We start from the raw sequence: 922,746 nt of genomic DNA, 5'->3' as shown, positions 1-922,746 counted from the left end.
GAGTTCGGACCGGCGTACGTCGAGGTGCGGGCTGATCCGGAGCACCGGATGCTCGGTCGCCAGCGGTGCGCGCCAGGTGTCCGCGGCGGTGACCAGGACACCGAGTGACAGCAGTTTGTCGCGGGCCGCGGCGACGTCGTCGAACTGCCATCCGGGCGGTGGTGCGAGGGTGATGATCGCCGACGGCTCGTCGAGCGGTTCGAGGACCTCCCAGCTCGCGATGCCGTGGAGTCGTTCGCGGGTGACCCGGCCGATCTTCGCGAGTTCGCGGAAGACGCGCTGCTGGCCGATCTCGAGCAACTCGCGGACCGCGACACCGAGTCCGAGGCGACCGGCGATGAATGCCTCGGAACCGTCGATTCGTACCGGCCGCAACGAGTCTCGACGCACCGCGACGAACCCGACGCCACGCGGGCCGGTGAGCCACTTGCGGCTGGTGCCGTAGACGACGTCGGCACCGGTGACGGTGGGGACGTGACCGACCGACTGCGCCATGTCCACCACGACGGGCACACCGGCCCGATGCGCGAGTTCGACGATCCGCGTGACCGGCTGCACCACACCGGACATCGAGCCGATGTGGCAGACGTGGATGAAGTCGGGCTGCTCGAACTGCAGCATGTTCTCGAGCGCGTCGGTGTCGACGTGACCGTAGACGTCCCCGTCGGGCATGGTCCGTACCGCGTACCCGCGGCGCTCGAACTCCTCGAGGTTGGGCCCGAACTCGTTCTTCGCCACCCACACGGTCGATGTGACGGGCAGGCTCCAGTTGGTGAGGAGGGCGCGCAGAGCGGCGCGGGCGCTCTCACGGAAGACCACCTCGTCGCCGGTGTGTCCGATCAGGGCAGCGAGATTCCTTGTGTCGCGCGCGATCTCCTCGGCGCGGTCGTCGGCGGCGACATACGACCCGCGTTCGGTCTCCCGCCAGAGGTGCGCGGTCATCGCGCCGATCAGTGCGTACGACGAGCGGCCCGCCGAAGCAGAGTCGAGATGTGCCAGGGCTGGTTCGAGCCGGGCCGCATGCCACTGCTCGCCGAGATCGCTGACGTACATGGGCCACAACCTACCGGGTGGTCGAGGTGTCCACACCCATCGGGAACCGCACAGCGGGAACCCGGGCGCTGGGAACCGATCGATGGGAACCGGATTGGGCCCCGGTGCGTCCAAGACCTCATGGACCCGGCGATCGAGTATTTCTTCGGGACCGGCGACGGTCCGACGACGCGCTGGTCCGGGGCCGCCGACCTCGCGCTCGGGGAACCGCGGTCGGATCTCTTCGACGCGATCCGGCTCGACTTCGACGGCGACGGTCGTCGTGATGACGCGATGTGGGACACCGACGCCGACGGTGTCGCCGACGTCGCCGCGCTCGACACCGATGACGACGGCGAGCCCGACGCCTTCTACCGCGACTCCGGTGCCGGTCTCTGGGACCGGCCCGTCGCGCGAGCCGACCTCGTCGGCGAACAACTGCCGCGGCGCGACGTCCCCGAGCGGACTCCGCAACCCCCGCCGGCGCAGGTCACCCGGGTCGATCTCGACGACGACGGCGACCCCGACGTCGAGATCGTCGGCGCCGACCGGGGCGGCCGGATCGTCGGCGAACGACTCTACGTCGACTCCGACGCGGACGGCGGCCACGATGTGGTGCTGGTGGACCTGGATGCGGACGGCGTGGCCGACGCCGCCTATGACAACCGGGACCCGCGGTTCACGCGGCGGGGTCGGTGACGGTGTGTCGCACCGGCGTGGGCTCGGCGGAGAAGTGCCCACGCGGATGCAGGAGGCGCACCACGAGCATGCCGAGCAGGTACAGCACCACCCCGAGCACGACGAGCCCGACCGCCCGGCCGTCGTCGGGGATCGCGAGCGCCGCGACGGTCACCGCACCCACGTAGGCGATGTTGAACACCGCGTCCTGCACCGAGAACACCTGTCCGCGCACCGCGTCGTCCACGTCGACCTGCATCGCCACGTCGCCACACAGCTTGGCGATCTGGCCGATGAGTCCGAGTACGAACGCCGACCCGCAGATCACCGCGAATTCGAAGCTGAGCACGGACAGCTCGGCGAACGCGCCGACGGCCAGTGCGGCGAGCAGCGTCACGTACCGGCCCACCCGTGCCACCGCGATCGGCGTGATGACCGCGGCGAGAAGCGCCCCCGCGCCGGTGGAACCGATGACCACGCTGACGCGGTCGACCCCGTCGCCGGGACCCATCTGGCGCGTCAGCACCAGGATCATCAGCGTGTTCATCCCGAAGACCAGCCGGTGGGCCCCGATCGCCGACAACGCGGCGGCCACGGTCTTGTGGTGGACGACGGCGCGGGCACCGTGCCAGAGTCCGACCGAGACCGCGTGCACGGCCGAACGACCAGGGTCGTCGGGCTCATCGGGACCGAGTTGCAGCGGACGGAACCGATGCGCCAGCCCGCCGGAGACGACGGCCAGCACGATCCCGGCGATCATGGTGAGGGCACTGCCCACGTTGTCGTCGCCGAAGATCGCGCGGAGTCCCAGAGTGATGCCGAGACCGACGGTGAGCATCGCGCCGCCCAACGTCGTGAACAACGCATTGGTGGCGACCAGCACCTCACGCCGCGCGACGTGCGGCAGTCCGGCCGACAGTCCGGCCGCCACGAACCGGCTCGCACCCGTTGCGGCAAGGGCGGAGATCAGCACCACGACATCGGGTGCGCCGGAGGCGACGGCCAGTGCGACGAGTCCGATGATCAGCCCGCGCAGCAGGTTCGCGTACAGGAGGACGTTGCGTCGATCCCAATGGTCGAGCAACGCGCCCGCGAATGGGCCGATGAGCGAATACGGCAGAAGCAGCACCGCGAGGCCACCGGCCACCGCGAGCGGATCGGCATGGCGCTCGGGGTTGAACAGGATGCTGCCGACCAGCGCGGCCTGGAAGATCCCGTCGGTGATCTGACTGGACAACCGGACCGACAACAACCGGCCGAGTCCCGGCGACGAACGGAGGGAGTGGACGAACACCGACCACCCGCGTTGGTCACGGGTCACCTGGGTGCTGCTCACCGATCCAGCCTACCGAGCTGACGATGGACGTCGTCGGCCACGGACGTGCGATGATGGTCGGGTGGCCGGAGGTGAAGACGCAGACGATCCCACACCGGAATCCCGCCCCGGAGAACACTCGGCGGACAGCGGTGGTGGTGCGCGTATGCCCGGCGTCCCCTGGGACGCCGACCCCACGCCACGGGTGCGCCCGGGCACCGCGCTGATCGCCTCGACCGATCTCATCGAACCCACCTTCGCCCGAACCGTCATCTACGTCATCGAGCACAACGAGTCGGGCAGTCTCGGGGTCATCCTCAACCGGATGAGCCAGACCGCCGTGCACAACCTCCTGCCACAGTGGACCGACATCGCGGCCTCGCCGCGCGCCCTCTATGTGGGCGGGCCGGTGAACCAGGAGGCGGCGCTGTGCCTGGGGGTGGTGAAACCCGGCACCGACATCGACGACGTGCCCGCCCTGCGTCCGGTCGACGGCCGGGTCGTCCTGGTCGATCTCGACGCCGACCCCGAGCCCCTCGCCGAGGTCCTCGAGGGTGTCCGGATCTTCGCGGGTTACAGCGGATGGGGCATCGGGCAACTCGACGACGAACTCGACCAGTTCAGCTGGATGGTCGCCTCGGCACTCCCCCGCGACCTGCTCGCGCCGCCGGCGTCGGACGTGTGGTTCGACGTCCTGCGCAGGCAGGCCTGGCCGAAACCTCTCCTCGCGACCCACCCGATCGATCTCAGCGTGAACTGAGTCCGTCCGTCCGGATGGTGATGCTGAACATTGCCAGAAACACCCGGTGATCCACGTCACCCGCGGGGTGTTAGGTTGTGGACGCTTGATCAATTTTTCGCTGGACAAACCGTGGATTGCTCCAGCGCATGACATGCGGGGGTGTGCATGAGCGGGTCGAAGAGTGCGCGGGTTCTGGTCGGGGTGATCCTCGCGGTGGTCGCGCTGGTGGCGCCCATCGCCGTGGCGGGCGCTGCCCCGGTCGGACCCACCGGCGGCGCCGACGGGGCGCGATGGGCGGCGAGCCACGACGGCCCGCAACCCTATGCCGGCGTCAATGTCACCTGGGATGTGCCGATCCGGATGAGTGACGGCACGGTTCTCCGGGCCAACGTGTACCGCCCGGCCGACGCTCGCGAGCGTCCCACATCGACGAAGACGCCGGTCATCGTCAACATGACGCCCTACACCAAGCTCATCACCACCGTCGGTTCCGCGGTGATGCAGAACCCGGTGCTCGAGCCCTACCTGCTGCAGATCGCGCGGTCGATCAACCTGTCCGGCACGCCGATCGACGGCATCAACGACATCGCGCACACCATCCGCGACGGCGGCGCGAAGACCTTCCTCGTCGACTTCGATCTCGTGCGCAGCGGCTACACGCAGGTCGTCGTGGATGTGCGTGGCACCGGTTTCTCGCAGGGAGTCTGGGACGTCTTCCAGTCGCGGGAACAGCGCGACACCATCGAGGTCATCGACTGGGCGTCGAAGCAGCGGTGGTCCAACGGCAAGGTCGGGATGTCGGGGGTGTCGTACTCGGCGATCAACCAGATCCAGGCCGCGAACAAGAACCCGAAGGCTCTCAAGGCGATCTTCCCGGTCGAGCCGGGCGGCGACCTCATCCGCGACATCGTCGCCCCGGGCGGCGCTCTGGGTGTCGGCTTCCTCCCGCTGTGGCTGACGCTGGTCAACACCACCAAGATGATCCCGAACGTCGCGTCGATGCTGAACGGCACCTTCGACTGGAAGTGGTTGGCGGACCGGATCTCCGACCCGTTCACCTTCTACCCACAGCTGTTCGCCGCACTGCTCACCCCCGACATCCCGTCGGTGCCGCCGAACCTGAAGGCGTTGCTGGACAACAATTCCGAGCCGAGGTCGTCGTGGCTCGACCACGCCGACCGCATCACCACGCCGACGTTCATCTACGGCGGCTGGTTCGACCTCTTCACCAACAGTGAAGTCCGGATGTACAACAAGATCCCGCTGCCGCCGGGCCAGAAGCAACTCATCATGGGCGACGGTTATCACCTGACGATCGGCGGCGGCCAGGAGGGCAGGCGCAACACCCCACCCCGGTTGGACGTCTTGCAGAAGGCGTGGTTCGACAAGTGGCTCAAGGGAATCGACAACGGTGTCGACGCCTACGGGCCCGTCAACCTCAAGCAGGTCGGCGACTCGTGGATCACCGCGCAGCAGTTCCCGCGCGCCGGGATGGAACGCCAGCGGCTCTACCTCAGCGACCGGCGCAGCGGTACCGCGGCACATGCGGTCCGTGACGGCAGCCTGACCCCGGCCGCTCCCGCATCTCGTGCCCGGATGACCATCGCGCCCGGACTGGCACCGATGTGTTCGCGCGACGCCGCGCAGCAACTGGCCGGCGCCCTCGCGATCTTCCCGTTCTGTGCTCTCGACGCACGCATCTCCGAGCGCGCGGCGCTGACGTTCACCACTCCCCCGATGACCACGACGCGCAGCGTGTCCGGGTACGCCAACGTGCGGTTGAACACCGTGCTCGATGCCACCGACGGGTACTGGACCGCCACCCTCAACGATGTCGCTCCCGACGGGACGTCGAAGGTGCTGACCTCCGGCCAGGTGATGGCGTCGCTGCGCGGATACGACGACGCGAGGTCGCAGTTCGCGCCCAACGGCGATGTCATCGATCCGTTTTACGAGCTCACGCTGGCGTCACGACAACGCGTCGCGCCGGGCCGCCCGGTGAGTGTCGACATCGGTCTGCTGCCGACCGAGGCACTGATCAAACCGGGACACCGCCTGCGGATCGACGTGTTCGCGATGAACTTCCCGCGCGGTCTGCCGTTGCGTCCGCTGCTGAACGAGTCCGGACTACGACCGCAACACATCCAGCTCGACCCGAACCGGCCGAGCTTCGTGAACCTGCCGCTGTCGACCCCGGTGGGCGCGGGTCGCTGATCAGCTGACAGAGTTACCCTTCGGTTCATTAGCGAACCTCAGTTCGACTCCTGGACTAGACCGCGGTCGCCCGTCGAGCTCAACCCAAGTCGCCGTTAGCTGAAAACGAAGCCTCCTATTGTGTGCCTAGGCAGCCAGGACTCGTTTTCGCGTTCTGTCACGACGTAGGACTTAGCCGATATGGTCCAGGCGGTCTCAAGCATCGCAAGTCGGCAAGCAGAAGTGCACGGGAAGCCCATCCGCTAGCCTGGCGACCGTCTTCGACTCACTCGGCTAGCATTGCTCTCAGATGCTAGGCGAACAGAGGAGTGACTGCCAGGTGCGTTTCGCTCGAATCAGTGCAAGCAATTGGCGGAATTTCAAGACGCTCGATTTTCCGATCGAATCCAGACTGTTTGTTGTTGGCCCAAATGCCGCCGGAAAGTCGAACTTGATTGACCTCATCCGGTTTCTCGGTGATATCGCAGGCCCAAGTGGAGGCCTGACTGCGGCTCTCGAGAAAAGAGGCGGTCTCTCGAAAGTGCGGAGCCTATTTGCGAGAAACAACGAAGGCGGGCGTCTTGTAATCGAGGTGGACCTCACAGACGGAGAGGATCAGTGGGGCTACCGGCTTGCAATCCGTGGCGAGAAAGGCGGTAAGAATCGCCCGGTGGTCCATGAAGAATTCGTCACACTAAACGGTCGAACCCTCCTTCAGAGACCGAACCGGGACGATAGAGATGATCCCGAATTGCTCACGCAGACCCACCTTGAGCAGATTGCAGCGAATCAGCGTTTTAGAGTTCTAGCGGAGTACTTCGCTAAGGTCCGGTACTTCCACTTGGTTCCGCAGATCATCCGTGAACCATCTCGCTACGACATGCCGGGTGAATTCGGTGGGGAGTTTATCGCGCAGATGAATGCGGTGACACCTAAGACCCGCGATGCGTGGCTTCGCCGGATGCGGGACGCGCTACGGGCAGCTGTCCCCGAGTTTGAATCGCTTGACATCGAGGTCGACGATGCGGGAAAGCCTCATCTAATGGCTGGGTACAGGAATTGGCGACGGAACCCGGCGCGACAGTCCGAGGCGGAGTTCTCGGATGGAACGTTGAGGTTAATCGGACTGCTCTGGACGATGGTCAGCACCCCTGCCAATGGTGGAGTACTCCTACTCGAGGAGCCAGAGCTCTCGCTCAACGCCAGTGTTGTCCGTAAGTTGCCCGCTATGTTGTCGGTCTCGCAACGCACGAAAGAAATTCAAGTCGTCCTTTCCACCCACGCTCCAGAATTGCTCGATGATGAGGGCGTTCATCCAGATGAGGTCCTTGTGTTGAGGCCTGCTCGGGAGGGGACCCACGCCGAGCTGTTGTCACAGATTGAAGAGGCGACAGACGACTTAGCGGCTGAGCTGCCAACATCGGACATCGTTCAGGGCTTGATTGATCCTCGCGATCTTAGCGATCTTGTCACCGTCGGCCGTGACGGGAAGAAGCGTTGATAAGTGTTGTAGTGGAGGGGAGCTCCGACGAGGGGGCAGCACGGGCGCTAGTGCTCGCGGCGGGCGCTCAGGTGTCGAAAGTAATCGTCAAGAGTGGTAACACGAATCTCGACAAGCTGATCAAGAACTATAACCGGGCTGCAGTTCGATCACCATATCTCGTTTTACGAGACTCGGACACAGTTTGCCCAGTGGAACTGCACGCAAACTTGACTAGAGAGATCGACGAGCTGATGCCTCTATTCAGACTGCGCATAGTCCACCCCATGACCGAGGGGTGGTTGCTCGCGGATGCTGATGGCTTCTCATCGTACTTCGGAGTAAGCAAGGCAGCGATTCCGCGTGATCCGGAGTCACTCGCACACCCGAAGGAGACGCTACTAGCTCTTTGCTCGAGATCACGCAAACGAGATATTCGTCAAGAAGTCGTCCGACGAGACGGCAAAGCGGGGCCCCTTTACGTCGAGCACCTGAATGAGTTCGCAGTTCAGCACTGGAGTGTAGAGGCCGCAGCCTCTCGAAGTGAGAGTCTGCGAAGGGCACTTGACCGCGTGCGCGAAATTGCGCAGAACGGCCCAGGTGATTGGACCTAAGTGCCTCAATCCATGAAAATCCGACCTCTAGTTTCCGATCAGGTCGGAGCGCCGGCCGCTTCGGCGTCGTCCGCCTCGCGTCCGTACCGGGTCGCCAGCCACGAGCAGATCATGAGCTGGATCTGGTGGAAGATCATCAGCGGCAGCACGATGAGGCCGACGGTGGTGCCGGCGAAGAGGACGGTCGCCATCGGTAGGCCGGTGGCCAGGCTCTTCTTGGTGCCGCAGAACTGGATGGCGATCGTGTCGGCGCGGTCGAAGCCGAGCCGCTTCGGGAGCCAGCCGGTGATCGCGAGCATCACCAGGACGAGCACCAGCGAGATGACGGTCACGGCGATCACCTGACCCACCTCCACCGACGACCAGATGCCTTGGACGACGCCCTCACTGAACGCGACGTAGACGACGAGCACGATGGCGCCGCGGTCGGCGAGCTTGGTGATCTTCGCGTGCCGGGTGAAGAACGGGCCGACCCACCGGCGGGCGAGCTGCCCGAGCAGGAACGGCACCAGGATCTGCGCGACGATCTTCAGGACCGACGTCGCGTCGATGCTGATGTCGCCGGCGTTCTGCATCAGCGCGACCACCAGAAGCGGGGTCAGGAAGACGCCGAGGATGTTCGACGTGGATGCGCTGACGATCGCCCCGGCGATGTTGCCTCGGGCCATCGAGGTGAAAGCGATCGAGGACTGCACGGTCGACGGGACCAGGCATAGAAAGAGCAGTCCGGCATAGAGGTCTTCGCCGATCAACGGCTCGACGACCGGCTTCAACGCCAGTCCCACGATCGGGAACACGATGAACGTGAACGCGAGGATCGTGACGTGCAGCCGCCAGTGCCGGAGACCTTCGAGCGCCTCGCGTGGATGAAGTCGAGTGCCGTAGAGGAAGAACAGTGCGGCGATCGCGACGATCACCACCCAGTCGAGTGCCTCCGCCGCCGCGCCGCGAGCCGGCAGAAATGCGGCCACCGCGACGGCGATGCAGATGGCCAGGATGAAGCCGTCGATCGGAGAACGATCGAGGAGATTCTTGAGAGTACGCATGGATGTGCCCAGAGATCAGTGGTGTGAGACGACGCCGGCCGGCTCAGGCCTGGGCCGAGTCGCCTGCGCAGACGCCGCGCAACGAGCAGGCACCGCAGCTGCTGGTGCCGCAGTCGGCCGCCGGGTCCGAGGGGTTCTCGTCGGCGGCATGGCTGTGGGCGTCGCCGCCGGAACAGCAGGAACAGCCCTCGTCGTCGGCGGGTACGGCGGCAGCGGCGCGTACCCCGATCCCGCTGACCAGTCCGACCACCACGAGCGCGGCCACCAGCGCGACGAGTCCGAAGGCCAGTGCCCACCCGCCCGGGACGGCAAGGGTCGCGATGGCCCCCAGCGTGAGGATCACCGACGCGCCGAGGGTGCCCGGTCCGGCGATGCGGTTGGCGACGCGGAAAGCCTCGTCGGATCGCATGGTCTCCGCGGAGCGAACGCCGATCCAACGATTGCGCGGGAGGGTGCCGCGGAGTCCGCGGATTCCTACCACCGCCCAGAGTCCGGCCAGCACGAAGAGCAGTACGGCAACGGCGACGGACACGGCATTCACGACCCACAGCATACGACCGTGCGTCGTACCGAGGTGAATCGGTATCTGACGAGCCGGTGCCGCCCACGGCGGAGGCGACCGGATTGGGGGCGGCGACGGACAGGATTTACCCTGGTCGCGTGACTTCAGCCGAGAAGACGAGCGGCGACACCGCCGGCACGACCGCCCACCGCTATACGGCGGCGGTCGCCGGCGAGATCGAGCAGCGCTGGCAGCAGACCTGGTCCGACGAGCACGCCTACGAGGCGCCGAATCCCGTCGGGCCGCTCGCCGGTGACCTGTCCGCCTTCGGCGGCGGGGACGCCGACGCCGCCGACAAGCTCTTCGTGCAGGACATGTTCCCCTACCCGTCCGGCGCAGGCCTGCATGTCGGCCACCCGCTCGGCTTCATCGCGAGCGATGTCTTCGCGCGCTACCAGCGGATGACCGGTAAGAACGTGCTGCACACGATGGGCTTCGACTCGTTCGGGCTGCCCGCCGAGCAGTACGCGGTGCAGACCGGCACCCATCCGCGCACCACCACCGAGCAGAACATCGAGCGCTACCTGGGCCAGATCCGACGGCTCGGGCTGGGCCACGACGAGCGCCGTCGGGTGGCCACCACCGATGTCGACTTTTACCGGTGGACCCAGTGGATCTTCCTGCAGATCTACAACGCCTGGTACGACGCCGACCAGGGCAAGGCCCGGCGCATCTCCGAGCTGGTCGACGAATTCGCCTCAGGTGCACGAGCATTGGGTGGAAAGCACGAGGGGCGCAGCTGGGCCGACCTCTCCCCCGCCGAGCGCACCGAGATCCTCGACGACCATCGCCTGGTGTACCTGAGTGATTCGCTGGTCAACTGGTGCCCGGGGCTGGGCACCGTGCTGGCCAACGAGGAGGTCACCGCCGACGGCCGCAGCGACCGCGGCAACTTCCCCGTCTTTCGGAAGCATCTGCGGCAGTGGATGATGCGGATCACCGCGTACTCCGACCGGTTGCTCGACGACCTGGATCTGCTGGACTGGCCGGAGAAGGTCAAGACGATGCAGCGCAACTGGATCGGACGCTCGCGCGGTGCCCAGGTTCGCTTCGACGTGCCCGGCGTCGGCGGCATCGAGGTGTTCACCACCCGTCCCGACACCCTGTTCGGCGCCACCTACATGGTTCTCGCGCCCGAGCATCCGCTCGTCGGCGACCTCATCACCGGAGCATGGCCCCAGGGCACCGATGATCGCTGGACCCGCGGCGGGGCCGACCCCGCGGCCGCGATCGCGGAGTACCGCGCGTCGATCGCCGCGAAGTCCGACCTCGAGCGCCAGGAGAACAAGGAGAAGACGGGTGTCTTCACCGGCAGCTTCGCCGTCAATCCCGTGAACGGAGAGCAGGTTCCGGTCTTCGTCGCCGACTACGTCCTCATGGGCTACGGCACCGGCGCGATCATGGCGGTCCCGGCCCACGACGCCCGCGACCATGAGTTCGCGACGGTGTTCGGACTGCCGATCCGCGAGGTGATCGGCTCCGACACCGACATCGCCACCGAGGCGTACGTGGGCGACGGTCCCCTGGTGAACTCCGGGTTCCTCGACGGTCGCAACGTCGAGGACGCGAAGGCGGCAATCGTCGAACGTCTCGAGGCCGACGGTGTGGGCACCGGGAGAATCCAATACAAGTTGCGCGACTGGCTGTTCGCCCGTCAGCGTTACTGGGGCGAACCCTTCCCGATCGTCTACGACGCCGCCGGTCAGCCCCATGCACTGCCGGAATCAATGCTGCCGGTGGAGCTCCCGGAGGTCGACGACTATGCGCCGGTGTCCTTCGACCCCGACGACGCGGACAGCGAGCCGTCGCCTCCGCTGGCGAAGGCCACCGAGTGGATGACGGTGGAACTCGACCTGGGCGACGGTGTGCAGACCTACACCCGGGACGCCAACGTCATGCCCCAGTGGGCGGGCAGTTCGTGGTACCAGCTGCGCTACATCGACCCCACCAACTCGGAAACCCTGTGCGCCAAGGAGAACGAGGCGTACTGGATGGGCCCCCGGCCGGCACTGCACGGCGAGAACGACCCGGGTGGCCTCGACCTCTACATCGGTGGTGTCGAGCACGCGGTGCTGCACCTGCTGTACTCGCGGTTCTGGCACAAGGTCCTCTTCGACCTCGGATACGTTACGAGTCGCGAACCGTACCGAAAGCTGTTCAACCAGGGCATGATCCAGGCGTACGCCTACACCGACTCACGCGGCATCTATGTGCCCGCCGAAGAGGTCACCGAAGAGAACGGCGAGTTCTTCTACAACGGTGAGAAGGTTCGCCGGGAGTACGGCAAGATGGGCAAGTCCCTGAAGAACTCGGTGGCGCCCGACGACATCTGCCGCGACTACGGTGCCGACACGCTGCGCGTCTACGAGATGTTCATGGGTCCGCTCGACCAGTCGCGGCCGTGGGCCACCAAGGACGTGGTGGGGTCGCAGCGATTCCTGCAGCGCATCTGGCGACTCGTCGTCGACGAGGAGTCCGGTGCGCTCCGGGTCGCCGACACCGAGCTCGACGACGACACGAAACGGTTGCTGCACAAAACGATCGCCGGCGTCCGCGAGGACTACGACGCGTTGCGCAACAACACGGCGGTCGCCAAGCTCACGGTGCTGACCAACCACCTCACCAAGAACTTCGAGAAGACCGGCGCCCCGCGGGAGGCCGTCGAGGCGCTGGTGATCATGCTGGCTCCCCTGGCGCCGCACATCGCCGAGGAGCTGTGGCATCGGCTGGGTCGGGAGACCCTGGTGGTGCGGACCGCATTCCCGGTCGCCGATGAGGAGTGGCTGGTCGAGGACACCGTCGAGATCCCGGTTCAGGTCAAGGGCAAGGTCCGCAGTCGGATCACCGTCCCGGCCGACGCCGACGAGGAGACCCTGCGTGCCGCCGCGCTCGCCGACGAGAAGATCGTCGCGCTCCTCGACGGCGCCGAACCCCGCAAGGTCATCGTGGTGCCCGGTCGGATGGTGAACATCGTCCCGTGACCGTCGCTCCCTGAGCCTCGATCTACTTCGGCGGCAATTTCCGCGCGTAGTCGGAACCGATCGCGATCCAGCGGGAGAGTTGGCGGTCGGTGGCGATGCCGGCGTCGTCGACGCGTAGCCATCCGCGGAGCTCGCGTTCCGACATCACCATCGGCCGGGTGTGCGGGTACTCGAGGAGGCTCTCGGTCTCCTCGGGTGCGACGCGCACCATGATCCCGCCCTTGCCGCTGGCGGCGACGGCCATGTTGCCGTTGATCAGAAAGGCCAGCCCGCCGAACATGCGCTTCTCGTCGAGGCCGCACTCTGTCGCTAGCAGAGCACGGATGCGGTAGGCCAGTTCCTCGTCGTACGCCACCGGTCCACATTATTCGGCTTTGGTCACGAGCCGGGACTTGGCAACGAACTTACTGCGCAGTAAGGTACTGCCATGGCGATCAACCTGGAGCTCCCGAAGAAGTTCGATTCGACGGTCGAGCGCACCCACATGGCTGCCGAGCACCTCTTCCGGCCGATCTCGCGGAAGTACGACCAGGCCGAGCACGAGTACCCGGTCGAACTCGACGAACTGGCGAAGCTCGCCAAGCAGAGTCGCTCCACGGAGAAGTCCGCCGACGCCGAGAAGTCCGCCTCCGACGCTCCGTCGGTGAACGGCGCGAACATGCGCGGCCTCCTGTCGGCTCTGGAGATGAGCTGGGGCGACGTGGGCCTGCTGCTCTCTATTCCCGGTCAGGGCCTGGGCAATGCCGCGATCGCGGCCGTGGCGAACCCCGAGCAGCTCGAACGCTTCGGCGACGTGTGGGCGGCGATGGCCATCACCGAGCCGAGCTTCGGCTCGGACTCGGCGGCAGTGTTCACGACCGCGACCCTCGATGGCGACGAGTACATCCTGAACGGCGAGAAGATCTTCGTGACCGCGGGATCGCGCGCCGACCACGTCGTCGTGTGGGCGACGATCGACAAGAGCGTCGGACGCGCGGCCATCAAGAGCTTCGTCGTGCCGATGACCACCGAGGGCGTCACCGTGGCCCGCCTCGAGCAGAAGCTGGGCATCAAGGCCTCCGACACGGCGGTCATCCGGTTCGAGAACGCGCGGGTCCCCGCCGAGAACCTGCTCGGCTCGCCGGAGATCGACACCAAGAAGGCCTTCGGCGGGGTCATGCAGACCTTCGACAACACCCGTCCGGTGGTCGCCGCGATGGCCATCGGGCTCGGTCGCGCCTCCCTGGAGGAGCTGCGTCGGATGCTGGAGGAGGCGGGTCACGAGATCGACTACGACCGTCCGGCGTCGTCGCAGCACGCCACCGTCGCCGAGTTCATCCGCCTCGAATCCGATTGGGAGGCCTCGTGGTTGCACACGGTGCGGGCGGCGTGGATGGCAGACAACAAGCAGCCCAACTCGACCGAGGCATCGATGTCGAAGGCTAAAGCCGGTCGGACCGTCACCGACATCACCAACAAGACCGTCGAGATCGGTTCCACGGCAGGCTATTCCGAGACGTCACTGGTGGAGAAGTGGGCGCGTGACTCGAAGATCCTCGACATCTTCGAGGGCACACAGCAGATCCAGCAGCTGATCATCGCCCGGCGCGTGTTGGGGAAGAGCTCGACCGATCTGACGTAAGACTCTCGAGAGTCGGCCGCAGTCGCGACCGCCGAAGAAGGCCACCTGCCGACCGCAACTCGACCGCCAGGCCTCGATCGAAGTCTGGCGGTCGAGTTGAAGTCTGGGGGTCGTCGAACTCCCTCAGACCTGCGCGATGAGCCACGCCGCGATCGTCGCCGCATTGTCGCGGTCGGTGGCCACGCCCGCATGCCCGGTGAACCGGTCGGAGTACGTGACGCGCACCCCGGCGCGCCGATAGGTCTGCACCAGACCGGACACCAGCGGTTGCGGCGACACGGTGTCGACGGTGCCCGAGTCGATGCGGACCGGTAGCCCCCGATCAAAACGCAGTCGGTCGACATCGTTGTCGCGCAGCACTTTCAACAATGCTGCCTTCATCTCGTCGCCGCGCGGGCCGAGGAGCTGGGCCGGTGCGAGGCCGCCGAACGAGTCCGGTGAGGTCAGGTCGGCGTAGCAGCGGGTCTCGACCTGCGGGCGGAGCCTGCTCGCCGCCGCACTGAGCCCGCCGTTGGACATCAACTCGTCGAACTCGGGATCGGCTGCGGCCGCGCCATATCCGATGAGGGCGGCCAATCCCATCAGTTCGTTGATCGCGGGACCGGACAACGGGACGTAGGACGCCCCGTCGAGGAGCGCGGCCACCTGTGTCGGCGGCGCGAGTGCCGACACCGCGCGTAGTCGGAGGTCACCCCATTCCGATGACGGCCGCGCCGCCGCGGCCAAGGCGGCGACGGCGCCCTCGGAATGCCCGGCCACGACGACGTCGCGGCCGATCCGTCGGTCGTGATCCGCGACGGCCAGCGCCATGTCGACCGTCGATCGCGCCAGCGAGTCGCCGATAAGGTACGGGTGCGGCCCGGGCCCGCCGATGCCCTCGAAGTCGGGCCGCGCCACGGCGAATCCGGCGTCGAGCAACCGGCCGACGATGCCGTCACCTGACGTCATGCGGGGCAGTTCGGAATGACCGGTATGGGCCTGCGACGGCGCGCACCGGTCCGCGGCGCCGACCGTCATGTGATTCCAGACGGCGAGCGGCCAACCCCCGGCGGGCGGCGGCGTCGACGGTGTGAGCAGCGTGCCGGTCATCTGCGTCGGGAAACCGCGGATGGACGTCGAGCTGTATCGCACGCGGAGTGTCGAACCCGCTTGGGGGAGTGCGATGACCGGGTCCGTCACGGTCTCGGAGTCGACGACGCGCGGGACCACCTGAGCTTCGGCCGCCGAATCCGGCCCCGGACCTCCCGCCCTGGCGGGAGCCTGCACGGTCAGCACCGCGGCGAAGGTCAACGCGACTCCGACGACTGCGGCGAGAAGCCGTCGGCCGCCGATCGATCTCGTGTCCTTCGCAAGCAGGGTGGGCAACGTCACCCGTAGCAGAGTAACCGGGATCCGGGTGCGCCGCGCCGCCTCGGCGGGGCGCAGCACAGATCAGCGCAGGAGACGTTGGCGCAGTGCGGCTTCGCGCGCGAGCCGTTCGGCGTCGCGGCGGCGGCGCTCGGCCATGATCGCCGACAACACGTCTTCGAACGGGGCGCCGGGCGGGGGAGCGGGTGCGACAAACGGCGCGACGTCGAACACGATCCTCCGGGCGGCATGGGCTCTCGGCTCGGGCCTCATGCCGTGGCGGCCGTTGAGGAACTGGCGGATGATCACCGCGAGTGGGTCGGGGAGGGCGGCCATGTCGGCGGACACGGCCCACGAGTGCAGGCCGGGTGGCATCTCGATGGGTGCCTGCTCGACGAGCCGGTGGCGGTCGCGGATGACGTAGGTCCCGGCGAGCAGGTCGCCCAGGCGCTTGCTCTTGCGCGAGATCGCCGCCGAGATCAGCGCTGGGAGTCCCAGGCACCCATAGAGTTCGACGAAGCCGACGAGTGCTCGGGTCAGGGAGTGGCGGAACGCGGTCGGGCCCGCGTCATCGCGGACTGTTCGGAGGCCCAGGACGAGGTGTCCCACGGTCTTCCCCGGGGTCACGGTCTCCAGCAGCGTCGGGAGTGCGACGACGGCGACGATCGGGATCAGGGTGTTGATGGTTCCCCGCCACGCCTCGCTCGCCTCGCCGGCGACCTTGAACGACAACCACCACAGGAACAACCACAGTCCGAACCCCAGCAGGACGTCGATGATGCCGGAGAGAATCCGGTAGCCGAGGTTCGCCGGCGGGAGTGCGAGAGCGACCGCCTCGCCGGAGACGAGGTCGTTGCGTCCCACGCCCACCGTCGTCGTGGCGCCCGCGCCCCACGCGACCGGACCGGGTCGGCCGGCGACGGGTGCGCCCGGGCCCGCGGGGGGCCGAGGCGGCACTGGACGAGACATCACGCCTCACCCTACGACGCAATTCGTCGACAGGGCACCGGGAACTCACAGCCCCGACGTCCGCTGAATGACACGTGCCGCGGAGGTGAGAATGCCCGATACGCTGGCCGAGTGGATCTCGACGCCTATGTGTCCGCGCACCGCGCGACGTGGGAGCGGCTTGACGCGCTCTCCCGGCGGCGCCGGCTCACCGGCGCCGAGGCCGACGAGATGATCGACATCTATCAACGGGTGGCCACCCACCTGTCGGTCATCCGCTCGACGGCGCCCGATGCCACGTTGGTGGCGTACCTGTCAGCCCTCCTGGCCCGCGCCCGCGGTCGCGCGACCGGAACCCGGGTCAGTACTCCGGCGATGGTGATCGAGTTCTTCACCCGGTCGTTCCCCGCGGCCCTGTACCGGATGCGCTGGTGGTGGCTCTCGGTGATGGGCGGGTCCCTCGGTGCGGCCGTGATCATGACGTGGTGGGTGCTGGCCCACCCGCGGATCGAGAGTTCGTTCGCATCGCCCGCGGAGATCGAGCGTCTCGTCACCAACGACTTCGAGAACTACTACAGCGAATACGAGGCGACGTCGTTCGCCGCTCGCGTGTGGACCAACAACTTCTGGCTGGCCGCGCTGTGTATCGCGTTGGGGGTCTTCGGGTTCCCCGTGATCTGGATGCTCTACACGAACATCCTCAATCTGGTCGTCGTGGCGTCGATCATGATCCGGCACGGTCGTGGTGATCTGTTCTTCGGACTGATCCTGCCGCACGGAATGCTCGAACTGACCTGCCTGTTCGTCGCCGCGGGAGTCGGTCTGCGGATCTTCTGGGCGTGGGTGGCCCCGGGAAATCGGACGCGTGCAACGGCTCTCGGGGAGGAGGGCCGAGCAGCGGTCGGTGTCGCGCTGGGTCTGGTCGTCGTGCTGCTGCTGTGCGGGGTCATCGAAGCGTTCGTCACGCCGTCCCCGCTGCCGACCTGGGCCCGGATCGGGATCGGTGTGACGGCGTGGACGCTCTTCATGGCGTACGTCTTCATCGCCGGGCGCCGCGCGTACGAGTACGGCGACACCGGCGATCTCGACGAGGCAGATCGCGGGCTCACCGTCCCGACGGCGAGATAGCGGCCCGTCGACGTCGAACCGGAATGGAACGACGCCTACGATCACCGGGGAGAGTCGACGACGACGAAGGGGAACACTCTGATGGCAACTCGCAAGGGATCACTCGACGCTGTTTCGCTGCTGGGCGGGGGACTGGCCGCCACCGGGGTTGCGCACTTCATCAAGCCCGAGATCTTCGCCCCGATCACCGAGCCGGTGTTCCCCGACGACACCACCACCTGGACCTACCGCAACGGTGCCTGCGAGACCGCTATTGGCCTCGCACTGGTGTCGCCGCGGACCCGCCGGCTGGGCCTGGCCGGGCTGGCCGGCTACGTCGGGTTCCTCGGTTACCGGGCGGCTCTCGCGAAGAAGTGACCGTGGGGCGGAGGTGACGCCGCAGAGTGCGGGATCAGAACCGTCCGAACTCCGCCATCGCGTCGGCGAGGGTCATGCCGTTGCGGATGGCGGCACGGACGTCGATCTCCTTCTCCGTCATGGTCTCCGCTGCCTCGAGCACGACGTCGACGATCCCAGCGGGGATGACGATGACACCGTCGTCGTCGCCGAGGACGAAGTCCCCGGGCTCGATGACGACCGGTTGCCCGGACGCACCCGGCAGGGTGACGGGTTGCTGCCACGTCTCGACGCGCCAGCGGCCGCTGGTCTGCAGCGAGGTCGGATAGCGAGAGAACGTCGTGAAGCCGATCTCGTGGAGCCATCTCTTGTCGCGCACACCGCCGTCGACCACTGCGCCGACGGAGCCCCGCTGCATCATGCCGATCGCGACGAGTTCACCGAAGTAGCAGATGCCCCGGCCGTTCCCCTGCCACACGGAGACCTCGTCCGGGCCGATCTGGCTGCACGCCTGCGCTTTCAGCGGGTCCCGACCCGGGGCGTCGCTCATCGCGCCCGAGATGGTGAACGCCCAGCCGGCCAACCGTTCGCGCCCGGCCGCACACGTGAAGTCGGTGCTGAGCGCCTGATCACGGTGACCCAAGTCGTCGAGGACGTCGGCGACGTTCGCGACGTCGACGGCGAGGAAGCGGGAGCGGATGAGTGCGCGGTCGGTGGTGGTGCGCATGGGCATCGGCGGCTGACTTTCGGAGGGAGCGGGCGAGAAGCGCGGGACGAACTGCTGTCGCATCAGGTGTCCTGGCGCGTTCGCATCCGCAGGCGGCGGAACGCGGTGAACAGGACGACGACCGCGAGGACGCCGTAGAGGACCCAGGTGATGGCGCTGCCCACGAGCACGCTCGGATCGCCGCCGCTCGACATCATCGCGTTGCGCAGGCTGGTCTCGGCAAGGGGGCCGAGGACGACGCCGATCATGACGGGGGCGAGCGGGAAACCATAGCGCCGCAGCAGATATCCGACGAAGGCGATGGCAATGACCAGGATGAGGTCGGTGATCGCGGCCGAGGTCGCGTAGACACCGAGGACGCAGAACACCGCGATCCCCGCGTAGAGGTAGTGCCGGGGGATCAGCAGCAGCTTCGCCCAGATGGCGGCGAACGGCATGTTGAGGATCAGCAGCATGACCAGGCCGATGAACAGGCTGGCGATGAGCGTCCAGACGAGGTCGGCGTTGCGCTCGAAGAGCAGGGGGCCGGGTTGCAGGCCGTACTGCTGGAATGCGGCCAGCATGATCGCCGCGGTGGCGGAGGTGGGCAGGCCCATCGCCAGCAGCGCTCCCATCGCGGTGCCCGACGTCGCGTTGCCTGCCGCTTCCGGTCCCGCGACGCCGCGGATGGCGCCGTGTCCGAACTGGGGGTCGGGCCGTTTGCGGTCGAGGCGGCGCTCGGTTCCGTAGGCGAGGAACGTCGGCACCTCGGCGCCACCGACCGGGATGACACCGAACGGGACACCGAAGCCGGTGCCGCGCAACCACGCTGGGAGGGCTTCGCGGAACTCGGAGCGCTTGAGGAAGGGGCGTCCGATGACGGAGTCCGCCTCCGGGGCACGTGTCCGGTGGATGCGGGAGGCGACGTAGAGAACCTCGCCCAGGGCGAGGGTGCCGACGGTGATGACGATGATGCTGATGCCGTCGAACAACTCGGGCGCGCCCATCGTGAAGCGCTGCGTGCCCGAGATCCCGTCGATCCCGATGACCGCGAGGATCAGACCGATCAGGAGCCCGGTCAGTCCCTTGATGACGGAGTCGGAGACCACCGACGCGATCGCGATGAAGGCGAAGACGGCGAGTGCGAAGTACTCGGCGGGTCCGAACTGGATGGCGAGATCCGCGAGCTTGGGTGCGAAGAACACGACGATCGTCGTCGCGATCATGCCGCCGATGAAGGCGCCGATGGCCGCGGTGGCGAGTGCCTGGGCGGCCCGCCCGCGCTTGGCCATCCGATGACCCTCGAATGATGTTGCGATGGCGGTGGACCCACCGGGCGTGTTCATCAGGATGCCCATGGTCGAGTCGCCGAACAGACCGCCGAAGTAGACGCCGGCGAACATGATGAACGCGGCGGTGGGGTCGAGGGTGAAGGTCACCGGCAGCAGCAGTGCGACGGCCATCGCCGAACCGAGGCCCGGGAGCACACCCACCGCGGTGCCGAGCAGCGCGCCGATGAAGACCCAGAGCAGGTTCATCGGGGTGAGTGCCTGGGAAAAGCCCTCCAACAGGAGTGAGACGTTGTCCATCAGAACAGCCCTCCCAGGATGCCGGCGGGCAGGTTCAGCCCGAGGCCCGCCGAGAAGAACGCCTGCACCGCGCAGGAGACGACGAGCGACACCGCGATGTCGAGGATCGGGCGGGTGGAACCCATGGCGTAGGCGACGATCCAGAACAACAGCGCAGCGGACAGGATCCAACCCAGCGGGATCAGCAGCACGGTGAAGGCGATGAGTCCGGCCAGGACGAGACCCAATGCACGCCAATCACTCTGCGTTCGCCACCGACCGGTCGCGGGCGGCACGATGTCGGGGTCGGGCTCGTCGGGGTGACGCAGGGTCTGCACGGTCAGGAGTCCGGCGATCAGGTAGGCGCAGATCGTCAGGATGATCGGGAAGAACGCGGGTCCGGGAGTCGCTGCGCTACCCGGGATGTCCATCCCGATGATGCCGGCGGTCAGGTAGACGGCAAGTGCGAGCATCAGGCCCGCGACGACCAGACCGCTTCGTCCGGTGAGCGGTCGGCGCGCGCGGTCCGATCCGTGTCCGTCGTCGAGCGTCGTGCCGGCGGGTTGTGCCGCCGCATTGTCAGTCGTCATGATGGGCTGCCTTCACTGCCAGTACTGGGACCTCGGCGTCGATGAGGATGCGCTGTGCGTTCGAGCCGAGCAGGAGCTTCCCGACGCGCGACCGGCGGCGCAGGCCGACGACGATGAGATCGGCGGACAACTCCTCGGAGACGTCGATGAGTTCGGCGGCCGGGTCGGAGTCCTCACGGCGATGACCGATCCAACGAATCTCGGTGGTGTCGCCGACGGTCTGAACAGGGGCGAAGTCGGGTTCGGGAATGCCACCGTCGTCGTCGACAGCGGGGGTCTCCATGTCGAAGACGATCAGTTGGGAGCTGTCGCTGCGCGCGAGGCGCCGGCCGTGTTCGAGCGCCGCTCGGCCTTCGGGGGTGTGGGCGAAGGCGACAAGGATGGGCATGGGTTCTCCGTGATGTCGTGTGGGGCAGGGGTTGTGCAGTGCGGGTTCGCCGACAGGCGGTCAGTCAGTACCCGAGGTCGGCCCAGATGCCGCGGACGAACTCCGATTGCTGGTCGATGACCTGGTTGAATCCGGTGCCCGGCGTGAACGTGTCGGACCAGTTGTTGCGCTGCAGTGCATCTCGCCACCCGGGTGATTCGACGACCTCGGTGACGATCGCCTCGAGTTCGGTGCGCTGGTCATCGGTGATGCCCGGCGGTGCGACCACTCCGCGCCAGTTGGTGAGGGTGACGTCGTAGCCCAGTTCGGACAGGGTCGGCAGGTCGATGGCCGGGACCTGTTCGGGTGCCGAGATCGCCAGCGCGCGTAGGTTTCCGGCGGTGATCTGGTCGACGAAATCCTCGTAACCACTGACCGAGGCCTTGATCGTCCCGGACATGAGTGAGGTCGCCAGTTCGCCACCGCCGGAGTAGGCGATGTAGTTGACCGCGGCGGGGTCGATGCCGTTCTCGCGGGCCATCTGGCTGATGATCATCTGGTCGACGCTGCCCAGCGAACCGCCACCGAACGTGAAGTTCTTGGGGTCCTTCTTCCATTCGGCCATCAGCTCTTCGATGCTGGTGATCGGAGAATCAGCCGGTACGACGACGACGTCGTAGTCATCGGCGAGCCGCGCGATGGGCGTGACGTCTCCGAGATCCACGTCGGACCCGTTGATGTTGATCGCGCCCAGCATCGTGATGCCCATGACCATGATCGTGGTGGCGTCGCCGGTCATCCCCGCGAACTGGCTGAGTCCGATCGTGCCGCCGGCACCGGGGATGTTGACGACCTGCGAGTTGTTGACGATGTTCTGGGCTCGCAGCGCCTGCTGCATTTCGCGCGCCGCACCGTCCCAACCGCCACCGGCGGCCGCGGGCGCGATCAGGGTCAGTTGCGATCGCGCGTCGGCGCCGCCCTCGCTCCCGGCCGCGTCGACGACGCCGACGACGACGATCGCCGCGGCGATGAGTGCGCCGAGTGCTTTGACGAGCGTGGGAACACGTCTCGGCGGACGAGGCGTGCGGGACATCTCTGCCGATTCGTCGGTGCCGGGGGATGGTGCGGTCATGCGGTCCTCGTTTTCGTTCGGGGTCGGGTCCCGAGGCCGAGGGCTACCAACATCGTCTGACTCGATTCTGCTGCGGATGTGAGGACAACCACATTGGTGGTCACATCGGAAGTGTTGGCGTAACCGTCGTCACAGTCACGCTTGGGCGCATAAGTATCGTTGTGCGCTTTTCGCGCTTCACTCGGCGTCGTGCAGTTATAGATTATAACCTATGACGGTGACCCAGACCACAGGGGCCGGAGGAGTGGCCAGCTGCCCGGTCAGCCGGCGACGGGGTCCTCGGTGAGCGCATCGATGGCACGACGCCCGAGGCTGTTGCCGATGTGCTCGCGCATCAGCGCTTCGGCCCGCTCGGCGTCGCCGTCGGCGACGGCCTCCATGATCGCCTGGTGCTCGGCGGTGACCCGCGACCGGTCGTCGGGTGAATCGCCCCGGTGGGAGAGGCCGATGACGCGGTAGCGATCCGCTTTGTCCCAGAGCCGTTCGAGGATGTCGATGAGAACGGGGTTGCCCGACGCGCGGTACACCGCGCGATGGAACTCCCGGTGTCGGACAAGGGCTTCGACATCGGACGCGCTGGCGATGGGCGACAGGCGATCGAAGGCATTGCTGATGGCCGCGATGTCGGCCGCCGTTCGCGTCCGCGCGGCGAGCGCCGCCGCGAGCGGGTCCAGGTTCTCGCGTACCTGGTAGAGGTGGCGCGCCTCATCGGCGGATACGGGGGTCACCCGAGCGTCTCGGTGGGCCTCGAGTTCGACCATGCCCTCGGCGGACAACCGGCGGATCGCCTCGCGGAGGGGGGTTGTGCTGACGCCGATCTCCGCGGCCAGCTTGGCCTGGGGGATCACCGCGCCGGCCGGCAGGACTCCGGTCAGGATCCGACGCTGGAGTTCGGCGTAGGCGTAGTCGTTCTTGGTGAACATCCCGCCGGGTGTCGTCATGGCGGGCCTCCCGGCGGTGGTTCATGGGGCGTCGAGGTCCGGTCTCACCGGACGCGGCGATGATAGCACCGGTGGTGCAAGTTATAGGTTATAACCTATGATGCGAGACATGAGCAGAGCTGAACACCGTGCGCACCCAGATCTGCCGGTTGTCGACGTAGAGCGGCGAGTCGGGACCGACGTGTACCGCCAGTGGCCCACGGTGATCCGCCTACTCGCCGAGAACGTGTATCGCCATGCCGACGCCGAGACGCGTGATCGAGCGCTGGACGACATGGCCCGGTGGCTTCGTGCCGGCACCAGCGACGCCGAGATCCCGTACGTACCGGGTCGGTTGCTGATGCACGACACCACCAGCACGCCTGCGCTCGTCGACATCGCCGCGATGCGTGACGCGGTCGCCGCTCGAGGTGGTGATCCGACGGCGCTGAGTCCGCGCCTGCCCGTCGAGGTCTCGGTGGACCATTCCCTCGCCGTCGAGTCGTTCGCGCGCCGCGACGCCGCCGTGGTCAACCTGGCCCACGACATGCGCCGCAACGCGGAGCGGTATCGCTTCCTGTCCTGGGCGTCGAAGACGATGGACACCGTGCACATCAACCCGCCGGGTACCGGGATCATGCACACGATCAACCTCGAACAGCTCGCCACCGTGGTGACGGTGGAGAACCTCGACGGCGTCGATCACGCGGTACCGGACATGATGCTCGGCACGGACAGCCACACGCCCATGATCAACGGGGTCGGTGTATTGGGCTGGGGCATAGGCGGTCTGGTAGCCGAGACGGTGATGTTCGGCATGCCGACCACGCTGCGGATCCCCGAGGTGGTCGGGGTGCGCCTCACCGGGGCTCTCTCCGCGGGCGTGCTGGCCACGGACCTCGCGCTGGTGGTCACCCACCGCCTGCGCGAGATCGGGGTCACGGGTGAGTTCGTCGAGTTCTACGGGCCGGGCGTGTCGGCACTGACGGTGGGGGCACGGGCGGTGATCGCCAACATGGCCCCGGAATACGGGGCCACCACCGGTTTCTTCCCCGTCGACGCCCAGACCGTCCAGTACCTGGCAGACACCGGACGGTCGGCAGAACAGTGCGCTCTCGTCGAGTCGGTGACGCGACGTCTCGGCCTGTGGTTCGACCCCGATGCCGCACCGCGTTTCACCCGCACGATCGACATCGACCTGAGTGCGGTGGTCCCGTCGGTGGCCGGTCCGCGGCGCCCACAGGATCTGGTGCCGGTGACCGAGCTGCCGGCGACCTTCGACGCCGAGGGACCTTCCCGGTGTGACGACGACATCCCGATGCCCGCCTTCCCCATCGCCATCGCGTCGATCACGAGCTGTACCAACACCTCCGATCCGCGCCTCCTCATCGCCGCGGGCCTGGTCGCCCGGCGCGCACGGGAGCGCGGGATGCGGGTGCCGCAGTATGTGAAGACCTCCCTCGCGCCGGGTTCGCCCTCTGCTGCCGGCGTGCTCGAACGAGCCGGTCTTGTCGACGACCTGTCCGCGGTCGGGTTCGACATCGTCGGATTCGGTTGTGCCACCTGCATCGGCAACTCGGGTCCGCTGCCGGCGGCGATCACCGAGGTGGCCGAGGCGCGGACGCGGAAACCGGTGGCGGTCCTCAGCGGCAACCGCAACTTCCCCGGCCGCGTCCACCCGGACCTCGAACTGGGTCTGCTGATGTCGCCGCCGATGGTGATCGTCTTCGCCCTCGCCGGTGATGCGGCCATCGACCCCACCTCCCAACCGATCGGCGTCGACGCCGACGGACACGACGTGATGCTCGCCGATCTGTGGCCCGCCCCTGACGAAATCGATGCTCTGACGGATTCGTCGCGGCGGCCGCGCGATGTCGTCGACGACTTCGCGTCGGCATCCCGCAATCCCGCGTGGGACGCGCTCGACGTGCCGGACGAACCGCTCTTTCCCTGGGATCCGTCGTCGACAGCGCTGCGGCGGCCCCCGTTCGCCGATGACGGCTACGCGCACAGCATGCTGGGCGACTACGACGCGCACCCGCTGCTCGTCCTCGCCGACGACATCACCACCGACCACATCTCCCCGGCCGGGGCGATCAAACCGGACAGTCCGACCGGGCGGTACCTCGTGGAGCGAGATGAGGCCCCGGGTGACCTCAACGTCTACGCGTCCCGGCGCGGCAACTGGGAAGCCATGGTGCGGGGTGGATTCCAGAACAGCAGCGTCCGCAACGCACTCGCCCCGGATGCGGGTCCCGCGCACACCGTGCATGCACCCACCGGCGAGGTCGTGTCCCTTCCGGAGGCCGCGGGCCGGTACGCGCAGGACGGCGACGCGGTGGTGATCGTGGCCGGTGAACGCTACGGCATGGGCAGTTCGCGTGACTGGGCGGCGAAGCTGGTGCGTCTACTCGGCGTGCGGGCCGTGCTCGCGCGCAGTTTCGAACGTATTCACCGATCCAACCTGATCGGAGTCGGGGTGCTGCCGTTGCTCATCCCCGCGCACGTCGACGGCGGGCTGCAGGACCTGCGGCCCGGAGACCGGCTGTACATCGTCGGCACCGCTGATGCCGTCGACCGCGGGACGGTGGCGGTCGTCGTCCGGCGGATCGACGGTTCCGAAATGCGTTTCGACGCGCAGGTGGCCGCCGAGACCGAACTGGATCGTCGGCTTCTCCGACGCGGCGGAGTCATCCCCAGCATTCTCGACGAGCAACTCGTGCGGTGACCTCGCGGGCCGGGGGGTGGCAACGCGTAGCTGCCAGCGAATTCACAGTGATCGGTCAACCCCCTCATAACCTGCGAGTTCACTCTCGATACATGAGAAAGAACAAGCACATCTCCTCGGTCCCGCTCGTCGTCCTCGACGACCCTGCTGCCATCGACCACGCGTACGACCTGTTCCGTCGCGACATCCCGCTGGCTGTCGTCAGCAGTGAGTACTCCGCGGTCCTGCCGTTCATGCTCGGCAACAACGGGCACACCGCGGCATTCGTCGCCGACGTCGACGACCCCGACCAGCTCGCGGAGGCGATCGTGATCATCGAACGTCGCTTCGGCCGGGTCGGTTCGGTCATCCGCTACGCGGCCGACATCCCGGCGGTGGCGGTGTGACTGTCGTGGAGGTGGGAGAGGAACGTCGGCGGTCCTCCAGTAGGTCATGACGTTCGGCTTCTTGCGTGGCTTCGCGCTGCCTCCGATCGCGGGCACGCTCGGCTCGCCGAGGGGCCAGTCGCGGCGAGTCGGGTGGTGGTGCGCCGCGGAATGTCCTCTGTCGCAGTGGTGTGAGGTGAGGTCGATGCCTGGCCGTCGCGATCCTGAATCAGCGCACGCCTCGTCGGCGACCGACGACGAAGTCAGATAAGTACTCCGGAGTATGAATCGGGGGTCAAGGCACGGCGGTGCGGGCCAAACGCTGGAATCGGTTGGCCCGTACGGGTGAATTCTCGCAGGTCGGGTGCCGACACCCTCAAATCGTTGCGCTAGTGCATTTGCCGCCGTCGTCGAGGCAGCTGGCATTTCGTATTTCTGACCAAGACAAGGGGTACACCGCATGAGAATGAAGCATCGACTGGGAGTATCGGCCGCGGCTGCGGCAATGGTGTGTGGCGCCGGACTGCTCACCGCACTCACCGCCGACGCGGCGATGGTGACGATCTATCCCAACTATAGTGACGCCAATTGTCTGGGGCGGGGGTCTGTGAGCAGCCTGCAAGTCGCGGCCACACCAGGAAACTCCACGAACTGGCGTCCCGGACGTTGGACAGCCGTTACCGCGCCCGCCGGTGCAAGTGTTCAGCTCACCGCCAACTTGTTCTGCAAGACTTGGTACGGCGCAGGGGCGTACCGCACCGCGATCAAGCGAGTCACCGTCGTCGCGAACAAGAGCTACTACTTCTGAGCCACCCCACGCCTTCACTCCAGCCCCGCGCTCCTAAGTGCCTCCTCCAGAAAGTTGTCCGGCGTGGGGCGGGAGGGGGACGTCTCGATGTCAGGGGGCGACCGAGCGCCGACCTCGATGAATGACGCTGACAAAGAACAGTTTTCACGGTTGGGTGACATAGGGTCTGTCTGTCGATCCGATGAAACCGTCGGGCGTCGCGATGAGGCAAGTCCGGCAGCCGAGAGTGACGGCGGCTCGGCCTACTGTCAGCGTCCGCTCAGGGAACGGGGGCGAGTAGGCGCTGCCGGGTGCGGTCGACGATGTGAAGGAAGGTCGCGCTGTCGTCGTAGGCACGGGCCAAGATCAGCCCGCCTTGGATCGCCGCGACCGCGTCCAGGGCACGGTCTGAAGCCTCTTGGTTGGTGAGCCCGCCGCGCCGTAGCGCTTCCGCGAGAGCGTCGACCCAGTCGCTGAAGTAGCTGCGGACCGCGTCAGCGAATGTCTCCTTCTCCTGGCCCAACGTCATTGCCGCGAACAGGCACACGCTCTCGCGGGACATGAAGTAGTCGGCCACCTCTTGTGACATCGCCTCGACCGCTTGAGTTGCGCTCTCGGTCGTGCGAAGTGGCACGAAGACCCGTTCCTCGAACCACTCGCTCACCTCGTCGAGAACGGCACGCGCCATGTCCGTTTTCCCGTCAGGGAAAAAGTGGTAGAGGCTGCCGCGGCCGAGTCCGGTCTCTTGCTGGATGACCGACAGCGAGCCGGCTTCGAAGCCTCGCTTGCGGAAGACGCCGGCCAGCGCGCGGACCGCGTCGGATCGGTCGAGGACGGTTCGGGCCATTACAGTCCGAGGTCGCTCAAGCCGGGGTGGTCGGCCAGCCGGGGACAGGAGGCGTCCCAGAAGAACTTGCGGTCGGACTCCGTGATCGCGACGTCGTTGATGCTCGCGTGGCGGTGGGTCATCAGGCCGTCCTTGTCGAAGTGCCAGTTTTCGTTCCCGTATGCGCGGAACCAGTGGCCGGTGAGATCACGATACTCGTAGGCGAAGCGCACCGCGATGACGTCGCCGGTGAATGCCCACAGCTCTTTGATGAGTCGGTAGTCGAGCTCGCGGTCCCACTTGTCTGTGAGGAATTCGACGATCGCGGCACGGCCCTGGACGAAAGTCGATCGGTTCCGCCACCAGCTGTCCTCGCTATACGCGAGGGAGACGCGCTCGGGGTCACGCGTGTTCCACGCGTCTTCTGCGGCGCGGACCTTCTGGGTAGCGGTGGCCTCGGTGAACGGCGGCAGCGGAGGACGAGACATGACAAGCTCCTTTCAAGAGCACGGGTGTACCTATCGGTTCAGAGTGTACTGAATGGTATGTGATGTACCAAACGGTACAGACTGTCCCGCCGCCGGTCAACCCGACCCAGGCCCCTACGCTGCTCCCGGGGCGAGGGCTTCGGTGGGAGTGGCTGGGGCCGAACCTGTCCGGTCTCTCGCTAGGCATTCTGAACGTCCCCGACCTTCCATTGGTCCTAGCACATTGGGCACCATCGAATCAGAGTATTCGTTCTCGCACAGCGTACTTCGACAGGAGTCAGCAGGCCGGCCGTCGGGGCCACGCCTGTGCCGAACCCGCGATCTCGATTCAGTTGGCAGCGAACTACGCAATCCGGGTGCCGCAAACGCGGGTTAGTGACTCACCAATTAGCTGTCACAACTCCCAACTACGGTGTCATCGGACAGTGAGCCATCAACGCAGGACCAACGCAGCAAGCGGATATGCAGTGTTACCCGCAGCAATAGCCTGCATATCTCCCAGATGTGTCAGCCTGGCCACTCCTCCTGATCGTCGTAGCCAGTGGTTGTGAATCGCTGCTGGACAGGGTATTAGACACTCAGTGCCAGAGTCGTCCTGCGGAGATCAGTCGGAAGCCGGCCCCGAAACCGCTTTGCCAGAGGTGGTCCCGCCGCTGCTGGCAGAAAGGCCGTGGCCAGGATGGGCGCGCCCGGTCTGTCAGAGGCGTGGGACGTCGTCGTCGGGCGAATAGGGGTGTATGCGTTTCTGCACTGCTTCCATGACCAACGCGGCGACCATCACAGCGACCGGCATGACAAGACCACCCAGGCTCACCATACGCGTCTGACCTTCCTTCTGATGTCCTGCTCAATGTGTTTCGAAAGTGCTCTAGCGCAGTGTGTTTCGGGATCTACTAGGGCCGATGCGACACCGATCTACGACCGGTCATCGGACGTTACGTGTGCGGCGTGACAGTGTCGCGGCGGGTACGCCGCTGCCGTCACCCGTTGTTGGGTTGCCCAGCCCGCCAGGAGATCGAGGTGTCATTGCAACGTGGTGAGGAATACAAGGATGGCGGCCAGGGTGATGAGGTAGGCCAGGGCCCACCGTAGGTCGTGATGTGGGGTGGGCGGGGTGTAACGGTGAAATGTGAGGCTGCGGGATGTCATGACTGCAAGTTCGATCAAGTTGGCGTTGTGGGACAGCAAGAGTCGTCGTAGGGCCAATGCCCGTCCCGCGCGTGAACAGAACGCACCCTGAGGTCGGGGGTCATGTCGCTGTGCGTTGGGAGGCGTGGCCCGGCCGTAGAGGTGTGTGACGCGGTCAGCGCCGTCGAGCGGAAGCCAGCTGCTGTCGAGGCATGCTGTGGCGGCCGCGGGCACCCATGCTGGCGGTCAATGCCGGGCCGGGCGTGCGTCGTTGCTGGTCATGGGTGCCGGGTGTAACTGGTACCGGTGTTTCGGATTGATCCGGGTGGAGACGTGGCCGGCCCATGACGTGGGTCCACCAGTGCTGCAGCGGGCTGGGGTCGGGCCAGACGATCGGGTGAAGTTCAGGGGCGGGGGCCGACATCGGTTGGGTCCTTCCTGGGTCATGTCGTCGGAACGTGCCGGGGGTGAACGTCGTGTTCCTAGATAGCACTCGTCTGGGTGAATCGCCACCCGATGCCGAAAGCGGGCTACTGCTCTGCTCTTGGGTCGAGTGCTGTTGTGCCGGTGGAGGACTGAGTGCGTTGATCATCAAAAAGATGCTTGGCACTCACTGGCGTTGAGTGCTAATCTGATGGCGCGCAGTGATGGTTGATGTGGTGCCGTCAGCGTGGCGGCACCCGTGGATCAAGGAGGTGTTTGCGATGCTGGGTATCGATCCGTTCTCCATGGTTGATGACTGGGCTCGAGGACTTCTCACCGGCGAGTCCGGCGCTGGCCGACGTACACCGCGATTCATGCCGATCGATGTGTACAAGGTCGACGACCACTATTCGTTGATTGCCGACCTGCCTGGTGCTGATCCTGGTTCGATCGATCTCAACGTCGACAACGGGGTGTTGACCTTGTCGGCGCATCGCAGCGCCCTCTCGGATGAGGGTGTGCAGTGGTTGGCCAACGAGCGTTTCGCCGGCACCTATCGTCGGCAGATCACTCTGGGTGAGGGTGTCGATCCGGCGAAGATCTCTGCTGCCTATGACAACGGTGTGCTCACGGTGACGATCCCGGTGGCCGAGAAAGCCAAGCCTCGCAAGGTGGCCATCGAGCATTCCGGCGACGGACGTCAGGAGATCACCGCCGGCTCCGAGGCGGCCTCGGGCTGACTGACCGGGGAGGTGGTTCGTCACTGTCACCCCAGTACCGGGAGGTCTGAGATGATGATGGGCTGCGTCACGGCTGCGTCGCCAGCCGGATGTGTCGACGTGATCGACGCCGAAGACACCTGGCTGGCCGCTGAAATCGATGCTGTCTTCGCGCAGGTCGGCGATCCGCAACAGGTGCTACCTACCCTCACGTGCGGGGTCGCCACCGTTCGGCGCCGGGTACCTGGTTCAAGCCGAACCGCCGCTCGCATCGCGCACCTGCGGCCGCGACACCGAGTGGTGCGGCGAGGTGGGCGGCAGCGTGGCCCGCCCACCTCGATCTGAGAGCTTCTGAAAGACGCCTGCGTCCGGGAGTCGAAAGGGTTGGCGGTGCCGGGCTCTGGGCGATCGCAGGCAGAGAAATGGACAAGGATGACACCCGCCGTCCTCCCCGTCGGCCGAGTGCCATCCTTGTCCATATTCAGTTCGACTGATGGATCTGTGCGGATCGCTGGTACTGCCGTGATCGGTGTCACGCCTCGAACGTGGCGTGGCATGACCCGGAGTGAGGTGGGCAGCCCAGGTTCATTCCTCGGGTGGCTCTTGGCAAGCCCGACATATTTGGGCAGCGATATGCAGCACTTCAGTCGACAGAAGGTAGAGCATCGGCGAAAGACGAGGACGAGTGGAAACAAGTTGGGAGGACACGGCTTCCACATCCTGAGTGACTGCGCAGGTGGTAGCTACGCGTGTCGATCCCTCCCTCTCGACTCCCGGTGTCTATGAAAGTGGTCGCCAGGTAGACACCCTCGAAGAGTGTGAATCGCCCAGGTCAGAGCAACCCTCGCGACTTGAGCAACAGATAGTGATCAGCGAGCCTCGCCGGGAGCTTATCGGGGGCTGCATCCACGACGTCGACGCCGAGCCGGCTCACCGCGGTGGCGGTTCGGTCCCGCAGGGTGAGCGTGCGTGCCGCGGCCGCCGCATCGTAGATTTGCGCGGCGTCGGCGCGCTTGGTGAGCATGTCGTCGAGGGCGGGGTCGGCGACCGAGCCGATGATGACTTTGTAGCGTTGCGCAAGCACCGACAGCGGGGGTAGCAGCGACTCCTCGACGGCCGCGGGCTCGAGGGGCGTGAGCAGGACCAGCAGCGCGCGCTGTCGCCCGATCTTGGCGACCTCGGCACCGAGAAGTGGCCAATCTGCCTCCAGGAGGGCGGGTTCGAGATCAGCCATCGCGGTGACGAGGCCGTTCAGCAGCATCGTGCGACCGACGCCGACCACCCGTCGGTGGACCCGCCGGTCGCCGGCGATGAGATCGACCCGGTCGCCGGCGTGCGACGCGAGCGCGGCCAGGAGTAGCGCGGCGTCCATGGCGGCGTCGAGTCGAGGGGTGTCGCCCACGCGCCCGGCCGACGTCCGAGAAGTGTCCAGAACGATGACGATGTGCCGATCCTTCTCCGGCTGCCAGGTCCGCACCACGGTCGAACGACGCCGGGCGGTGGCCCGCCAGTCGATGCTGCGGACATCGTCACCTTCGACATAGTCACGCAGAGAGTCGAATTCGGTGCCCTGACCACGAACGCGCACCGCCGACCTGCCGTCGAGCTGACGCAGATGGGCCAATCGTGACGGCAGCAACCGCCGCGAATCGAAGGGCGGGAGTGCGCGGACTCGGCCCGGGAGCGGCACCGACCGTTGGCGCCCGGCGAGGCCGAGGGGACCCACCCGGCGGACGGCGACTCGGACCGCGAGTCGGTCACCGCGCCGGGTGGGGGTGAGAGTCGTTGTGACCGAGCGGGTCTCCGCACGGGGGATGCTGACGCGGTGGGTGTTGTCCGACGCACCCGCTGACGGCTGCCAGCTGTCGCGCAGCACGCCGCGGAACGTACCGGAACCGTGGTTGGTGACCGCGATCGCGCACGTCGTGCTCTGGCCGAGCCGGATCGGGCCGGGTGCCGACCGCGACATGGTGATCGACTTTGTGGACCCCGCCAACGCAATGTCCAGGCACACGAGCAGCACACAGAACAGCGCCCACAGCACGGGGACTGCGTAATTCGGCCAGATCAGGATGGGCACCGTGCCGAGCAGCACCAGGATCAGAAAGCGGCCGGTGAGGAACATCAGCGGGGGACAGGCACCGAGTTGATCGCCGCGTCGAGCACCGAACCCACCGACACGCCTTCGAGTTCGGCCTCCGGGCGCAACGACAGGCGGTGCGCGAGCGTCGACTGGGCGAGCGCCTGCACGTCGTCGGGGGTCACGAAGTCGCGGCCGTTCAACCACGCCCATGCGCGGCTCGTGCCGAGCAGTGCGGTGGCGCCGCGCGGACTGACGCCGAGGGCCAGGGACGGCGAGAACCGGGTGGCCCGGGCGATGTCGACGATGTAGGCGGTGACCTGCGGGGCGATCGTCACCCGGCGGACCTGTTCGGCGCCGGCCTCGATGTCGGCGGCCGAGGCGACCGGACGGAGGCCGGCGGCGGACAGATTCCGCGGATCGAATCCGGAGGCGTGCCGCGTCAGCACGGTGATCTCGTCGTCGCGAGGGGGGAGCGGCAGGGTGACCTTCAGCAGGAAACGGTCGAGCTGCGCTTCGGGCAGCGGGTAGGTGCCCTCGTACTCGACCGGGTTCTGCGTCGCCGCGACGAGGAACGGACTCGGCAGCGGGCGGGGATCGCCGTCGACGGTGACCTGTCGTTCCTCCATCGCCTCGAGCAACGACGCCTGGGTCTTCGGCGGCGTGCGGTTGATCTCGTCGGCCAGCAGGAGATTGGTGAACACCGGCCCTTCGCGGAACGTGAACTCCGAGCTGGCGGAATCGAACACGAGCGATCCGGTGACGTCGCCGGGCATCAGATCCGGCGTGAACTGCACACGTTTCGTCTCGACGTCGAGTGCGGCGGCCACCGACCGGACGAGCAGCGTCTTGGCGACGCCGGGAACGCCTTCGAGCAGGATGTGCCCGCGGCAGAGCAGCGCGATCAGGATGCCCGCCACCGCCGGGTCCTGGCCGACGACGGCCTTCCCGACCTCGCCGCGGACGGCCCCGAGTGCATCGCGGGCGCGGTTCGGCGCTCCGCCGGGTCGGTGGTGGGCGTGCTCAGGTGGTGGCCCGGCAGGTGCCTTGGCGAACGGGTCTGCGTGTACGGATGCGTCCGGGGCGAACGGACCGGGGCCTGGGTTGCGGGACGGGTCGACGGTCATGGCGTGTGTCGGACTTCCTTCTCGAGGTTGGTCAGTTCGGCGGTGAAGTGCACGAGCTGGGCGTCGGTGGTGGGAAGCGGACCGGACAGCAGCGACCGGACCTCGCCGAGATCACGGTGCGTCGCCCCCACCACGGCGAGGACGATCGCCGACACCATCGGGTCCGAGTTCTCGGTCGACGCGACGACGGTGTCCCAGTCGGGTCGCGACAGTGCGTCGGTGGCACGGGCGGCGTCGAACGGAAGTCCCAGATACGACGCCAGCGAACCCAGTGTGTGGATGCGCAGCGCAGCCGCGGCACGCGCGTCGGCTCCAGCGCGGTGATACATCCGGCCCCGCGCCCGGGTGGTCTCGACCGCCTTGACGACCGCCGGGAGCGGCTCGGTGACCAGCGGGCCGAATCGCCTGCCCCGCCACAACATCAGGGCCAGAACCGCGAAGACGGTCAACACGATCAGCGGCCCGACCGCGGCCGGGATGTCGGACTCCTCGTCCTCGGTCGCGACTTGATCGGTGAAGAAGGGCACGTACCAGAGGATCTCGTCGGACCTCGCGAAGACCCGCACGGCGACGCCTGCGTTGTCCTGCTGTGCCAGTTGCTCGTTGGTGAGCATTGTGCCACTGATGACGACGAATTCGGGACGGTCGGTGGTGCGGGGGATCACGACCAGATTCGATGTCCCGTCGGACGTGAAGCAGGCCGTGGCCGCGGGCGAGGTCGGTGAGTATCCGAACGGACTGAAGTCGACGACGTCGGTCTCGTCGATGCCGGGCGTGCGGCAACCCGCGGGGACCGCTGCCGGGCCGGCGCCGTAGCCGGACGTGACGGGCAGGTCGAGCGCGGTGAGCACGGTGGTGTCTGGCGCGATCAGGATCACGCGGTCGGCGTCCTGCACGCGCTCTCGGAACTGTTGTGTCGTACCGGGATTGAGCGATGAGGTCGAGCTCACCACCACCGTGGTCCCGCGGCCGGGACGTGGGGCATCGGTGAACTCCGCGAGGCCGCGCACCTGCCTGAGGTCGGCCCCGCGGTCGTCGAGGATCTGAGCGAGAGCGCGCGATCCGGTGGGTTGGGCGTTGTCGGGGTCGTAGCTGACGCCGGGACCGGGCGTGCCCTGCACCCCGGTGAGTGCCGTGACACCGAGGAGTCCGACGCCGGCGACCACGACGACCACCACCAGCACGATGGTCACCCAGATCCACGCCGGCGTCTTGTTCTTCGCGGGCGCCGGTCGCATCGGCGTCGACGCGACGGGCCCGGATGGCGTCGCCTGCATGGTGCCGGTCACCGGGGCACCGCCAGTCGCTTCGACCGGACCGCGTCCTCGTCGACTGGTCGTGCGGACGAGACCCCGCGCTCGATGTCGAGGACCGCGCGCGCGGATTCGGCTGATGCGTGTCGGTCGCCGTAGGCGATGGCGTCGAACAGGTCTGTCGCTGTGTGCAATCCGGAGTCGTAGGTGGGAAATCGGGGTCCGAGGTCGACAGCGACTTCGTGGGCGGTCAGAGACGGTTCATCGGCCAGCAGACCGCGCTCGATACCCCGACGTGCCATGGCGCGGACGGCGGCGAGCACGCACTGGTCGTACCGGCCTGCGGCGAAGGCGGCGTCGGCGTCGGACCGGAAGTCGGCCGCGGACCGAGCCGGACCTGTCAGTACCGACCCCGTTGGCGGGCCAGCGGTGGTGCGGGGAAGTCGTGGGTTGCGTCGGAGATGCCGGACGACCGCGACGACGAGCCCGAGGACGAGGGCGATCGCCACGACGATCACGATGCCCCGAAGGGTGTCGGAGCCGCCGAACCAGCCGAAGACGTTGTCGGCGATCCACTCCCAGAGCCGCTCACCGAAGCGGTCGAACCACGACGGTTCGGGTGGTTGATACTCGGAGTCGGACAGCTCCTCCTCGGCCCACCGGCGTGCTTCGTCGTTGCCGGGGTTCAGTGGCGCAGCGAGAACTCCGATCACCGGTCGCCCTGTCCGGAGAAGAACGGCGTCGGGTCCGCCTCGGCGCGTGCATCGTCATAGAGGACGGCCGGGACGACGGTCAGTACCGGTTGCACGACCATCGACGCCACGACGGTGCCGATCACCGCGACGACGGTCTCGGTGCCACGGGCGTCCCAGTTGTCGAACCACATGCCGGCGATCGATCCGAGGAGATCGAAGGGGTACATCATCGTCGGCATCGCGACCCACGCCAGCACGACCATGACCGCCAGGATGCCGAAGGTCCGCCAGAACCGCTCCGCCGACAACGACCCCGAGCGGGCGATCGCGTCTCGCACGGAGAGGCCGTCGATCACGATCGCCGGTGCCGTGAACACCGTGCGTACCAGCAGCCACGTCACCGGGATGAGCGCGACGAGGAAGAGGAGGAGACTCCCGGCGATCAGCACGATCCCGTCGGAGCTGACTCCCAGACCGAGGAGTGCGATGCCCGGGGTGAACGCCGCCGCGACGGCGAGTCCCAGGAGGGCGGTCCACCCCGACAGTCGGGCGAGGGACCGGCGTCCCGCGCGCAGGGTGTCGTCGAGCGTCGGTACGGACCCGGCGCGCAGGCGGGCCAGGGGGCGGGCGGCGAGACCGCTGAGTGCGCCCGTCATGACGGTCCACTGCGCAAAGACGATGAGGACGAACGCGGTGACCGGTGCCAGGCTCGATGCCAAGTCGTCCGGGTCGTCGAGGGTCGGTTCGGCGCTCACCAGCCACCAGGTGATGAGCGCGACTGGTGCCGCCGCCGCGCCCCAGCTCACGCCGACGAGGCCCAGGAAGACACGCGGTGCCGCGAACGTGGTGGAGAAGATCTGTTGCAGCAAGGAGTTGACGGACGTCGGTCGTCGTTGCGGCATCCACCCCGGCCACCCGTTGCCCGGAGGGGTCGCTCCCGGCTCGTGCGGCGGCGACAACGCCGGGCCCCATTGCGCGGAGCCCCATTGGGGCTGCGGTCCGGGCACAGTCGGAGGGCGCGGTGTGAGTGGACCCTGCGGCGGTCCGGCATCCGGCACCGGGCTCCACTCGTCGGAGACGACGGGCGGCTGCCATTGGGGCTCGCCGGACGGTGGTGGAGGTACGCGCGGCGGCTCGGTCATCGAGAGGTGCACCGGCCTTTCCGCACGCGGGGAAACTGTGCGGCGAACGTATCAAACAACTCCGACCGGGCACCGAAATCATCCACCGGTTGACGGACGCCGTGCTACCGTGCCGAATTAGAACACGTTCTACTTTTCTGGAGGATTCATGACCGTGGAACAAGCCGGGCTCGCGGAGAAGATCGACGCGGCCGTCGACGCCTATATCGAGCTGCTCAACTCGGGTACCGCAGAGCAGATCGCCGACCTCTACGCCGCCGACGCGACCGTCGAGGACCCCATCGGCGCGGACATCCGCGACACCCGCGAGCAGCTGGTGGAGTTCTACTCGGTGATCACCGGTATGGACGAGCGCACCGCGACGCTCAAGTGGAAGAAGATCGCCGGCGACACCGCGGTCTTCGAGTTCACCCTGGTCACCAAGACCGCCGGACTCGCCTTCGAGATCACCCCCGTCGACATCATGGTCTTCGACGCCGAGGGCAAGGTGTCGACGATGCGCGCGGTCTGGCAGCAGTCGGATCTCAAACAGCTCTGACCGCGATCCCTCCGCTCCTGACAGAGCCCGGAGCTTGCGGAGGGCGCGTCAGCCTTGCTCCCTGAGGTGCGAGGAGCGCAAGCGACGAGCCACGAAGGGCCTGGTGGACGGCGGTTTCTAGCGATCCCCCAGACGTCTTGCGGGCCCTTCGTGGCTCGCTTCGCTCGCACCTCAGGGAGCAGAGAATACGGACGCTCAGGAAGGGTCAGCCCCGCCCGGTCGGCCTCAGCACGATTTCTTCGGGGTGGGCGTCGGCCGGGGTGGAGATGGCGTGCACGACTGCTCGGGCGACGGTCGCGGGACGCAGGAACCGCGACCCGTCGTACTCGTCTCCTTCGATGGCGACGATGTCGCGCTGCATGTCGGTGTCGATGCGGCCGGGGAAGACGGACGTCACCCGGAGGGTCGGTTCCTCGAGACGCAACCCGTCGGCGAGCGCTCGCGCCGCGAACTTGCTTGCTGCATAGGGGGTCCATCCGGGGTTGACCCGACGTCCCGCGCCCGAGTTGATGAACACGACTTGGCCCGCAGCCGCCCGCAGGGCGGGGAGCAGCAGCCGCGTCAGCTCGGCGGCCGCGATGAGATTCACCTCGAGGATGTGACGCCATTCCTCGACCGGCGTCTCCGCGACAGGCTCGAGGCTGCTGGCTACTCCGGCGTTGTGGACGAGGACGTCGAGCTCGGTGATCGCCTCGACCGCGGCTTCGACCTCGTCGTAGTCGGTGAGATCGACGGCGAAGGTGCTCGCGCCGTCGAGTTCGGTCGCCAGCCGATCGAGTTCGGGGGAGGGTCGTCCGCCGAGCAGGAGGTCGTGGGTCGGCGCGAGCTGGCGGGCGATCTCGGCTCCGAGGCCGCGGCTCGCCCCGGTGATCAACGCGGTGGGCACCTCTCGACCCTACTGCGAATCCGTGGGCGGCAGCCCCGTCGGGCTCGATGAGCAGACGCCGACGTCGCGGGGCACAATCGTCGACGTGGCCAGGTACGGATTCACCCCAACGCAGCTGTCGGCACGTGCCGCGTACCTGCTTCGAGGCAACGACCTGGGCACGATGACAAGCGCTGCGCCCAAGTTGTATCCGCACATGTGGAGCTGGGATGCGGCGTTCGTCACGGTCGGTCTCGCACCGTTGTCGGTGGAGCGGGCCGTCATCGAGATGGACACCCTGCTGTCGGCGCAGTGGCGCAACGGGATGATTCCGCACATCGTCTTCGCGAACGGCCGCGACGGCTACTTCCCGGGGCCGGCTCGCTGGGAGTGCGCCCGCCTCGCCGAGTGCGCGCCCGACTTCCCCGACACGTCCGGTATCACCCAGCCGCCGGTGCATGCGATCGCGGTGCAGCGCATCCTCGATCACTCCCGACGCCACGGTCGCACCACCCGCGCCGTCGCCAACGAGTTCATCGACCGGCGCTGGAGTTCGCTGGTGCGGTGGCACCGGTGGCTGGCACACGCGCGAGACCCCAACGGGCGCGGGCGGATCACCATCTTCCACGGCTGGGAGTCGGGGATGGACAACTCGCCACGCTGGGATTCCGCGTACGCCAACGTGATCCCCGGGGTGGACCTCCCCCCGTACCAACGCGCCGACCTCGATCACGTCGACGACTTCTCGATGCGGCCCACCGACCTCGAGTACGACCGCTACATCTGGCTGGTCGAACAGATGAAGCGCGCCAACTACGACGACGCGCTGCTCCCGAAGGTGATGAGCTTCGCCGTCGAGGATGTGTTCGTCAGCGCGATCTTCGCCGTCGCCTGCGACGTGCTGGCGACGATCGGCGAGGACTACTCCAAGCCGCGGTCGGACGTGCGGGATCTCCGCGCGTGGGCTGACCGGTTCCGGGCCGGGGTCGTGTCCGCCGCCAACGACCGGAACGGTGCCGCAAGGGATTTCGACCTGCGCGCCAACTCGTGGATCAACACCGAGACGATCGCGGTGTTCGCGCCGCTGCTATGCGGCGGCCTCTCCCGGGACCGCGAACGCGCGCTGCTGCGACTCTTCGACGGTCCGCGGTACTGCGGCCACCCGGATCTGCGGTATGCGGTCCCGCCGTCGACGTCACCGATCTCGGCCGACTTCCGCCCGCGCGAGTACTGGCGCGGGCCCGTCTGGCCGGTGATGACCTGGCTCTTCAGCTGGGCGTTCGCCCGCCGTGGCTGGACCGAGCGGTCGGCGCGCCTGCGCGAGGAAGGACTCCGCCAGGCCACCGACGGGACGTTCGCCGAGTACTACGAGCCGTTCACCGGGGAGCCGCTCGGCAGCATGCAGCAGAGCTGGACCGCGGCGTCGGTGCTGGACTGGCTCGACTGAGCTGGTGCGGATTCGCCACATGTTGCAGCGAATAGTGTCGTCCTGGTGCCGTTTCCGTCCCGCTGATGGCATCCCATCAGCAGGACGGAACCGGGCCCGAGGGAAGGCCCGGGCCGCCTGAGCTCTCTGCCGTGGCCGCGTTGCGGGCCGCGAGGACGCCGAAGGCCGCGGCGAGTTCGGCCGGGTATACGACTTCGACGGAACAGTCGAACCGGTTGAGCGACGCGGCCATCCCGATCCATGACCAGGAGCCGAGTTCCACACTGCAACAATCGAAGTCGAGTTCTTCGACGGTGCCGTCGCCGGCGAACGGGGCGACATCGCGGGCAGGCAGGTCGAGTATCACCTTGCCGCGGCACGGCCACGTGTCGGAATCGGTCGAGCCCTTGAACCGGGCGGCGACGAACGATGCGGGGTCTCCCGTCGGTAGATCGCGCCGAGTGAACTGCGGACCGGTGGGTACTCGCGGGCTCATTCGATCGGCACGGAAGATGCGCCAGTCGTCTCGCTCGAGATCCCACGCCACCAGGTACCAGCGTCCCCGAGCGGTCAGGAGGTGGTGCGGTTCCACCCGGCGCGGTGGTGAGACGTCGGGAACCGATGCAGTGGAACGAGAATCAGCTGACTCGGGTGAGCCGACACGGCGTGCGTAGTCGAACCGGAGGACGTGGCGGTGGTGGACGGCCCGCGATATCGCGCTCAGCACATCCGGCCCAGCCAGATCGGTCTCGGGGCCACCGGCGGTGACGGGGAGCGCATCGAGACGATGGCGGAGACGGGAGGGCATGAGTTGCCGGACGGTCGCCAGCGCACGTGCGGCCGGCTCACCGACATCCACACCGGTGGCGCTCGCGGTCTGCAGGGCGAGCGCGAGGGCGACCACCTGGTCGTCGTCGAAGAGCAGCGGCGGCAACTCCGCGCCGGCCTCGAGTCTATAACCGCCCTCGGGTCCCATCGTCGCCTGGATGTTGTAGCCCATGTCGCGCAGACGGTCCACGTCCCGTCGGATGGTGCGGTGGCTGACCTCCAGACGGTCGGCCGGCAGCGCGCCGGGCCAGTCCCGCCGCGTCTGCAGCAGAGACAGCAGCCGTAGGTGCCGGGCGGTCGGTGTGCGCACCAGACAAATGTAGTTCGCAGTGGCGGACACAAGGTGACCTACTCACGGGCGATCGTCGTCTGTGCGACCGAGAATCGGTCGGCAACGCGACACACATCCAGGAGAATGATGATCACCACCACCACGCACCTCAACTTCCGTGGCGATGCACGCCCGGCCCTGGAGTTCTACCGGTCGGTCTTCGGCGGCCAGATGGTCATCCGGACCTACGGCGACTTCGGGATGCCCGCCGAGGCGCCCGGTGCTGACGACGTGGTCTTCGGATCGGTCGTATCAGACAACGGGTTCCGAGTGATGGCGTATGACGTTCCGGGTCCGGCGGGTGTTTCGGCAGACGTTGCCGGCACGACGAGACGCGAGAACGGGATGACGGTCACCGACGCGTCCTTCTTCGTCTCCGTCCGAGGGGAGACCCTCGACGAAGTGCAGCAGTTCTGGGACGGGCTGTCCGTCGGGGCGTCGACCGTCGAACCGCTCGCCGCGTCGCAGTGGAGTCCCGGTTTCGGCATGCTGACCGACAGATTCGGGGTCACCTGGGTCCTCGACGTCGCGTCCTGACGCGTGCCCCGGTCCGTGCGGTGCGGACGCTCGAAGTCCGTACCCCGGGCCGGGGCGACCCATCGTGGGCGGTCACACCGAGAAGAAGCTCGCGAAGCGCTCGCGGCGAGCGCTTGCTTTGCGTCGCCGATGAATCTCGGGGTTCTCGTCCTGGTCGGCGACGACGACGATCGACGCCGGGACCCATGTGGCCGCCAGCGAGATGATCATCGACCGCACCGCTGAGGAGGTGGAACGCGGGCCCGAGCGTCCGTGTCGGCGTCGCCGGAGTCGGCGGTCTGGGACCCCTCGCCGTGAAGTTCGCGGTGGCGCTCTGCGCCGAGGTCACGGCGTGCACCTCGACCGCCGCCAAGGTCCCCGATGGCCGGGCGCTCGGAGCGCACACGGTGGCGGTGGCCACGTCGCCCGACGACTTCGCCGCGGACGTCGAGGTGTTTCCTTCGAGCCAGGTCGACGTCGCGCTGGACCGCCTTCGCCGAGGGGAGGTGCGGCACCGCTTCGTCCTCGACATGAGTGACCTCTGATCACAGCTCCCGCATCCGACGGCACACGTCGTCGTAGACGTCCACGAGTGGCCGGGGCGTCCCCGACGACCCGGGACGCTCGTTGATCTCTACCCATTCCTCGAAGGCGCACTGCACCTCGAGATTGGCGATCTCCAGGATCATCCGTAGCTGACCGCGAGTTCGCGCCGAGCTGCGGTCGCCCAGGGCCTCGGGCCGTCGGCGTGACTTGTCGGCGTAGCGGCCGAGGGCGGCTCGGCTCAGGGTGGGTGTCGCGAGTACGAGTTTCTGCACGCGCATGAAATGGGCGGACACGTCGTCGCTGCGATCACCGAACCCCTCCAGGAGCTGCCGGTAGACGCCCTCGATGTCGGCGAGCGACAGGGCATCGGGGTCGGTGCCGGCCAGATGGTCGTCGAGTGCCTGGTCGAAACCGAAGCGGTCGAAGAGCACGCACTCTTCCTTGGTCGGGAAGTACCGGAAGAACGTACGCGGTGAGACCCCGGCGGCGGCCGCGATCTCGTCGACCGTCGTCTCGTCGAATCCGTTGCGCTCGAACAGTTCCACTGCGGCCTCGTGGATCTCCAGGCGCGTCGCATCTCGACGGCGGGCCCGCAGCCCGCCGGTCTCGGAGGATTCCGGCATGGGTCGAGACTAGCGGTCGACCGGCGCGGGTGTCAGTCGGTGCCAGTCTGGCAGGCTCTGCCACTTTCCGGTAGCGTCGCCGTGTGATCGACCCGGACCACCACAGCGATGAGAGAACGACAGTGACCGAGAACGCCGCCCTCCCGGGCACCGACACCAGAACCGACACCGACACGGATCGCAGCGCCGTGCTGCTCATCGGCGTCCTGCTGGTCGCGGCCTTCGTGGTGATCCTGAACGAGACGATCCTGAGCGTCGCGTTGCCCACCCTGATGGCCGACCTCGAGATCACCGCCGCCACCGCGCAATGGCTCACCAGCGGGTTCCTGCTGACGATGGCGATCGTCATCCCGATCACCGGCTACCTGATGCAGCGATTCACCCTGCGATCGATCTACATCGCGGCGATGACGTTGTTCACGATCGGCACCCTCGCCGCCGCCCTCGCGCCGGGCTTCGAACTCCTGATCGTCGCCCGCGTGGTGCAGGCGTCCGGCACCGCGCTCATGGTCCCGCTGCTGATGACGACGATCCTGAACGTCGTCCCGGAGCAGAATCGGGGCCGCACGATGGGACTGGTCTCCATCGTCATCGCCGTTGCGCCGGCGGTCGGTCCGACGGTGTCCGGCCTGATCCTGCAGTCCCTCAGCTGGCGAGCCATGTTCTGGATCGTGCTGCCCATCGCGATCGGTGCGCTGATCCTCGGCGGGGTGTTCGTCCGCAACGTCACCGAACGGCGGCCCGCGCAGCTCGACCTCATCTCGGTCCCGTTGTCGGCTCTCGGCTTCGGCGGTGTCGTCTACGGTCTCAGCAGTATCGGGGAGTCGGCGGGTGGGCATGCCCCGATCCCACCGTGGGTGCCACTCGTCATCGGCGCCGTCGCGCTCGCGTTGTTCGTCGTGCGGCAGCTCAAACTCGCCGATCGGGGATTGGCGCTGCTCGACCTGCGGACCTTCGCGATCGCACCGTTCCGCTTGGCCGTCGTGCTGATGGCCGGGTTCATGCTGACGCTCTTCGGCGCACTCATCCTGCTTCCCCTCTTCCTGCAGAACGTGATGGGCAAGGACGTCCTGACCACCGGCCTCGTGCTCCTGCCCGGTGGCCTGGTGATGGGTCTGTTGGCGCCGTTCGTCGGTGCCTTGTTCGACAAGGTGGGTGCACGACCACTGGTGCTACCGGGCACCTTGGCCGTCAGTGCCGGCACGTGGCTGCTCACCACGCTCGACGCCGGGTCGTCGTTGGGCATGGTGATCGCGGCTCACGTGATCCTCAGTGCTGGTATCGCTTTCGGTCTGACGCCGCTCATGACCTCGGCGCTGGGATCGCTGAGTCCCGAGCTGTACTCGCACGGCAGCGCGACCGTCAGCACCATCCAGCAGGTCGCGGGAGCGGCCGGCACCGCGCTGTTCATCACACTTATGTCCCGGGGTACACAGTCGGCCATCGACGACGGGGTGAACCCGCTGCAGGCGGGGGCCGACGGCATTCATCTGGCCTTCGTCGTCGCGGCCTGCCTGTCGCTTGTGCTCATCGCAGCGGCCGCGCTCGTCCGTGGCCGAACGGGTGCGCCGGCGGCCCGGGCCGCCGAGTCGGCCTAGCCGCTCGACCGTCGGCCCGGCCGGCTCACCGGGTCCGGTAATCCAGCAGACCGGACCAGAACTCGTCGGGGATCTCGTCGCCGGCGCGCAGCACCTGCGCCAAGCCGGCGGCCATGAAGGCGCCGAGCAGACCGAGCCACAGCCCGGACATCGAGATCGTCACCCAGGCGATCACGACAGCGGCAGGCCACGGGTCGAGGATCAACAAGAGCGGCGCGAAGAAGAAGCCCGCCCCGATGAACCACGAGGACAGGGCGCGGTCGCACCGCATGACCGCGGTCAGCCACCGCGGACTCGAGCCCGTGGGCGCGAGGAGAGCAGCGGGTCTTCTGCCGACGGCGGTCGGTCGGTCGGTCATCGGACACCTCCTCTGCGGATCGTCGTGATCCCAGTGTCGGCGTCAGACGTCGTGAGAGCCACTACCTCTCAGGTAGTCGCCGCACCCGGATGTCGTGTGCGAGTGCCACCGCATCGTCGGGTCAGGCCGTCGTCCGGTGCTCTTCGTTCGGGTGTGCGTGCGGAAAGCCGATGGATTGCAGTCGATTCAGTGCATGGGTACGGGCCCGGTGCTGGTTGCCCGGCGGCGGCACGTAGACACCCGCCCAGATCCCGGTCAGGTGAGTCGGATCGTCCAGGGCGAGGCGGGCGCAGCGCGAACGGATCGGACAGCGGACGCACCCGTCGACAGCGTGCCGATTGGCCAGGCTCCGGGCACCGGCGGCCTGCTCCGGGAACCAGGCGTCCGGGTTCGAGGTACACGTGGGTCGCATGTCAGGCACCTCGCCGACACCGACGCGCACTTCGTCCACAACCTGTCGTGCTGGTTGCGCCGGCAACCGTCACCCACTGACGCCGATGGCCCATTGATCCCTCCGATCAAACTGAGAACGTATGTTGTCAGAGTCTGGTCGAAGGTGCAACACCGATCGTGAATCACGTTGCCGCGCTGTCGCAGTCGTGCCTGGCAGGCCCGCGGAGTGGAGACATGAGACGGCGCCCGGCTGGGTTCTCAACCGGGCGCCTGGGCCGGGTCGCTCGCATGCGGCGGAACCGGCTTGCCGACCGCGGTACCCGACCGACCAGGGGCCGAAACGGTGAGCACCAGCGGCTCGATGCCTGCGTGCCCGTCCGATCGCCCTGCACGGGACGGGCCGGTTCCGTAGCACGCCATTACAGCGCCGTCACACCTACGAAACACGACGCTTGTTTCATAACAGGGGACAAAGTCCACTACGGGGAGTCGCGGCGATTGGGCCGCGGACCCCGGATGTCGTCGACGTACCGCCGCCCGCGAGTACGCCCAGATCGAACCTGTGAAGGAGCATCGTGACCATCGAGAGTGCCAAGGCCCTGGAGTTCCGCGTGACCAGCGGCGGATACGAGGATCTGCCGAAGATGCCCGAGGCGGAGTACCCGGGCACCGAGGGCTTCATCGGCGACGTCTACGAGAACCCGGACGGAAGCCCGATGTGCAGCGGGTACTTCGAGCTGCGCCACACCGACGAACCGCTGTACTACGAGTACGAATACGACGAGATGAAGGTCGTGCTCGAAGGCGAGTTCCTCCTGGAGAACAAGGAGACCGGGCAGAAGACCGTGGCCAAGGCCAAGGACGCGATCTTCTTCCCGAAGGGGTCCAAGATCTACTTCAGCACCCCCGACTACGCGCTCGCCTTCTACACCGGGTTGCGCGACGCCACCCTCCTCTGAGTCGCTGCCATGTCGCAGATCGACTTCTCCAGCGTGCCGACGTGGGCACGTCCCGGCGTACCGATCGAGGCGACGACGCCCGCGCCGACCGGCAACTCGTACGTCCTGGTCGGTGTCGGGAATGTCGCCGAAACCCTGGCTCGCTGGGAGTCATCACTACCTCCACGTGCCACCACGCGTATCCACGGGGATACCGACTCGGTCGCCGCCCAGCTCGGCAGCACCCTCGGCGAAGCCGTTGTCGGCGTGCGAGTCTGGATAGCGGCGGAGCCGGGATCGGCACTGACACTGCGCGCGGTCGCGCTCGGTGCCGGACTCGAGGACGACGAGATCGCCGTCGTGCCGCTGACTTCCGCGCCGCAGTCCGTCGTGCAGATCTTCTGCGCACACTGCCGATCGGTCACCCGCGCGGCCGCGGCCGTCGATGACATCGTCGGGTGCGTCGGTTGCCGTCGCGACCTGCGCGTGTACCACCATGTCTCGCGTCGAACCGGACAATATCTGGGTTTCATGGCCGACGCCGAGACCGCCCAGTCGGCCTGTCCGGGAACCGGACCAGGCGAGGTACCCACCCTCACGAAGGATCCCTCATGAACACCGGAGTGGCCGAGATGAGCAGCCCCGAGTCCGTCGTGCGTCCCGGAGCCGGCGCGACGACGCTGGAACTCGTCGTCACGGCTGTCGACGCCCCCGCCCGAGACATCCGCGCGATCACCTTTTCCGACCCCGGCGGCAACGTGCTGCCCGGTTACATCCCGGGCAGTCACGTCGTCGTGCACGGGGGTGCCTTCACCAACGCCTACAGCCTGACCGGCGACGGCGCGCATCCGTTGCACTACTCGATCTCGGTGCTCCGACTCGATGACGGCAAGGGCGGATCGCGTTGGTTGCACGACGAACTCGAGGTCGGCGCAACGGTGTCGGTGGGGTTGCCGCGCAGCGCGTTCGCTCCGGTCGCCCGGGCGCGTAAACATCTCCTGATCGCCGGCGGAATCGGGATCACGCCGATGATGTCCCACCTTCGGTCGGCGGCTCGCTGGCGCCGGGATGTGCAACTGCTGTATGTCTTCCGTGATTCGGCGGCCGCCCACCTCGACGAGGTCACCGCACTCGCCGGACCCCGTGCCGAACTGTTCACCGACCGGCACTCTTTCGCCGATCGACTCGCACAGACCCTGCGTACCCAGCCGATCGGTACCCACCTGTACGTATGCGGTCCGGCGGCGATGATCGACGCGGTCACTGCTGCGGCGGTGGACGCCGGTTGGCCGGAATCGCGGATTCATCTCGAGCGGTTCGGGATCGACGCTCTCGACGCCGGCGACCCCTTCCGTGTGGAGCTGACCGCTTCCGGGCGGACGGTCGATGTACCGGCGGGGACGAGCATGCTCGAGGCTCTCGAGAACGAGGGCATCGTCGTGCCGAATCTCTGCCGGCAAGGCGTGTGCGGTGAGTGCCGCATCCCGCTCGCCGGCGGTATCCCGGTCCACCGCGATCTCTACCTCACCCCCGAGGAGAAGGACGCGGGCAACGCCATCATGCCGTGCGTCTCGCGCGCTTCGGCCGCCAGCACCCTGGAGGTTCCCCTGTGACAGACACTCTCGACCCGGGCGGAGCGACGACGACGGTCGCGCCAGATCTCGTCGCGGGCTTCCCGTTCCCGTTCCCCGAGGACCGCTATCGTTACAGCACGAATGTCGAGCCGGCCCGGACCCCGGTGACCACGGCGGCCGGCGAGTGGGGGACGTCGGTTGTCGACATCGATTCGGAGTACCGCACCGAGATCGATCAGCGCGCGGTGATCCTGGCCGCCGATCCCACCCGCCATGCTGTGTTGCCGCATATGGTCCCGGCCGCGTGGGACGCGATGTTGACCGTCATGGGCGAGCTCGCCGCGACCTGTCCCGGGTTCCGGCTCGCGTCGACCGGACCCGACACCTGGTTGTGGCACAACGAAATCCTCGGGATCGAGCAACACTTCCGATACGGTGACCCGGCGTCACTTCCCGAGGAACCGTTGCGCTACATCAGCTCTCAGGTCCAGGAGGACATCGCCCTTCTGGATCAGCGCAATGGGCAACTCCACGTCGATGCCGGGGTCGTCACCTTCGCCGCCGATTGGAGTTTCGGGTTCGACGTCGGGATGAGCTTCCTCGAGATCCACGGACCGGTGCCGCGCATCCACCCCGAAGGCGTCATCACCCGTGCGCACGAGTTCCTCAAGCGCCTCCAACCTCATCAGCCGTATCGACGAACCAACTGGACGTTGACGATCGACCGCAGGCTCGACGTCTCGACCGAGATCTATCACAAGTGGGGACCGGACCGGGAGGTCATCCAACAGGTCCCCGACGACGAGTTCGGCAGGCGGGTACACCTCCGCGTCGAAGTGCAACACCTCATCCGGCTGCCGGATTCGGGTGCGGTGATGTTCCTCATCCGGACGTACATGCTTCCGCTCGCGCAACTCGCCACCGTCGAGGTCTGGCGCCGACGCACCGCGGAGGTGTTGGCCGAATTGCCCGGCGACATGGCCGATTACAAGGGCATCATCAAGTTCCGGGATCGTGCGGCGCAGTGGCTGCGCGCGGCCGCACCGGCGACGCAGGAGACCACCGGGGCCGGCATGCCGCGGTGGCCCGCCTCGCCCCCGGCCGTCGACACCACCGGGGCGGCGTTCCTCGTGGTGGCGATCGGCGACGATCCGGCAGCCGCGCACGTGTCACGGAACTGGGTGGCGGCCGCCGAGGCCGCCGGAGGGACGCGGTTGGTGGTCCTGGACTCACTGGGCGACGCGGTCGACAGATCGGCGTTGCAGTCTGCTCTGGACGAGTGCCGCACCGGTACCCGAGTCCTGGTCACCGGCGGGCAGTACGACGTCATGACGGCACTCGCCATGGCGCGTAACGCGGGGGCGGTGGCGGCCGAACTGTCGTGCTATGTCACGCACACCCGCGACCTACCGCTCTACTGCGCGCATTGCCGCGAGACCTTTCGCGCCGAGGCCGTTGTCGGCGGCGTCGTCGCGTGCCCCGGTTGCGCTCGGGATCTCGAGGTGCACGAACACCATTCACCGGTGATGGGCAGCTTCCTGGCCTCTGCGGTCGGCGGCGACGAATGACCGCGGTCGCCGTAGGGCAGTACCCGGCCCACCTTCATCCGGCCTATGCCACCGGTCCGCGACCGATGCGTGTCATGTCCGTGCGACAACTCACCGACGAGGTCACGCATTTCCGGTTCGGCCCCGTCGACGACGCCCACGCGGTCCTGACCGCGTACCAGCCGGGCAGCCATCTCATCATCTCGGCCGGCGGACAGCGGAATGCCTACTCGCTCGTCGACGACGGGATGTACCCGACCAGCTACGGCATCTCGGTGTTGCGACGTGGTGCGGGCGGTGGTTCGGATTGGTTGCACGACAACCTCGTCGTCGACGCCGTCATCGAGATCGAGGGTCCGCGTTCGATGTTCCCGCCGGTGCTCGATCAGCGCGGCGCATTGCTGATCGCGGGCGGAATCGGGGTCACTCCGGTGCTGTCGCACGCCCGTGCCCTCGCTCGGGACGGGCGTCGGGCCGACATCGTCTACTCCTATCGGCGTGGATGCGGTGCGCACACCGAGGACCTGCGGGCGCTCGCCATGCAACCCTCCGTGACGCTGCAGGAGGTGTCCGGGGCCGCGGCCACCATGCGGGTGATCGCTGAGCGATTGCGGGCGCAGCCGCTCGGAACGCACGCCTATGCCTGTGGTCCCACGTCACTCCTGGAGGCGTACACGCGGCTCGCGGAGGACGCCGGATGGCCCAGCGCGCGAGTACATCTCGAACGTTTCACCGCCCCCGAACAGGATCCCGGCGATCCCTTCACCGTGACGGTGGCGTCTTCGGGCCTCCGCATCGACGTGCCACCGGGTGTGTCGCTGCTGCAGCGGTTGCTCGACAACGGCGTCCCGGTGCCGAGTCTGTGCCGCCAAGGCGTGTGCGGCGAATGCCGAATCCCGGTGCGAAGCGGCCGAATCGAGCACCGCGACTTCGTACTGACCGACGACGAGAAGACCGTGGGCGACGCCATGCTGTGTTGTGTCTCGCGCGGTCAGGACATCGAGGTGGACCTGTGAGCATCGAATCGTTCCCGACCCGTCGGGTCGACCACCTGGCGAACCTGCCGTGGCCGTTTCCGGACGAAATGGAGGAGTTCTCCTACAGCGTGAACGTCGAACCGGCACGCATCCCGCGTCCGACCCGGGCCGGCGAATGGGGCAGGCACCTCGTCGATCTCGGCGGCGCCGAGTATCCGGAGATCATGGCCGAGCGACGGCGGATCCTCGACGCCGATCCGACACGCGTCCGTGTGCGCCCGGGGATGGAACTGGCCTCCTGGGATCTGCTGTTGTACTACCTGCGCGATCTCGGTCACGCCTACCCCGCGGCGATGGAGCTCACCGAACACGCTGACGGTCGATTCCGTTGGTGCAACCGGCTTCTGGGTACGGATCAGGAGTTCGTCCTGGGTGATCCGGCCACCCTTCCCTACGGCCCCATGGAATTCCTGGCGCGTGAGGTACCCGACGACCTGCTGCTCGTCACCGAACGCGACGGGCACCTGTACTTCGACGCCGGCGTGGTCACCTTCGCCGCCGCGTGGTCGGTGTCCTTCGACGTCGGGATGGACATGTACGAGATCCACGCGCCCGTTCCCCGCATGCTCCGCGAAGGCATCGTCGCCCGCGCCGAACAGTTCCTGCGGAGGCTACCCGCAGACCAGGTGTACCGCAGGGTGAACTGGACGCTGTCGGCGTCGGACTCCCACAAACTCGACGTCAGCCTCGAGGAGCTGCCGGAGTGGGCGGCCGACGTCGCGGGCATGATCGCCGACGGCGATTTCGGTCGCGCGCGACTGCGCATCGAGCTGGAACACTTCGTCCGGTTGCCGATGTCGGGTGCGGTGACGTTCAATATCCGGACATTCATGGCCTCGCTCGAGGACGTGAAGCGCATACCCGAGTGGGCCGGTCAATTGGCGACCGTCATCGAGACGCTCGGCGAGGACATCGCCGCCTACAAGGGTTTTCTCGACTATCGCGACAACGTCGTCGCATACCTCCGCGGTCAAAGTCGCCCGTGAGCCCTGGTCCCGTAACACCCGACTTCTCGTAGAGTCCCAGAACCGAAAGATCGCTCATGGAACCCATACTCGCCGCCAATGCCGACCTGGCATGGATGCTGGCGGCCTTCGTCTTCGTCCTGCTGATGTTCCCGGGCCTGGCCTTCTTCTACGGAGGCATGGTCGGATCGAAGAACGTCCTCAACATCATGACGATGGTCATGTCCACCCTGGCGATCACGGCGGTCCTGTACGTCGTGATCGGGCACGGCCTGGTGTCCGGTCCGTCGGTGGGCGGGTGGGGCCTCATCGGCAACCCGACCGACTACATCGGCCTGACCAACTGGCTCACCGACGACGCTTCCGGCGCCACCCAGACGCTCTACTTCGCAGCCTGGTTCATCCTGTTCGCGGCCATCACGATCGCGATCGTCGCCAGCGGCGCGGCGGGCCGGATGAAGTTCTCGGCGTGGCTGGTCTTCGCGCCGATCTGGCTCATCGTGGTGTACTTCCCGGTCGCCCACTGGGTCTTCGCGGCCGACGTCGACGACAACTACAGCGGCGGTTTCCTGCTGAACGATCTCGAGATCGTCGACTACGCAGGCGGCACCGCCGTCCACATGAATGCCGGTGTCGCGGCCCTTGCCCTCGCGGTGGTGCTCGGTGCGCGCAAGCGGCGGATGGAGCGCCCGCACAACGTGCCGATGACGATCATGGGCGGCGGCATCCTGTTCTTCGGCTGGTTCGGGTTCAACGGCAGTTGCGCGCTCGGCGCCAACTTCCTCGCGCAGGCCGTCATCCTGAACACACTGCTGGCCGGTTCGGCGGGCATGATCGGGTTCGCGATCATCGAGAAGTGGCGCGAGGGGCACGTCACCTCGCTCGGCATGATCACCGGCACCGTCGCGGGCCTCGTCGGGATCACCCCCGCGGCCAGCAGCATGGCACCGCTCGGTGCGCTGCTCGTGGGCATCTTCGCCGCGGCGGTCGTGGCGTTCCTGCTGAGCTTCAAGAGCAAGCTCAAGATCGACGAGACGCTGGATGCCTTCGCCGTGCACGGCATCGGCGGGATCGTCGGAACCATCTGCATCGTGCTCTTCGCCACCGAGGCCGCGCCGGCCGGTGTCCAGGGGATCTTGTTCGGCGGTCCGGTGGACATCGTCTGGCGTGAGCTCGCCGGCATCGTCATCACCTGCACGTACTCGTTCGTGATGACCTGGCTGATCGCCAAGGGACTCGACAAGCTCATCGGCATGCGCGTCGACGAGGAGACCGAGATGGTCGGCCTCGACACCGCGGTCCACGCGGAGACGGCGTACGAGATCCCCGCCGCCTCGGTCGGTCACGCCGGCGGACTCGCGACCATGTCGCCGGCCCGCGCCGCGGACAAGGTGGAGGAGGCGATGCCGCCGTCGACTCCGGCCTCGGCGCCACCGGCCGGGGTCTGATCCATACCGGTCATCGGTTGGCAACTGCTCGGGGGTTCACCGTTCGACGGTGGGCCCCCGAGCGCTGTGCGTCCGAGGACGTGGAAAACGTTGCCGGACAGATTGACACCCACCGCTCACGGAGTCGAAACAGGGACGAAACATCCACCAGGTCTACTAATAGTAGACAATGGTTCACGCGAGTGGACATGCGGAACGAAAGCCCTTAGAGTCGACCCCGGAGCACATGATGACAACCACCGAGACAACGACCGGCGAACTCGCCGATCTCTGCGCGACGCACGGCATTAAGTTCATCCTCGCGATGTTCGTCGACCTCCGCGGCAAGCCCTGCGCCAAACTGATGCCGGTGGAAGCGGTGGACGAATTGGCCACCGAGGGCGTAGGTTTCGCCGGATATGCGGTCGGGGCTATCGGCCAGGAGCCGAAGGATCCCGATCTCATCGCGATCCCCGATGTCCGGTCCTTCCTGCCCATCCCGTTCATCAAGGAGGGCCTCGCGGTCGTCCAGTGTGATCCCCATGTCGAGGGCAAGCCGTGGCCGTTCGCGCCCCGGAACATCCTCAAGGCGCTCATCGCGCAGACCGCGGACGCGGGTTTCGAGCCGTGGGTCGGGGCCGAGGTCGAGTACTTCCTCCTGAAACGGGCCGCCGACGGCTCGCTGGTGACCGCCGACGCCGCCGATGATTCCGACCAGCCGTGCTACGACGTCCGCGGTCTCACCCGGATGTACGACCACCTCACCACCGTGTCCACCGCGATGAACCAACTCGGCTGGAGCAACTACGCCAACGACCACGAGGACGGGAACGGCCAGTTCGAGCAGAACTTCGCCTACTCCGACGCGCTCACGACCGCCGACCGCGTCGTCACGCTCCGGTACCTGCTCTCCGCCCTGGCTGCGGAGAAGGGCATGATCGCGACCTTCATGCCGAAACCCTTCGCAGAGCGCACCGGGTCGGGTCTGCACTTCCACCTGTCCCTTACGCAGGCGGGCGACCCGGTGTTCCCGCAGGTCACCGACGACGAGCGAGGACTGGGGTTGTCGGAGACGGCGTACGGGTTCATCGGTGGGATTCTGGAACACGCACCCGCGCTCCAAGCCGTGATCGCACCGACGGTCAACTCCTACAAGCGAACCGGTGCGACGGCGACGCGCTCGGGTGCGTCCTGGGCTCCGCGGCGGGCGACCTATGGCGGCAACGACCGCACCCACTACATCCGGGTGCCCGATGAGCAGCGCGTGGAGCTCCGTGGCGGTGACGGGTCGGCGAATCCGTACCTGGCCGTCGCCGCGCTGCTCGGTGCGGGACTCGACGGCATCAAGCGGAGTCTGGACCCGGGCGCCGTCGGCAACTGCCCCGGCCACATCGCCGAACTCCCGCTCACCCTCCTGCACGCGGTGGAGGCGCTGGAGGCCGACGGGGTCGTCGCCGGCACGCTCGACGCCGCGCTTCCCGAGGACTGGCCCGAGGACGAGCAGCGGGTCTCGGCATACTTCGCCGGACTCAAACGGGCCGAGTTCTTCGACTGGCACGCGGCGGTCACGCCGTGGGAGGTCGACAAGTACCTGACGGCGTTCTGACCGTCCTTCCCCCAGAACACAAGATCTCTCAACGAGATTCATCGATCGACGTAAGGAACTGATCATGTGCGGAATCGTCGGGCTGCACCTGCGCAACCCTGACCTTCACCCCCGGTTGGGCGAGATGCTCGCCGGGATGCTCGGCGAGATGCAAGACCGTGGCGCGGATTCGGCGGGTATCGCCGTCTACGGCAACCCCACGTGGGCACCGCCCGGACACGGCTGCATCTCCCTCCTCGAACTCGACGTTCTTCCCGACGAGGTGTCCACGACGCTGGGTGCGGCCCTCGGCGTGCCGGTCGCCGCACAGACGATCGACGTGACGCTGGTGGCCTCCGCCCCCGCGCCGGCCGAGGAGCTGCTGGCCGCCGCCCGGGCCGCATACCCGCAGGCCCTGGTGGCCGGTTTCGGGTCGGACCTGACTGTCCTCAAGGGCGTCGGCGCACCCCGTGACCTGACCGAATCCTGGGGCCTGGCCGCGGCGTCGGGATGGCAGGGCGTCGGGCACACCCGGATGGCGACCGAATCGGCGGTCACCTCCTCGGGCGCACATCCGTTTGCGGTCGGCCCCGAACAGTGCCTGGTCCACAACGGTTCGTTTGCGAATCACGCGACCATCCGGCGTGAACTGCGTGCTGCCGGAGTGGAGTTCGACAGTGAGAACGACACGGAGGTGGGGGCGCGCTTCGTCGCACACCAGCTTGCGGCGGGCAAGGACGTGGAAACAGCACTGAAAGAGGTCTGCGCGAACTTCGACGGTTTCTACACGTTGCTGGTGTCGAATCGCGATTCGTTCGCGGTGGTCCGCGATGCCATCGCATGCAAACCGGCCGTGATCGCCGAGACCGACGACTGGGTGGCGATGGCGAGTGAGTACCGCGCACTGGCCAAACTGCCCGGCGTGGAGAACGCCCGCATCTGGGAGCCCGAGCCGGAGGTCGTCTACGCATGGACTCGATGACCGCCGAGTTTCCCTCCACCCCTCCCGTTCCCGCCTCGAACGACACGGCGAAAGCTGAGACGATGAACCCCAATCACACCTTCGACCTCGCCGAAACCCCGTTGCGCGAGATCAATTCGATGCTGCACGGGGACATCTCCGGCGAGATCGTCATCGACAACCCGGCCGGAGCCCACAGCGTCGCCGCGGGAGTCAACCTGCCGGTGAAGATCACGATCAACGGCCACGTCGGCTACTACGCCGCGGGCATGAACCAGCAGGCCGAGGTCACGATCAACGGCAACGCCGGCACCGGCGTCGCCGAGAACATGATGAGCGGCAGTGTGATCGTGAAGGGCAACGCCTCGCAGTCGGCCGGCGCCACCGCGCACGGTGGACTCCTCGTCGTCGAGGGCGATGCCGCGGCACGCTGCGGCATCTCGATGAAGGGCGTCGACATCGTCGTCGGCGGAAACGTCGGGCACAACAGCGCTTTCATGGCTCAGGCGGGCCGCTTGGTCGTCCGCGGCGACGCCGGCGACGGTCTCGGCGACTCGATCTACGAGACCCGCATCTACGTGCGCGGCGAGGTCGCCTCGCTGGGTGCCGATTGCATCGCCAAACCGATGCGCGCCGAGCACCTCGAGGAACTGGCCGGGTTGCTCAAGGCCGCCGGTTTCGGCGACGACGACCCCCGCGACTACACCCGCTACGGCTCCGCCCGCGAGCTCTACCACTTCAAGGTCGACAACACCTCCGCGTACTGACCCTCCTCCGCTCCCTGAGGAGCGCCCGGAGCTTGCGGAGGCGCAACCCCTGCTCCCTGAGGTGCGAGGAGCGATAGCGCGGCCGACCACCTGCTCCCTGAGGTGCGAGGAGCGTTAGCGACGAGCCACGAAGGGCCGCAACGCCGCACGACCACACGACGAAAGAGAACCACCATGACCGACAACCTGAGCGTCGAACAGCGCGGCCTGCGCGAGTCGGCCACGTTCGACCGCACCACCATCGCCGCGATCCAACGCGCGGCCGAGACCGGCATCTACGACATCCGTGGCTGGGGCGCCAAGCGCAAGCTGCCGCACTTCGACGATCTGCTGTTCCTCGGCGCGTCGATGTCCCGCTACCCCCTCGAGGGTTATCGCGAGCGCTGCGACACCGATATCGTCCTGGGCTCGCGAAATGCGAAGTACCCGTTGCATCTCTCCACCCCGGTGACGATCGCCGGGATGAGCTTCGGCGCGCTGTCGGCCGGGGCGAAGGAAGCGCTGGGGCGCGGGGCCTCGGAGGTCGGTACCTCCACCACCACCGGTGACGGCGGGATGACGCCCGAAGAGCGGGGTCAGTCCAAACACCTCGTCTACCAATACCTTCCGTCGCGATACGGGATGAACCCCGACGACCTGCGCAAGGCCGACGCGATCGAGATCGTGCTCGGCCAGGGTGCCAAACCGGGCGGCGGGGGAATGCTGCTGGGACAGAAGATATCCGAGCGTGTGGCGGGCATGCGTACCCTGCCGCAGGGAATCGACCAGCGCAGCGCGTGCCGTCACCCCGACTGGACCGGACCGGACGACCTGGCGATCAAGATCAACGAGTTGCGCGAGATCACCGACTGGGAGAAGCCGATCTATGTGAAGGTCGGCGCCACGCGCACGTATTACGACGTGAAACTCGCGGTGCATTCCGGCGCCGACGTCGTCGTGGTCGACGGCATGCAGGGCGGAACGGCGGCGACCCAGGACGTCTTCATCGAACACGTCGGCATCCCGACCCTCGCTGCCATCCCGCAGGCGGTGCAGGCCCTGCAGGAGTTGGGCGTTCACAGGGAGGTCCAACTCATCGTGTCGGGCGGAATCCGCAACGGGGCCGATGTCGCGAAGGCGATGGCCCTCGGTGCCGACGCCGTCGCCATCGGCACCGCAGCGCTGATCGCGTTGGGCGACAACGATCCCCGATACGCCGCGGAGTACGAGGCACTGGGATCGGCCGCCGGATTCTACGACGATTTCCAGGACGGGCGTGATCCCGCGGGCATCAGCACGCAGGACCCGGAACTGTCGGCGCGTTTCGACCCTGTCCTCGGCGGAAAGCGCCTGGCGAACTTCTTGCGCGTGATGACGATGGAGGCCCAGACGATCGCCCGTGCGTGCGGCAAGGCGCACCTGCAGCACCTGGAACCGGAAGACCTCGTCGCCATCTCGATCGAGGCGTCGGCGATGGCCCGCGTTCCGCTCGCCGGGACGAACTGGATTCCGGGGGCCGGCCTGTGAGCACCGAGACCGCCTCGGTCGTCATCGTCGGTGGCGGCCTCGAGGGCGCGGCGGCCGCCTGGGCGTTGGGACAACGCGGCATCACCGATGTGATCGTCTGCGAGCGGGACACCGTCGGCGGCGGGATGACGGGCAAGTCGTCGGGCATCGTGCGCTGCCACTACGGCGTCGGTTCGCTGGCGGCGATGGCCGCGGTCGGACTCGAGGTTTTCGAGAAGGCGGAGGAGATCTTCGGCGCCGACATCGGATTCCGTCAGACCGGGTATGTCGTCGGCGTCGGCGAGCCCAATGTCGAGAACATGCGGAAGAGCCTCGCGGCGCAACGTGCGGTCGGCGTGCAGACCGAGGAGATCGACGCCGCCGACGTCGCCGCGATGTGGCCGACCGCCGACCTCGAACCCTTCGCAGCCTTCGGTTGGGAAGAGCGCGGTGGGTACGGCGACGCGTATCAGACCGCGCAGGCCTTCGCGGCCTCGGCGCGGGCATCGGGAATCCGAATTCGTCAGGGCACCAACGTCACCGGCCTGATCGTCGACGCCGACCGGGTGACGGGAGTCCGACTCGCGGACGGTTCGACGATCTCCGCGGACACCGTGGTCGTTGCCACCGGTGTCTGGTCCAAACCGTTCCTCGCGCCCTACGGGGTCGACATCCCGATCGAGGTGCACCGCGAACAGATCGTGATGATTCACCCCGGTGAGGACCTCGGCGAGGTGCCGGTCTTCTCCGATCTGGTGTCGCTGCAGTACGTTCGACCGGACGTCCGGGGCGAGATCCTGTTCGGCAACAGCGATCTCGCGGCGCTCGACATAGCTAATCCCGACGACTACCGGAACCGCGCGGACTCGGACTTCATCGACCTCACCGTCGACAAGGTCGGCACCCGGTTCCCCGGGTTCACCGATCCGGCCATCACCACGAGCTACGCCGGGTGCTACGACGTCACACCCGACTGGAATCCGATCATCTCCCGCGGGCCGCTGGACGGGCTCGTCCTGGCGGCCGGGTTCAGCGGCCATGGGTTCAAGATCTCGCCGGCGGTCGGCCGGTTGATCGCCGACCTCGTCGTCGACGGGCGCAGCGCGGACCCGCGTATCCCGGAGTCGGACTTCCGGTTCACGCGGTTCGCCGAAGGCGACCTGCTGACGACGCGCTTCCCGTATGTGGGAGCCGGCGAGATGCGCTGACCGGGGCGCTGGATGATCCGAGGCCGTGGCCGTCGACAGGGGTGGAATCGTGTGTCAACTGTCAGGAAACGTTGTTTCTCACTATGCTGGCGGCGTGACGGACGACCCATTGATCCGGAATCAGTCCGGCACCGCGCGAGAGAGACCTGTCGACCAGTCGGTCGAGGAGCTGGAGCTCGAGACGGCGATCGCGCACAACGTGCGGCGCCTGCGACGTCAGCAGGGACTGTCGGTGGGAGACATGGCCACTCGCGTCGGCATCTCCAAGGCGATGCTGTCGAAGATCGAGAACGCCCAGACCTCGTGCAGTCTCAGCACGCTCGCCCGCCTGGCCAACGGCTTCGACGTGTCGGTCACCTCGCTGTTCCGCGGCGCCGAGATGGAGCGGTCGGCGGTGTTCGTCAAAGCGGGCGAGGGCTCGGAGATCGTGCGCGAGGGGTCTCGGGAGGGTCACGAGTACGAGCTGCTCGGGTCGCTGCGCGGTGAGCACAAACGCCTGGAATGTCTCCTCGTCACCTTGACGGAGAAGTCGGTGACCCAGCCGTTGTTCCAGCATGCGGGAACCGAGTTCCTGTACGTCCTCGAGGGCGTGATGGATTACGCCCACAGTCGCTCGGTGTACCGGATGCACCCGGGCGACTCGCTACAGCTCGACGGCGAGGGCGCGCATGGACCCGTCGAACTCGTCGAGCTGCCGGTGCGCTTCCTGTCCGTGATCGCGTTCCCGGATTCGGCCGTGTGACAGCCCGATTCAGGTTCGTGGCCGGCTCAGGTCGAAGTCGTAGCGCGAGGTCGGCACCACGTCGAGGTGGCGGTCCGCGCCGAAGCGGGACACGCTCTCGAGCATCAGCGTCATCCGACGCTCGAGTTCCCGCTGATCACCGCCGCTGCCGTAGAACGCGTGGATGTCGCTGACCGCCGCCATCGGGAACAGTTCCTCGACGATGGCCGCGACCGGCGGGGTGTCCTCGGTCAACGGTCGTTCGACGATGTTCTGGACGTAACCGAACGTGGCCTGGGTGTCGATGGCGACCTGGGTGTGGTCGTCGAGCCACCGACGAAGCCACTCGTCGCGGTCGAGTTCGTCGGGTCGCCTTAAGAACGCGACGTTGGACAGCGCGTCGATCCGCGTCCCGTCGGCGGGCAGGTTCGGATTGAGCGGCGCTCGGTCGGTGACCGCCCAGGCGGCGATCGGACCGTCGAGTCCGTCGTCGACGACGGCGAGGACGGGCCCGGGGTCGGGCGCCCAGAACGACAGCACGGCGCCGATCGGCGGGTCGAGTTCATCGATGCGCATGGCCCCGGAGACCGCGTCGTCGCTGGGGTTGACCTGCACGCGCGTTGCCCCCGCTTCCGCACAGCGCTCGACGAGGACGTCGGCGTCGGTGCGGCTCGGCCCGTCGCCCCGGATGGCGACGATCACCTTGGAACTCGTCATCCCGCGGACGGTACCGGTCGTTCCGCGCGCCGGTCGCCGATTCGCAGATCCATCCGCGCTTTTGCTCCCTGAGCTGTGGGGAGCGCAAGCGACAGCCCCCTGCTCCCTGAGCTGTGAGGAGCGCAAGCGACAGCCCCCTGCTCCCTGAGCTGTGAGGAGCGCAAGCGACAGCCCCCTGCTCCCTGAGCTGTGAGGAGCGCAAGCGACAGCCCCCTGCTCCCTGAGGTGCGAGGAGCGATAGCGACGAGCCACGAAGGGCCTGGTGAGACACGTTGCGGAGCCCTTCGTGGCTCGCTTCGCTCGCACCTCAGGGAGCATAGAATTCGGGCGCCCAGGAGGGTTCGCTCGGTGGTCCACGACGGCCGTCCGGCCGCTCCTCAGGGAGCGGAGGCGTCGCGCTCGTCGCACCTCGGGGAGCGGGAGGGGGCCGTGCTCCTTGCGCCTGTGCTCAGGGAGCGTGAAGCCGCGTGTGCGCGAACCTCAGAACTCCTCGGCGCCGATGAGTGCGGCGTCGTCGGCGACCTTGCGGTCGTGGGCGACCTTGGCCAACGACACCGCGCCGAGGGCCACGACGCAGTATCCGGTGGCGAACCACCACGGTGTCGCCTCCGAGCCGGTCCACTTGGCGAGGTAGGCGACTAGCACGGCCGCGATCGCGGCGCCCATCCAGCGGAGGAAGCTGAACCCGGCACTCGAGACCGAGCGCGGGGTGTCGCCGCCGACGGCCGACATCGCGACGTCGGTGAAGAGGGTGTTGAGCACGCCCGAGGGGAAGCCCGAGAGGATGACGGCCAGGCCGATCAGCCAGATCTGTCCGGTGAACGTGCCGATCCCGGCCAGAACCATGACGAGTCCGTATGTCGAGATGGCAACCATGACACCGGCCTTCTCACCGACGACCCGCGCGAGCAGCGGCGCGACGAAGACTCCGGCGACCGCGGTGAGCAGACCCCAGCCGAAGAAGACGAGTCCGGCGTAGATGGGTCGCAGGCCCATCGCGATCGGAGCCCAGGCGATCACGGTGAAGAGGGCGCCGGTGTAGAAGGCAGAACCCACGGACGTGACGAACAGGGTGCGGTTGCGTAGGACCTTGATCGGGTCGACGATCCGGACCCGCACTCGTTCGGACCGCGGTCCGTCGGCGGGAAGCATGAACGCGCACAGGATGGCTCCGGCCAGCATCAGCAGGGCGGTACCGGCAAACGGTGCGCGCCAGGTCCATTCACCGAGCGTCGCACCCAGGAGCGGTCCGACGGCCAGTCCGATGCCCAGGGCGGCCTCGTACATCATGATGGCGCTGTTGCGGTTGCCGACCGCCGATTGGACGATGAAAGCCAGTGCGGTGGCGAGGAACAACGCGTTGCCGAGACCCCAGATCACCCGGTAGGCGATGAGCTGGTCGATATTGTCGGCGAAGGCCGAGACGCCGGCGGCGACGACGATGAGTCCCAGCCCGACGGTGAGTGTGCGTCGCGGCCCGAAACGGTATGCGGCCCAACCGGTCAGCAGCATCGCGACGCACTGGACGCCGACGTAGACACCGAACAGGAGCGTGAGCTTCTCCGGTGGGGCGTTCAGCGCTTCGGCGATGCTGTGCAGGATCGGATCGACGAGGCCGATGCCCATGAAGGCGATGACGGCGGCGAAGGCGGTGATCCACACGGCGCGCGGTTGGGCACGCAGGGAGGCGAGCATCGACGGTTCGGTTGCGGTGGTGTCGCGCGCAACCGCGGCGGTGTCGCCCGGGGTGTGTTCGGTGACGGTCATGAATTCCTCTGCCAGATCAGGCGGACGGCCGGCGGTGTCGAACCGCGACCGGGCCGCTCACGCACTCGCCGGGCGGGCGGGGTGCGATACCGGGTGATTGTCGAGCTGGTCGCGCAGGGCCTGCAGGGCCGGCCCGGCCGCGGCGATGGCTTCGCGCTGCTGATCGTCGAGTGCGGCGAGCGCACCGGTCAGGATGACGTCCCGCTCCTCGCGGATCTGTCGCACGAGGGTGCGCCCGTGGTCGGTGAGGCCGACGAGCACGGCTCGGCGGTCGTCTGGATCAGGTCTGCGTTCGACCAGGTCGTGCTTGGTGAGTCCGTCGATCACCGACGTCGCTGTCGGCATGCGGATGGATTCGCGGGTGGCGAATTCACCCATCCGCATCGGCCCGTGATCGGCGAGGACGCTCAGGGCGGACGTCTGCGCCGCGGTCAGCTCGACCGACGGTGCGCGACGGCGAAGGGCCAGGTAGAGCCTGGTGATCGTCGGCCGCAGGGTCTGGGCGAGCTGGGCGGGGTCGGAAGCGGACACGTTTAGAGAGTCTAATACTTAGGGATTCGAAGTATTAGGGCAGGGGGCTGTGATGCTGCGCACGAACGTGCGGCTCCACTCGTCAGACGGTCAGTGGTGCCCCACGACTCCGAAGAAGGCGATCAGGTCCTCGCGGGCGGTCGCGACGCCGTCTGGCCGGCCGTCGATCTCGCTGAGCAGTCCGCGCTGGAAGATGCCGTCGAGCGCGATGTAGGCGACCGCCGGTGTCACCGCGGGCTGCGTCCCCGACAACTCGCAGAATCTCTCCACCACACGCCAGATCATCTCTTCGCGCCGGCGTTCGATCTCGATGACGTCAGCGCGGAAGGAGTCGTCGAACATGCTCTGGTTGCGCAGGTCGTACCAGAGCCGATGAATGGCTGCCTCGGAGTGCATGCCTGCGAAGAAGGTGTCGGCGAACTCGTCGCGCAACTGGTCCGCGGTCGCCGCGTGGGCCACGACCTCGTCGTAGCGGGTGACGCAGACGGCCTCGTACTGCCGGACCGCGTGGGCGATGAGGTCGAGCTTGTCGGTGAAGTAGTAGTGCAACACGCCGTGCGAGTACTCGGAGTTCTGCGCGATCTCGCGCAGGCTCGTCCGCGCGTACCCGAGTTCGGCCAGCGTCGTCAGAGTCGCCATGGCCAGCTCGTCGCGCTTGGCCTGGAACTTGTCTCGTGCGCGGGCCTCGATGCGGGCCTGTCGGTCGACGACCTGTGTCATCTCGCGGTCCTTGCCGGGGGATTCCCTTGCTCGGGGAGTGATGGAGTTCGAGACCCGAGTGTACCCACCCGGCCGAGTTCGACGCTTGTCGGCGCCGGCCGGGCGGGCACCGGGTGAGGCCTCGATCCGGTCAGCTGAATGCGCCCCGGACCTCGGTCTTCAGGATCTTGCCGACCTTGGACCGCGGCAGCTCGGTCCAGATCTCGATCTCCTTCGGCGCCTTGACGCTGCCGATCCGTTCCTTGACGAAGGCGATGAGCTCCTCGGTGTCGGCGTCGTGCCCCGCACGCAGTTCGACGGCGGCCGTCACGCGTTCGCCCCATTTGGGATCGGGCAGCCCGATGACGGCCGAGTCCTTCACCGCCGGATGGGCCAGCAACGCCTGTTCCACCTCGGCCGAGTACACGTTGAACCCGCCGGTGATGATCATGTCCTTGGCGCGGTCGACGACGAAGAGGTAGCCGTCGTCGTCGAGGTAGCCGATGTCGCCGGTGTGATGCCAGCCGTGCGCGCTCACTTCGGCGGTGGCCGTGGGGTTCTCGTGATACCCGTCCATCACGAGCGGTCCCCGGACGACGATCTCCCCGCGCTCGCCGCGACTCAGCAGCGACCCGTCCTCGGCCATGATCGCGACCGTGGTCAGCGGTGTCGGCCGCCCGGCCGATCCGAACCGCTCGGTGGCCATCGACCCGTCGTCATGGAAGTGCTCGGCGGGCGCGAGGGTGGCGATCATGTTCGGCGCCTCCGTCTGCCCGAACAACTGGCCGAGCACCGGTCCGATACGCGTCAGTGCTTCTTCCAGCCGCGTGGGCGACATCGGCGCCGCGCCGTACCACAGACATCGCAGCGAGCTCACATCCCGACTGTCGAGGTCGGGATGGTCGAGCACCCCGTAGATCACCGTCGGCGGGAGGAAGGCGTGGGTGATTCGATGCCGCTCGATCAGCGCCAGGAAGTCCCCGATGTCAGGTGCCGGCATGATCACGACCTCACCGCCGAGGCTGAGGATGGGGAACGTCAGCACCCCCGCCGAGTGGGTCAGCGGGGCGAGCGCCAGGTACCGGGGGCGCTCACCGAACGGGTAGCTCATCAACGCCAGTGCCGTCGAGGTCATCATGTTGTCCTCGGTGAGTCGCACCCCCTTCGGTCGGCCGGTCGTCCCGCCGGTACCGGCGAGCATGCACAGACCGCCATCTGGTCGTCGGCGTTCGTCCGGCTCGGCCCGATGTTCGTCGAGCCAGCCGTCGAACGGCGTCGCCCAGTCGACGTCGCCGTCCAGACAGATCATCCGGTCCAATTGCGGGAGCTGATCTTTGATCTTCTCGATCAGGCCGGTGAACTTCGCCTGGAAGAACAGCAGCCGACACCCGAGGAGATCGAACAGCTGTCGGTTCTCCTCGGCCTCGTTGCGCGGATTGACCGGGCACCACACAGCACCCGCACGCGAGATGCCGAAGACGCATGTCAGGGCCAGCGGATCGTTGGCCGAGAGGACGGCGACCCGGTCACCGGCCTCGATCCCGTTGTGCTGCAATGCACCCGCGATGGCGGTGGACCGATCCTGGACCTCGCCGTAGGTCGAGGTGACCCCGCCGGCGGTGAGGCACGGCGCGTCGCGCCCCAGCGAGGCGCCCTTGTCGAGGTACTCCGAGAGTCGCATGTCGTCCTCAGCGGTGCACGGTGACGATCGGGTCCAGGACCAGACCGAAAGCGCGTAGGGTGCCGAGCAATTCGCGATGGCCGAACGCCTGGCAGCTCGAGACGAAGCCGACACGGCGGGGGCGGGCCTGGAGGAGTTCGTTCGCGGCGTGCGCGTTGAGCAGGGCGGTCTGCTTGTAGTTGGAGTTGCCGTGGATCACGCAGTGCGCGCGGCCGAGCGGACCGGAGGCGTAGACCGAGTCCAGCGAGGTGTTCAGGCGCGGGTTCTCACGCGGGGGCATCTCGCTGCGGATGGCGGCCGACTGCTCGTCGATGATCCGGTACTTCTCCTCCTCGGACTTGCCCTCCATCTGTTCGAGCGCGGCGGCCACCAGAACCGGAACGCCCTGCATCAGTGGCCGGTTGAAGACGCCGCCGAGTGCCTTTGCGGTGGCCACGCGCGGGTCGTTCTTGAACCACACCGGGTGTGATGTACCGCCCCAGGGCAGAGCGAGACCGAGGTCGTGCTGGCCGGGCACGCTGACCGTGTACAGACCCGCGTCCGCCGGCCATTCGACGTACTCGTTCTCCTCGAGGTAGTACGCCTTCGCGAATGCCGCATTGGTGAGGATCGTGTTGGTCGACGCGACGGTCGGGTGGCCCTTCCAGAACACCTGGATGTCGAGGGTGTCCAGTCCGGGGTTCTCCAGGCAGATGTTCGCGGCGATCTCGCCGATGGAGTACATCTGCGCCAGGCCCGGCGTCAAGACCAGTTCGCGAGAGGCGAATTCGGCGCCGTACTGCGCCTCGGCATCGATCATCCAGTTCTGCTCACCGTTGGTGTCGGTGTAGTGGGCCCCGATCTCCAGGCACGCCTGGACGACCTCGTGACCGTAGCGGGCGAAGGGCCCGACGGTGTTCAGTACGACGTCGGCGCCGCGGAAGGCCTCGGTCAGCGCCTCGACCGTGTGCTCGACCTCGACGATGTCGTAGGCGACCGTGTCGATGCCCGGAACCGCCTCGACGGCGCTCTTCAGCCTGGCGTGGTCGCGCCCCGCCGCCAGGAACGGGATGTTGTACTCGCGCAGGTACTCACAGATCAGTCGGCCGGTGTATCCGGACGCTCCGTAGACGACGACGCGTTTGTCAGTGGGCATGGTGGGACTCCTCGTGTCTGGTTCGGGTGTTCGATGCGGGTGTTCGGGAAAAGCGTTGCGGCGGTGGACGTCGGCGGGATCACATCCCCATGCCGCCGTCGACCGGGAGGCCCGCGCCGGTGATGAACTTCGCGGCGTCGGAGACGAGGAAGACCACGGCGTCGGCCATGTCGTCGACCTGACCGAGTCGGCCCAGCGGCGTCAGTTCGGCGACCGCCTGGGCAGCCGCCTCCGGGGATTCGAACAGTCCCAGGGCCGCGGTCTCGACGGCGAGTTTGTTGCCCATCGCGGTCGGGGTGAGGGCGGGATAGATCGAGTTCACGCGTACGCCGTAGCCGAGCTTCCCGGATTCGGCGGCCGCCACCCGGGTGAGGCGGTCGATACCCGACTTCGTCGCGGAGTAGACGCTGATGCCGGGGAAAGCGATTGTCGCAGCGACGGATGCGATGTTCACGACGGCTCCGCCCTTGCCCGCGATGCCGCCGGGACGCATCGCGCGGAACGCGTGCTTGATGCCGAGGGCAGTACCGAGCACGTTGACTTCCAGCATCTTCGACGCCTCTGCGGCGTCGAGATCGACCAGGAGGTTCGTCACCTCGATGCCGGCGTTGTTCACGACGATGTCGAGCCCGCCCAGCGACTCGACGGTCGACGCCGCGGCCGACTCCCAGGCTGCGTCGTCGGTCACGTCGAGCGCGACGAACTCGGCCTTCGCGCCTTGTGCCCGAAGCGTTTCGACCGCCTGCCGACCGCCGTCGGAGTTCACGTCGCCGATCGCGACGGACGCGCCGGCTGCGGCGAGCGCCTCGGCCATCCCGGCACCGAGGCCCTGCGCGCCACCGGTGACCAGTGCCGTCCGCCCGGTCAGGTCATAACTCGTCATCGTTCCACCTCCGTGAGACCGCCTCGGCCGAGGCGGAGAAGCAAGACACAGTCGGGACGACATGTGCTGCACGCCACACTAAGCGTGAGTCTTGACAGTCGTCAAGAAAAACCTTGACGACTGTCACGATCGGGGTGCGGTCCATGAAAGATCCAGCTCAACGGCGCGGTACCGCTGGACAGTCCTGGTGGGAGATGCAGAACACCCCCGAGCCGGGCCGCAGGGCCGGGACTCGAGGGTGCTCGGATGAAGCGGTGCGGTCAGACGCCGATCTCGCCCCCGTTGTCCCGCCATACGGCGACGACGGACGGCCGGGGTTGGGACTGTCCGCCGTCGGGCCAGTGCGACGCCGGGTTGTCCGCGGAGTGGTCGTCGAGTTCGCCGGGATGCTGAACCGCGATCAGGACACGATTGGTGTCGATGATCGGGCCGCAGGTCTCGCCACCCTTGGGCACGGTCAGGAACTGCTTGGTCTCCCCGCGTCGATCGCCGTCCAGGGCGACCGCGAACAACCCGTCGTTGCTGTCGAGTGCGTTGCCGTCCGTGGAGATCCACAGATTGCCATGGGGATCGAACGCGACGTTGTCGGGGCAGGAGATCGGACTGACCTTGGTCTTGTCGAACCCGCCGTAGTAGGTGTCGGCAGCAGCCGGGTCGCCGCACACCAGCAGGAGTTCCCAGGTGAACTCGGTGCCGGTGTGGTCGTCGGTCATCTCGAGGACCTGACCGTTCTTGTTCTCGTTGCGGGGGTTCACCGCATCGGCAGGCGCTTCTCCATCGGTGCCGCGATCATCGTTGTTCGTCAGCGCGCAGTAGACCTTGCCGGACTTCGGATTCGGTTCGATGTCCTCGGGTCGGTCCATCTTGGTCGCGCCGACGGTGTCGGCGGCCTGCCGGGTGAACACCGCGACCTCGGCGGGGGACATGCCGGGGATGTACGAGCGTGCCGAACCGTCGGCATTGACCGTCAGCAGCGGCTTCCAGGACCCCTTGCCGGCGAATTTCCCTGAGGCGGGCGGGGTTCCGGTGCCGTCCACCGGGTCGGGGGAGTCCCCGGTGAAGGTGGCGACGTAGAGCGTGCCTTCGTCGAGGATGCCCATGTTGTGGTCGCGGGCCGTCTTCGACAGGCCGGACTTCATCTTGCGGCTGGAGACGAACTTGTAGATGTACTCGAACCTCTCGTCGTCACCGCTGTAGGCGACGACGGTGTCCTTGTCCGGCCCGCTCCCGACCACGTAGATGTTCGCCGATTCGTGCTTGAACCGGCCCATCGAACTGTGCTTCACCGGAACAGAATTCGGGTCGTGCGGATCCACCTCGACGATGTAACCGAAGCGATTCCCCTCGTTCGGCTCGACGGCCAGGTCGAAGCGCTTGTCGAACCGTCCCCAGTGATGCTCGTCGCCGTCGTCCTCGAAGGAGTAGCGCTCGAGCCGCTCCTTGGCCTTGGCGTCGGTGACGGCGCTCGGGTTCGCGAAGTAGTTGTTGAAGTTCTCCTCCCCGGAGAGCATCGTGCCCCACGGGGTGAGACCTCCGGAACAGTTGGCGAAGGTGCCCAGGACAGTGGTGCCCGCCGGGTCCGCGGCCGTCTTGACGAACTCGCTACCCGCGGCCGGGCCGGTGAGGCGGAACGGGCTCGAGGCAGTCAGACGTCGGTTCCGAGGGCCCACAACGGTTTTGAGAGCTCCGCTGCCGGATTGCGCGGCGACCTCGACGACCGCGATGCCGACCGACGCCATGGCGATGCGGGCCTGCTGCTCGGTGGGTTCGCCTTCCTTGTAGCCGGCGAACATGAAGGGCTCGGTCGGATACTCCAGGTTGGCGACCAGGTAGTGGTGATCGGCGACGCCGTCGACCGGGATCAGGCCGGCGAAGTCGTTGTTGAAGCCGAACTGCCCGGCCTGCGCCTCGGGCGTCTGATTGGCGAAGTCGAACTCGGGAGCGCCGGGCAGGATCGGGTCGCCCCACCTGATCACCACCTCCTGGCGATACCCGTCCGGGATCACCACGGCATCCTCGGTGTTCGGCGCGACGGCGGCGAAGTTCATGCCCGGCATCGCATCTCCGGATGCCGCACCGCTCGACGACGAGGCCGACTCCGACGACCCGGAATCACCGCACGCCGCGAGAAGTGAGGTCGCACCGACGGCCACCGCTGCACCGGCCGAGGTCTTGAGAACGCTTCGACGCGAGACCGCGGTGCGGACGACATCCCGGAAGTAGTTGTTGTCACTGGTGTTCCCGGGATCGTGGCGGCACGCGTCGCCGCACTTGTAGCGGCAGGTCACGTAGGCGCGGGACGAACGTCCGGCATCCTCACCGGTGGACATGAACAGCTGCAACGGAATACGCACACGGGCTCCTCTGAGAACATGGTCGCGCCACGGGGCCGGCGCACGACGAGGAGCACGTTAGGAGGATGAAACGAACCGATGGCTACCCGAGCGTTAACGGCAGCCCAACACCCCTGTTGGTTCCACGTGGAACATCACGCGGCCGTGCTGATTCGGCCCGCTCGCTGCGCTTCCGGCGCCGGGGCCTAGAACCGCCCGCCGGTTCCGATCCGGCCCGACGACCCGGAGCCGCCGAAGGAACCGGGGCTGCGTCCGCCGCTCCCGAAGCCGCCCCCACCGAAACCGCCGCCGAAGCCGCCGCCACCGAAGCCGCCCCCGCGTCCCGCGACGGTGCCGCGCAGGAAACTGTCGACGAGGATTCCGCCGAGGACCGCACCGGCGGTGGACGAGCCGCCCGGATGTCGCTGTTGCGACTGCCAGTCGACGACGTCGGTCTGAGCGGCCATGAGCGCCTGGTCGGCCAGGGAACCGGCGCGACGTGCGGTCGCGGTCGCCACCGGTGCATCGGTGGCAGCGGCGTCCGTCGCGGACTGCAGAAGCCGCTGCGCTTCCGCCAGTCGGGTCCGTGCCGTGGACTGCACGGCCCCCCGCCGGGTGCCGATGAAGTCGGCGGCCGCTGTCACCTTGGCCTCCGCCGATTCGAGTGCCGCGGTGAGGACCTGTGCTCGACGGATGCGCTCGGCGGCGGCGTCCCGCGCCGCGGCGAGTGCGTCGTCGAGATCGGCATCGGCGTCGACGAGCGCCGTGAAGGTACCCAGCGGATCGGCGTCGAAGTTGCTGCGGGCATTCGCGACCGCGGCGCTCGCGACCTCGATCGCGGTCACCAGCGAGGTCCCGCCGGTCTGTGCCAGGGCGTTGGCCTCGGCCAGTTCGTCGTCCACCTCGGCGATGAGCGCCGGCATCCGCGAGCGGGCGATGGCGATGTTCGCGTCTGCATGATCGATGGCGTCGAGCAGCGTGGTCGCCTGCTCGATCGATCCCTCGGCCGAGCGGAGCGCAGCGACGGCCGGTCCCTGCTGACCCACCGGTGCGGCGATGGCGGCGCGCCCCTGATCCGCGGTCGCCTCGGCGAAGTCGATCTGGGCTCGGGCGAGATCGACGTTGTCGAGGATGGAGGTCAACGTGGCCTCGCCGTGCTTGCCGATGAGCTCGGTCAGCTGCTGCGACGCCGTCTCCAGACGGGCGCGAAGGCCGATGAGTTGCTGGGTGATGGCGTCGAATCGCGAGTCCGCATTGATGAGGAGGTTGCGCATCGCGTCGAAGTTCTCGACGTGGTCGTCCAGTGTGCTGTCGATCTCGGTGCAGGTGGTGATGATCTGGACGAGCATCGAGCGTCGTTCGTCGTCGGTCTCGGGAACGTTGTCATCGAGACGCTGGCGCAGCGCGAACGCCCGTCCGAGCGCCTGCTCGGCCGCTCGCACGGTGTCGGTGAACGGGGCTGTCTCGACCTCACCGAACTCACCGACCGCCAACTGCAGCTCTTCCTTGCTGGTACGGATGGCGTTGTCGAGGTCCGTGAGCACCTCACGCGACCACGGGTCGAGCACCTCGACGGGTTGCGCGGCCAACTGGTCGACCGTCAGTTCCTGCTCGCGCAGGGTCTCGACGCTGTCGTCGATACGACGCTGCCTGCGGCGCCGGGAGTAGAGGTACGCGCCGCCGCCGCCGAGGATGGCCGCGCCGCCGACGACGCCGGCTGCGATCAGGCCGGTGTGGTTCGGATCGAGTGCGCCGGACAGTCCGTTGACCGCCGCCAGGCCCGCTCCTGCCCAGTTCTCGTCGCGCAATTGCGGGACGACGTCGTCGTTCGCGACTTCTTCGAGTGTCGATTGATCGAGGCCGCCCACGCTGTCCGGTGCGAAGAACCGGTACGCCCGGTCCTCGGTGGCGACGGCGAGCAGGGCGTCATGATCACCCAGCTCGCTGGCGGCGGCGGTCCGATTCGCCCATTCCGCGCTGGTCAGACCGTCGAAATCGCGGACGTACACGATCCACATCTGGACCGCGTGGGCGTTGTAGAGCGAGTCGATCGCCGTCTCGAGCTCGGTGCGCTGTGCCGGGGAGATCGCATCGGCGGAGTCGACGACGTAGTTCGGCAGCCGGGTGGGCGGCTCCGCCGACGCCGCGCCGGGGGACGCCAGGGCCATGAGGACGCCCAGCAGTCCCGTCAGCGCGACCGCCGAAGCCGCGCGTGTCAGCAGTTCCCGAAGTGCCGGCACTCGATGCATGATCACAAACCTAGCCGTGCGGGCGTGCGGTGTCGTCGACGCCTTCGGGGGAGTGTCGGCACCCGGGCGCGGGTGCGCCCGGGTGCTACGCGGTCAGTTCCGCGAGTCGCGCCACCGGCACAGCGCCTCGAGTGCGGTGAGGTCGTAGTCGGGGCCGGTGACGCCGACGGTCAGCAGCGTGACGCCCTCGTCGGCGAGTGCATCGGCATCGCGCAGCAGCGCGTCGGTGTCCCCGTCGAACTGCACGCCCGACGACCGCTCGATGGTCTCGGGGTCTCGACCCACGGCGGCGCAGTGCTCGGCCAGCACCTTGGACTTGTGCCGGTACTGCTCGACGTCGTTGAAGCCGTGCCAGACGTCGCCGTGCTCGGCGATGTAGCGCAGCGTCTTCTTCTCGCCGCTGCCGCCGATGAGGATCGGGATGTCGCGGGTGGGAGCCGGATTGAGCTTCGCCAGCCGCGATTTGATCCGCGGGAGGGCGGCACCGAAATCGTTCAACCGGGAACCGACGGTGCCGAAGTCGTAGCCGTACTCGTCGTAGTCCTTCTGGAACCAGCCGGCTCCGACGCCCAGGATCAGACGGCCGTTGCTGATGTGGTCGACGGTGCGGGCCATGTCGGCGAGCAACTCCGGATTCCGGTACGAGTTGCAGGTCACGAGCGCGCCGATCTCCACCCGGGAGGTCTGCTCGGCCCAGGCGCCGAGCATCGTCCAGCACTCGAAGTGCTCGCCCTCGGGGGTGCCGTAGAGCGGATAGAAGTGATCCCAGTTGAACGCGATGTCGACGCCCGTGTCCTCGGCGCGGCGGACCGCCTCACGGATCAGCGAGTACTCGGGTGCGTGCTGGGGCTGGATCTGGACACCGATGCGAATGGGGAAGGCCATGCCGACCAGTCTGCCCGCTGACGGCGGAATCGTCGACGGACATGGTGGCCGCGCACTGGTGGTGCCACGTTGGCATCGGCGGTACGAAGTAGCGGTGAGCATCAGACCGGTCGCACCGCCGCTCGACGAACTACGCCGTCGTACGAGCGCGAAGTGGAGCACGCACCCCGACGACGTACTACCGCTGTTCATCGCGGAGATGGACTATCCGCTCGCACCGGTGGTCGCCGACGCCATCATCGACCGAGTACGTGCGTCCGACATCGGTTACGCGGCGACCTCGGGCTCGGCAGGGGAGGCCTTCGCCGGGTTCGCCGACCGTCGGTGGGGGTGGCGGGTGGATCCGGCTGACGTCAGCTCGACGACCGACGTGAGCGTCGTCATCGTCGAGAGTCTGCGCGTCGCGATCAGTCCTGGCGACGGTGTCGTGCTGATGCCCCCGGTCTATCCGCCGTTCTTCGAACTCATCCCGGAGGCCGGAGGTCGCGTCGTCGAGGTGCCCCTTCTCGAAGAACGCGGGTCGTCGTCGACGGCCTGGCGGATGGATCTGGCGGGCATCGAACGCGCCCTCGCCGCTGGCGCCCGGGCGGTTTTACTGTGTCACCCGCACAATCCGCTCGGTCTCGTCCACGACGCCACCGACCTCGCACGACTGGCCGACTTGGCCGCGGCACACGGCGCGACCGTTGTCAGTGACGAGATCCATGCGCCGCTCGTCCACCCCGGCGTGGAGTTCGTCCCGTTCCTCGCGGTGAGCGACACGGCGCGTGACGTCGGCGTGGCCGCACATTCGGCGAGCAAGGCCTTCAATCTCGCCGGTGCCAAGTGCGCGCTCACGGTTGTCGCGTCGGATCGGGGCCGGGCTCTGATCGCGCGGCAACCCGACGAGGTGCGCTATCGCACGAGCATTCTGGGCCGCGCTGCGACCGAAGCGGCATTGGCGCACGGTGATGAGTGGCTCGACGCCACCCTCGAGGTCATCGGGGAGAGCTTCGATCTCCTCGAACTGCTGCTCGCGCAGTATCTTCCGACGGTGCGGTACACGCGGCCGGAGGCGTCGTATCTCGCCTGGCTCGACTTCCGCGAGACCGGGCTGGGCGACGACCCCGGGCTCGTCATTCTCGACAAAGCCCGCGTCGCCCTGCATTACGGACACGCCTTCGGGAATCCGGGTGCCGGTTTCGTTCGACTCAACATCGCTTGCTCCGCCGACGTGCTCACCGAGGCCATCCGGCGGATCGCGGGCGTGGTGCACTGACCCGGGGTCTCCCTCCACCATCACTTCTTGCCGGATCGGCAACCGTCCTTGCCGCTCACGACGGTGCGTGCCACAGTCGAAGGCATGACCACCGAGAACAGCCATCGCCCCGAGGCCGCGACCGAGTCCCGGGGGAGCAACGATCCGGGAACCGCCGAAGGGTGGGACGAGCGGTACCGCAGCGCGGACCGTCTGTGGACCTCCGACGTCAACCCCGCGCTCGTCGCCGAGGTGTCGGACATCGAACCGGGCACCGCGCTCGACGTCGGGTCGGGTGAGGGTGCCGACGCCCGATGGCTCGCCGATCGCGGATGGCAGGTCACGGCCCTCGACATCTCGCAGGTCGCGGTGGATCGGGCCCGTGAGATCGACCCGCGGCCGTCGATCACGTGGTTGCGTGCAGACGTGATCGCCGATGACGTCCCGGCGGCCGGCGTCGACCTCGTGACGCTGCACTACTTTCCGATCCCGAAGGAGGGTTTGGACGCCGCGCGGCGGCTGGTCGAAGCCGTCGGCCCCGGCGGGTCCCTGCTCGTCGTGGCACACGCCCCCGAGGGTGTGCGTGCACATGGCTTCGACCCTGATGCCTACGTCCAACCCGCTGATTTCGCGGGACTGCTCGGCGACGGTTGGGAAATCGTCACCGACGAGACGCGGGCACGTGGACGGGCCGCAGGAGGAGGTCACCACACCCACGACGTGGTGTTCCGGGCGCGGAGACTGGCCGCCTGAGATCCCCTTGCGTTTTGTCCCGGTAGCCGGGACAAAACGCAATCGGATCTGCGTTGCCCGGCGATTGTGATCGGACGGTCCGCAATTGAGTGCACATCTGTACACTCGGGGCATGACCGCCACGACCACGCGTGAGTCCGAGCTGCGGGCGCTCACCGATCTCGGGCTGTACGAGGCCGGCGCTGCCACGCGCGGCGTCGAAGCGATGCACCGCGTCATCGCCGGGGGCGTCTTCCGGATGCTCCGGCCTGTCCTGGGGAGTTCCGTCGACACCGCGCGGATGGTGCATGACGCCGTCAGCGAGGGGACGTACAACTCGATCACCGCTGCCCTCGACGCCGGCCGGTCGGCTGCGGACCATGTGCCCTGGTCGGAGGGCCGCGCGCCCTCGCACACCCCTCGAGGCGCGGTGCTCCTCGGCATCCTCAACGGTCTCATCGGCGATGAACTGGACACCGCGGACTCGCCCCTCACGGCCGACATGTCGATCCGCGTCGACGGCCGGCCGGTCTCCCTCGACGTCGAGTCGCTCCGCGATGGCTTCCCCGACGCGGGTGGACACGTCGTCGTGTTCCTGCACGGCCTGATGGAGTCGGAGTTCGCGTGGTCGCTCAGACCGAAGCAGACTGGGCCCGCTCGCTCCGCTCCCGGCGCCCGGCAACCGACCTACGGCGAGCGGCTGACCCACGACATCGGCGCCACCGAGGTCCAGGTCCGTTACAACACCGGTCGCCACATCAGCGAGAACGGCCGCGCCCTCGCCGACCTTCTCGACGCACTCGTCCTGCTCTGGCCGACGCCGGTGACACGACTGACCCTCATCGGGCATTCGATGGGTGGGTTGGTTGTCCGAAGTGCTTGCCACGCAGCCGATCAGCGCGGCGACTACTGGACGGGCCTGGTGTCGGAGACGGTGTGCCTCGGCACGCCGCACCTCGGGGCTCCACTCGCTCGCGGTGTCCACCTGGCCACGAATGCGCTGAACCGGACGCCGGTCACCCGCCCGATCGGCTCATTGTTGCGTCGTCGGAGTGCCGGGGTGCGAGACCTGTTCCACGGCAGCCTGACCGATGACGACTGGATAGGTCACGACCCGGACGCGTGGTCACAGCCGCCCGGCGCCGACGTGCCGCTGCTGGCGGGCGCTCGCCATCTCTTCGTCACCGCGACGATCACCCGCGACCCCGACCACCCGGTCGGGCGTCTGCTGGGTGACGGCCTGGTGCTCGCGCCGAGTGGGCGCGGGCAGCACACGCGGCAGCGTCGCGGGCTGAAGTTCCAGGAGGGGTTCCACATCGGCAACGCGCACCATTTCACCCTGCTGAACAGCGACGCGATCTACGACTGGCTGCTCGGTCACCTCACCCCGCGAAAGGCCTTGCCGTCCGGTCGGTCGTCGTGAGGGGGCTCGCGGATTCGTCGGCGCGGCGGCGTTCGGTTCAGTGCGGACGGCGCTGCCGGTAACGTCCGCGCGCGGCGAGTACGCCGACGACCCAGCCGACGAGAAAGACCACGGCCAGGATGAACCACAGCGGAGATTCGACACTCACCCAGAACAGGTCGATGCGCACCGTGGTCCGGTTCTGCACGATGAAGACCACCGCGAGAACGGTCAGTCCGAGCGCAATCCATTGCGGCAAAGACACCTTCGACAGCGCGGACGATTTCCCGGTCGCGGGTTTCGGGGTGCCACGGTCTTTGGCCATGCCAGAGACTGTAGGCGCATTCGACGGCGGTCACCGGAGATCCGGTTGCGATTCGTCCCGCAATCCGGGACAAACCGCAACCTGAGCCGGCACCGGGGTTCAAGGGGTCCAGCGGGACCGGTACAGCGCTCTACCGGCAGACCGCCCCTTGTGACGCGGACGTGACGAGCTTGGAGTACTTCGCCAGCACGCCGCGCGTGTACCGCGGCGGGAGGGGAGTGAACTCCTGTGCACGCGAAGCGAGTTCGTCGTCGTCGACGAGGAGATCGAGGAGACCGCGGCCGACGTCGAGCCGAATGCGGTCGCCGTCGCGGACCAGTGCGATCGGTCCGCCGTCGACGGCCTCCGGCGCGATGTGACCCACGCACAGACCGGTGGTGCCGCCGGAGAATCGGCCGTCGGTCATCAACAGCACGTCCTTGCCGAGACCCGCGCCCTTGATGGCGCCGGTGATCGCGAGCATCTCCCGCATGCCCGGTCCGCCCTTCGGGCCTTCGTACCGGATGACGACGACGTCCCCGGCAGTGATCGTGCCGTCCTCGAGTGCGTCCATCGCGGCGCGTTCGCGGTCGAAAACCCGTGCCGTTCCCTCGAAGACGTCGGAGTCGAAGCCGGCGGACTTCACCACGGCGCCCTCGGGGGCCAGCGATCCCTTGAGGATGGTGATGCCGCCGGTGGGATGGATGGGCGACTTCGTGGCCCGCAGGACCTGGCCGTCCGGGTCCGGCGGCGCGATGTGCGCCAAGTTCTCGGCGACCGTCGATCCGGTCACCGTCAGGCAGTCGCCGTGCAGGAGGCCCGCGTCGAGGAGCGCCTTCATCACCACCGGCACACCGCCGATGCGATCGACGTCGGTCATCACGTGCCGGCCGAACGGCTTGACGTCGGCGAGGTGCGGAACCCGGCTGCCGACGCTGATGAAGTCGTCGAGCGACAGTTCGACCTCGGCCTCGTTGGCGATGGCGAGGAGGTGGAGCACGGCATTGGTCGAGCCGCCGAACGCCATCACCACGGCGATCGCGTTCTCGAAGGCCTCGCGGGTCATGATGTCGCGCGCGGTGATACCGCGGCGCAGCATCTCGACGACGGCGACCCCGCTCTGGCGGGCGAACTGGTCGCGGCGCTTGTCCGGGGCCGGGGGCGCGGCACTGCCCGGGATCGACATCCCGAGTGCCTCGGCCGCGCTGGCCATCGTGTTGGCGGTGTACATGCCGCCGCACGCACCCTCACCCGGGCAGATCGCGCGCTCGATGGTGTCGACGTCCTCCCGGCTCATCAGTCCCCGCGAGCACGCGCCGACCGCCTCGAAGGCGTCGATGATGGTCACCTGACGCTCTTTGCCGTCGGACAGCGTCGCGTATCCGGGCAGCGTCGACCCGGCGTAGAGGAACACCGACGCGAGGTCGAGCCGGGCCGCGGCCATCAGCATGCCGGGCAGGGACTTGTCACAACCGGCCAGCAGGACCGAACCGTCCAACCGCTCGGCGCTCATGACGGTTTCGACGCTGTCGGCGATCACCTCACGGGACACCAGCGAGAAGTGCATGCCCTCGTGACCCATCGAGATGCCGTCGGAGACCGAGATGGTGCCGAACTCGAGCGGATACCCGCCGCCCTCGTGCACACCTTCTTTGACCGCCTTGGCCAGCCGGTCGAGCGACAGGTTGCAGGGCGTGATCTCGTTCCACGACGACCCGACGCCGATCTGCGGTTTCACCCAGTCGTCGTCGCCCATGCCCACCGCGCGGAGCATGCCGCGGGCCGCGGTCTTCTCCAAGCCGTCCGTGACGTCGCGACTACGCGGTTTGATGTCGATCTCGGCGTCCGGTTCGGTTCGCTTGGTCATGAGGGCAAGAGTAGTGGTCATCGCCGGCGAGTGGTCGGAACACCCGATGCCCGTCGACGGCGTCACCAGATCGTGCGCGGACAGCACAGAACCGTGCGCTCGTGACCAGATCGGTGCCCGCCGGAGTGGTTAAGGTCCAGCTTGACCCCGTTCTCCCCTGGAAAGGCCGTCGGTATGAACCCCAGAATCGCGCTCCGGAAACTGGCCGGACGGGCAGTACTCGTCTCGACGCTGATGGCCGCGGCCGTCGGCCTGTCGGTGGTCCCCGCCCACGCCCAGCCGTCGGCCCCGACCGTCGTCCTGGTGCACGGGGCGTTCGCGGATTCGTCGGGCTGGCGCGACGTCGCGCAGGATCTGCGCAGCAGGGGACTGGCGGTCCAGACCTTCGACAATCCGCTCCGGTCCCCGGCCTACGACTCCGAGCAGCTCGAGAAGAAGCTGGCGACGATCGACGGACCGATCGTCCTCGTCGGTCACTCCTACGGCGGCTTCGTCATCACCAACACCCAGGACCCCGACGTCCGTGCCAACGTCTACATCGCCGCCTTCGCGCCGACCACGGGCGAGTTCGTCCAGGGGCTGCTGAACCCGATCACCTATCCCGGTAGCCGGCTCCTTCCGCCGGCCCTGCAGCTGACGGTGGTCGAGAACGACCCGACCGGCGTGGCCGGACGCAACGTCGACGGTTACATCGCGCGCCCGTACTTCCGGGAGATCTTCGCGCAGGACGTGTCGCCCGCGGTCGCCGCCGACATGTTCGCCCACCAGAAATCCGCCGCGCTCCGCGCCAACCTGGAACCGTCCGGACCGCCGTCGTGGGCACGGGTGCCCAGCTGGTACCTCGTCTCGCAGCAGGATCGGGTGATCCCACCGGCGCTGCAGCGATTCCTGGCCGGACGAGCCGCACCCGGGCGCACCGCGGAGGTCAACGCCTCGCACGCCTCACTGGTCTCTCGCCCCGACGCGGTCTCGCGGATGGTGCTCCGAGCGGTCGACGCGACGCAACCGCGCTGACCCCCGGGTGTCCGTCCCCGCATTGTGAGCGCGGTGATTCTAATCGGACCGAGGCCGACGAGGGTGGCGCAATGACCTGCGGCCGAGCACGGGCCGCAGGTCACGGCGTACCGCCGGTGGCGCATTCGCCCCGGGCCGCGAGCAGCGCCGCCCACAGGCATTCCGGGGTCGGCCCGATCGCGTTATCGTGCCATTCATGCAGCTCAGGACCACAGCGGCCGGACGGCTCCGGGCGGACAACGCCCGTATGGTCGCCGACGTGCTCCGGCGACAGATCCACGACGGCGACCTCGCCGATTCGCTCGACGAACGCACCCTCATCGCCGACTTCAACGTCTCCCGCAACACCATCCGCGATGCACTCGCGATCCTCACCGAGGAACGACTGATCGAGCGCGCGCCCCGGGTCGGCACCCATGTCGTGGCTCGCAAACTCGATCATGGACTCGATGCACTGCAGGGACTGAAAGAGGCATTCCGCATGCACGGCGAGGTGCGCAACACGGTCAAGATCGCCACCCTCGTCGATGCCCCCCGCGCCGTCGCGAGACGGCTGCAACTCGCCGACGCGCAGGCCGTCTACATCGAACGGCTGCGCTACCTCGACGACGAGCCGATCAGCCTGGACATCACGTATCTCGTGCCGGACCTCGGCATCCCCCTGCTCGAGCACGACCTCGAGAACAACGACGTGTTCACGCTTCTCGAGCAGATCGCCGACGGCCCCCTCGGACACGCGACGATGACGGTGGAGGCCGTCGACGCCGACCCGCATTCGGCGGCGCATCTCGAGATCGGTTCGGGTACCTCGCTGCTGCTGCTCGAACGACTGACCCATCTCGCGCACGAGAGCCGCCCCGTCGATCTCGAGTACATCCGGATGCGCAGTGACCGAGTCTGTCTGCGGAGCACCGCCCGACGCGAGGCGGCCGGCTCATGAGTCAGGTCAACAACCGGGTCGACGTGCCGGTCACCATCGACGAATCGCTGTGCATCGAGGGCTGCACCCTCTGCGTCGAGGTCTGTCCTCTCGACTCGCTGGCGATCAACCCGGAATCGAGCAAGGCCTTCATGCATGTCGACGAGTGTTGGTACTGCGGGCCGTGCGCGGTCCGATGCCCGACGGGTGCGGTCACCGTCAACATGCCCTATCTGCTCCGCTGAAATCTTCTGCCCCACAACGCCGGTACTGCAACGCAACCGGCGGCGATCACCCATGCCCATGGTCCCAGCCCAAAGGACGTCCGATGAGAACACGTCTCCGATCCCGACAACTGGCGGCGATCACCGTCACGCTCGCCGTCGCCCTCGGCAGTGCCGCCTGCTCGCTGGAGGACACCGGTGACACCGACGCCATCCGGGTCGTCGTCGGTTATCAGTCGAAGACGATCAACACGGTGACCGCCGGGACCCTGCTACGCGCGGAAGGTCAGTTCGAGAAGCGGCTCGCCGAGGTCACCGAGCGGACCGGCCAGGAGTACACGGTCGAGTGGCAGGACTTCGACACCGGCGCGCCGATCACGACCGGGATGATCGCGGGCAAGATCGACCGCGGGTCGATGGGTGACTATCCGTTGCTGATCAACGGATCCCGTGCCGGTGCCGAGGAGAAGACCCGCACCGAGATGCTGTCGGTCACGGGATCCAGCCCGCGGGGTTCGCTGAACATGGTTGTGGTCCCGCAGAATTCACCGGCCACGACGATCGCCGATCTACGCGGGAAGTCAATCTCGGCCAGCGTCGGATCGGCCGGTCACGGGACGCTCGTGCAGGCCCTCGACCGCGTTGGGATCGACCCCACCACCGGGGTGCAGGTGCAGAACCAACAGCCGCAGGTGGGCGCGTCGGCGCTCGAGTCGGGCAAGGCGGATGCCCTGGCCCAGTTCGTGGCCTGGCCCGGACTCCTGGTCTTCCAGGACAAGGCTCGGTTGCTCTATGACGGAGCCCAGCTCGGGGTTCCGACCCTGCACGGCGTCGTCGCGAGATCTGCCTACGCGCAGGAGAACCCGGACGTGGTCCAGGCCTTCCTGCGCGCGCAGCTCGATTCGACCGAGTCCCTGACCCGCGACCCGCTCGCCGCCGCCGAACTCGTCGCGGAGAACAGCGGTCTCCCGGCCGAGGTCGTCTACCTCTACAACGGCCCGGGCGGAACGGACTTCAATCCGGCCATCAAGTCGGGCCTCGTCGAGGCGCTGCGCAACGACGTCCCCTACCTGAAGTCCATCGGCAGCTTCCCCCACGAGATCGACCTGGACACCTTCGTCGATCCGGGGCCGCTGCAGGAGACCTTCGCCGCGGCCGGCGTCGACTACTCGGAAGCCCTGAGCCGCAGCGGCAATGCTTCCGTCACTCGTGGTGACGACCCGGTCTGCGGGGTCGCGGTCGACCCGGCGACCGCCGGTGAGATCTGGTTGCGCGGACAGGAGCGGACCCAGCCCGCCGCTGATCCGACCTGCTTGCTGCGCGGGGTCGCACAGGCTCGACGACAAGGGCAGGAAGTCCGGGCCGCCTACATCTCGGACCCGCAGCTCGGGACCCGCTGGTTCGCCGACAAGGCGGTGTGGCTGCGGGAGGGTGACCGGTACGTCGCGTTCACCACGACCGACAGCGCGCGACAGTACCGCGCGACGCATCCCGGTGCCGTCGACGTGACGTACGAGCAGGCACTTGCCGGAGTCGTGTCATGACCACCGCGACGATCGGATCGGTCGCCGTCGACGACACGGCCACCGATTCGGTGCCGGCCCGGACCCCGGACGGGTCGAACCGATACTGGCACTGGGGAGTCCGGATACTGGTCCTGATGGTGGCCGGTGTCGTCTGGCAGCTGCTGACCACGCACGACGTGGTTCTGTGGGCCAGGTTCGACACCATTCCCTCGCTCACCGACGTCGGCCAGGCGTTCTGGGCAGCTCTCGGAACCGAGCAGTACTACCTGGATCTCGGCCAGTCGCTGATCCGGATCGGTACGGGATTCGCGCTGGCGGTCTGCGTCGGCATCCCGGTGGGAATCGCCCTCGGCCGCTCCGGGACAGCGCGACTCACGGTCGGCACCCTCACCGAGGTGCTCCGTCCGATCCCGGCGATCGCCCTGGTACCGGTCGCGATCCTGGTGTTGCCGACCGACGAGGCCGGCATGGTCTTCATCACCTTCGCCGCGGCGTTCTTCCCCATCCTCGTTGCGACCCGCCATGCCGTCCGGGCGCTGCCCACGATCTGGGAGGACTCGGTGCGGACGATGGGCGGCACCCGTCGAGACGTCGTCCTCCGGGTGATCCTGCCCGGCATCGCGCCGGGTGTGTTCAGCGGGCTGTCGGTCGGGGTCGGCGTCGCCTGGATCTGCCTCATCTCCGCCGAGATGATCTCCGGCCGGCTCGGGGTCGGATACCGGACGTGGCAGGCGTACACGGTGGTCGACTACCCGCAGGTGTTCGTCGGCATGCTGACCATCGGCGTGCTCGGCGCACTGACGTCGGGGCTGATCGAGGTGATCGGACGGCGGGTCACCCGCTGGCTGCCGCGAGGACAGGAGCAACGATGACCCCGACGACGGCAGGAGCGACGATGGCCCCCACGACAACGGCATTGACGGCGGACTCGGTCGCCGCGATGCGGCTCGATCTCGAGGACATCCGGATCGGTTACGAGGACTCGACGGTGATCGACGGATTCGACCTCGTCGTCGGCGCCGGCGAGATCGTCGTCCTGACGGGACCATCCGGGTGCGGGAAGTCCACGATCCTCCGCGCCGTCGCGGGTCTCCTGCCGGTCCGCGGCGGTCGAATCCTGGCAGACGGCGACCCGGTTGGCACCACGTCTCGGGATCGGGCCATGGTGTTCCAGGACGATGCGCTGCACCCATGGCGGACGGTACGCGGGAACATCCTGCTGGCGTTGACATTGCGCGGCGTCCCGCGGCGACACCGCCGGGATCAGGCCGAGCAGTGGATCATCGAGATCGGTCTGGACGGCTTCGCCGACCACCTGCCGAAGTCGTTGTCCGGCGGCATGCGTCAGCGCGTGCAGCTCGCCCGTGGACTCGCCGGGTCGCCGAGAGCGGTTCTGATGGACGAACCCTTCGGGGCGCTCGACGCGCAGACACGGACCGCCATGCAGCGATTGCTGCTGCAGACCCTCTCGGCGCATCCGTCGACCGTGGTCTTCGTGACCCACGACGTCGACGAGGCGCTGCTGTTGGGCGACCGGGTCGTCGTCCTGGGCCGTGCGGGCGAGACCGTCCGCGCCACCGTCGACGTCCCGCACCCTCGCGACCCGGATCGCCGCGGGGACGACGCCACCCGGCGGCTGCGCCGCACCATCCTCGATGCATTGGAGAAGTGAACCGGCAGTGGATATCCCAGACATCACCGACCGGAGTCGGCTCGACTGTGACGTGCTGGTCATCGGCGGCGGGACCGCCGGGACGATGGCCGCCCTCACCGCCGCCGAGAACGGCGCGTCGGTCCTGCTGCTCGACAAGGCGCATGTTCGCCACTCCGGGGCCCTCGCCATGGGGATGGACGGCGTGAACAACGCGGTCATCCCCGGCAAGGCCACCCCCGAGGATTACGTCGCGGAGATCACTCGGGCCAACGACGGCATCGTGAACCAGAAGACGGTGTATCAGACGGCGACTCGTGGCTTCGCGATGATCGGCCGTCTGGAACGCTACGGCGTGAAGTTCGAGAAGGACGAGTACGGCGAGTACGCGGTCCGCCGGGTGCACCGGTCGGGGTCGTACGTCCTGCCCATGCCCGAGGGCAAGGACGTGAAGAAGGCGCTGTACCGCGTCCTGCGCAAGCGGGACATGCGCGAGAAGATCACGATCGAGAACCGCTTGATGCCCGTGCGGGTCCTGACCGCGGGCGGGCGCGCGGTGGGTGCGGCCGCGTTGCACACGCGCACAGGCGAGTTCGTCGAGATCGGGGCCAAGACGGTCATTCTCGCCACCGGGCCCTGCGGTCGCCTGGGCCTGCCCGCCTCCGGGTACCTCTACGGCACCTATGAGAACCCGACGAACGCCGGCGACGGTTACTCGATGGCCTACCACGCGGGCGCGGAGCTCAGCGGCATCGAGTGCTTCCAGATCAACCCGCTGATCAAGGACTACAACGGCCCGGCGTGTGCGTATGTGGCGAACCCGTTCGGCGGGTACCAGGTGAACGCCGACGGCGAGCGGTTCGTCGATTCCGACTATTGGTCGGGCGACATGATGGCGGAGGTGAAGTCCGAGATCGAGTCGGCGCGCGGCCCGATCTATCTCAAGGTCAGTCACCTTCCCGACGAGACGCTGGATTCGCTCGAGTCGATCCTGCACACCACCGAACGACCCACGCGGGGAACGTTCCACAGCAACCGCGGACACGACTACCGGACCCACGACATCGAGATGCACATCTCCGAGATCGGTCTGTGCAGTGGACATTCCGCGTCCGGCGTCTGGGTCGACGAGCACGGACGCACCACCGTCGACGGCCTGTATGCGGCCGGCGACCTCGCGTGCGTGCCGCACAACTACATGATCGGCGCATTCGTCTATGGCGAGCTCACCGGTCAGCACGCCAGCGACTCCGCCCGCGACCTGGCCGCGCCTACCGAACTGCCGATGGACCAGCTGCGTGCCGCCCACGAGCTGATCTACCGACCGCTGACCCACCCCGACGGCCCGCCCCAGCCACAGGTGGAGTACAAGCTGCGCCGATTCGTCAACGACTATGTGGCGCCGCCGAAGACGTCGAACAAGCTCGCCATCGCCATCGAGACCTTCGAGCGCATGCGCTCGGAGATCGAGCAGATGGGCGGGCGGACCCCGCACGAACTGATGCGGTGTGCGGAGGTGTCGTTCATCCGCGACTGCGCCGAACTGGCGGCCCGTAGTTCGTTGACACGCACCGAGAGTCGGTGGGGTCTCTATCACGAGCGTGCCGATCTCCCCGAGCGCCGGGACGACGAGTGGGGCTACCACCTGAACGTCCGCAAGGCCGCCGACGGCACGATGGAGTTCCTCGGTCGGCCGGTCGAACCCTTCCTGGTCGATGTCGAGGGGCTGGACCACATCCCGCCGGCCGACCGCACGGTGATCGCGATCGAACAACCGGTCGTGTCGACGGGCCCGGGATACCGCGGTGTCGAGAGCCCGGTGCGTGAGACCACGAGGAAGGACGAGTCCACGGCAACGGCGTCACCGAGGATCGTCGAACTGCTCGGAACCTCGGTGACCCACGCCGCCGATCTCGCCGATTATCTGGCAGACCCGGATCCGACGGTCCGCCGAACCGCGATCGCGGTGCTGACCGAGAACACCCCGGACGGGTTCGAGATGGCCGTGGTCGGAGCGCTGGCCGACGCTGTGGCACCGGTCCGCGGAGCGGCGACGCAGGGGCTGCGGGAACTCGTCGAGATCATCGACCCGACCGCGGAGTTCGTGTCGGCGCTCGCCAATCACGCCGAGTCCCCGGACCCGGTCGTGCGTGCGACCGTCGTCGACCTGTTGCGCGCCGTGCGCGCTGATCGGGTGGACCTGTTCGCCTCCGCCACAGAGGATTCCGACCACCGCGTCCGGATCGAGGCCATCCGCGCGCTGGTGTCTCGGGACGAGTCCGAGCTGATCGCCGGCCTGGCAACGGATCCCGACCGTGAGGTCCGGATCGCGGTGGCCGACGGACTGGCGACGGTCGGGGGCGGTGGTGTGGAAGCCGTGCGGACACTGGCGGCCGACCGAGATCCCCTCGTCCGGGCCGCGGCGTTCTCCGCGATGGCGGTCGTGGGTGACGGCGCTGTCGACGGCCCGGTCCTCGTCCGTGCGTTACGGGAGACCGCATGGCAGGTGCGCGTCGGCGCGGCGCGGGGGCTCGCGATCGCACGAGACGAAACGACGGTCTCGGCGCTGGAAAAGACCATCGCGGATGTCCACAACGACGTCCGGCGTGCTGCCGCACTCACCCTCGCGGAGTGGAGTGACGATCCGGTGGTCCGGCGGATTCTCGAAGGGGCCGCCGACGACCCGGACGCCGACGTCCGGGCCGCGGTCCGGCGGAGTCTGCGGAGCTCGCTCGCCCCACACTGAGAAACGTTGCGGGGGCACGAGGCGCCGAGCCACGACCGCCTCCACAACCGGTCCGCGTCACGGACAGCACAGAACCGTGCAGTCTCGACACGATCGGCTGACGGGTTTCCTCCTACGGTGATCCCACATCGACACCGGAGGATCCCGGAGGACCCATGCCGTACGTCACCACGCTCGACGGAACCGAGATCTATTACAAGGACTGGGGTGCCGGACGTCCGGTCGTGCTCAGCCACGGGTGGCCGCTCAACGCCGACAGTTGGGAGTCTCAACAGCTCTTTCTGGCGCAGAACGGGTATCGGGCGATCGCGCACGACCGTCGCGGACACGGCCGCTCGTCGCAGACGTGGTCGGGCAACGAGATGAACACGTATGCCGACGATCTCGCGGAACTGATCCGGCATCTCGATCTGCAGGAGCTCACGCTCGTCGGGTTCTCCACCGGTGGCGGTGAGGTCACCCGTTACATCGGGCGGCACGGTACCGATCGCGTGGCGCAACTGGTGCTGGTCTCCGCGGTGCCCCCGTTCATGCTCCAGACCGACGACAACCCCGGTGGGGTCCCGATCGAGGTGTTCGACGGCATCCGGTCGGCATCCACCGCCGATCGCTCGCAGGCCTATCGCGATCTCGCCGACGGGCCCTTCTTCGGCAACAACCGAGACGGCCAGAGTCCGTCGCAGGGCATGCGTGATGCCTTCTGGCGACAGGGCCTGCAGGCGGGCGCACACAACGCCTACGAGAGCATCGCCGCGTTCTCGGCCACCGACTTCCGGAGCGACCTCGCACGCGTGGACGTCCCCACCCTCGTCATCCACGGCGACGACGACCAGGTGGTGCCGTTCGAGGTGGGCGGCAAGGCGTCCGCCGAACTGGTCGACGGCGCCGAGCTGAAGGTCTACCCCGGTGCACCTCACGGGATCACCGACACGCACAAGGGCGAGCTCGACGACGATCTGCTCGCCTTCCTCGACACCTACACCGCCCCCTGAGCCCACGCCGGGCCCTGACAATCGGAGACTGCACATGACCACACCGCCGCCCGACACCATCGTCCTCGTCCACGGCTTGTGGGTGACGCCCCGGTCCTGGGAAGACTGGATCACCTACTACCAAGACAAGGGGTATCGGGTCATCGCCCCGGCCTACCCCGGCTTCGAGGTGGAAGTCGAGTCCCTGAGGGAGAACTCCGACGTGATCGCGGATCTCACGGTGCCCGCGACGGTCGACCACCTTGCCGGGATCATCCGCGCGCTGCCGTCGCCGCCGATCATCATGGGGCATTCCTTCGGTGGCGTGCTCACGCAGTTGCTGGTCGACCGCGGGCTCGGTGCGGCTGCGGTGGCCATCAACTCCGCGCCGACCGAAGGCGTTCGGACGCAGCCGCTTTCGCAGGTGAAGTCGTTGTTCCCGATCCTCAAGCGCTTCTCGAACCGCCACAAGGCGGCCGGTTTCACACCGAAGGAGTGGCACTACGCCTTCACCAACACCCTGAACGACGACGACTCGCGCGCGGTGTACGACCGGTACGCGATCGCCGCGCCCGGATCGTGGGTCTGGAAGTACGGCGTGTTCGCAAACCTCACCCCGGGACATTAGGAGACCTGGGTGGATTACCGGCGCGACGACCGTGCACCGCTGCTGTTCATCGCCGGCGGGGCCGACCACATCATGCCGCCCGCGGTGAACAAGTCGAACGCGAAGAAGTACCGCCGGTCCAAGGCGCTGACCGAGTATTACGAGTTCCCCGGGCGGTCGCACTGGACCTGCGGTGAGCGGGGTGGGAGAAGGTCGCCGACCACGCGCTCCGGTGGGCGGAGGAGCACTCCGCGCGGGGAGCGTTGCCGGCGTGAACATAAACGCCATCCCCGCTCCCTGAGGAGCGCTCGGAGCTTGCGGAGGGCGCGGCAGTCCTGCTCCCTGAGGAGCGCTCGGAGCTTGCGGAGGGCGCGGCAGTCCCGCTCCCTGAGGAGCGCTCGGAGCTTGCGGAGGGCGCGTCACGAAGGGTCCGGCGACCGAGTTCGAAGGGCGCCCGAACGGTGCCACTCACATTAGCGAGTCCGCATGTCCGACAACCGCACCCGCGGCCACACCATGTGGGTCGCGGTGCGCCTGTAGCGTGGTGTCCTGTCACCACGTGTGCAAGCACATCGGATAGCGAGGACCCCACATGGCACTTCATGCACTGCTCGCCAAGGCCGGCGCGACGGTCGCCACCGGCTTCGTCGGAGCCGTCGCCTACGACGCCGTACGCACCGTCGCCCGACGCGCCCCGCTGCGTGAGGGAGCCGTCGTGGCGACCACGTGGGGTATCCGTGGAACCCGCAAGGCCGAGGAGGTCGCGGAGTCGGTGCGGCTCAACACCGCCGACATCGTCGCCGAGGCGAAGGAACGGCTGGGCGAGGAGTCGACACCGCCGGGAACAGCGGTGGCTCACGACCACGACCACGATCACTGAATCGTGAGCACGTCCGCGCCGACGTACTCTCCCGAGCTGCCACCGACCGAGATCGTCGTCCGGTCGTCGGCGGCGGGCCGGGTGCGTATGACGGTTCCGTGGCTGCGGGTCACCGATCGCACTGTCGCCGACCGCCGTGCCGTGGCCATCGAGGAGAGCGTCGCCAGGGTGACGGGTGTGCGCGCCGTGCACGCCTATCCGCGCACCGCCTCGGTCGTCGTGTGGTTCCGGGCGGACACCGACCGGGATGCCATCGATCATGCGATCGCGGCGGCCACTCACGCCGACCCCGCGAATCTTCCTGACCGCGCACCGCATTCGGCCGACGTCACCAATGCCGACCTGTTGCGGATGGGCATCGGCGCGGGAGCCCTGGTCCTGCTGGGTTTCCGGCGCTACGGGTTCCGCCGTCCGCCGCTGCTCGGTCCGGCCTCGCGCACCGTCGCCACCGGTGTCACCATCTTCTCCGGCTACCCGTTCCTCCGCGGCGCGCTCCGCTCGCTGCGTGGCGGCCGGGCCGGCACCGACGCACTGGTCTCCGCTGCCACGATTGCGAGTTTGCTGCTGCGCGAGAACGTGGTCGCGCTGACCGTGTTGTGGTTGCTCAACATCGGTGAGTTCCTCCAGGACCTCACCCTGCGACGCACCCGCCGCGCCATCGCCGACCTCCTCCGCGGCACCCAGGACACGGCGTGGGTCCGCCTCGCCGACGGCACCGAGGTGCAGGTGGCCATCGACGCGCTCCACGTCGGGGACGCGGTGATCGTGCACGAGCAGGTCGCGGTGGCGGTCGACGGGGTGGTCGTCGACGGGGAGGCGGTGGTCGACCAGTCCGCGCTGACCGGCGAGAACCTCCCGGTGACCAAGCACGTCGGCGACCGCGTGCAGGCCGGCTCGGTGGTACTCACCGGCCGGATCGTCATCGAGGCCCACGCGGTCGGCGACGACACCTCGATCGGTCGGATCATCGGCCGGGTCGAGGAGGCCCAGCGCGACCGCGCTCCCATCCAGACGGTCGGGGAGAACTTCTCCCGGCGGTTCGTACCCGCGTCGTTCGCGTTGTCGGCGCTGACGCTGCTGGTGACGCGCGATCTCCGTCGTGCGATGACGATGCTGCTGATCGCGTGCCCGTGTGCGGTGGGGCTGTCCACCCCGACCGCGATCAGCGGCGCCATCGGGAACGGCGCGCGGCGCGGAATCCTCATCAAGGGCGGATCGCACCTCGAGGCTTCGGGACGGATCTCGGCGGTGGTGTTCGACAAGACCGGCACGCTGACCGTCGGGCGCCCGGTCGTGACCAACGTCGTGTCCTTCTCCGACGACTGGCAGCCCGAACAGATCCTCGCCTACGCGGCCAGCTCCGAGATCCATTCGCGTCATCCGCTCGCCGAAGCGGTCATCCGGTCCACGGAGGAACGTCGCATCGAGATCCCGACGCATGCGGAATGCGAGGTCATCGTCGGACTCGGCATGCGCACCCGCGCCGAAGACGGGCGCGTGCTCCTGCTGGGTAATCCGTCGCTCCTCGACCGGCACGGCGTCGCGATCTCCGACGACGCCATCGGCTGGGTGGACCGCTTACGGCAGGCGAGCGAGACACCGCTGCTGCTGGCCGTCGACGGCACGCTCGTCGGTCTGGTGAGTCTGTCCGACGAGCTGCGTCCCGAGGCGCGTGAGGTGCTCGACGCGCTGCGTGCCGACGGGGTCACCGAGATCGCCATGCTCACCGGCGATCACCCGGTCACCGCGGCGACCATCGCCGCCGAACTCGGCATCGAGCGGTGGGCCGCCGAGGTCACCCCTGACGACAAGCTCGCGGTGGTTCGTGAGCTGCAGGCCCTCGGCCACGTGGTCGCGGTGGTGGGTGACGGTGTGAACGACGCCCCCGCGTTGGCCGCCGCGGACATCGGCATCGCGATGGGGTTGGCCGGAACGGATGTCGCGGTCGAGACCGCGGACGTCGCGCTAGCCGGGGACGACCTGCGCAAGCTGCTCGACATCCGCGATCTGGGTTCGCACACCGTCGAGGTGATACGACAGAACTACGGTATGTCGATCGCCGTCAACGCCCTGGGGCTGGTGATCGGCGCGGGCGGTGCGCTCTCGCCGGTCCTCGCCGCCGTGCTGCACAACGCATCATCGGTTGCCGTGGTGCTCAACAGTTCTCGGCTCATCCGGTATCAGGTCGAACCGGCTCCGTCGGCGTCGGCGGAGGAAGTCCGCGCATGACCGAGGTACCCACGACGACCGCGACCTTCGAGTGTCCGGCCGGGACGATCATCGCTCGCACCGACGGACAGGTCGTGCGCGCCACCGGGATCCGCTATGCGCAGGCGGCGCGCTTCGAGGTTCCGTCCCCGCAGCCGCCGGCCGACGAGCCGATCGATGCGACCTCGTGGTCGCCCGCCTGTCCTCAGCGCAACGGCGAGGGGATCGTCCACGACACCTTCGGCGATGCCGCGCTGGGCGAGATGGTCGGCGACGAGCACGCCCAGTACGTGTCGGTCACGGTGCCGGTCGACCGTCGACCCGACGAGGCTCTCCCGGTGATGGTCTGGATTCACGGCGGGTCGTACATCATCGGCGCCGCCGACGCGCCCTGCCACGATCCGGCGGCGCTGGTCGCCGAACAGCGGGTGGTCGTCGTGTCAGTGACCTACCGACTGGGATTGTTCGGGTTCCTCGGCGACGGCATCAACCGGCCGGCGAACCTGGGCCTGCTCGACATGATCGAAGCGCTGCGCTGGGTTCAGCGGAACATCGCGTCCTTCGGCGGCGATCCCAACGCCGTCACCGTCTTCGGCGAATCAGCCGGCGGCGACGCGGTTGCACAATTGATGGCGGCCGACGGCGTGACGGGCCTGTTCCGCCGCGCCATCATCCAGAGTGCGCCCCTCGGCATCACCCGACGTCGCGAGCGGTTGCATGCGGACATGTTCGCTGCGTCGCACCAGGTGTCGGCGTCGGCGACCGTCGACGAGGTCCTGGCCGTCCAGGAGTCGATGATGGGACTCAAAGCGATTCTGCAACATGGACTTCCGGCGTTCATGTCCTTCGGTCCCCAGTACGGCCACCATCCGCTGCCACCCGAGGACGAGGTGGACGCGGTCTGGGAGAGTCGAGCGCGGGACGTCGAGGTCCTCATCGGCTGGTGCAGCCGCGAGGCCGCGTTCTTCACCGCGGCGATCGACGGGGTGTCGTCGCTCCCCGCGGTTCCGTTGGTCGGCAACCGCCTGTACGAATGCCTTGTCCAGCAACTCACCCGTGCCATCTACACGTCGGCGGCCGACCGCTTCGCCCGACGCCACCGACACGCCGGCGGCAAGGCCGCGCAATACGTCATCGACTGGGGCGCAGCAGATCACCCGCTGCACGCCGTGCACACCGTCGACATCCCGTTGCTGTTCGGGACCCCGGAGATCTGGGCCGGTGCCCCGATCCTGGCCGGACACGACGCCGATCGGGCTGCCGAGGACGGCCGCACGTTGCGACGGATCTGGGCGGACTTCGCGCGAGACGGATGGACCGCGCCGGATGATGAGCCAGGCCTGATCCGCTTCCGTTGACCGCGGCATCGCGTAGCGCGAATGCGACTGTACCCGCGGTCTCACCACGGATTGGGCGTCTGCAGCCGAATCGCGCGAAGCCGTCGACGCCCGGCGGTGGAAGCGCCGCGAGGTCAGTCGGCGGGTCGGTCGCCAACGGCAATCAGTGTGTCACAGTCGACTTCGGTGATTCCCTCGTCTGCCAGCCGCTGCAGGAACCCGACTCGCACGTCCTCGACGGCGTCGGCGTCCAGGTCGGCGAGTGCGCCGCGCAACCCGCTGCCGAGGACCATCGACCAGGAGAACTCGTCGGTCCGTGGTACGCGCAGGTCGAGAACTGACGCGGACACCTCTTCTGCGCCAAGCGATTCGAGCCACCTGACGATCTTCTCCTCGGTGTCGATCCGCGTGATGGGGTGGGGCGGTCCGTCGGACGGGGCACGCGGACCGGGTGGCGGCGGCGTGTTCGTCACGCGGGCGACCTCGGCGAAGTAGGCGCCGGTGAAGTCGTGGAGTGCATCGTCGTGCCACACCGCGACGGCGAGACGACCTCCCGGGTGCAGGAGCGGCAGCAGATTGCGCACCGAGTCGTCCATGTCCGGAAGGAAGAACACGCCGAAACCGCATGTGATCACGTCGTATTCGCCGCGCTCCCGACCGGGCAGCGCGGTCACGTCGTCGACCCGGAAGTCGATGTTGCGCAGACCGGCCGCATAGGCGCTGGTTCGGCCACGCTCCACCAGATCGGCGGCGAAGTCGACTGCCGTGACGTGCCCGTTGGGTCCGACGACCCGCGCGGCGGCCAGCGCGCTGGCACCGGTGCCGGAGCAGATGTCGAGAACGCGATCGCCCAGTGAGACCCGAGCCCGCGCTACGAGAGTCTCACCCGCCGGACCCCAGACGAGGGGAGTCACCAGGTCGAAATCGGGACTGGTCGAGTTGAAGATCTCGGCGATGCTCGGTCCTGGCATGGATTCAGCGTAGACGTGTTGACAACGGTTCCCGATAAAGTGGCGGACGTCTCAATCTCCTGCCGAAAGAACGGAGCCGTCCCTGATGGAACGCCTGGCCGTCGTCGCGATCTCCGTCGCAGGTGGGGTGCTGTTGCTGTGGGTGATCCTGGTGATCCTTCTCCTCGTCGCTCGCCCACCCGGTTTGCGTGTCAAAGACGTCCTTCGTCTACTGCCCGACACCGTCGTACTGCTGCGACGGCTGGCGGCTGACAGAGAACTCCCTCGCGGCGTCCGCGTCCGGCTGGTGCTGCTCTTGATCTATCTGGTGCTTCCCATCGACCTGATCCCCGACTTCATACCCGTCCTCGGCTACGCCGACGACGCGATCATCGTGGTGTTGGCGCTGCGTTGGGTCGTCCGCCGTGCCGGCCAGGCGGCGCTCCAGCGCCACTGGCCCGGCAGCGACGACGGTTTGGTCGCGGTGCGCCGCCTGGCCGGCATCGGCGACCCCACCCAGCCGATGGGCCCGTAGCCCGCGTCGGCGACCTCGGACGTGCTGGTGCATGTCCGAGCGCCATGCGAACATGTGTTCTATGCGCATCGAGCGGCGGGAACGGCGGGATCCGTCGATCCTGCATGCCGATCTCGACTCGTTCTATGCCTCGGTCGAGCAGCGTGATGACCCCGCACTCCGCGGTCGCCCGGTCCTCGTCGGCGGCGGCGTCGTCCTCGCGGCGAGCTATGAGGCCAAGGCGCGCGGGGTGCGGTCCCCGATGCCGGGCCACGAGGCGCGGGCGCTCTGTCCGGACGCGGTCGTCGTCCGGCCGCGGTTCGAGGCCTACATGGAGGCGAGCCGCGAGGTCTTCGACATCTTCCACGACACCACTCCCGTGGTCGAGGGGATCTCGGTCGACGAGGCCTTCCTCGACGTCGAGGGGCTCGGTCGGATCAGCGGTACGCCGCACGACGTCGCCGCGACGATCCGACGCCGCGTCCGCGAGGAGGTCGGCCTCCCCATCACGGTCGGCGGCGCGCGCAGCAAGTTCCTCGCCAAGGTCGCCAGCGCCGTCGGCAAGCCGGACGGCCTGCTCATCGTCGAACCGGGAACCGAACTCGACTTCCTGCATCCGCTCCCGGTCCGTCGACTCTGGGGGGTCGGTCCGGTCACCGAGGCCAAGCTGCACGACGCAGGAGTCGAGACCGTCGGCCAGCTGGCCGCCCTCGGGGAGCGGTCGTTGCGCGGTATCGTCGGGTCGGGTGCCGGACGGCACCTCTTCGCGCTGTCACTCGCTCAGGACCCGCGTCGGGTGGAGACCGGCAGACGACGCAGCTCGATCGGTTCACAACGCGCGCTTGGCCGACGCCCGAAGTCCGAGGCCGACCTCGAGGCGACCATCACCGCGATCGTCGAACGACTGGGCAAACGACTCCGAACGGCCGAACGCGTCTGTCGGACAATCGTTTTGCGGTTGCGCTTCGACGACTTCACCCGCGCCACCCGGTCCCGCACCCTGCTGGAGTCCACCGACCGCACCGACCTCATCATGGCGTCGGCGCGCGGCCTCCTCGCCGACGCGATGCCGATCATCCGCGAACGGGGATGCACCCTGGTCGGGTTGTCGCTGACCAACCTCGACGACCACGACAGCATCCAGCTGACGCTTCCCTTCGACACCGACCATGCCCACGAACTCGACGCGACGATGGATCTGCTGCGGGATCGGTTCGGCCGCGACTCGGTCACCCGCGCGGTCCTCATCGGACGCAACCACGGCGACGACGCACCGATGCTGCCCGACTAGCGCGAAAAGCGCGAAACGCTACTTATGCGCCCAAGCGTGACTGTGATGCCGGTGACCCCCAACACTTCTGATGTGACCACCCGATGTGGTCGCCCTCACATCCGCTGCAGAATCGAGTAAGACAATGTTGGTAGCCCTCGGCCTCGGGATGGTCGCCACCTTCATGGTGCTGATCATCACCAAGCGGGCGACGCCCGTGGTCGCGCTGATCCTCGTCCCCGTCGCCTTCGGCCTCTTCGCCGGTGCCGGCCTCGGCATCAGCGACATGATCACCGACGGCATCAAAGACCTCGCCCCCACCGCGGCGATGCTGTTCTTCGCGATCATCTTCTTCGGCATCATGATCGACGTCGGACTCTTCGACCCGGTGGTCCGGGCGGTCGTCCGCGCGGTGCACGACGACCCGGCCCGCCTGGTGGTCGGAACCGCGGTGCTCGCCGGTGTCGTCTCCCTCGACGGCGACGGTTCGACGACCTTCATCATCACGACGGCCGCACTGCTGCCGCTGTACCTGAAGCTCGGCGTCAGCCCGGTCGTCCTCACGGTCGTCGCCGGACTCACCAACGGCACGATGAACATTTTGCCGTGGGGTGGCCCCACCGCCCGCGCCGCAAGTGCGCTGAACATCGACACCAACGACGTCTTCGTCCCGATGGTCCCCGCCCTGGTGGCGGCGCTGATCGTCGTACTGCTCTTCGCCTATCACCTCGGTGTGCTCGAACGCCGGCGCATCGGCAAGCTGGAGATCCGGGATTCGATCCTCGCCCCGAAGGAAGAGGTACTGGTCGGCGCCGGCGGCGGAACCGGGTTGCCGCCCAAGGGTCGCCGGGCGCGCGGTTCGGGTTCGACGGGAACAGGCTCGGGCGCCTACGACGACGCTCCCACCGGCGATCACGATCTCAGCCGCCCCGTGGCGGGCGCCGCCGACGACGACCGCGACGCATCTTTCTCGGGCGTCCTCGACCCCAATCGGGAAACCCTGCGGCCCAAGCTCTTCTGGGTGAACGCCGGACTCACCGTGGCCCTGCTGGCCATCCTCGGTGCCGACATCGTCGCCATCCCGGTGCTGTTCATGATCTTCGCCGGCATCGCCCTGGCCATCAACTTCCCGCACATCAAGCAGCAGCAGGAGGCCATCACCCGGCACAGCTCGAGCATCGTGTCGGTGGTCGCCATGGTCCTCGCCGCCGCCGTCCTCACCGGCGTGTTCAACGGCACCGGGATGGTCGACGCCATCGCGCACTGGCTGGCCGATGGCATCCCCGACTGGATGGGCCCCCACATGGCCATCGTGATCGGCGTGCTCTCGATCCCGCTCACCTTCCTGATGAGCAACGACGCCTTCTACTACGGGGTGCTACCGGTCCTGTCCGAGACCGCGACCCGCTACGGCATCGACCCCACCGAGATGGCGCGGGCATCGATCACCGGCCAGACCGTGCACATGCAGAGCCCACTCGTCCCTGCGATCCTGCTGCTGGTCGCACTGGCCGGGATCACCCTGGCCGACCACCACAAGAAGGTCCTGTGGCGCGCCACGGTCGTCTCGCTGGTGATGCTCGCCGTCGGGGTCCTGGTCGGGGCCATCCCGTTCTGATACGGCCCAACCGGTGCATGCCGATCCACACTCCACGCGGCGATCCGTTCCCCACGGATCGCCGCGTCGGCGTGCCTGCCCCACAGCGAGCATTAGGCTGACACCATGCGTTTGCGGACGCAGGTGCTGCTCCTGCAGCTGGCGGTGATAGCGGTCAGCCTCGCGGTCGGGTTCGGTCTGGTCATCGCCGGAGCCGACGACCGGGTGCGCGACGAGTACGCACAGCGCGCGCTCGCCATCGCGCAGTCGGTCGCCGCCGACGCCGAGGTCCGCAGCGAGGTCGCCGCCCATCCCGGTGACCGGGTGGACGCGGCGGACCTGGTCGACGGCCCGCTGCAACGTCAGGCGGCGGCAGTACGAGCCCGGACCGGAGCCCTGTTCGTCGTCATCGGCAACGACCGCGGCATCCGTCTGGCACATCCCGAGGTGACGGAGCTGGCCAGGACGGTCTCCACGGACCCGTCGAAGGTGCTGTCCGGATCGAACGAGGTGAACACCGACCGGGGCACCCTCGGCGAGTCGGTCCGCGCGAAGGTCCCGGTCCTGAACGCCGACGGCGCAGTCGTCGGGTTCGTGAGCGTCGGTGTCTCCACCGAGCGCCTGGGCTCCGAGACCCGCACCGACATCGTCGCGATCGCGCTCCTTGCGCTTGCGGCACTGGGTATCGGCGCGGTGGGTTCGGTGCTGCTGGCCCGTCGTTGGCGCCGGCTCACCCTGGGTTTGGAGCCCGACGAACTGGCCGAGCTCGTCCGGGAACAGGGGGCCGTGCTGCACTCGATGGCCGACGGGGTGCTCGCCGTCGACGCCGACGGCATCGTGCGCGTCGTCAACGACCGGGCGCGTGCGCTGCTCGACATCGACGCCCCGGTCGGCACCCCCGCCGGCGACCTCGGCCTGACCCCGCGGGTGGCGACCGTCCTGGCGACGCCGACCGACGAACCCCTCGCCGCCGGTGTCGGCGAACGGGTGGTCCTGGTGAGTTCCCATCGGGTGCGGGCCGACGGTCGCGACCTCGGCATGGTCCTGTCGGTGATCGATCGCACCGACGTCGAAGCACTCAGCCGCGAGGTGGATTCGATCAGGTCGATGAGCACCGCCCTTCGCGCACAGCGCCACGAAACCGCCAACCGGATGCACGTACTCGCCGGCCTACTCCGGCACGGGCACGCCGACGAAGCGCTCGCCTACCTGGACGAGGTCACCGGAACCGGACCGGGAGGGGCGCTCCTCGGCGGACTCGACAATGTGCGCGAACCACACCTCCACGCGTTTCTCGACGCGAAGGCGGCTCAGGCGCGCGAGCGCCGGGTGGTGCTGCGACTCGGCGACCAGACCTGGATTCAGGGCGTGCTCACCGAACCCGTCGTCGTCACCACCGTGGTCGGCAACCTCGTCGACAACGGGATCGATGCCGCGACCGGACCGGACGGTGGACAGCCCGGTGAGGTCGAGGTCGAGGTCATCGCCGACGGCGACACGGTCCTGGTCACCGTCGGGGATTCTGGACCCGGCATCGCCTTCGAGGACCCCTACGACGTCTTCGCCGAGGGCGCCACGACCAAATCGGGCGCGCACGTACCCGGCGGCCGCGGTATGGGACTCGCCCTGGCCCGGCAGATCGCGCGCCGGGTCGGCGGCGACGTGTGGGTCGCCGATGCGGGGGGTCGCGGCTCCGCGGATGATGACGAACCGGGCGGGGCCGTGTTCGTCGCCCGCCTGCCCGGCGTGCTCGCGCCGACGGACGAGGCCGAAGACGACTCGTACAGCCAGACCGACGAACCGGGAGTGACCCCATGACCGACGACCTCGGCGTCCTGATCGTCGACGACGACTTCCGGGTCGCGGCGCTGCACTCCGCGATCGTCGACGCCGTCCGGGGCTTCTCGGTGCGAGCCCGGGCGGGCAGCATCGGTGCGGCACGTCAGGCGATGGCCGAGCACCCCGACATCGATCTCGCACTCCTCGACGTCTACCTGCCGGACGGCTCGGGCATCGAACTGGTCGCCGAACTCGACTGCGACTGCTTCATCGTCGGCGCCGAGACCGACGCCTCGGCGGTACGAAGCGCGATGCGTGCCGGTGCGCTCGCCTACCTGATCAAACCCTTCGACGACGCCGACCTCGCCCGTCGGTTGGCCGGCTATGCCCAGTACCGGCGGATGCTGGCGGGCGAGAACGTCGACCAGCACGCCGTCGACGCAGCGCTCTCGGCACTGCGGTTCGGCACCCGCGCCGCGGACCGGGCCGAGGGTGGCTCGCCGACCGAACAGCGCATCCTGGCGTTGTTCGCCGAGGGCGCTCCGCTGTTCGCCGACGATGTGTCGCGGGAGATCGGCATCGCGGCACCGACCGCGCGGCGGCACCTCGCGAACCTCGTGGCGGCCGGGCGGTTGACGATGTCGCTCCAGTACGGCACCACCGGCCGGCCCCGGCAGGAGTACCGGCTGCCCGGGGCGTGACAACGGGATCGGTCGGCGCGGGACGCGGGGACCGGCCCGAGGATTAGAGTGGTGATCCATGACGATGCATGTCGAGACCGGTAATCCGGATCTGATCACAGTGGATGTCCCGACCCATTGGTACAACCTCGCGGCTGAACTCGACTCCCCGATCCCGCCGCACCTGCATCCGGGCACCAAGGAACCGGTCGGGCCGGACGATCTCGCCGCGTTGTTCCCGAGCGGCCTCATCGCGCAAGAGGTGTCCACCGAGCCCTACATCGAGATCCCCGAACCGGTGCGCGAGATCTACCGGATGTGGCGGCCGTCGCCGCTGATCCGCGCGCGTCGTTTCGAGGAGGCGCTCAACACCAGGGCGCGGATCTACGTGAAGTACGAGGGTGTCAGCCCGGTCGGCAGCCACAAGACGAATTCGGCTGTCGCGCAGGCGTACTACAACAGCCTCGACGGTGTCACCAAACTGACGACGGAGACCGGAGCCGGTCAGTGGGGGAGCGCACTGGCGTTCGCGGGTGCGCAGTTCGGCATCGACGTCGAAGTGTGGCAGGTCCGTGCGTCGTACAGCTCGAAGCCCTACCGGGGGTTCCTCATCCGCACCTACGGCGGGACCATCCACCCCAGTCCGTCCGAGCTGACCGAGTCGGGTCGAGCGATGCTCGCCAAGGACCCGAACACCACGGGCAGCCTGGGGATGGCCGTCAGCGAGGCCGTCGAGGTCGCCGCCTCGAACCCCGACACCCGTTACGCGCTGGGCAGCGTGCTCAATCACGTGGTGCTGCACCAGAGTGTCATCGGGCAGGAGGCCGTCGACCAGCTCAACGCGGTGGAGCCGGGTGGTGCCGACGTCGTGTTCGGTTGTGCCGGAGGCGGTTCGAACCTCGCGGGGTTGTCGTTCCCGTTCCTGCGGGAGAAGCTGCACGGCCGCTCGGATCCGCGCGTAATCGCCGCCGAGCCCGCCGCGTGCCCGTCGATCACGCAGGGGGAGTATCGGTACGACCACGGTGACGTCGCCGGACTCACCCCGTTGCTCAAGATGCACACGCTCGGTATGGATTTCGTGCCCGACCCGATCCATGCCGGTGGTCTGCGCTACCACGGCATGGCGCCCGCGCTGAGCCACACGGTGGAGCTCGGTCTGGTGCAGGGCGTTGCCATCTCCCAGCACGACGCGTTCTCCGCGGGCGTGCAGTTCGCCCGGACCCAGGGCATCGTCCCGGCTCCCGAGTCGACACATGCGATCGCGGCCTGCGCCGCGCACGTCGCCGACAGCGACAAGGACGAGGTCGTCGTGATCGGACTGTCGGGCCACGGGCAACTCGATCTGCCCGCGTATGCCGAGTTCCTCGAGGGCAACTTCTGACTCGACCCGGAACCGTGATCCCGGCGATGCGGACGGTCGGCATCGACCTGTCCGCATCGCCGGCGAAAACTGCTGTCGCATGCGTCGATTGGGATGCCGACAAGGCCGTGCTCACCGATCTCGTCGTGGGCGCGGACGACACCGCCGTCCGGCGCCTCGTCGAGGGGGCGACCCGCATCGGGATCGATTCCCCATTCGGCTGGCCTGACGAGTTCGTCGACTTCGTCGTCGCGCATCATCGCAACGACTTGCCGAAGGGGCGAGAACTCGACGACATCGCCCGTCGACGACCACTTGCATTACGTCGCACCGATCTGCGGATCGTCGACGCCGGCGTCGGTCGCCCGCTCAGCGTGTCGGCGGACCAGATCGCGCACGTCGCGTTCCGATGCGCCGGCCTGCTCTCGGACCTGGGAGTCGACGACCGCGTCGACGGGTGGGCGGTCGAGGCGTACCCCGCGGGGGCACTCAAACGATGGGGACTGACCTCGCGCGGATACAAACGTGCCGCCAACGTTTCGGTGCTCGCCGGACTCGTCGTGGCATTCGAAGAAGCTGCGCCATGGTTGGATCTCGGCGATCATGCCGAGACCATGGCCCGTGACGACGACGCGTTCGATGCCGTGATCACCGCAATGATCGCGCGTGCCGCCGAGCTCGGCCGGACCATCTTGCCCGATGCCACCGACCGGCCGGTCGCCGCGCGGGAGGGTTGGATCCACGTACCCACCGCCGAACTGGCGGAACTGATCTGAGTCGTGGTCTCGATCAGTCCAGCGACAACCGCATGAGCACGCGTGGGAACCCGGCGAGGACGGACGAGGTGTCGGCCGCCTTGGTGAAACCGGCCTTCTCGAACAGGCCGCGGGTCCCGACGTAGGCCATCGTCAGATCGACTCTGGCGCCCTGATTGTCGACGGGATAACCCTCGATCGCCGGCGCACCGTTCGACCGCGCGTAGTCGACGGCCCCGGCCAGCAGTGCGTGCGAGTTCCCCTGCTTGCGATGACCGGGGCGGACCCGGATGCACCACACCGACCACACCGGCAGGTCGTCCACGTGGGGGATCTTCCGGTTCCGGGCGAAGGTCGTGTCCGCGCGCGGCGAGACGGCCGCCCAACCGACGACCTCGCCCGCGTCGTCGTAGGCGAGCACACCCAGCGGAATGCCGCTGTCGCACAGCTCTTTCACGAACTCTCCGCGCTGCTCGCGGACCAGCTCCTGGTTCTGCTTGCTCGGGATGCGGTAGCTCAGGCACCAGCAGACGTTCGACGTCGGTTTCTTCGGGCCGACCATCGTGGCGATGTCGTCAAAGATCGTCGCGGGCCGGACCTCGATGGGCATGCGTCCCATCGTCGTCGGCTCGGTCCGGGACGGCAAGCGGGCCGGTGTCAGCCCTGTGGCTGTCGCTCACGCCCCTGCTCCCTCATCCGAAAGAACGACATAACCATTGCTCCCTGAGGTGCGAGGAGCGCCAGCGACAAGCCACGAAGGGTCAGGGAGCCGACTGTGCCGGTCCGGCCCCGAAGACGGTCCGGTACCAGATCGCGGTGAGGATCTCGATGGCCGTGTCGTCGTCGGGTACGGGCCCAGCGGCGTCACCGCGGACCGCAAGCCAGGTCCAGCACGTGGATTCGAGGGTCGCGACCAGCGCGGACGCCAGCGGTTCGAGCGGCAGGCCGATGGAGTACCCAGCGCGCTCGGCACCTTGCAGACCGGACAACACCTGCTTCACACCGGACACCCGGTTGGCCAGCCAGCGGTTGCGGAAATCGTCGTCGGTCATCGACATCTGGAACAGGCCGATGATCTCGGGCAGGTACTTCTTGTATGTCGTCCAATACGCGGTCACGGCCGCGCGGACGCTCGCCTCCGGCTCGGTGTGCCGGGTCGCGAGCGACTGCTCCACCACTTCGTCCGAGAACTGATCCAGCAGGGCTTCGAGCAGTCGGTCTTTGCTGTCGTAGTAGTTGTAGAACGAACCGGTCGACCGGCCGGCAGCGGCGGAGATGTCCGAGATCTTGGTGTTCAGGTAGCCCTTTTCGGCGAACGTCCGGCGCGCGGCGTCGAGAAACGCGGCCTCGGTCTGGCGACCTTTGTTCGTCGGCGGCACCGTGAGCTCCTTCCGCGGACCGATTCTCCATCGAACCATGTGGACGGTCGATGACCGCACTCGGATCGACGGGATGTGTGACCCTTGTCATCTTCTGAACCTGAATCTAGCATCAGAAAAACGCAGAGACAGGAGTTCGGCATGGAATCGTTCGTCCAGCACCGCAAGGGGCGCACGCCTCGGCAGGTGCACCGAGATGTCGCCGATCTGAAAGACGATGAGCTCGGACGATACGGTTTCACCGGCCGCACGGCACATCTGTATCGACGCAACGACCCGACGCAGTTCCGGGCGGTGGGCACCCACACCGGCGTCGATCGAATCGTCACCGACCTCGCGCCCACCGACCAGAACGACCCCGCGGGTGAGCCGCTGCTGATGTTCTCCAACGAGGACTGCCGGATTTCTTTGAGTCGTCGGAAAGAGGCCGCTCCGTTCTGGTTTCGCCCGGTCGACGGCGACGAACTCGTCTTCGTCCACGAGGGCACCGGGTATTTCGAGACCGAGTTCGGTCGATTGCCCTACCGGCCCGGCGATTACGTGTATCTCCCCAAGGGGTGCACCTATCGTCAGGTGCCCGACGGTGCGTCGTTGCTGCTCATCATCGAGGCGGTCGACGAGTTCCGGGTGCCCGAGCCCGGCGTACTGGGCAGGTTCTTCCCCTTCGACTCCTCGCTCGTCGTCGTTCCCGAGGCGGAGGCGTTCGACGGTGACGGCCGAGACGAGTACGAGGTGCGGTTCCGGCAGCGAGAGGGGCAGACATCGCTGTTCTACCCGTTCCACCCGCTCGACGTAGAGGGCTGGCGTGGAGACAATTTCCCGTTCACGTTCAACATCGAGGACTACGACGTCATCACCTCCGAGACGGTGCATCTGCCGCCCACGGTGCATCTGTTCATGCAGGCGACCGGGGTGTACGTGATGAACTTCCTGCCGCGCCCCGCCGAGGCGCGCAGAGGTGCCGAACGGCTGCCGTGGTACCACCGGAACACCGACTTCGACGAGATCGCGTTCTTCCACGGCGGCAGCATGTTCGGAGTCGGCATGCCGCCGGGCCTGATCTCCCACGCACCCCAGGGGATGCATCACGGTATCCCGGAGCGGGCGCGAGAGCGTTCCCGGCGCAAGTTCGACGAGTTCGACCGGGTGGAATGGCAGGTGATCTCGATCGACACCCGTCGACGGTTGATCGCCGCACCCGCACTTTTCGAATCCGGGGTCGCGGACTCCGCACAGGCCGACGCCGGGTCACGAGGATGAGCGACCGGGGGGACGTGCCTCGTCACGACTACGACCGCATTCCCTATCTCGTTGTCTTCGACGATCTCTCGGCGTACCAGGACACCTACGGCGGGGTCACCGAGAGCGTGGTGCTCGAGAGCTACCTGCTCCGCCCCCGTGGAGTGCCGTCGAAGAACGTCATCGTCTTCATGCACCCGATCGGGGGCGGCGCCTACTTGCCGATGACCAATGCCCTCGCCCGCGCCGGTCACCACGTCATCTACTGCAACAGCCGGTATCGCGGCGTCGACAGTGCGTTGATCATGGAGAAGGTGGTGCAGGATCTCGGTGCGTGCGTGAAGGATGCGCGCGAACGCCTCGGTTACGAGAAGGTCATCCTGGCCGGGTGGAGCGGCGGCGGCGCCCTGTCGCTGTACTACCAGCAGCAGGCACAGCGCGCGACGGTCACCGCGACCCCCGCCGGTGAGCCGCCGGACCTGACCGCCCTCGACCTCCCAGCCGCCGACGGCATGATGCTGCTCGCGGCGCACGTCTCGCGGCACGGGACCCTGACCGAGTGGATGGACCCGTCGATTCTCGACGAGTCGGATCCCGACAACCGCGATCCGGAGCTGGACCTCTACAACCCCTCGAACCCGAACCAGCCGCCGTACTCGACGAGGTTCCTCGATCGTTACCGCGCGGCGCAGATCGACCGCAACCGGCGGATCACCACGTGGGTGAAAGAGCGACTCGCCGATCTGAGCGAGCGCGGCGAACCGCTGATGGAGCGCGGTTTCATCGTGCACGGAACGATGGCCGATCCGCGCTGGCTCGACCTGACCGTCGACCCCAACGATCGCGAACTCGGTTGCTACCTGGGCGATCCGCGGATCGTCAACATGGGACCGGTCGGACTCGCCCGGTTCACCACGCTGCGAAGTTGGCTGTCGCAGTGGAGCTTCGACGACGCCAACGGCGACGGACCCCGGTGCGCGGCCGATCTCGGGGTCCCGACGCTGGTCATCGGCAACTCCGCCGACAACGCGTGCACGCCCAGTCATACGCACCGCCTCTTCGACGCGGTCGGTCATCCCGACAAGACCCTGCACACCATCGTCGGTGCGACGCACTACTACTCGGGCCGGGACCAGATCCCACACCTGAGAGAAGCGGTCGGGACCATCACCCAGTGGCTGGCCGAGCGGGGGTGGGCCAACTGACGGCCTGGGTTCGCTGAAAACCGCCCGGTGGAAAGTGCTCGGGGACGTAGCGTTCGGTGTCCATTTCTGGTGGGCGGTTATCAGCTTGGCTTTCTCCAGGCAGGCGACCGGCTGCGGTGGTACCCGTGAGCGATGATCTCGGCGATGTCCGCATAGGTGTTGGCCCAGTCGCCGAACACCTGTGCATAGGTGAGCCGCAACGGAAAGTAACCGCGAGAGATCAGCTTTCGGTCTCGAGTGCGATCCTCCTCGTACTTCTCGATCCCGGTGTGGTGTTCGACGCTGTCCAGCTCGAGCGCGAGCCGTTCTCCGACGAGCAGATCGACCCATCCGACACCGGGTACGTGGTGCTGGACCGTGACTCGCAAGCCGGCGCTTCTGAGACGCAGGCGGGCTGCTGTCTCGGTTCCCGACGCGGCGAGTCGGTGAGTCTTCTCGATGGCGCGCTTGATGAACATCGGCGCGTCATCGAACTCGGTGCGGAGTCGTGCGGGCGTGATCTTGCCGGTGTTTAGTGCGGAGTCGCACAGAATGACGAATCCCTCGACGTCGAAGCACCGGGCGGCGTACTGCAATGCTGTCGCGACATCGTCGACGGCGCCGTTGGCCGGGGTCGGCCGGCCGTACCGTCGGCACCTGTCGTGGGATCGGCGTCGCTCGTGGCGCGTCACACGCGAATGCACTTGTTCGGGATGTTCAGGTATCCAGAGTCCGTGGCGTCGTAGCGCGGTCGCACAGGAGACAACGCCATGATCGGCGACTGCCCCGACCACTTCTGGATCGGCGGCCTCGGTCCGGTACCACCCGTGGCGTATCGACGAGAGCGTGCCGGAACGGCACGCATCCCGGATCGATGCGGCGGTCTCGCCGGCGGCCAGGAGTTGATGGGTGGCGACGACGCCGCCGAACCGCTCGGTGAGCTCGTCGAAGGTCATGCGGGACAGTGTCTATCGTGGCGGCGGGCAGAACCCGGCGTCCGAGACGTCTGTGGATTACTACGTCAGCCGTGTGAAAACCGCCCGTGGAAAACGGACAGCCGGCAGACCGTCGTCGGGTCCGCTCCACCGGGCGGTTTTCAGACGACGGTCACTCCAGCAGCTTCTTCTGCACCTTGCCCATGGCATTGCGCGGGAGGGACTCGACGAACCGGATCTCGCGCGGCCGCTTGTGATTCGACAGCTCGCCGGCGACGAATTCGATGAGCTCGGTGTCGGCGACCTGGTCGCCGACGACGTAGGCGACGATGCGTTGGCCCAGGTAGTCGTCGGGGACGCCGATCACCGCCACCTCGCGGACCGCCGGGTGGGCGAGCAGGACTGTCTCGATTTCGCCGGCCCCGATGCGGAACCCGCCGGACTTGATGAGGTCGGTCGCTCGTCGGCCGACGATGCGGTGCATCCCATCTTCGTCGATGACTGCGACGTCACCGGTCGCGAAAAAGCCGTCCGGAAGCCAGGATTCGGCAGTCGCATCCGGCCGATTGAGATATCCGGACGCCATCATCGGGCCGCGGACGTGGAGATCGCCCACGCTCTCGCCGTCGTGGGGTAGCGGCTTGCCGTTCTCCACCAGCCTTGTCTCCACGTGGGCGAGCGGGAGTCCCACCCATCCGGGCCGGCGCTGTCCGTCGACGCGCGTGCTGACGGTGATCAGTGTTTCGGTCATGCCGTAACGCTCGACGATCTCGTGACCGGTGAGCTCGTGGATCCGCTCGAAGACCGGCACGGGAAGCGGGGCGCTGCCCGACACCAGGACTCGCGCCGACGACAGCGTCTGTGCCGCAGTCGGATCGGCGGCGACGCGGTTCCACACCGTCGGGACGCCGAAGAACATGGTCGCGCCGGATCCGGCGGCACCGGCGTAGGTGTCCGCGGTCGGGGTGACGGTGTGGATCAGTCGCCCGCCCCGTCGCAGGGGACCCAGGACCCCCAGGATCAACCCGTGGACATGGAACAGCGGAAGACCGTGCGCCAGAGTGTCGTCGGCGGTCCACAGCCACGCATCGGCGAGTGCGTCGAGACCCTCGGCGATGCTCTGCCTGGTGATCGGAACACCTTTGGGGAGGCCGGTCGTGCCGGAGGTATAGAGGATCAGTGCGGTCGAATCGGCGTGCGGTTCCGGGTGACGGTGCCACGATTTCGCGTAGCGGCGGACCGGGATGACAGGAATGGTGGGTTCGGCGGGGGCCTGCCCGAGCCACGCCTGTGCCCCCGAGTCCGCGAGGATGTGCTCGAACTCGCGCGGCCCGGAGTCGGGCGGAACGGGGACGACCGGCACCCCGGCGATCAGCGCGCCCACCACCGCCAGCACCGTCTCCACCGTCGGCGTGGCCAGTACCGCGACGGTTCGGGCGCCGGCGATCCGTTCGGCGACTGCCGTCGCGGCCCCGACGAGGTCCTCGCGCGACAGCTTGTCGTCGCCGACACGGATCACGGCGGGATCGTCCGGTGCGGTGGGGGTCAGGGTGGGCAGCAGCACGTGTTCACTGTGCCACGACGGGTCCATCCCGCCCGTCACCTGCGCAGATCGCCGAGGTCACACGGCGTGCGCCGCTCACGCCGACCGCCGTCGGCGGTGGGACACCCCGACCCGCACTCCTGAGCGCATGCCCTCGGCGCCGGTGGCATGATCTCGTGCACACGCAGCGACCGATCGGGGGCAACGATGTCTGAGCGCTTTCACCTGAGCACCATGCGCCTACGAGACCCGGCCGAACCGGGCCGGACGGCCAGCACGCTCGAGCTCTTCTTCGATCTGGTCTTCGTGGTCGCGGTCAGCATCGCAGCCGTCCAGCTCCATCACGCACTCACCGAGAACCACATCGTCGACGGGGTGGTGTCGTACGCCTTCATCTTCTTCGCCATCTGGTGGGCGTGGATGAACTTCACCTGGTTCGCGACATCGTTCGGCACCGACGACTGGCTCTACCGGGTGCTCACCTTCGTCCAGATGGCGGGTGTGCTGGTGCTGGCCGCCGGGATCGAGCCCGCCTTCGTCGACCACGAGTTCACCCTGGTCGTGTTCGGCTACGTGGTCATGCGCGTCGCGATGGTCGCGCAGTGGTTGCGCGCTTCCGGCTCTGCCGGAGACCGCCGCCGGACGACCCGGCTCTATGCCGCCGGGATCGCCGTCGTCCAGATCCTGTGGCTGCTATGGCTGCTCGTACCGTCGGGAGCAGCCGCAACCATCGGGTTCGTGATGCTCGTCGGTGCCGAGCTCGCGGTGCCGGTGGTCGCCGAGAAGCAGGGAAACACTCCGTGGCATCCGCATCACATCACCGAACGGTACGGACTGTTCACGCTGATCCTGCTCGGCGAGAGCCTGTTGGCGTCGTCGAACGCCATCATCGAGGCGCTGCACAACGAACAGGAGCTCGCCCCGCTGATCTCGATCGCGATCCTCACGTTCATCGCGACCGCCGCGCTGTGGTGGATCTACTTCTGGCCGCCGCACCACCGGGCCATCGGATCGCTCGCCGACTCCCTCCGGTACGGATACGTCCACTACTTCGTCTTCGCCGCTGCTGGTGCCTTCTCGGCCGGTATCGAGGTCGAGATCGACGTCCTGACCCACCACAGCGAGTTGACGGAAACCCAGGCGTCGTTCACGGTCACGATCCCCATCGCGGTCTTCATCTTGGTCATCTGGTGGATTGCTCTGCGCGCCAACGCCGATCGCGTGGTGAACACCGTGGTACCGGTCGGTGCGCTCCTGGTCCTGCTCGACCCGGTCATCCCGGTCCCGTTCGCCTTGACCGCCGTCTTCCTCGTCGCGATCGTCGTCGTCCTGGTCCTTCGACCACCGCTCACCACGGCCGGCGACCCGCACGTGTGACTACCGCATCGCCGCCATGATGCCGGTGAGCAGCCAGCTGCGTAATCGCGCGGTGCTCCAGTTCCGTTCGACGGTGAAGTAGCGATGGGTCGCCGGGCCGGTGAGATAGCTCAGTATGTCGGCGAATTCATCGACCCGGGTGTCGGAGATCAGGCCCCGGTGGACGAACCAGTGGCAGCCGGTGTGCACGTCGTCGAGCCGGCGGAGCTCAGACCGCTCTAGCTGTTCGCCGATGGCCGGGTCGGTGTCGGCCGCCAGCGTCGCGGCATGCCATAGATCGGCGATCCGGCTGTTCGCGGCGACGACGTGGTCGACGTACCGCCCGATGGCGCGATCGGTGTCGGTGTCGTTCATGATCGCGATGAACTCGGGTCGCTCGAGCAGCGAGACGAACTTCTCGTCACCGGTGAAGGCGCGTTCGAGGACGGCGGTCATGAGGGACGCTTTCGACCCCGCCTGATGCACGGTGCCGACGGACACCCCGGCCTGCTGCGCGATCTGCTGCACTGTGGTCCGCGAATATCCCTGCTCGACGAACAGCGCCTGGGTGGCGTCGAGGATGCGTGTCCGCGTCTGCGCGGCGCTGATCGCGCGCTTACGCGGTGTGTAGGGGCGTTTGCTCACGCCGGCCTCCGGTCGGGTCGGACTCCAACGACAACGATAGTAGTGGCGTTGCTGGGCTTCGCCCAAAGGTCGATCACGGTCCCCGAATTCACTTAGCCCGCTGAAGTGCAAAGATGGGACCGATTACGCGAGAGTGATCATCCGTCGTCTAATTTGGTTAGAGTCGAGCTCTATCCAAATGGAGGATCGATGTCGACCATTCTGCTGTGCGCCACGCCGCTGGCCGGACACGTCGGTCCGCTCACCGCTGTCGGACGTGTGCTCGCGGATCGGGGTCACGAGGTGATCATGCTGACCGGCTCGCGTTTCGCCGACCGGGTTGGCGACGCCGGGCTGACCGTCGAATCGCTGACCGGAGTCGCCGATCTGGACGAACGTGACCCCGACAGCTTCACCCCCGACCGGCATCGGTACCGCGGACTGGCGCTCTCGCGCTACCAGGTCGAGCGGACGTTCATCGCGCCGCTGCCGGAGCAGGCGACGGCGGTGACATCGGTCCTCGGCCGCCGGAGTGTCGACGTGATCGTGTGCGACGGAACCTTCGCCGGGATCATCCCCCTGTTGTCCCGGCCCCCGGGCCGGCGGCCTCCGGTGATCGGTGTCGGCACCATGCCGCTCGCTCAGTCCAGTCCCGACGTCGCCCCCTTCAACAGTGGCTTGCCGCCGATGTCCGGTCCACTGGGTCGGCTCCGTAACCGGTTGGCTCACATGGCAGTACGACGGGTGTTGTTCGCGTCCACGCAGTCCTCGGCGCGCGACCTGGTCCGACGGGCCGGGGGCTCGCTTGATCATTTCGTCCTCGACCTGTCCAGGGCGTTCGACCGTTTCGTTCAGTTGGGCCCGGCCGAATTCGAGTATCCGCGATCAGATCTCGCGCCGAACACGGTGTTCGCGGGGCCGGTGTTCCCTGGCGGTGCTGTTCCCCCGCCGCCGTGGTGGTCGGAGATGGTCGACGACGACCGCCCGATCGTTCACGTCACCCAGGGCACGCTCGACAACGACGACTTCTCCCAACTGATCGAACCCGCCGTCGCCGGGCTGGCCGAGATGGACGTCCAGGTCGTCGTGACAACCGGCGGTGCGGACCCGGATCCCGTGCCGCGGAACGACAACACGCGGGTCGCGCGGTTCCTCGACTACGACGCCCTGTTGCCGCGCACATCGGTGCTGATCACCAACGGCGGCTACGGCGGAGTGCTGCAGGCACTGCGCCACGGCGTGCCCGTCGTCGTCGCACCAGGGGGTGAGGACAAGCCCGAAGTCGCGGCTCGGGTGGCGTACTTCGGGGTCGGCGCAGATCTGGGGACCCGGCGACCCGCTCCTGCGGACCTCGCCGCGACGGTACGCCGCATCCTGGCCGACGACGGCGTTGCCGTTCGGTGTCGGCAGATGGCGCATGCGATCGCCGGTTACGACTCGACCCAGACGATCGTGACCGAAGTCGATCGGGCGGTTCGTCGATCGACCCGCTCATCCTGACCCGCCGCGCGGTCTGTGTCATCCGGATACCCGAATGTCGGCGCATCTGCCGACGACAACCGAGAAAGAGAGCCCGACATGAGTGATGCACGAGCAGTCATCGACGCGCACATCGATGCCTTCAACGACCGCGCACCGGAGAACGAACCATGGTCCGCCGATGCGGAATTGGTCTCGCCGGGTGGGGTGTTCACGGGACGGGAGGGCGTACTGGGTTTCCTGTCCGTCTTCCAGGGCGCCTTCTCCGACGGTCGCCTCACCGTTGGTTCGTATGTCGTCGACGGCGACAACGCCTCGGTGGAGGGCACGTTCGACGGTGTCCACGACGGTGTGTTGCAGAGTCCGTCGGGTCCGGTCGAACCCACCGGACGGCCTGTCTCGTTCCGATGGAGTGCGACCTACCGGATCGACGGCTCGGAGCTGATGTCCGAGCACCTGTACTTCGATCAGCTCGACTTCCTCGGGCAGCTGGGTGTGCTCCCCGGATGAGTCGTGCTCGGCGCCGGTTGATCAGGGTCTTCGCGGCTGCGCTCGTCGCCGGTCCGATCGTCTCGGGTACGCAGGGAATCGTTTCGGCGGCACCGGTATCCGCGTCGGCGTCGGTGATCAGCAGTGTGGCGGTCGGGCCGCAGCGGCACGATCTGGTGATCCGTTCGGCTGCGATGGGCCGGGACGTGCCGGTGAGTGTGTTGCACCCGGCGCACTCCCGGTCGCGCGGGACGCTGTATCTCCTCGACGGGGGCGGCCGCAAGACGGCGATCAGCGACTGGATTCGGGAAGCCCGCGCGGACAGGTATTTCCGCGACAAGGACGTCAATGCGGTGCTGCCCGGCGGCCAGGGGGCGTTCTACACGAACTGGCAGCACGACGACGCGACGTTCGGGCGTCCGCAGTGGGAGATCTTCCTGACCGTCGAACTGCCGTCGCTGATCGACGGCCGGTTCCACGGCAACGGGCGGAACGCGGTCGCGGGCCTGTCCATGGGCGGCCAGGCCGCGTTCACACTCGCGACGCGCCGGCCGGGCCTGTACACGGGCGTCGGTTCCATCAGCGGTTGCCCGTTCACGACCGGCCCGGTGCACGAAGGGCAGATCCGAGCCGCGATCATCCGGGACGGTGGGGATCCCACCAACATGTGGGGTCCGTGGAACGCGCCGGGATGGGCCGACCACGACCCGGGTCGCCGCCTGCCGGCCCTCGTCGGGAAGCGCGTCTTCATCGCGTCCGGGACCGGCGCGCCCGGCCCCCTCGATCAACGCACCCGGCTCGACCCGGGCCGGCACCGTGGGGAGAAGATCGCGACGGGAGCGGTGCTCGAGAACTCGGTCAACGCGTGCTCGAACGAGTTCGCTCGCCGGATGAGGTCCGAGGGACTGCAGCCGGTCGTCCATTTCCGTGCGATCGGAACGCACGCATGGCCCTACTGGGCCGACGATCTGCCCGTGATGTTCGCCGCACTCGCACCCGGTCTCTGACAGCCCACGAGTGACTTCGCGCCATTCCGGGTACACCGCCCGTATGGCTGACAACGACCCCGCCCGCAAACCGTTCAACCCGCAGAACCCCGACCCGTCCAGCACGGCGGGACTCGAACCCGGCGGCGGGGTGGCGCCCGGTGACACACCGCCGGCGGAATCCGCGGTCGGTGGAGAGGAGCACGAACCGCCGCAACGCAGGCGTGCCGGCGGCGTGATCGTCATCGCCGTCGCGGCGATCATCTTTCTCATCGTCGCGCTCGGTCTGATCGGCCGCGCCGTGGGGCTCTTCTAGGGTTCAGCGTCGTCACCCGGCGTCGACGGGCAGCGGACGCACCGCCAGCGGATCGCCAGCGCGATCTCACCGATGCCGACGACGAAGAGCACGGGTTGTAGGAAGAAGAACACCTGCAGCAGCGCGATCTGGATGATGATCCAGACCATCAGCGACGACCCGGCGAGCAGGCCGCCGATGATGCCCAACCGCGCGGGCACGGACGGGACGGCGGCGACCACGGCAGCCACCAGGTGGGGTAACGCGATCACGGCGATCAGTGCGACACCGGGAGCGGTCCAGGTCTCGAACGGCGTGTGGGTGAGCCACTCCCGCGGCATCGACCACTGATCGGTCATGAGAGCCGAGCCCCCGGCGAGTGCCGACAACGACACGAACAGCTCCATCCCGGCGAGCGTCCACGCCGTGCCGGTCCGTCGGTTCCCGATCCCCCGTTCGTCGAAGGAGTCGGCAGGCGCGGTCATGGTCGGAAGTCTGCACCGTCCGAGAGCCTCTGTCGTGAGGCAAAGGACACCAACTGAGCCGCACGTCGGCCACGGCGGCGGTGTCAGGGGCGCACCCAGCCGTCGGCGATGAGCTCGACCAGCAACTGGGCCTTGTTCCCGATCGGCCGGCCGGCTTCCTCGTAGCGTCGGGCGACACGCCGATAGTGCTCGCGCACCGTGCTCTCGGCGATCTCGTGGATACGCGACGTCTGACGCAGCGTCGCACCCAATGTGTAGGTCTGCAGGATCTCCAGCTCCCGTTCGGTGATGCGCACCCGGTTCGCGAGTGTGGGTGCGGACGGCGGGGTCGGCGGTCCCACCGCAGTCTCGAGCGCCCGCTGCAGCTCGTCCTCGGCGGCCGGGGCCCGCGGTGAGACACGGATGTGATCGAAGCCCGCGACCCCGTTGCCCACGAAGATGACCTTGACGGTGCGCAGCGATGCCACCCGCCGGACGAATCCGAGCATCGCGGCCGACCGCACCAGAATCGCGCTCGGATTCCGTAGGGCAGCGAGCTGGGCGGGTTCGACGACCGTCGCGTCGTAGCCGGCGCTCTCCACGAGAGCGGCCAGGGCGGCGTCGAAGATGTCGTGCTCGGCAACGACGGCCGTGATTCGCCGCTCCGGACTCGGCGCGGCAGTGGGCCCGGTGCCGGGGGTCGCCGACCGGGGGGCGTCGTTGAGGGGTACGGACACGTGCCGGGATCTCCTGTCGACTTCGATTCGGCCGAGAGCTGTGAGCCGAACACACGGCGGGACTCTCTCGGATGATCGACATGGCTCGCGATCGGGCATCGAGAATTTATTTCACGAACGCCAACTTCTTCAGCCTCACGAACATGAGACGGTTTGTCAGCGGTATCTCGGACCCGGTGTGGTGATTTCAGGGTAAATAATCACCTTGTCGTCCGATCGGATGCGTGATCGCGCACACCGAGGACATATCGGGCATGATCATGCCTGTGCCGACCGACATGCGGGTCCTCGTCGCCTCCCCGCTGGGACACGTGGTCGCGGTGCCGCTGACCAAGGCGCTCGACCAGGCCACGGTCACCGTCGCCACCGGCCGCGACGAGTTCGTCCAGTGCATCGCCGGCAACGTGCGATTCGACGTCGTGGTGGCGGATCTGATCTGGAACCGACCCGACCTGGAATGGACCTTCGACGGACTCGACGTCATCGACACCCTCGACCACCATGACCGGCACGCGCCGGTTGTCCTGGCGACCCAGGGACACGGGCTGGAACAGGACCATCTCGACGAGGCGCGGTTGCGCGACGAGGTCGCGGGGGTCATCGCCAAATCGGACGGTTTCGCGACGCTGGTCGGTGTTGTGCGCTCGGTGGCGCTCGGCCAGGCCCTGCCCAGGGCCGCGTCGGCGCGCCGTCCACCGCTCTACGAGTTGTTCGATGGTCGGCGCGGCCATACCGCGGGCCGTCTCGCGGGGGCGATTGCGTCGGGCAGCGCCTCGGACAACGCCTCATTGGCCCGCGCCGCCAAGGTGTCGCCGAACACGGCGAACAAGGTGACGAGCCACTACCTCGGGCCCATCATCGTCGAGCGCGGTGAGCACGACGCATCGCTGCCGATGACCCAGGCCGCCGTCTACCGGTGGTGCGGCCTACACGCGCGATACCTGATCAGCTGGTGCCGACGCCACGGGCACTCCGACGTCCTCGGATCGATGCCCACGTGATCAGTTCGGTTGATCAGTTCGCGTGAACCCCGACGGTCCGGTCTCGCGCTGGAGGCGTCGCGGATTCCGGCACGGTGATCCCGCTCCGCTCGCCGAACCACCGCAGGATCTCGACACCGGCGAGGGCCCCGGTGTCGGCGGTGATCGTGAGCCCGGGCGCCGACCAGCCGAGCGCTTCCAGCTCACCGTGCCGCGGGCGGATCGCGTGATCGGCGGCGAGCAACAGGTCGGTGTCGAGCCAGCCGTCGCCGGCCGCGCAGAGCACTGCCGAGTCGTCGAGGGTGCCGTCAGCGACGAGCCGTCGCCGGACTTCGGCGATGGCTGCTGACTTCGTCACCGGCTGCGGGGTCGCATAGATCTTGCGACCCTGCTGGGAAGCCGTCCAGCCCCGTGCGTCGCACCACTGCTGCCATTGTTCGAGGAACTCCGGCGGTTGGACCGCGGGGTCGACGACCAGGTAACAGAAGAGGTCGTCGGCGGTCCGCAGAGCCGTGACCCAGGAGTCGTCGATGCGTGTTCGGAGTTCGTCGCGGACCTCGTCGAGGGTGGCGCCCGCGCGGGTCACCTCGCGGTCGATGTGCGCACGCCATTCCGGATCGTCGGCGCCGTCGACGAGGATCCGGCCACCGTTGCTGACCACGGCGTGGCGAAATGGGCTGCCCGGCAGATCGATCCGGGAAAACTGTGCCGGGGTGCGAGTGGTCGTCGGTACGACGACGACCTCACGTGCCAGACGGGTCATCAGTTCGACGGCGGTCGTGGTCATGTACGAGAGCGGCGCATCGCGGTAGATCTCGACGCACACGGTCTCCAGGGTCGCGAACTGCTCGTCGCCCATGGCGGCGCGTGAGTAGATCATGGTCCGGTCGAGATCGGTGGCGACCAGCGCGTTCACGAGTCCTCCTTGATGAGCCCGACACACGAGTACGCGAGATCGGGCGAGACCTCCACGGGCACATCTCGTTCGGCGGCGAGCAACCGGATGTGTCGATGTTCGGGCAGATCGTCGGCGCGCACCAGGATGCGCCACGGTACGCGACGCAGCAGCACCCGCGTCGTCTCGCCGACGCCGGGCTTGACCAGGTTGATCGACGACAGGCCGTATTCGGTCTGGATCTGCTCCACGGAGCGCCAGCCGGACCAGTCGGGCCGGCGTGACTCCGGCGTCATCGCCGACACCGTCGCCCGAACTCGGTCGGCGACTGCATCGAACTCGGCGCTGACGGTGTCCAGGAACAGTCCCGAGACATCGAAGTCGGCGAGATGGCGGTAGAACTTCGCTCCGTGGAACTCGCCCGGACCGATGTGGTCGGCGTTCAGGACGGTGCGCGAGACCAGGCCGGAGACAGTGGAATTCAGGCAGGCGGAGGCGATGAGGAAGTCGTCCCTGGTGCCGAACAGGGTCGTGCAGGAGCCGGAGTCGGCCAGCACCGCGAGTTCGTCGTGCAATTGCGGCCGCCCGGCGCGCGCGTACTCGTCGACAGCGGCGGTGAGCTCGCGCTGGATGGCGCCCTTGCCGGTCCAGCCGTCGACGAAGACGACCGACTCCGCCGGGTGCCGCGCCACGATGTGATCGAGTGCGACGGTGTCGATCCCGCGGGCGCGCACGATCGAGATCGTGTAGTGCTGGGGTTCGATGCCGTGGACGGCCGCCATCCACCGTCGGATCAGGATGCCGACCGGGGTGCCGGCCCGCGCCAGCGACACCAGCGTCGGCGTGGAATGCCGCTCGGCCAGGATGAGTTCGGACACCACGCCGACGGCTTCCGCGAGGCGCTGGGCCGAGGACCGTAGCGTCGCATGGAAGAGTTCCTGGTACTCGCGGCCGGGTTGATACTCGATCGGCAGCGACTCCGCGTAGTGGGCCTGACCGGACTGGATTCGGCGTTCCCGTTCGCGCAGTTCACCTTCCAGCGCCACGTCGGACAGGTCTTTGAGCAGCCAGGTGACCTCGTCGGCCGCGTACGAACCGAACTCCGGTCCGCACAGCGGTGGCGTGGTGGTGGCGATGTCCATCAGCGCACCGCCTCTCGGGTTCGTGCCAGGGAACGTTGGTCGGTGGCGGGCACGACGGCCAGCACCACCGGGTGCCCGGCGGCGGTGAGGACGTCGATGAGTCCACCGGGCGCACGCAGCTCATCGGTGTCGGCCGGCGAGTCGACGATCAGGACGACCTGCGGGTCCGGATGGTCGACGGAGGACACGTTGTAGACATACCTTGGCGTCTCCGGATCGGGTTCCGGTGCGGTGAACCGGAATCCGCGCCGGAGTGGATAACCCGGGACGTCGTGCACCTGGGCCGGCGACCTCGTGGTGGTCTGGTATCCGGTGGCGAAGCCACGACGCTCCAGCGACTCGGCGATGCACAAGGGTGCGTACATCAGTTCCTCGTGCCCGATCACGACAACCGGGCGCCGCGGATCGAGTTGTGCCGCCACGGTGTCGGCGGCCGCGGTCGCCGCTCGCCGGAAGCCCGTCGAGTCGGTGCGGAGAATTCCGTGCCGGCCGCCGTCGGGAACTGCCGCCGGCCAGTCGAGGGCCACCGCGACCAGGCCGCCGCGCCGGGCTGCCACCGGGTTGAGCTCGTCGGACCCGAGCTGCCACACCTCGTCGAGGAGGTCCGGGGGAAGGGTGATCGAGCCGTGCGCGAGCGCCACGTAAGCGACATCGACGCCGAGTTTCGCTGCGAGATCATCGCATTCCGACTTCTGCGCGGGGGTACGCATGTCGACCAGGGACGCCACGACGAACCGCTTACGAGGACGGTCCGCGACGATGGCCTCGATGGCGCCGAGCGCGGTCTTGCCGGTGGAGATCTCGTCGTCGACCAGGATCAGCACCTCGTCCGGCGCCACGGGGTCGAGAAATGCGGAATCGCTGGGCTGCAGCAAATGCGTCGTCGCATGTGAATGCCCTTCCTCGAAGGTGCCCGTCACCACCACATCCGGGCGTCTGCGCCGCGTCGAGTGCAGATACCGGGATGCGGAAATGCGTTCGGCGACACAGTGTCCGAGACCGGTCGCGGTTTCGGCGAAGCCGAAGACGACGGCGTCGCGCGCCGCATTCGCACCGATCTCGGCGATGATCGCGGCGCCCAGATCGTCGGCGGCGCCACGGACAATGGCGGGCGAGGTCGGGATGTGCTTGCCCAGCACGGTCGAGACCAGCAGATGAGCACGGCGTCGGTTGTGGCGCAGGCCGAGTGAGACGAGGTCGCGGACCGTGTGTCCCGAAGTGTCGCCGGCGTCGGTGATCTCGACGCCGAAGCGTTCGGTCACCCAGTCGATGCCGACGGTGTCCGGATCGTTCACGAGTTGGCCTGCCCGGGCGAGGCGAGCGCGGTGAGCAGGTCGACGAACGAAACCCCCTGGCGGGTCACGCCGAAGGCGGCAGCGCGATCGATGACCCGCAAGGCCCAGTTACGGTGGGGCTTCAGCTCGTTCATCTTGTTGCGGTACGACGACGCCCGTACCCCGCCGGACTCGCCGGCCAGGATGTCGAGTGCATCGTGATACTCCTCGTGGGTGACCGCCGACAACGCGTGTACCGCGGCGACATGCGCGGGGTGGATGACGGTCTTGCCGTGCAGGCCGTTGGCGCGGTCGAGGGTGATCTCGCGAAGCAGACCGTCCATGTCGCGGCTGACGAGCTGCTGCCGGAAGTAGACGGCGTCGTTCTCGCGGAACGGCGTGTGACGCAACATGGGCTGGAACATGCGCTCGTGGTCGGCGAAGTACTCCCACACCGGCCCCGTCACGACGAAGCCGCTCTCGTCGCTGCGGCCGAGATGGTTGACGATGCCGGCGATCACATCGGCCGCGACCCGGACGTCGTAGATGGTCAGGTCACGATCCCGGCGGATGCCGAAGTGACTACAGATGTCGGTGGCACCGATGCGCACGGCGAGCACGTGGTCGCGGTGCGCGCTCAGGAGCGACGCGAGGGCGGTCAACTCGTCGTCGCGGGTCTCGCGGTGCACGACCGCGGCCGACTCGAGAACCGGCATGACCCAGAGGTGCTTGTCGAGGATCTGTCCGGCAGCGGCAACGGCGTCGAGGGCCTCGGGTGCATTCTCCGACGAGAACTTCGGGATGACGAACCCGGTCAGCACCGACGGGGTGTCGAGCGCGGTGGCGATCGGCACTATCCGGTCGGCCGACCGCGGACGGACGAACAGCAGCATCGGCCGGCACGGGTTCGCGGCGATACCGCGCAACGCGGCCACGGCGTGCTCGATCGCCTCCGCCTCCTCGTCGTCGGCGACGGCGTCCTCGAGGTCGATGACCATCGAGATCACACCCTCGGCGCGGCGTCGGCGGATGACCTCGGCGAGATCGGGCCGGGTTGCCGGGACGTACAGGGTGGCGCCCAGCGCGACGGCGAGCCGCTGCGCCGGCCAGGTCGGCTCGATCGGCTCGGGCTGTCGGTAGAACAGGGAGTTCGAGACCGACGGCTCCAGGTGGTCGAAGTGCCGGATCGTCCCGGGCTCGAGACCGGTGTCGTCGTGTCGTGCAGTGGTGGTCATCCTGCGGCCACCTGTCCTCTCATCCGCGAAACGATCTCGGTGATCCGGTCGTCCACCGCACGCAGCTGCGTCAGGTAGCTCCAGTAGTCGGGGTGGATACGATCCAGGACCCCCTTGGCGCGCTCGATCCGGTCGGCCTGAGCATCGAGGACCGAGCCCCATTCGTCAACCAGACGGTGATTGACCGCAAAGTGCTGGGCGTCGCGCAGGCGAAAGCGCACGCGCTGCTCCGCGCCCCGCGGGTCGGCGCGCACCTCCCGCAGGAGGCGCAACCGGTCGAGCACGGCGTCGACGGCCTTTTCCGCGACGGCCAGGTCGTCGCGGGCGGCGTCGGCGCGGCCGATGGCCTGGTCGGGGGCAGCATCGACCATCGCGCGGGCGGCCGCGAGCTCGGCGTCGGCGTGTTCGAGCCGTTCGTCGACGACCGAGCCGTTGCGCTGTAGATCGAGGGAGCAATCGGCACTGAACTCCCGGCGCAGTGCCGAGAGGGTGTCGGGGAGTTGCGCGCTCCGGGTGGACACCGCGCTCCGGCGCGTTTCCACCGAACGGATGACCTGCTGTGCGCGGTCGGCGAAGGCGGGGGCCTCGGCGAGAAGTTGTTCGAGGCGGCGCGCCGAACTGAGTACGGCTGCCGCGGCGGTCTGCCGGTCACGCAGCCCCGCGCCCTGGTCGAAAGCCGTGAGCGCACGCGCGAGGTCGTCGGTGGCATCCGACACCGACTGCAGTCGTGCCACCGCCGGTGCGGCGTTCTCCAGGGCGGTCATCGCCCGGTTGGCGGCCACCCGGGCCTCGTGGTCCTGGGCATCGGCGGCCCGCACCGTGGCCCGCGCCCGCTCGAGGGTATCGGCGTTGGTCTGGGCGAAGTCGCGCATCGACGCGGTGATAGACCGCAGCGCCTGCGTCGACCGGTCGAGATCCCGGGGGTCGACGCGTGTGCCGGCCGGCGGGGACACCAGCCGGAGGTAGTCCGTCGTCGCCTGGGCGTGCTGCTCGCGGATGTCCGACCACGAGGCGCGCAGGCGCGACCGCGGGTCGAGGGCGGCGGTCACCGCGACGGTTGGATCGATCTCGGCCAGGACTGATTCGGACTCCAGGAACGCTGCCGTCATTTGTTCCGATGATGCAGGTGGCGCGGAATTCGTGCGTGAATCGTTCCCGAACCAACGACGTACGAAGTTTCCGGGCACCACTCGATGCTATCGGCTATTTTCATCTCGGTATGAGGCCGGATTCCCCGGCTCACGGCGGGCTGGGATGCCGAGATGCCGGCAGGTGCCGCGGTGCGGGGATGGCGTCGGGAGACGAACGAGGGATGGTCGATCGGCGGCCTCCCCACGGCGCGAGAGAGGCACGTCGAATGCAGTTGGTACAACGGTCCAAACGCGTGGTGGAAGCCAGGCTGAACAACTCCGCGGTCCGCGCGATCAGCGGGTCGATGGTCGCCTACGAGGGGCAGGTCACCTTCAAATCGGCGGGCTTCGGCGGCGGCGACGGCGTGCTTGCGGGCCTGAAGCAGCGGGCCACCGGGGAGGCGCTGTCGCTCATGGAGGCCTCGGGCAACGGCATCGTGTACTTCGCGCACAACGCCGCCGAGACGACCGTCATCGAGCTCAACAACGAGACCCTGCAGGTGGAGTCCGAGCAGCTGATGGTGCTCAACGGCAACCTGCAGACCAACGTCACCTTCGCCGGTCTGCGCGGAGCGTCGTCGGGTCAGGGTCTGTTCACCACGACGGTGAGCGGCCACGGACAGATCGCGCTGCTGTCCAACGGCGGCCCGCTCATCCATCTCGAGGTGTCACCTCAGTATCCGCTCGTGGTCGACCCGGACGCGTTCGTCTGCGCCCGCGGCCAGTTGAGTCAGTCCTTCGTCACCGATGTCTCCTGGCGGTCGGCGCTGGGACAGGGTGGCGGAGAGGCGTTCTCGTTGCGCTGGGATGGCAGCGGCGTCGTGTCGATCCAGCCGGCCGAGCGGTGAGGGTGAGGTAGCGAGAATGTTCACCAAGGTCAACAGCAAGGTCGTCTCCGTCGACATCGGCCGTACCGGGCCGGTCGTCGCGCGACGCGGGGCGATGCTCTTCTACAAGGGCAACGTGCATTTCCAGCCCCACCAGATCGCGGGGGCCGGCGGTATGGGCGGCGGGATGCCGGGACTGGGCGGCATGGGCGGGATGGCCGGCCGGATGCTCGCCGGCGAGCACGAGTCGACGATGATCGCGCAGGGGCACGGCGAGGTGCACTACGGCTTCCTCGGCATCGAGGTGCACGTCGTGGATCTCGCGGCGGTCGGCGGCACGATCCGGGTCGAGGCGTCGCGGCTGCTCGCCTACGCGGCCAATCTGCAGGCCTCCGTCGTCTCGGTTGCCTCACAGGGCGGTGGTGGCGGCGGTGGTGGCGGCCTGTTCGGTGCATTGCGGTCCGCTGCTGCCGGAGCCGTCACCGGTCAGGGCATGTTCACGACGCAGCTGTCGGGTCCGGGTTCGGCGGTGCTGCTCGGGCACGGCGGGGTCTTCGAGCTCGAGGTGTCCCCGGCCAAGCCGCCGGTGACGGTCGACCCGCAGGCGTTCGTCGGGTCCGCCGGTCAGGTCAACACCAGCCTGCGGTCGGCGATGAGCTGGCGCAACGTGGGCCGAACCGGCGGCGAGGCAATGCAATTGGAGTGCTCCGGACAGGGCATCGTGTACGTGCAGGCATCGGAGGAGAAACTGTGAGCCAACTCAACACCGTGTGGAGTCCGATGAACTTGCCGTCGGACGACAACGTGCCGGACAACAACTACTCCTTCTGCATCGACCTCAACCAGCCGTGGTTCATGTCCAAGGGCGCGATGATCGCCTACTACGGTCAGATGCAGTTCACCGCACTGACCCAGGGTCTGCAGGGAAACATGCTGCAGATGGTGGCGCAGCAGTTCTCCGCCCCGCTGTACCTCGGTGACTACGTCGTCGCCGAGGGCCACGGCAAGCTGATCATCGGCGACCGCGGATACGACATCAACGCTTACGACCTCGAAGACGGCAACCTCACCATCCGGGCAGCCAATCTTCTTGCCTTCCAGCCGAACCTGTCGCTCAACCAGTCGATCGTGCCGGGGTTCCTGACGCTCATCGGCACCGGTAAGTTCCTCGCGTCGTCGAACGGCCCGGTGATGTTCGTCGAACCGCCGGTGCGCGTCGATCCCGAAGCGCTTGTCGGATGGTCGGATTGCCCGTCGCCCAGTCACCACTACGACGAGGCGTGGGTCAACGGTTTCATCGCGGCCGCGGGCCGGCGGATGGGGTTGAACTCGGGCGAGGAGCGCCAGTTCGACTTCACCGGCGCGGGAACGGTTCTCGTGCAATCGAGCGAGAAGGTGCGCGACGACTCGTCGGTCCTGCGCACCATCCAGGGCCATCTCCCCGGCATGTCGGTGCCGAGCCTGCACCAGATCAACCAGCAGATCACCCAGCAACTCGGGCAGCAGCAGGGCTGAGCACGGGTCGTCGAACCAACTGCGCCGCAGGACCTTCGGGGTCCTGCGGCGCAGCTGTTTCTCCGCTCCCTAATCCGAAGGGCGACATAGCCACTGCTCCCTGAGGTGCGAGGAGCGAAAGCGACGAGCCTCGAAGGGCCTGGCGACTCAAGTCACCAAACCCTTCGAGGCTCGCTTCGCTCGCACCTCAGGGGGCAGGGGGAGGCGTTTCGCTCGTACCTAAAGGAGGGAGGCGTTTCGCTCGCACGTCCCAGGAGCGCGCTTCGCTTCGCACCTCTTGGAGGGCAGGTCAGATGTTGACCTTCTCCTCTTCGCCCTTCGCCGCGAGGCGGTTGCGTCGGACGATGCTGGAGATCAGTGCGGCGATGATCAGCGCGACGCCGATCAGGCCGGTGATGATCTCGGGGACGTGGGTGCCGATGGAGTACAGCAGGATGAACGCCAGCGCGCCGATCGCCCAGTGCGCTCCGTGCTCGAGGTACACATACTCCGACAGCGTGCCCTTGCGCACCAGGTAGACGGTGAGCGAACGGACGAACATCGCACCGATGAGGCCGAGGCCGAGGGCGATGATGATCGGATCCGCCGTGATGGCGAACGCGCCGATGACGCCGTCGAACGAGAACGACGCATCGAGGACCTCGAGGTAGAGGAACAGGAAGAAGCCGGCCTTGCCTGTCGCCTTGGCCAGGTCCGACGGGCCCGACTTTCCGTTGGTCTTCTCGATTGCCGCTTTCTCCGCGGCGTCGGTGCCGGGCTCGGCCGCTTCGTCATCTTCCGCGGTCTCGACGTTGAAGTACTCACCGAGGCCGTTGACCAGGATGTAGGTGATCATGCCGAGTGAGCCGGCGATCATGACCGTCGACCGCTCGTCGGGCGCGGCGATGTAGGTCGCAGTGAGGACGAGAAGCGTCATGGCGATGACGACCTCGAGCATCTCCAGCTTGCCGATCTTCTCGAGCGGCCGCTCGATCCAGGTCAGCCAGGTGAGCTCCTTCTGCTCGAAGACGAAGCCGAGGAACAGCATCAGCAGGAACATGCCGCCGAAGGCCGCGATCTGCGGGTGGGCGTCGGTGATGATCGTCTCGTAGCTGGGATCGCCGTTGGGGAAGTACGCCGCATCGTTGGGCGGCGGGTTCAGTGCGAGGTCGAGCGCCTCAACCGGGTTGAGACCCGACGCGAGCCACACGATGACCAGCGGGAACACCAGTCGCATACCGAAGACGGCAATCAGGATGCCGATGGTGAGGAAGATCTTCTGCCAGAACTCGCTCATCCGGCGGAGGATCGTGGCATTGATGACCGCGTTGTCGAAGGAGAGCGAGATCTCGAAGACGCCGAGGATGGCGGTCAGGATCAGCGCTTCGACGCCGCCATAGAGGAAAGCGATGATCAGCGACACGATCGTCACGACGACCGAGAGGCCGAAAATTCTTACTACCACTGGTTTGTGGCCTTTCTAGGGTGCGTGGAAACCAGCCGACCGCATTGTCGGAGAGGAGTGGTGACGCGCGGATGCCGCACCCGTTCGACAACGGGTGCGGCATCCACAAGCACGTTCAGGCGGACAGCCGGAGTCTACGAGAGACTCAGACGTTCACACCGAAGTCGCGGGCGATGCCCGCGAGACCCGAGGCGTAGCCCTGGCCGACCGCGCGGAACTTCCACTCCGACCCATGACGGTACAGCTCACCGAAAACCATCGCGGTCTCGGTGGAGGCATCCTCGCTGAGGTCGTAGCGGGCGATCTCGGCGCCGCCGGCCTGGTTGACGACGCGGATGAACGCGTTGCGGACCTGGCCGAACGACTGCGACCGTGCGTCCGCGTCGTAGATCGAGACGGGGAAGACGATGGAGTCGACGTTCGGCGGAACGCCCGCGAGGTCGACCTTGATGACCTCGTCGTCGCCCTCGCCCTCACCGGTCAGGTTGTCGCCGGTGTGCTCGATCGAGCCGTCGGGCGAACGCAGGTTGTTGAAGAAGATGAAGTGCTGGTCGGAGAGGACTTTCTTGTCCGCGCCGAGCGCGATGGCGCTGGCGTCGAGGTCGAAGTCGGTACCGGTGGTGCTTCGGATGTCCCAGCCGAGGCCGACGGAGACCGCAGTCAGGCCCGGAGCCTCCTTGCTCAGCGAAACGTTTCCGCCCTTGCTCAGGCTCACGCCCATGGTTTGCGCCTTTCTGTTGGTACAGGGTCTCGTGATGTCCGATGTGCCCGATACGGGCCACTCGGAGCAATCGACAACACTCTATGTGAAGGGTCTGGCGCGGTCACTGATTTGGATGGATGACCTGCGCGTTCGCCTCGCTGTGAGGCTCGCGGCGGCAGCGGTTCACCCCGATGCTCCATGTGTTCACGACGAAGACCGCCCACCGGCGGCATGGCCGTCGACTCGAAGTCGTCGGCCGCCTCCGATGGGCGGTCTTCGTCGGATCTGTCGTAACAGGGACTCGCCGAGGCTCAGGCCTCGATGATGAACTCCTCGAGCTGCTGACGTGCGACGTCGTCGGCGAGCTGCTTCGGCGGGGACTTCATCAGGTAGGCCGAGGCCGGGATGACCGGTCCGCCGATACCGCGGTCCTTGGCGATCTTGGCGGCGCGCACGGCGTCGATGATGATGCCGGCCGAGTTGGGGGAGTCCCAGACCTCGAGCTTGTACTCGAGGTTGAGCGGCACGTCGCCGAAGGCGCGACCCTCGAGGCGGACGTAGGCCCACTTGCGGTCGTCGAGCCACTCGACGTGGTCCGACGGGCCGATGTGGACGTTCTTGTCGGCGATCTTGCCGGCCAGCGGACCGTTCAGGTTGGAGGTGACGGCCTGGGTCTTGGAGACCTTCTTCGACTCCAGACGCTCACGCTCGAGCATGTTCTTGAAGTCCATGTTGCCGCCGACGTTGAGCTGGTAGGTGCGGTCGAGGGTGACGCCGCGATCCTCGAACAGCTTCGCCATCACACGGTGGGTGATGGTGGCGCCGACCTGGCTCTTGATGTCGTCGCCGACGATCGGGACACCGGCGTCGGCGAACTTCTGGGCCCACTCGGGGTCCGAGGCGATGAACACCGGCAGGGCGTTGACGAAAGCGACGCCCGCGTCGATGCAGCACTGGGCGTAGAACTTGTCGGCCTGCTCCGAGCCGACGGGGAGGTAGCTGACGAGGACGTCGACCTCGTTGTCCTTGAGGGCCTGGACGATGTCGACACCCGAGCCGTCGGCCTCGGTGATGGTCTCGAGGTAGTACTTGCCGAGGCCGTCGAGAGTGTGGCCGCGCTGGACGGTGACGCCGGTCGGCGGCACGTCGGCGATCTTGATGGTGTTGTTCTCGCTCGCGAAGATCGCGTCGGACAGGTCGAAGCCGACCTTCTTGGCGTCGACGTCGAACGCGGCGACGAACTCGACGTCGCGGACGTGGTACTGGCCGAACTTCACGTGCATGAGGCCGGGAACGGTGGAGCTCTCGTCGGCGTCCTTGTAGTACTGCACGCCCTGCACCAGGGATGAAGCGCAGTTTCCTACGCCCACAATGGCAACGCGCACCTTATTGGGCTCACCCATGGTCGGGTTCTCCTTCTTCTCGCGGCATCGCAGTCGTTCGCTGCGCAACCGGTGTTTTCCGTTGCTCGGGTTCGTCGAGCTGTTCGTCCCGGCTCGGCGTCGAGTCCGGGTCTTGATGTTCGTCATCGGCTCGTCCGGTGGAGGCCGTGGGCCGCCCCGGATCGAACGGTGACCGTTCGCCGTCGGCGAGGTCGTCGTCGAACTGTCCGTCGAACGGGTCTGGCGACCCGTCATGCTGGGAGCTCTCGGCCGCGATCAGCTCGTTGAGCCAGCGGACCTCGCGTTCGCTGGATTCGAGGCTGAGCTGATGCAGCTGACGGGTGTACCGGTCGACGGCCCGGTTGGACCGCCCGACGATCTCCCGCAACCCTTCTCGACGCTCCTCGACCTGCCGCCGGCGTCCCTCGAGGATGCGCATGCGCGCGACCGCCGGGGTGCGGCTGAAGAACGCCAGATGCACACCGAAACCGTCGTCGGTGTAGTTCTGGGGTCCGGTGTCGGCGACCAGCTCCGCGAACCGTTCCCGGCCCGCGTCGGTGAGCTGGTAGACGCGCCGGCCTCGCCGCACCTTCACGCCCAGGGGCGTCTCCGGTTCGTCGATGAGGCCGTCGGCCTGCATGCGACGCAGCGTCGGGTAGAGCGATCCGTACGAGAACGCACGGAAGGCGCCGAGCAGGCCGGTGAGCCGCTTGCGCAGCTCATAGCCGTGCATGGGGGATTCGAGAAGCAGTCCGAGAATGGCCAACTCGAGCACTTCGCCACCCCCTTCGCGGTCCTGCCGATGACTGTCACTACTTCCTCGGATCGATGTGCCGGCACGCTCTGACGAGCCGACACCTCGCTCCGATGTGTTTGCCAATGTATCGCACCGATATAACTGTGTCCACGAGCGGTCGGTCGGCGGGAGGACGGACACCCGACGACGCCGCCACACGGCGATCGACCATCCCGGGTGTGGGTCCGTCGGACCCGCGTGCCGGACCCCGTCGGCCCGACGCCCCGGCGGAGACCACGTACCCTGAGAACCGTGCAACGCCAGATCGTCGACTACGCCCTGCAGCGGCGCGCTCGGCTGTCCTCGGTCCACGCGGGCCGGACCGCCGTTGCCGAGGTCTGCGATGCGAGCCCGTATCTCCTGCGCGCCGCGAAATTCCATGGTCGGCCCAGCACCACGATGTGCCCGATCTGCCGAAAAGAGCAGGTCACGCTGGTGTCCTGGGTGTTCGGCGACCGCCTCGGTCAGGTGAGTGGGTCGGCGCGCAGCAACGAGGAGATCGCCCGGCTCGCGACGACCGCCGAGGAGTTCTCGGTGCACGTGGTCGAGGTGTGCCGGACCTGCAGTTGGAACCATCTGGTCCAGTCGTACGTTGCCGGGCTGCCGCCGCAGACCACGCGTCGCTCCCGACGCGTGGCCAAGTAGCGCGCCGGCCTGCGGTTTTTTGCCCGGGGCGGTGGCCTGCTGTCACAGTGGAGCGGCACGAGGCCAGAGAAGTTGACCGTGCTCGCCGGATGACGAATGTCCGTGCGACCCGGTAGGAAGGTGGACGATGAGCGAGGCAAGTGGTTCTTCGCCCACGCCGCGACGCACCGGAGTCCGACCCGGTCCGGGCGGCGGCGGTCAGAACAGGAGTCAGACAGCGACACGACACCGACGGTTCGCGTGGGCGCTGGGGATCGTGGGCGCCATCGTGCCGGCGATCGTGCTGGTGCTCATCATCGCGTTCGCGGCCATCTACTTCACCGCCGAGATCCCCGAACCGGAGGTGAGCCAGAAGGCCACCATCGTCGACACGTCCGGGCGGACCCTCGCAGACGTCACCTCGCCCGACGGCAACCGCACGGTCGTCCCGTTCGACGAGATCCCCGAGACGATGAAGCAGGCGATCGTCGCCGCCGAGGACCGGGAGTTCTGGACCAACAACGGCTTCTCGCCCCGCGGCCTGTCCCGCGCTGCCATCGGTCAGATCACCGGCAACCAGACCGCCGGCGGTGGCTCGACCATCACGCAGCAGTACGTCAAGAACGCGATCGTCGGTGACGAGGTCAGCTACTCCCGGAAGTTCAAAGAGCTCGCGATCGCCGCGAAGATGAACGACCGGCACGGCTGGTCGAAGGAGAAGATCCTCGAGGCCTACCTCAACACGATCTACTTCGGCCGGGGCGCCTACGGCGTCGCGGTGGCCGCGCAGAAGTTCTTCAACAAGTCGATCACCGACAAGCGTCGCGCCGAGCGCAACCCGCTCACCTTCGAAGAGGCCGCGCTGTTGTCGGCGGTCATCCGCGCGCCGTCCTACTACGACCCGGACACCAACCGCGAGGTCACCGAGGCGCGCTGGCGTTACGTCCTCGACGGCATGGTCGCGACCGGTGCGATCACCCGCGCGCAGGCCGACAACGCGGTCTTCCCCAAGACCGTCAAGGCGCGTGTCAGCGACTCCGACGAGACCCCCGGGCCCAACGGCCTCATCAAGCGACAGGTCCTCGCCGAGCTGAACCGCATCGGCATCACCGACAAGCAACTGCGGACCGGTGGTCTCAAGATCAGCACCACGATCGACCCGCAGGTCCAGAACGGCGTCGTCCAGGCGGCCTGCCGCAAGAACCGGATCTACAAGTGCCCCGAAGGCGAGCTGAACGGCGAACCCGACGACCTGCTCGCGTCGGTGGTGTCCATCGACCCGCAGACCGGCGGGGTGCGTGGCTACTACGGCGGCGACAACCCGGGCGGCTGGGACCTCGCCCAGGCGGGCCTGCAGACCGGGTCGTCGTTCAAGGTGTTCGCGCTCGTCGCGGCGCTCGAACAGGACATCCCGTTGTCGAAGACCTACAGCTCCGCGCCGTTCCAGGCCAGCGGCGGACTCACCGTCGAGAACTCCGACGGTGAGAGCTGCGGTACCTGCAACCTCGCGACGGCGATGAAGATGTCCCTCAACACGGTGTACTACCGCCTGATGATGGACCTCGACGGTGGTGCCCGGGCGGTCGCCGACGCCGCGCACCGCGCGGGTGTGGCCGAGTCCTTCGGCAACATCGAGCACACCCTGCAGGAGGCCAACGGCGAGCCCGAGGGCGGTGTGGTCCTGGGCCAGTATCAGTCCCGGGTCATCGACATGGCCTCGGCATACGCCACGCTCGCAGCATCGGGTGTCTACCACGAGCCGCACTTCGTCCAGAAGGTCGTCGACGCCGAGGGGCAGGTCCTCTACGAGCGCAAGACCGAGGGCAAGCGCGTCTTCCCCGCGAAGGTCGCCGACAACGTCAGCGCGGCGCTCGAACCGGTGGCGGCATACTCCAACGGCAACTCGCTCTACGACTCGTCTCTTGGTTCGCGGCCGTCGGCGGCCAAGACCGGCACCGTCCAGCTCGGCGACACCGGGCAGAACAAGGACGCGTGGATGGTCGGGTACACCCCGCAGCTGTCGACCGCGGTCTGGGTAGGCACCAGCGACGGCACAGCCCTGACGAACTACAACGGCGCGTCGATCTACGGCAGCGGCCTGCCGTCGTCGATCTGGAAGTCGGCGATGGATGCTGCGCTCGAGGGCAAGGAGATCAAGCAGTTCCCGGAGCCGGAATCGGTCGGCGGCGTGGCGGGCGTGCCGTATGAGGCACCGGCCACCACGTACGCGCCGTCGCAGCCCCGGCGTGGGCCTTCCATACCGAATTTCGACATCCCCGACCAGGGCGGTGACGGCAACCTCACCCTCGCACCAGGCGTGACGATCCCGATCCCGGGCGCTCCGCGCAACGGCGGCGGTGGTGGCGCCGGCGGCGGGAACAGCCCCGGTGGTGGCGACGGTGGTGGCGACACCGGCGGTGGCGACGGTGGCGACCTCGGCGGGATACCCGGCGGCGGTGGAGACGGTGGCGGAGGAGTCCCTGAACCGCCCATCGGCTGACCCGGACCCGGCCGACTCCGCGGCGAGCGGCTCTGAACCCGTCTGGGACAGCCCTGCACCACTGGCGAGCGATCAGCGTGACGACGATACACGCATCTTGCCGACGCGCACGGACGGTCTGGTGCGAGAGGCGAGTTCGCTCGTCGGCGGGCCGGTCGGGGCGCACGCCGTCATCGGGCGCGGCCGGCATCTGACTCCGCTGCGGGTGCTCTTCGCGCTCGCGTTGTGCGGACTCGCGCTCGGCTGGTTCGGCAAGGCCGGGTGCCTGCAACAGGCGCCGGCCGACTCCGGGGCCGCCGGCGCGAGCGCCGAGATGCGGCTCGACTGGGACGATCAGCGTCAGTTCACCAACCTCTGCTACTCCGACGTGATCAGCCTGTTCGGGGCGGAACGCCTCAACCGGGGAGCGCTGCCCTACCGCGACTTCTGGTTCCAGGAGGGCTCCGAAGGCGAGACCATCAAGCGGTACATGGAGTATCCGGTCGTCACCGGGATGTTCATGTACGGCGCGGCGCAGCTGACGCAGGGCTGGGTCTGGGCCGAGGCCAACTGGGGTGTCCCCGGCGCGCTCGACGTCGTGCTGTTCTTCACCATCGCCGCCCTGGCGTTGGCGGCGTTCTGGCTCGTGACCGTCTGGGCGACGGCCCTCACCGCGCGAACCCGCATGTGGACGGTATGGCTGGTGGCGCTGTCCCCCCTCGTCGTCGTCCACGCGTTCACCAACTTCGACGCCATCGCCACCGCGGCCGTCGCGGTGGCCCTGCTGGCCTGGTCGCGGGAGAAGTTCTGGGTGGCCGGCCTGTTCATCGGGCTCGGCGCGGCCGCGAAGCTGTATCCCGCACTCCTGTTGGTGGTGCTGGGTGCGCTCTGTCTGCGCAGCGGGAGAGTCCGCGAGTTCGGGATCACGGCTGCGACGGCGATCGGCGCCTGGCTGGCGGTCAACCTGCCGATCCTGATCCCGTACCCGACGGGGTGGTGGGAGTTCTTCCGATTCAACGGCGATCGGTCGGCGGACCCCGACACCATCTACCGGATCGTGGCCGACTCGGCTGGTTTCACATGGAACATCGGTTATCTGAACGCGTTGTCGGTGGGTCTGACGGTCGCCGTGATCGCGGCGGTGGCCGCGATCGGAATCCTCGCGCCGCACCGACCCCGCGTGGCCCAACTGACCTTTCTCGCGGTGGCGGGCTTCCTGCTGGTGAACAAGGTGTGGAGTCCCCAGTACTCGCTGTGGCTGGTTCCGCTTGCCGTGCTTGCCATTCCACATACTCGACTGCTGCTGGCCTGGATGACGCTCGACGCCCTGATCTGGGTGCCGCGGATGAGTCTGTTCCTCGAGGCCGAACGTCGCTGGCTTCCCGACCAGTGGTTCACCGCAGCCGTCGTGCTCCGCGGACTGATGGTGCTGGTCCTCTGTGCCGTCGTCCTCTGGCAGATCTGGCATCCGCGCGACGACCTCGTCCGCCGCGGGAACGACGGCCGATGGTACGACGACCCGGCCGGTGGTGTCCTCGACGGTGCTCCCGACCGGATCGGCCGCCGGGCGAGGACGCTCGGCACGGCGGATGGTCCTCGGGAACCGGCCCCGGTGGGCGGATGACGGTCACCGAACGCGACGGAACCGAACCGGGCCCCGCTGCGTCCAAACGACCATGAAGCACACCACACTCGCTCTCCCCGACGATCTCACCGACTGGCTCTCGGCGGGCGACCGGGCCGCCGAACTGCACTCCGACACCGTCGCCGTCGACCGGCAGTGGTGGACGGACGCGCTCGCCGAACACGGGCTCCCGGATTCGTTGCTCGGCAACAAGATCAGCAGAGCAGACCTGTTCGCGCTGGGGTCTCGGGCCACCGACTCGCCCGACGACGCGATTGCGTTGCTGTGGAACGTCGTCGCGTTCTGTCTCGGCCGCCGCACCTCCGACGGCAAGAAGCGGATCGCCGCGGTGTCCGCCGACCGGAAGTACCTCGGCGGGCTGCTGAGAGACGCGGCCGAGACGGGCCGCGAGGAGCCCGGCGCGGCGTATGCGATGCTTCGGCCCGACAAGGGCGGCAACATGATCGAGCGTCTGGGTCCGGCCGGTTTCACCTGGTTTCTCTACTTCGCGGGCGCCGGGGAGCCGAAACATCCGAGTCCGGTCCTCGAGAGCAAAGTGGCCAGGTCGCTGCGCCGTGCCGGCTGGCGGGACCTTCGCGAGTCGACGTGGACCGCGGCCGATTACGTCGCCTACTCGAGGGTCGTCGACGGGTGGCGTGCGGATGCGGGCATCGACCGCAACGACGTCATCGTGCGGGGCCTCTTCGCCATCTCGCCGCCGAGCGGCTGGGATCATCCGTGGCAGGCATGGGAACGACAGACGTGGGAACGCGAGAACTGGGTGAGGGGACCGTTGACGACGGACGACCTGCGCGCCGTACACCGCTGGCTGTCCACGCTCGCCGCGCTCACCTCCAGATCGGCTGCCGCACACGAGGAGTTCGAGCGGCTGGGGCACAAGATCAACACCGCACTAGGAGGCGAGGTCGGTGAGATCAGGGCGTCGCTCGAGGGCGATCGCTACCGGCACTCCTACCACGGGGAGTACTGACGGTTGGGTGACCGCTCCGGTGGGTAATGACGGATCATGTCGGATACCGCACCACACATCTCGGACGACACCGCGGAAGCGGTCGGCAAGGTGGGGGAGGCGCTCGAGTACATCGAGCGCGCCCGCGGCCACCTCTATTCGTTCCACCAACTCATCGGACGCGGCGATCTGCTGCTCGGGGAAGCAGTGGACGAATTACGAAAGGCCGGACACGGGGAGTTCGCCGACGAGCTGTCCACCGAGTTGGTGGGTCGCAACGTTCTCGAGGGGCGCTGGACATTCCAGGTCGTCGAGGACTTCGACGACACCTACTGGGGCCCGTTGCGCGAGTACGTCAACCGGGTTCGAGCCGACCTGACCGACGGTCAGCGACACGTGCACGAGGCGCGGATGAAAGAAGACCGGCGCACCCAGGGCCATCCCGAGCACACCGCGAATCCCTAGGTCGTCAGGGAGAGATTCGTTGTAACAGGCGATCTCTCGCCGACGGCCACTCGTCGTCGGTCATCGCGTACAAGGCGGTCGTGCGCCAGCCGTCGCCGAATCGGCGGTGCTTGCGCAGCAGACCCTCGAAGTTGGCACCCAGTTTGGTGATCGCGGCGCGGGACTGAGTGTTGTTCTCGTGGGTGTGCCAGGTGAGGCGGACGGCGCCGCGCTCCTCGAACGCATGGCGCATCAGCAGGAACTTGGCGGTGGGGTTCACCGCGGTTCCCTGGACGCGTTCGCTGTAGAAGGTGTACCCGATGCAAGCTGCCCGGTTGGCCTCGTCGATGTCGTAGAAACTCGTCGACCCGACGACACTGCCGTCGGTGTTGTCGACCACGGCGAACGCCACCCGGGAACGGAGCGCCGAGTCGACGAACCGACGGGCACTGTCCTCGTCCGTCGGCACTCCGGGGACCCACCGGAATCGGGTCGGGTCGTCGACCACGCGCGCCAACGGTCCGATGTCCTCGATGCTGATCGGTCGCAACGTGACTCGTCCGTGCACCAGGGGGCCGGTCGCCAACCAGGAAGTCATGACGAGCCTTTCGCCATCGCGTTGCGCGGCGGGTGCCGGGGTGCGTCAGCGGACTCCCGATCGGTGGCCGCGTGCACGCGTGCGGCCACCCGGGAGGCCAACGGTTCTCGGAGCGGGGTCCGCGGGAGGGTCACGATCAGGTAGGCCAGCAGGGCGGCGTGCACCCACACCGAACCGGCGACGCCGGTGACGATCCACCACGGCAGCGGATCGCCGGCATCGCGGATCGGGAACAGCCGGAAAATCGTCAGGTCGAGGGCGAGGTCGGTGAGCAGATACGTCAGGATCACCGGCCACCGGACCTTCATCAGAACGAAGAACGGCAGGATCCAGAGCGTGTACTGCGGGGAGTGGACCTTGTGGAACAGCATGAAACCCGCGAGCATCGCGCCGCTCACGCCGATCCAGGGGAAGGTGCCGACGCGGTCGAAGCGGCGCCACCCGAGGTACATCGCGACCCCGAACGACGTGAGGATCAACAGCGGCGACAGCACACTGACCAGCGACTGGTAGGTGTCACCGGTCCCGGTGACATATCGCAGCCCCCAGTACCAGATGGAATTGGTGTCGACGTCGGCTCGTCGTCGACTCTGGAACGACAGCGCCGCCTTCCACCCGTCGAATCCGAGCACCATGAACGGCAACTGGATCGCGACCACGGTGACGACGGCAGCGCCCGCCACCCAACAGGCGCCCGTCCAGTCGAGACCGCCGCGGGCGTCTCGTCGTCGTTCGACCATGCGCGCTCCGCCGGCTCCGCGCGTGAGAACGTATGCCGCCAACGGCAATACGAAGATCCCCGGGTAGAGCTTGAGGCAGAATCCGATCGCGAGCAGAACCGCCGCGATCACCGCGCTAGTACGAAGCGGCAGTCGTCGTCGACAAGTTACGGGGTGGACCGACGCGCCCCATGCCATCACGGCGACGGCCCCGACGGCGGTGGCGACGACCGGGAGCTCCCAGTTGTGGAAGGAGTACAGCACCAGCGGAGGTGTTGCGGCCCAGAGCAACGCCCACCAGCGCACCATCGATGCGAGCAGCACGGTGATCGCGAAACCGAACGGCGCCAACAGGAGCGCCGACTGGGTGAAGAACTCGGTGTCGGTGTCGGCGCCGACCGCACCGACGAACATGAGCACGCCGGAGAGCACCGGATATTCGACGACGCCACCGAACAGGGTGCCGTCCGATGTGATCCCACCGTGGATATAGGGAAAGACGTGGGTGTTGATGTCGCGACCGAGCCAGAGATACATCAGGTCCGAATAGCAGGGGATCACCGCGTCCGGATCGCCGGTCGGCCAGTTGTCGCTACGTCCGAGTGCATCGAACGGGGCGCCGCCGCACCGCAGCTTCGCCTGGAAACTCCAGAACATCGTCGCGGCTGTCGCCAACACCGAGACGAGGACGATCACGGCCGTCTCACCACGGCCGGAGAGCCGCGCCGACCACCGGCCCGGGGTTGTCCGCCGCTCCGACATGGGCAACAGCGTAGGTGGTCCCATGATGTGTCGCCGAGGCGGCCCGCGACCACGGATTTCTCTGCGAACGGGCAGGTCATGTATCTTGGACCGGTTGCCGACGCAGGCGACCCTCCTGCCACGGACAGTCCGTGGCCGACCTAGCCCATAGGAGGTGATGTGGTCTTATGCGTCACTACGAATTGATGGTCATCCTCGATCCGAATCTGGACGAGCGCACCGTCGCACCCTCACTCGATACTTTCCTCAACGTTGTCCGTAAGGACGGCGGTTCGGTGGACGGCGTCGACATCTGGGGCAAGCGCCGACTCGCCTACGAGATCCTCAAGCACAACGAGGGCATCTACGCCGTCATCGATCTCAATGCCGAGCCCGCCACGGTCTCCGAGCTCGATCGTCAGCTGAAGCTGAACGAGTCGGTTCTGCGCACCAAGGTCCTGCGGAAGTAATCCACAGGGTTTCTTGATCGTCCGAAGACGTCGGTACCGGGTTCTAGGGTTGAGCCCAGAATCCGGTGCATGTCGATCAGCGAGTGCCCACCAACGACCCGAGGGGAAACACACATGGCAGGCGACACGGTCATCACCGTCATCGGCAATCTGACCGCCGACCCGGAATTGCGGTTCACGCCGTCCGGCGCAGCGGTTGCCAACTTCACGGTGGCTTCCACCCCGCGCACCTTCGACCGCCAGACCAACGAGTGGAAGGACGGCGAAGCGCTGTTCCTCCGCTGCAACATCTGGCGCGACGCCGCGGAGAACGTGACCGAAAGCCTGACCAAGGGCTCCCGGGTGATCGTGCAGGGACGGCTCAAGCAGCGGTCCTACGAAACCAAAGAGGGTGAACGACGCACGGTCGTGGAACTCGAGGTCGACGAGATCGGCCCCTCGCTGCGCTACGCCACCGCCAAGGTCAATCGGGCCTCGCGCGGCGGTGGCGGTGGCGGCGGTGGATTCGGATCGGGCGGCGGCGGTGGCCGCGGCGGTGGTTCGAACCAGCAGGTTGCCGACGATCCCTGGGGCAGCGCGCCTGCCAGCAACAGCGGGGGATCGTTCGGCGGCGGGGACGACGAACCACCTTTCTGATATCGGTCGGGGCACGATGATCCGCCCCGAACAGCCCGGGAACGGCAGCGACCGTCCCCGACAGCATTGACTGGAGCAACACACACATGGCAAAGGCAAAGCCGAGCCGGAAGCCTCGCGTCGAGAAGGTCACCAAGACCAAGGCGTGCAGCTTCTGCAAGGACAAGAAGGCCGTCATCGACTACAAGGACACCGCGCTGCTGCGTCGTTTCCTGTCCGACCGGGGCAAGATCCGGTCGCGTCGCGTGACCGGTAACTGCGTGCAGCATCAGCGCGACGTCGCTGTGGCAGTGAAGAACTCGCGTGAGGTGGCCCTGCTGCCCTTCACCTCGACCAGCCGATAAGCGGAAAGGATCAGTTGACATGAAGCTCATCCTCACCGCCGCCGTGGAGAACCTCGGCGAAGCAGGCGACATCGTCGTGGTCAAGGACGGCTACGGCCGCAACTACCTGCTGCCCCGCGGCCTGGCCATCAAGGCCACCCGCGGCGCCGAGAAGCAGGTCGAAGGCATCCGTCGGGCACAGGAGGCCCGCGAGGTCCGCGGTCTCGAGCACGCCAACGAGCTGAAGCAGGCCCTCGAGGGTCTCGCCGACGTCTCGCTGGACGTCAAGACCCACGACTCGGGCAAGCTCTTCGGTTCGGTCACCGCCGCAGACGTCGCCGGTGCCATCAAGACCGCGGGCGGTCCGACCCTCGACAAGCGCAGCGTCGAGCTGCCCAAGGGGCACATCAAGGCCACCGGTAGCTACCCGGTCGTCGTCAACCTGCACCCGCAGGTCTCGGCGACCGTCCAGCTCGCCGTCGTCGCCGCGAGCTGACCTCAGCGTTCTACATGCACAAGGCCGGGTGGAGATCCTCCACCCGGCCTTGTCGTGTCTGTTGAGCGCCTCCGCGTGAGACCCTATTTCGGCGCAGGCGGACTGGCCGGCAGCTGGTTCCAGTACTGCAGTCGCGGCGGAAGGTACTGCGGTGCCGGGTTGGCGCTGTGGTCGACCGCGTTGTTGCCCGGACCGAGTGTGTCCCAGGACGGGAAGAAGAACTTGTGCCAGGCGGGCGTGAAGATGAGAGCGCGGTCGCCGGTGCGGCAGGCGACGGTGTCGCGACGGGGCACGGTGCACGTGACGCCTTCGATGGTGACCCGTTTGCCGACACCGAGGACCGGTGGCCGGAAGCCGCTCTCCGGGCCGAACCGGTAGGTCTGATCGGCACGCGCCCACCACGGGCCCTGCTGATCGTCGGAGATCACCGCACCGGTCGCGTTCGGCGGGGCGGTCGCGGGACGGCCCGCGCAGCCGACGTAGCGGTAGCCGGGACCGATCTCGCACACCCACCTGCCGGTGGTGAAGAAGGACCGTCCGTTGTCGACATAGGCCAGCGATCGGAACGTCGTCGGGGCGACCGGCTGATAGCGCGACAGATCGAACTCGAGGGGCATCGAGGGGCCTGGCGCGGCGGACGTCGGCGGGGCCACCGCCAGCCCGGCGGCAGCGGTCACGGCCGCCAGCACGGTGACCGCACGACGGACGACGACGGACCTCAACCCCAACCTCGACACGATCGACATTGCATCACACCCGAAGGGGAGTCGTTCGGCGATCGCCGCAGAATCGTGCGAACCGGCGTCGCCCGGCCTCTGGCCAGGTGTAACGCAGACCACACCGGATGTTCACCCGAAGATTCGCCACGGGGAGTTGAACAGGTGTCCGCAACACGCCCGCAAGACGACGCGCCGAAGAAGTACAAAGGATTTCCAATTACTTGATTGTGGAAATCAGTCAGGGCGCTGACCTGCGAAAACTGTGTTGTTCACACCCTGATTCCTCAGGTTGTCCACAAAGGCTGCACAACTCGTCCCCGCGCAACTCACACACCGTCCACAAGTGTTCCCCAGATCCGTCAACAGGTCGGTTTGAGTAGCGGTCGCAGACGTCCTAGTGTCACGCCTCAGCGTCTCCGTCCGTCTCGGCGCACACGACACTTCGCTGTCGGTGCCACCCGATAGGAAGAGACTGACCAGAACACGACGTCGACACCGGGGACTCGCGACGTGGCCTACCGGGGCCGACACCAGACTCAGGGTCGTACTCATTCGATGTCGGGTGGGATCGAACGTTGCGAGAGGTTTGACACGCGTGGCTGTTGTGGATGACCGCGGGCGCGGCCCCGCTGCCGGAGGGCGAGGCCGGGAAGACGAGATCCCTGCCGAGGACTTCGGTAGGCAGCCCCCGCAGGACCTCGCCGCCGAGCAATCGGTGCTCGGTGGCATGTTGCTGTCCAAGGACGCGGTCGCCGACGTCGTCGAGAAGATCCGCACCGGCGACTTCTACCGTCCGGCCCATCAGGCGGTCTTCGAGGCGATCCTCACCCTGTACTCGAAAGGCGAGCCCGCCGACGCGGTGACGGTCGCCGCGGAACTCGAGCGGGCGGGCGAGCTCAAGCGCATCGGCGGTGCGCCTTACCTGCACACGCTGATCTCCACTGTGCCCACCGCGGCGAACGCCGGCTACTACGCCGAGATCGTCGCCGAGAAGGCGTTGCTGCGTCGACTCGTGGAGGCCGGCACGCGCATCGTCCAGTACGGCTACGCCGGCGCCGACGGGCAGGATGTCGCCGAGGTGGTCGACCGCGCCCAGGCCGAGGTGTACGAGGTCACCGAGAAGCGCACCGCCGAGGACTATGTCCCGCTCGAGGATCTCTTGCAGCCGACGATGGACGAGATCGACTCCATCGCGTCGCGAGGTGGCATCTCGCTCGGTGTCCCGACCGGCTTCGCCGATTTCGACAAGCTCACCAACGGGCTGCACCCCGGGCAGATGATCATCGTCGCCGCGCGTCCTGGTGTCGGCAAGGCGCTCGCGCTCGACACCCCGCTGCCGACGCCCACCGGCTGGACCACGATGGGCAAGGTCGGGGTCGGCGATCTCCTGCTCGATGCCCACGGCCGGCCCACCCGGGTCGTCGCCGCCACCGAGGTGATGACCGAACGGCCCTGCTACGAAATCGAATTCAACGACGGCGCGACGATCGTCGCCGACGAGCAACACCAGTGGGCGGCCGAGATCGACGGCGAGCGGCGGGTCATCACGACCGCCGGCCTGCGGGCGCACGTCGGCTGCGCGGTCGTGCGCAACACCGCGCCGCTCGAGTTGCCGCGCAAGCGGTTCGCGTACGGCCCGTACACGGTGGCGGCGCTGGCCGGGATGGCCTTCGACGATCCCGAGATCAGCATGCGCATCGACGCGGAGGGCCCGGTCGACGTCATGACGCTGATGGCGGACCTTGGTGGCCGGATTCCGTACGAGTATCTCCGTGGTTCGATCGCGCAGCGTCGTGCCCTGCTCGCGGGGTTGCTGGATGCCCGTGCCTCGGTGGACGACGACGGCTGGATCACCGTGCCCGCCGCGACGCGGCACATGACGGCGGTCGTCGCCGACCTCGTGGCCGGGCTCGGTTTCAACTACAAGCGGTCGGCCACGGGGTGGTTGCGCGTCGACGCCGACGAAGACGTGTTCACCGTGCACCACAAGGCGATTCGGCACAAGGAGCTGCGTCGCCGGGCCGGTGTCCGACGCGTCGTCGCCGTTCGCCCCGTCGATCCGGTCCCGGTGCGCTGCGTGCAGGTCGACAACGCCGACCACCTGTATCTCGCGGGTGAAGCGATGGTCCCGACGCACAATTCGACCCTGGCGATGGACTTCCTGCGATCTGCGGCCATCGGACACGGCCTGACCGCCGCCATGTTCTCGCTGGAGATGAGCAAGACCGAGATCGTCATGCGCCTACTGTCGGCGGAGGCGAAGATCAAGCTCGCCGACATGCGTGCCGGCACGATGAGCGACGACGACTGGACACGGCTCGCACGTCGAATGGGTGAGATCTCGGAGGCGCCGTTCTTCATCGACGACTCACCCAACCTCACGATGATGGAGATCCGCGCCAAAGCGCGCCGTCTCAAGCAGCGGCACGACCTGAAAGTCGTTGCGGTGGACTACATGCAGCTGATGACGTCGGGCAAGAAGGTCGAGTCGCGCCAGCAGGAGGTGTCGGAGTTCTCCCGCCAGTTGAAGCTGCTGGCCAAGGAACTCGAGGTCCCGGTGATCGCGATCAGTCAGCTCAACCGTGGTCCGGAGCAACGTACCGACAAAAAGCCCCAGGTGTCGGACCTCCGTGAGTCCGGCTCGCTGGAGCAGGACGCCGACATGGTCATCCTGCTGCACCGCCCCGACTCCATCGAACGCGACGACCCGCGCGCCGGTGAGGCCGACATCATCGTCGGCAAGCACCGTAACGGCCCGACCGCCACCATCACCGTCGCACACCAGCTGCACCTGTCCCGGTTCGTGGACATGGCGCGGGGGTAGTGGTCGACTCTTTTTGGTGTCGAAGGCTCGCCGTTCGATGGCGGCGTCGGAGGCTATGGACCTGATCGATGAGCGCCTCGCAGCGTCCGAGGGCATCCGCGATTCCCTGTAGGCGAGAGATCGGGAGGATGGGGATTGCCGCCTAACGGAGGTTGCCCTAGACGCATACCGTTAACGCCACCCAGACGCAGCCTGCGCGGTCTCGCACGACATCGGCTTCAGGTCGGTAGCGTCGGACTCTCACCGCATCGGCGTTTGGCACTAACCGCTCATCCAGAAGGGCCCTGACTATCAGTCCGAGGCCATTAGAGCTTTCGCGCACCCCGCCGCCCACCTACGATGACGCCCTCGACGCCGGGCACCGTCGAGGATCTGGTGCCTTTCGGGAACAGACGAATCGAGATGGCGCCGTCAGATGGAGGGTCGTTCGCCGGATACTGCTCGGATGGCGTGCGACTGATCTCCCTGATCGTCAGGAACTCACCAGAGTCCAACTCGCTGAACACGCTCACGATGTGCTGGCCGATGTCCCGGCGTCGCATGCCTGACCCGGTCGTGCGCCGGGGTGATGACTTGGACGCTGCCACTGCTCTCTCCCGGTCGGGTCGAAGTTCACGCTCGCTGTCCGAGAGCTCGAGCGCCGGAGCCTCATCGGGGCGCGGCCACATCCGAACGGCCACTCGGGCCAGAACAAGTGACCTCTGCTCAATCTCATTGTGATCCCAGACTGTCGGCAGCGACCGGTTCATCGTTAGCGCCGAGTGCTTCAGCAAGTTCTCGCGCTTGACCGACCAAGGACCGTTGGAGACGCTCGCGTTGAGCTTCTGCGTGATGAGCGTCAGATTTCCGATCGTATGCACCAGTTCGTCGCGGCGTTCCTCCTGCGAACCACCGTCACGTGGGTCGACAGGCCAGTGCTCGTGCCACGCCTGGGGCATGAGGTGTTCGATCGAGATTTTCTTGCTCGGCGGCACAGGCTCCGTCCTGTCGGTGGTCATCTCGTTCTCGATTGCGAGCAACAGTCGTTGCAGACGATCGCGCTTCAGCAGCCGGTAGAGCTGCAAACGCGTCATATCTTGGACGACCTGAGCGTCGGTCGGCCACGCTCCCGAGTCGGATCGCTGGCCGACGAGGAACCGCTCCACGACCACATCGGCGGCTTCCGTCGCTGATTCGAGCCGACGGGTGAGCTCCAAGAACAACCGGTTGTAGTTCTTCGGTGTAAGCCGGCAGATCGCGCGGCGGACGAGGTATGCCTCCAACAGCGTTATTGCCCGCTCCCGTTGCGCCCCAGAGGAGTTCGCGAACAGCCACAACAGCACCGGCATGATCGTCGTGGTGTCGACGATCTCAAGCCGATCGAGAGGTGCCCTCTCCGCGTTCGACGTGATCGAGCGGTCGTCGATTCCGGCGTAGACGGCGGCGTAACGCGACATCTCCTTGAGGAAGATCCCCGCCATCTCCTTGTCGCCGTCGAAGTATGTCCGCGCCTGGGGGAATAGTTGGTGGGATTGCACTTCCCGCTGCAGCAGAACTGTCAGGAAGTAGCCGACGAAGACGTCGAGCCGCGGTCGATTCAGACGGCCAACCCGCACTTCGGCCTGCCACTGCTCGCTCTCAAGCGGCTCCCAGTACGTCCGATACAGATCCTCTATGTCGTCATCGGCGGCCCCATCCTGAAGGGTGCGGAAAAGGGCGTTCTTGATGAGGTCCGATGCCCTCAGCGCGGTGCCGCGTGCGTTGAGCGTCTCGAAGATCACCTGCGCGTTGTCCTCGACGTCGAGGTCGATGACAACGAGCTCTAGGTGCTCGAGCGCAACCTCGGACAGACCGTCGAGCGCGTCCTCGACCTCTTGCTCCGACCCGCACGCTGACACCAGGTCCTCCAGTTGCCCCCGGAAGTACAGGTAGGCCCGCGGAATCTGTCTGTAGCTGGGGTCCGATGTCTTGTCCCGGTACTCACCGCGCATGACGGAAACGTAGGAAGCGCGGTCACGGTTCGTCGGGTAGAGCTTGAACTGCTCTTCGGGCTCTTCGGCCAGGTCGGTGTCGTTCTCCAACGCCTTCCGGAGGTGATTGAACAATCGGGTCTTGATGTTCGCCGCCATGTAGGTGTCGCGTAGCGCCGCGATGAACAGTTGCAGTGTCGTCAGTCGCTGCTGGCCGTCGATGACCTCACGGACCTCGAGGCTGCCCAGCGCACCGCGCTTTTGCTCCAGGACGATAGCGCCCAGGAAATGCGGTGGGGTGTCGACACCGGCGCGGCGGTCGAACGCTGCCAGGATGTCCTCCCACAGGGGAGCCCACTGATCCTCCTCGTCCCACACGTACGGCCGCTGGAACAACGGGACCACAAGCCGCAGGTCACTGCGGAACACCGACTTCAATCTCCGGGGGTGAGCCTCCATTGCCGCCGTCCACGCTCCTGTCCATGCTTGGAAAACAACCCACTAGTACCACCTATGTTTCTAGCCTGAGAAGCCCAGGCGAGGCGCTTCGCGACTCCGTTCGAGCTGTGATCGGAGTCCGACTGGCACCGGCCTCGTCCAGTCATGGGGCTTCGTGATGGGGGCTTGGGTGGCTGATATTGGCGAAAGTCGGAACACACGGTGGGCGGCCGCCCGCATTGCCGAGGTAGTCGGCGAGCCCTGTTGCGTAATAGTCGTGAGCGATCAAGGTACATCCTGCGTCATCTGGGTCGACAAGGACATCGCGCGCGCGGATAGGCGCACCGGATTGTGGAAGGATTCCGTGTCAAAGTCGTCGGTGGGCTTTCCTCCACGATTTCCGGACCTGACGGGCTAGCCGGAGCACGTCACACCTGGCCTTACGAAAATTGGACCGCGATGTCGAAAAGCTGAGTAGCGCAGCGGGAATCGATTCACGCAGAATTGCAGAACTCTTTGTGGCTGCCAATGGCTGAGGGGTAGGCGAACTTGAACAACGGAAGAGATTGCAGGTCTCCGAACGCTGTTCACAGACAGGCCCCAGGCGGAGAGTGGCATTCGCTACAGCGCCGTAATCCGGGTTCACCCAGTGCAGCAACCGGTGGCCGACTGGAGACCAAGGTCTTTAGTGGCGCTTTCCCTGCGTCGGTAGCCCGCCGCTGAGCGCGCGGATGCTTGTACCTGTGTTCTTCCGGTTGCCGGTTCGAGCGCGTCCCGCGCTGTCGAGTTTATTCCCTGCATCGATGCGCTTGTATGGAAGCGACTTTGGACCACCGCCCACCAGGGCTGTTCTTTTCTGTCGCTCGCGTTCCGCTGCGCTAATACGAGGACCGTCCAGCGCAAAAAACATGGCTCGTGCTTCCTTGCGCAGCGCCCGGTACCGCATACTGGTATCGGCAGGCTCCTTCAGTTCATCAATAAGGGCCTGCAGTTCTGTGATCATCGCGTTGGCCTCACGCTGGTAGATCTCTGGCGATGGCCGTGTCGCTCGAAGACCGTTCATTCGCTTCCGTAGAGCGGCCATCTTGGAGGCGAAGGCCTCATAGCGTGCGTTCTTCTTTGTCGCATCCAAATCGTACGACGTCGAGTGGCACGGTTCAGGCTGTTTTCTAGCTCTGGACTCTCTTCGATCCCAGCCGCAACGGGTGCGGATTCTGCTGTGAGGCCATAGGGCAGGCGTGCAGTTTCAGCAGGTGCACCGTGCGACCAAGTCAAGCGCTCGAGTCGCGATGCACACCTGGCAACCTAAGTTGCCGGGGGTCAGAAGCCCGGGTACTTACGCCATATCGCACGATCGCCCTCCACGTCCCACTGGTCGAACTCGACGAGATCACCTGCTATTTCGCTGAGAACCTCCTTCAGTTCCAAGGGTTCGAGTAAGTGCGCTGGAATGGCATCCTTGCCGAATTGCGCTCCCAGTAGGTTTCCTGCGATAGCGCCCGTCGAGTCAGAGTCGCCGTCGTGGTTCACCGCAAGAACCACGCCCTCCTCGAACTCGACTGCGACCAGGGCGGCGTAGATTCCGATGGCAAGTGCTTCTTCAGCAATCCAACCTTGGCCTATCTGCGCGATAGCTTCTGCGTGAGGTAGCTCGGTCTCTGCCAGTTCGACCGCCAGTGTGATCGCTCTCAACGTCTCTGCGTGGTCAGGTCGTTGCCGCAGCATGCCGCACGCAACATCTATGGCCTCGCGCATCCCCGTTTCACTCACGAGTGATGTCACCATCGAGGCGAGCACTCCAGCTGTCAGGTGGCCAGTTGGATGTCCGTGGGTCATTGCCGCCAATCTGCTGCCGAGTTCGAATGCTGCAGCAGGCGCATTGTCGACATCCTGTACCCACCAGCACCGGCCCGCCCGGCCGTCTCGGTCGGCCAATGTTGCGGTGAACAATCCGGCTGGAGCGACTCTCATCACCCCGCCGCACCCTTTGCTGTTGTTCCGGGCAGGTTTGCCCAGCATCTCCATGGCGGCCAGTGCGGACAAGGAGGTGTTCCCCGGAGCACGTCGACGATGGAGCTCGTGATGTCCGACGAGCCAGCCGGGCTCGCCCGCGATCATCAACGGTTGCGGGGGTTGCTCCCCTTGCGTCTGTAGCCACCGGAGGTATGAATGCGCGGTGACGCTGTCGATGTCGGTGGTGCCTTTGAGGCTCCCGCGCACCCACGACCGTAGGAGTCCTTCCGCGGTGAAGAGCGTCATCTGGGTGTCGTCGGTGATCTGCCCGATCCCCTCATCCTGAGCCGAATACCGCGTGATCCCCGCCGGACCGAAGCTCCCGACGATATCCGCCCGGCTCATGAACTCAACTGGTGCGCCGAGCGCGTCGCCGACAGCTCCACCGAGCAGACAGCCGAGATAGCGGTCGCGCGGATCGCTTGGTCCCGCAGACGCATTCTGCACGGGTGGGCTGCTGGCCAAAGGGTATGGGTGCCAGCCGTGTTGGCGCCATGCACCGCTCGGTCGTTGTGCTTTTACATCTCGCAGGCTCTTGCCAACGTACTTGGCCTCGAGTTCAGGGTCTGGCGCGCCAATATATCGCCAGAGGTTTGGCCTGGCACGGCCCTGGGGGTCTCGAGCCTGTTCCCACCGCTCTGCCCGGTGAACAGCGCGAACGATGTCGTCGGCGAAGACGAGGACGGGAAGGTCCGGGACGTTTCGGTGTCCGCCCACCCGCCAGTCACCACGCGACCAGGCGTAAATGTTGTCCGGCGTCGCATCAGGTCGTGACGATGCATTGACCTTGATTAGTGCGCAGGTGTCCGGAAGGGGTGGTACCGGCTCTGCCGAGTAGAGGGTCACGAGTTCTTCGGCGCGGTGTAGTCCGTACTCTGTGGACACGTGACCGCCCTGGATGTTCGTGAGGGGTGACCCACACACAGTCGCCAAGTCGATCAGCGACTGCTCGATGGCAAACGCCTGGGCGTCAATTGCCGCACCGGCGTCTATGGAGTGCCGCAGGATCCAGTGCTCCACCCCAAACCCGTCCTGGAAGATTCTCTCGATCCGAGCGTTCTTGGCCGACTGTGTTGCTGCCGAGTCATTGGGGCCGAGCAGATCGGATCGGTCGATCTGGTGGCCGGCGATAGCTGCCCGGACGTGCTGGTAGACGCGGTCGCCCTTGCCCTTACCCACATAGAAGACGTCGCCCGTCCGCGGATCCACCAGTGCGTACACATACACCCCGAGTTTGACGCGAACCTCAGGTGGAATGGGCTTCGGCACTGCGGCGGCCGGCGCCTGGCTTACCTGCAACAGGGAAGTGACGTGAGCGCTCAGCTCCTCGAATTTACGCCCCTCGGCATCGATCTCAGCCCTGAGCGCCTGGACCACGTCGATCGCCGTCAGAAACCGTCGGCCGGAGTTGCGGGTAAGCCAGATCAGTACGCGGTGGAGTGTCTGGCCATTCTGGTCAGCTGGCGGCGTCTGACCGGAGGACGTCTGTATGAACTGCTCGGCCGCGTCGGCCGGCAACCGCACAACATCGATTCCCGTCACTGGCCTCTCCTTTGTCGCTCAATTCGGATCTGCGGAGTTGTGGCTGCAGGCACTCACAAGACGCCCTTGGGGCACGGCGAAATCCCGTCGACATGAGCATGAGTCAGCCGTGTTCTCGGTCGGGAGCTGTCATTTCTGATCCTCTCCGTTTCGATATTGAGACACAGCAGATCTGGGCGTTCAGAGCGGTGTCGTTCGCTCAAGTCGATTGGTTGTACTACCGCTCAGGAGTACTTGAAGTCCCTCCGGTGTCTTTGCCGCGACGTCACCGTCATCGATCGAAATCGATCACCCGATTGCGCGTCCGCCGACTACTACTCCGCGTTCGAGTTGGTGTTCGTCGGTGTGAAGGCTTGCGGAGAGACTCCGTGGCCAGGTTTGGTCAGCGGCAGGGTGGCGAGGTGCTTCTGAAGCCGTTTCGACATTGGCATGAAGGTGGCGAAAGTCAAGCTTCCCGAGACAACGGCACCTACCAGAGGAACCACTTTGGCTGCGCTTTTCGCGAAGACCTGCTTGGTCATCTGAATGCCAAGCAGCCCCGCCACCTTCTTGACGACAGGGTAGACGCGCCCTTCGTCAGCGCCTTCTGCGGGAGCTTCCTGGCCATTTCTTTTGCCATCAACGCCGAGACTTGCGCCACGCCGGCTTGGGCCGCATTGACGCCGAACATCACGCCAACAAACAGCGTGAGCATGCTCTCCGTCGCCGAGTCCAGTCCGTCGCTGTCGCCGTCGAAGAGTTCTGGCCAGCTGTAGAGGTAGGCGAGCTTCTGGACGACGCGAAGAACGTGGCCGAAATACTGCGCAATGTCGGCCGGTATCGTGCCAAACGCCGCCAGACCGCCAGGGATACCTGCTGCTGTCGAAAGAGCCGTGACCTTGCCGGTTTCGTACTTGATGACGCCGTTGGCGATCTTGTCGATCGCATCGGCCGCAACCCCGGCCTCAGCCGGCGTGGTGGCGACTGCGCGTTCGACTTGGTCGTCGGAGCAGAACCGCTTCAACTCTCTGCGTAAAAAAGCTTCGCGGTCAATCTGCACACCTGGTAGCTGCGCAGATGCGCGCAATGTCTGATCGAACTTGGTCGCCGGTGCGACCTGATTGGCTTTGGCCATGCGAGCAACCTATAGCAACCGTCCGACACCGGTAGCTGTTACGTCGCAGCATGCGATCGTCGGACTTGGCAAGTGTTGCTTGCCCCGACCCCAGGCGCAACCCCCCGACGCCCATCCGCACGTCGGCGCCGGTTGATAGCCTCAGAGTTCGCAAATGATGACGAGTCCGACAAGTGGGTGAGGCGTGCCAGACGACCGGTGGATCGAGGTTTCCAAGTCGGCGTTTGCCCATGAAACCGAGGGTTTGGCACTGCTGCGCCAGATCGTCCCGGATGCGTCGCCGTACCGGGCGTGGACGAACTTCGAGTTCATGGACAACCACGGCGGCTGGAACGAGATCGACGCCCTGATCCTGGGCCGACGTCGGTTGCACATGGTGGAGCTCAAGAGCTGGAACGGCGAGCTCGGCGGTAATGAGAAGAACTGGATTCTCACGGGGAGCAACGGGCGCAGCCGCACCCAGCGGTCGGCGCTGCTCACCACCCGGCACAAAGCCCAGAAGCTGGCGTCGCGGCTCAAAGACGAGGTTCGCAAGGTCGCCTACGAGCACAATCTCGACGCCGACAAGGTGATGCGGCAGTTCCCATTCATCCAGGAAGAGGTGTTCTTCCACGGCGACCGTTTCCACGTGACGCTGTCCGATCTCGCCAAGTCGAACTTGTTCGGCATCGATGGCCGGGACGCGCAGACCGGTCTGCCCGGTATCGCCGCGCGACTGCTGGAGCCGCCGGTCGGTGGCCGCGACGCCTACGGCGAGGACATGAGCGTCATCCTGGCTCTGGCCCTGCGTGAGCTCGGTGCCGCGCGCCGCGCCGAACGCGACGCCGGTTCGTGGACTCTGACCGGCAACACCCTCGACAGTGGGGACGACTGGCAGGACTTCGACGTCGTCCACAAGGTGACCGGTGCGCACGGTCGCGGGCGCATCGTCACGACTCGTCGGGGCGCACCGGCGCAGGCCCGCGCCGCCGCTCGCCGACGTATCCAGCGCGAGTACGAGCTGATCCGATCGTTCCGTCAGGAATCGATCGTTCCTCCGCTCGACCTGGCACAGGACGACGACGGCAACGCCGTCCTCATCTACGAGAAACTCGACGGCTTCGAACCGCTCGATCTCGCATTGCTCACCCGTACCCTCAACGCCGACCAGCAGATCCAGATCCTTTCCCAGGTCGCCGACGCAGTGGCCTACGCCCACCGCAACCAGGTGTCCAACCGCGGGCTGTCGCCGAGCACGGTGCTGATCGACACCTCGGCACTCGACGGTGCCGGCGAGGTGCAAGTGAGGCTCGCCGACTGGTCGTGGGCCGGGCGAATCCACGCGGTCACGTCCGCGTCGCCAACCCTGGTCGGTTCCCAGATCGCCAACCCCACCAGCGACGACGACGTCTACCAGGCACCGGAAGATCGCTGGTCGGCCACCGCCGACCGAATCGCGGTCGATGTCTTCTCCCTCGGCGCGCTGGCCTACTTCCTATTCGCGGGAGAGCCACCCGCCCGCGACCGCACGGATCTGCGCACCCGGTTACGCGCGCAGGGCGGACTCGACCTCGCCGCGTCGAGCGGACGGTTCGTCGACGAGAAACTGCGCACGCTCGTCCTGCAGGCCACCTGCCCGTCGGTGTCCGAACGCGTCAAAACCGATGCGGCCGGGCAGCCGCAATTCGGAGCCGCCGACTTCCGGACCGCGCTACAGGAATACAAAGTGGTCCGGCACCTGGATACCGATCCCGAACCCGACCCGCTGAACCCCTTGCCCGACGACGTACTCGCCGACGGCCGCTTCACCGTGATCAAGGTGCTCGGTGCCGGGTCCACCGCACGTGGTGTCCTGGTCCACGACCGCGACGCCGACGGTGAACGCCGGGTGCTCAAGGTGGGTCTCGACGACTCCAAGACCGAACGGCTCTACGAAGAAGCCGCCGTGCTCGGCAAGCTCAAGCAGGCCACCCCGAAAGTGCCGGGCGTGGTGGAGCTGCTCGAGCCGCCCCTGCACATCGGTGAGCGCACAGCATTGCTGCTCAGTGACTGCGGTGAGCAGACACTCTCCGACATCGTCCGCCACACCCCGGTCAGCGAATCGCAGTTGAAGCGGTGGGGGACACAACTCCTTGACACCGTGGTGGCCCTCGATTCCGCCGGCATCGCCCACCGCGACATCAAGCCGTCCAATCTCGGGATGGCGAAGGTGCCCGGTAAAGGTAGGGGCCGCGCCACCAGCCGCCTGGCGTTGTTCGACTTCTCGTTGTCGCGCGCCGGGGTCACCGAAACCGAGGCCGGTACACCGACCTACCGCGACCCGTTTGTCGGTATGGGCACACGAACCGCCTTCGACTCGGCCGCCGAACGGTACTCGGCGGCGGTGGTGCTCTTCGAGATGGCCACCGGCACACCGCCGGTATACGGCGACGGTCAGTCGGACCCAACCGTCATCACCGACGACGTCACCGTCGACGTCGACGCCTTCACCGACCTCAACCAGACACTGGCAACCGCACTCGCCGACTTCTTCCGCACCGCGCTGGCCCGCGACGCGCGCCGACGCCACGACACCGCCACCGCCATGCGCGATGCCTGGCAGGCGGTGTTCGCCGCACCGAAGGCCACCGACGCCGGCCCCGCGACCGGGCGCGACGAGGCCCAACGAGCGCCGACCTATCCGCCCGTCACGATCACTACGGAGACCGGCGACACGGTCACCACCGCGTATACCTCGCTGGCCGACCTGATCGAGGCGCTGAGAACTCTCGCCGGCCGCCGCCCCACAGTGATGCGCCGCCAGGTGCTCGAATTGCTACTCGGTACCCACGAGAACGCACCCGACGACCCGTTTGTCACCTACAACGATCTGGCCCTACGCGTACATGTGACGCCGGGACGCATTTCGCAGATTTTCGGTGAGTTCCCGTCCCTGCTGCACACCGACGACCCGGTCCGCGCCATCCCGACGCAGCGTGCCAAGGCCACCATCGAAGAACTCCACACCCGGGCGATGACGCTGCTGGCGTCCTCCGGCGGCGCGTCCACTCCGGAGTTGCTGGCCCGAGAGTTGGTGGGGGAGATGCAGATCGGCGATGTGTCCGATGTGCAGCGATCCGCATTGGGCGTGCTGCGGTTCGTGCTGGCGTGCACGCCGAAAACCGCCACGCCGTCAGACCAGTCCGGCCAGACCGATCCCACCGCGATCGAAACGGTGCGCCGCCACGGCGCCGGAACCGTGGCGATGCTGGCCACGTCGGCCGTCGACCGCAAGCTGCCCGCCATCCTGGCGCAACGAGCCGAACGACTCGTCGCGCAGGCGCAGGAACAGGGCACCGCGCTGGTCACCGCGGAGGACTCCGGGCCGGCGCTCCGCGCTGACGCCGCGTCCATCCTGGGTCTCGCGTCGCCGGCCGAGTTGGAAATTCCTGCGCACGTGCTGTTGGGAATCGCGGCCAAGTCGTCGACGGAGATCGGATTGACGGCCCGCAACGAACTGCACTCCGCTACGACGCCGGTGGAGTCGGCGCTGCACGTGGTGTTGCAAGGGCTGTCGACGTCGGATTCGTTTGGCCGTGCCGAACTCGACGCCCGTCTACGCGCCCGGTTCCCCGCCGTACGTGCCACGTTGCCGCGACGTCCCGCACTCGATGTCGTGGTGGCGACGGTGGCACCCGGCATGACATGGGACGACAGCAGCATGCGGTACCGGTTCCCCGCCAATGAGGAGCGCCGGGGATCGACCATCCCGACCTACCGCACCCGCAGCTCCACCACGGTGGGCCGGAACCGGGAGACACGGCAGTCGGATGCGCTGAGGTCGGCGGCTCTGCACTCGCTCGGCAGGGGTGAACGCAGGTTTCGTGCACTCGGTGTGCCGCTGGGGAAGTCTGACGCGGTGGCCGAGGCGCTGTGCGAACGGTACTCGACAACCCGGATCGATGTCACCGACGTGCTGTTGGCGGCGATGCGCGCCCGCGCCGCCGAGGTCGGCCTCGACTGGGACATGATCCTGGCCGCCGACGCCGGCGCGGCCGCCGACCGTGAGGGCTTGAAAGGATTTGTGGCCCAAGTCGTCCCCGCGGTGGTCGAGGCGGTGGCCGCCGCGAACGAGCCGGTAGTACTCACCGACCTGTCCACTCTGGCGGCCTACGGGCAGCTGTCGGTGGTGAGCGCGTGGACGGATCTGGCTGCGCCGCCGCCGTACTCGGTGTGGACCATTGTTCCGCAACCCAACACGGGCGGCCCCGCCGGTCCGCTCGTCGATGGGGTCGCCCTGCCGCTCAACAGTCCGGAGCAGTTCGTCCCGCTCACCGACGCCGATGTCACCGCACTGGTGGCGGCACGTCGTGAACTTCCCGACACGGTGGCCGCCGGCCACGAGTCGCCATAACCGGCCATCACACCCCGCACCACTGAAGGAGTCCACTGCCATGTCGCTGGCCACCATCGCCGGACCGCAGCTCACGGCTGATCTCAAGCCGCAGTTGGCGCTGCTGGTCGAGGACATGCGTGCCGAACTGGCGGCCGATGCCGAGCGCACCGCGGCGTGGAAGGCCGAACATCACGAGGCCCGCCGGCGGGAACGTACCGCGGCATCGTGGACCGACTACGTCGAAGATCGTCTGGTCCAGGCCGCCGTCGGCTGGCTGTTGACTTCGGTGTTCGTGCGGTTCTGTGAGGACAACATGCTGTTGGGTCCCACCTCGGTGTGGATCTCGGGGCCCACCCCCACGCTGCGCGCGAAAGCCCTTGACGCCGAGGACCACTTCTACCGCGCCGAACGCGGCGAGCAGCAGGGCACCCGCTCCTATCGTGAATGGCTGGAACAGTCGTTCGCGGCGCTCCGCGGCAACCCCGGAACGGCGTCCCTGGTCGACGATCATGCCGCGATCGACCTGATCTCACCCTCGTCCTATGCCGTCGAGCAACTTCTCGCGTACTGGCGACGCACCGACGAGAACGGCGACCTGGTCTGGCGATTCGATGATCCAGAACTGACCACCCGGTTCCTCGGCGACCTGTACCAAGACCTCTCCGACTTCGCCAAGAAGAAGTACGCACTCCTGCAGACCCCGGAGTTCGTGGAGGAGTTCATCCTCGACCGCACGATGGAACCCGCACTGGCCGAGCGACCGCTGGCAGGGTTCGCCCTGATCGACCCCACCTGTGGGTCCGGGCACTTCCTGTTGGGCGCCTTCGGCCGGCTGGTCCGGCGCTGGGAAGAGGCCGCACCCGGCATGGAACGCCGGGCGCGCGTCGACAAAGCCCTCGCATCAGTGCACGGCGTGGACATCAACCCCTTCGCGGTGGCGATCGCCAAGTTCCGGCTGATTGTCGCCGCGATGAAAGCGTCCGGCGACACCGACCTGGTGCACGTGCCGCGGTACACGCTCAACCTCGCGACCGGCGACTCACTGCTGCACGGCCCCGAACGCGGTGGCGCGCAGGCCCTCGATTACGGCGACCAGAACGTCGACAAGGACGCTGTCGCCAGCGGATTCGTCTACACCACCGAGGATCGCGCGAAACTCGCCGAACTCCTCACCCTCGGACAGTACGACGCGGTGGTGGGTAACCCGCCCTACATCACCGTCAGCGACAAAGCCCTCAACGCCCGCTACCGGGAACGGTTCAATTACTGCAAAGGCACCTACGCCCTCACCGTGCCGTTCATGGAACGGTTCTTCACGCTCGCCAAGCGAGGCGATCGCCCTGGCTGGGTAGGGCAGATCACCTCCAATTCGTTCATGAAGCGCGAGTTCGGCGTCCCGATTATTGAGGAATACCTGGCCAAGAAGGACCTCAAGCTCGTCGCCGACACCTCCGGTGCCTACATACCCGGGCACGGCACACCGACTGTCATTCTCGTCGGTCGCAACAGGGAGTGCGGCGACAACGTCCGCGCCGTACTCGGAATCCAAGGCGAACCGGGTGCGCCGGACAACCCGGCCAAGGGGAAAGTGTGGTCCTCGATCATTGAACACCTTGACGAGCCCGGTTTCGAGGACCAGTGGATCTCCGTCGTCGATCTTCCGCGAAACAGTTTGGAATCCCACCCGTGGAGCCTTGCTGGCGGTGGTGCAGTGGAGACACTCGCTGCGATCGACGCTGCTGGTGTGAGCCCACTAGGGGACCGGATCGACGCAGTCGGCCGCACGACACACACTGGGCTCGACGACGCGTTTTACCTGGAGGATCACGCTGCCGACACATTTCATTTGAGGGCGGATACTGTCCCGATCGTGTTGGGGGAAGATGTTCGCGATTACTGCAGCAGACCATCGCTGGTCACCATCTTTCCTTATGATTCTGTGGGAGCTGCACGTCAACTCGAATCATCGGCACTTCGAGTTCTATGGCGGAATCGTACGGCGCTTAGCCGTCGCGTCGATTTCCAGAAGACTCTGACCGAGCGCGGTCTTCGCTGGATAGACCACTCGATGTTCTTCCCGAGGCGCTACCGCATGAAGCTTTCAATACCCTTCGCCTTCGTCGCCACCCACAACCACTTCGTCCTCGACCGCGGCGGCAAGGTGTTCAATAGGTCGGCGCCGGTGATCAAGTTGCCGGAAGGGGCAACCGAGGACGACCATCTGCGATTGCTGGGTGTGCTGAACAGCTCGACCGCGTGTTTCTGGTTGAAGCAGAACAGTTATCCGAAAGGGGGAGACCCGGTAGGAAAAGACGGTGCACGCGTTAGTGCTGAGGGGTGGTCGGACCGGTTTGAGTTCACGGGGACCACCCTCCAGGAATTCCCGCTCCCGAAACTTCTTCCGCTGGATTCCGCATTCGCTCTCGACGGTCTCGCGAGAGAAGCGTCAAGTGTGGAACCCGCCGCTGCCCTAGAAGCACACGGTCCGTCGCAATCCGCGTTAAGGGAAGCCCGCTCCACCAGCGAAACCCTGCGCGCCAACATGATCCGCGATCAGGAGAACCTCGATTGGGAGGTGTACCAGCTCTACGGGCTGATCGACGAGAACCTGAATCTGCCGGGAGGGAGTGCGGGCCCAGGCCTTGCATTCGGTGAGCGTGCCTTCGAGATCGCGCTGGCTCGCCGGGTGGCGGCGGGCGAGGAGGAGACCGAATGGTTCAACCGACACGGCTCCACACCGATCACCGAGATCCCGTCGCACTGGCCGCAGGGTTACCGCGATCTGGTGCAGCGCCGGCTGGATGCGATCGAGACCAATCCGTATATCCGCTTGTTGGAGCGACCGGAGTACAAGCGTCGCTGGGCGGGGGAGGCGTGGGACACCAAACTGGTGCGTGCACTGCGCGATTGGCTGCTCGACAAGATCGAGGACCCGTCACTGTGGACAAACCCGCAGGGTTTGCCGCAGCCGAAGTCGGTCGGTGAGATCGCCGGCATCCTCGGGCGTGATCCCGAGTTCATCGACGCCCTGGACATGTGGGCCGGACACAAGGACGCGCCGGTCACCGCGACCCTGGAGAAGCTGCTCGCTGATCAGACGGTGCCGTACCTGGCTGCTTACCGGTACAAGGATTCCGGATTGCGCAAACGTGCCGAGTGGGAACGGGTGTGGGACATGCAGCGCGACGAGGATGCCGGGCTGATCGCCGCCACAGATATTCCCGTGCCGCCGAAGTACACCACCGCCGACTTCCGCAAGACCTCCTATTGGTCGCATCGCGGCAAGCTCGACGTACCCAAGGAGCGGTTCATTCTGTATTCCGACGCAGGACGCGAAACCGACCCGACAGCACTTCTCGGCTGGGCCGGCTGGGATCACGCACAGCAGGGCCTCGCCTTGGCGACCATCTACGCGATGCGCGAATCCGAAGGTGTCGACCGCGAGAAACTGGTGCCGGTGGTGGCCGGGATCGCCGAGGTGTTGCCGTGGGTCAAGCAGTGGCACAGCGGCCTCGACCCGAACCTCGGAGTGGATATGCACGAGTATCTTCACGGCCAGTTGCAGGAGAAGGCGCTGGCGATCGGGGTCCCGGTCAGCGAATTGGGGCAATGGCGGCCACCGGCCCCGGTACGCGGACGAAAGAAGAAGGGATAGAGCGATGTTTCCGGGAACAGGCGCGGGCTCTGCACACACACTGCGCGAGGTCTTCGACATTTCCGAGTCGACGGGCGGCAACGATTATGTTCTGCGCCTGTCCGACTCGGTCGAGGACACCCAGCTCACCCAGACCATCGACTCCTACGTCGTGACCCCGGCATTGGCCGACCAGTTCGACACGGCGCTCGGCGTGGTCGACGCGGGCCTGCGCACCGGTGAGAACAAGGCGGCTTTCCTCGACGGCTCGTTCGGGTCCGGTAAGTCACACTTCATGGCCGTGCTGTACGCGATCCTCGGCCACGCACCGCAGGCGCTGTCAGTGCCCGAACTGCAGCCGATCATCGCCAAACACCGCGCGATCGAGCAGAACAAGCTGCTGCGGTTGACCTTCCACTTCCTCGGCGCCGACACCGTCGAATCGGCGCTGTTCGGCCAGTACCTGCACCAGATCAGTCAGCTCCATCCCGGCACCGCTGCGCCGGTACTGCATTCCGCCGGTGGATTGTTCGCCGACGCCGATCGTCGCCGAGACGCCGAAGGTGACGAGAAGTTCTTCGGGACCCTCAACGGGTCGTCGACCAGCCGCGGTACCACCGTCGACTGGGGCAAGGCCAGTGTGTCGGTCGGTGCGTGGGACGCCGCGTCGTACGCCGAGGCCACGGCGCCCGACGCGAGCACCGAAACCCGCGCACGTCTTCAGCAGGCACTGATCGCGACCTACTTCACCAGCTACTCACGCAATACCGACTGGTTGCCGCTCGAAGACGGTCTCGCCGTCATCGCCGACCACGCCAAGGGCCTCGGCTACGACGGCATCGTGTTGCTGCTCGACGAACTGATGCTGTGGCTCTCGTTCATCATCACCGAACGCGAACGCTTCAACGCCGAGGTGCAAAAACTGACCAAGCTCGTCGAAACCGCGCGCGGACGGCTGGCACTGCCGGTGATCTCTTTTGTAGCGCGACAATTCGACCTCACTCGATGGGTAGCCACCGGCACCGACTCGGGTGCTACCCAGCAGGCCGCCGAACAAGCGATCCGGCACCAGGCCGGACGCTTCGAGAACGTCACCCTGGGCGACGAGAACTTGCCCTACATCGCGCACAAGCGCCTGCTGAAAGTGCGTGACAACCAGGCCCAACAGTGGCTCGAGGACGCATTCGCCGCCATCGACCGCAACCCCAAGGTGTGGGATGTACTGCTCGACGGCATCAACACCGACGATCAGCACCGCGGCTCCGATTCGGACGCCTTCAAACTCACCTACCCGTTCTCCCCGGCACTCATCGCGACACTGCGCAGTCTGTCCGGCGTGATGCAACGCGAACGCACCGCGCTCAAGGTGATGAAGCAGATGCTCGAGGACAACGCCGACCGTCTCACCGTGGAGAACGTGATCCCGGTGGGCGAAGCGTTCGACTACATCATCGACAGCGCCGGCAACACCCCCATCAACGACTCGGTGGCCCAGACCTTCAAGACCGCCCGAACGCTGTGGGTGGAGAAGCTGAGGCCCCTGCTGTTCCAGCAGACGGGCGTCGACCCGGAGATCGACGACGGGCAGGTGCCGGCTGGGCTGCGTGCCGACATCCGGATAGCCAAGACGCTGCTGATGTCGGCACTGGCGCCGAATGTGCCCGCGCTCAAACAGATCGATGCCTCCCGGCTGGCCTCCCTCAACCACGGCAGTGTGATCAGCCTGGTGCCCGGCGACCAGGTCGGGCAGATCGTCACCAAGGTCCGTCGGTGGTCGGCCGACGTCCCGGAGATCACCGTCTCCGGCGACGCCAACCCGATCTTCTCGGTGACTCTGGAATCGGTCGACTACGAACGGATCATCGAACGCGGCCGCGAGAACGACACCGACGGTGAACGCCGCAAACTGATGCGCGAGATGCTAAGCGAGTTCTTCGGCGTGGCCACCGCGGAGCACACCGTCGACGGCGCCTACCTGCGGACCGTCACCTGGCGAGCCACCGCACGCGACGTCGAGGTGGTGTTCGGCAACATTCGCGACCACGGCTATCTCTCCGATACCGCGTTCCGGCCCTCGCGCGAAGGCGTCTTGCGGATGATCGTCGACCTGCCCTTCGACGAAGCCGGGCACACCACCGCCGAGGACCACGACCGCGTCGACGCGCTGCTGCGCACGGCCAACGATCGCTTCACCGTGTGCTGGATTCCGGAGTTCTTCCCGGAGAAGATGACCCGGCAGCTCGGCCGCCTGGTGATCCTCAATTACGTACTCGCCGGTGACCGGTGGGCGAGCTTCGCCAACGAACTCGCCGAAGCCGACCGCGCCGCAGCCAGATCGATTCTGCAGCAGCAACAAACGCAGTTGCGAAGCCAGATCGGTTCGGCCATCCAGGTGTACTACGGGGTGGCATCGGCAGCCGGTTCCGGCAGTACCGGACTGTTCGCCGACCAGCCGCCGCTGCGGTCGCTGCACGCCAGTTTCGTCGCACAGCCGCCTATCGGTACCACCCTCGGCGAGGCGGTCGACCGATTGATCGCCGACGCATTCAACGCCCTCTACCCCGACCACCCGGACTTCACCCCGGCCGACAAACTCATCGCCCGCCGCGATCTGACGCTCACCCTGGACCGGCTGCGCGACGCCCAATCCGACCCGGAAGGGCGGTTGGCGTTGGACCGCGGCGAGATCCAGACGGTACGGCGCATCGTCACCCCGCTCGCCCTGGCCAAGACCAGTGAGACCCACCTGATCTTCTCCGCCGATCAGTTCGCCGGATGGCGTTCCCGGATCACTCAGGAACTCAGCCGAACCGGGGCCGGTGACGAGTCGGGTTCGGGCACCGAATCCGACATCCCGGTCGAGGCCATCAGGACCGCGATCATCGCATCGAACCCGCGACGTGGCCTGACCGACGACATCGTCGACCTCATCACCGGTGCTTGGGCTGCGCAGACCCGACGGTCGTGGTTCCTGCACGGGTCCGCCGTCGCCGAACCTGCCATCGGTGAGTTCCGGCGCCGCGGACTGACCCTGCGGCTCGAACCACTGCCGACGCAACAGACATGGCGCGATGCCAACACCCGGTGGACCAAGCTCACCGGACAACACCTCAACGACTTCCTCACGCCGTCGAATGTGGCTGCGTTCGCCGACGCGATCCGCGCCTACACGAGCGAACGGCAAGGGCAGCGCAGCCGGCTGGCCGCCGCTCTGGAACGTGCGTATACCCAATGCGGTATCGACGGGGGTGGCCGGCTGACGACGGCCGCCGCCCTTGACAAGGTGTTCGCCTCTGACGTGCTGAATCTGGACAATCTGGGCGTCGTCGCTCGGATCGCCGACGCCGACCTCGGCGGAGCAACCGACATCGAGGCCGGACGTGCCCTCACCAACTCGGCCGCCGTGGCCGACGCGATCGAGGGATTCGCCTTCGCGCGGCTCGACCCGCTGCGTCAGCGCGCCGAAACGGATCCCGAGTCGGATGCCGGGCTTGATGCGGCGAGCATCCTCCGCGAACTCGACGACGCACTGGTCGCCCAGGAACTCGTGGTGCCGCTGGTAGCGGCACTAAACCGCATCCGGGAACGTCGGGAACGGTGGGCCGATGCCCAGATCGTCAATCCGCCGCAGCCACCCACACCGCCGCCGGGACCGGGACGAGATGATCCCAAGCAGCCGCCCGCCGAGTCGGTGCAGATCGAGGTGTCCGCCGACACCGGGCTTTCCGCGGTGGAGCAAACGCTCGCCGCCTTGCTCCAGCGGCACCCCGGTGTGACGTATCGCGTGACGATCGCTGAATTGACGACCTCCGAAGCCGGGCGATGACCGCGGCAACGGGCCTCCCCGAAGCGGATCTGGCGTCGATCAAAGGTCTGCTCACCGCGCTGAAGGACCGAAAGTCCTACCAGCCTGGTCCGGTGGCGGTGGCCGCCGTACCAGAGTGGTCAGGGCCGCACGAGTTCACCATCGACGGTGACCAGGTGGCGATCGCTACTGCTCCTAGTGTGCTGGCGCTGCGCGACGTGTTGCGCCGCCGCACCGACACCGACTGGCTCGTGATGCTCACCGACCGGCCGGCGACCGAGATCCCGAGCGGGGTCGCCGAGCATTTGGTGACCGGTCGCCTGGTGAACCTCGACCCGTTCCCATTGTTGCGCAGTGCGTTTGCCGCGTCGCAGCAGGAGTTCGGGCTGCTGGGCAACAACTCCGCGATTGCACGGGCGGTACTGCGCGAGGTCGGCGAGTATCCGACGCCGGCCCCCGGCGGTGTGCTCACCAACGAGCATGTGTTCACCGAGCTCGCGGTCTCCCGATTCAGCTGGCCACGCACCGACGTCACTCCACACCACGTCGCGGTGTGGTCGGCCGACCCGCTGCACACCCGGCAGTACGACACCTGGGTGGCGCACGCCGATACAGCGCTGGCCGACGAGTTCCTCAACTGGCTGGGCCGACAACTCGGCGAACTCGGCCCGGTATTGGTGTCGGCCTGGCGGCGACGCGGCCCGGCCGGCATCGTCCCGCTTGGCCTCGTTGCCGGCCTGCTCGCCGCATCCCCGCAGCCCGGAGAAGATGCCGCAGAAGCGATCCCACGGATACGGGCCAGGCTGGAGATGCAGGTCGACGACATCGCGGTGACCGAACGCCAACTCGGTGCATGGGGAGCTGTCGCATCGGTGGCGGTTGCGACCCTCTCGGACCCCGGCCCGGTGCTGACAGCAGCCGAGGCATTGGTGCCCGAGCTGCAAGCCAGTCCGTTGCTCGCGCGGTCCGATGTTCTCCCGTCCGCCTTGCCGGTACGGATCACCACGTTCGCGGTCCGCCTGGCCGCCGCAGCCGGAAAGGCGATCGCGGACGGCGAGCAGGCACGCTCTGTCGACCTGTCGTCGGTGGACAACGCCTGGGCCTCGGTGCGGGCCCACCGCGACGCACACCTCGATCCGCACAACGCGCCCAACGACGTTCAGGTGGGAGCGGCGGCGCTGCGCCTGCTGCACCGACTGGTGGCCACACCCGCGCCTGCTGCGGTGTCGGTGGCCGGCTGGTTGACCGCGTATCGAACCGACCTGTCGTGGGTCGACTCCGCGATCAATCGCGCCTACGTCGGCGCGGACGATCCGCAGCTGGCGGCCGCCAACCACCTGTTGCTCGACGCGGTTCGGGTGTGGCGGGCCCGGCTCGATCGCGAGTTCGCATCGCTCCTCTCATCGGCCGGCGTGCATCGGGAAACCGGCTCCGGTGCACCGTTGTACATCGAGGACGTGCTCGATCGCGTCGTCGCCCCGGTCACCGACGCCGAGGGGACCGGCAGCGGATTCGGGCTCTCCGATGACAAGGTCCAGCCGTCGGTGTTGCTCGTCGTTGCCGACGGTATGGATGTGGCGTCGGCCAACGACATCGTCACCGACGCCACCCGTAACCGACGGCCCCAATGGCAGAACTGCATCCGCGCCGACGACGACGGTCCGCTGACCGCTTTGGCGGCGCTGCCGAGCGTCACCCAGTTCTCGCGGTGCTCACTGTTGAGCGGCGCGCTCGCCGTCGGTGGTCAGGATCGGGAACGAAGCGGCTTCGCGGACTGGCTACAGCGGCACGGACTTCGTGGCCTTGGCCCGGTGCTGTTCCACAAGGCCGACCTCGAAGCGGTGTCCAAGGGGCACTCGCTGGCCTCCGAAGTCCGTCAGGCCGTGCAGGACACCAGGCATCGCCGCGTCGTCGCCTGCGTCCTCAATGACATCGACGACGCCCTCGATCGGTCCGACCCGATCGGGACCTCGTGGTCGGTGTCGTCGTTCAAACACCTCGATGCTCTCCTCACTGAGGCCGCGGCGGTGGGTCGCACGGTGGTCCTCGTCAGCGACCACGGTCATGTGGTGGAGCGCCGCGAACAACCGAGTGTTCAACGTGGCGATCAGATCTCGGCTCGCTACCGTGCTGTGGGTGGCGACGTCGGCGACGACGAGGTGCTCGTGGACGGCGAACGGGTGCTCACCGACGATCATCAGGCCGTGCTCGCCGTCGACGAGCAGCTGCGCTACACGCGGATCAAGGCGGGCTACCACGGGGGTGCAGCCTTGTCGGAAGTGGCGGTGTCAGTGTCGGTGCTCGTCAACGGGACGATCCCCAAGGGTCTGGAGCCGTCTGGTTTCGCTCCGCCGGCGTGGTGGGACCTCGACGGCGTCGGACCGAAGGTGACACTCCGGGACACGCCGGCGGTGACGGCGCCGCCGGCCGCCTCACGACGTCCGGCCAAACCCCCCAAGCCCACCAAGCCAGTCCAATCGCGAAGCCAGGGATCGCTGTTCGACGTGGGGGAGCCGACCACTCCGACCGGCAACGACCCCACGACGGACGATGCCGCGTTCGATGCGGTTGGCCGCTTGCTGGAGAGCGACCTGTTCCTTGCGCAGTTCCGGCGTTACGGACGCAACGTCACCAAGCTGGGCGTGGGCGCCTTGCTCCGTGAGGCTGACGCCGCCAACGGGGTGGTGACCCGCGCCAAGGCGGCCGAGATCCTGCACATGCGACCGTCTCAAGCACGCGGGGCCATTGCGCACATCAGTCAGATCTTCAACGTCGACGGTGTCGCGGTGATCGGCGCGCAGGGCGACGACATCACCTTCGCGCTCCCGCTGATGTTCGAGCAGTTCGGAGTGTCCCGATGAGCGAACTCTCCCCGGTTCGCCGCCGCGAGATCCTGACCGCCCTGCGTCAAGGCAGCGTCCCGTCGGGCAACCTCGACATACTCGCCGTCGGAATCGACACTTTCGCACCGACCATCGATGACGAACTCGACGCGGTGGCGGCGGGCGGGTCCGCATTCAAGGCGGTGCGCGGTGAATACGGTTCCGGCAAGACCTTCTTCGCACGCTGGGTCCAGCAGCGCGCAATGCGCAAAGGTCTTGCCGTCGCCGAGGTGCAGATCAGTGAGCTCGAAACGCCGCTGCACAAGTTGGAGACGGTGTACCGGCGGACCACCGAGTCGCTGCGCACGTCTGCGTTCCCGCCGTCGGCGTTTCGGTCGGTGATCGATGCGTGGTTGTTCGAGATCGAGGAGGATGCCGCGGCGTCGGCCGCCGTGGATGAACCGAGCGCCGAGGAGGTCGGGGCGCTGCTGGAGCAGCGGCTGGCGGCGGTGGCAACCGCGACACCCGTGTACCCAATGGTGCTGCGCGCGTACCGCACCGCAGTGGAGAACGGCGACGCGGTGACTGCCGACGCTCTGATCGCCTGGCTCGGTGGCCAGCCGCACGTCGCAGCATCGGCCAAGCGGGCCGCGGGTGTGCGACAGGACGTCGATCATTTCCTCGCCATGGGTTTCCTTCAGGGGTTGCTCGCGGTTCTCAAGGGCGCCCGGCATCCGGGTCTGCTGCTGGTTGTCGACGAGGTGGAGACGCTGCAGCGGATGCGTTCCGACAGCCGTGCCAAAGCGTTGAACGCGTTGCGGCAGTGGATCGATGAGCTCGATTCGGGCCGATTCCCGGGTCTGTACCTGCTCATCACCGGAACGCCGGCGTTCTTCGACGGCCGGATGGGCGTGCAGTCTCTGCCGCCGCTGGCCCAACGACTGGCGACCGACTTCACCACCGAAGCGCGTTTCGACAACCCCCGCGCCCCCCAGATCCGGTTGCAGAACTTCGACCTCGACCGTCTCGTGGACGTTGGTGTTCGGGTCCGAGAGCTCTTTGCCGAAGGTGCGTCGGACCCCGCACGTATCCGCGCGGTCGTCAACGACGCCTACATCGCTGACTTAGCGAAAGCCGTGGGCGGCAAACTTGGCGGGCAGGTCGGTGTCGCACCTCGCATCTTTCTGAAGAAGCTGGTGCTCGATGTCCTTGACCGCGTCGACCTGCACCCGGGTTTCGATCCCCGGCGGGATTATGCGTTGACGTTGGCCGACCACGAACTGACCGACACCGAACGGGCCGCCACCGAACGGGCCGCCACCACGCCCGACGACGTCGAGCTGTAGTTGATGACCGGTTTCGCGCAGCTCGACCCGGCGATCCAGCATCACATTGTCAATTCCCTCGGTTGGCCCGGGTTGCGTCCGCTGCAGGAGGAGTCGATCCCGGGCATCGTCGATGGTGACGACGCACTCCTGCTTGCTCCAACGGCCGGAGGCAAGACCGAGGCCGCGATGTTCCCGGTGCTCACCCGTATGCAGGCGCAACGTTGGGTCGGGACCTCGGTTCTGTACGTGTGCCCGCTCAAGGCGCTGCTGAACAATCTGGGGCCGCGCCTAAATGACTACGCCGCCTGGGTGGGACGGAGTGCTGCGGTGTGGCACGGCGATGTCGGTCAAGCCGTTCGTGGACGCATCAAGCGCGACCGGCCCGACATCTTGCTCACCACCCCCGAATCCATCGAATCGATGCTCGTGTCGGAAAGCGTTGACGCCCTACAGTTTCTGGGTGGCCTTCAGACCGTCGTAGTTGATGAGGTCCATGCGTTTGCCGGTGATGACCGTGGCTGGCACCTGCTTGCGGTAGTCGCGAGGCTGGAGTTGCTGATCGGGCGGCGACTGCAGCGGATCGGCATGTCGGCGACGGTCGGCAACCCTGACGAGCTGCTGGAGTGGTTGCGCGGGGGAGCCGTCGCCGGCGGGCGAGTGGTGTCGCCGATGGCCGAGATCGCCACGGTCCCACAGATCACGGTCGACGCGGTCGGCAGTGTGGAGAACGCTGCCACGGTGATCGCCGCGCTGCACCACGGCGAGAAGCGACTGGTGTTCGTTGATTCCCGCCGGCTGGCCGAAGAGCTCGGCACAATCCTGCGTAATCGTGGGATCGAGACGTTCATCTCCCATTCGTCGCTGTCGGCGGCACAGCGTCGGGAATCGGAGGCCGCATTCGCCGAGGCACGCGATTGCGTCATCGTCGCGACCTCAACCCTCGAACTCGGCATCGATGTCGGCGACCTCGACCGGGTCATCCAGATCAACGCGCCGCGGACCGTCTCGTCGTTTCTGCAGCGACTCGGGCGTACCGGCCGACGACCGGGAACCACCCGCAACTGCCTGTTCCTCGCGCTCGACGACGCCGCCCTCGCCCAGATTCTCGGCATGTTGCACTGTTGGGACTCGGGGTGGGTGGAGCCGGTGGTAGCAACCCCGGAACCGAGACACATCGCGGCACAGCAGATCCTGGCATCGGCATTGCAGACCAGGCGGCTTCCGCTTGTCGGTTGGGAAAAGCAGTGGGGTTCATTGCCGTTGTTCGGCGACGACGGACAGGAGATCCTCGATCACCTCCTCGACAACGGCTTCCTCGACCACGACGCGGGTAGCGCCTTCATCGGTGTGGAAGCAGAGAAACACTTCGGACGGCGGCACTTCATGGAGCTGCTCGCCGTGTTCACCGCAGCACCCGAGTTTCGAGTGTTCCAAGGCCGTAACGACATCGGCATGGTTGACGTCGGAATGCTGACCGCGGAGGTCGAGGACGTCCGGGTGTTGCTGCTGGGGGGCCGTTCGTGGCTGGTCACCCACATCGACTGGAAGCGGCGCCAGGTGTACGTCGAAGCCACCGACATCCATGGAATGGCGCGTTGGCAGTCGATCCCGGATGGCTTGTCGTTCGAGATCACCCGAGGGGTCCGCAACGTCTTGCTCGGAGACACGCCGACCGGTGTGACGCTGTCACGTCGCGCCGTCGAGGCACTCGACGGCTACCGCGCACAGCGGTCCGGAGACGTCCACGAAGGGTCACTCGTCGTCGAACGCGATGCGCGGGGTGACTGGCGTTGGTGGACGTGGGCAGGCGTCAAGGCCAATCGCACGCTAGCCGCCTGGGCCCGTGACCTCGTGCCTACACGCCAACGCATCGGCGCGGAATCGATTCGCCTGCATCCGGATCTGAGCGTCGATGACATCAAGCGAAAACTCGCCGTTGTGCGTACCGGCTCCGACAGGCCCACACCCGCTGTCGATCGTGGCGCGATCAGTGGGCTGAAATTCTCCGCAGCACTTCCGGAGGACTTGGCTCGTCGCACGCTCGCGGTGCGGATGATGGACGCCGAACATGCAGGAGCTGTGCTCGATGAGTCAGTCCGGTTCCGAGTCGCGGGCGAGGCCAAGCTGTGATGCCGGTAGTGTCATCGCGTAGTACGCTGCCCACTCGGTCTAGCCTCGGGCTACCGACTGCCCGACCATGGCCACCGCGTCGCGCTTCACCTCGGCTGCGTGCCGCTTCGATCCTGACTTTGCCGCAGGTTTCATTCTCCCTTGAGACGAACCGTCCGGAAGCACCGTGACGGATCATCGCCTACTTCAGTAGTTTCTGTGGCAATGCTCTGTAATTCACGACGACCAGTTCCTTGTTTGGCCGGGTAAGCGCTGTGTAGAGCGGACCATGCCGTCCCGAGTCATTCGGGAATGCTGCGGGCTCAACCACGACAACGCCGTCGAACTCCAAACCGCGAGCCGAGTCATGGTGCAGGACCGCGAGACGCCCACCTGCTTTTCCCCAGCTGGGTGGGACGGCGTATGGGTCTTTGAACCAGGAGTTGGCTCGAAGGTAGTCCTCAATGAGGCGACCAATGGCACCCGTGGTAATGATGGCTACCGTGCCCCTTGGGTACTTCGCCATCAGCCGCTCTGCCTGTGTCACGGCCGCGCCGCCGAGCTCTGTCACCTCTTGTGCTCTATGGACTATCGGATCGGGTCCGTCAACCTGAAGTGCAGTTACATTCTGTTGCTCGCGTGGAAGTAACAGGCCGGCGAACTCAACAATTGGTCTCGTTGAACGGTAACCGCTTTGCAGATTTTCGATCGGAACGTCGAATCGTGGTTCGATGATGTTGAGGACTTCCTCCCATGTACGGCAGGTGTATTGGGAGCGACGCTGGTTTAGATCCCCGATGATAGTCCACGCACCTGCCCGGTTGATTCGCCGTAGGAGGGCCCACTCGAGTGCCGTAAGATCCTGTGCCTCATCAACGATGATGTGTTCGATGTTTCTGACCTGTACAGGCGGGTCGGCCAACCAGCCGATGTATGCCATGAGGGGCTGGAGCGACTTGCGTTGTCGCGCCGTGTACCACTGTGGCAACCTCGCCAGGTAGTTTCTCCACTCTGGAGTTGGGACGGCGCTGCCCAGCTTCACCCTCCCCGTGCGTAGACGTTCGTAGATGGCGGCAGGGCTGTTCGGAGATCCGGGTCTTTTCTGCTTCGTGGGCACCCGAGAAGTTCGTGGTTTGGAGCTAAAGATCACGCTGTCGACAAACGCAGCTAGGTGTAGATCGACATCCTTTCCCTCGTTTGAAGGGTTGCCCTTGGGCTTCATGACTTTCGTGATGCTGCACATCAGATCGGGGAGAGACGTGACGATGACGCGATTGATCTGATCGCCGGCGAGTTGCTTGACCGCACCTCGAACGTGGGACGCGTAGTGCGTCGTCGGGCCGATGAGCAGGACATCGCCATCGAGCGTGTTATGCGCTTCGGCGTTGAGCATGTATGCGGCGCGGTGGGCGGCGACGATGGTTTTCCCCGTGCCCGGGGCACCCTGGATCACCATGCTGTCCATCGCCGGTCGCGAGATCAGTTCGTACTGGTCATGTTGTAGCGTCTGAAGGACAGATCCGAGGCTCTTCTTGCGAGGCGCATCGAGTTCCCTGCGAAGAAACGACTCAGCCCGCAGCTGGTTGGGGCGTGCCACGTCGTCGTCGCGCGGAGATGACGATGCCGATGGTTTCGGGTTCGGTGTAGTCCCAGACCGGGGTCGGGCACGGTGAGACGGCGCGGTGGGGACCAATAGCTTCTTCTGGTGCTTCGAAAATCCCTGAAAGGCATCATCTTCGACGCTCTCGTCAACGAAGTCCTCAATCTGGCTGTCCTTTGACCGGAAAGTCCTTATACCGGCCACCTCACCGTGCCAGCTGTGTGGCCCCTTTGCGTCAAAGAAGGTTGCCGCAACCTCAGCGGCCCAACTGAACACCTCGATACCATCGAAATGGGCGTGGCATTCGCCAATGTAGTACTCGGAAATGTTTCCCAGCTCGGGATCGGGATGTGCTAAGGCGACTCGACCCACCAGCTCACCGACGCGATGACTGCGGCGACTCGGCTTGTTCGTCCCTGTCCATGCGTTGTTACGTGGACCCTCGTGACCTTGAATGGACCTGTCCTGCTGCCGAAGGCGTGCAAGATAGTCCCTCTGAACCGTACGTTCGTCTTCGATCTCGAGGTCCTTGGGTGTGAGTTTCACGGCGCCACCTTGGTGTGCCTGATTGTCACGACACACGCCGCCAGGGGTTCCAGCGCAATGTCGGGAGGCGTAACGGAAGAGAGTTCGTCCATCAGCGCTGTGAAATTCGATTCCGCGCGACGAAGCTGGCTTTCGAAGAGCGCGATGACGCGGTCTGCTCGTCGGCGCGATCGCGCGGTATCGATGCGACGCTGGATCGTCTCGACGCGCCGTTGATACTGGCCTTCGATCGTGACCAGACGGGCCTTTTGCTTCGCATCGAATCCACTTTTCCGAATGTTACGCTGCTCAATTTGATGCTTGTCAAGATTGCGTGACGCTCGCTCGACGAGAACGTCGATCATGTCGATTGTGGGGCATGGCGTATCACGAAGTTCCCCTTCTGCGAGTGCAGCGAGCAGGGCGTGCACCGGTCCATCTCCGGCGGGTCGGCCCCCGACCGTGACTGCCGAACCCCATATCTCGTTTCCACCCCCCGACGAGCTGGTCGCTTTGGCGAGCAGGACGACGAACACGCCGGCAGCTTCGGATACTGTGTCGATGACTACCGAAGCAAAGCGTGCTTGCCGATGCCCCGGTACTGATGCCGCCGCGATTGATAGGGGGTGGGTGGCGGTCAAAAGAGATCCCCCACGTGTGCGTGCCAACTCCTGATCCAGCACGAGAGGGATGGGTGCCTCGTGTCGAAGCTCAGCGATGACGCGCGTGGCCTGGCTCGTGATACGACCTGAATCACGGCAGGAATCACCAACTCGTCTGGCCATGTCAGGATTTCCGCGGAACTGAGCTCTGCGCCCGTCGCCGATCAGGGAAAGGCCCTCCGCGTGATCAGTTTTCGCCCAGTCGTCGATGAGTAGCGCGAGTTCGCGCTGTCCGACATATCGACCGGTCCGTACCAGGTCGTCTTCCAATCCGGCCACGTCGACATCATCGGAGATGAGCAGATCGCCGGAGGAATCGGCAACCTCGGCAAGGCCGCGGCGTTGCTCCTCGATCGCACCAAGAGCGTCGTACAGTTTCTGGTCGCGTTCCTCCATCGTCAGTGTGAAGTCAAATCCGGCCTTCAACGCGTTGGAGGCGTTCTCCGCAAGGATCGGTTCAAGCGGACCGATCGCATCCTCAAAGATGGTGATCCGGTCCAACAATCGACGCAGTATGCGTCCATCGATCGTATCGTCGTTGTAGAAGTTGACAACGAGGATCTTCTCCTCGTTCTGGCCGATCCGGTCGATTCGGCCAATTCGCTGCTCGATCTCCATCGGATTCCATGGAAGATCATAGTTAATTACTGCAGAACAGAATTCGAAGTCGAGACCCTCGCTTGCGACTCGGTTCGCCAGCACCAGGTCGTAGGCGCCCGCGCGAAAGTCAGCCATTACATCGAGACGTGCTGCGGGGTCGACAGCACCATGGAGGGCAGCCACTCGATATCGATTCGCCAGGCGTGCCTGCAGGTAGCTAAGCGCCTTGCGCGAGTGGGTGAAGAGCAAAGACTGACGATCTTGTTTATGCAGGCTCTCCAATGTTGTGAGGAGGTCGTCGAACTTGCTGTCATGGTTTGCAGATAGTGCCTTTGCGGCCGCGACGAGCTCGCTGTCTGGTGCCAAAGTCGGCGCCGTCGATGTGCCCGACCCATCTGCGGTGGTCTCGGTGAAGGACTCAGGGTCGAGCACCGCCTGACGTGCCATTGGCAGGCACGCGCTAGCTAACCGGAGCGGCATCTGCATTGCGAAGTGCAGCGCGCTGTTGGCCTCCTTGGCACGATCATCACACCAGTCGAGATACTTGCTGTAGAAATGCTTCTCGGCAGGCGACCAGTGGACCTCTTTGCGGATCTCGGTCCGACGTGCTTTGCGGTCATCGACGTCGATCTTCTTGGTCCGGGTGATGACGGTGGACATCGTGTTGAGTGAGGCCAGCAACGCCCGTGCCTCAACCACATCCGGTGGTGCAAGGGTGTCTTTGTCGAGAAGCGTAAGAACCTGGGCGTAGTTCGGATGGGTCACCAGCGCCGCACCCTGCGGTGTATCGCCCAGACTTCTCAGTTTCCGGGCGAGTTCTCGTCCGTTGACACCCTTGCGTCTCGAGTCCGCCATCACTTTGTTGAGAATGCGGTTCGGCTCCAGACGCGAGAGCAAGTCATCCAGGTCACCGACATCCTCAGGCGCGAGAAGCTCCAACAGAGAGAGAAGGTCACCCTCCTTCAAATTAATCGGGGTAGCGGTGAGGAAAACCATGTTGTCGGCCCAGTCCGACAGTTCGCTTCCCAGTGCAAAGTTCTTGGTGTCCTGATTCCGCATACTATGCGCTTCGTCGACGATCACCAAATCGAAACTAGGTGGAAAATCGCGAAGGTCATTAAGCCCGTCCCACGTTCTAAATGTTTCAAGACTCACTATGTAACACGCACGGCGAGGGAGCTGATTGTCATGGTGACGGCGTGCGAACTCCGCCAATCCCTTAACATCGAGCCGCGTCAGCTCGAAATCGAATCGCTCACGCATCTCTCCCATCCATTTCTCGACCAGACTGGCCGGCGTCACAATAAGGACTCGGTCGGCGTCGCCACGCGCATCGAATTCGGTCCAGAGCAACCCCGCCTCGATGGTCTTTCCGAGGCCAACCTCGTCGGCAATCAGGATGCGCGCTTTTCCTGTCTCCAGCATCTTCAGGATCGGCTTAAATTGGTAGGGACGAAAGGTGGTGCGCGTTGACCGAAACGAGAAGAGAGTGTTTCGGAAGCCGCCCTCAAGTTTTGCCCGCGTCAGTGTCGCACTGAATCGGTCGGCGGGCGAAGGCTGCTGAAGCACCCAACGAGTGGGGTCGTCGTCGACGGGGCGCGGCCGCAAGCTGGACTCGGCGAATCGCTGTCGCTTGCTGCCAACCGAGATCGTGTACATCCACTCGCCCGCGTGGTCGCGTCCGATGACGCGTCCGTCCTGATCGAACGCGACAACCACAACTTCCTCGTCAACCTCGAACATCGGTGCCGATATTGGAGACGCGTCATCCCAGTAGTGTTCGGCCCACTGCCATGCAGACATCAGTGGATCTTCGTCTCCGAGCTCGTTCAGCGGCACCACTGATGACGTTCCCGGAAGCTCACCACCCGATACGACCATCAGCAGAGACCCGCCGCCCTCCAGGCCCTCGAACCAGTAGAGCCCCTGCGGCAACTCCGTTCGAGAATCCGCGACTCGACGAACGTCTCGAACCCCGTCATATAAATCAGCCACCACACCGTCGACGACGACCACCCTCAAGCGCGACGGATTGCGCGCGAGCACCAGCGCCTGACGATCATTGCTGGGCAAGTACCCGAACACGGGCTGGTCAGAACCAGTCCACGAAACCGAGGTGTCTACCACGAAACGATGCCCCTTCGCTGTACGCAGGTCTGTCCCTGAACAAATGTGCGCAAAACGGAGACCTTGCGCATACAGAAATATTGCAGAACCCACTGACAGTTTTGCCCGATATCGTAGAGCCTTCGGGGAAGAATTCGGGCACGGACTCACATCCTGCGACCTGCACAGTCGTCGGCACGCCGAGTATGACGATTCCACTGCATCCGCAGTCAGGTCGCGAGGTTCCACGACAGCAAGTTCCGTGCCATCTGTCACGGACAGACAGATGACTGGGACCACCAAGAGTCGCCACCACCGAGCCGATACAAGATCGAGCGGTGCCAGGTTCGAGCATCACCGTTCGTTTGCGAACTCAAACGTGCGTGTTCTCCATCCACATCGAAAGGACTCGCCCGCGAGTGCCCCGGCCCTGGAAGTCTGGGGAGATGGTGACGAGCAGAGCTGAGTGAGGTTCTTCCCTGGTATTAGGTGCCCAGGTTGCGGAGTCTCAGCATAGATCGCTTTGGCTGTCTCAACGTGAGCGTTTCCGCAGGGCGCAGTCTCACATACGCCGATAGCGGCACGCCGTACCATCAACCGCGACGAGGCCATCCCACTGACGAGTGCGAAGCGACCCATGAACCGCCCCGGGTTTGTCGGAGGCTCTCGAATCTGTGAAGGATGGGGAGCATGGCAGCACCACGGAAGTACAGCGTTGAGCTGAAGGAGCGGGCGACGCGGATGGCGGTGGAGGCCCGTAAGGACCCGGCCACGAGGCCTGGAGCGCTTAAACGGATCGGCGATCAACTCGGTGTGCATCCTGAGGCGCTTCGCACCTGGGTCAAGCAGGCCGAGATCGATGGCGGCGTTCGCCCGGGTATCACGACCAGCGAGGCTGAGCGGATCGCGCAGCTGGAGCGGGAGAACCGGGAGTTGCGGCGGGCGAACACGATCTTGAAGCAGGCGTCGGCTTTCTTTGCGGCGGAGATCGACCGCCCACAGCGTTGATCGTGGAGTTCGTCGCCGCTTTTCGGGGCGAACACGGAGTCGATCCGATCTGCGCGGCCCTGCGCGACACGGCCGCCCAGATCGCTCCGTCCACAGTCCGAGCCCATCTGAGCTCTCGACGAGTCGAGGCGCCACGGGTGGTCCGTGACCGCGAGATCCTCGGTGAGATCCGCACCGTGCATGCCGACAATCTCGGCGTCTACGGTGCCCGCAAAGTCCACGCCGAACTACGCAGAAAGGGTATCGGCGTGGCCCGGTGCACCGTCGAGCGGTTGATGAAAGCTGATGGGCTGCAGGGGATAACGAGATCCAAGACGCGGAAGACCACGCACAGCGAGGGGGCCGAAACTCCGCAGCCGGCCGATCGTGTCGAACGGCAGTTCACCGCCGCGGCGCCCAACGCGCTGTGGGTGGCGGACCTGACCTACATCCGCACACACTCGGGGTGGGTGTATGCCGCGTTCATCCTCGACGTCTTCTCAAGGATGGTCGTGGGCTGGCAGGTCTCGACCACCATGCACACCGACCTCGCGCTCGACGCGTTGGATATGGGGTTGTGGGCGCGGTCGCGTGCCGGCCAGGGCGTGGCCGGGCTGATTCACCACTCCGACCGCGGAGTGCAGTATCGAGCCATCCGCTACACCGAACGTCTCGCCGAAGCAGACGCAGTGACTTCTGTTGGCTCCAAGGGTGATTCGTACGACAATGCGATGGCCGAGGCGTTCAACTCGTTGTTCAAGGCCGAGTGTATCCGTAACCCAGTCATGCGCCCTCGCGGTGGCTGGGGCGGTGTCGGCGAGGTCGAGATCGCCGTCGCCGAGTACATCGACTGGTTCAACCACCGCCGCCTGCACGGCGAGATCGGGCACGTCCCACCCGTCGAGTACGAGACCACCTACTGGTCGACCCACACAGTCACCAGCTACCGTGAGAACCCGGTCCCGGCAGTCGCTGGAACCAAGTAAACGAGCCCCCAGCAAACCCGGGGCGATTCACCAGTTGATTCGGCGCAGTCGACTCGAGTTCGCAGAGGCGGACGCAGGCACTGATGTCGGCAGCCAGGTTCGATTGACTGAACAGGAAGCGCTGGCCAATGTGCGCGCGGTCCTGGAGCTTGTGCGCGTCGAGGCAACTCAGGTGCAGTGCGAAGGCCGCGCCCATCGGCGACAACGGTGAAGACTGTCGCCGGCCTCCTCGACAACGGTGACTATGGCGTTGATGCTCGCCGCTTTCGCCACCCAGACCGCCGACCACACCTGGAACGTGTCGCCGGCCAGCCTGACCGCAGCCGTCGGAGCAAGGCGCGACCTCACCGAGTTCACCGACTTCCTACATCGTCGCGCCGAACACGAACTGCCTTCGGCGCTCATCACTCTGATAGAGGATGTCCGCCGGCGGGGAGCACAACTCGTCGACCGCGGATATCTTCGCGTGATCGAGTGTGCCGATCCGGCCACAGCGATGCTCATCGCCCATGACCGCAGGCTCCGCCCGCTGTGCCATCTGCTCGGAGACCGATTCTTGGCTGTCCAACCCGAGCATGAGTCGAAGTTCCGGAATGCTCTGCTCAAGCTCGGGTTCGGCTTACCCGCGGAGTGATGGCGGCAGTCCGAGGGCGCTCGCGACCTGTCCGCGCCGTGCCCGACAATAGTTAGGTGATCGAAAGAGTTTTGCCGGTGAGACCGGACGGCGAGGCATGCCGATGACCTCGTCGTCCGGCTCGCGGCAGGCGATGACCATCTGGGTCGTCGGGGTCGCGGTCTACTTCGTTGCGGTGCTGCAGCGCTCCTCATTGGCCGTTGCCGGCCTGCTGGCTGCCGAGCGCTTCGAGATCAGCGCGTCGCAGTTGTCGACCTTCGTCGTGCTCCAGCTGCTGGTGTACGCGCTGATGCAGGTGCCGGTCGGGCTCGTCGTCGACCGGTTCGGTCCGCGTCGGGTACTTCTCAGCGGAACGCTGATCCTCACGCTTGCCCAGATCAGCTTCGCGTTCGCGGACAACTACACGTGGGCGCTGTCGTCGCGGTTCTTCGTCGGGGTGGGCGACGCCATGACCTTCGTGTGTGTCCTGCGACTGGTGACGAGCTGGTTCCCGGCGCGGCGGATCCCGCTGATCACGCAGCTCACCGGCGTGCTCGGCCAACTCGGCGCGGTCACGGCCGCCATACCGATGACCTGGGCACTGTCCACCTTCGGATGGAGTCGCGCGTACCTGGCCACCGCTGGGATCGGCGCCGTTCTGCTCGTGGTCGCACTGGTCGTCGTGCGCGATTCCGCGGCGGTCCGGTCGGTGTCGGGACCGATGCTCGGGTTGGCCGGAATCCGGCGAAACCTTCGCGAGTCGTGGGATCACCCCGGCACCCGGCTGGGTTTCTGGATGCACTTCTCGACCCACTTCAGCGCCACCGTCCTGGGCCTGTTGTGGGGCTACCCCTTCTTCGTCGAGGGCGAGGGGATGAGCGCCGGTGCGGCGGGCCTGCTCCTGACGATCATGGTGTTCGCCATCATGGCGTTCGGCCCGATCTTCGCGTGGCTGATCACCCGGTGGCCGTGGCACAGATCGACGCTGGTGTTGGCGGTGCTCGCCGGAATCGCGGCCACCTGGACGGTGGTACTGGCGTGGCCCGGCGGCGCGCCGTTCGCGCTCCTCGTGCTCTTGGTGGTGGTCTGTGGAATGGGCGGTCCGGCGTCGATGATCGGTTTCGATGTCGGCCGCACCTCCAATCCGGCATCGCGGGCGGGCACGGCCACCGGGATCATCAACCAGGCGGGGTTCATTGCCAGCTTGATCCTCGCGGGGCTCATCGGTCTCATCCTCGACTGGCGAACCCCGGATGGGGTCCAGGGATATCCGCCGGAGGCGTTCACCTGGGCGATGTCGGCGCAGTTCATGCTCTGGGGGCTGGGCGCCGTCCAGATCTACCGCTATCGCCGCAAGGGGCGTGCGCGTCTGTTGCGTGAGGAGCCGGAACGGTGGTCGCGCTAGTTCCGTCCGCCTCAGACCGCCCAGCGCCCCGCCAGCTCGTCCAACCATCCCGGCACCGCATCGGAATCCGCGGGCGGTGACTCCACCAGCACCAGTTCGTCGACGCCGAGAGCGTCGAGACCGGCGCGGTCAGCGGGAACCGGATTCCGCAGCGCGACCGCGATATCGAGATCGGAACGGTCCCGTCCGCTCTCCTGGCAGAACCGGTCGATCGTGCGGATCCGATCAGCCACCGCGTCGACGTCGTCGAGGTTGAATCCGTACCAGCCATCACCCCAGCCGACCACCCGGCGCAACGCCTGATCACTGTTGCCGCCCACGACGAGCGGAATCCGGCCCGCCGCCGGTTTCGGATTGACCCGGATGCTCTCGAAGGCAGCGAATTCCGAGCGATGTGTAACGATCTCGTCCCGCCAGAGCGCGCGCATCGCCTCGACGTAGGCATCGGTCCGGGCACCTCGTCGGGCGAACGGCACCCCCAGTGCGTCGAATTCCTCACGGGACCAACCGATCCCCACGCCAAGGGTCAGTCGTCCCCCGCTGAGAAGGTCGAGCGACGCGGCCTGTTTGGCCATGATGATCGGGTTGTGTTCGGGGAGCAGCAGCACCCCGGTGGCGAGCCGGATCGTGGTGGTGGCCGCGGCGGCGAAGGAGAGGGCGATCGTCGGGTCGAGCCAGTCCGCTTCGGCGGGAACCGCGATCTTCTTGTCGGGGGTGTACGGGTACGGCGACGCCGGGTCGTCGACCATCACAACATGCTCGCCGCACCACAGTGTGCGGAAACCACGTGCCTCGGCTTCGCGGGCCACGGCGTCGATGATGTCGCGGCGTGCCCCGGTCCCGATGCCCAGAGCGTGTAGTCCGAGTCGCATGGTGTTCCGAATCTGTCGGGACGAGTCGTGGGAAGCGGCTGGTCAGAATCGTATGTCAACGCCGCGCGGAGCATCCGCACTTCTGGCCTGCCGCTCGATTCGCCTTGTCGGGCGGGCGTCCGATGCGCGATGGCATCGAAACCTACGTCATTGCGCAGACGACTGCGGCCGGCCGGATCGCCATGCTTGTCCCACCGATCCCCTCCAGACAGGACATCCGATGAAGACGAGAAAGACCCTCGCCAAAGCCGCCGCGATCGCCCTCCTCGCCGCGGGCGGAGCGACTCTCGGAGCGGGCATGGCCGGCGCCGAGCCGGTGAACGTGCCCAAGCCTCAGACGCCCCCGTGGAGCAAGTCCGCCGACGGGTTGACCTACTGCTTCGAGGGTTACTGCGACAACTGGGACAAACGCTCGAACTACGTCTGCACCACGGGCGCACCGACGGCCCTGCTGTGCGACGGCATCATGCTCGGGGTCCGGGTGCTGCCCCCGCTCGACATCGGACCGCTTGTCCCGCACAGCATCATCCGCTGACATCCGGATGACCGTCCATGTCGCGCGATACTGTCGGCGACAAGATCACCACAAGGGAACCGCCTCGTGACCGACACCGAAGGCTTCTCGACCTACGTGCACGACATCGAGGAACGGCTCCGACGCGACTCGGGCGATGTGGTCCTGGCCGACGCCAGAGAGCGCTTCACCGGTGGTGAACTCCTCGAACTCATCCACGGTCTCGCGACCGCCCTTGTCACTCACGGTGTGCGACGGGGACATCGTGTTGCATTTGTCGCGCCCGCAACGGGTGGGGCGATCGCGGTCCGCTACGCTGCGGCGCTCCTCGGTGCGTCCACCGTGTACTGCCCCGACGCGGGATCACCTGCGAGATTGCAGGTGTTCCTGTCGCGCATCGGGGCGGACGCGGTGATCGTCTTTCCGAGTACGGCCGCATCGGTAGGGGGCTCGAGTCGCACGAATGTGCTTGCGGTCGGCAGGGTCCCGGGCCTGCCGGATCTCCTGACGGAGGGGCGGTCCCGATCCGACGACGCCGGTCCGGAAGCCGGACAAGTCTCGTCCGACGACGAATGCGTTCTGGTCGCCACCGGAGGGACCACCGGTGTCTCGAAGGCCAGTGTCCGATCGCATGTAGGATACCGTCGGCTGGTCGACCTCGGCCCGACGCCCGGCAGGCGGCAGCTGGTCTGCACCCCGCTGGCCTACATCGCTCAAACCCTCGTCGATACAGTCCTTCTCGGCGGTGGTCAGGTGTTCCTCCAGGACGGATACGCGCCGGCGGCAGTCCTGCGGGCGATCGCCGACGAGCGGATCACGCACCTGGCTCTGGTCGAACCCCTCCTCGTCGAGCTGCTCGACAGCGAGGACCTCGCCGGCGCCGACCTCTCCTCCGTCGTCGGGATCAGCCATGTCGGCGCCGATGCGGCGTCGTCGCTGCGACGCCGATTGTTGCGTCGGGTGGGGCGATCGATACTCGTCAATCCCTATGGTGCAAGCGAATTCGGGGTGGTGAGCGTACTCGCCGGACCGGACTACGGTGTCGACTCGCCGCATCTCGCGACCTCGGGGCGACCAGTGCCGTCGCCGTCGACTGAGGTGCAGATCCGGACGGGCGACGGACGACTCTGTCCACCTCTCGAGGAGGGCATCATCCAAGTCCGGACAACGGGACAGGCCCACGGGTACAGCTTCACTCCGCCGCACTCCGGTTTCACGGACGACGGTTGGTTCAGCACGGGCGACGTCGGGTTGTTCGACGAAGACGGTTACCTGCTCGTGCGAGGTCGCGCCGACGATCGTCGGCTCACCGACACGGGCTCTGTCTTCCCGGTGGACATCCAGGAGGCGCTGTGCTCCCAGCCGGGGGTTCGCTACGCCGTGGCGGTGCCTGCGCCCGATGACATCGACGCGGTTTTCGGGGCAGTCGTCGTGCTCGATCTAGACGCCACGTCGACCATCGACGATCTCAGCGAGAACCTGCGAACCACACTCCCGCGCGCGGGCGAGATCTCGCTTGAGGTCGTCGACGAGGTTCCGGTCACCGAGCAGGGGAAGCCGAGCCGTCCGGTCATCACTGCCCGGTTGTTCGGGGACGGCTGAGCAGAATGAGGGATTCGTACGCGAAACCGGCACGAATGCCTCACTCCGCGGCCTTGCCCGACGAGATGAGAGCAGCGGCGATCGCGACGATGACGAGCAACGCGCCGGTGACGAGGAAGCCGATCGCGGTCCCGAGGCGACCCGGGTATGCAGCGAGAAGTGCTGCGAACACAGCGACGCCGAGGATGGCACCCATCTGTCGGCCGGTGGTGATGACCCCGGACGCCTGACCTCGCTGTCCGGCCGGGACGGATGCGACGGTCGCAGTGGTGAGCGGACTGAGCAGAGCACCGATTCCGACGCCGACGGGGCCCAGTCCGATGGCGATGACCGTCACCGAGGACACCGCGAAACCAACAGCCACGGTGATCATTCCGGCGGCCAGGCACAGGCTCCCCGCCACCACGACGCGCTGCAGTCCGTAACGCTCGTACCGCGCGCCGACAAGGCGGGTGGCGGCCAGCAGCGGGATCACGAGCGGCAGGAGCGCCAGCCCCGACTCGACGGGCTCCAGGTGCATGGCCTCCTGCAGTGCGACCGCGCCGTAGACGGTCGCGGCGGTCATGGCGAAACCGATCGCGGCGAGAGCCGTTGTGCGGACCGCGAAGTCTCGGTCGCGAAGCAGGCCGATGTCGAGAACGGGAATGGTTGCGCGTTTCGTCGCCAATGGGAACACCGACAGCGCCACGCCGCCCACGACGAGCAGGGTGATCACCGCAGGCGATCGCCATCCCCACGCGGGGCCCTGCAGCAGCGCGGCGACCGCTGCGCCGAGACCCGTCACCAAAAGTGTCAATCCGGGCAGGTCCCACGATTGCGAAGTGCGCGCGCCGGACGGCGGGTGCGCCAGGACGCTGAGGACCACGGCCACGATGCCGACTGGGACATTGACGAGGAACCCGACCTGCCAGGTGAGGAACTGGGCGCATACGCCACCCACAGCCGGTCCGATGAGCGCGAAACCCTGGCCGACACCCGTGTAGACCGCCATCGCGCCCGGCCGTCTCGCCTCGTCGACGGTGTGGATCAGCAGTGCGAGGGTCGCGGGCATGAGTACCGCGCCGGCGACGCCGGCCAGCGCGCGACCGGCGACGACCGCTTCGAAAGACGGCACCACGGCGATCATCGTCGACGCCGCGACGAAGCCGACCATCCCGACACGGAACATCGTCGCGGCACCGTAGGCGTCGGCGAGTCGGCCGCCCACCGGAGCGAACACGGCCAGCATCAGCAGGTAGATCGACACCAGCCACGACGACTGGCTCACGCTGAGGTCCAGATCTCGCATCATCGTGGGCAGCATGACGCCGAGAATGCTCGAGTCGAGAACGAGCAGGACCATCGTCGAGGTGGTCGCGGTCAGCAGCATCGCTTCCCGGCGCCGGGCCGTTCGATCGGTACCGCGCACTCTGCGTTGTGAGGCTTCCGTCCCGGGCTTCAATTGAGTAGCAGCCATCCGAATCGCAGGCAGAGCGCCGCGACACCGAGGACCGCCGTCGCGATCAGCCACCGCCGGGCGAGCCGTTCGGCCCGCACATGGTCGTCACCAGGTCGTAGGTAGACATACGCCGCCGTCATCGCGCACCCGGCAGCCGCGGCCCCGACGATGAGCACGAGCGTCAGCATCAACACACCCACCATCATGCCGATCAACCCCGCGTGGCCGCGCCGATCACGGGAAGGTCGAGGCGCACGGAACCGTGGGTAGGCGTCGAAGTGGTTTCGACAAGCTCAACCAACGGAGGGCAGCTCAACCAACGGAGGGCAGCTCAACCAGCGGAGGGCAGCTCAACCAGCGGAGGTGCCCAGTCAACGCGTACAGCCGCACAACGGATTCGGCCGCACAGTCGACGGATTCGAGCGCACAGTCGACGGATTTGAGTGCACAGTTGACGGATTCGAGCGCACAGTCGACGGGTACAGAACGAAGTCGGCGCTGCGGCTTCATTCGAAGTCGCAGCGCCGAGTCGAGATCATCGACGACGGGGGGATCAGTCGACTTCCTCGCCCACCCACTTCGCGAGCAGGTGGTGCATGTGGCGGATCTTGAGTTCCTGGTACGCCGCCATCGGCAGGTACTTCTGGGTGGTGGTCTTCAGGCCGCGGTGCACCTTCGGCATGTTGTACGCGTCCTGGTCGAACACACGGGCCGAGCTGCCGAGGACCGTGGCGTCGATCCAGGTCTGCTCGGGCGTCAGCCACTGCACCTTCGCGGCCGGCGGGCGCGGCCCGGTGAACGGCGCCAGCAGGTAGACGTCCATGATCGACGTGTTGTGGTCGTCGCCGTTCGGCCGGAACCGGTAGACGATGCGCTGGTAGGCGCCCCACGGATGGAAGTTCGGGAACACCGTGTAGTAGATGCTGTCGAGCGACTCGGCGTCGGACATGTTGTCCGCCTTGACATCACCGATGACGTCGCGGAGCCCCTCGCGGGCGAGCAGGCCGGACATCTCGCGCGCGGTGACACCGTCGGGCAGGGTGACCATCGGGTCCTCGTCGATGCGCGCGTCCACCATCGAGTCGAACATCTCCTGCTCGCTCGGGGTGAACTTGATGTGCGGGCTGGGCACGCCGTTGGCGGTGATCCCGCGGTTGAAGTTGCCCCACGAGTCGTACTGGCTGTTCGAATCCCCGGTCCCCACAACACGTTGCGGGTGGGTGGTGATGACGTGGAAGGCCTCCGAGAACGCCTCCTGGGCGATTTTCCAGTTCGCGTCGATGACCTTCGCGACGTGCGCCTGGATGTAGCGATCCTCCAGCGGCCAGGCCTCGAAGTGCTTGCCCAGGTCGCCGAGGAAGCTGGCAAGCGACTCCGACTGCGGGTCCATGTTGATGAAGACGAAGCCGCCCCAGGTGTCCACCTTGACCTGCGGAAGGTTCATTGCATCCTTGTCGACGTGGGGGAAATCCCATTCGCACGTCATGGATTTCAGCGATCCGTCCAGGTTCCAGCAGAAGCCGTGGAACGGACAACGCAGGTCGTTGCCCGCGGGACCGCTCTCCTCGCGGAGCATCCGGCCGCGGTGCAGGCACGAGTTGTAGAACGCGCGGATGGACATGTCCTTGCCGCGCACGACGAGGATCGACTTGTCGCAGATCTCGTAGATGTGCGTGTCGCCGGGCTCGGGGATCTCCTCTTCACGACACGCCATCTGCCAGACCTTGTACCATATACGATCTCGCTCGAGCTCGTGATACTTGCGGCTGATGTACCGCGAGACCGGGATGAAGTTCTGATCCTCGTAGAGGTCGTGGGTCTCCTCCCGCAGGACCTGCGGGACCGGGTGGGTGTCGGTGTCGAGCAGTCGCTGGTAGCTGGCGACGTAGTCGGCCTGCTCGTCGTCGGATGCCGACGATCCGGGGGTGCGTGTGTCGATCTCGGTCACAATTTGCCTCCTTCGGCCAGGCGATTGCTGCGGGCTTCGTCGGCGAGTCGGTCCGCCTGCATCTTCTCCAGGAGCTTGGCAGCGCCCATGAAGCGACGGTTCTGGGTGATGGGGACGGGCTCGCGCGGACCGAGACCGACCCAGCGGGCCATCTCCGGGTCAACGGATTTCACTTCGCCGTGCAGGTACCGGCCTTCGGGGTCGAAGGTGCCGGTCTTGCCGTCCTTGGTGGTCACGAGGACGTTGAAGTCCTCGTCGAATTCGTAGATGGCTCGACTCATCGGATGCTGGATCTGACGCATCGGGTTCTCCTCGGTGGGGCTGGCGCGCCTCTTACTTGGCAGCGTATTCACTAACTGTAGCACCGAGAGTGAGCGGCAACACATCGAACTGTATTCGCTGTAAAAAAAGTTCAGATGGAACGGGCTGCCCACCGGAGCGAGTTGGCGATCAGGGAGCGGTAGTCCGGGTGGGCGAGAGTGGCCGCGGTGTCGCCGGGCTGGAGGTAGACCAGGCGGGATGCACCGTTGGTGCGACACCAGCCGACCAGCGACGATCCCTCGGCGTGCTGCCACCCCTCCCGTTCATCCCGCCGCCCGGACATGGCCAGTGCGGTGGAGAAGTGCACGTCGTCGGTCATCGGTGCGTTCGTCCGCAGCAACGGCGTCACGGAGTCCTCGAACACCTCGCAGAGATAGGTCTCGTCGACGAGGTCGAGATGTGCCGGCAGGTCCGCGGTCACCGGGTGGGTGCTGTCCTCGATGGTGATCCGCTGCCCCACCGCATGCCGATAGCCGGAGTCGGGGCGCGGTGCCCCGCGCACGGTTCCGGGCTGGTACAGGTAGCGGCCGCCGACGAACTCCGACCACTCGTCCCAGTTGGCCCAGCTCGCGATCGCATGATGCAGGACGACGTATCCGTGCCCCGTCTCGCGGGCCGCGCGCAGACAGTCCCGCAACGACTCCGGCGGGTCGTACGGTTCGGGCAGGGTGCCCGGCATGTCGTAGTGAAGGGACACGTCGTGGTCGGCGAGGTCGTCGGGCCCGATCGCGGCGTCGGGATGTTCGCGCCAGGTGACCTCACCGGGAAGGGCGTCGAGGAGATCGGCGAAGGCGGCTCGGTCGAAGGAGTGGCCGCCGGTGATCGCGAGGATGCGCATGTTCGAGTCCAACCTGCATCGGAGTAACTGTTTCGGAATTAAAGTTACTCGACGGGCTCGGCTCGGGTCAGCGGCCTTCGATCATCTTGGTGCAGACGTCGGTCGTCGCGGTGCGCAGACTGGGGACCGGGATGTCCGACAGCGGCCCACCCTCGATACGCAGGGGTTGGATGGCGATGGTCATCGCGATCATCGTCCGGACCCGGAGGGTGCGCGCCGCGTGCTGTGCGGTGGCCGCACGCCGGTTGGGCGGGTCCTCACCGGCCGGGAAGTAGTCGAACGCACGTCGGATGTGCCGTTCCTCGTACTCCTTCGTCAGCAGCCGGGTCCCGGGGGTCGCGCCGCCGGCCATCTGCAGGAACAGCATGCGGGCGGAATTGGGGTGCTCGGCGGTCCAGTCCCAGACCGCGGCGACGACGTCCTTGAACGAGTCCGCGCTCGCGGACACATCGTCCGGTCGAGCCGACTGCGCCGCGGCCGAACTCGCGTCCATCGCATAGCCGAGTGCGCTCTCGAAGAGCTCCTCTTTGCTGGCGAAGTGATAGTAGACCGCGGTCGGGACCATCCCCGCCTCGGTGGCGATCTCCTGGATGGAGGCCTCCGCGAACCCCTTTCGCGAGAACACCCGAACCGCGGCCTTCACGATGAGATGCCGCCGCGACGGACGGTGCGCGGTCGTGCCGTTGCCGGCGCCCGATCCGTTCTGGACCGGTGAGTCCGGCGGTGCGCCCTCGGCGCCGGCCTCGTGTTCCACCGGCGAGATGTCGGGTGCGGCGTCGGGATCGACGTCCTCCTGTGGGCCGGTGCCCGCCCCCGGATCCGCGGCCGCCAGTGCGATGTCGTCGGCAGCCGGGGTCGAATCCCAGCCGAGCCAGTCGGCGTCCGACTCCGACATGCCGTCGGCCGGCCGGGCGTTGTCTCGCCTCGATCTCGCCATACGTCCTCCTCGCCGTGCTCCCCGTCCCGATCCGCCGTGGCGCAGACCTCCCGGTTCCGTTCACGGCGTGCCATCAGGATGGCACAGCCCGTGGCAGCCCCCGATGCTGTCATGATCTATCGCATGGCGGGCAAGAATCCCTCAGGACGAAGCACTTCCGGCCGACGCAACGCCGGGCGCGCGTCGGCGAGCGCTCCGAGTGGCGGCAGCGGCGCGAAGCGGGCCGCGCACCGGCCGTCTCGACGCGACGTCGTCGTCGAGGCGGCGATGCACCTGTACTCCATGCGGTCGATCGAGGACGTCACCGTCGCCGACATCGCCGCCGAGGCGCAGATGACCTCGGCGGCAGTGTATTACCACTATCCCTCCAAGGAGGAGGTACTCCTCGGCGGACTGCGGATCTTCGCCGAGCAGATGCTCACCCAACTGCGCACGGAGATCGACGCCGATCCCGACGCCTCGCTCGGCGACGTGATCATCTCGGTTCTCGAGTGGACCGACGCCCACCGGGCGGCGTCGCTGGTCTACTTCGTGCGGTCGCCCGGATGGAGTCTGTCGATCGAGGCGCTGCGCCGGGAGGTGCGTCTGGAGATGCTCGCGATCTTCTCCGCCGAGTTGCGGGTGCGGGACCGCATCACGTCCAAGGCCAAGCAGGCCGCTGCGGCGACGGCACTGTCCAGCCTCCTCGAGGTGTCCGCGTCGTCGTGGCTCACCGAGGACGTCGTCCTCGCGAACCTGGGGCGCCGGCGCTTCTCCGACGAAGTGCGTGAGCTCGCCGCCGACATCGCCAGCGTGTGATGTGACACCCTCGAACCTATAGCTTCGACGTCTGATCGTTCACCTGAGCAGGCGGTTCGCGATAGTATCTTTATAGAGAACCTAGTTTGTGGTTCACTGGAGCCGTGCCCAACCAGACTCGTGCGCGCTCGATCGATCTCGACAACCCGTTCGCGCCGCTGGCCGGACTGTGCGAACTCGTGCTCATCCGCCACGGCGAGCAGGCGCTGAGCAAGGAGCTCAGCGCAGCCGAGACCGTCGATCCGCCTCTGTCCGGCCTCGGGCAGCGACAGGTGCGCGTCGTGGCCGACCGGCTCGCCACCCACACCGTCGATGCCGTCTACAGTTCGCCGCTGCGCCGGGCCCTCGACACCGGCCGGGCCATCGCCGCCCATCACGGTCTGGAACCGATCGTCCGCGACACCCTGACCGAGTACGAGCCGTGGCAGTCCTTCCCTGCCGACGAATCGCCGTTCGAGACCCTTCCGCACGACGAGATATCCCGGATCTTCCGCGAACACATCAGGACCCGCAGCTACGAACCGTTCCCGTACGCCGAGGACCCGGTGGCCTTCCGTGCGCGAGTGCTCGGCGAGATCGGCCGGATCGTCGACGCGCACCTCGGCGAGCGCGTGGTGGTCACCTGCCACAGCGGGGTGATCAATGCCGTGCTCGCCGACGCGCTCGGAAGCGGTTTCGACATGCCGGTCCGCGTTCACCACACGTCGGTCAACGTGTTGCGCGGCGCGGACACCCGCCGTGCGGTGCAGTCCGTCAACGACTTTACACACGTGCTCGACTTCCAGACCGCCGTCGGGGCGATGAACCTCTAGTCCGACCCCGCCAGAACAACCAGCCCGAACCGCCAGCACGACCGAAAGAAGAAGGACCCGACATGGATCTCGACCTCACCGGAAAGCGCGCCCTCATCAGCGGCGCGAGCAAGGGCATCGGCCTCGCCATCGCCAAGACCCTCCTCGCCGAGGGAGCATCGGTGGGCATCTGCGCCCGCGGCGAAGCCCAACTCAAGACCGTCGCCGACGAGCTGTCCGAGTCCGGCACGGTGTTCTGGAAGTCCGTCGATGTCGGCGACTCCGCGGCTGTGACGTCCTTCGTCGACGACGCGGCCGAGTCGCTCGGCGGGATCGACATCGTCATCGTGAACGCATCGGCCATGACCGGCAAGGGGCGCGAGGCCTGGGAGAACAGCTTCAACGTCGATCTGATGAGCCTGGTCGGCTTCATCGAGGCGGCCACACCGCACCTGGAGAAGAGCTCGGCCGCGTCGGTCGTCACGATCAGTACGACATCGGCCATCGAGGCCGGCCCGATCACCACCGCCAACAGCTATGGCGCGCTCAAAGCCGCCGTGTTGCAACACTCCTCGGCGCAGGCACGTGTCCTGGGAGCCAAGGGGATTCGCGTCAACGCGGTGTCGCCCGGTCCGGTCTACTTCGAAGGCGGACCCTGGGACACCATCAAGGAGCAGCGACCGCAACTCTATGACGCGGCGCTGTCGTCCGCCGCGCTGGGCAAGCTGGCCGCCGCCCAGGATGTCGCCAACGCGGTGACCTTCCTGGCGTCGCCCGCCGCCGGTCACATCACGGGCACCAACCTGGTCGTCGACGGCGGCTTCACCAACCGATTCGACTTCTGAGATGAGCGCGGACTCCACCGAGACCGCCGACGTCGTCGTCCTCGGCGGCGGTTCGGGCGGATACTCGTGTGCTCTGCGCGCCGCGCAGCTCGGCATGTCGGTCGTCCTGGTGGAGTCCGGCAAGCTCGGCGGTACCTGCCTGCACAACGGTTGTATCCCCACCAAGGCGCTACTGCATGCCGCGGAGATCGTCGACTCCGTGCGCTCTGCGGCCGATTTCGGAATCAAGGCCTCGCTCGACGGTGTCGACATCACCGCGGTGCACGCGTACAAGCAGAAGGTCGTCGACGGTCTGTACCGCGGCCTCGAGGGACTGATCGCATCGCGGGCGATCCGCGTGGTGCGTGGTCACGGCCGCGTCGTCGGGGACCGAACGGTCGCAGTCGATCTCGCGGACGGGGGGACCTCGCGACACCGGGGTGAGGCCCTTGTCCTTGCCACCGGATCGCAGTCGCGGACCCTGCCGGGCATCGACATCGGCGGTCCGATCATGACCAGCGACCGTGCGCTGGAGCTGGATTCGATCCCGAGGTCGGCGATCGTCCTGGGCGGCGGCGTGATCGGTTGCGAGTTCGCCAGTCTGTGGGCGTCGTTCGGCGTCGAGGTCACCATCGTGGAGGCGGCACCACGACTGGTCCCGACCGAGGACGAGTGGTCGTCGAAGCAGTTGACCCGAGCGTTCCGCAAGCGCGGCATCACCATTCGGACCGCGGCCATGCTGTCCGCCGCGCGCGTGACCGATGCCGGGGTCACCGTCGATCTCGGCGACTCCGAGTCGCTGAACGCCGACATCCTGCTGGTGGCGGTAGGGCGTGGTCCGCGGACGTCCGGTCTCGGGCTCGAGGAGGCGGGCATCCGACTCGACCGCGGGTTCGTCGAGGTCGACGATGCGCTGCAGACCACTGTGGCGGGCGTTTACGCGGTCGGCGACATCGTGCCGGGACCGCAGCTCGCCCATCGCGGGTTCGCGAACGGGATCTTCGTGGCGGAGCAACTGGCCGGCCTCGATTGTGTGCCGGTCGCGGACAGTGGGATTCCCCGCGTTACCTACTCCCACCCCGGGGTTGCTTCGATCGGGCTGACCGAGGCCGAAGCCGTCGAACGGCACGGTGACGTCACCACCGCCATCTACGACCTGGGTGGCAACGGCAAGAGCCGCATCCTCCAGACGTCGGGTGGGGTGAAGCTCGTCCGTGCCGGGTCCGACGGACCCGTCGTGGGAATCCATCTCGTCGGTGATCGGGTCGGTGAGCTCATCGTTGAGGCACAGCTGATCTACAACTGGGAGGCGACCGCCGACGACGTCGCGAACCTGGTGCACGCGCATCCGACCCAGGCCGAGGCGCTCGGCGAAGCCCACCTCGCGCTGGCGGGCAAACCCCTGCACGCACACGCCTGAGATCTCGAGGAGCGACATGTCCGGACCCGCCGGCCGCCTCGACGCGGTCGTCATCTGCGGTGGGCAATGGCACGACTTCGACTACGCGAGACTGCAGATCCTCACGCTGCTGGCCGATCACGAAGTGGTGCGAACGCGGGTCTTCGACGACTACGCGGGTGCGATCCCGGCCATCGACGACGCGGATCTGCTGATCACCTACACGTGCAACCGGATTCCGGACGAGGTTGCGCAACAATCGCTCACGGAGTTCCTCGCGCGCGGTGGACGATGGCTCGCGTTGCATGCCACCAACTCCGCGATCGAGCCGACGCCGCCCGGGTCGCCGAGCAAGTACGTCACGCCCCGCACCATGGGTGTATTGCCCCAGCTCGTCGGCAGTCAATTCCTCGGGCATCCACCGATCGCGCCCTACCGGGTCGAGATCAGCGACCCCGACCATCCGCTCGTCGACGGTGTCGAGGCCTTCGACGCCGTCGACGAGCTCTATGTGAGCGAACTCTTCGAGCCGATCGAGGTTCTCGCGCACACCCGGTTTGTCGGCGAGTCAACGGGTTTCGCGGAGGGACACACCACCTCCGACGATCCGCTGCCGGTGCTCTATCTCAAGAGACACGACCCCGGAACCGTCTGCTACTTCACGCTCGGGCACTGCCGCGGCAGATTCGACGTCCAAGACCTGGGTATCGACGACCTCGGACGAGTGGACCGCGGCAGCTGGGTCGTGCCGGAGTACCGCACCATCCTCGGCCGGTGCGTGGACTGGGCGGTTCGCGGGACGTTCTGAGGGTCAGAGCGTTCCCCGATGCCCCGTTTCGTGACCGGCAGACTTCAACTCGACTCCTGGACCTCGATCGGAGTCCATCGGTCGAGTTGAAGTCTGCCGGTCGCGGGCCCGACCTCCTGTGTTTCTATCGATTCAGCGAACAGAGGCCCCATGCGCCCTAAGAGACTGCTGAAATAGTCGGCGTCGTTTCGGTGTGGGGTGAGCGGGTTTGCCTGGTGGGCTGGGATCCTGGTGGGTATGCAGGGTGAGCCGGATCGTCAGGGTGAGTTTCTGGATGTGAACTCGGTCGTCGGGCATTTGCTGGCCGAGGGCAGTGTGTTCGCGTTTTTGGCTGCTCATCGCGAGCAGTTGTTCCCTGCGGAGATGTTCGCGGACCTGTTTCCCAGCGGCCGGGGCCGTCCGTCGATCCCGCCGGCCACGATGGCGTCGGTGATCGTGCTGCAAACGCTGCAGGGTTTGTCCGATCGCGAAGCCGCTGATGCGGTCACTTTTGATCTGCGGTGGAAAGCGGCGTGTGGATTCGTTTTGGGTAACAAAGGTTTTCATCCGTCGACTCTGACGTACTGGCGTCGGCGACTGGCAGCCAGCGACCGGCCGTACCGCATTTTCGAGGTGGTACGCGAGGTCATCACCACCACCGGGGTGCTCGCGGGTAAGAGCCGTCGAGCGCTGGATTCGACGATCTTCGATGACGCGGTGGCCCGCCAGGACGCCGTCACCCAGGTGATCGCGGCGATCCGGCGGGTCGCCCGAGAGGTCGACGGTGGTGCGGTGGTGGTCGAGCAGCGTGCGACTCGTCTGGCCGCGTTGACCGGCGGCGGCTATGACCGGCCCGGCAAGCCGCGGATCGCCTGGGATGATGAGTGTGCTCAACAGGACCTGATCAGCGCCCTTGTCGAAGATGGGTTGGCCGTGCTCGACGGTCTGGACCTCGAGGCCATCGAGAAGGAGCCGAGTAACGAGGCCCAGGCGCAGGCGGTGGCATTGCTGGCATTGGTGACCGGCCAGGATGTGGAACCGGCACCAGGTTCTGATGGCACCGACGGACGCTGGCGCATCGCGCCCCGGACCGCCCCGGACCGGGTGATCTCTACCGTCGATACCGACACCCGGCACGCCCACAAAACCCGGGCACGCCAGCAGGACGGGTTCAAGGGCCACATCGTCAATGAACCGGAGACCGGGTTGGTCACCGCGATCGAGATGACCAAAGCCGCTGGTCCGGACACTTCCGACGGAGCAGTCGGGGCACGGTTGTTGCTGAGCGATCCGACCGTCGCCGACGACGCCGACGATCGTGAGGTGCTGGGTGATTCAGCGTATGCCTCCGGTGACATGCTGGCCACGCTGGCGCGGACACGATGGAACGCGGTGATCAAACCCAAGCCACACATGCCGGCGGTTGCTGGTGGTTTCGTCATCGACGATTTCACCTTCGACGCCGACGCGAACACATTGACCTGCCCCAACAACCTGACCCGGCCGGTCAGCGCGAAAGGCCACGTCACCTACGGTGCGGCCTGCCAAGACTGCCCACTTCGGGCACGGTGCACCACCGCGGTTCGTGGACGCAAAATTAGTTTCGGCGAACACCACCAACTCCAGCGCGAACACCGACAACACTTCTCTGACAACACTATTGCCGACACCTACCGCCAGCATCGACCCATGGTCGAACGGACGATTGCCTGGCTCACCCGCGGTAACCGGCGGGTGCCCTACCGTGGAATCGAACGCAACAACAACTGGCTGCACCACCGCGCCGCCGCGATCAACCTACGCCGCCTGATCACCCTCGGACTGACTACCACCAACGGCACCTGGACACTGGCCACCGCCTGAACCGCGGCACCGCCGCCCCACCTAGATCGATCACCACGACCACACCCCGGAACCGACACATCCCCGCAGCAGGAACCTCAACCCAGGCTGGACCCTAATTCAGCAGGCTCCTAATCCGAGAGAACGCCACAACCCTTGCTCCCTGAGGTGCGAGGAGCGGTGGCAGACGGGCTGTCGCCAGGTTGCAGAGGGGCGTAACTCAGTAGGACGCGGTCCCACCGTCGACGCTGAGGATGGCACCGGTGATGACGAACGAGGCCAGCGGCGAGGCGAGGAACGCGATCACCTCGGCGACCTCGTCGGCCGTGCCCCAGCGTTGCAGGGGAACCATCCGACGCAGGGACTCGTAGCGTTCGGGGGTGTTGACCGCGATGCGTCGTGTCATTCCGGTCTCGATGGGGCCGGGGCAGACTGAGTTGACCCGGATGCCGTCGACGGCGAGGTCGAGGGCCAGTGACCGGGCGAGGTTGACCGCGCCGGCCTTCGCCGCGGCGTACGGCCAGCGGTTGGGTTCGCCGCCCAGGGCCGTCGCCGACGCCGTCACCACCACCGCACCGCCCCCGGATCGCCGGAAGGCGGGGATCGCCTCGCGCACACCGAGAACCACCGACCGGAGGTTGACGTCGAGGGATCGGTCGAGGACGTCGAGGTCCAGGGTTTCGATGGACCCGGAGGCGGGGACCCCGGCATTGAGGATCAACGCGTCGAGCCGGCCGAAGCGCTGTTCCGCCGTCTCGACCGCGTGCCGGTTGTCGTCGGCCGACGTCACATCCCCCACGAGCGGGACGACCCGCGGCCGGTCCGCGAGCTCGTCGAGAACCGCAGGCGAGTTGTCGACCGCGACAACCGAACTCCCGCGACCGACCAAGAGCTCGGTCACCGCCCGGCCGATGCCCGAGCCGGCACCGGTCACGATGGCGACGGTGCCGGACACGGTCTCGGTCATTCGGAGTCCATCTCGATGATCGCCCGGCCGACGATCTCGCCGCGGGCGAGGGCCTGGTAGGCCTCGTCGACCTCGTCGAGGCGGTAGCGGCGGGTGATCACACGTTCCGGCTCCACGATCCCGCCGGCGACCATGCGCAGCAGCGCCGGCATGTCACGTCGTGCCTTCGCGCCATAGGAACCGCGGATCTGCAGGCTGCGGCGCACGAGACGGGCCAGATCGAGCTCACCGGGCGTGCCGGCCGGCGCGATCCCGACGACCACGGCGCGGCCCCCGTCGTCGAGGATGTCCAGCGCGGTCGCGAATGTGCTCGGATGCCCGAGGGCCTCGAAGGCGACGTCGACGCCGTGGCCGTCGGTCAGTGCCCGTACCTCGGCGACGACGTCGGTGTCGCGCGAGTTCACGGTGTGGGTCGCACCGAGCTCGGCCACCGCCTTGAGCTTGTCGTCGTTGACGTCGATCGCGATGATCTGGGCGACTCCGGCCGCCGCCGCGAACTGGACTATCGACGATCCCACGCCGCCGGCCGCCACGACGGCGATGCGGTCGGCCAGCCGCAGCTCGGCGTTGGTCACGGCGCCGAGCGCGGTGAACGAACTGCAGCCGAGGATGGAGACCTCACCTAGTCCGACCCCGTCGGGGACGACGAAGGCGTCCGACGCGGGGACGACGCAGTACTCGGCGAGTCCGCCCATCGAGGACATCGCCAGCGGGGTGCCGTCGGCGCGAGCCAGCCGGGTCTCGCCGTCGTAGAGCGTGCCCTTGAGACGGTTGTGGGCGAAGAACTTCTCGCACAGGTCGTCCAGTCCGCGCGCGCAGTGGCGACACTCGCCGCACGGCATGATGAAGCTGCACACGACCCGATCGCCCACTGCGAGGGTGTCGACGCCGTCGCCGAGTTCCTCGACCACGCCGGAGACCTCGTGGCCGAGGACCGCGGGAGCGGGGAAGTTCACCTCGGACTTCAGTACGTGCAGGTCGGTGTGACAGACCCCGCACGCGGTGACCTTGAGCAGGATCTCGCCACGACGGGGCGTCGGCCGCGGGATCTCCTCGACGGCGAGTGTCGGTGTACTGCCCTCCCAGACAGCAGCTTTCATGATGCGTTCTCCTTCTGGGGCCGGGCGGCGCCCGACGAGTCGGGCACCGCGGAGCTGTCGTCGCGCACGAGCTGGATCAGCGGCGCCAGCCGCTCGGGCATGGTGGCCCAGTCCTCCGACGACCGGATGTCGTCGGAGAAATTGCATTCGACGATGAAGTGTTCCGCACCGACCGCCTTCGCGGTGGCGATATCGGCGGCCACACCGTCGATGCCCTGTCCGCCGGATCCCACCGGGTCGGTGGGGCGCTGGAGGTAGGACCGCAGGAACAGCCGGACCGGCGCCCGTCCGGCGGGACGCCGCTCCGCCATGCCGTCGAGCTGGGCTTGCAGGGCCTCGGCCGTGCCGCTGCTGGGATTCCAGATGTCGAACAATGCCGCGGTGCGGGCGAGACCGCGTTCCGACCGCAGCCCGGACAGCAGCGGCGGATGTGGTGTCTGGACCGGTTTCGGCCGCGCGGCCGAGGTCGGGATGGTGAAGAACTCCCCGTCGAACTCGACGGGATCCGGTCCCCAGCACGCCTGGACGGCGCGGACGAGTTCGTCCATCCGGCGCCCGCGCGTCCGGGGGTCGACGTCCATGAGTCGATGTTCTTCGTCGGACCAGCCGACGCCCAGCCCGGCGACGAGACGTCCGCCGGAGAGCACGTCGAGAGTGGCCAGACGCTGTGCGAGCTCGACCGGACGGTGGTACCCGGCAACCAGGATGCTGCTCCCGATCAGCGCCCGCCGGGTGCACGACGCGACGAATGCCATGAGCTCGGTGGCCCCGAGCACCGAACGGTAGGCGGGGTGCACCGCCGTGGTGTGCCGGCCGCCGTAGACCGACGCGTTCTGCTCGGAGTAGAAGAGGTGTTCCTGCGCCCACAGTCCGGTGAATCCGAGTTCCTCGGCGGCGACCGCGAAGTCGCGGACCGCCGCGGCATCGACGTGCTCGCCGAGCTGAGGAAGGGCGAGCCCGATCGTCGTGCCGCGGGCCCCGTCAGTCGTTGCCATCAGAGAATCGTCACCGACCCGGTGTTGCCGTCGACCTCGATCATCGCGCCGTCCGGGATGCGGGCCGTCGCGTCCTGAACCGAAACGGCGCACGGTATGCCAAGCTCACGACACACGATGGACGAGTGGGTGATCGTTGCGCCGACATTCACGACGACACCGCCCGCGAAGACGAACAACGGCGTCCAGGCGGGATCGGTCTGCGGCGCGACGAGGATGTCGCCTTCCTCCAGCTGCTCGGCCTCGTACGGGTCGTGCAGGATTCGCGCACGTCCCCGGGCGACACCCGGGGCACCGCCGACTCCGGAGAGGACATCACCGGGCACCGCGGGGTCCACCCGCTGCCCGGTGCGCCGGGGCCACTGCGAGAGGGGGAGCGGTTCGAACAGGAAGAACGGCGGTTGCAGATCGAAGAGGGCGAGATACTGCTCGCGTCGCTCCTTGATGGTGTCCGCGAACGACTCGGGTTCGGCGACAAAGCGATCGAGCTCGTCGTCGACGAGCATCGTGATGTCGTGGTGGTCGTCCATGATCCCGCGTCCGACCATCCGGTGTCCGAGTTCGTAGAGGGCGGCCCGCATCTCACCCATGATCTTCACGCACGCGGTCTTCGTGCGCTCCCGCCACGGCATGAACTTGGTGATCGACTTCGCCGCGTTGCGGAACGCGGTGGCCGACTCCGCGTCGGGCATCTTGGCGGCGAGTTCCTCGGTGAGGGCGAGTCGCTTGTCCTGATTGCGGCGCAGGATCGCTTCGGGATCGGCCTCCGGCGGGCTGTTGCGCATCCCGTTGATGGCCATCAGCGCCAGCACGGGTTTGGTCTCCCAGCTGTCAGATCGACGATCAGGCCTCGTGGTTGTCCGTGCAGCGCGTTCGTCACCTCCTCGGACAGTTGTGGTGCGGTGAGAACGTCGATGCTGCCTTGGACGGTCAGGATCACCAGTTCTTCGTGCTGCGCGGAGACGATGGTCATCAATGCCCGGCCGGCGGTGTCTCCGCTGTCGTCAACGAACACGGCATCGGGGTTGTCTGGCTGCACGGTGACTCTCACTTTCACGGAAGGGGGTCACACGACTTGCTGAGTGACCCGGTCCCGACCGACTACATGATCACGGCTATCTAAACGCCATCCAAACCTAGTCCGCCGCCACCGACGGCGCGCGAAGGGTGAAGTGACCTTATGTCACACATCGTTCGCGTACCTGAATCACCCTAGGTTCTGTGCCGCCTCCAATGTGGGCTGGTCCTCGGGGCCGAGGCCAGCGTAGTGGAGCGTTTCGAACTCGGTCGGGGGGATCTGGCCGATACTCGAGTGCAACCTGCTGTTGTTGTACCAGTCGACCCAACCAGCGGTCGCGAACTCGACGTCGGAGATCGTCCGGTACGGGCCGGAGTGGAAGATCGTGGTCCGGATGCACTCGGTCTTGTACAAGCCGTTCACCGACTCGGCCAGCGCGTTGTCGTAGGCGTCCCCGACCGATCCGATCGACGCGGCGATGTCTTCGAGTCGCAGACGCTCAGTCAGGGTAACTGATGTGTACTGGGCGGGTTCAATCGGTCCATGCAACACCGGGTTGTTGTAGTGAGTGTAACTGTCCTTCAAAGACTTCGGCGGGGGTCTTCCAGCCGAGGGCCTTTCGGGGACGGTTGTTGAGGGTGTATGCGATGGCCTCGAGGTCGTTTGCAGACCACCGTGACAGGTCAGTTCCCTTCGGAAAATATTGGCGCAGCAGCCCATTAGTGTTCTCGTTGGACGGTCGCTGCCACGGTGAATGCGGATCGGCGAAGAACACCTGCGTTCCGGTATCCATCGCGAACTGGGCATGAGCGGACAGTTCCTTACCGCGATCCCACGTTAACGTCTTGCGCAACTGCTGCGGCAGCGCCGCTATCGACGCCGTCAGTGCCGCGTTCATCGCGATGGCGCCGTAGCCACCGAGTGCCGGCCCGTTCTTCACCCGCGGTTGCTCACCCCACCCTTGCAAGCGTGGGAGATGGACTAGAATCGTTGCGCGACTGCGCCGTTCGACAACAGTGCCGATAGCCGACCGACCCACACCGATGATGAGATCACCCTCCCAGTGGCCGGGGACAGCACGGTCGTGGGCCTCAGGCGGGCGCTGGCTGAGGACGACATCGGAGGTGACGTGACCCTGCGGCTTGTTGCGTGAGCGAGCACGGGGCTCCCGCAATGCCCGCCCGGTCCGCAGGCACGCCACCAACTCGCGTTTGAGCGCGCCACGGCCCTCGATGAACAGGGATTGATAGATTGCCTCATGACTGATGCGCATGGATTCATCATCGGGGAAATCGACCCGCAGGCGCTGGGAGATCTGCTCCGGACTCCATGCCAGAGACCACCGCCGGTCGGCCCGGTGCGGCTTGTTGAGCCCCTTCCACGGCGGCGGCGTGGGGCCGGCGACGATCGTGCCGTCGGGGCTACGGACAGTGCCCGCCAACCGCTCCTGCACGTACTCCCGCAACTCGACGTTGGCCACGAGTTTCGCTGTTTTCGGGCGCTTGGCGGCCTGCTCAGCTTTCCACTGCGCCACCGAGGCTCGATACTCACGTTTCCCACTCCTGGTAGCGGAGTTGCGGCGCAACTCACGCGAAATCGTTGCCGGACTGCGTCCGATCTGCCGAGCAATCTCTCTCACACCACACTGTTGGGCGCGGAGCAGCGCGATCTCTTCCCGTTCAGCGAACGACAGGTAACGACCCGCCGGCTCGTCCAGACTCAGTGGCGTCATTCCGCCAGCGTGGCGGAACCACCGCGACCCCACCGGCACCGACACGCCGACCGCCACCGACGCCTCCGCCGTGCTCATCCCCGTCGCGATCAACCCCCAAAACTGACGTTGCACCGCCCGCGACGGCTCGGGCCGGCCCGGCGAACGCATCGCCGGCCGCAACGCACGATCAGCTCGCCCCTGCCGACGAACCCCCGTGGGCGCATCGCTGGTCTTCTTGCTCCAGTCTGCTGTAGCCAAAGCCAACACCTCCACGATCAAGGTGTTGCGACGACCAGTTGAATTCACCCTGACTGCCGGAATCCGAATGATGAATCAGCTCAGCAGCTTTCACCGGATGCCCTTCCCGATTGCGCTGCCACAGCGCCATCCGAAGCGGGACCGTGACCAACTCCACCGTCTTCGAAGTCGACGCATGCCACGCCACGATTCGACGGGAGAACACGTCGATGATGAACACCACGTACACCCACCCAGCCCAGGTCCGGCAGTAGGTGAAATCGGTCACCCAGACCCGGTTCGGTTCGGCAGCACTGAACTGTCGGTTCAGCAAATCCTCCGCGCGCACACCGTCAGCGGAGCGGACGGTCGTGCGGACCCCTTTGGACCTTCGAATCCCATTGTGGCCTAGCATTTTCATTGCTCGATCAACAGCACCATACGACACCCCCGGCAGCATTGTGCGGTGCAGATGGGCGCGCATCTTCACCCGCCCGTAGAGGCCCTCCGGAGTCATCTTCCGCCGGCCGTCGTCACCGGTACGCCAGACCACGGTGCGCACCGCATCGACGACGTGAGCGTCGGAGACCGTACGAGCAGCAGGCATTCGTGTTCGCCATGCCCGGTAGGTTCGTGCGGCAACCATGCAGCCCTGCTCACGCAGGACCCGGCAGATCGACTCGACCGCAAAACCGTTGCTGCGCATCTGATCTATGAACGCCACGATCATCGGTTGCGGGGGTCGAGTTCCCCCGCGAAGAAAGTCGTCGCCGCCTTCAGAATGGCAACGTCCTCTCGCAACTGCTTGTTCTCCGCCTTGAGACGCTTGATCTCGGCGGACTGAATCACCCTAGGTTCTGTGCCGCCTCCAATGTGGGCTGGTCCTCGGGGCCGAGGCCAGCGTAGTGAAGCGTTTCGAGCTCGGTCGGGGGGATCTGGCCGATACTGGAGTGCAGCCTGCTGTTGTTGTACCAGTCGACCCAACCAGCGGTCGCGAACTCGACGTCGGAGACTGTCTTGTACGGACCGGAGTGGAAGATCGTGGTCCGGATGCACTCGGTCTTGTACAAGCCGTTCACCGACTCGGCCAGCGCGTTGTCGTAGGCGTCCCCGACCGTTCCGATCGACGCGGCGATGTCTTCGAGTCGCAGACGTTCAGTCAGTGTAACCGATGTGTACTGACTTCCGGCATCTGAATGGTGAATCAGCTCAGCAGCTTTCACCGGATGCCCTTCCCGCTTGCGCTGCCACAGCGCCATCCGAAGCGGGACCGTCACCAGCTCGACTGTCTTCGATGTCGATGCGTGCCACGCCACGATTCGACGGGAGAACACGTCGATGATGAACACCACGTACACCCACCCGGCCCATGTCCGGCAGTAGGTGAAATCGGTCACCCAGACCCGGTTGGGTTCGGCGGCACTGAACTGTCGGTTCAGCAAATCCTCCGCGCGTACACCGTCAGCGGAGCGGACGGTCGTGCGGACCCCTTTGGATCTTCGAATTCCGTTGTGGCCTAGCATTTTCATTGCTCGATCAACAGCGCCGTAGGACACCCCAGGCAGTGTTGTGCGGTGCAGATGGGCGCGCATCTTCACCCGCCCGTAGAGACCCTCGATGGTCATCTTCCGTCGGCCGTCGTCATCGGTGCGCCAGACGACATTGCGCACCGCATCGACGACGTGAGCGTCGGAGACGGTACGAGCAGCAGGCATTCGTGTTCGCCATGCCCGGTAGGTTCGTGCGGCAACCATGCAGCCCTGCTCACGCAGGACCCGGCAGATCGACTCGACCGCAAAACCGTTGCTGCGCATCTGATCTATGAACGCCACGATCATCGGTTGCGGGGGTCGAGTTCCCCCGCGAAGAAAGTTGTCGCCGCCTTCAGAATGGCAACGTCTTCTCGCAACTGCTTGTTCTCCGCCTTGAGACGCTTGATCTCGGCGGACTCCTTCGAGGTGGTCCCGGAGCGGGCGCCGGCATCGACCTGTGCCTGCACTGCCCACCGGCGTACCGTCTCCCCGCCGACACCGACCTGCTTAGCGATCGCTTCGGCAGCGGCAGTCAACGACGTGTACTCCCCGCCGTGGGCCTCCAGCAACCGCAGAGCCCTCGAACGGACCTCTGGATCGATCTTTTTAGGCATGAGCTCATCCTTCCTGACTCAGAAGGAAGCGGCATCAAACCAGGGGTGATTCACGGCGCACCGCGGGAGAGCACTACACCACCGAAGCCAACATCCTCAAAACCATTGGGCCCCTGTTCCTTGACACCTACCGGGCCCGCGCTGATCGCCTGATCGCGAACAAGTCCACCAGCGCCGCCCAACTCGCCGCCTTCCAGGACGAACTGGCATCGAACATCTACATCGATCCCGCCTGCGGCTCCGGCAACTTCCTCAACGTCGCCTACGCCAAGCTGCGCGAAATCGAAACCGACATCATCGTCGAACGTCGCCGTCGACTTGGCGAGACCGGAATGTCGCTCGATGCCACCCTCGAACAGAAGCTGACCATCGACCGCTTCTATGGATTCGAAATCAACTGGTGGCCAGCGAAAATCGCCGAGACCGCGATGTTCCTCGTCGACCACCAGGCCAACCGCAACCTCGCCGAAGCGATCGGGCAAGCCCCTGAACGCCTTCCCATAAGCATCACCGCCCATATCACCCACGCAGACGCCCTCGACCTCGACTGGAAAGCGCAACTACCGGCCGTAGCGGGTCAGACGTTCGTCTTCGGCAACCCACCGTTCCTCGGCCACGCTACCCGCACCGACGATCAAGCCGAACAGCTACGTCGCGCGTGGGGCACCCGCGACATCAGCCGGCTCGACTACGTGACAGCCTGGCATGCCAAGACCCTCGACCTCCTAGCGCAGCGACCTGGAGCGTTCGCGTTCGTCACCACCAACTCAATCGTGCAGGGCGACCAGGTACCACGGCTGTTCGGACCGATCACCGCCAACGGTTGGCGCATCGCATTCGCCCACCGCACATTCGCCTGGGACTCCCAAGCGCCCGGCAAAGCCGCCGTCCACTGCGTCATCGTCGGTTTCACCAAGGACCTGACAGTCAAACAGCGACTGTTCACCTATCCATCACCGAAAGCCGACCCAGAGCCGGTGCAGGTCACCACAGACATCAACGCCTACCTCGCCGACGCACCGGCGGCGCTGATCACCAAACGTAATAGACCACTCTCACCCGAAATCGTGCCCGCAGTCTTCGGCAACATGGCCCGCGACGAAGGAAACCTCATCGTCGAAAACGACGACTACCCCTCCGTCATCGCGGATCCAGTCGCCGCACAGTACGTGCGACCGTTCATCGGTTCGCGGGAGCTACTCCACAACCTGCCGCGCTGGTGCCTATGGCTCGTGGACATGGACCCCGCCGACATCAAACGCAGCCCCATCCTGAAAGAACGCCTGGAAAAGGTCGCGCTCATGCGATCCAGAAGCAAAGCTGCCAGCACGCGCGCCATGGCGTCGACCCCCCACCTGTTCGGCCAACGCTCCCACCGCGACGTACCTCACCTGTGCCTGCCGAAAGTGTGCAGCGAGACACGCCCGTACTACATCGCCGCGGCGATCGGCCCGACCACCATCGCCAGCGATCTCACATTCACCATCGAAGACACCGACGGCCTACAATTCGCTCTCGTATCGTCAGCGATGTTCATCGCCTGGCAGAAAGCCATCGGCGGTCGCCTGGAATCACGAGTGCGATTCGCAAACACGCTGACATGGAACACCTTTCCCGTCCCGGCACTGACATCAGCGACTCGCGCAAAGATTATAGCCGCCGGGCGCGGAGTTCTCGCCGCCCGCGCACTACACCCCAGCCGCAGCCTCGCCGAGGCATACAACCCCCTCGCCATGGACCCAGAACTCCTCAAGGCACACCACCGGCTCGACAAAGAAGTCGACACGGCCCTCGGTGCGAGCCGGCGACTCAACAACGAGCGGCAGCGGCTGGAACTCCTCTTCGAGCTCTACCGAAACCTCGCCGCCGACGCCTAACCGGGCCTCTCGCTCGGAACGCCACGGTCGTCGACGACAGCGACCCATGGTCATCCCTCCCCGCGACTGCGAGAGTGTGCCGCCGCCTGGAATCCGTACGCGCCGTCACGCGGCGAGCAGCGAAGACCGGAGAGTCCCGTCAATCCGCCAGATGCGCCTCATCCTGGGCCGCCTCACGCAGATCGGCAGCGGTTTCGATCCCGGCCTCGTGGAGCACGCGGGCCGCATCTTGGATCGCCTGGGATTTGAGAACTCCGCTGCGGGTGGAGGTGCGGTTGTTGTTGCCGATCTTCTGTGCCCACCCGTGCGGGCCGTCCAGCTCGTCGAAGGTGGCCAGCAACTCGGGGACGCCGTCGCGGTTCGGGTCGCCGCATTGCTCGCGGCGATACGACCGGTAGCGGGCCACCACGTTCTCGACGCTGGAGTAGGTGACGCCTGTCGATTGAAGGGAATCGATGAGACAGAGCGCGAGGCCATCACGGTAGCCCGGGGGCGCCTGGGAATCGCGAAACTGTTCGCAGGCGGCGACGAGGACGCGTAGCTGTTCGGCGGTGTAGCCCATGGCAGCGACCGTACCGGCTGTATCTCGCGTGACGGTCGATCGTGTGCGAACATCGAGAAGCTCGGTGTGATCTTGCGGCTCGGTCGGCACCGCGAACTATCAGGCTTGGCGGTTAGCCCAGTAGGGAAGTTGCCGATTACCAGTTGTTGGTGGGGTCGGGCCAGCGGATGGTGGCGGGATCGACGATGTAGTGCTTGCGGTCCACGCCGATGATCAGGTGCCGGGTGCCTGATTCCCAGGCGCCGTCGACATGGTGGGGATGGTAGCGCCCGACCACGAGGCGTCCGGGTTGTTGGCGTGGCGAAGGGGGAAAGTCTTGCGGGGGGAAGTCGCCCAGCCGAGCTCGGACCCGGTCTCCACCCCCGGCGTCAGTGGCGCGGGGGTAGCGGTCGTCGTCGTCTGACCACTCGTATCCACATGCAGCGCATCGTAGTTCGAGGATTGTTCCAGTGACGTCGCAACCGGCGAGGACCACACACGGTCCGGGCGGGCCGGGGGGCATGCCCCACATCACTTCCAGGGTGTGCATCGCTGAACACGCAGGGCACGGTGGTCGTTGCTCGAAGACGAGATCGGCGAGGGTGTCGGGGAGCGGTTTGTGCAGACGGCCGTGGCAGTCGGCGCAGACGGCAAAGGCCGAGCTGTCGGTGAACGCGGGGTCGTCACCGCTACCGTAGTGGGTCTCGGCCACCCGTTCCGGAGTGAATTCCTCACCGCATCCCGCACATGTGTGCGGTCCGAACGGGGGAGCGGGCGGCGGATCATCACTGTGCCCCAGCCGGCACCACGAGTCGTCGACGTCGCGCCACGGCGTGGGGTCAGACGCCTCGGCCTCGAGCGCAGTCAGGAAACGCTGCGCAAGCGGCTCGGCGAGTGTCGCCGGCGCCATCGGCAAGTAGTCGTCTACCCGTCGTTCGATCGCTTTCAGGGACAGTCCGGCACTGTAGGGTCCCCACTCTGTCTTGGGGCTGGCGCTGATGCCCTCGCCCTCCGAGCCGCTGGACAGCGTCTCCACCTGGATGATCGAGGGGCTGGGCGCATCGGCTACATAGACCATGATGTCGCCGGCGGCAAACGTCGACGGAGTCTGCCACGTCAGATCGTCGACGTCGGGGTCATCGTCATCGCCGGGGAAAAACCAGTCGACGGCCTGTTGCCAGGGACGTACCAGACACAGGTGAACGGTAGGCGTTGTAGAACTCATTGCACCGATTCTGCCGATGGAATTGATCCCAGTCAGCGAATTTCCTTTCGCCGATCGGGGCGGACCCGGACTTCATGGACGTTCTTCGCGCCGTTGCCGGGCGGCAACCGGCGGGCGCCGCGGCGCCCGCCGGGACAGGCTCAGCTCGACGAACCTTCCTGCTCCTCGCGCACCAGCTTCACGATCTCCGGAAGAACCTCGAACCCGAGGGCTCGCTGGTAGCCCCTGACCTCGTCGTCATACACCGCCGACACCGGATAGTGGGGGCTCGTCAGATCATGCTCGTCCTCCAGCCAGTCCGCGGCGACCACAAACGGCGCGGTCCAGTTGTTGAGCCGTCGAGAGTCGTCGTAGTCACCGAGCCGGTACACCGACGCCCTCGACACGAACCCGCCCTGCTTGATCGCCAGATCGAACGCCGCGAGCTGGACGTCCTTGCCGCGATCCTCGAGATGTTCACGCAGCAACTTCACATGCTCGAGAGTCCACCCGGTCGATGTGGCGTCTCGCCACGAATCGTCATCGATCTCGCGTTCGTCGAGCTCCACCTCCCGCAGCGACGCCACGAACCGCAGGATCTCGGCGACCTGCTCCGGGGTCAGATCACCCACATCAAGCGTTAGAGTGTCATACATCGAGAAAACCTCACTTCTCGTAGAGGCCCCTCCAGGAGCACCCAGCTTGCCGGCACGATGCTCCAGGAGGGGCTACTTCCACCGCTCGGTCAAGCGGTTACTCACAGATTACATCCTGGCAATTCCTCATGTCACCCCGCTGACGCACCGCATAAGTCATATAACAACCCCGTTCCGCGTATCTTCCTGTGCCACAGAGGGTTACCGAGGCGAATGCGGAACTAGCTGCTGGTACTGAATTCGCTTGCTCGACGACAGAGGCGGACACGGTGCCACGGGCGGCCCGCACTGAAGCCAGCTGACCGAGCACCAGGTTCAAACGATGTGACCAGCAACAAGCAATCCGTACGACGTTGTTCGACGAATCAACGGAGATGGGGATGGCGGCCGGATGCCGGGGAGGACGTCGCGGGCGCCATCCCTGTCCAGCGCCAGGACAGGCAGTTTGGCTCGCGCACGATCCGATGCCGATGCCGCCCAGGTGGCGGTCAGGTCGCAACTGTGACTGACTGCTCCGACGTGGCAGGAACGTAGGTTCCCTCCTGGTCGATCGTGAGGTCGGTGGGAGCGACCGAGAGTGACGATTCGCAGACCTTCGTAGATGGTGCCGAACTCACGGACCGAGAGGGAGCGGAAGTCCACAGGTCTTTGGGTGCCGTCACCGCCGAAGTCGACCAGCAACGATCGCAGAGCAGGAGCGATCTCGGCATCGGTAATACGCATGGCTGCGATCGCGGCACCGGCAGGATGGGTGCTTGCGTTCTTGGAGAACAACCCGCCGTTGTACGCAGGAACTCCCCAGTTCTTCTTGCCGACGTCGAACTACCAACAGCACGGGTGCGACTTTGTTGGCCCGGGTCTTTTACAAGCGCCGCATCTCGTCGCTCCTGGGGGCCGCTTCGGCTTCCGCGACCACGATCTCTATCGGGTTCTGACCGTTTCCGAAGTGGATGAACCGGGTCGCCAGACTCTCTGGGTCGCCGCTCGGCTTCGACCAGGGGATGACATTGGCGCTCTCCGCCTCGGCGAGGAAATCCTCCGCGGTGATCGAGCTCGCGGGATGGCCGGAAGGGTTGTTCGCAGTGCGCACGCGTCAACTCTATGGGCGCATATGGTGGAACCGTCACCAGCCTCGCCGAAGCGGTGTAGCGATCCTGTGACATCGAAGGCGTTCACAGCGATGAAGATCGTGATGCCCAATGGCTCGGGCAGAATCCGGTCAGGTTCGGCCGTCAGAAACGGAGTTGATGTGAAGGCGAGCGTATCGACGCCGAAGGAGCTGTTCGACACAGCAGTGCAGTACGAGATTCCGGTCTATCAGCGACCGTATGTATGGTCCGAAGAAGATCAATGGTCTCCCCTCTGGCGTGATGTCCAGCGTATTGCCGAGCAGGTTCTCACCACCGAGCAATCTGGGGACGCCTCCGACACCGAGGGGGTGCACTTCCTCGGCGCCATCGTGTTCAAGGCCAAACCGCCGATCACTAAGGATGTAACCCGCCATGAGGTGATCGACGGCCAACAACGCACGACCACCCTGCAAGTGATTCTCAATGCAGCCCAGAAAGTACTGACGGAACTGGACTTCGAGGATCACGGTGAAGCGCTCGAAGAGCTGACCCTCAACTCCGCCAAACGGTTCCGAGGAACGCCAGCCCAGTTCAAGCTGTGGCCCTCGCGCATGGATCGGGATGCCTTTGCTGCGGTGATGAGCGAGGAGGCCTCGCTGGCCGGGTTTGCCGACCACCGCATCGCCGAGGCCAGTCGCTTCTTCCAAAACGAGATTCTCAGCTGGCTGACGGGAGAAGCAGAGGACGCAGACCTTTCGTTCACCGCCGCACAACGAGCCGAAGCATTGACAGAGGTCCTGCAATCACGACTGTGCGTGGTCGCCATCAACCTGGCAGGTCACGACGACCACCAATTGATCTTCGAAACCCTCAACGATCGTGGCGCCCCATTGCTTAAGGCCGACCTGATCAAGAATTGGGTTTTCCAGCAAGGCGAGAAGGTTGGGGCTGACATCGATACCTGGCCGGATCGGTACTGGAGCGAGTTCGACGATGACTGGTGGCGGGAAGAATCCGCACAAGGACGGCACATGCGTTCGCGCATCGACACGTTCTTGCAGTACTGGTTGACCATGCGGACCCGCGACGAGGTTCTCACCGACGACGTGTTCCGCAAGTTCACCACCTACGCCGCGAACCGTATGACCAGCGTCGATGAAGCGGAAGCGTTTCTCGATGCCTTCCTGCGCGACGCCGACAAGTTCCGGGCGATGGCTGAGAACCCGGACGAGACCGAGGTCGGCCGCTTCTATCAAAGCGTGGTCCAAGAGTTTCAGCTCGCTGCCACGATGCCTCTGCTGATGTGGATCGTTTCTGACAATCACAACGTGCCTGAGAGTCAGGTCCGACAAGCCCTGGCGGCGCTCGAAAGCTGGGTGATTCGGCGAACCCTCCTCGGTCGCACCATGAAGGACGTCAACAAAATGATGGTGTCGATCCTGGGAATGCTCGATGAACACGACACCGATGCCATCGGTGCGATCGTCGCCGGCTTCCTTGCTGCCCAGACCTCCGAAGCGCGGCTCTGGCCTACCGACCTGGACGTGACCACGGAGATCCCGCGACTGCGCATGTACGGCAATGTTCACCAACGACGCCTACGCGTGGTACTCGAGGGGATCGAACACCAGCTGCGCAACGAGTACAACGAAGAGGTCAAAATCGGGCACACATTGCAGGTGGAGCACGTGATGCCGCAGAAGTGGCGTACGCACTGGGACACCGGTCTCGACGACGCAGAAGCTACGAGACGCGATCGTTTGGTCAATACCCTGGGGAATCTGACGTTGGTGACCCAGAAGCTCAACGGTTCGCTGTCACATCGACCCTGGACCGACGGGGAGGCAGCCGTGGCAGCACCTGGCGGTAAAGAGGCCGGGCGTGGCAAGCGAGCATTACTCAGCAAGTTCAGCGTGTTGCGAGTGAATAAGCAGATTATCGACGAGCATCCGAAGCAGTGGACCGACGAAGATATTCGGAACCGTTCGGTGGAACTGGCGAAACGGCTCTGCCAAATATGGGAGGGCCCAGAAAACGTCAGTCGACTCGCTTAACGATGGAACGTGGGGTGCAATGGTGAGCGCAGACCCGCCCCGGCCGGGGCGGGAGTTCGCCACGGCGAACTTCTACGACTCCGAGTCGGCGCTCGTCGCCGTCGCCGTCGCCGTCGCCAGAGCTCTAACCGTGTGCGGTCGCGTAGCGGTGCAGGTGTGCGATCCCGGCAGCGGTCGTCGCCAGCGACCAAGCCGAGAGTCCCGAACACTCGGCATCCAACTGGCAGGTCCCCGATAGCCGGTCCAGGCAGTTCTAGAGCCAGTTTCTTCTAGCTGTCGGTCAGTCGATCTCGCAGCCCACAGGGTGGTGCTGGTGGGTGCATCGGGCAGCGTACTCGGCCGGGGTCTGGTAGCCCAGCGCCGAGTGGCGGTGCCGGTGGTTGTGGTCGTCTTTGAAATCGTCGATCACCACGCGAGCTTCGAGCAGGGTGGGCCAGCAGTTGCGGTTCAGGCACTCGTCGCGAAGCCGGTTGTTGAACGATTCGATGAACCCGTTGTTCCACGAAGTGCCGGGCGGAATATAGGAGATGCCTACCGACCCTGCACAGAACGCCTGGAGCGCCTCTGAGATGAACTCAGGGCCGTTGTCCATGCGTAGCACCATGGGTGGGCCACCCCAGATCGCGAAGGTCTTCTCCAATTCCTCGACCAACCGGTCGGCGGTGATCGAGCGATCGGATGTCCCACTCGTTCGGTGCGCGCGAGCCGTAGCGGTAGAGGAAGTCGTCGAACTCCTCTCGGAACCTCGCGGCGTCGGCGGAGTCACTCGCGGTGATCGTGTCGAGGGCGGTCGCGAGTCCGTTGTCGAAGATCCCGGTCAGCTCGGAGGAACCGGCGACGAGGCGCCCGAGCTTCCACATCGCATACGACGGCGCGGCCGAGTCGACGCCGCCCAGTCCGCTGAGCAGATCGCCGAGTTTGTCTGCCTCACCGATGCTTTCGAGGAGCTGGCCGGCGACGGCCGGGCCCATCGTCGACAGCGTCGTGGTGACCGGGTGATAGGCGTAGCAGTAGATGAGGTCGGGGAGCAGCGAGCGAGCGTGCTCGACGAGTTCGGTATCGCTCATCGCGGCGAGATCGGGACGCTGGTCGCGTGCTCGGTCGGCGCGCCGCTTGGCCTCCTCGGCTTCCGGGAACTCATCGGTCGTGAGAGCCCAGGCGGTCTTCTCGGCGAGACCGGCGGTCAGTTCGGCGTTCTCGTCGCCCGGCTTGGGTACGTACTCGGGGATGTCGGGGTGGTCGCCCACCCACAGGCTGTTCCACACCGGCACGGTCAGCCCCGGGAGCCGGGCGCCGTTGAGCTCGGTCATCGAGAAGTTCGTGTAGTGGTAGCCGCCGAAGTTGCCGATGATCTCGGGCATCACCTCGTCGATCTCCTCGGCAAGGTGAGTGCCGAGGTTGTCGACGTAGCCCTGGCGCCAGCCGATGTTGAGGCCCTTGTTCCAGACCATCGTGACGTTCAGCGGACTCGACGGGTCGGGCAGCACTTCGCCGGCGTTGGCGCGTGTGTACACCGGGTATCGGCTGCTGAACTCCCAGTCGGTGATCCAGCGATCGATGTCGACCGCCCCCGCGGACTGCTCGTCACTCATGTGTTCCTCCTCATCGAGGTGACAGGCTGTATGTCAAGTCACACTATAGAAACCTGCGACAGATGGAAACATGTACAGAGATATTGCTCAGCAGTTTGAGGGTAAAGACTCCGCCAGTTGCGGCGCTAAGTAACTTTACTTCGAATAGAGTAACCTGACGTCAGGCCCAGAGATGTGGGTCACATCCTTCCCGCGCCGCCCGCTTCTCGCGTGGCTACTTCCGGCGCATCCGGTGACGAAAGGAAACCCATGTTCGAGAAGGTGCTGGTCGCGAACAGAGGCGAGATCGCGGTACGGGCTTTTCGTGCCGCGGTCGAGCTCGGCGCGAGCACGGTGGCCGTCTACCCCCACGAGGACCGCAACTCCGTTCATCGGGCCAAGGCGTTCGAAGCCTACGAGATCGGCGAACGCGGGCATCCGGTCCGCGCGTACCTCTCGGTCGACGAGATGGTCCGCGTCGCGGCGACGTCCGGAGCCGATGCGGTGTACCCCGGGTACGGCTTCCTCTCCGAGAACGCTGAGCTGGCCCGGGCGTGTGCGACCCGGCAGATCACCTTCATCGGCCCGTCCGCCGAGGTGCTCGAACTCGCCGGCGACAAGTCCCGGGCCGTGGCGGCCGCCGCCGAGGCCGGTCTCCCGGTGCTGACCTCGTCGACCCCGTCGAGTGATGTCGACGAGCTCGTGGCCGCGGCTGATGCGGTCGGTTTCCCCTTGTTCGTCAAGGCGGTCGCCGGTGGTGGCGGGCGCGGCATGCGTCGCGTCGATGAGCCGTCGCGGCTTCGCGGGGCGATCGAGGCGGCCTCGCGCGAGGCCACGACGGCCTTCGGCGACGGCACGGTCTTCCTGGAGCGGGCGGTGGTCGACGCCCGGCACATCGAGGTGCAGATCCTCGGGGACGCCACCGGCGAGGTCATCCATCTCTACGAACGCGACTGTTCGCTCCAGCGTCGGCACCAGAAGGTCGTCGAGGTGGCCCCCGCACCCGCGCTCGACCCGGCTGTCCGTGATCGGATCTGTTCGGATGCAGTGGCTTTCGCCAGGCACATCGGGTACACCTGCGCCGGGACCGTCGAGTTCCTGCTCGGTTCCGACGGTCGGCACGTGTTCATCGAGATGAACCCGCGCATCCAGGTGGAACACACGATCACCGAGGAGATCACCGACGTCGACCTCGTCGCCACCCAGATGCAGATCGCATCCGGTGCGACGCTGCGGGAGCTGGGACTGACCCAGGATTCGATCGAGATCCGCGGCGCGGCAGTGCAATGCCGCATCACGACCGAGGACGTGACCGACGGCTTCCGGCCCGACACCGGGCGGATCACCGCCTACCGCACGCCCGGTGGCTCGGGTGTCCGTCTGGACGGGAGCGTCGGACTGGGGTCCGAGATCGGCTCCCACTTCGACTCGATGCTCGTGAAGCTGACCTGTCGCGGCCGGGACCTGGAGACCGCGCGGGCGCGCGCACGTCGTGCGATCGCCGAGTTCCGGGTCCGGGGCGTCGCCACCAACATCCCGTTCCTGCAAGCGGTTCTGGCCGACGACGACTTCGGCGCGTGGCGGGTCACCACCTCGTTCATCGAATCCCGACCGGACCTGCTCGAGCAGCACGCCTCCGCCGACCGCGGTACCCGGATTCTGCGGTATCTCGCCGACGTCACCGTGAACCGACCGCACGGCGAGCGGCCGTCCGCGGTGTACCCGGTCGACAAACTGCCGGCGATCGACCTCACGTCCCCACCGCCGCCGGGGTCCCGCGATCGACTCCGGGAGCTGGGGCCGGACGGTTTCGCCGCCGAGCTCCGTGCGTCGACGGCACTCGCGCTGACCGACACCACCTTCCGCGACGCGCATCAGTCGCTGCTCGCCACCCGCGTGCGCAGCCGCGACCTGGTGACCGTCGCACCGCACGTCGCGCGGATGACCCCACAGCTGTGGTCGGTCGAGGCGTGGGGTGGGGCGACCTACGACGTCGCACTGCGATTCCTCAAGGAGGATCCCTGGGAACGCCTGGCGGCCCTGCGCACGGCGATGCCCAACGTCTGCCTGCAGATGCTGTTGCGCGGCAAGAACACCGTCGGGTACACGCCGTACCCGGTGGAGGTGAACGACGCATTCGTCCGCGAGGCGGCGGCCACGGGCGTCGACGTGTTCCGGATCTTCGACGCGTTGAACAACATCGACGCGATGCGGCCGGCCATCGACGCGGTGCGGGAGACGGGGACCGCGGTGGCGGAGGTGGCCATGTCCTACACCGGCGACCTCTCTGATCCCGGCGAGACCCTGTACACCCTGGACTACTACCTGAAGCTGGCCGAACGGATCGTCGACGCGGGCGCACACGTCCTGGCGATCAAGGACATGGCGGGCCTGTTGCGCCCGGCCGCGGCGTCGACCCTGGTGCGCGCCTTGCGGTCGCGGTTCGACCTGCCCGTCCATCTGCACAGCCACGACACCGCCGGCGGGCAGCTGGCGACCTACCTCGCCGCCTGGGAGGCCGGGGTGGACGCGGTGGATGGGGCGAGCGCACCGCTGGCCGGCACGACGAGTCAGCCACCGTTGTCGGCGATCGTCGCCGCGACGGCGAACACCGACCGCGACACCGGGATCGACCTCGCGGCCTGCTGCGCTCTCGAGCCATATTGGGAGGCGGTCCGGGCGGCGTACGCGCCGTTCGACACGGGCTTGCCGGCACCCACCGGCCGGGTCTATGCCCACGAGATCCCCGGCGGCCAGCTGTCCAACCTGCGGCAGCAGGCCCTGGCATTGGGGCTGGCGGACCGGTTCGAGGACATCGAGGCGGCCTACGCGGGCGCCGACACCGTGCTCGGGCGACTGATCAAGGTGACACCGTCGTCGAAGGTCGTCGGCGATCTCGCGCTGGCACTCGTCGGCGCCGGCGCGAGCGCCGCCGAGTTCGCGGACGATCCGACGGCCTACGACATCCCGGACTCGGTGGTGGATTTCCTGAGGGGCGATCTGGGCGAGCCCGCGGGCGGGTGGCCGGAGCCGCTCCGCACGCGCGCCCTCGAGGGCCGCACCGACCCTCGCCCGGTGACCGCCCTGACCGAGAGCGACCTCGCGGCGCTCGCCGGTACGTCGGCGGAGCGTTGTGATGCGCTCAACCGGTTGCTGTTCCCCGGACCGAATCGTGAGTTCCGCGAGCACCGCGAGACCTATGGCGACACGTCTCGGCTGTCCACCAACCAGTTCTTCTACGGCCTGCGCCAGGACGAGGAACATCGCGTGGAGCTGGAGAAGGGCGTCGAACTGCTCATCGGGCTCGAGGCGATCTCCGACCCGGACGAGTCCGGGATGCGCAACGTGCTCTGCATCCTCAACGGGCAACTGCGGCCGGTTCGGGTGCGCGACCGCTCGGTCGAGTCGACGACACGCACCGCGGAGAAGGCCGACCCCGCCCTCCCGGGGCAACTCGCCGCACCCTTCGCCGGTGTGGTGACGCTGTCGGTGAAGGAGGGCGACGAACTCCGCCGGGGTGAACCGATCGGCACGATCGAGGCGATGAAGATGGAGGCCTCGATCTCCGCGCCGGTCACCGGGATCGTGCAGCGTGTCGCGGTGTCGGGATCGACCGAGGTCGACGGCGGGGATCTCCTGCTGACCATCGCGACGGACTGACGCGGTGCGTCGGGTCCGCGTCCCGATGGCGCGGACCCGACGTCGTCACTTGCGTGCGAGGTCGGCGACCTGGGCCTCCACCGCGGTCTTGGAGTCGGGGTGTTCGGACAGCCGCACGGTGAAGGACTGCTCGAGCTCGTAACCGCGACGGATGTCGAGATCTTCGCAGCCGTTCAGGGATTGTTTGGCGAGCACGATGGCGTGCCTGCTCTTCTCCGCGATGGAGCGCGCGCGGGCGGTCGCGATCTCCAGGAGATCGTCGTGGGCGACGACCTCGAGCGGTGCTCCCCACCGCTCCAGGGTCGACGCGTCGACCGGTTCGGCGGTGAGGAACATGCGGCGCATCGCCTGCTGGGGCAACATGCGGGCGGTGAAGCGACCACCGCCGAGGACCCCGACGTTCATCTCGGGCAGTCCGAAGGTGGCGCGTTCGGACGCGACCACGAGGTCGGAGAGCGCGACGAGTCCGAACCCGCTTCCCAGGGCCGGGCCGTTCACCGCGGACACCACGGGGAGGTGACACTCGCGCACGCTGAACAGCGCCCGCCGGGCCCGCCGCATCGCGATGTCGCCGCTGACAGTGGACATCGTCCGGAACTCGTTGATGTCGTTGCCCGCGCTGAAGATGCGGCCCTGACCGGTCAGCACGATCACGCGCACGTCCTGGTCGTCGGACAGCGCGTCGAACGTCGCCGCGATGTCCTCGTACATCTGCCCGTCGATGGCGTTGACCTTGCCCCGCGAGAGCTCGACGAGTGCGATACCGGGCTGGTGCACGGTGACGGAGAGGTTCCCGGAGGCCGGGGAGGTGGTCTGCATGGGTGCCTATCTGTCGTGGACTGCGCCGACGGGCGGTCGGGGCCCCGGCGCGAACGAACGGAACGGGACTCACGGTAATCGAGCGAGCAAAATATGTACACAGTTACGACGACGGGTCGTCTCGCCACCGCACCGATCGTTCGAGGGCGACCGCTGCCGCCCCGATCCGAACTAGAGAGCAGGTGCGGGCGGGTAAGGTGTCGGCACCGACCGATCAGCCGAGACACGGGAGCCGCATGACCGTCGCCGACGAGCCCGCCACCCGGCAGCCGCGCGGGCAGAAGATGTCCGCGCGGGTGGCCAACATGGTGGCCGATCAGATCCTCAGCGGTGGCATCGTCGAGGGTCAGCGCCTGCCGACCGAGAAGGAGATGGTCAGCGAGTTCGGCGTGGCACGCACGACGGTGCGTGAGGCACTGCGGCTCCTCGAGAGCCGAGACCTCGTGACGATCAAGGCGGGAATCGGCGGCGGGCCCATAGCCAAACGGCCCGAACTCGATTCGCTCGGCAACATCATGAAGCTGTTCCTCCAGATCAACGGCGCGAACATCAGTGATGTCATCGACGTCCGGTTGATGCTCGAACCGATGGTCGCGCGGGCCGCGGCGCAGAACGTCACCGACGAGCAGATCGAGTCGATGCAGCGGGCACTGGACCGGATGCGCGACCATCCCGAGGACCACGCCAACTTCCAGGAGAACAACGCCGCATTCCAGCGCGGGGTGTACGAGGCGGCGGGCAATCCCGCACTGCGGGTGGTCATGGAGACGCTGTGGCTGCTCGTTCGCGACGCCGAACCCGTCGAGCATCCCATCGCGACGCGGCTCGCGGCCTTCGAACTCCAGCAGGACATCCTCGACGCCATGCGCGCTCGCGATGTCGAGGCCACCGCGGCCGCGATGGACGTCTTCAACCAGGAGTCCGCCCGGTACTACCGCCGACGGCTCCGCGACATCATCTCCCAGCCGGTGCAGTGGCAGATCTGATCGTCGGCACACGTCTACCTTTCGAGGTGCTCCAGAGCCCACGCCCAGTCGATGCGTTCTTGCTCGAGCCGAACCCGCTCACCGAGCGAGTCGTCCGCGAGGTCGGCGTACAGGTCGTGTTCTGCGGGTGAGAGGTGGCGGAGTGCGGCTGTGGTGGGGCTCGGCTCGGTAACCCATCGATCGCGATGCGCGAACAATGTTTCGCGATCCATCAAGATCGATTCGGTCTGCGGAAGCCAGGCACGTAGCCGGTCGAGAATCGCGAAGCCGTGTGTGTCGAGGTCACCCCAGTACCGAACAGGCACGTCAGTCAGCCAGGGAAGGCGCCCGATTCTGTCGATCTCGAATCCCTTGCCCCAGAACACGGCTCCGTGGGCTGGAACATCGACGCTGAGATAGGTGATCTCGTTCTCGATGACCAGGACGCGCGAGGGACGCAAGTCGATCCGGGTGAGCTCGTCAGCTCGGAGGCTCACCTCCGAAACGTGCTCGAGAAGTCCCAGCGACGGTGACGGTCGCAGTCTCACGAACTCTGGTTTCGTCTGCAAACCCAGCCCGGTCACGAAACCGGACGCCGTCGACGACACTCCGAGTATCGACGCCAAGACTCCCCGGTGCCTTTCGGTGAACTTGGTGTCGACCCCAGGTGCGCTGATCTCACGCAGGAAGCGTCGGGAGTCCCGATGCGTGTCGAGCCATCGGTGCGCGTCGATCAGTCGAGGAAACTCCGATGCCAGATCTATTGCGCGAAACGGGTTCTGGAACAGCCACGCGTGGACCGCGGGATCGTCGGCGGCGAGCTCGAGCAACCTCTCGAACTGCTGTACCGCTGCCTTCACGTTCAGAAGTGCCCACGCCTGCTCATAGGTGGAGATGATCGCCCGTCGTGGAAGCGTGTTACGCCCGACGTGCCGGCCGCCGATTGTTTGCCAGACCAGGGAGTACCTGGTGTCGCCACGACGTCCGCCGTCCAACGCCGTGACCCAGTCGCGAGCGGCGCCGAGATCTGCTCCTATCTGCGACGCGGTGGGCCCGCGCAGCGGAATCTCGATGGGCTCGAATGGTTCTCGGTTCGCAAACGTCCGGAGCAGCGTCCCGTCGTCCCAGCGGCGTCTGGCTTTGACGGCGATGTCGGCCGGGGTGGTCCAACGATCGGTCACCGCAGACGCCCGTCACGGCGTGACCGGTATTCCTCGATCGTCATCGTCTGCAGGCGTGAAAAAGTGCCCGTCGGATTGTCGACGAATCCGATCGCCTTCACGTAGGGCTCGATGACGTGCACCTTCTGCAAAGGGGTGACGATCAGGAGCTGCAGACCCAATTTGGCGAACAGGTCCAGCGCATAACGGGTCGACAGGTCAGAGCCGCGCCCGAATGCCTCATCGATGACGGCGAACCGGAAGTCGCGCGACTTCTTCACACCCCACTCGAGTCCGAACTGGTAGGCAAGGGACGCGGCCAGGATCGTATAGGCGAGCTTTTCTTTTTGCCCACCTGACTTGCCGTCGGAATCGCTGTAGTGTTCCCACTCCACGTCCGTCTCGCCATCGCGTTCGGATGCGGAGAACACGAACCAGTTGCGCACATCGGTGACGCGCCGCGTCCAATTCTTGTCGAGGTCGGCGTGATTGTCCCGTCCGCGGAAGCGCTCGATGATGCGTTTGACGTCGAGGAAACGCTGCTCCGAATACTGATCGCCGTCTACTGCGAGACTGTCGCTCGTCAGGTTCCGCAGGTCGGAGCGGAACTGTGCCACATCCTGATTCGTGGTTGACTCGCGCTCCAACCGGATATACCGACCGGGGTTGTAGGGCACGGCGCCCAGCGCTTCGTTGATCCGTCGCACGCGTTCGTCGATGGATGCGGCCTGCCGGTTGAGCCAGTTGTTGAAGCCGGCGAGTTCTTGAATGGCGTTCTTGTTCAGCTGTTCTTTGAACTCGAACTCGAAGCGCGGCAGATCGTCGGTCGCGACCCGTTCGCGGAGGGCGACGAAATCCGCCCTGGCATCGACGTCGGCATCCATGTCCGATCGCAGGTCCGGCCACCGGCGGAGAACCTCGGTCATGTGCTGCGCCAGGCGCTGTCCGAAGCCGCCGAGCTCGCGGGTGAGGCGCTCGATCCGTTGATGAAGCGTCGCGGTCAGTGTCGTTTGAGCTGTGGTGCAGTCTGCTGCCCTTGCCGGAACACCGCCGTCCAGCCGACGTTCCAGAGCGTCGTAGCATGCTCGTGCGGCGTCGAGTTCAGCCTCCGGGTGGTCCGCGACGAACTCGTCGTCGCTCTTCTTGTCCTGCTCGGCCCGATGACTCGCGGCGGCGGTGGTTGCGAGCTTGCCGGTGAGGTCGTCGATCGCGGCAGCCGTGGAATCCGCGAGCGCGGCGTTCTGCTCCAGCGCCGTGGTGATCTCGCGAAGGCGTGACGACCCCGATTCGAGCCGGGCGCGCTCGGCCTCGTGGGTGGCGACGCGTCGTTGTGCTTCCTCGATGTCGAGCTCGGCCCAGGAATGGAATCCTTCCAGCCGCGCCAGGGACTCGCTGCGATTCTGGGTGGCGTCGCGTTCCTCCGACAGCGCCACCACCTCCGCCGAAGCAGCCACGCGCTCGCGGTCGGACTCGTCGAGATCCTCTCGTAGGACCGCGATCTTGCGCTCATTGGCCCATCCGAGCACCCATCGGCGTGGGTCGTCGACCCGGTGTCGGTCGTCCTTCTCGTGACGGCCACCGGACCGCACCTGACCTTCGCGGGTGACGGCGCGCTTGGCAGCGCGGAACTCCTCGATGGTGGCGGCCCGCTGATGTTCGGCGCGCCGGAGGAGTTCGTCGCGCAGATAGCCCTCGAACGGCCCGCTCTTGATCTCGAGGCAGTCAGCGAGAATCGGTAGATCAGAGTCATTTCTCTGCAGGGGAACTCGACGGATCGGCACTCGTTCGTACACGAGCCGGGCACCGACAGTCCGGCCGCCGTGATTGTGGAACGTGAGTCGGCGGGAGTTGACCCAGTTCGTCACGGCATCGTAGTGCTGCTGCGGTACCAGTAGCGACAGTGCGAAGCCACGCAAGACACGTTCGGCAGCGCCACGCCACTCGCTGTGTTCTTCGACGACGTCGATCAGTTCACCCGCGTAGGGCAGGTCGGCAGGTGTCAGGCCGGTGTCGGTGGCCAGCTGTTCGCGTATCTGGACCTGGTCGGGTGGCAGGTTAGTGGTGCGTTTCTGCAGGTCGTCGAGCTCGGTCCGGATGGTCTCCTGACGTCGGGCCGCTCCTTTCTCTCGGCCGATGGCGTCGGCGCTCGCAGCATCGAGCGATCTCTTCGCCTCGACGAGTAGTGGGCGCTCGCGGGCGATGAAGCCGTGAAGATCAGTGAACTGCTCAACCGTTGTGACGGGGGCGAAGCCTGCAGCCGTGACGGTGGCGTCGAAGAGGGATCGTCCGTGACGGCGCTTCTCCACGTCGTCACGGGCAACGGCGGCGAGTCGCTCGAGTTCGCCGACTCGATCGCCGCCGGCTCTTGCCCGCTCCTCGATCAGAGACTCGCGTTCGCGGGCCAACTCGCGTAGCCGTCCTCTGGCCGCATCCTGGTTGCGGAGGAGCTGCTCGCCCTGGCTCGTATAGGTGGCGATGTCGTCTGCCAGCAGGCGCGAGCGATTCTCGGCTATGAACAGGCGTATGGCCGCACGCTGTACGTCGAGAGCCTCGCGCTCGGCAAGTGCGGCATCGTACTTCTCTGTGGCGACCACGATGGGATCCAGCGCCTCGAGCAGTTCGCGGGCGCGTTTGACCGCGTCGTACGACTTCGTGAGATTGTCGAAATGGTCGATGATGTCGCGGACACGTTCGCCGGCGTCGCTCGGCTCGAGCATGTGGTTGCGCACGAAATCGTTCAGATTGCCCACGGACTTCATCGACACGGTCTGATGTAGTAGCTCCAACGCCTGCTCTGATCGGATGCCTAGCAATCGGCGCAGCGAAGTGGAGTACTTCGGGAACTCGTCGACCACCTCGGCCCCGCCGGACCGTAGGCGTTTACGAAGGTCGCGCAAATCTGAACCGAAATCGGCGAAGTCCGTCGTGATGGCGAGTTGTTTGGTTGCGGTGACGTAGAACCGGTAGGGCTGTCCGGCGGTGTCGCGCTGCTGGAAAACCTGCGCCAGGGTGACCGTCTCGTCATATCCCCGATTGCTGAAGACGCCCAGGATGACCGAGTATGTATTGCGCTCCTGCCGAAGGCCTTTGGCGCGAGAGCGGCCGGTTGCTTCCTGTCGTTCGGACTTGTAGTGGCCTTCGACGTAGGAGCGAAGCGTGCGTTCCTTGGCCTCAGCTCCCGCGGCCCTGTTGTAAGCGATCTTGTGTGCGGGCATCAGCAGTGTGGTCACCGCATCCACCAGCGTCGACTTGCCCGACCCGATGTCGCCGGTGAGTAGTGCGGTGTCTGTGTCGGGGGTGAGCCGCCACACCTGTCGGTCGAAGGTGCCCCAGTTCAACACCTCGACGTGCTGCAATCGGAACCCGGCGCCTCCGGCACCCCCGAGTTCGACCGCTGAGAACAGACCGTCAGTCATCGGGGCCCGCGGTTCCTGCGTATTGGCGCAGTTTGCCCGCGAAATCCGACAGTGTTTGCGCATCCACGTACGCCTTGATGATGCGACGCACCTCCCACTGGTCGGTCTGCCCACGTAACTGGCGCAGGAAGCCCAGTTCGACGGCCTTCTTGATGGTGTTATCGGCCTGTTCGACCAGGCGCGCCTCATTCGTCGATTCGGCTTGGAAGAGTTGTAGCATCTCCACGATCTGATCCGTTGACAGGACGAGTCGTCCTTCACCGCCGGTGATCTCGAACTCCAGCAGGCGTTTGCGTAGCAGCACGAGCAGCAGGCTCACGTTGTAGGTCAGCGCCCGCCTGCGGACCAACCGCGGAAGTGGCTCTTCGCCTTCCTCTTCCGGGTGCGAGCGCAGATAGGCGTAGCCCTCGGACTCGTCGACGATGACATCGACGCCGATCGTGGTGAAGTGATCGCGTACGCCGGCTCCCGAGCGTTCGAGTGTGGCCCAGATGTCCTCGTCCGATTCGCGGTACACCACGCCCCGCATCAATCGGATTATGGCACTCGAAATTGCGTGGTCGTCGGTCATCGTCGCCTCACAGTGACACTCGGCAGCCGGGCACGTTTGACCGTGCTCGGGTCACTCGGGTCGGCGTACTCGAGCAGGGTCTCGTCGGTGTCGTCGATGTCGACGCTGACATCGTCATCGTCGAGGGCGAGGTAACCGACGATCTCGGCCGCACCCTGTTCTATCGGATACATGGTGACCACATCGGATAGCAGCGCCGACGATCTCTCCGGGAGGATGCTGCGGATGTTGGCTGCCAGGCGGGCTTGGTCGACGAACGTCTGGGCGAACAACAGGTCTGCGTCCAGGTTCTCGGTCGCGTCCTCGACCCGACTCTCGACGGTCGCAGAGGCGGGTTGTTGATAGAGTGGCCTGTCGAACGGCAGCGCGATCTCGATACCGGTCTGATCCACAGTGAGCCCGAAATCTGGTGTCCTGCCACGAATCTCGAGGGCGCTAGCCTCTACGGACCGGACCAGGTCGAGTACGCGGCGATTCTCCAGCCAGACCTGATCGTCGAGGAATCGGCGTAGCTGTTCAGAGATCTGTCGGACCATGCGCTGGGTTCGGTCGGCAGCCTCGGACCAGTCGTGATGGATGCTGCGGATGCGCTCGTCGACGTCGATCATCTCCAGCGACGACACCTTCGCAAGCAAGTCTGCCAGTTCCGTCTGGCGCGAATCGGACAGCAAGAATTCGTAGAACGACCCGAAGCTACGACCCTGATCGGACGAGGCGATCTCGGATCGGCTGCCCACCAGGTCGGCGAGGAGTTCGCCCTTGGGCCCGGTCCAGGACGCGATCTTCTCGCGGGCCGAGCGATCAAGAAGGCGGAAGTTGTCTTCTACCTCTCGGAAGTCGGCGAGCAGTTCACGTGCGGTCGACGCCACCTGCTGATAGCGGTCTCGAACCCCGGTCTGATCCAGATACGTCAGTTCGCCGCACTCGGCGGCGGCGATTTCTGCATCGATCTCGGCGCGACGCCGCCGCAGCTCTGCCAGTCGAACCTCGGGGTCTACCTCGGTGCCGTGCACGATCTGCCGAAGAAGCTCGACGACGGTGTGCAGTCGCGACTCGGTACCGACGAACGCTCTGCCCTGTAGAGAGACGATCCAGGCGTACGCCTTCTCGAAAGCAGGCGTCACCTCGTAATAGATCTCGTCGTCGCCGGAGGGGTAGAAGCGTCGTAGGAACCCAGCCTCGGTGCCGGCCCAATCCTCGAGGTAGGCGCGGGGTTCTTTGGGAAATCGAACCGAACCGTCGTTGGTGGGTAGCGAGGTGTTCAGGTCGTAGAGCAGATCATCCAGAGCGGTGGCCAGTTCTCCAGCTGAACTCGCACCACGGTTGCCCTCGACGAAGAATGTCCCGAGAAACGTCAGGATGAGCGGGGAGTGGTGGGCGCGCAGGAGCCGCCACGCGGGATGGCGTTCCCACAGAGTGGTGAACGCATCAAAGTCCATGAGTTCCACTCTAGGGGAGGGGACTGACACCGAGGACTCACCGGCGAGTGTCGATGACAGGTGTCAGCGTGCCGGTCTGGATGACCTGATCGCTTGTCGCGATGGTCAGACCTCGGCGGGTGGCCTGAGCGACGATCATGCGATCGAAGGGATCGCGATGTTCCCAGGCGAGCTGTCCTGCTGTCACCGCGTCGCTGGAATCGATGGCGAGGTCGGTCGCTGACATGGACGAGAGGGTTTCTTCCCACGCGGCGAGGAGCGGCGCTCCGTCGAGTCTGCCCAGCCGCGTCTTGATGGCGATTTCCCAGGCCGACGCAGCCGACACGTAGAGAGCGTTGCCGGGATTCGCGAGGATGTCCAAGGTGGTGGGTGACAGCCGGTCCGGTTCGCTGACCAGCCACAGGACCGCGTTGGTGTCCAGCAGGACATCGGTCACGAACCCGACTCCCAGCGCTCGAGGTCGTCGGCGGACAGCGGTGCGTCGAAGTCGTCGGGAACAACCATGGCCGGGAACTGCCCGAATCGACGCGGAGGTGGTGCCACGGGCCTGAGTACTGCGACGGGTCGGCCATGCGTGGTGATAGTGATCTCTTCCCCGGTTCTCTCGATCTCAGCCAGCACGGCGTTGAGGCGCGCCTTGGCTTCTGTGCTGCTCAGGGTTCTCATGAGCCGATTCTACTCGGTTCTGACCATTCGGACTGGTTCGAATGCACAGAACGTGGGCCACGAGTTCCCTCACACCACCCGTCGCAGAACCCCCGGCACGACGTCGTCGTCGGCGGCGAGAGCCAGCACCTCACCGAAACCGGCGACGAGGCAGTCGGCGAACAACTCGAGGTCGGTGACCGCGGCGCCGTCGGAATTGATTCCGAGACAGGCCGTTCCGTTGTGGGTGATCATCGTCGCCATCATCGCGCAGCCGGGCAGCGGGCCGAACGGGAACATCCGCTCGACCTTGGCGCCGGCCACGTAGGTGTCCCACGGAATGCCCGGCACGTTGCTGGCCTGCAGATCGTTCTGGCTGGTCGTGCCGCTGAACTGCATGAGCACCGATCCGGGCAACCAGGCCATCACCGAGCCCAGGGTGTTGAAGATGTCGACGGCCGGTTCGTGCCGGGCGACGCGGACCTGTTCGCGGATGGTGAGGACCCGCTCGAAGGGGTCGGCGATCCCGACCGGTCCGGCGAGCCGTCCCACCGCGATCCGGTTGCCACCCGCCGGATCCTCCGGACGCCGCACCGAGATCGGGATCGCGACCGGCATCGTCTCGATCGGGGTGCCCATCTTCTCGTGATAGAGGCGGAAGCCGCCGATGAGCCCGGCGAGGTAGACGTCGTTGATCGACGCCCGCGTCGCCGTCGCGGTCGCCTTGAGGTCGGTGAACGGGACCTCGAACGCGCTGAAACGCCACGACAGGCTCCGGTGCGCGAGCAACGGGGAACCCGGGGGACTGACCAGGCCCGCCACGCGTGGAACCGAGCGACCATAGCGGAGAACGGAACTCACTGCCTGGCGGGGATGTGCCAGCGCGCGGACGCCGCGGAAGGTCGTGTCGACACGATGCGGGATCCGCCGGATCTCCTCGTCCACCTGCCGGCGGAGCAGGTCGACGGGCGTGATGTTCACCGGGTCGGGACTCGGCGGCTGGGGTTTGCCCGGATTGTGTTCGCGTGTGGGCGAATGCAGCTGGGCGAGTCCGATGATCGCGCCCAGGCCGTCGGTGAGCGCATGGTGGGCTTTGAGGAAGTATGCGGCCTTGCCGTCCGGCAGCCCTTCGATCAGCGTGCCCTCCCACGGCGGCCGTGCGGCATCGAGCGCGGTCATCGCGAGCTGCTCGCACGTGACGAGCAGCTCACGCATGCTGCCGTTGCCGCCCAGACGGATTCGGCGCAGATGGTAGTGCAGGTCGAAGTCCGGGTCGACTGCCCAGCTGGGCGTTCCCATGCCGAACGGGGAGTCGACGACGCGCTGCCGGAATCGCGGGGCCATTCGGCTTCCCCATTCGTGGGCAGCCACGAGCCGGTCCCAGTCCGGGGCGCAGTCGTACACCTCGAGCATGCAGATGGTCCCGCGCATCCGGCGATCGGTGTCGCCTCGCCACATGATGGTGTCCACCGAGCTCATGTGGGGCTCGTTGGCCCAGTCGAGCGGTCGGTCCACCCCGTCGGTCAGGTCCGGTTCCTCGCTCACACTTGCCTCTCTTCCGGTACCTCGACCGGTGGCCGGGCGTCGTCGTCGGCGAAGAAGTCAAGCGGCCAGTCGGCCAGGGCGCTGATGTACATCTGCCGGACCTCCTCGGCGCGGTCGCCGATCTCGTCGGGCGACCAGTCGCTGGTGTCCACCGGCGGCAGCACCATCACCTCGACGGTCCCCGGTCGGATGAGTTGCGCACCGCGCCACATCAACTCGCCGGTGTTACGCAGGACCACCGGTACGACGGGGACACCCGCCTGCATCGCGATGTGGAACGGACCCTTCTTGAACCTGCCCACACGTGGTGTGGGCGACCGGGTGCCCTCGGGCGCGACCACGAGCGACATTCCCTCGTCCCGCAGAGCTGTGACGGCCGGCGCCAGCTGTTCGATCGCGCGGCCCGGGTCGGCGCGATCGATGAACACCAACCCGGCCTGCTGCAGGATCGGCCCGACCACCGGAACCCGTTGCACCTCCTTCTTGGCCACCCCCGTGGCCTCGGACCGCACGAGGTTGATCATCACCGGCAGGTCGAGTTTCGACTGGTGGTTGAACAGGAACACGCACGGCCGCGCCGACGTGAGGTACTCGCCTCCGTCGAGGACCTGCACGTGGATCCCGGCGAGTGACAGCCCGACGTCGGTACCGGTCGGCAGGGCCTCGACGAGTGCGGCGGGATCGCGTCGAACGAGCCCGGTGGTGACGCCCACCGCGGCGGAGGCGAGAAACGAACCGTAGAAGGCGCCGGTTCGGGCCAGCATCCCGAGCCGGTTGTACGTGGGGTTCTTCAGGTCGATGATCGGCCAGCCGCGGGATTCGGCCTCCGCCCGCAGTATTCGGCGCGGGGAGACCGCCGCCGGGTTGCCCACCGACTCCAGGTACGGGATGTCCTCGTTGCCGTCGCTGTAGGCGAAGGAGGCGTCGAGGTCGATGCCGTGCTCACGGGCGAGGGTGCGTACCGCAGCGGCTTTTCCCGGACCCCAGAGCGGGCGTCCCCGGATGTTGCCGGTGACCACCCCGTCGACGACCTCGACATCGGTGGCGAGTGCGAAGTCGGCCTCGATCTCCCGCGCGATGGGTTCGATCTGGAATCGGGTCGCCGACGACGCGATGACGATGGTGTGTCCCATCTCCCGATGCGCGCGCAGGATCTGCCACATCTGCGGCCGCAGCTTGGCCGCCGTCTCGTATTTGAAGAGGTGTTCGCCGAACTCGATCAGCTCGGCGTAGGTCTTGCCGGCGAACGTGGGACGCGTGGCGTCGAGCACTTCCGCGTAATCCTGTTCGGACACGACGCCGCGCAATCCGATGAGCAGGAAGTCGGCGAGTTCGCCGAAACCGAATTCCATGCTGCGCAGGCGTGCTCGCATGATGGCGGCGGCGGAGAAGCCCTCGATCAGGGTGCCGTCGTAGTCGAACAGCGCGGCGACCTTCTTACCGGTGGGTGCCGACCGGATGGCCCGCATCCGGTCGGTGAAGGCACTCATCGTGTCCCCTCCGACCAGATAGTGTCCATGGTGTCGGCTCCGCCCACGGCAGGCTGGAGATCCTCGATCGACGCGATCCGGGCCAGCCGCTCGCGCATCGATTCGACCTCGTCGAGCCAGTCCCGGCGGGCGGTCGCGAGGTCCGCGACCTCCTCGCCGTGGATCAGGTGGCGGTTGTCGGCGAGCTGATAACAGCCGTCGTAGAGGTCTTTGGAAACCGAGTCCTTGCTGCGCACAACACCTTGCAGGGACAGCTGGCGTCCCAGACCGAGGCATTCGACGATCAGGTCCTCCTTGTCGCGCGATGCGGTGCCGAGTTCCACGAGTTTGGTCGCGAAGACCAGTTGGGCGTCGAAGAACGGCTGCAGGGTGCGTCGGGCGAGGAGTCCGCCGGTATGGCCGTGCAGTATCTCGTAGGTCCACTCCTGCGTCGGCGTCACGGCACGCCAGCCCGGGGCCAGCAGATCGAGTTCGAGACCGAGTCGGTGCAGGAACTCGGTCTTGGCCGGGAAGAAGAACTCGAACTTGAGCAGATCGCGGATTCGCAGGGCCTCCCGTTGCGACGCCGCGAGCAGCCCCTCGTCGGCGAGCGGACCGTCGGCCGTCTCGTCGTATCCGACGGGGTGTTCGTCCGGCGGGATGTCGTCGGCCCGGACGTCACCGTCGGCCACGGCGAGCATGGCGACCTCGACGATCGCGCGGTCGACGAAGTGATGGAGCGCCCCGTTGCGGTAGTAGGCCGCGACCGCGTGGTTGTCCGGCACGATGGACCACACCGGTTCGGAACCGCCGTCGAAGCAGCTCACCACGCCGTTGCCGGCGAGGACCCGGAGAGTCTGGGTCAGCCCGACCCCGCGGCACAGGGCTGGGTCCGGGCCGGGTAGCTCGCGCCGGCGGATGTAGTCGAGCAGGGGAGCCAGGATGGCCTCGATCTCCGCGAGCGTATACGCCCTGTCATGCGCGCCGAGGAGGGCGAAACCGGCCAGCGAGGTCGCCGAGATCGGGGTGGCGGAATTGATCTCGTCCATCACCCGGAACGCGACCTTCTCCAGTCGCGCGCGGCCCTCGCCGGCGTCGGCGAGAGCGGTCCGCAGCGAGATGGGGGTTCCGAATCGCACCCGGGCCTCGCCCAGGTAGGCGCGCTGCGCCTTCGCGTAGCGCAACAACCACCCGACGCCCTCGGGCTTCTTCGTGCCACCGGCGTCCTCGGCCGCCATCGCGCCGATCTCCTGGAGCTGGTCGTACACGATCGAGGTCGGCACGATCGTCACGTCGGCCTCGTCGAGCTGCCCCACCGCGTCGACGACGTAGGTGAGCAGTCCCAGTTTGGGCTTCCGGAGCTTGCCGGTCCGGCTGCGACCGCCCTCGATGTACCACTCCAGGTTAAAGCGCTTCTCGACGATGTAGGCGAGGTAGGAGCGCATCGCGAACTTGTAGACCGGGTCCGCGCCGAACTTGCGTCGGATGAAGATCATGCCGGCGCGGCGGGCCACCGGGCCCACCGGCCAGAACGAGAGATTGTTCCCGCCGAGCACGAGGTTGGGTGGGAAGTCGTTGTTGCGCAGCACTTTCGCCAGGACCAGCGGATCGACATAGGACCGGTGGGAGGGCAGGAAGATCAGGCCGGTGGACCTGTTGAGGGTGCGCAAGGTGTTGAGGTTCTCGACGTCGACGGTGACGTTCCAGGCCCGCTCGTGCAGTCGGTTGAAGGTCGCCGAGAACACGTCGTCCATGAGCCGGCTCTGGGTGGCGACGAAGGTCGAGAGTTTGTCGGTGGCCTCGGCGACCACCGCATCGGTGGGCCGACCCAGTTCGGCTGCGAGTTTGGCCGCGGACGTCTGGAATCGCGACGAACTGCTGATCTGCTCGGCGACCAGCCGGGGGACCTTGTAGCGATCACCGACGATCTGGCGTTCGGCTCGCTCGGCCGACACCGACGCCTGGAACAGGACGAACTGGGCGAACGGCTCACCCTGCGCCTGGTGATGGGCATACCGGGTGCGTAGTTCCTCGATCGTGGCGGGTGCACCGGCAACGACGCGGAGACTGTCCGGACGTCTCTTCCGGATCAGCGGCTGGACCGCTCCGAGCGGCCGCCGGGGATTGGACAGCACCAGGACGTCGCCCAGCGTGACCCGCCGCTCACCTTGCCGGACCGCCGGGAGCCAGACCGCCCGGACAGGCACGAGCAACGTCTCCGGCGCCATGCCGTCGAAGTCGATCTCCGCCGATCGGGAGATCGTCGCGTCCGGATAGTTCGCCGCCGTCCACTCGCGTACCGCCCGCATCTCGCACGACGTACGGGCTTTGGTCAGCACCACCACCGGATCGGTCACCTGCATCACCCTCACGTCTCTGGGGTCCGGCCCCGCCTAATTGTGACGTGGACTACGCCGAGGGGGGGTGGTTTTCGTCAGGACGACCGACGCGCCGCGAGGACTTTCGTGTGTAACCGGTCCGGCCAGATGATGTTCGGTCCGGAGACGACGAAACGCCCCATCCGACCGAGTGGCCGTCCGGGGCGTTTCGCGCAAGTCAGGAGCTCAGAGCGCGCTGACGTTGGTAGCCTGGGGGCCCTTGGCACCCTGCTCGACGTCGAATTCGACGCGCTGGTTCTCTTCGAGGTTGCGGAAGCCGCTACCTTGGATCGAGGAGTAGTGGACGAAGACATCTGCGCCCTGGTCGTCGGGAGCGATGAAGCCGAAGCCCTTTTCGCCGTTGAACCACTTGACGGTTCCCTGTGCCATACTGCTGTACTTCTTTCTTCAGTGTGCGCAACCACCAAGACCGATGGCCGCCCGTCAACTCTGTCACAGATGAGGACCGTTGGGAAACGCAGGGCGCAATCGTTGTGGGCGGTCCGCTGCGCGGGTACCCCGTTCGAGAACGAAACCCGGGTGTTCGGGGTCTGCGTGAGTAGGCTGGACAGGGCACCACGCGATCGACCTGCGATCGAGGCACGTCATGGCCGAGAACGATCCGCTGACCACACAACGCGATGCCGTCCGCGACGTCGCCGGTGAACTGGTGGAAGCAGGTTTCGCCGATCCGGTCGAGATCGGTCGTGGTGGCTACGGTGCCGTATATCGCTGCCGCCAGCCCGCATTGGACCGCGATGTCGCGGTCAAGGTGCTGACCGACCACCTCGACGCGCAGAACCTCGAGCGGTTCGTGCGTGAGCAGCGTGCGATGGGACGACTCTCCGGGCACCCGAACATCGTCAACATCCTCGAGGTCGGGTCCACGCCCGAGGGCTTTCCGTTCATCGTGATGCAATACCACCCCCACGCATCGTTGGATCTGCGCATCCGCAGGGACGGTCCGCTCGACTGGCGCGACGTGCTCCGGCTCGGCATCAAGGTGGCCGGTGCGCTCGAGACGGCCCACCGGGCGGGCACCCTGCACCGCGACATCAAGCCGGGGAACATCCTGCTCACCGAATACGGCGAACCCCAGTTGACCGACTTCGGCATCGCCCGTATCTCCGGCGGCTTCGAGACCGACGCCGATCTGGTCACCGGTTCGCCCGCCTTCACCGCGCCCGAACTCCTCGCCGGTGCGACGCCATCAGTGACCTCCGACGTCTATGGGCTGGGCGCGACCCTGTTCTGTGCGCTGACCGGCCACGCGGCGTTCGAGAGGCGCAGCGGGGAGCAAGTGGTCGCGCACTTCCTCCGCGTCGCGAGCGAAGGAGTCCCCGATCTCACGTCGGCCGGATTCCCCGCGGAGGTGTCCGGCTGCATCGAACATGCGATGGCGCGCGAACCCGCCGACCGCCCCGGGTCGGCGGCAGAGCTGGGCGAGGAACTGCGGAACGCGCAGCGGCGGCTCGGGGTGCCACTCGACGGGATGGCGCTGCCAGACGGGGCCACGGTACCTGCTACCTCGACGACGACGCCGCGGCGGCGGACGACGATGACGCTGCCCATGCCGTCGACGAAATTCCGCCCACCCGTCCGGCCTCGGGCACAGGTCACCAGGGCCCGACTCCTGAAGACACTGCGCGACGGGAAGCTGCGCCGTCTCACGCTCATCCACGCACCCACCGGCTACGGAAAGACCACGGTCGCGGCGCAGTGGGCCGAGGAACTCGCCGTCGACGGCGTGCCGGTGGCGTGGCTGACGGTCGACGACACCGACAACGACGTCGCACGGTTTCTCGCCGACCTCGTCGAGGCACTGCGCCGGGCGGCCCCGGACGCCGTCGGCGACCTCGCGGCGGCGGTCGAGGAACACGGCGATCGTGCCGAGGAGTACGTGCTGACATCGCTGATCAACGAGGTTCACGAGCACGGCCGGCGCATCGCGCTCATCGTCGACGACTGGCACCGGGTGACGGACCCGGCGGTCATCGGAGTGATGGACTATCTACTCGAACACGGTTGTCATCACCTGCAGGTGATCGTGACCAGCCGCACCCGGAGGGGCCTCCCGGTCAGTCGCCTGCACGTCCACGACGAGATCATCGAGATCGACATGGAAGCACTGTGTTTCGACGAGGCGGAAGCCGGGCGGTTCCTCCTTGATGTCGCCGGTCTGGACCTGCGGGGCGACGAGGTCGCCGAACTGTGGTCATCGACCGACGGTTGGGTCGCGGCGCTGCAACTGGCGTGTGTGTCGCTGCGCCGATCCGGGCGTCCCGGCGAGCTGATCGGTGACATCTCCGGCCGGCACCATGCCATCGGTGACTTCCTCGCCGAGAACGTCCTGGGCGTGCTGGAACCGGAGGTCCTGCACTTCCTGCTCACCGTCTCGCTGCCGGAACGGATCTGCGCCGATCTCGCGACCACGCTGAGCGGCGAGGAGCGAGGACAGGCCATGCTCGAGGAGATCGAGCTCCGTGACCTGTTCCTCACCCGGGTCGATCAGGCCGGACAGTGGTTCCGATTCCACTCCCTGTTCGCCGAGTTTCTCCGGCGCAGGCTGGAACGCGATGAACCGCAACTCATTCCGCAACTGCACCGCAGGGCGTCGGAGTGGTTCGCGGGGCACGGAATGCTGACCGAGGCTGTCGACCATGCGCTCGCCGCCGGTGATGCGGACCGTGCCATCGAACTCGTCGAGACCGACGGCCGGTCACTCATCGAACACTCGCGAATGACCACCCTGATCACATTGATGGAGAAGTTGCCGCCTGTGACGGTGGCGGCCAACCCGATCCTGCAGATGCAACTCGCGTGGGCGAACCTCCTCCTGCACCGCGCCGCGCTCGCCGAAGCCTCCCTCGAACGGGCGCGGGTCGCACTCGAGCGACTGGCGAGGTCAGATGCTGCCCTGGGAATTCGCCGTGAGGCCGACATCGCCGAGGCGTGCGTGCGCGCCATCTCCGACCGGCTCGACGGGCTCGACGAACTGGTGGCGCGCCTGGCCGACGACCTCGACGGGTTGCCGCCGTTCCTCGTGTCGGCCATCCACAATGTCGGGACCCTCGGCGCCACCTTGCGATTCGACTTCGACGAGGCTCACCGCTGGCAACAACGCGCGATCCCGGCACACCGACGCAACACCGGTCCGTACGCGGTCATGTACGGCTACGGACTCGACGGGCTCGCCTACGTCGAACAGCTCGACCTCGATCGTGCCGAAGCATGCTTCCGTACGGGACTGCGGTTGTCGCGCGAACAGGGTTCGTCGACCCAGTCGCAGGGTGCGCAACTCGCCAGCGCCCTTCTCGCGGCGGTCCGGTACGAGCGCGGTGATCTGTACGAAGCCGAACGGCTGCTCGACGAGAGCTTCTTCATCGGGGCCGCCGAAGGCGTCGTCGACATGATCGAGGCTCGGCATCTCGTCGGGGCGCGCGTGGCGTTGTGCCACGGTGACCGGGCGGTCGCGGGGTCCTACCTCGACGAAGCCGTGGACATCGCCGAGCGGCTCGACACCCCGCGGCTGCGTGCCGTCGCCGAGAACGAGCAGGTGGTGAGGCACCTGCCGGCTCGTCGAGGGGTGTCTGCGCGTGTCGACGCCGACGCCGAGGTGCCGACACGCGGCATCGCGGCGATCGTCGCGCAACTCCATGCCGAGACCGCGATCCGGTTGATGCTCGACGCCGGCGAGTCCGCCGAAGCCCCTGACGTCGCCTGTCGATGGGCGCAGGAGTGGGTGAACAGGTTGGTCGGCAGCGGCCGCCACCGAGCGATTCTGCGGGCGCGACGACTCCTGGCGATGTGTCTCGACGCGGCCGGGCGGCCGGACAAGGCACGTGCACAGACCCTGGCTGTCCTGGCGCAGTGCGCAGCGTCGGGCATGGTTCGGTTCCCGCTGGATGGCGGCGACGACTTCACCCGGCTCGTCGACGACGTCGCCCGCGGTGTTCGTGCCGGTGACCGTCCCGCGCCGGCAGCGTTGTCGCCGGATTTCCTCGAGCGGTTGCTCGGCGCCGGCGGCACCCGTTCGTGACCGGCCGGGAATACCCGGATGGGCCGGTGGCCTTGAACCACAACGTGGCCCCAGACCGCCCGCCGCGCGGGTGCGGGGCAGAGGTAGACGACCCCTAGAGAGAGGACAAGTGCTCATGGCAGTCCCGAACATCACACTGAACAACGGAATCACCATCCCGCAGTTGGGTTTCGGAGTCTTCCAGGTTCCGCCGGAGGACACGCGTGAAGCAACTCTGACCGCATTCGAGGTCGGATACCGCCACATCGACACCGCAGAGATGTACGGCAACGAGAAGGGCGTCGGCGAAGCGGTCCGCGATTCGGGCATTCCGCGCGACGACATCTTCATCACCAGCAAGCTGAACAACGGCTTCCACGACTACGACGACGCCCTGAAGGCGCTCGACGGGACCCTTGCCGACCTCGGCGTCGAGCAGATGGACCTCTTCCTGATCCACTGGCCACTGCCGGAGGTGGGCGATTACGTCCAGACCTGGAAGGCGCTCGAGAAGGCCTACGCCGACGGCAAGGCGCGCGCGATCGGCGTGTCGAACTTCCAGCAGGCACATCTACAGCGTCTCTTCGACGAGACCGACGTCGTACCCGCGGTGAACCAGATCGAGGTGCACCCGTATCTGTCGCAGAACCCGTTGCGCGCGTTCAACTCCGAGCACGGCATCGCGACCGAGGCATGGTCCCCGATCGCCCAGGGCAAGGTGACCGACGACCCGGTCATCACCGAGATCTCCAAGTCCAAGGACCGCTCGCCCGCGCAGGTCACCCTGCGGTGGCACATCCAGCGCGGCGACATCGTCTTCCCGAAGTCGGTGACCCGCTCGCGCGTCGAGGAGAACTTCGCACTGTTCGACTTCGAACTGTCCGACGACGAGGTCGCCCAGATCGACCGCCTCAACAGCGACGAGCGCATCGGGCCCGATCCGGACACCTTCAACTACGTGCCGGAGTGATTCACCCCCCGTCGACTGTGCTCCCCTGAGGTGCGAGCGGTGACCTCTTCTGTTCCCTGAGGTGCGAGCGGTGACCCTTCTGCTCCCTGAGGTGCGAGCGGTGACCCATCTGCTCCCTGAGGTGCGAGCGAAGCGAGCCTCGAAGGGCCTCGCAAGGTGCCTCACCAGGCCCTTCGTGGCTCGTCGCTATCGCTCCTCGCACCTCAGGGAGCAGGGGGTGGCGGCGCTATCGCTCCTCGCACCTCAGGGAGCGGGGGGGGGTGGCGGCGCTATCGCTCCTCGCACCTCAAGGACCATTGGGGCTGTCGTTCTCTCGGATCAGGGGACGGGGGTGCCCGGAAGGTCAGGAAAGGTTCTCGAGGCGAGCGCGTTTCGACAGCGAGGCGCGCAACTGACTGAACCGGAACAGTGCGGGTTCGCCGACGACCTCGGTGTAGCGGTCGATGACCGCGTCGACGAAGTCGTCGACCGCACTGTCCGGTAGTCGGCTCGTCCAATCCGACGCCCCGACCGCGAACCATGCCCGGAAGTCGTCGACCGAGTCGAACCGCCAGTTCAGGTCTTTCACCGTCAGGTCGTCCGCGATGAAACCGGCGTCGGTGGCGAGGTCCCCGAATCGCGCCGGTTCGACGTGGACGTAGGGCGCGTCGAAGCCCTCGAAGTAGCGCTTTCGCTCCGGTTGCGCCGCGACCTCCATCGCCACGTCCTCGATACTCGGTCTCTCGGTGGCGCACACCATCTGCAGCACCGCCCGACCGCCGTCGACGAGACTGCGCGCGATTCCTTGCAGCGCTGCCCCCTGGTCGTGCACCCAGTGCAGCGCGTTGAACGACACCGCGATGTCGAAGTCGTCGTCGAAGGGCAGGGCAAGCACATCGTCGACGTGGAACTGGACCCGCAACAGGTCCGCCGGCACCCGGAGCAGCGCGCGTTCGATCATCCGGCGCGAGGCGTCGACGCCGACGACCGAGCCCGACGGCAGCCGGTCGGCGAGCAGCATCGTGATGAAGCCGTCGCCGCACCCGATGTCCAGCAGGCGTTCGGTCCCGGCGAGTTCGAGGTCGCCGATGGACTCCTCGGCGACCATGCGCTGCAAGGCGCTCACGTCCGCGTACCGGTCACCGTCCCAATCGACCATCGCTCACTCCTCGGTTGTGTACCGACCCCGGGCCATTGTCCCGGCAAGTGCGCACGGCCGCCCGACGTTCGGCGTATCCGGGCCGCCGCAGTCCTACCGTCCCGCCGCGCGTTCCACCATGAGCGAGGCCTCCCGGTAGTGCGCGTACACCTCGGGCGTGGGCGTCCCGGTGAGCGTCTGGGTCGATGTCTCCCACGCGGGCAGTTCACCGGTCAGGGCCCACGCGGCCTGTCGCGCCGCACCGAGCGCGACGTGTTCGCCGTCGGCGGGGACGACGACCTCGCCGCCGAACAGACCCGGTGCGATGTGGCGCACCGCAGCCGACTTCGCGCCACCGCCGGTGAGCAGCACACGCTCGACGTCGATGCCCTGCTGCTCGATTCGTTCGCGGCAGAACACCAGAGACGAGACCAGGCCCTCGACGGCCGCGCGGGCGATCGCGGCCGGGGTGAAGTTGGCCGCGGTCAGCCCCGTCAGCGTGCCGGTCGCGTCGGGGAGGTTCGGCGAGCGCTCGCCGGCCATGTAGGGCACCATCGTGACGCCACCCGCGCCGGGCTCGGCCGACATGGCCAACCGCGCGAACTCGGCCAGGTCCACGCCGAGCATCGACGCGGTCGACGCCAGCACCGGGGCGCCGTTCAGGGTGCAGACCAGTGGCAGGTGACGCCCGGTCGCGTCCGCGAACCCGGCCACCAGACCCGACGGATCATTCGGCGCTACGTCGCCGACGGCGCTGACCACGCCCGACGTGCCCAGGGAGACAACGGCATCCCCGGGGCCGGCGTGCAGTCCCAGTGCGGCTGCGGCGTTGTCGCCCGCGCCGGCGCCCACGACGACGCCGGTCGGCGTGACGCCGGCCCGTTCCGCGGGGCCGAGGACCCGGGGCAGAAGTGGTCGACGGCCGCGGAACGCGGCTTCGAGCAGATCCGTTCGGTACTCGCCGGTCGCCGCGCTGAAATAGCCGGTGCCGGAGGCGTCGCTGCGGTCGGTCGTCAGCTCGGCGAGGTCGTGACTGTCGCGCAGTCGCCAGGTCAGCCAATCGTGCGGAAGGCAGATCGCAGCCGTGGCGTCGGCGTGCGCCGGTTCGTGGTCGGCCAGCCAGCGGAGTTTGGTCGCGGTGATGGAAGCCACCGGCACCACCCCGACAGAGCGTGCCCACTGCTCGGATCCGCCGAACTCGTCGACGAGAGCAGCAGCGCTCGGTGCGGATCGGGTGTCGTTCCACAGCAATGCTTCCCGGACCACCCGGCCGTTCCCGTCCAGACAGACCATGCCGTGCTGCTGGCCCGCCACGGACACCGCGGAGACGTCGTCGAAGCCGCCCGCGGCGGCGACCGCAGTGCACAGTGCGTCCCACCAGTGATCCGGGTGTACCTCGGTACCGGCGGGGTGCGCAGCGTGCCCGGTGCGCACCACCTGCCCGGTGTCGGCGTCACAGACGACCACCTTGCATGACTGGGTCGACGAATCGATCCCGGCGACCAGCGTCGTCATGCGAGCAGGTCGATCAGTGTCGCGCGGGTTCCCTTGCTGCGCAACGACTCCAGCGCCGACAGATACGGAGTGGTGAACAGCGGATCCTGGGCGAGGGTACCGAACAGCTCGGGGTCGGCGACGAAGGCCAGCGGGTCGGTGCGGGACCGTTGCGCTCGCGGAACGAGTTCGGCCGCAAGGGGGTCGACGACGTCGATCGGTTCCCCCGCCTCGTCGGTGCCCTCGGCGTAGCGGGTCCAGCTCGCCACGACCGCAGCGGCGAGGTCGCTTCGCCGGCCCTGTTCGAGGCGCTCGCGGATCACCGGGACCAGCCACTTCGGGATGCGGTCGGAGGAGTCCTGGCACAGTCGCGCGATGGTGTCACCGATCGCCGGGTTGGCGAAACGTTCGAGGAGGGTGTCGATGTACTCCTCGACGTCGACGCCGGGAAGCGGACGGAGGGTGGTTGCGCCTTCTTCGGTCATGTAGCGGTGCAGCAGGTTCCGGATGTCCGGGTCGGACGACGCGTCGTGGACGTAGCGGTACCCGAGCAGATATCCGAAGTAGCACAGCGCCTGGTGACCGGCGTTGAGCAGTCGCAACTTCATCAGCTCGTACGGGGTGACGTCGTCGACGACCTGGACTCCCACCTGCTCCAGTGCGGGGCGTCCCATCGAGAACTCGTCCTCGAGCACCCACTGCGTGAAGGGCTCGGCGACCACCGGCCAGTTGTCGTCGACACCGGTGCGATCGGCGACCTCGGCGGCCAACTCGGGCGGTGTGGCCGGGGTGATGCGGTCCACCATCGAGTTCGGGAACCGGGTGTTGGATTCGATCCACGCGGCCAGTTCCGGATCGCGCAGCTGCGCATAGGCGAGGAAGGTCGATCGTGCCATGTGCCCGTTGCCCTGGATGTTGTCGCACGACATGACCGTGAACGACGGGACACCGCGGTCCCGGCGCCGCGCGAGTGCCTCGGTCACCAGCCCGAAGACGGTGCGTGGCGGCGCACTGGCCTCGAGGTCGGCGACGATGTCCGGGTTCGTGGCGTCGAACTCACCGGTCGACGGTGAGAAGTTGTAGCCGCCCTCGGTCACCGTCAGCGAGACGATGCGTGTCGCCGGGTCGCTGAGCCGCTCGATGACCTTCTCGGGATCATCAGGAGCGTAGAGGTATTCGACGACCGATCCGATCACCGAGGTCTCGACGGCGCCGTCGGGGTGTTTGAGGGTGAGCGTGAACAGTCCGTCCTGCGGCCCCAGGGCGTCGCGCATCGCGGCGTCGGCCGTGCGGACGCCGACCCCGCAGATGCCCCACTCGCGCGCCGACGCATCGGTGGCGAGGAGACGGTCGAGGTACATCGCCTGGTGTGCACGGTGGAACGCACCCACACCGAAGTGCACGATCCCGGGGGTGACGCCCGAACGGTCGTAAGTGGGGACCTCCACGCCGGCGAGGTCCGACACCGTCTCGTTGTTCAGGGGTGTGTTCATCGACGAGTTCCTTCCGTCTCGTTCGGGGCGGTGTCGGCGCCGGGCCCGGGCTGGTATCTCGAAAGAGACGGGTATACGACGGCTTTGATGGTGCCGGGCGCGCGATCGGAGTCGAGCGCGTCCGCGAGCTGGTCGAGTCCGAACCTGGCGGTGACCATGGCGTCGAGGTCGACGGCGCCGGTCCGGACCAGCGCGAGGGCCGTCGGCCAGGTGTTGGCATAACGGAACACCCCGGTCAGCACCAGTTCGCGGTTCTGGATGAGCGACACCGGCAGTTCCATCGAGTCGGCGCCCATCCCGACGAGGACGACGCGCCCGCCCGGACGCACCCGGGCCAGTCCATCCCGGACCGCACCCGCGACACCGCTGGCATCGACGAAGGCGTCGACGGGTTCGGTCCCGGTTCCGGGTTCGATCACCGTGGTGGCACCGAATTCGAGTGCGCGAGAACGTCGCTGCGCATCGGGCTCACTGACGACGATGCGCGCGAGACCGGACGCCCGGGCGACCTGCGCCACCATCAGGCCGATCGGACCCGCGCCGGCGATCAGGACCGAGCCGCCCACCGACGCCTCGGCTTTGCGCATCGCGGCGATGCCCACGGAGAGCGGCTCGAACAAGGCGGCGGCCTCGTCGGAGACCTCGGGTGGTACGGGATGCGCGAAATCGGCTCCGATGGTCACGAATTCGGCGAAGGCGCCGTCCACCGGAGGCGTCGCGTAGAACCGCATGTGTGGGCACAGGTGGTAGTCACCGCGTCTGCTCTCCGCTGTGGTCGGGTCGGGACGCTGCGGTTCGATGGACACCCGCTCGCCGACCCGGCCCGGGTCAACCCCTTCCCCGACGGCGACGACGACCCCGGCCGCCTCGTGACCGAGGACGAGCGGTTCGCGGACCACGTACTCGCCGATCCGTCCGTGACGGAAGTAGTGGGTGTCGGACCCGCAGACCCCCACCGCGCGCACGGCCACCGTGACGTCACCGGGGTCCGGCTGCGGCGACCTGCGATTTTCGGTGGTCACCGAGAGATCGGGATGCAGGACGGCGGCGCGCATGGCGTCGGGAACGTCCGCTATGGGGTGATCGGCTGTTGCGTGGGTCACACCCGGATGCTAGCTTATTGAGCACATTGACCGCCAGTGAGCAGATGCTCACCGTCGTTGGCTCAACGGGCGACGGCGACGACAGGGACGGGGCACGCGACCATGGCACCTCGGAAGTCGACGAGCGACGACGGCGAGCCGTCCGGCTCGACAGTCCGCGCGGCCTCGCGCGGAACCCCCGACTCCGGCCAGGACCTGCGTCTTCTCGTCCGCGCCGCGACCATGTACCACCTCGAGGGGCTCACCCAGGCCGAGATCGCATCACGCCTGGGCGTCTCGCGGCCGACCGCCGGTCGGCTGGTGGCGCGGGCCCGGGCGCAGGGCCTCGTCCGCGTGTCCGTGGCTGCGCCGGCGCATCTCTCGGCCTCGATCCACACCGATCTCGAGCGCGCGGTGGAGGAGACCCTCGGTCTCGACGAGGTGCTCATCATCGACGAGGTGGCCGACGGCACCACCACCGGCAACGCGGCGCTCGGCCGCGCCGGGGCGTCGGTGCTCACCCGCCGCATCCAGGCGACCGACACCTTCGGATTCACCTGGGGGCCGGAGCAGGTGGCTGTCGCCGATGCCATGGCCGCGTCGGCGTCGTGTCAGCGGGTCGTGCAGATGGACGGCTCGATGACCTCGGTGGAGTACCACACCGGCGTCGACCATGCACTGTCCCGGTTCTCCGAACGTCTTCATGCCCGTCCGCTGCGGCTGGTCGCACCGCTGTATGTCGACCCGGAGACGGTCACCGCCGTGAACCGTGATTCGATTCTGTCGCAGGCGCTCTCGGCGGCACGTGGTGCGCAGGTGATGCTTTTCGGCGTCGGGTCGGTGTCGACGTCGACCACATTGTTCGAGGGCTCGTTCATCGATGCCGTCGTGCTCGACGAGCTCCTGGAACTCGGCGCGGTCGGAGAGATCGGCGGACGCTTCTACGACGCGCACGGCGTCGCGGTGCCCTCCAGTCTCGTCGATCGGACCGTCTCGGTGTCGCTCGACGCGGTCCGGGCCTGCCCGACATCGATCCTCGTGTCCGGTGGCACACACCGTCGCGAGTCCATCCTCGGCGCGTTGCGCGGTGGCTACGCCACCATTCTCGTCACCGACCTCGCCACCGCCGAATGGCTTGTGGTGCAAGAGAAAGGCGAACAATGATGTTCTCCCGACACCGAGTGCGATGGGCGCTGGGTGCGATCATCGCGACCGTGACGCTGGTGCTGACCGGCTGCTCCGGCGCCGGTTCACTCACCGGCGGCGGTGGTCGCGAGATCACCGTCGCGATGGTCTCCAACTCGCAGATGCAGGACGCGGTAAAGCTGTCCACGCAGTTCGAGGAGCAGAATCCCGGCGTCACGGTGCGATTCGTGACCCTCTCCGAGAACGAGGCGCGGGCCAAGATCACCGCATCGGTGGCCACCGGCGGCGGTGAGTTCGACGTCGTGATGATCAGCAATTACGAGACCCCGATGTGGGGCGAGTACGGCTGGCTCGTGAATCTGAGCCCGTACATGGATGCGGATCCCGAGTACGACGCCGACGACTTCATCCCGACGCTGAAAACGGCTCTGTCTCACGATGGTTCGATGTACTCGGCGCCCTTCTACGGCGAGTCGTCGTTCCTGATGTACAACAAGAAGCTCTTCGCCGAGGCGGGGGTGTCGTTGCCGGCCCAACCGACGTGGCCCCAGGTCGCGGAGGCGGCGGCCAAGCTCGACAACGAGCGCACCGCGGGCATCTGCCTGCGCGGCAAGCCCGGCTGGGGTGAGGTGCTCGCCCCGCTCAACACGGTGATCAACGCCTTCGGGGGCCGCTGGTACGACGAGGACTGGAACGCGCAGCTCGACAGTCCGGAGGTCGCCGCGGCGGTGAAGTTCTACGTCGACACCGTCCGGAACCACGGCGAGGCCGGCGCCGCGTCGTCGGGCTTCCAGGAGTGCGGAAACCTGTTGTCGCAGGGCCAGGTCGCGATGTGGTACGACGCGACCTCGGCGGTGTCGGTGCTCGAGAGCCCGGACACCTCGTCGATCGCCGGGGACGTCGGCTACCTGCCGGCGCCCAGTATGGCCAAGGGAGACAACGGCTGGCTCTACACCTGGTCGCTCGGCATCCCCACCAGCAGCGAACACCAGGACGAGGCGTGGAAGTTCATCCGGTGGATGACCAGCAAGAGCTACATCGAGTACGTCTCGGAGACCCTGGGGCCCAGTCACGTCCCACCGGGCAGCCGCCTGTCCACGTATGAACTGCCGGCCTACAAGGAACTCGCCGCGCCGTTCGCCGAGCAGACACTGAGCGCGATGCGCGCAGCGAACCAGTTGAAGCCGACCCTCGAACCGGTGCCCTACACCGGCGTCCAGTTCCTCGCGATCCCGGAGTTCCAGGACCTCGGAACCCGGGTGAGTCAACAGATCTCGGCAGCCATCGCCGGTCAGATCAGTGTCGACGACGCGCTCGCCCAGGCACAGGAGTACGCCCAGGTCGTCGGCAAGTCCTACCAGAGGGAGCAGTGATCATGGCCACCGCAGTGTCCACTCCACCACCCGACACGACGCCGAAGGCACCGCTGACGTCCTCGCGTGATCACGTCACGCGCGCCGAGGGCTGGCGGCGTCGCGGCCCGCTCCTGCCGGCCCTGATCTTCTTGATCGTGGTCACGCAGATCCCGTTCGTGTTCACGCTGTACTACTCCACCCAGTCCTGGAACCTGGTGCGTCCGGATTCGCGTGCGTTCGTCGGTCTCGACAACTATGTCGCGGTCTTCGGCGACAGTCAGTTCTGGCGGGTGACGGTCAACACGATCCTGCTGATCGTCGGCACCGTGCTCATCTCCGTGCTCCTCGGTCTGATGTTCGCCCTTCTGCTCGACCGGAAGTTCCTGGGCCGTGGCGTGGTTCGGACACTGCTCATCACGCCGTTCCTCGTCACCCCGGTGGCGGCCGCGCTCCTGTGGAAGACGAGTCTGCTCTCGCCGACCAACGGACTCGTCAACTGGGCGCTGAGTCCGTTCGGTATCGAGACCGACTGGCTGTCGGAGTTCCCGCTGATCAGCGTGATGGCCGAATTGGTCTGGCAGTGGACGCCGTTCATGATGCTGCTGATCCTCGCCGGCCTGCAATCGATGCCCCGCGACATCCAGGAAGCGGCACGCGTCGACGGCGCCACGAGCTTCCGGCTATTCCGGGAACTCACCCTCCCGCATCTGCGCCGGTTCATCGAACTCGGTGCGGTGCTCGGGGCCATCTACCTGGTCAACACCTTCGACGCGGTGTACATGATGACCTCCGGTGGTCCGGGTGTCTCCAGTTCGAATCTGTCGTACTACATCTACCAGCGCGCGTTCCTCGGCTTCGACATCGGCCAGGCCGCCGCGATGGGTGTCGTGACCGTGATCGGCACGATCGTCGTCGCCACGCTCGCCCTGCGACTGATCTTCAAATCATTCTCCGGAACAGAGGAGCCGGCCTGATGAGCACCGACATTCGCTCCGACCATGCGTCGGCGGGCAATACAGAAGACAAGTCCGGCACCGAGATCCGCCGTCGGCGCCGTCCGCGGCAGGCGGCGCTGACCGCGGTGACCTGGATTCTCGCGATCGGGTTCTTCTTCCCCGTGCTCTGGATGGTGCTGACCGCGTTCAAGCAGGAGAGCGACGCCGCGACGAACCCGCCGACCTTCTTCTTCGAGCCCACGCTGCAGCAGTTCCGAGACGTCTTCGACGCGGGAATCGCGACACCCCTGTTGAATTCCTTGTTCGCGACGATCGTGTCGACGATCCTGGTGCTGCTCCTGGGCGTGCCCGCGGCGTTCGCGCTGTCGCTGCGCCCGGTACGCAAGACCAAGGACGCGCTGTTCTTCTTCATCAGCACCAAGATGCTGCCGATCGTCGCCGCGATCATCCCGCTGTACGTGATCGTCGGCGAGATCGGGATGCTCGACAACATCTGGACCCTGATCGTCCTCTACACCGCGATGAACCTCCCGATCGCCGTGTGGATGATGCGGTCGTTCTTCCTCGAGGTCCCCGGCGAACTCCTCGAGGCCGCCAGCATCGACGGCGCGAGTCTGTGGACGTCGGTGCGTGAAGTGATCCTGCCGCTGATCTCGCCGGGAATCGCAGCGACAGCACTGATCTGCGTGATCTTCTCGTGGAACGAGTTCTTCTTCGCCGTCAACATGACCGCGGTCAACGCGCAGACGATGCCGGTGTTCCTGACCGGTTTCATGTCCGGCCAGGGCCTGTACTGGGCGCAGCTGTCCGCCGCATCCGTGCTCGCCGCGCTGCCGGTCGTCATCTGCGGCTGGATCGCCCAGAACAAGCTCGTCCGCGGCCTGTCGTTCGGCGCGATCAAGTAGTCCGCATCCCCCCAACAACAACTTGTAGAAACCGGAGAACATCATGGCTTCCATCACCTACGACAAGGCCTGCTGCGTCTACCCCGGCGCGGACAAACTCGCCGTCGACTCACTGAACCTGGACATCGACGACGGTGAGTTCGTGGTCCTCGTCGGACCGTCGGGCTCGGGCAAGTCCACCGCCCTGCGCATGCTCGCCGGGCTCGAAGAGATCGACTCGGGTCAGATCCGGATCGGTGGCGACAACATGGTCGGCGTCGCGCCCAAGGACCGCGACATCGCGATGGTCTTCCAGAACTACGCGCTGTACCCCAACAAGACCGTCGGGGAGAACATGGGTTTCGCGTTGAAGATGCGCGGCGTGCCCGCCGACGAGCGCAAGCGCAAGGTCGCCGAGGCCGCGCGGTTGCTCGACCTGACCGACTTCCTCGACCGTAAACCCGCGAAGCTGTCGGGTGGTCAGCGGCAGCGTGTCGCCATGGGGCGGGCCATCGTTCGCGAACCGCAGGTCTTCTGCATGGACGAGCCGCTGTCGAATCTCGACGCCAAACTCCGCGTCCAGACCCGTACCCAGATCGCGGCCCTGCAGCGTCGCCTGGCCACCACGACCGTCTACGTCACCCACGACCAGGTCGAGGCGATGACCATGGGGGATCGTGTCGCTGTCCTGAAAAACGGGGTGCTGCAGCAGTTCTCCACGCCGACAGAACTGTACGACCGCCCGGTCAACGCATTCGTCGCCGGGTTCATCGGCTCGCCGGGGATGAACCTCTTCGTGGCGCCGGTCGTCGACGGCGTGATCACCGTGTCAGGTGCTGCCGTGGACATCGACGCCGAAGCGCAGGCCGCGCTGCGTCGTTCCGGTCTGGAGTCCGTGGTCGTGGGCATCCGTCCGGAGCACCTCGCGTTGTCCGACAGTGGCACCGGACTCAACGCCGACGTCGCTCTCCTCGAGGAACTCGGTAGCGAGACCTACATCTACGCCAACCTCGCCGACGACTCGGTCCGCAACCTCGACGGCGATCCGATGGTGATGGTCGCGCGGTCTGCCGAACGCTCTCCGGCCAAGCGGGGCGAGGGCATTCGCCTGCGCCAGTCCGACAGCGCGGTGCACCTGTTCGACCCGTCCACCGGAGACCGCATCAACTGATCGACCCGTCGACTGGGCGTCGTCTCGCGACGCGAGATTCTCCGCTGGTCGAGTCCTGTTCTCCGCTGGTCGAGCCGTGTTCGCCGCTGGTTGAGCCCTGTTCTCCGCTGGTCGAGCCGTGTACTCCGCTGGTTGAGCCCTGTCGAAACCACCCCGGTGCACCCGCCGTAGATCTCGAAGGGCACCCTCGGAGACTGTGACCATCTGGGAACTAGTCGTCGTACTCGTCGCCGGCGTCGGGGCGGGCGCGATCAACGCCCTCGTGGGCAGCGGAACCCTCATCACGTTCCCGACGCTGGTCGCGTTCGGCGTCCCGCCCGTCACCGCGACGATGTCCAACGCGATCGGCCTCGTCGCCGGCGGGGTGTCCGGAACGTGGGGATATCGGCGTGAACTCGAGGGCCAGTGGCCGCGCCTCCGGTGGCAGATTCCGGCGTCGTTCACCGGTGCGATCGCCGGCTGCTGGCTTCTGCTCCATCTGCCGGAGACGGTGTTCGAGACCGTGGTCCCGATTCTGCTCGTCGCCGCGCTGATCCTCGTCGTCGCCCAGCCCTACATCCAGAGATGGGTGGGCACTCGCACGTCGCCCAGCGGAGACCTCACCCCATCGCACCTCGGTCCTCTGCGGATCGCGGCGATGACCCTCGGGACATTCGCCGTCGGTGTCTACGGCGGCTACTTCACCGCCGCGCAAGGCATCCTCTTGATGGGCATTCTGGGTGTGGTCGTACCGGACCACCTGCAACGGCTGAACGCGGCGAAGAACCTGCTGTCCCTGGTGGTCAACGTCGTCGCCGCCGTTACCTACACCCTCGTGGCCTTCGATCGGATCGATTGGTGGGCAGCTGCTGCCATCGCGGTCGGGTCGCTGGCCGGTGGTTTCCTCGGCGCAAGATACGGGCGCCGCCTCTCACCACGCGCGCTCCGTGGGGTGATCGTCGTCGTCGGACTGATCGGCCTCTGGCGACTTCTCGCGTGATCCGGCGGCACGAGCCGCCGATGCGACGCCCAGTCGACGGGAGTGGGTCAGTGCGCGGCGGCGGTGTCCTTCTTGCGCCGCGGGATGACGTGCAGGATCGCCACGATGATGGCACCGACCACCAAGCCGACGACGGCGGAGAGCACGGTGCCGGCCGTCCAGGACAGCACGGCGCCGAAGCCGCCGTGGACCAACTCTTCGAACCAGTGCTCGACGTCGTGGAGCCGATCGGCGGGCCAGTGGAAGCCGGCCTCGCCCACGTTGACGATCAGAATGTGGCCACCCACCCAGAGCATGGCCGCGATACCGACGACCGTCAGCGTCGACATGATCTTGGGCATGGCGCGGACCAGACCGCGGCCGATCTTCTGCACCGTCGGCGACTCGCGCTGCGCCAGTGCCAGCCCGACGTCGTCCATCTTCACGATGACGGCGACTACGCCGTAGACGAGGGCGGTGATCAGGAAGGCGACGACCACGAGGACTGCGAGACGGGTCCAGAACGGTTCGGACTCGACGGAGGACAACGAGATGACCATGATCTCGGCGGACAGGATCAGGTCGGTGCGGATCGCGCCGCTGACCATCGTCTTCTCGAACTCGGGACCGGCTTGGCCGGCGGTCTGCTCCTCGGCGTGGTGGCCGCCGCCGATCGCCTCCCAGACCTTCTCGGCGCCCTCGAAGCAGAGGAACAGGCCGCCGGCGATCAGCAGGTAGGGAAGCGCCTGCGGGAGGAACTGGCTGAGGATCATCGCCACCGGCAGGATGATCAGCAACTTGTTGCGGATCGAGCCGAGGGCGATCTTGCGCACGATCGGCAATTCGCGGTCGGGCGTGAACCCGTGGACATAGCGGGGCGTGACCGCGGTGTCGTCGACCACGACTCCCGCCGCCTTGACACTGGCCTTGCCGGCCGCCGCGCCGATGTCGTCGAGAGATGCGGCGGCCGCCCGGGTGAGGGTCACGATGTCATCGAGCAGGGCGACGAGACCACTGGCCACGGGAACCTCCGGGGTTCGAGGAACTGAGTTCTCGAACAGTATGCCGAAACGGACGCGGACCACACTGTGCAGAGGCGGTCCGCGTCCGTTTCGTCGGATTCGGTTGTCGGGCGTCGGAAGACGCCGGGCCGGGTCAGGTACGCGCGGGAACGGCCGGGGTGTCGTCGGCAGCGCCGCCGGCGTCGCGGAGTCCGCCGCGCTTCCGCCGGATCGTCATCAGCGTGAGCAGACCGATCGCGCTCGAACCGATGAGGAAGTAGGCGGGGGAGAGCGAGTTGCCGGTGCGGTCGATGAGCCACGTGGCGATGTAGGCGGCGGTCCCGCCGGCCAAGACCGTCGAGAGGTTGAAGCCGAGCGCGACGCCGGTCAAGCGAACCTTCGTGTCGAACAACGACGGGAACAGCGGTGCGGTGGCGACCTGGATCAGCGGGGTACACAATGCGAACACCGCGAAGGCGATGGCGGCCACCGCCAGACCGTGCCCGGTCATCAGAGCCATCGCGGGGTAGGCGAGGGTGGCGGCGGTGAGCAGGCCGGCGATGAGGACGGGCCGACTTCCGAAGCGGTCCACCAGGATTCCCGCCAGTGGCATACACGATGCGATGAAGACGATCACGCCGGCGGCGGTCCAGGTGACCGCGGTCTGACTGTATCCGCCCTCGCGAACGAGGTGGATGCCGATGTAGGTGAGCACCATGTATCCGGTCGCGTTCTGAGCGATACCCAACCCGAGGACCTGCAGGACCTGGGCGGGCTGGCTGCGCAACAGCTCTCGGAGCGGCGCCTTCGGCAGCTCGCGCCGTTCGGCGGTCTTCGTGAACTCGGGTGAGTCCTCGATGCGGGTTCGCAGCCACAGGCAGAGCACCAGCAGCGGCAGGCCGGCGACGAACGGGATGCGCCAGCCCCAACTGTCCATCTGGGCCTCGGAGGTCAGAGCCGAGGTGGTCGCGACGACGATCGCGGCCAGCGCGAAGCCGCTGTTCGAGCCCAGTGCGACGATCGATCCGCCCAGGCCACGACGCTTCGGTCCGACGATCTCGTAGACGTAGGTCAGCGCGCCGCCGAGCTCACCGCCCGCCGAGAAGCCCTGGAGCAACCGGGCGACGACCAGCAGGATCGGCGCGAGGACCCCGACCGCGGCGTAAGTGGGCAGCAGGGCCATGAGCGTGGTGCCCACACCCATCAGGATCACCGACACCAGGAGCGCTCGTTTGCGGCCGAAGCGGTCGCCGAGACGTCCGAAGAAGATGCCGCCGATCGGCCGCATCAGATATGCCGACGCGAAGACGGCGAGGCTGGACAGCAGCGAGGCGGTCGGGTCATCGCTGGGGAAGAACAGCGGGCTGACCACGACCGCGAGGTACGCGTACACCGTCAGGTCGTAGTACTCGACCACCGTTCCGATGCCGGCCGCGACGACCGCTCGCCGGCTCCGTCGATCCTGGGATGCCATGAGGTCTCTTTCTGGGAATGGACTCTGGGGGCACTAATATGTACATATTTAGTGAGACGTGGGTTACTGTAGAACGCGTCACGAGCAATCGGCAAGAGCATCCGGAGGAATCACCATGCGTCCCACGCACTCTCCACGTCCCGATCTCGCCGTGCGCTACCGGGCGGCGGGGCATTGGCGCGACCGGACGGTCGACCACTTCCTCGAGCGGGCCGCCGCGCTGTATCCCGACACGGTCGCGGTCATCGACGGCGACCGGCGGCTGAACTTCGCCGATGTGGAACAGCAATCCCTGCGCTTGGCCGCGGCGCTCCACGACCGCGGTGTGCAGCCGGGCGACGTGGTGTCGTTCCAGCTCCCGAACTCGGCCGACGCGGTCGTCGTCTTCCATGCGATCCAGCGAGTCCGAGGTATCGCCAACCCGATCGTGCCGATCTACCGGGAACGCGAGGTCGGGTTCATCCTCGGCCAGGCAGGCACCAAGGTCGCCTTCGTTCCCAGAACACACCGGGGATTCGATCATTCCGCAATGTATGAAACTCTCCGACAACGACTTCCGGAACTGGACCTGGTCGTCACGACCGGCGGTCCAGCAGCCGACGACCAGACCGTCGGACTCGCCGATCTCATCGCCGTCGCGACACCGGAGATGATCGAGGCGGTGCGCGCGCTGCCGCCCGCCGATCCCGACGACGTGTGCCTGCTGCTGTACACATCGGGAACCACCGCGGACCCGAAGGGCGCGTTGCACAGTCACAACACCCTCGTGTTCGAGAACATGTCGATGATCGACACGTTCGGGCTCAACGAGCGCGACGTCGTGTTCAACCCGTCGCCGGTGACACATGTGACGGGCGTGAACTGCGCCCTCATGCTGCCGTTCCTCCTCGGTGCGCCGGTGGTGCTCCAGGACGCGTGGGACCCGGAGGTTGCGCTGGCGAGGGTGCTCGAGGAGCGCGCCAGCTTCATGATCTTCGCGACTCCGTTCCTGCGTGGCCTCGTGGACGCGGCCGTCGCCCGTGGCGTACGCACACCGTCGGTGCGCTACATCATCTGCGGGGGCGCCGACATCCCGGACTCGCTGGTGACCAGATCCACCGAGGTGCTGGGCACCGTGACGCGGATGTACGGCGCCACCGAGGGGCCGTCGGTGACGTCGGCGAACAGGTTCGACGATCCCGGTCTGCGGACCGGAACGGACGGGCGCGTGCTCGCCCCGACCGAGGTCATCGTGTCCGACGGCGCCGGGGGCATCGCCGCGACCGGCGTCGTCGGTGAGGTGCTGTGGCGCGGGCCCGACACCTTTCTCGGATACCTCGACGCATCGCTCAACGACGAGGCCTTCACCGCCGACGGGTTCTTCCGTAGCGGTGATCTCGCCTACTTCGACGCCGACGGTGGAATCCACATCGTCGGCCGGATCAAGGACATCATCAACCGGTCCGGGGAGAAGATCAGCACCCACGACGTCGAGAACGAACTGAGTGAGCATCCCGCGGTCGCCGAGATCGCGGTCGTCGCCGGGCCGGACGCCCGAACCGGGGAGCGGGGGTGCGCCTTCGTGGTCACCCGGGACGCCGTCGACCTCACCCTCGAAGAGGTTCGAGAGTTCCTGGCCGCGAGAGGAATCGCGATGCAGAAGGTCCCGGAGAGCGTGTTCGTCGTCGACTCCCTGCCGAAGACGGCGAGCGGGAAGATCCAGAAGTTCGCCCTCCGCGACTGGACCCGCGACCGCACGACCACACCGCCGCAGATGCAGGACGTGACCATCTCCGCGGCGCATGAACGGTGAGAAATCCCGCAGGACAGCGCGAACGAGCAGGACAGGAACGACGAGAATGACGACGACCGCACCGAGCGCGATCACGCTCGATGACTACGAAGAACAGGCGCGGGCCTGGCTCGACGCCGAACTCCCGGCGCGGGCTGCACAGGAGCACGACCCGACCTACGCCATCTTCCACAACCGGACACACGACGAGGAACGTGCGCTGATCGACGCGGCGCGAGCGTGGCAGGCCCGACGCGTGGACGCGGGCTTCGGCGCGATCACCTGGGGCCCGGACTGGGGCGGACCGGGTCTCACGGCGGGCCACGAACGCGTCTACGTGAACCTCGAACGCGGATACCAGGCCCCCGACCGGCACGAGAACGTCCTGGTGACAGTCGAACTGGTGGCGCCGACCCTGCACGCACTCGGGACCGACGAGCAGCGGGAGCGATTCGTCCGCCCGTTCCTCCGCGCAGACGAGCTGTGCTGCCAGCTGTTCTCCGAGCCCGGGGCGGGTTCGGACCTGGCCGGCTTGTCGACGAAAGCCGTTCGGAGTGGGGACACCTGGCGGATCAACGGCCAGAAGGTGTGGAGTTCCGGCGCGCAGTTCTCCGAGTGGGGTCTGCTCATCGCCCGGTCCGACCGGTCGGCGCCGAAACACAAGGGCATGACCGCATTCATGGTCCCGATGGACACGCCCGGCGTGGAGGTGCGGCCGATCCGGCAGATGTCCGGCGGATCGACGTTCAACGAGGTCTTCCTCTCCGACGTCGAACTCCCGGACTCCCTGCGAGTCGGTGCCGAGGGCGACGGATGGAAGGTCGCGCTCACCACACTCGGTTTCGAGCGGAACTCCAGTGCCGGGATCGTCAGCGCCGGCGGTAACAGCGTCGACCTCGCCCGCCTCGTCGACCGTCTCGGACTGTCCGACGACCCGTTGGCCCGCCGGCGCCTCGGCGACGCCGCGATCTATGAACGGGCGGCGGCCCTCATGGTGGCGCGCTACGCCGAACGTGAACGGGCCGGTGCCGTCCCGGGTGTCGAGGGCTCCATCGGCAAACTCGTGTGGACGCAGAACCTGAAGCGCGTCGGCGACGCCGCGGCGTCGTTCCTCGGCGACCGGATCGTCGCCGACACCGGCGAGCCCGACACATTCGCATGGTCGGAGCATCTGCTCGGCGCACCCGGGTACCGCATCGCGGGCGGCTCGGACGAGATCCAACGGAACATCATCGGCGAACGCGGCCTCGGACTGCCGCGCGAACCCCGCTAGGAGTACACATGCCCATCGAACTCACCGTGGAGCAGCGCGATCTGCAGGCCGCCCTCACCGATGCGTGGTCGGAACACGCTCCGGCGCATGATGTCTGGCCGTCGATTCGGGAACTCGGACTGACCGAGATCCCGTTTCCGGAGGATCTGGGCGGGGCCGGGTACGGGGTGAAGGACGCGTCGGTCGTGATGACCGCCCACGGTCGCTGTCTCGTTTCCTCGCCGTACCTCTCGTCGGTGATCATGGCCGGCCTCACCCTGCTCCATGCCGCCGACGACGAGGGGCGACGGGCACACCTGCCGGCCATCGCGTCCGGGGAGCGGCGCGCCGCACTCGTCTGCGGCCCCGCCGTGGTCTCCTCGTCGATCGGTGCGGAGGTCACCGATGAGGGAACGCTCCTCCTGAACGGACGGCAGGACGTCGTCCTCGACGCGGCGTCGGCCGACGTGCTCGTGGTCGTCGCGCACACCGCGTCCGGTGTGGAACTCGCCGTCGTCGACGGCAGCTCTGCCGGTGTCGGCCGCCGCGAGCGTGAAAGCCTGGATCTCACACGAGAGTTCGCGACTGTCGAGTTCACCGGTGTGGAGGCGACCCGGGTGTCGGGCCCGTATCTCGAGGAGCGGCTGCGCCGGGTTCGGTCGCTGCTGATGATCGCCCTGGCTGCCGAGCAGGTGGGTATCGCCCGCCGGTGCCTCGAGATGACGGTGGACTACGCGAAGACGCGTCAGCAGTTCGGTCGCACGATCGGATCCTTCCAGGCGCTCAAACACCGCCTCGTCGACATGCTCGTTGCCACCGAGCTCGCCGAGGCGACGGTCCTCGACGCCGCGGATGTCGACCGCTTCGACGACGCGGATCTCGCCGAGCGGGCCGCGTCGGCTCGGGTGCTGGCCTCGCGGGCCGCCATGTACGCCGCGGAGGAGGCCATTCAGATCCACGGTGGGATCGGGTTCACGTGGGAACACCCGCTGCATCACCACTTCCGGCGGGCCAAGACCGACCAGTTGTTGTTCCAGGACGACGACGTGCACGTCGACACCGTCGCGCGCGCCATGCTCGTACGGGCCCGCGCGGCGTCGGTGTGAGCGCCGGCGGAGTGGTTCCGGATCGGCGCGTTCGCCCCACTCGTCGTCGCTGACCTGCGGAGCGCTCGGCGCGCAGCCGCGACATCCTTGGCTGGTCGAGCGGCCCCGAGCCGCTTGGCGATCGCCCCCCGCTGGTTGAGCCGGCACCCCCTCCGCTGGTTGAGCCGGCAACGAGCCGCTAGGCGAGTCGCCGTGTCGAAACCACCTGGCGACCCGAGGAACTCAGCCGCCGGCGAACCCGAACGGCACCATACCGATACTCGCAGAGATCATTTCGTCTACGACGACGATGCGCCGTGGAGACGCATCCAGAATTGTCGGTGGTCGGGTTTAGATTGTTCTGTAACAGAACACACCCCGGTCACCGGGGTGACGAAACAAGCGTCGGGGGGCGTGGTGAAGGCGTGGACCGATCTACCGAGCGAGTACACCGCCGGGGTCGATCCTGCCCACGCCGCCGAGACCGACATGGTGTTGTTGATGGCCGGCCTCGACGCCACCCGGCGCGGCGAGTCCTACCTCGCCTGGCACCAGTATCAGACGATCGCGGTGATGACCGACCGCCTGATCACCACCAGCGCATCGGGGTTCGTGATGGACGGCCACGCGGACTGCGCCGCCCGCATCGCCCGCCAAGCCGGGGTGTCCCGCCGGCATGCCGAAACCCTCATCGACGAGGCCATCGCACTACGCGACCGGCTCCCCGAGGTTGCCGACACGCTGCGTGACGGGATCCTGTCGCAGTGGCAGATCCGGTTGGTCATCTCCCGCACCGAACTGATCCCCACCGATGACCCGATCACCCCCGCGTTGGATGCCGAGATCGCCGACACGGTGCGCCGCCGCAAAGGTGTGTGGGATCGGGCCCGGCTGCGGGACATGGTCGACCGCCTGGTCTTTCGCCACGACCCGGATGCGGTACGGCAACGCCGCAAAGACGCCATGGATAAGCGTGGGGTGTGGACCCACGAACTGCCCGACGGCACCGCCGAACTCACCGCGGTGATGTCGGCGGAGGATGTGCGGATCTCGGCCAAAGCCGTCGCCATCCTCGCCGACTCCGCCTGTAAGCGGGATGGCCGCACCCAGGGGATACGACGATCCGATGCGATGTTCGCGCTGTTGACCCGCACGTCATTCGACTGCCAGTGCGGCGATGAACAGCCGTGCACTGCCGACATCCCGGACCCGCAGAGCGTGCTCGACGCGGTCCGCGCCGAAGTCGTGATCCATGTGGTCACCGATGCCACCACCCTCGCCGGAGCACCCGGGGTCGGATTCCTCGACGAACACGGCATCATCAGCGATGAGCATGTCCGTGACCTCGCCGCCCGCCCCGACGCCACCCTCACCCCGGTCACCCCCGCCCGCACCCAACCCACCTACGTCGCCGATACCGCCGACGATGCAGCGCAGCGAACCGCCCATCGCCCCGCGCCTGCCGGTGCACCCAATTCGACCGCCCACGGCGGCACTGATGTCGACGCAGCCGAACCCGGTGACGTCCGCGGAACCGGTGGCCTCGCCTCGGGCGTAGCGGTGGTGTATCCGGCGACCCATCCCGGCAACGGGTACCGGCCCACCACCTCGTGTGCTGATTTCGTGCGGGTGCGGGACGGCTATTGCACCGAACCCGGCTGTATCCGTTCGGCATTCGCGTGCGATCTCGACCATGTCACCGAGTACGACCACACCGACCCCGCCCGGGGTGGGGCGACGTCGAGTGAGAACCTCAACGCCAAATGCCGTCCCGGTCACCTGATGAAGACCCACGGGGACTGGGTCGATGTGCAGTACCGCGACGACGACGGTCGCCTGGTCACCGAATACGAAACGCCCGAAGGGGTCACCCTGCCCGGCGACGCCGAGACGCTGGAAGACACCTTCCCGAACCTTCGGCGGATCCGGTTCGAGCAAGCCGCCCAAGCCCCACCCACACCACGGGTCATCGCCTCCGACAACCCGGAGCGCACACACAGCCGACTGGACGCCAAACTGGCCCGCCGGCGACAAGAACGCGCCCGAAACAAGCGAGCCCGCGAAGAACTCGACCGGTTGGACCCACCGCCGTACTGACCCGAGAGCACGGGGGGCCTCCAATCTGATGACGCGAGTTGTCAGACTTGGTAGCCTGTCGCCACGAGATCGCCGTTCGGTCGACCCCATCGGGACGGCGAACGGTGGCCTGAGTGCGAAATACGGTGAACTGAGTTGTGTGACAACCGATTCGGGTGAAACGGACATCGGTCGGCATGGTCGGCATATCCTGCACCTGTGGCACGGCTGGTGACGACGGTGACCAGAGTGCGTCGGGCGCGCAGCCAACCGGAAAAGAGCGACGACGCGGCCCAGCCGCGGAAGGTGGGGTGGACATGGTCTCGGTGACCGGTGCAGTCGGCACGGCGATCGAATCGGCGCAGGACGCGTTCGGCGCGTTCCAGGTGCTGCGGCGGTCGGGTCTGGTCGATCCCACGAAACCCAAGGAGCTGCTGACCACGGTCAAGCGGGCCAAGATCATCGGTCCGTGTGCGGCGGCTGTGGCACACGGTGCCGACGAGTATCCCGAGGCCGGAGCCGTCGCCGACGAGCACGGCGAGCTCACCTTCGGTGAACTCAATGCGCACGCCAACGCACTCGCCAATCACCTGCTCGCGTCCGGCATCAAGCCGGGATCGGTCATCGGCGTCATCGCGCGGGACCATCGGGGTCTGCTGACCACCATGAGCGCCGCGGGCAAGGCCGGGTTTCGTCTGGCCATGATGAACACCGGCTTCGGCAAGACGCAGTTCGCCGAGGTCGCCGAACGCGAGAAGATCGTGGCGATGCTCTACGACGAGGAGTTCACCGATCTCGCCGACGCCCTCCCCGCCGACACCCTGCGCATCGTCACCTGGATCGACGGCAACCGCCCCGTCGGCGTCGGCGTCCAGACCCTCGACGACATCGCAGCCACCGGCGATACGTCGACTCCGCCCGAACCCGCCGCGTGGGGCGGACTCGTCATCCTCACCAGCGGCACGACCGGACTGCCCAAGGGCGCCCAGCGATCCAAGATGTCGCCGTTCGCCAGTGCGCTTCTGCTGGACCGGATCCCGTTGCCGCAGCGCAGCGCCATGGTGATCGTCTCGCCGATCTTCCACTCCACCGGTTTTGCGTTGTGGGGGGTGGGGACTGCGCTGGGCAACAAGACCGTGGTGATGCGTCGGTTCGACGCGGAGAAGACCCTCGCCGCGATCGCCGAGCACAAGGCGGAGGTGCTGGTCGCCGTCCCGACCATGCTGCACCGCATGGTCGCCCTGGGTCCCGACGTCATCGGCAAGTACGACTTGTCGTCGCTGAAAATCGTCGTGCTCGCGGGTTCGGCTCTGTCGCCGACACTTTCGGAAGCCATTCAGGATACGTTCGGGGACGTGCTCTATAACCTCTACGGCTCCACCGAGGTCGCGATCGCCACGGTCGCGCAACCGAAGGAGCTGCGTCTGGCACCGGGGACGGTGGGCCGCGCACCGGTCACCAGCCGACTCGCGCTCTTCGACGACAAGGGCAACCGGATCTCCGGGACCGACGTGCGCGGCAGGCTGTTCGTGCGCAACGGCGCCCCGTTCGAGGGCTACACCGACGGCCGCAACAAGGAGATCATCGACGGTTACATGTCCACCGGCGACATGGCCCGGTTCGACGAGCACGGGCTCCTCCACATCGACGGCCGCGACGACGACATGATCGTCTCCGGAGGCGAGAACGTCTACCCGCTCGAGGTGGAGAATCTGCTCGGTGAGCATCCCGACATCGACGACGTGGCGGTCATCGGCGTCGACGACGACGAGTACGGAAAACGCCTGCGCGCCTTCATCGTCGCCGCCGAACATGCGAACCCCACGCCTGAGGACATCAAGGCGCACGTCAAGAAGCACCTCGCCCGGTACAAGGTGCCCCGCGACGTCGTCTTCGTCGATGACCTGCCCCGCAACCCCACCGGCAAGCTCGTCCGCCGGCACCTCCCGACCGGCCCGCTCTGACCCTTCGAGGCTCGTCGTTTGCGCTCCTCGCACCTCAGAGAGCAGGGGGTTGGCTCGCGTCAGGAAGTGCCCGAGGTCAGCGCGCGTACGACGAGATGCAGTGCGGCAGTGGTGGTCAGCGACCGGACACGATCGCGGCCACCGGGGAACTTGCGCGTGACGGTGACCGTGGGCCGGTCGCGTAGAGCCACACCGAAGCACACGGTGCCGACCGGTTTCGTCTCGGTGCCGCCACCGGGGCCGGCCACTCCGGTGGTCGACACCGCGACATCGGTACCGAACCGTGCGAGCGCACCCTCGGCCATCGCGGCGGCGACCTGCTCGCTGACGGCTCCGTGCGTGGCGATGAGCTCGGCCGGGACGTCGAGCAGATCCGACTTGGCGTCGTTGGAGTACGACACGACGCCACCCATCACATAGGCCGACGAGCCGGGCCGGTCGGTGAGCCGGGCCGCGACGAGTCCGCCGGTGCACGATTCGGCGGTCGCGATCAGCCTCCCGTCCAAGGCGGCGACCAGGAGATCGTCGATCGTGGAACCGTCGGTCGAGAAGATCTGCCGCCCATGATGTTCGACGAGGAGGTCGAGGAGGGAGTCGTAGACCGACGCATCAGCTGCGGCGAATCGGGTGACCATGTCGAGTTCGCCTCGCCGCAGGCACGTGGTGATCTCGAGTTGCCCGAATGCGGGGATCGCGCTCTCCGCCGATCGCAGCGTCTCGGCGAGTTCCGCTTCGAGGAGACCGTAGGCGCGGATGGTCGCCTGACGCAGATCGTCGGCGCGGGACAGGACGTCGGCGACGGCAGCCGTGGCGATCGCGGTCGGCCACATCGCCTGGAGCTCCGAGGGCGGGCCGGGCAGGACGACGATCGTCGGCACGCCGGCAGCCGCGGGGATGACGACACCCGGCGCGGTGCCGGTCGGTGGAACCGGAACCGCCCCGACCGGTACCAGGGCCTGCTTGCGGATACCCGCCCTCGTCGGTCCGGAATCGACGTCGAATCCGATCCCGCGCCAGCGCTGGATGATCGCGGCGATGTGCTCCTCGAGTCCGGGATCGAGGAGTAGTTCGCGGCCGCAGAACTCGGCGACGGTGGCGACGGTGAGGTCGTCGGCCGTGGGGCCGAGCCCGCCGCTGGTGACGATCAGATCCACCTGCTGCTCGGCGAGGAAGCGCAGTTGCGCGGTGAGGTCGGCGGGCCGGTCGCCACAGATCGTGATGTGGGCGACGTCCACCCCGAGTTCGAGAAGTTCCTCGGACAGCCAGGGCCCGTTCTGGTCGGTGATCCGGCCGGTGAGGACTTCGGTTCCGGTGACCACGATACCTGCGCGCACACTCACGCCATCGAGCCTAGTAGGCCACCGACGCAGAACGCGCCCCCGTCAGAGGGCGCGTTCCACGGTTCGGTGCGAACTGCGCGGAGAATGTCAGGCCTTCTCGGCCTTGGCCTTCTCCTGGGCGGACGACCGGGCGGGGTTGGCCTGGTCATCGGCCTTCGGATCGGATTCGTCCTGCTTCTCGGTCACACCGGACTTGATCCGCGCACCGATGTCGGGGTCGACGCGATGCCAGTATTCGAACGCCCGCTGGAGGATCGGTTCGGACACGCCGTTGAGCAGGTGCCCGACGACGTTGTCCACGAAGCGTTCACGCTGCTCGTCGTCGAAGACCTCCCGGACCATCGTCCCCGCTTGACCCCAGTCGTCGTCCTCGGGATGGTCGACGTACGCGCTGCGCAGGATCTCCCCGTTCGCCGCCCACTGCGGTTCGCCCTGGCCGGGATACAGCGCCGACGGGCCGCCCTTGGAATTGGGTGCGTAGACCGGGTCGGGGACGTTGTGGATGCGCATCGCCCCGTCCTTGGAGTACGAATGCACTTCGTTCTTGGGCGCGTTCACCGGGATCTGCTTGTAGTTGCCGCCGATCCGGTGGCGATGGGCGTCGGCATAGGAGAACACGCGCGCGAGCAGCATGCGGTCGGGACTGAAACCGATACCCGGCACGACGTTGTTCGGCTCGAACGCGGCCTGCTCGATCTGCGTGTGGTGATCGACCGGATTGGTGTGCAGGGTCATCTTGCCGACCTCGATGAGCGGGTAGTCGCCGTGCGGCCACACCTTCGTCAGGTCGAACGGGTTGAACCGGTAGCTCACCGCGTCGTCGAAGGGCATCAGCTGCACCTTGAGAGTCCAGCTCGGATGGTTGCCCGCCGCGATGTTCTCGAACAGGTCCCGAGTGTGGAAATCGGTGTCCGCAGAAGCCATCTGGTCGGCCTCGTGCTGGGTGAGGTGCTCGACTCCCTGGTCGGACTTGAAATGGTACTTGACCCAGTGCTTGACACCTTCGGCATTGACCCACAGGTAGGTGTGCGAGCTGTATCCGTTCATGTGGCGCCAGGTCTTGGGAATCCCCCGATCGCCCATCAGCCAGGTCACCTGATGCGCCGACTCCGGCGAGAGCGTCCAGAAGTCCCACTGCATGTCGTGGTCGCGAAGGTTGTTGTCCTGACGGCGTTTCTGCGAACGGATGAAGTGCTGGAACTTCATCGGGTCCTTGACGAAGAAGACCGGCGTGTTGTTGCCGACCATGTCGTAGATGCCTTCGGACGTATAGAACTTCAGTGCGAAACCGCGCGGGTCGCGCCAGGTGTCTGGGCTACCGCGCTCGCCCGCGACCGTCGAGAACCGCGCCACCATCTCGGTTTTCACGCCGGGCTGGAACAGCGCCGCGCACGTGTAAGCCGAAATGTCTTGCGTGGTCTCGAAGGTGCCGAACGCGCCGCTGCCCTTGGCATGTGGCTGGCGTTCAGGGATCCGCTCGCGATTGAACTGGGCCATCTGCTCGATCAGGTAGTGATCGTGCAGGACGATCGGGCCGCCGGCGCCGACCGTCAAGGAGTGTTCGTCACTCCCCGCGGGTGCTCCCGAATCCCGGGTGGTGAACAGAGAATCGTCGGACATATCGCCTCCGAGAGGTCGTCGTATCCGGGCATGAACAACGGGACCCGAGGGCTGCAGGTCCGTTCCGCCGATCCTACGCCGACGGGGTCGGCGGGACGCCGATCCCGAATTCCCGCAACACCGCCTCGGTGTGCTGTCCGAGAGCCGGTACCGGACCCATCGCGAGCTCGACGTCGTCGAAGGTCAGCGGCGGAAGCAGCGCCCGTACCGGGCCGACCTCGGTGTCCACCTCGCGCCAGCGGTCGCGCTCACTCAGCTGCGGATGCGCGACGACGCCTTCGAGGTCGCGGATCTCGGCCGCGGGAATGCCCGCGTCGGCGAGGCGACGGTCGAGCTCGTCGGTGGTGAAGCGTTTGGTCTCGGCGCCGATCGCGGCGTCGACCTCGGCTCGCCGGGCGACCCGCTCGATGTTGGTGCGATAGCGGGGGTCGTCGGCCAGATCCGGGCGCTCGAGGGCCACGCGGGTGAGCGTGTCCCAGCCGCGGTCGTTCTGGACGCCGATGAGGATGTCGCCGTCGGCGGTCGGGTACTTGTCGTAGGGCACGATGGCCGCATGGCCGAGCCCGGCACGGGCGATCTGCCGGCCGCCGTACAGGCGCATGTACATCGGGTGGCCCATCCATTCGACCGTGGCGTCGAACATGGCCACCGAGACGCGCGCGCCGACTCCGGTGGTGGCGCGTCGGAACAGCGCCGACAGTACGGAGGTCAGTGCGTACATACCGGCTGCGATGTCGGAGGTCGGGATACCCGTCTTGGACATCTCGTCGGGCGTCCCGGTCACCGAGATCAGCCCGGCCTCGGCCTGCACCAGCATGTCGTAGGCCTTGCGGTCGCGATACGGTCCGGCGTCGCCGTATCCGGACATGTCGACGACGACGAGCTCGGGATGGTCGGCGCGCAGATCGTCGGCGGCGAGGCCGAGCCGGGCGGCCGCCCCGGGAGCAAGATTCTGGACGAAGACGTCCGCGCCGGCGATCAGGGTTCGGATCGCCTGGCGTCCGTCCTCGCTCTTGAGGTCGAGGGCGACCGACTCCTTGCCGCGGTTGAGCCACACGAAGTGCGAGGCGGCGCCGCCGCGCACCGCCGCGTCGTACTGCCTCGCGAAGTCCCCGTCACCGACCCGTTCCACCTTGATGACCCGGGCGCCGAGATCGGCGAGGTGCCGGGTGGCCAGCGGTGCGGCGACGGCCTGTTCGAGCGCCACCACGGTGATGCCCTCGAGGGGCAGAAGTCCTTCGTCCGGAGTCACCGGCCAAGGATCGCCGACGGTGCCACGCCCGGTCAACGAGACCCCTCGCCGGCCTCGGGATCGTTGGTGGCCTCGGTGAGGCGATGCAGCAGATACGTGAGCGTCCGGATGTCGTCGGGGTCCCATTGGGCCAGCCGTGCACGCCAATCGGTGACCGCCGAGGCGAGCACGGCGTCGACACGTTCGCGACCGTGATCGGTGAGGGTGACCACGCGGGCGCGGGCATCGCGCGGGTCCGGGTGCCGCTCGGCGAGCCCGAGCCGCACGATCGCGTCGATCTGCCGCGTCACCGTCGACTTCTCCATGCCGACGGCGGTGACCAGATCCGACATCGGCATCGAATGGTGCCGGGCCAGCACGGTGATGAGCGGGTAGCACGACGGGTCCAGCCGCGGGTCGATGGCGCGGGCGCGCAACCGGGTGCGCACCCGGCCCCGTCGCCAGAAATCGGTGAGTTCGGCCTCGAGGCCGCTGATCGGATCCGGGCCGGTGGGGTCGTCGGCCGACGCGGTCATCTCCGAACCCATGCCGGTCAGGTTACCCAGCCGGGGTGGGGGAGGCGACGTCGGACGACTCCCGCACGTGGTGCACGATCGACAGGTGACCTCTGCACCGCGCACCAAGCCGAATGCCTGGGAGTACGTGAAGTACGCCTACTGGGCGCGTCTGCCGAAATCGATGCTCGGCTGGGTGACCAACGACCTGGCCGGCCCGGGTGCGTCGGTACGCATGGTGGTCCGCTGGGCGGTGCCGTGCATCATCGTGCTGACCCCGATGCTGTTCGTCCCGGCCGACTGGGGCGTCCGGATCACGATGACCATGCCGATCCTGCTGGCCTACCTCTTCTTCTCGATCGCGTTGAACCGGGTCTACCGCCGTCACCGGCTCGTCCAGCACGGACTCGATCCCGACCTGGTGAACAAGCTCGAACGAGAGAAGAACTCGGACCTCTACGACGAGTACCACCGCAAGTACCGTGGTGAACGACGCCGCCCGTCGAACTAGGCCGAGACGGCGCCGGCGTTCAGTACAGGTAGTCCTCGCCGCTGGCCCGGACCGTCACGTCGGACAGACTGATGCCCCACGGCTGGTCGATGACATGCACGACCGCCCGGGCGAGATCCTCCGGGGTGATCAGCCAGTACTTCACCGAGTCGACGTCGACGAGCTCGTCGGGCAGCGTGCCGTGCATCAGCTCCGTGATGTGCTCGCGGTACGACGCCGCACGTTGCCCGACGATCCCGCGGATCGCGCGGTCGTTGACGATCCAGCTCGCCAGGTTGGTGCCGGCCACGCCGGTCGGTTTGACCGTCGTCACCTTGATCTTGCCCTTGGCCTCGATGCGTAAGGAGTCCGACAGCATCGTCACGGCGGCCTTGGTCGCGCTGTAGACACCCGAGCCCTCGAAGCCGCCGTTGCCGTAGATCGACGCGATGTTGACCACCTGACCCCGGCCCTGCGCGATCATCTGGTCGTACACCGCCGAGATGCCGTTCACGACGCCCTTGATGTTGATGTCGATGGCCCGGTGCCACTTCTCCCAGGCCCGCTCGTGGTCGGCGAAGAACGCCAGCGGCATCACCCCGGCGTTGTTGACGATCACGTCGATCGCACCGAACCGGTCGACGGCCGCCGCCGCGGCGCCCTTCATCTGGTCCATGTCGGTGACGTCGGCGACGTGTGCGACAGCCGACCCGCCGGTGGCGGTGATGCCGTCGGCGACCGCGGTGAGCCCGTCGGCGTCGATGTCCACACCGACGATGTGAGCGCCCTGTGCCGCGCACATCTCCGCGATCACCTTGCCGAAACCGCCTCCGGCGCCGGTGATGATGATGGTCTTGCCCTGCAGATGATCAGACATGCAACTCCCCGCCCGCGACAAATGGTCGCGTCATCCTAGCGTTCCGTTGCCGCCTGCTCGGCGAACTCCCCGTCCTCTCTTCGCTCTTCGGCACTCGGCCACGATCCCGACCAGGTCCACGCGAGCGCGGCGCGCCGCACTCACGCCCGCGCATCGGCCGTACACCGATGGCGGCCCTACCCACGCCCGCGACGATTCAGTCACATGACTGAAGGGCTTGTCAAGGGTTGCGTCGGCGATGTCCCCGATCACCACTGGTCACCGAAGTGGCCCTTGACACACAGGTCGTCCATGACAAATCCTGTGTCGCGACGGCCACGCCCCGGTCCGTCCCACGCGGCGTCCTCGACCCGCGACCACGGTCTCCACCGTCTCTCGAGCTGCCGAATCACCAAGCACCCGGCGCCATCTCGCGCCGAACGACAGGAGAACCATGACCGGGGTATCACCGACGAGACGTACCTTCCTGCGAGCGGCGGCGATGACCGCGGCGGGTTCGGCGGCCGCGGCCGTCACCGGAGCCGGACCGGCGTCGGAGATCCATCGCGACGGGTCCGGCGGACACGCGAAGAGCATCGGGTGGTGATCGTCGGCTCGGGATTCGGCGGTGGCGTCGCGGCGCTCCGGCTCGCTCAGGCCGGCGTGCCGGTCCTGTTGCTCGAGCGGGGCCGGCGGTGGCCGACGGGTCCGAACTCGGAGACCTTCCCGCGTGCGTCGAGTCCGGACAAGCGGATGCTGTGGCACGAGTCGACCCCGAACCTCTTCGGCAAGCCGCTGAGCGTCGAACCCTATGTGGGACTGTTCGAGTCGGTCGCCGGCGTCAACATGACCGCACTCTGTCCGGCCGGCCTCGGCGGTGGTTCCCTCGTCTACCAGGGCATGACACTGCAACCGAGCGAGTCGGTGTTCAACGAGCACTTCCCGAACGCACTCGACTGGCAACTGATGAACCGTGTGCACTACCCGCGGGTCGCGCGGATGCTGAAGGTCGCGGTGGCGCCCGACTCGGTGGTGCGTTCCCCGCAATACCTGGCACCGCGACAGTTCGCGAAACGAGTTCGGGCCGAGGGCCTTCCGCTGCAGAAGATCCCGATGCCGATCGACTGGGGGTATGCCGCGGCCGAGCTGCGTGGCGAGATGAAGCCCGCCTACACCAACGGCGACGGCGCCATCGGCGTGAACAACGGTGGCAAGCACAGTGTCGACGTCACCTATATCCGCGAGGCCGAGGCGACCGGGCGGGTTCAGGTCCGAACCCTGCACACCGTGCGGCAGGTCGCCCGCCGACCCGACGGCCGATGGTCCCTCGAGGTCGAACGCACCGACGAGTCCGGGAAAGTGTTGGAGCACAACGAACTGATCGCAGGGACACTCATCCTGTCGGCGGGCAGCGTGAACACGACCAAGCTGTTGGTGAAGGCGCGCGCGACCGGAACCGTGCCGGGCCTGCCCGACGGGGTGGGGCACGGATGGGGCACCAACGCCGACCGGATCTACACCTGGACCAGCCCCAGTATCGACTTCGGGACGGTACAGGGCGGACCGGTGGTCTTCGGCAGCCCCAACTGGAGCGATCCGAAGAGCGCGTTCACCGTCATCCAGGCATCGCTGCCGCCACTACCCGTGTACGCCGGCACCACGATGATGGTCGGTTTCGGGGTGAGCTCGGGCCGCGGCGTCATCTCCTACGACTCGGCGATCGGAGATTCGGTGATCCGCTGGCCACACGAGGGCGATTCGGAGATCCAGACCAAGCACATCGACCTGACCGTGCGCCGGATCGCCGGACCCGACGCCGTCCTGACGGACACCAATGCGGTGTTCCCCTCGACCTGGCACGCGCTCGGCGGGGCCAACATGGGTGCGGTGTGCGACCTCGAGGGACGCGTCCACGGCCAGCGCGGGCTCTACGTCATCGACGGCGCACTCATGCCGGGCAACACCGCGGCCTGCAATCCGTCGATGACCATCGCGGCGGTCGCCGAGCGCGCTCTCGACCGGATCGTCGCCCGGGATGTCGGCACGGTCATCTGATCACCGGGAGGCGGCCGGCGCGAGCCACATCCCGGTCAGCGCATCGACGACCAGGTCGCGCTCGTGCTCCCATGGGGCTGTTCGAGTCCCGCCGTCCTCGGCGGCCCGTTCGATGTCGGCGAGCGCGTTGACGATCATGTGGCGCGTCAGGTTGTTGCGCACTTCGAGCACGTCGTCGGGAAAGGTCGGCAGGGTGGCGTAGAACCGGTCGAGGATTGTCATGAGGACCTCCGATCGCGCGGTCTCCTCGTAGAGCAGGGCGGTCGCGGACGGATCGCTCGACACCTGGGCGAAGAACCGGGCGAAGTAGCTCGGCGCACCGATCTGTGCGAGGTACTCGACCTCGGGCCCGACGAGGCAGCGGAGCCAGTCGCGGACCCCGGGGTCGGGTCCGACCTCCGACAGGCATTTCTGGCGAAGCCGCTCGATCGGGACGTTGTGCGACGTCAGGGTGGCGCGGAGGAGATCGTCCTTGGAACCGAAGTGATGGCCGACGGCATAGTTGTTGCCCTGACCGGCCGCCTTGCTGATCTGGCGACTGGACACGGCCGCGACCCCGTTCAGGGCGATCAGTTTCTCGGCCGCCTCGATGAGCAGCGCACGGGTGCGGGCAGACTGCTCCGTCTTCCCTTCGCTCATGGATCGATGATGCCCTACCGTCGCCGATCGAGACGCCGGGATGGTGGCCGTGTCCGACTCGCCGAAACACCGCAAAGCGGTCAGTGCCGTACGGAGGTGCGTCGACGCGACACGCGAACCGACCCCGGCTGCGCGGGAAGTCGCAGCGCGAGTGGTCATCCGGGCCTAAGGTGGATCGACGAATGCCCGGATGATCCACCGTCCGACCGACCGCCGGTCGCAGGACCCGACTGTTGGGAGGGACCAGATGGCGACTGCGCCTCCGGCCACGGCGAACCTGCGAGAACTGACGCTCCGAGGTGCCGTCCTCGGTGGCATCATCACGCTGGTCTTCACGGCCGCCAACGTGTACCTCGGACTCAAGGTGGGCCTCACGTTCGCCACCGCGATCCCGGCCGCCGTCATCTCGATGAGCATTCTGCGGTACTTCGCCAACCACTCGGTGGTCGAGAACAACATCGTCCAGACGATCGCGTCCGCCGCCGGCACGCTGTCGGCGATCATCTTCGTCATACCCGGTCTGGTCATCATCGGATGGTGGACGGGCTTCCCGTACTGGATCACGGTGGCGGTGTGCGCGATCGGCGGAATCCTCGGCGTCATGTACTCGATCCCGCTACGACGCGCGCTGGTCACCGGCTCCGACCTGCCCTACCCGGAAGGCGTTGCGGCAGCAGAGGTACTAAAGGTCGGCGATTCCGCGGGCGGTGCCGCGGAGAACAAGGCCGGCCTGCGCACGATCGTCATCGGTTCGCTCGCGTCGGCCGGTTTCGCCCTGCTCACCAAACTCCAGGTCCTCAGCGATTCGATCTCGACGACGATCAGGATCGGCACGGGCGGAACGTTGTTCAGTGCCGGGTTGTCGATGTCGCTGATCGGCATCGGCCATCTCGTCGGGATCACCGTGGGCATCGCCATGCTCGTCGGGGTGGTGATCTCCTACGTCGTACTGCTGCCCATCGAGACCCAGGGGCGCACGGCAGGGGAGGATTTCGGCGACGCCGTCAGCTCGATCTTCGCCAACGACGTGCGACTCATCGGGGCCGGGGCGATCGCCATCGCGGCCGTCTGGACGCTGATCAAGGTCATCGGTCCGATCGTGCGGGGAATCCGGGCGGCCATGGTCTCCTCGCGATCGCGTCGGGAGGGGGTCACGGTCGACATCACCGAGCGGGACATGCCGATCAACATCGTCGGCGGCAGCATCCTCGTGCTGCTCATCCCGATCGGAATCCTGTTGTGGGACTTCGTGCGCGACACGGTTCTGGAGGGCAGTGCCACCGGGATCATCGTGGTCAGCATCGTCTTCGTGTTCGTCATCGGACTGGCGGTCGCGTCGGTGTGCGGGTACATGGCGGGCCTGATCGGGTCGTCGAACAGCCCCATCTCCGGCGTGGGCATCCTGGTGGTTCTCATCGCCGCACTGCTCGTGAAGCTGACCTTCGGGCCGGCGGACGACTCGCAGACCGACGCGCTCATCGCCTACACGCTGTTCACCGCCGCGGTCGTCTTCGGCGTCGCGACCATCTCCAATGACAACCTGCAGGACCTCAAGACCGGTCAGCTCGTCGGGGCGACACCGTGGAAACAGCAGGTGGCGCTGATCATCGGCGTGCTGTTCGGGTCGGCCGTGATCCCGCCGATCCTGCAGCTGATGTACGAGGCCTTCGGGTTCGTCGGCGCGCCGGGTGCCACGGAAGACGCGCTCGCGGCCCCGCAGGCGGGGCTGCTGACGACCCTTGCGCAAGGAGTCCTCGGGGCGGACCTGAACTGGGGACTCGTCGGAATCGGCGCCCTGATCGGCGCGGTGGTGATCGTGATCGACGAACTCCTCGGTCGCGCAGGGCGTTTCCGGCTGCCGCCGCTGGCTGTCGGGATGGGCATGTACCTGCCGATGTCGGTGGTCCTGATCATCCCGATCGGCGCCTTCATCGGTCACTACTACAACCGCTGGGCCGAACGCAGCGGCGGCGCAGTGGAACACAAGAAGAGGATGGGTGTCCTGCTGGCCACCGGCCTGATCGTCGGCGAGGCGCTCTTCGGCGTGGTCTTCGCCGGCATCGTGGCGGCCACGGGCGACGACTCGGCGCTGGCGATCGTCGGCGACGGCTTCGGGACCTGGGCACAGATCCTCGGCGTCATCGTGTTCGCCGCGACCATCGCCCTCCTCTACGACCGTGTCCGCAAGATAGCGACCGCGAGCGGGACGTCGTCGACGACCGCCGGCACTCCGAAGGACTGAGATGGCAGAGGGAACACTGACACGTGCGATCGACGACTTCACGGCCGGTGCCGAGCATCTGACGCGGTTGGTGGACCTGATCGCCGACGATCGCTGGGACGGACCCGGTCTCGGCGAATGGTCGTTGCGATCGCTCGTCGGACACGCGAGCAGATCGCTGACGACGGTCGTCACCTACCTGGCCGAGCCCGGTGGTGATGTCGAATTGACCTCGACCGCGGCCTATTTCGCATCGATCCGCGGTTACGGAGACCCCGCGTCGGTCCGACAGCGAGGAGTGGACGCCGGGCTGTCCCTGGGGAACGATCCGCGCGCCGGGGTCCGGGAGCGGCGCGCACAGGCCGTCGACGCCCTTGCGGGAACGGGGGATCGGCCCTTGACGACGCCGTTCGGCGGCATCATGCTGTCCGATTACCTGCCCACCCGAACCTTCGAACTCGCGGTGCACGGTCTCGACATCTCGCGGGCGATCGGTTCCGATCTCCCGCTGCCGGCCGAGGTGCTGGCGTCAGCGCTGTCGACGGCGGCCGCCACCGCACTGCTCACCGGTCAGGGCGAGCAGGCGTTGCTCACCCTGACCGGCAGGGAATCTGCACCGTTGTCCGTCGTCTGACGTCCCCGACGGGGCGGTCAGCTCGCGACGTTCGTGCGCGCGAACTCGGCGACGATCGCGGCGTTGAAGGCGGCGAGGTCGTCGGGCTTGCGGCTGGTGATCAGCACGTTGTCCCCGTCGCGGCATGTCACGACCTCCTCGTCGACCCAGGTGCCGCCGGCGTTGATGACGTCGGTGCGCACACTCGGGAACGACGTGAGGGTGCGGCCGCGGACAACGTCCGCCTCGATCAGGGTCCAGGGCGCGTGGCAGATGGCCGCGACCGGCTTGCCGGCATCGAAGAAGCTGCGCACGAAGCGGACGGCGGGCTCCGAGGTTCGCAGGAAATCCGGGTTCGCGACACCGCCCGGCAGGACCAGCGCGTCGAAGTCCATCACGCGGGCGTCCTCGAGAGGGGTGTCGACGGGGAAGGTGTCGGCCTTGTCGAGGTGGTTGAACGCCTGCACCGTGCCGGAGTCGGTGGACACCAGGACGGGCTTGCCGCCGCACGCCTCGACCGACTTCCACGGTTCGGTGAGTTCGACCTGCTCGGCGCCCTCCTGGGCGACCAGGAAAGCGATGGTGGTGCCGTTCAGTTCTTCGGCCATGGCCGTGTACCTCCTTGTACGCGCCGACTACGGCATCGGCGCCTCGTCGGATCCGGTACCCGCGGGTGTCCTGCACCAAACGGTCACACCCCGCCCGGGCATGACCCGGGCGGGGTGTGTTGAATGTCCCCGGACGACGACTGGGAGGTAGTGGTGGGTGGTTTCGACGGCGTCGCGACGCTGGTCCATCTGGCACGTGGTGGACAGATCGGCGAGTCCCACGAGACGCCGCACACGGTGATCGCCGACGGACCGCACCGCACGCTGCGGCGGTACGGCACCGACGACGAGGTGATCGCAGCCGTCGGCACGGGACGGCGACCGGTGCTGCTGATCCCGCCGCTCGCGGTGTCCACATCGTGCTACGACCTCGCCGACGGGCTGTCGGTGGTGCAGTTCCTCCTGTCGACCGGCCGGGTTCCGTACGTGCTCGACTTCGGCGACATGACCCGCGCCGACCGACACCTCGGGTTCGGCGACTTCTTCGACGACATCGTCCCCGGGGCCGTCGCCGCGACCGTCGCAGACTTCTACGGCAGCGCCGATGACCCGGCCGCCGGAACGTCGCGGGATTCCGCGGGGGTCGATCTGCTCGCGTGGAGTATCGGCGGGACCATCAGCCTGTTGACCGCTGCCGCGAACCCAGACCTGCCGGTGGCGTCGGTCGTCGCGGTCGGGACGCCTCTCGATTACTCCAAAGTCCCACCGTATCCGCTGGTCAAGACGCTGATGAAACCGGTCGGCACCGCGCCGGTGACGATGGCGCTGCGAGCGCTCGGCGGGATCCCCGCGCCGCTGGTCCGCCTCGCCTATCGAGGCACGGCCTGGCAGCGCGAACTCAAGAAGCCGGGCTACATCCTGCGCAACGCCGACGACACCGACGCGCTGACCCGGATGAAGGCCATCGATCGTTTCCAGGAGACGATGCCCGGCTATCCGGGCAAGGTGTCCGAGCAGATGTGGGAGAACTTCATCATGCGCGGCGAACTCGGCGACGGGGTGCTCGACTTCGGCGGACGGGTCGTCGACCTCGCCGAGGTCGCGGTACCGGTCGCGCTGTTCGGCAGTCACCGCGACGCGATCGTCAGCTGGGCCGCCGCCCACCACGGGGTGGGGCTGCTCTCCGGGGCGCCGCGCGTCGAGTTCACCACGGTGGAGACCAGCCATCTGGGTTTGATCGCCGGGTCCGCTGCGGTCGAGCAGACGTGGCCCCGCATCGACGAGTTCCTGACATCGGTGCACGCAGTTCGTAGATGAAAAAACCTTCATCTTCGACTCATGGACGCCTCACCGGCGTCCGTCAGAGTCGTTGACATGAACTTCTCACGTGTACTCGCCACCATCGCCCTCGGTGCGCTCGCGGTTGCCGTCGTGACCGCCAGCTTCTTCCTCACTCGTTCGCCCGAGCCCAGCCTGGCCTCCGACGCCGTGTCCGTGGATGTGTCCCAGACGCCGGAGGCCGCGACTGCTCCCGCGCAGTCGCTGCAGGTGCAGACCCCGGCCGCGGCCCCGGTTCCCCAGGTCCCGGCCGGCGCGCCGGTGCAGCGGGCCGTCCCGCCGAACCTGGGTTCCGACGACGACTGGTGCGACGTCAACGCGGCCCATCGCGACGACGACTGTGATGACGACTGGGACGACACCGACCGAGACGACAACGACGACTGGGACGACCAGAACGACGACTGGGACGATGACATCGATGACGGCCAGGACGACTGACGACGCGACAGCGAAGCCAACCGGCGCCGGGAGCGGAGCGAGCGGGCCGAATCCAGCCGAGAGTGCGGGTGTGCGCCAGCGCCCCGCGCTCTCGGCGCGTTGGCGTATCACGGCCTGGATCATGCTCACCACGTTCCTGCTGCTGGTGGTGGTGTTCGTGGTGACGCGCAACCTGCTGCTCCGTGACGTCGACACACGCGTGAACAACTACGTCGCGCAGGAGGCGAGCGAGTTCCGGACGTTCGCGTCCGAGGGGGTCGATCCGACGACGACGGAACCGTTCACCTCGGTGTCGCGACTGCTCGAGGTGTTCCTGTCGCGGCAGTCGGCCGGTGAGGGCGAGGTCATGGCCGGCGTCGTCGGCGACACCGAGATCCTCGAACTGCCGGGCAACGCCTGGCCGGCCCCGGGCGAGGGGCGTCGCGTCCTCGACGAACTGCGGGCGCAGAGCGGGGCGGCCGGGGTCTTGATGACTGCGCATGGTGAGATCCGCTGGGGCAAGGTGGATCTGACGCCCGTCGGCGGCGGCTCGGCCGACCCGGCGTCGGGCGCGTCGCAGCCGGGGACCTTCATCGTCGGCATCTACACCGACCCGGGCCGGGAACTGGTCGACCGCACGATGCGGGTGCTGGCGATCGTCGGCCTGGCCGGGATGATCGTCACCACCGGCGTGGCGTATCTGGTCGCGGGCCGGATTCTGGCGCCGGTCCGCAGTGTGCGGATGGTCGCCGCGGAGATCAGCGAGAACGACCTCACCGCACGGGTCCCGGTCATCGGACGCGACGACGTGGCCGCGCTGGCCCAGACCTTCAACGCGATGCTGGACCGTATCGAGGATGCCTACACGACGCAGCGGCAGTTCGTCGACGACGCCGGACATGAACTGCGGACCCCGATCACGGTCGTGCGCGGCCATCTCGAGTTGTTGCCCGACGATCCGGAGGAGAGGCGCAAGACCCTCGATCTCGTGGACAGCGAGCTGGGGCGGATGGGCCGCATCGTCGGCGATCTGCTCATGCTGGCGAAGTCGGAGCAACCCGACTTCGTGGTGGCCAGGCCGACCGACGCGGCTCAGCTGATGCTCGACATCGAGTCCAAGGTGCAACCGCTCGGTGACCGGCAGTGGTTGCTCATGGAGGTCGCCGAGGGCCCGTGCGTGGTGGATCACGACCGGATCACCCAGGCGATGCTGCAGTACGCCTCCAACGCGGTTCGGCACACCCGTGCCGGTTCGGTCATCCAGCTGGGCTCACGCTTCGCCGGCGTCGGAGCGCAGCGACACCTGTCGATCTGGATCACCGACGACGGTCCGGGGGTCGAGCAGGAGGACGCGGCGCGGATCTTCGAGCGGTTCCAGCGCGGGCAGTCGGCCTCGGCGCCCCAGCACGCGTCCGGTGCCGGGCTGGGGCTGGCGATCGTGCGGGCCATCGCCGACGCCCATCACGGAATTGCCTATGTGCGTAGCATTCCCGGTCACGGTGCCACGTTCGGCATCGACGTCCCGGTTCCCGACACGACCCCCTACACCGATGCAGCGCCGTCGGTGCCAGCAGAAGGAGAGCGGCGATGAGCCGGGTTCTGATCGCCGAGGACGACGCGCGGATCGCCTCGTTCATCGGCAACGGACTGCGTGCGGCCGGTTACAGCACCGAGCACGTGTCCGACGGCTTGTCGGCGCTCGAGGCCGTGCGCAGAGGTGGTTTCGACATGGTCGTCCTCGACATCGGTCTCCCGGCGATGGATGGCTTCGATGTCCTGTATTCCATGCGCGGCGAGGGGATCACGACGCCGGTTGTGGTACTCACCGCCCGGGACAGCGTGAGCGACACGGTCAACGGCCTCGAGGGCGGTGCCAACGACTACATGACCAAGCCCTTCCAGTTCGCCGAACTGCTCGCCCGCATCCGGCTACGACTCGTCGACGACTCGGCCGTCGCGTCGGAGAACCTGTTGTCCGCCGGGGATCTTCGGTTGGATCTGAAGTCCAGGCGCGCCCGGGTGGGTGCGGAGACGTTCGACCTCACCGCGCGCGAGTTCGCACTATTGGAGGTGTTCCTGCGTCACCCCGATCAGGTGCTCTCGCGCGAACAGATCCTCGGCCATGTCTGGGGTTACGACTTCGACCCGGCGTCGAATGTGGTCGACGTCTACGTGCGCGCCCTGCGGAACAAGATCGGTTCTCACCGATTGGAGACGGTGCGCGGCATGGGGTATCGGCTACGCGCGTCGAACTAGGCGCTCCTCACTCCGGTGCGACACTGAGCCAGTCGGCGAACCCGGACGGATCGTGTCGGCCGAGCGCCCCGTGCTCGAAGAGTCCCCAGCCGGTGCGGGTGGTGCCGTCGGACTCCCGGCATTCGGCGCGTCCGACATGGTCGATCACGCCGAACGGCACACGGCCGACGATCTCGGCACTCGTCATGCCGTAGGTGCGTCGTTCGGTGAAGTCCGTTCCGCGCCAGACGCCGTGGGTCCAGTCGGGGTCACCGCCGTAACCGCCGCCCACGTGGATGGGCACGGGCAGCAGTGACTCCACCTCCAGCGTCACGGATGACCCCCCCGCACCGGTCGTGGAAATCGTTGCACCGGTGGGTACCCGGGTACCAGGGGCGTAATGGACCGAGACGTTCGGCCAGCCCAGTTGTTCGACGCGGCCGTCTTTCCACACGCGCGAGCAGTCGTTGAGTGTGCGGTAACCGTCGGGGTCCTCCTGGAGGATGAGGACGAGCTGGAAGTCGTCGAAGGCCATGGGGACGTACAGCCACCACATGCCCTCGAACGGTGGATCCGCCGGCCGCCCCGCGGGCTCGGGCTCGCCGACCGGCCGGATTCCCCACGAACGGTCGCGGGTGCCGATCCAGGTGGACGGCTCGACGACGATGTCCTCACCGTCGACGGTGATCGATCCCCGCCAGCTGCCGACCTGCGCGAACCGCTGCGCGTCGAGGGTGACCTTCGCGCCCTGGCGCATCACGTGCGGCTGTTCGAGCAGTGCGTCGAACAGGCCCTCCCAGTGGAGATCCAGGGCGATGCCCTCGGTCTCGTCCAGCGTCAGGTGCAGCGCGCGCAGCGGGTTCTCGATGCTCAGCCGATAGTTGCCGACGCGCTGCTCGAGCCGGTTGTCGTCGATCGCGTCGCTGAGGTGCACCGCGGTCTGGGTGTCGGTGCCGTCCGGGTTCCGCCGCCGGATCAGCACGAACGCGTCCTTCACACCCAGGTTGGGGTAGTAACCGATGCCGGTGATGAGGAAGATGGTGCCGCTGCGGTCGTGGGCGTTGAGGTACGCGCGGTCGTAGAAGTTGCGATCGCTGTTGCCCGGCCAGGCGATCGGCTGTGGCAGTTGGTGAATGGGATACTCGTCCATCGGCCCCAGGCCGCGTCGGCTCATGTGGTCAGTCCTCCTCGATGAGTCGTTCGAGTAGTGGTCGGTGGTAGAACAGGGTGCCGTCGACGTCGTCGGGACGTTCGAGTTCGCCGAAGTGCACGCGGCGGGCGCCGGTCCGCATGAAGACACAGCACCACTGGACCGCGGCATGGACGTAGAACCAGCGCAGGTCGCCCAACTCGTCTCCGGTGAGCTCGCGGTAGGTGTCGCGGACGTCGTTCTCGCGGAGCAGGTCCGGCAATCCGGGAAGGCCGGCCATCGTCGCGAGCTCATGGAAGACCCGGTGTGCGAAGATCACCCAGGCGATGTCCAGTTCGCGGGGGCCGGTGCGCGCCATCTCCCAGTCGAGTACTGCCGTCGGGGTGAAGTCGACGAACATCATGTTCCCGATGCGCGAATCTCCCCAGGACAGCACCGTTTCGGCGTTCGCGGCATCGTCGGGGAAGTTGTCGGCGAGCCAGGCGAGCGCCCGCTCGACGAGAGGTGAGCGCCCGATCCCCTCGACCGAGAAGTCGTACCAGTCCCGCAACCAGGCGAGCAGACGAGCGAGGGGAGTGTCACCGGCGGGTAGGTCGTCGGAGAGGAAGTCGAACTGCCGGGCCGCGTCGGGGATCGAGTGCAGGGCGGCGATCACGCCGACCGCGGACTCCTGGGCCCGCCGGCGATCGTACTCGGCGGCGGCCCCGAACCAGTTGTCGCCGAACGTGTACGGCATGACATCGGGTGGGACTTCGCCCTCGCACCGGTCCATGAGAAAGAACGGGGCTCCCAGCAGCGAGCCGGTCGGCTCGAGGTGGTGCACTGCCGGGACCGGGACGTCGCTGAGCCGGGCGATCAAGCGCATCGTCTCGTACTGGTGATCCATTCGGTAGGAACGGAACACGGGGACGTCGGTGGTCGACGGCGCCATCCGCATCACCCAGTGCCGGGTGGGCTCGCCGGGCCACGACACCGAGACGGGGATGGTCTCCGACGACATGCCGTTGCTGTCGCCGCCCGCCGCGACCGTGACGGCGGGGGTGTCGTCGGGAGTGTCGTCCTGCTCGGTGAGCCAGCGCGCGAGCGTGTCCGGGACAGAGGTGTTGTCCCGGCTCGAACGTTGCAGATGGTCGACCTGCTCGACGGCGGGCTCGGTGGCCATGGCACCCCCTGTGTTCGGCAGCGAGAGATTCGCTACGGTGAGTAGCGTTATGACAGCAGAACGGTCGGGCGGCCCGCAGCGACTTGGCGAAAATTTTCGAAGGGAAGTCGGCGAGTGATGAGTGCTGGGACGGGGGAGTCGGTCTCGGGCCGACCGCGCGACCTGCGGATCGACTCCGCCGTGCTCGACGCCGCCGCCGAACTGCTCGTCGATGTCGGATACCGCAAGCTCACCATGGCCGCGATCGCCGAACGCGCGGGCACCACGAAGACCGCGCTCTACCGTCGCTGGACGGGTAAGGCAGAGCTGGTGCATGACGTCGCGTTCTCCCGGATGATGCGGCTGCCACCGTCCAGCGGTGAGGTCGCCGCCGACATCCGCATCATGGTCGCGGCGGCGCGTGACCTGTTCGCCAGTCCCGTGACCCGCGCGGCGTTGCCCGGTCTCATCTCGGACATGGCTGCCGAACCCGAGCTGGCGGCGCGTGTGCACTCCGGGTTCGCGGAGGTGTTCGGCGCGTTGCGTGATCGGTTGGTGGTCGCAGTCGATCGCGGCGAGGTGCATCCCGATGTCGATCCGGATCGGCTCATCGAGGTCGTCGGCGGGGCGGCGATGCTGCATGCGCTGTTGCTCGACAATCGCGACTTCGAGACCGCGTGGGCCGATCAGCTGAGCGCGATCGTCGTGCACGGAGTTCTCCGATGACTCGCCCGCACCCACCTACACTCGTGGGATGACCGCCCCCAGCAACACCGACGATGTCGTCGAGCAGATCCTGTCCACCTACGACGCGATCACCGTGGTCGGTGCCAGCGCCAATCCGTCGAAGGCCGCCAACGAGGTACCGGCGTACATGAAGAACCGTGGCTGGCGGATCATCCCGGTGAATCCCGCGGCCGACGAGATCGTCGGGGAGAAGGTGTACCGCACCCTGGCCGACATCCCGGAACAGGTCGGCCTCGTCGACGTGTTCCGCCCGGGACCCGAGTGCGCCGACGTCGCCCGGGCGGCCGTCGCCGCCGGCGCGACCGCGCTCTGGCTGCAGCTCGGGATCATCTCGGCGGAGGCGCGGGCGATCGCCGAGGATGCGGGTCTGCTGTACGTCGAGGACCGCTGCCTGATCATCGAGCAGCGCCGCACCGGTATCGTCCCCGGCTGACGCCGACGGTGACCCGGTGAACTTCCTCGACGAGCTCACGCATCAGCGACTGCCGCTGTTCCTGCTGTTCGCGTCGTTCGTCATCACGTTCATCGTCACGCGGGTGATCACCCGACTCATCCGGGCGGGCAAGGGCCCCTTCCGCAACAACGTCTCAGACGGCGTGCACGTGCACCACATGGTGCCCGGTCTGATCCTGACGATCGTCGGCGCCTTCCTCTCGGTGGGTGTCAACGGGGCGTCGCCCGGTGCGGAGATCAGTGCGGTGTTGATCGGTGTCGGCGCCTCACTGGTGCTCGACGAGTTCGCACTGATCCTGCGTCTGCAGGACGTGTATTGGTCACCGGAGGGCCAGCTCTCGGTACAGGTGGTGGCGCTGACGGTCGCCGCGCTGGGCATGGCGGTGCTCGGATTCAACCCGCTCGACGACGCGGACGTGGAGATCGGTCCCGTCGCGCTGGTGGCCACCGTGCCGGTCAACGTCGCCTGCGCGATCCTGTGCGTGCTCAAGGGCAAGTTCTCCACCGCCATCGTCGGCGTCTTCATCCCGGTGTTCGCCTGGGCCGGTGCCATCCGGCTGGCCCGGCCACACTCGGCGTGGGCGCGCCGGCGGTACGCACCGGCGAAGACGGAGAAAGCGCGGGCCCGCGCGAAGAGCTTCGACGACCGTTGGGGCCGTTGGGGTCTGAGCATCGGCGACCTCATCGCGGGCAAGCCCACCGACCCCGCCAGTCTGGTGGCCGGTGCGCCGGGAGACAAAACGACGGCCGCGGCTCCGGGTACGCCGCCGCCTGCTCCCTGATCGAAAGAAGCGACCCATCGCTCCCTGAGGTGTGAGGAGCGATAGCGACGAGCCACGAAGGGTCTGGTGAGACACGTTGCGAAGCCCTTCGTGGCTCGCTTCGCTCGCACCTCAGGGAGCAGAGGTCGGGCTCGCAAGCTCGCACCTCAGGGAGCGGGGGATATGCTGAGCCACCGCTCCCCGAGCAACAAGGTCAATCATTCTTCCCGAACGCGTCTCGGGCGATGTCGACGAACCGTGCTGCGGCAGCGGAGGTTCTCGACCTCCAGAGCAATCCCAGATGTGCGGTGGCATCGACATCCCGGATCGGCACCCCGACCACGCGGTCGTCGGCCGCGGCAATCGACTCGCTGAGGATGCCGACTCCCATTCCGCTGCAGACCAACTCGACGATGGCGTCCGGCGACGAGGCCTCGATCGCGGGCCGGATCGGTCCCCCCTGCACTGACACCGCAGCGTCGAACACGCTTCGGATACCCGCGCCGCGGGGCAGACAGATGAGCGATCGGTCGCGGAGCGAGGCGAGATCGACGGTGCGGCCCCGGGGCCGGCCTTCCGTCGGAAACACTGCGACGACCCGCTCGGCGATGATCGTCAGCGACTCGACCCCGGCCGGTAGGTCGTCTCCGTAACCGGCGAGCGCGATGTCGAGGTGTCCGCGGTCGACCGAGGTGATGAGGTCCGCGGAGGGCGACTCGCGAAGGCTCATCTCGATCTGCGGGTGAGCCGACCGGAAGGTGCCCAGAGCGGCGAACAAGGGTGCGATCGTGCAACCCTCCACCATTCCGATCGACAGACTCCCACGCAGCAGCCCGTCGACCTCGGCGACGGCGGCGGCTACCCGCGCGGCGGCGTCCAGAGTGTCGCGCGCGGCCGGGAGCGCTGCACGTCCCGCCTCGGTCAATCGGACCGTGCGCCCGGTGCGATCGAACAGCACGGAACCGAGTTCTCGCTCGAGGGTGCGGATCTGGGCGCTGATGTTCGGCTGGGTCGTGTGGACATGCGCCGCTGCCGCGGTGAAGCTGCCGTGCTCGGCGACGGCCGCGAAGTACTCGAGTTGGCGGAGTTCCATAACTCAGAATGATACCGAAGATACGCAACATCACTTGGACTTATTTGGTCCCCGGCAGCAGCATGGACCCAGACGACATCGAGAGGAGCGACAATGACCACTTACGAGACCGCGCGAACGCCCGAGGACCTGACGAGACTCTTCGTCGAGTTCTCCAACGCCGGGGACGCCGAGGCCGTGGCCTCGCTGTACGACGAGAACGCGGTGATGGCGTATCCGCCCGGTGAGGTCACGCGCGGACGTGCCGCGATCCGGGATCTCTGGGCATCGGTCTTGGCGCACCGACCCACCTTCGCGCCGGAACCGCCGTTGCCGACCCTGGTATTCGGGGACGATCTCGCACTCACGTCGACTCCACCCCGTGATGGTGCAGGTGCCCGCGCGCAGGTGGTGGCGCGGCAGGCCGACGGATCGTGGGTGCGGATCATCGACCAACCGGAGTTCCAGGCACCGAAGTCCTGAGACTCCGGGCCCGGATTTCTGAGGCCGGATTCAGATCCCGTGCTAGCTTCGCTGTGGTGGCGGTTACATCTGCCGGGCGACGGTGCGAAGGGACGGATCGGGCGTGGGAGTACCGGAAGCGGACGGCGTCGCCGCGAAGATCGCGTCCCGCCTCGCCGACAAGCGTGGCGGCACGCTCTCGGTCGAGGGCGCGAGACTCCTGCCGGCGGGCGCGAGCAGGGCGACGTACGCGGCCACCCTCGTCGACGGAACCGGCCAGGTCGAGCCGATCATCATCCGCGCGGTTCCCGCTGCAACCGACGACGGCGGACTGCGGGCCGAGGCGCAGGTCCTGCGTGCCGCCGCCGACGCCGGGGTGCCGGTGCCGGAGATCCTCGACGCCGGATTCGACGAGGACGACAACGCGCTGGGATTCCCCTATCTGGCAATGAATTTCATCGACGGAGAATCCATCCCGCGGCGCATTCTGCGAGACGATGCCTACGAGGGTGCGCGCGCCGGATTCGTCGATCAGTGCGGCGAGATCCTCGCACGTATCCACCGGATAGACGTCGCACAGACGCCCGGTCTCGGTGATCTCGGCGATCCGATCGACGGTTTGCGGGACCTGTTCCCACGCGAGTTCGATGCGATGCCGGCCGGCCTGGTGCTGGCCACCCAGTGGCTCACGGACAACCGACCCGAACCGTCACCACGGCACACGCTCGTGCATGGCGACTTCCGGCTGGGCAATCTGCTCGTCGACGCCGAAGGAGTTGCGGCGGTTCTGGATTGGGAACTGGTGCACCTCGGCGATCCCGTCGAGGACCTAGGTTGGCTATGTGCCAAGGCGTGGCGTTTCGGAGGGTCGACGCCCGTGGCCGGGATGGGTGACCGGACCTCGCTCCTCGACGCCTATGCGCGCGAGGCGGGTTGGCGTCCCACCGAACAAGCCCTGCGCTGGTGGGAGCTCTACGCCACCGTCAAGTGGGGACTGATCTGCGCGGTGCAGGCCGCCCGGCACCTCGATGGCGTCGAACGATCCGTCGAACTGGCCGCGATCGGACGCCGAAGTGCCGAGCAGGAGTTCGACGCACTGCTCGACCTGGGTCTCGTGTCGCCGGGACCGGTACCCGATCCGCTGGCCGAGGCACCGGGCGAGGAACCGGACAACGATCTCTACGGTTCACCGACTGCAGTCGAACTACTCGAGGCGCTCACCGAATTCCTGCGGTCCGACGCGGTACAGGCAGACCTGTCGCCGCAGGTGCGTTTCCATACGAGAGTGGCCGGCAACGTCGTCGACGTCGTGCGTCGACATATGCTCACCGGTGCACGGGACGCCGAAGCGAGCGCGCAACGTCTGAGTGCGCTCGGGGTCACTGATCAGCACGCGCTGTGCGAGGCCCTGCGTTCCGGCGAACTCGACGGCACCGACCCGAAGGTCCTTGACGCCGTTGTCGCCGACGTACGGGCGCGACTCCTGGTCGCCAACCCCAAGTACTTCGCGGTCCCTCACCCGTGACCGCCGGACATCCGATCCCAACCGAGAGGGGTTCATCGTGGACTTCGCGCTGCCCGAGTCGCTGACCGACTATCTTGCCGAACTCGATGCCTTCATCGAGGCGGAGATCATTCCCCTCGAGCAGACCGACGACAACATCCGCTTCTTCGACCATCGGCGCGAGGACTCCCGAACAGACTGGGAGCGTGGTGGTTTGCCGAACAAGGAGTGGGAAGCTCTTCTGGGAGAGGCGAGACGACGCGCGGATGCGGCCGGCCACTTCCGCTACCCCTTCCCGTCCGAGTTCGGTGGTCGGGACGGATCGAACCTGGCGATGGCGATCATCCGCGAGCACCTGGCGTCGAAAGGTCTGGGGCTGCACTGCGATCTGCAGAACGAGCACGCCATCGTCGGCAACAACATCGGGCTGCTCCTCATGCTCGAGTACGGCACCCCCGAGCAGCGGGAGGAATGGGTGGAGGGCCTGGCCGCGGGTACGAAGTTCTTCGCCTTCGGCATCACCGAACCCGACCACGGCTCCGACGCCACGTGGATGGAGACGACCGCCGTCCGCGACGGCGACGACTGGATCATCAACGGCGAGAAGACGTGGAACACCGGTATCCACGCCGCCCATCGCGACATCATCTTCGCGCGCACCAGCGGCGAACCGGGCGAGGCCCGCGGCATCACGGCGTTCCTCGTCGACCCGCAGGATCCGGGTTTCGCCGTGGAGGAATATCTCTGGACGTTCAACATGCCCACCGACCACGCGCACATCACGCTGCGGGACGTCCGGGTGCCGAACTCCGCGGTGTTCGGGGCGGAGGGAGCCGGCCTGCAGGTCGTGCAGCACTTCTTCAACGAGAACCGCATCCGGCAGGCGGCCTCCAGTCTCGGTGCCGCCCAGTACTGCGTCGACCGTGCGGTGGCCTACGCCAACGAGCGCGCGCCGTTCGGCAAGAAGCTCTCGACGAACCAGGCGATCCAGTTCCCGCTCGTCGACCTGCACACCCGGTGCGCGATGATCCGGGCGCTGATCCGCGAAACCGCCTGGAAGATGGACACCTACGGGCCGTTCGCGGCGTCGGCCGAGGTCTCCATGTGCAACTACCAGGCGAACCGGCTGTGCTGCGATGCCGCCGACCAGGCGATGCAGGTGTTCGGCGGACGCGGATACTCGCGGCACGAGCCGTTCGAGCACATCTACCGGCACCATCGGCGCTACCGGATCACCGAAGGTGCCGACGAGATCCAGATGCGACGCGTCGCCGGATACCTGTTCGGTTTCATGTCGGGAAAGGCGCCCAAGGGAGTGCAGTCGTCCTGAGTAGGCTGACCACATGATCGCGGTCATCATCATCGTGGCCACTGTGGTGGTTGCCCTGTTCATCCTCGGCGGCGCCGCCTGGTTCGCGTACGACTCGGACAAACGGGTGCGCACCTTCGCCCGATCCACCGACCTGATTCCCGGCCGACCGGGTCGGGCGCCGGAGAGCTGGGCCACCGACAACACCCGGGAAGCACTGCTGCATCGGCGCATTCGATACGCGATCGCCGACGTGCATGCCAACCCGGCGATCCCGCACGACGACGAACTCGTCGCGGCACGCAACCGCCTCGACGACGCGGTCTTCGAACTCGACGACCGGCTCATCGCATCGGTGGACCTCGGTGGCGAGGAGGCGACCGAAACCCTCGACCGAGCCGAAGCCGGGATCAAGGACCTCGAGAAGCTGCCGAAGAAGCTATGGGAGGCCCCCCGCGAGGAACAGCTCGCCGACCTCGACCGCGTCGCCCGAGTGCTGTCGCGCGGCTGACGGTCAGATCACCGTCGGCCGTGGCGGCGGGTCCGGCTGCGGGGGAGCCGGCTGTGGGTCGGGAGCCGGCGGCGGGGTCGGAACGGGAATCGGCGGCTCCGGCGGCGGCTCCGGGATGGGCTCGGGCGCAGGCACGGGCTCGGGCGGAGGTGGGGGCGGCGGGACCGGTTGACTCATGTGCGGACTCCTCTCGACGCGAATGTCTCGTTCGCGGTTCGCTTGGTTCGTCCTGAAGACTTCTCCGACGCTACGCCCGTGCCGGGAGCCCGGCCACCGGGCGACACTCAGGGGCCGGCGAGTTCCAGCAGTGTACGCACGGTCCGCAGGTTGCGGCCGGTGCCCTGTACACCCAGGCCGCGCGCGATGACCGGTGCGGTCAGAGTCGATCGTCCGGCCCCGTCGGCGTAGCGGATGTGCAGGTCGGACCCGAGGACGCGGACCACATCGTCGCCGAAGTCCTTGCGTTCGAACGCGGCCACCTTGTCGCGCGCCGGTTCGCCGGTCAGGAAGTAGACGTAGGAGTATTTGTCGTCGACGACGTCGAACGGATGCGCCTCGAGCGCGGCCCGGACCTGTTCGGGCGAGCGGCTGATGACCTCCCGGAACCAGCCGTAGCGATCCTGCAGCGCGGTCTCGAGCGCGCGGTCGAACCGCTCGGGGTCGGCGGGCGGCGAACAGATCAAGTTCCCCGACGCGATGTAGGTAGAGATTTCCGTTGCCCCGAGATCGGCTGCCATATCACGTAATTCGGCCATGGGTAGTTTCGCGCCGCCGACGTTCACCGCGCGGATCAGCACGATGCGCCGGCTCACGAACGTACCTTCGACAGGTCGGTCCGAACCAGCATCACGTTGTAGTCGTCCCACCGGGAGACGACGAAGTAGATGTCCTTGCCCGACGATCGAGGGTGGATGTAGGGCGTGTACAGACCGCTGGACTGCTTGTGTGAGACGAGCACCCGCTCGCCGCTCCACGGACCCACGGGTGACGGCGACGTGCGCATCACGATCGTCCCCGACCGCTCGGTCAGCATGATGAACCGGCCGAGGAATGCGTTGTACGCCACGGACATCTCGCTGACCGGGCCGGCGACGATCGGCGTGGCCTCAGCCGGATTCGACGACCAGCCCGTGCCGCCGCGAAAGTACTGGTATCGATCGAGGTTCAGGATGTCGGCGGGGCGGAAACGGGCCACGTGAGCAGAGCCGAAACGCCCGTTCGGGGTGCCGTACTGATAGATGTACTCGCCACTTCGCAGGAAGGCGCCCATCTGGAACCGGTTGTGGCCACGCGTCACCTGGGGCACGCCGGGGACCGTCAGATCGGCATTCCAGCGAAGGGTGTTGCTGTCGACGGTCCAGGTCTGACCGTTGTTGTGCGACACGGCGATTCCCGAATAGTTGGTGTTCCAGCGGCCTGGGCCAAGCCACCGGTGGATCGACATGAAACTGACGAACTGCGTGCCGTTGATCGAGATCCCGCCGGTGGGAATCCGCCCGACCTCGATGTTGCGCACCCCGACCGCGTTGAACATGGGTTGCGCCCACGTCGGGTGGGCCGGTGTCACCGAGGCGCCCGACCGGACCGATCCGGGTACGGCGTTCGGGAATCGGATTCCCTTGGCGAGGTCCGAAGCCGCGTCACTGCGCAGCATCGTGTTGTGCTTCCAGGCCATCTGCCCCGCGCATCGGCCCCAGGTGTCGCCGAAGGCCATCAGGATCTGACCGGAGCCGTTGTCCCACGGCACGCCGACGTCGGTCGCGGTGATGCCGAAACGGGTGTCGGTGCGGGCGGGACTTCGGGGACCGGTCACCCAGGAGATGGCCTTGCTGGCGCCGGTGAGCTTCGGGAGCGGGCCCTGCGGCTTCTTCCCATCCGCCCGATAGCTGCCGAAGTCGAGACTGCCCCAGCCGAGCTCGCTGGACCCCGAACTGCCGGTGCTGCCGACATCGCCCCCGGTGATGCCGGTGGCGTTGCAGACCGCGGCTTCGGCGGGTGCGGACACAGCGGCGAGCAGGCCGCCCGTGAGGGCGGCGATCGCGACGGCTGCGAGCACGCGGCGGACCGGGCGCAGACGAATCCGGCTGCGTCGACGCATGGATGTACCCCCTGGGAGATGACAGGTGGTGTCAGTGTTGCAGAAGTGTCAGCTGGGAGAAGCGTCGATGCCGAACCGAAGCCGGTGCGTGACCCGGGAGGAGCGAGCTTGCGAGCCATCCTCCGGCTCCACAAGCCTGACACTGAAGGGAGCAGTGGGGGAGTTGTTTCTCTGGGATCTGGATCGCGGCGCCCAGCGGATCAGCGGCGGGTGGCCACCGCGAACGTGCGGCGGAAGGGCAGGACCGTGCCCCATTCGCGTCGGGGATAGGCCTCGGCAAGGCGTTGCTTGAGATCGGCGACGAACTGCACCCGAAGTTCGTCGGACAGCGCCTGCATGTACGGGCGGGCGCCGGTGCCCGACATCCAGTCGAACACCGGGTCCTGGCCGTCGAGCACGTGGAAGTAGGTCGTCTCCCAGGCGTCGGCGTGGTAACCGCGGCCGGCGAAAAACTCGAGGTACATCTCGGCGTCGAGTCGGGGCAGTGCCCGCAGGTCGCCGAAAGCTCCCAGATACGGCTCGGTCGCGGCGAGATCGGCGAGGACAGAGTGGGTGGGGGAGTCCGTGTTGTTGGGCACCTGCAGCGCGAACGCGCCTCCGTCGGTGAGGTGGCCGAGCAGTCGGTCGATGACGTCGAGGTGGTCGGGTACCCACTGAAACATCGCGTTGGAGATCATAAGGTCGACCGGCCGGTGAGGCGTCCACTGCGAGACGTCGGCGGCGTCGTAGTTGGCATGCGGATCGGTGTTGTCGCGGATCGCGCGATCGACCATCTCCGCGGAATCGTCGATGCCCAGAATCTCCGCCGACGGCCAGCGTGCCCGCAGGTGCTTGGTGAGATGACCCGGTCCGCAACCCAGGTCGATCACCGACAGCGGGTTGGTCGGGATCTGCGCGATGAGGTCGAGAAACGGCCGCGCACGGACGTCGGCGAACTGCAGATAGCGTGTCGGGTCCCACACAACCATGACTCCACCCTAGCCGTGAGCCTGCGATCGGGGGCCGCGGCTGCCGTAGGCTTCCCTGCGTGACAGCTTCCGCGAACCAGGCAACCGACGGCTCCTCCGCAGATCCGGCGGCCGGCTCGGCCGTCGTCGAGATCTCGACCGACGGTGCCTGCCTGGGCAACCCGGGCCCGGGTGGCTGGGGCGCGGTGCTCCGCTACAAGGGCACCGAGAAGCGGATCTCCGGGTCGGAGCCGGATACAACGAACAACAAGATGGAGCTCACGGCCGCCATCGAAGGCCTGGCGGCACTGACCAGGCCGTCGACCGTCATCATCTACACCGATTCGACCTACGTGCGCAACGGCATCATGAAGTGGGTCAACGGTTGGCAGGCGAACGGCTGGAAGACCAAGGATCGCAAGCCGGTCAAGAACGCGGATCTCTGGCGTCGTCTGGTCGAGGAGGAGAAGCGACACCAGGTGGAGTGGCGCTGGGTCAAGGGGCATGCCGGCGATCACTTCAACGAGATCGCCGACGAACTCGCGACCACCGCGGCTCGATCGGTGGCCCGATGACGCCGGTGGCGGTGGCCGTCGAACCCGTCCGCGACGAGCACCTGGTCGCCGCGATCGAAGCTGCGGGCGGCCGGATCGTCGGTCTCGACGACGCCCGGGTGCTGGTGTGGATCGGGCCGCCCGGGGAGTTCCCAGAGCTGCCGGACGCCGTCGAATGGGTGGCGCTCAAGACCGCGGGGATCGAGGATTTCGTCGCCGCCGACGTCCTCGACGACCGTCGGATCTGGACAAATGCGTCCGGCTTCTATGCCGAGAACGTCGCCGAACACGCACTGGCTCTGCTCCTCGCCGGGCTCCGGCAGATCAATACCGCCGTCCTGCGCCACTGGGACAAGGAGCGGATCGACACCGCGGTCCGGTCGCTGCACGGCTCCACGGTCGCCATCGTCGGAGCCGGCGGCATCGGCGCCTCCCTCGCTCCGCGTCTTCGGGCCTGTGGTGCCCGTGTCGTTGCGGTGAACCGGTCCGGGCGCGAGGTGCCCGGCGCGCACGAGGTCCGGCGGTCGGACGAATTGGATCAACTGTGGGGGACGTTCGACCACGTCGTGCTGGCCGCGCCGTCGACCCCGGAGACTCGGCACATGATCAACGCCGAGAGCCTCGCCGCACTACCCGCGCACGCGTGGGTGGTGAACGTCGCGCGCGGGCCCCTCGTCGACGAGGGGGCGCTACACCGCGCGCTGGTCGACGGGCAGATCGCGGGGGCGGCGCTCGACGTGACCGATCCGGAACCGCCCGCCGACGATTATCCGCTCTGGTCGCTTCCGAACGTGATCATCACCCCGCACGTCGCCAACCCGGCGTCGGGGCTGACGCGCGAGCTCGCGCCGTGGGTCGCCGAGAACCTGCGCCGATTCGTCGCGAATGAGGAACTCCTGTCCGTGGTGACCACGAACCGCGACTACTGAGCCCGGGTGACCTGCCGGTTTCAGCCGATTTCTAGAACACGTTCTCGTTACGTGCCTCGCCGTGGCATGGTCGACGGGTGATTCTCGACAGATTCCGGATAGACGACCAGGTGGCCATCGTGACCGGCGCGAGCCGGGGACTCGGGGCGGCGATCGCGGTCGCCTTCGCCGAGGCAGGCGGCGACGTGGTGATCGCGGCCCGCAGTGAGTCCGACCTCGCGCAGGTCGCCGACCGGATCCGTGCGGCCGGCCGACGGGCGCACGCCGTCGCCGTGGATCTCGCCGATCCCGACGCCGCGGCGGCACTCGCCCAGACCGCGGTCGACGAGTTCGGTCGTCTCGACACCGTGGTCAACAACGTCGGCGGTGCGATGCCGCGGCCGCTGTTCGACACCAGTCCCAAGCACCTGCGGGACGCCTTCGACTTCAACGTCGGCAACGCGCACGCGCTGGTCGTCGCCGGCGCCAAACAGATCCTCGCGACCACCGGCCAGGGGTCGATCATCAACATCACCTCCGCGGTCGGCCGCGTGCCCGGACGCGCCTATGCCGCCTACGGCACCGCGAAAGCCGCTCTCGCGCACTACACCCGCATCGCGGCGATGGATCTGAACCCGAAGATCAGGGTCAACGGCATCGCGCCGGGCGCCATCCTGACCTCGGCGTTGGAGATCGTCGCCGGCGACGAAGGGATGCGCACCGAGGTCGAGACCTCCACGCCGTTGCACCGCCTCGGTGATCCGGAGGACATCGCCGCGGCGGCGCTCTACCTGGCGTCGCCCGCCGGTGCGTACGTCACCGGCAAGATCCTCGAGGTCGACGGCGGGATCATCGCGCCCAACCTGGATCTCCCGATCCCGGACCTCTGATCGACCCGGAACGTTCAGTCCGAGCCGCGCTCCAGCGCGCCGGCGATCTGCTGTTCGAGATGTGCGGCCGCCACCCGGGGAACGTCGATGATGCCGTCGAGCTCGGCGCGGACCTTCTTGTAGGCGGCCTGCCTCTCGGCCGGCGTGGCGCCGGTGTCGGCGGCGACGTTGATGAGTTTGCGTGCCCGGTCGAGTGCCTCGCGTTCGATGGGGGAGAACCCGGTCTGCTTGCGACGCCGCGCTTCTCGCTCGGCAGCGTCGAACGCGGCGGCGTAGTCGCCGACCGCATCGCGGTACTCGGCGAAGTCGGCTGCGGACATGGAGGCCTCGGCCGTGCCGACGGCGGCGGAATCCGATTCGGGCCGTAGATCATCCGCGCGGACCCGGGCCCGGTGGAAGGCGAGCGTCAACGGTTCGCGCATGTCGGTCATCAGCGGGTACTCGATCAGTGTGGCGAGATCGAGTTCGTAGGCGAACCACTTCTCGTTGAGCGCGTCGTGCTGCTTACGGACCCGGCGCAACTGGTCGGCCGAGGTCGTCGTGAGCTTCAGCTGTTCGGTCTGGGCGTTCGCCTTGATCCGGGCGAGCTCGATCTTGTCCTTGCGTCGCTTCTCGTTGTACTTGCCGATCGAACCGGCCCACCCGCCGACGACCGCGCCGACCGGGAAGATCAGCCACCAGTAGCTCTCGGCGAAGTCGACGATCTCGTTCACGGCTCAACTGTACCGAGAGAAGGCCGAGGTCATTAGGGTGAACACATGGCCGACCCGGACGCGCCGAAGCTCAGCCTCGACACCGTCGAGGCCTGGCGAGAGTGGTTGCGCGACAACCATGAGACCTCGCCGGGGGTGTGGCTCGTCTTCTGGCGCAAGGGTTCGGGCCGGGAACCGCTCGACTACGACGAGTGCGTGCGCGAAGCGCTGTGCTGGGGATGGATCGACGGTCACACCCGTGTCATCGACGCCGACCGCCGCGGCATGTGGTTCACCCGGCGCGGTCGCAACAGCGGATGGTCGGCGTCGAACAAGGCGCGGGTCGCCGACCTCGCGGCCGCCGGCCGCATCCAGCCCGCCGGGCAGGCCGTCATCGACGACGCTCAGGCCCGCGGCCTGTGGACGCTGTTCGACGACGCCGAGGCGCTCATCGAATCCCCCGAACTCGCCGCCGCCCTCGACGCCGATCCCGTCGCGCGGGCCAACTGGGACGCGTTCCCGCCGAGTGCGCGCAAGGTCGGACTGTCGCAGCTCGCCCTGGCGAAGCGGCCGGAGACCAAGACCAAACGCATCGCCACCATCGTCGAACGGGCGGCGCGCAACGAGCGGCCGGCGTGACCCTTCGTGACGCGCCCTCCGCAAGCTCCGGGCGCTCCTCAGGGAGCGGTTGGGTTACTCAGCCCGCCTCGATGGCCCCGGTGAACTGGCTTTCGTACAGCCGGCAGTAGGCGCCGCGGGCCGCGAGCAGTTCGTCGTGGTTGCCCTGCTCGACGATGTGCCCGTCCTCCATGACGACGATGACGTCGGCGTCGCGCACCGTGGAGAGTCGGTGCGCGATGACGAAACTCGTGCGATCCGACCGCAGATTGGCCATCGCCTTCTGGATGAGCAGCTCGGTGCGGGTGTCGACGGAACTCGTCGCCTCGTCGAGGATGAGGATCGTGGGCCGGGCGAGGAAGGCCCGCGCGATCGTGATGAGCTGCCGCTCACCGGCACTGACGCCACCGCCCTCGTCGTCGAGCACGGTGTCATAGCCGTCGGGGAGGGTCCGCACGAAGTGGTGGACATGACTCATCCGGGCGGCGTCGAGCACCTCCTCTCGCGAGGCGGTGGGATCGCCGTAGGCGATGTTGTCGTAGATCGTGCCGCCGAACAGCCACGAGTCCTGCAGCACCATGCCGGTGCGCTCGCGCAGGTCGTCTCGCGTCATGTCCGTGGAGTCGACGCCGTCGACCCGGATGACACCGGAATCGACGTCGTAGAACCGCATGATCAGGTTGACCAGGGTGGTCTTGCCCGCGCCGGTCGGGCCGACGATCGCGACCATGTGCCCGGGACGCGCGACCAGACTGAGGTTCTCGATGAGCGGCTTGTCCTCGACGTAGCGGAAGGAGACGTCGTCGAACTCGATGAGTCCCTTGTCCTCGGCGGGCGTCTTCGGTTTCGCGGCGTCGGGCGACTGCTCGTCGGCGTCCAGGATGTCGAAGATCCGCTCGGCGGAGGCGACACCGCTCTGCATCAGGTTGATCATCGAACCGATCTGCGTCAGCGGCTGCGTGAACTGGCGCGAGTACTGGATGAACGCCTGCACCTCACCGAGACTCAGCGAGCCCGACGCCACGCGCAGACCACCGACGACCGCGACCGCCACGTAGTTGAGGTTTCCCAGGAACATGATCGTCGGCATGATGACGCCGGAGATGAACTGCGCGCGCCAACTCGACTCGTACAGTTTCTCGTTGCGTTCGTCGAAGGTCGCCTCGATCTCGCGCTGACGACCGAAGGCGGTCACCAGCTCATGCCCGGTGAAGGCCTCCTCGACTTGAGCATTGAGCGCGCCCGTCGACGACCACTGGGCCGAGAAGTGCGGCTTCGAACGCTTCGCGATGATGCCGGTCGCGATGATCGCCAGCGGCACCGTGGCCACCGCGATGAGCGCCAGCAGCGGCGAGATCCAGATCATCATGATCAGCAGCGCGATCACCGTCAGCACCGAGTTCGCGAACTGGGAGATGGTCTGCTGCATGCTCTGTGACAGGTTGTCGAGATCGTTGGTCACCCGGCTCAACAGCTCGCCGCGCGGCATCGTGTCGTAGTAGCGCAGCGGCAGGCGATGCACCTTGGCCTCGACGTCGTCGCGGAGCCGGCGGATGGTGCCGACGACGACGATGTTCAGCAGGTACCCGGCGAGCCAGGCGAGCGCAGAGGACACCACGTACAGCACGAGGGTGATCAGCAGCACGCGCCCCACGGCGCCGAAATCGACTCCGACGCCGGGGGTCACGTCCATCGACGAGACCATGTCGGCGAACGTGTCGTCACCGCTCTCGCGGAGCCCGGCCACCGCCTGTTCCTTGGTGAGCCCCTCGGGCAGGGTGCGGCCGATCACGCCGTCGAAGACGAGGTCGGTGGCGTAACCCAGCACGCGGGGCGCGATCGCGATCAGCACGACCGAGCCGACCAGCGACGCGAGCGTGACCGTCATCAGCAGTCGGTACGACGCGAGCTGTGCGACAACGCGTTTGACCGACGGCCAGAACGAGCGAGGCTTGGATTCGGGTCCGGCCGCCATCGGCGGGCCTCCGGGCCGGGTCATGAGCGCTCCTCCATCGCCATCTGCGATTCGACGATCTCGGCGTAGGTCGGGCACGACTGCCGCAGGTCGTCGTGGGTACCGAGCCCGACGACCCGGCCGCGATCGAGCACGACGATCTGCTCGGCGTCGACGATGGTCGAGATGCGTTGCGCCACGACGATGACCGCGGCGTCGCGGGTGGCGGGGCGCAGTGCGGCGCGCAGCCGCGCATCGGTGGTCAGGTCGAGCGCGGAGAACGAGTCGTCGAAGAGGTAGATCGCGGGCCGCCGGATGAGGGCGCGTGCGATCGCCAGGCGCTGCCGCTGCCCGCCGGAGACGGTCGTCCCGCCCTGGGACACCTTGGTGTCCAGGCCGTCGGGCATCGCGGACACGAAGTCCTCCGCCTGCGCGATGCGCAGCGCCTCCCAGATCTCGTCGTCGGTGGCGTCGGCCTTGCCGTGCAGCAGGTTCGAGCGGATGGTTCCCGAGAACAGGTACGGCCGCTGGGGCACCAGACCGACGACCGACCGGAGCTCGTCGGGATCGAGTCGCTTGACGTCGGTGCCGCCGACCCGGACCGTGCCGGAGGTCGTGTCGATCAGCCGCGGCACCAGCCCGACGAGGGTGGTCTTGCCCGACCCCGTCGAGCCGACGATCGCGGTCGTGGTGCCCGGCTCGACGCGGAAGTCGATGTCGCTCAACACCGGGTCGTCGGCGCCGGGATAGCGGAACTCGGCGGCATCGAACTCCACCGTGCCGGGATGGGTGGCGAAACCGACCGGTTCACTCGGCGGATGGACCGAGGTGTCGGTGGCGAGGACCTCGGAGATGCGTTCGGCGCAGACCGCCGCGCGCGGGGCCATCATCGCCAGGAACGACGCCATCATCACCGACATCAGGATCTGCATCACGTAGCTCATCACCGCGGTCAGTGCGCCGATCTCCAGCGAACCGTCGGAGACCGCGTGCCCGCCGAACCAGATCACTGCGACGATGGTGACGTTGGTGATCACCATGACGACCGGGAACATCAGGGCCATCAACCGGCCGACGTGCAGGGTCGCGTCGGCGAGGTGGTCGTTGGCGACCGCGAAACGCTTGCGTTCGTAGTCTTCTCGCACGAACGCCCGCACAACCCGGATGCCGGTGATCTGCTCGCGCAGGACGCGGTTGACGTTGTCGATCCGTTCCTGCATCGCCCGGAAGCCGGGGATCATCTTCGCGATGATGGCCCCCATCGACACCCCGAGGATGGGCACCGCGATGGCGATGACCCAGGACAGGGCCGGCGCCTCCCGGACGCCCATGACGATCCCGCCGATACACATGATCGGCGCCATCACCAGGATCGCGCTGCTCATCACGATGAGCAGCTGCACCTGCTGGACGTCGTTGGTGGTGCGGGTGATCAGTGACGGCGCGCCGAACGTGCCGACCTCGCGTGCGGAGAAGGAGTTCACCCGATGCAGGAGGTCGCCCCGGATGTCGCGCCCGACCCCGAGCGCGGCGCGCGCGCCGAAGTACTGCGCGGTCACCGTCACGATGATCTGGGCGACGCTCACCAGCAGCATCCAGCCGCCGATGCGCAGGATGTAACCGGTGTCCCCGCGGGCGACGCCGTTGTCGATGATGTCGGCGTTGAGGCTCGGCAGGTACAGCATCGCGATGGTCGCCAGCAGTTGCAGCACGATGACGAGCGCGACGTTGATGCGGTACCGGGAGAGGTAGGTGCGGACGAGTCGGGTCAGCATCTAGGCGCCGGGAGCGAAGCGAGCGGGCCGAAGGCAACGGTAGGCGCCGGGAGCGAGAGCCGGCCGGGGTTCACTGCGATCACCTGCGCCAGACTAGTTGCCGCTCGCAACGGACGCCGCCGAGTATCTGCCCACCGGGAATCCGCGCAGGCGGGGACCGTGGGCAGCCGCTCAGACGGTGGGCGGCTCGGTCAGCGCGACGGCTGCCTCGGCGGTGTGGGTGAGGAAGGTGAACGACTCCTGGAAGTACAGGTTCACCACGTCGGCGTCGTGTGAGTCGTAGCCGATCGACACGTCCTGGCCGATGGTCAGTTCGAAGTCACCGCCGCGGGTGCTCATCACGAACGCGCCGCTGATCGCCGGCGCCCACACGATGTCGCCGGTGAACAGGCGCTGGATGTGTTCGAGGATCGGGTAGCCGTGGTTCGACGTCTCGTTGACCTGGGTGTAGGCATCGGCCGACAGGGCCACCGCGTACGGACCGTCGACCGACGCCAGGCGCAGTGTGCTCAGCGCCTGGCTGACCGCCTCCGGGTAGTCGCGCACGTCGGCGGGCAGCGGGATCGGGGTGGCGGCGGCCTCGGCGCGGATGCCGGTGATCGCCGCCGCGGCGTAACCCTCGAAGATCGCCCGGTCCTCGGCGAGCGCGAGTTCGCGCGCGGCCTCCACGACCGGGTCCCAGTCGGAGTCCTTGGCGCCGCGGTCGACGTCGTCGATGGCCTCGCGGGACACCGTGAACGGGACCTTGAGTTCCACCAGCGACTGGGTGCGCCGCTGGAAGGCGGTGATCCCCTGCGACGGTGAGTCGATCTTGGTGCGATGTCCGAGCGTCACCGATGCGGTGTCGGAGCCGAGCGGCCCGGTCACGTCGACGAGGCGCCGGCCTGCGACGTTGCGTTTGAACGAGCGCGTCGCCTCCTCCTCGATCTCCGCCCAGGCCGCGTCGGAGATCGGTGCGAGTTCGCGATGCAGGTTGTTCATGGTGTCCTCCTGGTGCGGTGGTCGGAAGGGTGTCGTCAGTGCAGTGAACCGATGCCGAGCGAGCCGTCGGAACGGGTTGTCGGGGCGGGGGAAGCCGTGGGGGCGGCGTCGGGCGCGGGTGGCAGGTCTTCGAGGAAGTCGAGTGTCGGGGTGAAGAACTGGGCCCCGGTGACCGCGGTGGTGAAGTCGAGGAGGCGGTCGTAGGTGCCGGGTGGGTCGCCGATGAACATCTTGCGCAGCATCTCCTCGGTGACGTCGGGCGCTGCCGAGTAGGCGATGTAGAACGTGCCGTTGACGCCGGCACCCGAGACGTCGCCGTACGGCATGTTGTCCCGCACCACGTCGATCTCCTCGCCGTTCTCGTCCTCGACGACGTTCAGCGCGATGTGGGAGTTAGGGGGCTTCACGTCGTCGGCCATCTCGACGTTGTCGAGCTTGGTGCGCCCGATCGCGGCTTCCTGCTCCTCGGTGCTCAGGTCGTTCCACGACGACAGGTCGTGTACGTAGCGCTGGATGGCGACGTAGCTGCCGCCCTCGAAGTCCGGGTCCTCCCCGCCGACCGTGATCGCGTCGATCGCCGCCTGCCCGATCGGGTTCTCGGTGCCGTCGACGAAGCCGATGAGGTCGCGCAGGTCGAAGTAGCGGAACCCGTGCACTTCGTCGACGACGGTGACCGCGTCCCCGAATGCCTCGGTGATCTTGGCGCCGAGTTCGTAACACAGGCCCATGTCGTCGGACTTGATGTGCACGAGCAGATCGGCGGGCGTCGCCGGGGCGGTGTGGACATCGCCCTCATAGGGGACGAACGGCCGCAACGAGCGTGGTCGCGGGCCGGTGAACAGGCGGTCCCACGCCGCGGAGCCGATCGACACGATCCCGGCCAGTGCCGCCTCGGGAGCCCGCGAGGACACCGCGTTGTTCAGGCCGGGGATGTCTTCCAGCGCAGCGCGAACCGCGTCTTCACCGCCGTCGTCGATGGTGAAGACGAGGAAGATCGCCGACTTGGTCTTCCGCGTCAGGATCGTCTGGGGCACCGGCACGCTGAACACACTAGCCCATGCGTACAAACCGTGGGGCAGCAGATCGTGCCGCGAATGTATAGGGCAGGCAACCCTTTTCGACGCTGACCGGTGACGGGTCAGCGGCGCGTTGTGGCCCGCGCCACCGCCCGGCCGGCGGCGCGGCCGGAGAAGATGCATCCGCCGAGGAACGTCCCCTCGAGTGCGTTGTACCCGTGGACGCCACCGCCGCCGAAGCCCGCGACCTCGCCGGCGGCGAACAGGCCGTCGAAGGCGGTGCCGTCCGGCCGCAGGACCTGGGAGTCGAGATTGGTCTCGAGCCCGCCCAGGGTCTTGCGGGTCAGGATGTTGAGCCGGACCGCGATCAGCGGGCCGTGTTCGGGATCGAGCAGTCGATGCGGCTTGGCGACCCGAACGATCTTGTCGCCGAAGAACTGTCGGGCATTGGTGATCGCCATCAGCTGTGCGTCCTTGGAGAACTTGTTGCCGATCTCGGCGTCGCGTGCGGAGATGATGCGTTCGAGGTGCGCGAGGTCGAGTTCGGGGCCGCGGGCGATCTTGTTCATCCCGGCGACCAGTTCCGGGAGGTTGTCGGCGACCACGAAGTCGACGCCGTTGCGCACGAAGGCGTCGACCGGTCCCGCGGCGCCCTTCGCCAGCCGGCTCTTCGCGGCCAGTTTGACGTCCTTCGCGGTGATGTCGGGGTTCTGCTCCGAACCCGACAGCATGAACTCCTTCTCCACGATCGTCTGGGTGAGGACGAACCACGAATAGTCGTGGCCGGCCGCCAGGATGGCCTTCATCGTCGAGATGGTGTCGAAACCGGGGAAGTTCGGCGGTGCGAGGCGGTTGCCGTTGGCGTCGAGCCACAGCGAGGACGGGCCGGGGATGATGCGGATCGCGTGGTCGGGCCAGATCGGGTCCCAGTTGTGGATGCCCTCGGTGTAATGCCACATCCGGTCACGGTTGACGATGTTCGCGCCGGCGGTCTCGCTGATCTCCAGCATCCGGCCGTCGACGTGCGCCGGGACGCCCGAGATCATCGTCTCCGGCGCGGGACCGAGACGGTCGACTGGCCAGTTCTTGCGGATCAGGTCGTGATTGTGGCCGATGCCGCCCGAGGTGACGATGACCGACCCGGCACGGATCTCGAAGTCGCCCACCACATCCCGGTTCGACGCCTGGCCGCGTTCGGCGTCGGTCGGGGCGAGCGTGACACCCCGTACGCCGACGGCGGCGCCGTCGTCGACGATGAGCTCGTCGACGCGATGCCGGAACCGGAACTCGACGAGCCCGCGCTTCTCCGCCTCCAGGACCGGCTCGGCGAAGACCCGCACGACCTCGGGTCCGGTTCCCCAGGTGAGGTGGAAGCGGGGCACCGAGTTGCCGTGGCCGTCGGCGAACCCGCCGCCGCGTTCGGCCCACCCGACGATCGGGGTGATGCGCAACCCGAGGTCGTGGAGGTACTGCCGTTTCTCGGTGGCGGCGAAGTCCACGTAGGCGCGGGCCCACTGGCGCGGCCAATAGTCCTCGTCGTCACGATCGAAACCGGCCGACCCCATCCAGTCCTGCAGGGCGAGATCCGCGGAGTCTTTGATGCCCAGCCGACGCTGCTCCGGCGTGTCCACCATGAACAACCCGCCCAGCGACCAGAATGCCTGCGCGCCAAGGTTGTTGCGATTCTCCTGGTCGACCACGACGACGCGGCGTCCGGCCTTGGTGAGTTCGTATGTCGCCACGAGACCCGCCAGTCCCGCGCCGACGACCACCGCGTCGGCCCCGTGCTCCGCCACCGCATCTCCTCACACCGCCAAAATGACCGGGCCGGTCCCGGGACATGTGCATTCGCAGACGAGATTAGCCCCGTACTACAGCGCGATGTCGGCGTACCGGTGGAACCACGGCGCGGCGGCTTCGAGGCCCGCCGCGAGGGCGAGGAGATCGCCGTCGGAACCGAGACGACCGACGAACTGCACGCCGAGCGGAAGGCCGGCATCGGTCCAGTGCAGCGGCACGCTCATCGCCGGCCGGCCCGTGAGGTTGGCGAGCTGCGTGTACGGCACCCAGCCGAGGCTCTCGTAGATGAGCTTGTCGACGATCCCCAAGCGGGAGATCGCACGCCCGGACCGCGCGCGGGAGGCGAGCCGCGACGCCCGCTGCAGCACCGGTGGCGTGGTCATCGACCCGACCCGCGGCGGCGGTACCGCGAGGGTGGGCGTCAGCAGCAGATCGTGGGTCTGGTGGAAGCGGTCGAGGGCCAGGACGTGGTCGTTGATGTGGTCGAGCGCGGTGAACAACGGGACGACGCCGGCGGCCCGGCCCAGTTCCGCCAGCGTCAGGGTGTCGGCCTCGAAGTGGGAGTCGGGAGCGCCGGTGAGGCGTCGGACCTCGTCGACCTGGGCGGCGCACTTGGCGAACCAGATGTCGAGGAAGTCGCGGGCGAGGGCGGCGTCGTCATGCGGCGGATCGACCTCCTCGACCTGGTGGCCGAGTTCGGTCAGGATCGACGCCGCGTGCTCGACCGCAGCGACGGCCTCCGGGTGCGGATTCGCGTTGATAGCCGAGATCGTGGTGTACCCGATCCGAAGCAACCGGGGCGGGGTCGCGATCCGGGCACTGTAGGTCTCGGTGTGCAGCGGCGCCGGGTAGGTCGACGACGGCGTCGGTCCGATCAGTGCGTCGTACAGTGCGGCAGCATCACGGACGGTCCGGGTCACCACACCTTCGACGCCCATCCCGAACAGCGGTTCACCGGTCTGCGGACCGAACGGCATCAGGCCACGCGAGCTCTTGAGCCCGAACAACCCGGTACACGCGGCCGGGATGCGGATGGAACCGCCGCCATCGCTCGCCCCGGCCGCCGGCACGATCCCGGCGGCCACCGCGGCCGCACTGCCGCCCGACGATCCGCCGGGGGTCACGTCGAGGTCCCACGGATTGCGTGCGGGACCCCACAGGGTGGGTTCGGTGATGGCCTTCGCGCCGAACTCGGGGGTGTTCGTCTTGCCGAAGACGACCAGGCCGGCGTCGAGGAACCGGCGCACGCCGAAGGAGTGTTCGCGGGCGATGTGGGTGGCGAGTGCGCGCGAGCCGCGGGTCGTCGGATACCCGCGGTAGTCCTGCGCGAGGTCCTTGATGAGGAACGGGACGCCGGCGAAAGGCCCGGTGAGGTCACTGCGGACGCGGGCGTCGGCTTCGGCGTCCATGCGGATCACGATGGCGTTGAGCGACGGATTGACAGCGTCTGCACGGGCTCGTGCGAGGTCGAGGAGTTCGGCGGCGGTCACCTCGCCGGAGGCCACGAGACCGGCCAGGGTGGTCGCGTCCGCGGACAGATACTCGCCCATGTGCACGTCCCGACCCTAGTTGTTCGGGGAGCGGGCCGAGCGGACTTGGCGCCGATGGCCCGGCCTGTCCGGCGTCCGGCCCGTCACCGAGAACCGGACGTCACCGTTGCCCGCGCAAACCGGTAACGGGCCGATCGCGGATGTGTGGCCCGAACAGACGAAGAATTCGCCACATGCGCCGCCTATGTACGAAATGAGCTGTTCAGCGGCGACCGCTGTGACGTGCACCACCGAAAGATGTCATCACAGGACTCGCTCTCGCCTTTGCCGAGGCGTTATCGTGCCGTTACACTTCAGCACGACGGGTACCGCTGCCCGGGGGGACCAATACAATCCCCCTACGTACGACTCCGTATGCAAGCCCGCAGCAGTACCCGGTAGGCAAGACCCGCAAGCGGCCGGCTCCGGCCGTGGTGATCCAAAGGAAAACTGACGAATGCTGACACGCGCCCGTAAGCGCCTCGTCGCCGGACTCGTGGCTCTCGTGGCCGTGTCGGGTGCGACGCTGGTCGCAGCTCCGCCGGAGGCCTCCGCGGCCAACGGTTGCAATGTCGAGTACGTCCGCTCGAACGCCATGAACCGGACCGTGCCCGTGTGCATCGTCTCGGCCGGCGGCGGCGGACCCAAGCCGACGCTCTACCTGCTCGACGGACTCCGTGCCCCGAACAACAACAGCGGCTGGCTGATCAACACCGACGTCGCCCGCTACATGGCCGGCAAGGGCACCAACGTCGCCATCCCGTTCGGTGGCGCAGGCAGCTTCTACACCGACTGGCAGACCCCCGATCCCAAGCTGGGTGTCAACAAGTGGGAGACGTTCCTGACCCGCGAACTGCCGCGGTACATGGCTGCGCGTCACGGCAGCGACAGCCGTCGCAACGGCATCGCCGGACTCTCGATGTCGGGCACCTCGGCGCTGAACCTCGCATCGCGCCACCCGAACTTCTACAAGGCGGTCGCGTCCTACAGCGGCTACCCGACGGTCACCATGCCGGGCTTCACCCAGGGCATCATGGCCTCGGTCGCGGAGGTCGGCGGTAACCCGTTCAACATGTGGGGCTTCTACCCCGCGGGCACCTGGTTCCAGAACGACCCGTTCCTGAGCGCGGGCAACCTGGCGGGCAAGAACGTCTACGTCTCGTCCGGTAGCGGTGTCGGCAGCAAGTACGACTCGTCGGTCAACCCGGCCAGCGCCAACTTCGACCCCGTCAAGTTCGCGCAGATGATCCCGCTCGAGGTCGCCGCGTCGACCTCCAGCCAGCTCTACATCGGTCGCCTCGCGCTCGTCCCGGGCGTCAAGCTCACCACCCGGATCACCCCGGACGGTGCGCACTGGTGGGACTACTGGCAGAGCACCTTCAAGGAGTCGTGGGCCAAGACCTTCCGCCCCGCCTTCTTCTGAGTCAGACCCTCTGACAAGGGCCGGTGACCTTCGGGTCACCGGCCCTTGTCGTGCGGACCCCTCCTGCTCCCTGAGGAGCGAGCTTGCGAGCGTCACCCCCTGCTCTCTGAGGAGCGAGATTGCGAGCGTCACCCCCTGCTCCCTGAGCAGCCTATGAGGGTTTGTGTCAACAGGGTCCTGTGATGGGTGTGGGCGTGGGGGTGTGGCCCGGCGGCCGGTGGTGGCTGCGGGATGGATGATGGTGGGGTTTTGGATGGCCGGGGTCGTTGCCTGGCGCGGGCTCTACCTAGCGGTCAAACGGGTTGGTACCCAACAGCCTTCATTCGAGCTTGGTTCGCGCCGGGGTGGGACTGCTCAGGCTCAGGGTCGGGCTTATGTGCCCAAGGAGCAGCGAGCTTGTCCCGGCCGGAAGGGGTTTAGGGGTCAGGCGGCGGTCCTTTCTACGGGTCGGGTACGGCCGGCAGCGATGTCAGGGTTCCACGGCGTGGCGGTGGTGATGACGACGTATAGCTGCCGCAACAGAGCCGCGGCGATCGCTACCCGGGCCTGGTTGGGGTTGAGGCGGTTTGCTTCTCGGCTGGTCAGGTGCCGATAGCGGGCGGCGTATACCTCGTTGTGGGTCAACGCCGCGAACGCCGCTCGCCAGGCGGCGACCCGCAACAGCGGCCGGCCACGACCGCTGATGCGGGTGGCGCCGCGGTAGGCGCCGGAGGAGTTCTCCCGGGGGCATAGTCCGGCATGTTTGACTACCGCCCGCGCCGAGTCGAAGCGGGTCAGGTCACCGGTTTCGGCGAGGATCGCCGCCACCGAGACCGCCGATACTCCGGGAATGGATCCGGCGAGTTCGTGCAGGCCCAGCCCGGTGAGGACCTCGATCATGGCCGCCTCGACCTGCTCGCAGGCGGTGCGGGCGTGGTGAAAGTCGGCCAAGGCGTAGCGGGCCCGTTCCAGCGCACCGGCCTCGGCGGTGATCGTGGTCTCGGTCTGGACGGCGAAAGCGGCATCGACGATCGCGACCAGGATGCGGGTAGTGACCCGACGCCCACCCCAGCAGGGCAGTTCGGCGCGTACGTGTTCGCGGAGCCACGCCACCGCCTGTTCCCGGCTGCCCTGGGCGGTCAACGTTTCCGGGGTGCAACCGATGACGGCCATCGCGGCCAGCCAGGTCACCGATTTGAACGGTTGCCCGGCGCAGTCAAGGGCGTGGGGCCAGGCGCCTTCGAGGAGGTCGCGGGCTTGTTGCTGCGCCGCACCACGGCGGGTGAGTTGCTGGGATCGGCGTACGCCGAGGTGACGTAGCCGGGTCCATTGCTCGTCGGCGTGTTCGGGCAGATAGATATGAAGTTGGGTGGTCAGTCGTGCGATCAGCAGGGCGTCTTTGTCATCGGATTTGTCGTGGGTGAAGTCTTCGGTCTCTCGGGCCCGTGCCACCGCGATCGGCTGCACACACACCATCTGCACCCCGACCGCCGCGGTCAGGTCTCGGACCGTTTTCCAGCGATGCCCGGTCGGTTCACACGCGATGACGATGCCGGCAAACCCGGCAGCGGTAGCGGCGGTACGGCTCCACTCGATCGCGGTGGCCAACTGCGGTGGCGCGCAGTGAAAAGTTCTGCGCGCCACGATGCGGGAGTCGTGATCGACCACAGCGACAACTTGCTTTTTCGACGCCAGATCAATCGCTGCGACCGCGTAGTCACGGCGCACGATGCCCCGGAACTTGCTCAACCGATCGTTGCGACGCTTGTCTCCACGACTCAAACGACTAGCCTTAGACATTGACATCCTCCTTTTGTGGTTGGGATAACCAAGCCCCTTATGACCACATCAGGAGGATGTCCCAGTTACCAGCCCTTCCAGCTATTACTAGCAGCGAGCTTGCGAGCGTCACGAAGGGTCTTCGCAACCTCGGTCGCCGACCCTTCGTGACGCGCCCTCCGCAAGCTCCGGGCGCTCCTCAGGGAGCGGGGCTGGCCGCGCCCTCCGCAAGCTCCGGGCGCTCCTCAGGGAGCGGGGCTGGCCGCGCCCTCCGCAAGCTCCGGGCGCTCCTCAGGGAGCGGGGCTGGCCGCGCCCTGCGCAAGCTCCGGGCGCTCCTCAGGGAGCGGAAGACACTCTGCCGCGCGCAACCCCTGCTGGCCGAGCAGCTCGTGCACGCGAAGCGTGCCCGCGCGTCCGTCGAGGTCACTTGGGTGGGCCGGGCTGCGGAGGGGTGTGTCACCGCCCCTCAACCACAAACACAACACCGCGGGCGCATCCGGTGGTACCGGATGCGCCCGCGGTGGTCGTTGCGTCGCTGCTTATTCGGGCGGCGGCTGCTTGCGGAAGGTGCGCGTGGCCGAGTCGTCGGGCGGCGGCGTGTCACCGACCTTGGGGATCTGCTCGGTCGGCCGCTCCCACGGGTTGGCGCTCGCAGGTGCTGCGCCGGCCGGCGGTGCGTCGCGCTTGATCAGCGTGGTGTCGCGCTCGTCGGCGGGCGGTGTCGTCGGCGGCGGGGTGTCATCGACCCGGTTGTCGTCGCGGCGTCCGCGGAAGAGCAGCAGCGCGGCGGCGATCAGCAGGATCACCCCGACGATGCCGAGGATGATCGGCACCCAGAAGCCGCCGACCTTCAGCTGGTCGACGTAGCCGCTGGCCTTGCTCGCCTGGTTGGAGACGGTGTCGTCGGTCCACTTGAAGGTGCCCTTCAGGGCGTCCATCCGGAACTCGCGCACCGCTTCCGGGGTGGCGTCGCTCTGGTCGGGCGACTTGAAGTACTGGTGCTGGTCCTCACGACCGTCGACGATGGTCCCGGTCTCCGGCTCGACCCACACGTGGCGGGTCGCGGCGGCGTACCGGTGCATCGTGATCGGGTCGTTCGCCCGCACTCCGCGCCCGGTGATGCCCCACCAGCGGGCAGGCATCGTCAGCATCGTGCCCAGAGCTGCTTCACCCTGCGCGTTGGGGAGGTTGGAGAGATCGGTCTCCGGGACATCACACACGAAGTGATACGTGTTGATCCCGTCGATGGTCTCCTCGCCCTCGAACTTCGCCGCGCAGTCCTGGCGGGTGTTGAGGTCGTAGTACGGGTAGTCGCGCTGCTGCACGTCGAAACCGAACTTGTACTGGTATCCGGTGCGGTTGTCGATGGCGACCGACACGTCGTTGACGTTGCCGCCCTCGGGGACCGCCTCGAGCTGCAGCGAGCTGACCGCCCCGTTGGGTGCCGAGGTCTTGCGGTTCACCGACACGCGGTCGATGGTCGCGGTCAGCAGACCGTCCTCACAGGTGCGGGTCTCGCCCGCAGCCGCGAAGCTGGGTTCGGTCTCGGTTCCCTCGGCGTCGCGCAGGCGGTCGATGCGCACGGTCTGCGCCGACTGCAGGCTCGCCTGGCGGCTGTCCGACGGTTCGATGATGATCGAGCGTCGCTGCTGGGTGAGATGCGCCTCGAGAGTGCGGGCACGATCCTCGGACACCGAGCAACGGTCGAAGATCACCGCCGGGAAGCGCTCTCCGGTCGAACCGTCCGCCGCCACCGTGGTCGCGTCAGAGGTGATGTCCAGATCGAGCGGAACCACCTTCAACTGCGGCACGAGGTAGAGCGGTATGGCGATGGCCGCCGCGATACACGCAGCGCCGAAGAAGGCCAGCACTGCCGGCACAAAACGTCTCATGTATGACTCCTGGAATCAGCTGATCGCTCCCACCCTAACTGTCGCGTGTGCCACAGTTGGCCACAGTCGGTCCGACATGCCGGGATCCGCGGCGGGGAGTCAGCCCGGGGCGGCTCGACGATCGCGTTCGGCCTCCTTCAGGATGCCGGCCATGTATCCGTAGATCTCCTTGTCGGACATGGCCTTCCACCGCGGCGCCAGCAGCTTCGTGTACTTCTCGACGTACAGCAACTGCTTACCCACGAGGACGAGTTCACGCGGGAGCCGTGCGTCGTGGGCCTTGGCGACGGCGGCGAGTTGCCGCCCGAGGTCGGTGTATGACATCGAACCGAGGTCGGTGGTCGACAACGGAGTCGTCACCTTCTTGATGTCCTCCGCGCCCTGCGACGTCGAACCCGGCTTGTGGACGGCGCCGAGGAGGAAGATCGCCCGGCCGGCGGACTCGTAGTCCCCGCGGACCACGAGGTCGACGACGAGCTGGCGGAGTATGCGCCGGGTGCGCGGGGTGAAACGCCCGACGATGCCGAAATCGAGGAGGACCAGCTTGCCCGCGTCGTCGACGAGGACGTTCCCGGCGTGCAGGTCCCCATGGAACAACCCGCCGTGGAATGCCGAGTCCAGCAGGGACAGCAGGAGGTTGCGGCACAGCGCGACTCCGTCGTGGCCTGCGGCGCGTACGGCCGCGACGTCGTCGATGCGGATGGCGTTGATTCGTTCCATGGTCAGCACGCGCTGCGTCGTGAAGTCGTCGTAGACGTGCGGCACGCGGACTCGGTCGCCGTACGGGCCCGGCTGCAGGCAGGCGAACCACTCGCGCATGGTGTCGGCCTCGATGCGGAAGTCCAGTTCGGCGTCGAGGCCGGCCGCGAAGTCCTCGACCACGTGCCGCGCGCTGAGCATCCGCCCGTACTCGGAGATCTCGACGAGGCCGGCGAGGCGTTCGAGGATCGCGACGTCGGGCGCCAGGCGGTCGGCGATGCCCGGACGCTGGATCTTGACGACCACCTCCTCGCCGCCCTGCAGGGTCGCGGTGTGCACCTGGGCGATCGACGCGGACGCGATGGGCACCGGATCGAACGTGGCGAAGACTTCCTCGGGTGCCCGGCCCAGTTCGGCGATGAACTGTGCACGCATGAGCGCGGGGTCGGCGGGTTTCACGCGGTCCAGGAGCGATTCGAACTCGGTGGACATCGATTCGGAGAAAACGCCGGGACTCGAGGCGATGAGCTGGCCGAGCTTCACGTAGGTCGGACCCAGGTGTTCGAACGTGGTCCGGATCTCGTGCGCGACGCGGGCGGCGCCGGGTGGGCGACCCCGTAAAGCGTCGCCTGCCGTGTGGAGGACGAAGCGTCCGACGCCCGCAGCCGCGTGAGCGGTGGTCGTCCCGAATCGCGTGAGCTCGGCGATCGGGGACACCGGGTGCAACTGCGTGCGCTGACCGTCGTCGACTGAGCTGTTGATCGTCACCGTCGGTCATTGTAACGATCATCGGCGGCGGATCCAGTGCCCGCGACGCCGCGACGTGCCGTTATGGCAACGAGGGCCCGCGCGGGGCACACTGGCGGCGTCGGACACATGCATCAGCCCGCATCTGTTCGTGTGTCGTCGGTGCGTCGCGCACCACCCCACCTGCCACCCATCGAATGTGTACCGAGGAGTCTGCATGCCCACCACGGTCAACGCCTACATCGCGCCGGCAGCCGATCGCCCGCTCGAACCGACCACCATCGAGCGGCGTGATCTCGGTCCGAACGACGTGTCGATCGACATCGCGTTCGCCGGGATCTGTCATTCCGACATCCACACGGCGCGCGACGAGTGGGGCGGGACGAGGTTCCCGGTGGTCCCCGGCCACGAGATCGCCGGGACGGTCGCGGCCGTCGGCGAGTCCGTCACCCGGTATGCCGTGGGTGACCGGGTCGGCGTGGGTTGTTTCGTCGACTCGTGCCGTGAGTGCGAACCGTGCCGCCTCGGCGAGGAGCAGTACTGCGAGCGAGGCAACGTGGGGACCTACAACGCCGTCGGACGCGACGGGTCGCCGACGCACGGCGGCTACAGCACCTCGATCGTCGTCGACGAGAACTACGTCCTCCGGATTCCGGACGGCATCGCACTCGACGAGGCCGCACCGTTGTTGTGTGCGGGCATCACCCTCTACTCACCGCTGCGGCACTGGGGCGCGGGACCCGGCAAGAAGGTCGCGATCGTCGGACTCGGCGGGCTCGGCCACGTGGGCGTGAAGATCGCGCACGCACTGGGTGCGGAGGTGACCGTGGTGTCCCAGTCGCTGAAGAAGATGGAGGACGGTCTGCGGCTCGGCGCCGACCACTATCACGCGACCAGCGACCCGCAGACCTTCCGGGAACTCCGCAGCACCTTCGACCTGATCCTGAACACCGTGTCGGCGAATCTTCCGATCGGCAAGTACCTGGGCATGCTCGCCCTCGACGGCACACTCGTGGAACTCGGTCTCCCCGAACATCCGATCGAGGTCCCGGCGGGCGCGCTGATCGGCAAGCGGCGCAGTTTCGCGGGTTCGATGATCGGCGGCATCGCGCAGACCCAGGAGATGCTGGACTTCTGCGCCGAGCACGGCATCGGCGCCGAGATCGAGGTGATCTCCGCCGACCGGATCAACGAGGCCTACGACCGCGTCGTGGCGTCGGATGTGCGCTACCGCTTCGTGATCGACACCTCGACGCTGTAGGGGTGTGCGTCATGTTTGCGGCCTGAATCCGGTGGGCACCCGTCGAGGGAGTCGACGTGCCCCGACGACAGGCAAGGAGGCCGCGCATGAATTCGACCCGATTCCGCGAGCTGGCAACTGCAACCGGTCCGTTCGCCACCATCTACATCGACGACTCGCACAACACCGAGGACGCCGCCCACACGATGGAACTCCGGTGGCGAGCCCTGCGGGAGGAACTCGAGTCGGCGGGGGCCGACGCGGCGGTGGTGGAGTCGATCGGCAATGCCCTGCTCGACGGGGCGCCGGCCGTCGGGCCCAGTGGCCGTGCGGTGATCGCCGGTCCCGACGGTGTCCTCCTCGACCAACACCTCATCCGACCACCGGTCACATCCGTGGCACGGTATTCGCCGGTGCCCTACCTGGTTCCGCTGGTCGAACACGGCACGAGTGCCCCGAGACACGTGATCGCCGCGGTCGATCACGCCGGCGCCGACATCGAGCTCTTCGAAGCCGGCGGATCCTCGTTGATGCGCGAAAGCGTTGAGAAAGAGGGCTATCCGATCCACCACGCCGCCGGTGCGGAATCGCCCGGGTATGGGGACCCGCAGCAGCGCAGCGACGAGCAGAACCGCAAGAACATTCGTCAGATCGCCGACCGGCTGACCGCGATCGTCGACTCGGACAACCCCGAGCTCGTGTTCGTGATCGGTGAGCTCTCGTCGATGTCGGATCTGCGTTCAACGGCTCCCGAGCGGCTCGCCGAGCGACTGGTCGACCTCCAACTCGGCGCCCGGGACAGCGGCATCGCCGACGACGACGTCCGCAAGGCGGTGACCACCGAACTCGAGCTGCGCCAGAATCGCACGATGGCCGACGCGGCGGAGAGTCTGCAGGCAGGACTCGGGCATCGCCCGGCCGTCGCGGTCGAAGGACTGACGGCCGTGTGCGGGGCGTTGCGTAACGGCGAGGTCGAGACGCTGATCATCGGCGACCTCGGCGATGCGACGGTCTTCGACGGCGGAGACGCCGCGGGGGGCCTCGCCACGATCGCGCCGACGGCGGAGAACCTCTCTGAGCTGGGCCTGGCCCCGGAACGTACGCTGCGTGCCGACGAGGCCCTGCCGGTGGCGGCGGTTCTCACCGGCGCCGATCTGGTCCGGATCGACGAGCGCGTTGCCCCGCGCGACGGGATCGGAGCGGTCCTTCGCTATGCGCCGAGGACGTCCGCCGACGACTGAGACGGGGTGAGTGCTGGTGGCGGCGATCGTCGTCTTGTCGGTCGTTCTGCGTCAACGCGGTTCGGCCGAGTCCGAGCCGGTGGCCGATCCACATCTGGCGACCGGGGCGTGATCGCGTTTACGTCTTGCCGTCACCGGGAAAACGGACATGCGACAGAGGCTCCATCGCGAGACACCGACCGAAGGATCGATGAATCTGATGTCTGAGGAATTGCCCATGGAACCAGCCGAAACCGGCACGCCCGAGGCGACGCCGGATGATGCTCGACGCAAGGTCGACGAACTCGAGGAGCGGACCGTCGACGAACCCGACACGGACGAGCAGGTGGACCCTTCCGCCGCCACCGCCCGCGACGACGAGGACAACCCGGACTCCCCTGCGGCGGGGGAGTCCGAGCCGCCGGACTGAGGCCCCGCCTGATCATGACGGCAGAGACGCACATGACCACCGAGAACGACGATCCGCGGCGCGCCGGAGCGCTGCGGATCGTCGCCGAACACGGTCTTCCGGCCGCCCTGATCGAGCGCGGTGAGGACCGCTTCGAGCAGATCGCCGACGAGCTGTCACTGGAGTACCGCGGACACACCGTCACGAGGGACACCACACTGCAGATGACGCCGCGCGGTGACTTGGAGACCGTCTGGGGCACGGATGACTCGGCCGACGAGGTGATCGTGTTCGTCACCGAGATGCCGCGGCTGTACAAGCCGCGGGACGCCGACGGCAACGATCGCAGCCCACGAAATCTCGTGGTGCTGGCCGAACTCGACCGCGAACGCAACGCCGCCGTCGTCTCGCTCCCAGCTCTCGGATCTGCTCCCCGGCGAGCGCTGCGGACCTTGATCTCGACCATCGCCGAGACGGTGACCGGTGCGGGGTCCATGCGCGAGTTCGAGGAGCAGCGCGGCATCGTCGTCATCGGCGACGGCGACACCGAATACGTGTGCGCCGAAGGCTATTCGCGTCGTCTGAAGTTGATGGCCGGGATGGTTCGGGGAAATCGACCGTGGCGGTTGATCCCAACCCTCACCGGCATGACCGCCGCAGCAGCGGCCGCGGCGTCGTTCGGCATCTTCTTCTCCACGATCTGGTCGATGGCGAATGCGTTGAGTGCGTGGCGTCTCGCCGCCATCACCCTGCTGTCGTTGGTGCTCGCCTCGCTATGGCTCATCGTCAACAATCGCCTGTGGGAACGGGTGACCGTCACCGCGAAACCGCGTGCGCGCCTCTACAACATGACGACGGTGTGCACCGTCGTGTTCAGTGCGGTGGTGCTGTACGCCGGGCTGTTCCTGGCGACACTGACGGCGGCGCTCATCGTCATCGAGGAGAACTTCCTCGCCTCGCAGCTCGGATATCCGGTGGGGCTGCGCAATTACGTGTACCTGGCGTGGTTGGCGACGTCGATGGGGATCTTCGCCGGCGCCCTCGGTTCCAGTGCCGACAGCTACGACGACGTCCTGCGGGCCACCTACGGATACCGGGAGCGACTGCGCCGCCAGGCTGCCGAGGACGCCGGTCATCTCGCGGACGACGAGAAGGCCTGAGCCGCAGGACATCAGGCAACGATCGGCAGACGATCAAGGTCGTCCGGTAGATCCGCTGCTCACTCGTACGGCGGGAAGCTGTTCTGCGACAGCAGTCGAGCGAGGTGTGCCGCGTTTCGGGCGGCGGCATGGGTGGCGGAGTCGACGGGGTCGGGAACCGAGTCGAGGTCCTTGTAGTCGCGGCCGCCCATGGCTTCGTCGTTCCAGTAGGTGTTGCCCTGTCCGGGGATCGTGAACCCGATGTCGTTGAGCGCGCCGAAGACGTCGGCGATGATCTTGTGGGCGCCGTCCTCGTTGCCGACGACACCGCACATCGCCACCTTGCCCAACATGCCGGGGCGGCCGGCGTCGTCGGTCTCGGAGATCTCGGCATCGAGACGTTCGAGAACACGCTGGGTGACGCTGGACATGTGGCCAAGCCACGTCGGGGTCGCGATCACCAGGATGTCGGCGGCGGCAACCCGTTCGAAGAGCGCGGGCCACTCGTCACCGTCGCCCATGTCTCGTTCGACTCCCGGCCGGATGTCGAAATCCACCGCCCGGACGATGTCCCCGGTCACGCCCTGCTCGGCGAGTGCGTCCAGGATGTGTCGGGCGATGAGCTCGCTGCTCGATTTAGCAGGAGAGGGTTTGAGGGTGCAGTTGATGGCGAGTGCTGTGGTCATGCCAGAAGGCGTACCCGCACCGACCCGGTTGCAACCCTGTCAGCTCGCGTGGTTCTCGGCGAGCATCGCCAGCCGTTTCAGGCATTCGTTGAGGCGCGGCGACATGACGGTTTCCTGGATGGTCGGCGGAATCCATCTGAGCGGCGGGGTCTCCACGAACTCCTCCATGCCGATGAGGGAACCGTCACCGTCCTTCTCGATCGTCATGCGGATTCGTGCGCGACCGAAAGGCCACCCGGCGGCCGACAATTCGAGAAGCCCGGCCTTCGACTCGACGGATTCTGTCTCGTCGTTGAGCAGGGCCGGCCACACCCCCGCCGAGTGATAGATCTTCGATCCGGGTTGCGGCCATGTGTGGTCGACGTTGCGGATGCGGGAGGCCCCGACGACCCACGAGGCGTACAGCCAGCCGTTGGACAGCACTGACCAGACCTGCGCCGGTGTGGCACTCGTATGACGTTCGACTCGGTTCATGCTCCGCTGCTCCGTTCAGTGGTGGTTGTCGGTCTTGGTCAGTCGTCGGATGATGTTGCGGTCGAATGCTCTTCGCGGGAATCCGCGGAACCCGTCCGAGGCGAGGGCGGCACGCGCGGCATTGTTGCCACAGGCGCCGTGGACCCCGCCACCGGGGTGCGCTCCCGACCCCGCCAGGTAGAGGCGATCCACCGGCGTCGACGCACCGCCCAGGTTCGGCGTCGGGCGGAAGATCAACTGCTGGAACAGTTGTGCCGTACCGCCGTTGACCGTCCCGTGGACGAGATTGGCGTCGGCGGCCTGCAGGTCGTGTGGGGTCTGGACGTGCCGTCCCACGATGAGGTCGGAGACACCGGGCGCGTGGGCTTCGAGGACGGCGTCCATCCTGCGAGCCAGCAGCTGGGCCGCCTCGTCGTCGGTCACTCCGCGCGGGAGATGGCTGTAGGACCAAGCGCTTTCGGTGCCCGCGGGGGACCGGCCCGGGTCCGCGGTGGTCATCTGGCCAAAGAGCAGGAACGGATGCTCCGGGACACGGCCGGTTTCGATGTCGGCGGTCCCGTAGGCGATGTTGCGCGCGTCGGCGCCGAGGTGGATGGTGCCGGCTCCGCTGAGATTGGTACTGCGCCAAGGGATCTTCTCACGCAGGGCGTAGTTCACCTTGACCACCGGGGTGTCCCAGGTGAAGGTTCGCAGGTCGTCGAGGACGCGCGCGGGCACGTCGTCGGCCGACAGCAGCTCGGTGTAGAGCGTGGGCGCCGCCACGTCGGCGAGCACGGCGCGCTTCGCCGGCCATCGGCGGCCGGTACTGTCCACGACCCCGGTGGCCCGCCCGCCCTGGACGTCGATCCGGGTGACTCGGGTGTCGCAGACGACGGTCACCCCGGCGCTCTCGGCGCGGCGTCGAAGGGCCGCGGGCAGCGCGCTCGCCCCGCCCACGGGTACGGGATAACCGGTGTCCTGGCCGAGCATGGTCAGCAGGTACCCCATCAATCCGCTGCCGGGTGCGTGGAGCGGGATGTCGGCGTGCAGGGAGTTGCCGATGATGAGCAGACCGGATTTCTCGCTGTCGAAGAGTTCACGCACCATCTGATCGGCCGGCAGGATCAGGAACCGGGCCAGGCGCAGGGCGTCGGCCGTGCCGAGCGAGCGGAGGAGCGACAACAGCGCGCGGACCGGGGGGAACGGACCGAACAGGGTGTCGAGGATCGCGGGCCGGAGTTGCTGCCACTGCTCGACCAGGTCGAGCCAGGCGCGCCGGTCACGCTCGTCGAAGGTGGCCAGATGCGCGGCCGTGTCGGCGGCATCGGGGAAGACGACCGGCGCGTTGACGTCGTCGGGCCCAGCGGGGTGGCCGAAGGCCAGCGGTGCGCGGCTCCACTCCAGACCGTGATCGGCGAGGTCGAGGTCGGCGAAGACCGGCGACGCCACCGCGAGCGGATAGAAGGCGCTGAACAGGTCGGTGACGTAACCGGGGGTGATCTCGGCGCTCCGGACTGCGCCGCCGACCTCGGGCTGCGCTTCGAGGAGCGTGACATCCCAGCCCGCATCGGCGAGCCGGATCGCGGCGATGAGCCCGTTGTGGCCGGCCCCGACGACCACTGCATCCGACACACTCAACGGTCGACTCCCCTCGTCCGTATCGATCTCACCCGGCCGATGTGCTCCGGGCCGGTACGCCACGCTGTCCGGTGCGCGGGTTACCCGCGGCCCCCGACCGTAAACGCCGACGATGCGCGGGCGGTGGACGCGCGGGTCGAGGTGCAGCCGTGCCCGGCGATTCTGTGCGATGTGTAGCGCCGGGGCAAGCGGGTAGTCCGCACGGGTGACGAACTGGTCTGAACTCCGGTCGCTGCGCCTGCACCCGGCGTTTCCGCCCGCGCGACTGTGGCATCCGCAGGTCTCCGATGGCCGGCTTCGTCGGCGCTGCGCCGGGCGGCCGGTGGTGATCACCGGTGCCGGGGCGGGGATGGGCCGGGCACTCGCGCGGCGGTTCGGTCGTGCGGGTGTCGAGGTGTTCCTGAGCGATGTCGACCTTCCGGCGGCGCGGGAGACGGTGCGGTTGTGCGACGCCGGTGCCCGGGTGCATCTCGACGAGGTCGATGTGTCCGACGCCGATGCGATGACCGCATATGCCGACGCCGTCGTCGGTCGGTCCGGCCCGCCGGCCATGGTGTTCAACAATGCCGGGATCACGATGGTGGCGGGCGTTCTCGAGGAGGACGACGAATACGCGCGGCGGATCATGGCCGTGAACCTCGGCGGCGTCGTGAACGGCACCGTGGCCTTCCTCCCTCATCTACAGGCGGCCGGCGGCGGGTCGATCGTGAACACCTCCAGCGCCTTCGGATTCCTCGGTTGCCCCACGCAGTCGGCGTACTCCGCCTCGAAGTTCGCCGCGCGCGGCTACTCCGAGACCATCCAGCTACAGCTACGTGCCGAAGGGTCCGACGTTCGGGTGCACAGTGTCCATCCCGGCGTCGTGCACACCGAGATCGCGGCCCGCGCGTTGTACGTGACGCCCGGGGTGCGGGACTTCGTGACGCGGGGGTTCAACCGTCGCCTGCCCGGTACGCGGCCGGATGCCGCGGCAGCGGCGATCCTGCACGGGGTCCTGAGCGGCCGGGACCGCATTCCGGTCGGCCTCGACGCGCGAGCACTCGACGTCGGTGTCCGCGTCCTGGCCGGAGCGGTGCAGCGCCCGATCGCGACGCTGACCGGTCCGGTGTTCCGACGCATGCTGGGCGAGGCCGCGCTTGCCGGTTCGGCGCCGGCCGTCGTCCGGACCTGACAAGGCGAACCGTCGTCGGGCCCGACGACGGTCCGCTGTGTCCCGCTCAGTCGTTGTGCGAGGCCAGGTTCCGGGTGGCCGGACCTTCGAGGACCTCGCCGGTGTGGCTGAATCGCGAACCGTGCAGCGGGCAGTCCCAGGACTGCTCGGCGTCGTTCCACCGCAGCACGCCGTAGAGGTGTGTGCACAGCGGCGCGACGGACCGCGTCTGGCCCTGCACGGTGCACACGCCCTCGGGCTTCACGCCGGAACGCCCGACGCTGCCGTCGCCTTCCTTCGGTGCATCGTCGGTCGGCTTCAGCAGCGACAGGTAGCCGGCGGCCATGTATCCCGCGACCTGCGCGTTGGCCGACACCGCCGAGGCCAGCGAGCCGGGGCGGCTGATCTCGGTCGTGCGCCACGGGCGCAGGGTCGTGGACCACTGCGGTTCGGAACCGAGGATGCGTCCCGTCATTGCGAGCGCCGCGGCGACGCCGTTGGTCAGGCCCCACTTGGCGAAGCCGGTCGCCACCTGCACCGAGACGACGCCCGGCAGAATCGGTCCGACATAAGGCAATTCGTCGATCGTCGTGTAGTCCTGAGCCGACCAGCGCGCGACCATCTGTGCCGAGGGGAAGTGCTTCTGGGTCCAGCTGATCAGGTCGAGGACATGCTGTCGCTCGGACTTCGTCCGGCCCACCTCGTGTCCGAAGCCGCCGACCATGAGCAGTTCGCGGTCGTAGCCGGGCCGGGAAACCGTCCGCAGTGAGACCGACGGGTTGTCGGAGCCGAGGTACATCTCGCGGGGGATGTCCCCGTCGACGGTGAACGCCGCGGCGTAGGACCGCTGGGGATGGACCCGGGCGAAGTAGCCGCCACGGTCGAGGAAGGGCTGTCCGGTGGCGATGACCACCGAGTCGGCACGGACGTCACCGGCGTCGGTCGAGAGGACGTTCGGTGAGCCGTGGCGGAGGCCCTGCACACGGACGCCCTCGTAGAAGTGGCCGCCGTGTGCGCGCAGGTCGTCGGTCAGGGCACGGAGCACGACCATCGGGTCGATCTGGGCCTGACCGTCGAGGCGAATGGCAGTGCGGACGTCGAAGGGCAGCTCGGGGCAGTCGACGTGTTCGACGGGCAGGTCATGCGCGCGGCAGGCTTCGAACTCCTTCTCCACCGACTTCGCGCCGGACGCGGTGGCGGCGAAGGTGAGGGCCGCGCGTTCGTCGACCTGCAGGCCGCGGTGTTCGAGATAGTGGCGCAACCAGGCCTGTCCCTCGCGGTTGGCCTCGACGTAGTCCTGTACGGCCGAGTGGCCGTGGCGGCTCGCGATCGACGACAGTCGAGTGCCCTGGAGCAGCGAGAGCTTGCCGGTGGTGTGGCCGGTCGCCGCGGCACCCATGTGCCGGGCTTCGAGGACCGCGACCGACTGGCCCGCGCGGGCCAGCAGCAGCCCGGTCGTGAGACCGGTGATGCCACCTCCGACGATGACCTGGTCGAATCTGTCGACGACGTCGATGGGCATCGTCTCCGGGCGGACATCGGGCAGGTACTCGGGGGCTGCCTCACCTGCGGGGTCGAACCAGAGGGTTTTCATGCTGACCGGGTTTGCCCTCGCCGGAGGCGATCAAACATCGGGGCCGGAGACGATCAAACATCGGAGCCGGCGGGCCGCCGAGCATTTCGGTTGGCGCACTCGCAGGGTAGGGTTTTCGACTGGGAATCGAAAACACATCCGGGGTGTTGCCCGGAGGGCCGGCGGCACCCTGAGCCGCGGCGAGAGGCGGTTGACATGAGCGGGTTGACTCGCGGACTGACCGGGACCGAGGAGACGGTCCGCGCCGACCTCGTGGTGGTGGGTGCCGGAATCGCCGGACTGACGGCGGCGCTGTGGGCCGCCCACGAGGGGCTCCGGGTAGTCGTGCTCAACAAGGGGCCGGGCTGGGACGTCGCGAATGCGGAGCAACCCACGTCCACGTTCTACGCGCAGGGTGGTGTCGCGGTCGTGATGCCCGGCGCGGAGACGGGAAGCTCGGACAACGCCGATTCCGTGGACCGCCACCTCGCCGACACGGTCGCCGCCGGCGGCGGTCTCACCGATGCCGCGGCGTCGGGCCTCATCCTCGCCGACGGCTGGGACTCGGTGTCGGCCCTGATCGGCTGGGGTGCCGAATTCGACCGGGACACCGACGGTCGGCTCCTGCGCACCCGTGAGGGCGGCCACACCCGCCGGCGCATCATCCACGCCGGCGGCGACGCAACGGGGGCCGCGATCCAGCGCGCGTTGCACGAGGCCGTCCGGCAGACCGCCGGCGGAGACGTGCCGCCGATCCGGTTCCTCGACGACACGATCGCCACCGCGATCCACCTCGACGACGGCCGGGCAGTCGGTGTCGCGTGCCTGCGCGACGGCCGTCCCACGTCGGTCCTCGCCCCGACCGTGCTCCTCGCGACCGGCGGGGCGGGGCACCTCTACGCCGCCACCACGAATCCGGCGGGCGCCACCTGCGACGGCATCGCGCTGGCACTGCGCGCCGGGGCGCAGGTGGCCGATCTCGAGTTCATCCAGTTCCACCCGACGATGCTCTACACCGCGGGCGCGCGGGGTCGGCGGACCCTCATCAGCGAGGCGGTGCGCGGCGAGGGCGGACGGCTCGTCGACGTCGACGGCCGGTCGGTCACCGCGGGCGTCCACCCGATGGGCGATCTCGCTCCCCGCGACGTGGTGGCCGACGCGGTGCAGACCGCGATCGAGCTCACCGGGCACCCGTGCGTGTATCTCGACATCGCCGACGTCGGCGACTTCGAGGCCCGCTTCCCGACGGTGACCGCCGGTGTCCGCGCGGCCGGCCTCGACCCCGCGTCCGGACGGATCCCGGTCGTCCCCGGCGCGCACTATCTGTGTGGCGGGGTCGTGACCGACGAGTCGTCCCGCACCGCGGTCGACGGGTTGCTCGCGGCCGGCGAAGTCGCGCGCACCGGGCTGCACGGCGCCAACCGGCTGGCATCGAACAGCCTGCTGGAAGGCCTGGTGATGGGCCGTCGCGCGGCCGCCGTGGCAGTCGCGCGTCGCGAGATCCCGGTCCCCGAACGCGCCGAACGGAAGGTCGAGCGGCCGGTCCCCGTCCTGGACCGCGAGCAGCTCCAGAACATGATGACGCGACACGTCGCGCTACGACGGTCGGCCGCAGGTCTCACCGAAGTCGCCGCGACGCTCGCCGCCGCGCCGCGTCGGACGGCCGACTCGGTACGCGACATCGAGGACGCGGCACTCACGCTCACCGCGTCCGCGGTCGTCGCCGCCGCTGCCGCGCGTACCGAATCCCGCGGAGCGCATGTCCGCACGGATTTCCCGTTGACCGCCGATGTGGCGGAGTCGCGGGTGTTCCGGATCATCGACGGCGAACTGCGGGAGGCCCGTCCCGTAGGCCTGCCCGGCTGAGCGGACCGGTCAAGTCGACGCCTCCGGGGTGCTGTCGGAGATAGATTGACCCCGATGACCCAGATCTCCGCAGACGGTTCGGGGCCCGAGGGCGGCCCCGATCACGACGACCCGGATTCCCGCGCCCCTGTTCCCGGGGGCCCGGAACGAATCACCCTCGAGCTCGGACACATCACCCTGCATGCGCTCGCGTGGGGTCCCGCGGCCGGTCCGGTGGTCGTGTGCCTGCACGGATTTCCCGACTCGGCATGGACGTGGCGGCACCTCGGGCCCGAACTCGCCGGCGCCGGGTACCGCGTGGTCGCCCCGTTCACACGCGGTTACGCACCGTCGGAGATACCGGAGGACAACGACTTTCACGTTGCGGCGCTGGCCTACGATGCGCTGGCGGTTCATCGCGCGGTCGGAGCCGGCCCCGACGCCGTCCTGATCGGGCACGACTGGGGCGCGATGACGGCGAACGCGGTGGCGCACCGCGACGACAATCCGTACGCGCGGGTGATCTCGATGTCGGTCCCGCCGGTTCCGGCGGTCCGGCGCTCGATCGGCGGTGGGGTCGACGGCGTCAAGACGCTCGCGCGTCAGGCGGTGATGAGCTGGTACATCGCGTTCAATCAGCTGCCGTGGTTGCCCGAACGGACTCTCGACCGCCTCATCCCGCTCCTGTGGCGCCGCTGGCTGCTCGATTCGGCGGCGACTCCTGTCCGGCCCGACCACCGACTGGACGTCGACCACGCGCTCGCGGCGCTGCCCACACGTGCCCATCGGACAGCTGCGCTCGGGTACTACCGCGCACTCCGCAGGCTGCGGACCCATCCTCGGTACGCCGCGTTGCGGAACGACTGGCTGGGCGAACCACGTTCTCCCACATTGTATTTGCATGGTGCAGACGACGGGTGCATGCAGTCGCGTCTTGCGGACACGGTCCGCGAGGTGTTGCCGGCGGGCAGTGCGGCCGCGGTCGTCGCCGGGGCGGGCCATTTCCTGCACCTCGACCAGCCGGACGAGGTGAACGCGAGGATCCTCGCGTTCCTCGGTTCGGACGCGCGGGGCCAAGAGGGTGGCACCGGACCGGCCCGCTTCGTACACTGACCCGCGGGATCTTCACCACACCGTGGCCACCGGGGGAGGGCCACCGCAGAAGCGCATGCCGGGGGGGCTTGCCACCGGGCGGCAGGAAGCCGACGGGTACGAGAAGACGACCGTGCGCTCCACACGGGTGTGGTCGCGCGAAGATCTCGCGGCGATGCAAGGCATGAAGGGGAGTCCGTATGAACGGCGAAGGCTGTTGGTCGACGGTGGTGTGCCGGCCGACCGAACGCGCGGCGCTGGGGCTGTCGGGTGACTCCGATTGGTTGCTGCAATGCCGTCTGGCGATCGGCCATCGGGGTAATCACGCCACCGACGCGAGCACCCACCCGCGGCACGACCGCCGGCTGTGGCTCGAGTGGAACGACTTCGACGACCGCGCGCAGTCGCTCATCGAACGCAATCCGTGCCCGGTCCCGTCCCCGGAGGGCGCCGGATGCGTGTTCTTCGCCGGGCACGGCGGCCCGCACTTCTATGCGCGCAGCAACGGCCACGCACCGTCGGTGATGACCGGCGCGAGCGCTTCCAACCCGCAGACCGTCGCGCCTGATCACGCCGTCGACCCGCTGCGTCAGCCGCCGCAGATGGGTTCGTCACGGATGGGTTCGCACCGCCTGCCCGACTCGCACCCGGCTGCCCTGCCGACGCAACCCCCGGCGGCCGAGCCCGAACCGAACGAGTACCGCGGCGGACGCCGGTCGACCAATGCCGAGCCGCTGGCCGCCGAGGACTACCACGGCCGACGCCACCGGACCGACGGCTACGACGTCGCCTACTCGCCGGCGCCGGACCCCGGCAGATCGTTCGACGGACAGGCAGGCAGCGGCCAGGCCGGCCCGTCCGTCCGTGTCCCGAATTCGGAGACGACGGGCATCGCGCCGCGGAACGTCCCGGCCGTGCGCGTGCCCGACCCCACCGCTCCGGCATTCGACGCGGCGCGTGTTGCCGCCATCGGGGACGCACTCGACGAGGTCGCCGCCGCCCTGGCCAAACTGGCCGCAGCACTCCGCTCGTAGGGGTATCCGAAAAGCCACGAGACCGCTGGTTCTCAGAGAGCAGTAGTTGGGCTGCTCCGAGCACAACGGGTTCGTTCCGCATACGGTAGGGGGGTACCGTTTCGGGTTCGGCGGTGGTATACCTGGTCGGGCATACCCTTGAGGGGTATCCGGACGGGAGAATCATGGACGAGCACCAGCACGGCTACATCGGCCGGAAGGATGACTATCTGCGCCGCCTGAAGCGCATCGAAGGTCAGGCGCGCGGTCTGCAGCGGATGGTGGAGGAAGACACCTACTGCATCGACATCCTGACGCAGGTGTCGGCGATGACCAAGGCGCTGCAAGCGGTCAGCCTCGGGCTCCTCGAAGAGCACATGGCTCACTGCGTCGTGCATGCCGCGCAGGAGAGCGACGAGGCCGGCAAGGCCAAGGTCGACGAGGCCATGGCCGCGATCACCCGCCTGGTCAAGTCCTGACCGTCCTTCCTGATCCATCCCCGTTGACTTCGACGATCCGAGGAGTATCCGCATGAGCACCACCAGCACCTACACCGTCACCGGCATGACCTGCGGCCACTGTGCCGCGTCCGTTCGCGAGGAGATCGAGGCGCTGCCGGGCGTGACCAGTGTCGAGGTCACCGTCGACGACGGCTCGGTGCGGGTCGCGGCCGACCGTGAACTCGGTCGAGACGAGGTCGCGGCCGCCGTCACCGAAGCCGGCTACGCACTGGTCTGACCATGAGATCCGTTGCCACCGGGCCCCTGGCCTACGTCGTCGCGCTGATCGCGGTCTTCGTGATCGCGTTCGGCGTCGGGCGTGCGTGGGGCCCCGACGTGGAGCCGGTGACTCACGACGCACCGTCACACGGCGTCGTCACCGGCGAACCGACATCCGACCCGCATGAAGGTGGTCACCCATGACCGCGAGTACCGGACAACTGGTCGACCTCGACATCACCGGCATGACCTGCGCGTCCTGCGCCAACCGCATCGAGCGCAAGCTCAACAAGATCGACGGTGTGACCGCGTCGGTGAACTACGCGACCGAACGTGCCCACGTCGAGGTACCTGCGGGTCTGGCGCCCGGCGACCTCGTCGAGGTGGTCCGCGCGGCCGGCTACGACGCATCGCCGATCGTGCCCGATTCGTCGGCCTACGCTCCGGAACACCCGGGAGCGGGGTCCGGCGATCCCGAATTGGACGGTCTCCGGCAGCGCCTGATCGTCTCCGCGATCCTCTCGGTGCCGGTGATCGCGCTCGCGATGATCCCGGCGCTCCAGTTCACGTACTGGCAGTGGTTGTCCCTGACGCTCGCCGCGCCGGTCGTCGTGTGGGGGGCCTACCCGTTCCACCGCGCAGCGTGGATCAACCTGCGCCACGGCGCCACGACGATGGACACCCTCGTGTCCGTCGGCACCCTCGCGGCGTTCGGATGGTCGCTGTACGCGCTGTTCCTCGGCACCGCGGGCACGCCCGGGCTCACCCACGGATTCGACCTGCTGCCCCAGCGGACCGACGGATCGTCGCACATCTACCTCGAGGCCGCGGCCGGCGTCACGACCTTCCTACTGGCCGGCCGCTATTTCGAGAAGCGCGCCAAGCGGCGGGCCGGTGACGCACTCGCCGCGCTGATGGACCTTGGGGCCAAGGACGTCGTCGTCCGACGGTCCGACGGTGCCGAGTCCCGAATCCCCATCGCGCAGTTGGCGGTCGGCGACGAGTTCGTGGTCCGGCCCGGTGAGAAGATCGCCACCGACGGAGTCGTCGTCGACGGTGCGTCGGCGGTCGACGCGTCGATGGTGTCCGGCGAATCCGTACCGGTCGAGGTCACCTCCGGCGACTCGGTGGTCGGCGCGACCGTCAACACCAGCGGTCTGCTCGTCGTGCGTGCGACCGCTGTCGGTTCCGACACCGCGCTCGCCCAGATGGCCCGCATGGTGACGGCGGCGCAAGAGGGCAAGGCCGACGTCCAGCGACTGGCCGACCGGATCTCGTCGGTGTTCGTCCCGATCGTGATCGCGATCTCGCTTGCGACCCTGGGCTTCTGGCTCGGCGTGGCGTCCACGACCGACTTCGCCGGTGGCGATGTGACCTTCGCGTTCACCGCCGCCGTCGCGGTCCTCATCATCGCGTGCCCGTGCGCGCTCGGACTCGCCACTCCGACGGCCCTGATGGTCGGTACCGGTCGAGGGGCACAGCTGGGCATCCTGCTGAAGGGCCCGGAGGTGTTGGAATCGACGCGACGCGTCGACACGATCGTGCTGGACAAGACCGGCACCGTGACGACGGGTGAGATGTCGCTGTCCGGGATCACCGTGGCCGACGGCTATGCGCGCGAACAGGTCCTGGGCTGGGCGGCATCGGTGGAGTCGGGATCGGAACACCCGATCGCGGCGGCCATCGTCGACGCGGGACGCGACCACATCGACGCCCGCGTCCGAGATTTCGTGTCCACGCAGGGCGCCGGTGTCGCCGGGATCGTCGGCGACCGGTTCGTGACAGTGGTGTCGCCGAACACGATCGACGCGCCGCTACCACCGTCGCTCGACGATGCGGTGGTCGTCGCGGAGTCCGACGGCGCAACCGCGGTCGTCGTCCTGATCGCTGAGCATTCCTCCGAAGAACCTGCCGGACAACCTGTTCCCGTCGCGGTTCTCGTGGTGGCGGACCAGGTCAAACCCTCATCGGCCGCGGCGATCTCCGAGTTCCGGCGACTGGGTCTGACTCCGATGTTGCTCACCGGCGACAACGAGGGCGCCGCCCGGGCCGTGGCGTCGAGCGTCGGCATCGACGACGTCACCGCCGGGGTCAGTCCGAAGCGGAAGCTCGAGGTCATCGCCGAACTGCAGGAGCAGGGCCACGTGGTGGCGATGGTCGGGGACGGGATCAACGACGCCGCGGCGCTCGCGCAGGCGGATCTCGGCCTCGCGATGGGTACCGGCACCGACGTCGCGATGGCCGCCAGCGATCTGACGATCGTGAGCGGTGACCTGCGCGCGGTGGCCGATGCCATCGCCCTGGCGCGTCGAACCCTCGGCACCATCAAGGGAAACCTGTTCTGGGCCTTCGGGTACAACGTCGCCGCCATCCCGCTGGCCGCCGCCGGGATGCTGAATCCCATGATCGCCGGCGCGGCCATGGCGCTCTCGTCGGTGTTCGTCGTCGGCAACAGCCTGCGACTCCGCGGGTTCACGCCGCGGCGCTGAGTGGAAACCGCCCTCGCCGGCGACGCCGACGACTCTTCGTCGTCTGTGGTCCGCCGGCGGGCGGTTTTCGACCGGGTGCCCGACCGTCAGGCGCTGGTGGCGACCCGTGCCGCCGCGTGCCGCCCGGCGCGCCGGCCGAAGTAGGAGCCCTCGCCCAATTGCGTTCCGCTGCAGTATCCCTTGCAGTCCTGCGCGATGTTGGTGGCACTCGCCCCGGCGGCGTAGAGCCCGCGGATGACGGTGCCCGACTCGTCGAGCACCTCACCGTCGAGTGACGTCGCCATACCGCCCATGGTGAACCCGGCGTACATGGCCTTGCCGAGGGACAGGTCGTAGGCCGCCCACGGTCCGGTGTCCTGGGGCTCGAGGAACTCGGGTGCCTTGTGGAAGTCGGGGTCTTCCTTCTTCGCGGCGTTCTCGTTGTAGCGGGCCATGGTCGCCTGCAGCTTGCCCTCGGGGATTCCGAGGTCCCGCTCCATCTCCTCGATGGTCTCCCAGCCGTCGATCAACGGGACCAGGTAGTTCTGCTTCTCGTTCATGTGCGACTCGTTGACGATGAGATAAGCCACCGAATCAGGTTGCTCGAGAACGAATCCCGATGTCCGCGCATGGTAGGAGTCCTCGGTGACGAACCGCTCGCCGAATTTGTTCACGATGACGCCCATGACCATGCTGGCGGGCGGGTAGATCGGCGCGGTGATGAACGCCTTGTCCATGTATTTCAGTGCGGCGCCGACCGATCGGCCCATGCGCAGGCCGAGGCCGTCGTCGTAGGTGTTGCCGAGCACGAACGGCTTCTCGGCGAGATGCGGGGTGTGTTCGGCGACCATGTCGGGGTTCATCACGAAACCGCCGGCGGCGATGATCACCGAGTCCGCGCGGATGACGCCCTCGGCGTCGGGCGTCTTCCACGTCACGCCGACGACCGCACCCTGCTCGTCGACGACCAACTGGCGGGCGCCGGTCTCATACCGGACCTCGGCACCCAGCTCATCGAGGCGGGTGACGAGCAGATCGATGACCAGCTTCGCGCCCCCGGTCTCCCCGGGGACCGGGACCTTGTGGCCGCGCGGTGCGGGGACGGCCTGGTTCTTGAACGGCCAGACCTTCTCGTTGCCGGTGAACATCAGTCCCTCGGTGCCGGGCTGGATCACGGCCTTCTCCGGATAGAAGCTGCGCTCGAAGGTGAAGCCGAGCCCTTCGAGCCAGTTGAAGTGGTCCACACTGTCGACGCAGTAGGCGTGGATCTTGTCGGCCTCGGGTTCGATCGACACGGCGGTGAGATACTTCTCCATCTCTTCGACGGAGTCGTCCTGGCCCGTGGCCTGCTGTACCGCGGTCCCGCCGCCGAGGTAGAAGAACCCACCGGAGAGCGAGGTGGTGCCGCCGGGCGCGGCGGCGCGCTCGAGCAACAGCACACGCGCGCCGTTGGCAGCGGCCTCGGCGGCGGCGCATCCGCCGGCGATGCCGAATCCGATCACGACGACGTCGACCTCGTCGGAGAACTCGCTCACCGAATCGACTGCGACAGTCTCGGGGATCTCGGTGCTGGTAGCCATGCCGCTCAGATTAGCGGACAAACTAGAACCTGTTCTAGTCTTGGTAACGATTCGTCGACGGGGTGCCGTCGGTGGTCACCGCCCGGTCTCGGACCATCAGACGCACGGCATATTCACAGGGTTCTCCGGTACCAAGGGATATGGCCTCCATCACGACGCGTCACGCATCCTCGCCGGCTCCTGCGCTGGCGGGCGTGGTCGCAGTCGGCGCGGCTCTCGCCGCGGGCGAACTGGCCGCCGTCCCGATCTCGCCCGACTCCTCCCCGTACTTCGCGGTCGGATCGTCGGTCGTCGACCATTCGCCCGAGGCCGTACGCAAGTGGGCCATCGAGACGTTCGGCGTCAACGACAAGCTCGCACTGTTCATCGGGATGGGCATCATCATCGCGGTACTCGCGGCGGCATGCGGATACCTCGAACGACGACGACCTCCGCTCGGCTCGGTGATCATCGGAGCCTTCGGGGTGGTCGGGATGCTGGCCGCACTCAACCGTCCCGATGCCGGTTGGACGCACGCACTGCCGTCGATCATCGCCGGCGTCGTCGGGATCGTCGTGCTGCGCGTCCTCATCGCGCAGCTACGTCCCAAGGGGGCGGAGTCCCCCGAGGCGGATCCCGACGCCGCGGGCGACGAGCCCACATCGGCTGTGCGGTCGGGTTTCTCGCGCCGCTTCGTGCTCACCGCCGGCGGTATCGCGGCCGCCGCGGTGGTCGTCGGTGTCGTGGCCCGGCGAGTGCTCGCCGACACTGCGGGCGTCGTCGCCGACCGTGCCCGAGTGCTGTTGCCGCGTGCGGCGAGCCAGGCGCCGCCGATCCCGGCCGGTGCGCAGCTCGAGCTCTCGGGTGCAACCCCGTTCATGACCAGCAACGCCGACTTCTACCGCATCGACACCGCGTTGCAGGTTCCGACGCTCACGACCGACGAGTGGCGACTGCGAATCCACGGTGACGTCGACCGTGAGGTGACCCTGTCCTGGGATGACCTGCTCGCCATGCCGATGACCGAGCGGATCATCACGCTCGCCTGCGTGTCGAACGAGGTCGGCGGCGATCTCGTCGGCAACGCCAAGTGGCTGGGGGTGCCGATGCGCGAGGTCCTCGACCTCGCCGGGGTGAGGCCCGGGGCGGACATGCTGCTGTCCACGAGCGTGGACGGATGGACTTGCGGCACTCCGATTTCGACGGTCACCGACGGGCGCGACGCGCTTCTCGCCGTCGGGATGAACGGCTCGCCGCTTCCCCTCGAGCACGGATACCCGGTCCGGCAGGTGGTGCCGGGACTGTACGGGTACGTCTCGGCGACCAAATGGGTCATCGACTGGGAGATCACGCGGTTCTCCGAGGCCAAGGCCTACTGGACGACCCGCGGGTGGTCAGCGCTCGGCCCGATCAAGATGGCGTCGCGCTTCGACCGTCCGGCCGATGGCACCGAGCATCCGGCCGGGGAGGTCGTCGTGGCCGGCACCGCATGGGCCCAGCACACGGGCGTCGAGCGCGTCGAGGTGCGCGTCGACCAGGGGCCATGGCAACCCGCGGAGTTGACGACGGAGTACAGCATCGACACGTGGCGGCAATGGCGGTTCGCCTGGCAGGCGACCAAGGGCAACCACACCCTCGAGTGCCGGGCGATCGACAAGCAGGGCAAGCCGCAGATCGAGCGCTATCAGGCACCGGCACCCGACGGCGCGAGCGGACTCGACGACCGCACCTACACCATCGTCTGAGGCGGTACGGAGCCCGAGGCCGGAAAGACTCAGCAGGCCGGCGGGACGACACCTGTACAGACATGTGTCCAGAAATGGCGAAAACCGCAGCGTCAAGGGTGGAGTGAGGTATCTGACTCACCTGAGCTGTCGCTGAGAGCGCATGTTATGTTCATCGCACCTTTATGTGAGCCGGGTGACAGCCATCCTGTCCCATCCGAGCACCTCGTGACCTGCGTCAGGTCGTCCGCTGCGCCCACACATGGCGGAGCTGCACGATCTGGAAGCGGGTCACCTCGTTGACAAGACGCGCCGAGTCCTGGCGCCGAACCGCGGCGCTGCTCGATGGCGCCGGACCAGACAGGTGAGATAGATGACAGTGGGTGTCGTGCGCGAGACGGCCGAGGGAGAGCGCCGGGTGGCGCTGGTCCCGAAGGTCGTCGCCGCGCTGGTGGGCAAGGGTGTGCCCGTCGTGGTGGAGTCGGGGGCCGGTCTCGGCGCCCTGATCCCCGACGAGGCGTACACCGAGGCCGGTGCGACGATCGGCGATCCATATGGGTCCGATGTGGTCCTGAGGGTGTCGCCGCCGTCGGATGCGGAGATCGCGAAGCTGCGGAGCGGGCAGAAGCTGATCGGCTTTCTCGCGCCGCGCAACGCCGACAATCAGATCGCCACGTTGCGGGAAGCAGGCGTGGAGGCGTACGCGGTGGAAGCCATTCCGCGTATCTCGCGCGCCCAGGTGATGGACGCGCTGAGTTCGCAGGCGAATGTCGCAGGTTACAAGTCGGTCGTGGTGGCCGCGGATGTGTCGACGCGGTTCTTCCCGATGCTGACCACGGCGGCCGGCACGGTGAAGCCGGCGACGGTGCTGGTCCTGGGTGTCGGTGTGGCCGGGCTGCAGGCCTTGGCCACGGCCAAGCGTCTGGGTGCGCGGACCACCGGTTACGACGTGCGTCCCGAGGTCGCCGAGCAGGTCCGTTCGGTCGGCGCGCAGTGGCTCGATCTGGGCATCGACGCCGCCGGTGAGGGCGGGTACGCCCGTGAGCTCACCGACGACGAGCGAGCACAGCAGCAGCAGGCCCTCGAAGACGCGATCAAGGGTTTCGACGTGGTGATCACCACTGCGCTGGTGCCGGGTCGTCCGGCTCCGCGCCTGGTGACCGCGGCTGCGGTCGAGGGTATGAAGCCGGGCAGTGTCGTCGTCGACCTCGCCGGTGAGACCGGCGGAAACTGCGAGCTGACCGAGCCGGGTCAGACCGTCGTCAAACACGACGTCACCATCGCCGCACCGCTGAACCTGCCTGCCACGATGCCCGAGCATGCCAGCGAGCTGTACTCGAAGAACCTGCTGGCGCTGATCGAGCTGATGCTCGACGACAACGGCTCCATCACACCGGATTTCGACGACGAGGTCGTCGCGGCCGCGTGTGTCACCCGTACCGAGCAGGAGGTGTCTGCCTGATGTATGCCGGTCTTCTCGCGAATCTCGCGATCCTGGTGCTCGCCGGGTTCGTCGGCTTCGCTGTCATCTCCAAGGTCCCCAACACCCTGCACACCCCGTTGATGTCGGGCACCAACGCCATTCACGGCATCGTCGTGTTGGGCGCACTGGTCGTGCTGGGCAAGTTGCCCGCCGACGCCGGCTGGGGTGTGCGCATCATCGCGTTCGTCGCGCTGGTGTTCGGCACGCTCAACGTCATCGGTGGCTTCGCGGTCACCGACCGGATGCTGGGCATGTTCAAGGGTAAGAAAGAGGTGGCCAAGTGAACGGCTCCCCAGAGACTTCTGTGTCACAGCTGGTACTCGCGGCGGGCGCGCACACCCCGAGTGAGGGCGTCGGCTACCTGGTGACCGCGCTCTACATCGTCTCGTTCTCCCTGTTCATCTACGGTCTGATGGGTCTGACCGGACCGAAGACCGCGGTGCGTGGCAACTGGATCGCCGCCGTGGGCATGGGTCTGGCGGTTGCCGCGACGCTGCTCTACGTGTGGAACGAGGGGGCGGTCGGTTCCGACGGGCACTCCACCGAGGGCGTGCCCACGATCAACTGGGTGCTCATCGCCGTCGGTCTGATTCTCGGTGTGGCGCTGGGAATCCCGCCCGCACTCAAGACCAAGATGACGGCCATGCCGCAGCTGGTGGCGCTGTTCAACGGCGTCGGTGGTGGCACCGTTGCGCTGATCGCGTGGGCCGAGTTCATCGAGACCTCCGGGTTCTCGTCGTTCCACAACGTCGAACCGGCGTCGCCGCTGGTGATCGGTTCGCTGATCGCCGCGATCATCGGGTCGGTCTCGTTCTGGGGATCGCTGGTGGCCTTCGCCAAGCTGCAGGAGATCATGCCCAAGGGGTTGGAGAAGACCTTCGTCTCCAACGCGAAGCTGTTTCAGGCCGCCAACATCGTGTTGCTGATCGTGGCGCTGGGGCTGGCGATCTACCTCGGTGTCGACGCCTCCAACGGTGGCGGCGCGAGTGTCTGGTGGATGGTCGGGGTCCTGGTCGCCGCGGGCGTGATGGGTCTGTTCGTGGTGTTCCCCATCGGTGGTGCGGACATGCCGGTGGTCATCTCACTGCTCAACGCGATGACCGGTCTGTCGGCTGCGGCCGCGGGTATCGCGCTGGACAACACGGCGTTGATCGTGGCCGGCATGATCGTCGGCGCGTCGGGTTCGATCCTGACCAACCTCATGGCCAAGGCGATGAACCGGTCGATCCCGGCGATCGTGTTCGGTTCGTTCGGTGGTGGCGATGCTGCTGCCGCGGGCGGTCCGGGTGCGGCCGGCGGCACCGTCAAGGCGACCTCGGCTGCCGACGCCGCGATCCAGATGGCGTACGCCAACCAGGTCATCGTCGTCCCGGGTTACGGTCTGGCCGTGGCGCAGGCCCAGCATGCGGTCAAGGAGATGGCGAAGCTGTTGGAGGCCAAGGGTGTCGAGGTCAAGTACGCGATCCACCCGGTCGCCGGTCGCATGCCCGGTCACATGAACGTGCTGCTGGCCGAGGCCGACGTCGAGTACGACTCGATGAAGGAGATGGACGACATCAACGGCGAGTTCAGCCGGACCGACGTCGCCATCGTCATCGGCGCGAACGACGTCACCAACCCCGCGGCGCGCAATGATCCGAGTTCGCCGATCCACGGGATGCCGATCCTCAACGTCGACGAGGCGCGATCGACCATCGTGCTCAAGCGGTCGATGAGTTCGGGTTACGCCGGCATCGACAACCCGCTGTTCTTCGCCGACGGCACCAGCATGCTCTTCGGCGACGCCAAGAAGAGCGTCGACAGCGTCATCGAGGAACTGAAGGCGCTCTAGCGTTTTCACGTTTCTCCTGAGGCCCCGGCAACCGTTCTGGTTGCGGGGGCCTCGGCTGTTTCTCGGCGGGGAAACATCTCGATACGTTGAATCGAGAGCCGTCACCTGTCAAGATGGTTATGTGTCGGGTTTTGTGTTCGTCAGCGGACGGTCGAGCCTCGATTTCGCGGGCACGATGCTGTGGCGTCGAAGCATGCGTACCGAACTCCTCGGCGACGCTGGTGACCTGTCCCGGTGGTTCTTCGAAGCGGGACTCTTCGATCTGGTGGACGATCCGGACACCGTGGACGTCGAGTACGCCCGACGGGTTCGTGAGGCGATCTACGACGTCGTGGTCGGTTGCCTCGGCTCCGGCAACGACACGTCCGCCGGCGGGATGAACTTCGATCCCGAGTCCGCTGCCGTGCTCAATTCTGCTGCCGCCACGCCTCTGCCCACTGTCACGCTGAACGTCGACGGAATGGCGAAAGTGACAGGGACGCCTCGAAATGGATTGAGTCTGCTCGCGCGGGACGCCATCGAGTTGCTCGGATCGCCCGACCTCGCCAAGATGCGCGAGTGCTCGAACCCTGACTGCACCCGGTTGTTCGTGGACGTGTCGCGCGGTGGCTCACGGCGGTGGTGTGGCATGGCCGAATGCGGCAATCGCAAGAAGGCGGCGGATTATCGACGCCGCCACAAGGAACTCTCCACCTGAATCCTCTCCGCGAGGAAGTTCTCCCGTTACTCGGTCGATCATCGCCGGTGCCGGGTCTTCACGATTCTGCGCCCCGGACCGTCGTCGGGCGCGGGTGGCCGCGCATCCGTGTTACGGCGTCATGACGGCTCTGAAACGACGGAAATACCTGGTAGTGCCGCGTATCCGAATTTGAGTAACCCCCTTGACAGGTGACGAATCGAAGGTACACACTCGGTGCAATCCGTAACCGGTTAAGCCGGTGACGGAGTCCCGGGAAGTCATCTACGGTGCGCCGCTGCGCCGTCTCCTTCTGTCGAGAGAGACCGAAATCCATTGACGAAACCACCACTCGCGGCCTCGACGACCGCGCCCACGACCCTCACCCCAGCCGAAGTCGCCGGTCGCCTGGAGCGACTGCCCTGGTCGCCCGTGCAGCGAAACCTGTTCCTGGTCATCGCAACTGCGTGGTTCTTTGATTCCATCGACCTGGGGGCGATGACCTTCTTGCTCTCACCCATCAGCGACCACTTCGATCTCAGCCCGGCGCAGACCGGCGTACTGGGGAGTGCGAGTTTCGCCGGGATGTTCTTCGGTGCCATCGGTGCAGGAGCGCTGGCCGACAGGTTCGGTCGCCTGCGTGTCTTCAAGTACAGCATCGTGATCTGGGGGCTCGCCAGCGTCGGCCTCTCCTTCGCTTGGTCGTACGAATCGATGCTGGCCTTCCGGTTCGTGCTGGGAATCGGTATGGGGGCTGAATTCCCGGTCGCTGCAGCAATTCTCGCCGAGTTCATGCCGTCGTCGAAACGTGGCCGGTATGCGGCCCTGCTGGAGGGGGCGTGGCCGCTCGGATTCATAACTGCCGGCGCGCTCTCCTATCTCCTGGTCGCCTCGCAATTCGGCTGGCGGGGCTTCTTTCTCATGCAGGCCGGGCTCGCCGTGATCGCGTTGATCGTCCGCAGGAACTTGCCTGAGTCACCGCGGTGGCAGATCGCCAGGGGTCATGAGGCGGACGCCGAACGAACGCTCAGCGCCTTCGAGCAGCGGGTGCAGGAGGCCACCGCCGAACCACTTCCCGACTACACGCCGATTCCGGACGCCGGACCCGGCACGGCGCGTAGCGGGTTGCGAGCGCTTCTCGACGTCCGCAACAGAGCACGCACCTTGACCGTGTGGGCGGTGTGGTTCTGCCTGATGACCGGTTACTACGGGTTGACCACGTGGATCGGTAAGCTCCTCACCGATAGCGGTCTGGATGTCGCGAAGAGCATCGGATTCGTTTTGGCCATGGCGCTCTGGGGGATTCCCGGGTTCCTGTCCGCCGCCTATCTCATCGAGCGTCTCGGGCGTCGATACTGCCTGGCGGGATACACCGTAGGTTCCGGAATCGCCGCCTTCTTCTACGGCCAGAGCTCGGGCACCGTCGAGCTCATCGTTGCCGGCTCCTTCCTGCAGTTCTTCTTCTTCGGCATGTTCTCCTCCATTTTCGCCTACACGCCGGAGCTGTTCGCCACCCACAGCAGAGGCACCGGCGTCGGATCAGCCACGGCAATGGGTCGCCTCGGCTCCGTGTTCGGTCCGCTCGCCGTCCCGGCACTGCTCGGCTTCGGCGGAACCGGACTCGTATTCACGACCAGCGCCGTGCTTTTCGCCATTGGCGCGGGTGTCGTCCTGACCCTTCTGCCCGAGACGAAGAACGCCGTACTCGAGCAGATCGACTGATCCTCACCACACGAATCACAGAAAGTCATCAGATGAACACCGAGGAATACCTGTACTTCGTGCATCGCGCCTTCGCGGGGATGCTCGACGCGCTCGGCGAGATCGGCGACGACCAGGCCAATCAGGCACCGCCCCTCGCCGGGGCGAACCCGCCGTGGGCCATCGCATTCCACTGCACCGAGGTCGCCGAGTACTGGATCGGGCACCTCATCGCCGGCCGACCCAGTGATCGCAACCGAACGGCCGAGTTCACGGCAAGCGGATCGATCGACGACCTCCGAAAGCGGATCGCCGCACTGGAGGGCCGACTGGACGGCGACCTCGCAGGCTTCGATCCTGATGCGCCGCTGCGGAACACCCCGCCGGGCGACTACGAGGGTCCGGCTCGTCCACTGTCGCCGAGCGGTGTGCTGCTGCACGTGCTGGAGGAACTCGCTCAGCATCACGGGCAGATCGAACTATCTCGCGACGCGCTGACGGCCCTGGCCGCAGGACGGCGGTGATCGGCCATGCCCATGAGCAGCCGGACTCGTTCGGCGCATCCAGGTTTCGATGACCTCGAAGTCACTCGACTCAGCCGGCGGCCGGGCGTCAAATGGTCTCGTGCGCGCGCCGACGGGACTATTCCGGCATGGGTCGCCGACATGGACTTTCCCATCGCACCGCCGATTCGCGACGCGCTCGTCGAGTCGATCGAGAAGGGGGATCTCGGATACCCCGACTGGTTGGGTGGGACACCACTCCGTAATGCGTTCGCCCGGCGAATGGCCGACCGATACGGATGGGTCGTCGACCCCGCGCGGGTGCGCGAGCAGACCGACCTCATCCAGGCATTGCAGTTGCTCCTCAGGCTGAGTACCGGTCCGGGCGACGCGGTGGCGATCCAGACTCCGAACTATCCTCCCTTCCTCGCGACGCTGGCGAGGATGGGACTGCAGACTGTCGACGTGCCTTTTCGCCGAACGTCGTCGGGATGGTGTCTGGACTTCGACGAGTTCGAGCGGGCGCTCGAGCGTCGACGGCCGAAGGTGCTCGTTCTCGTGAATCCGCACAACCCCACCGGTCGGGCGCACTCCCGGGCGGAACTGACCCGAATCGCGGAACTGGCGGAGAGGTTCGACCTCCTGGTCATCAGTGACGAGATCCACGCAGACCTCGTGTATCACCCGCACGGCCACATTCCCTTCGGATCGCTCGGCGATGAGGTGGCGGCACGAACGGTGACAATCACCTCGGCGGGCAAGGCATTCAATCTGGCCGGGTTGCGCTGCGCAGTCGTCCACTACGGGTCGTCGAAGCTCTTAGGCCGCCGCGATGCGGAGCCGCCGGATCTCTACGGGACGGTGTCGGTGCCGGGGGTGGTCGGGCATGTCGCGGCGTGGGAGAAGGCATCGGACTGGCACTCCGACCTCATCCGTGTGCTGGATCGTAACCGGAGGCGGGTGCACGAATTTCTTGTCGGCGAAGTTCCCGAGGCCGTGCATCACCTTCCCGATGCCACATACCTGAGCTGGGTGGACGTTTCGGCGTATGGGCTCGACGATCCGGTGGACACGATCCGTCGCCGCGGTCGCGTTCTCGTCGACGGCGGCCGCGGATTCGGTGAATCGAGTGCGGCGTATGTGCGGATCAACTTCGCCACCTCGGAGTCGATTCTCGAACAGATCCTGGAAGGAGTAGCTGCCGGACTCATCCGGTGACTCTCGTCGAGATGAGGACCGGTCAGGAATCGAGAAGCGGCCGGCTGCGCCATCACCGTACTGTCGGTGCATCGCCTGATCTCAACGGAGGGAAAACATGTCTCTGTCACTTCGGTCCCTGTCGCTCTGGTACCAGCGAAGGACCAACGAGCGCACCGTCGCCCGCATCCGCAAGAAGTCCGGATCGATGTGGGGGATGGAGATGCTCATCCTGCGCACGACCGGTCGACGCTCAGGTCTCGCGCGCGAGACACCACTCAGCTGGTTCCCCGACGGCGACGACTGGCTGGTCGTCGCATCGGGCGGCGGCAAGCGGAATCCGGACTGGTTCGCCAACCTGACCGCCCATCCCGATGGCGTGTCGGTCGAGCGGCACGGGGAGGCCCCGGTGCCGGTGACGCCGGTCGTACTCGACGCTGCTGAGCGGGAGATCGCGTGGAACACGGTGGTCGAGGCGCAGCCGCGATACGCGAAGTATCAAAAGAAGTCGTCGCGTGAGTATCCGCTCGTGAGGCTCGTCGCGCGTTCGTGATCGATGGTCCGAAACGGGGGCGGGTAGGTGCTGGGCGCGACGGCAGGCGGCGCGGTCAACGGGCAACTCGAGAGTGTTCCGCGGAACACTCTGCCCTCTGATCGAGGGCGGGAGAAATGTCGGTGCCGGACGATACCTTGTTCCGGTACTACTCGCTCGGTTCAGGGGGTTGCGTTGGGGTTCAGTGCTTTTCGTTGCGGTGGAGATGCATCGTCGATGTTCGACGATGCGGATCCGGTCTCATTGTCGGATGAGGTTCTCGAGGGTCGGGTGCTGGGTTACGCCGCGCAGATCACTGCGCTGACAGCGGACTTCCTTGAACTGGTGGCAGAACTGAACGAGCGGGAGTCGTGGCGGGGGCCGGGGATTCACTCGCTGGCGCACTGGTTGTCGTGGAAGGCCGGCATCGCACCGCGAACGGCGCATGAGCAGTTGAGGGTCGCCAAGGCGATACGGGAATTGCCGGTGATCCGCACGGCGTTTCGCGAGGGTCGGTTGTCGTATTCGAAGGTCCGCGCGTTGACGCGAGTCGCCACGCCTGAACGTGAGCAGGAGTTGGTAAATCTGGCGTTGTCGACGACGGCGTCTCAGTTGGATCGGGCGGTGCGGGCGATGGGCCAGATCGACCGCAACCGTGGCGTCGAGGAGGAAAGCCGGCCGCCGGTGGAGTCGACGGGGCGGTGGAAGTGGAACGATGACGGGTCGTTGTCGGTGTCGTTGCGGTTGAGTCCGTTGGATGGTGCGCGGTTCCTGGCTGGGTCGGTGCGGGCGGAGTATGAACGCACCCGGACCTGCGATGATCCGGATCTGCCTACCGCTGGGAGTGTTCCGCGGAACACTGAATCAGGTTCAGGAGCAGAGGATTCGGAGGTGGTTCCGTCGCGGCGTCGGGATCTGTGGCGGCAGGTGCCGTCGAATGTGGCGCCGGCGGTGGTGGCGATGGCCGACATGGTGCATGACGGGATCGCGATGCCCGATCTGGCGCCGGGTGCGGAGATCTTGATCCATGCCGGTGACGGGGTGGAGCATGCTCATCTCGATGACGGTCCGGCGTTGTCGGAGGTCGAGGTGGCCGAAGCTCGGTGCGGGGCGTCGACTCGGGATGTGGTGAGTCGCCGGGTTCCCGGTCAGCCGGGGAAGCTGGCGTTGTTGGGGGTGGGGCGTCTGAAGCGGGCGCCGAACAAGGCGTTGGTGCGGGCGTTGTTCGTGCGGGATCGGTGTTGTCAGGTGCCGGGGTGTGGTCGGACGCGTCATCTGCATGCCCATCATGTGGTGTTCTGGTCGGCGGGTGGGCGGACGGATCCGGACAATCTGATCTTGTTGTGTGGGTCGTGTCATCGTGCGTTGCATCGGGGGGAGTTCTCGATCACCGCGCATGGTGAGCAACGGTTCACGTTTCATCGGCCAGACGGGACGGAGATCGAGGTGGCGCCACCGACGTCGAAACCGTCGGGGTGGCAACCGAACCCTGCCATAGGTATCGACGCGACGGTGCCGATCAGTGGGGGTCGGATGGACCTGGGGTACACCACCGAGGTGCTCTACGCCGTCTGGGAGTGGAAGGAAAGCAAGTCTTCTGCCGCCGACCCAGCCAGGTCGGCGGCATAGTCGTCGATCGTCGTCGTGCTACTTCTGACGCCAGATGCGCGGCCCCGCGATGAGTTCTGACGAGCAGGCATGTCTATCCCTGCACAACACACTCGCACCACTCGCCAGGAGAACATGATGAGCCGCAACACCGTCACCGCAGGCACCGCCGACCCTGCGGGCGCAACTGACACCACCGCCTCCGATGAGGCGCAACCGACCCGCAGGAACTGGCGTCGCACAACGGGAATCGTCATCAGTGTGCTGATCGGCGCCTTCTTGGTCTTCGACATCGTGATCAAGCTGACGCGCCCGCAGGAGGTGGTCGATTCCATGGCCAAGCTCGGCTTCCCGGTCGACCAGGCGCTTGTCATGGGTATCGTCCTGCTGGTCTGTCTCGTTGTGTTCGCCATCCCGCGCACCGCAGTCCTCGGCGCCCTCGGGATCACGGCCTACCTCGGAGGCGCGGTCACCGCCAACATGAGGATCGAGGCACCGCTGTTCGACACGGTCCTGTTCGCGGTCTACCTCGGCGTGCTGATGTGGATCGGTCTGGCCCTGCGCCGCCCCGAGTTGCTGAAGGTGGCCGGCCTGAAGCGCTGAGCGTCGCCATCCTCCAACCGGCCAAGCACCCGTTACCGATCTGGGATCGGACGGGTGCGGGGTCGTTGTGCATCTCTCGTACCGTTACGCGAGTGACTGGTGTGACCAGAGTGAAGCGCAGGAACTGGCGGCGGCAGCGACGATCGCGATCGCCGCCCTCGGCGGCGTGGCGGTCGGGACGCTGCCCGGGCCGGACGCCTCCGTCGTGACTACGGCCTCCGAGCTTGACCCGGCCGGCCTGTACAACAGCGCGCAGTCGAAGTTCGCCGGAGGCGACGTCGCGCGCGGACTCGAACTCCTCCAGCAGGTCCTCGCGGTGGCGCCGGCCGATACCGACGCGCTTGCACTCCAGGCGATCTGGTCGGACCAGATCGACGACGTCGTCGCGGGACGCTCGGCCCTGAACCGGTTGTCGATGATGAATCCGTCCCTGGCGACGACGGCCCGCAACATCATCTCGGGTGTGGCGACGGCGGCGCAGATCGTCCCCGACACCACTCCCAAGGCGGTGTCGGGACGCCCGGCGATCGTCGTGCTCGGGTACGGCCTGAACGCGAACGGAAAGATGGCGCCGGAGCTCGTCAATCGCGTCTCCGCGGCGAAGGCCCAGGCGGAACTGACCACCAACACGCCGATCGTCGTCACCGGAGGTGTCCCGAAGAAGGGCATCACCGAAGCAGCCGCGATGCGGACCTGGCTCGAGAACAACGGTGTCAGTGCGAACCGGATCCTCGTCGAGGACAAGTCCGGGTCTACGGTGGCCAATGCGCAGAACACCGCCGAGATCCTGCGCGCACAGGGAATCCGGGACATCGTGCTCGTCACGTCGCCCAACCACATCCGGCGCGGGGCGGCGGACTTCGGTGCCATGGGCCTGCGCGTCGTCGGGACACTCACCACCGCGACGGACCTGGAGAAGTACCGGACCCCGCTGGCCAAGACGCAGCAGACCGGCATACGTGTGGAGGCCACCCGGACCGCGCGTATCCCGGCTACCCATGAGCCCGGGCTGCTGCCGCAGAACCTACCCGAGACCGGCCCCGGATTGATCCCGGAGATCGGTGGCCGGATCCTCCAAGAGCTTCTGAAGGCGGGATCGTCGGCCTGACGGGCCGATCTCCCCGCACCGGGCGGCGGAGTCCGGTGAAGTGAATCACAGTGTTGCGCTGCTGCCCCGCGGTTTCACAGCTTCCTGACGGCAGAGTTCATCTGGAGTCAACAAACCGTCGGTAAGTTCGGACATATGCGAACAAAGGGGAGTCGGGGCCCCCGAATTCGCGAGGTGGTGCGGTACGACCTACCGGCATCTCTCGTCGTTTTCCTTGTGGCCCTGCCATTGTCATTGGGCATCGCGATCGCATCGGATGCCCCCGTGCTCGCCGGTCTCATCGCCGCGGTCGTCGGCGGGATCGTCGCCGGTCTGATAGGCGGTAGCGCACTCCAGGTTTCAGGACCGGCCGCGGGCCTGACCGTGGTGGTCGCCGACATGGTCGCCAATTTCGGTTGGCGCGTCACATGTTTCATCACCGTCGGTGCGGGTCTTTTGCAGATCCTGTTCGGCCTGAGCCGGGTCGCAGGTGCCGCGCTGGCCATCGCTCCCGTGGTCGTCCACGCGATGCTCGCCGGGATCGGCATCACGATCGCGTTGCAACAGATCCACGTGCTCCTCGGCGGCAGCTCGGCCAGCAGTGCATGGGAGAACGTGACGTCGCTGCCGGCCGGGATCGCCGACATCGAGACGTCGGACGCGCTCGTGGGAGGCACCGTGATCGCGCTTCTCCTCATCTGGCCGCTGATGCCCTCGGCGGTGCGCAAGGTGCCGGGACCGCTCGTCGCTATCGTCGGGGCGACGGCACTGACCATCATCTTCGGCCTGGACGTCGAACGGATCAGTATCGACGGCAACTTCTTCGAAGCGATCACGCTTCCGGAGCTACCGGACAGCAGTTGGGGCGCAGTGCTTCTCGGAGTGTTGACGGTCGCCCTGATCGCGAGTGTCGAGTCCCTGCTGTCAGCGGTCGCGGTGGACAAGATGCACACCGGCCCACGCAGCGATCTCAACCGGGAGCTGCTCGGTCAGGGCAGTGCGAACATCACCTCCGGGATGCTCGGCGGGTTGCCCGTCACCGGAGTGATCGTGCGCAGCACCACCAACGTCAACTCCGGGGCGCGAACGTCGGCCTCGGCGGTAATGCACGGTGTGTGGGTGCTCGTCTTCGCGGCACTGCTCACCGGTCTCGTCGAACAGATCCCCATGGCCGCGCTGGCCGGCCTGCTGGTGGTCATCGGTATCCAGCTGGTCAAGCTGGCGCACATGAAGATCGCGCTGCGGACGGGCGACCTGTGGGTGTACATCATCACGGTGCTCGCGGTCGTCTTCCTCAACCTGCTCGAAGGTGTCGCGATCGGTCTGGCAGTGGCGATCGGACTCGTCGTCTGGCGGGTGGTTCGCGCCGAGATCACCTCGGAGGCAGGCAGTACCGACGACAAGCGTCAGTGGACCGTACGTGTTCGCGGTTCGCTGAGCTTCCTGTCGCTGCCGAAACTGAACAAGGCGTTGTCACAGGTGCCGGACGGGGCGCACCTGACACTGGAACTCGACACCGACTTCCTCGATCACGCGGCGATGGAGATGCTCGAGGACTTCCGTTGGGCGCACGAGGCCGGCGGCGGCACGGTCCTCCTGGTGGAGAAGGGTCGCGCTCGGCTCGTCGACGCCCCTCGACGGCCACCGCGGCGCCACACGTCCGGATTCGCCGGTCTGACGCCGTGGCGTAACCGAACCGGGTCGGAGGCGTCCGCGTCCCCGGACCGCCCGGCCGCACTCAGATCGGTTCTCGGCGGCGTCGACGAGTACGAGAACGAGCACGCCGACGCCCTCCGCGCCATGCTCGCCGATGTCACCGAGTCTCAGGATCCCGACTCGTTCTTCGTGACGTGTGCCGATTCGCGATTGATGCCGAACATCATCACGGCGAGCGGCCCGGGGGACCTCTTCACGGTGCGCAACGTGGGCAATCTGATACCGACCGACAGCGACGCCGACGTATCCGTGGAGGCCGCACTCGAATTCGCCATCGGCGAGTTGGGTGTGTCGTCGATCGTGGTCTGCGGCCACTCGTCGTGCGGGGCCATGCATGCGCTGCTCGACAGCGAACAGGTCGATGTATCCGACCTCCCGGCCGGGTCCGAGAGCACGCCGATCCAGCGATGGCTCAAGCACGCGATCCCCAGTCGGGTGGCCTTTCGGCACGGACACCCCGCCGGGCGCGCCGCGGCCGAACTGGGCCTGGCCGAGGTCGACCAGCTGGCCGTCGTGAACGTGGCCAAGCAGATCGAGACCCTGGCGCGGCACCCGCTCGTCGGGCGCGCCGCAGCAGAAGCGCGACTGCGCATCGTCGGTCTGTACTTCGACATCGCGACCGCGCGGGTCTACGAGGTCACACCGCAGAGCATCGCACCGGTCGTCGAGGCAGCAGCCGCGCGACCGTGAGCGCCGGTCGGAACGGCGCCGTCCACATGGACGAGTGTGGGCTGAGGCGCCGGTGTCGACGGTCTGTTGCTACGACCCGACGGCCGCCTGCACGGCTGCCTGCACGCCGTGCCCGGCGACGACGATCGGTTCGATGGAGCGCAGGGTGCGGCACAACACGAACGCACCTTCCAGCGCGGTCAGGGTGATCAACGCCAGCCGTCGACGCTCCGGCTCGGTGATCTCGAGTTGTCCGAACCACGTTGCGAGGCCGGTCAACCAGCTCTCGAAAACCTCGGCGGATTCCAGCCTGAGACGCTCGTTGGTACTCGCCACCTCCAGTGCGATGGTCTCGATGGAGCAGGCCTCGCTGTAGTCCTGCGACTCCAACAGTTTTCCGGCGTTCTCGAACAGCGTCGGGATGCCGGTCAGGGGGTCGGTCGTCTCCAGCTGGGCGCCGACGAACGCGCCGTAGCGCAACCCTTCGCGTCGGATGACCTCGACGCTGATCGCTTCCTTGCCGCCGGGGAAGTGATGGTAGATCGAACCGTAGGGCGCTTCAGCCGCCGCCGAGATCTGTTTGATGCCGGTGGCCGGCATACCCTGCCGCCGGTACAGCTCTGCGGCTGCCTTCAAGATCCGGTCGCGGGTAGCGGAATCTGCCATGACGTCTCCATCCCTTGCGCATCGTGCCGATGTCAGCCTATCTTGCTCCTAAGTAGAACGATCTATCTAGGAGGCGACGTGCCCACAGTCGACGTGCCGGCCGGCTCCATCTCCTACGAAGACACCGGCGGTCCCGGGCCGATCCTGATACTCGGCCACGGGTTGCTGATGGACGGGCGGCAGTGGCGCAAGGTGATCCCGCTGCTTCCCGAATTCCGTTGCATCACACCGACGCTCCCGATGGGGGCGCACACGGAGCCGATGCACGCCGACGCGGACCTCACCGAGACGGGTGTGGCATCGATCCTTGCCGACTTTCTCGATGCCCTCGACCTCGATGACGTGACGCTCGTCCTGAACGACTGGGGCGGTGGTCAGTTCGTGATCTCCCAAGGCCGGGACAAGCGCGTTGGGAGGTTGGTGTTGGCATCTTGCACGGCTTTCGACAACTATCCTCCCGAGCCGGCGCGTCCCGCGGCGGTGTTGTGCCGAGTGCCCGGCGGCGGGTGGATTCTCACCCGCATGCTGGGCACTCGATTCTTCCGGCACAGCACACGGGCGTATGGCGCGCTGACGAAGTCGGGGATCCCGGACTCGCTGTTCGACGAGTGGTTCCGCCCCGCTGTCGAAAACGCATCGATCAGAAGGGATCTGGTCAAATTCGCCACGGGCGCGCCCTCCCGCCGCAGGCTGCTCGAACTGTCGGACATGATGCGGCGGTTCGATCGCCCGGTGCTCGTGGTCTGGGCAAGGGAAGACCGGATGATGCCCCTTGAGCATGCGGACCGCCTCGTCGAGCTCTTCCCGAACGCATCCAAGGTCGTCGTCGACGATTCGTGGACTCTCATCCCGGAAGACCAGCCGGAGGCGATGGCCGATCTGCTGCGCGGGTTCGTCAGATGACGTGTCGTCGTCGCCCCGCCGGGGGGCGGTACCGAGTGTGCCGTGTCGCCGACGATGTAGCTCGCCCGCCTCTCGATGCCGAGCGCCGAAGCGCGACGGCCGATTGCCGGCACCGTCCTGAATGTCAGAACATCACCGATCGGAAGTGGGTGACGAAACGCTCGTCGTCATAGAGATGGAACGCGATCCCCGGCGGCTGACCGCGGTTGACGACCTCCCGGCCTTCGAACGGCAGGTTCAGTGTCGACGACACACCCGGTGCGATGCACAGCGGGCGGTCGGCGAACGTGGTCACCGCCGGGGTGTGGGCGTGTCCACACAGGAACGCGACGATGTTCGGGTGCTGATCCACCAGGGCGGCGAGACGGCCCTCGTCACGCTGGCGGATCGAGTCCATGAACGGCATCAGCAGGTCGACCGGCGGATGGTGAAAGGCGATGAACACCGGTGTCGTCACGGACGTAGCGGTGAGCCGGTCCGACAGCCAGGAGATGGTCGCGTCGTCGAGACGACCGTCGTTGCGTCCGGGTATCGAGCTGTCGCACATCAGGAAGAGGACGTCGGAGCCGTCGCGCCCGCGCACCGTCCGCGCGTGATTGATCGGACCAGAGGTCTCGGTGCCGATCAGGGCCGCGCTGAACGGTTCCCGGACGTCGTGGTTGCCTGCGGTGATGAGCATCGGCAGTGGGCTCTCGAGCACCCCGTACGCCTCGCGGTACTCGCTCGCGGCACCTTCATCGGCGATGTCGCCGGTGACCAGCAGGACGTCGATCCCGGCGGCGCGGGCGTTGATATAGCTCAACGTCGACTGGATACGGGCCCGATTGAACCGCGTCCCGTTGAAATGCAGGTCGCTGATGTGGGCGACAACGAACACGAAGAGCTCCTGTCACGGTTCCTGACTCCCACGAGGCTAACCGCAGGCAGGGTCCGACGACGCATCGCCTCAGGGCCGCGAGGCGCAACGCACTCCCATGACGTCGGTGTGGTTCAGCCCGCTCGGGTGCCGGCTCCCCTGTAACGCACAGCGGCCGGCGAGCGACATCGATGATGAGTCGCCGACCTGCCAACCCCCGACCTGGCAGGTCGGCGACCGTCTTTTGTCTCCGTCGATGCAAGGCTTCGGCGCTGTTTGCATTCTCCCGAGTTCGCGCGCACACTGGCGAGCGGTGTTAGTTGCGCTCTGCAACTAATTGCAAAGAGCAAGTAAAACTTCTCGGGTAGGCGGTGAGGACAGTGCTCGATCAACACGCGATCGACGACCTCTTCGAGACCCTTCTGCGCTTCGTCCGCATCCGCGAACGGGCGGTCCACACGACGTTCCGTACGCGTGAGGGCGAGTTCGAGGCCGCGGCGTTCAAGGCACTCTTCCCGCTCGCGCGACGGTCGATGCGATCGCGCGACCTCGCCGAGACGATGAATGCCGACCCGTCGACGGTGAGTCGGCATGTGGCTCAGCTCGTGGAGCACGGCCTGATCCGCCGCGAGGCGGACCCGGACGACGGGCGCGCCACCATGCTCGTCATCACCGCCGCCGGACGGGATCGCGTCGTGGCCATGCGCGAGATGCGTCGCGCCGCCATGGCCGATGTCATGGCCGACTGGACCGACGACGAACTCCACACCCTCGTGACACTTCTCGGGCGGTTCGTCGATGCCGCCGACGCAGCCCTACATCCGGCGTGCCCGGACCGCAGCCCGGACACAGATGCGAATGACCCGAAAGGACGACAGTGACAGACTCTTCGGCCGCCGACACGGTGAACCACGACGAGGAGGTCGCCGGCGCCGGACTGACCCATCGCCAGATCCTGACCATCCTGGCCGGACTCATGCTGGGCATGTTCCTCGCCGCCCTCGACCAGACCATCGTGTCGACGGCGATCCGGACCATCGCCGACGATCTGCAAGGGTATGACCTGCAGGCCTGGGTGACCACGGCCTACCTCGTCACCGCGACGATCGTGACCCCCTTGTACGGCAAGCTGTCCGATCTCCACGGCCGGAAACCGTTCTTCCTGCTGGCGATCTCGATCTTCATCGTCGGTTCGCTGCTGTGCACGATCGCGTCGTCGATGTATCAACTCGCCGCGTTCCGCGCCTTCCAGGGGCTCGGCGCGGGCGGCTTGATGACCCTCGCACTGACGACCATCGGCGACATCGTCCCGCCGCGGGAACGCGCCAAATACCAGGGCTACTTCCTCGCCGTATTCGGCACCTCCAGCGTCCTCGGCCCGGTCCTCGGCGGTCTGTTCGCCGGCCAGGAGACGATCCTCTGGGTGTCCGGTTGGCGTTGGGTGTTCCTGGTCAACGTGCCGATCGGACTCGTCGCGCTGTTCGTGGTCTACAAGGTGCTCAACTACGACCAGCAGAAGGGCGTCGGCGGGCGCACCGACTACTGGGGGGCGACGGCACTCGCCGTCGCCGTGGCTCCGCTGCTCATCGTCGCCGAACAGGGGCGCCAGTGGGGATGGACCTCCAGACTGTCGTTCCTCTGCTACGGGATCGGCGTCGCCGGCATCGCCGCGTTCATCTGGATCGAGCACCGCATGGGCGACGACGCCCTCATCCCGTTGCGCGTGTTCACCAACCGGGTGTTCAGCCAGGGCATCATCATCTCGGTCATCATCGGCGCCGTCATGTTCGGTGGAATCTCGATGCTGCCGCAGTACTTCCAGGTCCTCCGCGGATCGAGCCCCATGATCGCCGGCCTCCAGATGCTGCCGATGGTGCTCGGTCTGATGGCCGGTTCGATCCTGTCGGGCCAGCTGATCTCGCGCACCGGACGCTACAAGATCTTCACGATCATCGGCGCCGTGCTGATCACCGCGGGCACTTTCCTGCTGCACCTGGTGGGCACCGAGACGCCGCTCTACCTGGTCATGCTGATGGCCGCGCTCCTCGGCTTCGGGCTCGGCAACCTGATGCAGCCGATAACCCTGGCGATGCAGAACATCCTGCCGCCCAAGGACATGGGACTCTCCACCGGCACCGCCACCTTCTTCCGTCAGATCGGTGGAACGCTCGGTGTCGCGGTCTTCTTCTCGCTGTTGTTCTCCTTCATGGGGCCGAACATCAAGGACGAGATGGTCACGGCGGCAGCCCAACCCGAGTACCGCGCGGCGGTCGTGGAGGCCTCGCAGAGCAGCGACCCGCAGGTCAGCGCATTCGGGCAGTCGCTCATCGCGGCCGCTCAGAATCCCGGCGCCGCGACCGGATCGTCGGACAGTGTCATGAGTGACACCTCGGTCATCGAGAAGCTGCCGGCCGAACTGGCCCAACCCATCAAGGAGGGGTTCGCCGACTCGATGGACCGGGTGTTCCTGGCGGTGTCGATCGTCGCGCTGCTCGCGATCATGGGAACGGTCACCTGGAAGGAACTCCCGCTGCGTCAGGGACGGCCGATCGGCGCACCGGAGTCGTCACCCGCGTCGTGAGGAGATCGCTCGCGGGCATCCTGATCGCCTTTGCGGGCCTGTGCTATTCATCGTGGGTGCTGGAGTTCGCGTGGGCGGACTCGCTGGACCCGATGCGCACGTTCCTCAGCGAGCTGGACGCCGCGAACCGTCCCCACCGCGACATCTACGTGGTCGGGGACGTGACCACCGGGGTCTGCGCACTCGTCGCGGCACTGCTGTTGCTCGTCCCGCGACCGCCTTTCCCCCGCTGGTTGAGCCGGCACCGAGCGGAGCGAGGCGCCGAGTCGAAGCCACCTGGTGACCTCGACAGGCTCGGCCAGCGGGAGGGGGACGCGACGTCGGTGTTTCGCGACCGTACAGCGACCACCGCCGTTATCGCACTGGCGGTGTTCGGCGCGGCGACGATCGCGAACGCCCAGCTCCCGATCGAGTGCATTCCGGGAGTCGACCCCGGGTGCCCGGGCGAACCGAGCGGACTGCTCCCGCAACTGCATCACATCCACGCGCTCACCAGTACGGTCGCGGTGTTCGCCATCTTCACCGTCATGGTCGCCGCCGGCGTCTCGGCGGTACGCACCACACCGGACGGTCCCGTATGGCCGGTCCTCCGGTGGGTCGGGAACGCAGTGCTCGTCATTGTCGCGCTCGCCACGGTCTGGATGCTGTTGGCGGACAACCTGGTCGGCGACTACCGGCTCGGACTCGCCCAGCGCATCCAGGTCGGCGGCATGAGTGTGTGGATGGTGCTCTGGGGGTGGGCCGTGTTCAGGTCGAGCGGCGAAGGAAGATCGGCGGCCCGCGTCGTGAGCGACAGTCGGACAGGGCGGCCACCTCACCCCGACAACGTCCGCCGGAAGAGAGCCTTGAGCTCATCGAAGTGATGTTCGCAGGCCTCGTGGTGATACGCCGCCAGATCGGACATCGTATACCCGTGCGGCGCACCGGGATAGACGGTCGCCGAGTGCGCCACGCCCCCACCGGTCAGGGCGTGCTCGAACTGCGCGACCGCCATCGCGGGCAGTGATGAGTCCTTGTCGGCGTGGATGGCGAGGACGAACGCGTCGATGCCGACGAGATGCAGGTGCGGACTGTCGTGGTCGTCGGTGACGAGGCCGCCGGTGTGGAACATGCCGACCGCGGCGACGTCGTCGGGCCGGGCGGCGGCGATGTTCAGCGCAAGCCGGCCACGCATGCAGTAACCCGTGACACCGACACGTCCGGGTGCGACGCCCGGCAGCGACTGCAGCGCATCCAGGTAGGCGACGAGGTCGGGCCGTACCGCGTCGGGCGTGAGGGTCCGTGCCCGCGGCATCGCGGATCGGAAGAATGCGGTCCGCGCCTCGGGCAGCAGCAGATCCTCGGTGGGCGCCCACTCGGCCGCGGACCCGTACCGGTGGAACAGGTGTGGCACGAGCACGACGTAACCCCAGGACGCAATGCGGTCGGCCATGGCCTCGATGCGAGGTCGTAGGCCGATCACGTCGGTGAAGAACAGGACTCCCGGTGACGTCCCGGATGAATCGGGCCGCGCCACATAGGCTTCGGTCTCTCCGTCGGCCGCCGAGATGGTGATCGTCTCACCCGTCATGTCCACGCTCCTCTGCTCGGTTCACGCCCCGGGTCACAGATCACCGGGCAGTTTGTCCCTCCGGATCCCCCGCCAGCTGGGATGCCGCAGATGCCCGGCCGTCGTCCAGTCCATGAACCGGACCTCGCCGACGATCTTCGGCAGGACCCACACCGCGCTGGACTCGACGGGCCGGTCGAGTTTGTCCAGGAAGGGTGACCGCGAGATCTCCAACGGTCCGAGTTCCTCTGCAAGCGAACGCAACTGTGCGTCGGTGAAGCCGGTTCCCACGCGACCGACGTAGCGGAGTCCGGTCTCCTCGGGCAGACCGATGAGCAGGGAACCGATGGTGTGGGCGCGGTTGCCGCGGCCCGGCCGATATCCGCCGACCACGACCTCGATGTCGCTCCAGTTCTTGTGTTTCAGCCAGGTCGTCGACCGGCGTCCCTGCTGATACACCGAGTTGCGGCGCTTGGCGACAACGCCTTCGAGATTGTGTTCACGGCTGTACTCGACGGCGGCCGATCCCGGGCCCGGGAGCAGCGGCGGAACTTCGACGAAGGCGGAGTTGCGGAACGCGGGCGCCAGCTCCTCGAGGAGTTCGCGCCGAGCCGACCACGGCTTGCGCAACAACGACGAACCGTTCAGGAACAGGATGTCGAACAGGTGTAGCCGCAACGAATACGGCTCGTCGGTGTGCCGACGCGAGGTCAGCAGCGTGAAGTTGGTGCGGCCCGACGAGTCGATCGCGACGACCTCGCCGTCGAGCACCACGTCCATGAGGCCGAGATCGTCTGCGAGGCCGGCGAGTTCGGGGAAGTCGGCGGTCATGTCGATACCCGAGCGGGAGGTGAGCCGGAATTCGCCGCCGACCGAACGGATGAGGAGCCGATAACCGTCCCATTTGCCCTCGAATGCCCAGTCCCGACCGTTGAGTCCGTCGATCGACTCGTCGGTCGCGAGCATCGGGCGCGGGTCGGTGAGGCTGTCGGGGACGATCGGACGCGGTTCGTCGCTCATCAGGTGGGCGAGCCAGTTCTTCTCGCCGGTCCGGATCAAGGCGTACCGTCCCTGCACGCGCTCGCCATGGAGGCGGACGATGACCTCTTTGTCCCGCCACTTCTCGAGCTCGAATGTGCCCCTGTCCCAGATGGACACGTGACCGCCGCCGTATTCGCCCGCCGGGATGTCGCCCTCGAAGTCGGCGTAGTCCATCGGGTGGTCCTCGGTCTGCACTGCGAGCCGGTTCTGGTCGGGGTCGGTGGGCAGGTTCTTCGGTACGGCCCACGACACCAGGACCCCGTCGTGTTCCAGTCGGAAGTCGTAGTGCAACCGACGGGCGTGGTGCTCCTGGATCACGAAGATCGGTGCCCTCTCGGTCTGCGTATCCGAGGAATCAGGTTCTGCAGCAGAGCTCTCGGCTTCGATGCGCTGTCGATGCGCTTCGTCGCCGAAGGGTTCGGGTGTCTTCGACTGGTCGCGCTTGCGCCGGTACTCCTTCAGGTTGATGACCTGTCCCGCCGCGGGCTCGACGACGACCTCCGGCTCGTCGTCGTAGGGGGCGTCCAGGCCGTCGAGGAGATCGCCGAACTCCTCGACGCGGTCCAGCACCTCGGTGTAGAGCAGTTGGGAGAGTCCGGGGTCCTCCATCTCCTCCCAGGTGCGCGGCGCGGCCACCCACGGCTGCTCGCGGCCCCGCATCGAGTACGGCGCGAGAGTGGTCTTGGCGGCGGTGTTCTGGCTCCAGTCGATGAAGACCTTGTCGTCGCGCAGCGATTTGGACATCTTGGCGGTGATGAAATCGCTGTGCTGACGGGCGAACTCGTTCGCGACCTCCTGCGCCACCTTCCGCGCCGCATCCGACGTCACGGGCTTCGGGAGCCGCGCGTAGAGGTGGATGCCCTTGCCGCCGCTGGTCACCGGGTACGTAGTCGCCCCGCCGAGCCAGTTGCGGATCTCGCACGCCACCTCCGCGGTCCGGTGCAGTGGCACCCGCGGCCCGGGATCGAGGTCGAAGACGATGCGGTTGGCCATCGGTGCGCCGTCGGGCCCCATCGGCAGCCGCCACTGCGGCGTGTGGATCTCGAGCACGGCCATCTGCGCGAGCCAGACCAGCGTGGCGCGGTCGTCGGCCATCGCATAGGAGATGACCCGCTCGCTGTGCTGGATGCCGTGGCGTCGGATCCAGTCAGGTGCGCTCTCGGGAACGTTCTTCTCGAAGAACGGGGTCGACTCGACGCCGTGGGGCCACCGCTTACGGGTGATGAGGCGGTTGCGTACATGGGGAAGGAGGACGTCGGCGATCCGCGAGTAGTAGTCGATGACCTCGAACTTCCGCGTCCCCGTCGCCGGATAGAGCACCTTCGAGAGATTGGTGATCGAGATCCGCCGACCGTCGACCTCCAGTGTCTCGCCGCCTGCCATGCGTCCCATTGTCCACAAGGTTCCCGGCGGCCGTGCGGAGAAGACCCTTCGTGACGCATCCTCCGCAGGCTCCGGATGCTCCTCAGGGAGCGGGGGAGGGACGCGCATCCCTCCGGTCCCTGAGGAGTCCCGGAGCTTGCGGAGGGACGTCACGAAGGGTCTCGTTACTCCCGGTTCACGCCATCGCGGCCGATCTACTGGCAGAATGGCCCTCATGCGCTCGATCTGGAAGGGCGACCTCAGCTTTGGCCTGGTCAACGTGCCGGTCAAGGTCTATTCCGCGACCGAGAGTCACGACCGGAAGTCGTATCAGGTCGACTCGTCGGACGGAACCCGCATCCGCTATCGCCGCGTGCGCGAGGGCACCGACACCGAAGTCGACTACGGCGACATCGCCAACGCCTACGAATCCGAGTCCGGCGAGACCGTGATCCTCACCAAAGAAGACCTCGCCTCGTTGCCGGTGCAGAAGAGTCCCGAGATCTCGATCCTGGAGTTCGTACCCGCCGAGCAGGTCGATCCGATCTACTTCGACAAGCCCTACTACCTCGAACCGTCGTCGAAGTCGCCGAAGGCCTACGTCCTGCTGGCCAAGGCGCTGGAGGAGACGGACCGGCTCGCGATCGCCTCCTTCACCCTGCGCAACCGGACACGCGTGGCCGCGCTGCGCGTCGTCGACGGGGTGATGACGCTGCAGACGCTGCTGTGGCCCGACGAGGTCCGCAAACCCGACTTCGGCTTCCTCGACGACGACACCGAGATCCGCGATCAGGAACTGCAGATGGCGGCCTCGCTGATCGAGTCGATGGCATCGGACTACGACCCCTCCGAGTTCGAGGACACCTATCAGAACGAGCTGACGAAGCTCATCGAGGCGAAGTCCGAGGGTGGCGAGGCGTTCCCCGAATCCGACGACGAAGACAAGGACACCGAGGACTCCGACGTCGCCGATCTCCTCGCCGCGCTGCGCGCATCGGTGAAGGACCGCGGGGGATCGGATTCGAAGGATTCGGACTCGAAGGACACCGCGGCCAAGAAGGCACCGGCCAAGAAGGCTGCGGCGAAGACGGCCGCGAAGAAGGCGCCGGCCAAGAAGACCGCTTCCAGGTCGACGGCGAAGAAGACCTCCTCGGGCAGCTCGGGGTCCGGCGCGTCCGGGAGCAAGTCCACGGCCAAGAAGGCGCCCGCCAAGAAGTCCTCGCGCAAGGCGAGCTGACCCGCACCGCCGGACAACGGCGGTCCGAAAAGGGTTGGCACCACGCCCGCGGGTTCGGGCAAGCTCGAAGGGTGACCTCCGCCGCCGACTCCCGTCTGCCCCGCGCGCTGCTGCCGTTCGCGCGTCGGCAGTACCGGCTGCTCGCGTCCGGACTGATCCTCGCCATGTTCGCCGACGGCGTGTGGACGATCGCGGTGATATGGCAGATCATCGCGCTCGGCGGCGGGCCGGGTCAGGTGTCGCTGGCAACTGGCGTGGCCGCGGTGGGAATGCTCGTCTCCACGCTGGCCGGTGGTGTGCTCGCCGACCGTATTTCGCAGCGCCACATCATGATCGGCCTCGAGGTCGCGAAGATGATCGCGTTCGGTGCGATCGGTCTGGCGTCGATCGCGGGCGTACTGCAGCTCTGGCACGTGGTGGTGGCGTCCCTTCTGGGCGGCATCACCACCGGGATGTACTACCCCGCCTACTCGGCTTTGCTGCCCGGTGTCGTCGCGCCGTCGGAGCTGCAGGCGGCCAACGGGATCGAGGGCTTCTTCCGCCCGGTCGTCTTCCAGGCGGTCGGCCCGATGGTCGCCGGCGCCGTCATCGGTGCCTGGGCCCCGGGATCCGCGGTGTTGATGGCGGCGGTCGCCGCGATCCTGTCGAGTGTCTGCTATCTCGGGATGGCCCCGGTCACCGCGCGCCGGTTCGGCGAGACGGGCGAGGACGCGCCGGAGGTCGTCGAGGGTGCGGGTGCCCGCCGGATCGTCGGCGACCTGGCCGAGGGGTTCGCCTACATGGCCCGGACCCCGTGGCTGTGGGGCACGCTGCTCTTCGCCTGCGTTTTGGTATTGGCGACGCTCGGCCCCATCGAGGTGCTCGTCCCGTTCGCATTACGTGAGCGCGTCGACGGCGGCGCGACCCAGCACGCCTGGGTGCTTGCCGGATTCGGACTCGGTGCGGCTGCGGCGTCACTGGTATTCGCCTCGATCCCGATGCCGCGCCGGTACCTCACCGTCATGTTCTCGCTGTGGGCGTTCTCCAGCCTGCCGCTGGTACTGATGGGTCTCGCCGATTCCACGTGGATGTTCGTCGCCGCCGGTGTGACCATGGGCATCCTCTTCGACGGCCCGATGGTGCTGTGGGGAGCGCTCTTACAGCGTCGGGTGCCGCCGGCCCTGTTGGGTCGCATCGCCAGTCTCGACTTCTTCGTATCGGTTGCGCTGATGCCGGTGTCGATGGCGATCGCCGCCCCGGTCTCGTCGGCGATCGGCCTGACCGCCACGTTCGTGCTGGCCGGGTTGCTCCCGGTGCCGATCGCGTGGGCGTTCTACTTCGCGGCCGGCATGTGGCGCGACGAGATCGAGAACCCCCTTGTCGACGAGTCGAATCCGAAGTTGGTCGACTCCGCTGCGGTCCGTTGACGTGACCTGGAGCACATACTACGGTGACACATCATTCACAGGGCATGACGTGACGTAGCGGAGTGGGCTCGGCGGCTCGGCGCAGCCATTGCAGGAGGCGAAGACGATGGCGGTCTGCACGCCGGGTGACGTCCCGTCGATCATCACCGGCTACCTGGGGTTCGAGTGCGAGGGCGCGAATCCGATTGTCACGATCCGGAATCCGGCCGACCTCGAGCACTGGACGCAACCGGTCCTCGAGGTCACGATCATCCTCGGTGCCGTCCTCGCGCTGATCCACGCGATCCGCCGACTGCGTCGCGACGGCGACCCCACCAACCTGACGGTGTGGATCGGATCGTTGGTCTACCTGTTCGTGATCGAGCCGCCGCTGTACTTCCCGAACTGGTTCCACGCCGAAGAAGCGATGGGATTCATGTTCTCCCACAACGTGTTCACGGTCATGTTCATGTACGACCGGCTGCCGTTGTACATTGTCGCGTTCTATCCGGCCGTGAGCCAGGTCGCCTACGAGCTCGTGCGGGCGTGGGGCTTCTTCGACGGGTCGAAGCGCTCGGCGCTGCGCGGATCGCTCGTTCTGGCCCTGGTGTTCCAGACCTTCTACGAGATCTTCGACCAGCTCGGCCCGCAGCTCAAGTGGTGGGCGTGGAACGTCGACGCGCCGTACTATCGCGACACCCTCGCCCAGCTCCGAGCCCAGGGCGTCGCCCCCGACGAGCTCGGCAATCCCGCCGCGGAGCCCACACTGGCCGCGGTGCCGTGGGGGAGCGTCTGGCTTTTCGCGACCGTCTCGTTCGCCGTGCTCGTCTACGTCGCGGTGCGCTTGGTCCAGATCCCCACCTCCCGAGGACGCGCCCCGCGCGGATGGTCGTTGTCATGGCGCGTCGTCGTGTCCGGTGTTGTGGCCGTTGTCAGCATGCCACTCCTGTCCATTCCGACGGCGCTGTTCGGCCGTGACGAGAACGCGAATCACGACGCGCAGACCGTCGTGTACTGGGTGGAGATGGCCCTGGTGTGGGGGATCGGACTGACACTTCTGTACGTGCAATGGCGACGCATGCGCAGCGACCCGACGCTGGGCGTCGACGACGCTCGCAGCGCTCGGCCCTTCCTCGTCGTGTTCCCGGTCCTGTTCCTCGGGGTGCACCTCGTACTGTGGTGCGCCGCGTTGCCCGCCTACCTTGACGCCGAGGACGGAATCACCGCCGACAACACACCGATCGGGAGTCTCCCCTACGTGATCGCCTGCCTCGTGGTCGCTGTGGGCGTGCTGGGCGTCGCTGTCGTTCGGGGCCGGCGCACGGTCGACGACAGCCCGGCGGTCGCGGGAACACCGTCGACCTCAGGCGTGTGACAACGTCCGATTCGTCCACAGCTGGGTCTGCCCGTCGTGGACGGCGACGAGTCGAGCGCGATCAGTGCTGGAGAACCCGCGCGGCGCCGTCGACGACGCTCGTCGTGAGTGTCTGCAGCAGAGGCGAACTCAGCTTCCAGTGCTGCCAGTACAGCGGGACGTCGATGTGGTGGTCGGCGATGAGGCGGACGCGACCGGTGTCGAGGGCGTCCGCGATCTGGACGACCGGGACGGCGCCCCAGCCGATGCCGAGCGCGACGGCGCGGTGGTATTCGGTCGACGCCGGGATGTAGACCGCGGGCGGGTCGACGGGCCGGCCGGCGAGGGCGGCCGAGATGTTCCGCTGGATGTGATCGTTGCGGTCGAACTGCACCATCGGGGCCCGGGCCAGTGCATCGGCATCGGGCCCGTCGGGTAGCCATGTGTCGATGAATTCCGGTGTGGCGACCGGCAGATAGCGCATCGTGCCGAGCGACTGCAGTGCGCACCCGCGGATCGCGAGTGGTTCCGAGGTCACCGCGGCGAGCACGTCGCCGGTGCGGAGCAGGGTGCTGCTGCGGGTTTCGTCGTCTCGGAAGACCTCGACCGCCACCGCGTGCTCCCGGTGGAATCGCGCGAGCACGGGCAGTAACCAGGTCGCGAGCGAGTCGGCATTCGTCGCGACCGGGAGATGGACACGGGGACGTTCGACCAGCGGCAGATCGTCGTCGTCGGGCGCGCCCACGAACTCGGCGCGGGTCTCGGCGAGCAGTAGTTCCCACTGCTTGGCCAACCGCACCAGCACCTCGCCATCGGGTGTGGCCGTCGCCGGCTTGGTCCGCCGGAGGAGTACCCGCCCGGCAGCGGACTCCAGCGCCTTGATCCGCTGGCTCACCGCCGACGGGGTGATGTGCAGGGCGGTGGCCGCGGCGTCGAAGGTGCCCTCGCGCAGGACCGCGGCCAGCGTGCGCAGGCCTTCCTGACTGATGTCCACGAGCCGAGGTTAGTGGTGTGTCCCGCCGGACAGTCGAGACACACCACCGCCGGCCGGATCAGGCGGGGACGGTGTCGCCCGCGGAGTCGGCCCGCCGTCCGCGCACCACGCCGAGTGCGAGGAGCGCGGCGCCGACGGCAATCCACCCGAGGAGAACGGCGACCTGTCCGGTGATGCTCGCCGCCGGGAAATACGCGACCGAACGGAGCAGCGTGCCGCCGGCGCCGGGCGGCAACCACTGGCCGATCGTTCCCCACGGCGCGGGCAACAGGTACGGCGACGATGCCAGCCCCGACAGCGGGTTGGAGATCAGCACCATCACCAGCGCGGACACCCCGACCCCGGCGGGGCCGAGCAGGCTGCCCGCACCAACCGTGAACCAGGTGATCGCTCCGATCATCAGGGCTGCGGCGAGTCCGACGGGGCCGATACCGCCGTCGATGACGCCCAGCCATGACCACGTCGCCGCGAAACCGAACCCGGCCACGAGCGGCCCCAGGACCGCCAGCGTCGCCTGCATGGCGGCTCGGCCGCGCAACCCGATCGCGGCCGCCCCGCCGAGCGCCATGCCGGCGATCAGCAACGGCAACAGTCCGGCGGCGAAACCCGTTCCGCGGGCATCTGTCTCGGGAGTGGGGACCACGGATTCGACGGCGACCGGTACACGCTGGGCGGTGGCGATGCCGTTCCCGACCCCGGCGACGACCTGCGCCAGCACCGGCGAACCCGCCTCCGCGGTCAGCACCGTGACCCCGCCGGGCCCGACCGCGATCGCGCCGACCAGGTCGCGCCGTTCGATGGCGGCACGCGCGTCCTCGGTGTCGGCGAATCGTTCGACGGCGAAGGCGTCTTCACCGGCCCGGTCGGCGAGCGCCGTCTCGATCGCCTGTGCCGCGGGCGGCGGTGCGACGAGACCCAGTGGGGCTTGATGCGGCTCGGGATCGACGGCCAGTGACACGAACATCGCGGCGATCGCGATCACGAACGTCGGGATCAGCAGCGCCATCACCGCCACGAGGCGCCAACTGGGTGCCCGCCCGGTCGGGGGCGCACCGTCGGCCTCCGCGGTCGCAACGGGCGCCCGATCGCGCGAATCTGTCGAGTGCAGTTCAGTGCTCATGACCACTCCTAAAAAGAACGAATCTTCGTTTTTCTGAGTATGCGCGGAGGGCCGCGAGGAATCAAGAACGAATATTCGTTTTAGACTGTCGGCATGCCGAAGATCAGCGACGAACGCAAGCTCGAACGAAGTCGGCAGATCCTCGCCGCCGCTCGCCGATGCTTCGTCGACAAGGGGTTCCACCGCGCGTCGATGTCTGACGTGATCCGGGAATCCGGGCTCAGTGCGGGTGCCGTCTACTCGTACTACTCGTCGAAAGAGGAACTGATCGCCGCCGTGGCGCGGTCGATCTTCGCCGCCTACGAGTCGGGGATCAGCAGCTTCGACGACCCGGTAGAGCAACCCCCGTCGCCTGAGGCGGTTGTACGCGCACTGGCCGAACGGGTCCTGCTGGAGATCGCGCCGATGACCGACGGCTTCCGGATGGTCCTGACGGTATGGGGTGAGGCCGCCAACAACCCGGAGCTGCGCGAGACCGTGCGCGACATCATCCGTGGACTGCGGGGCGTCTTCGAACGCGTGCTGACGGCCTGGCGGGCCGCGGGCCACGAATTGCCCGCGGAGCCTGCGGTGCTCGCGCAGGTGATGGTCTCGGCGATGCAGGGGGTGGTCGTTCAACAGGGCCTGGTCGGTGACCTTGATGTCACCGACTACATCGAGGCCTTGTGCGCAGTTCTACGTGGCATCGGACTGGGCGACGATGCGTCCTCAATCTGAAGTTCAACTGTTCATTCGTGAAAAAGTTTCGCTGTACTGATCGGGGTGTGTCGCCCTAGCGTCGTCCCGGTGACCGCCTACCTCGTACCGACACTTGCCGGGCTCCTCACCGGCGCCGGTCTGATCATCGCCATCGGACCCCAGAACGTCTTCGTGCTGCGTCAGGGCGTCGCCCGCAGGCACACCGGTCAGATCGTGGCGGTCTGCGCGCTCTCCGACGTCGTACTCATCGTGGCAGGGGTTGCCGGCCTCGGCGCGCTCGTGGCCGCGCATCCGGAGGTGGTGACGTTCGCGAAGGCGGCCGGCGGACTGTATGTCGGGGCGTTGGGCGTCATGGCCGCCAGACGCTGTGTGCGCAGTGACGAGGCCATCGCAGCCGCCACCGACGAGAGCAGGGCCGAGTCCACCGGCCGCTGGGTGGCGGTGGGTACGGCCCTGGCTCTGACCTGGCTCAACCCGCACGTCTACCTCGACACGGTCATCACCATGGGTGCCATCGCCAACGGCCACGGAAACGGCAAGTGGGCGTTCGCCTTCGGTGCCTGCATCGCGAGTGTCCTGTGGTTCACCGCGCTCGGCGGCGGTGCTCGGAGACTGTCCGGGTTCTTCGCGAGTCCGCAGGCGTGGAAGATGCTCGACGCGGTGGTCGCGGTCATCATGCTGGGGATGGCGATCGCGCTGTTCGCGTCGATCTGACACGCATTCCGAGCATGTGCGGGGCGCTCGTCGGTGACCGATGTCGTCACCCGGGATCCCCCGGGAGCCGGACAGGCGCAGGACCGCGGTGGATGCGACAAGGTGATCACGCTGGAGTCACCGAGGACTCAGATCGGACACTGCTGCGGCGCGAGTGGGGTGTTTCGGGTATCCCGGAGGGGTGACACCGCGCCGATCGGCCCCGACGGTGACTCGCGACACCACGATCCGCGAGCAGACGACGACGTTCGACGTGCGTGCGTTGGTGACCGATGTGCGCCATGTACTGGGCCGCGGCGACCTTGCCGCGGCTGCTGCCACCCTCACCTACTTCGCGGCGATCGCCGTCGTGCCGTGGGCGCTGCTGGGGATCTGGTCGACGACCTGGCTCCGCGGCCCGTCCGCCGAGGAGTCCCTGGCGGAGCTGCGCGTCCTCATCCCACCGGCCATGGGCGGCCGTGGCGTGTTCGACGAGGCCGTCGCGGTCGGTACCGGACTGACGCTGATGGGCGCACTGGTGTTGCTGTTCCCGGCGTCGTTCTACGGCGAGGGTCTTCGCCGCGCGTGTATGACGTTGTATCCGCGCGAGGACCGGTTCACGGGATGGCGGTCTCGGATCTGGGTGCTGGGATTGGTGGTCGTCGTGCCGCCACTGGCGTATGTGGTCGTCGGCGTCGCGGGCACACTCACGACGTTTGCTCCCGAGGGAGGCGGAACCGGTGGTTTCGGCGACCTCGCGGTCCGGATCGTGGTCGAGTTCATCGTCGTGTGGATGCTGGTCACGGTGGCCCTGACCTGGGTGTACTGGAAGGTGACGCCCGGTGAGCCGTCGTTGGGGGTGGCGGCGGCCAGCGCTCTCGGCACCGCGTCGTTCATCGCCGGATTCACCCAGGGCTTCCTGCTGTTCCTGTCCCTGCCGATCGATGTCGGGATCCCGTACGGCGGTCTCCGGGTGATCGGCGGGGTGGTGGCGGTCGGTTTGTGGCTGTACGTCGCGCACGTCATCGTCATCATCGGATGGGCGTTCGGGCAGGCGATCGAGAAGCAGAGGAGGGGACGTGTCCGCGGAGCCTGAGCGAGCGGGCCGGAGCCTCAAGGCGGCGTCGGGTGCGGAGCGGACGACGAGCGCCCGGGACGAGGCACTCGACTCGTGGTCGAAGCTCCACGGAGGGCTCGATCCGCGCGCGAGTTTCTGGGTCCGGAACTGGGTGCTCGTCAGCCACGCCTGTGCGCGACCGTTGGCCCGACTGGGCCTTACGCCGAACACCGTGACTGCTCTCGGAGTCATCGCCACCGCGATCGCGCTGTGCCTGACCATTCTCGGCGACTGGTGGCCGCTGCTCGCCGCACTCGTCATCGTCCTGGCGGCGCTCCTCGACGGGATCGATGGTGCCATCGCGGCCCAGACCGGAACGGCCTCGCGGTGGGGGCGTATCAACGACTCGGTGGCGGACCGGTTCTCGGACGTGATGCTCGTCGGCATCGTGGTGGTCGTGGGTGCACCGCCATGGCTCGGCGCGACGATCGCGGTGCTCACCCTCATCCTCGAGATCACCCGCGCCACGGCGCAGGCGGTGGGCATGAAGGGGCCAGGCACGGTCACCGTGTGGGAGCGGCCGTCGCGGGTGATACTGGCGGTCGTCGCAACTGTGAGTGCGGGTTCGTGGTGGTGCGCGGGACTGAGTTCAGCCGTCGCGTCCGGCCTGGCCCTGTTCATCGCGGCGATCGGCGCGGGCTTGGCGTTGATCGGGACGGTCCAGTTGGGGATCGCGGTGCGGAGGCAGACCCGACGGCTCGGATGAGTTCTCGACGCGGGCGGCTCCCATCCGGATCGCGCTCCGGTGACGAACAATGGTGCGAGGAGCAGCTCGCCCGATCCCGATGCGATGAGGAAATCTCGATGACGAACGACTCGGTGGTTCTCGCCGACGCCGATGGCCGCCCGTGCGGCACCGCCGACCGCGAGGGGGTGCACGGACCGGACACCCCGCTGCACTTCGCGTTTTCCTGCCATCTCGTCGTCGACGGCCGCATCCTCATGACACGCCGGGCGTTGTCCAAGCGCAGCTGGCCCGGGGTGTGGACCAACTCGTTCTGCGGTCATCCGCGCCCCGGCGAGGACGTCGTCGACGCCGTGCATCGGTATGCCCGGCGCGAGCTCGGTATCGAGGTGGCCGATGTTCGTTGCATCCTGCCGGACTTCCGGTATCGGGCGGTCGACGCGAGCGGCATCGTGGAGAACGAGATCTGCCCGGTGTTCGTCGCACGTCCGCTGGGAACACTCCGACCGGATCCCAGCGAGGTCGCCGAGCACGCTTGGGCCGACGTCGCCGACGTGTGGTCGCTCGTCGCGAACACCCCGTGGGCGGTCAGTCCGTGGTTCGTCGAGCAGGTGCAGCAGCTGCCGTCCGACGACCCCGGTTCGGTGTACGACACCCATCCGGTGATGTCTCGGGCGTCGAATTCATGACGTCAGGTAATTGGCGTTCGGTCACCAGGTCGAGGAGCGGTCGGATGATGCACATTCCCGGTCATACTCAAGTGATTCCACCTCACCGGCGATACGACGAGGTCGCGGAAGCCTGTGCGGCGATGGTGATCAGGTCGTACTCGAGTTCGTTCGGACTCGCTTCGCGTCTGCTCACGCCCCGTATTCGGCGCGACGTCCAGAACATCTACGCGCTCGTGCGGGTGGCCGACGAGATCGTCGACGGCCCGCGCCCGGAGCAGGGGCTCGTCGACCGCAGCAATGAACTCGACCAGCTCGAGGAGCAGAGCAGCGTCGCGCTCGTCACCGGGTCGAGTAGCAACCTCGTCGTCCACGCCTTCGCGCAGACCGCCCGCCGGGTCGGTATCGATCTCGATCTGGTGGGCCCGTTCTTCGACTCGATGCGCAGCGATCTGACTCAGGTCCAGCACGACTTCGAGTCGCTGGCCACCTACATCTATGGCTCGGCCGAGGTGGTCGGTCTGATGTGCCTGCGGGCGTTCCTCGCCGACGAGCCGAAATCCGCCGCCCGGTACGACCAGCTCGCACCCGGCGCCCAACGGCTGGGCGCGGCCTTCCAGAAGATCAACTTCCTCCGCGACTTCGGCGAGGACAGCGACGGGTTGGGGCGGCGCTACCTGGTCGGCCTCGATCCCGACGATCCGGCGGACTCCGCCTGGTCGCTCTGGCTGGACGACATCGACCTCGACCTGACCGCCGCTGCGGCCGCCATCCCGCACCTGCCGGCGAGCAGCCGCGTCGCGGTGTGCACCGCGCACGACCTGTTCGCCGAGCTGACCGCCCGCCTTCGCGAGTCGTCGGCCACCGAGGCCCGCCGTACCCGCGTCCGCGTCCCGAACGCCGGCAAGGCGAAGATCGCGGCGGCCGCCGTCGCCCGCCGCGGCATGCCGCGACCCGCATGTGCCGACGCCGCCGGTCTGAACAGAAGGAAGAGCAACGTATGAGCGAGTCCCGACGCGTCGTCGTCATCGGTGGCGGAGTCGCCGGCCTGGCCACCGCCGCCCTCCTCGCCCACGACGGGCACGACGTCGAACTCGTGGAGAAGAACGACGACCTCGGTGGTCGGGCCGGTACCTGGGATCGCGACGGGTTCCGCTTCGACACCGGTCCGTCGTGGTGGTTGATGCCGGAGGTGTTCGACCATTTCTTCGAGATGCTCGGGACGTCGACCGCCGAGCAGCTCGATCTCGTCCGCCTCGACCCCGGTTACCGAGTGTTCTTCGACGACAACGGGTCCGACGAGAAGCCGATCGACGTGTTCGGTGACCAGGACCGGAACCGTGCGCTCTTCGACGAGATCGAGCCCGGCGCGGGAGCCGCACTCGACGACTATCTGCGCACCGGCAGGCAGGCGTATGACCTTGCCGTGGAACGGTTCCTGTACACCAGCTTCGACTCGCCACGTGCCTTCCTCGGCCTGCCGGTGTTGCGGCACGCGAAAACGCTTGTCACGCTGCTGACGACCTCGCTGCAGTCCTACATCGCGGCCCGCTTCACCGACCGCCGGCTCCGCCAGGTCCTCGGGTATCCGGCGGTGTTCCTCGGTTCCTCGCCCGAGCGCACCCCTGCGATGTATCACCTGATGAGCTGGCTCGACCTCGCCGACGGTGTGCGGTACCCCAACGGCGGCTTCACCACCCTGGTCGACGCGCTGGAGCGGGTTGCGCGGGAACGGGGCGTACGCATCTCCACCGGCACGGCCGCGACCGCCATCCTCACGCGGGAACGCGCGGGGAAACGGTCCACGCCGTCGCGTCGTCGCGCCGAGGTGGCCGGCGTCCGCGTCGAAGGAGCCGACGGCATACCGCGAGAACTGGTCGCGGACATCGTGATCGGTGCCACCGATCTGCACCATCTCGAGACTCGGTTGCTGCCCCGGGAACTCCAGACCTTCCCCGAACGGTACTGGGACCGCGCCACCTCCGGCCCGGGGGCGGTGCTCGCACTCCTCGGCGTACGCGGTGAGATTCCCGAGTTGGCGCATCACTCCCTGTTCTTCACCGAGGACTGGAAGACCAACTTCGACGCCATCTTCGAGAGTCCCACGCGCGTACCGGACCCGGCGTCGCTCTATGTGTGCAAGCCGTCGGCCACCGACCCGTCGGTCGCGCCGTCGGACTCGGAGAACCTCTTCATCCTGGTGCCCGTCCCGCCCGACCCGGGTCTCGGCCGCGGCGGCGTGGACGGCGGCGGCGACCCCGACATCGAGAAGGTGACCGACCGGGCCATTGCGATGATCGGACAGTGGGCAGGTGTTCCAGACCTCGCCGATCGTGTCGTCGTCCGCCGCACCATCGGCCCCGCGGACTTCGTCGACTCGGTCAACTCGTGGTGCGGCGGAGCCCTCGGCCCGGCGCACACGCTGCGGCAGAGCGCGTTCCTGCGCTCGACCAACCGGTCACGCAAGGTCGACGGGCTCTACTACGCCGGGTCGAGCACCCGTCCCGGCATCGGTTTGCCGATGTGCCTGATCAGTGCCGAACTCATCCGGAAGAAGCTCCGCGGCGACCGGTCGGTGGGGCCGATGCCGGTCGCGACACGCTGACCTGCGCCGGAAGGTTTGGAACGCAGATCATCCGGGTACGGTCGCGTGACAGGGCTCACAGCGAGCGGCGCGAAAGGGACCGGTGACATGGAGAAGGCACGGACGAATGCATGGTGGCGCGGCCCGCAATGGACATGGTTTCGTCAGCACCTGACCCCCGAAGAGCGTCGGAACCTCCAGGCCTCCCGTGTTCCGGTGGCGGTCGTGACCGCGTCGCTGGGCGGGCACGCATACAGCTATCGCGACCGGGTGTGATCTGACGCTTCGAGGTCCCACGACTCGCTGATCGCATCGTGGCGATGGTGATTGAAGCAGGTGCTCGATCACCGTACGGTGTACGGGAAAACCGCAGTGCACGAAGTGACGCTCAGAAGCGAGCCGGCGATGCCGAAAACCCAGCACACCGCGCCACGCTGGCTCAAGCCGATGAACAAGCTGTTCCTGCTGCTGCAGCGGCTCGGCGGGATGAAGCAGCTACCAGTTCTCGTCGTCGCCGGACGGCGCACCGGCAAGCCGCGACGGACGCCGCTCACCGTGGTCGACCTGAGCGGCGAGCGCTATCTGCTCGAGGGCTTTCCCGGGGCGGACTGGGCACGCAACGTCCGTGCGGCCGAGGGACGTGCCCAGCTGTCGATTGGAGGCACGATGAGCGACGTCCGCCTCGTCGAACTGTCGGCTGACCAGGCCGTTCCGGTGCTACGCGCCTGGCCGGAGCTGGCGGGCACCGACGGCCCGAAGATGATGAAGGACGCGGGAGTCGTCGACGACGTGACCCCGGAAGCCTTTGCTGCCGCGGCGGGCCGATGCGCCGTGTTTCGTATCGATCCGCGCTGACGGCTCCGATGAGCAAGGCCTGTCGGTCAGTGACTCACGGCCGGACCGATCAGCTCCGCCACGATCTTCGCCGACATGACCACGAGCGGCAGACCGCCGCCGGGATGCGACGACCCGCCGACGAGGTAGAGGCCCGGTAGCGATGAGGTGTTCGACGGCCGGAGGAACGCCGAGCGGGGTCCGTTCGACGACGATCCGTATATCGAGCCACCTGGCGTCCTGGTCCGGCGTTCGAGGTCGGCGGGCGAGACGATGAGACGGTGACGGACCCGTCCGGTCACATCGAGCCCACGGTCGGCCATGACGTCGAGGACCCGGTCGGCGTAGGAGTCCGCCAACCCGTTGGCGTCCCAGTCGACGCCGTGCTCGGGGTCGTGGCGGGGTGCGTTCACCAGCACGAACCACGCCCCGGTTCCCGGGGCGGGCACGATCTCGGAATCGGTGGGGGCCGAGATGTACACGGTCGGTCGCGCGACCGGACGTGGTGGGCCGCGGAATCCGAAGACCGCGTCGAACTCCTCGTCGTAGTCCTCGGCGAACAGCACCTGGTGGTGCGGCGCAGCGGGCGGATCGTCGAGGGCGAGGAGGAGCACGAATCCGGACAGCGACGGCGTCGTCCGTCGCAGCAGCGCCGCGGGCCGGCGGGCGGCGCGACGCGGTACGAGGCGGTCGTAGACCTGCTGGGCGTCGGCGTTCGCGACGACCAGATCGGCCCGGCGTCGGCTTCCGTCGGTGAGCACCACGCCATCGGCCCGGCCGGTGTGGTCCACCGAGATCCGGTCGACTTCGACGCCGAGTTCGACCCGCCCGCCGAGTTCGACGAGACGGTCGTGCATCGCGGTGGCGATGCGGCCCAATCCGCCTCGTACGTACCATGATCCGAACGCCTGCTCGGACCACGGCACAGACGCGAGTGCTGCCGGCGCGCGGCGTGGGTCGGAACCGGTGTAGGTCGCGTAGCGGTCCAGCAGCATCCGCAGGCGCGGGTCGTCGAGGTAACTCTCGCCGAGTCCGCGCAGCGTGCGCCACGGCGCGACGGTCCGCACGTCCGACGGCGTGGCGATCCCGCCGACCATCGTGCGGATGCTCATCGGTGATTCCAGGAAAGGCTCGTGCGTGACGTCCCAGACACGTTGTGCGCGTTCCAGAAACGATGACCACTGGGCGCCTCGCCCATTCCCCAGTGCGGCGTCGAGGGCGGCGGGGATGTCGTCGAGCGTTCCCGGCATGTCCAGTTCGGTGCCGTCCGGGAAGCGGTAGCGCGCGGCGACGGGGAGTCGTTCGAGGGTCAGATGGTCGTGGATCGACGATCCGGTGGCGTCGAAGAGTTCTTCGAAGACGTGCGGCATCGTGACGAGCGACGGCCCGGTGTCGAACACGAACCCGTCGTGCTCGATGACCCCGAGTTTGCCGCCGACGTCGTCGAATTGCTCGAGAACGGTGACGTCGTGGCCGGTCGCGGCGAGGCGCATCGCGACGGAGAGTCCGCCGACGCCCGCGCCGATCACCAGGACCCGTGTCATCGACGGACCTCGATGGGGCGTCCCTTCCATTGCAGGTCGCCGCGCTGTCGGGCCAGCGTCGAATCGACTGCGAGACCGGTGAAGACGAGGATGGAGAGCGGATGGGCGAAGGTGTCCGGCCATCCGCGTCCGCCGGTGCAGCGGGCGGACACCACCCGCGACGCCACGCCGGCGAGGTATCCGACGAGACCCGTCCGGGAGCCGAACAGTGCTGCTGCCGCGGGGAGTACGTACATCAGGCACAGCAGACCGGTGACGCCCAGCGTCCCGCCCGGAGACCCGAAGGCCGACCACAGCGACTTGCGGTAACCCGCGCGGACCTCGTCCCAGCCGCGGTACATACGGCAGGTGGCGACGTCGCTTCCCTCGGCCACGACGCCGCGACCGCCGGCCGCCTTGACGGCGCGCAACAGGGCGATGTCCTCGAGGACCACGTCGTGCACCGCCTCGTGACCGCCGGCACGACGGTACATCGCGGCATCGACCACCAGGAACTGACCGTTTGCGGCGGTGAGGGATTCGCGCGGTGAGCGCTCGGCGAGACCGAGGGGCAGGGTGCTCAGCCAGGACCACTGCAGCAGCGGTTGCACCAGTCGCTCGCCCGCGCCGACCGCGACCTGCCGGGGGTACGGGCTCACCAGATCGAGTCCGGCGTTGCGGAGCAAGGCGAACGATGAGGTGAACGCGTGGGGCTCGACCACGACGTCGGCGTCGAGGAAGACGTGGACCCCGCCGGGGAACGCCTTCTCCGCGAGTTGGGCGCAGGCCCAGGTCTTTCCGAGCCACCCGGGAGGAGGCGCCGAGCCGGGGTGGACACGAACCCGGTCGTCCATCGAGGCCAGGCGGGCGAGCACGGCGTCGGTTCCATCCGCCGAGCCGTCGTCGAGCACGTGGATCCGGGCCGGTCCTGGCCAGCGATCCGCCGCCTCGAGGACGGCCAGTAGGCAGCGTTCGGCGTTGTGCGCCTCGTCGCGCATCGGGATGAGAACCGACAGTGGTTCCGGCGCCGGGATGTCGGCGAGACCGGGCCGACGGACCCGGCGGGCGTTGTCGAGGGTCAGGGCCAGCGACGCCAGCGACATAGCGGTTCCCGTCGCGACCAGCGGCCGCAGCAGGTCATACACCCGCACGGCGACCCCTGATCTCGACGGCGAGCAGCGGGAGGGCGATGACACCCATGAGGAGACCGCCCGTGAGGGCGACGGACGGACGGCCGAAGAACACCGCGTGCGCCATCACCGAGGAAAAGTAGGTCCACAGGTACGCGGTGATGGGCACGGCGTCCATCCCGGAAGACCCGGTCGCGTAGGGATCGTCGCGGCGGATGAGGAGGTCGAGCACGCCGACGATGAGAAACGAGACCAGCAGCCAGCCCGCGAAATTCGTCAGCGGGATGTCGGCGACCCCGGGCAGCGACGGCGTCGGGTGCCGCCACACCCAGTTGCCCTGGTCGACCATCTGCGGGTCGAGGAACACATCCCACGCCGTGAGTGCATACGCACCGAGGACGGCGGTGGCGGGCCGAACCCACCGTCCGGCGATCCCCATCGCACGGACGAGTCGTCGGGTCACGACCAGCGCGGGCCACGACATCATGATCCAGGCCAGCGGGACCAGGACCGGCACGCCGAGGACCTTCAGTCCGAGCCCGTCGGTGTAATCGTATGTGCCGAACGGAAACCCGGTGCTCACACCGACGGATTCGGCGATCAGTCCGCCACCGCCGGCCACCACCGCGAGGGCGACCGCGGCGGCGGCGCCGCGGGTTGCCGAGACGTGGACGAGCGACGCCGACGCCAGGAGCAGCACGCTCGCGACGGTCAGCGGCAGGGTGCCGCCACCGGTCAGCGGAAACGCGATCTGGACGCCGATCGTCGCGGCCAGCAGGATCCACGCCAGGGTGACCAGGCCGCGGTTCCAGGGCGCGGTGCCGTCGGTTCGTCGCGATCGCGACGATTGGTCCGATCGGTGCGAAGTGGAGCCGTCCAGGAGACTCACGCCGGTCTCCCCTCATACGTGCCGACGACCTCGGTGACGGCCAAGCGGGCGAACAGTTCCTCGGCATACCAGCGCGACGGTGCGGTCCGCCGAACCGCCGACAGATGTGCGGGGGAGCGGTAGGCGAAGCCGGTGAGGTCCTGCGCCGAATCCCAGATCGAGAACGTGCCCTGCACCCCGAGCGGGAGCTCGCCGACGCCGAGGGCCAACCGATTGCCCTGTGCTCCGGCGAGTTCCGTCGCCACCGGCGGGACGGCACGCCAGAACGATGCCATCTTCGTGGGCCGGAGGCGTGCCCGGGTCAACGCGGCTACCGGACCCGTCCAATCCGGTCCGGGCGCGTCGTGGTCGATCGACGATCGCACCGTCTCGAACGGGTCGACGCGCGACCATCGGCCCTTCGACCGAAGTGGTCGCATGGTGATCCGGAGTTCCTCCGTGCTGCACTCCCGCCATCGACGAAACACGACGGAATCGCTTGCGGCCGAAGCAGCGTCGGCGTCGTGCCATACCGTCAGCGCGGCCCAGTGTCTCAGGTCGGCGCTCTCGAGGGTGAAAGTGCGTGCGGTGCCGGTGCCCAGCAGTTTGGCGAAACGCAGACCGGGGGTACGGCGCAGCACCCGTCGACCCGACGACATCCGGCCGAGCGCCGGTAGCACACGGTCGACACCCCAGACGCGGAGTTCGACCGTCGGCCCGGCGGGAGCGGTCATGCGCGCCGCCACACGCAACGTTCGATGAGGGCGGTCAGTGCGTGCCGGCTCGCCGGGTCCATCGGAGCGGCGTCGACGATGCCGAGCGCTTCCGCGTGCAGGTCGGCGATACGCTGTTCCACTCGTTCGACGGCGCCGGTGGAGTACAGGACCTCACGCATCCGCGCGGCACCGTCGGCGTCGAGGTCTGGATTGCCGAGACCGTCGGCGAGCACGCGGCGCTCCATCCGTCCCGCCGATTCCTCGGCCGCCGCGATGAGCATCGTGCGCTTGCCTTCCCGTAGGTCGTCGATGGCGGGTTTGCCGGTGACCTTCTCGTCGCCGAAGACGCCCAGGATGTCGTCGCGGAGCTGGAAGGCCTCGCCGGCGGTGATGCCGATCCGATCGTATGCCTCGAGGAGCGCCGACGAGGCACCCGCGAGCGTGCCGCCCAGCCGCAGCGGCTGACCGATCGTGTACCGCGCACTCTTGTAGCGCAGCACGCGAGCCGTGCGATCGGCGTCGGTGGTGTCCTCGGTCTGACTCAGCATGTCCAGGTACTGGCCCGCGTAGGCCTCGTCGCGCATCACCGACCAGGTGTCGCGGACCGCGCGTCGGATGTCCGCGGACACGTCGTCCACCGCGGCAGCGGCGAGGTCGTCGGACCAGGACAGGCACATGTCGCCGACGAGGATCGCGACGGCGGTGCCATGGCGCTCGGCGTCCCCACGGCGTTGCGCGCGCAGATGATCGTCGGCGAAATGCCGATGCACGGTGGGCAGGCCGCGCCGGACATCGCTGTCGTCCATCACGTCGTCGTGCACGAGGGCGGCGAGATGGAACAGTTCGATGGCGGCCGCCATCTCGACGATGCCCGCGACGCTCCGGCCCCCGGCGGCGCCTCGGGCGCCCCAGAGGCAGAACGACGCGCGCAGGCGTTTACCTCCGCCGATCCGCGCCGAGAGGACGTCGATCGCCGGCGTCAATTCCCCGCCGACCTGCTGCAAGGTGGTGGCGTGGCGGCGAAAGTGCGCTGCCAGCACCTCTTCGACGAGTTCGAGATCCGTCGTCGAGGCGCTGATCGGGTGCAGATCAGGAGCCGGGGATGCCGACTGTGCAGGCGGCGCCGACGAGTCGGTCATCTCGGCGGTCGGTGTCATGACGGGGCCCTTCGAAAGTCCGGGGGGAGCGGTCGGTTACCCCCTCTTCGGAGCCGCGATCGCGAGCGGATGGGTGACGGCGACATGTGGGCGTCGGCCACGCCGCGGCGTCGCGCCTGGGGTTTGCCACACAGGAAACGCTGAACCACCGTCGATCGGTTGCCCATGTGTCCTGCCCGCCCCCGAAGGTCGGGAACGGGCAGGACCGTGTCGAGACGTCAGAAGAGCTGGTAGACCGTCGTTCCGCCGATGGTTGTGGCCGTGTAGTTGGCGGCGACCCACTCGGCGATCTCCGAGTTGCCGCCCGGACCGCCGCCGTCGTTGCCGAGGTAATAGGCGATCTTGCCGTCCTTGACGTAGGCGATGAACTGCTCGAGCGTGGGGGCCGGGTCCCCGCTCCATCCACCGATCGCCATGACGGAGGTGTCAGTGGCGATCTCGATCTCGGCGGCGGATTGCGACCCGTTGGTCGCGGCCGCCCACGTTGTCGTGGTTGCCCTCAGCGCGGCAACGAGTTCGGCGTTCGACGCGGTGTCGCCACCCGGGCCGCCCGTCATTCCGCTGCCGCCCTGCATGGCGGTGGGCGGGTTTCCCTGTTGGCCCGGGCGGGCGCCGGCCGGCTGGGCACCGGGCTGTCCGCCGTCCGCCCGACCCCCGGGGCCACTGCCCATGCCACCGCCGGGGCCGCCCATTCCGCCGCCATCGATCGAGGTCGACACCGCGGTCGGGATCGAGCCGTTGTGGGGGGTCGCCGCGGTTGCGATCGAGAACGCTGCCGTCCCGCCGAATCCGGCGAGCGAACCCGCGATGAGTGCCGCGGCAACCGCACGTCGCCACCCGCGTGCAGCACCGATGAGGAGGGCCACCACCGAGATCGAGGCGACCACGCCGATCAGCCAACGACACCAGGTCGGGCCGAAGTCGTTGCGGTTCAACAGGACAATCGACCACGCCGCGGCTGCACCGACCATCGCCGCCAGGGCGATCCTGGCCGCCCAGCGGTTGCGTCGACGCCAAGCGAGCACGCCGCCGAGTCCGATGACTGCGCCGATCGCCGGCGCCAGTGCCACCGTGTAGTACGGGTGGATCGTCCCGCTCATGAAGGAGAAGATCATGCCGGTGACCAGCAGCCAGCCGCCCCACGAGAGCACGGCTGCGGATTCCGTGCGTGCCAGACGGTGTTCGAAGCGGAAGACCGGGAAGCTGCACACCACCAGGTAGCCGGCGAAGAACAGCGCGATGAGTGCGGTCGGAAGCAACCAGGAGATCTCGTTGCCCATCTCGGAACCGAAGAGTCGGTCCAGCCCGGTGGACCCGCCGAAGGACCCGCCGGCCTGACCGCCGCCTCCTCCGCCTCCTCCGCCGCCGCCGGAGGCACCACTGATGCGGCCGACGCCGTTGTAGCCGAAGACGAGGTCCATGAACGTGTTGTCCGTCGAACCACCGATATAAGGACGTGCCGATTCCGGCACGAGCATCGTGACCACCGGGAACCACAACGCGGAGCCGAGCAATGCGGCGGTCGCACCGATGAGGTGGGCGATTCGTTTGCGCCACCCGGTCTTCGCGAACAGCAGGTAGGCGAGCCCGAAGAACGGCAGGATCAGCAGGCCCTGCAGCATCTTGGTGAGAAAGGCGAATCCCAGGGCGACGCCGACCAGGGCGAGCCACCGACCCGAGTTGGTGGCGACAGCCCGGGTCAGCGCGTACGCCGCGGCGACCATCAGCAACACCAGCAGTGCGTCCGGATTGTTGAAACGGAACATCAACGCGGCCGCCGGGGTGAAGGCCAGCACGGCGCCGGCGATGAGGCCGGCCGCGGCACCCAGTTGGGGGTCGCGGATCGTCCGACGCATCGTCGCGTACAGGAGCCCGACCGCGGCCACGCCCATCAGCGCCTGGGGCGCCAGAACGGCCCACGAGTTCATCCCGAAGATGCGGACGCTGAGTCCGCTCACCCACAGTGAGGCCGGCGGCTTGTCGACGGTAATGAAGTTCGATGCGTCGAGTGCACCGAAGAACCAGGCCTTCCAACTCTGTGATCCGGCCTGCGCCGCAGCGGCGTAGAAGGTGTTGGCGTACCCGCTTGCGGACAGGTTCCACAGGTAGAGCACCGCGGTGACGGCCAGGAGTCCGACGAGGCCGAGCCGTCCCCACCATGGCCGGGCGGCGACGCGTCGTCGGTGCGCCGGGGCGGCGGGATCGGACGGCGACGGCGCCGGTGGTTTGTCCAGTACTGCGGTCATGGGTCCTCCTCAGATGATTCCTGTCCAGAGTCGACGCCTCCGCCACCGTCAGCCTGGAGATCGGCTGGCAGGTGGCTGTGAACGGTTTCGGGAACCCAGACGTAGCCTGAGTCGCATGGCTGTGGATGCAACGGTGCCCGTGGTGGCAGTCGGTCTCGTCGGTGGTTTCGCGGTCGCGCGCTACAGCGGGCGACGCGAACTCGGTGGTGTGGTGCTCGGCGCAGCCGGCGCCTGGTGCACTCGCCGGTGGGCGTCGACGAAGGGCCCCGCGGTCGCGGGCGGTCTGCTGGCCGGTTACCTGGCGGCGTTCGGCGGCTCGCACCCGCTGGCGAAGAAGATCGGCGCGTGGCCGTCGGTCGCGGCCGTGACCGTCGCCGCGGCGGGCGCCACTGCCGTCGCCACACGCTGAGCGGCGCGCCCCGGCAATACCGGCCGGACGCCCCGATGGCGGCACTACCATCACCACCCATGACCGCGGGATATGGGCGTGCACGGCAGAACGACATCTACACCGCCGGGGTGCACCGGCGAAAGCCGCGTGTACCAACGGATTTCGCCGAGCTCGAGCGACGTGCGAGACGTGCGATGTCGGCGCGTGCGTGGGCGTACATCGGCGGTGGTGCCGGTGAGGGACGCACCATGGCCGCCAACCGCGCGGCACTCGACCGCTGGGCGATCGTGCCGCGCATCCTGCGGGATGTCTCGCAGCGCAACCTCGAGGTCGAATTGTTCGGTCGCCGCATCACGGCGCCGGTGCTGTTCGCGCCGGTCGGCGCCGGTTCGCTCGCCGCGCCCGACGCCGACGCCCTCATCGGGCGTGCGGCCGCGGAACTCGGTGTCCCCTACATCTTGTCGAATCAGGCGAGCGTCTCGATGGAGGACGTCGCGGCCGCGATGGACGACACGAGCGCCGGGGCGCCGCGCTGGTTCCAGCTGTACTGGTCCACCGACGACGACCTCGTCGACAGCCTCCTGGAGCGCGCGGCGGCCATCCGCGCCGAGGCCGTCGTCGTCACCCTGGACACGACGATGCTCGGGTGGCGGCCGCAGGACCTGAACCTGGGTTCGCTGCCGTTCGCGCAGGGTGAGGGCATCGCCCAGTACACGTCCGACCGCAGGTTCGTCGACATCGTCGCCGAACGGCTACGTGGCGCTGCTGACGAACGTCCGGAGATTTCCCTCGGCGCGATCGCCACCCTCTTCTCCATCACCCGCAACGCCCCGGGCCGGTTCCTGCAGAACCTGCGGTCGCCGCAACCGCGTGCCGCGGTGCAGACCTTCCTCGACATCTACTCGCGACCGTCGCTGAACTGGGACGATCTTGCCGGCCTGCGCGCCCGCACCGCTCTTCCGATCGTGCTGAAGGGCGTGCTGCACCCCGACGATGCGCGTCGTGCCGTGGACGCCGGGGTGGACGGCATCATCGTCTCCAACCACGGCGGTCGGCAGGTCGACGGCGCGATCAGCACGATCGACGCCCTCGACGCCATCGCGCCGGTCGTCGACGGTCGCATCAAGGTCCTCGTCGACTCCGGGATCTACACCGGTTCCGACGTGTTCAAGGCGCTCGCCCTCGGGGCCGACGCCGCCTGCATCGGACGACCGCACATGTACGGCCTGGCGCTCGCGGGAGCCGACGGTGCCCGCGACGCGGTCGCCGACATCATCGCCGAACTCGACCTCACCCTCGGACTGTCCGGGCACACCGACGTCGCCGACCTCGACCGCGAGGCGCTGCGCCGGATGACCTCTTAATGCTCCCTGAGGTGTGAGCGAAGCGAGCCACGAAGACATCCCAGGGGTGCAAGGTGTCAAGCGGCGAGGTTGGCGCGGTGGTTCCAGGCGGTGTGTTCGTTGTAGAGGGTGCGGTGTTTGAGGCAGCCGTGGAGGATGCCGATGAGCCGGTTGGCGAGCGCACGCAAGGCTTGGGGGTGGGACTTCTTCTGATCTCGCAGGCTGTCGTAGTAGACGCGGGCGCCGGGACTGCCGGTCAGCGCGCTTTGCGCCATCGCCATGGCGGCGGCGTTGAGGCGGGTGTTGCGGATATGGCGGGCCAGCACGACGTGCCCTTTGCCTGAGGCGATGGTCCGTGGTGAGGTGCCGGCATAGTTTCTGCGAGACTTGGCGGTGGCATAGCGTTCGGGGTCGTCCCCGAACTCGCCAAGCATCCGGGCGCCGGTGATGTCACCGACTCCGGGCATGGACAGGTAGATCTCGGCGTCCGGATGCGCTCTAAAAGACTGGGCCATACTGGTTTCCAGTTGATCAATTTGGGTGTTGAGCGTCGTCAGCATGTTCACCGTCACGGTCACGGTCGCCGCATACGCTGCGGTAAGTGCCTCCGGTGCGCTCAGATGACCGCCCCCACGCAGGGCCTGCTGGATCTCGCGGGCACGGGTATCGGTATTGCGTTGGCGGCCACCCTTTTTCAGAGCTGATCGGATCGCCGCGACCGTCAGTGCCGCTCCCTGTCGTGGGGTGGGAGCGCGACGCAACACCGCCAGGCAGTCTTTGTGGGCGAGGTCGCCGCCGAAGGCATCGACCGCGGCCGGATAGTAGGCGCCCAGTTGAGCGCGCAACACGTTCTGTTGTGCTGAGCGCGCCCACACCAGATTCTGATGCGTACGGGCCATCACCGTGATCGCCTTGACCTCGACGGTGTCGGCGGCGACCAATCGATGATTGTGCCGGTCGGTCCGCACCAGATCAGCCAGCGTTTTCGCGTCAGCCTTATCGGATTTGGTGCCCCCGACATGGTGGCGGTCGCGGTACCGCGACACCGACAACGGGTTGATCGCATACACCTGATAGCCCGCGGCGACCAGGGCGGCGACCCACATGCCGTGATCGGTTTCGATCCCCACCACCACCTCAGAGGGGTCGTGGGCGAACCGGGCGAGCAGGTCATGCATCGCCGTCACGCCGGCCGCGTTCTCGGGTAGTCGGCGGGTGGCCAGGGTGGTGCCGTGTTCATCCATCACGCACACGTCGTGATGATCCGACGCCCAGTCGTTGCCCACACAGATCATGTCGGTCGTTCACCTCGTCTTCGGTCGTCTCGATCGATCGTCGGTGTGAACCTTGGGGTGATCACCCTTGACGCGGCCTAATGGATCAGTGCTCACCCCACATGGTTCAGGGGGCACGACATCCCAGAAGCGTTCTAGCGGGTGATCCTTACCCGGCCGGGCCACGGTCTTCGTGTAGAAATCCGACACCGTTTCAGGGTCTCGGAGTGGTCACCGGCCGGGAAGGCTCACACAAACCAGCATCCCCTGCAGGACGCCGATCCACCCCCATTAGGGTCAGACCAGGGGCCGCCCGGTGCGCATGCGCCAGCGGACGTCGGCGAGCAGGACGTTGAACGGGAATGCGCGCACCCACTTCGGGGCCCGCGTGATGATCGCGCGCAGGACCGCGTTGTGCTTGTCGAAGTACAGCTCCTGCCACGGCGAGAGCTGGACGCGCATCTTGCGGCGGAAGTTCTCCGGCAGGAAGCCGATGGCCATGATCTCGAAATGCCAGCCGAAGAGCCGCGAGATCACCGGGCCGAGGAACTCGGCGCGCGCGATCGACATCAGGTACTCGCGGATGGTGTCGTCGATCTCGAGCGTCTCGACCGTGTCGTTCCAGTAGGTCTCGAAATCCTCGCGGGTGGCGGGCCACATCTCGCGGGGGACCTGCAGCGTCGTGCCCAGAACGGCGCCGGCCTGATAACGCTCGTCGGTCACCTCGGTGACCCCGCCGAAGATGCGATGGACGTCCTCGGTGCCTCGGTACAGACACGCGGCGACCCACAACTGCAGCTTCGGATCGAAGGCGTTGTACTTCACCGGGCTGTCGGCGGTCGAACGGACCTGCGCATGGGCCTTGCCGATGGCCTTGCGGTAGGCCTTTCGGTCTTTGGCGCTACCGAGTCCGGCGACGGCGAGGTAGCTCAACGTGGTGCGGCCGCGCTTCATCGGATGCTTGAACAGGTTTCCCGAGTCGACGCGGCTCTCGTACACGCCGTAACCGACTGCGGGGAGGCTGAGCTGCATGATCACGTTTGCGGCGCCGGCGATCACGCCGATGCCGAGCGGGTCGAGGTCGCTGGTGGGGAGCGCGTCGAGCTCTGCGCGGGACATCCGGGCGGAGGAGGGGAGGAACTCGGTGTCGGGGCGCTCCGCGGTGAGAAACTCCTGCACTTCGGCGGTCACATCCGTCACCGGTTGTGCTGACAGTGCCGAACTTCCACTGGTGATAGGCTCCGTTGCCATCGAACACCCCTCCTGCTCGAATTCTGGAAACGTCTGTTTCCCGTTGTATGACACACGTAACTTACCGGGGTGTCAAGATAGGAATCATGGGACGAGCACCATCGACCCCGGACAGCCGATCCGGTTCGGCGTCGGACGCGGTCGGCACGCTTCGGGCCTACGGCGGCGAGGGCGGCGACACCCGGGTCGCGCGGCGTCGATCCGCCCTCATCGATGCAGGGTTGGATCTGCTCGGCGCCGATGACGTGGGCGCGGTGACCGTGCGCGGCGTGTGCCGGCAGGCCGGACTCACCGCCCGTTACTTCTACGAGAGCTTCGAATCCGTCGATCAGCTGGTCGGCGTCATGTACGACGAGGTCATCGAAGAGATCGCGCAGGCCAGTCTGGCAGCCTTCTCGGAGGGGGCCAGCATGCGTGCGAAGGTCGCCGGTGCGGTGTCGGCGATCGTCGACGTCATCGACGCGGACCGCCGCAAAGGCAGGCTGCTCTTCTCGCAGGCGCTGTTGAGTCCGGTGATCGCGGCCAAGCGCATGGAGTCGACGACGTTGTTCGCCGGCCTCACCCTGCAGAGCACGTCGGCGATTCTCGACGTCCACGTCGGGCCGGCGGCAGCGGTCGGCGTTGCGCACTACCAGGTCGGCGGACTCAGCCGGTTGCTCGCGGCGTGGCTCGAGGGTGAGGTCGAACTCGGCAAGGCCGACGTGGTGGATCTGAGCATCGCGCTGCTCGTCTCACCCGCCGAGATGCTCGAGAAGAGTCTCTCGCGTCGCACCGGCGATGCGGAGTAGGTCCGCATGTCGGGATATGTTTGATGGCATGAGTGGCGGAACCGGCGAAGCAGACATCCGTCCGGCGACGCGGCCACTGGGCGGCTGGCGGGATTACGGCGAGCCCGAACTGCCGGTCCCGTTGGCGGCGGCGCTGGCGGCGTTCGCCGAACAGGGCTACCACGGGACCTCGGTCCGGGAGATCGCCGCGCGGGCCAATCTGTCGGTGCCAGGGCTCTATCACCACTACCCGTCGAAGCAGTCGTTGCTGCAGGGGCTCCTCGAACGCACGATGACCGACCTCCTGGCACGCTCGGAGGCCGCGATCGTCGAGGCGGGTCCCGAGCCGATCCGGCAGTTCGACGCCGTCGTCGAGTCGCTTCTGCGGTTCCACATGTATCGCCGCGAGCAGGCGTTCGTCGGTTCCACCGAGATCCGCAGCCTCGACGACAACTACCGGCCCACCTACATCGGACACCGGGACCGCCAGCAGCGGATGGTCGACAGGATCGTCTTCGCCGGCGTCGAAACGGGTGAGTTCACCACCGAGTATCCGAAAGATGCGGCGCGTGCGGTGGCCACCATGTGCGTCGGGGTGTCCACCTGGTTCAAGCTCGACGGTCTGCTGGGTCCGGACGAACTCATCGCGCGCAATCTCCAGATGGCCCGCGCGCTGGTCGGGTATCGCACGCCCTGACGGCCGTCGCGCGGGGCGCCGTCTGCTGGGCCGCTTGACCCGGCGGGTATCGCCTGGCAAGGTATGCAACGCCGAGCGATCGATCGGTCGGTGTTCGGGGATCCCCACCCTGCTCTGCGTTAAGGAGTCACCATGCCCATAGACCTGCGGCACGACGACGACGTGCTCGACGTCGTCGCGAAGACCGAGGCCTTCGTCCGCGACTACGTCCTGCCCATCGAAGACGAGGCGGCCGGTGACATCACGGCGGCCGGTGGTGACGACATCCGTCGCGAGATGAACGCCAAGGCCAAGGAGGCAGGGGTCTTCGGCCCGCATGCCCCGGTCGAGTACGGCGGACTCGGTCTCAACATGTGTGACCGCGCGCCGGTGTTCGAGGCGGCCGGGTATTCGACGTTCGGTCCGATCGCGCTGCACATCGGTGCGCCGGACGAGGGCAACGTGCACATGCTCGCGCACATCGCGAGCGAGGATCAGCGGCAGAAGTACCTCGCCCCGCTGGCCGCTGGAGATGTCCGTTCGGCGTTCGCGATGACCGAACCGGCTCCGGGCGCCGGTTCGGATCCCAACGCGCTGCGCACGGAGGCCGTCCGTGTGGACGGCGGCTGGAAGATCAACGGCGACAAGCACTTCATCACCGGCGCCGACGGTGCGGGCTTCTTCATCATCATGGCGCGGACCTCGGGCGCGCCCGGTGACCGCGGCGGCGCAACCATGTTCCTCGCGCCCGCCGATGCGCCCGGGTTGACCGTCGGGCGCCACATCAACACTATCGACAGGTCGATGATCGGCGGTCACTGCGAGGTGACCTTCGCCGACCTCTTCGTTCCCGACGAGGACATCCTCGGCGAGGTGAACGAGGGTTATCGCTACGCCCAGGTCCGGCTCGGGCCGGCTCGGATGACCCACGTGATGCGCTGGCTCGGCTCGGCGAAGCGCTGCCAGGACGTCGCCGTCGACTATGTCTCGCGCCGTGAGGGATTCGGTGGCCGCCTCGGAGATCTGGGCATGATCCAACAACTCGTCGCCGACAACGAGATCGACCTCGCCGCGACTCGCGCGTTGCTGCTTAAGGCCTGCCACGAGCTCGATCTGGGCAGCCACGCGTCGGACGAGACTTCGATCGCGAAGACCTTTGCTGCCGAGGCGTATTCGCGGATCGCCGATCGCAGCATCCAGATGTGTGGCGGGCTCGGTGTGTCCGCCGACCTCCCGCTGGCCCGCCTGTCGCAGGAACTCCGGCCGTTCCGTATCTACGACGGCCCGTCCGAGGTCCACCGGTGGGCGATCGCCCGTCGCGCCGTCGGGCGTGCGAAGAAGGCCCAGCAGGCGCTCGAGGCGGGTGCCCGATGACCGCCACGGATGCAGCGCTCGACCAGGATCGCCTGCGCCGGTTGCTGATCGACAACGGGGTCGAGCCCGCAGGTGAGCTGACCATCGACCTCATCAGCGGCGGCAAGTCCAATCTCACCTACACGGTCACCGACGGCGTCTCCACATGGGTGGCGCGCCGACCGCCGACCGGCGGACTGACGCCGTCGGCTCACGACATGGGCCGTGAATGGGCGGTCACCAGTGCGCTGCAGTCGACGTCGGTCCCGGTTGCGCGGACCGTCGCTTTCGACGCCGACGGCTCGGTCATCGGTGCGCCGTGCACCGTGGTGGAGTTCGTGGACGGCCGCGTCGTCCGGACCGCGGAAGACCTCGACGCCTACTCAGATGACGAGGTCGCCCGCAATCTCGATGCCTTGGTGCAGACGTTGGCCGACCTGCACGCGGTGGACTATCGCGAGGTCGGGCTCGGCGAGTTCGGTCGGCCCGCGGGTTTCGCCGCCCGCCAGGTGAAACTGTGGGCGCGGCAGTGGGGGCACGTGAAGACGCGTGAACTCCCCGACGTCGAGCGTCTCGTCGACGCGCTCGCCGCGCGGGTTCCGGAGCAGGCGCGAGAGTCGGTGGTGCACGGTGACTTCCGGGTCGACAACACGATCATCGACGCCGACGATCCGGCCCGGATCGCGGCGGTCGTCGACTGGGAGATGTCGACCCTCGGAGATCCGCTCACCGATGTCGCGCTGATGTGCGTTTACCGCACCGGCGCCTTCGACCAGGTTCTCGGCTTCTCCGCGGCCTGGACCAGTGACCGTTATGCGTCGGTCGACGAGATCGCTCAGACGTATTCGACCGCAACGGGTGTCGACCTGGGTGACTGGGACTTCTACCTGGGGTTGGCGAACCTGAAGCTCGGCGTGATCGCCGAGGGGATCACCTACCGCGCACTCTCGGGGGCGTCCTCGGGAGACGGCGCGGAGAAGGCTGCCGAGGCGACGGCGGCGTTCATCGCCGACGGCCTACGCCACATCAGCTGATCGAGCAACGGCGTCAACAGAACACAGTCGCGCGGTGCGCGCATCCACAGAGGGTAGGCAATGAGTGAATCGGGCAACAACCGTTCTGCGCTGGTGACCGGGGCGTCGAGGGGGATCGGTGCGGCCATCGCCGACCGGTTCGCCGCCGACGGCTGGGACCTCACCATCAGTGCCCGTGGTCGAGAAGCGTTGGAGAAAAAGGCGGCCGAGCTTCTCGAGCGTGGCGCCGGGCGGGTGGAGGTCGTCCCCGCCGACATGACCGACGCCGACGCCATCAGCGCGCTCGGTACGGCTCATGCGGAGGCATTCGGGCGGTTCGACGCGCTGATCGTCAACGCCGGGATGGGCTCGAAGGGTGCGATCGCCGACCTCCCGGTGAAGCGATTCGACCGGCTGTATGAAGTGAATGTCCGCGCTCCCTACATCCTCCTTCAGTCCGCGCTGCCCGCCCTGCGCGCCACCGCAGAGGCCCATGGGGCCGCGAAAGTCATTGCCGTGGCGTCGATCACCGGCGTCTATCCGGAGCCGGAGCTGTCCGCCTACGGTGCCACCAAGGCGGCGCTCATCTCGTTGTGCGAGACGTTCAATCTCGAGGAGTCACGCAGCGGTGTCAGCGCGACGACGATCGCGCCGGGCTACGTCAACACCGACATGACCGACTGGCTCAAAGACCGCATTCCCGCCGACGAGATGATCACGGCCGACGACATCGCGGTGATCGCGCACTCGATCACCCAGTTGTCGCGGTACGCGGTTCTTCCGAATGTCGTCATCACCCGTCCTGGCGAGAACCTGCACCGGGCCTAGGCTCGGACCTGCCCCTGCTCCCTAATCCGAAAGATCCTCAAATCCCTGATCCCTGAGTTGCGAGGAGCGTTAGCGACGAGCCACGAAGGGCTGGTGAGACACGTTGCGAAGCCCTTCGTGGCTCGCTTCGCTCGCACCTCAGGGAGCAGAGATGTGGATGCTGCGGAGTGTTCTTTCGTGATCCACCACGGCCGCCAGGCCGCGGATACTGAGGTGCGAGCGGAGCGAGCGTCGAAGGGTCACCGGAAGGTCGCGATCCCGCCGTCGCGGTCGGAGAGGTGACCGTGCTCGTTGAACGACACCACCGAGACGCCGCTGCGGCCGACGATCAGTTTGCTGATCGACGCGTTGACCATCGTGCGGGCCATCGCCGGCCAGGTCTCGTCGGGGATGCCCCACAACTGGGCGATCCACTGGGTGATGGTGCCGGCCGAGGACACCACGAGCACCGTCTGACCCGACCCGGCGAGCTCGGTGGCGCGGGCGGCCGCGTCGGAGACGCGCGCCTTGAACTGGGGGTAGCTCTCGGCGGGGCCGCCGTCGAGGCCGGGAGCTGCGTCGTGCTCGCCGGCCGCTATCCAGGCCGCGAGCCCCTTGTCGAGCTGTTCCTGGTAGCTGCGGCCGTCGCGATACATCTCCGGCGTGGCCTCGCCGACCAGTGCTGGCAGTGAGTACTCGTTCCACCCCGGGTCGACGTGCGGCTGAGGTTGATCGGTGTCGAAAGCCCCCAGCACGCCGCTCAGCGTCTGTTGCTGGCGCGGGAGGTCGCCACTGGCGGCTGCGGTGAAGGTGCCGATCTGCCCGGCGAGGAATCCACCGGACAGCGCGGCCTGTGTGGCCCCGGCCGTGGTGAGACCGCCGGGTCCGTTGCTCAGATCGTCGGTGGCGTCGGCGATGCCATACGCCAATGCGTTCGCCTGACCATGACGAACCAGATAGATCACACCCATTCCTGCACCCTATGTCGGCTTCGATGAGTTCGAGGCGTCGGGCCGGTCAGTATCGGCGACCCCGAGATGTCTGGAGTGCGCCCGTGACGCCGATGCTGTTCGTCAACCTGCCCGTCGTAGACGTCGCGCGGTCTCGTCGGTTCTTCGGATCGCTCGGCTTCCACTTCGACGAGATCTTCTGCGATGCCGGGAGCGCGTGCATGATGATCAACGACTCGGCGATGGTCGTGCTCATGCAGCGACGACGATTCGCCGGCTACGCGGCCACCGCAGTCGCCGACCCACTGCAGGGCCGCGAGTCGTTGCTGGCCATCTCCGCTGACAGCCGCGCACACGCCGACCGGCTCGCCGAAGCGGCACTCGGGTGCGGCGGCCGGGAACTCCGCGCAGCCGAGGACCTGGGCTTCATGTACTGCCGCAGTTTCTGTGACCCGGACGGTCATGCCTGGGAGATCGTGTGGATGGACCCCTCGCAGATCCCGCAGACCGCTGACGACTGATCGGCGCCGCGCGAACCGGACGGTCTCAGTGCCAGGGGCTCGGCGTCGTGCGTGCCGGTGCGTCGTATGGGGTCGCCGGGAGACCGAAGCGTGCGAAATCGCTCTCCATGTCGTCGCTGAAGAAGGCGACGACATGGCTGACCTTGGCTGTCTGCGGGTCGATCTCGAGCACCTGGAGCTGGAACGGTCGGTGGACGCCGTCCGGTTCGCGCATGTACAGCCCGTAGGCCGGCTGCCCGTTGGCTGTCGTGGGCAGCATGATCTGATCGCCCGCCTTCTCGGCCGGACAGTTGCAACGGATGAGGGTTCCGATGTTCTCTGCGCCTTGGTACCAGCCGGTGAAGGGCGGCATCTCCCAGATCGCCTTGTCGGTGAAGAGCTCCACCATCGCGTCGACGTCGTAGCGTTCAAAGGCCGACACGTAGCGGGCCAGCAGCTCGCGCTTGGCGGCGTCGTCGAGTGTCGTCGCGGCGTCGACTCCGACCGAATCCTGCTGCGGGCGTGCGGTCTTGACCTGCTCGCGGGCCCGCTGCAGCAAACTGTTCACGGTGGCGGTGGTGACACCGATGGTGTCGGCGACCTCGGCGGCGCGCCACTGCAGCACGTCGCGGAGGATGAGGACTGCGCGCTGCCGTTCGGGTAGATGCTGCAGTGCCGCGATGAACGCCAGCCGTACCGACTCGCGGGCGCCGACCACGTACGCGGGGTCCGCGTCGTCGCCGGGCGCGATCTCGTCGGCCGTGCCGGCATACGGCTCGAGCCAGGGCACCTCGTGGTTCTGCAGCAGGTCGTCGGTCGGGTCGAAGGCGTCGCCACCGAGGCCGGAGGGGAGGGGGCGTCGTTGTGAACTCTGCAGAGCGGTCAGACACGTGTTGGTCGCGATCTTGTGCAACCACGTGCGCACGGACGCCCGATGGTCGAACTTCCCGTAGCCCTTCCATGCGCGGAGGAAGGTCTCCTGGGCGAGATCCTCGGCGTCGTGGTGGGACCCCGTCATCCGGTAGCAGTGCGCGATGATCTCGCGGCGGAACGGCTCGCTGACCTCGAGGAACTCGGCGTCGGTCGCGGCGCTGGACTCAGCCGCGGGGCTGGTTGTGGTCATGCTCACAATCTACCGGGGTGCACCGACAGGCTCGACCCGAGTGGCCAAGCCGACCACGGTCCACTTCTCCATCGGTTCGCAGGTCGAGCGACCGGACGCCGGACGAGTTCGGATCAGGGTGAGTGCAACCCCTGTCCGCGTCGCGCCACGGGCCTACTCTCGCCGGTGGACGCGTGTGCGACCGGTCGTCGGTGCCCGTGACCAGGGGTGGGACGGGCTTGCCGGTACGGGGCCGCGTTGCTAGCTTGATCCGCATGACAAGTGCCGACCACAGGCTCACGGAGGTCACCTACGTGACCACCGCGCTGGGCTGTCGTCTGCCGCTTGCACGCGTTCTCTGTTGTTGTCGTCGAATGCGCTGACCGACCCCCGCCGAGCCAATCTCCTCCCCGGGGCGTCGCTTCTCGAGTCTCTTCTCAGAGCACCAGCTTCCGGCTTCCGCCCCGCGATCCGCGGGGTCTTTCGACGAGGACGATCATGACCGCCACACTGCCCGAACTCTCCACCCGTACCCTACGCAACGCCCCCGCCTCTCCTGTCCGGCGTCAGCCGGTCACCCGCGCGGTGCGTCGTGCTCCTCAGGGCACGCGCCAGCCCGTACCGTTGACTTCCGTACCGCCGACTCGGACCCCGGGTCCGGTCGCCGACCGACGCGGACCAGTGAAGGGGGACCAGCGGGTGCACGTCGCAACGCCGCGCCTGGAGTTGTCGACCAAACCCGCGGCGCTCGTCCTCCGGGCCGCCCGGTTGTCCGGCCCGCTGTTCCGCGACGATGCGGCCGAGCGCACCGGGCTCAGCATCTCCACGGTCAATCGCCAGGTCAGTGCGCTGTTGAAGGCGGGATTGATCCGCGAACGGGCCGACCTCGCGCCCTCGGGCGCCATCGGGCGGCCGCGGTTGCCCTTCGAGGTCAACATCTCCGAGTTCCTCACCCTCGGTATCCACATCGGATACAAGGTCACCGCGATCACCACCCATGACCTGCTGCATCGTGTCGTCGGGGCCATCCAGATCCCTACCCCGCATGCCGATTCACCGGAAGAAGCACTCACCGCCATCGGTGTCAGCGCACGGCGTTTCGCCGAGCGCTGGACGGGCCGGCGGGTGCTGTGGGTCGGTGTCGCGCTCGGTGGGCGCGTGGCCGAGGGCGGCATCGTCGACCACCCCCGACTCGGCTGGGAGGGCGCGCCGGTCGGCCGGACGATCGCCGAGGCCGTCGGGCTGCCGGTGTCGGTTGCGTCCCACGTCGAGGCCATGGCAGCCGCCGAACTCGTGCTCAACCCCGACGACCAGCAGTCGAGCTTCCTGTACTTCTACGCGCGCGAGATGCTCGGCATCGCGTTCAGCGTCGGCGGGACCGTGCACACGCCGACCGCGGGACCGCCGGTGATCGGTCACTTCCCGACCGGATCGACCACGTTGCTCGACCCGAACCGGACGGGGCGCCTGGAGCCCGCGGTGAGCGACACCGGTGTCGTGGAAGCTGCACGCGCACTCGGCCTCTCGGCGACCGATGTGGAAGATGTCCACGCCCTGGCCCGCAGCGGTGACCTCACGGCACGTCGTCTGCTCGAAGAGCGGGCGGAGGTGCTCGGACGTACGGTCGGGCTGATCGCCGACATCTTCAATCCCGATCACATCATCCTGGGCGGACAGGCGTTCACCGATTACGCGGCCGGCCTGCCGACGGTCGCGAAGGCCGTGCGCGAGACCTCGATCGTGAGCAAACGGGATGTGCGCGTGTCACATTCGGGAGCGACCGTGCAGCAGCAGGCCGCCGGCGCGGTGTCCCTCGACGCGATATACAGCGACCCGCTGCAAGCAATCACGTTGACTGCCTGAGCGGGTCGCGTCGACGAACCTCGGTCGGGTGGTGGTCTAATCCGAGGTTCGCTTGTTGTAGGCGCGCAGCGCGAACGGCGCGAAGATGAGCGTCAGCGCGACCGTCCAGATCAGGGTGGCGAGGACCGGATATTGCAGCGGGAGAGCCGCATCCGGACCGAATGCCGGGCCGTTACCCCACAGCACACGCAATGCCTGGACCAGTGACGACATCGGGTTCCATTCGGCGATCGTCCGAAGCCAGGTGGGCATCGGCTCGGTCGGGACGAACGCGTTCGACAGGAACGTGATAGGGAACAGGACCGAGAACATGAAGCCGTTGACGGCCTCGACCGTCCGGAGCCACGAACCGATGAGGATGCCGAACCAGATCATCGCGAAGCCGAAGAGCAGGAGCAGCGCGAATGCGAGGACCGCCTCACCGAACGAGCCCCGGATCCGCCAGCCGATGGCCAGGCCGGTCACGGCCATGACGACGATGCCGATCGAACTGTGGAGCAGGCTGGCGATACTGCGTCCGATCAACACCGACGACCGTTGGATGGGCAGTGACCGGAACCGGTCGATGATGCCCTTCTCGAGGTCGGCGGTGATACCCGTGGACACGATGAACGCAGTGAACACGATCGTCTGACCCATGATGCCCGGGAGCAGGAACTCCTTGTACGACGCCGAGTCGGTCTGGATCGACGCGCCGAACACGTACGCGAACAGCAGCACGAACATGATCGGCTGAATGGTCACGTCGGAGAGCATCTCCGGCATTCGTTTGGTGTGGATCATGTTGCGCTTCACCATGATCCAGGCCTGTTGCCAGATCGTGTTGGGGTGGATCCGCGGCTTGTCCGCGACCACAGCGTGGGTCTGTGCCGTGGTGGTCATCAGGAACGCTCCTCGTCGGTGGTGTTGTCGGTGTCGTCGGTGTTGCTCGACTCCTCGGCGCGGTGGCCGGTGAGGGAGAGGAAGACGTCGTCGAGGCTCGGCCGGGAGAGTCCGAAGTCGTCGACGGAGATGCCACTCTCGTCGAACCAGGCGGCGACGCGGGGCAGGTCGCCCAGGCCGGCTGCGGCTGTCGTGAGCCGGCGGGCCGCCACGTCGACGAACACCTCCGCCCCGTTCTTGCGCAGCAGCGACTCGGCGGTCGTCAGGTCGTCGGCGTGCGAGACGGTCAGCACCAGACTGGCCGAACCGGCCTGCTCCTTGAGCTGCAGTGACGTGCCGTGCGCGATGATGGTGCCCTTGTCGATGACGACGATGTCGTCGGCGAGTTGGTCGGCCTCCTCCAGATACTGCGTGGTGAGCAGCAACGTGGTTCCGTCGGCGACCAGATCGCGCAGGACGTCCCAGAGTTCGGAACGGCTGCGCGGGTCGAGGCCGGTGGTCGGCTCGTCGAGGAAGAGCACCGGTGGCGTGGCCAGCAGGCTGACCGCGAGGTCGAGTCGGCGGCGCATTCCGCCGGAGTAGGACTTGACCTGTTTGTCACCGGCCTCTGAGAGGGAGAACTGCTCGAGGAGTTCCTCCGATCGACGCGCGAGGGTCTTGCGTCCGATGCCGTACAGACCGCCGATCATGCGGAGGTTCTCGCGGCCGGTCAGGATCTCGTCGACCGTGGCCGCCTGGCCGGTGAGGCCCATGTTCTGGCGGACCATCCCGGGCTGTTCCCGCACGTCGTAGCCGGCGATGCGGGCTGTCCCGCTCGTGGGCGGCGACAGGGTGGTCATCATTCGGACGGTGGTGGTCTTGCCGGCGCCGTTGGGGCCCAGCAGACCGAGCACGGAACCCCGCGGCACGGTGAAACTGACGCCGTCGACCGCCGTGAAATCGCCGAAGCGTTTCACCAGGTCGATGGCCTCGATGGCGACATCGGCCGTCGCGACTTCTCCCGGTGCGGTGGTGGGAACTGTGACTGAGCTCATGTTTCTCCACGGTATAGAGGGGGTGTGACAGCCGCGACCGAATTACGTGGCGCGCGGGTGACGTCAGGGAACAATTCAGGGCATGTTCGGGGTGTGGCGATCTCGTACTCGAAGTCAGACCGTCTGCCCGCACCGAATTCATCGTTTGCGGGGCTGCGAATCCGACGGACGGACCGAAATCGAGCGTAAGACTTCAAGTTGAGTTGAAGTCAATCTGTTTGAGATCCGTTTCTGCGGATGTCAAGACCCGATATCTCCGCATCTGCGGATAGGATGTCGCCGTGACCGCTATTCGGATCAAGGACGCAGCCACTCTGCTCGGCGTCAGCGACGACACGGTTCGACGATGGGTGGCCACCGGCGTCTTGGAACAGACCGATGACGGACCGGTCGCCACCGTTGATGGCGCACGGCTCGCCGCGCTGGCCCGCGAGCGCGCGGTGGCACCGGACGACGGGGCATCGGTCGGACGCTCGGCGCGTAATCGGTTCACCGGTCTCGTCACCGACGTCCGCACGGACGCGGTGATGGCTCAGGTGACCCTGCAATGCGGTCCGTTCGAGGTGACGTCGTTGATGAGTGCGGACGCAGTTCACGAACTCGATCTACGGCCCGGCGTCGTGGCCACGGCCGTCGTCAAGGCGACGACGGTGATCGTCGAGACCAACAGGGAGGCCAGATGAGGAGGTCCATCGTCGCGGTCGCCGCGGCCGGACTGCTGATCGTGGCAGGGTGCTCGTCCGGTGGCTCAGATGCCGGCGGGTCTGCGGCCTCGACCCTCGACATCTCGGCGGCGGCGTCGCTGAAGACGACGTTCACGGCGATCGCCGATGAGTTCGAGGCACAGCACGACGGCGTCACGGTACGACTGTCGTTCGACGGATCGTCGACGCTGGCCAACCAGATCCAGCAGGGGGCGCCGGCCGATGTGTTCGCGAGCGCCGACGAGAAGAACATGCGCAAGCTGGGTGATCTCGCCGTCGAACCGGCGGTCTTCGCCACCAACACACTCGTGATCGTCACGGCGCCGGGCAATCCCCGCGGGATCCGGTCGTTCGCCGATCTGAACAAGCCTGACGTCACGACGGTCATCTGCCAGTCGGCTCAACCGTGCGGCGCCGCGACCGAGACCGTCGAGCGAAACACCGGTGTCACCATCGACGCCGCTTCGGAGGAACAGTCGGTGAGCGCGGTGCTGACCAAGGTGACGACCGGCCAAGCGGATGCGGGCGTGGTGTATGTGACCGACGCGCGCGGAGCCGGGGACAAGGTGGCCACCGTGACAGAGCCGGCATTCGCCGCCGTGGTCAACTCCTATCCGATCGCGGCCCTCGCCGGCGCCGGGGATGGCGAACTCGCCACGCAGTTCGTCGACCTCGTCCTGGGCGCGGACGGTCAGCGCATCCTGCGCGACGCCGGGTTCGGGGCGCCTTGAGCACGGTCCTTCGTTCCCGACGGGACCCGGCGGGGTTGCCCGGTTGGACGTACGGCTTGGCACTGATCGGCGTCGTCTTGATCGTGCTACCTCCGCTGGCGCTGCTCCTCCGTTCGCCGTGGGGCACCTTCGTCGATCAGATCTCGTCGCCCTCGTCGCTCGACGCGCTGCGGTTGTCACTGATCACCGCCGCGTGCAGCACCGTCATCTGCCTGATGGTCGGGGTGCCGATGGCACTGGTGTTCGCGCGATACGACGGTCCGCTGATCCGGGTGCTCCGCGCGCTCGTGTTGTTGCCCTTGGTCTTACCGCCCGTGGTCGGTGGTCTTGCCCTGTTGTACACCTTCGGCCGGCTCGGGATCGTCGGTGAACATCTGCACGCGGCCGGCATCGACATCGCTTTCACGACGACGGCAGTCGTCCTGGCCCAGAGTTTCGTCGCGCTGCCGTTCCTCGTCATCAGCGTCGAAGGTGCGGTTCGTGTCGTCGGGACGCGATACGAGGAGGTCGCTGCGACCCTGGGGGCCGGGCCGACTCGGACGCTCTGGCGGGTCACGCTCCCGTTGGTCCTGCCGTCGCTGGTCGCGGGTCTCGTGCTCGCGTTCGCGCGGGCGTTGGGGGAGTTCGGCGCGACGATCACGTTCGCGGGCAACGCACCCGGGATCACCCAGACCGCGCCGCTGGCGATCTATGTCTCGGCGATCGACGACCCACAAGCCGCGATCCCGTTGTCGCTCATCCTGGTTGTCGTATCCCTGGTCGTCGTCGTGGGAGTGCACAGCCGCCGTTCGCGTGGCGGGGCGGGTGCGTTGTGAGCGCCGCGGATCTGGACGTGTCCATCGACCTCACGACGCCGCGGTTGCGCATCGATCACCGCTTCACCGCCGGCGGGACCACCGCGGTCGTCGGGCCCAATGGCGCCGGCAAGTCAACGATGTTGCGCGCGATCGCCGGACTGGTTCGCGGCGACGATCGGTCCCGGATAGTGCTCGGCGACAGGGTGTTCTGTGACGCGACGACCTTCGTGCCGCCCAGTCGGCGCGGAATCGCATTACTGTCGCAGGACGCGCGGCTGTTCCCGCATCTGACGGTCGCCGACAACGTGGCGTTCGCGCCCTCGGCGCAGCGTCTCTCGAGGTCGGAGATCAGGGCACGAGTGGAACGCTGGCTGACGGCAACGGAGGTCACCGACCTCGCCGACCGCAAACCGCACCAGCTCTCCGGCGGCCAGTCGCAGCGGGTTGCGATCGCCCGGGCACTCGCCGCACAGCCACGAATCCTGCTGCTGGATGAACCGTTTCGGGCCCTGGACGTCGACGTCGCGAGCCGGTTGCGAGCGCTGTTGCGCACACTTCTCGCCGATCGGGACCGCACGACGATCATGGTCACCCACGACCCGGTGGATGCGCTCGGCCTGGCCGACGACATCCTGGTCCTCGAGGACGGTCGCGTCGTCGAATCCGGTTCCGCGCGTGATGTTCTGACTCGACCGACCAGCCGGTTCGCGGCGTCGTTGTCCGGACTCAACCTGTTCGTGGGACGCCTGGACGCGGGCGACGCCGTCGTCGACCCCTCCGGCAATCGGGTCGTCGGCGGTGTCGAGGTCGATGGACCCTCACCGGGGGCCGGGGCGGCGGCCACGTTCTCGCCACGGGCCGTCGCTGTCTATCTCGAAGCGCCGCATGGCAGTCCGCGTACGACGCTGGCCGCGACCGTCCGTGACGTCGCGCCCCGGGGTGACCACGCCGTGATGACCGCCGAGGTGGGCGAGCAGATCGTCGCCGCTGAGGTGACCTGGGCGGCGGTCGCCGACCTCGGACTCGTCACCGGACTAGCGGTCTACCTGGTGGTCAAGGCGAGCGAGGTGCGGATCAGCGGCATCGGTCCCGGCTCGTTGTGACCGCCAGACCTCAACTCGACCGGCAGACTTCGATCGAGGTCTGGGGGTCGAGTTGAGGTCTGGGGGTTGGGCTTGGGTCAGGGCTCGTCCTTTCAACCGGCTATCGTGTGGCCGCAGAACAGGCCGGCGAAGAATGCGATGCCAGACGGAAGGCAGATCGCAGTGTTGACGAGGTAGCTGGTCGTGTCCGACACCGACCGTGAGAAGCGTGCTGAGAACGCTTCCGCCGGCTCGTGACCTTCGGCGTGCCTATGCCGTCCGACATACTGACGACTCATCGATCGGACTGTCCGTCCATCAGGGTTCCGGGCGAGGGACGTTGGCTTCTGACGTCGTGATTCGATTCCATACTGCTCCCTGCGACTTGACGATGCGCGCCGCGTCATCGTCGCGCCGAACACGAACTCCGACATAGGGCTCGACCGCCGGACTGCGATCGAAGTCGAAGAGTCGGCGTGAGGTTCACCGGTAGCTCTCGGCGCCGTGGTCAGGACGTGCTGGTGAAGTAGGCCAGGACCAATCCAAGTATGAAACAGAGGATCGGGTAGGTGACGAACATCGAGAACCTCCCACTGAAGTAGGTCCTCAGTTCCCGCCACTTGTTGTTGTCGTCGTCCGCAGCCAACGGTCCTCCATCTCGGTGATCTCGCTGATTACCCGGTCCCAATCGGCGATCGGGACGGTACCCGTGAACAGGGACAGCATCGAGTTCCCATCCGATCCGCAGTAGGCCAACTGTGATCGGCGAAGGCGCAATTCGCGGCCTTCGGCTCTGTAGCTTCCGTCGTCCACACATAGATAGCCGTCTCGGTGCGCACTGTGGTTCAGTACCGTAGCGTCTTGCAGTGCTGTGATGTCCAGGGTGGTGTCGAGTGTGCTCAATCGAAGTACGTCGACGGGGCCCAGGTCGAAGTACTGGACAACCACGTTCGAGACGAACTCTGGAACCGGACTTTCCGAACGGAGGAGTACTCGACTCGCGTCGGCCTCGTGTGCGGCGTCGGCATCCATGGCGTACCAGGCGGGTGCCGGCAGAAAATCCAGCGTCGGCGTCGAAGCGCGAAGCGTCGCCGTGCTGCCGAGATTCACGATCGCGTACTCGATTGCCGCGATCACGTGCTTGCTCGTGTCACGCGAGAGCTCCTCCGGCTAGGAGCCCGAGGGCGAATGCCAGGCCTGAGGGGAGGCAGACGAGCATGTTCTTGAGCTGATGGGTTGCATCGGATAGGTAGTAGGAACGGCCTTTCGGAAACGACTCTGCGTGATGGGCGCCTACGTGCTTGTTCCTTCTCGTGTTCATCAATCAAACCAACCTTTCACCGACTTGCCGATGTTCGCACCGACGCTGCTTCCGATCGCGGCACCGATTCCCGCCCCGATGGCCGTACCGACGGGGCCGGCAAAGGACCCGACGGCTGCTCCTGCAGCGAGTCCTCCTAACGCGCCACCCCCCAAGGCGCCTGCGCCGCCCGCTATCGCGTCGCCGCCGTCTTGCTCACCCCGATCGAACTTGCTCCATTCGTCATACGCGGTGACCGCAGTCCCGGCCCAGAAGGAACCGCGGGCCAAATTCTTGCCGACGGAGTTCAACCGAGCAATATCGTCGGCACCCATCCCGGCCTGACCCACGGCACGGCGGGGACGGTTGTAAGCACGTTCAATGTCATTGCCACGCCTTTGGAGCGCAGAAAATGCTCCAGTGACGGCCGCGCTCCTGGGGTCCATGCCCGCAAGTCCCAAGGCGTTGAGGAGGTACTGGAGGCGTGATGGCTCCAGGTCCGAGGGTTGCCCGGCTTTCAACTTTTCCAGCTGCTCCGGGGTCAGATTCATCGCGCGAAGAAATCGCCCACGCTGTTCAGGAGTCGCCGTGCCGGCGCGCACGGCGGCGGCGTCACTCGCTGCGAGACTCGAGTCGACGAGCCCGCGGTTGACGGCATTGGCGGCGGGTGTCATTCCGCCGAGTTCGCCGAGTGCTGAGTTGATCCCGTCGCGGGTGGCGGTGACGGCGTTGTCGGCCGCGGCTCCGAGGCTGATGAGCGCGGAATGGTGCTCGAATGCCTTCCCCGCGTCGTACTCTGCATCTTTTGGTGCGCGAGACTCGTCGAAGTTGATTGTGTACTCGCGGCTTCCACGATCGAGGATGTAACCCTCGGAGTCCGCAAGGCTGGTTCGGGTTTCGAGTGCCCTCATCGCATCGCGGATGCCGATCTGCCCGTTCGTAAGTACGGAAGCCAGATCGCCGAACTCATCGGCCACACCGCGAATCCACCGGGTGAGGCCCTCGGCGCGATCATCGGCAGGACCTCGAGCCATCCCGGTCCACTGAGCACGCGTCAGGTTGAGAACCGGTTCTCCGGCCTTTGGTGCCTCGACCTCCAGATGTGCCTGCAGTCGAGTGATCCCATTCGCGATCGACGTCATGACCTCGGGGTTCCAGGACATGACGTCGTCATAGCTGGGCGGCACGACCTATTGGACCGACAGTAGAACGCTGAGCGGGACCACGTGGTCGGTCTGCTGTCCTTGCCGTGCGGGATAGGCAGTGGCGTCCTTGATCGTGCTCGCACTCGCCTGATCGGTCTCGACGGTGGTGTCTTTGGCGCCGAGCACCAGTTCGGAGAACGAGGACACCGTGCCGGACACATTGGCCAGCGCGGATGCGATCCGTTCGTCGGCACCCGCCGCCACCGCGGACATGTCGCTCGAAGCTCCGCGGAACTGGCCGGCGAGCTGGCTGAAGGTCGCTGTCGTACCGTCCAGTCCGGCATGGGAGGTGAGCTCCAACGCCATCAGACGGGATGCGCATCTCGAGATCTCCGTCGCTGACGCCCCGACAGCCGCTGGATCGACGATCATGTCCGACAAAATTCTCCCTTTGACTTCGCGAACCACCATAAATGTTCGACGATGACGATAGCCGGGCAGGGCGCAAACAGCTCGCCACCGTCCACAGCCATGAGTCGCTGTGACCGGCGAACCTCAACTCGACCGATGGACTTCGATCGAAGTCCATCGGTCGAAATGAGGTTCGCCAGTGGGTCAGTCGTTCAGCGGGCCGTCGCGGTGTGCTTCGAGGACACGGGCCTTGAGGTGTTTGTACCCCCGAACGCGCAGTGTCGGTATCGATTTGAGGTAGAAGCGGTCGTCACCGCCGAGCTGGTCGGCGATCGCGTCGTCGATGAGTGTGGTTCCGGGACGGGCGGATCCAGCGAGGCGCGAGGCGATGTTCACCGGCTCGCCGAAGACGTCACCGAGTCGGGCGAGGACGGAGCCGCGCGCCATGCCGACCCGCAACGGCGGAAGACTGTCGTCCATGGAGAGCTGATGGATCTCGAGGGCGGCACTCGCTGCCGCGGGGGCGTCGTCGAAGGTGAACATCACCGCGTCGCCGAGCGTCTTGATGACGCGACCACCATGATCCACGACCACGTCGAAGGTGTCGTCCTCGAACGAGCCGAGAAGGGACTCCAGGTCATTCAGATCGATGCGTCGGGAAAGGCTTGTATAGCCGACGATGTCGGCGAATCCGACGATCAGGTCGATCTCCTCGTCGTCGGAGTGATCGGTGTGACGCTCGATCGCCTGCGCCATGTGCCGACGCCAGATGAGTTGCTGGATCTGGCCGAGCGCGAGGCTCATCTGGTCGAAGTCCCACGGCACCGCGGGGTCGTCGACGATGTCACGCAGCAGGTCGGCCTCCCACTCCGCGAGTCGGGACATCGTCTGTCCGATGGCCCGGGCCATCGCGATCTGGCTGGTCTCCGGCATCGCCGCCGAAGAGGATGCGAACATCCGGAGCGCGGCGAGGTCGCGATCGGAGAAAACCTTGTCCGAGGACGGCTGACGCACGAAACCGAATGCATTCCAAGCCTTCTCGGCGAAATCAGCGGACAGTCCGAGTTCGGCGACCAGTTCGTCGCGAGTGTAGCGGGGGCGGTCCCGCGCTTCCGAGGCGTCGTTCATCCGATCCGAGTCCCATCTCCGGCGTCGGCTCAGCATAGCGGGCAGACCGGTCCGGCAGGGTCGGTCTAACGCGCGGAGAGCATCCGCATCGTCGCGTCCGATACCGTGCGGATCACGTCGTCGAGAGACAACGGGCCACCCGGGCGGTACCAGCGCCACACACTCCCCAGGACGCCCAGTACGAGACGCGCCTGGAGCATGGCGTCCCCGTCGACGAAATCGCCGGCGTCCATTCCACGCTTGATCAGGTGTGCCCAGTTGCTCTCGATCTCGGCGACCAGTTCGCGCGACCGGACGCGTTCGGCCTCTTCTCCGTCCGACCGGCGAGGAGTACCCAGGATGACAATCTGGTTCTGGACTATTCGTCGCTGCAGCACGTCGACGGTTTCCCCGCGCAGCGATGACGCAACTGCTGAGCCGAAGGCTTCAACCGGGTCAGGAATACCGGCGGTCCCTGCTCGGAATCGCTCGATCGAATCGGCGAGCTGGATGCGCATGATGGTCAGAAGACAGTGTGCCTTCGACTCGAAATAGTGGTAGAGCGCGGTCTGTCCGATGCCGACCTCGTCGGCGATCGATGCCCACTTCGTGTGTTCGTAACCGACTGTGCCGAAGTGTTCTGTCGCGACGGTCAGAATCTGCGCGCGCTTGGATCCGGAACCGTCATCCACAGCTACCGACATCGCGCCCCCTCTCTCGTGCCGGACGTTACAACGTGGACAGCGTCGGGTTCATCTGAGCCGCGGCACGAATCAGCGCACTCCGCGTCGGCGCGTATCAGAGTGCGAGCACGCCCTTCATGAGGTACGCCATCCGCGCGGCGAACTGCGGACTCTCCGAGCCGCGTCGCATGCGCACGGCGTCGTTGACGATCGAGAGCGCCGCGTGCACGGCGACCGCGCCTTGATCGCGCTTGATCTCCGGATCGACTTGCATGAGCAGATCCACCCAGCGCGCCACATAACGTCGCTGCACGTCGACGAGATCGGTGGCGCTCGCTTGTCCAGCGAGTGCGGGGGAGTTGTTGAAGCTCACCGACAGATCCGGGGTGCTGGTGATCACGTCGACATACGAATCGACGAGCGAGGCAAGCAATTTCGCGGGGTCCGAGGTGGCACCGTAGGCCGCCATCACCCCCGCCTCCAGGCGCGCGCCGCTGCGCTGTCCGATGGCGACGAGGATGGCCAGCTTCGACGGGAAATGTTTGTAGACACTGGGACCCGCGATGCCGACGGCGCCGCCGATCTCGTCGACGCCGACGTCGGTGTAGCCGCGGTCGGCGAACAACTCGGCGGCGGCGTCGAGGATCTCGTCACGCCGCGAACCGGGCACGGAGGTGACCGTCGGCGACGTCGCGAACGGCGGTGCCGCGGTGGGGCTCAGGGCGAGAATCCGACGGATGAGCTTCTCGATCTCGTCTCGCGCGCGCGCCCCGGACATGCGGGTGTGATGCACCGTGAGGCTGCCGCTGACGCTCAGCACCGCCCACGCCAGCTGCACGGCCTCGCGCTCGGTGAGATCAGTACGTCGCGCGGCGAGCGCCGACGCCCAGTGGCCGATCACCTCGCGGGTGCGGACTGCCACCAGTTTGTTCTGTTCGGTGGTGAGGTAGTTGCTGGTCCACCGCCACAGCGATGCCGCTTGGGGACGCTGGACGGCCAGGTCGCAGACCGTCGAGATCAGCGAGTTCGCGTCGACGCCGTCGACGAGCGCCCGGTCGGTGCAGGACTCGAGATCGTCGACGCCGGCCAGGACCGCCGCGGCCAGCAGCGACTGCTTGTCGTCGAAATGCCGGTACACCGACGGCGCGGTAACCCCCGCCGAGCGCGCGATGTCGGCCAGCGAGACCTGCGCATACCCACGCTGGAGGAAGAGCGCGGCCGCGGAGTCGACGAGCTGTCGTTTGCGGTCGGCGCCCCTGGTGCGGGTGGCGGGTTTGGGGTCAGGCATGGTGAACAGACCATAGCGCACATTCGACAGAACGCCAGACCTCTTGACCACCGGGTATAGCCAAACTAGTTATTCCGCGTTAGCCTCGGTGGGTAACCAACCAGTGGTTCGTGTGAAAGGAACACTTTCGTGCCTGATCAAGCATTCATCTACGAGGCGATCCGTACGCCTCGTGGCAAGCAGCGCGGCGGTTCGCTGCACAGCGTGAAGCCGGTCGACCTGGTCTCCGGTCTCATCAACGAGGTCCTGTCGCGTCACGGCGGCCTCGATCCGGCCGACGTCAACGACGTCATCCTCGGTGTCGTCTCCCCGGTCGGCGAGCAGGGCGCGGTCATCTCGCGCACCGCCGCCCTCAACAGCGGTCTCCCCGAGACCGTCCCGGGAACCCAGATCAACCGCTTCTGCGCCTCGGGTCTGGAGGCCGTCAACCTGGCCTCGGCCAAGGTCGCCTCCGGCTTCGACGACCTGGTTCTGGCCGGTGGCGTCGAGTCGATGTCGCGCGTCCCGATGGGTAGCGACGGCGGTGCGCTGTTCACCGACCCGGCCACTGCATACGACCACTACATCGTCCCGCAGGGCATCGGTGCCGACCTGATCGCCACCATCGAGGGCTTCTCGCGCGAGGATGTCGACGCCTACGCGGCCGAGTCGCAGGCTCGTGCCGAAAAGGCATGGAACAGCGGCTACTTCACCAAGTCCGTGGTTCCGGTCAAGGACATCAACGGCGTCACCGTCCTCGATCACGACGAGCACCGTCGTCCCGGCAGCACCGTCGAGAGCCTCGGCAAGCTGAAGGCCGCCTTCGCCGCCCTGGCCGACATGGCCGGCTTCGACGACGTGGCACTGCAGAAGTACCCGAGCGTCGAGAAGATCAACCACGTCCACACCGGCGGCAACAGCTCCGGCATCGTCGACGGTTCGGGCCTCGTGCTCGTCGGCAGCGAGGAGGCGGGCAAGCGCAACGGCCTGACCCCGCGCGCCCGCGTCGTGTCCTTCGCCGAGATCGGCAGCGAGCCCACCATCATGCTCACCGGCCCGACTCCGGCCACCGAGCTGGCGCTGAAGAAGGCCGGCCTGACGGTCGACGACATCGACGTGTTCGAGCTGAACGAGGCCTTCGCCTCGGTCGTCATGAAGTGGATGAAGGATCTGAAGATCCCGCACGAGAAGGTCAACGTGAACGGTGGCGCGATCGCCATGGGTCACCCGCTCGGTGCAACCGGCGCGATGATCTACGGCACCTGCCTCGACGAGCTCGAGCGCACCGGCGGCCGCTACGGCCTGATCACCCTCTGCATCGGTGGCGGCATGGGCGTCGCGACCGTCATCGAGCGTCTCTGACTCTCCCGGCGACCACCACTTCACGAGAAAGAACTCTGCGAATCACCATGAGTGACAACATGATCAACTGGGAGAAGGACGCCGACGGCGTCGTCATCCTGACCATGGACGACCCGAACCAGGGCGCCAACACGATGAACGCGCTCTACCAGGAGTCGATGGCCGCGACCGTCGATCGCCTGGAGGCCGAGAAGGACGACATCACCGGTGTCGTCCTCACCTCCGCGAAGAAGACCTTCTTCGCCGGTGGCGACCTCAAGGACATGACGAGCGATCGCAGCGGTGTCTCCAAGGAGGAGATCGCCACGCAGATCACCGAGACCACCAACGCCATGAAGAAGGTGCTGCGTCGTCTCGAGACCCTGGGCAAGCCGGTCGTCGCGGCCATCAACGGTGCCGCGCTCGGCGGCGGCCTGGAGATCGCGCTGCACACCCACTACCGCATCGCCGCGGACGTCAAGGGTGTTCAGATCGGCCTGCCCGAGGCGACCCTCGGCCTGCTGCCCGGCGGCGGTGGCGTCGTGCGTACCGTCCGTCTGCTCGGTATCCAGAACGCCCTCATGGGTGTCCTGCTCCAGGGCCAGCGCTTCAACCCGACCAAGGCCAAGGAGACCGGCCTGGTCAACGAGGTCGTCGGCTCCATCGAGGAACTGATCCCCGCCGCGAAGGCATGGATCAAGGAGAACCCCGAGGCTCAGCAGCCGTTCGACGTCAAGGGTTACAAGATCCCGGGCGGTGCCCCCACCAACCCGGCGTTCGCCGCCAACCTCCCGGCGCTGCCGGCCCTGCTGCGCAAGCAGATCAAGGGCGCCAACATGCCGGCTCCGCGTGCCATCCTGGCCGCCGCGGTCGAGGGCGCCTACGTCGACGTCGACACCGCCGACATCATCGAGACCCGCTACTTCGTCTCGCTGGTCACCGGCCAGGTCGCGCAGAACATGATCAAGGCGTTCTTCTTCGACCTGCAGCACATCAACGGCGGCGGCTCGCGCCCCGAGGGTTACGACAAGTTCACCGCCAAGAAGGTCGGCGTCATCGGCGCCGGAATGATGGGCGCGGCAATCGCTTACGTGTCGGCGAAGGCCGGCATCGAGGTCGTCCTCAAGGACATCGACCTCGACGCCGCCAAGCGTGGCAAGGGCTACTCGGAGAAGCTCGAGGAGAAGGCTCTCGCCAAGGGCAAGACCACCCAGGAGAAGAGCGACGCGCTGCTCGCCCGTATCCACCCGACCGTCGACGCCGCCGACTTCAAGGGCGTCGACCTCGTCATCGAGGCCGCCTTCGAGTCGGTCGAGGTCAAGCACAAGGTGTTCCAGGAGATCGAGGACATCGTCGAGCCCGACGCCGTCCTGGGTTCCAACACCTCGACCCTGCCGATCACCATCCTCGCCGAGGGCGTGAAGCGGTCCGAGGACTTCATCGGTATCCACTTCTTCTCGCCGGTCGACAAGATGCCGCTGGTCGAGATCATCAAGGGTGAGAAGACCTCGGATGCCGTGCTGGCCAAGGTCATCGACTACACCCTGCAGATCCGCAAGACCCCGATCGTCGTCAACGACAGCCGTGGCTTCTTCACCAGCCGTGTCATCGGCACCTTCGTCAACGAGGCCATCGCGGCCGTCGGCGAGGGCGTCGAGCCGGCCTTCATCGAGCATGCGGGCACCCAGGCCGGCTACCCGGCCGCGCCGCTGCAGCTCATGGACGAGCTGACCCTGACCCTGCCGCAGAAGATCCGCAAAGAGACCGAGGCAGCGGCCAAGGCCGAGGGCAAGGAACTTCCGCAGCACGGCTCGAACGCGGTCGTCGACTGGATGGTCGAGAACGGCCGCACCGCCAAGAAGGACGGCAAGGGCTTCTACGACTACGACGAGAACGGCAAGCGCACCCAGCTCTGGCCGGGCCTGCGTGAGCAATTCAAGTCGGGCACCACGGAGATCCCGCTCGAGGACATGAAGGAGCGGATGCTCTTCGCCGAGTCCCTCGAGACCGTCAAGTGCTTCGACGAAGGTGTGCTCACCTCCGTCGAGGACGCCAACATCGGTTCGATCTTCGGCATCGGCTTCCCCGCCTGGACCGGTGGTGTCATCCAGTACATCAACGGTTACGAGGGTGGCGTGCCCGGCTTCGTCGCGCGTGCCAAGGAACTCGCGGGCAAGTACGGCAAGCACTTCGAGCCGCCGGCCTCGCTGGTCGAGAAGGCCGAGCAGGGTGTCACCAAGCTGACCAACGAAAACCTCGCTGCGAAGTAGGGATTTCGCTGGGTGACCAGCAGACAACAAGGGCCCCGGCCGGATTCGTTCCGGCCGGGGCTTTGCTGTGCCAGAACCGTTCCCGCGTCGCCATTTCCATGCCGCTGATCTGATCTGATCAGCGGGACGGAAACGGGACCGCGGGAAGGCTCAGTCCTCGGTCGCCACCTCGGCGCCGCCGACGCTGAGGACGACGCGGGCGCCGTAGGGCACCGCCTCGACGAGGCGCAGCTGGGCCAGTGCCGGGTGGGCATCGAGCAACCGGCCCGCGTTGGCCAGCGCGCGCAGCGCGGCGGTCTCCGCGCGTGCCGCCTCGAGCTTGGCCTGACCGCGGGTCTTCGCCGTGATCACCTCGAGGGCCGCGGTGCGGACCTCGGCCGGGACGATGACGTCGCGAATGACGACCTCGAGAACCTCCAGACCGACGGTGCCGGCTACCTCGGCAGCCGCGGCGCGGATCGGCGTGACGTCGACGGTGTCGCCGCGACGGATGAGGTCGTCCGAACCCACGCCGGCGCAGACCTCGCGCAGCGCGACCTGCGCGGCCAGGTAGACCGCGCCGATCGGGTCGGCAGACCGCTCGACGAAGGCCACCGCGTCGATCACGCAGGCGCGCAACGTCATCGAGACACGCACCGACATGGAGTCGGCGGTGAGTACCTCCTGCGGCGCGACGGGGATCAGTCGCTCGCGCAGGTCGACGTCGAACGTGGCGTCAGGCTTGCGCACACGGTGGCGGCCGGCGGGCAGTGCCTGGACGGCGGTACCCCGGTAGGCCAGCACGGTGTGACCCGGCGAGACGGTGATTCGGTTGTGGAACAGCATGACGATCCTCCTTCCGTTGCGTCGCAATGCTTGTCGGGTCGGGCATGGGTTCGGATGGCGACACCGCTCGTGGGTGGGCGAGCCGGTGGGGTGCGCCGCGGAGTCGTGGACGACTCGGACGACGACCACAAGACCGGCCGGCCCGTGCTCCCGGGAGCGGTGCCCATGTCAGGACTCGAACCTGCTCGGGATGTATCCCTTGCCATCTGAAGGCGGACGAGGATTCCGACGCGCAGAAACACTTCGCGGTACCCCGCTCCGGTCTGCTGGTCCTCGTGCCGAACGGGAACTATGCCAGCGTCGTGCACTGGGGCGCAACGGAATTAACGAGCGTCGATCGCTGGTCCCTGAGGAGCGAGCGCAACTACTGCTCCCTGAGGTGCGCGCGCAACCCCTGCTCCCTGAGGTGCGAGCGAAGCGAGCCACGAAGGGTCGTCGCGACTCGTCTCACTGAGCCCTTCGTGGCTCGTCGCTTGCGCTCCTCGCACCTCAGGGAGCAATAGTTCAGTCGCTCGTCGCTCGTCGCTCGTCGCTCGTCGCTGGAGCTCCTCGCACCTCAGGGAGCAATGGTTGTGTCGTTCTTCGGATCAGGGACCAGGATGAGTCGGTGATTCTTTCGGGCCAGGGGGGCGGGGATGGAACCGTAGGGGGTCGTCGCACGTCCAAGTGCGCGTGATCCCGATACCCACTGATCGTTCCGGCCTGATTCTGCGCGAGCACGCGATGCGTGCCGGACTCTCCGACGCCGACCTCGACGAGGCGGTGACCCGCGACCACCTGGTGTGTCTGGGTCCCGGTGTGTTCGCGCTCGCGGTGGGGTACCTGTTGTGGTCGCGGGGGGTTTGACCGGGAGAACCTCTCCCAGATCGATGTCACCGGGCGAGGAAGGCCCCCACCGTCGCCTCGAACGCAGCCTTGGCCTCGATCATCACCCAGTGCCCGCACCTCGGGAAGATGTGCAACTCGGCGTCGGGGATCAGGCGCATCGGGACCAGTGCCATGTCAGGTGGGCTGACACGGTCGTCGCGGCCCCAGGTCAGCAGCGTCGGGCAGGCGACTTTGTGCATCGACGCCCAGTACGGCGGGTTGTCGGACGCGGCCATGAACTGCTGCTGCATCTCGAATGCCGCCGAGCCGTACATCATCTGCGCCGTCTTCTGCGCGTCGGGATTGATGGCGGCCTCCCAGCGCTCGGCGATCAGTTCCTCGGTGACCAGGGCGCGGTCGAAGACCATCGAGGTGAGCCAGCGGACGAGCTTGTCCTTGTCCGGGGCGTCGGTGAACTCCTGCAGGAGTCGGAGGCCCTCACTGGGGCTGGGGCTGAACACATTCGGGCCGACGCCGCCGATGGTCACGAGCTTCTCGACGCGCTCGGGCTTCTTGATCGCCAGGTTGACGCCGACGACGCCGCCCATCGAGTTGCCGATCATCGCGGCCTTGTCGATGCCTAGCGCGTCCATGAACCGGATGACCGAACCGCCGGCGGTCAGCACCGGGTGGCCTTCGACGGCGTCGCTGACGCCGAAGCCGGGGAACTCGAGAACGAAACAATGGTGCGTCTGTGCGAAGTGACCGAGGTTCCCGCGGTAGTTGCGCCAGCCGGTCACGCCGGGGCCGGACCCGTGCAAGAGGATCAACGGCGGCGCGTCGGCGTCACCGGCCTCGTGATAGCGCAGCGTGCCCTGGTCGGTCGTCAGTTCCCGTTTGGTCGCATCGAAGGTGACATCCACGTCGACCAGACTAGAACGTGTTCTAATCCGTTGTCACCGGGTGGGCGTGATCCGGCCGATCCGCTGCGGTCAGATGTCCGACCCCGATGATGTCGTGCAGGATGCGGTGCACGATCGCGTCGCCGACCACCTCGTAGTGGACCATCCGGCCGGCCTTCTCCGAACGGACCCACCCCTGGTCGCGCAGTTTGCGGATCGACTGCGACGCGGCGTTCTCGGTGATGCCGATGCGGGTGGCGAGCTCGGCCACGGTCGACCCCGGGTGGGCATGCATCTCCGCGACGAGCCGGAGCCGGTTCGGGTCGCTGAGCAGCATGAACCGTGCAGCCCAGGAGTCCGCGTCAAACGAGTTCGGGTCGAAGTCGGTCACCGGCTCTCCTCGTCCTCTCGGTGTTGCTGCAGGTATACCGCCCATCGTTCACCGCCGCCCCCGGTGGCGGCAAATGTGTGTCTGGGGGAACATATGTCCGTGCACACAGATGTAGGGGGAGCGTCGTCGGTCGTTCGCGGAGTCGCCACGGCCGGAGCTGCTGTGCTGCTCGCGACTGTCGCACTCGCCGGCTGCTCGGCGTCGGATCAGCCCACGGTGGCCGATCAGATCGTGCTCGGGGAGGGCCAGGCGCTCGGCGACTTCAACCCGATGCTGGGCTACGCGCAGCTCGGTGTCTCACCCGTCTACGATGGCTTGCTCGTCCCGGCCGCGGACGGCGATGACCGTGTTCCCGACCTCGTCCCGGCCCTGGCCGAGTCCCGGCCCGAGCGCGTCGCGCCGCGGACGTGGCGGGTGCCGCTCAAGAGTGGCATCTCGTTCTCCGACGGCACCGATTTCGACGCCGCTGACGTCGTCGCGACGTACCGGGCGGTCGTCGATTCGCGGGTGGCGTCGTCGATCTCCACCGAATTCGCGCCGATCGTCGCGGTCGAGGCCGACGGGCCGCGGGCGGTGACGGTCCGGATGAACACCGACGCCGATCCGTCGCCCTACCTCCTGGTGGGCGTCGTACCGTCGGAACGGGTGGAGGACGCGCCGGCCGCGGAGTGGGCGCTGAACACCGAACCGGTGGGCACTGGGGCCTACCGGCTGGAATCGCTCGAACCCGACCAGTCCGTTTTCGTTGCGCGTGAGGATCATTGGGGCAATCGGCCCGCGGTGCAGCGCCTCGTCTACACCCACGTGCCCGACGACAACACCCGCGCACAGCGGATCGCGGCCGGCGAGATCGACGGCGCGAATCTGCCGCCGAGACTCGCCGAAGGCCTCGAGGGCCGTGACGGCATCGACGTGATCTCGGTGAAATCCGCTGACTGGCGCGGCATCTCGCTGCCGAGCGCGAACCCCTTCACCGCCGATCCGGCGGCGCGCCTCGCCATGAACCTGGGGGTCGACCGGCAGGCAGTCGTCGACGATGTGCTCACCGGTGACGGCGAACCCGCGAGCACCCCGGTCGCTCCGGTATACGGGGCGAGCGTCTACGACGAGGGCGCGCAGTTCGAGTTCGACGCCGACGGTGCGAGGGCGGCACTCGACGCGGCGGGGTGGCGGACGGGCGCCGACGGCGTACGTGTCCGCGGCGCCGATCGCGCATCGTTCCCGCTTCTCTACAACGCGCAGGACACCCTTCGCCGCGACCTCGCGGTCGCGTTCGCGGCGGCGATGAAACCGATCGGCGTCGAGGTGCTCACCCGCGGTACCAGCTGGGACGACATCGACTCCGAATTGTCGACGGCAGCAGTGGTTCTGGGTGGGGGAGCGACGCCCTACAGCATCGACTCGCAGATCTACGACACGCTGCACACCCGGTTTCCGGACTCGTCGCCGTACTCCAACCCCGGTGACCTCACCGCCCCCGGGCTGGACGCGCTGCTCGACGAGGCCCGCGCGAGCGCGCCCGGGCCGGACAACGACCTGCGCTACCAACGCATTCAGCAGGTCTATTCGGCCCAGCCGTCCTACGTCTTCCTGGCCTTTCTCCACCACACCTATGCCGTCCGCGCCGAGGGCTGGCGGCACGACGCACCGATCCTGGAGCCCCATTCGCACGGGGTGACCTGGGGTCCGTGGTGGAACATCCCGTCCTGGCAGCCGGTCTCGTGACCGCGCTCACCTCGTCGGTAGGGTCTGCACGCGACGTCGACGCGGAGGAGCGCTCCCGGCGCGAACGGCCTCGGCGTGAGCGATCGCGTGGACGCGACTCGCGGGCGCGTCGCGCCGGCCGGCTCGTGCTCCGGCGCGTCCTACTGATGATCCCCACGACGATCCTGGTGTCGCTGGGGATCTTCGCCGTCGCCGCGGCATCGCCCTTCGATCCGCTCACCGCTCATCTCGGTGACGACTACCAGTCGGCGACCCCCGCCCAGCGGGAGGCGATCGCGGCCGCCTACGACCTGGACCAGCACTGGCTGAGCGCCTGGTGGAACTGGTGGGTCGCGCTCTTCCATGGCGATCTGGGCTGGTCGTCGACCCAGGGCCAGGCGGTGGGAGATGTGATCGCGCAACGACTTCCGTTCACCCTCGGGATGTCGGCGGCCGCGCTGGTCTCCGCCGCGCTGATCGCCGTCGTCGGCGGTGCCGTCATCGGCATGCGGCGGGGAGGGCTGTTGGATCGGGCGTGTACGGCGCTGGCGGCCATGCTGGCCGCGACCCCACCGTTCGTGGTGTCGCTCGTGCTGGTCAGCACGTTCGCGGTCGCGCTCGGCTGGTTCCCGACCTCCGGCGCCCGACGCCCCGGCGACGACTACTCGCTCGACGGCTTGGTCACCCACGCCGTGTTGCCGTACCTGGCCCTGACGGTGTCGATGGTTCCGTGGTTGCTCCTGACCATGCGCGCGGCCGTCGTCGAGGCCACCGGTTCGGACGCGGTGCGGGCAGCCCGTGCCCGCGGCGTGAACGGGTGGACGCTGCTGCGAGGACACGTGGTTCCGGTGTCGGTGCTGCCGACACTCGCACTCCTTGGGACCCGGCTGCCCGAACTCATCGCCGGCGCGGCCATCGTCGAGACCGTGTTCGGATGGCCGGGTCTCGCCGAAGCCCTGGTCGATTCGGCCGTCGCCCTGGACTTCTCGTTGCTCGCTGCACTCGCCGTCGGTTCGGCCGTGCTCGTCCTCCTCGGGTCCGCGCTGTCCGACGCGGCGGCGGTGGCGATCGATCCGCGGATCGGACTGACCGCGTGACGACGATCGGTGGCGCGACGACGACGCAGCTGACCGACCGTCGGGCGACGGTCGGTCACCGCGTGGCCCTCGTCGCGCCGTGGGTGATGCTGGCAGTTCTGGTCGTGACGGCGGTCGGGTGGCCCGTGGTCGCAGGCGACCAGACCGCCGATTTCGCTCGATCACTGATGTCCCCGGGTTCCGGGGCGGTGCTGGGGACCGATCATTCCGGGTACGACCTCGGTGTCAGAACCGCCGAGGGACTGCGGATCTCACTGCTGATCGCCGCGGCGTGCGCGGTCCTGGCAACCGCCATCGGCGTCATTGTCGGGCTGACCGCGGTGACGGTCGGCGGGTGGTTCGACGCCGTGATCATGCGCGTCGTCGACGGCGTCAATGCCCTGCCCCACCTGGTCGTCGGGGTCGTCATCGCCGCGATGTGGCGAGGCGAGCCGGTCGCGATCATCGCGTCGATAGCCCTGACCCACTGGCCTGCCGTGGCGCGGGTGGTGCGCGCCGAACTGCTGGAGGCGATGTCGTCGGGGTGGGTGGAATCGGCCCGGCTGGCCGGCGCATCCCGCACGTTCATCGCCGTCCGTCACCTGGCGCCCGCGGTGAGCGGCCAGGTGCTGGTCGCGATGACCGTGCTGTTGCCCCATGCGGTCTGGCATGAGACGACGCTGTCGTTCCTGGGCGTCGGGCTGTCCCCGGATGCCGCAAGTCTCGGCACGCTGCTCGGTCAGGCGCGCGGTGACATCCTCACCGGTGCGTGGTGGACGCTGGTGGTGCCGGGCGTCGCCCTGATGGTCACTGCTCTTGCGTGTGCGGCTGCGGCGTCGTCGCTGCGCCGAGCCACGTTGTCGCCGGCCGGTGAGGTGTGGCGATGAGTGCTGGACTCGACGGGGTGACGGTGGACATCGTGACCCGAAGTGGATGGAACCGGTCGGCGGTCCGGGTCCTCGACGACGTCGCGTTGCCGTTGCCCGCCGGGACGCTGACCGCTCTCGTGGGCGAATCCGGCTGCGGTAAGTCGATGGTCGCGGCGGTGCTGTCCGGCCTGCTCCCACCGGGCGCTGCGGTGACCGGACGGTTGCAGGTGGGCGGCCAGGAGTTCACCGACCACCAAATGCTCGGTGACGACCGTCGGTGGCGCGAGGTCCGCGGGCGTCGCGTCGGCTTCGTGCCCCAATCGGTGGCCACCTCCTTCACCCCGGTGCGCAGCGTCGGAGCCCAGCTCGACGAGGTGATCGGCATCCTGGGCGGCACGCAGGACGCCGTCGAGCTGTGCCGGCGCGTACAGCTCGACCCCGACGCGCTCGGGTTGTATCCCCACGAGCTGTCCGGTGGCATGGCACAGCGCGCCACGATCGCCGCGGCCCTGGCCGGCGACCCGGACACGATCGTCGCCGACGAGCCCACCTCCGCACTCGACGCCGAACTCGCCGCCGACATCTGGGAACTCCTCGCCGACACCGCACGGCGCGGCGCCGCGGTCCTTGTGATCACGCATGACGTCGAGACGATGCGCCGCGGGTGCGATTCGGTGGCCGTCATGCGGGCGGGGCGGGTCGTCGACCACAGCCGTCTCGATCAGATCGCCGACTCCGACGACGCCTATGTCGCCGGGTTCTTCGAGAGGGTGCCGTGACCACGGGAGACCTCCTCGTCGGGACGGGACTCACGGCGCGCTTCGGGGACGCGGTGGTGTTCGACGCGCTCGACGTCGGCGTGGCGGCCGGGTCGGTGACCGGCGTGGTCGGGCGATCGGGGAGTGGCAAGACGACGCTGCTGCGCATCCTCGCCGGGCTGAGCGCACCGGCCGAGGGATCGGTCGAGTGGTGCGGCGACCGGCGGCGGCCCGGGGATGTCGGCCTGCTCGCCCAGCATCCGCGGTTGGTGACCAACCCGCGGTGGACGCTGCGCCGGATCGTCGCCGAACCCGCGACGATCGCGCGACGCGACTGTGACGTCGACCGTGCCGCGAGGCGCGTCGGGCTGGACCCGGCGCTGCTCGACCGCTACCCCGCACAAGTCAGTGACGGACAACTGCAGCGCGCGTGCCTCGCGCGGCTCGTGGTGCAGGAGCCGCGGGTCGTGCTGTGCGACGAACCGACCGCGATGCTCGATCCGGTCGCGTCCCGCGCCGTGGCCTCGCTGCTCGACGACCTCGTCGCCGCCGGGGCCGGTCTGCTGCTGGTGAGCCACGACCGGCGGCTGGTGGAGTCGCGCAGCCGGGATGTCGTCGACCTCGATCGGCGCTGATCACATCTGCAGGCGGATGGCGTCGTCCTCGCCGAACTGGTCCTCGAGGACCTCGGGGGAGTAGTCGAGGTCGATCTCGGCGACCGGGCGCCCCCGGGCGGACTCGATGGCGGAGAGCCGGCGCTGGGCGCGGTCGGCGGCATAGGCCAGGAACTCGTCGTTGTCGAGGCCGAAGGGTTGGACCTCGAACTGCTGGTTGACCCACTCGATCATGCCCAGGGCGAGCGGCAGCAGCTCGTTCATGCGTTCGCCGACGGCGTCCCAGAGCGAGTCATCGGCGGCCACGTGCCGGCGGCATGTGAAGGTTCCCCACGCCATGTGCCGGCGCTCGTCGTCGCCGATGAACCGGATCAGCTTCTGCATCCCGGGGAAGATCCCGTGCTGGGTACAGACCTTCTGCCACGCGTGGTAGCCGGTGAGTGCCAGGCTGCCCTCGATCACGTGGTTGTAGGTGACGCTGGCGCGGATCTGGTTCCGTGGCGACGGGTCGTGGTCGAGGATGTGCAGGGACGCCGGCAGCTCCTCGTAGAACAGCTGGTGGTAGTAGGGATTCGCGCTGACGAAGTTCTGGAGGTCGCCGGTGAGGCCGACGGCGTCCATCCATCGCCGGAACACCTGGGTGTGCTTGGCCTCCTCGAAGCAGAACTGCGACAGGTACATCTCGTCGCCGAAGCGGCCCTCGGTCGCCATCGCCTTCATGAACGGCTGGATGTCCTGGGTGACCGCCTCCTCGCCGGCGATGAACTGACTCACCAGATAGGTGGCGCTCCGGCGCTGCTCGTCAGTGAGCTCGGCCCAGTCCTGAGCGTCCTGCGCGAAGTCGATGGCGACCGGGTCCCAGAACCGGGCATTGCCTTTCACGAAGAGCCGCAACGGAAACGAGTCCCAGTTGAGACCGCCTTGTCGCAATGACGAGAAGTCCTGCCGGCCCTCCGCTTTGTGTTCGATGAGAGTCATGAGATCACCAGCCAGACACTTCGGAAGTGGAATACCCCGACGCTAACCCCTTCCTCGATCCGGAGATACGGGATCGGCCAACTCTGTTGTCGCCGAGATACTTTGCGGTGTGATGCCGACCGTCCGGCGCCGTCGTCGCTTCGGACCCGTCGTCGACGGTGCGCCTCGTTCGTCGACTGTGCGTCTTTCGCCGTCGACTTTGCGGCGGTTCCCGGCCGCCGGGACAGCGGCGCCGCGCCACGGAATCCTCGGCTGGAACGTCACCCCCAATCCTGTGCCATGGATTGCGTGAAACGCCTGCGAAGGTGTCATCGGTGGACCACCATGTGATCTACGTCGCATAAGCAGACGGCGATATCTGACGCCCCGATTCGGGGTAGCACGAGCGAGGAGCACGAATGAAGACCAAAGGTGCAGTTCTGCGCAATCCGGGCGAAGAGTGGAAGATCGAGGAGTTCGAGCTCGGTGATCCGGTCGCGGGCGAAGTCCAGGTCAAACTCGTCAGCTCGGGTCTGTGCCACTCGGATCACCACCTGCGGACCGGCGACAGCCCGGCACCCATGCCGGTGCTCGGCGGTCACGAGGGGGCCGGCATCGTCACCAAGGTGGGCCCGGGTGTCACCCGCCTCAAGGAGGGTGACCACGTCGTCACCGCCTTCATCCCCGCGTGCGGCACGTGCGAGCCGTGCTCACGCGGTCAGCAGAACATCTGCGACGAGGGCGCGCGCCTTCTGACCGGCCTGTCCATCGCCGACGACACGAACCGCGCGTACACCCACGACGGGGTGCCCCTGGTGCAGATGTGCATGCTCGGCACCTTCGCCCCGTACATCACGGTCAATCAGGCGTCGCTGGTCAAGATCGAGGACGACATCCCCCTCCAGACGGCTGCGCTGCTCGGTTGCGGTGTGGCGACCGGCTGGGGTTCGGCCGTCGAGATCGGCGGCACGCATGCCGGTGACACCGTGGTGGTCGTGGGCATCGGTGGTGTCGGTATCAACTCGGTGCAGGGTGCCGCGGCGGCCGGTGCGCGCAACGTCATCGCCGTCGATCCGGTGCCGTTCAAGTTGCAGATGGCCGAAAAGCTGGGTGCGACACACACCTTCCCGTCGATGGAGGCGGCGCTCGAGGCGATCGGTGACATCACCTGGGGCAAGATGGCCAACACGACCATCCTCACGGTGGGTGAGATCGACGGGTCGATGATCGCCCCGGCACTTGCTCTCACCGGCAAGGCGGGACAGGTCGTCGTCGTGGGCATGGGCAACTTCGCCTCGATGGACGCTCAGATGAACCTCTTCGATCTCACCCTCATGCAGAAGCGCGTGCAGGGCGCCATCTTCGGCGGTGCGAGCCCCCGCACGCAGGTCCCGGCGCTCCTGAACGAGTACCGGGCCGGCAAGCTCAACCTCGACGACCTGGTGACCAACACCTACCGACTCGACCAGATCAACGAGGCCTACGACGACATGCTGGCGGGCAACAACATCCGCGGCATGATCGTCTACGGCGACGACGACTACTGAGCCTGACCGATCAGCGACGCCAGGTCACCGTCCGGTGGCCTGGCGTCGCTGGTTCACCAGCAGGTTGAGGAAGCGCACGCCCAGACCGAGGAGCAGCAGGGTGCTCGCCATCTGGATCGACACCGCGACGCGCGCACCCTGCGAATCAGGCGCGATGTCGCCGAAACCCGTCGTGGTGAACACGGTGAGGCAGAAGTACAGGGCGTCGATCCGGGTGAGCGACGCGTTGAAACTGCCGGGATCGTATTCGGAGAACAGGAAGTACGTCGTCGCGAACGCGACGATGTAGAACCCGGCCAGCGCCACCAGCATCTCCATCGCGGTCGCGACGGGCCGGTCGGAGCCGGCGAACTTGCGGACCTCCCAGACACAGAACGCGATCAGCAGCGCGGCCCCGACTACGAGGCCGAGATAGTTCAGGTCGCTCTCTTTGTCGATGGGCAGCAGGAAGTATCCGGCGAGCAGGACGACGGCGGCTCCGATCGGTCGCAGCAGGGCGACCGTGAGTTCGCGTCCCCGGACCAGACCCAGTGATGCGGCCGTACCCGGCGGACCCTCGTCGCGCGGACCGGGTCCGCCGGGCACGTCGTTCACCAGATCCGCACGCGTTCGGCGGGGTCCAGGTACAGCGAGTCCCCGGGCTTGACGTCGAAGGCCTCGTAGAACGCGTCCATGTTGCGGACGACGCCGTTGCACCGGAACTCCGGCGGCGAATGCGGGTCGATCGAGAGGCGTCGGATGGCTTCGGCATCCCGGGTCTTGGTCCGCCAGATCTGCGCCCAGCTGTAGAACACGCGCTGTGTTCCGGTCAGGCCGTCGATGATCGGCGGCTCGCCCGCTTCGTTCGCGATCTGGTACGCGACGAGTCCGATCGACAACCCGCCGAGGTCACCGATGTTCTCACCGATGGTGAAGTCGCCGTTGACCTTGTGCTCGGGATCGAGTCCGGTCGGGGTGAACTCACCGTATTGGTCGATGAGTTTGCGTGTCCGCGCGGAGAACTCGGTCCGGTCAGTGTCGGTCCACCAGTCGACGAGGTTGCCGTCGCCGTCGTACTTCGCGCCCTGATCGTCGAATCCGTGCCCGATCTCGTGACCGATGACCGCGCCGATGCCGCCGTAGTTGACCGCGTCGTCGGCGTCGGGGTCGAAGAACGGCGGCTGCAGGATCGCGGCCGGGAACACGATCTCGTTCATGCCGGGGTTGTAGTAGGCGTTGACCGTCTGCGGCGTCATGAACCATTCGTCGTGGTCGACCGGTGAGCCTATCTTGGCGAACTCGCGGTCCTGCTCGAACGACGCGGACCGGGCGACGTTCCCGATGAGGTCGCCGCGGTCGACGCTCAACGAGCTGTAGTCGCGCCACTTGGCCGGGTAGCCGATCTTGGGGGTGAACTTGCCGAGCTTGACCAACGCCTTCTCCCGAGTCTCGGGAGTCATCCACGGTAGCTCGGAGATGTTGCGGCGGTAGGCCTCGACCAGGTTGGCGATCAGCTCGTCCATCCGTGCCTTGGCCTCGGGCGGGAAGTGCTTGGCCACATAGAGTTTGCCGACCGCGAATCCCATCGCGGACTCGACGAACCCGACGCCCCGCTTCCACCGGTCGCGGTTGGCCTCCGCGCCGGTCAGGATGCGGCCGTAGAAGTCGAAGTTCTCGTCGACGAACGGTGCGGACAGGTACGACGCGGCCGAATGCACGAGACGCCAGGCCAGCCAGGTCTTCCACTCGTCGAGGGGGCGATCCGTGAGGAGGCCGGCGACGCCCGATAGGAACGACGGCTGCGCGACTACGACCTCGGCGAAGGTCGCGTCACCGCTGGTGCCGAGTCCGCCGAACCACTCCGAAAACGGGAAACCGTCTGCGGTGGTGCTCAACTCGTCGAGCGACATGAGGTTGTAGGTGAGCTCGGCATCGCGGCGTCGGACCACGTCCCAGTGCTGAGCCGCGATGGCGGTCTCGAGGTCGAGGACCGTCGCGGCCCGGGCGGCGGCGTCGTCGAATCCGGCGAGCGCGAACATGCGCTCGACGTGCGCGACGTACGCCGTCCTGGTGTCGGCGTGCTTGTCCTCCCGGTAGTAGGACTCGTCGGGAAGTCCGAGACCGGACTGCGTCAGGTGCACGAGGTATCGGTCGGACTGCTTCGCATCCGTGTCCACGTAGTAGCCGAACAGACCGCCGGTGCCATGGCGCTGCAGCCGTCCGACCCGCCGGGCCAGCGCCTCGAGTGAGTTGATGGCCGCGATCTTCTCCAGTTCGCCGGTGATCGGGCCGATCCCGAGGGCCTCGATGTGGTCGATGTCCATGAACGACGCGTACAGGTCGCCGATCTTCTGCTCGTCGGAACCGCTCTCCGGGTTCGACGAGGCGCAGTCGGTGATGATGTCGCGCACGTTCTCCTCGGAGTTGTCGCGCAGCACGTGGAAGGCGCCGTCGACGGAACGGTCGTCGGGGATGACGTGCGACTCGAGCCACTTGCCGTTGACGTGAGCGAACAGGTCGTCCTGGACGCGGACGGAATCGTCGACCCACTCGAGGTCGAGTCCGGAGCTGAGGTCGGTATTCGATGCAGTCACGCGCTCCATCCTGTCACCGGATCGTCTATTCGTCAGCCGCCTCCGCCGTGGGCGAAATCGGAGAGTCCCTGGTCGTTGCCGGGCGAGAGCTTCGTGACGGCCTCGAGCGTCTCACCCCGCCCGCTGAGGTGCGAGCTTGCGAGCGTCTCACTCCGCCCCTGAGGAGCGAGCTTGCGAGCGTCACGAAGGGTCCTGGTGAGATGCGTGGCAGACCCTTCGTGACGCGCCCTCCGCAAGCTCCGGGCGGTCCTCAGGGAGCGGGGAGTGACGCGCCCTCCGCAAGCTCCGGGCGCTCCTGGGGGAGGGGGGTGGTCGTGCGCTCTGCAAGCTCGCGGCGCCCCGATTGTGACCGGCGGACTTCAACTCGACTCCTAGACTTCGATCGAAGTCTGCCGGTCGAGTTGAAGTCTGCCGGTCGCCGGCCCAGCGCCCTCTGGCTCTTTCAGAGCAGGGAGCAGGGGTGCTCCCTGCTCCCGAACATGCGTTGCCCGGTCACCCCGGGACGGCAGTGGCGAGTGGAATCACTGTGGAGTTGTCAAGGAACACATGTAGTCCCGGACATGAGTCGGGTGCGGAAGGTGCTGCGCGAAAGAGTGCGGTCGGGGTGGTGGTCAGGTGGCTGTTCAGGCGGCCTCGTCGAGTCGCATGGTGCGGCGGTTGTAGGCGGGTAACGGTCGACGCAGTGGGTCGATGGTCGCGGGTGGGACGAGCCAGGGGTGTCGGTCGAAACCCATGACGATGTCCCAACCGTGGTGGTGGACCTGGGTGTGGCAGCGCTGGCACAGCAGACACCCGTTGTCGAGGTCGGTGGGTCCGCCGTCGGCCCACGACTTGATGTGATGCACCTGCGTATGGGACGGCGGCGCACCACATTTGATGCAGCAGGCGTCGCGGACGATTACCGCCTTGCGTAAGTGTGACGGATACAACCGGCGGGTGTGACCCATCTGTAGTGGTACGCCCTCACTATCGAGGATTATCTCCGTGAGCGAGCCGTCGCACGACACCTGTTTCGCGGCGGCATGGCTGACCGATCCGGTCCACGGCAGCGTCGCCAGGTCTCCGGTCGCGGGGATCGTCAGCATCAGTTGCGTGCGTGGGCTTCCGACGGTGTCGAGGGTGGCGCCGATCGCTGCTTGATCGAGGATCAGTTCGAAGGCGTCGGCGCGGCGTTGCTCGGCGGTGCGCCGGTCCTCGGTGCCGTCGGGTTCGGGCCGCGGACAGGACCGTTCGTCGATCATCGCCATGAACTTCTCACCGACCACCTGGGTGAGGTCGGCGCGCACCTCGACGCGGCCGTCGTCGGTGGTGTGCGCGTTGACCGAGTTCAGCGATGGGTCGTCAGCCGAGGGGACACCGGTGTCGGAGGCATAGGCAAGGTTGTTGGCGATCGCGCGAGCATGCTTGAGCACTTGCGACGGCGTCGCACCGGACAGTGCTTGGGCGATGAGTTCGATCTCGTACCGTGAGCGGTCGTCGTCGGAACCACCATCGGCGCAGCACTTCTCGATCTGGTTCATGCCGCGAACAATGGCGTCGACGATTTCGCTGGACAGTCGCCCGTCGGCGGCATGACGAGACAGCGCCGGCAACCCCGGCAGGGCATCGACACTTCGCATGGTGCGTTGGGCGGCGGCCGGGGCGTGGCCTGACTCGATCAGTAACTTCTTGGTGGTGCTGCCGGCTTTCTGCGCGACGCCGAGGTCGTCGAGTTGTGCTGCGTGCGCGACGATCTGGTGGTCGACGGTGTTGCGGATCAGGCGCAACGTGTCGAGGGCGTCGAGAGTTTCTCTGCCTGTTCGGTCGTCGGCGGGTGGGGTGGTCTCGATGAGTCGATCGAGGAGGGTGGCAAGCTCTGGCATGACTCCAAGGTACCGGAACATGCGTGGCTCTTCTGACCCTGAAGTGGGCTACTTTTAGCGAGCCTAATGCACGCAACGCCCAGTCTCGCTTAGGTTTTGACTTGCGAAGAAAAAGACCTAGAGGAGTGGGCGTTGCGCACTGTCAGAGTACTGCAGAAGTTGCTTGGAATCGAGCGTGCCCGTGTCGTGGGTGTCAGGTTCGATGAGGATGATCGCGGGCACGTCATGGTGGCGACACTAGAACTGCACAAGAACGCACGATCACGGTGTCCGCAGTGCAAGAAGCGCTGCCCGGGTTATGATCAGCCGCCGGCACCGCGGTTGTGGCGGCATCTGGATATGGGCGGCTGGCGGTGTTTCCTCGAGCTGCCCGCGACGCGTGTGCGGTGCCCTCGCCATGGTGTGAAGACTGAGTTGGTTCCGTGGGCACGTCCGGAAGTGAAGATGACCAGGGCGTTTGACGACACCGTCGCGTGGATGTGTGCGCACGCCCCGATGACCGCGGTGAGTGCCTATCTGCGGGTCTCCTGGCGGACGGTGTCTCGTATCGTCGAGCGTGTGGTCGACGATCATGTCGGACTCACCAAACGCTTGAACGGGTTGCGGCGCATCGGTATCGATGAGATCGCCTATCGCAAGGGCCGCCGGTACTTGGTCGTCGTGGTCAACCATGACACAGGTCAGTTGGTGTGGGCTGGTGAGGGCGCCAAGAAGGCGACCATCGAGCGGTTCTTCGATGAACTGGGTGATGTGCGAGCCGGCGAGATCACCCACATCAGTGCTGATGGCGCCGAGTACATCGGTGCGGTCCTCGCCGAGCGGGCGCCGGGAGCGTACTGGTGTATGGACCCATTTCATGTGCTGCAGTGGGTCAATCAGGCGCTGGATCGATGCCGGTCTCGGGTGATGAGCCGGATAGCTGGCTTGTCAAAGGTGGAACGCGGCCGATTGAGGTGGGCGTTGTTGAAGAATCCTGACAACCTCACCGAGAGTCAAGAGCGGCTGCAGTCCATCGTGGTCGCCGATGCCAACAGTGTGCTGGCCCGTGCGTATCAGATGAAAGAAGAAATAAGGCACATACTTTCAGGTGCGTACTCCTCATGTTGGGCGCCGTTGCGGCGCTGGTTGAGGAAGGCAGAGGCCTGCGATATACCCGAGATTCGCACCTTGGCGCCGAGTATCCGTAAACGAGAGGTGCAAATCTACAACGCGGTCACGTGTCAGATGAGCAACGCTCGAGTCGAGGCGACGAACTGCCATCTGCGGTCATTGACAAAGCGGTCATACGGATTTCACACTCCCGATGCTTTGATCGCGATGGCCAACCTCACCAGGGGCGGCGCATGCCCGGAACTCCCACATCGAAACTGACCGAAAACCGCCCACTTTCAGGTCAGGAGATCCACATGCGTTCGATTACGAGGAGTCTCAACAGGCCCGAAACACGAATTCATCGACTGTGCAGTGTTTTTCGTCGACTGTGCGTCCATTGGCGTTGACTGTGCAACCCCCCGTCGACCGAGGTGCACTCCAGTCGTATTCGTGCCCGTTCGGGGGGCAAATGTGTTGTGTCCTCGATGGAGCGGGGGTCTGAGGACTCTCCCGGGCCGCATCCGCAACACGCCGTGCCTGGGGTGCTGCGTCCGTCGGGGTCATTCAGCGGCGTCGGGGTGACTCAGCGGCGTCGGGTTACCAAGTGGCTTCGACTCGGCGCCTCGCTTCGCTCGGTGCCGGCTCAACCAGCGGGGGGCGATCGCGGGCTCGTGAATGGCTGGGGCGCTGTGTCCGTCGGGGTCACTCGGCGGCGTCGGGGTGACTCAGCGGCGTCGGGTTACCAAGTGGCTTCGACTCGGCGCCTCGCTTCGCTCGGTGCCGGCTCAACCAGCGGGGGGGGGGGTGAGCGCGGGCTCGTGAACGGCAGCGTCGACAGAGCGACTCCCAGGAGTCGCACACTGCTCTCCTCGGAACGTGCGCACTCGCCGACCGCGGAGCCGAAACCCACCTACGCTGAACCCATGGATGCAACCTTCGACGTCGTCGTGATCGGTGGCGGTCCGGTGGGCGAGAATGTCGCCGACTATGCGATACGGGGCAGCGATCGAACTGCTGTCGTCATCGAGCACGAGCTCATGGGGGGTGAGTGCTCGTACTGGGCATGCATGCCGAGCAAGGCGTTGTTGGGTCCGGGGTCCGCGCTCGAGGAAGCCCGTGCCCTGGCGGGTGCGCGTGAACGGGTGAGCGGCGATCGTCCGGACGCCGACGCCCTCCTGGCGTGGCGCGACACAGTGAACGACCGACGGGACGGGCCCGGGGCGACCCACGACGACTCCGGGCAGGTGAAATGGGCCGAAGGCGCGGGGATGACGGTGATCCGCGGGCATGGGCGGTTGTCGGGTGAGCGGCAGGTGACTGTCGGCGACACGGTGGTGACGGCGCGTGAGGCGGTCGTGGTGGCGACGGGGAGCACGGCGTCGATCCCGCCGACACCGGGTCTGGCCGAGGCGCACCCGTGGACCTCCCGGGACGCGACGAATCTCGTCGAGGTGCCGGAGCGGATCCTCGTCGTCGGCGGTGGCGTCGTGGCGTGCGAAGCGGTGACCTGGTTGCTCGACCTCGGTGCGGAGGTCGTCATGGCCATCCGCGGTGACCGGTTGCTGCCCAAGATGGAGTCGTTCGTCTCAGAGCGGATCGCGGACTCGCTGACTGCCCGCGGCGTGGACATCCGGTTCGGGACGACGATCGAGTCGGTCGACCGGCCCGGCGCCGCCGACACCGGCTACGGACGCATCCACGGCGGCCCCGTCACCGTCCGGCTCGACGGCGACGGCGCAGGCGAGCTCGTCGTCGACGAGATCCTGGTGGCGGCGGGACGCTCGCCCGCGACGCGGGATCTCGGTCTGGAGTCGGTGGGACTCGAGGCGGGCGGCCCGCTGCGCGCCGATGACCATCTGACGGTGGCCGACCACCCGTGGCTGTACACGGTGGGAGATGTCAACGGCCGTAATGCGTTGACACACATGGGTAAGTATCAGGCGCGGGTGGCCGGGGACGTGATCGCCGCACGTGCTGAGAACCGGGACCTCGACGGTCCGCGGTACGTCGCGAGCTCCGACCACGGTGCCGTACCGCAGGTGGTGTTCACCCGGCCGGAGATCGCATCTGTCGGGCTGACCGCGAAGCAGGCGAAGGACGCCGGCATCGATGTACGGATCGCCGACGGGGACATCTCCGTGGCGGGGTCCTACCTGACCGATCCCGAGTACTCGGGTCACGCCTGTCTCGTCGTCGATGCGGGCCGCGACATCCTCGTCGGGGCGACCTTCGTGGGGCCGCAGACCGCGGAACTCGTCCATTCGGCGACGGTGGCCATCGTCGGCGAGGTCCCGCTCTCGCGGCTGTGGCATGCGGTTCCGTCGTATCCGACCATCAGCGAGGTCTGGTTGCGGTTGCTCGATCAGCTGCGATGAGCCGCGGCCGAGTCGAAGGCCCCGCTCAGAAGCTCAGTCGCCGGATCTTGTCCGGCCGGATGACGATCCGCACCCAGTCGTCGGCGAGGATCTCCGCGAGATCCTGTGCGCGGGTGGGGTCGTCGAGGTCCCAGTAGCGGTCGGCGAGTCGTGCTGCGAGTTCGCGTGCGGCTGGACCGTCGGTCTCGATGCGCGTGGGGCCGGAAACGGAGATCCAGCGCTCGCGTTCCTCGACCGGGGTGGCGACCACGATCGAGGCGCGCGGATCGGCGGCCAGACGACGCACCTTCAGCGAATCGGGACCGGTGAAGAGCTGGATCTCGCCGTCCGCGGTCGCCTCGAACCACACCGGCCGGGGCTGCGGCGGCGTCGGGCCGGTCGCCGTCGAGAAGAAGCCGAGGAGTGGGCGGCTGAGAAAGTCCAGATCGTCGGCGGTCAGGGTGTCGGACGAAGGCGCGGCGATGTCACTCATGGTGGGTACAACCCGAGCGCCCACCGAACATTCCTCGATACACGATTGGTCTGACCACTTGACCATCAGTCCTCCTGGTTCTACGGTCGGTGCATGCCGTTCGAGCCCGTGTCCCAGCAGAGCGCCCCCGAGATCGTGTTCGACCAGATCGTCGAGGGCGTGCTGTCGGGTGACCTACCGGCCGGCGAGGCCCTTCCAAGCGAACGGGAACTGGCCCGCATCCTCGGCGTCTCGCGGCCCACCGTGCGGGAAGCGTTGAAGCGGGTGGCGGCGGCCGGTCTGGTCTCCATTCGGCAGGGCGACGGCGCACGGGTCCAGGACATCGCGCGGACGGGTGGCCTCGATCTGTTGCCGCGACTCCTGATCCGGGGCGGCGCGCTCGTGCCGAGTGTCGCTCGCTCGATCGTCGAGGCACGCGCCGCGGTCGGCCCGGATGTTGCCGGACTGGCGGCGAGGCGGGTGACCGACGACCAGATCGCCAGGCTGACAGCGCTGCTCGCCGATCTCGCCGCCGAACCGGACCCGGTCGGACAGCAGGTCGCGGCACTCGAGTTCTGGAGCGCGATCGTCGACGCGGCCGACTCGATCGCATTCCGTCTCATGTACAACTCGCTCCGCGCCGCGTACGAACCGGCGCTTCCCGCGCTCGCGTCGATGCTGGAGCCGGAGGTCGGCAACATCGACGGCTATCGCGCGCTCGTCGACGCGATCACGTCTCGCGAACCCGGCCGCGCCGAGGCCGCTGCTCGCGAACTGCTCGCGCCCGCGACCGCGGCATTGCTCGAACTCTGTCAGGCACTCGAGGACGCCGAGTCCGACATCGGAGAGGAGAACTGAATGTCTGCCGACGGCATCGACGCCGACCACATCGACCACAGGGCGCGCCGGCAGGTGGCGGCGGAGGAACGGCGCATGCGATCACGGCGGTCGACGACCCTGCGTGCCGCATTCGCCGAGTTCCTCCGGCACCCGTCGCCCTGGATGATCGCCGCGTTCCTGGTGACCTCGTCGGCGGCGCGAATTTGGCTGGGCGGGTGGGGAATCGCCGATCTGGTCGTCCCGGTCGTGATGATCGCGAGCTTCCCGCTGGCCGAATGGCTGATCCACGTCGTCGTGTTGCACTGGCGGCCGAAGCGCCTGGGACCGGTCACCATCGATCCGCTGGTGGCGCGTAAGCATCGCGAGCACCACTCGGACCCGCGGAACATCCCTCTGGTGTTCATCCCGTGGCAGGTGCTGGTCACGGTCGTCCTCGCGGCCGTCGCGGTGGGGCTCCTCGTCTTCGCCAGTGCCGAGCGCGGTCTCACGTTCATGGCAACGCTCGCGGCGATCGGACTGGTCTATGAATGGACGCACTATCTGATCCACTCCGACTACCGGCCGCGCCACGCCTACTATCGCCGGCTGTGGCGCAACCATCGATTCCATCACTACCGCAACGAGCACTATTGGTTCGCGGTCACCACCGCGGGCACCGCGGACCGGTTGCTGCACACCTATCCCGATCCCGACACGGTCGAGAAGTCGCCCACCGCAAAGGATCTGCACGCTCTATCGCAGACCGGGGACTGACCGGCGAAACACATGACGGTGCGGTTTGTCCCGGTAGCCGGGACAAACCGCACCGCGATCCGGGATACTCGCCCGCATGCGGGTATTCGTCACCGGCGGTACGGGGGCCATCGGGGGATACGCGGTGCCCGCATTGGTCGCCGCGGGACACGACGTGCGTGCGCTGGCGCGCTCGGATGCCGCCGCTTCCGCGCTGCGTGCCCACGGCGCCGCCCCGATTCGGGTGTCGCTGTTCGATCGACACGGACTCGCCCAGTACTTCGACGGCTGCGGCGCGGTCGTCAATCTCGCGTCCTCCCTTCCGGGGACCGCCTCATTCGTCCGGAAGTCGGCCTGGGCGGACTGTCATCGCATCCGGCGGGAGGGCTCGGCCGCGGTGGTCGACGCCGCACTCGCCGCCGGCGTGCCGCGGGTGGTGCAGGAATCGGTTGCCATGGTGTACACCGACGCCGGTGACCGGTGGATCGACGAGGAGTCGCCGGTCGACCACTATCCGATCGCGGTGGGCAACCACGCCGCCGAGGCCTCGGCCCGCCGGTTCACTGATTCGGGTGGGATCGGCGTGGTGCTCCGGTTCGGGTTGTTCTATGGCGTCGGCGCCGCCCACAGCGAGCAGCTCATGGCGCTCGCCCGACGACGGATCGGTTTCCGGGCCGGCCGACCCGGTGCCTACGTCTCCTCGATCCACCTCGCCGATGCCGCCGACGCCGTGGTGTCCGCACTCGAAATCGGTTCCGGCACCTACAACATCGTCGACGACCTACCGGTCAACAAGAAGCACCACACGGCCGCCCTGGCCGGTGCGGTCGGTAAGCACCCGTACGTGACCGGTCCCGGCCGGGCCGCCCTCCTGCTCGGCGAACGCACCACGTCGCTGACACGTTCGCTTCGGGTGTCCAACAGACGGTTTCGGTCAGCCACCGACTGGCGACCACGCTACGCCTCGGTGTGGGAGGGGTACGCGCAGATGGCACGTCAGCTCGACGCCGGGTCTGATCGGCGTCGACCTGCGGTGTAGTTCCCGGGTTGCCGGCGTGACCGGCTGGCGTCGCGCGCCGGGTCACAGGTGGGAGGAGAGCAGCACGATCGCGGCGTGGCGCCGGATGAACTGCCACGGGGACGCCAGGGCGTCGGAAGCGGTGCGCAGGTCCTCGTGGGCGATGTCGTGTATGCGTGTGGGCGTCAACGAGGCGAGCATGAGGTCGTCGAGAACCGGACGGGCGGCGAGGATCTCGGCCAGCAGTCGATAGTCGAGCGGCGTTCGCCGGTGCTCGGCCAGGAAAGGAGCGCTGAGGGCCTGGGCGGCCATGTCGTCGGGGAGGCCCGCCACGAGGTGCGTGGCTCGATGGACGTGGCCGAGCATGCACAGTACTGTGGCCGCCTTCGCCACGTCGACGGGCCGATTGCCTGCCCGTTCGACGGTGTCCGCCAACCGGTCCGCGACCTGGGAATCGGTGATCCCGGTGTCGATGAGGACGTCATACAGGCGGTCGACCCGATGCGAGTTCGATGGATCGAGTGGGGTGCTGCGCAGCTCGTCCACCACGCGCTGCGCGGCAATCGGGCCCTGCGCGGCCAGGAGTCGGCGAGCGACCGGGCGCAGTTCGCCGTCGGTGTCGGTGTCGGAGGTCAGGATCTCGACCAGCGCATCGATTCGGTCGGGCTCGGACAGACGGTCGAGGCGGGCTTCGATCGCCGAGGTCCGGTGGAGCTCGGGAAAGAGCCGTCGCAGAACCTCGTCGTCGACCGATGCCCGGATCGCGGCCTCTCGGCACTCGGGATCGTGGACGAGTACGACGAAGTCGTCGTCGAGGTGGGCCGACCCGGGAAGCGTCGCCGTCGCGCGACGGCAGGCGTTGCCGAGACTCCGATGAAATTGCGCGGCAACGACATTCCACGGATGTCCGTGCCGACCCACGGACGCGGTGAGCCGCTCTGCCCACAGATCCCCGGTCGGGGGCGCGTCGACGAGCCGGTCCCAGTCGTCGACGTCCCGCTTGCGGAGGTCACCGCGCTCGGTGGCCGGGGAGCCCTGGGGCTGCCACGCCACCCGGATCGACGGCCACAGGAAGAGCATGTCCCGAGCGTGGACATCGGTCAGGGCGGCAGCGTAGACGGTGTTCGCCGGATGCTGCTCGGCGGCTTCGGCGACCACGAGTTCGATGCAGCGGATCAGGTGATCTTCGAGTGAGCACCAGTCGATGTCCATCAGCGGTCCCAGATCTCGGCGCGGGCGCCGGTGTACGCCATCACCGGGATCTCGAGCGTCGCCGGTGCGCGTGGTCGACGGTCCGCCGGGTCATCCGAGCGCGATGCCGAGATGTCCGGCCATCACCCGGACCATGTGCTGCACCCCGATCTCGTTGCGCCCGATGACCATGTGTTCGTGCTGGCCGCGTCGCACACCTTCGCCGCACTGTGGCAGCATCGCGAAATCCTCGTCGCGGACCGCCGCGTGTACCTGGGCGAAGATGCCGGCATACATCTCGGTCTGTTCCGGAGTGTCGGCCGGGTACTTGGCCATCCAGCTGTGGCGCACGGTGCAGCGGGTCGCCGAACCGGCAGGGAGGATGTCGATGACCTCGACCCCCACCGGACTGTTGGCGAGGATGAGATTCGGGTAGATCCAATAGATGAGGCCCATGTAGGCGCTCGGATCGTCCCAGGTGGCGTCGGGCTCTTTGTCCGCGAGGTCGCGAATCCAGTTGAACGGGAACCCGATCCGATGGTGTGGCCCGTACTCGTCGTAGACGTGCGTGTTCGCGATCGTGTTCTGACCGATCACGCTGTTGCCGTGGACGAACGGGAAGTGGTAACCCTCGGCGAAAGCCTCCAGGGCGCCTTTCCAGCTCACCGTCGATTCGAGATGTCGCTCGTCGTGGTACTGGAAGTCCTGATACCTCCAACGGGCGAGCTCGTCGTCGAAACTGCCCAGGTGGGCGTCCAGGTCGAGCGGCGCATCGGCGGTGAGGACGGCCCAGATGAATCCGTGCCGTTCCTCGCTCGGCAGTTCGACCAGTCCGTAGTCGGAGCGGTCGAGATCGTCGAATCCGGCTTTGCCGGGGACCCCGCGGAGTTTGCCGGTGTTGTCATAGACCCACGCGTGATACGGACACGTGAAGCGTCGGGCGTTGCCCGCGCCACAGGCCGGCATCGCACCGCGATGACGGCAGTAGTTCAGGAAGACGTGGGTCTGCCCGTCTCGATCACGGGTGATGAGCAACGAGTCGTCGAGCACCGTCCGTACGACGTAGTCATCGTTGTTCGGGATCTGCGCCGAGGCCAGCAGCGCCAGCGGCGTCTCGCGCAGCAGTCGAGTCTGTTCGAGTTCGGCGAGTTTGTCGTCGCGGTAGTAGTCCAGCGGTACGCGGAGAGTCGACTCGGCCATGTCGGTGCTGCTGGACATCGCGAGATCCAGTGCTCGACGAGTGAGATCGGCACCGTACGAGCTGGTCGAGGGAGTGGTTTCGGGCATGTCGATCGTCACGGGGGCTGTCCTTTCGGGTCCGTTCAGTCGGCTGGGGCCTGACAATACATGAAACACGTTCTATGTCCAGCCGTGTTGCGACGTCCGGCCTGAGGGGAGGGGCTGCGGGGATCCCCGCAGCACGACACAATGTGTGGATGCGCACCCACGGCTGGGCCGGGGCCACCCCTCCGACCGACGATGACGAAGCGAGCAAGCGCATAGTCGTTGCGGCCGGCGAGCTGATGGACGCCGGAGCCGGTGGCGTCAACATCCGTCAGGTCGCTCAGCGGCTCGGGGTGGCCCGTCAGACCGTCTATCGCTACTTCCCGGACACGAAAGCCCTGCTGTCGGCGACGGCGCAGCACGCGACCGACGAATTCCTGGCGGATCTGGCTCGGTCGCTACAGGGGTTGACCGACCCGGCGGATGCGATCGTCGAAGCCATCGCCCTGACCTTCGAACGGCTGCGACAACACCGGCGATTCGGCCTGCTCTTCGCCGAGGCAGAGCACGGCCGTTTCACTGCCGAGGTCACGTCACCCCAGGCGATCGCGATGGGTCGGGTGATCGTCGAACATCTCGATGTCGACTGGGCTGCCCACGGGTGGGTCGAGGACGACATGGACGAGCTCGTCGAGGTGATGTTGCGGTTCGTCCAGTCACTGCTCGTGGATCCGCGCGAACTCACACGCACCCCGGTTGAGTTGCGGGAATTCCTGCACCGCTGGATAGGTGTGGCCATCGCGGCCAAGAGCATCAACCCCTGACGGCGCCGACGCCTCGCCGCACGGTGGGGCACGCGCCGACGGTGATCGGTGGCGGCCAGAGCTCTACGCACCCAGCCCGGCGGCCATCGACCACACCAGCACTTCGGCGTCGGAGTCGTCGCCGGCGCGGATCGGGAACGACGCGGAGTCGACGCCTCGGAGGGCGTCACCCGGGCCCAGAACGCCGATCTCCCGGACGCCGACCCCGTCGACCTCGATCTGTCCGTGCACGACGAACAGGTGGGTGAACCGGGAAGCGGGTACCTCGACGGTCTCGCCGGGGCGGAGTCGCGCCGCGAACAGGGTGGCGCCCGAGTTGGCGACGGAGACCGCGGCGTCGACATCGGCGACGCCCGACGCGATCGGTACGAGTCCGCCCGCGGCGAGTCGGTCGCGGACATCGGCCTGCGCGTACGACGGCGCGAGGCCGTGGCGGTCGGGCATCAGCCACATCTGGACGTAGCGGACGGGCTCGGTGCCGGCGTCGGGCAGGTCGGGCCATGAGTCGTTGCGCTCGGAGTGTTCGACGCCGGTGCCCGCGCTCATCCGCTGTACCAGGCCGGGGTACAGGACACCGGAGTGCCCGGCCGAGTCGCGGTGGACCAGCGTCCCCGCGACCACCCACGTCACGATCTCGCTCTCCTGATGGGTGTGGAGATCGAAGCCCGCGCCGGGTGCGACGACCTCATCGTTGACGGCGAGCAGCGCGCCGAAGTGCGTGTTCGACGGGTCGTAGTGGTCGCCGAAGGAGAAGCAGTGCCGTGAGGTCAGCCAGTCGGTGGCGGTGACCGGACGATCGTCGCCACGGAAGACGGTGAAAACCATGCGCCCATTGTCGCAGTGCGGCAAGGTGAGGGCGGTCGGGGACGGCCGGGTCCGGGATCTGTCGACGTCGGTCCCCGGACGGCGATCGCGCACGCCGCGGAGTGTCAAAAGTCCCGTGGGCGAGATGAGTTCGTGACCGGCTTGATCCCCGAATGGAAGCTGGCGGCGTCGATTTCGAGTGTTACACGAGTGAAAATTGTCGTCATGAAGATCTGGGTCAAGCGCGCGACGACAGCCGCTTGTGCCGCGGTCACGTGCGCGGTCATGGTGAGTTCCTGTGGGTTCGCCGGTTCGACCGACACGGGCGCCGCTGCCGCCATCGACGCATTCGCCGACGCGCTGAGCCGCCAGGACGCCGGCGGGGCCGCCACGTTCACCACCGCACCGGGACAAGCCGGTGACAGTCTCACCACCACTCTGAGACAGATGGATGCCCAACGCGTCGACGTCGACGTCGACAACCCCGTCGAATACAGCGACGGGACGGCGACCTTCTCGGTCACCACCACCTGGAACTGGGACAAAGGCCGCGTGTACGAGTCGACCAGCGGCGGTACCGCGCGCAAGCTGTCGTCGGGCTGGAAGGTGACCTGGGACCCCGCGATCCTGCACGCCGGCCTCACCGCCGGCGGCACCCTGCGCGAGATCCGCACCGACGCGAAGCCCGCCCCGACCGTCCGCAGCCGAACCGGCCGGGTCTTCATGTACGCCCAGCCGGTCAACGAGATCGTGCTCGATCCCACCCGAACCCCGGACCTCAACGCCTCGGTGCGGGCGCTGGCCGGGGTGATCGCGCCCATCGCGCCGCTGATCACCGGGCAGGTCATCCGCGAGAAGCTCGACGCCACGCCGGGCCGGGCCATCACCGCGGTGGGTCTGCGGGACTCCGACATGGAGGTGCTGGCCGGCGACCCGCGTCGGGTCCCCGGTGTCGTGGTCAACCGGTCCGACCAGCTGGTGATGGCGGACCGGCGCCTGTCCTCCCCCCTCGAGGACGGGCTGACCAACTACTGGCAGGCCATCCGCGACGCCACCGCCGGGTGGCAGGTCGAGATGCTCGGTCCGGGTGCCGCGCCCCGCAAGCTGGCCGGTGAGCAGGGTCCTCCCGGACCCGACGTCCCGACCACGATGGACCAGGGCGTCCAGCTGTCCCTGGGCGACGCGGCCGTCGAGGTCGGTCAACCCGCGACGATCATGACCCTCGACGCGCAGACCGGTGCGATCACCGGGATGGCGCAGAACTCGTACGCGATCGACAGCGGCGTCGACCTCGACCAGCCCTATCCGGTCGGCACCACCCTCAATCCCGTCTTCGACGCGATCGGGCGAGCCGTCGGGTCGGAGCAGCAGCGTGGCGACGAACTGCTCGACCGGCTCGGACTCGGCGTCCAGTTCACGGTGCCCGGTGCGAGCGTTCCGACCGCTGACCGTCCCGGGATCGCGACCATCGACTACCGTCCCGGCTCGAGCATGATGTCGATGACCAACATGGCCGCCTTCGGTGTCGCCATGGCGCGTAGCGCCTCCGGGCAGTCCTCGTCGGTGCCCCCGTTCGTGCTGAAGAACGTGCCGACGAAGATCGCGGGCGGCGAGCTCGGCGGGCTCGATCCGGCCGTCGTCCGGCCCGTGCTGCAGGCGATGACCACCACAGCCGCCACCGGCGACGCCAGTGACCTCACCCGCGCGCCGGGACTGCGGGCCCTCGTCGGCACCAACGGCCCCGAGGGGCCCGGCTGGTTCGTGGGCCTCCAGGGCGGTCAGGTCGTCGTCATCTACACCGAGGGACCCAAGTCGGGGACCGCCGCACTTCAGGTCGCGCAGAAGTACTTCACGATCAAGTAGGTCCGCGAACGCTCGCGACTCTCGTCGTCAGGCGGCGGCGCGACGACCGAGGTAGGCGAAGACGGCTCGCCAGCCGAGCAGGAAGAGCGCGAGCACCACGGCCGCGACGATGACGAAGCTGACCGCCACGCCCTGGCTGAGGATGAAGCGCAGGATCATCGCGACGGTCGCCGTGCAGAACCAGATGACGAGACCGACCGGGACGACCCGGTCCGGCCGGAAGTCGTGACCGAAGAAGTCGCTCGACCGCACATGCGCGTAGACGTAGGTGATCGACCAGCCGACCGCACAGCCGGCGAGGAACGGCCACAGCGTGTGCAGCACCGACGTCAGCGCATAGCCCTCTTCGTGACTGGCCCGGCCGATGAGGACGAAGACCGCGATCGCCACCGCGTCGAACAGGGCGGCGACGGGACCCGTCGCCGTTCCGCGCGCCGGCGAGGACCCCGTCTCCGCCGTCGCGTCGGAGCCCCGGTCCGTCTTCGAGCTCAGCATGGTGGATTACCGTACCGGGTCCGACGGCGGATCGGTGTCGGACGTTCGTGCGGAGTCCCCTCGATGCGGGTTGTCGGGTCCGTCCGTGGGCGGGGCCCCCGGGCGCGGCGGTTGGACACCATCCGGCGGCGGGATGGGGAGCGCCGTACCGTCGGGCGTCGTGGGCGACGGCTCGTCGGCCGAGCGTTCGAGGGCGTCGGCGTCCCGCTCGACCTCGTCGATGAACGTGTCGTCGCGCTTGATGCGGTTACGGAACATGAGACCGATGACCACCCAGCCGATGGCCGACACGATCACATAGCTGATCAGCCGGTAGATGAGGACCGCGGTGATGGCGTCGGCGGCGGGCATCCCGGCGCTGGTCAGCGCAGGGACGAGCACCGCGTCGACGACGCCGATACCGCCCGGCAGCAGGGGGATCGCCGAGCCGACGGCCTTGCCCGCCGCGTAGGCGACCATCAATCCGGAGATGCTCGGGTGGGCGTCGACCGCCCAGCAGGCGAACATCAGGCACCCGACGTCGGCGACCCAGTTGAACAGGCTCCAGCCGAATGCGACCGAGGTGTCGCGCTTGGTGAGCTGCACCGCCCGGAGTTGTTCGAGGGTCTCGAACAACTTCTCGGTGCCGTGCTCCTCCGGCTTGTTCCGGAGTTGATTCACCCAACCCAGGACTCGAATCCCGGTGCTCTTCAACGATTCCGGATGACTGGCCAGGTACTGCAGGACCACCGCGACCGCGAGGAACCCGGCGACGGAGAAGACGACCGAGAACGGGCTGGTCTTCGCGCCGGCCAGGAGGGCGCCGCCGAACCCGAGCACCGCGAGACCGATACCGGCGAGCAGGCCCGACATGACGACCTGCCACGACGCGATGACCGGTGTCGCACCCCACTTGCGGGTTTCCCGATAGGTGAACGCGGGGGCGAGGACCTGGCCGCCCGGCATCGTCTGGCTCAGCGAGTTGGCCGCGAGGATGACCGACAGGGACTTCCACTGCGTGACCCGCAGGCCCGCCGAGCGCAACAGTGCGCGCTGGACCTGGGCGAAACTGTCCATCGACAGCATCGCGGCGACGAGACACGCCGCGACCCAGTGCCACTCGATCTCACCGATACGCAGCCAGGCGCCCCGCAGTTCGGGCCAGATGAGAACGACTTCGACGGCGAGGATGACCAGGACGACGGTGAGCAGGACCCATCGGACCCACCAGAACCGAGGACGGGTCACCGGGGCTGCCGCGCCCCCCGGCGAGCCAACATCCTCCGACGACATACGTGCCACCCTAGGGTAGGGGGGCCGGTGTCGGTGACGACCCCCGTCGGCGACCTGCGCAATCGGGGGTGTGTACGGCGTCCTGTCCCCGCGGTGCAGCACTAGTGTGACTCTCGTGACCGAAGCCGAACGAGCCGACCGGCCGCGCGACGTCCGGGACCTCGCGTCCATCGACCGGGCGAAGGTTCATCCGCAGGTACGCGCGGCGGCGGAGTGGGCGTGGCGGCTCCTGCTCCTGGTCGCGGCCGCTTACGTCGCGACCAGGCTGTTCCGGGAGTTCGAGGAAGTCCTCGTGCCGGTCGCCCTCGCCATCCTGATCTCGGCGATGCTGGTTCCCGGGGTCGACGCACTCGACCGGCGCGGTCTGCCGCGTTCGCTGGCGGTGATCGTCAACCTCGTCGTCGCGATCGGGTTGCTCGCCGCCGTCATGACCTTCGTGGTCCGCGAGTTCATCGACGGTGTTCCCGAACTCGCCGAGCAGGTCACCGTGACCGTCGAGAAGACCAGGGAATGGCTCATCAACGGGCCGCTCGGGCTCGATCGCGACCAGGTGCGCAACTTCGGCACCGACACCCTCGACTTCATCCAGCACAACCAGGACCGTGTCACCAGCGGTGCGTTGGCCACCGCCACCACGGCCAGCGAGATCATCACCGGCGCCCTGCTGACGTTGTTCCTGTTGATCTTCTTCCTCTACGGCGGTGGTCAGATCTGGCAGTTCTCGGTCAAGCTCATCCCAGAAACCAATCGGAATCGGGTGTGGGAGGCGGGTATCGCCGGTTTCGGCACACTCGTCGGGTACGTCCGGGCGACCGTCGCGGTGGCCTTCGTCGACGCCTGCGGTATCGGGATCGGACTCGCCATCCTGCAAGTGCCCCTGGCGCTTCCGCTGGCCTCGCTGGTCTTCCTGGGCGCCTTCATCCCGATCGTCGGTGCCCTGGTCACCGGCACGCTGGCGGTGCTCGTCGCCCTGGTGACCCAGGGCTGGATCGCCGCGGTCGTCGCCCTCGCCATCGTCGTCGGTGTCATGCAGCTCGAAAGCCATGTGCTGCAACCGTTCCTGCTCGGTCGGTCGGTGCGCCTGCATCCGGTTGCGGTGGTGCTCGGGATCGCGGCCGGCCTGGTGTCGGCCGGCATCATCGGTGGTCTGCTCGCGGTGCCCCTGATCGCGTTCTTCAACACCGCGATCCGACGCCTGAAGGGGGACTCGACCGAGCCCGTGGACGGGCGCCCGGGGGTCGTCGCCGAGCCGGATTCACCGGCGTGGGACACCGACGACCCCGACGCCGCGGCCGAGACGCTCGCACACGAGGCCCCTGGCACCCCCTCGAAGGCCGGGAACCCAGGATCCGAACGCCCGGCGGATGGTCGCCGGGGCGAGGTCGAGACCGACCGCGGTGGCAGTGACCGGGACGGGGACGGCCGGGGCGCGGGAACGTGACGCGCCGGTGGCCGGGGCTCGAGGTCGGCCCGCCGGACCGGAACGCCGATCCGGATCGTCTGGCACGTGTCGTCGACGACGACCCGGTCGGTCCGCTGTGGCGGGGCGCCCAGATCTTCCGGCTGCTGTCCTATCTGTACGCACTCGGCTTCCACATCGCCGTCAACCCCGACCTCGACCGCGGCGGCGTCGCCTGGGTGCTCTTCGGCCTGCTCTCCGCGTGGACGCTGGTCAGCGGGATCGGCTACTTCGTCGGGTTCGCGCGCAACCGGGTGTGGGTCGGTGCCGAGGTGCTCGTCGTCTGCGCGCTGATGTGGTCGACGTCGTATGTCGCCGGCGCGGAGTGGGCGTGGAACAACCAGACCTGGCCGACGACGCTGTGGGCCACCAACGCGGTCATCTCGGTTGCGATCCTCACCGGCCCGGTCGGGGGGATCGTGTCGGGGCTGATCATCGGCGGCACCAGCACCTTCGTGAAAGGCGAACTGAACCTCGACTTCGGTAGGAATGCCACCATCATCGTCATCGTGGCGACCGGCATGGCGGTCGGGCTCGCGGCTGCGAACGCGCGTCGGGTCCAGGACCAGCTGTCCCGGGCGGCGCGGATCGCCGCGGCTGCCGAGGAACGCGAACGGCTCTCCCGTGAGGTGCACGACGGGGTACTCCAGGTGCTCGCGCTGATCGCGCGTCGCGGACGCGAGATCGGCGGCCCGACAGGTGAACTCGCCACCCTCGCGGCGGAGCAGGAGCGTACGCTGCGTCGGCTGATCTCCGACACGGACGAACCCGTCGCCGCCGATCCCGATGCGCACTGCAGCGTTGATCTCGCCGCCGCCCTGCGCGTCTTCGCCGACGCGCGGGTGTCGGTCAGCGCTCCCGCCGACCCGGTGATGGTGTCGGCGCGGAAGGGCGCGGAGATCCGCGCGGCGGTGGTCAACGCGCTCGGCAACTTCGTGAACCACGCCGGTCCCGGCGCGCGTGCGTACATCCTGGTGGAGGATCTGGGGCGGGACGTCGTGGTGAGTGTGCGCGACGACGGGATCGGCATCCCGGACGGCAGGCTCGCCGAGGCGGTCGCGCAGGGGCGCGTCGGGGTGTCGAAGTCGATCGTCGGACGGATCGAATCCCTCGGCGGCACCGCGCGCCTCGACACCGAACCGGGTGCGGGTACGGAATGGGAGTTCACCGTCCCGCGGGACGAGAGCTGAACGGCGAAGGGGAGCATCAAGTATGAGTGCAGGCCGGAGTGACGAAGGGCGGGCGCCGCTGCGGATCATGGTCGTCGACGACCACCCGATCTGGCGAGAGGCGGTGGCCCGCGATCTCGCCGACGAGGGATTCGACGTCGTCGCCACCGCGGACGGCGTGGGCAGTGCCGGTCGACGCGCGGCCGCCGTCACCCCCGACGTGGTCCTGATGGACATGCAGCTGACCGACGGCACCGGTACGGAGGCGACGACGGCGGTCCTGGAGGTCTCGCCGAAGACCCGCATCCTCGTGCTGTCCGCATCGGGTGAGCGCGACGACGTCCTCGAGGCCGTGAAGGCCGGGGCCAGCGGCTATTTGGTGAAGTCGTCGTCACGCGAAGAACTGGTGGACGCCGTCCGGGCGACGGCCGACGGCCAGGCGGTCTTCACCCCGGGACTCGCGGGGCTGGTGCTGGGCGAGTACCGGCGCATGTCCCAGCAACCCGACGCCGCACCCGCCGCGCCCGCGCTCACCGAGCGTGAGACCGAGGTGCTGCGTTTGGTCGCAAAAGGACTGAGCGCCAAGCAGATCGCGCGGCGCCTCGACCTGAGTCACCGGACCGTCGAGAACCACGTCCAGGCCACCCTCCGCAAACTCCAGCTCGGCAACCGCGTGGAACTGACCCGCTACGTGATCGAACACGGCCTGGACGAGGACTGAGTCCTCGGCCAGGCCGTGTTCGACGGTGGCGGGTCCCGCCGGGTCACTCGCTGACGGCGAGCCCCGAGGTCGTCAGCGAACCGCTCGCGGGCGCGTCTGCCGGCTTGGGTGACTTGACCAGCATCGTGGCCGCGGCACCGATGAGCGCGATCCCGGCGAAGAGATGGAACGCGGTGGCCGAGGAGATCCCGGCGCCGATCAGCAGGCCGCCGATCACCGGACCGAAGATGCCGCCGAGTCGACCGAAGCCGGCGCACCAGGCCACGCCGGCGGCGCGTGCCTCGGTCGGGTAGAAGTTCGACACGAAACCGTAGATCAGGACCTGGGTGCCGATGGTGCCGGTACCGGCGACGGCGACCGCGGCCAGCAGCACCGGCAGCGGGAGGGACAGGGTCAGTCCGATGAGTGCGAACGTCGCCAGGCAGAACGACGTCGCGACGACCTGCTGCGGTCCCCGGCGGTCGGCGAATCGCGCCGCGATGAGTCCGCCCACGATGGCGCCACCGTTGAGGACCAGCAGGAACGACAGCGAACCCTTCGCGTTGAAGCCGCTTTCCTTCATGATCTGCGGCAGCCATGTGTTGAGACCGTAGGTCAGCAGCAGGCCGACGAAGCTCATCACGCCCAGCAGCAGGGTCGGACCGGCGAAGCGACGCGAGGCAAGGACCGCGAAACCGACCTTCTCGGCTGCGGCGGGTGCGGTGGCCGCGACCGGCCGAGCGGGGCCGACGGGGATTCCGGTGCGCGCCGAGACCGCCTCCGCGTCGGCGAGACGACCCCGGGTGGCGAGCCACTGCGGCGACTCGGGCATCCGCAGCAGCGCGAGGGGCAGCAACGTGACGAGGGGCAGTGCGCCGACCCAGAACAGTCCGCGCCAGCCGACGTGGTCGGCGAGCACCATCGCCAGGATCGCGGCGAGCACGCCGCCGGCCGGGACGCCGCTGTAGACGATGGCGTTGAACAGGTTCTTCTTCGCGGGCGGCGCGAACTCGGCGACCATCGCGCCGGCGGTGGCGACCAGGCCGCCGATTCCGATGCCGGTCACGAACCGCAGGATGCCGAACGAGGTCAGATTGGTGGCGAGGGCTGTCGCACCCATGCCGACCGAGAACCAGATGATGTTGAACAGCATCATCCGTCGGCGACCGACCCGGTCACCGACCGCGCCGGCCAGCAGCGCGCCGATCATGACGCCGATGAGCGCGTAGGAACCCAGCGCCCCGGCGGTGGCCGGGGTGAGCTGACCGAGTTGGGACGGGTCGTCGAGCAGGGTGGGCAGGACCGTGCCGTAGACGACGAGGTCGTACCCGTCGAAGACGATTGCGATGGTGGCAAGGGAGACGACCCAGAGAACGCTTCTGCGATGCTCCGGCGACGTCCAGGTGGTGGATGAAGTCATGCGGCTGTCCCTCCAGCGTTGATGTGCTGGCAGACATCATGCGCGGGATGTGCGGTAGGTCACATCAGCGCAAAGCCCAGTGCCGACCCATCCCGGATTGATCGTGACTCGCGATCAATCCGCTTACGAGACCCGTCGCCGCGAACGGGGGTCCGAGCGGTCATTTCTGTGAACGACTCCGCTTCAGCAGTTCCTGGACGCTGATCTGGCCGTCGTCACCGGTCTCGTCGGACCGGGCGTGCCGGTCGGTACGCGGACGACGGCGACGGCTCGACTCGTCGGCCGGGCGATCCTGCTCACCCGAGGCAGGACCGGCGTCGGGCCGCGCGGCGGCCGGGGTCGCATCGGCGCTGAGTCCGCGCTCCATCGGCGACGGACCGTTGCTGCGACGACTCCGAGACGACGGGGTCGAGGTCTCGGGGCTGACCGAGGCGGCCAGGGGGCGACGACCGGTCTCGTCGAGGGCGGGCCGGCGTCCGAGCGGTGAGCGCTGGCCGGTCGGCTCCGGCGTCGGCCGGGCGGTTCCGGGATTCGGACGCCCGCCGGTCTCCGGCACCCGTGGTGGGGCGGACGGGGGAGTGACCGTCGGACGGTCCCCGTTCCCCGGGTGAGGTGCGGCGTCGCCGAGTCGGATGCCACCCTCGCCGAGGCTCCAGCCGCCGGTGTCGGGACGATCACCCTTCGACACGGTGGAGCGGCGGTAGGGCGTCGCGGGACGGCGTCCGGCCGGTTCGGGGGCCCGGGCACCGGGCACGGGCGTCGGTCCGACGCGCGCCGGCGGAGTGCGCGGCGGGGTCGGCGCAGTACCCGGGCGGCCGGTGGTGGTCGGCGGCGGACCCGAGGGGGACGGCGGAGTCGGGGTGGGCCCGGAACCGGTGCGCTGGTCGGGGGCCTGACCCGCCGGGCGGCCGTTGGTGAGCGGTCGGTCCGGGGCGGGCCGCGCCGGTGCGGCGGGGCGGCCGACGGCGGCCGGGACACGACCCCGGGCGGGAACCGCTCCGGCGGCGACCGGTTGTCTGCGTGCCGCGGCCATCACCGAGGTCGGCGCCTCGGCCACCACGGTGCCCGCACTCATCGGACGGGCGCCGGCACCGGCGTCGCGCTGTTCGTCGGGTTCGTCGTCGAGGACGGTCTCGCCGAGGCCGATCTTGCGCTGGACCACGCGCATCCACCGCGGTGCCCACCAGCAGTCGTCCCCGAGCAGCTTCATCACCGACGGGACGAGCAACATGCGGATCACCGTGGCGTCCAGGATCAGCGCGGCGATCATGCCGAACGCGATGTACTTCATCATCACGATCTCGGACAGGCTGAACGCGCCGGTGACCACGACCAGGATCGCGGCGGCCGCGGTGATGATGCCGCCGGTGTGCGCGGTGCCGCTGCGGATCGCCTCGGTGGTGCTCGCGCCCTTCTGTCTGGCCTCGACCATGCGGGAGAGCAGGAACACCTCGTAGTCGGTCGAGAGGCCGAACACGATGGCGATGATCAGCACGAGCACCGCTGCGAACAGCGGGCCGGGGGTGAAGTTGGCCAGCTCGGCGCCGTGACCGTCGACGAAGATCCACGTCAGGATGCCGAGCGTGGCACCGAGACCCAGGGCCGTCATGAGCGCGGCCTTGATCGGCAGGACGATCGAACCGAACTGCAGGAACATCAGCAGGCCGGTGATGAGGACGAGCATGACCGCCATCAGCGGGAGCCGTTGCATCAGCGCGTCGATCGAGTCCTGGGTGAGGGCCGGGGTACCCGAGACGTACATCGTGAGGCCCTCGGTGTCGATCGCGCGTAATTGCTCGATCGCCTGGGCGGCGGTGTTCCGGTCCTGGAGACCGGCCGACACCTGGTAGACGCCCACGTTCGGGTACCGCTCGGCGTCGAACGACCCGAAGTCGGACTTGTCGGCGTCGCTGAACTTGTTGGTGAAGCCGGGGACCGCGTCGGCGCGTTGCGCGATGGCGTCGAGCTTGTTCTGGTCGGCCTGGCTCGACTCGTCGTAGATGATGACGAGCTTGATGGCCTCGGTTCGCTCGCTCGGGAAGTATTCGTCGAACTTCTCCTGCGCGACCCGGTTGGGGTTGTCCGGCGGCAGGAACTTCTCGCTGATCCCGCCGAACTGGATGCTGCCGAACGGGATGATCAGCGCGAGCAAGAGGAGCACAGTCGGGACCGCGGTCTTGACCGGGTGCTTCATCACCCACGTCGCGAGTCGGCCCCAGAAGCCGTTCTCGACTTCCTGGCTGGTCTTCATGCGACCGCTGAACCGGTTCTCGATGGCCGCTGCGCGTTCCTCGCCGGAGAAGCGGCGGGCCAGCGGGACCGCGGTGTACTTCATGACCGTGCTGATCGACAGCATGTTCACGCGGGGGCCGAGGATGCCCAGGATCGCCGGGAGGACGGTGATCGACAGGATCGCGGCGAGGGACACCGATGCGATCGCGCCGTAGGCGACGGATTTGAGGAATCCCTGCGGCATGATCAGCAGACATGCCAGGGCGGCGACGATGATCGTCGCGGAGAAGACCACCGTCTGACCGGCGGTCATCACGGTTCTTCGGACCGCGGCCTTGGTCGAATAGCCTTCACCGAGTTCTTCGCGGAAACGCGACACGATGAACAGGCCGTAGTCGATCGCGATGCCGAGACCGATCAGCGTGACCACCGACTGCGCGAAGATGTTCAGCTCGGTGGTGAGCGCCAGGATCTTCATGATGCCCAGCGAGCCGGCGATGGTCAGACCACCGATGAGGACGGGCAGACACGCGGCGACGACGCCGCCGAAGACGAAGAACAGCATGATCGCCACCAGCGGCAGCGCGAGGACCTCGGCGCGGTGGATGTCCTTGTCCATGCCCTCGGCCATCGATCCGGCGACCGGTTGCAGGCCGGCGAGCTCGAAGGTCGTACCGGGTAGATCGAAGCGTTCGGGGATGTCCTCGAAGAACGGTTCGATGGTCTTGTAGTTGTTGAGGACCGTCGTGTCGTCGTTGCCGGCGACGCCGATGCTGATGAAGGCGTGTCTGCCGTCCTCGGTGAACAGTCGCTCCTGCAGCGTGCTCTGCGCGGGCTGGACGAGGAACGGGTCGTACAGACCGGGATCGGCGCGTCCGACGATGTCGGGGTGCGTCGCGATGAGGTCCTCGACGAACGTCTCGACCTTCGCGCCGAACGCCTTGTCGTCGACGCGGGTGCCCTCCGGCGGGGTGACCAGCAGGATGATGTCGGACGTGTGGTCGCGCCCCAGCGCCTGGTCGGCGTAGCGCGCACCGGTGTCGGACTCCGACGTCGGATCGAACCAGCCGCTCTGACTGAGGTGCTTGCCGAGATCGAGACCGTACAGCCCGAGTCCGGCCATCATCGCGATGAGCACCGCGATGACGAGGAAGCGCATTCGGTAGACGAATGTGCCGATGAACCGGAACACGCGATGTCCTTTCGTGTACGACTGGTCAGGCCTGTTCGGCGCCGTCGTCTCGGGGCGCCGGTGGCGATTCTGTCAGTTTCCCGAAAGATCCTGACAGTGTTGCCTGAGTGATCCCTGAGGCGTGGGCCTCGGGGTCACGCGCGGGCACACCCGCATCGGCGTCGGATGCCGGGTCGCGGACCGCCGCCCGACGACCCCGGCAGGGCCACGACGCCGCAGGTCAGCGCAACAGTGCGCTGAGCGGGCGGAAGGGTGTGAGCCAGGCGCCCTCGTCGGGCAGGGAGTCCAGGCCGATGCGTGGCAGCGGCTCGCGGAACACGCCGGGGATGTCCTCGAGATCGATGAACTCCAGTTCTTCGGTGCTCAGCGCCCAACTGGCGTGTTCGCGGAACCCGATGACGGTGACGGGCACCCCGTCGCCGACCACCTCGAGCAGCGGTTCGCGAAATGCCTGACCGTCGGCGGACGCCACGATCACGCCGGCTAGTCCAACAGTGTGCCTGCGAAGTTCGATGTGGTCGAGCATGTCGGAGTCGACATCGCTGTCGTCGGACAGCTTCGGCTTGGCGAACACGGCGAAACCGACATTACGGAGAGCGTCCACCCACGGCCGGACGACGTCGGCGCTACCAGGGGCGATGTTGGTGAACACGGTGGCCTCGGGCTCGACCGCGCCGCCTCCGTCGGTGAGAGCGGACACATCTGCGGTCCGCTGCAGCAGCCACCGGCCCAGGGCGTCGAACCGGGGACGGTGCGCGGCGGTGGGGCGTCCGCCGAGCAGGGCGCCGAGGCCCATGTCCATGTTGGGTGCGTCCCACACCAGCAGCATGCGGCGCGTCCCCGTCTGGCCGGAGATGGTGTCGGCGAAGCCGGTCGGGCTGTGGTCACTCATGGCGGGCTCCCGTCGGGGTGTCGCCGGTCGAGGTGGCCGGCGGGATGGGCCGCGTGTAGACGAACTCGCTGACGTAGCGGCCCTCGCGCTCCGCGCGTCCCTCGAACTTCGTCGTCGGCCGCTGCAGCGAGATCGGCGACTCCCGCGTCAACTGCACGACGTGGGGGCGGTCGGCGTCCTGGGTGGCGAGCGCCTCCGCGATCCACTCCGCATAACCGGCGTGATCGGTCGCGATGTGCAGCACCCCGCCCGGGACGAGCCGGTCCGCGATCAGTTCCAGTGTGCCGGTCTGGACGAAGCGTCGCTTGTGGTGACGCGATTTGGGCCACGGGTCGGGGAAGAACAGCCGCACACCGGTGAGGCTCGACGACGGGATGAGCTCGGTGAGGACGATGGCCGCGTCGCCGCGGATCAGGCGGACGTTGGTCAGGCCGTTGCGGTCGACGAGGCCGAGGAGCTGGGCCAGGCCCGGCTTGTAGACCTCGACGGCCACGACGTCGACATCCGGTTCGGCCTCGGCCATCGCGGCGGTCGAGATGCCGGTACCGCTGCCGATCTCGAGGACCTTCGGGGCCTCGCGCCCGAACAGTTCGGTGAGGTCGAGTTGCGGCTCGGGGACCCGCTCCGGCCCGATCTCGAGGTCGCGGCCCAGCACCGGCCACAGGGTCTCCCAGTTGCGCTGCTGACCGGTCGTCAGCGTGCCGCGGCGGAAGCGGAAGCTCGTCACGCGGGGGTACAACCGGGACCTGTCGGGGCTGTTGTTCACGCGTCCATCGTTGCGCATCGTGCCGTCGCGGCGAAGTCGCGGGGGAATGGCGGCCCGGACGGCAGCGGTGCGGACGCGGACCCGTCCGGCCCCGCGAGGGGATGTGGAGCCGTCTCCGCCGTTCGCCCGGATCCCGATTATTCTCGGCCCTGTCGCGGTTCACGTGCGCCGATGCCCGGGGTGGCGGTGCGGTGGACGCGGGTCGTGGGAGGCGCAGGGGTCGGATGGCGAGGAGGCTGCGGTGGGGGCACCGGTGAACGGTGGCCGGCGTGGCGTGCCCGCCGGGAGCGAGTTGTGGACGGCCGCCGAGCAGGGACGACTCGTCGACCTCGTCGACCCGGTGTCGCCGCTCGTGCCCGTCCTGGCCGGCGCGGGCCGGCGTTTCCTCCGTCCGTTGCACGTCCAGGTCGTCGGCCGGCCCGGGACCGGTCGGGACACGATGGCTCGTGCGCTGCGAGAACGACTGTCGCTCACCGTGATCGGGCCCGGTGAGGACGAGCAGGGGGCCGCTGACACCGATCTGTGGGTTCTGGTCCTGGCGGGACCGCCGCGGCGCGCCGACCGCGAACTCTTCGCGTCCCTCCCGGCCGACCGTGTGCTCGTGGTGCTCGGGAAGGCCGACACGCACGGCGACTGGGATGCTGCGGTCGAGGTCGCGGCGTCGTGTGCCGGGCGTCTGGACACGCCGGTGTACCCCGTCTCGCAGTTGCTGGCCTGCGCCGACCTCGACGACGCCGAGTTCGCCGCGCTGGCGACGATGGCGGCCGCAGGCGTCGGCATGCCGTCGATGGCCGGCCGGTTCCTCGTGGGACGTCCGGGTTCCGACGAACGGCTGATGCGGCAGGGTTTGCTGCGCCGGCTCGACGCCTACGGCATCGACACCGCGCTCGCGCTCATCGAGTCCCGTTCCGCCGTGGCCGCGAACGCCGAGGCCCTGAGCCGGGCGCTCCGCGACGCCAGCGGCGTTCCTGATCTCGCGGGACCGATCGGGGAGCGAGTCGACCGGATTCGGCATTGGCGTGAGGTCGAGTTGCGCGCCCGGTTGGAGGAGGCGGCCGCGGCGGGCGTCGACCGCGCCGGTGCCGAGCGACTTCTGGCCGGGGCAGGAGCGGGCACATGACCGACACGGCACTCGCCGCCGCGCGGGAGCTGACCGGCTTCGACGCCATCGGGGTCGACGCGGGCACCGACGTGCTGGTCGTCGGGACCGACGGAGTGGGCGTCCGCACGCTGGTCGAGGCCTGCCGGGCGCTCGCCCCGGACCTCGACATCGTCGCCCGCGGCGGGCGCTCGGGTGCGTCGGCCGGTGCGGCGGTCGTGGTCGTCGACCCGTCGTCGTCGGCCGGTGAGGAGGAACGTCTCCTCGTCGAGCAGATGCGCGCGCAGGTCGGGACCGTGGCGATCGTGTGCACGAAGATCGACGCGTTCTGGGAGTGGCCGCGGACCGTGCGCGCCCACCGGGCCGTCCTCGACCCGTTCGCGACGCTGCCGCTGTTCGGGGTGTCGTCGGTCGCGGCCCTCGAGGGTGCGGTGGACGAGTCGGGGATCGACGCCCTCGTGGAGTGGCTGCGTGAGACGACTGACGCGCCGGGCGTACTCCGCGCCGAGCGGGCAAGGCTCGCGGCGGGCCTCGGGGCGGTCGAGCACCTCCTCGGCGCGCCGGCGAGCGGCGCCGACGAGGCGGCGTCCGCACAGGTTGCCGTCGATGATCTCCTGGCCGTGCGTCGCGAACTGGTCGCCGCACGTGACCGCGGACGCCCGGACCGGTTGGCGGCCGTGCGCGCCGGACTCGCGCGCGTCCGATCGCAGACGTCGGCGGAACTGCACGCCGGGGTGCGCGATCTGGCGGCGTCCGCCGCCGGCCACGCTCCCGCCGCGAATTCTGCGTACGGCGCCTGGGTCCGTACCGGCTGGGCCGCCCTCGCCGACGGCGTCCGTCGTCGCGCCGACGAGCGCGTCGACGCGGTCCGGTCGACCGCCCTGGTGGGCCTGGACGCGGAGCCGTCGGCGGACGAGGACTGGCCCGCGGTACCCCTCCACACCGAGCGGTCGAGCGGCCGGGCGCGGCGCGCAGGCGCCGAAGACGCGTTGGTGGTCGTCCTCGGGGCCTCGACCGGTCTGGGTGTGGGACGCCTCGTCGTCGCACCGATGGAGTCGGTCCAGACGTTGCAGTGGGTCAGCATGCCGCTCGCCCTGATCCTCGGAGTCGCGGTCGCGGCGTGGGTGATCCGTGTCCGGCGCAGTGCTGCGGAGCGTTCCGATCGCGAGGCACGCACCGCCGAGCTCCTCGCCGAGGCGCGGGCGACGCTCGATCACCAGCTCGCCCTGCGCGTCACCGCGGCCGAGACCCGGATCGCCGGCCAGATCGCCCGGGCGCACGAACGCCGTAACCGAGAGGTGGCGGCCGACGTCGCGCGTCTCGACGAGCAGATCCGCCGACTGCGCAGCGGGGTCGGCGTCCGCGACGCTCGAACCCGTCGCGAGCGCGCGGCGGAGATCCGCCGTGAGTTGGTGGCGCGGTCGGAATCGCTCTGGGCGGTCGTCTCCCGCACCGACGACCCGGGTGAGGAATCCGACGATCCGGCGGGACGTCGGGACGACCGAGGGCATGACGACGGAACGGCCGGGGTCGCCCGGGCCGGCCACGACGACGGGAAGCAGTGATCTCGATGGACCCGATGTTCCCCGACGACCTTCCGGACCCGGCCCGCCCGGAGGAGGCCTCGCTGTTCGGCGCGGCCGAGGGCGCCGACCCGCACTCGGTCGACTCGGTGGCCGCACTGCACGAGACACCGGCGTCCGACGATCTCGACGATCACTTGTGGATGCACGACGACGGCCGGATCTGGGATCTCGGACCCGCCGAGGTGGACACCGACAACGACGGCATCAACGATTCGCTCACCCGCAACGGGCCCGACGGGTTTACGGTGTACACGGACAGCGATCGGGACGGGCAGGTCGACAAGATCACCGAGATCGGTGCGGACGGCGAGTTCCGTTCCGCGGTTCTCGACCCGGATACCGGCCAGTGGATCTCCGGCGGATCGGGACGAATCGGCTGACACGTGACCGGCGCCCGACCCGGCCCGTTCCGCGCCGAGACCGAGCGCGTGCGATCACCAGGGACTTTTGTCACCTGTCCGGCGGGCGTGGGATAGACCGCACCTGGCGAACCCCGTGACCTAGCGCCCGCTCGGTGGACGTATCCTTGACCGCGAGACGACCTGACAGGTGGCCATTCAAGCGGCCACCACCTCGGAGGAGGCCCCAACGATGACCGCAGCCACCATTCCCGGACTGGACCCGAGTAGCGCTCCGACGAAGCACGCGGGACTGCTGGCCTGGGTGGCCGAGGTCGCCGAGCTGACCCAGCCCGACCGGGTGGTGTGGTCCGACGGCAGTGACGAGGAGTGGGAGCGCCTGACCGCCGACCTCGTGCAGGCCGGCACCCTGGTGAAGCTGAACGAGGAGAAGAAGCCGAACTCCTTCCTCGCCAACTCCGACCCCGCCGACGTGGCCCGCGTGGAGTCGCGGACCTACATCTGCTCGGAGAAGGAAGAGGACGCCGGCCCGACCAACAACTGGGTCGATCCCGCCGAGATGCGTTCGACGATGACCGAGCTCTACCGCGGCAGCATGCGCGGCCGCACGATGTTCGTCATCCCGTTCTGCATGGGCCCGCTGGACTCCGACGATCCCAAGCTCGGTGTCGAGATCACCGACTCCGAGTACGTCGTGCTGTCGATGAAGATCATGACCCGCGTCGGCCCCCGCGTCCTGGAGATCCTGGGCGAGGACGGCTTCTTCGTTAAGGCGCTGCACTCCGTCGGTGCGCCCCTCGAGGACGGCCAGGCCGACGTGCCGTGGCCCTGCAACACCGAGAAGTACATCACCCACTTCCCCGAGACCCGCGAGATCTGGTCGTTCGGATCGGGTTACGGCGGCAACGCGCTGCTCGGAAAGAAGTGCTATGCCCTGCGCATCGCCTCGGTCATCGCCCGCGACGAGGGGTGGATGGCCGAGCACATGCTGATCCTCAAGCTGACCAGCCCGGCGAACAAGGTGTACTACATCGCCGCGGCGTTCCCGAGTGCCTGTGGCAAGACCAACCTTGCGATGCTCCAGCCGACGATCCCCGGCTGGAAGGCCGAGACCGTGGGCGACGACATCGCCTGGATGCGCTTCGGCGAGGACGGCCGGCTGTACGCGATCAATCCCGAATTCGGTTTCTTCGGTGTCGCTCCCGGTACCAGCTACGACTCGAACCCGAACGCGATGAAGACCATCGAGGCCGGAAACACCCTCTACACCAACGTCGCCCGCACCGACGACGGCGACATCTGGTGGGAGGACATCGACGGCCCGGCGCCCGCGCACCTCACCGACTGGCTCGGCAACGACTGGACGCCGGAGTCCGATCACAAGGCCGCGCACCCGAATTCGCGCTACTGCACCCCGATCTCGCAGTGCCCGTCGCTGGCCGACGAGTGGGATGACCCGAAGGGCGTGCCGATCTCGGCGATCCTGTTCGGCGGTCGCCGCAAGACCACGGTGCCGCTGGTGACCGAGGCCCGCGACTGGCAGACCGGTGTCTTCATGGGTGCCACCGTGGGCTCCGAGCAGACCGCCGCGGCCGAGGGCAAGGTCGGCACCGTGCGCCGCGACCCGATGGCGATGCTGCCGTTCATGGGCTACCACGTCGGCGACTACCTGCAGCACTGGGTGAACATCGGCAAGAACGCCGACGAGTCGAAGCTGCCGAAGGTGTTCTACGTCAACTGGTTCCGTCGGGGCGACGACAAGCGCTTCCTGTGGCCCGGATTCGGCGAGAACAGCCGCGTGCTGAAGTGGATCATCGAGCGCATCGAGGGTGAGGCCGAGGGTGTCGAGACCCCCATCGGCATCGTCGCGAAGCCGGAGTCGATCGACGTCAGCGGTCTGGACGTGCCTGCGGAGGACGTCGCGGAGGCGCTCGCCTTCAATCCCGACGAGTGGCGCGAGGAGATCCCGTCCATCGAGGAGCTGTTCGACTTCGTCGGCGAGAAGCTGCCGAGCTCGTTGCGCGACGAGCTCGACGGTCTGAAGCAGCGCCTGGCCTGACGCGGCCTTGCTGCGCGGTTCCGGGGCTGAACGTACGGATGGGTCTGAAGTGACGGTTGAGGTATCGTGCCCCTCATGAAACTACGTCTGTGGGGCGCCTCGGTCGCCGCTGCCTGCGCGCTGGGACTGGCGTCGTCGGTCGCGGTCCAACCGGCTTCGGCGACACCGTCTTCCGGGGCCGGGGTCACGGCGTTCTTCACGGATTCGACGACGATCGGGAACGGGCTTCCCACCGTCAACCGGATCTCCGGCATCGATCGGACCGGTAACGGCAACTACGTGATGATCGCCGAGGACGTGCTCCCGGCTCGCTTCTTCACGGCGTCGATCGGGTACACCTCCGTCACCGCGTCCTTCACCGGGCAGCCGCGGATCAACGGCGGCGGCACGGTCCTCGGCCCGTGGTTCCTCCCGTTGCTGCCCGGACAGGCCCAGTTCGAGGGCATCCGTCAGTCCGCGGGCGGTTACACCGTCGTCAGCGGCGGCAACAACCAGTTCGTCCGGCAGATCGGGCCCATCGGACAGGTCCTCCGCGACCTGCCGCTCCCGTCGGTGTGGCGCCCGTCGTCGAAGTCGGGTCTGGCAGGTCAGCGCGGACTCACCGGCGTGGCTGTCGGACCCCAGGGTCAGGTCAGCGTCCTGACCGCCGGCGGACTCCGGCAGGACGCCGCACGATCGGCCCGTCTGCTGACCTTCGGCAAGACCAATCGCGAGTTCGTCTATCGCACCGACGCCAACAAGGTGGCCGCCGATGTGCTGGCCATCAATTCGACGGACTTTCTCGTGCTCGAACGTGGCCCGGGCAAGCTGTCGAACATCTTCTGGACGACGACCCGGGGCGCCACCTCGGTGACGAACAAGAAGAAGCTGAGCGGACGCGAGAAGGCGATGACCAAGCGTCGGATCTTCTCGACCACCGCGACGCCGCACCTGCTCACCGGCAACATGTCGGGACTCGCCTGGGGTAACTGGCATCCCGACAACCCGTTCGCGAAGACCCGTACCCGCACCCTTCTCGTGGTGTCGGACAACGTCGGATCGCCCAACCGCCTCCACTCGTTCGAGGTCCAGATCCCGAAGTAGAGGCCGCAGCAGTGCCCAACGTCACTGCCGTCAGGGTGGGGTCAGGGTGTTACCTGATGGCCAACCGACGCAGGATTTGGCACCGTTGAGGGCATGACGACGACTGATGTGGCCGCTCGAGACGACGGTGGCGATGATTTTGGGACGCCGAAGCACGCGGTTGCTGCCGGGGCAGACAACCTTTCCAAGCGGTACGGCGTCGGCGACACCGCCGTCGAGGCCCTGAAGAACGTCTCCATCTCGTTCCGGGAGGGCGAGTTCACCGCCATCATGGGGCCATCGGGGTCGGGCAAATCCACCCTGATGCACTGCCTCGCCGGTCTCGACGTCGCGAGCGACGGCAAGGTGTTCATCGGCGACACCGATCTCACCGCGTTGTCGGACAAGGCGATGACGATGCTGCGTCGCGACCGCATCGGCTTCGTGTTCCAGGCGTTCAACCTCGTGCCGACGCTGACGGCCAAGGAGAACATCACACTGCCGGTCGACATCGCCGGCCGCACCGTCGACACCGAGTGGTTCGACGCCGTGGTGGCCCGGCTCGGGATCACCGACCGGCTCGGACATCTGCCGAGTGAACTGTCCGGTGGTCAGCAGCAGCGCGTGGCCTGTGCCCGTGCGCTGATCGGCAAGCCGTCGATCATCTTCGGCGACGAGCCGACGGGCAACCTGGACTCCCGCTCCTCGGGCGAGGTTCTCTCGATCCTGCGGGCGGCGACCGACGAGTTCAAGCAGACCGTCGTCATCGTGACCCACGATCCGCGCGCGGCGTCGTACGCCGATCGAGTGGTGTTCCTGGCCGACGGCCAGATCGTGCAGGAGCTGTCCCGGCCGTCGGCCGACGATGTCTTCGAGGTCATGAAGAACCTCGACAACGTTCCTGCGCCCGACACCGCCGAAGCGCTCTGAGCCGTGGCGTCCTCCACGGTGATGCGCCGGGTCTCGCTACGGAACCTGCGCGCCCACAAGCTCCGGCTGTTCCTCACCCTCTTCTCGATCGTCCTCGGCACCTCGTTCGTGGCCGGGTCCATCGTGTTCACCGGGTCCATCTCGAAGGCCTTCAACGACATCTTCGACAGTGCGGCGCAGGGTGTCGCGGTCGAGGTGACCCCGGCCGACCGGCAGTCGCCGGGTGTGCCGAACACGATCGTGGACCAGCTCCGCGACCAGCGTGCCCAGTTCGGCATCGACAAACTCGTCGTCAACAACAACGGCCTGGTCACGGTCGCCGACTCCGACGGCAAGGCCATCCAGACCGGTGGCGCTCCGAGCGTGGGCAGCACTTACATCCCGCCGGCGGAGGCGCTGGACCCGGACGAGTCGCGGATTCTGCCGGGTGGACGCGGCCCCGAGAACGCCGGCGAGATCGTCTTGAACACCTCGGCGGCCGAGGCCGCGGGGCTGAAGGTCGGGTCGAAGACGAAGATCGTCGTCGGGCAGGGCAACTCGGAGCCGCTCGAGGTCACCGTCGTCGGCCTCGTCGACGCGCCCAGCTCGACGGGTGGTTACGTGAACGCCCAGTTCGACGCCGCGACGTCGGCCCGCCTGTTCACCGACGGTGAGCACGTCGGCGTCGTCGACATGTCGGCCGTCGCCGGGGTCACCCCGGAACAGTTGCAGGAACGGATCATCTCCGCGCTCGGCGCCGACGCCGATCTCTACGACGTCCGCACCGGCGACCAGGTCCGCGAGGACCAGAAGGCGCAGGTCAACGAGTTCCTGCAGATCTTCCAGTACATTCTGCTGGCGTTCGCCGCGATCGGTCTGGTCGTCGGCACGTTCATCATCTACAACACCTTCTCGATGATCGTCGCGCAGCGGAACCGTGAGTTCGCGCTTCTCCGGGCGGTCGGCGCGAGCCAGCGCCAGGTGTCGCGGTCGGTGCTGTTCGAGGCCTTCGTCGTGGGCGTCCTCGGCGGTGCGCTCGGCCTCGCCATCGGCATCGGGCTGGCCGCCGCGCTGAAGGCGATCACGAGCGCCACGTCGGGCCTGCCCGACGGTGAGCTGGCCGTGGGTCCGGACGCGATCCTCGCCGGCATCCTGGTCGGCGTCGTGGTGACGATGATCAGCGCGTGGGTGCCGGCGGCTCGAGCCGCACGGGTGCCGCCGGTCGAGGCGATGCGTGCGTCGGCCGCCGAGGGGTCGGCCTCGTTGCGCAATCGCACGATCCTCGGCGCGGTCATCGGTGTCGCGTCGATCGTCGCGATCGTGGTCGGCGCGATGGGTGAAGGTGCCGGCCCGGCGATCACGGTGGGTGCCGGCGCCGCGGGCGCGGTCCTGTCGGCCGTCCTCATCGGCCCGGCGATCGCGCGTCCGTTCGTCAGCGTGCTCGGCCGGGTCATCGGTGCGCCCTTCGGCATGATCGGGCGCCTCGCCCGGACCAACGCGGTCCGCAACCCGCGGCGCTCGGCCGCGACGGCGTTCGCGCTCACCCTCGGGCTGATGCTGGTCGCGATCATCGGCACCCTCGGACAGTCGTTCAAGGGCACGGTCGACGACGCCGTCGACGCCGGCATCACGGCCGACTACATCGTGGCCGGCACCAACCAGTCGCCGCTGCCGCCCGCGGTGACCGGCGCGATCGACGGGGTGCCCGGCGTCGCCGAGGTGGTGTCGTTCGGCATCGTCCAGGCCAAGGTCGACGACAAGTCGGAGACCGGGTTCTCGGCGCTCGGCGGCCCGCTGAACAGCGTGACCGTGATGGACATGCAGGACGGCGCGTCGTCGGATCTGCCCGCCGACGGGATGCTGATCAGCGAGCGGACCGGCAAGGGGAACGGCTGGCAGCGCGGCGATGTGGTCACGTTCACCGCCGCGACGGGCGAGCAGGTCCAGGTCCCGATTGCCGGCGTCTACGCGGACAACGAAGCGCTCCAACCGTGGGTCGTGGGTCCGGACGTCTACGAGAAACTGGTCCCGCCCTTCGCGCGGGTCAATGTCACGCTCTTCGTGAACGCCGCGCCGGGCACCGACCTCGAGACCCTGCGCACCGATCTGGAGAATGCGACGTCGGACTACCTGACGGTGCAGATCCAGGACCGGGATCAGTTCAAGGGCCAGATCTCGTCGCAGATCGATCAGATGCTCGGCACGCTGTACGCGATGCTCGGGCTGGCACTGCTGATCGCGGTGCTCGGCATCATCAACACGCTCGCGCTGTCGGTGGTCGAACGCAAACGCGAGATCGGGATGTTGCGCGCGATCGGCATGATCCGAGCCCAGGTGCGCCGCTCGATCTACCTCGAATCGGTGCTGATCTCGATCTTCGGCGCAGTGCTGGGTGTGCTCCTCGGGACCGTCATCGGCGTCGCGTTGGTTCGCACGCTCGCCGAGTGGGGCCTGGGCGCGCCGGTGATCCCGTGGTCGCTCATCGCGATCACGCTGATCGCGTCGGCGGTGGTCGGTGTGCTGGCCGCGTTGTGGCCGGCCGTCCGCGCGGCGCGCACCGGACCGCTCGAGGCGATCGCCGACATCTGACGCAGGTTCGTGGTGGTCGGGTCGGGGACCGGTCCGGGATGACAGAATCGTCCGCATGACCCGACCACCAGAGGGCGATCCCAACGATCCGCGGAACGATCCGCCGGAGACCCGTCAGTTCGATCCGGACTTCGACCCGTCGGCACCGCCGTCGCAGGCCTACACCGAGCAGCAGCCCGGGCAGCCGTATCCGGGTCCCTACACGGAACCGCACCAGGCCGGTCAGCCCTATCCGGGTCCGTACACCGAACCGCAGCAGCCCGGACAGCCGTATCCGGGTCCCTACACCGAACCCCAGTATGGCGACCCCCAGTACACCGGCGGGTCGCCCTACGGTGCCTCGCCCTACGACGCGCCGGCCGGTGGTGAACCGCCCCGCGGTTCCGGGTCGAAGGGCCGGACCATCGGGCTGGCGCTGGTCGCCCTGATCGCACTCGTGGTCCTGGGTCTCGTCGTCGTGCTGGTCACCCGCTCCGGCGACGGCGACTCCACCAGCGCGGCGTCATCGTCGACCACCGAATCGAGTGATCCGGCGACGACGAGCGAGACGACGTCGTCGAGCACCCCGACCACCGAGGAGACGACGTCGACCACGACGACGACTCAGCGCTCCGGGACCATCACCTACCAGCTGACCGGCAACGGGGACGTCGTCGCGCTGACGTTCACCCGCGGCCAGGGATCGCCGACGGTGATCCCGGCGATCGGCTCGCCGTGGTACCAGCGGGTGCAGCTCGAGGGAACCCGCGCGAGCATGTCGGCCATCGTGATCCGCGGACCGGTGTCGTGCGCCATCCTCGCCGACGGTGAACAGCTGGCCGCCGCCACCAGTCAGGGCGGCACCCTCAACTGCACCGCGGACCTCGCCGCCGAGTAGTTCAGGCCGCTGGGTGCGGAGGTGGCTTCGACTCGGGGCTTCGCTTCGCTCAGTCCCGGCTCAACCAGCAGTGGGCTCAGCCAGACGCAACCGGACTCCGAGCACGTCAGCGTCGACGCAGGACGAGCACGAGGTTGGTGCCGAGGACGTCCCGGAGCACCGGCACGCGCATGACCCACCACATCCAGCGCGGGATGTAGCGGGGGAATGCCGCGACGAGGTCGGCGCGCCCGGCACCGGTCGCCGATCGGGCCCAGCGCAGCCCGTCGGCGGCGGAGACCGCGAACAGCGATGTGCCGTACAGGTTCTTGGGCGGGTGACCGTGGCGTCGGGTGTACAGCCGGGCCGCCCGATGGCCGCCGAGATAGTGCGTCAGGCCCATCTCGTGACCGCCGAACGGTCCCCACCAGAGTGTGTAGCTGATGATGACGATGCCGCCGGGACGCGTCACCCGCAGCATCTCGTCGGCCATCTCCCACGGCGTCGGGGTGTGCTCGACGACGTTCGACGACAGGCAGACGTCGACGCATCCGTCGGCGAAAGGCAGGGCCTGGCCGGAGCCGCGGACCGATCCGCGATGCTCGAGCCCACCGGCGTGCATCTCGGTGGGATCGGGTTCGACGGAGACGTAGTGCGCGCCGCGGGCCCGGAAGGCGTCGGCGAAGTATCCGGGACCGCCGCCCACGTCGAGGACCACCGATCCGCCCATGTCGGGGACGAACGCCTCGACCATGTCCGCGGTGTCGCCGGCGAGCGCGCCGTAGAAGCGCGCGGGATCGGATTGTTCGTAGCGGAAGTCGTTCAGCAGTCCCGCGGCGCGTCGCAGGGTGGCGAGCCGGGCCATCCGCGCGCCGTCGGGAAGTGAAGTCGTCATCGTCGGGTCACTCTAGTGGGGTGTCTCGGCGACAGGTTCCTCGCCGGGCGGACGTGCGGCGGATTCCGGTGCTCACGGCCTGGTCGGTAGGCTGACGGACAACATGCGCACACCGTCGAACATCCTGCTCCTGTGCTGGCGGGACACCCGCCACCCTCAGGGCGGCGGCAGCGAGACCTACCTGGAACGGGTGGGCGCCGAACTGGCTCGACGCGGCGCGAACGTCACCTTCCTCACGTCCGCGTACCCGGGGGCGCCCCGCCACGAGCACCGGGACGGCATGCGGTTCTTCCGCGCCGGCGGTCGGATCAGCGTGTATCCGCTCATACTCGCGACCATCGTCGCGGGCCGGCTCGGGTTCGGCCCGCTGTCGGGGTGCCGCCCCGACGTCGTCGTGGACACCCAGAACGGTGTCCCGTTCTTCTCGTCGCTCGTCTCACCGGCTCCGACGGTCGTCCTCGTCCATCACTGTCATCGCGAGCAGTGGCCGGTCGCCGGCCGTCTGCTCGGCCACATCGGGTGGTTCCTCGAGTCGCGGGTCTCGCCGCGCGTCCATCGGCGCAACCGATACGTCACGGTCTCGACGCCGTCGAAGTCCGAACTCGTCGCGCTCGGGGTGGACGCCGAGCGGATCGCGGTCGTGCGCAACGGGATCGATCCGGTACCTCACGGTATCGAGGCGCCCGCGCACACCGGGGCGTCGACTCCCGGTGTGCCGGTACGACTCTGCGTACTGTCGCGGCTGGTGCCCCACAAGCAGGTCGAGGACGCGTTGACCGTACTCGCCCGGCTGCGTCGCGACGGCGTCGACGCCCGTCTCGATGTCATCGGCGGTGGCTGGTGGTCGGACGAATTGCACCGTGCCGCAGCCGACCTCGCGGTGACCGACGCGGTCACCTTCCACGGCCACGTCGACGAGCGCCGCAAGCACGAACTGCTCGCCCGGGCCCGGGTCCACCTCATGCCGTCGCGTAAGGAGGGATGGGGCCTCGCGGTCGTCGAAGCCGCCCAGCACGGTGTCCCGACGATCGGTTACCGCAGCGCCGCCGGACTCGCCGACTCCATCGACGACGGGCGCACCGGGCTCCTCGTCGACGGTGTCGACGAACTGGCGAGTGCGACAAGGAAACTCATCGACAACCCGGACGAGGCGCATCGACTCGGCCGGAACGCGCAGACCACGGCCAGCCGCTACTCGTGGTCGGCGACCTGCGACGGGTTCATGGCGACGTTCGACGCCGTGCTGTCCGACTCGCGCCGCTGATGACACCGACGCCGAGACCGACGAGGCCGGTGATGAGCAGCGCGGCCCATACGAGGTGCGCACCGAGGGCGATCGCACGGTCGGTGGCGTCGGCGGACCGATCCACGACGTCGCCCACCTGATACAGCCTCAGATCCGGCCCGTCGAACACGAGGCGTCCGGCGTCCGCGAGTTGGTTAGGCGGAGAACCGTTCTCGACCAGCACCCACCCGACGCCGAGCTCGGCGAGCGCTACCGGTGAGCCGCCGGACTCCAGCACCTGCGTCACCGCTGCGGCATGCTTCCCGGCCGGGTCGATCACCTCGCCGTCCACTCGGAGTTCGCCGGATTCGACGACCGGCGCCCGCAGCATCCGTGCGGCGGGATCGAGCGACGGATCGCGCGCGAAGGGGTACTCACGCACCGTGCCGGGAGGCCACAGGGCCACCGAACCCCGGTCCGGCGGCACGATCTCGGCGACCTGCCGCCACTCGTCGGGATAGTCGACCGCGCGCACCGCACCGCCGACCCCCCACGCCAGGTCGGGGAGCGGCGCGACCGCGAGCAGTGCGACCGCGGCGTACGCGAAACCAGACGGGACCCGGCGCCTCGCCGCTGCCACGGCCGCTGCCACACACACCGCGACCGCCGGGACGAGAAGTGCGGCGAACTTCTGCGTATCGCGCAGGAGTCCGCCGCCACCGACGTGCTCGACGACGAACCCCAGGCCGGTGCGGACCGGTCCGAAGGTGCTCAGTATCAACAAGATCGCGGTCACCGCCGCGAGGATGGCGATGGCGCGCACCATTGGGTCCGGCTCCGCACGACGACGCCACAGATGACCTGCGCCGACCCCGACGACGAGGAGCAGGCCGAGGGTGGCCACCGCGGCCCACCCGATGGTCCGGCTCGCCGGCACCGCGTCGGCGTTCCAGATTCCGCCCAGCGACAGGGCCGTACCCACGGGGCCGAGCCACGGCTCGGACCGCAGACCGAATGCCTCCACCCCGGCGGCCGCGGACGTGGTCGGGGCGTCGGAGATGGAAGCCGTCAGCAACCACGGCAGTGTGCTGAGGAGCCAGAGCGCAACGACGGCCATCGTGGGTCGCAGACCGATCGGACGGGCCACGAGCGCCGTCGCCAGAGTGATTGCGGCGAGGACAGAACCAGTGGGGGTCAAGCCTGCGACCGCGAACAGTCCGCCCAGTTGTGAGAACCGGACGGCGTCCGGGCGTTCCCGCAGATCCAGAACCGCGACGAGAATCCACCCCAGTGCCGCATAACCCGCCAGCAGGCTCCAGTGGCCCTGGAGAAGACGTTCGGCGACAAACGGATTCCACACCGCGACGAGCGTTGCCGCCGCGGCACCGGTGCGCCCGGCGCCCGGGACCAGGCGAGCTGCCAGACGTCCGTACCCGACGCCCGCGCAGACCAGGGAGGCGGCGAGGGCCGCCAGCACGACGATCCCGCCGTCGACGACGGTGCTCACCATCGCGAGGAACCAGTCCTGCGGCACGGCGCGGGGCGGCAGGTCACCGATCCCGAGAGTGTTGTCCGTGACATGGGTGCGCGGCGTGGACACCGCATCGCGGTACAGCAGGTACCGGTCGCCGGCCCCGATCAGGCCGGGCAGCAGCGGTCCCAGGATCGCCGCGGCCGCAGCGACACCGGTGCCGTACAGAACCGGCAGCAGTCGTCGGGGAGTCACCGCGGCGAGCCGATCAGAAGTGGTGGGTGTCCGAGGGTGCGGGGGCGTGCACCGGGTCGTCGTCGTAGTCGGACTCGGTGATGCCGTACGACCGCGCCAGATCCAGGATCTTGGTCGCCCGCGCGATCCGCGGCAGGTCCGAGCCGTTGCGGATCTCGCCGCCGTCCCGCTCGAACTCGGCGAAGAACTCGCGCGCCCAGGTGATCTCGTCTTGAGAGGGGGACAATCCCTCGTTGACCTGCGCGCACTGGCCCGGGGTGAGGCAGATCTTGCCGGTCATGCCGAACTCGGCACTGACCGCGGTCGCCTCACTGAGCTTGAGCGCGCTCGAACCGACCGTCGGGCCGTCGATGGCGCTGGGCAGGTGGGCGGCCTTCGCGGCGATCGTGAAACGCGAACGGGCATAGGCCAGGGTCTGCGGGTTCTCGCCGAAGCCGGTGTCGCGGCGGAAATCCCCGATACCGAACGCGAGACGGAACGTGCCCTTGGTGGCCGCGATCTCACTGATGCGTTCCAGCCCGCGCGCCGTTTCCACGAGCGCGACGATCGGCAGGCCGGGCAGTCGCTTGGCGGTCTCGGTGACGTGGTCGACGGACTCGACCATCGCCAGCATCACCCCGCCGACGGCGGTCTGCGACAGCGCCTCGAGATCATCGGCCCACCACGGTGTGCCGAATCCGTTCACGCGAACCCAGTCTCCGGCGCCGGGGCCGGCGGTGCCGTCCTTCGGCCCGAGCCAACGGACGACGTTGTCGCGCGCGGAGACCTTGTCCTTGGGAGCCACCGCGTCCTCGATGTCCAGCACGACGATGTCGGCGCGCGAACGCGAGGCCGGCTCGAACTTGGCGTAGTGGGAGCCGTTGACCAGCAGCCAGCTCCGGGCCAGCACCGGGTCGATGCGCGAACCGATGTCGGTCGACTCGGCGTCGTAGGTGGGGTTGTCGTCGTACATCACGGTCTCTCGGTCCGGTGGACACGCGCGATCGGGGGGACCCGCGCTCGGCAACAGCCTTCCCATCGTTGCCTATGCCCGACTGCCCGTGCAAAACCCGGTACGCGTACCTCGTGCCCGCCCCGCGCGAGACCGCCGCGGTGCGATCGGCACACTTGGTCCATGCAGCAGACGCGTCGGACGACGGGCACGGTCGGCGCCGTCGGGTCGGTGGCGATCGGGTCGATGGTGGCCAACGTCTGCATGTACGTGGTGCACCTCGTCGCGAGTGCGCACTTCCTCGACGTCAGCGAATACGGCGAGTTCGCGGTGCTGCTGTCGGCGATGCTCGTGCTGGGTGTGCCGGCGTTGGCGCTGCAGAACGTGATCGCCCGGGAGGTCGTGCTCGGCGGTGACGAGGGACGGCTCCGCGCGCTGGGTGTGGTGACGACGTGCTGGGTCGTCGTACTCACCGTCGTCGCCACCCCGCTGGTCGGGCTGCTGCTGCGCACCGACGTCGCTACGACGGCCGCAGCACTCGCCTCGGCGCCGCTGCTGGCGCTCATCGCCGCAGGTCAGGGCATTCTGCAGGGACGCGGCGAGTTCCGAGCGCTGTCCTGGGTGCTGGCCGTCGTCGGCGTCGCACGATCGATGCCGATCATCGGGGCGTTCGCCGCCGGCGCCGGACCGGCCGGTGGGCTGCTGGCCGGGACACTGGGGGCCGCCGCGTCGGCGGGCGTCGTCTGGCTCGTGGTCTGGTCGATGTCACGGGCCGGAGGGCCGGGGCGGGCACCGTCGGGGGCCGCCGGAGTGCTCAGCGTGGTCCGCGCGTCGCAGGTCCAGTTGGTGTTGATCGTCGCGTCGTCGATCGACCTGCTGCTCTCGCCCCGGGTCCTCGACGCCGAGGAGGTCGGGGTGTACGCCCTCGGCGCGATCGCGACGAAGGTGGCCTTCTGGCTCCCGCAGGCGATCGGCGTCGTCTTCTATCCGCGTCTCGCCGACCCAGCACGGTCGTCGGCCTCGTTGCGTCAGGCGGTGACGGTGGTCGCCGGGATCGGGGTCGTCCTGACCGTGCTGGCGGGCGCGGCGGGCCCGGTCGTCCCGTTCGTCTTCGGGGACGGCTACGACGCCTTGGTGCCGATCCTGTGGCTCTTCGCCTACATCGGCGCCGCGCTCGCAGTCCTGCAGGTCGTTTTACTGTCGGCGATCGCGCGCGACCGGACGCGCGTGGCGCTCGGGACCTGGCTGGTCGTGGGCGCCGAGGTGCTGGTCATCGTCACCCTCACCGGCTCGGTGGTCGGGGTCGCGGGCACTGCGGCCGTGGCCGCCACGATCGCGGCGCTGGGGACGTGGGCGGTCGCGCGCTGAGTTGAGGTCGGACGTTGCCGAGTGCCCGAAGTTTCGGCAGTGTTGTGTCATGAGCGACAACGAGAGCACACAGGTCACTGTCCAACGCACGATCGAGGCGCCCGTCGACGCGGTGTTCGACGTCCTCTCCAATCCCGAACGGCATCAGGCGCTCGACGGTTCGGGTTTCATCCGCGGCGTGGACCACGCCGATCGCATCCAGCAGGTCGGTGACGTGTTCACGATGAACATGTCGGGCGACCACATGGGCGGCGACTACAAGACCGACAACCATGTCACCGGTTACGCCAAGGACAAGCTGCTGGCATGGCAGACCGCCCCCGCCGGCACCGAGCCGCCCGGGTGGGAATGGCTGTGGGAGCTGGAGTCCCAGGGTCCGAACGAAACGCTGGTGCGCCACACCTACGACTGGTCGAAGGTCACCGACAAGAACCTGCTCGAGAAGGTCAAGTTCCCGCTCGTCACCGAGCACCAGCTGAACGACACCCTTGGCAGGCTCGCCGCCGAGTCGACGTCCTGACGGCGGTCCCCGTCACTCCGGTTGCTCGCCAACGGTTTCCGCGCCGCTTCGGCGCCGGAACCGGGCGGGCAGCCAGGCCGGATTGGTGAGTATCAACCCGGCCAGCAGAGCCACGACCCCGAGGACCCCGGTGCCGATGGGTACGAGCCGGCCCCAGATCAGGATCGGGGACGCGAGATCGTCGGACAGGTCCGTCATCCGGGCCTGCGTGTCGTCGTCGTAGCCGAAAGTCGCGCGCAGATGCGGCAATTCGAAGTCGGCCGGGACGCCGGGGATGCCGTCGGGGAAGCGGTACGCCTCGTCGACGGTGATCGTGGCGTCGACAATGGTGCCGGTCCGGGTGTCGACGGCGAGATCCCACGAACTCCGGTGATGGAGGCTCGCGGTCAACGGCCGGCTCGAGCCGCCGAACCCGAACCACGACGCCGGACGCGTGATCGAGACATTCGTGCCGACCGGTCGACCCAGCGCTTCGCGGGCGAGGTCGGTGTCGGGGACCTCGGCGCGGATCCGTGCGACGTCGCGACCCTGCACCTCGGTGTCACCGTCGTGGACCAACGGCACGGTGGTGCGGGTGATCGGGTCGAAGAACTCGCGGTCGGCGATCGCCGTGTCGAAGGGCAGCAGATAGGTGACGCCGCTACGGTCCGGGACGAGCACCGCGGCCTGACCGCTGTCGTACTGGATCTCCGACGCCCCGCGGGCGGCGAGTCGGGGCAGCGCGTTCTTCCGGTCCAGCGTGACCCTATCCTTGATGGCATTCACGGTCGCCTCGTTGCACGGTTGTGACGGGTCATCGGCATCGACACCGGGGCGCGGATCACCGGGGTCGACCTCGCGATCGTCGATGCGCAGCTTCTCGGCCTGGATCGACGTGCCGGCCTGCAGCGTCACCCGGTGTTCGTCGGACGGCTGCACCGCCACGACGCGCTGCTGCCGGACGAGGTCGGCGCCGACGGTACGGGCCGTCCGGGTCTCCAGCGAGCACCGGTCGAAGATCGTCGCGTCGTCGGCCGTGGCGACGGTGGTGAAGTCGGTGCTCAGCGGGATCGTGCGGAACCCGCCGACGAGCAGGGTGGGCAGCGCGATCGTCACCGCGAGCAGGAATGCGCCGACGAAGATGAGCGTCGGTCCCGCGAGGTCCGCCGTCGACCAGCGATGGGGCTCCGGGTGCGACGAGGACGGCGAGGACATGGTGGCGAGGGTACGCAACGCCTCCCGGCTACCCTGTCAGCAGCATGACCAGCACCGACCCCGGCCCCACCAGCCCCGCCACCGCCGAGCCCGCAACGGCTACCGCCCGGCGGTTCTATCCGCAGCTCGAGGGCATGCGGGCCATCGCCGCGATCGGGGTCCTGGTCACGCACGTGGCCTTCCAGACCCGCGCGGTCGAGATCCCCGTGCTGGGACCGGTCCTCGGTCGTCTCGACCTCGCGGTCGCCTTGTTCTTCGCGCTCTCCGGCTTTCTGCTCTGGCGACCGTGGGTCGACGCCGCGCATCGCGGGACCGGTCATCCGTCGGTGCCGCGGTACTTCCGCCACCGCGTCGTCCGGATCTGGCCGGCCTACGTGGTCGTGGTGACGCTGGTGATCCTGCTGCTCCCCGAGGCGCAGGGAGCGGATGCGCAGGTCTGGCTGGCGAACCTCACGCTCACGCAGGTCTTCGTGCCGCTGACACTGACCGCCGGTCTGACCCAGATGTGGAGCCTCTCGGTCGAGATCGCCTTCTACGCACTGCTGCCGCTCATCGGCTTCGCTCTCCTGCGGCTGCGCGGGAGCCGTCTGCGGGCGCGGGTGCCGGCGATCGTCCTCCTCGGTGCGCTGAGCCTCGGCTGGGCCTGGGTCGGCACCTCGCTGCCCGTGGCCGACGGCGTGGAGACCAAGAACTGGGTGTTCGGCCACCTCCCGTGGTTCGTCGCGGGTCTGGTCCTGGCCGAGATCGCCGGAGTCCTCGAACGTGAACCGGAATCGGGTTCTGCATCCGGGACGTCGGGGACGGGCCGCTGGATGGCGGGAACGATCCGCCTCAGCGCGAACCGCCCGCTCATGCTGGGCGTCCTCGTCGTCGCCTACGCGCTGGCATGCACCAGGATCGCCGGCCCGACCGGTCTCGGCGCGGTCACCGAGATCGAGTTCGCCACCAAGATGGTTCTCGGCGCGCTCTGCGGATATGCGCTGCTCGCCCCGCTCGTCTGCAACGACGGGCCGTTCCGCATCCTCACCTCACGCGTGATGCTCGCGCTCGGGAGGTGGTCGTACGGGATCTTCATCTGGCACGTCGCGATACTGGCAGTGGTCTTCCCGCTGTTCGGCATCGTGCCGTTCAGCGGCGACACCCTCCTGGTGCTCGTGATCACCCTCGGTCTGTCGATCGGCGTCGCTGCGGCGAGCTATGCCTTCATCGAAGAGCCGGCCCGGAACTGGTTGCGCAACCGCGAGAATCGTCGTCGCCACCGTTCGCGCCACGACGCGGCCGACGCCTTGTCGTCGTCAGGCCCGTCGTCGTCAGGCCCGTCGTCGTCAGGCCCGTCGTCGACGGCCGACCAGAACACCAGCCACGCCGTCATCGACACCGCCACCAGCGCCGGTAGCTGAACCCACCATTGCGACCCGTGGTACCCGCCCGAGGCATGCCAGGGGCCGGCCGCCAGCCCGATGGTCGCGGTCATCATCGCCACGAATGCGATTGTGACGCCGGCCTTCTGCGGTACCGCTGCGGCGAGGGTGCCGACCACGACGGCGGCCGCGAGTCCCCACCAGCCGGACACCAGCCACGCCGCGGCGAGCACCACACCCCCCGCGACGAGCACGGTGCCGCGCCCGGACGGAACCACGATGGGGTCACCGGCCCGGGTGCGACGCGCCGACGGCCACCACGCGGCGACGAGCAGCAGCGCCATCAGCGCGAGCCCGATCACCAGCGCCCACCGGTACAGCGAGTCGAATCGGAAGGTGAGTTCGATGGTTCCGCCTGCACCGGCGGGGACGACCCAGCCCTGTTGCCACCCGTCGACGACGACCGGCCGTAGCTGCGTGCCGTCGAGGTGCGCCTGCCACCCCGGGTTGGTGCTCTCGGGCACGACGAGCAGTCGTTGCGCACCGGCGTCGACCGCCACCGCCCGCCGCACCGGCGACCACTCGGTCACCGCGGGGGACGTCGACGCGGGCGCCGAGACCGGATCGCCGTCCACCAGCGAGACGGCGTCGACGGTGAAGGCGTCGCCGGGATTGACCGACACCTCCTGCTGGCCGGCGGGCAGCACGAGCCGGCCGCCGCCGCACGGGCGCCCGACCACCGGCTGTCCGCTGCGCAGCTCGAACGCGGTGGCGCGCACCGACATCCGGACGACCTGACCCGCGGCGGTCAGGCCGATCCCGGCGTCGCAACCGATCTCGACGATCCGGTCGGCGTCCGTACCGGTCGCCGGCGACGCGAACACCTGCACCTCGGCGATTCCCGGTGGCGCGGGACTCGCGAATCCGAGGCTGTTGACGTCGATGAGGTCGGACTGGGCGCGGATGGTGATCTCGATGCGGTCGGTGACCGCGGGATCGAGTCGTACCACGCCGTTCTCGTCGACCTCGCGAATCTGTTCGCCGGTCCCGAGGTCGACCGCGACCTCGGTGGGCGCGGCGGGATACCCCCGCGGGGCGGCGATCGTCAGCGACTCGACCCGCTGTTCGCGCGGGAGGTCCAGGACCAGGGTGGGAGTGTTCTCGTCGGTTGCTGCATCGTCATCGGCTCGACCGTCGCGCGCCGGGGATGACCGTTCGTCCGGGATCTCCGGTGCGGTCCACGACGTTCCGGGGTCGCCGTCGACGGCCGCCGCGGGCCCGCCGCGAGGATCGGTCACCGGGCGGGGCCCGCGCGCCGTGACCCGGTCGTCCTCGGCGAGAAGCCGATCCAGAGCATCACCGGGTCGGGGTCGCAGGATCGCGGTGGGGGAGACGGTGACATCCGACGGCACCGAGAGTGCGCGCCCGAACACCGCCGACGTCTCCGGCGAGAGTGCGAGACCCGGTGCGCACCTGGTCATCTGCCGCTCGGGGTCGGAGACGCACGACGCCCGCCCGGACAGCTCCTGGTACAGCAGCCACTGGGCCACGTCGGTGCCGGCCTCGAGTTCGGGCAGGACCACGCGGTGGCGGATCCGCAACGGCGTCGCGGTCCGCAGATCGGAGACCGTCACCTCGCCGAGCGCGAATTGATTTCCAGCCGTGCCGTCGTCGGTGCGGAGCGCGCGGATCTGGAGCCAACCGGTGGGGCCGCTGGGGGCGGTCACGGTGACCGGTTCGCCGGGAGCGAGACCGGAGACCACCGTGCTGCCCGCCTCGGTGGTGATCAGCGCACTCGTGACGTCAGGTCCGAGCGCCTTCGCGGTCGTCAGGGTCACCGCGAGATCGGTGCGCGGCGTCGTGAAACCGATGCGCATCCATCGTCCGACCGCGGTCTCCAATCCGCCGCTCACCCAGGCGCTCTGCGGGTTGCCGTCGAAGGCCGCGGCCGCCGAGTTGGCCGGCGAGGTCTGCCCGGGCTGGACCGCGTCCGCCGCCGATCCCGACGTCGACACCTCGACTTCGCCGCTCTCGTTGTCCAACAACCATTCCCCGTGGACCAGTGGTTGGCCGTCGACGGGGTAGTCGGCGACGGCGTTCTGTGTCCGACGCGGGTCCGACGGCGACCTGATCGCCGAACTGTGGTCGTCGACGCGGCCGAAGTCGGTCTCCCGGTCAGCGGGTGTGTCGGTCACGATCAACGGGCCGTCGACGATCCCGGCGCGGCGGGCGTCGGCGTCGAGCACGACGGGTCCGAGCGGGGGAAGTCCCTGGCGTGCGCGGACGTCGGCCAGTTCGGCGATCGCCTCGGGCCCGCCGGCAATGCGGGGGAGCCCGGTGGTGTCGACGAGTCGCGGACCGGTGCCGGTCGTCGGCGCGCCCGGTTCGCCGACGGCGTAGATCTGCACCGCGGGCATCGGCGGCCGTAGACCGTTGTCGCGCACCACTCCTCGGACGCTGGGTGGCCCGATCGGCGGACCGAACCCGGCGACGCGACGGAGCCCGGGCGACTCGTCGAGTGCCTGTTGCGCGAGCAGCGGGCGGGCCGACCGCGAGGTGTCGGGGTCGAGATCGGCCCGGAGGACGACGAATCCGATGCCCTGCCCGGCGAGGGTGGTGGCGAGACCGGGCGATCCACGGCCCGCGGCGATCTCCCGTTGTACGGAGTCGAGGGCGCGGATCGCGCCGGGCGGGGTGAGCGGGATCGCGTCGCGGACCGCCCACGGGGTGTCGGACAGGGGTTGCAGCGGTTCGTCGCGGGTGAGCCCCCAGAGCTGGTCGGCGAACGGGGCGCCGGGGACGACCAGCGCGCGGGCGGGCGGGGCGCCGTCGTCGCGTTCGCTGTGCTCGGCCAGCCAGTCGGCGGTCTGCTGCCAGTGGCGTGGAATCGCCTGGTACGTACCGTCCGGCGCGAGCTGACCGGTCCACATCAACGACCCGGCGCCGATCACGGCGACGAGCAGGACGATTGTCGCGGCGACCGGTCGCGACCGCTGGGGCTGGGCGAAGGCGGAGAGCGTCTCCCGGCGACTCGCACTCCCCGGCAGCGGAACCCGCGCCAGGAGATGTGCGACACCGAGGACCAGCGGGATGCGGAGCAGCGGCTCGAACTTGTGGATGTTGCGCAGCGGGGCGCCGGAGCCGTCGAGGAAGACGCGTACCTGCTCGGCTACCGGCGACCCGAGTTCACCCGCGTAGCCGACGCACATCAGGACGAGGCCCACGCCCAGGATCGCGACGAGACGGCCGCGGAACGGCATGTGCCGCATGCACAATCCGGCGAGCCCCGCGGCCGCGATGGTCCCGGTCGCCAGCACCGCGGCGGGCTGGGTGACGAGCACCGCCCCGGCGACGCGCTCCGGCGACACGAACGGCGTCCACGAACTCGCCCCGCGCAGCACCTCGGTGAGCGAGGTCCACTGCGTGGTGACCCGGGACGACTCGATGTAGTCCAGGAACGGCGGACTCACGCGCGACAGGATCAGCAGCGGGACGAGCCACCACGCGCACGCCAGGGTCAGGCCGGCGGCGGTCCAGGCGCCGAACCGCCACCAGCGTCGGTCGCGCGGACTGTGCAGCAGCCACCACAGGGCGGCGACGCCGAGCGCTGCCAGTGTGGCGACGGCGTTGACCGCGCCCATCAGCGCGACCGCCGCCGACGCACGCGCGGCCTCCCGCCACAGCGGGGCAGCGTTCTCCGCCCGGGTGTCGAGCGCCCGCACCACCGGGATCAGCACCCACGGGGCGAGCATCATCGGCAGGGTCTCCGACGAGATCGAGCCGAGGGTGGTCAGGACCCGCGGGCTGAGCACGAAGACGGTGGCGGCGATGATCCGCGATGCGGGCGAGCCCAGCCGCAGCATCTCGGCGAGGCGGACGATGCCGACGAAGCCGACGGTGAGCAGCACCGCCCACCAGAGGCGTTGCACGATCCACGGCGGAACGGCGAGAACGTCACCCAGGGCGAAGAACGCCCCGTGGGGGAAGAAGTACCCGTAGGCCTGGTTCTGCACCTGGCCCATCGGTGCGTTCGGCGTCCACAGATGCGCGGCGCGCGCGAGGAACCCGAGCGGATTCGCGGTGAGGTCGAGTTTGGTGTCGGCGGCGATGCGGCCCGGTGACTGCAGCAGGCAGATCAGCAGCGAGATCGCGCCGACGACGGCGATACCGCGTCGGCTGAGTACGGACTGATCCGGTGGCGGAGGCGGGGTACTCAGTTGCGGCTGCTGTCGATCAGGAGACGCCGGGACCGGCGGCGTCGTGGATGGGTCAGTTGGTCTCGCCGGCTCCGCCGCGCGAACCGTAGTCCACCGAACCCTGGACGAATCCGTTGTTCGGGCTGATGTTGTTCAGATCGGTGGACGGGCTGTTCTCGGAGGCCAGGAACCCGCCGAGGAACACCGCGCCGAGTCCCACCAGGATGCCGGCGACCCCGGCGACGGCTCCGGCGACAAGGCGGTTGTTGGTCATGTCGATGAAACTACCATCGCTCGAGTCCGTTTCCGGGTGACACCCGCTGACACCTGCGGGTGCACGGTGTCGAGCTCAACGTCCGGAACGCACTTTCGTGAGGGCGCGATCCCACAACAGACGCACGCTCGACTTCACCATCTCGGGTTTGTCGACGTCGCGGCTGAGCAGCATCGTCGACGTCGCGATCGTCTTGGCAGAGGCCTTGGAACGATGCCCGGAGTCCAGGTGGGGCTGCGGGTCGTACTCGATGATCAACTGGATCGCCTCGGCGCGTGCACGCCCGGCGATCTGTTCGGCCAGCCAGAGCGCGAGGTCGATGCCCGCGGATACGCCGGCCGCGGTGACCAGGTCGTCGTCGGGCGCGGCACGCACGATCCGCTGGTCCGACACCGCCTTCGCCCCGTGCAGCGTTAGCCCGGCCATCGACGACCAGTGCGTCGTGGCGGGCTTCCCGTCGAGCAGACCGGCTGCGGCCAGGATGATCGAACCGGTGCAGACCGACGTCGTCCACTGGGCGCCCGGCCGTACGGCACGCAGCCAGTCGAGGACCTTCTCGTCCTGCGAGGCGGCCAGGAAACCGGGACCGCCCGGCACCAGGACGACGTCCGGCGACGGTGTCTCGTCGAACGAATGCGTGGCTCCGACGACGAGCACGCCCGAGTCGGCGACGACCGGCCCGGGTTCGTGCCAGACGAACCTCACCTCGGTGTCGGGCAGGGCCCGCAGCACCTCGTAGGGGCCGATGAAGTCCAGCGCGGTGAACTGCGGGTAGAGCACGATCGCTATCTGGGTCATGGGTGCCTTCCGGGTCGTGGGTTCTCGGGTGTGCGTCTAGCGGAAGGTGCGGCGGTACTGATCGGGCGGCACGCCGAGCCGGCGGACGAAGGTGCGTCGCATCGTCTCGGCGGACCCGAACCCGCACCGGGTGGCGATCACCGGCATCGTGTCGTCGCTCTGGGTGAGTGCCCGGCGGGCGGCGTCGGTGCGGACGCGTTCGACGTAGGTGCCCGGCGCCTCGCCGGTCTCGTCGGTGAAGATGCGGGAGAAATGGCGTGGGCTCATCGACGCGTCGCGGGCGAGGTCGTCGACGCGGTGCACCCGGCCCGGCTCGGCCTCGATGCGTTCCTGGATCTCGCGGATCGCCGTGCGCCGGGCCCGGGGCATCCACACCGGCGGGGCGAACTGGCTCTGACCGCCCGGCCGCCGCATGTAGAGGACGAGCCACCGCGCGACGAGCTGTGCGAGCTCGGTGCCGTGGTCCTCCTCGATGAGGGCCAGCGAGACGTCGATACCGGCGGTGACGCCCGCGGAACTCCACACCCGGTCGCTGCCGCGCACGAACAGGGCCTCGGCGTCGACCTGGATCGACGGGTATCGCTCGGCGAGCAACCCGGTCACGGCCCAGTGCGTCGTCGCGCGTTTGCCGTCGAGGAGGCCGGCCTCGGCCGCGAGAAACGCGCCGTAGCACACGCTGACGACGCGTCGTGCCCGTTGCGCCGCCTGCCGGATCCAGTCGACGAGGTCGGGGTCCCGGGAGGCGTCATGGACGCCGGTCCCGCCGGGCAGGATCAGGATGTCGAGCGGCTCGGCCGGGTCGGGCAGCGGCTGCACCCCGGGGTATCCGAGGATCACCACCGATCGAGTCATGAAGACATCGTTTCCGACCCGCACCGTGGCGTCCAGGCCACGCATCCCACAGATCAGGACACGTCACTGTTGATTGAGCTGGTCCCCACCGCCGGTTGAGCGGGCACCCGTCCCCGCTGCTCGAGCCGGCTCGCCCCCCGCTGGTTGAGCCGGCCCCGAGCGGAGCCGCCGGGCCGAGCAAGCGACGAAGGAGCGCGTCGAGGTCGAGGCGCCCCACCCCCGCTGGTTGAGCCGGCTCCGAGCGGAGCGAGGCGCCGTGTCGAAGCCACTTGGTGACCTCGACAAGCTCGGCCGTCAGGTGGGGACGCTCGGCCCGGCGGGCGCCCCGCCCCCGCTGGTTGAGCCGGCTCCGAGCGCAGCGAGGCGCCGTGTCGAAGCCACTTGGTGACCTCGACTAGCTCGGCCGTCAGGTGGGGACGCTCGGCCAGCAGAGCTGCGCTACAGCGTGACCTGCGGTCCCTTCTCGCACTTCGCGGGCACGATGAACACCGGCCGATGGCAATGTTTGAGGACCCGTTCGGCGACGCTGGACCGCAGCAGTGCCTTGAGTCCCGATGCGCCGCGCGTTCCGGTGACCAGGAGATCGACGTCGAGCGCTTCGGCGGCGGCGACGAGCGCACCCCACACCGTCGACTCCACTTCCACGAGTGATCCGCGCGCGGTCAGCCCGCAGTCGGCGGCGAGTGTCACGCCGCGCTCGTTGATCGAGGCGGCCTCGTCTTCGAGCGCCTGGTCGACGCCGGCGTCGAGTTGGGTGTCGATGAACGGCTGCATCCCGCCGGCGAGGGTGGACATACGTGCCGGCGTCATGCCGCCGGGCTGCCAGGCGGTGACGACCACTGCGGATTGCGCGCGGAGAAATTGTCCGGCGTAGCGAATGGCGCGGTCGGCGTTCGGGGACCCGTCATAGGCGATCATCAGTGTTTGTGCGGCACTGTTGCCGCCGCTACCGCGCCCGGCGGTGGCGGACCCGGACGAATCGGACCCCACGTCCATTGGCTCAGACTACATGCCAGACTCGTGCCATGGGCCCAACTCGCAGACCCCGACGGATTCGTCGCGAAGGGATCCGTGACAACTGGATCCGGAATGCGATGACGACAGGGACGGTCGCCGTACTGTGCGCGGCGCTGGCGGCGTGCGCGTCGTCGACGCCGGACTCACCGCCACCGACTCCCTCGTACTCGGCGTCGTCGCTCGCTTCGACGTCTTCGTCGGCGTCGCCGACGACCGTTCCGGTTGCAAACAGTTGTGGCGCAAGCGAACTCGCGAAGCTCTCCGTACGCCAGAAGCTGGCGCAGCTGATCGTCGTCGGTGTCACCGGGGCGGCCGACGCGCAGCAGATCGTCGAGAACGAGGAGATCGGCGGGATCTTCGTCGGGAGCTGGACCGACAAGGCGATACTGACAAGCGGTGCGGCAGCACGTATTTCGCAGAACTCGCCGATCCCGCTGATGGTCACCGTCGATCAGGAGGGTGGTCGGGTGTCGCGCCTGTCCGCGCTCGGTATCGACCACGCGTCGCCGCGCGAACTGGCACAGACCAGGACGCCCGAGCAGGTGCGGGCGATCGCGGCCGATGTGGGCCGCAAGCTCAAGCGGCTCGGGGTCACCGTCGACTTCGCTCCCGTCGCCGACGTCAGCGACGAATCGGACAACGAGGTGATCGGCGACCGGTCCTTCAGCAACGACCCGGCCGTCGTCACCGAGTACGCGGGCGCGTACGCCGCGGGATTGGCCGACGCGGGAATCACGCCTGTGTACAAGCACTTTCCGGGTCACGGACACGGGTCGGGCGACTCGCATCTCGGCGTTGTGACGGTTCCGTCGCTCGCGGAGCTGCAGGACAGCGACCTCGTGCCGTTCCGGACGCTGCTCCGCGATCCGGGGACCGCGGGCGCCATGGTCGGGCACCTGATCGTGCCCGGTCTGACGAAGGGACTGCCCGCCAGCATCAGCCGGCCCGCCATCCAAATGCTGCGCACCGGCGTCGGTTACGACGGTCCGCGCTTCGACGGCGTGATCTACTCCGACGATCTGTCGGGCATGGCCGCGATCAGCGCGCAATACCCCATCGAGCAGGCGGTGGAGAAGTTCATCCTCGCCGGTGGCGACGTCGCGCTGTGGCTGTCCACCGACCGTGTCGGTTCGGTGCTCGACAACCTGGAGCGTGCGGTGTCGTCCGGTCGCCTCGCACCGGCCCGCCTCGATGACAAGGTCGTGCGCATCCTGCGGTCCAAGGGTGTGGTGAACTGTTGAACTGCTGAGACCCCGCGTCGAAGGGGGTTTCACCTTACCGATTGGTAAGTTGTTGATATCGTCGGTCGGAACAGTTGTCGTGAACGGAGGTGGCGGTCATGTCGGGCGGAACCAAGCGCCTGCCCCGCGCGGTGAGAGAGCAGCAGATGCTCGATGCTGCCGTCAAGGTGTTCGCGCAGAACGGTTTTCGCGAGACCTCGATGGACGCCATCGCATCCGAGGCGCAGATCTCCAAGCCGATGCTGTACCTGTACTACGGCTCGAAGGACGAACTGTTCAGTGCGTGCATCGCCCGTGAGTCCGGTCTGTTCATCGACGCGATGAGCGTCGGTTTCGACCCGTCGCTGTCGCAGCGTGAGCAGGCCGTCACGGTGATCCGTGAGTTCCTCCGCTTCGTGCACGAGCACCGGCAGTCCTGGCGGGTGCTGTACCGCGTCGCCATCGGCACCGCCGGTTTCGCCGGCATCGTCTCCGAGAGCCGCCAGCGGGTCACCGAGATGGTCGCCCAGCTGATCAAGGCGGGCACGACCGTCGAGGTCGACAGCGACATCGACTTCGAACTCACCGCCGTCGCGATCGTCGGCGCCGCCGAGGCCGTCGCCGACCGCATCACGGAGGGTGACGTCGACCTCGAGCGGGCCACCAGCCTCCTCGTCGGCATCACCTGGCGCGGCCTGAAGGGCGTCGGTACCGACGCCTGAAGTGTCGACACCTGAGGTGCAACGCAAACGCTCCCGCGGCCCCGCTTCCTATCCGCTGATTGGATCCAATAAGCGGGACGGAAACGAGACCGCGGGAGCGAAAGGCGAGAGCCCTCAGCCCTCCCGCGTCGTCGCGGTGAGGTGCGGGAATCCCTTGCGGCGGTCGCGGATCGCGATGTCGAAGTTGCCCTTGCCGTCGATGCGACGGGTGTAGAGGTTCACCTTGGCCGGCAACAGGATCGGCTTGCCGAACCTGACGTCGTAGGTCACGGCGTCGGGCAGTTGCGCCTCCACGTTCGCGACAGCTGCTGCGGCACTCCACATCCCGTGGGCGATGGCCTTGGGGAAGCCGAAGGCCTTCGCCGGCAGGTTGCCCATGTGGATCGGGTTGCGGTCGCCCGAGGCGGCGGCGTACTCGCGGATCCGCTTGAGGTCGACGGCCAGGATGGCGTCCGGCGGCGGCGGGGTCTTCGACTTCGGTTCAGGACCCCGCGGCTCGTCGGACAGGCTGGTGCGCTGCTGGTTCAGGAACGTCGCCGTCTGGGTGGTGACGAGTTCCGATCCGACGCGGATCTCGCTGACGACGTCGATCAGGATGCCCTTGCGGTGCTCGCGCAGGTTCTGTGCATGCGTGACGATGTCGAGCGGCTCACCGACCTCGATGGGCCGCGAACGTTCGATGGTGTTCGTCATGTGTACCGAACCGACGGCGCCGAACGGGAACTCGTCGGACGTCATGAGCTTCATGACGACCGGGAACTGCAGCACGAACGGGTACGTCAGCGGCAGGGTGCCGCCGAACCGCTGCCCGGTCGCGTGGCAGTACGCCTGCAGCGCAGTCGAATCCACCCGCACGCCGTCGAGTCGGTAACGCGTCTCGGGTGCGGTCGCGTCGGCCGGGACCCGTGGCGGCTTGCCGATGCCGGGCAGCAGCGCGGTGACCGCCTTGCCGTACAGCTCGGCGGTGCCGGGTGCGGACGGGAGGGTGATCGTCTTGCCCATCAGGCCCCCAGGAATCCCTGGCCGCAGACGCGGACCACATTGCCGGTGACGGCATTGCTCGCCGGGTTGGCGAAGTAGGCCACGGTCTCGGCGACGTCGACGGTCTGGCCGCCCTGCTGCAGCGAGCTCATCAGGCGGCCGGCCTCGCGGGTCGCGAGCGGGATGGCCGCGGTCATCTTGGTCTCGATGAAGCCGGGTGCCACCGCGTTGATGGTGATGCCCTTCTCGGCGAGGATCGGCGCGTAGGCGTCGACGAGGCCGATGACGCCGGCCTTCGAGGCGCCGTAGTTGGTCTGGCCGCGGTTGCCCGCGATGCCGGCGATCGACGAGACGTCGACGACGGCGCCGCCCTCGCGCAGCGCACCCTTCTCGAGCAGCGTCTCGACGAGGGTCTGCGGTGCGATGAGGTTGACCGCGATGACCGCGTCCCAGCGGGAGTCGTCCATGTTGGCGAGCAGCTTGTCGCGGGTGATGCCGGCGTTGTTGACGATGATGTCGATTCCGCCGTGCCGCTCGAGGGCGTGCTCGGCGAGCTTCGCGCCGGCGTCGGCCGCGGTGACATCGAGCGGGAAGGCGGTGCCGCCGACCTTGTTCGCCGTCTCCGACAGCGCGTCCCCGGCCTGCGGGACATCGGCGGCGATCACGTGCGCGCCGTCGCGGGCAAGGACCTCGGCGATCGTCGCGCCGATGCCGCGGGCGGCACCGGTGACGACGGCGACCTTGCCCTCGAGGGGCTTGTCCCAGTTCTTCGGCGCGGTGGCGTCGGCGCCGCCGACCCGGATGACCTGGGCGTCGACGAAGGCCGACTTCGCCGACAGCACGAAGCGCACGGTCGACTCGAGGCCGGTCAGCCCGGTCTTGGCGTCGGGGGAGACGTAGACGAGCTGGACGGTGGACCCCTTCAGGAGTTCCTTGCCCAGCGAGCGGGTGAAGCCCTCGAGTGCTCGCTGCGCGACGCGCTCGGAGGGGTCGGTGACCAGCTCCGGCGTGGTGCCGATGACCAGGAACCGCGCGCAGGCCGCGGTCGAGCGCATCGCGGGCTGGAAGAACTCGAAGAGCTGACGCAGCTCGGCGGGAGTGGTGATGCCGGTCGCGTCGAAGACCAGGCCGCCGTACTTGTCGGCGCTGCGCCCGGTCGTGGCGTTCTGGATGAGGTCGTAGTCCTCGGTCGAGAGCATCTCGCGAAGCGGTTCGACGAGCCGGCCGGACCCGCCGAGCAGCACGGGGCCGGGCAGCGGCGGCTCGGAGGCCTTGTAGCGCCGTAGCGGCGGCGGGACGGGCAATCCGGCCTGCTTGGCGATGAATGCGCCGGGCGCGGAATGGACGAAGCTCGAGTACAGGCCAGTGTTTCCGTTGGCGGCCACGTTGATCTCCTCTGACTGTCGTTCGACAACGAACTTACTAATGAGTAAGAATACGCTATAGATACCGCACCCGACCCTTGGGAGATCGACGTGGCCGAACAGTCCAAACCCACCAGCAAGCCGAAGACCCGCAGCGATCGTCCCGTCGCGATCCTCGGCGGCAACCGCATCCCGTTCGCACGCCAGGACAAGGCGTACGCGAAGGTCGGGAACCAGGAGATGTTCACCGCCGCGCTCGACGGCCTGGTGAGCCGCTTCAACCTGCAGGGCGAGCAGCTCGGCATGGTCGCCGGCGGCGCCGTGCTCAAGCACGCCCGTGATTTCAATCTCATCCGCGAGTCGGTGCTCGGTTCGGCGTTGTCGCCGTACACGCCCGCGTTCGACATCCAGCAGGCCTGCGGCACCGGACTGCAGGCGATCACGACGGTCGCCGACGGTATCGCCCGCGGCCGCTACGACGCCGCGATCGGCGGTGGCGTCGACACGACGTCGGACGCACCGATCGCCGTGGGCGAGGGCCTGCGTCGTCAGCTGCTCGAGGTCAATCGCGCGCGGAGCACCAAGGACCAGATCCTCGGCGCCGCGAAGCTGCTGACGAAGCTCGGCATCGAGATCCCGCGCAACGGCGAGCCCCGCACGGGCATGTCGATGGGCGAGCACGCCGCCGTCACGGCCAAGGAGTTCGGCATCAAGCGCGCCGACCAGGACGAGCTGGCCGCCCGCAGCCACCAGAACATGGCGGCCGCCTACGACGCCGGCTTCTTCGACGACCTGATCACCCCGTTCCTGGGCCTGACCCGCGACCAGAACCTGCGCGGCGACTCCACCGCGGAGAAGCTCGCCAAGCTCAAGCCGGTCTTCGGTGTCTCCCTCGGCGACGCGACGATGACCGCGGGCAACTCGACGCCGCTCACCGACGGTGCGTCGACCGTGCTGCTCGCCAGCGATGAGTGGGCCGCCGACCGCGGACTGCCGGTGCTCGCCTACTTCGTGGACAGCGAGACCGCGGCGGTCGACTACGTCAACGGTCCGGACGGGCTGCTCATGGCCCCGACATACGCGGTGCCGCGCCTGCTGGCCCGCAACGGGCTCACGCTGCAGGACTTCGACTTCTACGAGATCCACGAGGCCTTCGCGTCGGTGGTCCTCGCGACCCTGCAGGCGTGGGAGTCCGAGGAGTACTGCAAGGAGCGCCTCGGCCTCGACTCGGCACTGGGTTCGATCGACCGCAGCAAGCTCAACGTCCACGGTTCGTCGCTCGCGGCGGGTCACCCCTTCGCGGCGACCGGCGGCCGGATCGTCGCGCAGGCGGCCAAGCAGATCAAGGAGAACGGTGGCGGTCGCGCCCTGATCTCGATCTGTGCCGCGGGCGGCCAGGGCGTCACCGCGATCATCGAGGGCTGACGACCCGAAGCGGACGTCATCGAGAGCTGGAATCCCGATAAGTGAGACGGATTGGCGACTGATCGGCCGATCCGTCTCACTTTCGTGGGACGAATCGGGGTACTTCGTCACATATTCGACAGAATCTGCCGTCCGGGGATGCCTCCGGCCGAAAAGTAGCGTAAATATGTCTATAGCTCCGGCTGCGCTGTCAGACCCCCGACCCGACAGCTCGGCCGGAGCGCCTACTTTCCCGACCGTAGTTCTGCGGCCACCCCCCCGTTCGGCCGAGCTGCCAGCCCCGATGGATGGAGTTGTGACCCCAGGCTCTCGCCGAGCACGATCCGCGCTACGCGCCGTGCTCGCCGTCGTCGCCGTGATCACGCTCGTCCTCGCCGCGGAGTTCGTGGCCACCCGCTCCGATTCCCCGCGCAACGCCGTCGTCGGCGGTATCGATGCGGGCGGCCGGAACTCCGCCGAACTCACCTCCGTACTCGACGAGCTGACGGCGCGTTCGCGACAACCGGTCGTCTTGCGGACGCCGGAGGGCTCGGCCGAGGTCGCGCCCGCCGAGCTGGGACTCACATACGACGCCGATGCGACGCGGGCTCGTCTCCTCGAGCAACCGCGCAATCCGCTCGTCCGTCTGGCCGCGCTGTTCGGCCGCGACTTCGACGTCGAGCCGGTCGTCACGCTGGATCGGACGACGATGAACGCGGCGCTCGACGCCCAGCGCGCGTCACTCGAGAAGGCCGCGGTCGAGGGTGGCGTGCACTACGACGGCACCGATCCCGTCGGGGATCAGCCCGCCAAGGGTGAACGCATCGCCCGGGACGCGGCCGCCGCGACCCTCGTCGACCGCTGGCTGGACGGCGCCCCCGTCGACCTGCCCATGGAACCCTTCTCGCCGACGGTGAGCGCCGAGGTCGTCGCCGCTACCGTTGCCGGGCCGGCAGAACGTGTGACGTCGGCGCCCGTGCGTCTCGTCGACCGGCGGAAACGGACGGTCGAGGTACCGGCGGGCGACCTGGCGTCGATGCTGACCTTCGGACCTGACGGGCGCGGTGGGCTCACCCCCCGCGCCGACGAGAAGGTCGCCCGGGAGGTCCTCGCCCCCGACCTCGACGCATCGCAACGTGCCCCCGTCAGCGCGACGTTCAGTCTGGCGTCCGGCCGTCCGCAGGTGGTGCCGGGCGTCGACGGCGCCGCGATCAACTGGCCGAAGACCCTCGCCGCCGTCGCCACGAGTGCTGCGGCCGACGGTGGCGATCGCAGGGTCGAGGTCGTCTACGACGACGTCGAGCCGAAGCTGACCACCGATGCCGCACGCAAGCTCGGGGTCACCGAACTGATCAGCGAGTACACCACGGGTGGCTTCTCGAGCGCTTCCGGGGAGAACATCCGGCTCGTCGCCGCCGAGGTCGACGGGGCCCTCGTCCTGCCCGGAAAGGTGTTCTCGCTCAACGGGCACACCGGGCCGCGCGGCGCAGAGCAGGGGTACGTGGAGTCGACGATCATCGACCACGGTCGGGCGTCGAACGCGGTCGGCGGCGGGATCTCCCAGTTCGCGACGACCCTGTACAACGCGACCTATTTCGCCGGGCTCGAGGACGTCGATCACACCGAGCACGCGTACTACATCTCGCGGTACCCGGAGGCGCGCGAGGCGACCGTGTTCGAAGGCGCCATCGACCTGAAGTTCCGGAACAACACGCGGCACGGCGTGCTGATCGAGACCGCCTGGTCGCCGTCGTCGGTGACCGTGCGGCTCTGGGGCACGAAGGCGTTCGAGGTCGAGTCGGTCACGGGTGAGCGGGTCGCCCCCACCGATCCGCCGCGAGTCAGCGTTCCGCGCGGGGACGACTGCATCCCGAGCAGCGGGAGCAAGGGTTTCACGGCATCGGACACCCGGATCATCAAAGACGCGCGTACCGGACGGGAGATCGATCGGTCCACCCGCACTGTCCGCTACGCGCCCGAACCCATCGTGAAGTGCGTCTGACCCCGGGGTGATTCGGCGCGGGGTGATCTGATGTGGAGGATTTCGATGCGGGGTGTTTCCCCGAAGGGCTTTACCGAGCGATAGAACGCTCGATAGGCTCCGGGGCGTGGATATCAATGGAGCTAGTGCAATCGTCACGGGTGGCGCGTCCGGCATCGGCGCGGCTGCGGCTCGCCAGCTGGCGGCCAAGGGTGCGAAGGTCATCGTCGCCGACCTGAACGCGGACAAGGGCGAGGAACTCGCCAAGGAGATCGGCGGACAGTTCGTCGCCGTCGACGTGACCTCGACCGAACAGATCGAAGCCGCCGTCAACGCGGCCACCGAACTCGGCCCGCTGCGTGCGCTGGTCAACTCGGCCGGCATCGGCTGGGCGCAGCGCACCATCGGCCGCGACGGTGAGTTCGGGTCGGCCCACAACCTCGACGCCTACAAGAAGGTCATCGCGATCAACCTGATCGGCACCTTCGACTGCATCCGTCTCGCGGCCACCGCCATGAGCCGCAACGAGCCGCTCGACGGCCACGGCGAGCGCGGTGCGATCGTCAACATGGCCAGCGTCGCAGCCTTCGACGGCCAGATCGGCCAGGCGTCGTACTCGTCGTCCAAGGGCGGTGTCGTCGGCATGACCCTCCCGGTCGCGCGCGACCTGGCCGCGGTCGGCATCCGCGTCAACACCATCGCCCCCGGTCTGATCGACACCCCGATCTACGGTGAGGGCGAAGCGGCCGAGGCGTTCAAGGCCAAGCTCGGCGAGTCGGTCCTGTTCCCGCATCGCCTGGGTGCGCCCGACGAGCTCGCCTCGATGGTCGTCGAGCTGGTCACCAACAGCTACATGAACGCGGAGGTCATCCGCGTCGACGGCGGCATCCGGATGCCACCGAAGTAGACCCGACACACCACTGGGGTAACCGCGCAGACCCACCACCGGCCCGATCCGGTGGTGGGTCTGCCGTTTGTTCACCGGTTCTTTGTGTGAAAGAACTTTCATTCGCGCCTCATGAAGGTGTCACGCCGACGCCGCAGAGTGGTCGCCATGAACGTTCCGCACGCGATCGATCGACTTCCGGATGACCCGGGCCCGGTGACGATGTACGCGACGCGCCCACCCGTGCGCACGATGACGCCGCCATCGCCGCCGCGACGCACCCTCACCGACGCCGACGGCAGCGCGCTGTCCCCCTGGGCGGCAGCCGGTCTCGTCGTCGTTCTCGGCGCCGGCGCGTTCGTCGGACATGCCGGGTGGACCGGAGAGTTGCCGTTCGACGCCGTCGTCACCCTGCTCGTCTTCCTCGTCGCGGTGTGGGCGTGGATCTTCTCGCCGCTGGATGACACCTATGTCGCGCTGGGTGGCGGTATCGCTCTGGTGGTCTTCGGCATCATCGACGCCAACACCTTCGCGGGCACCCTCGGCTCCGGCGTGATCTGGTTGCTGATCGGCGCTTTCGTGATCGCGGCCGCGGTCACGGCGTCAGGTCTGTCGGCTCGTGTGTCGGCGCGTGTCGTCCGCCGGGCCCGGACGCCTCGTCAGTTGGTCCATCTGATCACCGCGGCCCTGTTGCTGACCACGTTCGCGATCCCGGCGACGTCCGGCCGTGCGGCCCTTGCTCTTCCGATCTTTCTCGCTCTCGCCGCGGTCCTGCGTGACCGACCGCGCCTGGTGCTCTGCCTCGCGCTGGTCTTCCCGATGGTGATCCTCTTCTCGGCGGTGGGATCGCTTCTGGGCGCCGGTGCACACCTCATCACCGTCGAGATCGTCTCGGCCGCAACCGGTGGCGGGATCGGATTCCTGCACTGGGCGGTCCTCGGCATTCCCCTGGCCCTCGTGTGGTCGCACCTCGCGGCCGAGTCGGCACTGTGGTTGATGACCGATCACGCCGAGCGGGCACGTCCGCTGTGCGTGCCGCCGACCGCTCTCGCGACGACCGGCACGGTGACCTCCGGACCGCTCACGTCTGCACAACGACGGGTGTCCGTCATTCTCGGACTCGTTGTGGCGCTGTGGTGTTCAGAACCGCTGCACGGTGTCGACCCCGCCATCGTCGCGGTGCTCGGCGCGCTGGCCGCGTCGGCGCCGGCCGTCGGCGCGACGACGCTGGGCGCGGCGCTGAAGACCATCCCGTGGACGCTCCTGCTGTTCATGGCCGCCACCCTCGCGCTGGGGATGGCGCTCAACTCCAGCGGCGCCGCGGAGTGGCTGGCGGATCAGGCTTTCGGGTCCATCGCCGAGACCGGGCCGGCGGCGGCGATGGTGTTCGTCGTCGTCGCGGCGATCGTCTCGCTGCTCGCGCATTTGGTGATCCAATCCCGTTCGGCCCGTTCGGCGGTACTGATCCCGATCATCGTGGTGACCGCCCCGGCCGTCGGGGTCGACCCGGTCGCCGCGGCCTTCCTGTCCACCGCGGCCGCCGGGTTCTGCATCACTCTCACCAGCTCGGCCAAACCGGTCGCCATGTTCGCGGCGAGCGACGACGTCCCGGGTTACGAACCCCGACATCTGCTCACGATGTCGGCGCTGCTCGCGCCGGTGTCGCTGGTGCTGCTCCTCATCTTCGCGTTCTGGGTCTGGCCTTACCTGGGTCTGCCCCTGCTCTCGTCCTGACCGTCGCATCGCCGCGACCGTCCCGAATGTGCCTCCGGTGCGAGTTCCCGTCTCTTCATCAAGACCTTGTCCGATCGATCAACAGGAGTGCCGATGTCCGTCCGAGTTCCGCAACGAATCCTGGTCGCCCCGAGTGGTTTCAAGGAGAGCCTCGACGCCGTGTCGGTGGCGACCGCCATCGCCGCGGGGGTACGGCGCACGCTCCCCGGGGTGCGCGTCGACATCGCACCGATCGCGGACGGCGGGGAGGGAACGGCGCGCATCCTGGCGGCCGCGGGCAACGGGCGCCTCCACGAGCTGACCGTTTGTGGCCCCACCGGTGAGCCGGTGCAGTCGCATTGGGCCGAGGTCGGCGTCGGTCGGAACCGCATCGGCGTCGTCGAGATGGCTGCCGCCGCTGGATTGGCGCTCGTTCCGGCGGGGCAGCGAGATCCCGGTGCCACCACCACTTACGGAGTGGGACAACTGATTGCCGCGGCACTCGACGCGGGGGTGTCGGCGATTCTCGTCGGCTGCGGCGACTCGGGTACATGCGACGGCGGGGCCGGGGCGCTCCAGGCCCTCGGTGCGCGCGTCCTGGACCATGACGGTCACGAGATCGGGCGCGGTGGAAACGAACTGGCGCGCGCGGCGTCGCTGGACCTCACCGGCCTGCATCCGCGGTTGCGTGAGACCGAGGTGGTGGTCGCGGGCAACTCGCACAACGTCCTCTGCGGACCGAGCGGCGTCGCCCGCGTCTTCGGTCCGCAGAAGGGGGCGACGCCCGCACAGGTCGACTCGCTGTCGGCGGCGCTCGACGTCTGGGCGGACATACTGCAGCGGGATGGGCTGGCCGACATCGACTATCGGCAGGGGGTCGGGTCCGGCGCGTCGGGTGGACTCGGAGCGGGGCTGGCGGCAGCCGGCGGGAAACTGCGGTCGCGGTTCGACGCACTACTCGATTCCGGGCTGTCCGGCATCGACCTCGATCATCGGATCGGCAAGGCAGATCTGGTGATCACCGCAGAGGGTTCGATCGACTTCCAGACCCCGCGCGGCAAGGTGCCCGCGGAGGTGGCCCGCCGCGCCCAGTTGCGGGGTGTGCCCGTTGTCGCGCTGGCGGGTTCGCTCGGGCACGGTGCGCCCGCCGTCCACGACGTGGGGATCGGGGCGATCGCGTCGATCATCACGGTACCGATGCCGCTGTCGGAGGCGGTCGCCAACGGAGAGAAGCTCCTCGCCGACGCCGCCGAGCGCACCATGCGGATGATCCTCCTCGGCGCCGCGGTCTCCGCCCGGGCCGGGCAGCGGAAGCGGAAGAAGGCGGTCTGATCGCTGCGCAAACCCACCACTTTTCGGCATATCCACCCCCTTCAGACGGGGTGGATATGCCGAAAAGCGGTGGGTTTGCGGGTTCGGCCGCCGGTCCGGTAACGGCACCGGCGCACGGGTAGTCTTCGCGCGTGACCAACTCGCCATACCAGCCGGGGGACCCGCGATTCGGGCCACAACCGCAACCCGGGCAGTACCCGCCGAACGGCGGGTATCCGCCACCGAATCAGCCCTACGGTGCTCCGCCACCGAATCAGGGGCCTTACGGTGCGCCGCAGCCGTACCCGGGTCCGATGCCGGGCGGGATGTACCCGCCCGGGGCGCCGTTCCCGCCGCCACCGAAGAAGAAGCGCACCGGTCTGTGGGTCGCGCTGGGAATCGTCGGGGTGCTGCTCTTGATCGTGATCGCCGGTGGCGTGGCGCGGGTGCTGGTGTCGTCGGCGCAGGGAGGTGGGGTCACCGACACCAGTGACGTCGACGCCGGCGAGTGCATCGTCGTGACGGCGGAGCCGGAGACCCTCAAGGCCGACGAGGTGTCCTGCGGCGACACCGACTTCCACTACCTCGTCGCGGAGAAGTCCATCACGCAAGGACTCTGCGGTCCCAACTACTCGCGCTACTGGGTCGCGGGCGAGGAGGGCGCGCTCTGTCTGGCGCCGGTGTACCAGGAGGGCCGTTGTTACTACATTCCGTCGGCGACCGGTGGTACCGCGCTCGCCGACATTCGTGAGATCGACTGCGGGTCGCCGGTTTCCGGCGGAACGAACATCCGCGTGGACACCAAGGCTGCGGGGGAGCCCCAATGTCCCGACTCGGACGGGACCTACTTCGCGCAGAAACCGCGCCCCGTCGGCTATTGCTTCAGCGTGATCGAGTGACGATGGCGCACCGCGGGGTCTGAGCCGCGATGTGCGCGGGCTCGCCGCAAAGAAGAACTCCCACCGGCGGATTCGCCGGTGGGAGTTCTCAGTATGGTCGGGCTCAGAAGGCCGCTTCGTCGAGTTCCATGATGTCATTGTCGATGTTCTCGACGGTGACGCGGACCGAGGTGAGCAGCGGGAGCATGTTCTTCGCGAAGAAGCTCGCCACGGCGACCTTGCCCTCGTAGAAGGACTTGTCGGCGTCGGAGGCCCCGTTGTCGAGAGCTGCGAGGGCGACCTCGGCCTGGCGGAGGAGCAGCCAGCCGATGAGCAGGTCGCCGACGGCCATCAGGAAGCGGACCGAACCGAGTCCGACCTTGTACAGCTCGGTCGAGTTCTCCTGTGCCGCCATCAGATCGTTGGTCAGCGAGGCAGCCATCGCCTGCACGTCGTCGAGCGCCGTCTTCAGCAGTGCCCGCTCGGTCTTCAGCCGGCCGTTGCCCGCCTCGGAGTCGATGAAGCTCTGGATCTGCCCGGCGACGTGCGCGAGCGCCTGGCCCTTGTCGCGGATGATCTTGCGGAAGAAGAAATCCTGGGCCTGGATGGCGGTGGTGCCCTCGTACAGCGAGTCGATCTTCGAGTCACGGATGTACTGCTCGATCGGGTAGTCCTGGAGGAATCCCGACCCGCCGAGCGTCTGCAGCGACTCGTGACCGAGGGTGCCGTAGGCGCGCTCGGAGCCGACGCCCTTGACGATCGGGAGCAGCAGATCGTTGACGCGGTGGGCCATCTCGGCATCGGCGCCGGACACGATCTTCGCGGCGGCGGTGTCCTGGTGCGACGCGGTGTAGAGGTAGATCGCGCGCAGACCTTCGGCGTAGGCCTTCTGGGTCATCAGCGAACGACGCACATCGGGGTGGTGGGTGATCGACACGCGCGGTGCGGCCTTGTCGGTCATCTGGGTCATGTCCGCACCCTGGATGCGCTCCTTGGCGTACTCGAGCGCGTTCAGGTAACCGGTCGACAGGGTCGAGATGGCCTTGGTGCCCACCATCATCCGCGCGTGCTCGATGACCTCGAACATCTGCGCGATGCCCTTGTGGACGTCGCCGACGAGCCAGCCCTTGGCGGGGGTGCCGTGCTGTCCGAAGGTGACCTCACAGGTGGCGGACGCCTTGATGCCCATCTTGTGCTCGACGTTGGTGACGAAGACGCCGTTGCGCTCGCCGAGTTCGCCGGTCTCGAAGTCGAAGTGGTACTTGGGTACGAAGAACAGCGACAGACCCTTGGTGCCCGGGCCAGCGCCCTCGGGGCGGGCTAGCACCAGGTGGAAGATGTTCTCGGTCATGTCCTGATCGGCCGAGGTGATGAATCGCTTCACACCGTCGATGTGCCAGGAACCGTCTTCCTGCTGCACGGCCTTGGTGCGTCCGGCACCTACGTCGGAACCGGCGTCGGGCTCGGTCAGCACCATGGTGGCGCCCCAGCCGCGGTCGGAGCAGATGGCAGCCCACTTCTTCTGCTCGTCGGTGCCGTTGTTGTAGAAGATGTTCGCGAAGCCCGCGCCGGCGGCGTACATGAACACGGGCGGGTTGGCGCCGAGGATCATCTCGCCGATGGCCCAGTACAGCGAGCGCGGGGCCGGCAGGCCGCCGAGTTCCTCGGCGATGCCGATCTTGTCCCAGCCGCCCTCGACCAGGGCGTTGTACGACTTCTTGAACGACTCGGGGATCGTGACGGTGTGCTCGTCGGGGTCGAAGACCGGGGGATTGCGGTCGGCGTCGACGAAGGACTCGGCGATCGGGCCCTCGGCCAGCGCACGGACCTCGCGCAGCATGTCGACGGCTGTCTCGTGGTCGAGGTCCCCGAAGTCGCCGGACTCCAGTACCTTGTCGAGCTCGAACAGTTCGAAGAGATTGAACTGCAGGTCGCGCATGTTGCTCTTGTAATGGCCCATGGTTGTTCCTTGTCTGGTGTGGCCGTCTGCGATGGCGTCCTCGACCCGGTCCGATCGCTCACGGTTGTGCGCGTACCGGCCGGATGAGGGGGCTGTTCGGTCCGAGCTATGTTACTCGCCGGTAACCCTAGAATAGCCCCATATCCCCGCCGGATCAATCAGAAGATGTGTGATCTGCGCCGGTTGGCGCACCCGGAGCGCCGAGAAATCCGCAACGCCGGCGCAGGAACCGCGAGTACGTTCCAATGAACGAATGCGCAGACTGGTGATCGGACCCGCACGTGTCGGTGCGACAGGTTTCGTGAGCGTCGTGATCTCGATCGTCGCCCTGGCCGCCGGACTTCTGGTGGCTGTCGCCCCGGCAGACGCCGCGGCGACGCCCTCGTGGGACGGCGTGTATTCGTTGAAGCGGTTCGCCGCCTCGAAGACCGGAACGAGCCTCGCGGCCCGGCAGGCGGAGCCGGACTTCTCCGACGACTACACCTTCAGGACATCGTGCGACGGCGGTACGTGCGTGGCGACGGTGATCGACGGGCCGAAACCCGCGAATCCGACGCTGCCGCAGCCGCCGCGCTACACCTGGGAGGCAGGATCCTGGGTGCACCGCTATGACTGGGAATGGGACTGCTGGCAGGGCGCCGGTGCGCCGAAGGTGTGGCGCCCGGCGACGTCGATCGCGACCTACACCCCGCAGGGCGACGGCACGCTGAAGGGCGTGTGGCGGACCACGATCGACGGCGGGCCCTGCGACGGGACGGTCGTCATGAACGTCGCCGCATACCCGGTGACTCCGCCGGCGCCCGCCTGGAATCTGTCGTGATCGACGTCTTATAGCGCCGAGCGCAGGTACTCGAGATCGTCGGGGATGCCGTCGCCGGGCGTCTCCAGGATGACCGGTGCGCCCGCCGCCTCGGCGACCGCGACGAGCACCTCGGGGTCGATGTGGCCCGACGCGAGGTTGGCGTGACGGTCGCGGCCCGAGTCGAACTCGTCGCGAGAGTTGTTGAGGTGCACGAGATCGATCCGGCCGGTGATCTGACGAACGCGCTCGACGAGTCCGATGAGATCCTCGCCGCCGGCCCAGGCGTGGCAGGTGTCGAGGCAGAAGCCCGCCTGGTCGAAGTCGCCGACGGCCTCCCACAGACGGTCGATGGACTCGAGCGTGCGTGCCATCGCGTGATCGCCGCCCGCGGTGTTCTCGATGAGGATCGGGACGCCGAAGCCGCCCTTGTCGGCCTGGCGGTCGAACAGCTTGCGCCAGTTGGCGAATCCCTCGGCGCTGTCCTCCCCGTCGCGCAGATGCCCGCCGTGGACGACGAGCCCGAAGGCGCCGAGCTCGGCGGCGGCCGCGGCCTGCTGCTCGACGGCCTTGCGCGACGGCATCCGCAGCCGGTTGTTCAGACTGGCGACGTTGATCTGGTAGCTCGAGTGCACGACGACGTCGATGTCGGACTCACGGAACTCCGCCGCGCGCGGGTTCGGCTGCGGCTTCTTCCAGCTCTGAGGATCCGTGACGAACATCTGGAAGACATCGATCCCGAGCTCGGCGGCAGTGGCCAAGGGGTCGGCGTCCTCGCGAAGATGGGCTCCGATGCGCATGTGACAACGATAGTGGCCCACCCCGACACGCCGACGCCCCCGTCGTCGTCGATGAGTGGGACACGCCGGGTCGGACGCCGCCCTCGTTCAACCGGCTCTCCGCGGCGACGGGAGATCAGTCGCCCAGACAGGGCTCGGTCTCGATGGTGATCGGGACCCCGGCTGCGATGAGGAGTCGACACGGTGCCGCGCTGTCGTGATAGAGGTTCAGCCACTCGTGACCGCGGGTTCCGTCGGCGTACACCGCGTCGAGGGTGCGGTTGAGACGGGCCTCCGCCTCCTTGTTGATGATGTAGCGCTGGTCGCCATAGCGCAGGTAGCGATTGGGCACCGAGACCTCCTCAGGGGATCGACGCCCTCCAGTGTGATCCACAACACCCTGATCGGCGAGGCGTCCGGCGAAAACCGCTGGCGGAGACCGTTCGCCCGGGCTTGCGGCATCGGAAATGCTCAAATCCGACATGCCTGGCCGTCGGCTTGGCTCGCGAACAACAGATGGCCATTACACTGACGGCAGTTTAAGTGGGTGGTTGCCCTGCGGGGTGTGACGGGCGGGGTTGTGTCGGGTGAGTGTCGACGAGACGGTGGGCGTCCCGCAGCCGGGCAGACCCTCCAAGCGCGACGAGCGCGAGAGCGCCGAGACGACCACCTCCGACACCAAGGACTCTGTGGTGGCCACCGGTCGTGAGGACACCGACCGCGACGACACCGGACGCGCGGGTGTGGAACCGATCCTCGACGACCTGGCCGCCGCCGCCGAGATGGAAGCCGATCCCGAGAGCCGTCGCGATCTGACGATGGTCCGGCGCATCGCGATCGGTGCCTGGATCGTGCTGATGGCGGTGCACGTCGCCCTCTACGGTCTGGCCTTCGACCGCACGCGCCTGATCATCCTGATGTGTCTGGGACTCGCGGCTGCCTGTATCGGCCGGCGCAAGTTCATCACGATCCTCATCGACTGGGCGCCGTTCGCGCTGATCCTGATCCTCTACGACTGGACGCGCGACGTCGCGCGCATCGTCGACATGCCCACCCACTGGCATCTGGCGATCGATTTCGACGCCTGGCTGACCGGTGGGGTCAATCCCACGGCATGGCTGCAGGAGAACCTCAAGCAGGCGAGTCCGCCCTGGTGGGAGGTCATCGTCAGCATCGTCTACATGTCGTACTTCATCATCCCGTATGCCGTCGCGGCCGTGCTGTGGCTGAAGGATCGCGCCGCCTGGCGACGCTACGCGGCGTGTTTCGTGGCGACGACCTTCCTCGCCCTGGTCGGGTACACCCTCGTCCCCGGCGCCCCGCCGTGGGCCGCCGCGCGATGCACCGCGGCCGAGGTCCAGGACTTCCCGCGCGACCCGATCTGCATGTACTCGCCCGAGGCGCAGGAGCCCGGCGGTCTGCTCGGGCCGCTGGACAACGAGTACCCGGACGCCAATCCCTACGTCGAACGGATCTCGGCGCGCGGCTGGGGGTACCTCAACATCCACGCGGCGTCGAACCTCGTCGAGGTCGGGCAGGGCAAGTCCAACCTGGTGGCCGCGATCCCGTCGCTGCACGCGGGTCTGACGATGCTCCTCGCGCTCTTCATGTGGCCGCGGGTGAAGGCGCTCGGCAAGACCCTGTTCATGGGCTACGCCCTCGCGATGGCGTTCGCCCTGGTGTACACCGCCGAGCACTACATCTTCGACATCGTGCTCGGGTGGCTGCTGGCCGCCGCGGTGGTCGCGACCTACCAGATCATCGATCGCAAGATCTTGATCCCACGACAACGACGCCGAGCCGCCGAGGATGCAGCGTCGGAGTCGGGAGACGATCGGCGTCCCGATGACGCCAGGGCATCGACGACAGCATCGTGACCTCCTAATATGGCACCGTGAGCCGCCGCCGCAGAACCGGTCGTGGCGCCGTCGTACGGCGCCGCGCACTCGTTCTCCTGCTCGCTCTCGCCGTGATGCTCATGCACACGGTGGTGTCGGGTCATGGCGGGCCTTCCGGTGGCGAGAGCGGGATGTCCCACCATGCGGAGCATTCGGCGCTCACGGCATCGTCGACGATGACCTCAGCCCCGGAGATGACCGGAACCGACGACTGTGGTGAGCACTCGCACGACTGCGTCTTCATCCGTGCGGCCGGCGTCGATCTCCCGGCCGTGGTTCTCGTTCTCCTGCTCTGGTCGCTTGCGGCGCTTCCGCGGATCGTCGACACCGCTCGCCGTCGGACGACGATCCTGGGTCGTCCGCCGCCGTGGGCCATGTACTCCCATCTGCAACTACAGGTGATCCGCTGCTGAGTTGACCTCCGCGGACCGCTCGGTCCGTCGTGTCGTCATCTCTCCTCCCTCTCGGCCGGCGTCGCGCCCGCCGGGAACTCCGACAGCAGCAAGGAATGCACTCATGTACGTACACAACACATCTCGGCGCCGTATCCGGACGGCGGCAGGGATCGGCCTGGCCGCGGCGGCACTCATCGCAGTCGCCGGTTGCTCGCCCGACGAAACAGCGAGCGACGCCACCTCCGCCAACACCTCGGCATCGGTGGCGACGCAAGCTCCGGCGTCGGCCACTCACAACGAGGCCGACGTCGAGTTCACCTCGACGATGATCGGACACCATGACCAGGCCGTGGAGATGGCCGAACTCGTCGAGGGCCGGACGGACAATGCGGAACTGATCGCCCTCGCGTCGACGATCGAGAAGGCCCAGGACGCCGAGATCGAGCAGATGGAGAACCGTCTGCAGAGCTGGGGCGTCAGTACCGACGGCCTCGACGACGGCCACGAGAACATGGGCCACGGTGGTCACTCCGCGATGCCGGGCATGCTCAGCCCGGACCAGATGGCCGCCTTGCGGGACGCACGCGGTCCCGAGTTCGACCGGCTCTGGCTCGAGGGCATGATCCGGCACCACGAGGGCGCCATCGCGATGGCCGATGCGGTACTCGCCGACGGCGTCGACCCCGCGACGAAAACCCTTGCCCTAGAGGTCAAGCGCACCCAGCAGGCCGAGATCGACCAGATGAAGGGCATGCTCGGCCAGAGCTGAGCACCAACAGACGCGCCGGGGCGGTTGGGTCCGGAAACGGACGTCAACCGCCCCGACGTGTCGGAGGGTCACCTACGACAGGTGCAGGACGAGTTTTCGTAGCGATTTTGAGTTAGGACCGTAACTGTCCTAACTCGACGACACACTCGGATCATGAGTGAAACCGAATCGACAGCAGGACAACCCGATCAGACCAATATCACCGACTACGACGATCCGAATGCGCCGTGGAACCAGGCGTGGGATCAAGAGGATGGCATCGCCAACTGGAACGATGATGTGATCAAGGAGTTTCGGGAGAACGCGGGCAAGGTGGGCGGCGCTTACGCGGGCGCGGACCTCATCCTGCTCACCACCACCGGGGCCAAGAGCGGAAAGCCGCACACGGTTCCACTGGGGCCCTGTTACCGCGACGACACCATGTACGTGAGCTCGTTCATCGAGGACAAGTACCCGGCATGGTGGTACAACATCAGGGCGAATCCACAGGTCATGATCGAGTTCCGAAACAATACGCATCAGGGTACCGGCAAGGTGCTCGAAGGCGAGGACTACGACGAGTTCGCAGCCTGGGTGCTGGCCAACAACCCACTGCTGGCGGACTTCCAGTCCAAGGTCGACCGCCCCATCCCGCTGGTCGTGCTCACCATCGCCGCCAGTTGATCATCGGCAGCCTCGGGGCAATCGCCCCGAGGCAGTGGTCGAGATCAGCCGCGCCGCAGCGGCAGACGCATGAGGTACACCTGATAGCCGATGGAGACCGAGTAGGTGAAGTAGAGGGTGCTGCCCTTCGACCACGGGTGGATGTACGGCGCGTAACCCGTGTACGGGTCCACCGAAGGTGCGACGATCTCACCGGAAGTCCATGGGCCCCAGGGGTTGTCGGCGGTGCGCAGCGTCACGCCGACGTCCTGGCTCGCCAACGAGATGTACTTGCCCAGATAGTCGTTCCACTGGACCGACATCTCGCCCGTCGGGGCGCCCATCACCGGGGTGGCGGCGTCGGGGTTGTTCGGAACCCAACGGCCGTACGAGAAGTACTGCCACTTGCCGAGATTCTCGATGTCCTTCTCGTCGACGCGCGCGAGGTAGACACCGCCCCAGCGGCCGTCGGGTGTGCCGTAGTAGTAGACGGTCTTGCCGACCTTCAGGAAGGCGCCCATCTGGAACTTCTTGTTGCCGCCGCCATTGGGGCGGAACGCACCGACCGAGCGCCAGTTCTCGCCGTTGTCGGTGGAGGAGACGAGGCCCGCCCAGTTGGTGGTCCAGATGCCGGGCGAATCCCACCGTTTGACCGACATCACGGTCATGTACTGCTTGCCGTTGGCGGCCACGCCGGCGGTCGGGATGATCGTGATCTCGCGGCGGACGTTCGGCTTGAGCAGGCGCTTGGCATGACCCGGCCGGCCGGCGTGCGAGGTGAACGTCATGCCGTCGGCCAGGTGGCGGTCCGTGCTGCGCAGCAGGACGTTGGACCGCCAGTAGTAGAGCTCGCCGTACAGGAGGGACCACCCGTTGAACGACTGGGTGTCACCGAACGCCGTGAGGATCTCACCTCGGCCGTTGTCCCACATGACACCGAGATCGGTACCGACAATGTTGAACCGTCCGATGGTGTCGTTCATCGCGAACGGCCCCGTCAATCGGTTGACGATGGTCGCCGGACCGTTGGCGTAGCGGGCGGCGTGGGCGGGGGAGGCGGCCAGGGTCGTCGTCAGGGCCAGAGCGAGCAAGGTGACGACAAGACCCAGGAAAAGCCGTGCGAGGCGCCGTGTCATGGCCGTGACCTTATCAAGACCTGAGAGATATGTGTGAGGTCCGCTACGGTGCCCGACCACCGCGAACAGTCGTGTCGAACTCAGGCTTCGCGATAGCGCTCCGAGGTGTCCACGGTGGTGAAGTCGATCTGCGCGGCGGCATTGTTCACCGCGGTCACGAGCGCGGTCCCGAACATGCCGTCGGCGTCGTAGAGTCCCGCGTTGCTGACCGAGACGCCGTCGTCCTCGATGTGGACGTCGGCCTCGACCCCGACCCGCTCACCCGACGGCAGACGGCTCAGGGCGACGGTCAGATCGCAGTTGATGAAACCGATGCCGGTGCTGCCCCAGTTCGACACCAGGCTCGCGGACTCGGCGCTGACGACCGCCCGCTGGAACGGGGTGAGCTTCTCGCCCGCCACGATGGGTGCGGCCCGCGACCACATCCGTTTGCGGTGCCCGTTCTGGTGATTGCCCATGTCGCGCTCCCATTCGCCGACGGCGTCGTCCGCGGCATCGGAGGCGAACCGGGGGGACAGGTCGTCGTCGGAGGCGATCTCGGGTGGGTGGAAGGTGACCGCGTCCGCGGGGCGATGCCACCGCTGCCCGGGCGGGTTGGTCGAGGTGCGCAGGAACACCGTCGTGCCGCGCGCGACGAGCACCTCATCCGCACCTTCGGGGTGTTGGACCACGTCGACGTCGACGACCCGGATTCGTCCGCCCGATCGGACGATTCGGACCCGGGTGGAGGTGACGATGTCGCGCGCGGCCTTGAAGAGGTCGATGGTGCACCGGGCGGGTACGAACTCATCATCACCGAACTCGGTCTCGACCGCCCGCGCGGCGAGGCCGCACACCGCCGGTCCGTTCAGGGTGCCGGGCGCCCACAGGCTGGCGGCGAAGGGTGTCGGCCGGTATCGGAGACCGGCTTCGGGCCGGCCGGTGTCGGAGATCGGCTCGAAGAACGCGATGTTGGTCATCGTTACTTGTTACCCCGTTGTTCATCTGCGTCGGCGATGCGGTCGGGTTTGTGCCGCTCCTGAGCGAATAGCGCGCCGGATCCTGCTGTGCCGGATAACCTCCCACCATGACTTTCGCCACGGTGTACACCAAGCACTTCCCCGACGAACTGGTCGGTGCCGTCCGCACGGCACTCATCATCACGTCGATCGTCGGCATCGTGATCGGGGTCGTCGCGATCCTGTGGCCGGGGCCGACCATCGTCGTCCTCGCCATCCTGTTCGCGATCTCGCTGATCATCGCCGGCATCTTCCGCATCTATCAGGCCTTCGCGGCGTCGTTCCTGAGCACCGGGGTCCGGGTGATGCTCGGCATCGTCGGCGCGATCGTGCTGCTGGCCGGCGTGATCGCACTGTTCAGTCCCGGCGACGCCGTGTGGCTGCTGGCCGTGTTCATCGGCATCGGCTGGATCTTCCAGGGAGTCGCCGACCTGTACGCCGCGATCACCAAGTCCGGGCACGCGCCCACCTGGTTCCTGATCCTCTCCGGCATCATCGCGATCATCGCGGGCATCGTGATGATGGTGTTGCCCGCGTTCTCGCTCGAGGTGCTGGCCTGGGTCGGCGGCATCATGCTCGTCGCGCTGTCGATCGCCACGCTGCTCACGCTGCCCAAGAAGGTCGAGCAGCCGGCCACCGGGGAGCCCGCGGTCTGACCCGGAACTACGAAAGAGCCCGGTGCGCCCGGAGTGAGCCCTCTAACTGCTCCCTGAGGAGGCCGGAGCTTGCGAGCGTCACATCTTTGCTCCCTGAGGAGCGAGCTTGCGAGCGTCACGAAGGGTCCTGGTGAGATGCGTCGCCAACCCTTCGTGGCTCGTCGCTTTCGCTCCTCGCACCTCAGGGAGCAGGGGCTGTGACCTGCGGTTATGCGGTCCCTTCGGATCAGCGCGGCCAGGGAGCGATCGGGTTCCCCTGCCAGCGGGTGTGGGCCGGGACCACGTCGCCGCGCATGACCAGCGATGCCGGCCCGACGGTCGCCGAGTCGCCGAGTCCGGACGCCGGTAGGGCGACGCAGTGCGGGCCGAGGGTCGCGCCCGCCCCGAGCGTGACACGGTCGATGGCCATGACCCGATCGTGGAACAGGTGGGTCTGCACGACGCAGCCGCGCTGCACGGTCGCGCCGTCGCCGAGGGTGACGAGGTCGGCCTCGGGGAGCCAGTAGGTCTCGCACCAGACGCCGCGGCCGATCTTGGCGCCGAGCATCCGCAGCCACAGGTTGAGGATCGGCGTGCCGGTCGCGGCGTTGGCGAACCACGGAGCCGCGACTGTCTCGACGAAGGCGTCGGACAGCTCGTTCCGCCACACGAACGAACTCCACAGCGGATGTTCGCTCACCGTGATGCGGCCGACGACCAGCCATTTCGCCGCCGCCGCGGTGACGCAGGCGATCGCGCCGACGACCAGCAGGAGCAGACCGCTCACCGCTGCCGCGAGCCCGTAGTGCTCATGGACGGCCACGTACTGCAGCGCGAGCAGTAGTCCGACGCCGAGCCCGAACGAGACCATGACCGGCACGAGGCGCAATGTCTCGATCAGCGAGCGGGCGACCTTGAGCGTCGCCGGCGGGTCGAAGGTGCGCGAGGTGTCGATCTCGGCGGCGGTGCGGCGCAGGCGGACCGGTGGGCTGCCCAGCCAACTCGAGCCCGACTTGGCCCGGTCGGGCGTCGCCGACAGCACGGCCACCAGACCGTTCTTGGGGACCTTGCGCCCGGGGCCGGTCATGCCGGAGTTGCCGAGGAATGAGCGCTTGCCGATCTTCGCCTCGTCGATGTGCAGCCAGCCGCCGCCGAGTTCGTACGACGCGACCATCGTGTCGTCGGCGAGGAAGGCGCCGTCGCCGATCGTGGTGAATCGGGGGAGCACGAGCGCGGTCGAGATCTCGGTTCCCTCGCCGACCTTCGCGCCGAGGATGCGGAACCACGTGGGGGTCAGCAGGCTGGCATACAGCGGGAACAGATACGTGCGGGCCGCGTCGAGGAGGCGTTCGGTGATCCAGACCTGCCAGCCGACGCGGGACCGGACCGGGTGATACCCGGTGTGGAGCCCGATCGAGGCGAGCCGGACCAGGACCGCGGTGATCGCCGCGAACACGAACAGGCTCGTCACGGTGGCCACGGGTAACAGGATCAGCGCGCGGATCCCGACGTCGCGCAACCGGTCCGCGGTCAGCGCCCAGGCGCCGATGACGGCCAGGCCCGAGGCCAGCGAGAGCAGGGGGATCGCGGCGAGCCCCAACGACGACAGTCCGTAGATGGGTACCCACCACGTCGCCCGCGGGGGCCGGTGGTCGGGCCAGGGATGCTCGGCCTTGCCGATCTTCACCGCGGGCGACCCGGCCCAGTGCTGCCGGGCCTTGACCCGCCCGAACACCGCCGAACCCGGGGCGACGACCGCGTCACGTCCGACGACCGCACCAGGGGTGAGCGTCGACCGGGCGCCGATCGACGCGCCGCGTTTGATGGCGATCTCGCCGATGTGGACGTCGTCGCCGTCGATCCACCATCCGGAGATGTCGACCTCGGGTTCGACGGACGCGCCGTCCCCGACCGTGAGCAGTCCGGTCACCGGTGGGATGGTGTGCAGGTCGACGCCGCGCCCGATCGACGCCCCGAGAGCCCGCGCGAGGTAGATCATCCACGGCGCACCGGACAGGTTGGCGGCACCGCTGGCGTCGAGGAGTCGCTCGGCCACCCACAACCGGACGTGGACGCTCCCGCCCCGCGGATGAACGCCCGGAGCGACCCCGGCGAGGAGCACCCGCGCACCGAGCGCCGCGATGCACATGCGACCGGGCGGGGTGATGAAGATCAGGAACGCCGCGAGCAGGACCCACCAGTTGATCTCGACCAGCCACTCGACCGTGCGATCCATCCGGTCGGCGACGAGCAGCGCCACGTTGTTCGCCACACCGAGCCATGTGGCCCACTGCAATCCGGTGAGCGTCGTCAGCGGGATGGTCAGCAGGAGCTGCGCCAGCCCGGCCGAGCGTGGGGTCGGTTCGACGAGGCGTTCATCGATGCTCGTCGTCGGGCGGCGGGCGTCGAGCATCTCGGCCATGGACCCGAGGCGCGGACGGTCGTAGAGATCGGCCACCGAGATGTCGGGGTAGCGTTCCCGCACCGCGGTGACGAGCTGGGCCGCGGCCAGTGATCCACCGCCCTCGGCAAAGAAGTCGACGTCCGGGCTGGAGACGGTCATGCCGAGGACGTCGGTCCACAGCTGCGCCAGCCACAGTTCGGTCTCGCTGAGTTCAACGTCGTCATCCACTGGTCTGTCGCTGCCCGGCAGGGGCCAGGGCAGCGCATCACGATCAACCTTTCCCGAAGTGCGCGTAGGCAATTCGTCGACGAGGGCGAGGGTGGGGACCATCGCGGCGGGCAGCTGTCGCCGCAGCTCGGCGTGCGCCTCGGCGACGTCGAAGCCGGGATCGGCCGACACGAGATAGCCGACGAGCAGACTGTTGCCGGCCGCGGACTTGCGGACCGCGGCTGCGGCTCCGCTCACGCCGGGCAGGTTCTGCAGAGCGTTGTCGATCTCGCCGAGTTCGATGCGCCGTCCGCCGACCTTCACCTGGTCGTCGGCGCGGCCCATGAACAACAGGCCGGCGGTGTCCAGGCGCACGAGATCGCCACTGCGATAGGCGCGTTCCCAGCCGAGCGTGGGCATCGGTGCGTACTTCTCCGCGTCCTTCGCGGGATCGAGGTAGCGCGCCAGGCCGACGCCGCCGATAACCAGTTCGCCGACCTCGCCTTCGGCCACCGGTTGGCCCTGGGCATCGACGACCGCGAGATCCCAACCGCGCAGCGGCAATCCGATACGGACCGGGCCGTCGCCGCCCAGCGGGGCGGCGCACGCCACGACCGTCGCCTCGGTGGGGCCGTAGGTGTTCCACACCTCGCGACCTGTGACGGCGAGCCGGTCGGCGAGCTCGGGCGGGCAGGCCTCGCCGCCGAAGATCAACAGCCGCACGGCTTCCAGCGCCTCCGGCGGCCACAGGGATGCCAGCGTGGGAACCGTCGACACGATCGTGATGTCGCGCGCCACCAACCACGGACCGAGGTCCATGCCGCTGCGGACCAGCGAGCGCGGTGCGGGCACCAGGCACGCGCCGTTGCGCCACGCCAGCCACATCTCCTCGCACGAGGCGTCGAACGCGACCGACAGTCCGGCCAGGACACGGTCGTGCGGGCCGATCGGGGCGTCCGGCAGGAACATGGCCGCCTCGGCGTCGACGAACGCCGCCGCGTTGCGGTGGGTGACCGCGACGCCCTTCGGCTTGCCGGTGGAACCGGAGGTGAAGATGATCCACGCGTCGTCGTCGGGTGTGGGGCGGGCAGGAGATTGCGCGGGCGTCGACGCCGGTTTCGTCGAACGGGGTCCGTCGGCGTCGACGATGGCGTCGACCTCGGCCTCGCCGAAGACGAGCTCGGCGCGTTCGTCCGGGTCGTCGGCGTCGACCGGCACATACGCGGCGCCGGCATAGAGGGTCGCCAGGATCGCGACGTACAGGTCCCGCGACCCCGACGGCATCCGGATGCCGACCCGGCTTCCCCGCCCGACGCCGACCTCGCCGAGACGTGCGACCGTGCGGCGGACCACGGCCAGCAACTGGCCGTAGGTGAGGGTCATCTCGCCGTCGTCGATGGCCGCGGCATCCGGGTGTGCACGCGCGGTGGCGGTGAGCACGTCGCAGAGGGTGCGCGGCGGGTCTGCCTGTGCAGACAGGAGGAATTGAGGTGGAATGGGCACCTAAACGGCACCTGCCGGGCGCATCCGCGATCTGGTCACGAGTCCGAGAATATAGCCGACGAAGGTGACCGAACGACCTCGACACCATGAACGGCGACCCCGACGAACGGACTGAAACGGACGCTCCCGGGGTGTACGTTCGGGCACAGGAGGAATCTGATGCCCATCGTTCATCACCGTCGGCCGAGCCTGCGGTCGTTCCCCATCTGGTTCGGTGCGCGTGCGCTGCTGAAACCGACCCTGGCGCTGTGGCCGGTCAACAAGCAGGGGCTGGCGGGGCTGTTCCTCATCGACCGCATCTTTGCCGTTGGACCCAAACCCCGCGGCGTGGTCCGTGAGCAGCTGGTCCTCGCCGGGCGACCCGCCGAGCTGATCATGCCGGTCGGACCGTCCCGCCGGGACGGCGACACCGCGATGCTCTACCTGCACGGCGGGGCCTTCGTGGTCTGCGGGCTCGGCACCCACCGATCGATCGCCGCGCGGATGGCGCGGGCGTGTGAGGTGCCGGTGTTCGCACTCGAGTACCGGCAGCTGCCGAAGGCCGGTGTCGGGACGTCCGTTGTGGACGCGGTCGACGCCTACGCGGAGCTGATCAACGAGCGTGGCTTCCGACGGGTGATCGTCGCCGGTGACTCGGCCGGCGGTTTCCTGGCCGCGAAGGTGGTCGAGGCCGCCGCAGCCCGCGGCCTGCCCACACCCACGGCGCTGATCGGGTTCTCGCCGCTCCTCGACATGGACCTGGGGGTCCACCCGGACCGTTCGAGTCGATCCGACGCCTATCTGCCCAAGTCGAAGATGGCCCGGCTGGCGCCCCAGTTCGACCAGGGGCCCGTCCAGCTGACCGGTGTGCGCCGCATCGCCGACGCCGATCTCACCTCGTTCCCGCCGACCGTGCTGGTCGCGGCCGAAGGTGAGATGCTCGAGCCCGACGTCATCGACCTCGTCGAGTCGCTCGACGCTGCGGGCGTCACGGCCGTGGCGCACCTCTACGCATGGCAGGTGCACGCCTTCCCGGTGTTGAGCGCCCGCCACCCGGAGACCCTGGACGCGGTCGAGGTGACCGCGGCCTTCGCCGCCGAAGCGATCCGAGAGGGCAAGAGCACTGACGAGCGAACGGGCAAACGGGCCGGCTGACGGGGTGAGTGCCCCGAACCCGGCGACTCCGGATGCGGTGAACCCGGGGCAGTCGTACGCCGACGAGCTGGAGACCAGACCGCCAGGCGCAGTGGACGCCCGATTCACCCTCGCCGCCGAACGAACGCTGCTCGCCTGGGTCCGGACCGCACTCGGCTTCATGGCGGCCGGTATCGCGGTGGTCTACCTCGCTCCCGACGAGACGACGCCGATGGTCGACATCACGCTCGGCGTCGTGATGGTCGGACTCGGTGCCTCGCTGGCGGTTCTCGGGGCCTGGCGGTGGCGACGGACCACGCGAGCGCTGACCTCCGGTGGCGAGATGCCGGGGCCGACGCAGGTCATGCTTGTGGTCGCTGCGATAGTGGTGGTGGCCGTCCTCGTCGCGGTTGCCATGGTGATCCAGTCCTGACCTGCGCTCCACAACGGCACGCTGCCCATGTCGGCGGCCGCGACCATCAGCTGTCCACCACTGCAGGAGATCATCGTGACCACCGGCCCCGACTTCTCGCGGAGCGCGCAGACGTTCTCGATGACGCTGACCATCGTCGGCGCGACCATCCTCATCTTCTGCATCGGCTGGCTGACGGTCGGCTGGTGGCAGGACGGCCGGTGGTTCTGGGTGGCCGTCGGGATCGCCGTGGTGATCGTGAACGTCGTGTTGATCGCCATGCAGCTCCGGCGCCGCCTCGGTGAGCGGGTCAAGGACGCCGACGATCGCCCCCGGCGCCGCGGCCTGATCGACAACTTCGACGACCTCGACGACTGAGCTCACCCCTGCTCCCTGATCCGAGAGAACGACATATCCATTGCTCCCTGAGGTGCGAGGAGCGCTAGCGACGAGCCACGAAGGGCCTGGTGAGACACCTTGCGAGACCCTTCGTGACGGCCTCCGCAGGCTCCGGCCTCCTCAGGGAGCGGTGGTTGGGCTCGCTTCGTTCGCACCTCAGGGAGCAGGAAACCGGGCCGCGTCTGCCACCGCTCCCTGAGGAGCGGGCGGAGCTTGCGGAGGCCGCGTCACGAAGGGTCACGCCGTCAGCGAATCCGAGTCCTCGGGGTCGTCCTCGGCGAACTGCGTCCGGTAGAGCTCGGCGTAGCGTCCGTTGCGTGCCAGGAGCGTCGGATGATCACCGCGTTCGACGACGCGCCCGGCTTCGAGCACGACGATCTCGTCGGCGGCCCGGATCGTCGACAGCCGGTGCGCGATCACGATCGAGGTCCGTCCCTCGAGGGCCTCGCCGAGCGCCGCCTGGACCGCCGCCTCCGACGTGGAGTCGAGATGTGCGGTCGCCTCGTCGAGGATGACCACCGACGGTTGTGCGAGCAGCAGGCGGGCGATCGTCATGCGTTGGCGTTCACCGCCGGACAGCCGGTAACCGCGTTCGCCGACGACGGTGTCCAGTCCGTCGGGCAGCGAGCCGACCAGCTCGTCGAGCCGAGCCCGTCGCAGTGCGTCCCAGATCTCGTCATCCGACGTGTTCGGCTGGGCGAGCACGAGATTCGCCCGGATGGTGTCGTGGAAGAGGTGGCCGTCCTGGGTGACGAGACCGACGGTCCGATGGACCGATGCGGTCTGCAGTTTCCGGATGTCGACTCCGGCCAGCTGAATCGAGCCCTCGTCGACGTCGTAGAGGCGGGTCGCGAGACTCGCGATGGTCGACTTGCCGGCACCGGAACTGCCCACGAGAGCCACCATGCTGCCGGCCGGGACGTCGAGGTCGACATGGTGCAGGACCGTCGTGCCGGCCCGATTGTCGAGCTGGGCAACCTCTTCCAGCGATGCCAGCGACACCTTGTCCGCCGCCGGATAGGCGAAGGACACGTCGTCGAATCGGACGGACACCGGCACGGGCCGCCCGCTCTCGGTGCCGGGCACCGGTACCGCGTCGGGTGCGTCGGCGATGAGGGGTTGTAGGTCCAGGACCTCGAAGACGCGCTCGAAACTGACCAGGGCGCTCATGATCTCGACGCGTGCGTTCGCCAGGGCCGTGAGCGGCGCGTACATCCGGGTGAGCAACAGGGCCAGTGAGACGACCGCGCCCGCGGACAGATGATCCTGTACCGCAAGCCATCCGCCGAGCCCGTAGACCAGGGCGAGGGCCAGCGCCGACACCAGCATCAGCGTCGTCATGAAGTACGCCTGCAACATCGACCGCCGTACGCCGATGTCGCGGACCCGGTCGGCGCGGTCGGCGAACTCGCGCGACTCGAGATCGGGGCGCCCGAACAGTTTCACCAGCGTGGCGCCGGGGGCGGAGAAGCGCTCGGTCATCTGCGTGGACATGCGGGCGTTGTGCTCGGCGGCCTCGCGGGAGAGCGCGGCCATGCGCCGGCCCATCCGCCGCGCCGGTATCACGAAGACCGGCAGCAGGATCAGCGCCAGCAACGTGATCTGCCAGCTGATCGCGATCATGACGCCCAGCGTCAGGGTGAGGGTGACGATGTTGGACACGACGCCGGACAAGGTGTCGCTGAATGCCCGCTGGGCGCCGATGACGTCGTTGTTGAGCCGGCTCACCAGGGCCCCGGTGCGGGTGCGGGTGAAGAACGCGATCGGCATCCGCTGCACGTGGTCGAAGACAGCTCGCCGTAGGTCGAGGATGAGACCCTCCCCGATGTTCGCCGACAGCCACCGGACCCCGATTCCCGCGGCGGCCTCGGCGACGGCGATCAGCGCGATGGCGACCGCGAGTCCGACGATCATCATCTCCGAGCCGCTCTCGGTGATGACGTTGACGACGCGACCCGCCAACAGCGGGGTCACGACGGTCAGCACCGCGGTGAAGACCGACAGCAGGAGGAACCATCCGATCCGGCGTCGGTGCGGTCGGGCGAACCCACCGATACGGCGAAGTGTCACCCGGCGGTCGCCCCGTAATCGCTTGCTGCTGGGCTGGGTGGAGGACTTGTACATCATGTCCCAGGCCACGGACTGCATACTCATGCCGTCCACGGTAGAACTTAAACCCAACTTGAGGTCCAGCTTGTTCGCTGCCAGAGGAATCCCGAGTGCGAACATGCTGGGTCGCCCCGGCCGGCTGAGGTCCCGTCCGGCTCCCGACGTCGGCGTCTGTCCGCATGCTCTACGTTGGTATGCGAGGTCACACGACGATGGGGCCGACTCCGCAGACCGGCCCGCGCCGGCGGGTGAGGGCCGGTGGCAAAGGAGCGATGGACATGGCAGAACTCAAGCTCGGTTTCAAGGCATCGGCGGAGCAGTTCGATCCGCGCGAGCTGGTGGAGATCGCGGTCGCGGCTGAAGAGCACGGCATGGATTCGGTTGCGGTGAGCGATCACTTCCAGCCCTGGCGGCACAACGGCGGCCACGCCCCGTTCTCGCTGGCCTGGATGGCGGCGGTCGGCGAGCGCACCAAGCGCGTGCAGATCGGCACCTCGGTGATGACCCCGACCTTCCGCTACAACCCCGCGGTCATCGCGCAGGCCTTTGCCACGATGGGCTGCCTCTACCCCGGACGCATCATGCTCGGTGTCGGCACCGGCGAGGCGCTCAACGAGTACGCGACCGGTTTTCAGGGAGAGTGGCCGGAGTTCAAGGAACGCTTCGCGCGCCTGCGCGAGTCGATCACGCTCATGCGCGAACTGTGGACCGGGGAAGAGGTCAACTTCGACGGCGAGTACTACCACACGCAGGGCGCCTACATGTATGACATTCCCGAGCAACCGATCCCGGTCTACGTCGCCGCCGGCGGGCCGGTCGTCGCCCGCTATGCCGGGCGTGCCGGCGACGGTTTCATCTGTACCTCGGGCAAGGGTCCCGAGCTCTACACCGAGAAGCTGCTACCCGCGGTCGCCGAAGGAGCGGCAAAGGCCGAGCGCGATGTCGACACCATCGACAAGATGATCGAGATCAAGATCTCCTACGATCCCGATCCCGAACTGGCGCTGGAGAACACCCGGTTCTGGGCCCCGCTGTCGCTGACCCCGGAGCAGAAGCACAGCGTCAACAGCTCGACCGAGATGGAGCGGCTGGCCGACGAGCTGCCGATCGAACAGGTCGCCAAGCGGTGGATCGTGTCCTCCGACCCCGACGAGGCTGTCGAGAAGGTCAAGTTCTACACCGACGCCGGACTCAACCACCTCGTCTTCCACGCCCCCGGCCACGACCAGCAGCGCTTCCTGGAGAACTTCGAACGCGACCTCGCCCCGCGCCTACGCAAACTCGGCTGATCACGAAAACCCCTGCGCAACAGCGGCGTCGAGCATCTCGAGCACTCGTCGAACGGGCGGCAGGTCGAGTCCGCTCTGTCGTACCCGGACCCGCACCTCGCGTGCGGGCGTCGGGTCGACGATGGGAACTGCCGTGACGCCGGGCGGCAGGTCGACGAGCGCGAGCCGGGGGACGACGGTGAGTCCGACCCCGGCCGCGACGAACCGTATCGCGGTCGGGTAGTCCTGGGTCTCGACGCTGAAGTCGGGTACGAAACCGACCGACGTACATGCGTCGAGCACTGCCTGCCGGCAGGGTCCCCGCGCCACGTCGTTGTCGACCCACGGCACCTGGGACAGTTCGCGCAGGGTCACCGACTCCAGCGCCGCCCATGCTGAATCCACGGGTACGACAGCGGAATACGGGTCGGTGGTCAGCCGGCGTCCGACGAACCCGGCCACGTCCGCGGACGGGCGTTGACTGTCCTCGACATAGATCTCGATGTCGGGTGCCGCCGACGACGGGCCCATCAGCTCGATGAGGCGGAGATCCAGTCGCAGTCCGGGGAATTCGCGCGAGATGGTGGCGACGATCGGCGGGATCCAGGTGGCGCCCGCCGAGGCGAAGTAGTTGATGCGCAGCTGACCGAGTCGGCCGTCGCGCAGCTCCGAGATCAGACCGTCGATACGGGCGATCTGCTCGAAGACGGTGTCGGACTCGCGGGCCAGGATGGTGCCGGCCTCGGTGGGCACGATGCCGCGACCATCTCGCTCCACCAGCGACAGCCCGGTCTCGCGCTGCAGGGTGGCGATGTGCTGGCTGACCGCTGACGGCGTGTATCCGAGCGAGGCCGCGGCTCCGCCGATGGACTGTTCGCCGATGACCGAGCGCAGAACCCGAAGGCGGTGGATGTCGACCATGGGGCGACGATACCGCGGCGACAGTGCAGCGGCGCTGAAATGAAAGGAACAAGTATTCACTTGTCCTGAAGTTCCGGATGAGTGAATCTGGAACACATGTCCTCGCGCCCGACACCGGCATCGGCTGGGTCCGCCACCGCATCCCTGCCGGCTCTGGCCGCCGTCGTCACCGTCGTGCTGTGGGCGTCGGCGTTCATCGGCATCCGCGCGCTCGGCGACACGTTCTCGCCGGGTTCCATGGCGTTCCTGCGGTTGCTGGCGGCGGTGATCCCGCTGACGCTCATCGTGATGGTGGTACGTCTGCGCGCACGGACAACCGGGGCGCCGGCCCGTCCGCTGCTACCGCGCGGCCGTGCGCTCGCCCTGGTGACGGCGTACGGGGTCGCCTGGTTCGCGGGTTACACCGTCCTGTTGAACTGGGCCGAACGCCACCTCGACGCCGGGACCGCGGCGCTGCTGGTGAACCTGGCGCCGATCCTCGTGGCCGTCGCCGCGGGACTGTTTCTCGGAGAGGGGTTTCCGCGTCATCTCGTGATCGGTATGACGATCGCCTTCGCCGGTGTGGTGCTGATCGCCGCCGGCGGGTCCGCCACCGCGGACGCGCACGCCGACTGGCTCGGCATCGTACTCGGGGTCGGCGCGGCGGTTCTGTACGCGACCGGGGTGCTGATCCAGAAGTCGGCCCTACGTACCGTCGATGCGCTGACCGCGACCTGGTTGGGCGCGGTAGCCGGCCTCGTGGCCACCGCGCCCTTCGCCCCCGTCGCCGTCACCGAACTGTCCGGCGCCGAGCCGGGGGCGATCTGGGCGGTGATCTACCTCGGGGTCGGGCCGACCGCGATCGCGTTCTCCACGTGGGCCTATGCGCTGGCCCGCACCGACGCGAGTGCGATGGCGGCCACCACCCTCGTGGTCCCCGCGATCGTCATCGTCCTGTCGTGGGCGCTGCTCGACGAGTTGCCCACCGGCGTCGGCATCGTCGGGGGACTCCTCTGTCTCGGTGGGGTCGCCATCGCCCGCCGATTGCTGCCGATGAGACCGCGTACGGGCCGGTCGGCGCGTAGCCTGGACGTGTCGTCGCCGACGATGACGCCCCCCGATACACGACGCGTTCCCGGCACGACCGCAACCGAGGAGACATCGCCATGCGCAAGTTCGTCGCCGGCCTTGCCATCGGCGGATCGCTGACTTTCGCCACGGCGGCAACGCTTCTGGCTGTCGACTCGGAGTCGCCCGCGGCGTCGCCCAGTGTGAACTGCGGACCGCTCGCCGGTTCCGGACCGATCCCCGGGTGTTCGTACCGCGTCGACGGGACCCGATTGCAGATCAGTCTCTACAACAATGCGACGCGCAATCCGGCGGTGGAATGCACCCTCACACCGAGCGGCGCTGTCCATCCCATCGCCGCCACCACGATGGGGCCGGGGGCGCGTGGGGTTCTCACGGCGTCGGTGTATCCGAATGTGCCGAGGACCTTCGTCGTCCATTGCCTCGGCGGCGGTGCGGGTGCCGACCGCGTGGACCGGCAGACCACGATCACCGCGCGCGCCGAGACGCCGGAGCCGGCGCGTACGACGCCTTCGGTCCGCCGTACGTCACCGGCGCCTGTCCCGTCGGCGCCTTCGACGTCATCCGAGCCGGAGGGCCCCGCCGAGATCACCACGACGCCTCCGACCACCGAGGACGCCGCACCGGGCAACGCCGTGACCACCACGACGACCACCACGACGGTTCCCGCCTCGTCCTGATTCGCTACGGTTTTCGCATGGATCGTGACCGCATGGTGGATGTCGGAGTCGGGCTGGTGTCCCGGTTCGGGGCCAAGACGCTGAGTCTGACGTCGGTTGCCCGGCACGCCGGAGTGGCGCGGGCGACCGCCTACCGGATGTTCGGCGGCCGCGAAGCGCTGGTCACGGCCATCGTGGAACGCGAGGTGTCGCTGCTGCGGGTCAAGTTGATCGAGTGGTCGGCGACCGCGCCCGACGCCGCGGGCAAGATCCATGCGCAGGTGGTGAACGTGCTGCCCTACATCCGCAACCACGACGCGTTGCAGTACGTGCTGCGCAAGGAGCCGGAGGAAGTGGTCCGCGCGCTCGTCGCCACCAACGATTCGGCCGGGCCCACGCTCATCCATCAGATCGTGTCGGAGGCCCTGCCCGATCTGGAACCCGAGATCGGGGACCAGCTGTTTCCCACCCCGCGGGGGGCCGCGGAGTTCCTCGTGCGCACCATCTACTCCCTCATGCTCATCCCCGACAGCTTCCTGAGTGACGAGCAGATCGCCGAACTGGTCGTGCGGGCGATCGTCCGAGACGACACCGAGAGCGGCGGCGCGCCGACGGGCGGCAACCGGCCGGGCCCGGCCCGATGACCGGCGAGCACGTGTCCGACGAAACCGCGATCCCCGTCGTGGGGATGCTTCGGCCGCGCTGGGGAGACCCGGCGCGCACGGCCGAACTGCCCGGCGCCGCGGCTGCGCTGGCCGGGGACCGGGAAGCCGACGCCGGCGCCGACCCGGACACCATCTCGCCAGCTCGGTCGACGGTCGATGCTGCTGTCCGCGAAGAGATCTCGGGTCTCGTCGGCGCCGACCACGTCTCCGACGCGGACGCGGCACGGGTGCAGCACACGCGCGGGTACTCCACCCCGGACATCCTGCGGTTGCGCGCGGGTGACGCCGACGACGCGCCCGACCTCGTCGTGTACCCGGGCGATCACGACGAAGTGGTCGCGATCCTGCGGTTGTGTTCGGAGCGAAGGATCGCGGTGGTGCCGTTCACCGGCGGGACATCCGTGGTGGGTGGGTTGACGCCCGACCGCGCCGGACTCGCCGGCGTGATCAGTCTCGACCTTCGCCGCCTCGACCGCGTGGTGGAGATCGACGAGATCTCCCGGACGGCGACCCTGCAGGCCGGTCTGCGCGGACCCGCGGCCGAGGCGCTCCTGCGCGAGAAGGGTTGGACCATCGGCCATTTCCCGCAATCCTATGAGGGCGCCGGGATCGGTGGATATGCCGCCACCCGTTCGGCCGGCCAGTCCTCGGCCGGATACGGGCGCTTCGACGAGATGGTCGAGGGTCTCGTGTTGGCGACTCCGCGGGGAACCATCGAACTCGGTACCGCGCCGCGGTCGGCGGCCGGACCCGACCTGCGTCAGCTGGTCCTCGGGTCGGAGGGCGTGTTCGGTGTCATCACGAGCGTGCAAATCCGTATCCGCCCGGCCCCGACGACCCGCGTCTTCGACGCCTGGCGGTTCGCCTCGTTCGCCGAGGGCGCGACCGCTCTCCGTCGGCTGGCCCAGGACGGTCCCCTGCCGACGGTTCTCCGGCTGTCCGACGAGGTGGAGACGGCGTTGAATCTCGCGGATCCCGCCGGCGCCGGGAGCGAAGCGAGCGGGCCGCATGACGCCGGCGCCGGGTGCCTGGTCGTCGCCGGGTATGAGGGTGCGGCCGACGAGGTCGCGCGCCGGCGTGACGCCGCGTCCGCGATGTTGATCGAGGCCGGTGGCCGCGCGCTCGGGGATGGTCCCGGGGAGGCCTGGCGGACAGGACGTTTCGCGGGGCCGTACCTTCGCGACCCGTTGCTCGATGCCGGGGTGTTGGTCGAGACGCTCGAGACCGTCGCGTTCTGGTCGCGGCTGCACGACGTGCGCGCCGCGGTGACGGCCGCGCTGACGGACTCGCTCACCGCGTCGGGTACGCCGCCGCTGATCATGTGCCACGTGAGTCACGTCTACGCGTCGGGTGCCTCGCTGTACTTCACGGTCGTCGCACCGTTCGCCGACGACCCGCTGGCGCAGTGGGCGGCGGCGAAAGTCGCGGCCAATTCCGCGATCCGGGCGTCCGGTGCCAGCATCACCCATCATCACGCGGTCGGGCGGGATCATCGTGACGCGTACCACGACGAGATCGGGCCCCTGGCCCTGGACGCGTTGCGGGCGGTCAAGGAGTCGCTCGATCCCGACGGTGTGTGCAATCCGGGTATTCTGCTCTGACGCCCGACTCCGGGACCGGGGTTGCCCGGCCCGTCCGCCACTATGCTGGGGCGCATGGCCACGGATAGAGTCCAGACCGCCGACGTCGACGGACCCGCGAGCGCGGATCAGATCGTCTCCGACCCCACGACCAGCATCTACATCGCCTCGGCTGAAGGCGAGACCGGTAAGTCCATCGTCGCGCTGGGGTTGCTGGCCCTGCTGTCGGCGACCGGCGGGCGGGTCGGGGTGTTCCGTCCGATCTCGCGGACGGCCGCGGAGGATCGTGATCCGATCCTCGATCTCCTCCTCGACTACGAATCGGCCGACCTCCCGTACGAGGACTGTCTCGGTGTCACCTACGAGGAGGTGCACAACGATCCCGAGGGCGCGGTTGCCGAGATCGTCGCGCGCTTCCACGCGATCCAGTCCCGCTGCGACCGCGTGGTCATCGTGGGTTCGGATTACACCGACGTCGGCACCCCGTCGGAGCTGAGCTACAACGCCCGGATCGCCGCGAATCTGTCGGCGCCGATGGTGTTGGCGATCAAGGCGATCGACCGGTCGCCGGAAGAGATGCACGGATTGGCCGAGGGGCTGATCGCCGAGGTGACCGCTGCCCATGCCACCCCCGTCGCCCTGGTTGCCAACCGGTGCGACCCCGACCGCCTCGACGAGATCCGGGACCAGTTGCGCAGCACCGGGATTCCGGCGCTGTGCCTACCCGAGGAGCCGGTGCTCTTCGCCCCCACGATGGGGGAGCTCAAGGAGGCGCTCGGCGCGACGATGTACAGCGGTGACGAGGAATTGCTCGACCGCGAGGCGCTCCGGGTGATGGTCGGTGGCATGACCGTCGAGCACATCCTGGAGCGGCTCACCGACGGCACCGTGGTCATCACGCCCGCCGACCGGTCGGATGTTCTCCTCGCACTCGTGAACGCCAACACCGCACAGGGTTTCCCGCGTCTCGCCGGCATCATCCTCAACGGCGGACTCAAACCGCACCCGATGATCGAGGCGCTGGTGAGCGGGTTGAAGCCGACCCTGCCGATCATCAGCTGCCCGCAGGGCACCTACGACACCGCGCGTACCGCCGCTCACACGCGCGGCAAGGTGGGGGTGGGCTCGGTACACAAGATCGAGGCCGCACTGGCGATGATGGAGACCCATGTCGATCCCGAGAAGGTCATGCGCAACCTCAACGTGTCGACGCCGACCGTGGTGACGCCGCAGATGTTCGAGTACCGGCTGATCTCCCGTGCGCGCGCCGACCGAAAGCACATCGTGTTACCGGAGGGCGACGACGACCGAATCCTACGGGCCGCCAACAGGCTTGCGCGGCGCAGCGTTGCCGACCTCACTCTGCTCGGTGATCCCGAAGCGGTGCGCGAGCGCTCCATCGAACTCGGACTCGACCTCTCCGACGTCACGGTCATCGACCCGGCCGAGTCGGAGTATCTCGACGAGTTCGCCCGCATCTACACCGAGCTGCGCAAACACAAGGGCATGGATCTGGAACGGGCACAGGAGAAGATGCGGGACGTGTCGTACTTCGGCACGATGATGGTGCACACCGGGCGCGCCGACGGGATGGTGTCGGGGGCGTCGCACACCACGGCCCACACGATCCGGCCGGCCTTCGAGATCATCAAGACCAAACCGGGGGTGTCCACCGTGTCGAGCGTGTTCTTCATGTGCCTGGCCGACAAGGTGCTCGCCTATGGGGACTGCGCCATCGTCCCGGATCCGTCCGACGAACAGCTCGCCGACATCGCGATCTCCTCGGCGCAGACGTCCGCGGCCTTCGGTATCGATCCCCGGGTCGCGATGCTGTCGTACTCCACTGGAACATCCGGATCGGGCGCCGACGTCGAGAAGGTCAAGACCGCAACCGAACTCGTACGCGAGCGGCAACCCGATCTGCTGGTCGAGGGGCCGATCCAGTACGACGCCGCGGTGGAACCCTCGGTGGCGAAGACCAAGATGCCCGACTCGCCGGTGGCCGGCCGTGCGACCGTGCTGATCTTTCCCGACCTCAACACGGGCAACAACACGTACAAGGCGGTGCAACGCAGCGCGGGCGCGGTCGCGATCGGCCCGGTGCTGCAGGGCTTGAACAAGCCGATCAACGACCTGAGCCGCGGCGCCCTCGTCTCGGACATCGTGAACACGGTCGCCATCACCGCGATCCAGGCTCAGCAGGAAGGTGTTGACCCACTCGCCGAGAACGTCGCCTCCGCCGAGGCCGAGGGTCCCCGATGAGCGGGGCGTCGGGTGCGGTGCTGGTGCTCAACGCCGGCTCGTCGTCGCTGAAATACCAACTGGTGCAACCGTCGGACGGCACGGTGATCGCGGAGGGCATCGCGGAGCGGATCGGCGACTCCGGTTCGTCGATGACACACGAACAGAATGGTGAGACGGTCACCGAGACATTGGGACTCGACGATCACCTCGCCGCGGTCCGACGCGCGGAGCGCTTCTTCGCCGACAACGGAACCGATCTGGCCGACGCGGGACTGAGCGCGGTCGGACATCGGGTGGTGCACGGTGGCCGGTCGTTCTACGAGCCGACGGTGGTGACCCCCGAGGTGATCTCGGAGATTGAGCGGATCTCCCCGCTGGCGCCGCTGCACAATCCGGCCAACCTGGTCGGCATCCTGGCGGCCCGGGAGTTGCTCCCCGACGTCCCCTCGGTGGCCGTGTTCGACACCGCGTTCTTCCACGGGCTCCCTGACGCGTCGGCGACCTACGCGATCGACCGTGCGGTCGCGGACGAACATGCCATCCGCCGCTACGGTTTTCACGGCACCAGCCACGAATACGTCTCCGGCCGGGTGGCCGAGTTCTTCGACCGTGACCCGGCGTCGATGAACCAGATCGTGCTGCACCTCGGCAACGGCGCGTCGGCGTCGGCCATCGCGGGCGGGCAGCCGATCGACACGTCGATGGGTATGACCCCGCTCGAGGGGCTGGTGATGGGGACCCGCAGCGGTGACCTCGACCCCGGGCTGGTCCTGCATCTGAACCGGGTGGCGAACCTGTCCGTCGACGAGATCGACACGCTGCTCAACAAGCGTTCGGGACTTCGAGGTCTGTGCGGCGAGAATGACTTCCGTGCCATCACCGAGCTGATGGACAACGGTGACGACGCCGCCCGACGCGCCTTCGACGTCTACATCCACCGCCTGCGCCGATATATCGGTGCCTACGCCTTCGCCCTCGGACGCGTCGATGCCATCACCTTCACGGCCGGTGTGGGGGAGAACTCCGCAGTCGTCCGCGCCCGTGCGCTGGCAGGGCTGGAAGGGTTCGGGATCGTCGTCGATGACGAGCGAAACGCAGTGCGTGGCAAGCAGGCTCGACGCATCTCGGCGGATGACAGTGCGGTAGACGTGCTCGTTGTCCCGACGAATGAGGAACTCGCCATCGCGAGGCAGTCGGCGGCGGTGGTCGGGGGCTGATTCACGGCCGCAGGATGGTGCGAGAATCGGCTGCCTTTACCACGCGCCACCGACAAGATGCGCTGTACGAATGGACAACGAAAAGCGTTGCGCACCAGAGTTATAGCAGCTACACTCGAACATACATTCGCGCAATCGTCTCCGGGGGGTGACAATGTCTGACGAAGCAATCACGCCGCAACCGCGGGCCGTCGAGTTGGTAGCCGAACTGCACGCGACCCTCGACAAACTGCAGACCGTCGACTTGTCCCCGTGCACCGACGAAGAACTGGTGGAAGTCGCCGCCGCTACCGAACGCGCGATCGCTCGAACCACTTACGCCGGCGACCGGCAAGTCGCCGAAATCGAGGCTCGTGATCTGCCCCGCAAGACCGGCTGCCGCACTCTGATGCAGTTCATGACCCATCGGCTGCGGATCTCCAACCCGATGCGTCGACGCAAGCAGCTGAACGCCACCGCCGCGCTGACTTGCCTCAACGGCGACCGTCTCGAACCTGAACACCCCACGCTGGCAGAGGCTTTCGCCACCGGATCCGTGGGGACCGGGCACGTCCAGGCCGCCATGGATGTCCTCGACCAGATCCCGCATGCTGTCGAACACGACATCAAGGTCGCCGCCGAGCGACAGATGGCCGAGATCGCCGAAGCCCACACGCCTGCCGAGATCACCCAGCTCGGCTCGCGGCTGCTTGCCCACCTCGATCCCGACGGCACCCTGTCCGACGACACCGACCAGAAACGACGCCGCGGCCTGTGGATCGGCCGGCAACGCGCCGACGGGACAGCCAAAATATCGGGCACCCTGACACCCGCACTTGCCGCCCGGCTCACCATGATGTTCGCCGTGTGGGGCAAACCCGGACTCAATAACCCCGACGACCCCGCCTCGCCCCAAGGCCCGGCCGGCACCGCCGACCCCGACGCCCTGGCCTCGGCGGCCGACCGCGACGGTCGCACTCTCGCCCAGACGAATCACGACGCGCTCGACGCCGCCCTGGCCGCGGGGTTCGCCGACGGCGCACTCGGCACCTCGCACCGCGGCCTGCCCGTCCAACTGATCATCAAAGCCGACCTCTCCGACCTGATCCGAGAAGCCGGACTCGCCACCACCGCCACCGGCACCCTGCTTCCCATCCGGGACCTGATCGCGATGGCCGGTGACGTCCAGCCGTGGTTGGCGATCTTCAAAGACGCCACCGCTGTGCCGCTGCACTTCGGGCGGGGCAGACGTCTGGCCACCCGCGAACAACGACTCGTCTCCTTCGCCCGTCCCGACGGGGAAGTGTGTTCGGCACCCGGCTGCGATCAGCCCGCCACCCACATCGAGCTTCATCACGCCCACAAAGATTGGGCCAAGGGCGGTCTCACCGACATCGATGATCTCGCCCCTGCCTGTCCCCGTCACAACCGGATGGTCGGCGACAATCCCGGCCAGTACACCACGCACATCGAGCGCTCTGGACCTGATGAAGGCCGCTGCGTCTGGCGATTGAACGCCGAACCCGGCGCCCCACCCAATCCCGGTCGCCTGAACCGCCGACCCGACATACCGCGGCGGTTCGCAGAACACCTGAACACCGTGCGCGACGAGATCCACGGACCGACCACACAAGGGTTTCGCGGGCTCGGTCGCCGGACCCTTCGTGACGCGCCCTCCGCAAGCTCCGGGCGCTCCTCAGGGAGCAGGGGTGACGCGCTCTCCGCAAGCTCCGGGCGCTCCTCAGGGAGCAGGGGTGACGCGCCCTCCGCAAGCTCCGGGCGCTCCTCAGGGAGCAGGGGTGACGCGCCCTCCGCAAGCTCCGGGCGCTCCTCAGGGAGCAGGGGGCCCGGCGATCAAGCGCGCCGCTCATGGCTGAAAACCAGCCACGTCATCGACGTCCGACCGCCACTGCGCGTGCGTCGCAGCACCCGTCCGTCACCGGTCGAGGCCCACCTCGCGGAGCTCTTGGGCGAAGACCCGCTCGTGCGCAACGCAGCAGGGACGTTCTTCGGATAGCCCTAGAACAACGTATTCGGCCGGACGTAGTTGGCGAGGTCGACGAGCATGAACCGGTGGTCCCGGTTGGTGCGGGTCAGGCGGGCCAGTTGGCGCAGCGAACGTTCGGTGCCGGTGCGAATGCCGTACTCGGTGAACGGGAAGCCGAGCAGCGTCGAGGGTTCGTTGTCCTGCTTGGCGTCGTCGGGATTGTCGTGGATCCAGCCCAGCGCGGTGCCCAGCACGATGAGCAGCATCCGGGCCTTGCGCGGTTCGGTGTCCGGGATCTGCTCGAGACGCATTGCGGCCTCGATGATCTGCTCGCGGGTCACCTGCGAGGTGGGGCGCCCGTGCACGAGCGCGATGATCGCCGTCGCGCGCGCGGTGTTGAAGTGGCGGCTGGTGGCCGGGACCTCGTCGAGCGGCTGGATCGCGGCGTCGATGTCACCGGCCGCCACGGCGAGCCGGGCCAGACCGAACGCGGCGGTCACGATGCTGTGATCGGTCAGCCACAGATCGTGATAATGGTGCTGCGCAACGTCATACAGCTTGGCGATCTTCTCGGCAGACTTCGCCGGGCCCTTCTCGTCGGCCAGCCAACGGCCGATGAGTTCGGCGGTGCCGGCGACGGCGAGCTTGGGCGCGACCTCGCCCGGCATCGCACCGAGGACCTCGTCGAAGCGCTCGTAGGCCAGTTCGGGTTCGTCGTTCATCAACGCGCAGATGCCCATGTACCACTCGACCCGCCACGAATCACCGTGGTGGGCGCGGACTTCCTGCAGAAGGGCGAGCGCGGTGTCGACGTCGTCGAGCTGCAGATGCGCGCGGGCCTCGGCGAGATCGATCTCCCGCGACGGGTGGGCGTTCTTGACCGGCCGGCCGCCGAAGAGCGAGGCGAAACCCTCTGCCCGGGCGGTGTTGATGGAATCCAGGGTCTGTCGCGGGTCCGACAGCGCCGCCGAGGTGAGCAGACTCGCCGCCGGGTCGAGTGGGTTGACCAGCGGAACGGGCAGGGCGTTGGCGATATCCACCGGATCGTAGAACGCCGCCTGATCGGGGTCGAAGAAGCCGTCGACCGGCGCGAGCATCAGGTCGGTGCCGAACGTCGAGCGCTGCGGCGTGAAGACCGTGGACAGCGCGGGCCGCGGGACCCCCGTGTGCACGGCGACCGTCTCGCGTAACACGTTCAGCACCTGGGTGCTCATCTCCTCCGCGGAGACGAACCGATCGGCGGGGTCGGGGGCGGTGGCGCGTTGCAGGAGGCGGTAGTACGACGGATTGTTCCGGAAGACAGGCGTCTTCGACGCGGCGGGCAGGCCGTCGACGTAGCGTCCGTTCCGCATCTCCATCGGCACGGTCAAGACCGCTAGAGTGCGCCCGATGCTGTAGATGTCGGTCGCGATCTGCGGTCCGGTCTTGACGATCTCCGGTGCCTGGAACCCGGGCGTGCCGTACAGGTGCCCGTAGCCGTTGATAGGCGAGACGGCGCCGAGGTCGATCAGCTTCACCTCGTCACTGCCGACCATGATGTTCTCGGGTTTGACGTCGTTGTAGACCAGGCCGACCGAGTGCAGATAGCCCACGGCGAGAAGCACTTCCAGGATGTAGGCCAGGCCCTGCTCCACCGACAGCAGGGAGTTGTCCGGATCGCCCGCGGTGATCTGTTTGAGCGTCTGGCCGCCGATGTACTCCATCACGATGTAGCCGAAGCGGTCATCGTCGTCGACGTGCTCGACGAAGTTGTAGATCTTGACGATCCCGGGATGGTTGACCGAGGCCAGGAACTGCCGTTCCGCGACCGCGACGCGCTGCGCCTCCGAATCCGAGGAATTCAGCAGGCCTTTGAGGACGACGGGCCGGTCGCTCACGTTGCGGTCGATGGCCAGGTAGATCCAACCGAGGCCGCCGTGGGCGATGGCGCCGGCGATCTCGTACTGGTCGGCGACCAATGTTCCGGGAGCCAGTCCCGGGACGAAGGAGTACCGGGCGCCGCAGTTGCCGCAGTCGCCGGTCGGGGGACCGGCGCCCTCGCCCTCGGCTCGACCGACGGGTTTGCCGCAGCGCCAGCAGAACCGCTTGCTGTCGGCGATCACCGGGTCGTCGATGACGGCGTCCTCGGGTTCGATGTCGGTGATCTTCGGCATCTCGACCAGGCCGCTGCCGAGCCGTCGCTCGTGCACCGGCGGCCGACGCCGCGGAACCAGACGCCGGCCGAGCGGACCGGAGTCGGGTTCCGGGTGGGGCACGGCGGGACGCTGCCGTTCGACGCGGTCGGTCCGGTCGTCGGGGTCGACCCCGACGGTGAACACCGGTGCGACGGCCTGGGTTCCGACATCCGGGTCGGTGCGTCGGCCGGGCCGGGGGTCGGTGGTGTCGGCCATGCCGTCGGGGCCCTCGGTCAGCGCCGACAGGTCGGCCCGCTGGGTGCCGACGTCGACCACCTTCGCGGTCGTCTCGGCGTCCTCGCCGCCGCCCGGGCCGGGACCGTCGGGGTCGGGGTCGTCGTCGCCGAGCAGGGCGTCGAGCGAGACCCGCTGGGTGCCGAGGTCGTCGCTCAGGTCGCCGTGGGTGACGTCGTCTGTGTCGTGATCGTTCCGGGCCGCGTCGTCCATGGGCATCAGTCCCGGTAATACGGCTGGGGAGCGCCGTACCCACTGTCGAGGATGGACAGCCACCGGTCCCGGATCTCCTGCCATCGGCCGGTCACCCGGATGCGCTCGAGCACGCCGTTGACGAACCGGATCATATCGTCCTGGCCCTTGGGAATCCCGACGCCGTAGAACTCCTCGCCGAGGCTGGGACCGACGACCCGCAACCACGGATCCTGTGCGGCGAGACCGGCGAGGATCGCGTCGTCGGTGGTCGCCGCGTCGATCTGACCCTGCTGCATCAGGACCAGGCAATCGGCCCAGGTCGTCGTGCTGACGATCGTGGCTCGGGGCTGGATGGCCTGGATACGACCGATCGAGGTGGTCCCGCGCGCGGCGCAGACCCGCTTGTCGGCGAGCTGCGCCGGACCGGTCACGTTGGAGTTCCGGAACGACAGGATGCGCTGGGACGCGACGTAATAGGGAGCCGAGAAACTGATGTCGCGCAACCGGTCGCAGGTGATGCTCATCGTCTTGATCACCAGATCGACCGTCATGTCCCGCAGGGCGTCGATCCGCTGGGCGGAACTCAACACCTGGAACTCGACGCGGCGGTCGTCGCCGAAGATGGCGCCGGCGATCTCGTGCGCGATGTCGACGTCGAAGCCCTGGATGTCGCCGGTGATCGGGTCGCGGAAGCTGAACAGGTTGGACCCGATGTCGAGCCCGACGATGAGCCGGCCCCGCTCGAGGATGCCGGCCATCGTCGAATTGATCGGCATCTGACGCGGCGGCGGCATCTGGGCGGGCGGCCGCAGGGTCAGGGTCGCGTTGCAGGCCTCGGAACTCGGCGGCGGTTCGACGGGCACGTCGACCTGGACGCCGGGCAGCATCGGTTGCCCGGCGGTCGCCGTCGGCGGGGGTGATTCAGGTGCGGGGAAACGCACGCACCCGGTGGCGACGAGGCCGGTGAGCGCGAGCAGGACCACGACGGTCAGCAGGCGGCGAGGCGAGGGGACGGTCGTCATCGGTACTCCCGGATGCGCGGTATGAGACCGCCCACGACCGCGACTCCGGCGAAGACGGTGAGCAGCAGGATGCCGGTGCCGGTGAACCCGAGGACCCGTTGTGCGGTGTTGATGTCGTCCCGGAAGGAGTTCCGCGCAGTCGTGATCGCATCGACCAGCGCGGTGTCCACCGCGGTGTAGGCGCGCGCCGAACTGTCCGGTCCGTCGCCGACGGTGTGCAGGCGCGCGAGACCGAAGTTGCCGGTCTGGATGTAGCGGCGGACCGCGGCGTCGGTGCGGCGCCACTCGGTCAGCGCCGCCGTGACCGTGTCCAGTTGTTCGCCGGTGACCGCGCTGTCGCCGTCTTCGGTGCCCTCGCGGACGTCGTCGACGATGTTGCCGATCTCGCTGGTCGCCGCGGAGAAGCTGCGCTCGAGACCGCCCTGATCACCGCGGCGGATGAGCGAGAGCGTCTCGGCCGACCGCGCCTGCTGGGTGAGGATCCGGGCGGCGGTCAGGTCGCGGAGCGGGTCGGCGCCCTCGGTGCGGGCGTCGCTGGTGGCGGCCACCGACATCAGACCGGAGGCGAGCAACCACAGGGTCCCGACGCTGAGGGCGAAGACGGCCGCCACGATGCCGATGTTGAACCGTCGTCGGGTCCGCCGCGCCAGGTAGCGCGACGTCAGGATCAGCGCGGCGAGCAGGAACAGCAGCGGCGCGTACACGGTCCAGGGTGGACGGGTGAGGGTCTGCTGGGGGTCGGCGATGGCCATCGATCGCCGTTCGTAGAGGCGCTGGGCGGCCGGGAGGATCTGGTCCTGCATCATCGACGACGCCTGGCCGAGATACGCCGATCCCACCGGGTTGCCGAGCCGGTTGTTCGTCCGCGCCGTCTCGATGAGTCCGCTGTAGACCGGGATCGAGGTGGACAGGGTCTCGAGATCGGCGCTGACCGCCTGCTCGGCTCGGTCCGACACCATGCCGGAACCGGGTTCGCTGGAGGTACCGGTGGCCAGGATCAGCGACGACGACGCCGTCGCCAGCGCGTCGGAGTAGCGCTGCCGCAGATCGGGGGTCTCCAGTCCGCCGGAGATGAACGCCGCGTTCGCCGACGCGTCGGCGATCGACAGCGAGCTGTAGAGAACCTGCGCGGCCTCGGCGAGCGGTTCGGTCCGATCGATGAGGCGCTGCAGAGTCTGGGTGCGGTCTTCCAGGACCGTTGATGCGTACAGGCCGGTGCTCAGACAGCCGAGCGCCAGGATTCCGCAGATGATGATCAGCTTGCCCGGGGTCGTGACGGCGAAGTGGCGCAGGGTCTGGAACGGGGACTGGGCGCGTTCCCGGGCGGTGGCGACGAGTTCGCGTCGGTCGGCGAGCACCTGGCGGATCGGGGGTGAGGCCTGCGCCGGACGGATCGTGCGACCGCCACGCGTCAGCGCCGTCCGCACGGAGGACGCGTCGCCGGTCACCTACCTGATCCCTTCTCGAACGCTGGATCGTCTCCGGTGCGGTCCTACGGTCACCGGTTCCCCGTTCCGGATTCGCGTGACCGGGCGATCAACGTCAGGGGTTGTGTCATCTGGGTCATCGTTCACCGGGTCGTGCGTGTTTCACCCTATGTCATCGTGCCGGGTTCCTCCCGAGTCGATCGGCGCCGCGCCGCCGACCTCGGCGGTTCGCGCGTGCCGGGGTGCTCGCCGACGCACCTCGTGGTTCCGCGCCGCGATGAGAGGGCTTCGCGGTCTCCCTGGCAGGTGTTGCGCATCTCACTTACGGTGGAGGCACCCGGTCGGGGCGACCGGGTTGCGAGGAGGCGTGGTGCGCGGCGACGGCGACGGCTGGGTGATCGATCCCGACGGTTCTCGATACTGGGGTATCCACGGCGCGGCAGGTCTGCTGCTGCGGGCGCCGCTGCCGGAGGGAACCACCGGCGTACTTCTCCAGCACCGCGCGGCCTGGTCGCATCAGGGCGGTACGTGGGCGTTGCCAGGAGGGGCCCGCGACTCACACGAGGGCGCCATCGACACCGCGATCCGTGAGGCCGAGGAAGAAGCCGGCATCACCGCCGACGACCTTCGCGTCGTCGCCGCGGTCGTCACCCATGAAGCGCCCGGCGGGTGGACCTACACCACCGTCATCGCCGAGACCGACTCGCCGGTCCGCACGGTCGCCAACTTCGAATCCACGGAACTGCGATGGGTCGACGAGAAGCGCGTCGATCAACTCCCGCTGCATCCCGCGTTCGGACTCGCGTGGCCCGTTCTCCGCGAGCGGATCGCGATGTTGGATCCCCAGAGCTGAGCCCTCACACCCCGGCGCGGTCGGACTCCAGCAGTCGGTTCGCCCCGGCGACCAGCGCGTGGACGTTCGCCTCGTCGCTGCTCGCGCCCTCACCGACGGCCCAGGCCTGCCGGCCGTCGTGCTCGCACAGCAGGAACGTCGTGACCATGCCGTCGACGACCCGCTGGTGCAGCCGGACGATCTGAACCGGGGCGCCGACGTCGTAGAGGATCGAGGTCATCGCACCGACGGGGCCGGCGGCGACGGCGCTGCGGGACATGATGCGGTCGGCGATCGCGAGCGTCGCGCGGCACTCGACCAGGTCGCCCGAGCACGGAACGGCAGAGAAGGAGCCCAGCCGGATCGTGCCGCCACGGGAGTACTCGTCGGTGAATTCCTGCCAGGTCATCCCGGCGGCCTCCTCGTGCATCCCGGGGGGAAGCGGGCGGCCGAAACGTGCGGCGAAGTGGTCGCCGCCGTGCCGGTCGTCGCGCTCGGTCCACGAACAGGATCGACGAGGTAGATGAAGAGGGTGCATCTCGAAAACCGATTTCGGTCGAAGAACGGATGACCGACTGGAGAGCGCAACCGACCCGCAGCGGGGGGTCGGTCAGATTCAGACCCCGCTGCGGCGGGTTACGAGAACGCTCGTGATACACAACATGATCGGTCCACCATAGACCCGCGACACCGACCGGGCAAACGTGTTTCCGCCAGGGGAACCGCTAGAGCATCCCGGCGAGGTCGGTGGCTGCGGCGGCCGGATCATCGGCCGCGGTGATGGCCCGCACGACGACGATGCGCCGCGCCCCGAGCGCGGTGACCTCCCCGACGCGGCCGGCGTTGATTCCGCCGATGGCGAACCACGGCTTGGCTGATTGTGTTGCGGCAGTGGAGGACACGAGGTCGAGGCCGGCGGCGGCGCGGCCCGGTTTGGTGGGGGTGGTCCAGCACGGACCGACGCAGAAGTAGTCGACGTCGTCGTCGGCGATCGCGGCGGCAGCCTGCGCGGGGTCGTGGGTCGAGGCGCCGATGACGACGTCCGGTCCGACGATCCGGCGGGCCGCCGACGGCGACAGGTCGCCCTGTCCGACGTGCAGGACATCGGCCCCGGAAAGCGCCGCGATGTCGGCGCGGTCGTTGACCGCCAGCAGGGCACCGTGCGCGTCGGCGACCGTCCGCATGCCCGCGAGGATCTCGAGTTCCTCGCCCGCCTCCAGGGTCCCGAATTCGCGCTCGCCCGGCGAGTTCTTGTCGCGCAGCTGCACGATGTCGACGCCGCCCGCGAGCGCCGCGTCGACGAAGTCGAGCAGATCACCGCGTTCGCGCCGGGCGTCGGTGCACAGGTACAGGCGGGCCGTGGAGAGCCGCCGGCGACGGTCCGTCGCGGAGCCGGGGTCCGTCGACGCGGAGCTGGTGCGGTTCGGGGTCGTCACGCCGACCAGGCTAACCGGACCCCCGACGTCCCGGCGTAGGGTGGATCGCACGAACACACGGGAGTCCGGATCGGCCGGGCTGAGAGTGCGGACAGATTCCGCTGACCGTCGAACCTGATCCGGGTCATTCCGGCGAAGGAAGGTGATTCCCAACGTGGATTCCCCACCGCAGCGCCCTGCCCACCGCGCCCTGACGGTCGTCGGGGGCGGTGTCATCGGGCTGACCTGTGCGCTCACCGCGGCCGACGCCGGATGGCGGGTTCGCGTCCTCGACGCCGGCACCGAGGAGCGCGCGTCCTGGGTCGCCGGCGGCATGCTCGGTTCACTCGGCGAGGGTCATCCCGGCGAGGACGCGTCCCTGGCCCTGTCGGTCGAGTCGGTCCGGCTGTGGCCGGCGCTCGTGAAGCGGCTCGACGACCCGGGTGTCGTCACCGCCACCGACTCGCTGTTCGTCGCGGCCTCGGCCACCGACATCGAGTACCTGCGGCATCTCGCCGACTTCGTCTGGGCCGGGCAGCCCGCCACCGATGCCGCGCTGCAGTCGGTGACCGGCCGCGACATCCGGACCCTGGAACCGTCGCTGAGCTCTCGACTGGTCGGTGGCTACCGCGCGGTCGGCGAGTGGTCCGTCGACAACCGGCGGCTGCTCGAGGCGTTGCGCGCCGCCGCGACGTCGGCGGGTGCCGAGTTGGTCTCCGCGCGCGTCGAATCCCTGGCCGACCTCGACGACCTCGGTTCCGACACCCAGATCCTGCTCGCCGCTGGACTCGGCACCGCGGCCCTCTGGCCGGGTGTGGACCTGCATGCGGCGAAGGGGGAGATCCTCCGCCTTCGCCGTACTCGCTGGTCGGTGCCGCCGCCCGGCCACGTCGTCCGGGCACGTCTCCACGGGCGGGCCGTGTACCTGGTGCCGCGCGAGGACGGAGTCGTCGTCGGCGCCACCCAGTACGAGGCCGAGGGGACGGCCGACCGCGCGCCACAGGCCGGTGGGGTCGCGGATCTGCTCGCCGACGCGATCGAGGTCTTCCCCGGGCTGCGGACCTACGAACTGACCGAAGCGGGGGCCGGTCTGCGGCCGTGCACCGCGGACGGATTGCCGATCGTCACCCGTGTGGACACACGAACGGTCGTGGCGACCGGGCACGGGCGCAACGGGATCGTCCTCGCCCCGGGCACCGCCGCCCGCGTGTTGTCGATTCTGGAAGGAGCAGAGGAATGAGTATCACCGCGAACATCACCGTCAATGGCAAGAGCGTCGATGTCGGCGCCGACACGTCGGTGCGCGACGTCGTCATGGGGCTGGGGTTGCCGGACCGGGGGATCGCGGTCGCGGTGGACGGCGCGGTCGTCCCGCGCGGCCGCTGGGACCGGCACACGATGACCGACGGTGCCGTCGTCGAGATCGTCACGGCGGTGCAGGGTGGCTGACCTCGCCGATCTGAAGCCCGACGCCTCGCGGACCGAGCAGAGGTCCGGCGACGAGACGATCCCGGATACGGACCATCTGCGCATCGCCGGTCGCGACTTCTCGTCGCGACTCATCACCGGCACCGGCGGCGCGTCGAATCTCGCGACCCTGGAACGCGCGCTGGTCGCGTCGGGGACCGAGCTGACCACCGTCGCGGTTCGGCGCGTCGACGCGGCCTCGGGCACCGGGGTCTTCGATCTGCTGCGCCGGCTCGACATCGCCGTCCTGCCCAACACCGCGGGCTGTCACACCACCGCCGAGGCGGTCCTGACCGCCCAACTGGCGCGCGAGGCGTTCGAGACCGACTGGGTGAAGCTCGAGGTGGTCGTCGACGAACGCACCCTGATGCCCGACGCCATCGAGCTCGTCGACGCCGCGGCCGCACTGGTGGCCGACGGTTTCGTCGTGCTGGCCTACACGAACGACGATCCGGTCCTGGCGGCGCGACTCGCCGATCTCGGGGTGGCGGCGGTGATGCCCCTCGGATCGCCCATCGGGACCGGACTCGGAATCCTCAACCCGCACAACATCGAGATGATCGTCGACGACTGCCACACCCGCTTCGACGACCCGCTGCCGGTCATACTCGACGCGGGCATCGGGACGGCGAGCGACGCGGCCCTGGCCATGGAACTCGGTTGCGACGGCGTGCTTCTGGCCACGGCGGTGACCCGGGCGGAGAATCCCGAACTGATGGCGACGGCGATGCGGCACGCGGTGGCCGGGGGCCGACTGGCCGCGCGCGCCGGCCGGATCCCCAAGCGCTTCTGGGCGCACGCGTCCTCGCCCGGGCGCGACCGGGACTGACGCGCGATCCCGCGACAGGCCATCCGAACGACAGACCGGGCCGCTCCGGATTCGGCGGCTATGGTCGAGGCGTGCTGCAGGTAGCGAATCTGACGAAGGACTTCGGCGGTCAACGCGCGGTCGACGACCTCACCTTCGAGGTGGGGCCGGGACGGGTCACCGGTTTCCTGGGGCCCAACGGTGCGGGCAAGTCGACGACCATGCGGATGATGCTCGGACTCGACCGCCCGACATCGGGCACGGCGACGATCAACGGGCAGCGCTACCGGGACCTCGAGCATCCGCTGCGGCAGGTCGGTGCGCTGCTCGACGCCCGGTGGGTGCATCCCAATCGCAGTGCGCGGTCCCACCTGCGGTGGCTCGCGGCGAGCAACCGGATCCCGGCCGCGCGAGTCGACGAGGTGCTCGAGACGGTCGGGCTCACCTCGGTGGCCAAGAAGCGCGCCGGCGGCTTCTCGCTCGGTATGTCGCAGCGGCTCGGGCTGGCGGGTGCCCTGATCGGCGACCCGCACACACTGCTGTTCGACGAGCCGGTCAACGGCCTCGACCCGGAGGGCATCGTGTGGATCCGCGGGTTCATGCGCAAGCTCGCCGCGGAGGGGCGGACGGTGTTGGTGTCGAGCCATCTGCTCACCGAGATGTCGCTCACCGCAGACCATCTCGTCGTCATCGGGCGGGGCCGGCTGATCGCCGACTGTTCGGCGGCGGAGTTCACCGGGCGGGCCCGGCAGTCGGTGCGGGTGCGCGGCCCGCAGCTCGAACAGTTGCACGCCGCGCTCGCGGCGGCGGGGCTGAATCCCGCGCCGGGTGACCCGGATGCCCACGGGCGCCCGGTGATGCGCGTGCCGGACACCACGACCGATCGGGTCGGCGACCTCGCCGCCGCCGCGGGCATCACCCTGCACGAACTCGCCGCCGAGTCGGCGTCACTGGAAGAGGTCTTCATGTCGATGACGGCGCACGCCGTCGACTACACCGCTGTCGACAACCGCGCCGTCCACGACCCCGACGTCCACAACCGGGCCGTCGGGAACCACGGGGGAGTGAACCGGTGATCGCCGCGATCAACGCCGAACGGATCAAACTCGCCAGCACCCGGTCGCCGTACTGGTGCCTCGGCGTCGTCGTGGTGCTGGGCCTGGGCTTCGCGGTGCTGCTCGGCGCCATCGCCGGCGGTTCCTACGGCAGTCCCGGTGAGACCGACACCCTGACCGACGACTTCCTGCTCGGCGTCAACCAGTTCGGGGTCGCGGTGCTCGCGATCATGTCGATCCTGGGCGTGACCACCGAGTACCGCTTCGGCACGATCCGACCGACGTTCGCGGCGATCCCGCGTCGGCCCCAGGTCCTCCTCGCGAAAGCGGTCGTGTTCGGCGGACTCTCGTTCGCGGTGGTGGCCATCGTGTCCGTCGTCGCGGTCGTGGCGGCGCAGGTGCTCGCCGGCGTCGGAGTCTCGCTCACCGGGCCCGAGACCGTCCGGCATCTCTGGGGGACGCCGGTTTTCGCGATGCTGTGCGCGCTGATCGGCCTCGCGGTGGGTGCGCTGGTGCGGCATTCGGCCGGTGCGGTGGCGATCGTGCTCGTCTGGATGCTGGCCCTCGAGCGCATCGTGTCGGTGCTCCCGCGGGTGGGCGAGCACATCGTGTCGTTCCTGCCGTTCCTGAACGGGTGGAACTTCCTCGCCGGCGGGAGCGACACGTTCCACTGGAACGCCTACGGTTCGTTGGCCTACTTCGCGGGCTTCACGATCGTGTTGCTTGCGGCGGCAGTGGCCGTGACCAATGCCCGGGATGCGTAGTTCGCGGATTTTCTTCCGCCGATGTCAAATCCGGGATTAGCCGCGTGTCGACAGGGCCATCCGGTCGGACCACATTGGTGCTTCCGGGCGGCCCATTGTAGGGCCCAGCAGACTAAAATACGCGGTTATGTCCACGAATTGGCCGCTCGTCGAGCGCGATCGGGAGTTCCGCACGATCCAGGCGGCCGTCAGGGGTGAGACGACCGGCTGTGGGGTGGTCCTGACCGGTGACTCCGGCGTGGGCAAGACGACCCTCGCCCGGCACGTCACCGCCGAGTTGCCGACCGGGGTGCGCTGGGTGGCGGGCACCGAGTCCGCGCGCTCGATCCCGCTCGGTGTGTTCGCGCATCTCGTCGGTCCGGCGACGTCGAGCGATCCGGTCACCTACCTTGCGGCGGCCCGTGAATCGCTCCTCGCCGACGGCGATGTCGTGATCGGGGTCGACGACGCCCACCTGCTCGACGAACTGTCGGCGACGCTGCTGCATCAGCTCGCGATCGACCGTGCGGTGCACATCGTCGCGACGGTCCGCAGCGGCGAGACCGTCCCGGATGCGGTGACCTCGCTGTGGAAGGACAATCACCTCACGCGGATCACGTTGTCGCCGTTCACCAAAGAGCAGAGCGTCGACCTCATCGAGTCGGTGCTCGGCGGGCAGCTCGAGGAGCATTCGGCCGATCTCATGTGGGAGGCCTCCGGTGGGAACGCCCTGTTCCTACGGCATCTCGTCGACGGTGCGCGGCAGGCCGACACGCTGCGGCAGGTCAACGGCGTGTGGCAGCTACGCGGACGCGCCGCCATCACCTCGGAGCTCGCATCGCTGCTCGAGGGGCGGATCGAGCAACTCGACGCGCCGGTTCTCGGGGCCCTCAAATACCTCAGTCTGTGCGAACCCCTCGACATCGACGTCCTCGCCGAGCTCGCCGGCGAAGAAGCCGTCGAAGAGGCGGAGATCGCCGGGCTGGTGCGCATCACCCGCGACGGGCGGCGTCTCGACGTCGCCTTCCACCATCCGCTGTTCGGTGAGGTGATCCGGCGCCGCCTGGGTCTCGTGTCGTCGCGGCGGCTGCGTGGCCGGCTCGTCGAGGCGTTGCAGTCACGGCCCACGAACACGCCGGCCGAGCGGATTCGGCTCGCCGATCTCGCGATCGAGAGCGACGTGGAGATCGACCTCGCGCTGGTACGGACCGCCGCACGCGATGCCCTGAACCTCGCGCAGACGCCGCTCGGCGAGCGATTCGCGCGGGCGGCGCTCGACGAGGGCGGTGGACTCGAGGAGGCCGAGCTGCTCGCGCGGGCGGTCATGTGGCAGGGGCATCCGGACGAGGCGCGGGACATCCTGTCCCGCTTCTCGCCCGACGATCTCGACGAGGGTCGACTCGTGCTGTGGGGCAATTCGATCATCGGCAACACGTTCTGGGCTCTGGGCGACGCCGATCGGGCCGACGAGATCCTGCGGTTGCTGACCGAGCGGGTCACCCACCCGGCACTCACGCCGATCGTCACCGGGATCGCCTCGGCGTGCGCCCTCTTCGAGAACCGGATCGACGAGGCGATCACGCTGTCCGACACCGTCCTCGCCGAATCCAGGGCGCTGCCGTGGGCGGTGGAGTGGGCGGTCTTCGGTGGCAGCCTCGCCCGTGCGGTCGCCGGTCGGGGAGCGGAGGTCGGGGCGCTGGCCGAACACTCGCGCGAGGTCGAGGTGGACGGATTGCTCCGGTTCCCCACCGGTTTCGGCGAGACCCTCGCGCTGACCCTCACCGGCCGGCTCGACGACGCGGACGGCGCCGCGGGGCGTTTCGTGTCCGCCGCGCAGACCGCGCAGTACCTGGGCTGGGCGATGTCCGGAATACTCGTCGCCGCAGTCGAACTCGCCCGCGGATCGTGCGCCTCGGTGACCCGGCGGATGGAGCAGACCCTCGCCATCCTCGACAGCGGCCGGTTCTCCGAGTCGTGGAACTTCCCGGCCCACATCTTCCTGGTGCAGGCCCTGAGTGCGCTGGGACAGGCCGACCGTGCCGCGGCCGCGCTGGCCAAGGCGCGAAAGCGGTCCGGCAAGCATGTGGCCGTCTTCGGGCCCATGCTCGCCATCGCGGCGGCCTGGCAGTCGGCGGCCGCCGGAACCGTCACGCCCGCCGTCGAACTCGCGCACTCCGCGGCCGAGTCCGCCCGTGCCGCCGGTCAGTTCGCGGTGGAGGCCGAGGCCCTGCACACCGCCGCCCGGTTCGGGGACGGCGGCGTCGCCGACCGGCTCACCGAACTGGCCGAGCGCGTCGACGGCCCGCTCTCGGATCTGTACGCGCGCCACGCCGCGGCGCTCCGCGACGGCGATGCTGTCGAACTCGATCTGTGCTCGACGGCGTTCGAGGACTCCGGGGTGTGTCTGTCCGCCGCGGACGCGGCCGCGCAGGCCAGTGTCCTGCACGACGCGGCGGGCAGACGGTCCGCGACCGTGGCGTCGGCCGCGGTGGCGAACCGACTCGCGTCGCAGTGCGGTGGCCTGCGGACTCCGGCGCTGATCTCGGCCGCGCAACCGTTGCCGTTGACGTCGCGCGAGCGGGAGATCGCCAACCTCGCGGCGGCGGGCCTGTCCAACAAGGACATCGCGCAGCGACTCACCGTCTCGGTCCGCACCGTCGAAGGGCATCTGTTCCGCGCCTACACCAAGCTGGATGTGGGTGACCGTGCCGAGCTTGCCGAGCTACTCCTCAAAGACCAGCGAAAGCCCGGCTGAAAACCACCCGTAGGAAACGGACAGTCGACGACAGCTCGCCGGTGCCGCTCGGACGGGTGGTTCTCAGTGCGGTCCTCGACGGCTCAGTCGCCCGGCCGGCTGAGGGCCGCGATCACCTCGTCGTCGTCCACCTGAGTGAAGTCGCCGTAGGACAGGCCGACGGCCCGGAACGGTTCCGGCGTCACGAGGACGACCACGTCGTCGGCGCCCCGATCCCGCAGTCGCTGAATCGAATCGGAGGGTGCCGTGGGTACCGCCACCACCACGTGGGTGGCGCCGGCGGACCGGACGGAGTCGACCGCGACGGCCATGCTCGACCCGGTGGCGAGACCGTCGTCGACCAGGATGACCGTCCGGCCGCCGAGCTCGGTGCTGGGACGTCCGCCGCGGTAACGTCGTTCGCGGTCGTCGAGGATGCGCCGCTGTCGATCGGCGGCCTCGTCGAACTCGCTGCGGGACACCCCGAGTCGACGCGGTATGTCGTCGTTGACCACCAGGTGGTGCGCGGTGAGCGCGCCCATGGCGAACTCCTCGTGGCCGGGCGCCCCGATCTTGCGCACCACCAGCACGTCCATCGCGCACCTGCCTGTCGACGCCGCGATGGCGTCGGCGACCTCGCGGGCGACCGGAACCCCGCCGCGCGCGAGTCCCAGGACGACAGGTTCTGTTGTACCGGCCTCCGGAATGCCGACGCCGTACCGGACTTCGACGACCCGCGCACCCAGCAACCGACCCGCCTCGCGGCGGTCGGCGAAGATGCGGGCGCGCATGGGCAGGCTCAGACCTGGACTGCGGGACCGACCTTCAGTGCAAAGCTCGGCACGTCGGCGAGCCCGACGGTGGCCTCGTACGTGCGGTCATAACCGGTACTGCTGATCCGCCATCCGTCTGCGGTGCGGCGGTAGGTGTCGTCGTAGAACGCCGCCCCGATGAGCATGAAGGAGAACTCGGCGACGATGACCCGGTCTTGTAGGTACCAGCGTCCGCGTGCGGTGTCCCCGTCGATCTCGATCTCCGGGTGTGCGACACGATGTTCGGTGATGACTGCGGGACCGACGTTCTCGCGCATGTATCCGACCAGCTCGTTCCGATTCGAGAAGGCCAGACTCTCACCGTAGTTACCGGTGACGTCCTCGGTGAGCGTCGACTCGAACGTCGCCCAGTCCTTGGTGTCGAGAGATCGCAGGTAGCGATACTTGAGGCTCTCGATCGCCCGCAGGTCCTCGAAGCCGCCGGCGGGCGCGCTCACTTCGTCCTCGTTCCCGGCAGGATTCCGGCATCGATGACGGCTTTCACGACCGGTCTCGTCCGAGTGAGGAGGTCGTCGGTGCCGGCCCAGATGGCTTCTCCGACAGCATCGGTGGTGGCCTCGATGTCGTCGTAGGTCGCCGCGCCGGAAGCGGTGAGACGGTGCCCGTCCTCAACGCGCTCGGCCAGCCCGGCGTCGACCAGGCGATCGACGCTGTCCTGCCAGTCCTGTTCGGACCAGCCGCGGGTCATCAGCACGATGCGCTTGCCCAGGGTGCGACGACGAACCGTGGGGTCGGGAAGCTGCGACTCGTGGAAGACGGCCGCGTCGAAGCCGTTCAGACCGTTGAGGGCGAGAGCGGCGATGTGGTTGTCGCCGCGCCACTCTCGGAGAATCGCGATGGCGTGCCACAGACGTAGGCGCGCGGTGTCCGGTCGCGGGGCCGTCGACCACGCGGCAGCGAGCGGGCGTCCGCCGAGCGGGAGCCGGGCCGCCAGATCGTAATAGGCGGAGGCGAGTTCGTCGAGGAGGGAGTCGTCGATGGAGTCGCCCAGGATCTCTTGCAGCGAGTCGTCGAGCATCTGGTTGCGTCGTTCGTGGACCCGGTCGAGCCCGGCGTCGACGGCGGCCGTCCAGCCCTTGGCGATGAGTTCGTGGTTGAAGTTGTAGAAGGCGGAGGCGACGACCGAGGACGCGCACGGACCGAACGGCGCTCCGCGCGCACCGACGTAGAAGGCGTAGGGATCGAGCCCGGTGTCTGCCTGCGCGCCTTTCAGTCCCGGATTGAAGTAGGCCAGGATGTGGAAGGGTTCGAGGGTTTCGTAGGCGAGCCGGGCAGCGGAGCCCGTGCTGGTCGATGTCATCAACCCACCCTCTCCATCAGCGGGGCGGGTGTCAACCACCTGCGACGACGAGAGCGGGAGCGTCAGGTGCGCCGGGAGTCCTGGCTGTCGAAGACGGGGTCGTCGGTGGTCCACAGATCGGTTTCCGCGACGTCGGGGTCGGCGTCTGCCGCGGACGCTCCGCGCTCCTCGTCGGACGTGGGTTCCTCCCGGCCACGGCGCCACCCGCCCTTCATCGGCGGCGCCTCGCCGAGGTGATCCGGGTCGACCGAGCCGTACCAGGCGACCAGCACGGCACCGATGACCGCGCCGACGAAACCGAGGATGGCCAGCCAGCCCAGTCCGGGTTTGGCCGTGTCATCGAGGAAGACGACCCCGACCAGGCTCGGGCCGGCCGTCTCGCCGACCACGAGCACCGCGGTCACCCCGTTCACCGCGCCGAGCTGCAGGGCGACGGTCTGGACGTAGAAGCCCACCGCGCCCGCGGCGGCGATGGTCCAGGCGGCCGGATCGGTCAGCAGCGCCACGGGATCGAACGGCTGGATTCCGTCGAGGATGCGCACGGCGATGGCGATGATGCCGAACAGCAGACCCGCCGATGCGCCGCCGACGATGGCGCCCGCCGGACCGAGGTTGTAGACGCCCACCAGAGCAAGAGCGCAGAGGGCGAGCGTCGCGACGAACAGACCCCAGTGGAATCCGACCTCTTCGCCGCCGCCGGTGTGATGGGACGACGCCACGCCGAGCAGGCAGAGCGACATCACGACCAGCCAGATGGCGACCCATTCGCGGGTGTGCAGCGCGATGTTGAGGATGATCGTGCCGAGCAGGGCGGTGATGACCAGGTTGGCCGACACGATGGTCTGCGAGAGGAACAGCGGTAGGAACCGGGCAGCGAGGGCGCCACCCGCGAAGCCGAGGACGACCAGTGTCGTGCCGAGGATGAAGGCCGGATCGACCAGCGTCGACATCGTGGACGAGAGGGTCGGTGCGCCGTTCTCGGTGGTGATGCCCTCACCCTCGTCGGCAGCGGCTTCGGCCACGCGGCGGGCGCCGAGCGCGCGCAGGACCGTGGACATCCCATAGGCGACTGCGGCGAGGCACGCGGCGATGACGCCGATGACGAACAGCTGCATGCCTCCTCCAACTCGGCCCGGATGAGCCTCGACAGGCTCGGACCGACGACCACCCCGACTGCGTACGCACGCGATCGGCTCGGGCCGCACCAGCGCTGCTCCGCAACTGCTGTTCCGCAACCGGAAGCGAAGCACACGGACCGGCCGATCGTGCAAAAAACTAACAGGGTGAACCGACAGGACGGTACTGAATATTCCCGACCTGACCGCATTTTTTTCGCAGGCCGTCCGGCTTCCGTGCTCAGGGCCCGTCGGCACTACACTCGCTCGGGTGAACAGCGCCGGACAAACCCATGTACTGATCACATTCGGCAGATCGTTCCTCACCCTGGAACTCGCGCGGCTCATGGCCGCGGCGGGTCACCGGGTGAGCATCGTCGACTCCATCCCGGTCGGGATCGGCCGATTCTCCAACGCGGTGAGCGACTTTCACCGCGTGCCCCCGCCGAAGTTCGAGCCGCTCGCATACTGTCTCGCCCTCGCCCGGATCGTGGCCGACAACGACGTCGACATGGTGATCCCGGTGCACGAGGAGACCGACATCATCGCGATGCTCGCCGAGGTGTTCCCGCCCGAATGTCGGCTGTTCCTCTCCGATTTCACCACCGAGAACCGCCTGCACAACAAGTACGATTTCCAGGAGCTGCTCGTCGAACTCGGAATCCCGACGCGCAAGTTCGCGCGGGTGTCCGGACCCGAGGACGTCGGATCGCTCGATTTCACCAAGCCGTTCGCGCTCAAACACTGCTATTCGCGGGGCTCGCAGAAGGTTCACAAGGTGACTCCCGACGATCCGCTCACCTGGCTCGAACACGATGAGCAGAACCCGTGGATCGCACAGGAGTGGGCATCGGGGAACAACTTCTGCACGTATTCGGTCTGCCATGAGGGCCGCGTCTACGCCCACGCCACCTATCCGGTCGACTACGCCATCGACGGCAGTTCGTGCCTCAACTTCCGGTCCGTGGACCATCCGCGGATCGCCGGGTGGGTCAGCGATTTCGTTCGCCGGGTGAACTTCACCGGCCAGATCGGGTTCGACTTCATCGAGGACCGGAACGGTGGCGGCGACCTGTTCTGCATCGAGTGCAACCCGCGCGCCACGAGCGGGATCATGATGTTCACGCCCGAGGACGGCGTCGATCGCGCGTTCTTCGGGACCTGGAATCCCGACGACGGACCGATCACGCCCGGGTCGGGCGTGGACAAGATGATCGGGCTGGGCATGCTGCTCTACGGGTGGCGTCCGTCGTCGCGCAAGGACCGGACCCTGCGCGACTTCGTCCGCGACTTCCGCGGCGCGTCCGATGTCGTCAGCAGTCCGGGCGACCAGATGCCCGCGCTGATGCTCCCGTTCGCCTATGCCGGGATCCTGCGCAGCTGCCTCAAGTACCGGGTCGGGCTCGCGGAGGGTTTCATGCACGATCACGAGTGGGACGGTCTCCGCATCAGCCTGTGACACCCCGTCGCGGATTCGACCCTTCGGGATGGGGACGACGCCGACGCCGGGGCGTAGAATCTCGAGTCACCATCACCTGCGTGTTGACCCCATCCGCAGGGTTGTCCGGGGGGACTCGAGCTCGAGGGGAGCTGCTCATGAACATGTCCGGGATCATGCGTCGCACGTCTGTCGGGGTGGCCGCTGTCGGTGCCGCCTGCGCGATCGGTCTGGCCACCGCGCCGGCCGCTTCCGCCGCGCCGGCGCCGGTGCAGCCGGTGCAACCGGTACAGGCCGTCGGTTCGGTGGCGATCTGCTTCGGCATCCCCATCGGGCCGGTGACCATCAGCGTCTGCCTCTGATCTGATCCCACGGGAGTCCGTGACCATTTCGTGCCGGAGCGTCCCGATCCCCGGCCCGATGGCGCTCGCGCACGTACGATTCCCCGATGACGTCGACAACGGCCGAGGTCGAGGCGGGGACGGCTCCCAAGCGGGCGAAGGCGATCCTGGTCGCGCTGATCCTGGTCGCCGGGGTGGCCAACATCAATCTCGCGGTGGCGAATGTCGCGCTACCCGACATCGGCAAGGCGCTCGACGCGAGTTCGACGCAGTTGAACCTGGTCGCGGTCGGTTACTCGCTGGGCCTGGCGGCGTCGGTGCTCTACTTCGGCGCGCTGGGAGATCGGCACGGCCGCAAGCGGATGCTGGTCATCGGCATGTGCCTGTCGATCCCCGCGTCGCTCGTCGCCGGATTCGCGCCCAACGTCGAGGTCCTGTTCGGTGCTCGTCTGGTGGGCGGCATCGCCGCGGGCCTGGCCTTCCCGACCACCCTCGCGGTGATCACAGCCCTGTGGTCGGGGCCGAAACGGGTCCGGGCGATCGCCGCGTGGTCGGCGTTCGGCGGTGCGATCTCGGCGCTGGGACCGGTCCTGTCCGGGGCGCTCCTCGAGATCCTGGCCTGGCACTCGGTGTTCCTGGTGACCCTGCCGCTCGCCGTCGTCGCGTTGGTCGCGGCGTGGCGGTTGGTGCCCGACGACAACGGCGACCAGGCGGCAGTCGTCGACAACCTGGGTGGCGTCGTGTCCATCGTGATGGTGGGCTCGCTGGTGCTGGCGATCAACTTCGCCCCGAACTCCGATCAGCGACTGCAGGTCTACATCCTGGCCGCGATCGCGCTGCTGGCAGGGGCGGGTTTCGTCTGGCGGCAGCTGCGTGTGCGGGTGCCGCTCTTCGACCTGCGGATCGCGGCCCGACGCACCTTCTGGGTCGCGGCGGTGGGCGGGCTGATCGTGTTCGGCACGCTCATGGGCGCGATGTTCATCGGCCAGCAGTACATGCAGAACGTTCTCGGCTACTCGACGCTGGCGGCCGGCGCCACGATCCTCCCGGCCGCGGCCGCCATGATCGTCGTGGCCCCGCGCTCGGCCAAACTCGTGCAGAGCATGGGTTCGCGGTTCACGCTGCTGTCCGGTTACGCCTTCATCGTCGTCGGCCTGGTGCTCGCGATGCTCACCTGGGATGAGGACGCCCACTTCTGGCATGTCGGCCTCGTCTACGTCCTCGTCGGGGTGGGCGTCGGTCTCGCCGGTACCCCGGCGTCGCAGTCGCTGACCGGTTCGGTGCCGGTGCAGCGCGCGGGCATGGCGTCGAGCATGTCCGATCTGCAACGCGACCTCGGTGGCGCGATCCTGCAGTCCACCCTCGGCGCGATCCTCACCGCGGGTTACGCGAAGCAGTTGCAGGACACCATCTCCGGTTCGCCGCAGGCCGATCAGGTCACCGAACAGACCGAAGCCGCGCTGACGAAGTCGTTCTCGAGTGCCGAGGTCCTGGCCGAACGCTATCCGCAGTACGCCGATCAGATCATCGCCGCGGCCCGCGACGCGTTCGTACAGGGCGACAGGAACGCCTACGGCGCGGCGGCCGCCATCGTGGTGGTGGGTGCGGCGGTGGTGTTCTTCTTCTACCCCAGACACGAGGCGGAGCGAACGGCGATGGCGGAGTACGCGGAACAGCGCAGCCTCTGAGTCGCCGACTCAGCCGGCACTTACTCGACCAGCACTGCCCGACGGCGGTGAGTCGAACGCCGCCAACAACATTCGTGCCGCCATCGCGATGAGCGATGTCCGGTCGGCGTCGCGGGGTCGTTGCAGGGCGATGCGCAGGCACAGACTCGCGGTCGCACCCATGGTGAGGAACACCAGTTCGTCGATCGCCCGATCGTCGAGGTCGGGCCTCATCCGCGACGGCAGGATCCGCGCCAGCGGGAGGAGCGGTCTCTCGACCTCGGCCCAGGCGTCGCCGAAGCCGTGTTCCCCGATCTCGAGCGAGGCACGCAGGACCGGCGCATGTGACTCGAATGACGACACGAGGGTCTCGACCACCGTGACCATCGCGGTGTCCGGTTGCTGATCCATCGCCCGGCCGATCCCGCTCGCGAGGGTGGCGGTGATGTCGTGAACGGCGGCGAGGCGCAGTTCTTCGACGATCGCGTCCATGTCGGCGAAGTAGCGGTACACCGTCCCGATGCTGACGTGCGCGTGGTCGGCGAGTTCGGCGGTGGTGGGCCGTCGGCCGGGACGACGCTCCAGGAGTGTGAGCGCCGACGTGAGGAGGCGTTGCCTCATCTCACGACTGCGCTGCTGCTTGGGTGCCTTGCGCCGTTGCGATGCGGTGGTTTTGGGAGTCGTCGACGATGCCATTGAAAGTGAATAGTAAGTGAGGATTGCTCGTGTTCTCATGGATCCATGGAACGGAGCGCACCCGCCGACCTCGTGAACACCGACCTGGCCGTGCAACGGTTCGGGACGGCCGGCCGTGACTGGCTCGATCAGATGTGGATCGCCGACCCGCTCGCCGACGCCGTGGCCGCCGACCGGCAACCCGGTGGTCCGACCACGACAGTGCTGCGGGCGGCGCTGAAGAACGGCATCGACTCGGTCGACGACGCGACCGACTCGTTGCGCGCGCTCTTCGAGTTCCTCGATGACGAGCCCGACTGGGTCGATCATGATCGGATCAGTCGCGCGGCCGACGCGCTGGTCGTCAACACCGCACCGCTGGGCATCGTGCTCGGCGCGGCATCGCTGGTCCGCGGGGCGGGAAACACGATCGCGGGCAAGCCACTCGCGGTCACCGGGCGCTACGTGTCCCAGCCGGCGGTGCGGTCGGTGGAGGTCGGTGAATGGCTGGGGCAGGTGCTGACGCCCGGCGGGATGCGCCGCGGCGGTGACGGTTTCGCGTACACGGTGCGGGTCCGGATGATCCACGCGCATGTCCGTTCCATGCTGCTCGCGCGCGGAGACTGGGATGAGACCGCGTGGGGCGTGCCGATCCCGCAGCCGTACATGGCGTTCACGATCGCCGAGTTCGGGCACATCGCGATCGACGCGATGCACAAGCTGGGGGTGCGGTTCACCGACTGCGAGCTCGACGACATCTATCACCTGTGGCGGTACGTGGGGCATGTGGTCGGGATGAGCGCCGAGCTCAACCCGGTCTGCGAGGCCGACCACGTCCGGATCGAAGAGCTCTATCGGCTGACCTCGCCGGGGCCGGGTCCCGACGACCGGGATTTCGTGGTCGCGTTGACCGACGACTATCTGGTGCCCGAACTGGCCGCGGTGTTCCCGGGGCCGCAGGCCCTGCGACGCCGGCTGGCCACGAAGACCATGCACGGACTGCAGCGGGTGTTCATCGGTGACGCCGACGCCGACGCGCTCGGAATCCCCGACGGCCGGTTCAAACATCTGCTGAGACGGGTCGGACCGGTTCTTGCGGTGGCGGATTCGGCGCAGCGGGTCGGTGGCGCCCGGCGGGCACGAGCACGCGTCGAGAAATCCTACCGCGCACGGGATGTCGCCATGGCGCGGATGCGGGAGGACTACCGCGTCACCCACGACCTCGTCGACGCGGCGCCCGGCCCGCAGGCCGCCGCTCAGCCGTCGAATCGGCTCGCGGCCGTGACGTCCTCGGTCAAGCAGTAACTGACCGACAGCGGCTGTGTGAAGGCCCATTTCGTCTCGTCCTCGGTGCAGGTGAGGGAGTCCGCACCGCGGCTGACGGTCTTGGCGAGGATGGTGCTCTCCGCGGGGGAGGCGTTGCACTCGACCTCGCGGTAGTCGGCGAGTTTGCCGCCGCCGATAGGGATCTGGTAACAGGTGTCGACGGCGAAGTTGGGTGTGAGGCAGAGCTTCTGGTCGCCTTCGCCGAAGGTGAGCGCGGAGGTGTTGGGGGTGCCGCATTCCGCCGACGTGTTGACCTTGTCGGCCGCGTAGAAGGTGAGCCCCTCGGTTCCTTCGCACTCGGCCTTGGTCGCCTCGACCTTGCCTTCGCCGGCTTCGGCACCGATCTGCAGGCACTCGCCCACGTCGATGTCGGAGGCCTCTTCGATCGACTGCGTGCCGACGCTGACGCTGCAGGCCGCCAGCGTGGCGAAGCCCACGCAGGCCGCGATGACCGTGGCACGCCGGCCGAGCTGCCAGAGAGGCTTGTCCACGGACGGCACGTCGCCGCCGGACTCGGCAATCCGATCGTCGGAGGGGTGCGAATAGCTGGCGGTGCTGCGCGACATCGTGGTTCCTATCGTCTGGAGTGGGCGGGTGCCCGGTCTCGGCGGCTCATCGTGGTGTTCGGGTGATGAACGACAGGATGTCGCCGGGCGCTTGGTGCGAACTTGGGGTCGACTTGTCCGGCCCTTGAGAGGGCCGTCCAAGTCGGGAGCGTGTAGCGGCGAGAGGAGAGTTGATGTCAGGTCCGTCCGGCGATGTCGTCCGCGTGGTGCTGCCGCATCAGTTGTTCGAGTCGCACCTCGACGCGGACCCCGGCACCCGCTTCGTCCTCGTCGAACACGATCTGATGTTCCGGCAGTACCGGTTCCACGTGCAGAAACTCGTCCTGCACCGGGCGAGCATGCGCAGGTTCGCGGACCGGCTGCGGGACCGGGGTTTCGAGGTCGACGTGCTCGAGACCGACGCGGAGGAGTCCAGTCACGACCAGCTCGTGGAGTACCTGTCCGGCCGGCCCCCGGCGTCGGTTCACCTGTACGACGTCGTCGACGACTGGCTGACGGGCGACCTGCTGGCGGCCTTCCAGCACGCCGGATGCCCACTGGCGGCCGACGACATCGCCGAGAGTCCGAACTTCCTCACCACCCGTGCGCAGATCCACGAGTTCTTCGCCGGCAAGCGGCCGCGGATGCAGCAGTTCTACACCTGGCAGCGACGACGGCTCGGCATCCTCGTCGACGACGACGGCAAACCGGCGGGCGGCCGGTGGAGCTTCGACACCGAGAACCGGAAGAAACTGCCGAAGAACCGTGAGGTCCCGCAACCGACACCGCCGGCGCGACATCCCGAGGTCGACGCCGCGATCGCCTGGGTGGCCGACGAGTTCCCCGACAACCCGGGCGACGCCGACGGTTTCGCCTGGCCCACCGCCCACGACGAGGCGCTGGCCATGCTCGAGCAGTTCCTGGCCGACCGGTTCGCGGAGTTCGGACCCTACGAGGATGCGATCAGCACCGAGCACCCGTTCGTCTTCCATTCGTTGCTGACGCCCGCACTCAACACCGGGCTCCTGAGCCCGCGAACGGTGCTGACCAGGGCGCTGGAGGCCGGTGGACGTAACCGTGTCCCACTGGCCAGCGTCGAAGGGTTCGTGCGGCAGCTGATCGGCTGGCGCGAATACATGCGGGCGTCGTACGAGACCCGCGGGCGTGCTCTCCGGAGCCGGAATCACCTGGGCCACGATCGGAAGCTGTCCGACGGGTGGTGGACCGCCGAGACCGGGCTCGAGCCGGTGGACCTCGTCATCCGGCGGATTCTCGCCAACGGGTATGCCCACCACATCGAGAGACTGATGGTCCTGGGCAACGCGATGTGCCTGCTCCGCATCGACCCGGAGCAGATCTACGAGTGGTTCATGGAGATGTTCGTCGACGCCTACGACTGGGTGATGGTCCCCAACGTGTACGCGATGAGTCAGTTCGCGGCCGGTGAGGCGATCACCACCAAGCCCTACGTCTCGGGCAGCAACTATCTGAAGAAGATGTCGGACATACCGCCCGGCGACTGGACCGCCGACTGGGACGGGCTGTACTGGACGTTCGTTCGCGACCACCGGGACGTCTTCGAGGCCAATGCGCGGTCGAACTTCCTCGCCCGGGCCTACGACCGGTTGCCCGCGGCGACGAAGGCGGGCCACAGCCGGCGTGCCGGCCGCTGGCTGGGGTGACCGCCCCGGTCCTGAGCGCGCCCGTGTCGACCGCCGGTCACGGGTTCAGCGCTGCCCGAGCGATTCGTCGAGAGCGCGCAGCTGGTCCGCGCGGACGTCGCGGAGCACGGCGAGGGTCGCGGTGATCGCGAGGTCGCAGGCCTCGTCGACGCCGGCGCCGTCGACGATCAGCGCGCGGTGGGCGACGTCGAGGCTCATCCCCAGCAGGAGCGACGCGAGGGTGTCGGCACTGGCCGCGATCCGCGCGCCGCGTTCGGCGTAGTTCTGGCGTAGGCGTGCGGCGATACGGGGTTCGAGCGCGGCGTACAACCGGCGGTCACTGCCACCCTCCCGGTGGCCGATGAGGACACGCAGACCTGCCGGGTGGCGTCGGGCGTAGTCGAACAGGGCCTGCACCGAGTAGCGGGCGCGGGCACCGTACGGCATGTCCTCACTCGCGTCGTACACCTCGAACATGAACGAGGTGAACGTGTCGAGCTCGCGGGTCATCACCCGGTTGACCAGCTCGTCGCGGGACCCGAAGTGTGCGTAGAGGGTGACCCGGGTGGTGCCGCCGCGTTCGGCGATGGCGGTCATCGTGGTGCGCTCGGCACCGACCTCGGCGATGACCGCGCATGCGGCGTCGAGCAACTCGTCGTCGGTGGGCCGATTGCGGGTGTTGCGGGCCGGTCGTACGACGCCGGCGTCCGTGGCCACCGGATCGTCGGTGTCTCCGGTGGCCACGTCGTCCCGGTTCCGTCGTCTCGTCCGTACGCCTGCAGACCGCGCGGCCCTAGGAGGCGCGGTCCTCGACGGTGCGCCCGAAGTAGGCCGCCTCGACCATGTCCCGCCGGTTGCGGAGTTCGCTCGCGGGTGCCGAGAGCGCGACCCGACCGTGATGGAGCACGATGGCGGCGTCGGCGATGCCGAGGGCGAGATCGATGTGCTGTTCGACGAGGACGACAGCCATCTGGTGTTCGTCGGCGATCGACCGGAGCCGGGGCAGCAGGTCCTGGACCGCGACCGGGGACAGGCCCAGGCTCAGCTCGTCGATGAGGAGGACCTTCGGGTCCGCCAGCAGCGCCTTGGCGAGTGCGAGCATCTGCTGTTCGCCGCCGGAGAGATTGCCGCAGCGTCGGCCCCGCATCGTCTTGAGCTTCGGGAAGTACTGGTAGACGGTGTCGAGGTCGGGCCCGTTACGACGCTTGGCGAGACGGAGATTGTCCGACACCGACAGACGGTGGAAGACGCCCCGGGTGTCGGGGACCAGGGTGATCCCGCGCCGCGCGTTGCGTTCGATGCGACGGTCGATGGGGTCGCCGAGGGCGGTCACGGTGCCCGACATCAGTCCGAGGGCACCGACCGCGGCGAGCAGACTCGTCGTCTTGCCCGCCCCGTTCGGACCGAGCAGCGCGAGGATCTCGCCGGGACGGACGGCGGCGCTGAGACCGCGGACGGCGGGAACCCCGCCGTAACCGACGGTGACGTCGTCGATCGTCAACACCGGGGTCGTCGGGTCCGGTGTCGCCTGGCCGGGGGCGGCGTGCGCGCTCATCGCGTTTCCTTCGGGTCGGGTCCGGTCGGGGCGGCGTCCGGGTCCACCTCGGGACTGCCGAGGTAGGCCGAGATGACCGCCGGATCGTCCTGGATGGCGGCCGGGGGCCCGCTGGCGATCACCCGGCCGAAGTCGAGCACGTACAGGCGGTCGCACACGTCGAGGACGAGCGACATGTCGTGGTCGATGAGCAGGATGCCGATACCGGTCGCCGCGATCCGGCGGAGTTCGGTCCCGAAGTCGCGGCTCTCGTGGGTGTCGAGTCCGGCGGCCGGCTCGTCCAGCAGGACGAGTTGCGTCCCGCCGACCAACGCCCGCGCGACACCGACAAGTTTCTGCTGTCCCAGGGTCAGCTCGCCGGGGAACTGGTCGGCGGCATCGGCCAGGCCGACGAGTTCGAGTGCCGACGAGATGACATCGGCGGGCGGACGGGAACCGTTGAGGACGTCGGCGAGCATGGCCCGCAGGCCGACCGGCTGGACCGCCACGGCCAGGTTCTGCTCGACGGTGAGGTCGGTGAACAGTTCGCCCGCCTGCCACGTCCGGGCCATGCCGGCCCGGCGGCGACGATGGGGGCTCGCCTTGTCCAGTCTCTCCCCGCGCAACGACACCGTGCCGGTGGCCTTGGTGAATCCGGTGACCGCGTCGACGAACGTGGTCTTGCCCGCGCCGTTGGGTCCGATCAGTCCGACGATCTCGCCCGCCGAGACCGAGATGTCGATGTCGGAGTTGGCGCTGACGCCGCCGTACCGGACCGACAGCCCGCCCGTCTCGAGGAGTGTCGTCGACGTGGCCGGCTTCTCGAGTGTCGACTCAGACATGTGCACCCTCCTGTGCGTTCTGTGCCGCGCCGGGCGCTTCCGGACGGGGGGACGGTTTGTGCCGGTGGGCGCGTAGCTTCTCGCCGAGCTCCGACATGGCCCCCGCGACGCCGACGGGATTCAGCACCGCCATCAGCAGGAGGCTGCCGGCGGCGAAGAGCTCGTAGTACTCACCGAGAGCGAGGGTTTGGTTGAGGAACACGTAGCCCACGCCCAGCGGCCCGATGATGCCGGCGAGGACCGCACCGGCGAACGACGTGATGCCGCCGACGTAGGTCATCGCGAGCAGCGTCAGCCCGATCATGACCGTGAACGAGCCGGCCGACAGCTGTCCGCGGCTGTAACCGATGAGGCAACCGCCGATGCCGGCCAGAAACGCCGACAGTGCGAAGCCGAGCAATTTGGTTGCGGCGACGTTGATCCCGACCGACGACGCGGCGCGTTCGTTGGAGCGGACGGCCAGGAAGGCCCGTCCGGTCGAGCCGCCCATGAAGCGCAACACCACGAGGGTCGCGATCGCGACGACGATCAGGACCATCAGCGAGAACCGGATCGTGACCAGGTTGGTGCCGTCGCGCACCCCGAGGTCGAGGCCGAAGATCGTCGGGTCCGCGATGAGGTTGCCCTCGAAGGACGTGATCGCCGGGTTGTTGAAGACGAAGCTCTGGATGGCCAGGGCCGCGGCCAATGTCACGACGGCCAGCTGGGCGCCGCGGATCCGGAGTGCGGGCACGCCTACCAGGACACCCAGGCCGGTCGCGATCAGGGCGGCGAAGATCATGCTGAACGGAAACGGCACATCCCAGTTGGTCGTCAGCTTCGACAGGGCGAACCCGGCCGCGCCGGCGAAGGCCATGCTGGCCAGCGAGATCTGGCCGAGGTAACCGGTGAGCAGGACCAGCGACAGTGCGATGAGGCTGAGGATCACCGAGGTGACGACGCCGAACCGCCAGCTGCCGGATGTGAGGAGGATCGCGACGACGACCACCGCGATGCAGACGACCGTCGGGATCAGCCGGATGCGGGGGATCCGGACCGCGGGCATGCGCACCTCACCGAGCGAACCGCGCGACGGGATACGACCGCCGAGCAGGAAGAGGGCGATGACGACGATGACGAACGGAACGGCGTCGCCGAGGCCGGCCTGCGCCCATTCCGGCCACCAGTCCTTGGTGGTGAGCCACGTGATGGTGGATTGGAATGCGCCGAGGACAAGACCTGCGGCACAGGCGATCCCGAATGAGGTGAGCCGGCCGACGAGGGCGACGGCCAGGGCCGGGATGACGAAGAAGGTGTAGCTGGTCTCGGTGAGTCCGATGGTGTAGGACGCGAGGACGACGATGAGACCGGTTGCTGCACCGGTGAGTGCCCACACGATCGCCGCGAGGCGGTCCGGGGAGTAGCCCGACAGCCGAGCGGCGAGTTCGTCTTCGGAGCCCGCGCGGGTGGCGACGCCCAGGGTGGTGAGCCGGAAGTAGGCCCACAGCACCAGTGAGATGGCGATGGCGACGCCGGCCAGGATCAGGTCCGAGACGTTGACGACCGCGCCGGCGATGTCGACGGTGTCCTCCGGCAGGATGGCCTCGGCGAAGAGGTTCTCGGTCTCGAAGCGGAGATGGACGAGCGCCTGGATGAAGAGCATGAGTCCCACCGAGGCGACCACCTGGGCGAGCACCGGGGCCGAGCGGAGCGGCCGGAAGATGAGTACGTGTGCGAGCAGGGCCCAGACGACCGCGCTGAGCACGCCGAGGACCAGTGCCAACTCCATCGAGGTGGGGTCGGACTCACTCCCGAGTTTCAGTGTGCCGATGGGCAGGACGAGACTGCCGTCGGTGCGCAGTGCGGCGACGAGATAGACCGAGTAGAGGCCGATGGCACCCTGCGCGAAGTTGATGATGCCGGTGGCGGCATAGATGCCCACGAGGGACGACGCGAGCACCGAATAGATGGCACCGGCGGATAGTCCGAGGAAGACGAACTGGAGGAACTGGCCCATGTGGCGTACTCATTCGTTCGGCGCGTACGGATCTCACGCGCGTGTGAGGATGCGGAGCGTTCGGATCGGGGAGCAGAGCCGGGTGTGGGGGGGGGTGACCACCCCGCCACACCAGCGACCCGTGTCAGTAAGCGCCCGGGATGCGCTGCAGCGCAGCCGGAAGCGGGGTGATGAAGCCGCCGGTCGCGGGTTCGGTCTTCTTCTCGGCGACGACGTCGAACAGCAGCATCTCGGTGGTGCAGTTCGGTGTGGTCGGCTTACCGCAGTTGAGCTTCGGGCCGATGAAGGACTGGTAGTCCGTGACTGCCTTGAGCGCACCGAGCACGTTCGGGCCGGTGAAATCGGTGACCTTGGCGTTGTTGAGCGTGATCGCGAAGTCGGCGAGGGTCGCGAAGGTGCCGTAGGCGTAGAAACCGCCGGTGCCACCCTGCTCGTCGATGAACTTCTGGGCGATCCCGAGATTCGCCTTGGCCGGCTCCGGTGCGGAGTCCATGGCCGGAGGCTGCCAGATCGGTGAGTAGGTCTGTGCGCCAACCGCTTGCGCACCCATGGTGTCGATGAAGTCGGTGCAGGCCGCCATGAACATGGTGCCCTCGTAGTTCACCGACCGCAGCGACTGCGCGAGCTTGGTGCACACGTTGTCGTTCTGTGAGGTCATCAGGCCGGCCGCGGCGGGGTTGCCCTCGGCCAGGGTGGTGGCCAGCGAGGTGAAGTTCGGGCCGGTCGGCGGGTAGTAGACCGACTTGACGTCGATGCCGAGCTGGGCGCCGAGCGGCTTCATCAAACCGTCGAACACCTGATGCGCTTGGGGGAGATCGGCATTCGCAAGCGTCAACGAGTTCTTGTTCGCGGCCTTGAGCTGCTGCATGAAACCGACGAGGAACGCGGCGGGAGGCGGACCGAAGTACACGCGGTTCTCCGCCGAGGCGCCGGTGGAGGTGTTGAACGGGATCTGGCCGACCAGCGGGATGCCGGCCGAGGTGAGAATCGGCACCGCGGAGGCGGATTCGGCATTGTAGCCGTCGATCGCGGCGACCACGCCGGCCTCGACGAACTGGTTGGCGCACGACACCGTCGATTCCGGTGCGGTCTGGTCGATTCCGCAGTCGACGATTTCGACGGGCCGGCCCCCGATGCCGCCGATCTGGTTGTTGATGTAGTCCAGGGCGGCGTCCTTGCCGGTGGTCACGCCACCCTGGGTGGCAGGGCCTTTGGTGGGGTTGAACAACCCCACCTTGATCGCCTCGCCCGTCGCCTTGGTGCCGCTGGCATCCGCGGCGGAGCCGTCCGACGATCCGCCGTCGTCGCTGCTGCACGACACGACCGAGAAGATGCACGCCGCGGCGACGGCAACCGCCGCCAACCGTCCGGCTCTCCTGCGTGAATTCGACCAACGCATGTTTCGACTGCCTTTCCCGATGATCTCCGGGCACGACGGAACCGCCCTGCGAGAGGGCACGGCGACATCGCCCCGGCGGGGCTTAGAAGGATTGAGTTCATCGACCCAGCGCTGTGTCTGGGTCCGCGATTCCGGCACCGTCCGCCCTGGTCACGGCGGTGAGTCCACGTCGGATGTGATGTGGGCCACTCGAAAAGTAGCCATACCCTTACGCCGGTGTCAAGCTGTTCGGCGAAACTGGACACACAGTGGACCACATGGCACGACACTGCCCGTCACGAACGAGTTCGCAACGGGCAGTGGGACAAACGATTCAGTTACCAGCAGGTCAGGGCGGTCCTCAGTGGACGGTCACCCGACCGTCGCGGCCGACCGTGACGTCGGCGGTGTAAGCACGGACGAGGTCCAGGCGCTGCCAGGAGGCGCGGCCGGGACGCTGGTCGTCGAGCGGATATCCCGCGGGCGACGCGGTCTGTTCCAGGACTTGACGCCGCTGCTCGTCGGTCAGTCGCGGGTACGCCCCGGCGATCAGTTCGACGGCCTGTCGGGGCACCACCATCGGATGTGTCGGCGACGAGACGCGTCCGAATCCGTAGGTCATGCGCTGGGCGTAGATCGTCTGGGCCGCGGCATCGGTGGCGTAGGGCGTGTCACGCGCGATGCACACCGAGAGGGCTGCGCCGCAACGCCATTCGAGTTCCTTGCGGATCTCGGTGGCAGACGCGGCGAGGAGCCGGCGGAACTGCGGGTCGTTCCAGCGATCGGCGGCGGCGGCCTGCCCGACGATCGCTCCACCGATCACGTCGAGCGGGTAGTGCACGCCCAGCACGATGCGGTGATATCCACCCTCCGAGGCACGGGCGAGGAACTGCGGCGCGAGTTCCGGGAGCATCGACGCGAACAGGGTGCCCCGCCAGAAGAACAGGCTGGTGTGGCCGGACGGGAACGACGGGTTGCTGCCCAGCGCGTCGTACTCGCTGGCTCCGGCGCGCATGTACTTGCGGATCCGCTCGGGTGCGACGATGAACGGCCGCTCGTACCCGAACACGTACTTCTCGACGAGCGTCGCGTTCGCGAGCCCACCGGCGCGGGCGAGGTAGTCGCTGAAGAGGGCCGTGGTCTTCGGGAGGCGGTTGGCGGCGAGGGCGTTCCGGAAATCCCGACCGAGCCGGTCGCCGAAGGCGTCGGACATCGTCCAGAGCGGATCGTCGTGTGCGTCGGCGAGCGCTCGGCGCTGCAGTCCCGGGTTGCCGGCCGCCGACTGGTTGATCGCGACCGCCGTCTCGAGATTGCGGGCCATCACCTCGGGGTGATCGCGGCGCAGGGCGGTGAACGTCTCCACCGGCTGCAGGTACACGCCGCCCGGATACGACGAGATGTCCGAGGCGTAGAGCCGCGCGATGTCGGTCACCGGGAACGGCGCCGGGGTCGGCTTGGCCGGCGCGGCCTGGGCCGATGCCGCGAGCGAGACGGTGGCCGCGATGGCCGCGACCACCGCAATGGCAATCACTGACCAGCGGCCAGTGCCCCCTGCTGCCTGAGCCGGCGACGAGCGCAGCGAGGAGCCGTGTCGAAGGCCCGGCATCGGTCGCGGTCGGGCAGCGTTGTCCGAGATCACGCTCTGAATCCTAGAGGGAATGTTCGCGGGGCGAATGGCCGGACAACTACTGTTCATCCGACCGGCAACCCCTGCTCGAGCAGATCGATCGCGCGCAGGGTGGTCTCGAGTTGCGGCAGCTCGCGGTTCTCGTCGATCTCGGTGGCGAGATGGAAGGTGACCCCGGCGATCGCGTCGAGGAACACCTTGAGCCCGAAGTCGTCGGGCGCGACCCGTAGGTAGTCGGCGATGAGCTGGGTCATGTCCGAGATCATGCGTTCGGACTCGGCCTGGAATGTCTTCTGCAGCAACGGTCCGGTGCGGATGAGTTGCATGCGAAGCGGATTGCCGATCCACGGGTCGTCGTCGGTCAGGCGGTGCAACTCGGTCAGCAGATGCCTGATCAGGTCGAAGTGGCTGAGTCCGGGCGGCATCGACCTGACGATCGCGCGCGCCTCGGCGTGCAGATGCTCGTCACCGACGACCACCTGTTCCTTCGACGGGAAGTAGCGGAAGAACGTCGTGTGTGAGACGCCGGCGGCCTCGGCGATCTGCTCGACGGTGGTCTTGGCGTACCCCTGCTCGGCGATCAGGGTGATCGCCGCCTGCCGGATGGCGTTGCGGGTGCGCAGTTTGTTCTGTTCACGCAGGCCCATCCGACGCCCCGGTGCGGGTTCCGGGGCGTCGGAGCCGGCGTGCACAGTCAGGCAGTTGCCCATACGTGCTCACTTCTTGTCAGAAGGATTGTGCGGCTTATCAACTCGCCGGGACCGGGGACCTGGTGTCGTCCGGTTCCTCGAGCCCACGATGGCGGACTGCTTCGCCCTCGATGTCGAAGTTGATCACGAAGCGGTCGAGCCAGCGCGGGAGGCCCCAGGCCCGGTCGCCGAGCAACGCGATCGCCGCGGGTACGACCAGCATGCGGATCACGAAGGCGTCGAAGAACACTGCCGCGGCCAGCGCGAAACCCATCATCTTGGCGGTCGTCTCCGGGGAGAGCATGAACGCCGCGAAGACGCTGATCATGATGATCGCCGCCGACGTGACCACCCGGGCTCCGTGCCGGTAACCGGCGACGATCGCCTCCTTGGCCGACAAGCCGTGCATGAACTCCTCGCGCATTCGGGTCACCAGGAACACCTGGTAGTCCATCGCGAGCCCGAACACCACGCCGATGAGGAAGATCGGCAGGAAGGAGATGATCGGCTGCGTGTGGGTGATCAATCCCAGCCAGCCCTCCTGGAAGATCGCCACGGTGACGCCGAAGGTCGCCAGGACCGAGAAGACGAATCCGAGGGTGCCGATGAGCGGGACCCAGAGCGACCGGAAGACGCCGATCATGATCAGGAATGCGAGACCGACGACCACGACCAGGTAGGGGATGAGTGCATCGTCGAGTTTCTGGGAGAGATCGGACATGATGGCTGTCTGACCGCCGACGTGGAGTTCCGCGCCACGATTCTCGACCGTTGGTGCAAAGGCGCGGATCTGCTCCATGAGGTCGTGTGTGGCGGCTGACGACGGCGCGCTCTCCGGGGTGACCATGATGAGCGCGGTGTCGCCTGCTCGGTTGCCCGTCCAGGTGAGCCCCTCCGGGTTGGCGACATCACTCAGGGTTGCGATGTGCCGCACGGTCTCCTCGGCCGGGGCGTTGATCGCGCCGTCCTCGTCGTGTACGACGACGAGCAATGGGCCGTTGATGCCCTCACCGAAACCGCGGCTCAGCAGTTCCTGCGCGGGTGCTTCGGCTTCGCTGGACAGCGACAGACCGAGTTCCAGCTTGGTTGCCGGGATGGCCGCGGCCGCGAGCGCCAGCAGGCCGATCACGATGAACGGGATGGGCCACTTGACGACGGTGCGCCCGACCTTGACGCCCATAGTGTCGTCCTCGGATTCCACGGCGTGCTTGATCCAGGGGATTCGAGGTAGGAAGGCGAATCGCCCGAACGCGCCGAGAATGGCGGGGATGAGGGTCAGAGCAGCCAGCACCGCGATGAACACGGCGACGCCGGCACCCGCGCCCATCTGAGTGATGATCGGGATGCCGATCACCATGAGGGCCACCACCGCCACGATCACGGTGAGGCCGGCGAAAACCACCGCCGACCCGGCTGTGCCGACGGCTCGGCCGATGGCGTCTGATGGCGCGCCGCCGCGGAGTAGTTCCGCGCGGTACCGGGACACGATGAACAGCGCGTAGTCGATGGAGACGGCGATGCCGAGCATCGTGACGATGGCGGTGGCGGACTCGTTGATCGACAGAGCCTCGGCCGACAGCGTGAGCAGCAGGATGGTGATGCCGACACTGACGATCGCGGTGACGAGAGGTATGAAGGCGGCGATGAGAGCTCCGAACGCCACGATCATCACGACGAAGGCGACGGCGAAACCGAGCAGTTCGGCCGTGCCGCCGGCTTCCATCACCTGCATCAGCGACCCGGTTGCCTCCACCTGCAGACCGTCGACGGAGAACTCGTCCAGGATCGAGACGAGTTCTTCCTTGTTCTCGACGGTGAGGTCGAGGATCGGGATGTCCTGGCGCACCTGGATGAGGCCGACCCGACCGTTGTCGCCGACGACCTGCGCTGCGAGTGCCGGTTCAGCGGCCGCAACCGTCAGCGGGTTGACGACGGTCTGCGGCTCGATGACGTCGGGGAGTCCGCGGAGGGCCGCGGCGAGTTCGTTCAGCTGCGCGGTGTGGTTCTGCAGCCCGTCCTCGGCAGCGACGAGGATGCTCGTCGACGCCTGTTCCTGCTGGGCCATGACCTGTGGGAAGTACTGCTCGACCTGTTCGGTGGCAACCCCCGAGTCGGTGCCGGGAAGGCTGAAGTCCTGCGCGAACTTGGGCTGGAGTGCGCCGACCAGTCCGGCGACCGCGATGAGCGCAGCCAGCCAGGCCGCGATCACCGACCATTTGTGGCGAAAGCAGAAGCTTCCGAGCTTGAACAGAAACGACGCCATGCGTGGACCCCTCTGGTGCTGCGGAAGACCGGCCCCCGAAGGTCCCGGCGCAGATGACGAGAGAAATGGTACCCACTAACACTCGGGACTGAGTACCACTTTTCGGAGCGGGCTCCGTCACACCGCGCTGCAGGTGTGGCCGGTGTCGCCTTGCGAGAGGGTCTCGTCAGCGGGCGTTCGGCGGCGTCTGGTGTCCGCGGGGATCGGCGTCCGGGCGGTGACGCGGATCGATAGGGTTGTTCGACGGCTGACCGGCGTGCCGGCCTGCGATGTTCGGGTCGTTCCGCCCGTCCGCACCACGCCCGTCGGCGCCCTGTCCCTCGGTGTCCCGTCCATCCGCGTTCCGTCGGACATCGGGGTCGAGACGGTCCGCACGGGCGAACTCGCTTTCGACCTCGTGCCGCGACTCGGCCGCGTGTCCCTGGTGGTGGCGTGCCTGTTCCTGCAGCCGCTTGGCCTCTGCGGCCTTGGCGTCGGCTTCGGCCTGCGCTTTCCGTGCCCGGGCGTCGGCCTCCTCGGCGACGGCCTCGCGGTGGCGGACGGTCGAGACCTGTTGCGTGGCGTTCTGCCTGATCTCCTCGGCTTGAACCCGTCGGCGTGCCTTTCGCTGACGAAGCAGCAGCAACACGAGCGCAAGAATGACGATCACGACGACGACGGCGATGATGATCCAGATGGCGGTGTCCACGACTCACTCCTCGGTCGGATGATGGTGCGCGTCGGGTACCCCGCGGCGGGGATGGCTAACCCATCCCGGTCAGCTCGCTGACCTGCGGTCGAGCAGCCGTCACCGCGGGTAGTCCACTCGTTCGGGTGACATTCGCCGGTCGGCGGAAGTGGTGATGCGGTCGTAGCTTCGGTGCCACAGCCATTCGAGAGGGCCCCGCTCGAACCGGCTGAGCCAGAAGCGGGAGAACAGCATGAGCACCACGGCGATGCCGAGGTACAGGGTCACCGTGGCGGGGACCAGCGTCGAGCCGTCGAGATGTTGCGCGAGCCCCAGGCCCCAGCCGTAACAGACGGCACCGCGATCGCGTTCTGTAACACATAGCAGGACAACGCCATTCGACCGACTTGTGCCAGCGCGCGGCCGCACCGCCCGGGAGTGCGGCCGTCGGCGTAGTACCCGGCGACCCATGCGAGCAACCCCAGTGCGACGACCGGCGCCAACCCGTACCGCCCCACGACGAGTCCGGCATCGCCACCGGCCAGTCCGACGGCGAAGTCGAGAGGTAGGGCGATCCCCAGCCCGACGGCCATCAGGCGTCGCCGAAGCCGGACGCCGCGCGGTTCCAGGACGCCGGCGCGCAGCAGGGCCGCGCCGATGAAGAAGAGCGCGATCGACATCGGCAGGATGAAGAGCACCTCGGCACGGAACATCGGAAGTTCTCAGCGCGAAAAGCGACGAGGTCGACGAAACTGCCGTCTGCGTAGGGGTTCGGGGACAGCGCGGCGCCTGGACTCGATGCGGCGGGCGCGGCGAGAAGGGCCCAGCTCAGCAGTCCCAGCAGCGCCAGATGCGTCGACGCGGCGATCGCGATCGCGACGTACTGGCGCCGCAGTCGCATCGACAGCAGGTAGGCGACGATGAGTCCGGTGACCGCGTAACCCATGAGGACGTCGAACTCGGTGAAGAGGAAGTAGTTGATCACGCCGTCGACGAACAGCAGCGCGGCTCGCCAGTAGTACCGTCCCGGCCAGGGCCGGCCTCGTCGAACAGCCGACCGCTGCTGGATGGCCAGCCCGATTCCGAACATGATCGTCAGCAGACCGAGGAATTTGCCCTGGGCGAGTTGCTGCAGGACGTCCTCGGCCACCGCCCAGGAGCCGGTGGCCCGATAGGCGCCCTGGATGTAGCCGATCAGACCCTCCGGGTTGGTGAAGATCCAGATGTTGGTGGCGAGGGTGCCCAGAATTGCGATGCCGCGCAGGACGTCCAGCGCCGCGTGTCGGGTCGCCATCGTGTCTCCGTTCTGTGCCCCTTTTTTGCTGACACAACCGTGCTATCAAAACTCGAAGTCAAGGTAGCACGGGTGTACTAGCATGGGTCAATGCCCAAGTTGATCGACCGGGACGGGCGACGCGCCGAGATAGCCGAGGCCCTGTGGCGGATCGTGTTGCGCGAAGGCGCATCCGGAGTATCGGTCCGGGAGGTGGCGGCCGAGGCGAACATCTCGGTGGGCTCGCTTCGACACGTGTTCGGGGCCAAGGAAGAGCTGCTCGAGTTCTCGATGCGCCTGATCTATGAACGGGTGGCGCTCCGCATCCGCGAGCACGACCGGATCCGCGATCCGCTCCGCTGGGCCGAAGCCGTGTTGTCCGAGGTCCTACCGCTGGACGACGAGCGGCGCGTCGAGATGCACGTCAACCTCGCGATGGTGACCGAGTCGGTGGCACACCCCGGTCTCGCGGATGCTGCGCGCGAGGCCCACGACGGTTTGCGCTCACTCTGTCGGACGGTGCTGGGCGTCCTCGACGAGCACGGGCTGATCGGCGCCGGCCGCGAACTCGACTCTCATGCGATCGCGGTACACGCCCTTGTCGACGGTCTGGCGATGCACCTGCTCCTCGCTGACACGGATTCGCCGGCTCGCGCGCAGCGCGTGCTCCGGGAGTATCTGACAGGGCTGGCGGTCGAGATCCGGGAGACGTTGCAGTGAAACGATATTCGCTGTCGGGCGGATACCGTTGTGCTGCTGCGGACCGGTCGGAGGACTAACTCTCCGGGTCCGTGTCACCCTCCTCGCGGGCGCGTCGTCGGTCGGCATGCAGCGACTTGACGCGCCGCTCCTCGCGACGGACCTCGATCTGGGTGGCGCGTTCGGCGGCCAGCCAATCCGGCATCTCGGCGAGGAGGTCGTCGATCTGCGCCGTCGTGAGTGCCTCGGTGATGCCGCCGCGAACCAGACCCGAGTTCGAGATGCCGAGTTTCGCCGCGACCAGATTCTTCGGGTGCGGGCCGTCGGCGCGAAGCGTGCGGAGCCATTCCGGCGGGTCGGTCTGGAGGGCGGCGAGCTCGGCCCGGGTGATCGGGCCCTGCTGGAACTCCGCAGGAGTGGCCGGCAGGTACACGTCCAGCTTCTTGGCGGCGGTGGCCGGCTTCATCGACTGCGAGCTCATTCGACGAGGGTATCGGGCGGTAGCCTTTGGGCGTGACCACACCCGACGTTCACGCAGCGGGCGAGGCCCCTGTCTTCCGGCTGGCGTACGTTCCGGGGGTCACGCCGAGCAAGTGGGTCAGGATCTGGGCCGAGCGGCGTCCCGACGTCCCGCTGGAACTCGTCGCCGTCGACGTTGCGGACTGTGCCGAGGCGGTCGGGGAGCGGCGCGTCGACATGGCGATCACCAGATTGCCCGATGCCCTGCGGTCCGGCGATGCGCGGGAACATCACACGATCGACCTGTACGAGGAGACGACGGTCGTCGTCGTGCCGAAGGACCACGCCCTGACCGCCGGCGACGAGATGACCCTGGCTGATCTGGCCGACGAGCAGTTCCTGTGGCCGCTGGACGAGCCGTTGGCCGTTTCCGAGCGCCCGGGTGTGGCGGTAGACCATCGGCCCGAGACCACCGGTGACGCAGTCGAACTCGTCGCGGCCGGTGTCGGCGTACTGCTCGTGCCGCAGTCGCTGGCGCGCCTGCATCACCGCAAGGACCTGGTGTATCGACCGGTCACCGACGCCCCGACCGGGTCCGTCGGACTCCTGTGGCCTGCTCCCACAAGTCAATTGGCCGATGAGTTCATCGGCATCGTGCGCGGCCGCAAGGCGACGTCGTCGCGGGGGCGGACCGACGAGGCGCCCAAACGGTCGGCGAAGGAGAAGGCGGCGGCGAAGAGGGCGGCACGCGAGGCGGCCGGGAAGATCCCCGGCAAGAGTGCGCGACGCGGGCCCGGACGTCCGAAGCGTCGCTGATTCCCGCCGTGGCGTGCCGCCCCTGTCAGTGCGTCAGGCGCGCCACTCAGCGGTGCGTTCCGGCGACGCATCGGCGAGCGCCTTGAGGGTGTCGTCGACGCCGAAATCCTTGCCGTACACCGGCGTTCCCGGCTGTTGCCGCCACGACTCGGCGAGCGGTCCGGCGTCGACCGGGTCGAACCCGAGTTCGTCGACCACGCGGAACACGATCTCCTTGCCCGCCGTATCGTCGCCGGCGATCGGCAGCGCGATACGGCCCTCTGTGCCCGCGGGTACGCCCTTGTTCAGCAGGTGCTTCCAGTAGATCCCGTTGAACACCTTGTACACCGGGACGCCGAGCAGTTCCGACACCCACACGCTCTCGGGGGTGCCGTTCTCGATCGCCTCGATCTTGCCGTCGCGCTGCTGGGGGTAGTAGTTGTTGGTCTCGATCACCGGGGCGTCGGGCTTGCGGGCGTCGAGGATGCCCGGCGCGAGGTCGGGGGTGTTCTTCTGCGGGATGCTGACGATCACCAGGTCGGCGTCCTTCGCGGCGTCGGCGGCCCAAACGGCGGTGGCGCCGGTCTCGGAGGCCAGTTCGGCCAGCGTCTCCGGGTCGCGCGAGTTCGCCACCCGCACCTCGTGTCCCAACGATGTCAGACGACGCGTGAGCGTCCCGCCGATGAATCCCGCTCCGATGATCCCGATCTTCACAACTGCACCTCTTTGTTCGACGACGTTGTTGACCCTTCGCGCAACGGATCCGTCGGTTCGGTGCATTCCCGTGGTCGGCGGGAGGGTGACGAGCGACTCGATCGGGCCCGGTCGAGTCGTGGGTCAGTACGCGATGCCGAGGGACCACGCGAACACGGTGTAGGCGGCGAGGGTGATGAGCACGATCCCGATGAGGTTGAGCCAGAGCCCGCCACGGATCATCTGGCCGATGGTGACGTACCCGCTGGCGTAGGCCACCGCGTTCGGTGGGGTCGCCACCGGGAGCATGAATGCGCAGGTTGCGGCGAGGGCGACGGGGATCGTGAGCACCAAAGGGTCGAGACCCATTCCCATGGCCACGCCTCCGGCGACCGGGAGAAAGGTTGCCGCTGTCGCGGTGTTGCTCGTGATCTCGGTGAGGAAGATGATCGCGGTCGCCGCGATGACCACCAGCACGATGACCGGGATCGTGTCGAGCCCGGCGGCCACGTCGCCGATCCAGGCGGTCAGTCCGCTGGACTCGAACTGCTGGGACAAGGCGAGGCCGCCGCCGAACAGCAGCAGCACGCCCCATGGCAGTTTGATCGCGGTCTCCCAGTCGAGCAGGCGCACACCGGGTTTGGAGCCGCTGGGCAGCAGGAACAGCAGGATCGCCGCCGTCATCGCGATGCCGGTGTCGGAGATCGGCGGATTCTCGTCCCAGATCAGCGGGACCGCGATCCACGCCAGTGCGGTGAGGCCGAAGATCGCGGCGACCCGGATCTCGCCCTGCGACATCGAGCCGAGGCCGTCGAGCTGATCGCGGATGATGCGCCGGCCGCCGGGGATGTCGTCGATCTCCGGCTTGAACAGGACGTGCGTGAGCAGGAACCACGCGATGGCGAGGAAGATGACGGCGAGCGGGACGCCGGCGATCATCCACTCGAGGAACCCGATGTCGATGCCTTCGCCCTCGAGGTACCCGACCAGGAGGGTGTTGGGCGGGGTGCCGATGATCGTGCCCAACGATCCGATGGATGCGGCGTAGGCGATGCCGAGCATCAGTGCTGTGCCGAAGTTGCTCTTGATGACCGCCTGGGTGAGGGTCTCACCGTCCACCGGTTCGTCGGTGTCGGTGGCCTTCGGCCCGGGCGCGTCGGTGCCCGATTCCTTGCCGAGGTCGAGAACCAGCGCCAGGACCGACACGCCGATCGGGATCATCATCACGGCGGTTGCGGTGTTGGACACCCACATCGAGAGGAATCCGGTGGCGATCATGAAGCCCGCGATCACCATCGGCGGCTTGGTGCCCATCGCTGCGACGGTCACCAGGGCTATGCGGCGGTGCAGATTCCACCGCTGCATCGCGAGGGCGATGATGAAGCCGCCCATGAACAGGAAGATGACGTTGTTCCCGTAGGCCGCGCCGACGTCGTTCACCGAGATCGACTCGCCTGCTTCGTCTGAGCCGAAGACCGGGAAGATCACCAGCGGCAGCAGCGCGGTCGCGGGGATGGGTATCGCCTCGGTCATCCACCAGAGGCCCATGAGAACTGCGGTCGACGCCGTGAGCCGGGCTCCCTGCCCGACCTCGGCGGGCAGGATCACGTACACCAGGGCCGCGAGTGCCACGCCGGCAACGAGTCCGATCCACTGCCGACGCCGCATCTTCGGTTCCACCTCGTCAGCGCGCTCACCCGCCGACTGGTGGTCGATCTCGTCGAACTCCTGCTGTGAGTCAGGCGATCCGGAGCCTCGGCCGGCCGAGCCCGGTGTGTCGGACCGGTTGTCGCGTGGCCGTTCGCCGCTGCGCTGCACCATCGGAGCCTCCTCGGTATGCCTGCGTGGCACCTAGCCTATCGAGGAGCGTGTCGGAATTATCCGAAACCGCCGCCCGCCGACGTGCCTATGAGGTGGCCGACCAGCTGTGCCACGTCAGAGACTCCACGACGATCACCGGTCCATCGGGCCGTCGGAGTCGATACTGCGGGTACTTCGCGGCCAGCGTGTCGATGCCGTGACTGCCGATGGGTTCACCGGCGTCGACGACGTGTGCCCGGCCGTCGACCCGCACCCACCAGAGTTCATCCCAGTTGTCGGAATACACGTCAGCCAAGAGTGACACCGCGGGGTTGTCCGCGATGTTGGCGAGACGACGGAGTGCGGTGGTTCGTTTCGGCTTGTGATCCACGCACGTGTAGATGACGTCGTCGTCGAGTGCGCACACGACGGGGACCAGGTGCGGCTTGGTGGAGGGTGACACGGTGGCGAGTGTGACCGACCGCGCGGCGGCGAAACGTTCCCGACTCAGGCGCAGGTCCATCTCACGAGGATGACATGCACTCGTGGGAAACAAGGTCACCGATGAGTACGGGCGCCGGTTCGGGTCCACCTCTGTGTCCGATCCCCGATCCGGGGGACCCGACCCGAAAGGGCCAGCACCATGACGCACGAGAACGTTGCCGTCAGCCGCACGATCTCCGCCACGCCCGACGAGGTGTTCGCGGCGCTCGCCGACCCCCGCACACACCAGGCCATCGACGGCACCGGCTGGGTTCGGGACGCAGTCGACACGACACCGCTGCGGGAGGTGGGCCAGGTCTTCCGGATGAACATGTACCACTCCAACCATCCGGACGGTGACTACCTGATGGAGAACCGGGTCGAGGTGATCGAACCGCGGTCGGCGATAGCGTGGCAACCAGGGCAGCGCAACGACTCCGGGGAGCTCGAGTTCGGCGGCTGGACATGGCGGTACGATCTGGTGCCGGCGGGGGAGTCGTCCACCGAGCTCACCCTGACTTACGACTGGTCGGCCGTACCCGCCCACATCCGCGAGTACATCGAGTTCCCGCCGTTCGCCGACGACCATCTGCGTAACTCGTTGAACCACATCGCCGAACTTGTCGGCTGATCGGCGAGGTCAGCGACTGAGCGAGCCCCGGCGCCCCACCCCGATCGCCCGACGAACCGGTCAGCCGACGAGGTCCGGATCCGGATCGCGATGCGCCGACGCAGCTGATGTGGGTGACAGATCGGCGGTGAGCAGGTCGACGGTCGGGCTGCGCGTGATCACCTTGTGGCCCCACCACAGAGCGAGGAACACGAACAGTGCGCCGTAGGCGGTGAGCCAGAGTTCGAGATTCCCCGCGGATCCGTCGCGGATCGCCGGGAGATTCTGCCCCGCGATGACTGCAACACACATGAGCAACGCGATGATCGGGCCGGCCGGGTAGAGCCAGGCCTTGTAGGGGAGTCTGCCGAGGTCGAGACCCTGCGCCTGCCACGCCCGCCGAAAACGATAGTGGGCCCACGCGATACCCATCCACGTGATGAAGCCCGCCACCGACGAGGCGGTGACCAGCCACACATACGCGCGACCGTCGCCCATCCGACTCGCCAGGAAGCAGAGGGCGCCGATGGCCGTCGTCGCGGCCACGGCGAGGAGTGGCACTCCTGATCGCGTGACCCAGGCGAACACACGTGGGGCGTTGCCCTGCACCGACAGGCCGTACAACGCGCGGGTTGCCGCGAACAGGCTCGCATTGCCCGCCGACAGGATCGCGATCAGGATCACGGCGTTCATGATCGATGCCGCCACCGCGATCCCCGCTTCGGAGAACACGAGGGTGAACGGGGCGATTGCGATGTTCTCCTCGGACGCATTCAGCAGATTGGGGTCGGTGTACGGGATCAGGAACGCGATGATGGTCAGGGTGCCGATGTAGAACAGCAGGATGCGCACGAAGACGGTACGCACGGCGCGCGGAATCGCCGTCTTCGGTTCGACCGCCTCGCCGGCGGCGACCGCGATCATCTCGGTGCCCTGGAATGCGAAACCGGCGATGAGGAAGACCGACAGCATGCCGAGCGGGAAGTCCACGAACGGAGCGTCGTCGATCGTCCAATTGCTGAACCCCGGCGACGGACCGTCGCCGACGACACCGAGAATCAGCAGCACGCCGACGATGAGAAAGACGACCACCGCGATGACCTTGATCGCCGCGAACCAGAACTCGGCCTCGCCGAACGCCTTGACCGCGAACAGGTTCAGCGCCAGCAGGCCCGCCAGGAACACGACCGACCAGATCCACGACGGCACGTCGGGTGCCCAGTACTTCATGATCAGTCCGGCCGCCACCAACTCGGCGGCCAGGGTGACCGACCAGTTGAGCCAGTAGTTCCACCCCGCGGCGAAACCGAAGGACTTGGACACGAAGCGCTTGCCGTACTCCTCGAACGGGTTGCTGCACGGGATGTACGCCGACATCTCGCCGAGGCTCTGCATGAGGAAGAAGACCATGCAGCCCATCAGCAGATACGCCAGGATGGCGCCACCCGGACCCGCGTCGGAGATGGTGGCGCCCGAGGCGACGAACAAGCCGGTGCCGATGGCGCCGCCGAGCGCGAGCATGCTGATGTGACGACTCTGAAGTCCCTTGCGCAGAGATTCGTCGGGGGTGATCCCCAGGGGACTGGACACCGGCAGAGTCTAACGGCCGGTCGGCCTCTCGGCCGGGTGTTGCGCTGTTGCTCGAGTGCTGAGCCTCATTCGAGGCTGGTCAGTTCGGTGACCAGTGCGTGCACCGGGTCGCCGGGACCGATGTCGTAGGTGCACTGGTCGTCCCGCGGGTCCGGGACGAATGCCCAGAACAGTGCGGTTGCCGTCCCGGCCGCCCGCTGACCGGCGACCTTGGTCCGGAAGTCGGCGGCGCGCTCGGACCTCGAACCGCACGAGCCGGCATGCTGGCCGATCTCGTTCACCGCGAGGGGTTTTCCGACTGCGCGGGCCTGTCGTAGACGTTCGGCCAGTCCGTTCCACTGATCCCCGGGGAGCGCGACACCGTCCGCACCGTAGTCGTGATAGTCCAGGACGTCCACGTACGGGGAGCCGGCGACGTACTGGTAGTCGGGCCCGGCGGTGCCGCACTGGCCACCGCCGGTGAAGCCGGACCAGATCACCGCCCCGCCGTGCAACCGGGTGACCATCGCACCTGCGCTGCCGAAAAACGACCGCAGTACGCGCGCGGCGTCGACCGGGCACGACCGCTGCTGCCATCCACACGATTGATCGCCACAGATTGACGGTTCGGGTTCACCCACCAATTCCCATCCCGCCAGGGCCGACCTGCTCTTCCAGCGTCCCACTGCCGTCCTGACCCACTGCTCGAACGTGAGTCCACCCGCGCCGGCGACGGTTCGCCAGCCGGATCTGTACCAGTCTCGTTCCTTGAAAACTCCGCTCTCGCATGCGCCATCGGCGGCCGCGAGGACAGGCAAGACCATCTGATCGTGCCGCGCGGCGGCGTCGAAGACGGCATCCATCGGCCCGAAATCCAATTGCTGGGTGTACTTGTTCACGGCCAGTTGAGCGAACAGATTGAAGCGAGTGAGCGAATGCGGAGGTAAGCCGGCGAAATAGTCGTCGAGATCAACCATCGCTCCGCAACCGGCATTCACCGACCAATCGGTGGCCAGCTGGTAGGCGTCGAATCCGGATGGCCACCACTGGCGTCCATCGAGCGTCAGCCCAGCCGGCGTGGCATCGACCCGGTTGGGCGCCGCATGTGCGGGCGGCGGCAGCAGCCAGCTCAGGAGCAGGCCGATGCTCAGCACCAGAATCGGAGTTCTCATCGCGGGCAGATGCATGTGTGCGTCCTGGGATGACGGGGACCGACTGTGGCGTCGGCCCAACTCGTTCGATGATTGCACGCCGGTCGCGTGGGTTTCGACCGCGTCCGAGAATGGGTACGGATGAACGTTTCGTGTGCGCCGAAATCGAGTTAGCGCAACTGGGCTCATTCCTCATTTCCCGACCTGCGCGACACCTGTGACACCATCGTGCTCGTGATGGGCGTGCTGATAGTTGCTGCAGTGCTGTTCATCGCGAGCGCGGTCCTTGCATCGCAGGACCCGCGTCGTCTGGGCCCCGGTATCCTGCTGACCGCGGGCTTGTCGGGCGTGATGCTCGCCGCGGTGATCGCGGCCGTGGACAGTGGCGTCGACGACGACGGCTTGGTTCTCGCGCCGGCGGTCGTCATCGTGGCCCTCGGACTCGTTGCGCTGCTTGCCATCCTCATTCTCGGGGTGTCGTTGATCGCCAACGGCGTGACGCTTCTGCGCCGAGAGGGGCGCCGTCCATCGAACCTGCTGTCGGCGCTCCTGGGGGCACTCCTGTCCGGTTACGCGCTCGCTGTCCTGCTCGGGATCATCGTCGGATGGTTCGACGTGTCGACGAGCAACGCGCTGCTCAACTTCCTTCTGGCGGTGGGGATGCCGGCCGGCTACCTGGGGTTCGTGTTCGCCTCGCTGCTTCTCTGGTCGTGGCTGTACGGCCGGTGGAGCAGGTGGCGGGCGCGACGGGCGAAGGTCGGCGCGATCATCGTCCTGGGTGCCGGTCTGCTCGACGGGTCCCGCGTCGGTCCGCTGCTGGCGTCACGACTCGACCGCGGTCGCGAGATCTATGATCTGGCCCGGCCTTCCGGCCTGGACCCGCTGATCATCTGCTCCGGAGGCAGAGGTGGCGACGAGCGGCTGTCGGAGGCCGCGGCGATGGCCGAGTACCTCGTCTCGAAGGGCGTCGATCGTGATGCCATCGCACTCGAGGACCGATCCACCGACACCGCGGAGAACCTCCGGTACTCGAGGCGTGTGCTCGACGAGCGTGGAGTGACCGAACCGGTCGCGGTGGTGACGAGCGGCTATCACGCCTTCCGCGGAGCGATGCTCATGCGGTCTGCCGGGATCGACGGATTCTCGACCGGCGCCCACACCGCGCGATACTTCGTCCCCAACGCCCAGGTCCGTGAGTTCTTGGCGGTTCTGCGTGACCACCGATGGATCAACGGAGTCGTCGTCTTCCTGCTCAGCGTGCCACTGATCTCCGGCACCGCTGTGGCTCTCTTCGGCTAGTCCGTCAGTGGACCAGGGGAGTGCCTTGCGGACCCCGTGATGGTGGAGCCGATGACGGGAATCGAACCCGCGTATTCAGCTTGGGAAGCTGATGTTCTGCCATTGAACTACATCGGCGTGCGAGTGCCGGACTCGCGAACGACAGCCTAGCAAACCCGTGGCCGGTCCGGTCGTCAGCACTCGCAGATGTCGCAGATCGTGGCGTGAGGCGCAACGAACCGCGACATCTGGGCGAGACCGGGTATCGGCGGGCCGACGCGATTCGGTTGCGACGCAGAATAATTCGCGGGACGGGGTTGCGCGCTGGACGACCGGCCGGTAGTCTCGAACGTAGTTTCGAGTAAAGCCATGATGACGGGGGATGAAATCATGGCTTCTACCGAGCCATCTGCACCACCACCACTTCTTCTCGACCAGTACAAGCGCCTGCATGCACTTATGGACGAGATCGCCGAGACGCAGTCCACGGACTGCTCCGACACCGACCTCCTACAGGTCGCGATCGAGCACGAGCGTGCCGAACGACGGATGCTGTCGCTGTTCACCGATCACATCGTCGACATCGACGAGCGGTCGGCGTACCGGAAGATGGGGTGCCAGACCGTCTCCAACTTCCTCTGCCACGGTCTGCACCGGCGCGGCGAGGCGACCCGCCTGATGAACCGGGTCTGGGCCTTGGGCAGGTTCCCGGACATGCAGGGGGTGCCGCTCGAACCGCGCTTCCCCGAGACCGCCAAAGGTGTTGCCGACGGCGAGATCTCGGGACGCCACGTCGACGTCGTCATCGAGGTGATGCGCAAGATCCCCGCCGACGTGGACCCTGCCGACCGGGAAGCCGCCGAGGCAACGCTCGCGCACTACGCACGCGAGTACGACCCGTCGTCACTCCGTGATCTCGGCGCCCGCATCCTGGCCCACCTCGACCCCGACGGAACCATCACCGACGATCGCGACCGCGCCCGTAACCGCGGACTCAAACTCGGGCCGCAAGACGCCCAACTGATGTCCCGGCTGACCGCAACGCTCGACCCCGTGACGCGCGCCATGTTCGACGTCGTCCTGTCGGTGTGGGCCGCTCCTGGGATGAACAATCCCGCCGATCCCGAGTCGCCCACCGGCAACCCCGCCGCCGCGGACCCCGACGCGCTGGCCGCCGCTGCCGGACGCGACGAGCGCACGACCGAGAAGCGGAACCACGACGCGTTGCGCGCCATGCTGCGCTTCGTGCTCGACGCCGGCGCGCTCGGGGGTTCGCACCACGGGCTGCCGCCACACCTCGTCGTCTCCATCACCGAATCGGCGCTGCGCGACGCGGCCGGCGACCCGGCACGGACCGCGACGGGAACCCTCCTGCCCATCAAGGACGCCATCGATCTCGCCGCGGACGCGCAGCACCATCTCGCGGTGTTCCGGGACCACTCCAGTGAGGTGCTCTACCTCGGGCGGTCCAGGCGATTGGCCTCGCGCGCACAACGAATCGCCGCGATCGCCCGCGACGGCGGCTGCACCTTCCCGGGATGCACGCGGCCGTCGTTCGACTGCGAGATCCACCACGTCGTCGAGTGGGACGCCCACCACGGATCCACCGACCTCGACACCCTCGCGACCGCCTGCCCACCACACAACCGAGTGGTCGGCACCGGGGTGGATCAGTGGGCCACCACCATCGCCACCGAAGGGGTCGACGCCGGCCGCGCCGTCTGGCACCCGCCCCGCGCGCACCCGTCGCCGACGCCGCGGATCAACCATGCCCATCGCACCGACGCGATCCTCGACCGAATGCGCGCTGATGTCCGGCGGCGGCGCAGAACAGCGGCACCGGAGAGCGGAGGGTCGGCGCCGACCGACACCGGCGCAGATCCTCCCTGACCATTCGATAACCTCGACACCGTGCTGCTCTCCGACCGCGACATCCGCGCCGAGATCGCTGACGGGCGCCTCGCCATCGATCCGTTCGATCCCGCCCTCGTCCAGCCCTCCAGCGTCGACGTCCGGCTCGACGGCCTGTTCCGGGTGTTCAACAACACCCGCTACACCCACATCGACCCCGCACAACGCCAAGACGAACTCACCTCGCTGGTCGAACCCGCCGACGGCGAGCCCTTTGTGCTGCACCCGGGTGAGTTCGTGCTGGGGTCCACCCTCGAGGTGTGCTCGCTGCCCGACGACCTCGCCGGCCGACTCGAGGGCAAGTCGTCACTCGGTCGGCTCGGCCTCCTCACGCATTCGACGGCGGGCTTCATCGACCCCGGTTTCTCCGGCCACATCACCCTCGAGCTGTCGAACGTCGCGAACCTTCCGATCACCCTCTGGCCCGGCATGAAGATCGGGCAGCTGTGCCTCATCCGCCTCAGCAGCCCGGCGGAGGAGCCGTACGGCAGCGCGTCGGTCGGATCGAAGTACCAGGGACAACGTGGCCCCACCCCGTCGAAGGCGTACCTGAACTTCCAGAAGCACGACTGAGGGGTTCGACTCGGCTCAACCGGCGGGTGGACGGACCGGGTGGGCGCGGCTCCGGAAGTTCACCCAGCCGATGACAACCCGCCACGACGAGGATGGTTACCGGTGGTTCCGCCTGGGTAACCGTTGCCCTCATGAAGCTCACGGTGATCGGATGCGGCTACCTCGGTGCCACTCACGCGGCCTGCATGGCCGAACTCGGGCACGACGTCGTCGGCATCGACGTCGATCCGTACAAGATCGAACGCCTGCAGGCCGGCGAGGTCCCGTTCTTCGAGCCGGGGCTCGCCGACATCCTGCGCCGCAACATCGACGCCGGACGACTCCGCTTCACGACCGACCATCTCGCGGCCGCCGACCACGCCTCGGTGCACTTCCTCGGCGTCGGGACCCCGCAGGAACCCCGCGGGCACCGGGCCGACCTCTCGCACGTGTACTCGGCAATCGACGCGCTCGTGCCGACGCTGCGGGGCGCCCACCTCATCATCGGCAAGTCGACCGTACCGGTCGGCACCTGCGCCGAACTCGCACAACGGATCTCGGTACTGTCGCACGCCGGGGCGGATGTCGAACTGTCGTGGAGTCCGGAGTTCCTGCGCGAGGGATTCGCCGTCGAGGACACGCTCCGGCCGGATCGGCTCGTCCTCGGTACCGGTTCGCTCGACCCGAGCGGCCTCAACACGGCCGCCGACGACCCCGACGCCGGGTCGTCGGCCGGGGAGGTCACCCGCGAGATCTACCGCGAGATCCTCGAGACCGGCGTGCCGCTGATCGAGACCGACTGGGCCACCGCCGAACTCGTGAAGGTCTCGGCGAACGCCTTTCTGGCCACCAAGATCTCGTTCATCAACGCGATCAGCGAACTGTGCGAGATCGCCGGCGCCGACATCAACACCCTCGCCGACGCGATCGGGCACGACCCGCGGATCGGACGCCGATTCCTCAACGCCGGTCTCGGCTTCGGCGGGGGCTGCCTGCCCAAGGACATCCGCGCCCTGACCGCGCGCGCCGACGACATGGGCGCCCCGCGGGCCGTCGGCTTCCTGCGGGAGGTCGACGCCATCAACATGCGTCGCCGGGGTGCGGCGGTGGAACTGGTCTTCGAGGCCCTCGGCGGCGAGGTCCTCGGGCGCAACGTCGCCGTCCTGGGCGCCGCCTTCAAACCGGAGAGCGACGACGTCCGTGACTCACCCGCGCTGACGGTGGCCAGCAGGCTGGCGCTCGAAGGGGCGTCCGTGACCGTCTTCGACCCGAAGGCCATGGACAACTCACGACGCGTCCACCCGAGCCTCGGCTACGCCACCTCGGCGCGCGACGCGTGCGACCGGGCCGACGTCGTCGTCATCGCCACCGAGTGGGCCGAGTTCGTGCACATGGCGCCCGAAGAACTCGAGGGCGTCGTCCGCGCCAAACGCATCGTCGACGGCCGGCGCTGCCTCGACCCGCAGATGTGGCGCGACGCGGGTTGGGACTACCGCGCCCTGGGCGGCCCCGCTCCCACCCGCCCTGCGCCGCGAAACCACCCGTCCGAGCAGGTGAACGGATATGCGCCGGGGGCCACCGTCCGCTGAGTCGTGCTAGGTTGAGCTCGCGACTGTCCAGGGGGCACCTACTCGCCGGTGGGGGACATGAGGCGAGGTGCACGTGAGGTGCAGGAATCAACCAGATGACCGACACGGTGGCCGATCCGGCCGTGACACCGACGTCTGCGCAGGCAGAGGTCACGGTCAGTGCTGCCGTCGTCGACGCCGTGCGCGCCGAACTCGCTGAGCGGGGGATCGCGCAGAACGCCGAGGTCGTGCTGTTCGATCTCGATCCGCGGGCGGGCGTCTCGGTGGGACGCCTGGACCCGACTCGAGGGACCGTCGCGGACTCCTACTCCGATTCCGGTCTCACCCTCGCCGTCCTGGATGAGGTGATCGCCGACCATCTCGTTCGGGTCGGGCGGGTGGCGGCACCGACCTCGCGCGAATGGCACGAGGAGGTCCTCGACCTCGTCACCCGCGGCCGCGAGCGGCTCCGCGAGTCCGACGGCACCTTCCTGATGGGCCGCGACCACATCCGGCTGTTCCGCATGGCGCGCCGCGACGTCGCCGAAGCCGGAGCCCCGCTGACCGCACGCGCCGAAGACCTCGCTCGCGCGGCGGTGTCCGGAGCCTCCGCCCCCGCGGTCGTGGTCGCCGATCGCGTGAGCGCATGGCCCGGCCTCCGGGACGCGATTGCGCGAGCCGTACCCGTGCCGGTCGTCGACGTCGATCCGTCGGGAAGCATCACTCGGCCCCCGGCGCACGGCGGACACGCGGCGGAACCGGAGGTACCGCACGCGATCGCAGTGTCCGGCGATGTGATCGAACCAGACGTGGGGGTGGCGACCCCGCCCGCCGAACAGGATGCGGTCCCGACCCGGTCGGATGACGGTTTCTCGGCCCCCGCCGAGATGGCTCCGCGTGGCGACGACCATACGCACGACACGCACGACACCCCCATCTTCGAGTCCGTCACTCAGTCGCCACCGGTGGTGGCCACGGCGTTCGGGGGGCTCGCTCCGTATGTTGCTGCCCCGGATGTCCCTCGCGCCCAGCCGCTTCGGGACGACCAGCAGTTCTCCGAGCTCTCTCCGGTCGGTCACGATCAGCGCACGCCGACGAATCCGGTTGCCGAGCCGCCGCCGTCGGCCGAGTTTGCGCCACGGTGGACGTCGGCGCATACGCCCACGCCGCCCGTCCGGTCCGGCGATGGGGAGGTGAACGTCGATCCGATGGCCGGGTATTCGGCGGACACAGGGTCGGCCATCGGGGCTCCACCGCACTCCGACGTGTCCGTAGCAGGGCCGCATTCGGCCGGCGCGAGCCGACGGCGGCGCGGAGGCAAGCGCGTTCTCGCCGCGGTGGCGCTGCTGTGCGCGGTGGCCGTCGTCGCGGTGGCCACGGCGTTGGCCGTCGGACACGATGAGGCGTCGCCGACCGTCGCCGCGCCGCTTCCCCAGCGCACCACCGCCACTCCGGAACCCGAGTTCGCCGATCCCGCAATCTATGCCGAGGCCCGGCAACCGGCGCGCCGGTACACGACTCCTCCTCCGCCGGAGACGACGACGCCCTCCGCGGAGGAGCCTGCGCCCCGGCCTCGTCCCCGGTCGCGGACTCCGCGTCCGCCAGGCGGCGTGACGATCCCGCTTCCCGGTCTGCCGCCGATCGTCCTGCCCTGACGCACGAACCCGATGACCGTCCCCGAGCCGGGTCTCAGTCGCCGGGCCGGGGCGCCAGTGCGCGCGCCACGAAGTCGAGGACGTTCTCGTAGTTCGCCGATGCATCGACGTCGGGGTGATAGGCATGGGCGAGTTCGAGACTCACGGCGCCGTGAACGGCGGACCAGGTCTGCATGGCTTGTTCGACGGGGTCGGCGGACAAGATGACCCCGGCCACCTGGCCGTACCGGATGGTGTCGACGAGGACCTCGAATGCGTTTGCGGCCACGTCGATCTCGGGCGTGCACTGCGCTGAGAACATCAGCCCGTAAAGCACCGGATTGGCGAGTGCGAACTTCCGGTACGCCACACCGGCGTTGCGCAGACGAGTCGCCGGATCGTCATCCCTCGTCGCAATCGCCCGTCCGAATTCGGCGTAACCGTCGGTGACCAGGGCGTCCAGCAGGCCGTCCCGGCCGTCGAAGTGGTTGTAGACGCCCATCGGGGCGACCTTCGCCTCACCGGCCACGGCCCGAACCGTCAGACCGGCCGTGCCATCGCGCTCGAGGATTGTGCGACCTGCCCGGAGCAGCGCGGATCGGACGTCGGCGCCTGCTGTACGCGTGCGCGGCTTCGCGGGAGACATGTTGACAACCTACTGGAACGGTGTTCTTCTTGAATAGAACACTGTTCTACAACGCTGGAACGTTGTTCTAACGGATCGCCGAAACCGCTTGCGCCACTCGACCAGGAGAAGATCGATGCCAACCGAACGCACGCATGCTCGCTGGTGGGCGTTGGGCGCCCTCAGCTTCGCCGAACTACTCGTGATGATCGACAACACGATCGTCAACGTGGCCCTCCCGACGCTCGCCCGCGACCTCGGCGCCGGGATCTCGGGCCTGCAATGGATCGTCGACGCCTACACGCTCGTCTTCGCCGGCCTGCTGTTGACCGGCGGCTACCTCGGTGACCGGTTCGGGCACCGTCGGGTGCTCCTCACCGGCATCGGAGGTTTCATGCTGGTGTCGGTGCTGGCGGCGTCATCCCAGAACCTCGGGCAGCTCGTCGCCGGCCGTGCGGGGCTCGGGGTCTTCGCGGCGCTGGTCTTCCCCGCCACGCTCGCGATCATCACGACCATCTTCGTCGATGCCCGGGAACGCGCGATGGCTGTCGGGATCTGGGCGGCGGTCTCCGGAGTGGCAGTGGCCATCGGACCGGTTCTCGGCGGCTGGCTCCTCGAACACTTCTCGTGGACATCGGTGTTCTGGGTCAACGTCCCGTTCGGTGTGGTGGCCCTCGCGATGATCCTGGCGGTCGTACCCGGCACGCGACCGGTGTCGGTGCCCCGGTTCGACGCGCTCGGGGTCGTGCTCTCGATCGCCGGCCCGGGCCTGCTGACCTTCACCCTGATCGAGGCACCCCACGTCGGTTGGGCCACGGCGCGCACGGTAGTGGGTGTCGTTGTTGCAGTGGCCATCCTGGCGGTGTTCGTGGCCACACAGCTGCGGATCGCGCACCCCATCCTCGACGTCCGGCTCTTCGCCAACCGGCGCTTCGCCACCGCCGCCGGGATGATCAGCGTGGCGTTCTTCGCGCTCTTCGGCTTCATCTTCCTGATCACGCAGTTCCTCCAGGCGGTGAAGGGATACGGTCCGCTGGCCGCTGGTGTCCGTACCCTTCCGTTCGCGATCGTGATGGCGGCGCTGTCGCCGGTCGCGATGGCACTGTCGCACCGTTTCGGGCCCCGGGTGGTCTCGGTGACCGGGGCCTTCCTGATGTCCGGCGGGTTCGCGCTCGTCGAGCTCTCCGCGCGGGACTCCGGGTATTGGGAACTCATCATCTGGGCGATGTCGCTGATGGCGGCGGGTCTCGCCTTCATCTCCGGTCCGTGCACCCAGCTCATCATGGACGCGCTGCGTCCGGAACAGGCCGGCGCGGGCAGTGCGGTCAACGACACGACACGCGAGATCGGCGGGACGCTCGGTGTCGCGGTCCTCGGGTCGATCCTGACGTCCGCGTATGTCGCCGGGGTCGGGGACCGGCTGTCGGGCAGCGGGTTGCCGGCCGAGGCGGTCGACGCGGCGAAGCAATCGGTGATGGCCGGGGTCGGGGTGGCCGACCAGGCGCCGGGCGCGATCGGTGATGCGGTTCGGATCGCGGTGCAGGACGCCTTTATGGTCGGGTTGCACGACGCGGTCTGGGCCGCGGTTGCCGTCACGGCGGTCGCGGGCGTCGCGGCGGCATTCTTGTTGCGGGGGAGCGGGAACCCTTCGTGGCTCGTCGCTAGCGCTCCTCGCACCTCAGGGAGCGGAGGGGTTGTCGCCAGCGCTCCTCGCACCTCAGGGAGCGGAGGGGTTGTCGCCAGCGCTCCTCACACCTCAGCTCAGGGGGCGGAAGCCTCAGAGGTCGAGGGTGAGATTCCCGCCGGGACTGCGTGATACGCAGGTCAGCATGGTCCCGGCCGCGCGCTCGGGCTCGGTCAGGATGTTGTCGCGGTGGTCGACCTCGCCGGACAGCGTCCTGACCTTGCAGGTGCCGCAGAATCCCTGCCGGCACGAGTACGGTACCGACGGCACCACTCGGCGGATCGCGGCGAGCGCCGATTCGTCTGCGGCGACCGGGATCTCCTGACCGGTCGAGGCCAGCGTCACCGTGAACTCGGAGCCGTTCTCCACCGGTGGCGGGCTGAACCGCTCGTAGTGCAGCTCGATGTCGGCGCGTGTCGCGAGATGACGGCGAAGCCCCTCCAGCATGGGAACCGGGCCGCAACAGTAGACGGCGAGGTCGGCGGGGGCGTCGACGGGACCGACGAGTTCGGCCATGCTCGGCAGTCCGTGGACGTCGTCGGTCCGGATGGTGACGCGGTCGCCGAACGCGGCCACCTCGTCGAGGAACGGGATCGACTCGGCGGTGCGGCCGGTGTAGATCATCGACCAGTCCAGCCCGAATCGCTCGGCGGTGGCGAGCATCGGCAGGATCGGGGTGATGCCGATGCCGGCCGCGACGAAGCGGATTCGGCGCGCAGGTGATCCGTGGCCGGGGACCGCGAACGGGAAGGCGTTGCGGGGACCTCTGATCGAGAAGACGTCGCCGATACGCAACGAGTCGTGGACCTCGACCGAACCGCCACCGCCGTCGGGAATCCGGCGCACCGCGATCCGGTAGTGCTCCCGATCCGCGGTGTCACCGCACAGTGAGTACTCCCGCATGCGTCCCGACGGCAACAACAGATCGATGTGCGCCCCGGCGTGCCAGTTCGGCAGCGCGCCACCGTCCGCGGCGGCGAGGGTGAGCGCGATGACGTTCTCGTCGCGCGCGACCACCTCGCGTCCGACGATCCGGACCCGGGTGGTTCCGTCGCGCACCGCACCTCGGCGCAGCGGTGACAGCGGCCGCCAGACCGGCCACCACGCCCGGAACACCATGGTGCCGAACGTGAGCAGCGGGTCATGCCGCCATCGGCCGTGCAGGTGGGGCGGTGGTTGCGTGAGCGTTGTCGAATGCGGATGCGCGCGTTGGTTCATGACCCTGCTCTCCCGTCCGCACTCACGCCGCGTTGCGCGCGGCCGGCGAGCTCGCGAGATAGGCGACCGCCTGTGCGGTGCTGCCGATGTCCTCCGGCCGGAACCCGGGCCGGAAGTAGCTGAAGGTGGCGAAGACGATCGTCCGCATCTTCGGGAGCACGCCGGCCCGCACCCCGCGGTGGTAATGCCAGGTCTTCTGGAAGTAGTTGTACGACAACGACCTGTCCTGGCCCATGATGAATCGGTAACCCCGCTGGATGAGGATCAACAGGATCGGCAGCACCACGAACATCGCCCGGCCGCGACGCAGATATCCGTCGCCGAAGTACGCGGCGACATCGTGTGCGACGGCCCGGTGCTCCACCTCCTCCGCGCCGTGCCACATGAACAGGTCGGTCATCGTGGGGTGCGCCCCGACCCGGGTCCAGGTGTTGTTCAACGCGAAGTCGCCGAGGATGGCGGTGTAGTGCTCCAAAGCCGCGATGAGCCAGAGGCGTTCGACGAGGTGTTTGTCGCGGGCCGCCTGGGTGCCACCCTCCAGCGGGCCGAGCACCTTGCGGAAGATCCACTCCATCTGGAGCTGGTAGGGCCGCGGGTCGATGCCGTGGTGATCGAGGAACTCCCACAGGACGTGATCGTGGGCCTCGGCGTGCATCGCCTCCTGGCCGATGAATCCTCGCATGCGAGAGGCGAGTTCCTCGTCGTCGACCAGCGGCAGGGCCTCGTTGTAGGTCTGCACGAACCACCGCTCGCCCTCCGGGAGCAGGAGATTGAGCACGCTGATGAAGTTCGACGCGACCGGGTGGCCGGGTATCCAGTGGAGCGGGACATCGTCCCAGTCGAACGCCACGTTGCGGGCGTGCAGCTCGACGGGCCCCGGATCGGCCGACGGTGCGTCCCCCGGTGCACGATTGTCGTTGTGCGTCATGGCGTTCACCCCGTGATGTTCTGACGGGCGCCGATGCGCGACAGCCACGGCGCGAAGCGGTAGATCCGGTAGCCCACCTTCGCCTCCACGGTCACCGGCACCACCGCCTTGTTGTGCTCGATGGCCGCGACGATCTCACTTGCGACCCGGTCCGGCGTGAACCCCCGGCGCTGGTAGAACCGGTCGAGCCGATCGCGGCGTGCTTGTTCGGTCTCGGCGTCGAGGCCGGCGATCGGCGTCGAGGAGACGATGTTGGTGTCGACGAGCCCGGGACAGATCGCACTGACGCCGATGCGATGTTCGGCGAGCTCGGCGCGCAGCGACTCGGAGAACAGCAGCACCCCCGCCTTCGACGCCGAGTACAGACCGAGGCTGCGTGACGGCGTGAACGCCGCGGCCGACGCGATGTTGACGATGTGCCCGCCGACCCCGCGCTCGACCATCTGCCGGCCGAACTCCCGGCTGCCGGTGACGACGCCGCGCAGGTTGACGTCGAGGAGCCGGTCGACCTGCTCGTCGGTGGCCGCCAACACCCCACCGGCCAAACCGATTCCGGCGTTGTTGACCACGATGTCGGGGATGCCGTGGGCCTCTCGGACGCGAGCGGCGAAGGTGGCGAACTCGGCGGTGTCCGAGACGTCGAGGAGGTAGGCGTGCGCGGCCGACCCCGCGGCCTTGCAGGCGCGGGCGGTCTCGTCGGCGGACGCGAGGTCGAGGTCGGCCAGGACGAGCTCGCACCCGCGTTCGGCCAGTGCCAGGGCCGTCTCGCGTCCGATGCCGCTGCCCGCACCGGTGATCACGACGAGTTTGCCCGCCAGCGGTTTCGGTTCGGTGAAAAGCCGGGCCCGCTCGATGACCGGGGCCGGGGCCCCACTGTTGGTCTGCACCGCAAGGAAATCCAGGACGAGATCGGTCAGATAGTCGGGGTTGGTGTAGGGCAGCCAATGTCCGGTCGGGGTGTCGCGGCGCCAGAGTTTCGCGACGTACGTCGGCGTGATGTCGTAGATGGCCCGCCGCAGCGCGATGTCGCGTTCGTTGACCACCTGGAGCACCGGCACCGTGGTGGTCCGCGGATCGGGCCGCAGGAGTTTGGCGCGGATGTTCGCGCGGTACAGGGCGAGGCCGCTCACCATGTCGCGGCGCAACGAGTCGGCGACGTCGACGTTCTCCGGTGGCGTGCCCTCGACCGCGCGCAGGAACTGTTTCCACACCGCCGGATTGCCCATCGCGCGCAACAACACGTTGGGGAGCACCGGAAGCTGGAACAGCCCTGTGTAAGCCGACGACATCGACTGCGCGAGCACATTGCGCAGGTGTCGAGGGGTGGGGCTGGCGACCTGATCGCGGACGAACTGACCGAGGTGGTCGAGGTTGGGGCCGGACACCGAGACGAATGAGGCGATGCGGGCGTTGGCGCGCGGGCGGCTGACGGCCTCCCATGTCTGCACCGATCCCCAGTCGTGTGCCACCACGTGTACGGCGTCGTCGGGACTCACCGACTCCGCGACCGCGTACAGGTCGTCGGCGAGCTCGTCGAGGCGGTAGGCGGCGACCTGCCGGGGGCGGTCGCTCTCGCCGAAGCCGCGGCAGTCATAGGCGACCACGTGATACTGCTCCGCCAGCCGCGGCGCGATGTGGGTCCACAGGTGGTGGGTGTCCGGCCAGCCGTGCACCAGCAGCACCGTCGGTTTCGACGGATCGCCCAGCTCGTAGGTGGCCAGCCGGATCCCATTGTTGCTGACGGTCCCCGGACGCCACTCGGGTCGTCGAATCGCCTGTTGAGCCATCTGTCACCTCGTTGTGTGTGCCCCGCCGATGGAGGTACACGTTACCAACGGTTACACAAATGTCCAGACCCCGGAAAAGCAGTGAGGGCCCGGTCGGATGACCGGGCCCTCACCAGGGACTTCTCGCGGAACTCCGCGGGATCACTGTCGATACGACGACAGGAAGTTGCCGATCCGCTCCACGGCCTCGGTCAGATCCCGGGACCACGGCAGCGTGACGATGCGGAAGTGGTTGTGGTCGTCGAGGTTGAACCCGGTGCCCTGCACCACCAGGATCTTCTCCTGCAGCAGCAGATCCTGGACGAACAGTTCGTCGTTGTGGATCTCGTAGATCTCGGGATCGAGGCGGGGGAAGGCGTACAGCGCGCCCTTGGGCTTGACGCAGCTGACCCCGGGGATCTCGTTCAGCTTCTCCCAGGTCACGTTCCGCTGTTCGTACAACCGGCCACCGGGGGAGACCAGGGCCTCGATGGACTGGTAACCGCCGAGGGCCACCTGGATCGCGTGCTGGCCCGGCACGTTGGCGCACAGGCGCGTCGACGCCAGGATGCCCATGCCCTCGATGAACCCGCGCGCGTGGTCCTTCGGTCCGGTCATCACGACCCACCCGGCGCGGTAGCCGCAGACGCGGTACGCCTTCGACAGACCGTTGAAGGTGAGGCACAACAGATCCGGCGCCAACGAGGCCACGTTCACGTGCTCGGCGTCGTCATAGATGATCTTGTCGTAGATCTCGTCGGCGAGAATTAACAGCGAGTGCTCGCGGGCGAGTTCGACGAGCTGCTCGAGGACCTCGCGGGAGTAGACCGCGCCGGTCGGGTTGTTCGGGTTGATGATGACGATCGCCTTGGTGCGGTCGGTGATCTTCGCGGCGATGTCGGCGACGTCGGGGTTCCACCCGTTCTCCTCGTCGCAGCGGTAGTGCACGGGCTGCCCGCCGGACAGCGAGGTCATCGCGGTCCACAGCGGGTAGTCGGGTGCCGGGATCAAAACCTCGTCGCCGTCGTTCAGCAGCGCCTGCATCGTCATCGTGATGAGCTCGGAGACGCCGTTGCCCAGGATGACGTCGTCGACGTCGAAGTACGGGAAGTCGGGGATGAGCTCGTAGCGGGTCACCACGGCACGACGCGCGGACAGGACACCGGCCGACTCGGAGTAGCCCTGCGCGTAGGGGAGGGCGTGGATCATGTCGCGCATGATCACGTCGGGGGCCTCGAAACCGAACAGCGCCGGGTTGCCGATGTTCAGCTTGAGGATTCGATGGCCCTCCGCCTCGAGCCGCTGCGCGTGCGCGTGGACGGGACCGCGGATCTCGTAACACACGTTCTGCAGCTTGAGCGACTGCTCGAGCGGCTTGAGGTTCTGGTTGAGGTGCGAAACATGGGGCCTACTCACGGGTACATTGTCGCAGCCGGTGGCAAATGCGTTTCTGCCAGTGCGGGTGAGGCCAGCTGAAAAGACAGATGTCGCCTTTCGTTGCGGTATTCGCAACGAAAGGCGACATCTGTATGCCCTATTGAGCGACTACTTGTGGCCGGGCCGCTTCTTGCCGGCCGCGATGCCGAAGCCCTTGGCCTTCGACGCCCCGGTCTCGGCGACCGTGCGAGCAGCGGACGAACCGTTGCTCGACGCCGCAGGCGCCGCCGCTGTATCGGCGTCGTCTGCGTCGCCCGGGCTCTCGACCTCGGCCGTCCCCGCGTCGGCCTCCGTCGCCGGAGCCTCGGTTTCCGGGGCCTCGGTGGCCGGGGCCTCGTCGACAGGCGCTTCGGCCGCTGCGGCCTCGGCTGGTGCCTCCTCGGCCTGCGGGGCCTCGGGTTCTGGCTCAGCCGCTTCCGGAGCCGGAGCAGCTGCCGGTGCGGCCTTGCTCGCGCCGCCCGGTCGCTTCTTGCCCGCGGCCATGCCGAAGCCCTTGGCCTTGGCCGGCTTCTCCTCGGTCAGCACGGCGGCCGAGCCGCCCTGCGGTGCCTCGGCGGCTGGCGTCTCAGCAGCCGGAGTCTCAGCAGCCGGTGCCTCGGCGGTCTCGGCCGGTTCGACGTCCGTCTCGGGAGCGGGGGCGTCCGCGGCCTCGGCAGGTGCCGCGGCCGGCTTGGCCGCGGCCTTGCCGATACCGCCGGGCCGCTTCTTGCCCGCGGACATCCCGAAGCCCTTGGCCTTGCCGGGCTTCTCTTCCGTTGCCGCAGCAGCAGGTGATTCCGTCGCCGATCCCGCGGTAGCCGACTCCGCTGTCGTCGTTCCCGCTGTCGCCGAAGCCGATTCCGTGTCCACGGTCGGGGCGGCGTCCGGGGCCGATTCGCTTTCGTCGACCTTGCTCTCGGCGGGCGCGGTCACCCCGGCGGCGGGGGCCGCCGCGTTGGTGGTCTTCTGACCCGGGCGCTTGGCCTTGCCCATGCCGAAGCCCTTGGCTGCCGGCTTCCTCTCGGCCTGCGGCGTCTCGGTGGTGGCCTCGGCGACCTCCTCCTTGACCGCCTCGGACGACTCGGTCTCGGCCGGCACCGGCTCGGCGGTACCACCGGCGGGCTTGCTCGCGGCACCGGGACGCTTGGCGCCGCCCTTCATGCCGAAGCCCTTGGCTGCCGGCTTCTTCTCGGCGGGTGCCTCGGCTGCGGTCTCGGCGGCTGCCGGCTCCGGGGCGGCCGACGCCGCTGCGGCACCGGGCTTCTTGCCGCCCTTCATGCCGAAGCCCTTCGATGCCGGCTTCTTCTCGGCGGGTGCCTTCTCGGCGGGTGCTTCCGGTGCCGCGGTCTTGGCCGCCGCGCCCGGCTTCTTGCCGCCCTTCATGCCCAGGCCGACCTTCGGCTTCGGCGCGGCCTCGGTGGCCGCGGCCGACGCAGTCGCCGCCGCGGGCACCTTCTCGGGCTCGGGTTCCGGCTCCGGTTCGGCGAGGGTGGGACGCGGTCCGAGGAACCGGCCGCCGAGTTTGACCTCGGTCCGGTCGCGCTTCACCGATTCGAGCAGCAACTGCGCGACGTCGACGACCTCGACCTTGCCCTCGGACTCGGTACCGCTCGTCCGGGCGGTCACGCCGTCGGTGAGCATGACGCGGCAGAACGGACAGCCGGTCGCGACCTTCTTGACCTGATCGCCGGTGGTGTCGCCGAGGGTGTCCAGCGCCTCGTCGACCCGGTCGATGTTGATCCGCTTGCCGATCTGCTCTTCCATCCACATCCGGGCGCCGCCGGCACCACAGCACATGGACCGTTCGCCGTGACGCGGCATCTCGGTCAGCGTCGAACCGGCCGCACCCATCAACTCACGCGGGGCGTCGTAGACCTTGTTGTGGCGGCCCAGGTAGCACGGGTCGTGGTAGGTGACGCCCTCGCCGAGTGGTGCGACCGGAACGAGTCGCTTCTCGCGCACGAGACGATTCAGCAGCTGCGTGTGGTGGACGACCTCGTACTTCGCGCCCAGCTGCGGGTACTCGTTGCCCAGTGCGTTGAAGCAGTGCGCACAGGTGACGACGACCTTCTTGCGCTGCTCGGGCGCGGTCGCGAAGACCTCGCCGAGCATCTCGATGTTCTGCTGCGCGAGCATCTGGAAGAGGAACTCGTTGCCGGCGCGTCGTGCGGAGTCACCGGTACAGGTCTCGCCCTCGCCGAGGACCATGAAGTTCACCGCTGCCATGTCGAGGAGCTCGGCGACGGCCTTGGTGGTCTTCTTCGCGCGGTCCTCGTAGGCACCGGCACAGCCGACCCAGAACAGGTACTCGAAGCCCTCGAACGACTCGACGTCCTTGCCGAAGACCGGGATCTCGATGTCCATCTCGTCGATCCAGGCGGTGCGCGCGGAGGCGTTCTGGCCCCACGGGTTGCCCTTGTTCTCGAGGTTCTTGAACATGCCGGCCAGCTCGGTCGGGAAGTCCGACTCGATCAGGACCTGGTAGCGGCGCATGTCGAGGATGTGGTCGACGTGCTCGATGTCGACCGGGCACTGCTCGACGCAGGCACCGCAGGTGGTGCAGCTCCACAGGGTCTCGGTGTCGATGACGGCACCGAGCGCCTCGGGATCGAACTCACCCTCCACGGCTTCGACGACCTGACCGCCGCCGAGATCGCCCTTCGATTCACCGACGAGCTTGCGGGCCGCCTCGGCGCGCGCCGACTCGGGGATCGCGTTGAGTTTGTCCTCGAGGACGTTGCCGTCGGCATCGACGAGGCCGACCTCGTCGCCGCCCATGTCCTTGCGGCCACCGGCGAGCAGGTACGGGGCCTTGGCGTTGCCGTGGTCGCGCAGCGACATGATGAGCAGCTTCGGGCTCAGCGGCTTGCCGGTGTTCCACGCCGGACACTGCGACTGGCAGCGGCCACACTCGGTACACGTGGTGAAGTCGAGCCATCCCTTCCAGGAGAAGTCCTCGATCTTGCCGGCGCCGAACGCGTCGACATCGGGATCGGCGGTCTCCATGTCGAGGACCTTGCCCTGGCTCATCATCGGCTTCGCGGCACCGAGGGCGACGCCGCCGTCCTGCTCGCGCTTGAAGTAGATGTTGAAGAAGGCCGAGAAACGGTGCCAGGCAACGCCCCAGCTGATGTTCATGCCGACCATCGCCAGCCAGACCATGCCGCTCATCAGCTTGATCACGGCGAAGATCGACACCAGGGTCGGCGAGGCCGGGAGGATCTTCGCGACCTGCATGGTGAAGAAGTCGGAGTAGGCGTTCGCGTGGCCGTAGGTCGCGATCTTCGACGCCTTGACCAGGATCATGCCCAGGCCCTCGAGCAGCACGATGACCTCGACGAAGTAGGCCGGTCCGAAGCGCGAACCGCCGAAGCGCGACAACCGCTCGGGGACGCGCGGGTGGTTGAGCTGGCGGATCACGATCAGCACGATGATGCCGACGACGGTGGCGATGCCGAGGAGTTCGTCCCAGAGGTGCCACGCGAAGGTGTCACCGAAGACGGGCCAGTGGAACTCCGGGTTGATGGACTGTCCGTAGGCCTCGAACCACAGCAGGAATCCGCCGAGGAAGCCGACCATCACGAGCCAGTGCGCCCAGCCGACGGTGCGGAACTTCACCATGCGCGTGTGGACGATGAATTCCTTCATCATCGTCAGGAAGCGCGGGAGGATGGGCCAGAAGCGGGAGCTGTCGACCTTGTGCCCGAGCTTGATGGTGCGGAAGATCCGCACCACGCCACCGAGGAACAGGTACCAGCAGAGGAGGCTGATCACCGCGGCTGTCGTGCCGATGGCAATCGTCGTGGTAGTCACGGGCGCGTACCGGCCTTTCGTCTAGGTCGTCCGCCCCCGGTCGCGGAACGCGAGGCTGGGTACCACGGGGCGGTGTACTACAGGTAACCGTAATTCGTTGCGCCACCGGCGCGCTGCCAAGGCTGGCCTAATTACGCTGGTCTACCTCATATCAGATGATACTCGCCAGTAACTTACTGTCGAGTCAGGGTGTCCGAGGCCACGTCCGGGCCGCGGGTGCCCGGAGACGTCACCGGGTTCGCGCGACCTTCTCGAGTTCCTCGAGCGCCGTATCGAGGTGCGTGAGCAGGCGTTGCAGGCTCGGGAGCTGGGCCCGGGCGCCGATCAGCCCGAAGTTGATGTGCTCGGCGGTGCTGGTCACCGTGATGTTGAGCGCGAGACCCTGCGTCGGGATGGAGACCGGGTACACCCCGTCGAGGCGGGCGCCGTTCCAGTACAGGTGCTTCGACGGCCCGGGGACGTTGCTGATGATGATGTTGAACTGCGGGGGGACGTACTGGACGAAGCCGGGCACGGTCGCGAAGGCGAGCGGCGCGAAATTCGCCGCTCCCAGCGCGAGCGCCTGCAGCGGACGAAGGCCCCGGACCACCGACTTGCTGTGGCGCGCCGACTCGACGAGTTTGTCGAGGCGGCGTTCGGGGTCCGGCTCATCGGTCGCGAGACTCACCAGGATGGCGGTCACCGCGTTGCCGTCGTCATCGCCGTCGGTGTGCATCGACACCGGCACCGCCGCGATGAGCGGGGCGTCGGGCAGGGCGTCCTGGTCGATGAGGTACGACCGCAGGGCTCCTGAACACATCGCGACGATCACGTCGTTGAGGGTGATGTTCCGGGCATCGGCCACTGCCCGAAGACGGTCGATCTCCCACTGCTGCGAGGCGAATCGGCGGGCGCTCCCGATCGCGACGTCGAGAATCGTGCGCGGGGCCCGTCCAAGTGGGGCGACGAACTCCGGGTCGCGGAGGCCGGCCACCGCGACCTTCGCGGCCGCGGGCCCGAGGCCGGCGACCTGGCCTGCCACGTTCGCCAGGCCGGACACCCGGCTGCGCAGACTCGGCGAGGGGCGCGGGGGTCGACGCTCGACCAGCGCCGGGTCCCAGGGTGCGGTACCCGACCGGTCGTCAGGGTCGTCGGACAAGGTCCGCTGGAGCAGGCGCAACGCGGAGACGCCGTCGACGACGGAGTGGTGGATCTTGCTGTAGAGCGCCACCCGGCCGTCGTCGAGACCCTCGATGACGTGGATCTCCCACATCGGTCGGAACCGGTCCATCAGGGCCCCATGGTTGAGGGAGACGTATCGCAGCAACTCGCGGACGCGGCCGGGGCGGGGGAGCACAGTCCGGCGGACGTGGTAGTCGAAGTCGATCTCGTCGTCGAAGGACCACGCCACGTTGCCCAGCAGGGTCACCGGTACCGCCGGCCGCTTGCGGAAGGTCGGATGGACTTCGGTGCAGCCGCAGAACGCCTCGATGATCTCTTCGGCGAGTTCGCTCGACGACTGGCCCTCGCGCGGTACGAACAGTTGGAGTCCGCCCACGTGCATGGGCTGCTCCCGCGTCTCGGCGAGGAGGAACATCGACGAGGTGACCGGCATGTACGGCATCGCACCATCACTTTCACACCACGAAATGGATGCGCGCACAGGCTGAGCGCGACCGAGGTCCCCTCAGTATCACGGGGCGACTGCCGGGTCGGGGCTCGAATGGGCATGTTGGGAGTCGGTCCCCCTACGTTGTAGGGGTGAGGTCAGGTGCTCGTCTCGTCGTACCGGTGCTGCTGGTGCTGGTCGAACTGTGGATCACCCTGGCCGTCACCTGGATGTACTTCTCGTCGGTCGGCAGGATCGACGACGCGACGGCGCCGGCCCGCCGGTCCACGCTGCTGGTGCTGGGTTCCCTCGTCTACGACGACGGCTCGCCCGGCGACTACGTGCGAGGCCGGCTCGACACGGCGCTGGAGCTGTACCGGTCCGGGGGAGTGGACCGGATCATCAACTCGGGCAACGGTTCCGAGGAGGATGGAAACGAACCCGCGGTGATGCGAAGCTATCTCGAGGAACGTGGTGTCCACCCGCGGGCGATCGTCGACGACCCGGCCGGCCTCGACACCGCGGCGAGCTGCCGACGCGCCCGCGAGGTGTTCGGCGTCGACGAGGTGGTCATCGCGACGCAGAATTTCCACCTGCGCCGTGCCATCGCGTTGTGCCGCGACCAGGGCGTCGACGCGCGCGGTGTCGCGGCCCGATGTGACTGTCCCGCCTGGACTCTCGCCCGGAACCACGTCCGCGAGACGGTGTTCGCCGGGCCGCGGGCGGTGCTGACCGCGGTGGGCTGAGGGCAAGCCGGCCGCCCAGGCGGTCACCGGACTACGACCGTTTTGTCCGACCTTGCGCCAGTATCGGTTAGGCTTACCTGGCTTGGTCGGGGGTGAAGGTTCATTGGTGTCCCGAGAACAGAGGAGTATCGGCAAGTGCACACAAGACGATGGGTTCGACGAGTGGTCGCCACCGCTGGGGCGGCGATCATGGCCGCCGGGTTGCTCGCGGCCTGCACAGGAAGCGATTCGTCGAACGACGACGAGGCGCTCGTGCTCTACTCGGGACGTTCGGAGTCTCTGGTGGGTCCGCTGGTGGAACGAATCGACGCGACGGTTCCGGTGACGGCGGCGTACGACAAGAAGGCCGCGCAGATCCTGGAGGAGGGCGACGGTAGCCCGGCCGACCTCTTCTTCGCGCAAGATGCCGGCGAGCTCGGCGCTCTTGCCGAGGCCGGACTCCTCGAACCCCTCCCCGCAGACATCGCCGAGAACGTCCCCGAGGCCTACCGGTCTGAGACCGGCACCTGGGTGTCCACGTCGGCGCGCTCTCGTGTGTTGATCTTCGATCCGGCGCAGGTGGATCCGGCCACCCTCCCGGCGGGCATCGACGGACTTCTCGCGCCCGAGATGCGTGGCAAGGTCGGTTACGCCCCCACGAATGCCTCGTTCAAGTCCTTCGTGACTGCGCTCCGACTCACTCGCGGCGACGATGGCGCTCGCGCTTGGCTCACCGCCTTCCTTGCCAACGACCCCAAGTCGTTCGAGGGCAACGGGCCCATCGTGGAGGGCGTGAACACCGGACAACTCGCAGCGGGACTCACCAACCACTACTACTGGGTCCAGGAGGTGCAGGAGAAGGGAATCGAGAACGTTCCCGGGCGACTGCACTTCTTCTCCGACGGCGATCCGGGCGCGCTCGTGAACGTGGGTGCGATCGGTGTCCTCAAGACCGCGTCCGACAAGGAGCAGGCCTTCGAATTCGTCCGACAGTTGCTGACGCCGGAGACCCAGACCTACTTCGCCACCGAGGTGGGCGAGTACCCGGTGGTCGGGAACGAGCCGCTCCCGGTCGAGGGACTGCCGACGCTGGAGCAGCTGTCACCGCCGCAGATCGCCCTCGACGAACTGGCCGATGTCGTCGGCACAGATGAGTTGCTGCGCGAGGTCGGCGCTGTCTGACCTGTTGGTCAACACCAGGATTCGTCCCGGCCGTCATCTCCGGCCGGGGCGAATGCTGTTGTGCACGATCAGCGTCTGCATCGCCCTGTTGTTGATCACGCCCGCGGTCTATCTCGTCGTTCGGGTCGCCGACATCGGGATCGATCAGGCGACCGCGCTTCTGTTCCGCCCGCGCACCGGTCAACTTCTCTGGCGCACGGTTCAGCTCGCAGCGATCGTCACGTGCGCGTCGATCATCATCGGGGTCGTGCTGGCGTGGTGTGTGTCCCGCGGGGTGGGGCGCGGGCGCGCATTCGTCATCGCGTTACTCGCGGCGCCGCTCGCGATCCCCTCGTACGTATCGGGCTTTGTGTGGACCCGTCTGTTCCCGGGATTCGAGGGCCTGGGGGCGGCTGCACTCGTCTTGACCCTGGCCTGTTATCCCCTGGTCATGCTGCCGACGGTGGCGCTGCTTTCCGGTACCGGCCGCACTGATGAGGATGCCGCCCGCACTCTGGGCTGTGGTCCGCTCGAAGCCTTTGTGCGCGTGACTCTCCCGCGTGTTCGCACGGGGGTCGTTGCGGGTGGACTGCTGGTTGCGCTGTACGCGATCAGCGATTTCGGTGGACCCGCGATCGTCCGCTTCGAGCCGTTCACCGTGGGGATCTACAACGCCTACAACGGAACCCTGGACCGTTCGGTCGCCGCACTCTACGGTGTGGTTCTCGCACTCGTCGCGGTGGCGCTCGCCGTCGTCGAACGGCGAGCACGACGCCACGTCGATCCAAGTGCCACCCCGTCGCGGTCGAGGGTCTCGAAGAACCGGCCGGTGGCCTGGGGTCTCGTCACAGCCACCGTCGCGGTGGGCGTCTGCCTTCCGATCGTCGGGCTGTTACGCGAGATCAGCGAGTCCCGCCGGCTCGGATTCGACAGCGTCGGCGAACTGCTGGCCTGGGTGGGTCCGTACGCCCGGACCACGACGTTGCTCTCGGTACAGGCGGCCATCGTCATCGCCCTTCTCGCATTGCCGTTGGCATTCTTCATATCTCGTCCGCGTAGCAGGACCGGGGACACTGTCGAGGCCGTGTCCTACCTCGGTTATACGTTGCCGGGTGTGACCGTTGCGCTCTCGATGGTCTTCTTGGGCACCCGCGTCGTCCCGGACCTCTACCTCACCGCCACGATGCTCATCGCCACCTATGCGGTCCTGTTCCTGCCGGTCTGTCTGGGTCCGATCCGATCCGGTGTCGACTCCATCCCGTGTGCGGTGTCCGAGGTCTCGCGCACTCTCGGTGCGGGACCGCTGACGACCGCGGTGCGTGTGCAACTCCCGTTGGTGATGCCGGCGATCATGGCCGGCTCCGCTCTCGCGTTCTTGTCGGTTGCCAAGGAACTACCCGCCACCTTGATGCTTGCCCCGATCGGCACACGAACTCTCGCAACGGATATGTGGAGTCTGAACAACGACTTGAGTTACGGTCGCGCAGCCGTCCTCGGGTTGGTTCTGATCGTCGTCTCGTCGCTACCCACCGCGGCGCTATCCGCACTGTTCGGAAGGGCACGCCACGCATGAGGAACGCGGTTCGTGTAGACGACGTCTCGGTCGTGTACGGCAGCACGACCGTTCTCGACGGCGTGTCCTTTCACGTTCCCGCCGGGTCGATCACGGCGGTCATCGGTCCATCGGGCTGCGGTAAGACGACCCTGTTGCGCGCGATCGCGGGTCTCGAGCCGATCCGAGCGGGTCGCATCGAGATCGACGGTGTCGAGGTCGCCTCGGCCGGCTCTGCCCGAACCCGCCCGGTGGGGGTTCGACCCGAACGTCGGAGGTTCGGGTTGGTGCCACAAGAGGGGGCGCTGTTCGACAATCTGACCGTCGCGGGCAACGTCGGGTTCGGACTCGGTCCCTGGTGGAGACGTATGCCCGGCCGGGCGGCCCGGATTGCTGAGTTGCTCGACGTGGTCGGGCTGGAGGAGTTCGGCGATCGACGGCCCAATTCGCTGTCCGGCGGTCAGCGCCAACGGGTGGCACTGGCCCGCGCGCTCGCACCCCGACCAGCTGTCATCGGGCTGGACGAACCGTTTTCGGCACTTGATGCCCAGCTGAGGACGCAGCTGCGCGAGCATGTCCGGGCCACGATCCTGGCGGAGGGTTCGAGTGGGCTGTTGGTCACTCACGACCGTGAGGAGGCGATGGCGATGGCCGACCACGTCGTGGTGTTGATGGCGGGTTGCGTGCGCCAGGTCGGGACACCCGAGGAGATCTACCTCGAGCCCGTCGACGCGGAGGTCGCGCGCATGTTCGGGGAGATGACGGATCTGCCGGGCGAAGCCGACGACGGCGAGGTCTCGTGCGCGGCAGGACGGTTACGCATTCGCCGGCCGGGCCACGGGGCAGGAGTGGTGATGCTGCGGCCCGGGGACCTGGAGATCGTATCCGGCGTCGCGAATGTCGGTTGCGCAGAGGTGCTCGCGGTACGACCTCGCGGTGACCACGTGGACGTCCGAGTATCGGTGCCTCCGGTCGAATCCGGCTGCCCCGCGGTCGAGTTGACCGTTCGGGCCGAGCCGGGATGGCATCGTCCGGCCGGCACCGTCGTCGAGTACCGGCAACGACGGCCGGTGCACTTTCGCGAGCGGCACTGAGGTGGCGTGCCGTCCGCTCACCACCAACCCAGCGACCGCTGTAGATCGGCTTCGACGGCAGGGATGAGGCTGCGGACGAAGGTCGCCGAGAGGTGGTGGAAGTCGTGCCACACCAGGATGTTCCCGACGACCGCGGGGCAGTACTCGTCGTCGCACATGGCGTCGGTGTAGTCGAGGAAGCTCATGTTGGGGAACTCGCCGGCGAGCGCGGCGGCGGGGTCGGCCGGCGCCATCGCCTGTGCTCGGGGCACGCCGCACACCTCGGGTTTGCGTCCGCTGGCGAGACACTCCGGCGGCTTGAGTTGTCCGGTCGCCCAGGGGTTGTCGCGGACCGCGACGACCCGCTGCCCGCGGTCGCGGAACTCGGCGAAGATCTCTTCGTAGTCCTTGGGGACGTAGTCGCCGTCGCCCGACTCGACGGGCCGGGTGCTGTTGGTGAACACGACATCCGGCTTGTCGACGGCGAGCCGCTCCATGACGCGACGCGACCAGTCGTTGCACTGGTAGTACTTCTGGCCGAACCACGTGAACACGTGCTCGGTCGTGAGGGCGCACCCGACCTTGAGGTAGGTGGTCACGCGGAAGTCGTGGCGCTTGCCGATGGCGTCGAGCGCGGTGATCCACTGTTCCGCATGCGAACCGCCAACCAGCGCGATGGTTCGGGTGGCGTTCACGTTGCCGTAGTAGCCGACCTTGATGGACGGGTCCTTCCAGCCGCTGATGATCGAGTCGTAGGAGGTGATCGGCCAGTCCATGTCGACGACTTGGGGACTCGGTTGTGCGGTCACGTTCGGTACCGGAGCGCCGTCGAGGAAGGCCCGCGCACCCGGGTACAGCCGTGGGTCGAGGTTCTGGGTGTCGAGGGTGGCGTTGGCGGCGTCGCGCTGCCAGGTCACCGCGGCGGCGCCGGCTGCGACACTGATGACGACCAGTACCGCGACGAGGGCGCGCCGGTAGCCTCTGGTCTTCTCGAACGGCGGCCGCGCGACCACGCCATCGGCATCGGGCGGCACCGGGGACTGCTTCCGCTTCGCCGACCCGGCACGCAGCGGCGCCTCGACGTACTTCGTGGTCAGCCAGGCGAGCAGCACGGACACGGCCAGGATGGCGGTGCCCTCGAACCACGAGACATCGTCCTGATAGCGCCACGCCAGGTAGAAGATGAGCAGCGGCCAGTGCCACAGGTACAGCGCGTAGGCGATCGAGCCCAGCCACACCAGCCGGGGATGGGCGAGACCGCGGCTCACCCCCGATCGGATCGAGGTCTGTCCGGACGCCGTCTTCTGGTCGACGGGGGCCTGATCGATGGGGGCGGTCTGCGACGAGCCGACCCAGATGAGGATCAGCGTCGCGCCCACGGGGACGAGCGCCCACGCCGCGGGGTATTCCTGGACGCCGGCGATCCACCAGCCACACGTCACGATGAGGCCCAGGGCCACGAGTCCCAGTAGGTCACGCACCCGCCGCGACAGCGCGATCCGCGGCATCCACACCGCGAGGAGTCCTCCCACGAGCGGTTCCCACAGACGGGCCACGGTGTCGTAGTAGGTGAAGGGCTGGTTGATCCCGTGGCGGTAGTTGGCCCACGCGAAGGAGCCCAGTGCGACGACGCCGAGCGCGATCCCGACGACTCCACGGACCACCTTGGGGTCGGCGAAGAATGCGGATCGCCGGCCGAGGGCACGCAGCACCGCGCCCAGTGCCAGCGCGCAGACGAGGGTGAGGACGAAGAACTGGCCCTGCATCGACATCGACCAGAGATGCTGCATCGGGCTGTTCGCGGAGTCGGCGGCCGCGTAGTCCTGCGACTCGAACGCGAGGTGCCAGTTCTGGTAGTACAGCGCACTGGCCTGCAGTTCGGCCCCGAGTGGTCCCCAACGTGTCGTCGGCATGATCAGCGCGATCAGTCCGGCGGTGACCGCGAGCACCAGCAGGAGAGCGGGCAGCAACCGGCGCAGGAGCCGGGAGAACCGCGGCCACGGATTGATCGCCGCGCCCCAGGAACTCGACGCGGGCTGGGTCGCCAGGACGTGCTTGAGCAGAGACGCGACGAAGAAGTAGCCGGACAGGGTCAGGAAGACGTCGACGCCGCCGGACACCCGGCCGAACCAGACATGAAAGATCGCGACCAGTGCGATCGCGATGCCGCGCAGCCCGTCGAGGTCCAACCGGTACCCGGACGTGTTGCCGGTCGCGGCGTCCTCGTTCGGGGTTGCGACGGGTGTCGCATCGGTCAGGGGCGTACGCACAGAGGGCGATGGTACTTGCCCGCACCTGAGGGAAGCCTGGCACGAGCGGGGTGTCGTCGGACCTCACAGCAGACTCGTGGGTTCACCTGCTGCGTCGGAGTCCGCGACTGTGGCGGCGAGGCGTCGTAACATCCCCACATGCTGCTTCTGTCGATGGGCGTCTCGGTGGACGGCTTCATCTCCGACCGCGACGGCAACTTCAACTGGTCGGTCCCCTCTGACGATCTGTTCGCGTTCCACACCGAACGGGTCGGCGAGCTCGGCGCGTTCGTGTGCGGCCGCCGGCTCTACGAGACGATGCTGGTCTGGGAGACCGACCCGCGGATGCGTGAGAACGACGCGGATGCCGCGTTCGCCGACCTCTGGTCGGCGCTGCCCAAGGTGGTCTTCAGCCGCACCCTCACGTCGGTCGAGGGCAACGCGCGGTTGGCGCAGGGATCGCTGGCCGACGAGCTCACCGCGGTGCTGGACTCGACCGACGGCGACGTGGAGATCGGCGGCGCCGACTTGGCCCGGCAGGCAATCGAACTCGGATTCGTCGACGAGTTCCGCATCTTCCGCTACCCGGTCATCGTCGGTGGCGGTACCCCGTTGCTGCCGCCGGTCGCCGACACGCTCCGGCTGTCGCTCGCCGAGACCCGGACCTACGGCGGACAGGTGATCTACGAGCGGTACCGCCGGGTTCGCGACGACGCGTAGCGTCCTCACCCGAGCCGGCGCCGACGCACCGATTCGTTCTCGGTGCGTCTAACCCTTCAGCCACACCGATCGCCCCGGCACCCTGTCGAGCAGTCATTCCACGCCGACAACCAGGGGAGATCCATTCATGACAGCACGACGATCGGTCGCGATCATCGGGGCCGGGCTGGCCGGGACCAGCGCCGCCCTCGGCTTCCTCGACGCCGGGTTCGACGTCACGCTCTACAGCGACCGGGACCGCGAGTCGTTGCGCGACAAGGTGCCGCCGACCGGTGTCGGTGTCCTGTTCGGCAAGTCCCGCGAGTGGGATGCCGAGATCATCGAGGACCTGTACGAGGTCAGCAACACCACCGGCATCAGCGCCCGGTTGTACTCCGGCAGCGGCGACGAGCGCGCCGCGGTCCTCGAGTTCAACCCGGATTACGGCTACGTCGCCCAGGCCGTCGACCTCCGCCTCCGCGCCGACGACCGGCTCGCCCGGTTCTTGGACCGCGGCGGCCGATTCGAGGTCGGACAGGTCGGCCTCGACCGTCTCGACGCGATCGCCGCCGACGCCGACATCACCCTCGTCGCCACCGGCAAGGGCGGACTGTCGACGCTGTTCCCGGTCGACGAGTCGCGCACGCATTACCGGGAACCGCAGCGTCGTCTGCTGCAGGTCACCCTGACCGGCGTCGACCACGGCCCGGAGTCCTTCGCCTACCGCAGCAGCGCGGGCGGCGACCACTCGCTGTTCAACCTGGATGCGCAGAACGGTGAGATCTTCGTCGGACCGTTCCTGCACAAGGACGCCGGCCCGACGTGGTCGTTCATCGTCTTCGCCAAGCCCGACGGGGCGTGGGCCGCCCGGATCGATGACGTCCACGACGCGGTCTCGGCCCGGCAGACCATCTCCGGCATTTTCGCCGAATACTTCCCGGAGGATGCGCCGGTCATCGACCGGTTGCAGGTCATCGAGTCCGATCCGGTGTCGTGGCTCAAGGGTGCGGTCACCCCGACCGTGCGGCAGGCTGTCGCCACCACCGCGGGCGGGCATCCGGTAGCGGCGATCGGTGACACCGCGATCGCCGTCGACCCGGTTGCGGGGCAGGGTGCGCAGAACTCGCTGATCCAGGTCGCCGAACTGGTGAAGGCCGCTCGCGGCCACGAGGGCGAGTTCACCGCCGAATGGCTGTCGGCGGAATTCGAGAAGCATTGGGAGCGACGCGGACGGGCTGCCGTCGAGGTCACCCGCCTCTACCTGGGCGACCCCGACTACGCGACCCACCTGGAGTTGTCGTTTCCGGCTGCCGCCGTCAGTCCCGCCATCGCGTCGGCCCTGTTCGGTCTCCTCTCCGAACCGAATCCGCTGCTCGGTCTGCGGACCCGCGAGGACGTGGAGGGCTTCATCGCCGCGGTGGCCGAAGAGCCGCACGACGAGGTCCTCGCCCGCTTCGCGCCCGCCGGACAATTCAGCAGCGCCACCCCGGAGGCCGTGAGCGCCTGACTCTCGCTCCCTCCGGCGCCATGTGATACGAACAACATCGTCGTTCGAGCCGGTGCCGGAGGGGGCAGATGTGAAGTCGGGGTGGACGTTGGCCGACGCGCCTCCGCAAACCGGACGGGTCGCGGTGGTGACCGGGGCGAACTCGGGGATCGGGCGCGAGATCGCGCTCGGGCTGGCGACTCTGGGCGCTCGCGTCGTGCTGGCGTGCCGCAATCCTCGAACGTCTGCGGAGGCCCGCGACGACATCGTCGCGCAGGTTCCGGGCTCCGAGGTGGAGATCGTCGATCTCGATCTGGCGAGTCTGGATTCCGTCCGATCCGCGGCCGAGGAGATCCGACGCCGGAATGCGACCGTCGATCTGCTGGTGAACAATGCCGGCGTCATGCGGGCGCGGCACGAACTCACCCCGGACGGGTTCGAGATGGACTTCGGGACCAACTATCTCGGTCATTACGCGCTCACCGGTCGGCTGATGGATCTGATCCTGGCAGCCGACGCCGGGCGGGTGGTCACCGTCGGCAGTCACGCGCACCGAGCCGGGAACATCGACTTCACAGACCTCCCGATGGACCGTGCGTTCACCAGTGCAGGTGCCTACTCGCGGGCGAAGCTCGCCCAGATGCTGTTCGCCCTCGAACTCGATCGTCGGATGAGAAACGCGGACGCACCGGCGATCTCGCTCGCCGCGCACCCGGGCGGAACCCGCACCGGCGTGATGCGCGAGCAGAGCCGGTTCCTGCAGTGGGCCTATCACGCGTCCTCGCTGCGATGGCTCACCGACCGATTCATCATGGACCCGCCCGACGGGGCGTTGTCGGTCCTCCGCGCCGGCACCGACCCGAAGGCGCAGGGCGGCGAATACTACGGTCCGGTGGGCGGTTTCGGGCTCGCCGGCCCTCCAGTGCTGGTTGAGCCGTCGACGAAGGCGAAGGACCGCGACGTCGCGGCGCGGTTGTGGGACATCGGTGCCGAACTCACCGGGGTGACCATCGACCTCGGTTGACTTCTTGTCAGAGCTTGAACCGACCCCCATTGCTCCCTGAGGTGCGAGGAGCGAAGCGACCATTATTCTTGCTCCCTGAGGTGCGAGGAGCGCTAGCGACGAGCCACGAAGTGTCACAACCCCGTTCCGTCAGATCGCGAACCGCCCGGCGAACGACCGCAGCGGGAGGTCGGCGCTCGTCACGATGCCCGGCGCGGCCGCGACGACCGACGTGATCGAGTTGAGGGCCGGGAGTCCGGTGACGGTCATGCCGATGGATGCGAAGTTCTCCGGCTTGCTGAGGTCGAAACCCTTGCGCGGGAAGATCATGTGCTTGGAGTAGATGTTCGGGTCGCCGGTGACCTGGGTGATGTAGCAGGCCTGGATGTTCCACGACGGATCGGTGTGCGGTGTCATCTGCCATTCGAGGTGGGATTCGACGCGCGCGACGCCGTCGACCATGCCCTGGTACTTGATGTAGCTGCCGCCCAGCGAACCCTCCGGGAGCTGATACCAGCCGAGGTCGACGTCCTTGGTGCAGGCGCCCAGTTCGTAGGAGAACGCCACCTCGTCGAGCACGAGGTCAAAGGCGTCGGCCATCAGATTGACGGAGTCAGCGAACACCGCGGTGTACTTGTACAGCGAGTCGGGGATGCTCGGATCGTCCACGGGCAGGCCGTAACCCACCGCCTTCCAGGTGTCCACGGAGTGGTGGCAGGAGACGTCGACGGACTCGATGACCGTCACGTTCTCGATGTCGGCCACATCGGCGGTGTGCACGATCCCGAGGATCTGTGCCAGGCCGGGATTCATGCCGGTGCCGTAGAAGGTTGCGCCGCCGCGCTCGCAGGCCTCGGCGATCACCTCGCTGACCTTGCGTCCGGAGTGGTGCGGGTGATTGGTGTCGCGATGGAATCCGGTGATCCAGTCCGCCGTGGTCACGACGTTGATTCCGGCCTCGAGAACCTGGACGTAGAGATCCTCGTCGGGGAAGACGCCGTGGAACGTGAGGACATCCGGACGGGCGGCGATGATCTCCTCGACCGTGCCGGTGGCCGTCACCCCGATCGGATCGAGGCCGACGATCTCGCCGGCGTCGCGACCGATCTTGTCGGGCGTATAACAATGCAGCCCAACCAGTTCGAGGTCGGGATGCGACTGGATGCGCCCGATCATCTCGGTGCCGAGATTGCCGGTGGCGACTTGGAAGACCCGGACTTGTTCGGTGGTGGTCATGACAGATCCTCTCGGGCTGAACGTATGTCAGGATTGCGTGGCGGCGCGTAGCGCCTCGAGCTCGGAACGGCGGATGCGGACGAAGTCATCGCCTTGTGGCAGCACCGCTCCACTCGACGACGACGGATCGGCATCGTCGGGCCCGCCGTCGGGGTAGAACTGTCGCGCCCACTTGCGAAGTGCCGTGAAGCCCTCGAACTCCTTGCGGGACAGTGCGGGTGGATCGGAGTAGCGCTGGTGTGCCCAGATGTCGATGTCAGCGGCGAACTGCTCGATGACGAGATCGGCCATGACGGTGCCGTAGCGGGTGATCTCGCCGGTCTCCTCGCCCGGTTTGCGGCCGATCCACACGGTGAACCGGACGTCGGAGGTGTGCTCGTCGACCGGGGTGACCGCCGGCATCGTGCGATTGTCGACCATGCCCCAGCTCTTCGTGACCGAACAGCCCAATCCGGCATTGATGGATTCGACTCCGCTGGTGGCGTTCTCGAGCGTCGCGCCCTCGTCGAAGGCGATGGTGAAGTCGACGTGGGACACCGGGCCGTCGAAGTCGTGCCGGGTGAACTCCGGCATGAACGGGGTCTTGTGGACGAACTTGAAGTGGGCGAAGTCGACGCCGTTCTCCATGATGTACTGCGGATGGATCTCGAGTCCCGGCCGGAACAGGGTGGCCGCGGGGACCGGCGGATAGTAGTCGGCCGCGGTGCTGTCGTCGCCGAAGTCACCGAAGATGTCGGGAACATCGAAATATGGAGGGCGACCGTCGGTGTCGTGCCAGATCCAGACGGCCTCGTTGCGCTCGACGACCGGATAGCTGCGGATGCGGCGTCCCCGGTTCGGGTGTTTCTCGTACGGGATGCACACGTTGCGCCCCTCGCGGTTCCACTCCCAGCCGTGGAACGGACACACCAGGTTCTCGCCCTCGACGTGGCCGCCGTGCCCGAGATGGGCGCCGAGGTGCTCGCAATAGGCGTCGAATACGGACACCTGGCCCGACCGCGACCGCCAGGCGACCATCTCGCGCCCGAAGTACTTCATCGTGTGGACCGCCCCGACCGGGATCTCCGAGCACCAGGCGACCTGAAACCAACCAGTGGGTGTCATCGACAGCGGCGTTCTCGCCATGCGGCAACCGTAGGTCCCGCGCGACGAGAATGCAAGAGGGTTCTATGAAAAAGTCCGTGCCTGGTCAGCTGGCGGTTTCGGCGAGCTCCGGACTCGGTGACGCGGAATGCATGACCCGATGGATCTCGGCCGTGAAGTCCTCGGCCGCCTCGATGTTCGACGCGTGACCGGTGTCGAGGACGACCAGGCGATCGAGGTAGCCGCGAACCGACAGGGCATGCGCGATGCGCTGGGTCATCGCGTGCGGGAGAAGGAGGTCGTGCCGCCCGCCGATGACCGTGGTCGGCACGGTGATGGCGTCGGCGCCGGCGGGTCCCATCGCCAACTGGAGAAGGGCCACGGCGGACTTCGCGCGGGAGCTGGGCGAGCACGAGCGGGTCATCGCGAGGACGAACGCGGCGTGATCGACGGTCGCCGATCGGCCGTTCAGGATGCGATGCCGGATGACGCTCCGCGTGAACCGATCTCCCGGGAACGGAACCGGTATGGACAGCGCCATCTGCAGCAGCCACAGCGGCGCCTTGATCGGGCCGTTGACGAGCGGCAGGACCCGGCTCTCGGTGGCGACCCCGCCCCAGGTGGTGTTGGCGAGAACCATTGCGGTGGCTCGTGACTCGGCCTGACCGCGATGCCGGTGAGCCCAGGCCTGCAGGGTGATGCCGCCCATGCTGTGCCCGACGAACACGGCTGTGGCTGCTTCCGGGAGCGTCTGGGAGACCACGGTGGACAGGTCATCGGCCAAGACGTCGGTGTCGAACGCGCGACGGCCCCAGGTGCTCTCGCCGTGGCCGCGCTGGTCGTAGGCGATGACGTGGTAGCGCTCGGCCATCGCATTGATCTGCGGATTCCAGTACTCGACACAACACGACCAACCATGCACGAGAACGAGTACGGGAGCGTCCGCGGGTCCGTGATGGACGACGCGCAGCCGCGCGCCGTCGTCGGTCACCGCCCATGAGGTCCGTTCGGGTTCGCGGCTGTTGAACAGCGTGTCCTTGTAGACGCGGTTGCGGAGTCGGCGACGCGCCTCGGCCGGCAGCAGGCCGGACAGGGCGTGGCGGGCGGCTCCGATGCCGGTCGCTGCATTCATGTCGTCCCCCTCGGACCACCGGTGACTTGTGTCACATCGGCTGCACAATGATACAAACTCTTGCTGTCTGTATCTACCGCTTCGGGTAACGGTTTGTGCCAAATGTCGGGTTGTGTCCGAACGGGCCGGCTGCCTCGTCGGACGATGGTCGTCCGCACTTCGTCGCGATCGACCCGACGGACGGGTAGCCGAGCGAACGATCGCCAAACATCGCGCCGGTCAGCGCATTGCCGCTACGCCATGACCGCGGTCAGCAGCGGCTACGATCGGCAGCCATGGTTCCCGGCGAATCCCGCACCTCCGACGTCCGCGTGGACGACGGATCCCCCGACGGCGGTACGGGCAGCGTCACCCGGCGGGTGAACAGGCGCGGCCAGGCGACGCGCGAGGCGATGCTCGACGCCGCGCTCGCCTCGTTGGCCACCGGCGACCCCGCCTCCGTGTCGGGCAATCGGATCGCCAAGGACATCGGCGCGACGTGGGGCGCGGTCAAGTATCAATTCGACGACATCGACGGTCTGTGGGCGGCGGTGCTGCATCGGACCGCGGAACATCGCGGCGACCTCCCGATGAGTGTGAAACCCGATGCGCCACTGGCAGAGCGGGTCGCGGCCATCGTCGACCTCATGTACGACGGACTGACCGCGCCCGAATCCCGTGCGATCGAGACCCTGCGGGCGGCCCTGCCGCGCGATCCGGACGAGTTGCGTCGGATGTTCCCCAAGACCGCCGCCGAGTTCGCGTCGTGGGGGCCGTCGTGGATCGATTCGTGCCAGCGCGCTTTCGCCGACCTCGACGTCGATCCGGAGCGGGTACGTGAGGTCGCGGCGTTCCTGCCCGGGGCCATGCGGGGCCTGGTGTCGGAGAAGCAGCTCGGCACCTTCCAGGATCAGCAGTTGGCCCGACGTGGCCTGGCGAGGGCCATCGTCGCGCTGCTCGCGGGCTGAGGAACCGCCCCGACGGGCCAAATCCGCGCTCGGGGGCATCGCCGACCAGTGGATTGCGCATGACCGGTGCCGGTTTCGCTCGCCGTCCCGCGGGCTATTCCACGAGGCGGCCTGTGGCGGACGCGGACCGCCTCGACGCCAGGACGCGACAGAAGGGGACGGTGATGCTGCTGCCGACCGGGCTGACGGCCGGATCGACCACGCTGCGCGCGGTTCTCGCGTGCGGACTGTGTCTGCTCCTCCTCGTCGGGTGCGCCCGGCAACCCGGCGGCGTGACGGCCGAACTGTCGCATTCGTCCGGCGACGTGGTGAGCTCGGTCGCCTCCGGCGAGGAGGGGCTGCGCCTGTGGACCGAGGACCGCGCACCGCGACAGTATGTGCGCGTCCTCTTCGACGACCTCATCGAGCAGTCACTGTCCGCCTACGGGGCGGTCGTCAACCTCGACATCGACAACGTGGCCGATGAACCGATGCGGGCGGGCGTCGAGGACGCCATGGGCGAGGCCACCCGGGTTCTCGTCTCCGCCCGCTCGGTGACGCTGCTCGACCGCGAGGACCCGCGGGTCGCCGAGTCGCTCGACGCGTTGAGCAAGGTCGGCGAGCGGCTGCAGCGGATCGTCGACGACCCCCGTTCCGCAGCCGGCGGGAGGGGATGAACCGGTGAAGACGATCTTCGGCGTCGCGCTCGGCATCCTGACCGCCATCGGCGGCTTCCTCGACATCGGCGACATCGTCACCAACGCGGTGGTCGGCTCGCGATTCGGCTTCAGCCTGGTGTGGGTCGTCGTGGTCGGCGTCATCGGCATCTGTCTGTTCGCCGAGATGTCCGGGCGGGTCGCCGCGGTGAGCGGACGCAGTACCTTCGAGATCATCCGGGAACGACTCGGCCCGCGGATGGGTGCGGCCAACCTCGTCGCCTCGCTGTTCGTCACCGGACTCACCCTCACCGCCGAGATCGGCGGAATCGCACTGGCGCTGCAACTGGCCAGCGGGGTCGCGCCGCTGCTGTGGGTGCCGGTCGCCGCGTTCGGTGTGTGGATAATCCTGTGGCGGGCCAACTTCAAGATCATGGAGAACGTGACCGGCCTGCTCGGCCTGTGCCTGGCCGTGTTCGGCGTGGTCTTCTTCCTGTTGCAACCGCCCTGGGGTGAGGTGTGGAGTCAGATGACGGCGCCCTCGATCCCGTCACAGGAGTCGGTACCCACCTACTGGTACTACGCCATCGCGCTGTTCGGTGCGGCGATGACACCGTACGAGGTCTTCTTCTTCTCCTCGGGCGGTATCGAGGAGGGTTGGCGGCGTAAGGATCTCGCCCGAGAGCGATGGAATGTGCTGGTCGGATTCCCCCTCGGCGGCCTTGGTTCGATCGCGATAGCCGGCGCCGCAGCGCTCTACCTGATGCCCGCCGACATCTCGGTGGACTCGCTGTCGCAGGTCGTCTTACCCGTGGCGCAGGCCGGCGGACAGCTTGCGCTCGCCTTCGCGATCATCGGGCTGGTCGCGGCGACGACCGGCGCGGCCCTCGAGACGGCGCTGTCGACCGGTTACTCCATCGCCCAGTACGCCGGATGGCCGTGGGGCGCAGCCAAGAAGCCGTTCCAAGCGGCACGGTTCCACCTCGTGATCATCGTGTTCCTCCTCGGGGGAGTGCTGATCCTGCTGACCGGCGTCGATCCGATCATGGTCACCGAGTATTCGGTCGTGTTCTCCGCGGTCGCCCTGCCGTTGACCTATCTACCGATCCTCGTGGTGGCGAATGATCGAGAATACATGGGAGACAGAGTGAACGGGCGAGTGATGAACTTCTTCGGAACCATCTATCTGGGCACCATCGTGGTCGCCTCGGTGGCTGCGATACCACTGCTGATCGTGACGGGGGCGGGGCGGTGAGTGCGCGGGACGACGACCGCGGGTTGTCGCGCCGGGCCACGATCGATCTCCGACTCCATCTGCTGGACAGGCAGATCCATGATCGGGATGGGGTGCCGCTCGGCGTCGTCGACGACGTTGAGATCGAAATGCCGGAGGATGGTCCGCCGCGGGTCTCCGCCCTGCTCACCGGCCGCGCGCTCTTCTACCGATTCATCGGCGGCGGGCCGCACATCAGCGAACTCGACCGCATCCCCTTCGACCGCGTGCGCGACATCGATGTGCGCGTCGCGATCGACGACGCGCAGGAGGAACTCGAACTCGCGTGGCCGGAACGATGGTGCCGGGATCACATCGTCGCGCGCATCCCCGGGAGCGGGAAGCGATGATTGCCAGCGACCTGTTGAGCTGCACCGTCCGAGGATCGGACGGCGATCACGTCGGCCACGTGATCGACCTGCGCTTCGAGGTGGAGGACGACGCACTGAGGCTGGTCGGGTTGCTCGTCAACCGCCGGAATCGCGTGTCCTTCCTCGGGTACGAACGCCAGGGGGTCGTGCGGCCATGGGCGCTGAACCGGTTCTTCGCGTGGTTGCACCGCGGCACCGTGCTCATCCCATGGGACGACGTGGAGACCGTCGAGGACGGGACGGTCTACCTCCGGGACGGCTTCCATCGCCTCGACGCCTCGCTCGACACCGCCGGCGACCGCGGCTCGTCCTGAGAGTCCGGGACGCACAGACGACGGTTTGGTCAGCACGGTCGACGGGTAGACCGGGGGCAGCCGACGCCGCGGTCCGCCCGGCGTGAATCCGCTGTGGTGAGGAGAGCCGTCGTAGATGTCACGGGGACCCGATGATGACGTGCAGGAAAGCGCAGGCCAGGCGACCACGACGCCGCGGCTGGCGCGAGCAGGACTCCTCGACAACGGCCGCATCCTGGCCGGTGTGCTCGCCCCGGTGATCGCCGAAGGTGTTGTGGCGCGGCGCAAGTCGATGGTCCGACTCGGTGGGCGGTGGGACACCCACGGTCGCGCGGCGCGGGTGCTGAACGGTCTGCGGTCCAGATACGACGACGCCGACGCGCTGGCCCTCACCTTCCCGCGTTCGATGGTGCTCGCGTTGCGTCCTCCGGCGGTGACCGCGACGCTCGACGGCACGCCGGACCCGTTCACCCCGGCGTCGAAGGAGAAGGTCGCGGCGCTGTCGCGCTTCCAGCCGACGGGCGTGCTCATCTCGGACAACCGGCATCGCCGGGCCCGTCGTGAACTGAACGAACTGGCGCTGCAGACCTCCTCCGACGTGCACTCCCTGCACCGACGATGCGGACAGATCGTCGAATCCGAGATCGGGGAGCTGCTCGCGACCATCACCGACGGCCGTCTGACGTGGGACGCCTACGCCGTCGCGCACTGGCGCATGGTGCGCCGCTTCGTCTTCGGTGACGCGGCCCGCGACGACGAGAAGGTGACCGACCTGCTGACGGCGCTGCGTCGGGATGCCAACTGGGGCCCGGTCTTCCCGTACCGGTCCACCACCTACAACAACTTCCGGCGGCGTCTCGACCACCTTGTGGCCGCCGCGCCCGGCGACTCGCTCGCCGGGGTCACCAGAGACGCACTGGACAGCCCCGGCTCGCTGGACCCGACCGGTCAGATCCCGCACTGGCTGTTCGCATTCGACGCGGTCGCGGTGGCCGTCCACCGATCGCTCGCGCTGCTGGCCGCCCACCCCGCGACTGCCGCGGCGGCGCGGAGCGAGATCGCCGGCGGGGATCCCGGCGAGGCGCGCGTGCTGCCGACACTCCGTGCGACCGTACTGGAATCGCTTCGCTTGTGGCCGACGACCCTCGCCATCCTGCGCCAGGCGAGCAGGGATGTCCCGTGGGACGGTGGCGCGGTCTCCGAGGGTGCGACCACGATCGTGATCGCGGAGTTCTTCCAGCGCGACGACGACGCGATGGACTTCGCCCAGCGTTTCACCCCCGAGGCCTGGACCGACGGTCGAGCGCAGAGACTCGCCGGTGTCGTACCCTTCAGCGACGGCCCGGGCGAATGCCCGGGACGCAACGTGGTCCTGATGTTCAGCACGGCGGTGCTGGCGGCGATCTGCCGGGATCACGAACTCGACGACAACGTGCTCGCGCCACGTGTGCGCGGCGGCGACGTCGAGATGCCACGCGCCTTCGACCATTTCGATCTCACCGTCTCGCTCCGAGCCGCGCCCTGACATCCCGGGTCACGCAGGGTTGACGAGAGCCTGTCCTGGGTATGAACAGCGCACCGATCAGCGGTTGACGTCGGACGCCCGGACGCCGAGACAAGGACAGGGCGGTCCACGGACCGCGATGCCCAATGGTGGGTTTCGGTGCGGCACGATAGGAGACGACCGATGGGGTCTCACTGCAGGACGACGCGCGATCACGACGAGATCCGGGAGTGGGCGACCACCCACCGGGGTGTGCCCGCCCGCGTTCGCGACATCCGGAGCGTCGGCGGAACAGGAATGCTCCGCATCGACTTCGACGGTGCGGTCGACGGCGACCTCGAGCACATCACCTGGGACGAGTGGTTCCAGAACTTCGAGCGCGCCGAACTGGCTCTCGTCTACGAAGCGGAGAAGTCCGACGCCAGCAGGACCTTCGCGAAAGTCGTGCCTGCGCCGGACTTCTGAACCGAGCTCAGACCCGCCGGGCCGCGTACCGGGCGCCCTCGAGCGTCATGCCGTTGACCGAGTAGAGCACGTGCAGGGCATTCGGGCCGCCGACCGGCGCGCCGTCGCAGATGGTGTCGCCGGGGATGCAGTAGCGAACGGTGCGGCTGCGGTACGGTGCGGCCACCTTGACCGGGGGAGCGCCGATGTCGTCGATGAAGCGATCCGACGGCGCGCCGTAGAGCACGATCGCGGCGACGTTGCGCGCCATGTTCGCCGGCAGCGGCGGCGGCACGAACCGGTCGTAGGCGGCGTACCGGGCGGGCAGGTCCAGCCCGGCGTGGACGGCGTAGCCGGCGACGACGGCGCCCTGGGAGTAGCCGCCGAGGACGACCTTGGTGTCCGGGCACTTCGCGGCCAGGTACTTGATGCGGTTCTGGGTGGTGCGGACGCCGTCGGCCACCGTGCGCGCGAACTTCAGCCGGTTGTTGAACTGGTCGCTGGCCGGGTACTTGACGCCGTAGGCGCTGACGGACTTGCCCGGCAGCTGCGAGCGAACGGCCTCGACGAAGGAGATCCCGGTGAGGCCCAGCGGCGGAGAGGTCTCCACGGTGCCGCGCGCGAACACGACCTCGACGTCGGAGCACGACGGTGCGGCCTGCGCCGCGGGCGTGCCGACGGCCACCGCCCCCGTGATCGCCGCGATGACACAGAGGACGGAGACACTGAACCGTTTGATCACCGGGCCAATGGTAGAGATCACGTCGCCCGGGGATAAGGGCCTGATCGTCCCAAAGATTGAGCCGATCCAGAGCCATCCGAGAGACGGCTCGGCACGAACAACGGGGTTGAAGGTATGAGAGGTTTGTAGAATCACGGGGTTCGCCGGGCTGATCCGGCGCATCGAATCGAGGTTGAGTGCCGGTGGCAACAGACGTCCATTTCAAGATCGCCGAGCTGGCGCGGCAGATGCATGCCGTTCCCGAGTCCACGGAGGACACGTCGGCCGAGGTGCTGCCCTCGGTCACCGCCGGCGCCGTCGAGTACGTCCCCGGTGCGCAGTACGCCGGCGTTCTCGTGGTCGATCAGAAGAACAACTTCGACACGCTGGCGCCCACCGACCCGCTGATGAACCTGGCCGACCGAATCCAGAAGGAAACGGGCGAGGGCCCGTGCCTGCAGGCGGCCTGGGACCACCACACCGTGCTCGTGAACGACATCGCCCGCGACGAGCGTTTTCCCGCCTTCTCCGCTCGCATCCTCGACGAGAGTCCGCTGCGGTCCAGCCTGTCGTTCAAGCTGTTCACCGACAAGGGGACCATCGGCGCGCTCAACATGTTCGCCGATACGCCCGACGCCTTCGGCGACGAGTCCCTGGAAGTCGGCCTGTTGTTCGCGACCCACGCCGCCCTGGCGTTGCGTGCCGCGCGGCAGCAACAACACTTCCGCAGTGCGTTGGCCAGCCGGGACATCATCGGTCAGGCCAAGGGCATGATCATGTACCGCTTCCGCATCGATGCGGTCGCCGCCTTCGCTCTGCTCCGACGCCTGTCCCAGGACACCAACACGCCGCTGGCCAAGGTCGCCGAACAGCTCATCGAGAGGGAACTGGCCGAGCCCACCGAGGGGGACGCAGGGTCGCTCTCCTGACCGGGCAGATCGGCGTCGGGATCGGTAGGCGGCAGCATGCTGTCACGACTACGTTGGCCACATGCGCAGCCGGCACGTGAGTGTGGTCATCAACGCCGAACCCGCGAGGGTCTACGACTTCGCGGCCGAACCCGACAACCTGCCGCGGTGGGCCGCAGGGCTGGCGAAGTCGGAGGTGGTCCGGCGGGGTGACGAGTTGCTCGTGGAGTCGCCGATGGGCACCGTGACCGTCCGGTTCGTCCCGCGGAACGGACTCGGCGTCGTCGACCACGAGGTGGTGCTTCCCGCCGGGGACACCGTGCTCAATCCGCTTCGGGTGCTGGCACATCCAGAAGGTGCCGAAGTCGTCTTCACGATCCGGCAGCTGGCCATGTCCGACGACGAGTTCGACCGCGACACCCAGATGGTGGAAAAGGATCTCGCACAACTGAAATCGCTGCTGGAGACGGCCGGCCCGGCCTAGTGTCGAACCGGGTCGAACCGGCCGGCGTCACTTCCGGTGCACCGTGAAGTCGACGGAGTCCGACTGCCGCAGAGCTTCCCACGCGGCCGAACTGACGCCGAGCGCGTCGAGTAGAAAGGCCGCGACTGCGTCGGCCACCAGCGCGACCCGGGCCGGGTTCTCATCGGTGGTCTCCCGGACCGCCTCACCGGCGATACCGCCGAGAGTGTGTTCGCCGTCCGGAATCCACATCAGGTCCGTCGTGCCGGGGGCGAGGTGGAAGGCATCGGTCAGCCACTCCGGGCCACGTGTCGACAGTGCCGAGTCGTCCTTGCCGCCGGCGACGACGAGCGCCGGGGTGGACATCGTCGAGAAGTCCGGCCGCATGAACGGCAGGTGTTCGCGCGCGTACTCGCTCAGGCTGTCGCCGGTCCCGGCCGTCGCCATCAGTGCGCCCGCTCGCACGGCGGGGTGTGCGAGATCCGGGCCGACGACCCCGTCCGGCCCGATCACACGCGCGCCGAGGAGGGTGCCGACGGTCTGACCGCCCCACGAGTGGCCGGCCGCGGCGAGCAGGCCGATGTCGACGCGCGGGCGCAGGTCCCCGCCGGCCGCGATCAGAATCTCGTCGAGATGGTCGATCACCGCGTGCGCGTCCTGCACTCGCGTGCGCCAGATGGACGTGAATCGCGGGTCGTCGAATCCGATCCCGTGGCGCCGGGAATCGAGATGCGTCGGCTGTACGACGACGAAACCTGATGCGGCCCAACGATCGACGAGTGGTGCGTAACCGTCCATCGACCAGGCGTTGCCGTGGGAGAACACGAGAACCGGGAGCCGATCCCCGGTGACCGGTGCGGTGACCCTCGCCGTCAACGGGAACGGACGGTCCGAGGTGGGGACGACGATGGGCTTGACGGAGACGATCTGACGAGCGAGCACTTCCGTGGACATGAGAGTTACCTTCGAGACGGGGCCGGTACGCGATAACCTGGACGGAACGATGTTCCGTCAAACTAGCGGAACAGTGTTCCGCGAGCAAGGGGTGGACGGTGTCCGCAGGAAAAACAGCACGTCAGATGCAGGCCGAACGGAGCCGTACGGCACTTCTCGAGGCGGCGGCCGCGGCCTTCGTCGAAGCGGGCGTGCAGGCCCCGGTGCGGGACATCGCCACGCGCGCCGGTGTCGGCGTCGGCACCGTGTACCGGCATTTCCCGTCCCGAGCCGAACTGGTCACCGCGGTCTACCGGCACCAGGTCGACGAGTGTGTGGCACTGGCGGAACAGCTTCTAACCGAACAGGTCCCGCCGCGTGCCGCGCTGTGCCGGTGGACGTCGGCGTTCACCGACTTCCTCGTCACCAAACACGGCTTGAGTGACGCGCTCAGCTCCGACGACCCGAGCCTCGTCGATCTGCACGCGCTCATCTTCGACACCCTCGTGCCGGCGTTCGCCTCGCTCCTCGAACCGGCGCAGGCCACGGGAGAGGTCAGCCGGGACATCTGCGCGCTGACCTTCCTACGGGCGATCGGCAACCTGTGCATCATCGGACCCGGGTACACCGACGCCGACGCCAGGGCGATGGTCGGTCTGCTGCTGATCGGCTCCGGTGCATCGTCGGCAGGGAGTGAGTACGCATGACGCAGCGTCGGCTGTTCTTCATCCACGGCGCGGGCGGGTACGCCGACGACGGCCCGCTCGCCGAGGCGCTGGCCGCGGCACTCGACGCGTCGCTGGACATGCCTCGTTTCTCTGACGACGACATGTCGATCGAGGCGTGGGCCCGTCCGATCCGGGAGCGTCTCGAGGGGCTGGACGCCGACGATCACGTCGTCGCGCACTCGTTCGGGGCGACGGTGCTGATGCATGTTTTCGCCGACGCCGATGTCGCCTCGAGAAGTGCTGTGCTTCTTGCGATGCCGAACTGGGGACCGGACGGTTGGGATGTTCCGCAGTACGTGTTCCCCGGTACCGGCTCTCTGCTCCCTTCGTTCCACCACTGCGTCGACGACGACGTGGTGCCCGTTGAGCACCTGGACCTGAACGCGGCGTTCCTTCCGTCGGCGCCGCTGCATCGTCATCCGGTGGGCGGTCACCAGTTCGACGGGCTCGCCGACGTCGTCGCCGCCGAGCTCATCACCGCCGAGAACCGATGAGCGAGAACAGCGCGGCCGACGCCGACGCCCGAGGAGTGCCGGCCGCGTCGGCGGCGGGGCGGTGGCTGATCGTCGCCGCGGTGCTCGGTTCGGGTGTCGCCTTCATCGACGGCACCGTCGTCAACGTCGCACTGCCGGCCATCGCGCGCGACCTCGATACCGGTCTACGCGGTCAGCAGTGGGTACTCGACGGGTATCTGCTCACGCTGAGCGCGTTGTTGTTGATCGGTGGGGTCGCCGGCGACCGGTATGGGCGTCGGCTCGTCTTCGCCGGAGGTCTCGCCGTGTTCGCGGTGGCCACGGTCGCGTGCGGGCTGTCGCCGACCGTCGAACTCCTCGTCGCCGCACGGATCGTGCAGGGGATCGCCGCGGCCGCGGTCGTGCCGGGCAGTCTGGCGTTGATCAACGCCGAGATCCGGCCATCCGATCGGGGCGCCGCGGTCGGTCTGTGGGCCGGGATGTCCGGCGCGACCACGGCTCTGGGCCCGTTCCTCGGTGGCTGGCTCGTCGACGCGGCGTCGTGGCGGTGGACATTCCTGCTCAGTGTGCCGCTAGCCCTGGGAGCGTTGTGGATCGCGATCCGGCATGTCCCCGAATCGCGAGGCGCGCCGTCGAACGCCCGGCTGGACGTGGCGGGCGCCCTGGCGATGACCGTCGGGCTCGCGGGCGTCATCTACGCCCTGATCGAGGGGCCGTCGAACGGGTGGAACGGGGTAACGGTTGCGGCGGGGGTGGTCGGAGTCGTCGCGCTGGTGGGCTTCGTGGTGATCGAGTCGCGGGTGCCGGCGCCGCTGCTACCGCTGGGGCTGTTCCGGTCGTCGCAGTTCACCGGCGCCAATCTGACAACGCTGCTGGTCTATGCGGCGCTGGGCGGTGCGCTGTTCCTGCTGGCCCTGCAGTTGCAGCAGAGCCTCGGTTACTCGGCGTTCGAGGCCGGCGCGGCGATGTTCCCGAGCACGTTCATCATGCTGTTCGGGTCGCCCTTGGTCGGCAAGCTGGCGCAGCGGACCGGGCCACGGCTGCCGATGACGGTCGGCCCGCTCATCGCGGCCGGTGGTTTCGCGCTGATGTCCCGCGTCGAGCCGGGCTCGGGCTACGTCGACTCCGTGCTGCCCGGGGCGCTGCTGTTCGGCCTCGGCATGACGGTGACGGTCGCGCCGCTCACCTCAGCGGCGCTCGCCGCCGTCGACGACGCGCTCGCCGGTACCGCGTCGGGCGTGAACAACGCGGTGGCGCGGCTCGCGGGGTTGCTTGCGGTGGCGGTGCTGCCCGCCGTGGCGGGGATCGATGCGGGCCCCGGCGATCCGCTCGGCGACGGCTTCCGGACGGCCATGTACATCTGCGCGGCGTGCTGCGCGGTCGGCGGGCTGGTGGCGGCGTGCACGATCCGCTCGAGCACTGATGTGCGGCCGCAGGTCCGGGCGGGTGTGGACACCGCCTGTCAGGATGCGGCTACCCGGGCAGGTTAGGCCCGGCGTTCGCCCGTGCCGGCCGCGATGGCCCAGAGCACCAGGACGGGCTGGAAGAACAGTCGCGTCAGGCGCTTCTCGTCGGTGTCGAGTCCGAAGGCGTCGATGTGCTCGACGTACTGGTTGATGTTGCCGGGGAAGATGACCACGAAGAACGCGGCCACGATCCACGACACCACCTTGCGGTGGCGGGGCAGCGCGATCAACGCGGCGCCCAGGGCGATCTCGACGCCGCCGGAGGCCAGCACCACGAAGTCCTTGCTGAACGGCACCCAGTCGGGGACCTGTGCCTGGAACTCCTCGCGCTGGGCGGTGAGGTGGCCGACGCCGGCAATCACCAGCACCGCTCCCAGGGCGATCCGGGCGATGGCCCGGCCCAGCGGCTGACGAGTGGTGGTCGGCGTGACGATCGACATGTGGGCTCCTCGGGTGGGTGTCGGTTCGGTTCTACCGCACTTCGTGGCGGGCGGGGTTTCGGACGGTCAGCGCCGGAGAGTTCGGGTCGGGATGAGTCTTGATGACTATTTGTGGCACAGAAGTACTTACTTGTGATTGAGTGTTGTGACTGCGACCACAACGGTGTGGTCGCTCGTTGTATGCAGAGGTCCGCCCATGACCCCCGATGTCGCACCCGCACACCGACTCTCCGTGTCCTGGCTGCAGGCTGTGCCGAGTGCGCTGCGCGGGGCGGCCGGTGTCGTCGTGACCACCGCGGCGTTCTTCGTCGCCGTCGCGGTTCTGGTGATCGCCCAGATCGTCGTCCTCGCCACCCGCGCCGCGGTCGACCTCACCTGAGGTTCGCCCGGCTGACGCTCACGCCCACCGTCCCGATCGGACGGCTTCACCTGGGCGGCCGCACCCCGTTCGCTCCTGGCATAAATCGCCCGGGAACAAGATTCCTGCCACCTGGGTTGAGTCGGTCAGACTTAACTCTGGAGGTTTCATGTCGCAGACATATTCACTGCCGGTTCTCTTCGTTCCCGACGTCGTCGTCCTGCCCGGCATGGTCGTGCCCATCCCGCTCGACGATGCCGCACAGGCCACGGTCGACGCCGCCCGGGCGAGCGAGACCGGGAAACTGCTGGTCGCCCCACGTCTGGACGACCGGTATCCCACCTACGGTGTCATCGCGTCGATCGTGCAGGTCGGCCGCATCCCGGGCGGCGGGATGGCAGCCGTCGTCAAGGGTGAGCAGCGCGCGCAGATCGGGACCGGGACACCCGGTCACGGTGCGGCGCTGTGGGTCGAGGTGACCGAGGTCGACGCCGTTGACGCCACCGACGAAGAACGTGAACTCGCCGGCGAGTACAAGAAGCTCGTGCTGGCGATGCTGCAGCGCCGCGAGGCATGGCAGCTCATCGACGCCGTCAACAAGATGTCCGATCCGGCGGATCTCGCCGACACCTCGGGCTATGCGTCGTGGCTGTCCGACGAACAGAAGCGTGAGCTGCTCGAGACGCCGGTGACCGCGGCGCGGTTGCGGCTGCTCATCGAGTGGACCGGCGATCATCTGGCCGAGTCCGAGGTGACCGAGAAGATCGCCGAGGACGTCCGCGCGGGCATGGACAAGCAGCAGAAGGAATTCCTGCTTCGCCAGCAGCTCGCCGCCATCCGCAAGGAGCTCGGCGAGGACGAACCCGAGGGCGCCGACGACTACCGCGGCCGCGTCGAGGAAGCCGACCTGCCCGAGAAGGTGCGCGAGGCCGCGCTCCGCGAGGTGGGCAAGCTCGAGCGTGCCAGCGACCAGTCGCCGGAGACCGGATGGATCCGCACCTGGCTCGACACCGTCCTCGACCTGCCGTGGAACACCCGGACCGAGGACTCGACCGACGTCAAGGGCGCGCGCGAGATCCTCGACGCCGACCACCACGGCCTCGACGACGTGAAGGACCGCATCGTCGAGTACCTCGCGGTGCGTGCCCGTCGCGCCGAACGCGGCCTGCAGGTCGTCGGCGGACGCGGGTCGGGCGCCGTGATGGTGCTCGCCGGTCCTCCCGGGGTCGGCAAGACATCGCTCGGTGAGAGCGTCGCCCGGGCGTTGGGCCGCAAGTTCGTGCGCGTCGCCCTCGGCGGTGTGCGCGACGAGTCGGAGATCCGCGGCCACCGGCGTACCTACGTCGGTGCGCTGCCCGGCCGGATCGTGCGGGCCATCGGTGAGGCGGGATCGATGAATCCCGTTGTGCTGCTGGACGAGATCGACAAGGTGGGCTCGGACTACCGGGGCGACCCGGCCGCCGCGCTGCTCGAGGTCCTCGACCCCGCGCAGAACCACACCTTCCGCGATCACTACCTCGATCTCGATCTCGACCTGTCCGATGTGCTGTTCCTCGCGACCGCCAACGTCATCGAGAACATCCCGTCGGCCCTGCTCGACCGTATGGAGCTGGTCACGCTCGACGGGTACACCGAGGACGACAAGGTCGCCATCGCCCGCGATTACCTGCTGCCCCGGCAGGCGGAGCGGGCGGCGCTGACACCCGACGAGGTGACCGTCACCGATGCGGCGCTGCGGGAGATCGCGGCCAACTACACCCGCGAACCCGGTGTGCGGCAGTTCGAACGGCTGCTGGCGAAGGCGCTTCGCAAGGCCGCGACCAACCTCGCGGTCGAATCGGGAGACGGGGGAACCGCGACGGCGCCCGTCATCATCGACGAGCCCGATCTGCGCGACTACCTGGGGCGTCCGCGCTTCACGCCGGAATCGGCGGAGCGGACGGCGGTCCCCGGTGTCGCAACCGGTCTCGCGGTCACGGGCATGGGCGGCGACGTCCTGTTCATCGAGGTGAACGCCACCGAGGGTGAGCCGGGTCTGAAGTTGACCGGCCAGCTCGGCGACGTGATGAAGGAGTCGGCGCAGATCGCACTGTCGTACGTGCGGGCGCACGCCGAGCAGCTCGGCGTCGACCCGAAAGCGCTCGACAAGACCATCCACGTGCACGTTCCGGCCGGGGCCGTGCCGAAGGACGGTCCGAGCGCCGGCGTCACCATGGTCACCGCGCTGGTGTCGATGGCGACGGGACGTCAGGTGCGCAGCGATGTCGGGATGACCGGCGAGGTCACGCTCAACGGGCGGGTCCTGCCGATCGGTGGGGTCAAGCAGAAACTGCTTGCCGCACAACGCAACGGGCTGAAGACCATCTTCATCCCGCAGCGCAACGAGCCCGACCTCGACGACGTGCCGGCCGAGGTACTCGACGCCCTCGACGTGCGGCCGATGACCGATGTCGCCGAGATCGTCGCGCAGGCGCTGGAAGTCGCCGTCGACGCGCAGGTGACCGCGGCCTGATCCCGCGCGCTGTAGCCCAGGCCCAGTCCAACACCCCGGTGGTACGTGGACGATCACGTTCCGCCGGGGTGTTGGCGTCTGTCAGAAGGGTGGCGGGTCGTCGGGCGTGTCGGGTTGATGGCTGGCTGCCTCGGCTCGGGCAAGTCGATCCGCTTCGCGTTGTGCCTTGTTGCGGGCACGTTCTTCTCGCCGCTTCGCGTGTTTCGCGGCGGTGCGTTCGGTGATCGTGCGCGGTTGTCGGCCTTGTTGTTGTCTGCCTTGCCGTTCGGGCACGATGATCCGCGGTGTCGGTGGGGCTTTCGCGGCTTGTTCGAACCGGATGCGACGCAGGTTGGGGAAGAGGTCTTCGAGGGTCTCGGCCTCGCCGGGGATCACAAAGCCCTCGGGCGTGACGTATTCGGTGACCAGGCGGCCCTCGTCGTCGCGGTACTGCACATCGGTCCAGTCACCGTGGGTCTTGTGGAGATGACCGGGACGGCATTTGGCGTTGAGGTTCTCACTCGAGGTCGCACCCCCGCGTGCTGGCCGGGCGTGGTCGTACTCGGCGACGTGATCGACATCGGCGGTGAATGCCGAACGCGTGCAACCCGGCTCGGTGCAGTAGCCGTCGCGCACCCGCACGAACTCCGCGCACGCACTTGTCGGACGATACGGGTCACCAGGCAGGGCAGCCGGGTAGACCACCACGACCTCCGACGACACCGGCTCCGCCGACGATGAGGCCGAAGTCGGGGGCGTCGACGCGTCACCCGCGCCGCCGGCGTCGGTGTTGGTGTTGGTGTCGGCGTCATCTGTAGCCTGCTGTGGCGCGGCGATGTTCGCCGTACGCGTGGTGTCGTCGTCGTATCCGCCCTCGCCGCCCTCGCCGGTCGCGGCTGGGCCGCCGGCGACGACCTGCGTGGGTGGTGTGCGGATGGGGGTGACCGGCCTGGTCGTCGCGTCGGGCCGGGCGGCGAGGTCGCGCACATGCTCGTCGGAGATCACTCCGTGCCCGTCGACCCACCCGGGTCCGGACCCGCCGGCCAGGGTGTCGGCGTCGGTCACCACGTGAATCACGATCTCGGTACTCGCCGCCGAACCTCCAGGATCGACAGGTGTTGCGGTGCAGTCGGACTGACCGCACGCACAGGTGAACGCTGTTCGGGTGAGCAACGCGCACATGGCGTCGGACTTGCGTTCCCCGAGGGTGCGGCCATCCCGGTCGCACACTGATGCGGCCAACTCCCGTACCGAGGCGTCGCAAGCTCGGATGTTCTCGGCGGCCATGACCGCGGTGATCTCACCGGTGCCGTCACCGTGGTTCTCGGTCCACACGCCGCGTTTGTCGAGCGCTTCGCGGCGCCGTTCGCGGACGGCGTCGGCGTCGTGGCCGAAGACCAGGCGGTCGATCATGTCGCGCAAACCTGACGTCGACCACGACCCGGACCGGGAGCGCAGCAGGTCGGCGATCGATTCGTCGAGCACCTCGATGATCCGGCGGCTGGCGGGGTCGTCGGGGTCGAGAAGGTGATCATCGGACACCAGGTGCGTGCGGCCGATGATCTCGCGGATCTGGTGCGGCCCGATGACACCGTCGCGCAACGTCTCCAACACCCGCGGCAACCGGTCACGAAGACACAACGCCTCGTCGACCAGCATCCCCGCCCGGTAGCGGGTGATCCCGGCCTCGCGCGACACCCGGGCGACGATGTCACCGAAACCGTCCGAGACGTAACTGTTGCCGACAGTGGTCAACAGCCGATCACACAACACCAGGATCGTCTGATAGCGGCACCACGCCAGATACGATTCGCCCGCGCGGATCGACCCCAGACGCTGCATATGGGTGGCGGTGTCGGCATCGGACGGACAAGCAGGATCGACCCCGGCGAGGAACTCGCCCGGCAGATCCGTCCATGCCCCCACAGTGACTCCCCCCGAAGTCGTTGCCACCCGGCCTGGTTGACCGGATCAACTGATACGTCCAAGGTAGACCCGACCACCGACAAGAATGCTCGGCCGAGCCGCTACGTGAGCCCGACGGTGCGAGCGATCCTCTCCGACAACAGATACAGCGCATAGGCGAAGTAAGCCACGATCGCGGCGGGCAGGACCCACAAGGCGGCCACGGCCGCAACGAGACTCGCCGCCCACTGGCGCCCCCACAGCGGCGCGGCGACGAAGATCATCAGCAGGGAGAGCAGGAGAGAGACCGCCGGCGATGATGTCGGCCACGACCAATCGAACAGCAGCGCCCCGCTCGAACCGACCGCCGCGCAGATGCCGACGAGGCTCAGCACCAGCCACCCGACCACACTGAGACGTCGCCATCCGCGGGCGACCCATCGCGTGCGAAGTGCCACGGCCGACCACATGATCCACCGCTTGAGCCAGGGGACGCCGGACGCTCGCATCATCTCGCGGAAGAACCGGTCGGACAGGGTGTCACTCCCGAGCGCGCCGGAGTTGACGGTGCCCGTGATGAGCTCGTCGTGGATGAGCGCCGCGAGTGAGTGTCTGCCGTAAGGGTTCTCGAACCAGCGCAGGAACCGGGGGATCGAGGCGAGGTCGGTGGGGTTGTCGTCGCCGGGCACAAACGCGCGGGCCGCGTCGACGGCGCCCCGCGCATCGGCTTCCGTCTGTCCTCGCTCGACCAGTTGTGTTACCAGGTACTCCTCGACCGCGGGATCGGAGAACCGAAAGGCGTTGCGCACGAGAAACTGTCGCTCGTCGATCTGCGCGATCTCGACCTCGCCACGCCCGGTCGGGTCGTCGACCTCGAAGCCAGACGCCGGCGCGACGCGCCACGGCACCCATCGCGGATCGCTCGGTGTGGTCTTGGTCATCGCCACCTCCGCGTCGAGGGGATGTATCGACCGTAGCCCCCACGCGACCGGGACCGATGGGTAACGGAGGCGCAGCGTGTTGGGGTGGTGGCGTACTGACCACCGTGGAAGTTGCGGGGCCGGGGCCCCGGCGATGGCGAGGTCGAAGAAGCCACGCATCCGTATGACGTTGTGCCCGGAAACCGGGCGCAACGTCATACGCGTTTGAGGCCCCGGCCGACATTGAGCGAACTCCGCTCAACTTTTTTGGCCGACCGGGGAACAATCCGTCGACCACCCCCGTTACACACTTCGAGAAACCTGAGCGACGAAGACTCAAGTCGGTTTGACTCGGATCTACTTTTTCAGTAGGACATGAGTCGGACGCACTGAAGTCCGGTCCCGCAGAGTTTCGCCACGACATCCCCGCGGTCGCGAGACCCCGGGACAAGGACTCGGGTGCACACCCGCAAACTAGGAGGAAGCCAAACATGTCTCGTGCTGTTGGAATCGACCTCGGTACCACCAACTCGGTGGTGGCCGTGCTCGAAGGCGGCGAAGCCGCTGTCATCGCCAACGCCGAAGGCGCGCGGACCACACCGTCCGTGGTCGCGTTCGCGCGCAACGGCGAGGTGCTGGTCGGTCAGCCCGCCAAGAACCAGGCGGTCACCAACGTCGACCGCACCATCCGCTCCGTCAAGCGCCACATGGGCGAGGGCGACTGGACCGTCGAGATCGACGACAAGAAGTACACCCCGCAGGAGATCAGCGCGCGCACGCTCATGAAGCTCAAGCGCGACGCCGAGTCGTACCTGGGTGAGGACGTGACCGACGCGGTCATCACCGTCCCGGCGTACTTCAACGACGCGCAGCGTCAGGCCACCAAGGAAGCCGGCCAGATCGCCGGCCTCAACGTGCTCCGCATCGTCAACGAGCCGACCGCGGCCGCCCTGGCCTACGGGCTCGACAAGGGTGAGAAGGAACAGACCATCCTGGTCTTCGACCTCGGTGGCGGTACCTTCGACGTCTCGCTGCTCGAGATCGGCGACGGCGTGGTCGAGGTCCGTGCGACCTCCGGTGACAACCACCTCGGTGGTGACGACTGGGATCAGCGCGTCGTCGACTGGCTCGTCGAGAAGTTCAAGAGCCAGAACGGCATCGATCTGACCAAGGACAAGATGGCCCTGCAGCGTCTCCGTGAGGCCGCCGAGAAGGCGAAGATCGAACTCTCGAGTTCGCAGAGCACCTCTATCAACCTGCCCTACATCACCGTCGACGCCGACAAGAACCCGCTGTTCCTCGACGAGCAGCTCTCGCGCAGCGAGTTCCAGAAGATCACCTCTGATCTGCTGGAGCGCACCCGCGCACCGTTCCAGGCCGTCATCAAGGATGCGGGCATCTCCGTCGGCGACATCGACCATGTCGTGCTCGTCGGTGGTTCGACCCGTATGCCGGCTGTCACCGACCTGGTGAAGGAACTGACCGGTGGCCGCGAGCCCAACAAGGGCGTCAACCCGGACGAGGTCGTCGCCGTCGGCGCCGCACTGCAGGCCGGTGTGCTCCGCGGTGAGGTCAAGGACGTGCTGCTGCTCGACGTCACCCCGCTCTCCCTCGGTATCGAGACCAAGGGCGGCGTGATGCACAAGCTGATCGAGCGCAACACCACGATCCCGACCAAGCGGTCGGAGACCTACACGACCGCCGAGGACAATCAGCCGTCGGTGCAGATCCAGGTCTATCAGGGTGAGCGCGAGATCGCCTCGCACAACAAGCTGCTCGGCAGCTTCGAGCTCGGCGGCATCGCCCCGGCGCCGCAGGGTGTCCCGCAGATCGAGGTGACCTTCGACATCGACGCCAACGGCATCGTGCACGTCACCGCGAAGGACAAGGGCACCGGCAAGGAGAACTCGATCCGCATCCAGGACGGTTCGGGCCTGAGCAAGGACGAGATCGACCGCATGATCAAGGACGCGGAGGCTCACGCCGACGAGGACCGCAAGCGCCGCGAGGAGGCCGAGACCCGCAACCAGGCGGAGTCGCTGGTCCACCAGACCGAGAAGTTCCTCAAGGAGAACGAGGACAAGGTCCCGGCGGAGCTGAAGGAGAAGGTCGAGGCGGCCGTCGCCGGGGCGCAGGAAGCGCTCAAGGGCAACGACACCGCGGCGATCAAGTCCGCGATCGAGAAGCTGTCGGAGGAATCGCAGGCCCTCGGCCAGGCGATCTACGCCAGCGCCGCTGCCGAGTCCCCCAACGGTGAGTCCGCCGCGGCCGACAGCGATCCCGACGTCGTCGACGCCGAGGTCGTCGACGATGCCGACTCGAAGGAGAACAAGTGACCGCAGGAGCCCATTCGTCGAATGGGTCCGGCGAGGAGCCGGTGACGGTGACCGACCGTCGTCGTATCGACCCGGAGACGGGTGAGGTGCGCGACGAGCCGGCCGCCGGCCCCGGCCCGGCCGATGCCGGACCGGTCGTCGACGAGTCCCAGACGGACGAGCCGCAGGCCGACACCGCAGCCGACGAGCCGGATGCCCGCGTCGCCGAGCTGACGGCCGACCTGCAGCGCGAACGCGCCCAGTTCGCCAACTTCCGGCGGCGTGCCGCCGAGGAGAAGCAGGGTTCGGTCGCCTACGGCAAGCAGATCCTGATCGACAAGCTGCTGCCGATCATCGACGACCTCGACCGTGCCCGTGAGCACGGCGACCTCGACAGCGGTCCGCTGCGTTCGGTCGCCGACAAGCTGACCGGTGTGCTGGCCGCCGAAGGTCTCGTGGCCTTCGGTGCGGCGGGTGACGAGTTCGATCCCGAACTCCACGAAGCCGTGCAGCACGACGGCACCGGCGCGAACCCGGTGATCGGATCGGTGTACCGATGCGGCTACCGCCTGGGCGAGAAGGTGATCCGCACCGCGATGGTGACGGTCACCGATCCCGCTCCCGCGGGCGACGCGCCCGGTGCACAATAGAACGACCGTCGCTCGATCCTGAGTGGGCGAACTCACCACTGATCCCTGAGGTGCGAGGAGCGCAAGCGACGAGCCACGAAGGGCGACGGACCCTTCGTGGCTCGCTTCGCTCGCACCTCAGGGAGCAGGTGGTCGGCTCGCGCCTCAGGGAGCAGGTGGCCCCAACTGAAACTTCAATCCAGACAACAGAACTCAAGGAGGTGACGTCTGGTGGCACCACAACGTGAGTGGTTAGAACACGACTTCTACAAGGACCTGGGCGTTGCTTCTGACGCTTCGGCTGAAGAGATCAAGAAGGCCTACCGCAAGCTCGCGCGCGAGCTGCATCCGGATGCGAATCCAGGTGACAGCGCGGCCGAAGAGCGCTTCAAGCGGGTGTCCGAAGCCCACAGCGTCCTCGGCGATGCCGACAAGCGCAAGGAATACGACGAGACACGCGCCATGTTCGCCGGCGGACGATTCCGCGGCGGCGGCAACGGCTTCCCGGGTGGCTTCCCCGGCGGCGGAACCACCTACACCACCGGCGGCGGTGGCGACTTCGACCTCGGCGACCTGTTCGGCGGGGCGCAGACCGGCGGCGGCGGTGGCGGTTTCGGCGACATCTTCGACGGCCTGTTCAACCGCGGCGGCGGAACGCAACGTACTTCGACGGCGAGCCGGCCGCGTCGTGGCAAGGACCTCGAGACCGAGACGACGCTCTCGTTCTCCGACGCCGCGCTCGGCACGACCGTCCCCCTGCGGGTGACGAGTCCGTCACCCTGCACCACCTGCCACGGCTCGGGCGCCAAGCCCGGGACCAGTCCGCGGGTGTGCGCGAACTGCAACGGTTCCGGGTTCGTGAGCCGCAACCAGGGCGCGTTCGGATTCAGCGAGCCCTGCCAGGACTGCCAGGGCACCGGGTCGCGGATCGACGACCCGTGCACCGATTGCGACGGCAGCGGCGTGAAGGTCCGCGCGCGCACCATCAACGTCCGGATCCCCGCCGGCGTCGAGGACGGTCAGCGCATCCGGCTCGCCGGGCAGGGCGAGGCCGGTCGTCGTGGCGCCCCGTCGGGTGACCTCTACGTCGTCGTGCACGTGACCCCGCACAAGCAGTTCACCCGCAGCGGCAACGACCTTCGGGTGCAGCTGCCGGTGCGGATCTCCGAACTCGTTCTCGGAGCGACGGTCTCGGTTCCGACCCTGGAGGGTTCGGTCGGGGTGAAGATCCCGCCGAACACCACCGACGGCCGCACGCTGCGCGTGCGCGGTCGTGGGGTGCCCAAGCGCTCCGGCGGGGCGGGCGACCTGCTCGTCACCGTCAAGGTCGCGGTTCCGAACAAGCTCGACGAGGCCGCGGTCGAGGCGATGCGCGCCTACGACCAGGCCGAGCGGGCAAGCGGTTTCGACCCGCGGGCGGACTGGGGGCGATGAGTCATGGCCGGTGCGAGCAACTTCGACGGCGACGGCGCGACCTTCCTGATCTCGGTGGCCGCCGAACTCGCCGGCATGCACGCCCAGACCCTGCGGACCTATGACCGACTGGGCCTGGTCACCCCGCAACGGACGAGTGGCGGTGGTCGCCGCTACTCGTCCCGCGACGTCGAACTCCTGCGCGAGATCCAGCGTCTCTCGCAGGAGGAAGGCGTCAACCTCGCGGGCATCAAACGCATCATCGACCTGAGCAATCAGGTCGAGGCGCTCCAGCACCGCGTGCGCGAGCTGACCGACGAGGTGCAAGCGTCGCGGACCCGCCGCGGCGGCGAACTCGTCCCGGTGCCGCGCACCAACGCCCTGGTCGTTTGGCAGCCGCGACGCAAACGCACCACCGACTGACGTGGTTTCGACGCGAGCCCACGGACGTGCGTAACGTTGAGCGTATGGCTTCTGAACCCGTCACCACCGTCGACTCCGGCCCGCACAAGGTCTCGCGCCGGGTCGTCGTGAACGCCCCGGCCGCCGATGTGTTCGCGCTCGTGTCGAATCCGCATCGGCATCCGGAGCTCGACGGTTCCGGCACGGTCCGCGACACCCCTGTGGACGGGCCCGAGACGCTGACCCGTGGGGCGCGTTTCAGCGTCGGGATGAAGCAGTACGGCGTGCCGTACAAGATCACCTCGACCGTCACCGACTTCGAACCCGGTCGGGTCGTCGAATGGCAGCACCCGATGGGGCACCGCTGGCGGTGGGAACTCGAGTCGACGTCACCGACCACGACCGCGGTCACCGAGACCTTCGACTACTCGACGCTCCGGGTACCGAAGATCATGGAACTCATCGGCTACGACAAGAAGAACGGCAAGGGGATCGAGGGCACCCTGCGGGCCCTCGCGGCCCGGTTCGCCTGAGCCGGACCGCCGATGGACTCCGCCACCGGTACGTCGACCGAGTCCGACGCCTCGGATGAACCCGTCGTCGTCCTCGGTGTCGTCGCCGCGCCGGGCCAGGCGATCGGCCTGGCGCGCAAACTCGTCGACGACAACCTCTCCGACCATGTCCAGACGAACTTCCCGGGCGCACGCTGGCAGGTCGAACTCGTCGAGGCCGGACTCGTGCAACCGCCCGCGGGTGATGCCGAGATCGTGGATGCAACGAGAGATCTACTGCTCGAACGCGAGTGGGATCTGGTGGTCTGTCTGACCGACCTGCCGCTGCACGTCGGCAAACGCCCGGTGGTGGCGCACGCCAACGCGGTCCACGGAGTGGCGGTGCTCTCGGTGCCCGCCCTCGGCGCGACCGGGGTGCGGCAGCGGACGCGCGGGATCATCACCGGGCTGGTCGGCCAGCTCCTCGGTGCCGACGCCGACGACCTCCGCGAACACCAGAAGTCGCCGACGCGATCGGCGCTGCGCCACCGTGTCCGTCAACTCGGGACCGACGTCGAGGACGAGGGCACCGCGTTCACCGCCCGCGTGCTGACGGGCAATCTGCGTCTGCTCACGGGCATGGTGCGGGCCAATCGGCCGTGGCGGCTCGCACTCGGGCTCACCCGCGCCCTCACCGGGGCGATCGCGGCCGGGGTCTTCGCACTCGTCACCGCCGACATCTGGCTTCTCGCAGACACTTTCGGTGGGATTCGCCTGACCGGGGTGGCGCTCGGCTCGATCATCGCAATCACCGCGACGCTGATCATCGGCGCCGACCTGTGGGAACGTGGCACCTCCCGTCAGACGCGCGAACAGGTGGCGCTGTTCAACATCGTCACCGTGATCACGGTGGTCCTCGGCGTCGGCGCCTTCTACGCGGCGCTGTTCGTATTGTCCGCCCTCGGCGCACTGTGCCTGGTGGTGCCGCAGGTCTTCGGTGCGACGCTCGGCCACCCGGCCGGTTTCACCGACTATCTGGAGGTCGCCTGGCTGACGTGCTCCCTCGCGACCGTCGGCGGTGCCCTGGGCGCCGGCCTGGAAACCGACGAGGCGGTGCGCGACGCCGCCTACACGCAGCATCCCGCGGAGCCCATCTGAGTCGGTGTACCTGCACAGCCGGGTGTACGAGGACCGCAGGCGAGCCGCTAGGCTTGCGGGTCAGAACGCCACAGCAAGGTCGGCGACGGGAGGTGAACCATGTCCGAGGTACCGGCAAACGGTCCGATGCCAGGGTTCGTGGTCCTGGGTATCTCCGTCGTCGACGACCAGATCAGCTCGGTGGTCCGCGACGCCGACGGCCACGTCCTGGCGAGCAATCTCGTCGACCTTCCGGACGCGTCGGCGGCCGGTGCCGAGGCCGCGATCCTCGAACTCGTCGATTCCGTCCCTGTGGAGGTCGACCGCATCGGGATCTCGGCGTCCCGCGCAGACGTCCGCGATCACCTGGCTCGGGCCTTCGCGCCGGGCGCCGGCACCGGGCCGTCGTGGACGGAGAAGGTCGTCGTCACCGGCTATGCCGCCGCACTCGCCGAGATCGCATGCACGCATGCGACGCGCGGTGGGGTGGTGGCCGTCGTCGACCTGGATCGCGATGCCGCGCCGGCCGCCGGCACGACCCTCGCCACCGTCGACACGTCCTCCGGCGCCGTGCTCGGCACGACCGACTTCGCGCCGGGCGAGGTCGCCTCGGTCACCGACCCCGACGCGGCGACCCGGCTCGCGACGGCGGTCACCCGCCTGCCGCGCGGGCGTGACATCACGTCGGTCATCGTGGTCGGCCCCGGCGCGCAACTCCCCGGCATCGCGCCGGCCTTCGAGTACGCGGCGCAACGCCCGGTCACCGTCGCGGACAACCCGGCGCTGGCCTCGGCCCTCGGTGCGGCCGACGCCGCGGTGGTAGCCGCGGCAGCACCCCCCGTCGCCCCGCGGACGTCGACGGGACGTCGCTGGTGGTTCGTCGGCGCCGCCATCGGCGCGGCCGTGTTCCTGGCCGCCGTCGGGATGACGCTGATCCTCACCGCCGAGTCGACGGTCGCCGAACCCGCGCCCGTCACCGTGACCGAGACACCGGCAGCGGTCACCTCGACCCAGGAGGCGACGGTCACCGAGACCGAGACTGAGACCTCCGTCCGCACGACGACGGTCACCAGCACCCCGCGTCCGGTCACTCGAACGGAGACGGTGACCGAGTCGGCTCCCGAGACGTACACCGTGACCGAGACCGAAACGGTCACGGCTCCGGCCGGCGGCGAGCCGAGCCTCGAAGTCCCCTGAGCCGCAACCGGTTCGGGGAAGTCAACTCTTGTGCCGGCTCAGAACACCGGGTCGTGCTGGATGCGGCTGGCCCGGACGCCCGCGATGATCAGCGTGCGTCGGGTGTTCTCGATCATCTGCGGTGATCCCGCGATGAGCACCTGACGGTCCTGCCAGTCACCGGACCGGGCCACGACGTCGGCGAGGGTGCCGATCTCGTGGTCGATGCCGAGCTCGGCGGGTGTCGCCACCGCGTTGATCCACCACGGATCGCTCTCCTCCTGGGACACGGCGGTGACCCGCAGCCAGGGATTGGTCGACGCGATGCGGCGCAGGACGGTCAGGTCGTAGAGCTCGCCCGGGTAGCGCATGCCGTAGAAGATGTGCGTCTCCGGCGAATCCGCGCGCATGGACATCTCGATCAACAACGCCCGCAGCGGTGCGAGCCCGGTCCCGCCCGCCACCATGAGGACCTTGCTGTCGCGGTCGACGTGAAGCGTCCCGTGCCCCTGGGCGAGGGTCCACACATCGCCGATGCTGGTCTCGCTCACGATCGCGGTGCTGACCGTTCCACGGGGGATCGCACGCACGTGGAACTCCAGTTCACCGGCCGGGTTGGGCGGGATGGCGGGGGAGAGATTGCGCCACTGCTTGGGCCATTGCGGGATGTGCACCTCGAGGTACTGGCCCGTGTTGAACGTCAGCGGCGAGTGGGCGAGGAGTCGGACGACCGCGAGGTCCCGGGTGATCCGGTACTTCTCGACGACCTCGGCGGTCCAGCGCGCAGGATGGGTCGCGCTCTCGGCCGCGCCCCGCATGACCCCGGTGACCAGCATCATCGCCTGCGAGACGGTCTGTTCGGTCTCGGCGTCCCAGTAACCGGCCATGAGGCTGCCGAACTCGCCCATCAGGGCGGCGTACATCACGTGGTAATGCTCGGGCTCGACTCCGAACTTGCGATGGTCGCGTCCGAGCTGCGCGAGGAACTCCACGAGTTCGGCGTGACCCGACTCGGCTGGGATCGCTTCCAGCACATGGTCGATGACCCGATGGAAGGCCACTCGCTGGGCCGCCATCGACACCCCGAACAGGTCACGCAGGTCGGGATCGATCGCGAACATCCGGGTGTAGACGTTGGTGACGAACCGGTCGGGCTGTCGATTGACAGCCGTCCGCAGCTGATGCAGCGCGTGGCGCGTATGTGTCGCCATCTCGAAAAGATCACACCTCCGTCGCGGATCGTCTCCCCACCCGGTTCAAGAGACCCACACTAGTCCTTCAACACGTCACAATTCAGGATCCGGCATCCCATGTCGGACAGTGATGAGGTATGGCAAGGTACGGGGATGACGTCCCTCGAAGGGGTCCTCACGGGCATCGTTGATGCCCATGTGCAGCACTGGAACCCGCGGCGTACCCCGTGGGCGGCCACGCGGGCGTCGCGGCTGTACGGGTTCGTCCCCACCTTGGGCGACCGGGTGTTTCCGCTCGTGGTCTCGCGTGCCGACCGCGAGTACATCCTGACCCCGCGCACCGTGGCCCGGGCCTACGAGCCGCGCCAGTACGCCACCGATGCGGCGCTTGTGCCGACCGTGGTGGGGGTACCGATCGACACGGTGGTGCACGTCGAGTCGCATTGGCGCCGCGAGGTCGCCGACGCCGCGGAGCCCCCGGTGGACAGCACCGCCGTCGAGGAGACCCGATATCTCGAGAGCCTGCCGTTCGGCCAGGCCGGCACCCCCCGCCTCGGCGCCGTCATCTCGCACGGCGATCCGCGGACCCGCACGTTCGCGACCATGCTCGACGAACAATTCGCGGCCTCCCCGCGGTTCCGTGGCATCCGCATCGTCGCGTCCCGACATCCTGATCCGCGCGTCCGCGACGGCGGGGACACCGACAACCTGCTGTCCTCGACGGCGTTCCTCGAGGGGTTCGCCGAACTCGCGAGCCGCGATCTGGTCTTCGAGGCGTCGGTGTACTCCCATCAGCTCTACGACGTGATCCTGCTGGCCCGGGAGTACCCGGACACGACGATCGTCCTCGACCACTTCGGCATCCCGGCGGGGGTCTTCGGTCCCGTCGGTGTCCGCACCGGCGCGACAGCCGCTGCGCGCGCGGACATCTGGCGATTGTGGCGAGAACGGATGACGACCCTGGCGAACCACCGCAACGTCGTCGTCAAACTGTCGGGTTTGGCGATGCCGATCCTGGGTTACGGTCACGAACGGTGGGGCAACATCGGCGGTCAGGCCACGCTCGCCGAGATGATCGGTCCCTTCGTCGAGCACATCGTCACTCATTTCGGGTCGGACCGCATCATGTTCGGGTCCAACTATCCGATCGATCGGCCCAACGCCGCGGTCGACGTGCTGGTCGGCGCGCTCGTCGACTGTGTGTCCCAGTGGGGTTCGGAGGCTCTGCGGAAGATCTTCCGCGACACCGCTGTTCGTGTCTATACGATCGATGACGCGGCGGGTTGACCGCTCACCGGCCGCGGGGCCACCAGGTCGAGCGTTGCGGCGACTCCGGCACGGGCACGTCCCGCATGAGCCGGGTCAGGATCTCGACGAGGGCGGTGCACGAGGGATACCGGTCCTCCGGTGACTTCGCCAGCGCCTTGGCGAAGATCGAGTTCATCGCCGACGGCAGCCAGGGGCGGCGTCGGGTGAGTTTCGGCGGGTCGTCGTTGAGGTGGGCATAGGTGATCGCGAAAGCGGTGTTCCGCGGATACGGCGGTGTGCCCGTGATGAGTTCGACGAGTGTGCACGCGAATGCGTAGAAATCGGTTGCGGGGGTGAGCTTCTGGGCCTGCAGTAGTTCGGGCGAGGCGTAGCCGATGGAACCCTGCACACGACCGTTGCGCGCGAGGGGACGGGTGTCGTCGAGGAACTGGGCGATCCCGAAGTCCGAGAGGTAGGCGTCGAGGGGTGTACCCACAGATCGCGGGGTGCGGGAGAGGAGGATGTTAGCGGGTTTGACGTCGCGATGCAGGATGTCCTGCGAATGCGCATGATCCAGCGCATCGGCGATCTGCATCGCCACCCGCAGGATGGTGTCCATGTCCGGCTCGTCGCCGCGCTCGGGGACGAGGGCGGTCGCCGCGGGGCCGCCGATGTACTGCATGGTCAGCCACATCGACGGCAGGTGCCGCGGCCCGAGCGACCCGCGCGGGGAGGCGATCTCGCCGTGCTCGATCATGCGCACGATGTGCGGATGATCGAGCAGCGACGCGATCCCGAATTCCCGCTCGAAGCGCTCCCGGACGCGCGCGTGGTCGGACGCGTTCGGGTGCAGGACCTTCAGGGCCAGCGGCCCGTCGCACGACGGGTCCCCGTCGTCGCCGGTGCGATGGACCCGGAACACATCTGCGCTCGCCCCGCCACCGAGGAAGTCGTCGATGGTGAAGCCGGCCACGCTCTCGCCAACCTCGAACACCCTGCCAGGGTAGTGGCGTTCGCGGGCCGGCGGCGGTAACCGCGGGGTCAGCGAGCCGGGGTCAGCGAGCCGGGGTCAGCCGGAAGATCGGGAACCGCCGGCCCTGCGCGGTCTCGGTGTACTTCAGGAACTGCTCGGATGCCGAGATGAACTTCTGCCACGCGGGTTCCCAGTCGTCGCCCTCGACTTCGGTCACCGCGGTGTCGAGACGTTCGACGCCGTTTGCCGCCGGCGCCTCCACGGCGACCGATTCGGGATGGGCCCGTAGGTTGTGCACCCACGCCGGGGCCTTCGGCGAGCCGGCGTACGAGCCGATGACCAGCCAGCTGTCGGCGTCGGGCAGGGCGAACAGGGGACTGATCCGCGGCTCGCCGGACTTGGCGCCCAGCGTGTGCAGGAGCACGAGGTTCTTGCCGAAGCCGGCGGTGTCCACATGCCCGTTGTTGGAGCGGAACTCGTTGATGACGGTCGCGTTGAAATCGTTCACGTCGCTCATTGTCGCGGTGCCCGGCATTTCCGGCCATGTATCAATCTGAAACCGTGGTCGTTCGGTCTGCGAATACTCTGAACAGATGAGTGTCGACCCGAGTTCGCTGGCCGCTTCCCTTCCCGACGGCATGGTGGTCACCGACGCCGACATCGTGGCCGGCTACCGGCAGGACCGTGCCGCCGATCCGACGGCCGGCACCCCGCTCGCACTAGTTCGGCCGACCACCACCGCCGAAGTGCAGGACACCGTTCGCTGGTGTGCCGCCAACGGTGTCCCGATCATCACGCGGGGTGCGGGTACGAGCTTGTCGGGCGGATCGACGGCCGTCGACGGCGCGATCATGCTCTCCACCGAGAAGATGCGGGACATCGACGTCGACCCGGCGACGCGCACCGCCGTCGTCCAACCCGGACTGTTCAACTCGGAGGTGAAGGCCGCGGCCGCCGCGTCGGGACTGTGGTATCCGCCGGACCCGTCGTCGTTCGAGATCTGCTCGATCGGGGGGAACGTCGCCACCAACGCCGGCGGACTGTGCTGCGTCAAGTACGGCGTCACCACGGACTACGTCCTGGGTCTGGAAGTCGTGCTCGCCGACGGCCGGGCGGTACGCGTCGGCGGCAAGCAGCTCAAGGACTCCGCGGGCCTGCCGCTGACCAAGCTGTTCGTGGGCAGCGAAGGGCTGCTCGGGATCATCACCGAGGTCACCTTGCGGCTGTTGCCACCGCAAGGCCCCGCGAGCACCGTCGTCGGCGTGTTCGGTTCGGTGCACGACGCCAGCCGGGCGGTGCTGGCGGTCACCGGGGACATGCGTCCCGCGATGCTCGAGTTCATGGACTCGGTCGCGATCAACGCCGTCGAGGACCTGTTGCGGATGGGCCTCGACCGGGAGGCCGGGGCGCTCCTCGTCGCCCAGTCCGACGCCCCGGGTGCGGCCGGCGCGGCCGAGGTCGAGTTCATCCGGAAGGCGTTCGAGTCCAACGGCGCCGGCGAGGTCTTCGCGACCGACGACCCCGTCGAGGGCGAGGCGTTCACCGCGGCCCGCCGCGCGGCGATCCCGGCGGTGGAGAAGCTGGGATCGTTGCTGCTCGAGGACGTCGGCGTACCGCTGCCCTCGTTGCCCGACCTCATCGACGGTGTCGCCGAGATCGCGGCCGGGAACCGGGTGATGATCTCGGTGATCGCCCACGCCGGCGACGGCAACACGCACCCGCTGATCGTCTTCGACCCCGCCGATGTGGACGAGGCGACGCGCGCCCAGGTCGCCTTCGGTCAGATCATGGACCTCGCGATCGACTTGGGCGGCACCATCACCGGCGAGCACGGGGTGGGACGACTGAAGAAGGGCTGGCTGCCCGACCAGGTGGGGCCCGACGTCATGGAACTGACGGCTCGGATCAAGCAGGCTCTCGACCCCGACGGTCTGCTGAACCCGGGCGTGCTGTTGTAGGTGGGCGGCCTCCGGTGGACCGGGAGGCCGCGGTGCGCCCCGCCACCACATAGGTGTCGCGGCCTGCGGCCTTGGCGTCGAAGAGCGCGTCATCGGCGACATCGAACTCGTGCCGGATGAAGGCGTCGGCGTCGTCGGCGGACATGTGGCCGCCCGGTGTGACCCCCACGGCGATGCCCAGGCTCATCGTCGCGGTCGCACCACCGGGGATCGTGATCCGCCCCGCACGGATGCGTTCGGCGAGCGCGCGCACCGAGGTCTCGTCGGCAAGCGTCGCGATCGCGAACTCGTCACCGCCGAGTCGCGCGGCGATGGCCTTCTCGTCCGTGGCCCCTTGCAGAATCGCCGCGACCCGCTCCAGGACGTCATCACCCATCGCGTGACCGTGTTCGTCGTTGATGGCCTTGAACCGGTCGACATCCGCGGTGACCAAGGCGAACGGGTGGGCGGGGCTGCGACGGAGCATTGTCGTCGTCGCGTAGATGAAGCCGCGACGATTCAGCAATCCGGTGAGCGAATCGGTATTCGCCATGATGAGCTGATGTTTCAGCGATCGCTGGAAATCAGATGTGTAACTGCGATGAAGGGCCGTGGTGCCATTGGTGACGACCAATAATGCGAGTGTGGTGAACAGGACGTTCAACACCGGAGTGCCATCTGCCCATGACATGAGGCCCATCGCGCAGACCGCGATGCTCGAGTAGATCATGTGGGCGTACGCGACCGGGGACCGGACGAAATGCGCCACATATGACCCGATGACGGCGAAGATCACGGCGCAGAACTGGGCCAGGATGATGTCGGAGATGGCCAGGATCGCGACGGTCAGCACAGCGTCGGCCCACAGGACGAACAGGGTGTTGACCCCCCTGATCGACGACTGTTTGGTCCACCAGATCACGCCGAGGTGGACCCGGCTGACCACGAGAGCCATCGGGATCGTGGAGGCGACGACGATGCCGAGGGCGATCGAGCGCGGGACGGATCCCTGTGTGCCACTCGGCGTGAAGAGGGCGATCGTGCCGAGCGCCCCGCACACCGCGACCAGTACGGCGATGGTGACGCGGACATGCCATTCGCGCATCCGGACCTGTTTGAGGACGTGATCGGCGTTGTCGTAGAAAAGGTGATGATGGCCGGATATCTCACCGGTGGCCGGTCCGTGGCGAAGAGCCCGGAAACGAGCGGCGGGCCGTTCATCCTGGTCTCCGCGTTGTCGGTGCTCGATGGCCGCATCCTCTTTCACTCGTGATGCGCGTGACGCGCATGCATGTCGCGACGACGAATCGTCGAACACACGTTACGGAGTTTAGAGGACGATTAAAGATCGTTTCTTCTCGAAATCCGCGATATGACCCAACGGAGCGAAAGATGTAAGAATCGGCAGAATTGCCGTCGATCTGATGCGCGCTGAGACGGTCGTGCCGATCGGGCCCGATCAGCCGCCTCCTGCTGGGGTCCTCCCGTCCCCTCCGCGGGAGGGACCCCAGCAGGTAGTCCGAATGCGATGTGGCCGGCGCGAACCTGGCCTCGCGGAATTCAGCATATTGGCTCGATGGTCAACCTACAATCACATCAATCGGGATAACTGACAGGAGATCGTTGATGAATGGTCCCGGGGAGCCCGGACTACGTGATATCGACCTCCGACGACTGCGAATGTTCGTCGTCGTGATGGAGGCGCCCAGCCTTCGTGTCGCCGCGGATGACCTGTTCATCAGCCAGCAAGCGCTCTCCTCGGCGATCCGCGAACTCGAGCGACACCTGGGGGTGGAGCTCTTCTCGCGGTCGCGCCGAAGCCTCACGCCGACGCCCGCGGGTGAGGCGCTCTACCGTGGTGCAGTGCCGTTGCTGGCCGGTGGCGAACAGCTCGCGACGCAGGTACGACGGGTGGACGCCGGCTCGCCTGCGCCGTTCGTGATCGGTCACGCCCCGGACCTCGCCTCCTCCGAAGTCTTCCGGATCATCGAACCGGTGGTGCTCGCCGACTCGTCGGTGCCGATCACGGTACGACCGGTCTTCGCCGAACTCATTCGCGACGAGTTGCTGTCGGGAGCCATCGACATGGCTCTCGGACGAGGCGTGGCGGCCCCGCCGGACATGGCCACCACCATCGCGACACAACACGAACTGCGTCTGGCGGTGCGTGCCGATCACCCGCTGGCCGCGCACGACCGGGTCGACATGGCCGACCTCGCCGGCTACGAGATCGTCGTCTGGGGTCCCGAGCACGAGTACGAGTACACCGACATCCTCGTCGGCATGTGTCGGCGTGCCGGGTTCGAACCGAAGATCATCCTGTCGACGCTGCTGGGGACGCCCCCGCACACGGCGGTGATCGCACACCCCGACGCGTGCGCATTCGTCACCAATGAACCCGGCTGGATCTACGTCAACCGCATCCGGATCGTCGAGTTCACCGATCCGCCGTTCGCACCCGTCCGCGCGATGTGGTTGCCCAACACCTCGTCGACACTCCGGCGACAGATCCTCGCCGCGGCCGAGAACTCGCTCTGAGGCTCCGGCCGCAGGCCTCAGGTGCCGTCGAGTCTGCTGACCTGCACCGCGGCCACGTCGAAGATCCGCGGGTACCCGACCGTCGAGTCGGGGACGGCGCGGTCCGGGAAGTCGAAGACGCTCAGCATCAACTGCATCGGGTAGTCGATGGACTGGTCGACCGTCTTGACCGTGTGCCCGTCGACGCTGAACACGAGCCGGTGAGGTTCCCAGTCGACGGCGTACTCGTGCAGGTCGGCGAGATCGTGCGGGATCTCGATGACCGAGAAGTCGTCGACGATCCGAGGGTCACGGTGCGGATGGACGCCCACCCCGACCGTCCACGGCTCGCCGGGCCGCGGGCCGAAGATCTCGGCGACGCAGATCTCGCCGGACTCGTCGGGGCGCTCCTCGGTGCCGAGAAGCCAGAACGCCACCATCGATGCCGGATCGCGGATCGCGCGCATGGTCACCTCGAACCGGCCGTGGGCTTGGGCGAAGCGGATCTCCGAGGCGCGATCGGTGGTGACGGTCAATCCGTCGCGGTGGGCGTGCTGACCGACCGGGCTGCCGATCGGGCCGGCGTGATGCCCGGTCTGCAGGCTCGAGACCCGCATGGCCGACTCGGACGGCCGCCAGGCGGGCTGGTCGTCGTCGATGCACAGCCGTGAGCGTCCCTCCGATGTGTTCCACCGGGCGGCGGAGTTCTCGGGTGTCGACCAGTGCGGCAGATACGCGGCGATCCACGTCCGGGGGTCGAAACCGTCGCCGGTGAAGTCGTCGTGCAGGGTCGTCGTGAGGCCCGTCAGATCCGCGGTGGGTCGGTCCATGGGATTACGGTACAACGACTTTCGTGGGCCACACGCGTAGTGTGTGCGGGTCAGCACAGGCGTGATCAGAGGTGGGATGACTTGGAGACGACAACTGCGGCCGACACTCTCCGGCGATGGGCGCTCGACGAAGACCTGAAGTCCCGGGTCATGGCCGACCCCGCGCTCCCGACTGTGCGCGGCGAGTCGCCGACCGCTACACCGCGGGAGAAGATGTCGAGTCCGCGATCCGCGCCGGAGCGCGCGCCGTGGAACGCGGACACCGGGTGAGCATCGAGTACACGGGCGAGAGCGTCCGCGATGCCGCCGAAGCGACCGCGGCCACGGACGTGTTCGTGTCCGTCGCCGAACACATCGGCCGGACCGGACTGCCGTCGACGGTCTCCGGTGATCTGTCGCACATCGGCCTCCTCGTCTCCGAGGAGCTGGTGCGCGACAACGCTTCTCGCTTGGCGCAGGCGTGTGCCGCGGTGAACTCGGTCTTCATGATCTCGGCCGAGGGATCGGACCGGGCCGACCAGGTTCTCGAGGTCTACGACTGGCTGTCGCAGCGATTCGACAACGTGGGCATCACACTTCAGGCACGGCTCCACCGCTCGGAGGGCGACGTCGAACGCCTCCTCGCGATCGGTGGCCGCATCCGGCTCGTCAAAGGCGCGTTCTACGTATCGGATTCGACCGCGCTGTCGCGAGAGGATCCGGAATTGGCGGAGCGCTTCGGACGTCTCGCACGGCGCATCGTCGACGGCGGCGGCTCCCTCACACTCGCGACCCACGACGAGGTGCTGCTGACGCGCGTCCTCGACTCGGTCGGCGCCGCCGACGCCCTCGAGGTCGAGATGCTGATGGGTCTCGGAACCGACCTCCTCGATCGGTTGGCGGCGAACGGGGTTGCCACGCGCGAATACTGCATCTTCGGCTCGGAATGGTGGTTGTACGTGCTCAACCGCATCGCCGAAGACCCGACGCGGGTGTTCCAGGCCATCGTCGACCTGGGACGGGGGACGGTCAGCCCGCCGGCCACCTCTCGGTGATCAGCTCGACCATCTCCTCGACCCACGCGTCGTCGAGTGCGGCGTCGCTGCGGATGAGGATGCGGAAGATCGCGGTACCGGCGACGACCTCCGCGAGCATGGGCAACCGGTCGTCGCCCCGGCGTTCCTGACCGAACCGGGATTCGAAGGCGGTGAGGTCGCCGGCGAGCCGGGCGATCATCTGACTGTGCAGCTCGGGTGAGGCCACGGTGTCGGCGATGAGACCCGGAAGCGCCACGCGCACCTCGGGTCGGTTGAACATGGCCCGCACGATCTCGACAAGGGCCCGGATGTCCTGTCGGGCGTCACCCGAACCCGTTGGCGGTTCCAGGGTTTCGGCTGCCAGCACCGCTTCGTGGACGAGTTGGGCCTTGCCGGACCAGCGCCGGTAGATGGCCGCGGTGGTGGTGCCCGCGCGGGCCGCGATCGCCGAGAGGGACAGCGCCGGGTAGCCCGTCTCGAGGATGAGTTCGCGGGTGGCCGCGATGATCGCGGTATCGATCCGCCCGTCGCGGGGCCGTCCGGGCGACGCAGGGTTCGACCTCTTGTGTTCCCTTCGGCCATCTGCTGTCATGAGTTCCAGCATAGTTGCAATACGGTGTGCATCGTATTTATGGGAGGGTCCGTGGAACTCAGTCCACTAGACGAATATCCGATCCATCAGGCCCCGGCGCCGATCACCTGGCCGGCGACCTCCGACCGGAACTTCTACGACCGTTCGTACTTCAACGTCCTCGACCGCGAGGGCCGGTTCATGGCGCTGACCGGCATCGGCTACTACCCGCGGCTCGGGGTCAAGGACGCCTACTTCGTCGTCCGGCGCGGCGACACCCAGACCGCGGTGCACCTGAGCGACGCCATCGACGACGACCGCCTGCGGTAGAACGTCAACGGCTACCGCCTGGATGTGCTGGAGCCGTTGCAGGAACTACATCTGACGCTGGCCGAGACCGAGGGGATCTCCGCCGATCTGACCTGGCGCGGTCTCTTCCCCGCGGCGCTGGAGAAGCCGCACGACATGCTCACCGAACGGCGGGTCACCCTGCAGGCGTGCCGGTTTGCGCAAGTGGGCAGCTGGCAGGGATGGATCGATGTCGACGGGGAGCGGTTGACGGTCGAGCACGACACCAGCGTGGCGAGTCGTGACCGGTCGTGGGGCATCCGCCCCGTCGGTGAGTCCGAACCCGCGGGCCGGCCCGACACCGCCTTCCGCGGTATGTGGTGGCTGTACCTGCCGTTGGCCTTCGACGACTTCCAGTTGTTCCTGATCCTGCAAGAGGATCCCGACGGTCATCGCAGTCTCTACGACTGCACGCGGCGCTGGCGGGACGGCCGCGTCGAGCAACTCGACGGTGTGCGCGTCGCCATCGACTACACGCCGGGCACACGGATCCCCCGGGGCGCGCACGTCGAGTTCCTGACCCGTGCCGGTGAGCGGGTGGTCCTCGATGTTGAGTCGAAACTGTTCGCTCCCATTGCGTTCGGATCGGGGTACGGCGGTGACTCGTCGTGGGGTCACGGCACATGGAAGGACGGACCGTTCGCCGAACGCGTCAGCTTCGACCTCACCGACCCGGAGGTGATGGCGCGGGCGCCCTTCAGTCTCATCGACCACGTCGGGTCGGCCGTCTGTACCGAACCGGACGGCACCGTCCGGCATGGTGCCGGTCTGTTCGAGCACGGCGTCATCGGTCCTCATCATCCGTCGGGATTCTCCGACTGGACCGATGTGATCGGCTAGGACATCGATATGAAGATCATGACGGCGTTGTTCGATCCGGTCGGAGCGGTCGATCGCGCGCGGGCGCTGCAGGAGGCCGGCGCGTCGGGCGTGTTCACCTTCGAAGGTCCGCACGACGTGTTCACGCCGCTCGCGCTGGCGACGGCGGTCGACGGGCTCGACATCATGTCCAACGTGGCGATCGCACTGCCGCGCAACCCGATCCAGCTCGCGCACCAGGCCAACGACCTGCAGCTGCTCAGTGAGGGCAGGTTCATTCTCGGACTGGGCACCCAGGTGCGCGCGCAGATCGAGAAGCGATACGGCACCGAGTTCGATCGTCCGGTGGAGCGGATGAAGGAGATGGTCGGTGCCCTGCGGGCCATTTTCGCCACCTGGAACGACGGTGAGCGTCTGGACTTCCGGGGCGAGTATCACCGGCACACCCTGATGACGCCGACCTTCGTACCCGGCCCGAATCCCTACGGGCCGCCGCCGATCTACCTGGGCGCGTTGGGCCCTCGACTCACCCGTGCCACCGCCGAGGTCGCCGATGGTCTGCTGGTGATGCCCTTCGGGTCGAAGCGGTTCTTGCACGGCACGACGCTGCCCGCGGTCCGCGACGGTCTCGCGGCGGCCGGTCGGATCGAGGACGACTTCGAGGTGGTGCCCGAGATCATCGTCTCGGTCGCCGGGAGCGGCGCGAGCGGGCCGAATGCGACGGTCGCGACAGACCGCGACGCCGACCACGCCTCGACGCGAATGCTGTTGGCGTTTTATGGTTCCACTCCCGCATACCGGCCCGTGCTCGATGCGCACGGATGGGGCGACCTGCAGCCGGAACTCAACGCGATGTCCAAACAGGGACGCTGGCAGGAGATGGCCGGGCTGATCGACGACGAGATCCTCCACACCATCGCCGCCTGCGGCACTCCGGCCGAGATCGCCGCACACATCCGCGACCGCGTCGAGGGTGTGTCGGACCGTATCTGCCTCTACCAACCGGGACCCATCGGTGTGGAACCGCTGGCCGAGATCGTCGATTCCCTGACCGGTGACGCGAGATGAGCGCGGAAACAGTCGAATTCGAGGAGATCACCGACGACCGCTACGGCGGCAAGGCGGCCGGGCTCGCACGTCTGCGGCGCCTGGGTCTCCCGGTGCCGCCCGGGTACGTCATCGCCGGCGTGTCCAGGGTGTCCGACGCTGCGACAGCGAGATTCGACGAGATGGCCGCCGCCGGCTGGACACCGGTCGCGGTCCGGTCCTCGGCCGTGGGGGAGGACGGGGACGACCAGTCCTTCGCCGGCCAGTACGACACCGTGCTGGGGGTCGACACCGTCGACCGCTTCGTCGACGCGGTTCGCGCCTGTGCCGACTCGGTGCACTCGCGCCGCGCGTCGTCGTACAGCGGGAATGCCTCGGCCACCATGAATGTGGTGGTCCAGCGGATGGTCGATGCGCGCGCCGCGGGCGTGGTGTTCACCGCGGACCCGGTCTCAGGTCGACGCGACCTGACGGTGATCGACATCGTTTCCGGGCTCGGCGAATCGCTCGTCGACGGGACAGCTGCTCCCGATCACGTCGTGCTCGATGCCGACGGAACCCCGGTGGTCAACGAAACCGTTGCGGCGCCGGTTCTGTCACCGGTCGAGATCGCGGCGATCCAGTCCGGTGCCCGCCGGGCCGAGCAGGAGTGGGGCCGGCCGATGGACCTCGAATGGGCCATCGACAAATCCGGTGAACTCTGGTGGTTGCAGGCTCGGCCGATCACCACGCTGCCCGGTGACCTGAACGAGATGGACTCGCCGGTGGCCGGCGCCGACCATGTGTACACACGATGCAACATCGGCGAGATGATGCCGGGCGCGTTCTGTCCGCTGACCGCATCGGTCTCCGGGTTCGCGATCGACTACGCGATGCAGATGGTGCAGGTGGTCGCCCGGGCACAGGAGCGATACGAGAAGCCCTGGCTGCAGGTGGGTTACTTCTACGGGCACATGTTCCTGAACCTGACCGAGGGCACGGCACTGAGTTCGGGCATCCTCGGGAACTCGCTGGAACAGTTCTCGACCTCGATCTGCGGGCGGGTCATCGACGAACTCGAACCCAAGCCGCCACAACCGTTCCGGCGCAAGCTCGGGAACACCATCCGGCTGACCTCGCACGCGCTGTCGGTCGGTCCGGCCATCCGTCGACTGCCCGGTGAGATCGCCGGGTTCGCGGTGCCGACGAGCCGCGACCCCCGGGTCGTATGGGAGGAGCTGGAAGCCGGGGTCGCCCAGTACTGCGATGTCACCCTCATCCATGTGCGGTCGTCCTCACGCGCTGCCGTCGCGGCTAATGTGCTCGAGAGCGTGCTGGTCCGGCGGGCGGAGAAGGACGGCCGCACCGAGGACGACGGCAAGGCCGAGGCCGCCCGGCTCATGGCCGGCGCCTCGGAGGTGGAGAGCGCACTGATGCTCGCCGAACTCGACGCCGTCGTACGGACGATCGCCGCCGATTCCGCGGTGGCCGAGGAATTCCTCGATGCAACGCCCGATGATGCGGTCACTACGTTGCAGTCGTCCGACGGAGGTGCCGGCTCGGCCCTGCGGAGATTCCTCGAGCGCCACGGACATCGCGGGTACCGCGAACTGTGCATGCGCGATCCGTCCTGGGCCGATGACCCCGGCGGTCTGGGCGCGATGATGCAGGTGATGCTGCGGTCGGTCGGGACCCGGACCGTCGCGCGACCCGACCCTGCGCCCGTCGACCTGCACCCCTCTCGGTCGATCCGAGTCCTGGCCCGCATGGCGCAGGGCGGCGCGCGCGGGCGCGAGGAGACGAAGTCGCGGATGGCGCTGATGGCCCATCGGCTCAAGCGAGGTTACCGGCACCTCGGCGAGGTGCTGGCCGAGACCGGACGGCTTCCCGACGCCGATCTCGTCTTCTTCTTCGACCGTGCGGAGCTGCAACGGGTCGTCGACGCCGGCGACATCACCGACCTCGTCGAGAGCGCGCGGAAGCGCCGGGAAGCGTTGTCGTACCAGGATCGGCTCGAGTTCGACGATGTGTCGGTCGGCCGCCCGTCCCCGCGCGTCGTGGCTCCTGAGCGGAATGTCGGCGATGGCCGGATCGTGGGTCGACCGGCGGGCCGGGGAACCGTCGAAGGCGTGGTGCGCGTGGCGAAGTCGATCGTGGAGGCGCGTGATGTCCAGCGCGGTGAGATCCTCGTGGCACCTGTCACCGACGTCGGCTGGACGCCGTACTTCACCGTCATCGGTGCACTGGTCACCGACATCGGCAGTTCGGTCTCGCACGGTGCGGTGGTCGCCCGCGAGTACGGACTGCCGTGCGTCGTGAACACCCTGGTGGGCACCCAGGTGTTGCGGACGGGAGACCGCGTGCGGGTCGATGGAGATCGCGGGATCGTCGAACGGCTCGAGGCGAGCTGAACCGGTTGAGAACCAGCGGGTTCAGCCTTCACCCGAGGCGATGTCGGCGTAGTGGTCACGGAGGTCGCGCTTGAGGATCTTGCCGCTGGGGTTCTTGGGCAGGGACTCGCTCGCGATTACGATCTTCGGGATCTTGTACGGCGCGAGCCGGTCTCGACAGTGCTGGGTGATCGACCCCGTGTCGATCGTGTAACCGGGGGCCGGTACCACCACCGCCGCAACGGCTTCCACCCAGTAGGGATGCGGAACGCCGATGACCGCCGCTTCCTGCACGGCAGGGTGTTCGAACAACACTTCCTCGACCTCACGGCTCGACACGTTCTCGCCGCCGGTCTTGATCATGTCCTTCTGCCGATCGACCACCCACAGGTATCCGTCGCCGTCGAAGTAGCCGAGATCGCCGCTGTGGAACCAGCCCCCGCGGAACGACTCGGCCGTCTTCTCGGGCAGGTTGAGGTAGCCGACGGTCACCTGCGGGCTGCGATGCACGATCTCGCCGACGGTGCCCGCAGGGACGGTCCGGCCGTCGGAGTCGACGATCCTGGTCTCGACGTTCAGTGCGGGGCGGCCGGCGGACCCGCCGCGCGTGGCCTGGTCGTCGGGCGCCAGAACCGTGGCGAGCGAGCCCATCTCGGTCTGGCCATAAAAGTTCCGGAGACGAAGGCCGGGGAGGGCTGCGGTCAGTTCGCCCAGCACCTCGACGGGGAGCGCGGAGGCCCCGTAGTAGCCCTTCCGCAGCGACGACAGCGCATCCGGGTCGAAGTCGGGGGAACTCAGCAACGAGATCCACACCGTCGGCGGGCAGAAGAGTTTGGTCGCGCTCTCCTGCGCCACAGTGCGGAGAAGCGTTGCGGCGTCCGGACGGTCGAGGATGATGCTGGTCGCGCCCAGCATCATGTCGGTGATGAGGAAGTTGTCCAGTTGCGCGCAGTGGTAGAGCGGAAGCGAGTGAACCTCGATGTCGTCGTCGCTCATCCCGCCCGAGACAACGCAACTCATGTACTGCCACATGAGCGTTCGGCTCGTGTGCATCGCGCCCTTCGGTCGCGACTCGGTGCCGGAGGTGTACATGATGCGGATGACATCGTCGTCGGCGACGCGGACATCGGGCAGCGGCCCGGCCGGTTCGCGCACCCAGTCGTCGACGGAAGGCCATCGGGAATCGGAAAGGTCGGGACCGAGCGGGATCGACCGACGCACGGTCACCGGTGCGGTCGATGCGGCGATCGCCTCGTCGGCGGTGGGCACGAGCGCGTCTTCGACAATCAGGCCGGACGCACCGCAGTCGTCGAGGATGTACGCGATCTCCGACGCGGTGAGCATGAAGTTGATCGGAACCGAGATGACCCCGATCCGCGCGGCGGCGAAGATGACCACGGGGAATTGCCAGCAGTTGTGCGACAGGATGCCGAGGGTCTGCCCCTGCCGCAGGCCGGCGGCGTGCAACGCGGCGGCGACCCGGTCGACCGCGTCGTCGAACTCCCGGAAGGTCAGGCGGGTGTCACGGTGGATGACGGCCGGCTTGTCGGGCGTCCGGGCGGCCGGCCTGCGCGGGATGTCGCCGAGCGAGTGCGACCGCGCCGCGCCGATCAGGTCGGTGCCGAGGGGAGGAGTCGTCGTCATGGGCGGGTGCCTCTCGATCCGGTGGGATTGGGCGACCCGGACCGCTGGTCACGGGTCGATGGGTACTGTTCGTAGCTATGCGCGGTAGTTCTGAGCCGGGCGCCCGACGCAGGCCCGGCGCCGATCCGGTGTCGCCTCGCGGGGGATGGCAGGACCTGCTGTCGCGTCGGCAGATGCTCGGGGTCCTGGCGGTTCTCGAGCAGTGCGAACACGCGGCCGGCGGTCAGGACTTCAAAGAGGGCCTGGTCGAGGCCATCTCCACGTACTTCGGGGTTCGTGACGTGACGTTCTTCCACGGCCGCACCTACAGCGAGATCTTCGACGACCCGGCACCGCTGCTGACCGGCGCCGCGGCCCCGCTGTTGCGGGACTACCGCGAACGATGGCGCGACAAGGACATCTTCGCGCTGCCGCGCGCTCGGCGGGTCCTCACGGCCGAGGGATTCGCGACCCTCGAAGAACTGTCGCGCCTGCCGGTCCCGCAGCGCTCCTATGTCGTGGACTATCTGCACCCCAACGACATGGAGACCGCGTCGGCCCTGCACCTGCCGCTCTCCGACGGTGAGGCCCTCGTCGGCATGTTCGACCGCGTCCGGAAGTGGGACGAATCGGACCTGCTCGCGATGCGCATCCTCGCGCGGCAGCTGCGGGCTCGATCCACGACGGTGTCCGCGGCGCACGAGCCCGTCGATCCGCTGGCAGCACTCACGCCGCGACAGCTCGAGGTCGCCGAACTCGTCAGCGACGGCCTGAGCAACGCCGAGATCGCCCAGCGCCTGTCGCTGTCGGAGCTGTCGGTGAAGAAGTACGTGAGCCGCATCTTCGACGCCGCTGGGTTGCGCAACCGGGCCGAGCTCGCGACCGCGGTGCTGCGTTCGCGCCGGCGGGCTCGCTGAGCGGCCCGGCGCTGCGGTGAGGCCCGGAGCGGTCACGACGCAGGCGTCGGGGTGTACGCGATGACGGTCAGCCCGTTCGGTGAACGCAGGGGCACGCGCGTCTCGTGACCTCCCACCGACTTCTCGCCGACATGCCAGCCCAGCGACCGCGCGACGTCGATCGTGGCTGCCAGATCGGCGGTCCGCGCGAGGAGGGACCAGGCCGGCCCGTCGGTCTCGTCGGAGACGCTCAGCGCATCCCAGGCCGCCCAGGCGGACCCGTCGGAGAACCTGGGTGATCCCATCACGGCTTCGACGTCACCGGCGACGCCGGCCCACCGGTCGGTCGCGTGCATCACCGTCACCCGCTCGAACAGTGAGCCGAATCCGGCTCTCTCCGTGCTCTTGTCGTCGGACATTCAGACCACCGCCGTCGATGTCGCTGCCACGGACGGCGTCAGCCGGTGGCCGAGCCGGTCGCGCTTGGTGGCGAGGTATCCGGCGTTGTCCGCGGTGGCCTCGATCTCGAGTCCGACGGTCTCGACGACCTCGATGCCGTGGTAGGCCAGCCCGTCGACCTTGGCCGGATTGTTGGTCAGCAACCGGACTCGTCGGATGCCGAGATCGTCCAGCACCGCCGCCGCGTCCCGATAGTCCCGGCTGTCGACGGGCTGACCGAGACGCAGGTTCGCGTCGACGGTGTCGACGCCGTCGAGGTCCTGTAGTCGGTAGGCGGCGATCTTCGCCGAGAGACCGATACCGCGTCCTTCGTGGCCGCCGACGTACACCACGACCCCGGCTCCGGCGTCCGCGACGTGCTGGAGTGCGGCTCGCAGCTGGGCGCCACAGTCGCATCGGCGCGAGCCGAGCGTGTCCCCGGTGAGGCATTCGCTGTGGATGCGCACGAGCGGTTCGCCCTGCGCGGGCTCGCCGAACACGAGTGCGAGATGTTCTGCGCCACTGAATGATCGGTACACGGTGGCCTCGAAGATCCCGTGATCGGTCGGCAGCGCGCAGGTCGCGCCACGTTCCACCGAGCGGCCTGCGCGGCGGTGGGCCACCAGATCGGCGATGGAGATCCCCGCGAGTCCGTGACGCGCGGCGAAATCCCGGACGTCTGCCCCGCCGAGCATCGCGCGCCGGTCCGGGCTGACGAGTTCACAGATGAGACCGGCAGGTTCGAGACCGGCTGCGGCGCAAAGGTCCACGGCTGCCTCGGTGTGTCCGCGACGCTCCAGGACCCCGCCCGGCCTGGCACGCAGTGGCATCACATGGCCCGGCCGGGTGAGGTCTGCCGGACCGACCTCGCGGTCGGCAAGGGCGCGGATGGTCCGGGCCCGGTCGGCCGCGCTGATCCCGGTCGTGACACCGACCGCGGCATCGACGCTGACGGTGAACGCGGTGCCGAGGGGGTCGGTCGGGTCGTCGACCATCGGGGGCAGTTCCAATGCGGCAACACGATCCGCGGTCATCGCGACGCACAGGAAGCCGGAGGTGCACTCGAGGAAGAAGGCGATGTCGTCGACGTCGGCGAATTGTGCCGGCATCACGAGATCGGCCTCGTTCTCGCGGTCGGCGTCGTCGACGACGATGACCGGACGCCCGAGGCGGAGCTGGTCGAGACACCGTTCGACGGCGGCGGTGCTGTCCGTGGGCACCCGGTCCTCGTGGCTCATCGGTGTGCCCGCAATCCGTGGAACAGCGAGCGATGGAAGATCAACGGTTCGCTGGCGGCGGGAACGGAGAGGGCGTCGACCCGTCCCACGACGAGCTCGTGATCGCCGGTCGGGCGGTGCTCGTCGATGGTGCACTCGATCCACGCATGCGCACCCGCCAGCCGAGGGGAGCCGTTGCCGGACGGGGTCCATTCCACGCCCGCGAACTTGTCGGCGCCGCTCCGGGCGAAGGTGCGCGCCAGGACATGCTGATCCTCGGACAGCACGTTCGCGCAGAAGGAGCCGTTCGCCACGACCGACGGCAGCGTCGTCGAGGTGATGCCGGCGAAGAAGCCGACCAGCGGCGGCTCCATCGAGATCGAGGTGAAGGAGCCGACGGTCATCCCCACGGGCGAACCGTCCGGGCCGGCCGACGTGATGACCACGACGCCGGAACCGAAGTGCGCGAGCACTTCACGGAACCGGTCGCGGACCGACGCCTGGTCGTCGGCGTACACGGACGCGACGTCGTCGGCGATGTGACTGGTGTTCATGGAAGTCCTTCCGATGCGGCCGCGGCGGGTGCGGGGTCAAGGACACACGCACCCGCCGGGCAACCGGGATCAGGCCGGGACGGCCTTGGTGGCCAACTCGTCGAGGGCGGCCGCGTAGATACCTTCGATCGCGGTGGCGAGTTCGGCTTCCACCGTTGCGGATTCGGCGCCGAACTTCGCTGACCAGTGAACCGAGCAGGTGTCGTCGCCGACTGCCGTGACCGAGATGGTCGAGCGGTAGTGCTCGAGCGGAAGCGGGCCGTCGATGTACTCGTAGGAGTACGTACGTGCCTCCTCGTCGAAGGCGACGATGCGCTCGCGCGCCGGTGCGCCGTCGGTGAAGACCACGTGACGGACGTCGCCGTCCATCCGTGATGCGTCGATGGCCGGAATCCACGCCGCCACACCGCCGGTGTCACCGATCCACGACCACACGTCCCCGGCGGACAGCGGGAAGTCCTTGGTCACTTCGATGCTCGCCATGTCACACCCGTCCCAGTTCGGCTTCGTACTTCTTGGTCATGTGCTCGACGGCCTTGACGTGTTCGGCCGCTTGTCCTTCGCGGACCGCCTGGGCGCGCGCCGCGGCGTCGATCATCGGTTGCGCCTGCCCCTGGAAATACGGCATGACGTCCTGGGCGAACAATTCGTAGGAACGCCGGGTGGCCTGCGGGTTCGCCCAGTCGTGACCCTGGATCAGCAGCGTGCCGAAACCGCCGGACTGGTCGATCAGGCGCTGGACCTGTGCACGTGCCTCGTCGGCGGTGCCGATGACGCCGATGCCGGAGGTGTTGATGAAGTCGATCATCTCGTGCTTGTTGGTGCCGCGGACGTCCATCTGCGGGAAGGCCGCCACGTGCTGGAGGTAATTGAACCAGTACTCGATGCCGTGTTCGACGTCCTGGTAGGCCTGCTCCTTGGTCTCCGCGATGTGGAAGGGCCCGACCAGTCGCCACGTCGACCGGTCCACCTCGTCGCTGCGTCCTGACTGGGCGGCGAACTCCTCGAGCAGACCCCAATGATGTTGCAGTGCACTGAAACCGTCGGCGGTCAGCGTGGCAGCGATGGACAGCAGGCCGATGCCGTACTTGCCGGCGAGCCGCGCACCGGTCGGCGACGCGATCGCGGCGACCACGACGTCGAACAGCGGATCCGAATAGGGGGCCATCTGGATCTTCGCGTCGAACAGTTCGTGGGTGCGGGTCTTGGCGGTCACCGTCTCGCCGCGGAGGAGGCGCATGATGATGTCGGTGTTCTCCGCGAGCAACTCCCGGGTGTCGATCTGCGAGAGGCCGAGCATCGCGGCGTCGGTCGGGAGCGATCCGGGCCCGAGGCCGAACAGGGCGCGGCCGCGGGTCAGGTGATCGAGCATGATCATGCGTTCGGCCGCCCAGAGCGGGTTGTGGTACGAGACCGAGGTGACACCCGTGCCGAGTTTGATGCGACTGGTGCGTTCTCCTGCGGCCGCGATCAAGATCTCGGGCGACGCTTAGATCTCGGCGCCCGCGGAATGATGCTCGCCGAACCACGCCTCGTCGTATCCCAATTGCTCGAGGTACTGGACGAATTCGAGATCCCGCTGCAGCAGCAGCGTCGGGTTCTGTCCCGGTTCGTGGATCGGGGCGAGGAACGTGCCGAACTTCAGTCTGGTCATCGGAACTCCTGTGTGACGTGAGAGGTACACATCAGAAGCTATGACTCAGGACACAGCGAGATAAGTCCGCAAAAGTAGACATTCGGTGGCGGCGACCGGCCGCCGCCGTTCAGTCGGTGACGGCCGGATACGCGTCGAGCATCAGGCCGGCGACCGCACCGAGAGCGTCCTTCCAGGCGGCGGTCATCTCATCGGTCCACTCCGCGCCGCCGCGCTCGGCCATCGTCGCGATGAGCGCACCGGCCACCCAGCCGTACATCTCGGGCGTCACGCCGAGGTCGTTGTGCCGGCGTCCCAGCGCGCCGAGTGTTCGGCCGAGCCACTCGGCGTCGTCGAGGTGGTCGAGGACGGCCCCGATGGCTTCTTGGAGCATGGTCGCCTGGGGTCGAAGGTCCGTGCCGAACATCGGCCGGACCTCCGGATGTTCGGCGAACAATCGGTCGTAGAAGTCGAGCATCAACTTCTGTTCGTCGTCGATGACCAGGGAAAGGCTGTCCTGCAATACCTCTGGGTTCAACATGGGGGGCTGCACCTCGTCGGAGTCGTGCGGTGTGACAATGACACAGTGTTTGTATCTCTGTAACATCTAGCACGACGCAAGGCGTTTTATCAGCGGAACGGCCGGACCGGCAGGATCTGACTGACGCGCGACTCAGAAGCCGGCGACCTCACTGGCCGCATAGGAAGCGAGCAATTGCAGGCGTTCCGCGCTGGGGGAGCCGGGCTCGGCGGTGTAGATCATCATGATCGTCCCGGGATCGGCGGTGACGGCGAGCTCTTCATAGGCCAGCGTCAGTTCGCCGACCACCGGGTGGTGGAAGCGTTTCGTCCCGGTGCCGTGCGTCCGGACGTTGTGCGCGGCCCAGAGTGTGCGGAAAGTGTCGCTGCGCGTGGACAATTCGCCCACGAGATCCTGGAGCGCCTTGTCGTGCGGATCGCGGCCCGCCTCGGCCCGCATGATGGCGACGCACATCTCGGCGAACAGATCCCAGTCCGGGTAGAAGTCACGACAGGGTCGAGGAACTGGAAGCGGGCCAGGTTCGGCGTGCGGCCGCCGTCGCCGATGACCGGCGAATAGAAGGCTCGGCCGAGGGCGTTGGTGGCCAGCAGGTTCTGATGCGAGTCGCGCACGAAGGCGACGGCGTCGGTGATGGCGTCGAGTGCCCAGGTCAGGCTGTGGCGCGAGGCCGTGGCCTTCGCCGAACGACGCCTCGTGCGTCCGGAGGCGGGTATCCCGTCGGCGGCCCGGGCGAGGTCGAGCAGGTGGGCGCGCTCGGTGTCGTCGAGTTGCAGGGCTCGCGCGAGTGATTCGAGGACCGACGACGACGCGCCGGCGATGGTGCCCCGTTCCAGGCGGGAGTAATACTCGACGCTCACCCCGGCGAGGGTCGCGACCTCGCTGCGTCGAAGACCGGGCACGCGGCGATTACCGCCGGCCGGGAGCCCTGCGGTCTCGGGCGTGATCTTCGCGCGGCGCGACATGAGGAACTCGCGAACCTCGGCACGGTTGTCCATACGCCCAGCGTAGGACGGGCGGCGGCCTCGAGGGGTGCCCTGTCAGTACACCTCCCGACAGGAACTGTCGCGGACGCGACGCAAGCGGTTGCCTTGATGGGTGACCGCGGCTGCCGTCGTGCTCGTCTCGTGAGGCGAGCAGGTGGCGGAACCGACTGACGAGGAGAACACATGCGCGGAGTGATCATGGACGCCCCCGGCGCCATCCGGGTGGCCGATCGCGAGAACCCGACCATCCAGGAACCGACCGACGCGATCGTCAAGATCGCCGCGACCTGCGTCTGCGGGTCGGATCTCTGGCCGTACCGCGGCATCGAAGACGTCGACCACGCGCCGATGGGCCACGAGTACGTCGGCACCGTCACTGAGGTCGGGGACCAGGTGTCGTCGATCAGGGTGGGCGACTTCGTGGTGGGGTCGTTCTTCGCCTCGGACAACACCTGCGAGATCTGCCGCGCCGGCTACCAGTCCCGGTGTGTGCACGCCGAGCCGATGGGCGCCCTCGGCACGCAGGCCGAATACGCTCGGATTCCGCACGCCGACGGCACGCTCGTCCCGACTCCCGGTCAGCCGGATGCCGACCTGATCCCGTCGCTGCTCGCGGCATCGGACGTGCTCGGCACCGGTTGGTTCGGTGCCGTGGCGGCTGAGGTGGGTCCGGGTAAGACCGTGGCCGTCGTCGGCGACGGCGCGGTCGGACTGCTCGGTGTGCTGGCCGCGAAACAGCTGGGCGCCGAACGCATCATCGCGATGAGCAGACACGCCGACCGGCAGGCGCTCGCCCGCGAGTTCGGGGCGACCGACATCGTCTCCGAACGCGGCGACGAGGGCGTGGCCAGGATCAAGGAGCTCACCGACGGGCTCGGCGCGCATTCGGTCATCGAAGCCGTCGGCACGCATGAGTCGATGATGCAGGCGATCCGGTCCACCCGGCCGGGCGGCCACGTCGGTTACGTCGGCGTCTCGCATGACGTCGAGCTACCCGGTCTCGAGCTGTTCTTCTCCGGCGTCCACCTGCACGGCGGACCCGCCCCGGTCCGACGCTTCCTGCCCGACCTGATCGACCTCATCTGGAAGCGGGAGATCGATCCCGGCAAGGTCTTCGACCTCACCCTCCCCCTCGACGACGCCGCCGAGGGATACCGCGCCATGGACGAGCGCCGTGCGACCAAGGTGCTGCTCACCGTCTGACCTCGGTCGGTACCCTCACGGCAAACGAAAGGTGTTCAGCATGAAGATCACTCGCAGTTCCATCGACACCGTCAAAGGTCCCGGCGACTGGTTCACCGGCGACGTCTACATCGATGCGGCGGCCGCCTCGCCACCGCCGTCCCGGGTGTCGGCAAGCCTCGTCCATTTCATGCCGGGGGCGCGGACGCACTGGCACCGGCACCCGCTCAGCCAGACGGTCTTCGTCACCGAGGGGATCGGCCTGTGCCAGCGGCGCGGTGGCCCCATCGAGGTCATCCGCCCCGGCGATCGCGTCCTCTTCGAAGCCGACGAGGAGCACTGGCACGGAGCCGCCCCCACGCGCCTGATGGTCCATCTCGCGATCAACGAGGGCGACGACGACCACGATGTCGTGCAGTGGCTGCAACCGGTCACCGACGAGGAGTACGGGCAGGCGCCGGATCTCGGGATCTGATCAGTCGAACCCGACGGTGGCCGGGGTCTTCGGGGTTGCCTGACACGTCAGCAGCCTGGATCGTTCTGTCATGATCGAGCTCGGCCATGCCGCAATGCCGTCGTCACCGACTCGAACATCGTCGACTTGATGGCCCCGAGGGTAGTGCGATCCTTTCCGGCGATCGGTGCCAGTTTGGCGAGGGCAGCATCGACGAGGTCGCCTTCGGGTGCGGCCCCATCGATCAGGCCAGCGTCTATGGCTTCGGTGCTTCCGAAGCGATGACCGGTGCTCATCGCGACGAGCGCTGCCTGCGGGGTGAGTTTGGCCTGGATGAGCGCGGCCATCCCGGGGGTGAACGGGATGTTGATGTCCACCTCCGGGAAGCAGTAGTAACCGCGGTCGACGCGCATGATCCGGAAGTCGTGCGCGATGGCGAGCATCGCTCCCGCCCCGAAGGCGTGACCGTTGACCGCTGCGACGGTCGGCAGCGAGAACGTGAGGATGCGGGCGAACAGCGTTTGTACGGCCTCGACGTACCAGTCGGCTCGATCGCCGTTGGCGATGAGCCAGTCCAGATCGAGGCCGTTGGAATAGAACTTGCCGTGGCCGACGGTGACCAGGCCTCGAGCGTTCGACTCGACGTCGTCCAGGTGGGACGCAACGGCATCGAGCCACTCTGGGGAGAAGCGGTTCTCGTCGTCACCGATGGTCAGGATGGCGATGTCGTCCTGATAGTCCAGTGAAGCTGTCATGACGGGTCCTTTCGCGAAGAAGTGGACTGATGCGATGGTTCGGTTGGGGTGAGGGACAGTACGGCGCGGACCGCCGTTGCAATGCGTTCGCGGGTTGCGGCATCGGGGGTTCTCCTGCCGCGCAGAAGCAATGCAGTCGGAAGTTCGACCACGCAGTCTCTGATGACGGACACGGCGTCACGGTCTGCGCGCTGCCAGACCGCCTGGGACAACTCGACGAACAACGACGTCAACGACCGGTCGAGACCGCGGAGCTCCCTCGCGAGGTCGTCGGGAAGGTCATCGGACCCAAGCAGTTCTCCGCGATCGACCGTGAGTAGGAAGCCACCCCGCACAGGAGCTTCGAGCAAGAACCGTGCGGGCGCATCCGCGGCGACGACGACGGCTTCGACTGCGGAGTCACTGCGGCCGTCGCCGCCGGTGAGGACCGCGTCGACCGCTTCGCGCTGAGCGGCGAGGAATTGCTCGGCAGCGCGCAACCACACCCTTCCCACGAGACCCGCGCGCGACCCGAACGCGTGATAGATCGCGCCGTTGGACATCGAGGTGAGCTCCGACAGCGCACGAACCGTCACCGCCGCAGGGCCGGCCCGGACCGCCAAGCCCTCGGCCGCATCCATCAACTGCTCGAGGTCGTGCGTGCGAGGACGAGGCATGACGAAACTCTAACAGAGCACGCGCTCTGTAATGCCACCGCAGCCCGGGTCGACCCCGACTCGGGTTCGATGCCGTTCTTCCCGGCGACTGTCGCCGAGGTGCCCGTGCTTCGAGAAGCCTGACGGTTGCGCGAAAAGGCCGCCTGAAGTCCGGATCGCGTGGTTTCACCCACCTCGCGACGCGCCGTACTCGCGCGTAGCGATTTGACTCGTAAGAATCACAGCGTCGAACCACCCCGCGCGTCCCGGATCGCCACTGAGCTGGGCCGCTGCGCTGTACCGTACCTGCGGACCTTCAACCGCACGACGACGACGTGAATGGAGCCGGTGTTGTTTTCTCGTATCGCCATCGTGAACCGAGGTGAGGCCGCGATGCGGCTCATCCACGCCGTTCGGGGCCTCTCGGAAGAGACCGGGCAACTCATCGAGGTCATCGCGCTGCACACCGATGTGGACCGCAACGCGACGTTCGTACGTGAGGCGGACGTCGCATACGACCTCGGGCCCGCGGCGTCGCGTCCGTACCTGAACATGAAGGTGCTCGAGCACGCCTTGCTGGAGACCGGCGCCGACGCGGCATGGGTCGGCTGGGGCTTCGTGGCCGAGGACCCGCTGTTCGCCGAACTCTGCGACCGCATCGGCGTCACCTTCGTCGGGCCGTCGGCCGAGGCGATGCGCAAACTGGGCGACAAGATCGGCGCCAAGCTCATCGCCGAAGAAGTCGGCGTCCCGGTGGCGGCGTGGAGCCGCGGCGGTGTGGACACCCTCGACGAAGCCGTGGCCGCGGCAGCCCAGATCGGCTATCCGCTGATGCTGAAGGCCACCGCCGGCGGTGGTGGCCGCGGCATCCGCAAGGTCACCAGCGACGCCGATCTCCGTGACGCCTACACCCGCACCCGCGAGGAGGCCGAGCGCGCCTTCGGTAGTGGCGTGGTGTTCCTGGAACGACTCGTCACCGGCGCGCGCCACGTGGAGGTCCAGGTCATCGCCGACGGCCAGGGCACCGCGTGGGCGCTGGGCGTCCGCGACTGCTCGGTTCAGCGACGCAACCAGAAGATCATCGAGGAATCCGCGTCGCCGGTACTTCCCGCCGACCGGGTCGCCGAGCTCAAGGCGTCGGCCGAGCGGCTCGCCGTGGCCGTGGGATACCGCGGCGCGGCCACCGTCGAGTTCCTCTACCACCCGGGCGAGAACCTGCTCGCGTTCCTCGAGGTCAACACCCGCCTGCAGGTGGAACACCCCATCACCGAGGCGACGACCGGCTTCGACCTGGTCCGTGCCCAGCTGCACGTGGCGTCGGGCGGCCGCCTCGAGGGTGAGCCCCCGGTCGAGCGCGGGCATGCCATCGAAGCCCGCCTCAACGCCGAGGATCCCGACCGCGACTTCGCCCCCGCGCCCGGCCGTATCGACCTGCTCGAGCTGCCCGCCGGCCCCGGTATCCGCGTCGACACCGGCGTCAGCGAGGGCGACACCATCCCCGCCGATTTCGACTCGATGATCGCCAAGATCATCGCCTACGGACGGAACCGCGACGAGGCCCTCGGCCGCCTCCGCCGGGCCATGCGCGAGACCCGCGTGATCATCGCCGGCGGCGCGACCAACAAGAGCTTCGTGCTGGAGCTGCTCGCGCAGCCGCAGGTCATCGACGGTAGCGCGGACACCGGCTGGATTGACCGCGTGCGTGCCGAAGGAGGCCTCGTCGCCAACCGGCACTCGGCGATCGCGCTGATCGCCGCCGCCATCGACGCGTACGAGGAAGAGGAACTCGTCGAGCGGCAGCGGCTGATGTCGACGGCCTCCGGCGGTCGTCCGCAGGTACAGCACGACAGCGGCCGTCCGCTCGATCTGAAGTTGCGCGGCGTCGCCTATCGCGTCCGGGTCGGGGCCATCGGCGCGCATCGCTTCCGCGTGACCATCGAGGCGCCGGGCGAGATCCGCACCGCCGATGTCGACCTCGAACGCTTCGACGAGCACGCCGCGCAGCTCGTGGTCAACCGGGTGCGCTACCGCCTGCTCACCGACACCCACGGACCGATCCACCTCGTCGACGTGGACGGCGTCACCCACCGCGTCAGCCGTGACGAGGGTGGTGTGGTGCGCTCGCCCGCGCCGGCGCTCGTCGTCGCGACGCCGCTGCAGGCCGGCGACGAGGTCGACGCGGGCGCCCCCATCCTCGTGCTGGAGAGCATGAAGATGGAGACCGTCCTGCGCGCGCCGGTGCGCTCACGTGTCAAGGAGTGCGCGGTGTCGGTCGGCACCCAGGTGGAGACGGGCGCGACCCTGATGCGCCTCGAACCGCTCGCCGACGACGAGGACGACGCCGTCGAGGAGGTGGCCGCCGGCGCCGTCGACCTGGAGCTGCCTGCCGAGCTCGAGGTCGATCCCACCGAACGCACCACCCGGAGTCAGGAAGACCTCCGCAGCCAGCTGCTCGGCTTCGACGTCGACCCGAACCACCGGATGCGCCTGCTCGACGAGTACCTCGCCGTACGGCGCGCCGCATTCGACAGCGGCCGTCGTCCGCTGGCCGACGAACTCGAACTGGTGACGGTGTTCGCCGACCTGGCCGAGCTGAGCCAGAACCGGCCGTCGAGTCACGAGGTCGGTGTCGAGCACGTCCACAGCGCACGCGAGAACTTCCACACTTACCTGCAGAGTCTCGACGTCGAACGCGACGGGCTGCCCGCGGCGTTCCACGACCAGCTGAGCCGCGCGCTCAGCCACTACGGCGTGACCGACCTCGAGCGCACCCCGGAGCTCGAGGCCGCGGTGTTCCGGATCTTCCTCGCGCTGCAGAACCCGAACGACTCGGCCGCGGTGATCAGCTCGCTGCTGTTGGAATGGCTCGACGAGCCGACCCCGCGCGACGAACTGCGCGACGCGGTGGGCACGGCCCTCGACCGCCTCGTCGCCGCCACCCAGGTCCGCTTCCCGGCCGTCGCCGACCTCGCCCGCGGCGTCATCTACGCCTGGTACGGCCAGCCGCTGCTGCTGCGCGACCGCGCCCGCGTCTACAGCAATGTGCGCAAGCAGCTCAAGTACCTCGACGAGAACCCCGACGCCGCCGACCGCACGAGCCGCATCGACGACATGGTGCGCAGCACCGAACCGCTCGTCCGGCTTCTCGGCCAGCGCATCGAGCGGCACGCCGACAACACGGTGATGCTCGAGGTGCTGACCCGGCGTTACTACGGCAACCGCGGCCTCGCCGACATCCGGATCCGGGAGGCCGGCGGGGCGACGTTCGTGGTCGCCCAGCGAGATGCCGGTGACATCGCTTCGGCCGCAGTCGGTTTCGACGCCCTGCCGGCGACGATCGGCGGACTCGCCGAACTCGCCCGCGACACCGCCGCGGTCGATGCCGACATCTACCTGGCGTGGGAGCAGCAACCCGACGACTTCGACGTGCTCGCCGGGACACTGCACGACATCGTCGCCACCAGTTCGCTTCCGCCGCAGGTGCACCGCGTCACCATCACGGTCGCCGGCAGTGCCGATGCGCGGATGCATCACCACGTGACCTTCCGGCCGTCGGCGACCGGTATGGCCGAGGAACGCCTGATCCGCGGACTGCACCCCTACATCGCGCAGCGCATGCAGATGGAACGGCTCCGCAAGTTCGACCTCACCCGACTGCCGTCGTCGGACGACGAAGAGGTCTACCTCTTCCGTTGTGTCGCACGGGAGAACGCGTCGGATCGCCGTCTCGTCGCCTTCGCGCAGGTCCGCGACCTGACCGCACTGCGCGACCAGGACGGCCGCCTGCTGACGCTGCCGACCGCCGAGGCGGCGCTCGCGTCGTGCGTCGACTCGATCCGGCGCGCGCAGCGCGGTTCCACCAACCTGTCCAGCGCCAACCGGATCATCATGTACGTGTGGCCGCCGATCGACGTCGACGCCGACGTCCTCGACGCGATCGCCGACCACATCCGCGGCACGACACAGGGAGTGGGGCTCGAAGAGGTCCAGCTCATCGCGCGTCGCCGCGACCGCGACACCGGCGAGCTGAGCAAGGTCTCGGTCCATTTCTCGGTCAACCCGACCGGCGGGTTCGACGTCCGGGTCGTCGACCCGACCGACGAGCCGATCGAACCGGTCGACGAGTACCGCCAGAAGGTGCTGCGGGCAGCGAAGCGCAACACCGTCTATCCGTACGAATTGGCCGCCATCCTGGGCGATTTCACCGAGTACGACCTCGACGCCGAGCAGCGTCTGGTGCCGGTCGACCGGGCCAAGGGTCGCAACTCCGCGGCGATCGTCGCCGGTGTGGTCACCACCCCGACCGAGAAGTACCCGCGCGGTGTCACCCGCGTGGTCCTGCTCGGCGACCCGACGAAATCGCTGGGCGCACTGGCGGAACCGGAGTGCAGCCGGCTGGTCGCGGCGCTCGACCTCGCCGAGCAGATGCAGGTCCCGCTCGAGTGGTACGCACTGTCGTCGGGCGCGCGGATCTCCATGGATTCCGGCACGGAGAACATGGACTGGATCGCCCGGGCGCTGAAGCGCATCGTCGAGTTCACGCAGGCCGGCGGTGAGATCAACATCGTCGTGGCCGGGATCAACGTGGGCGGGCAGCCGTACTGGAACGCCGAGGCGACGATGCTCATGCACACCAAGGGCATCCTCGTGATGACACCGGAGTCGGCCATGGTGCTCACCGGCAAGCAGTCGCTGGACTTCTCCGGCGGTGTGTCGGCGGAGGACAACTTCGGCATCGGCGGTTACGACCGCGTCATGGGCCCCAACGGTCAGGCGCAGTACTGGGCGCCGAATCTCGGTGCCGCACGGGATCTTCTGATGGCTCACTACGAGCACACCTACGTGGCGTCGGGCGAGCAGACCCCGCGTCGCGCGATCACGAGCGACCCGGTGGACCGCGACATCTCCGACTACCCGCACGTCCTGGCGGGCAGCGACTTCACCACGGTCGGGCAGATCTTCTCGGCGGCCACCAACCCGGACCGCAAGAAGCCCTTCGACATCCGCACGGTGATCCGCGCCGTCGCCGACCAGGACCACCCGGTGCTGGAGCGCTGGGCGGGGATGGCCGACGCGGAGACCGCGGTGGTGTGCGATCTGCACATGGGCGGAATCCCGGTGTGCCTGTTGGGTATCGAGTCGAGGGAGGTGCCGCGCCGGGGATACACCCCCACGGACGGTCCCGACACCTACACGGCCGGCACGCTGTTCCCGCAGTCGTCGAAGAAGGCGGCGCGCGCGATCAACGTGGCCAGCGGAAACCGACCGCTCGTGGTGCTGGCCAACCTGTCCGGGTTCGACGGATCGCCGGAGTCGTTGCGCAAGCTCCAGCTGGAGTACGGCGCGGAGATCGGGCGGGCCATCGTGAACTTCGAGGGCCCCATCGTGTTCTGCGTGATCTCGCGCTACCACGGTGGTGCATTCGTGGTGTTCTCGAAGGCGTTGAACCCCAACATGACCGTGCTCGCGATCGACGGGTCGTTCGCGTCGGTGCTCGGCGGTGCCCCCGCGGCGGCGGTGGTCTTCGCCGGCGATGTGGCCAAGCGGGTGAGTGCCGACGCGCGGGTGCGTGAACTCGAGGCGGAGACCGCACAGGCCACCGGCCCAGACCGCTCACGGCTCAACGCCGAGCTGGCCGATCTGCGTCAGTCGGTGCGCGCGGAGAAGATCAGCGAGATCGCCGCGGAGTTCGACGCGGTGCACAGCATCCGACGCGCCGTCGAAGTCGGTTCGGTCGACGCGGTCATCCAGGCCGACGAGCTCCGGCCCCAGATCATCGGCGCGATCGAGAAGTCGCCGGCGTGGGGTCGGCAGGACTCGCAGGTGGCCAGCTCGTAGAGCCTGCGCTCCTTGATCCGAAAGAGCCTGTTTGTGCTAGGAGCGAGCCCAACTACTGCTCCCTGAGGTGCGAGGAGCGCAAGCGACGAGCCTCGAAGGGCCTGGTGAGACGCCTTGCGGGACCCTTCGTGACGCTCGCAAGCTCGCTCCTCAGGGAGCGGGGCCAGGTCGTTCTTCCGGATCAGGGAGCAGAGACGCGTTCGACGATCTCCTTGATCGCCGCGAGGGTGACCGGGATCCCCGACAACGCGGCGTCGCGGCGCTGCTCGAGTTGGGCGTCGGCGTCGTCCCCGAACCGCTGTGCGAACAGCTCGAAGCCGCCCGGGTGGACGGCCCAGGACTCGGTCAGCGTCGCGCCGTCACCGTCGGGTGTGATCGTGTACGACCAGCGGACGGCGTTCTCGTTCACCATCCACGCGAACTCCCGTGGTTCATCGGCGACGACGACCCGTGAGCGGGTTTCCCACACGCGTTCGGGGGTTTCATTGCGGCCGTGGAAGTAGGCGCCCACCACGGGTCCGGTCGCCGGGTCCTCCCACCAGCAGGCCTTGCAGATCGGGCTCCACTCGCCGGTGCGCGCGATGTCGGTCACCACGTCCCAGACCTGCTGAGGCGTGGCGTCGACGGCGATGGACTCGGAGTGGGTGAATCGGGCACTGCGTTCGGTGTCGCTGGTCGTCATGGGTCCCTTCCTGCGGTCGCGTACGGACCATCCTAGGGAGGGCACTGCTCAGAGAGCGGCGGTCCGGTACCGAGACGGACTGACCCCGAAGGCCCGGCTGAAAGCGCGACTGAAGTGCGACGGGTCGCGGAACCCGACCTGGGCGCAGATGTCGGCGACGCCGAGCTCGCTCTGGGCGAGCAGGGCGCGGGCCTTCTCGAGGCGTCGAGCGTACAGCCAGGCCCGCGGTGTCGTGCCGGTGGTGCTGAACAGCTTGTGCACGTAGCGCACCGACATGCCGACCTCGGCGGCCACGAGCGCGACGGTGTGGTCGGGATCGTGGAGGTGCCCCAGCATCGCGTTCTGGACGACCCGCAGGTCGGCGGCATGTATCCGGTCGGTCGCAGTGCGGGGTGAGATCTGCTCGGTCACCGCACCCGCGACCATGTCGAGCACGGCGGTCGCCACCGTGGCGGACGCGGGCACCGAGATTCCCTGCACCTGGGCTGCGACGTCGACCAGGAAGCCCGACACCAGCCGTCCGATGCCCGAGTCGACCGCGATCGCGCGGCCCGTCGCGTCGTCGATGACGTCGTGTGTCGTCCGTGCGGCGAGCTGCTCGCGCGGGGCGCGGACCACGATCTGCTCGAACTCGGTGGCGCCGCTGACCACGAAAGGTGCAGTGGCGTCGATGATCCCGAAGGCGCCGTGCTGCAGGAGTCCGGTCCGCTCGCCCTGCGCGATCGTGGCTGCTCCCCGCGTGATGAGGCACAGCAGATAGTCGTCGGCCGGATCGGATTCGATCATCGCCGGCGTGCGCACGACGGTGTGCGGATCGGCGCGGACCACGCTGACCGACAGGGCGCCGACGGGTCGGGCGACGATCTGTGCGGTGAACGGGCGTCGGTCCTGGGGCCAGTCGATGTCCATCTCGCAGAAGGTGGCGTCGAGGGCCTCGGCCCACCGCACCCGGCCCTCGGCACTCGCAAGCTCGCGGGTGCTCAGTTCCACGGATCCGGCGGTGCGCGCGGAGTCATCCATCGGTGCGTTCGCAGTCATTCTCTCCCACCACCTCCACCCATAGTGTTCCAGATCACAAGACATCGCCGACGTGGCCGGCGGCATGACCGAACGAGCCGGCCCCAGACAACAGATATCCGGAACGACAACGGAGAGTCACATGACCGCAGTACAGCCCTCCCACGAGGTCACCCCGAAGTTCGTCGAAGAGATCACGATGGCCGAGCTGGAGGCCGATCCGTACCCCTTCTACGAGCGGCTCCGAAAGGAGGCGCCGGTGGCGTTCGTGCCGTCACTCGGGATGTACATCGTCTCGACCCGCGAACTCTGCATGCAGATCGCGAAGGACTCGGACACCTGGCCTGCGGTGATCTCCCCGGCCGGCGGACGCACGTTCGGCCACGGTGCGCTGCTCAACTCGAACGGCCCCGAGCATCGCGACCTGCGCGACATGGTCGAGCCGCATCTGCAACCGTCGGCTGTCGACGACTACATCGACGATCTGGTGCGTCCGTTCGCACGCGAACTGCTGGAGCGGATCGAGGACAACGGTTCGGCCGACATCGTCGCCGAGTACTGCGAACCGGTCAGTGTCCGTGCCCTCGGCGACCTGCTGGGCCTCGGAGATGTGAGCACGGACAGACTGCGGGAGTGGTTCCACAAGCTCAGCGGCTCGTTCACCAACTCCGCGATGACGCCCGACGGCGAGTTCGCCAATCCCGACGGCTTCGTCCCGGGGGACGAGGCGAAGGCCGAGATCATCGCGCACGTCGACCCCAAGATCGACGAGTGGATCGTCAACCCGGATCACAGCGCGATCTCGCACTGGCTCCACGACGGGATGCCGGAAGGCCAGACGCGCAGCCGCGACGTCATCTACCCCAACCTGTATGTGTTCCTTCTCGGGGCGATGCAGGAGCCGGGACATGCGATGGCGACCACACTCGCCGGTCTGTTCAGCCGGCCGGAACAGCTGGAGCGGGTCGTCGACGATCCCGGCCTCATCCCCAGGGCGGTCGGTGAGGGTATGCGGTGGGTCGCGCCGATCTGGTCGGCGGCCGCGAAGATCGCCACCGACGAGGTCGTCGTCGGCGGTGTGACGATCCCGCAGAACTCCGTGGTGATGCTGTCCTACGGGTCGGCGAATCAGGACGAGAACGCCTACGACGCCCCGACCGCCTACGACCTCGACCGGGCCGTGATCCCGAACATGACCTTCGGTGGCGGCGTCCATGCCTGTGCCGGAACCTATTTCGCGAACAACGTGATCCGGATCGCGCTCGAGGAACTGCTGGAGACGATCCCGAACATCGAGCGAGACACCGACCACGAGGTCAACTTCTGGGGCTGGGGCTTCCGCGGTCCCAAGGAGCTCCACGTGAAGTGGGAGGTCTGAGCCGTGACCAGCACACATCGGGTTCGTATCCAGGGCTCGGACACCCCGTTCGAGGTCGCCGACGACCAGTCGGTTCTCGACGCGGTCCTACGTGCGGGGGAGTGGCTCCCGCACTCCTGCACGCAGGGAACCTGCGGGACCTGCAAGGTGCGGGTACTCGACGGCCAGGTGGCGCACAATGATTCGCCCGAGTACACGCTGACGCCGGCCGAACGGTGTGCCGGCCTGGCGCTGGGCTGTCTGGCCACGCCGTGCTCCGATCTGGTCGTCGAACCACTGGGCACCGCGTCGGACGATGGCGCACCACGGCATCCGCTGCGCGATTTCGACGGCACCGTCGTCGCCCTGGACGACATCGCCACCGACACGCGGCGACTCGTCGTCGACCTGGATGAACCGATGTCGTTCAACGCCGGTCAGTACGCGGAACTGCAGATCCCCGGAACCGGTCTCGGACGTCAGTATTCGATGGCCAACCAGCCGTCGGAACCGAAGCGCCTGGAGTTCCACGTCAAGCGCACCGTCGGTGGAAGGGCAACGGACGGTTGGATCTTCAGCGCGCTGTCGGTGGGGGAGCGGGTGGAACTCCGTGGACCGCTGGGCGAGTTCCACCTCGTCCGCGAACAGAGCGAACCGGCCATCCTCATCGGTGGGGGCACCGGACTCGCCCCGCTCAAGTCGATCGCCCGACATGCGCTCGATCACGGTCTGGTCCCCGAGCTGTACCTCTACCACGGTGGCCGACGCCGCGACGACCTTTACGACGTCGACTTCTTCCGCGACCTCGAGGCCGAGCACGGCAACTTCCACTACCGGCCCGTCCTGAGCGAGGAGCAATGGGATGGGTCGACCGGGATGGTCACCGACGCGGTCGTCGAGGACTTCCGGAGCTGTAAAGGGCTGAGCGCGTACCTGTGTGGCCCACCGGCCATGATCGAGGCCGGAGTCCGGGCGCTCAAACGTCGCCGGATGGCGCCCCGTCTCATCTTCCGCGAGGAATTCACCGTGGCGGCACCCGTGGCGACCACTGCAGCGTCGTGACATCCCGCTCGAACCCGAAAGGCAAGCCATGTACCGACTCACCGTGATCTACGGACACCCGCTCGACCCGGCGGCCTTCGACCGGCACTACGAGAACGAGCATGCCGAGCTGGTTCGCCGCATCCCCGGACTGCGGCGGTTCGCCGCAGGCAAATGCGAGTCCCTCGACGGCACCGAACCCGCCTCGTACAGTGTGGCCGAGCTGTACTTCGATTCGAAAGAGTCTCTTGGGCAGGCACTCGGCTCGCCCGAGGGGCAAGCCGCGGCCGGCGATGTCGCGAACTTCGCCACCGGCGGTGCCACCATGTTGTTCAGTGACGAGTCGACGGTGGGGCCCTGAGATGGCCGCGTTGCAGACCGTCCAGAAGATCGGCCCGGTGCTGGATCTGTTCACCGTCGAACGTCCGGAGTGGGGTGTGTCGGAGGTCGCGGGTGAGCTCGGCGTCCCCCGGTCGAGCGCACACGCGCTGCTGGCCTCACTGGTCGACATCGGCCTGCTCCAGTGCCGCGCCCGCGGCCGCTACCGCATCGGCTGGCGGGTCGTCGAGCTGAACCAGGCGTTGCAGGGCACGGTCGACGTCAAATCCTGTGCCGCACCGGCTTTGCAGGCGCTGTCGGAGAAGTTCGGCGAGACCACCCATCTCGCGGTCATGGAACGCTACCGGGTGATCTACGTCGACAAGGTGCTCGGCAATCACGTCATCAACGTGTCCGGCGCCCGGATCGGCGCCCAGCTCGACGCGCACTGCAGCGCGGCCGGCAAAGTGCTACTCGCGCAATGCGACCCGGCTCAGCTGGCCCGCAACGTGACCGACAAGCAGCTCCGGCGGTACACGTCGTCGACCGTCACGGACCCGGACGAACTGGCGGCCGAACTGAAGGGTGTGCTGCGTCGGGGGTGCGCCTTCGACCTGGCCGAAGCCGTTCCCGACGTGCATTGCGTCGCGGCTCCGATCCGCGACGAGATGGGGGTGGTCGTGGCGGCGATGTCGATCACCGCGCCCGCGACGAGATTCATCCCGGCCCAACACGAACTCCGGCGTGCGGTGATCGCGGCCGCCGCCGACGCGTCACGCGCGCTGAACACCTCGTCCGGCGACGTGTCCACGCCCATCCGGCTGCCCGAGCGCGAGGTCTCCGTCCTGCACGCGGTGGCGGGATGACCCCGCGGTCGCTGTCCCTCATCCCAGAAAGACCATGCCGCTCATGACTGACCATGCCGACGACGCCGACCTCGTCCGCACCGCCGCCGAGGCACTCCTCGACGCCTACCGCCACCACACCACGATCGAACCCCTGGCCTCGCGGTTCGCAGGCCACCCACTGTCGACCGCGTACGAGATCGCGCTCGCGCAGGTTCAGGACTGGGAGAAGAACGGCGATGCGGTGAAGGGCCACAAGGTCGGACTGGCCTCCCGCGCCATCCAACGGCAGATGGGCGTCGACCAGCCGGACTTCGGGCACCTCACCGCGAGCATGTTCCATCTCGAGCACGCCCCGATCCCGGCGGGCACCTTCATCCAGCCGCGCATCGAGCCAGAGGTCGCCTTCGTCCTCGCCAAACCGCTTCGCGGGCCGGGGGTCACGGTCGCAGAGGCCGCCGCGGCCGTCGACTTCGTGCTCCCCGCACTGGAGATCGTGGACTCGCGCATCCGCGACTGGCAGATCGGCATCTTCGACACCATCGCCGACAATGCGTCGTCGGGCGGGGTGATCCTGGGCGGACGGCCGGTGCCTCTCGTCGACGTCGACCTGCGGATGGCCGGTTGCAACCTGCATGTGAACGGTGAACTCGTCGACACCGGCGCCGGTGGTGCCGTGCTGGGATCCCCTATCAACTCGCTGGTGTGGCTGGCGAACACGGTCGGGCCGCTGGGTGTCACCCTCGAACCGGGCCACGTGGTCCTGCCCGGTTCGATGACCGCGGCCGTGCCGGTCGCACCGGGGGACACCGTGGTCGCCACCATCGCCGGACTTGGCAGCGTCACCGCGGTGCTGGCCGGCGCGTGAGTGCTCGTGTCCTCGAACCATCAGGAGAAGACGTGACAGACAACGCAATCGGCGATTGGAGTGCGGCCCGCGTCGCCGGCACGCTGCTCGCCGCCGAACGCTCGCGGACGGCGCGGACCTCGATCCACCACGAGTGGCCGGGCCTGACCCTCGACGTAGCCTATGCGGCTCAGGACATCGCGCTCGCCGATCGGCGCTCGCGCGGAGAGACCGTGACCGGGATCAAGCTGGGCCTGACATCGCGGGCCAAGCAGAAACAGATGGGCGTCGACGAACCGTCGGTCGCCTGGCTCACCGACGCGATGGTGCTGCCCGCCGGTCTGCCGGTTCCGCGTGAGCGACTCATCCATCCGCGCGCCGAGCCGGAGATCGCCTTTGTGCTCGGGCGGCCCCTCACCGGTCCCGGTGTCACCGCGGCCACAGCACTCGCCGCGGTCGACTATGCGATGGCCGCCATCGAGATCATCGACAGCCGGTACTCCGGATTCAAGTTCACCCTCGAGGATGCGGTCGCCGACAACAACTCTTCCGGCGTCTACGTGACCGGCCCGGTCATCCGCGACATCGCGGACGTCGACTTCGGGCTCGAGGCGTGCCTGTTGGAAGTCGACGGTGACATCGTCGCCACCGCGACGGGTTCAGCGGTGCTCGGTCATCCTGCCGAGGCATTGGCGTTCGCCGCCAACACCTTCGGCGCGCGGGGCGTCACCCTGGAAGCGGGCTGGGTCGTCCTCACCGGCGGCATGACGGACGCTGTGCCGGTCGAGCCGGGTAGCCGGGTCGCGGCACACTTCACCACGCTCGGCTCGATCACGATCGCGGGAGGGTGAGATGCCGTTCATCGATGTGACCATCGCCCAGGGGCGTTCACCCGACGAGGTGCGCGCGCTGATGCGCGAACTGACGGCAGCCGCCCACCGTGCGATCGGCGCGCCGATCGCGAACATCCGAGTATGCGTCCGCGAGGTCCCGACCACCCACTGGTCGGCGGGCGACGTCACCGTCGCCGAACGTCAGGCGGCGATCACGGAATCGTGAGGCGCGGGAGACCATCTTGCGCCCACACCCCCGCTCCCTGATCCGAAAAGACCGCTATACCTGCGGTCCGGCCGGCGACGGGCAGACTTCAACTCGACCGATGGACTTCGATCGAAGTCTAGGAGTCGAGTTGAAGTCTGTTGGTGACGCGGCGCGTCAGCTCTGCTCCCTGAGGAGCGCGCGGAGCTTGCGGAGGGCGCGTCAGCTCTGCTCCCTGAGGAGCGCGCGGAGCTTGCGGAGGGCGCGTCACGAAGGGTCTGGCGAGCCGGATGCGTTGCAGCGACTGGCCAGGTTGGCGGAAGTACTTCGTTCCAGCTCCAGGACGATGGTTGGTGGGTCGTAGACGTGACTCCTGTGTGACTGGTGGGGTTTCTGTTCACTACAGTCCACCACGGTTCACCGCTGGGGCGTGTGTGACATACATTGCCTGACAGGCACATTCGTCGGCAATCGGGTTGTGGATAAGTCTCGTCGTCGAACGTTTTGGGCTCTTCTGACGTCGAAGTGGGTTCCTTTTCGCGAGCCTAACGCACGCAACGCCCAGTCTCGCTTAGGTTTTGATTTGCGAAGAACAAGACCAAAGGAGTGGGCGTTGCGCACTGTCAGAGTACTGCAGAAGTTGCTCGGAATCGAGCGTGCCCGTGTTGTGGGTGTCAGGTTCGATGAGGATGACCGCGGGCAGATGGTGGTCGTGTCGCTGGAACTGCACAAGAACGCACGATCACGGTGCCCGCACTGTAAGAAGCGCTGCCCTGGTTACGATCAACCTGCGGCGCCGCGACGGTGGCGACATCTCGACATGGGCGGTTGGCGGTGCTTCCTCGAGTTGCCCGCCAAGCGTGTGCAGTGTCCTCGCCATGATGTGAAGACTGAGTTGGTTCCGTGGGCACGTCCGGAAGCGAAGATGACCAGGGCGTTCGACGACACCGTCGCACCGACGCGCCATGCGACTCGACGACGCCCTCGTCTAGTCACTGCCCCGACCACCAGACCCGCCGGCGTCGACTCCGATGCCACATGACCTTTGACAACTCCACAGTGTGAAACGCGCCGTGGCCGCGGGGATCGTGTAGCGAAAGATGCTAGTTAGCAGAAAGTTTCGCTACAGATACCAGCAGGTGCGGTTGTCGGCCCTTCGAGGCTCGTCGCGTGCGCTCCTCGCGCCTCAGGGAGCGGGGGTCGCTCGTCGCTAGCGCTCCTCGCACCCCGGGGACCAGTGGGTGTGGTCCTTGCGGCTCAGGGAGCAGTATGGCGAGCAGCACGAATCGAGATCTCCGACGCCCGGACATCACTTGCCGGCACGCCGGCGATGCCCCAATTCTCCGGCGCCACCTCGACAATCTGTCCACGGACGCCCGAGCGTTCAACGTCCAGGTGCTCGACGACGAGGTCGGTGAACGCGGCCAGAAGTTCCGAACGTTGCTGCGGCGGACGGCCTGCGAGCACGATGACGGTGAAATAGGGGGCTGCCGACCCGCCGTCGGCGACGAGCTGTCCGCCGACGGCGAGGTCGGTCGGGTCGTACTGCACGACGAAGGCGCGTACCCGCTCGATCGGTGAGTCGAGGATGCGGGAGTAGGCCGCACTCGCGGCGGTCAGCAGAGCGGCGCGCTGCTCGGTGGACGCGCTGCCGACGGGGATGTGGAAGTGTGCAACCGGCATGTTGGCTCCGTTCGGGAAGTGCCTGCGTCCGTTTCGGACCGGGCTACTGGATGCCGTGGCGAGTTCCGCCGTCGGCGTTGAGGACGCTGCCGTGCAGCACGGCGGCCTGGGGCTCGAGCAACATCTCGACGGGCCAGGCGATCTCGTCCAGTGTGGGCAGGCGACCCAGCGTGGTCTTGGCCGTGTACCTGTCCCAGATCTCCTGCGGCGCGGCACCGGTCTCACGCGATTCGGTGTCGACGAAGGCGCGGAGCCGAGGGGTGTCGATGGGCCCGGGCGCGATGGTGTGCACGGTGACACCCCCGGGGTCCATAGAGTGCCGAGATCTGTCGCATCAGATTGAACAACGCGGCATTGGCGGTACCCGGTCCCGCGTCGAGGGGCCCCGGTTCGAGTCCGAGTGAACCCGCGACCGCGACGAACCGCGAGCCGTCGGCGAGATGGTCGCGGACTGCTCGCAGCAACCGGACGGTGCCGGCCACCTTGATGTTGGCGGCGGTGGCCAGCAGCGATGGCTCGATCGCGTCCGCGGAGCCGCGCACCGGGAGACCGGCCGCGAACACCGCGAGTCGTACGGGCCCGTCGAGGCAGGATCGGATCGCGTCCACGGACCAGTCCTCGGCGATGTCGGCCGCGCACGGGATGATCAGCTCGTCTGTTGCCGCGAGCTGTTCGAGTTCCTCGGCACGGCGCCCCACCGCGAGAACCCGCATCCCGCGTGCCACCAGGCGTCGTGTGAACACGGTCCCCATCGCGCCGGTCGCGCCGACGACCACACATGTCTCGGTTGTGGACACGGGTCCTACTTCCGGATGCGCAGGGTCACCGCACGGGGTTCGGTGAAGAACTCGCGTGAGTACTGGCCACCCTCACGGCCCAGGCCGCTGATGCCCTCACCGCCGAAGGGCAGCCGGAGATCGCGTTCGAAGAAGGTGTTGATCCAGACCGTGCCGGCCTTCCAGCGCGCGGCCATCCGATGCGCCCGGTCGAGATTCTGCGTGAAGAGGATACCCGCCAAGCCGTAAGGGGAGTCGTTAGTGATGCGCAGGGCCTCCTCTTCGGTGTCGAAACCCAGAACCGTCTCGACAGGACCGAAGATCTCCTCTCGCGCCGTGCGGGAGTCGTTGGTCAGACCGGTGATGACGGTCGGCGGATAGTAGAAGCCGCCTGCCCGATCCGGATCGGTGAGGCGTTCGCCGCCGGTGATGATCTTGCCGCCTTCGTCCTGCGCGAGTTCGACGTAGCTGTGCACCTTGTCGAGGTGTCGCTGCTCGATGAGCGGGCCCATGAACGTCGTCGGGTCCTTGGGGTCGCCGACCACGAGCTTCTGTGCTTCCTCGGCGAAGCGGTCGACGAATTCCTCCCGGATCGAGTTCTGCACCAGCAGTCGCGAACCCGACAGGCAGACCTGTCCGTTGCCGCCGAAGATGGCCCGCAGCGACATGGGTACGGCGACGTCGAGATCGGCGTCGGCGAACACGATGTTGGCCGACTTGCCACCCATCTCGGCCGAGACAGGCGTGTGGTTCGCGGCGGCCGCCTGCAGGATCTTCACGCCCGTGGCACTCGATCCGGTGAAGGTGATGCGGTCGACGCGCGGATCGGAGGTCAGCGGTCCGGCGACGGCCTCACCACCGAAGCCGTGGACGACGTTGAGCACCCCGGGCGGCAGACCCGCCGCGAGCGCGATCTGCGCGAAACGGTTGGCGGTCAACGGTGTCTGCGGTGCCGGTTTGAGGACCACGGTGTTGCCGAAGGCAAGTGCGGGCGCGATCTTCCATGTCGCCAGCATCAGCGGCGCGTTCCACGGACTGATCGCGGACACGACCCCGGCGGGCGGGTAGAGGACGTAGGAGAGCAGATCGCCGTCCGGGTAGGCCTCGTTCGCGGCCATCGAGACGTAATCGGCGAAGAAGCGCAGGTTGTGGGCCACCCGCGGGATCTCGGCGTGCAGCGACTGCGTGATCGTCTTGCCGCCGTCACGGGTTTCGAGCTGTGCCAGCTCCTCTCGGTGCTCGTCGACGGCGTCGGCGACCGCATGCAGGATCGCCGCGCGTTCCTTGGGTGACATCTGCGGCCACGGCCCGTCGTCGAAAGCGGTGCGGGCAGAGTCGATCGCCGCGACGCCGTCGTCGACGGTGCCGCGCGCCACCCGGGCGAGCAGCGCGCCGTCGTGCGGGTCGCGCGACTCGAACGTCGCGCCGTCCGAGGCCGTCCGCCACTCGTTCCCGATGAGGTGGCGAACCTCGGCAGTACCGCTCTGATCGGTGTTTTTCAGATGGCTGGACAGAGTCATTTCCTCACACCTCCGCCGCGACCGGCGTCTCGTAGGTGCGGCCCGCCAATTCGGAGGCCACATCGATGATCATGTCTTCCTGGCCGCCGATGACGCCGCGACGGCCGAGTTCGAGCAGGATGTCCCGGGCGGGGACGCCGAACTTCTTCGCGGCGCGCTTGGTGGGGTGGAAGAACGTGGAATACACACCCGCGTAGCCGAGCACGAGCGCGGTCTCGTCGACGATCTGCGGCTCGGTCATCAGTGGGGCCACGACGTTCTCGGCGGTGTCGATGAGCGGGAACAGCTCGACGCCGGTGTCCCAGCCCGCGCGTTCGAATGCGGCGGCGAGGACTTCGGTCTGGGCATTGCCGGCACTGGCGCCGAGCCCCCGTAGCGAGCCGTCGATGTAGGTGGCACCGTTCTCGGCGGCGGTGAGCGCGTTGGCGATCCCGACACCGAGGTTGTTGTGGGCGTGGAAACCGATGTCCGCCGAGATTGCCCCACGCAGTGCTGCGACCCGCTCGCCGGCTTGCTGCGGGACGAGCGCACCCGCGGAGTCGACCACGTACACCACGTCGGCGCCGTAGGAGTCGAACTTCGCGGCCTGCTCGGCGAGTGCATCGGGTTCGAGTTTGTGGCTCATCATCAGGAAGGTCATCACGGTGAGCCCGTTCTCCTTCGCCCACTCGACGGGCTGCTGCCCGCAGTCCGCCTCGGTGCAGTGGACGGCGACGCGGACGGTCGAGATGCCGGCGTCCACCGCCGCCCGCAGTTCGTTCAGCGTCGCGATACCCGGCACGTAGAGGGCGGCGATGTCGGCGTTGTCCACCGCGTCGACGGCGGCGCGCACATATTCTGGGTCGGTGGCCGCGGCGAAGCCGTACTGGACCGACGACGCACCGAGTCCGATGCCGTGTGCCACTTCGATGGTCGGGACTCCGGCCCGGTCGAGGCCGGCAGCGATCGCTGCGACATCAGTCGTGGTGAATCGGTGCGACACACTCGACATCCCGTCGCGCAGCGTCGTGTCGACGAGGGTGACCGATCGTGGTCGGCGGGTTGGGGACTGACGTGTCATCGCAGTGCTCCTGTCTGGAGTGTCGCTGTTCCGGCCTTCTCCTGCGCCATCACCTCGGCCACCTGCACGGCGGCGGCGGTGATGATGTCGAGATTGCCTGCGTACGTGGGTAAGAAGTCGCCCGCGCCGACGACCTCGAGCATCACGGTCACGAGATCGCCGTCGGTGTCGACGAGCTTGAGTGTGTAGCCGGGGACGTAGCGCTGGACCTCGGCGACCATGTCGACCACGGCGCGTTCGATGGCGCCGGCATCCGGGTTGCGGACTTTCGCATACACCGTGTCGCGCATGTTCATCGGCGGCTCGGCCGGGTTGATCACCGAGATCGCCTTGGCCCGGTCGGCTCCCGCGACCTGGGCCAGGGCGCGACCCGTCTTCTCGCTGAACTCGCTCAAATTCTGCCGGGTCCCCGGCCCCGCACTCGCCGACGCGATGGCCGCGACGATCTCACCGTAACTGGCGTCGGCCGCCTGGTTGATCGCGTAGAGGATCGGGATGGTCGCCTGCCCGGCGCAGCTCACCATGTTCACGTTGGGCGCGTTCACGTGTTCGCGGAGGTTGACCGCTGGGACGACGTAGGGGCCGACCGACGCGGGCGTCAGGTCGATCGCGGTGATCCCCGCGTCGGCGTAGCGGGGTGCGACAGCGGCGTGGACTTTGGCCGACGTGGCCTCGAAGACGAGATCGGGCGGCGTCGCCTGTTGCAGCAGCCAGTCCACACCCGCTGCCGACGCCTCGAGCCCCTCGTCACGTGCCCGTCGCAAACCCTCACTGGTGGAATCGATCCCGACCATGTAGACCGGTTCGACGTACTCGGACCGCAGCAGCTTGTACATCAGGTCCGTCCCGATGTTGCCCGATCCCACAATGGCGGCGGTCAACCGGCTCATCGCATGTCTCCTTAGCTGTTGGCGCACGTCCGTCTCGGTTTCCCCGGGCGTGCTCGATACCGAACGTAGGAGCCGGGTGCGGTCCGCGGGGTGCTGGGACGGACAGTCCGAACGCGGACTGCTTCGGCAGCACCGTTGTCCGGATATCCCGAACGGCGGTGACGGCAGTCACCCCTCGTCGCCATGCTGAGGGTCATCGCCAGCAGCCACCGAGATCCGGTGGCGCACGACCCACAGGAGAACCGATGACCGAGAACGCCGCACGCTTCGATGTCGCGCACCTCGCCCGTGCCGAACTGTTGACCCCGAAGCCGCAGGAGACCCTCGACTTCTTCACCCGATTCCTGGGCATGTACGTCACCCGGCGCGAGGGCCAGTCCGTCTACCTCCGGGCGTACGAGGACCCGTATCCCTGGAGTCTGAAGATCACCGAGGCCGCCGAGCCCGGGATGGGTCATGCCGGCCTGCGGACCAGCTCGCCGGAGGCGCTCGAACGGCGCGCCGCCTCACTTCAGGGTGCGAACATCGAGACCTCCTGGCACGAAGACGAATTCGGCTACGGCAAGACCCTGGCGTACAAAACCGCCGACGGTCACGACTTCTCGCTGCTCTGGGAGGCCGAGAAGTACGTCGCGCCACCGGAACTGCAGAGCAAGATCCTCACCCGGCCGTCGAAGAAGCCGTTGCAGGGCATCCCGGTCAAGCGCATCGACCACCTCAACCTGATGGCCTCGGACGTCACCGCGGTCAAGACCGAGTTCGAACGCCACCTCGGGTTCCGCACCACCGAGCGCGTCGTCGACGGTGATGTCGAGATCGGCGCCTGGATGAGCTCGAACATCCTCGGCCACGAGGTCGCCTGCATGCGCGACATGACCGGCGGGCGCGGCAAACTGCATCACCTCGCCTTCTACTACGGCACGGGTCAGCACAACATCGACGCCGTGGAGATGTTCCGCGAGTACGACATCCGCATCGAGGCCGGACCGGACCGGCACGGGATCACCCAGGGCCAGTTCCTCTACGTGTTCGAACCCGGTGGCAACCGCATCGAGTTGTTCGGCGAGTCCGGATACCTGCATCTCGATCCGTCCGCCGAGACGAAGACCTGGCAGATGTCCGACATCGACACCGGTCTGGCCGTCGGCGGTGCGAAGCTGCCGTGGGAGACCTACTTCACCTACGGCACGCCCAATCCGCTCCCGCTCGACGAGCACATCACCGCCTTCGCCGACTTCGGACCGGGCGGGCCCGCGCCGGAGGCCGAGGCGGTCGTCGAACTGATGCCCGACGAGATCGAGCACTCCCGTGCCGTGGCCGATGCGCCGGTCTGAGCCGGGTCGATCGGTTCGATCAGAACAGGAGACTCCTTGACTGTCATCGACATCGCCGCGGTGTCGTCGTCCGACGAACGTGCCCGACCAGCCACCGCGGATCGCCGACACCCTGTACCACGACCTCGTGTCGCCCGGCGAGGTCGCGGTGGTCCGCCGCCGGGTTCGGGAAGTCGCGCTCCGCGACGTCGCCCCGGTGGCCGATCGGATCGCGCGGGGCGACGAACGGCTCGACGGCTTCCCGCGCGACGTGTTCGATCGGCTGGCCGCGGCGGTGATCTACCGCATCCCTTTCGCGGCCGACGTCGGCGGCGACGGACTGGCCCACCCGGCGACCGCGACGGCCACCGCCGTCGAAGAACTGGCGTACTTCTCCAACAGCGTCGCCGCGATCTTCGACGTCCATTGCATCCTCGCGGGCAACGCCGTCAACCGGGGCACGCCGGAGCAGCGCCGCCGGTGGCTGGCACCGGTCGTCGCCGGCGAGATCGTGGGCGCGTTCGCCACCAGCGAGCCGGCCGCGTCGAGTGATCTCTCACCCGAGGCGGTCCGGCCCGTGGCGCACCGCCGCGGCGACGGCTGGGTGCTGAACGGACGCAAGCGCTGGATCACCAACTCCGTTGTCGCCGCGTTCGTCGTGGTGCTCGCGCGCACCGGTGACCGGCTCTCGACGTTCATCGTCCCGACCGACACCCCGGGCGTCCGGGTGGGCACGCCCGATCGCAAGCTCGGGAACAAGGGGCAGATCACCGCGGACGTGCACCTCGACGACGTGGGGCTGGGACCGGAGGCCCTTCTCGGGACCGAGGGAGGCGGGCTGAAGGTCGCCCTGCAGACGCTGACATACGGGCGCATCGGGATCGCGGCTGCGGGCGTCGGGATGGCGCAGGCCGCCTTCGACCGCACGGCGGCACACCTGAGCACACGGGTGGCGTTCGGCGCACCGCTCGCGGTCCGGCAGCACTGGCAGTTCCTCATGGCCGACCGCGCGACCGAGATCGCGGTCCAGATGGCGCGCGACGCGGTACAGGCGTTCGGCGGATTCGGATTCACCCAGGAACTCGGCGACGACTCGTCGGGTCCGGTCGAGGCGTTGTACCGGGACAGCAAGATCGGGGAGATCTACGAGGGCGCCAGCGAGGTGCAGCGTTGGGTACTCGCACGGCAGATTTTCGGTCGCGACATCGTGGGCTGATCTGCGCGCTGACGACCCTTCGGGCCGTCGCCCACCCCCGGTGGGCGGCGGCCCTTGGCGTGTCGGGACCAAATCGGGGCATCGTGGTGTTGTGCACGGTGACGCCTTCCGAGCGCCGTCGATCGACGGAGCGGGGGAGCGTCAGCAGGAGGAAACGTGACCAACACCTATCGCAAGACCACCGAGTCGTTGAACCGCCTCACCGACATCCAGTACCGCGTCACCCAGGGTGACGGAACCGAGCGTGCCTTCGACAACGAGTACTGGGACAACCACGAACCCGGTCTCTACGTCGACGTCGTGTCCGGGCAGCCGCTGTTCTCGTCGACCGACAAGTACGACAGCGGCACCGGCTGGCCGAGCTTCACCCGGCCCGTCGAGCCCGACGCGGTGGCCACCAAGTCCGACCGGACGCTGTGGATGCGACGCACCGAGGTGCGGTCGTCCGGCGCCGACAGTCACCTCGGGCACCTCTTCGACGACGGTCCGCGCGACGCGGGCGGGCAGCGCTACTGCATGAACTCCGCCTCGTTGCGGTTCATCCCGGTTGGCGAGCTCGAGGCGGAGGGGTACGGCGAGTACGCCGGCCTGTTCGGCGGCACGCACACCACGGATTCCCACACCACCGACACCCAGGAGGAGAACGCATGACGACCGACCCCGGCCAGATCACCGTCCGTCCCGGCACCGAGACCGCGGTCCTCGCGGGCGGATGCTTCTGGGGGATGGAAGACCTGATCCGCAAGCAGCCCGGTGTCCTGGACACCCGGGTCGGCTACACCGGCGGACAGAACGACCACGCCACCTATCGCAACCACCCCGGTCACGCGGAGGCCGTCGAGATCGTGTTCGACCCGACCCAGACGTCGTATCGCGACATCCTGGCGTTCTTCTTCCAGATCCACGACCCGACCACGCGCAACCGGCAGGGGAACGACGTCGGCACGAGCTACCGCTCGGCGATCTTCCCGGTGACACCGGAACAGGAGAAGGTCGCCCGCGACACCATCGCCGACGTCGATGCGTCGGGGCTGTGGCCCGGCAAGGCGGTCACGACGATCGAGGAGCTGGGTCCGTTCTGGCAGGCCGAGCCCGAACATCAGGACTACCTGCTCAATTTCCCGAACGGGTACACCTGCCACTTCCCGCGCCCGGGATGGGTGCTGCCGAAGCGGGACGCGGCGTCCACGCGGTGACGCGCGAGGCCGGCTGACAGTGCCGACGCCCGTCGACGGTCATGCGACAACGACCGTCGACGGGTTCGTCGGCGTATGCTGGGGCGATGTAGCACTCTGCTACACACGCGCGGGAGGTGTGCGATGAGCACCGGTACGGACAAGGTGACCCGGCTGTCTGCTGCATTGGTGACCGATGCGGCCCGGGAGGGCGCGCGAGAGCAGCGGTCGGCGCGGCAGCAACTCGAACACTGGGCGCGTCTGGGGCGCAGCGTCTCGCAGCGCACCACCGCGTCGCGTCAGCGGGTCGAGGCCGCGCTGGCGGGCGATCTGCCGGGAGAAGTGCTGACCGCAGAGGAAGCCGTCGTCTACGACGCCGAGATCGACGCTCATCTCGAAGCGCGGCTCGCGACCGACGACCACGTGGATCGTCGTGCCGCGGCAGGGTTGTCCTCGGTGGTCGTCGATGACGCCGGACGGCTCGTCGAATACCGCCCCGACGGGACGAGCGTCATCCTCGAGCAGTGACTCCGCGGCTCGATCTGGTCGTCGGATGCAACGGCGCGGGTAAGTCGACGCTGGTCGAGCGCCATCTGCAACCCCTGCTGCATGTGCCCTTCGTCAACGCCGACCTGATCGCCCGGCAGCGGTGGCCCGACTCCGCGGAAGCCCATTCCTACGACGCCGCCCGGTTGGCGGCGGCGACCCGCGACACTCTCATCGAGCGCGGCACCTCATTCATCGCCGAGACGGTCTTCTCGCACCCCTCGAAACTGGAGCTCATCGAACGTGCGCACACCGCCGGATACCGAGTCGCGCTGCACGTCGTGATGATCCCCGAGGCTCTCGCGGTCCATCGCGTCCGATCGCGCGTGGACAGTGGCGGGCACGCGGTCCCCGAGGTCAAGATCCGCGAGCGGTTCCGACGCCTGTGGCCGCTCGTCCGGACGGCCATCGCGCGGAGTGACCTGGCAACCGTGTACGCCAACGAGCGACCGACCACGCGCATCGTCGCGCGGTACGTCGACGGTCTGGTCGCCGGCGTACCCGACTGGCCGGACTGGACGCCGGGTGCGCTGACGGATACGAAGGCACGATGACTTCCCTCGATCGAGCCGGCCGGCTTCTCGTCGTCGGCGCTGTCAACGTCGATCTCGTGGTGGCGACCGACCGTCTGCCGGGGCCCGGTGAGACGGTCGTCGGTCCGACCGTGACACGTCACGGCGGCGGCAAGGGAGCGAACGCCGCCGTCGCCGCGGCGCGTGCGGGTGCCGAGGTGCGTTACTGCGGCGCTGTGGGTTCCGACGACATGGGCGCGAGTGCACTCGCCGAACTGCGGGACTCCGGTGTCGACGTGACGGACGTGGACGTGCTCGACGGCGTCGCCACCGGGATGGCGCTGATCGTCGTCGATCCGCACGGGGAGAACCAGATCGCCGTCGGGGCAGGCGCGAATGCCGTCCTCGGCACCGACGAGGTCCGTGCCGCCGTTGACCGTGCGGCGGGCTGGGCCGGCTGTGTCCTCGTCAGCACCGAGATCCCGGCCGACGCCGTCGCCGCGGCGGTCACGACGGCCGCCGCCCGGGATATCCGCTGCGTCGTCAACCCCGCCCCGGTGTTGCCGTCGACCGTCGACCTGATGGCGTCGGCGCCGGTACTGACGCCCAACTCCTCTGAACTGCGGGACCTGTACGGACTCGTCTCCGAGGGTGTGGCCGCGCCGGAGATATCGGCGGCCGAACAGGCGACGGCGGTCGCATCCCGAACGGGCGCACCGGTTCTCGTGACCCTCGGTGCCGATGGCGTACTGATCGCCGACCCCGCGTCCGAGGTGATCCCGCTTCCCGCCGGACGGGTCGCGCGGGTCGTCGACACGACCGGTGCGGGTGACACCTTCAACGGCGTGTTCGCGGCCGCGCTCGCCGCCGGCTCGACGGTCGTCGAGGCGGCGAGACGTGGTGTCGCGGCGGCGTCGCTGTCCGTCGCGGCGGTCGGTGCCCGGGCCGGGATGCCGAGCGACGACGAGATCCGCCGCGCGATGTGAGCGGAACCGGCCGGGAGGGAACCGCTAGCGGGTAGCCGGTTTCGGCCGTTTCATGAACCGGTGATGGTCGTCGCTGGGCAGGAAGTAGTCGCCCTGCCCGCCCGCGCGCAGCAGCGGTCGAGCGCCGGCCGTGTCGTACGTCTGGTCGTCGCGCAACAGATGGGTGGCGATGTGGATCTTGACCACCTCGCCCAGCACCATCCAGGTGTCGACGAGGTCGCCTGCGGCCGTGCGTAATTGGAACGACTGGGTGGTTCGGCACTCGAAACTCACCGGACTCTCGCCGACCCGTGGCGGGGCCACGAGATCAGAGGCGAGGCGCGTCAGGCCGGCGACGTCGAACTCGTCCTCGCCGGCGGGCACCGCAGCCGAGGTGGCGTTCATCTGCTCGCCGAGGCCGTCGGTCGCGAGATTCCAGACGAACTCGCCGGACCCGATCGAGTTGGCGACGGTGTCCTTGTAACCGACGCTGGCGAAACCGACGATCGGCGGCGTGTAGTCGAAGAGGTTGAAGAAGCTGTAGGGCGCGAGGTTGCCGACGCCGTCGTCGGACACCGTCGAGATCCAGCCGATCGGCCGCGGCGCGACGATGGCATTCACCGGGTCGTGGGAGAGTCGGTGGCCCTGCGACGGCTCGTAGGAGTGGTAGGTCGTCACCATCGCCACGGTACGTCAGCCCGCCAACCGTTCCATCGCCTGCGTAAGGTGAGGTGCGACCGACCACCGCGCACATCGACGATCGGGACCGCCGTGACCCTCTCCTCCGCCTCTGACCTGCGGACCTTCGCCAACATCCGGGACCTGGGCGGTATGCGGGTCGCCGGCGGCGGCGTCACCGCCGCCAACGTGCTGATCCGCAGCGATGCCCCGTATCCCGACGACGAGGACCCCGTCGGCCTGCCCTGGCCGCCGGCGACCGTCGTCGATCTGCGCGACCCCACCGAGCTGGGCCGGATGGCCGTCACCTGGCCGCCGAACGTTCGCGTCGTGCACCGTCCGGTGTCCTCGGGTGCCCGCGTCGACCGCCTCGCCGACACCGCGCTCGTCGAGATCTACACCGCGATGATGCGCACGGGCGGGCATCGACTCACCGCCGCGCTGAACGAGTTCGACTCCGAGGGCGCGACGCTCGTGCACTGCGCTGCCGGCAAGGACCGGACCGGGGTGATCATCGCGATCGCCCTGCTGTTGGCGGGCGTCGACGAGGAAGCGGTCGTCACCGACTATCACCGGACCGAGGACGGCATCGCCGGGGTGTTCGCGCGTCTGCGGTCCCGCAAGCGGATCCCGGCGGGCACCACGCTGGACGCCCCGATCCTGCGCACCCCGCGCGAGGCCATCGAACTCGTCGGGCTCTTCTGACCCTGAAGTGGGCTACTTTTAGCGAGCCTAATGCACGCAACGCCCAGTCTCGCTTAGGTTTTGACTTGCGAAGAAAAAGACCTAGAGGAGTGGGCGTTGCGCACTGTCAGAGTACTGCAGAAGTTGCTTGGAATCGAGCGTGCCCGTGTCGTGGGTGTCAGGTTCGATGAGGATGATCGCGGGCACGTCATGGTGGCGACACTAGAACTGCACAAGAACGCACGATCACGGTGTCCGCAGTGCAAGAAGCGCTGCCCGGGTTACGATCAGCCGCCGGCACCGCGGTTGTGGCGGCATCTGGATATGGGCGGCTGGCGGTGTTTCCTCGAGCTGCCCGCGACGCGTGTGCGGTGCCCTCGCCATGGTGTGAAGACTGAGTTGGTTCCGTGGGCACGTCCGGAAGTGAAGATGACCAGGGCGTTTGACGACACCGTCGCGTGGATGTGTGCGCACGCCCCGATGACCGCGGTGAGCGCCTACCTGCGGGTCTCCTGGCGGACGGTGTCTCGTATCGTCGAGCGTGTGGTCGACGATCATGTCGGACTCACCAAACGCTTGAACGGGTTGCGGCGCATCGGTATCGATGAGATCGCCTATCGCAAGGGCCGCCGGTACTTGGTCGTCGTGGTCAACCATGACACAGGGCAACTGGTGTGGGCTGGTGAGGGCGCCAAGAAGGCGACCATCGAGCGGTTCTTCGATGAACTGGGTGATGTGCGAGCCGGCGAGATCACCCACATCAGTGCTGATGGCGCCGAGTACATCGGTGCGGTCCTCGCCGAGCGGGCGCCGGGAGCGTACTGGTGTATGGACCCATTTCATGTGCTGCAGTGGGTCAATCAGGCGCTGGATCGATGCCGGTCTCGGGTGATGAGCCGGATAGCTGGCTTGTCAAAGGTGGAACGCGGCCGATTGAGGTGGGCGTTGTTGAAGAATCCTGACAACCTCACCGAGAGTCAAGAGCGGCTGCAGTCCATCGTGGTCGCCGATGCCAACAGTGTGCTGGCCCGTGCGTATCAGATGAAAGAAGAAATAAGGCACATACTTTCAGGTGCGTACTCCTCATGTTGGGCGCCGTTGCGGCGCTGGTTGAGGAAGGCAGAGGCCTGCGATATACCCGAGATTCGCACCTTGGCGCCGAGTATCCGTAAACGAGAGGTGCAAATCTACAACGCGGTCACGTGTCAGATGAGCAACGCTCGAGTCGAGGCGACGAACTGCCATCTGCGGTCATTGACAAAGCGGTCATACGGATTTCACACTCCCGATGCTTTGATCGCGATGGCCAACCTCACCAGGGGCGGCGCATGCCCGGAACTCCCACATCGAAACTGACCGAAAAACGCCCACTTTCAGGTCAGGAGATCCACTCGTCGTCGGGGACGTGACCGGTGCGCGCGGCGGTGCGTGGGGATGGTTCGAGGAGCACGGCGGCGACGTCGACCACTTCCGGGGCTGGGTCTCGAGGTTCGTGCGTCCCGAGGGCGAGGAGGCCGGGCGTGACTGACGAGAACACTTCGGAATCAGCCCAATTCAGCCCGGGTGTCGTGGCAGCCGTGCTCGCGCACATGAACGACGATCATGTCGACGACTCGCTGCTGATCTGCCGTGTGCTGGGCGGGCGGCCCGATGCGGTCGCGGCGCGGATGACCGGATTCGACCACGAGGCAGCGACGTTCGACGCCACGGTTCCCGAGGGGGTCGTCGGGGTGCGGCTCGCCTGGGATCGCCCGGTCCGCGATCGTGGCGACGTCCGCACCGCGGTCGTCGCGATGTTCCGTGCGGCGCAAGAACGTTCGGGTACCTCTGCGCCCTGAGGGTCACGTGCTCCCGCGAACCATCAGTTCGACCGGGAGGCGGCGGGATTCGACGTCCCGCCCGGCGGCGAGGTCGAGGAGGCCGCGCACCGCGGTCTCGCCGATCTCCCGAGCGGGGGAGCGGACCGTCGTGAGCGGCACGGGGAGCTGGGCGGCCACCGGGATGTCGTTGTAGCCGATCAGGGCGAGGTCGTCGGGGATGCGGAGTCCGAGGTCGCGGGCGACACCGAGGACTCCGATGGCGATGGTGTCCGACACCGCGAAGATCGCCCGGGGACGGTCCGGACGATCGAGCAATGCACGCCCGGCCGCCGTCCCGCCGTGAACCTCGAAGTCGGAAGCGACGATGCGGTCGTGGGACAGCGTGATCCCGGCATGAGCCAGCTCGGCGCGGAACCCGCGGAGCCGGTCGGTGGCCGTCGTGGCGTGGCCGGGCCCGCCGATGACGGCGAGGTCGGTGTGACCGCGCTCCAGGAGATGCCGGGCGGCGATGCGTCCGCCGCGCACGTCGTCGCCGCCGACGAAGGGGAGTCCGGCCTCGGCGTGCCGGGTGAGGGTGAGCATCGGGAGGTCGCCGACCCGCAGGGACTCCACGAAGTCCCGGCCCGGCAGGTGTAGTCCGCTCAGCAGCAGACCGTCGACCTGCCGGCCGACGAGGAGTTCGATGGCCCGTCGCTGAGCGGCTTCCTCGTCGGGCGGGGACGACAGCAGGACCGAGTACCCGGCCCGGGTGGCCGCCTGTTCGATGCCCTGGTAGGTCGTGGCCACGACGCCGTCGGTGAGGCGGGTCATCGCGACCCCGATTGTGGTGGTTCGGCGGGTCCGCAGGCTGGCCGCCCACACATTGCGCTGGTAGCCGAGTTGGTCGGCGACCTCCCGCACCCGCAGAGCCGACGCCGACCATCCGTCGGTGGGCTCGGACTGTCGCAGCACCCGGGAGGCGGTGGACACGTGTACGCCGGCACGCCGGGCGATCTCCTTCAGCGTGGGGGCGCGCTGACCACTGACCACGCTGATCCTCTCTCTTGCTGATTGACCCGACGGCCGTCGAACACCTACCTTAGGCGATGCAAACGTTCGTGCAAACGTTCTCGTCGACGGCCCCCGCCCGCCGCGAGTCCCATTCTCGACGGAGGTCCGCCATGTCCCGCACCAGCACGTTGCCCCAGCTCTTCGCCCTGGACTCGTTGCTCGACGCCGACGAGATCGCGATCCGTGACAGCGTGCGGGACTTCGCGGCGTCGAAGTTGCGTCCGCACATCGCCGACTGGTTCGAGGAGGCCCGGCTGCCGGCCCGCGACATCGCCCGCGAGCTGGGCGGGCTCGGAGCGCTCGGCATGCACCTCGAGGGTTACGGCTGCCCCGGGATGAGCGCGATGTCCTACGGATTGACGTGCCTGGAACTCGAGGCCGTCGACTCCGGCATCCGAAGTCTGGTCTCGGTGCAGGGCTCGCTGGCGATGTTCTCCATCCACCACTGGGGTTCGGAGGAGCAGAAGAACCAGTGGCTGCCGCGGATGGCGGCGGGCGAGGCGATCGGCTGTTTCGGCCTGACCGAGCCCGACTTCGGGTCCAACCCGTCGGGGATGCGCACCCACGCCAAGCGGGACGGCGACGACTGGGTGCTCAACGGGACGAAGATGTGGATCACCAACGGTTCGATTGCCGACGTCGCGGTGGTGTGGGCGCAGACCGACCTCGCCGACAGTCCCGGCGGCATCCGCGGGTTCGTCGTCCCGACCGACACACCGGGGTTCTCGGCGCCGGAGATCACCAAGAAGATGTCGCTGCGCGCCTCGGTCACCTCCGAGCTCGTGTTCGACGACGTGCGCCTTCCCGCCTCGGCGATGCTGCCGAAGGCGGAGGGGCTGCGCGGACCGCTGACCGCTCTCGGCGAGGCCCGCTTCGGGATCATCTTCGGAGCGATGGGTGCCGCCCGCGACTGCCTCGAGGCGGCCATCGAGTACGCGCAGTCCCGCCAGGTGTTCGACAAGCCGCTGGCCGGCTACCAGATCACCCAGACCAAGATCGCCGACATGGCGCTCGAGGTGGGCAAGGGTCACCTGCTGGCCTACCACCTCGGCCGTCTGAAGGACCGCGGCGAACTCACGCCCGAGCAGGTCAGCACCGGCAAGCTGAACAGCACCCGCGAGGCGATCGCGATCGCCCGCGAATGCCGAACCATCCTGGGCGCGAACGGCATCACTCTGGAGTATCCGGTGATCCGGCACGCCAACAACCTGGAGTCGGTGCTCACCTACGAGGGGACCTCGGAGGTCCACCAGCTCACGATCGGGCGCGCACTCACCGGGTCGGCGGCGTTTCGCTGAGGCAGTCGGGCGCCTCGCGGTAACCACCGGCGCCCACGGAACGTGGCGCAGTGGGTTACGTTGGACGAGCACGCCGAACAATGCGCGTCCGTGGTCGTTCGCTCACGTCGGGCGTCGAAAGGGGTTCGACCATGACCGATCCGGCTGACGATGACGTTCACCGCAAGATCGCGGATCTGGCGCGTGAACTCCACGGCGACGACTCCGACGAGCAGGTTGCGAAGACGATCGTCGAGAACGCGCTGGTCGACATCCCCGGAGTCGCGTACGCCGGCCTCACCGTCGCAATCGACCGAAAATCGATCGCGTCGTTCGGGTCCACGCACGACGTTGCCGACGTACACGACCGTATTCAAGCGGAACTCGGTGAGGGACCGTGCATCTCGGCAGCGCTCGCCGATCGCATCGTCCGAGTCGACGACCTCGAGAACGAGCAGCGCTGGCCCGAATACCGCCGCCGCGCGCTCGTCGAGACGCCAATTCGTTCCGTCCTGTCGTTCCAGCTCTTCGCCGACACTACGTCGATCGGGGCGTTGAACCTCTACGCCGACGAGCCGTTCGCCTTCGACCTTCACGCCGAGGACATCGGGGTGGTCTTCGCGACGCATGCCGCCCTCGCGTGGAACAAGGTGAAGAAGGACAAGCAGTTCCACAGCGCCCTGGCCAACCGGGACGTCATCGGTCAGGCCAAGGGCATGCTGATGGAACGGTTCGACATCGACGCGGTGGCCGCCTTCGACCTGCTGAAGCGCCTGTCGCAGGACTCGAACACCAAGCTGGTCGACATCGCGCGGCAGATCACGACAGCACGGTGATCAGAGCTCACTCGGTGACAGTGAACTCCACCGTGCTCGGCCCGACCTGATCCTGGGTCAGAGCGCGTCCCGCGTCCTCGATGGACTCGAAAGTCTTGACATACGGCGCCATTCCGCAGAGTTCGAGGGGGCGGGTCACCGCGCGGCCACCCACGACCACCACTGGGACGAATCGGCGACCGGCGTCGTCGATGAACGAACGCAGTAGCACCAACCCGACGGTTCCGAAGAAGTTCAGGCCCGAGAAGTCGAGGACGATGCCGTCGACGGGGCCGCTGATCACGCGGTCGAGAGCGGCGGCGAAGTCGGCCGCCGAGTCGCGGTCGACGCTGCCGGAGAAGCCTTGCACGCAATACGATTTCGGGGAGACCAACTGGTGGGAATGGGCCTTCGGCGCGGACTCCGCAGTGGGATCGAACGCCGAACGAAAGATGGTCGAAGAGGTGAGAGCCATGATGTTCTCAATTCAGTCAAGTGCGTCTGGCCACGACCGTCACTTCTGGATCGGAAGCCTTGGTGCTGCACCGAATCGGCGTCAGTACCCCAAGTTCACGATCACCCGGTCAGAGGGATTGAGCGTGATGGTGGAAAGCGAGAAGGCCCTGGGCGCCCAACGCTCTAGAACGCAGCTTCTACCTGAACCGCATCTCTTACCCTACGTTGCACAAGAGCGACCTACAAGGTTGTGCCCACTTCGGCAGTTTCTATGCGGTGTGTTCCTGCCACGCGACGCCCTGACCAGCCGAGGGCCGCCGTGGCTGGACGCCGCCGGGCGACCGTGGTTGGGTGGACTCGGATATGCGTCGAACCCGGTGCGCACATCAGTCCTGTTCTGGATGCGGCACGAGGTCTGCGCATCGATCTCGAGCTGTCTTCGAAGTCTGGTGGTGAGAATGGCGTCGGGTGACCGGGGCGATCACGACGATTACAGTGATGTCCTTCCGGCTCTGCGGACCATGCACGAGGAGAAGGACGACGCTCGTCGTGCCCGGCTGCGGGAGGACGTCATCGCGAGGTGCCTGCCCCTGGCAGACCATGTCGCCAGGCGCTTCTCGGAGCGCGGGGAACCCATTGACGACCTGCGTCAAGTGGCGCGGATCGGTCTCATGCATGCCGTCGACCGTTTCGACGTCGAACGAGGCAATAATTTCCTGGCCTTCGCGGTCCCGACCGTCATGGGCGAGGTCAAGCGCTACTTCCGCGACAGCACCTGGTCCATCCGCGTGCCACGCCGGGCCCAGGAGGCGTCGCTCAACATCGCCAAGGCCAGCGAGGAGTTGCTGCAGTCCCTCGGACGGTCGCCGCGCCCGAGTGAGATCGCCCAGCACCTCGGGCTGCCCGTCAGCGAGGTGATCGAGGGCATGGTCGCCCGGTCGGCCTACACGGCGAGCTCGATCGATGCCGAAGCCGGTTCGTCGACCGACGGCTGGACGCTGGCCGACACCCTCGGCGACGAGGACGCGCGACTGGAACTCGTCGAAGAATTCGTCACGCTGCAGCCGGCCCTCGAGCGGCTGACCGAACGCGAGCGCACCATCCTCACGTTGCGGTTCTTCAAGTCCATGTCGCAGAGCGAGATCGCGCGTCAGGTGGGGATCTCCCAGATGCATGTGTCGCGCTTGCTGACGCGGATTCTCGAGACCTTGCGATCGGAAGTCGTCGATGACGATGACGAGAACTCCAGGCCGGGATCGCAGGCCGACAGCGAGCGTGCCGCGACGAAGGGCCGCGGCACGCCACGCGGGTTCACGGCTTGAGAATCACCTTGACCATTCCGTCGTCCTTCTTCTGGAATGTCTCGTAGGCCTTCGGTGCCTCGCTGAGCGGTAGTTCGTGGGTGGCGAAGGTGTCGACGCCCAAGGGGTCGTCGTCGGTCAGCAGCGGCATGATGTCGTCGACCCAGCGCTTCACGTTCGCCTGACCCATGTGCAGCCGGATCTGCTTGTCGAACATGGTCAGCATCGGCAGCGGGTCGGCCGCGCCGCCGTAGACCCCGGAGAGCGAGATCGTGCCGCCGCGTTTGACGATGTCGATCGCCGAGTAGAGCGCGCCCAGCCGATCGGTACCCACCTCCGACATCGCCTTGCGGGCGACGGCGTCCGGCAGCAGGCCGACGACGCTCTGCAGCGCCTTGTTGACCGGCGACCCGTGGGCCTCCATCCCGACAGCGTCGATGACCGAATCGGTACCCAGTCCTCCGGTCAGGTCGCGGATGGCGTCGCCGACGTTGTCGACCGCGTCGAAGTTCACGGTCTCGATGCCGCGGGCCTCCGCCCGGGCGAGTCGCTCGGGCACGCGGTCGACACCGATGACCCGCGCTCCCTGGTGCGCGGCGATGCGGGCAGCCATGTCGCCGATGGGGCCGAGGCCCAGCACCGTGACGGTTCCGCCCTGGGGGATCTCGGCGTAGGTGACGGCCTGCCAGGCCGTCGGCAACACGTCCGAGAGATAGACGAACCGCGAGTCGGGCTTCTCCAGCGGCACCTTGATGTGGGTGAACTGGGCCTGCGGCACCCGGAGGTACTCGGCCTGCCCACCGGGCACGGAGCCGTAGAGCTGGGAATAGCCGAACAGCGCGGCGCCCATCCCTTGCTCGGTGACGCGGGTCGTCTCACACTGCGTCATGAGGCCCTCGTTGCAGAAAAGGCAAGAGCCGCAGGAGATCTGGAAGGGGATGACCACACGGTCGCCGACCCGCAGGTCGCCGGTGTCGCTGCCCACCTCCTCGACAATCCCCATCGGCTCGTGCCCGAGGATGTCGCCCGCCTGCATGAACGGACCGAGAACCTCGTAGAGGTGGAGGTCCGACCCGCAGATGTTGGTCGAGGTGACCTTGATGATGGCGTCGGTCGGTTCGATGATCTTCGGGTCGGGCACCGTCTCGACCGAGACGTTTCGCTTGCCCTGCCAGGTCACTGCACGCATTCTCTAGGCCTTTCCGTTGTCGGCTCGACGCTCTTCGCGAATCTCCTCGAGGCGGTCGTCTCGTCCTCGTTCACTCTTTCCGGCGTGTTCCACCGGGAAGTCGTGGAACCGCTCCTCATAGCGTTCGGCTTCCTCGGCGGTGGTCTCGGGCTGGATCGGGTCCTGATGGGCCCGATCGCCGTCCCGGGCTGCGCGACGTCGCAGCAGGACGCGGCTGCCGATCAGCAGTCCGATCGCGAGCAGACCCATGACGACGGCGCCGACCGCCAGCCACACCGTCGCATCGCGGTCGCTCGCACCGGCGGCGATGGCGATGCCGGCGAGCACCAGCATCAGTCCGAGGCAGACGAAGCCGAGTAGGCCGACGGCCTTCAGTCCTCGCGACTTTCGTGCCGGGCGCCGCGCGATGGCCTCACGCGACGCGACTTCTCGTTCAGGTGTCAGATCTGGCATGGTGCACTCCCTGCGCTGTCTGGTCGGGCTCGGTGGCCGGCGTGCTCGACACCGGCCTCGGTGCGGAGGGTTTACCGCGAGCGGCCGGCGATGAAACGTCGCCCCACCGCGCCCGCGTCGGTCATGGGACGGATGGAGACGTGAATCTCATCGAGTCATGATCTGGGTAAACGCTCTGCTAACGTGTCGACACGTGTTCGGGGGGGGGCACGTTCAGCGCGGCAAGGTCCTCCGGCCGCGGTTTGGAACACGGAATCACGGGGCACTCATGACCAGACCAGCCGAGATCGGCACCACCAATCAACGGGCGAAGAAGACTCATTTGATGACCGATTCCGACGCGACGTCCCAGCTATCGATCGACGGCGGTACGCCGACGGTCCTGCGGGTTCCGGCCGCCACCGATCGTCTCGCGCTGGTGCGCGCTCTGGTCGAGACCGCGCTGTACATCGACGACTGGGCGCTTGACGACGTCATCGACGCCAAGGTGGCCGTGGACGAGATCTGCTCGCAGATCATCTCCGCCGCCGCTGAGGAGTCGTCCATCGAACTGACCCTGCACATGTCGTCGCAGGGCGTGATCGGCGAGATCCGGGGGGAGCTCGTCCCGGACGTGACCCTGAAGCAGTCGACTTTCGGATGGCGGATCGTGCAGACCGTCACCGACACTCACACGATCTCCTACGACGAACCGCTCCCGGGTGCCGCCTCCCGCGGCGTCGTCATCGGGTTCTCGAAGTTCCGTCGCTGACCCGGAGCCACTCGTCGCCTGCGGTGTCGTAGGCTACCAGGCCGCGGTCGGCGAACGCGCGCAGCCACCCCTCCATGGGCCAGGTGCCCCATCGCCGGTGGAACACCCGTGCGTTGCGGAGGATGTCCGCAAGGTGTTCGACCGGCGGGTTCGAGACCGGATGGTGCTGGTGGTAGGCGTGTGCGCCACCAACCCAGGCGATCCGAAACCCGTTGTCGCGCGCGGACATCGCGAAGTCCGTGTCCTCGCCGCCGTAACCGCGGTAGCCGGGGTGGAAGCCGCCCAGGGCGAGCCAATCGGTCGCCCGGACCGCGAACGACAGCGACCAGAAGAGCATCAGCTCCGATGAGAGTTGTGTCTGCCCGGTTCCCGGTGACGGACGCGCCGGGTGCGGATCGGTGAACCGGGCGAGCTCGCGCGCATCGAAGGTCGGCTGGTCGCAGGGGAGGTAGGTGACCGGGCCGCAGTAGAGGACTTTCAGGTCCGGTGTCGCCGTGCACGAGCGAAGGTAGCGCTCGAGCATGTCCGGGCCGGGGATGCAGTCGACGTCGAGGAACACCAAGAGCGAGGCCCCCGCGGTCATGGCGGCCGTGGCGCCGGCGTTCCGGGCATCGGCGAGTTGCAGGGTGTCCGGGTCGTCGTTGGCGAACCGGATGACCTCCACCGGATGACCGTCGGTGACAGATGTGATGTCGGGGTCGTCCATGGCCACCACGTAGTGCAGGTCGGGCCGCCGGGTCGAATGGGCGAACGCCTCGAGTTGTCGTCGAAGGTGGCGGTGCCGCCCCGACACGATCGTGATGACGGCGGCCACCTCGGGGACGCCGGTCATCGGTGCGCGACCGCCTCGATCGCCCGCGCCGCACGTTCGGCGGCGCCGGCGGTGTGCCACCGCGACCACTCCGGCGACGAACTCCCGGCGGTGTCGAGAATCGAGCGCCAGCGTTCGGCGGACGGCCATGACGACGTGACGAGGGCGAGTTCGGAGCGTGCGAGGGTGTTGCCGGTTGCCCGTTGTTCGGCGAAGGGTCGGTCCTCGGGGATGACCACCGCCGGGCGCCCGGCCGCGGCGGCGTCGGCCACGCTTCCCTGACCCGCGCCGATGACGGTCACCCGCGCACTGCACAGGAAGGGCCACGGGTCGTCGACCCAGGTGCCGAAGGCGGGTCCGAGTCCGACGACGGTGTGCTCCGGGAGCTCCTCGCCGAGTGTGGTCGCCGGATGCGGGGCACCCGGTACCCCGCCCGCGCCGGTGACGACGAGGATGTCGGCGGCGAAGGTGGGGTGGGACACGGGGAGTCGTCCGTCGAACCGCGAGATACCGCCGGTGAAGACCGTTTTCGGCAGATGCTCCCGGAGCCAGTCCGGTTGATACAGCTCGGCGGGCCAGGGCGCGATGATCGCATCGGCCGCCCGGTAGGCGAGCTGATGCGGCAGATCGTCGCGAACGCCGGGCTGCGCCGTCACGACCACCGGCACGCCCATCAGCCGGAGAAAGAGGGTGACTTCCACCGATACGTCGACGACGACGGCGGCCGGTCGGCGCGTCTCGACGAACTCGGCCAGCTGCGCCATGCGTGTGCGTAGTCCGCCGTCGTGCCGTGGGGCCCAGTGCAGCAGGCCGCCGGCGTCGACGTCCCGCGGCTGCGGGTCGGCGTCGTCGCGCTCGAGCGTGATCACCTCGCTGAACACCGGGGCGGTAAGCGACGCGCTGGTCAGCGCGACGACGTCGGTGCCGAGGTGGCCGGCGACGGCAGTGGCCCGGGAACAGTGTCCGCGGCCCTGATGGTGAACGTAGTAACCGATCACACCCCGACCTCCCGGGGGAGCGAGGAGTCGGCCAACGGGCGCCCGGCGACCAGATCGGCGTAGATGTCGAGGTACCGATCGATCATCGCGATGTCCTTGCAGTGGTCCTCCGCGCGCCGACGCACGAGGCCCCGGTCGAGGGTGAGCGCATCGTCCACCGCGAGGGCCAGCGCGTCGATGTCGCCCGGCGGCACGAGGACGCCGGCGTGCTCGCCGACGATCTCGGGGATACCGCCACGGGCGAAGCACGCCACCGGGGTGCCGCAGGCGAGGGATTCGGCCACCACGAGACCGTAGGGCTCGTCCCACACCGGGGTCACCAGGGTCGCGCCGCAGGAGCCGACCAATCGCGCCAGGTCGTGCTGGTGGAGGTGTCCCTCATAGTGGACGAGCCCGCCCAGCGACGGGGCGATCTGTTGCTCGAAATACGTTGTGTCGCTGATGGGTCCGGCCAACCGGAGTCGACGGCCCGCGCGCTGGGCGGCCTCGATCGCGAGGTGGGCGCCCTTCTCCGGTACGAACCGGCCGAACCACACCAGGTCGTCTCCGCCGGGGCCGGCGGGCCAGCGGTCCAACTGAACCCCGTTGTGCACCACCGGGATCTCGCCGAGCACATGCGACCAGGACTGTGCCGTGTGCCGACTGACGGCGACACAACGCGTACCGGGCGCAAGGGTCAGCGCGGACTCGAGCCACGGCGTCGGCGGGGTGTGCAGCGTGGTGACCATCGGGGTCTCGACGGCCGGACCCATGGCGACCGGGAGGTAGTGCAGGCTGTGATTGTGGATCACGTCGTAGTCGCCGGGGTTGTTGGTGAACGACAGCATGAGCGACAGGTACGCGTGATGATCCTGCAGTGCTTCGAGTTGGGGCATCGACACATCCGAGCGTGCGGCCGCGGAGGGCTCGAACAACTCGCCGCGCAGGCGATCCGAGTCGACCGGCAGATCGCTGCCCGCGCCCGCGAACAGCGTGACCTCGTGACCGGCGAGGGTGAGGGCGCGAGTGAGATGCCAGACGTGGGCCTCGAGTCCGCCCGCGAACGGCTGCGCGATCGGGTAGCGGCTCGACGCGACGATGGCGATCCTCAACGTGTCACGCATCCAGAGCCCTGGTGTAGAGGGCGGCGTGCTGCTCGGCGAGCGACTCGCGCTGCGCGCGCCGGTCGGGCCACGAGGCCGCCGCGGGACGAGCCGAATATGCCTGTGCCAGAGCAGAAACGAGTGAGTCCGGATCGAAGGTGTCCTCGGTGAACTCGAAGGACAGGCAGTCCTGCTGCTCGCGGTAGAAGCCGCAGCTCGGCGCGATCACGGTGGTTCCGAGATCGTGGCAGGCCTCGAGCCACCCGGAGTGGGTACCGAATCGGTACGGCAGTACCGACACGTCCACGCTCCGCAAGTAATCCCACAGCTGATCGTCGGAGAAGTACTCGTGCACGAGTACGCGCGCATACGGATGCCGGGAGAGTGCCAGCGCCGTGGTGCCGAAGTCCGGGTTGTACGCGTGCTCCCCGGGGACGAACACCTCGTCGTGGAGGTTGATCTGAACCGTCATGTCCGGGTAGTCCGCGGCCGCCTCGAGCAGGGTCATGATCACCGGCAGCGGATCCATGTTGGCGCGAATGCTCTTGGCGTGCACCCCCACCACGAAGTCGTCGGCGTGCGGCGCGCGCGGACCGAATCGGCCGGGCGGCACGACATGCGGGTGAGGCAGCACGGTCGCCTTGCGCTGCCAGCGGCGCGCGATCTCCCGGGAGACGCCGGGGGTCAGGGTGATGACCTCATCCGCCGCCGGTACGAGGATGTCCAAGACCTCCTCGTGGCGTCCCGGTTCGGGGTGATGCGGATTGCGCAGATCGTGCAGCGTGTACACGAGTGGTTTGCCGTGGGTGCGCAGCTCATCGATCACCTTCGACATCACGGCCGGCTCGACGGCGTCGAACCCGAAGTGGAGATGGAAGACGTCGAACTCGTTGTGGTTGCGGGCGATCCACGCGGGGTCGAGCATCAGCGGGGGCCACCAGCCGCCCGGCACCTTGGCGCCGTCGGCCGGCACCGGGTCGGGCAGGCGTACGACCGAGACCGGGCCGGTGTCGAGCCCGCTGACCGTACCGTTCAGCGGCGACAGGTGGCGGACGTACACGTGGGAGTGCGGCACCGACGCGACGCGCACGCGGGTCGCACCGCCCCTCCGCGAACCGAGGCCCGCCGACATCGTCGACAGACCTCGTGTCGTGTTCGACCCCGTTGTCTCGAGGGTTGCTGTTCCGCCTGGCTGCGCACTGCTCACTGCCACATCCGTTCACTAGGGTCGCAACGGCTGTGTTCTCAACCGGGCCTGCACGATCGCGGCTTCGGCGAGCCGCAGATGACTGCCGGTTTCCGGCACCTATCTCGTGCCGGTGCGGATACCCCGGAACGTCGGCGGTGAAACCGCCCGTGGAGGCGATGAACGGTGGTGCGTCGGTGCTACTTCGAGGACGAGGCGTTCTCGTTGTCGGAGCGGTGTGCGTTGAGCAGCAGATGGTCGAACGACTGCCGGACCGGGTCCGGTAGCACCACGTACCGGTGGACGCCGGTGACGATCGACCGCGCGAGCTCGTTCACCTTGACGTTGGCCGTCTGCGAACGCCAGCGCATGACCTCGAACGCGCGATCGGCGCTCACGCCGTAGGCCAGCGAGATCATGCCCTTGGCCTGCTCGATGACGCCCTGGTGCTCGCGGAATCGCGCGACGTGCTCGTCGACGCGGTCCTTGACGGCCTTCTCCTCGATTGCCGTCAGATCGAGATAGAACCCCTCGGCGCCGATCACGGCGCCGGATTCGTCGGTGAGTTGCTGCGACACCACCGCGACGTGGCGGACCTCACCTCTGGTGTCGACGATGCGATGGCGGCTCGAGAACGGGATCCGGCGGTCGAGCATCGTCGCGAGCAGCTCTTCGAACGACTGCCGGTCGTCCGGGTGCTTGTGCCCCGCGATCAGCTCGGTCGTCGGAGTGACCTCACCGGGCCGGTAACCATGCATCTCGGCGACCTCGTCGGACCACTCCCATTCCTGGGTGTCGAAGAGGAACCGGAAGCTGCCGACGTGACTGATACGGGACTCGCCGGCGGTGTGATCGTTGGCGTCTGTCACCCTCACCCCTACAAACCACAAATCAACAGGAATGCCAGCGGTCTCGGGCGAAAGATGAGCTTACCTGGCTGGCGCATCCGACGGGAATCGACCCGGTGCGTGTCCCCGGAGTCGGACTCGCGGAGATCGTTTCGGTGGCGTGTCGGCCGGGTATGTGCGGTACCCCGGGCCGGCGGTGAGACCCCGACCCCGACCGACACCGATCTCGGCTACGGCCAGGAGGACGAGAATGAGTACCGACAACGTGGGCGACAGTGCGACAGCGGCATCTGAGGGCATCAACCCCGATCTGACGTCGACAGCCGGTTTGGAGGATCTCGACGAGGACCGGCTCGGTCAGGACCCGCTCGAGGAGGGGATGGACCCGCCCGAGGACTGGTCGGCCAGTGATCGGACCGGCACGACCGCCCGGGAACAGCGGGAAGGGGAGTCCCTCGACGAGAAACTCGACCAGGAGATCCCCGACCAGAACCCCTGACGACGTCCGCGCCCCGGTCCGCGCCGATGTTTCCGCACGCTTCTCAGCGGGCACCATCTCGATCATGAGCGACCAGAACCCCGAGCACGAACCGAAGACGATCTCCTACCCCGGTGAGACCGACGAGATGGGCGAACGTCCCCGGGACGAGATGCGTGACTATCGCGGCCGCGATCTGCTGGCCGGCAAGACCGCCCTCATCACGGGCGGCGACTCGGGTATCGGCCGTGCGGTCGCGGTCGCCTTCGCCAAGGAGGGCGCCGATGTCGCCATCGCCTACCTGGAGGAAGACAACGACGCCCGCCACACGGTCGAGCTCATCGAGGCCGAAGGACGGCAGGCCCGCGCGTACCGCGGCGACCTCGCCGACCCGGCGCACTGCGCCGACATCGTGAAGCGGACCGTCGACGAACTCGGCGCATTGGACATTCTGGTGAACAACGTCGCCTACCAGGAGATCGTGGACGACTTCCTGGAGCTGACGCCGGAGCAGTGGCGGCGCACCTTCGACGTCAACATCGACAGCTTCTTCCACACCACGCGAGCGGCGGTGCCGCACCTGACCGGCGGCGGCGTCATCATCAACACGTCGTCGATCAACGGTCTGCGTGGCAACGACAGCCTCATCGACTATTCGGCCACCAAGGGCGCGGTGCTGGCCCTGACCTACTCGCTGGCGCAGGCGCTGATGGAACGGAAGATCCGCGTGAACTGCGTCGCGCCGGGCCCGGTCTGGACGCCGCTGATCCCGGCGACGATGCCGGCCGAGGCGGTCAAGGACTTCGGCACCCAGGCGCCGATGGGACGGGCGGCCCAGCCCGACGAGATCGCACCGTCGTACGTGTTCTTCGCGGCCGAGCAGCTCTCGTCCTACTACACCGGCGAGGTGCTGGCCCCGATCGGCGGCGAGACGCTGCCGGGGTAGGCCGCCTGGTCAGGGCACCGGCAGCGGCGCCAGGCTGTTCCCGCGCGGCAGCGAACCGCAGTTGCTCTGTGTCGGGGCACCCGCGAACCGCTCGGTGAGGTACTGCAGTGCCAGCGGTTCGAACGGGAGGAACGCCTCCTGATGGGTCAGGCCGTTGAGCTGCCGGTAGGTGATGTCCACGCCGCGTGAGCAGTACTCGTTCGCGAGGCCGATCACGTCACCGGTGATCATCAGGGTGTCCCCGATCGCGTTGTAGTGACCCACCGCGAGAAGCATCCTCGTCGACGGGGTGCCCGACCGTCCCATGATGTTGTCGTTGATCGCCCGCACCACCTGCGGCACGTCGAGCAGACCGGTGTACGGCGGCTTGACCATGTCCGCGCTGGTGAGTCCCGGATACTTCGACGCGAACTCCGAGATGCACTCGTCGCTGACGTCCTGGGCGACCTGTCGGCCGCGGGTCGAGAGGAACGTCGAGGTGTCGAGCCGGTAGGTCCGCTGGTAGGCGACCACCAGCGCCGGGATGACACCCGCCCACTTCGCACTGCCGTTGATGTAGGGCAGGTTGTGCGCGAGGTCCACCGGCAATCCGCCCGCGGCGGCGCCGACGATGTTCAGTTCGGGCGCGTAGCGCGGCGCGACCTCGGCGCCGAACTGCGTGGGGATGGACCCGCCGGAATATCCGACGAGGCCGACCGGGGTCGACCGCGGCAGCCGCAGGAACGACTGTGCGGCGCGGACGCCGTCGAGTGCGGCATAGCCCGACTGCCGGCCGATGGTCCACTGCAGCTTCTCGCCCTCGTAGTCCGGCACCACGACGGTGTACCCGGCGGCGAGATAGCCTGCGATGACGCCCTGTTCGGCGGTTGCGGTGCCGTTGGTGTAACCCCCGCTGAGCGTGTACGACGGATCGCACTGAGACCCGAGCGCGTCGTAGGCCATGTGGTACGAGACCAGGCGCGTCGGGCCCGGGATCAGCGGTCGCAGCACGGTCGCGACCGTCACCACGCTCTCGCCGAACTGGTCGGTGGTGCGATAGAGCACCTGCGAGCCGGTGATCGGGGTGGACATCGTGGGTGTCTGGAACCGCATGGGACGGCTGCGGAGCACCGCTCCGGGAGCCACGCCCGACAGTGAGGCGTTGTAACGGTAGAACGGGTCGGCCGACGGCAGTGGCGAGCCCGGCCCGGGTGCGGCCTGGGCGGGGGGCGTGCCCGCGAACACGCCGAGCAGCACGCCGACGACCACACCGATGACACCCACGCGCAGCCAACTCGTGCGCACCCCGAACGACATGGCTCATCTAAGCATCGAACGGGCCGTCCCGTCCGGGAAAGGCATGCTGCCGGTCGGGTCGCTCAAACATGGGATGTTAGGTTGTTTGGCGTGTCCGGACCCATCAACCCGCCCCAGCGAACGAGCGAACTCGTGGTGCAGCGCATGCAGGAGTTGATCGCAGCCGGTACCTGGCCCCTGGGCGAGCGGATTCCTGCTGAGCCCGAGCTCGTGGCGCAGTTCGGCGTCGGGCGCAACACGATCCGGGAGGCCGCGCGCGCACTGGAACACGCGGGCATGCTCGAGCCCCGGCGGGGCGACGGCACGTATGTGCGCGGCCGGAGCCCACTCGCCGGTGCGATCGCGCGGACCTCCGCGCCGTCGGAGCTCCGCGATCTGCTCGAAGTGCGACGTGCACTGGAGAGCGAGGCCTCGGCCGGTGCGGCCGCCCGGGGCGACGCCGCCGACGTCGAACGTCTCCGCCTGTTGCTGGCGTGCACCGAGGACGCTATGGCCGACGGTGATCTGGATCGATACACCGAGGCGGACATCGCATTCCACGCCGAGCTCGTCGTCGCGTCCCGCAACGCGCTGCTCATCGCGATGTACGACGGAATCGCCGAGGCGATCGCCCGGACTCATCCGTCGGTCTTGCGACGTCCGCTGGCCGAGCAGTCGCACCCGCGCGGTCATCGGGACGTCGTCGACGCGATCGAGCGCGGCGACGCCGACGCGGCGCGCGCGGCGGTGTATGCCTACGTCGACTTCACCGAGGTGTCGGGATGAGTGCGCAGGCGCTGTCCACGCGCGAGAAGTCCGGCGTCGGGGTCATCGTCACCGCGGTCGGAGTGATGCTGGTCGCCGCGAACCTGCGACCGGCCGTGGTGTCCGTCGGACCGCTCATCGGCGTGATCTCCGACGACGCCGGCTTCAGCAGCGCCGTCGCCGGTCTGCTGACCGCGCTGCCGGTGCTGTTCTTCGGGATCTCGGCGCCGGTGGCTCCCCGTCCGGCCAACCGGTTCGGCATCGAACGGGTCATCTTCGGGGCCCTGCTCGTCTTGATCGTCGGCATCCTCGTCCGGCTCATCCCGTCGCCGGCCGCCCTGTTCGGGGGTTCGGCGGTCATCGGCGCCGCCATCGGCACCTGCAACGTCGTACTCCCGGCGCTGATCAAACGCGACTTCGCGCACCGCTCCGGGCTCATGACCGGCCTCTATTCGATGACTCTCTCCGGCGGGGCGGCGGTCTCGTCCGGGGTGAGCGTGCCCATCAACGACGCACTCGGCGGGGACTGGCGGCTGGCGTTGGCCGCGTGGTCGCTGCTCGCGGTGGTCGCCGTGGTCGTCTGGATTCCGCAGCTGCCCCTGGTTCACCGGGTCACCTCGGCGGCGCCGACATCGTCGTTGCTGACGAACCCGATCGCGTGGGCGATCACGGTCTTCATGGGAACGCAGTCGCTGATCTTCTACACGTTCGTGGCCTGGCTGCCGCAGTACCTCGTCGACGACGGCATGTCGCCGTTGCGGGCGGGTGCGGTCCTGGCGTCGGCGCAGGTGGTCGCCCTGATCATGTCGCTGGTCGCGCCGATCGTCGCCGGCCGCTTCGCCGGTCAGCGGGTGGTGACCCTGTCGGTGATCGCGGTCTGCGCCGTCGGCTTCGTGGGTCTGCTGAGTACTGATGTCTGGCCGGGATTCTGGGCGGCCTGTGTGATGGTCGGGCCCGGTTCGTCGATCAGTCTGGCCCTTCTCTTCATGGTGCTGAGCAGCTCGGGATCCGAACAGACGGGCCAGGTGTCCGGGATGGCGCAGTGCGTCGGCTACCTGGCGGCGGCGGCCGGTCCGATCATCATCGGCGGCATCCATGACGTCACCGGCTCGTGGACCCTGGCCATGGCGGTGCTCGGTCTCGTGCTGGTGCCCCAGGCCCTCTCCGTCCTCGGCGCCGCCAAGGACGTCAAGATGACCGGTTGACGAGGTCTGCGCCGGGACCCGGACGATTCGTCGCACAGTCGGTATCGGTCAGCCCTGACCGCTAATCTGTCGCCATGCATTGTGTGGTCGTGGGTGGGGGACTGGCCGGACTGGCGTCGGCGGTCTGGCTGTCGGAGGCGGGGCAACGCGTCACCCTGCTCGAACGTCGGGGTTCGCTCGGTGGGCGCACCATCTCGATGCCGCTGCACGCCGTCGACGACGTGCCCGACAACGGGCAGCACGTCTTCGCCAGCGGGTACGAGCACCTCATGCGCTATCTGGACAGCGTCGGTACGCGGGAGCACGTGGCCTTCCCGGGTCACATGACGGTCCGGATGCCCGGTGGGTCGACGTGCCGATCGGCGTTCACCGGCCTGCCCGGACTGCGGGCCGCACTCGGCGACCTTCCCGGGGTGACCGGCCTCGACCGGTTGCGCACGGCGCGTGCGCAGATCAGGTTGATACGGCAGGCATTTCGGCAACCCGACTGGCTCGACGACGTGACCGCCGACGAATGGTTCCGTCGCATCGGACTGCCGCAGTCGGCCCGGGATGCGTTGTGGGACGGCATCGTCATCGGCCTCACCGGCGACAAGCCCGACATCTCCTCGGCCAAGGTCCCGGCCGATCTGCTCGTCACGGGAGCCCGCCGGGCGCGGGAGACGCGCACGCCGATCTCGATCGGGTATCCCACCGTCGATCTCGACACGTTGTTCATCGACGGCGCCGAGAAGCGCTTCGCCGACGCCGGTGTGGAGGTCCGACACCGTGCGGTGGTCTCGTCGATCGACGTCACCGACGGGACGGTGAGCGGGGTGACGCTGGCCGACGGCGAGAAGATCACGGCCGACGCCGTCATCTGCGCGGTACCGGTGTGGAGCGTGAAGGGTCTGCTCGACCAGGTGCCCGGGCACGAGCGGATCTATCGCGCCGTCGAGAACCTGACCCCCGTGCCCATCGTCAGTGTGAACCTCTATCTCGACCGCTCGATCGGGATGACCGACTGGGGCGAGATCCTCTACGGCGGTGAGGGAGTGCTCGAACAGGTCTGGGACCGCCAGCGCATGCACGGGCGCGAACCACGCGACAACTGCTTCTACTCGACGACGGTGTCGGCGTCCTACGATCTGATCTCGAAGACGAACGCCGAGATCACCGAGATGCAGATGGACATGCTGCGCCGCTACTTCCCGCAGGCGGCGAACGCGCAGGTGGTCCACAGCCACGTGGTCCGGATGCCGAAATCGACCTTCGCGCAACGACCCGGGACCGCCGGCCTCCGCCCAGACCAGCGCACCGAGGTCGACGGCCTCGCCCTCGCCGGTGACTGGACCCGCACCGACTGGACCACGACGATGGAGGGCGCGTGTCAGAGCGCGGCGCGGGCCGTCGACATCATCCTGGAGTTCGCCCGGCTCGGTTGAGTCGAGGACTTTCTCCGCGGCGCATACCAGCATGGTTGCGGGGGTTTGTCGTCCCTGGCAGGGTGCACATATACGGCCGTTTCCCGAAGGGCGTGCAGAACTCCGCGCCGCGGACGCCGTACCTCGCGACGCGTCGTCGTGCGACGGTCGCGCACAACACAATCACCTTGCCTGCCGCCGGGGCAGAACTGCTCCGCGAGCGGCCCGCCGGATGAGGGAAAGGATCGTTGCGATCGTGGTGACTCACAGCAGCCAGAACTCCAGAAGCCGCCGACGTCTCGCCCGGCGCGCAGTCGACGAGCACACCCGTCGACGTCTACCGCACCCGGCTCGCGCAGCGCAGCCAGATCGAACCGCGCCCACACAACACCGTGTGGGGGAGCATGGGAAACCCGGGCCCGCTGTCCGCGCCCGAACTCCGGCACTATGCCGATCGCGGATACCACACGGAGACAAACATTCTCGCGGACGCCGACATCGCCGACTGTCTACGCGAGGTGGAGTCGATCACCGAGCGGCTCGGCGACGACGATCGGGTGATCCGCGAATCGTCGAGCGGGCAGGTGCGATCGCTGTTCGCGGTGCATCAGCTCAGTGATGTCATCGCCGAGATCTGTTCGCGTGAAACGATTGCCGGGGTGGCCCGGCAGATCCTCGACGACGACGTCACGATCCACCAGAGCCGCATCAACCTGAAACCCGGGTTCGCGGGCGGTCCGTTCTACTGGCACTCGGACTTCGAGACGTGGCACGCCGAGGACGGCATGCCCGCCCCTCGTGCGCTGAGCGTCTCGCTGGCCTTGACGCCGAACCACACCACCAACGGTCCGCTGATGATCATCCCGGGTTCGCACCGCCGGTTCGTCAGCTGTGTGGGCGAGACACCTGATGACTACCACCGGCAATCGCTGACGTCGTACCGGCCGCCATTCGGGACACCGGAGGAGGAGGACGTCGCGAGCCTCGCCGACGAACTCGGTATCGACACGATCACCGGCCCCGCCGGGTCCGCTTTGTATTTCGACTCGAACTGCCTGCACGCGTCCGGCGGGAACATCACGCCCTTCCCGCGCAGCAATCTGTTCGTCGTCTTCAACGCGAAATCGAACGCCCTCCAGGCGCCGTTCGGCGGGACCGCGCCACGCCCAGTTCATCTGGCGCACAGGTGAGTTGATAGGGGCGAGCGAGGGGTGGTCGCTCCTCAGAACCCCGTCGACGAGCCCAGGTCCGGGGCCGGCCCGGCGAAGTAGTGCTCACCGTCGAAAATGGCCGGCAGGCCGGCGGCCAGGTATGTGCCGATGCCGGGCTGCTGCAGCTCGGTGAAGAGCGGATTGCGCTGGAGGACACCTGATTCGACGACCTCGTCAAACGTCCGGTAACGCTCCCAGAGCACGGAGGTCTGCGCCAGCGCGGCCTCGACCTCGACAGACGTGTGTCGCGCGAACCACGCCGCGAACAGCGGTGTGAGAACTCCGCGGTGAATGTACCGGTCGTCCTCCCTGGCGAAGTCCGCTCCCAGCGCCCGTTCGACGGCCGCGACCGCCTCACCGGTCCCGGTCATCTCGACCAGACCGCGGAAATGCCGCGGGGTCAGGGCGACGAGCATGAAGCGAGAGTCATCCGCGGTGACGAAATCTGTTCCGTAAGTGCCGTATACGTCGTTCCCGGTGGCCGGTCGGGTGCCGCCACTCAGCTGCGGTTCGGTGAGATAGCCGAGCGTCCCGGCGATCGCGAGAGCGGTGTCCTCCAGGGGCAGGGTGATCTGCGCCCCCACCCCGTTCTGGTCGCGGCGCCGGACGGCGGCCGTGATCGCCAGTGCGGCATAGAGGCCGCAGGCGACATCCCACGCCGGCAGTACGTGGTTGACGACGCCGGCGTAGTCGGTGGGGCCGGTGATCGACGGGAATCCGAGTGCCGCGTTGACCGTGTAGTCGACTCCGGGAGTGCCGTCGGTCCGGCCGAGTAGCTCGAGGGTGATGACGTCGGAGCGCCGCGCGGACAGCGTCTCGTGACTCATCCACGACCGTCCGCCCGCATTGGTGACCAGGATTCCGCCGCCCGGCCCGCTGTCCGTGACGAGATCCTGGATCATCCGCTGTCCCTGGGGGGCACGGAAGTCGACGGTGACGGACTTCTTGCCGCGGTTGAGTCCGGTCCAGTAGATCGAGTTACCGTCGCCGGTGATCGGCCACCGGTTGACGTCGGCGGCGCCGCCGATCGGGTCGACACGGATCACCTCGGCACCGAGCTGCGACAGGGTGAGGCCACACAGCGGTGAGGCGACGAAGCTCGACACCTCCACGACGCGGAGGCCTTCGAGCGGACGGGGATGCGAGCTCATGCGCGGAAACTCCTGACGTGTGGAATGGGGGATACGGCAGGCGATCAGGCCATCAGGACACGGAAGCGCCAGTCGAGGACCTCGCGATCGGAGTCGGCACCGTGTACGACAACGGTGGATCGCAGGCGCAGGAGACCTCCTCCGGTGGCCAGCGGTGTGGCCTCCTCGACGAGGATCGTCGAACCGAGGGTGTCGCCTTCGTGCACCGGTCCGGTGTGATCGCACGAGTCCCAGCCGGTCACCGTCACCAGGTTGGGCAGGGCCCGGTTCGCCTGCGCCAGAGCCAGTCCGATGGTGTGCCCGCCGTAGACCAGGCGTCCACCGGCGGCCGCGCCGGCCACCCGCTCGTCGTGGTGTGTGGCCGCGATGTTCAGCGAGAGTCGGGCGAGTTCCGGTGCGCTGGACACCACGTCGGCGCTGGAGGTGAAGGAACGGCCGGCCAGTTCGGGTGAGAAGTGCTGTCCGCGAGCGGATTCGCGGTAGGTGGCGAGGTCCCATGCGGGGATGACGGGTTCCGGGTCGTGTCCCGGTCCGATGGTGCTCAGGTCATCCGCGTGCCCGGTGCGTCCGGCATCGGCGCCGGGCGACAACGGCAGCATCGCGCAGCGGTAGAAGTCGAGGACGGTGGCGCCGTGCTGATCGGTCGTGACCATGTGCAGCGCGGCGAGACCGGTCGGCGCGCGACCCGGCTTGGATGTGTTCTCGCGCAGCCCGACCACTTCGGTGACGGTCGCCAACGTGTCGCCGATCCGGGGGTGGCTCAGGAACCGCAGGCCGCGGTAGAAGAGGTTCGCCTTCACGTGGTGGGTGGCCAGCGTGGATTGACCGATCGCGACGTCGGTGACCAGGCCGGGATGGGCGAGGACGCCACCCACCACGCGATCCGAGAGATGGGCGTCGAGCGAGAGTCGAAGGCGGTCACCGAGAATCGCTTGGTGCGTCGCGGCGAGACCGGATGTCAACGTAAGCGACGGCGCGTCGTCGAACAACTGTCCATGGGACAGTTCGTCGAAGAACGGGCCGCCCACGGCGACCGGCTCGGACGCGCTCACTCGGACGCAGCCTTGGCGAGGACGCGCCGCGCGGACACGGCGAGCGCCTCGTCGAGCATTCGGCCGTCGAGCTCGGCCGCACCGGCACCCGCGGCGGCTGCCTGCTCAAGTGCGTCGAGCACCCGTCGTGCGTCCTCCACGGCGGCGGCGTCCGGGGTGAAGATGTCGATGGCGGACTGCAGTTGAGCCGGATGAATCACCCAGGTGCCGTCGAAGCCGAGGTCGCGGACCCAGCGCTTGGCGTCGCGGAAGGTGTCGTCGTCGGCGATCGTCAGATGCGGTCCGTCGATGACGTCCACGCCGGCCGCGCGCGCGGCGAGCAACACCGAGTCCTGGACGACGTGCCACGTCCGCATCGGCAGGCCGGGGCTGCGTCCCAATGATGCGGCGAGATCGGCGTAACCGATGAGGACGGCATCGAGCCGGTTTGTGGCCGCGCAGATGGCGCCGGCGTCACGGATGCCGCGCGGTGATTCGAGCAACGCCTGCAGGCGGACCGGCGCTCGGCCGAGCTGCTCGTCGGCCGACCGGAGGTCGGCGGGCCAGTCGGCCTTCGGCAGCACCACCGACGTCAGGTTCGGCATCTGGGCGCGGGCGGCGAGGTCGGCGGCGGCCCAAGGCGTGTCGATCGCGTTGATGCGCAGGGAGATCGCGCGGTCGGAGCCGAACTCGGCGATCAGGTCGGCGGTCGCTGCGCGTGCGGAGTCCTTGTTCGCCGGGGTCACCGCGTCCTCGAGGTCGAGGACGACCTCGTCGGCGATCGAAGCCAGCGCCTTGCGGGCCTTGCGGTCGTCGGAGGCGGGCGCGACCAGGACGGCTCGTCTTCTCTGCACGGTTGCTCCAGGGGTCGAGATCAAATGTGCGGCCATATGTGATGCCGTTCCGGTTGTATCAGACCGCGCCGAGCTATGGGAAGTGTTGACAGGGGCGGCGGGGATCGACAAAATGGCCGTACAAATCTGCCGTAGATCGTAGGGGCACCGTCATGAGCTCGCTTTCCGCCGAAGAGGCTTTTCTGGTCGACACCGTGCGATCCTTCGTCGACCGCGAGGTGAAGCCGTCGGTCCAGGAGGTCGAGCACGCCAACGAATACCCCGAGAAGTGGATCGACCAGATGAAGCAGATCGGGATCTACGGTCTCGCCGTGCCCGAGGAGTTCGGTGGCTCACCGGTGTCGATGCCGTGCTACGCGCGGGTCACCCAGGAACTCGCGCGCGGGTGGATGAGCCTCGCCGGTGCGATGGGCGGGCATACCGTCGTCGCGAAACTGCTGACGCTGTTCGGTACCGACGAGCAGAAGCAGCGCTATCTGCCGCGGATGGCGACCGGCGAACTGCGCGCCACCATGGCGCTCACCGAGCCGGGTGGCGGCTCCGATCTGCAGGCGATGACCACCGTGGCGAAGACCGATGGCGACGAGTTGGTCATCAGCGGCGCGAAGACGTGGATCAGCAACGCACGGCGGTCCGGCTTGATCGCCCTGATGTGCAAGACCGATCCGGGGGCGCAGCCCCGGCACAAGGGCATCTCCATCGTGCTCGTCGAACACGGTCCGGGACTGACCGTCTCGCGCGATCTGCCCAAGCTCGGCTACAAGGGCGTCGAGAGCTGCGAACTGTCCTTCGACGGCTACCGTGCGCCACGGTCGGCGATCCTGGGCGAGGTTCCCGGCAAGGGGTTCGGCCAGATGATGAAAGGGCTGGAGACCGGTCGTATCCAGGTGGCGTGCCGCGCGTTGGGGGTGGCGACCGCCGCCCTGGAGGACTCTCTCGCCTACGCGCAGCAGCGGGAGTCGTTCGGTCAGCCCATCTGGAAGCACCAGTCGATCGGCAACTACCTGGCGGACATGGCCACCAAGCTCACCGCGGCGCGTCAGCTGACCTGGCACGCGGCCGAACAGTACGACCGGGGTGAGCGATGCGACATGGAGGCGGGGATGGCCAAGCTCTACGCCTCCGAGGTGGCGATGGAGATCGCCCTGAACGCCGTCCGCATCCACGGTGGTTACGGGTACTCCACCGAGTTCGACGTCGAGCGATACTTCCGGGACGCGCCCCTGATGATCGTCGGCGAGGGCACCAACGAGATCCAGCGAAACGTCATTGCGGCGCAACTCGTGTCGCGCGGCGGGATCTGAGCGGCACGCCGTCGCCCGGCGGGAGAGTGGGTTCCATGCGCGAGTCCGAGCAGTCCGCACCTGCGTACAAGACGCTGGCCGCGGAACTGCGCGCGCGGATCGTCGCGGGCAGATACGCCGGCGGTGCGCGGCTGCCGACCGAATCCGAGCTCTCCCAGGAGTACGGGCTCAGCCGGCAGACCGTCCGCCGCGCGTTCCTCGAACTCGTGACCGAGGGCTCGGTGTACCGCGTGCCCGGCCGGGGAACATTCGCGACCGAGACCGCGGGTCAGTACCTGCTCCAGCTGGGTTCGATCGAGGACCTCATGAACCTGTCGACGGACACCGAGATGCAGGTGATCGAATCACCCTCGCGCCGCGTGGATCTCGAGGCGGCCGGTCGCCTGAGACTGGACACCGACGTGGTGTACCGCATCGTCTTCCAGCGATTCCACGACGGTGTTCCGTTCGCGGTGACCACCGTGTGGTGGCCGGAGTCGGTCGCACGCCTCGTGATCGACGCCCCGGAAGTCGAGACCGGAGCGCGGAGTGATCACACGATGATCGGCCTGCTGGAACCTCATCTCCTGCACCCGATCGAGGAGTGTGCGCAGTCGATCACCGCCACCATCGCCGATGCCGAGACCGCCGCACGGCTCGGATGCCCGGTGGGGCACACGGTGCTCCGGGTGGACCGGTTGTACACCGATTCACGCGGCCGGGCAGTCGAACTCGCGGTCAGCCACTTCCTTCCCGAGCACTACACGTATCGGGTGACGCTCCGTCGCACCGCCGACCCGCGATCGGAGTGAGCCGGCGCCCTCTGCTCCCCGGCGGGCGCGCCCCTCTGCTCCCTGGCGAGCGCGACCCCCTGCTCCCTATCCGAAAGAACGACATAGCCATTGCTCCCTGAGGTGCGAGGAGCGCAAGCGACGAGCCACGAAGGGCTTGGCGACGTATCTCACCAGGACCCTTCGTGACGGCCTCCGCAAGCTCCGGCCCTCCTCAGGGAGCAGTTGGTGGCTCGCTTCGCTCGCACTTCGAGGAGCAGTGGGCACGCGCCCTCTAACGAAGCGGTACCCCTGTCAGCCCCGAGCCGGAAGCGGTTGCTCCTCCGGCACATTCGACGATCCGCGACGCGAGGGGATGGTCAGTGTGATCGCCATGCCGACGAAGGCGGCAGCCGCGGCGACGAGGAAGCACCAGGTGAACGTCGACTCGTCGGGCACCTCGGTGCCGCCGAGCGAGATCGTGGCACTGGCCAGGATCAGTGCCATCACGGCGGAGGCGACGGTGGTGCCCAGCGAACGCATGAGTCCGTTGAGTCCCACGGCGGCACCGGCTTCGGTGGCCGGCACCGATCCCATGATCAGGGTCGGCATCGCCGCGTAGCCGACACCCACACCGATGGCACACACGATCGAGGCCAGCATCAGCTTCCAGGCCGCGTCCATGAGGAAGAAGGCGAGCAGGTAACCGCATCCCAGGATGGCCGCGCCGATGGCCAGGGTGATCTTGGCGCCGATCCGGTTGATGAGGATGCCCGAGATGGGCGCGAAGATCATCATCATCAGCCCGCCGGGCGCCATCCACAGCCCCGCGGCCAGAAGCGGCTGTCCCAGACCATAACCGGTGGCCTCCGGGAGGCGCAGCAGCATCGGCAGCACGATGGACTGGGCCATCATGCCGAAGCCGATCGCCGCGGCGGCGATGTTGGTCAGCAGGACGGCGGGCCGTGCGGTGGTGCGCAGGTCGACGAGCGGCTCACGCTGTCGCAGTTCGAAGAATCCCCATCCGATCAACACCAGGATTCCGCCGATACCGAGTCCGAGTGTGGCGCCGGACGTCCAACCCCAGTCGTTCGCCTTCGAGACGGCGATGAGGAAGGCGGACAGTCCCACGGCCAACCCGATCGCGCCGGGGACGTCGATGCGGCCGCCCGCGGCGTCGTTCACGCGCGGGACCAGGACGAGGACCGCGACCGTGACGAGGACGCCGAGACCGGCTGCCACGTAGAACAGGGCGTGCCAATCCCAGGTCTGCACGATCCAGGCCGCCAGCGGTAGGCCGATCGCACCGCCGACGCCGAGCGTGGCACTCATTGCAGCGACGGCCATCGAGGTGATCCGGGGCGGAGTGATCTCTCGGATGAGGCTCATACCGACGGGAATGAATCCCATGGCCAGGCCCTGCACGCCGCGTCCGATGATCAGCGGGATGAGCGAATCGCCCAGCGCGCAGATCAGCGAACCGACGGTGAGCAGCACCGCGCTCACCAAGAGGACACGCTGCTTGCCGAACATGTCGCCGAGGCGTCCGGCGATCGGCATGGCCACGGCGGCGGCGAGCAGGGTCGCGGTGATGATCCACGATGCGTTGCCGATCGATGTCCCGAGAAGACGGGGCAGGTCGGGCTGGATCGGGATGATCAGCGTCTGCATCAGCGAGGCGACCAAGCCGCCGAAACACAGCACCACGACGCTGCCGATCGCGCCGGCGGGTGCCTTCTCGACGGCGTCGGACGCGTGGTCGGTCAGCTCGGGCGCGGAACCTCGTACTTGGCTCATGGGGGAGACCTCCTTTGAGGTATGCAGCATACATATGTAATGTACACATGCAAATCGGACAGTAGATTGTCCACGTCGACAGATGGAGGAGAGATGTCGGAGGATCATGCGCCCTGGCAGTCGCCGGTGCATCGTGACCTGGCGCAGGAGTTGCTGCGGATGTCACGGCGTCGCAGCCTGGTGCACCCCGCGGTCGGCCTGGAACGCTCGGCCTTCGCGATCCTCTGGATTCTCTCCGACGGTCGGCCGCGGACGTTGCGGGAGCTGACCGCCGACCTCCAGCTCGAGCAGTCGACGGTCAACCGGCAGGTCAACGCCGCCATCAAACACGGCTACGTCGAGCGGTTCGAGGTCGAGGACTCGTTGTCGAAGTTGATCCGCCCGACCGAGGCCGGGCGAGAGGCGTTCCGGCGCGACGGCCTGCTGCGTGCCGAACGGCTCGAGCAGGTCTTCGCCGATCTGGCCCCGGGCTCGCCGCAGGCCCTGCTCCACGAGCTGCGTGCCTTCAACGACGCCTACGAGCGGACCCAGCACCGGCACGGTGCGGCCGATGAATCCGAGCGCGGGAAAAGGGGATTGGCGTGACCTCGGCCGGCACATACGTGGTGACGGGCTCGGCGTCGGGGATGGGTGCGTCGGTGGCCGCCGCCTTGCGCGCGGACGGTCACACCGTGATCGGGGTCGATCAGCGCGATGCCGACGTCGTCGCCGATCTGTCGACACCCGATGGCCGACGCCGCGCGGCCGACGAGGTCCTCGCCCGATCCGGCGGGCGACTCGATGGGGCCGTGCTGGCCGCGGGCATGGGCCCCGCGGCCGGACGGGAGCGGATGATCGTCGAGGTCAACGTGTTCGGGTTGACCGAGCTGCTGACCGCTTGGCGGCCCGCCCTGGCCGCCGCGGAGAAGGCGAAAGTGGTTGTCTTCGGTTCGAATTCGACGACGGTCACGCCGCTGGTCCCGAAATCCGCCATCCGACGCCTGCTGGCTGGCGACCCCGAAGGGGCCGTCCGGGTGATCCGACGCCGGCGCGGCGTCACGGGCCCGGTGGCGTATGCGTCGTCGAAGATCGCGGTCACGCAATGGTGCCGCCTGCACGGGACGGCGACCGAATGGGCCGGTGAGGGCATCCGGGTCAACGTCCTCGCTCCCGGGCCGGTCATGACGCCGCTGTTGCAGTCGCAACTCGACGGTCCGCAGGCCGGACACGTGAAGTCGTTTCCGGTTCCGGTGCGCGAGTACGGAACTCCCGACCAGCTCGCCGCCTGGGTCATGCTGATGCTGTCACCGGCGGCGGACTTCATGGCCGGCGCGGTCGTCACCGTCGACGGCGGCACCGAAGCCTTGATGCGCGCACGCGACTGGCCCGCTCGGCTGCCCCTCCGGGCCATACCCCGGTTCCTGTGGGCGATGTATCGTGCCCCCGACAAGGGCATGGTCGTCGAGTACTAGAGCCCGGCCCGTTCGAGCGCTTCGTCGAACTCCTCGGAGGCCTGCTTCTCGCTCTTGCCGTCGTCGAGCGCCTGGCGATAGACGGCGAACAGTTCGGCGCCCCGTTGTGCATAAGCCTGCGTCCAGCGCTCGGCGTCGACACGCCAATAGCCGATGACGTCGTAGGACCCGCGGTCCCAGCGGAGGTTTCCGCGGAGGTGCTTGCGCACCGCGCGGGACTCGGCGGCCTCGCCGGCGAACCAGCAGTACGCGCCGGAGGTCGGCAACGTGAGCCCGCAGACCGTGTCGGCGAGCCGGCTCGGCGTGCGTGAGTTGCCGCCGACGAGCGTGATCAGCTCGACATCGCGCTCGGGTAGGTAGGACAGTTCGGTCGGTGCGGGTACCTCGACCACTGCGGTGACCCCGTCGGTCGACGGCAGTTCGTCGAGGATGCGGGCCAGGGCGGGGAGTCCGGCCAGATCGGCGGCGAGGATCAGGCGTTCGACGCCGGCGGGTGGTGCGTACCAGCACCGCGCGTGCGTCATCACCACGTCGTGCCCGGCTTCGGCGCGCTGGGCCCACAGCGTCGCAGGGCCGGCGGCATGGATGACGAAGTCGACGACCATGGTGCCGGCGGAGTGGTCGACCGAGCGGATCGAGTAGTTGCGGCCGTCGGGTGCGGGGTCGGTGTCGTAATAGGCCCACGTGCCGTCGCGATATTCCATATCCGGTGTGACACGCTCGGGGTCGTGTGGGAAGTAGATGCCCACGGCTTCGTCGGCGCCGCCGGGCAAGCCGAGTCCTGGCAGATCGTTGACGTCGAAGACGATGCGACGCAGATTGGGCGTCAGGTCGGCGACGTCGGCAACGCGTGCTCTGGAATAGCCCATGAGGTAACCCTAACCTGAGTCGGGCTGGACCCCGGTTACTAGGATATGCAACCATCGGAGAACTGTCGGTGTGGAGAGGAGTTCGCCCGTGTCGGAACCATCGGTCTTGACGGAGGAGAACGGGTCGGCGCGGTCGCTGATCCTGAACCGTCCGAAGTCCATCAACGCGATCGATCACGAGATGGTCGGCTTGATGGCCGAGCACCTCGCGGCCTGGGCCGCCGATGACGCGGTCGAGGCCGTCGTTCTCTCCGGCGCCGGTGAGCGGGGCCTCTGCGCCGGTGGCGACATCGTCGCCATCCATCGCGACGCGTCCGCGTTGAGCGGTAATCCCGAGTCGACCGATCGTGACGCAGAGCAGTCGCCGTCGGCGAGGTTCTGGTTCGACGAATACCGTCTGAACGCGCTGATCTCGGGCTATCCCAAGCCGTATGTCGCGATCATGGACGGCATCGTGATGGGCGGCGGTGTCGGGGTCTCCGCGCACGGCGACATCCGCATCGTCACCGACCGCACGAAATTCGCGATGCCCGAGGTGGGTATCGGCTTCGTGCCCGATGTCGGTGGTACGCATCTGCTTTCGCCCGTTCCGGACGGGCTCGGAACCTACGCCGGCCTCACCGCCGGTCACCTGCGCGGCGCCGACGCCATCGCGATGGGTCTGGCCGATCACTACGTCCCGTCGGAGTCGCTGCCGGCGTTCCTCGCCGCGATCGGCGAGTCGGGAATCGAGGCGGCACTGTCCGCGCACGCCGTCGACGCGCCGGCCTCCGAACTCGCCGAACATCGCGGATGGATCGCGGAAGCGTTTGCGGCCGATACGGTCTCGGAGATCGTCGAACGATGCCGCGCGGTGGGCTCGCCCTTCGCGGACAAGACCGCCGACGCAATCGAGGCGAAGAGCCCGACTGCACTGGCCGTCACCCTGCGTTCGCTGCGCGAGGCAGCCGGCGACGCGACCCTGGAGGACACCCTGATGCGCGAGTATCGCGTGTCGGTGCGTTGCCTGCTGCATCCCGACATGGCCGAGGGCATCCGCGCCCAGGTCATCGACAAGGACCGCGATCCGAAGTGGGCCACGTTCTCCGAGGACGCCGTGGACGCCTTCTTCGCGCCGCTGCCCGACGACCTCACGTTCCCGACCGTCTGACCGAGACCTTCCCCGGGTGGGAATCAGCCCGTAACATCCCGCCCGTCACCGAACCGAAAGAGGACTGACCGTGACCGAACACCAGACCATCATCGTCGAGACCAGCGGCCGGGTGGGCATCATCACCCTCAACCGCCCCAAGGCACTGAACGCCCTCAACACCGAGCTGATGAACGAAGTGGTCGGTGCCGTCCGGGAGTTCGACGTCGAACAGGGGATCGGCGCCATCGTGATCACCGGCTCGGAGAAGGCGTTCGCCGCGGGTGCCGACATCAAGGAGATGTCGTCGAAGTCCTACGCCGACGTGGTCAACGAGCAGTTCTTCGGTGCCTGGGATGAGCTGTCGCGGGCGCGCACGCCGATCATCGCCGCCGTCACCGGCTACGCCCTCGGCGGCGGCTGCGAGCTCGCGATGCTGTGCGACACCATCATCGCCGGCGACAACGCCGTCTTCGGTCAGCCCGAGATCAACCTCGGCGTCATCCCCGGGATCGGCGGCTCGCAGCGTCTCACCCGCGCCGTGGGCAAGGCCAAGGCGATGGACATGGTGCTGACCGGCCGCCAGATGAAGGTCGACGAGGCCGAACGCCTCGGCCTCGTCTCGCGCGTCGTGCCCAAGGAGGACTGCCGCGCCGCCGCCATCGAGGTCGCCGAGGTCATCGCCTCCAAGTCGCTGATCGCCTCCGCTGCCGCCAAGGACGCGGTCAATCGCGCCTTCGAGTCGAGCCTCGTCGAGGGTGTCCGCGCCGAGCGCGCGCTGTTCTACTCCACGTTCGCGACCGACGACCAGACCGAGGGCATGGCCGCCTTCGTCGAGAAGCGGGACCCGAACTTCACCCACCGCTGATCCGAGACATTCGCAAACCCACCGTTTTCGGCATTCCCACCCCCTGTGTGGTGGGTGGATATACCGAAAAGGGGTGGGTTTGCGGCGTTCAGGAGAGGGTGCGCAACACCGCCAGGACCCGGTCGACGAGCGGGGACTGGCGCCCGTCGGGGAACGCGACGGCCAGTTCGACCTCGTCGTCGGTGTCGAGCGGGCGGTAGACGACGCCGGGTATACCGAGCGCTGAGGTGGGTTCAGGGACCAGGGCGACCCCCACCCCCGCGGCGACGAGTGTCACCAGCGTCGACGTCTCCTCGACCTCGTGCCGGATGCGCGGGACGAATCCCGCGCGTCCGGCGGCCGCCGACAGGACCCCGTGCATGACCGACTTCCCGCTGCCCGCGTGCACGATGAAGTCGTCGCCGCCCAACAGCGCGAGGTCGACGGGCGTATCCGATGCGCCGTGGGCGAGCGGATGATCGTGGGGCAGTGCCACGATGAGGCGATCGCTGCGGATCGACTCGACCCGCAGTCCGGTGGTGTTGATGGGCATGCGAAGTAAGGCAAGGTCGATGTCCCCGGACTCGAGCGCGGCGATCTGGGCCGGTGCCAGCATCTCGCCGCGAACGTGGACGTCCACATCGGGCAGTTCGTCGCTCAGTGCGCGCACGAGCGCGGGCAACAGCGAGTAGGTGGCCGAACCCACGCACCCGATCGCGAGGTTGCCCTGCCGCCCGTCGGCGATCCGTTGCGCCTGCCGGGCGGCGGCGTCGACCGAGTCCAGGATCGCGACGGCTCGCTGCAGGTAATCCGCACCTGCCGGGGTCAGCTCGACACGACGCGTCGACCGGACCAGCAGTGCGACACCGAGCTCGTCCTCCAGCTGGCGGATCTGCTGAGACAGCGGTGGCTGGGCCATGTGGAGCCGCTCGGCGGCCCGGCCGAAGTGCAGCTCCTCGGCGACGGCGCGAAAGTAGCGCAGGTGTCGCAGTTCCATGGAGTCAGTCTAGAGCGTTGATATCTGCTCCATATCAAATGCCGAGATACGGATACTTCTGCATATCGCTGCGGGTTCCTAGGGTGGACTCATGGCTTCTCTCATCACGGACTCGGGTACCGACATCGTCGTCTGTTCGCCCCTGCGGACCCCGGTCGGGCGCATGGGCGGGGCGCTGTCGACCGTGCCCGTCACCCGCCTGGCCACCGACCTCCTTCGCGACCTCGTCCGACGCACCGGACTCGAGGAGGGTGATGTCGACGACGTGATCCTCGGGCAGGGTTACGCCAACGGCGAGTCGCCGGCGCTCGGTCGCATCGCGGCTCTGGACGCCGGTCTCGGAGTCGGCGTACCGGGGATGCAGATCGACCGTCGCTGCGGTTCCGGGTTACAGGCGATCCTGACCGGGGCGTCGATGGTCGCGACGGGCGGTGCGCGCCTCGTCGTCGCCGGTGGCGCCGAGTCGATGTCGACCGTCGAGCACTACGCGCTGGGTCTGCGGTCGGGGGTCAAGCAGGGCGGAGTGGAACTCCGCGATCGCCTCGACCGCGGGCGTCTGACCGCGGGCGGCGAGTCACACCCGGTTCCGGGCGGGATGATCGAGACCGTCGAGAATCTCCGTGCGCGGTACGGCATCTCGCGGACCGAGCAGGACGAGTTCGCGGCCCGATCCCACGAACGGGCGATCGCGGCGCACGACAGCGGCCGCTTCACCAGCGAGTTGGTGCCCGTCACCATCCCGGGCCGACGCGGCCGTACGGACACCGTCGTCGACCGCGATGAGCACCCGCGAGCGGACGCGACTGCGGAATCGCTTGCAGCGCTGCGTCCCATCAGGCTCAAGATCGACGCCGAGTCGACGGTCACGGCCGGAAACGCCTCGGGCCAGAACGACGGTGCGGCCATGGCCGTGGTCACCACGCGCGCCGAGGCGGAGCGGCGCGGACTCGAACCCCTTCTCGCCCTGCGTTCGTGGGCCGTCACCGGTTGCGAGCCCGAGGTGATGGGAATCGGCCCCGTCGGTGCCACCGCCGCCGCACTGGACCGCGCAGGGCTCACTCTGAACGAGATCGACCTCATCGAACTCAACGAGGCCTTCGCCGCCCAGGTGCTCGCCTGCCTGGCGGAGTGGAAGGTCGACCCGACCGATGAACGACTGAACCCCAACGGGTCCGGGATCTCGCTGGGTCATCCCATCGGAGCCACCGGCGCCCGCATCCTCGCCACCGCGGCCTACGAGGCGCGCCGGCGCGACGCGCGATTCGTCCTGGAGACGATGTGCATCGGCGGCGGACAGGGACTCGCCGCGATCTTCGAGGCGACCCGATGAGCGCGCAGGTCCACGCCGTCGTCACCGGACGTCCCGACGGACCGGCGGTCGTACTGTCCAACTCGCTGGGTTCGACGCATCGGATGTGGGATTCGCAGGTCGCCGCGCTCGAAGAGCGATTCCGCGTGGTGCGCTATGACACCCGAGGGCACGGCGATTCGCCGGTGCCGCCGGGGCCGTACTCGATCGACGAGCTGGCCGACGACGTCATCGCGCTGCTGGACCGCTTCGACATCGAACGAGCACACCTCGTCGGGCTGTCGCTCGGCGGGATGACCATGATGCGCGTCGCCGCACGCAATCGCGAACGAGTGGATCGGCTGGCCCTGCTGTGCACGGCGGCGTATCTGCCACCGGCGCAGGGCTGGACGGACCGTGCCGCACTCGTGCGCGCCGACGGCACCTCGGCGGTCGCCGCGGCCGTGGTCCAGCGGTGGTTCACTCCTGGCTACCTCGCCGCGAACACCGAAGCCCGACAACAGTTCGAGGCCATGGTCGCCGCCACTCCCGCCGAGGGATACGCGGCCTGCTGCGAGGCGATCGCCGCCATGGATCAGCGATCCGACCTGTCGTCGATCATCGCGCCCACACTGGCGATCGCCGGTGCCGGCGACCCGGCCACCCCGCCGGATCTGTTGCGCGACATCGTCGATGCCGTGCCGAACGGCCGCCTGCTGGTGGTCCCGGACTCGGCCCACCTGGCCAACGCGCAACAAGCCGACACCATCACTCCCGCACTCATCGAACATCTGGAGCAGCAATGAGCACTCGCGACAGTGCCGCCACGGAGACGGTCGTCGACCGGCCCGGCGGCCCGATCAAACTCTCGGCGTCGGCCGCCGATGCGGTTGCCGACATCCCCGACGGTGCGAGCATCGCGGTCGGCGGCTTCGGGCTGGCCGGGATTCCGGGCTTCCTGATCGACGCGCTCCTCGAGCAGGGCGCGGCGAACCTGACCATCGTCTCCAACAACTGCGGGGCCGACGGCGCCGGCCTGGGGCTGCTGCTGGAGGCCCGCCGTATCGACCGGGTGGTCGCGTCCTACATCGGCGAGAACAAGGAGTTCGGGCGACAGTTTTTGTCCGGCGAGGTCACCGTCGAACTCACGCCTCAGGGCACCCTCGCCGAACGCATGCGCGCCGGCGGAAGCGGGATCGGGGCGTTCTTCACCCCCACCGGCGTCGGTACGCTCGTCGCCGAGGGCGGGCTGCCCTGGCGCTACCATTCCGACGGCACCATCGCGGAGGCGTCGCCGCCCAAGGAGGTGCGGACCTTCCACGGTCGGGACATGGTCCTCGAGGAGTCGATCGTCACCGACTACGCACTCATCCGGGCCGCGGTCGTCGACACTGACGGCAACTGCCGATTCCACGCCGCCGCACGTAATTTCAACCCACCGGCGGCGATGGCCGGGCGCATCACCATCGTCGAGGCGGAGAAGGTGGTCGAGGTCGGCGAGCTCGGACCCGACGAGATCCACCTGCCCGGCATCTTCGTGCAGCGGATCGTCGAACTCGCCCCGGAGCAGGTCGCGCGCAAGGGGATCGAGAAGCGCACCGTCCGTGAACGTCCCACCGCATCGCCGTCAGCCTAGGAGTGTCGACATGACCTGGACCCGTACCGAGATGGCCGCCCGCGCCGCGCGCGAACTCACCCCCGGTGACTACGTCAACCTGGGAATCGGTCTGCCCACCATGATTCCCGACCTCATGCCGGACAACTCCGGCGTCCACCTGCACGCCGAGAACGGCATCCTCGGCGTCGGACCGTTTCCCTACGACGACGAGGTCGACCCCGACCTCATCAACGCCGGCAAACAGACCGTGTCGGTGCTGCCCGGGGCGTCGTACTTCGATTCGGCCACGAGCTTTGCGATGATCCGCGGCGGCCACGTCGACGTCGCGGTCCTCGGTGGCATGCAAGTCGCGATGAACGGCGACCTGGCCAACTGGATGGTCCCGGGTGCCCTCGTCAAGGGCATCGGTGGCGCCATGGACCTCGTCAACGGCGCCGGCCGGGTCATCGTGCTGATGGACCACGTCACCAAGAAGGGTGACCCGAAGCTGCTCGAGGGCTGCGCGCTGCCGCTGACCGGCCGCGGCGTGGTGAGTCGCGTGATCACCGACCTCGGTGTGTTCGACGTCGCCGGAACGGGATTCGACGTCGTCGAGTTCGCCCCGGGCGTGGCCCTGGGGATGGTCGAGGACCGGACCGGTGCGCCGGTCACCGACCGCACCGCCGCCTACGCGACGGCCGGAGCATAGATCGCCTGCAGGTACACACGCACGGTCGACGGAGTCTGACGCACGGTCGACGTCACCGGCGGGTGGCTGCGAGTTCGGCGCGGGACCGCACACCGAGCTTTGCGTAGATCCGGGTCAGGTGGTACTGCACCGTCTTCGGTGAGATGTAGAGCTCGGCCGCCACCTCCCGGTTCGACAGGCCGCGCGCGACAAGGGCGGTCACTGCCTCCTCCTGCGGAGTGAGTTCGGCGGTACCCTTTGTGGCGGTGTGGTTCTCACCACGCGACGTCGCGAGACCGCCCGCCTTCAGTTCGCGTTCACAGCGTTCGACGTAGGTGGTCGCGCCGAGTGACAGATACAGGTCGCGGGCAGTCCCGATGACGGCGTCGGCGACCCGGCGCTTGCCCGCACGTCGCAACGTCTGGCCGTAGGCGAAGTTCACCCGCGCCTGGTCGTAGCGCAGGCCGAGACCGTCGAGGAGTTCGATGCCCTCCTCGAAGGTGCGTCGTGCTCCGTGGATGTCACCGGTCGCACCGAGGTGGCGGCCGCGTGCGTACTTCATCCGGGCGGCCGACGACCGGTGGCCCCGTTCGGCGGACCGGATCTCGTAGCGTCGCAGCAGATCGTCGGCGGCCTCGTGCCGTCCCTCGAGGACCAGTGCGTTGGCGAGGACGTCGACCCACGGCCACAGGCCCGGCTCGGACAGGGCCGGGACGGACTCGGCCATCGCGACGAGCGGCGTCAGTATCCGCCGGACCTTGCCGTAGTCGGCTGCGGCCTCCGCCAGTCGGGCCCGGGCCAGCAGGTCCGGTATCCGCATGATCTCGTAGTCGCCGATGGAGGTGCTGCTCTGCGCGATACTTCCATGCGCGTCCTCCCAGTTCCCGCGCAGCGAATAGATCTGGCTCGCAGTCCAGTTGAGCAGGGGTGTGGTGAGCGCGATGCCGCTGTTGCGGGCGAGCGCGCGGCCGGCCTCGACGCCGCGCAGCGCATCGTCCCAGTCGCCGGTGAGGAACTGGACCCGGGCGAGCCAGGCCAACGCCCACAACGTGATCCGAGTGGACCCGCCGAGCTGTGCCATCGACACGGCGGTTTCGAGATCGGTACGCGCCGCGTCGATCTCGTCGAGGCCGAGTTCGAGCCAACCGCGACCTATGATCGCACGCTGCGCCTGCGCGCCGTATCGAACCCGTTCCGACACCGTCTCGTACTCGGCGCGTGCGGCATCCGGGTGTCCCGACCAGGCCAGTCCGAGTCCACGGATGACGGCGGCCTCCACTCGGGCGGCCGATCCGGCGTCGGCCATCGCGTCCGCGCGATCGGCCCAGTCCACCAACTCGGTGCCCTGGCATCGGACCAGGTTGTGCAGGACGAAACGTTGCGCGATCAGGGCGGCGACATCGGGTTCCCGCTCGACGTTGACGATCGCCCACGCCCGGTCGAGACGCAGCTGTGCCTCCGCCGACCGGCCCCGCAGGATGGCGAGGTACGCCAGGGTCGCATTGCGCAGCGGTGTCTCGCGCAGGCTTTCCACGGTCGGTACGAGGGCGCCGGCACCGGTGCAGTCGCCCGCGGCGAGAAGTGAATCGACCGCGAGCGTCACCCGAGTGTCGCGCTGCAACGGATCGGGGGTGAGCCGGCCCGCCTGCCCGTACAGCCCGGCGGCCTCGGCCCACGCACCGTCGGCGCCGCGGGCGCGTGCCAGATCGGTGAGGGCGTCGGCGAGGGCGGCGTCGACCGTCGAGGTGGCCGCGACGCGGTGATGGAGCTGTCGGGCAGGGTCGTCGACGAGGTCCGCGGCCCGACGGTGGGCGTCGCCCACGGTCTTCATGCCGAGGACCTCGAGGACGGCGGCCCGCACCAGGGGTCCGGCGAGACGCGGTTGCGCCTCCGCGGGTGTCAACGCCCTGTCGTCCGTCACCAGACCGGTTGCCTGCGCGTCGTCGATCGCGGCCAGGGGGTCGGTGATCCCGGCGAGTGCGACTGCAGTGGCGAGAGGCTCGGCGGGGTCGAGGATCGCGAGCGCTTCGATGAGCGCGCGAGCCGAGGTGCCGTTGTCCGGCAATCGTTTCCGCACCATCGCGACGACGTGGGCCGGCGCAGGCAGTCCCACGCCGGTGCGGGACCAGGTGCCTGGCGGGACCTCGTCGAGCAGGGCCACGATGTCGCGGGGATTCCCGCCGGTGTGCCGGGCCAGTTCCTCCCGCATCGCCGGGTGCAGCACGATGCCGCGCTGCGCGGCGAGGTCGGCAGTACCCGTTGGGTCCAGGCCGTCGAGTCGTAGCTCGTCGAGTGCGTTGCCGACGAGCCGGGCAACCGGCCGAGACATGGTGAGGACGACCAGGATTCGGCGATCCCGGTGTTCTCGGGTGAGTGAGACCAACGCCTGCAGTGACTCCTCGTCGGCGAGGTCGGCGTCGTCGACGGCGATGAGTCCGGCGGTGTCGCCGGGCACCTGGGTCGATGACTCTGCAGGCGTGGTGACCGCCGCGAGTAGTGCGTCGAGCAGGTCGTCCGGGGTCGGGTCGGCAGCGGTCGCGGGTGTGGCGTCGGGCCGGTCCTGTACCAGCTGCCGGATGAGTGCGCCGGGCGTGTGCGCTCGCCACGGTGAGACCGCGGCCCACAACGTGGAACCGGTTGTCGGAGCAGACAGTCGCCGCCGGACCAGGTGCCTCAGCAGCGTCGACTTGCCGATTCCGGGATCTCCCGTGACGGCCAGAAAGCCCGACTCCGACACGGCGTCGAGCCGCGAGAAGAGCAATTCGATCTCGCGGTCGCGGCCGACGCACCCGCCGGTGACCATCATCGGTCCATACTAGTCAGCAGCTCAACCCTGATCGCCGCCGGCGACGGGCAGCACGGTCCCGGTGATGTACGACGCCTCGTCGGAAGCGAGAAAGCAGATGGCGGCCGCCTGCTCGTCGAGGGTGCCGTACCGGTGCAGCGACGACGACGCGATCGTCTGGTCGATGTGGGCCTGATACCACTGTGACTCGATCTCGTTGCGCGGCTCCGGTGTACCGCGTGAGATCCGACGCGGCGGTGCCTCGGTGCCTCCCGGCGCCGTGGCGACCACTCGGATGCCGTCGTCGGCGTACTCCATCGCCAATGACGCGGTCAACGCGTTCACCGCACCCTTCGCCGCCGAGTACGGGATCCGGTGAATGCCTCGCGTCGCCGCCGAGGAGACATTGACGATCACCCCGCCCCCGGCGCGTGTCATCGACGGCAGAACCGCCCGGCACGCGTACAGCGTCGTCATCAGCGACCGGTCGATCTCGGCCCGGATCTGCTCCTCGGTGAACTCGACGAACGGTTTGAAGTTGATGGCGCCGCCCACGTTGTTGATCAGCACATCCACCCGACCGTACGTGGACAACGCCTGCCGGATCACCGACTCGGCGCCGCCGAAACCCTCCAGATCGGCGATGGCGGCTGCCGCGCCGGGACCGTTCGCTTCGAGATCGCGGGCCACCTCGGCGACCAGTTCCGATCGGTCGGCGAGGACGACCTTGCCGCCCTCGGCGCTGATTCGCCGGGCGGTCTGCTCGCCGATCCCCTGCGCGGCACCGGTGATGACGACGACCTTGCCGGCGAACCGGCCCGGGGTGACGAAACGCGTTCGACGCGAAACCAATTCGTCGGCCATCGCTCGGCGCATGGTCTCCTTCGACCGGTCGGCATGTGCGGTGATGAGTGCTCGTGCCGCGTCGTGGTCCCCGGCCTCGAACGCCGAGACGATTTCGATGTGGTCCTGCGCGCACAACGGGTGACACCAGGTCGCGTTCCGTAGCACCTCACTCATGCGGCCCTTGACGCCGAGCGCCTTGTAGGCCTCGAGCAGGTGATCGTTACCGGTCTGGGCGAAGAGATAGTCGTGGAACGCGGCGTTGGTCTCGGTGTACTCCGCGGCATCGACGAAGCGATCACCGTCCACGTACGGCACCGTGGCGTCGGCGAGCAGACGGTAACCGGCCAACTGTTGCGTGGACAAGCGCCCGAACGTCAGCTCGAGTGCGCCCAGTTCCAGGGCGGCCCGGGCCTCGAACAGGGCGTCCCACTCGTGAATCGCCGGATGCTCCTCGCCGATCTGGTAGCCCTGCGAACCGACGACTGCCGGTCCCGCCACGGTGTCCCCGACGGTGGGCGTTTCGGTCGCCACCGCGGGAACCGCTTCGTGCAGCGGTTCCAGGCTCGACGGCGCGAACACCTCCTGCCCGGCGATCGACCGTGCCGGACCCGCCGGATGCGACGCCGTCGGTCGCAGCAACCCCGCATCGGAGTCCAGTCCGCGGTCATCGGATTCGCTGTGCCACAGCGGCTGTCCCGCGATGCGGGTCAGCGAGTCGTCGGCGCCAACGGCCGGCCGGGTGCCCGACCACGACGCGAGATCGGCGGCCGGAAGGGTCTGCTGACCGGCGATCGACCGGGCGTCGGACGCCACGATGATCGGGTCGTCGGCGTCCGGCGCGGGCGCCGGTCTCGCCTCCGGCGCCGCCACCGGGGCGGCTTCGTCGCTGAGCGCCTCGGTCTCCTGGACCGTGCCGGTCTCGGCACCGGCCTCCGGACGCGCCGCGAGCGCGAACTTCTCGTAGTAGAAGCCCGTCGGCGCGATGCCGGCCTGGGCGACGTGCTTGCGGACCGACTCCACCATCGGCGGCGGACCGCACAGGTAGATCGCGACATCCCCGTCGTACAGATGGGCCGGCTCGATCAGGCTCATCACGTAGCCCTTGTTGACCGCGGAACTCGCCGGGTCCGAGACACAGTGGTCCCACGTCAGACCGGGCAGCTGCTCGGCGAAGAACTCGATCTCGTCGAGGGCAACCAGATCGGTGTCGGTGGACACCCCGTAGATGAGATGGACCTTGCGACGGCTGTTGTCGGCGTGCAGCTTCCGCAACATCGACAAGATCGGCGCGAGGCCGGTGCCGCCGGCGAGCAGCAGCACGGGGCGGGTGGCCTCGCGCAGGAAGAACGATCCGTGCGGACCGGTGAACGCGATCTCCTCGCCGCGCGCGGCGCGGTCGGTCAGGTAGGTCGACATCGCGCCGCCGGGACTCAGCTTGATGAGGAAGATGAGACGGTCCTCGTGCGGGCCGTTGGCAAACGAGTACGACCGGGTCACCGGGGTGCCCTCGCCGTCGTCGCTGCCGGGGATCTCGATGTTGACGTACTGTCCGGGCAGGAACGCCAGCTCCCCGCGGTTCTCGATCCGGACCTCGAGACGCATGGTCGAGTCCGAGAGCCGATCGAGTTCGACGATGGTGCCGGTGAAACGGGACGCCTGGGTCTTGGCGACATCGGAGGTCGCCGGGATCTGCAGCACGAGATCGGACTTGGGTTTCATGCAACAGGGGAGCGCATAGCCCGCGGCGGACTCGTCGTCGGAGAGCGCGTCCTCGATGTATACCCCGCCGTCGAAATCGCCGAACTCGCAGAACGACTTACACGTTCCACAGGCCCCGTCGCGGCAGTCCAGCGGGATGTTGATCCGCTGACGGTAGGAGGCGTCGGCGACGGTCTGATCCTCGCGGCACGAGATGAACCGCGTGACACCGTCTTCGAAGGACAGCGCCACCCGATGGATGGTGGCCTCGCCGTCGGGGGCGCGCAGGTCGGCGCCGAAGCCGTTGTCGGTGGTGACAGTCATGGACGGGTCCTAGAAGTGGTAGATGTCCACCACGTGGTGGATGTAGTCGTTCTTCAGCACGATCGTCTTGCGCCGGATCAACGGCTGCTCGCCGGAGAAGTCGATCGTGTAGAAGGAGGTCCCGTAGTACGGGTCCACCGTGTTGTACTGGAAATACATGGTGTGCCAATTGAACCGGACGTCGACGAGATCACCGCGCCGCTCGATGACGTCGACGTTGCCGATGTTGTGGCTCGTCCGGGGTTCGGGCAGTGAGGTCGCCGACGACCGCTCGGTGCGGATGCGGAAGACCCGGTCCTCGAGGCCGCCCTTGTTGCCGTAGTAGATCAGCGAGATCTCGCGGTGCGGGTTCTCGGTGAGACGATCACGGTCGTCCCAGGCCGGCATCCAGTACACGACGTCGTCGGCGTAGCAGTCGAGCCACTTCTCGAATTCGCGGTCGTCGAGGTAGCGGGCCTCGCGGTACAGGAACTGCTCGATCATGTTCTGGGTGATGAGCGTTCCGCCGGTGGATGTGCCCGACCCGGCGGGATCGACAGCGGCGGAATTGGTCTCAGCGGTGGTCATGGTGCTCTCCTTCAGGGCGGTGGGCTGGGCGGCGGTCTACTGGGCTGGGGCCGCTGCTTGTTCGGCCGCCGCCTCTTCCTTCGCGGCAGCTGCGCGCATCCGCTCGAGCCAGTAACCGTGCTGGACCGGGTAGAGCCCCTCGTCCTCGTTCTTGACGCCGGCCGAGATGACCCCGGTCATGCCCAGCGATTCGGCGACGGGATCGGGACCGGTGAGCCAGTGCTCGGCACCGCGGCTCATGTCGTTCCACGGCGCGGCTTGCGCCCGGAACGTGAGCTGGCACGACCGAAACTCCTCGAGGTCGTCGGGAGTCGCCATTCCGGACGCATTGAAGAAGTCCTCGTACTGGCGGATGCGGTGAGCCCGCGCGGAGTCGCTCTCACACTTGGGCGCGATGCAGTAGATCGTCACCTCGGTCTTGTCCGGCGCGATCGGACGAAAGTGGCGGATCTGCGTCGAGAACTGGTCCATCAGATAGACATTCGGGTACAGACACAGGTTGCGCGACCCCTTCACCATGAACTCGCCCTTGGCGTCGCCGTGGATCTCCTTGAGCTGCTCCAGCGAATCCCACAGCGGCCGGTCCTGCGGGTTGGCCGCCCATGTCCACAGGCACAGATGACCGTTGGGGTAGGACCAGTAGCCGCCGCCGGACTTCCCCCAGCCGCCGGCGTCGAGTGCCTTGGTGTCGTTCGTCGACTCACCGGTGCCGCGACGAGACGTGGTGGCCGCGTAGTTCCAGTGGGTGGCGGTGACGTGGTAGCCGTCGGCCCCGTTCTCCGCCTGTACCTTCCAGTTCCCGTCGAAGGTGTACGTCGATGCGCCGCGCAGGACCTCGAGTCCGTCGGGGGACTGGTCGACGAGCATGTCGATGACGACGCGGGTGTCGCCGAGATGGTCGGCGAGCGAACTGACGTCGTCGTTCAGACTGCCGAACAGGAAGCCGCGGTAACTGTCGAAGCGGGCGACCTTGGTCAGGTTGTGCGAGCCGTCGACGTCGAAGGTGTCGGGGTAACCGGCCCCATCGGGATCCTTGACCTTCAGAAGGGTCCCGTCGTTGCGGAACGTCCAGCCGTGGAACGGGCAGGTCAGTGTCATCCGGTTGTCGGTCTTGCGCCGGCAGATCATCTCGCCGCGGTGCGCACAGGCGTTGATCAGGCAGTGCAACTCGCCGTTCTTGTCGCGGGTGATGACGACGGGCTGCCGGCCGATGTAGGTGGTGAAGTAGTCGCCAGGCTCGGGGACCTGGCTCTCGTGAGCGAGATAGATCCAGTTGTCCTCGAAGATGTGCTTCATCTCCAACTCGAAGATGTCCTCATCGGTGAAGATCCGCCGGTTGGCGCGGTAGACACCGGCGTCTCGGTCGTCGACGACCGCGTCGCCGAGGACCGAGTTCACATGGTTCAAGTGTTCCGATACGGACGCGGTCATGGTCGTATACCTCCAGAGAGTGGGCTGCTCTCTGCACTGTGGCAGCACGTGGCGGCGATCACACCCGGGCAATTGCCAGTCCTGGCCAAGCAACCTATTGATCGATGGCGTCGATCAATCGACGCAATTTGTGTCTTTGTCATGTATGGATCGACGCTCTACCGTGAGACGTGTCCGCGGTCACAACCGCGGTGTCGATCAGTACGAGACGAGGCGGGTCATGGAGCTACGGCACTTGCGGTACTTCGCCGCCGTGGCCGACACTTGTCATTTCGGGCAGGCGGCGGAGTCGTTGCACGTGGCACAGCCCGCGCTGTCGTACGCAATCCGCCAGCTCGAGGCCGAGCTCGACGTCACCCTGTTCACGCGGACCACCCGTCAGGTGTCGCTCACCCCGGCCGGGCAGTACCTCAGGGCCCAGGCCGAGCGAATTCTCGCCGGCGTGGACGAAGCCGTGGACGGCGTGCGTCGGATCGCCGCCGGCCGCAGCGGCCTCGTCCGGGTCGGTATCACCGGTATCGCCGCGTTCTCCCATCTGCCTCGCATCGCGCGGGTCGTCAAGCGGGAGTTGCCCGATGTGGATCTTCGTATCCAGTCGGACATGCTCACGCCGGGCCAGTGCGACGCCCTGCGCGCCGGCACCCTCGACCTCGGGATCCTGCGCCCGCCGGCGATCGGGGAGCACATCGACACGACGGTCATCGATGTCGAGCCGATGGTTCTCGCGGTGTCGGTCGATCACCGACTGGCCGCCGAGCCCGTGGTCTCCGTCGCCGACCTCCGCCATGAGCCGTTCGTGCTGTACGACAGCCGGGACTCCGCCGTCAACGACGCCGCAATACGGACTTGTCGCGCAGCGGGTTTCGTTCCCCACCGGGCGCACCAGGCGCCGGGTACCGCGGTGTTGCTGGCCCTGGTCGCCGCCGGGCTGGGGGTCGCCGTGCTCCCGGCCTCGGTACGGTCACTTCCGCTCGACGGTTTGGTGGTGCGCGACCTCGTCGATGCCGACACTGTCGAGGTCGCACTCGCCTGGCGATCGGGTTCCGACGACCCGGTCGTCACCGCGGTCGCCGACGTCATCGCCGCTGCCTTCGCCGATTCTGCCTTCGCCGATTCCGCCGCCGCAGAGTCGCGCGACACCCAGTTGCCGACCACCGTTCCGTGAGGACCCGACTGGGTGCTCGATCTGGAGAGAAACCGTGAAAATCACCGCTGTGGAGGCAATTCCGTTCGCCATCCCGTACGTGAAGCCGCTGAGGTTCGCCTCCGGCGAGGTGCACGCCGCGACCCACGTGCTGGTCCGGGTGCACACCGACGCCGGCGTGGTCGGCGTCGCCGAGGCGCCGCCCCGCCCGTTCACCTACGGCGAGACCCAGGACGGCATCATCGCCGTGATCAAGGGCATCTTCGCGCCCGCGGTCGTCGGCCTCACCTTGCTCGAGCGTGAGGTGGTCACCGCCCGGATGGCTCGCACGGTCGGCAACCCGGCCGCGAAATCCGCTGTGGACATGGCGATCTGGGATGCGCTGGGCAAGGTCCTGGGGTTGCCCGTGGGGGACATGCTCGGCGGTTACACCGACCGGATGCGCGTCAGTCACATGCTCGGTTTCGCCGAGCCGGCCGCGATGGTCGCCGAAGCCGAGAAGATGGTCGACATCTACGGGATCCGCACCTTCAAGGTGAAGGTCGGACGTCACCCGGCATCCCTCGACACCGCGGTCGTCCGCGCGCTCCGCGAGCGGTTCGGCAGCGACGTCGAACTCTACGTCGACGGCAATCGGGGCTGGACCGCAGCCGAGTCGGCTCGAGCCATGCGGGAGATGGCCGACCTCGATCTGCTGTTCGCCGAAGAGCTCTGCGACGCAGCCGATGTGCTCGGTCGCCGGTGGCTCGTCGAACAGCTGCCGGTGCCGTTCATTGCCGACGAATCGGTGCCCACGCCGGCCGACGTCACCCGCGAGATCCTCGGCCGGTCGGCGACCGCCGTCAGCATCAAGACCGCGCGGTCGGGTTTCACCACCTCACGCCGCACGCATCACCTCGCCGAGGGGTTGGGCATTCCAGTCGTCATGGGCAACCAGATCGACGGACAGATCGGGACGGCGTGCACGCTCGCCTTCGGCAGCGCCTTCGAGCTGACCTCGCGCTACGCGGGTGAGCTGTCGAACTTCCTGGACATGAGCGACGACCTGCTGACCGAGCCGTTGCAAATCCGCGATGGCCACCTGCACCGTTCGACCGCGCCGGGCATCGGTTTCGAGATCGATCCGGTCAAGCTCGACCGCTATCGCACCGACAACTAGACCCGCACGCCCACAACACGTCTCGTGGCAGCCCCGCGAACCCAGTAGCAAGGAGAAGAACATGACCACCACCGAGCATCCCCAGGAAGTCGCCACCGCCGCGGCGTCCGGCGCCTCCGCCACCGAGCGGTTCCACGCGGACAAGTCTCCGTTCGAGGCAGTGAAGGACACTGCGCCGGAACGTGTCTCGACCCTCATCAACGAGGTCCTCGCGGGCGTGCACGAGGTGATCCGGAAGCACAAGGTGACCTACGACGAGTACAACGCGCTCAAGGCGTGGCTCATCAACGTCGGTGAGGACGGCGAGTGGCCGCTGTTCCTCGACGTCTGGGTGGAGCACGTCGTCGAGGACGTCGCGACCTCGCATCGTCAGGGCAACAAGGGCAGCATCGAAGGCCCGTACTACGTCCCGGACGCTCCGGAACTCGGCGCCAAGGGCACTCTGCCCATGCGGGACAACGAGCCCGGCGATCCGTTGGTGTGGACCGGCCAGGTCCGGTCGTGCGACGGTACCGCCCTCGCCGGCGCCACTGTCGAACTCTGGCACGCCGACGACGACGGCTTCTACTCGCAGTTCGCGCCGGGAATCCCGGAGTGGAATCTGCGCGGCACCTTCACCGCCGATGACGAGGGCCGCTTCGAGATCACCACCATCCGGCCTGCGCCGTACATGATCCCGACCGATGGCTCGTGCGGGAAGATGATCTCCGCGGCCGGTTGGCATCCGTGGCGTCCCGCGCACCTGCACCTCAAGGTCTCGGCGCCGGGCCACGAGCAGCTCACCGCACAGCTGTACTTCCCGGGCGACCCGCACAACGACGACGACGTCGCCAGCGCCGTCAAGCCCGAACTGGTGCTCGACCCGCAGGACGACGGCAAGGGCGGCTTCACCGTCTCCTACGACTTCGTGCTGGACCCGGCGAAGTAATGCTGTTCCACGTGCGGATGGACGTCTCCATTCCCGACGACCTCGACCCCGACGTGCGGGCCGACACGGTCGCACGGGAGAAGGCGTACTCCCAGGAATTACAACGCGCCGGCAAGTGGCCGCACATCTGGCGGATCGTCGGGGAGTACTCCAACTACTCGATCTTCGACGTCGAGTCGAACGACGAACTGCACACCCTGCTGTCAGGTCTGCCGCTGTTCCCGTACATGCGGATCAAGGTCACCCCACTGGCGACCCATCCTTCCGATATCAACGGCTGAGCCGCTGCTCCTCGAGAGCGAGCCCCATCCTGCTCGCTAATCCGAAAGAACAGCAAAACACCTGGTCCCTGAGGTGCGAGGAGCGCAAGCGACGAGCCACGAAGGGCTGGCGAGATACGTTGCTACACCCTTCGTGGCTCGCTTCGCTCGCACCTCAGTATCTGCGGCCTGGCGGCCGTCGTGGGGGTCGAAGAGTTCGTGCTGGTCACCGGCGCGTGGGGGGTTGATAGTGGAGGGGTGGGATGCGGTGACCTTGAATTCCTCCCTTGTGCCGAAGAGCCAGTACCTCAGTGTGAGGCGCGGGGCCTGCCACGGGAATCGTGGATTGTTGCTACGAGCACGCGGATTAGACTCCTGCATTTGTTTGCCCCGTCCGCAGCCCACTTCCGAGGACTCGAAAGGAAACCGAGATGGAAGTGCTGCATCCCCGATGCGCCGGGATGGATGTGTCGAAAAAGGATGTGAAAGTCTGTGTCCGCCTGGCTAGTCCGGGCCGAAAGACCGTGCAAGAGACCACGACCTGGTCGTCGATGAGCGGCGACATTCTGCGGCTGCGGGACTATCTGATCGCCGAGCAGGTGACGTGTGTGGTCATGGAAGCCACCGGCGACTACTGGAAACCGTTCTACTACCTCCTCGAAGACGCCCCGTTCGAGGTGATGCTGGTCAACGCCCACGACGCCAAGAACCTCCCGGGCCGCAAAACCGATGTGTCGGATGCGGCGTGGCTGGCGCAGCTGGCCGCCCACGGGCTGTTGCGGGCCTCGTTCGTGCCGCCCGAACCGATCCGACGGTTACGCGATCTGACCCGCACCCGCACCGCGATCACCCGCGAACGCGGCCGCGAGATTCAACGGTTGGAGAAAGTCCTCGAAGACGCCGGCATCAAACTGTCGGTGGTGGTCTCCGATATCAACGGGGTCTCGTCACGATTCATGTTGCAGGCGCTGGTCAAGGGTGAACGCGATCCCGCCGTGTTGGCGGAGTTGTCGGTGAAACAACTCCGCCGCAAAATCCCCGCGTTGACCCAGGCGTTGCAGGGCCGCTTCACCGACCACCACGCGTTCCTGGTCGAGTTGCATCTGGATTTCATCACCGAACACACCACCCGGATCGACGCGTTGACCGAGCGCATCGAGAAGGTGATGGCGCCGTTTCAAGCCAAACGCGACCTGATCTGCACGATCCCGGGTATCTCCACCACCACCGCCGATGTGATCATCGCCGAGACCGGCGGCCAGATGGCCCAGTTCCCCACACCAGGCCATTTGGCCTCGTGGGCGGGAGTCTGCCCCGGCCAGCACCAATCCGCCGGACGGGTCAAAAACGTCAAAACCCGCCCCGGTAACCGTCACCTCAAAGGTGCTCTCGGGGCTACAGCGTTATCGATCGCCAGCCACAAAGGCACGTTCCTCAACGCCAAGTACCGGCGCCTGGTCCGCTCTCGCGGCAAACCCAAAGCGATCGTCGCCCTCGAGCACACCCTGCTCGCCGTGGTCTGGATCATGCTCACCGACAACGTCGTCTACGACGAACCCGGCCCCGACTACCACCAGCAACGCCACCCCGAACGCACCAAGAACCGCGCCATTTACGACCTACACAAACTCGGATACGACGTCACCATCACACCCCACGGAGCGGCCTGAGCAGCCACCTCACCTAACTCTTCGGATTAGGGAGCAGGGGTTGGGTCCCTATCGCTCCTCGCACCTCAGGGAGCAAGGGGCTGGGACCTGCGGTTATGTGGTTCTTTCGGATCAGGAGGCAGAAGACGCCGATCGCAGCGTGAGGATCGTGATCTCCGGCGGCGTGAGGACACGGACCGGCGGGCCCCAGGCGCCGGCGCCGCGAGTGGTGTAGATCGTGGTGTTCCCGATCTGGTCCAGCCCGGTGATCGTCGGCTGCTGGGCACGGACGAGGTAGCGGATGGGCCAGAGCTGGCCGCCGTGCGTGTGCCCGGACAGCTGGAGGTCGACACCCAGATCGGATGCCTCGACGGCCTGCTTGGGCTGGTGGGCGAGTAGCAGGGTGAAGTCCTCGGGAGACGTTCCCGCCAAAGCCGCCGGGAGGTCGGGCTCGTACGGTTCCGGGGCGGTGGCGTCGTGGACGCCGGCGAGCGTGATGGTCGCGCCGTCGACTTCGATGGGCACCCGTGCGTTGCGCAACGTGCGGACCCCGAGTTCCTCCCAGACGTCGAGCCACCGACCACCGTCGTCGGCGTAGTACTCGTGGTTGCCGCTGACACCGAAGACCCCGAGCGGCGCTCGGAGGTCGGCGAGGGGTTCGAGGGTGTCGCGGACGTTCGGGATGGTGCCGTCGGTGAGGTCGCCGACGAGGACGACGAGATCCGGCTTCTGCTCGTTGACGTCGTCGACGACGCGCTGGGTGAACGACGCGTCGCGGGCCGGGCCGACGTGCAGGTCGGAGATCACCGCGATGCGCGTTCCGTCGAACTGCGGCGGCAGACTCGCGAACGTGGCGTCGACGTCGACGACCTGGGGGCGAGATGCTTCCCACACCCCGTAGCCGGTGACCCCGAGCGCGATGATCACGACCGCGGCTGTGGCGACCCGGAGCTTGCTGAGCCGACGGGCCGCGAGCGAGGGGTTGTCCTGCACTCCGGATCGTCGTCGCCGGATCCAGCGGACGACGTGTGCGGCGAACGACACGAGGCCCACCACCGCGAGGCCGAGGAACAGGTAGAAGACGGCGGCGAGCCAGATCAGCCCGATCGTGCCGATGGGCCGCGCCCACGACGGGTCGAGCACCCGTCCGGTGGCGAAGCCGATGAGGGCGAGCGCCCACAGGACGACCAGCGCCACGTCGGCGATGATCGACCAGGGGCGCGGCATCGCGGTCGCGCGGACGATGCGCCGGTGCAGCCAGAAGGTGATGAGTCCGAAGACGACGGCAGGAAACAACGCCACGGGATGGACTCCTGAGGGTGGTGACGACAGGGCGACGGAGGCCCAGGTGCCCGGTCATGGGCGGATTGCCCCATTCTGCCATCGGTTCGCGTTGGTACCCTCGCCGCCATGGCCGAGGTCCTCATCACCCCGCTCGAGCTGGCCGAGATGCTGCTGGCGACTCCGCCGATCCTGCTGGACGTGCGCTGGCAACTGGGCGACTTCGATGGTCGGCACGCCTATCGCGAGGGTCACATCCCCGGTGCGGTCTACGTCGACCTCGACTCCGAACTGGCGGCCCCGCCCTCCGGACCGGTCGGCGGCAGGCATCCGCTGCCCGACGTCGCCGACCTCCAGGAGGCGGCCCGGCGATGGGGGATCGACGACGCCGTCCCGGTGGTGGTGTACGACGACTCCGGCAACCTCGCGGCCGCGCGCGCCTGGTGGCTGCTGCGGTGGGCGGGTGTCGCCGACGTGCGACTTCTCGACGGTGGTCTCGCCGCGTGGCGTGCCGAAGGCCTGCGCACGACGACGGGCGACGGCGGTCGGCCGCGAGCGGGCAACGTGACCCTGAGCGCCGGACACCTGCCGGTCGCGACCATCGACGACGTCGCGGCCGGGCCGGCACACCTGCTCGACGCCCGGGCCGCCGAACGCTATCGCGGCGACGTCGAACCGGTCGATCCGCGCGCCGGCCACATCCCCGGGGCGATCAGTGTCCCGACGGCGGACAACGTCGACACCTCCGGCCGCTTCCGTCCGGCGGAGGAGCTACGACGCCGGTTCGCAGATCGCGGTATCGACGGCGGGGCCGGCTCCGATGTCGTCGTCTACTGCGGTTCCGGGATCAATGCCGCGCACCAGATCGCGGCGCTCGCCGTCACGGGGATCGACGCCACCCTGTTCCCCGGATCGTTCTCGCAGTGGTCGTCGGACCCGGAACGGCCGGTCGCCGAGGGCGACCGGCCCTGAGGGGTCAGGCCGCGAACACCGACAGCCGCGCGGGTTCTTCGACGACCGAGTAGTGCGTCGCGTCGCCCTGGAGAACCTGGCTCGCCTGACCGTGGACGTCGACGGGCACATCGCCGGCGAGGGTGATGCGGTGCAGTTCACGCTGCTGGTTGCCGAAGTCGGCGATGCCGTAGTGCTGCGTGGCGCGATTGTCCCAGATCGCCACGTCGCCCAGTTTCCAGTTCCACCGGAAGGTGTTCTCCAGCTTCGTGATACGCGCCTGGAGGAGCTGGTAGAGGTCGGCGAACTCGGAACTCTTGAGGCCGCGGAACTCCTTGGCGAAGTGTCCGAGCAGCAGGCTGCGTTCGCCGGTCTCGGGATGGACGCGGACGACGGGGTGCAGCGTCTGGTACTCGGAGCTGGTGAACTCCTTATAGTGCTCGGCCTTGCGACTGACGTCGACACCACCCGAGGGCTCCTTCTGGCCGACATAGTCGTACAGATTGGTGTGGGTGGCCCACAGCTCTTCGGTCAACGCGCGCAGCGGTTTCGGCAGCTGCTCGTAGGCGGCCACCGTCGACGCCCAGGTCGTCGCGCCGCCGTAGCTCGGCAGCGTCACCGCCCGGAGGATGGACGCCTTCGGGATGCGATCGACGAACGTCACATCGGAGTGCCAGCTGTTCGCGGCGCCTTCGATGGTCAGCAGCTGTTCGCCGCGTGAGGTCACCGTCGGATGAGGTGCGGTGGGATCGCCCAGGAGTTCGGCGAACGCGTACTGGCTGTCGTCGTCGAGCTGGTCCTGGCCCTCGAAGACGATCGTCTTGTTGATCGCCAGCGCCAGGCGGATCGCCTCCACCTGCTCCGGGGCGAGGTCGCCGCCGAGCCGCACCTGGCCGATCCGTGCCCCGATGTGCTCGCCGAGCTTGTCAACGGTGATCCCCGCGTCGCGGTAGATCTGCTGAGCTGCCTGCTCGCGCTCGGTCCGGTCCTCGATCTGCGCCAGGGCCATCTCTCGTCCTCTTCTCAATATCGTTTGATGGCAATCGAATTCATCAGACCACCGCGACGGTGGTGCGATCGAGGGAAACGCTCACGGTGATCGGAACGCTTCAGTCCGCCGAGGCCTCCGCCGCGTCGTCGATCTCACGACGGACATCGGCCGGAACGCGCACCGTCCTCACCGCCCGAGGACCGGTACACCAGGGACCTCGTCGATGCCGTGCCGTTCCCGGACCCGGTCGTGCAACGGGCGCGTCGGGAACGGATTCGATGAGTTTGTCTCAAGCGTCCACCCCGGACCGGGGGTAGATGGTGTGATCGGGTGACCGACGATCCCGGGAGTCGCCATGAGTATTGCCCTGACCGATGACCACGTCGAACTCGCCTCGGTGGTGCGCGAATTCGCCGTCGACCGAAAGGTGCGGGCGCAGGCGCGCGACCGACTCGACGCGCTCGAGGAGGCCAGACCCACGTTCTGGGCGGAGATCGCCGAACTCGGATGGCTGGGTCTGCACGTCGCCGAGGAATACGGCGGTTCTGGTTTCGGGATCGCCGAATCGGTCGTCGTGACAGAGGAATTGGGCCGCGCGGTGGCGCCTGGTCCGTTCCTGCCCACCGTGATCGCCTCGGCGATCCTGACTCATGCCGACGACGAGACGCGTGCCCGCTGGCTGCGGTCGCTCGTCGACGGCACGGTCACCGCGGGTGTCGCGGTGGTGCCGGGACTGACCGAGGCCGGTGGGGCGGTCTCCGGTCAGGTCGACGCGGTACTCGGCGCACCGCTCGCGGATCTGCTGGTACTCATCGGCGACGACGATGTGCTGGTGGTGGAGTCGTCGGACTCGGGTGTCGAGGTGGGCGCGCACGCCGATCTGGACCCGACCCGATTGTCGGCGAGGGTGTCGCTGTCGAGTGCCGCCGCCGTCCGTCTGCCGAGACTGGCGGCCACCGCGCTGGCGCTCACCCGGACGCTGGTCGCGGCCGAAGCCGTCGGCGGGGCGCGGGACGCGCTGGACGCCGCGGTGGCCTACGCGAAGGTCCGCGAACAGTTCGGCCGGACCATCGGTACGTTCCAGGCCGTCAAGCACCACTGCGCGAACATGCTCGTCGGCGCGGAGGCCGCCACCGCGGTTGTGTGGGACGCGGCGCGAGCGGCCGACGAGAACGCCGACGCGCTCGGGCTGGTCGCGGCATCGGCGGCCGCGCTGGCACTGCCCACCTACACGGCGAACGCCGAGCTGAACATCCAAGTGCACGGCGGCATCGGCTTCACCTGGGAACACGACGCGCACCTGCATCTGCGCCGCGCCACTGTGCTGCAGGCGCTGTTCGGCGGACAACAGCCGGCTCGTGACGTGTACGAGTTCTCCGCAGGCGGCGTCACCCGTGCCAACAGCCTCGACCTCCCACCCGAGGCCGAGGAACTGCGTGCGCGCGTTCGAGCCGACATCGCCGAGATCGCCGGCGTCGGCGAGTCCGCGCTGCGCGAGAAGCTCATCGACACCGGTTACGTCATGCCGCATTGGCCCAGGCCGTGGGGACGCGCCGCGGATTCCGTCGAACAACTCGTCATCGAGGAGGAGATGGCGACCGCGGGTGTGAAGCGGCCCGATTACAGCATCACCGGGTGGGTCATCCTCACCCTCATCCAGCAGGGCACGCAGGACCAGATCGACCGGTTCGTCCGTCCGGCGCTGCTCGGGGACGAGGTGTGGTGTCAGTTGTTCTCCGAGCCCGGTGCGGGGTCGGACGCGGCGGCGGTCAGCACGAGGGCCACGCGCGTCGACGGCGGCTGGCGCATCAACGGCCAGAAGGTCTGGACCAGCGGCGCCCACCTGTGCCGGCGAGGGCTGGCAACGGTGCGGACCGACCCGGAAGCCCCCAAGCACAAGGGCATCACCGCGGTGTTGATCGACATGTCGGCGCCCGGTGTCGAGGTACGTCCGCTGCGGCAGATCACCGGCGGGTCCGAGTTCAACGAGGTGTTCTTCACCGACGTCTTCGTCCCTGACGAAGACGTGGTGGGCACACCGAACGACGGCTGGGCCGTGGCCCGCGCAACCCTCGGTAACGAGCGGGTCAGCATCGGCGGCGGTGCGCCGGGTAGCGAGGGTGCGGTCCAGCAGATGGTGGCACTCGTCCAGGGCTACGGGGACCGGGTCGAGGGGGCGGCGACGAAGGTCGGTGAGTTCCTCGCCGTCGAGGATGCGCTGCGACTGCTGAATCTGCGTCGCGCCGCCCGATCGGTCGTCGGCGCCGCTCCCGGACCCGAGGGAAATGTGACGAAACTGCTTCTCGCCGAGCATCTCAGCGACCGCGCGCATCTGGCCGCGGAATTGCTCGGACCCGACGTCGCGTTCTCGTCCGGTCCCGGCAAGCTGGCCGGCCTGCTGATCCTCGGTGCCCGCGGGATGTCGATCGCCGGCGGGACGTCGGAGATCACCCGCAACCAGATCGCCGAACGCATCCTCGGCTTGCCGCGCGACCCGCTCATCCGCTGAGCGCCCGGAGCTTGCGGAGGGTCACCCTTCTGCTCCCTGCGCAGGGCCCACCTTCTGCTCCCTGCGGAGGGTCACCCCTCTGCTCCCTGAGGAGCGCCCGGAGCTTGCGGAGGGCGCGTCACGAAGGGTCGCGCAACCCGTCTCACCAGGACCCTTCGTGACGCTCGCAAGCTCGCTCCTCAGGGAGCAGGAGGTAACGCTCGCAAGCTCGCTCCTCAGGGAGCAGGGGGTGACGCTCGCAAGCTCGCTCCTCAGGGAGCAGGAGGCGAAGCTCGCTCCTCAGGTCGGGGGCGCTTCGCTCGCGGCTCGGGTCGTTCACCGTCGCCCGGGCGGCCGGTCACCGGCCGGGCGCAACGCCCACGACGGCACCCAGTGTGTGACCTTCTCCTGTCGGTCCTTCGAGGTGATCGTGTAGGTCACCTTGCCGTACCAGGCACCCCATTCGTCGCGCCCCCACTCGGTGAGGACGCCGAGGTGCACCGACCGGATCTGTAAACCGTCGGGGTGGTACTCGCCGCTGAAATGCGGTGCATTGGGGTAGAGCGCGCCAAGGTCGATGAGCACCGCCTTGTGGCCGACCCGCACGAAGGCGGGCCGGTGTGGTTGGCCGTTGTCCCCGCCAATCCACTTCATGCCCACCCAGTCAGTTTCGCACGTGTGTTCGAGCGGTGTCACCCTCGGTCGGGTCGGCCGGGCCGCCCGGCGGGAACTAGGGTGTCACGATCGCGAAATCGGGATCCGGGTCGTCCAGGTAGCCGGCGAGTTCGCCGAATGCACTCGGATCACCGTCGACGCCGACGTCGCCCGCTTCGACGGCCGTACCGAGATCCACGAGCCCGAGGAGCAGCGTCAGCAGGGTCTGCTTGGTCAGGGTGAACGTGGCGGCGACGGGGTCGTCAGCGCTTGCCTGATCCACGTCGAAATGAACCAGGAGGCCGTTGCGCAACTCCGATCGGTGACGTCGGTCGGCGTCGGTGATGTGCCAGTCGAGGACGATGTGGGCGTCCCAGGCCGCCGGCCCGTCGACTCGCAGGGCGACGGCGTCGAAGAGCTGATCGACCGACATGGCACTCGCGATGTCGGCGGCCGCAGCCGTGGTCGGAGTCCCAACCGGCCCGTTGCGCAACTCGTATGCGCCCATGAGATAGAAGTTGCGCCAGGTGCCGTTCTCGGAGCCGTAGCCGAGTTGCTCGAGCGTGTCCGCCTGGAGACTTCGCGCCTCCGCGTGTGTCGGGTCGGCGAAGATGACGTAGTTCAGGACCTGGGCGACCCATCGGAAGTCACCGTCGTCGAACGATCGGCGGGCCTTTCGGACCGCCTCGTCCGCACCGCCCATGAACTCGACATGCCGTTTCGCCGATTCCACCGGCGGATGCTCTCAGAGATGCGCCGGATTCCCGTCGAACCATCCCATGTAACGCTGGTAGATGGCCTTGACGTTGTGGCTCACCGAGCCGTAGTAGCCGTGCGTGTGCCAGGCGTTCGCGAGCGCGGGAGGTAACGCGATGTCCTCAGCGATCTCGAGACCGGTCCGACCCTCGTTGAGCAGCCGAAGGGTCTGATCGTGGAGGTATCCGTAGAGGTCGCGCTGGAGGGACAGGAACTCCGTGAGCTCCGCGGTGCCCCAGGTGGGCCAGTGATGCGCCGAAGAGCACGTCGGAGCGCGCCGCGAAATCGTTGATCGCCTCGGTCAGGTAGCGCGACCACACGTGCGGATCACGGACCAGTGCACCGCGCAAGGTGAGCAGGTTGTGCAGGGTGTGGGTCGCGTTCTCGGCCATACAGAGGGCGCGCATCTGTGGGAAGTAGAAGTTCATCTCGGCGGGTGCCTCGGTGCCGGGGGTCAACTGGAATTCGATGGTGACGCCGTCGACGGTCTCGGTCTGCCCGGTGGTGGTGACGTCGAGGGTCGGCAAGATCAGGGTCGCTGTTCCGGTTGACGTGGACTGGCCGAGGCCCGCGCCGATCGCACCGCGCGGGCCCCTGGGCAGCGCGGCGCCGTACATGTAGGCGGCTCGTCTCCCCATAGCGGTTCCGGCGTAGACGTTCTCGGCGACCGCGTGCTCGACCATGCCTGCCGGCGCGATGACATGGCACTCGCCGGCGTCGACGGCCTCCTGGGTGGTGACTCCCTTGACACCGCCGAAATGGTCGATGTGCGAATGGGTGTAGATGACCGCGGTCACCGGCCGATCACCACGATGCTCCCGATAGAGGCGCAGGCCGGCGGCTGCGGTCTCCTGCGAGATCAGTGGGTCGATGACGATGACGCCGGTGTCGCCCTCGACGACGGTCATGTTCGACAGGTCCAGGCCACGGATCTGGTAGATCCGATCTGTCACCTCGAAAAGGCCTTGTCGGGCAACGAGACCCGACTGCCGCCACAAGCTGGGGTGGGCGGTGGCAGGCGCCTCGTCGGCGAGGAAGGAGAATTCCTCGCAATCCCACACCGGTTTCCCGTCCTGGCCGGCGATGGCGGGGGGATCGAGTTCGGCGACGAGTCCGCGCGTGGTGGCGTCCAGGTCGCGTGTGTCCTGGAACGGGAGGTGATCGTGGGCGGACGAATTCGCCTGTGCCACTGAAGGGGATGCGTCTCGAGAGAGAGCCATGTGCTTGACCTCGTCGATTCTCGGTTGAGTGCGTACGGTGACGTTCTCGGTGAGCGATGCGTACGTACCACTCTGTCAGAAGCGCAGATGCCTCGCCGGGGTTCGGCACCCTCAGCTCAGTCGGCGCCCGACCGCTCGCCGACCGTGTGGACGACGACGACCTCGGGGTCCCAGGGGACCAACTCGTCGACCGTCGTCTGGAGCTCGTCGATCGGCGGCAGGTCCCGTGGGGCGAGCACACTGACGGTGACCGTACTGCCGGTCCAGCTGACACCGGTGACCTCGGACGAGTCGTTCCCGCCCGATCCGAGCCACGACTCCGCCGCGGTCGCGATCTGCCGGGACCACAGTGACGAGAGCGAGTTCGCGACCATCGGGACGGTGACGACGACGAGAGCTACGGCCAGTGCCGCGTAGGCCCGGCGTCGAGGGGCCCTCGGATGTTCCGCACCGGCGAGATCGGCGGCCTCTCGGCCATAGCCTGCGATCGTCAACACGACGAGGCTCGTGATGATCATCGCGACCACGTTCGACGCGAACAGCACGAAGGCGCCCAGTGCGAGCGACGGGGCTCCCGACCCCAGGCAGACGCCGACGACCCCGAGTGGCGGCACCAGGGAGATGGCGATGGCCACGCCGGGCAGCACATCACCGACGTCGCGACGGGTGATGGCGATCGCGCCGACGAGGCCGGTGGCGAGGGCGGCCAGGAGGTCGACGAGCGTCGGTGACGTCCGGCCCAGCACCTGTGAGTTGGAGAGCACGTTCGTCGGGTTGGGTAGCAACTGGGCGAACACGACGCCCAGGATCGTCACCAGGATGACCCCGGCGAGCACGTAACCGACACTCGCGAGCACGAGTCGACCACGGCCGGTGGCGATTCCGAGTCCGATGCCGAGGATCGGTGTCGACAGCGGCGCGACGATCATCGCCCCGATGACGGTCGCCGTGCTGTCGGCGACGACTCCCGACACGGCGATGATGCCCGACAGGGTGAGCATCAGCCAGAACGCGCTGCGCTTGGCGGTGCCGTCTCCGACGGAGAAGTCGAGGCGCTCGACGATCTCGTCCAGGGTGCGTCGCTGTGAACCGGGAATGAGGGAGAGCACGATCGGAGCCCCTTCGTCTCGAGGTCCTCTGAAAGTACCCGTTCACGGTCCGCTGTCCAGCAGAGTCGACGCAGCCGTGTGACCATGGATGAACGCCGGGGAAAGCACAGGGGGCGAACATGGATCGGTTCACCGGATGTCTGCTCGCCGGCGCTGCCGGCGACGCGCTGGGCGGTTCAGTCGAGTTCTCGACTCGGGACGCGATCCTGGAGAGGTTCGGACCCGCGGGCATCACCTCCTACTCCGAGGCGTACGGCGGCCTCGGCACCATCACCGACGACACGCAGATGACGCTGTTCACCGCGGAGGGTCTGCTGCGCGCCTGGGCGCGCGACTGCGCGGGAGGCATCTCCTGTTATGCGGCCACGACGGCCCGCGCATACCTGCGGTGGTTCATCACGCAGGGCGGCCATCCGCGGCACGGCGTGCTGGCGACGACCGAACGGTCCAGTTGGCTGGCAGGGCACCAGCAGTTGCACAGCCGGCGGGCACCCGGCACCACCTGTCTCGAGGCGCTCCGGGTGACCACTCGTCCGGGCGCCCCGGCCGACAACGACAGCAAGGGCTGCGGAGGTGTCATGCGGGTGGCGCCGGTCGGTTTGTTCGCGGCCCGCGCGGACTGGTCTGCCGCAGGCACTTTCGACCTCGCGACCACACTCGCGGCGCTCACCCACGGCCATCCCTCCGGTTCGCTTCCCGCCGGCGTTCTCGCGGTCGCGGTTCGCGAGCTGATCGTCGGGGCCGGCCTGCCGGAGGCGCTGGCGACGGCGAAAGGCATCCTCCGGAATCGTTCCGGTCACGAGGAGACCCTCACCGCCGTCGAGGCCGCGGAAAGCCTTGCCGGTTCGGGCCTGTCCCACGAGGCGGCGATCACGCGCCTCGGCGAGGGCTGGGTCGGAGAGGAGGCGCTCGCGATCGCCGTCTACTCCGCGCTGGTGGCCGACGACCTCGAGGACGCGGTGATCATCGCGGTCAATCACGACGGCGACTCGGACTCCACCGGCGCGATCGCAGGCAACCTGCTGGGTGCGCGCGACGGGGTCGAGGCCATCCCGCCGCGCTGGCTGGAGCCCCTCGAACTGCGCGACGTCATCGTCGAGATGGCGGGCGATCTACACGGGTTCGTGGACTGGGACATCACCGAGACCGATGAGCCGGCCGGGTCGGACAGTTGGGTCGAGAGGTACTGGGGACCCCGTCCGCGGGCGACTCCGGACCTTCGCCCCGTGGGCTGAGTCTCCGGCGCGACCGGCGCCATCGTCGTCACCCGCCAGAACGTGGCAGGTCAGCGCCTCGGCGTCGTGGCGACGAGGTGCGCAATACGACGGCCACGACGGGGTTGCCCGATGGTCACAGACGTCGGTTTGAGTTCTCCCCATGGCAATCGCTCTGAGATCCGACCGTGGAATCCGTGTGCTCGCAGGCGCTTCCGGGGTCGGGTTCATTCTCGCCATCTGCGGCTCGAACGCGATGACGCCACTGCTCCCTGGATACATGGACACCCATGGGTTAGGGCCCGCCGCGGCGTCGGTGCTGTTCGCCACCTACTTCATCGCCCTGATCATCATCCTGTTGATCTCGGCTCGCGGCCCGCTCATCCGGCACAGCCGCACGGTGTTACCGTTCGCCCTCCTCGCGGCGATCGTCGGCGACCTCCTGCAGATCGTCGGCGCATCGGTCGACGTGCTGCTGTTTCCGGGACGGTTCCTCACCGGGGCGTCGGTGGGCCTGAGCACGGGCGCCGCCGCGGCTATCATGGTGGCCGCCCGCGGCGAACGGGGTCGTGCGTTCATCGCCTCCGGTTCGCTCATCGGCGCCGGAAGCGGGCTGGTTGCGGCCATCGCGATAGCCGTGTTCCTGCCCTGGCAGCTGGTCACGGTGTACGCGATCCACGCCGTGGCGACTGCCGTATGCCTGATCGTCTTGCTCGTCGGTCTGCGTCTGGCTCCCGGTTTGCTTGCGTATGGCAATGATTCGTCGATGGACGACGGCTTCGCGCCGCAGTCGACACACGCTCACACCGGCGACCTCGACGTCCACAACGGCGACCTCGACGCTCACACCGGCGACCTCGACGTCGCGGGCACCCGTCGTCGAGATCCCGGTGCCTATCTGGTCGGCGCGCTGGCGTGGGCGATCGGTGCGCTCGCGGTGGGCGCGATGCCCGCCGCGATCCTCACCGCCGGAGCGAGCGACTCGCTCCTCGTGTCCCAATGTGTCGGTGGCGCATGTCTGTTGGTCTCGATGGTCGCGAGTCTCGCCGGCGTGGGGGTGCGGCTCGTGACGACGTTACCGGCGGTCGGGGTGCTCCTGGTCGTCGGATGGTCCACGGCGGTGGTGGGTCTCGTCCTCGGCCGGCTCGACGTGATCGTCCTGGGTACGGTCGTCGGCGGGATCGGTCAGGCCGGGGGGTACCGAGTGGCGCTCGCCGCTGTCACCCGCGGTCTCGGCGCCGTCGAGCAGGGCCGTGTGGCGTCGCGGTTCTCCGCCTTCGCCTACAGCGGTGCGGGTGTGATGGTGGTGCTCGACGGTGTCGCCGGCCAGGCAGTCGGGACCCTCGGTGGCGCCATCGTCACCGGCGTCGTCTACGCCGCGGTCGCGGCCGTCGCCATCGGTCTGGTCGTTCGACGAGCCTTTCCGCGCCCCGATCCGAAAGTCCGCAGTACCGCAGGTGTGATGGCGGCTTCTCAGGGAGCAGGCATTGACGCTCGCAAGCTCGCTCCTCGGGGAACGGGTCATGAGTGACTCGGGCGCACCGGCTCTGACTGAACAAGTGGGACTGATGGGGCTTCTGTTCACCACAGTTCACCACGGTTCACTGCTGGTACGAGAGTAACAGCGACTGCTGTGCAACAGGATTCGCTGTCACCGCGGTTGTGGATGAATCTCGTCGTCGAACGTGATTGCGAGTAGCTTGGTGTCATGCCCTCGATCACCGAACTCCGCGACACCCTCACCGTCCTGCAACCACCGCCCGACGACGGCAGTGGTCGTGCCCTGCACGAGCGGCTCGACGAGCTACGGATGTTGCACAACGTGCTCGACCACCAGATCGCGTTTCACACAGCACTTTTCGACGTCACGGGTGCCGCAGCGCGGGCGGGCTCGACCACACGGAACGCACTGATCGAGATGGGCATGCCGCCCGCGGCCGCGCACCGCTATGTGCGGATCGCTCGCGGGCTGGAGTCGGTGCCGAAGGTCGCCGACTGTGCTGCCGAGGGTTATCTGTCTGCTGAGTGTGTCGACGCGGTGATCCGTGGGATCACGTTGGTGCGCAAGCGTTCCGCGTCAGCGTTGTCCGACGACGACCGGTCAACGTTCGAGAGCGAGTTGCTCGCGCAGGCGTTCTCCGGTGCCACCCCGGCCCAGATCGACGACCATGCCCGCGGGATCGCCATGCGGGTCGCCGCCACCGACCCCAGCACTGTGCCGGCGGCCGATGATGCGTCGCTGAACACCGTGCACACCCGCATCACCGACGAGGGTCGGGTCGCGATCACCGCAGATGTGACTGCGGTGATCGGAGAGAAGTTCGTGTCCATGATCGACGAACGGTCCTGTCCGCGTCCCGAACCCGACGGCGCGACGGATCGTCGCAGTGCGGCCGAGCGCCGCGCCGATGGGCTGGAGCTGTTGTTGGATCAAGCTGCGATCGGCGCGGCGATGACCACCGCCGGCGCACCCCGCACCCAACTCCTGGTCACCATCCCTGCCGACGGCGCTGACCCGGCACGCCTGCCGTGGATGGGGGCGGTGTCGCCATCGTCGGCGCGCCGGCTGTCGTGTGATGGCGGGGTGGCCGAGATCGTCCTCGACGCCGAAGGGGTGCCGTTGCGGATGGGCACCACGAAACGACTGTTCCCGCATCATCTGCGGCAGGCGATCATCGTCCGTGATCGGTGTTGTGTGAAATGCGGTGCGCCAGCAGCGCACACGCAAGTTCACCATCTGGTCCACTGGGCCGACGGTGGTCCCACCGATCTGGACAACGGGTGCCTGCTTTGTCAACGCTGTCACACCCAGGTCCATCACCACGGCTGGCAGGTCGTGATGGGACCCGACCGGCACCCCTGGCTGATTCCGCCCGTCGACATCGACCCACGGCGCCTACCCCGGCCCGCCTACAACCGGCGCACCATGCGACTCGACGACGCCCTCGTCTAGACAGTCCACGCGAACACTCCACAGACCCTCCGGCGTCGACCCCGGCGCCACACGATCCTTGACAACTCCACAGTGTGAAACTCGTTCTGCTCAACGGGATTCTGTAACGAGCAATGGCGTATACCCGACGCTCCATGGGGAGCAGTGGGCCCGCGCCTCCGCAAGCTCAGGCCGCTCCTCAGGAGCGGGGAGACGTCCCGCCGCAAGCTTCGGGCGCTAGGCGGAGGGGGTGTCTCGCTCGCAACCTCAAGAGAGTTCGCGGCGCAAACCGGACACCTGTGCCTACCTTGGATCACATGACACCCACACGCATCTCCGGTCCGATCACCTGGCTTGCCGTGTTCCTGGCCGTCGCGCAGGTGGTCGCGCCCGTGGTCCCGTTGTCCGGCTTCGGCGCCTCGCCCAACGAGTCGACCACTGACCTGTTGATCACCCCGGCGGGCTACACGTTCTCGATCTGGAGTCTCATCTACCTGCTGTCGATCGTCTTCGCCATTGCCGTGGTGTGGAAAGGTGCCACCGGGACCGACGACCCGCGGCGTCTGCTCATCGACCTCGAAGTCGCGTTCGCCGGCGCGGCGGTGTGGATTCTGGTGTCGGCGGCGGAGTGGACGTGGGTGACGCCGATCGTGCTGACGGTCATGACGGTGGTCCTGCTCGACGCCGCCCGCATCGCCGCGAGACCGGCCGAGGACGCGGCGCCCCGGTGGCTCATCGTCCTGACCCGCATCCTCGTCGGTGTCTATGCGGCCTGGGCCACCGCGGCGGTCTTCCAGAACTGGGCCGCCGCGATCGGTGCCGACCTCGCCGATCCGCAGTCCCTGGGATGGCAGCTGACCATCCTGCTCGCATGCGCCCTGCTCGGCCTCGCCGTGACCGCCGCCGTCGGGTCGGTGCTCGTCGCGTACCCGCTCACGCTGATCTGGGCGCTCGTCGGGATCATCGTGGCCGCCGAGGGCGAGACGACGGCGGTCGTCGGCGTCGCGATCGGGACGATCGTCGCGCTGGTCGTGACCACCGCGGCAGTGACGATACTGCGGCGTCGGGCGGGTGTGCCCGCTCCTGCTGCGGCACGATAGCCGGGACCCATACTCGAGAGGCGGACCATGACCACCACTGTTGTCGCCGGGAACCCGAAGCCCGGTTCGCGCACGCTCGACGCCGCCCGGCAGTTGGCGCGGGCACTGACCGGGACCGATCCCGACCACGTCGTCGACGTGATCGAGCTCGGGGCGGGTCTGCTCGGATGGGGTGACGCCGCGGTCCAGGCCGCGGTCGACGTCGTCGCCTCGTCGGATCTCGTCGTGGTGGCGAGCCCGACTTTCAAGGCGACCTATACCGGCATCCTCAAACTGTTCCTGGACCAGTTCGCCACGGGCGAGGGCCTGCGCGATGTCACCGCCGTCCCGCTGATGCTCGGGGCGGGTCTCGCGCACGCGATGGCACCCGATCTGCTGCTCAAACCGGTTCTGGTCGAGCTAGGAGCGGTGTGCCCGGCACCCGGCCTGTACCTGATCGACTCGACGTACACCACCGATTCACGGATCGCCGACTACACCGACCGCTGGTCGTCGACCCTCGTGCGGTCCTGGCCCCGACGCGCCGGGACGACCGCATGGATCCCCGACTGCGCCGCTGACGCGATCATCCGCTCGGTGAGTTCGAAATCGGCCTGTGCGCGCAGCGGATCGGCGACGTCGCGGTCCCATACCGTGCGGCCACCCACCACGACCTCGCGTAGGTTGCGCAGTCCGCAACCGAGCACGTAGGTGGCGACGGGGTCCCAGATGGGGCCGAGGTGGGGGGAACGGGGATCGACGACGAGCAGGTCCGCGAACTTCCCGACCTCCAGCGAACCGACCTTGTCGGCCACGCCCATCGCCGACGCCGACCCGAGCGTGTGCAGGGTGAGCATGTCGACGGGGGTGAGAACCGCGGCGTCGCTGTGCTTTCCGCGCTGCAGGAACAGACCGGTGCGCATGTTCTCGAACGGGTCCGACACGTCGGTGCACGACTGGTCGTCCACACCGACGCCAATGGTCACCGAATCCCGGAGCAGGCGGGGGATGTCGGCGATGCCGGAACCGAGCCGACCGTTCGACATCGGCTGCCACACCACCGCCGAACCGGTGTCGCGCACACGCGCGACCATGTTCTCGGTGGGGTGCACGAAGTGTCCGAAGGCGAAGCCGGGGCCCAGAAGGCCTGCGGCGTCGTACCAGTCGAACTTCGACTGCTGGATCTCGATCTGCTCGGCAGTCTCGACGAAGTGCGCCTGATTGGTGATCCCGTACCGGTCCATCAGTGCCCGTTCGCGTTCGGCGGTCGCCTGCGACGACGACCACTGCACCGAGCCGTAGACCGAACCACCCAGATCGAGGTCGCGGTCGACGGTCGCCAGGTGGCTCATCACCTCGTCGAAACCGGCGAACGCGGCGTCCTCGCCGAGTTGCTCGTCGTCGAGTCGCACACTGGTGACGAATCGGATCCCGGTGGCCGCCAGGCCGTCCACCTGGGCGGTGACGAACTCCGGAGAATGCACCCGAGCCGCCTTGAGGACGGACTCCTCATAGTCGAAGAGTGCCAGGACGCGGGACTGGGTGAAGTTGTACACGGAGGTGATTCCCGAGGACAGGTGATCGAGCCCGCCGGCCAGCGTCATCCAGTACAGGTCTTGCGCATCGGCGCCGAGTAGCATCGTGCTGTTCAGCGTGACCCATTCATAGAGTGGGCTGTTGGGCGCCACCCCGCGCATCCCGCCGGTGTAGATGTGACTGTGTGCCGAGACGAAACCGGGTGCGAGGAAGGCGCCGTCGAGGTCGTGGCGGGGGAGCGGTGCGTCGGCCGGCGGTGAGCCCTCGCCCATCCCGGAGATCCGGCCGTCCTCGCCCACCGACAGCCATCCCCAGAACCAGGGCCTATCGCCGCTGACCGGCAGTACGAGGGCGTTGTGGTAAGTGCCGGTCATCCCGGTAGAACCTCCGAATTCCAATGATTTCCGTTGTCGGTGAACCGTACTCGTTGCGACGGCCCGTCCGGGTCGCCCCGCCAGAAGGTGATCTCCCGCAGGTCGACGGCGTACCCGGTCCAGGTGGGCGGTGCGGTCAGGCGTGGATGGGACGCATCGAAAGCGGCCCACCGCTGCCGTCGTTCGTCCGGCGACAGCGCGGCCAGGTCGTCGTCGTTCAGCCACGCCAGCAGCTGAAGATAACGGGACCGCCGCGAGTACGCATGCAGCAGTTCGTCATCCGGCGCACGACGGACATCACCGTGCGCAACGACCTGCCGGCCGACGGCGGGCCAGGCGATCGCGATCGAGGCCCGGGGGTTGTCGGCGAGTTCGGCCACCTTGGCCGACCGGCTGTCGGTGTGGAAGTAGACCGCGGTGTCGTCGGCCTCGGTGACCAGCACGTGTCGGACCCGGGGATAACCGTCGGGGCCGCACGTCGCCAGTGCCATCAACGGCCGTGGCTCGTCCGACGGGGGAAGCCAGTTCCGCAGCAGCGTCATCGGGTGGACCGAGAGCTGATCCGCGCTCGCGCAATCGGTTCCGAACCCGGTACCGCTGGTGATCAACGCCCCACCCGGCCCGGGTCGAAGGTGGCGATCTCCGGCAGCGCGGCGACCAGGTCCTCGACGCGCTCGTCGAAAAGCTTCGCGCCGATCGAGGCGTCGGCTCCAGTGGGGTCGCCGATCACCCCCGACTCGGCGAAATCGGTGGACAGCCAACCGAATCGGACGGTGCCGGCGAAACCGACGTGCCCGGCGTCGGCGACCGCGTCCGCCACCGTCGCGACCGCCTTGTCCATGTGCACGAGATCCGGCCGGAGGTGCAGCATCATCGAGGTCTCCGCCCAGCCCGCGTGGATGCCGAGTCCGCGCTCGGTGGGACCGGGGTGACCCGGGCCGGAGGAGAAGAAGGTCTGCAGGTCGAACCGTCGTCGGAGTTCGCGCGCGGCGACCTCGATCAGTGCGGAGTTGCCGCCGTGCGCGTTGAGGAACAGCACACGACGCGCCGGGGTCTGTGCGAGCGACGCCCCGATGTCGACGATCGTCTCGAACAGGGTGCTCGCCCGCAGCCAGATCGTGCCCGGGAGCCGCGAGTGCTCGTCGGATTTGGTGTAACCCAGCGCCGGCAGGAGCCAGACATCGTGCCCCGCCGCGGCACCGCGGTCCACGACGGCCTCGGCGACCGACTCCGCGACGATGAGATCGGTGGCCAACGGCAGGTGCGGGCCGTGCGGTTCGATTGCGCCCGTGGGTAGTACGAGAATCGAGTCCCGCGACAGGGTGGTGCCGATCTGTTCGGTGGTCAGCTCGGCATAACGCCGATGCGCGGCCGGGCGCGTCGTCCTGGTGGTCACCGTGTTCACATCCACCTTCCGGGATTGAGCAGACCCTTCGGGTCGGTCTGGTGCGCCAGCGCGCGGACGCGCTCGGCATCGAGATCGACGTACCACTGGTGCGGGGAGTGGACGCCGACCCCGAGATCCTCGAGTGCGGCGACGCCGTCGATGACCTGCTGCGGACTGCGGTAGATCCCGTTGAGCATCCCGAACATCATCTCGTGGCCGACCTCGAGATGCAGCATGCCGCCCTCGTACACCTTCTCCACCTCCTCGAGCCGGGTGACGAGTGCGTCCCCGCGTACCTCCATGTGGAACCACCTGTCCGGCTGCGACTTCTGTAACCACCACGTCGGGTGGTTGTAGGACAGCGTCGACAGCTTGACCGTCTCGGCGATGCCCTCGCGGACCGCTTCGACGCGGCCGCCGGCGGCGACGACCAGGTCGGTGGTCTCCGCCAATGCCCGGGCGTCGATGATCCCGCGCACGCTGGCGCGACCGCGGACGAGCGCGGGGTCGTCGGGCAGCGCCCCCGTGATGACGGGGCCGTCCGCGGACAGCAGACGCGGCTTCGGTTCGACCGCCGCCAGTCGGAGCGCCGCGTCGAACGCCTCGCGGGTGGAGCCGAAACTCGCGTACACGCAGCGCCATTCCTGCAGCGGTTCCACCCGGACGGTGGCGCCGACGATGATGCCGGCGACCCCGTAGGTGTGCACGAACGGGGTTGCGTCGTCGCCCTCGAGATGGACCACCTCGGCCTCGCCGGTCGCATGGACGACATCCAGTGCGTCGACGAACCCCTGATGGTTGCGGCCGTGCACGATCGTGCCGGTACCGGCCGAACCTCCCGCCAGGAACCCGCCGAGCGTCGACTGGACGGTCGACGGGTACATCCACAGCTGGCTGCCGTGCGACAATGCGGTCTGTTCCAGGTTGATCATCCGCGCGCCCGCCTGGGCGGTGACCGAACGGTCGGTGACGTCCCCGATCGCGGTCAGCGACGTCATGTCGAGGACGAGTCCGCCGAAGCGCGGGATGACCTGGCCGTAGTTCCCGGTTCCCTTGCCGCGCGTGGTGATCGGTACGCCGCGGGCGACCGCCGCGCGGACGATGTGGGGCACCGCGTCGGCCGTGCGTGGGTAGCACACGAGATCGGGTCGGCCGAGATCCTGCGCCGACAGGATCGGACTCATCCCCGAGCCGTCGCGGGCCGCGCGTTCGAGCGCGCGGGGAAGTGAGCTGATGCCGCGCGGGCCGACGATCGCGAGCAGGTCGTCGGCCAGCGCATCGACGTCCTCGGGGCCGAAGTCGGGGCGTCCCTCGTCGGTACCGACCGCGACCACCGGAGCGGTCATGACGGCAGGCCCACCGAGGTGTCGATGAAGCGGTTGGTCGCGATCGCCTCGGGCGTCAGGCCGTCGGCTGCGGGCGTGCCCTGCTCGGTGAAGATCGGCCCGGTCACCTCCATCACCCGGGCGACGCGCGCGGTGTCGAAGTTGCCGATCGTCGTGTCGGTGCCGTTGCTCACCAGGTTGAGGTCGGCCATCGTCTCCCGCGCGTAGTCGGCGTTCCGCTGGGAGTACACCCACCCCGTGTCGTACTGCTCGACGGCGTCGAGGATGACCGCGTCGGCCGCCTGTGGCGACGCCAGGTAATCGACCGAACCGCGCTGCAACACCGGCACCAGCTGCTCGAGGCAGGCGGCGTTCTCCTCCAGTGCGTCCGAGCGAACCGCCACCGACGACTTGTAGGACGGGAAGCCGACGTCGTGGATCAGCTGGTATTTCACCGGCTTCTGCCAGCCCTCCACCTCTTCCTGGTAGACCTGCGGCTCGGAGCTGGCGAACCCCTGCTGGGCGGTCTTGCCGCCGTCGGAGACGAAGTTGGCCGGCGACCCGTCGTAGCTGCCGTCGACCTGCGCGGGGGAGAGGACGCCCGACCCGGTCAGGTAGTCCATGTAGGTGGCCCCCTCGAAGTACAGGACGCGTGCGTTCGCCGCCTTGAGGTCGGCGATCCCCTGGACCTGCGGGTAGGTGGCGGGATCCCACATGATCATCTGCGGACTGATGTCGAGCGGTGCCATGACCGCCGTTGTCGGGTTGTCCTTCGAGTTCTGGATGGCCTGATCGGTGTCGACGTAGCCGAGGAGGATCTCCGGGTCGGAGTACATCTGTGAGGTCACCGACTGGAAGCCGATGGCGGGTCCGCCGGCCCGGATCTCGATGTCGACGCCGGTGTATTGGCCGCGGTCGAAGAGCGGACCGACGACGCGCTTGTTGCCGGCATTGATCGTGGGGTCGGGGCCGAGGAGTTGGTAGAGGTGGCCGTGTTCGGCCTCCGGGTTCCAGTCGGTCTGGATGACGACCTTGTCGGGACAGTTGGCGCTCAGGTCGACCGGGCCGACCGCCCCCGTGTAACCGGAGGATTCGGTGCTCTCCCCGGAACTACAGGCGGCGGTGAAGGCGAGGGCGGCGGCGACGACGGCGACACCGGTGGTCTTGGACAGGCGACGCCAGACGGGTGTGTTCATGAGATGAGTTCCTTTTCGGGCTGAGAGATTCCGGAAGTTGAATGGAGGATCATGGGGTGTCGACGACAGGGGACCCACCCGCTGGTTGAGCCGGCACCGAGCGCAGCGAGGAGCCGATACCCCCGCTGGTTGAGCCGGCACCGAGCGAAGCGAGGAGCCGATACCCCCGCTGGTTGAGCCGGCACCGAGCGAAGCGAGGAGCCGAGTCGAAACCACCCGGCGAGAGAGGATCAGGTCAGTTCTGGTACCAGCGTCCGACGATGCGGTTGCCGAGCCAGCCGAAGAACCAGAAGACGGCCACGCCGAGAAGTGAGGCGAGCACGATCGAGGCGAACAGTTCCTCGGCTTGCAGTCGTGACCGGTAGTTGTCGATCAGGATGCCGATGCCGGGATTGCCCTGCTTGAAGAAGAAGTCGCCCACGATGGCGCCGACGACCGACAGGCCCGCCGAGATGCGGAGACCGGCGAAGATGGCCGGCATGGCGGCGGGGAACTCCAGCTTCCGCAGGATGGTGACGCGGCTCGGATGGTGCAGGGCGAAGAGATCCCGCATCTGCCGGTCGACCGATTTCAGGCCGAACAGGGTGTTGGAGACGATCGGGAACAGCGAGATCAGTACACACACGAAAACCCGTGCACTGAAGCCGAATCCGAACCAGAATCCGACCAGGGGGACGAGCGCCAGGATCGGGACGCACTGCAGGACCACGGCATACGGGAAGAGGGCATTCTCCATCAGCCGCGACTGCGACATGATCACCGCCCACGTGATGCCGATGATCGCGGCGATCGCCAGGCCGGTCAACGCGACAGTCGCCGTGCGGCTCAGGGCCTCCCACATCGCCTGGGCGGAGTCGCCCAGCAGTCCGTCGGTGACGACCTGGTGCGGGGGCGGCATCAGGAATCGACGGCCGGGATCGAGCACCGCGTAGCTGACGAGGTACCACGCGCCGATGACCAGCGCCAGCACGACGAGCGGTGCGGCGACTCCGACCATCTTCGACCGGGAACGGCCCCGTCGACCCGTGCGCGCGGCCACGGCGAGCTCGGTGGTGGACCCAGGGTCGGGTGTACCGCCCTTGCCGGTTTTCGGGGCCCGCACGCCCGGGGCGGTCTCGGTGCCGGTATCGGGGGCGCTCATGAATGTGCCTCTCGGAGTGCGCGGGAGATCCGGCCGGCGATCGCGCCGAACTCCGGCTCGAAACGCAGATCGGGCGACCGGGGATAGTCGAAGGGGACCTCGATCTCGTCGACGATGGTTCCCGGGCGTCCCGACATCACCAGGACACGAGTGGACAGGAACGCCGCCTCGGCGACCGAGTGGGTGATGAACAGGCCGGCAAAGCGTTTGACGGCGAACAGCTCGGTCAGGTCGGTACCGAGCCGTTCGCGGGTCAGTTCGTCGAGTGCGGCGAACGGTTCGTCGAACAGGAACAGGTCGGGATCGAGCGTCAGCGAGCGGGCCAGCGACACCCGCATCCGCATGCCGCCGGACAGCATGTGCGGCAGGTGCTTGTCGAACCCGGTCAGCCCGACGGTTTCCAGAGCCGCGCGAACCCGCTCGCGCCGTTCGGCTTTCGGTGCACCATCGAGCTCGCCCAGCAGTGCGACGTTGTCGGCCACGGTCCGCCACGGGAGCAGGGTGGCGTCCTGGAACACGTAACCGATCCGTTCGGCACCGCTCTGCAGGTAACCGTCGGTGATCGTCTCCAGTCCCGACGACAACCGCAGGAGGGTCGACTTGCCGCAACCCGATGGGCCCACGACGCTGACGAACTCGCCCTCGCGCACGGTGAGGTTCACGTCGCGGAGGGCGTGGGTGCCGTCCGGATAGGTGAGCTCCACGTGTTCGAAGCCGACGAGCGGGTGACCGAGTGCCGGTCTGGGGGTCGTTGCTGGTGAACTCATCATCTCTCCATGCCGACGGGGGACAGGCCCAGCGGTGATGCTGCGGCTGAGGACATTTCGGCCGGCGATGCTGCTGCCGGGGACGTGAACGCGACCGGGAACGCCGTCCAGGTCGTGGACTCGGTGCGTGCGACCGGGGCTCCGTTCACGATCACGACCCGGTCGGCCGGCGCGGTGGCGATGACCTCGGCGAGATCGGCGCCGCGGATGGCGACGAGGTCGGCGCGGGCTCCGACGACGGGGCCCGCGGGCTCCAGTCCGAGCACGGCACGTGCCTCGGAGGTGACCAGATCCGTTGCGGTGTCCGGGTTCTGATGCGCCGCGGTGATCAGCAGGGCGGCGGTCTCGAGGGGGTCGGCCCGGCCCACGGGGTTGAACGGGTCGCGGATGTTGTCCGCACCGCCGGCGACGCGGACGCCGTGGTCGCGCAGCACGTCGATCGGCGTGATGCCTCGTCGCCCCGCGGACGGTCCGGATCGGCCCTGGAGGTACAGGTTCGTCACCGGCAGTGCGACGACCGAGACACGGGCCCGGGCGAGCGCCCGCGCGACCCGTTGCAGATCGTCGGCGGCCAGGGTGTCGAGGCGGCAACAGTGGCCGGCCGTGCGTATCCGGTCGTCGGGCCAGTCGGCGACGCGGTCGGCGAAGGCCTCGATGGTCAGGTGGTCGCCGTCGAGGAATTCATCGACGTGCAGATCGGCGCCGATACCGCGCGCTTCGGCGAGGTCGAGCAGTCTCGTGAGCTCGGCGAGCGGGTCGTCGGCGATGTGCGGGGCCCCGCCGACGAGGTCGACGCCGGCGTCGAGCGCGGCCTCGATGTGCGCGGTGGGCGTGAGTGGGCTCGCCAGGACCGCGACCTGGATGTCCATCAGTCCGCGCAGGTGCTCTCGGACCTCGGTGAGCACGCGGACGGCTCGCAGTGGGTCGTCGTGCGAGAGCACGTCGGCGTGGGTGCGCACCGCGGTGATGCCGTTGCGCAGCATGGACGAGGTCGCCCGGAGAGCGCGCGTCCGGAAGGACTGCTCATCGAGGGAGACACTGCCGGCCCGCCAGGAGGCGATCGCGGCGTTGAGGTCGCCGCTCGGCGGTGACAACTCCGGCCACGACAGGGCCTTGTCCAGGTGGGCATGGGGTTCGGCGGCGGGTGGGAGCAGCAGGTGGTCGCGGAGATCCAACCATTCGGCGGGATGCGGGGCATCGGGAGAGAACGGTGAGACGGCGCGGACGCGGTGGATACCGTCGGCGTCGGCGGACAGCTCGACATCGACCACTGACCCGTCGGCCAGTGAACCGGTGATGCCCGGCACGGGCGCTGTCTGCGGAGTCGGCATTGATGACACTTCCTCGAGGACATCGAAATGACGTGCGACGGTGCACGACTGGGTCGGTGGTCCCGCTGTGGCTGGGGTCGGCGGGGGTGGGGCGGTTCGTGATACTTGTTGATCACGTCAACACGTCCGAATATAGGAATGCGCTGTTGCCACGACGTTAACCAGCGCTGCGGGCGTGTAACCATCGGTTCTGCAGGAAGGGTGTGAGCCACATGGCGCTCGACGAGCCGGACGTCGCGCAGGTGTCGCTGGGTGCCGAGATCCGCCGACGACGTAAGCAGCATGGCCTCACGTTGACGAATCTGGCTGCGCAGGCCGGTATCTCGCATCCGTTCTTGTCGCAGCTCGAGCGCGGATACGCGCGTCCGAGCATGACGACCCTGGAACGGATCGCCAGGGCGCTGGACACCACCCAGGTCAGTCTGATGCTGGCCGCGGACCCTGCGCACGTGGCGGGGGCACCGTCTCCGGCACCCGTCGGGACGCAACTGGTGCGTGCCGGCGAGGGCGCGGTCCTTCCGCAGGCCGGCGACAACGCCGGATACGCCCGGTTGCTCGTTCGAGGGGACGCCGCGTTCTTCCCCCAGGAGCAGTTGTTGAACCGGCGGGACTACGGCGAGTACTTCCAGCACGAGCAGGACGAGTGGTTGCATGTCGTCGACGGCGAGGTCGAGGTCGACCTCGGCGACGGAAGTCTCCTCGAATTGCGAAGAGGCGACAGCCTTTACTACGCTGGCGGCATTCCCCACCGGTGGCGGCTCACCGGTTCCGAGGCCGCTCGGCTCGTCGTTGTCCAGGCGTCAACGCAGGTGTCGGAGATCCGCGACGGTGGGGGTGGTTCCCGTGGCTGGGAATCCCGGCGGAGATCGTAATACCTAGGAGATCTCCGATGTCTGTGTCAGCGAACGACCTTCGAGATGGACTGCGTGTCCGTGTGGTGTCACGGCGCCGGCTCGCCCGTCGGGTGGACGAATTCGTCCTCGCGCCGGTCGGTGTCGCCGCGCTGCCGTCGTGGACCGCTGGATCGCACGTCGATCTGCACACACCGGCCGGCCCGGTCAGACAGTACTCGTTGTGTTCCTTCCCTGACGACACGAGTACGTACCGGATCGCCGTCGAGCGGCGGATCGACAGCCGGGGCGGTTCGGACTCCGTGCACGACGACATCCAGGTGGGCGGCGAGGTGTGGATCAGCCCGCCGCGCAATCACTTCGCGCTGACACGTGCACTCGGTTATGTGTTCGTGGCCGGTGGTATCGGCATCACCCCCGTCCTCGCCCTCGTCGACGAGGCCCGCCGTACCGGGCGGCCGTGGCGGCTCGTCTACGTCGGACGGTCCCGGGCGGAGATGGCCTTCGTCGACGAGATCGAACCCAGGTACCCCGGACTGGTCACGATTCACGAGTCGGCCCACTCGGGGCGCCTGGATCTCGGTGGCGTCTTGGCCGGGCTCGCCCGCGGCACCGCCGTGTACACCTGCGGACCGCCGTCGATGCTGGAAGCCGTTGCGCAAGTGTGTGAGCCGCAACCGGCCGTGGATTCGTTCGCCGAGAAGTTCACCGCCACGACGACGCAGTCCGCGGCTGACGCGGAGTTCGAACTCTCCCTTGCCTTCTCGGGCGTGACGGTGACGGTGCCGCAGGATCGCACCATCCTCGACGTCTTGGACGGACGTGGGGTGGTGGCGCCGTCGTCGTGCCGCGAAGGTGTCTGCGGAACCTGTGAGACGGGGGTGGTCAGCGGCGAGGTGGACCACCGCGACTCGATCCTGTCGCCGGAGGAGCGGTCCGAGAACGAATCGATGATGATCTGCGTGTCGCGGTGTACGAGCGGTCGTCTGGTGCTCGAGCTGTGACGGTCACGGTGCTCACCGGCGCCGTGGCGGTCCTACGTGACGCGTCGATGGTCACGCGCGATCCGGTCGTGGTCGACGACCGGCGGATCGGGGCCGCGGTCGGCGGCCGGGCCGCCGCGGACGAGGTCGTCGACGTCTCGGGGTGCGTCGTCACGCCCGGTCTCGTGAACGCGCACCACCATCTGCTGCAGACCGCGTTCCGGTCGCGTCCGGAGAGCCGGTCGGTACCGATGCCGCAGTGGCTCGGCCTGATGGCGCAACGCTATTCATCGGTCGGTGTCGACCCCGAGCTCGTCGCCGCGGCAGCGGCTGCCGGGCTCGCGGAGTCCCTGCTGTGCGGTGTCACTACGGTCGCTGACCATCATCTGACCTGGCCCGGTGGTCAGGACCCGGTCGCGTTGGCCGGAGGGACCATCGATGCCGCCGCACGGGTCGGTGCGCGATTGGTCTTCGTCCGGGGCACTGCTCGCGACGACCCGCAAGCCGCAGCCGCATCGGTCGAGGACATCCACCGAACACATCTGGGTGCGGGGGCAACCGGCACGAGCGCGGACGGGATGCTGCAGCTGGCCGTCGGCCCGTCCGGCGTGCACAGCGACGGGCCGGAGACCTTCGCGACGCTCGGCGAGGTCGCATCTCGACTCGGCCTGCGTCGTCGTACGCAGGCGAACGAGCAGGTCGATGTGCAGGTCGCCGCGGAACGATATGGGCGGCGCCCCCTCGAGTTGCTCGACGAGTGGGGTTGGCTCGCCGACGACGTCACGCTGGCGCATCTGTGCGAGATCACCGACGACGAAGTGGCTCTGGTCGCGCGATCGGGAGCGTCTGCGACCCACGCGCCCGGGTGCGACGTGCCGATGGGATGGGGCGTCGCGCGGGTTGCGGCGCTCGTGTCCGCGGGTGTGCGGGTGGGACTCGGCACCAGCGGCGGCGGGAGCAACGATGCCGGGCACCTACTCGCCGATGCCCGCCTGGCCGTTCAGGTCTCGGGATTGATCGGTGAACCGGTCACCGCCCGTGCGGTTCTCGCGATGGCATCCGAGGGTTCGGCGGGCGGTCTCGGCCGCACCGAGCTGGGGCACCTGCGGCCCGGTGCTGCCGCCGACCTCTGCGTGTGGGACTGCTCGGACGTCTTCGACGCCGGGGTCACCGACCCGGTCGACGGCCTGCTGTGGGCCGGCCCGGGCCGGCGACCCCGCGACGTCATGGTCGCCGGCCGGTGGGTGGTACGCGACGGAGAACTCGTGACCGCTGATTCACGTTCGCTCGCAGCCGAACTCCGTACGTTGCTGGACCAGCGGCAGCGTTCTGCTCCCTGATCCGAAAGAACCACAGAACCGCTGGCCCGTGGGGTGCAGCGACGGCCTCCTTCTGCTCCCTGTGGTGCGAGCGAAGCGAGCCACGAAGGGCTTCGCAACATGCCTCACCAGGCCCTTCGTGGCTCGTCGCTATCGCTCCTCACACCTCAGGGAGCAATGGGGTCGCTTCTTTCGGATCAGCAAGCAGGGGCTGGCTCGCCCGCCGTCAGGAAGTGGCCGTCGCACACGGCGGTGCGGGTGCGTCCTCGGACAGCGGCTTGTTCAGCGGCATGAGGTACAGGACGACAAGCACGACAGGGGTGCTCCCGAGATTGGTTCCCTCGTGGGTGTTCGCCTTGCCCCCGGGTTCGGCGATGATCTCGCCGGTCCGGTACACCACCGGCTTGCAGTCGGAGCCGGGGTGGGTGAGGGTGCCCTGCCGGACCAGTCCGTAGAGCGGGCCGTCGTGATAGTGCCACCCGGTGGTGCCGCCGGGGGCGATGGTGATCTCCCGGACCTCCACGTGTACGCCGTCGGGCACGAAGGGTAGGAGGTCGGCCGGGATGTCCGCCTTGGCCAGGCTGACCGCCGAGATTCCGGACGAGGGCGTGGAATTCGCCGTCCCCGACGACATCGTGAGCGGCGTCAGGAGAGCGGCCGCGGCGGCGAGCGTCGCGACGGCGGTGCGCAGGAGTGGTGTCATCGTCCGACCGTACGTCGGGCCGACCCACCTCATACCCGATTCGTCCGATTCTGTTGTGCAACAGTCCTGGACGATTGACCCGAACGGTCCTGGGTACAGAGCGGTGTGCATACGATGACGGGACCGAGTCGGTGATGATTCGGTACGAACTCGAGGAGCCGCGGATGTCTCGCTTGCCGAATGTCGTGGTCGTCGGCGTCGGCGTCGGCGTCGGCGTTGCCGTCCTGTCCATGTTGATGGGCGTGGCGGGTGTGCTCGTGCCCTCCGCGGGATCTGCGTCGGCGGACACCCTCACCGGTGTCCGATACGCCAAGGCGACGGCCGGCGCGCCATACCGGGAGACCTGGGTGTCGCCCCGCAATCTCGTGGTGTCGGTGTGGTCACGGTCGATGCAGACCCAGGTCCCGTCGCTGGTCCAGACGCCCGCGAACCGGAACCAGGCCGCACCGGTGATGTACCTGCTCAGCGGATCGTCCGGTGGCGAGGACAACGACGACTGGACGCACGCCACCGACGCCAACGCGTTCTATGCGAACAAGAACGTGTGGACCGTGGCCCCGATCGGGGGCGCGGCGAGCTACTACGCCGACTGGCGGCGCGTCGACCCGGCCGCGAACTTCCGGTTCGGCGTGAAGACGTCACGGCCCCTGCGGTGGGAGACCTTTCTGACCTCGGAGCTGCCCGCCGCCTTCGAGAACGCGCACGGGGGACGATCCGGCCCGGGACGCTCGCGCGGGGTCGCGGGGATCTCGATGGCGGGTACTGCCGTGCTCCGGATCGCCGAGAACCACCCCGGGTTCTACCGTGCGGTCGGTTCCTATTCGGGATGCGCCGACACCGCGTCGCCCACCGGGCAGTTGCTGTTGCGCAACGTGGCGTTCGTGCCCGGACTCGCCGACGCCAGCAACATGTACGGCCCGCCCGGCGACCCGCAGTGGGCAGCCCAGGATCCGGTGATCAACGCCTACAAGTTCGGGCGTCGCACCCCCGCCCTGTGGATCAGTGCGGCGACCGGATTGCCCGGTGCGCACGACAATCTGTCCGACCGGCGGATCGCCGGCAACGTGGGGGAGCTCGCCGAACAGGTCGCGGCCGGCGGATTCGCCGAAGCGACCGCACGATCGTGCACGGTGACGATGGCAAACCGCCTCGCCGCGCTGCGCATCCCGGCCGTCGTCCGGCTCCCGGCGACCGGTACGCATTCCTGGGGGTACTGGGAGGACCAGATGCATGAGTCCTGGCCGATGTTCGCCCGCGCGCTCGGGGCGTGACGCCGCGGGAGATGCACCGCGGACGGCGGTCGTCGTCGACCGCCGGACCTCGCATTTCAGCGTCCGTTCAACTCGACGCACCTACGGTCGGGGCGTGATCTCCGGGCACGGCTCCACCCGACGAGGCCCAGGGGGCGATCCGCGATGACCGTGACCCGGCGCGGCCTGTGGCTCTCGCAACTGCTGCATCCCGAGGTCTCGCATGTCGTCGCGTTCGGCCTGACCCTGAGCGGCCGGCTCGACGCCGAACGACTGCATCGCACGGCCGGTGCCGTGCTCGACCACGTCGGCTGGTACGACGTGCGTCTGAGCCCGAATCGGTCGCCGGCCGACGGTCATCCGCACCCCCTGCAACCAGCCGGTTCCGGACTGGACCCGGTGGAGTGCGTGGACCTGTCCGCGTGTGCCGACCCGGCTGCCGAGAGCGAGGCGCGTGCGCAGCGTTTCCTCGACGACCCCGCAGGCGCCGATCTCGGACTGCCGTTGTTCCGCAGCGAACTGCACGTCCTCGCTCCCGACTCCCACCGGTGGATCGTGCGGGTGCATCACGTGCTCACCGACGGCGCCGGCGTCCTGCGGGTCATGGCGCACGTCGCCGCTGTCTACGCGGGTACTGCGCGACCGGACGAGATGCCCCTCGCCGACGACCCCGAACTCGAGGCCGAAGAGGAGAGGTACCGCGGCTCGCGACGCCGAGGGGCCGACGAACAACACTGGGCCCGACGACTCGACGGCCTCGCGCCGTCCCTGCTGGCCGGTTCCATCCCGCATTTCACGTCGTCGATCACGCGCGTCACCGAAACCCTGAGAAGTCCGCGCACCGCATCGTCGGCCGAGTTCGTCACCGCGTTCGCGGGCCTGTGCGCCCGGCTCCTCGACGCCCCGGACGTGGGATTGAGTCTCCCGGTCGCGGCACGTACCTCGGCGGCACGTCTCCGGGCGGTGCAGCCTGTCTCGAACGTCGTGCCCCTGCGCCTCGACGGAATCGGCGACCGCGACGCCGGGCAGGCCCTCTCCGCGGTGTCGTCGGCCCTGATCGAGGCACTGCGCCATCAGCGCTACCCTCGCGAGGACATGCTGCGGAACCAGCACGGGCTCAACGGCTTCGGTGCGGTGGTCAACCTCTTGCCGGGTTTCGGGCCGCCCGCTGTCGACGGCTTGCACTGGGGACTCGAGGTGATGCGGACCGGACCGATCTCCGACGTCGCGGTGACCCTGCACCCCGCCGATCAGAACGGTCGCCGGGCGGTGACCTGGGAAGCCCCGGACGCCGTCGTCGACACCGATGCGCTGGCCACCCTCGCCCGACGTTTCGACCGATACCTCACCGCCACGCTGCGCGAACTGGACGGTGGCCCAACGGTTCCCGACGATTCGGTGTTCGTCGACGGGGAGTGGGAGCGGTTTCGGTGCCGGAGCGGACCACCGGCACCGCCCTTCACGCCGACCGTGAGCCACCTGGAGGACCACCGTTCGGCGGACCCGGAGGCCATCGCGATCATCGACGGTGAGGTGTCGGTGTCCCGACGCGAGTTCGCGCGCCGGGTCGTTCGCGGGACCCGGTTGCTCCTGGAGGCCGGGGTCGGTGCGGGCGACCGCGTGGCGGTGTCCATCGAGCGGTCGGCCGCCTCCGTTGTCGCGTTCTGGTCGGTGCTGTGTGCGGGCGGCGTATGGGTGCCGGTCGGCGATCCGTTCGCACCGGACGCGAGAACGAGGGATCTGCTCGATCGCTCCGGCGCCAAGGTCGGATTGTGCGTGCCGGGCGCCCCACACCCGGGCTCGATCCGGTGGCTCGACCTCGAGCACGACGACCCCGGCTCTCCGATCCCCGATCGGTGGCCGGGTTTGGAACGCGGGCCCGACGATGCCGCCTACCTGCTGTTCACGTCGGGTTCCACCGGAACGCCCAAAGGCGTGATCATGCCCCACCGCGGCCTGCCCGCCCTTATCGCGGAGATCCGACAGACGTACGCTCTAGCACCCGGGTCACGCATCCTGCACGCGTCGTCCCCGACCTTCGACACCGGGATCGTCGAGATGCTGTGCGGGGTCGTCTGTGGGGCGACAGTTGTCGTCGCGCCCAGGTCGGCACCCGGCGGTGATGCTCTGGCACAGCTGATCCGACGGCATCGCGTCAGTCACCTCATCGTCACGCCGTCGGTCCTCGACACCCTGCCCCTGGATCTGGCCGAGGATCTGGTGCAGGTGATCATCGGTGGCGAACCGCCGTCGCCGCGGGTGGTCGACCGCTGGTCGGGTCGCGTCCGGCTGCGGAATGCGTACGGACCCACCGAAGCCCGGTGCAGCATCAACATCTCCGCTCCGCTGCTGCCGGGCGAGGCGATCACCGTGGGCCCGCCGATGGTCGGAGTCGACGAGGCGGTCCTGGACCGCCTCGGCCGGCCACAACCTCCCGGGGCGATCGGCACGCTCCACTGTGCGGGACCGCAATTGGCCGACGGCTATCTCGACGATTCAGCGTCCACTGCGGAGGCCTTCGTGCAGAGCACGTTCTCGGCCGAGGAGGTGATGTACCGGACCGGCGACCTGGCCCAGTGGACCGAGGCCGGTGAGATCCGACTGCTCGGACGCCGCGACGGACAGATCACCCTGCGGGGCTTGCGAATCGAACTCGCTGAGATCGACGCTGCGCTCGGACGATGCACCGACGTGCGGAGTTCCGCGACGATTCTGCGCGAGTTGCCGTCGGGCCGTACCGCTCTGGTGTCATTCGTCGTGCCGCAGCGAACCGGAACGGATGTCGACGCACCCGGGCTGCGTCGCGCGGTCGCCGGTGTCCTGCCGTCGTACATGGTGCCCGCGCTCATCATCGGCATCGACGCGCTACCCCGCACCGGCAACGGCAAGCTCGACGTCGGAAAGCTGGTGGACCACCCGCTCCCCGGTCGCCGGTCGGTGCGCGGACCCGTCGGCTCGCACGAGACCCTGCTGGTTCGGGTCGTGGGCGAGGCGCTGGGCACTGATGAGGTCGATCTGTTCGCCGGCTTCCTCGAGCAGGGCGGCGACTCCCTGGCGGTCATGCGGGTCGTCGGATCGCTGATCGCGGCAGGACATTCCGAGATCGGGCCCGACGACGTGCTCACCGCGCCCGACCTGGAGACGCTGGCCGAGCGGATGGTCGAGCCGGTCCGCCCGGACGACACCGTACGGCGACCGGCCGCACCGGACGACGATCGTCCGCTCACGTCCGCAGAACGGACGGTCGAACGCGCACCGGGACACCCGCACGGGCAGCTGGTCCGCGTCGGATGGGTTCCACCCGAGACCGGGCGGCCCACCGCTCCCGAATTGCGAGAATTGCTCCGCGCGTTGGCCGATCGGCACCCCGCCCTGCGGTCGAGCTATCCGGACACCCCCGCCGGGCCGGTCCAGCGGGCGCTGGCCGGCGGCGCCGACGCAGCGGTCGAGGTTGCCGTGCAGGTGGTTTCGGGCCCAGACCCGAACCCGGGACGCGAGAGCCTACGCGCACACGCCGAACAGATGTCGGCGTCGCTCGATGTCCGGACCGCGCCGCCGTTCTGCGTGCGGATCCTGGCGGATGCCGACGGCGGTGTGATGGCCGCGGTCGCGGTGTTCCATCACATCGCGGTCGACGGGCACTCGCTCGGAACGCTGGCCCGAGAGGCGGACCTGCTCGCCCGCGGAGTGGATGTCCCTGCGGTGCAACCCATCTCGCCGCACGCACCACGCACTGACGACGACATGGACGGCCGGTCGTGGCACCAACTGCTCGGTGAGTCGCCCGCGGGGTCCTTCACCCTGGACGGGTTGGACCCCGTCTCCTGCGCGCAGTCCACGGCGGTTCGTCGCCGGGCTCTCGTCGACGCCGACGTCTACGCACGGTTCCGTGCCGGTGCGTCCGAGCAGGGCATGACCCCGTTCGAGGCATTCGGGAGATCGGTGTCGGAGGCGCTCGCGCGACTGACCGGACAAGACCGGGTGATGGCGGCCACCGCGGCGTCGACGCGGCCGGCGGGCGCCGAGGACACCGTGGGCGACTTCGTCGTCGCTGCGGTCACACCGCTCGACGCCCGCGAGGATGTCCGCGGCTCGGTCGAGCGCACCCGTCGGTGCATCGCCGCGGCGACCGGGCCGATGGAGGACGTGCTGGACGTACTGGGCCGGCCGGTCGTCGACGGGCGCCTCTTCCCGGTGCCGGTGCTGCTCGGCTGGACCCCGACGATCACCCGGCCGAGCGTGGGCGGTCACCTGTACGTGTTCCCACCGCGGACCACGCGATGGATGCTGCAGATCGAGGGCTCGCCGACCGCACACGGGGAGCTGCAGGTCCTGGTGACCGGCGCGGCCTCCGCGCTCACGGGGCCCCGTGTCGAGCAGGTGCTCGCCGAGGTCGTCGCGTGCCTGCGCAAACGGTGATTCGAGAACCTCACCGGCAGAGCAGAACACCCCGCGGGCGAGGTGCCCGCGGGGTGTTCTCGATCGTGAGATGACGGATCAGGCCAGATCGAATCGATCGTTGTTCGAGACCTTCACCCACGCCTTGACGAAGTCGTTGACGAAACGCTCCGCCGAGTCGTCCTGCGCGTAGACCTCGGAGAGCGCGCGCAGCTGCGAGTGCGAGCCGAACACGAGGTCGGCAGCCGTTGCCGTCCACTTCTTCTCGCCGGTGGCGCGGTCGGTTCCCTCGTAGACGTTCTCGTCGGAACCGCTCTTCCACTCGGTGTTCATGTCGATGATGTTGCGGAAGAAGTCCGTCGACAGGACGCCGGGCCGGTCGGTGAACACGCCGTGCTTGCTGCCACCGTAATTGGTGTCGAGCACGCGGAGACCACCGACGAGGACGGTCAGCTCCGGCGCGGTGAGGTCCAGCATGTAGGCACGGTCGAGGAGCAGCGACTCCAGCGGAGTCTTCTCGCCGTCCTTGCTGAAGTTGCGGAACCCGTCGGCGCGCGGTTCGAGGACCTCGAATGAGTCGACGTCGGTGCTCTCCTGCGAGGCGTCCGTACGGCCGGGGGTGAACGGCACGGTGACCGGGAAACCGGCTGCCTCGGCGGCCTTCTCGATCGCCGCCGCACCGCCGAGGATGATGATGTCGGCGAGCGAGACCTTCTTGCCGCCCGATGCCGAGTCGTTGAAGTCCTTCTGGACCTGCTCGAGTACCGGCAGCACCTTGGCGAGCTCGCCGGGCTCGTTGATCTCCCAGTTCTTCTGCGGCTCGAGACGGATGCGGGCGCCGTTGGCACCGCCCCGCTTGTCGGTGCTGCGGAAGCTGGCCGCCGACGCCCAGGCCGTCTTGATGAGCTGCGTCGGGGACAGCGCGTCGAGCAACGTGCCCTTGAGAGAGGTGATGTCGTCGGCGTCGATCAGTTCGTGATCGACCGCGGGCACCGGGTCCTGCCAGATCTGCGGCTCGGGAACCCACGGGCCGAGGTAACGGCTGACCGGACCCATGTCGCGGTGCAGCAGCTTGTACCACGCCTTGGCGAAGGCCTCGGCGAGCTCCTCGGGATGGTCGAGCCACCGACGGGTGATGTCGGCGTAGATGGGGGACTCGCGCAGGGCGACGTCGGTCACCAGCATGGTGGGCGCGCGACCGGGACCGCCGAACGGATCGGGGATCGTGCCTGCTCCCGCACCGTCTTTCGCGACGTACTGCCAGGCCCCCGCGGGGCTCTTGGTGAGCTCCCATTCGTAACCGTAGAGGTTCTGGAGGAATCCGTTGCCCCACTGGGTCGGGGTGGAGGTCCAGACGACCTCGAGACCACTGGTGATCGTGTCCTCGGCCTTGCCCTTGCCGTAGCCCGACTTCCAGCCCAGGCCCTGCTGTTCGATCGGGGCGCCCTCGGGCTCGGGTCCGATCAGGTCGGCGTCGCCGGCGCCGTGGGTCTTGCCGAAGCTGTGGCCGCCGATGATGAGTGCCGCGGTCTCCTCATCGTTCATCGCCATGCGACCGAAGGTCTCGCGGATGTCCTCGGCGGCGGCGATCGGGTCCGGCTTGCCTTCGGGGCCTTCGGGATTGACGTAGATGAGACCCATCGTGGTGGCGCCGAGGGGCTGGGCGAGCTCACGTTCGCCGGAGTAGCGCTTGTCGGTGCCGAGCCAGGCGTCCTCCGGGCCCCAGAACACCTCCTCGGGCTCCCAGATGTCCTCGCGGCCGAAGCCGAAGCCGAAGGTCTTGAAGCCCATGGACTCCAGTGCGACGTTACCCGCGAACACCAGCAGGTCGGCCCAGGACAGCTTGGTGCCGTACTTCTGCTTGATGGGCCAGAGCAGACGACGGGCCTTGTCCAGGTTGGCGTTGTCCGGCCAGCTGTTCAGCGGGGCGAACCGCTGAGCGCCCTGACCGCCGCCGCCGCGGCCGTCGAAGATGCGGTACGTGCCGGCGGCGTGCCAGCTCATGCGGATGAACAGGCCGCCGTAGTGGCCGTAATCGGCGGGCCACCAGTCCTGCGACGTGGTCATCAGCGAGACCAGGTCGGCCTTCAGGGCCTCGACGTCGAGCTTCGCGAATTCCGTTGCGTAATCGAAGTCCTCACCGAGCGGGTTGGACAGCGAGGAATGGGCGTGCAGGATCGAGAGGTCGATCTGCTCGGGCCACCAGTCCTTGTTGGTCAGCGGCGCATGCGCTTTCGGCTTCGGCGAGGGGATCGCCGGATTCTCGCTCTCGCTGGCACTTGCGGTGTCGGCGTCGGAGTTGGGCGGGCGGCTGTCGGAGGTCACGACATTCCTTTCGAGGGGACTGACAGGCTGCGATCACGGGAGGTGATCAGGTCGGGGCCTTGCTGAGGCAATCGGGGCACAGGCCCCAGAAGATGACCTCGGCCTCGTCGAGTGCGAAACCGTGGTCTTCCGAGGGGGTCAGGCATGGGGCTTCCTCGATTGCACAATCCACGTCGGCGATGACACCGCAGGCGCGGCAGACGACGTGGTGGTGATTGTCTCCGGTGCGAAACTCGTAGCGCGACACCGAACCCGAGGGTTGGATGCGGCGGATGAGCCCGCGCTCGGTCAGGGCGTGCAGCACATCGTAGACGGCCTGACGTGAGACGGTGGGCAGGGTTTCGCGTACCGCATGATAGATGGTGTCCGTGTCGGCATGCGGGTGCTTGTCGACGGCGGCCATCACCGTCACCCGAGGCTGGGTGACACGAAGATCTGCGGCCCGGAGTTGCTGGGCATGGTCCGATGTCGATGCCACGTCCCCCACCATAGGGGCGTCACCGCCACTTCGCACGGTTTTTCTGGATCTGATCCAAATTCGTGCAAAGGTGGGTGGGGCCGACGCCAGTTGTCGTGTGTCGTTGCGTCTGGCGCTACGTTTCGCGACATCTGCAGATGCTTCCGACAGGCCGACGGCCGCCATCAGGTCGATGGCGGCCGTCGGGGTCGGTCGGTTCGGCAGATCAGCTGTCGATGCCGACCAGGTCCTTGGCGATCTCGGCGAAGCGGATCTCGACCGCGGAGACCACGCGCTGGCGGTTCTTGTGTGCCTCTTCGTAGGCGAGGGTGACCCGCAGGTCGGCCGGCTTGGTCAACTCCTTGACCGCGGCCACCGCGTCGGTGACGTTGAGGTCGACGTAGCCCTCGATCGGGAGGTCTTCCGCCTCAACGGTTCCGGTGATCTCGCGGAGCTGGTGGAGCGCGTCGGCGGCACCCTCGGCGCCGCTGTCGCGGGCACTGTCCTCGACTGCCTCGAGGGCGGCATCACGGCCGGCGGCCACAGTCTTCGAGACCGCGGCACCGGCGTTGCTGACGGCGTCACCGGCTCGCGAGGCGGTCTCGGTCGCGTCGTCGACTGCTCGTCCGAACCGGCTGCGCAGGGTCTCCACGGGGTCGGGGAGTTGGCGGGCGAACTCGGCGGTGCGGTCGATCGCCCACGATGCGCCGAGCGCCGGGGCGGTCAAGGCGCGCGCGGCGAGGCCGCTCGCCCACTGCGACGGGCCGCGACGCAGGGCGGCCGGGCCGCCGAGAGCCTCTTCGGCGAGGACCGTCGTGAGCCAGTGGACGGTCGCCGTGTGGGCATCGATGAGCTTGTCGGCCAGGCCGACGAGTGCCTGGTCCTCCTGGCCGGTGGCCAGGGCCTTGAGATACGTGGCGCGTGCCACGAGTCGCTGCTCTAGTGCAAGGTCGTCGAGCAGGGCCTCGTCGAGCGGTTGAGTCTGCTCGGCCAACGTCTTGGCGACGGCACCGACACGGCCGAGTACCGGCCGGACGACATCGACGAGTCCGCCACGGTCACGCAGGGCGTTCTCGATGGTGAGTGCGCGCTCGCGGGCGTTCTCGGCGTTCTGGGCCAGTTCCTTGCGGATCGCATCGGTTCGGGCCTGGGCCTGCCGGGTCTCGGCGATCTGGATCTCGGTATGCGTCAACGCGAGGATCGCGCGAAGTTGCTGGTGAACGGTGGTGGTGGAAACGGTCATCGGTTCTTGCTCCCCTCTTGAACGGGTTGGATCGGCTACACCCCGAGTGTTGCCACGACGAGGGCAGATGTAACACCCCGGTGCGAATCAACCCGGCGCGCCGACTCGAACACGTTGAGCCACAGCGGGTTCTACAAATTGTGAGGCGCGTCACAACAGCCGATGAGGGCGTGCGCTATGACCGTTTGCCGAGACTTGTGTGGTCGGGGCCGGCCGGACCGTACGTCGAGGTTTGGATTCGCCCTCGTCACGGGTACGTCGCGGCGATGGACCCGAAGCGGCGTGTTCGCCACGCGGACCCCGACCCGGGATCTGGCGTGACCGTCGCGCAACTCGCCGAACATCTCGGCACCTCCGTCGTGGGCGACACCAGAGCCGAGTCGGCGGTGGTCCGCGACATCGACGACGATTCCCGCACGGTCCGTCCCGGGGATGCGTACCTGGCCATCCCGGGCCGCCGCTGGCACGGACTCGACTTCGAGCGGGACGTGGCCGCGGCCGGTGCCGTCCTGGTGATCAGCGACCGCCCGTCGTCGGTCCTGCCTTCTCTGGTCGTCGACGGACCTCGCCGCATCATGGGGCCGCTGACCTCATGGTTCCATGGTGAACCGTCACGTGATCTGCGGATCTTCGGTGTCACCGGCACCAACGGCAAGACCAGCACGACCCACTTCGTAGACGCCGCCCTCGCGGCGACGGGGGAGGCGGGCGGGCTCATCTCCGGTGCGCGGATCCGGGGCCCCGGGTACGACGTCGTGCCCGCCCGCACGACGCCGGAGGCGCCCATGCTGCAGCGGACCCTGGCGACATTCCGGCGCCATGGCGTCACCTGCTGCGCGATGGAGGTCTCCTTGCATGCGATCGATCAGGGAGGGTCGACGGCACCGCATTCCGCGTGATGGCGTTCACCAACCTGTCCGACGACCACCTCGATTATCACGAGTCGATGGAGGGGTACTTCGCGACCAAGGCCGCGATGTTCACGCCTGAGCGGACGCAGATCGCAGTGGTCGACATCGACGACCACTGGGGTGTGCGTCTGGCTGCCGGGACCACGACGGAGACCTGGACGTGCTCGACTCGACGCACGGACGCCGACGTCGTCGCCACCGACATCCGGGCCGGGCGTCTCGGCGCCGAGTTCACCGTCCACACGCCACACGGGCGATCCCGGGTCGGGCTGCAGGTGTTGGGGCCTCACCAGGTCGGCAACGCTCTACTGGCGCTCACCGCCGTGGTGGCGGACGGCGTCGACCTCGCCGCTGCGGCCGAGGGCGTCTCCTCGGTGACCGGCATCGCCGGACGGTGCGAACCCGTGCATGCCGGACAGCCGTATCGCGCGATCGTGGACTACATGCACAACACGGCGGGACAACACGCGATGTTCCCCTACCTGTGGTCGTTGACGGAGGACGGTCGGCTCATCGCCGTGGTCGGGGCAACCGGCGGACGCGATCCAGGGAAACGAGAACCACTGGGACAGGTCGCGGCGCGTTACGCGGACGTCGTGATCGTCACCGACGAGAGCCCCGAGGACGAGGACCCCGGCGAGATCAGGGCCAGTGTGCTGCGCGGCGCGCACCGGGAAGCGTCGGCGGTCGTCATCTAGGAACCCGACCGGCGGAGCGCATTCTCGACGGCCACGTCCATGGCCGGTGACCGCAACGTGGTCGTGATCACCGGCCGGGGCAGCGACACCTTCCGCAGGTACGGGACCGAGACGTCGTTCTTCGACGATCACACCGAGTTACGGCGCGCGATCCTCGACACGTCGAACTGAACGGGCGATCACTTCTTGCCGGACAGAACGGCGTCGCGGGCCGCGGCGGCCGCATGGAGCTCGCGCTGATACAGGATTCCGTAGGTGAAACCGTTCTCGCCCTTGCGGATTCCCGCGGCAGCGCCCAGTTCCCGCAGGGCGCGGGCGGCAACGGCGGCATCCTGGTGTTCCCCCAGGACGGTCTGGATCTTCTTGTAGCGCTTGGCCTGCGCACGACCGATCGACCCGACGACGGGCGTGGCCAGCTCACCGGCGTAACGGGCCCGCTTGGCCGCCTTGCGCGCCCGATGCAGATCTTCCTCGTGCCCGGAGGCGAGGGCTTGCTTCAACCGCTTGTCCGCCTTGCGCGCCGCGCGGGTGGCGATCTGACGGACCTGCTTCTTCGAGATCTGGTCGTCGACGAGCGGGACTGCCTCGTTCCAGGTCGTGAGGGTCGACAGCAGCCGACGATACCGGTCCGATGTCATCTCGGCGGCGACGTTCTCTCGATGGTGATGCTGCTGAGCGGAGAGTTCCTCCTCGATCCGGGCCGCCACCGGTCCGAGCACCAGCTCGTCGGGCAGTTCGGCGAGGGCAGTGGCGAATCGTGCGCGCAGGACCTCCCGGTCGCGCACCTCGCCGAGAACCCCTGCGAACCACCGCAGTTCGTCGTCGAGTCCCACGAGGTCGCTCGGCTCGAACAGCGGTGCCGCGGTCCGCAGCGTGCTCCGGAGACGGCGGATGGCGACGCGAACGCCGTGCACCGGGTTCTCACCGCGACGCAGCGCGACATCGCCGGCGAAGATGGTCGCGATCTGCTCGTGGACGTAGTCCAGTGCGGCGGCAGCGGCCGGCGACGCCGAGCCGGCTCGGTGCGGTGCCTCGTGACCGATGGCGCGCTCGTACGTCGACGACGCCGACGCCGGACGCGCGCCGGCCCCGACCATCCGTTTGCGTACACCCTTGGGCACCGCATCCGACGAGGAGCGCACCGCGACCTCGCGCCAGGACGTGGCGGTGGCGACCGGGCCGGTGGCGGTTGCGGAGACGGTGTCGTCGATCACCTCGTAAGCCGTCTCACCGTTCGCGTCGAGATGGCGGTGGCGGGTTCGGTGCGTGTGGACGATCGCCGCGACGCGAAGCGGTTTGCCGCCGCTCAGCCCCCAGAGGGCATCGGCGATCGTCGGCGGAACGGCCGTCGAGGGGGCGTCGATTCGTTCGGTGATGACCTCACCGGGGGAGGGGGTGACGACCCGCCAGCCGGCCGGACGCTCGTCCCCGTCGTCCCCGTCGACGTAGACGACCGTGGTGCCGTGCGCGAGCAGGTCCCGGTCCTCGGTGTCGTAGTACGTGTCGCTGAAATCCGTCGACGTGATCTCGACGTCGCCGGGGTCTCCGAGGTCGGGGATGGCGCTGTCCAGACCGAAGTCCCAGGTGGCTGCGCGGGTGGTGTCGGTGTGCACTCCTCGCTCCTCACTCTCGCTGTGTCGCTGACACACCGAGGGTGTCCGAATCGGACATTCGGTAAACGTCGCGGAGCGGAACGATCGCCCTACGAGCGGTGGTAGACGCCGTCCTCGGAACGCGTGACCTGGCCGTGGCGCAGGAGCCGTTCGAGGTGGAGTTCGGCTGTCCGTTTCTCCACCGCGTCGACGAAGGGCAGCTGGACATGCGGGCGATATACAAGCCGCTCGGTGGCGATCCCCTCGACCGTGAGTGGGCGGCGCAGCAACTCCAGCAGGCGTTCTTCGCGTCGATGGATGACGGCCTCGTAGTCGGCGAGACGGGAGCGGAATTCGTGGGCGCCGGTGACCACGCCCTTCTGGTGGAAGGTGCCGTACCAGCGGGCGTCGATGTCGCGCACTCGCGCGATCGACGCGAGGTAGTCGTCGACGCTGCTCCCCAGGTCGCCGTACATCGGTCCGAACGAGGTGAGGTCGATGTCGGCGAGATAGAGAAAGCCCGTGGGTTCGACGAGGATGCCGGAATGCCCGGCGGTGTGCCCGGGCAGGTGGACGACCGTCGCGGTGACCCCGCCGAGTTCGAAGGCGTGTCCGTCCTCGACCCCGGCGGTCTCGGGGAAGCCGGACGTCAACCGGAAGGTGTCGCCGATCTGGGCGTCGACGCCGGCCCTCTCCTCGTCGGTCAGTCCGTAGTTGTCGAGAAGGACCTGCAGGGATCGCACGCCGTCGACGTCGGCGTGATGGGCGAACTTGTCCGCGGAGAAGTGCCGGAGGCCGGCGATGTGGTCCTCATGTGCGTGACTGATCATCACCGCGTCGGGCTGCACCGGGTCGTGGTCGACCTCGAGGGAGGGATCGACCACCAGGGTCCCGGCGGAGCCGCGGACCACGACCGTGTTGCCGTAGGGAAACGCACCGCCATGCGATGACGCGAGCACGGTCACCTCGTCGTAGCGGTTCTCGATGAAACTCGGTGCGAGGGTCACGTCGTCTGCGTACCCCGGCGGGGGAATGCTGTCAACGGCGGGGTTCGTCGACGGAGTCATCCCGTGCGCCGGTCACCGCGCGAAGCCGCAGCGGCACGATCAGCCACGCGAGAGAGAACGTCACGAGGGTGATGATGCCCGCGACCGCCGACGGGACCGGTCCGGCGGTCGCTCCGAAGACGACGGTGACCGCACCGGACAGCGCCAGGCCGAGCAGGGTGAGGCCGGCGAAAGCCAGATAGTGCGCGTAGGTGACGATCAGCGCGAGCTGGTGTTGACGGAACAGCGCCCGGTGCAGGGCCACGGGTGCGGCCAGCAGGATCGCCGCACCGACCGCGCACGACACGGTGATCAGGTAGATCACGCGCAATGAGCCGCCGAGTTCTTCGAAGCCGTCGTGGAATGGAAGGGTCAGGAGGAACCCGGTCAGGATCTGCACTCCGGTCTGCACGACGCGGAGCTCCTGGAGGAGCGAATTCCAGTTGCGTTCCAGCCGTTGGGTTTCGGTCTCGTCGCGTTGGGCGCGATTCCACTCGTCGTCGCCAGAGCCGGGTCTGGTGGGGTCGAGGTCCGACGGGCTAGTCATTTGCTCATCGTCGCACCACGGGGTCTCGTCGAGCGGTGCGGCGGAGTCTCGAAGCGGTCACTGCGCGGGGCGGGTTCCCGCGTCGTCACCAGATGTCCGCCCACGACGGACGGTCGGGCACGTCGATCGTGCGCGGTCTGTCCCCGCCCATGACGTCGGTCCCTACCGGGGGGCGTTGGCTCCGAGATTCTCGTCCAGCTGACGATGGCCGAAGGGCATATTGCCCTTCCACGGAGCTGAGGTGGACGAATCTCCGCTACCCACCGAACGGTTGACCGAGCACCACCGGCGAACTGCGGAAAGCCCGATCTGGCCTGGCGCGCGCGGCGTGACCGGAGGACCATCGGTCACATGGCCACGTCGATGGATGAGTTCACGATGTCCCAGCTGGGATCACTGCGCTGGGCGGACATGCGGCGACGGGTGCGCGCGCTGGTCGACGGAGAAGTCGTCGTCGACTCGACGAGGGCCATCCAGGTCTGGGAGCCCTACCGGGTCGTCGGATGCTATGCGGTGCCCGTCTCCGATGTCGTTGCGCCGCTGAGCGATGCACAGACAGTCGACGCCGCCGACGACCACGGGCCGATCCTCACACCGGTCGATCCCTTCGACGTGCACACGACGCCCGGTACGACCTGCGACCTCGTGGCAGGCGAACGGACTCTGGCCGGCGCCGCGTTCCGTCCGGACGATGCCGATCTCGCCGGCCACGTCCTGCTGGACTGGGCGGCCTTCGACGAGTGGCGCGAAGAGGAGCAGACGGCGATCGGTCATCCGCACGATCCGTTTCAGCGCATCGACTGCCTCGACACCCGCAGACATGTGATGGTGACGGTGGGAGGTTCGGTCCTGGCGGACAGCCGACGCCCGACCCTGCTGCTCGAAACCCATCTGCCGCCCCGACACTATCTGCCGCGCGAGGACGTCCGGATGGATCTGCTCGTGCCGTCGGACACCGTCACGGTGTGCGCATACAAGGGCGAGGCGACCTACTGGTCGGCCGTCGTCGGCGACGAGGTCATCCCTGATGTGGCATGGACCTACACCGATCCGCTCACCGACGCCGAGCCCGTCCGGGACCTCATCTGCTTCTACGACGAGCGGGTCGATCTGACCGTCGAAAGGTGAACAGCCGAAACCGAATCGGTCCTCTCGACGGTCAGAGTTCACCGTCGTAGCGGTCCAGACCGGACCCGCTGTTCTTCTTGCTGCGTCCGGTCGGCGCCTCCTTGGCGCTGCGCACCCACTTCCCGGTGCGGTCGAGAGTGGGCATCCGCTCGGAGAAGAACTTGCTGTAGCGCGTCGTGCCGTCGACCTTGAGCACACCGTCCTGGACGTCGATGTGTGCGACCGTCGCCCAGAACGAGTTCTTGCCGTTGCCGACATGGATGAGTATCTCGTCGCTGTCCGGCCCGGGTAGACCATCTCTGCCCGGCTGTCCGTACCGGATCGCCACCCGCGGCCTGCCGAACTTGTCGATCGCGCCGGCACCGTTGTCGACGGATTGATACACGTTGACCAGTAGATCGCCGTTCTCCTTCGGCAGAACCGTGACCTGCTCGACGGCGGGCTTCTTTCCTCGTCCCGGACCGCGGCTGTCCCCGTGGTGCTCGATGAACGGCCAACTGCGCAGGTCGCCGCGATGGCCCTTCTCGCCGCTGATGACGACGTACTGGTGAGCGACCTCGTCGCGGCAGAAGAAGTAGACGTCGAGGTCGCCCTTGCCGTACTTCGTCACCCGACCGTCGGCCTCGTACTCCGCGCCCCGTCCGTCCCACTCCAGGCCCACGGTGAGAACCCAGTCCGACGACCCTTTGCGCAGGTCGATCGACGCGGTCTTGTCGCGGGAGTCCTTCGTGATGGAGACCTTGACCTTGGAGAGGTTGGCCGGCGGCGACGCCAGAACCTGCTGCGGCGACTCCGGAACCTGCTGCGGCGCGGTGTTCACCGGGGCGTCGGGGGGCGATCCGGCGAGCCCGGGCTGTTGTTCCGGTGCGTTGTCGATGCTGATCCCGAAGTCGGTGGCGAACGCCGCCAACCCCTGGCTGTAGCCCTGTCCGATCGCGTCGAGCTTCCACTGTCCGTTCCGGCGGTAGAACGCCACCAGCTGCAGGACGGTCTCGGCGCCGGGATCCGGTGGCGCGAAGGTCCACGCGCCCGAACCCGAGATGGTCACCGTCAGCGAGCCGATCTGTTCGAATGTCTTGTGCTGCGCCTCGGTGCTCGCCGCGACGACGACCCGCTCGACGTCGGCGGGCACCGACGTCAGGTCGACCGCACATGAATCCGAACCGCGGAGCCGAACGCCCGAGGAAGCCGGGTTGTTGAAGAAGATCAGGTCGTCGTCCGTGCGGACCCTGTCACCGGCCGTCAGGAGCACGGCGATGAGGTCGACGTCGCCGGGTGACGCGCTCGCAACTTCGACGAGGTGTGCGGTCGTGCTCAGGGTGGTCTTGGAGCCCTTGGTGAGCTCGTGCACAACTACTCCTCGGGGATGGTGGTCAGGCAGCCCCGATGGTAAGCGAGGTGCCGCGACCCGGGCGCGCCGTCGGCCGATCGGGACCCCGGTCTGTCGATTGTCGGAATGACGCTCCGGCACAACGCTTCCGATGCTCGGATCGGGCCGGTCGCTGCTCATCAGCGCAGCGAATACCTGATCGGCAGGTGCTTGAGACCGCCGACGAACACCGTCGCGGCCAGCTCTGGTGTCCCGGCCAGTTCGATGGAGTCGAGTCGCGAGATCAGTTCGGCGAAGAAGCTCCGCATCTCCATCCGGGCCAGGGCGGCACCGAGGCAGAAGTGGACGCCGTGACCGAACGACAGATGTTTGTTGGGGAACCGGCCGACGTCGAAGGTGAACGGGTCGTCGAAGACGTCCTCGTCCCGATTGCCCGACGTGTAGGCGAGATAGACGGATTCGCCCTTGGCGATGGGCACACCGCGCACCGAGGTGTCCTCGGCGGCGGTGCGCATGAACTCCTTGACCGGTGTGGTCCACCGGATCATCTCCTCGACCGCGGTCCCCACGAGTTCGGGCTCGCGTCGAAGTCGTTCGAGTTCACCGGGGTTCTCGATGAGCGCCCGCAGGCCGCCGGAGATGGCGTCCTTGGTGGTGTCGTGGCCGGCGCTGGCGACGATCACGTAGTACGACGCGGTGTCGACGTCGGACAGGGGCTCGCCGTCGATGAGGCCGTTGGCGATGGCGGACGCCAGGTCGTCTGTGGGGTGGGCGCGTCGTGATGCGGTGAGTTCGCTGAAGTACGCGAAGAAGTCGAGCAGCGTCGTCATCCGCTCCTCGAGCGTTGCGCCGCGCCGGTATTCGACGTCGTCGGCGCCGAACAGTTCCTGTGTGAGCTGGTGCATCCGCGGGAAGTCCTCCTCGGGGAGGCCCAACAGCGACAGGATCACATAAAGCGGGAAGCCGACCGCGATCTCCTCGACGAAGTCGCACTCGGGTCCGATGTCGCGCATCTTGTCGACGTAGCGCTTCGCGAGCTCATCGACGCGGGTCTGTAGGTCGCGCAGGGCTTTCGGACGAAACCAGTCGGCGCCGATGGCGCGGACCTTGCGGTGGTGCGGGTCGTCCATGTGGATCAGGGTGCGCAGTCCGGCACCGGACTCCAGCTGAGCACGTGCCACATCGTCGGCGGCGGCGGTGGTCAACACCGGACGCGGTTCGCTCAGCCACAGGTTGTTGTCGCGCTCGATGTCCATGATGTCGGCGTGCTTGGTGATCGCGAAGAACGGCCGGTAGGGGCCGTGGTCGACACGCGGTACCGGATTGTGTGCCCGCAGGTGGGCCATCGCGGCGTGCAGTCGCGGCTCGTCGGCGTAGGCCTTGGCGTCGGCGAAGACGTTGGCGGCGTCGTCGGTCATGCTCGTGTCCACGCTGCTTGTCGGCACCGTTGTCCTTCCGTCGAGGGTCGATCGCTGTCGAGTGTCCGGTATCGGCGGGTTTCAGACCGGCGTATTGGGGAACCCGGTCGCCCATCCGAGATGAGGCAGGCACCGAATGGCCGGCATGAGCACCCCTTCCGAATCAGGCGAGGACGCGGCTGCGACGGCTCGATGCGACGGCGCGACGACGGCCGACGCCACCGGTGACTATCTGCCGATCGCCGACCACGGTGTCATCGGGGACCTGCGTACCGCGGCCGTCGTGGGAGTCGACGGGCGGATCGACTGGTTCTGTTGTCCGCGGTTCGACTCGCCGAGTGTGTTCGGTTCGTTGCTCGACGCCCGCCGCGGCGGTGCCTGGACCGTGGAACCCATCGACGGAGAGGTCACCACGCGGCAGTTCTACCTCCCCGACTCCAACGTGCTCGTCACCCGCTTCCTGAGCGAGGACGGCGTCGCCGAGGTCCAGGACCTCATGCCGATCGCGCGCCCGCACGATCCCGACCATCGCACGCGGATCATCCGTCGGGTCTCCTGCGTGCGCGGCTCCGTGGAGTTCCGCGTGACGGTTGCGCCGCGGTTCGATTACGGGCGCCAGGCGCACACCGTCGTCGTCGAGGACGAACGCCGACTCCGTTTCGAGACCGACGATCTGGAGTTGCATCTCGCGTCGACGGTCGATGTCGACACCGTCGACGACCGGGATGCACAGGCCCACTTCACCGTCGAGACCGGTCAGTGCGTGACGTTCGTCCTCGCCCCCGACCCTATCGGGTCGGAAGTGCTCGACCACGACAGTTCTCCCGCGGTCGTCGCCGCGACGGTCGCATTCTGGCAGGACTGGGTCTCGCGCTCCTCCTACACGGGCCGATGGCGGGAGATGGTGCACCGGTCTGCGCTCACGCTCAAACTGCTCACGCACGAACCGTCGGGGGCGGTGGTGTCCGCGGTGACCGCCGCGCTTCCCGAAGAGATCGGCGGCGAACGGAACTGGGATTACCGCTACGTGTGGATCCGCGATGCCGCCTTCACGCTCTACGCGCTACTGCGGCTGGGTTTCACCGACGAGGCGGGCGCCTTCATGGACTGGCTGACCTGCCGGTTCGACGATGGCGCCGACGAAGCGGGGGATCTGGGACCGCTGCGGTTGATGTACACCGTCGACGGGGATCCGCCGCCGAAGGAGACCGAACTCGACCACTGGGAGGGTTACCGGCGGACCTCGCCGGTGTTGGTCGGAAACGCCGCCGCCGACCAGCTCCAGCTGGACATCTACGGCGAGCTCATCGACTCGGTGTACCTGTACAACAAGTACGGACCGGGGATCTCCTACGGGTCCTGGACGCATCTGTGCACGGTGGCGGGATGGCTTGTCGACAACTGGGATCGTCCGGACCAGAGCATCTGGGAGGTGCGGAGCAAGCCGCAGGACTACGTCTACTCGCGAGTGATGTCGTGGGTGGCCCTCGAGCGGATGATCCGAATGAGTCGTCAGCGCGGTCTACCGGGCGACGTCGCTGGTTGGATGCGAGCCCGTGACGACATCTTCCTGCAGATCATGGAGCGGGGCTGGAACGACGACGTGGGGGCCTTCGTCCAGACGCTCGACTCCGATCGGCTCGACGCCGCGCTGTTGCTCATCCCCGCAGTGAAGTTGTTGTCGCCCACCGATGATCGGTTCCTCCGCACGCTCGAGCGGATCGAGGAAGAACTGGTGAGCGACTCCCTGGTGTTCCGGTACGACACCGACGGCGGGCACGACGGGCTCGACGGCGCCGAGGGGACGTTCTCCCTGTGCTCGTTCTGGTATGTCGAAGCGCTTACCCGCGTCGGCCGCCTGGCCGACGCCCGGCTGGCGCTGGAGAAGATGTTCACCCACGCCAATCACCTCGGACTCTATGCCGAGCAGGTCGGACTCACCGGCGAACAACTGGGCAACATGCCGCAGGCGTTCACTCACCTCGCGCTGATCAGCGCGGCCATCAATCTCGACCGGCGCCTGGGCGATTGAACTGAGCGCTGCGGAATCTGGTTGTGGTTTGTGCCGGAAGCCGGGACAAACCACAACCGGATCTCATGTCCGCGTTCAGATCCAGCCGGACCCGCCGCACAGGTCGTCGGCGGCCGCGGGGCCGGTCGATCCGGCCGCATACGGTTGCGGTGCAGGCGGATTCGCCAGCACCGGTGCGGCCACCTCCCACACGTGGGCGAGACCGTCGGGTCGGGTGAACAGCGACCGATCGCCGCGCAGCACGTCGACGATGAGTCGGGCGTAGGGCGACAGGCCGTCGGCCACCTCGTCGAGCTGTTCGGTCATGTGGGCGACGGAGAGGTCGGTGCCCGAACCCGGTTCCTTGACGGTGACCGCCAGATCGATGGCACCATCGCCGGCCAGATCGACGGTCAGCACGGTGCCGTCCTTCGGGGTATCGGTCAGCGGACCGTCGGCGGGGGAGCGGAACACGAGGCTGAGTCGCTGGGAGCTGTGGTCGAGCATCTTGCCGGTCCGCAGCAGGAACGGGACGCCGTGCCAGCGGTTGGTGTCGACCCACAGGCGGACTGCCGCGAACGTCTCGGTGGTGGAGTCCGCGGGGATGCCGTCGGTGTCGCGGTACCCCTCGTACTGGCCGAAGACCACCTCGGTGGGGTCCAGCGGCCGGAACGCCGCGATGACCGACTCCCGCGCGTCGAGCAGGTCGTCGGCGCCGAGCGACACCGGGGGTTCCATCGCGACTTCGGCCGCCACCTGGAACAGGTGGGTGACGATCATGTCCAGGAATGCGCCGGTGGCGTCGTAGAAGGCGGCGCGGTCGGCGATGTCGAGAATCTCCGGGACGTCGATCTGGACTTCTGCCACGTGTTCGCGGTTCCACACCCCCGAGAACAACCCGTTGGCAAAACGGAGGACGTGCAGGTTCTGGGTGCTCTCCTTCCCCAGGAAGTGGTCGATCCGGTAGATCTGCTTCTCGTCCAGGGATTCGTGGACTGCCTTGTCGAGAGTCCGGAAGCCGTCGGGGGACGTTCCGAACGGCTTCTCGTAGACGACTCGGGAGCCATTCGCAAGATCGTGCGCGGCAATGGCTTTCGTGTAGTCGACGAACGTGGTCGGTGGGAGGGCCAGATAGTGGACCAGTTGAGCACCGTCACCGACGGCGTCACGGGCCGCGTCGATCACCTCCGGCAGACGGCCGGGGTCGTCGACGGTGAACCCGCCGCCGGCGAAGCGGATGGTCTCGGCGAACGCTTCCCATTCGTCCGATGACACCGACCCGCCCGGACCGAACTCCTCGATGGCGTCCTTCACGTGCTGCCGGAACTCGTCGTCGGTCCGGTCGCCACGGCCGTTGCCGATCAGCTGCCATCCGTCGGGGAGTAGGTCTCGCCGGTGGAGTTCGTACAGCGATGGCAGGACCATCCGCTTGGCGAGGTCGCCCGTCGACCCGAAGAGGATGAAGATCACCGGCCCGGTGGAGTTGTCTGTGGTCACTCAATCCATATTGCGCGAACAGATGTGCAGAGTGCGGGATGTGCGCTGGATTCCGTTACCGATCCCGCACTGTGGATGTCAGCGGATCCCTGCACCGCCGGCCCCATCTAGTCCTGCGGAGGTCCTGGCAGGGGGAGCGCAGATACCACGGCAGGGCGTAACGCGACGGGAACGACGTACCTGTCGCCCTCGAGCGTCAGCCAGCCTTCTTCGATGTACAACTCGAGCCGACGATGGATTGCCTCGACGAGGAACTCGCTGAGTCCGAGTTTGGGGACCCAGGCGTTGATCTCGGCGATACTCAGCGGTGAATCGCCGAGTCCGCTAATGACCACGCCGATCAAGGACGACGAGAAGTCGATGTCGGGGTTGTATTCCCGAGGAAAGCCGGACCGAACCCATGCGGTGAGACCCACCCGCAGCACGTCGATCCGGGGCTCCTCCCGCCACAGATGGGCGGCGCGCCCGGGACGTGCGCTCGAGGTGTTGGCTTCGACGATATCGAGGGCCTGGGCAAAGCCCCACAGGTGATGTAACGACGCGACGTCGCTCATGCTCTTGACGTGAGCGGGGAAGTCGATGTCGAGTCGGCGGGCGAGGTCGCGGGCCTCGGCCGGTTTGAGCCACCGACTCTGCGTGGTGGGGCGGTGCGGACCCAGCCAGTCCAACAGCTCGGTGACCCGCCGGACGGGCTGTGTGTCCAGGAGGGCAGCGCGTTCGGTGGCCTCGTCGACCTCCTCGATTGTCGTGGTCCGTAACTCGAGCCCGGAGGCAAGGGCAAACTGCTCGGCGGCATAGGCCGATACGGATTCGGTGCTGAGCCACATGCCGGTCTCGACCAGGTAGCGGCGCAGCGTCTCGATCGCGATGGCGAGCGGTTTGGCGTCCTGCTGCTGGTTCGACTCGATGTGGTTGAGCATCGACACCATGGTGTCGACGTCGTCGGTAGTCCAGGAGAGCGGATCGAAACCGGGGTTCGTCTGCCCGACGGCGTCGAGCACGATGAACGCGTACGCCCCGATGTGGGTGACAGCTTCCTCGTCGCCGGGGAAGACCTCATCGCGGAGCCACGACTTGAATGATTCGGGAGCAACGTGTCGCCTTGCTGTGCCGAAAAGCGGTACCACGTTGGAGTGGTTGCCACTGCCGGAGTCGTGTTTGCGCTTACGTTGGGCGCGGCGCTTCTTCTTGTCGCGTGAAAGCTGTGACATCGGGCTCAAGAATAGGCGCCCGACTTGTGCGTCGTTCAATACTGCGGATCGGTTTGTCGCGTTCCGGAGAGTCTGTGGCGTCGGGTCCCGAGCCTGGACGGCTGTGAGGGCGGGGGATCGCCAACCCCCGACATCCTGGAGCAAGTGGTCTATGTCACAGAAACTTCAGGCTTGAGCGGAATGCACTCAACTCTGTTGGCGTTGTAGACCGCGTATGGCTCATACTTGAGCCTGTTGGACTTAAGAGAAAGGTGCACGCGAGTGGACAGCTTCACCCCCACCACCAAGACGCAGCAAGCATTGAGTTCTGCTGTGCAGGCGGCGGCCAGTGCTGGCAACCCCGACGTGCGACCGGCCCACATCCTCGTGGCACTGCTCGATCAGTCCGACGGCATCGCGTCGCCGCTGCTCAAGGCAGTGGGCGTGGACCCGTCGAGCGTTCGTGCGCAGGCCCAGGCTCTGGTCGATCGCATGCCGACGGTGTCCGGCGCCAGCTCGACGCCTCAACTATCCCGCGAATCGATCGCGGCCGTCACCGCAGCTCAGCAGCTGGCCGGTGAGCTCGACGACGAGTATGTCTCGACCGAGCACGTCGTCGTCGGCCTGGCGACCGGTGATTCCGACATCGCCAAACTGCTGCACAACCTCGGTGCGACTCCGCAGGCTCTGCGCGAGGCGTTCGTCGCCGTGCGCGGCAGCGCACGGGTCACCTCCGAGGATCCCGAATCGACCTACCAGGCTCTCGAGAAGTACTCGACCGACCTGACCGCGGCCGCCCGCGAGGGCAAACTCGACCCGGTCATCGGCCGCGACACCGAGATCCGGCGCGTCGTGCAGGTGCTCAGCCGGCGGACCAAGAACAACCCGGTCCTCATCGGTGAGCCCGGCGTCGGCAAGACCGCCATCGTCGAAGGTCTCGCGCAGCGCATCGTCGCCGGCGACGTGCCGGAGTCGTTGCGCAACAAGACCGTCATCTCCCTCGACATGGGTTCGATGGTCGCCGGTGCGAAGTACCGCGGCGAGTTCGAGGAGCGGCTCAAGGCCGTGCTCGACGAGATCAAGGGGTCGGCCGGACAGGTCATCACCTTCATCGACGAGCTGCACACGATCGTCGGAGCCGGTGCGACAGGCGATTCCGCGATGGACGCCGGCAACATGATCAAGCCGATGCTCGCCCGTGGTGAGCTGCGGCTGGTCGGTGCCACCACCCTCGAGGAGTATCGCAAGTACATCGAGAAGGACGCCGCACTCGAGCGTCGCTTCCAGCAGGTGTACGTTGGCGAGCCGTCGGTCGAAGACGCCATCGGCATCCTCCGCGGCCTGAAAGACCGGTACGAGGTGCACCACGGCGTGCGCATCACCGACTCCGCATTGGTCGCCGCCGCAACGCTTTCCGATCGCTACATCACCTCGCGCTTCCTGCCCGACAAGGCCATCGACCTCGTCGACGAGGCCGCGTCGCGGTTGCGGATGGAGATCGACTCGCGCCCCGTCGAGATCGACGAGGTCGAGCGGATCGTCCGCCGTCTCGAAGTCGAGGAGGTCGCCTTGCAGAAGGAGACCGACGCAGCGTCGAAGGAGCGGCTCGAGAAGCTGCGTGCCGAACTGGCCGACCAGAAGGAGAAGCTCAACGAGCTCTCCGCCCGGTGGCAGTCGGAGAAGACCGCGATCGACGCGGTCCGAGACCTCAAGGAGGAGCTGGAAAGGCTTCGCGGCGAGGCTGATCGCGCGGAGCGCGACGGTGATCTCGGACGCGCCGCCGAGCTGCGGTACGGTCGTGTCCCCGGACTGGAGAAGGAACTCGAGGCCGCGATCGAGAAGACCGGCACGGATCCGTCGCAGGACGTGATGCTGCAGGAGGAGGTCGGACCCGACGACGTGGCCCAGGTCGTGTCGGCGTGGACCGGAATCCCGGCGGGACGCATGCTCGAAGGCGAGACCGCCAAGCTGCTGCGCATGGAAGAGGAACTGGGACACCGGGTCATCGGTCAGAAGGATGCGGTGCAGGCGGTGTCCGACGCGGTGCGTCGTGCCCGCGCCGGTGTCGCGGACCCGAACCGGCCGCTCGGCTCGTTCATGTTCCTCGGCCCCACCGGCGTCGGCAAGACCGAGCTCGCCAAGGCGCTCGCCGAGTTCCTGTTCGACGACGAGCGGGCGATGGTCCGCATCGACATGAGCGAATACGGCGAGAAGCACAGCGTGGCACGGCTCGTCGGTGCTCCGCCCGGCTACGTCGGGTACGAGGCCGGCGGTCAGCTGACCGAGGCGGTGCGGCGTCGTCCGTACACGGTGGTCCTGTTCGACGAGATCGAGAAGGCTCACCCGGACGTGTTCGACGTGCTGCTGCAGGTGCTGGACGAAGGTCGACTGACCGACGGTCAGGGCCGGACGGTGGACTTCCGCAACACCATCCTGATCCTCACCTCGAACCTCGGCGCGGGTGGCGACAAGAATCACGTCATGATGGCGGTGCGCTCGGCGTTCAAGCCGGAGTTCATCAACCGTCTCGACGATGTGGTGATCTTCGACGCCCTGAGCCCGGAGGAATTGGTGTCGATCGTCGACATCCAGCTCGGCCAGCTCAAGAAGCGTCTCGCGCAGCGTCGCCTCGACCTCGAGGTGTCGCTCAAGGCCAAGGAATGGCTGGGCGCTCGCGGATTCGACCCGCTGTACGGTGCCCGCCCGCTGCGCCGCCTGGTGCAGCAGGCCATCGGTGACCAGCTCGCCAAGCAGCTGCTCGCCGGGGACATCCGGGACGGTGACGTGGTGCCGGTCAACGTCAGTGCCGACGGAGAATCGTTGGTACTCGGCTGAGTTCGTCGCCAGACAGAGTTCATTGCACGACAGAGGGACCCATCCTTCGGGATGGGTCCCTTTGTCTGCGTCGGCTATTGATGTGGGAAACGGTCGAGGTTGTCCTCTACCCACAGGCGCAATGCGTCCAGCGGCCCGGCGGCGTCCACCCCGAGTTCCGTCAGTTCGTATTCGACGTGCAGCGGGACCGCCGGATAGACGGTGCGGGTGAGTATCCCGGCTGTCTCCAGCCGACGCAGAGTCGCCGTGAGGACTTTGGGGCTGATTCCGTCCAGCCGCACGCGGAGCTCTCCGAACCGCATCGGTCGATCGCGGAGGGCGCCGATGACGAGGGCGCTCCACTTGTCGGCGAGAAGGTCGAGCATCCCTCGGCAGGGACACGATGCAGAGTAAGCGTCTCCGCGATGGGACGGCACTGACATGACGTTGGCCTCGATGCTTTCCATTAGATACTAGGAGCCCTTGCGGGTAACTGGGGTCGTCGGGATACCTTAGCGCCATGACACGAGAGATGACAGCCCTGGTCGCGGTCGCCGCGGACTGCGTCGAGGACCCGAGCGCCTTCGCCGAGGCGACAATGCCGGTGCCGGCCCCCCGTCCGCACGATCTCCTCGTCGAGGTCCGCGCGGTCTCGGTCAACCCGGTGGACACCAAAGTACGTGCAGGACTGCGTGACTCCGATCCGCCGCGGGTTCTGGGATTCGACGCGGCGGGAATTGTCGTCGGGACCGGCGACGAGGTGTCGCGGTTTGCGGTCGGAGACGAGGTCTACTACGCCGGTTCGATCGGTCGGCCGGGAACGAACGCCGAGTTCCATTTGGTCGATGAGCGGATCGTCGGACGCAAACCGTCGTCCCTGGACTTCGGCGCGGCTGCCGCACTGCCGTTGACCACGATCACTGCCTGGGAGTCGTTGTTCGAGAAGCTGCGGGTGAATTCCGCGGACTCGGGAACGATCCTCGTGGTGGCGGGTGCAGGAGGCGTCGGCTCGATGGTCATACAGTTGGCCCGCACCCTGACTGATCTCACCGTGATCGCAACCGCCTCACGGCCTGAGTCGCAGGAATGGACGCGAGGACTCGGTGCCCACCACGTCGTCGACCCGAGACGCCTGCGCGAGGACGTGCGGGCATACGCTCCGCGCGGTGTGGACTACATCTTCTCGCCCCACTCAGACGGGAATGTCGAGTCCTACGCCGAGATCATGGGCGTGCATGGTCAGGTCGTCGCCATCGATGAGCCAGAAGGTCTCGATACCCTCCCGCTGAAAGACAAGAGCCAGAGTTGGCACTGGGAGCTGATGTTCTCGAAGCCGTTGTTCGCACCGGAAGACGACTCGCAACACCACATTCTCGGTCGGGTCGCCGAACTCGTCGACGCCGGCAAGATTCGCAGCACTGTCAATCGCGAACTGGCTGGTTTCACAATCGAGAATCTTCGTACAGCGCACCAGGTTTCCGAATCCGGAGGGGCGATCGGCAAGGTGGTCCTCACACGCTGACCGCGGGTACGAGCTCCCTCACAGGGTGGCGAGTAACTCCATGAGGTGTGCTTCGACGAGTGAGGGCCGTGGTGTGCGTGGTCCGGGTCGTGGTGGCCGGTAGTCGATGACGTGGCTGGTTTTCAACCACGATCTCCGCGCGTCATGTGGGCGTGGCTCATCGCCGGACGTGGTGCGTCCGTGGATCTCTCGCCGCACCTGTGCCAGGTGGGCCTGCAACCGCTTGGGTATGTCGGGTCGGCGGTTGATGTATTCGGGGTTGGGCGGTGCGCCGGGTTCGACGTTGAGTCGCCAGGCGCAGCGGCCTTCGTCTGGCCCGGACCGGACGATCCGGGTGGTGTACTGGCCGGGTTGGTCGCCGACCATGCGGTTGTGGCGGGGACAGGCCGGTGCGAGGTCATCGATGTCGGTGAGTCCGCCCTTGGCCCAGTCTCGTTCGGCGTGATGAAGCTCGACCTGGGTGGCGGGCTGATCGCACCCGGGAGCCGAGCACACTTCCCCGTCGGGGCGGGCGAAGGAGACGAGGCGCTGTTCGGGGGTGGCCAGACGTCTGCCGCGCCCGAAGTGCAGCGGGACGGTGGTGGCGTCTTTGAAGATCGCCAACCACGGCTGGACGTCACCGGCCATCGCGATCAGGTCCCGGATGGGCAGCAGGGTGCCGGTGGCGGTGGTCGCGAGTCCGGCTTCGCGGATGAGGTCGGAGAGGTCGGCCTTGATGATCAGTTGCACGGGTAGCCCGCGGTGCGAGGTGCCGAGTGTGCCGTCGGCGAAACCGGCGGCCAGGGCGGCGTCGAGGGCGTCGTGATTCGTTTGGGCGAGAGTGCGTCCGTCGCGGTCGGCGGCGGCGGTCAGGGCGTCGGGGTCGGCGGTGCCGGCCGGGCCTTGGGGTGAGGCGGGGTCGTCGGGGTTGTTGAGTCCGGGTTTGCCCCACACGGCGAACATCATGGTGAGTCGGGCGGCGAGTGCGGGGGTCAGGGTGCCGGAGATTTTGGCGGTGCCGTCGGCGCGTTGTCGGCCGATCCACAGGCCGCGGCGTCGTTTCTGGTCGGTGTCGTCGGTCAGGGTGCCGTCGGGGTCGAGGTGGGCGAGCAGGCGGGCACCGAGCTGGGTGATGTCGGCGGGGGTGTGGTCGGTGGCGATCTCGGCCATCTGTCGCTCGGCGGCGACCTTGATGTCGTGGTCGACGGCGGCCGGGATGCGGTCGAGGACGTCCACTGTGGCCTGCACGTGCGCGGTGCCGACCGCGCCTTGTGCGAAAGCTTCGGCGAGGTAGGGGTATTCGGGTGGGAGGACCTCGCCGCCGAGGCTGGTCCGGTGGGCGGTGGCGTCCATCTGCTTACGGCGGCGCATCGGGTTCGAGACTCGTAGCCGGTGCGTCATGAACTGCATGAGGGTGCGGCAGCCGGCCTTGCGGGGCAGGTCGCGGGCCTCGACCTGATCGATCTGCCGGTCACCGGCGACGGTCAGACGCGCGATGGCGCGTTCGGTCTCCTCGGCCACTTCAGCGAGTTCAGTGTCGGTACACGGCGACAGATCCACCGACTGCAACTTGTCCAGGGTGCGATGCAGATCGGCCACCAACTCGACCACACGAGGCGAAGGCGCGTCGGTGTCGCCGACCTGCTGGGAATCGAACATGACGGTCACCTCCCCCGAGAACCGTTGCTGCGAATGTAGGTTCGAGTGTACACCAATCCAGACGTGCGGCAAGTCCAAAAATACTGTTGTGCAACGATATCCGTTGATGTCGACTTGTCGGTGTCGTGTGGTAGGGGCCTCGGACGGAAGCTCTTCCCGCGATGCACGCGGCGACCTGTCCTACAGGACCACCGCCCGTTGCTCAGCGCACGACCTCCCGGTGCCCGGCGTCAAGACGGCGGGTCCAACCGCGGGCGTCGAGGTACTCCAGTAGCGGAATGACCACGCGCCGAGAGGTTCCGAGCGCCTGGCGGGCGGTGCTGGTGGTGAACGGCTGATCGAGCGAGGCGAGGGTGCGCATCGCCAGGGCGGGGGCAGTCGGCAACAACACGACACCGTCGCGCAATCGGAGAATCCGGCCCGTGCGCTCGGCGGCGGCGAGTTCTCGGGCGCCCAGGCCGAGTGCGGTGAGGTCATCGGCCTCGGGTGCACGGAACGGGTGGTCGGCGAGCCGGCGCTCCAGTGCGCTGACCGCGTCGTCGGCATCACCCAGGGAGGGCTTGTGACCCGGGACCGCCAGGTGCCCGTCGGACGACGACAGCTCGGCTTCCGAGATGACGGTCGCCAGCAGCGTCGTGTCCGGGAGCCCGAGCAGGGCAGGTGCGCCGGACGCGGACAGCCCCGCCGACAACGGATCTCGGTCGTGTAGATCGACAACGGCGGCGCGGAGTCGCTCGGCCCAGGCGGTGAGGGAGGTTTCGGCGACCCACCACTCGCCGATCACTCGTACGCCGTGGGGTGTGGGCTCGGCGTCGTCGACCAGGCCGAGTCGCGTCAGATCGGTGACGCGCATCGCGCCACGCCGATGCACTTCTTCGGCGGCCCCGGCGTCGTCGGACATGGCCGCCAGCAAGGCCGCGCGTCGCGTCGCGTCGCCCCGTCGGGTCAGCGCCGGGGGATCGGGGTGCAGCACGACGCCGCCGCCGACGATACGTTGGCCGGGATCGCGCAGGACCAGCCGATCGCCCCGCGACATCGGCACGGCGCGCGCGAGGGTCACACGCGCGTGGTCGCCGTCGAAGGGGCGCAACCGGACCGGTAGCGCCGCTGTGCCGATGTGCGCGACGAGGTGTTCCGGTGCCTCCTCGAAGGACATTCCGCTCACGCGCCGGACATCAGCGACAGCAGAGGTGTGCCAGGCTCCGGGCGTCACGAGTGCGTCGCCACGCGAGACGTCGTCGACGCCGACGCCGCGCAGATTGATCGCGACTCGGCTGACCGGGGCCGCGGTGGTGAGAGTTGCACCCTCGCTCTGCAATCCACGGACATCGAGTCGTCGGCGGCCGTCAACCGTGAGCAGGTCCAGGGTGTCGCCGACCGCGATCGTCCCGGCGGCCAGGGTGCCGGTGACGACCGTGCCGGCGCCGGTGCGGGTGAAGACCCGGTCGATCCAGAACCGGACACGCCCCGAGGTCGACGGCGATGACATCCCGGCCAAGACGGCGTCGAGCCGGGTGCGCAGTTCGTCGATTCCGACGCGATCGGGCGCCGACACCACGACCGCCGGCGCATCGGAAAGGCCGGTGCGGCTGAGGCGATCACGCGACAGATCGATCACTTCACGAACGCGGTCGGGCGAGGCCCGGTCGGCTCGGGTGATGACCAGCAGCCCGTACTCGATGCCGAGGGCGGCGACGGCATCACGGTGGTCGTCGGACTGGGCGCTCCATCCCTCGTCCGCGGCGACGACGAACAGGACGACGGGCGCCGGGCCCAGGCCGGCCAGCATGTTCGGGATGAACCGCTCGTGGCCGGGGACGTCGACGAAGGCCACGTCGGCACCGGAAGGCAGTGTGGTCCAGGCGAAACCGAGGTCGATCGTCAGCCCGCGGCGTCGTTCCTCCTCCCATCGGTCCGGCTCGATCCCGGTCAGAGCACGCACCAGTGTGGACTTCCCGTGGTCCACGTGTCCGGCGGTGGCCACCACGTACTTCACGAGCGCGACTTCACGACGCGCCCAGAGCCTGTCGGATCGCGGCGAGTACCCGCACGTCGTCGGCTTCGGGAACGCAGCGCAGGTCCACCAGACACGCGTCGTCGTGAACGCGGGGTAGGACGGCCGGATCGCCGACGCGTAGGCGGGCGGCCGTTGCGACCGGAAGCCGCACCGCCCACCCCGGCAGCGGCACGCCGGGTGCGCCACCGCCACCCACCCGTCCGTCATGGGCGACGATCGGGAATCCGACTGCCGTGCCCAGGCGCTCGGTGCGCACGCGAAGTCTGTCGGGATCGGCGTGGAGGTACTCCCAGACGGGGGGTCGTGGCCCGCCGACGGTTGCCTCCATCGCAGCCAGTGCCAGCTTGTCCGCGCGAACCGCCCGTGCGAGAGGGTGTTTCGCGAGACGCTGAACGAGCGCCGCATCGCCGAGCAGGAGTCCGGCCTGCGGTCCGCCCAGGAGTTTGTCGCCGCTGGCGATGACGAGGTCGGCGCCGGAATCGAGTGTCGTGGTGGCGTCGGGTTCGTCGGGCAGCAGCGGGTCTGGCTGCAGGAGTCCGCTGCCGATGTCGGCGACGACGGGCACATCGTGCGCCCGGCCGAGGCCGCGTAGCTCGGAGAGCGAGGTCTCGCTGGTGAAACCCTCGACCCGGAAGTTGCTCGGATGCACCTTGAGGATCGCTCCGACGTCGTCGTCGGTGAGGGCGTCGGCGTAGTCGCGTGCGTGGGTGCGGTTGGTGGTGCCGACCTCGTGTAACCGGGCGCCTGTCGACGCGATCAGCTCGGTGAGCCGGAAGCCTGCGCCGATCTCGATCATCTCGCCACGACTGATGACGACTGCACGCCCGGCCGCCAGGGCGGTCGTCGCCAGTACCAGTGCGGCCGCACCGTTGTTGACCATCAGCGCGTCTTCCGCTGCGGGACAGGCTCGTAGGAGAGCGGCGCGGGTGGCCGCCCCGCGCTTCGACCGGGTGCCGGACTCGAGATCGAGTTCCACGTCGACGTAACCCGACGCCGCGACGACGGCGTCGAGCGCCGCGGGTGACAGCGGTGCCCGCCCGAGGTTCGTGTGCACGACGACGCCGGTCGCGTTGAGCACCGCGCGGGACGACGATGCATACGACCCACTCACCGACTCGACGATGATCCGCTCGACGTCATCCGGCGGCGTCTCGCCGCGGCGGGCCGCGTCCTGGGCCTGGCGAATGATGTCGCGAATCGCGGTGTCGCCCAAACGTGCTCGCGCCGCGGACACCGCGGGCAGGGCCAATAGTGCGTCGGTCCGCGGAATCCGGCGGCGCGGATCGGTGACGGGGGGCTTCGACACGGCTCCTCGCTTCGCTCGTCTCCGGCTCAGCCGGCGGGGGTGGCTCTCGCTTCGCTCGTCACCGGCTCAGCCGGCGGGGGTGGCTCTCGCTTCGCTCGTCACCGGCTCAGCCGGCGGGGGTCACGGTCGACCCCCCTGGCGGAGGCGGACGGGAATCGAACCCGCCAGGCCGAGATACTCGACCTCCTCGGTTTTGAAGACCGGGGAGCCCACCAGGACCCATACGCCTCCACGCGGTCCCAACCTATCCGACGTGCGGCCGGGTCAGTCCTGCCGGTGCGGCCAGTTGCCCTCGGTGATGAGTTCCTCGAAGTGGCGGATCAACTTCGGGTTGAGATCGTCATCGACGGCACGCTCAAAGTCGCCGCCCCACTTCGCAAACCACTCCTCGTCGCGCTTCATCAGGAAGATGGGCCAGCCGTGGGTGATATCGAGTTCGTCGGCGTACAGGTCGGTCGACCCGTCCTCCCGCATGTACCAGTAGTGGTGACCGGATTCCCAGAACGCCTGCAGCTCGCCGGCCGTGACGTAGTACTCGCCGTCTGCTTGCCTCATGAGCCCGATGGTAGCGATCGCCGGAGGACAGCATCGGAGATTACCGGAGGGCTACCCTCGACACGGTGACCGTGCGAAGCGAGACACCCATCCGACTGACCGGCTACGCCCACGGTGGTGGATGCGCGTGCAAGATCCCGCCGGGCGAGCTCGAGCAGGCGGTCGCGGGACTCACCGGCCAGGTCGGCGACGACATCATCGTCGGACTCGACGACGGCGACGACGCCGCGGCAGTGCGTATCCGCGACGACGTCGCGGTGCTCTCCACCGCCGACTTCTTCACCCCGGTCGTCGACGATCCGTACGACTGGGGCCGCATCGCCGCGGCCAACGCGCTGTCGGACATCTATGCCATGGGCGGCACCCCCGTCGTCGCCATCAACCTGGTCGGCTGGCCGCGGGAGGTGCTGCCGATGGAGCTGATGACCGAGGTGCTGCGCGGCGGTCTCGACGTCGGGGCGCAGGCCGCCTGTCCGGTGATCGGCGGGCACACCATCGACGATCCGGAACCCAAGTACGGCATGGCGGTGACCGGAGTGGCCGAACCCGGCCTGCTGTTGCGCAACGACGCGGCCGAGCCGGGGTTGCCCATCACCCTGACCAAGCCGATCGGCGTCGGACTGTTGAACAACCGGCACAAGCAGACGGGCGAGGTGTTCGAGGAGGCGATCGCCCTGATGACGACGCTCAATCGCGATGCGTCGATCGCTGCGGTCGCGGCCGGCGTCCGTGCGGCGACCGACGTGACCGGCTTCGGTCTACTCGGGCATCTGCACAAACTGTGCCGCGCGTCGGGCGTCGGCGCGGTAGTCGACTGCGCTTCGGTGCCGGCCGTGAGCGGCGCGGTCGAAGCCCTGCGCGACGGGTTCGTGTCGGGGGGTACCCGCCGCAACCTCGACTGGGTGCGGCCGCACCTCACGGTCGATTCCGGTGTCTCCGACGACGACCTGCTGTTCCTCGCGGACGCACAGACCTCGGGCGGGCTGCTCGTGGTCGGCGAGGTCCCGGGCTACCCGGTGATCGGCGAGACGGTGGCGGGGACGGGTATCCGGGTTCGCTGACTCGGTTGCCAAGACCCTCTGTGACGCGCCCTCCGCAAGCTCCGGGCGCTCCTCAGGGAGCGGGGGGTCGGCGGCCGTTGTGGACCACGAAAGAACACTCGTGAACGTCCGAAAAACATGCTCCCTGAGGTGCGAGCGAAGCGAGCCACGAAGGGTCACGCAACGTGTCTCACCAGGCCCTTCGTGGCTCGTCGCTTGCGCTCCTCGCACCTCAGGGAGCAGGGGTTCGGATTAGGGAGCAGCGGGTGGCGGCGCGCCTCAGTGGGCACCGCTCAGAGAGCGGGCGGCCCGGTGGTGATCGAGTCGTCGGTGATTCCCGCGGCGCGACGGGCCGCGAGGCGGCGCTTCTGTGGCTCGATCGTGTAGCGGGGGTTCTTGGCCGACTCGATGCCGGCGTCGAAGACGCCGAATCGCGTGCAGGCCGACGCGGCGAGCAGTGCGACTCCCGAGACGACCGCCAGGGGGCGGGAGCGACCGCTGAGCAACGCGCCCACTCCGCCGGCGACGGCCAGTCGCTCGCTCCAGCGCAGCAGGGTGCCGGCCTTGCCGTGGTGGAGCGGTTCGGCGGCGACCGGGTCCATCCGTCGCTCCGTGAGTCGCATCGCCACGAGGTCGCCGACCACGCCCAGCGCCGCGAGCGTCCGTGCCGGCCCGGCCTGACCGACCGGCGTGGTGACCAGCGCCAGCCCGCTCGACGCCAGGCTCGCGGAACTGACGAACACGAACGGCAGGTCCCGGTGCATGGCGTTCCAGGTCGGCACGGCGGTATCGGAGAGCAGCACCGCGGTGTACACCGCGAGCGGCGGACCAGCCAGACCGGCGGCCAACCCGGCGGGGGCCTCGACGGCGCGCAACACCGCACGAAGCGGCCCGAGCGGCAGCCGCGCACCGGTCATCCGGTCGACCTCGGCGACCGCCGCGACGCCGAGTGCGCCGCTGAACGCCGACAGGATCCAGGAACCGACGCTCATCGGCGACGTCACCTTGAACGTGCGCAACATGTTGTAGAACCGGTCCGGCCGTCCGAGGTCGGCGACGAGCGCGATCCCGCCCAGACCCACGGCACCCAGACCACCGAGGCGGGCGTTGCGGCGCAACGCGTCCCGCCCGGTGAGCTGGGCCCCGGCGGCCAGGACGCCGGAGCCGCCGGCGACACCGCCGAGAAACAGGTAGGCGGCCACCTTCTCGTCCCAGGGTGGTGGCTTGACGACGGGATGCCCGTAATACGAGGTGAATTCGGCATCGGGCACCATCGACATCTCGCGGTTGCCGTCGCCCTGACCGAAACCTCCACCCGGCCTTCGCTTTCCGCCGCGGCCGAAACCCCGGCCGCGCCGCCGGGGCGGCTCCGGCGGACGGAAGGAGTCGAACTCCGACGAGGTCATCGGCCGCCCCGCAGGAACGAGAGTGCGGCGGCGGCCAGCATTCCGGCCGCCGCGATCCCGGCGCGCTTGTACATGGCCGGCAGGTCCGCGGTGCACACCCGCGGGTCGGGCGGCAGTCCGTAGACCTCCGGCTCGTCGAGCAGCAGGAACACCGATCCGGTGCCGCCGACACCGTCGTTCGGGTTGGCGCCGTAGAGCCGCGCCTCGGTCATGCCCTGCTCGTGCAGCGCCCGGACGCGGGCGTGCGCGTCGTCGACGAGGTCGTCGTGGTCGCCGAACTTGATCGACGTGGTCGGGCAGGTCTTCGCGCAAGCCGGTGTCTCGTCGTCGAGCAACCGGTCGTAGCAGAGCGTGCACTTCTGCGCGACACCGCGTTTGGGCACCTCGGGCTGCTCGCCCTTGCGTTCGCCGGAGCGGGTCGTCGGCGCGGCGGTGCCGTCGGCCCGGCGCTCGACGACGCCGAACGGGCATCCGGCCACGCACGTCCCGCAGCCGTTGCAGACGTCGTCCTGGATCACGACGGTGCCGAACTCGGTGCGGAACAGCGCGCCCGTCGGACAGACGTCGAGGCACCCGGCGTGCGTGCAGTGCTTGCAGACGTCGGACGACATCAGCCAGCGGAACTCGGGGGTGTCGGGGACTTCGACTCGGCTCGTCGCTTCGCTCCTCGCCGGCTCAGCCGGCAGGGGAGAGGGCCTGGTCGGCAGAGACGAACGATCTTCAGGCGAGGAGCCGGGCATCGCGGGCATGCCCAGTCCGACGAGCGCACGCCCGGACTCGCGGGCCTCGGCGATGCGGTCGGAATTCTGCTCGATGAAGGCGACGTGGCGCCAGGTGCTCGCGCCGAGGGCGACGGTGTTGTCGTACGACATCCCGGTGAGGGCGAGGTCGCCGTCGCGCGGGTTGCCGTTCCATTCCTTGCACGCCACCTCGCAGGCCTTGCAGCCGATGCAGATCGAGGTGTCGGTGAAGAACCCCTTGCGCTCCTCGTGGGTGTGCCAGTGCGCGTCGGCGCTGGGGTCGGCTGGTCCGGACAGCTGGCCCATCTACTCGTCCGCCTTCCCGGTGATGCGCTGGTTGTCGGTCTCGACGGTGACCCCGGCCCGCTCCTGGTACGCACGCACCAGGTCGAGCAGTGCCCGGCCCTGCGGCCGGCGCCCGGCGATGACATCGCACGAGCCCACCTTGGACTCCTGGATCTGCACGTTCGGATCCAGTGTGACCCCGATCAGGTCGTTGGCGGCATCGCCGCTGACCACGGCGTCGGAACCGACGCCCCAGTGGTACGGCAGGCCCACCTGGTGCACCTGGCGGCCGTTGATGGTCAGCGGCGTCATCCGGTCGGTCACCAGCACCCGCGCCTCGATCGCGGCGCGCGGCGACACGATCGTCGCCCAGCCCTCGTTGGTCAGGCCCCGCTGTTCGGCGAGTTCGGGTGATATCTCGCAGAACATCTCCGGCTGCAGTTCCGACAGGTACGGGGTCCAGCGGCTCATGCCGCCCGCGGTGTGGTGCTCGGTGAGGCGGTACGTCGTGAACACGAACGGGTACACCTCGGAGCCGGGGCTCTCGCCGCTGGGTGCGTCGAGATTGTCCGTGCGGGGGAACAGGACTCGCGATGGTGACTGTTGCTGGGGATACAGCGCGTTGACCACCGGGGATTCCTGCGGTTCGTAGTGCGTCGGCAACGGGCCGTCGACCAGTCCGCGCGGGGCGTAGAGCCAGCCCTTCCCGTCGGCCTGCATGACGAACGGGTCGTCGCCGCAGAGGGCTTCGACGCCGCCGACCGACGGGTCGGGACGGGCATCGGGAGCCAGGTCGACCGGGAAGTCGGGCACGTCGGGACCGACCCACCGCCCGGCGTCGGCGTCCCATTCCATGTACCGCTTGCGTTTGCTCCACGGGCGGCCGTCGGGGTCGGCCGATGCGCGGTTGTAGAGGATCCGACGATCCGCCGGCCACACCCAGCCCCACTCGTGCTGGGTGACCCCGCCGCCGCCCTGCGGGACCCGGCGTGCGGCGGAGTTCGACGGCCCGTCGGTGTCCGCGCCGGTGTAGACCCCGGTGTAGATCCAGCAGCCGCCCGCGGTCGAGCCGTCGCGCTTCATCTGGGTGTAGGACGTGAGGTTCGTGCCGGCGTCTTCGCCGGTCACGTGGTAGCCGTTGATCTCTGACAGCACCGCCTCGGGGTCGGGGTTGCCGTGTTCGTCGAGTGGATAGTCCCAGGTGACGTCGAGCAGCGGGCGGTCACGTTCGTCGGTCGACCCGGCGAGGCGTTCGCGGATGCGCCGCCCGAGGTCGAAGAAGAAGTCCATCTCGCTCTGGCACTGACCCGGTGGCTCGACCGCCTGGTGGCGCCACTGCACCATGCGCTGGGTCTGCGTGAACGAGCCGGCCTTCTCCACATGCGTGGCCGCGGGGAGGAAGAACACCTCGGTGGCGATGTCCTCGGTGCGCAGCTCGCCGGACTCGATCTCCGGGCCCTCCTTCCACCAGGTGGCCGTCTCGATCATGTTGAGGTCGCGGACGACGAGCCATTTGAGGTGCGACATCGCCATCCGCGCCTGGCGCCCGTTGGCCGATCCGACCGCCGGATTCTGGCCGAGGACGAAGTAACCGTCGACCTTGTCGGCGAGCATGTCGACCGTCGTCTGGAAGGTCCCGGCGGGCCCGGTGAGCCGGGGCAGGTAGTCGTAACACCAGTCGTTCTCGGCGGTTGCGGCGTCGCCGAACCACGCCTTGAGAAGACTCACCATGTAGTCCTCGGCGTTGGCCCAGAAACCCTTCTCGGCCATCGACGTGATCGCGTCGACGTAGTCGGCGAAGGTGTCGTGCTTGCCCGCCGAGGGCATCGGCAGGTAGCCGGGCAGCAGGTTGAACAGCGTCGGGATGTCGGTGGACCCCTGGATGCTCGCGTGTCCGCGGAGGGCCATGATGCCGCCGCCGGGGCGCCCGACGTTGCCGAGCAGGAGCTGCAGGACCGACGCGGCGCGGATGAACTGCGCGCCGAAAGTGTGCTGGGTCCAGCCGGTCGCGTACCCGAAGCACGTGGTGCGCTCGCGGCCGGAGTTGTCGGTGACGGCCCGGGCCAGATACTCGAAGTCGCGCACCGAGATCCCGCACATGTCGCGCACCATCTCGGGTGTGTAGCGCGAGTAGTGATGCTTGACGATCTGGAACACGCTGCGCGGGTGTTCCAGGGTGTCATCGCGCACTGTCGCCCCGTGCTCCAGCGGCGGCCCGCCGGAGCCGTGCTCGTGCCCCACCGCGCGGTCCTTCACCCGCGGCCCGTCGTCCGGGTGGCCGGGCGACTCGACCTTGCCGTCCTCGCTGTCGCGGCCACCGTCGTCGGAGTGGGCGGACGGTTCCTCGTAAGCCCAACTGGTGGCGTCGTATTCGCCGGTCTCCGGGTCGAAGCCGGAGAACAGGCCGTCGAGATCCTCGGTGTCGCGGAAGTCCTCGGCGATCAGGGTGGCGGCGTTCGTGTAGGCGACGACGTACTCGCGGAAGTACTTCTCGTGCGTGATGGCGTAATTGATCAGCGCACCGAGCAGGACGACGTCAGAGCCGGCCCGGATGGAGATGTGCCGGTCGGCCACCGCGGAGGTACGGGTGAAACGCGGATCGACGTGAATGATCGTCGCGCCCTTGGCCTTCGCCTCCGACACCCACTGGAAACCCACCGGGTGCGCCTCGGCCATGTTGCCGCCCATGAGAACGATGCAATCGGCGTTGGCCATGTCCTGCAGTGATTGCGTGGCGCCGCCGCGTCCGAACGAGGCCCCCAGACCGGGAACCGTGGCGGAGTGTCATATGCGGGCCTGGTTCTCGATCTGGATCGCGCCCGCCGCGGTGAAGAGCTTCTTGATCAGATAGTTCTCTTCGTTGTCGAGGGTGGCACCGCCGAGCGAGGCGACACCGGTGGTCCGCCGGAGCAGCCGGCCCTCGTCGTCGCGGTCCTGCCAGCCACGGTGTCGGGCCTCGAGGAAACGGTCGGCGATCATGTCGATCGCGGTGTCGCGATCCAGGTCCTGCCATTCGGTCGCGTACGGGGCCCGGTAGCGGATCGAGGTCTGCCGCATCGGGTTGTTGACCAGCTGCTCGCTCGACGCGCCCTTGGGACACAGGCGCCCGCGGGAGATGGGGGAGTCCGGGTCGCCCTCGATCTGGACCACCCGCTCGTCCTTGACGTACACCTTCTGCCCGCAACCCACCGCGCAGAACGGGCACACGCTCTGGACCACACGGTCCGCGGTGGCGGTGCGCGGTTCGATGCCGCGTGTCCTCGCCGAGGTGACCGCCGGTCCGCGCCCGAAGACGTCGCCCGACCGCAACTGGCGGAACACCGGCCATTCGAGGGGGCTGAAGGCTGGCACCCGTCCGAGTCTAGACCTCGTCGTCTGCGGTTGCGTCTCGACCGTTGCTATCGTGGCGGGTGGAGTGCCGGGAAGTCTGGTCGGCTGCACGTGTGTCGTTGTCATCCCTTGCCGGGCTGATCATCGATGCCGTGTGCCGTGAAGACGCGCCGATGGGATTTCCTGATGATCACCGCATACAAGACCGAATCCGGCCGCGACGTAATCCGACGATGGTGCGAGATCCGGTTGTCGGCAGCAGATTGTGTTGCCGCGCAATGGGAAGTCCAGACGTCGGCGGGGCGGACCAGGATCGTTGCATCCCGGTCTCCCGACCCCGGGACGGCGGCACCCGCCGACCGGCGCACTGTCGTCGTGGTGCCGGGTACGAACATGAACTCGGCGACGATGATCCCGCTGCTGTCCGAACTCGCGCGGAACAACGACGTCATCAGTCTGGACGTGCCCGGCCAGCCGGGGACAAGTGCACCGGAACGTCCGCGGCGACGCGGTCGGATCCCTGCCTACGGGCGGTGGCTCGACGAGGTGCTCGGCGCGACGGTCGCCCATCCGGTGATCGTGCTGGGTCACTCGCTCGGGGCTGCGATCGCGTTGGCCGGTGCCTCATCGCTGATCGCCGGACGCCTACTCGTGTCACCTGCGGGCATCACCCGTTTGGCGGTCTCGCCTCGGACATTGCGCACAACCGTCTCATGGCTGGCCTCGCCTCGGCCGGAACGCTCGTATGATCTGCTGCGAATGATGACGGCGCCGGACAGAAACGTCGATCCCGCGCTGATCGCATGGATGGATCTGGTTGCCGGACACTGCCGTACGAGTCTGGCGCCGGGGCCGTCTGATGAATTGCCGACGGACCGCCCCTTGATGGTGGTCTCCGGCGACCATGACGTCTTCTTGCCGACACTGCGGCTGGCTGAGGTGGTACATGCGCGGCTCGACGTCGAGCTGAAAGTCCTGGACGACTGCGGCCACCTGGCTCCGCACGATCAGCCGAAGCGGATCGCAGAACTTCTCGACCGTCTCAACCGGGAGCTCGTCACCCCGCCCGGATGACAGGCACGACTACGTCAGTGCTGCGCGGCCGTGACATCCGTGCCGCGCGGCACGAGCGCGAAGACGGCCACGGCGACGGCGACCAGCGTGACCCCGCCGACCAGGCTCGTCTGCTGCATGGCGTCGGTGAACGCGGCCGCCGCCCGCTCCGCGAGGCCCGGTGCCCCGGCGGCTTCGGCGAGACCCATGGCGGCGCCGAGGGATTCGCCGGCCGCGTCGGTCACCTCGGCGGGTACGCCGGGGACGGGCTCGGCCGTCAGCGTGGTCCGGTAGATGATCGACGCCACGCTGCCGAGGATCGCGACCCCGAGCACATTGCCCAGGTCGTAGGCGGTCTCTTCCAGCGCGGCGGCGTTGCCCGCCTTGGCATCCGGGGTGCCGGCCATGATCATCGCCGATGCGATGGCCAGTGATCCGATGCCGAATCCGACGAACACCTGGGCGGTGGCGACGGTGCCGTAGTCGAGGCCGTCGGAACCGAGGAACATCAGCGCCATCCCGACGCCGGCGATGCCGATACCGCCGGCCACGACGGCTCGGGCTCCGATCATCCGGGACAGCGGGGCGGCGATCATCGAGGACACGATCGCCGCTCCCGCCACCGGCAACAGCCGCACACCGGCCGCGATCGGGGAGTGGCCCTCGACCAACTGGAGCCACTGGGCCAGCAGCAAGAGCGCCGCCGCCAGTCCGAACATCGAGCCGAGCGCGGCGAGAACACCCGCACTGAACGGCCGGCTGCGGAACAACGAGACGTCGAGAAGCGGCTCGGTGCGTCGCATGCAGCGTCGGACGAACAGGGCCAGGATGAGGACCGCGCCGATCAGGGCCACCCAGGCGGCCGGTGCGAGGAGGCTCTCCTCCTTGGCGAACCGCTTGATGGCCCAGACCAGGGCGACCATGCCGGCGATCGACATCAGCGCACCGACGGCGTCCCACCGGCCCGGCTGCGGGTGCTTCGACTCCGGCAGGATCAGCACTGCGGCCACGATGGCGACCGCCATCAGCGGGACGTTGACGAGGAACGCGGCGCGCCACGAGAAGTACTCGAGCAGAACTCCGCCGACGATCGGCCCGACGGCCGCACCGAGGCCCGACACCGCGGCCCAGAGCCCGAGGGCGGTCGCACGCTCGGCGGGGTCGGTGAAGATGCTGCGCAGCAGGGACAACGTGGTCGGCATGATCATCGCGCCGCCGACGCCCAGCAGCACCCGGACCGCGATCACCGCCTCGGGTGACTCGGCCAGCAGGACCAGTGCCGAGGCCCCACCGAACACCGCGAAGCCGGTGACCAGCATCCGTTTTCGGCCCCACCGGTCGGCCAGTGAACTCATGGAGAGCAGCAGGCCGGCCAGGACGAGCGAGTAGGCGTCGATGATCCACAGCTGCTGATCGGCGGTCGGGCGCAGGTCGCCGGCCAGGTCGGGGAGTGCGACGTTGAGGATCGTGAGGTCGACGGTGATGACCAGCAGGCTGGCCGACAACACGGCGGCCGACGCCCATCGGCGCCCGAAGGACAGGCCGTCTGCGCTGGTGGTCTCGGTGGCGGATCGCTGGGTCATCGTCGGCTCCGGTCGTGCTCGGGGGAGGGCAGCCCGGTCAGGGCCGTCAGGGTGGCGGTCAGGTCGTCGAGGGACAGCGGCGTCCCGTAGAGGAGTGCGTGCATGGCCACGCCGTCGGTGTACGCGGCGATCGCGCGAGCGGCCGTCTGCCCGACGTGCGGGATGAGGATTTCGACCAGCCCGTCGGGCCAGCGAACCGCGAGCGGGCGGAGCGCGGGATCGAGGACGGCGGCCGACACGAGCGCGAGGTCGGCGCGGATCAACCGCTCGTCGGACAGATAGTCGTGGAGCGTCTCGGCGAAGACCGCCGCGGCTGGGCCGTGTTCGGCGAGGGTCTCGGCCACCTCGGCCAGGCCGGAGTCGATGTCGTCGGCCAGGCGGGCGAGCGCTGCCTCGCGCAGATCGTCGAGCGTGGCGAAGTACTGCGTCGTCGAACCGAGCGGCACACCGGCACGTTTCGCGACAAGCCGGTGGGTCAGCCCCTCGGAGCCCACCTCGGTGATGAGCGTGGCGGCGGCCTCGACAATGGTGCGTCGCCGTTCCTCGGGATCTCGTCGGCGGCGGGGCGCTGCCTCCGTCATGACTGTCCTCTCAAGCTAATGTACGGATGTACATGTACAAACGTACACTAGCGCTTCGTGGGTTTGCCTGTCGAGTGCTGGCATCATGCGACCATGGCGGTGAACAGGATCGATGCGGTCGAGCTGCCCCGGACGGCGCTCGGCGACTTCTTGTCGTCGTCGGCCTTCGCGGAGATGCTCGACCCGGACGACGAGCGCACGTCCTCCCGCAGTGCGGCGGCCCGGCGCGCCGAGGTCGCCGATGTGGTGCGCGCCGTCGACCGTTTCGCCGGCCGACGATTCGTCGACCGGGAGCGCGCCGGCGAGGTCGTCTTCGGCGGGATCACCGCCGGGGGGCTCGGGGTCCGCCCTTCGGTGGTCGACGAGGTCCTCACCCTGCTGCGGCCGGTCGGCGTCCCCGCGCCCGGTGCCCCGAAACCTGTTCCCCACGAAGCGCAAACGGTGCTCGGTAGTTACGTCTATGCACTGGTCGATCCGCGTGACGCCACGGTGTTCCACGTCGACGCCGGCCGCGGGAACCGCGTATACCGCCATACCGCCGCCGCGCTGGCGGGCGACGCACCCGACCCTGCCGACATCGTCGGCGACGACGATCCGGCCGAGGTCGCGGCCGCCATCTCCGAGCGCATCCGCGACATCGACGCCGACGGGTTCGGCGTCGAACACTGGATTCTGCGGTACGATGTAGATTCTGTCGATTCGGCTGCAGCGCACGCGCTTTCGCTACGACGCACGGTAGTCGACGTCGTCGCTCTGGCCGGATCGGAACTTCCGGAGACGCCGGATGCACAGGGGCCGTGGCGCATCGAGGAGCTGATCCTGCGACATGCGGCGCCGGTGTCGCCGCCGTTGCCCGACGTGTGCGTGCTGGTGAAGGTCGACGAGTCCGCCCGCAGCGACGCCACTGCCGAGGTGATCTACGAATCCGCTCGCAGCGCTTGGCGTGCGGGGCCGCACCGAACCGTCCCCGATCTACCGGTGCTGGTGTTCGCCGACGATCTCGTCCGGGCCGTCCATCGCGTCGACTACTGGGAGTCCTACCGCGACGCCGAGGGAAACCTGGATCCGAAGCGGTGGGTGTACACCGGGAAACCCGACGCCGAACTCGAGGCCCGGTATGTGGGTACCAGCCTGCGCGAGGTCCGGCAAGAACGCGGCGGCAAGTGGAATCCGTCCGGCTGGCACCCGTACGGACACGTTCCCTGAGCCTGTTCGTTGGAACAAACTCGCCTGTCGTGATCCGACGAGGGACGCGCGGTCTGGTACTACTCGCGGCATCGTCCATCGACAGAAAGCCGGCGCATGTCCTCGGATCGACGCAGTTCATTCGACCACCGCACCGCCGTGATCACCGGCGCCTCCGCCGGGATCGGCAAGACGTTCGCGGAACATCTCGCCGCGGAAGGGTACGACCTACTGCTGGTCGCCCGTCGGGCCGAACGGCTCGACGAGTTGTCCGAGCGACTACATCGCGAGCACGGCGTTCGCTGTGAGGTGTTCGCCGGGGATCTGTCCGAACCCGGCACGCCGGCCGCGATCATCGAGCGCGCCGATGAACTCGGGCTGGACATCGACGTGCTGATCAACAACGCCGGTATGTCGCTGAGCACCAAGTTCGCCGAGACGCCGTGGGAGGAGGTCGGAGGGCAGCTGCAGTTGATGCTGACCTCGCTGACCGAGCTGTCCCACCGCGTGCTCCCGGGGATGAAGAAGCGCCGGTGGGGGCGGATCGTGAACGTCTCGTCCATCACGGCGCTGCTGCCTCCGGCGGAGGGCCTGCTCTACTCCGCGATCAAGTCGTATGTGCTGCTGATGTCCCAGTCCCTGGACATGGAAGTGAAACCGCACGGCATCCACGTGACGGCGCTCTGTCCCGGTTTCACCAGGAGTGAGTTCCACGATGCGATGGGTGCGGAGACCCGCGAGACCGCCGCTCGCCTGCCCGGCGTGCTGTGGCAGGAGCCGGAGGACGTCGTGCGCGAGGGGTGGAACGCGGTGATGAAGGGCGACGCGGTGTGCGTGACCGGCATGGTGAACAAGCTGGTCACGACGGCAGTGCGTCCCGTTCCGCCGGGTATCCAGTACTTCCTCGGCCGGACGCTCAATCCGTTCAAGTAGGCGCCGGGCGGTTCACTTCTTGGTGCGACGACTCCCGCCGTGCCAGTCCTCCTCGACACCCGCCTCGCCGTCGGTCACTCCGAAGGCCCGCAGTTGTGGCTTCTCCCGCAGGCTCCGCTTGAGCTCGGCGAAACCCGGGAAACTCGCCAGGCCGATCACGTGGTCCCACAGGACGACCGCGTCGTCGTCACCTGGTAGACGGCTGATGACGGGCCCGAAGAAGGCAACTCCCTCGGGCGGCTGGAAGTGGATGATCGGCGTACCCACGTCGCGACCCGTCAGCGACAGGGCCTCGTCGGTCTCGGCCTGGATCTCCGCGTCGAACTCGGCGTCGTCGAGGGCGTTCGGGTGGTGCGCGGGTAGCCCGAGCTCATCCAGCACGGGCCCGAGGAACTCCGCGGTACCGCGGAAGTCGGTGGCGTCGACGGTGTAGGAACCGGTGTGCGCGTCGAAGATTCGTGTACCCAGCGCCTCGTAGAGCGGGCCGATGGCGGCCGGTCCGTGTTCGCGGCGGATGCTCGCCGCCGCGCGCAGGAGGCGGAGTCCGGCGGTGTGCCCGGCCTCGTACTCCGGCGGGAACTGCGCGTCGTAATCGATGTGTGCGTTCAGCAGACGTAGCGAGATGAACCGCCATTCCACCGTGTAGTTCCGCTGGGCCTGTACCTTTCGCACCCATTTGCTCGTCATCCAGGCGAACGGACAGACGGGATCGAAGTAGAAGTTGACGTCGGCCATGATCTCGACGGTAGACGGCGGGACAGTCCTAGGTGTCGGCAGAAGCCGCGAACAACCGGTCGCCTAACCGGTACCGCTCGACTGAGTGTCTGGTGAGCCTGTGACGGGCTCGTTGGGATGGAGGAGGTGCTGCACAGTAGCGAGCGACGGCCGCTCGAGTGGACCGGTGTAGAGCTCGAGTGCCCAGTCATACACGCCCCGTAATCAGCCGGGGTGGGCGAAGTCGAAGCTGAAGAAGAATGGTTCAGGCGGACCACTGCGAGACCAATCTCATTCGTTCACCTCCGGCAGGACCGGAGCCGGCGCGGATATCGAGGTCAATCGGAGTCCGGGTCAGGTGGAACGATTGCGGAGTAGTAGCGGTCTGCGAGAGAAGGAGTGACGGTGGAAGGGTTCTTCGTGCTGCTCACGCCACCGGTCGCCCTCGCGCTCATGTTCTGGGCGTGGACCATCTGGCTATCCTTCAGAGCCGCTGGCCGAAACAGGGGGTGTCAGATGGTCTGTGTAAGTCCAGTGCTCATCAGTGAGAGGACAATCTATGAGCATGGCGTTAGACGACAAGCAGCACGACGACGGTCAGCAGCTGCCTGAGTTGGCTGAGCCGCGTTCGACCGCGGAGGTGGCCGAGGCGCTGGAGGCCTCGGGCATGGTCGATGAGTTGTTGGCCCAGATCGATACCGGCCAGGTCCAGATCACCGGCGACGGCGGCCTGATCCCGGGTCTGATCAAACTCGCCCTCGAACGCGGCCTGAAGGCCGAGCTGACCGATCACCTCGGCTATGCCAAGGGCGATCCGGCCGGTCGGCAACTGCCCAACGCCCGCAACGGGTCGAGCCCGAAAACGGTGGACTCCGCGGCCGGGCCGGTCGAGTTGAACGTTCCTCGTGACCGTGCCGGCACGTTCACCCCACGCCTGGTACCGAAGGGTTCCCGCCGGCTCGGCGGGCTCGACGACATGATCATCTCGCTGTATGCCGGTGGCATGACGTTGCGCGACATTCAGCATCATCTGGCCTCGACGATCGGCACCGATCTGTCGCATGAGACGATCTCGAAGATCTGCGACGAGGTCCTCGACGCGGTCGATGAATGGCAGAACCGGCCGCTGGAGGCGTTGTATCCCGTCATCTACCTCGACGCCCTAGTGGTGAAGGTCAAAGACGGCGGTCATGTCCGAAACAGGCACGCCCACATCGCTATTGGTGTCGACATGGCCGGTGTCAAGCATGTGCTGGGCATCTGGATACAAGCCGAGGAAGGCGCGAAGTTCTGGGCCGGGGTGTGTGCGAATCTGGCCAACCGCGGCGTCAAGGACGTGCTCATCGTGTGCTGCGACGGGTTGACCGGGTTCCCCGAAGCGATCGAGGCGACCTGGCCATTGGCCACGGTGCAAACGTGTGTGGTGCATCTGATTCGCAACTCGATGCGGTTCGTGAACTACAAGGACCGCAAAGAGGTCGCGCGGGCGATCAAACCGATCTACACCGCCCCCGACGCCGAGACCGCCCGCCGCGAATGGGAAGCCTTCCGAGACTCGGAACTGGGGACCAAATATCCGAGTGCCGCAGCAGCTTTCGATCGAGCGTGGGACCGGTTCATTCCATTCTTGGCGTTCCCGCCCGAGCTCCGCAAAGTCATCTACACCACCAACTCGATCGAGTCGCTGAACTACCAGCTCCGCAAGGTCATCATGAACCGTCCTGGATCGGATGGAGACCTCGTTTAGGCCACCGCCATCTCGGAGGTGGCTGTCTCACGGTAGCGCCTCTCGTACTCAATGGGCGGGCAGTAGCCGATCGATGAGTGCAGCCGCTCGGTGTTGTACCAGTGCACCCAGGCGGCGGTCTCGCGCTCGACTTCTGCGCGCCCGGTCCACGATCGCTGGCGCTCGATCAGTTCGGTCTTGTACAACCCCGATGGCTGATTCCATCAACGCATTGTCGAGTGCATCGCCGACCGACCCGATCGATCCGGCCAAGCCGGAGTCGCGTAATGCTTCGGTGAACGCCAGCGCTGTGTACTGACTTCCGGCATCGCTGTGATGAATCAAACCTGTTGCAGTGAACGAGAAGTCGGTTCTACGTCGGGTGAACAAGGCCTGTTCGAGAACGCTGGTCACCAACGGTGTCGACTTGCTCGTCATCACCCGCCACCCGAGGATTCGACGCGAGTACACATCGACGAGAAACGCGGTGTAAACGAACCCTGCCAGGGTCCAGCAGTAGGTGAAATCAGCCACCCACCACTGATCTGGCCTGGCCGGCAATGACCACTTGCGCTCCACCAGATCAGGATGCCGCGGCGCGCGATCATCGCGCTGGGTCGTGATCGTGCGATGTTTTCCGCGGGTGACTCCGGCGATCCCGCAGATCCCCATCAGTCGGCCCACCTGATCACGGCCCATCTCACGGCCCTCGCGGCGCATCGTGTGCCAGATTTTGCGGACGCCGTACACGCCACGATTGCGATGAAACGCCTGGTAGACCGCGTGAGCGTCGTACGCCTCGGCCAATCGTGTCACCGAGACCGGACCCGCTTGCGTGCGGGCGTAGTAGGTGGACGGGGCGATCTGCACGCCGTGCTCAGTGAGCACTCGGCAGATCGGGGCGACCCCGAACCGACCCTTGTGAGCGTCGATGTAATCAACGATCACCGCAGTCGGCGGTCGACCTCCGCCGCGGCGAAAAACGCCGACGCTGTCTTCAAAATCTCATTGGCCCTTCGCAATTCAGCGTTCTCCTTGCGAAGCGCCGCCAACTCGGCGTCCTGCTCGCCCACCGTCATCGTTCCCCGCGCAGTCACGATCGGCCGGTCCTTCTCGATCCAGTTCCGCAACGTCGCCTGGTTGATATCGAGCAATGCGCCCACGTGTTTCCGGGCGGCGAGCTTTCCGCCGCCATGCTCGGCGAGGTGGTCGTGATACATCCTCACAGCCCGCTCACGCGTCTCTGGATCAAACTTCCTCAGTGCACCCATACCGGCATTCTCCTGGTGAGATCACGGTCTCCACCAGACCCAGGACGGTTCATCAAGAATCGGGGACACTTCCCCAACGATCTCGCGGCGCGCAAACTGCTGTGGCTGGCTATCTGCGACATCGAGGACAAACGGGCCCGGCAACGCGAGAAGGAACGCGGCAAGCCCGCCGCCACGCGCAGAGCCCCCGGCAGACTCGTCGAGGGCCAAGTCGTGACGAACTGGAAACAGGCCCTCGGGCAACTAGCCCTGGCCTACCCCGACCGCATCGAACCCCACCTCAACTAGACCCAACCAGCAACCACAGGAAACCCAGGAGTCACGTTCTTACACAGACATCTTGACAAGCTCCCGAAACATCCGACGATCTTCGGCCGCAGTTTCTGCGGTGCTGGCGATCTGCGGGGCAATTGCTTTCCTCGCGTTGACCAGTCTCGACGATTACAACGACTACCCCGGTCACACGTGTTCGGTGCGTGATGGGTTTGTACCCGTCGGCTTTCCCCCTGAGCAGCTACCACCGCCGCCTCGAGACGTGGTGAGCACATTCCATCCCAGCCTCGACTGGTCTCACCGATTCGAGCTCCTTCCCCTCGGCGTGCGCTGCACCTACTGGATTCGAGACGACCCCCGCATCACAATGAGCACCCACAGCCCCTGGCCGTACTCGGTGTGCAGCTACGGAGCGCTCGTCGTTGCCTTCGTCCAGGCCATCCGAGTCGTCAATCCCGACCTGCTCAGACGCGGTGCGCCGCCGCGGCCAGCGCGTGCAGGTGATGGCGGGCAGATGTAGGCGTGCCACAGTTGATGAGTGCGTACCAAGGTGTTGTTTTTCTGGGTGCTCGGTGGAATCATCACCGCCTTCGCCGCCGCGATCGTGCTCATCGGTGCCGCTGGTTGGCTCACTCTTCGCTCGTCGTGGTTCGAGGACAGCCTGTCCAAGGTGTCGGTCACAGAAGACGCCGACGGGGCTGAACGGATCGCCGAAGCCATGGGTGTTCACCTGAACGACAGCGCCATCAACTACGGGGAAGTGACATCGCAGTTGCAAGGCAAACCGAGTGCTTACGTCGTCGTGAAAGCGGACGGTGCGATGTTGCGCGACAGGATCATTCGGCAGTCACGGCTGCACTGTGCGACCACCGATCCGCCGAATATGGCGTCGATGCGCTCACCGTCGAGGCACGGCCCGCCGCCCTCACCGACTCTGATGGCATGTGGCCGGCCGGCTGGCGACTACAACGACCCGGCGTCAGCGGGGGAGTGGGGCGGTCATCTCACCGTCTGGTTCGAACCGATGCGCGACCTCATGTGATGGGTGTCTGTGGTCGCCGTGCCGTTCGCAGTCGAGCGGCCCGCCTGCAGCGAGGTCGTACCACTCCCGTTTCTGATCGAGCAGCCACGCCGCCAGGGAGCTATCTACATGTGCAGCGACTGCCACCTGAGCTAGGCTCCACAGCTCCCGGCCGCGATACAGGATGGTCGGTAGCAGCGCATCCCTTGTCATCTGTAGCGCTGCCACTAGGTCGGTCGGCGATGTCCGGCGTGCCATGATCGCGGTACGCGGTCACGCCAAGGTGGGATGCCGCGATCACGATCGCGGCTATCGTCATGGGGGCGCCGCCGACCATCAGCAGTCCCCAGAAGCCGGTCCAATGCGCAAGCCCGTAGACGGTCAAACCCGCCAATGCCGCTATTGCGATCCACGACACCTACCAGCGCATCACCAGCGCGGCGACAAGTGGTGCGGCACTGAGCAAGACACCGAGAGTCACAGGGGGCCACACGCCGTAGGCCGACCACACCGGGTCATCGCAGGTCGCGCCTGGGCGAACGCCAGGCTCGTCCAATTCGCCGATCTTGCCGCACGACATCGACGACCACCCAGCAGGCTCGAAAGCGTTCCACAGCGCGAACGCCAGGGCAAGCACCCCCAAGACCACCCATGCCGCCCGCACCAACTTCATGGGCCGCACGCTACCTGCTCAGAACGCACTACGGATGGTACAAAGGCCGTTACATCAGCGTTTGCGGAACGGTGTCACCGAGGACGCGGCGGTGTCGGTTTCGCGATGAGCGGGGCCACTAGACTCGAGGCGTGACCGGAGCCGACGACTCGACACGTGACCGCGACCGCGACGGTCTCCCGGATCCCGGTCCGACCGACGACGATGCGACATCCGCCGCGGACGGCCCGGACGAACCCTCCGCAGCGAACGATAGGACCGGTGGGTCGACCCGTCGTCGGGGCGACCGGCTTCCCGTCCGACGCGACGATCCCGACCGTCCCGGACCCGGGCGCCGGATGGCCGACCTGCTGGCCCGCACCGACTCCAGGGCCGGGGTCGTCAAGGCGGCTCGCGCCGCACGAGATCTGATCCCGCACGACGAGAACCCGATCACCGGGCCGCGTGCATCCGACCGCGTGGCCCGCCTCATCAGCGAGTCCCGGCCCGAGAAACCCAGTGCCATACGAGAGCTCGGCCTCGCATCGATCCAGGTGTGGCAGGCGTTGGTGACCACACGACGTCGTCGATCCGAACGCACCCCAGTCCCCGCCACCATCTTGTTCACCGATCTCGTCGGATTCTCGACGTGGGCCCTGCATGCCGGAGACGACCAGGTCCTCCAACTCCTGCGCGACGTCAACGGCGTCACCGAGAACATCGTGCGCAGCCGCGGCGGACGCATCGTCAAACATCTCGGCGACGGGACGATGGCCGTGTTCATCGACGGTGTCGAAGCGATCGAGGCCGGTCACGAGGTGATCGTCGCCGTGAGTGCCCTGACGGTCGGGGACTACCGGCCACAGCTGCGAGCCGGTCTCCACACCGGCGAACCGCGGGCGGTCGGTGACGATTTCCTCGGTGTCGATGTGAACGTCGCCGCTCGGGTCGCGGCAGCCGCGGGAGCCGGTGAGCTGTTGGCCAGCGGAGCGACCGTCGAGGCCGCCGGCGCCGATCGGTACGCCACTCGTCGTCGGCGATTCCGCGCCAAGGGGGTACCGCGCGACATCGAGGTGTTCGCCGTCGTGCCCCGCTACTCCGACTGACCGATCCCCGACCTGCTTGCTAGCAGCGTGTGTACGCCGAAGAGATCGAGAGGACTACGTGCGGCCGCGCCGAGCTTTACGGGCCCGATAGACACATTGCATGTGCCCGCCGACACGCACGATGGGCGCACGACGGGCCGTGACCACCGCACGACTGGGCAACCCCGGCTGCGGGTTCCAAACCTCGACGATGTTGTGGATCGCATGCACTACTCCGCGGCCCGAATGTCGTTGGCGCGACGGACATCTCGGGCCAGCGTCTGATCCAGTTCGAATGGGTCTGATGAGTCGGCGTGGGCCTCACTCGAGACCCACGCCGACTTCCAGATCAGCGCTGCGCGTTCGCGAGTGCCTCGTTGAACGTCGTGCTCGGACGCATGACGGCGGCGGTCTTGTCCCAGTCGGGGTAGTAGTAGCCGCCGATGTCGACCTGCTCGCCCTGCACCGCGTTGAGCTCCTCGACGATCTTGTCCTCGTTGGCCGCGAGGGTTTCGGCCAGCGACGAGAAGTGCTTCGCGAGCTCGTCGTCCTCGGTCTGCGCGGCGAGTTCCTGAGCCCAGTAGAGCGCCAGGTAGAACTGGCTGCCGCGGTTGTCGAGTTCGCCGGTCTTACGCGACGGTCCCTTGTCGTTCTCGAGCAACTTGCCGGTGGCGGTGTCGAGGGCCTTCGCCAGGATGACGGCGCGCTTGTCGTCGAACTTCTTGCCCACGTCCTCGAGGCTCACCGCGAGCGCGAGGAACTCGCCGAGCGAATCCCACCGGAGGTGGTTCTCCTCGATGAGCTGCTTGACGTGCTTCGGTGCCGAGCCGCCCGCGCCGGTCTCGTAGAGTCCGCCGCCGGCCATCAGCGGGACGATCGACAGCATCTTGGCGCTGGTGCCGAGTTCCAGGATCGGGAACAGGTCGGTCAGGTAGTCGCGCAGAATGTTGCCCGTCGCCGAGATGGTGTCCAGGCCGCGGACGACGCGCTCGAGGGTGTACCGCATTGCACGGACCTGCGACATGATCTGGATGTCGAGGCCCTCGGTGTCGTGATCCGGCAGGTACTTGTGGACCTTCTTGATCAGCTCGTTCTCATGCGGGCGGTACGGGTCGAGCCAGAAGAGCACCGGCATCCCGGAATCGCGGCACCGGTTCACGGCCAGCTTGATCCAGTCCTGGACGGGCGCGTCCTTGACGATGCACAGACGCCAGATGTCGCCCTCTTCGACGGTCTGGGTGAGCAGCACCTCGCCGGTCTCCAGATCGGTGATGTTGGCGGTGCCGCCCGCGGGAACCTCGAAGGTCTTGTCGTGCGAGCCGTACTCCTCGGCCTTCTGCGCCATCAGACCGACGTTGGGCACCGTGCCCATCGTCGTGGGATCGAACTGCCCGTTGGTCTTACAGAAGTTGATCATCTCCTGGTAGATGCGGGAGAAGGTCGACTCCGGGTTGACGGCCTTGGTGTCCTTGAGCCGGCCGTCGGCGCCGTACATCTTGCCGCCCGCGCGGATCATGGCGGGCATCGAGGCGTCGACGATGACGTCGCTGGGGGAGTGGAAGTTGGTGATGCCGCGGGCCGAGTCGACCATCGCCAGCTCGGGGCGATGCTCGTGGCACTTGTGCAGGTCGTCGATGATCTCCTCGCGCTGCGCGCTGGGCAGCGACTCGATCTTGCTGTAGAGATCCGACAGCCCGTTGTTGACGTTGACGCCGAGCTCGTCGAAGAGTTCGCCGTGCTTCTCGAAGGCCTCGCGGTAGAAGACCTTGACCGCGTGCCCGAAGACGATGGGGTGCGAGACGCGCATCATGGTGGCCTTGACGTGCAGCGAGAACATCACGCCGGTCTTGTAGGCGTCGTCGATCTGTTCCTCGTAGAACTTGATCAGGGCCTTCTTGCTCATGAACATGCTGTCGATGACGTCACCGTCGGTCAGCGACACCTCGGGCTTGAGCACGAGGGTCTCGCCGGAGTCGGTGATCAGCTCCATCTTGACCTTGCGGTCGCCGGAGACGGTCATCGACTTCTCGCCGTGGTAGAAGTCGCCTTCGCGCATGTGGGCGACGTGGGTGCGCGAAGCCATCGACCACTCACCCATGCTGTGCGGGTGCTTCTTCGCGTACTCCTTGACCGCCTTCGGTGCTCGACGGTCCGAGTTGCCTTCGCGCAGAACGGGGTTCACGGCGCTACCGAGGCACTTGGTGTACCGGTCGCGAATCGCGCGCTCCTCGTCGGTCTTCGGGTTGCCCGGGAAGTCGGGCAGGTCGTAACCCTTGCCCTGGAGCTCCTTGATGGCGGCGAGCAGCTGGGGGACCGACGCGGAGATGTTGGGGAGCTTGATGATGTTGGTGTCGGACTTCTGGGTCAGCTTGCCGAGCTCGCCCAGGTTGTCGGTGACCTTCTGGTCATCGGGCAGGAGGTCGGAGAACTCGGCGAGGATGCGAGCCGCGACGGAGATGTCGCTGGTCTCGACGGCGATCCCGGCCGCCCCGGCGAACGTGCGCACGACCGGCAGAAACGCGTGAGTGGCGAGCATGGGTGCCTCGTCGGTCAGCGTATAGATGATGGTCGGCTGTTCGGCACTCATGCGATGTGTTCTCGATTCTGTCTTGGTCGACGCGTTTGTGTGTGCGGCCTTGTGGGTCCGGTTTTACCGATATCACGACGGGGATGGACTCGCGTGACATCCACCCATGATTTTGCCTGCCCGGGCCGGGCAGCGGGAGACGTGGTCGGTGGATTCGCGTCGAACGCCAGGTGGTAACGGCTGTGACCTGGCCTGCGTCCCAAAATTTGTGTGGTCGACGCCACAGTCGGTTCGCTCGGGGTGCCGACATGAGTCGACCCCACTCGGTTGGCGGGTGATCGCCGTCGAGCGGGGCCGGTCGGGACGGTGGAGCTTGGTGCGGGTGAAGTCAGGCGACGCGAACCGGCACGGTCTGCCGGAGCCTGATCAGGCCGTCCCGGATGCGGGACTTGACGGTCGGCAGGGCGACGTCGAGATGTTCGGCGACCTCGCGGTAGGTGAGCCCATGGAAGTAGGCGAGCTCGATCGCCTGGCGCTGCAGCGGGGTGAGGGTTTCCAGGCCGGTGTGGATCAGGCGGGCGATCTCGCGTCGCTCCACCGATTCGCTGACCTCGTCGACCTCGCGACCGGTGTCGGCGATACCGTAGGCGACGGTCCGGCGGGTCGCCGCCGACTCCGATCGGACGCGATCGACCGCGCGCCGATGGGCGAGCGTGAGAATCCACGACAGTGCGGAGCCGGACGCGGGATCGTAGGCGTCGGCATTGCGCCAGACCGCCAGGAACGTCTCCTGGGTGGCTTCCTCGCTGTAGCCCGGATCGCGGAGGACCCGCAGCGTCATGCCGTAGACCCGGTCGCACGTCGCGTCGTAGAACTGCGCGAACGCGTCCATGTCGCCGGTGGCCACCCGAGCGAGGAGAGTGCTCAGTTCGGTGTCTTTCATCACGAAGCTCCTTGCCGCAGATGGATTGTCCCGCTCTCGGGGCTCACGTCGGGCGGCATTGCGCCGGGTGGCCGAGTTGCGATGTGTCCAACGCTAGGCCCCGCGCTGCGCAAAGTGATCATCGCGACACACAACGGGACGCTTTCGCAATACTTGGTAACGAGGAGATAACGGCGGCGCTCGCGTCCTCCGAACCGTCGATGAGCTGGGATGTCGGTGTCGCGGAGTAGCCTCCTCGCGACGAGAGGGGCGTGCATGCCTGACGACACCATAACGATCGCCGACGGTCGAGCGCGTTGCCTGTGGGCGGCGCGTGAACCGGAGACCACCTACCACGACACGGAGTGGGGTTTCCCGATCGCCGGTGACACGGCGCTGTTCGAGCGCGTCTGCCTCGAGGGTTTCCAGTCCGGGCTGAGCTGGCGGACGATTCTGATCAAGCGGGAGAATTTCCGGGCCGCGTTCGCCGGATTCGACATCGAGCGCGTGGCACGCTTCACCGAGGCCGACGTCGCCAGGCTGCTCGCCGACGCCGGCATCATCCGACACCGCGGCAAGATCGAGGCATCGATCAACAATGCTCGCCGGGCCGTCGAACTGATCGACGAGCAGGGGTCGCTGGAGTCCTTTTTTGGGAAATATGCCCCCGCCGGGGACCACGTGCCGGGTTCGATGACGACCTCGCCCGAGTCGCTCGCTCTGTCCAAGGACCTGAAGAAGCGCGGCTGGCGGTTCGTCGGTCCGACCACGATGTTCGCCCTCATGCAGGCGACGGGAATGGTCAACGACCACGCCTACGGCTGCGTGATCCGCGAGGACGTGGAAGCGGCGCTGCGCAAGGCGAGCCCGCACAAATTGTAGACAATCCGACAATGTGCCATCATCCCTGCATGACGGCCCAGATCGGCATCGGGATGGTGTGCCCGTTCGACATGGCTCTCGATCGTGAGCTGTGGCGGTGGATGCCGGATTCGGTGTCGCTGTACTTCACCCGCACCGGTTTCATCGACGCGCCGGTGGACGTGGAACTGTGCCGCGACCTCAACAACCACGCCGAGATCGCCGCCGCCGTGCGCGCCGTCTCGTCGGTCGGTCCGCGCTCCTTCGGTTACGCCTGCGCGTCGGGCAGCTTCGTTTACGGGATGGCCGGTGCGCTCGAGATCTCGAACTGCATGGTCGCGGCCGGCGCCGACCGGGCGGTGACGACGTCCGAGGCCCTGATCCGCGCCCTCGATGCGCTGAACGTCGGCACGCTCTCGGTCGCCACGCCGTACACCGCGTCCCTCACCGGCCTGCTGTGCGATTTCCTCGCCGAGTCCGGCCGGAGCGTCGTCGCCCAGGCGGGGCTCGGGCGGAACTCCGAGATCTGGACCATTCCGTACCACGTGACCGCTGACCTCATCCGCGCCGCGGACCACCCCGACGCCGAGGCGATCTTCGTGTCCTGCACCAACCTGTGGACCTACGACATCCTCGCCGGCCTCGAAGCCGAACTCGGCAAGCCCGTCCTGTCGGCGAACCAGGTCACCGCCTGGGCGACCCTGTGCGACGCCGGAGTCCTCGGCGAGATCAACGGGCCCGCGGGCACGTCGGACGGCCATGCGCAGACACTGTTTGCCCGTAGCATTGCCGCATGACCTCGAGCGCGGCGACATTCGGCGAAGCAGGCACCGCCAAGTACGTGAATCTCACGACCTACCGCAAGGACGGCACCGCGGTGACCTCGCCGCTGTGGGCGGCGCTCGACGGCGACCAGCTCGTCATGTGGACCGTCGCGGATTCGTGGAAGGTCAAGCGCCTCCGCCGGGATCCGCGCGTCGTCGTGCAGGCCTGTGATGTGCGGGGCCACAAGTCTTTCGGCGCACCGGTCAGCGGTACCGCCGAAGTGCTCGACGCGGCGGACAGCGGCCGCGTCAAGAAGGCCATCGCGGACAAGTACGGACTCCTGGGCAAGATCACGATCCTGGGCAGCAAGCTCCGCCGGGGCGATCACGGCAGCGTGGGGATCGTCATCACGCCTACGACGTAGAGGTCCGCACCGCGCGGATGTCAACGCCGCATCAATAACGGCGTGGCCCGCGTATGGAATGCGTTAAGGACTCTTTCGCGGCCCGTCGGGCTGCGTGATCCTTCGACGTGGCCACCGAGTGGTGGACGTCGATGTGATCGGAGAGTGACTGCGTGGCGGACCTCGTGTACGTGCTGCCGGCCCTCGCAGGGTTCGCCCTGTGCGTGCTGGCGGTGCGAGCCCTCGATGTGCGGACCAAGTCGTGACCGCCGACGGGGTGACCAACGTCGTGCTGCTGGCCCTCGCCGCCGCGACCGTGGTGTTCCTGCTCGTCGCGCTGGTGTTCCCGGAGAGGTTCTGACGCCGTGAACACAACTGTTGCGGGACTGCTGCAGGTGGCCGCGCTGGTCGTCATCCTTGCCGTTGCCTACGTCCCCCTGGGCGATTACATGGCACGCGTCTACACCGGTGAGAGGGACCTTCTCGTCGAGCGCGTCCTCTACCGGATGGCGCGGGTGGACCCCCGCCGCCAGCAGACCTGGGTGGGTTACGCCCCTGCAGTGCTGGCCTTTTCGCTGATCTCGTTCCTCGTCGTCTACCTGCTGCAGCGTCTGCAGGGGGTGTTGCCGTGGTCCGACGGTAAATCCGGTGTGGCCCCGTCGATGGCGTTCAATACCGCGATCTCCTTCGTCAGCAACACCAACTGGCAGTCCTTCTCGCCCGAAGTGGTGATGAGCAACCTGACACAGATGCTCGGCCTCGCCGTCCAGAACTTCGTCTCGGCAGCGGTGGGACTGGCGGTCGCGATCGCGGTCATCCGCGGGATCGTGAGCCGCCGCGGAACCGGCGAGATCGGGAACTTCTGGGTGGACCTGGTGCGCGGATCGGTCCGAATCCTGTTGCCGCTCAGTCTCGTCCTCGCGACACTGCTGATCACCCAGGGGCTGGTGCAGTCCTGGCACACCGGGTTCGGGTGGACCACCCTCGACGGTGCCGACGCGCGGAGCATGCTCGGCCCGTTCGCCTCGCAGGAGGCCATCAAGGAACTCGGCACCAACGGCGGCGGGACACTGTCGGCGAACTCGGCACACCCGTTCTCCAACCCGACGCCTTTGTCGAACCTGCTGGAGATCGCCGTACTCCTGTTGATCCCGGTCTGCCTGACGCGCACCTACGGAAGGATGGTCGGCGACCGCCGGCAGGGACTGACGCTGCTGGCCGTGATGGCCGCGATCTGGTCGCTGATGCTCACGCTCGTATGGGTCTTCGAGAGCCGCACCCCCGGAAGCGCTTCCGCGGCCGCCGGGGGGATGATGGAAGGCAAGGAGGTCCGGTTCGGCATCCCCGGATCGGCGCTGTTCGCGGTGTCGACCACCGGCACGTCGACCGGCGCGGTGAACTCCGCGCACGACAGTTTCTCGGCGGTCGGCGGCGGCGCCGTCCTGTGGAACATGCTGCTCGGTGAGGTCGCACCCGGCGGTGTGGGATCGGGTCTCTACGGCATCCTCGTGATGGCGATGATCACCGTCTTCATCGGTGGTCTGCTCGTCGGGCGCTCGCCCACGTTCCTCGGTAAACGCATCGGACAGCACGAGATTACCATGGCCGCGCTGTACGTGCTGGTGATGCCGGCGCTCGTATTGATCGGCACCGGGATCTCTATGATCCTGGGATCGACGACGCAGGCGCAGGGCAACAGCGGGGCGCCGGGGAGTCCGGGCTCGATCCACGGGTTCAGCGAAGTCCTGTACGCGTACGCGTCGGCGGCGAACAACAACGGCAGTGCGTTCGGCGGACTCACGGTGACCGGTGACTGGTTCCAGGCCTCGCTCGGTATGGCGATGCTCGTGGGTCGTTTCCTGCCGATCGTGCTGGTGCTCGCGCTGGCCGGGCTGCTCGCCCGGCAGACGCCGCGCGGTGGTGACGCCCGGTCCGGGGACCCCGCGCGACCGTCGGCCGCCATCGGGGACCGAGTCGGCGGCGCGTCGACCGCGGTTCTCACCGTCCCTGCCGACACCGCCACCGATGACGTTGCGGCGGAGACGCGTTCGACCCTGCCCACCTCCGGACTCCTGTTCGGATTCCTTCTGACCGCGACCATTGTGCTCGTCGCCGGTCTCACCTTCTTCCCGGCCATGGCGCTGGGACCGATTGCCGAGGCACTGCTGTGACCACACAACTCGTCACCTCCGACGATCCTGACAAGACGAGCGTCGTGGATCCCACCGACGCCGAGCCGACGCTGGTGTCGCGCGGCGCCTTCGACGTGCGTTCGCTGGTGACGTCGATGCCGCTGGCACTGCGGAAGCTCAGCCCGCGCGATCAGGCCCGGAACCCGGTGATGTTCGTCGTGTTCCTCGGCGCGGTGGTGACCACCGCGCTCGCGGTGCTGCGGCCGTCCTGGTTCAGCTGGACCGTCGCCGCCTGGCTGTGGTTCACCGTCCTGTTCGCCAACCTCGCCGAAGCCGTCGCCGAGGGACGTGGCCGGGCGCAGGCCGACAGTCTGCGAAAGGTGAAGCGGGACACGGTCGCTCGTCGGCTCATTGTCGACGACGACGTCACCGGGGTCGGGGCGACCGAGGAGGTCGCCGGCAGCGACCTGCGGATCGGCGACCTCGTCGTGGTCGAGGCGGGCGAGGTCATCGCCGGTGACGGCGACGTCGTCGACGGGATCGCCACCGTGGACGAGTCGGCGATCACCGGTGAGTCGGCGCCGGTCGTCCGCGAATCCGGTGGCGATCGCTCGGCGGTCACCGGCGGAACCGTGGTGCTCTCCGACCGCATCGTCGTCCGGATCACCACGGCGCCGGGGGAGACCTTCGTCGACCGGATGATCGCGCTCGTCGAAGGCGCCGCCCGAAAGAAGACCCCCAATGAGATCGCGCTGGACATCCTGCTGACGAGCCTGACGGTGATCTTCCTGCTCGCGGTCGTCGCCGTCGGGCCGATGCAGGAGTACGCCGGGCAGTCGCCCGATCCGGTGAAATTGATCGCGCTGCTGGTGTGCCTCATACCGACGACCATCGGCGCCCTGCTCAGCTCGATCGGCATCGCCGGCATGGATCGGCTGGTGCAGCGCAACGTTCTGGCCATGTCGGGGCGCGCGGTCGAGGCGGCCGGCGACATCGACACCCTGCTGATGGACAAGACCGGGACGATCACCTACGGCAATCGTCGTGCCACCGACCTGTTCCCGGCACCGGGAGTGTCCGTCGAGGAACTGGCACGGATCGCCCACCGGTGCAGCCTCGCCGACGACACCCCCGAGGGGCGAAGCATCGTCGACCTCTGCCGGACCGCATACGGGGTGGCCGCCGACGCGGAGACGGGCGCAGACCGTCCGGTCAGCGACACGATCATCCCGTTCACCGCGCAGACCCGGATGAGTGGTGTGGACTCCCGGGCCGATGGTGTGACAAACGGCGGGGCCACGGTCGAATACCGCAAGGGCGCCGCCGATGCGGTCACCCGGTGGGTCACGGCCGGGAATGGCGTTGTCGACGACACGGTCGCCGCCGACGTGGAACGGATCTCGTCGGCGGGTGGCACACCCCTGGTGGTCGGCGTCCGTGCCCACGGGCAACCGGCCCGGGTCATGGGCGTGATCGCCTTGTCCGACGTGGTGAAGCCCGGCATGACAGCGCGGTTCGCGCAGCTCCGCGCGATGGGCATCCGCACCGTGATGGTCACCGGCGACAACCCGCTCACCGCCCGGGCCATCGCGACCGAGGCCGGTGTCGACGACTTCGTCGCCGAGGCCACACCCGAGCAGAAGCTGGATCTCATCCGCTCGGAGCAGGCCGCCGGGCGTCTGGTCGCGATGACCGGCGACGGCACCAATGACGCACCCGCACTGGCGCAGGCCGACGTGGGCCTTGCGATGAACACCGGGACATCGGCGGCCAAGGAAGCCGGCAACATGGTGGATCTCGACTCCGACCCGACGAAACTCATCGAGGTCGTCGGCATCGGCAAGCAGTTGCTGATCACCCGAGGTGCCCTGACGACGTTCTCGCTCGCCAACGACCTCGCGAAGTACTTCGCGATCCTGCCCGCGATGTTCACCGCCGTCTATCCACAACTCGACGCCCTGAACATCATGGGCCTGCATTCGGCGCAGTCGGCGATCGTGTCCGCGGTGATCTTCAACGCTCTGATCATCGTGGCGCTCATCCCGCTGTCGTTGCGCGGCGTGCGCTACCGGCCGGACTCGGCGTCGAAGTTGTTGGGCCGCAACCTACTCGTCTACGGAATCGGTGGGGTGGTCACGCCGTTCGTCGGCATCTGGCTGATCGATCTCCTCGTTCGTCTTCTTCCGGGAATGGGATGACGTCATGAACACAGTCTGGTCCGGCTTCGTCCGGCAATGCGTCGCCGCCGCGGGCATGATCCTCGGTCTCACGCTGATCCTGGGCCTCGCCTATCCGGCTGCCGTGTGGGCGATCTCGCGGGTGAACACCGACGGGGCGGAGGGCTCGCGGGTGTTCGATACCGCGGGATGTGCGGTCGGCTCGACGCTGATCGGTGTCGACCCGCAGGTCGAAGCGGGTGCGCCCGATCCGTATCTGCATGCTCGGGTCGTGGGCGCCCCGGGTGAGCCGATGGCGACCGGGGACCCGGCAGCGTCCGCGGCGACCAATCAGGGGCCCAACAGCGAGGCCCTGCTGACCAACGTCACCGCGCGTCGCGCGCTGATCGCCGCACGGGAGGGAGTGACACCCGCGCAGGTGCCCGCCGACGCGGTGACCGGGTCGGGGTCGGGACTCGACCCGCACATCAGTCCCGCCTATGCCGGGCTACAGGTCGCCCGGCTCGCGCGCGAGAACCGTCGGTCACCCGCGGAGATCGAGGCGGTCATCGACGCGCACACCGAGGGCAGACAGTTCGGATTCCTCGGTGAGCCCCGCGTGAACGTCCTCGAGGTGAACCTCGCGCTGGGGCACGCGCCGCCCGGCTGTCGCGCCCCGTGAGCGCGGTTAGACTCGGCCGATGACGTCAGCGGCGACCGGGCACCACGATGGTCGCGGCAAACTGCGGGTGTTCCTCGGTTGTGCGCCCGGCGTCGGCAAGACCTACGAGATGCTCGCGCAGGCCAGAACCCTTGTCGACGAGGGCACGGACGTCGTGATCGGGGTCGTCGAATCCCACGGTCGGGTCGCGACTGCCGCTCTCGCGGAAGGTGTGGAAGTCGTCCCGCGCACCAGGCGCCCCTACCGCGGGACACCGTTGGAGGACATGGACCTCGACGCGGTGCTGGCTCGCCGGCCGCAGGTGGTGCTGGTCGACGAGCTCGCCCACACGAATGTCCCCGGGCTCCGAAACCGCAAGCGGTGGGAGGACATCGAAGAGTTGCTCGCCGCGGGGATCGACGTCTACTCGACGATCAACATCCAGCATCTGGAGAGTCTGAACGACGTCGTCGCCCAGATCACCGGAGTGGTGCAACGGGAGACCGTGCCCGACGACATCGTGCGCGGTGCCGACGAGATCGAACTCGTCGACATCGATCCGCAAGCGTTGCTCCAGCGCCTGTCCGCGGGCAAGGTCTATCCGAACGGGCGGGTCGACGGTGCCCTGGCCAACTACTTCCGGCAGGGCAACCTCACCGCGCTGCGCGAGCTCGCGCTGTTGTGGCTCGCCGACCAGGTCGACGACAAGCTCGCGGATTATCGTGCGGCGCACTCCATCACCGAGACCTGGGAAGCGCGTGAACGGGTCGTGGTGGCCGTCACGGGTGGCGCCGAATCGCCGACCCTGCTCCGACGCGCGAGCCGGATCGCATCGCGGTCGAGCGCCGAACTGCTGGCCGTCCATGTGGTCCGGGGCGACGGGCTGACCGGTGCGGGCGTGGACCTCGCCGCGCTCAAGGAGCTCGCGACGGGATTCGGGGCGCGAATCCACACCGTCGTCGGCGACGACATCCCGGACACGCTGCTGGACTTCGCACGTGGCGTCAACGCCACCCAGCTCGTACTCGGCACCTCGCGCCGACCGCGGTGGCAGCGGATCTTCGACGAAGGTGTCGGCGCCGCCGTGGTGAGCGAGAGCGGGCGCATCGACGTGCACATGGTGACCCACGACGAGACGTCGCGCCGGTCCCGACTCGACATCCGGGACACCCGCTTCCACCGGCCGCTGAGCTGGGTCTTCGCGGTGCTGGTCCCGGCCGTCGTCACCGGGGTGCTCCAGCTGCTCGACCCGTGGCTCGGTTTCGCCAGCCAATCGGCGCTGTACTTCGTTGCGGTGCTGGCGGTGTCGATGCTCGGTGGCATCCTGCCGGCCGCGTTGTCGGCGGTCATCTCCGGCCTTCTGCTGAACTACTTCTTCACCGATCCCAGGTTCACGTTCACGATCAGCCAGCCCGACAATCTGATCACCATCCTGGTCATGCTGTTGATCGCGATAGCGGTTGCCGTGCTGGTAGATTCGGCGACCGTTCGACGTGCACAGGCGCAGGACGCCGCCCGCGAGGCCGAACTGCTCGCGCTGTTCTCCAGCGTCGTGCTCGGCGGCGCCGACGTCCCGGTGCTGCTGGATCGGTTCCGGGAGACCTACGATCAGTCGGCCGTGTCGGTGGTACGGCGGACCTCGCGGGTCGGCCGGACGGTCGAGGCCGCGGTGGGCGACTCACCGCCGACGACCCCGGAGGACGCCGACACCGTCTGCGTCGTGCCGGGTGACGAGTTCGAACTGCTCCTGCGCGGGCCGAAGCTCGGGGCGCGGGATCGTCGCGTCCTGTCGGCCGTGGCCGGGCAGGCGGCGGGCGCCGTGCAGCGTCACGCCCTCGAAGCCGAGGCGGCGACGGCCGACGCGCTCGCGCGCACCGACGAGCTACGGCGGGCCCTACTGTCGGCGGTCGGACACGACCTGCGGACACCGTTGGCCGCGGCGAAGGCGGCGGTGTCGAGCCTGCGCAGTGACGACGTCACCTTCAGCGCCGAAGACACCGCGGAACTGCTGGCGACCGTCGACGAGTCGGTCGACCACCTCACCTCGCTGGTGGGGAACCTGCTGGACTCCTCGCGGCTCGCGGCAGGGGCGGTCCGGCCGCAGCGGCAGCGGACCTTCCTCCCCGAGGTCGTGCATCGCGCCGCGGTGACGGCGGGGCGACCCGACCGGCAACCGGGCCCGGTCTTCGATCTCGAACATGCCTGGGCGTATACCGATCCCGGACTGCTGGAGCGTGCGCTGGCGAACCTCATCGACAACGCGCGCCGACACGGCGGCGGGCAGTTCGAGATCACCGCCCGGTTGACCCCCGCCGACCCGCCGCGATGCGTGATCCGGGTCGTCGACCACGGAACCGGTCTCCCGATGGTGGATCGAGACCAGATCTTCGTACCCTTCCATCAGAATGGCGACACCAGCGGCGCGTCGTCGGGGGTGGGCCTGGGGCTGTCGGTGGCGCGGGGATTCGTCACGGCAATCGGGGGCGTGCTGAGCGTCGAGGACACGCCGGGCGGTGGCGCCACCATGGTCGTCGACCTGCCCGCGACCGACGAGGATACGCACGCCGAGACCGAAGGGCCGACTCGATGAGCGCCGAGAAGACGCGGGTCCTGGTCGTCGACGACGAACCGCAGTTGTTGCGAGCCTTACGGATCAACCTCAACGCGCGTGGCTTCGCGGTGACGACCGCGGCCACCGGGGCCGCGGCGCTGACGGCGGCCGCGCGGGAGAACCCGCACGTCGTGGTGCTCGATCTCGGCCTGCCCGACATCGACGGTCTGACGGTTCTCGAGGGACTGCGCGGATGGACGACGGTGCCCGTCATCGTCCTGTCGGCGCGCACCGACGCTGCCGACAAGGTCGTCGCGCTGGACTCGGGGGCCGACGACTACGTCACCAAACCCTTTGGCATGGAGGAGTTCCTGGCCCGGCTGCGAGCTGCGCTACGGCGCGGAGCCGTGTCGAACGCGACGTCGAAAGCACCGGTCGTGAACGCGGGTGCCTTCGTCGTGGATCTGGCCGCCAAACAGGTGACGCGCGGGGAGGTTCCGGTCCACCTGACGCCGACCGAGTGGGGCATCCTGGAGATGCTGGTGCGTCACGAGGGAAAACTGGTGTCGCAGAGTGACATCCTGACCACGGTGTGGGGCCCGGGGTACCTGGGGCAGAGCAACTACCTGCGCGTCTACCTGGCGAGTCTTCGACGCAAACTCGAGGAGGACCCGGCGCACCCGCGGCACCTCCTGACCGAGGCCGGAATGGGCTACCGGTTCGTCCGTGGCGCACCGTGATCACGGCGTCGGAGATCCCGGTCGGTCTGTCGGAGCAGGCCGCGCTCGGTCCGCTGTGGGTGGACTGGCTGTCGCGTCTACCGGGCGCGGTCTCGGCGCTCCTGGACGAGTGGGGATTGCGTCGTGACGGCGACGAGTTGTGGCACGGGTTCGAGTCACTCGTCGTTCCCGTGCTCGACCGGCAGGGTGCGCGGGCGGTCCTCAAGGTGGCCTTCGACGGTGACGACGAAGGCGCGCAAGAGGCACTGGGACTGCAACATTGGCACGGTCGCGGAGCGGTAAGCATGTTGCGCGCCGATCCGCGTCGTCGCGCGATCCTCCTCGAACGACTGACGCGACGCGATCTGACCACCGTCGACGATGACGAAGCATGCCGGGTGGTCGCCGGGCTCTACGGCCGGTTGCACGTCCCCGCGCCGGGGCGGCTGGCGCTCCTCACCACCCACCTCGAGCGCTGGCTCGACAGCCTGGCCGGCATTCCGCGGGACGCCCCGGTACCGCGACGGTTCGTCGAGCAGGCGCTGTCGGTCGGCCGAGACTTCCTGGCCGACACGGCCACGGTGGGTGTCATCGTGCACGGCGACCTGCACCACGAGAACGTCCTCGCCGATGCCGACGGCCGCTGGGTCGCCATCGACCCGAGCCCGATGTCGGGGGATGCGCACTACGAACTCGCCCCCATGCTGTGGAATCGCCTCGGCCCGCGCGTATCCGACGTTCGGTACGACATCCGCCGCCGCTTCTACACCATCACCGATGCGGCGGACCTCGATCCGGACCGGGCCCGCGACTGGGTCATCGTCCGGATGATCCTCAACGCGCACTGGGCGATCGAGGACGCCGACCGCGCGTCGCGCCCGCTCCGACCGGCCGACCGAGAGTGGATCACCACCTGCATCACCGTCGCGAAAGCGGTGATCGACTGATCCGTCGGCCGTGCGCCGAATCTCGTTGACTGTGCGTCGGTCGCGAGCCCCCGCTGGTTGAGCCGGCACCCCCCTCCGCTGGTTGAGCCGGCACCTCCCTCCGCTGGTTGAGCCGGCACCCCCCTCCGCTGGTTGAGGCGGCACCCCCCTCCGCTGGTTGAGCCGGCAGCTCCCTCCGCTGGTTGAGGCAGCACCCCCCTCCGCTGGTTGAGGCGGCACCTCCCTCCGCTGGTTGAGGCGGCACCCCCCTCCGCTGGTTGAGGCGGCACCTCCCTCCGCTGGTTGAGGCGGCACCCCCCTCCGCTGGTTGAGCCGGCACCCCCCTCCGCTGGTTGAGCCGGCAACGAGCCGCTAGGCGAGTCGCCGTGTCGAAACCACCTGGTGACCCGACAAACTCAACTGCCGACAATCAGGTCGGCGTCATTCCGGACTGTCTCTGGATTTCGGCCTGCCGGCGTGACACGCCAGCTTGTCGGGCTACGCCTCCGCGACGACATCGACTCGACGTACACATGTGCGGCGCTTTCGGGTTGGTCGAATAAGGGCCGAGATCCATATGGGTTTGTCTGGTTACCAGGTGGTTTCGACACGGCGCCTCGCTCCGCTCGGGGCCGGCTCAACCAGCGGGTGGGGACGCCCCTCAACCAGCGGGTGGGGACGCCCCTCAACCAGCGGGCGGGGACACCCCTCAACCAGGGGGTGGGCCGGGCGGAGAGGTGAACAAGCTCCCGAGTCCGGGAGCGTCGACCGTGAGCCCGGTGAGTCGGAGCCCCTCCCACGCGGTGACCTGATTCGCGGTCAGCACGGGTTTGCGGAACTTGGCTTCGAGGTCGACGACCCACATCGCGGTGTGCAATGCGGTGTCGGGGACCAGGATTGCTTGTGCCGAGCCGGAATCGGCGGCCGACAGCATGTCGAACAGTCCGTCGCCGTCGAACATGCCTGCCTCGGTCGCCGTCCCGATGTCGTTGGCGCGCAGGGCCACCACCTCGACACCCGCGTCGGCGAGAAACCCGGTGAAGCGACTCGCCAGTGGTTCCGGATAGGTGGCGGCGATCGCGACCTGTGACAGACCGAGATGCCGGCAGGCCGCGGCGAAGGCCAGTGACGTCGACGACGCCGGACGGCCGGACTTTCCGGCCACATCGGCGGCCTGGCGTCGGGCACCGTCGAAACCGTAGACGAAGCTGCCCGAGGTGCACGCCCACATCAGCGCCGATGGGTGGTGGGCCTGCGCTCGCCGCACGCCGTCGAAGAGGCGGTCCTGCTCGCCGACCGCAGCCATGGCCTCGACGGTGTGGTCGTCGGAGTCCACCTCGGTGATCACGACCGGCAATCGGACCTCGGAGTGGGGCTCGGCAGCGCCGATCGCGGCCTCGATCAGTGCGAAATCGTCCTCGGCTGCGTGGCCGGGGTAGAGCATTGCGACGGTGGTTGTCACGCCCACACCTCCAAGGTAGATTGTCAACAATCTACCAATCTTCCGAGGGGGCGCATGACGGACGCCACGCGGTGGCTCAGCGCCACGGAACTGGCCGAGGCCTACCGTACCGGCGAGCTGACGCCGGATTCGGTGGCGGCGGAACTGCTCGACGCCATCGATGACGTCGATCCGTCCATCAATGCGTTCTGCCTCATCGACCGCGAACGCACGTGCGCCGAGGCCCGGGAGTCCACTGAGCGATTCGCCGCCGGGACGCCCCGCGGCCCGCTCGACGGCGTTCCGGTCTCGATCAAGGACCTGTTGCTGACCGCCGGATGGCCGACGTTGCGCGGCTCGCTGATGATCGAGCCCGATCAGATGGTGTGGGACATCGACGCTCCCGCGGTGGCACGTCTGCGTGAGGCAGGTGCGGTCCTGCTCGGAAAGGTCACCACACCGGAATTCGGATGGAAAGGCGTCACCGACAGTCCGCGCACGGGCGTCACCCGCAATCCGTGGGACACCTCGCGTACGTCGGGCGGGTCGAGCGGAGGCAGTGCCGCGGCGCTCGCGGCCGGCTTGGGTCCGCTGTCGGTCGGCACCGATGGTGGCGGTTCCATCCGGATACCGGCTGCCTACTGCGGCGTCGTCGGGTTCAAGCCGACACTCGGCCGGGTGCCCATGTATCCGCCGAGCCCGTTCGCGCCGGTGGCCCACGTCGGTCCGATGACGCGGACGGTGTCGGATTGCGCTGCGCTGCTGGATGTCCTGAGCGGGTTCGATCCCCGTGACTGGTCCGCACTGCCGTCGCCGACGACCAGTGCGGTCACCGCGGTCGCCGACGTTCGCGACCTCGCCGATCTGCGTGTCGGCTACAGCGCCGATCTCGGCTTCGGCACCAACGACCCAGGCGTACAGGCCAACACCGACCGGGTGGCGTCGGTACTGGAACAGCTCGGAGCGACCGTGGAGAAGGTCGATCTCGGATGGGAGGACCCGGCCTGGGCCTACCACGTCATCTGGTTCGCGGGTGCCGACGTCGTCGTCCGCGGGCTCGGACCGCACGCGGCCGAACACGTGGACCCGCTGCTGATCGACGCGGTGGAACGGCATTCCGGTTTCACCGCAACCGACTTCGTCAGCGCAACCGCGCTACGGATGGAGATGGGCACCCAGATGAGCCTGCTCCATGAGGAATTCGACGTCCTGCTGACGCCGTCGATGCCGACGGTGGCGTTCGAGGCCGGTCGTATCGTCCCGGACGGGGCGGGGTCGCCCGACTGGACATCCTGGACTCCCTACAGCTACCCGTTCAATCTCACCGGTCAGCCGGCGATCACCGTACCGAGTGGATTCGCCGATGGTCTGCCGACCGGCGCACAGTTCGTCGGCGGCCGGCATCACGACGAGACGGTGTTGCGCGTCGCGGCAGCGTACGAGGCGGCCGCCGGCTTCACGATGTTGGGAGACCGCGCGTGACCGACGAACAGCGAACCGGCCCCGCGGCCCGACATGACCGGTTCATCACCGTGACATTGGAGAAGCGCGGGGTCACGGCGGTCGCCCGGATGCTCGATGCCGAGGCGCCTCGCACCGCAGCTGCGGTCTGGAACGCATTGCCGCTGGGCGGCCAGGTGTTTCACGGAAAGTTCGCCCGCAACGAGATCTACACCCTACTGCCGGCCTTCTCCGCGACCGAACCGGGCATGGAGAACACCACCATCACGCCCATCCCGGGCGACCTGTGTTACTTCACCTTCGACGGGGTGCTCGAGAACCCGGCGTATGGCTACGAGCTCGGCTCGGCCCCCGCCGAGCACCGGCTCCTCATCGACCTCGCAGTGTTCTACGGCCGCAACAATCTGCTGGTCAACGGTGACGTCGGATGGGTGCCGGGCAATGTGTTCGCCACGATCATCGAGGGTCTGGACGACTTCGCCGCGGCCTGCAATGACGTCTGGATGGGCGGCGCGCGCGGGGAAACACTGACTTACGCGCGCCATTCACGGTAAGAAAGAGGGAATGACGGTGACCATGAAGGTGGGGGCGAAGACGCCGGGTCCACAGGATCCGGGGACGAATCGAACCGTCGTCGACCAGGCGAAACAGGACAAATCGCCACGTCGGCGGGTGCTGTCGCCGCTGGTTCAGGAATCGACACCGGCGATCATCGCGCGTAAGTTGCACGATGCGATCGCAAACGGGGACTTCGCACCCGGCTCGCAGTTGACGGAGTCGGGGCTGGCGGCCGATCTGGGCGTCAGTCGTGGTCCGCTGCGCGAGGCCATGCAGCGCCTGACCGCGGAAGGACTGCTGGTCAGCCACCGTAACCGCGGCTTGTTCGTCGTCTCGATGGAAGAGGACGACATCCGGGACATGTACGTCGCGCGCACTGCGGTGGAACGCGCTGCTGTGCAACAGGTGATCGCGCACCGCGAGCAGGAGGCGGTGGAGGCACTGGGCGGCGCGGTCGACGCGATGCGCGTGTTCGTCGACGAGCCGAACGGCGCGGGGATGGCCGAGGCCGACATGGCCTTTCACCAGACCTTGGTGGAATATGCCGGAAGTCAACGACTTTCGCGGTTGCACGAGACGATCCTCGTGGAAACGCGAATGTGTCTGCGAGCCATGCGAGGGACGTACTCCTCGGGAAAGGACCGGATCGACGAACACCAGGCGTTGGTGGACGCCATTGCCGCGGGAGACGCCGCGGCGGCCGATGCTCTGATGATCGAGCACATGGCCGACGGGTTGCGTCGCCTGCTCGGGGACGGCGAGGACGCCGCGAACCTGCAGGTGGCGATGGGCTGATCGCCCGCGGCCCCGGGTCCACCGATCGCAGCAACGAGATCGACCCTCAGCGGCCCCACGACTCAGGAAGCGCAGATGAGCGACACGACGACAGCAGACAGTTACGAGCAGCTCGCACCAGACCCGAATTCACGAGAGGGCAAGAGACTTCTCCGCAAGGCCATCGGCGCCTCGGCGATCGGCAACGCGACCGAGTGGTATGACTACGGCGTCTACGCCGCGGCCTCGGTCTACCTGACGCAGGCGTTCTTCCCGGGGGAGTTCGGAACCGTCGGCACCATGCTGGGTTTCGCGATCTCCTTCGTCCTGAGGCCCCTCGGCGGTATGGTCTGGGGACCGATCGGCGACCGCATCGGCCGCAAATCGGTTCTGGCGATGACGATCCTGCTCATCTCCGGCGCGACCGCACTGATCGGCCTGCTGCCCACGCATGCGTCGATCGGGTTCTGGGCACCCGTCCTGCTCATCCTGCTCCGTGTCATCCAGGGGTTCTCGACCGGCGGCGAATACGGCGGTGCCGCAACGTTCATGGCCGAGTACGCGCCCGACAACAAGCGCGGAAAGTACGGCTCGTTCCTCGAATTCGGCACCCTGGCCGGTTTCTGCGGCGGGACACTCTTCGTCCTCCTGCTGCAACTGGCGTTGTCCGACAGCCAGATGGATCAGTGGGGCTGGCGCATCCCGTTCCTGCTCGCACTGCCGATGGGCCTGATCGGGCTGTACCTGCGGTCGCAGATGGAGGACACGCCGGTGTTCCAGGAACTGGAGCAGGACAACGAGATCAAGGGCTCGGCCTGGACCCGGTTCAAGGATCTGCTGGTCAACTACCGGCGTCCGATCATCACCATGTTCGGTCTGGTGATCGCGCTCAACGTGGCGAACTACACCCTGCTGGCCTACCAGCCGACCTACCTGCAGAACACCATCGATCTGTCCGAGACCTCGGCCAGCGTCGTCAACCTCATCGGCCAGCTCGTGATGATGCTGCTGATCCCGTTCTTCGGATGGTGGTCGGACTCGACGGGCCGCAAACCCATGTGGTGGGGTTCGCTGATCGGCCTGTTCGTCCTCGCGCTGCCGCTCTACTGGCTGATGGGTCAGGGGTTCGCCTGGGCCATCGTGGCATTCGTCATCCTGGGTGTGCTGTACATCCCTCAGCTGGCGACCATCTCGGCCACCTTCCCGGCGATGTTCCCGACCCAGGTCCGCTATGCCGGTTTCGCGATCTCCTACAACGTCGCGACCGCGGCATTCGGTGGAACCGCGCCGCTGGTCAACGATGCAGTGGTCGAGAGCACCGACTGGAACCTGTTCCCCGCGGTCTACATGATGGGTGCCTGCGCCATCGGCATGGTCGCCCTGGTCTTCCTGAAGGAGACCGCGGGCGCCTCGCTGCGCGGTACCGAGATCCCCAGTCTCGAGAACGATTTCACGGCGCTGCAGAAGCAGAAGGTGAACTAGGGGCCCAGCAGCCGCATCGCGGCGAGGGCGTAGGCTCTCGCCGCGATGACCAGGTCGGCGATGGCCACCGACTCGTCCGGTTGGTGGGCGTCGGTGTTGATGTTGCCCGGACCGAGAACGATCGACGGGACACCGAGGTCGCGGCTGACGAAGCCACCGTCGCAGGCGGCAGTCCAGCCGCCGACCGAGGTGTCCGCCCCGGCATCGGTGACCGCACCGACCGCTGTGGTGACGAGCGGGTGCGTGGCTTCCGTCGCGAAACCGGGCATCTCCATGGTCACCCGGACGTCGACGCTGATGCCGTCGGTGTCGATTCTTCTGTCGCTGATCGCTCTTCGCAGATCGTCGGCGATCCGATGCGGGTCCTCATCGGGCATCAGGCGCCGGTCGATGCCGAGCGAACAACCCGGTGCCACCACCGAGATGCCCTGTCCGCCTGAGATGGTGCCGACATTCCAGGTGCCATGACCGAGCAGTTCGTCGGCCGTCTCGGCCAGCCGTTCACCGTCGGCGCGGATGATGTCGACGATGGCCGCCGCGGCGTCGATGGCGCTGCGACCATCGGTGGGACGTCCGGAATGAGCCGCGCGACCGGTCACCTCGATCTCGATGTACGACGCACCGCGGCAACCCCGGACCACCTGCATGTCGGTGGGTTCGGCGACCACGCAGCCGCGGAACTCGAGGTCGGCGGGGCGGCCCACGAAGTCCCGCACCCCGGTCCCGTGTTCCTCCTCGTCGACGGTGCACACCAGGCGGACCGGTCCGGAGAGTTCGACCCCGACCTCGGCGGCCCGGCGTAGCGCGGTCATCGCCGCGACGACGGCGGCGAGGCCGCCTTTCATGTCGGTGGCACCGCGGCCGTAGATGCGGCCGTCGCGGATGCGGACCGTGTACGGGTCCGCTGACCAGCCGGGACCGGCCGGGACCACGTCCGAATGTCCGAGGAACATCAGTCCCGGTCCGGTGCCGGCAGGCACGGTGGCGACGAGATTGGGCCGCCCCGGTGCCACTTCGTGGGTCACGACGTCGAAACCGAGCGCGCGGCAGGCACTCTCGAGCACTTCGACCGCGGCTTCCTCGGTACCGCCCGGGTTCTCGCTGGGCGCCTCGACCAGTGCCGAGGTGAGCGAGATGATCGCGGCCTCGTCGATGAAGCCGAGCACCGCGGTCTCGGCGGCGGTCAGGTCTGGTTCACGACTCACCCGGCCATCTTCTCAAGACTGGCCGTGAGACGTCGGACACCCTCGTCGATCCGTTCCGGGATGCTCGACGCGAAGCAGAGACGCATCGAGTTGCGGAAGCGTCCACCGGGCGACAGCGCGGGGCCGGGAATGAACGCCACCCCGTCCGCGAGCGCGACCTCGAAGAGTTCTCGCGTGTCGATCTCGGCGAACTCGTCGCGCAACGTGACCCACAGGAAGAAGCCGCCCTCGGGGTCCGTGGTCACCACCCGATCGCCGAGACGACGTCTGATGGCGTCGAGCATGGCCTCTTTGCGCTCGCGGTACAGCAGGCGAATCCCGGCGAGATGGTCCTCGAGTCCGCCGCGGGCGATGTACTCGGCGACGATGTGCTGGTTGGGCACGTTGGTGCAGGTGTCCATCGCCTGCTTGCCGTTGATCAGCAGCTGGCGTAGGGAGGGATCGGCGTCGACCCAGCCGACACGCCAGCCCGGCGCGAGGATCTTGGAGAACGTACGGACCGAGAAGATCAGCGGGTCGCCGGGGCTGAGCGTCTGGAAGGTCGGGATGTCGGTGCCGGCGAACCGCAACAGCCCGTACGGGTCGTCGTCGATGATGACCGACCCCCAGGTGTGCGCCAGCCGCAGCAGTTCGCGGCGGCGCTCCTCGGACATGGTGACGCCGGACGGATTCTGGAATGTCGGGATCGTGTAGATCGCCTTCGGCGTCTGACGGGTGCGTGCGACGAGTGCCTCGAGCTGATCGACCTGCATGCCGTCGTCGTCGACGGGAACCTCGAGCAACTGCGCGCCGTAGGACAGCGCGGTCGCACTGCCGTTGGTGTACGTGGGGGATTCGACGATGACCAGATCCCCGGGATCGACGAACAGCTTGCAGGCGAGGTCGAGTCCCTGCATCCCGCCGGTGGTGATGACCAACCGGTCGAGGGACGACGGGTCGGGGGTCGTGGCGAGATAGTCGACGAGCAGTTGCAGCAGCCGGGGCTCGCCTTCCGTGGCACCGTAGGTGAACGAGGTGTGATCGAGGATCTCACCGGCGATCTGACGGAACTCGTCGGCCGGTACGGCCTCGTCCGCGGGGGAGCCCATCGCGAACCGCACGATGTCGTGGGACTGCGCGGCGAGCAGCGAGGTCGACGAGTCGATCATCGAACCGACGAGGTCCTTGGCGCGGCCCGCCAACGGCAGTGTCGGTGCCGAATGTCGGTTCTGATAGGCGGTTTCGGTTGTGGTCACTTTCTTCACCTCGTCTCGGCAGCCCTTCGTGGCTCGTCGCTTGCGCTCCTCGCACCTCAGGGATCAGATCGTGTGGTCGTCGTGTTGGTTTCGCACCTCAGGGATCAGGTGGTGTGGTCGTCGTGTTGGTTTCGGACCTCAGGGATCAGGTGGTGTGGTCGTCGTGTTGGTTTCGGACCTCAGGGATCGGATTGTGTGGTCGTCGTGCTGGTGTCGATCAGGTTGTGTGGCTACTTCTGGATCAGTTCGCGCGGGAAGTCGGTGAAGCATTCGACGCCGGTCGGGCTGACCCGGACCGACTCGGACAGCTCGAAACCGTAGTTGTCCATCCACATGCCGCAGACGATGTGGAAGGTCATGTTGGTCTCCAGTACCGACTCGTCCTCGCTGCGGATGCTGATCGTGCGCTCGCCCCAATCGGGCGGGTAGCCGATGCCGATCGAATAGCCCAGGCGCGACGGCTTCTCGAGCCCGTACTTCGCAAGTGTCCAGTTCCACGTCGAGGCGAGTTCGCGGGTGGCCACGCCCGGCTTGATGGCCTCCAGCACGTTGTTCAGGCCCTCGGCGGTTGCCTTGGCCACGTAGTCGAGATCCTTGCTCGGGGTGCCGAGGGACACCGTCCGGGCAAGCGGACAGTGGTATCGGTTGTGTGCACCGGTCAATTCGATGACGACCGCCTCGTCCTCGACGAAAGTGCCCTGGTGCCAGGTGAGGTGCGGGGTGTCGGCCGCCGCGCCGGTGGGCATCATCGGGACGATCGCCGGATAGTCGCCGCCGTACTCCGGGGTGCCGGTGATCTGCGCCTGCGAGATGGCCGCGGCCGCATCGCATTGCCGCACCCCGATGTCGATGGTGTCGATCGCGGCGCGCATCGCCTTCGAGCACACCATGCCGGCCTGGCGCATCAGTTGCACCTCGGCGTCGGACTTGACCGAGCGCACCCAGTTGACGAGCTCGAAGCTGTCGACGAGCTTCCACTCCGGAATCGCGTTGAACAGCGCGCGATACGCCTTCGGCGAGAAGAAGTGTGAGTCCATCTCCAGGCCCACGGACCCGGTGTTCGATGCCGGGGCGATGAGGTGCCGCTGACGCAGCGACCACGCGACCCAGTCGAACGGGTGTAGGTGCGGGCGGTGCACATAACTCTCCGGGTAGCCGACGATCTGATCGGCAGGCAACCACGTCGTGCGGTGTGCGCCATGCGCATCCATCTCGCGAGCGTAGAAGACCATCTCCCCGTCGATCGGCACGAACAGCATCTGCGGGGTGTAGAACGACCAGGCGTTGTAACCGATCAGATAGAAGATGTTGGCCGGATCGGTGACGATGATCGCCGACAGACCCTGACGGTCCATGAGCTCACGGACACGTCTCAGGCGCTGCTCGTACTCGCTGTCACTGAACAGCTGAGCACCCAGGTACATGGTCTCCTCGCTCCTGTCTGAACGCTGATGTGTTCCGGAAAACCGCTGTCAGCGACGATGAATCGGCGTCGCCGTGTACTTCATGTCGAGGAACTCCTCGATGCCCACGCGTCCACCCTCGCGGCCGAGCCCGGATTCCTTGACACCCCCGAAGGGAGCCGCCGGATTGGACACGGCGCCGGTGTTGACCCCGACCATACCGGTTTCCAGCGCGGCCGACAGCCTGGCGCAGCGGTCGACATCCTGACTGAAGAGGTAACCGACCAGGCCCCAGGGAGTGTCGTTGGCCAGCGCGAGCACTTCGTCGTCGGCGGCAGGATCGTCTGGCCTGTCAGCATTCCCGAACGGGATGATCGCGGCGACGGGACCGAATATCTCGGTGCGCATGAGGTCTGCGTCGAGCCCGACGCCGGACAACACTGTCGGCGGGTAGAAGAATCCTGGGTCGCTGGTCTTCTCGCCGCCGCAGATCACCGTCGCGCCTTTGGCCACGGCGTCGGAGACGAGCGCCGAGACCTTCTCGACGGCCTTGCGTTCGACGAGGGGCCCGACCTGGACGCCCTCGGCCGCACCGTCACCGACGCGCAAACTGGACATTCTCGCGGCGAAGGCGTCGGTGAACTCGTCGATCACGCTGCGGTGCACGAAGACTCGATTGGCGGCCGTGCAGGCCTGACCGATGTTGCGCATCTTGGCGAACATCAGGCCGTCGACGGCCCGCGGGATGTCCGCGTCGGCGCAGACGATGAACGGCGCGTTGCCGCCCAGCTCCATCGACGTCCGCATGACCGTGCCCGCCGCCTGACGCAGGAGTAGTTTCCCGACCTCGGTCGACCCGGTGAAGCTGACCTTGCGGGCGAGTCCGCTCTCCATCCACTCGGTGACGACGGTCGACGGGTCGCTGGTCGTGACGATGTTCAGCACGCCCGCGGGTAGACCGGCCTCGACGAGGATGTCGGCCAGCAGTAGGGAGGTGAGCGGGGTGAGTTCGGCGGGTTTGAAGACCATGGTGCAGCCGGCCGCGACGGCCGGTCCGATCTTGCGGGTCGCCATGGCCAGCGGAAAGTTCCACGGCGTGATGAGGATGCACGGGCCGACGGGCTGCCTGGTGACCTCGATCCGGTGCGATCCGTCGCCGGTGGTGGTGGAGTCGCCACCGATGCGCACGGCCTCCTCGGCGAACCAGCGGAAGAACTCGGCGCCGTAGGCGACCTCGCCCTTGGCCTCAGCGAGGGGCTTGCCCATCTCCGCGGTCATCACCGCGGCGATCTCGTCCGCGCGCGTCATGATGAGTTGATGTGCGCGATAGAGGATCTCACTGCGGAACCGCGGTGAGGTCGTGGCCCACTCGGCCTGGTGCGCGGCCGCGGTCTCGAGCGCGCGCCGAGCGTCGACGGCGTCGGCGTCGGCCACCTGGGCGAGTACCTCTTCCGTGGCCGGGTTCACGACGTCGAAGCGCTTGCCCGACGCGGCCGGAGCCCACTCGCCGTCGACGAACAGGTCGGTGTGGACGCGGGACACTGCTTCGGGAGCGGTCTGGGGCGCGATGGTCGTCATGGTTGTACTCCTGGAGTATCGGTATCGGGTGATGCCCTGAGCAGTTCGGCGAGATGGATTCCGCGTACGCGCGCGGGGGCGAGGGCGTCGTCGACGGCGGCGAGGTGTTCGACGGCCATCGCGCAGCTGAACCCGTCGGTGATGACGGGCCGCTGCGGCGCGTTCCGCAGCGCCGGTGCGAGTCCGTTCTCGGCGACGGCCATGCTCACCTCGTAGTGACCCTTCTCGAAACCGAAGTTGCCTGCCACGCCACAACAACCGTCCGCGGTGTGCACGGTGACCCCCAGCGCCTCCAGGGCGGTGATGCCGACCCGGGCGCCGAACACCGCGTACTCGTGGCAATGGGTCTGCAACGTCACCTCGTCGGGCAGTGGTGGTGGTCGCCAGCCGGCATCGAGCAGAGTGGGCACATGGGCGGCGAAACTTCGCACGCGTGCAGCCACGCGACGGGCGGCGTCGGTCGGCACGAGTTCGGGCAGGTCCTTCGCGAGCGCCGCGGCGCAACTGGGTTCGACAACGACGATCGGTCGGTCCGTCCCGTCGTCGAGGTCGTCGACGGTGCGGCGCAGCACCTTTCGGGCGCGGTCGAGCTGTCCCGTCGAGATCCACGTGAGACCGCAGCAGTTGTCGGCCGCACAGCCGACGGAAGCTGATGCACGGTTGACGGGATCCGACGCACGGTCGACGGGGTCGGCGGCTCGGAGGATCTCGGCGACCGCGGTGGCCACCTGCGGCCGGAAGGCGCGGGTGAAGGAGTCGACGAACAGCACGACCGTGGACGACGCGTCGACCGGTGAGAGTGCACCGAGATGGGTGCGCCGCGCACGCTGTGTCGCAAAGGCGGGCATCGTCCGCCGGGGGTCGAGTCCGCCGGCGCGCGCGGCGAAACCGCTCAGCCTGGATCGCAGTGCTCGGTTGAGCACCGGTGCCGCGAGCCCCGCCGCCGACAACCACGCGGGCATCCAGCCGAGGGAGTAGTGCGACAGCGGGCGGAGCCGACGTCGATAGTGGTGGTCGAGGAACTCCGACTTGTAGGTGGCCATGTCGACGCCGGTCGGGCAATCGGTGGAACACGCCTTGCATGACAGGCACAGTTCGAGCGCCTCGGCGACATCGGTGGACCGCCATCCCTCGTCGACGCTCGGCGCGGTGCGGACCATGTCCTGCAGCACACGGGCGCGCCCGCGGGTGGAGTCCTTCTCGTCGCGGGTGGCCTTGTAGCTCGGACACATCACCCCGCCCGAGTCCGCCCGGCACCGTCCGACGCCGATGCATCCCTGTACCGAGTGGACGAACGGGTCGACGAGCGGGAGTTCGTGCCCCAGGTCGAAAGCGGTGGGCCAGTGGCGACGCGGCACGTCGGCGAGGGCGAGGTCGGCGGTGATCGGGGGCGGATCGACGATGCTGCCCGGGTTGAGGATTCCGTGCGGGTCCCAGATCGACTTGAAGCGGGTGAAGGCAGACATCATCGCCGGGCTGTACATGAGCGGCAGCAGCGCCGACCGGGCTCGCCCGTCGCCGTGCTCACCGGACAGTGAACCACCGTGCCGCACCACGAGTTCGGCGGCCTCGGTGCAGAAGCGTGCCATCACCGCGCGCCCGTCGGCGGAGCGCAGGTCGAACGTGATGCGCACGTGCATGCACCCCGCGCCGAAGTGGCCGTACATGACCCCGGTGAGGCCGTGCCGGTCGAGCAGGCCGGCGAACTCGTCGAGGTAGTCGGCGAGCCGCTCGGGTGCGACGGCCGCGTCCTCCCATCCGGGCCACGACTCGTAACCCGCGCCGATGCTCTCGTCGTCGGGGTCGGCCAGTCGGGACGACAGACCCGCACCGTCCTCGCGGACCCGCCACAGCGCCCGGCGGCGGGCGGGGTCGTCGACCACCGTGGCGTCGGTCATCCGTCCCTGCGCGCGCAGGTGGTCGAGCAACCGCTTGGCGGTCGCCGGCACGTCCGACTCGGATTGCGCGGCAGCGCTGTCTTCGTCGACGTCGATGAACAACCACGCGGATCCGTCGGGCAGGCCGGCGACGGCGTCGTGGCCACGCCGCGCCGCCATCGTGGCGACGATCTTGCGGTCGATGCCCTCGATCGCCGACGGTGCGAACGGAAGGATCGCCGGTACGTCCCGGGCGGCGTCGGCGGGGGAGTGGTAGCCGACGCACAGCAGGAGCTGAGACGTCGGGACCGGTACCAGCGTGACGCGTGCCGACACGACGATCGCGCAGGTCCCCTCGCTGCCGACGAGTGCGCGAGCCACGTCGAAACCGTTCTCCGGCAGCAGCTTCGCGAGATGGTAACCGGAGACCTGCCGCGGGATGGTCTCGAGCTGGGTGCGCAGGATAGCCAGGTTCGCGGTGGTCAGCTCCCGCAGCGACGCGGTGATCTCGGCCGCCCGCTCCGTTGCCGCGGCATCGGCGGCCTCGGTGGCGCGGAGCCCGTCACGAGTTGCGGTGAGCATCAGGCCGTCGGCGGTGACGAGGTGCAGTTCGACGATGTGGTCGCTGGTACGGCCGTACCGAACCGAGTGATTGCCGCAGGCGTCGTTGCCGATCGCGCCGCCGAGGGTCGCGCGCGAGGCCGAGGACGGGTCCGGCGCGAAGGTGAGCCTGCCGCCGGTGGCGGCTCGTGCGTCGGCGGCCAGTGTGGTCAGGACGATCCCGGCGCCCGCGACCGCGGTCGCGGAATCGGAGTCGACGGACAGGACGTGGTCGAGATGCCGGGACAGGTCGAGCACGACGCCGGGCCCGATCGCGTTGCCGCCCATGGAGGTCCCGCCGCCGCGGGGGACCACCGGGACGCGGTGGTCATGACACCACCCGACCACCGTCGCGACGTCGCGGGCGGTACGCGGGAAGGTGACCGCCAGGGGCGGGACACGGTAATTCGAGGCGTCGTAGGAGTATTCGGCCAGGCGACGTGTCGAGGCGTCCGCATCGACACCGAGAGCGGTGAGTTCGGCTGCGATGTCCACCCGTGGCATATGAGGCCGGGTTGTCAGGTCTAGCCCAGGGCCGCGGCGAGCGCGGCACCGAAGCGGGTGACGCCGAGGTCGATCTCCTCGGCGGTGACGACCAGGGCGGGGATCAGGCGCACGACGTTGGCCGACGGCCCGCACGTGAGCGAGAGCAACCCCTGGGTGGTGGTGGCCTGCTGAACGGCGAGCGCGGCCGCCGCGTCGGGCGTCGTGTTCCCGGCGGCATCGGTCGTGATGAACTCGATGCCGGCCATCAGCCCCAGCCCGCGGACGTCGCCGACGCCCGGGAACGGTGCACACACCTGCCGCAGGCCGGCGAGCAACTGCTCACCGCGGACGCGCGCGTTCTCGACGAGGCCCTCTGACTCGATCACATCGAGGGTCGCGATCGCGGCGGCGGCCGCGACGGCGTTGCCGCCGTACGTGCCGCCCTGCGACCCCGGCCACGCCTTGCTCATCAGTTCCGCCGGCGCCGCGATCGCCGAGATCGGGAATCCCGACGCCAGGCCCTTGGCGGTGATCAGGATGTCGGGGGTCAGGCCCGCCGCGTGCTGGTGACCCCAGAACCTACCGGTGCGACCGAATCCCGCCTGTACCTCGTCGAGGACGAGGAGGATCCCGTGGCGGTCGGCGCGCTCGCGCAGGCCCTGCAGGAAGCGCGGCGGGGTGGGCAGGTAGCCGCCGTCGCCCAGCACCGGCTCGATGAGGAAGGCCGCGGTGTCGTTGGGGGCGACGCGCGACTGCAGCAGGTAGTCGAGTTCACGGAGTGCGAAGTCGACCGCGGTGTCGGTGTCCCAGCCGTAGCGGTAGGCGTACGGGAACGGAGCCATGTGCACGCCGCTCATCAGGGGCGAGAAGCCGGCGGAGAAGCGGGTGCCGGCCGTCGTCAGGCTGGCCGCGGCGACGGTCCGGCCGTGGAAGCCGCCCTGGAACACGATGATGTTGGGCTTCGCGGTGGCCATCCGGGCGAGACGGACGGCGGCCTCCACGGCTTCGGAACCGGAGTTGGCGTAGAAGACGGAGTCGAGGCCCGTGGGCAGTACCGCCCCGAGTCGGGCGGTGAGCTCGAGGAGCGGGGTGTGCATCACGGTGGTGTACTGCGCGTGGATGATCCTGGCGCACTGCGCCTGCGCGGCCGCGACGACGTGCGGGTGGCAGTGGCCGGTACTGGTCACGCCGATACCGGTGGTGAAGTCGAGGTAGTCGCGACCGTCGGTGCCCCGGATCCACGAACCGGCCGCAGTGTCGACGACGACGGGAGTCGCCTGTTTCAGGGCGGGGCTCAGCGACGCGGTCTGGTCGGTGCGGACCTGGGAACTGTGGATCTGGGACTCGACGCCGGCAGTCATGGCTACACGGTGACGCTCGATCGTACGATTGTCAACAATTAGACATCAGCGCTGGTCGTCGAGTTCGTCAAGGGCGGCGCTGAGATCGCGGAGTGCGGTCAAGGCGTGCTCCCACCGGGCCGGGTCGAGTGCGGCCGCCAACCGGATGGCCGCCGCGCGATGTCCCGGGTTGATCGCGCGGACGGCCGCGAGGCCGGCAGCGGTGGGGGAGACGAGCTTGGCGCGACGGTGGGCCGGATTGTCGCGGTACTCGGCCAGCCCGTCGGCGACGAGGAGGTCGGCGGTGCGCTGCACGCTCTGGCGCGTGATCCCCATCGCCCGTGCGATGCCCGCGACCGGTAGCGGTTCGTCGAGCACCGCGCCGAGCACCTGCCACCGCGTGGCGGTCAGCCCGGCGGGTTCGGCGAGACGCTCGGCGAGGCTGAGGAACTGCCCGTTCAGCCGGAACGCTGTCAGCGCGGAGGCCGACAGCAGGTCCTGCGGGTCTTTCACTGCTCGCCGGCCAGCGCGTAGAAGCCGCTGGGGTCCTGGTGGCCGTAGAGCTGGTACCAGGCGTCGAGCACCGGCGGCGTGTAGACGCCGAGCAGCGCGAAGACCTCCCGTGCGAAGTCGACCGGGGCGATCGCCGCCGCGGTGATGACGCCGCGGTCGGTGACGGCGGGGGCGTCGACGTAGTGGGCGGCCCCGGCATAACCGGTGGGCGACAACTGCTCCGGCGCGTTGCTGGTGTGGCGTCGGTCGTCGAGCAGTCCGGCACGCGCGAGACCCATTGTCGCGCCGCAGATCCCGGCTACCGGGGTGCCGGCTTCGGACCAGCGCCGCGCGGCGTCGACGAAGGCGTCGTTGGTCTCCCAGATCTGGGCGCCGGGCAGGACGAGCATCGCGCTGTCCTCGGGCGTGATCGCGTCGAGCGTCGTGTCGGGCACCATCGTGACCCCGCCGATGGTGCGGACCGGCTCGGTCGTCGCGCCGACGGTCACGATCCGGAACGTTCCCGGCTCGGCCTGGTATTCGGGGTTGTTGATGCCGGACGCGACGTACCCGAACTCCCAATCGGCGAGCGTCGGGTACAGGGCGAGATGGACGGTCTTCATGATGCCTCCTTCGGACGACTATGACAGCATCCTGTCATTAATGACAGAATGCTGTCAATAGTTGACCCGCGAGGTCAGCTGCGGAGACGTTGCCGCAACGTGGGCCGCCCGGCGAGCGCGGGAGCCGTCTCGCGGATGACCATCAGGCAGCAGAAGCTGATCGCCATCAGGGCCGCCGCATAGAAACCGACGGGGATCACGCTGCCGGTGGCGCTGACGATCCGGTTCGCGATCATCGGCGCCAGGCCGCCGCCCAGCACCGCGCCGACCTGGAAACCGATCCCGATGCCGCTGTAGCGCTGCGTGATCGGGAACAGCTCGGCGAAGGTGGTGAGCATCGGACCATAGACGAACCCGGTCAGTGCGAAGCCGATGGAGATGACCGTGATGCAGGCGGCCAACGACCCGGATGCGGTGACGGAGAACAGGATCGGAGCGAACAGCAGCGACGTGATCATCCCGAAGCCGATCACCGTCTTGCGGCCCAGCCGGTCGGACAGGTAGCTGCCCAGCACGACCGTCGCGGCGTGGCAGGCGAGCGCCAGCGTGCTGCCGAAGACCACCGGGGACCGGTCGAAGCCGCGTCCCGGATCGGTCTCGGTCAGGAAGGAGAGCATGAACGTGAACAGCAGGAAGGCGTAACAGTTCTGCCCGACGTTGATACCGGCGGCCAGCGCGACGCGACGCCAGTTCTGGCGGAGCACGGCGAAGGCCGGCGGCGACTTCTCCTCGGCCTGCTTGGACTCGACGAAGTCCGGTGTCTCACTGACGCGGGACCGGGTCCACACCCCGATCGCCAGCACGACACCGCCGATGAGGAACGGGATCCGCCAGCCCCAGGCCAGGACCTGTTCCATCGGCATCAGCAGGACGAGGGCGAACGACAGGTTGGCCAGGATGCCGCCGACCGGCGAACCGAGGGTGACGAAGCAGCCGTACAGACCGCGCCGGTGCGTCGGCGCGTGTTCGGCGGCGAGCAGGGCGGCGCCGCCGATCTCACCGCCGCGCGAGATGCCGTGCACCATGCGCAGGAAGACCAGGATGATCGGTGCCACGATCCCGATGGCCTGGTAGTCGGGGAGGACGCCCATGGCCAGGGTCGATCCGCCCATGAGCAGGAAGGCGGCGGTCAGCGCCTTGCGTCGGCCGAATTTGTCCCCGAAGTGTCCGAAGATCAGGGCGCCGATCGGCGCCATCACGAAACCGACCGCGAAGGTCGCGAAGCCCAGGAAGGTGCCGAACCAGGGATCGTCGACGTTGAAGAAGATCTTGTTGAAGACCAGTGCCGTCGCGGTGCCGTAGATCGCGAAGTCGTAGAACTCCATGATCGTGCCGACACCGGACGCGACGGCGACGCGGGTGGTGCGTTCCCGGCGCGGCCGGCCGGTGCCGGTGGCCGAGGGGTCGGGTGGTGCAGAATTGTCGAGAGTTACCACGGATCACTCCTCATCGGTGGGCGAACGGACCTTCGAGGCCGTCGTTCGTTGGCTGTACTCGTGGATGGATCGATTGTGTCGAACCCGCGAGTCGGGGGGAATCGGGAAAAGCTTTACCGCGCCGAGCTATTGGCCGCGTTCGGGTACGCTTCACCGCGCCACCGGAACCGGGTCCGGTGGCGGGTGAGGTCGTCGCCCGATCCGTCAGTCGGCCGTGCTGAACTCCTCGTGGCGGGCGAGACGCCCGACCGCGTCGAGTACGCGGGCGAAGTCGGCGATCCGCTGGGCGCGGTAGTCGGCCACGGTGGCCGGGTCGAACTCGTAAAAGCCTGCGCCGTCGGATATCCCACGACGCCCGGAGGTCATGTTGGACTCGACCAGCGGGGCGGGCGCGAACCGCTCGCCGAGTTCACCACGCAGATAGTTCGACGCGTGGAACAAGGTGTCGCAACCACCCCAGTCGATGAACTCGAGCAGGCCGAGAACCGCGAAGCGCGAGCCGAATCCGATGCGCACCGCGGTGTCGATGTCCTCCGCGCTGGCCACCCCCTCGTCGACCATCCGGGCCGCCTCGTTCATCACGAGCGCCTGCAGCCGGGGCACGATGTACCCGGGGGACGGGGCGCACACGACGGGTACCTTGCCGACCGCGACGAGCAGGTCGCGGGTGGCGTCGACGACCCCGCGGCCGGTGGCGGTGCCCGGCGCGACCTCGACGAGCGGCATGAGGTCAGCCGGATTCAGCCAGTGCGCGTTGAGGAATCGCTCCGGGGCCGACAACGCCCCGGCGAGCTCGTCGACGAGGAAGCTCGAGGTGGTCGACGCGATGGGGACGGTGTCGCCGACCATCGCCTCGATCCACGTGAGCGCGTCGCGCTTGATCTCGGCGACCTCGGGTACCGCCTCGAACACCAGATCGGCGCCGGCCATCGGACCCAGGGCGTCGACCTCGCCGACGACGGTGACCAGCGCCGCGACGTCGTCGAGGTCCTCGACCGCCAGCAGGCCGAGCGTGACCTTGTGCGCCAGTGCCTGACGGACCGCGGTGCGAACCCCGTCGAGGTAGGCCGCGGCGTCGGCACCGCGGTCGCGGAGGTCGACGACCGTGACCGGCACGTTCCCGAAGGCCAGCGCGGCGGCGATGCCCTGACCCATCCGGCCGGCGCCGACGACGGCGACGTGGCGACCCGTCACTGCGCTGGCCCGTCGTGGAGCAGTGCCTGCATGCCGGACCGGTCGAGGTCGGCCAGTCCCAGGTTCTCCAGGGTCCGGCCGCCGGTTGCGGCCGGACGTCCGGTGACCGCGCCGGCGAGGGCGAGCAGGCCGTCGGCCACCGGCGTCGGTACCGACGCCCACCGCCCCACCGAGCTCAGCAGCGCCAGCCCGATCTCGACGTCCTCGGTCATGTAGCGGTGGGTGTGCAGGTCGATGTTCTCGCGCCAGTCGCCGCTGTCGGTGAGCTTCTCGTGGGCGGCGTTGCCGTACATCCACTCGTCGCCGTCGGCGGTGTAGTGGTCGGCGAGCGGGAAGTGCGGTGCGCCGTAGCCGAGCGCCTCCCGGACCGCGATGCGCTCGGCGTCGAGCGCGGAGGTGACCCGCCGGATGGCGTCCTGGGTGCCCTCGTTGTGGATGTCCCACGACGGGAAGTGTTCCAGCGGAACGGCATTCATCAAGATCAGCGGCGGGTGGATGATCGGGCCGGCGTTCATGAGCGCGCCGCTGAGGGCGTCCTCGCTGCGTTCGACGGCGGGATAGACCTCACCGAGGACCGCCAGCGCCCGATCGGTGTGCCGGGCCGGGAACACCCCGGTGGGCAGACGGGTGGCGTACCCGCTGACGACGACCCGGGTGTCGCCGTGCTTGCGTGCGAGGTAGGGCAGGGTCCCGGTCTCGGCGAACGCGACGTCCGCGGGATTGCCGGCCGCGCGCACCGCCCGCGCGAAGACGAACGACCCGAAGCTGCCCGGCGGCAGGTAGACGACCTGGCCGTCGCGCAGGTGCGGGGCGAGCTGCCGCGCGAGCGACTCGTGGGCGAACGCCGGGACCGGCGCGACGATGACCTCGGCGTTGGACACCGCCTCGGCGAGATCGGCGACGATCGAGATCCCGCCGCTCGCTCCGCCGTCGACGCCGATCTGCCGCCGGCCGCGGTGGTCGTCGATCTCGAGCGTGCCGCGCTCGACCAGGGACGAGAACGCTGCGCCGTCCCGTCGCCACCAGGTGACATGGTGGTCCTTCTCGCTGAGCTCGGCCGCGGCCGCATAAGAGCCGTGACCTCCGCCGATGACGCAGACCTTCACGAATCGTCCTCCTCGATCTCGGGCCGCTCGAGCGGCCACTGGGGTGTTGGGAGGAAACGTAGGAGCGCTGCCGCGGACTGTCCCGGCGTCTGCCGAAACCGAAAAAAGTTCACCTCGTGATGCAGGATTGTTGCGTGCCGGACGACCTCGATTATCAGATCGTTCACGCTCTGCAGGTCGCGCCGAGGGCGCCGTGGGGCGTCGTCGGCGACGTCGTGGGCGTGAGCGCGGCGACCGCGGCCCGACGCTGGGAGCGGCTCGTCGACAGCGGTCTCGCCTGGATCGTGACCTATCCCGGGGCCGCGTACCTGAACACCCGCTGCAGCGCGTTCGTCGAGGTCCAGACCTCGTCACGGCGTGCGGCGCTCGTCGAGCGGTTGTCGGCGGACCGGCACGTGGCCACCATCCAGCGCACCGCGGGCGACGGCGACCTGCTGCTGACCGTGATGGTCCCCGATCTCGGCTTCCTCGGCGACTGGGTGCAGCGACTCGCCGACCTCGAGGGGGTCGCCCGGACCCGGACGAGGGTGGTGATGCGTGTCTTCGGCGAGAGCGAACGCTGGCGGGTGCACACACTGTCCGACGCCGAGGAGTCGGTGCTCGCCGAGCACCGACCCGAGCACCGCCCGCTGGCGCACGAACCCGATGAGATGGATCTGCGACTCATCGCCGCCCTGGCGCAGGACGGCCGGCGTTCGGCGGTCGATCTGGCGACCGCGAGTGGTCTGAGCGCGCCGACCGTCCGGCGTCGGCTGACCGCACTCGTCGCCGAACGCGTCCTGTCGATCAGATGCGAGGTGTCGCACGTGATCAGCGGATGGCCCGTCACGGCGAACGTCTGGGCGCGGGCGTCGTCGAGGTCGATCTCGGCGCTCGTCGAACTACCCCAGGTACGGGTCTGCTGTGAGGTCACCGGTACCGCGAACATCCTGATGGCTGTCTGGCTGCACACCGTCGGCGAACTGTCCGAGTTCGAGCAGCAGCTCGAGAGCCGGGTGCCGGGACTCGTCGTCGCCGACCGCTCGGTCACGCTGGAGACCCCGAAGCGACTGGGTTCGCTGCTCGACCGGTCGGGGTGCCGGACCGGTTCGATCCCGGTGGTCCTGTGACCACGTCGACGTCGCTGCGCTTCGCCCTGCTGATCACCGCGGCGTGCGGTTTCCTCGACAGCTACACGTATCTGTCCCGGGGCGGGGTGTTCGCCAACGCCCAGACCGGAAACGTCATCCTGCTCACGCTGAATCTGTCGGAGCAGCACTGGTATCAGGCCTCCGGTCATCTCTGGCCGATCCTCGCGTTCCTCGTCGGCGTCGTGCTGGCGGTGCACGTGAAGGCCGGCCGCTTCGACCATCTCCTCGTCTACCCGATCCGCGTGACGATGGCGCTGCAGGTGACCATCCTCGTCGTGATCGGCTTCGTCCCCACCTCCGTCCCGCACTCGTTCGTCACCATCCCCATCTCGTTCATCACCGCCATGCAGATCGAGTTGTTCCGCAACATCGGCGATCTCAACTACATCGCGGTGGCCACGACCGGGAATCTGATGCGCCTCGTGGAGGCCGGGTACGGCGTCACCGTCGACCGGTCCCCGGACGCGCGCAAGGCCCTGACGGTCTACGGCCGCGTGGTCGGTGCGTTCGCCGGCGGCGCACTCGTCGGGGCGGTCTGCACCCAGGTGATGGGTGGCCGCGCCGCCTGGGTGCCGGCGGGTTTCCTCGCGGTGACGCTGCTGCTCTTCGTGATCGACGAACGCACCGACCCGTCACCTACGGTGGGGTCATGACCCCACACGTGCCCGTGGTCGCCCTGCTGATCTCGCCCGACGATTCCCCGCCGGGCAACCTCGCCGAGCTCGAGGAGCTCGCGACGGTACGGCTCTGCACGGCCGACGATCTCGGCGCGGCCCTGCCGGGTGCGGACGTTCTCGTGTTGTGGGACTTCTTCTCCCGTGGCCTCGCCGACCACTGGGGCGCGGCCACGGCATCGTTGCGCTGGGTTCATGTGTGTGCGGCGGGCGTCGACTCGTTGCTCTTCGACGGGCTACGGGCCTCCGACGTCGTGGTGACCAACGCCCACGGCGTCTTCGACCGGCCGATCGCGGAGTTCGTCCTCGCCGCAGTCCTTGCGCGGCACAAGGGTTTACACGAATCGATGGCGCTGCAGCGCGATCATGAATGGCGACATCGCGAGACCGTGGCGACCCACCGCACCTCCGCCCTGGTCATCGGGACCGGCGGGATCGGCCGCGCGATCGCGAAACTGCTTCGCGCGGTGGGTGTCCGGGTGGTCGGGGCGGGCCGGACCGCTCGCGACTCGGATCCGGACTTCGGGCATGTCGTGGCCACCGACGATCTCGCCGCACAGGTCGGCGGATTCGACACCGTAGTCGCAATCGCGCCGCTGACCGAGCAGACCGCCGGGATGATCGACGCGACGGTGCTGGCGGCGATGAAACCCGGCGCCCACCTCGTCAACGTCGGCCGCGGCGAACTCGTCGACGAGGCGGCCCTCGTCGAGTCGCTCCGCTCGGGCCACCTCGGCGCGGCCACGCTCGACGTCTTCGTGACCGAGCCGCTGCCCGCCGACAGCCCGCTGTGGGATCTGCCCGGGGTCGCGATCTCGGCGCACATGAGCGGAGATGCCGTCGGATGGCGCGAGGCGCTGGCCGAGCAGGTCCTCGACAACCTGCGGCGCTATGTCGCGGCGGGTACCGCGGACCCGGCCGAGATGCTGGTCAACGTCGTCGACAAGGAACGCGGGTACATCCGGGGAGGCGGATGACCTCACCGCGGGCCCGCCGATAGTAGGCTGTAGCGCGATGACCACCGTCTATTTCCTGATCGCCGCCGTGGCCCTACTGGGTGCGGGTGTCCTGTTGTGGCTCGACCGCCAGCGGTCGAGCGTCGCACGGCACCAGCGTGCGGTCTGGGGCGATGAGCACGAGTTCAAGTTCCGCGAGTCGGACACCAAGCTGCGCAAGGTCTTTCGGCGCGCCACGATGAACGTCGGCGACCACATCCCGGTCCAGGACGTCGCCTACGGCCACTACGCCGGGGTGGAGGCCGTGGTCTTCGACCTGGCCGAGACCGCGACCGTGATCGCCGTCCGACGCTCCTCGCCCTCGCACGTCGTCGTCGACCTCCGGCACGAGGACGTCCTCGCGCCCGCCGAGGAAGACGTGGAACTGCTGGGCGCGATGGGCCCGCGCGTCATGTTCTCCAACAACCTCGACGTCGCCCGCCGGGTCTGCGACCGCCGCATGGTCGCGCTCGCCAACAAGGCGCCCGCGTTCGTCGAGGTCCTGTGGAACGAGGGTAACTGGGCGCTCGGCTCGATGCCGGTGACCAACGACCCGGCCAAGCTGAACACCGGCCTGGAGGTCGTCCGCCGGTTCGCCGATCTGCTTCGGGTGCTGCCGCCGATGCGAGAGCCGGAGGATTCGCCCGATCCGCGCGACCCGCACGGACCCACGCGGGCCGAGCTCGCCGACGAGAAGACCGAATCCCTCCGCGACAAGCGCCGTCGGCAGGCCGCCGGCACCTCGACGGCACCGGCGTCCCAGACCGGCGCGTCCGCAGATCCCGAGAGCCCGGCTGCGGCGCGCAAGCCTCCGGCCCCGTCCACCGGGGGCCGCCGGATGTCGCCGATGCCCGTCCGCGGGTCCGCCGGGACCTCCGACGACGCACCCCGCCGCGACACCGGCGAGCGGCCCAACCGGCACCGCAACTGATCGCGAAACGCTCCATGTTCGACCGAGAGGGAAGCCGCATGTCCTCGTCCGCCCCGGTTCCCGCCGAGACCCCGCAGGTCGATCCGACCGCGAAGGCGCGGCTCGCCGAGCTCGTCCGCGACCTCGCCGTGGTCCACGGCAAGGTGACGCTGTCGTCGGGCAAGGAGGCCGACTACTACGTCGACCTGCGCCGCGCGACGCTGCACCACGAGGCGTCCCGCCTCATCGGCCGGTTGATGCGGGAACTGACCGCGGACTGGGATTACGTCGCCGTCGGCGGCCTCACCCTCGGCGCGGACCCGGTGGCGACGTCGATCATGCACGCCGACGGGCGGCCGATCGACGCCTTCGTCGTCCGCAAAGCGGCCAAGACCTACGGGATGCAACGCCAGATCGAGGGCACCGACGTCGTCGGCCGCGACGTCCTGGTCGTCGAGGACACCAGCACGACCGGCGCCTCTCCGTCGACGGCTGTCGAAGCCGTCCGCGGTATCGGCGGCAACGTCGTCGGGGTGGCCACTGTCGTCGACCGCGCGACCGGCGCGGACGCGGTCATCACCGGTCTCGGCGTGCCGTACCGCTCGCTCCTCGATCTCGGCGACCTCGGGCTTGCCTGAGGCCGGCCCGGCGGGCTCCGCCGACGAGTCCGGCGCGCTACCCGGTCCCACCGAATGGCAGACCGGGCCGGCCGTGGGAGTCGGGCCCTGGGCCAACGAACACCCCGGTCAACCCGTACCCGCCGACCCGCGCCTCGATGCCGAGTTGCTCGCCCACGGCGACACCCGGAACGTCGTCGACGCCTATCGGTACTGGTCGCGCGAGGCGATCGTCGCCGACATCGATGCCCGCCGGCATCCGCTGCACGTCGCCATCGAGAACTTCGCCCACGACGCCAACATCGGCACCGTCGTGCGCACCGCGAACGCCTTCGCGGTGGCCGCCGTCCACATCGTCGGACGACGTCGGTGGAATCGTCGCGGCGCGATGGTGACCGACCGCTATCAACACCTGATGCACCACGAGACGGTGGCAGATCTCATCGACTGGGCTCGTGACGCGGGACTGACCGTGGTGGCGGTCGACAACACGCCGGGAGCCCTGTCGCTCGAGACGGCGGATCTACCGCGCGACTGCGTGCTGGTCTTCGGGCAGGAGGGTCCGGGGGTCAGTGACGACGCGCAGCGTGAGGCAGACCTCACCGTGTCGATTGCGCAATTCGGTTCGACGCGCAGTATCAACGCGGGTGTCGCGGCCGGGATCGCCATGCACGCGTGGGTCCGTCAGCACGCGGACCTCGACGCCGCGTGGTGACGGGCGCGAGTGGCTTCGACTCGGCGCCTCGACCTCGACGCGCTCCTTCGTCGCTTGCTCGGCCCGGCGGCTTCGCTCGGGGCCGGCTCAACCAGCGGGGGTACGCGTGGTGACGGGCGCGAGTGGCTTCGACTCGGCGCCTCGACCTCGACGCGCTCCTTCGTCGCTTGCTCGGCCCGGCGGCTTCGCTCGGGGCCGGCTCAACCAGCGGGGGTAGGTGTGGTGACGGGCGCGAGTGGCTTCGACTCGGCGCCTCGACCTCGACGCGCTCCTTCGTCGCTTGCTCGGCCCGGCGGCTTCGCTCGGGGCCGGCTCAACCAGCGGGGGTAGGTGTGGTGACGGGACTCAGTTGGCGGGAGGGGCGGAGTTGTTGGCCTCGTCGGAGGCGGGCAGGGGCTCCTCCTCGACGACCTTCTTCCGCGAGCGCAGGATGCGCTTGACGATCTCGGAGATGATCGGCAGCACCGAGATGAAGACGATGAACAGGAAGATGTAGTCGATGTTGTCGCGGATGAACTCGATCTGGCCCAGGAAGTAGCCGAGCAGGGTGACACCCGCACCCCAGGCGATCGCACCGACGATGTTGTACGTGAGGAAGATCGGGTACCGCATCTTCGCGGCGCCGGCGACGAGCGGCGCATAGGTGCGCACGATCGGGACGAAACGCGCGAGGATGATCGTCACCGGGCCGTGCTTCTCGAAGAACTCGTGCGCTTCCTCGATGTAGACCTGCTTCAGGATCTTCGCGTCCGGCCGGAACAGCGAGTACCCCGCCTTCTTGCCGATCCAGTAGCCGACCTGGTCGCCCAGGAACGCCGCGATGGGGATCAGGACGAGCAGCACCCACAGCGGGGCGAAGGGCTCGATCTCCGCCGACTTCGCCGCGACGATGAGGCCCGCGGTGAAGAGCAGCGAGTCGCCGGGGAGCAGCGGGAACAGCAGACCCGACTCGATGAACACGACCAGCAGCAGACCGGCCAGCATCCACGTGCCGAACGAATTCAGCAGGTTCACCGGATCCAGGAATCCCGGTAGCAGCGCCAGGTTGGTGGTCGTGGTGGCAAGTGCGGAGTCGATCACGGGGAGCCAGAGTACCTGCGCGTCCGTCGAGGACAGAATCTCACGGGTCCGCCACCGCCGTTTTCCAGCAGGTCCGGGCACGAATGGTGCCCGCGCCGGGCGATGTGGCACCTGCCATACTGGGAGAAGTCCGGCCGCGGGAAGTCCGGCTGCTCGCCACCGAAACATCAGTCGACGGCGAGAGAACCCGAACACCAGAGCACATCAACACCCTGGAGGATTCGTCGATGCCCATTGCAACCCCGGAGCAGTACGCCGAGATGTTCGACAAGGCGAAGAAGGGCGGTTACGCATTCCCCGCGATCAACTGCACCTCGTCGTCGACGATCAACGCCGCGATCAAGGGTTTCGCCGATGCCGGCAGTGACGGGATCATCCAGTTCTCGACCGGTGGCGCCGAGTTCGGGTCCGGCCAGGGTGTCAAGGACATGGTGACCGGAGCGGTCGCCCTCGCCGAGTTCGCGCACGTCGTCGCGGCCAAGTACGACGTCCTGATCGGTCTGCACACCGATCACTGCCCCAAGGACAAGCTCGACACCTACGTCCGGCCGCTGCTGCAGATCTCGCAGGAGCGCGTCGACGCCGGACGCAACCCGCTCTTCCAGTCGCACATGTGGGACGGCAGCGCCGTACCGCTCGACGAGAACCTGGAGATCGCCAAGGAACTGCTGGCCAAGGCGGGAGCGGCCAACATCATCCTGGAGATCGAGATCGGCGTGGTCGGCGGCGAGGAAGACGGCGTCGAGAACGAGATCAACGACAAGTTGTTCACCACCCCCGAGGACTTCGAGAAGACGATCGAGGCGCTCGGTGCCAGCGACTCCGGCAACCGCTACCTGCTCGCGGCAACCTTCGGCAACGTGCACGGCGTCTACAAGCCGGGCAACGTCAAGCTGCGTCCCGACGTCCTCAACACCGGCCAGGAGGTCGCGGCCAAGAAGCTCGGCCTCGGCGACGCCGCCAAGCCCTTCGACTTCGTGTTCCACGGCGGTTCGGGCTCGCTGAAGAGCGAGATCGACGAGGCCCTGAGCTACGGCGTCGTGAAGATGAACGTCGACACCGACACGCAGTACGCCTACAGTCGCCCGGTCGCCGGCCACATGTTCAGCAACTACGACGGTGTGCTGAAGGTCGACGGCGACGTCGGCAACAAGAAGGTCTACGACCCGCGTAGCTGGTCCAAGAAGGCCGAGACCAGCATGAGCGAGCGCGTCGTCGAGGCGTGCAACGACCTCAAGTCCAACGGCAAGTCCCTGACCGCCTGACGGACGCACAGCATTCTGCCCGCACCCTGAAAAGGGTGCGGGCAGAACTGTTTTCAGGCTTGGAAGGCCCGGTCCCCGCGGCGGCCGGGTTCAGGTGATGGCGAGTCCGACGACGACCGCACCCGCGAGAGCGATCATCACGAGCGCCGCGATCACGACGGCCGGGTCGACACGCGACCGCGATCGCCGCGGCGGTTCGACCGGATAGGGCCGGATCCGGGTGCTCGGTACCCGGTTCTCCCCGAGACGGTTGTCCGCGGCGGGACGCGGCCGCGGCGCCGATGCGGCGGGTGCCACCGGACGGGACGGCGGGGTGTAGAAACCCGGCGTGGAGCGGCCACCCGGTCCGGGCGGCGGGCCCGGCCGGTGTCCGCTCGTCACGTGGGGTTGCACACCTTCCAGTCGTCGCCGTCGCGCTGCAGGTTCAGCGTGACGGTTTCGGGCTGGTCCGGGGCGTTGGTGTGCACCGCGACGACTTCGACGACGGCCTGATCTCCGCCCTCGACGACCCGGACCGCGTTGATTCCCTGCGTCTGTACGAGCTCGTTGCGAGACCGCTGGGCCTCGTAGGTCCGCTCGTACGCGGCGTCGTCGAAGTCGGTGTAGAACGCATTGAGTTCACCGCAGGTGACCGATCGCAGGGTCTCGAGGTCGCCCTCGTAGAGCGCGGTGGTGTAGTCCATGGCCACGGTCGCGGCTTCGTCCGCGGGCGCCGGTGCCTGCAGGCTGCTGTAGGCGAAGATACCGCCGACGACGGCCACGATGGCCACCACGATCGCTGCCGCGGCGATCAGCAGACCCTTGCCGCGCTTCTTGCGCGGTGCCTTGGGGTCACTGCCCGGGATGACCTGGGGCTCGCGGTCGGTGGTCGTCCATCCGGCGGTCGACGCGGCCACGGCCGGCTCCGGGGTCGTCCGCGCGTCGTCGTCGGCCGGCGCGTCGGGCTCGGTCCGGGCTTTGGCGGCGGCGGATGCCGCTACTGCCGCCGGGATGACGGCCGTCGCCGCGTCCGAACCGGAGTCGTCCTCGTCCTCGGTGTCGGTGTCGGCGTTGTCCGGCTCGGTGGCGTCGGTGTTCTCGCCGGTCGGGACGGCGATCGCCTCGGTGGGGGAGTCGGCGTCGGCGTCAGCGTCGGCGGCAGCGTCGGTCTCGGTCGGCGAGTCGACCTCCGTCACGGCCGAGTCGTCTGCGGTCGAGTCGTCTGCTGTCGCCGCGTCCGCGGGGGTCTCGTCCGGGGCAGGCTGTTCCGCGACCGGCTCCGCCGGTGCTGGTTCGGTCTCGACGCCGTCGGCCTCTGCGCCCTCTGCCTCTGCGCCCTCTGCCTCTGCGCCCTCGGCTTCGGCCGGCTCGTCGTCGGCGTCCGACTCGGCGACGGGGTCCTGGTGAGCCTCTGCGTCGTCTGCTGTGGCCTCGTCCGTCGCTGCCTCGTCTGGCGCCACGTCGGTATCCACGGACTCGGACTCGGCCTCGTCGTCGGAGTCACGAGTCGTTCCGGCTGCCACGGCCGCAGCGCCCGCCGCGGCCACACCGGCGCTGACCGCGGTGCCCGTCGACGGGTCCGTGTCGTCGTCGGCGAGCACCGGTTCGGCGTCCGCACCGGTGTCCTGGTCCGACTCGGGTTCGGGTGCGGAGCCGGACTCGGTGGACGCGGCCTTGGCGTCAGAACCCTCGGTCGTGGAGTCGGCGCTCTCTTCTCCGGCGGACGCTGCCTCGGGCTCCGGGGCCGTCGGGTCGATGTCGTCGAGGTTCTCGAGCTCGGCGGCGTCCGGGAGATCCGAGCGACGGATGACGGTGGTCGCGGAGTCGCTCGGGCCGAGCCGGGCCGGTGCCGGCGGGGCGGCCTCGGCGTCGTCGGGCTGGGTCGACACGGTCTCCGCGGTGTCGGGCGCCTCGCTGAGCGGGTCGATGTCGTCCAGGTCTTCGAGGTCCTCGGCGGACGGGAGGTTGTCGCGGTTGATGATCTGGGTGGCGCCGTCGATCCCACGCCCACCTCTCGGGGTGGGTGCCGCGGGTTGCTTCGCATCCTTGTCCGGCGCGTCCTTGTCCGTCGCGTCCTTGTCGGTCGCTGCCTTGCGCGTGGTGGTCTCCTCGGACGTGGACGCGTCTGTCGTGGACTCCGCTGGGGTCGCCTCGGTCGGGGCGGCCGTGTCGTCGGCGGTCTCGTTCTCGGTGGGATCGTCCACGGGTGGCTCGTGACCCTCTCTGCTGGTGCTGGGTGGAGCGGCGTCGGTGCCGGTCGGAACAGTATCGGGGGTCGGCCGCGTGTCCGTCTGACGAGCCCGGCGCTCGTCCCGCACCTGCTTGAGCGTCGACAGTGCCTTGGTGACAGCGGCTCTCGGCCTGTCGGATCGCGCCATCGACTGAATCACCCCGCATCTCGCCCGTGCACGACTACGGCCCGGCCGCCCGGCGTCGCCGTTCAGCGGCGGGCAGCAGGACCGATTGCGCCATTCACCCTAGCGAACGGCCCGGCGGTCCAGCACTAGGGCATTTGATCGAATGGGCGCCGGCCGCCGCGAGCGCACGGCGTCGGAGTCCGCAGGCGGTGCTTGAATAGAGGACATGACTTCTTTCGGAGATCTACTCGGCCCGCAACCCGTTCTGCTCACCGGGGACGACGACGCCGAATCGGACCTGCTCAACGGCGCCGCGCCGGCCGCGGTCGCAGCCGCACACCCGACCGCCTCGATCGCCTGGGCCTACCTGGCCGAGGCGGCTCTCGAGTCGTCGAAGACGGCCTCCGCCGGCGACGACATCGACACCGCCGCGGTGATCGCGGCGTATGCGTACGCGCGGACCGGCTACCACCGCGGCCTCGATCAGCTACGACGACACGGCTGGAAGGGTTTCGGGCCGGTGCCGTGGAGCCATGAACCCAATCGCGGCTTCCTGCGGTGCGTCGGGGCGCTGGCCCGGGCCGCCGAACTGATCGGCGAGGAGGACGAGCACCTGCGGTGCCTCGATCTGCTCAATGACAGCGATCCACGCGCGGCCGCCGAACTCGGCCTCGTGTGATCGCACCGAGTCGACCGGTCACCCGCGGATGACATCCGCCTGATGGCATCGACTGCCGCGAACCCGTCGTATCCGCGCCGGGTGTTCAACGCGATGCCCGCGCCGCTGAAGAACCGGCTGCGCCGGTTACGCGTGTCGCTGGTGCCGATCGTCCAGTGTGCGCTGGCGGCGGGGGTGTCGTGGTGGATCGCGGTGGAGATCTTCATCCACCCCGACCCGTTCTTCGCGCCCATCGCCGCGGTGATCTCGCTGGGCCTGTCCCTGGGGCAGCGGTGGCGCCGGGCCGCCGAACTCGTCGGCGGTGTCGCGATCGGCATCCTCGTCGGCGATCTCTTCATCAGCCTGGTCGGTGAGGGGGCCTGGCAGATCATGGTCGTCGTCGCCCTGGCGATGACGGTGGCGGTCTTTCTCGACGACGGCCCGCTCGTCCCCATGCAGGCCGCCTCGTCGGCCGCGCTGGTCGCGACGCTCCTCCCGCCCGGTGGGGTGGCGGGTTTCCATCGCGCGATCGACGCCCTCATCGGCGGGCTGGTGGGCATTCTCGTGGGTGCGTTGCTGCCGGTGAACCCGGCCAGCCGGGCGCGACGCGACGCGGCGGGCGTCCTGGCGACCGTTCGTGACGCGGCACGCCAGCTGGCCACCGGACTCCGCGAACGCGACGAAGAACTGATCGCGGCAGCCCTCGAAGCAGGTCGCGGGACGCAGGCCGAGATCAACAAGATGCGATCGGACATGACCGGCGGCCGCGAGGTCACCCGCATCTCGCCCCTGTACTGGGGATCGAGGATGCGGCTGGACCGGATCTCGGCAACGGCCGACCCCATCGACAACGCGGTCCGCAACTTCCGGATCATCGCCCGGCGTTCCCTCGGCCTCACCCAGCGGGGTGTCGCGGTGCAGCCGGAGCTGATCGAGATCATCGACGATCTCGCCGGGGCGTTCGAGGTGTTACGCGCGATGATGATGGCCGACCCCGGCGACGAACCCGATCAGGCCGATGCCGCGCGGGTGATCCGCAGCATCGTGCGCAAGGCGCGTGCCGATCTGGTGACCAACAGCGAACTGTCGGAGGCCGCCCTGCTGGCCGAGATCCGGTCGTTGCTCGTCGACCTGCTGATGACCGCGGGGCTCCGCCGATCCTCCGCGCTGGCGACCCTGCGGAGCTGACCCGGCTGTTGCCACATATGCGAAGTTCTGCATATATTGACCGGCATCATGGGGCACTCACATTCGCACTCGCACGCTCCCGCCGCGGCTGCGGGACAGCGTCGGCTCTGGCCGATGGTGCTGGCGGTCGGGCTGATCGGCGGCTACTTCGTCGTCGAGCTCGTGACCGGCATTGTGGTGAACTCGCTCGCGCTGATCGCCGACGCCGGGCACATGCTGACCGATGTCGTCGCACTCGTCATGGGTCTGATCGCGCTGTTGCTCGGCCGGCACGGGCGGATCACCGACACCCGAAGTTTCGGATGGCATCGCGCCGAGGTGTTCACCGCCGTCGCCAACGCCGTCCTGCTGATGGGCGTCGCGGTCTTCGTGTTGTACGAGGCGGTCGAGCGTATCGGTAGCGACCCGCAGGTCCCGGGCCTCACTTTGATCGTGGTGGCCTTGATCGGCCTGCTGGTGAATCTCGGGGTCATGCTGCTGTTGCGGGCGGACGCCAAGGAGTCGATCGCGGTTCGCGGCGCCTACCTGGAGGTGTTGGCCGACGCCGTGGGCAGCGTCGGCGTGCTGATCGCCGGCGTCGTCGCGATGACGACCGGGTGGGGTTACGCCGACATCGTCGTCGCGGTGCTGATCGCGCTGTGGGTGGTCCCGCGGGCGGTGCGTCTCGCGCTCGACGCGCTGCGCATCCTCAACCAGCAGGCGCCGGCCCACATCGACGTCGAGGCCCTGCGGGCCGATCTGGCCGACATCCCCGTCGTCGACGACGTGCACGACCTCCATGTCTGGACGCTGACGACCGGGATGGACGTCGCCACCGTGCATCTCGGCAGCAGCCGGCCCAACGGTGAGGTGTTGCCGGCCGCGCAGGCCGTCCTGGCCCGCCACGGTCTCGAACACGCGACGGTGCAGATCGACCCCGACGACCACCAGCGACGTTGTCGTGACGAGATGACCTGGTGACCGTGCGTCGTGGCGCCGTGAATGTCGGTTATGCCCTACATTTCGGCGAATGGAACGACGCGATTTTCTCGCGGTGCTCGCCGCCGGCACCGTGGGGGCTCTGACCTCGAGCGCCCTCGTGGGCTGCGCGACGCCGGTCCCGGCGGCCGAAATCGACCCGGCCGATGGGCCGTCCACGCCGCCGCGGACGACCAGCACGACGCCCGTCCCGTCGTCGGGACTGTTGCCGCCGGCGGTCGGAACCCGCCGACCGCTGCCCGACGGGGCCATCACCGCACTGCCCGGTCCCGGCCGGTGTCTCGCGCTCACGGTCGACGACGGCGCGAGCTCGGAGGTGATCGGCGCCTATGTGAAGTTCGCCCGGGACACCGGTGCCCGGTTCACCTTCTTCGTCACCGGCTCATTCGACGGCTGGACCGACCACCGCAGCACCCTGCGGCCGCTCGTCGAGTCCGGCCAGATCCAGCTGGGCAACCACACGTGGAGTCATCCTGCGCTCACCGAGCTGTCCTCGCGCGGGGTGGCCGACGAACTGCGGCGGACCAAACGGTTCCTCCGCAACCAGTTCGGTGTCGACGGGACGCCGTACTATCGCCCGCCGTTCGGGTACCACGACGCTGGCGTCGACGCGGTGGCCGCCGACCTCGGTTACACGGTGCCGACCCTCTGGTACGGCTCGTTGTCCGACTCCGGCCTGATCACCGAGAAGTACCTCATCCGTTGCGCGCGCAAGTACTTCCGTCCGCAGAGCATCGTCATCGGCCACGCCAATCACGAACCGGTGACCAAGGTGTATCCGGAACTCGTCGAGATCATCCGAAATCGCAAGCTGCGCATGGTGACACTCGACGACTACTTCGCCGCGGGCCGCTGAGGTCCGACCGCCCCTCCCGTGGCGACGGCGAGGTGCGGACGCCGACCGCAACTTTTCGTTCACGCTGATCGCCGCAAGCCTTCTCGGCACCACCGTCGAGTGGTACGACTTCTTCCTCTACGCGACCGCGGCGAGCCTCGTGTTCAACCAGTTGTTCTTCCCCGACCAGAGCTCGTTCGTCGGCACCCTGCTGTCCTTCGCGACGTTCGCGGTGGGCTTCGTCGTGCGCCCGATCGGCGGAGTCGTCTTCGGGCACATCGGCGATCGCATCGGCCGCAAGCGCACGCTCGCGATCACCATGGTGATGATGGGCGTCGCGACCGCCCTGATGGGTGTGCTGCCCACCGCCGAGACGGTCGGTGTGCTCGCCCCGATCCTCCTGCTCCTCCTGCGCATCGTGCAGGGTTTCGCGCTGGGCGGGGAGTGGGCAGGTGCGGTGCTGCTGTCGGTCGAGCACAGCCCAGACGGCAAGCGCGGTCTGTTCGGGAGCATCCCGCAGATGGGCCTGGCCCTCGGACTCGCCTTGGGCACCGGAGTGTTCGCGCTGCTGCAGGTGGCCCTCGACGAGCAGGCGTTCCTGACCTACGGCTGGCGCATCGCGTTCCTGGTGAGCATCGTCCTGGTGGTCATCGGGTTCGTCGTGCGGTTGAAGGTCGACGAGACGCCGGCGTTCGCCGAAGTGGCCGAGCTCGCCAAGAAGTCCACGGCACCACTGCGCGACGTCGTGGTCCCGCCGAACACGCGCAACACCGTTCTCGGCCTCCTCGCCCGATGGGGAGAGGGATCGGCCTTCAACACCTGGGGCGTCTTCGCGATCGCCTACGCGACCAGCGAACTCGACATGGAGAAGGTCCCGGTCCTGGTGGCCGTGACCATCGCCTCGCTCGTGATGGCGGCCCTGCTCCCGTTCTCCGGACTGCTCACCGACAGGTACGGCGCCAAAACGATCTACCTGATCGGGATCACCGCCTACGGCGTCGCGGTCTACCCGGTGTTCGCGCTGTTCGGGACCTCGAACCTGCTGTGGTTCACCGTGGGACTGGTGATCGTCTTCGGGGTGATCCACGCACTCTTCTACGGCGCGCAGGGCACCCTGTTCGCGAGCCTGTACCCGACCCCGGTGCGCTACACCGGACTGTCGGTCGTCTACCAGTTCTCCGGCATCTACGCCTCGGGTCTGACGCCGCTGATCCTCACCGCGCTGATCGGGGCGGCCGGCGGGTCACCGTGGCTCGCCGCCGGTTACCTCGTGCTGACCGCGATCATCAGCGTCGTGGCCACGACGCTCATCCGGCGCGACGATCTCCACCTCACGACGGGCCCCCAGGCGCGGCCGGTCGCCTGAGTCCCGGATCAGGGGCGCACCAGCAGGAGATCGGTGACGTGGCGGTAGAACGTCGAGCGCTTGAGCACGCGCGGGTTCACGACGCCCTCGCGCTCGACGACGACGTTGGTCCCGCCCGTCTGACACGCGCGCCCGGTGAACCACTTGCCCGGCAACAACATCCGCTCCACCTGCGCGCGGAGGCCGGGTGCGGTCAGGGTCGGTTCGATGAGGATCGAACGCACCTCGCCGTCGAAGAGGCGCTCGTTGTCGACGTAGGTCTCACCGTGCAGCTTCGCGCCCTCGGCGCCCAGGTGACGCGCGCTGCCGACGATGACGGTCGCGGCGTCGTCGCGGACGAGCGGCACCGCGACCGCGGTGCCGTGCTCGGCGAGCTCGCGGGCCGCCGGCCCGTGCGGCAACCGGTAGCGACGCGTCGCGGGCGTGGCCTCGGCGGAGACGTATGCGATCTCGACGTCGAGTCGTTCGGTGACCATCAGTGCGGCCAGCACCTGGGACAGGAAGATGTCGTTCTCGTGCGCCACGGTCGGTGCGAAGCGCTCCGCGACGCGCGGCTCGACGACGAGTCGGGTGACGTCGGGATCGGTGAGGGCGTCGGCGACCGCGGCGCGGACGGCCTTCTTGTCGTCGGCGCGGCTGGTCTGGCTCAGAAGGGCAAACGGCACGCGGATAGCGTATCGAGCGCGCCGACCCAGTAGTGTTGGTCAGGTTTGGTCCCAAGCGCGCCACACAAAGGAGTACCGGACATGGCCGCGATCGTGCTTATCGGAGCCCAGTGGGGTGACGAGGGCAAAGGCAAAGCGACCGACCTCCTCGGAGGCCGGATCAACTGGGTTGTCCGCTACCAGGGTGGCAACAACGCCGGGCACACCGTCGTACTCCCCACCGGGGAATCCTTCGCGCTGCACCTCATCCCGTCCGGCATCCTGACGCCCGGCGTGCAGAACGTCATCGGCAACGGCGTGGTCGTCGACCCCGGCGTGCTGCTCACCGAGCTCGGTGGCCTCGAGGACCGCGACGTCGACACCTCCGGCCTGCTGATCTCCGCCGATGCGCATCTGCTCATGCCATACCACGTCGCGATCGACAAGGTCACCGAGCGTTTCCTGGGCAACAAGAAGATCGGGACCACGGGCCGCGGCATCGGTCCCTGCTACCAGGACAAGATCGCTCGCGTCGGCGTGCGCGTCGCCGACGTCCTCGACGAGAAGATCCTCACCCAGAAGGTCGAGGCGGCGCTCGAGCTGAAGAACCAGATCCTGGTCAAGATCTACAACCGCAAGGCCCTCGACCCGGCGCAGGTCGTCGACGAGGTCCTCGGGCAGGCCGAAGGATTCAAGCACCGCATCGCCGACACCCGGCTGCTGCTCAACCAGGCCCTGGAGAGCGGCGAGACGGTGCTGCTCGAGGGCTCCCAGGGCACCCTGCTCGATGTCGACCACGGCACCTATCCGTATGTGACGTCGTCCAATCCGACCGCCGGCGGCGCCGCGGTCGGCGCCGGCATCGGACCCAACAAGATCACCACCGTCCTGGGCATCCTGAAGGCCTACACCACGCGCGTGGGCTCCGGGCCGTTCCCCACCGAACTCTTCGACGAGTGGGGCGCCTACCTCGCCAAGACCGGCGGCGAGGTGGGTGTCACCACCGGTCGCGCTCGCCGCTGCGGCTGGTTCGACGCCGTGATCGCCCGCTACGCGACCCGCGTCAACGGCATCACCGACTACTTCCTCACCAAGCTCGACGTCCTCTCCAGCCTCGACACCGTGCCGATCTGCGTGGCCTACGAGGTCGACGGTGAGCGCGTCGAGGAGATGCCGATGACCCAGACCGGCTTCCACCACGCGAAGCCGATCTACGAGGAGATGCCCGGCTGGTGGGAGGACATCTCCCAGTGCAAGACCTTCGACGAACTGCCCCAGAACGCGCAGAACTACATCCTGCGGCTCGAGGAGCTCTCGGGTGCGCACATCTCGTGCGTGGGCGTGGGTCCGGGACGGGACCAGACGATCGTGCGGCGCGAGATCGTCTGACCCTTCGCTCCTGGGGTTTCGGCGGCTTGGCGGCCGTCGAGGTCTACGAAAGAACACCCGTGAGCGTCTGATTTCATGCTCCCTGAGGTGCGAGCGAAGCGAGCCACGAAGGGCTCGCAACGTGTCTCACCAGGCCCTTCGTGGCTCGTCGCTTGCGCTCCTCGCACCTCAGGGGCCAGTGGGGCGGCGGGCAGTTGCTTGCGCTCCTCACACCTCAGGGAGCAATGGGGTCGCTTTCTTCGGATTAGAGAGCAGGTTTGGGGCGGGGTGATGCTCCGCTCGGCGAGCTCGTCGCGGAATCGCGGTCGGCTCGTGATTAGCTAGTGCCCATGCGTGCCAAGCGGGGGAGTCGCGACTACGGGTCCATCCTGCTCGGCTCCGTCGGCGAGAGCTCGGTCAAACAGCGGGTCCGCATCCAGACGCTGCTGACCGCGTCGATCGTGGTGGCCAACCTGTTCGGGGCGATCGTCGCGATCGCGCTCACCGCGGTCGGCATCCCGCAGCCGACCATCTTCACCGCTGAACTGTGGTGGGTCAACTTCATCGTGGTGCCCGTCTACATCACCGCAGCCTTCGTCGTGGGAATCGGATGGGGCACCTACGTCGGCGTCCGTGATCTGCGCTGGGCGATCCGCGACGTCGCGCCGACCAAGCGCGATGCCCGTCGGACGATGCGGCTGCCGTGGCGGTTGTCACTGGTGCAGGGATTCCTGTGGGGCATCGCCACCGTGATGCTCACCATCATGTACGGGATCGTCGACCCGCAGCTGATCCCGAAGACGCTGTTCGTGGTGAGCCTCAGTGGCGTCGTGGTGGTGGCGATCTCGTATCTGTTCATCGACTTCACGCTGCGTCCCGTTGCGGCGGAACTGATCTCGGCCGGACACCGTCGACGCAAACGCACCGGTGTGAAGGCGCGCTCGGTCGTCTCGTGGATGGTGGGTTCGGCGATCCCGATCATCGGCATCCTGCTGGTGCTGGCCTTCGGGCTCGCGCGGGACGAGACCTCCAAGCTCGACCTGTTCGTCGGGGCCACGGTCCTCGGGGTCACCGCACTCTTCACCGGCCTGCTGCTGACGCTGCTGTCGAGCATGAGCGTCACCGGCCCCATCCGCAGCGTGCGCGCCGGGATGAACCGCGTGAGCGACGGTGACCTCGACAACGCCGACCTCGTCGTCTACGACGGCACCGAACTCGGCGACCTGCAGGTCGGTTTCAACTCGATGGTCGCCGGACTCCGTGAGCGAGAACGGATACGGGACCTGTTCGGGCGGCACGTGGGCCACGAAGTCGCTGAGGCGGCCATGTCGTCGAACCCGGAACTCGGTGGGACCGAACGCCTCGCCGCCACGCTGTTCGTCGACGTCATCGGATCGACGACACTTGCCGCACAGCGCCGTCCGACCGAGGTGGTCGAGATTCTCAACAAGTTCTTCGCGGTCATCGTGCGGGCGGTCGAGGAACACGACGGCCTGGTGAACAAATTCGAGGGCGACGCGGTGCTCGCCATCTTCGGTGCACCCATCGACCTCGACGACGCCGCCGGCAGCGCTCTTGCCGCCGCTCGCGACATCGCCCGTGGCCTGGCCGAGGAGGTGCCCGACCTGTCGGCCGGGGTCGGGGTCAGCCACGGGGCCGTGGTCGCCGGGAACGTCGGTGCCATCGAGAGATTCGAGTACACCGTCATCGGTGACCCGGTCAACGAGAGTGCCCGCCTGTCGGAACTGGCCAAACGGGATCCGCGGCGGCCGTTGGCCTCCGGACGGGCGGTCAAGGCCGCGCAGCGGGACGAGGCCGAGCGGTGGGAGGAGCAGGAGACCACCTCGCTGCGCGGCCGGACCGAGGAGACGACCGTGTTCGCCGCATTTGTCGACGACGAGTGAGGGTCTCGCTCAGCCGATCGCGTCTTCGGAGCTGATCAACCGCCCGTCCGGGCCGACGATGCTCAGGCCCAGTCCGTCGAAGACAGAGTACTTGTACCCGTTGTTGTAGGCGACGTAGTAGTGACTGCCGCTGCCGTTCTCCTGCACGTGCACCTCGGACACCGGGATGCACAGGGTGTTCCCACTCGAACGCGCGACACCCCGGTACTCGAGGGTGCCGTCGGCGCGCCACTGACAGATCGACGCCGCCGACCGGTCGGTGACGACGGAGGTGACGGTCCGTTGTCCGGCATCGCAGGACGGTGCCGAGGGCGCGGCAACCGCGGTCGAGGTGCCGACGGCGAGCGCGCCGGCGGTGAGAACGAGGGAAGCGCCGGCAGTGGCCAGGCGGGTGATGGTCGTGTTCATGAGAGCGAAGGTAGGACAGGGCTTGTCGAGTGGGAATGGGCAGAACTCCCCGGGTTCGTTCGGATGGGGGACCCTTCGAGACGCCCTCCGCAAGCTCCGGGCTCCTCAGGGAGCGACGGGGGTGTCGCCCGCAAGCTCCGGGCTCCTCAGGGAGCGAGGGGGGTGTCGCCTGCAAGCTCCGGGCTCCTCAGGGAGCGAGGGGGTGTCGCCTGCAAGCTCCGGGCTCCTCAGGGAGCTAGGCGTCCCGGTCGCCCTGTCCCTCGGCGAAGTCGAGCCGGCGCAACGCGATTCGCAGGACCTCGTCGTCGATGCGTCCAGCGTCGCGTTCGGCGATGAAGACCGCGCGCTGGATCTGCAGGATCTCCGTCCGGAGTCGTGCCCCGGCGGACGTCGGACTCTCACCGAGATCCTCGGGACCCCGGCCGAGTTCCTCCCAGGCCACATTGCGCTGCGTGGTGATCCACTTGCGCAGCATCGCCACCTGGAGCCGGCGCGGATCGTCGTCGGACAGTTCCGCGGCGTAATCGTCGAGGCGCCGTTCGGATTCCCGGGACGCACGGTCCTGCGCGGCCGCATACGCCAGCCGGTCCTGGGCGCGCTCGTCGCCGCTCACCCCGAGGAAGCGGATGACCCAGGGCAGGGTGGTGCCCTGGATCAGCAACGTCCCCACCACGACCACGAAGGTCAGGAACAGGATCTCGGCGCGGGCGGGGAACGGTTCGTTCGTCTCGGTGTAGACGGGGATGGCGAACGCGGCGGCCAGTGACACCACGCCACGCATACCGGCCCAGGAGACGACGAACACCGACGCCGGACTCGGCGGCGGCTCGCGGTCGCGGATCCGTCGCGAGAGCAGTCGGGGCAGATAGGTCGCCGGGTAGACCCAGACGATGCGCACGAGGATCGTCGCTGCCAGGACCGCCGCGGCGTCGATGGCGATCTGCGTCCACGACTTGTTCTCGACACCCTCGATGAGCATGGGCAGCTGGAGCCCGATGAGCAAGAAGACGAACGACTCGAGGATGGTGTCGATCGACTTGCGCACCGCCTCGTCCTGCAGGCGCGTCGCATAGCCCAGCCGCACCGATCGGTGGCCGAGGTAGAGACCGGCGGTGACCACCGCGATGACACCCGAACCGTGCAGTTCCTCGGCCGCGTAGTACGTGGCGAACGGGACGATGATGCCGATGGCGGTCTCCATCGGCGGGTCGGTGAGCCAGACACGCACCCAGGACACGACCACCCCGACGAGGAGGCCCACGATCAGGCCGCCGAGGGCGGCCACCGCGAACGTCAGGACCCCTTCGCCGACCGTCGCGGTGGCCCCCACCGCCGCGGCGAGCGCGATCCGGAACGCGGTGAGGGCCGTCGCGTCGTTGAGCAGGCTCTCGCCGCCGAGCAGCGTCATCATCCGGCGCGGCAGACCGAGCCGGCGGCCGATCGCCTGCGCCGACACCGCGTCCGGCGGCGCGACGACCGCACCGAGGACCAGTGCCGCGGCGAGCGGGAGATTGGGGACGACGAGGTATGCGACATATCCGACCACCAGGGTCGTCACCAGCGGCAGGCCGACCGCCAGGAATCCGATCGCACGCCAGTTGGCGCGGAACGCCTGATACGAACTCTCCTGCGCGGCCGAGTACAGCAGCGGCGGCAGGATGAGGAAGAGCACGAGCTCGGGTTCCAGGGCCACCGAGGGCAACTCGGGAATCCATGCGATCCCGAGACCGACGGTGACCAGCACCAGCGGCGAGGACCAGCCATAGCGACGACACAACGCGGCGACCGCCACGGCGATGACCGCGACCAGCAGTAGCGATGCGCCCATTCGAGCGACTCTAATCGCGCCGGCCCGATGGATAATGTCGGGCATGAAGATCTTTCGGCGGAAGTCATCGGCCGCGGCCGCGTCCGGGCCGGCGGGGTCCGGTTCCGACGCCTCGAGCACGGCGCGCTGCGTCGAACTGGAGTCGTTCGACGCCGCGCCGGCCGCCGACCCGGCGCCGGCATCGGGCGACGACCGCAGTTGCCAGGACTGTGTCGCGATCGGCGAGACCCACTGGGCACATCTGCGGAAGTGCCTGACGTGCGGGCACATCGGTTGTTGCGATTCGAGCCCGCGACGACACGCGACCGGTCACTTCCACGAGACCGGGCACCCGGTCATGCGTTCGGCCGAGCCGGGCGAGGTGTGGCGGTGGTGCTTCGTGCACGAGGTGACGGGATGACCACCCGACGGTCCTTGGTGTGTTCGACGAGGTGGAGGAGTGCGCCGGGATCTGTGCTGGCGGCAAGTAGGATTTGAGGATGACGTCGAACAGCGAGAGTGCGACCAGCGCAGCCCAGCCGGCGCCGACGACCGGGCCGCCGGACGTCATCGGCACGCCGCTGAGTCCGACCGCGACCAAGGTGATGGTCCTCGGAGCAGGTGAACTCGGCAAAGAGGTCGTGATCGCGTTCCAGCGCCTGGGCGTCGAGGTCGTCGCCGTCGATCGCTACGCCGACGCGCCCGGCCACCAGGTCGCCCACCATGCCGAGGTCATCGACATGACCGATCCCGCCGCCCTGCACGCGGTCATCGACAAGCATCGTCCCGCGTACGTGGTGCCCGAGATCGAGGCGATCGCCACCGAGGCCCTCGTCGACGTCGCCGAACGCGGTATCGCCGAGGTCATCCCGACCGCGAGCGCTGTCGTCGCCACCATGAACCGCGAGGGAATCCGACGTCTCGCCGACGAGGAACTCGGGCTGCCGACATCGCCGTATCTCTTCGCCGACACCCTCGAGGAGGTCACCGTCGCGGCCCGCCAGGTCGGGTTCCCGTGTGTGATCAAGCCCGTCATGTCGTCGTCGGGCAAGGGGCAGTCGGTCGTGCGGGGCCCCGAGGAGCTGGCGTCGGCGTGGGAAACCGCGAACACCGGCGGTCGGGTACAGGGCAGTCGCGTCATCGTCGAGGGTTTCGTCGAATTCGATTACGAGATCACCCTTCTCACGGTCCGGGCGATCGATCCGGCCACCGGCCGGCTCACGTCGCACTTCTGTGCACCCATCGGCCACCGGCAGATCAACGGCGACTACGTGGAGAGCTGGCAGCCGCATGAGATGAGCACCGACGCGCACGCCTCGGCGACCTCGATCGCGGCGCGTATCGCCACCGCCCTCGGTGACGGAAAGCTGGCCGGGCGCGGCGTTTTCGGCGTCGAACTGTTCGTCAAGGGCGACGACGTCTACTTCTCCGAGGTCAGCCCGCGACCCCATGACACCGGCCTCGTCACGATGGCGACCCAGCGACTGTCCGAGTTCGAGATGCATGCCCGCGCGATCCTCGGTCTCCCGGTCGACGTCACGCTCGCGTCCCCGGGTGCCTCGGCCGTCATCTACGGACAACTCGACGAGCCGGCAATCGGTTTCGAGAACGTCGCCGCCGCACTTGCCGTACCCGAGACCGACATCCGGTTGTTCGGCAAGCCCGAGAGCTTCCACCGCCGGCGCATGGGCGTGGTCACCGCGACAGCCGACGACGTGCCGGTCGCGCGTGAGCGTGCCGTCCGCGCCGCGTCGCTCGTCACACCCGTGCCGGGCCGCCCGGCCGTTCGCAAGGCCACCACCCTTCCACCGACCCCGCCCCCGGCGCCTCCGCGACGCCCCGGGCCACCGCCCGGCCCGCCGCGCGGACCCGCGGGTCCGCCTCCCGGTGTACCGAAACCACCGGGTGCGCCGCTGGGACCGCCGCCCGGTCGTCCGGGACCGCCGCCCGGGCCCCGGCCACCCGCACCGCGGCCGGCCGGGGGGCCGCGCCCGGTACCGCCCGCGCCGATCCCCCCGTCGGGGACCCCGCCGCGTCCGGCGGGCCCGCCGCCACGGCCGGCCCCGCACGAACAGGCCCCGCACGAGCAGGCACCGGCGATGACCTCGATGGTCAAGACCGACGACCGGTCCGCCGACGCGCGCCCCGGTGCGTCGTCGAAGCCCGGCGAGTGATCGGACGAGGTCCGGGTGCCGTTCTGGGGTGAGCTGCTGGTCGCAGCGGTGATCTTGGTGGGCCTGGTGGGCATCGTCGTGCCGATCCTGCCCGGCACGTTGCTCATCGTCGGCGCGCTGTTCGTCTGGGCGCTCGTCGTGGGTGGTTGGGCCTGGTCGGTGTTCGCATTGGCTCTCGTCGTCATCGGCGTCGGCGAGGTGCTCAAATACCTGATCGCGGGCCGGTCGCTGCGCGCGGACGCGATCCCGAACCGCACGATCGTGGTCGGCGGCCTGGTCGGCATCGTCGGCTTCTTCGTCGTCCCCGTCATCGGCCTGCTGCTCGGCTTCATCGTGGGTGCGCTGGCATCGGAACTCGTCCGCACGCGCAGCTTCGACGGCGCGTGGCGGGGCGCCTTCTCGGCGCTGAAAGCGGCGGTGAAGACGATCGGCATCGAACTCCTCTTCGCGCTGATCGCGACCGGCATCTGGACCGGCGGCGCCTTCACCTGGTGACCGAACGGGTCGCGGCACCGGTCGTGACCTGCCACTATCGGATCTTGTGATCGCGGTCACCGATTGATGTGTACAGTCGTGCACCGAAGGGTAGCACTGGTCAGTAACTCCAGCCGTGGGGATTTCTAGGGGAGGAGTCTGAGTGAACCTGTTGAAGTGGAGCAAGCGGCCGGCGGCCGGGGTCGAGGCCCGGAAACCGGAGGTCAACATCATCCGGGGTCTGGTGGCCCGAGCGACCACCCCACTGCTGCCCGACGACTATCTGCACCTGATCAATCCGCTGTGGAGCGCGCGCGAGCTCCGCGGCAAGGTACTCGACGTGTCCAAGGAGACCGAGGACACCGCGACCGTCACCATCCGGACGGGCTGGGGGTTCCCCGAGTCGTACAAACCGGGCCAGTACGTCGGCATCGGTCTGCAGATCGAGGGCAAGTGGCACTGGCGGTCGTACTCGTTGACGTCGTTCGGCGCCAACGAGGACAAGACCATCGCGATCACGGTCAAGGCGAACCCCGACGGATTCCTGTCGTCGCATCTCGTCGACGGCGTCAGCCCCGGGACGATCATCCGGCTGCAGTCGCCCAAGGGCGACTTCCATCTGCCCGAGCCGGTTCCGGGCAAGATCCTGTTCGTGACCGCCGGAAGCGGGATCACTCCCGTCATGGCGATGCTGCGACAGCTGAGTTCGCACGGTCAGACACCGGACATCGTGCACATCCACTCCGCGCCCACCCGCGACGACGTGATCTTCCTCGACGAGATGGAGAAGCTGGCCGAAGAGGCCGACGACTACGACCTCAATCTCCAGCTGACCAAGGAGATGGGCAAGTTCGACGTCTCTCGCATGGACGAGTGGGCGCCGGACTGGCGCGAACGCGAGTGTTGGGCCTGTGGTCCGGTGGCGCTGCTCGACGCGATGGAGTCCCACTACGAGGACGGTGGCCTGCGCGGGCGGTTGCACGTGGAGCGGTTCGCCATCGCCCGCACCGACCACGGTGGTGAGGGCGGCACCGTGAAGTTCGCGATCTCGGACAAGGAGGCCGAGATCGACGGCGCCACAACGCTACTCGAGGCGGGCGAGAACCTGGGTATCCAGATGGCCTTCGGTTGCCGGATGGGTATCTGTCAGACCTGCGTCGTCCCCCTCGCCGGAGGTTACGTGCGCGACCTGCGCACCGGCGAGGAACGTCGCGAAGGAGAACGAATCCAGACATGCATCAGCGCCGTGTCTGGTGAATGCACTCTCGATATCTAGGAGGGCTTCATGGCCATCACCGACATCGATCAGTACGCACATCTCACCGAGGCCGACGTCGAGGCCCTGGGCGCCGAACTCGACGCCATCCGCCGGGACATCGAGGAGTCGCGCGGCGAGGCCGACGCCAAGTACATCCGGCGGGCCATCACCCTGCAGCGCAGTCTGGCTGCCGGTGGCCGGCTCGCCCTGATGTTCAGCGACAAGAAGGTCGCCTGGGCTGCCGGGACCGCGATGCTCTCGCTGGCCAAGATCATCGAGAACATGGAACTCGGCCACAACGTGATGCACGGCCAGTGGGACTGGATGAACGATCCGGAGGTCCACTCGGCGTCGTGGGAGTGGGACACCACCTGCCCGAGCGTGCAGTGGAAGCACTCGCACAACTTCGTCCATCACAAGTACACGAACGTCGTCGGGATGGACGACGACGTGGGCTACGGAATCCTGCGCGTCACCCGGGACCAGCCCTGGGAGTGGTGGAACGTCGGTAACCCGATCTACAACCTGACGCTCGGCACGTTCTTCGAATACGGTGTGGCGCTGCACCATCTGGAGACGGAGAAGCTGCGCAACAAAGAGAAGACCTACCGTCAGGCGGCCAAGGATCTCCGGGTGATCGGCACCAAGGTCGGCAAACAGGCGGCCAAGGACTATCTGATCTTCCCGGCTCTGGCGGGTCCGAACTGGAAGACGACGCTCACCGCGAACTTCACCTCGAACATCATCCGGAACTACTGGGCGTACATGGTGATCTTCTGTGGTCACTTCCCCGACGGAGCCGAGAAGTTCACGGTCGACGAGTTCGAGAACGAGGACCAACCGCGCTGGTATCTGCGTCAGATGTTGGGATCGGCCAACTTCAAGGCCGGACCGCTGATGCGGTTCATGAGCGGGAACCTCAGTCATCAGATCGAACACCACCTGTTCCCCGACCTGCCGAGCAGCAGGTACGAGGAAATCGGTGTGCGTGTCCGCGAGTTGTGTGACAAATACGACCTGCCGTACACGACGGGGACCCTCCTGGGTCAATATGCCCAGTCGTTCCGGACCATCGCGAAGCTGGCACTGCCGAACTCGTTGTTGAAGGCGACGTCGGATGACGCGCCGGAGACGGCGTCGGAGCTGCGCTTCGCGATCCGCGAGGGCATGAGTGACCACTTCGGCGTCGACCCGGCGACCGGGAAGCGACGGGGTCTGCGGACGGCGTTGCGTGAACTCAAGAATTCCCCGGTGCGGTCGGCGCATGTGGGGCGGGCCGCGTCCGGGAGTCCGGGACGGAACCAGCACTGACACAACAGATGTCGCGCATCGTTGCGTATCCCGCGACGATGCGCGACATCTGCGAATCGCGCCCGGGCGTGGTGTGCCCGTGTCAGAATGACGCACGTGCGCATCGGGATGACCATGCCTGTGATGGAGCCGGATCTCGACGCCGAGATGCTCCACTCGTGGGCCACCACCATCGACGACGGTCCGTTCAGCTCGCTGTGCTGGGGTGAACGTATCGCGTTCGACAATCCGGAATGCCTGACCTTCCTCGGCGCGCTGGCGGCGTGGACGCGACGGGTGCCGCTCGTGATGACGGTCGTCGTGCCGCAGCTGCACGACCCGGTGATGCTCGCCAAGTCGCTGGCGACCGGCGACATGCTGTCGGGAGGACGCCTCACCGTGGCACTCGGGTTCGGCGGGCGACACGAGGACTACCGGGCCGTCGGCGCGGACCCGTCGACGCAGACCATGCGCCAACTGGCCGAACGCGCCGCGACGATGAAACGGGTGTGGGCCGGGGAGAAACTCACCGAGTCGGTCCTGCCGGTCGGTCCGCCGCCGCATCGTAAGGGTGGTCCGGTACTGCACGTCGGGACCACCGGGCCGAAGACCATCCGCAGTGCGGTCGAGTGGGCGGACGGAATCGCCGGGGTCACCCTCGATCTCGACGCCGGCAAGCAGAACGAGCTCTTCGACGTCGCCCGGTCGGCGTGGGCGGATGCCGGTCGGGCGGCACCGCATCTCGCGACGTCCTTCTGGTTCGCGATCGGTGAGGGCGACGGTCCCCGAGCGCAGGTGACCCGGCACCTGCATCGATACATGAACTGGATCCCGTCGGAGTTCGTCGACGCGATCGCGCCCACCACCGGGTGGGCGGGCACCGAGACCGAGCTCGCCGAGGTGCTGCGGCGGTTCGCCGACATCGGTACCGACGAGGTGCAACTCATCCCGACGAGTACCGACCCCGATCAGCTCCGGCGCGCCGCGGACGTGGCGGCGGCGTTCTCCTGACGACGCGGCGTCCCGAGATCTAGGGTGTGGCGGTGGCCTCCCTGCGCCGGATGCTCGGCATCGGCAAGCTCACAGACGACCTCCGTGCGCAGGTCGTCTCCGACGGCGCCTACCTCATCGTCGAATTCGTGCCCGTGACACTGAGATTCAGCGGGCAAGTGCCCGGTCGATCGGCGCAGGGCAACGTCCGGCCCTTCACCGGTGCTGTAGTCCTGACGCCCCGACGCGTCCTCGCGACGATGTCGAGCGTGCCCGGTCGGGCGGGTCGTGCCATCGACCACGAGTGGACGACCCCGCGCGGTTCGATGGTCCGCGCGGTCATCGACGACGGCGGGCTCGTCATCGAGATCCCGGCGCTCGAGCGCGTGAACCCCGACTTCAGCGGAACATTGAGTCTGACCTACTTGACCGAGCTGCCCGGCTCGGTGCTCCAGCAGGCCCCGGTGCGCGAGGTGTGGTTCGACGTCCCGGCGCGCTACGTCACCTCACTCGTCGGGGGCCGCCGGAGCTGACGGACCGACCGGCGGTCAGCCCGCCGGCTGCTCCTCGACGGCCCGCCCGGGGCGCAGCATCACGAGTGCGAGGATCGCAGCGGCCGCGGTGAGCACGCCGGAGAACGTGAGGCACAGACGCATTCCGTCGAGGAAGGCGTCGCCGACGGCGCTCATCACGGCCGGGGCGTCGGCGCCGAGGTTCAGGCCGCTCGCGGCGGCCAGGCCCTCGGTGTCGACCGCGCCGATCACCCGGTCACGTACCGGCTCGGCGACACCGGCATCGATCAGCTTCTGCGGCAACGAGTTCACCGCACCGGCGGTCAGGAGGGCGCCGAGCACGGCCGGGCCGAGCGCGCCGCCGACCTGACGGAAGGCGTTGTTCCCAGCCGCGGCCATCCCCAACAGGTGGTAGGGCACGGCCGACACCGCGGTCGCGGTCATCGGCGCCATCACCAGTCCCATCCCGAGCCCGAGCACGACCAGACGCCACGAGATGGCGGCGAAGGAGGTGTGGGCGTCGAGGGTCAGCAGCGCGAACTGGGCGCCGGCGACCATCAGGAGTCCGCCGCCGATCAGGAACCGGGCGTGAATTCGATGCATCATCTTGCCGGCGAGCCCGCCGACCAGCATCGAGGCGCCGTTCATGAGGGCCAGCCGCCAACCGGCCTCGACGGTGCCGAGTTGCTGAACCAGCCCGAAATACATGCTCAGCACGAAGATGAACCCGATCAGAGCCAGGAAGGCGATCATCGCGACCAGGGTGGTGGCGGTGAAGGCGCGGCTCCGGAAGAGGTCGAGGTCGAGCATCGGACTCGCCGAACGCTTTTCGATGACGACGAACCCGACTGCGGCGACCGCGGCGGCCAGCAGCGCGGCGACGACGCGGGGGTCGCCGAAGCCGTAGACGCCGGCCTCGATGACGCCGAAGACGAGTGCCGATACGGCGATCGCGGCCGAGATCTGGCCGGACCAGTCGAGGCGACGGGCATGGGGTGCGCGGGATTCCGGGAGCATCGTCGCGGCCACCGCCAGCGCGATGAGGGCGATCGGGATCGGCAGCAGGTAGATCCATCGCCAGCCGGCGGACTCGGCGACCGGACCCGCGACCAGCGGCCCGACGGTCAGCGAGAGCATGAGCGCCGACGCCCAGATGCCGATGAACTTGCCCCGTTCCCGGAAGTCGGGGACCGCGTGACTGATCAGTGCCAGGGTCGTGGGCAGGAGGGCGGCCGCGCCCGTTCCGGCGAGCGCCTGTCCGATCCACACCATGCTGATCGATTGCGCACACAGCGCCACCAACGCGCCCGACGCCGTGAGGCAGAGCCCCACCAGATAGACCTTGCGACGGCCGTGCACGTCGCCGAACACCCCGGCGGTGAGGATGAATGCGGCCATCGGCAGGACGAACGCGTCTTGTACCCAGGACAACTGGGCGGTCGAGACGCCGAAGGCGGTGCCGATTGCCGGCAGGGTGACGGCGACGCTCGTGATGGGCAGGTAGGCGACGAAGACGCCGAGGCAGGCCATCACGACGGTGGCCGTCCGACGTGCCGGGGGAGTCGGTACGCCGGTGGGAACGGGGGAGATGGTCGCGGTCAACGCGCTCGCTTTCGCAGGTCGATGAGGGTCGCCGAACGGCGCAGGAGTTCATTGTCTGGTCCGCGTCTACGAAACCACGCACAGATCCCGAGTGCCGGTATCGATACGGCACTGTGGGTCGCGCGGCGATACACTTCCTCCACCATGGACGACATCGACGGCACGATCCTCCGTGCGCTGCAGGTGTCGCCGCGTGCGACGTTCCGCCAGCTGAGTGAGGTGGCCGGGATCTCGGAGCAGACCGCGGCGCGCCGCTACCAGGCGATGCGGCGGGCCGGCGTGATGAAGGTCGTCGGGATCATCAAGCCGTCCGTCCGCGGCCAGCCGGAGTGGGTGGCGCGGGTGCGGTGCCGTCCGGACCGGATGGAACCGCTCGCGTCCTCGCTCGCTCGCCGGCGTGATGTCGCCTTCGCGTATGTCGCGTCCGGTGGTGCGGAGATCATCTGTCTCATCCGGGCGCCGCTCGGCGTGGCCGGTGAGGAGGCCATCGCCAAGACGTTCCCCGCCCGAGCCTCGGTGACCGACGTCCGCATCGATCTCGTCCTGCACGCCTTCGATCCCGGTCACCCCGCGTCGAGGTGGACCGGATTCGGTGGCCACCTCTCTGACCGGGACCGCGACCTCCTCGCTTCCGCTGCGGCTGCTGTGGTCGACGACATGCCGGAGGACCCCGAGCAGGACGATCCGTCGTCGGATGCCCCGGCGGGTGGCGCGCGGTTGACGGCCGGCGATGCCGTGCTGATCGACGCGCTGACCCAGGACGGTCGGCGAGCGCACCGCGAACTGGCTCGGATCTGCGGATGGACGGTCGGACGAGTGCGCCGCCGGCTCCGCACGCTCGAGCGCGGGGGTGCGCTCTTCTACGACGTCGAGATCCTCCCCGACCGGCTCGGCTTCGACCTGAGCGCCACGCTGTGGTTGACGGTGACCCCCTCGGCTCTCGATCAGGTGGGCACCGAACTCGCGGCTCACGACGAGGTGGCGTTCGCGGCGGCGATCAGCGGCGAGTGGAACCTCATGGTGTCGGTGATCTGCCGGGACACCGCGCATTTCCACGACTATCTGCGCACCCGGGTCGCCGCGATCGGCGGCGTCACCGGGTACTCGGTCAGCATCCGGATGCGCCGGCTGAAGCAGAACGCCTCGCTTGTGGTGCAGGGGCGGTTGATTCAGCCGGTGTGATGCCCGCGGCGGGGTAGCGTCCACGTGTGATCTCGCCACAGCGTGCCGACCGCGGCCTGGTGCGGTTGTGTCTGCTGGCGGTCATCGCCGGTCTGCTGACCGGCGTACTCGGTGGAGCCTTCCGCTGGTGCCTGAACCACCTGGACCGCTGGCGGGTCGAGATGCTCGACTGGTCGGCGGGACTCGGTGTCCCCGGGTGGCTGTTCCCGATTGCGGTCACCGCGACCGGTGCGGCGCTCGGCGCGCTCGCAGTCCGGTTGGTGCCGACCGCGGCGGGAAGCGGTATCCAACACGTGGAGGCCGTCGAGCGCGGGGAGGCGTCACCGGCGCCCCTGCGCCTCATCCCGGCCAAGTTCGTCGGCGCGCTCGCCGCGATCGGTTCCGGACTCGTGCTGGGCCGGGAAGGCCCGACGGTGCACATCGGTTCGGTCGTCGGTGCGGAAACCGGCCGGCGCGGCGGTCTCGACGACGCCGACGTCCGGGTGATGCAGACGTCGCTCAGCGGGGCCGGACTGGCAGTGGCGTTCACGGCTCCGATCGGCGGCGCGCTCTTCGCACTCGAGGAGGTCGGCCGCTCGGTCCGGTTGCGCCTCGTGGTGCCGACGGTGTTCGCGGTGGTGGCCGCCGTCGCCGCCGGACGGGTCATCCTGGGAGACCGCCCGGAGTTCGACGTGCCCTCGCTCGACGTGCCGTCGGTGACGGTGCTGCCCGTCTTCGTGGTCTTCGGTCTCGTCTCCGGACTCATCGGGATCGCCTACAGCCGAATGGTTCTCGGCACCCTCGGCTGGGTCGGTCGATTCTCGCGGGTGCCGCCGATCGGTCGCGCCGCCCTCATCGGCGCGGTGATCGGCGCCTTGCTCGCCGTCGACGCGCGCACCGCGGGCGGCGGGGACGGCCTCACCCAGGCGGTCGTCGACGGCGGTGTCGTACTCCCCGCACTCGTCGCGCTCTTCCTCGTCCGGTTCGTCGCGGGTCCGCTCTCCTATGCCGCGGGCACGCCGGGTGGCCTGTTCGCACCGCTGCTCGCGCTCGGCGCCCTCTGGGGTGCCGCCTTCGCCGAGGTCGCCGACATCATTGTGCAACAACCGGATTCAGGTGCGTCGGGATTCCGGGGCGCGATGATTCTCGCCGGGATGGCGGCGCTGTTCGGTGCGGTCGTCCGGGCCCCGCTCACCGGGATGGTCGTCGTGATGGAGATGACCGCGACGACGACGGTCGCCCTCCCCATGCTGGCCGCAACGGCCGCCGCGGTGCTCGTCGCCCATCTGTCCGGGTCGCCGCCGGTCTACGACTCTCTTCGCGAGCGGATGCTCGCGAAACCGGCTGGACGAGAAGAGCCTCCCTCCGCTCCCTGAGAGCGAGCTTGCGAGCGTCACCCATGCTCCCTAATCCGGAAGAGCCACACACCCACTGGTCCCTGAGGTGCGAGGAGCGTGAGCCGCCGGGCCGAGCACGCGACGAAGGAGCGCGTCGAGGTCGACGAGCCACGAAGGGCCTGGTGAGACACGTTGCGAAGCCCTTCGTGGCTCGCTTCGCTCGCACCTCAGGGAGCGGAGGGGCTGTCGCTGTCGCTCTTCGCATCTCAGGGAGCAGGGGCCGCGCTTCGGATCAGGGAGCGGTGGGGGTGGCGCGGGTCCGGGAGTCCAGCGGCACGATGAGCGGGCCACCGGTGATCGGATCGGTCATGACGTGCGCCCGGAGGCCGAACGCCGCGTCGAGGGTCTCGGCGTCGATGACCTCGGCGGGCGAGCCGGTGGTGACGATGGCGCCGTTGCGCATGACGAACAGCGAATCGCTGTAGCGCGCGGCCAGATTGAGGTCGTGCAGCACCATGACGACGGTCTTGCCGTGCTCGTCGCGGAGGCGGCGGACCAGGTCGAGGACGTCGATGGAGTGTGCGAGGTCGAGGTAGGTGGTGGGCTCGTCGAGCAGTATGAGATCGGTGTCCTGCGCGAGCGTCAGCGCGATCCAGACCCGTTGCCGCTGACCGCCGGACAGGGCGTCGAGGGTGCGGTCGGCGAGGTCGAGGGTGTCGGTCATCTCCATCGCCAGCGCCACTGCCGCCTCGTCGGCCGCGCTGGCCTGCGCGAACCAGCGCTGGTGCGGATGACGTCCCCGCCCCACCAGATCGGCGACGGTGAGCCCTTCGGGCGCGATGGGATTCTGCGGCAGGATCGCCAGGGTGCGGGCGACCTGTTTGGGCCGGACCGAGGAGATGTCGTCGCCGTCGAGGTAGACCGCACCGGCCCGGGGTGGCAACAGCCGTGCAAGACAACGTAACAGCGTCGACTTGCCACATCCGTTGGAACCGATGATCGTCGTGACCTGACCGTCGGGGATGTCGATGTCGAGGCCGTCGATGACGATCCGTTCGTCGTAGCCGACGGTCAGTCCGACGCCCCGCAATCGGGCGGTGGTGGCAGGGGATTCGAGGGATGACGCGGTCATACGCTCGCCTTTCGGGACATGACGATCATCAGGTAGATCAGGAACGGGCCGCCGATCGCCGCGGTGACGATGCCGACCGGAAGGCCGCCCGGCAGAACCGTGCGCACCATCAGGTCGCCGCCCAGTACCAACGACGCACCGATGACACCGGACACGAGCGGCGTGGGCACGGCGGTACCGGCCAGCCGCAGCGCGATCTGCGGGGCCAGCAGCGCGACGAAAGCGATCGGCCCGGCCGCGGACACGCTCAGCGCGCTCACCAGAACCGCGGTCAGGAGCAGCGTCGTCGACACCGCGCCGGTCCGGACTCCGAGTCCGCGGGCGAGATCGGGTCCGAGGCTGAGCATTCCGATCTGGCGGGCCAGGACGACCACCACGACGATGCTCGCGACGACACCGGCGGCGACCGGCCACACGTTGGACCAGCCGACGTTGGACACCGACCCGACGATCCACACCTGCGCACGAGCAACATCCCGGATGTCGGCGCGCGAGAGGAGGAACTGGGTGAGCGCCTGCAGCAACCACGTCATCCCGACGCCGATCAGCACGAGCCGGAACGGGTTGATGCCGCTGTTGGCCTTGCGACCCGGCCAGGCGAGGACGTACATCGCGACCGCGGTGAGCAACCCGCCGATCATCGCCGCCGCCGGGACGCCGAGATCGCCCAGCCAGGCACCCCAGCTGGTGGTCGAGAACGCGATGGCGGTCACCGCCGCCACGCTCGCGCCGGCGGTGATGCCGAGCATGTCCGGTGTGGCCAGGGGATTCTGGGCGGTCAGCTGGGTCATCGAACCCGCAAGGCCCAGACCGAATCCCACCAGCAGCGCGACCAGCGCACGGGGCAGCGCGACGTCGAAGACCACCACGTTCTCGACGCGGGTGCCGCCGCCGAGCAGGATGCGGGCGACGTCGACGGGGGTCAGCGGGAAGTCGCTGACACCGACGCTCGTGAGGAACAGGACGACCGTGACGGCCGTGGACACGACCGCGACGGTGAGCATCCGTGGTCGGACCACCATCGACAGCGGTTCGACGGCGATCCGATAACCGCCGGGGTGCGGTGCGATCCGGCCCTTCGTCGTGGTTCCGGACGTGATGTCGGTCTTGATGGAGGTCGGCGGATTCACACGGTCCCCAATCTCTGTCGGCGGACCATGACGATGAGGAAGGGTGCGCCCACCAGTGCCAGCATGACGCCGACCTGCACTTCGCCGGGACGGGCGACGATCCGGCCGAGGATGTCGCATCCGACGAGCAGGATGGCGCCCAGCAGAGCGGAATACGGGATGATCCACCGATAGTCGGCGCCCACGAAGGCGCGGGCGATGTGCGGTACGACCAGGCCCAGGAACACGATCGGCCCGCATGCCGCGGTCGCCGCGCCGATGAGCAGCGTGATGGTCAGGACGCCGAGGGCGCGGATGAGCACGACACGGGAACCGAGGGCCTTGGTCATGTCGTCGCCCAGGCTCAGGACGTTCAGGAAGAAGCCGCTCGCCAGCGCGAGGACGAGGCCCACCGTGATGAACGGCAGGCTCGCCCAGAACACGTCGATGCCCCGACCCGCGGTGGAGCCGACGCTCCAGAAGCGCCACTGGTCCAGCGAATTGGTGTCGACGAGCACGATCGCGGACGTGATGGCGGTCAGCATCGCGGTCAGGCCGGTGCCGGCGAGAACCAGGGTCAGGGGACTCGAGCCGCTCAGCGACGATAACCCGAACACCACGGTGGCGGCGATGATCGCCCCGACGAGACCGAAGAACATGAACGCGATCGGGCTGGTGATGCCCAGCAGGTAGATGCCGCCGACGACCGCGCAGGCGGCACCCGCGTTGACGCCGAGCATGCCGGGATCGGCGATCGGGTTGCGGGTGTGGCCCTGGGTGATGGCACCGGCCGCGCCGATCGCGAGTCCGGCGGCGAGGCCGAGCAGAGTGCGCGGCACGCGCAGATCCCACACGATGCCGTCGACATCGGAATCCTTGGGCACCTGCGGCATCCGCAGGTTGACCAGCGCGTTCCAGATCTCTTCGACACCAGCGGTGAAGCTGGGCCAGATCTCGTCGAGCGGGACCGGCCGGGTGCCGAAGAGAACCGAGGCGACGACCAGCGCTGCGAGGACCGCCAGGAGCAGCGGGATTCCGAAAAGTCGGAGGGATCGGCGCACGAAGGTAAACCTTACCAACCTTCTTCGACGCGGCGTCGCGCGCAGCGTCGAGCGCCTTGGCGGGTGTCGTTCGTATAACGAATTGCCGACGAAACCTGAGGGAAGGCTGTGCGGGCGGTAACACTTCGCTCAGGCTGGGTCGATAGTCCCGGTGTCGGTGGGCATCTCGGGCCGACCGCAGCAAGACCGGTCGTCGGTGGGGTGGCGTGAACCGCTCCCACGACGGCGACGTCGGGAAACACAGTGTCGCCTACGAACGAGGAGGATCGATGAAATCGCTGAAACGGGCTCTCACAGGGGTTCTGGTCGCTGCAGGAATCGCCGGTGGATCGCTGGTGGGTGCCGCGCCGGCACAGGCCGCCGTTCCCAACCTCCAGATGACGGGCGGGGTCTACTGTCAGTTCGCAGCCCCTGGCACGCCGTGGAATCAGGCGTGGAGCATGACCCGGTTCATGCGCGTCACCGCGCGTGACGGCGATTTCCGTAACGTCACGCTGCAGGAGATCAACGGCGCGACGAAGTTCAAGTCGCTGCTGAAGAAGAACGAGTCGCTCACCATCAAGACCACCTGGTTCGGCTGCTTCCCGTCCTCCATCGCGGGATACGCGATCTCCGACTACGCCGAGAACCTGACCGACAACGCCGGTTTCTGGTGGAACGTCCGGCGCATCGACAACCCGTTGGACCGGTTCGGCACGGGCTCCTCCGCCTCGGCGGCAGCCCTGACCGGCGGTGGCACCGACGTCGAGGGTGTTCCGGCGATTCCCGGTCGATGACCCTCCTCTGAGGACGACGGGGATTCGCCACCACTGAACCATTCGCGCCGGGCGGCGTGCGGGGAGGACGCCCCCGCACCCGCCGGGCGCATGCGAAAGAGCGGCGACCGAGAGAACTCGGCCGCCGCTCTTATGGCTTCGACAGGCTCAGCCGGCGGGGGTGGGCTCAGCCGGCGGAGGGTGGGCTCAGCCGGCGGGAAGCGGGGTCATGCGGACGGGCGGGACACCTTGTCCGGCTCCGATGCGGCGAGCATGTCCTCGCGTTCGACGACTTTGACGCGTTCGCGGCCTTCGGCGGCGCCGAGGGCGCGTTCGTGTTCGTCGAGGCGGTACCAGCCGTCCCAGGTGGTGAACGGGATGTTCTTGGACTCGAGGAGTTCGACGATGGCGTCCTCACCGGGGTGGGCCGGTTCGAGCAGCGTGCCGGCTTCCATGTCCTTCAGGATGCAGTCGACGGTCTCGTTCGCGTCACCCTTGGTGTGGCCGATGAGGCCGACGGGGCCGCGTTTGACCCAGCCGGTGGTGTAGATACCGGTCAGCTGCTGTCCCTCGTCGAACACGCGTCCGGCCTCGTTCGGGATGACCCCGGCCTGGGAGTCGAACGGGATCTGCGGCAGGTTGTCCGAGAGGTAGCCGACCGCGCGGTAGACGGCTCCGACCTCCCAGTCGGTGGTCTTGCCGGTGGGCTTGACGTTGCCGGTGCCGTCGAGCTGGGTGCGCTCGGTGCGCAGACCGACGACCTTGCCGTCCTCGCCGAGGATTTCGGTGGGGCTTTCGAAGAAGTGCAGGAACAGCTTGTGGATCGCACCCTGCTTGGGCTCGCGGATCGCGTAGTTCTCGATGATCGTGGCGACCTGGTCGGTGATCTTCGACCCGCGGCGCGCGACGGCCGATCCCTCGTCGTAGTCGATGTCCTCGGGGTTGACGATGACCTCGATGTTGGGGGAGTGGTCGAGTTCCTTCAGTTCCAGCGGGGTGAACTTCGCCTGGGCGGGACCGCGGCGGCCGAACACGTGGACCTCGACGGCCTTGTTGGCCTTGAGTCCCTCGTAGACGTTGGCCGGGATCTCGGTGGGCAGCAGTTCGTCGCCGGTCTTGGCGAGCACGCGGGCGACGTCGAGGGCGACGTTGCCGACGCCGATGACCGCGACCTTCTCGGCCTCGAGGGGCCAGGTGCGGGGGAAGTCGGGGTGGCCGTCGTACCAGGCGACGAATTGGGCGGCGCCGTAGCTGCCGTCGAGGTCGATGCCGGGGATGTCGAGGGCGCGGTCGTCGGTGGCGCCGGTGGAGAAGATCACCGCGTCGTAGTGGGCGCGTAGTTCGTCGATGGTGATGTCGGTGCCGTAGTCGACGTTGCCGAGCAGGCGGACCTGGGGCTTGTCGAGGACCTTGTGCAGGGCGGTGATGATGCCCTTGATGCGCGGGTGGTCGGGTGCGACGCCGTACCGGATCAGACCGAACGGAGCGGGCATGCGCTCATACAGATCGATGCTGACCCCGCGGTCCTTGGCGGTGTCGGACTTCATCAACGCGTCGGCGGCGTAGATCCCGGCGGGACCGGCACCGACGATCGCAACCCGCAGCGGGCGGCTGTTGTCGCTCATGGAGTAGGTGTCTTCCGTTGCTCAGCACGCGAGGACAAGCAAATCTCGGTGACCCCCAGGTCCGCGCGTATGGATAAGGCCTATCCCTTCTACGGTAGGCGCTTGCTGTCCCCGACCAAAATCCGTCTGTGAGGTAACCCTCACTCGGCGGGCGTGCGGTGTCCGGCGGGTTCGGGCCCGCTACGCCTTGCCGGCGGCCGCGGCGATCGGTCCGACGGCCTGCTCGGCGACCCACGGGATCGTCAGGACCGTCGGCACCGACATCGCGCTGCCGACCTCCTGGGGCAGGTAGACGACCCGGCCCGACTGCGCGACCGCCAGCCGGTTGAACGCCGCGTTGGACTTGAGCTGGTCGTTGGACCCCTGCCAGTCGACGGCGACGACGACGTCGGCCGAGTCCAGCAGGTTCAGGCTCTCGGCCGGCAGGTCACCGTAGAAACCGCTGGTCACCGAAGGTTGCAGCGCGGGCGGGAAGGTGAGTCCGTAACCGGTGAGGGTCTGTCCGCGCCCGTCGCCGGGGCCGTAGATCGACACGCCGCCGGTGGGGCTGGCGGTGACCACGACCGCCGTCTTCCCGGCCAGCTGCGGGTTCTGCTCCCGCACGTTCGCGAGGAACTGCTCGGTCTCGGTCACCTTGCGATCGGCGAGTTCGGGCAGGCCGACGGCGGTACCGATCTGGCGGGTCTGCGCGTCCCACGGCACCTGCCACGGCTGGAACTGGGCGGGCCGCAGGATCGTCGGGGCGGTCTTGCTCAGCAGATCGAACTGGTCGCGGGTGGGATCGGCGCCGACGGCGGTGATGAGGTCGGGCTCGGTGGCCAGCGCCTTGGGGATCTCGTCGCCGAACGCGCCGGACGCGTTCGGCAGCACCACCGGGTCGGAGTCCGCAAGGAGTTCGGCGTTCCACGGCGCCGACGCCTGGTCGGGGTCGGCGAACGGGGCGATCGTGGTGGGGGTGACGCCGAGTGCGAGGAGGGTGTCGCCGTCACCCACGCCCATCGCGGCGACGCGCTTGGGTGCCTGGTCGACGGTCGCGGGGGCGTAGGCCTGCTGCACGGTGACCGGGATCGCGCCGGCCTCGGGCGCGGGGACCTGGGCCGTGCCGGAGTCGACCGTCTCGTCCGGCGGCGAACACGAGGTCACCACCAGGGCTGCCGCGAGCAGCCCGACGAGAAGGATGAGTGAACGGTGGGTGGAAGCGCGCATCCGGGTCCTCGCTGCTCGTTGCGGTCGGCGACGTCGTTCGCCGCGGAACTTAGGGCCACCTTACGCAGGACGTGTTCGATGTCGACGTCGTTCGGCGCTCCGCCTGGTGCGTCCGGGCTCCGACGACGCCGGTCTCAGCCGCCGCCGGGACGCTCGATAGACTGCCCGCCATGGCCGAAGCTGCAGGTGAGGGCGACCAGAAGCCCCCGTCGTGGAAGAACGCCTGGCCGTTCTTCGTCGCGGCCGGCGTCGTGGGACTCGTGGTGCTCGGCGTCGTGCTGTCGAATGTGACCCGTCCGGCCGAGGACCGGGCCGGCGACTCGGCTCAGGTCCAGTACGCGATCAACGACATCTACACCGCGCGCAACGGTCCGAACTTCGGCGAATACCGGGCGAACACCTGCGCGGCCGACGTCGAGGCGGCCGACTTCGTCTCCGAGGAACAGTTCCTCGCCGACAACCGGGAGTCGCTGCTCGCCAACGGTCACATCGAGATCCCGGAGATCACCGAGCTGGTGGTCGACGGTGACCGGGCGACCGCGAAGGTTCATTGGCACTATGACAAGACCCCCGATGACGTGAACGTCGTGGACACGATCGTGGTGCGCGAGAACGGCGAGTGGAAGGTGTGTTCCTCATGAGCTATGCCGGTGACCTGACCCCGCGCGAGGCGTGGGAGAAGCTCGAGAACAACCCGGATGCGGTGCTGGTCGACTGTCGCACGCAGGCGGAGTGGTCGTTCGTCGGCGTGCCCGACCTCGAGGTCCTGGGCAAGCGCGCGATCTTCGCCGAATGGACCACCTTCCCCGAGGGTCGCCGCAACGACGACTTCGTGGCGCAGCTGCGTGATTCCGGTGTCTCCGACGACCAGGAGGTCATCTTCATCTGCCGCTCGGGGCACCGGTCGATCGGCGCTGCGGAGGCCGCGACCGCCGACGGTATCGCGAAGGCATACAACGTGATCGACGGGTTCGAAGGCGCCCTCGACGAGAACGACCACCGCGGGACGTCGGGCTGGCGTGCCGAGAACCTGCCGTGGAGGCAATCGTGAGTTCTGATCTGCCCGTCAGTCGTGAACTGCCTGAAGGGCTCTCGGCTGACACGATCGCGGTTCGCGGCGGGCTGGCGCGTTCGGGTTTCCACGAGACGGCCGAGGCGCTCTATCTCACGAGCGGTTACGTCTACGACTCCGCCGAGGCCGCCGAGCGAGCCTTCACCGGCGAGGACGAACGATTCGTCTACTCGCGCTACGGAAATCCGACCGTCGAGATGTTCCAGGAGCGGTTGCGCCGTCTCGAGGGCGCGGAGGCGTGTTTCGCCACCGCGAGCGGCATGGCCGCAGTGTTCGTCGCGCTCGGTGCACTGTTGAAGGCCGGCGACCGTCTCGTCGCCGCCCGCAGCCTGTTCGGTTCCTGCTTCGTGGTCTGCAACGAGATCCTCCCGCGCTGGGGGATCGAGACCGAGTTCGTCGACGGCGAAGACCTCGAGCAGTGGGAGCGGGCCCTGTCCAAGCCCACCGACGCGGTGTTCTTCGAGACACCGTCGAACCCGATGCAGAGCCTCGTCGACGTCGTGAAGGTGTCCGAAATGGCGCACGCCGCGGGCGCACAGGTGGTGCTGGACAACGTCTTCGCCACCCCGCTGCTGCAGCGGGGTCTCGAACTCGGCGCCGACGTCATCGTCTACTCGGGCACCAAACACATCGACGGCCAGGGGCGCGTCATGGGTGGCGCGGTACTCGGGACCAAGGAGTACGTCGACGGTCCGGTGCAGCAACTCATGCGACATACCGGTCCCGCGTTGAGCCCGTTCAACGCCTGGACCCTCGTGAAGGGGCTGGAGACGATGCGTCTGCGCGTCGACGCCTCGGTGTCGTCGGCGCTGCGGATCGCCGAGTTCCTCGAGAGCGATCCGCGCGTGCGCTGGGTCAAATACCCCTTCCTGCAGTCACACCCGCAGTACGACTTGGCGAAGTCGCAGATGTCCGGCGGCGGCACGGTGGTGACCTTCGAGCTCAACGATCACGACGGCATCGACGGCAAGAAGCGCGCCTTCGAGGTCCTCAACGGCCTGCGGATCGTCGACATCTCCAACAATCTCGGAGATTCGAAGTCGCTGATCACGCATCCGGCGACCACCACTCATCGTGCGATGGGTCCCGAGGGACGCGCGGCGATCGGTCTGAGTGACTCGGTGGTGCGGCTGTCGGTCGGCCTCGAAGGGGTCGACGACCTGTTGGGCGATCTGGATCAGGCGCTCGGCTGACGCCCGCGCTCACGGCTCCCGTACCCGCTCAGCCGAATCCGTTGAGCGGGAATGCATCATGAGACGCGGCAGCTCAGCCGTTGCGACGATCCCAGGCCGCGCGCACCGGAGCGGGGATACGGCCCCTCGCGGGCACCTCGAGTCCCTCGGCCCGAGCCCAAGACCTGATCTCCGATGGTGTCGCGGGCGGCCCCTGCATGCTGTGCACAATGGTCTCGCTGCCGGCGGTGAGTCGCCACTCGTGTAGCGCGGCACCGAGCCAGCGGTACACCCATTCCTCGGCGAGCTTCCGGTTGTCGCAGAACACGATCGGCACGGTCGGAAACCGGACCTGTGCCTCGGCCGCTGCCTCGGCCAGCGCGGCGCCGCTGACGTATTCGCGCGTGAACAGCTTGCTGTACGAGGCTTCGACGACCACCGCGGCGCGGCGAAGTCCGGCGAGACCTGCCAGTTGGTAGGTGAGAGTTCCCTTCATGAGGCCGTTGCCGAGATCGTCGATCGACTTGCGTTCGACGGCGGCGATCACCTCGTCGTCGTTGACGATCGCATAGTCGCCGGCATCGAGGCGGTGTCGAGTGGTGGTCGCCTGCTGATGGCTGAAGGAGTAGGCGTACTTCTCGCCCGTGTCGACGACGATCTCGAGTGCCTGGCCGTGTGCCCGGGCGGTGGGGAGGGCGACGTTCGGACGCGCCTGCTTGGTGGTCTTGCGCGTCTGCCAGAAGATCATCTCCCGTCCTCGAGCGCGGGTGATGACGAATTGTGAGCGATTCTCCCTGGCCCGGGCGAGTACCAGGTCGATCGCCGCCCCGCGCCGCGTCACCGAACGTACTGCGAGTCGTTCGACGATCTGCGGTGTGGTCGGCCACTCCTCAGCGCGGTGGCAGTAGACCTTGCTGGTCCGCGGCCACGTCTCTCTCACCTTGAGGACAATGCCGTCGCTGCCGAGCGGGATACGTACGAGAAAGGGCAGCGAGGAGCCCTCTTCCGGGTTTCGGGCGATGATCAGATCGTCGGGCATCGAAGGTCAGCGTAACGGGCTGCGGTCGCCTGCGGTCGTGTTCGACCCCGAACCATCTCTGCTAATCGAGGCTGTCGATTCCGAACGCGTTCAGGACCGTCCGCAGCTTGAACGCCGTCTCCTCGAGTTCGCCCTGCGGGTCGGAGTGTTCGACGATACCGCCGCCGGCCCACGTCCGGAGGCTGCGACGATCGGCCTCGAGTTCGAGGCACCGGATGGTGACCATCCACTCCCCGTCGCCGGCGGCGTCGCACCAGCCGACCGCCCCCGCGTAGAAGCCGCGCTCACCCTCGACCTCGCGGATGATCTGCGCAGCAACATCACTCGGCGTGCCGCAGACCGCCGGGGTGGGGCCGAGCAGGAGTGCGAGATCGAGCGCAGTGGTCGCCGGGTCCCGAAGCCGCGCGCGGATCGGGGTGGCCAGATGCCAGACCTCCCCGGTCGACTGCAATTGCGGGGTCGACGGCGCGTCGACGTCGTCGCAGAGGTGTCCCAGCCGGTCTCGCAGGTGGTCGACGACGAAGGCGTGCTCGGCGAGGTCCTTTGCCGAGGAGAACAATCCGTCGGCAGCGGCGCGGTCGACGACCGGGTCGGGTGACCGCGGCGCCGATCCCGCGTACGGGTGGCAGGTGACGACGGAACCCGACTTGCGCAGCAACACTTCGGGACTCGCGCCCAACAGCCACGAACCCGAGCCGGTGGCCGCGCCGAGATCGACACCGAATGCGTTGTGTCCGGCATTGCCGCCCGCCAATGCGTCGAGAAGTCGCAGAGGCTCGACCTCGGCGTCGAGCACGATGTCGACGCTGCGGGCGAGGACGACCTTGCCGACGTCGCCGGCGACGATCCGCTTCACCGCGTGCGCGACCCGTTCGCGGTGCTCGTCGGCCGTGGGGTACAGGGTCGTCGACACCGGCGTGCGCGTCAGTGGCGGCCCGCCCGCCAGCGGCGCCGCGTCGACGTGCAGGACTTCGGGCACCACCAGCGCGGCGGGGTCGGCGAGGTCGAAGGGGATCGCGCCGGTCAGACCGTCGACGGTCCCGGCGCGCAGGGCGGCCGAGGCGGCGTCGACGTCGGTGAACGCACGGACCGCGCCCATGCCCCGCACGGTGCCGTGCGGGCGGGACAACACGAACACATCAGTCGCTGACACCCCTGACACGCTACAGGTAAGTGTGCCCTAACTTCCGATCACGTTGAGTGAAAATTGACACGTCCGCGCGAGATCGACGACCCTTGGTCGTAGGTCATGAGTGCCAGTGACAAGCCCCGGCTCGCTGGTCGGCAACCCTCCTTCGCGGTGGGGTGCTCCGGGTGACGACCCGGCCGCGTACCGACCGGACGCGGCAAGCGCGAATTGTCTGAGGAGTTTCCTGCCGTGACCGCTGTCCTGTCCGCACCCGCCGGTCGTCTGTCGCCAGCAGTCGACGTCCGCCTCGACGCCGCCCGGGAATCGGTGCGGCAGTTCGTCCGTGCGCGAGTCGACGACACCATCGTGTTCACCCGCGATCCCGCCGGTGCCCTCGACCTCGCGGCGCGCATCACTCCTGGCGACGTCGTCGTCCTCGACATCGGGTCGGGCGCCGACCTGCTGCGGTGGTGCGCACCACGGCATGGGCGCGACCGGGCGCGGTTCGTCCCGGCCTGCGAGACCATCGAGGACACCTTGGTCGCGCTGGAGACCGAGCTCGCCTCGGCGCCGGCATCGCTCCTGGTCGTGGCCGCAGTATCGGACATCACCGGCGAGGTGCTGCCGATCGGCCGGCTCGCCTCGCTCGCGCACCGGTCCGGGGCCCGCATCCTGGTCGACGCCGCGCAACTCGTCGGGCACCGGCCCGTCTCCGTCGTCAGCCACGGCATCGACTACCTGGCGTTCGGTGCACCGGGTCGGAAGACGGACGGCGCCGGCGTCCTCATCGGCCGTCGTGACTGGTTCGACGCCGCCGACGTCGACGTCTCGCCCGACGCCGACGGCGTTCCCGGGGCGATCGCGGTCGCCGAGGCGTGTCGGGTGCTCGCCGATCTCGGACCCGAGACGATCGGGCTGCACGAACGCCGCCTCGCCGAACGTCTCGACGCCGGCCTGGCCGCGATCGGCGGCTTCACGCCGCGGCGGATCTTCACCGATTCCACGGACCGCGCGGGGATCGCGGGCTACACCGTCGACGGCCTCGCACCGCCGGCCGATACGGTGCGCGCGAGTTTCGGAGCGGGCACCACCGTCGACGACATCGACCGGATTCTCGATGCATTCCGGGCGCGAACCGAACAGACCGACCGAACTCGACCAGGGGTGAACAGATGACCATCGAACTCGACGCACGTGCTGACCGCGGCACCGTGATCGCCGCACCGACTGCCACCCCGACGGCCCCGATCAGCATCGGACGTCCGGGATTCCAGATCGCGCTCGCGGGAGACGAACTCGCACAGACGTTTCCGATCGTGGTGCGGCGTGAGACCCTCCGCGAGGCGCAGCGCGCCCGCTCCCTGCTGCGGGCCGGCAGTCACGATCAGGCCAAGTTCGTGGTCGCACTCGAGGTGGAGGTGGCCGTCGCGCCGGACGCCGCGTCGGCGCGCGTGGCGGCTGCTGCGGCGGTGGACGCGTCGTCGGAGACGAGTTCGGGGACCATCCGCTACATCGGGACGACTCACGGACTGATCACACTGGTCCGCGACATCTACGCAGCCGAGGTCGCCGACGCCGTGATCCTCATCCCGATCGACGGCGCGGCCACCGAACGCCGCATCCGCGAACAGATCCTGCCGGTGCTCGCCGAGCAGCGGTACCGCGTGGCCTGACCCACTGCTGGTTGAGCCGGCACCGAGCGCAGCCGCCGGGCCGAGCAAGCGACGAAGGAGCGCGTCGAGGTCGAGGAGCCGAGTCGAAGCCACCTGGTGAACAGACAAGACCGCCGGCACCATCGCGAATGATGGTGCCGGCGGTCTCGTGTGCGGGAGAGATCAGCCGCGCGAGGGCTCGTTGGCCGCGTCGGGGTGCGCAGCGAGGCGATCGATGGCCTCCTGTGCGATCTTCTCGGCCTGGTCGCGGCCGACCCATCCGCCCGGGTCGACCTCCTTGCCCGGCTCGAGGTCCTTGTAGTGCTCGAAGAAGTGGGCGATGGGTCCCAGCTCGTATTCGGACACGTCGGAGATGTCCTTGATATGGTCCCAACGCACGTCCTTGGCGGGGACGCAGAGGAGCTTGTCGTCGCCACCGGCCTCGTCGGTCATGGTGTACATGCCGACGACCCGTGCGCGCACGATGATGCCGGGGAACACCGACTCGGGGAGCAGGACCATCGCGTCGAGCGGGTCGCCGTCCTCACCGAGGGTGCCGTCGATGTAGCCGTAGTCGGCCGGGTAGCCCATCGAGGTGTACAGGTAGCGGTCGAGGTAGACCTTGCCCGTCTCGTGGTCGACCTCGTACTTGTTGCGGCCACCTTTGGGGATCTCGATGGTCACATCGAATTCCACAGTTCCTCCTGGCAGTCTTGATCGGGGATGCCGCGCCGGGCCGAAACGCCCGCACGCTGCCCCAACGATACTGTTGGTCCGGCGACCTCGATGTTCGTACCCCTCGTTGTGCGTATGTCCGGGCCGTTCCATCGACCGTCAACCGCGAGAGACCCGGAGGCTTTGTGGGCGCATCCACCCGAAACGGCGGTCGTTCCGGTCGGAGACTCCTGTGGTGGACGATCACCGCGGTGGTGATCCTGGCCCTCGTCGCGACGGCCTCGGTGGTCATCGCGCTCCGGCTCGACCGGGAACCCGAACTGCCGCCGGGGGTTCCCCCGCAGCCCGCCGCGATCGCCGTCGACCCCCGGATCGACCCGGTGGTCGCCTCCGCGCCGGAGCCCACGCCGAGCGGTGTGTCGCGGGCCATCGCGCCGGCACTGCGGAATCCGGCGCTCGGCGAACTCACCGGCATGATCAGCGACTCGCTGACCGGCGCGGTCCTGTGGACCAGCAACCCCGAGCGTCCGCGGATCCCCGCGTCGAACGCCAAGATCCTGACCGCGGCTGCCGTGCTCGAAGCCGTGCCGCACGATCAGCGACTGACCACGACGGTGGTGGCCGGCAGCAACGGCCAGATCATCCTCCGAGGTGCGGGTGACCCGACCCTGTCCGCACAGCCCGCCGGCACCGACACCTTCTACACCGACCCCGGTCGCATCGCCGACCTGGCGCGGCAGATCGAGGACACCGAGATCCCGGTGACGTCGGTGGCCGTCGACCTGCGCGCGTTCTCGGGTCCGACGATGGACACCACCTGGGACCGCCGGGACATCCAGGGTGGCGACATCGCGCCGATCGAATCGCTGATGGTCGACGGCGCCCGGCTCGAACCGCTCGACGAGTACTCGCCGCGCACCGCGGCCCCGGGCATCATGGCCGGCGAGGCGCTGGCCGCGGCTCTCGGCGTCGAGGGTCCCGTCACGGAGGTGACCGGTTCCGGCGCACCCGCATCCGGGAACGACCGCGTCATCGCGAAGGTCCAGTCGGCGCCGCTGGTCACCCGGGTCAACGACATGCTGCGCTACAGCGACAACGTGCTCGCCGAGACGCTTGCCATCGAACTGTCGGTGCACCGGGGCGGGCCGCCGACGCACGCCGGCGGCGTCGAGGCGATCGAACAGGTGCTGTCGTCGATGTTCCCGGACCAGTGGGCGGGTACCACCTTGCACGACGCGTCGGGGATCTCGTACGCCAACCGCACCACGCCGGAACTGCTCGACGCCGTGATGACGGCCGCGAGCGGGCCCAGTCGGCCGGCGCTGCGCCCGATGCTCGACGGGCTGCCGATCGCCGGTGGCACCGGCACGCTCGCGGACCGGTTCGACGCCCCCGGCAACCCGGGCGCGGGCTGGGCCCGCGCCAAGACCGGAACACTCACCGGGGTCAGTTCGTTGACCGGCATAGTGCAGACAGTCGACGGCCGCGTGCTGTCGTTCGCCCTGATGTCCGGCGGCACCTCGCCGGCGGACGCGCGACCCGCCCTCGACGCCGTGGTGGGTCAACTGAGAGAGTGCGGGTGCCGATGACCACTTCAGGAACCGCCGGGTCGGACGTCACCGACGCCGGGACCACAGAGGTCGCCGAGACCGCCGACCGTCAACCGGGCATCGGGTCGCAGATCGACTGGTCGCTCGCGGCGTCGACCGCCAAACGTCTCGCCCGTCCCGGTCCCAAGACCACGGCCTACACCTACGAGGCGGCCCGTGCGGAACTGGCCGACGCCGCGACCCGGGCCGAAGCCCCGGTCCGTGAGGTCACCGGGCTCGCCGACGGCCTGCGCGTACCGACGACCCGGGTCCTCGACCGGGCCGGGTGGATCGACGCCGCGTCCCGGTCGATGCGCTCGATGCTCGGCTCCGACGAGTCGATCGATGCGGGATCGCCCGGACTCGGGGCCCGATTCGGCGGCCTCCAGGCCGGCGGATTGCTCGCCTTCCTCTCCACCGCGATCCTCGGCCAGTACGACCCGTTCACGCCCGACCCGGAGACCGGCGAACCGGGTGTGCTGATGGTGGTGACACCGAACATCATCAACGTCGAACGTCAGCTCAATGTGATCCCCTCGGACTTCCGCCTGTGGGTGTGCCTGCACGAGGTCACCCACCGGGTGCAGTTCTCGGCCAACCCGTGGCTGCGCGACTACATGCAGGACAACGTGGCCGTGCTGACCTCCGACGCCGGCGAGTCGACCACCGAGATCGTCACGCGGATGACCAAGGCGCTCAAGGGTTCCGACGGTCCGCGCGAAAAGGGTGTGATCGGGGCGATGCAACTGCTGCAGAGCCCGGAGCAGCACGCCGCCTTCCAACGCATGATGGTCCTGGGCACGCTGCTCGAGGGTCACGCCGACCACGTCATGGACGCCGTGGGTCCGGCGCATGTGCCGTCGGTGGCGAGCATCCGAGCCGCGTTCGACAAACGACGCACCGCTCCCCAGAACCCGGTCCAGCGACTCATCCGGGCGCTCATCGGGATGGACGCCAAGCTCGCGCAGTACATCCGCGGCAAGGCCTTCGTCGACGCGGTGGTCGAGGCCGTCGGGATGGAGCGGTTCAACGTCGTGTGGACCTCGCCGGACACGATGCCGCTGCCGAGCGAGATCGACGACCCGCAGGCATGGATTCAGCGGGTCTTGTGAGACGGGCGGTCGCGGAGTTCGCGGCCGCTCATCTCTCCGGGCCGCAGGTCTGTGTGGGCCTTTCCGGCGGACCGGACTCGCTCGCGCTGACCGCAGCCGCCGTCGGCGCGGGTCTGGACGTCACCGCGCTGATCGTCGACCACGGACTGCAGCCGGACTCTGCTCAGGTCGCCGCGGCGGCAGGAGACGTGGCGGGGAGTCTGGGTGCCCGCGTCCGGGTGCTCCCGGTGCGCGTCGGGCGGCGTGGCGGCCTCGAGGCCGGAGCCCGTGAGGCCAGGTATGCGGCGCTCGACGAGGCCCGCGCCGATCGGCCCGTCCTGCTCGGCCACACCGCCGACGACCAGGCCGAGACCGTGCTGCTCGGGTTGGCCCGCGGGTCCGGGTCCCGCTCGATCGCGGGCATGCGTGCGTGGAACGACCCCTGGGCCCGGCCGTTGCTCGGCGTCCGCCGACGGCAGACGCGGGCGGCCTGCACCGAACTCGGTCTCGCGCCCCATCGCGATCCGCACAACGACGATCCGCGGTTCACCCGTGTCCGACTGCGAACCGAGGTGCTGCCGCTGCTGGAGGAGGTTCTGCGCGGCGGGGTCGTCGACGCGCTGGGTCGCACCGCCGAGGGCCTGCGGGCCGACAACGACGCGCTGGACGAGTGGGCGGCCGGTGTCCTCGCCGGGGCCGGCCGAGACGAGGGGCTGGCGATCGCGCCGCTGCTCGCCGTGCCGCTCGCGGTCCGTACGCGTGTCCTGCGCGCCTGGCTGCTCGGCGTCGGCGCCACCGAACCGACGCACCGCGTCATCTCGGCCGTCGACGATCTGGTGGCGACCACCGGGAACGCGCGGTCGCAGGTGGCCATCGGCGGCGACCCCGAAGCACGACGCGTCGTCGTACGTGCCGGGGAAACACTGACGGTCCGCCTCACCGCAAGGTGAGACGGACCGTCGTGGAGACTCGGGCGATCAGCGACGCGGCGGGGTGAACGGCGAGTTGATCGTCTGGAAGTACTGGATACCTGCTCCGATCAGGGTACCGCCGCCTCCAAGTGCCAGGCCCACGATCCCGCCCGCTGCCGCGCCGACGGGAATACCGACGATAATGCAACCGATGGGGGTGAGTGTGACGGAGGTCAGGGCGCACCCGAGAACCCCACCCACGATGCCGCCCAAAATAGTTCCTACAAGCGACGAAATCGTCATGCCCGTACGCACCTGTGAGTAAAGCCTCTCCAGCGCCTGGTCGTCTCGCTCTTGGCGCGTTTGCGGCGCCGCTACCTGATGACGCGCCACCCCACGCAGCCTGTCAACCTCGGTTGCTGCCACAGGCGTCGCCCGAGCGGCGTCCCGCGAAGGTGTCAGCGTGACCGTATTTCCCGCGTTACGCGCGTCGATCGGGAACTGCTGGTACTCCTTGCGGTAGCTCAGTGGCATGCGAAACAGCTCGGTGCCGGCCAGGTCACGAATCGAGAGCGTGCCGTTAGCGGTGGTCACCGAAGCGTTGTGAACCTTGAGCGTGAGTGAATTGGCATTCCAAGACGCGTCGTAAGTCGATGCCGGGGCATTCTTCGGTGCTGCCTGCGCAAATCCGGCGAACGCCGTGATCGCGGCTGTGACCAGCGAAATGGTTGCGACGAGCAGTACTCGCGCACGGGCACGCGGGGCAGTCGCGTGATGCCGTTTGAGTGACATGTAGTGGGGTCTTTCCGCTAGAAGCATGGGAGGGACCGGGCTGAATCTATTTCCTTGAGCTAAAGAAACTTAATGGCCCGGTAGCCCACTGGACACAGTTACGTTTACAGAGCACGCCAGTAAATATTGTGAAGATGTTCCTTCAGTGATCAATGGTGCCATTTGTTATGGCAATGTGACTAATCGACCGAAACCTACTCGGCGGAATGGTCCAAACGACGGACACCGTTCGTCGCGTGTTCGCAGGTTTCGGTGTCCGGGGTACGGGAGCACGCAAGGGGCCGGCATGCGAAGCTGGGACCGTGCAGTTTGCCGATCCGTATGCCGCCGACATCGACGCTGTCCTGATCACCGAGGACGAGATCAAACAGCGCACCGCCGAACTCGCCCAGTCCGTGGCGTCGCGCTACGCCGACATCGAAGAGGATCTGGTTCTCATCGGTGTCCTCAAGGGCGCGATCATGTTCATGACCGACTTCGCCCGGTCGCTGCCGATCCCGTCGCAGATGGAGTTCATGGCGGTCTCGAGTTACGGGTCGTCGACCTCGTCCTCGGGTGTGGTCCGCATCCTCAAGGACCTCGACCGCGACATCGAGGGACGCGACGTGCTGATCGTCGAGGACATCATCGACTCCGGTCTGACGCTGTCCTGGCTCATGAAGAATCTCGCCACACGGTCGCCACGCAGCCTGGAGGTGTGCGCTCTGTTGCGCAAGCCGGACGCCGTGCGTTCCACCATCCGGGTCGCCGACGTCGGGTTCGACATCCCCAACGAGTTCGTCGTCGGATACGGCCTCGACTACGCGGAGCGATACCGCGACCTTCCCTACATCGGACGACTGAAGCCGTCGGTGTACACGCACTGATCCATCGCCGGCGCATGACGCGGCGCCCGCGTGTCCGACCTGCGAGGGAACGGTTTCACCAGCGCGATCGTTGACCGGTAGCCTCAATGTGTACGTCGACGGGAAGGACATGGGAACGGCGTCGGCACCGGGACTCGATCCCGTGAGCCCGCACGACCCCCACCAACTGGCATGAACCGTAAGACAGTCTTCCGCAACCTCGCCATCCTGGCGCTCATCCTGCTCGCCCTGTGGGGCTGGAGCGTGATGAGCGACTCCGGCCGGGAGTACCGCGGCGTCGACACCTCTGTCGCACTGCAGCAACTCAACGACAAGAACACCAAGTTCATCAGCATCGACGACCGCGAGCAGCAGCTGCGCATCGAGCTGAACACCCCGATCAAGGTCAACGACGCCGACGCCGACAAGATCAGCGCCAAGTACCCGGCGCAGGCGGGGGACCAGGTCTTCGAGGCCGTCCAGGGCACCGGCGCCCCGTACACGACCAACGTCAACGAGCAGTCCGTCCTGTGGCAGATCCTCATCTTCGTGCTGCCGATGATCCTGCTGTTCGGTCTGTTCTTCTTCGTGATGAGCCGTATGCAGGGCGGTGGCCGCGGCGGCGTGATGGGCTTCGGCAAGTCGAAGGCCAAGCAGCTCACCAAGGACATGCCGAAGACGACCTTCGCCGACGTCGCGGGCGCCGACGAGGCCGTCGAAGAGCTCTACGAGATCAAGGACTTCCTGCAGAACCCGACGCGGTATCAGGCGCTGGGCGCCAAGATCCCGCGCGGTGTGCTGCTCTTCGGCCCTCCCGGAACCGGCAAGACGCTGCTGGCCCGCGCGGTGGCCGGCGAGGCGGGCGTCCCGTTCTTCACGATCTCCGGTTCGGACTTCGTCGAGATGTTCGTCGGCGTCGGCGCGTCGCGTGTGCGTGACCTGTTCGAGCAGGCCAAGAACAACAGTCCGTGCATCATCTTCGTCGACGAGATCGACGCCGTCGGCCGGCAGCGCGGCGCGGGTCTCGGCGGTGGTCACGACGAGCGTGAGCAGACGCTCAACCAGCTCCTCGTCGAGATGGACGGGTTCGGCGACCGCTCGGGCATCATCCTGATCGCGGCCACCAACCGGCCCGACATCCTCGATCCGGCACTGCTGCGCCCCGGCCGATTCGACCGGCAGATCCCGGTCGGCAACCCCGACATGGCCGGTCGCCGGGCCATCCTCAAGGTCCACGCCAAGGGCAAGCCGATCGACTCCGACGCCGATCTCGACGGTCTGGCCAAGCGCACGCCCGGCATGTCCGGAGCGGATCTGGCCAACGTCGTCAACGAGGCGGCGCTGCTCACCGCACGGGAGAACAAGCAGACGATCACCGCCGAGGCCCTCGAAGAGGCGGTCGACCGGGTCATCGGCGGTCCGCGCCGCAAGTCCCGGATCATCAGCGAACACGAGCGCAAGGTCGTGGCCTATCACGAGGGCGGCCATACCCTCGCCGCCTGGGCGATGCCCGACCTGGACCCGATCTACAAGGTCACGATCCTGGCGCGCGGGCGCACCGGCGGCCACGCGCTCGCCGTCCCCGAGCAGGACAAGGACCTGATGACCCGCTCGGAGATGATCGCGCGGCTGGTGATGGCGATGGGCGGCCGTGCCGCCGAGGAACTGGTCTTCCACGAGCCGACGACCGGCGCGTCGTCGGACATCGACCAGGCGACGAAGATCGCGCGTGCGATGGTCACCGAGTACGGCATGAGTTCGAAGTTGGGTGCGGTGCGCTACGGCCAGGACCAGGGCGATCCGTTCCTCGGCCGGTCCATGGGCTCGCACACCGACTACTCCGCGGAAATCGCGAGCGAGATCGACGACGAGGTGCGCCGGCTCATCGAGGCCGCGCACACCGAGGCGTGGGCCATCCTGACCGAGTACCGGGACACCCTGGACGTGCTCGCGACGCAGCTCCTCGAGAAGGAGACGCTGACCCGCAAGGACCTCGAGAAGATCTTCGCCGACGTCGACAAGCGTCCGCGGATCACCGCGTTCAACGACTTCGGCGAACGCACTCCGAGTGACAAACCGCCGGTGAAGACGCCGGGAGAGCTGGCGATCGAACGCGGTGAGCCGTGGCCGCCGCCGGAGCAGGCCAAGATCCCCGAGCCGGTGGGTGCCGGTTATCCCGGTGGGCCGCAGGTCCCCGGCCAGGTGCCGAACTACCCGCCGATGTATCCCGAGCCGGGTGGTCCGACACCCCCGACGCTGGGCAATCCGGAACCGCGGTACCCCGACCACGGATATCCGCCGGCCGATCCCGGCCCCCACTATCCGAATCCCCAGTATCCGAACCCCCAGTACCCGAACCCGAACTACCCCAACCCGCAGTATCCGGACCCGGGCAACGGCCGGACGGCACCCGGGTCGGGCGGGCCGTACGGGGGCGGCACGCGTCCGGATTACGGCGCGCCGCGCGATTGGTCCGCACCCGGTTGGCCGCCCGAGCCCGACCCGCGGTCGGGTCGCAACGGCGACACGAACGGCTGGGGTCATCGCGCCGGTGACGACGACTCGCGTCCGAGTTCGTAAAGTGGCCGGATGAGTATCAGCGAGCGGCGGGACGCCGTACTCGAGGGACCCCGGTCCGACTTCGACCAGGCACGCGCCGAAGCCGCGGTCCGCGAGTTGCTGCTCGCCGTCGGCGAGGACCCGGATCGGGAGGGTCTGATCCGGACGCCCACGCGGGTGGCGAACGCCTACCGGGAGATGTTCGCCGGCCTGTACACCGAGCCCGACGAGGTCCTCGCCACGACGTTCGACGAGGACCACGACGAGCTGGTGCTGGTGAAGGACATCCCGATGTACTCCACCTGCGAGCATCACCTGGTGTCGTTCCACGGTGTCGCCCACGTCGGCTACATCCCCGGCGCCTCGGGCCGGGTGACCGGGCTGTCCAAGTTGGCGCGCCTGGTCGACCTGTACGCGAAGCGTCCGCAGGTCCAGGAGCGGCTCACCAGCCAGATCGCCGACGCGATGATGCGCAGACTCGAGCCCCGCGGGGTGATCGTGGTGATCGAGGCCGAGCACCTGTGCATGGCCATGCGCGGTATCCGCAAACCCGGCGCGACGACCACCACGTCGGCGGTGCGCGGCATCTTCAAGACCAGTGCGGTGTCCCGCGGCGAAGCCCTCGACCTGATCACCCGGTGACGCAGGCGCACGCAGTCCCCGCCGGCGGCGGTGTGCACCGGACTCTCGTGATGGGCGTCCTCAACGTCACCGCCGACTCCTTCTCCGACGGCGGCCGCTACCTCGACGCCGATGCGGCCATCGCGCATGGGCTCGAACTCATCGAGCAGGGTGCCGACCTCATCGACGTCGGTGGCGAATCGACCCGGCCCGGCGCGGTCCGGGTCGACCCCGGTCTCGAGGCGGAGCGCGTGGTCCCGGTGATCGGCGAACTCGCCGCGCGCGGGGTGACCGTGTCGGTCGACACGATGCGCGCCCCGGTCGCGGCCGCCGCGATCCGGGCCGGCGCCGCGATCGTCAACGACGTGTCCGGCGGGCGTGCCGACGCCGACATGGCGCGGGTCGTCGCGGACGCGGGATTGCCGTGGATCCTGATGCACTGGCGCCCGGCCGGGGACAGCACGGACCGGCGGTTCACGCACCGCAGTGGAGACGTCGACGGGTACCGGGACGTGGTCGCCGAGGTGAGTGGGGAACTGCTGGCCCAGGTCGACGCGGCGGTGTCGGCCGGCGTCGACGCCGACCGCCTCATCCTGGATCCGGGGCTGGGCTTCGCCAAGACCGCCGAGCACAACTGGGCCCTGCTCCACGCATTGCCCACCATCACCGGGCTCGGCTTCCCGGTGCTGGTCGGAGCCTCCCGCAAACGCTTCCTCGGGTCGCTGCTGCGTCGCGACGGTGCGGATCGGCCGCCCGCCGGACGCGATGTCGCCACCGCGTCGGTCTCGGCGCTGTCCGCCGCCGCGGGCGCGTGGGGGGTGCGCGTCCACGACGTCGCGAGCAGTCGCGACGCGGTCGCGGTCGCGGCGGCCTGGCGCAACGGCGGTTCCCGAACCTCGTCCTCGGTAGGAGACTCGAATGGCTGACCGGATCGAACTGCGCGGCCTCAAGGTGCGCGGCAATCACGGTGTGTTCGACCATGAACGGGTCGACGGCCAGGACTTCTACATCGACGTCGTGCTCTGGGTGGACCTACGGGCCGCCGGCGAGTCCGACGACCTCGCCGACACCGTCGACTACGGCGCGCTCGCGCAGCAGGTCGCCGGCATCGTCGGGGGCGAACCGCGCAACCTCATCGAGAAGGTGGGGGCCGAGGTCGCGGAGTCGATCATGACCGACGAGCGCATCGATGCCTGCGAGGTGACCGTGCACAAGCCGTCGGCGCCGATCCCACTGACCTTCGACGACGTCGCGGTGGTGACCAGACGTTCCCGCGAGGGGACGCGATGAGCCGCGCGGTGCTCTCGGCCGGTTCCAACATCGGTGACCCGACCGCGCACCTGCGTTCGGTCGTCGAGGCTTTCGCCGACGACCTGGTCGCGGTGTCCGCGGTCTATTCGACGCCGCCGTTGGGCGGGGTCGAGCAGGAGGACTTCCGCAACATCACGCTCGTCGTCGACGGCCCGCATGATGCGCGCGGGTGGCTCGAGCGCGGATTCGAACTCGAGCGGGCGGCCGAACGGACGCGCGAGATCCGCTGGGGGCCGAGAACTCTCGACGTCGACGTCGTCACCGTGTCCGAGTCCGGCCAGGTCGTCGTGTCCGGGGACCCGGACCTGACACTGCCCCATCCCCGTGCCGCGCAACGGGCTTTCGTCCTCGTCCCGTGGCTCGAGATCGAACCCGATGCCACCCTCTGGACCCCGGACGGGGCGCGCGCGGTGTCCGATCTCGTGGCCGGGCTCGACGCCGCAGAGCGGGACGCGGTGCGTCCGGTCGGCCGCCTGACCGGGGTCGACTCGTGACCGCGCCGGACCCGCGCCGGCCGGATCAGGACGACGAAGAAACCGGTCTCGGTCCCACCCGGGTCCGCGATCTCGCCGTCATCGCAGCGGTCACGGCGATCGTCGCGTGGATCCTGGTGCGGTACAACTACTCCGATTTCCCGCCGCTGCCGTTGCTCGCCGGTGTGGTGCTGTATGTGCTTGCCGCACTCGAGATCGTCAGCGCCTTCGTCGTCCGTTCCCGGGTCGATTCGCGGGATGTCGGTCGCGCGCGGGGACAACTCCATCCACTCACGGCCGCGCGAGTGCTGGCCCTGGCCAAGGCTTCTGCGATCCTCGGCGCGATCGCCGTCGGGGTGTGGCTGGGTCTGCTGGCCTTCCTGCTCGGCCAACACGATCTGGCCGCTGCCGACCACGACCGGCCGGGCGCGATCGTCGGACTGATCGGCGGGGTGGTCCTCGTCGGTGCCGCGCTGTGGCTCGAATACTGCTGCCGAGCACCCGACGATCCGTCCGCCGTCGGCGGTCCGTGAGGGTCGGGGCGAGTGTCGGACGCCCCGCGCACTCGTCGCCTAACATGTCGACTATCGGAGAAACTCCGCACCCGCCTGCGGTCCGAATGCACTCACAGCGGGTAAATTCACGATCATGACGACCTCGAACGGCCGTGCCGCCGACTCGCGCCGCTCGAGTCGGTCGACGGCTCAGTGGTTGCTCGGCCTCTTGATCGTGCTCGCACTGATCGCCAGCATCCTGATGGTCTTCACCGACAGGCTGTCGATCACCGGCTCGCTGGCGGTCATCGCGGCGTTGTGGGCAGCCGTCATCGGCGCGATCCTGGTGACGAAGTTCCGCCGGCAGGCCGAGAGCGCCGAGGCGAAGAGCCGGGACCTCCGGTTGGTCTACGAACTGCAGCTGGAACGCGAGATCGCCGCGCGTCGGCAGTACGAACTCGACGTCGAGACGACCATTCGCAAAGAGGTCACCGCCGAGTCGAACGAAGAACTCTCCGAGCTCAAGGCCCAGGTGCTGGCGTTGCGTTCCAGCCTGGAGATGCTCCTCGGTGAACCGCTGCCGGATCAGCGGGTCGCCCTGTCGAGTGAGAAGATGCGCGAACTGGCCTCGGGCCTGAACGACGAATCACGCGCGGGTCGTCGATCTGGTGCACCCTACGGCGGTGGCTTCTCCGGTGACCTCGGTGGCGTGTCCTCCTATGGCGCCACCTACGCCGACGACGGGGTGCTCGCCGCGCGCGACTTCGCGGCGACGGCTCCGACCGCGGACGACGGCAGGCATAAGGGACCGGTCGATCCCAACGAGATGACCGAAGTGATCCCGGTCGTCACCGACGACCCGATCTCGGGCCGCATCGCCACCGAGGTATCGCCCGATGAGCCCGCGGCGACGAGCGCGCCGGCCGAACCCGCTGCCGCGACGGGGACGTCCGATGCGGACGTCTCCGACGCCGAGATCGTCGACACCGATCACCCCGGCCGCACGGAAGCCTCCGCCGGCGCCGAGACCTCGTCTGCGGACGGTGCGTCGACCGGCGCCGGAGAGTCCGCGTCAGTGCCGTTCTCCGGGGGCTTCTACCTCGGGAACGACACCGACGCGGCGGATACCCGAGGCCCGGGATCGCAGTCGCCGGTCGCGGACGCGAATCAACCGCTCTACACCGACGACACCCCGACCGACGAATGGTCGACCCGGGCGGCGTCGGGCGAAGCACCCGAGAGCGACGAGACCCCGGGCGTCGCGGATGCTTCCGACGACGTGGAGCCCCCGCCCTTCCTCGGGTCCGCTGGACGACACGAGAATCAGCCGGGCGGTCGGCCCGCGGAGTCCTTCGGCGGTGGTCGTCGACGCCGTGCGGTTGCCGACGACGCGGAATCGGCACACTCGGCGGGGTTGCCCGTCTCCGAACTCCTGAGCCAGCTGCGGTCACAGACGGAGTCCACCGGCGGCGGACGGCGCCGACGGAACGGCTGATCCGCCCGGCCGCTTGCGACGCTGCCGGGTCGCGGTCCGATGCCCCTGTCATCCGTCCGGGTGCATCTGCGGCGTCGCCGCGGATTCGCCGATACGAGTTGGACGATCGCCCTAGTATTCCCGTATGAGCGAGACGCTCGCGGGTGGGGAGTTCGGTCTCGGGCCGGGGTCCGATCCGTCGATGGCCGCGATCCGCCATACCGAGCGCGGGAACGCGGTCAAGCAGTCGCTGGTGAGCACCGCGGTGTTCCTGCCGGTCATCGCGTGGTGGCCGACGGTGTTGTGGCTCTTCACCTTCGACCCGCTCGACGGCACCCCGTTCCCCGAGTACCACGCGAACCTCCAGGCCAACGGTCCCGAGGCGAGCCTGTTGCTCATCTGGTCGCTGACGGCTTTGATGCCGCTGTACATGGTTCTCGTGCTGGGGATCTGGGCTCGTAACCCGATGCGGTCGGGGATCGCGGTGGTGATCGGCGCGGTCGGGGCACTCGGATTCTGGGGTGGTCAGGTCCCGGTCCTGGTGCGATCGGGAGACTACCCCGTGCTCACGTTCTGTTCGGAGCACATGCCCGCCTTCGTCGTGATGCTGATCGTGGCGTGGTCGGTCGCGCGTCGACGTGGATTCTGGTGGGTGCTGGCCATTCCGGTCATCATGCTGCTGGCGATCAACGCGTACGAGGGCTGGGCGTCGAACCCGGTCGACGCGATCGTCGACGGCACCGGGAGACTCCTCGACGTCCCGGCCTCGCAGGTACTGGACCCGTTCTCGCCGAGATTCCGTTCACCGTTCGACGACGTGGTCGACATCGTGGCGGGCATCCTGACCCTGTGGGTGGTCGACGCCGTGTTCGGCGCGTTGTCCAGGCAGGCGCGTGAGCCGCAGAAGTCCCGGCCAGGGAGCTGGCGCTGACGAAATCCGTTGGCACGACGTCGAAGTCAGAACTGCATCGCCACGGCGCGTCCGACGGTGAACGCGATGAACCCCAGGCTCAGCACGACGCCCAAGACGCACAGCACGCGGGCGAACCGCCCGGCCGAACCCGGCTGACCACGGCCGGCGAGATACCAGCCGGCCACGCCGACCGGCAGGCCCAGTCCACCGACGACGCTCAACGGGATCGCCGCCACACCGCATGCGAGCGACGCGGTGGTCCGCCGGGTCGCACCCGGGCCGGGCCGAGGTGGGTCCAGCACCGGTAGATCGCGCGAGGCGCGGACCGTCGACGACCCGGGATCATGCTGGGGGACAGCGTGTCCGGGGAGTCCGGAGTATGCCGTCGCGCCCCGTGCGATGGTGGGCCGAGAGCCGTCGTCCCCCGGCCGGGTGGCACCGGCGACCGGGATCGCAGCAGTGGGTGCGAAGGCGGTCGGGGGCAGCGCCGGCGGTGCGGGTCGGGACATCGGTGGACCGGACATCGGTGCCGCCGCGGCGTGGCCGCGCACGGTGCGCTCCGGCCGCGGTGGCGCCGGGGCGAAGACCGTCGAGTCGATCGCCGAACGGAGCTCGGCGGCAAAGGCGCCCGCCGACGACGGACGGTCTGTCCGGTTCTTCGCGAGACCGGAGCGCACCACGTCGGACACCGCCCTCGGCACGTCGGGACGGAGGTCGGCCAGCTCCGGGGGCGGGGTGCTGAGGTGGTGGTGGATCATCATGGCGGGGGTCCGTGCGGTGAACGGCACTGTGCCCGCGATCAATTCGAAGACGCTGCAGGCCAGTGAGTAGACGTCGCTGCGGGCATCGAGGGTCTCGGCCGAGAGCTGTTCGGGTGACGAATAGGGGAATGAGCCGATGACGAGATCCGTCGAGGTGAGCGAGGTGGCACCACCGTCGGTCGGGCGCGCTATCCCGAAGTCCGCCAGCCGGATACGCCGACGCGTGACGTGCTGGGGGAGTCGCGGATCGGACTCCCCGGGGCTGATCAGGATGTTCGCCGGTTTGACGTCGCGGTGGAGCAGTCCGGAGCGGTGCGCGTGATCGAGCGCCGCGCCGATCGCGTCGCCCACGGCCGCGACGTCGGCGAGCGGGAGCCCGCCGGGGCTGGTGGCGAGCAATGCCGCGGCGTCCGTGCCGGGCACGTACTGCATCGAGATCCAGAGTCGTCCGTCCACTTCGCCCCGGTCGTAGACACTGACGATGCACGGGTGGTCCAGCTGGGCGGCGAGGTCGGCCTCGCGGGTGAACCGGGCTCGGAAGATCGGATCGTTCGACACCTGCTCGGCGAGGACCTTGATCACGTCATGGCGCGGGAGCCGGGGATGGCGGACGAGGTACACCTCACCCATCCCGCCCGCACCGATCCTGCGCACGACCCGGTAACCGGCGAACTCTGTGCCCGGTTCCAAGCTCATGGGCGGGACCTTCGTGTGCGCGGGTGTGTCGATGTCGTCCGGGCCGGCAATCCTGGGCGGACTGCGGCTGTCTCAGACTACGCCGCGTCGGCGCAGGTCACCGGTGGTTCGGTGGATCGGTCGGCACGACCGGCGGATCGACCGGCCGCCCACGAGGTGACACCTGTCACAGACGTTGGCACCGGCCGCGGTGTCGGACCTACTCTTGCTCTGCAACGTCTGGTACCCGTGCCGACCCCGCCGCGATGAGTCCGCTCATGCGACGGAAGTGTCGGCGGAGGCGGGACTGGAACGACACTCTGGAGGACAGCGGTGACCTCACCGAGCGGTGATGCCGGTATGCCGTCTGCACGGCGAACCGGTGGCGACGACGCCTTCGGCGATGGCTCGCACCTCCGTTCCGGTCTCACCGAACCTTTTCCCGGCATGACGAATCTGCCGACGCCCGCTCGCCTCACCGTCGGCCTCGTGTCCGCCGGCCGCGTCGGGACGGCTCTGGGCGAGGCGCTGGAGAAGGCCGGGCACGTGGTCGGAGCCGTGGTGGCGCGGTCGCCCGAGTCCCGGGCCCGCGCGGTGAGTCGACTCCCCGATTCCGAGGTCCTCGACCTCGACGCGGTCGTCGCGCGATCCGAGTTGCTGCTGGTCAGCGTGCCCGACTCCGAGCTCGCCGCCGTGGTCGACGAGATCGCGGCGTCCGACTCGCTCCGTCCGGGGACGATCGTCGCGCACACCGCGGGCGCGCACGGGGTGGCCGTGCTGCAACCGCTGACCGACCGCGGTGCACTCGGGATCGCACTGCATCCGGCGATGACGTTCGTGGGTTCGGAGGACGACACCGCGCGCCTCACCAACGCCTGTTTCGCCATCACCGCCGCCGATGCGGTCGGCGAGGCCATCGCGTCGTCGCTGGTGCTGGAGATGGGCGGTGACCCGGTCCGGATCGCCGAAGCCGATCGCACGCTCTACCACGCCGCGCTGGCCCACGGCGCCAACCACCTGATCGCCTTGATCTCCGACGCGGTCCTCGCACTCAACGCCGCCATCGACCACTCCGGCCGCGACACCGCGACCGTCGACGGACACGGTAACCGCCTCGCCGAACGCATCCTCGGGCCGTTGGCCGCGGCGTCGCTGCGGAATGTGCTGGAACTCGGCCCGTCTGCGCTGACCGGGCCCGTCGCCCGCGGTGACGCGCCCGCGGTCGCCCGACACCTGGCGGCGCTGCGCACCGTCCCCGCCGGCCCGGGACCGCACGGCATCGCCGAGGCATATCGCACACTCGCCCGGCGCGCCGCGGACCACAGCCACGCACCGCAGGCGTTGATCGACGCATTGGAGGACCGATGACATCAAGCGGAGGAGACGGCGTGAGCGGCCCGTCCGACGCACAGCCCACCTACTCGGCCGGCAAGATGACCGTGCATCGAGAGCCGTCGTCGCTGAGCCGCGTCACCCGTGCGCTGCGGGCCGCGGGCAAACGTGTCGTGCTCGTCCCGACCATGGGTGCCCTGCACGCCGGCCATCTGCAGCTCGTCCGGGCCGCCAAGGCGAAGGGCAACACCGTGGTGGTGGTGTCCATCTTCGTCAACCCGTTGCAGTTCGGCGCCGGCGAGGACCTCGACGCCTACCCGCGCACCCTCGACGCCGACCTCGCGCTCCTCGAGCCGCTGGGCGTCGAGCTGGTGTTCGCGCCGTCCGCGTCGTCGATGTACCCGAACGGCCCGCGGACGACGGTGCACCCGGGCGAGGCGGGCCGAATCCTCGACGGGATCTCGCGGCCGACACACTTCGCCGGAATGCTGACGGTGGTCCTCAAGCTGCTCAACATCGTCGGACCCAATGCGGCGTTCTTCGGTGAGAAGGACTATCAGCAGCTGGTGCTCATCAAGCAGATGGTGACCGACCTGAACCTCGACGTCGACATCGTCGGCGTCCCGACCGTCCGCGAGTCCGACGGGCTGGCAATGTCGTCACGCAACCGCTACCTCACCCCGGAGCAGCGGGAGCTGGCGACGACGCTCTCGGCGTCGCTCGTCGCGGGGGCCCACGCGGCCGAAGGCGGACGCGAAGCCATCCTCGCCGCCGCACGGTCGGTGCTCGCCACGGTCCCGGAGATCGAGGTCGACTACCTGGACCTGCGCGGGCGTCAGCTCGAGGAACCACCGGAGAAGGGCGCGGGACGGCTGCTCGTCGCCGCCCGGCTCGGCGGCGCACGCCTGATCGACAACGTCGGCGTGACGGTCGGCGGCGTCGCCGCGCTCGAAGAAGAAATCGCCTGGACCAACGCCACCACAACCACGACAGAGGGACGATGACCATGTTGCGCACCATGATGACCTCGAAGATCCACCGCGCCACCGTGACCCAGGCCGACCTGCACTACGTCGGCTCGGTGACCATCGACTCCGATCTGCTCGACGCCGCGGGCCTGCTCGAGGGTGAGCAGGTCACGATCGTCGACATCGACAACGGCGCCCGGCTGGTGACCTACGCGATCGCCGGCGAGCGTGGCAGCGGTGTCATCGGGATCAACGGTGCGGCTGCGCATCTCGTCCACCCGGGCGATCTCGTCATCATCATCGCCTACAGCATGCTCGATGCGGCCGAGCTGCGTGAGTACTCGCCGAACGTGGTGTTCGTCGACGCGCAGAACCGCATCGTGACCACGGGCGACGATCCGGCCGACGTACCCGCGGGGTCGGGCCTGCTCGACCCGCGTCACCTCGACGGTCCGATCTTCGCCGACGCCTCGCTCTGACGCGGCGACGACCTTCGATGCTGCTCACCGTCGACGTCGGCAACACCAACATCCATCTCGGCGTGTACGCCGGGGTCGGGGACCATGCACGGCTGGTGCGGGACTGGCGCATCCACACCGACCCGCACTACACGGCAGACGAATTGGCCTGGGCGTTCCGCGGCATGCTCGGCGACGACATCGACCAGGTCACCGGTGTGAGCGCGTTGTCGACGGTGCCGTCGCTCCTCCGTGAACTCCGGGTCATGGTGCCGCGCTATTTCGGCAACGGTCCCCATGTCCTGCTCGAACCGGGGGTACGCACGGGAGTTCCGCTCCTGGTCGACAACCCCAAGGAGGTCGGCACCGACCGGGTCGCCAATTGTCTGGCCGCCCATCACGAATTCGGCGGCCCCTGCATCGTGGTGGCGTTCGGCACCGCGACGGTCGTCGACGCGGTCTCGGCGTCGGGCGAGTTCCTCGGCGGGGCGATCGCACCCGGGGTGAACCTCGCCGTCGAGGCGCTGTCCGAACACACGGTCACCGTTCGGAAGGTCGAGTTGATGCCGCCGCGCGGTGTGCTCGGCAAGAACACCGTCGAGGCGTTGCAGTCGGGCATCCTCTACGGCTTCGCCGGTCAGGTGGACGGACTGGTCGATCGTGTCTGCGACACCGTCCCGGGATTCGACGGCGACGACGTCACCGTCGTCGCGACCGGATACCTCGCCCCGCTCATGTTCGACGAGTGTCGTTCGCTCACCGATCATCACCCACATCTGACCCTGGAGGGGCTACGCCTGGTCCACGAACGGGCCAAGGCCAATCCGCGTCGCGGGAAGTAGATCTAGTGTCCCGCGCCGGAAATTCGTTGATGATTGCGACGCCCAGGCGGCGCCTCGCTTCGTTGGCGTCGTCGCAGGTACATCCAGTAGCTGCGTCCTCCGCCGCCTCGCGATGCATCCACCTGGACCGCCGAACTCATGAAACGAATTTCCGACCCGGGACACCAGGCGAACCGAACAACGGCACGGGGATTCGTCGCGTCAACGGTGCGCGCGGAGTGCTGCCTCGGTGTAGGCCGTGATGCGGTCGGTCAAGTCGTCGGCGGTGAGGTCGGCGCCGGCCAGCTGGTGGATCTGGGCGTCGACGGCGGCGAAGGCGAGCCGGAGGTCGGCGGCCGCGGACTGCGCCGTCCAGCCGTCGGCGACGAGATGGGCGCTCAACCGGTCGATCAGCGAATCGATCAGGGTGGTGTACTCCGTGGCCAGGCGTGTCGGGTCGGCCAGTTCGCGCAGCCGCCCATGGGCGCGGCCGTGTGTCGAGTTCTCGCGGACCGCGACCTCGATCACCGCATGAAGCACCTCCGGCCACGGGCACGAACCGGGCGGGTGGTCGTCGAGAACGGCCGTCATCGCCCCGGCGGCCGCGTCGAGATGGCGGAGCGCCAGTTCGTCGAAGATCGCCTGCTTGTCGCCGAAGTACTGATAGATCGAGCCCACCGACACCCCGGCCTTCTCGGCGATGCGGTTGGTCGTCATCTCCGCGCCCTCGGTGCCGAGAAGCTGGGTGGCCGCCTCGAGAATCGTGTCGACGGTGAACGAAGAGCGTTGTTGCCGTGGCTTTTTGCGCATCTTCTCGGTTCCTCGCGTTCGCGCGGCGGAGGAGTGGACTCACCGACCGATCGAGAGGGTCAGCAGGGCCCCCGATTCGGTTCCGGCCACGAGGCGACCGGCCGAACCGGGTACCGCTGCGAGGGCGGTCACCGGGTGCCCGACGTTCGCGGTGCAGATCCGAGCGGAATCGAGGTCCACGAGGTGGACCTGGCCGGTGGTCGACGACACGGCGAGCCGCCCGGGGGCCACCTCGGTGAGATCGTCGAGCACACCCGGCAGGGGTGCGGCGAGATCGGCCGCCACCGAGTATGCGGCGGGATCGTCGAGCGGGACGCGCAGCACGCGGCCCGTCGCGCTGACGGTCAGCGTGACGTAGAGATCCCGACCGACGATCACGGCGCCGTTGACCCCGGTTCCGTTGACCGTGGCACTCGGACTCAGATTCTTCGGCGCCGCGGCCGACCAGGCGCGATCGATGGAACCGTCCGGGCGGATCCGGACGACCCCGAGCCGCCCGTCGGAAACGTACACGTCGCCGGTGCGGTCCACGGCCAGCCCGTTCGGCATGCCGAGTCCGCGTGCGAAGACGGTCGCCGGCGTAGAGGGCGTGCGCGGGTCGATCCGCAGCACCTCGCCGACCAGCGGGGACCCCGGCAGCATGTTGACCGGCGAGTCGCCCGAGGCGATGTAGAGGAGACCGTCCGGGCCTCGGCGAACGGCGCCGGGTGACTCGACGCGGACGCGCGCCGTGACCCGGCCCTGCTGGTCACGTCTCTCGACGACGTTCTCGAGAATCCGCGACACCCACAGGTTCCCGGCTGCGTCATAGCCGACGTTCTCCGACCATCCGGTCGGCGTCGGCGACGGAACGACCTCCGTCACCATCACGTGGGCGCATCCGGGCGCCGCCGCGGCCGTCGGCGCCTGGAGTCCGAGAACCGCCGACACCATCACCACCACCGCCACCGCACCCACTTGCGAAGACACTCGCATCGCACACCGCCTCACCGTCGGCCCACACCGTATCGCGTCGCAGTTCGTCGACGCCCGACATTCTCGCCGATGTGATGGATCGTCGGCTCCGTGCCCCTCGGCGTCGAGAAGCTGAGTGCGTGCCCCGGAGACCAGGTCGATGGTGAACGAATGCTGTTGGCGCGGTAGACGTTTCCTCATCGTCTCGACCCGGGTGGAATGCGAGTTGTCTGTCTTCCTCTGGGGTTCGACGATGGATACATGATCCGCCGATCCGGAACCCCCGAGTCCTACCTTCGGTTCCTGCCCGAGCCGTGGCGGTCCGTCGCCGCCGGGGTCGCGGCCGAATCCACCTGGTGGACCTGGCCGTCGAGCTCCGGCCGGGCGTGCGGGGAGGTCGACGTCCACATTCTGCGGGCGCGCCGGAGCGCGGCACCGCTGCGCGTGCTGCTGCTGCACGGCGGTGGCGGACACAGTGCCCTGGTCTGGCCGCTGGGCGCGATCCTCGCGAACGAGGGGTTCGAGGTCCTCGCCCCCGATCTGCCGCAGTACGGACGCACGCGGGTGGCGGATCCGGGGAGGGTCCGCTACCAGGACTGGGTCGATCTGATCTGCGATCTCGTGGCGGCCGAGAACGAGGACGATCCGCGTCCACTCATCGTGCTTGGTGCGAGTCTCGGTGGGATGCTTGCCTACGAGGTCGCGAGCCGGACCGGACGGGTGGCCGCGGTCGTCGCGACCTGCCTGCTCGATCTGGCCGGGGATCCCGACGCGCGTCGAGCCGTCGCGCGTAAGCCGGCGCTCGGTCGCCTCACCCCGCTGATGCCGGTGCTCGCCCGCGTCGGGGTGCTCGCCCGGATGCGGTTTCCGATCCGCTGGGTGGCGCCGATGTCGGCGATGAGTCTCGACCCGGACCTGTCCCGGGCCTGTGTCGACGACCGTCTCGGTGCCGGATCGTCGGTGTCGTTGGGATTCCTGGCGGACCTGATGACGCACGAGGTGCCGCCCCCTGAGGAGTATGGGGGTCCACGAGTGTTGCTCGTCCACCCGGCGAGCGACTCGTGGACGCCGCCGGAGGTCAGCGTGCGCTTCGCGCGACGGATCGCGGCGCGCGCCGACATCCATCTGCTGACCGGCTGCGGGCACTTCCCGGTCGAACAGCCCGGTGTCGACGAGCTCGCGGCACACCTCCGTGCGCTGGCCGCCGATCTCATCGGGACGACGTGACCCCGGATCGTCAGCGGAACGCGCGCAGCAGGGGAGTGGGATCGTGGTCGGCATCGGTGCCGTCGGAGTTCCGCAGGAGCGCGTCGAGGACGAGGCCGTCGAGCGCGGCGACCAGTTGCCGGGCCTCGGTGCGGGGCAGCCCGGCGTCGACGAGTCCGTCGACGTAGCGCTCCCGATGCCCGACCATCGCCCGTCGCAGGTCCTCGTCGCGTGTCGCCAGGAGCATGAGCTCATACCGCGCCCTGGTACGGACGCGGTCACTGCCCAGCCAGCGGGCGATCACCTCCTGGGTCGACTCGCCCTCGGCGGCCCGATCCCCGGTGAACACATGCTCGACGAGAGCCGCGAGGAAACCGCTCTGACCGCCGAAGTGGTGCCGGACGCTTCCATGTGGCACCCCCGAGGCGTCTTCGACCGCGCGTGCCGACGCCTGCCGGCTCCCGACGGTGCCGATGAGGCTGATGCCGGTATCGAGTAGAAGGTCACGCGTCGATCCATTGGCTGATTTCTCCACGCGGAGAATTTTATCTGCTAGTTTCTTCTCCATGTGGAGAACAGTCTCATGAAGGTCGTCGTGGTGGGAGCCGGGATCGCCGGCCTGTGTACCGCGGTCGGACTGGCGTCGACGGGTGCCCGGGTGACGGTCGTCGAGCGCGCGCCCGAGGTACGCGGCGGGGGTGCCGGCCTGAGCATCTTCGCCAACGGGGTCCGCGCACTCGACGCGTTGGGTATGCGGTCGGTCCTCGGCGACGCCGCGGCGCCGACCCCGCCGACGAGCGGAACCCGGACACCGGGCGGGCGATGGCTCAGTCGGTTCGATCCGGCGTCGCTGACCGACATGCGCGTCGTCCGCCGCACCGATCTCCACGCGGCCCTCCTTGCCGCCGCGGCCGACGTCGTGGACATCAGGACGGGTTCCGGCGTCGATGACGCCGTGCCCGACCGCGGTCTCGTGCGACTGTCCGACGGCACCGAGATCGGTGACTGCGACCTGATCGTCGGCGCCGACGGTCTGCGCAGCCGGGTGCGTGCCGCGGTCGTCGAGGACCCGGGCGTCCGGCGATGTGGCTACTCCGCGTGGCGGGCCATCACGACGACCCCGGTGTCGGTCGACGCGGCCGGCGAGACGACCGGACGTGGGGCGCGTTTCGGGATTGCGCCGCTCCCTGACGGGCATGTCTACTGGTTCGCCTCGGTGTCGGACGACGGGGGCGACACGGAGGGTGGTCTCGATGCAGTGCGGCAACGGTTTTCGGGGTGGCATCGACCGATCGGGGAGTTGCTCGACGCCACCGATCCGGCGACCGTCGGATACCTGCCGATCGAGGAGCTCGCCAAGCCGCTGCCCACGTTCGTCAGAGCGGGCCGGGGGTGCTCGAGTGTTCTCGTCGGCGACGCCGCCCACGCGATGACCCCGAACCTGGGTCAAGGTGCCAACCAGGCGATGGAGGACGCGGCCACCCTGACCGCGCTGCTACGTCGGCACGGCCGCGCTGACCTCGACGAGGCGTTGCGCACCTACGACCGGCTCCGACGCCCGCGGACCCAGCGGATCGCGCGGCAGGCGTCGACGATCGGCCGGGTCGGGCAACTGCGTGCCGGCCCCGCTGTCTGGGCGCGCGATCTCGCTCTGCGCATGACGCCCGACGCCGTCCTGAACGCGCAGATGCGACGCGTGCAGCGGTGGCAGCCGCCGGAAGTGTGACGACGTCGGTGTGACGACCTCGGTCGGGTCGGGGTCTGGCCGGTGCGGGTGTGCTGTGGCATACTCGTGGCCGTGATCACGAGCTGTCGGGAGTGTTGTCAGGGCTAGTACCGCGTCTGCGGCTGCCCTCCTTCGCGCTCCCCGCTCGATCTCGATCACCTGAGGACTCCCTCTCATGACCGCTTCGGTTGCTTCTTCTGTTCGTCCTTCTTCCGCCGGTACGGTGTTCGCCCCTGCTTCGGTGTTTGCCGCTGTTCCGCCGACCGTCGCCCCGGCCCCGTCTGCGCCGCTGTCGTTGCGGGTCGAGGACTACGCGTCCGCCGTCGCCGCCGGTGCCACCCCCGTCGACGTCCGCTCCCACCGGCGCCGTCAGCTCGACGGCGCACTGTTCGGGGCCCTGGCCATCGACGCCGTCGAGGTTCTCGACCGGCTCACCCCGGACACCCCGGACTCACTGCGCGTCGCCCGGCCGGAATCACGATGGATCCTCGTCAGCGAGGACGGGCACGAGGCCGAATGGCTCGCCTGGCACCTGCAGGCGCGCGGGGTGCACGGCGCGGTGTTCGTCGTCGGCGGGCACCGTCGGATGCGGTCGGCACGGGTCAACGGTCGGATTCGGCCCGACGACCTCGCCGTCATCTCCGCCCACGAGAGCTGAACCCGCCCAGGCCGACCCGGTTGTGGCCGCGGTCACCACGCGGCAGTGAGTTGGAGTCGATGACCGGCCCCGATAGGGTGCGTGGGGTGAGTGACAGCCCGACCAGCACCGCCACCCCCGAAGCGACCGACGAGCAGACGCCCGAGCAGTTGCGCATCCGCCGCGAGAAGCGTGAGCGGATTCTGGCCGAGGGTCGTGAGGCCTACCCGGTCGCGATCCCGCGCACCCACAGCCTCGGTGAGATCCGCGCCGCCTACCCCGACCTCGAGGCCGGTACCGAGACCGGACTGCACGTCGGCGTGAGCGGACGCGTGATCTTCTTGCGCAACAAGGGCAAGCTCTGCTTCGCCACGCTGCAGGAGGGCGACGGCACGCAGCTGCAGGCGATGGTCAGCTTCAACGGCGTCGGCGAGGAAGCGCTGGCGCGGTGGAAGTCCGAGGTGGACCTCGGGGACATCGTGTTCATCTCGGGCGAGGTCATCAGCTCGCGCACCGGCGAACTCTCGGTGATGGCCGACGGCTGGCAGATGGCGTCGAAGTCGTTGCGGCCGTTGCCCGTCGCGCACAAGGACATGAACGAGGAGACTCGCGTCCGGCAGCGCTACGTCGACCTCATCATGCGCCCGGAGGCCCGCAGCATCGCCCGCACCCGGATCTCGGTGATCGCCGAACTCCGTGCGGCGCTGGGCCGTCGGGGTTTCCTCGAGGTCGAGACCCCGATGCTGCAGACCCTGCACGGCGGGGCGGCCGCGCGACCGTTCGTCACGCACTCCAACGCCTTCGACATCGACCTGTTCCTGCGCATCGCACCGGAGCTGTTCCTCAAGCGCTGTGTGGTCGGCGGCATCGAGCGCGTCTTCGAGATCAACCGCAACTTCCGCAACGAGGGTGCCGACTCCACGCACTCGCCGGAGTTCGCGATGCTCGAGACCTATCAGGCCTACGGCACCTACGACGACTCCGCCGTCATGATCCGCGAACTGGTGCAAGAGGTTTCGCAGGCGGCGCTCGGCACCCAGACCCCGACCATGCCGGACGGTTCCACCTACGACCTCTCGGGCGAGTGGACCGCACTCGAGATGTACCCGTCGCTGTCGGAGGCGCTGGGCGAGCAGATCGTCCCGGCCGGCGCCGACGGCGAGTCCACCGTCGAGCAGTTGCTGGCCATCGCGGCGCGCGTCGGCCTCGAGATCCCGAAGGACAAGGGATACGGGCACGGCAAGCTCGTCGAGGAACTGTGGGAACACATGGTCGGCGCGAAGTTGGACCGTCCGGTCTTCGTCCGCGACTTCCCGGTCGAGACCTCGCCGCTCGTCCGCGCACATCGGTCGCAGATCGGCGTCGTGGAGAAGTGGGACCTCTACGTACGCGGCTTCGAGCTGGCGACCGGATACTCCGAACTCGTCGACCCCGTCATCCAGCGTGAGCGCTTCGCCGACCAGGCCCGCCTGGCCGCCGCCGGCGACGACGAGGCGATGGTCCTCGACGAAGAGTTCCTCGCCGCGATGGAGTACGGCATGCCCCCGACCACCGGCACCGGCATGGGCATCGACCGCCTGCTGATGGCCCTCACCGGCCTCGGCATCCGCGACACCATCCTGTTCCCGCTGGTGAAGCCCCGCTCCTGACCGGGATTTCGTAGCGCGGATACGCGCTATATCCGCATCTACGCTACGGATTTCCGTGTTCCAGGTGAACCGGAGGACAGTCCAGCCGTTGGCGACGACGTCGTTCTGTCGGGTGCGGTCTCGCTGGAATGCGACGGCGTCACTATGGAAAGCCATCCCATCGATCTCGATGGCGATCTTCGACGCCTCGAACGCGAAGTCGAGGACGTAGCCACACGCCGGCGTGTTGGCCGACCACCCCGTGAACCCGCTGCCGTCGAGTAGCTTCGCGGTGATCCGCTCCGCCTCCGACCTCGCGCCCGACGACATCGCCTCCAGCATCGCCCGCGCGCGTGGCGAACCCCGACGAGCCGCATCCGCATCCGATCGTCGACCGTCCGATCGGCCACCCGGAAGACACCTCGCGTCACCCGGACCCACTGTCCGGTCCGGACCCGATGCCGTCGGCCGATACGCCGTGCGAGTGTGCCTGATGCGTGGTGAAGACGCCGTCGTGGGAAGCGATCATGGCGCGCAGGTCGTCGGTCATACACACTTCGACGCACCGCACGTCCGGCCGGTTCCCAGCCCCGAATTTCGTAGCGTCAGTAAGTGAATAGCGCGCATTGGCGCTACGAAATCCCGGGGTCAGGTGAGGTTGCGCTTGAGGATCTTGCCCGACGCGTTGCGGGGGAACTCGTCGACGAAGACCACCGACCGGGGGATCTTGAAGTTGGCGAGGTGCTCCTTGGCGAACGCGATGACCTGCGCCTCGTCGAGGTCGGCGTCCGCCCGGACCGTCAGGTAGGCGCGGCCCACCTCGCCGAGCCGGTCGTCGGGCACGCCGACGACCGCGGACTCGGTGACACCGTCGAGCCGCGCGAGGGTCTGCTCGATCTCCGCGGGGTAGACGTTGAACCCGCCGCAGATGTACATGTCCTTCAGCCGGTCGGTGATCTTGAGGTTGCCGCGCTCGTCGAGGGTCCCGATGTCGCCGGTGTGCAGCCACCCGTCGGCGTCGATCGTCGCGGCGGTGGCCTCCGGGTCGTCGAGGTAGCCGACCATCACCATGTCTCCGCGCGCCAGCACCTCACCGTCGTCGGAGAGCGTGATCTCCATACCCGGGAACGCACGTCCGCAGGTGTTGGCGACCGTCGGATCGTCGTCGTCGGGGGTGCAGGTGGAGACGAAGCCGCTCGCCTCGGTCAGGCCGTAGGCGGTGATGACGGTGTCGACGCCCAGGTCGTGCTGGAGGCGTTCGACGAGGACGACGGGCACGATCGCCGCGCCGGTGATGACGATGCGCAGGCTCGAGAGATCGTGGTCGGCGCGCTTTGGGTCGTCGAGGATGGTCTGGAAGATGGTGGGCGCGCCCGGGAAGACCGTCGCGCGCTCGTCGGACACGAGCTTCATCGCCTGGTCCGGTGAATAGACGGCGAGTGGCAGCATGGTCACGCCGAACAGCACGCTCGGCAGGATGCCCGCCTTGTACCCGAAGGTGTGGAAGTACGGGTTGACCATCAGGTAGCGGTCGTCCGGGCCCAGGCCGGCGTTCGCGCCCCAGCCGTACGAGCCGGTCAGGGTCTGCCGGTGGGTCGCCAGCACACCCTTCGACTGTCCGGTCGTGCCGGAGGTGAAGAGGATGTCGGAGAGATCGTCGGGGGAGACGGCATCGGCGCGGCGGTCGGCTTCGACGAGGGCGTCGGGGGTTGCCCGAGTGAGGAACTCATCCCAGTCGACGGCACCGTCGAGCGGGGCGGCGTCGTCCGTGAGCGACACCCGGATCACGACGTCGGGCATCGTGGCGTGGTGATCGCGCAACAACTCGGCCGCATGATCGGCACCGAGGAACTCGCCGGACACGACGACGGCCCTGGCCCCGGACCGTTCGATGATCTCGATCGCCTCGCCCGCGGTGTAGCGGGTGTTGAGCGGAACGAGTGTGGCACCCGCGTAGTGGACGCCGAGCGCCGCAATCGGCCAGTGGAAGCTGTTCGGCGACCAAATGGCGACCCGGTCGCCGGCCTTGATACCCGAGGACACCAACGCTGCCGCGAAATCCCGGACGGACTCGTGGAGACGGGTCCAGGTCGACTCGATGCGCGGATGCGTCGAAGACTGCCACTGACCGTCGACGAGAGCGATACGGTCGGGCCAGGTCTGCGCCGCCCGGCGCAGTGCGGCCGGGGTCGTGGGCGTGGGGAGGACCTCGTGCAGTGGGGTCTGCGCCATGCGCCCAACCTAGCACTTGCTTGGTGAGTTATGCTAGCGCCCATGACCACGACGAATCTCGCCGATCGTGCCGTCGACCTGGGTGAATGGGCGAAATCGACACCGAACGCCACCACCGAGTTCGCGGCCGCGGTGCGTGCGTGGCTCGACGAGAACCTCGCCGGCGACTTCGCCGATCTGAAGGGTCGTGGGGGGCCGGGCAGCGAACACGAGTTCTTCGCCGAGCGCCTCGAATGGGATCGTCACCTCGCGCGCGCCGGGTGGACCTGCATCGGTTGGCCGGTCGAGTACGGCGGTCGTGGTGCGACGCTCGAACAGCGCATCATCTTCCATCGCGAGTACGCACGCGCCAACGCACCTGCGCGCGTGAATCATCTGGGTGAGGAACTGTTGGGCCCCACGCTCATCGCCTACGGGACCGACGAGCAGAAGCGGCGTTTCCTGCCCGGCATCGTCGATGTCACCGAATTGTGGTCGCAGGGCTACTCCGAGCCGGGCGCCGGATCGGACCTCGCGGGCGTGTCCACGTCGGCGCGGCTCGAAGACGGCAAGTGGATCATCAACGGCCAGAAGATCTGGACCTCGCTCGCCCACGTGGCGCAATGGGTGTTCGTGATCGCGCGTACCGAGAAGGGATCGTCGCGCCATGCCGGACTGAGTTTCCTGCTGGTGCCGCTCGACCAACCGGGCGTCACCGTCCGTCCGATCCAACAGCTCACCGGCACTTCGGAATTCAACGAGGTGTTCTTCGACGACGCGGAAACCGATGCCGATCTCATCGTCGGTGACCCGGGCGACGGCTGGAAGGTCGCGATGGGGCTGCTGCAGTTCGAGCGCGGGGTGTCGACGCTGGGTCAGCAGGTCGGATTCGCGCGCGAGCTGGGCAATCTCACCGATCTCGCGCGAGCCAACGGGGCGCTGGACGACCCGGAGATCGCGTCGCGGCTGGCCCGGGCGGATATCGGGTTGATGGTCATGCGCGCCCACGCCCAGCGGACACTCGACGGCGACGTGACCTCGCAAGCGGGCGCCGGGAGCGGAGCGAGCGGGCCCAATCCGGCGGGCGCGGCGTCGGTCTCGAAACTGTTGTGGGCGAACTGGCATCGCGATCTCGGCGAACTCGCCATGGACGTCGTCGGCGCACCGGCGCTGATCGGTCCCGCCGCGACGGCGGAGGGCCGGGCCAACGACATCACCGACCCCGAGCACGTCGAACTGGACGAATGGCAACGGCTGTACCTCTTCACGCGTGCCGACACGATCTACGGCGGCTCGAACGAGGTGCAGCGCAACATCATCGCCGAGCGGGTGCTCGGCCTACCCCGAGAGGCACGCTGAGATGACCGGAATCGACGTCAACGGGGCGCATGCCGGCGGCCGGGCGGTCTCTCCGCTGGCCACACCGCCGGACGAGATCGCCGGCCACGGCCTGCTGCTGGGCAAGAAGGTCGTGGTGACCGCCGCCGCCGGGACGGGCATCGGCTTCGCGTCGGCACGACGCGCACTGCTCGAGGGTGCGGACGTGCTCATCAGCGACTGGCACGAGCGGCGTCTCGGTGAGGCCGCCGAGGAGCTCGCGGCCGAATTCCCCGACCGCACGGTCACCCAGCGCACCTGCAATGTCCAGGTCACCGCCGAGGTGGACGCGCTGATCGCCGACGCCGCAACCCAACTCGGACGCATCGATGTCCTGGTGAACAACGCCGGGCTCGGCGGCGAGACCCCGGTCGCCGAAATGACCGACGAGGAATGGGACCGCGTCCTCGACATCACCCTCACCGGCACCTTCCGTGCCACCCGTGCCGCCCTGCGGTACTTCGGCTCGGTCGAGCACAACGGGGTGATCGTGAACAACGCCTCCGTCCTCGGCTGGCGTGCCCAGCGCGGACAGGCGCACTACGCCGCGGCCAAGGCGGGCGTCATGGCGCTGACCCGGTGCTCCGCACTCGAAGCCGCCGACGTCGGGGTGCGCATCAACGCGATCGCGCCGTCCATCGCCAAACACCCGTTCCTGGCGAAGGTCACCAGCGACGACCTCCTCGACGAACTCGCCTCCCGCGAAGCCTACGGGCGTGCCGCCGAGGTCTGGGAGGTCGCCGCGACCGTCGCGATGCTCGCCAGCGACTACACCACCTACCTCACCGGCGAGGTCGTCTCGATCTCCAGCCAACGCGCTTGACGGACAACGACTTCCACCGAACCAAGGAGCACCGACCATGACCACACCCCAGGCCTACATCGTCGACGCCGTCCGCACCCCGGTCGGCAAGCGCAACGGCTCACTGGCCAAGACCCACCCCGCCGACCTCGGCGCCCACATCATCTCCGCCCTCGTCGAGCGCACCGGCATCGACCCCGCGGCCGTCGACGACGTGGTGTTCGGCTGCCTCGACACCATCGGTGGCCAGGCGGGCAACGTCGCCCGGACCGCATGGCTCGCAGCCGGTCTCCCGCTCGAGGTGCCCGGCACCACCGTCGACCGGCAGTGCGGGTCCAGCCAGCAGGCCATCCACTTCGCAGCGCAGGGCATCATGAGCGGAACCCAGGACATCGTCGTCGCCGGCGGCCTGCAGAACATGAGCGCCATCCCGATCTCGCAGGCGATGATCTCCGGCAAGGAGTTCGGATTCACCACGCCCACCGCCGAATCCGCCGGCTGGCAGGAACGTTTCGGCGACACGCAGATCTCGCAGTTCCTCGGCGCCGACATGATGGCGAAGAAGTGGGACATCAGTCGCGAGGACATGGAGCGCTGGGCGCTGCAGTCGCACGAGCGGGCCCGGGCCGCGATCGCCGACGGCAAGTTCGACAACGAGAACGTCGCCCTCGGTGACTGCGTCGTCGATGAATGCCCGCGCGAGACCTCGATGGAGAAGATGGCCGGCCTGCAGGTCCTCGCCGATGGTTCCCGGCTCACCGCGGCCGTCGCCTCGCAGATCGCCGACGGGTCGTCGGCGACCCTCGTCGTCTCCGAACGCGCGCTGAAGGAACACAATCTGACACCGCGAGCCCGCATCCACCACCTGTCCGTGCGCGGCGACGACCCCGTGATGATGCTCTCCGCGCCGATCCCGGCCACCAAGTACGCCCTCGACAAGACCGGCATGTCCATCGACGACATCGACGTCGTCGAGATCAACGAGGCGTTCGCGCCGGTCGTGCTCGCGTGGCTCAAGGAGACCGGCGCGGACCCGGCGAAGGTCAACCCCAACGGTGGCGCCATCGCACTCGGTCACCCCCTCGGCGCCACCGGGGCCAAGCTGTTCGCCACCCTCCTCAACGAACTCGAGCGCACCGGCGGGCGCTACGGACTCCAGACGATGTGCGAGGGCGGCGGGACCGCCAACGTCACGATCATCGAGCGGCTCGGCTGAGCGACCCCTCTGCTACTCGAGCCAGAGTTCACCCCTCGACGTTCCCCTCTCGAGGCCGTACCATTCTGACAACAGGCGTGCCCACATACGGGTGTGATCTGGCGCATACTATTGTGTGGCACAGGCGGACCATTTCGTTCCAACCGCCGCACGTCAGGTGCAGCACGACCTAGCTGAGGGGATCTCGATGACCAAGCCTGCTGAGCACACCAGCACCGGCGCCACCGGCGCGACGCGTGGCGTCTCGTCGGAAGCGCATAGTTTGACCGAACTGGTCGAGATCCAGCGCGCGGCGTTCTTGCGCGACGGGATCCCCGACGCGGACACCCGCATCGACCGCATCACGCGGCTCGCGGCCCTGCTCCTCGACAACGCCGACGAGATCGCCGCCGCGCTGGCCGAGGACTTCGGTGCCCGCCCGCGCGAACTCTCGCTCGCCGCCGATGTGGCCGGCTGCATGATCGACCTCGCCCACCAGCGTCGCGGGGTCAAGGAGTGGATGGCCGAGTCCAAGGTCGCGAAGGTCCAGGGCCTGCTCGGATACAAGCAGAGCATCCGCCACGACCCGCTGGGCGTCGTCGGCATCATGGGGCCGTGGAACTTCCCGCTGCAGCTGACGGTCGTGCCCGCGGGTTCGGCGTTCGCGGCCGGCAACCGGGTCATCATGCGACCGTCGTCGGTGACCGCGAAGACCACCGACGTGATCGCCAAGCACGCACCGAACTACTTCTCGATCGAGGAGTTGGCGATCGCCACCTCCAAGCACGGCTCCGGATCGGACTTCGCCAAGCTCAAGGTCGACCACATGTTCTTCACCGGCTCGCCCGGCGTGGGCGCCTCGGTGGCCCAGGAGGCCGCGAAGAACCTGATCCCGGTCACCCTCGAACTCGGTGGCAAGAACCCGGCCGTCGTCGACGTCGACGCCGACATCGACAAGGCCGCGACGATGCTCGCCGACGCCCGCATGGTCAACGGCGGCCAGGTGTGCCTGTGCCCGGACTACGTCTTCGTTCCCGAGGCCAAGCTCGGTGAGTTCACCGACAAGGTCGTCGCGCGGTGGACCGAGAACTTCCCGACGATCATCGACAACGAGCAGTTCACGTCGACGATCAACCAGAAGAACTACGAGCGGATCCTCGGGCTCATCGACGACGCCGAGCAGCTCGGCGCCACGAAGCGTCAGGTGATCCCCGGCGGCGAACCGCTGCCGGACGCCGAACGCCGCAAGATCCCGCCGACGCTGCTCACCGGTGTCAAGGCGGGTATGAAGATCGAGGAGGACGAGGTCTTCGGTCCGGTGCTGACCGTGTACCCCTACCGCGACCTGTCCGAGGTCATCAGCCAGATCGGCTCGCACCCGCATCCGCTGACCATGTACTGGTGCGGCGATCAGAACGAGCGGTTCCAGAAGCTGGCCGACAACACCCGCAGTGGTTCGATCAACGGCAACGACTTCGCCATCCACCTGTTCAGTGGCGAACTGCCGTTCGCCGGCGTCGGTAACAGCGGAATGGGCGGGTATCACGGCCACACCGGTTTCGAGACCTTCAGCCATGCTCGGGCCGTCGCGTTCTCGACGCTGCCGGTCAGCGTTGCCGAGATGATGTCGCCACCGTTCCTGCCCAAGGACACCAGGCTGACCAACAACCAGCTGAAGCTGTGGAAGTTCTTTAACAACCGCGCCATGAAGAAGGCGCGGAAGCGCCTCGGCGCATAACATCGGTGCTCTTGGCCGGGATCGTCGTCCGACGGTCCCGGCCAAGCGCTTGCTAGGGTGAGCGCAGACTCTTCCAGGAGGATGCGCTTGTCACCAAGAGGTCAGACCAGGATCGACGCGAACGGACGGACCGCTGCGAGCACCGCCGACGCGCCGACTCGTTCGTCGCGCCGGGACGAGTTGTTGGCGACCGCCGGGCGCATGTTCGCCGAGCAGGGACTGCGCTCGACGACGGTCCGGGACATCGCCGACGCGGCCGGAATCCTCTCTGGGAGTCTGTATCACCATTTCGACTCGAAGGAGTCGATGGTCGACGAGATCCTGCGGGGTTTTCTCGACGACCTGTTCGCTCGCTACCGGCAGATCGCGGCGTCGAGCAAGTCGGCGACCGAGACCCTGCGGGGGCTCGTCATCGCGTCGTTCGAGTCGATCGATGCCGAACGCAACGCGGTCGCGATCTACCAGGACGAGGCGAAGCGTCTCTCGGGCCAGGAACGTTTCGCCTATATCTCCGAACTGAACGTCGAGTTCCGGCAGTTGTGGCAGTCGGTGCTGCAGCGCGGCGTCGAAAACGGGGAATTCCGGGCCGATCTCGACTTCGAACTCGTCTACCGCTTCATGCGCGACACCGTGTGGGTCGCCGTGCGGTGGTATCGGCCCGGGGGCTCGATGACGGTCGACTCGATCGCCGATCAGTACCTGTCGGTGGTCCTCGACGGCATCCTGCCGCGCTGACCACGCGCGTCGAAGTTAGGGTAGCTTTCCTTTCCCAGCGTCTGGCCGTTATTGTGCGCGTATGACAATTGGCGGAACCGATGTGGCCGCGCCGGCACCAGTCTCCGACGTCGACGTCGAACCCGACGATCCGAAAGCCGCGCGCGCTCAGGCCAGATCCGAGTCCAAGGCGAAAGCCGCTGCCCTCGCCGACGTCCTGGCCCCGGTGAAGAAGCGCACGCTGCTCGCCCAGTTCGTCCAGGTCTTCGCCTCCGCCGCCACGGTGGTGCCGTTCATCGGGATCGTCGAACTCGGGCGCATCCTGCTCGAACCGGGACCGGTCGATTCCGGGCGCGTCTGGATGGTCGTGTGGCTGGTGGTCGGTGGGCTCGGCGCTCGCGCCGCCTTCAGCTTCCTCGCGCTCGCGATCACCCACTTCGCCGATCTCGATCTCCAGGCGCAACTTCGAATCCGCATCGCGGACAAGCTGGGTCGGCTGCCGCTGGGGTGGTTCAGCCGGACCAGCTCGGGTGCGGTCCGCAAGTCGGTGCAGAACGATGTCGCCGACCTGCACTATCTCGTCGCGCACGCGACCGTCGAGGCCACGGCCGCGATGCTGTCGCCGATCTTCGCGCTGATCTACTGCTTCTACCTGGACTGGCGCCTGGGGCTGCTCGCGATCGCGACGGTGCCGCTGTACGCGCTGACCTACTCCTACATGGCTCGTGACCTGACGACCGAGATGGAGAAGATGGACAAGGGCGTCGCGCGGATCAGTGCCACCATCGTCGAGTTCATCTCGGGCGTCGCCGTCGTGAAGACCTTCGGACAGACAGGCAAGGCGCACCGGCGGTTCGTCGATGCCGCCGACGAGTTCAACGACGACTTCGCCGGCTACATGGGGCCGATGCTCCGCGTACAGGCGGTCACCACCGTGCTGATCAGCGCGCCGCTGATCCTGCTGGTCAACCTCGGAGTCGGGTACTGGCTCGTCGACAACGGGTGGGTCCAACCGATCGAACTCGTCGGGTCGACGCTGATCGCGATGGTGCTCCCGACCGCGCTGCTCACGGTCTCGACCGCGGTGCACACCCGTCAGCAGGCCTCGGCCGCCGCCCTGCGTATCGCCTCGTTGCTCGCCGAACCAGAGCTGACGGTTCCGGAGAACCCCCAGGTGCCCGCCGGGCACGATGTGCGGATCGAGAACGTGCACTTCACTTACCCGCCGCGCCTCGGAGTCCCGTCCGGGGTGAAGGCGCTCGACGGGGTCAGTGTCGAACTGGCCGAGGGAACCGTGACCGCTCTCGTCGGGCCGTCGGGAAGCGGCAAGTCGACGCTTGCGACGCTGCTGCCTCGCTTCGGCGATCCCGACTCCGGTGCGGTGCGCATCGGTGGGGTCGATGTCCGCGACATCGCGCCCACCGAGCTCTATCGCCACGTCGGGTTCGTGCTCCAGGACGTGCAGCTGCTGACGATGTCGGTGCGCGACAACATCCGGCTCGGCCGTCCGGACGCAAGTGACGAGCAGGTCTACGACGCCGCCCGCGCCGCCCAGATCCACGACCGCATCCTCGAGCTGCCCGACGGCTACGACACCGTGGTCGGCGACGGGGCACACTTCTCCGGCGGTGAGGCGCAACGTGTCTCGATCGCGCGGGCCCTGCTCGCCGACACCCCGATCCTCGTCCTCGACGAGGCCACCGCCTTCGCCGACCCGGAGTCGGAGGCGCAGATCCAGCAGGCCATCGGCGCGTTGATGGTCGGGCGCACGGTGCTCGTCATCGCGCACCGTCTGGGCTCGATCACGCACGCGGACAACATCGTCGTCCTGGATCGGGGTCGGGTCGTCGAACAGGGTCGGCAGGACGAACTGGTCGCCCGCGGCGGGTTGTACGCGTCGATGTGGGCCTCCTACGAGGCCGGGACCACCAGGCAGGACGAGGAGATCGCGCGGGGCGCGGTCACGAGCAGCGAGGCGGCACGATGATCCGCGGTTTCTACACGATCCTGGGTTCCGAACGGGCCCGGATGGTCGTCTTCCTGACCTGGGTGGTCGTCTACGGCGTCGCGCAGGGGCTGGCGATGCTGACCCTGGTCCCGATCGTCGAACACCTGCTGACCGGTGACCTCTCCGCCGCCGCGATGTGGTTGTGGCCGTTGGCCGTTCTGGTCGTCATCTGTGCGGTCAGTGCCTACGTGCAGTCGCTCAAGGGCATGACGATGGCGCTCTACGCGATGCGCATGCTGCACCACCGTCTCGGCGATCACATGGTCACGCTGCCGCTCGGTTGGTTCACCCGCGACCGCGTCGGTGACGTCTCCCAGATCGCGGTCAAGGGAACGATGTTCGTGGGCAGCACCGGGGCGCACTACATCACGCCGGTCGTCGTCAACATGGTGAGCTCCGTCGTGGTCGTCATCGGCATCTGCTTCTTCGACTGGCGCATCGGCCTTCTGATGGTCGCCGGGACGCTGCTGCTGATGTACGTCGGCAAGCTGTCGAGTTCGTTCCTCGCGAAGTCCGAGGGCCGTAAGCGTGCCGAGGCCGTCAAGGTCAACAACCGGGTCCTGGAGTTCGCCCGCTGCCAGGCGGTGCTGCGGGCCTTCGGCGACTCGGACTCCGCGCACAAGCCGCTCGCCGACGCACTCGGACAGCAAGCACGCGTGGGCAAGTCGATGCTCTGGCGCTCGATCCTCGGCATCCTGCTGAACGGACTGTCGGTGCAGGTCGTCTTCAGTGCCGTGCTCGCGCTCGGCGCGGGGCTGGCCGTGGCGGGCCACATCGAGCCGGCCCTGCTGATCGCCGTCTTCGGCCTCGCGGCCCGCTTCTTCGGCCCGATCGGCGAACTCGCCGAACTCGGTTCGACGCTGCGCATGTCCACCGACGAGATCAACCGCATCACCGGGGTGCTCGACACCGACCGGATGCCCACCCCCGATCAACCCACGCCGATCACCGAACCGGGTGCTGTCGAACTCGACGGTGTCGCTTTCGGGTACGAGACCGGCGCGCTGGTCCTGCGCGATGTGTCCCTGCGAGCCCGCCCCGGCACGATGACTGCACTCGTCGGCCCGTCGGGGTCGGGTAAGTCGACGATCTTCCGTCTCATCGCACGGTTCTACGACGTCGACGGCGGCGTCGTGAAGGTCGGCGGCGTCGACGTTCGCGAGCAGGAGACGGGAGCGCTGATGGGGCAGTTGTCCCAGGTGTTCCAGGATGTCTATCTTTTCGACGACACCTTGTGGGAGAACATCAAACTCGGACGTCCCGATGCGACCGACGACGAGATCCGAGCTGCCGCCGAGACCGCGGGGGTCACCTCGATCGTCGACCGGCTGCCCGATGGCTGGCAGACCGTCGTCGGTGAGGGCGGTTCTGCCCTGTCCGGCGGTGAGCGGCAACGAGTCTCGATCGCACGCGCCCTGCTGAAGGACGCGCCGATCGTGCTGTTCGACGAGGCGACCAGCGCTCTCGATCCCGAGAACGAGTCCCACGTCGCGGAATCCATCCGCCGGCTCGCCGACCGCAGCACGGTGCTGGTCATCGCGCACAAGCTGTCCACCGTGATCGCCGCCGACCAGATCGTCGTGCTCGACGATCAGGGCGGCGTCGACGACATCGGCACCCACGACGAACTGCTCACCCGCGGTGGGCGATACACCGAGTTCTGGAACCAGCGGACCGCAGCTGCCGGCTGGACGCTGACGCCGTCGGCTTAGCTGCCGTCGCTCTTTCTGATCCGAAGGGCGACTTAACCACTGCTCTCTGAGCCGGAAGGACAACATAACCCCTGCTCCCTGAGGTGCGAGGAGCGATAGCCGCCGGGCCGAGCAAGCGACGAAGGAGCGCGTCGAGGTCGACGAGCCTCGAAGGGTTCTGGCGAGACGAGGTTACGAACCCTTCGTGACGCGCGCAAGCTCGCTTCTCAGGGAGCAGCGAATAAGGCCGTCGTCACGCTGTGCCCCCCGCGCCGACCACCGCCCTTCGTCGTGGGCGATCTCGATCGGGTAGTCGAAGCACTCGGTCACCAGGGCTGTGGTGAGAATGTCGTGAACCGGCCCGGCGGCGAGGATTCGGCCGCCGGTCACCAGCACGGCATGCGTGGTCGTCTCGGGAAGTTCCTCGAGGTGATGGGTGACGAGCACCGTCGCGAGATCGGGATGTGTCCGGTGCAGCCGGTCGACGGTCTGCAGAAGACGCTCGCGGGCAGCCACATCGAGGCCGGTCGACGGTTCGTCGAGCAGCAGGAGTCGAGGATCGGACAGCAACGCGCGGGCGATCAGGGTCCGGCCGCGTTCGCCCTGCGACAGGTTCGTCCACGGCGCCGACGCGAGCGCGCTCAAGCCGAGCATCTCGATCAGTTCGTCGGCGCGGGCCAGTGTCTCCGGTGCGGGATCCCGGTGGTCCATCAGCTCGGTCGTGCCCGTCGCACCGGTCAGCACCACCTCGCGGATCGACAGCGGCGACCGCAGCGGATGCCGCGGATTGACGTGGCCGATGGACTCACGCAGCTTCCGGGTCTCGACGCGCCCCAGTTGGTGTCCGAGGACATGGACGGTCCCGCGCGTCGGATGCTGTTCCGCGCCACACAGGCTCAGGATCGTCGACTTGCCGGCGCCGTTCGGGCCGATGAGCGCCCACCGCTCGCCGGCGCGGACGGTGAGGTCGATGTCCGCGAGGATCGCGCGGGACTGCCGCACGAAGTCGACCGAATTCAGGCGCAGGACTTCCGGGGTCGTCACGGTCCGAAGGTACCGGACCCTTCGTGACGGCCCGCCCTGCGCTGCCTGAGGTGTGAGGAGCGCAAGCGACGAGCCTCGAAGGCTCCGGGCCTCCTCAGGGGGCAGGGGGTGACGGCCCGCCCTGCGCTGCCTGAGGTGCGAGGAGCGCAAGCGACGAGCCTCGAAGGCTCCGGGCCTCCTCAGGGGGCGGGGGGTGACGGCCCGCCCTGCGCTGCCTGAGGTGCGAGGCCCCTTCGTGACGGCCCTCCGCAAGCTCCGGGCCTCCTCAGGGAGCGGGGTGGGGACGGCCCTCCGCACGCTCCGGGGCGCCCCTAGCCCAACGACCCGAGCGCCTTCAGCCGTTCGTGTGCCTGCGTCATGATCGACTGGATCAACTCGTCACAGCTGGGCAGGTCGTCGATCATGCCGACGACCTGGCCGGAGGCGAGCACGCCGGCGCGGGTGTCACCTTCGACGAGGCCGGCCTTGAGCAGCATGGGGGTGTTGCCCGCCATGATGACCTGCTGCCACGTGCGTTCGCCCGACTTCTTCATCGTGCGCCCGTCTTTGAGCATCGTCGTCCAGCGCATGCCGGTCATCTGCTTGAACTCGTTGGCGTTGCGGGCCGCGGCGACGAGGGCCCGGGCCGGGCTCCCGCTCTCGAGCGCCTCTACCAGCGGGGTACGCAACACGCGGTGCGGCATGCCGTCGACCTTGACCGAGACAACGGTGTCGCCGAGGCCGCGGGCGAGGTACTCCTGCTTCACGGAGTCGGGCACGGCACTGTCCGACGTCAGCAGGAATCGCGTTCCCATGGCGACGCCCTGCGCCCCGTAAGCGAGTGCGGCGGCGAGCCCACGGCCGTCGAAGAACCCGCCCGCGGCGACCACCGGCATGTCGATCCCCTTGGCGGACAGCGCATCCAGCACCGACGGCAGCAGCAGGGTGGTGGCGACCGGTCCGGTGTGGCCACCGCCCTCGCCGCCCTGGACGATCACCGCGTCGGCACCCCACGAGGCGACCTTGACGGCATGTTTGGCCGCACCGATCGACGGGATCACGACGATGCCGTTGTCCTTGAGCTTCGCGATCAGTTCGGGTTTCGGGGCCAGCGCGAAGGAGGCGACCTTGACGCCCTCTCGGATCAACAGGTCGATGCGTTCGGGGGCATCGGTCGCGTCGGCGCGCATGTTCACACCGAATGGCCTGTCCGTCAACGATTTCGTCTTGGTGATGGCCGCCTCGAGTTCCGCGAACGTCATCGTGGCCGATGCCAGGATGCCCAGCCCGCCGGCGTTCGAGGTGGCCGAGGTCAGCGACGGTCCGGACACCCATCCCATGCCGGTCTGGACGATCGGGTACTCGATGCCGACGAGCTCGGTGAACGACGTCGACAGTCCGGCGGCGCGCGCGGGACTCGGTTGTGCGCTGGTGGGACTGCTCATCGGACTTCCTTGTTGCGGACGCCCTTCGGGTCGAGGACGTCCCGGATCAGACCGAGCTCCTCTGCCGTCGGCCGGCGCGTTTCGGGTGCGTCGGCAAGGCCTTCGACCTCGAAGCCGGTGTTCTCGGCGACCTCGTCGGCGCCGACCCCGGGATGCAGGGACAGGGCCCGCATGGTGTGGCCTGGTCCGCCGAAGTCGAAGACGCCGAGGTTGGTGACCACGCGATGGATGTTCAGGTCGTCGAAGGCCGGGTTCTCCGGATCGACCTTGTCGAAACCGACGCCCGACACGATGTCGACGGACTCGCCGAAGACGCGCGCGGTGTGGCGGGCCACCCAGTAGCTGGTGGGGTGGTTGATGGTGTTGCCGGGCGCGCCACGCACACCGAACATCTGGCGAGTGGGGTGCTGCAACGGACCGAACGCCGACAGGTTCTGGTTGCCGTGCCGGTCGATCTGGTTGGCGCCCATGACAACATGGCGCCGACCCGATGCCACGACGTCGAACACCTTGCGGAACGGCATCCACCCCTCGATCGGCCCGGTCTTCCCGATCGGCGGGGTGTCGGCGAGGATCAGCGCCTCGCCGTCGGTGATCAGCAGGTCGGGTTCGGTGGTGAGACGCGCGAGCCGGGCGCCGAGCAGGGGAGTGGGCGCCATGGGCGAGGCCATGATCTCGCCGGCGCCGGCGAAGATGTCGGCGCAGGAGATCACGCAGTACTCGGCGCGGGTGGGTTCATCCGTACCGGACGATTCACCGGGCGTGGTCGCGGTTTCGGCGGTGCTCACTGTCCGGTCTCCTTCTGCTCGTCCTGCCAGGCGGTCACTTCTCGCTGGTAGGTCTGTTCGTCGACCTGGAGGAATCGGCGCGAGAACGCGTCCCAGGTCTCGGGCTCCTTCGCCGACGCCACATAGAACTGCTGGAACTTCTCGTCGCGCCCGTAGTCACCGGCGAACGTGAAGTGCGCACCGTTGGGCGCGTGGACGACCCGGTCCACGGCCATGCGGTTGAGCAGAAGGCGCTGGTGCGGAACGGTTTTGACGAGCACCTCGGTGGAGACGATCTGATCGGCCTCGAGATAGCGTCGTTCGGCAGCCGCGCAGTAGAGGTCGTCGAAGTACGGGTCGACCCCGGTGTAGGCGGCATTGCCGTGGGCATCGGCCAGATCCAGGTGCACGAATGCGGCGTCGAGCTTCAGTGCCGGCATGGCCACCAGCGTCTGCGTCCGGCCGTCGGCGTCGGGATAGGGCGAGGTGACGGTCTTCAGCTCACCCTCCCAGAAGTTGAGGACGTCCGAGCCGAGGCCGGCACGAATGGGCAGGAACGGCACGCGTGCGGCGGCCGCTTCGAGGCCGCATTTCACCATGCCCTCGTCCATCTCGCGTACCTCGATCTCGCCGTTGGTGCGCGCCTTGGCGAACCACGGATCGTAGAACGGGGCCGAGTCGAGGGAGACGAAGCCGTAGTACGCGCGGCGCACCTTCCCTGCCGCGCAGAGCAATCCGAGGTCGGGGCCACCGTAGGTCACCACGGTGAGGTCCTTGACGTCGGAGCGGGCGAGCGCACGGACCAACGCCATCGGCTTGCGGCGCGAACCCCATCCGCCGATGCCGATGGTCATGCCGTCGCGTAGCTCGGCGATGACGTCGTCGAAAGTGCTTGTCTTGTCGGTGGGCATGTCAGGCACGTCCTCCATCCGAGGCGGAATTCGCGGCAAGTGGCTTGCCGGTCGACACGAACGCGTCGCGGTGCTCATCGGCGACGCCGGCCAGGTTCAACTCGAAGGTGTACCCCTGCTCGAGGCGGTAACTCGCCTTGACATCGACGGGGTCGATGTTGTTGATCGCCTCCTTCGCCGCGCGGATCACGCGAGTGTCTTTGGCGGCGATGGCCTCTGCGACCTCGAGTGCCGCGTCGAGCAGGTCCTCGCGGGGCACGACCCGGTAGACCGAACCGAAGTGCTCGAGTTGCTGGGCGGTGACGTTCTTGGCGGTGAAGTAGAGGGTGCGCATCATGTGCTGTGGCACGAGCCGCGCGAGATGGGTTGCGGCGCCGAGTGCTCCGCGGTCCACCTCGGGTAGTCCGAAGACGGCGTCGTCGGAGGCCACGATGACGTCGGCGTTCCCGACGAGGCCGATGCCGCCGCCCACGCAGAACCCGTTGACGGCGACGACGACGGGCACGGCGCAGTCGTAGACGGCGCTGAAGGCGGCGGCGCATCCGCGGTTGGCGCCGATCAGGGCGTCGAAGCCGTCGGTCGCCTGCATCTCCTTGATGTCGACGCCCGCGTTGAAGCCCCGACCCTCTGCGCGGAGCACCACCACGTGGGTGGAGGGGTCCCGGCCGGCGGCGGTGATGGCGTCGCCGAGTTCGAACCATGCGGCCGATGGCAGCGCGTTGACCGGCGGATAGTCGACGGTGACGGTCACGATCCCGGTATCGGAACGTGTCGTGGTGATCGGCACGCGGGCTCCTCTCATGGGGCGGTCCGGACAGTCCGAGGGGACTGCGGAAGCGCACCAAGCAAGTGCTTGGTTGTTTGGTAGGGTAGCACCCATGCAGACGCAGTCACAGGTCGAGCTGGGCCTGGTCGGGAAGGTCATCCTGGTCACGGGCGGGGCGCGCGGGGTGGGTGCCGGGATCACCCGCGTCCTGGGTTCGCTCGGCGCCCGTCCGGTGATCTGTGGTCGCAACGCCGACAATCTCGCCGACGACCTCCGCGATCTCGACTTCGTGTCCTGCGATGTCCGCGACGCGGATGCGGTCGTGGCGATGATGGACGACATCATCGGGCGGGCCGGACGCATCGACGGTGTCGTGAACAATGCCGGCGGCTCCCCGTTCGCGTTGGCCGCCGACGCGTCGGCCCGGTTCGCGAGCAAGATCGTCGACCTCAATCTGCTGGCCCCGCTGGCCGTGGCCCGCGCGGCCAACGCGGTGATGCAGACGCAGTCCGATGGTGGTGCCATCGTGAACATCTCGAGCGTGAGCGGCCACCGGCCGTCACCCGGCACCTCGGCCTACGGTGCGGCGAAGGCCGGACTCGACAACCTGATGAGCTCGCTCGCCGTCGAGTGGGCGCCGCGGGTTCGGGTGAACTCGGTCGTGGCCGGCCCGGTCGTCACCGAACAGTCCCACCTGCACTACGGGGACGACGCCGGTGTGGCAGCCGTCGGCGAGACCATCCCGATGGGGCGGATGGCCACGCCCGCCGATGTCGGCAACGCGGTCGCCTTTCTCTTGTCACCGCTTGCCGGTTACATCACCGGGTCGACGCTGACCGTCCACGGCGGTGGCGAGAAGCCGGCATTCCTCGACGCCGCCACGGCCGGTAACGCAGTCTGAGACCCGGTGTGCGGTTCGGGGCCGCAGACACTTCGGAAAGGAAGAACATCAGTGACCAGCAAGTTGAATGAGGGTCGTGTCGTCATCGTGACCGGTGCCGGCCAGGGCATCGGACGCGCCCACGCCCTCGCGTTCGCCGCCGACGGCGCGAAGGTCGTCGTCAACGACTACGCCGAGGACCCCGCGAGTGAGGTCGTCGACGAAATCGTCGCCGCCGGCGGGCAGGCAGTCGCGTCGGTGGGCGACGTCGCGGACTGGGATTCGGGTGCGGCCATGGTCGAGACCGCACTCTCCGCGTTCGGACGCCTCGACGTACTGGTCAACAACGCGGGTTTCGTGCGCGACCGGATGCTGGTCTCGCTGTCGGAGGACGAGTGGGATGCGGTCGTCCGCGTACATCTCAAAGGGCACTTCGTCGGTCTGCGGCACGCAGCCGCGCACTGGCGTGCCCAGGCGAAGGCCGGCGACGTTCCGCAGGCGCGCATCATCAACACGAGTTCCGGTGCGGGACTGTACGGTTCGGTGGGGCAGGGCAACTACGTCGCGGCGAAGGCCGGCATCGCGGCTCTGACGATCCAGGCGGCCGCGGAACTGGGGTCGTATGGTGTGACCGTGAACGCGATCGCTCCGGCCGCCCGTACCCAGATGACCATGGGTGCCGGTGAGGCGATGGCCGCTCAGATGGCGGCGCCCGCCGACGGTTCCTTCGACACGATGGATCCGGCGAACGTCTCGCCCCTCGTGGTCTGGCTGGGTTCGCCCGCGGCGGGCTCGGTGACCGGCCGGGTGTTCGAAGTCGAGGGCGGCAAGATCTCGATCACCGATGGATGGCAGCGAAGCATCGAGCGGGACAAGGGCTCTCGGTGGGAGGCCGGCGAGCTCGGCCCGGTGATCGAGGAGATCCTGGCCAAGGCGCCGGTGCCGATGCCCGTGTACGGCGCGCGATGACCTCGCCCCGAGATCCCTCGGCCGAGCGGATCGCCGCGGCGCGCGCTTATGTGGACGCCTTGGTGAGTCACGATCCGTCGTCGGTCGTCCTGCACCCGGACTGCACCCGCGTGGAGTTCGGTGTGCGGACCGGGCGCGACGGCGACCACATCGCCCGCAGCCTCGCGCGTGGCCCGCAATTCCGCCTCATCCACCGGATCTCGGACTTCACCGCCACGGTGGACGGGCACAGCGTCACCACGCGCTACATCGTCCACGTCCGACCCAAGACCCTTCGGCTGGGTGCCACCGTGTCCGAGACCTTCGTGGTCGACGAGGACAACCGGATCCGCGCGATCGTCGCCCACTTCGGCCTCCCGCGGCCCCAACGGACCTGACCGTCCGGCACGCCACCAACAGACGAACCCACCACCCCGAACGGCTGGTGGGTTCGTCGACTGTAGGTGGACCGTCAGGCGCTGGGCGCGCGGACGACCATCGGCACGCCGGGGAAGTACGCCGCCATCTCCGAACGGGACTTGCGTAGCGCTGCGGTGCCGTACCCCGACTTGCGGAACTGCGGGTGGATCCAGATGCGCAGGTCGATCTCGCCGTCCTTCAGTTCGCCGAACACGAAGCCGACCTTCGACTCGCCTTCGACGGCGACCAGCCAGACGGCTTCCTCGGCGTCGACCCGGGCGGTGGCGGCATCGATCTCGGCCGCGACATCGCCGGCGGGAGCGCCCGAACCGTCGCCGGCGGTGCCGATCTCGTTGGTGCGCGCCGAGAACAGTTCGGCGTCGGCGGACGGGTCGAACGGACGGAGATCAAGGGTGTCCCCACTGCTGGCCGGACGTTCGGCGAGCGTGAAGGTGAGGGCGCTGTTGAGGTTGTCGAGTTCGGCCTGGTTCTTGCGGCGGTCGTCCTTGGTGAGCTGGTCGAGCTTCATGTCGAGGATGGCCTCGGCGCCGAGCTTGGATTTGCCGAGCAGGTCGACGATCGCGGTGACGGCCTCGTCGTGATTCTCGGCGTCGACGATGGCATCGAGGACCTCGTGGCGGCGCTCGAGGGCGGTCAGCAGGGCGTCGGCGATGTCACGCCGGGTGGTGGCGAGGTCGAGATCAGTCATGACTCGATCCTAGGTCACCGGTGGTTCCCATGTGGGGGACATCCGGCGCGTGCGCAGGGGGTCGGACGACGTCTCGGAAATGCGAATCTAGAACAAGTTCTACCGTTGGGTCTGCCTGTTTTGGTGGAGATTCTTCCCTAGAGCTGTAACACGTCCTAGTCTGGTGGTCATGACGAACGAGGGTACGACGACAGCACCGGCCGACTTCGATCACCTGCGCGGGGGCACGCACATGGGCGACCTGATGGTCGCGGCGCTGCGGCGGCACGCCGACCGCACCGTGCTGTCTCTCGGCGACACCGAGATGACCGGCGGTGAGATGGCGGCGTCGATCAGCCGCTACATCCAGGCGTTCGAGGGGTTGGGTGCTGGTACGGGAACCGCGGTCGGCCTACTTGCGCTGAATCGGCCCGAGGTGCTGTTCGTGATCGGCGCCGGCCAGACGCAGGGATGGCGCCGCACCGCTCTGCATCCCCTGGGCTCACTCGACGACCACGCGTACGTGCTCTCGGACGCCGGCGTGTCGACTCTCATCATCGACCCGGTGCCCATGTTCGTCGAGCGGGCCGCGGCACTGCTCGAACGGGTTCCCGGTCTCAAGCAGGTGCTGACCCTCGGGCCGGTGCCGGAGCAACTCGCCGCCCACGCGCGGGACGTGATCGCCGAAGCCGACGGCTTCGAGCCGAAGCCCCTTGTCGCCGCGCATCTCTCACCCGACCACGTCGTCTCCATCACCTACACCGGCGGCACCACCGGCAAGCCGAAGGGCGTCATCGGGACAGCCCGCGCGATGTCGACGATGACGCAGATCCAGCTCGCGGAATGGGAATGGCCCGAACACCCGCGGTTCCTGCTCTGCACGCCCCTCTCGCACGCGGGTGCCGCTTTCTTCGTCCCGACCCTCATGAAGGGCGGATCGATGGTGGTGCTGTCCAAGTTCGACCCGGCCGAGGTGCTGCGCACGATCGAGGAGCAGAAGATCACCGCGACGATGCTGGTGCCGTCGATGCTGTACGCACTGATGGACCACCCGGACTCGAAGACGCGCGACCTGTCCTCGCTGGAGACTGTGTACTACGGTGCGTCGCCGATCAATCCGGTCCGGCTCGCCGAGGCGATCGAGCGCTTCGGGCCGATCTTCGCGCAGTACTACGGCCAGTCCGAGGCGCCGATGGTCATCAGTTACCTGGCGAAGGGTGACCATCCGGGTCCCGGTGAGGACCAGCGTCGGCTGAGCAGCTGCGGACGGCCGTCGGCCTTCCTGCGTACCGCCCTGCTCGGGCCCGACGACAAGCCCGTCCCGCAGGGCGAACCCGGCGAGATCTGCGTCGCGGGACCACTTCTCGCCGGCGGGTACCTGGGCCTCCCCGAACAGACCGCGGACACCTTCCGCGACGGCTGGCTGCGCACCGGCGACGTGGCCCGCGAGGACGAGGACGGATTCTGGTTCATCGTCGACCGCACCAAGGACATGATCGTCACCGGTGGCTTCAATGTGTTCCCGCGCGAGGTCGAGGACGTCGTCGCCGAACACCCGGCAGTGGGTCAGGTCGGCGTGATCGGTGTCCCGGACGACAAGTGGGGCGAGGCGGTCACCGCGATCGTGGTGCTGCGCAACGATGCCGACGCCGACGACGCGGCGAAGGACCGGATCACCGCCGAGATCCAGCAGTCCGTGAAAGACCGCAAGGGTGCGGTGCAGTCACCCAAGCGGGTGATCTTCGCCGATGCCCTGCCACTGACCGCGCTCGGCAAGCCGGACAAGAAGGCGCTGCGGTCCCAGTACTGGGCCGACTCCGACCGCGGGGTCGGCTAGATCCCCTCTGCTCCCTGATCCGAAAGTAACGACCTGCCCCCTGCTCCCTGAGGAGCGCCCGGAGCTTGCGGAGGGCGCGTCACGAAGGGTCTTCGCAACCGGCTCACCAGGACCCTTCGTGACGGCTCCGCAAGCTCCGGCCTCCTCAGGGAGCGGAGGTTCTTTCGTTGTCCACGACGGCCGCCTGGCCGCAGATACTGAGGTGTGAGGAGCGTTAGCCGCCGGGCCGAGCAAGCGACGAAGGAGCGCATCGAGGTCGACGAGCCACGAAGGGCCTGGTGAGACAGGTTGCGGCGCCCTTCGTGGCTCGCTTCGCTCGCACCTCAGGGAGCACAGGGGGAGCGCATTGCTCGCACCTCGGGGAGCACAGGGGGAGCGCATTGCTCGCACCTCAAGGAGCACAGGGGGAGCGCATTGCTCGCTCCTCAATTGACCCGCCCGGGCGGGTCACAGGTCGCAGCAGTCGCAACAATCGCAGCAGTCGCAGTCGTCGCAGACCGCGTCCTTGTACTTGTCGGTGAAGTGATTCCAGTGGTCGACGCAGCAGGCCTTGCCGAAGCACGAGACGCCGATGAACGGCAGAATCCGTTCGTGGAACGATCGATTCGGTTTGAAGGGTGGCGGGTACGGCCACTCGGTCGGATAGCCGAACGGCCGGTGCGGCGGCCACTGGGTGCGCGAGTCGGCGACCACCGAAGGGGCCTCCGCGTGCGGGTGCATGCGCTTGTGGATCGCGTGGCGCAGTCCGTCGAGCAACACCACTCGTAGGAGTCGGTCGTCGACGAGTTCGAGGTCGGCGTAGCGGGTCCGGATCGCGGAGGCGAGTCGCCGGCACTGCTCGAGCGCGGTCTCCGGCGACGTTCCGGTGGACCGGAGTGGGTTGTACCGTCCCTGCTCGGCGTCGGAGTCATAGTCGTCGACCGCGTCCAAGAGGTGCGCTATCCGGCCGAAATCGGCACCGATGTCGGAGAGCGCTGCCTCGTTGCGGGGTGCGTCGGCGAGTATCGCCGACGCGGAGAAGACCTGTGCCGCAGCCACTGCCGACGCCCGGGTGAGGTCGTCGAGGACGACGCTCGTCGACTCGATCTCGGCTTGACGAGAGAGCGTCGTCATCATCCCGTCGACATCGAGACGTCGGGCGACCTCGGTGTCGGCCGCGGCATTCCGGCGCAGGTGGCTCCCGGCATAGTCGGCGAGCTTCGCGCGTACCGGCCGACGGGGCGCCAGCGCGTGTCGCTGCTCGTTGCCGACGTCGGCCGCCTTCGCGGCGGCGAGGGTGAGGGAGGCGGTCGCGGCGAGGCGGACACCCGGTTCGTCGGCGGACACGACTGTCGCCGTGCGCATTCCGCGTAGGGGACACCGACCGGCCTCGGTGGAGGCGCACTCCGACGTCGACTGGGCTGCGGTGAGGATCGACACCATCACCGCATCGGTGTTGACCGTCAACCTGCTCGACTGGCCGTGGTTGTCGCGCAGCGACAGACAGACCCCGCACAGGTGGGAGCGCCACTGGTCCATCAGGTCGTCGTCGAGTGCGTGCCGACATGGAGTGAGAACCCCGAACATTCGAGAATCAGACCACAGGCAGGGGGGCCTCGCCAGAGGATTCATTCGTTCGGTGCAGGCGGCCCGATGTGCTCGCCTCAGTCGCCGCCGACAACGCGGGCGCGGGCCGTGAGCGTGGTTCGGAGCCATTCCGGCTCGCAGACCACGAAGTCGTGGTCGAACATCGACGCCCACAACGCGCGCGTGGCGTGGCGACGGTCGGCGAACCGGAGTCCGAGCCGACATCGTCCTTCTGGTGAGCGGTCGAGATATGTTGCGGCGGCGATTGACTCGATCTGCTCGGCATCGTCGGCCGAGCAGTCGATCACCACGTCGACGGGTTCGAAGGAGCGTCGGAACGCGTCACGATGCCGCTCCCAGATCTCGCCGAGGTCGACGTCATCGGACCGGCGCGCGGGTTCGTCGAGGACGTCCACGTCGCTCATCCGGGAGACGCGGTACATGCGTTCCGCCGAGCCGGCGCCGTCGTGCGACGTGCTGCGCGGTGAGGTGGCGACGAGGTACCAGGTCTCGCCCGCCACGATGAGTCCGATCGGGTCGAGGACGTGCTCGCGCGGGGTGGGCGCACCCCGGCTCCGGTAGCTCACACGGATCCGTCGGCCCTCGAACACGGCGAGTTGTACGGCCTGGAGGCCGTCGAGGATCTCCGGGGTTCTGACGAAACCCTCCGGACGGACCAGGATCCGCTGCGCGGCGCGCACGGCATGACTCCGGTGCGCCTCGGGCAGGGCGGCGGTCACCTTGCGCATGGCGCTGGTGAACGCGGGGGAGTCGACCCGTCCGGTACCGGCGAGCAACGACGTGGCCTCGTCGACGGTCAGTCCGGTGAGATCGGTGCGATACCCCGGTAACAACGCGAAGCCGCCGTGCCGGCCGCGCTCGGCGTAGACCGGCACGCCGGACAGCGACAGCGCGTCGATGTCGCGGAGCACGGTTCGTTCGGAGACCCCGAGCTCGGCGGCCAACTCGGCGGCGGTCACCCGCTCGTGCCTCTTCAGCACCATCAGCAGGGCGATGAGACGTTCGGCGCGCACGAATGCGATTCTCTCCCGAATACATGACAGGAGATGTCGTGTATTGCGGATTCACTGGTGGCAGACCGACCAACGACAAGGAGAGGACGTCATCATGACCGCAACCACACCAGAGGCCGTGCCCGCCCCGGCCGCACCCGCCGACCCCCGTCCCGCATTCCGAGTGGCAACTGCTTGGATGACGGCACTGCTGACCGGGATCACCGACGATCAACTGGAAGCGCCCACTCCCTGCGAGGACTTAGACGTCCGGACACTCTCGGCGCACGTCGTGGCGACCGCCGAGCGTGCCCGGGCACTCGCCGACGGACTCGACGTCCGAACGATGCGGACGATCGCCGAGCAGCACGACGCTGCCACCTACTCCGCGCTGGTCGAGGCCGCCCTGGAGGGATGGGCCGATGATGCGTCGCTGACCCGCATGGTCCAGGTGCCGTGGGGTGAGGTACCCGGCGCGGGAGCGCTCTGGGGCTATGTCAGCGAGACCCTCGTGCACGGCTGGGACCTCGCCGTTGCCACCGGGCAACCCGCGGAAGCAGATCCCGCGACGGCCGAGGCGACGCTCGCGGTCGCGCAGCAGTTCATCCCGGCCGAGATCCGCACCGACCCGAACGTGCCGTTCGGCGTCGTCGTCGAACCCCGCCCCGGCGCCGGACCCACTGAGCGACTGGCCAACTGGACCGGCCGGGACCCCGAGGGCTGGTCCCCGGCTTCGTGAGGCGGGTCACGACCCCCTGCTCCCTGAGGTGCGAGCGAAGCGAGCCACGAAGGGTCTTGTGAGATGCCCTGCCGCCCTTCGTGGCTCGTCGCTATCGCTCCTCACACCTCAGGGAGCGGAGGATGTTGCACCTCGGGAGAGCAGAAGGTGTTGAGCGGTCAGCGGGCCGGCTCGCAGATGACCACCGGGATCGTTCGTTCCGTCCAGGCGGCGTAGGTGTCGTAGTCCGCGTAGGTGTCGACGAGATCAGGCCAGAGCTCGGCGCGCTCGGCATCGGTGGCGGTGCGCGCCACGAGGTCGTGCTTCTCCTTGCCGATCTGGATGGTGACCTGCGGGTTGTCCCGGAGATTGAGGTACCAGGCGGGGTTCTTCGCCGAGCCGCCCTGGGAGGCGACGACGACGAAGGCGTCCCCGCGCCGCAGGTAGATCAGCGGCGCGGTGCGCGGCTGTCCCGACTTGCGGCCGATGGTGGTCAGCAAGCACACCGGCGCGGGCTTGCGGAGGCCCGCACCGACCCGCCAGGTGCCCCCGACGCGACCACCGGTGGCCTTGTACAGCGCGGTGTTCGCCTTCGACCCCAGTTTGATGATCTTGCTGACGATCGGCGAATCGAGTTGCGCGGGCTTGTTGTTCGGGTCGAGTGCGGGCATCAGATGCGCTCGATGATGGTGCCGGTGGCCATGGCGCCGCCGGCGCACATCGTGACCAGCGCGGTCTGACCGTCCCGACGCTCCAGTTCGTGCAGGGCGGTGGTGATCAGGCGAGACCCGGTGCTGCCCACGGGGTGTCCCAGGGCGATGGCACCGCCGTTCACGTTGACCTTGTCCAGGTCGGCGCCGTGGACCTGGGCCCAGCTGAGCACCACGGACGCGAACGCCTCGTTGATCTCGACGATGTCGATGTCGGACAACGACATACCCGACTTGGCCAGGACGCGCTCGGTCGCCTGGACCGGACCGTCGAGGTGGAAGTACGGCTCCGCGCCGACGAGCGCCTGCGCCTTGATGCGTGCGCGCGGTGTCAGGCCCAGTTCGCGTGCCCGGGACTCGTCCATGATGAGCACGGCGGCCGCGCCGTCGGAGATCTGTGACGACGTTCCAGCGGTGTGGATACCGCCCTCGAGAACGGGTTTGAGCGCGGACAGGGACTCGAGCGTGGTGTCGCGCAGGCCCTGGTCACGGCTGACGTCGAGGATGTTCCCGGTCAGTTCGCCCTCTTTGGTGCGCTCGGGCGCCTTGAGGCTCAGGACCTCGCGGTCGAACCGACCCTCGTCCCATGCCTTACGGGCGTTGCGTTGACTGCGCTCGCCGAGCGCGTCGATGTCGGCGCGCGTGATACCGCGGCGTTTGGCGATCCGTTCGGCGGCCTCGAACTGGTTCGGCATGTCGACGTCCCACGAATCGGCGTGATACGGACCGGCATTGGTGCCGACGTTCGCGCCGAGCGGAACGACCGACATCGTCTCCACTCCGCAGGCGACGCCGATGTCGATCGCGTCGGAGGCGATGAGCCCGGCGATCAGATGGTTGGCCTGCTGCGCCGAACCGCACTGCGCGTCGATTGTGGTTGCTCCGGTCGCCTCCGGCAGGCCCGCGGACAGCCAGGCCTTGCGCGTGATGTTGCCGGCCTGGGCACCTGCCTGGGTCACGCAGCCGCCGATCACCTGCTCGACGAGGGCGGGGTCGAGGCCCGCCTTCTCGAGGAGGCCGCGTTGGGTGATGCCGAGCAACTCCTCGGCGTGTAGGCCCGAGAGCCAACCGTTGCGCTTGCCGATCGGCGTGCGCGCCGCTTCCACGATGACGGGAACGCCCATCGCCACTCCTTCGTTCGTACCGTGGACCCAACTGTCCACGGGATAGGTCTCGACGGCCGTCGAGACCGCTCCATTCAAGCTAGAACACGTTCTATGTTTGCGTCTACGCTGGGGTTGGCGCTGCGCTCGGGGCGTCGTCGCCGGTGGCCGTCCGATGCCTTGCGTCGCTGCTGCACGATGGCAAATGCGGCCGCATTCCGAGAGGAACGTCGCAGGTCGAGGTACCGGGCTCGGATCAAAACTAGAACAAGTTCTCGTCTGGGGGTGTCGTATGCGTCACAGTGTGCTTCAATGTGATTGAAACAGGTTCTAAATCTCACAGCGAGGTGGTGTGACGTGACCCAGGCCCAGAGCGCCCCGATCGGCAGCGAGCCGACCCCGGCGGATTCTGCGCGCACGAGCCCTTCCGACGTAGTCGCGAAGTGTCCGTTCATGGAGCAGGAGGGGTGGGATTTCACCAACCCCGACCTGCTCGAGCAGGGAATCCCCGTGCAGGAGTTCGCGCAACTGCGCAAGACCGCGCCGGTCTGGTGGAATGCCCAGGCACCCGGCAAGGGTGGTGGTTTCCACGACGGCGGCTACTGGGTGATCTCCAAGCACGCCCATATCCGCGAGATCTCGAAGAACAACGAGGACTGGGAAACCAACGCCAACGGCGTCATCATGCGTTTCGAAGACGACATGACCGCCGATCAGATCGAGATCACCAAGGCGCTGCTGATCAACCACGATCCGCCGGAGCACACGCGTCTGCGCAAGCTGGTGTCCAAGCTGTTCACGCCGCGCGCCGTGCACTCCCTCGAGGAGAAGCTCGACGACGCCGCCCGCGACATCGTCGCCAAGGCCGCGGCGAAGGGCAGCGGCGACTTCGTCAAGGACGTCGCTGTCGACCTGCCGCTGCTGGCCATCGCCGACCTGCTCGGTGTGCCGGAGGTGGACAGGGAGAAGCTGTTCGACTGGTCGAACTCGATGATGAACGCCGACGACCCGGACTACACCACGGATCCGCAGCAGGCCAACGCCGAGATCCTCGGCTACGGCTACACGATGGCCGAAGAGAAGCGCAAGAACCCGGGCGAGGACATCGTCACCACCCTGGTGAACGCCGACATCGACGGGCAGTCGCTCGACGAGACCGAGTTCGGGTTCTTCTTCATCCTCCTGACGGTCGCCGGCAACGAGACCACGCGTAACGCCATCAGCCACGGGATGAACGCCTTCCTGGACAACCCGGATCAGTGGGGACTGTTCAAGAAGGAGCGTCCGGCGACGGCCGTCGACGAGATCGTCCGATGGGCGACCCCGGTCAACGCCTTCCAGCGGACGGCCAAGCGCGACACGCAGATCGGCGGCGTCGACATCGCCAAGGGCGAGCGCGTCGGCATGTTCTACGGATCGGCCAACTACGACGAGGACGTCTTCGACGATCCGTTCTCGTTCAACATCATGCGCGACCCCAACCCGCACGTCGGGTTCGGTGGCAACGGCGCGCACTTCTGCGTCGGTGCGAACCTGGCGCGGATGGAGATCAACCTGATGTTCAACGCGCTCGCCGACCTGGTGCCCGACATCACCAAGCTCGCCGCGCCGCGCCGTCTGCGGCACGGCTGGATCAACGGCGTCAAGGAACTCCGCGTCGACTACGGCACCAAGTGACCGCAGCAGAGCAGACACCGGCCTACCTCGGCATCGACCGGGAGAACCATCCCGCAGTCGTGGCGGGGCGTCGTTCGCGTGAGTTCGTGGAATCCAGGGACAAACAGGCCTGGATCGACAACTTCGCGGCAGACGCCACGGTCGAGGACCCGGTCGGCCCGTCGATGTTCGACCCGGACGGCGTCGGATTCCGCGGGCACGAGCAGATCTCGGAGTTCTGGGACAAATCGATCGGGACGACCGAGAGCATCGAGTTCCGCTTCGACGAGGAGATCATCTGCGGGAACGAGGTCGCCTACATCGGCAGCATCGTCACCCACATCGCCGGCCACGTCTCCGAGGCGCGCGGGGTGTTCACCTATCGCGCCGACGCCGACGGCAAGCTGTCGGCGCTGCGCGCCTTCTGGGAGGTCGAGAAGACGATCAACTCGGTACGCAAGGCCTGAGGGTCGCATTACAGTCCGCCGCGGGCGGGACGGGTGACGTCACCTGTCCCGCCCGCGGTCGTTTGCGTGCCGGGTTCTCGCATCCGTCGTTACAGCACATCGGTCGTGCCCGAAGATGGGACGACGGTGTCTCCGAGACGCCGAAGGTGTCGACGACGAAGGGAGAACGACTCGAAGCCGGGCGCGGTCGATCAGTTCGACGCGGTGTACCGCGAACACGTGGCGGCTGTCTGGCGCTACGTGCGGACGCGCGTGCCCGCGACCGTCGACGCCGATGACGTGACCGCGGAGGTCTTCGTCAAGGCAATACGGTCCTGGGACCGTTTCGACAGTCGGCGCGGCAGCGTCGGCGCATGGCTGGTCGGGATCGCGCGGCATGTCGTCGCGGACTGGTGGGCGCGGCAGTCGCGAGAGGTGCCGGTCGCCGAGGTCGAGGTACGAGATGGCGGGATGTCCGCGCCCGATGACGATCCGGAGACCGCGATGTTGCGGGCCGCCGCAGCCGACGACGTACGCAGTCGGTTGGGGGTGCTCACGTCGCGCGAGCGAGAAGCCGTGACCCTCAGATTCGCCACCGAACTCACCTCCGAGGAGATCGGCGCGGCGATGGGGATCTCGGCGACGGCCGCGCGGATGCTCGTGTATCGCGGGGTGGCGAAGTTGAGGGAGGTGATGCCGAGATGACGCCGCATGATCCGGGTGGAACCGGCTCCGGGCCAGGCGAACCCTACGACCCTGCCGATGTCGCGGCGGCCGAACGGCTCGACGCCGTGATCGCGGCCGCTCTCGACGGACGGGGCGTTCCGGGCGTCCGGGACCCCGAAGTCGAGCTGCTCGCCGGTGGTCTCCGGAGGGATCCGCCCGCGTCGACCTACGCCGTGGTCGATCGACGGCTCCGGTCACACCGTCCCGGCCGCCCGCGTCGACGCTGGTCGGCGGCGCAGGTTGCCGCGGCCGTGCTCGGGGCCGTGCTGATCGCCCACGGCGCGGGGAACATGGTTGCCGGCGAGTGGATCTCGACGTCGCTCGGTGAGCCGTACAACGAGCACGCGATGGTCGACGGTGGGTTGGCGTTCATCGCTCTGGGCGCGGCGGTGGCGGTGGCGGCGACGCGCCGGCGCTGGCTGCCCGTCGCCGTCATCGTGGGCGTGCCGCTCGGACTCGTCATGGGCGGGCGTGGTGTCCACGAGGTCGGTGTCTTCGCCTGGGGTGCGGTGGCGCACGGCGCGGCCGGTGTGGCCGCGCTGGTGTTGCTGGTCACCTATTCACTGGGCCGTCGTTACAGCCGGCGGTCGGATCGGGAAGGACGGGTATGAGAGCACTGCATCGAATCCGGAATTATGTACGCGCGATGCGGCGGGCTCGTCGTCATCGCGCCGAACTCGTCGGCCACCTCGCTCGTCGGCCGCTGGTGGCGGGCGGGATCGCCGGGATGGAGAGCGCGATGCTGCTGTCCAACCGGATGGACCCGAAACTCAAAGAACTGGCCGAACTCAAGGCCGCCGGGATGGTCAGTTGCGAGTTCTGCCTCGACATCGGCTCCGCGCTGGCGTCGGGCGCCGGGATCACCGAGCAGCAACTTCGCGATCTTCCGCACTACCAGGAGTCGACGGCCTACACCGATCTGGAGAAACTCGTCATCGGCTACGCCGAGGCGATGACCCGTACGCCGGCCGTCGGCGACGATCTCGCGGACCTGCGCCGCCGGTTGGCCGAACACCTGTCGGAGACCCAGATCGTCGAACTCGCGATGACCGTGGCCTGGGAGAATCAGCGGGCGCGTCTCAACCAGTCGCTGGGTGTGCGACCCACGGGAATGGCCGACGGCCTCGCCTGCGCTGTCCCCGAACGCACTTCGTAGCATTCATGCGCACATATGGCGCGCATGAATGCCACGAAGTTCCGCTCAGTGCAGGGGCTTGTCGGCGCCGACGAGCCACATCGAGAAGTACTGCGAGCCACCGCCATAGGCGTGGCCCAGTGCCTTCCGGGCGTCCGGGACCTGGTGGTCTCCGGCTTTGCCCATGACCTGGATGGCGGCCTCGACGAACCGGATCATGCCCGACGCCCCGATCGGGTTCGACGACAACACACCGCCGGACGCGTTGAGCGGGATGCGCCCGCCGATCTCGGTGTCGCCGGATTCGGTGAGCTTCCACCCCTCGCCCCCGGCCACGAATCCCAGGTTCTCCAGCCACATCGGCTCGAACCAGGAGAAGGGCACGTAGATCTCGGCGGCGTCGACCTCCTCCAGCGGGTTGCTGATGCCGCCGGCCTTCCACAACGCGGCCGCGGCATCGCGACCGGCCTGCGGGCTGACGACGTTGCGGTGCGCGTAGGACAGCGGCTCGGTGCGCATCGCGGTGGCATGGATCCACGCCACCGGATCGCCTGCGGCGATCGCGGCATCGGCGACATCCTCGCTGCCGATGACGACCGCGCAGGCCCCGTCCGACGACGGGCAGGTCTCGTCGTAACGGATCGGGTCCCAGAGCATCTGCGAGCTCATGACCTTCTCGACCGTCTGATCCGGTTGGTGCAGGTGCGCAAGCGGATTCAGCGCGCCGTTACGGCGATCCTTGGCGGCGACCATCGCCCCGATGTGCTCGGGCGCGCCGGACTGCCGGATGTAGGCGCGCACGTGCGGGGCGAAGAAGCCACCCGCGCCGGCGCCCACCGGCTTGGTGAACGGCACCGGGATCGACAGCGCCCACATCGCGTTGGACTCGGACTGCTTCTCCCAGGCGACGGCCAGGACCCGCTTGTGCACGCCCGCGAAGACCAGCGACGCGGCCACATTGGCCGTCGAACCGCCGACCGAACCCGCGGTGTGGACGCGGATGAGGCGTTTGCCGACCGCGCCGATGGCCTCGGCCATCGCGAGCTCCGGCATCATCGACCCCTCGAAGAGGTCCGGGGCCTTGCCGATGACGATCGCGTCGATGTCGTCGAGCGAGACCTTGGAGTCGATCAGCGCGGCGTCGATGGCCTCGCGGACCATGCCCGCCATCGTGACGTCGGACCGCTTCGCGACGTACCGTGTCTGCCCGGTGCCCAGCACCGCGGCACGATTGTTGTGTCCCATCAGTTCTCAGGCCCCCTCGTTGTTCTGGGCACTCAGGGTGACCACCATGTTCTGTTGCAGCAGCGGGCCGCTCGAGGCGTGGGCGACCGCGGTGCCGGCGTTGCCGCCGAGGATCTCGTTGGCCGCGTACCCGATCCGCTGGAGACCTGCGGAGAACAGCGAGTTGCCGGCCAGCGAACCGCCGGACGGATTGATGCGCACCGAGTCGGGGAGTCCGAGCGCGTTGCGGACGATGATCTCCTGGTGCGTGTACGACGCGTTGATCTCGGCGACGTCGACCGCGCGGCTGCGGTCGCCGAAGGCGGTGCCGCCGGCCAGCTTCGTCGACGGTGAGACGGTGAGATCGCGTGCCCCGAAGTTGGGTGTGTCGATGCGGTGATCCCACCCGGTGACGAAGGCAGGGTTGGCCACCAGCTCGCGGGCCTTGCGCTCGCTGGCGATGACGACCGCTGCGGCGGCATCGGTGTACGGCGCGATGTCGTGCTGTCGCAGCGGGTTCGCGACGTACTCACGACCGAGCAGCTCGTCGACGGAACCGCCGAAGGTCCGCGCACCGACCGCGGCCATGTCGGCCTCGGTCCACACGCCCGCGTCGAGGCCGGCGCGAGCCTGCAGGGCGCCGAGCGACCGGGCATCCGGATGCAGCGGGGCGACGGTGTACGGATCGGTCTGCAGGGTGAGCGTCTGGTCGGCGTTGCCGGCGGTGGCCTTGCCGAATCCGTAGGCGAGGGCGAGATCGACCTCGCCCGTTGCGATCTTCACCCACGCCTCGTACAGCGCCCAGGCGCCGTCCATCTCGACGTGGGACTCGTTGATCGGCGGCATCGCACCGATCGAGTCGATCGCGGAGATGAACGAGAATGCCCGTCCGGCAAGGTAATCGGAGGAACCGCTGCACCAGAACTCGATGTCGGTGCGGGCGATGCCGAGCTCAGCGTAGAGCTTGTCGAAGCAGGGGATCAGCATCTCGACGCCGTTGGTGGTGCCGTGGGAGCCGGCGATGTTCGGGCTGTGCGCGAAGCCGATGATCGCGATCGGTGGCAGTGTCATCAGAGGTGGTCCTCATAGGTCTCGTACTCGGCGTCGGGCTCTCCGGTGGGCGCGAAGTGGCTGATGTTGCCGATCGAGTACTCCCATTCGTCCTCGGGGAGCCAGACGGCCTTGACGCGCATGCCCATCCGGACCTCAGAGGCCTCGCAGTCCAGGATCAGGTGCAGGAACGGGATGTTCGCCCCGTCGAGGAGCACGTAGGCCGCCACGTAGGGCGGCTTGATCCGCTGTCCCTGGAAGGGCACGTTGACGATGCAGAACGTGGTGACGATGCCGGTGTGGGCCAGCTCGACGCGCTCGGATGCGGGTGAACCGTCGGCGGGGCTGACGCCGCGGGGCGGGAAGTACACGCGCCCGGCATCGACTCCCGAACCGATGCGGGTGCCGATCAGCTTGCCCGCCTTCAGTCCTTCGAGGTACACGGACTCTTCCTCGTTGGCCGAGTGCGTGATCGCGGTGCTGACCGGGGTGGGGATGACGAGCAGCCCCGCCTCCGCGCC

At 67.8% G+C, this 922,746-nt stretch carries 796 protein-coding genes, 2 tRNA genes, 20 pseudogenes, 2 riboswitches and 2 other annotated features (2 of these 822 cut by a window edge); of the genes and pseudogenes, 449 read left to right on the top strand and 369 right to left on the bottom strand.

The features are described 5' to 3' along the window. A protein-coding gene (locus LEL84_RS14345; protein WP_159371753.1) for an aminotransferase class V-fold PLP-dependent enzyme crosses the window boundary here: on the bottom strand, positions 1-1,053 show its 5' portion. 39 nt of this gene lie to the left of the window's left edge; only the first 1,053 of its 1,092 coding nucleotides appear in the window; it begins with the start codon at positions 1,051-1,053; the stop codon falls past the left edge of the window. Positions 1,054-1,173: 120 nt separating this feature from the next. On the opposite strand from LEL84_RS14345, the gene LEL84_RS14340 reads away from it, so the two are divergent. Further along, a complete protein-coding gene (locus LEL84_RS14340) occupies positions 1,174-1,731 on the top strand; it encodes a hypothetical protein (protein WP_226511989.1) in 558 nt (185 codons plus the stop codon). Here LEL84_RS14340 and LEL84_RS14335 read toward each other — a convergent pair. Next, entirely contained in the window at positions 1,712-3,046 is a 1,335-nt protein-coding gene (locus tag LEL84_RS14335; RefSeq protein WP_226511988.1) for an MFS transporter, read from the bottom strand. The two genes, LEL84_RS14340 and LEL84_RS14335, sit on opposite strands and share 20 nt — an antisense overlap. Positions 3,047-3,191: 145 nt before the next feature. Between LEL84_RS14335 and LEL84_RS14330 the strand changes: the two genes are divergently transcribed. The 3 genes from LEL84_RS14330 (at position 3,192) to LEL84_RS14320 (ending at position 7,461) form a co-directional block, all read left to right on the top strand. Next, on the top strand, positions 3,192-3,785 hold the full coding sequence (locus tag LEL84_RS14330) for a YqgE/AlgH family protein (RefSeq protein ID WP_065630864.1): 594 nt from the start codon (positions 3,192-3,194) through the stop codon (positions 3,783-3,785). 147 nt (positions 3,786-3,932) lie between these two features. Then, positions 3,933-5,981, top strand: coding sequence for a CocE/NonD family hydrolase (locus LEL84_RS14325; RefSeq protein WP_226511987.1), 2,049 nt, complete (start codon positions 3,933-3,935; stop codon positions 5,979-5,981). Between the two features lie 319 nt (positions 5,982-6,300). Then, positions 6,301-7,461, top strand: a complete 1,161-nt coding sequence (locus LEL84_RS14320) for an AAA family ATPase (RefSeq protein WP_137809159.1) — start codon at positions 6,301-6,303, stop codon at positions 7,459-7,461. Positions 7,462-8,092: 631 nt separating this feature from the next. Here the strand turns inward: LEL84_RS14320 and LEL84_RS14315 are convergent. Continuing rightward, a complete protein-coding gene (locus LEL84_RS14315; protein ID WP_226511986.1) occupies positions 8,093-9,100 on the bottom strand; it encodes a bile acid:sodium symporter family protein in 1,008 nt (335 codons plus the stop codon). A 43-nt stretch (positions 9,101-9,143) separates the two neighbouring features. Continuing rightward, positions 9,144-9,653: an SdpI family protein gene (locus LEL84_RS14310; RefSeq protein ID WP_068970761.1), complete on the bottom strand. Its 510-nt coding sequence runs from the start codon at positions 9,651-9,653 to the stop codon at positions 9,144-9,146. A 107-nt stretch (positions 9,654-9,760) separates the two neighbouring features. Here LEL84_RS14310 and leuS point away from each other — a divergent pair, with 107 nt between their 5' ends. Continuing rightward, positions 9,761-12,643, top strand: a complete 2,883-nt coding sequence (gene leuS, locus LEL84_RS14305) for a leucine--tRNA ligase (protein ID WP_226511985.1) — start codon at positions 9,761-9,763, stop codon at positions 12,641-12,643. Positions 12,644-12,665: 22 nt separating this feature from the next. Here leuS and LEL84_RS14300 read toward each other — a convergent pair whose 3' ends face one another. Continuing rightward, complete coding sequence (locus tag LEL84_RS14300; RefSeq protein ID WP_058253756.1) at positions 12,666-12,998, bottom strand: TfoX/Sxy family protein; 333 nt, start codon at positions 12,996-12,998, stop codon at positions 12,666-12,668. Positions 12,999-13,070: 72 nt separating this feature from the next. Here LEL84_RS14300 and LEL84_RS14295 point away from each other — a divergent pair, with 72 nt between their 5' ends. Then, positions 13,071-14,264, top strand: coding sequence for an acyl-CoA dehydrogenase family protein (locus tag LEL84_RS14295; RefSeq protein ID WP_226511984.1), 1,194 nt, complete (start codon positions 13,071-13,073; stop codon positions 14,262-14,264). A gap of 123 nt (positions 14,265-14,387) precedes the next feature. Here LEL84_RS14295 and LEL84_RS14290 read toward each other — a convergent pair whose 3' ends face one another. Both LEL84_RS14290 and LEL84_RS14285 read right to left on the bottom strand, forming a co-directional pair. Beyond that, positions 14,388-15,635 carry a lipase family protein gene (locus LEL84_RS14290; protein WP_319005240.1) on the bottom strand — a complete coding sequence of 416 codons (1,248 nt, stop codon included), beginning with the start codon at positions 15,633-15,635 and terminating at the stop codon, positions 14,388-14,390. Between the two features lie 60 nt (positions 15,636-15,695). After that, positions 15,696-16,580: an RDD family protein gene (locus tag LEL84_RS14285; RefSeq protein WP_226511983.1), complete on the bottom strand. Its 885-nt coding sequence runs from the start codon at positions 16,578-16,580 to the stop codon at positions 15,696-15,698. A 111-nt stretch (positions 16,581-16,691) separates the two neighbouring features. On the opposite strand from LEL84_RS14285, the gene LEL84_RS14280 reads away from it, so the two are divergent. Continuing rightward, complete coding sequence (locus LEL84_RS14280; protein ID WP_226511982.1) at positions 16,692-17,687, top strand: stage II sporulation protein M; 996 nt, start codon at positions 16,692-16,694, stop codon at positions 17,685-17,687. A gap of 81 nt (positions 17,688-17,768) precedes the next feature. Next, positions 17,769-18,044, top strand: coding sequence for a hypothetical protein (locus LEL84_RS14275; protein WP_065630873.1), 276 nt, complete (start codon positions 17,769-17,771; stop codon positions 18,042-18,044). Between the two features lie 34 nt (positions 18,045-18,078). Here LEL84_RS14275 and LEL84_RS14270 read toward each other — a convergent pair whose 3' ends face one another. The 6 genes from LEL84_RS14270 to LEL84_RS14245 all read right to left on the bottom strand — a co-directional run bounded on the left by LEL84_RS14270 (position 18,079) and on the right by LEL84_RS14245 (position 23,327). Then, positions 18,079-18,813, bottom strand: coding sequence for an RraA family protein (locus LEL84_RS14270; RefSeq protein ID WP_226511981.1), 735 nt, complete (start codon positions 18,811-18,813; stop codon positions 18,079-18,081). Next, on the bottom strand, positions 18,813-20,318 hold the full coding sequence (locus tag LEL84_RS14265) for a tripartite tricarboxylate transporter permease (protein ID WP_226511980.1): 1,506 nt from the start codon (positions 20,316-20,318) through the stop codon (positions 18,813-18,815). Before LEL84_RS14265 ends, LEL84_RS14270 begins: the two co-directional genes overlap by 1 nt. Next, complete coding sequence (locus tag LEL84_RS14260; protein ID WP_226511979.1) at positions 20,318-20,887, bottom strand: tripartite tricarboxylate transporter TctB family protein; 570 nt, start codon at positions 20,885-20,887, stop codon at positions 20,318-20,320. Before LEL84_RS14260 ends, LEL84_RS14265 begins: the two co-directional genes overlap by 1 nt. Next, entirely contained in the window at positions 20,877-21,275 is a 399-nt protein-coding gene (locus LEL84_RS14255) for a universal stress protein (protein WP_226511978.1), read from the bottom strand. Before LEL84_RS14255 ends, LEL84_RS14260 begins: the two co-directional genes overlap by 11 nt. Before the next feature lie 64 nt (positions 21,276-21,339). Next, positions 21,340-22,386 (bottom strand): Bug family tripartite tricarboxylate transporter substrate binding protein, encoded by a 1,047-nt coding sequence (locus LEL84_RS14250; protein WP_226511977.1) that lies wholly within the window; start codon positions 22,384-22,386, stop codon positions 21,340-21,342. Between the two features lie 260 nt (positions 22,387-22,646). Beyond that, positions 22,647-23,327 carry a GntR family transcriptional regulator gene (locus LEL84_RS14245; protein WP_226511976.1) on the bottom strand — a complete coding sequence of 227 codons (681 nt, stop codon included), beginning with the start codon at positions 23,325-23,327 and terminating at the stop codon, positions 22,647-22,649. 109 nt (positions 23,328-23,436) lie between these two features. Here LEL84_RS14245 and acnA point away from each other — a divergent pair, with 109 nt between their 5' ends. From acnA to LEL84_RS14230, 3 genes are all read left to right on the top strand, one after another. Then, the gene (acnA, locus tag LEL84_RS14240; RefSeq protein ID WP_226511975.1) at positions 23,437-26,034 is read left to right on the top strand and encodes an aconitate hydratase AcnA; all 2,598 of its coding nucleotides are present in this window, start codon (positions 23,437-23,439) and stop codon (positions 26,032-26,034) included. A 92-nt stretch (positions 26,035-26,126) separates the two neighbouring features. Next, positions 26,127-26,420: a hypothetical protein gene (locus LEL84_RS14235; protein ID WP_058253737.1), complete on the top strand. Its 294-nt coding sequence runs from the start codon at positions 26,127-26,129 to the stop codon at positions 26,418-26,420. 445 nt (positions 26,421-26,865) lie between these two features. Then, positions 26,866-27,207, top strand: coding sequence for a hypothetical protein (locus LEL84_RS14230; RefSeq protein ID WP_226511974.1), 342 nt, complete (start codon positions 26,866-26,868; stop codon positions 27,205-27,207). Between the two features lie 259 nt (positions 27,208-27,466). On the opposite strand, the gene LEL84_RS14225 is transcribed toward LEL84_RS14230, so the two are convergent. The 3 genes from LEL84_RS14225 to LEL84_RS24745 all read right to left on the bottom strand — a co-directional run bounded on the left by LEL84_RS14225 (position 27,467) and on the right by LEL84_RS24745 (position 29,649). Then, positions 27,467-28,033, bottom strand: a complete 567-nt coding sequence (locus LEL84_RS14225) for a TetR/AcrR family transcriptional regulator (protein ID WP_137809173.1) — start codon at positions 28,031-28,033, stop codon at positions 27,467-27,469. Next, complete coding sequence (locus LEL84_RS14220) at positions 28,033-28,500, bottom strand: DUF1348 family protein (protein WP_226511973.1); 468 nt, start codon at positions 28,498-28,500, stop codon at positions 28,033-28,035. The genes LEL84_RS14225 and LEL84_RS14220 overlap by 1 nt, the downstream gene beginning before the upstream one ends. Positions 28,501-29,523: 1,023 nt before the next feature. Then, on the bottom strand, positions 29,524-29,649 hold the full coding sequence (locus LEL84_RS24745; protein WP_259935984.1) for a hypothetical protein: 126 nt from the start codon (positions 29,647-29,649) through the stop codon (positions 29,524-29,526). Between the two features lie 683 nt (positions 29,650-30,332). On the opposite strand from LEL84_RS24745, the gene LEL84_RS14215 reads away from it, so the two are divergent. Then, positions 30,333-30,791 carry an Hsp20/alpha crystallin family protein gene (locus LEL84_RS14215; RefSeq protein ID WP_137809175.1) on the top strand — a complete coding sequence of 153 codons (459 nt, stop codon included), beginning with the start codon at positions 30,333-30,335 and terminating at the stop codon, positions 30,789-30,791. Between the two features lie 811 nt (positions 30,792-31,602). On the opposite strand, the gene LEL84_RS14210 is transcribed toward LEL84_RS14215, so the two are convergent. Genes LEL84_RS14210 through LEL84_RS14190 form a run of 5 tightly spaced genes read right to left on the bottom strand, consistent with a single transcriptional unit; the run spans position 31,603 to position 36,827 of the window. Beyond that, positions 31,603-32,895 (bottom strand): DUF58 domain-containing protein, encoded by a 1,293-nt coding sequence (locus LEL84_RS14210; protein ID WP_226511972.1) that lies wholly within the window; start codon positions 32,893-32,895, stop codon positions 31,603-31,605. Next, positions 32,895-33,977 carry an AAA family ATPase gene (locus LEL84_RS14205; RefSeq protein WP_205333779.1) on the bottom strand — a complete coding sequence of 361 codons (1,083 nt, stop codon included), beginning with the start codon at positions 33,975-33,977 and terminating at the stop codon, positions 32,895-32,897. The genes LEL84_RS14210 and LEL84_RS14205 overlap by 1 nt, the downstream gene beginning before the upstream one ends. Then, complete coding sequence (locus LEL84_RS14200) at positions 33,974-35,266, bottom strand: DUF4350 domain-containing protein (protein WP_226511971.1); 1,293 nt, start codon at positions 35,264-35,266, stop codon at positions 33,974-33,976. The genes LEL84_RS14205 and LEL84_RS14200 overlap by 4 nt, the downstream gene beginning before the upstream one ends. Beyond that, positions 35,263-35,943 carry a DUF4129 domain-containing protein gene (locus LEL84_RS14195; protein WP_226511970.1) on the bottom strand — a complete coding sequence of 227 codons (681 nt, stop codon included), beginning with the start codon at positions 35,941-35,943 and terminating at the stop codon, positions 35,263-35,265. Before LEL84_RS14195 ends, LEL84_RS14200 begins: the two co-directional genes overlap by 4 nt. Continuing rightward, on the bottom strand, positions 35,940-36,827 hold the full coding sequence (locus tag LEL84_RS14190; RefSeq protein ID WP_226511969.1) for a glycerophosphoryl diester phosphodiesterase membrane domain-containing protein: 888 nt from the start codon (positions 36,825-36,827) through the stop codon (positions 35,940-35,942). Before LEL84_RS14190 ends, LEL84_RS14195 begins: the two co-directional genes overlap by 4 nt. A gap of 388 nt (positions 36,828-37,215) precedes the next feature. On the opposite strand from LEL84_RS14190, the gene LEL84_RS14185 reads away from it, so the two are divergent. After that, positions 37,216-37,605 carry a nuclear transport factor 2 family protein gene (locus tag LEL84_RS14185; protein ID WP_064572124.1) on the top strand — a complete coding sequence of 130 codons (390 nt, stop codon included), beginning with the start codon at positions 37,216-37,218 and terminating at the stop codon, positions 37,603-37,605. A gap of 205 nt (positions 37,606-37,810) precedes the next feature. On the opposite strand, the gene LEL84_RS14180 is transcribed toward LEL84_RS14185, so the two are convergent. Further along, positions 37,811-38,491 carry an SDR family oxidoreductase gene (locus tag LEL84_RS14180; RefSeq protein WP_226511968.1) on the bottom strand — a complete coding sequence of 227 codons (681 nt, stop codon included), beginning with the start codon at positions 38,489-38,491 and terminating at the stop codon, positions 37,811-37,813. An 85-nt stretch (positions 38,492-38,576) separates the two neighbouring features. Between LEL84_RS14180 and ggh the strand changes: the two genes are divergently transcribed. Continuing rightward, entirely contained in the window at positions 38,577-39,917 is a 1,341-nt protein-coding gene (ggh, locus tag LEL84_RS14175) for a glucosylglycerate hydrolase (RefSeq protein WP_058252975.1), read from the top strand. A 76-nt stretch (positions 39,918-39,993) separates the two neighbouring features. Here ggh and LEL84_RS14170 read toward each other — a convergent pair whose 3' ends face one another. Beyond that, on the bottom strand, positions 39,994-41,034 hold the full coding sequence (locus LEL84_RS14170) for a helix-turn-helix transcriptional regulator (RefSeq protein ID WP_226511967.1): 1,041 nt from the start codon (positions 41,032-41,034) through the stop codon (positions 39,994-39,996). A 105-nt stretch (positions 41,035-41,139) separates the two neighbouring features. On the opposite strand from LEL84_RS14170, the gene LEL84_RS14165 reads away from it, so the two are divergent. Continuing rightward, a complete protein-coding gene (locus tag LEL84_RS14165) occupies positions 41,140-41,592 on the top strand; it encodes a VOC family protein (protein ID WP_137809183.1) in 453 nt (150 codons plus the stop codon). A gap of 72 nt (positions 41,593-41,664) precedes the next feature. On the opposite strand, the gene LEL84_RS14160 is transcribed toward LEL84_RS14165, so the two are convergent. Further along, a complete protein-coding gene (locus LEL84_RS14160; protein WP_159371731.1) occupies positions 41,665-41,802 on the bottom strand; it encodes a hypothetical protein in 138 nt (45 codons plus the stop codon). Between the two features lie 83 nt (positions 41,803-41,885). Here LEL84_RS14160 and LEL84_RS14155 point away from each other — a divergent pair, with 83 nt between their 5' ends. Further along, positions 41,886-42,116, top strand: coding sequence for a hypothetical protein (locus tag LEL84_RS14155; protein WP_137809184.1), 231 nt, complete (start codon positions 41,886-41,888; stop codon positions 42,114-42,116). Here the strand turns inward: LEL84_RS14155 and LEL84_RS14150 are convergent, their stop codons facing one another. Continuing rightward, complete coding sequence (locus tag LEL84_RS14150; RefSeq protein ID WP_137809185.1) at positions 42,117-42,740, bottom strand: TetR family transcriptional regulator; 624 nt, start codon at positions 42,738-42,740, stop codon at positions 42,117-42,119. A gap of 122 nt (positions 42,741-42,862) precedes the next feature. Here LEL84_RS14150 and LEL84_RS14145 point away from each other — a divergent pair, with 122 nt between their 5' ends. Next, entirely contained in the window at positions 42,863-44,338 is a 1,476-nt protein-coding gene (locus tag LEL84_RS14145) for an MDR family MFS transporter (RefSeq protein WP_226511966.1), read from the top strand. Between the two features lie 25 nt (positions 44,339-44,363). Here LEL84_RS14145 and LEL84_RS14140 read toward each other — a convergent pair whose 3' ends face one another. Both LEL84_RS14140 and LEL84_RS14135 read right to left on the bottom strand, forming a co-directional pair. Then, complete coding sequence (locus LEL84_RS14140) at positions 44,364-44,696, bottom strand: hypothetical protein (RefSeq protein ID WP_137809187.1); 333 nt, start codon at positions 44,694-44,696, stop codon at positions 44,364-44,366. 121 nt (positions 44,697-44,817) lie between these two features. Continuing rightward, positions 44,818-45,108 carry a WhiB family transcriptional regulator gene (locus LEL84_RS14135; protein ID WP_137809188.1) on the bottom strand — a complete coding sequence of 97 codons (291 nt, stop codon included), beginning with the start codon at positions 45,106-45,108 and terminating at the stop codon, positions 44,818-44,820. 556 nt (positions 45,109-45,664) lie between these two features. On the opposite strand from LEL84_RS14135, the gene LEL84_RS14130 reads away from it, so the two are divergent. The 13 genes from LEL84_RS14130 (at position 45,665) to LEL84_RS14070 (ending at position 59,325) form a co-directional block, all read left to right on the top strand. Beyond that, positions 45,665-46,048: a cupin domain-containing protein gene (locus LEL84_RS14130; RefSeq protein WP_058252945.1), complete on the top strand. Its 384-nt coding sequence runs from the start codon at positions 45,665-45,667 to the stop codon at positions 46,046-46,048. A 9-nt stretch (positions 46,049-46,057) separates the two neighbouring features. Then, positions 46,058-46,642, top strand: a complete 585-nt coding sequence (locus LEL84_RS14125; RefSeq protein ID WP_065631124.1) for a dimethylamine monooxygenase subunit DmmA family protein — start codon at positions 46,058-46,060, stop codon at positions 46,640-46,642. Then, entirely contained in the window at positions 46,639-47,640 is a 1,002-nt protein-coding gene (locus tag LEL84_RS14120; protein WP_226511965.1) for a PDR/VanB family oxidoreductase, read from the top strand. Before LEL84_RS14125 ends, LEL84_RS14120 begins: the two co-directional genes overlap by 4 nt. Next, on the top strand, positions 47,637-49,169 hold the full coding sequence (locus tag LEL84_RS14115) for a heme-dependent oxidative N-demethylase family protein (RefSeq protein ID WP_226511964.1): 1,533 nt from the start codon (positions 47,637-47,639) through the stop codon (positions 49,167-49,169). Before LEL84_RS14120 ends, LEL84_RS14115 begins: the two co-directional genes overlap by 4 nt. Further along, on the top strand, positions 49,166-50,164 hold the full coding sequence (locus LEL84_RS14110) for a PDR/VanB family oxidoreductase (RefSeq protein ID WP_226511963.1): 999 nt from the start codon (positions 49,166-49,168) through the stop codon (positions 50,162-50,164). The genes LEL84_RS14115 and LEL84_RS14110 overlap by 4 nt, the downstream gene beginning before the upstream one ends. Beyond that, a complete protein-coding gene (locus LEL84_RS14105; RefSeq protein ID WP_165629345.1) occupies positions 50,161-51,171 on the top strand; it encodes a heme-dependent oxidative N-demethylase family protein in 1,011 nt (336 codons plus the stop codon). Before LEL84_RS14110 ends, LEL84_RS14105 begins: the two co-directional genes overlap by 4 nt. A gap of 56 nt (positions 51,172-51,227) precedes the next feature. Next, positions 51,228-52,598 (top strand): ammonium transporter, encoded by a 1,371-nt coding sequence (locus LEL84_RS14100; protein ID WP_065631120.1) that lies wholly within the window; start codon positions 51,228-51,230, stop codon positions 52,596-52,598. 226 nt (positions 52,599-52,824) lie between these two features. Continuing rightward, positions 52,825-54,183, top strand: coding sequence for a type III glutamate--ammonia ligase (gene glnT, locus LEL84_RS14095; protein ID WP_413466865.1), 1,359 nt, complete (start codon positions 52,825-52,827; stop codon positions 54,181-54,183). Positions 54,184-54,247: 64 nt separating this feature from the next. After that, a complete protein-coding gene (locus LEL84_RS14090) occupies positions 54,248-55,144 on the top strand; it encodes a glutamine amidotransferase (protein WP_205333786.1) in 897 nt (298 codons plus the stop codon). Further along, entirely contained in the window at positions 55,132-55,890 is a 759-nt protein-coding gene (locus LEL84_RS14085) for a protein glxC (RefSeq protein ID WP_205333787.1), read from the top strand. The genes LEL84_RS14090 and LEL84_RS14085 overlap by 13 nt, the downstream gene beginning before the upstream one ends. Before the next feature lie 174 nt (positions 55,891-56,064). After that, positions 56,065-57,396 (top strand): FMN-binding glutamate synthase family protein, encoded by a 1,332-nt coding sequence (locus LEL84_RS14080; RefSeq protein WP_226511962.1) that lies wholly within the window; start codon positions 56,065-56,067, stop codon positions 57,394-57,396. Continuing rightward, complete coding sequence (locus LEL84_RS14075) at positions 57,393-58,583, top strand: NAD(P)/FAD-dependent oxidoreductase (RefSeq protein WP_226511961.1); 1,191 nt, start codon at positions 57,393-57,395, stop codon at positions 58,581-58,583. Before LEL84_RS14080 ends, LEL84_RS14075 begins: the two co-directional genes overlap by 4 nt. A gap of 94 nt (positions 58,584-58,677) precedes the next feature. After that, positions 58,678-59,325: a helix-turn-helix domain-containing protein gene (locus LEL84_RS14070; protein WP_374100822.1), complete on the top strand. Its 648-nt coding sequence runs from the start codon at positions 58,678-58,680 to the stop codon at positions 59,323-59,325. Between the two features lie 9 nt (positions 59,326-59,334). Here LEL84_RS14070 and LEL84_RS14065 read toward each other — a convergent pair whose 3' ends face one another. The 10 genes from LEL84_RS14065 to LEL84_RS14020 form a co-directional block, all read right to left on the bottom strand. Continuing rightward, positions 59,335-60,021, bottom strand: coding sequence for an EthD domain-containing protein (locus tag LEL84_RS14065; RefSeq protein WP_226511960.1), 687 nt, complete (start codon positions 60,019-60,021; stop codon positions 59,335-59,337). A gap of 480 nt (positions 60,022-60,501) precedes the next feature. Then, entirely contained in the window at positions 60,502-61,788 is a 1,287-nt protein-coding gene (locus tag LEL84_RS14060) for an MFS transporter (protein WP_226511959.1), read from the bottom strand. A gap of 57 nt (positions 61,789-61,845) precedes the next feature. Continuing rightward, complete coding sequence (locus LEL84_RS14055; RefSeq protein WP_058252932.1) at positions 61,846-62,319, bottom strand: MarR family winged helix-turn-helix transcriptional regulator; 474 nt, start codon at positions 62,317-62,319, stop codon at positions 61,846-61,848. Between the two features lie 90 nt (positions 62,320-62,409). Then, positions 62,410-63,039, bottom strand: coding sequence for a TetR/AcrR family transcriptional regulator (locus tag LEL84_RS14050; RefSeq protein WP_226511958.1), 630 nt, complete (start codon positions 63,037-63,039; stop codon positions 62,410-62,412). Between the two features lie 130 nt (positions 63,040-63,169). Next, positions 63,170-64,699 carry an acyl-CoA synthetase gene (locus LEL84_RS14045; protein ID WP_226511957.1) on the bottom strand — a complete coding sequence of 510 codons (1,530 nt, stop codon included), beginning with the start codon at positions 64,697-64,699 and terminating at the stop codon, positions 63,170-63,172. Positions 64,700-64,706: 7 nt separating this feature from the next. Beyond that, positions 64,707-65,834: a DUF5938 domain-containing protein gene (locus tag LEL84_RS14040; protein ID WP_065631111.1), complete on the bottom strand. Its 1,128-nt coding sequence runs from the start codon at positions 65,832-65,834 to the stop codon at positions 64,707-64,709. A gap of 79 nt (positions 65,835-65,913) precedes the next feature. Further along, on the bottom strand, positions 65,914-66,717 hold the full coding sequence (locus LEL84_RS14035) for an SDR family NAD(P)-dependent oxidoreductase (protein WP_226511956.1): 804 nt from the start codon (positions 66,715-66,717) through the stop codon (positions 65,914-65,916). Positions 66,718-66,977: 260 nt separating this feature from the next. Next, on the bottom strand, positions 66,978-69,071 hold the full coding sequence (locus LEL84_RS14030; RefSeq protein WP_226511955.1) for a PhoX family protein: 2,094 nt from the start codon (positions 69,069-69,071) through the stop codon (positions 66,978-66,980). A gap of 185 nt (positions 69,072-69,256) precedes the next feature. Continuing rightward, the gene (locus LEL84_RS14025; RefSeq protein WP_226511954.1) at positions 69,257-71,299 is read right to left on the bottom strand and encodes a TPM domain-containing protein; all 2,043 of its coding nucleotides are present in this window, start codon (positions 71,297-71,299) and stop codon (positions 69,257-69,259) included. 93 nt (positions 71,300-71,392) lie between these two features. Beyond that, positions 71,393-72,184 (bottom strand): LLM class F420-dependent oxidoreductase, encoded by a 792-nt coding sequence (locus LEL84_RS14020; protein ID WP_226511953.1) that lies wholly within the window; start codon positions 72,182-72,184, stop codon positions 71,393-71,395. Positions 72,185-72,278: 94 nt separating this feature from the next. Between LEL84_RS14020 and LEL84_RS14015 the strand changes: the two genes are divergently transcribed. From LEL84_RS14015 to LEL84_RS14005, 3 genes are all read left to right on the top strand, one after another. Further along, positions 72,279-73,442 carry a MalY/PatB family protein gene (locus LEL84_RS14015; RefSeq protein ID WP_226511952.1) on the top strand — a complete coding sequence of 388 codons (1,164 nt, stop codon included), beginning with the start codon at positions 72,279-72,281 and terminating at the stop codon, positions 73,440-73,442. A gap of 84 nt (positions 73,443-73,526) precedes the next feature. Further along, positions 73,527-74,174, top strand: coding sequence for a class I SAM-dependent methyltransferase (locus LEL84_RS14010; RefSeq protein ID WP_226511951.1), 648 nt, complete (start codon positions 73,527-73,529; stop codon positions 74,172-74,174). Between the two features lie 112 nt (positions 74,175-74,286). Continuing rightward, the gene (locus LEL84_RS14005) at positions 74,287-75,576 is read left to right on the top strand and encodes an esterase/lipase family protein (protein WP_226511950.1); all 1,290 of its coding nucleotides are present in this window, start codon (positions 74,287-74,289) and stop codon (positions 75,574-75,576) included. Positions 75,577-75,613: 37 nt separating this feature from the next. Here LEL84_RS14005 and LEL84_RS14000 read toward each other — a convergent pair whose 3' ends face one another. Further along, positions 75,614-75,880: a lipopolysaccharide assembly protein LapA domain-containing protein gene (locus LEL84_RS14000; RefSeq protein ID WP_137810943.1), complete on the bottom strand. Its 267-nt coding sequence runs from the start codon at positions 75,878-75,880 to the stop codon at positions 75,614-75,616. A gap of 130 nt (positions 75,881-76,010) precedes the next feature. Further along, entirely contained in the window at positions 76,011-77,726 is a 1,716-nt protein-coding gene (gene ilvD, locus LEL84_RS13995; RefSeq protein ID WP_065631105.1) for a dihydroxy-acid dehydratase, read from the bottom strand. Positions 77,727-77,900: 174 nt separating this feature from the next. On the opposite strand from ilvD, the gene LEL84_RS13990 reads away from it, so the two are divergent. The 12 genes from LEL84_RS13990 to LEL84_RS13935 all read left to right on the top strand — a co-directional run bounded on the left by LEL84_RS13990 (position 77,901) and on the right by LEL84_RS13935 (position 91,830). Further along, positions 77,901-78,740 carry an alpha/beta fold hydrolase gene (locus tag LEL84_RS13990; protein WP_226511949.1) on the top strand — a complete coding sequence of 280 codons (840 nt, stop codon included), beginning with the start codon at positions 77,901-77,903 and terminating at the stop codon, positions 78,738-78,740. Positions 78,741-78,987: 247 nt separating this feature from the next. Next, a complete protein-coding gene (locus LEL84_RS13985) occupies positions 78,988-79,680 on the top strand; it encodes a GntR family transcriptional regulator (RefSeq protein ID WP_319005278.1) in 693 nt (230 codons plus the stop codon). Beyond that, on the top strand, positions 79,677-79,904 hold the full coding sequence (locus LEL84_RS13980) for a ferredoxin family protein (RefSeq protein WP_226511947.1): 228 nt from the start codon (positions 79,677-79,679) through the stop codon (positions 79,902-79,904). Before LEL84_RS13985 ends, LEL84_RS13980 begins: the two co-directional genes overlap by 4 nt. 83 nt (positions 79,905-79,987) lie before the next feature. Continuing rightward, complete coding sequence (locus LEL84_RS13975; protein WP_226511946.1) at positions 79,988-81,427, top strand: ABC transporter substrate-binding protein; 1,440 nt, start codon at positions 79,988-79,990, stop codon at positions 81,425-81,427. Then, positions 81,424-82,281 carry an ABC transporter permease gene (locus LEL84_RS13970; protein WP_226511945.1) on the top strand — a complete coding sequence of 286 codons (858 nt, stop codon included), beginning with the start codon at positions 81,424-81,426 and terminating at the stop codon, positions 82,279-82,281. Before LEL84_RS13975 ends, LEL84_RS13970 begins: the two co-directional genes overlap by 4 nt. A 68-nt stretch (positions 82,282-82,349) precedes the next feature. Beyond that, on the top strand, positions 82,350-83,081 hold the full coding sequence (locus tag LEL84_RS13965; protein ID WP_226514322.1) for an ABC transporter ATP-binding protein: 732 nt from the start codon (positions 82,350-82,352) through the stop codon (positions 83,079-83,081). A 7-nt stretch (positions 83,082-83,088) separates the two neighbouring features. Next, complete coding sequence (locus tag LEL84_RS13960; RefSeq protein ID WP_226511944.1) at positions 83,089-85,806, top strand: fumarate reductase/succinate dehydrogenase flavoprotein subunit; 2,718 nt, start codon at positions 83,089-83,091, stop codon at positions 85,804-85,806. Positions 85,807-85,961: 155 nt separating this feature from the next. Continuing rightward, complete coding sequence (locus LEL84_RS13955; protein ID WP_226511943.1) at positions 85,962-86,798, top strand: alpha/beta fold hydrolase; 837 nt, start codon at positions 85,962-85,964, stop codon at positions 86,796-86,798. Between the two features lie 34 nt (positions 86,799-86,832). Further along, positions 86,833-87,405, top strand: a complete 573-nt coding sequence (locus LEL84_RS13950; RefSeq protein ID WP_226511942.1) for an alpha/beta hydrolase — start codon at positions 86,833-86,835, stop codon at positions 87,403-87,405. Between the two features lie 571 nt (positions 87,406-87,976). Then, entirely contained in the window at positions 87,977-88,264 is a 288-nt protein-coding gene (locus LEL84_RS13945; protein ID WP_058252919.1) for a DUF1490 family protein, read from the top strand. Between the two features lie 87 nt (positions 88,265-88,351). Then, positions 88,352-90,493 carry a heavy metal translocating P-type ATPase gene (locus LEL84_RS13940; RefSeq protein WP_159371999.1) on the top strand — a complete coding sequence of 714 codons (2,142 nt, stop codon included), beginning with the start codon at positions 88,352-88,354 and terminating at the stop codon, positions 90,491-90,493. Next, positions 90,490-91,830 (top strand): carboxylesterase family protein, encoded by a 1,341-nt coding sequence (locus LEL84_RS13935; RefSeq protein ID WP_226511941.1) that lies wholly within the window; start codon positions 90,490-90,492, stop codon positions 91,828-91,830. Before LEL84_RS13940 ends, LEL84_RS13935 begins: the two co-directional genes overlap by 4 nt. Before the next feature lie 113 nt (positions 91,831-91,943). Here LEL84_RS13935 and LEL84_RS13930 read toward each other — a convergent pair whose 3' ends face one another. Beyond that, positions 91,944-92,780, bottom strand: coding sequence for a class I SAM-dependent methyltransferase (locus tag LEL84_RS13930; protein WP_226511940.1), 837 nt, complete (start codon positions 92,778-92,780; stop codon positions 91,944-91,946). Positions 92,781-92,865: 85 nt separating this feature from the next. On the opposite strand from LEL84_RS13930, the gene LEL84_RS13925 reads away from it, so the two are divergent. The 7 genes from LEL84_RS13925 to LEL84_RS13895 all read left to right on the top strand — a co-directional run bounded on the left by LEL84_RS13925 (position 92,866) and on the right by LEL84_RS13895 (position 100,735). After that, complete coding sequence (locus LEL84_RS13925; protein WP_226511939.1) at positions 92,866-93,294, top strand: YkvA family protein; 429 nt, start codon at positions 92,866-92,868, stop codon at positions 93,292-93,294. A 61-nt stretch (positions 93,295-93,355) separates the two neighbouring features. Continuing rightward, on the top strand, positions 93,356-94,564 hold the full coding sequence (dinB, locus tag LEL84_RS13920; protein ID WP_226511938.1) for a DNA polymerase IV: 1,209 nt from the start codon (positions 93,356-93,358) through the stop codon (positions 94,562-94,564). An 85-nt stretch (positions 94,565-94,649) separates the two neighbouring features. Beyond that, on the top strand, positions 94,650-96,161 hold the full coding sequence (locus tag LEL84_RS13915; protein ID WP_264186651.1) for a CitMHS family transporter: 1,512 nt from the start codon (positions 94,650-94,652) through the stop codon (positions 96,159-96,161). 105 nt (positions 96,162-96,266) lie between these two features. Continuing rightward, entirely contained in the window at positions 96,267-97,958 is a 1,692-nt protein-coding gene (locus LEL84_RS13910; RefSeq protein WP_226511937.1) for an ATP-binding protein, read from the top strand. After that, positions 97,955-98,620 (top strand): response regulator, encoded by a 666-nt coding sequence (locus LEL84_RS13905; protein WP_226511936.1) that lies wholly within the window; start codon positions 97,955-97,957, stop codon positions 98,618-98,620. Before LEL84_RS13910 ends, LEL84_RS13905 begins: the two co-directional genes overlap by 4 nt. A 58-nt stretch (positions 98,621-98,678) precedes the next feature. After that, positions 98,679-99,980: a TrpB-like pyridoxal phosphate-dependent enzyme gene (locus LEL84_RS13900; RefSeq protein ID WP_226511935.1), complete on the top strand. Its 1,302-nt coding sequence runs from the start codon at positions 98,679-98,681 to the stop codon at positions 99,978-99,980. A 26-nt stretch (positions 99,981-100,006) separates the two neighbouring features. Continuing rightward, positions 100,007-100,735 carry a DUF429 domain-containing protein gene (locus LEL84_RS13895; protein ID WP_226514321.1) on the top strand — a complete coding sequence of 243 codons (729 nt, stop codon included), beginning with the start codon at positions 100,007-100,009 and terminating at the stop codon, positions 100,733-100,735. Between the two features lie 13 nt (positions 100,736-100,748). Here the strand turns inward: LEL84_RS13895 and LEL84_RS13890 are convergent, their stop codons facing one another. Together LEL84_RS13890 and LEL84_RS13885 are read right to left on the bottom strand one after the other, a co-directional pair. Further along, positions 100,749-101,324 (bottom strand): GNAT family N-acetyltransferase, encoded by a 576-nt coding sequence (locus LEL84_RS13890; protein WP_226511934.1) that lies wholly within the window; start codon positions 101,322-101,324, stop codon positions 100,749-100,751. 151 nt (positions 101,325-101,475) lie between these two features. Beyond that, a complete protein-coding gene (locus LEL84_RS13885) occupies positions 101,476-102,093 on the bottom strand; it encodes a TetR/AcrR family transcriptional regulator (RefSeq protein ID WP_226511933.1) in 618 nt (205 codons plus the stop codon). Between the two features lie 141 nt (positions 102,094-102,234). Between LEL84_RS13885 and LEL84_RS13880 the strand changes: the two genes are divergently transcribed. Together LEL84_RS13880 and LEL84_RS13875 are read left to right on the top strand one after the other, a co-directional pair. Then, a complete protein-coding gene (locus LEL84_RS13880; RefSeq protein ID WP_226511932.1) occupies positions 102,235-103,353 on the top strand; it encodes a homogentisate 1,2-dioxygenase in 1,119 nt (372 codons plus the stop codon). After that, positions 103,350-104,537, top strand: a complete 1,188-nt coding sequence (locus LEL84_RS13875; RefSeq protein ID WP_226511931.1) for an alpha/beta fold hydrolase — start codon at positions 103,350-103,352, stop codon at positions 104,535-104,537. The genes LEL84_RS13880 and LEL84_RS13875 overlap by 4 nt, the downstream gene beginning before the upstream one ends. Before the next feature lie 80 nt (positions 104,538-104,617). Here LEL84_RS13875 and LEL84_RS13870 read toward each other — a convergent pair whose 3' ends face one another. Both LEL84_RS13870 and LEL84_RS13865 read right to left on the bottom strand, forming a co-directional pair. Then, the gene (locus LEL84_RS13870; protein ID WP_226511930.1) at positions 104,618-105,472 is read right to left on the bottom strand and encodes an endonuclease domain-containing protein; all 855 of its coding nucleotides are present in this window, start codon (positions 105,470-105,472) and stop codon (positions 104,618-104,620) included. Positions 105,473-105,623: 151 nt separating this feature from the next. After that, entirely contained in the window at positions 105,624-107,015 is a 1,392-nt protein-coding gene (locus LEL84_RS13865) for an acyl-CoA synthetase (RefSeq protein ID WP_226511929.1), read from the bottom strand. A gap of 186 nt (positions 107,016-107,201) precedes the next feature. Here LEL84_RS13865 and LEL84_RS13860 point away from each other — a divergent pair, with 186 nt between their 5' ends. Continuing rightward, the gene (locus LEL84_RS13860) at positions 107,202-108,371 is read left to right on the top strand and encodes a low temperature requirement protein A (protein WP_083229497.1); all 1,170 of its coding nucleotides are present in this window, start codon (positions 107,202-107,204) and stop codon (positions 108,369-108,371) included. Here LEL84_RS13860 and LEL84_RS13855 read toward each other — a convergent pair whose 3' ends face one another. Next, complete coding sequence (locus LEL84_RS13855) at positions 108,372-108,995, bottom strand: TetR/AcrR family transcriptional regulator (RefSeq protein ID WP_226511928.1); 624 nt, start codon at positions 108,993-108,995, stop codon at positions 108,372-108,374. It lies immediately after the preceding gene. A 189-nt stretch (positions 108,996-109,184) separates the two neighbouring features. Between LEL84_RS13855 and LEL84_RS13850 the strand changes: the two genes are divergently transcribed. The 4 genes from LEL84_RS13850 to LEL84_RS13835 all read left to right on the top strand — a co-directional run bounded on the left by LEL84_RS13850 (position 109,185) and on the right by LEL84_RS13835 (position 112,244). Then, on the top strand, positions 109,185-110,474 hold the full coding sequence (locus LEL84_RS13850) for a glycosyltransferase (RefSeq protein WP_226511927.1): 1,290 nt from the start codon (positions 109,185-109,187) through the stop codon (positions 110,472-110,474). Positions 110,475-110,552: 78 nt separating this feature from the next. Next, positions 110,553-110,963 carry an ester cyclase gene (locus LEL84_RS13845; RefSeq protein ID WP_058252902.1) on the top strand — a complete coding sequence of 137 codons (411 nt, stop codon included), beginning with the start codon at positions 110,553-110,555 and terminating at the stop codon, positions 110,961-110,963. Further along, entirely contained in the window at positions 110,960-111,949 is a 990-nt protein-coding gene (locus LEL84_RS13840; protein ID WP_226511926.1) for an alpha/beta hydrolase, read from the top strand. Before LEL84_RS13845 ends, LEL84_RS13840 begins: the two co-directional genes overlap by 4 nt. Positions 111,950-111,992: 43 nt before the next feature. Beyond that, positions 111,993-112,244: a DUF6480 family protein gene (locus tag LEL84_RS13835; RefSeq protein WP_058252901.1), complete on the top strand. Its 252-nt coding sequence runs from the start codon at positions 111,993-111,995 to the stop codon at positions 112,242-112,244. Here LEL84_RS13835 and LEL84_RS13830 read toward each other — a convergent pair. Beyond that, positions 112,241-112,708 carry a hypothetical protein gene (locus LEL84_RS13830; protein ID WP_226511925.1) on the bottom strand — a complete coding sequence of 156 codons (468 nt, stop codon included), beginning with the start codon at positions 112,706-112,708 and terminating at the stop codon, positions 112,241-112,243. The genes LEL84_RS13835 and LEL84_RS13830 overlap by 4 nt on opposite strands. Positions 112,709-112,791: 83 nt before the next feature. Next, positions 112,792-113,424 carry a helix-turn-helix transcriptional regulator gene (locus LEL84_RS13825; RefSeq protein ID WP_226511924.1) on the bottom strand — a complete coding sequence of 211 codons (633 nt, stop codon included), beginning with the start codon at positions 113,422-113,424 and terminating at the stop codon, positions 112,792-112,794. A gap of 260 nt (positions 113,425-113,684) precedes the next feature. On the opposite strand from LEL84_RS13825, the gene LEL84_RS13820 reads away from it, so the two are divergent. Next, positions 113,685-114,425, top strand: a complete 741-nt coding sequence (locus LEL84_RS13820; protein ID WP_137810171.1) for a response regulator — start codon at positions 113,685-113,687, stop codon at positions 114,423-114,425. A gap of 13 nt (positions 114,426-114,438) precedes the next feature. Here the strand turns inward: LEL84_RS13820 and LEL84_RS13815 are convergent, their stop codons facing one another. The 5 genes from LEL84_RS13815 to LEL84_RS13795 are packed head-to-tail and all read right to left on the bottom strand — an operon-like array spanning position 114,439 to position 120,059. After that, the gene (locus LEL84_RS13815) at positions 114,439-115,320 is read right to left on the bottom strand and encodes an HAD family hydrolase (RefSeq protein WP_226511923.1); all 882 of its coding nucleotides are present in this window, start codon (positions 115,318-115,320) and stop codon (positions 114,439-114,441) included. Then, positions 115,317-116,441 (bottom strand): cysteine protease StiP family protein, encoded by a 1,125-nt coding sequence (locus tag LEL84_RS13810; protein WP_068972310.1) that lies wholly within the window; start codon positions 116,439-116,441, stop codon positions 115,317-115,319. The genes LEL84_RS13815 and LEL84_RS13810 overlap by 4 nt, the downstream gene beginning before the upstream one ends. Next, on the bottom strand, positions 116,441-117,736 hold the full coding sequence (locus tag LEL84_RS13805) for a phosphoribosyltransferase family protein (RefSeq protein WP_226511922.1): 1,296 nt from the start codon (positions 117,734-117,736) through the stop codon (positions 116,441-116,443). Before LEL84_RS13805 ends, LEL84_RS13810 begins: the two co-directional genes overlap by 1 nt. Beyond that, positions 117,733-118,950 carry an HpcH/HpaI aldolase/citrate lyase family protein gene (locus LEL84_RS13800; RefSeq protein ID WP_226511921.1) on the bottom strand — a complete coding sequence of 406 codons (1,218 nt, stop codon included), beginning with the start codon at positions 118,948-118,950 and terminating at the stop codon, positions 117,733-117,735. Before LEL84_RS13800 ends, LEL84_RS13805 begins: the two co-directional genes overlap by 4 nt. Next, complete coding sequence (locus tag LEL84_RS13795; protein ID WP_226511920.1) at positions 118,947-120,059, bottom strand: hypothetical protein; 1,113 nt, start codon at positions 120,057-120,059, stop codon at positions 118,947-118,949. The genes LEL84_RS13800 and LEL84_RS13795 overlap by 4 nt, the downstream gene beginning before the upstream one ends. Before the next feature lie 248 nt (positions 120,060-120,307). Here LEL84_RS13795 and LEL84_RS13790 point away from each other — a divergent pair, with 248 nt between their 5' ends. From LEL84_RS13790 to LEL84_RS13780, 3 genes are read left to right on the top strand one after another with little or no spacing between them, the layout of a single operon-like run. Continuing rightward, positions 120,308-120,928, top strand: coding sequence for an AIM24 family protein (locus LEL84_RS13790; protein WP_033204169.1), 621 nt, complete (start codon positions 120,308-120,310; stop codon positions 120,926-120,928). Between the two features lie 16 nt (positions 120,929-120,944). Further along, complete coding sequence (locus tag LEL84_RS13785) at positions 120,945-121,661, top strand: AIM24 family protein (protein ID WP_065629494.1); 717 nt, start codon at positions 120,945-120,947, stop codon at positions 121,659-121,661. Further along, entirely contained in the window at positions 121,658-122,422 is a 765-nt protein-coding gene (locus LEL84_RS13780) for an AIM24 family protein (RefSeq protein WP_058252893.1), read from the top strand. The genes LEL84_RS13785 and LEL84_RS13780 overlap by 4 nt, the downstream gene beginning before the upstream one ends. 289 nt (positions 122,423-122,711) lie before the next feature. Here LEL84_RS13780 and LEL84_RS13775 read toward each other — a convergent pair whose 3' ends face one another. The 4 genes from LEL84_RS13775 to LEL84_RS13760 all read right to left on the bottom strand — a co-directional run bounded on the left by LEL84_RS13775 (position 122,712) and on the right by LEL84_RS13760 (position 126,726). Then, a complete protein-coding gene (locus LEL84_RS13775; protein WP_078112510.1) occupies positions 122,712-123,866 on the bottom strand; it encodes a DUF475 domain-containing protein in 1,155 nt (384 codons plus the stop codon). Positions 123,867-124,011: 145 nt separating this feature from the next. Continuing rightward, the gene (locus tag LEL84_RS13770; protein WP_058252891.1) at positions 124,012-124,587 is read right to left on the bottom strand and encodes a TerD family protein; all 576 of its coding nucleotides are present in this window, start codon (positions 124,585-124,587) and stop codon (positions 124,012-124,014) included. A 293-nt stretch (positions 124,588-124,880) separates the two neighbouring features. Further along, the gene (locus LEL84_RS13765) at positions 124,881-125,972 is read right to left on the bottom strand and encodes an inositol-3-phosphate synthase (protein ID WP_065629492.1); all 1,092 of its coding nucleotides are present in this window, start codon (positions 125,970-125,972) and stop codon (positions 124,881-124,883) included. Beyond that, positions 125,965-126,726, bottom strand: coding sequence for a PadR family transcriptional regulator (locus LEL84_RS13760; protein WP_226511919.1), 762 nt, complete (start codon positions 126,724-126,726; stop codon positions 125,965-125,967). The genes LEL84_RS13765 and LEL84_RS13760 overlap by 8 nt, the downstream gene beginning before the upstream one ends. 273 nt (positions 126,727-126,999) lie before the next feature. On the opposite strand from LEL84_RS13760, the gene LEL84_RS13755 reads away from it, so the two are divergent. The 5 genes from LEL84_RS13755 (at position 127,000) to LEL84_RS13735 (ending at position 132,909) form a co-directional block, all read left to right on the top strand. Then, complete coding sequence (locus LEL84_RS13755; protein WP_065629491.1) at positions 127,000-127,392, top strand: DUF5318 family protein; 393 nt, start codon at positions 127,000-127,002, stop codon at positions 127,390-127,392. A 127-nt stretch (positions 127,393-127,519) separates the two neighbouring features. Next, complete coding sequence (locus tag LEL84_RS13750) at positions 127,520-129,871, top strand: transglycosylase domain-containing protein (RefSeq protein ID WP_068972304.1); 2,352 nt, start codon at positions 127,520-127,522, stop codon at positions 129,869-129,871. Continuing rightward, complete coding sequence (locus LEL84_RS13745; protein WP_413466982.1) at positions 129,828-131,474, top strand: glycosyltransferase family 87 protein; 1,647 nt, start codon at positions 129,828-129,830, stop codon at positions 131,472-131,474. Before LEL84_RS13750 ends, LEL84_RS13745 begins: the two co-directional genes overlap by 44 nt. A 52-nt stretch (positions 131,475-131,526) precedes the next feature. Further along, complete coding sequence (locus LEL84_RS13740) at positions 131,527-132,465, top strand: hypothetical protein (protein WP_065629489.1); 939 nt, start codon at positions 131,527-131,529, stop codon at positions 132,463-132,465. A gap of 36 nt (positions 132,466-132,501) precedes the next feature. Continuing rightward, positions 132,502-132,909 (top strand): hypothetical protein, encoded by a 408-nt coding sequence (locus tag LEL84_RS13735; RefSeq protein WP_226511918.1) that lies wholly within the window; start codon positions 132,502-132,504, stop codon positions 132,907-132,909. A gap of 4 nt (positions 132,910-132,913) precedes the next feature. Here LEL84_RS13735 and LEL84_RS13730 read toward each other — a convergent pair whose 3' ends face one another. Together LEL84_RS13730 and LEL84_RS13725 are read right to left on the bottom strand one after the other, a co-directional pair. Next, positions 132,914-133,486: a GNAT family N-acetyltransferase gene (locus LEL84_RS13730; RefSeq protein WP_226511917.1), complete on the bottom strand. Its 573-nt coding sequence runs from the start codon at positions 133,484-133,486 to the stop codon at positions 132,914-132,916. Continuing rightward, positions 133,483-134,967 carry a hypothetical protein gene (locus tag LEL84_RS13725; protein WP_226511916.1) on the bottom strand — a complete coding sequence of 495 codons (1,485 nt, stop codon included), beginning with the start codon at positions 134,965-134,967 and terminating at the stop codon, positions 133,483-133,485. Before LEL84_RS13725 ends, LEL84_RS13730 begins: the two co-directional genes overlap by 4 nt. Before the next feature lie 167 nt (positions 134,968-135,134). Here LEL84_RS13725 and rpsF point away from each other — a divergent pair, with 167 nt between their 5' ends. The 4 genes from rpsF (at position 135,135) to rplI (ending at position 136,871) form a co-directional block, all read left to right on the top strand. Beyond that, positions 135,135-135,416: a 30S ribosomal protein S6 gene (gene rpsF, locus LEL84_RS13720; protein WP_058252882.1), complete on the top strand. Its 282-nt coding sequence runs from the start codon at positions 135,135-135,137 to the stop codon at positions 135,414-135,416. A 114-nt stretch (positions 135,417-135,530) separates the two neighbouring features. Further along, the gene (locus LEL84_RS13715; protein ID WP_058252881.1) at positions 135,531-136,052 is read left to right on the top strand and encodes a single-stranded DNA-binding protein; all 522 of its coding nucleotides are present in this window, start codon (positions 135,531-135,533) and stop codon (positions 136,050-136,052) included. A gap of 86 nt (positions 136,053-136,138) precedes the next feature. Then, entirely contained in the window at positions 136,139-136,396 is a 258-nt protein-coding gene (gene rpsR, locus LEL84_RS13710; protein ID WP_004020662.1) for a 30S ribosomal protein S18, read from the top strand. Positions 136,397-136,415: 19 nt separating this feature from the next. Beyond that, positions 136,416-136,871: a 50S ribosomal protein L9 gene (rplI, locus tag LEL84_RS13705; RefSeq protein ID WP_058252880.1), complete on the top strand. Its 456-nt coding sequence runs from the start codon at positions 136,416-136,418 to the stop codon at positions 136,869-136,871. 83 nt (positions 136,872-136,954) lie between these two features. On the opposite strand, the gene LEL84_RS13700 is transcribed toward rplI, so the two are convergent. Beyond that, positions 136,955-137,617: a hypothetical protein gene (locus LEL84_RS13700; protein ID WP_065629487.1), complete on the bottom strand. Its 663-nt coding sequence runs from the start codon at positions 137,615-137,617 to the stop codon at positions 136,955-136,957. A gap of 568 nt (positions 137,618-138,185) precedes the next feature. On the opposite strand from LEL84_RS13700, the gene dnaB reads away from it, so the two are divergent. Then, positions 138,186-140,414, top strand: a complete 2,229-nt coding sequence (gene dnaB, locus LEL84_RS13695) for a replicative DNA helicase (protein WP_065629486.1) — start codon at positions 138,186-138,188, stop codon at positions 140,412-140,414. 305 nt (positions 140,415-140,719) lie between these two features. On the opposite strand, the gene LEL84_RS13690 is transcribed toward dnaB, so the two are convergent. From LEL84_RS13690 to LEL84_RS13675, 5 genes and pseudogenes are all read right to left on the bottom strand, one after another. Further along, positions 140,720-142,792 carry a DUF262 domain-containing protein gene (locus tag LEL84_RS13690; protein ID WP_226511915.1) on the bottom strand — a complete coding sequence of 691 codons (2,073 nt, stop codon included), beginning with the start codon at positions 142,790-142,792 and terminating at the stop codon, positions 140,720-140,722. A gap of 694 nt (positions 142,793-143,486) precedes the next feature. Continuing rightward, on the bottom strand, positions 143,487-143,804 hold the full coding sequence (locus LEL84_RS13685) for a hypothetical protein (RefSeq protein WP_226511914.1): 318 nt from the start codon (positions 143,802-143,804) through the stop codon (positions 143,487-143,489). 317 nt (positions 143,805-144,121) lie between these two features. Then, the gene (locus tag LEL84_RS13680) at positions 144,122-145,261 is read right to left on the bottom strand and encodes an ADP-ribosylglycohydrolase family protein (protein WP_226514319.1); all 1,140 of its coding nucleotides are present in this window, start codon (positions 145,259-145,261) and stop codon (positions 144,122-144,124) included. Between the two features lie 441 nt (positions 145,262-145,702). Then, positions 145,703-145,993: pseudogene (locus LEL84_RS24925) on the bottom strand (LEM-3-like GIY-YIG domain-containing protein); the annotation flags it as partial. Positions 145,994-146,873: 880 nt separating this feature from the next. Beyond that, on the bottom strand, positions 146,874-147,470 hold the full coding sequence (locus LEL84_RS13675; RefSeq protein ID WP_226511913.1) for a hypothetical protein: 597 nt from the start codon (positions 147,468-147,470) through the stop codon (positions 146,874-146,876). A 184-nt stretch (positions 147,471-147,654) separates the two neighbouring features. Between LEL84_RS13675 and LEL84_RS13670 the strand changes: the two genes are divergently transcribed. Genes LEL84_RS13670 through LEL84_RS13645 form a run of 6 tightly spaced genes read left to right on the top strand, consistent with a single transcriptional unit; the run spans position 147,655 to position 165,543 of the window. After that, entirely contained in the window at positions 147,655-151,842 is a 4,188-nt protein-coding gene (locus LEL84_RS13670) for a protein kinase domain-containing protein (protein ID WP_226511912.1), read from the top strand. A 40-nt stretch (positions 151,843-151,882) separates the two neighbouring features. Beyond that, complete coding sequence (gene pglX, locus LEL84_RS13665; protein WP_226511911.1) at positions 151,883-155,479, top strand: BREX-2 system adenine-specific DNA-methyltransferase PglX; 3,597 nt, start codon at positions 151,883-151,885, stop codon at positions 155,477-155,479. A gap of 4 nt (positions 155,480-155,483) precedes the next feature. Further along, a complete protein-coding gene (locus tag LEL84_RS13660; RefSeq protein WP_226511910.1) occupies positions 155,484-159,284 on the top strand; it encodes a DUF6079 family protein in 3,801 nt (1,266 codons plus the stop codon). After that, positions 159,281-162,124, top strand: coding sequence for a BREX-2 system phosphatase PglZ (gene pglZ / locus LEL84_RS13655; protein ID WP_226511909.1), 2,844 nt, complete (start codon positions 159,281-159,283; stop codon positions 162,122-162,124). Before LEL84_RS13660 ends, pglZ begins: the two co-directional genes overlap by 4 nt. After that, complete coding sequence (gene brxD / locus LEL84_RS13650) at positions 162,121-163,431, top strand: BREX system ATP-binding protein BrxD (RefSeq protein WP_226511908.1); 1,311 nt, start codon at positions 162,121-162,123, stop codon at positions 163,429-163,431. The genes pglZ and brxD overlap by 4 nt, the downstream gene beginning before the upstream one ends. Positions 163,432-163,434: 3 nt before the next feature. Next, complete coding sequence (locus tag LEL84_RS13645; protein ID WP_226511907.1) at positions 163,435-165,543, top strand: DEAD/DEAH box helicase; 2,109 nt, start codon at positions 163,435-163,437, stop codon at positions 165,541-165,543. Between the two features lie 181 nt (positions 165,544-165,724). On the opposite strand, the gene LEL84_RS13640 is transcribed toward LEL84_RS13645, so the two are convergent. Together LEL84_RS13640 and LEL84_RS13635 are read right to left on the bottom strand one after the other, a co-directional pair. Beyond that, on the bottom strand, positions 165,725-167,668 hold the full coding sequence (locus LEL84_RS13640) for an AAA family ATPase (protein ID WP_226511906.1): 1,944 nt from the start codon (positions 167,666-167,668) through the stop codon (positions 165,725-165,727). Continuing rightward, a complete protein-coding gene (locus LEL84_RS13635) occupies positions 167,665-170,994 on the bottom strand; it encodes a DEAD/DEAH box helicase (RefSeq protein WP_226511905.1) in 3,330 nt (1,109 codons plus the stop codon). Before LEL84_RS13635 ends, LEL84_RS13640 begins: the two co-directional genes overlap by 4 nt. 711 nt (positions 170,995-171,705) lie before the next feature. On the opposite strand from LEL84_RS13635, the pseudogene LEL84_RS13630 reads away from it, so the two are divergent. The 3 genes and pseudogenes from LEL84_RS13630 to LEL84_RS13620 all read left to right on the top strand — a co-directional run bounded on the left by LEL84_RS13630 (position 171,706) and on the right by LEL84_RS13620 (position 175,006). After that, a pseudogene (locus LEL84_RS13630) lies at positions 171,706-172,988 on the top strand (IS3 family transposase). Beyond that, positions 171,984-172,112 (top strand) — a sequence feature (AL1L pseudoknot). (Overlaps the previous pseudogene by 129 nt.) 253 nt (positions 172,989-173,241) lie before the next feature. Continuing rightward, positions 173,242-173,622 carry a helicase-associated domain-containing protein gene (locus LEL84_RS13625; protein WP_264186649.1) on the top strand — a complete coding sequence of 127 codons (381 nt, stop codon included), beginning with the start codon at positions 173,242-173,244 and terminating at the stop codon, positions 173,620-173,622. 103 nt (positions 173,623-173,725) lie between these two features. Beyond that, complete coding sequence (locus tag LEL84_RS13620; RefSeq protein WP_226511903.1) at positions 173,726-175,006, top strand: MFS transporter; 1,281 nt, start codon at positions 173,726-173,728, stop codon at positions 175,004-175,006. Positions 175,007-175,017: 11 nt separating this feature from the next. Here the strand turns inward: LEL84_RS13620 and LEL84_RS13615 are convergent, their stop codons facing one another. Continuing rightward, on the bottom strand, positions 175,018-175,878 hold the full coding sequence (locus LEL84_RS13615; protein ID WP_226511902.1) for an LLM class F420-dependent oxidoreductase: 861 nt from the start codon (positions 175,876-175,878) through the stop codon (positions 175,018-175,020). Positions 175,879-176,098: 220 nt separating this feature from the next. On the opposite strand from LEL84_RS13615, the gene LEL84_RS13610 reads away from it, so the two are divergent. Next, positions 176,099-176,413, top strand: coding sequence for a hypothetical protein (locus LEL84_RS13610; protein ID WP_226511901.1), 315 nt, complete (start codon positions 176,099-176,101; stop codon positions 176,411-176,413). 66 nt (positions 176,414-176,479) lie between these two features. Further along, positions 176,480-177,994: a class I adenylate-forming enzyme family protein gene (locus LEL84_RS13605; protein WP_226511900.1), complete on the top strand. Its 1,515-nt coding sequence runs from the start codon at positions 176,480-176,482 to the stop codon at positions 177,992-177,994. Between the two features lie 40 nt (positions 177,995-178,034). Here LEL84_RS13605 and LEL84_RS13600 read toward each other — a convergent pair whose 3' ends face one another. The 6 genes from LEL84_RS13600 to LEL84_RS13575 all read right to left on the bottom strand — a co-directional run bounded on the left by LEL84_RS13600 (position 178,035) and on the right by LEL84_RS13575 (position 183,476). Beyond that, a complete protein-coding gene (locus LEL84_RS13600) occupies positions 178,035-179,402 on the bottom strand; it encodes an MFS transporter (protein ID WP_226511899.1) in 1,368 nt (455 codons plus the stop codon). A 29-nt stretch (positions 179,403-179,431) separates the two neighbouring features. After that, complete coding sequence (locus LEL84_RS13595) at positions 179,432-179,638, bottom strand: hypothetical protein (protein WP_226511898.1); 207 nt, start codon at positions 179,636-179,638, stop codon at positions 179,432-179,434. A gap of 347 nt (positions 179,639-179,985) precedes the next feature. Then, positions 179,986-181,380, bottom strand: coding sequence for an aromatic ring-hydroxylating oxygenase subunit alpha (locus LEL84_RS13590; protein WP_226511897.1), 1,395 nt, complete (start codon positions 181,378-181,380; stop codon positions 179,986-179,988). Then, positions 181,377-181,682: a hypothetical protein gene (locus LEL84_RS13585; RefSeq protein WP_058252858.1), complete on the bottom strand. Its 306-nt coding sequence runs from the start codon at positions 181,680-181,682 to the stop codon at positions 181,377-181,379. The genes LEL84_RS13590 and LEL84_RS13585 overlap by 4 nt, the downstream gene beginning before the upstream one ends. Positions 181,683-181,792: 110 nt before the next feature. Beyond that, a complete protein-coding gene (locus LEL84_RS13580) occupies positions 181,793-182,539 on the bottom strand; it encodes a ThuA domain-containing protein (RefSeq protein ID WP_226511896.1) in 747 nt (248 codons plus the stop codon). Between the two features lie 67 nt (positions 182,540-182,606). After that, positions 182,607-183,476, bottom strand: coding sequence for a TetR/AcrR family transcriptional regulator (locus LEL84_RS13575; protein WP_083229472.1), 870 nt, complete (start codon positions 183,474-183,476; stop codon positions 182,607-182,609). Positions 183,477-183,566: 90 nt separating this feature from the next. Here LEL84_RS13575 and LEL84_RS13570 point away from each other — a divergent pair, with 90 nt between their 5' ends. From LEL84_RS13570 to LEL84_RS13545, 6 genes are all read left to right on the top strand, one after another. After that, positions 183,567-184,274 (top strand): TetR/AcrR family transcriptional regulator, encoded by a 708-nt coding sequence (locus tag LEL84_RS13570; RefSeq protein ID WP_223259032.1) that lies wholly within the window; start codon positions 183,567-183,569, stop codon positions 184,272-184,274. A gap of 104 nt (positions 184,275-184,378) precedes the next feature. After that, positions 184,379-185,086, top strand: coding sequence for a histidine phosphatase family protein (locus LEL84_RS13565; protein WP_226511895.1), 708 nt, complete (start codon positions 184,379-184,381; stop codon positions 185,084-185,086). Between the two features lie 62 nt (positions 185,087-185,148). Then, complete coding sequence (locus tag LEL84_RS13560) at positions 185,149-185,910, top strand: SDR family NAD(P)-dependent oxidoreductase (RefSeq protein WP_058252853.1); 762 nt, start codon at positions 185,149-185,151, stop codon at positions 185,908-185,910. 1 nt (position 185,911) lies between these two features. Further along, positions 185,912-187,309, top strand: coding sequence for a dihydrolipoyl dehydrogenase (gene lpdA, locus LEL84_RS13555; protein WP_226511894.1), 1,398 nt, complete (start codon positions 185,912-185,914; stop codon positions 187,307-187,309). A gap of 16 nt (positions 187,310-187,325) precedes the next feature. Then, positions 187,326-188,096, top strand: coding sequence for a ThuA domain-containing protein (locus LEL84_RS13550; RefSeq protein WP_226511893.1), 771 nt, complete (start codon positions 187,326-187,328; stop codon positions 188,094-188,096). Between the two features lie 237 nt (positions 188,097-188,333). After that, positions 188,334-189,938: an IS1182 family transposase gene (locus tag LEL84_RS13545; protein WP_226514318.1), complete on the top strand. Its 1,605-nt coding sequence runs from the start codon at positions 188,334-188,336 to the stop codon at positions 189,936-189,938. 199 nt (positions 189,939-190,137) lie between these two features. Here the strand turns inward: LEL84_RS13545 and LEL84_RS13540 are convergent, their stop codons facing one another. The 9 genes and pseudogenes from LEL84_RS13540 to LEL84_RS13500 form a co-directional block, all read right to left on the bottom strand. Next, entirely contained in the window at positions 190,138-190,884 is a 747-nt protein-coding gene (locus LEL84_RS13540) for an SDR family NAD(P)-dependent oxidoreductase (RefSeq protein ID WP_226511892.1), read from the bottom strand. Next, a complete protein-coding gene (locus LEL84_RS13535) occupies positions 190,881-191,984 on the bottom strand; it encodes a zinc-binding dehydrogenase (RefSeq protein WP_226511891.1) in 1,104 nt (367 codons plus the stop codon). The genes LEL84_RS13540 and LEL84_RS13535 overlap by 4 nt, the downstream gene beginning before the upstream one ends. Further along, the gene (locus tag LEL84_RS13530; RefSeq protein WP_226511890.1) at positions 191,981-192,979 is read right to left on the bottom strand and encodes a TIGR03619 family F420-dependent LLM class oxidoreductase; all 999 of its coding nucleotides are present in this window, start codon (positions 192,977-192,979) and stop codon (positions 191,981-191,983) included. Before LEL84_RS13530 ends, LEL84_RS13535 begins: the two co-directional genes overlap by 4 nt. Then, positions 192,979-193,791 (bottom strand): PEP-utilizing enzyme, encoded by an 813-nt coding sequence (locus tag LEL84_RS13525; protein ID WP_226511889.1) that lies wholly within the window; start codon positions 193,789-193,791, stop codon positions 192,979-192,981. The genes LEL84_RS13530 and LEL84_RS13525 overlap by 1 nt, the downstream gene beginning before the upstream one ends. Continuing rightward, entirely contained in the window at positions 193,779-194,018 is a 240-nt protein-coding gene (locus tag LEL84_RS13520; protein ID WP_226511888.1) for an STAS domain-containing protein, read from the bottom strand. The genes LEL84_RS13525 and LEL84_RS13520 overlap by 13 nt, the downstream gene beginning before the upstream one ends. 168 nt (positions 194,019-194,186) lie before the next feature. Continuing rightward, positions 194,187-194,528: pseudogene (locus LEL84_RS13515) on the bottom strand (integrase core domain-containing protein); the annotation flags it as partial. A 1-nt stretch (position 194,529) separates the two neighbouring features. Beyond that, a complete protein-coding gene (locus LEL84_RS13510; RefSeq protein ID WP_226514317.1) occupies positions 194,530-195,729 on the bottom strand; it encodes an IS30 family transposase in 1,200 nt (399 codons plus the stop codon). A gap of 286 nt (positions 195,730-196,015) precedes the next feature. After that, a pseudogene (locus tag LEL84_RS13505) lies at positions 196,016-196,791 on the bottom strand (IS3 family transposase); the annotation flags it as partial. Between the two features lie 2 nt (positions 196,792-196,793). Continuing rightward, positions 196,794-198,094 (bottom strand): IS3 family transposase gene (locus tag LEL84_RS13500; RefSeq protein ID WP_226511887.1). Its coding sequence is split into 2 segments (ribosomal slippage): positions 196,794-197,821 and positions 197,821-198,094, totalling 1,302 coding nucleotides; the frame shifts between segments, so codons are not numbered across the junction. 92 nt (positions 198,095-198,186) lie between these two features. Here LEL84_RS13500 and LEL84_RS13490 point away from each other — a divergent pair. Then, on the top strand, positions 198,187-199,971 hold the full coding sequence (locus LEL84_RS13490; protein WP_319005277.1) for a DNA methyltransferase: 1,785 nt from the start codon (positions 198,187-198,189) through the stop codon (positions 199,969-199,971). A 139-nt stretch (positions 199,972-200,110) separates the two neighbouring features. Here LEL84_RS13490 and LEL84_RS13485 read toward each other — a convergent pair whose 3' ends face one another. The 4 genes from LEL84_RS13485 to LEL84_RS13470 all read right to left on the bottom strand — a co-directional run bounded on the left by LEL84_RS13485 (position 200,111) and on the right by LEL84_RS13470 (position 203,462). Next, complete coding sequence (locus LEL84_RS13485; protein ID WP_226511884.1) at positions 200,111-200,533, bottom strand: TfoX/Sxy family protein; 423 nt, start codon at positions 200,531-200,533, stop codon at positions 200,111-200,113. A 136-nt stretch (positions 200,534-200,669) separates the two neighbouring features. Continuing rightward, on the bottom strand, positions 200,670-201,737 hold the full coding sequence (locus LEL84_RS13480; protein WP_226511883.1) for a hypothetical protein: 1,068 nt from the start codon (positions 201,735-201,737) through the stop codon (positions 200,670-200,672). A gap of 140 nt (positions 201,738-201,877) precedes the next feature. Continuing rightward, a complete protein-coding gene (locus LEL84_RS13475) occupies positions 201,878-202,372 on the bottom strand; it encodes a hypothetical protein (RefSeq protein WP_226511882.1) in 495 nt (164 codons plus the stop codon). Between the two features lie 862 nt (positions 202,373-203,234). Then, positions 203,235-203,462 (bottom strand): hypothetical protein, encoded by a 228-nt coding sequence (locus tag LEL84_RS13470; RefSeq protein ID WP_226511881.1) that lies wholly within the window; start codon positions 203,460-203,462, stop codon positions 203,235-203,237. A 90-nt stretch (positions 203,463-203,552) separates the two neighbouring features. Here LEL84_RS13470 and LEL84_RS13465 point away from each other — a divergent pair, with 90 nt between their 5' ends. Further along, positions 203,553-205,496, top strand: a complete 1,944-nt coding sequence (locus LEL84_RS13465; RefSeq protein WP_226511880.1) for a DUF262 domain-containing protein — start codon at positions 203,553-203,555, stop codon at positions 205,494-205,496. 280 nt (positions 205,497-205,776) lie between these two features. Here LEL84_RS13465 and LEL84_RS13460 read toward each other — a convergent pair whose 3' ends face one another. After that, a complete protein-coding gene (locus LEL84_RS13460; protein WP_226511879.1) occupies positions 205,777-206,088 on the bottom strand; it encodes an integrase core domain-containing protein in 312 nt (103 codons plus the stop codon). Then, complete coding sequence (locus LEL84_RS13455; protein WP_226511878.1) at positions 206,072-207,088, bottom strand: hypothetical protein; 1,017 nt, start codon at positions 207,086-207,088, stop codon at positions 206,072-206,074. The genes LEL84_RS13460 and LEL84_RS13455 overlap by 17 nt, the downstream gene beginning before the upstream one ends. 249 nt (positions 207,089-207,337) lie before the next feature. Between LEL84_RS13455 and LEL84_RS13450 the strand changes: the two genes are divergently transcribed. Further along, entirely contained in the window at positions 207,338-210,727 is a 3,390-nt protein-coding gene (locus tag LEL84_RS13450) for a pyruvate carboxylase (protein WP_226511877.1), read from the top strand. A 45-nt stretch (positions 210,728-210,772) separates the two neighbouring features. Here the strand turns inward: LEL84_RS13450 and LEL84_RS13445 are convergent, their stop codons facing one another. Beyond that, entirely contained in the window at positions 210,773-211,546 is a 774-nt protein-coding gene (locus tag LEL84_RS13445; RefSeq protein WP_154885525.1) for an enoyl-CoA hydratase-related protein, read from the bottom strand. Positions 211,547-211,782: 236 nt separating this feature from the next. Here LEL84_RS13445 and LEL84_RS13440 point away from each other — a divergent pair, with 236 nt between their 5' ends. Next, entirely contained in the window at positions 211,783-212,532 is a 750-nt protein-coding gene (locus LEL84_RS13440; RefSeq protein WP_226511876.1) for a FadR/GntR family transcriptional regulator, read from the top strand. Positions 212,533-212,546: 14 nt separating this feature from the next. Here LEL84_RS13440 and LEL84_RS13435 read toward each other — a convergent pair whose 3' ends face one another. The 10 genes from LEL84_RS13435 to LEL84_RS13390 all read right to left on the bottom strand — a co-directional run bounded on the left by LEL84_RS13435 (position 212,547) and on the right by LEL84_RS13390 (position 225,524). Beyond that, positions 212,547-213,692 (bottom strand): Wadjet anti-phage system protein JetD domain-containing protein, encoded by a 1,146-nt coding sequence (locus LEL84_RS13435; RefSeq protein ID WP_205333988.1) that lies wholly within the window; start codon positions 213,690-213,692, stop codon positions 212,547-212,549. Next, a complete protein-coding gene (locus LEL84_RS13430) occupies positions 213,689-217,087 on the bottom strand; it encodes an ATP-binding protein (RefSeq protein ID WP_226511875.1) in 3,399 nt (1,132 codons plus the stop codon). The genes LEL84_RS13435 and LEL84_RS13430 overlap by 4 nt, the downstream gene beginning before the upstream one ends. Continuing rightward, positions 217,080-217,658 (bottom strand): DUF4194 domain-containing protein, encoded by a 579-nt coding sequence (locus LEL84_RS13425; RefSeq protein WP_065629471.1) that lies wholly within the window; start codon positions 217,656-217,658, stop codon positions 217,080-217,082. Before LEL84_RS13425 ends, LEL84_RS13430 begins: the two co-directional genes overlap by 8 nt. Continuing rightward, on the bottom strand, positions 217,655-219,097 hold the full coding sequence (locus LEL84_RS13420; protein WP_226511874.1) for a DUF3375 domain-containing protein: 1,443 nt from the start codon (positions 219,095-219,097) through the stop codon (positions 217,655-217,657). The genes LEL84_RS13425 and LEL84_RS13420 overlap by 4 nt, the downstream gene beginning before the upstream one ends. A gap of 37 nt (positions 219,098-219,134) precedes the next feature. Continuing rightward, positions 219,135-219,533 (bottom strand): type II toxin-antitoxin system VapC family toxin, encoded by a 399-nt coding sequence (locus LEL84_RS13415; RefSeq protein WP_065629469.1) that lies wholly within the window; start codon positions 219,531-219,533, stop codon positions 219,135-219,137. Continuing rightward, positions 219,530-219,763 (bottom strand): type II toxin-antitoxin system Phd/YefM family antitoxin, encoded by a 234-nt coding sequence (locus LEL84_RS13410; protein WP_065629468.1) that lies wholly within the window; start codon positions 219,761-219,763, stop codon positions 219,530-219,532. The genes LEL84_RS13415 and LEL84_RS13410 overlap by 4 nt, the downstream gene beginning before the upstream one ends. Before the next feature lie 69 nt (positions 219,764-219,832). After that, positions 219,833-221,287 (bottom strand): wax ester/triacylglycerol synthase domain-containing protein, encoded by a 1,455-nt coding sequence (locus LEL84_RS13405; RefSeq protein WP_226511873.1) that lies wholly within the window; start codon positions 221,285-221,287, stop codon positions 219,833-219,835. Next, positions 221,284-222,777, bottom strand: coding sequence for an HAD-IB family hydrolase (locus LEL84_RS13400; RefSeq protein WP_058252824.1), 1,494 nt, complete (start codon positions 222,775-222,777; stop codon positions 221,284-221,286). The genes LEL84_RS13405 and LEL84_RS13400 overlap by 4 nt, the downstream gene beginning before the upstream one ends. Beyond that, the gene (locus tag LEL84_RS13395; protein WP_226511872.1) at positions 222,774-225,119 is read right to left on the bottom strand and encodes a glycerol-3-phosphate 1-O-acyltransferase; all 2,346 of its coding nucleotides are present in this window, start codon (positions 225,117-225,119) and stop codon (positions 222,774-222,776) included. The genes LEL84_RS13400 and LEL84_RS13395 overlap by 4 nt, the downstream gene beginning before the upstream one ends. 201 nt (positions 225,120-225,320) lie before the next feature. Beyond that, entirely contained in the window at positions 225,321-225,524 is a 204-nt protein-coding gene (locus LEL84_RS13390; protein ID WP_058252822.1) for a cold-shock protein, read from the bottom strand. 217 nt (positions 225,525-225,741) lie between these two features. Between LEL84_RS13390 and LEL84_RS13385 the strand changes: the two genes are divergently transcribed. Both LEL84_RS13385 and LEL84_RS13380 read left to right on the top strand, forming a co-directional pair. Beyond that, positions 225,742-229,173, top strand: coding sequence for a serine/threonine-protein kinase (locus tag LEL84_RS13385; RefSeq protein WP_226511871.1), 3,432 nt, complete (start codon positions 225,742-225,744; stop codon positions 229,171-229,173). A gap of 115 nt (positions 229,174-229,288) precedes the next feature. Continuing rightward, positions 229,289-230,122 carry an aldo/keto reductase gene (locus LEL84_RS13380; protein WP_226511870.1) on the top strand — a complete coding sequence of 278 codons (834 nt, stop codon included), beginning with the start codon at positions 229,289-229,291 and terminating at the stop codon, positions 230,120-230,122. A gap of 343 nt (positions 230,123-230,465) precedes the next feature. On the opposite strand, the gene LEL84_RS13375 is transcribed toward LEL84_RS13380, so the two are convergent. The 4 genes from LEL84_RS13375 to LEL84_RS13360 form a co-directional block, all read right to left on the bottom strand. Then, complete coding sequence (locus tag LEL84_RS13375; RefSeq protein ID WP_068970507.1) at positions 230,466-231,260, bottom strand: class I SAM-dependent methyltransferase; 795 nt, start codon at positions 231,258-231,260, stop codon at positions 230,466-230,468. A 93-nt stretch (positions 231,261-231,353) separates the two neighbouring features. Beyond that, the gene (xylB, locus tag LEL84_RS13370; RefSeq protein WP_226511869.1) at positions 231,354-232,754 is read right to left on the bottom strand and encodes a xylulokinase; all 1,401 of its coding nucleotides are present in this window, start codon (positions 232,752-232,754) and stop codon (positions 231,354-231,356) included. Next, entirely contained in the window at positions 232,751-234,226 is a 1,476-nt protein-coding gene (locus LEL84_RS13365; RefSeq protein WP_226511868.1) for a mannitol dehydrogenase family protein, read from the bottom strand. Before LEL84_RS13365 ends, xylB begins: the two co-directional genes overlap by 4 nt. Continuing rightward, positions 234,223-235,281, bottom strand: coding sequence for an NAD(P)-dependent alcohol dehydrogenase (locus tag LEL84_RS13360; RefSeq protein ID WP_226514316.1), 1,059 nt, complete (start codon positions 235,279-235,281; stop codon positions 234,223-234,225). Before LEL84_RS13360 ends, LEL84_RS13365 begins: the two co-directional genes overlap by 4 nt. 150 nt (positions 235,282-235,431) lie before the next feature. On the opposite strand from LEL84_RS13360, the gene LEL84_RS13355 reads away from it, so the two are divergent. The 6 genes from LEL84_RS13355 to LEL84_RS13330 all read left to right on the top strand — a co-directional run bounded on the left by LEL84_RS13355 (position 235,432) and on the right by LEL84_RS13330 (position 241,799). Beyond that, the gene (locus LEL84_RS13355; RefSeq protein ID WP_068970510.1) at positions 235,432-236,472 is read left to right on the top strand and encodes a sugar-binding transcriptional regulator; all 1,041 of its coding nucleotides are present in this window, start codon (positions 235,432-235,434) and stop codon (positions 236,470-236,472) included. Continuing rightward, positions 236,469-237,827, top strand: a complete 1,359-nt coding sequence (locus tag LEL84_RS13350) for an ABC transporter substrate-binding protein (protein ID WP_068970511.1) — start codon at positions 236,469-236,471, stop codon at positions 237,825-237,827. The genes LEL84_RS13355 and LEL84_RS13350 overlap by 4 nt, the downstream gene beginning before the upstream one ends. Positions 237,828-237,829: 2 nt before the next feature. Beyond that, positions 237,830-238,783, top strand: a complete 954-nt coding sequence (locus LEL84_RS13345) for a carbohydrate ABC transporter permease (protein ID WP_068970514.1) — start codon at positions 237,830-237,832, stop codon at positions 238,781-238,783. After that, on the top strand, positions 238,783-239,670 hold the full coding sequence (locus LEL84_RS13340) for a carbohydrate ABC transporter permease (protein ID WP_226511867.1): 888 nt from the start codon (positions 238,783-238,785) through the stop codon (positions 239,668-239,670). The genes LEL84_RS13345 and LEL84_RS13340 overlap by 1 nt, the downstream gene beginning before the upstream one ends. A 43-nt stretch (positions 239,671-239,713) precedes the next feature. After that, positions 239,714-240,820 (top strand): ABC transporter ATP-binding protein, encoded by a 1,107-nt coding sequence (locus LEL84_RS13335; RefSeq protein ID WP_226511866.1) that lies wholly within the window; start codon positions 239,714-239,716, stop codon positions 240,818-240,820. 196 nt (positions 240,821-241,016) lie between these two features. Then, a complete protein-coding gene (locus LEL84_RS13330) occupies positions 241,017-241,799 on the top strand; it encodes a sulfite exporter TauE/SafE family protein (protein WP_226511865.1) in 783 nt (260 codons plus the stop codon). Between the two features lie 47 nt (positions 241,800-241,846). On the opposite strand, the gene LEL84_RS13325 is transcribed toward LEL84_RS13330, so the two are convergent. Together LEL84_RS13325 and LEL84_RS13320 are read right to left on the bottom strand one after the other, a co-directional pair. After that, positions 241,847-242,800 carry a DUF808 domain-containing protein gene (locus LEL84_RS13325; protein ID WP_058252869.1) on the bottom strand — a complete coding sequence of 318 codons (954 nt, stop codon included), beginning with the start codon at positions 242,798-242,800 and terminating at the stop codon, positions 241,847-241,849. 133 nt (positions 242,801-242,933) lie between these two features. Continuing rightward, complete coding sequence (locus tag LEL84_RS13320; RefSeq protein ID WP_226511864.1) at positions 242,934-244,253, bottom strand: MFS transporter; 1,320 nt, start codon at positions 244,251-244,253, stop codon at positions 242,934-242,936. 115 nt (positions 244,254-244,368) lie between these two features. Here LEL84_RS13320 and LEL84_RS13315 point away from each other — a divergent pair, with 115 nt between their 5' ends. The 5 genes from LEL84_RS13315 (at position 244,369) to LEL84_RS13295 (ending at position 252,401) form a co-directional block, all read left to right on the top strand. Beyond that, complete coding sequence (locus LEL84_RS13315; protein WP_226511863.1) at positions 244,369-246,045, top strand: AMP-binding protein; 1,677 nt, start codon at positions 244,369-244,371, stop codon at positions 246,043-246,045. A gap of 46 nt (positions 246,046-246,091) precedes the next feature. After that, complete coding sequence (locus LEL84_RS13310; RefSeq protein WP_226511862.1) at positions 246,092-247,297, top strand: acyl-CoA dehydrogenase family protein; 1,206 nt, start codon at positions 246,092-246,094, stop codon at positions 247,295-247,297. Positions 247,298-247,305: 8 nt separating this feature from the next. After that, on the top strand, positions 247,306-248,382 hold the full coding sequence (locus LEL84_RS13305) for an acyl-CoA dehydrogenase family protein (RefSeq protein ID WP_226511861.1): 1,077 nt from the start codon (positions 247,306-247,308) through the stop codon (positions 248,380-248,382). 369 nt (positions 248,383-248,751) lie between these two features. Continuing rightward, a complete protein-coding gene (locus tag LEL84_RS13300) occupies positions 248,752-250,458 on the top strand; it encodes an HNH endonuclease signature motif containing protein (protein WP_226511860.1) in 1,707 nt (568 codons plus the stop codon). A 296-nt stretch (positions 250,459-250,754) separates the two neighbouring features. Further along, positions 250,755-252,401, top strand: a complete 1,647-nt coding sequence (locus LEL84_RS13295) for an acyl-CoA synthetase (RefSeq protein WP_226511859.1) — start codon at positions 250,755-250,757, stop codon at positions 252,399-252,401. Between the two features lie 59 nt (positions 252,402-252,460). Here the strand turns inward: LEL84_RS13295 and LEL84_RS13290 are convergent, their stop codons facing one another. The 4 genes from LEL84_RS13290 to LEL84_RS13275 form a co-directional block, all read right to left on the bottom strand. Further along, positions 252,461-253,741, bottom strand: a complete 1,281-nt coding sequence (locus LEL84_RS13290) for a competence/damage-inducible protein A (protein WP_226511858.1) — start codon at positions 253,739-253,741, stop codon at positions 252,461-252,463. Between the two features lie 87 nt (positions 253,742-253,828). Next, positions 253,829-255,361 (bottom strand): catalase, encoded by a 1,533-nt coding sequence (locus LEL84_RS13285; protein ID WP_226511857.1) that lies wholly within the window; start codon positions 255,359-255,361, stop codon positions 253,829-253,831. A gap of 73 nt (positions 255,362-255,434) precedes the next feature. Then, positions 255,435-256,613: a CaiB/BaiF CoA transferase family protein gene (locus tag LEL84_RS13280; RefSeq protein WP_065629514.1), complete on the bottom strand. Its 1,179-nt coding sequence runs from the start codon at positions 256,611-256,613 to the stop codon at positions 255,435-255,437. A gap of 32 nt (positions 256,614-256,645) precedes the next feature. After that, a complete protein-coding gene (locus LEL84_RS13275; protein WP_065629451.1) occupies positions 256,646-257,140 on the bottom strand; it encodes a MarR family winged helix-turn-helix transcriptional regulator in 495 nt (164 codons plus the stop codon). Between the two features lie 55 nt (positions 257,141-257,195). Here LEL84_RS13275 and LEL84_RS13270 point away from each other — a divergent pair, with 55 nt between their 5' ends. Further along, entirely contained in the window at positions 257,196-257,618 is a 423-nt protein-coding gene (locus LEL84_RS13270) for a DUF5313 domain-containing protein (RefSeq protein WP_058252867.1), read from the top strand. Between the two features lie 19 nt (positions 257,619-257,637). Here the strand turns inward: LEL84_RS13270 and LEL84_RS13265 are convergent, their stop codons facing one another. Further along, positions 257,638-258,474, bottom strand: coding sequence for an SDR family oxidoreductase (locus LEL84_RS13265; protein WP_226511856.1), 837 nt, complete (start codon positions 258,472-258,474; stop codon positions 257,638-257,640). A 433-nt stretch (positions 258,475-258,907) separates the two neighbouring features. On the opposite strand from LEL84_RS13265, the pseudogene LEL84_RS13260 reads away from it, so the two are divergent. Beyond that, positions 258,908-260,508: pseudogene (locus tag LEL84_RS13260) on the top strand (GMC oxidoreductase). Here LEL84_RS13260 and LEL84_RS13255 read toward each other — a convergent pair. Then, on the bottom strand, positions 260,509-261,147 hold the full coding sequence (locus LEL84_RS13255) for a TetR/AcrR family transcriptional regulator (protein WP_058252797.1): 639 nt from the start codon (positions 261,145-261,147) through the stop codon (positions 260,509-260,511). It lies immediately after the preceding pseudogene. 247 nt (positions 261,148-261,394) lie between these two features. Between LEL84_RS13255 and LEL84_RS13250 the strand changes: the two genes are divergently transcribed. Together LEL84_RS13250 and LEL84_RS13245 are read left to right on the top strand one after the other, a co-directional pair. Continuing rightward, positions 261,395-263,389, top strand: coding sequence for an OPT family oligopeptide transporter (locus LEL84_RS13250; RefSeq protein ID WP_065629512.1), 1,995 nt, complete (start codon positions 261,395-261,397; stop codon positions 263,387-263,389). Between the two features lies 1 nt (position 263,390). Next, positions 263,391-264,002, top strand: a complete 612-nt coding sequence (locus LEL84_RS13245; protein WP_058252795.1) for a maleylpyruvate isomerase family mycothiol-dependent enzyme — start codon at positions 263,391-263,393, stop codon at positions 264,000-264,002. Between the two features lie 17 nt (positions 264,003-264,019). On the opposite strand, the gene LEL84_RS13240 is transcribed toward LEL84_RS13245, so the two are convergent. Next, positions 264,020-264,589, bottom strand: coding sequence for a type 1 glutamine amidotransferase domain-containing protein (locus LEL84_RS13240; protein WP_058252794.1), 570 nt, complete (start codon positions 264,587-264,589; stop codon positions 264,020-264,022). A gap of 153 nt (positions 264,590-264,742) precedes the next feature. Here LEL84_RS13240 and LEL84_RS13235 point away from each other — a divergent pair, with 153 nt between their 5' ends. The 4 genes from LEL84_RS13235 (at position 264,743) to LEL84_RS13220 (ending at position 268,543) form a co-directional block, all read left to right on the top strand. Further along, entirely contained in the window at positions 264,743-265,846 is a 1,104-nt protein-coding gene (locus LEL84_RS13235) for an alpha/beta hydrolase (protein WP_226514315.1), read from the top strand. 57 nt (positions 265,847-265,903) lie between these two features. After that, the gene (locus LEL84_RS13230) at positions 265,904-266,308 is read left to right on the top strand and encodes a hypothetical protein (protein ID WP_226511855.1); all 405 of its coding nucleotides are present in this window, start codon (positions 265,904-265,906) and stop codon (positions 266,306-266,308) included. 121 nt (positions 266,309-266,429) lie between these two features. Continuing rightward, positions 266,430-267,878, top strand: a complete 1,449-nt coding sequence (locus tag LEL84_RS13225; RefSeq protein WP_226514314.1) for a sensor histidine kinase — start codon at positions 266,430-266,432, stop codon at positions 267,876-267,878. Beyond that, the gene (locus tag LEL84_RS13220) at positions 267,875-268,543 is read left to right on the top strand and encodes a response regulator transcription factor (protein ID WP_226511854.1); all 669 of its coding nucleotides are present in this window, start codon (positions 267,875-267,877) and stop codon (positions 268,541-268,543) included. Before LEL84_RS13225 ends, LEL84_RS13220 begins: the two co-directional genes overlap by 4 nt. Positions 268,544-268,550: 7 nt before the next feature. Here the strand turns inward: LEL84_RS13220 and LEL84_RS13215 are convergent, their stop codons facing one another. Both LEL84_RS13215 and LEL84_RS13210 read right to left on the bottom strand, forming a co-directional pair. Continuing rightward, positions 268,551-269,696 (bottom strand): hypothetical protein, encoded by a 1,146-nt coding sequence (locus tag LEL84_RS13215; protein ID WP_226511853.1) that lies wholly within the window; start codon positions 269,694-269,696, stop codon positions 268,551-268,553. A gap of 4 nt (positions 269,697-269,700) precedes the next feature. Beyond that, positions 269,701-270,834, bottom strand: a complete 1,134-nt coding sequence (locus LEL84_RS13210; RefSeq protein WP_226511852.1) for a phosphotransferase family protein — start codon at positions 270,832-270,834, stop codon at positions 269,701-269,703. A gap of 117 nt (positions 270,835-270,951) precedes the next feature. On the opposite strand from LEL84_RS13210, the gene LEL84_RS13205 reads away from it, so the two are divergent. Genes LEL84_RS13205 through LEL84_RS13195 form a run of 3 tightly spaced genes read left to right on the top strand, consistent with a single transcriptional unit; the run spans position 270,952 to position 272,795 of the window. Further along, positions 270,952-271,539 (top strand): TetR/AcrR family transcriptional regulator, encoded by a 588-nt coding sequence (locus LEL84_RS13205; protein ID WP_226511851.1) that lies wholly within the window; start codon positions 270,952-270,954, stop codon positions 271,537-271,539. Positions 271,540-271,567: 28 nt separating this feature from the next. Beyond that, positions 271,568-271,993, top strand: a complete 426-nt coding sequence (locus LEL84_RS13200) for a CoA-binding protein (protein WP_058252786.1) — start codon at positions 271,568-271,570, stop codon at positions 271,991-271,993. A gap of 16 nt (positions 271,994-272,009) precedes the next feature. After that, a complete protein-coding gene (locus LEL84_RS13195; protein WP_065629440.1) occupies positions 272,010-272,795 on the top strand; it encodes a hypothetical protein in 786 nt (261 codons plus the stop codon). Positions 272,796-272,988: 193 nt separating this feature from the next. On the opposite strand, the gene LEL84_RS13190 is transcribed toward LEL84_RS13195, so the two are convergent. After that, positions 272,989-273,867, bottom strand: a complete 879-nt coding sequence (locus tag LEL84_RS13190; protein ID WP_226511850.1) for a LysR family transcriptional regulator — start codon at positions 273,865-273,867, stop codon at positions 272,989-272,991. A gap of 93 nt (positions 273,868-273,960) precedes the next feature. Between LEL84_RS13190 and LEL84_RS13185 the strand changes: the two genes are divergently transcribed. The 4 genes from LEL84_RS13185 to LEL84_RS13170 all read left to right on the top strand — a co-directional run bounded on the left by LEL84_RS13185 (position 273,961) and on the right by LEL84_RS13170 (position 277,632). After that, complete coding sequence (locus LEL84_RS13185) at positions 273,961-274,329, top strand: YybH family protein (RefSeq protein WP_065629438.1); 369 nt, start codon at positions 273,961-273,963, stop codon at positions 274,327-274,329. A 103-nt stretch (positions 274,330-274,432) separates the two neighbouring features. Further along, positions 274,433-275,833 (top strand): phosphotransferase family protein, encoded by a 1,401-nt coding sequence (locus LEL84_RS13180; protein ID WP_226511849.1) that lies wholly within the window; start codon positions 274,433-274,435, stop codon positions 275,831-275,833. Between the two features lie 37 nt (positions 275,834-275,870). After that, the gene (locus LEL84_RS13175; protein WP_058252783.1) at positions 275,871-277,142 is read left to right on the top strand and encodes an acyl-CoA dehydrogenase family protein; all 1,272 of its coding nucleotides are present in this window, start codon (positions 275,871-275,873) and stop codon (positions 277,140-277,142) included. Positions 277,143-277,155: 13 nt separating this feature from the next. Next, the gene (locus tag LEL84_RS13170) at positions 277,156-277,632 is read left to right on the top strand and encodes a hypothetical protein (RefSeq protein WP_065629435.1); all 477 of its coding nucleotides are present in this window, start codon (positions 277,156-277,158) and stop codon (positions 277,630-277,632) included. A 284-nt stretch (positions 277,633-277,916) separates the two neighbouring features. On the opposite strand, the gene LEL84_RS13165 is transcribed toward LEL84_RS13170, so the two are convergent. From LEL84_RS13165 to LEL84_RS13155, 3 genes are all read right to left on the bottom strand, one after another. Continuing rightward, the gene (locus LEL84_RS13165; RefSeq protein ID WP_226511848.1) at positions 277,917-278,444 is read right to left on the bottom strand and encodes a DUF1697 domain-containing protein; all 528 of its coding nucleotides are present in this window, start codon (positions 278,442-278,444) and stop codon (positions 277,917-277,919) included. After that, positions 278,441-279,730 (bottom strand): DUF4185 domain-containing protein, encoded by a 1,290-nt coding sequence (locus LEL84_RS13160; protein ID WP_226511847.1) that lies wholly within the window; start codon positions 279,728-279,730, stop codon positions 278,441-278,443. The genes LEL84_RS13165 and LEL84_RS13160 overlap by 4 nt, the downstream gene beginning before the upstream one ends. 200 nt (positions 279,731-279,930) lie before the next feature. Continuing rightward, positions 279,931-280,698, bottom strand: coding sequence for a methyltransferase domain-containing protein (locus tag LEL84_RS13155; protein ID WP_226511846.1), 768 nt, complete (start codon positions 280,696-280,698; stop codon positions 279,931-279,933). A gap of 59 nt (positions 280,699-280,757) precedes the next feature. Between LEL84_RS13155 and rnhA the strand changes: the two genes are divergently transcribed. The 3 genes from rnhA (at position 280,758) to LEL84_RS13140 (ending at position 283,029) form a co-directional block, all read left to right on the top strand. Further along, positions 280,758-281,252, top strand: a complete 495-nt coding sequence (gene rnhA / locus LEL84_RS13150) for a ribonuclease HI (RefSeq protein WP_226511845.1) — start codon at positions 280,758-280,760, stop codon at positions 281,250-281,252. Further along, positions 281,249-282,160 (top strand): D-isomer specific 2-hydroxyacid dehydrogenase family protein, encoded by a 912-nt coding sequence (locus LEL84_RS13145; protein ID WP_226511844.1) that lies wholly within the window; start codon positions 281,249-281,251, stop codon positions 282,158-282,160. Before rnhA ends, LEL84_RS13145 begins: the two co-directional genes overlap by 4 nt. A gap of 77 nt (positions 282,161-282,237) precedes the next feature. Continuing rightward, positions 282,238-283,029, top strand: a complete 792-nt coding sequence (locus tag LEL84_RS13140) for an SDR family oxidoreductase (protein ID WP_058252777.1) — start codon at positions 282,238-282,240, stop codon at positions 283,027-283,029. Between the two features lie 14 nt (positions 283,030-283,043). Here the strand turns inward: LEL84_RS13140 and LEL84_RS13135 are convergent, their stop codons facing one another. Beyond that, positions 283,044-283,742, bottom strand: coding sequence for a hypothetical protein (locus LEL84_RS13135; protein WP_068971451.1), 699 nt, complete (start codon positions 283,740-283,742; stop codon positions 283,044-283,046). A 45-nt stretch (positions 283,743-283,787) separates the two neighbouring features. Between LEL84_RS13135 and LEL84_RS13130 the strand changes: the two genes are divergently transcribed. Then, on the top strand, positions 283,788-284,360 hold the full coding sequence (locus LEL84_RS13130; RefSeq protein WP_226511843.1) for a YdeI/OmpD-associated family protein: 573 nt from the start codon (positions 283,788-283,790) through the stop codon (positions 284,358-284,360). 58 nt (positions 284,361-284,418) lie between these two features. Here LEL84_RS13130 and LEL84_RS13125 read toward each other — a convergent pair whose 3' ends face one another. From LEL84_RS13125 to LEL84_RS13100, 6 genes are all read right to left on the bottom strand, one after another. Beyond that, positions 284,419-286,338 (bottom strand): ABC transporter ATP-binding protein, encoded by a 1,920-nt coding sequence (locus LEL84_RS13125; protein WP_226511842.1) that lies wholly within the window; start codon positions 286,336-286,338, stop codon positions 284,419-284,421. Further along, positions 286,335-288,068: an ABC transporter ATP-binding protein gene (locus tag LEL84_RS13120; protein WP_226511841.1), complete on the bottom strand. Its 1,734-nt coding sequence runs from the start codon at positions 288,066-288,068 to the stop codon at positions 286,335-286,337. Before LEL84_RS13120 ends, LEL84_RS13125 begins: the two co-directional genes overlap by 4 nt. 171 nt (positions 288,069-288,239) lie before the next feature. After that, positions 288,240-289,049: a family 1 encapsulin nanocompartment shell protein gene (locus tag LEL84_RS13115; protein ID WP_226511840.1), complete on the bottom strand. Its 810-nt coding sequence runs from the start codon at positions 289,047-289,049 to the stop codon at positions 288,240-288,242. A gap of 35 nt (positions 289,050-289,084) precedes the next feature. Then, positions 289,085-290,089: a Dyp-type peroxidase gene (locus LEL84_RS13110; protein ID WP_226511839.1), complete on the bottom strand. Its 1,005-nt coding sequence runs from the start codon at positions 290,087-290,089 to the stop codon at positions 289,085-289,087. Between the two features lie 98 nt (positions 290,090-290,187). Then, the gene (locus LEL84_RS13105; RefSeq protein ID WP_226511838.1) at positions 290,188-291,861 is read right to left on the bottom strand and encodes an FAD-binding dehydrogenase; all 1,674 of its coding nucleotides are present in this window, start codon (positions 291,859-291,861) and stop codon (positions 290,188-290,190) included. 75 nt (positions 291,862-291,936) lie between these two features. Then, complete coding sequence (locus LEL84_RS13100; RefSeq protein ID WP_226514313.1) at positions 291,937-293,415, bottom strand: amidase; 1,479 nt, start codon at positions 293,413-293,415, stop codon at positions 291,937-291,939. Positions 293,416-293,851: 436 nt separating this feature from the next. Between LEL84_RS13100 and LEL84_RS13095 the strand changes: the two genes are divergently transcribed. Further along, on the top strand, positions 293,852-294,817 hold the full coding sequence (locus LEL84_RS13095; RefSeq protein ID WP_065632259.1) for an alpha/beta hydrolase: 966 nt from the start codon (positions 293,852-293,854) through the stop codon (positions 294,815-294,817). 423 nt (positions 294,818-295,240) lie between these two features. Here the strand turns inward: LEL84_RS13095 and LEL84_RS13090 are convergent, their stop codons facing one another. The 3 genes from LEL84_RS13090 to LEL84_RS13080 all read right to left on the bottom strand — a co-directional run bounded on the left by LEL84_RS13090 (position 295,241) and on the right by LEL84_RS13080 (position 299,935). Further along, positions 295,241-296,596 carry an IS110 family transposase gene (locus tag LEL84_RS13090; protein ID WP_226511837.1) on the bottom strand — a complete coding sequence of 452 codons (1,356 nt, stop codon included), beginning with the start codon at positions 296,594-296,596 and terminating at the stop codon, positions 295,241-295,243. Positions 296,597-297,115: 519 nt separating this feature from the next. Beyond that, the gene (locus LEL84_RS13085; protein WP_065630252.1) at positions 297,116-298,468 is read right to left on the bottom strand and encodes a DUF3068 domain-containing protein; all 1,353 of its coding nucleotides are present in this window, start codon (positions 298,466-298,468) and stop codon (positions 297,116-297,118) included. A gap of 99 nt (positions 298,469-298,567) precedes the next feature. After that, positions 298,568-299,935: an ABC1 kinase family protein gene (locus LEL84_RS13080; protein WP_068971069.1), complete on the bottom strand. Its 1,368-nt coding sequence runs from the start codon at positions 299,933-299,935 to the stop codon at positions 298,568-298,570. Positions 299,936-300,131: 196 nt separating this feature from the next. Between LEL84_RS13080 and LEL84_RS13075 the strand changes: the two genes are divergently transcribed. The 5 genes from LEL84_RS13075 (at position 300,132) to LEL84_RS13060 (ending at position 303,943) form a co-directional block, all read left to right on the top strand. Next, positions 300,132-301,175 carry an NAD(P)-dependent alcohol dehydrogenase gene (locus LEL84_RS13075; protein WP_065630254.1) on the top strand — a complete coding sequence of 348 codons (1,044 nt, stop codon included), beginning with the start codon at positions 300,132-300,134 and terminating at the stop codon, positions 301,173-301,175. A gap of 86 nt (positions 301,176-301,261) precedes the next feature. After that, on the top strand, positions 301,262-302,395 hold the full coding sequence (locus LEL84_RS13070) for a hypothetical protein (RefSeq protein ID WP_226511836.1): 1,134 nt from the start codon (positions 301,262-301,264) through the stop codon (positions 302,393-302,395). Positions 302,396-302,405: 10 nt separating this feature from the next. Further along, positions 302,406-302,507 (top strand): DUF6766 family protein, encoded by a 102-nt coding sequence (locus LEL84_RS24845; RefSeq protein ID WP_311199286.1) that lies wholly within the window; start codon positions 302,406-302,408, stop codon positions 302,505-302,507. 87 nt (positions 302,508-302,594) lie between these two features. Beyond that, positions 302,595-302,804: a hypothetical protein gene (locus tag LEL84_RS13065; protein WP_058253814.1), complete on the top strand. Its 210-nt coding sequence runs from the start codon at positions 302,595-302,597 to the stop codon at positions 302,802-302,804. Positions 302,805-302,836: 32 nt separating this feature from the next. Further along, on the top strand, positions 302,837-303,943 hold the full coding sequence (locus LEL84_RS13060; protein ID WP_068971066.1) for a hypothetical protein: 1,107 nt from the start codon (positions 302,837-302,839) through the stop codon (positions 303,941-303,943). Between the two features lie 59 nt (positions 303,944-304,002). On the opposite strand, the gene LEL84_RS13055 is transcribed toward LEL84_RS13060, so the two are convergent. The 3 genes from LEL84_RS13055 to LEL84_RS13045 are packed head-to-tail and all read right to left on the bottom strand — an operon-like array spanning position 304,003 to position 306,699. Next, entirely contained in the window at positions 304,003-304,608 is a 606-nt protein-coding gene (locus LEL84_RS13055) for a flavodoxin family protein (RefSeq protein WP_226511835.1), read from the bottom strand. A 39-nt stretch (positions 304,609-304,647) separates the two neighbouring features. Then, the gene (locus LEL84_RS13050; RefSeq protein ID WP_226511834.1) at positions 304,648-305,082 is read right to left on the bottom strand and encodes an SRPBCC family protein; all 435 of its coding nucleotides are present in this window, start codon (positions 305,080-305,082) and stop codon (positions 304,648-304,650) included. 15 nt (positions 305,083-305,097) lie between these two features. After that, positions 305,098-306,699: a phytoene desaturase family protein gene (locus LEL84_RS13045; RefSeq protein WP_226511833.1), complete on the bottom strand. Its 1,602-nt coding sequence runs from the start codon at positions 306,697-306,699 to the stop codon at positions 305,098-305,100. Between the two features lie 322 nt (positions 306,700-307,021). On the opposite strand from LEL84_RS13045, the gene LEL84_RS13040 reads away from it, so the two are divergent. Continuing rightward, positions 307,022-307,870, top strand: coding sequence for an SDR family NAD(P)-dependent oxidoreductase (locus LEL84_RS13040; RefSeq protein WP_083207315.1), 849 nt, complete (start codon positions 307,022-307,024; stop codon positions 307,868-307,870). 46 nt (positions 307,871-307,916) lie between these two features. Here LEL84_RS13040 and LEL84_RS13035 read toward each other — a convergent pair whose 3' ends face one another. Beyond that, positions 307,917-309,443: an FAD-dependent oxidoreductase gene (locus tag LEL84_RS13035; protein WP_226511832.1), complete on the bottom strand. Its 1,527-nt coding sequence runs from the start codon at positions 309,441-309,443 to the stop codon at positions 307,917-307,919. Positions 309,444-309,638: 195 nt separating this feature from the next. On the opposite strand from LEL84_RS13035, the gene nadB reads away from it, so the two are divergent. The 7 genes from nadB (at position 309,639) to LEL84_RS13000 (ending at position 316,580) form a co-directional block, all read left to right on the top strand. Next, on the top strand, positions 309,639-311,288 hold the full coding sequence (gene nadB / locus LEL84_RS13030) for an L-aspartate oxidase (protein ID WP_226511831.1): 1,650 nt from the start codon (positions 309,639-309,641) through the stop codon (positions 311,286-311,288). Between the two features lie 54 nt (positions 311,289-311,342). Next, positions 311,343-312,380, top strand: coding sequence for an alpha/beta hydrolase (locus tag LEL84_RS13025; RefSeq protein WP_065630260.1), 1,038 nt, complete (start codon positions 311,343-311,345; stop codon positions 312,378-312,380). A gap of 179 nt (positions 312,381-312,559) precedes the next feature. After that, positions 312,560-313,393: a hypothetical protein gene (locus LEL84_RS13020; protein ID WP_226511830.1), complete on the top strand. Its 834-nt coding sequence runs from the start codon at positions 312,560-312,562 to the stop codon at positions 313,391-313,393. A 164-nt stretch (positions 313,394-313,557) separates the two neighbouring features. Next, complete coding sequence (locus tag LEL84_RS13015) at positions 313,558-313,851, top strand: metal-sensitive transcriptional regulator (RefSeq protein ID WP_004020389.1); 294 nt, start codon at positions 313,558-313,560, stop codon at positions 313,849-313,851. Positions 313,852-313,903: 52 nt separating this feature from the next. Then, positions 313,904-314,110 (top strand): heavy-metal-associated domain-containing protein, encoded by a 207-nt coding sequence (locus LEL84_RS13010; RefSeq protein WP_010843166.1) that lies wholly within the window; start codon positions 313,904-313,906, stop codon positions 314,108-314,110. Positions 314,111-314,112: 2 nt separating this feature from the next. Next, a complete protein-coding gene (locus LEL84_RS13005) occupies positions 314,113-314,295 on the top strand; it encodes a hypothetical protein (protein WP_068971060.1) in 183 nt (60 codons plus the stop codon). Further along, on the top strand, positions 314,292-316,580 hold the full coding sequence (locus LEL84_RS13000; RefSeq protein ID WP_068971059.1) for a heavy metal translocating P-type ATPase: 2,289 nt from the start codon (positions 314,292-314,294) through the stop codon (positions 316,578-316,580). The genes LEL84_RS13005 and LEL84_RS13000 overlap by 4 nt, the downstream gene beginning before the upstream one ends. 86 nt (positions 316,581-316,666) lie before the next feature. Here LEL84_RS13000 and LEL84_RS12995 read toward each other — a convergent pair whose 3' ends face one another. Further along, on the bottom strand, positions 316,667-318,139 hold the full coding sequence (locus tag LEL84_RS12995) for an FAD-binding protein (protein ID WP_226511829.1): 1,473 nt from the start codon (positions 318,137-318,139) through the stop codon (positions 316,667-316,669). 140 nt (positions 318,140-318,279) lie between these two features. Here LEL84_RS12995 and LEL84_RS12990 point away from each other — a divergent pair, with 140 nt between their 5' ends. From LEL84_RS12990 to LEL84_RS12930, 13 genes are all read left to right on the top strand, one after another. Next, positions 318,280-319,863 carry a molybdopterin-dependent oxidoreductase gene (locus tag LEL84_RS12990; RefSeq protein ID WP_068971057.1) on the top strand — a complete coding sequence of 528 codons (1,584 nt, stop codon included), beginning with the start codon at positions 318,280-318,282 and terminating at the stop codon, positions 319,861-319,863. A gap of 352 nt (positions 319,864-320,215) precedes the next feature. Further along, complete coding sequence (locus tag LEL84_RS12985) at positions 320,216-321,304, top strand: Re/Si-specific NAD(P)(+) transhydrogenase subunit alpha (RefSeq protein WP_058253805.1); 1,089 nt, start codon at positions 320,216-320,218, stop codon at positions 321,302-321,304. Next, a complete protein-coding gene (locus LEL84_RS12980; protein WP_058253806.1) occupies positions 321,304-321,609 on the top strand; it encodes an NAD(P) transhydrogenase subunit alpha in 306 nt (101 codons plus the stop codon). The genes LEL84_RS12985 and LEL84_RS12980 overlap by 1 nt, the downstream gene beginning before the upstream one ends. Before the next feature lie 20 nt (positions 321,610-321,629). Continuing rightward, on the top strand, positions 321,630-323,156 hold the full coding sequence (locus tag LEL84_RS12975; protein ID WP_226514312.1) for an NAD(P)(+) transhydrogenase (Re/Si-specific) subunit beta: 1,527 nt from the start codon (positions 321,630-321,632) through the stop codon (positions 323,154-323,156). A gap of 121 nt (positions 323,157-323,277) precedes the next feature. After that, a complete protein-coding gene (locus LEL84_RS12970) occupies positions 323,278-323,853 on the top strand; it encodes a CGNR zinc finger domain-containing protein (RefSeq protein WP_083207316.1) in 576 nt (191 codons plus the stop codon). 315 nt (positions 323,854-324,168) lie between these two features. Beyond that, entirely contained in the window at positions 324,169-325,554 is a 1,386-nt protein-coding gene (locus LEL84_RS12965) for an MFS transporter (RefSeq protein ID WP_226511828.1), read from the top strand. A 32-nt stretch (positions 325,555-325,586) separates the two neighbouring features. Further along, a complete protein-coding gene (locus tag LEL84_RS12960) occupies positions 325,587-326,057 on the top strand; it encodes a DinB family protein (RefSeq protein WP_226511827.1) in 471 nt (156 codons plus the stop codon). 6 nt (positions 326,058-326,063) lie between these two features. Beyond that, on the top strand, positions 326,064-327,254 hold the full coding sequence (locus tag LEL84_RS12955) for a MalY/PatB family protein (protein ID WP_226511826.1): 1,191 nt from the start codon (positions 326,064-326,066) through the stop codon (positions 327,252-327,254). Between the two features lie 97 nt (positions 327,255-327,351). Next, positions 327,352-327,786: a nitroreductase family deazaflavin-dependent oxidoreductase gene (locus LEL84_RS12950; RefSeq protein WP_226511825.1), complete on the top strand. Its 435-nt coding sequence runs from the start codon at positions 327,352-327,354 to the stop codon at positions 327,784-327,786. A gap of 216 nt (positions 327,787-328,002) precedes the next feature. Then, a complete protein-coding gene (locus tag LEL84_RS12945) occupies positions 328,003-329,394 on the top strand; it encodes an HNH endonuclease (RefSeq protein ID WP_226511824.1) in 1,392 nt (463 codons plus the stop codon). Positions 329,395-329,511: 117 nt separating this feature from the next. Continuing rightward, positions 329,512-329,976 (top strand): DoxX family protein, encoded by a 465-nt coding sequence (locus LEL84_RS12940; protein WP_226514311.1) that lies wholly within the window; start codon positions 329,512-329,514, stop codon positions 329,974-329,976. A gap of 124 nt (positions 329,977-330,100) precedes the next feature. After that, positions 330,101-331,084 carry a YdcF family protein gene (locus LEL84_RS12935; protein WP_226514310.1) on the top strand — a complete coding sequence of 328 codons (984 nt, stop codon included), beginning with the start codon at positions 330,101-330,103 and terminating at the stop codon, positions 331,082-331,084. Between the two features lie 135 nt (positions 331,085-331,219). Then, positions 331,220-333,469, top strand: a complete 2,250-nt coding sequence (locus tag LEL84_RS12930) for a SulP family inorganic anion transporter (RefSeq protein ID WP_226511823.1) — start codon at positions 331,220-331,222, stop codon at positions 333,467-333,469. Between the two features lie 69 nt (positions 333,470-333,538). On the opposite strand, the gene LEL84_RS12925 is transcribed toward LEL84_RS12930, so the two are convergent. After that, positions 333,539-334,114 carry a TetR/AcrR family transcriptional regulator gene (locus LEL84_RS12925; RefSeq protein WP_226511822.1) on the bottom strand — a complete coding sequence of 192 codons (576 nt, stop codon included), beginning with the start codon at positions 334,112-334,114 and terminating at the stop codon, positions 333,539-333,541. A gap of 78 nt (positions 334,115-334,192) precedes the next feature. Here LEL84_RS12925 and LEL84_RS12920 point away from each other — a divergent pair, with 78 nt between their 5' ends. Continuing rightward, entirely contained in the window at positions 334,193-335,017 is an 825-nt protein-coding gene (locus LEL84_RS12920; protein WP_226511821.1) for an alpha/beta fold hydrolase, read from the top strand. Positions 335,018-335,141: 124 nt separating this feature from the next. Here LEL84_RS12920 and LEL84_RS12915 read toward each other — a convergent pair whose 3' ends face one another. After that, positions 335,142-335,894 carry a metallophosphoesterase gene (locus tag LEL84_RS12915; RefSeq protein ID WP_068969814.1) on the bottom strand — a complete coding sequence of 251 codons (753 nt, stop codon included), beginning with the start codon at positions 335,892-335,894 and terminating at the stop codon, positions 335,142-335,144. 359 nt (positions 335,895-336,253) lie between these two features. Here LEL84_RS12915 and LEL84_RS12910 point away from each other — a divergent pair, with 359 nt between their 5' ends. The 3 genes from LEL84_RS12910 to LEL84_RS12900 are packed head-to-tail and all read left to right on the top strand — an operon-like array spanning position 336,254 to position 339,317. After that, the gene (locus tag LEL84_RS12910; protein WP_058252302.1) at positions 336,254-336,754 is read left to right on the top strand and encodes a MarR family winged helix-turn-helix transcriptional regulator; all 501 of its coding nucleotides are present in this window, start codon (positions 336,254-336,256) and stop codon (positions 336,752-336,754) included. Further along, positions 336,751-338,454 (top strand): MDR family MFS transporter, encoded by a 1,704-nt coding sequence (locus tag LEL84_RS12905; protein WP_165629407.1) that lies wholly within the window; start codon positions 336,751-336,753, stop codon positions 338,452-338,454. Before LEL84_RS12910 ends, LEL84_RS12905 begins: the two co-directional genes overlap by 4 nt. Beyond that, positions 338,451-339,317: a DUF998 domain-containing protein gene (locus LEL84_RS12900; protein ID WP_226511820.1), complete on the top strand. Its 867-nt coding sequence runs from the start codon at positions 338,451-338,453 to the stop codon at positions 339,315-339,317. The genes LEL84_RS12905 and LEL84_RS12900 overlap by 4 nt, the downstream gene beginning before the upstream one ends. Here the strand turns inward: LEL84_RS12900 and LEL84_RS12895 are convergent. Beyond that, a complete protein-coding gene (locus LEL84_RS12895; RefSeq protein ID WP_226511819.1) occupies positions 339,269-340,024 on the bottom strand; it encodes a dienelactone hydrolase family protein in 756 nt (251 codons plus the stop codon). The genes LEL84_RS12900 and LEL84_RS12895 overlap by 49 nt on opposite strands. 33 nt (positions 340,025-340,057) lie before the next feature. Then, on the bottom strand, positions 340,058-342,427 hold the full coding sequence (locus tag LEL84_RS12890; protein WP_226511818.1) for an ATP-dependent DNA ligase: 2,370 nt from the start codon (positions 342,425-342,427) through the stop codon (positions 340,058-340,060). Positions 342,428-342,632: 205 nt separating this feature from the next. On the opposite strand from LEL84_RS12890, the gene LEL84_RS12885 reads away from it, so the two are divergent. From LEL84_RS12885 to LEL84_RS12875, 3 genes are all read left to right on the top strand, one after another. Continuing rightward, complete coding sequence (locus LEL84_RS12885) at positions 342,633-343,643, top strand: Ku protein (RefSeq protein ID WP_226511817.1); 1,011 nt, start codon at positions 342,633-342,635, stop codon at positions 343,641-343,643. 71 nt (positions 343,644-343,714) lie between these two features. Then, entirely contained in the window at positions 343,715-345,049 is a 1,335-nt protein-coding gene (locus LEL84_RS12880) for an MFS transporter (RefSeq protein WP_226511816.1), read from the top strand. Between the two features lie 106 nt (positions 345,050-345,155). Beyond that, on the top strand, positions 345,156-346,403 hold the full coding sequence (locus tag LEL84_RS12875) for a hypothetical protein (protein WP_078113287.1): 1,248 nt from the start codon (positions 345,156-345,158) through the stop codon (positions 346,401-346,403). A gap of 61 nt (positions 346,404-346,464) precedes the next feature. Here LEL84_RS12875 and LEL84_RS12870 read toward each other — a convergent pair whose 3' ends face one another. Both LEL84_RS12870 and LEL84_RS12865 read right to left on the bottom strand, forming a co-directional pair. Then, positions 346,465-347,376: a LysR family transcriptional regulator ArgP gene (locus LEL84_RS12870; RefSeq protein ID WP_058252295.1), complete on the bottom strand. Its 912-nt coding sequence runs from the start codon at positions 347,374-347,376 to the stop codon at positions 346,465-346,467. Positions 347,377-347,434: 58 nt separating this feature from the next. Continuing rightward, positions 347,435-348,496, bottom strand: a complete 1,062-nt coding sequence (locus LEL84_RS12865) for an ABC transporter permease (protein ID WP_226511815.1) — start codon at positions 348,494-348,496, stop codon at positions 347,435-347,437. A gap of 93 nt (positions 348,497-348,589) precedes the next feature. Here LEL84_RS12865 and LEL84_RS12860 point away from each other — a divergent pair, with 93 nt between their 5' ends. The 9 genes from LEL84_RS12860 (at position 348,590) to LEL84_RS12820 (ending at position 355,797) form a co-directional block, all read left to right on the top strand. Continuing rightward, a complete protein-coding gene (locus LEL84_RS12860) occupies positions 348,590-349,213 on the top strand; it encodes a TetR/AcrR family transcriptional regulator (protein ID WP_068970292.1) in 624 nt (207 codons plus the stop codon). A gap of 69 nt (positions 349,214-349,282) precedes the next feature. Continuing rightward, complete coding sequence (locus LEL84_RS12855; protein WP_068970293.1) at positions 349,283-349,909, top strand: LysE/ArgO family amino acid transporter; 627 nt, start codon at positions 349,283-349,285, stop codon at positions 349,907-349,909. A gap of 208 nt (positions 349,910-350,117) precedes the next feature. Then, positions 350,118-350,984, top strand: coding sequence for a YhjD/YihY/BrkB family envelope integrity protein (locus LEL84_RS12850; protein WP_068970294.1), 867 nt, complete (start codon positions 350,118-350,120; stop codon positions 350,982-350,984). Further along, complete coding sequence (locus tag LEL84_RS12845) at positions 350,968-351,711, top strand: CDP-alcohol phosphatidyltransferase family protein (protein WP_226511814.1); 744 nt, start codon at positions 350,968-350,970, stop codon at positions 351,709-351,711. Before LEL84_RS12850 ends, LEL84_RS12845 begins: the two co-directional genes overlap by 17 nt. A 98-nt stretch (positions 351,712-351,809) precedes the next feature. Then, on the top strand, positions 351,810-352,379 hold the full coding sequence (gene idi, locus LEL84_RS12840; protein WP_068970296.1) for an isopentenyl-diphosphate Delta-isomerase: 570 nt from the start codon (positions 351,810-351,812) through the stop codon (positions 352,377-352,379). Positions 352,380-352,423: 44 nt separating this feature from the next. Then, positions 352,424-353,362 carry a phytoene/squalene synthase family protein gene (locus LEL84_RS12835; RefSeq protein ID WP_226511813.1) on the top strand — a complete coding sequence of 313 codons (939 nt, stop codon included), beginning with the start codon at positions 352,424-352,426 and terminating at the stop codon, positions 353,360-353,362. Continuing rightward, positions 353,359-354,963 (top strand): phytoene desaturase family protein, encoded by a 1,605-nt coding sequence (crtI, locus tag LEL84_RS12830; RefSeq protein ID WP_226511812.1) that lies wholly within the window; start codon positions 353,359-353,361, stop codon positions 354,961-354,963. Before LEL84_RS12835 ends, crtI begins: the two co-directional genes overlap by 4 nt. Positions 354,964-355,050: 87 nt before the next feature. Beyond that, on the top strand, positions 355,051-355,218 hold the full coding sequence (locus tag LEL84_RS12825; RefSeq protein ID WP_226511811.1) for a hypothetical protein: 168 nt from the start codon (positions 355,051-355,053) through the stop codon (positions 355,216-355,218). 129 nt (positions 355,219-355,347) lie between these two features. Further along, positions 355,348-355,797 (top strand): nitroreductase/quinone reductase family protein, encoded by a 450-nt coding sequence (locus LEL84_RS12820; RefSeq protein WP_065630432.1) that lies wholly within the window; start codon positions 355,348-355,350, stop codon positions 355,795-355,797. A gap of 26 nt (positions 355,798-355,823) precedes the next feature. On the opposite strand, the gene LEL84_RS12815 is transcribed toward LEL84_RS12820, so the two are convergent. The 6 genes from LEL84_RS12815 to LEL84_RS12790 all read right to left on the bottom strand — a co-directional run bounded on the left by LEL84_RS12815 (position 355,824) and on the right by LEL84_RS12790 (position 363,416). After that, entirely contained in the window at positions 355,824-357,320 is a 1,497-nt protein-coding gene (locus tag LEL84_RS12815; RefSeq protein ID WP_226511810.1) for a phytoene desaturase family protein, read from the bottom strand. Next, positions 357,317-358,450, bottom strand: a complete 1,134-nt coding sequence (locus LEL84_RS12810; RefSeq protein WP_226511809.1) for a glycosyltransferase — start codon at positions 358,448-358,450, stop codon at positions 357,317-357,319. Before LEL84_RS12810 ends, LEL84_RS12815 begins: the two co-directional genes overlap by 4 nt. Further along, positions 358,437-359,318, bottom strand: a complete 882-nt coding sequence (locus LEL84_RS12805) for a carotenoid biosynthesis protein (RefSeq protein ID WP_226511808.1) — start codon at positions 359,316-359,318, stop codon at positions 358,437-358,439. Before LEL84_RS12805 ends, LEL84_RS12810 begins: the two co-directional genes overlap by 14 nt. Next, complete coding sequence (locus LEL84_RS12800) at positions 359,315-360,031, bottom strand: monooxygenase (RefSeq protein ID WP_226511807.1); 717 nt, start codon at positions 360,029-360,031, stop codon at positions 359,315-359,317. The genes LEL84_RS12805 and LEL84_RS12800 overlap by 4 nt, the downstream gene beginning before the upstream one ends. Continuing rightward, positions 360,028-361,170: a polyprenyl synthetase family protein gene (locus tag LEL84_RS12795; protein ID WP_226511806.1), complete on the bottom strand. Its 1,143-nt coding sequence runs from the start codon at positions 361,168-361,170 to the stop codon at positions 360,028-360,030. The genes LEL84_RS12800 and LEL84_RS12795 overlap by 4 nt, the downstream gene beginning before the upstream one ends. 218 nt (positions 361,171-361,388) lie before the next feature. Further along, positions 361,389-363,416, bottom strand: a complete 2,028-nt coding sequence (locus LEL84_RS12790) for an ArnT family glycosyltransferase (protein ID WP_226511805.1) — start codon at positions 363,414-363,416, stop codon at positions 361,389-361,391. 115 nt (positions 363,417-363,531) lie between these two features. Between LEL84_RS12790 and LEL84_RS12785 the strand changes: the two genes are divergently transcribed. Both LEL84_RS12785 and LEL84_RS12780 read left to right on the top strand, forming a co-directional pair. Continuing rightward, positions 363,532-363,825 carry a hypothetical protein gene (locus LEL84_RS12785; RefSeq protein ID WP_171011687.1) on the top strand — a complete coding sequence of 98 codons (294 nt, stop codon included), beginning with the start codon at positions 363,532-363,534 and terminating at the stop codon, positions 363,823-363,825. Between the two features lie 59 nt (positions 363,826-363,884). Further along, positions 363,885-365,171: an alpha-hydroxy-acid oxidizing protein gene (locus LEL84_RS12780; RefSeq protein ID WP_226511804.1), complete on the top strand. Its 1,287-nt coding sequence runs from the start codon at positions 363,885-363,887 to the stop codon at positions 365,169-365,171. Positions 365,172-365,227: 56 nt separating this feature from the next. Here the strand turns inward: LEL84_RS12780 and LEL84_RS12775 are convergent, their stop codons facing one another. Together LEL84_RS12775 and LEL84_RS12770 are read right to left on the bottom strand one after the other, a co-directional pair. Further along, on the bottom strand, positions 365,228-366,445 hold the full coding sequence (locus tag LEL84_RS12775; RefSeq protein WP_159369979.1) for an IS110 family transposase: 1,218 nt from the start codon (positions 366,443-366,445) through the stop codon (positions 365,228-365,230). Positions 366,446-366,721: 276 nt separating this feature from the next. Further along, complete coding sequence (locus tag LEL84_RS12770) at positions 366,722-367,675, bottom strand: oxygenase MpaB family protein (RefSeq protein WP_078113284.1); 954 nt, start codon at positions 367,673-367,675, stop codon at positions 366,722-366,724. A gap of 86 nt (positions 367,676-367,761) precedes the next feature. Between LEL84_RS12770 and LEL84_RS12765 the strand changes: the two genes are divergently transcribed. The 5 genes from LEL84_RS12765 (at position 367,762) to LEL84_RS12745 (ending at position 372,312) form a co-directional block, all read left to right on the top strand. Then, complete coding sequence (locus LEL84_RS12765) at positions 367,762-368,463, top strand: TetR/AcrR family transcriptional regulator (protein ID WP_226511803.1); 702 nt, start codon at positions 367,762-367,764, stop codon at positions 368,461-368,463. Between the two features lie 28 nt (positions 368,464-368,491). Beyond that, the gene (locus LEL84_RS12760; protein WP_226511802.1) at positions 368,492-369,139 is read left to right on the top strand and encodes a TetR/AcrR family transcriptional regulator; all 648 of its coding nucleotides are present in this window, start codon (positions 368,492-368,494) and stop codon (positions 369,137-369,139) included. A 132-nt stretch (positions 369,140-369,271) separates the two neighbouring features. After that, positions 369,272-370,492: an acyl-CoA dehydrogenase family protein gene (locus LEL84_RS12755; RefSeq protein WP_226511801.1), complete on the top strand. Its 1,221-nt coding sequence runs from the start codon at positions 369,272-369,274 to the stop codon at positions 370,490-370,492. After that, entirely contained in the window at positions 370,489-371,505 is a 1,017-nt protein-coding gene (locus LEL84_RS12750) for a phosphotransferase family protein (protein WP_165629428.1), read from the top strand. Before LEL84_RS12755 ends, LEL84_RS12750 begins: the two co-directional genes overlap by 4 nt. A gap of 60 nt (positions 371,506-371,565) precedes the next feature. Beyond that, a complete protein-coding gene (locus LEL84_RS12745; RefSeq protein WP_226511800.1) occupies positions 371,566-372,312 on the top strand; it encodes an SDR family NAD(P)-dependent oxidoreductase in 747 nt (248 codons plus the stop codon). A gap of 239 nt (positions 372,313-372,551) precedes the next feature. On the opposite strand, the gene LEL84_RS12740 is transcribed toward LEL84_RS12745, so the two are convergent. Continuing rightward, positions 372,552-373,262, bottom strand: a complete 711-nt coding sequence (locus LEL84_RS12740; protein WP_068971415.1) for a histidine phosphatase family protein — start codon at positions 373,260-373,262, stop codon at positions 372,552-372,554. 83 nt (positions 373,263-373,345) lie between these two features. Between LEL84_RS12740 and LEL84_RS12735 the strand changes: the two genes are divergently transcribed. Further along, complete coding sequence (locus LEL84_RS12735) at positions 373,346-373,762, top strand: VOC family protein (RefSeq protein WP_078113281.1); 417 nt, start codon at positions 373,346-373,348, stop codon at positions 373,760-373,762. Between the two features lie 25 nt (positions 373,763-373,787). On the opposite strand, the gene LEL84_RS12730 is transcribed toward LEL84_RS12735, so the two are convergent. Beyond that, positions 373,788-374,864 (bottom strand): sigma-70 family RNA polymerase sigma factor, encoded by a 1,077-nt coding sequence (locus tag LEL84_RS12730; protein ID WP_226511799.1) that lies wholly within the window; start codon positions 374,862-374,864, stop codon positions 373,788-373,790. Between the two features lie 678 nt (positions 374,865-375,542). Between LEL84_RS12730 and LEL84_RS12725 the strand changes: the two genes are divergently transcribed. Further along, positions 375,543-376,706 (top strand): ROK family transcriptional regulator, encoded by a 1,164-nt coding sequence (locus LEL84_RS12725; protein ID WP_137810916.1) that lies wholly within the window; start codon positions 375,543-375,545, stop codon positions 376,704-376,706. Between the two features lie 36 nt (positions 376,707-376,742). On the opposite strand, the gene LEL84_RS12720 is transcribed toward LEL84_RS12725, so the two are convergent. Together LEL84_RS12720 and LEL84_RS12715 are read right to left on the bottom strand one after the other, a co-directional pair. Beyond that, positions 376,743-377,588, bottom strand: coding sequence for an ABC transporter permease (locus LEL84_RS12720; RefSeq protein WP_226511797.1), 846 nt, complete (start codon positions 377,586-377,588; stop codon positions 376,743-376,745). Continuing rightward, a complete protein-coding gene (locus LEL84_RS12715; protein WP_058252272.1) occupies positions 377,588-378,622 on the bottom strand; it encodes an ATP-binding cassette domain-containing protein in 1,035 nt (344 codons plus the stop codon). Before LEL84_RS12715 ends, LEL84_RS12720 begins: the two co-directional genes overlap by 1 nt. 281 nt (positions 378,623-378,903) lie before the next feature. On the opposite strand from LEL84_RS12715, the gene LEL84_RS12710 reads away from it, so the two are divergent. From LEL84_RS12710 to LEL84_RS12695, 4 genes are read left to right on the top strand one after another with little or no spacing between them, the layout of a single operon-like run. Continuing rightward, the gene (locus tag LEL84_RS12710; RefSeq protein WP_226511796.1) at positions 378,904-379,305 is read left to right on the top strand and encodes a TOBE domain-containing protein; all 402 of its coding nucleotides are present in this window, start codon (positions 378,904-378,906) and stop codon (positions 379,303-379,305) included. Continuing rightward, positions 379,302-380,057: a molybdate ABC transporter substrate-binding protein gene (gene modA, locus LEL84_RS12705; protein WP_226511795.1), complete on the top strand. Its 756-nt coding sequence runs from the start codon at positions 379,302-379,304 to the stop codon at positions 380,055-380,057. Before LEL84_RS12710 ends, modA begins: the two co-directional genes overlap by 4 nt. Before the next feature lie 35 nt (positions 380,058-380,092). Then, complete coding sequence (locus LEL84_RS12700; RefSeq protein WP_413466980.1) at positions 380,093-380,872, top strand: ABC transporter permease; 780 nt, start codon at positions 380,093-380,095, stop codon at positions 380,870-380,872. Further along, positions 380,869-381,957, top strand: coding sequence for a sulfate/molybdate ABC transporter ATP-binding protein (locus LEL84_RS12695; protein ID WP_226511793.1), 1,089 nt, complete (start codon positions 380,869-380,871; stop codon positions 381,955-381,957). The genes LEL84_RS12700 and LEL84_RS12695 overlap by 4 nt, the downstream gene beginning before the upstream one ends. Positions 381,958-382,542: 585 nt before the next feature. Here the strand turns inward: LEL84_RS12695 and LEL84_RS12690 are convergent. The 6 genes from LEL84_RS12690 to LEL84_RS12665 form a co-directional block, all read right to left on the bottom strand. After that, positions 382,543-383,073: an acetyltransferase gene (locus LEL84_RS12690; RefSeq protein WP_226511792.1), complete on the bottom strand. Its 531-nt coding sequence runs from the start codon at positions 383,071-383,073 to the stop codon at positions 382,543-382,545. A 183-nt stretch (positions 383,074-383,256) separates the two neighbouring features. After that, a complete protein-coding gene (locus LEL84_RS12685) occupies positions 383,257-384,399 on the bottom strand; it encodes a hypothetical protein (protein ID WP_226511791.1) in 1,143 nt (380 codons plus the stop codon). A gap of 27 nt (positions 384,400-384,426) precedes the next feature. After that, positions 384,427-384,813 (bottom strand): hypothetical protein, encoded by a 387-nt coding sequence (locus LEL84_RS12680; RefSeq protein ID WP_226511790.1) that lies wholly within the window; start codon positions 384,811-384,813, stop codon positions 384,427-384,429. A 183-nt stretch (positions 384,814-384,996) separates the two neighbouring features. Next, positions 384,997-385,920: an adenylate/guanylate cyclase domain-containing protein gene (locus LEL84_RS12675; RefSeq protein WP_226511789.1), complete on the bottom strand. Its 924-nt coding sequence runs from the start codon at positions 385,918-385,920 to the stop codon at positions 384,997-384,999. A gap of 65 nt (positions 385,921-385,985) precedes the next feature. Next, positions 385,986-386,603, bottom strand: coding sequence for a TetR/AcrR family transcriptional regulator (locus tag LEL84_RS12670; protein WP_226511788.1), 618 nt, complete (start codon positions 386,601-386,603; stop codon positions 385,986-385,988). Positions 386,604-386,697: 94 nt separating this feature from the next. Next, positions 386,698-387,870 (bottom strand): TetR/AcrR family transcriptional regulator, encoded by a 1,173-nt coding sequence (locus LEL84_RS12665; RefSeq protein ID WP_065630438.1) that lies wholly within the window; start codon positions 387,868-387,870, stop codon positions 386,698-386,700. Positions 387,871-387,999: 129 nt separating this feature from the next. On the opposite strand from LEL84_RS12665, the gene LEL84_RS12660 reads away from it, so the two are divergent. Beyond that, positions 388,000-389,211 (top strand): acetyl-CoA C-acetyltransferase, encoded by a 1,212-nt coding sequence (locus tag LEL84_RS12660; protein ID WP_058252264.1) that lies wholly within the window; start codon positions 388,000-388,002, stop codon positions 389,209-389,211. A gap of 47 nt (positions 389,212-389,258) precedes the next feature. Beyond that, a complete protein-coding gene (locus tag LEL84_RS12655) occupies positions 389,259-391,460 on the top strand; it encodes a 3-hydroxyacyl-CoA dehydrogenase NAD-binding domain-containing protein (protein WP_226511787.1) in 2,202 nt (733 codons plus the stop codon). 150 nt (positions 391,461-391,610) lie between these two features. Here the strand turns inward: LEL84_RS12655 and LEL84_RS12650 are convergent, their stop codons facing one another. After that, positions 391,611-392,285: a slipin family protein gene (locus tag LEL84_RS12650; RefSeq protein ID WP_068971388.1), complete on the bottom strand. Its 675-nt coding sequence runs from the start codon at positions 392,283-392,285 to the stop codon at positions 391,611-391,613. Positions 392,286-392,957: 672 nt separating this feature from the next. On the opposite strand from LEL84_RS12650, the gene LEL84_RS12645 reads away from it, so the two are divergent. Further along, the gene (locus tag LEL84_RS12645) at positions 392,958-393,131 is read left to right on the top strand and encodes a hypothetical protein (RefSeq protein ID WP_223258948.1); all 174 of its coding nucleotides are present in this window, start codon (positions 392,958-392,960) and stop codon (positions 393,129-393,131) included. Between the two features lie 26 nt (positions 393,132-393,157). Here LEL84_RS12645 and LEL84_RS12640 read toward each other — a convergent pair whose 3' ends face one another. After that, the gene (locus tag LEL84_RS12640) at positions 393,158-394,015 is read right to left on the bottom strand and encodes an alpha/beta fold hydrolase (protein WP_068971390.1); all 858 of its coding nucleotides are present in this window, start codon (positions 394,013-394,015) and stop codon (positions 393,158-393,160) included. Between the two features lie 22 nt (positions 394,016-394,037). Next, a complete protein-coding gene (locus LEL84_RS12635; RefSeq protein ID WP_068971395.1) occupies positions 394,038-394,331 on the bottom strand; it encodes an ArsR/SmtB family transcription factor in 294 nt (97 codons plus the stop codon). A 147-nt stretch (positions 394,332-394,478) separates the two neighbouring features. Between LEL84_RS12635 and LEL84_RS12630 the strand changes: the two genes are divergently transcribed. Genes LEL84_RS12630 through LEL84_RS12610 form a run of 5 tightly spaced genes read left to right on the top strand, consistent with a single transcriptional unit; the run spans position 394,479 to position 399,427 of the window. After that, entirely contained in the window at positions 394,479-396,110 is a 1,632-nt protein-coding gene (locus LEL84_RS12630) for an ABC transporter substrate-binding protein (protein ID WP_226511786.1), read from the top strand. Next, positions 396,092-397,186 (top strand): ABC transporter permease, encoded by a 1,095-nt coding sequence (locus tag LEL84_RS12625; RefSeq protein ID WP_226514309.1) that lies wholly within the window; start codon positions 396,092-396,094, stop codon positions 397,184-397,186. Before LEL84_RS12630 ends, LEL84_RS12625 begins: the two co-directional genes overlap by 19 nt. After that, positions 397,183-398,052, top strand: coding sequence for an ABC transporter permease (locus LEL84_RS12620; RefSeq protein WP_065630317.1), 870 nt, complete (start codon positions 397,183-397,185; stop codon positions 398,050-398,052). The genes LEL84_RS12625 and LEL84_RS12620 overlap by 4 nt, the downstream gene beginning before the upstream one ends. Beyond that, complete coding sequence (locus tag LEL84_RS12615; protein WP_065630440.1) at positions 398,049-398,813, top strand: ATP-binding cassette domain-containing protein; 765 nt, start codon at positions 398,049-398,051, stop codon at positions 398,811-398,813. Before LEL84_RS12620 ends, LEL84_RS12615 begins: the two co-directional genes overlap by 4 nt. Then, positions 398,810-399,427, top strand: a complete 618-nt coding sequence (locus LEL84_RS12610; protein WP_226511785.1) for an ABC transporter ATP-binding protein — start codon at positions 398,810-398,812, stop codon at positions 399,425-399,427. The genes LEL84_RS12615 and LEL84_RS12610 overlap by 4 nt, the downstream gene beginning before the upstream one ends. Here LEL84_RS12610 and LEL84_RS12605 read toward each other — a convergent pair whose 3' ends face one another. Next, a complete protein-coding gene (locus tag LEL84_RS12605) occupies positions 399,428-400,384 on the bottom strand; it encodes a R2-like ligand-binding oxidase (protein ID WP_065630319.1) in 957 nt (318 codons plus the stop codon). A 398-nt stretch (positions 400,385-400,782) separates the two neighbouring features. Between LEL84_RS12605 and LEL84_RS12600 the strand changes: the two genes are divergently transcribed. After that, positions 400,783-401,910 (top strand): NDMA-dependent alcohol dehydrogenase, encoded by a 1,128-nt coding sequence (locus LEL84_RS12600; protein WP_065630320.1) that lies wholly within the window; start codon positions 400,783-400,785, stop codon positions 401,908-401,910. A 24-nt stretch (positions 401,911-401,934) separates the two neighbouring features. Here LEL84_RS12600 and LEL84_RS12595 read toward each other — a convergent pair whose 3' ends face one another. From LEL84_RS12595 to LEL84_RS12585, 3 genes are all read right to left on the bottom strand, one after another. Further along, entirely contained in the window at positions 401,935-402,504 is a 570-nt protein-coding gene (locus LEL84_RS12595; protein WP_205333648.1) for a potassium channel family protein, read from the bottom strand. Further along, positions 402,501-404,492, bottom strand: coding sequence for a M13 family metallopeptidase (locus tag LEL84_RS12590; RefSeq protein ID WP_226511784.1), 1,992 nt, complete (start codon positions 404,490-404,492; stop codon positions 402,501-402,503). Before LEL84_RS12590 ends, LEL84_RS12595 begins: the two co-directional genes overlap by 4 nt. Positions 404,493-405,106: 614 nt before the next feature. Continuing rightward, on the bottom strand, positions 405,107-406,366 hold the full coding sequence (locus tag LEL84_RS12585) for an HNH endonuclease signature motif containing protein (RefSeq protein ID WP_226511783.1): 1,260 nt from the start codon (positions 406,364-406,366) through the stop codon (positions 405,107-405,109). Between the two features lie 111 nt (positions 406,367-406,477). Between LEL84_RS12585 and LEL84_RS12580 the strand changes: the two genes are divergently transcribed. Beyond that, positions 406,478-407,716, top strand: coding sequence for an ISL3 family transposase (locus LEL84_RS12580; protein ID WP_226511782.1), 1,239 nt, complete (start codon positions 406,478-406,480; stop codon positions 407,714-407,716). A gap of 644 nt (positions 407,717-408,360) precedes the next feature. Continuing rightward, positions 408,361-409,812 carry a dihydrolipoyl dehydrogenase family protein gene (locus LEL84_RS12575; RefSeq protein WP_226511781.1) on the top strand — a complete coding sequence of 484 codons (1,452 nt, stop codon included), beginning with the start codon at positions 408,361-408,363 and terminating at the stop codon, positions 409,810-409,812. Between the two features lie 25 nt (positions 409,813-409,837). On the opposite strand, the gene LEL84_RS12570 is transcribed toward LEL84_RS12575, so the two are convergent. Beyond that, a complete protein-coding gene (locus LEL84_RS12570; protein ID WP_205333644.1) occupies positions 409,838-410,284 on the bottom strand; it encodes a pyridoxamine 5'-phosphate oxidase family protein in 447 nt (148 codons plus the stop codon). Positions 410,285-410,377: 93 nt separating this feature from the next. On the opposite strand from LEL84_RS12570, the gene LEL84_RS12565 reads away from it, so the two are divergent. The 3 genes from LEL84_RS12565 to LEL84_RS12555 all read left to right on the top strand — a co-directional run bounded on the left by LEL84_RS12565 (position 410,378) and on the right by LEL84_RS12555 (position 412,874). After that, positions 410,378-411,121, top strand: a complete 744-nt coding sequence (locus LEL84_RS12565) for a FadR/GntR family transcriptional regulator (protein ID WP_226511780.1) — start codon at positions 410,378-410,380, stop codon at positions 411,119-411,121. A 15-nt stretch (positions 411,122-411,136) separates the two neighbouring features. Continuing rightward, positions 411,137-411,856: a sterol desaturase family protein gene (locus tag LEL84_RS12560; RefSeq protein WP_058252317.1), complete on the top strand. Its 720-nt coding sequence runs from the start codon at positions 411,137-411,139 to the stop codon at positions 411,854-411,856. 76 nt (positions 411,857-411,932) lie between these two features. Next, entirely contained in the window at positions 411,933-412,874 is a 942-nt protein-coding gene (locus LEL84_RS12555) for an NAD-dependent epimerase/dehydratase family protein (protein WP_226511779.1), read from the top strand. Positions 412,875-412,916: 42 nt separating this feature from the next. On the opposite strand, the gene LEL84_RS12550 is transcribed toward LEL84_RS12555, so the two are convergent. Continuing rightward, positions 412,917-414,065, bottom strand: coding sequence for a hypothetical protein (locus LEL84_RS12550; RefSeq protein ID WP_226511778.1), 1,149 nt, complete (start codon positions 414,063-414,065; stop codon positions 412,917-412,919). 90 nt (positions 414,066-414,155) lie between these two features. After that, positions 414,156-415,331, bottom strand: coding sequence for an aromatic ring-hydroxylating oxygenase subunit alpha (locus LEL84_RS12545; protein WP_226514308.1), 1,176 nt, complete (start codon positions 415,329-415,331; stop codon positions 414,156-414,158). A 149-nt stretch (positions 415,332-415,480) separates the two neighbouring features. Between LEL84_RS12545 and LEL84_RS12540 the strand changes: the two genes are divergently transcribed. Continuing rightward, a complete protein-coding gene (locus LEL84_RS12540; RefSeq protein ID WP_205333642.1) occupies positions 415,481-416,092 on the top strand; it encodes a TetR/AcrR family transcriptional regulator in 612 nt (203 codons plus the stop codon). A 63-nt stretch (positions 416,093-416,155) separates the two neighbouring features. Here LEL84_RS12540 and LEL84_RS12535 read toward each other — a convergent pair whose 3' ends face one another. Continuing rightward, positions 416,156-416,917: a pirin family protein gene (locus tag LEL84_RS12535; RefSeq protein WP_226511777.1), complete on the bottom strand. Its 762-nt coding sequence runs from the start codon at positions 416,915-416,917 to the stop codon at positions 416,156-416,158. A gap of 204 nt (positions 416,918-417,121) precedes the next feature. Here LEL84_RS12535 and LEL84_RS12530 point away from each other — a divergent pair, with 204 nt between their 5' ends. Beyond that, a complete protein-coding gene (locus LEL84_RS12530) occupies positions 417,122-418,759 on the top strand; it encodes an NTF2-like N-terminal transpeptidase domain-containing protein (protein ID WP_165629436.1) in 1,638 nt (545 codons plus the stop codon). A 27-nt stretch (positions 418,760-418,786) separates the two neighbouring features. On the opposite strand, the gene LEL84_RS12525 is transcribed toward LEL84_RS12530, so the two are convergent. Beyond that, positions 418,787-419,254 carry a DUF3054 domain-containing protein gene (locus tag LEL84_RS12525; protein WP_165629437.1) on the bottom strand — a complete coding sequence of 156 codons (468 nt, stop codon included), beginning with the start codon at positions 419,252-419,254 and terminating at the stop codon, positions 418,787-418,789. A gap of 6 nt (positions 419,255-419,260) precedes the next feature. Further along, positions 419,261-420,526, bottom strand: coding sequence for a lysylphosphatidylglycerol synthase transmembrane domain-containing protein (locus tag LEL84_RS12520; RefSeq protein ID WP_165629438.1), 1,266 nt, complete (start codon positions 420,524-420,526; stop codon positions 419,261-419,263). A 115-nt stretch (positions 420,527-420,641) separates the two neighbouring features. On the opposite strand from LEL84_RS12520, the gene LEL84_RS12515 reads away from it, so the two are divergent. The 3 genes from LEL84_RS12515 to LEL84_RS12505 are packed head-to-tail and all read left to right on the top strand — an operon-like array spanning position 420,642 to position 423,875. Next, on the top strand, positions 420,642-421,967 hold the full coding sequence (locus tag LEL84_RS12515) for an AI-2E family transporter (protein ID WP_165629439.1): 1,326 nt from the start codon (positions 420,642-420,644) through the stop codon (positions 421,965-421,967). Continuing rightward, a complete protein-coding gene (gene macS, locus LEL84_RS12510; RefSeq protein ID WP_226511776.1) occupies positions 421,964-423,175 on the top strand; it encodes a MacS family sensor histidine kinase in 1,212 nt (403 codons plus the stop codon). The genes LEL84_RS12515 and macS overlap by 4 nt, the downstream gene beginning before the upstream one ends. A 22-nt stretch (positions 423,176-423,197) precedes the next feature. After that, complete coding sequence (locus tag LEL84_RS12505; protein ID WP_058252243.1) at positions 423,198-423,875, top strand: response regulator; 678 nt, start codon at positions 423,198-423,200, stop codon at positions 423,873-423,875. A gap of 43 nt (positions 423,876-423,918) precedes the next feature. On the opposite strand, the gene LEL84_RS12500 is transcribed toward LEL84_RS12505, so the two are convergent. The 4 genes from LEL84_RS12500 to trmB all read right to left on the bottom strand — a co-directional run bounded on the left by LEL84_RS12500 (position 423,919) and on the right by trmB (position 430,374). Beyond that, positions 423,919-425,274 carry an MFS transporter gene (locus tag LEL84_RS12500; protein ID WP_226511775.1) on the bottom strand — a complete coding sequence of 452 codons (1,356 nt, stop codon included), beginning with the start codon at positions 425,272-425,274 and terminating at the stop codon, positions 423,919-423,921. A 160-nt stretch (positions 425,275-425,434) separates the two neighbouring features. Next, positions 425,435-428,698, bottom strand: coding sequence for an MMPL family transporter (locus LEL84_RS12495; RefSeq protein WP_226511774.1), 3,264 nt, complete (start codon positions 428,696-428,698; stop codon positions 425,435-425,437). A gap of 220 nt (positions 428,699-428,918) precedes the next feature. Continuing rightward, positions 428,919-429,590 (bottom strand): NYN domain-containing protein, encoded by a 672-nt coding sequence (locus LEL84_RS12490; RefSeq protein WP_058252241.1) that lies wholly within the window; start codon positions 429,588-429,590, stop codon positions 428,919-428,921. After that, on the bottom strand, positions 429,583-430,374 hold the full coding sequence (gene trmB, locus LEL84_RS12485) for a tRNA (guanosine(46)-N7)-methyltransferase TrmB (protein ID WP_058252240.1): 792 nt from the start codon (positions 430,372-430,374) through the stop codon (positions 429,583-429,585). Before trmB ends, LEL84_RS12490 begins: the two co-directional genes overlap by 8 nt. Positions 430,375-430,597: 223 nt before the next feature. Here trmB and LEL84_RS12480 point away from each other — a divergent pair, with 223 nt between their 5' ends. The 8 genes from LEL84_RS12480 (at position 430,598) to LEL84_RS12445 (ending at position 440,896) form a co-directional block, all read left to right on the top strand. Then, the gene (locus tag LEL84_RS12480; protein ID WP_137809619.1) at positions 430,598-431,476 is read left to right on the top strand and encodes a hypothetical protein; all 879 of its coding nucleotides are present in this window, start codon (positions 430,598-430,600) and stop codon (positions 431,474-431,476) included. Next, complete coding sequence (locus tag LEL84_RS12475; RefSeq protein WP_226511773.1) at positions 431,473-433,020, top strand: hypothetical protein; 1,548 nt, start codon at positions 431,473-431,475, stop codon at positions 433,018-433,020. The genes LEL84_RS12480 and LEL84_RS12475 overlap by 4 nt, the downstream gene beginning before the upstream one ends. A gap of 5 nt (positions 433,021-433,025) precedes the next feature. Then, positions 433,026-433,421, top strand: coding sequence for a DUF6802 family protein (locus LEL84_RS12470; protein ID WP_065630444.1), 396 nt, complete (start codon positions 433,026-433,028; stop codon positions 433,419-433,421). A gap of 211 nt (positions 433,422-433,632) precedes the next feature. Beyond that, complete coding sequence (locus LEL84_RS12465; protein WP_137809622.1) at positions 433,633-435,459, top strand: phosphoenolpyruvate carboxykinase (GTP); 1,827 nt, start codon at positions 433,633-433,635, stop codon at positions 435,457-435,459. Between the two features lie 75 nt (positions 435,460-435,534). After that, complete coding sequence (locus LEL84_RS12460; protein WP_226511772.1) at positions 435,535-436,542, top strand: esterase-like activity of phytase family protein; 1,008 nt, start codon at positions 435,535-435,537, stop codon at positions 436,540-436,542. Between the two features lie 93 nt (positions 436,543-436,635). Beyond that, positions 436,636-437,451, top strand: coding sequence for an ABC transporter ATP-binding protein (locus tag LEL84_RS12455; protein WP_065630339.1), 816 nt, complete (start codon positions 436,636-436,638; stop codon positions 437,449-437,451). Between the two features lie 21 nt (positions 437,452-437,472). Then, a complete protein-coding gene (locus tag LEL84_RS12450; RefSeq protein ID WP_226514307.1) occupies positions 437,473-440,019 on the top strand; it encodes an ABC transporter permease in 2,547 nt (848 codons plus the stop codon). Between the two features lie 55 nt (positions 440,020-440,074). Continuing rightward, on the top strand, positions 440,075-440,896 hold the full coding sequence (locus tag LEL84_RS12445) for a hypothetical protein (RefSeq protein WP_226511771.1): 822 nt from the start codon (positions 440,075-440,077) through the stop codon (positions 440,894-440,896). 106 nt (positions 440,897-441,002) lie between these two features. On the opposite strand, the gene LEL84_RS12440 is transcribed toward LEL84_RS12445, so the two are convergent. Continuing rightward, on the bottom strand, positions 441,003-441,770 hold the full coding sequence (locus LEL84_RS12440; protein ID WP_226511770.1) for a class I SAM-dependent methyltransferase: 768 nt from the start codon (positions 441,768-441,770) through the stop codon (positions 441,003-441,005). 103 nt (positions 441,771-441,873) lie between these two features. Between LEL84_RS12440 and LEL84_RS12435 the strand changes: the two genes are divergently transcribed. Then, positions 441,874-443,034, top strand: a complete 1,161-nt coding sequence (locus tag LEL84_RS12435) for a glycosyltransferase family 4 protein (protein WP_226511769.1) — start codon at positions 441,874-441,876, stop codon at positions 443,032-443,034. On the opposite strand, the gene LEL84_RS12430 is transcribed toward LEL84_RS12435, so the two are convergent. Continuing rightward, positions 442,991-444,721 carry a hypothetical protein gene (locus LEL84_RS12430; RefSeq protein WP_226511768.1) on the bottom strand — a complete coding sequence of 577 codons (1,731 nt, stop codon included), beginning with the start codon at positions 444,719-444,721 and terminating at the stop codon, positions 442,991-442,993. The two genes, LEL84_RS12435 and LEL84_RS12430, sit on opposite strands and share 44 nt — an antisense overlap. Before the next feature lie 13 nt (positions 444,722-444,734). Then, positions 444,735-445,673 carry an HpcH/HpaI aldolase/citrate lyase family protein gene (locus LEL84_RS12425; protein WP_058252230.1) on the bottom strand — a complete coding sequence of 313 codons (939 nt, stop codon included), beginning with the start codon at positions 445,671-445,673 and terminating at the stop codon, positions 444,735-444,737. Between the two features lie 162 nt (positions 445,674-445,835). On the opposite strand from LEL84_RS12425, the gene LEL84_RS12420 reads away from it, so the two are divergent. Together LEL84_RS12420 and LEL84_RS12415 are read left to right on the top strand one after the other, a co-directional pair. Then, positions 445,836-447,020 (top strand): polysaccharide biosynthesis protein, encoded by a 1,185-nt coding sequence (locus tag LEL84_RS12420; RefSeq protein ID WP_226511767.1) that lies wholly within the window; start codon positions 445,836-445,838, stop codon positions 447,018-447,020. A gap of 49 nt (positions 447,021-447,069) precedes the next feature. Further along, complete coding sequence (locus LEL84_RS12415; RefSeq protein WP_065630345.1) at positions 447,070-447,540, top strand: SRPBCC family protein; 471 nt, start codon at positions 447,070-447,072, stop codon at positions 447,538-447,540. Between the two features lie 12 nt (positions 447,541-447,552). On the opposite strand, the gene LEL84_RS12410 is transcribed toward LEL84_RS12415, so the two are convergent. Then, complete coding sequence (locus LEL84_RS12410; RefSeq protein WP_226511766.1) at positions 447,553-448,734, bottom strand: DUF3068 domain-containing protein; 1,182 nt, start codon at positions 448,732-448,734, stop codon at positions 447,553-447,555. A 44-nt stretch (positions 448,735-448,778) separates the two neighbouring features. Between LEL84_RS12410 and LEL84_RS12405 the strand changes: the two genes are divergently transcribed. After that, positions 448,779-450,134 (top strand): acyltransferase, encoded by a 1,356-nt coding sequence (locus LEL84_RS12405; RefSeq protein ID WP_319005239.1) that lies wholly within the window; start codon positions 448,779-448,781, stop codon positions 450,132-450,134. Positions 450,135-452,245: 2,111 nt separating this feature from the next. Here the strand turns inward: LEL84_RS12405 and LEL84_RS24840 are convergent. The 5 genes and pseudogenes from LEL84_RS24840 to LEL84_RS12380 form a co-directional block, all read right to left on the bottom strand. Next, positions 452,246-454,204 (bottom strand): annotated as a pseudogene (locus LEL84_RS24840) (DUF3367 domain-containing protein); the annotation flags it as partial. Between the two features lie 160 nt (positions 454,205-454,364). Further along, positions 454,365-454,565, bottom strand: a complete 201-nt coding sequence (locus LEL84_RS12395) for a DUF2613 domain-containing protein (protein WP_004023745.1) — start codon at positions 454,563-454,565, stop codon at positions 454,365-454,367. Between the two features lie 75 nt (positions 454,566-454,640). Then, positions 454,641-455,363 carry a DJ-1/PfpI family protein gene (locus tag LEL84_RS12390; RefSeq protein WP_226511765.1) on the bottom strand — a complete coding sequence of 241 codons (723 nt, stop codon included), beginning with the start codon at positions 455,361-455,363 and terminating at the stop codon, positions 454,641-454,643. A gap of 36 nt (positions 455,364-455,399) precedes the next feature. Beyond that, positions 455,400-456,215 carry a GlxA family transcriptional regulator gene (locus LEL84_RS12385; protein ID WP_226511764.1) on the bottom strand — a complete coding sequence of 272 codons (816 nt, stop codon included), beginning with the start codon at positions 456,213-456,215 and terminating at the stop codon, positions 455,400-455,402. 438 nt (positions 456,216-456,653) lie between these two features. Continuing rightward, positions 456,654-457,211, bottom strand: a complete 558-nt coding sequence (locus tag LEL84_RS12380; protein WP_137809634.1) for a universal stress protein — start codon at positions 457,209-457,211, stop codon at positions 456,654-456,656. 98 nt (positions 457,212-457,309) lie between these two features. On the opposite strand from LEL84_RS12380, the gene LEL84_RS12375 reads away from it, so the two are divergent. Beyond that, a complete protein-coding gene (locus tag LEL84_RS12375) occupies positions 457,310-458,473 on the top strand; it encodes a glycoside hydrolase family 3 N-terminal domain-containing protein (protein WP_226511763.1) in 1,164 nt (387 codons plus the stop codon). Between the two features lie 98 nt (positions 458,474-458,571). After that, positions 458,572-459,174 carry a TetR/AcrR family transcriptional regulator gene (locus LEL84_RS12370; RefSeq protein WP_058252311.1) on the top strand — a complete coding sequence of 201 codons (603 nt, stop codon included), beginning with the start codon at positions 458,572-458,574 and terminating at the stop codon, positions 459,172-459,174. Positions 459,175-459,288: 114 nt separating this feature from the next. On the opposite strand, the gene LEL84_RS12365 is transcribed toward LEL84_RS12370, so the two are convergent. Both LEL84_RS12365 and LEL84_RS12360 read right to left on the bottom strand, forming a co-directional pair. Next, on the bottom strand, positions 459,289-460,176 hold the full coding sequence (locus LEL84_RS12365; RefSeq protein ID WP_137809637.1) for a MaoC/PaaZ C-terminal domain-containing protein: 888 nt from the start codon (positions 460,174-460,176) through the stop codon (positions 459,289-459,291). Beyond that, the gene (locus LEL84_RS12360) at positions 460,176-461,540 is read right to left on the bottom strand and encodes a 3-oxoacyl-ACP reductase (protein ID WP_211539483.1); all 1,365 of its coding nucleotides are present in this window, start codon (positions 461,538-461,540) and stop codon (positions 460,176-460,178) included. The genes LEL84_RS12365 and LEL84_RS12360 overlap by 1 nt, the downstream gene beginning before the upstream one ends. 90 nt (positions 461,541-461,630) lie before the next feature. On the opposite strand from LEL84_RS12360, the gene LEL84_RS12355 reads away from it, so the two are divergent. The 6 genes from LEL84_RS12355 (at position 461,631) to LEL84_RS12330 (ending at position 469,713) form a co-directional block, all read left to right on the top strand. After that, complete coding sequence (locus LEL84_RS12355; RefSeq protein WP_226511762.1) at positions 461,631-462,944, top strand: acetyl-CoA C-acetyltransferase; 1,314 nt, start codon at positions 461,631-461,633, stop codon at positions 462,942-462,944. A 283-nt stretch (positions 462,945-463,227) separates the two neighbouring features. Beyond that, positions 463,228-464,925, top strand: a complete 1,698-nt coding sequence (locus LEL84_RS12350; RefSeq protein ID WP_226511761.1) for a VanW family protein — start codon at positions 463,228-463,230, stop codon at positions 464,923-464,925. Between the two features lie 106 nt (positions 464,926-465,031). Continuing rightward, complete coding sequence (locus LEL84_RS12345; RefSeq protein WP_058252218.1) at positions 465,032-465,811, top strand: SDR family NAD(P)-dependent oxidoreductase; 780 nt, start codon at positions 465,032-465,034, stop codon at positions 465,809-465,811. A gap of 147 nt (positions 465,812-465,958) precedes the next feature. Further along, positions 465,959-467,524 (top strand): SLC13 family permease, encoded by a 1,566-nt coding sequence (locus tag LEL84_RS12340; RefSeq protein WP_226511760.1) that lies wholly within the window; start codon positions 465,959-465,961, stop codon positions 467,522-467,524. A 93-nt stretch (positions 467,525-467,617) separates the two neighbouring features. Beyond that, positions 467,618-468,835, top strand: coding sequence for a glycerate kinase (locus LEL84_RS12335; protein WP_226511759.1), 1,218 nt, complete (start codon positions 467,618-467,620; stop codon positions 468,833-468,835). 131 nt (positions 468,836-468,966) lie between these two features. Then, positions 468,967-469,713, top strand: a complete 747-nt coding sequence (locus LEL84_RS12330) for a hypothetical protein (protein WP_226511758.1) — start codon at positions 468,967-468,969, stop codon at positions 469,711-469,713. A 103-nt stretch (positions 469,714-469,816) separates the two neighbouring features. Here LEL84_RS12330 and LEL84_RS12325 read toward each other — a convergent pair whose 3' ends face one another. Next, positions 469,817-471,652: an acyl-CoA dehydrogenase gene (locus LEL84_RS12325; protein WP_065630356.1), complete on the bottom strand. Its 1,836-nt coding sequence runs from the start codon at positions 471,650-471,652 to the stop codon at positions 469,817-469,819. A 253-nt stretch (positions 471,653-471,905) separates the two neighbouring features. On the opposite strand from LEL84_RS12325, the gene LEL84_RS12320 reads away from it, so the two are divergent. Beyond that, positions 471,906-472,472: a hypothetical protein gene (locus LEL84_RS12320; RefSeq protein ID WP_226511757.1), complete on the top strand. Its 567-nt coding sequence runs from the start codon at positions 471,906-471,908 to the stop codon at positions 472,470-472,472. An 8-nt stretch (positions 472,473-472,480) separates the two neighbouring features. Here LEL84_RS12320 and LEL84_RS12315 read toward each other — a convergent pair whose 3' ends face one another. Further along, entirely contained in the window at positions 472,481-473,251 is a 771-nt protein-coding gene (locus LEL84_RS12315) for a deoxyribonuclease IV (RefSeq protein WP_065630358.1), read from the bottom strand. A 115-nt stretch (positions 473,252-473,366) separates the two neighbouring features. After that, positions 473,367-473,582 (bottom strand): hypothetical protein, encoded by a 216-nt coding sequence (locus tag LEL84_RS12310; RefSeq protein ID WP_065630359.1) that lies wholly within the window; start codon positions 473,580-473,582, stop codon positions 473,367-473,369. A gap of 235 nt (positions 473,583-473,817) precedes the next feature. Here LEL84_RS12310 and LEL84_RS12305 point away from each other — a divergent pair, with 235 nt between their 5' ends. The 4 genes from LEL84_RS12305 to LEL84_RS12290 all read left to right on the top strand — a co-directional run bounded on the left by LEL84_RS12305 (position 473,818) and on the right by LEL84_RS12290 (position 476,955). Beyond that, complete coding sequence (locus LEL84_RS12305; protein ID WP_413466864.1) at positions 473,818-475,107, top strand: phosphatase PAP2 family protein; 1,290 nt, start codon at positions 473,818-473,820, stop codon at positions 475,105-475,107. Positions 475,108-475,124: 17 nt separating this feature from the next. Then, complete coding sequence (locus LEL84_RS12300; protein ID WP_226511756.1) at positions 475,125-475,541, top strand: hypothetical protein; 417 nt, start codon at positions 475,125-475,127, stop codon at positions 475,539-475,541. Positions 475,542-475,644: 103 nt separating this feature from the next. After that, positions 475,645-476,292, top strand: coding sequence for a DUF305 domain-containing protein (locus LEL84_RS12295; RefSeq protein WP_226511755.1), 648 nt, complete (start codon positions 475,645-475,647; stop codon positions 476,290-476,292). Between the two features lie 153 nt (positions 476,293-476,445). Further along, positions 476,446-476,955 carry a nitroreductase/quinone reductase family protein gene (locus LEL84_RS12290; RefSeq protein WP_159371590.1) on the top strand — a complete coding sequence of 170 codons (510 nt, stop codon included), beginning with the start codon at positions 476,446-476,448 and terminating at the stop codon, positions 476,953-476,955. A 44-nt stretch (positions 476,956-476,999) separates the two neighbouring features. On the opposite strand, the gene LEL84_RS12285 is transcribed toward LEL84_RS12290, so the two are convergent. Continuing rightward, positions 477,000-478,070 (bottom strand): DUF4185 domain-containing protein, encoded by a 1,071-nt coding sequence (locus tag LEL84_RS12285; protein WP_058252206.1) that lies wholly within the window; start codon positions 478,068-478,070, stop codon positions 477,000-477,002. Between the two features lie 80 nt (positions 478,071-478,150). After that, entirely contained in the window at positions 478,151-479,029 is an 879-nt protein-coding gene (locus LEL84_RS12280) for an acyl-CoA thioesterase domain-containing protein (RefSeq protein ID WP_226511754.1), read from the bottom strand. Positions 479,030-479,136: 107 nt separating this feature from the next. Between LEL84_RS12280 and LEL84_RS12275 the strand changes: the two genes are divergently transcribed. Further along, on the top strand, positions 479,137-479,724 hold the full coding sequence (locus LEL84_RS12275) for an HdeD family acid-resistance protein (RefSeq protein WP_165629465.1): 588 nt from the start codon (positions 479,137-479,139) through the stop codon (positions 479,722-479,724). 226 nt (positions 479,725-479,950) lie between these two features. On the opposite strand, the gene LEL84_RS12270 is transcribed toward LEL84_RS12275, so the two are convergent. Continuing rightward, positions 479,951-483,817, bottom strand: a complete 3,867-nt coding sequence (locus LEL84_RS12270) for a Pls/PosA family non-ribosomal peptide synthetase (protein ID WP_165629466.1) — start codon at positions 483,815-483,817, stop codon at positions 479,951-479,953. Between the two features lie 159 nt (positions 483,818-483,976). Here LEL84_RS12270 and LEL84_RS12265 point away from each other — a divergent pair, with 159 nt between their 5' ends. From LEL84_RS12265 to LEL84_RS12255, 3 genes are all read left to right on the top strand, one after another. After that, entirely contained in the window at positions 483,977-484,951 is a 975-nt protein-coding gene (locus LEL84_RS12265; RefSeq protein WP_165629467.1) for an alpha/beta hydrolase, read from the top strand. A gap of 4 nt (positions 484,952-484,955) precedes the next feature. After that, positions 484,956-485,363 (top strand): YidH family protein, encoded by a 408-nt coding sequence (locus LEL84_RS12260; RefSeq protein WP_068972081.1) that lies wholly within the window; start codon positions 484,956-484,958, stop codon positions 485,361-485,363. Between the two features lie 75 nt (positions 485,364-485,438). Next, positions 485,439-485,720: a hypothetical protein gene (locus tag LEL84_RS12255; protein WP_068972085.1), complete on the top strand. Its 282-nt coding sequence runs from the start codon at positions 485,439-485,441 to the stop codon at positions 485,718-485,720. A gap of 258 nt (positions 485,721-485,978) precedes the next feature. On the opposite strand, the gene LEL84_RS12250 is transcribed toward LEL84_RS12255, so the two are convergent. Next, positions 485,979-487,895 carry an ABC transporter ATP-binding protein gene (locus LEL84_RS12250; RefSeq protein WP_065630451.1) on the bottom strand — a complete coding sequence of 639 codons (1,917 nt, stop codon included), beginning with the start codon at positions 487,893-487,895 and terminating at the stop codon, positions 485,979-485,981. A 233-nt stretch (positions 487,896-488,128) separates the two neighbouring features. On the opposite strand from LEL84_RS12250, the gene fgd reads away from it, so the two are divergent. Continuing rightward, positions 488,129-489,139 carry a glucose-6-phosphate dehydrogenase (coenzyme-F420) gene (gene fgd, locus LEL84_RS12245; RefSeq protein WP_058249913.1) on the top strand — a complete coding sequence of 337 codons (1,011 nt, stop codon included), beginning with the start codon at positions 488,129-488,131 and terminating at the stop codon, positions 489,137-489,139. Here fgd and LEL84_RS12240 read toward each other — a convergent pair whose 3' ends face one another. After that, a complete protein-coding gene (locus LEL84_RS12240; RefSeq protein ID WP_058249597.1) occupies positions 489,140-490,039 on the bottom strand; it encodes a LysR family transcriptional regulator in 900 nt (299 codons plus the stop codon). Between the two features lie 96 nt (positions 490,040-490,135). On the opposite strand from LEL84_RS12240, the gene LEL84_RS12235 reads away from it, so the two are divergent. The 7 genes from LEL84_RS12235 (at position 490,136) to LEL84_RS12205 (ending at position 499,468) form a co-directional block, all read left to right on the top strand. Further along, positions 490,136-491,227 (top strand): DMT family transporter, encoded by a 1,092-nt coding sequence (locus LEL84_RS12235; RefSeq protein ID WP_226511753.1) that lies wholly within the window; start codon positions 490,136-490,138, stop codon positions 491,225-491,227. Further along, on the top strand, positions 491,185-491,787 hold the full coding sequence (locus LEL84_RS12230) for a hypothetical protein (RefSeq protein WP_226511752.1): 603 nt from the start codon (positions 491,185-491,187) through the stop codon (positions 491,785-491,787). Before LEL84_RS12235 ends, LEL84_RS12230 begins: the two co-directional genes overlap by 43 nt. Before the next feature lie 17 nt (positions 491,788-491,804). Beyond that, entirely contained in the window at positions 491,805-492,410 is a 606-nt protein-coding gene (locus LEL84_RS12225) for a TetR/AcrR family transcriptional regulator (protein ID WP_226511751.1), read from the top strand. Then, on the top strand, positions 492,407-494,032 hold the full coding sequence (locus LEL84_RS12220) for an FAD-binding oxidoreductase (RefSeq protein ID WP_226511750.1): 1,626 nt from the start codon (positions 492,407-492,409) through the stop codon (positions 494,030-494,032). Before LEL84_RS12225 ends, LEL84_RS12220 begins: the two co-directional genes overlap by 4 nt. A gap of 42 nt (positions 494,033-494,074) precedes the next feature. Further along, positions 494,075-496,273: a phosphate acetyltransferase gene (gene pta, locus LEL84_RS12215; RefSeq protein WP_226511749.1), complete on the top strand. Its 2,199-nt coding sequence runs from the start codon at positions 494,075-494,077 to the stop codon at positions 496,271-496,273. Beyond that, positions 496,270-497,472, top strand: a complete 1,203-nt coding sequence (locus tag LEL84_RS12210) for an acetate kinase (protein WP_226511748.1) — start codon at positions 496,270-496,272, stop codon at positions 497,470-497,472. The genes pta and LEL84_RS12210 overlap by 4 nt, the downstream gene beginning before the upstream one ends. Positions 497,473-497,626: 154 nt before the next feature. Next, a complete protein-coding gene (locus LEL84_RS12205) occupies positions 497,627-499,468 on the top strand; it encodes an HNH endonuclease signature motif containing protein (protein ID WP_226511747.1) in 1,842 nt (613 codons plus the stop codon). 2 nt (positions 499,469-499,470) lie between these two features. Here LEL84_RS12205 and LEL84_RS12200 read toward each other — a convergent pair whose 3' ends face one another. The 3 genes from LEL84_RS12200 to LEL84_RS12190 are packed head-to-tail and all read right to left on the bottom strand — an operon-like array spanning position 499,471 to position 504,511. Next, a complete protein-coding gene (locus LEL84_RS12200) occupies positions 499,471-502,059 on the bottom strand; it encodes a serine/threonine-protein kinase (protein WP_226514305.1) in 2,589 nt (862 codons plus the stop codon). 5 nt (positions 502,060-502,064) lie between these two features. Next, positions 502,065-503,063: a glutamate ABC transporter substrate-binding protein gene (locus LEL84_RS12195; protein WP_226514205.1), complete on the bottom strand. Its 999-nt coding sequence runs from the start codon at positions 503,061-503,063 to the stop codon at positions 502,065-502,067. Beyond that, positions 503,060-504,511, bottom strand: a complete 1,452-nt coding sequence (locus LEL84_RS12190) for a hypothetical protein (RefSeq protein ID WP_226514204.1) — start codon at positions 504,509-504,511, stop codon at positions 503,060-503,062. The genes LEL84_RS12195 and LEL84_RS12190 overlap by 4 nt, the downstream gene beginning before the upstream one ends. A 349-nt stretch (positions 504,512-504,860) precedes the next feature. Here LEL84_RS12190 and LEL84_RS12185 point away from each other — a divergent pair, with 349 nt between their 5' ends. Continuing rightward, positions 504,861-505,343, top strand: coding sequence for an NUDIX hydrolase (locus tag LEL84_RS12185; protein WP_065630455.1), 483 nt, complete (start codon positions 504,861-504,863; stop codon positions 505,341-505,343). Between the two features lie 4 nt (positions 505,344-505,347). Here the strand turns inward: LEL84_RS12185 and LEL84_RS12180 are convergent, their stop codons facing one another. Together LEL84_RS12180 and thiE are read right to left on the bottom strand one after the other, a co-directional pair. After that, positions 505,348-505,731: a hypothetical protein gene (locus LEL84_RS12180; RefSeq protein ID WP_065630456.1), complete on the bottom strand. Its 384-nt coding sequence runs from the start codon at positions 505,729-505,731 to the stop codon at positions 505,348-505,350. A 316-nt stretch (positions 505,732-506,047) separates the two neighbouring features. After that, on the bottom strand, positions 506,048-506,758 hold the full coding sequence (thiE, locus tag LEL84_RS12175; RefSeq protein ID WP_226514203.1) for a thiamine phosphate synthase: 711 nt from the start codon (positions 506,756-506,758) through the stop codon (positions 506,048-506,050). 48 nt (positions 506,759-506,806) lie between these two features. Next, positions 506,807-506,916: riboswitch (TPP riboswitch) on the top strand. On the opposite strand from thiE, the gene thiO reads away from it, so the two are divergent. The 6 genes from thiO (at position 506,913) to LEL84_RS12145 (ending at position 513,565) form a co-directional block, all read left to right on the top strand. Then, a complete protein-coding gene (gene thiO, locus LEL84_RS12170) occupies positions 506,913-507,977 on the top strand; it encodes a glycine oxidase ThiO (RefSeq protein WP_226514202.1) in 1,065 nt (354 codons plus the stop codon). (Overlaps the previous riboswitch by 4 nt.) Continuing rightward, on the top strand, positions 507,974-508,186 hold the full coding sequence (thiS, locus tag LEL84_RS12165; protein WP_078114135.1) for a sulfur carrier protein ThiS: 213 nt from the start codon (positions 507,974-507,976) through the stop codon (positions 508,184-508,186). The genes thiO and thiS overlap by 4 nt, the downstream gene beginning before the upstream one ends. A 58-nt stretch (positions 508,187-508,244) precedes the next feature. After that, a complete protein-coding gene (locus tag LEL84_RS12160; protein WP_319005276.1) occupies positions 508,245-509,033 on the top strand; it encodes a thiazole synthase in 789 nt (262 codons plus the stop codon). 71 nt (positions 509,034-509,104) lie between these two features. Beyond that, entirely contained in the window at positions 509,105-510,088 is a 984-nt protein-coding gene (locus LEL84_RS12155) for an ABC transporter ATP-binding protein (RefSeq protein WP_226514201.1), read from the top strand. After that, the gene (locus LEL84_RS12150) at positions 510,085-510,831 is read left to right on the top strand and encodes an ABC transporter permease (protein WP_065630375.1); all 747 of its coding nucleotides are present in this window, start codon (positions 510,085-510,087) and stop codon (positions 510,829-510,831) included. The genes LEL84_RS12155 and LEL84_RS12150 overlap by 4 nt, the downstream gene beginning before the upstream one ends. Before the next feature lie 127 nt (positions 510,832-510,958). Then, entirely contained in the window at positions 510,959-513,565 is a 2,607-nt protein-coding gene (locus tag LEL84_RS12145; protein ID WP_226514200.1) for a LuxR C-terminal-related transcriptional regulator, read from the top strand. A gap of 83 nt (positions 513,566-513,648) precedes the next feature. Here the strand turns inward: LEL84_RS12145 and LEL84_RS12140 are convergent, their stop codons facing one another. The 4 genes from LEL84_RS12140 to LEL84_RS12125 form a co-directional block, all read right to left on the bottom strand. Beyond that, on the bottom strand, positions 513,649-514,335 hold the full coding sequence (locus LEL84_RS12140) for a phosphoribosyltransferase (protein ID WP_226514199.1): 687 nt from the start codon (positions 514,333-514,335) through the stop codon (positions 513,649-513,651). Positions 514,336-514,343: 8 nt separating this feature from the next. Then, entirely contained in the window at positions 514,344-514,814 is a 471-nt protein-coding gene (locus tag LEL84_RS12135; RefSeq protein WP_068970952.1) for a nuclear transport factor 2 family protein, read from the bottom strand. After that, positions 514,811-515,677: an SCO6745 family protein gene (locus tag LEL84_RS12130; RefSeq protein ID WP_226514198.1), complete on the bottom strand. Its 867-nt coding sequence runs from the start codon at positions 515,675-515,677 to the stop codon at positions 514,811-514,813. Before LEL84_RS12130 ends, LEL84_RS12135 begins: the two co-directional genes overlap by 4 nt. A gap of 62 nt (positions 515,678-515,739) precedes the next feature. After that, positions 515,740-516,792: an EamA/RhaT family transporter gene (locus LEL84_RS12125; RefSeq protein ID WP_226514197.1), complete on the bottom strand. Its 1,053-nt coding sequence runs from the start codon at positions 516,790-516,792 to the stop codon at positions 515,740-515,742. A 271-nt stretch (positions 516,793-517,063) separates the two neighbouring features. Here LEL84_RS12125 and LEL84_RS12120 point away from each other — a divergent pair, with 271 nt between their 5' ends. The 3 genes from LEL84_RS12120 (at position 517,064) to LEL84_RS12110 (ending at position 520,259) form a co-directional block, all read left to right on the top strand. Beyond that, positions 517,064-518,251 carry a carboxylate--amine ligase gene (locus LEL84_RS12120; RefSeq protein ID WP_226514196.1) on the top strand — a complete coding sequence of 396 codons (1,188 nt, stop codon included), beginning with the start codon at positions 517,064-517,066 and terminating at the stop codon, positions 518,249-518,251. A gap of 137 nt (positions 518,252-518,388) precedes the next feature. Continuing rightward, positions 518,389-518,592: a hypothetical protein gene (locus LEL84_RS12115; RefSeq protein WP_065630380.1), complete on the top strand. Its 204-nt coding sequence runs from the start codon at positions 518,389-518,391 to the stop codon at positions 518,590-518,592. Between the two features lie 86 nt (positions 518,593-518,678). Next, the gene (locus LEL84_RS12110) at positions 518,679-520,259 is read left to right on the top strand and encodes an MFS transporter (RefSeq protein WP_226514195.1); all 1,581 of its coding nucleotides are present in this window, start codon (positions 518,679-518,681) and stop codon (positions 520,257-520,259) included. A 9-nt stretch (positions 520,260-520,268) separates the two neighbouring features. Here LEL84_RS12110 and LEL84_RS12105 read toward each other — a convergent pair whose 3' ends face one another. Continuing rightward, positions 520,269-520,859: a TetR/AcrR family transcriptional regulator gene (locus tag LEL84_RS12105; RefSeq protein WP_226514303.1), complete on the bottom strand. Its 591-nt coding sequence runs from the start codon at positions 520,857-520,859 to the stop codon at positions 520,269-520,271. A 120-nt stretch (positions 520,860-520,979) separates the two neighbouring features. On the opposite strand from LEL84_RS12105, the gene LEL84_RS12100 reads away from it, so the two are divergent. Then, complete coding sequence (locus LEL84_RS12100; RefSeq protein WP_226514194.1) at positions 520,980-522,218, top strand: oxygenase MpaB family protein; 1,239 nt, start codon at positions 520,980-520,982, stop codon at positions 522,216-522,218. Here the strand turns inward: LEL84_RS12100 and LEL84_RS12095 are convergent. Continuing rightward, complete coding sequence (locus LEL84_RS12095; RefSeq protein WP_226514193.1) at positions 522,170-522,805, bottom strand: pyridine nucleotide-disulfide oxidoreductase; 636 nt, start codon at positions 522,803-522,805, stop codon at positions 522,170-522,172. The genes LEL84_RS12100 and LEL84_RS12095 overlap by 49 nt on opposite strands. Positions 522,806-522,978: 173 nt before the next feature. Between LEL84_RS12095 and LEL84_RS12090 the strand changes: the two genes are divergently transcribed. Beyond that, a complete protein-coding gene (locus LEL84_RS12090) occupies positions 522,979-524,466 on the top strand; it encodes a cryptochrome/photolyase family protein (RefSeq protein WP_226514192.1) in 1,488 nt (495 codons plus the stop codon). Between the two features lie 45 nt (positions 524,467-524,511). Here LEL84_RS12090 and LEL84_RS12085 read toward each other — a convergent pair whose 3' ends face one another. The 10 genes and pseudogenes from LEL84_RS12085 to LEL84_RS12040 form a co-directional block, all read right to left on the bottom strand. Beyond that, positions 524,512-525,189, bottom strand: coding sequence for a TetR/AcrR family transcriptional regulator (locus LEL84_RS12085; RefSeq protein WP_065630385.1), 678 nt, complete (start codon positions 525,187-525,189; stop codon positions 524,512-524,514). A 49-nt stretch (positions 525,190-525,238) separates the two neighbouring features. Further along, positions 525,239-526,000 (bottom strand): ABC transporter ATP-binding protein, encoded by a 762-nt coding sequence (locus LEL84_RS12080; RefSeq protein ID WP_226514191.1) that lies wholly within the window; start codon positions 525,998-526,000, stop codon positions 525,239-525,241. Next, positions 525,997-526,821, bottom strand: coding sequence for an ABC transporter ATP-binding protein (locus LEL84_RS12075; protein ID WP_058249620.1), 825 nt, complete (start codon positions 526,819-526,821; stop codon positions 525,997-525,999). Before LEL84_RS12075 ends, LEL84_RS12080 begins: the two co-directional genes overlap by 4 nt. Next, on the bottom strand, positions 526,814-528,817 hold the full coding sequence (locus tag LEL84_RS12070; protein ID WP_058249621.1) for an ABC transporter permease: 2,004 nt from the start codon (positions 528,815-528,817) through the stop codon (positions 526,814-526,816). Before LEL84_RS12070 ends, LEL84_RS12075 begins: the two co-directional genes overlap by 8 nt. A gap of 124 nt (positions 528,818-528,941) precedes the next feature. Continuing rightward, a complete protein-coding gene (locus LEL84_RS12065; RefSeq protein ID WP_175401108.1) occupies positions 528,942-530,216 on the bottom strand; it encodes an ABC transporter substrate-binding protein in 1,275 nt (424 codons plus the stop codon). Between the two features lie 340 nt (positions 530,217-530,556). Continuing rightward, positions 530,557-531,726, bottom strand: a complete 1,170-nt coding sequence (locus LEL84_RS12060; RefSeq protein ID WP_226514190.1) for a phosphatase PAP2 family protein — start codon at positions 531,724-531,726, stop codon at positions 530,557-530,559. A gap of 161 nt (positions 531,727-531,887) precedes the next feature. Continuing rightward, positions 531,888-532,532 (bottom strand): TetR family transcriptional regulator, encoded by a 645-nt coding sequence (locus LEL84_RS12055; RefSeq protein ID WP_226514189.1) that lies wholly within the window; start codon positions 532,530-532,532, stop codon positions 531,888-531,890. 37 nt (positions 532,533-532,569) lie between these two features. Next, complete coding sequence (locus LEL84_RS12050; RefSeq protein WP_159371562.1) at positions 532,570-534,774, bottom strand: MMPL family transporter; 2,205 nt, start codon at positions 534,772-534,774, stop codon at positions 532,570-532,572. A 166-nt stretch (positions 534,775-534,940) separates the two neighbouring features. Continuing rightward, positions 534,941-535,462, bottom strand: coding sequence for a hypothetical protein (locus tag LEL84_RS12045; protein WP_065630390.1), 522 nt, complete (start codon positions 535,460-535,462; stop codon positions 534,941-534,943). Between the two features lie 99 nt (positions 535,463-535,561). Continuing rightward, positions 535,562-536,735 (bottom strand): annotated as a pseudogene (locus tag LEL84_RS12040) (DUF418 domain-containing protein). A gap of 90 nt (positions 536,736-536,825) precedes the next feature. Here LEL84_RS12040 and LEL84_RS12035 point away from each other — a divergent pair. Next, positions 536,826-537,434 (top strand): TetR/AcrR family transcriptional regulator, encoded by a 609-nt coding sequence (locus LEL84_RS12035; RefSeq protein WP_226514188.1) that lies wholly within the window; start codon positions 536,826-536,828, stop codon positions 537,432-537,434. Positions 537,435-537,489: 55 nt separating this feature from the next. Here LEL84_RS12035 and LEL84_RS12030 read toward each other — a convergent pair whose 3' ends face one another. Continuing rightward, entirely contained in the window at positions 537,490-537,879 is a 390-nt protein-coding gene (locus LEL84_RS12030) for a DUF5997 family protein (protein WP_058249924.1), read from the bottom strand. A gap of 41 nt (positions 537,880-537,920) precedes the next feature. Between LEL84_RS12030 and LEL84_RS12025 the strand changes: the two genes are divergently transcribed. Continuing rightward, entirely contained in the window at positions 537,921-538,688 is a 768-nt protein-coding gene (locus LEL84_RS12025) for a LysR family transcriptional regulator substrate-binding protein (protein WP_413466962.1), read from the top strand. Positions 538,689-538,721: 33 nt separating this feature from the next. On the opposite strand, the gene LEL84_RS12020 is transcribed toward LEL84_RS12025, so the two are convergent. The 3 genes from LEL84_RS12020 to LEL84_RS12010 all read right to left on the bottom strand — a co-directional run bounded on the left by LEL84_RS12020 (position 538,722) and on the right by LEL84_RS12010 (position 541,683). Next, complete coding sequence (locus tag LEL84_RS12020; RefSeq protein ID WP_065630393.1) at positions 538,722-539,381, bottom strand: NADPH-dependent F420 reductase; 660 nt, start codon at positions 539,379-539,381, stop codon at positions 538,722-538,724. Between the two features lie 123 nt (positions 539,382-539,504). Beyond that, on the bottom strand, positions 539,505-541,181 hold the full coding sequence (locus LEL84_RS12015) for an SLC13 family permease (protein ID WP_226514186.1): 1,677 nt from the start codon (positions 541,179-541,181) through the stop codon (positions 539,505-539,507). A gap of 85 nt (positions 541,182-541,266) precedes the next feature. After that, positions 541,267-541,683 (bottom strand): TIGR03668 family PPOX class F420-dependent oxidoreductase, encoded by a 417-nt coding sequence (locus LEL84_RS12010; RefSeq protein ID WP_226514185.1) that lies wholly within the window; start codon positions 541,681-541,683, stop codon positions 541,267-541,269. Between the two features lie 120 nt (positions 541,684-541,803). Here LEL84_RS12010 and LEL84_RS12005 point away from each other — a divergent pair, with 120 nt between their 5' ends. Then, the gene (locus LEL84_RS12005; protein WP_165629500.1) at positions 541,804-542,274 is read left to right on the top strand and encodes an SRPBCC domain-containing protein; all 471 of its coding nucleotides are present in this window, start codon (positions 541,804-541,806) and stop codon (positions 542,272-542,274) included. Positions 542,275-542,334: 60 nt separating this feature from the next. Here LEL84_RS12005 and LEL84_RS12000 read toward each other — a convergent pair whose 3' ends face one another. Next, the gene (locus LEL84_RS12000; RefSeq protein ID WP_319005269.1) at positions 542,335-543,843 is read right to left on the bottom strand and encodes an amino acid permease; all 1,509 of its coding nucleotides are present in this window, start codon (positions 543,841-543,843) and stop codon (positions 542,335-542,337) included. A 65-nt stretch (positions 543,844-543,908) separates the two neighbouring features. Beyond that, complete coding sequence (locus tag LEL84_RS11995; RefSeq protein ID WP_226514184.1) at positions 543,909-545,009, bottom strand: beta-mannosidase; 1,101 nt, start codon at positions 545,007-545,009, stop codon at positions 543,909-543,911. A gap of 201 nt (positions 545,010-545,210) precedes the next feature. Between LEL84_RS11995 and LEL84_RS11990 the strand changes: the two genes are divergently transcribed. After that, on the top strand, positions 545,211-546,272 hold the full coding sequence (locus tag LEL84_RS11990) for a YdcF family protein (protein WP_226514183.1): 1,062 nt from the start codon (positions 545,211-545,213) through the stop codon (positions 546,270-546,272). Between the two features lie 43 nt (positions 546,273-546,315). On the opposite strand, the gene LEL84_RS11985 is transcribed toward LEL84_RS11990, so the two are convergent. Continuing rightward, a tRNA-Gly gene (locus LEL84_RS11985) sits at positions 546,316-546,389 on the bottom strand. A 252-nt stretch (positions 546,390-546,641) separates the two neighbouring features. Between LEL84_RS11985 and LEL84_RS11980 the strand changes: the two genes are divergently transcribed. The 4 genes from LEL84_RS11980 to LEL84_RS11965 all read left to right on the top strand — a co-directional run bounded on the left by LEL84_RS11980 (position 546,642) and on the right by LEL84_RS11965 (position 551,937). After that, complete coding sequence (locus tag LEL84_RS11980) at positions 546,642-548,141, top strand: HNH endonuclease signature motif containing protein (RefSeq protein WP_226514182.1); 1,500 nt, start codon at positions 546,642-546,644, stop codon at positions 548,139-548,141. A 21-nt stretch (positions 548,142-548,162) separates the two neighbouring features. Then, positions 548,163-548,735, top strand: coding sequence for a dCTP deaminase (gene dcd, locus LEL84_RS11975; RefSeq protein ID WP_058249633.1), 573 nt, complete (start codon positions 548,163-548,165; stop codon positions 548,733-548,735). Positions 548,736-548,866: 131 nt separating this feature from the next. Then, the gene (locus LEL84_RS11970; protein ID WP_065631630.1) at positions 548,867-550,303 is read left to right on the top strand and encodes a UDP-glucose dehydrogenase family protein; all 1,437 of its coding nucleotides are present in this window, start codon (positions 548,867-548,869) and stop codon (positions 550,301-550,303) included. A 95-nt stretch (positions 550,304-550,398) separates the two neighbouring features. Next, the gene (locus LEL84_RS11965; RefSeq protein WP_226514181.1) at positions 550,399-551,937 is read left to right on the top strand and encodes a hypothetical protein; all 1,539 of its coding nucleotides are present in this window, start codon (positions 550,399-550,401) and stop codon (positions 551,935-551,937) included. 34 nt (positions 551,938-551,971) lie between these two features. On the opposite strand, the gene LEL84_RS11960 is transcribed toward LEL84_RS11965, so the two are convergent. Next, the gene (locus LEL84_RS11960) at positions 551,972-552,562 is read right to left on the bottom strand and encodes a TetR/AcrR family transcriptional regulator (RefSeq protein WP_058249636.1); all 591 of its coding nucleotides are present in this window, start codon (positions 552,560-552,562) and stop codon (positions 551,972-551,974) included. Between the two features lie 115 nt (positions 552,563-552,677). Here LEL84_RS11960 and LEL84_RS11955 point away from each other — a divergent pair, with 115 nt between their 5' ends. After that, positions 552,678-554,357 carry a DHA2 family efflux MFS transporter permease subunit gene (locus tag LEL84_RS11955; protein ID WP_226514180.1) on the top strand — a complete coding sequence of 560 codons (1,680 nt, stop codon included), beginning with the start codon at positions 552,678-552,680 and terminating at the stop codon, positions 554,355-554,357. On the opposite strand, the gene LEL84_RS11950 is transcribed toward LEL84_RS11955, so the two are convergent. The 6 genes from LEL84_RS11950 to LEL84_RS11925 all read right to left on the bottom strand — a co-directional run bounded on the left by LEL84_RS11950 (position 554,319) and on the right by LEL84_RS11925 (position 564,969). Next, positions 554,319-555,443: a PDR/VanB family oxidoreductase gene (locus tag LEL84_RS11950; protein WP_226514179.1), complete on the bottom strand. Its 1,125-nt coding sequence runs from the start codon at positions 555,441-555,443 to the stop codon at positions 554,319-554,321. The genes LEL84_RS11955 and LEL84_RS11950 overlap by 39 nt on opposite strands. Before the next feature lie 22 nt (positions 555,444-555,465). Next, the gene (locus tag LEL84_RS11945) at positions 555,466-556,371 is read right to left on the bottom strand and encodes a metal-dependent hydrolase (protein ID WP_226514178.1); all 906 of its coding nucleotides are present in this window, start codon (positions 556,369-556,371) and stop codon (positions 555,466-555,468) included. Between the two features lie 5 nt (positions 556,372-556,376). Next, entirely contained in the window at positions 556,377-558,158 is a 1,782-nt protein-coding gene (locus LEL84_RS11940; RefSeq protein WP_226514177.1) for an SDR family oxidoreductase, read from the bottom strand. 141 nt (positions 558,159-558,299) lie between these two features. Continuing rightward, positions 558,300-559,553, bottom strand: coding sequence for a pyridoxal phosphate-dependent aminotransferase (locus LEL84_RS11935; protein WP_004022424.1), 1,254 nt, complete (start codon positions 559,551-559,553; stop codon positions 558,300-558,302). 129 nt (positions 559,554-559,682) lie between these two features. Continuing rightward, positions 559,683-563,366: a (Fe-S)-binding protein gene (locus LEL84_RS11930; protein ID WP_226514176.1), complete on the bottom strand. Its 3,684-nt coding sequence runs from the start codon at positions 563,364-563,366 to the stop codon at positions 559,683-559,685. 229 nt (positions 563,367-563,595) lie between these two features. Continuing rightward, positions 563,596-564,969 carry a WS/DGAT/MGAT family O-acyltransferase gene (locus LEL84_RS11925; protein ID WP_058249642.1) on the bottom strand — a complete coding sequence of 458 codons (1,374 nt, stop codon included), beginning with the start codon at positions 564,967-564,969 and terminating at the stop codon, positions 563,596-563,598. 215 nt (positions 564,970-565,184) lie between these two features. On the opposite strand from LEL84_RS11925, the gene LEL84_RS11920 reads away from it, so the two are divergent. The 4 genes from LEL84_RS11920 (at position 565,185) to LEL84_RS11905 (ending at position 569,486) form a co-directional block, all read left to right on the top strand. After that, entirely contained in the window at positions 565,185-565,700 is a 516-nt protein-coding gene (locus LEL84_RS11920) for a vancomycin high temperature exclusion protein (RefSeq protein ID WP_226514301.1), read from the top strand. Between the two features lie 189 nt (positions 565,701-565,889). Then, positions 565,890-566,861: an extracellular solute-binding protein gene (locus tag LEL84_RS11915; RefSeq protein WP_226514300.1), complete on the top strand. Its 972-nt coding sequence runs from the start codon at positions 565,890-565,892 to the stop codon at positions 566,859-566,861. Then, positions 566,815-568,413, top strand: a complete 1,599-nt coding sequence (locus LEL84_RS11910) for an ABC transporter permease (RefSeq protein ID WP_226514175.1) — start codon at positions 566,815-566,817, stop codon at positions 568,411-568,413. Before LEL84_RS11915 ends, LEL84_RS11910 begins: the two co-directional genes overlap by 47 nt. Further along, entirely contained in the window at positions 568,410-569,486 is a 1,077-nt protein-coding gene (locus LEL84_RS11905; protein WP_226514174.1) for an ABC transporter ATP-binding protein, read from the top strand. Before LEL84_RS11910 ends, LEL84_RS11905 begins: the two co-directional genes overlap by 4 nt. 17 nt (positions 569,487-569,503) lie before the next feature. Here the strand turns inward: LEL84_RS11905 and LEL84_RS11900 are convergent, their stop codons facing one another. After that, complete coding sequence (locus tag LEL84_RS11900) at positions 569,504-571,735, bottom strand: acyltransferase family protein (protein ID WP_226514173.1); 2,232 nt, start codon at positions 571,733-571,735, stop codon at positions 569,504-569,506. A 138-nt stretch (positions 571,736-571,873) separates the two neighbouring features. On the opposite strand from LEL84_RS11900, the gene LEL84_RS11895 reads away from it, so the two are divergent. From LEL84_RS11895 to LEL84_RS11885, 3 genes are all read left to right on the top strand, one after another. Continuing rightward, positions 571,874-572,434, top strand: a complete 561-nt coding sequence (locus LEL84_RS11895; RefSeq protein ID WP_065632434.1) for a dihydrofolate reductase family protein — start codon at positions 571,874-571,876, stop codon at positions 572,432-572,434. A gap of 127 nt (positions 572,435-572,561) precedes the next feature. Further along, positions 572,562-573,920 (top strand): styrene monooxygenase/indole monooxygenase family protein, encoded by a 1,359-nt coding sequence (locus LEL84_RS11890; protein WP_226514172.1) that lies wholly within the window; start codon positions 572,562-572,564, stop codon positions 573,918-573,920. Positions 573,921-573,990: 70 nt separating this feature from the next. Further along, positions 573,991-574,923, top strand: a complete 933-nt coding sequence (locus LEL84_RS11885; RefSeq protein WP_226514171.1) for an oxidoreductase — start codon at positions 573,991-573,993, stop codon at positions 574,921-574,923. A 129-nt stretch (positions 574,924-575,052) separates the two neighbouring features. Here LEL84_RS11885 and LEL84_RS11880 read toward each other — a convergent pair whose 3' ends face one another. From LEL84_RS11880 to LEL84_RS11870, 3 genes are all read right to left on the bottom strand, one after another. Further along, a complete protein-coding gene (locus tag LEL84_RS11880) occupies positions 575,053-576,138 on the bottom strand; it encodes a dihydrodipicolinate reductase (RefSeq protein WP_226514170.1) in 1,086 nt (361 codons plus the stop codon). 27 nt (positions 576,139-576,165) lie between these two features. Further along, the gene (locus LEL84_RS11875) at positions 576,166-577,263 is read right to left on the bottom strand and encodes a Rieske 2Fe-2S domain-containing protein (RefSeq protein WP_226514169.1); all 1,098 of its coding nucleotides are present in this window, start codon (positions 577,261-577,263) and stop codon (positions 576,166-576,168) included. 64 nt (positions 577,264-577,327) lie between these two features. Then, positions 577,328-578,353 (bottom strand): alpha/beta fold hydrolase, encoded by a 1,026-nt coding sequence (locus tag LEL84_RS11870; protein WP_065632439.1) that lies wholly within the window; start codon positions 578,351-578,353, stop codon positions 577,328-577,330. Positions 578,354-578,628: 275 nt separating this feature from the next. On the opposite strand from LEL84_RS11870, the gene LEL84_RS11865 reads away from it, so the two are divergent. From LEL84_RS11865 to LEL84_RS11835, 7 genes are all read left to right on the top strand, one after another. Continuing rightward, positions 578,629-579,300, top strand: a complete 672-nt coding sequence (locus tag LEL84_RS11865) for a TetR/AcrR family transcriptional regulator (RefSeq protein WP_065632440.1) — start codon at positions 578,629-578,631, stop codon at positions 579,298-579,300. Between the two features lie 113 nt (positions 579,301-579,413). Next, positions 579,414-579,956, top strand: a complete 543-nt coding sequence (locus tag LEL84_RS11860) for a hypothetical protein (RefSeq protein WP_137809531.1) — start codon at positions 579,414-579,416, stop codon at positions 579,954-579,956. A 4-nt stretch (positions 579,957-579,960) separates the two neighbouring features. Continuing rightward, positions 579,961-581,190 carry an Nramp family divalent metal transporter gene (locus LEL84_RS11855; RefSeq protein ID WP_226514168.1) on the top strand — a complete coding sequence of 410 codons (1,230 nt, stop codon included), beginning with the start codon at positions 579,961-579,963 and terminating at the stop codon, positions 581,188-581,190. After that, the gene (locus LEL84_RS11850) at positions 581,187-581,558 is read left to right on the top strand and encodes a PRC-barrel domain-containing protein (RefSeq protein WP_226514167.1); all 372 of its coding nucleotides are present in this window, start codon (positions 581,187-581,189) and stop codon (positions 581,556-581,558) included. The genes LEL84_RS11855 and LEL84_RS11850 overlap by 4 nt, the downstream gene beginning before the upstream one ends. Then, entirely contained in the window at positions 581,555-581,893 is a 339-nt protein-coding gene (locus LEL84_RS11845) for a PRC-barrel domain-containing protein (RefSeq protein ID WP_065632444.1), read from the top strand. Before LEL84_RS11850 ends, LEL84_RS11845 begins: the two co-directional genes overlap by 4 nt. Before the next feature lie 115 nt (positions 581,894-582,008). Further along, positions 582,009-583,397, top strand: coding sequence for a cytochrome P450 (locus LEL84_RS11840; RefSeq protein WP_226514166.1), 1,389 nt, complete (start codon positions 582,009-582,011; stop codon positions 583,395-583,397). 162 nt (positions 583,398-583,559) lie between these two features. Then, on the top strand, positions 583,560-583,841 hold the full coding sequence (locus LEL84_RS11835; protein ID WP_065632445.1) for a hypothetical protein: 282 nt from the start codon (positions 583,560-583,562) through the stop codon (positions 583,839-583,841). A gap of 7 nt (positions 583,842-583,848) precedes the next feature. Here the strand turns inward: LEL84_RS11835 and LEL84_RS11830 are convergent, their stop codons facing one another. Continuing rightward, positions 583,849-584,571 carry a cutinase family protein gene (locus LEL84_RS11830; protein WP_226514299.1) on the bottom strand — a complete coding sequence of 241 codons (723 nt, stop codon included), beginning with the start codon at positions 584,569-584,571 and terminating at the stop codon, positions 583,849-583,851. A 173-nt stretch (positions 584,572-584,744) separates the two neighbouring features. Here LEL84_RS11830 and LEL84_RS11825 point away from each other — a divergent pair, with 173 nt between their 5' ends. Together LEL84_RS11825 and LEL84_RS11820 are read left to right on the top strand one after the other, a co-directional pair. Continuing rightward, positions 584,745-585,470, top strand: coding sequence for a GAF and ANTAR domain-containing protein (locus LEL84_RS11825; RefSeq protein ID WP_159371540.1), 726 nt, complete (start codon positions 584,745-584,747; stop codon positions 585,468-585,470). 61 nt (positions 585,471-585,531) lie between these two features. Continuing rightward, positions 585,532-585,933, top strand: coding sequence for an SRPBCC family protein (locus LEL84_RS11820; protein WP_159371539.1), 402 nt, complete (start codon positions 585,532-585,534; stop codon positions 585,931-585,933). Between the two features lie 27 nt (positions 585,934-585,960). On the opposite strand, the gene LEL84_RS11815 is transcribed toward LEL84_RS11820, so the two are convergent. Further along, entirely contained in the window at positions 585,961-586,866 is a 906-nt protein-coding gene (locus tag LEL84_RS11815) for an alpha/beta hydrolase family protein (protein ID WP_226514165.1), read from the bottom strand. A gap of 98 nt (positions 586,867-586,964) precedes the next feature. On the opposite strand from LEL84_RS11815, the gene LEL84_RS11810 reads away from it, so the two are divergent. Genes LEL84_RS11810 through LEL84_RS11800 form a run of 3 tightly spaced genes read left to right on the top strand, consistent with a single transcriptional unit; the run spans position 586,965 to position 589,536 of the window. After that, positions 586,965-587,552, top strand: a complete 588-nt coding sequence (locus tag LEL84_RS11810; RefSeq protein WP_226514164.1) for a TetR/AcrR family transcriptional regulator — start codon at positions 586,965-586,967, stop codon at positions 587,550-587,552. After that, positions 587,549-588,067: an alpha/beta fold hydrolase gene (locus LEL84_RS11805; RefSeq protein ID WP_226514163.1), complete on the top strand. Its 519-nt coding sequence runs from the start codon at positions 587,549-587,551 to the stop codon at positions 588,065-588,067. The genes LEL84_RS11810 and LEL84_RS11805 overlap by 4 nt, the downstream gene beginning before the upstream one ends. Then, positions 588,064-589,536 carry an MFS transporter gene (locus tag LEL84_RS11800; RefSeq protein WP_226514162.1) on the top strand — a complete coding sequence of 491 codons (1,473 nt, stop codon included), beginning with the start codon at positions 588,064-588,066 and terminating at the stop codon, positions 589,534-589,536. The genes LEL84_RS11805 and LEL84_RS11800 overlap by 4 nt, the downstream gene beginning before the upstream one ends. On the opposite strand, the gene LEL84_RS11795 is transcribed toward LEL84_RS11800, so the two are convergent. Beyond that, the gene (locus tag LEL84_RS11795) at positions 589,533-589,952 is read right to left on the bottom strand and encodes a MauE/DoxX family redox-associated membrane protein (protein WP_058249658.1); all 420 of its coding nucleotides are present in this window, start codon (positions 589,950-589,952) and stop codon (positions 589,533-589,535) included. The two genes, LEL84_RS11800 and LEL84_RS11795, sit on opposite strands and share 4 nt — an antisense overlap. A gap of 196 nt (positions 589,953-590,148) precedes the next feature. On the opposite strand from LEL84_RS11795, the gene LEL84_RS11790 reads away from it, so the two are divergent. Together LEL84_RS11790 and lon are read left to right on the top strand one after the other, a co-directional pair. Further along, positions 590,149-590,331 carry a hypothetical protein gene (locus tag LEL84_RS11790; protein WP_065632450.1) on the top strand — a complete coding sequence of 61 codons (183 nt, stop codon included), beginning with the start codon at positions 590,149-590,151 and terminating at the stop codon, positions 590,329-590,331. 148 nt (positions 590,332-590,479) lie between these two features. After that, positions 590,480-592,822, top strand: a complete 2,343-nt coding sequence (lon, locus tag LEL84_RS11785) for an endopeptidase La (RefSeq protein ID WP_226514161.1) — start codon at positions 590,480-590,482, stop codon at positions 592,820-592,822. Positions 592,823-592,903: 81 nt separating this feature from the next. On the opposite strand, the gene LEL84_RS11780 is transcribed toward lon, so the two are convergent. Beyond that, positions 592,904-594,727 (bottom strand): HNH endonuclease signature motif containing protein, encoded by a 1,824-nt coding sequence (locus LEL84_RS11780; protein WP_226514160.1) that lies wholly within the window; start codon positions 594,725-594,727, stop codon positions 592,904-592,906. Between the two features lie 101 nt (positions 594,728-594,828). Then, positions 594,829-595,647 (bottom strand): DUF1353 domain-containing protein, encoded by an 819-nt coding sequence (locus tag LEL84_RS11775; RefSeq protein ID WP_226514159.1) that lies wholly within the window; start codon positions 595,645-595,647, stop codon positions 594,829-594,831. Between the two features lie 470 nt (positions 595,648-596,117). Here LEL84_RS11775 and dnaK point away from each other — a divergent pair, with 470 nt between their 5' ends. From dnaK to LEL84_RS11740, 7 genes are all read left to right on the top strand, one after another. Then, complete coding sequence (gene dnaK / locus LEL84_RS11770; protein WP_211539803.1) at positions 596,118-597,962, top strand: molecular chaperone DnaK; 1,845 nt, start codon at positions 596,118-596,120, stop codon at positions 597,960-597,962. Further along, positions 597,959-598,591, top strand: a complete 633-nt coding sequence (gene grpE / locus LEL84_RS11765; RefSeq protein ID WP_226514158.1) for a nucleotide exchange factor GrpE — start codon at positions 597,959-597,961, stop codon at positions 598,589-598,591. The genes dnaK and grpE overlap by 4 nt, the downstream gene beginning before the upstream one ends. Before the next feature lie 210 nt (positions 598,592-598,801). Continuing rightward, positions 598,802-600,004 carry a molecular chaperone DnaJ gene (dnaJ, locus tag LEL84_RS11760; RefSeq protein ID WP_226514157.1) on the top strand — a complete coding sequence of 401 codons (1,203 nt, stop codon included), beginning with the start codon at positions 598,802-598,804 and terminating at the stop codon, positions 600,002-600,004. Between the two features lie 3 nt (positions 600,005-600,007). After that, positions 600,008-600,406 carry a heat shock protein transcriptional repressor HspR gene (locus LEL84_RS11755; RefSeq protein ID WP_058249934.1) on the top strand — a complete coding sequence of 133 codons (399 nt, stop codon included), beginning with the start codon at positions 600,008-600,010 and terminating at the stop codon, positions 600,404-600,406. A 44-nt stretch (positions 600,407-600,450) separates the two neighbouring features. Then, positions 600,451-600,918: an SRPBCC family protein gene (locus LEL84_RS11750; RefSeq protein WP_058249667.1), complete on the top strand. Its 468-nt coding sequence runs from the start codon at positions 600,451-600,453 to the stop codon at positions 600,916-600,918. Between the two features lie 12 nt (positions 600,919-600,930). Continuing rightward, the gene (locus LEL84_RS11745) at positions 600,931-602,034 is read left to right on the top strand and encodes a hypothetical protein (protein ID WP_065632456.1); all 1,104 of its coding nucleotides are present in this window, start codon (positions 600,931-600,933) and stop codon (positions 602,032-602,034) included. Positions 602,035-602,133: 99 nt separating this feature from the next. After that, complete coding sequence (locus LEL84_RS11740) at positions 602,134-603,210, top strand: hypothetical protein (RefSeq protein WP_137809511.1); 1,077 nt, start codon at positions 602,134-602,136, stop codon at positions 603,208-603,210. Between the two features lie 38 nt (positions 603,211-603,248). Here the strand turns inward: LEL84_RS11740 and LEL84_RS11735 are convergent. Then, positions 603,249-604,409, bottom strand: a pseudogene (locus LEL84_RS11735) (FAD-binding oxidoreductase); the annotation flags it as partial. A 126-nt stretch (positions 604,410-604,535) separates the two neighbouring features. Here LEL84_RS11735 and LEL84_RS11730 point away from each other — a divergent pair. Further along, complete coding sequence (locus tag LEL84_RS11730; protein ID WP_058249671.1) at positions 604,536-605,669, top strand: amidohydrolase family protein; 1,134 nt, start codon at positions 604,536-604,538, stop codon at positions 605,667-605,669. Between the two features lie 4 nt (positions 605,670-605,673). Here LEL84_RS11730 and LEL84_RS11725 read toward each other — a convergent pair whose 3' ends face one another. Further along, on the bottom strand, positions 605,674-606,624 hold the full coding sequence (locus tag LEL84_RS11725; protein WP_205333355.1) for a serine/threonine-protein kinase: 951 nt from the start codon (positions 606,622-606,624) through the stop codon (positions 605,674-605,676). Between the two features lie 61 nt (positions 606,625-606,685). Then, a complete protein-coding gene (locus tag LEL84_RS11720) occupies positions 606,686-607,111 on the bottom strand; it encodes a nitroreductase/quinone reductase family protein (RefSeq protein ID WP_226514155.1) in 426 nt (141 codons plus the stop codon). An 85-nt stretch (positions 607,112-607,196) separates the two neighbouring features. On the opposite strand from LEL84_RS11720, the gene LEL84_RS11715 reads away from it, so the two are divergent. Continuing rightward, the gene (locus LEL84_RS11715) at positions 607,197-608,561 is read left to right on the top strand and encodes an FAD-binding oxidoreductase (protein WP_226514154.1); all 1,365 of its coding nucleotides are present in this window, start codon (positions 607,197-607,199) and stop codon (positions 608,559-608,561) included. Here LEL84_RS11715 and LEL84_RS11710 read toward each other — a convergent pair. Then, positions 608,509-609,645, bottom strand: coding sequence for a sensor domain-containing diguanylate cyclase (locus tag LEL84_RS11710; protein ID WP_226514153.1), 1,137 nt, complete (start codon positions 609,643-609,645; stop codon positions 608,509-608,511). The genes LEL84_RS11715 and LEL84_RS11710 overlap by 53 nt on opposite strands. Here LEL84_RS11710 and LEL84_RS11705 point away from each other — a divergent pair. Beyond that, positions 609,631-609,813, top strand: coding sequence for a hypothetical protein (locus LEL84_RS11705; protein WP_223258896.1), 183 nt, complete (start codon positions 609,631-609,633; stop codon positions 609,811-609,813). The two genes, LEL84_RS11710 and LEL84_RS11705, sit on opposite strands and share 15 nt — an antisense overlap. Positions 609,814-610,166: 353 nt before the next feature. Further along, entirely contained in the window at positions 610,167-611,078 is a 912-nt protein-coding gene (locus LEL84_RS11700; RefSeq protein ID WP_065632460.1) for a LysR family transcriptional regulator, read from the top strand. 17 nt (positions 611,079-611,095) lie between these two features. On the opposite strand, the gene LEL84_RS11695 is transcribed toward LEL84_RS11700, so the two are convergent. After that, positions 611,096-611,887 carry a glycoside hydrolase family 16 protein gene (locus tag LEL84_RS11695; RefSeq protein ID WP_226514152.1) on the bottom strand — a complete coding sequence of 264 codons (792 nt, stop codon included), beginning with the start codon at positions 611,885-611,887 and terminating at the stop codon, positions 611,096-611,098. Between the two features lie 81 nt (positions 611,888-611,968). Between LEL84_RS11695 and LEL84_RS11690 the strand changes: the two genes are divergently transcribed. Both LEL84_RS11690 and LEL84_RS11685 read left to right on the top strand, forming a co-directional pair. Further along, positions 611,969-612,157, top strand: coding sequence for a hypothetical protein (locus LEL84_RS11690; RefSeq protein ID WP_226514151.1), 189 nt, complete (start codon positions 611,969-611,971; stop codon positions 612,155-612,157). Next, positions 612,154-612,921, top strand: coding sequence for a proline dehydrogenase family protein (locus LEL84_RS11685; protein ID WP_264186875.1), 768 nt, complete (start codon positions 612,154-612,156; stop codon positions 612,919-612,921). The genes LEL84_RS11690 and LEL84_RS11685 overlap by 4 nt, the downstream gene beginning before the upstream one ends. Here the strand turns inward: LEL84_RS11685 and LEL84_RS11680 are convergent. Beyond that, positions 612,896-613,495, bottom strand: coding sequence for a TetR-like C-terminal domain-containing protein (locus LEL84_RS11680; protein ID WP_226514149.1), 600 nt, complete (start codon positions 613,493-613,495; stop codon positions 612,896-612,898). The two genes, LEL84_RS11685 and LEL84_RS11680, sit on opposite strands and share 26 nt — an antisense overlap. Positions 613,496-613,534: 39 nt before the next feature. Here LEL84_RS11680 and LEL84_RS11675 point away from each other — a divergent pair. The 3 genes and pseudogenes from LEL84_RS11675 (at position 613,535) to LEL84_RS11665 (ending at position 618,078) form a co-directional block, all read left to right on the top strand. Further along, positions 613,535-614,662: pseudogene (locus LEL84_RS11675) on the top strand (hypothetical protein). 9 nt (positions 614,663-614,671) lie between these two features. Beyond that, positions 614,672-615,709, top strand: a complete 1,038-nt coding sequence (locus LEL84_RS11670; RefSeq protein WP_226514148.1) for a TIGR03617 family F420-dependent LLM class oxidoreductase — start codon at positions 614,672-614,674, stop codon at positions 615,707-615,709. After that, positions 615,706-618,078, top strand: coding sequence for a PEP/pyruvate-binding domain-containing protein (locus LEL84_RS11665; RefSeq protein WP_226514147.1), 2,373 nt, complete (start codon positions 615,706-615,708; stop codon positions 618,076-618,078). Before LEL84_RS11670 ends, LEL84_RS11665 begins: the two co-directional genes overlap by 4 nt. A 21-nt stretch (positions 618,079-618,099) precedes the next feature. Here LEL84_RS11665 and LEL84_RS11660 read toward each other — a convergent pair whose 3' ends face one another. After that, positions 618,100-619,701, bottom strand: coding sequence for a fatty acyl-CoA synthetase (locus tag LEL84_RS11660; RefSeq protein ID WP_226514146.1), 1,602 nt, complete (start codon positions 619,699-619,701; stop codon positions 618,100-618,102). 77 nt (positions 619,702-619,778) lie between these two features. On the opposite strand from LEL84_RS11660, the gene LEL84_RS11655 reads away from it, so the two are divergent. Next, positions 619,779-620,597 carry a helix-turn-helix transcriptional regulator gene (locus LEL84_RS11655; protein WP_223258898.1) on the top strand — a complete coding sequence of 273 codons (819 nt, stop codon included), beginning with the start codon at positions 619,779-619,781 and terminating at the stop codon, positions 620,595-620,597. Positions 620,598-620,629: 32 nt separating this feature from the next. On the opposite strand, the gene LEL84_RS11650 is transcribed toward LEL84_RS11655, so the two are convergent. The 7 genes and pseudogenes from LEL84_RS11650 to LEL84_RS11620 all read right to left on the bottom strand — a co-directional run bounded on the left by LEL84_RS11650 (position 620,630) and on the right by LEL84_RS11620 (position 625,954). Then, the gene (locus tag LEL84_RS11650) at positions 620,630-620,995 is read right to left on the bottom strand and encodes a hypothetical protein (RefSeq protein ID WP_226514145.1); all 366 of its coding nucleotides are present in this window, start codon (positions 620,993-620,995) and stop codon (positions 620,630-620,632) included. Further along, a complete protein-coding gene (gene ribB, locus LEL84_RS11645) occupies positions 620,996-622,252 on the bottom strand; it encodes a 3,4-dihydroxy-2-butanone-4-phosphate synthase (RefSeq protein ID WP_226514144.1) in 1,257 nt (418 codons plus the stop codon). Further along, a complete protein-coding gene (locus LEL84_RS11640; RefSeq protein WP_226514143.1) occupies positions 622,249-622,785 on the bottom strand; it encodes a flavin reductase family protein in 537 nt (178 codons plus the stop codon). Before LEL84_RS11640 ends, ribB begins: the two co-directional genes overlap by 4 nt. Positions 622,786-622,854: 69 nt before the next feature. Then, positions 622,855-623,268, bottom strand: coding sequence for an SRPBCC family protein (locus LEL84_RS11635; RefSeq protein WP_226514142.1), 414 nt, complete (start codon positions 623,266-623,268; stop codon positions 622,855-622,857). A gap of 1 nt (position 623,269) precedes the next feature. Continuing rightward, positions 623,270-624,439 (bottom strand): annotated as a pseudogene (locus LEL84_RS11630) (LLM class flavin-dependent oxidoreductase). Positions 624,440-624,548: 109 nt separating this feature from the next. Next, entirely contained in the window at positions 624,549-624,959 is a 411-nt protein-coding gene (locus tag LEL84_RS11625) for a globin domain-containing protein (protein ID WP_226514141.1), read from the bottom strand. A gap of 132 nt (positions 624,960-625,091) precedes the next feature. After that, positions 625,092-625,954, bottom strand: a pseudogene (locus LEL84_RS11620) (helix-turn-helix transcriptional regulator). 171 nt (positions 625,955-626,125) lie between these two features. On the opposite strand from LEL84_RS11620, the gene LEL84_RS11615 reads away from it, so the two are divergent. Together LEL84_RS11615 and LEL84_RS11610 are read left to right on the top strand one after the other, a co-directional pair. Next, positions 626,126-627,145, top strand: coding sequence for a zinc-dependent alcohol dehydrogenase family protein (locus LEL84_RS11615; RefSeq protein WP_226514140.1), 1,020 nt, complete (start codon positions 626,126-626,128; stop codon positions 627,143-627,145). Positions 627,146-627,185: 40 nt separating this feature from the next. Beyond that, positions 627,186-627,599 carry a cupin domain-containing protein gene (locus LEL84_RS11610; protein ID WP_065632591.1) on the top strand — a complete coding sequence of 138 codons (414 nt, stop codon included), beginning with the start codon at positions 627,186-627,188 and terminating at the stop codon, positions 627,597-627,599. A gap of 68 nt (positions 627,600-627,667) precedes the next feature. Here LEL84_RS11610 and LEL84_RS11605 read toward each other — a convergent pair whose 3' ends face one another. Both LEL84_RS11605 and LEL84_RS11600 read right to left on the bottom strand, forming a co-directional pair. Continuing rightward, a complete protein-coding gene (locus LEL84_RS11605) occupies positions 627,668-628,333 on the bottom strand; it encodes an enoyl-CoA hydratase/isomerase family protein (RefSeq protein WP_226514139.1) in 666 nt (221 codons plus the stop codon). Further along, positions 628,330-628,989 carry a helix-turn-helix domain-containing protein gene (locus LEL84_RS11600; RefSeq protein WP_226514138.1) on the bottom strand — a complete coding sequence of 220 codons (660 nt, stop codon included), beginning with the start codon at positions 628,987-628,989 and terminating at the stop codon, positions 628,330-628,332. The genes LEL84_RS11605 and LEL84_RS11600 overlap by 4 nt, the downstream gene beginning before the upstream one ends. A gap of 318 nt (positions 628,990-629,307) precedes the next feature. Here LEL84_RS11600 and LEL84_RS11595 point away from each other — a divergent pair, with 318 nt between their 5' ends. After that, positions 629,308-634,806 (top strand): carboxyl transferase domain-containing protein, encoded by a 5,499-nt coding sequence (locus LEL84_RS11595; RefSeq protein WP_226514137.1) that lies wholly within the window; start codon positions 629,308-629,310, stop codon positions 634,804-634,806. 181 nt (positions 634,807-634,987) lie between these two features. Here LEL84_RS11595 and LEL84_RS11590 read toward each other — a convergent pair whose 3' ends face one another. Further along, the gene (locus LEL84_RS11590) at positions 634,988-635,488 is read right to left on the bottom strand and encodes an SRPBCC family protein (RefSeq protein ID WP_226514136.1); all 501 of its coding nucleotides are present in this window, start codon (positions 635,486-635,488) and stop codon (positions 634,988-634,990) included. 48 nt (positions 635,489-635,536) lie between these two features. Beyond that, on the bottom strand, positions 635,537-636,526 hold the full coding sequence (locus tag LEL84_RS11585; RefSeq protein ID WP_226514135.1) for an AraC family transcriptional regulator: 990 nt from the start codon (positions 636,524-636,526) through the stop codon (positions 635,537-635,539). Between the two features lie 121 nt (positions 636,527-636,647). Here LEL84_RS11585 and LEL84_RS11580 point away from each other — a divergent pair, with 121 nt between their 5' ends. The 8 genes from LEL84_RS11580 to LEL84_RS11545 all read left to right on the top strand — a co-directional run bounded on the left by LEL84_RS11580 (position 636,648) and on the right by LEL84_RS11545 (position 642,993). Beyond that, positions 636,648-637,883 (top strand): cytochrome P450, encoded by a 1,236-nt coding sequence (locus tag LEL84_RS11580; protein WP_226514134.1) that lies wholly within the window; start codon positions 636,648-636,650, stop codon positions 637,881-637,883. A gap of 3 nt (positions 637,884-637,886) precedes the next feature. Next, complete coding sequence (locus LEL84_RS11575; protein ID WP_413466961.1) at positions 637,887-638,924, top strand: NADH:ubiquinone reductase (Na(+)-transporting) subunit F; 1,038 nt, start codon at positions 637,887-637,889, stop codon at positions 638,922-638,924. Between the two features lie 28 nt (positions 638,925-638,952). After that, a complete protein-coding gene (locus LEL84_RS11570; protein ID WP_065632480.1) occupies positions 638,953-639,264 on the top strand; it encodes an EthD family reductase in 312 nt (103 codons plus the stop codon). 1 nt (position 639,265) lies between these two features. Beyond that, the gene (locus LEL84_RS11565) at positions 639,266-640,087 is read left to right on the top strand and encodes an IclR family transcriptional regulator (RefSeq protein ID WP_226514133.1); all 822 of its coding nucleotides are present in this window, start codon (positions 639,266-639,268) and stop codon (positions 640,085-640,087) included. Positions 640,088-640,130: 43 nt separating this feature from the next. Beyond that, complete coding sequence (locus LEL84_RS11560; RefSeq protein WP_226514132.1) at positions 640,131-640,934, top strand: 2-keto-4-pentenoate hydratase; 804 nt, start codon at positions 640,131-640,133, stop codon at positions 640,932-640,934. Between the two features lie 32 nt (positions 640,935-640,966). Continuing rightward, positions 640,967-641,764, top strand: coding sequence for a 2-keto-4-pentenoate hydratase (locus LEL84_RS11555; protein WP_226514131.1), 798 nt, complete (start codon positions 640,967-640,969; stop codon positions 641,762-641,764). Position 641,765: 1 nt separating this feature from the next. Next, positions 641,766-641,972: a tautomerase family protein gene (locus LEL84_RS11550; protein ID WP_058249708.1), complete on the top strand. Its 207-nt coding sequence runs from the start codon at positions 641,766-641,768 to the stop codon at positions 641,970-641,972. A gap of 682 nt (positions 641,973-642,654) precedes the next feature. Beyond that, a complete protein-coding gene (locus LEL84_RS11545) occupies positions 642,655-642,993 on the top strand; it encodes a transposase family protein (protein ID WP_226514297.1) in 339 nt (112 codons plus the stop codon). A 215-nt stretch (positions 642,994-643,208) separates the two neighbouring features. Here the strand turns inward: LEL84_RS11545 and LEL84_RS11540 are convergent, their stop codons facing one another. The 5 genes and pseudogenes from LEL84_RS11540 to LEL84_RS11520 form a co-directional block, all read right to left on the bottom strand. Further along, on the bottom strand, positions 643,209-643,634 hold the full coding sequence (locus LEL84_RS11540) for a tautomerase family protein (protein WP_226514130.1): 426 nt from the start codon (positions 643,632-643,634) through the stop codon (positions 643,209-643,211). 43 nt (positions 643,635-643,677) lie between these two features. Then, a pseudogene (locus LEL84_RS11535) lies at positions 643,678-644,386 on the bottom strand (SDR family NAD(P)-dependent oxidoreductase). Between the two features lie 50 nt (positions 644,387-644,436). Further along, a complete protein-coding gene (locus LEL84_RS11530; RefSeq protein WP_078113760.1) occupies positions 644,437-645,930 on the bottom strand; it encodes an aldehyde dehydrogenase in 1,494 nt (497 codons plus the stop codon). A gap of 4 nt (positions 645,931-645,934) precedes the next feature. Beyond that, complete coding sequence (gene dmpG, locus LEL84_RS11525) at positions 645,935-646,990, bottom strand: 4-hydroxy-2-oxovalerate aldolase (protein ID WP_226514129.1); 1,056 nt, start codon at positions 646,988-646,990, stop codon at positions 645,935-645,937. Continuing rightward, complete coding sequence (locus LEL84_RS11520) at positions 646,987-647,880, bottom strand: acetaldehyde dehydrogenase (acetylating) (protein ID WP_137809479.1); 894 nt, start codon at positions 647,878-647,880, stop codon at positions 646,987-646,989. Before LEL84_RS11520 ends, dmpG begins: the two co-directional genes overlap by 4 nt. Positions 647,881-648,125: 245 nt before the next feature. On the opposite strand from LEL84_RS11520, the gene LEL84_RS11515 reads away from it, so the two are divergent. The 7 genes from LEL84_RS11515 to LEL84_RS11485 all read left to right on the top strand — a co-directional run bounded on the left by LEL84_RS11515 (position 648,126) and on the right by LEL84_RS11485 (position 653,628). Continuing rightward, positions 648,126-649,214: a VOC family protein gene (locus LEL84_RS11515; protein WP_226514128.1), complete on the top strand. Its 1,089-nt coding sequence runs from the start codon at positions 648,126-648,128 to the stop codon at positions 649,212-649,214. Positions 649,215-649,293: 79 nt separating this feature from the next. Then, a complete protein-coding gene (locus LEL84_RS11510) occupies positions 649,294-650,409 on the top strand; it encodes an acyl-CoA dehydrogenase family protein (protein ID WP_226514127.1) in 1,116 nt (371 codons plus the stop codon). 156 nt (positions 650,410-650,565) lie between these two features. Next, entirely contained in the window at positions 650,566-651,060 is a 495-nt protein-coding gene (gene msrB / locus LEL84_RS11505; protein WP_226514126.1) for a peptide-methionine (R)-S-oxide reductase MsrB, read from the top strand. Beyond that, positions 651,057-651,605, top strand: a complete 549-nt coding sequence (gene msrA, locus LEL84_RS11500; protein WP_078113765.1) for a peptide-methionine (S)-S-oxide reductase MsrA — start codon at positions 651,057-651,059, stop codon at positions 651,603-651,605. Before msrB ends, msrA begins: the two co-directional genes overlap by 4 nt. A 123-nt stretch (positions 651,606-651,728) precedes the next feature. Beyond that, positions 651,729-652,112 carry a TA system antitoxin ParD family protein gene (locus tag LEL84_RS11495; RefSeq protein ID WP_137809475.1) on the top strand — a complete coding sequence of 128 codons (384 nt, stop codon included), beginning with the start codon at positions 651,729-651,731 and terminating at the stop codon, positions 652,110-652,112. Then, complete coding sequence (locus LEL84_RS11490; RefSeq protein ID WP_226514125.1) at positions 652,109-652,684, top strand: zeta toxin family protein; 576 nt, start codon at positions 652,109-652,111, stop codon at positions 652,682-652,684. Before LEL84_RS11495 ends, LEL84_RS11490 begins: the two co-directional genes overlap by 4 nt. Then, positions 652,681-653,628 (top strand): PfkB family carbohydrate kinase, encoded by a 948-nt coding sequence (locus tag LEL84_RS11485; protein ID WP_226514124.1) that lies wholly within the window; start codon positions 652,681-652,683, stop codon positions 653,626-653,628. Before LEL84_RS11490 ends, LEL84_RS11485 begins: the two co-directional genes overlap by 4 nt. Positions 653,629-653,652: 24 nt before the next feature. On the opposite strand, the gene LEL84_RS11480 is transcribed toward LEL84_RS11485, so the two are convergent. Beyond that, complete coding sequence (locus tag LEL84_RS11480; protein WP_226514123.1) at positions 653,653-654,285, bottom strand: flavin reductase family protein; 633 nt, start codon at positions 654,283-654,285, stop codon at positions 653,653-653,655. 93 nt (positions 654,286-654,378) lie between these two features. On the opposite strand from LEL84_RS11480, the gene LEL84_RS11475 reads away from it, so the two are divergent. The 4 genes from LEL84_RS11475 to LEL84_RS11460 all read left to right on the top strand — a co-directional run bounded on the left by LEL84_RS11475 (position 654,379) and on the right by LEL84_RS11460 (position 656,807). Continuing rightward, the gene (locus LEL84_RS11475) at positions 654,379-654,990 is read left to right on the top strand and encodes a tyrosine-protein phosphatase (RefSeq protein WP_226514122.1); all 612 of its coding nucleotides are present in this window, start codon (positions 654,379-654,381) and stop codon (positions 654,988-654,990) included. A 189-nt stretch (positions 654,991-655,179) separates the two neighbouring features. Further along, positions 655,180-656,325: an ISL3 family transposase gene (locus tag LEL84_RS11470; RefSeq protein ID WP_226514296.1), complete on the top strand. Its 1,146-nt coding sequence runs from the start codon at positions 655,180-655,182 to the stop codon at positions 656,323-656,325. A gap of 49 nt (positions 656,326-656,374) precedes the next feature. After that, complete coding sequence (locus LEL84_RS11465) at positions 656,375-656,497, top strand: hypothetical protein (protein ID WP_319005268.1); 123 nt, start codon at positions 656,375-656,377, stop codon at positions 656,495-656,497. Continuing rightward, a complete protein-coding gene (locus LEL84_RS11460) occupies positions 656,490-656,807 on the top strand; it encodes a DUF2470 domain-containing protein (protein WP_226514121.1) in 318 nt (105 codons plus the stop codon). The genes LEL84_RS11465 and LEL84_RS11460 overlap by 8 nt, the downstream gene beginning before the upstream one ends. A gap of 3 nt (positions 656,808-656,810) precedes the next feature. Here the strand turns inward: LEL84_RS11460 and LEL84_RS11455 are convergent, their stop codons facing one another. Continuing rightward, the gene (locus LEL84_RS11455) at positions 656,811-657,818 is read right to left on the bottom strand and encodes a LacI family DNA-binding transcriptional regulator (RefSeq protein WP_226514120.1); all 1,008 of its coding nucleotides are present in this window, start codon (positions 657,816-657,818) and stop codon (positions 656,811-656,813) included. A 131-nt stretch (positions 657,819-657,949) separates the two neighbouring features. On the opposite strand from LEL84_RS11455, the gene LEL84_RS11450 reads away from it, so the two are divergent. Continuing rightward, positions 657,950-659,137, top strand: a complete 1,188-nt coding sequence (locus tag LEL84_RS11450) for an acyl-CoA dehydrogenase family protein (protein WP_205333374.1) — start codon at positions 657,950-657,952, stop codon at positions 659,135-659,137. Positions 659,138-659,268: 131 nt separating this feature from the next. Then, positions 659,269-659,952, top strand: a complete 684-nt coding sequence (locus LEL84_RS11445) for a GAF and ANTAR domain-containing protein (protein WP_065632495.1) — start codon at positions 659,269-659,271, stop codon at positions 659,950-659,952. A gap of 7 nt (positions 659,953-659,959) precedes the next feature. On the opposite strand, the gene LEL84_RS11440 is transcribed toward LEL84_RS11445, so the two are convergent. Continuing rightward, positions 659,960-660,406 carry an STAS domain-containing protein gene (locus LEL84_RS11440; RefSeq protein WP_137809467.1) on the bottom strand — a complete coding sequence of 149 codons (447 nt, stop codon included), beginning with the start codon at positions 660,404-660,406 and terminating at the stop codon, positions 659,960-659,962. Positions 660,407-660,845: 439 nt separating this feature from the next. Here LEL84_RS11440 and LEL84_RS11435 point away from each other — a divergent pair, with 439 nt between their 5' ends. After that, positions 660,846-661,709: an RNA polymerase sigma factor SigF gene (locus LEL84_RS11435; protein ID WP_068970828.1), complete on the top strand. Its 864-nt coding sequence runs from the start codon at positions 660,846-660,848 to the stop codon at positions 661,707-661,709. Here LEL84_RS11435 and LEL84_RS11430 read toward each other — a convergent pair. Further along, complete coding sequence (locus LEL84_RS11430) at positions 661,699-662,877, bottom strand: zinc-dependent alcohol dehydrogenase (RefSeq protein ID WP_226514119.1); 1,179 nt, start codon at positions 662,875-662,877, stop codon at positions 661,699-661,701. The genes LEL84_RS11435 and LEL84_RS11430 overlap by 11 nt on opposite strands. Before the next feature lie 3 nt (positions 662,878-662,880). Then, positions 662,881-663,330: a hypothetical protein gene (locus LEL84_RS11425; RefSeq protein ID WP_078113777.1), complete on the bottom strand. Its 450-nt coding sequence runs from the start codon at positions 663,328-663,330 to the stop codon at positions 662,881-662,883. Between the two features lie 325 nt (positions 663,331-663,655). Here LEL84_RS11425 and LEL84_RS11420 point away from each other — a divergent pair, with 325 nt between their 5' ends. Beyond that, the gene (locus tag LEL84_RS11420; RefSeq protein WP_058249946.1) at positions 663,656-664,081 is read left to right on the top strand and encodes a hypothetical protein; all 426 of its coding nucleotides are present in this window, start codon (positions 663,656-663,658) and stop codon (positions 664,079-664,081) included. Here the strand turns inward: LEL84_RS11420 and LEL84_RS11415 are convergent. The 5 genes from LEL84_RS11415 to LEL84_RS11395 all read right to left on the bottom strand — a co-directional run bounded on the left by LEL84_RS11415 (position 664,053) and on the right by LEL84_RS11395 (position 669,027). Next, positions 664,053-664,913 carry a glycosyltransferase family 2 protein gene (locus LEL84_RS11415; RefSeq protein ID WP_068970848.1) on the bottom strand — a complete coding sequence of 287 codons (861 nt, stop codon included), beginning with the start codon at positions 664,911-664,913 and terminating at the stop codon, positions 664,053-664,055. The two genes, LEL84_RS11420 and LEL84_RS11415, sit on opposite strands and share 29 nt — an antisense overlap. Beyond that, a complete protein-coding gene (locus LEL84_RS11410) occupies positions 664,910-665,890 on the bottom strand; it encodes a hypothetical protein (RefSeq protein WP_226514118.1) in 981 nt (326 codons plus the stop codon). Before LEL84_RS11410 ends, LEL84_RS11415 begins: the two co-directional genes overlap by 4 nt. After that, positions 665,887-666,993: a glycosyltransferase family 4 protein gene (locus LEL84_RS11405; RefSeq protein ID WP_226514117.1), complete on the bottom strand. Its 1,107-nt coding sequence runs from the start codon at positions 666,991-666,993 to the stop codon at positions 665,887-665,889. The genes LEL84_RS11410 and LEL84_RS11405 overlap by 4 nt, the downstream gene beginning before the upstream one ends. Then, positions 666,986-668,104, bottom strand: a complete 1,119-nt coding sequence (locus LEL84_RS11400; protein ID WP_226514295.1) for a glycosyltransferase — start codon at positions 668,102-668,104, stop codon at positions 666,986-666,988. Before LEL84_RS11400 ends, LEL84_RS11405 begins: the two co-directional genes overlap by 8 nt. Before the next feature lie 254 nt (positions 668,105-668,358). Next, a complete protein-coding gene (locus tag LEL84_RS11395; protein WP_159371512.1) occupies positions 668,359-669,027 on the bottom strand; it encodes a PAS and ANTAR domain-containing protein in 669 nt (222 codons plus the stop codon). 229 nt (positions 669,028-669,256) lie between these two features. Here LEL84_RS11395 and LEL84_RS11390 point away from each other — a divergent pair, with 229 nt between their 5' ends. Both LEL84_RS11390 and LEL84_RS11385 read left to right on the top strand, forming a co-directional pair. Next, a complete protein-coding gene (locus LEL84_RS11390) occupies positions 669,257-669,505 on the top strand; it encodes a hypothetical protein (RefSeq protein WP_137809461.1) in 249 nt (82 codons plus the stop codon). 64 nt (positions 669,506-669,569) lie between these two features. Then, complete coding sequence (locus LEL84_RS11385) at positions 669,570-670,430, top strand: SDR family oxidoreductase (protein WP_137809460.1); 861 nt, start codon at positions 669,570-669,572, stop codon at positions 670,428-670,430. A 9-nt stretch (positions 670,431-670,439) separates the two neighbouring features. On the opposite strand, the gene LEL84_RS11380 is transcribed toward LEL84_RS11385, so the two are convergent. Beyond that, a complete protein-coding gene (locus LEL84_RS11380; protein ID WP_137809459.1) occupies positions 670,440-671,726 on the bottom strand; it encodes a lipase family protein in 1,287 nt (428 codons plus the stop codon). Positions 671,727-671,816: 90 nt separating this feature from the next. On the opposite strand from LEL84_RS11380, the gene LEL84_RS11375 reads away from it, so the two are divergent. The 4 genes from LEL84_RS11375 (at position 671,817) to LEL84_RS11360 (ending at position 676,268) form a co-directional block, all read left to right on the top strand. After that, complete coding sequence (locus tag LEL84_RS11375; RefSeq protein ID WP_083207500.1) at positions 671,817-672,491, top strand: FadR/GntR family transcriptional regulator; 675 nt, start codon at positions 671,817-671,819, stop codon at positions 672,489-672,491. Further along, entirely contained in the window at positions 672,488-673,675 is a 1,188-nt protein-coding gene (locus tag LEL84_RS11370) for a CynX/NimT family MFS transporter (protein WP_226514116.1), read from the top strand. The genes LEL84_RS11375 and LEL84_RS11370 overlap by 4 nt, the downstream gene beginning before the upstream one ends. 74 nt (positions 673,676-673,749) lie before the next feature. Further along, positions 673,750-675,099, top strand: a complete 1,350-nt coding sequence (gene hpnE / locus LEL84_RS11365) for a hydroxysqualene dehydroxylase HpnE (protein ID WP_226514115.1) — start codon at positions 673,750-673,752, stop codon at positions 675,097-675,099. A 383-nt stretch (positions 675,100-675,482) separates the two neighbouring features. After that, the gene (locus LEL84_RS11360; RefSeq protein WP_413466960.1) at positions 675,483-676,268 is read left to right on the top strand and encodes a phytanoyl-CoA dioxygenase family protein; all 786 of its coding nucleotides are present in this window, start codon (positions 675,483-675,485) and stop codon (positions 676,266-676,268) included. 32 nt (positions 676,269-676,300) lie between these two features. Here the strand turns inward: LEL84_RS11360 and LEL84_RS11355 are convergent, their stop codons facing one another. From LEL84_RS11355 to LEL84_RS11345, 3 genes are read right to left on the bottom strand one after another with little or no spacing between them, the layout of a single operon-like run. Continuing rightward, entirely contained in the window at positions 676,301-677,440 is a 1,140-nt protein-coding gene (locus tag LEL84_RS11355; protein ID WP_226514114.1) for a CoA transferase, read from the bottom strand. A gap of 44 nt (positions 677,441-677,484) precedes the next feature. Further along, positions 677,485-678,492, bottom strand: coding sequence for a MaoC family dehydratase (locus LEL84_RS11350; protein ID WP_226514113.1), 1,008 nt, complete (start codon positions 678,490-678,492; stop codon positions 677,485-677,487). After that, positions 678,489-679,361, bottom strand: coding sequence for an HpcH/HpaI aldolase/citrate lyase family protein (locus LEL84_RS11345; RefSeq protein ID WP_226514112.1), 873 nt, complete (start codon positions 679,359-679,361; stop codon positions 678,489-678,491). Before LEL84_RS11345 ends, LEL84_RS11350 begins: the two co-directional genes overlap by 4 nt. Before the next feature lie 116 nt (positions 679,362-679,477). On the opposite strand from LEL84_RS11345, the gene LEL84_RS11340 reads away from it, so the two are divergent. Continuing rightward, positions 679,478-680,629 (top strand): acyl-CoA dehydrogenase family protein, encoded by a 1,152-nt coding sequence (locus LEL84_RS11340; RefSeq protein WP_165629556.1) that lies wholly within the window; start codon positions 679,478-679,480, stop codon positions 680,627-680,629. A gap of 35 nt (positions 680,630-680,664) precedes the next feature. Beyond that, positions 680,665-681,420: a GntR family transcriptional regulator gene (locus LEL84_RS11335; RefSeq protein WP_226514111.1), complete on the top strand. Its 756-nt coding sequence runs from the start codon at positions 680,665-680,667 to the stop codon at positions 681,418-681,420. A gap of 273 nt (positions 681,421-681,693) precedes the next feature. Here LEL84_RS11335 and LEL84_RS11330 read toward each other — a convergent pair whose 3' ends face one another. After that, positions 681,694-683,175, bottom strand: coding sequence for an MFS transporter (locus LEL84_RS11330; RefSeq protein ID WP_226514110.1), 1,482 nt, complete (start codon positions 683,173-683,175; stop codon positions 681,694-681,696). 93 nt (positions 683,176-683,268) lie between these two features. On the opposite strand from LEL84_RS11330, the gene LEL84_RS11325 reads away from it, so the two are divergent. Continuing rightward, positions 683,269-683,760: a MarR family winged helix-turn-helix transcriptional regulator gene (locus LEL84_RS11325; protein WP_159371505.1), complete on the top strand. Its 492-nt coding sequence runs from the start codon at positions 683,269-683,271 to the stop codon at positions 683,758-683,760. Beyond that, positions 683,757-684,626: an SDR family oxidoreductase gene (locus LEL84_RS11320; RefSeq protein WP_226514109.1), complete on the top strand. Its 870-nt coding sequence runs from the start codon at positions 683,757-683,759 to the stop codon at positions 684,624-684,626. Before LEL84_RS11325 ends, LEL84_RS11320 begins: the two co-directional genes overlap by 4 nt. On the opposite strand, the gene LEL84_RS11315 is transcribed toward LEL84_RS11320, so the two are convergent. Beyond that, complete coding sequence (locus tag LEL84_RS11315) at positions 684,623-685,495, bottom strand: siderophore-interacting protein (protein WP_226514108.1); 873 nt, start codon at positions 685,493-685,495, stop codon at positions 684,623-684,625. The two genes, LEL84_RS11320 and LEL84_RS11315, sit on opposite strands and share 4 nt — an antisense overlap. A gap of 88 nt (positions 685,496-685,583) precedes the next feature. Between LEL84_RS11315 and LEL84_RS11310 the strand changes: the two genes are divergently transcribed. Beyond that, positions 685,584-686,645, top strand: coding sequence for an enoyl-CoA hydratase/isomerase family protein (locus tag LEL84_RS11310; protein ID WP_226514107.1), 1,062 nt, complete (start codon positions 685,584-685,586; stop codon positions 686,643-686,645). 70 nt (positions 686,646-686,715) lie between these two features. Then, positions 686,716-687,492 (top strand): enoyl-CoA hydratase, encoded by a 777-nt coding sequence (locus LEL84_RS11305; RefSeq protein ID WP_226514106.1) that lies wholly within the window; start codon positions 686,716-686,718, stop codon positions 687,490-687,492. Positions 687,493-687,580: 88 nt separating this feature from the next. Here the strand turns inward: LEL84_RS11305 and LEL84_RS11300 are convergent, their stop codons facing one another. After that, complete coding sequence (locus LEL84_RS11300; RefSeq protein WP_058249750.1) at positions 687,581-688,468, bottom strand: LysR substrate-binding domain-containing protein; 888 nt, start codon at positions 688,466-688,468, stop codon at positions 687,581-687,583. Between the two features lie 91 nt (positions 688,469-688,559). Between LEL84_RS11300 and LEL84_RS11295 the strand changes: the two genes are divergently transcribed. The 4 genes from LEL84_RS11295 to LEL84_RS11280 are packed head-to-tail and all read left to right on the top strand — an operon-like array spanning position 688,560 to position 692,062. Beyond that, the gene (locus LEL84_RS11295; RefSeq protein ID WP_226514105.1) at positions 688,560-689,798 is read left to right on the top strand and encodes an acetyl-CoA C-acetyltransferase; all 1,239 of its coding nucleotides are present in this window, start codon (positions 688,560-688,562) and stop codon (positions 689,796-689,798) included. Further along, positions 689,795-690,562 carry a 3-oxoadipate enol-lactonase gene (pcaD, locus tag LEL84_RS11290; protein WP_226514104.1) on the top strand — a complete coding sequence of 256 codons (768 nt, stop codon included), beginning with the start codon at positions 689,795-689,797 and terminating at the stop codon, positions 690,560-690,562. The genes LEL84_RS11295 and pcaD overlap by 4 nt, the downstream gene beginning before the upstream one ends. Next, positions 690,559-691,392: a CoA transferase subunit A gene (locus LEL84_RS11285; protein ID WP_205333387.1), complete on the top strand. Its 834-nt coding sequence runs from the start codon at positions 690,559-690,561 to the stop codon at positions 691,390-691,392. Before pcaD ends, LEL84_RS11285 begins: the two co-directional genes overlap by 4 nt. A 10-nt stretch (positions 691,393-691,402) precedes the next feature. Then, positions 691,403-692,062 (top strand): 3-oxoacid CoA-transferase subunit B, encoded by a 660-nt coding sequence (locus tag LEL84_RS11280; protein WP_226514103.1) that lies wholly within the window; start codon positions 691,403-691,405, stop codon positions 692,060-692,062. A gap of 52 nt (positions 692,063-692,114) precedes the next feature. Here the strand turns inward: LEL84_RS11280 and LEL84_RS11275 are convergent, their stop codons facing one another. The 4 genes from LEL84_RS11275 to benA are packed head-to-tail and all read right to left on the bottom strand — an operon-like array spanning position 692,115 to position 699,692. Beyond that, entirely contained in the window at positions 692,115-694,847 is a 2,733-nt protein-coding gene (locus LEL84_RS11275) for a LuxR family transcriptional regulator (protein ID WP_226514102.1), read from the bottom strand. A 21-nt stretch (positions 694,848-694,868) separates the two neighbouring features. Then, a complete protein-coding gene (benC, locus tag LEL84_RS11270; protein ID WP_226514101.1) occupies positions 694,869-697,694 on the bottom strand; it encodes a benzoate 1,2-dioxygenase electron transfer component BenC in 2,826 nt (941 codons plus the stop codon). Between the two features lie 9 nt (positions 697,695-697,703). After that, positions 697,704-698,261 carry a benzoate 1,2-dioxygenase small subunit gene (gene benB, locus LEL84_RS11265; RefSeq protein ID WP_280360190.1) on the bottom strand — a complete coding sequence of 186 codons (558 nt, stop codon included), beginning with the start codon at positions 698,259-698,261 and terminating at the stop codon, positions 697,704-697,706. A gap of 36 nt (positions 698,262-698,297) precedes the next feature. Further along, complete coding sequence (gene benA / locus LEL84_RS11260; RefSeq protein WP_226514100.1) at positions 698,298-699,692, bottom strand: benzoate 1,2-dioxygenase large subunit; 1,395 nt, start codon at positions 699,690-699,692, stop codon at positions 698,298-698,300. Between the two features lie 220 nt (positions 699,693-699,912). Here benA and LEL84_RS11255 point away from each other — a divergent pair, with 220 nt between their 5' ends. From LEL84_RS11255 to LEL84_RS11235, 5 genes are all read left to right on the top strand, one after another. After that, the gene (locus LEL84_RS11255; RefSeq protein WP_226514099.1) at positions 699,913-700,857 is read left to right on the top strand and encodes a LysR family transcriptional regulator; all 945 of its coding nucleotides are present in this window, start codon (positions 699,913-699,915) and stop codon (positions 700,855-700,857) included. Positions 700,858-700,891: 34 nt separating this feature from the next. After that, complete coding sequence (locus LEL84_RS11250; protein ID WP_226514098.1) at positions 700,892-701,995, top strand: mandelate racemase/muconate lactonizing enzyme family protein; 1,104 nt, start codon at positions 700,892-700,894, stop codon at positions 701,993-701,995. A gap of 61 nt (positions 701,996-702,056) precedes the next feature. Then, positions 702,057-702,923 carry a catechol 1,2-dioxygenase gene (catA, locus tag LEL84_RS11245; protein WP_058249760.1) on the top strand — a complete coding sequence of 289 codons (867 nt, stop codon included), beginning with the start codon at positions 702,057-702,059 and terminating at the stop codon, positions 702,921-702,923. Next, positions 702,923-703,204 carry a muconolactone Delta-isomerase gene (gene catC / locus LEL84_RS11240; protein ID WP_226514097.1) on the top strand — a complete coding sequence of 94 codons (282 nt, stop codon included), beginning with the start codon at positions 702,923-702,925 and terminating at the stop codon, positions 703,202-703,204. The genes catA and catC overlap by 1 nt, the downstream gene beginning before the upstream one ends. Before the next feature lie 410 nt (positions 703,205-703,614). Next, positions 703,615-704,853 (top strand): IS110 family transposase, encoded by a 1,239-nt coding sequence (locus tag LEL84_RS11235; RefSeq protein WP_226514096.1) that lies wholly within the window; start codon positions 703,615-703,617, stop codon positions 704,851-704,853. Positions 704,854-704,964: 111 nt separating this feature from the next. On the opposite strand, the gene LEL84_RS11230 is transcribed toward LEL84_RS11235, so the two are convergent. Then, positions 704,965-706,134, bottom strand: coding sequence for a metallophosphoesterase (locus LEL84_RS11230; RefSeq protein ID WP_226514095.1), 1,170 nt, complete (start codon positions 706,132-706,134; stop codon positions 704,965-704,967). Positions 706,135-706,242: 108 nt separating this feature from the next. On the opposite strand from LEL84_RS11230, the gene LEL84_RS11225 reads away from it, so the two are divergent. Then, a complete protein-coding gene (locus LEL84_RS11225) occupies positions 706,243-707,085 on the top strand; it encodes a sulfurtransferase (RefSeq protein WP_226514094.1) in 843 nt (280 codons plus the stop codon). Between the two features lie 4 nt (positions 707,086-707,089). On the opposite strand, the gene LEL84_RS11220 is transcribed toward LEL84_RS11225, so the two are convergent. Further along, positions 707,090-708,073 carry a TauD/TfdA dioxygenase family protein gene (locus LEL84_RS11220; RefSeq protein WP_226514093.1) on the bottom strand — a complete coding sequence of 328 codons (984 nt, stop codon included), beginning with the start codon at positions 708,071-708,073 and terminating at the stop codon, positions 707,090-707,092. A 337-nt stretch (positions 708,074-708,410) separates the two neighbouring features. Between LEL84_RS11220 and LEL84_RS11215 the strand changes: the two genes are divergently transcribed. Next, complete coding sequence (locus LEL84_RS11215) at positions 708,411-710,564, top strand: acyl-CoA dehydrogenase (protein WP_226514092.1); 2,154 nt, start codon at positions 708,411-708,413, stop codon at positions 710,562-710,564. Positions 710,565-710,879: 315 nt separating this feature from the next. Here LEL84_RS11215 and LEL84_RS11210 read toward each other — a convergent pair whose 3' ends face one another. The 3 genes and pseudogenes from LEL84_RS11210 to LEL84_RS11200 form a co-directional block, all read right to left on the bottom strand. Next, complete coding sequence (locus tag LEL84_RS11210; protein ID WP_010842754.1) at positions 710,880-711,197, bottom strand: hypothetical protein; 318 nt, start codon at positions 711,195-711,197, stop codon at positions 710,880-710,882. Positions 711,198-711,273: 76 nt separating this feature from the next. Beyond that, positions 711,274-713,173: pseudogene (locus LEL84_RS11205) on the bottom strand (alkyl/aryl-sulfatase). A 116-nt stretch (positions 713,174-713,289) separates the two neighbouring features. Then, entirely contained in the window at positions 713,290-714,282 is a 993-nt protein-coding gene (locus LEL84_RS11200; protein WP_226514091.1) for a TIGR00341 family protein, read from the bottom strand. 119 nt (positions 714,283-714,401) lie between these two features. Between LEL84_RS11200 and LEL84_RS11195 the strand changes: the two genes are divergently transcribed. The 5 genes and pseudogenes from LEL84_RS11195 to LEL84_RS11175 all read left to right on the top strand — a co-directional run. Continuing rightward, positions 714,402-715,517: an ADP-ribosylglycohydrolase family protein gene (locus LEL84_RS11195; RefSeq protein ID WP_226514090.1), complete on the top strand. Its 1,116-nt coding sequence runs from the start codon at positions 714,402-714,404 to the stop codon at positions 715,515-715,517. A 142-nt stretch (positions 715,518-715,659) separates the two neighbouring features. After that, positions 715,660-717,027 carry an MFS transporter gene (locus LEL84_RS11190; RefSeq protein WP_226514089.1) on the top strand — a complete coding sequence of 456 codons (1,368 nt, stop codon included), beginning with the start codon at positions 715,660-715,662 and terminating at the stop codon, positions 717,025-717,027. A 177-nt stretch (positions 717,028-717,204) separates the two neighbouring features. Continuing rightward, complete coding sequence (locus LEL84_RS11185) at positions 717,205-718,449, top strand: HNH endonuclease (protein WP_226514088.1); 1,245 nt, start codon at positions 717,205-717,207, stop codon at positions 718,447-718,449. 296 nt (positions 718,450-718,745) lie between these two features. Further along, on the top strand, positions 718,746-719,528 hold the full coding sequence (locus LEL84_RS11180; protein WP_226514087.1) for an MFS transporter: 783 nt from the start codon (positions 718,746-718,748) through the stop codon (positions 719,526-719,528). Between the two features lie 27 nt (positions 719,529-719,555). Further along, a pseudogene (locus LEL84_RS11175) lies at positions 719,556-720,029 on the top strand (NAD(P)H-dependent oxidoreductase); the annotation flags it as partial. Here the strand turns inward: LEL84_RS11175 and LEL84_RS11170 are convergent. The 8 genes from LEL84_RS11170 to LEL84_RS11135 all read right to left on the bottom strand — a co-directional run bounded on the left by LEL84_RS11170 (position 720,002) and on the right by LEL84_RS11135 (position 728,564). Further along, a complete protein-coding gene (locus LEL84_RS11170) occupies positions 720,002-721,417 on the bottom strand; it encodes an amidohydrolase family protein (protein ID WP_226514086.1) in 1,416 nt (471 codons plus the stop codon). The pseudogene LEL84_RS11175 and the gene LEL84_RS11170 sit on opposite strands and share 28 nt — an antisense overlap. Next, positions 721,414-722,025: a pyridoxal 5'-phosphate synthase gene (locus LEL84_RS11165; RefSeq protein WP_226514085.1), complete on the bottom strand. Its 612-nt coding sequence runs from the start codon at positions 722,023-722,025 to the stop codon at positions 721,414-721,416. Before LEL84_RS11165 ends, LEL84_RS11170 begins: the two co-directional genes overlap by 4 nt. After that, positions 722,022-722,822, bottom strand: coding sequence for a creatininase family protein (locus tag LEL84_RS11160; protein WP_058249771.1), 801 nt, complete (start codon positions 722,820-722,822; stop codon positions 722,022-722,024). The genes LEL84_RS11165 and LEL84_RS11160 overlap by 4 nt, the downstream gene beginning before the upstream one ends. Next, entirely contained in the window at positions 722,819-724,150 is a 1,332-nt protein-coding gene (locus LEL84_RS11155; RefSeq protein ID WP_226514083.1) for an FAD-binding oxidoreductase, read from the bottom strand. The genes LEL84_RS11160 and LEL84_RS11155 overlap by 4 nt, the downstream gene beginning before the upstream one ends. Then, positions 724,147-725,325: an ABC transporter substrate-binding protein gene (locus LEL84_RS11150; protein WP_226514082.1), complete on the bottom strand. Its 1,179-nt coding sequence runs from the start codon at positions 725,323-725,325 to the stop codon at positions 724,147-724,149. Before LEL84_RS11150 ends, LEL84_RS11155 begins: the two co-directional genes overlap by 4 nt. Positions 725,326-725,560: 235 nt before the next feature. Next, on the bottom strand, positions 725,561-726,466 hold the full coding sequence (locus LEL84_RS11145) for an ABC transporter permease (RefSeq protein ID WP_226514081.1): 906 nt from the start codon (positions 726,464-726,466) through the stop codon (positions 725,561-725,563). Then, positions 726,463-727,233: an ABC transporter ATP-binding protein gene (locus LEL84_RS11140; protein ID WP_004019156.1), complete on the bottom strand. Its 771-nt coding sequence runs from the start codon at positions 727,231-727,233 to the stop codon at positions 726,463-726,465. Before LEL84_RS11140 ends, LEL84_RS11145 begins: the two co-directional genes overlap by 4 nt. Continuing rightward, complete coding sequence (locus tag LEL84_RS11135; protein ID WP_226514080.1) at positions 727,233-728,564, bottom strand: amidohydrolase family protein; 1,332 nt, start codon at positions 728,562-728,564, stop codon at positions 727,233-727,235. Before LEL84_RS11135 ends, LEL84_RS11140 begins: the two co-directional genes overlap by 1 nt. Positions 728,565-728,776: 212 nt before the next feature. Here LEL84_RS11135 and LEL84_RS11130 point away from each other — a divergent pair, with 212 nt between their 5' ends. From LEL84_RS11130 to LEL84_RS11120, 3 genes are read left to right on the top strand one after another with little or no spacing between them, the layout of a single operon-like run. Further along, positions 728,777-729,436: a helix-turn-helix domain-containing protein gene (locus tag LEL84_RS11130; protein ID WP_226514079.1), complete on the top strand. Its 660-nt coding sequence runs from the start codon at positions 728,777-728,779 to the stop codon at positions 729,434-729,436. A gap of 17 nt (positions 729,437-729,453) precedes the next feature. After that, positions 729,454-730,419, top strand: a complete 966-nt coding sequence (locus LEL84_RS11125; protein ID WP_226514078.1) for a PDR/VanB family oxidoreductase — start codon at positions 729,454-729,456, stop codon at positions 730,417-730,419. After that, positions 730,416-731,738, top strand: a complete 1,323-nt coding sequence (locus tag LEL84_RS11120; protein WP_226514077.1) for an amidohydrolase family protein — start codon at positions 730,416-730,418, stop codon at positions 731,736-731,738. The genes LEL84_RS11125 and LEL84_RS11120 overlap by 4 nt, the downstream gene beginning before the upstream one ends. 205 nt (positions 731,739-731,943) lie before the next feature. On the opposite strand, the gene LEL84_RS11115 is transcribed toward LEL84_RS11120, so the two are convergent. Next, entirely contained in the window at positions 731,944-732,420 is a 477-nt protein-coding gene (locus tag LEL84_RS11115; protein WP_226514076.1) for a cupin domain-containing protein, read from the bottom strand. Positions 732,421-732,584: 164 nt separating this feature from the next. Between LEL84_RS11115 and LEL84_RS11110 the strand changes: the two genes are divergently transcribed. Both LEL84_RS11110 and LEL84_RS11105 read left to right on the top strand, forming a co-directional pair. Further along, positions 732,585-733,691: an alpha/beta hydrolase gene (locus LEL84_RS11110; protein ID WP_226514075.1), complete on the top strand. Its 1,107-nt coding sequence runs from the start codon at positions 732,585-732,587 to the stop codon at positions 733,689-733,691. A 144-nt stretch (positions 733,692-733,835) separates the two neighbouring features. Continuing rightward, on the top strand, positions 733,836-738,089 hold the full coding sequence (locus LEL84_RS11105) for a non-ribosomal peptide synthetase (protein ID WP_226514074.1): 4,254 nt from the start codon (positions 733,836-733,838) through the stop codon (positions 738,087-738,089). A 78-nt stretch (positions 738,090-738,167) separates the two neighbouring features. Here the strand turns inward: LEL84_RS11105 and katG are convergent, their stop codons facing one another. From katG to LEL84_RS11090, 3 genes are all read right to left on the bottom strand, one after another. Next, the gene (katG, locus tag LEL84_RS11100; RefSeq protein ID WP_226514073.1) at positions 738,168-740,393 is read right to left on the bottom strand and encodes a catalase/peroxidase HPI; all 2,226 of its coding nucleotides are present in this window, start codon (positions 740,391-740,393) and stop codon (positions 738,168-738,170) included. A 46-nt stretch (positions 740,394-740,439) separates the two neighbouring features. Next, a complete protein-coding gene (locus LEL84_RS11095) occupies positions 740,440-740,883 on the bottom strand; it encodes a Fur family transcriptional regulator (protein ID WP_226514292.1) in 444 nt (147 codons plus the stop codon). A 193-nt stretch (positions 740,884-741,076) separates the two neighbouring features. Beyond that, positions 741,077-742,093, bottom strand: a complete 1,017-nt coding sequence (locus LEL84_RS11090; protein ID WP_226514072.1) for a ferritin-like domain-containing protein — start codon at positions 742,091-742,093, stop codon at positions 741,077-741,079. Between the two features lie 266 nt (positions 742,094-742,359). Between LEL84_RS11090 and LEL84_RS24920 the strand changes: the two are divergent. Next, positions 742,360-743,873: pseudogene (locus tag LEL84_RS24920) on the top strand (Mur ligase family protein). Positions 743,874-743,881: 8 nt separating this feature from the next. Here LEL84_RS24920 and LEL84_RS11075 read toward each other — a convergent pair. The 3 genes from LEL84_RS11075 to LEL84_RS11065 all read right to left on the bottom strand — a co-directional run bounded on the left by LEL84_RS11075 (position 743,882) and on the right by LEL84_RS11065 (position 746,887). Further along, positions 743,882-745,315 (bottom strand): CHAD domain-containing protein, encoded by a 1,434-nt coding sequence (locus LEL84_RS11075; protein WP_226514071.1) that lies wholly within the window; start codon positions 745,313-745,315, stop codon positions 743,882-743,884. A gap of 89 nt (positions 745,316-745,404) precedes the next feature. Beyond that, on the bottom strand, positions 745,405-746,301 hold the full coding sequence (locus LEL84_RS11070; RefSeq protein ID WP_226514070.1) for an MBL fold metallo-hydrolase: 897 nt from the start codon (positions 746,299-746,301) through the stop codon (positions 745,405-745,407). Between the two features lie 31 nt (positions 746,302-746,332). Next, the gene (locus tag LEL84_RS11065) at positions 746,333-746,887 is read right to left on the bottom strand and encodes a DUF6328 family protein (protein WP_226514069.1); all 555 of its coding nucleotides are present in this window, start codon (positions 746,885-746,887) and stop codon (positions 746,333-746,335) included. Positions 746,888-747,238: 351 nt separating this feature from the next. Here LEL84_RS11065 and LEL84_RS11060 point away from each other — a divergent pair, with 351 nt between their 5' ends. Then, positions 747,239-748,015 carry a DUF427 domain-containing protein gene (locus LEL84_RS11060; protein WP_226514068.1) on the top strand — a complete coding sequence of 259 codons (777 nt, stop codon included), beginning with the start codon at positions 747,239-747,241 and terminating at the stop codon, positions 748,013-748,015. Positions 748,016-748,046: 31 nt separating this feature from the next. On the opposite strand, the gene LEL84_RS11055 is transcribed toward LEL84_RS11060, so the two are convergent. Together LEL84_RS11055 and LEL84_RS11050 are read right to left on the bottom strand one after the other, a co-directional pair. Beyond that, a complete protein-coding gene (locus LEL84_RS11055; protein ID WP_226514067.1) occupies positions 748,047-749,366 on the bottom strand; it encodes a TerD family protein in 1,320 nt (439 codons plus the stop codon). 158 nt (positions 749,367-749,524) lie between these two features. Beyond that, positions 749,525-750,763 (bottom strand): cytochrome P450, encoded by a 1,239-nt coding sequence (locus LEL84_RS11050; protein WP_226514066.1) that lies wholly within the window; start codon positions 750,761-750,763, stop codon positions 749,525-749,527. 136 nt (positions 750,764-750,899) lie between these two features. Between LEL84_RS11050 and LEL84_RS11045 the strand changes: the two genes are divergently transcribed. Further along, complete coding sequence (locus LEL84_RS11045; RefSeq protein WP_226514065.1) at positions 750,900-752,795, top strand: glycoside hydrolase family 15 protein; 1,896 nt, start codon at positions 750,900-750,902, stop codon at positions 752,793-752,795. A gap of 75 nt (positions 752,796-752,870) precedes the next feature. Here LEL84_RS11045 and LEL84_RS11040 read toward each other — a convergent pair whose 3' ends face one another. Both LEL84_RS11040 and LEL84_RS11035 read right to left on the bottom strand, forming a co-directional pair. Then, positions 752,871-754,271: a glucose-6-phosphate dehydrogenase gene (locus LEL84_RS11040; protein WP_264186867.1), complete on the bottom strand. Its 1,401-nt coding sequence runs from the start codon at positions 754,269-754,271 to the stop codon at positions 752,871-752,873. 107 nt (positions 754,272-754,378) lie between these two features. Beyond that, positions 754,379-755,482 carry a hypothetical protein gene (locus LEL84_RS11035; RefSeq protein WP_226514064.1) on the bottom strand — a complete coding sequence of 368 codons (1,104 nt, stop codon included), beginning with the start codon at positions 755,480-755,482 and terminating at the stop codon, positions 754,379-754,381. A gap of 261 nt (positions 755,483-755,743) precedes the next feature. Here LEL84_RS11035 and clpB point away from each other — a divergent pair, with 261 nt between their 5' ends. Beyond that, positions 755,744-758,296 carry an ATP-dependent chaperone ClpB gene (clpB, locus tag LEL84_RS11030; RefSeq protein ID WP_226514289.1) on the top strand — a complete coding sequence of 851 codons (2,553 nt, stop codon included), beginning with the start codon at positions 755,744-755,746 and terminating at the stop codon, positions 758,294-758,296. A gap of 74 nt (positions 758,297-758,370) precedes the next feature. On the opposite strand, the gene LEL84_RS11025 is transcribed toward clpB, so the two are convergent. Further along, a complete protein-coding gene (locus LEL84_RS11025; protein WP_226514063.1) occupies positions 758,371-758,661 on the bottom strand; it encodes a winged helix-turn-helix transcriptional regulator in 291 nt (96 codons plus the stop codon). Positions 758,662-758,795: 134 nt separating this feature from the next. Here LEL84_RS11025 and LEL84_RS11020 point away from each other — a divergent pair, with 134 nt between their 5' ends. Next, positions 758,796-759,797: a zinc-binding alcohol dehydrogenase family protein gene (locus tag LEL84_RS11020; RefSeq protein ID WP_226514062.1), complete on the top strand. Its 1,002-nt coding sequence runs from the start codon at positions 758,796-758,798 to the stop codon at positions 759,795-759,797. Positions 759,798-759,815: 18 nt separating this feature from the next. On the opposite strand, the gene LEL84_RS11015 is transcribed toward LEL84_RS11020, so the two are convergent. The 5 genes from LEL84_RS11015 to LEL84_RS10995 form a co-directional block, all read right to left on the bottom strand. Then, positions 759,816-761,435, bottom strand: coding sequence for an HNH endonuclease signature motif containing protein (locus LEL84_RS11015; protein WP_226514061.1), 1,620 nt, complete (start codon positions 761,433-761,435; stop codon positions 759,816-759,818). 202 nt (positions 761,436-761,637) lie between these two features. After that, on the bottom strand, positions 761,638-763,431 hold the full coding sequence (selB, locus tag LEL84_RS11010) for a selenocysteine-specific translation elongation factor (protein WP_226514060.1): 1,794 nt from the start codon (positions 763,429-763,431) through the stop codon (positions 761,638-761,640). 10 nt (positions 763,432-763,441) lie between these two features. Beyond that, positions 763,442-764,758, bottom strand: coding sequence for an L-seryl-tRNA(Sec) selenium transferase (gene selA / locus LEL84_RS11005; protein ID WP_226514059.1), 1,317 nt, complete (start codon positions 764,756-764,758; stop codon positions 763,442-763,444). 136 nt (positions 764,759-764,894) lie between these two features. Then, positions 764,895-764,989: transfer RNA gene (locus LEL84_RS11000), tRNA-Sec, on the bottom strand. Between the two features lie 33 nt (positions 764,990-765,022). Then, on the bottom strand, positions 765,023-765,313 hold the full coding sequence (locus LEL84_RS10995; protein WP_226514058.1) for a hypothetical protein: 291 nt from the start codon (positions 765,311-765,313) through the stop codon (positions 765,023-765,025). 65 nt (positions 765,314-765,378) lie between these two features. Between LEL84_RS10995 and selD the strand changes: the two genes are divergently transcribed. After that, entirely contained in the window at positions 765,379-766,374 is a 996-nt protein-coding gene (gene selD / locus LEL84_RS10990; RefSeq protein ID WP_226514057.1) for a selenide, water dikinase SelD, read from the top strand. A 272-nt stretch (positions 766,375-766,646) separates the two neighbouring features. Here the strand turns inward: selD and nrfD are convergent, their stop codons facing one another. From nrfD to fdh, 3 genes are read right to left on the bottom strand one after another with little or no spacing between them, the layout of a single operon-like run. Further along, on the bottom strand, positions 766,647-767,759 hold the full coding sequence (nrfD, locus tag LEL84_RS10985) for an NrfD/PsrC family molybdoenzyme membrane anchor subunit (protein WP_226514056.1): 1,113 nt from the start codon (positions 767,757-767,759) through the stop codon (positions 766,647-766,649). Beyond that, positions 767,756-768,805 (bottom strand): 4Fe-4S dicluster domain-containing protein, encoded by a 1,050-nt coding sequence (locus LEL84_RS10980; protein WP_226514055.1) that lies wholly within the window; start codon positions 768,803-768,805, stop codon positions 767,756-767,758. Before LEL84_RS10980 ends, nrfD begins: the two co-directional genes overlap by 4 nt. Beyond that, positions 768,806-772,135, bottom strand: coding sequence for a formate dehydrogenase (fdh, locus tag LEL84_RS10975; protein WP_226514054.1), 3,330 nt, complete (start codon positions 772,133-772,135; stop codon positions 768,806-768,808). It lies immediately after the preceding gene. A gap of 165 nt (positions 772,136-772,300) precedes the next feature. Here fdh and LEL84_RS10970 point away from each other — a divergent pair, with 165 nt between their 5' ends. Beyond that, positions 772,301-773,188 carry an alpha/beta fold hydrolase gene (locus LEL84_RS10970; protein WP_068971115.1) on the top strand — a complete coding sequence of 296 codons (888 nt, stop codon included), beginning with the start codon at positions 772,301-772,303 and terminating at the stop codon, positions 773,186-773,188. 14 nt (positions 773,189-773,202) lie between these two features. On the opposite strand, the gene LEL84_RS10965 is transcribed toward LEL84_RS10970, so the two are convergent. Continuing rightward, on the bottom strand, positions 773,203-774,750 hold the full coding sequence (locus LEL84_RS10965) for an MFS transporter (RefSeq protein WP_226514053.1): 1,548 nt from the start codon (positions 774,748-774,750) through the stop codon (positions 773,203-773,205). Further along, positions 774,747-775,331: a TetR/AcrR family transcriptional regulator gene (locus LEL84_RS10960; protein ID WP_226514052.1), complete on the bottom strand. Its 585-nt coding sequence runs from the start codon at positions 775,329-775,331 to the stop codon at positions 774,747-774,749. Before LEL84_RS10960 ends, LEL84_RS10965 begins: the two co-directional genes overlap by 4 nt. A 108-nt stretch (positions 775,332-775,439) precedes the next feature. Between LEL84_RS10960 and LEL84_RS10955 the strand changes: the two genes are divergently transcribed. Both LEL84_RS10955 and LEL84_RS10950 read left to right on the top strand, forming a co-directional pair. Beyond that, positions 775,440-776,537, top strand: coding sequence for a GIY-YIG nuclease family protein (locus LEL84_RS10955; protein WP_226514288.1), 1,098 nt, complete (start codon positions 775,440-775,442; stop codon positions 776,535-776,537). Between the two features lie 96 nt (positions 776,538-776,633). After that, entirely contained in the window at positions 776,634-777,449 is an 816-nt protein-coding gene (locus LEL84_RS10950) for an SDR family NAD(P)-dependent oxidoreductase (protein ID WP_226514051.1), read from the top strand. A gap of 12 nt (positions 777,450-777,461) precedes the next feature. Here LEL84_RS10950 and LEL84_RS10945 read toward each other — a convergent pair whose 3' ends face one another. Continuing rightward, positions 777,462-778,184, bottom strand: coding sequence for a hypothetical protein (locus LEL84_RS10945; protein WP_226514050.1), 723 nt, complete (start codon positions 778,182-778,184; stop codon positions 777,462-777,464). A 538-nt stretch (positions 778,185-778,722) separates the two neighbouring features. Here LEL84_RS10945 and LEL84_RS10940 point away from each other — a divergent pair. Beyond that, positions 778,723-779,883: pseudogene (locus tag LEL84_RS10940) on the top strand (IS256 family transposase); the annotation flags it as partial. A 23-nt stretch (positions 779,884-779,906) separates the two neighbouring features. Here LEL84_RS10940 and LEL84_RS10935 read toward each other — a convergent pair. Next, positions 779,907-781,160: pseudogene (locus tag LEL84_RS10935) on the bottom strand (IS3 family transposase). Further along, positions 780,745-780,876 (bottom strand) — a sequence feature (AL1L pseudoknot). (Overlaps the previous pseudogene by 132 nt.) Positions 781,161-781,214: 54 nt before the next feature. Here LEL84_RS10935 and LEL84_RS10930 point away from each other — a divergent pair. Both LEL84_RS10930 and LEL84_RS10925 read left to right on the top strand, forming a co-directional pair. After that, positions 781,215-781,448 (top strand): annotated as a pseudogene (locus LEL84_RS10930) (IS256 family transposase); the annotation flags it as partial. Positions 781,449-781,971: 523 nt separating this feature from the next. Next, positions 781,972-782,475: a hypothetical protein gene (locus LEL84_RS10925; protein ID WP_226514049.1), complete on the top strand. Its 504-nt coding sequence runs from the start codon at positions 781,972-781,974 to the stop codon at positions 782,473-782,475. A gap of 397 nt (positions 782,476-782,872) precedes the next feature. Here LEL84_RS10925 and LEL84_RS10920 read toward each other — a convergent pair whose 3' ends face one another. Next, positions 782,873-783,127: a hypothetical protein gene (locus tag LEL84_RS10920; protein WP_226514048.1), complete on the bottom strand. Its 255-nt coding sequence runs from the start codon at positions 783,125-783,127 to the stop codon at positions 782,873-782,875. Between the two features lie 131 nt (positions 783,128-783,258). On the opposite strand from LEL84_RS10920, the gene LEL84_RS10915 reads away from it, so the two are divergent. After that, on the top strand, positions 783,259-784,212 hold the full coding sequence (locus LEL84_RS10915; protein ID WP_226514047.1) for an adenylate/guanylate cyclase domain-containing protein: 954 nt from the start codon (positions 783,259-783,261) through the stop codon (positions 784,210-784,212). A gap of 328 nt (positions 784,213-784,540) precedes the next feature. Here LEL84_RS10915 and LEL84_RS10910 read toward each other — a convergent pair whose 3' ends face one another. Together LEL84_RS10910 and sigK are read right to left on the bottom strand one after the other, a co-directional pair. Next, positions 784,541-786,778, bottom strand: coding sequence for an NADP-dependent isocitrate dehydrogenase (locus LEL84_RS10910; protein WP_226514046.1), 2,238 nt, complete (start codon positions 786,776-786,778; stop codon positions 784,541-784,543). A 328-nt stretch (positions 786,779-787,106) separates the two neighbouring features. Continuing rightward, positions 787,107-787,661, bottom strand: a complete 555-nt coding sequence (sigK, locus tag LEL84_RS10905) for an ECF RNA polymerase sigma factor SigK (RefSeq protein ID WP_058249824.1) — start codon at positions 787,659-787,661, stop codon at positions 787,107-787,109. Between the two features lie 255 nt (positions 787,662-787,916). On the opposite strand from sigK, the gene LEL84_RS10900 reads away from it, so the two are divergent. The 10 genes from LEL84_RS10900 (at position 787,917) to LEL84_RS10855 (ending at position 798,835) form a co-directional block, all read left to right on the top strand. Then, on the top strand, positions 787,917-788,522 hold the full coding sequence (locus tag LEL84_RS10900) for a DNA-3-methyladenine glycosylase I (protein ID WP_226514045.1): 606 nt from the start codon (positions 787,917-787,919) through the stop codon (positions 788,520-788,522). Positions 788,523-788,551: 29 nt separating this feature from the next. Beyond that, positions 788,552-789,298: an Asp/Glu/hydantoin racemase gene (locus tag LEL84_RS10895; RefSeq protein WP_065629543.1), complete on the top strand. Its 747-nt coding sequence runs from the start codon at positions 788,552-788,554 to the stop codon at positions 789,296-789,298. Then, entirely contained in the window at positions 789,295-789,690 is a 396-nt protein-coding gene (locus LEL84_RS10890) for a PPOX class F420-dependent oxidoreductase (RefSeq protein ID WP_065629544.1), read from the top strand. The genes LEL84_RS10895 and LEL84_RS10890 overlap by 4 nt, the downstream gene beginning before the upstream one ends. 241 nt (positions 789,691-789,931) lie before the next feature. Next, entirely contained in the window at positions 789,932-790,030 is a 99-nt protein-coding gene (locus LEL84_RS10885; RefSeq protein WP_083229393.1) for a potassium-transporting ATPase subunit F, read from the top strand. 4 nt (positions 790,031-790,034) lie between these two features. After that, positions 790,035-791,840 carry a potassium-transporting ATPase subunit KdpA gene (kdpA, locus tag LEL84_RS10880; RefSeq protein ID WP_226514044.1) on the top strand — a complete coding sequence of 602 codons (1,806 nt, stop codon included), beginning with the start codon at positions 790,035-790,037 and terminating at the stop codon, positions 791,838-791,840. A 44-nt stretch (positions 791,841-791,884) separates the two neighbouring features. Beyond that, positions 791,885-793,999: a potassium-transporting ATPase subunit KdpB gene (gene kdpB, locus LEL84_RS10875; RefSeq protein WP_226514287.1), complete on the top strand. Its 2,115-nt coding sequence runs from the start codon at positions 791,885-791,887 to the stop codon at positions 793,997-793,999. A gap of 4 nt (positions 794,000-794,003) precedes the next feature. Next, positions 794,004-794,639 carry a potassium-transporting ATPase subunit C gene (locus tag LEL84_RS10870; RefSeq protein ID WP_068971212.1) on the top strand — a complete coding sequence of 212 codons (636 nt, stop codon included), beginning with the start codon at positions 794,004-794,006 and terminating at the stop codon, positions 794,637-794,639. A gap of 19 nt (positions 794,640-794,658) precedes the next feature. Beyond that, on the top strand, positions 794,659-797,208 hold the full coding sequence (locus tag LEL84_RS10865; protein WP_226514043.1) for a sensor histidine kinase: 2,550 nt from the start codon (positions 794,659-794,661) through the stop codon (positions 797,206-797,208). Further along, on the top strand, positions 797,205-797,909 hold the full coding sequence (locus LEL84_RS10860; RefSeq protein WP_226514042.1) for a response regulator: 705 nt from the start codon (positions 797,205-797,207) through the stop codon (positions 797,907-797,909). Before LEL84_RS10865 ends, LEL84_RS10860 begins: the two co-directional genes overlap by 4 nt. Then, positions 797,906-798,835, top strand: a complete 930-nt coding sequence (locus LEL84_RS10855) for an aminoglycoside phosphotransferase family protein (protein WP_226514041.1) — start codon at positions 797,906-797,908, stop codon at positions 798,833-798,835. The genes LEL84_RS10860 and LEL84_RS10855 overlap by 4 nt, the downstream gene beginning before the upstream one ends. A gap of 688 nt (positions 798,836-799,523) precedes the next feature. Here the strand turns inward: LEL84_RS10855 and LEL84_RS10850 are convergent. Beyond that, on the bottom strand, positions 799,524-800,276 hold the full coding sequence (locus LEL84_RS10850; protein WP_226514040.1) for a maleate cis-trans isomerase: 753 nt from the start codon (positions 800,274-800,276) through the stop codon (positions 799,524-799,526). A 54-nt stretch (positions 800,277-800,330) separates the two neighbouring features. Here LEL84_RS10850 and LEL84_RS10845 point away from each other — a divergent pair, with 54 nt between their 5' ends. The 4 genes from LEL84_RS10845 to LEL84_RS10830 all read left to right on the top strand — a co-directional run bounded on the left by LEL84_RS10845 (position 800,331) and on the right by LEL84_RS10830 (position 804,530). After that, positions 800,331-801,737 (top strand): amidase, encoded by a 1,407-nt coding sequence (locus LEL84_RS10845; RefSeq protein ID WP_068969856.1) that lies wholly within the window; start codon positions 800,331-800,333, stop codon positions 801,735-801,737. After that, complete coding sequence (locus LEL84_RS10840; RefSeq protein ID WP_159371445.1) at positions 801,734-802,270, top strand: DUF3830 family protein; 537 nt, start codon at positions 801,734-801,736, stop codon at positions 802,268-802,270. The genes LEL84_RS10845 and LEL84_RS10840 overlap by 4 nt, the downstream gene beginning before the upstream one ends. 10 nt (positions 802,271-802,280) lie before the next feature. Next, a complete protein-coding gene (locus LEL84_RS10835) occupies positions 802,281-803,069 on the top strand; it encodes a GntR family transcriptional regulator (protein ID WP_159371444.1) in 789 nt (262 codons plus the stop codon). 75 nt (positions 803,070-803,144) lie between these two features. After that, positions 803,145-804,530 (top strand): MFS transporter, encoded by a 1,386-nt coding sequence (locus tag LEL84_RS10830; protein WP_226514039.1) that lies wholly within the window; start codon positions 803,145-803,147, stop codon positions 804,528-804,530. Here the strand turns inward: LEL84_RS10830 and LEL84_RS10825 are convergent. The 11 genes from LEL84_RS10825 to LEL84_RS10775 form a co-directional block, all read right to left on the bottom strand. Then, positions 804,527-805,735 carry a M20 family metallopeptidase gene (locus LEL84_RS10825; RefSeq protein ID WP_226514038.1) on the bottom strand — a complete coding sequence of 403 codons (1,209 nt, stop codon included), beginning with the start codon at positions 805,733-805,735 and terminating at the stop codon, positions 804,527-804,529. The two genes, LEL84_RS10830 and LEL84_RS10825, sit on opposite strands and share 4 nt — an antisense overlap. Then, complete coding sequence (locus LEL84_RS10820; RefSeq protein WP_226514037.1) at positions 805,732-806,970, bottom strand: PLP-dependent aminotransferase family protein; 1,239 nt, start codon at positions 806,968-806,970, stop codon at positions 805,732-805,734. The genes LEL84_RS10825 and LEL84_RS10820 overlap by 4 nt, the downstream gene beginning before the upstream one ends. A gap of 230 nt (positions 806,971-807,200) precedes the next feature. Beyond that, complete coding sequence (locus LEL84_RS10815) at positions 807,201-808,394, bottom strand: M24 family metallopeptidase (protein ID WP_137809992.1); 1,194 nt, start codon at positions 808,392-808,394, stop codon at positions 807,201-807,203. Positions 808,395-808,442: 48 nt separating this feature from the next. Then, complete coding sequence (locus LEL84_RS10810; RefSeq protein ID WP_226514036.1) at positions 808,443-809,951, bottom strand: NAD-dependent succinate-semialdehyde dehydrogenase; 1,509 nt, start codon at positions 809,949-809,951, stop codon at positions 808,443-808,445. Next, on the bottom strand, positions 809,948-812,932 hold the full coding sequence (locus LEL84_RS10805) for an FAD-binding and (Fe-S)-binding domain-containing protein (RefSeq protein WP_226514035.1): 2,985 nt from the start codon (positions 812,930-812,932) through the stop codon (positions 809,948-809,950). Before LEL84_RS10805 ends, LEL84_RS10810 begins: the two co-directional genes overlap by 4 nt. A 20-nt stretch (positions 812,933-812,952) precedes the next feature. Next, positions 812,953-814,275, bottom strand: coding sequence for an aspartate aminotransferase family protein (locus tag LEL84_RS10800; protein WP_226514034.1), 1,323 nt, complete (start codon positions 814,273-814,275; stop codon positions 812,953-812,955). Between the two features lie 45 nt (positions 814,276-814,320). Continuing rightward, complete coding sequence (locus LEL84_RS10795) at positions 814,321-814,767, bottom strand: MarR family winged helix-turn-helix transcriptional regulator (protein WP_226514033.1); 447 nt, start codon at positions 814,765-814,767, stop codon at positions 814,321-814,323. After that, positions 814,764-815,369 carry a DJ-1/PfpI family protein gene (locus LEL84_RS10790; RefSeq protein ID WP_165629626.1) on the bottom strand — a complete coding sequence of 202 codons (606 nt, stop codon included), beginning with the start codon at positions 815,367-815,369 and terminating at the stop codon, positions 814,764-814,766. The genes LEL84_RS10795 and LEL84_RS10790 overlap by 4 nt, the downstream gene beginning before the upstream one ends. 74 nt (positions 815,370-815,443) lie before the next feature. Continuing rightward, positions 815,444-816,805, bottom strand: coding sequence for an MFS transporter (locus LEL84_RS10785; protein ID WP_068971826.1), 1,362 nt, complete (start codon positions 816,803-816,805; stop codon positions 815,444-815,446). A gap of 204 nt (positions 816,806-817,009) precedes the next feature. Beyond that, positions 817,010-817,999: a 3-hydroxybutyryl-CoA dehydrogenase gene (locus LEL84_RS10780; RefSeq protein ID WP_078112675.1), complete on the bottom strand. Its 990-nt coding sequence runs from the start codon at positions 817,997-817,999 to the stop codon at positions 817,010-817,012. Further along, positions 817,996-819,105, bottom strand: coding sequence for an NAD/NADP-dependent octopine/nopaline dehydrogenase family protein (locus tag LEL84_RS10775; protein WP_226514032.1), 1,110 nt, complete (start codon positions 819,103-819,105; stop codon positions 817,996-817,998). Before LEL84_RS10775 ends, LEL84_RS10780 begins: the two co-directional genes overlap by 4 nt. A 134-nt stretch (positions 819,106-819,239) precedes the next feature. Between LEL84_RS10775 and LEL84_RS10770 the strand changes: the two genes are divergently transcribed. From LEL84_RS10770 to LEL84_RS10745, 6 genes are read left to right on the top strand one after another with little or no spacing between them, the layout of a single operon-like run. Next, positions 819,240-820,214 (top strand): Lrp/AsnC family transcriptional regulator, encoded by a 975-nt coding sequence (locus LEL84_RS10770; RefSeq protein ID WP_226514031.1) that lies wholly within the window; start codon positions 819,240-819,242, stop codon positions 820,212-820,214. After that, positions 820,211-820,888, top strand: a complete 678-nt coding sequence (locus LEL84_RS10765; RefSeq protein WP_078112672.1) for a YoaK family protein — start codon at positions 820,211-820,213, stop codon at positions 820,886-820,888. The genes LEL84_RS10770 and LEL84_RS10765 overlap by 4 nt, the downstream gene beginning before the upstream one ends. Further along, positions 820,885-821,886 carry a D-2-hydroxyacid dehydrogenase gene (locus LEL84_RS10760; protein WP_078112671.1) on the top strand — a complete coding sequence of 334 codons (1,002 nt, stop codon included), beginning with the start codon at positions 820,885-820,887 and terminating at the stop codon, positions 821,884-821,886. Before LEL84_RS10765 ends, LEL84_RS10760 begins: the two co-directional genes overlap by 4 nt. A gap of 37 nt (positions 821,887-821,923) precedes the next feature. Further along, complete coding sequence (locus LEL84_RS10755; RefSeq protein WP_068971820.1) at positions 821,924-822,835, top strand: hypothetical protein; 912 nt, start codon at positions 821,924-821,926, stop codon at positions 822,833-822,835. Positions 822,836-822,873: 38 nt separating this feature from the next. Next, positions 822,874-823,452: an orotate phosphoribosyltransferase gene (gene pyrE, locus LEL84_RS10750; RefSeq protein WP_226514030.1), complete on the top strand. Its 579-nt coding sequence runs from the start codon at positions 822,874-822,876 to the stop codon at positions 823,450-823,452. After that, positions 823,445-824,146, top strand: coding sequence for a TrmH family RNA methyltransferase (locus LEL84_RS10745; protein ID WP_226514029.1), 702 nt, complete (start codon positions 823,445-823,447; stop codon positions 824,144-824,146). The genes pyrE and LEL84_RS10745 overlap by 8 nt, the downstream gene beginning before the upstream one ends. Before the next feature lie 345 nt (positions 824,147-824,491). Here LEL84_RS10745 and LEL84_RS10740 read toward each other — a convergent pair whose 3' ends face one another. After that, on the bottom strand, positions 824,492-825,226 hold the full coding sequence (locus tag LEL84_RS10740) for a VTT domain-containing protein (protein ID WP_137809978.1): 735 nt from the start codon (positions 825,224-825,226) through the stop codon (positions 824,492-824,494). 227 nt (positions 825,227-825,453) lie between these two features. On the opposite strand from LEL84_RS10740, the gene fbaA reads away from it, so the two are divergent. Then, positions 825,454-826,491 carry a class II fructose-bisphosphate aldolase gene (gene fbaA, locus LEL84_RS10735; RefSeq protein ID WP_065629627.1) on the top strand — a complete coding sequence of 346 codons (1,038 nt, stop codon included), beginning with the start codon at positions 825,454-825,456 and terminating at the stop codon, positions 826,489-826,491. A gap of 90 nt (positions 826,492-826,581) precedes the next feature. Here the strand turns inward: fbaA and LEL84_RS10730 are convergent, their stop codons facing one another. Continuing rightward, positions 826,582-826,872 carry a hypothetical protein gene (locus tag LEL84_RS10730; RefSeq protein ID WP_226514028.1) on the bottom strand — a complete coding sequence of 97 codons (291 nt, stop codon included), beginning with the start codon at positions 826,870-826,872 and terminating at the stop codon, positions 826,582-826,584. Then, a complete protein-coding gene (locus LEL84_RS10725) occupies positions 826,869-828,674 on the bottom strand; it encodes a hypothetical protein (protein WP_226514027.1) in 1,806 nt (601 codons plus the stop codon). The genes LEL84_RS10730 and LEL84_RS10725 overlap by 4 nt, the downstream gene beginning before the upstream one ends. 379 nt (positions 828,675-829,053) lie before the next feature. On the opposite strand from LEL84_RS10725, the gene LEL84_RS10720 reads away from it, so the two are divergent. The 5 genes and pseudogenes from LEL84_RS10720 to LEL84_RS10700 form a co-directional block, all read left to right on the top strand. After that, on the top strand, positions 829,054-829,506 hold the full coding sequence (locus LEL84_RS10720; protein WP_065629570.1) for a DUF3151 domain-containing protein: 453 nt from the start codon (positions 829,054-829,056) through the stop codon (positions 829,504-829,506). 42 nt (positions 829,507-829,548) lie between these two features. Continuing rightward, positions 829,549-830,673, top strand: coding sequence for an FUSC family protein (locus tag LEL84_RS10715; RefSeq protein WP_226514026.1), 1,125 nt, complete (start codon positions 829,549-829,551; stop codon positions 830,671-830,673). Positions 830,674-830,721: 48 nt separating this feature from the next. Beyond that, positions 830,722-831,633 (top strand): cation diffusion facilitator family transporter, encoded by a 912-nt coding sequence (locus LEL84_RS10710; RefSeq protein ID WP_068971380.1) that lies wholly within the window; start codon positions 830,722-830,724, stop codon positions 831,631-831,633. Positions 831,634-831,682: 49 nt separating this feature from the next. Continuing rightward, entirely contained in the window at positions 831,683-832,507 is an 825-nt protein-coding gene (locus LEL84_RS10705; protein WP_226514025.1) for a polysaccharide deacetylase family protein, read from the top strand. Between the two features lie 61 nt (positions 832,508-832,568). Then, positions 832,569-833,852: pseudogene (locus LEL84_RS10700) on the top strand (MFS transporter); the annotation flags it as partial. Between the two features lie 8 nt (positions 833,853-833,860). Here LEL84_RS10700 and LEL84_RS10695 read toward each other — a convergent pair. Further along, positions 833,861-834,517: a hypothetical protein gene (locus LEL84_RS10695; protein WP_068971378.1), complete on the bottom strand. Its 657-nt coding sequence runs from the start codon at positions 834,515-834,517 to the stop codon at positions 833,861-833,863. An 81-nt stretch (positions 834,518-834,598) separates the two neighbouring features. On the opposite strand from LEL84_RS10695, the gene LEL84_RS10690 reads away from it, so the two are divergent. Continuing rightward, positions 834,599-835,885 (top strand): adenylosuccinate synthase, encoded by a 1,287-nt coding sequence (locus LEL84_RS10690; RefSeq protein ID WP_068971377.1) that lies wholly within the window; start codon positions 834,599-834,601, stop codon positions 835,883-835,885. A gap of 329 nt (positions 835,886-836,214) precedes the next feature. Further along, on the top strand, positions 836,215-837,768 hold the full coding sequence (locus LEL84_RS10685) for an adenylate/guanylate cyclase domain-containing protein (protein WP_226514024.1): 1,554 nt from the start codon (positions 836,215-836,217) through the stop codon (positions 837,766-837,768). Positions 837,769-837,777: 9 nt separating this feature from the next. Here the strand turns inward: LEL84_RS10685 and LEL84_RS10680 are convergent, their stop codons facing one another. Together LEL84_RS10680 and LEL84_RS10675 are read right to left on the bottom strand one after the other, a co-directional pair. Then, positions 837,778-838,176 carry a hypothetical protein gene (locus LEL84_RS10680; RefSeq protein ID WP_226514023.1) on the bottom strand — a complete coding sequence of 133 codons (399 nt, stop codon included), beginning with the start codon at positions 838,174-838,176 and terminating at the stop codon, positions 837,778-837,780. 235 nt (positions 838,177-838,411) lie between these two features. After that, entirely contained in the window at positions 838,412-840,004 is a 1,593-nt protein-coding gene (locus LEL84_RS10675; protein WP_068971292.1) for a Na+/H+ antiporter, read from the bottom strand. 43 nt (positions 840,005-840,047) lie between these two features. Here LEL84_RS10675 and LEL84_RS10670 point away from each other — a divergent pair, with 43 nt between their 5' ends. From LEL84_RS10670 to LEL84_RS10640, 7 genes are all read left to right on the top strand, one after another. Further along, a complete protein-coding gene (locus LEL84_RS10670; protein ID WP_068971293.1) occupies positions 840,048-840,404 on the top strand; it encodes a UBP-type zinc finger domain-containing protein in 357 nt (118 codons plus the stop codon). 79 nt (positions 840,405-840,483) lie between these two features. After that, positions 840,484-842,157, top strand: a complete 1,674-nt coding sequence (gene purT / locus LEL84_RS10665; protein ID WP_226514022.1) for a formate-dependent phosphoribosylglycinamide formyltransferase — start codon at positions 840,484-840,486, stop codon at positions 842,155-842,157. A 15-nt stretch (positions 842,158-842,172) separates the two neighbouring features. Next, positions 842,173-842,652, top strand: coding sequence for a DUF456 domain-containing protein (locus LEL84_RS10660; RefSeq protein ID WP_068970718.1), 480 nt, complete (start codon positions 842,173-842,175; stop codon positions 842,650-842,652). A 142-nt stretch (positions 842,653-842,794) separates the two neighbouring features. Then, on the top strand, positions 842,795-843,907 hold the full coding sequence (locus LEL84_RS10655; RefSeq protein WP_226514021.1) for a ferredoxin reductase: 1,113 nt from the start codon (positions 842,795-842,797) through the stop codon (positions 843,905-843,907). Between the two features lie 9 nt (positions 843,908-843,916). Continuing rightward, positions 843,917-845,200, top strand: coding sequence for a fatty acid desaturase family protein (locus tag LEL84_RS10650; protein ID WP_226514020.1), 1,284 nt, complete (start codon positions 843,917-843,919; stop codon positions 845,198-845,200). A gap of 87 nt (positions 845,201-845,287) precedes the next feature. Continuing rightward, positions 845,288-846,190, top strand: coding sequence for an LLM class flavin-dependent oxidoreductase (locus LEL84_RS10645; RefSeq protein WP_226514019.1), 903 nt, complete (start codon positions 845,288-845,290; stop codon positions 846,188-846,190). Positions 846,191-846,222: 32 nt separating this feature from the next. Continuing rightward, positions 846,223-846,702: a hypothetical protein gene (locus LEL84_RS10640; protein ID WP_226514018.1), complete on the top strand. Its 480-nt coding sequence runs from the start codon at positions 846,223-846,225 to the stop codon at positions 846,700-846,702. Positions 846,703-846,717: 15 nt separating this feature from the next. On the opposite strand, the gene LEL84_RS10635 is transcribed toward LEL84_RS10640, so the two are convergent. Further along, a complete protein-coding gene (locus tag LEL84_RS10635) occupies positions 846,718-848,283 on the bottom strand; it encodes an MFS transporter (protein ID WP_226514017.1) in 1,566 nt (521 codons plus the stop codon). Positions 848,284-848,427: 144 nt separating this feature from the next. On the opposite strand from LEL84_RS10635, the gene LEL84_RS10630 reads away from it, so the two are divergent. Next, entirely contained in the window at positions 848,428-849,465 is a 1,038-nt protein-coding gene (locus tag LEL84_RS10630; protein ID WP_226514016.1) for an Lrp/AsnC family transcriptional regulator, read from the top strand. Positions 849,466-849,491: 26 nt separating this feature from the next. Then, complete coding sequence (locus tag LEL84_RS10625; RefSeq protein WP_226514015.1) at positions 849,492-850,820, top strand: ClC family H(+)/Cl(-) exchange transporter; 1,329 nt, start codon at positions 849,492-849,494, stop codon at positions 850,818-850,820. A gap of 253 nt (positions 850,821-851,073) precedes the next feature. On the opposite strand, the gene LEL84_RS10620 is transcribed toward LEL84_RS10625, so the two are convergent. The 3 genes from LEL84_RS10620 to LEL84_RS10610 are packed head-to-tail and all read right to left on the bottom strand — an operon-like array spanning position 851,074 to position 854,083. After that, complete coding sequence (locus tag LEL84_RS10620; RefSeq protein ID WP_226514014.1) at positions 851,074-851,913, bottom strand: ABC transporter ATP-binding protein; 840 nt, start codon at positions 851,911-851,913, stop codon at positions 851,074-851,076. Next, positions 851,910-853,043 (bottom strand): FecCD family ABC transporter permease, encoded by a 1,134-nt coding sequence (locus tag LEL84_RS10615; RefSeq protein ID WP_226514013.1) that lies wholly within the window; start codon positions 853,041-853,043, stop codon positions 851,910-851,912. Before LEL84_RS10615 ends, LEL84_RS10620 begins: the two co-directional genes overlap by 4 nt. After that, positions 853,040-854,083, bottom strand: coding sequence for a FecCD family ABC transporter permease (locus LEL84_RS10610; RefSeq protein ID WP_226514012.1), 1,044 nt, complete (start codon positions 854,081-854,083; stop codon positions 853,040-853,042). The genes LEL84_RS10615 and LEL84_RS10610 overlap by 4 nt, the downstream gene beginning before the upstream one ends. 269 nt (positions 854,084-854,352) lie before the next feature. Between LEL84_RS10610 and LEL84_RS10605 the strand changes: the two genes are divergently transcribed. Beyond that, on the top strand, positions 854,353-854,859 hold the full coding sequence (locus LEL84_RS10605; protein ID WP_226514011.1) for a hypothetical protein: 507 nt from the start codon (positions 854,353-854,355) through the stop codon (positions 854,857-854,859). A gap of 206 nt (positions 854,860-855,065) precedes the next feature. Here LEL84_RS10605 and LEL84_RS10600 read toward each other — a convergent pair whose 3' ends face one another. Beyond that, complete coding sequence (locus LEL84_RS10600) at positions 855,066-856,463, bottom strand: FAD-dependent oxidoreductase (protein WP_226514010.1); 1,398 nt, start codon at positions 856,461-856,463, stop codon at positions 855,066-855,068. Positions 856,464-856,643: 180 nt separating this feature from the next. Next, on the bottom strand, positions 856,644-857,669 hold the full coding sequence (locus LEL84_RS10595; RefSeq protein ID WP_068971133.1) for an ABC transporter substrate-binding protein: 1,026 nt from the start codon (positions 857,667-857,669) through the stop codon (positions 856,644-856,646). Positions 857,670-857,839: 170 nt separating this feature from the next. Between LEL84_RS10595 and LEL84_RS10590 the strand changes: the two genes are divergently transcribed. The 3 genes from LEL84_RS10590 to LEL84_RS10580 are packed head-to-tail and all read left to right on the top strand — an operon-like array spanning position 857,840 to position 859,934. Next, positions 857,840-858,310, top strand: coding sequence for a hypothetical protein (locus tag LEL84_RS10590; protein ID WP_065629636.1), 471 nt, complete (start codon positions 857,840-857,842; stop codon positions 858,308-858,310). Then, complete coding sequence (locus LEL84_RS10585) at positions 858,307-858,720, top strand: rhodanese-like domain-containing protein (protein WP_058249965.1); 414 nt, start codon at positions 858,307-858,309, stop codon at positions 858,718-858,720. The genes LEL84_RS10590 and LEL84_RS10585 overlap by 4 nt, the downstream gene beginning before the upstream one ends. Next, a complete protein-coding gene (locus LEL84_RS10580) occupies positions 858,717-859,934 on the top strand; it encodes an O-succinylhomoserine sulfhydrylase (RefSeq protein WP_226514009.1) in 1,218 nt (405 codons plus the stop codon). The genes LEL84_RS10585 and LEL84_RS10580 overlap by 4 nt, the downstream gene beginning before the upstream one ends. A 73-nt stretch (positions 859,935-860,007) precedes the next feature. On the opposite strand, the gene LEL84_RS10575 is transcribed toward LEL84_RS10580, so the two are convergent. Beyond that, positions 860,008-860,952 carry an ERCC4 domain-containing protein gene (locus LEL84_RS10575; RefSeq protein ID WP_226514008.1) on the bottom strand — a complete coding sequence of 315 codons (945 nt, stop codon included), beginning with the start codon at positions 860,950-860,952 and terminating at the stop codon, positions 860,008-860,010. Between the two features lie 61 nt (positions 860,953-861,013). After that, positions 861,014-862,090 carry an isochorismate synthase MenF gene (locus tag LEL84_RS10570; RefSeq protein WP_226514286.1) on the bottom strand — a complete coding sequence of 359 codons (1,077 nt, stop codon included), beginning with the start codon at positions 862,088-862,090 and terminating at the stop codon, positions 861,014-861,016. A gap of 107 nt (positions 862,091-862,197) precedes the next feature. Next, positions 862,198-862,311: riboswitch (SAM riboswitch) on the top strand. Between the two features lie 19 nt (positions 862,312-862,330). On the opposite strand from LEL84_RS10570, the gene LEL84_RS10565 reads away from it, so the two are divergent. Then, the gene (locus LEL84_RS10565) at positions 862,331-863,257 is read left to right on the top strand and encodes an aminotransferase class V-fold PLP-dependent enzyme (protein WP_226514007.1); all 927 of its coding nucleotides are present in this window, start codon (positions 862,331-862,333) and stop codon (positions 863,255-863,257) included. Continuing rightward, positions 863,254-863,754, top strand: a complete 501-nt coding sequence (locus tag LEL84_RS10560) for a hypothetical protein (protein WP_226514006.1) — start codon at positions 863,254-863,256, stop codon at positions 863,752-863,754. Before LEL84_RS10565 ends, LEL84_RS10560 begins: the two co-directional genes overlap by 4 nt. 162 nt (positions 863,755-863,916) lie before the next feature. On the opposite strand, the gene LEL84_RS10555 is transcribed toward LEL84_RS10560, so the two are convergent. Beyond that, positions 863,917-864,429: an inorganic diphosphatase gene (locus LEL84_RS10555; protein WP_058249886.1), complete on the bottom strand. Its 513-nt coding sequence runs from the start codon at positions 864,427-864,429 to the stop codon at positions 863,917-863,919. Between the two features lie 164 nt (positions 864,430-864,593). On the opposite strand from LEL84_RS10555, the gene dacB reads away from it, so the two are divergent. From dacB to tilS, 3 genes are read left to right on the top strand one after another with little or no spacing between them, the layout of a single operon-like run. Then, the gene (dacB, locus tag LEL84_RS10550) at positions 864,594-865,997 is read left to right on the top strand and encodes a D-alanyl-D-alanine carboxypeptidase/D-alanyl-D-alanine-endopeptidase (RefSeq protein ID WP_226514005.1); all 1,404 of its coding nucleotides are present in this window, start codon (positions 864,594-864,596) and stop codon (positions 865,995-865,997) included. Then, complete coding sequence (locus tag LEL84_RS10545) at positions 865,994-867,109, top strand: zinc-dependent metalloprotease (protein WP_226514004.1); 1,116 nt, start codon at positions 865,994-865,996, stop codon at positions 867,107-867,109. Before dacB ends, LEL84_RS10545 begins: the two co-directional genes overlap by 4 nt. Further along, positions 867,106-868,038 (top strand): tRNA lysidine(34) synthetase TilS, encoded by a 933-nt coding sequence (gene tilS / locus LEL84_RS10540; protein WP_413466957.1) that lies wholly within the window; start codon positions 867,106-867,108, stop codon positions 868,036-868,038. The genes LEL84_RS10545 and tilS overlap by 4 nt, the downstream gene beginning before the upstream one ends. A 27-nt stretch (positions 868,039-868,065) precedes the next feature. Here the strand turns inward: tilS and LEL84_RS10535 are convergent, their stop codons facing one another. Continuing rightward, positions 868,066-868,791 carry a glycine zipper family protein gene (locus LEL84_RS10535; protein WP_226514002.1) on the bottom strand — a complete coding sequence of 242 codons (726 nt, stop codon included), beginning with the start codon at positions 868,789-868,791 and terminating at the stop codon, positions 868,066-868,068. Between the two features lie 302 nt (positions 868,792-869,093). On the opposite strand from LEL84_RS10535, the gene hpt reads away from it, so the two are divergent. From hpt to LEL84_RS10490, 9 genes are all read left to right on the top strand, one after another. Next, on the top strand, positions 869,094-869,657 hold the full coding sequence (gene hpt / locus LEL84_RS10530; RefSeq protein ID WP_068971960.1) for a hypoxanthine phosphoribosyltransferase: 564 nt from the start codon (positions 869,094-869,096) through the stop codon (positions 869,655-869,657). Between the two features lie 171 nt (positions 869,658-869,828). Next, positions 869,829-872,216 carry an ATP-dependent zinc metalloprotease FtsH gene (gene ftsH / locus LEL84_RS10525; protein ID WP_226514001.1) on the top strand — a complete coding sequence of 796 codons (2,388 nt, stop codon included), beginning with the start codon at positions 869,829-869,831 and terminating at the stop codon, positions 872,214-872,216. A 9-nt stretch (positions 872,217-872,225) separates the two neighbouring features. Then, positions 872,226-872,837, top strand: a complete 612-nt coding sequence (gene folE, locus LEL84_RS10520; RefSeq protein ID WP_137809947.1) for a GTP cyclohydrolase I FolE — start codon at positions 872,226-872,228, stop codon at positions 872,835-872,837. A gap of 50 nt (positions 872,838-872,887) precedes the next feature. Beyond that, positions 872,888-873,742 carry a dihydropteroate synthase gene (gene folP, locus LEL84_RS10515; protein WP_226514285.1) on the top strand — a complete coding sequence of 285 codons (855 nt, stop codon included), beginning with the start codon at positions 872,888-872,890 and terminating at the stop codon, positions 873,740-873,742. Next, positions 873,735-874,106, top strand: coding sequence for a dihydroneopterin aldolase (gene folB / locus LEL84_RS10510; protein WP_226514000.1), 372 nt, complete (start codon positions 873,735-873,737; stop codon positions 874,104-874,106). The genes folP and folB overlap by 8 nt, the downstream gene beginning before the upstream one ends. Further along, positions 874,103-874,621, top strand: a complete 519-nt coding sequence (folK, locus tag LEL84_RS10505; RefSeq protein WP_226513999.1) for a 2-amino-4-hydroxy-6-hydroxymethyldihydropteridine diphosphokinase — start codon at positions 874,103-874,105, stop codon at positions 874,619-874,621. The genes folB and folK overlap by 4 nt, the downstream gene beginning before the upstream one ends. Then, on the top strand, positions 874,618-875,133 hold the full coding sequence (locus LEL84_RS10500; protein ID WP_226513998.1) for a DUF3180 domain-containing protein: 516 nt from the start codon (positions 874,618-874,620) through the stop codon (positions 875,131-875,133). The genes folK and LEL84_RS10500 overlap by 4 nt, the downstream gene beginning before the upstream one ends. 115 nt (positions 875,134-875,248) lie before the next feature. Continuing rightward, entirely contained in the window at positions 875,249-876,589 is a 1,341-nt protein-coding gene (locus tag LEL84_RS10495; RefSeq protein WP_226513997.1) for a DUF6779 domain-containing protein, read from the top strand. A 124-nt stretch (positions 876,590-876,713) separates the two neighbouring features. Then, positions 876,714-877,499 carry a hypothetical protein gene (locus LEL84_RS10490; RefSeq protein WP_226513996.1) on the top strand — a complete coding sequence of 262 codons (786 nt, stop codon included), beginning with the start codon at positions 876,714-876,716 and terminating at the stop codon, positions 877,497-877,499. Between the two features lie 26 nt (positions 877,500-877,525). Here LEL84_RS10490 and LEL84_RS10485 read toward each other — a convergent pair whose 3' ends face one another. Then, the gene (locus LEL84_RS10485; protein ID WP_226513995.1) at positions 877,526-878,938 is read right to left on the bottom strand and encodes a serine/threonine-protein kinase; all 1,413 of its coding nucleotides are present in this window, start codon (positions 878,936-878,938) and stop codon (positions 877,526-877,528) included. Between the two features lie 312 nt (positions 878,939-879,250). Here LEL84_RS10485 and LEL84_RS10480 point away from each other — a divergent pair, with 312 nt between their 5' ends. Genes LEL84_RS10480 through LEL84_RS10465 form a run of 4 tightly spaced genes read left to right on the top strand, consistent with a single transcriptional unit; the run spans position 879,251 to position 882,517 of the window. Next, positions 879,251-880,285 carry a Rossmann-like and DUF2520 domain-containing protein gene (locus tag LEL84_RS10480; RefSeq protein WP_226513994.1) on the top strand — a complete coding sequence of 345 codons (1,035 nt, stop codon included), beginning with the start codon at positions 879,251-879,253 and terminating at the stop codon, positions 880,283-880,285. A gap of 20 nt (positions 880,286-880,305) precedes the next feature. Then, positions 880,306-881,253 (top strand): pantoate--beta-alanine ligase, encoded by a 948-nt coding sequence (panC, locus tag LEL84_RS10475; protein ID WP_226513993.1) that lies wholly within the window; start codon positions 880,306-880,308, stop codon positions 881,251-881,253. A 2-nt stretch (positions 881,254-881,255) separates the two neighbouring features. After that, complete coding sequence (gene panD / locus LEL84_RS10470; RefSeq protein ID WP_065629606.1) at positions 881,256-881,696, top strand: aspartate 1-decarboxylase; 441 nt, start codon at positions 881,256-881,258, stop codon at positions 881,694-881,696. Positions 881,697-881,713: 17 nt separating this feature from the next. After that, complete coding sequence (locus LEL84_RS10465) at positions 881,714-882,517, top strand: type III pantothenate kinase (RefSeq protein ID WP_226513992.1); 804 nt, start codon at positions 881,714-881,716, stop codon at positions 882,515-882,517. A gap of 201 nt (positions 882,518-882,718) precedes the next feature. Here the strand turns inward: LEL84_RS10465 and LEL84_RS10460 are convergent, their stop codons facing one another. Then, positions 882,719-883,306 (bottom strand): TetR/AcrR family transcriptional regulator, encoded by a 588-nt coding sequence (locus LEL84_RS10460; RefSeq protein ID WP_226513991.1) that lies wholly within the window; start codon positions 883,304-883,306, stop codon positions 882,719-882,721. Positions 883,307-883,345: 39 nt separating this feature from the next. Continuing rightward, positions 883,346-884,281: an SMP-30/gluconolactonase/LRE family protein gene (locus LEL84_RS10455; RefSeq protein ID WP_171011629.1), complete on the bottom strand. Its 936-nt coding sequence runs from the start codon at positions 884,279-884,281 to the stop codon at positions 883,346-883,348. Positions 884,282-884,521: 240 nt separating this feature from the next. On the opposite strand from LEL84_RS10455, the gene LEL84_RS10450 reads away from it, so the two are divergent. Further along, complete coding sequence (locus LEL84_RS10450) at positions 884,522-885,487, top strand: alpha/beta hydrolase (protein WP_226513990.1); 966 nt, start codon at positions 884,522-884,524, stop codon at positions 885,485-885,487. A gap of 10 nt (positions 885,488-885,497) precedes the next feature. On the opposite strand, the gene LEL84_RS10445 is transcribed toward LEL84_RS10450, so the two are convergent. Beyond that, the gene (locus tag LEL84_RS10445; protein WP_226513989.1) at positions 885,498-886,001 is read right to left on the bottom strand and encodes a TetR/AcrR family transcriptional regulator; all 504 of its coding nucleotides are present in this window, start codon (positions 885,999-886,001) and stop codon (positions 885,498-885,500) included. A 48-nt stretch (positions 886,002-886,049) separates the two neighbouring features. Between LEL84_RS10445 and LEL84_RS10440 the strand changes: the two genes are divergently transcribed. The 3 genes from LEL84_RS10440 (at position 886,050) to lysS (ending at position 889,478) form a co-directional block, all read left to right on the top strand. Beyond that, positions 886,050-887,192: an FAD-dependent oxidoreductase gene (locus LEL84_RS10440; protein ID WP_226513988.1), complete on the top strand. Its 1,143-nt coding sequence runs from the start codon at positions 886,050-886,052 to the stop codon at positions 887,190-887,192. A gap of 175 nt (positions 887,193-887,367) precedes the next feature. After that, positions 887,368-887,850, top strand: coding sequence for a rhodanese-like domain-containing protein (locus LEL84_RS10435; protein ID WP_226513987.1), 483 nt, complete (start codon positions 887,368-887,370; stop codon positions 887,848-887,850). 59 nt (positions 887,851-887,909) lie between these two features. Next, positions 887,910-889,478 (top strand): lysine--tRNA ligase, encoded by a 1,569-nt coding sequence (gene lysS, locus LEL84_RS10430; protein ID WP_226513986.1) that lies wholly within the window; start codon positions 887,910-887,912, stop codon positions 889,476-889,478. Between the two features lie 96 nt (positions 889,479-889,574). Here lysS and LEL84_RS10425 read toward each other — a convergent pair. From LEL84_RS10425 to LEL84_RS10420, 3 genes and pseudogenes are all read right to left on the bottom strand, one after another. Then, positions 889,575-889,787: pseudogene (locus LEL84_RS10425) on the bottom strand (endonuclease domain-containing protein); the annotation flags it as partial. A 97-nt stretch (positions 889,788-889,884) separates the two neighbouring features. Next, positions 889,885-890,007, bottom strand: coding sequence for a hypothetical protein (locus LEL84_RS24725; protein WP_264186856.1), 123 nt, complete (start codon positions 890,005-890,007; stop codon positions 889,885-889,887). 98 nt (positions 890,008-890,105) lie between these two features. Further along, entirely contained in the window at positions 890,106-891,689 is a 1,584-nt protein-coding gene (locus LEL84_RS10420) for a FadD3 family acyl-CoA ligase (protein WP_226513985.1), read from the bottom strand. A 42-nt stretch (positions 891,690-891,731) separates the two neighbouring features. Here LEL84_RS10420 and LEL84_RS10415 point away from each other — a divergent pair, with 42 nt between their 5' ends. The 7 genes from LEL84_RS10415 to LEL84_RS10385 all read left to right on the top strand — a co-directional run bounded on the left by LEL84_RS10415 (position 891,732) and on the right by LEL84_RS10385 (position 901,214). Then, positions 891,732-893,027: an acyl-CoA dehydrogenase family protein gene (locus tag LEL84_RS10415; protein ID WP_226513984.1), complete on the top strand. Its 1,296-nt coding sequence runs from the start codon at positions 891,732-891,734 to the stop codon at positions 893,025-893,027. 1 nt (position 893,028) lies between these two features. Beyond that, positions 893,029-893,868, top strand: a complete 840-nt coding sequence (locus tag LEL84_RS10410) for an SDR family oxidoreductase (RefSeq protein ID WP_226513983.1) — start codon at positions 893,029-893,031, stop codon at positions 893,866-893,868. Positions 893,869-893,905: 37 nt separating this feature from the next. Further along, positions 893,906-895,063: an acetyl-CoA C-acetyltransferase gene (locus tag LEL84_RS10405; RefSeq protein ID WP_226513982.1), complete on the top strand. Its 1,158-nt coding sequence runs from the start codon at positions 893,906-893,908 to the stop codon at positions 895,061-895,063. A gap of 187 nt (positions 895,064-895,250) precedes the next feature. Further along, positions 895,251-896,780 (top strand): aldehyde dehydrogenase family protein, encoded by a 1,530-nt coding sequence (locus LEL84_RS10400; RefSeq protein WP_226513981.1) that lies wholly within the window; start codon positions 895,251-895,253, stop codon positions 896,778-896,780. Positions 896,781-896,867: 87 nt separating this feature from the next. Continuing rightward, positions 896,868-897,515 (top strand): TetR/AcrR family transcriptional regulator, encoded by a 648-nt coding sequence (locus LEL84_RS10395; protein ID WP_226513980.1) that lies wholly within the window; start codon positions 896,868-896,870, stop codon positions 897,513-897,515. 61 nt (positions 897,516-897,576) lie between these two features. Continuing rightward, on the top strand, positions 897,577-899,481 hold the full coding sequence (locus LEL84_RS10390) for an ABC transporter ATP-binding protein (protein WP_226513979.1): 1,905 nt from the start codon (positions 897,577-897,579) through the stop codon (positions 899,479-899,481). After that, a complete protein-coding gene (locus tag LEL84_RS10385; protein ID WP_226513978.1) occupies positions 899,478-901,214 on the top strand; it encodes an ABC transporter ATP-binding protein in 1,737 nt (578 codons plus the stop codon). Before LEL84_RS10390 ends, LEL84_RS10385 begins: the two co-directional genes overlap by 4 nt. 171 nt (positions 901,215-901,385) lie before the next feature. On the opposite strand, the gene LEL84_RS10380 is transcribed toward LEL84_RS10385, so the two are convergent. From LEL84_RS10380 to echA20, 5 genes are all read right to left on the bottom strand, one after another. Beyond that, positions 901,386-902,237 (bottom strand): ABC transporter ATP-binding protein, encoded by an 852-nt coding sequence (locus tag LEL84_RS10380; RefSeq protein WP_205333805.1) that lies wholly within the window; start codon positions 902,235-902,237, stop codon positions 901,386-901,388. 311 nt (positions 902,238-902,548) lie between these two features. After that, a complete protein-coding gene (locus tag LEL84_RS10375; protein WP_226513977.1) occupies positions 902,549-903,661 on the bottom strand; it encodes an NAD(P)H-dependent flavin oxidoreductase in 1,113 nt (370 codons plus the stop codon). Continuing rightward, positions 903,658-904,449 (bottom strand): CoA-transferase subunit beta, encoded by a 792-nt coding sequence (locus tag LEL84_RS10370; protein ID WP_078113609.1) that lies wholly within the window; start codon positions 904,447-904,449, stop codon positions 903,658-903,660. The genes LEL84_RS10375 and LEL84_RS10370 overlap by 4 nt, the downstream gene beginning before the upstream one ends. After that, a complete protein-coding gene (locus tag LEL84_RS10365) occupies positions 904,446-905,339 on the bottom strand; it encodes a CoA transferase subunit A (protein ID WP_137810459.1) in 894 nt (297 codons plus the stop codon). The genes LEL84_RS10370 and LEL84_RS10365 overlap by 4 nt, the downstream gene beginning before the upstream one ends. Before the next feature lies 1 nt (position 905,340). After that, positions 905,341-906,126: a (7aS)-7a-methyl-1,5-dioxo-2,3,5,6,7,7a-hexahydro-1H-indene-carboxyl-CoA hydrolase gene (gene echA20 / locus LEL84_RS10360; protein WP_137810458.1), complete on the bottom strand. Its 786-nt coding sequence runs from the start codon at positions 906,124-906,126 to the stop codon at positions 905,341-905,343. 91 nt (positions 906,127-906,217) lie between these two features. On the opposite strand from echA20, the gene LEL84_RS10355 reads away from it, so the two are divergent. From LEL84_RS10355 to LEL84_RS10345, 3 genes are read left to right on the top strand one after another with little or no spacing between them, the layout of a single operon-like run. Then, the gene (locus tag LEL84_RS10355) at positions 906,218-907,006 is read left to right on the top strand and encodes an SDR family oxidoreductase (protein ID WP_137810457.1); all 789 of its coding nucleotides are present in this window, start codon (positions 906,218-906,220) and stop codon (positions 907,004-907,006) included. Positions 907,007-907,057: 51 nt separating this feature from the next. Next, positions 907,058-907,954, top strand: coding sequence for an SDR family oxidoreductase (locus LEL84_RS10350; RefSeq protein ID WP_065629769.1), 897 nt, complete (start codon positions 907,058-907,060; stop codon positions 907,952-907,954). Next, positions 907,951-908,331 carry a hypothetical protein gene (locus LEL84_RS10345; protein ID WP_065629768.1) on the top strand — a complete coding sequence of 127 codons (381 nt, stop codon included), beginning with the start codon at positions 907,951-907,953 and terminating at the stop codon, positions 908,329-908,331. Before LEL84_RS10350 ends, LEL84_RS10345 begins: the two co-directional genes overlap by 4 nt. Positions 908,332-908,405: 74 nt before the next feature. Here the strand turns inward: LEL84_RS10345 and LEL84_RS10340 are convergent, their stop codons facing one another. Then, positions 908,406-909,062 (bottom strand): GNAT family N-acetyltransferase, encoded by a 657-nt coding sequence (locus tag LEL84_RS10340; RefSeq protein ID WP_065629767.1) that lies wholly within the window; start codon positions 909,060-909,062, stop codon positions 908,406-908,408. Positions 909,063-909,231: 169 nt separating this feature from the next. Between LEL84_RS10340 and fadD8 the strand changes: the two genes are divergently transcribed. Further along, a complete protein-coding gene (fadD8, locus tag LEL84_RS10335) occupies positions 909,232-910,878 on the top strand; it encodes a fatty-acid--CoA ligase FadD8 (protein WP_065629766.1) in 1,647 nt (548 codons plus the stop codon). Between the two features lie 447 nt (positions 910,879-911,325). Here fadD8 and LEL84_RS10330 read toward each other — a convergent pair whose 3' ends face one another. Together LEL84_RS10330 and LEL84_RS10325 are read right to left on the bottom strand one after the other, a co-directional pair. Further along, positions 911,326-912,444, bottom strand: a complete 1,119-nt coding sequence (locus LEL84_RS10330) for a DUF5685 family protein (protein ID WP_137810454.1) — start codon at positions 912,442-912,444, stop codon at positions 911,326-911,328. Positions 912,445-912,521: 77 nt separating this feature from the next. Continuing rightward, a complete protein-coding gene (locus LEL84_RS10325; protein WP_065629764.1) occupies positions 912,522-913,478 on the bottom strand; it encodes a helix-turn-helix transcriptional regulator in 957 nt (318 codons plus the stop codon). Between the two features lie 94 nt (positions 913,479-913,572). Here LEL84_RS10325 and LEL84_RS10320 point away from each other — a divergent pair, with 94 nt between their 5' ends. After that, positions 913,573-914,196 carry a TIGR03086 family metal-binding protein gene (locus LEL84_RS10320; protein WP_226513976.1) on the top strand — a complete coding sequence of 208 codons (624 nt, stop codon included), beginning with the start codon at positions 913,573-913,575 and terminating at the stop codon, positions 914,194-914,196. Between the two features lie 158 nt (positions 914,197-914,354). On the opposite strand, the gene LEL84_RS10315 is transcribed toward LEL84_RS10320, so the two are convergent. Further along, the gene (locus tag LEL84_RS10315; protein ID WP_137810450.1) at positions 914,355-914,846 is read right to left on the bottom strand and encodes a nitroreductase family deazaflavin-dependent oxidoreductase; all 492 of its coding nucleotides are present in this window, start codon (positions 914,844-914,846) and stop codon (positions 914,355-914,357) included. Beyond that, positions 914,846-916,009, bottom strand: coding sequence for a steroid 3-ketoacyl-CoA thiolase (locus LEL84_RS10310; RefSeq protein ID WP_226513975.1), 1,164 nt, complete (start codon positions 916,007-916,009; stop codon positions 914,846-914,848). The genes LEL84_RS10315 and LEL84_RS10310 overlap by 1 nt, the downstream gene beginning before the upstream one ends. A 336-nt stretch (positions 916,010-916,345) precedes the next feature. On the opposite strand from LEL84_RS10310, the gene LEL84_RS10305 reads away from it, so the two are divergent. The 5 genes from LEL84_RS10305 (at position 916,346) to LEL84_RS10285 (ending at position 919,972) form a co-directional block, all read left to right on the top strand. Beyond that, a complete protein-coding gene (locus LEL84_RS10305; RefSeq protein ID WP_319005267.1) occupies positions 916,346-917,665 on the top strand; it encodes a cytochrome P450 in 1,320 nt (439 codons plus the stop codon). Continuing rightward, positions 917,662-918,111, top strand: coding sequence for a nuclear transport factor 2 family protein (locus tag LEL84_RS10300; protein WP_226513974.1), 450 nt, complete (start codon positions 917,662-917,664; stop codon positions 918,109-918,111). The genes LEL84_RS10305 and LEL84_RS10300 overlap by 4 nt, the downstream gene beginning before the upstream one ends. Positions 918,112-918,315: 204 nt before the next feature. Continuing rightward, a complete protein-coding gene (locus LEL84_RS10295) occupies positions 918,316-918,795 on the top strand; it encodes an RNA polymerase sigma factor (RefSeq protein ID WP_226513973.1) in 480 nt (159 codons plus the stop codon). After that, positions 918,792-919,427 carry a hypothetical protein gene (locus tag LEL84_RS10290; protein WP_226513972.1) on the top strand — a complete coding sequence of 212 codons (636 nt, stop codon included), beginning with the start codon at positions 918,792-918,794 and terminating at the stop codon, positions 919,425-919,427. The genes LEL84_RS10295 and LEL84_RS10290 overlap by 4 nt, the downstream gene beginning before the upstream one ends. Next, a complete protein-coding gene (locus LEL84_RS10285; RefSeq protein ID WP_226513971.1) occupies positions 919,424-919,972 on the top strand; it encodes a carboxymuconolactone decarboxylase family protein in 549 nt (182 codons plus the stop codon). Before LEL84_RS10290 ends, LEL84_RS10285 begins: the two co-directional genes overlap by 4 nt. A 45-nt stretch (positions 919,973-920,017) precedes the next feature. Here the strand turns inward: LEL84_RS10285 and LEL84_RS10280 are convergent, their stop codons facing one another. The 3 genes in view from LEL84_RS10280 to LEL84_RS10270 are tightly spaced (at most 6 nt apart) and all read right to left on the bottom strand, a layout consistent with a single transcriptional unit that may run on beyond the window. After that, positions 920,018-921,196 carry a thiolase domain-containing protein gene (locus LEL84_RS10280; protein ID WP_226513970.1) on the bottom strand — a complete coding sequence of 393 codons (1,179 nt, stop codon included), beginning with the start codon at positions 921,194-921,196 and terminating at the stop codon, positions 920,018-920,020. Between the two features lie 6 nt (positions 921,197-921,202). Beyond that, entirely contained in the window at positions 921,203-922,246 is a 1,044-nt protein-coding gene (locus tag LEL84_RS10275; protein WP_226513969.1) for a thiolase domain-containing protein, read from the bottom strand. After that, a protein-coding gene (locus LEL84_RS10270) for an OB-fold nucleic acid binding domain-containing protein (RefSeq protein WP_226513968.1) crosses the window boundary here: on the bottom strand, positions 922,246-922,746 show its end. Its footprint extends 531 nt past the window's final position; 501 of the gene's 1,032 nt are visible here — the last part of the coding sequence; the start codon falls outside the window, past its right edge; the stop codon is at positions 922,246-922,248. The genes LEL84_RS10275 and LEL84_RS10270 overlap by 1 nt, the downstream gene beginning before the upstream one ends.

This window comes from Gordonia sp. WA4-43 (genome assembly GCF_020520305.1).
Taxonomy (GTDB): Bacteria; Actinomycetota; Actinomycetes; order Mycobacteriales; family Mycobacteriaceae; genus Gordonia; species Gordonia hongkongensis.
The sequence above is the reverse complement of the archived record's forward strand: the minus strand, read 5'-3'. Positions and strand labels throughout refer to the sequence as shown.

What these genes read in the sequence shown, in the direction of transcription:
- LEL84_RS14340 (WP_226511989.1), top strand. Translation starts at nt 1,174, where the DNA reads ATGGACCCGGCGATCGAGTATTTCTTCGGGACCGGCGACGGTCCGACG.
- LEL84_RS14330 (WP_065630864.1), top strand. Translation starts at nt 3,192, where the DNA reads ATGCCCGGCGTCCCCTGGGACGCCGACCCCACGCCACGGGTGCGCCCG.
- LEL84_RS14325 (WP_226511987.1), top strand. Translation starts at nt 3,933, where the DNA reads ATGAGCGGGTCGAAGAGTGCGCGGGTTCTGGTCGGGGTGATCCTCGCG.
- LEL84_RS14315 (WP_226511986.1), bottom strand. Translation starts at nt 9,100, where the DNA reads ATGCGTACTCTCAAGAATCTCCTCGATCGTTCTCCGATCGACGGCTTC.
- LEL84_RS14310 (WP_068970761.1), bottom strand. Translation starts at nt 9,653, where the DNA reads ATGCTGTGGGTCGTGAATGCCGTGTCCGTCGCCGTTGCCGTACTGCTC.
- LEL84_RS14295 (WP_226511984.1), top strand. Translation starts at nt 13,071, where the DNA reads ATGGCGATCAACCTGGAGCTCCCGAAGAAGTTCGATTCGACGGTCGAG.
- LEL84_RS14285 (WP_226511983.1), bottom strand. Translation starts at nt 16,580, where the DNA reads ATGTCTCGTCCAGTGCCGCCTCGGCCCCCCGCGGGCCCGGGCGCACCC.
- LEL84_RS14275 (WP_065630873.1), top strand. Translation starts at nt 17,769, where the DNA reads ATGGCAACTCGCAAGGGATCACTCGACGCTGTTTCGCTGCTGGGCGGG.
- LEL84_RS14270 (WP_226511981.1), bottom strand. Translation starts at nt 18,813, where the DNA reads ATGCGACAGCAGTTCGTCCCGCGCTTCTCGCCCGCTCCCTCCGAAAGT.
- LEL84_RS14265 (WP_226511980.1), bottom strand. Translation starts at nt 20,318, where the DNA reads ATGGACAACGTCTCACTCCTGTTGGAGGGCTTTTCCCAGGCACTCACC.
- LEL84_RS14260 (WP_226511979.1), bottom strand. Translation starts at nt 20,887, where the DNA reads ATGACGACTGACAATGCGGCGGCACAACCCGCCGGCACGACGCTCGAC.
- LEL84_RS14255 (WP_226511978.1), bottom strand. Translation starts at nt 21,275, where the DNA reads ATGCCCATCCTTGTCGCCTTCGCCCACACCCCCGAAGGCCGAGCGGCG.
- LEL84_RS14250 (WP_226511977.1), bottom strand. Translation starts at nt 22,386, where the DNA reads ATGACCGCACCATCCCCCGGCACCGACGAATCGGCAGAGATGTCCCGC.
- LEL84_RS14245 (WP_226511976.1), bottom strand. Translation starts at nt 23,327, where the DNA reads ATGACGACACCCGGCGGGATGTTCACCAAGAACGACTACGCCTACGCC.
- acnA (WP_226511975.1), top strand. Translation starts at nt 23,437, where the DNA reads ATGAGCAGAGCTGAACACCGTGCGCACCCAGATCTGCCGGTTGTCGAC.
- LEL84_RS14235 (WP_058253737.1), top strand. Translation starts at nt 26,127, where the DNA reads ATGAGAAAGAACAAGCACATCTCCTCGGTCCCGCTCGTCGTCCTCGAC.
- LEL84_RS14230 (WP_226511974.1), top strand. Translation starts at nt 26,866, where the DNA reads ATGAAGCATCGACTGGGAGTATCGGCCGCGGCTGCGGCAATGGTGTGT.
- LEL84_RS14225 (WP_137809173.1), bottom strand. Translation starts at nt 28,033, where the DNA reads ATGGCCCGAACCGTCCTCGACCGATCCGACGCGGTCCGCGCGCTGGCC.
- LEL84_RS14220 (WP_226511973.1), bottom strand. Translation starts at nt 28,500, where the DNA reads ATGTCTCGTCCTCCGCTGCCGCCGTTCACCGAGGCCACCGCTACCCAG.
- LEL84_RS24745 (WP_259935984.1), bottom strand. Translation starts at nt 29,649, where the DNA reads ATGACATCCCGCAGCCTCACATTTCACCGTTACACCCCGCCCACCCCA.
- LEL84_RS14215 (WP_137809175.1), top strand. Translation starts at nt 30,333, where the DNA reads ATGCTGGGTATCGATCCGTTCTCCATGGTTGATGACTGGGCTCGAGGA.
- LEL84_RS14210 (WP_226511972.1), bottom strand. Translation starts at nt 32,895, where the DNA reads ATGTTCCTCACCGGCCGCTTTCTGATCCTGGTGCTGCTCGGCACGGTG.
- LEL84_RS14205 (WP_205333779.1), bottom strand. Translation starts at nt 33,977, where the DNA reads ATGACCGTCGACCCGTCCCGCAACCCAGGCCCCGGTCCGTTCGCCCCG.
- LEL84_RS14190 (WP_226511969.1), bottom strand. Translation starts at nt 36,827, where the DNA reads ATGCCGCAACGACGACCGACGTCCGTCAACTCCTTGCTGCAACAGATC.
- LEL84_RS14185 (WP_064572124.1), top strand. Translation starts at nt 37,216, where the DNA reads ATGACCGTGGAACAAGCCGGGCTCGCGGAGAAGATCGACGCGGCCGTC.
- LEL84_RS14165 (WP_137809183.1), top strand. Translation starts at nt 41,140, where the DNA reads ATGATGATCACCACCACCACGCACCTCAACTTCCGTGGCGATGCACGC.
- LEL84_RS14160 (WP_159371731.1), bottom strand. Translation starts at nt 41,802, where the DNA reads ATGATCATCTCGCTGGCGGCCACATGGGTCCCGGCGTCGATCGTCGTC.
- LEL84_RS14150 (WP_137809185.1), bottom strand. Translation starts at nt 42,740, where the DNA reads ATGCCGGAATCCTCCGAGACCGGCGGGCTGCGGGCCCGCCGTCGAGAT.
- LEL84_RS14140 (WP_137809187.1), bottom strand. Translation starts at nt 44,696, where the DNA reads ATGACCGACCGACCGACCGCCGTCGGCAGAAGACCCGCTGCTCTCCTC.
- LEL84_RS14135 (WP_137809188.1), bottom strand. Translation starts at nt 45,108, where the DNA reads ATGCGACCCACGTGTACCTCGAACCCGGACGCCTGGTTCCCGGAGCAG.
- LEL84_RS14125 (WP_065631124.1), top strand. Translation starts at nt 46,058, where the DNA reads ATGTCGCAGATCGACTTCTCCAGCGTGCCGACGTGGGCACGTCCCGGC.
- LEL84_RS14120 (WP_226511965.1), top strand. Translation starts at nt 46,639, where the DNA reads ATGAACACCGGAGTGGCCGAGATGAGCAGCCCCGAGTCCGTCGTGCGT.
- LEL84_RS14110 (WP_226511963.1), top strand. Translation starts at nt 49,166, where the DNA reads ATGACCGCGGTCGCCGTAGGGCAGTACCCGGCCCACCTTCATCCGGCC.
- LEL84_RS14100 (WP_065631120.1), top strand. Translation starts at nt 51,228, where the DNA reads ATGGAACCCATACTCGCCGCCAATGCCGACCTGGCATGGATGCTGGCG.
- glnT (WP_413466865.1), top strand. Translation starts at nt 52,825, where the DNA reads ATGATGACAACCACCGAGACAACGACCGGCGAACTCGCCGATCTCTGC.
- LEL84_RS14090 (WP_205333786.1), top strand. Translation starts at nt 54,248, where the DNA reads ATGTGCGGAATCGTCGGGCTGCACCTGCGCAACCCTGACCTTCACCCC.
- LEL84_RS14085 (WP_205333787.1), top strand. Translation starts at nt 55,132, where the DNA reads ATGGACTCGATGACCGCCGAGTTTCCCTCCACCCCTCCCGTTCCCGCC.
- LEL84_RS14080 (WP_226511962.1), top strand. Translation starts at nt 56,065, where the DNA reads ATGACCGACAACCTGAGCGTCGAACAGCGCGGCCTGCGCGAGTCGGCC.
- LEL84_RS14065 (WP_226511960.1), bottom strand. Translation starts at nt 60,021, where the DNA reads ATGACGAGTTCCAAGGTGATCGTCGCCATCCGGGGCGACGGGCCGAGC.
- LEL84_RS14060 (WP_226511959.1), bottom strand. Translation starts at nt 61,788, where the DNA reads ATGACCGTCACCGAACACACCCCGGGCGACACCGCCGCGGTTGCGCGC.
- LEL84_RS14050 (WP_226511958.1), bottom strand. Translation starts at nt 63,039, where the DNA reads ATGACACAGGTCGTCGACCGACAGGCCCGCATCGAGGCCCGCGCACGA.
- LEL84_RS14045 (WP_226511957.1), bottom strand. Translation starts at nt 64,699, where the DNA reads ATGCGACTCTCGGAGTACCTCGACAAGGGCGCCTCGCTGGGGCGCGAC.
- LEL84_RS14040 (WP_065631111.1), bottom strand. Translation starts at nt 65,834, where the DNA reads ATGCCCACTGACAAACGCGTCGTCGTCTACGGAGCGTCCGGATACACC.
- LEL84_RS14035 (WP_226511956.1), bottom strand. Translation starts at nt 66,717, where the DNA reads ATGACGAGTTATGACCTGACCGGGCGGACGGCACTGGTCACCGGTGGC.
- LEL84_RS14025 (WP_226511954.1), bottom strand. Translation starts at nt 71,299, where the DNA reads ATGCATCGAGTGCCGGCACTTCGGGAACTGCTGACACGCGCGGCTTCG.
- LEL84_RS14020 (WP_226511953.1), bottom strand. Translation starts at nt 72,184, where the DNA reads ATGGCCTTCCCCATTCGCATCGGTGTCCAGATCCAGCCCCAGCACGCA.
- LEL84_RS14010 (WP_226511951.1), top strand. Translation starts at nt 73,527, where the DNA reads ATGACCACCGAGAACAGCCATCGCCCCGAGGCCGCGACCGAGTCCCGG.
- LEL84_RS14005 (WP_226511950.1), top strand. Translation starts at nt 74,287, where the DNA reads ATGACCGCCACGACCACGCGTGAGTCCGAGCTGCGGGCGCTCACCGAT.
- LEL84_RS14000 (WP_137810943.1), bottom strand. Translation starts at nt 75,880, where the DNA reads ATGGCCAAAGACCGTGGCACCCCGAAACCCGCGACCGGGAAATCGTCC.
- ilvD (WP_065631105.1), bottom strand. Translation starts at nt 77,726, where the DNA reads ATGACCAAGCGAACCGAACCGGACGCCGAGATCGACATCAAACCGCGT.
- LEL84_RS13990 (WP_226511949.1), top strand. Translation starts at nt 77,901, where the DNA reads ATGAACCCCAGAATCGCGCTCCGGAAACTGGCCGGACGGGCAGTACTC.
- LEL84_RS13985 (WP_319005278.1), top strand. Translation starts at nt 78,988, where the DNA reads ATGGTCGCCGACGTGCTCCGGCGACAGATCCACGACGGCGACCTCGCC.
- LEL84_RS13980 (WP_226511947.1), top strand. Translation starts at nt 79,677, where the DNA reads ATGAGTCAGGTCAACAACCGGGTCGACGTGCCGGTCACCATCGACGAA.
- LEL84_RS13975 (WP_226511946.1), top strand. Translation starts at nt 79,988, where the DNA reads ATGAGAACACGTCTCCGATCCCGACAACTGGCGGCGATCACCGTCACG.
- LEL84_RS13970 (WP_226511945.1), top strand. Translation starts at nt 81,424, where the DNA reads ATGACCACCGCGACGATCGGATCGGTCGCCGTCGACGACACGGCCACC.
- LEL84_RS13965 (WP_226514322.1), top strand. Translation starts at nt 82,350, where the DNA reads ATGCGGCTCGATCTCGAGGACATCCGGATCGGTTACGAGGACTCGACG.
- LEL84_RS13955 (WP_226511943.1), top strand. Translation starts at nt 85,962, where the DNA reads ATGCCGTACGTCACCACGCTCGACGGAACCGAGATCTATTACAAGGAC.
- LEL84_RS13950 (WP_226511942.1), top strand. Translation starts at nt 86,833, where the DNA reads ATGACCACACCGCCGCCCGACACCATCGTCCTCGTCCACGGCTTGTGG.
- LEL84_RS13945 (WP_058252919.1), top strand. Translation starts at nt 87,977, where the DNA reads ATGGCACTTCATGCACTGCTCGCCAAGGCCGGCGCGACGGTCGCCACC.
- LEL84_RS13940 (WP_159371999.1), top strand. Translation starts at nt 88,352, where the DNA reads ATGACGGTTCCGTGGCTGCGGGTCACCGATCGCACTGTCGCCGACCGC.
- LEL84_RS13935 (WP_226511941.1), top strand. Translation starts at nt 90,490, where the DNA reads ATGACCGAGGTACCCACGACGACCGCGACCTTCGAGTGTCCGGCCGGG.
- LEL84_RS13930 (WP_226511940.1), bottom strand. Translation starts at nt 92,780, where the DNA reads ATGCCAGGACCGAGCATCGCCGAGATCTTCAACTCGACCAGTCCCGAT.
- LEL84_RS13925 (WP_226511939.1), top strand. Translation starts at nt 92,866, where the DNA reads ATGGAACGCCTGGCCGTCGTCGCGATCTCCGTCGCAGGTGGGGTGCTG.
- dinB (WP_226511938.1), top strand. Translation starts at nt 93,356, where the DNA reads ATGCGCATCGAGCGGCGGGAACGGCGGGATCCGTCGATCCTGCATGCC.
- LEL84_RS13910 (WP_226511937.1), top strand. Translation starts at nt 96,267, where the DNA reads ATGCGTTTGCGGACGCAGGTGCTGCTCCTGCAGCTGGCGGTGATAGCG.
- LEL84_RS13905 (WP_226511936.1), top strand. Translation starts at nt 97,955, where the DNA reads ATGACCGACGACCTCGGCGTCCTGATCGTCGACGACGACTTCCGGGTC.
- LEL84_RS13900 (WP_226511935.1), top strand. Translation starts at nt 98,679, where the DNA reads ATGACGATGCATGTCGAGACCGGTAATCCGGATCTGATCACAGTGGAT.
- LEL84_RS13895 (WP_226514321.1), top strand. Translation starts at nt 100,007, where the DNA reads ATGCGGACGGTCGGCATCGACCTGTCCGCATCGCCGGCGAAAACTGCT.
- LEL84_RS13890 (WP_226511934.1), bottom strand. Translation starts at nt 101,324, where the DNA reads ATGCCCATCGAGGTCCGGCCCGCGACGATCTTTGACGACATCGCCACG.
- LEL84_RS13880 (WP_226511932.1), top strand. Translation starts at nt 102,235, where the DNA reads ATGGAATCGTTCGTCCAGCACCGCAAGGGGCGCACGCCTCGGCAGGTG.
- LEL84_RS13875 (WP_226511931.1), top strand. Translation starts at nt 103,350, where the DNA reads ATGAGCGACCGGGGGGACGTGCCTCGTCACGACTACGACCGCATTCCC.
- LEL84_RS13870 (WP_226511930.1), bottom strand. Translation starts at nt 105,472, where the DNA reads ATGACCTTCGACGAGCTCACCGAGCGGTTCGGCGGCGTCGTCGCCACC.
- LEL84_RS13860 (WP_083229497.1), top strand. Translation starts at nt 107,202, where the DNA reads ATGTCTGAGCGCTTTCACCTGAGCACCATGCGCCTACGAGACCCGGCC.
- LEL84_RS13850 (WP_226511927.1), top strand. Translation starts at nt 109,185, where the DNA reads ATGTCGACCATTCTGCTGTGCGCCACGCCGCTGGCCGGACACGTCGGT.
- LEL84_RS13845 (WP_058252902.1), top strand. Translation starts at nt 110,553, where the DNA reads ATGAGTGATGCACGAGCAGTCATCGACGCGCACATCGATGCCTTCAAC.
- LEL84_RS13840 (WP_226511926.1), top strand. Translation starts at nt 110,960, where the DNA reads ATGAGTCGTGCTCGGCGCCGGTTGATCAGGGTCTTCGCGGCTGCGCTC.
- LEL84_RS13835 (WP_058252901.1), top strand. Translation starts at nt 111,993, where the DNA reads ATGGCTGACAACGACCCCGCCCGCAAACCGTTCAACCCGCAGAACCCC.
- LEL84_RS13830 (WP_226511925.1), bottom strand. Translation starts at nt 112,708, where the DNA reads ATGACCGCGCCTGCCGACTCCTTCGACGAACGGGGGATCGGGAACCGA.
- LEL84_RS13820 (WP_137810171.1), top strand. Translation starts at nt 113,685, where the DNA reads ATGCCTGTGCCGACCGACATGCGGGTCCTCGTCGCCTCCCCGCTGGGA.
- LEL84_RS13810 (WP_068972310.1), bottom strand. Translation starts at nt 116,441, where the DNA reads ATGGACATCGCCACCACCACGCCACCGCTGTGCGGACCGGAGTTCGGT.
- LEL84_RS13800 (WP_226511921.1), bottom strand. Translation starts at nt 118,950, where the DNA reads ATGACCACCACTGCACGACACGACGACACCGGTCTCGAGCCCGGGACG.
- LEL84_RS13795 (WP_226511920.1), bottom strand. Translation starts at nt 120,059, where the DNA reads ATGACGGCAGCGTTCCTGGAGTCCGAATCAGTCCTGGCCGAGATCGAT.
- LEL84_RS13790 (WP_033204169.1), top strand. Translation starts at nt 120,308, where the DNA reads ATGCAGTTGGTACAACGGTCCAAACGCGTGGTGGAAGCCAGGCTGAAC.
- LEL84_RS13785 (WP_065629494.1), top strand. Translation starts at nt 120,945, where the DNA reads ATGTTCACCAAGGTCAACAGCAAGGTCGTCTCCGTCGACATCGGCCGT.
- LEL84_RS13770 (WP_058252891.1), bottom strand. Translation starts at nt 124,587, where the DNA reads ATGGGCGTGAGCCTGAGCAAGGGCGGAAACGTTTCGCTGAGCAAGGAG.
- LEL84_RS13765 (WP_065629492.1), bottom strand. Translation starts at nt 125,972, where the DNA reads ATGGGTGAGCCCAATAAGGTGCGCGTTGCCATTGTGGGCGTAGGAAAC.
- LEL84_RS13750 (WP_068972304.1), top strand. Translation starts at nt 127,520, where the DNA reads ATGAGCGAGGCAAGTGGTTCTTCGCCCACGCCGCGACGCACCGGAGTC.
- LEL84_RS13740 (WP_065629489.1), top strand. Translation starts at nt 131,527, where the DNA reads ATGAAGCACACCACACTCGCTCTCCCCGACGATCTCACCGACTGGCTC.
- LEL84_RS13735 (WP_226511918.1), top strand. Translation starts at nt 132,502, where the DNA reads ATGTCGGATACCGCACCACACATCTCGGACGACACCGCGGAAGCGGTC.
- LEL84_RS13730 (WP_226511917.1), bottom strand. Translation starts at nt 133,486, where the DNA reads ATGACTTCCTGGTTGGCGACCGGCCCCCTGGTGCACGGACGAGTCACG.
- LEL84_RS13725 (WP_226511916.1), bottom strand. Translation starts at nt 134,967, where the DNA reads ATGTCGGAGCGGCGGACAACCCCGGGCCGGTGGTCGGCGCGGCTCTCC.
- rpsF (WP_058252882.1), top strand. Translation starts at nt 135,135, where the DNA reads ATGCGTCACTACGAATTGATGGTCATCCTCGATCCGAATCTGGACGAG.
- LEL84_RS13715 (WP_058252881.1), top strand. Translation starts at nt 135,531, where the DNA reads ATGGCAGGCGACACGGTCATCACCGTCATCGGCAATCTGACCGCCGAC.
- rpsR (WP_004020662.1), top strand. Translation starts at nt 136,139, where the DNA reads ATGGCAAAGGCAAAGCCGAGCCGGAAGCCTCGCGTCGAGAAGGTCACC.
- rplI (WP_058252880.1), top strand. Translation starts at nt 136,416, where the DNA reads ATGAAGCTCATCCTCACCGCCGCCGTGGAGAACCTCGGCGAAGCAGGC.
- LEL84_RS13700 (WP_065629487.1), bottom strand. Translation starts at nt 137,617, where the DNA reads ATGTCGATCGTGTCGAGGTTGGGGTTGAGGTCCGTCGTCGTCCGTCGT.
- LEL84_RS13685 (WP_226511914.1), bottom strand. Translation starts at nt 143,804, where the DNA reads ATGATCACAGAACTGCAGGCCCTTATTGATGAACTGAAGGAGCCTGCC.
- LEL84_RS13675 (WP_226511913.1), bottom strand. Translation starts at nt 147,470, where the DNA reads ATGGCCAAAGCCAATCAGGTCGCACCGGCGACCAAGTTCGATCAGACA.
- pglX (WP_226511911.1), top strand. Translation starts at nt 151,883, where the DNA reads ATGTCGCTGGCCACCATCGCCGGACCGCAGCTCACGGCTGATCTCAAG.
- LEL84_RS13660 (WP_226511910.1), top strand. Translation starts at nt 155,484, where the DNA reads ATGTTTCCGGGAACAGGCGCGGGCTCTGCACACACACTGCGCGAGGTC.
- pglZ (WP_226511909.1), top strand. Translation starts at nt 159,281, where the DNA reads ATGACCGCGGCAACGGGCCTCCCCGAAGCGGATCTGGCGTCGATCAAA.
- brxD (WP_226511908.1), top strand. Translation starts at nt 162,121, where the DNA reads ATGAGCGAACTCTCCCCGGTTCGCCGCCGCGAGATCCTGACCGCCCTG.
- LEL84_RS13645 (WP_226511907.1), top strand. Translation starts at nt 163,435, where the DNA reads ATGACCGGTTTCGCGCAGCTCGACCCGGCGATCCAGCATCACATTGTC.
- LEL84_RS13625 (WP_264186649.1), top strand. Translation starts at nt 173,242, where the DNA reads ATGCTCGCCGCTTTCGCCACCCAGACCGCCGACCACACCTGGAACGTG.
- LEL84_RS13620 (WP_226511903.1), top strand. Translation starts at nt 173,726, where the DNA reads ATGACCTCGTCGTCCGGCTCGCGGCAGGCGATGACCATCTGGGTCGTC.
- LEL84_RS13615 (WP_226511902.1), bottom strand. Translation starts at nt 175,878, where the DNA reads ATGCGACTCGGACTACACGCTCTGGGCATCGGGACCGGGGCACGCCGC.
- LEL84_RS13610 (WP_226511901.1), top strand. Translation starts at nt 176,099, where the DNA reads ATGAAGACGAGAAAGACCCTCGCCAAAGCCGCCGCGATCGCCCTCCTC.
- LEL84_RS13595 (WP_226511898.1), bottom strand. Translation starts at nt 179,638, where the DNA reads ATGATGGTGGGTGTGTTGATGCTGACGCTCGTGCTCATCGTCGGGGCC.
- LEL84_RS13585 (WP_058252858.1), bottom strand. Translation starts at nt 181,682, where the DNA reads ATGCGTCAGATCCAGCATCCGATGAGTCGAGCCATCTACGAATTCGAC.
- LEL84_RS13580 (WP_226511896.1), bottom strand. Translation starts at nt 182,539, where the DNA reads ATGCGCATCCTCGCGATCACCGGCGGCCACTCCTTCGACCGAGCCGCC.
- LEL84_RS13575 (WP_083229472.1), bottom strand. Translation starts at nt 183,476, where the DNA reads ATGGCGAGATCGAGGCGAGACAACGCCCGGCCGGCCGACGGCATGTCG.
- LEL84_RS13560 (WP_058252853.1), top strand. Translation starts at nt 185,149, where the DNA reads ATGGATCTCGACCTCACCGGAAAGCGCGCCCTCATCAGCGGCGCGAGC.
- lpdA (WP_226511894.1), top strand. Translation starts at nt 185,912, where the DNA reads ATGAGCGCGGACTCCACCGAGACCGCCGACGTCGTCGTCCTCGGCGGC.
- LEL84_RS13550 (WP_226511893.1), top strand. Translation starts at nt 187,326, where the DNA reads ATGTCCGGACCCGCCGGCCGCCTCGACGCGGTCGTCATCTGCGGTGGG.
- LEL84_RS13545 (WP_226514318.1), top strand. Translation starts at nt 188,334, where the DNA reads ATGCAGGGTGAGCCGGATCGTCAGGGTGAGTTTCTGGATGTGAACTCG.
- LEL84_RS13540 (WP_226511892.1), bottom strand. Translation starts at nt 190,884, where the DNA reads ATGACCGAGACCGTGTCCGGCACCGTCGCCATCGTGACCGGTGCCGGC.
- LEL84_RS13535 (WP_226511891.1), bottom strand. Translation starts at nt 191,984, where the DNA reads ATGAAAGCTGCTGTCTGGGAGGGCAGTACACCGACACTCGCCGTCGAG.
- LEL84_RS13530 (WP_226511890.1), bottom strand. Translation starts at nt 192,979, where the DNA reads ATGGCAACGACTGACGGGGCCCGCGGCACGACGATCGGGCTCGCCCTT.
- LEL84_RS13510 (WP_226514317.1), bottom strand. Translation starts at nt 195,729, where the DNA reads ATGACGCCACTGAGTCTGGACGAGCCGGCGGGTCGTTACCTGTCGTTC.
- LEL84_RS13485 (WP_226511884.1), bottom strand. Translation starts at nt 200,533, where the DNA reads ATGGGCTACACCGCCGAACAGCTACGCGTCCTCGTCGCCGCCTGCGAA.
- LEL84_RS13480 (WP_226511883.1), bottom strand. Translation starts at nt 201,737, where the DNA reads ATGAGTTCTACAACGCCTACCGTTCACCTGTGTCTGGTACGTCCCTGG.
- LEL84_RS13475 (WP_226511882.1), bottom strand. Translation starts at nt 202,372, where the DNA reads ATGTATGACACTCTAACGCTTGATGTGGGTGATCTGACCCCGGAGCAG.
- LEL84_RS13465 (WP_226511880.1), top strand. Translation starts at nt 203,553, where the DNA reads ATGAAGATCGTGATGCCCAATGGCTCGGGCAGAATCCGGTCAGGTTCG.
- LEL84_RS13460 (WP_226511879.1), bottom strand. Translation starts at nt 206,088, where the DNA reads ATGGACAACGGCCCTGAGTTCATCTCAGAGGCGCTCCAGGCGTTCTGT.
- LEL84_RS13455 (WP_226511878.1), bottom strand. Translation starts at nt 207,088, where the DNA reads ATGAGTGACGAGCAGTCCGCGGGGGCGGTCGACATCGATCGCTGGATC.
- LEL84_RS13450 (WP_226511877.1), top strand. Translation starts at nt 207,338, where the DNA reads ATGTTCGAGAAGGTGCTGGTCGCGAACAGAGGCGAGATCGCGGTACGG.
- LEL84_RS13445 (WP_154885525.1), bottom strand. Translation starts at nt 211,546, where the DNA reads ATGCAGACCACCTCCCCGGCCTCCGGGAACCTCTCCGTCACCGTGCAC.
- LEL84_RS13440 (WP_226511876.1), top strand. Translation starts at nt 211,783, where the DNA reads ATGACCGTCGCCGACGAGCCCGCCACCCGGCAGCCGCGCGGGCAGAAG.
- LEL84_RS13430 (WP_226511875.1), bottom strand. Translation starts at nt 217,087, where the DNA reads ATGACTGACGGTCTGTTCTCAGCGGTCGAACTCGGGGGTGCCGGAGGC.
- LEL84_RS13425 (WP_065629471.1), bottom strand. Translation starts at nt 217,658, where the DNA reads ATGACCGACGACCACGCAATTTCGAGTGCCATAATCCGATTGATGCGG.
- LEL84_RS13420 (WP_226511874.1), bottom strand. Translation starts at nt 219,097, where the DNA reads ATGGACTTTGATGCGTTCACCACTCTGTGGGAACGCCATCCCGCGTGG.
- LEL84_RS13410 (WP_065629468.1), bottom strand. Translation starts at nt 219,763, where the DNA reads ATGAGAACCCTGAGCAGCACAGAAGCCAAGGCGCGCCTCAACGCCGTG.
- LEL84_RS13400 (WP_058252824.1), bottom strand. Translation starts at nt 222,777, where the DNA reads ATGAGTGCCTTCACCGACCGGATGCGGGCCATCCGGTCGGCACCCACC.
- LEL84_RS13395 (WP_226511872.1), bottom strand. Translation starts at nt 225,119, where the DNA reads ATGCAGGTGACCGATCCGGTGGTGGTGCTGACCAAAGCCCGTACGTCG.
- LEL84_RS13390 (WP_058252822.1), bottom strand. Translation starts at nt 225,524, where the DNA reads ATGGCACAGGGAACCGTCAAGTGGTTCAACGGCGAAAAGGGCTTCGGC.
- LEL84_RS13385 (WP_226511871.1), top strand. Translation starts at nt 225,742, where the DNA reads ATGGCCGAGAACGATCCGCTGACCACACAACGCGATGCCGTCCGCGAC.
- LEL84_RS13380 (WP_226511870.1), top strand. Translation starts at nt 229,289, where the DNA reads ATGGCAGTCCCGAACATCACACTGAACAACGGAATCACCATCCCGCAG.
- LEL84_RS13375 (WP_068970507.1), bottom strand. Translation starts at nt 231,260, where the DNA reads ATGGTCGATTGGGACGGTGACCGGTACGCGGACGTGAGCGCCTTGCAG.
- xylB (WP_226511869.1), bottom strand. Translation starts at nt 232,754, where the DNA reads ATGACGACGCTGGTCGCCGGGATCGATTCGTCGACCCAGTCATGCAAG.
- LEL84_RS13365 (WP_226511868.1), bottom strand. Translation starts at nt 234,226, where the DNA reads ATGAACACACCCCTGAACAACGAGACGGTGTCGGACCTCGCCGGCGTG.
- LEL84_RS13360 (WP_226514316.1), bottom strand. Translation starts at nt 235,281, where the DNA reads ATGCGCGCCGCCGTCCTGCATCCCGATCTCTCGGTGACCACCGAAAAT.
- LEL84_RS13355 (WP_068970510.1), top strand. Translation starts at nt 235,432, where the DNA reads ATGGCACCTCGGAAGTCGACGAGCGACGACGGCGAGCCGTCCGGCTCG.
- LEL84_RS13350 (WP_068970511.1), top strand. Translation starts at nt 236,469, where the DNA reads ATGATGTTCTCCCGACACCGAGTGCGATGGGCGCTGGGTGCGATCATC.
- LEL84_RS13345 (WP_068970514.1), top strand. Translation starts at nt 237,830, where the DNA reads ATGGCCACCGCAGTGTCCACTCCACCACCCGACACGACGCCGAAGGCA.
- LEL84_RS13340 (WP_226511867.1), top strand. Translation starts at nt 238,783, where the DNA reads ATGAGCACCGACATTCGCTCCGACCATGCGTCGGCGGGCAATACAGAA.
- LEL84_RS13335 (WP_226511866.1), top strand. Translation starts at nt 239,714, where the DNA reads ATGGCTTCCATCACCTACGACAAGGCCTGCTGCGTCTACCCCGGCGCG.
- LEL84_RS13320 (WP_226511864.1), bottom strand. Translation starts at nt 244,253, where the DNA reads ATGGCATCCCAGGATCGACGGAGCCGGCGAGCGGTCGTCGCGGCCGGC.
- LEL84_RS13315 (WP_226511863.1), top strand. Translation starts at nt 244,369, where the DNA reads ATGCGTCCCACGCACTCTCCACGTCCCGATCTCGCCGTGCGCTACCGG.
- LEL84_RS13310 (WP_226511862.1), top strand. Translation starts at nt 246,092, where the DNA reads ATGACGACGACCGCACCGAGCGCGATCACGCTCGATGACTACGAAGAA.
- LEL84_RS13305 (WP_226511861.1), top strand. Translation starts at nt 247,306, where the DNA reads ATGCCCATCGAACTCACCGTGGAGCAGCGCGATCTGCAGGCCGCCCTC.
- LEL84_RS13295 (WP_226511859.1), top strand. Translation starts at nt 250,755, where the DNA reads ATGGTCTCGGTGACCGGTGCAGTCGGCACGGCGATCGAATCGGCGCAG.
- LEL84_RS13285 (WP_226511857.1), bottom strand. Translation starts at nt 255,361, where the DNA reads ATGTCCGACGATTCTCTGTTCACCACCCGGGATTCGGGAGCACCCGCG.
- LEL84_RS13275 (WP_065629451.1), bottom strand. Translation starts at nt 257,140, where the DNA reads ATGGGTTCGGAGATGACCGCGTCGGCCGACGACCCCACCGGCCCGGAT.
- LEL84_RS13265 (WP_226511856.1), bottom strand. Translation starts at nt 258,474, where the DNA reads ATGTCTGATCATCTGCAGGGCAAGACCATCATCATCACCGGCGCCGGA.
- LEL84_RS13255 (WP_058252797.1), bottom strand. Translation starts at nt 261,147, where the DNA reads ATGAGCGAAGGGAAGACGGAGCAGTCTGCCCGCACCCGTGCGCTGCTC.
- LEL84_RS13250 (WP_065629512.1), top strand. Translation starts at nt 261,395, where the DNA reads ATGGCGACTGCGCCTCCGGCCACGGCGAACCTGCGAGAACTGACGCTC.
- LEL84_RS13245 (WP_058252795.1), top strand. Translation starts at nt 263,391, where the DNA reads ATGGCAGAGGGAACACTGACACGTGCGATCGACGACTTCACGGCCGGT.
- LEL84_RS13240 (WP_058252794.1), bottom strand. Translation starts at nt 264,589, where the DNA reads ATGGCCGAAGAACTGAACGGCACCACCATCGCTTTCCTGGTCGCCCAG.
- LEL84_RS13230 (WP_226511855.1), top strand. Translation starts at nt 265,904, where the DNA reads ATGAACTTCTCACGTGTACTCGCCACCATCGCCCTCGGTGCGCTCGCG.
- LEL84_RS13225 (WP_226514314.1), top strand. Translation starts at nt 266,430, where the DNA reads ATGCTCACCACGTTCCTGCTGCTGGTGGTGGTGTTCGTGGTGACGCGC.
- LEL84_RS13220 (WP_226511854.1), top strand. Translation starts at nt 267,875, where the DNA reads ATGAGCCGGGTTCTGATCGCCGAGGACGACGCGCGGATCGCCTCGTTC.
- LEL84_RS13215 (WP_226511853.1), bottom strand. Translation starts at nt 269,696, where the DNA reads ATGAGCCGACGCGGCCTGGGGCCGATGGACGAGTATCCCATTCACCAA.
- LEL84_RS13210 (WP_226511852.1), bottom strand. Translation starts at nt 270,834, where the DNA reads ATGGCCACCGAGCCCGCCGTCGAGCAGGTCGACCATCTGCAACGTTCG.
- LEL84_RS13205 (WP_226511851.1), top strand. Translation starts at nt 270,952, where the DNA reads ATGAGTGCTGGGACGGGGGAGTCGGTCTCGGGCCGACCGCGCGACCTG.
- LEL84_RS13200 (WP_058252786.1), top strand. Translation starts at nt 271,568, where the DNA reads ATGACCGCCCCCAGCAACACCGACGATGTCGTCGAGCAGATCCTGTCC.
- LEL84_RS13190 (WP_226511850.1), bottom strand. Translation starts at nt 273,867, where the DNA reads ATGGAACTCCGCCAACTCGAGTACTTCGCGGCCGTCGCCGAGCACGGC.
- LEL84_RS13185 (WP_065629438.1), top strand. Translation starts at nt 273,961, where the DNA reads ATGACCACTTACGAGACCGCGCGAACGCCCGAGGACCTGACGAGACTC.
- LEL84_RS13170 (WP_065629435.1), top strand. Translation starts at nt 277,156, where the DNA reads ATGATCGCGGTCATCATCATCGTGGCCACTGTGGTGGTTGCCCTGTTC.
- LEL84_RS13160 (WP_226511847.1), bottom strand. Translation starts at nt 279,730, where the DNA reads ATGCGTCGACGCAGCCGGATTCGTCTGCGCCCGGTCCGCCGCGTGCTC.
- LEL84_RS13155 (WP_226511846.1), bottom strand. Translation starts at nt 280,698, where the DNA reads ATGGTTGTGTGGGACCCGACACGCTATCTGCAGTTCGCCGACGTCCGT.
- LEL84_RS13145 (WP_226511844.1), top strand. Translation starts at nt 281,249, where the DNA reads ATGACGCCGGTGGCGGTGGCCGTCGAACCCGTCCGCGACGAGCACCTG.
- LEL84_RS13130 (WP_226511843.1), top strand. Translation starts at nt 283,788, where the DNA reads ATGGCCGACCCGGACGCGCCGAAGCTCAGCCTCGACACCGTCGAGGCC.
- LEL84_RS13125 (WP_226511842.1), bottom strand. Translation starts at nt 286,338, where the DNA reads ATGACCCGGCCCGGAGGCCCGCCGATGGCGGCCGGACCCGAATCCAAG.
- LEL84_RS13120 (WP_226511841.1), bottom strand. Translation starts at nt 288,068, where the DNA reads ATGCTGACCCGACTCGTCCGCACCTACCTCTCCCGGTACCGCATCAAC.
- LEL84_RS13115 (WP_226511840.1), bottom strand. Translation starts at nt 289,049, where the DNA reads ATGAACAACCTGCATCGCGAACTCGCACCGATCTCCGACGCGGCCTGG.
- LEL84_RS13100 (WP_226514313.1), bottom strand. Translation starts at nt 293,415, where the DNA reads ATGGGCGAGTATCTGTCCGCGGACGCGACCACCCTGGCCGGTCTCGTG.
- LEL84_RS13095 (WP_065632259.1), top strand. Translation starts at nt 293,852, where the DNA reads ATGCTGACACGCGCCCGTAAGCGCCTCGTCGCCGGACTCGTGGCTCTC.
- LEL84_RS13090 (WP_226511837.1), bottom strand. Translation starts at nt 296,596, where the DNA reads ATGTCTAAGGCTAGTCGTTTGAGTCGTGGAGACAAGCGTCGCAACGAT.
- LEL84_RS13085 (WP_065630252.1), bottom strand. Translation starts at nt 298,468, where the DNA reads ATGAGACGTTTTGTGCCGGCAGTGCTGGCCTTCTTCGGCGCTGCGTGT.
- LEL84_RS13075 (WP_065630254.1), top strand. Translation starts at nt 300,132, where the DNA reads ATGCCCACCACGGTCAACGCCTACATCGCGCCGGCAGCCGATCGCCCG.
- LEL84_RS13070 (WP_226511836.1), top strand. Translation starts at nt 301,262, where the DNA reads ATGAATTCGACCCGATTCCGCGAGCTGGCAACTGCAACCGGTCCGTTC.
- LEL84_RS13065 (WP_058253814.1), top strand. Translation starts at nt 302,595, where the DNA reads ATGTCTGAGGAATTGCCCATGGAACCAGCCGAAACCGGCACGCCCGAG.
- LEL84_RS13060 (WP_068971066.1), top strand. Translation starts at nt 302,837, where the DNA reads ATGACCACCGAGAACGACGATCCGCGGCGCGCCGGAGCGCTGCGGATC.
- LEL84_RS13055 (WP_226511835.1), bottom strand. Translation starts at nt 304,608, where the DNA reads ATGACCACAGCACTCGCCATCAACTGCACCCTCAAACCCTCTCCTGCT.
- LEL84_RS13050 (WP_226511834.1), bottom strand. Translation starts at nt 305,082, where the DNA reads ATGAACCGAGTCGAACGTCATACGAGTGCCACACCGGCGCAGGTCTGG.
- LEL84_RS13035 (WP_226511832.1), bottom strand. Translation starts at nt 309,443, where the DNA reads ATGAAAACCCTCTGGTTCGACCCCGCAGGTGAGGCAGCCCCCGAGTAC.
- nadB (WP_226511831.1), top strand. Translation starts at nt 309,639, where the DNA reads ATGAGCGGGTTGACTCGCGGACTGACCGGGACCGAGGAGACGGTCCGC.
- LEL84_RS13025 (WP_065630260.1), top strand. Translation starts at nt 311,343, where the DNA reads ATGACCCAGATCTCCGCAGACGGTTCGGGGCCCGAGGGCGGCCCCGAT.
- LEL84_RS13020 (WP_226511830.1), top strand. Translation starts at nt 312,560, where the DNA reads ATGAACGGCGAAGGCTGTTGGTCGACGGTGGTGTGCCGGCCGACCGAA.
- LEL84_RS13015 (WP_004020389.1), top strand. Translation starts at nt 313,558, where the DNA reads ATGGACGAGCACCAGCACGGCTACATCGGCCGGAAGGATGACTATCTG.
- LEL84_RS13010 (WP_010843166.1), top strand. Translation starts at nt 313,904, where the DNA reads ATGAGCACCACCAGCACCTACACCGTCACCGGCATGACCTGCGGCCAC.
- LEL84_RS13005 (WP_068971060.1), top strand. Translation starts at nt 314,113, where the DNA reads ATGAGATCCGTTGCCACCGGGCCCCTGGCCTACGTCGTCGCGCTGATC.
- LEL84_RS13000 (WP_068971059.1), top strand. Translation starts at nt 314,292, where the DNA reads ATGACCGCGAGTACCGGACAACTGGTCGACCTCGACATCACCGGCATG.
- LEL84_RS12995 (WP_226511829.1), bottom strand. Translation starts at nt 318,139, where the DNA reads ATGGCTACCAGCACCGAGATCCCCGAGACTGTCGCAGTCGATTCGGTG.
- LEL84_RS12990 (WP_068971057.1), top strand. Translation starts at nt 318,280, where the DNA reads ATGGCCTCCATCACGACGCGTCACGCATCCTCGCCGGCTCCTGCGCTG.
- LEL84_RS12985 (WP_058253805.1), top strand. Translation starts at nt 320,216, where the DNA reads ATGACAGTGGGTGTCGTGCGCGAGACGGCCGAGGGAGAGCGCCGGGTG.
- LEL84_RS12980 (WP_058253806.1), top strand. Translation starts at nt 321,304, where the DNA reads ATGTATGCCGGTCTTCTCGCGAATCTCGCGATCCTGGTGCTCGCCGGG.
- LEL84_RS12960 (WP_226511827.1), top strand. Translation starts at nt 325,587, where the DNA reads ATGAACACCGAGGAATACCTGTACTTCGTGCATCGCGCCTTCGCGGGG.
- LEL84_RS12955 (WP_226511826.1), top strand. Translation starts at nt 326,064, where the DNA reads ATGCCCATGAGCAGCCGGACTCGTTCGGCGCATCCAGGTTTCGATGAC.
- LEL84_RS12950 (WP_226511825.1), top strand. Translation starts at nt 327,352, where the DNA reads ATGTCTCTGTCACTTCGGTCCCTGTCGCTCTGGTACCAGCGAAGGACC.
- LEL84_RS12945 (WP_226511824.1), top strand. Translation starts at nt 328,003, where the DNA reads ATGTTCGACGATGCGGATCCGGTCTCATTGTCGGATGAGGTTCTCGAG.
- LEL84_RS12940 (WP_226514311.1), top strand. Translation starts at nt 329,512, where the DNA reads ATGAGCCGCAACACCGTCACCGCAGGCACCGCCGACCCTGCGGGCGCA.
- LEL84_RS12930 (WP_226511823.1), top strand. Translation starts at nt 331,220, where the DNA reads ATGCGAACAAAGGGGAGTCGGGGCCCCCGAATTCGCGAGGTGGTGCGG.
- LEL84_RS12925 (WP_226511822.1), bottom strand. Translation starts at nt 334,114, where the DNA reads ATGGCAGATTCCGCTACCCGCGACCGGATCTTGAAGGCAGCCGCAGAG.
- LEL84_RS12895 (WP_226511819.1), bottom strand. Translation starts at nt 340,024, where the DNA reads ATGACGGGTGAGACGATCACCATCTCGGCGGCCGACGGAGAGACCGAA.
- LEL84_RS12890 (WP_226511818.1), bottom strand. Translation starts at nt 342,427, where the DNA reads ATGGCAGGCGGCGAGACACTGGAGGTCGACGGTCGGCGGATCTCGATC.
- LEL84_RS12885 (WP_226511817.1), top strand. Translation starts at nt 342,633, where the DNA reads ATGGCCCTCATGCGCTCGATCTGGAAGGGCGACCTCAGCTTTGGCCTG.
- LEL84_RS12875 (WP_078113287.1), top strand. Translation starts at nt 345,156, where the DNA reads ATGGCGGTCTGCACGCCGGGTGACGTCCCGTCGATCATCACCGGCTAC.
- LEL84_RS12865 (WP_226511815.1), bottom strand. Translation starts at nt 348,496, where the DNA reads ATGAGCACTGAACTGCACTCGACAGATTCGCGCGATCGGGCGCCCGTT.
- LEL84_RS12860 (WP_068970292.1), top strand. Translation starts at nt 348,590, where the DNA reads ATGCCGAAGATCAGCGACGAACGCAAGCTCGAACGAAGTCGGCAGATC.
- idi (WP_068970296.1), top strand. Translation starts at nt 351,810, where the DNA reads ATGACGAACGACTCGGTGGTTCTCGCCGACGCCGATGGCCGCCCGTGC.
- LEL84_RS12835 (WP_226511813.1), top strand. Translation starts at nt 352,424, where the DNA reads ATGATGCACATTCCCGGTCATACTCAAGTGATTCCACCTCACCGGCGA.
- crtI (WP_226511812.1), top strand. Translation starts at nt 353,359, where the DNA reads ATGAGCGAGTCCCGACGCGTCGTCGTCATCGGTGGCGGAGTCGCCGGC.
- LEL84_RS12825 (WP_226511811.1), top strand. Translation starts at nt 355,051, where the DNA reads ATGGAGAAGGCACGGACGAATGCATGGTGGCGCGGCCCGCAATGGACA.
- LEL84_RS12820 (WP_065630432.1), top strand. Translation starts at nt 355,348, where the DNA reads ATGCCGAAAACCCAGCACACCGCGCCACGCTGGCTCAAGCCGATGAAC.
- LEL84_RS12815 (WP_226511810.1), bottom strand. Translation starts at nt 357,320, where the DNA reads ATGACACGGGTCCTGGTGATCGGCGCGGGCGTCGGCGGACTCTCCGTC.
- LEL84_RS12800 (WP_226511807.1), bottom strand. Translation starts at nt 360,031, where the DNA reads ATGACCGCTCCCGCCGGGCCGACGGTCGAACTCCGCGTCTGGGGTGTC.
- LEL84_RS12795 (WP_226511806.1), bottom strand. Translation starts at nt 361,170, where the DNA reads ATGACACCGACCGCCGAGATGACCGACTCGTCGGCGCCGCCTGCACAG.
- LEL84_RS12790 (WP_226511805.1), bottom strand. Translation starts at nt 363,416, where the DNA reads ATGACCGCAGTACTGGACAAACCACCGGCGCCGTCGCCGTCCGATCCC.
- LEL84_RS12785 (WP_171011687.1), top strand. Translation starts at nt 363,532, where the DNA reads ATGGCTGTGGATGCAACGGTGCCCGTGGTGGCAGTCGGTCTCGTCGGT.
- LEL84_RS12780 (WP_226511804.1), top strand. Translation starts at nt 363,885, where the DNA reads ATGACCGCGGGATATGGGCGTGCACGGCAGAACGACATCTACACCGCC.
- LEL84_RS12775 (WP_159369979.1), bottom strand. Translation starts at nt 366,445, where the DNA reads ATGATCTGTGTGGGCAACGACTGGGCGTCGGATCATCACGACGTGTGC.
- LEL84_RS12770 (WP_078113284.1), bottom strand. Translation starts at nt 367,675, where the DNA reads ATGGCAACGGAGCCTATCACCAGTGGAAGTTCGGCACTGTCAGCACAA.
- LEL84_RS12765 (WP_226511803.1), top strand. Translation starts at nt 367,762, where the DNA reads ATGGGACGAGCACCATCGACCCCGGACAGCCGATCCGGTTCGGCGTCG.
- LEL84_RS12760 (WP_226511802.1), top strand. Translation starts at nt 368,492, where the DNA reads ATGAGTGGCGGAACCGGCGAAGCAGACATCCGTCCGGCGACGCGGCCA.
- LEL84_RS12755 (WP_226511801.1), top strand. Translation starts at nt 369,272, where the DNA reads ATGCCCATAGACCTGCGGCACGACGACGACGTGCTCGACGTCGTCGCG.
- LEL84_RS12750 (WP_165629428.1), top strand. Translation starts at nt 370,489, where the DNA reads ATGACCGCCACGGATGCAGCGCTCGACCAGGATCGCCTGCGCCGGTTG.
- LEL84_RS12745 (WP_226511800.1), top strand. Translation starts at nt 371,566, where the DNA reads ATGAGTGAATCGGGCAACAACCGTTCTGCGCTGGTGACCGGGGCGTCG.
- LEL84_RS12740 (WP_068971415.1), bottom strand. Translation starts at nt 373,262, where the DNA reads ATGGGTGTGATCTATCTGGTTCGTCATGGTCAGGCGAACGCATTGGCG.
- LEL84_RS12730 (WP_226511799.1), bottom strand. Translation starts at nt 374,864, where the DNA reads ATGACCACAACCAGCCCCGCGGCTGAGTCCAGCGCCGCGACCGACGCC.
- LEL84_RS12720 (WP_226511797.1), bottom strand. Translation starts at nt 377,588, where the DNA reads ATGACCACCACGGCACAGACCCACGCTGTGGTCGCGGACAAGCCGCGG.
- LEL84_RS12715 (WP_058252272.1), bottom strand. Translation starts at nt 378,622, where the DNA reads ATGAGCTCAGTCACAGTTCCCACCACCGCACCGGGAGAAGTCGCGACG.
- modA (WP_226511795.1), top strand. Translation starts at nt 379,302, where the DNA reads ATGAGGAGGTCCATCGTCGCGGTCGCCGCGGCCGGACTGCTGATCGTG.
- LEL84_RS12685 (WP_226511791.1), bottom strand. Translation starts at nt 384,399, where the DNA reads ATGTCCTGGAACCCCGAGGTCATGACGTCGATCGCGAATGGGATCACT.
- LEL84_RS12680 (WP_226511790.1), bottom strand. Translation starts at nt 384,813, where the DNA reads ATGATCGTCGATCCAGCGGCTGTCGGGGCGTCAGCGACGGAGATCTCG.
- LEL84_RS12675 (WP_226511789.1), bottom strand. Translation starts at nt 385,920, where the DNA reads ATGAACGACGCCTCGGAAGCGCGGGACCGCCCCCGCTACACTCGCGAC.
- LEL84_RS12670 (WP_226511788.1), bottom strand. Translation starts at nt 386,603, where the DNA reads ATGTCGGTAGCTGTGGATGACGGTTCCGGATCCAAGCGCGCGCAGATT.
- LEL84_RS12665 (WP_065630438.1), bottom strand. Translation starts at nt 387,870, where the DNA reads ATGCCTGACCCCAAACCCGCCACCCGCACCAGGGGCGCCGACCGCAAA.
- LEL84_RS12655 (WP_226511787.1), top strand. Translation starts at nt 389,259, where the DNA reads ATGAGTGACAACATGATCAACTGGGAGAAGGACGCCGACGGCGTCGTC.
- LEL84_RS12650 (WP_068971388.1), bottom strand. Translation starts at nt 392,285, where the DNA reads ATGCTGTTCCACAACCGAATCACCGTCTCGCCGGGTCACACCGTGCTG.
- LEL84_RS12635 (WP_068971395.1), bottom strand. Translation starts at nt 394,331, where the DNA reads ATGCTGCTCAGCGACCCGAACCGGCTCCGGCTCGTCGCGGAGATGCAT.
- LEL84_RS12630 (WP_226511786.1), top strand. Translation starts at nt 394,479, where the DNA reads ATGTCCGTGCACACAGATGTAGGGGGAGCGTCGTCGGTCGTTCGCGGA.
- LEL84_RS12615 (WP_065630440.1), top strand. Translation starts at nt 398,049, where the DNA reads ATGAGTGCTGGACTCGACGGGGTGACGGTGGACATCGTGACCCGAAGT.
- LEL84_RS12605 (WP_065630319.1), bottom strand. Translation starts at nt 400,384, where the DNA reads ATGACTCTCATCGAACACAAAGCGGAGGGCCGGCAGGACTTCTCGTCA.
- LEL84_RS12600 (WP_065630320.1), top strand. Translation starts at nt 400,783, where the DNA reads ATGAAGACCAAAGGTGCAGTTCTGCGCAATCCGGGCGAAGAGTGGAAG.
- LEL84_RS12590 (WP_226511784.1), bottom strand. Translation starts at nt 404,492, where the DNA reads ATGGAGCGCGTGACTGCATCGAATACCGACCTCAGCTCCGGACTCGAC.
- LEL84_RS12585 (WP_226511783.1), bottom strand. Translation starts at nt 406,366, where the DNA reads ATGTTCCGGTACCTTGGAGTCATGCCAGAGCTTGCCACCCTCCTCGAT.
- LEL84_RS12575 (WP_226511781.1), top strand. Translation starts at nt 408,361, where the DNA reads ATGGATGCAACCTTCGACGTCGTCGTGATCGGTGGCGGTCCGGTGGGC.
- LEL84_RS12570 (WP_205333644.1), bottom strand. Translation starts at nt 410,284, where the DNA reads ATGAGTGACATCGCCGCGCCTTCGTCCGACACCCTGACCGCCGACGAT.
- LEL84_RS12565 (WP_226511780.1), top strand. Translation starts at nt 410,378, where the DNA reads ATGCCGTTCGAGCCCGTGTCCCAGCAGAGCGCCCCCGAGATCGTGTTC.
- LEL84_RS12555 (WP_226511779.1), top strand. Translation starts at nt 411,933, where the DNA reads ATGCGGGTATTCGTCACCGGCGGTACGGGGGCCATCGGGGGATACGCG.
- LEL84_RS12550 (WP_226511778.1), bottom strand. Translation starts at nt 414,065, where the DNA reads ATGGACATCGACTGGTGCTCACTCGAAGATCACCTGATCCGCTGCATC.
- LEL84_RS12545 (WP_226514308.1), bottom strand. Translation starts at nt 415,331, where the DNA reads ATGCCCGAAACCACTCCCTCGACCAGCTCGTACGGTGCCGATCTCACT.
- LEL84_RS12540 (WP_205333642.1), top strand. Translation starts at nt 415,481, where the DNA reads ATGCGCACCCACGGCTGGGCCGGGGCCACCCCTCCGACCGACGATGAC.
- LEL84_RS12535 (WP_226511777.1), bottom strand. Translation starts at nt 416,917, where the DNA reads ATGGTTTTCACCGTCTTCCGTGGCGACGATCGTCCGGTCACCGCCACC.
- LEL84_RS12530 (WP_165629436.1), top strand. Translation starts at nt 417,122, where the DNA reads ATGAAGATCTGGGTCAAGCGCGCGACGACAGCCGCTTGTGCCGCGGTC.
- LEL84_RS12525 (WP_165629437.1), bottom strand. Translation starts at nt 419,254, where the DNA reads ATGCTGAGCTCGAAGACGGACCGGGGCTCCGACGCGACGGCGGAGACG.
- LEL84_RS12520 (WP_165629438.1), bottom strand. Translation starts at nt 420,526, where the DNA reads ATGTCGTCGGAGGATGTTGGCTCGCCGGGGGGCGCGGCAGCCCCGGTG.
- LEL84_RS12505 (WP_058252243.1), top strand. Translation starts at nt 423,198, where the DNA reads ATGAGTGCAGGCCGGAGTGACGAAGGGCGGGCGCCGCTGCGGATCATG.
- LEL84_RS12500 (WP_226511775.1), bottom strand. Translation starts at nt 425,274, where the DNA reads ATGACTTCATCCACCACCTGGACGTCGCCGGAGCATCGCAGAAGCGTT.
- LEL84_RS12490 (WP_058252241.1), bottom strand. Translation starts at nt 429,590, where the DNA reads ATGAGTGACCACAGCCCGACCGGCTTCGCCGACACCATCTCCGGCCAG.
- trmB (WP_058252240.1), bottom strand. Translation starts at nt 430,374, where the DNA reads ATGCGCAACGATGGACGCGTGAACAACAGCCCCGACAGGTCCCGGTTG.
- LEL84_RS12475 (WP_226511773.1), top strand. Translation starts at nt 431,473, where the DNA reads ATGACCGACACGGCACTCGCCGCCGCGCGGGAGCTGACCGGCTTCGAC.
- LEL84_RS12470 (WP_065630444.1), top strand. Translation starts at nt 433,026, where the DNA reads ATGGACCCGATGTTCCCCGACGACCTTCCGGACCCGGCCCGCCCGGAG.
- LEL84_RS12465 (WP_137809622.1), top strand. Translation starts at nt 433,633, where the DNA reads ATGACCGCAGCCACCATTCCCGGACTGGACCCGAGTAGCGCTCCGACG.
- LEL84_RS12460 (WP_226511772.1), top strand. Translation starts at nt 435,535, where the DNA reads ATGAAACTACGTCTGTGGGGCGCCTCGGTCGCCGCTGCCTGCGCGCTG.
- LEL84_RS12455 (WP_065630339.1), top strand. Translation starts at nt 436,636, where the DNA reads ATGACGACGACTGATGTGGCCGCTCGAGACGACGGTGGCGATGATTTT.
- LEL84_RS12450 (WP_226514307.1), top strand. Translation starts at nt 437,473, where the DNA reads ATGCGCCGGGTCTCGCTACGGAACCTGCGCGCCCACAAGCTCCGGCTG.
- LEL84_RS12445 (WP_226511771.1), top strand. Translation starts at nt 440,075, where the DNA reads ATGACCCGACCACCAGAGGGCGATCCCAACGATCCGCGGAACGATCCG.
- LEL84_RS12440 (WP_226511770.1), bottom strand. Translation starts at nt 441,770, where the DNA reads ATGACGACTTCACTTCCCGACGGCGCGCGGATGGCCCGGCTCGCCACC.
- LEL84_RS12435 (WP_226511769.1), top strand. Translation starts at nt 441,874, where the DNA reads ATGCGCACACCGTCGAACATCCTGCTCCTGTGCTGGCGGGACACCCGC.
- LEL84_RS12425 (WP_058252230.1), bottom strand. Translation starts at nt 445,673, where the DNA reads ATGTACGACGACAACCCCACCTACGACGCCGAGTCGACCGACATCGGT.
- LEL84_RS12420 (WP_226511767.1), top strand. Translation starts at nt 445,836, where the DNA reads ATGCAGCAGACGCGTCGGACGACGGGCACGGTCGGCGCCGTCGGGTCG.
- LEL84_RS12415 (WP_065630345.1), top strand. Translation starts at nt 447,070, where the DNA reads ATGAGCGACAACGAGAGCACACAGGTCACTGTCCAACGCACGATCGAG.
- LEL84_RS12410 (WP_226511766.1), bottom strand. Translation starts at nt 448,734, where the DNA reads ATGTCCTCGCCGTCCTCGTCGCACCCGGAGCCCCATCGCTGGTCGACG.
- LEL84_RS12405 (WP_319005239.1), top strand. Translation starts at nt 448,779, where the DNA reads ATGACCAGCACCGACCCCGGCCCCACCAGCCCCGCCACCGCCGAGCCC.
- LEL84_RS12395 (WP_004023745.1), bottom strand. Translation starts at nt 454,565, where the DNA reads ATGACCAACAACCGCCTTGTCGCCGGAGCCGTCGCCGGGGTCGCCGGC.
- LEL84_RS12390 (WP_226511765.1), bottom strand. Translation starts at nt 455,363, where the DNA reads ATGACCCAGATAGCGATCGTGCTCTACCCGCAGTTCACCGCGCTGGAC.
- LEL84_RS12385 (WP_226511764.1), bottom strand. Translation starts at nt 456,215, where the DNA reads ATGACTCGATCGGTGGTGATCCTCGGATACCCCGGGGTGCAGCCGCTG.
- LEL84_RS12380 (WP_137809634.1), bottom strand. Translation starts at nt 457,211, where the DNA reads ATGGACGTGGGGTCCGATTCGTCCGGGTCCGCCACCGCCGGGCGCGGT.
- LEL84_RS12375 (WP_226511763.1), top strand. Translation starts at nt 457,310, where the DNA reads ATGACGACAGGGACGGTCGCCGTACTGTGCGCGGCGCTGGCGGCGTGC.
- LEL84_RS12370 (WP_058252311.1), top strand. Translation starts at nt 458,572, where the DNA reads ATGTCGGGCGGAACCAAGCGCCTGCCCCGCGCGGTGAGAGAGCAGCAG.
- LEL84_RS12365 (WP_137809637.1), bottom strand. Translation starts at nt 460,176, where the DNA reads ATGGGCAAGACGATCACCCTCCCGTCCGCACCCGGCACCGCCGAGCTG.
- LEL84_RS12350 (WP_226511761.1), top strand. Translation starts at nt 463,228, where the DNA reads ATGGATGGAGTTGTGACCCCAGGCTCTCGCCGAGCACGATCCGCGCTA.
- LEL84_RS12340 (WP_226511760.1), top strand. Translation starts at nt 465,959, where the DNA reads ATGAACGTTCCGCACGCGATCGATCGACTTCCGGATGACCCGGGCCCG.
- LEL84_RS12335 (WP_226511759.1), top strand. Translation starts at nt 467,618, where the DNA reads ATGTCCGTCCGAGTTCCGCAACGAATCCTGGTCGCCCCGAGTGGTTTC.
- LEL84_RS12325 (WP_065630356.1), bottom strand. Translation starts at nt 471,652, where the DNA reads ATGGGCCATTACAAGAGCAACATGCGCGACCTGCAGTTCAATCTCTTC.
- LEL84_RS12320 (WP_226511757.1), top strand. Translation starts at nt 471,906, where the DNA reads ATGCGCAGACTGGTGATCGGACCCGCACGTGTCGGTGCGACAGGTTTC.
- LEL84_RS12315 (WP_065630358.1), bottom strand. Translation starts at nt 473,251, where the DNA reads ATGCGCATCGGAGCCCATCTTCGCGAGGACGCCGACCCCTTGGCCACT.
- LEL84_RS12295 (WP_226511755.1), top strand. Translation starts at nt 475,645, where the DNA reads ATGTACGTACACAACACATCTCGGCGCCGTATCCGGACGGCGGCAGGG.
- LEL84_RS12290 (WP_159371590.1), top strand. Translation starts at nt 476,446, where the DNA reads ATGAGTGAAACCGAATCGACAGCAGGACAACCCGATCAGACCAATATC.
- LEL84_RS12285 (WP_058252206.1), bottom strand. Translation starts at nt 478,070, where the DNA reads ATGACACGGCGCCTCGCACGGCTTTTCCTGGGTCTTGTCGTCACCTTG.
- LEL84_RS12280 (WP_226511754.1), bottom strand. Translation starts at nt 479,029, where the DNA reads ATGACCAACATCGCGTTCTTCGAGCCGATCTCCGACACCGGCCGGCCC.
- LEL84_RS12275 (WP_165629465.1), top strand. Translation starts at nt 479,137, where the DNA reads ATGACTTTCGCCACGGTGTACACCAAGCACTTCCCCGACGAACTGGTC.
- LEL84_RS12265 (WP_165629467.1), top strand. Translation starts at nt 483,977, where the DNA reads ATGCCCATCGTTCATCACCGTCGGCCGAGCCTGCGGTCGTTCCCCATC.
- LEL84_RS12250 (WP_065630451.1), bottom strand. Translation starts at nt 487,895, where the DNA reads ATGAGTATGCAGTCCGTGGCCTGGGACATGATGTACAAGTCCTCCACC.
- fgd (WP_058249913.1), top strand. Translation starts at nt 488,129, where the DNA reads ATGGCAGAACTCAAGCTCGGTTTCAAGGCATCGGCGGAGCAGTTCGAT.
- LEL84_RS12240 (WP_058249597.1), bottom strand. Translation starts at nt 490,039, where the DNA reads ATGGTCGACATCCACCGCCTTCGGGTTCTGCGCTCGGTCATCGGCGAA.
- LEL84_RS12235 (WP_226511753.1), top strand. Translation starts at nt 490,136, where the DNA reads ATGTCCTCGCGCCCGACACCGGCATCGGCTGGGTCCGCCACCGCATCC.
- LEL84_RS12230 (WP_226511752.1), top strand. Translation starts at nt 491,185, where the DNA reads ATGCGCAAGTTCGTCGCCGGCCTTGCCATCGGCGGATCGCTGACTTTC.
- LEL84_RS12225 (WP_226511751.1), top strand. Translation starts at nt 491,805, where the DNA reads ATGGATCGTGACCGCATGGTGGATGTCGGAGTCGGGCTGGTGTCCCGG.
- LEL84_RS12220 (WP_226511750.1), top strand. Translation starts at nt 492,407, where the DNA reads ATGACCGGCGAGCACGTGTCCGACGAAACCGCGATCCCCGTCGTGGGG.
- pta (WP_226511749.1), top strand. Translation starts at nt 494,075, where the DNA reads ATGCTGGGGCGCATGGCCACGGATAGAGTCCAGACCGCCGACGTCGAC.
- LEL84_RS12210 (WP_226511748.1), top strand. Translation starts at nt 496,270, where the DNA reads ATGAGCGGGGCGTCGGGTGCGGTGCTGGTGCTCAACGCCGGCTCGTCG.
- LEL84_RS12205 (WP_226511747.1), top strand. Translation starts at nt 497,627, where the DNA reads ATGTCTGACGAAGCAATCACGCCGCAACCGCGGGCCGTCGAGTTGGTA.
- LEL84_RS12200 (WP_226514305.1), bottom strand. Translation starts at nt 502,059, where the DNA reads ATGGACGACGCGGCCCGGAACGATCACGACACAGACGACGTCACCCAC.
- LEL84_RS12195 (WP_226514205.1), bottom strand. Translation starts at nt 503,063, where the DNA reads ATGACGACCGTCCCCTCGCCTCGCCGCCTGCTGACCGTCGTGGTCCTG.
- LEL84_RS12180 (WP_065630456.1), bottom strand. Translation starts at nt 505,731, where the DNA reads ATGACCTGGCAGGAATTCACCGACGAGTACTCCCGTGGCGGCACGATC.
- thiS (WP_078114135.1), top strand. Translation starts at nt 507,974, where the DNA reads ATGAGTATCACCGCGAACATCACCGTCAATGGCAAGAGCGTCGATGTC.
- LEL84_RS12145 (WP_226514200.1), top strand. Translation starts at nt 510,959, where the DNA reads ATGTCCACGAATTGGCCGCTCGTCGAGCGCGATCGGGAGTTCCGCACG.
- LEL84_RS12140 (WP_226514199.1), bottom strand. Translation starts at nt 514,335, where the DNA reads ATGCGCGCCCGCATCTTCGCCGACCGCCGCGAGGCGGGTCGGTTGCTG.
- LEL84_RS12130 (WP_226514198.1), bottom strand. Translation starts at nt 515,677, where the DNA reads ATGACATCGACCAGCACGGGCTCCGCTGCCCGGCTCGCCTACGAAACC.
- LEL84_RS12125 (WP_226514197.1), bottom strand. Translation starts at nt 516,792, where the DNA reads ATGCAGCTGTTCGTCATCGGCGTCATCGCCGCGTGCCTCGCCGCAGTC.
- LEL84_RS12115 (WP_065630380.1), top strand. Translation starts at nt 518,389, where the DNA reads ATGAACATGTCCGGGATCATGCGTCGCACGTCTGTCGGGGTGGCCGCT.
- LEL84_RS12110 (WP_226514195.1), top strand. Translation starts at nt 518,679, where the DNA reads ATGACGTCGACAACGGCCGAGGTCGAGGCGGGGACGGCTCCCAAGCGG.
- LEL84_RS12105 (WP_226514303.1), bottom strand. Translation starts at nt 520,859, where the DNA reads ATGAGGCAACGCCTCCTCACGTCGGCGCTCACACTCCTGGAGCGTCGT.
- LEL84_RS12100 (WP_226514194.1), top strand. Translation starts at nt 520,980, where the DNA reads ATGGAACGGAGCGCACCCGCCGACCTCGTGAACACCGACCTGGCCGTG.
- LEL84_RS12095 (WP_226514193.1), bottom strand. Translation starts at nt 522,805, where the DNA reads ATGTCGCGCAGCACCGCCAGCTATTCGCACCCCTCCGACGATCGGATT.
- LEL84_RS12090 (WP_226514192.1), top strand. Translation starts at nt 522,979, where the DNA reads ATGTCAGGTCCGTCCGGCGATGTCGTCCGCGTGGTGCTGCCGCATCAG.
- LEL84_RS12080 (WP_226514191.1), bottom strand. Translation starts at nt 526,000, where the DNA reads ATGAGCGCGCACGCCGCCCCCGGCCAGGCGACACCGGACCCGACGACC.
- LEL84_RS12075 (WP_058249620.1), bottom strand. Translation starts at nt 526,821, where the DNA reads ATGTCTGAGTCGACACTCGAGAAGCCGGCCACGTCGACGACACTCCTC.
- LEL84_RS12070 (WP_058249621.1), bottom strand. Translation starts at nt 528,817, where the DNA reads ATGGGCCAGTTCCTCCAGTTCGTCTTCCTCGGACTATCCGCCGGTGCC.
- LEL84_RS12065 (WP_175401108.1), bottom strand. Translation starts at nt 530,216, where the DNA reads ATGCGTTGGTCGAATTCACGCAGGAGAGCCGGACGGTTGGCGGCGGTT.
- LEL84_RS12055 (WP_226514189.1), bottom strand. Translation starts at nt 532,532, where the DNA reads ATGGGCAACTGCCTGACTGTGCACGCCGGCTCCGACGCCCCGGAACCC.
- LEL84_RS12050 (WP_159371562.1), bottom strand. Translation starts at nt 534,774, where the DNA reads ATGGCGTCGTTTCTGTTCAAGCTCGGAAGCTTCTGCTTTCGCCACAAA.
- LEL84_RS12035 (WP_226514188.1), top strand. Translation starts at nt 536,826, where the DNA reads ATGCCCAAGTTGATCGACCGGGACGGGCGACGCGCCGAGATAGCCGAG.
- LEL84_RS12030 (WP_058249924.1), bottom strand. Translation starts at nt 537,879, where the DNA reads ATGAAGCCGGCCACCGCCGCCAAGAAGCTGGACGTGTACCTGCCGGCC.
- LEL84_RS12015 (WP_226514186.1), bottom strand. Translation starts at nt 541,181, where the DNA reads ATGGTGCAGCGCAGCGGCGAACGGCCACGCGACAACCGGTCCGACACA.
- LEL84_RS12010 (WP_226514185.1), bottom strand. Translation starts at nt 541,683, where the DNA reads ATGGACCTGCGCCTGAGTCGGGAACGTTTCGCCGCCGCGCGGTCGGTC.
- LEL84_RS12005 (WP_165629500.1), top strand. Translation starts at nt 541,804, where the DNA reads ATGACGCACGAGAACGTTGCCGTCAGCCGCACGATCTCCGCCACGCCC.
- LEL84_RS11995 (WP_226514184.1), bottom strand. Translation starts at nt 545,009, where the DNA reads ATGCATCTGCCCGCGATGAGAACTCCGATTCTGGTGCTGAGCATCGGC.
- LEL84_RS11990 (WP_226514183.1), top strand. Translation starts at nt 545,211, where the DNA reads ATGGGCGTGCTGATAGTTGCTGCAGTGCTGTTCATCGCGAGCGCGGTC.
- LEL84_RS11980 (WP_226514182.1), top strand. Translation starts at nt 546,642, where the DNA reads ATGGCTTCTACCGAGCCATCTGCACCACCACCACTTCTTCTCGACCAG.
- LEL84_RS11970 (WP_065631630.1), top strand. Translation starts at nt 548,867, where the DNA reads ATGAAGCTCACGGTGATCGGATGCGGCTACCTCGGTGCCACTCACGCG.
- LEL84_RS11965 (WP_226514181.1), top strand. Translation starts at nt 550,399, where the DNA reads ATGACCGACACGGTGGCCGATCCGGCCGTGACACCGACGTCTGCGCAG.
- LEL84_RS11960 (WP_058249636.1), bottom strand. Translation starts at nt 552,562, where the DNA reads ATGTCTCCCGCGAAGCCGCGCACGCGTACAGCAGGCGCCGACGTCCGA.
- LEL84_RS11955 (WP_226514180.1), top strand. Translation starts at nt 552,678, where the DNA reads ATGCCAACCGAACGCACGCATGCTCGCTGGTGGGCGTTGGGCGCCCTC.
- LEL84_RS11950 (WP_226514179.1), bottom strand. Translation starts at nt 555,443, where the DNA reads ATGAACCAACGCGCGCATCCGCATTCGACAACGCTCACGCAACCACCG.
- LEL84_RS11945 (WP_226514178.1), bottom strand. Translation starts at nt 556,371, where the DNA reads ATGACGCACAACGACAATCGTGCACCGGGGGACGCACCGTCGGCCGAT.
- LEL84_RS11940 (WP_226514177.1), bottom strand. Translation starts at nt 558,158, where the DNA reads ATGGCTCAACAGGCGATTCGACGACCCGAGTGGCGTCCGGGGACCGTC.
- LEL84_RS11925 (WP_058249642.1), bottom strand. Translation starts at nt 564,969, where the DNA reads ATGCCGTACATGCCGGTCACCTCGTCGATGTTCCTCCTCGCCGAGACG.
- LEL84_RS11920 (WP_226514301.1), top strand. Translation starts at nt 565,185, where the DNA reads ATGTACTTCTCGTCGGTCGGCAGGATCGACGACGCGACGGCGCCGGCC.
- LEL84_RS11915 (WP_226514300.1), top strand. Translation starts at nt 565,890, where the DNA reads ATGGCCGCCGGGTTGCTCGCGGCCTGCACAGGAAGCGATTCGTCGAAC.
- LEL84_RS11910 (WP_226514175.1), top strand. Translation starts at nt 566,815, where the DNA reads ATGTCGTCGGCACAGATGAGTTGCTGCGCGAGGTCGGCGCTGTCTGAC.
- LEL84_RS11905 (WP_226514174.1), top strand. Translation starts at nt 568,410, where the DNA reads ATGAGGAACGCGGTTCGTGTAGACGACGTCTCGGTCGTGTACGGCAGC.
- LEL84_RS11895 (WP_065632434.1), top strand. Translation starts at nt 571,874, where the DNA reads ATGCTGCTTCTGTCGATGGGCGTCTCGGTGGACGGCTTCATCTCCGAC.
- LEL84_RS11890 (WP_226514172.1), top strand. Translation starts at nt 572,562, where the DNA reads ATGACAGCACGACGATCGGTCGCGATCATCGGGGCCGGGCTGGCCGGG.
- LEL84_RS11880 (WP_226514170.1), bottom strand. Translation starts at nt 576,138, where the DNA reads ATGACCACCACCGAACAAGTCCGGGTCTTCCAAGTCGCCACCGGCAAT.
- LEL84_RS11875 (WP_226514169.1), bottom strand. Translation starts at nt 577,263, where the DNA reads ATGGCGAGAACGCCGCTGTCGATGACACCCACTGGTTGGTTTCAGGTC.
- LEL84_RS11870 (WP_065632439.1), bottom strand. Translation starts at nt 578,353, where the DNA reads ATGAATGCAGCGACCGGCATCGGAGCCGCCCGCCACGCCCTGTCCGGC.
- LEL84_RS11865 (WP_065632440.1), top strand. Translation starts at nt 578,629, where the DNA reads ATGGTTCCCGGCGAATCCCGCACCTCCGACGTCCGCGTGGACGACGGA.
- LEL84_RS11845 (WP_065632444.1), top strand. Translation starts at nt 581,555, where the DNA reads ATGATTGCCAGCGACCTGTTGAGCTGCACCGTCCGAGGATCGGACGGC.
- LEL84_RS11840 (WP_226514166.1), top strand. Translation starts at nt 582,009, where the DNA reads ATGTCACGGGGACCCGATGATGACGTGCAGGAAAGCGCAGGCCAGGCG.
- LEL84_RS11835 (WP_065632445.1), top strand. Translation starts at nt 583,560, where the DNA reads ATGGGGTCTCACTGCAGGACGACGCGCGATCACGACGAGATCCGGGAG.
- LEL84_RS11820 (WP_159371539.1), top strand. Translation starts at nt 585,532, where the DNA reads ATGCGCAGCCGGCACGTGAGTGTGGTCATCAACGCCGAACCCGCGAGG.
- LEL84_RS11815 (WP_226514165.1), bottom strand. Translation starts at nt 586,866, where the DNA reads ATGTCCACGGAAGTGCTCGCTCGTCAGATCGTCTCCGTCAAGCCCATC.
- LEL84_RS11805 (WP_226514163.1), top strand. Translation starts at nt 587,549, where the DNA reads ATGACGCAGCGTCGGCTGTTCTTCATCCACGGCGCGGGCGGGTACGCC.
- LEL84_RS11800 (WP_226514162.1), top strand. Translation starts at nt 588,064, where the DNA reads ATGAGCGAGAACAGCGCGGCCGACGCCGACGCCCGAGGAGTGCCGGCC.
- LEL84_RS11795 (WP_058249658.1), bottom strand. Translation starts at nt 589,952, where the DNA reads ATGTCGATCGTCACGCCGACCACCACTCGTCAGCCGCTGGGCCGGGCC.
- LEL84_RS11790 (WP_065632450.1), top strand. Translation starts at nt 590,149, where the DNA reads ATGACCCCCGATGTCGCACCCGCACACCGACTCTCCGTGTCCTGGCTG.
- lon (WP_226514161.1), top strand. Translation starts at nt 590,480, where the DNA reads ATGTCGCAGACATATTCACTGCCGGTTCTCTTCGTTCCCGACGTCGTC.
- LEL84_RS11775 (WP_226514159.1), bottom strand. Translation starts at nt 595,647, where the DNA reads ATGACCAAGACCACACCGAGCGATCCGCGATGGGTGCCGTGGCGCGTC.
- dnaK (WP_211539803.1), top strand. Translation starts at nt 596,118, where the DNA reads ATGTCTCGTGCTGTTGGAATCGACCTCGGTACCACCAACTCGGTGGTG.
- LEL84_RS11755 (WP_058249934.1), top strand. Translation starts at nt 600,008, where the DNA reads ATGGCCGGTGCGAGCAACTTCGACGGCGACGGCGCGACCTTCCTGATC.
- LEL84_RS11750 (WP_058249667.1), top strand. Translation starts at nt 600,451, where the DNA reads ATGGCTTCTGAACCCGTCACCACCGTCGACTCCGGCCCGCACAAGGTC.
- LEL84_RS11745 (WP_065632456.1), top strand. Translation starts at nt 600,931, where the DNA reads ATGGACTCCGCCACCGGTACGTCGACCGAGTCCGACGCCTCGGATGAA.
- LEL84_RS11740 (WP_137809511.1), top strand. Translation starts at nt 602,134, where the DNA reads ATGTCCGAGGTACCGGCAAACGGTCCGATGCCAGGGTTCGTGGTCCTG.
- LEL84_RS11730 (WP_058249671.1), top strand. Translation starts at nt 604,536, where the DNA reads ATGACGTCCCTCGAAGGGGTCCTCACGGGCATCGTTGATGCCCATGTG.
- LEL84_RS11715 (WP_226514154.1), top strand. Translation starts at nt 607,197, where the DNA reads ATGAGTGTCGACCCGAGTTCGCTGGCCGCTTCCCTTCCCGACGGCATG.
- LEL84_RS11705 (WP_223258896.1), top strand. Translation starts at nt 609,631, where the DNA reads ATGCCATTCGCGCATCCGGACCTGTTTGAGGACGTGATCGGCGTTGTC.
- LEL84_RS11710 (WP_226514153.1), bottom strand. Translation starts at nt 609,645, where the DNA reads ATGCGCGAATGGCATGTCCGCGTCACCATCGCCGTACTGGTCGCGGTG.
- LEL84_RS11700 (WP_065632460.1), top strand. Translation starts at nt 610,167, where the DNA reads ATGAATGGTCCCGGGGAGCCCGGACTACGTGATATCGACCTCCGACGA.
- LEL84_RS11695 (WP_226514152.1), bottom strand. Translation starts at nt 611,887, where the DNA reads ATGGACCGACCCACCGCGGATCTGACGGGCCTCACGACGACCCTGCAC.
- LEL84_RS11680 (WP_226514149.1), bottom strand. Translation starts at nt 613,495, where the DNA reads ATGACAGCAGATGGCCGAAGGGAACACAAGAGGTCGAACCCTGCGTCG.
- LEL84_RS11670 (WP_226514148.1), top strand. Translation starts at nt 614,672, where the DNA reads ATGAAGATCATGACGGCGTTGTTCGATCCGGTCGGAGCGGTCGATCGC.
- LEL84_RS11665 (WP_226514147.1), top strand. Translation starts at nt 615,706, where the DNA reads ATGAGCGCGGAAACAGTCGAATTCGAGGAGATCACCGACGACCGCTAC.
- LEL84_RS11660 (WP_226514146.1), bottom strand. Translation starts at nt 619,701, where the DNA reads ATGACGACGACTCCTCCCCTCGGCACCGACCTGATCGGCGCGGCGCGG.
- LEL84_RS11655 (WP_223258898.1), top strand. Translation starts at nt 619,779, where the DNA reads ATGCGCGGTAGTTCTGAGCCGGGCGCCCGACGCAGGCCCGGCGCCGAT.
- LEL84_RS11650 (WP_226514145.1), bottom strand. Translation starts at nt 620,995, where the DNA reads ATGTCCGACGACAAGAGCACGGAGAGAGCCGGATTCGGCTCACTGTTC.
- ribB (WP_226514144.1), bottom strand. Translation starts at nt 622,252, where the DNA reads ATGAGCCACGAGGACCGGGTGCCCACGGACAGCACCGCCGCCGTCGAA.
- LEL84_RS11640 (WP_226514143.1), bottom strand. Translation starts at nt 622,785, where the DNA reads ATGAACACCAGTCACATCGCCGACGACGTCGCGTCCGTGTACGCCGAC.
- LEL84_RS11635 (WP_226514142.1), bottom strand. Translation starts at nt 623,268, where the DNA reads ATGGCGAGCATCGAAGTGACCAAGGACTTCCCGCTGTCCGCCGGGGAC.
- LEL84_RS11625 (WP_226514141.1), bottom strand. Translation starts at nt 624,959, where the DNA reads ATGTTGAACCCAGAGGTATTGCAGGACAGCCTTTCCCTGGTCATCGAC.
- LEL84_RS11615 (WP_226514140.1), top strand. Translation starts at nt 626,126, where the DNA reads ATGCGCGGAGTGATCATGGACGCCCCCGGCGCCATCCGGGTGGCCGAT.
- LEL84_RS11610 (WP_065632591.1), top strand. Translation starts at nt 627,186, where the DNA reads ATGAAGATCACTCGCAGTTCCATCGACACCGTCAAAGGTCCCGGCGAC.
- LEL84_RS11605 (WP_226514139.1), bottom strand. Translation starts at nt 628,333, where the DNA reads ATGACAGCTTCACTGGACTATCAGGACGACATCGCCATCCTGACCATC.
- LEL84_RS11600 (WP_226514138.1), bottom strand. Translation starts at nt 628,989, where the DNA reads ATGCCTCGTCCTCGCACGCACGACCTCGAGCAGTTGATGGATGCGGCC.
- LEL84_RS11595 (WP_226514137.1), top strand. Translation starts at nt 629,308, where the DNA reads ATGGAGCCGGTGTTGTTTTCTCGTATCGCCATCGTGAACCGAGGTGAG.
- LEL84_RS11590 (WP_226514136.1), bottom strand. Translation starts at nt 635,488, where the DNA reads ATGACGACCAGCGACACCGAACGCAGTGCCCGATTCACCCACTCCGAG.
- LEL84_RS11585 (WP_226514135.1), bottom strand. Translation starts at nt 636,526, where the DNA reads ATGACTGCGAACGCACCGATGGATGACTCCGCGCGCACCGCCGGATCC.
- LEL84_RS11580 (WP_226514134.1), top strand. Translation starts at nt 636,648, where the DNA reads ATGACCGCAGTACAGCCCTCCCACGAGGTCACCCCGAAGTTCGTCGAA.
- LEL84_RS11570 (WP_065632480.1), top strand. Translation starts at nt 638,953, where the DNA reads ATGTACCGACTCACCGTGATCTACGGACACCCGCTCGACCCGGCGGCC.
- LEL84_RS11565 (WP_226514133.1), top strand. Translation starts at nt 639,266, where the DNA reads ATGGCCGCGTTGCAGACCGTCCAGAAGATCGGCCCGGTGCTGGATCTG.
- LEL84_RS11560 (WP_226514132.1), top strand. Translation starts at nt 640,131, where the DNA reads ATGACTGACCATGCCGACGACGCCGACCTCGTCCGCACCGCCGCCGAG.
- LEL84_RS11550 (WP_058249708.1), top strand. Translation starts at nt 641,766, where the DNA reads ATGCCGTTCATCGATGTGACCATCGCCCAGGGGCGTTCACCCGACGAG.
- LEL84_RS11545 (WP_226514297.1), top strand. Translation starts at nt 642,655, where the DNA reads ATGGTGGTCGTGTCGCTGGAACTGCACAAGAACGCACGATCACGGTGC.
- LEL84_RS11540 (WP_226514130.1), bottom strand. Translation starts at nt 643,634, where the DNA reads ATGCCGGTTGCACACTTCCACATCCCCGTCGGCAGCGCGTCCACCGAG.
- LEL84_RS11530 (WP_078113760.1), bottom strand. Translation starts at nt 645,930, where the DNA reads ATGACTCTGTCCAGCCATCTGAAAAACACCGATCAGAGCGGTACTGCC.
- dmpG (WP_226514129.1), bottom strand. Translation starts at nt 646,990, where the DNA reads ATGACACGTCAGTCCCCAACCCGCCGACCACGATCGGTCACCCTCGTC.
- LEL84_RS11520 (WP_137809479.1), bottom strand. Translation starts at nt 647,880, where the DNA reads ATGAGCCGGTTGACCGCCGCCATTGTGGGATCGGGCAACATCGGGACG.
- LEL84_RS11515 (WP_226514128.1), top strand. Translation starts at nt 648,126, where the DNA reads ATGACCGAGAACGCCGCACGCTTCGATGTCGCGCACCTCGCCCGTGCC.
- msrA (WP_078113765.1), top strand. Translation starts at nt 651,057, where the DNA reads ATGACGACCGACCCCGGCCAGATCACCGTCCGTCCCGGCACCGAGACC.
- LEL84_RS11495 (WP_137809475.1), top strand. Translation starts at nt 651,729, where the DNA reads ATGAGCACCGGTACGGACAAGGTGACCCGGCTGTCTGCTGCATTGGTG.
- LEL84_RS11485 (WP_226514124.1), top strand. Translation starts at nt 652,681, where the DNA reads ATGACTTCCCTCGATCGAGCCGGCCGGCTTCTCGTCGTCGGCGCTGTC.
- LEL84_RS11470 (WP_226514296.1), top strand. Translation starts at nt 655,180, where the DNA reads ATGGTGGCGACACTAGAACTGCACAAGAACGCACGATCACGGTGTCCG.
- LEL84_RS11450 (WP_205333374.1), top strand. Translation starts at nt 657,950, where the DNA reads ATGTCCCGCACCAGCACGTTGCCCCAGCTCTTCGCCCTGGACTCGTTG.
- LEL84_RS11445 (WP_065632495.1), top strand. Translation starts at nt 659,269, where the DNA reads ATGACCGATCCGGCTGACGATGACGTTCACCGCAAGATCGCGGATCTG.
- LEL84_RS11440 (WP_137809467.1), bottom strand. Translation starts at nt 660,406, where the DNA reads ATGGCTCTCACCTCTTCGACCATCTTTCGTTCGGCGTTCGATCCCACT.
- LEL84_RS11435 (WP_068970828.1), top strand. Translation starts at nt 660,846, where the DNA reads ATGGCGTCGGGTGACCGGGGCGATCACGACGATTACAGTGATGTCCTT.
- LEL84_RS11430 (WP_226514119.1), bottom strand. Translation starts at nt 662,877, where the DNA reads ATGCGTGCAGTGACCTGGCAGGGCAAGCGAAACGTCTCGGTCGAGACG.
- LEL84_RS11425 (WP_078113777.1), bottom strand. Translation starts at nt 663,330, where the DNA reads ATGCCAGATCTGACACCTGAACGAGAAGTCGCGTCGCGTGAGGCCATC.
- LEL84_RS11420 (WP_058249946.1), top strand. Translation starts at nt 663,656, where the DNA reads ATGACCGATTCCGACGCGACGTCCCAGCTATCGATCGACGGCGGTACG.
- LEL84_RS11415 (WP_068970848.1), bottom strand. Translation starts at nt 664,913, where the DNA reads ATGACCGGCGTCCCCGAGGTGGCCGCCGTCATCACGATCGTGTCGGGG.
- LEL84_RS11405 (WP_226514117.1), bottom strand. Translation starts at nt 666,993, where the DNA reads ATGCGTGACACGTTGAGGATCGCCATCGTCGCGTCGAGCCGCTACCCG.
- LEL84_RS11400 (WP_226514295.1), bottom strand. Translation starts at nt 668,104, where the DNA reads ATGTCGGCGGGCCTCGGTTCGCGGAGGGGCGGTGCGACCCGCGTGCGC.
- LEL84_RS11390 (WP_137809461.1), top strand. Translation starts at nt 669,257, where the DNA reads ATGAGTACCGACAACGTGGGCGACAGTGCGACAGCGGCATCTGAGGGC.
- LEL84_RS11385 (WP_137809460.1), top strand. Translation starts at nt 669,570, where the DNA reads ATGAGCGACCAGAACCCCGAGCACGAACCGAAGACGATCTCCTACCCC.
- LEL84_RS11380 (WP_137809459.1), bottom strand. Translation starts at nt 671,726, where the DNA reads ATGTCGTTCGGGGTGCGCACGAGTTGGCTGCGCGTGGGTGTCATCGGT.
- LEL84_RS11370 (WP_226514116.1), top strand. Translation starts at nt 672,488, where the DNA reads ATGAGTGCGCAGGCGCTGTCCACGCGCGAGAAGTCCGGCGTCGGGGTC.
- hpnE (WP_226514115.1), top strand. Translation starts at nt 673,750, where the DNA reads ATGCATTGTGTGGTCGTGGGTGGGGGACTGGCCGGACTGGCGTCGGCG.
- LEL84_RS11360 (WP_413466960.1), top strand. Translation starts at nt 675,483, where the DNA reads ATGGGAAACCCGGGCCCGCTGTCCGCGCCCGAACTCCGGCACTATGCC.
- LEL84_RS11355 (WP_226514114.1), bottom strand. Translation starts at nt 677,440, where the DNA reads ATGAGCTCGCATCCCCGTCCGCTCGAAGGCCTCCGCGTCGTGGAGGTG.
- LEL84_RS11345 (WP_226514112.1), bottom strand. Translation starts at nt 679,361, where the DNA reads ATGGCCGCACATTTGATCTCGACCCCTGGAGCAACCGTGCAGAGAAGA.
- LEL84_RS11340 (WP_165629556.1), top strand. Translation starts at nt 679,478, where the DNA reads ATGAGCTCGCTTTCCGCCGAAGAGGCTTTTCTGGTCGACACCGTGCGA.
- LEL84_RS11335 (WP_226514111.1), top strand. Translation starts at nt 680,665, where the DNA reads ATGCGCGAGTCCGAGCAGTCCGCACCTGCGTACAAGACGCTGGCCGCG.
- LEL84_RS11330 (WP_226514110.1), bottom strand. Translation starts at nt 683,175, where the DNA reads ATGAGCCAAGTACGAGGTTCCGCGCCCGAGCTGACCGACCACGCGTCC.
- LEL84_RS11325 (WP_159371505.1), top strand. Translation starts at nt 683,269, where the DNA reads ATGTCGGAGGATCATGCGCCCTGGCAGTCGCCGGTGCATCGTGACCTG.
- LEL84_RS11315 (WP_226514108.1), bottom strand. Translation starts at nt 685,495, where the DNA reads ATGGGCTATTCCAGAGCACGCGTTGCCGACGTCGCCGACCTGACGCCC.
- LEL84_RS11300 (WP_058249750.1), bottom strand. Translation starts at nt 688,468, where the DNA reads ATGGAACTGCGACACCTGCGCTACTTTCGCGCCGTCGCCGAGGAGCTG.
- LEL84_RS11295 (WP_226514105.1), top strand. Translation starts at nt 688,560, where the DNA reads ATGGCTTCTCTCATCACGGACTCGGGTACCGACATCGTCGTCTGTTCG.
- pcaD (WP_226514104.1), top strand. Translation starts at nt 689,795, where the DNA reads ATGAGCGCGCAGGTCCACGCCGTCGTCACCGGACGTCCCGACGGACCG.
- LEL84_RS11285 (WP_205333387.1), top strand. Translation starts at nt 690,559, where the DNA reads ATGAGCACTCGCGACAGTGCCGCCACGGAGACGGTCGTCGACCGGCCC.
- LEL84_RS11280 (WP_226514103.1), top strand. Translation starts at nt 691,403, where the DNA reads ATGACCTGGACCCGTACCGAGATGGCCGCCCGCGCCGCGCGCGAACTC.
- LEL84_RS11275 (WP_226514102.1), bottom strand. Translation starts at nt 694,847, where the DNA reads ATGATGGTCACCGGCGGGTGCGTCGGCCGCGACCGCGAGATCGAATTG.
- benC (WP_226514101.1), bottom strand. Translation starts at nt 697,694, where the DNA reads ATGACTGTCACCACCGACAACGGCTTCGGCGCCGACCTGCGCGCCCCC.
- benB (WP_280360190.1), bottom strand. Translation starts at nt 698,261, where the DNA reads ATGACCACCGCTGAGACCAATTCCGCCGCTGTCGATCCCGCCGGGTCG.
- benA (WP_226514100.1), bottom strand. Translation starts at nt 699,692, where the DNA reads ATGACCGCGTCCGTATCGGAACACTTGAACCATGTGAACTCGGTCCTC.
- LEL84_RS11255 (WP_226514099.1), top strand. Translation starts at nt 699,913, where the DNA reads ATGGAGCTACGGCACTTGCGGTACTTCGCCGCCGTGGCCGACACTTGT.
- catA (WP_058249760.1), top strand. Translation starts at nt 702,057, where the DNA reads ATGACCACCACCGAGCATCCCCAGGAAGTCGCCACCGCCGCGGCGTCC.
- catC (WP_226514097.1), top strand. Translation starts at nt 702,923, where the DNA reads ATGCTGTTCCACGTGCGGATGGACGTCTCCATTCCCGACGACCTCGAC.
- LEL84_RS11235 (WP_226514096.1), top strand. Translation starts at nt 703,615, where the DNA reads ATGGAAGTGCTGCATCCCCGATGCGCCGGGATGGATGTGTCGAAAAAG.
- LEL84_RS11225 (WP_226514094.1), top strand. Translation starts at nt 706,243, where the DNA reads ATGGCCGAGGTCCTCATCACCCCGCTCGAGCTGGCCGAGATGCTGCTG.
- LEL84_RS11220 (WP_226514093.1), bottom strand. Translation starts at nt 708,073, where the DNA reads ATGGCCCTGGCGCAGATCGAGGACCGGACCGAGCGCGAGCAGGCAGCT.
- LEL84_RS11215 (WP_226514092.1), top strand. Translation starts at nt 708,411, where the DNA reads ATGAGTATTGCCCTGACCGATGACCACGTCGAACTCGCCTCGGTGGTG.
- LEL84_RS11210 (WP_010842754.1), bottom strand. Translation starts at nt 711,197, where the DNA reads ATGAAGTGGATTGGCGGGGACAACGGCCAACCACACCGGCCCGCCTTC.
- LEL84_RS11195 (WP_226514090.1), top strand. Translation starts at nt 714,402, where the DNA reads ATGGATCGGTTCACCGGATGTCTGCTCGCCGGCGCTGCCGGCGACGCG.
- LEL84_RS11190 (WP_226514089.1), top strand. Translation starts at nt 715,660, where the DNA reads ATGGCAATCGCTCTGAGATCCGACCGTGGAATCCGTGTGCTCGCAGGC.
- LEL84_RS11185 (WP_226514088.1), top strand. Translation starts at nt 717,205, where the DNA reads ATGCCCTCGATCACCGAACTCCGCGACACCCTCACCGTCCTGCAACCA.
- LEL84_RS11180 (WP_226514087.1), top strand. Translation starts at nt 718,746, where the DNA reads ATGACACCCACACGCATCTCCGGTCCGATCACCTGGCTTGCCGTGTTC.
- LEL84_RS11170 (WP_226514086.1), bottom strand. Translation starts at nt 721,417, where the DNA reads ATGACCGGCACTTACCACAACGCCCTCGTACTGCCGGTCAGCGGCGAT.
- LEL84_RS11155 (WP_226514083.1), bottom strand. Translation starts at nt 724,150, where the DNA reads ATGACCGCTCCGGTGGTCGCGGTCGGTACCGACGAGGGACGCCCCGAC.
- LEL84_RS11150 (WP_226514082.1), bottom strand. Translation starts at nt 725,325, where the DNA reads ATGAACACACCCGTCTGGCGTCGCCTGTCCAAGACCACCGGTGTCGCC.
- LEL84_RS11145 (WP_226514081.1), bottom strand. Translation starts at nt 726,466, where the DNA reads ATGAGCGCCCCCGATACCGGCACCGAGACCGCCCCGGGCGTGCGGGCC.
- LEL84_RS11140 (WP_004019156.1), bottom strand. Translation starts at nt 727,233, where the DNA reads ATGAGTTCACCAGCAACGACCCCCAGACCGGCACTCGGTCACCCGCTC.
- LEL84_RS11135 (WP_226514080.1), bottom strand. Translation starts at nt 728,564, where the DNA reads ATGCCGACTCCGCAGACAGCGCCCGTGCCGGGCATCACCGGTTCACTG.
- LEL84_RS11130 (WP_226514079.1), top strand. Translation starts at nt 728,777, where the DNA reads ATGGCGCTCGACGAGCCGGACGTCGCGCAGGTGTCGCTGGGTGCCGAG.
- LEL84_RS11125 (WP_226514078.1), top strand. Translation starts at nt 729,454, where the DNA reads ATGTCTGTGTCAGCGAACGACCTTCGAGATGGACTGCGTGTCCGTGTG.
- LEL84_RS11115 (WP_226514076.1), bottom strand. Translation starts at nt 732,420, where the DNA reads ATGACACCACTCCTGCGCACCGCCGTCGCGACGCTCGCCGCCGCGGCC.
- LEL84_RS11110 (WP_226514075.1), top strand. Translation starts at nt 732,585, where the DNA reads ATGTCTCGCTTGCCGAATGTCGTGGTCGTCGGCGTCGGCGTCGGCGTC.
- LEL84_RS11105 (WP_226514074.1), top strand. Translation starts at nt 733,836, where the DNA reads ATGACCGTGACCCGGCGCGGCCTGTGGCTCTCGCAACTGCTGCATCCC.
- LEL84_RS11095 (WP_226514292.1), bottom strand. Translation starts at nt 740,883, where the DNA reads ATGGTGGGGGACGTGGCATCGACATCGGACCATGCCCAGCAACTCCGG.
- LEL84_RS11090 (WP_226514072.1), bottom strand. Translation starts at nt 742,093, where the DNA reads ATGACCGTTTCCACCACCACCGTTCACCAGCAACTTCGCGCGATCCTC.
- LEL84_RS11065 (WP_226514069.1), bottom strand. Translation starts at nt 746,887, where the DNA reads ATGACTAGCCCGTCGGACCTCGACCCCACCAGACCCGGCTCTGGCGAC.
- LEL84_RS11060 (WP_226514068.1), top strand. Translation starts at nt 747,239, where the DNA reads ATGGCCACGTCGATGGATGAGTTCACGATGTCCCAGCTGGGATCACTG.
- LEL84_RS11050 (WP_226514066.1), bottom strand. Translation starts at nt 750,763, where the DNA reads ATGACCGACGACGCCGCCAACGTCTTCGCCGACGCCAAGGCCTACGCC.
- LEL84_RS11045 (WP_226514065.1), top strand. Translation starts at nt 750,900, where the DNA reads ATGGCCGGCATGAGCACCCCTTCCGAATCAGGCGAGGACGCGGCTGCG.
- LEL84_RS11035 (WP_226514064.1), bottom strand. Translation starts at nt 755,482, where the DNA reads ATGTCACAGCTTTCACGCGACAAGAAGAAGCGCCGCGCCCAACGTAAG.
- LEL84_RS11025 (WP_226514063.1), bottom strand. Translation starts at nt 758,661, where the DNA reads ATGCTCGACCTTCTCGCCGACAAGTGGAGCGCCCTCGTCATCGGCGCC.
- LEL84_RS11020 (WP_226514062.1), top strand. Translation starts at nt 758,796, where the DNA reads ATGACACGAGAGATGACAGCCCTGGTCGCGGTCGCCGCGGACTGCGTC.
- LEL84_RS11015 (WP_226514061.1), bottom strand. Translation starts at nt 761,435, where the DNA reads ATGTTCGATTCCCAGCAGGTCGGCGACACCGACGCGCCTTCGCCTCGT.
- LEL84_RS10995 (WP_226514058.1), bottom strand. Translation starts at nt 765,313, where the DNA reads ATGAGGCAAGCAGACGGCGAGTACTACGTCACGGCCGGCGAGCTGCAG.
- nrfD (WP_226514056.1), bottom strand. Translation starts at nt 767,759, where the DNA reads ATGACCTCGTCGGAGTTCGACTCCTTCCGTCCGCCGGAGCCGCCCCGG.
- LEL84_RS10980 (WP_226514055.1), bottom strand. Translation starts at nt 768,805, where the DNA reads ATGGGCCAGCTGTCCGGACCAGCCGACCCCAGCGCCGACGCGCACTGG.
- LEL84_RS10970 (WP_068971115.1), top strand. Translation starts at nt 772,301, where the DNA reads ATGATCACCGCATACAAGACCGAATCCGGCCGCGACGTAATCCGACGA.
- LEL84_RS10965 (WP_226514053.1), bottom strand. Translation starts at nt 774,750, where the DNA reads ATGACCCAGCGATCCGCCACCGAGACCACCAGCGCAGACGGCCTGTCC.
- LEL84_RS10960 (WP_226514052.1), bottom strand. Translation starts at nt 775,331, where the DNA reads ATGACGGAGGCAGCGCCCCGCCGCCGACGAGATCCCGAGGAACGGCGA.
- LEL84_RS10950 (WP_226514051.1), top strand. Translation starts at nt 776,634, where the DNA reads ATGTCCTCGGATCGACGCAGTTCATTCGACCACCGCACCGCCGTGATC.
- LEL84_RS10945 (WP_226514050.1), bottom strand. Translation starts at nt 778,184, where the DNA reads ATGGCCGACGTCAACTTCTACTTCGATCCCGTCTGTCCGTTCGCCTGG.
- LEL84_RS10920 (WP_226514048.1), bottom strand. Translation starts at nt 783,127, where the DNA reads ATGAAGTTGGTGCGGGCGGCATGGGTGGTCTTGGGGGTGCTTGCCCTG.
- LEL84_RS10910 (WP_226514046.1), bottom strand. Translation starts at nt 786,778, where the DNA reads ATGAGTGCCGAACAGCCGACCATCATCTATACGCTGACCGACGAGGCA.
- sigK (WP_058249824.1), bottom strand. Translation starts at nt 787,661, where the DNA reads ATGAAAGACACCGAACTGAGCACTCTCCTCGCTCGGGTGGCCACCGGC.
- LEL84_RS10900 (WP_226514045.1), top strand. Translation starts at nt 787,917, where the DNA reads ATGCCTGACGACACCATAACGATCGCCGACGGTCGAGCGCGTTGCCTG.
- LEL84_RS10895 (WP_065629543.1), top strand. Translation starts at nt 788,552, where the DNA reads ATGACGGCCCAGATCGGCATCGGGATGGTGTGCCCGTTCGACATGGCT.
- LEL84_RS10890 (WP_065629544.1), top strand. Translation starts at nt 789,295, where the DNA reads ATGACCTCGAGCGCGGCGACATTCGGCGAAGCAGGCACCGCCAAGTAC.
- LEL84_RS10870 (WP_068971212.1), top strand. Translation starts at nt 794,004, where the DNA reads ATGAACACAGTCTGGTCCGGCTTCGTCCGGCAATGCGTCGCCGCCGCG.
- LEL84_RS10865 (WP_226514043.1), top strand. Translation starts at nt 794,659, where the DNA reads ATGACGTCAGCGGCGACCGGGCACCACGATGGTCGCGGCAAACTGCGG.
- LEL84_RS10860 (WP_226514042.1), top strand. Translation starts at nt 797,205, where the DNA reads ATGAGCGCCGAGAAGACGCGGGTCCTGGTCGTCGACGACGAACCGCAG.
- LEL84_RS10845 (WP_068969856.1), top strand. Translation starts at nt 800,331, where the DNA reads ATGACGGACGCCACGCGGTGGCTCAGCGCCACGGAACTGGCCGAGGCC.
- LEL84_RS10835 (WP_159371444.1), top strand. Translation starts at nt 802,281, where the DNA reads ATGACGGTGACCATGAAGGTGGGGGCGAAGACGCCGGGTCCACAGGAT.
- LEL84_RS10830 (WP_226514039.1), top strand. Translation starts at nt 803,145, where the DNA reads ATGAGCGACACGACGACAGCAGACAGTTACGAGCAGCTCGCACCAGAC.
- LEL84_RS10815 (WP_137809992.1), bottom strand. Translation starts at nt 808,394, where the DNA reads ATGTACCTGGGTGCTCAGCTGTTCAGTGACAGCGAGTACGAGCAGCGC.
- LEL84_RS10810 (WP_226514036.1), bottom strand. Translation starts at nt 809,951, where the DNA reads ATGACGACCATCGCGCCCCAGACCGCTCCCGAAGCAGTGTCCCGCGTC.
- LEL84_RS10805 (WP_226514035.1), bottom strand. Translation starts at nt 812,932, where the DNA reads ATGCCACGGGTGGACATCGCAGCCGAACTCACCGCTCTCGGTGTCGAT.
- LEL84_RS10800 (WP_226514034.1), bottom strand. Translation starts at nt 814,275, where the DNA reads ATGACTGCCGGCGTCGAGTCCCAGATCCACAGTTCCCAGGTCCGCACC.
- LEL84_RS10790 (WP_165629626.1), bottom strand. Translation starts at nt 815,369, where the DNA reads ATGAAGACCGTCCATCTCGCCCTGTACCCGACGCTCGCCGATTGGGAG.
- LEL84_RS10760 (WP_078112671.1), top strand. Translation starts at nt 820,885, where the DNA reads ATGACCCCACACGTGCCCGTGGTCGCCCTGCTGATCTCGCCCGACGAT.
- LEL84_RS10755 (WP_068971820.1), top strand. Translation starts at nt 821,924, where the DNA reads ATGACCACCGTCTATTTCCTGATCGCCGCCGTGGCCCTACTGGGTGCG.
- pyrE (WP_226514030.1), top strand. Translation starts at nt 822,874, where the DNA reads ATGTCCTCGTCCGCCCCGGTTCCCGCCGAGACCCCGCAGGTCGATCCG.
- fbaA (WP_065629627.1), top strand. Translation starts at nt 825,454, where the DNA reads ATGCCCATTGCAACCCCGGAGCAGTACGCCGAGATGTTCGACAAGGCG.
- LEL84_RS10720 (WP_065629570.1), top strand. Translation starts at nt 829,054, where the DNA reads ATGACTTCTTTCGGAGATCTACTCGGCCCGCAACCCGTTCTGCTCACC.
- LEL84_RS10715 (WP_226514026.1), top strand. Translation starts at nt 829,549, where the DNA reads ATGGCATCGACTGCCGCGAACCCGTCGTATCCGCGCCGGGTGTTCAAC.
- LEL84_RS10710 (WP_068971380.1), top strand. Translation starts at nt 830,722, where the DNA reads ATGGGGCACTCACATTCGCACTCGCACGCTCCCGCCGCGGCTGCGGGA.
- LEL84_RS10705 (WP_226514025.1), top strand. Translation starts at nt 831,683, where the DNA reads ATGGAACGACGCGATTTTCTCGCGGTGCTCGCCGCCGGCACCGTGGGG.
- LEL84_RS10690 (WP_068971377.1), top strand. Translation starts at nt 834,599, where the DNA reads ATGGCCGCGATCGTGCTTATCGGAGCCCAGTGGGGTGACGAGGGCAAA.
- LEL84_RS10685 (WP_226514024.1), top strand. Translation starts at nt 836,215, where the DNA reads ATGCGTGCCAAGCGGGGGAGTCGCGACTACGGGTCCATCCTGCTCGGC.
- LEL84_RS10680 (WP_226514023.1), bottom strand. Translation starts at nt 838,176, where the DNA reads ATGAACACGACCATCACCCGCCTGGCCACTGCCGGCGCTTCCCTCGTT.
- LEL84_RS10675 (WP_068971292.1), bottom strand. Translation starts at nt 840,004, where the DNA reads ATGGGCGCATCGCTACTGCTGGTCGCGGTCATCGCCGTGGCGGTCGCC.
- LEL84_RS10670 (WP_068971293.1), top strand. Translation starts at nt 840,048, where the DNA reads ATGAAGATCTTTCGGCGGAAGTCATCGGCCGCGGCCGCGTCCGGGCCG.
- purT (WP_226514022.1), top strand. Translation starts at nt 840,484, where the DNA reads ATGACGTCGAACAGCGAGAGTGCGACCAGCGCAGCCCAGCCGGCGCCG.
- LEL84_RS10650 (WP_226514020.1), top strand. Translation starts at nt 843,917, where the DNA reads ATGGCCATCACCGACATCGATCAGTACGCACATCTCACCGAGGCCGAC.
- LEL84_RS10645 (WP_226514019.1), top strand. Translation starts at nt 845,288, where the DNA reads ATGACGCACGTGCGCATCGGGATGACCATGCCTGTGATGGAGCCGGAT.
- LEL84_RS10630 (WP_226514016.1), top strand. Translation starts at nt 848,428, where the DNA reads ATGGACGACATCGACGGCACGATCCTCCGTGCGCTGCAGGTGTCGCCG.
- LEL84_RS10620 (WP_226514014.1), bottom strand. Translation starts at nt 851,913, where the DNA reads ATGACCGCGTCATCCCTCGAATCCCCTGCCACCACCGCCCGATTGCGG.
- LEL84_RS10605 (WP_226514011.1), top strand. Translation starts at nt 854,353, where the DNA reads ATGAAATCGCTGAAACGGGCTCTCACAGGGGTTCTGGTCGCTGCAGGA.
- LEL84_RS10600 (WP_226514010.1), bottom strand. Translation starts at nt 856,463, where the DNA reads ATGAGCGACAACAGCCGCCCGCTGCGGGTTGCGATCGTCGGTGCCGGT.
- LEL84_RS10595 (WP_068971133.1), bottom strand. Translation starts at nt 857,669, where the DNA reads ATGCGCGCTTCCACCCACCGTTCACTCATCCTTCTCGTCGGGCTGCTC.
- LEL84_RS10590 (WP_065629636.1), top strand. Translation starts at nt 857,840, where the DNA reads ATGGCCGAAGCTGCAGGTGAGGGCGACCAGAAGCCCCCGTCGTGGAAG.
- LEL84_RS10585 (WP_058249965.1), top strand. Translation starts at nt 858,307, where the DNA reads ATGAGCTATGCCGGTGACCTGACCCCGCGCGAGGCGTGGGAGAAGCTC.
- LEL84_RS10575 (WP_226514008.1), bottom strand. Translation starts at nt 860,952, where the DNA reads ATGCCCGACGATCTGATCATCGCCCGAAACCCGGAAGAGGGCTCCTCG.
- LEL84_RS10560 (WP_226514006.1), top strand. Translation starts at nt 863,254, where the DNA reads ATGACCATCGAACTCGACGCACGTGCTGACCGCGGCACCGTGATCGCC.
- LEL84_RS10545 (WP_226514004.1), top strand. Translation starts at nt 865,994, where the DNA reads ATGACCACTTCAGGAACCGCCGGGTCGGACGTCACCGACGCCGGGACC.
- LEL84_RS10535 (WP_226514002.1), bottom strand. Translation starts at nt 868,791, where the DNA reads ATGTCACTCAAACGGCATCACGCGACTGCCCCGCGTGCCCGTGCGCGA.
- ftsH (WP_226514001.1), top strand. Translation starts at nt 869,829, where the DNA reads ATGAACCGTAAGACAGTCTTCCGCAACCTCGCCATCCTGGCGCTCATC.
- folE (WP_137809947.1), top strand. Translation starts at nt 872,226, where the DNA reads ATGAGTATCAGCGAGCGGCGGGACGCCGTACTCGAGGGACCCCGGTCC.
- folP (WP_226514285.1), top strand. Translation starts at nt 872,888, where the DNA reads ATGGGCGTCCTCAACGTCACCGCCGACTCCTTCTCCGACGGCGGCCGC.
- folB (WP_226514000.1), top strand. Translation starts at nt 873,735, where the DNA reads ATGGCTGACCGGATCGAACTGCGCGGCCTCAAGGTGCGCGGCAATCAC.
- folK (WP_226513999.1), top strand. Translation starts at nt 874,103, where the DNA reads ATGAGCCGCGCGGTGCTCTCGGCCGGTTCCAACATCGGTGACCCGACC.
- LEL84_RS10495 (WP_226513997.1), top strand. Translation starts at nt 875,249, where the DNA reads ATGACGACCTCGAACGGCCGTGCCGCCGACTCGCGCCGCTCGAGTCGG.
- LEL84_RS10490 (WP_226513996.1), top strand. Translation starts at nt 876,714, where the DNA reads ATGAGCGAGACGCTCGCGGGTGGGGAGTTCGGTCTCGGGCCGGGGTCC.
- LEL84_RS10485 (WP_226513995.1), bottom strand. Translation starts at nt 878,938, where the DNA reads ATGAGCTTGGAACCGGGCACAGAGTTCGCCGGTTACCGGGTCGTGCGC.
- panD (WP_065629606.1), top strand. Translation starts at nt 881,256, where the DNA reads ATGTTGCGCACCATGATGACCTCGAAGATCCACCGCGCCACCGTGACC.
- LEL84_RS10465 (WP_226513992.1), top strand. Translation starts at nt 881,714, where the DNA reads ATGCTGCTCACCGTCGACGTCGGCAACACCAACATCCATCTCGGCGTG.
- LEL84_RS10460 (WP_226513991.1), bottom strand. Translation starts at nt 883,306, where the DNA reads ATGCGCAAAAAGCCACGGCAACAACGCTCTTCGTTCACCGTCGACACG.
- LEL84_RS10455 (WP_171011629.1), bottom strand. Translation starts at nt 884,281, where the DNA reads ATGCGAGTGTCTTCGCAAGTGGGTGCGGTGGCGGTGGTGGTGATGGTG.
- LEL84_RS10450 (WP_226513990.1), top strand. Translation starts at nt 884,522, where the DNA reads ATGATCCGCCGATCCGGAACCCCCGAGTCCTACCTTCGGTTCCTGCCC.
- LEL84_RS10440 (WP_226513988.1), top strand. Translation starts at nt 886,050, where the DNA reads ATGAAGGTCGTCGTGGTGGGAGCCGGGATCGCCGGCCTGTGTACCGCG.
- LEL84_RS10435 (WP_226513987.1), top strand. Translation starts at nt 887,368, where the DNA reads ATGACCGCTTCGGTTGCTTCTTCTGTTCGTCCTTCTTCCGCCGGTACG.
- lysS (WP_226513986.1), top strand. Translation starts at nt 887,910, where the DNA reads ATGACCGGCCCCGATAGGGTGCGTGGGGTGAGTGACAGCCCGACCAGC.
- LEL84_RS24725 (WP_264186856.1), bottom strand. Translation starts at nt 890,007, where the DNA reads ATGACCGACGACCTGCGCGCCATGATCGCTTCCCACGACGGCGTCTTC.
- LEL84_RS10420 (WP_226513985.1), bottom strand. Translation starts at nt 891,689, where the DNA reads ATGGCGCAGACCCCACTGCACGAGGTCCTCCCCACGCCCACGACCCCG.
- LEL84_RS10415 (WP_226513984.1), top strand. Translation starts at nt 891,732, where the DNA reads ATGACCACGACGAATCTCGCCGATCGTGCCGTCGACCTGGGTGAATGG.
- LEL84_RS10410 (WP_226513983.1), top strand. Translation starts at nt 893,029, where the DNA reads ATGACCGGAATCGACGTCAACGGGGCGCATGCCGGCGGCCGGGCGGTC.
- LEL84_RS10405 (WP_226513982.1), top strand. Translation starts at nt 893,906, where the DNA reads ATGACCACACCCCAGGCCTACATCGTCGACGCCGTCCGCACCCCGGTC.
- LEL84_RS10400 (WP_226513981.1), top strand. Translation starts at nt 895,251, where the DNA reads ATGACCAAGCCTGCTGAGCACACCAGCACCGGCGCCACCGGCGCGACG.
- LEL84_RS10390 (WP_226513979.1), top strand. Translation starts at nt 897,577, where the DNA reads ATGACAATTGGCGGAACCGATGTGGCCGCGCCGGCACCAGTCTCCGAC.
- LEL84_RS10385 (WP_226513978.1), top strand. Translation starts at nt 899,478, where the DNA reads ATGATCCGCGGTTTCTACACGATCCTGGGTTCCGAACGGGCCCGGATG.
- LEL84_RS10375 (WP_226513977.1), bottom strand. Translation starts at nt 903,661, where the DNA reads ATGAGCAGTCCCACCAGCGCACAACCGAGTCCCGCGCGCGCCGCCGGA.
- LEL84_RS10365 (WP_137810459.1), bottom strand. Translation starts at nt 905,339, where the DNA reads ATGCCCACCGACAAGACAAGCACTTTCGACGACGTCATCGCCGAGCTA.
- LEL84_RS10355 (WP_137810457.1), top strand. Translation starts at nt 906,218, where the DNA reads ATGCAGACGCAGTCACAGGTCGAGCTGGGCCTGGTCGGGAAGGTCATC.
- LEL84_RS10345 (WP_065629768.1), top strand. Translation starts at nt 907,951, where the DNA reads ATGACCTCGCCCCGAGATCCCTCGGCCGAGCGGATCGCCGCGGCGCGC.
- LEL84_RS10340 (WP_065629767.1), bottom strand. Translation starts at nt 909,062, where the DNA reads ATGACTGATCTCGACCTCGCCACCACCCGGCGTGACATCGCCGACGCC.
- fadD8 (WP_065629766.1), top strand. Translation starts at nt 909,232, where the DNA reads ATGACGAACGAGGGTACGACGACAGCACCGGCCGACTTCGATCACCTG.
- LEL84_RS10330 (WP_137810454.1), bottom strand. Translation starts at nt 912,444, where the DNA reads ATGTTCGGGGTTCTCACTCCATGTCGGCACGCACTCGACGACGACCTG.
- LEL84_RS10320 (WP_226513976.1), top strand. Translation starts at nt 913,573, where the DNA reads ATGACCGCAACCACACCAGAGGCCGTGCCCGCCCCGGCCGCACCCGCC.
- LEL84_RS10315 (WP_137810450.1), bottom strand. Translation starts at nt 914,846, where the DNA reads ATGCCCGCACTCGACCCGAACAACAAGCCCGCGCAACTCGATTCGCCG.
- LEL84_RS10310 (WP_226513975.1), bottom strand. Translation starts at nt 916,009, where the DNA reads ATGGGCGTTCCCGTCATCGTGGAAGCGGCGCGCACGCCGATCGGCAAG.
- LEL84_RS10290 (WP_226513972.1), top strand. Translation starts at nt 918,792, where the DNA reads ATGACGCCGCATGATCCGGGTGGAACCGGCTCCGGGCCAGGCGAACCC.
- LEL84_RS10285 (WP_226513971.1), top strand. Translation starts at nt 919,424, where the DNA reads ATGAGAGCACTGCATCGAATCCGGAATTATGTACGCGCGATGCGGCGG.
- LEL84_RS10280 (WP_226513970.1), bottom strand. Translation starts at nt 921,196, where the DNA reads ATGGGACACAACAATCGTGCCGCGGTGCTGGGCACCGGGCAGACACGG.
- LEL84_RS10275 (WP_226513969.1), bottom strand. Translation starts at nt 922,246, where the DNA reads ATGACACTGCCACCGATCGCGATCATCGGCTTCGCGCACAGCCCGAAC.